This is a genomic window from Novosphingobium sp. 550D, assembly GCF_057401885.1.
The window spans coordinates 2707881-3630626 of record NZ_CM171613.1; the positions used below are offsets into that span (position 1 = coordinate 2707881).

Here is a 922746-nt window from a genome sequence, read left to right on the forward strand (position 1 = left end):
CGTCTTCGCCTCTGAATTGTTCAGCAGCCTTGTCGTCCACAAGACCGCCGAAGCCAGCCTTGATGAAGGGTCGCTGGGCGCGGTGGTGGATCTTAACACCGGCAATCCCTTGGCGGGCAAGGCCGGCCTGCATGGCGTTTTCTCGGCGGTGGGTCAGTATAATGACCTGTCGAAAAAGGCCGGGCCGCGTCTGGCCGGTATGCTCAGCTGGAAAAATGACGCCAGCACTTTTGGCGTGTCGGTGTCGGCGGCCTATTCCAAGATGACCCAGCTTGAATTGGGCAACAATTCGGTGCGCTGGGTGCAAACCCGCTTTGACTCGGTCAATGGCACGCCCTGTTATTACAGCAGCGCGACCAGCAACACTGGCGTTCAGAACAGCGGCGGCACCTATACCAATGGCCGCGTGGCCGCCTGCGATCAGGCCGCGCTTTCGTTCCACCCGCGCATTCCGCGTTACGGCGAAATCACCCACCGCCGCGAACGCCTGGGCCTGACCGCTTCGGCCCAGTGGGAGCCGAGCGACAAGACCAAGCTCTCGCTTGACGGCCTGTATTCGCGGTTCAAGGAAGATCGTGAGGAAAAGTGGGCCGAAGTGCTGCTTCGCTCCAACGAACGTTCGATTGACGTCGTGAACCCTGTCTATGACAGCAACAACAACATGGTTTCGGCCACGTTGAACGACGCATGGGTCCGCACCGAACATTACCTGCGCAAAAGTTCGACCGAATTCTATCAGATCGGTCTGACGTTGGATCAGGACATTACCGACAAGCTGCGCTTTACGGCCGTGGGCGGCATGTCGCGGTCGAACGCGAATATTCCGGTGGAAACCACGATCCTTTTGGACGACCGCGACGCGGCGGGCTATTCCTTCGATTATTCGAACATGGCCAGCCCCAAGTTGAGCTTTGGCACCAGCGTCACCAATCCGGCCAATTTCCAGCTCTCGGAAATTCGTGACCGTCCCTCGCGCACGTTGAACAAGTTCAAAACGTTCCAGCTGCGCGCCGAATGGGATGTGGCCGACGGGTTCCAGATCAAGGCGGGCGGCATGTGGCGTCGGTTCAATTATGACGTAACGTCATACACCCGCGACACGGCGGTCTGCGGCAATGGCGGAACCAGCCTTGTCACCAGCACGTCGGGCACGATCACTTGTACGCCCAGTTCGACGTTTGGCTCTTCGGCGGTTTATGGTTTCCCGGCGACCGGGCTGACCGATCTGTTCACGCTGGGCAATGCGGGACAGCCGGCGGGCACGACCAATTCGTGGGTCATCGCCAATATCCCGGCGGCGGCTGCCTATACCCAGCTTTACAGCCGCCCCTTGGTTGCTGACGCGGGCAATATTCGCGGCGTTACCGAGGAAACCAAGGGCGGCTATGTCCAGTTTGATGCCAAGGGCAATCTGCTGGGCGTAGAATATGCGTTGAATGCCGGTACGCGCTATGTCCGCACGGATCAGTCATCCTATGGTCTGGTCGGCGGCGTGCAGAACACGGTGAAGCGCAATTACGAAAACTGGCTGCCTTCGATGAATCTGGCGATCTTTGTGACGCCCAAATTCATTGTGCGCGGCGCGGTGGCCGACGTGATGACGCGCCCTTCGCTGGGTTCGCTGACGCCGGGCGGTTCGGCCGACGGGTTCAACTATCGCGTGACGACGGGCAATCCCTATCTGGAGCCCTATCGTGCGCGCAATTATGACCTGTCGTTCGAATGGTATTTTGCGCCCCAGGCTCTGGCCTCGGTTGCGTTGTTCCGCAAGGAAGTGGGCACGTTCACCCAGTCCGGTTCGATCACCGGCCTGACCTATGCCCAGACGGGCGCACCGATCTCCTCGCTGTCGGCATCCTCGCCCGCCGCGCTTTCGATCGGTACGGCCAACAATCAGCTGCTTCAGCCGATCTGGACGCTGTCGACCACCGTTAACGGTTCGGGTGCCTCGCTTCAGGGGATCGAACTGGCGCTGCAATTGCCGTTCCGCACCTTTGTGGATCATGGCTTTTTCAGCAATGTGGGCTGGTTGGCCAACGCGACGTTTATCGACTCCAAGGCGACCTTCAACCTTCAGGGCCCGGCAACGGTTCCAGGCGGCGCGCTCCAGAACGTGACCGTTACCAACACTTTGTCGAACGTTTCCAAGGTCGCTTGGAACAGCACCGTCTATTATGACGATGGCAAGTTCTCGGCCCGCCTCATGCTGTCCTATCGCGGTCGCTTCCACGAAGGCGCTTCGGGCACGGGCAATGTGCTGGAAGGTTACGGCGCAACGACGAACCTGGACGCTTCGATCCGTTACAAGATCACGCCCACGCTCGAAGTCTCGCTCGAAGGCAACAACCTGCTCGACACCTATCGCTATCGCTTCACCGATTGGGACGCGAACCGTAACTATGAAAACAATCACTTTGGGCGCAACATTCTGTTGGGTGCGCGTTTCAAGTATTGATGAATAATGCCGCGCAAGTGCCAGTTTGAACGAGGTTTTCCATGAGATTTGATCGCAGGGGGCTCCTTCTTGCCGGACTGGCAACCGGCGCTGCATCATGGCGGGCGGAGGGAATGATGGCTCCTTCGCCCGCCACCCCAAACACGACGGATGCTTTGCCCGAAGCGGCAGAGGTCATCTCGCTCTGGCCCGGTGGCACCGGGCCGGGCCGGTTAAAACCCATCACACAGGAAATTGTCGAAAGATCAAAAGACCCCGCGACACCAGATCGTGCGATCCACGGCATTTCCCATCCACGCATGGTGGTGTTTCGTCCCAAAAAGCCCAATGGCGCGGCGGTTCTGATTACACCGGGCGGCGGCTATGTCCGCGTCGTGATCGACCGCGAAGGTTATGAAATGGCCCGCTGGCTGGCGGAGCGCGGCTTTACCTGCTTTGTCCTGTTCTATCGCCTGCCGGGTGAAGGCTGGGCGACCGGGCCCGACACATCATTGATCGATGCACAGCGTGCCATCCGACTGATCCGCCATCGGGCCACGGAATATGGGGTTGATCCGGACCGCGTTGCCGCCATGGGATTTTCTGCGGGCGGTCATCTGTGCGCTGATCTGTCGTCGCGCTTTGACGCGCGCGTCTATGACCCCATCGATGCCGCCGATCATCTTCCGGCTCGACCGTACTGTTCCGCGCCCATCTATCCGGTGATCTCGATGACGCCGCCGCTGGCCCACGCCGGGTCGCGTCAGCAAATGCTGGGCGCCCATCCGACGTCGGAACAGGAAACGGCCCATTCGCCCGACAAGTGCATCCCCACCAATCCGCCGCCACATTTCCTGCTTCATGCCGAAGATGATCCGGCGGTGCCGGTCGGCAATACAATTGCCCTGCGTGAAGCGTTGAAGGCGAAGGGGGCGCGGGTGGAATGTCATCTCTTTGAACTGGGCGGCCATGGTTTTGGCCTGCGCAATGCGGCGGGCAAACCGGTGGCGATCTGGCCCCACCTCTGGCTGAACTGGGCGCAAACGACGGGATTGGTGAAACCTGCATGAGCATGGATATAAGTCGCCGCTCGGCTTTGATGGCGGGCGGTCTGGCAACTCTGGCCGCCGCGATTGCCGATGAAACTTTGGCCAGTCCGACCTCGGGCTTCGACAATCAGGCCGTTCCAGACCTTGGCGATGGTACGTTTTTGAACCCCATTCTGTCGGGTGATCGGGCCGATCCAGCTATCCTGCGCGATGGCGCAGACTATTACATGACCTTCTCCAGTTTTGACGCCTATCCGGGGCTGACCATCTGGCACTCGCGCGATTTGGTGAACTGGCAACCGCGAAAGCCTGCGCTGTTCCGCAATATTGGCTCGGTCTGGGCGGTCAGTTTGGTCAAGCATAATGGGAGGTATTTCCTCTATATCCCAGTAAAGGCGGAAAAGAACGATACTTTCGTAATCTGGGCCGATCATATCGATGGGCCGTGGAGCGATCCTGTCCCTCTGGGTCTGCCGCGCCACATCGACCCATGCCATGCGGTGGGCGAGGATGGCTCGCGCTGGCTGTTCCTGTCGGGCGGAGATCGCGTTCGATTATCCGACGATGGTCTTTCATTGGCCGGTACGCCCGAGCATGTTTACGACCCGTGGCGCTATCCCGACACATGGGATGTCGAAGGCTTCAGCCCAGAAGGGCCAAAGATCCTGCGCCATGGTGACTATTACCACATGTTGACGGCGGTGGGCGGGACGGCCGGACCTCCAACGGGCCATATGGTGATCGCGGCGCGTTCCCGCTCTATCCACGGCCCGTGGGAACATCATCCCGGTAATCCCTTGGTCCGCACCATTACCGACAAGGAAGCGTGGTGGTGCAGGGGCCATGCCTCGCTGGTCGATGCGCCCGATGGTTCGTGGTGGGCGGTCTATCATGGCTATCGCGCAAATTTCTGGACACTGGGGCGCCAATGTCTGCTCGATCCGGTGGCATGGGGCCGCGATGGCTGGCCCCGCATGACCGGCGGTGATCTTTCGCGCCCCATCCCGAAACCGCGCGGAGGGCAGGCGCTGCCCCACGGCATGGCGTTGTCCGATGATTTTTCCGGCCCGCTGGCGTTGGGCAGCAAGTGGACCTTTTTCCGTCCATCGCGTGATGAAGCCGCCCGCGTTCGTGTTGCTGATGGCACATTGCATCTGACCGCCAAGGGGAGTGCCCCGGTCGATGGTTCGCCCTTGCTGCTGACGGCGGGCGATACATCCTATAGTTTTGAATGCGATATCGAGATTGATCCGGGCACAACGGCGGGTCTTGTGCTTTTCTATGATGACCGCCTCTATGCCGGGCTGGGCTTCGACAAAGACCGTTTTGTGACCCATCAATATGGCATGGAACGCGCGCGTCCGGCCCATACCTATGGTCAAAACCTGCGGATGCGCATCACCAACCGCCGCCATATCATCGCCATCCATACCAGCCACGACGGAGGCCAGACATGGCACCGATTTGACCGGGGGATGGAGGTGTCAGGCTATCACCACAACGTAAGGGGCGGATTTCTGGCGCTCAAACCGGGCCTCTATGCGGCAGGAAAAGGTGAAGCACGGTTTCGAGGTTTCCGCTTTACTGCATTGAAGGATTGAACTTTCTCTATGCCCCGTCCTTTGGAACTTCACCCTGATCGTTTGTTTCCTTCTGAGCCCGGCACGCGTGCTCTGGCGCGGGAGTTGTATTCCTATGTGAAGGACGCGCCGATTGTGTCCCCGCATGGGCATACGGATCCCAGCTGGTTTGCGCGGAACGAGAGTTTCGGGAACGCGACCGAATTGCTGCTGCGCCCGGACCATTATCTGTTCCGGATGCTCTATTCGCAGGGCGTGGCGCTGGAGGATCTGGGGATTGGTCCGGCCAAGGCGACCTATGATCCGCGCAAGGCGTGGGGCATTCTGGCGGAGAACTGGCATTTGTATCGGGGCACGCCCTCGCGCATGTGGTCGGATTGGGTGTTTTCGGAAGTCTTCGGCATGGGCGAAATGCTCTCGGCCGAAAACGCCGATTTCTATTTCGACACGATCACTGATCAACTGGCGACCGACGCTTTCCGCCCTCGCGCGCTGTTCGATCGCTACAATATCGAGGTGATCGCGACGACGGAAAGCCCGCTCGACAGCCTTGAACACCACGCTGCGATTCAATCCGAAAACGCCGCCGGTGGCTGGCAGGGCAGGGTGGTGACCGCCTATCGCCCCGACCCGGTGGTGGACCCGGAATTCGAAGGTTTCCGCGATAATCTGAAACGTTTCAGCGAAATCACCGGCGAGGATTGCCTGACATGGGCCGGTTATCTGGCCGCCCACCGCCAGCGCCGCGCCTTTTTCGCCGCCCATGGCGCGACCAGCACCGACCACGGCCACCCCACCGCGCAGACCGCCAACCTCTCGACGGTTGAGGCCGAGGCCCTGTTCGACCGCGTGGCCAAGGGTGAATTTACCGCAGCGGACGCCGAATTGTTCCGTGCGCAAATGCTGACCGAAATGGCGGGGATGAGCCTTGAGGACGGGCTGGTCATGCAGATCCACCCCGGATCGTTCCGCAACCATAATGCTGCGCTCTTCGTCGGATTTGGCCGCGACAAGGGCGCCGACATTCCGATGCGCACTGATTATGTCAACGCTTTGAAGCCCTTGCTCGACGCTTTTGGCAATGAACCGTCGCTCTCGATCATCCTGTTTACGCTGGATGAAAGCGTCTATGCCCGCGAACTGGCGCCGCTGGCCGGGCATTATCCGTGCCTGAAGCTGGGCCCGGCATGGTGGTTCCACGACAGCCCCGAAGGGATGCGCCGGTTCCGTCATGCCACGACCGAGACCGCCGGTTTCTACAACACCGTCGGTTTCAACGATGACACGCGCGCGTTCCTGTCGATCCCGGCGCGGCACGATGTGGCGCGGCGCATCGACTGCGGCTTTCTGGCGCAAATGGTGGTCGAACACCGCATGGCCGATTGGGAAGCGGCCGAAGTGGCGCAGGACCTGACCTATAATCTGGTGAAGAAGGCCTATAAGTTGTGAGCCGGATCTCTGCTGTAAATCTGCCCACCAACGCGGCATTGCCCGCCTATGACCGGGCGGAAAAATCCATTGGCATCGTCCATTTTGGCCTCGGCGCCTTCACCCGCGCGCATCAGGCGTGGTACACCGACCGGGCGATGGAATTGCACGGCGGCGACTGGATGATCGCGGGCATTTCCTTGCGCAGCCCCACCGTGGGCGAGCAATTGAACCCGCAGGACGGGCTCTACACTCTGGCCGAGAAATCGGGCGAGGGGACGAAATTGCGCGTGATCGGCAGCGTGGCCGAGGTGATCGTCGCGCCCGAAAATCCGGGGCGCATTGCCCAACTTCTGGCTGCGCCCAGCACCCATATCGTCACTTTCACCGTGACTGAAAAGGGCTATTGCCGTAACGCAGCGGGCGGGCTTGATCTCGATCTGGCGGCGGGCGGGTTCTATCCCTTGCTGGCCGATGCCTTTGCGGCGCGCAAGGCGGCGGGGATCGGCGGATTGACGCTGCTGTCCTGTGACAATCTGGCCGATAACGGGCATCAGTTGCAGCGTCTGATGGGCGAATATCTCTCTGCCCATCACCCTGATCTGGTTGATTGGGTGGCGCAGAATTGCACTTTCCCATGCAGCATGGTTGACCGCATCGTGCCCGCCACCACCGATGCTGACCGTGCCGAGGTCGAGGGCGCGCTGGCGATGCGCGACGAGGGCGTGGTGATGACCGAGCCTTTCAGCCAATGGGTGATCGAGGACAGGTTCGCCGGCCCGCGCCCCGCGTGGGATGCCGTCGGCGCGCAGATCGTGGCGGACGTGGCGCCCTATGAAACGGCGAAATTGCGCATGCTCAACGGCGCGCATTCGGCGCTGGCCTATTGCGGACTGGCCGCAGGGCACACCTATGTCCATCAGGCCGTGGCGGATCCGGCCCTGCGCGCGATGGCCTTGCAACTGATGCTCGATGAAGCCGCCCCGACCATCCCGGCCCCGGCGGACATGGACCTGTCGGCCTATGCCAAGGCCCTGATCGAGCGTTTCGACAATCCCGCGCTCAACCACCGCTTGATCCAGATCGCGATGGACGGCTCGCAAAAGATCCCCCAGCGCTGGCTCGCCACCCTTGCCGCCAATCAGGCAGAGGGGCGTTCATGCCCCGCCATCCTCTCGGCCATCGCCGCCTGGATCAAACACCTGCGCGGCCATAACGGACCCGTCGATGACCCAAGGGCAGGGGCTCTGGCTGAGGCGGTGCAAGGTGAGGGAGTGGTGGATAGATTATTCGGCCCCCGTGGTTTGATCTCCAGCGATTGGGCGCCCTCTGTTGAAGATCAGAACAGGATTATGTCGCACCATCCGATTGGCGCTGGATCAGTTTGAAATCCTGCCATTCATGGGCCGGGGCCACCTTGCTGCGGACCATGCGGACCAGCATATCCACTGCCGATCGCGCCATATCGCTGATTGGTTGGTGGATAGTGGTCAATTCGGGCCAAATGGTTGTTGCCAAAGGTGTATCGTCGAAACCGCAGATCGACAGATCGCCCGGCACGTCCAACCGGCGTGCATGGGCGATCGCCACGGCGGCCGCGGCCATATCGTCATTGCTGGCGAAAAGGGCGCTGGGCGGAGGAGCGGCCGAAAGGATTTTCTCAGCCGCCTCCAGACCCGAACGATAGGTAAAGAGGCCTTGGGCAATCAGCGCGGGATCGGCCAGTAATCCGGCTTCTTCCAATGCCGAGAGATAGCCCAGATAACGGCGCTCGCTTGCGCTTTGATCCGGGTTGCCTTTGATAAAGCCTATCCGTTTGTGACCAAGGGCGATCAAATGTTGCGTCATGGCCCGTGCGGCGGCGAAATCGTCGATGCAAACCGATGCGACGCCATCCTTGGGCATGCCCGGAGCAACGGCTACAACGGGAATGCCTTCGTCGGCCAGGGCGGCAAGCATCGCTTCAGATTCGCAAAGAGGGGGCGGCAGGATGATCCCGCTGATCCGTCCTCGCCGTAAATGGGAAATCATGTCTGGGACGCTGATGACCTCACCAAATTTTTCAACCATCAATTGGACGTTGAGGCTGCTGGCACGGTCAAGGCTGCCCATCAGAAATTCTGAGAGATATGCCGAGGAAGGGTTTGAAAATACGAGGGCAATTTTCGTATCTTCACCCCCGGCCAATTGCCGCGCCGCGGGCGAAGGTGCGTAATTGAGCGCGGCAATCGAGGCGTTGACCCTATCACGTGTCTGGTCACGAACCGAGGCTTCGCCATTGATGACGCGGGAAACCGTCATGGGCGAAACGCCAGCGTGTCGGGCCACATCGGCGATGGTGGGTACATTACGCTGGCTGCGGGAACGTGTCATGATGGTCCGGTCTGAAAGAAGCTCTATTTCCTCGCTTGGTACCGCATATCCTTGCCGCGCCGCAACCATGCCGAGCCAGCAATTGCCACCACGGTGATGCCAAGGAACAATCCAAAAATCTGCGGGTTGAACCAGACCAGCGCCACCAATGCGAAGGCGGCGGCGATCAAGGCGAAAGCAGGCAGGAATGGATAGAGCGGCGCACGAAAAGGGCGTGGCATTTCAGGCGCCTCTTTGCGTAAGCGGAACAGGGCCGCCATGCTCAACACATACATGGTCAAGGCGCCAAATGCGGCCATAATCACGATACTGGCCGTCAAGGATTGACCCGCTATGGAAATCAGGTTGTCGCTGTAAATCGCGGCAATGCCGATGACGCCGCCCGCCAGAATGGCCCAATGGGGTGTGGCAAATCGAGGGTGAAGGCGGGCGAGCACGGCGGGCAAATAACCTTCACGCGCCAGAGCAAAGATCTGGCGTGAATAACCCATGATAATGCCATGAAATGACGCGATAAGCCCGAACAAGCCAAGCCACACCAGCATATGCAGCCAATCGCTCGATGTTCCCACCACGCGGATCATCGCTTGCGGCAAGGGATCGTTGAGATTGGCCAGTTTTGTCCAATCCCCCGATCCGCCGGCAAAGACCATCACGCCAAATGCCAGCAAGGTCAGTGTAACCACCCCAGCCAGATAGGCGATAGGGATGGCGCGATGAGGATCACGCGCTTCCTCGGCCGCCATGGCGACGCCTTCGATGGCCAGAAAAAACCAGATGGCAAAGGGCGTCGCGGCAACAATGCCCGTCAAGGCGCCGGTGTGAAAATGGCTTTGTCCGGCCCAGCCCATCGCGGCAAAATGGCCCCAGTCAAAGGCGGGCGCGACCACCCCCATGAACACGAGCAATTCCGCCACCGCCAGCAAGGTGATCACCAATTCAAACATCGCGGCAATGTGTACGCCGATAATGTTGAGTGCCATGAACAGAACGTAAGCCCCTGTAGCAGCAAGCTTTGGTGACAGGGCGGGAAATTGCACGTTGAGATAGGCGCCGATGGCCAGAGCAATGGCAGGCGGGGCAAAAATGAACTCAATCAACGTTGCCATGCCCACCGCCGCGCCCAAAGTCGGGCCAAATGCCCGGCGGCTATAGGCAAATGGCCCGCCCGCGTGGGGGATCGCCGTGGTCAATTCGGTAAAGCTGAAGATGAAGGCAATATACATCGCCGCCACCGCCACCGTCGTGACCAAAAATCCCAGCGTCCCGGCCTGTGCCCAGCCATAGCTCCAGCCGAAATATTCGCCGGAAATGACCAGCCCGACCGCAATGCCCCAGAGTTGAAACGCGCCCAATCGTTTTTGTAAAGTCACCTTGCCATGGCTCTGGGTCACGCCTCACTCCCCCGTTTCAGCACAGGGGCAAGGTAACATCACGCTTCAGCTTTGACTTGAACGATCATCCGGGGCTTGTTGAAAACGCATACGCTTTTTGGCGCAAAACACCCGTTATCCACCCCTCGCTGCCTTTGCCTTTTCGCCCAACGCCTGAGCCTCGGCGCGGGTGACGATATTGTCGTGATTGCCGTCGGCCATATCAAAACCCATCGTCGGGCCGTTGATGAATTCATCACGGCTGATCTTGCCATCTTTGTTGGCGTCAAACTGCTGTTGCATGGCCTTCATGCGCGGCTCAAACCGGCTGGAAAGCAGGCGCGGCACGTCATCCATCGAGATGTACCCGTCGCCATTTCGGTCAAATCGCGCAAATTGCTGTCCGCGATGGGCGAGAAATTCCGCCCGCGTCACTTGTCCGTTGCCATCGGCATCGGCCTGCAACAGGCGCTGGGCCATATCGGCGCGGTCCATGCCTTGTTGCGCCACCGCCGGAACGGCCAATGCGCCCATCCCAAGCGCCAGCCATGGATAAATTGCCTTCATTCTATCAACTCCATCGAAATCGAGGGGGCCGGGACGCGGATTCGCCCCGGCCGCAAAGGGTCAACGACAGGACATGCTCTGTCCAGCGGCATTGGTGCAGGTTCCCGAATGCACCGGCTTACCGGTATTGGGATCGATGGAGGTGCTGCCATTGTATGAATTGCCGGTGTTGGCATTGGTCGCGCTGGTCGTGCGGCTGCCCGACCAAGTGCCGTCGGTGCCGCGGGCAAAGCCGCCTTGGGATTGCACGGACCCGTTCGCCCCGGTTGCCGCCGCGTTGCCCGAACGGGCGAAGGAACCGTCGGCTCCCACCGTCGTGCTGCTCTGCCTTGTCCCGCGTGCGCCGTTGACGCTGGCAAAGCCGCCTGCACGGTTTAGTGTGGTGGAGCCATCGGCATTGATGGTGGTCGAATGGCCTCTGGCCGCGATACCACGCGGGCCGGCGGCGACGGTGCCCCCGCGCCCGCCTTGGCGAAAATGGGCAAAGCCGCGCGCTTCGGCCTGATGTCCCAACGTCAATCCGGTAATACCCAGCATCAGAATGGTCGTGATCTTCTTCATCGCCTTGCTCCTCAAATCAAAGACGGCGTTGGCCTGAAACGAGCAATGCCAAACTCCTGCATCAAACCTGTGTCGCGCCAGAGTGGCTGTGTCGCAAACCATGACGGGGCGGCGCGAATGTCACGCTTTGTCACACCCCTGCCTCTGGCCGCGGCATAGCGGCGCTGATAGCTAGGGCCAGAAAGTCAGAAAGGCCGAACATGACCGAAAGATCTGCCCGCATTGTCATCGTTGATGATGATGCCGAATTGCGCGGATTGCTCCTGCGTTTTCTGGGCGAGCATGGGTTCCACGTCCGCGCGGTTGATAGCGGCAAGGCGCTGGACGCGGCGCTGATGCGCGATCCGGCCGATGTCATTGTGCTGGACCTGATGCTGCCGGGCGAGGATGGCCTGGCGATTTGCCGTCGCCTGCGCGCGGATGGAGACCCGACGCCCATCATCATGTTGACCGCGCGGGGCGATCCGGTGGACCGGGTTCTGGGGCTGGAAATGGGGGCCGATGACTATTTGGGCAAACCCTTCCTGCCGCGCGAACTGGTGGCGCGATTGGCCGCGATCCTGCGGCGCGTAGGCCCGGAACGAGGGATTTTGCGCGATGATGTGGCGCGGGTTGGGCCATTCACCATCAATTTTTCCGCCATGACGGTGGAACGGGACGGCACGCCAATCGAGCTTTCCAGCCGCGAATTCGCTCTGCTGGCCGCTCTGGCACGTTCGGCGGGACGACCGCTTAGCCGTGCGCAATTGATCGACCGCGCGATCGGCCGCGACGCAGAAGTGACCGATCGCGCCATTGATGTTCAGGTGGGCCGCCTGCGCCGGGCCATTGGCGATGATGGCGCCGCGCCCCGTTATATCCGCACGGTTTGGGGCATTGGCTATGTTCTGGTCGCGGGCGAGGCGTCGGCATGATGCGCCGCCTGCTGGATCGCAATATTGCCACAATGGTGGCTGTCGTGCTGCTGGGTCAGGTGATGGCCGGGGTTATGTTGCAGGTGCTGGTCCTGCGCCCGCAATCCGAACGGATTGCCGATGTGACGGCCGAAATGACCGAAACCATCGGCCGATTTATGGCCCGCATGACGATGGAGGAGCGGCATCAACTGGTCGCCCATTTCAACCGGGATGATGCGGTGGTCATCCTGCCCGGCAACGCGCCGCCGAAAAAGGGACACCGCCGCCCGACTTTGATCGAGCGCGATTTTCTGCGCGCCATCGCCCATCGGTTGAACCATGATCAGCCCGTCGAATTTCGCGCCGACACGGATGACCGGCTATGGGTCCGCCTCTGGCTGGGCGGAGAGGATTGGTGGGTCAGCCTGACCCCGCGCCGACTGCGTGCGCCATTGATGAGCGTGCTGATCGCGATGGGGACTGCGCTGATCGCCGCGATTGCGGGCGGGATTGCGTTGCAACGCCATGTGGATCGGCCTTTGCGCAATCTGGTTTCATCGGTGGACGCCTATGACCCGGATCGCCTTTCCCATGCCCCGATGTCGGAAAATGGCCCGGAGGAAATCGCCGCCGTCGCCCGTGCCTTTAATCGCCTGACCGAGAGGATCGCCGGGCATGAGGCGGAACGCGCCTTGATGCTTGGCGCGGTCAGCCACGATTTGCGCACACCTTTGACCCGCCTTCGCCTGTTGCTGGATATGATGCGCGGCGCCGATCCCGACCTGATGACACGCGCCGCGCAACAGGTGGATCGGATAGAAGCCATGCTGGCCCAATTCCTCGATCTTGCCAGAGGGTTTGAGAAGGAAGCGTTGGAACAGGTTGATTTGGCCGCGCTCTTGGTCGGGGCCGCGATGGATGCCGGTTTTGATCCGGCCCATGACGAAGTGACGATGGATGTTGCCGTTGATGTGGCCCCATTGCGCCCCATCGCTATGTCGCGCGCCATCACCAATCTTTTGTCCAACGCAAGGCGGCATGGGGCTCCGCCCTATACCATCAGCGCCAAACGCGATGGGGGGGATCTGGTCATTTCGATTGGCGACACTGGCCCGGGCTTTGACCCGGCCCGCGCACAGGAATTAAGCCGCCCCTTTGCCCGCGGCGATCTGGCGCGTGGCGGTGATCATGCCGGGCTTGGTCTTGCCATCGTATCGCGCATCATGGCCGCGCATCATGGTTCCTTGCATTTCATGCGCGATGGGCCACAATTCATCGCCCAGTTACGCCTTCCGCTTTAGCCCTTGATGGCGGCAAATTGTTCCAAAGCCGTGGGCACGAAATCCGGCGCGCGGACGGCCTCCCCGATCAGGAACAGCGTTGGGTCATCATCGCTGATCGCCGCGACCAGAAAGGCCAGAGACCACAGCTTGCCTCGGATCAGACGTTCATCCGGGCGCGACACATTGACCGCCACCATGACGGGCGTTTCTGGATCGCGCCCCGCCGCCATCAACCCGCGTGCTATTTCGCCCGCCGCCGCGCGGCCCATATAAACGCCAAGCGTCTGGTTATCACTGGCCAGATTATCCCAATCCAGCTTGAGCGGTTCGCCCGCACGCAGATGGGCCGTGACATAGGTGATCCCGCGCGCCGAACCGCGCAGGGTCAGCGATGCCCCCGCACTGGCGGCTGCCGCGCTGGCGGTGGTAATGCCGGGGCAAACTTTGGAAACCACGCCGCCCTTGGCCAGATGCTCCATTTCCTCGGCGCTGCGGCCAAAGACGGACGGGTCGCCCCCTTTCAGGCGCACGACGCGCTGGCCCGCCTTGGCCGCGATCAACAGCAATTCGTTGATGTCGCCCTGCGCCTTGCTGTGACGGCCTGAACGTTTGCCCACGCTGACCATGCGTGCTTGGGGGCTGGCCAATGCCAGCACGCCTTCGCCCACCAAGGCGTCATAGAACACAACATCGGCGCTGCGGATCAGCCGTTCAGCCTTTCGCGTCAGCAATTCCGGATCGCCGGGACCGGCGCCAACCAGCCAGACCATACCTGCGGGAAAATCGTCACTCATTCCGCCGCCTCCATCATCTTTGCCAACATTCGTGCGAGCGAGGGACGGCAAGAGCCGCAATTCGTTCCTGCTCGCGTTGCTTCACCGATGGCCGCCACGCTGCAAGCCTTGGCACAGATGGCTTCCTCAATATCCTTTTCGCCCACACCGTGGCAGACGCAAACAATCGCGCCGCGATCCGGGGCGGGGGTGCTGGGCCGCCCGGCCAGCCATTCGGTGGCCGCGCCATCAACGCCCAATTGTTCGGCAATCCAGCCGCGTGGGGGCAGGGTGCCATTGCGTGTAACGAACAAGGCCCCGGCCAAACCGCCATCCTTGCCGCGCACCGCAATGCGGCGCATTCCGCGAACATGGTCGGCCACTTCCAACCGCTGCCCGGCGGGCAGAAGGCCATCGACCTCCACCGCGCCCATCCCGGCCAGCTCGTAGAGCCAACCACCCTTGACCCGCGACCGGCTCCAGAACAGCAGGTCTTGCGGGGCGGCCGGTTCGGTCAGCAGCAGGAAACCGCGCCATTCCGGCGTGACGGGTTCGACGCGCGCGGGGGTGTTCTTGAACGCAGGCTGGCCCGATACGGGGTCGGTGATCTGCGCGGGCAGGAGATTGGCGCGCGCGCCGCCCGACATGACATCGGTCCAGTGCATCGGCACAAAGATGTCGCCGCGGCGTTGGCCATCGGAAACGCCTACGCGGAAAACCGATGCCCCATTGGCCGTTTCAACCCGCGCCAGACCGCCATCGATCAGGCCGTACCGCGCCGCATCATCCGGGTGGATTTCCAGCAAAGCCTCGCGCCGATGCTGGGCCAGCATCGCGGCATATCCGGTGCGGGTCATCGTGTGCCACTGGTCGCGATAACGCCCGGTGTTGAGGCGCAGCGGCCATGCCGGATCGAGTTTAGCCGACGCGGCGGGACGGACCGAAATCAGACGCGCGCGACCATTGGACGTGCTGTAACCATCGGCCAGCGGATAGTCCCCGCCCCATTGAAACGGCTGCATCGTATCATATTGCGCGTCCGAAATCTCTGCCCATGCGGTCAGGTCGAGCTTGCGCCCATAACGGACCGCCAGCGTCGTCATCGCGGCATATTCGCGCCAGATCTGGGCCGGGCGGTCATAGGCGAAGGCATCGCCCCAACCCATGCGCTCGGCCACTTGCCCCATGATCCACCAATCGGCACGCGCATCGCCGGGGGCAGGGAAAAGCGTCCGCTGGCGGCTGATGCAGCGTTCCGAATTGGTGACCGTGCCGTCCTTTTCACCCCATGCATGGGCGGGCAGGCGGATACGGGCAAAGCGCGTGGTGTCGGTGTCGGCAATCGCCTCGGAGACGACCACGGTGGGGCAACGTGCCAGAGCCTCGCGGACGAAACCAGCGTCGGGCATCGAAACCGCAGGATTGGTGGCCATGACCCAAAGGAACTTGATCTTGCCATCGTGAATGTCGCGGAACATATCGACGGCCTTTTTGCCCGGCCCCGCGCAGATATTCGCCGTGTTCCAGAAACCCGCCACATCGCGCAATTCAGCATCCGAAAAGCCCAAATGACAGGCCAGCATGTTGGCCAAACCGCCAACCTCGCGCCCGCCCATGGCATTGGGCTGGCCGGTCATGCTGAAAGGTGCGGCGCCGGGCGTATTGATCCGGCCCATGGCCAGATGCAGGTTGGTGATCGCATTGCCCTTGTCGGTGCCGCTGGCCGATTGGTTCGCGCCCATCGAGAAAAGCGTCACCATCCGAGGATGCGCCGCGACCAGATCGACCAGTTTGGCAAACTGATCGGCCGGAACGCCCGGATCACAGGGCAGGTCGCGCCAGAAACCGGCGGGCACTTCAAGCGCGCCATCGTCGGTCAAACCACGCGAATGCATCGCGGCCAGCAGGGCGTTGAACAAGGCCACATCGCCATCGGGCGCCACGGCGACATGCAGATCAGCTTGTTCTGCGGTTTCGGTGCGGCGCGGGTCGATCACGACGATCTTGGTGCCGTGTTCGGCGCGGGCGGCTTCCATCCTTTGCCAGATGACCGGGTGGCACCATGCAGTGTTGCTGCCTACCAGCAGGATGAGGTCGGCCTGTTCAAGGTCGCTATAGCTGCCGGGCACGATGTCTTCGCCAAAGGCGCGATTGTGGGCGGCAACGGCGCTGGCCATGCAGAGGCGCGAATTGGTGTCGATATTGGCGCTGCCGATGAAGCCCTTCATCAGCTTATTGGCCACGTAGTAATCTTCGGTCAGCAATTGGCCCGAGACATAAAAGGCGACAGCGTCGGGGCCATGGGCCTCGATGGTCTCGCGCATCCGGTCGGCCACTTCGTCCAGCGCCACGCCCCAATCGACCGCGTTCTGGCCGATCATCGGCGACAGGAGGCGCCCGTCGAGGCTGACCGTTTCACCCAGATGGGTGCCCTTTGAACAAAGGCGGCCATGGTTGGCCGGGTGCTGGCCGTCGCCCCGGATGGTGACGGCGCGCTCCCCCGACACTCCTGCTTGCAGGGGCGCGGCGGTCACCATCCTTGCCGTCGGATCGACGGCGGGCACCGTGGCCGCGATCCCACATCCCACGCCGCAATAAGCGCAAGTTGTCTGGATCGCTGCCTGTTTCATTGCGCTGCCTCCGGTGCCTTCGCATTCACAATGGCATCACGCTTCAGATAGATGCGGCCTGCATCGATTTTGAGCGGGATAGTGGGCACACAGCCCTTGTCATCACCCTGTGCCTCGCCCGTTTTCAGGCTGATGTTCCAGCTGTGCAGCGGGCAGGTGACCACCGTTCCATGCACGATCCCCTGTGAGAGCGGGCCGTGCTTGTGCGGACATTTATTGACCAATGCATAGAACTGGTTGTCGAGGGTGTGAAAGATGGCGATTTCCTCGCCACCCTGCACCGGCAGAGTGCGTGCATTGCCGGGGCTGATCTGGGTCGTCGGCCCGATGTCGATCCAGTCACCAGTTACTTTGGTGCCAATCATTCTGCGGCCTCCTTGATTTGCATGGTGGGGAAGGGGCGAAACTCGGCCAGATGTTGATGGAGTTCGCTGTCTTCACCGGCGGCGCGGCGGGCCCATGGGTCGTCCTGCATGAACTGCTGCGAGTAGTGGAAACGCTTGGCCAGTTGTGCCACCGCTTCGGGATCGTCGAACAATTGCGCCTTGACGTAATCGAGGCCGACGCGTTCGATCCACGGCGCGGTGCGTTCCAGATACCATGCCTGTTCGCGGTAAAGCTGGATGAAGGCAGCGCAGACATCGAGCGCTTCCTGCTCGGTCGTCACCTTGGACAGCAGATCGGTGCCGCGCAGGTGAATGCCACCATTGCCGCCGACATGCAATTCATAGCCGGAGTCCACGCAGATCACGCCAAAGTCCTTGATCGTCGCTTCGGCACAATTGCGCGGGCAGCCCGATACGGCGATCTTGAACTTGTGCGGCATCCAACTGCCCCAGGTCATCTGCTCGGTCTTGATGCCAAGGCCGGTCGAATCCTGCGTGCCAAAGCGGCACCATTCCGAACCAACGCAGGTTTTGACCGTGCGCAGCGACTTGCCATAGGCATGGCCCGACACCATCCCGGCGGAATTCAGATCGGCCCAAATCGCGGGCAGGTCTTCCTTCTTGATGCCGAACAGATCGATACGCTGACCGCCCGTCACCTTGACCAGACGGGCCTGATACTTGTCGGCGGCGTCGGCAATGGCGCGCAGTTCGTCGGGCGTCGTAACCCCGCCCCACATACGCGGGACCACCGAGTAGGTGCCATCCTTCTGGATGTTGGCATGCATGCGTTCGTTGACGAAACGGCTCTTCTGATCGTCGACATACTCGCCCGGCCAGGCGCAGAGCAGGTAGTAGTTGAGGGCAGGGCGGCACGATGCGCAGCCATCCGGCGTCTTCCAGGTCAATTCCTGCATCACCTGCGGAATGGCCTTGAGGCTCTTTTCAACGATCAGGCGGCGCACGTCATCGTGGCTGAACGTGGTGCACTTGCACAGCGTTTTGGGGCCAGATGCTACATCGTCGCCCAGCGTCAGCTTAAGCAGGCTTTCCACCAGACCGGTGCACGAACCGCAGGAAGCCGAAGCCTTGCACTGGCTGCGCACCGCGTCGAGCGAGCAGGCCCCGCCATTGATGGTGTCAACCACCTTGCCTTTTGTAACGCCGTTGCAACCGCAGATTTCGGCATCATCCGAAAGGGCAGCAACGGCCGCATTAGGGTCCGCGAGGGCGCCTCCACCCTGAGCAAAGGCCTGACCGAAGATCAGCGCTTCGCGGATGTCGGAAACGTCTTCTTCACGCTTCAGAAGGTCGAAATACCAGCTGCCATCAGCCGTGTCGCCATAAAGGACGGCGCCGACCAGCTTGTTGTCCTTGACGATGACGCGCTTGTACACGCCGCGCGCGGCGTCGCGCATAACGATGTCTTCGCAACCTTCGCCGCCCGAAAAATCACCGGCAGAGAACAGGTCGATGCCCGACACCTTCAGCTTGGTCGAGGTGACCGAACCCGTGTAACCATTGGGCGTCGCCACCGCCGCATCGGCCAGCGAACGGCACATTTCCCACAAGGGAGCCACCAGACCATAGCAGATGCCGCGATGCTGGACGCATTCGCCCACCGACATAATGGCCGGATCGCTGGTGACCATGTGGTCGTCGACCATGATCCCGCGTTCGACTTCAAGACCGGCCGACTTCGCCAGTGCGGTCGAGGGCCGGATGCCGACGGCCATCACGACGATGGAGCAGGGGATTTCGCGGCCATCCTTCAGCCTGACGCCGGTGACCTTGCCATCCTTGCCCAGAATTTCGGCGGTGTCCGCACCGGTCAGGATGACCTGGCCACGGCGCTCCAGCTCGGTCTTGAGCAGCCAGCCGGCGGCTTCGTCGAGCTGGCGCTCCATCAAGGTGGGCATCAGGTGGAGGACGGTGACGGCCATGCCGCGCAGAGAAAGCCCATGAGCCGCCTCCAGCCCCAGCAGGCCGCCACCGATGACCACCGCATTGCCCCCCAGCGAGGCGGCGGCCAACATCTTGTCCACGTCGTCCAGATCCCGGAAAGAGACGACGCCGGACAGATCCTTACCCGGAACGGGGATGATGAAAGGTTCCGAACCCGTCGCGATCAGCAGGCGGTCATAGGCCTCAACGCGCCCCGACTTGCTGGTGACGGTCTTGGCTTCGCGGTCGATCGCAACGACAGGGTCGCCCGAAACCAGCGTGATGCCATTTTCTTCATACCATTCAGCGGTGTTGATGACGATGTCATCAAATTCCTTTTCACCGGCCAGAACCGGCGAGAGCATGATGCGGTTATAGTTTACCCGCGGCTCTGCACCGAAAATGGTTATGGCAAAGCGGTTGGCGTCGCGGGCAAGGATTTCTTCTACCGCGCGGCAACCGGCCATGCCGTTGCCGACCACCACGAGCCTTTCGCGCATGTCGCCCGCGCCTTGCGGGGCTTTCACAGGGTTGGGGGCATTCACCTCGGGCTACTCCTGATATCGACGAGGCAAACGAAAAAAAGCCGCAACGAAACAGGTCAGTTTGACCTTTTCGAAGCGGCTTCGTTGCCACGATTGTTTGGATGATATGCGGTGGATTCTGAAAATTTTGCCCGACGCTGGGCAAAGAATCTAATGCATTTACACACCGATCATATCGCTTCGCTGCGCATCTGCAAGAGATTTTGTGCGCCCGCGAAGCGATATGGTGTAAATTTATGATTTAGAACGAATATTCGGCCTGAAGCCAGAACTTCTTGGTATCCAGACCAAAGCCGCGGGCGTTGTAATCGGCATATTTGACCAGCCAGGTCACCTTGCGGATCTTGAAGCCGACCTGAGCGTCGAACTCATTGCCATACTTCATGTTGTTCACCGCGCTGTTGAACCAATGATAGGTGACGCCATAGTTCAAACCGGGCAGGGCCTTGACCTTGGGGAACTTGCCGCCAACGCCGACATAAAGGTCCGACAGACCATTGGCAGGCGTGGTCAGGAAAAGATCCGCCGTGCCGTTGAACTTGTGCAGCGTAGCCATCGGGGTCTGGAACGACCATGTGCCGCCCGTTGCACCGCGATCCGCGCCCAGTTCTTCATAACCACCAGTGAAGGTGGTGTTCATCACATTGAGCGCACCTTCGGCAAAGTAATAGTCGGCATTATAGCGCTTGGCGTTGTTGCCGTAATTCTGCTGGTTGGCATAGCTGGCGGTCAGGACAAAGTTGATCTTCTTGTCCAGCTTGACCGGCGCGGTGCTGGCACGAACGCCATAGGTTTCCGAACTGTCCAGCGTGCTGCGCGCAACAGCGTTCGAGAAGGCCGTTTTGTCATAGTCCAGAATATAGGCAAAGCCCTTGATCGAGCCATATTTGTTCTTGAGCCCGCCGTTCAAAAACACAAACTTGCCGTCATAGGCGTGACGCACACCGGCATCATTGCCAAAGATGGTCCGTTGGCTTTTGGCATAGGTACCGTCCAGCGAGATCGGGCCGGAATTGATCGTGGCGCGAATGGCGTCAAAGGTCTGCTCATTCTGGCGCCATGCGACCGAGCCAATGAAACGCTGATCGTCCAGATTGATCCGTTGACGACCGATGGTCAGGCCGAACACCTTGTTCTGATACGCGATCTGGACGCGGTTGAACGCGGCATTCTGACCATCCGGGATCACGGCATAGGCGTTGCGATACTGGTTGCTGGCCGGGTTGGCGAAAGGAAAGGCGTTAAAGTCATTGTCCAGAGCAACCGTACCGGTGCCTTCGACCAGAACCGACAGGCCAGACGCCTTGTGCTTGATTTCGGCGCCACCGCGAACACGCAGCGTTACGGCATCGGCCTTCTTGGTGGTGGCGTCCACGTCTTCCCAGCGCAGGCGCGCGTCAACGATCGGATCAAACGTCATGCCTTCGGCAAACGGAACCGGATCACCAAATTTCGGCGCGGGCGCGGCGGCATAGGCATGGGTGGCAATCAACGCGACCGGTGCAGCGGTCAGCAAATAACGGATCATGGCTCGTCCCCTCAATGAAAAGCTGCCTTTAAACAGGCAATCCTCTCCCGATCCCGCCTTGGCGGGTTATCATTCTTCTTGCTGTTGTTGTATCAGGCGGCTTGCGCAGGGTTGCGGTAACGCTCGTGCAGGAAGTGGATGATTTCGCTGCGGGCGTGGGCGTAATTGGGCAGGTCGATGACCGACAGGCGGTCGCGCGGGCGGGGCAGGTCAACCGAGAGATCCTGACCGATGCGGGCCGCCGGACCATTGGTCATCATCACCACGCGGTCGGACAGCAGCACGGCCTCGTCCACATCATGCGTGATCATCAGAACCGTGTTGTTCAGCCGGGCCTGAAGCTCCATCACCACATCCTGCAAAGCGGCGCGGGTCAGCGCGTCGAGTGCGCCAAAGGGTTCGTCCATCAACAGAACGCGGGGCTGCATGGCGATGGCGCGGGCAATGCCGACGCGCTGCTTCATGCCGCCGCTGATTTCGCTGGGGCGCTTTTTGGCCGCATGACCCATCTGGACCAGATCGAGGTTGTGCAGGACCCAATCCTTCTGCTCGGCTTTGGTCTTGCCATTGGCGGTTTTGGACACGGCCAGAGCCACGTTTTCCTCAACCGTCAGCCAGGGCAGCAGCGAATGGTCCTGAAACACCACGGCGCGATCCGGGCCGGGGCGATCGATGACATCGCCATCAAGGAAGATCACACCGCGAGTGGGTTTGTTGAGGCCCGCAACGGCATTGAGCAAAGTGGATTTGCCGCAACCCGAATGGCCGATCAGGGCAACAAACTGACCCTTTTCAATGTTCAGGTCGATGCGGTCGAGAGCGCAAAAGAGACCATTCTTGGTGGGGAATTCGACAGTCACGCCTTCAAGCGCGAGATAGGAACGTTGTTTCATCGAATTGATCCTTATCCGTTGCGGGCGATCAGGCGGCCGATGCCACCAACGATACGGTCAAGCGCAAAGCCAACCATGCCGATCCAGACCAGAGCAACAATCGTGTCCGACAGGAGCGAGGAATTGTAGCTGTCCCAGATGAAGAAGCCGATGCCGGTGCCGCCCTGAACCATTTCGGCGGCCACGATGGCCAGCCAGCTCATGCCGACGCCGATGCGAAGACCCGTGAACATGTGCGGCACACAGGCGGGCAACACGATGCGAACGAAATATTCCATCGGGTTGAGCGCCAGAACCTTGGCCACGTTGCGATACTGCTGGGGAATATTCTGGACGCCAACGGCCGTGTTCATAATGATCGGCCAGATGGCGGTGATGAAGATCAGGAAGATCGCGCTGGGCTGTGCCTGCTGGAAAATCGCAAGGCTGATTGGCAGCCATGCCAGAGGCGGCACCGTACGCAGCACCTGAAACAGCGGGTCCAGAGCGCGGAAGGCATATTTGTTGGTGCCCACCAACATGCCCAAAGCAATGCCCACAACCGCAGCCAGCGTATAGCCTTTCAGAACGCGGGCCAGCGACTTCATGATATGCGCGCCGATACCGACATCGCCGCCATCCTGAATGTCGGGGATGATGCCGTTCAATTCGACGCCCTTGAACGGATGCATGATGACTTCATGCGATTCTTCCCAAACCTTTGACGGGCTGGGCAGGGCCGATTCCGGACCACAGGCCAGCGACCAGAAGCCCAGCAGGAAAGCGAGCATGAAGGCGGTCGGCAAAACAGCCGATGCGAATTTCTGGAGGTTGACCAGAACCGGATTGGTGGGCTTTGGCATGGGCGGAAAGAACCTGCGGGCAATAGCCGTTTCGGGATAGGTCAGGATGACCGCCTCGCCCGTCGTATTGATAGGCGAGGGGGCATCCATGGCGGCGGTTTCTGCTTTGCTGGCCATGGATATTCTCCCTTACACGCGCTTGATGGCGAGGCTTTTGAGATAGGCCTCGGGATGACCGGGGTCGAAGGTTTTGCCGTCGAAGAACTTTTCAACGCCGCGGCTGTCAGAAGGCGGAACCGGAACCCCGCCCACCTTGGCGGCGGCCGCGCGCCAGATGTCGGCGCGGTTGACCTTGGCAATGGCGGCGCCCTTGTTCAGGTTCATCGGCAGCTTGCCCCAGCGCTGTTCCTCGGTCAGGAACCACATGTCGTGGCTCTTGAAGGGAAAGGAGGCGTGACCGGCAAAGAACTTCATCTTGTAGGGCGCGTTGCCCTGCTGACGACCGTCACCGAAATCGAAATTGCCCTGAAGGCGGCTGGCGATATCGCCGACGGGAACCTTCAGATAGTCGCAGCCCGAGATCATCATGGCCAGGCGGCTGATGTTGGCGGGATTGTCGGCCCACTTCTGCGCCTCGATGATGGCGGCGGTGATGGCGATGGCGGCGTTGGGATGCGCCGCAACCCAATCCGAACGCATCGAGAAGCTCTTTTCCGGGTGGTTCATCCACATCTGGCCGGTCGAAACGGCGGTATAGCCCAGCTTCTGGTCCACCAATTGCGCATTCCACGGTTCGCCCACACAGAAGGCGTCCATTGTGTCGGCCTTCATGTTGGCCACCATCTGCGGCGGCGGAACGGTGATCAGGTCGATATCCTTGTCCGGATCGATGCCGCCGGCAGCCAGCCAATAGCGGATCCACAGATCGTGGGTGCCGCCGGGAAAGGTCATGGCCATGGTGATCTTCTTGCCGCTGGCCTTTTTCTGGGCGATGACGCCCTTCATCTTGGCGGCGTTGATGTCAGCCTTGGCGGCCATATAGGCCTTGTCGACGCTAATACCCTGACCATTGACGTTGAGGCGGGCCAGAATGCTGATCGGCGTCGCCTTTGCCTGAACCCCCAGCGTCAGGAAATAGGCCATGGGCGTCAGCAAATGGGCGCCATCAATGCCGCCGCCCCCGCCGCCCAGCACCAGATTGTCACGCGTCGCGCCCCAGCTTGCCTGCTTGGCCAGCGTCACGTCGGGCATGCCATATTTGGCAAACAGACCCAGTTCCTTGGCCACGATCAGCGGCGCGGCGTCGGTCAGAGCGATAAAGCCCAGCTTGGCGCCCTTGACTTCGGGTGGTCCGCCGGCGGCCAAAGCCTTGGCCGAGAAAAGTGTTTCGCCAGCAGCAGCGGCGGCAAGGCCGGCACCTGACTTCAACAGGCGGCGGCGGCTCAGATTGGTGCGATCATCCGTGTTAGCCATTGTCCCAAAACCCCTCTATGTTGGAACATGAATTACCGAGTGCCAGCCAAGTATCGGTGGAGAAGGGCGATTGGACGCAGTTTTCCGTCACGAAAAACGCGGCTTATTGCGTCTTTCGCGTAGTATTCAGGCCAAAACGCAAAAAGCCGCCACGATCCATCTCCACACTGGAAACAGATCGGGCGGCACCGTTGCCACTAAACTTTGCTGGCGTTTCGCCTCAACAACTTGGCCCCGTCCTTGGAACCAGCCTCTCGAAACGCCTCCAACTTGTCCGTGAGATTTAAAAATTCAGCAAGCCGTTATTCCGGAGCAATCCATTGCTTACGCTATTTGGCGTACAAATCCTGCGCCAAATAGGCTTTCAGATCGGCAGGATCGAATATCCGACCGTCGAAAAAGGCATTTTTTTCCAATGTAATAAGGCCTTGCTGCGTGCCGACCACCATGGGTTTGTGCAAACTTCCTTCTACTTTCGACGAAGCGCCGGGAAGGGGGGCATCCGTTCCGGTTAAAGCACTTCTGTAAATATCCGGACGAAAAACGCGCTGAACTTTGGCTTCATCTTCGGCGCTATAAGGCGCGTGATCCCACCGCAACATTTGCGAATACAGCCATTGGGCCTGGCTAACCCACGGAAAATTCGCCGCCTCTCGGTATTGGAACATGAAATCGGGATAGTGGATCAGTGATCCGCCCTTGTGCAGCAGCAACCGATCGCCCAGCGCGCGCTGGATCAGGCTGACATCGGAATCGAGATATTCCGGCCGGGCCAAAATGGCCGCATTGGTTAAAAGCGCTTCGGGATCAACAAATTGCCGCGCCGCACGATGAAGGGCGCGAATCAACGCCTCGACCTCATCCCGGCGCGAATCGGCCACCGACTCGCGCATGGCCAGAACCTTTTCCACCCCGCGACGCCACACCTGCGCCGTGGCCAGAACGATGGTCCCCGCGCCGCGTTCGACCGCCACGCTGTTCCACGGTTCACCCACGCAAATGCCGTCAACCTCGCCCGCCTCCAGCGCATCGGCGCAAAATGGCGGAGGGACGGTGGTGATCGTGACATCCTCGTCCGGTTGAATGCCGCATCCGGCCAGCCAGTAGCGAAGCATGTAATTGTGGCTGGAATAACGATGTACGACGCCAAAACACAGCGGATCGCCTGCCGACTTGCGCTCCAACGCAATCTTGCGCAGCGCCGCGCCAACTTCGGCTGGGTCGCCCAATGCGCCGTGCGGCGCGACCCTTTCGGCCAGATCGGATTTGAGTGTGATGGCGTTGCCATTCAGCCCCAGCACGAATGGCGCAGCCAAAGGCTGGGCAGGGCGCCCGCGCCCCAATGTCGTGGCAATGGCCAAAGGCGCCACCATATGCGCCGCATCGGTATGACCATAGAGCAGGCGGTCCAGAACCGTGGCCCAGCTGACATCCTTGACCAGTTCAAGTTCGAGCCCTTCATCGGCCGCAAACCCATGGACATGCGCCAGAATGGGCAAAGCAGCATCAACCAACGGCAGGAAACCGATCGAGAATTTGGTTGTCATGCTGCCCCTCCCATCAACTTATGCGCGGTTACGACCGCGTCTGCGATTTCGGCGATACGCTTGCCCTGGTTCATCGCGGTCTTGCGCAATTCGGCATAGGCGTCCGGCTCGCTCAATCGCCTTGTCTGCATCAGGATGCGCTTGGCCTTATCGACGGATTCGCGTTCGGCCAGCTTGCTTTGCGCCGCGCTCAACTCTGTTTGCAGGCGCGAGAAGGCGTGGAAGCGCCGAATGGCAAGGTCGAGGATGGAGCGAATACGGTGCGGCGCAAAGCCGTCCACGACATAGGCCGACACCCCGGCATCGATGCTGGCGCCGATAGACTCTTCGTCGGAATCATCGACAAACATCGCGATCGGACGGGCCAGGGCGCGGCTGACGGCGAAATATTCCTCCAGCACGTCGCGGCTGGGATTTCCCAAATCCATCAGGACGATATCAGGATCAATCTCGGACACGCGGCGCATCAACCCGCGCCGCTCGGTGATCACGAAGATCTCGCATTCGCCCAATTGCGTCAGGCCTTCCTGCATGACGCTGGCCCGGACGGCGCTTTCATCGATGATGGCTATTCGCATGACATTCTCGATGGCGATGGATGGGACGCAAGGCAAGGGGGATTACGTGAATTCCAATTTGCTCTTGCATCAGCGGGGCGAATCCGGCATTTTTATTTCGCAGCTGCCGCAAGGGCGCGGTCAGCATTTGCGAAACCCATTTTCAGCAAACATAGCCGGCAAAGGTGCCGCTCCTTTTCAGCAAGGTGCCGCCTCATGTCGAATCGTGCCCTATTTCCAGATCAATGTTGCAATCAGAGCGATGAACAAAATCGCGCTGACGCCTTTCCAAAAGGCAATCGGGTGCCGCTCGATCAGGGCCGGTGCGCGCAGCGGCGTGCGCTCAACCGCCGCCCCGCCTTCCAGCGCGCGCAGCAATTCGACCACGTCACCGAACCGGTCCTGCGGCTGAATGGCAACGGCGCGCAGCAGAACGGCGTCGAGCCAACCGGGCAATTCGGGCCGCGTGCGACTGGGCGCAGCGGCCTCACGAAAACGCGGGCGGCTGAAGGCTTCGGCCTCACCATAGGGCCAGATGCGGGCGAACAGGCGCCACAGTGTAATGCCCAACGCGAATTGATCGCTCTGCTCGCTACCGGCTTCACCAGTAAACATTTCCGGGGCCAGATAAGAGGGTGTGCCGGGAATTTCGTCTCCGGTAAAATCCTCGATGCGGGGCAGGCGTGCGACGCCCAGATCGACCAGCTTCAATCCGCCATCACGGGGCAGGATGACGTTCTCCGGTTTGATATCGCGATGAATAATGCCCTGACGGTGCAGGGCCGCCACTGCGCGCGTCAGGTTCACTGCGATGTTCAAGGCCTCGACCAAAGCAATGGGCGACTTCATCCGCTGTTCCAACGTTTGCCCGTCGTAGAACGGTTGCACACCATAGAGCCGCGTCTGGCGTTCCAGCGCGATGGGAATGGAACCGCCGACAAAGGGGCTGTTCACACGGCTGCCGATCAGCAATTCGCGGGTAAAGGCGGAACGCGCACCACTTTCGGACAGCAAGGTGGGTTTGGGGAATTTGACAACCACATCGGCACCGTCGGTCGTGTCAACGGCACGAAACAAACGGGTATATCGCCCATCGGACAGCAAATCTTCAAGACGGAATCCGTCGATGCTTTCTCCCACTTCGGGCGGGGGAATGATCGCAAGACGCGCCAGATCACCGGCAATGGCATCATGGCCGACCGCGGGCAGGCTGACCACATCCAGCACCAGCGCGGTGGCATTGTCCTGTCCACCCGCATCCAGCGCGGCGGCGACCAAGGCCTGTGCATCAGCTTCCGCGGATTGCCTTTGGCTCAGAATTTTCTCGATTTTTCGGTTCGAAAGAACGCCATGAACACCATCACTGGTCAGCAGAAGACGGTCATGTTCGGCCAGCGGGATCTCGTGATGGTCAAGCCGCAAGTCCTCCTCCAGACCCAGTGCGCGCAGCAGGATATGGCGCCGGTCAGGATGGCTGTGTGTGTGATCCTTGGTGATTTGGCTGAGATGTCCGTCGCGCAACAACCACGCACGACTGTCGCCAACATGGCAAACATGGGCGCGTCGTCCACGAAGAACCAAAGTGGTGAGCGTTGTCGCACAATGCGCCATGGTTTCGCTGCGCCCCATGGCCGACAGCCAGCGGTTGTAGGGCGCCATCACCCGGTTCACCGCGGCCGCGACGCCAATCGTGTCGCTTTGCGCGAAATAGCCGTCCAGCAGACTGGCCACCGCCAGTTCGGCGGCAATGCGTCCACCCTTGCCGCCGCTAACTCCATCGGCCAGCGCAGCAACCATGCCGCGCCCGGCACGTTCAATTTCCGTGCCAAGGTAAACACCGGCAAAATCCTGATTTTCTGTGCGCGGCCCGCGTTCGCTAACCACGCCCGCGCTTACCCACAACCTGCCTTCATCGCGCATATTCGGCCGTCCCTCTCACGTACACACGCGATTGGCAGGCCGGATGCGGCGCACGTCAAGCCTTTAAACCAATTCGCAGCGGAGACTTTCCGATGACTGATAAAACCTTCTGGCAATCCGGCCATCGGCCTACGCTGATTATGGCCTTTTTGTATTTCGACATCGCCTTTATGGTCTGGAACCTGCTCGGCCCGTTGGCGCCGATCTTTTCCAAGGCCTTGGCCCTGACGCCTGCGCAAAAAGGTTTTGTGGTGGCGGTTCCCACACTGGCGGGGGCGGTTCTGCGTCTGGTCAACGGCTTTCTGGTGGATCGCATCGGTCAAAAGGTGACCGGCACCATCGGCCAGATTATCGTGATCGCCGGTCTTCTCGGCGCCTGGTATTTTGGCGTCAACTCGATGAACGGCCTGATTGCGGTTGGTATCATCCTTGGCTTTGCCGGGGCCAGTTTTGCGGTGGCCTTGCCGCTGGCAAGCCGATGGTATCCGCCCCAGCATCAGGGCAAGGCGATGGGCATTGCCGGTATGGGCAATTCGGGCACTGTTCTGGCCGCGATCTTCGCCCCGCTGCTGGCCAAAGTTTATGGTTGGGAAAACGTCCTTGGTCTGGCTGTAATTCCGGTCGCGGTTGTATTTGTGGCCTATCTCGCGTTGGTCAAGGACAGCCCGCATCAGCCCCCCGCCAAGTCGACCGGCGAGTATGTGAAGGGCTATTTCAAGATGCTGGGCGATGGTGACGCCTGGTGGTTCATCCTGTTCTATGGCGTGACCTTTGGCGGGTTTGTCGGCCTGTCGGGCTCACTGCCCAGCTGGTACACTGCCGAACTGGCCTTTACCCCGGTTCAGGCGGGTTATGCCACGGCGGCTTGCGTGTTTGCCGGTTCGCTGGTCCGACCCTTTGGCGGCGCGTTGGCGGACCGTATCGGTGGTATCAAGACGCTCTCTGGGGTCTATGCTTTGGCCGCCGTTCTGCTGGTGGTCATATCACAGGCTCCGATCAGCTTTGCGGTCATGTTCCCGCTGTTCTTCCTGACCATGGCGACGCTGGGCGTCGGCAATGGCGCAGTGTTCCAGCTGGTTCCGCAGCGTTTTCGTCATGAAATCGGCGTGATGACCGGCCTTGTCGGCTTTGGCGGCGGGGTGGGCGGCTTCTATCTCGCTTCTTCGCTCGGCCTTGCCAAGCAGTGGACCGGTTCGATGAGCGCAGGCTTCCTGATCTTTGCGGCACTGGCCGTTGTGGCTCTGGCGGGTCTGACCGGCGTCAAGAAGCGCTGGCGCACGACTTGGGGCGCGGCGATCAGCGGCGTTCGCATCTGACTTTACTGGCCCTGATTATGGCGCGCCTTCGATCAGACGGCGCGCCATTTTTATGTCCGCATGAAGCCATGTTCCAAAATCATCGGGCCGCAAGATCACAGGCATCGCGTCGCGGGTCATGATGGCAAAGCTGGGGATTTCGCTGTCGCGCCATATCCCGGCCGCGGCAAGGACGGGGCGGGTGCGATCCTCCATCCAGCCGCCCTTGGCATGAAAGGAGGTCAATGGGACAAGGCAGCGGAATTGCGTGTGGCGAAGGGTGCCGATCCAGAACGGGCTGTCCAGATTGCGGACGTGGGTGACAATATGTTCGCCGCGCGGAGGAGGGGGGACGCCCCAGAGCCGAGGGATGATGATCCGCCCTCGCTCTTTGTCGCGGATGACAACGGGCGCATAGCCGCCCGGCGAAACGAGACCGCCCGCCCAGACGTCTCCGCCAGGATCGGCCCGCAGCGCATGGCCAATTTGCGCCGCATGCGCGTCAAGGCGATAAGCCGATGGCAAGGAGTTAGCCTAGCTTGAGACCCAGTTCGGCCAAAAGTTGGGTGGCCTGCGCACGGGAAATGGTCGCTCCGCGATAAAGCGATGCATCCACCAGCCGCAAACCGCCCAGATCCGCCCCGCGCAAATCCGCCTTGTCAAAACGAGCGCCACCTAGGTTCGCATCGCGCAGGCTGCATTCCTCAAAATTCACTTCGCGGAAATCGGCCTTGCGTAAGTCGGCCTGAGAAAAGTCAACACGGCGAAGATGTTGCTTTCGAAAGCTAAGGCCGGATAGTTTGGCGCCGGCAAGCAGGCTTTCCTCAAAATGCGTGTCCATGATGCGCGCGTCGCCCAGATCCGCGCCCGTCAGTTTGCCGCCTACAAAGCGCATACCGGTCATGGCGGCATGGCGAAGATTGGCATTGTTAAGATCGCACGATTGAAACACCGTATCCGTGAGGTCGGCGGAAAAGAGGCTGGCGAAAGGCGCGCGGCAGGATTGCCAATGGCTGCGCTCCAAACACGCCTTGGTCAGGTCAACCCGGCGCATGGTGCAACGTTCAAACCGCCAACCGGCCAGATCGAGATCGGCCAGTTCGGCTTCATCCAAATCACATTCGATCAGGTGGACACCATTGGGATTGCCGTGAGCAAGCGCAGAGACATCATCGCGTGACAATGCCACATTATCTATTTTAATCAATTCATTGCCGCTCATTGCTCCTGCTCTCCTGATCCCAACAGTCAGTCGTCCGAAGGCTTATCCGAAACTTCTCTGGCCGATTTAATGAGACGGAAGGCTTCGCCCATCAGTGCGTTGATCTCATCTTCGTTCAACACGGTTTCGGCCCGGTAACGAAGGCCTACGCGCTTGCTCATCGACATGTGATCGGCATAGAGCGCCTTGTTCGGACCGAACAGCAGATCAATATGTTTGACCAGCGCTGCGGGCGCGTTTGAGGAGTAGGCCAAACGGAACAGGCCGATATCAACGATATATGGGCCAACCATCAACCATGAGTGGTTGTTCAACACGGGCTGATTTTCGATGTTCAGCGAGCCTTTAACCACATGGATCGGCGCCGACATCTTGCGTCCAAGGCTGACCGCCAAAGATGCGCTCAACAATGCACTCCCGGTGCCACTCGAAGAAGGTAGCAGGGCGAGGATCTCAACCGCTGCGCGCGAAATGATGGCGCGCTCATCATCATGCATGACATAGGCTTTGAACGCCTTGGCCGCCGCCCAGTCATGACTGACGGCGATGCGCTTGCTCAACTGCAGGATATCTTGGTTTATGGACATGCGGGCGCCATAATCCGTCTGAGAAACGGGGGCTAGTGCCGTTGGGTTGGTGAGGCAAATATTGTCGAAAAACGGCGTTCAAAGTTTAGCGGATAATCTCGATTATGTAAAACGAGATGGCAACCTCATGTGATTTCTCACATGCCAAATTGACCAGCGATAACAGCCAAAAGCCCAAAGACAGCGACCCAAATCATCGCCATGCCCAGCTTGCGTCCCGCACCCAATTGAAAACTGGAAATATTGCGCCACGCCAACAGCAACATCAAAGCCACCGCGATCAGCGCGACAATCTGGTCCATGCTGATCGCGGTGCCGCTCATGCTGAAATCACCATTCCGTCAAAGCCAACGTCAACATTCGACGGAATTTCCCGACTTAACGTCGCGTAATCCATACTTTTGTCGAGATGGATCAAGACGACTTTCTTTGCCTTGGTCCTTGCGGCCAATTCCATTGACATGGCCAGATTGGCATGCGTTGGATGCGCTTCTCGGCGCAAACAATCGGTGATCAAAACATCTGAGCCATAGAACAGCGAAACCATCTCGTCGGTAATCTCGCTGAAGTCTGTGGCGTAACTAATTGTCTGACCATCACAATCAAATCGAAAGCCGGTGCTCTTTGCTGGACCGTGCGGCATGACCGTCCAACCGATACCAATACCGGCACACATGCGAAGTTGAGAAAGTGTCTCAAGTTGCACGATTGTATGATAGCCAAACTGACCGGCGAACACATAGCCGAACCGCTGCCGTAAACGGCGCACCGTTTCATCCACGCCATAGCCAGGGATCGGCCCGCTGCGGCCATAGCGCAAAGGGCGCAAATCATCGATACCATGGGCATGATCGGCATGATCATGCGTCCAAAATACCGCGTCTATCTTATGGATATTATTCGAAATAAACTGTTGTCGCAAATCGGTGGACGTATCCACCAACAGCCGCGTTCCAGCATCATTTTCAATAATGATCGAGGCCCGCGTACGGCGATTGCGCGGTTCCTCCGGGTCGCAATCGCCCCAGTCCAGACCAAATTCACCGCCGATGCGCGGCACGCCGGTCGAGGTTCCGCTGCCCAGGATGATCGCCTTCATGCCGCTTTCCCGAACAGCTTGCGGAAATTCGCCGAAGTCTGCTCGGCCAGATCTTCGACACTAACCCCGCGCAAATTGGCCACGAATTTGGCGGTGTCGGCGGTAAAGGCCGGCTCACATGTCTTGCCACGGTGCGGAACCGGCGCAAGGAACGGCGAATCCGTTTCGACCAACAGGCGGTCTGCCGGAATTTCTGATGCAAAGCCCTGCAAATCACGCGCGCTTTTGAACGTGACGATGCCCGACAACGAAATCGTCAGACCCAATTCCACCATCCGCGCCCCAAATCCCGCCGATGCGGTAAAGCAATGGATCAGCGCCGGAAAGGCCCCCTCTCCCATCTCCTCCTCGATAATCCGCGTCGTATCATCCTCGGCATCGCGGGTATGGATGACCAAAGGCAGGCCCGTCTCTCGCGACACACGAATATGGGTGCGGAACAAGGCCTGCTGCACCTCACGATCCGAATGATCGTAATAATAATCGAGCCCGGTTTCCCCAATGCCAATCACCTTGGGATGACGCGTCGCTTCCAACAACGCCCCCTCGCCCAGATCGGCATGTTCGTCGGCCTCATGCGGATGGATTCCCACCGTCGCCCAGACATCGGCATGGCGCTGCGCCGTGGCGATCACCGCCTCCCACTCGCTCTGCCGGGTCGAGATATTGAGGAAGCCCCCGATCCCCGCCGCGCGGGCACGTTCAAGAACAGCTTCCTGTTCCTCAACCAAGCCCTTGTAATTAAGGTGACAATGAGAATCGATGAGCATCATTCGTCCGCAGGCAATTCGAGACGGGGGAACACGCCAACCGGCTGCGACAGGGAGAAATTCCCAGCCAGAGCGGCAAGCCATTCGCGATTGGCGAGCGCCGCGTAATCGCGCGCATCGGCGGCGACACCCATCTGATCGAGCAATTTGTCGATAGCACTGGGCACCACCGGACGCACGGCCAAAGCCAGATCACGAACACAGCGAAGCAGCGTCATCAATACCGCCTCCATCCGCGCCGGATCGGTCTTGCGCAAGGTCCATGGGGCCTGATCATCAACATAGGCGTTGCATGCGAAAACCGCGCGCATCCAGCCATCAAGACCGGCGCTGAAATCATATTCGGCAAAGGCTTTGCGCATTTCATCGATGCCTGCGGCGACCGCAGAGGTCAGCGCTTCATCGGCTTCAGAAACCGCGCAATCAGCCTTCAATACACCGCCCATATTCTTGAAGATCATGGACAAAGTACGTTGGGCCAGATTGCCGAAACTGTTGGCCAATTCCGCGTTGCACCGCGTCACAATTGCTTCGGCACTATACGACCCGTCATTGCCAAAGCTGACTTCGCGCAACAGGAAATAACGCAGCGAGTCCACGCCGAAACGTTCCGCCAGTTCGATCGGATCGACCACATTGCCCAACGACTTGGACATCTTCTCGCCACGGTGCAGCAGGAATCCATGCCCAAACACCTGACGCGGCAGGGCCAGATCCGCGCTCATCAAAAACGCGGGCCAATAGACCGTGTGGAAACGCACAATATCCTTGCCGATCAAGTGAATATCAGCAGGCCACCACTTTTTCATCTCCGGCGTTTTGTCCGGATAGCCCAGGCCCGTGATATAGTTGGTCAATGCATCGACCCAAACATACATCACATGGCCCGGCGAACCCGGCACCGGCACGCCCCAGTCAAACGAGGTACGGCTGATCGAAAGGTCGCGCAGACCGCCTTCGACAAAGCGGATCACTTCGTTGCGGCGGCTTTCGGGCTGGATGAATTCGGGATTGTCGCGATAAAGCGCCAAAAGCTTGTCACCATAGGCCGACAGGCGGAAAAACCAGCTTTCCTCCACCGTCCATTCCACCGGCGTTCCCTGCGGCGAAAGCTTGGCGCCGTCGTCCCCGGTCACCAACTCGCTTTCGTCATAGAACGCTTCGTCGCGAACCGAATACCAGCCTTCATAGCGATCCAGATAAAGATCGCCCTTATCGGCCATCGCCTGCCAGATCGCCTGACTGGCGCGGTAATGCGCTTCGTCGGTGGTGCGCTGAAACTTGTCATAGCTGATGTTAAGAGTGTCGCACATCGCCTTAAAATGCGCACTCATTTCATCGCACAATTCGCGCGGCGTCGTCCCCAGCTCACGCGCCTTTTGCGCCATCTTCAAACCGTGTTCGTCCGTGCCGGTCTGGAACCGGACATCCCGGCCCGATGCGCGCTGAAAACGGGCGATGACGTCGGCGGCAATCGCCTCATAGGCATGGCCGATATGCGGTTTGCCATTGGGATAGGCGATCGCGGTGGTGATATAGAATGGGTCGGCCATGAGCCTTTGATACCTGCAAAAGAAGACAATTGCCGTCTCTCTAGGCAAGCTATGGCCCGGTGCAAACCGCTTTTTTGCCCGTGGCCGATTATCGGCCTGATGCCGATGCCAGCAAGGCCCCCATCTCCATCGCCAGCATGGGCGGTTCATAGTTGAAGATCGGCGCTTCGGCCCCCAATCGAACCAAGGCGGCGTGGGCCTCGATCATGCGTGATTGCTGTGCCGGATTGGCATGACGCAACCCGTCGGCCAACACCGCCCGCGCCAATTCAAACGCCGCCTGAACCCGCGCCTTGCTGGGCCGCGCGCCCATCACTGTCGCCAGCGCGCCGCGCAGCGCCATGTCGGGGTCCCCTTCCCGCGCCAACCTTTGCATCAGCGCGTGAACGGGCGCCAAATCTTCTTCGACAAATTCCAGCGCCACACCGGGGGACCCTTGCGCCGCTGCAATGGCGGCCGCGCGCGTGGCCGGATCGGTGTGCGGGGCGGCGCGGCTTAAAACCAGATCGACCTGTCCCGCCGCCAATGGAGCAAAGCGCAAGATCCGGCAACGCGAACGGATCGTCGGCAAAAGCCGCCCGATACGATGCGCGACCAGCAGGAAATAGGTTCCCGCCGGCGGCTCCTCCAGCGATTTCAACAGTGCGTTGACCGCGTTCTTTTCCAGATCGTCCGCCGTATCCAGAATAACCACGCGGCGGTTTCCCAAAGTGGGGCGCGTCGTCAACCGATGTTGCATCCGGCGTATTTCGTCGATCGGGATGGACCGCTTGCGATTATACGGTTCGCCCGCATCGCGTTTCTTTTCATCTTCCTTGGTCGCCGGGGGATAATCCGGGATCAGGATATCAGGATGCGCTTCGACCGGAGGCTGGGCCACGCCGGGTTCGGCCACCAGTTCCGCCGCCGCGATCCGGGCAAAGCTCCCCTTGCCCACACCCTGCGGCCCGGCCAATATCCACGCATGGTGCATACGCGCACTGCCCAGCGCGGCGTGCCATTCACGCCACGGCGCCTCATGGCCCAGCAATTGCGTCATAGAAGCGGAGAGAGTGCCGACATCACGGCATCATGCACCACATAAACGTCCTGTGCGCCATCAATATGCACAAATCTTTCCGGCTCGGCTTCGGCGAAACGTTCAAAGGCTTCACTGACACGAGCATGATATTCCGCTTCGCGCCCGCCGATCCGGTCGGATCCATCCACGTCGCGGCGCGCCAGTCGCTTGGCCGAAACCTCGACCGGCACTTCGAACAGGAATGTAACATCGGGCAAAAGCCCTTCGCTGCCGATCCGGTGCAGGGTCAGAACGTCCTCGTCCGACAATCCGCTGCCGCCACCCTGATAGGCGCGGCTGGAATCGATAAAGCGGTCACAGATAACCCACGCCCCGCGCGACAAGGCGGGACGGATCAGACGTTCGACATGATCGGCCCGCGCCGCGGCAAAGAGCAAAGCCTCCGCCCGCGCGCCCCAACCTTCGCCATCGGTGCCCAACAGTAACGAACGGATCGCTTCGGCCCCCACCGTGCCCCCCGGTTCGCGTGTCAGAACAACCTCATGCCCGGCCCCGCGCAAGGCTTCGGCCAACATCTTGCTCTGGGTTGACTTGCCAACCCCTTCGCCCCCCTCGAACGCGATAAAGCGTCCGGTCCCAATCTGTTGCCCCATCAGGAAATCAACCTCGACAGCCCAAATTTCACCCGATCCATGACCCCGCCTTTTTCGACCGAATGTCCCGCCGTCAATGGCAAACGCACCGGCGCCGCGCCGCCCAGCCTTACTTCGAGTTCGGCCACCGGCGTACCCTTTTCAATCGGGGCGACCAAGGGGCCGTTATAGACAACGCGTAAATTGGCGGGCGCGCTGGCCCCGGTCGGCATCGTGGCGAAAAAGTCGCGCGGCGCGACCAGATCGACCTCGTCCACTTTCCCGCCCTGAACCCGCGCCTGCGCCAAAGTGGTTCCGGCATTCACCAAAGGCTTATCCTCCCACGCGGCAAAGCCCCATTCAAGCAAGGCTCTGGCCGCGCTGGTCCGCTCCTTGGGCGTCGGCACCCCGGCCAGAACCATCAGCAAGCGGCGCCCATTGCGCTGGGCCGAGCCCAGAAAGTTGTAATGCGCTTCGCCGGTATAACCGGTCTTGATCCCATCGGCCCCCGGCACCACGCCCAGCGTAGGGTCATGGTTGGGCTGGGCGATGCCATTCCACGTCATGCCCGGTTGACCAACGTATCGATGGTAAAAATCGGGATGCCGGGTCAGCATCGCACTGGCCAGTTTCACCAGATCATTGGCCGAAACATAGGTGTTGCCATTGTCCATCCAGCCGTTGGGCGTGCCGAAATGGCTGTGCGTCATGCCAAGCTGGCGGGCGGTGGCGTTCATTTTCTCGACCCAACCGGCGACGCTGCCCGCCGCGCCTTCGGCCAGAACGATCGCGCCATCATTGGCCGACACATTCATTATGCCCATCAACAGATCGCGCACGGTGGGCTTGCTGCCCTCGGACAGGAACATCCGGCTGCCTTTGGAGTGCCATTCCTTCCATGCCTCGCGGCTGACGGTCATGGTCTGATCTTCGCGCAATTCGCCCTTGGCCAACATCTCAAAGGCGACATAGGCCGTCATCGTTTTCGTGACCGACGCGGGCAGGAACGGCGTATCGGCATTGCGCGAATAAAGCGTGCGCCCCGACCCCAAATCATAGAGCAACGCAACCGGCGCGACGCCAACCTCGGCCGGGGGCAACGGATCATCGGCGCGCACGGGCAACGCCACATTGGCCGTGCTGGACGTCGGAGCAGGCAGAGGCGGGGCCAGCGGAACCACCACCTGACCCGAATTCACCCCTCCATGTGCGGCCAGCGCCACCAGACCTGCGACCGATACCGTGGCGCCAGCAAACAGCAGCTTCTTCATTGGCGAAATTTTCAAACTCATTCCCGCAATTTGTCTGGCCCGTATGCTTTTACGGTCCGGGCCACCAAACGCGGGAAACGACCTTAATCCCCGCGCTGGATTCGCGCTTGGGTATAACCAGCCGCCTTGGCTTTAGCCAGAGCGGCTTCGGCGGCCGGGCGCGATGCATAAGCGGTTGACCGTACGCGCCAGAGAGCGCCTCCGCCCACCACTTGCGCCCCTGCGGCATGGGCCAGAGTTTGTGCGCGAGCCTTTTCGGCAAAGGCGCCATATTGCACGACAAATCCGCCCGAAATCGCCGCCGCTGGCGCGCTGACGCGGGCTTCCAGAGCGATGGGGGCCGTTTTGGGCTTGGGCAAAGGTTTTGCCACAGCAATTTTAGCCACAGGCTTAGGAGCCGGAGCCGCCATGGCCAATTCGGTTGGCGTGCGAACCGGGGCCACCGCCGTAAAGCGAGGAGGCGCATAGGGCGCGGCATAGCTGGCCCCGTTGACCGGGGGCATGCCCACCGTGCGCGCGGTTGGCGCAACCGGCATGGGCGCAATCGCGGCCACCTTTGGTGCAGGTTTGACGACAGGGGCGACGGCGACCTTGGGCACCGGCTTTGCCGCCACCGGCGCGTCATCATCATCGTCGCGCGCCGCACCGACCAAAACGCTGCTGGCCAAAGAGGCGCCAGCATGATTGGCATTGGGGTCGGTTGCCAAACGACGCTGAAGCACAGCCAGCAAGGGTTTGGGCGTTACCATCCGTTCGGGCGCATTCATGCCCGATCGCAACAGGGCGCGCTCGGTTTCCAGCGGGTTGACCCGGCGCACGCGGACCGGCGCACGCCCATCGCTGCTCAAACCCAATTGGGCAATGGCGGCGGGGGAAAGTTCAATGGCATGGGTGCTGTCCATCGGACCGCGCCGCTCCACCCGGACCAAAATGGTGCGCCCGGAGGTCAGCGAAGTCACCTCGACATAAGACGGCATCGGCAAAGTGTGATGCGCGGCCGAAACGCCCACCGTAGGCCCGCCAACCGAGGCATAACCCACCGCATCGTAATTCATGGCATTCGCCGGGCTGAAGACCGTGTCGCCAACCTTATAGGGTTCGCCCAGTACCACCGGATAATCGGCCGCCGGCCCCGTGGTTGCGCGCGGCATATCAGGCACCGCAGGCGCAGGAGGCAATTTTCCGCCACCGGATAGAAATGGAATTTTCAAACCAGCCATCGCGGGCGATCCAGCCCCCAATGCGGCTCCGGATACAGCCAGCGCCAGACAGAGCTGCGCTACACGACGTTCAACGGGCAATCTCATTGGCCAGCAATCCCACACTCAGCGCATAATAGTTCGAGCAGTTATAATCGAGGATAACCCGATAATTACCGGTTAAGAGAAATGCCGATTTTCCGGGTCCATCGGGCTCAAACAGCGTAGTAAGCTCAGAATCCCTGATATTCTCCTGCGCATTAACCCCTAATGCGCGCCATTCGGCCACGGTTTTCCATTGGCTCATCCGGGCGTGAACGCGTGGACAAACTGGCGAATCGAGTCGTGAGGTCACACCGTCGCGGTTAAATCCGTCCGCCACCGTGGCGGCCACGCCCCACGGTACGCCCGGCTTCCAACCCGCGTCACGGAAATAGGCGCCGATGGAAGATAGCGTATCAACCCGGCTGGACCAGATATCGGCAAAGCCATCGCCGTCACCGTCCTGTGCCATGCGCAGATAGACCGAGGGCAGGAATTGCGGGTTGCCGAAGGCCCCTGCCCAACTGCCTTTCAATTTCTCACGCGGGACGCCGCGATCCACCATTTTGAGCAAGGCGATGAATTCGGCGGCAAACAATTCCCGCCTACGCCCTTCATAGGCCAAGGTCGCCAAAGAACCGGCCAGATCAAACCCGCCCTTGGCCGCGCCATAATCCGTTTCCGCCCCCCAAATGGCCAGCAATACCGGCAACGGCACACCATAGCGCGCCTCAATCCGCCCTGCATCGCTCGCAACGCTGGCATAGACCGACCGCCCCCGCGCGATGCGAGAGGCGTCGACATGTTTGATGCGATAGGGGGTGAATGCGGGCGGCGTCGTGGTCGTGCTGGCGCCGGGTTGGCTGCGGTCAAGCTGGATAACGCGGTGGTTATAGGTCAGCCCTGTAGTCATGCTCTGGATCGTGGCTTCGCTGACCCCTTCCCCCCGTGCGCGGGCGGCCAGCAGTTGCAGATAGGCATCGAACCCTGCCGAATCAGCCTCTTGTTGCGCCTCCAGCCGGGAAATGGGCAAAACCGCAGCGCTCAGCCCCAAAGCGAGAGAAAACAGGGCGGTCATGCACCGGTGGCGGTTCAGGCGGATCGTCATTCCCGCTGTATGGCACAGCGCGCCGCGCAAAAAAACCCGCCGCCCCTTGCGTTTGGCCCACAAACATGGCTATGCGCCGCAAACAAGGACGGGCGGCCAAGTGGTTTGGGGCAGCGGCCTTTGAAGGCTGTCGGAGCCTGTCACATGGGTTGAATGAATGGAGAATGGTTACAGAGGGTTAGCGATAGGTCGGCTTAGGCGATAACATGGCCTGCAAGCCAGTCGTAAGCGGCAAACCTCTGAATCGGTATGGAAGAGTGTCCGAGTGGTTTAAGGAACTGGTCTTGAAAACCAGCGATGGGGAAACCTATCCGTGGGTTCGAATCCCACCTCTTCCGCCAACCGTCCAAGTGGGCCACCATGACGGTGGCCTTCTTCGTTTGAAGGGATGGCAGATTGAACCTTAGCTTTGGCAAGCTATAGGGTCGATCAAATGCCTCATGCGTGCATCCCAAACCCCAGGATTGTGCCTTCCGGCAAAATCGGTTCGGCACAAAAGCTTTGCCGATTTTTTCCTTCAAGCCTTGTTTGCGGAACCTGCCGTAAATACGTTGCGGAACCGCGCATATTTTGCGCGACCCGAACAGCCCCCAAGGAATTTGACATGAGTACCCTGATCGAGAAGCTGTCCTGGCGCTACGCTACCAAAAAATACGACCCCACCAAAACCGTCCCGACCGAAAGCATTGAGCGGATCATCGAGGCCGTTCGTCTGACCGCTACGTCCAGCGGCCTCCAGCCTTTTGAACTGCTGCTGGTGACGAACCCGGAGATTCGCGAAAAGATCCGCGCCGTGTCGTGGAACCAGGCGCAGATTACCGATTGTTCACATCTGCTGGTATTTGCCGCGTGGGACGACATCACGCCCGAGCGGGTCAACATGATGTTCGATCTGACCAATGAAGTGCGCGGCTTTGTCAACGAAGGCTGGGAAAATTACCGGCAGCAACTGTTGGGCATCGTCGGCGCAAGGGGCACCGAGGCCAATTATCAGGCAGCCGCACGCCAGGCCTATATCGGCCTGGGGTCCGCGCTGGTGGCGGCCGCTTTCGAGGAAGTTGACGCCACACCGATGGAAGGTTTTGACCCAGAGGCGGTCGACGAGATCCTTGGCCTCAAAGCGCGCCATCTGCGCAGCGTGATCCTGCTTCCGCTGGGCTATCGTCAGGCTGAGGGCGACTGGCTGGTCAACCTCAAGAAGGTGCGCCGCGATCGCGACGCATTTGTGACCGAAGTTCAATAGTCATGGTCGGCAATGGCGGCACACCTTAATTGCATTGCCGCCATTGCCATCTTGGACAATGCAGGCGTGATTGTCGCGCCCTTGGAGATGTCGTTCATCCATCAACGCTGCTGCGTTCAAACCGTCGCAGGGCACTCGACTTTATCGGCCCAGTGCCCTGATCATCTGAGGCAATCATTGCAATTCTGTCAGATCGCCGGGAAGTCAACCTCCGTCCCGGCCACATTGTTGATCAGGTTGGTGAAGAAGTTTTCCGCCACCGTGGCCACAATTTCCACGATCTGCGCATCGGTAAAGCCAGCGGTGCGCACCGCGTCCAGATCTTCTTGTGACACTTTGCCCCGCGCCTCGGCCACACGGCGGGCAAAGCCGACAGCGGCGGCATCCTTGGCCTCCGTCGCCTTGCCCTGACGGGCCAAAGCGATCTCTTCATGGTTCAGCTTGGCAAAGGTGTGGCCGGTGAAGCTGTGCGCGGCGTTGCAATATTCGCAGCCGTTGACCGCCGCCACGGCCAACGCGATCCGCTCGCGGGTTTTGAGGTCAAGCGACTTACCCAGATGCTGGCTGAGCGCAGCATGGGCGCCCAGTACCGCGGGGCTGTTTGACAAGACTCGGAAGAAGTTGGGCACTTGACCAAGCTTGGCCGTTATCGCCTGCAAGACGGTTTGCGATCCTTCGGGGGCGGCATCGGGGTCAGGGGTGAGGATGCGGGGCATGGAATGTTCCTTTCAAATGGTGTGCGGTTTGGGCGGCGCGTTCAGGCGCCGGTGGGGCTTGCAAGGCTGGTGACGTCGGGCGGGACCGCCTCCATGCCCGGATTGGCGGCGGTCACTTCATCCCAAAGGCCCCGACCGATGCCGCTGGTCCCGCCAGTGATGAAGATGGTGTTGCCGGTGAGTTTCACGGGATTTGTCCTTTGTTCTTTGGAAGGAAAGATCAGGCCGCCACGTGAAAGCGTGGTGCAGCGGTCGTGGCGGAAAGCTGAGGGCCGAGCGCGTGGCGGGCCGCTTCAAAAGCGTGCCAGAGTTCGGCGTCGCGCAGTGCCGGGATGGTGCTGATCTCGCCCTGATCCAAACCGGCCAGAGCGGCATCGACCATATCGGCCGCATCCATCACGATCTCGGCAGGCAGATGCTCGACCGGCAACCCGCCCAGCGCCCAGAAATCGGTGCGGGTGGCGCCCGGCAGCACAGCCTGAGCACGGATACCCTTTTCGACCAGTTCGTGGTTCAGCGAGGTGGTGAAAGCCTGAACAAAAGCCTTGGTGCCGCCATAGACGCCGTTGAGCAGTTCTGGCGCCACCGCCACGATGGAGGCAATATTGATCACAGTGCCACCACCGCGCGCCACCAGGCCCGGCACGGCGGCATAGGTCAGGCGCATCAGCGCGGTGACATTGAGCTGGACCATGGCGTCCATCTTCTCGACGTTGCTTTCCAGCAACGGGCTGTGCGTGCCGATGCCGGCGTTGTTGACCAGCGCGGTGATGCTGGCATCCTCGCGCAGAACTTTTTCCACGCGGGCCAGATCGGCCTTGTCGCCCAGATCGGCGGCGAGCACCTCGACCGCGCGGCCGGTCTTGTCCGAAATCTGTGCGGCCAGCGTTTGCAGCTTGTCCTTGTTGCGGGCGACGAGGATGAGATTGTAGCCACGGGCGGCAAGGCGGTCGGCGTAGATGGCGCCAATGCCGGTGGAGGCGCCGGTGATGAGGGCGGTGCCCTTGTGAGCGGATGGGGCGGTCATGGGTCAGATCCTTCGGTTTGGTAAGAGCGCCTTCGCTATCGACACAGCCCTTATGGACGTGATCACGCTATGAGTAGCCCCTAGATTTCTGGACGCCTTCGATCTTTATTTTGAGGATAGGAGGCGATGATGGGGAAGCCCAATTTCAGTGATGAGTTCAAGCGTGATGCGGTAGCCCAGATCACCGAGCGAGGTTATCCGGTAGCTGAGGTGTCGCAGCGGCTCGGCGTCAGCCAACACTCGCTGTATGCCTGGGTGGTGTCCGGCGAAGCGAGCAAGGATGCTGAGATCCGCCAGTTGAAGCGCGAGCTGGCCCGGGTGACCGAGGAGCGCGACATCCTAAAAAAAGCCACCGCGTATTTCGCCAGGGATGCAAAGTGAGATACGCCTTCGTTGCCGAGCATCGTCACCAGTTCAGGGTTCGGGCGATGTGTCGGTGCCTGCGCATCCAGCCCAGTGGTTTCTATGCATGGCAGAAGAGCCCGCTGAGCCAGCGGGCTCGGGAAGATGCCCGGCAAACCGATCTGATCCGCAAGGCCTGGAACGACAGCGGCAAGGTCTATGGCTACCGCAAGCTGCACGATGACCTTCTGGATCACGGCAAGACCTGCTGCCCCAACCGCGTTGCGCGGTTGACCAGGCTCGCGGGTATCAGGGCCCAGGTTGGCTACAAGCGTCGGCCTGGCAGCTATGGCGGCAAACCTTCCCTGGCGGTCGACAACACTCTGGATCGCCAGTTCGATGTAACAACGCCAGATCGGGCCTGGGTGACAGACATTACCTACATCCGCACCCTGGAAGGCTTTGCCTATCTGGCGGTCGTGATCGATCTCTACTCGCGCCGCGTGGTGGGCTGGTCGATGCAGAGCCGACAGACCACCGATGTCGTGCTGCAGGCACTGCACATGGCGGTATGGCGGCGCAAGCCGAAGCAGCGGGTGTTGGTCCATTCGGACCAGGGCTCGCAGTTCACCAGCATGGACTGGGCTGCCTTCATCCGGGCTCACAATCTTGAACACTCGATGAGCCGACGTGGTAACTGCCACGACTGTGATAACCTGCTGCGGCCTGATGGTCTGACCCATGCTACGATTGACCGCGTGTCATTGCGTTGACGTGTCGGCCATCAGGTCGCCCCGGCAACGGGCGAGATGTGACTTTATAGGAGCCTGACGGGTTCGCCCCTTCACAGTCCTGTCCTCTCTGTGCGGTGCCCGGGCACCGCGCAGAGAGGACAGGACATGAGCGACATAACGACCAACGCCGTAATCATCGGCGTCGATACGCACAAGGCCACGCATGTCGCTGTGGCAATCGATACCAAAGGCAGCCGCCTGGCAGCCTTCTCGGCTCCGGCGACAACCAAAGGCTATATTGCGCTCGAAGACTGGGCGTGTGCGATCGGCGCGATCACAGCCTTTGGTATCGAAGGAACGGGATCATATGGTGCTGGCTTGTCGCGTCACCTCCTTGCCCAAGGGCACAAGGTCGTCGAGGTAACGCGACCCAATCGACAGCTGCGCTATCAGCACGGCAAAACTGACAGCTTGGATGCCGAGGGAGCAGCCCGTTCCGTGCTAGCCGGGCAAGCGATCGCCGAACCCAAAACCCACAGCGGGTCGGTCGAGATGATCCGGCACCTTAAGATCGCTCGCGACACGGCCGTCAAAAGCCGGTCACAGGCCATGGTGACGCTGAAAACCTTGATCATCAATGCGCCCGCGTCGCTTCGCGACGGTCTTGATCAGATCAGCGGCAAAATCGCACTGATCCGGCATATCGCCGCGTTCAGGCCAGGTGCACTCACCTCGACCACCGCGTCGGCCAAAGCCGCTATGCGCGCCCTAGCGCGACGCTGGCTCGCGCTGCACGATGAAATCCAGGCGCATGACAAGGCGCTCGAACAACTCGTCGTCGCCCGCGCGCCGACATTGATCGCAGCGCACGGAATCGCCACGATGACAGCGGCAGAGATGCTCATCCTGGTCGGCGACGATCCTAACCGGATCCGTTCCGAATCCGCGCTCGCCAAGCTCTGCGGCGTTTGTCCAATCCCGGCGTCGAGTGGCAAAACCAACCGCTTCCGGCTTAATCGCGGCGGCAGTCGGCAAGCCAATGCCGCGCTCTATCGTGTCGCGATCGTACGGATGCGCAACCATCCGCCAACTCTCGCTTATGTCAGCAAACGTAAGAAGGACGGCAAAAGCAACCGCGAGATCATCCGCTGCCTCAAACGCTACATAGTCCGCGAAATTTTCACTCACCTGTGTCGCCCGGAAACAGCCTCGGCAGATGCTTGACAAATATAGGAGCCTCAACGCTGTGGCCGAGAGCTTCTTCTCGTCGCTCAAGCGTGAGCGCATCCGCCGCCGCACCTACAAAACCCGCGAGGAAGCCCGGCAGGACGTGTTCGATTACGTCGAGATGTTCTACAACCCGGTGCGCAAGCAGGTCAGGAACGGGATGCTGTCGCCCGCCGAGTTCGAACGGCGGCAGATTTTGAAAGCGGAAGGCGTCTAGAAAACTAGGGGCTACTCACTTGTCTGATATGACGTAGAAATTACGTTTTTCAGACATTCCTCTTGGAAAGACCCTATGCCCCATATTTCCATGGTATTGACCCCCGGGTTCCAGTTCCTCGCGTTGGGGGTGCAGGCGGCATTCGAACTCGCCAATGTCTTGAAAGGCGAAGACTATTACACGCTTTCGATTGCGTCGGTAGAAGGAGGGCCGGTCACCTCGTCCAGCGGCTTTGCCGTGCCAACCACGCCGCTGGCCGAGGTCGGGCAGATCGACACATTGTTGTTGCTGGCAGGCCTTGTTCCGCCGCCACAACAAGAAGATGAAGTGCTGGAACGGCTGCGCGCCACGGCAAAGCAATCGCGGCGGGTGGCGGGCCTTTGCACCGGCGCCTTTCTGCTGGGACAGATGGGCTTGCTCGACGGGCGGCGCGCCACAACGCATTGGTCCTATGCGCGGGAGATGCGCGAGCGCTTTCCCGATGTGAAAGTGGAGGATGATCGCATCTTCATCAACGAGGGGCCTGTCTGGACCTCGGCGGGGCTGACGGCTGGGCTGGATCTGGCCGTGGCGCTGATCGAGAAGGACCTGGGACGCGATCTGGCCAGCGCCGTCGCCCGCCGTCTGGTCATGCATCATCGGCGGGCCGGTGGGCAATCGCAGCATTCCGAACTACTCGAACTGGCGCCCAGCAGTGACCGCATTCAAAAAGTGCTGATCTTTGCCAAGGCTCATCTTGCCAATCCGCTGACCGTGGAGGAACTGGCCGAAGTGGCGGCGCTCTCGCCGCGCCAGTTCGCCCGCGCCTTTCGCGCGGAAACCGGCCAGACCCCGGCAAAAGCGGTGGAGCAAATGCGGCTTGAGGCGGCCAGATTGATGATTGAGGAAACCCGCCACCCGATGGATCAGATCGCGCGCGAGGCCGGCTTTATCGACCTGCGCCGTATGCGCGAGGCTTTTATGCGCCAATATGGTCAGCCACCACAAACGCTGCGTCGACTGGCAAGGGCGGCTTGAGACTTTTTCACGGCGCCCCGCCAACCGCGGGGTAAAGCAACGACGTGCCGTTCCCAGTCCTTGATGTGTGTCCGGTTCACCCGGTTTTCTTTGCCATCGGCATTACGCCTTGCCTCAACAGTTCGACCAGGGCGGCTATCTCCACCGTCGCCACGGTGGAGAACGTGTCGGAAACCGCATAGGGCAACACGATCCGGTCACCGAACTTCATCGCACCGCAGGAATAGACAACATTCGGCACATAGCCTTCGCGAGCAGACCTTTCAGGCTGCACCAGCGGGACGCGAGAGCGACCTATCACGCGGCTGGGGTCATCCTTGTCCAGCAGCACCGCGCCGATCGAGTAATGGCGCACCGGCCCGACACCATGAGTGAAAAGCAACCAGCCCTCCTCCAGTTCGATGGGGGAACCGCAATTGCCGATCTGAATGAATTCCCACGGGAATTGAGGGCGCATGATCGGCGTACCCAATTCCCATTCCAGCAAATTGTCGGAATAGATCAGATGCAGGCTTTCATTGTCATGGCGCGCGATCATCGCGTAACGCCCGCCGATCTTGCGCGGGAACAGCGCCATACCCTTGTTGTTGGCCGCAGGGCCGCGCAGCGCGACAAGCCGGAAGGAGAGAAAATCGCGGGTTTCGAGCAGTTCTGATCGAATCTCGCGCCCGCTATAGGCGGTGTAGGTGGCGTAATAGGTTGTGGCCCCGTCTTCCTCAAAGGCAACAAAGCGGGCGTCCTCGATGCCATGGATTTGCGCCTCGGTGATGGGAAAGATCACCCTTTCGGTCAAGTCGCTGTCCGGGGCAAAGCTCAGTTCGATCCGGTCGCCCACACGCGCCGTCACTTTGGGCAGGCTGGCAAAGCGCAGAGGCGGTTCGATGGCCAGCATCCCATCGGCGTTGATCGTACCGCATCGGAAGGTCAATGACGAGACATGCCCCTCGCCCACCGCCCGCAGCGAGAGGATAAAGCGCATGGCTCCGCTTTGCACGCCGCTTTGGTCGGGATGAGGCACAATGCTGGGGTTAAAGAGCGCGGCGGCCTCGAAACTGTATTCATGCAGGAAATATGCCCCGATCAGCTGGCGCTGGACCAACGAAAAAGAGGCGTGGGCGGCAAAGACATGCTCCATATCTTCGGCGCGTCGTTCGAACAGGCGCAGCATGAAGGCGTGGTCGTCGAAATTGGCAAGGGCCGCCACCAGAACGGCTTCGGCCTCCTCGGCGGTCAGGGAAAGCACCCTTTCGACGGCATGGTTGACGCGCGCTTTATCGGTGGGGTTAAACTCGCGCGGCTCGCTGGCAAGGCGGAATGGGCGCACCACCACGCGTGAGGGATCGGGCCGCAAATGCAGGGCATGGCGGTTGAAAAACGGGGCATTTTGCATAGTGTGCTATCCGGCGTGATGGAGGGTGGGCAGCGAAGCGTCCGGCAGGCGAATGGCCGCCGGCCAAGGCAGATCCCGTTCAAATTGCCACATGTCGGACAGTGACAGCAGATAGGCGAGCAAGGACTCAGCCCCCCTGTTTTCATTGGTACGATCCACGTGCAATCCATCGCGGCAACTGCCGCTGGCGATATCAACCAAAGGCAAATGCAGATCATTGGCGCCGGTAAACCATGCAAAGGCCTTGTGTGCCTCGACATGCCATGATGGCGTGGGGTCGATCAGAGAGGCCGCCAGACAGGCCGCAATCGTGGCGCAGGCTTCGACGGGTTGTTGATCAAAACAAAGCGGGGTTTCGCGCGAAATCAGCAAAAAGCCTTGCGACCCGACCGGGCGGAAATGACCTTCCGGCGCGGTCTGACGCGCCAATAACCAACGCAGGCTGCGCAAACCGGCGTCAACCAGATCGCGCGAACCGCATGCCTTGCCGGTCACGATCAGCGCTTCGCACAGGCGCGCGTTGTCATAGGTCAGCCGATCCTCGAACCATACCCAATCCTTGCTCTCGCAGGCCAGCAAAAGCGCGTGGAGCCGGCCGCCAAGAGTAAGCTGGATCCGGTGCGCCTCGCGGTCCTTGGGTCTTGCGGCGCAATAATAGGACAGACCCAGCAGCGCAAATGCCCATGCCCGCGGCGATGTGAAAGCCTGCACCGGGGCAAGGGCCTGTTCAAACAGGCCGCAGGCCCATTGCGCCAGCGGAGTATCCTGCCCCTTGGCCATGCAGGCGCCCAGCGCCCAGAGTGTGCGGCCATGGCTGTCCTCGGATCCGGCGTCCTCCAGCCATTGGCGGTCATAACCCATGAAGTTGCGGAAACGGCCCTTGTCCGGGTTCCATCCGTGCTGGATGAAGGCTGCAAAGCGTGGCTGCATGGTCTTGATGAAATCGGCGTGGCCATGGGCGTCGCCATGCCCACCCATGGCGCAGCACAGCAGCATGGCGCGGGCATTGTCATCGATGCAATAGCCGTGGCTTCGGTCGGGAATGCCGAAAACCGCATGTTGAAACAGGCCCGTGTCGTCACACATCGCGGCAAAATGATCGAGCGGCATCGCGGGCAATGCTGGAACCGGCTTTCGACAAGCCGCGCGAAAGGCTTCGCGATAGTGCAGCGCAGTGTTGCGCCATGTCATCGCCCGACTGGCCACATAGGCGCGGCGGCCCATGGCAAGGCGTGATCCTTCATCGGTTAGAAGATCGGCCACCACCGTGCCAAGCCCCGCCGTATCGCCAAAGGGCACCAGCGCCCCCGACCCATCGGTCAGCAATTCAAGCGCATGCCAATAAGGCGTTGAGACCACCGGCCGCCCCAATCCATGCGAATAGGCCAAAGTGCCAGACGTCATCTGGGTTTCGACCAGATAGGGCGTAACATAGACGTCGCACATCGCAATGTGTTGCAACAATTCGGGCCGGTCGACAAAGCGGTTGAGGAAGACCACATGCCCGTCAAGACGCAGATCATGGACCAGCGCGATCAGGTTTTCGCGATAGGCCTCTCCCGCTTCGCGCAGGAGCGTGGGATGGGTCGCGCCCATCACCACATAGACCGCATCGGGCGCCGCGGCCAGAACCACCGGCATGGCCTTGATCATCGTTTCTATGCCCTTGTTCGGACTGATCAGGCCAAAGGTCAGGATGATGCGGTGACCCGCAAAGCCAAGCTTTTCCTTGGCCTGTTGCGGGATGATCAACGGCATGTCGGGAATGCCGTGGGGGATGACAATGATTTTGCCCGGATCGGCGTCATAGAGGTCGATCAGGATTGAACGCCCTTTTTGCGCCATCACCACCACCCGCGCTGATGCGGCCAGTATGGCCATGGTGACCTTGCGCTGGGCATCGCTGGGCCGGTCCAGTACGGTATGCAGCGTGGTGACCAGCGGGATACGCAAGGCGGCAATCAGGCCAAGGATATAGTCCCCCGCTTCGCCCCCATAGATCCCGAATTCATGTTGGAGCGAAACGACATCAAAGCCCTGCTCATGGATGAAATCCGCCGCGGCCAGATAACCGCCAAAATCATCCTGTGCGATGGACCAGCGAACGTGGGGCGGAAAAGCATATTGTCCGCCCGGATCGCACATGGCGACGATGGCGGTTTGCGCCACATCATCAAGATGCCGCAGGGCCAGTTCAAGGTCGGTGGTAAAGGTCGCAATGCCGCAACGACGCGGCAGCGCATTGCCGATAAAGGCAATCTTTAACGGTCGTGTCTGAGAATCGTCTCAGAGCTTGCCTTTCGGCTTGCGCGTTGCGGCCAATACCGGCGAAATTTCCAACGGCACCAGCGCCGTGACGGACTTGTTTTTGGCGGTCTTGGGTTTGCGGATTTCGCGATTGCTGCGCTTTTGTGATTTGGCCATGTCAGTTGCTGCCTTTATGAGAGAGGGAGTGTCATTTTTTGTCCATCACCGGCACAGGCGTCCGATTGGGGACATAGGGGCGGTGGGGATAAGGGAAAGGCTGAAAATCCAGCCGCAATCGACACAAGGCCCGCAAACTTGCCCCTACATCAGGCCCATTCGGGGCCAAAGTATAGCGCATGATGGCAAGCTGTTCGTCTTTGAAGATCTGATTGAGGCACATGGCGTGTCCTCTTGTATCAAGCGGGGGCGCTTGGCATCCCTCAGCCGCGAGTGGCTCGGAAACAAAGTCTCGCGATAGCTCTGCCTATAGCACCAATTGCAAATTACCTTGCATCAATTCGGGGCGTGCCGTCCCGCCAGCATCGCTTTGCCTTGATGCAGCTGTTGGCGGTAAATTTTAGAAACCAATCAGTTCGGCGTTTCGTTCAAATGACGTATTTAGGCAATGATATCGGCCCGATCGAGCCTATCTCCAATCCCCCCGCCATCGCCAATCCAAGCGCTTCGGTTTCAATATGGCGTTTCGATGGGGCAAGGCCACGAACCAAGGCGCGGCAACATCACCATGTCACCGCGCCCTGTACCGGGTTACAGTTTGTATCGGGTTTTAATTCATCAGCCCTTGATGAAGGCCAGAATATCCTTGTTCAGCACATCGGCATGGGTGGTCAACATACCGTGGGGATAACCGGGATAGATCCGCAACGTGTTGTTGGGGATCAGCTTGGCCTGCAACCGGGCCGAGGCGTCCACCGGCACAATCTGATCGTCGTCGCCATGCTGGATCAACACGGGCACCTTGATCGCTTTCAGGTCTTCGGTCTGGTCGGTTTCGGAAAAGGCCTTGATGCTGTCATACTGGGCCTTGATGCTGCCCATCATGCCCTGACGCCACCAGTTCTGGCGGATCGCTTCGTTCACGCTCTGGCCCGGACGGTTGAAACCGTAAAAGGGCACCGGCACATTCCAGAAGAAATCCGCCCGGTTTTCGACCAACGCTTTGCGGAAACCGTCAAACACCGACATCGGCAATCCGCCCGGATAGGCCTCGGTTTTCAGCATGATCGGGGGCACCGCGCCCACCAGCACCGCCTTGGCCACGCGCCCTTCGGCATAGCGCGCCACATAGCGGGCCACCACGCCGCCGCCGGTGGAATGGCCGATATGGATGGCATTATGCAGATCCAGATGCCGCGCCAGCACCGCCGTATCGCGGGCATAGGTGTCCATGTCATTGCCGTTCATCGTCTGGGTCGAACGGCCATGACCACGCCGGTCAAAGGCAATGACGCGGAAACCCTGCGACAGGAAAAACATCATCTGCGCATCCCAATCATCGGCCGTCAGCGGCCAACCATGGTGGAACACGATGGGCTGTCCGCTGCCCCAATCCTTGTAATAGAGCCGCGCTCCATCGGGCGTGGTGACATAGCCGTCGCCCACCGGGGCGGATTGGACAGCCTTGGCCGGAGCGGCAGCAGAAGCCGGAGCCGCCGCCAGTTCAGCGCCGCCGGCCAGCGTTGCCGCGCCCGCCACGGCGCCTGCGGTGGTCAAAAGATGGCGACGCGAAAAATCCTGAACAGAATTGGTCATGATACACCTCGGGGGAAAGTGGGGGGATTGGAAAGAGGAAGGGGGTATTCGGCAAGGAATGTCCGGGCGCTTCCCTTAAAAACGAGGGGAGCGGGAGGCGCCCGGAAGAGTATTATGCGGCATCCACCAGCACAATCTCGCTGTCCTCGATGGCGGTGACGCGCAGCACTTCAACATCGCTGATCGCCACACCGTCGCGGGTCTTGACGGTCAGGTCATCGATCCGCACGGCCCCGATGGCAGGCACCAGATAGGCCTTGCGGTCCGCGCCCAGCGGATATTCGGCGGTTTCACCGGCCTTCAGCGTTGCGCCCACAACGCGGGCATTGGTGCGGATGGGCAGCGCGTCGGTATCCTCGGCATAACCGCTCGCCAGTGTCACGAAATGGCCCGAACGATCATCCTTGGGGAAAGGCTTGGCGCCCCATTGCGGCGCGTCGCCCTGATGGGTGGGGATGATCCAGATCTGAAAGATCTTGGTCGTGATATCTTCCAGATTATACTCCGAATGGCGGATGCCGGTGCCTGCGCTCATCACCTGGACGTCGCCGGCCTCGGTGCGGCCCTTGTTGCCCAGATTGTCCTGATGGGTGATTGCGCCTTCGCGGACATAGGTGATGATTTCCATGTCGCGGTGGGGGTGCGGGGGAAAACCGGTGCCCGGCGCGATCGTGTCATCGTTCCACACGCGCAGGTTGCCCCAATGCACGCGGGCCGGATCGTGATATTCGGCAAAGGAAAAGTGGTGATGCGCATCCAGCCAGCCATGGTTGGCCGCGCCAAGCGTTTCAAAGGGGCGATGTTCGATCATGGTTCAATCTCCTGTTGGGCGGCATGGGTTGACCGCCCCTTGATGAGATCGTTTTAGCCCTTGCAGATCATTCCGTTCAGATGGATAAAATGAACCATAACGTTCGATATTCTTGAAAAGAAGGTTTCGCAGTGAGCAATCCCGGTACCCCCACCTTTGATCAGCTCCGTATCTTTTTGACCATTGTCGACACCGGCAGCTTTGCGGGCGCGGCGCGCAAGCTGAACCGTGCCGTCTCGGTCATATCCTATGGCATCGCCAATCTGGAGGCGCAGCTTGGCCTGACCCTGTTTGACCGCGAGGGCACGCGCAAACCCACGCTGACCGTGGCGGGCCGCGCGCTGTTGTCCGAGGCGCGGGGTGTTGCACAGGGGATCGACGCGCTGCGCGCCAAGGTCAAGGGCCTGCTCGACGGGTTGGAGGCCGAGGTCGATGTGGCGGTGGATGTGATGCTGCCCACCGCGCGGCTGGGGCGGATCCTGCGCGCCTTTCGCGCTGAGTTCCCCACCGTGCAATTGCGCCTGCATGTCGAGGCACTGGGCGCGATCACGGCCATGGTGCTGGACGGCAAGGCGGTGATCGGCCTGTCCGGCCCACTGTTCGCCGGGGTGGAGGGGCTGGAAAGCGTCGATGCCGGATCGGTGCAGATGGTGCCGGTGGCCGCGCCCGATCATCCGCTGGCGCAAATGGACCCGATTCCCCCCGGCGCGGGGCGGCAATATATCCAGCTCGTGCTGACCGATCGTTCGCGCTTTACCGAAGGGCAGGATTATTCGGTGCTCTCACCCAGCACATGGCGTCTTGCCGACCTTGGCGCCAAACATGCCCTGCTGCGCGAAGGGATCGGGTGGGGCAACATGCCATTGCCGATGATTGCCGATGATCTGACCACGGGCACGCTGGCCCGGTTGATGATGCCCGACCACGTGGGCGGCACCTATCGCTTTGCCGGGATATGGCGGCGCGACACCCCCCCCGGCCCGGCGGCGGCTTGGTTGATCGAACAATTCGTGGCCACCGCCCATATGCACGCACAGCCCGGCGACGAGATGATGCCCGACATCTGAGGCCATCCGGGGGCGCGATTCGGGGTGGGGCCTCTATTCAAAAATATCGAACAAACCATCCTATCTTATCTCACTTACCCGAAGTTCCTTTCCGACATAGTCTGCCCTCACAGCAACGATGCTGGCCCAACAAAAGGAACCCCCCGATGACCATCACCGCCACCGCCACCCCCGGTAAGAGCCTGATTTCGCCCAAGGATCACACGCTGGTCCTGATCGATTTCCAATCACAAATGGCCTTTGCCACCAAGTCGATCGCCACCGAAGTGCTGCGCAGCAATGCCGCGCTGGTCGCCAATGCCGCCGCTTCGTTTGGCGTCTCCACCATCCTGACCACGGTGGCTGAAAAGAGCTTCTCCGGCCCGATGTTCACCGAAATCACCGACGCTTTTCCGGGCCAGCCCCTGCTCGACCGGACCAGCATGAACACATGGGAAGACGAAGCCGTGATCGCCGAAGTGAACCGCATCGGCAAGGAGCGCATCATCTTTGCCGGCCTGTGGACCAGCGTCTGCATCGTCGGCCCGGTGGCCTCGGCCATTGATCAGGGCTTTGACGTTTACTTCATCGCCGACGCTTGCGGCGACATTTCGGCCGAGGCCCACGAACGCGCCGTCCAGCGCATGATCCAGCTGGGCGCCAAGCCGATGACCTCGCTGCAATACATGCTTGAGCTTCAGCGCGACTGGGCGCGGGCCGAAACCTATGACAGCACCACCGGCATCGCTCGCCAGTGGGGCGGCGCTTATGGCCTGGGCATCACCTATGCCAAGACCATGTTCGGCGGTTCGGAAGGCGGCCATTGATCGCCCGTCCCTGACCATTGCCCCTGGGCCGGTTTGTCCCCCCGCAAACCGGCCCCCTCCCCCAATCCCCCGTATCAAGGGAGACACGCGATGAAACTCTATTTCCTCTCACTCGGCGCCGGATTGCTGGTCGGTGTGATCTACAGCCTGCTGGGCGTGCGTTCGCCCGCGCCGCCGATCATCGCGCTGGTGGGCCTGCTGGGCATTCTGGCCGGTGAACAGATCGTTCCGATTGCCCGCCGCGCCATTCAGGGACAGGATATCGCCTGTTATATCCGCGGCAATTGCGCCGATCATGTTCTGGGCCAATTGCCCGGAAGCCCTGACAAAAACTGATCCCTTCCCCAAACCGGAGCCTTCCCCCCATGGCCGACCTGATCATCACCAATGCCAAGGTTTCCACCCTTGACCGCGAAAACCCCGAGGCCGAAGCCATCGCCATCCGCGACGGCAAATTCCTGGCCGTGGGCAGCGAAAAGGAGGTACGCGCCGCCGCCCTACCCGAAGCCGACGTCATCGACGCAGGCCGCCGCCGGGTGATCCCCGGCTTGATCGACAGCCATATGCACATCATCCGGGGCGGGCTGAATTTCAACATGGAACTGCGCTGGGACGGCGTGCCCTCGCTTTCTGAAGCGATGGCGATGCTGAAAGCGCAGGTTGACCGCACCCCCGCCCCGCAATGGGTGCGCGTGGTAGGCGGCTTTACCGAGCATCAGTTTGCCGAAAAGCGCCTGCCCACGCTGGCCGAACTCAACGCCGTGGCGCCCGATACGCCGGTCTTCATCCTGCACCTGTATGACCGCGCGCTGCTCAATGCCGCCGCGCTGCGGGTGGTGGGCTATACCAAGGACACGCCCAACCCTCCGGGCGGCGAGATTGTCCGCGATTCCATGGGCAACCCCACCGGCTTGCTGCTGGCCCAGCCCAATGCGACGATCCTCTATTCCACGCTGGCCAAGGGACCAAAGCTGCCGCAGGAGTATCAGCTTAATTCGACCCGCCATTTCATGCGCGATGTCAATGCCTTGGGCGTGACGGGCGTGATCGATGCCGGTGGCGGCGCGCAAAACTATCCCGACGATTACGAGATCATCGAAAAGCTGCATCAGGACGATCAGCTCACCGTGCGCATCAGCTACAACCTCTTTACCCAAAAGCCGAAAGAGGAACTGGCCGACTTTTCCGGCTGGGTGAAGCAAGTGACGCCCGGACAAGGCGATGACACCTATCGCCACAATGGCGCGGGCGAGATGCTGGTCTATTCCGCCGCCGATTTCGAGGATTTCCGCGCCCCCCGCCCCGACATGCCCCCCAGCATGGAAGGCGACCTTGAACCCGTCATCCGCCTCTTGGCCGAACACCGCTGGCCCTGGCGCCTGCATGCCACTTATGACCAGACGATCAGCCGCGCGCTGGACGTTTATGAAAAGGTGAACCGCGACATTCCCCTCACGGGCATCAACTGGTTTTTCGACCATGCCGAAACCATCAGCGACCGCAACATCGACCGCATCGCGGCGCTGGGCGGCGGCATCGCGGTCCAGCACCGCATGGCGTTTCAGGGCGAATATTTCGTCGAACGCTATGGCGCCAAGGCCGCCGAGCGCACGCCGCCCATCAACAAGATGATCGCCGCCGGCATCCCGGTGGGCGCGGGCACCGACGCGACACGCGTGGCCAGCTATAACCCCTGGGTCTCGCTGTCATGGCTGGTGACGGGGCGCACTTTGGGCGGCATGCGGCTCTATCCTTCGGCCAACCGGGTCACTCGCGAAAAGGCGCTGGCCATGTGGACGCATGAAAACACATGGTTTTCCAATGAAGTGGGCAAGAAGGGCCAGATCAAGGCGGGCCAATTGGCCGATCTTGCCATCCTGTCCGACGATTATTTCACCGTGCCCGAACATGAAATCGTCCATATCCGCTCTGTCCTGACCTTGCTGGGCGGCAAGGTGGTGCATGGCGAGGGCAAGTACGAACCGCTGGCCCCGGCCCTGCCCCGCCCGATGCCCGACTGGTCGCCGGTGGCCACCTTTGGCGGATACCACAAGACCCGCGAGGCGCGCGCGAAACTGGCCTCGGCCTGCGCCTGCCATTCCTCCTGCGCGGTCCATGGCCATGACCATGCCGCCGCCCTTGGTGCCAGCGTTCCGGCCGGTGATCCCCAAAGCTTCTGGGGCGCGCTGGGCTGCGGCTGCTGGGCCGTCTGATCCCCTTTTTCACTGGAGTCCCCCGCCATGAAATCTCTCGCTTTTACCATCGCTCTCGTTCTGGCCGCGCCTGTCGCCGCCAAGCCTGTCGCCACCCCCGATGTAGGCGTCGCCCCGCAATATGACACCACCCATGTCTATGTGCCCGAAGGCGATTTCGACCGCTTCGTCGCCAGCTTTTCCGCGACTTTTGGCGGCACCACCAGCAAGCAGGGCACGTTTCAGGTGACCCCCACGCCGTCGCTCACCAAATCGCAGCTGGTGCTGACCCCTGCGGGCACGGTCTCGGTGTTCGGTTTCAAGACGCCCATCCCCTATCCCTTTGGTGATGAACGCACCGGCTATCTGGTGACGGATATGGACAAGGCCGTGCTGGCCGCGCGCAAACATGGCGCGATCCGCCGCCTGAATGATTTTCCCGATCCCATTGGCCGCGATGTGGTCATTCAATGGCCGGGCGGAGTCAACATGCAGCTTTACTGGCACACCGCCACGCCGCATTACGCGCCACTGGCCACGGTGCCGGAAAACCGCATCTATCTGACGGCTGACGCGGCCGATGCTTTCCTCAAAAGCTGGGGCGGCTATGCCCATGCCAAAATCACCGCCGACAACCGCAAAGCCTCCGGCGCCGAGGTGGGCCAGAGCGGCAAGACCATCCGCCGCATTGCGCTGACCAGCAATTACGGCAAGATGGTGGTGTTTGTCTCTGATGGCCAATTGCCCTGGCCCTATGGCCGCGACATGACAGGCTATCAGGTGCCGGATCTGGCCGCCACGCTGGACAAGGCCAAGGCCAATGGGACCGAGGTTCTGGTCGCGCCCTATTCGGTTGGCCCCCGTCAAACCGCGATTGTCCGCTTCCCCGGCGGCTATATCGCCGAAGTGCATCAGGGCGCCTGAGCCATGGACACGCGCCACGACTTCACCCACCGCGACCCGGCCATGATCGACGCCATTCTGGAATGGCCCGGCACATGGACCATCGCCCGCCTTGCGCTGGTTGGGCCTTATCTGCTGGGCGGGGTGGTCAAATTGACCGACCTTTCCGCCGCCGCCGCCGAACAGGCCCATTTCGGGCTGAACCCGCCGATGGTCTGGGCCGCGCTCACGATTGCGGTCGAACTGATCGGGCCTTTGCTGGTGCTGTCGGGCCGTCTGGTCTGGCTGGGGGCAGGCATGCTGGGGGTGTTCACCCTGCTGGCGGCCTGCGTGGCCAATGCCTTTTGGGCGATGCCCGCCGGACAGGACCGCTTTATGGCCACCAACGCCTTTTTCGAACATATCGGCCTGATCGGCGGCTTTGTGCTGGTCGCGCTGGTTTCGGAACGGGCGCAACGCCGTGACCGAGCGCGCCCAGACGGATCAGGCCATGCGTAAACTTGCCATACTCGCCCTGTCGGGTGCCTTGTGGGGCGCCTGCCCCGCGGCGGCCCAACAGGCGCGGGAGGCATGGCAGGCCCCCACCCTTTCCATCACCCGCATTGACGAGGACTGGTCCGATCTGGCCGATGCGGAAAAGCGCGCCCATCATTGGACTGGCCCGTTCAAATATATCCCGATCACCGATGATGTCTGGCTGTCCACCGGCACCGAATTTCGCCTGCGCAGCGAGAGCCTGAGCGGCAATCAATGGGGCGGCCCCGCGGCCAAGGGTTCTCCCGACCAAACCTATCTTTGGGCGCGCGCCCTGCCCTATGCCGATTTACATATCGGCCGGGTCCGCGCCTTTGTGCAACCCATGGCCAGTTTTGCCACCGGGGTTGAACCGGCCGCCGGCGCCATCGATCAAAGCCGCCTCGACCTGCTCCAGGTCTTTGCCGAGGCCGACCTTGGCCCCGTCACCCTGCGCGCCGGGCGGCAGATGGTCTCGCTGGGCACGGAACGGCTGGTTGGTACGCGCTATGGCCCCAACACGCCGCTGGCCTTTGACGGGGCGCGTGCGGTGGTGCGGGTGGGCGCGGCCTCGGTCAATTTGCTGGCGTTGAACCCGGTTCAACCCGGCGCGCGCGATTTTGATGACCATACTTCGCCCGCGCGGGGCTTGTGGGGCGCCTATGCGGTGCTGCCGGGTTGGGATGTCTATTATCTGGCCTATCGCAACCGCAACGCCCGGTTTGGCGGGAAAACGGGCCGCGAATTGCGCCACTCCATCGGGCTGCGCAGCCATGGCGTGCGGGGCCGGTTCCACTGGAATGTCGAGGGTGTGGCGCAATTCGGCCATTTCGACGCCCAATCCATCGGTGCATGGACGCTGGGCACCGAGGTCGGCCTGACCCTGCCCCATGCGATGGATGCCACCATGCGCGTCAACATCATCAGCGGCGACGGCAAGGCGGGCGACGCCCATCTGGGCACGTTCAACGCGCTGTTTCCCAAGGGAAAATATTTCGGCGAACTCTCGCCTGTCGGCCCAGCCAACATTATCAACCTTACCCCCCGTTTCAGCGCGCAGATCACCCCCAAGGTTTCGGCCAGTGTGGCCGCCATGGCGTTCTGGCGCTACTCGCGGGCCGATGGCGTCTATGACATTCCGGGCAATCTGATCCGCGATGCGGGCGCGGGCCGATCACGCTTTATCGGCGGCGGGGCCGAAGCGGCGGTATCGTGGCAGGCAACCCCCGAACTGGCCCTGTCCACATCGCTTTCCGCATTTGTGCCGGGGGCGTTCCTGCGCGAAACGGGATCAACCCACACCTTCACCATGCTGGGCCTTGAGGCCAATTTCCGCTTTTAAGGAGCTTCGACCATGACGAAATCCTCACCGCTTCCCGGCCTGCTCCTCTTGCTCTCGGCCACAACGGGTCTTGTCGATGCCGTATCGGTGTTGGGGTTGGGCAAGGTGTTCACCGCCAATATGACCGGCAATGTCGTTTTCCTTGGCTTTGCGGCGGCGGGTACGCCCGGTTTTGCCGTCAAACCCTATCTGGTCGCGCTACTGGCGTTTCTGGTGGGGGCGCTGGTGGCGGGGCGGGTTGGGCTGCGTCTGGGGCAAAAGCCGTTGCGGCACTGGTTGCTGGTCGCCGCCGGGGTTGAAGGCACCTTGCTGGGCGCCGCCGCGCTTTGCGCTCTGCCGATGGCTGCGTGGGTCGATGCGATCATCGCGCTGACGGCGCTGGCCATGGGGTTTCGCAATGCCACGATCCGCATGCTCAAAGTGCCCGATCTGACCACCACGGTTCTGACGCTGACCTTGACGGGGATTGCTGCCGATTCGCCGCTGGCGGGCGGGACGGGGCCAAACCTTTCGCGCCGCCTTGCCGCCGTGGCCAGCATTTTTGCCGGGGCCGCGCTGGGCGCCTTCATGGTCACGCATTGGGGCCTTGCCCTGCCATTGGCGCTGGCGGCCGGGTTGGTGATGCTGGGCACGGCGGCCTGTGTCACCCATCCCGCCGCCGCGCAAGTTCACAACCATTGATAAGGAGCAACACCGATGTCCGCTGATCCCGATATGGTGCGCAACAATCCCGCACAAAACCGCTTCGAACTGCCGGTTGAGGGCGATGCCCTCGCGGTCTGTGTCTATCGCCGCGATGAAGCGGGGCACTATGTCCTGCTGCATACCGATGTGCCCGAAGCCTATGCCGGGCGGGGGTTGGCGGCCACGCTGGCCAAGGGGTTGTTCGCGATGGCCCGGGCCCAAGGTTTGCGACTGGTGCTGATCTGCCCTTACATGACGGCATGGTTTGTGCGCCACCCGGACTATGCCGATGTGGTGGTGGGATCGGGCGCAAACTGATTGGCTCTTCGCGTGCGGTGTCGCTACAAAGGCGCATGGACATGTTCGCGGCAATAAAAGCTTTTGTGGCTGTGGTTGACGAAGGCGGGTTTGCCCCGGCGGCCCGTCGCCTTGGTCAGGCGGCCTCTTCCTTCACACGGCATGTCGATGCGCTGGAGGCCGAACTTGGTGCAAGCCTGCTCAATCGGTCAACCCGTCGCGTCTCGCTCACCACCGCCGGCGAAGTCTATTACGCCCAGGCGGTGGCCATTCTGGCCGGGCTGGAGGAAGCCAATCGCAGCCTGCGCGAACGCGACGGCCCGCCGCGCGGATTGTTGCGGGTCAGCTTGCCGACCTCTTTTGCCCGAATGCATGTTTCACCATTCCTGCCACGCTTTATGGCCGAATTCCCCGGCGTTGAACTGGATTTGCTGATCAGCGACGAGGTGGTCAATCTGGTCGAGCGGCGGGTGGATGTGGCGGTGCGTTTGGGCGCACTTGAATCCTCCAGCCTGATTGCGCGCAAATTGGCGCCGCATCGGCGGATCGTCTGTGCCAGCCCGGCCTATCTGGAACAGCGGGGCACACCGGGCACGCCGGGGGAACTGGCCGATCACGCCTGCCTTACCTTCGCCTTTGCCGATGGCGAACGGCGCTGGCGCTGGCGCTTTACAATGGGCGAACGCACAGAGCAGATCCGTGTCAAAGGCCCGTTGCGCGCCAATCAGGCCGAGGCGCTCAAGGAAGCCGCATTGGCGGGCTTTGGCGTGGTGATGTTGCCGACATGGCTGGTGGGCGAAGACATCGCGCAGGGCAGTCTGCGACCCATATTGCCGCAATGGCATGCCGATATTGGGCGTCTGGGTGCGCCACCTTCGGGGGAAAGCGGCATTCACGCCCTGTACCTGCCCGATCGGCGCGGGTCGCCCAAAGTGGCCGCTTTCGTCAATTTCCTGAGCCAGAGATTCGGCAGTCCGCCCTATTGGGATCGCGCTCTTTAATCTTTGCAAAAATTGCAAAGATGATCGCGATATTCGATGGATTATCAAGCACGACGAATGGGAGCAAACCGCAGGGATCAACCCTTTTCAGCGGAGTAGTCTGCCATGACTGATCTTTTGTTTACGCCTGTCCGTCTGGGCGCGCTCGATCTGCCCAATCGGATCGTGATGGCGCCTCTTACGCGCTCGCGCGCGGCTGCTGGCAATGTGCCGTCCGATTTGGCGATTGAATATTACCGCCAGCGCGCTTCGGCCGGTCTGATCATCACCGAAGGCACGCAAATCTCAGCCCAGGGCCAAGGCTATGCCTGGACCCCCGGCATTCACACACAGGCGCAGATGGAAGGCTGGGCTAGGGTTGCGCAGGCTGTGCATCACGAAGGCGGGCGTATCGTGATGCAATTGTGGCACGTGGGCCGCGTGTCGCACCCCGTGTTCCAACCCGGCGGAGCGCGGCCCGTAGCCCCGACCACCATGCCCGTGCCGGCCAAAGCCTTCATTCCCGGTGAGGATGGTCGCGGTGCCTTTACCGATGTGCCCGAACCACAGGCGTTGACCATCGCGGGGATTCAACTGATTATTGCCGATTATGCACAGGCCGCCCGCAATGCCATTGCCGCCGGGCTGGACGGCGTGGAGATTCACGGCGCCAATGGCTATTTGCTTGATCAATTCCTCAACAGCGCCAGCAACTGGCGGACCGACCGTTATGGCGGATCGCCAGAAAATCGGGCGCGTCTGATGCTGGAGGTTGTGGATGCGGTTTGCGCCGCTGTGGGCTCTGCGCGGGTCGGCCTGCGTCTGGCCCCGATGGGCAGGGCTTTTGGCATGAATGAAGCCGAGCCGGAGGCGCTGTTCGCCTATCTGATCGACGAATTGGCCAAGCGGAACCTGGCTTATCTCCATTTGGTGGAACCCAGTGTGGTGGGCCGCGAAATTACGGCCATCGATCCGCGCGCGGATGCGTTGATGGGCGCCATTCGCCGGACCTTCACCGGGCCGATCCTTCTGGCCGGTGGCTATACACGCCAGAGTGCGCAAGCGGCTTTGGCCAATGGTCGCGGGGATGCCATCGCCTTTGGCCGCCCCTTTATCGCCAACCCTGATCTGCCCGCGCGGTTGCGCATTGATGCACCGCTCAATACGCCTGACCCCGCGACCTTCTATGGCGGCGATGCACGTGGCTACACTGACTATCCCGCACTGGCCACATCAGAGGCATTATCATGAACGCGCCCACCAAACAGATTTCCACCGCCATGGTCTATGCCATGGCGGTGGCCACCGGCCTTGCCGTTGCCAACATCTATTATAACCAACCCATGCTGGGCCTGATTCAACGCGATTTGCCCGGCGGGCTGACTGCATTTGTGCCGACGGTGACACAATTAGGCTATGCACTGGGCCTGTTCCTGCTGGTCCCGCTGGGTGATCTTGTGGAACGAAGGAGTCTGATTCTGGTGCAATTTCTGGGGCTGGCGATCGTGTTGATCGCCGCCGCCGTCGCGCCAAGCGGGGCAGTGTTGGTGCTCGCCTCCCTGCTGGTCGGCGCGCTGGCCACCGTTGCCCAGCAGATCGTGCCGCTGGCCGCGCATATTGCGCCGGACGCCAAACGGGGCGCGGTCATCGGGAAAGTGATGGCCGGTTTGCTGGGCGGCATCCTGCTCAGCCGCACTTTGGCCGGCACAGTGGCGCAGCAGGCGGGGTGGCGCAGCATGTATTGGCTGGGTGTGCCGCTGGCCGTGGCAGCAGGCGTGCTGATGCGGGCGGTGCTGCCGGTGTCGCGGCCCGACAAGGGGCCGTCCTATCCCGCCCTGCTCGGTTCATTGTGGGACCTTTGGCGTGATTTGCCGGTCTTGCGCCGGGCAACCTTCACGCAAGGCCTCCTCTTTGCCGCATTCAGCGCCTTTTGGAGTATCCTTGCCCTGTATTTGCAACAGTTGGGGCAAGGTCCACAAGTGGCCGGTCTGTTCGGCGTGGTGGGAGCCGCAGGGATTTTTGCTGCTCCCTTGGCCGGGCATCTTGCCGACCGGCGCGGCCCGCGCGCGGCGATTGCCGCGGGCACCTTGCTGACCATGGCGGGCTGGGCAATCTCGGGCCTTGCGCATGGCATGATCGGGCTGGCGCTGGGCTGCATCCTGCTCGATCTGGCGGTGCAAGGCGCGCTGATCTCGCACCAGCATATCGTCTATGCTCTGCGTCCGGATGCGCGCGCCCGGCTCAACACGCTGTTCATGAGCGGCATGTTTCTGGGCGGAGCGGCCGGTTCCGCTCTGGCGATGGCGGTCTGGCAGATGGCAGGTTGGCACGGCGTGGGGCTGCTGGGCGTTATACTGGGCGGTCTGGCTCTGGCGCTTCAGGTGGTTGGCCCGCGCAGAGTGAGCCTTGCCTGAAGACAAGGGTTGGGGGCGGTTTTGCTCCCAACGGCTTTCATGGCGCTGGCCCTGCTTGGCGGAATAGGCATGCCATCACATCCTATAATCCGCCCCGGCCAGCGCCTGAGCATCGGCTCCGGCCGGAAAATGAAGCCGGTCTGTGCGATCGTGCACCGCATCCCACACCGCCTGGGCAACATCGCTCTCACGCGTGGTCAGTGTGGGCGCGGCAAAGGCCTCCAGTATAGGCCGGGCAAAATCGGCGTACTCACCGGGCAGCAGATCGCTCACCGGCACGATGGCATTGGCCCCGAACCGCGTGGTCGGCGCATAGCCCGGCTCGACCAGCTTTACCGCAATGCCGAAATGGCCCAGTTCATGCGCCAGTGAGCCGGTGAAACCCTCGACGGCCTGTTTGCTGGCAGTATAGGCAGCAGCCAGAGGAAAGGCGCCCAGCGTGACGCTGGAGGTGACATTGACGATGCGGCCTGCGCGGCGTTCGCGCATCTGGGGGATAAAGGCCTGGCACATGGCCATCGCGCCAATGGTGTTCGTCTCGATCAATTGCCGGATCAGGCTCATCGGCATCGCTTCAAAAGCGCCCACGCCGCCCACACCGGCGTTGTTGACCAGCACGTCGATCGGTCCGGCGGCTTCGACCAGCGCGGCGATACTGTCTTGCAAAGTGACATCAAGGGGTAGGATACGCAGCCGGTCGGATGCGCCGGCAAAAACCGTTTTGTCAGGGCGGCGCATGGTCGCCACCACATTCCAGCCCTGAGCAAGGAAGTGTTCCGCTGTTGCCAGCCCATAGCCGGAGGATGTGCCGGTGATGAGGATTGTCTTGGTCATGGTCTGTCTCCTTGGTGTCGATACAGGAGGGATAGACGCAGCCATCGGGACAATATATAATCATAAATCCAAATTTGATTATGGATCGTCCAATCATGGATCCCCTCAGCGAAATCATCACCCTGTTGCGCCCCCATGCGGCCCTGTCGAAACCCATCACGGCGCGGGGGCGATGGGCTGTGCGCTATCAGGCGCATGATGCGCCGGGCTTTACACTCATCCTTGCCGGACAGGCATGGGTGACGTTCGACCGATCGGCTCCGCTGCGGCTTGCACAGGGCGATTTCCTGCTGATGCCCACGACGCCGGCCTTTTCTCTGGGCAACGAGCCGGGGCAAGACGGTCCTTTGCAGGAGCCTAGCACCGAGCCGGTCAGGCATGGCGAGCAGGACGGTGAGCCCCATTTTGTCGCTTTGGGCGGCAGCTTTTCCTTTGATCGGGTTAATGCCCCTCTCCTGCTCGGATTGCTGCCCGGCCTGATCCATATTCCCGCCCCGCAGGGCATGGCCGACCGCATGGGTCGGACCATCCGCCTGCTGGCCGAAGAATGCACATCCAGCCATCCGGGCAAGGATCTGATTATTCAGCGTATGCTCGAAGTGTTGCTGGTCGAAGCCTTGCGTTGGCAGGGTTTGGGGCAAGACACGGCCTCTGCCGGTCTGCTGGCCGGCCTGCGCGATCCGGCATTGGGCCGGGCGCTGCACGCGATGCATGCCGATATCCGCGCCCATTGGACTGTTGCGGGGTTGGCAAGGATCGCGGGCATGTCGCGGTCGGCCTTTTCGGCGCGGTTTGGCTCAGTCGTTGGCCACGCGCCCATGGAATATCTCACCGGTTGGCGCATGGCGGTGGCCAAGGCTGCGCTTGCCCGTGGCGGCAAATCGCTGGACCGGATCGCCGATGATATCGGTTATGAATCAGCCAGCGCTTTCAGCACCGCCTTTCGCAAACGCCTCGGCTCTCCACCGGGCAGTTTTGCCCGCAGGATGGTGGAGGCTTAATTCCGCGTTCCGGGGGGATGTCCGGCGACCTGATCCGACTTGCCAGCGCCCCATCATTTGGAAAAGTTGGGGCTAATTCCGGCGAGGGTCTAGACCGTGGAGCGCCTATCAAGGTAGCGGCCCAAACCATGAGCATCATTGCAACCATCATGAATTCGTCGACCGGATTGGCCATACAGAAAATGAAGTTTGAGCGTATGCCCAAGCCTTGGGTGACGCTTCATCTTGAAACAGGTGAACAGGTTACGGCCGACCGTGTCCATGTCGGCAAACCCGCACCGGGCAAATTCATCACGCCGGTGGAAGTCTGGGTAACGCCCAAAGGATAACCGCCAGCCGCCGGGGGGGCATCCATGAAAATCGGCAAAGAATGGCCCCCTCACCCCGGATTTTGGACGATCAGGCGATAACCAATTCCCGGCTCGTTTCGGATAATGCTCTGTTCAACGGGTACGTCTTCCAGCTTGCGACGCAAACCTCTTGCGGCGACGCGAAGGTACTCGACCGATTGTTCCTGTCCGGCGCCCCATACGTCCCGCAAAATGTTAGCGTGCGAAATGACCCGCCCAGGATGGCGGGCCAAAATGGCCAAAAAGCCATATTCCTTGGGGCTGAGATGCACCTCAACACCGTCTCGATACACCATGCGGGCGGACAGATCGATCACCAAGTCGCCCAGACGCAGCACCGGTTCCGCCGTCTGGGTGTACAGGCGGTTGCGTAAAGCCACACGAATGCGGGCCAGAATTTCCTCGGTGTCGAATGGCTTGGTAATATAGTCGTCTGCGCCAAGATCGAGAGCCGCCACTTTTTCCGCCGTTGCATCGCGCGCCGAAATGATCAGCAGCGCAGCCTTCGCCGCCTTGATCGCGGTGATAAGCTCCAGCCCGTCTCGGTCAGGCAGGCCAAGATCGAGCAAAACAAGTTCCGGCTTGTCAATGGGCAGGGCCGCGAGCGCCTCTCGCGCATTGGCGGCCTCAATCATCCGAAAATCGGCGCGTGCAAGGCTTGCCCTCAGCAACCGCCGGATAGACATTTCGTCGTCCACCACCAGAATTTTCGGTGCGTTCACACGCTGTCCTTCCACAATAATGCCTCATCCATATGCAGGGTAAAGCGGGCGCCTTTCCTGTCATGGCGGTTGGCGGCGGCGGCTCGCACCCCCATGGCTTGGGCAAATCCCTTGACGATGGCCAAACCAAGGCCCGTTCCGCCGTTCCGATCGGACCCTGCCACGCGGGTAAAGGTTTCAAAGACCAGTTCCTCACTGCCGGGAGGCAATCCTTCGCCTTCGTCCATGACGCAAAGGTTGATCCCGCCGGCCACCCTTTCGGCCATGACGGTAATCGGGCTTGGCGCGGGACTGTATTGAACCGCGTTCTGGATCAGGTTGATTAGGCAATGATGCAACAATTGCGCATCCAACCGCACCAAAGGCAGGTCGGGCGCAATCTGCATCTGCACTTCGCGCGCGCCCAACATACGGCGCAGGTCATGCACCGCGCTGCTGACCGCCTCGGCCAGATCGACAGGTTCGAGGTGCAATTTCACCGCGCCCGTCTCAATCCGCACCATATCCAGCAAATTGGCGACAAAGCGCTGCAACCGTCCGGCTTCGGTGCGGGCCAGCGCCAACACCTCGGCCTGTTCCACCGAACCGGGCGAAAGATCATCAACAAGCCCGATGACGGCGGTCAACGGCGTGCGCAAATCGTGGCTGACCGAGGACAACAGAGCAGCCCGCAAGGCGTCACGCTCTTCCAACCGCTGCAACTGCCCGCGCTCGACTTCCAACCGGGCGCGGTCCAGCGCCAGCCCGGCCTGATCGAGAAAGCTGGAGATCAGCGGCAGCATATCGGCACGCACCGCCTGTTCCATATTCGCATGGGCCACGCCAAACACGGCCAAGGCCCTGCCCCCTGCCTCAACGGGCAAAAAGCGCCATTCGGCGGCGCTGAGCGTATCCGAGCCGCGTCCTGCGGGGCGAAGGTTATCAAAGGCCCATTGCGCCACCACCAGATCAAAAGGTTGCAACGCAACGTCCGGGGCCGAGGCCGCTACGACTTGAAACCCACCCTCACCCGGCATGAGCAGAACGGTATAGGCTTCGAGAAGCCCCGCGCTTTCCTCGCACAGCACTTTTGCGATGGCGCCAATGTCGCCAAGCCCCGTCAACCGGCGCGCAAATCCGGCAAGCGTATGGCTTCTGGCCGCGCTGGCCCGCGAAAACAGGGCTGTGTCGCGCAAACGTCCCGCCATGTGGCTGGCCCCAATCGCCACGGCCAGCAACACGACCACGGTGATGATGTTCTGCGGGTCTTCGATCGTGAATGTGTAGAGCGGCGGGATAAAGAAGAAATTATACGCCAGCGACGATATCAGCCCCGACGCAATGCCGGTCCACAGCCCAAAGCGCGCCGCCGCCAGCATCACAGGCAGGAGATAGAGCAGCGCAATATTGGTGATATTGCCCAACCCCGCAATCAGCGTGCCAAGCAATGTCACAATGGCGATGAGCAGGCTGGAAACCGCCAGACCGGCCGGTGTCGGCCAGACGCCGGATCGGCCCTGTTCGCCAAAGCTCCGGGCAGGACGGGATGGCCGCGTGGCGATGACATGCAACGCCATGTGCACGTCCGATGCCAGCAGGCGGCGATGAAGCGCCTGTGATCGCCAAAGCCGGTTCCACAGGTTCTGTTTGCCGGTTGCGCCCAGCACAAGAACGGTCGCCCGCAATTCGCCCGCAATTTGCAACAGCCCGTCAACCACATCGCCGGCCGACAGGGTGATCACTTGCGCGCCAAGCTGGGTCGCCAGATGCAGGCAAGCCTCCAGCGTCTGGCTCTGGGCCATTCTGTGGGGGGTTTCGATATGAACGGCGGTCCATGGCGCGCAAAGCGAGTCCGCCAGCCGTTTGCCAGCCCGAACCACCTCGGCCCCGGTATCATTGTCGCCCACCGCGACCAGAACCCTGTCGCCAACGCCATAGGTGCCGCGCACCGCATGGGCGCGCAAATAGTCCAGCATTTGCGCATCGACCGCCTGTGCCGCGCGGCGCAGGGCCAGTTCACGCAGCGCGGTCAGGTTTGATTTGGAGAAAAAATGGCTGAGCGCGCGGCTTGCCTCTTGCGGAACATAGACTTTGCCCGCTTTGAGCCGCTCGATCAGTTCATCGGGCGGAATGTCCACGACCTCGATCTGGGCGCTGTCCAGCACCCGGTCGGGCAGGGTTTCGCGCACCCGAATATTGGTGAATGAGGCGACCAGATCGTTGAGGCTCTCCAGATGCTGGACATTGAGCGTGGAAAAGACGTCGATACCCGCATCCAGCACTTCCTCGACATCCTGCCAGCGTTTGTCATGGCGGCAATCCGGGGCGTTGGTGTGGGCAAGTTCGTCGATAAGGACCAGCGATGGGCGGCGGGCGATGATGCCGTCAAGATCCATCTCGCTCAGCATTTGGCCGCGATACGGGATCTGTCGACGGGGGATGATCTCGAAACCGGCCATGCGCGCCTCGGTTTCCGCGCGGCCATGGGTTTCGATGACGCCAATGACCACATCCTCGCCCATATCGCGGCGCTGGGCGGCCTCGCTCAACATCTCGCAGGTTTTGCCTACGCCCGGCGCCGCCCCAAGGAAAACCTTGAGGCGGCCCTTGCGCGGCCCGTCCTGCTCGCGCTCTGGCGAACTATTCTGTGCCAGACTGCGCAGCAGGGCATCGGGATCAGGACTTGCGTCGCTCACTGTATCTTCATGCTCCCTTGGGGGATGCCTCGTCCAGCGCCAGATTGAGACGCAGCACATTGACCCGCGCCGCGCCCAACACACCGGCCAAAGGCGTTTCGATGGAGGATTTTACCAAAGCCTCCACCTGTGCCGGGCGCATATGACGCGCCGCGGCCACACGGGGCACCTGCCAAAAAGCCGCCTCGGGGCTGATATGAGGGTCAAGCCCCGAGGCAGAGGTTGTCACCATTTCAGGCGGGACGTCTTGATGGCTTTGGGCGCGCAGGACGGCATGGTCCTTGGCAATGCGTTCGGCCAGAACCGCGGAGGCTGCGCCAAGATTGGACCCGGCCGACGCGCTGGCATCATAACCATTGGCGCCAGCCGCCGAGGGGCGCGGGTGGAAATAGGCGGGCGAGGAAAATCCCTGTGCCAGCAATTGCGAACCAATGACCTGACCATTCCGGGTGATCAGGCTGCCATTGGCCTGATGGGGGAACAGCGCCTGTCCGGTCATTGTGATCAGCGCGGGATAGGCCCCGCCCAGCAGCAGCGCAAAGCCGATCGTCATCACGCAGGCGGGGCGCAGGGCAGCGGTAAAAGTGGAAAGCATGGATCTTCTCCCTCAGGCCAGATTGAGCGCGGCCACGCCAAGGTCGATCAGCTTGATCCCGACAAACGGGGCAACCAGACCGCCCAGCCCATAGATCGCCAGATTGCGCGAAAGCAGCGCGCCAGCCGCCATCGGGCGATAGGTCACACCTTTGAGCGCCAGCGGAACCAAGGCCGGAATGATCAGCGCATTAAAGATGATCGCGGACAGGATCGCGCTTTGCGGGCTGGCCAGACCCATCACGTTAAGCGCGCCAAGGCCCGGATAAAGAACGACAAACATCGCCGGAATGATCGCGAAATATTTGGCTACATCATTGGCCACACTGAACGTCGTCAGCGCGCCGCGCGTCATCAGCAATTGCTTGCCCAGGCCCACAATCTCGATCAGCTTGGTCGGATCGCTGTCCAGATCGACCATATTGCCCGCCTCGCGCGCGGCCTGTGTGCCGGTGTTCATCGCTACGCCCACATCGGCCTGCGCCAGTGCCGGGGCGTCATTGGTGCCATCGCCGCACATCGCCACCAGACGCCCACCTTGCTGTTCACGCCGGATCAGCGCCAGCTTGTCTTCGGGCGTGGCCTCGGCAAGGAAGTCGTCCACGCCAGCCTCGGCGGCAATGGCAGCGGCGGTCAGAGGATTGTCGCCGGTGATCATCACCGTGCGGATGCCCATGGCCCGCAATTGGGTGAAGCGTTCGCGGATGCCCGCCTTGATGACGTCTTTCAGCGCGATTACGCCCAGCAGCCGGCCATTTTCGGCGACGCCCAAAGGGGTCTGTCCGGCGCGGGCAATTTCGTCCGCGATCCGGCGCATCTCTGTGGCGGCGGGCGTATAGGCGGTGTCGGGATAGGCGCGCAGCAGCGAATCCACAGCGCCCTTCTGCACGATCCGTTCCTCTATCCGAATGCCCGACAAGCGGGTCTGGGCGGTAAAGGGAATGACCTCGGCCCCGGTGGGCAGGCTGGCCTGCGCGTGATAGCCCTCACGCGCCAAAACGACGATGGAACGGCCTTCGGGCGTTTCGTCGGCAAGACTGGCCAAAAGAGCCGCTTCGGCCAGACGTGTGATGGGCGTGCCCAGCAGCGGACGAAATTCCGATGCCGCGCGGTCGCCCACGGTGATCGTGCCGGTTTTGTCCAGCAGCAGGACATCAATATCACCCGCGGCCTCGACAGCGCGCCCGGATTTGGCCAGCACATTGAAGCGCACGAGGCGATCCATGCCCGCAATGCCAATGGCCGAAAGCAGCGCGGCAATGGTGGTGGGGATAAGCGTGATAAGCAAAGCGGCCAGCACCGCCACCGGGACGCTGCCCCCCGCATAATGGGCAAAGGCCGGGATCGTTGAAACCGCGATCAGGAAGATGATGGTCAGACCCACCAGCAGAATGGTCAAAGCGATTTCATTGGGCGTCTTTTTCCTTTCGGCCCCTTCGACCAAGGCAATCATGCGGTCAAGGAAGCCCTGCCCCGGTTCCTGTGTCACGCGCACGGTGATCTGGTCGGAAATGACACGGGTGCCGGCGGTTACGGCGCTGCGGTCGCCGCCTGCCTCGCGGATGACGGGGGCGCTCTCGCCGGTGATGGCCGCTTCATTGACCGAGGCCACGCCTTCGATCACCTCGCCATCGGCGGGGATCAGGTCGCCGGTGGTGACCACCACCACATCGCCGCGCGAAAGCTGGCTGGCAGGAATGGTGCGCCCATCGGGCAATCGGGCCACAAGGTCGGATTTGGTCGCGCGCAAACTGGCCGCCTGTGCCCGCCCGCGCCCTTCGGCCAGCGCCTCGGCAAAGGTGCCGAACAACACCGTCAGCCAGAGCCAGACGATCAATTGCAGTTGAAAGCTGAGCGACAGGCCGCTCCCCCCGACCACCATCAGAATGCAAAGCAAAAGCGCGACAATGGCGGTGGTGAAAAGAACCGGATTTTTGATCAATTCACGCGGGGCCAATTTAAGCACCGCATCGCGCGCAGCCGGAAGGACCAGTTCGGCCGCAAACATGGATTGGGGCGTGGACATCGATGTTCCTCTCAAAAACTCTTGCCGGCAATCGCCGTCACCTGATCGGCGATGGGGCCAAGGGCGAGGCTGGGCAAAAAGGTCAGGCCGCCAAGGATCAGGATCACGCCCACCAGCAGGCCGACCCACAAGGTGCCGGTGGTAGGAAAGGACCCGGCGGTTTCGGGCGTATGCTTCTTGGCCGCCAGAGAGCCCGCGATGGCCAGAACCGGCACGATGACGAAGAAGCGTCCCACCCACATGGCCGTACCAAGCAGGCCATTGTAAAAAGACGTTCCCGCGCTCAGCCCCGCAAAGGCCGAACCATTGTTGGCCGTGGCCGAGGAAAAGGCATAAAGGATCTCGCTGAAACCATGCGGGCCTTTATTCAAAGGCCCCACCAGCCCTTCGGGCAGCACAGCCGCCAGCGCGGTAAAGCCAAGGATCGAAAGCGGCAGCACGGCAATCGCCAGCACGGCCAGCTTCACCTCGCGCGCCTCGATCTTCTTGCCGACATATTCCGGGGTGCGCCCGACCATCAGCCCGGCGACAAAGACTGCAAGAACGGCAAAGAGCAGGAAGCCGTAGATGCCAGCACCCACCCCGCCGATCACGATTTCGCCCAATTGCATGTTGAACAGCGGAATCATGCCGCCAATGGCGGTAAAGCTGTCATGCATGGCGTTGACGGCCCCGCAACTGGCCGCGGTGGTGACGGTGGCAAACAGGGCGCTGGCGGCGATGCCAAAGCGTAATTCCTTGCCTTCCATATTGCCGCCGGAAAGGCCCGCATGGGTCAGCGCGCTGAAACCTTGCGCTTCCTGCCAGTAGGTGATGCCCGCGCCGGCCAGAAACAGGATGAGCATGGCCGCCAGAATGGCCCAACCCTGACGCGTATTGCCCACCGCGCGGCCAAAGCACCATGTCAAACCCGACCCGATGGCAAAGATCGACAGCATCTGAACGAAATTGGTGAGCGCCGTGGGATTTTCAAAAGGATGGGCCGAATTGGCGTTGTAAAAACCCCCACCATTGGTGCCCAACATCTTGATGGCTTCCTGGCTGGCGACAGGCCCCAGCACGATGCTTTGTTTCGCGCCTTCCAACGTGTGGGCATCGATCAGCGAGGCGAAGGTCTGGGGCACGCCGCTGGCCACCAGAAACAAGGCATAGATCACGCTGATCGGCAGCAGGAGGTAAAGCGTGACCCGCGTGCAATCGGCCCAGCAATTGCCTACTGTCGCCGCCTCGTGGCGGGCAAAGCCGCGAAACAGGGCAAAGGCGATGGCAATGCCGGTGGCCGCCGACAGAAAGTTGTGAATGGTCAGCCCGACCATCTGGCTGAAATTGGAAAGCACGCTTTCGCCGCCATACCATTGCCAGTTGGTGTTGGTGACAAAGGCGATGGATGTGTTCATCGCCCCATCGGCGCCAATCCCGGCCAGCGCGCGCGGGTTCAACGGCAAAACAGCCTGAAGCCGCAGGATCGCATAGGTAAAGACGGTGAGCGCCACCTGAAAGGCCAGCATATGCAGCGCATAGGCAAGCCATGTCTGTTCGCGCGTGGGATCGATGCCCGATGCGCGATAAAGGCCCCGCTCGATCGGCCCCAGAACGCGATGCATCGGCGTTGCGCGTCCTTCATACAGGGCAAAGAGCCACGCCCCGACGGGTTTAGCCATCAGGGCCACCAGCGCAGTGAAGGTGAGGATCAGGCCCCAGCCGGAAAGGGTCATGGGCAATTCCTCTCTAGAATTTTTCGGGCCGCATCAGCGCGACCACCAGATAGGCAAGAAGGCCCAGCGCGGTGAACGCGGCCAGAGCAAGCGGAATGGGCATGGTGGCTCTCCGGTTCAGGCTTTGGTTGCAAGCCGCAGGAAGGCGAAGGTAAGCAGCACAAGGCCGGCCAGAACGGCCAGCCAGACGAGGTCATTCATGTGACATCTCCGTCGGATGAGGATGCGGGCATTATTGCAAAGGCCGCGGTGGTCGCGGCATCGCGCGGACCAGATTGTCGCCGGCAAGAAGAAGGGTCAGTGCGCCCCACAGGATCATGACCGCCACCAAAGCGACCACGAATTCCATCGGGCTTTGCGCAGGCTTTGCCCCCGCATGACGCCAGCCATAAAGAACGCGCACCAGCGCCCCGACCGGCAGCAGGCCGATCAGACCAACCGCGCGCAACAGAATATCCGTGCGAGGGCCGGGCCGCAGGCGAAGCGGAATGGTTCGGGTGAAAAGCTGTGACACGCTTGAGGCTCCTGCCGGATGGGCAGGGACGCTGATGCCTTGGGACCGCATTAAGCTTCCAGATGAAGCTGCGGGCTCTTGCGTGAAGAATGCGTAAAGGTGGGTCTGGGCGCTTCGAACCTTATGGCTGAGGGGCTTTGGCTTCACCCCTCCCCATCATGGCCTATTCCAACCCCAATTGCCCGCGATCCACCAGTGAGGCGACCAGTTCGGCGCGCGAAGCCGATACCCGGTATTCGGCATCCACTTGCCGCAAACGGGCGTCTGCGGCGGCTTCTTCGCGCAGGTTGACCAACAGAAAGTCGCTGGCGCCAAGGCTGAAGCGCCGCCGTTCCGCCTCGGCCATGCGCGCGGCCAGCCCGGCCTCGTCATGGGCCAGATGGGCCAGCTTGTCCGAGCCTGTCACCTGTGTTTTCAGATTGGCGATTTCGACCGATAATTGCTGTTCCAGCAAACGGCGACGTTGCACCAACGCATCGGTTTCGGCTGCGGCCTCGGCCATTTTTCCGCGCGCCTGACGCTGCTCCAACGGCATGGTAAAGCGCAGCCCCACGATGGCTTCGGCAGGACGGCGGACATAGCCCATGGGGCCGCCATCGCCGATGTCTTTCGATCCCTCCACGCGCAGGTCGAGCCGGGGGCGCATCTCGTTTTGCGCCATGGCGCTGCGCGCGGACGCCTGTGCCAGCCGCGTCATCAGCATTTGCATATCGGGCCGCGCTTTGATGGCCTCATCCTCATTCATACCCAGCGGCGGGGCAAGGCGCGGCAAGGCACCGGGCAATTCCTCGGCCTTGGGGACAACGGGCCGCCCTTCTTCGTCGCGCCAAAACAGCGAAAGCGCATTGGCCTGGATCGCCAGATCCTGTTCCGCCCGCACCAACAGGGCCTGACGGCGCACGATGTTCTGCTGATTTTCCACCACCAGCATCGCCTGCCTTGCCCCGGCGGCCACCTGCTTTTCAATCGAGGCTTGTCGCGCGGATGCCAATTCCAGCAAATCACGATAGATACGCAGGCGTTGCCCGGCCGCCGCCCATTGCTGATAGGCCTCAATCGCGCGGCGCTGGACGCCGACCGCCACCATCTCGCGTTCAAGTTCGGCCAGATCGGTGTCCAACCCGGCAATTTGCATCCGACCACGCCGATCATCGATCAACCTGTCACGCAGCAGCGAAAAGACCGCCCCGACCTTGACCTCGCCCAGAGAATTGGTGACCGATTTGCCGTCATAGCCGGGAAACGGCCCCATAGAGAGGCGATAGCCCGCGTAATAATTGCCGCCATTGCCGGTCATGGGTCGGGTTGCCTTGGCCTCGGCGGTGGCATTGTCATAATAGCCCAGCGCCCGCCATTGCACGTCGCCGTCAAACACCAGGTCATAAAGGCCCTGTGTCGAAAGCATACGTGCATCGGCCTGTTTCTGGCGCGCCACGGCTTCGAGGATTTGCGGCGCATGGGCGGCCGATGATTGCAACACCTGTTTCAGTGTCAGTTCGGCCGCGCCCGCCGCCGAAGCGGAGAGCGCCAGCGCCGCGCCAATCAGAGCACGGATCACTTACCCTCCTCCTCATAGGAGTCCTTGGACTTAGCTTTCGCCTTGTCCCCCTTGTCGGACAACGCCTTGCCCAGCCCCTTGCGCGGCCCCGGATTTTCCGGCGGCGTCATCTCCAGCGGGAAGTCATTAAGCTGGCGCCACAATTCATAGCCCACGCTTACGGTTTCCATCTGAATCCACCCGCGCACCTTTGACCCCAACCGAACGAAATTATTATCCGGCCATGGCCGCAAGCCCGGCATCGGTTCGATCAGCACACGAAAGAGGCCATTGTTCAAAGCCGACGGGTCAATCGAGCGCACGCGTCCATCAAACATGCCCTGCGCCACCGACGGCCATCCGCTGAACTGAATGGCGGGCCAGCCTTCGAAATTCAGCCTTACCCTTTGCCCGCGCCGCACCATGGCAACGTCGCGCCCGTCGATCTGCAACTCGACCACGCGTTCGGAATGTTCGGGGGCAAGCGTTGCCAACCAGTCGCCCGCGCTGACCAGCGATGCGCCGACGTTGGTGTTGATGGCCTGAATACGCCCGTCGCGCGGCGCACGTACAACCTGTGCAGATTGGCGGTTCAGCGCAATATCCACCCGGCTCAACTTAGCCTTGGCCTCGGCCAATTTGGCGGCATGTTCGGCAACCTTGATCTGCGTATTTTCGTAATCGCGCCGCGCGGCCAACCCGTCGGCATAGAGCGAACGCGTGCGCTCGACATCCAATCGGGCCACGGCCATCGCCTGCGCCACCGAATCGATCTGGGCCAAAACCTGCGCGCGTTCCGCGGCCATGCGGGTCAAAACATCGGGATCATTGTCAACGATCTGGGCGATTGGGTCGCCCGCTTTGACCTCTTGGCCATCGTTCACATACCATTTTTCCACCCGGCCCGGCACCAGAGCCGTGATCTGTTGCACCCGGTCATGTGGATCGAGCGCGGTCACGCTGCCCCTGCCCGGCGCGGTTTGCACCCATGGCACCAGAAACAGAAATGCGACGATGGCGGGAATGGACAGCGCGATCATCCATGCCACCACCCGCATCACGCGCGGGGGTTTCATGGCGCTTAACGTAGCGAAACGGTCAAACCGGCTCATGCCTGCGCCCCCCCGACCAGTTTGCCATCCATTCCGGCCGCAAGGCGTATGTCGTCCAATTGTCCCCCACGGATTTGTTGACGATTGCCCAGCCAGAGCCAGCCGTCACGCTCCAACCCTTCGGGACGACCGGTGAATTGCAGAACGCTGGTGCCTGTCTGACGCAAATGCTGCAAAACCTTGTCCAATCGCGCGGGCGGCAAAAGGTCATAGAGCGGCGAGAGCACGAGCACCTTTGGCCGGGCCAGCAATGCGCCAGCCAGTTTGAGCGCCATCGTTTCCCCCACAGCCAGCGGCCAGCCCAGCGGAGAGAGCATCGTGTCCATCCCTTGCGGCAATTGTCCCACACGATCAGCCAGACCAACCATATCCAGCGCTGCAATCATCTCGTCGTGGCGATCGCCGCTGGCCAATGAAAGATAATCGCGCAAGGACAGGTCAACGATCGTCGGCCGGTCCAGCACCACCACATCCGAACGCAGGCGCAGCATGTCATAGGTGCCGATATCCGCGCCGCCCACCGTGATCAGGCCGCGCGCGGGCGTGTCCAACCGCTTGAGCAAAACCGATACCGCCCGGTCCACCCCCGGCGCGGCCAGAATGGCCAGTTGTTCGCCGCTGCTGACCGAAAAATTCAGGTGATAGTCGCCCAATTCCACGTCGCGAAAGGCAATCGCGCCATTGGGCAAAGCGGGCGCATCCGCTTTTGGCGTGCTTTCCTGTGGCAGATCCCAAAAAAGCGACAGTTCTTCGAGCCCGCCCACCAGATCGTAGAAAATTTCCAGATAATTGCCCATCTGCGCAATGCCGTAAAACACCCCGGACAGGATCAGTTCGGCCGCCACCAATTGACCAATCGAAAGCTCGCCCGCGATGATCAACATGCCGCCCATGGTCAACAGACCGGCGCTGGCACAGGCGTAAAGCAGCAAGAGGCAGATGGTTTGCGAAAAGGTATAGCGGAAATGGGCACGATGCTTGGCCACATAATCTGCGGTCAGCGCTTCGGATTGGTCGATGGCGAAATGCATGTGGCGGCTGGATTTGTAAAAGCCATTGGATCCGCCAACCCCATCCAGCCAATGCGCGGCGGCATGTTTGGAATGGCTGACGGCGATGGCGGTGGTAAAGGCGCCGCGCGCCCACAGCATCAGGATCAACGCAATGATCGTGACCAACAGAACGTTGAAGGCAAGAAAGAAGGGGTGATAGAAACTGGTCACGACAAGGCCGACAGCGCCCTGCAAAACAATCGCAAAACCGCCCACCAACAGGCTGGTCAAAGCCTTTTGCACGGTGGCCATGTCGAAAAACCGGTTAAACAGATCGCCGCGGCGCGCGTCGTGAAAGAAAGGATTGCGGGCATGAACCGCACGCAGCGTAATTTCCGCCATCATCCGCGCGAAAAAGCGCCGCTCGAACAAGGCCATCACATGCACACGCAACGCGCTGAGCAGGCCGGCCAGCAGGAGCAGGCCAAACAGGATGGCCGAAAGTGTGAAGAGCGGTGCAGGCAGCGCGATATTGGCAACGGCGTTGATCAGCAATTGTACCGAGATCGGCGTGGCCAGAGAGAGCAGTGAAATGGCGGCGCCATACATTAACGCCATACGCAAATATGGCCCATCCGGCCCCAATATCAGCCCGATCCACCGGGCCACCTGCCGCATTCCCACATTCTGTTTGGCCATGCCCCATCCTTTTCGCAGTTGCAGCAGCTAAATAGCGGCTATTCCTTACCCTTCAAGTTCAGGAATACCCCGCAATAAAACGAAACATTGAGGAAATGGATTGATTGCACTTGGGCCTATGCGGCCATTGCTTCACCCAACTCTCGCTATTTCGCCAGCGGTCAAATCACGGGTCAAATTTGCCCAAACCACCCAGCGCCACGGAACCAATATGGATCAACAGTGATCTATTGAAAAGTAACATTAGGATAATCACCTAAACATTGTTCGTGCGAACCAGCGTTTCACCCAATTTTAACGCCGCACATCTAACCAGCGTGGGTACATGCGATCAGCGAGCGTCCCCCTAAGCTTGCTGGATCTCCCCTCTCATGATCAACGTTGCCTTGTGCATTGCAACCGAACACGACCCTTGGTTGGTCGCATTGGCTGTATTTGTATGCCGTGTTGGCGCTTTTGCCGTCATTCAGATGTTTACCCGCGCCCAGGCTACATCGGGAGGCCAACGCATCGCCTGGCTCTTTCTAACATCGGTGGGCGCCGGTGCAACCATTTGGTGCACCCATTTTGTTGCGATGTTGGCCTATCGTGCCGGCGTGCCGGTCCATTTGGACCCCGTTTTTTTACCATCGTTTCGTTGATTGCCGCCACGATGGGCACGGGCGCAGGCTTTGCCATTGCCACGTGGAAGAAGTCCGCAGCCTATGCCGGAGCGGGGGGCGTACTGATAGGGCTGGCCATTGCGGTCATGCATTTCTGCGGGATGATGGCCTATCGCGTCGATGGGATCGTGGCGTGGCGCAAGGAATATGTGATCGCGGCCGTGCTTGGTTCGGTCCTGTTTTCCGCCGCCGCGATGATCGCATCCCAACAAAGCCGCCTTGCGACCTATCGTGCGCCCCTGTCCACGGCGCTGCTGGTCTTGGCGATTGCGACTTTGCATTTTACCGCCATGACCGCGCTGCACATCACCCCACTGCGCATCAGCGCCGCGCCGATGGAACCGCAGCAGATGGAAGCGCTGGCTCTGGCCACGGCGATTGTCGGTCTGCTGGTGATTGCGGTCGGTGTCTTTGCCGCGTTGATCGACCGTTGGACGCGTTCCGACGCGATGAGCCGCCTGCACCATATGGCGATGAACGATGCGCTGACGGGCCTGCCCAATCGCATCAGCTTTCAGGATGAGCTTAAACGCCAGATCGAAGTGGCGCGGGTTACCGGGACAAAGCTGGGCGTGGTGGCCATTGACCTTAACCGTTTCAAGGAAATCAACGATATTCACGGCCACAAGGTCGGTGACGATGTACTGATTACACTGGCGCGGCGCATGACCGCCGAATTGGGGCGCAATCAGATGATTGCCCGATTGGGCGGCGATGAATTTGTCGGACTGATCCGTTTTGACAACCGCCCCGCACTGGCCAATTTTACGGGACGGATCAAACAGGCGCTGGAAAAGCCGCTGGAAATCAGCACATTCGATACATGCGTCGGGGCCAGCATTGGCGTTGCCATCTATCCCGATGATGCCGATGCGGCCGACACGTTGACCAACAATGCCGACATGGCCATGTATCGCGCCAAGAGCCGCCGAGCGCCTGAACCATGCTATTACGATGCGGTTTTGGACGATGCGATCCGTGAACGCCGTGATCTGGCCAATGACTTGCGTCAGGCTATCGGCTTGAACCAGTTGGAGCTGCATTATCAGGTCCAGACCTCGCTCGTGACGTCGGACGTCACGGGTTACGAGGCCCTGCTGCGCTGGACCCATCCGGAACGCGGCGCGATCCCTCCGGCGGTGTTCATTCCGATTGCCGAGGAAAACGGCCTGATCCTGCAACTGGGCGAATGGGTGATGCGCCGGGCGTGCAGCGATGCGGTAAAATGGGATCATGGCGCCCGCGTGGCGGTCAACGTATCGCCCATGCAATTGTCGCATGCCGACCTGCCACGGCTGTTTCACCAGATTCTGATGGACACCGGCCTGCCGCCGCGCCGTCTGGAAATCGAATTGACCGAATCCGCCATCATGGCCGACCGCGACCGCGCGCTGCACGTCCTGCGTCAGATCAAGGCGATGGGCGTAGGCGTTGCCCTCGACGATTTCGGAACCGGCTATTCCAGTCTGGAAACCCTGCGCGCCTTTCCTTTTGACAAGATCAAGCTTGACCGCCTGTTCGTTTCTGAACTGGAAAACAGCCCGCAAGCCGTCGCCATTGTCCGCGCGGTTCTGGCGCTGGGCAAAAGTCTGGCCATCCCCGTTCTGGCCGAAGGGATTGAGACGGCAAGCCAGTTGGGCGTCCTAAAACGCGAAGGCTGTGACGAGGTGCAGGGGTTCCTTTTCGGATATCCTCAAACCACCGCTCAATATATCCCTATCATTCTGGCGGAGCAGCCCTCCAACGGCGCGGGAGATGTAAGCACCGCCGCCTGAGATATGTTTGGCCCGGTTGGCGCATACATGCCAGCCGGGCCTGTTCGTCACGCCATCATATTGCCGCTCAGCAAATGCCCTGCCTCGCGTTTGATGATCTGCGCCACCTCGGCATAGTTTTCGCTATAGACCGAGTCATGGCGCCAAATGGCCGCGACGGAACGCGCATAGGACCAATCCTCAATTATCAATGGCGTGATGATGTTTTTTCCGCCAATTTCTGAACGCAAATAAAGTTCGGGCAGGATGGCCAAACCCAAACCTGACGCGCACATCTGGCACAGGCTGTCGAGGCTGGTCCCTTCATAATCGTCGAGCAGTTCCAGCCCCAATTCATCGCAAATCTCACGCGTTTGTTGATGAAACGGGTAACGCGGATCGATGCTCAGCGCCTGAATGCCGACCAGATCGGCGCGTTTCAAATGCGACCGGGCCGCAAGAGCATGGTCGGGCGGCGCGACCAGATAGAGCTTTTCATCGAACAAAGGCTCAACGTGCAGATCCGCCCCGCCCAGCGCCAGAGGCGTCAGAACCATGTCGAGCGCCCCGCTGCGCAACTCAAACATCTGGTCATTGGGGATCCCCTCGCGAATATGCAGGCGAAGGTCGGGCATTTCCTGTTTCAGTATGCCGACAATCCCCGGCAACAGATAAGGGCCAAGCGTCGGAGAAACGCCAAGGCTGATCGTTCCGACCAGTTCCCCCACGCTGCGCCTTGCCGTTTCCTCAAGGTCGTTGAGGTCGAGCAAGAGTTTACGCGCGCGTGCCACGATTTCCTTGCCAACCGGCGTTGGCCGCACCGGCGTCATGGAGCGATCAATCAGACGGACCCCAAGGCTTTCCTCCATCTTCTGCAATTGAAGGCTTAACGTCGGTTGGGAAACATGGAGATAGATCGCGGCCCGGCGAAAGCTTTGATGATCAGCGACGGCGACCAGATATTGCAATTGGCGGAAGGACAACATTCATCGTTGATAGATAATATCAATCAATTCGTCCACAACCTTTCAATTGGACCTATCGGAAACTGAACTGCATCCTGTGGCCTGTCCATGAACAAGGCAGCACAGCCAACCCTCTCAATGGAACAGGAGATGACACGTGAAGGTTCCCTATTTCGCTCTGGTGGCCTCTGTTGGGCTGATTGCGCCCGCCACGGCGTTTGCTCAGGCCCCACAGGCGGCGGCATCCTCGGCGCTGGTCGTTGGCGCCATGACCTATGACCCGCAAGGCGGCGAAGTCGGCAAGATCGAGAGCATTTCCAACGATGCCATCGTCATCAACACCGGTGCCAGCAAGGCGGCATTGCCCAAGAGCGCCTTTGGCACCAATGCCAAGGGCCCGATGGTGACGATGACCAAGGCCCAGATCGACGAGCAGGTCGCCGTATCGGCGCAAAAGTCGGCCGCCGCGCTTGAGGCCGCCATGGTCGTCGGCGCCGAAGTAAAGGGCAAGGCGGGCACGCCGGTTGGCACGATCAAGGAAGTGAAACCAGACCTGATCATCATTGACCGCGCCGCCGGACCGGTCTCGCTGACCAAAAAAGCCTTTGGGCTTGGTGCTCAGGGCCTTTTCATTTCACTTACCGCCGCCGAACTGGATGCCGCGGCCAAACAGGCCAAGCCTTCGGCTTGACGGATTGCAGGCGTCGGGAATGCTTCAAACAGGATTTCCGACGCCACATCTTCATTTTTTAATGAAGAATCTAATTCAAACTGATGATTTCCAACGACGATAGCCAATGATGGCCAGAACCACCATCGCTGCGTAAAGACCGGCGGTCAGGAACAGCCCTTTGAAAATGAACATGCCGACATAAAGCACATCAACCACGATCCACAGCAGCCAACTTGCCGCATGACGTCGCGCCGTCCAATATTGGGCAACAAGGCTGAAGCTGCTGAGCCCGGCATCCATCCACGGGATGGCGGCGTCCGTATAATGGCTGGTGAACCAACCGATCGAGACGGCGCCAATCGCCCCCAAAGCCAATCCACCCAGCGCGGAATGGTTGCTCAACGGCTGCACGATCACCTGCCCATCCCCGCCCCGCCCTTTCAGCCAGGCGATCCAGCCATAGACTATCGCCACGCCAAAGACCGCCTGAAGCGCCATGTCAGCATAGAGCCGTTCATCGAGGAACAGTTTGAAATAAAGCGCGCAGGCCATCAGGTTGACCGGCCAGCACACCATCACCCGTCGCGCGGTCAGCCATATGCCCAGAAAACTGACCACGACCCCGATGATTTCCAGAACGGACATTATAGCCCCATCCCTTCGCGCAATTGCCGCAGAAAGGATTGGCCATTGTCCGACCCGAACCACCGCGCATGGCCGATCAGATAGTCATCCCACGCCATCGACGCTTGCGCCTCATCCTTGAGAATGCCCGCGAAATAGTCGACCTCGGACATCGCAAATTCGATATGGACCAAAGGCAAGAGATCAAGCAAGGTTACTAAATCAGAAGTACTTAACGGCGCTATCTCACAATAGGCTTGAACCAAGACAAGCGCCGTCGCGACATCCCCCTCCATCGGCGCATCATTGCCCAAGTCAAGCCATGGAATAGCGCAACGCTCAATCGCCGTGGCCAGATCGTGCAAAGCGCAGGTTTGCGTCGCAAGGCCTAAGTCAAAGACCGTCGCAACCTCTCCCTGCGCAGACCAGAGCAGGTTGGAGGGATGCCAGTCATTATGCGTCCACAGCGCAGCTTGGCCCGCCAGCCTATCGCAAAGCCCATGGCCAAACTGTGCAAAGATCCCAGCCAGTTCCCCCTGCCAGTCGCGCGCCCGCAGATAACGCGCCAAGGCAGGCCGCGCCGCGATATAGGCCTGCGCCGCGCCGCGCCAATCGGCGGCGGGCACGATGGTAAAACTGGCGATCAACGGGTCCGCCCCACGCGGCGGCGCATCATAATCGCGCGCCGCCAAATGAAGCCGCGCCAAAGCATGACCGGCAGCGCGGGCATGATCCATGGACAGAAAACCCGTCCATGAATGCCTGTCGCGATAGAGATCCGCGCCGGGCGATGCGCGATGGAGTTCATAGGTCCACTCCCCCAGCCCCAAGGCCCCCACATCGCCCGCCGCCTGCGCCATGACCTCCGGCACGCTCACCCCGCCCTTGCGCAAATGCGCCATAAAGCGGTGTTCCTGCGTCAAGCCATCAACGGAACGCAGGGTCTGATGGTGCCGCTTCAGGATGAAAGTGCCACCCTCGGCCTCAACCCTTGCCGCCGCCGAAAACGGACGCGGCGAATGCCATGGCAGCGCAATCACGCGCCCCGCCTGCGGGAAATGGGCCAGAACGGCCTCCGCCTCACCAGCGTTGATCGCTGGCCAGGCGGGGGGTTCAAGCACTTTACCCATGCCGTGGACCAAATGATCCGATGCAGGCGCGTTGGCGGACATCAGAACGCGCGCGAGATGGTCGCCACAAAGGCGCGCCCGCCGCCGATATAATAGGTCGGAGCATAGCCGGAAATGACCGAGCCATTGCGCCCAACGGTGTCCTGCGCATTCATGCCAAAGCTCTGCACACCCGACAGGACGCGCGGATTGGTGATGTTGATGGCGTTGACGCGCAAATCGGTGCGCTTACCATCGACCAGCTTGGCCAGATGGACGCCCAATGACAGATCAAGCGTGGCATAGCCGGGAATGCTCTCGTCATTCATAAAGGTCGAATATTGGCGCGCGACATATTTCAGCGCCGTGCTGCCAAACAACAGGCCATCGTCATAGGTGCTGCCTACGCCAAACTGATAGGCGGGCGCGGCACCCGCGCGCTTGCCCTTGGTGGGCAGCCAATCGCCATTGACCGGCAAATCGCTGTCGATCCGCGTGTGCAGATATTCGCCCGAAACATAAAGACTGACGCCCTTGGCCGGTCGCCAGTCGATTTCGCCATCCAGACCATAGGAAGTCTGGCTGCCGCCATTGATCGTCGAATTGACCAGAGCGCCGCCGCTGTTCACGACGGTTGCGACCTGTCGGTTGCGGAAATGGTAATGAAATCCGGTCATTGAGAACGAAAGGTTAGGTCCGATATAACGATAGCCCAGTTCCTGAGACACCGAATATTCGTTTTTGAGGTCAGTCGTCCCCCGCGTGCTCACCGCGCCATAATCATAGGTGTTATAGAGAGTGAACTCATTGGGCGCGCGGAAATTGGTGGTGATATTGGCAAAGACCTGCTGGCGGTCATCGATCCGGTAATGCAGCGCGGCACGCGGCAAGGCGGCGAACTTTTCAAACCGCACCCCCGATTGCGGACCGGGCAGGAAATTGCGCCCGCTGCGCAAGGCATCGACGCCCTTGAAACCAATGTCGGCGGTCAAACGGTCGCTGATCGTGATGCTGTCGGCCACAAAGAACGCCTTGGACACTGTCACCGTCCGTATATTCTCATAGGCCAGCAAGCGACCATCGGCGGTGCGGATCGCATTGGCGGGATAGCCCCATTCGTCGGCCGGCTGCCCATCGCTGCCCACCGGGGTGTAGGTCTGCTGTACACGGTCATTGCCGTAATCGAACCAGATCCCGCCCGTCAGACGATGCGCGCCCACCTGCAACATCAATTTCGTCACATTGCCGGCGCGAAACTGATTGCCGGTCCAATTGCCCAGAACCGTGGCCAGACCCGAAGCATCCGCGCCGGGCAGATTGATCGGCTGGGTCAATTCCTCGGTGCCCAGATAATTGCCCGTGGTGGTCAATTGCATCCCATAGGGCGAATTGCCGTAACCCCATTGCAGATACGTCGTGGTGTCCAACGTCAAACGGTCGTTGATCTGAATATGCACCGGGGCCGAGAGATAGATATTGCGGAACGGCGCACGATAGAAACGCCAGTAACTTGTATCGCCAACCGTATAATTCTTCTCGAAATTATATCCGCGCCCATAGGCTTTCCAATCGGCCAGAGAGGGGCTGGGATAGGTCGAAGTCTTGGCCTCGTTGAACGAGACGGCGAGACTGGCGCGATTGCCCTGCCCCCATTCCTTCAGCAATTTGCCGTCAATATGGTTGCGCAGATCATAGCCCGCCCCGCGCCAATTGTCGGCGCGATTGTTCGAATAGGACACAAAGGCGCGCAAGCCGCTGTTGCCGATAGTGCCGGTGTCGAAGCGGACAAAGCCGCGCCGTTCATTATACGAACCCAGCGAGAAATTGACCAAAGCCCCCCGCTTCTTGGCCGGATCATCCAGCGTCAGCGACAACAGCCCGCCCGTCGCGCCCAATGTCGGCGAATCCATATCCACCGCGCCTTGCGTCAGGGCGACCTGACGGATGTTTTCCGCGTCCGCAAATTGCGATGGATAGGCATAATAATAGCCGATGTCATTCTGCGGCGCGCCTTCCATCAACACGCCGATCTGATCCTGCCCCATCCCGCGCAGGGTCAGGCTGGAGGTTGCCGAAAGGCCGTAGGGATCGGTGGACGACACATTCGCGCCGGGCAGCAGGCTGACCAATTGGAACGCGTTGAGCGTCGGGGCCTGCTTGATGATGAAATCGGACGAAATCGCGCTGATCGCCTTGGGCGCGGTCTGGTCGGGCAATAGACCTTCGGGATCGGGATGACCGGTCACGCGGATGACGGCCGGATCATCGGCTTCTGCCGCATGGACCTGCGTCGCAAAGCCGGCCATGGAAACCGCCATCGAAAGCGCCAGCGCGCGCCCGCAGCCCCCCAGCAAACGCAAACGGATCAAATCGGCAGCCATCATCTTTTCCACGTCTCGCGCACTCCAACGGGAGAGACAACGGACTGGCCGCCAACCCTCCCTACGCCGGTGTCAACCGGATCAGGTTCAGCGGGTCGTGGTCTGCTGACCACCTCTCAGCCGCGCAACAGCGGCCCCCCGGGGATGCGCGGCCTCTAGGCGTTCTTTGGGCTTGTGGGAAGTCCTGTTGCGCATGCGATGCAACAACGATGATCGACTGCGACATTTTGGGCATAGCAACACTACGCCCCGATGGTGCTGGCCGGATGGCTTTCAGCGAAAACTGAGCGAGAGCGCGTGATAGAGTTTGGGGCGGCACACCAAAGAGCTGACCCAATCCGCGATCAACGCCGTGCCGAACAGAGGCAGGATCATCCCCCGGTCGGCAGTCATTTCCATCACGATGATGATCGCCGTCAGGGGCGCCCGCACCACCCCGGCAAAATAGCCCACAATGCCCAGCACCACGATGGCCCCGCTGGAATGTTCGGGAAAGGCCATCGACAAGGCCTGCCCCAAACCGGCGCCAACCGAGAGGGTGGGCGCGAAAATGCCCCCCGGTGCCCCGCTGATGGCCGTGGCCATCGTCGAAATCAGCTTTGCCGGACCGAACAACAGCGATGCCTGATGCCCTTCGAGCAAGGCGCGCGTGGTTTCATACCCCGTGCCCCATGACAGGCCGCCACTGGCAATTCCGGTCAAGGCGACGATCAAACCGCAACCCCCGGCCAGAAGCAGCGGACGCGCCTTGATCCGCACCAGCCAAGGCGCCCCGGACCAAGCCATCGCCACCATCACACGCGAAAACAATCCGCCCAGCACGCCCCCGATCACCCCGGCCAGAGGCACGACCAGCAACATGGCATGAAGGTCCAGCCGGGTGCTCATCGCCCCGAAATAGACATAGTCACCCGACAGGCCCAGACTGACCAGACCGGCGATCATCACCGCGGCCATCACCTGCACCGCGACCTTTTGCTCAAAGGCCGACGCCAGTTCCTCAATCGCAAAGGCCACCCCGGCCAAGGGCGTGTTGAACGCCGCCGCCACACCTGCCGCGCCGCCTGCAATCACCACGCCGCTGGTCACGGGAATGCGAAGGATGCGGTTTACCGCCACCATGATGGCGGCGCTGATCTGGACCGTCGGCCCTTCGCGCCCCGCCGAACCACCGGCCAGAAGGATCAGGATTGTGCCAAAGAATTTGGCCAATGCGGTCGTGGGCGACAGCAAGGCCTTGGCCTTTGCCCCATCAGGTTTGTGACAGGCCGCCATCACCTGCGGAATGCCGGAGGCGCGTGCCAAGGGCCAATAGCGCCGCGTACACCACACAACCGCCATGAACAGGGCGGGCGTCACGATCAACGGTGACCAGAACGCGCGGCGGTACATCGCAATAAACAGATGCTGCGCCCATTCGCCACATTGCGCGAAGATGATGGCGACAAGCGGCAGCAGCATGGCGCCAATGATGGCGGCCACCCTTGATTTCAAATTCCCGGTACGGCGCAAATTTGCAAACCATGCGATGGCTTGCCGATAGATCGACACAGCGGGCCTCATGTTCAGCCAAGCTTGGAAGGCTTGGCCCTTAGGCCGCAAATGCTCGGCCGTCTATGGGGCGTTGGCGGGTGGAGGCGGCGCAAATTGCAATTGCGCTTGCGCAACCTTGATTGTCTTCGATGGCGCCGCCACCGTCACGGCAATCCCGGCCTTCTGCAATTGCTGAACAAAGGCGGCGCTTTCTTCCTCCGCGCCCAAAAGCACAACGCGGTTCAACCCCCAACGCGTCACCGCCCAGACCGCCAGATCCGGCGTGACCGCATCGGTTTCATCCTGTTGCCCATCCAAAGCGACGTTGAGATTCGCGCTGGCAGGCGGGACAATGGCGACATGCCATCCTTCGGCCACCTGTTGGGCCATAACTTCCACCCGGCGATAATCCTCCAGCCGCCACCCCGGCGCGGCGACAGGTGCGACAAAGACCGTGCGTTCCGTTCGGTTCATCCATAGCGATGAGGTGGGCAAACCAATTGCGGCGCGAATACGTGCATAGGGCGGAACATCGGCGGCGATCCCCGCCGCAGTACGCTCCATCGCGGCATCAACCATTGCCTGCGTCTGGGCGGGCAAGTCCGCGGCCAGCACCTGTTGCAGCTTGACCGTTACTTTTTCCGCCCCATCGGCAATCAACGCCTTGCGCAACACATCATCGGCATCGCGGGAATAACGCGGCGTCACCACCAGCGCGCTCACCTCTGGATCACCCAGCAGCGGCCATGTCACGTCTAATTGGGCAATGCGGCTGTTGGCGCCATCGGTGGCCTTGGCAATGGCGGCCCTTGCGGTCTTGCGCAGACCGGCCTCGCGGCTGACCTGCGACAGCGTCAGGCCCAGCGGAACGGCCAGTACCGCAAAAGCGCCAAGCCCGGCCAAAACATAGCGCGGCGACCAGTCCACATCACGGTCGGGCAAGGCCGCGCCGCTGAGCCGGGCCACCAACGCAAAGGCAAAAGCGATGGCCGAAAGGTTGGTAAGAAAAAGTAACAAGGCGCCGATGGCAAAGGCGGGCTGCCACACGGCAAGGCCATAGCCCACGGTTGCCAAAGGCGGCATAAGCGCCGTTGCGATGGAAACGCCAATCGCGGTCCCACCCTTTTTCATCACCGAGGCATAGCCCCCGGCCAGCCCGGAGAGCAAAGCCACCACCAGATCGAGCAAGGTCGGCTGGGTCCGCGCGATGATTTCCGGCGTGGCATTCCGTATCGGGCTGAGCCAGGTGATCAGGATGCCGGTCAGAATACCGATGGCCGCGCCAACCGCCACCACCTTGGCCGCGTCACGTATGCGATGGCCGTCGAGCGCGGCAAACCCAAAACCCAGCGCCGCAATCGGCCCCATCAACGGCGAAACAAGCATCGCCCCGATCACCACCGCCGTCGAGGATTGCAACAGGCCCAGCATGGCAATGCCCGCCGCCAGCCCGCACATCAGCGCAAAACCGCGCGACAGTCGCCCGTCATCCTCAACCTGCTGGCGGATTGCGGCGGCTTCCTCGTCGCTCATGTCCGGCAAGAGCACGAGATGGGCCAGTTTCACCCGCCAATAGCGCAGCCGTTGGTGCCAGTTTCTCAATGCACCGTTTCCCCTGTTACGCCATGACGCTGTTTGATCCGTTCGATCAACGCGCCGATGCTTCCGCCCTGTACGATAACGGCAAACAGGACGACGATATAGGTCGCCGCCAGAATGGCGCTGCGGATCGGGCTGTCGGGCAAGGACAAGGCCAGAGCCACCGAAATGCCTCCGCGCAGCCCGCCCCAGACCAATGTCGGCAAGGCCAGCGGCCCCATATCGATCATGCGCCGCATCGCCACCAAGGGCACGCCCACCGAAATCACGCGCCCCGCCATGACCAGAACGATCGAAATCACCCCCAGCGCCAGCAAAGACAGATGTGGCGCAATCGCGATCACTTCCAGCCCGATCAGCAGGAACAGCACGGCATTGAGAATCTCGTCAATCAAGGCCCAGAATTTGAGCAGATAGTCCTGCGTCACATCGCTCATCGCATGGGCGACGCCCGCATTGCCGATCACAAGGCCCGCAACCGCCATCGCCACCGGCCCGCTGATATGCAGCGCCATGCCAAGGCTGTATCCGCCCATCACCACGGCCAAAGAAATCATCACCTCGATATTATATTCATCGATGCTGCGCATGGCGCGAAAGGCGATCCAGCCGATGATCAGGCCGAGCAAGGCCCCGCCGCCCGCTTCCTGAAGGAAATCCATCGCCGCGTGGGACAGGTGGAACTCCTCGCCGCCCGTCGCGATGGCCAGAAGGATGGTGAAAACCACCACGCCCACGCCGTCATTGAACAGGCTTTCCCCCGCCACCGTCGCCTGAAGCGTCGGGGGCATGGCGGCGCGCTTCATCACGGCCATGACGGCAACCGGATCGGTCGGGCTGATCAAGGCGCCAAAGACCAGCGCCCAGCCAAGCGGCACCATGACCCCCAGCCAGCCGGCCGCCAGCCAAAAGGCAAAACCCACCACCATGGTCGAGATCAACACGCCAATTGTGCTGAAAATGATGATGGGCCAGCGCCCTTTGCGCATGTGCGACCAATCGACATGCAACGCCCCGGCGAACAGCAGGAAGGACAACATCCCCTCCATCAGGGTGCGATGGAAATCGAGTTGTCCCAGAAAAGCGTTGAATTGCGGCGCAAGCTGGCTGGACGGCATCAACCGGTCAACCACCAGCACCAGCAGAGAGGCAATCGCCCCCATCACCGTCAACCCGACCGAAGCGGGCAAACGCAGCCAGCGGTGGTTGGCGTAACCCAACACCGCCGCCGCCACGATCAATACCGCCGCTGCGTCAAAGGGGGAGAATGTCGGGGACACGGCAAGGCCTCTCTATCGTATCTGTCGAGGCCCATTTTGATGCCCCCGGCATGCTTGTCCAGCAAAACCGAACCTTTACTATGCCTCTTTTAGGCGACCTTTGGCGCAAGGTGCCACACCGGCGGCGCCTCTTTGGCCAGAAGGCGGCGCATTTCGTCCGCGATATAGTCCCGCGTCATGGGCAGAACATCCTGACGCTTGACGCTCTGAATGTGGAAATTGACCATGCTGCCCTGTCGGAACGCCTGTTCGGCCCCGGCCAGATAGAATTGCCACATACGCAGCATCGGCTCGTCATACATGGCGGTAATCTTGTCCGCATGCAGCGTGGTGCGCCGATACCATTCGGCCAGCGTATGGGCATAGTGATAGCGCAGGATTTCAACATCGCCCAATTGCCAGCCGGTGCGCTCAATCGCGCCGACCAACTCGCTCATGGCCGGGATATAGCCGCCCGGAAAGATATATTTGCGCGTCCATGCGTCGGTATAGCCGGGCCGTCCGGTGCGCCCAATCGTATGGGTCAACATGATACCGTCATCGGCCAGTCGATCAAACGTATGGCCGAAATATTCATCAAAATGACGCGCGCCGACGTGTTCGATCATCCCGACACTGGTAATCCGATCAAATTTGTCCGTCAGATCGCGATAATCCACCAGCCGGAATTGCACTTTGTCGGCAACGCCTGCGGCCTGCGCCCGTTCCTGTGCGAATTTCACCTGATCGGGGGCCAGCGAAATGCCCAGAACCTCGCAACCGTAATTGCGGTTGAGATAGAGCGCCAACCCGCCCCACCCGCAGCCAATGTCCAGCACCCGCATCCCGCGCGCATCGGTCGGCAGGGCGAGCTTGGCCGCGATCAGCGCCTTTTTCTCCAATTGCGCCTGTTCCAGCCCGACCTGCGGCTGGGCGAAATAGGCCATCGTATATTGGCGATCCTCGTCCAGGAACATTTCGTAGAATTGTCGGGTCAGGTCATAGTGATGGCGAACGTTCTTGCTGGAACGATGGCGGTCATTGAATTGGTCCAGACGCCATGCCACGCGGTCAATCCATTGCCGCATCCGGCCCGGCGCCTCCATATGGCCCTTGGCGGCCTTGACCTCTGCGCCGATCATCAGGATCAGATCGCGGATGTCATGGGGCGGTTCCACCACCAGCCATCCGCGCATATAGGCTTCACCCGCGCCAAGTGATGGATGGCGCGCGATATGGGCCGCCGTTCGTTTGTCGGTAAAGCGAAGATGCAATGGAGCACCCGCGCCGGTGCCGTAATGATAGACCCGTCCGTCCGCATCGGTAATCTGTAATGGCCCGGTGCGGATGGAACGACGAAGGAAGCGATCAAGCAACCACATGTTTCGTCCTTTCATCCCGTCGCATATCAATTCCGCAAAGGCGAAATTGGTTCCGACGAATGGCCGCGATTTGTTTATTTCGCAGCAGGAAACATCCGGAATATACCATAGTCGTAATGACCGCTCCAGCCCTGTATCAGGGTATGAGCGCTGGTTCCCGCCTCTCCTTTCTCTCACGCTTTTCCAGATACATGGCGGCATCGGCCTTTTGCAGGGCCTGATCCGTGGTCAAATGCTGCGGATCGGCGCTGATGATGCCAAGGCTGGCGCCAGGATAGTAAAAGCGGCAGGCGGGTAAATCATAGTCCCCCTCGATCAGGGCGGAGATCCGTTTACGCATACCGGCGACAGGGGCGCCATCATCAGTGTCCAGCGCCGGGGCCAGTCCGGCCAGCACGAATTCATCCCCGCCCAGACGCCCAAACAGATCGCTGCTGCGCATACCTGCGGAAAGGCGCTTGCCCACCTCGATCAGGAAAGCGTCGCCGGTTTCGTGGCCATAGGTGTCATTGATCTGTTTGAACCCATCAAGATCGATAAAGGCCAATAGCACCTTGCGCCCTTCCCGCTGGGCCAGACCGAACAGGCGTGACAACTCCTGAAAGATAAAGCGGCGATTGGGAAGGCCGGTCAACGTGTCGGTAAAGCAAAAGCTTTCAAGCTGGCGATTGGCTTGTTTGAGCCGCTCCATCATATGTTCGCGCTGTATGTGCTGCTGGATCAACTGGCCGAACAGGGCAAGGATCTGTTGGCTTTCGGACGAGATGGGGCGGCGCTCGGCACTGGCGGCGCATAATGTTCCGAACAGGCTGCCGTCTTCCAGACGCAGGGGCGTTGACAGATAGGTGCATATGCCCAGTGCCTGCGCCGCTTCGGAATCGCCCCAACAGGCCGAAACATCCTCGGTGAAGGGCCGCCCTTCATCCAGCGCGCGTTTGCACAAAGTGTCATCCCAGGGCACTATGATACCTTCGGGTATCTGCATTTGCCGTGTGTTGCGCGCATAAATGACCGTCTGCACCCCGGCGTCCTCGTCAACGCGGGTTAAATAGGTGCTTTCCAGACCCGTTACCAATTCCAGCATAGCCAACAAAGGACGCGTAAGTTCTTCAACGGTTTGCGCGCTCATCAAAGTATCCGAAATCTGGACCAGCAATTCGTGCGACATGATTGTTCCTTATGCTGATCGTGCGGTGCTGACCCATTATGCCGTCACGACCATTGCCCCAAAGGACGGGTGGATTTCCCGAAATTTAACCATGAATTTCATCATCAACGACGATGGAGCGAACCAATCCTTCGCCCATAGGATTATGCGCCGCCGCCTTGATTGCGGGCGGGCATCCTGCCTATAGATTTGGCCATGACGCTTTCGTTCCGCGCTTTGTCGCCCCTCGCCCCGCTTGTGGTCCTGCCCATGCTGCTGGTCCCGCTCTCTCTTCAGGCCGCACCGGCGCGCAAGCCCGTCGCCAAGGCAGCGGCCAAACCCGCAACATCGGTGGTCAAGGCCACCAATGACATCATCCCCTTGCCGCTCAACCCGATCCTGCCCGCTGGCCAGCGTTTGTGCAGCGCCAAGACCGCCGATGGCCTTGGCTATACGATCCTGCGCGACGCCCCCGGCGCCAAGCCTGCGGCAGAGGATTACGTGCTGGTCAATTACATCGGCTATCTGGCGGCAACCGGCGCCGTGTTCGATCAGAACACCAAGGCCACCTTTCCGGTCAGCGGCGTGATCCCCGGTTTTTCCAAGGGGCTTCAGATGGTGGGCAAGAACGGCATCGCCCGCTTCTGCATCCCCGCCGCCATGGGTTATGGTTCGCAGGAAGCAGGCCCCATCCCGGCCAATTCCGATCTGGTGTTTCAGGTCGAGTTGATCGATTACAAGACCGCTGCCGAAATTGACGCCATCCGCAAGGCTCGCGCCGCTGCCTCAGAAGCTCCCGCCGCGCCGACTACGCCGCCCCAGCAATAAGCCCCGTTAGCTGGCGGCCTTCACATAGGCCGCCAGTTTGCCCAGCATCGCATCCTTGTCCGCCTGTGGCAGCCAAGCCGCCTCGAAACCATTGCGGGCGATGGTGATCAATTCGCTCTTGCTTAAACCGCTGCGATCGACTGCGCGGATCAACACATCGTTGATATACTCGCTGCCCATATAGGCTGGGTCGTCTGACGAGATCGTCACTTTCAACCCGGCATCCATCATCTTGCGCACGACATCGACGGGCGTTTCCATCCCCTTGCGCAACGTGCCGGAAAAGGTCGGGCATACGGTAAAGGAAATCCCCTTCTGCCGCGCGATGGTCACCAGTTCGGGCGATTGCACGATATTGCCACCATGGTCGATCCGGTCCACCTTCAGGTCCAGCAGCGCGGTGCGTATATGGCCCAGCGTATCTTCCTGATCGATGTCGCAATGGGCGGTAACATGCAAACCATTTGCCCGCGCCTTGGCGAAATGTTCGCGGAATTTTTCCGGCGGATTGCCCGCCTCATCGGAATCCAGCCCGACGCCGATCAGGTCGCTCTTGAACGCCAATCCGGCATCCAGAGCCTCCATCGCGCTTTGCGCCGACAGGTCGCGCACGAAGCACAGGATCAGTTGGGAACGAATGCCCAGTTTGGCCATCGCGTCGCGCCGCGCCCGCGTGATGCCGCCGATCACCACGCCCATCGGCACGCCGCGCTTCATATGCTCCTGCGGGTCAAAGAACATTTCGGTGTAGATTACATTCTGCGCCGCCGCCTTGCTCAGATAGGCATAGGCAAGATCGTAAAAGTCCTGCTCTTTGAGCAGCACCTTCATCCCGTCATAATAGATGGCCAGAAAGCTTGGCAGATCGTGATAGCGATAGCTGGCCTTCATCGCCGCCACATCGGCAAAGGGCAATTGCAACCCGTTGCGCCGCGCCAGAGCGAATTTCATCTCCGCCTCCAGCGTGCCCTCCAGATGGACGTGATATTCGGCCTTGGGCATGTCGACGATGAATTTGGCGATGGCCGGATCCTTGATCGGCGCCACCGCGCCCGCCCGGCCCATCATGGCCGCTGCACAAACCATACCCGTTGCAAAACCACGCCGATCCATATTTGCCCCTGTTGCCAAATCCGTTGGCGCCTGTGTCGACGCGGCGCGGCCACAGGTCAAACATGCTTTGTGCAACAGCCCATTACGGAAATGAGCGCACCGATTTTGCGGGGTAAAGCAACGGTGGTGGACAGGGCTAGATTCGAACTAGCGTACGCTTGCGCGGGCAGATTTACAGTCTGCTGCCTTTAACCACTCGGCCACCTGTCCACACCGTCAAACCTCTTTCAAGGCAATCAAGCTTGGGGGTCTCCCCCCAGAATGGCTCTGTTTGCACAGAGCCGTTCAGCCGAGGACCGCGCCTATGGGCATGTTGAATGCGTCTGTCAACATGCCAAAATTGCGTGTCGGAAATAGGCTGTTGAAAAATACCTCTGTGACGGACACGCATGACGAGCCGCTAAAAAGCGCATGATTCTCATGGGAAGTTTGTAACGGTGGTGGACAGGGCTAGATTCGAACTAGCGTACGCTCTCGCGGGCAGATTTACAGTCTGCTGCCATTAACCACTCGGCCACCTGTCCACACCGTCAAACCTCTTACGAGGCAATCAAGCCTGGGGGTTTCCCCCCGAAAGGCCCCTTTTTGCGGGGCCGTTCAGCCGAGGACCGCGCCTATGCGGATCTTGCCCTTGCCTGTCAACACTCGAATTGGCAAAGGCGGGGAAATTTTTACGAGAAAGGACAATTTCATGAGCCGCCACAGCGACGACGACACTCCCCAAAGCGGGCGTGGAAAAGGCAAGGCGCTGCGTGGCCGCGCGGGGCGGAACAAGGGCGGCCGCGGTTCTGGCCGCGCCAGCGCGGGCGCGGTGCGCCTGTGGGGCCATCATGCCGTCGAAGCCGCGCTGAAGAATCCCGACCGTCGCCACCGTAAATTGTGGGCCACGCGTGAAGCCATCGCGAATCTGGATGGCGAGTTGCCCGCTGATTTCACGGTCGAATATGCGCAGGCCGCCGATCTGGGTCGCCTTGTCGCGCGCGATGCGCCGCATCAGGGGCTGGTTCTGGAATGCGACGGGTTGGAGGATATCTATCTCGATGACGTGCTGGATGGCGATCCCTCGCGTCCGGTCATCGTGCTGGATCAGGTGACCGATCCGCACAATGTCGGGGCCATCCTGCGTTCCGCCGCCGCCTTCAATGCGGCCTGTATCGTCACCCAGGACCGCCACGCGCCACCCGAATCGGGCACGCTTGCCAAGTCGGCCAGCGGCGCTCTGGAAATCGTGCCATGGGTCCGCGTGGTCAATCTGGCCCGCGCGCTCGAAGAAATCGCCGAGGCCGGTTATTGGCGCATCGGCCTTGCCGGTGAGGCCGATGCCACCTTGTCGCAGGCCATGACCGCCGGCCCCGTCGCATTGGTGTTGGGCGCCGAAGGCGAAGGCATGCGCCAGAACATTGCACAGCATTGCGACGCGCTGGCCCGCCTGCCCATCAGCGAAGCGATGGAATCGCTCAACGTGTCCAACGCCGCCGCCATCGCGCTTTACGCCGTGGCCACGCGTGAGGGTGAGGAATAAGCCCCCTTTACCCGACCAACAAAAACGCCGCCCGGAGCAATCCGAGGCGGCGTTTTTCTTTCTGCTTATGGCTGCGAGGCGGTTCAGCCATTCAGCAGTCAGGCGCCGGTGATCAGTTCACCGCGTCCTTCAGGCCCTTGCCAGCCTTGAACTTGGGCTGGGCCGAGGCCGAAATTGCCAGAGGCTCACCGGTGCGGGGGTTGCGGCCGGTCGAAGCCTTGCGCTTGGCCACCGAAAAAGTGCCAAAGCCCACGAGGCGAACTTCGTCGCCCGACTTCAGAGCAGCAGTGATAGCATCGAACACGCCTTCGACGGCCTTGGTCGCATCGTTGCGGGTAAGGCCGCTGGCTTCGGCAACAGCGCCGATCAGTTCGTTCTTATTCATTTGGGTACCCCCAGAAAGGACGTTGAAAAATGTCTGTTTGAGTCGCCTCGACAGCGGGCGGAATTGAGCGATTTTTAAACGCCCTGTCAAAGCGAAATACGGTTAAAAACCCGCAATTATCCCCGAGAATACGGGGATTTTCGACGAAGCGAGATAGAAATCATCCCATCGCACATCAAGCGCATTCCGCGACCCGGATGACACATCCGAGTCGCGGCGTTGCAGCAATTATCAGTGTGCAGTCGCAGTAGAAGGCGCCGAGCCACCCGCCGGGGCCGCGCCGGGCTGGCTGGCCAGGTCGTCGGCTTCGGTCCATTCGATCGCCTGCGGCACTTCGGCCAACGCGCGGGCCAGAACCTGATCGACATGGCTGACCGGCACGATCTCAAGACCTTCGCGGATATTGGCCGGGATCTCGGCCAGATCCTTGGCGTTCTCTTCGGGGATCAACACGGTCTTGATGCCGCCGCGAAGGGCGGCAAGCAACTTTTCCTTGAGGCCGCCAATCGCCAGAACGCGACCGCGCAACGTGACTTCGCCCGTCATCGCCACATCGGCGCGCACCGGAATGCCCGTCAGCGTGGAAACCATGGCCGTGACCATGCCAATGCCCGCCGACGGTCCATCCTTGGGCACCGCGCCTTCGGGCAAGTGGATGTGCAGATCCTTGCGGTTGAAGATCGAAGGCTTGATCCCATAAGCAGGCGCGCGGGCCTTTACGAAGGAGAACGCCATCTGGACGCTCTCGCTCATGACCTCGCCCAGCTTGCCGGTGGTCTTGACCGCGCCCTTGCCCGGCACAGTCACGCTTTCGATGGTCAGCAATTCGCCGCCCACCTCGGTCCATGCCAGACCCGTCACCGCGCCAATCTGGTTTTCCTCGTCCGAAACGCCATGGCGGAATTTGCGGACACCGGCAAAATCAGCCAGGTTTTCGGGCGTGATTACCACGCTCTTTTCCTTGCCTTCCAGTATCTTGCGCAGGCTCTTGCGGGCCAGACGGGCAACTTCGCGCTCCAACGTACGCACGCCCGCCTCACGGGTGTAATAGCGGATCAGGTCGCGCAAACCACCTTCGGTCAGCGTGAACTCGCCCTTCTTCAACCCATGGGCTTCGACCTGCTTGCGTACCAGATGGCGCTCGGCAATCTCGACCTTTTCATCCTCCGTGTAACCTTCCAGACGGATGATCTCCATACGGTCCAGCAGCGGCTGGGGCAGGTTCAGGCTGTTGGCCGTGCAGACGAACATGATGTCCGACAGATCAATGTCCAGTTCCAGATAGTGATCCTGGAACTTGGCATTCTGTTCCGGGTCCAGCACTTCGAGCAGCGCCGAGGCCGGATCGCCGCGGAAATCCTGCCCCAGCTTGTCAATCTCGTCGAGCAGGAACAGCGGATTGCTCGTCCCCGCCTTTTTCAGATTGGACACGATCTTGCCCGGCATAGAGCCGATATAGGTCCGGCGGTGGCCGCGGATTTCGGCCTCATCACGCACGCCGCCCAGCGATTGCCGGATAAATTCGCGCCCGCAAGCCTTGGCGATGCTCTTGCCCAGCGAGGTTTTGCCCACGCCCGGCGGGCCGACGAGGCACAGGATCGGACCTTTGAGCTTGTTGGTCCGCGCCTGCACCGCCAGATATTCGATGATGCGGTCCTTGACCTTGTCCAGAGCATAGTGATCGGCATCGAGAACGGCCTGCGCCGCGCCAATGTCCTTCTTCAACTTGCTCTTCTTGCCCCAAGGCAGGCCCAGCAGCACATCGAGATAATTGCGCACGACGGTCGCCTCGGCGCTCATCGGCTGCATGGTCTTCAGCTTCTTGAGTTCCGTCTCGGCCTTGGTCCGCGCTTCCTTGGAGAGCTTGAGCTTGTTGATGCGCTCTTGCAGCTCGGCGATTTCGTTCGCCCCGCTTTCATCGCCGCCGCCCAACTCGCTCTGGATCGCCTTCAACTGTTCGTTGAGGTAATATTCGCGCTGGGTCTTTTCCATCTGGCGCTTGACGCGGCCACGGATACGGCGCTCAACCTGCAAAACGCCCAGTTCGCCTTCCATGAAGCCATAGACCATTTCCAGCCGCTTCAACGGATCGGTTTCCGACAGCAGGGCCTGCTTGTCGGCCACCTTGGCGCTGATATGGCTGGCGATCTGATCGGCCAGAGCCGAGGCATCCTCGATCTCGGAAAGCTGATCGCCCGCATCCTGCGAGAGTTTCTTGTTCAGCTTGGCATATTCGCCGAACTGATCGACCACGCTGCGCATCATGGCGGCGACTTCCGGCCCTTCGGCCTCGGCGCTTTCCACCGGCGCCAGTTCGGCGCGCAGCATCTCGTCTTCCTCGGTCAAGGCGACCATGCGGGCGCGACGCGTGCCCTCGACCAGAACGCGCACCGTGCCGTCCGGCAATTTCAGCAATTGCAGCACCGTCGCCACCACGCCGACATCATAGAGATCATCGGCATGCGGATCATCGCAACCCGGATCAAGCTGGGCAAGCAGAAAGATATCCTTGTCGCCCGCCATTGCGGCTTCAAGCGCGGCCACCGATTTTTCGCGGCCCACAAACAGCGGCACAACCATGCCGGGAAATACCACAATATCGCGCAGCGGCAGCATGGGCAGCAGCGAAGGCAGCGGCTGGATCTCATTCGAGGGAGTGTTCTCGTCGGTCATAATCTTCCATTCGGGTTGCGCCCAAGAACGGCGGCCCTGCGTTGTTTTTGAGGATATGGGGAGCAGATGCGCGCGGCGCAATGGGGAAAAAGAGCCAACTTATGCCCAGCCTTCAAAATCAAAGGCCCCGCATCACGGCCCCGGCGGCAAAACCGGGTCAGGATGCAGGGCCTTTCGGCGGATTTTTCTGCAGGGATCAGAACGGCAGCTTGAAGCCCGGCGGCAGGCCCATGCCGCTCTGCGCCTTGGCCAGTTCGGCCCCGGCGACTTCGTCCGCCTTGGCGCGGGCGTCATTAAAAGCGGCCGCGATCAAGTCTTCCAGAATGCCCTTGTCGGCGGGCACCAACAGGCTGTCATCGACCGAAACGCCAATCACCCTGCCCTTGGCGCTGGCGCGGATCTTGACCAGACCGCCGCCCGCGCTGCCTTCGACTTCAAGCGAATCCAGCTTGGACTGGGTTTCGTTCATCTGCTTCTGGATCGTTTCGGCGGCCTGCTGGGCGGCCTTGATCATTTCTTCCATCGACTTCATCTATCGGCTCCCATAGGACTGGCGGCGCTGAAAACCGCCAGATTGTCCTTCATCGGTAATGTCCTGCGCCCCGGGAAAAGCGGCCAATGCCGCCTGCATCAAGGGCGATTCCTGTCGCTGCGCCACCTGCGCATCGCGGGCCTTGGCGTCAACCTCCATCAAAGTCGGCGCGCCGCCTTCGCTGCGCTGCTCAACTTCCCACAGATCGCCCGTCACCTCACGCAAAATCTTGCTCAGGTCATCGACGATATTCATGGCAAAGCCCGGCGCCTGTTGAAACACCAGTCGCGCCGGCGCCAGTTCAATCACCCGAACCTGTCCACGCATCATCGCCCCCATCGGGATAGAGTAATGTTCGACATGCTCGACCAACTGCTTCCAATCCATTGCGGGGGCTGCGGATTGCGGAGCGTCCTGACCGGGCGCAGAAGATGCGGCCTGTGCGGGCATGGCGACAGCCTGCGCCGCCAAACTTTCCAGCTTTTTCACCAATTGCCCCGGATCGGGCATATCGGCCGCATGCAGGCATCGCAGCAACGCCATTTCCGCCGCCACCAAAGGCGCAGGCGCGGTCTTCACCTCGTCATGCCCCTTGATCAGCAATTGCCAAAGGCGGTGCAATTGGCCCGGTTGCAGACGCTTGGCCCAGTCCTCGATAGTCTTGCGCTCGTCCTCTGACACGGCTTTGACTTCGCCGCGCCCGACCTGCGCCACGGTGATGCGATGGGTAATGTCCATCGCGCTGCGCATCAGGTTGATCGGTTCGACCCCCAGCGCAAATTGCGCCGCCACCAGATCGAGCAACCCGGCCCCGTCCCCGCCCAGCAAGGCCGCAAACAATTTGCGCTGCACGCTCTTGTCGGCAAGGCCCAGCATTTCACGCACGCTCTCGGCAGTGACGTTGGTGTGTTCGGAATCGCTGGCCAGATCGGCATGGGCAATCGCCTGATCAAGGATCGACAGGCCATCGCGCGCCGAACCCTCGGCGGCCTCTGCAATCATGCTCAGCGCCTCGGCCTCGATGGCCACGCCTTCCTTTTCGCAGATCGAGCCGAAATGTTCCGCCAGCAATTTGGCGGGAATACGTTTCAGATCAAACCTTTGGCACCGGGACAGCACCGTAATTGGCAACTTGTCGACCTCGGTGGTGGCAAAAAGGAACTTCACATGTGCAGGCGGCTCCTCAAGAGTCTTGAGCAACGCATTGAAAGCATTGCGCGAAAGCATGTGAACTTCGTCGATGATATAGATCTTGTAACGCGCCGAAACCGCCGCATAGCGCACCGCCTCGATGATCTCGCGAACATCGTCCACGCCGGTATGGCTGGCGGCGTCCATTTCGATCACGTCAATATGGCGGCCCTCGGCAATCGCCACGCAAGGCTCACACACGCCGCAAGGCGAAATCGTCGGACCACCCTTGCCATCCGCCCCCACGCAATTGAGCGCCTTGGCAATCAGGCGCGCGGTGGATGTTTTGCCCACCCCGCGGATGCCGGTCATCAAAAACGCATGGGCCAGCCGGTCCCGCTTGATCGCATTGGCCAGCGTCTGGACCATCGCATCCTGACCGATCAACTCGGCAAAGGTCTGCGAACGATATTTGCGCGCCAACACGCGATAGGGCTGCGCCGAAACGACCGGCGCGGATGTTGGGGCCGGTTCGGGCGCGCCGAACATGCTTTCCTGCCCCGCTTCCTCTAATTCAGCCGCGCTGGGTTGCGCTTCCGGCGCATCATCATCCCACGGCAGATCATCGCCGTCATCGTCGCCGCCAAACATGTCCGAGGAATCAGTCATCATGTCTGTCTAACTAGGGCTTGGGGTGAAGAAGGGAAGGACAAATGCGAGGGACTCGTCCCTCGCGCTCCCATTAGTGTCATCGTTGCGTATCTGGTTCAGCCGATACGCTAAGTTTGCCGCGCCGCAGGCATTATCAATATAGCCTGTGGCGCGGTAACCCTAGCGCCACCCCAAAATGGGATTGCAAAGGGTCTAGACCCTTTGCCCGCCAGAGGCATAAATCCCCAACCGCAAACACAAAAAAACCAGCCCGAAAGCTGGTTCTTTGTAACGTAGGAGCCGGCCGACCCGCGGCAATTCCGTTGTGGCTGCTTCCTTCCGGACCTGACCAGGTTGGCGGACGCAACGTCCGACCGACTCCCGGAGCGGCCTATGGCGAGGCTTGCCAAACTTGGCAAGCCCCCTTTGTCACTTAACGGAAATTATCCGCGTAAGCCTGCAGCTTGAGACGACGCGGCGGGGTGGCGTGGATGGTGGCCACGATGCCATGCTTGTCGGCATAGGCCTTGGCTTCGTCCAGCGAGGCAAATTTCAGGCTCACCTGATTTTGCGTGTCGGCGCTGCCGGGCCAACCCATCAGGGGGTCGGGACGACGGGCTTCGTTCGGGGCGAATTCGAGGATCCACTGGTCCAGCAGGGCCTTGCCGGACTGCATGGCGTTCTTCGGGCGCTGAAAGATACGTGCGGTCATGCGATTGCCATGCCAGCGAATCGCGCCATAAATCAAGTGCGACCTTTGCCTTCGCTGCGGTTTTTGCCCGCTTCGAATGCGTTTTTCGTCTTCAGACTGGGGTCTTCGGCCCATGGCTCGTCGGGCCAGCGGTGTTTGGGGTATCGCCCCTTCATATCCTTGACCACATCGCGCCAACTTCCCCCCCAGAATCCCGGCAAATCCAGCGTCGTCTGGATCGGCTTTCCGCCCGGCGAAGTCAGCAGCAAACGCAGCGGCTGGGGTGGGTTGCCAAAGGTCGGGTGCCGCTCCAGCCCAAAAAGCGCCTGGACGCGCACCTCGATGCTGGGGCCGCCTGCATCGTCATAGTCGATGGGATGGCTGCTGCCCGCCGGACTGCGGAATTCCGAGGGGACCAAACGGTCGAGCGTCTGTTTTCCATCCCAACCCAATCGGTCCAGCAAGGCCTGATGCAGGGCGCCCGCCTCCACCGAATCGAGGCGGCGTTTAAGATGCGGCCCCGCCCAATCCTCAAGCTCGGCCAGCAAGGCGTCCTCGCCCAAGGCTTCGAATCCGGCAAAGCGCGCGCGCTTCAACAGGTTCAGGCTGGCCTTGCCCAATGGCAAAATCCCCAATCCTTCAGCCCTGATCCGGTCGCACAGAAAGGCCGTCATCGCCGCCGGGTCCGGCTTGGGATCGCTGCCCCGCGCAAAAACGAACGCGCCAAGGCGGCGTTCCAGCAAAGCCTCGACCCGGCGTTCGTCAGCCACCCATCGCAAGGTCGACCGCCGCTCGATCCGGTGCGCCAGATGCTCCACCACCTCGGCCTCGGTCAGGGCGATGGCGCCGGTAATCCGCGCGCCCTTGGCCGACCCCTGCGCTTCACCCACGGCCAGATATTCGCTGCGTGCCAAGGATGAGAGCGGGTCAAGAACCAGCCCCCTGCCCCCGGCGGCAAGCCATTCCTCGCCGCTGGCATCGCGCCTTTTGGCCAGATTGTCGGGAAAACCTTCCGCCAGCAAAACGCCCGCAGGCGGTGCCTCACCGGCCAGCCGAGGCACCAGTTTTTCGGCGCGTTTGCCCCATTGCCTTGCCATTTGGCGCGCGGCCTCGGCCTTTGGCGAGCGATCCGTGCGCCAACGATCCAGCCGTGCCAGCAAATCCTCGCCGCGCCCGCCAAGGCCCCGCTCCTGCAACAGAAAGGCCAGCATCGCCGCAGTTTCCCCCGCCCCGCGCGCCGCGCCATAGAGCAACATATGCGCCTGTTCCGGCCCCATCGGCAGACTGGCCATCGCGCGGCCATGATCCGTGATGCGATCGCCCTCCAACGCGCCAAGGCTGGAAAGTTTCGCCCGCGCCGCCGCCATGGCCGCCGCCGGAGGAGGATCAATCCACGCCATCGCCCCCGGATCAAGCGTCCCCCACTGCGCCAAAGCCAGAGTAAAAGGCGCCAGATCGCTGGTCAGCATTTCGGGCGGATCAAAGGCGGGGCGGCCCGCATGGGCGGCCTCTTCCCATAAGCGATAGGCAACGCCCGGCCCCTGACGCGCGGCGCGGCCCGCCCGCTGGGCGGCGGCGGCCTGAGACGAACGCGTGGTGATAAGGCGGGTTACGCCTGCGGCCTTGTCATATTCCGGGCGGCGCGACAGGCCGCAATCAACCACCACCGACACGCCATCCAGCGTCAGCGAGGTTTCCGCAATGCTGGTGGCCAGCACGATACGGCGGCGTCCATCCGGATCGCGGCGAATGGCGGCGCGCTGTGCCTGGGGTTCACATTGGCCGTGCAGGGGCAGGATAGGCGTGGCTTTCAACCGCTCCTCCAGCTTTTCCCCCACGCGGGTAATTTCCCCGACGCCGGGCAGAAAGGCCAGAATGTCACCACTTTCCTCGCGCCAAGCCGTCAGGATGGCGCTGACCATCTGCTCATCCATACGCGCCTCTGCCCGCGCGCCAAGCCAGCGGATGGTAAGCGGCCATGCGCGCCCCTCGCTCTCAATCACCGGCGTATCGGGGCCGAGCAAGGCGGCAAACCGTTCACCGTCGATGGTGGCCGACATCGGGATGATGCGCAGGTCGTCGCGCAAAACTTGCTGACACTCGACAGCAAGAGCCAAGCCTAAGTCACTGTCAAGATTGCGCTCATGCGCCTCGTCGAACAAAACGGCGGAAATGCCGGACAGTTCAGGATCGGCCAGAATGGTCGCAACAAAAATCGCCTCGGTCACCACCAGAATGCGGGTCTTGGCCGATTGTTTGCTGTCCAAACGGGTCAGGTAGCCCACCGTCTCCCCCGCCTTCTCGCCCATCATTTCGGCCATACGCTCAGCCGCAGCGCGGGCGGCGACACGTCGAGGGGACAGCAGGATAACCTTGCCATCGCACCACGCCTCGCGGATCAGGGCGGGCGCCACGCTTGTCGTCTTACCCGCACCGGGCGGCGCGATCAAAACCGCGTTGGGCCGATGGCGCAGGACGGCGAGCAAGTCGGGAAGGACGGCATGGATGGGCAGGTCTGACACAGGTTTGCGTCTTATGGATTTTGCAGGAAAAGGGAAGTGGGGCGCCAGCGGCGGATTTTAGTTGCCTCCGGCGGGCAAAGGGACACGGTCCCTTTGCAATCCCGTTATGGGGTGGCGCCAAGTGTGCAGTGAAGCGCTCTAGTCGGCGAAGCGGTTGATAAAGCCTGCGGCGCGACAAGGTTGCGCAAGGATGGTCGGGCGCACAACAATGACAGTATCGGGATTGCAAAGGGACCGGGTCCCTTTGCCCGCCGGAGGCCAACCTACCTCTTAATACCGCCGCGCCACCGAAAACAGCGCCGCTTCTTCCAACGCCGAACGCATTTCGCCCGCGGGGAAGATGCTCAAAGCATCAATCGCCTTTTGCGCATAATCAGCAGCGCGCTGACGTGTGGCCTCAACCGTGCCGTGGCGGGCGATGATGGCGATGGCTTCGGCCAGATCCTCGTCCTCGGCGCGGAAACCGGCGATGGCGTCGCGCCAAAACTGCTTTTCTTCCTCGGTCCCGGCGGCATAGGCCAGGATCACCGGCAAGGTCATCTTGCCATCGCGGAAATCATCGCCCTTGCCCTTGCCCATTTCGGCGGCTTCGGAATCATAGTCGATGGCATCGTCCACCAACTGGAACGCCACGCCAAGGTAGCGGCCATAATCGTCGAGCGCCTGCTCTTCGGCATCGCTGCGCCCAGCAACAACCGCCGAGATGCGGCAGGCAGCGGCAAACAGCGCGGCGGTCTTGGCGGCGATGATCGAGAGGTAATGTTCTTCGCTCGTCTCGATCTTGCGCTGGGCGGTCAACTGATCGACCTCACCCTCGGCAATGATCGAAGATGCGCGCGAGAGGATGTCCAGCACCCGCAGCGAACCGGCCTCAACCATCAATTCAAACGAACGGCTGAACAGATAGTCGCCCACCAGCACCGTGGCGGGATTGCCATAGATAATATTGGCCGCCGCCTTGCCCCGACGCAGGTCGGAACCATCGACCACGTCATCATGCAGCAGAGTCGCGGTGTGAATGAACTCCACCGCCGCGGCCAGAGCATATTGCGCGCCGCCAGTGTAGCCGACCAGATCCGCCGCCGCGACGGTCAACATCGGGCGCAGGCGCTTGCCTCCGCTCGAAATCAAATGGCCGGCAAGTTGCGGGATCAGCGGGATCTCGCTTTCCATCCGGCTGAGAATCACAGCATTGACCTCGTCCATCCCCTTGGCGGTCAGTGCCAGCAAAGGGTCGATCGAGGGCTGAGGCGCATCCATAGGCGCCGCGCGTTCAGTCATGGAAACGGGTTGGGCAGTCATCGAGCCCGCATTGCGCCGCATCCCGCATAAAGGCAAGGCTGGAATCGACCATTGTCTCATGCTAGCGGCGCTTTATGGTTGAAACGTCACATCAGGGCAGCATCGTTGCCACCACCGATCCGGTTCTGGCCTCTTTCCGGTCGAGCATCGACAATATCGATGCCGCGCTGATTCACATTCTGGCCGAACGTTTCCGCATCACCAAGGCCGTTGGCGAATATAAAGCCACCCACACCCTGCCCGCCAGCGATCCGGGGCGCGAAGAACGCCAGATCGCCCGCCTGCGCAAACTGGCCGAGGATGCGCAGCTTGATCCCGATTTTGGCGAGAAATTCCTGCGCTTCATCATTGATGAAGTGATCCGGCATCATGAGAAAGCCAAGTTGGGCGAGTAAGGGGTTTTTAAGGAGTTTTGCCTCCGGCGGACAAAGGGCGGGTGCCCTTTGCAATCCCGTTATGGGGTGGCGTTTGGATCGCCGGGATTCGCCAATCCGCGAAGCGGTTTATCAAGCCTGCGGCGAGGCGACGTTGCTCGAGGATGATCAGACGCACGCCGATGACAGTATCGGTATCGCAAAGGGCCACCGCCCTTTGCCCGCCGGAGGCAAACTTGCGTTCTACCCCCGCGCTCTGGGCAACCGCAACTTCACCAACAACCCGCCCAAATCCTCACTCTCGGCCAATTCAACATTGCCGCCATAGATTTCGGCAACATCGCGCACGATAGCCAGCCCAAGCCCCGTCCCCGGCTTGCCCGTATCCAGACGCGCGCCACGGTCGAAAATACGGGTGCGTTCGGCCTCTGGAATACCCATCCCGTCATCCTCGACCCAGATTTCGACCAATTCGCCCTTCGCGCCAACGTCCAGTGTAACGAAAACGCTGCCACCGCCATATTTTGCCGCATTTTCAATCAGATTGCCGAGCAGATCATCCAGATCCTGCCGCTCGATGGCGACCTGTGCGTCATGCGACCCGTCGAGGTCAAAGCGGGTTTCGGGATAGAGTCGCTCCACCGCGCGCATGACGGATTTGGCGGCGTCCCATACAGGCGTGCGCGCCTGCCCTGCGCCGCGTCGGCCAACCGCGCGCGCGCGGGCGAGGTGGTGTTCGACCTGACGCCGCATCACCGCCGTTTCACGCACCACCGATTCGGCCAGGTCATCCTCCTTCGCCTGCGCCGCATTGAGCAGCACCGTCAGAGGCGTCTTGAGCGCATGGGCCAGATTGCCCGCATGGGTCCGCGCTTCTTCAGCCTGCCTCTCATTATGCGAGAGCAAGTCATTGAGTTCCTGTACCAAAGGCTGAACCTCAACCGGCAAGGGATCATTGACCCGGTTGGCCCCCGTGTTGCGCATATGGGCAATGGCCAGCCGAACCCGGCGCAGCGGCGAAAGCCCGTACCAGCTTTGAATCGCCGCCATCAGCACAAGGCCAAGCCCCAGCACCAGAAAGCTGTCGATCAGGATCGAGCGAATGCGGTGGATCTGCGCGTCCAATTCGTGCCGGCTTTCCGCCACCACGAACCACCACGTCGTATTGCTGCCCGGCAGGATGATCGAGCGTTCCATGATGCGCAGAGGCTCGCCCGAAAACTGATTCGAATCGTAGATATGCGCCTGCGTATCATTGTGATTCGCATCAACTTTCAGCGTGCGATCCCAAAGCGAACGGCTGGGAAAATCCTCGTGCCCCTTGCCGGTGATCTGCCAATAAAGGCCGCTGTTGGGTTCCAGAAAGCGTTGATCGCCAAGGGGACGGTTGAAGAAGACTTCACCATCCGGGCCGATTTCCGCGCTGCCGATCATGCCGGTCAGCATATAGCCCAATTGTTCGTCGAAATTGCGCGTGACCATCGCGGTCATCGCCCGGTCCAGCGCCAGCCCCCCGGCCAGCAGCAGCACCAAAATCCAGCCCACCGCAATCAGCATCATACGCCGCGCGAGGCTGCCGGTATATTTCACCCGGTCAACCTTGCGCGTTTCGGTATCTGATGCCTCATGCCCTTGGGCGCTGGCCATCGTGCTTAGCCGCGGGCCGGCTCGTCAAGGCTGTAACCCAGACCGCGGATCGTGGTGATCACATCGGCGCCCAGCTTCTTGCGAATACGGGTTACAAACACCTCGATAGTGTTTGAATCGCGGTCGAAATCCTGATCATAAATATGCTCGATCAATTCCGTGCGCGACACCACCTTGCCCTTGTGGTGGAGCAGATAGGACAGCAGCTTATATTCCTGAGCCGTCAGCTTGACCGGCTCCCCGGCCAGCGTAACGCGGCCCGAACGCGTATCGAGGCGCACATCGCCCGCGATCAGTTCGCTGCTGGAATTGCCCGAAGCACGGCGGATCAGCGCACGCAGGCGGGCGATCAATTCCTCGGTCTGGAACGGCTTGGCCAGATAGTCGTCGGCGCCGCCATCCAGCCCGGCCACCTTGTCCGACCACGAATCGCGCGCCGTCAGCACCAGAACGGGGAACTTGCGCCCCTCCTTGCGCCACATGGACAACACGGTCAGACCGTCGATTTCCGGCAGGCCCAGGTCAAGGATCACCGCGTCATAATCTTCGGTACTGCCCAGAAAATGGCCGTCCTCGCCGTCCACCGACAGATCGACGGCATAGCCGTTCTGTTCCAGCGTGGTTTTCAGCTGGCGGCCCAGCGTGGGTTCATCCTCAACGATCAGGATCCGCATCGGCACTTCCTTATTATTAGGTCGGATTAACAGGGGAAATGGGGGCGGGCATAGGCCGCGTCAAGCGCAGGAGCCGAAAGATCAGCGCCGTTGGCGCAGTATTTCCCCGGAACGCGCATCAACATCGACAAACACCACGCGCCCGTCCTTCACGAATTTCAGGCGATAGGCCATGGCCAACGGGTCATATTCAGGCCCCAGATATTGTGCGCCCGCCATAGTGGGCAACACGCGCCCTTCGATCTCGCGCAAGGAACGGACGTTGCCGGCGCGCATCTCGCGCCGCACTTCGCCCTGCGCCTCGCCCGGACCGGCATGGGCGGCGGGGACCGGCGGCAACGCCAGCACCGAGACCATCGCCCAGAGCGCCAGCGGAGCCATCATCAGCAAAGAGGTGAGCCTTGTGAACATGCCGTATGGGTTATCCGTTTGCGATTGAACGCGATGTGAATAGATAACATAGCGATTGTTCAGCGAGGAATGGAAGGTCAGACGCCCCATGAAAAGAGCATTTTTCTTTGCACTTGCCGCTTGGGCATTGCCGCAATCGGCTTTGGCGCAATCGACCATCCCTCCTTTGGTGACCATTGTGCCCAAAGGGCCGGTCGTATCACTGGTTCAGAACGCCAGCGTCGAACAGGCGCCCGATATAGCCAATGTCGATATCGGACTTGTCACCCGCAACCGCGATCGGGCCGCCGCCATAGGGGCCAGCAACGCAGCCATTGCGCGGATCAAAGCCGACCTGATCGCCAAGGGCGTAGCTGCGGCCGACATCACGCCAGGCTATTTTTCCGCGCGTGAGGAATTTGACATGGATGGCACCATCCGTCGGCGAAAAGGCTTTGTCGTGGAATCCAATCTTGCGTTGAAATTACATAAGCTGGCCCTGCTGGGCGATGCCATGGGCGCCGCGATTGGTGCAGGGGCAACCAGTGTTGGCAATCCGGAATTCGATGTTGAAAACAAGGAACCCATTCTTGAAAAGCTCATGGCCGAAGCAACCGCCAAAGCGCGCGCCAAGGCCATGATCCACGCAAGGATCAACAGCTATTCCGGCGCAAAGCTGTTAAGTGTCACCGACAGCGACGGGCGTTCGAGCTTTCAGGCCCGAAAACTTGCCGCTTTCGAGGAGCGGGCGCCCAGTACAGACCTGTCTCCCGACATCACCCCTCGCCCGGTGACCATTTCGGTATCGCTGGCCATGGCCTTTGAACTGACCAACTGATGGACTGCTTGCCATGGGCGATGATGCGCCGTAACGCGCGCCCATGGCAGTTGCACCTATTCTCAGCTGGGAAGGACTGAGCCTGATCCAGGGATCGGGCTGGCTTTTCCGTGATCTCGACATTTTCATCGGCCCGCGTGACCGGCTTGCGCTGATCGGGCGCAACGGGGCGGGCAAAACGACCTTGCTGCGCCTGATCGCGGGGACGCTGGACGCGGATAAGGGCAATCGCTCGATCCAGCCGGGCACCAAGGTTGTCGTGCTGGAACAGGACCCTGATTTCAGCGACTGCCCTCGCCTGCTCGACTATTGCCTCAAGGGCGCAGACGCCCCGCCCCAGCATGAGGTGGAATCCATCGCCAGTCAGCTTGGCATCGACCTGACGCGCGAAGCGGCCAGCGCATCGGGCGGCGAACGCCGCCGCGCCGCCGTCTGCCGCGCCTTGGCCAGCGAGCCGGACCTGCTGCTGCTGGACGAACCGACCAACCATATGGATCTGGCCGCGATTGACTGGCTGGAAAGCTGGTTGCAACGGTTCAATGGCGCGTTTGTGGTTATCAGCCACGACCGCACCTTCCTGACCCGCCTGACCCGTGCGACGCTGTGGCTGGATCGCGGATCTTTGCGCCGGCGTGAGGTCGGCTTTGGCGGCTATGAGGCGTGGGAAGAAGAAGTTTACGCCAATGACGCCCGCGCAGCGGAAAAGCTGGACGCAAAGCTGAAGCTGGAAAACCACTGGCTTTCACGCGGGGTAACGGCCCGACGAAAGCGTAATCAAGGGCGGCTGGAAAAGCTTTATGCCCTGCGTGCGCAGCGCGCCTCGATGCTCAATCCGCAGGGCGCGGCCAAGATGAAGCTGGCCAGCGATGATGTAAAAACCAAATCGGTGATCGTTGCCGAAAACGTGTCCAAAAAGTTCGGCGATCGCACCATCATTCGCGATTTCTCGCTGCGAATTCAGCGCGGCGACCGTATCGGTCTGGTGGGCAGCAATGGCGCGGGCAAGACAACCCTGCTCAAATTGCTGACCGGCGAATTGGAGCCGGACACCGGCACGGTCAAACTGGCCCAGACATTGTCGGGCGTGATGATTGATCAGCAGCGCAGCCTGTTAAGCCCGGAAAAGCGCATCCGCGACGTTCTGGCCGAGGGCGGCGACTGGGTCGATGTGCGCGGCGAGAAAAAGCACGTTCAGGGCTATCTCAAGGACTTCCTGTTCGACCCCGGTCTGATCGAGGCGCGGGTGGGCACTCTTTCGGGCGGCGAACGTTCGCGCCTTTTGCTGGCGCGGGAATTTGCCCGCACGTCCAACCTGCTGGTGTTGGACGAACCGACCAACGATCTTGACCTGGAAACGCTCGACCTGCTTCAGGAAGTGATCGCCGATTATGACGGCACGGTGATGATCGTCAGCCACGACCGCGACTTCCTCGACCGGACCTGTACGGTGACGCTGGGGCTGGACGGTTCGGGGCGCGTGGACATTGTCGCGGGTGGCTATGCCGATTGGGAAAAGCAGCGCCAACAGCGCAATGCCCCTGCGGCCAAGAAGGCCAATGCCGGCGACAAGGCCGACGCCGCGCCCGTCGTCATGCCCACGCGCAGCAAGGTCAAGCTGAGCTATAAGGATCAGCGCGACTATGACCTCCTGCCCGCGCGGATTGAGGCGTTGGATGGAGAGATCGGCAAGCTGGAGGAAGCTCTGGCCGATGGCGACCTTTACACCAAAAATCCGGCGCGGTTTGCGCAATTGACCGCGGCGCTTGATAAGGCCCGCGCCGAAAAGGATGCCGCCGAAGAGCGCTGGCTCGAACTGGCCGAAATGGTCGAGGGGTGATTTCACGCCTCCGGTGGGCGCCCGCCACCGGAGGCGCCCCCATCACGCGATACGATAAAATTCCGCCACCCGGTCCAGCGCCAGTTTCAACACCAGCTTTCCCGAACGCGTGGGCCAATCCAGCGCCTTTTCCGCCACTGGCAAACTGTCGCCAGCGCAAACCACGCGCCACAAAATGTCGGAAAGCCCTTTGCCCGCCGTGCTGATCGCCCCGTCAAAGCGGGCCTTGGCCGCAATCTGGCGCTCTGTCGGGTTGAGGTCGCGATCATGGCGGCTGCCACGCATTACCACCGGTTCCCAACGCATCGACATGTTCGGGGCCATTTGGGCCGCCTCCCAATCGTGGCGCAGCCGTTCACCGGCGTCCAGTTCGCGATCGGTTAAATGCCCTCGCGCATGCAGCCATGTCAGCGGCGATTCGCAAAGGTTTACGGTCACGCCGCGCCCTCCCTTGCGCGGCTTTGATTTTCCCGGGCCTTCAGAGGTTAATTCCCGTTCGACAAGTTGCCGATTCATTGTAGTATCTCCCTAGGTTTATTCCGGCACTTCCTGCGTCAAGTTTGCCAACAACGGCGAGTTGTAGGAAAGGAAAAAACCGGATTGGTTCGAGGGGTCGACTAGTCATGATTAACCGCATACGTGATATTCGCAGACAAAAAGGGATGACGTTGGCCGATGTGGCCGCGCGTTGTTCACCGCCCACCACGGCGCAGACGATTGGCAGGCTGGAAACCGGCACGCGCAATCTCTCGCTCATCTGGATGAACCGAATCGCACTGGCGCTTGAGGTTGACCCGGAATTGCTGGTGCGCGGAGACGCTTCTGAACAGGCCAAAATGGTCGCTCGCCTCACCGATGTCGGGGCCGAGGCTTTGACCACGCCGCGTGATGCCATTCTGCCGACCGAACTGGTTGGTGAAGGTACACAGATGGCCATGTCGGTCGAAACCGGCGCGGGCGATTACCGTAGCGGTGATCAGATCTGGTTACGTCAGATGCAGCCTGAACACTTTTCCAAATTGGTTAACAGGGATGTGCTCGCGCCGCGCCCTGGTGGCCGATTCGTTTTCGGGCGCTTGATCGACCGCGATGAACACCGTATTGCACTGCTGCCCCCCGGAATCGGCCATCGCCAGTTGGTGATCGACAGTCCGCCGTGGCTTGCCGTTGCCGAAATGTTAGTACGAAAGCTGTAATCACCCGCGCATGATGCGCGTACTTTCCATTTCCACGCTGTTTCCGTCACCCGTTCGCGCGGGTTTCGGTAAATTTGTCGCCAACCAAATGGCGGCATTACATGGTCTGGGCGGGGTAGATCTGGTGATGATCAACCCCATCGGCCTTCCACCATTTCCTTTACGTATGCGTCAACCCTATCGGGATTGGTCCGCATGTCCGCCGCAGTCAGAACAGGGCGGGTTGACGGTGCATCATCCCCGTTTCACCCTGATCCCTATGGTGGGTGGCGACAGCAACCCGGCGCGTATCGCGCGGGCGATCATGCCCATGGTCCGGCGCCTTCACGCGGAAAAGCCGTTCGACATCGTCGATGCCCAATTCTTTTTTCCCGACGGACCGGCTGCCGCCATCATTGCGCGTGAATTGGGCGTGCCCCTGACCATCAAGGCTCGAGGCAGCGACATCCATTACTGGAGCGGTCGGACCAAGGCGCTCTCGCAAATGCTGGATGCGGCCGGCTACGCGTCGGCCTTGCTGACGGTTTCGGGCGCATTGGGGCGGGATATGGTCGCCTTGGGCATGGATGAGGCAAAATTGCGCATTCATTACACTGGACTGGATCGCGCGCGCTTTTATCCGCGCACCAGAATCGAGGCGCGACGTGATGCCCTCGACAAGCTGAACCTCGCCCTGCCCGCCGACGCTCCGCTGTTGGTATGTCCGGGCGCGCTCATCGCGATCAAAGGACAGTCCTTGGCGATCGACGCGCTGGCCGATCTTCCCGGCGCTCATCTGGCCCTGGCGGGGACAGGTGCCGACGAAGCCGCCCTGCGCCAACAAGCGCAAGCCTATCCCGGCAGAGTGCATTTCCTTGGTCAGGTCAGCCATGACATCCTGCCTATGTTGATGAGCGCGGCCGACGCCGTCGTTCTGCCTTCTGAGCGTGAGGGCCTTGCCAATGTCTGGGTCGAGGCGATGGCTTGCGGCGCGCCCTTGGTCATCCCCGACATTGGCGGCGCGCGCGAAGTCGTCACCACCCCCAACGCAGGCCGATTGGTGGAACGCACGCCCGCCGCCATCGCGCAAGCTATTGCCGAAATCCTGAACAGCGCCATCCCACAAAAGGACGTGGCCGCCCACGCCGATCGATTCAGTTGGGAAGCCAATGCCAAAGCACTGCGCCAGATCTGGGCCGAAGCCAGTTAGTGGCGAATTTCGATATTGGGAACGACCATAAAAAACCCCGCCCAAGCGCAAGCCTGAGCGGGGTTTTTTATGTTCGGAACGAGATCCTTTGGATCAGGGCGCTTCGTTCTTGCCGCCCTCTCCCGGCACAAAGCTGGTCGGGTTGACTTTCAACCAGATCAGCATCGGCGCCGCCGCATAAATCGACGAATAGGTGCAGACAAAAATGCCGAGAATCAGCGCGGCCGAGAAACCGAAGATCACCTTGGGACCAAGCAGCATCAGCGCAATCAGCGTGATCAGCATCGTGCCCGAAGTCACCACCGTACGCGCCAGCGTTTCGTTCACCGACAGGTCGAGCAATTCCTCCAGCGGCATCTTGCGATACTTCTTCAGGTTTTCGCGGATACGGTCATAGACCACGATCGTATCGTTAAGCGAATAACCGATCACCGTCAGGATCGCCGCCACGATGGTCAGGTCGAACTCCATCTGCGTCACCGCAAACAGGCCCAGCACCAGCGACACGTCATGCACAAGGCTGACCAATGCGCCGACGCCGAATTGCCATTCAAAGCGGTACCAGATGAAGATCGAGATCGCGAGGCTGGCAAAACCCAAAGCCTTGAACGCGGTCCAGCCCAGCTCCTTCGACACCTTGCCTGACACCGAATCGACGCCATCGACGCGCGCATCGGCATGGTTCTGCTTGATGTTGGCGGTGATCTTCTTGGCCATGGCATCGGCCAGAGCCGCGTCCTTGTCCGACCCTTCGGGCAGACGCAGGCGGATAGAGATCTCGTTGGGCTTGCCAAAGGTCTGGATGATCGGTTCACCATATCCCAGCGCCTCGACCTCGCCGCGCAATTGCGCGACCGGGGCCACCGGGCTTTGTGTAAAGGTCACGCGGATCATCTGACCGCCGACAAAGTCCACGCCCATGTTCAGTCCATGGGTGAACATCAAACCCCAGCTTGCCACCATCAGCAGCACGGAGATGATCGTGGTGGGCCACTGCCACTTCAAAAAGTGGAGGTTGGTGTTGTCAGGGACGAGTTTAAGCAAACGCATGGAAATTCACCCCTATCAGATCAGCAGGTCGGACGGGCGCTTGCGGCGCAGCCAGCCCGCCACCCACATGCGGGTGAGGAAAACCGCGGTGAACACCGAGGTCGCGATACCGATCATTAGCACCACGGCAAAACCCTTGATCGGGCCAGACCCGAATTCAAACATCAGCACGGCGGCGATGATATGGGTGATGTTGGCGTCAAAGATCGTGCGACTCGCCTCGGTATAACCCAATTCGACCGATTGAACGACCTTGCGGCCACGGCGACGCTCTTCGCGGATACGTTCATTGATCAGCACGTTGGCATCGACCGCCGCACCGATGGTCAAAACGAAACCGGCAATACCGGGCAACGTCAGCGTGGTGTTGAACACCGCCATGATGCCCAGAATCATCAGCACGTTGATGATGACCGCCAGATTGGCGTAAATGCCGAAACGACCATAGGTGACGGCCATAAACAGCACGACCAGCGTCGTGCCGACCACCATGGCGATCATGCCCTTGTGGATCGAATCGGCGCCAAGGTCAGGCCCAACGGTGCGTTCCTCGACGACCTTCAGATCCACCGGCAACGCACCCGAACGCAGGGCGATGGCCAGTTGGTTCGCGCTCTGGATCGTGAAGCTGCCCGAAATCTGGGCGCTGCCGCCCATGATCGGTTCATTGATGTTGGGGGCCGACAAAACCTTGCCGTCCAGAATGATGGCGAAAGGCTTGCCGACATTCTGGCTGGTCAGGCGAGCGAATTGTTCACCGCCCTGATTGTCAAAGGTGATCGAAACGACAGGCTCATTGTTCTGGCTGAAGCTCTGCGTTGCATTGGTCAGGCGATCGCCCTTGATGCCGCCCAGACGCTTGACCGCAATGGCGCCCTGTCCGTTGGCAAAAGGCACGATTTCATCGCCCGGAGCGACAACGCCGCCGGACATGCCGTTTTCATCGACCAGTTTGAATTCGAGCTTTGCCGTCTGGCCGAGCAATGCCTTCAAGGCCGCCGGATCAGACAGGCCGGGCACTTGCACCACGATACGGTCGGCGCCCTGACGGATGATGGTCGGTTCGCGCGTACCCATGGCGTCGATACGCTTGCGTACGACTTCGGTGGCGGTTTCCATCGCCTTGTCGATGGCGTCGGCAATGCCTTCCTTGGTCGGGGTCAGGACAAAGCGGGTGGTGTCGACCACCTGAATATCCCAATCCCGCGCACCCGAAAGCCCCGCGCCATTGGTCAGCGGCACCAGCACTTCGCGCGCGGCGTCAACCTCGGCGGCGCTGGCCACCATAAAGGAAAGCACGCCGCCCTTGGTCGAAATATCGCCATAATGCACGTTGCCCGCCTTTTTCAGGGCGGCGCGCACTTCTTCTTCCTTGCCTTCAAGGCGCTGCGAAACCACCTGATCGGCGTTGGCTTCGAGCAGAAGATGGCTACCGCCTGCAAGGTCAAGGCCGAGGTTGATCTTGGGATTGGGCAAAGACGCGGGCCAGTTGCCCCCGCCCCATGACACCATAGAAGGCACGGCCGCCGCCACGCAGATCAGCGTGAGCGCCCAGTACCAAAGCTGTTTCCAGCGGGGAAAATCGAGCATGGGTTCTATCCGGCTCTAGAAATGAAAAGCGGCCCATCGTGATCGACGGACCCTGTGGGCGCACATAAGAACGCCCCGCAGCCTGTTCAAGCGCGGGGCGTATATGGCCTTAATCGTTGGCAGGCTTGCCCGCGTTGGGCGAAACCACATCCGAAATCGTCGCCTTGACCGCACGGACGCGGGTGTTGGGAGCGATTTCCAGATCGAGGTAATCATCCTCTACCTTCACAACCTTGGCCAGAAGGCCACCGGCAGTGACGACCATGTCGTTCTTCTTGATGCTTTCCAGCTTCGACTTGTGGCTTTTTTGCTGCTGCATCTGGGGACGCAGGAACAGGAACCACATGACAATGCCCATCAGCACCAGCGGCAGGAATTGCAGCCAAGCGGGCGGCTGGCCACCGGCGGCGGCGGCGGAAAGAATGGAAAGCGTTTGGATCGACACGGGAAAACACCCTTGCGCAGGAATAACAGGAACCGGACCAAGGCCCGAAAAGGCCGAAAATATCCTGCCTTCTCCAGCCTCCCCCGAAGTGCATGAGCGCCTAGCAGCTTATCCGGATCATATCAACGCAACGGGCGCCACGCGCGCGAAGCCCCGAAATGCTTGGGTTCTGATCCTCAAGGCAAAAAAATTGCCAGAAAAATGCAAAAAGGTGATTGCCACGCCGAAAAAGCCCTCCTATAGGCGCGCCTCCGGCAGGGCGACGGCCCTACCGGAAACAACCAAGGTCGGGACGTAGCGCAGCCTGGTAGCGCATCACACTGGGGGTGTGGGGGTCGGAGGTTCGAATCCTCTCGTCCCGACCAATTGGTTTCAAAAAGGCGATTGCCCATGTGGCGGTCGCCTTTTTTGTTGCGTAATTTCCGCAAGATTTTCCTACCATAACCATTTTGGTTATTGCCGATCCCTAACTCAGGAGATCCGCATGAACGAATCGCCAGACCGCAACACCCCGCCCGCTTCAACCGGCCCCATCGTCGCGGAAATCACATCCCCCGACCGTTATGTCAGCCGCGCCCGGCCCAGCTTCCTCTACCTTATGTATGGAATGATCCTGCTCAGCCTGCCGATGGGCCTGTTGTCAGCCATAAGCGCGCCATTGGCGGCGGCCGTCACCAACGGCGTCAAATTATGGCTCAACAGCCTGCCCGACGGGCTCTATGCTTTGTTTGGCACTGGCTATCTGGGTTATACCGCAGCGCGCCAATGGGGCAAAGTGGCCGGGTCTGACCGCTAAACCTTGCCCGCCGCCTCTGGCCTTGTATGACGCCTGCAACGCAAACAGTTTCAGGCAGAATACACCATGGCGACGACCATTTTCGTTCTCAACGGCCCCAACCTCAATCTGCTGGGCACGCGTGAGCCGCAAATCTATGGCTATGATACGCTGGCCGACATCGACGCCGCGTTGATCAAGCAGGGCGCAGAAAAGGGCGTCACCGTGGATTGCCGCCAGTCGAACCATGAAGGTGATCTGGTCGACTGGCTGCATGAAGCGCGTGAAATCGGGGCCAAGGCGGTGCTTCTGAATGCAGGTGCGTATACGCATACGTCCGTCGCGCTGCATGACGCGATCAAGGCCATTCAGTTGCCCGTGATCGAAGTCCACCTGTCCAACCCCCACACGCGCGAGGAATTCCGCCACAAAAGCTATATCGGCATGGCCGCCAAGGGCACCATCGCCGGGTTTGGCGCAAAATCCTACCAGATCGCGCTCGACGCGGCCTTGATCCTGTAATTTCACCCGGAATTTGGCCTTGGCGGGCGCTTGCCACTGGTTAACGCCCGCTTTCCCCTTGCCTGCCAAGGTCGAGAGGGATAGGGGCCATGCCTGATAAACCATCGCCAAGGGGATTTCATGGGCGACAAAACTGAAACGGGCCGCGACATCCAATCCGGCATGAACGTCGATGCTGCGCTTGTGCGCGAGCTGGCGGTTCTGCTGGGCGATACGGGCCTGACCGAAATCGAAGTGGCCGATGGCGGCCGCAAAATCCGCGTGGCGCGCAATATTGCGGTCGCGCCTGCGGCACCGGCCTATGCGCCGGCCATGCCGCTTGCTGCTGCGGCTCCCGTCGCGGCTGCTCCTGCTGCGGCGCCCGCCGCTGCGCCGGTTGCGGCGGCTCCTGCCGTTGTCGAAGGCACGCAGGTCAAATCGCCGATGGTCGGCACGGCCTATCTGGCCCCCGAACCGGGCGCGGCGGACTTCATCACCGTGGGCAAGGCCGTCAAGGCGGGCGAAACGCTGCTGATCGTCGAAGCCATGAAGGTGATGAACCCCATCACGGCCCCCGTCGCGGGCACCGTGAAGGCGATCAACATCGAAAACGGGCAGCCGGTCGAATTTGACCAGCCGCTGGTTGTGATCGGCTGATAGAATTATGGCCATCAAACGCATCCTGATCGCCAATCGCGGCGAAATCGCGCTTCGCATTCATCGCGCGGCGCGTGAAATGGGCATCGAAACGGTGGCTGTGCATTCGACGGCGGATGCCGATGCGATGCATGTGCGGCTGGCCGACCATGCGGTTTGCATCGGCCCGCCCGCGGCCAAGGACAGCTATCTCAACGTGGCGGCCATCATCAGCGCGGCGGAAATCACCGGCGCTGATGCGATCCACCCCGGTTATGGCTTCCTGTCGGAAAACGCCCGCTTTGCCGAAATCGTCGAAGCGCATGGCCTGATCTGGATCGGGCCCAAGCCTGAACATATCCGCACCATGGGCGACAAGGTCGAAGCCAAGCGTACTGCTGGTGCTCTCGGTCTGCCGCTGGTGCCGGGTTCGGACGGCGCGGTTTCGGAAATCGAAGACGCCAAGCGTATCGCCGAAAAAGTTGGCTATCCGGTCATCATCAAGGCGGCCAGTGGCGGCGGCGGGCGCGGCATGAAGGTCTGCACCGGGCCGGATGAACTCGAAACGCTGATGCAGCAGGCTGGCAGCGAGGCCAAGGCTGCCTTTGGCGACGCCACGGTCTATATCGAAAAGTACCTTGGCAACCCGCGCCACATCGAATTTCAGGTGTTTGGCGACGGCAATGGCAATGCCATCCATCTGGGCGAACGCGACTGCTCGCTGCAACGCCGCCACCAGAAGGTGCTGGAAGAAGCGCCCTCGCCGGTCATTACGCCCGAGGAACGCGCGCGCATGGGCGGTATCGTCTCCAAGGCGATGGCCGACATGGGCTATCGCGGGGCCGGTACGATCGAATTCCTTTGGGAAAACGGTGAGTTCTACTTCATCGAGATGAACACCCGTTTGCAGGTGGAACATCCCGTTACCGAAGCGATCACCGGTGTCGATCTTGTCCGTGAACAGATCCGTATCGCCGATGGCCTGCCTTTGTCGGTCAGCCAGGATGAGCTGGAATTCCGTGGCCATGCCATCGAATGCCGCATCAATGCCGAAGATCCCTTCACCTTCGCTCCTTCGCCGGGGCTGGTGGAGAATTTCCACGCGGCGGGCGGCCTGCATGTGCGCGTCGATAGCGGGCTTTACGCCGGTTATCGCATCCCGCCCTACTACGATTCGATGATTGCCAAGCTGATCGTCTATGGCCGCACCCGCGAGGGCGCCATCCTGCGCCTTAAGCGCGCGCTGGAGGAAATGGCGATCACGGGGCCGAAAACGAACATCCCGCTCCATCAGGCTTTGCTGGACGTGGATGATTTCAAGACCGGCAATTACACGATCAAGTGGCTTGAAGAATGGTTAGCTAACCGCTGATATTTTTCACGTTATCGGAAAAAGAGGCCGGTGGGGGAAATATTCTCTTGCCGGTCTTTTTTATGCCTCCGGCGGGCAAAGGGCGGGGCCCTTTGCAATCCCGTTAATGGGGTGGTGCTGAAACATTGGCGTTGTGGTGGTGGCAATATTGGAAAAGCCTGCGGCGCGGTTAGGTCGAGCTAACCGCGCCGCAGGCTTTCAATTTAAAACGATGCGCTATTCAGCTTTTGCCGACCCTTTGGCGCAACATCGACAATATCGGGATTGCAAAGGGCCGCCGCCCTTTGCCCGCCGGAGGCATCCCTCGACTGAAAATCAATCCTCCAACGGCACACCCGGCAAATGCTTCGACGTGCGGATCGTCAGCGAAGTCTTGACGCTGGCCACATTCGGCGCCGGGGTCAGCTTGCTGGTCAGGAATTCTTGAAAGCTTTGAAGATCGCGCGATACGATCTTGAGAATGAAGTCGATTTCGCCATTCAGCATATGACATTCACGCACTTCGGGCAGCCCGCGTACGTGATCCTCGAAACCGCGCAGGGCTTCTTCGGCCTGGCTTTTCAACGACACCATCGCAAAAACCGTGATCGAAAAGCCCAGCTTGGCACCGTCCAGTTCGGCATGATAACCGCGGATCACGCCTTCTTCTTCCAACGCACGGACACGGCGCAAACATGGGGGAGCCGTCAAACCGACGCGCTGGGCCAATTCAACATTGGTAACGCGGCCCTCGTCCTGCAATTCGGCCAGCAAGCGCCGGTCGATCTGATCAAGGTTGGCCATAAGCCCGAAATTTCCCCATTTGCGGCCCGCGTTGTGCGGCGAAACGACCCATCCGATTGAACGGATCACCTTTGTTGAAAGAATCAGCCCATCTGTTGCGGACCATGCTAATATTATTATCTATGGCCGCAATCGTCCCACATTGCAACGCCACCTCGCATCGCTCTTTCACCCGGACGCAGGTGTGATAGGATGAGAATTGAAGTTGTACACAGGTTACATACGCCTTCCTAACCACTCGCTAGGATTTAACCCCGTAATGGCGTTGAAAGGCCATCGGAAACACCGGAATCGCTGATACAAAAACCCATGCGCTATGACGACCGCCTCGCAACCGCTCTTCGCCTGACGCCAGTCGGGCCTGGCGTTGCGCGTATCCAGTTCCGGCAATTGCTGGATCTGCTGGGCACGCTGCCGGTTGAGGAGCAGGGGGAGATGATCGATCTGGCCTATATGCGGCTGGGGGAATTGTCCGGCCGTATCGCGTCGGCGGATCGCGCTGCCATTCTTCGACAGCCAGGTGTGCGCCTGCGCGCGCCGCGCCTTGTCTCAGCCTTGGCGATGGCCGAACCGGTGGTGGCCCATGCGGCGTTGAATGCCGCGCGGTTAAGTGATGAACAGTGGCTTGACCTGATCCCTGCCCTTCCGATTGCCTCGCGCGGGGCGTTGGGGTCGCGACGCGATTTGGGCGCGCCGGTCCGGGCGCTGTTGGCACGTTTGGGGATTGGTGACCGCGCGCTGCCGGGTAATGAACCGGCGGCGGAAACGGTTAAGGCAGCGCCTGCGCCGGTTGAGGAACCGGTTCAGGCAGAAGCCCCGGCCAAGCCGTCGCGCGCGCCCCGTTTTCAATCGCCATCCTCGCCCATGGCCGAAGATACGATCGGCGCATTGGTCCGCCGAATCGAAGCCTTTCGTCAGGCGCGCGAAAACAATATCGCGCCCGAAATCGCCCGCCACGCGGCCCCCAAGAAGTCCAGCGCGAGCCAGGCCATCCAATCCTTCGACTTTGCCAGCGATGGCGAAGGCCGCATTGTCTGGGCCGAGGCGCGCGTCGCGCCTATGGTCGTGGGCTATGGGTTGGGCGGCAATGGGCCGGGCGCGAATGCCGTACGGCTGCATCAACCCTTTCGCGCGGTTCCGATCACCTTGGCCGGGGCGCCCGCCATCGCCGGTAACTGGCAAGTGGACGCCGTGCCCCGGTTCGATCCGTTGGGTGGGCGCTATATCGGTCATCTGGGCCGATTCCGCCGCCCCGCCCCCACCGCTGCCGCGCCCGCAACGCCGCCGGTAAAGGACAGCGAGACGGACCGCCTTCGCCAATTGCTTCATGAATTGCGCACGCCCGTCAATGCGATACAGGGCTTTGCCGAGGTTATTCAGCAACAGTTGTTTGGCCCCACCCCGCATGAATATCGGGCGCTTGCTGCGGTGGTCGCCGCCGACAGCGCGGTAATGCTGGCCGGGTTTGAGGAATTGGACCGCTATGCCCGATTGGACAGCGGCACTTTGTCGCTGGCCAGTGGGGAGTGCGATCTGGCCGCGGCGCTTGATGCGTTGGTTTCGCGCATGGCGGGTGACGCCAATGGGCCGGTGTTTCATTTGCAGGGCCATCATCAGCCCTGCCCTATCGCTCTGGATGGGACGGAGGCAGAACGGCTCTGTTGGCGTCTGCTGGCCACGTTGGCGGGCAATGGTGCGGCCGGAGAAGTTTTGCCGATCACAGTGCATCATGGCGGAACGGTGATGAAGACCCGCTTCACCTTGCCCAAGGTTTTGGCCGGCATGAGCGATGACGCGCTGTTCCACGCCGCCGCGCAATCGGCCGCGCCCCATCCCGGCTCGCATTCCATGGTGGCCAGCATGTTCGGAACGGGCTTTGCCCTGCGGCTGGCCATGGTCGAGGCGCGGGCCGCGGGCGGTCATCTGATGCGTGATGGACAGCAACTTTTGCTTACATTACCAAGCTTGACCGTACAGGCCGTTAACCTTAGCCAAGTATCAGAGGGCGAGCAGGAAGTGTTTGAAACGCCGATGGCTTGAACGCATGGTGCGGCAAGGGGGCCGATTTGTCTTCTCATAGAATTACCGATCAGCCCGCGCCGGACGCCTTTGTGCGTTTCCGCGAAGGCGTCGGGCAGCGTTTTGTCGTAACCATCGATACCGAAGAGGAATTCGACTGGACCAAGCCGTTGACCCGCACGCGGCATCGGGTGGATACGGTTTCACGCCTGCGCAAGTTTCAGCAATTTTGCGAAGGCTTTGGCATCGTCCCGATCTATCTGATCGACTATCCGGTGGCGACATCGGAACTGGCGGCGGAACTGCTGCGCGATGCGGTTCTGGCCGGACGGGCCGAAGTGGGGGTCCAATTGCACCCTTGGGTTAACCCTCCGTATGAGGAGGAGGTTAACCAATATAACAGCTTTTCAGGCAACCTCCCCTTTGCTCTTGAACGGGCAAAGTTCCTGAAACTGCATGCCACGATTGCCGATAATTTTGGCGCAGCGCCGATGATCTATCGCGCGGGACGCTATGGCATCGGGCCAAATACCGCCGACGTCTTGCACGAGGCCGGGGTTGCGATCGACACATCGGTGCGGTCGCGTTTTGATTACAGCGGTTGGGGCGGCCCCAATTTCCGCGATCTGCCGCTGCGTCCCTATTGGGTGGGGCAACCGGGGCGTTTGATGGAAATGCCGCTGACCACGGTGTTTTCCGGCTTGCTGCGGCATTATGGCCAATGGCTCTATCCCAAACTGTCAAAGGTTGACCGCCTGCGCGGGGCCATGGCGCGGTTCGGCTTGCTGGAGCGCATTCCCCTGACGCCCGAAGGCGTGACGGTCAGCGAAGCATTGCGCGCGACCAATATTGCCATTGATGAAGGGTTGCCGATGATCGTGCTGTCTTTTCACAGCCCTTCGCTGTGCCCCGGCCATACGCCCTATGTGCGGACCGAGACGGATCTGGACGAGATGTATGAATGGTGGCGTCAAGTCTTTGAATTGCTGATCGGACGCGGGGTCAAGCCAACCAGCGTGCGTGAAGTGATGGAAACGACACTTTTCGATTGAACCTGACGCTGTTGCTGTTGGTAAAGCCCTCTTGCCTGAACCAAAAGGCTTGGCTAACGCGGGGCGGCACAACGCAGGTTGCGCAAAGCATGGATTGGGGCCTGTAGCTCAATGGTTAGAGCTGGCCGCTCATAACGGCTAGGTTGCGGGTTCGAGTCCTGCCGGGCCCACCATGCCTTTGCAAAATCGGCGGGGGATCGTTTCACGGCAATATGCGTGTAACAGCTTTTTCCCCTTGCGCTAAATGCCGTGCAATCCTAGGGGCATCGGCGTGTCGGGGAGTAGCGCAGCCTGGTAGCGCATCTGCTTTGGGAGCAGAGGGTCGCAGGTTCGAATCCTGTCTCCCCGACCAATTTTTCAGACACTTAGCGAACTCCATCAAAAGCGTTTTACAAAGCGTTTTACTCAGTGCCAGTTTGTTCTCGTTGGCGCTGGCCCAAGATTCGCTCGGAAATTGCCACCGCAACGCGGCCCTGATCGACATATTTCATCCGGATTGTGGCCACCTCTTTGGTGCCCCAGCCGAGAATATCGGCAATCTCCTGATCTGTCAGACCGGCGATCATGCAGCGGGTGGCGAACGTGCCACGCAAGTCATGCAGATTGAGATCGACCTTGCTAGCCTGCTTGGCATCGTTGAAGCGTGAGCCAAAGCCCATGGGCGTCCAGGGCGCCCAACGGCTATTAGCGAGAATCGTCGGCGGCAGGTCTTTCCGGCGGCTGGGCACCTTCAATTCCATTTCAGCCGCATGCCGCGCCTTGATCCGTTCCAACAGAAGGCGAGTTTCCGGCAAGAGCGGCACCACGATCCGAGTCTTGCCTCGGCTCTTGCTGGTCTGCCAGATGATCGCGTGTTCAAACACGGCCTTCCAAGGAACGCGGACAAGATCGGTGCGGCGCAGGCCGGTGCATGCCGCCAGTTCGACACCCTCCTGAACCTCCTGCGAAGCGTGAGCGTTCAAGGCTTCAAGGTGGTGCGCTTCCCAGATCAGGTCGGAACGATCACTCTCGTAAAGCTGTCCGATGGCGGATGCTCGATTGCTTTCGAGGCGGCCCCGGTCAACGCCCCAGGACAAGAGCCGACCAAACACCTGAATTGCCATATCCGCGCTACGCGGCTTGTCGGCCCATTCATCCCGCCAGTCCAGAATATCACCGCGAAAGCGTCGATCCTCTGCTGCCTTCAGCGGGACCTTGCCAAATTTCGTGTCGATCCGGTCCAGCCAAATACGCCAGGTCGGCTTGGTGCTGTCCGACAACCTGTTCCATTCAGGACTTGCACGATAGAGAATGATCAGCCCGCCGATCGTATTATCGACAGCCCTCTCAACCTTCTCTTCCTGAAGGCGTGCAATCTTGCGGATCATGTCAGCCGTCAGCTTCGGTCGAACGGTCCCCACCGTCTTTTCCACCAGCGGGCCGCCGCGCCACGCATAGACATACCAGCGCACTGGCTTACCGGGTTTGCGCACAGCGACGATATGGGGAGCACCAGGCCTCATACGGCCGATCCAGCCTTCCATGCATCATAGGCATCGCCAGGCGCGCTAGCAGCGGCCTGTTGGCGCAAAACGCGGATCGTGCCATCGGGGGCAATCTCGATACCGCCGATCTTCACCCCGGCCGCCATGGCGGCCTCGACCGCAACGGCAACCAGCTTGCGTGTCTTGGCGGCTGATACACCAGGCTGCCGTTGCCTAGCGGCGCGTGGCCGGGGGGCTTCCATCATTACGCGGGTTCCACTTCAAACTTGTCCGCCTCATTGCCCCAGCAATCCCAGCCGGGGTAACGCTGCCGCGCGAACAACTCGACAAAGCGCATCGCGCGGGGCGCAAGGCGCTGGCAAAAATCGTATTGGGCATCCGGCTTACGGCTATGCCCGCGCGCCTTCTCGTCCATCAAATCGAGATCTTCCGTCTCGATGAGGTTGCGGACATTGTTGGCCGTCTCCGGATTGCCCAGCGTGCCGATCAGAAAGGGTTCGCTGGCGCTGCGCAGGCGATAGCCGGTGCCAAAGGCCGTTTTGCCATGCGTGGTCCGCTTGTGCCACGCGCCGCCGGTCACATACCGAAAGCCCCAATCGTCCATCAACTTGATGGACTCGCGGATCGTCGGCCAGCAGGCCCAAAGGAACAGGATCGCATCGCCCCGGCACAACTGGCTGACCGGCATCTGGCCGAGATCATCCCAAGACATGGTGGGGTAATGGCCATCCGGCCCCTTGGCCTGCCCAGCGGCCGAATAGGTCTTAAACCGCGTTGCCGGATCGACCAGCAAGAAGTCATAGCCAAGCGGCATCAGGTCGCCAAAGGGCCAGGTCATGCCCGTGCTTACGTTCATGGCAGGCACTCCGACTCTATCGTGGAGGTTTTCGCCCCTGCCCCGATTTCCTCGGGTGCAGGGGCGAGGCGACCCAACGGGCTCGTTGGAAAGGATGGAGGGGTGGCGTCATCGCCATCGACAGGGCCAAGCTGAAAATCGATATCCATCGTCTGAAACCAGCATAGGCCCAGCCCCAGCAGGCCGCACAGGGCGCCTGCGATCACCAGAAACCAGCCAAACAGCGGCAAGTTATGTATATGCTCCATCAGTTCGGCTCCCCGGAATGCAGCGTTTCCAGAGCGCAGGAGAAGCAAATTTTCATTGGGTTTAACGGGGCAGAGGGAAGATGCATGACCTTGCGACCGCAAAATTCGCAATCGCACCGGACATAGCCCGGATGCCCAGACATCGAACGGGCATTGATGCACACAACGTAATCGGCTTCCTCTGCTTCTTGCGGGTTGAAGGGGCGGAGGCTGAGAACGGCATCAGTGGGCAAGCGTGGCTTGGTCATATGCCCCCCTTCGCCCGCAGCGAAAGTTTATGGGTGGAGAGGATGATTTCGACCTGGTTAAGGGCCAGCGGGCCAAGGCCAGGAACGCGCATCAATTCAGCGGGCGTCATGGCGATCAGGTCCCCAATAACGGTAATCGGGGGCCTGGCTTTTGCCAGCGCACCGCGGACCTGGGGCGGAAAGCCCATAGCCTCGAAGACATTAGCGGGCATTGCGCGTCTCCCTATGGTGAGCGTCAAAGATCGCGGTGGCTTCAGCCAGTTCGGCCACGCCCAGGTTGGAGCGGATCTGACGGCGGTAATGCTCGACGCTGCGCTGCGAAATGCCCAGCGCACGCCCTGTCGCCTTGGCCGAAACGCCGCGTGCTGCCATCGACAAAACCTGAAGCTGGCGCACCGGAAGATCAGAAACTTTAGCCATGAGGGTATCTCCCTACGAACGGCTAGAAATGGGTGCGAATGACCGCGTAAAGCGCGCCAAGGGCGCAGCCGGCGCAAAGGGCAATGCCGTGAAGCAATGCGCCCCGGCTCATGTTGTCCTCTCGGCAGCCAGCTTGGCCTCTTGCGCATTGATCGCATCGGCAAGCGCAATGAGCGACTGGCCAGTTTTCCGCGCCGTGGCCGCATCCATCTGTGCGATCATACCCACGCTAGGCAAAAGACGATAAACAAGCACCCCAACAGTGGTGGGGCCATTCGGCCGCTTGAAATCAAGGGTGAGCAACCCCGGCGCCTCATCCGCCATAATCTGCCCGCGCGGCGTTTCGATCAACATCAGCGGCAACTTGGCAGTTTGATGGTTGATGCGCTGAAAGCCCGGCGCGGGAATGGGTGTGATCACCTGCCCATCACGCACGGCCCCATACCCCTTGATAAGCGATGATGGCGGCATGCAGGTTTGCGATGGCCCCGACTTCTTCTTCGGTCACAACCGAGGAAAGCTCAAGGCGGGGCCGTTCGATCTCGATAGCCATGCGCAAAGCATCGGCCAGAAGAGACGCAATTTCCTCTTCAAAAGCGAACATGGCGCTATTTTCGCCATTGGCCATATAGCGCAGAAATTCGTTAAGGGCCGTGCCGGTCTTTCTGGCAGCGCGCAGGACTAGAGTCCGCTCAAGCGGTGTGGGAACAGGTTCGGGGCCGAGCGCTGCTGCGGAGTCGGCATCCGGCAAAATCTTAGATGCGGTTGATTGCATGTCATCCTCCGGCAAGTTACCGGACGATAACACCAAAATGGTGTCGCAATGTCAACACCATTTTGGTGTTATGTTGGCCATACACAGATGGCCAGCTTGATCGCAAACTCTCAAGCCTTCCAATGGTCCATCTTTTATGAAGATCAAACCGCTGCGCAAAATAACCAGGCCTAATGAACGGAGCCTTCGCGTCACCTGCGACGGCGGTGACCTAATACAGGCGTAGCCCATTGAAGTTCAACAGATTCAATTGGCGGGGCATTTTGACTAATCAGATCATAACGCCCAGAATCTCGACTAGGCCTTATCTCTTTCAGTAGGGTGCGTCCATCGGTCAGGCGGCAAACGGCCCAGTCTTGCAAAGCATCATCTTCTACGCGGTCCCAGCCATCCCGACCGATGAACACGATATGCCCATTTCGAAAAATAGGGTACATACTGTCGCCGCGTACCTCTAAGCCAATCAGCTTAGATGCATCCATACCCGGCATGGGCGCAGCAAAGTACATGCCATCACCGGGCGCATAGGCATCCTCAAATGTAATTGCGCCACCCGCGCCTACAAAACCTACGACTGGCAATTCCAACCCATCCATCGGCGTAATAATGGCCGCTGGCTCCACGCCAAACGCTTGAGCTGCCTTATCTATCCATTCTTGCTTGAGGTTGCGCTGCCCCTTCTCCAGGCGCTCAACCTGTTGAGGGGATGTGCCCATGCGCCGAGCAAGCTCGGGCCGACTCCACTGCCTCTTCTCGCGCAATACAGCAATGTTGTTGACGCTGGCCATAACCCATTCTGCACCAAATTGGTGCCGCGCGCCCATACTCCATTTTGGTGTTGACTTGAGAGCGCGAGTAACACCATTATGGTGTTGCAAGGAGTTGTCAGAATGCCTCTCAAGGAATGGATGCGTTTGTGCGGTGTTACGACCGCGCAATTGGCTGGACGGCTGGGCCGTGCCCCGGAAACGGTGCGTCGATACGTGGCTGGGGAGCGCATCCCCGATCGCATCACCATGCCGCTCATCGCCGCCGAAACGGACGGGGCAGTCACCGCCAACGACTTCTTTGGCATTGATGTCGAACACGGCTTTCAATGAGCACCCCCATCACACCCGAACATATCCTTCAACAAGAGCGCTTGCCTGAGGATATTTTGATGGAAGAGGCGTGGCTGCGGTCGCAGTCGGTCGGCATCGCCATCCATCCTAAGCTTGGCCATCCAGCGTCCCTCCGATCTGTTTCGCAAGAAGATCCAGATAAATCGCTAGGCGAGGCGGTAAATTTTCTCCGGGCATCGATTGAGCGCTATCTGAACGCGTCGGCAACTGCTCCAAAATCTGAGCCGATGCACGCAGATCAGCGGCCAGCTTCTGAGTGCGATCAGGAGACATCATCCGTCGCCCAACAATCGCCTCAGCATGGGCAAGCGTATGGGCGCAGTCGGCCGCAATCATCAGCGCCTTCAGCGCAAGCACCTCAAAAGCTTCAGTCCTATCCATGGGGTACTTCCTCCTTACGGGTGGCGGCGCTGTTCGCCGTAGGCTTGCTCATCGCAAGCAAATCAAAGCTGTTTACGAGTGGAATGCGACCTTGAGCAGTGCCTTTTCCCCCGAGCAGGAAGCCCGCATCCGCGAGATAGCGCGAGAAGAAGCGGTCAGGGCCGCTCATGCCCTTTCGCGCATTCAGGCGGCCTATGCGGCTGGGCGTGCCATCAGCCAATATCGGGTGGAAGAACACGAGATCCGTGATGTAGCGGAAACCGGCGCTGTTAAAGGGCCGTTTGCGTGACCACCTATCGCCCTTTGCCCAATGCGCCATGGATCGCCTGCGCCAGCGGGATGCTTTTTGCCGCCACGATGGCTGACTTATCGCGCACCCGATTGAAAATCTCATCGCGGGTTTGCGGCGTAATTTTACGCTCATCCACAAGCTGGCCCAACGCCTCTTCCAGAGCAATCGCGATTGCAACTCCCGTTCCGCGCAAACCTTCTTTGAGCGAGGCAACTTCACGTTCAAGCTTTGCCAACCGTTCCTTATCGAACAGAAATTCGGCCATTCGGGACTTCCTTCTCTTTCGCGGCGCTCCTTCCCAGATCGGTAATGCGAACGGTTTGTGGCGCAACGATTCTTCGGTTCACAGGAGCGCCGCATGAACGCCTCCCCGATCTTCTCGGCCACCCATCGCCAGATGGAAATGCTGCGCTACATCGCGGGCTATCAGGCAAGAAATGATGGCCAATCGCCTAGCTATGACGAAATCGGGCGCGCGATTGGCGTCATGTCCAAAAGCTCTGTTCACAGAATGATGATTGCGCTGAACGAACGCGGCTACATCAACCATCATCGGTTCGCCAACCGCAAGATCGAGATCCTGCGCCCGCCCGCTCTGCCCCGTGATGGCAATGGGGAGGCGCGGTATTTCATTCCTGCTGAACGTCTTGGTTTTCATGGAGGCCAAGATGCGTGATTTGGGCAGACAAGTCCGCCCTCATCCTGTTTCCAAGCAGGACACATCTGCCGCTCTGGCGGCTGGCTGGGCACGCGAATGCCACGCCATGGGCAAGGGCACCTTTGCCGACTGTATCGGCGTTGACATCAAGACGATCAACCGCGCTCTGACCGGCGAGTCTGTACCTGAATTTCACACGGCGCTCGGCAGCCTGTTGGCCAGCCCGACCGCTTTGGACGAAGTGCTGAAATTGTACGGGTTTCAGGTCAGGCCGCTGACGGCTGTTGCCGCGCAGGATTTCGAGACAATCGCCAGCCTTTCGCGCTTTGTCGGTCGATGGGTCGAAGCCCTATCCGATGGCGTTCGCGATCATCATGAAACGCTCACGCTGGCCGATCAAATTCGCCCTTTGATGCCTCACCTTTCCGCGTTGTTGGGCGAGGCGGATCGTTTGAAGGGCATTGGAACAAACTGACGCACGCCGCGTCATTCCGGGCCGCTGGTGGGCTAACGCCCGCTCGAATCGACCCATAACCTTCCGGAGAAAGTTATGAGCAACGGGCCGAACACGTCCGAAAAATTGCTGCTGCATATCGAAGGCATCGAGCGGATTGATGCGGAAATCGAAGAACTGAAACTTGAGCGCAAAGACCGGCTCAAGGCGATGAAGAACGATGGTTTCTGCACCAAGACGGCTCAATGGGCGATCAAGGAGCGCAAAAAGACGCCCGAAGAGCGCCGCGAAGAAGAGGCGATGCGCCAGATCTATCGCGGTGCCCTCGGCATGCTGGATGGCACGCCGCTGGGCGACTATGCGCTTCAGAAGCTGAGCGCGAAGAAGCCGCCAAAGCCCAAGGAGGAAAGCGCGGACGGCAAGGACGCCGATACCGAAGCACCGAAGGCCACACCTGAAAAGTTTATGCCCGAAGTCGATTTGGCCCGCGCCTCCCAGATGGGCCGCGAGGCTGCGCAGAACGGGCAAGATGTTCTGACCAACCCCTTCCCCGGCGGCGATCCGCGCCGTGCGGCATGGGACGAAGCTTGGTGCCAGGAGCTTGGCAGCGATGGCATGGACATTCCCGAAGCGCTGCGCCCGGCCAAAAAGGGTAAGCCCAAGGGCGATGATGCCGCAAATGATGGCGATCAGGAAGGCGGCCAAGAAGATCCCGACGCAGTTGATGCCGACAGTGGCGCAGATGCCGATCAGGAAGGCAAAGCCGACGATGAAGACAGCGGCGCGCCGGCGGACGACAGCGATCTCGATGAAGCCTATCCTTCTGTGCGCGCCTTCGTGCTTCAGGAACAGCGCGCTTCGGTAACGCTGTTTCGCAAGGCGTTCGGCATTGGCTACCGCAAAGCTGCACATCTGATCGAACGCCTTGAGCGCGATGGCGTCATTTCCGCGCCCGATGTGTCGGGCCTGCGCGATGTCCTTCTGGATAAGGAGGGCAAGAAGAAATGAGCGCGCCCCGCGAAATGCGCCCTTTTGAGATCAACTCGGCACAGGGCGACCTTGAAAAGACCTTTGGAGCCTTTGGGCGGGTGGTAATACCCAATGAGTCTCAGCCGCCGATTTTGACGCCTCCCGTTCGAGGCGCTTTGCAGCAATGGATGCTGGAAATGAACGCTGCGGCTGAACTCGAAGCCGTGGGCGTAAAGCCGCGCAAGCGCTGCATGCTGTATGGCCCGCCAGGCACCGGAAAAACCACGTTGGCGCACCATGTTGCGGCACGCTTCAGGCAACCGATGCTGGTGATTGCCTGCCATGAGATTGCCAGCATGTATATCGGCAAGTCGGGTCAAAATATTGGTGCATTGTTCAAGGCGGCGCGCGCCGACCGGCACAACATTGGCCTGTTTTTCGATGAGTTCGACGCTCTGGCCAAAAACCGTGATCAGTTGGGCGGCGGCGGCGCGGGCGCCGAAATGTCGAACATCACCGTTGCCCTGCTTCAGGAATTTGATCGGTTCAACGGGCTTCTCTTCGCAGCGACCAATCAGAACAAGCGCATCGACGGCGCTTTGTGGCGTCGCTTCGAAATGCAGATCGAAATTGGCTATCCAGGCGAAGATGAACGCTTTGCTATCGTAAAGCTTTATATGGCTCCATACGCGGTCGATGAAGACACGATTTGGGCAATTGCCGAAGCCATGGCGGGCGCCAGCCCCGCGCTGATCAAGCAATGCTGCGAGTTCATCAAGCGCAGCATGGTTCTGGCGCGCAGGACCAGCCTTTCGGACAAGTTGCACGACATCATGGCGCGTTTCGCCGCCAGCAATTCCGCACCTGACGGGCAAGATCCGCCCCGGCTGTGGCAGAACAGCGACCTGATCCTTGAGGGCTTGTCCACTGTCCCTTGGCCCCCTGTCCTGAACACGGGAGGCTGATGATGGCCAGCACCGTCTTGATCCTTGTCGCGGGCGCCACCATCGCCATCCTGCTGATTTGGGCGGTGCTGGCGTGGCGAGCCTATCAGGCATGGCGCGCCCGCGCCGATGCCGCCGAAAACCAGATTATCGAAGCGCGCAGTCGTAAATCCGCCGCCGTGGCCAAGGGCAACCGCACCCGCGCGCTGCGGCGGCAGGAAGCTCGAAGGCGCCTGAAACAGGAAACCACGCGCCAGATCCAGATGGATCTTCGCGCGCGGCCTCCCCGCCCATCTGATGGGGGTCCCACAGGGGACATCAACAGATGAGCGTGATCCATGCTCTGACCGTGGACCTTCCTTATCCGCACAAGATCCTTTGGCCGAACGGGCGCACGCTCTCGACCAAGCTCAAAGCCAAGCTCACCAGAAAGCACAGAGAATGGGCATTCACCGCAACATGGGCCGCGCTGGGGCGCAACAAGGCCGAATTTCCATCGGGCAAGATCCCGGTGCATGTTCATGCCACGCGCAAATCATCCGGTCCCTACCCGGATTCCGACAACACTGTGGCCGCGCTGAAGGCCTATCTCGATGGGATCGCGCAGAAGCTGGGCATCAACGATGTGCTGTTCGCCACCCCTACCGTCTCGTTCGGGAAAGAAATTACCGCGCGCTTCATTATCACCGTGGGAGCACGGCTATGACACCGCCCCGGCGTTCCTCGTGGCTCATCGTCAATGCCGCCGCCAAGGAACTGGCACGGCAAGCCTCGGACGGCCTGCTGACCCATTGCGGAACGCTGGATTATAGCGGGTCTATCCACGTCGCAGGCACCATCGATCTCGCGCGGCTGGCAGATACGCTAGAAGCCGGATTGCGGTCGGAGTTCTTTGGACCGGCCCTCGATGCCCATTTCAAGAACGGGGGTGCGCTATGAGCAATCATCTCGTTTCCGAGGTCCTGAAGCGGCAAGTGGGAAAATTGTCGCGCACGGCCGTTATGATGCTGATGGCAGATAAGGCCAGCGATGATGGTTCTGGCATCTGGGCCAGCAAGCAAACCATTGCCGATGAACTTGGCTGCACTCGCCAGACAGTGATTGATACCATCGCCGCGTTGGTGGGTGACCGGCTGCTTGCAGAGGTGGGGCAGCGGACCTGTCCCAATGGCTACACCACCGAATATCAGATCAAGGTCGAGAACCTCGAGGCCCTGCCTCTGGTCCCGGCCCACCAGCGCAAGGAAGACGCTAAGCAGCGAGGGCAAAAAGAACCCGTCAAAAATTTGGACGGGTCAAAAATATTGACGGGTCAAAAATTTGGACGGGTCAAAAATATTGACGCCACCCGTCAAAATTCTGGACGCCACCCGTCAAAAATATTGACACAAACCCCTCTTGAACCCTCCTTGAACCATTCCCCCCTACCCCCCGAAGACGGGGGAAGTGAGCGCGCGCCGTTTCCTGAAGATTGGATTTTGCCGGGGAAGGAGGAACTGCCGCCCGCTGCGCAGGCTTGTGCCTTGCAATGGCCTGACGGTGCCTACGAGGCCGAGGGCGAAGCCTTCGCCAGCTATCGCCGTGGGCGGGGGGACAAGCAACGCGATTGGGCGGGTATCTGGGCGGCCCGCGTGATTGACCTCCACCAGCACGTCATGCGCGGCGCCAAAGCAGGCATTGCGGCGGGTACGGGCGGTGTCGCGCGGGTTGCGGCAAAGGATCGCCCAGCCCCCGCCCATGCGGCCAGCAAGGCCCAGGAGGATGAGGCATCGGCCGCGCTGCATCGGGCCGTGAAAGGCATCATGGGTGAACCAGCCTATGGGCGCTGGATTGCCCCCTGCGCCCTGATCCTGATCGACGATGGTTTGCGGATCATTGCCCCAACCGATTTCATCGCCGCGCGGATCGAGGAATTGCACGGCCGCGAGATCGAACGCGCCATTGTCGCGGCTGGCCTTGCGGTTGGTTGGCATCGCATCGAAGTCGAGAAGGCCGTCAAGAAGGGGCGCCGGGCATGAGGAAGCATCCCCTCGGCAAATTCGCCCATCTGGCCCGCGATCCGGACCCAAGCGGGCCGAGTAAGGCGGCTAAGGAATTTTGGCATCTGCACGGCGGCGTGGCCTTTACCGCCCAACAGCTTCGCCAGATGGAGGGCCTGACCCGCCAGTTGATCGAGGCCGCCGCTGCCAATCTGTACGGGAAGCGCAAATGAGCCAAGATCCGATGGACGCCGTTCAGCGAGTGAAGTTGGCGCAGCGTGCAGAAAGGCGCCGCGCCCGGAAGTTGGCTCTCGCAGATCGCAATGAGAAGGCCCGGCAGACAGCGCGCAAGAAGGCGCAACTGGAATTGAAGCAAGGCGTCTATGTCCACCTTGACGAAGCAGTAGAAAGTCCGACCGAGGAATGGCTGGCTAAGGGTGATGTTCAGTCCTTCACGCCCAAGCAGCTACCAGGAACCATCCGAACGGCCAAAAGCGTCCGCAGGGTGCAGCGTGGGCAGATAGAAGCCGCATATCAAGCGGGTCGCCTGACCGAAGAGCAATTCGCAGCAGCGTGCTGGTTTCGGAAAATCTATGAGCAGGCCGGTATGGCTGGGCGCTGGCCTTCAGTCCAATTGGGCCGCATCAGTTCATCCGGCGACGGCGCCGCGCAAGCGCCGATGCCGATGCATGAGTATGAAATCTATTGCCGCGATCATTATCGAGCAGTCATGGCGCGGATCGATCCTTTCTATCACGATTTTTGGGAGGCGGTGGTTATCAACAGCATTTCCATGCGCGCTGCATGCCGGTTGGCAAAATGTCGAAATGAAAAAATATTCAATCGTTTAGCTGTAATATGTGACCAAGTTGCGGCCTATTGCGCAGGTCGAAGGATTCTTCTCAAGCCGAGCGAAGCTGAAATATCTAGCGTCCAAGCCATATCTCTGCCCGTCGCCCCCAATTGTGGCCATTGAATGACCGCAAAGTCATGCCGTGGAATGGGACAAACCCACCGGTCGCCGCCACGCCCGAGATCGTCCGACTACGCCGAATCCGGTAATTGGTCGAGCAGCGTAAGCCCTCCCCCAATGTCCAGGCGGTTGACGGACCTATAAGTCCGCTTACAAAGTTAACCTAGCTCAAGCTACCCCTTATTCATTCGGAGTCAGGCGCCGTGGTTTCCCTGCCGATTTGCTCATGGTAGGAGCCAATCAACATTGAGCCGTCAACGCCATGAGCCAAGAACTATGACCGATATCCCGAATGAACGTTTTGCCGATATCTATAAGGGCCTCACCACTTTGGTTGATATCCCTCAGGAAGAGCGGCCAACCCATTTGGCGCATTACACCTCAATGGACACCTTGGAGAAGATACTACGCCATAAGGAAATATGGCTGTCGCATCCCTTCTTTATGAACGACCATCAGGAAATGGTGTTTGGGCTTGCTACTGCTTTTCGCATCATAAATGATGAATCTAATGTTGATATATTCAAAGCACATATCGGAGAGGAATTACTCGGCCGCATTATATATTTCTTCAATTTCTTTTTCGGGCAAAAAGAGCGCATTCACCTTCTGGATTATCACATTTTCTGCTTGTCGAAATACGACACATCAGGTGATGGCAATGGCAAGCTGTCTATGTGGCGGGGGTACGGTGATGATGGCGGCGGAGCAGCGATTGTCTTCTCCACGGACTTCATCCAGCTAAACCACGCATCGCCATTAATTATCTTGGAGGTAAAATATCAAGAAGAATACCAGAGGCATAACCACATCTTACAGAAGGTGAAGGAAGCACTTGATCTTGGCGAAGCGATCAGGGGGGCTGGCGAATTCGATGTTGAAACGATAGCTCAGGCGACAGCATTTCATTTGTGCGAATACATCTTTCTCTATGCGCTGTCATCAAAGGCCCTTGGCTTCAAGGAGGAAGAAGAATGGCGGGTTGTTTATATGCCCGACAGGGACAAAGATGCGTATCTTAAAAAGAAGATCGATTGCGTTATCAGTCGTGGTGTCATCGAGAGTAAGTTGAAATTCCCCTTGAAACCGCTTCCAAGCGCTCCTGATGACGCATGGACGCTTGAGACGATCATTGACAGAATCATTCTGGGGCCAACCCAGCGCCATCCGGTTTTTCCGTCATTGGCTACCGACATGGCCAAGCGGTTGGTACAGTGCCTAGAACTTCCTGCACTGGCTGATAAAATCTACCCGTCCTCTATTCCTTACCGCAGCACTGGCATTAGATAGATTTTTCATGGATTAGGCCGCCAATGGCTTGAATGGGGGAATGTGCAGCAACCAATTTGAATGAACTACAGGCTTCGGTACTCAGTCTGCAGACCATGCAGGTCTGTTCTGAGGGCGGATTTTACTGGCGCGATCTATCTTCTTAGAAGCGGATTGATGCCTTACGTTCGCGTTCAATCGTTTCGAGTATCGCTTGGCGCTCATGCTTGTAGTCGAAATGGCTATCGATCCCGGCGATGAAGCGCGAACCTATGAAATGCCAATCGATGCCGGCGCCATCGCCATCGACAAGCAAGTCACCCGCAACCCAGCTCGGCACACTATGCAACAGCAGCACGAGCGAGGCCGCCATAACGCGCTCGGCGATACCGTTCAGCGCTTCGACGTCGGCCGGGCGCTCTTTACCCGCAGAGACGCCTTCCTTGGCCGCTGCGATGCTGTCGAGGATCTGCGTAGGAGTCAGATGGACATAGGCCGAGGTGAGGCCATAGAGCCTCCCGACTTCTTCGGCGAACGCCGTACGGAGTCCATCGGGCAGCATGTCGAGGTCGAGATTCCCCTTGATCGAGATGCGCTGTGAGGAGAGCACTTTGTCGAACTCGGCGAGCTTGTCGTCCACACTCGAATCGTAACTGGCGCGCTGGACAAAGCAGATCTTGATCGACGCTTCGAGGAGGAAGCGCAGCTCGCGTCGCGCCACGCTCAGCATGCCTTCGGTGGCGAGCGCGACGACCGAGAGCGCAGATTGAAGCATGTTCTGCGCGAGATAGGACATTAGGTGGTTGCCGAGAAAAGATGGGTCGCGGCTCGTATCCTGAACCAAGAAAGATAGACCTGCGAGATAGGAGCGGACGATATAATCAGTCTGTTGCAGGGCCACCGCTAGTTCGGGCGGCAGGTCCTTGAAGTCGGTTCGCTGATACATCGGCCTGTCGTTTCTTTCAGTGGGGATCGCCGTCCGGGAGGTCATGGTGACGACGACGGCCGCCCCGACCTTCGCGCTTTCGATCGGTATTTGCAACGTTTGAAGGTTTGATGGGCGATCGGATCGCCCGTGACACATCGAGCGCGTTACATGGGAACGTGAATGAGCGGCAGCTATCAGAGTCTCGGTCGGGGCGCTGAAATGTCGGCTTTAGAGGCGGCCCTGATCAATGTGAAATGGAGCGCGGAATGGCCGGTGTCGGCGTGAACCGACATTCATAGGGCTTTACCGGAACGACTTGAACTGGTCGAACACTGACGCTCCGCATGTGAAGCGCCAATGGCCGCTAACCATCCCATCACCAACCCCGGTCACTTCTCCGACCGTTGAAATTTTCGGCGCGACCTAGGGGTTGATTGACATGGGAACAAAATAGGTCCAAACATTCCTAAGTTTCAAGAATTGCGTCCAAAAAGCCTCGCTGAATGCGGGGCTTTTTGATTCACGCCTTTGACAAGGGGATGCGATGGCCAGGGCAGCAACGCCCCCCAGCGCCCGCCTTATTCAACTCAAGCATGCCAAAGACAAGGCCGCGAAACTGAAACGCGGCGAACTGCTGACGGCTCAGCCTATGGCTGAACTGCTGGGGGTTAGCTGGCCTGCGCTTCGTACCTGGAGCAATGAAGTTGAAGAACTGACAAGGTTCGATGCCTTTGTTAGAGGCGGCAATGGGGTTGAATGGGCGTTTCGCCCGCTCCAAACGATCAACGCGCTGATCGCGCATTTCGAGGCCAAGCAGAAGGCCAGCGTCAAAAGGGCGCAGCGAGTTAAAAAGATCGTTGCCGGAAATGCGCTTCAGGGCGCGCCGGAAGACCTTAGCATCGATGAACTGACGAAGATGGTCCGCTTGTCGCGCGAAATCCGCGAGGAACAGGAGCGTCAGGGCGAATTGATCGATGCCGAGAAGGCGAGAATGGCGATCCTATCATTCATGTCGAGCATCCAAGAGGCCGCTCTGCGCGCCGCGCAAGAGCAAGATCCGAACGGGCGCTGGCCTCCCGAAATCCGAGTGTCCTTTGAAACTGCAACGCAGAACATTCTGGTCGCCATTGAGCGTGCCGGAAGGGCCTGCATCATGAAAATGGAAGAGTGAGCGATGGCCTCTGGAAACATCAAAAATTCGGCGATGCAAAGCGCCGTGGATACTGGAAAGGGCTATGGAGCGCAGGTCGTAGCGCCGCTGTTTCTCAAGCCCGAACCACTTGCGGCTGGCGATCTCTTCGACGGCACCCTTTACGGCATGGTCGAAATTGAGTTTCGGGACGTGACTTCCGCAATCACGATTTATCGCGACCTGAGGGATGCCACGACCCCGCATACCGGCTTCTACGATCAAAACGGCGCCGGCCCCTTCACGACGATTACCGTCGCTGGCGTTTATCAATTCACGGGCGGCGCATTGTTCAAATTCAGCGGCGGCGGAACGCCGACTGCATTCGCCCGCGCTTCTCAATAAGGAGGCTTCAACTTGTCCTCTTCAGCCTATCTTCGCGGGATACGCAATGGACGCCGGATGGCTGCGCGCGCGCGGAGCATCCCGGTCACGGTTCCTTTGACATCAGGCGTGCTTGGCAGTCTGCCCAGCTTCGATCTGCTGCCCCCCATTACCTATGTTAAGACGGGGGGAAGCTCGAACCTTTCACTCTCGGGCAGCACCTTTGCGGCGGCGGCTGCACTGGCCGCAGGGGCAACCCAGAGCATGACGGGCACCGCGACCGGCGCCGATGGCTGCGTTTTCCCTTGGACGCTGACCTGCACCGGGCAGGCCAGCAGCGGCGGTGGCGGCGGCGGGACGAGCCTACCCAACGGCGTATCGTTTGGCGTTCTGGCGCACAGCTATGGACAGAACGGGATTACGGGCGGCACATCGGCTTCGGCCCTGCCGCTGATCAAAACCAACGTCTCCGGCATCGAGGCCTGGCTTGAGGCCATTTGCCCCTATCTTCGTTATGAGAAGTGGTGGGGTTTCCAGTACGCCACGATGAACCTTGGCAGCGGGACCAACACGTTCGCCAAGGGCGATCTGCTGACACAAGCGTCGAACGGCGCGACGGGCACCATTGCCTCGATCAACTATTCGGCGGGCGCGGGCAACATCACGCTCAAGAACGTCTCGGGCACCTTCACCAATGGCACGGTCACTTCGTCCTCGGGAGGATCGGCCACGGCCAGCAACGTCCTGATGCAGAACTATCGCGGGGCCAACCAGTCGATCAGCGGCGACTATTTGGTCGAACAGAACGGCACGATGGGCCTGATCAACCGCGTCAACGCGCTCATGACCCTACCCAAGCCGCCGCGTGTGGTGCTGATCAATGGCGCGCTCAACTCGATCATCAACGGCGTGGCTGGCGCCACGGCGGGCGATCAGACCAAGGCGATTGTCGATGCCCTGCGCGCTCATCCGAACTGGCAGGCGGGCAACATCATCTTCGTGGCGGATTGTAACCCCACCACCTCTGCCGGTTACGCTGGCTCTTCGCAGCCTGCCCGCCAGCGGACGAGCGATTATAACGCCTATTTGCGGACCAACATGCCGGGTTGGGAAGGCTATGGCACAACGCTGTTCCGCGTGCCGCTGTTCGAGCTGCTGATCGCCAACCCAACCGGGGATGAAGCGGCGGACAATGCCGCCTATGTCGCAGGCACCAGCTTTGCCGACCCGAACAAGATGTATGATGCCAACCATGAGGCGCAGGGCGGCGCTTATCCCGGTGCCAAATGGATCAAGGCGATCCTCGATACCAAGGTGGCCGACACCAGCAACTTCTGGAAGGTGAACAACGCGGCCGCCACGGTCTATAATGGGGCGACCTGGACGGCGCAGGCGGGCACGGTATCGGGCGCGCTGACCACCAAGGGGCTGGGTTCACAGGCATCGGGTTCGGCGGTGGCGGGCGTCGTTACCGGCCTGACTATCACTGGCTCGGCCACGGCCAACGTCAAATGCTATCTGGAACCCGGCACCGGATTGAACGGCGCGCCGGTCGGCCAGTTCATCCAGTGCTTCGAATATACCAATACCGGCAACTCGGACAGCGTGACCGTCCAGTTCAACTCCTTCACCAATGGCCCCGGCGCGTCGGGACAAACCAGTTGGGTTCAATATCAGCAGGACATTGCGATTGATGCCTCCGGCGTGTTTTCGTCCGTCTCGGCCTATCTGTCGGAAAACAACAGCGACAAGGCCGTCATGCTGGAATGCGATGCCACCGCGCAGGCCAAGGCCATCGGCCTGCCCGCCGAGGCGCTGACGCTCTCCCTGCTGACCCCCACGGTCCAGCTTTCCGGCACGCAGCCCAGCATCAAGACGCGCCTGATTTTCCGGTCCACCGCCGCGCGCACAGGATCGCAGACGGTCAAAGTCTATCCGACCGGGGCGGTCAAGGTGGTGGCGGACCCGACCGTCTATGATGCGGTCGCGCCCGGCGTTACCGCGCCGATCACCTATCAGATGCTCGATGATTTCGAGACGCTGACCAACCGCACGTCGAGTGGCGGCACATTCGCGCTGACCACCACCGGGGCGATCCATGGCACCAACGCCATGCTTCTCCAAGGCACGGGCAGCAATGCGCTGATGAACACCACCGCGTTCAACAGCGATGATCCTTCGTCGTGGGATCTGATCGCGATGTATGCGGACTTCGGCAATGACATCTACAATGCCGATGTGCCCTCGCTGCTGCCCTCCTTCACCATCGGCGGCACGTCCTATCGCTACGCTTATGATGCCCTGACCGGAGCCAGCAATCAGGCTATCGGTCCCAACACCAAGGGCAAGCAGTGGTTCTCGTTCAAGGCCAACCGGTTCCGTGCCAATGGCACATGGACCGGCGCGAAAATGACGGACCTGACCGGCGCGCAATCCAAGATGAGCCGCATCGACACCACCCCGGCAACCGGCACTTGCGGCATGGCTAAAGTCACCGTCGATGCGATGATTCGCCCCACGCGGCACAAACCCAGCGTGATCCTGTCGTTCGACGACTGCAACGGCCTGCAATATACGCAGGGCTTTCCGATGCTTGCCGCACGCGGCTTCAAAGGCACGATCTATGTCTGCCCTGATCGCCTTGGCACCGGCCGCCTCACGCTTGCCAATTTGCAGGAAATGTATGCTGCCGGTTGGGCCATGGCCTGTGACAGCGGGCCGAATGATGAACCCATTTGCTATTACCCCAGCGTGGCCAATGCGATGGCCAACATTCAGTCCGTCAAGGATTGGGTGACGGCACAGTTCGGTGCGGCAGGGGCGCAGCATATGTGCTATTCCTACTCGGGCGCATGGTATTTGCCCGGCCTGCAAGCGCAAGCGATCACCGCGAACGGAACCGACACCATAACCACGACGAGCGCCACAGCGGCCTGGACGTTCTTCCTCGCTGGCATGTACGTGTATGGCGCTGGGGTTCCGGCCAATACCTATGTGGTGAGTTGCCCCTCTCCCAACACCATCAAGCTGTCGAACGCCTTACCGGCCGGGTCCTTGACGCTGACCGGTGTTGGCCGCCTGCGCGGACAGACCGCAACCTGCGACGGGACAACCACCGTCACAGTAGCGTCAACCGCCGGACTTGTTCCGGGCATGGCCGTTTCTGGCGGTGCCAGCGTTCCGGCTGGTACGCGCATCCAATTGATCGTGGATGGCACGACCTTCACCGTGAACAACGCCATTCCGGCCAGCGTGGGCAAACTGAATTTCGATCTCGATACGGGCGAGTTCTGGGGCACCAAGATGGAAGACGCCTTGATCGCGGCCGGGTTCAAGAGTGGGCGTGTAGCCTCTGGTGGCGGGGTTTATACCGGGTTCGGCATTGATCCCAATTTTGCCATGCACTTCCCCGGTTTCAATTGGGAAACCAGCGATGCCGCCGGGGCCAATTCGGTCATTGCCAGAGTTCAGCAGCAGATTGATGCAGCGAATGACGTGAACATTTTCCAGCACATGGGAACCACGCCAGCGGACAACTTTGCCTCGATGATCACCATCCTCGACTATCTCAAAGCCCGTCAGGACGCGGGCGAGGTCGATGTCGTGACCGTCAGCGAATGGTGGGCCAAGGTCCAGGCGCGCGGGGCGTTTGCGTGATGCTTCGCCAAATGGCCATCAACACGTTCAGGGCCACGCTGGGGGTGTAAGGCACCAGCTTAGCTATCGCCTTCAAGCATGTCTCAACCGATCCTCGACCGGAATAGTCTGACGCGCCAGATTGAGGAACTGGCCGCGCGATCATTCCTCAAGAAGCCGCGTACATTGCTCGAAGACGGGATCTCTCTGGTCAAACCGCCGGAGAAAATCTCGACCGTCGAATGCGCGGAAAAGTACCGCTACATCACCGTCCCCAAGGGCAACGGCAAGCGGCTCTGGTCCCGCAACCTGACGCCCTACAACGTGGGGCCGATGGATGCCTTGGATAACCCCAAGGTGCAGGAAGTCGTCATGCCCAAACCGGCGCGTTCCGGCGGCACGGTGGTCTTCGAGAATTATGCGTTCAAGCTGATGCGGTTCGGGCCGATGGTGGACATCGGCTGGTATCTGAAATCAGACTCCGAAGTGCAGGCTTATGCGGACATCGGCTGGAAAGCTCTGTTCGATCTGCATGAGGAAATTACCGAAAAGATCGGCAAGGGCCGAAGCGACAACCGAACCGACCACAAGGTAGTTTCGGGACGAAATTTCGACCTTCTGCCTGCCAACCCGACCAAGATGACGAACCGCCAGTTCGGCTTCATGGTGGGCGACGAAATCGACACCTATCAACCGCGGATCTGCGCCAGCTTCCTTCAGCAGGCGCGTATCCGTGGCCGCGCGCTGGGGTCCAACCGCAAGGTGGGCATGGCCAGCCACCCCGACCGGGGCTGGTCAACCGGCATCGCCTCGGCGTGGGTGACAACCAGCCGGGGCATCTACGTGATGCCCTGCGCCGAATGTGGGCATTGGGCTTCGCCCTACCCCACCAAATTCTGGAAGGACGTTCCTCGCTTCCGCCTGCATTACCAAAAGGCTGAAGCGGGAACCGAACATGATGTGAGGGTGGAATTGGCCAAGGATACCGCATGCATGGCCTGCCCGCATTGCGGCTCTGCGCTTGATGACGATCAGCGGCATGCCATGGTGGATCTAGGCGAATGGATGCATCGTGGCCAGACGCTGGACGTTCAATTGGGTATCTGCGGGGATGCCGAAGAGAATGAGTCCATGGGCTTTTGGGTCCATGGACTCATGTCCAAGATGGTCACAAATGCCGAACTGGCCCGCGATCTTGAGGAAGCGCTCATCAAGTATGAGACGAGCCGCAAGATCGAGCAGCTTCGCGAAGTGGTGGCCAAGGTGTTTGGCGAGGTGTTTGAGGGCACCGGCAAATCGAGCAGCCTGGACGGTGAAGCGCTGCACAAGCGCCGCGAAGCCGCCAGCAAAAAGGGAGAAGGTTTCGAGATCGGCACCGTGCCGGATGGCGCAAAATTCATCACCCAATCCATCGACGTTGGCCATGGCAAGTTCGACATCGGCACATGGGGATGGGACGAGGAAAGCCGATCCTGGCTGATTAACCGCGTGACCATCAAGCAGCGCGTATGGCCCGATGGCATCGCCCGAGACATTCGCCCGGCCGAGAGGCTGGAAGATTGGTTGGTCCTGGCGCCCTACATCGACCGGAAGATCCCGCTGGCCTCCAATCCTGAGCAAGGCGTGCCGGTTGCCATCACCTGTATCGATACGGGTGACGGCAATGTGACATGGAAGGCCTATGAGTTCATCCGACGCATGGATGACCGCCGCTGGGGCGATTTTCGCGCCGTCAAGGCGATCAAGGGCGCAACCTCGGCCAAAGCGCCGGAAGTGCCCCCGGCCGGCACACCGATTGCCAAGGATCAGGAAGGCAAAGAGGTCAAGCCGGTCATCCGCATGTTCTCGCTGGGCGTCCACAAGCTGAAGGAACAGGCGGTGGAGCGGCTTGGCGTCGATGATAACGGGCCGGGCCAGTGCCAGTTTGCCGATGGCATCAGCCGCCGGCACATGGACGAGTTCTTCGGCGAACGCCTGATCGGAGGCGAATGGGATCGCAGCGGCGATAATGAATCGCTCGACCTGTTTGCCTATGCCGAAGCGGGCCGCGTCATGATGATGCCCGAACGCAAAGACATTCGCTGGGATGAACCCGGCAGGCGCCCGATCTGGGCGCGCCCTATGCCCCTCTATCCGAAAGGAGGTGATCCCGACCGCCCGGCGCCGATCAAGAAGGCGCCGAAACAAGACATGCTTTCGCGCTTTGCCGCGCTCAACAAAAGGTAACGCATCCATGGCTTCATCCGCTCAAATCACCATCTGGATTAGCGAAGTCGAAGGCCAGCGGCACAAGGTTGCCATGGGGCAAACCTTTGTCGAACTCTGGCGCGATGGCCGCAAGGTCCGCGTCGAAGTGCCCGATATCGACGCGCTTAACGCATACCTGGCTCAACTGAAATCCGATCTGGTTCAGGCCCAGATTGACGAAGGTGTCACCCCTACCCGCCGCCGCCGCGCCATCGGCCTTGCCTACAGGAACTGATATGACCGCAATGGAAAAACCTCGCATCCGCGTGCGGGCGGACGGGTCTATCCCGGCCGCCTCAATGTCGGCCTATGCTGCCCTGATGGGAGGCGGTCAGAGGGACGCGGCGCGGCACGATCTGAGCGAGTTTTCGGGGTGGAACCCAAGAGTCAGGTTCGCGGGCAGCAACAGCTATGAATGGTCCACCATCACCGGCCGCGCGCGCGATCTGGATGAGAACAATGGCTGGATCAACGGCGGCCTTGATCGCAAGGTGGAGGCGGTCATTGGCGTCAATATCCGCCTCTCCCCCCAACCCCGCCATAACCTGCTGCGCCGCGATTACGGCTGGCGAATGGAATGGACCGCCGATGTGCAGGAGCGCTTCGAGGTCTGGGGCAATGACATTGAATTTCGCAACGATGCCCGCCAGCGTCTGTCCTTTGGCGCGCAGGCCAAGCTGGCCTATCTGACCTACATTCGAGACGGCAAGGCGGCGGCCGAGATCCGCGACGACTATCGCGGTCTGAGCAATCCGACCAATGTTCTGCTGATCGAGCCTGAGCGGATTTCCCATCCCCAAGACCGGGCCTTGATGGAATCGCCCAATTTGCGCGGCGGGATCGCCTTCAACGACAATGGCGCGCCCATCGGCTATTACGTTCAATCCGGGCATCCCGGCGATCCGGTTGCAGGTTTCAGGGGCACACGCTGGGATTATGTGCCTCGCTTTGGCAAAACCGGCCGGGCCAAGTTCGTCCATATCTTCAGCCCGCGCCGGGCCGAACAGAACGATGGGATCAGCCGCCTGGCTGAAATCATGGTTCCGGCCAAGATGGCGGATCGCGTGGACCGCGCCGAGGTCCATGCCGCGCTGAAGTCCGCGATCTTTTCCCTGTTCATCAAAAGCCCAGGCACAACCGAGGATCTTGAAGGCGCGCTGGCTCCGACAAGCGAGTCTGGCTCGGTTGACCCATGGATCGACGCCTATCTGAACTATCGCCAAAACCAGCCGGTTGTGATGGATGGCGCGCACATCACGCACCTTCTGCCCGGTGAAAGCGTCGAGACGCCCGCCGCCACGCATCCCAACAGCAACTATCCCAGCTTCATCAAGTTCATCCTGCAAAAGGTCGCGGCCTCGCTGGGCATCAGCTACCCCCAGCTTTCGCAGGATTGGGCCGGGATCAACTATTCCTCGGCGCGCGCGCTGCTCAATGAAATCTGGCGCTCGTTTCTGGAAGATCGCCGCTATTTCTGTCAGCACTTCCTCACGCCGATCTATGCCGCATGGCTCGAAATGGAAGTGGCCGTGGGCAATGTGAAGATCCCCGGCGGCCCCGCCAATTTCTATCGCAACAAGACGGCCATCTGCATGGCCGAATGGATCGGCCCCGGTCGCGGTTCGGTGGACCCGCTCAAGGAAGCCAACGCCAACAATCTCGATACGGCGGCTGGCCGGGGATCGACGGTGGAATACATCATCGAACGAGGCCGCGATCCGCGCGATGTCATGGCCGAAGAGGCCTGGTTCCGAAAGGAACGCGAGAAGATGGGCCTGCCCGAACTCAACCACAACGTCAAAGACGCGGGCGCAGCGGAAGATGCCGCCGCCGCCAAAGACGAAAATGCCGACGATCAATCCACCAATGCGCCAAGCGAAACGAGGGCCGCCGCATGATGAACTATCCCCTGATCGGCCAGCGCCTGTTCAACGTGCCCCTGATGCTGCGCCCGGAAAAGTGCGAGATCGTGGCGGCCGCGCTGCTCGATCATTTCGGCATCGCCAAGCTGAACCGGATCGATGGCACGTCGATGGGCGTGATCGAACTGCGCCAAAGCGCCGATGATGCGATGGATGATGATGAACCGGCCAAGCCGTTTCAGCCCTATGAAGTCATCGACGGCGTTGCGATCATCCCCATTCAAGGATCGCTGGCCCAGCGCGTATCGGGCCTGCGCCCCTATTCCGGCATGGTGGGGTACAATCAGATTGATACGCTGCTGGAAATGGCCGTCCGCGACGCGGCGGTGCGCGCCATCTTGCTCGATGTGGATTCGCCCGGCGGCGAGGTGGCGCGCTGTTTCGATACATCGCGCAAGATCGCCCAATATTCCAAGCGCAACGGCGGCAAGCCGATCATCGGCGCGGCCAATGAACAGTCCTGCTCGGCGGGCTACTCGCTCATCTCCGGCTGCGATGAGATCTACATGCCTGAAACCGGCATTGTCGGCTCCATCGGCGTATGGACCATGCTTGTCGATCTTACGCGCGGTCTGGATCAGGATGGCATTGAAGTGACCATGATCCGCGCAGGAGAACGTAAGGCGCGCGGCGGCCCCTATGAGCGGGCCGACAAAGCCACGGTCAACAAGCTGCTGAATTGGGTGGACGATACCCGTGTTCAGTTTGCTAATCTGGTGGCGGACAACCGCAAAGTTCCTTTCAAAGCGATCATGGATCAGGAAGGCGATTGGTTCCACGGCGACGATGCCCTGAACCAAGGCCTGATCGACGGTATTGGCCCCTTTGAGGCCATTTTCGAACGCGCGCGCAGGCTCGCGAACTAACCCCCAAGCACAAGGAAAAGCGATGAGCAACGGAGCCTATGCGGGCCTCCGGTTGGCGGCGCGCGCCTCCAATCCGGACCCCGACAACGATCCCAACAACGAGCCGGATGGCGACCGCGATGAAGGCGCGCCGCCCAAGGGCAAAAAGAAGAAGGACGATACCCAGATGAACACCGAAGCCAGCACCGCCGCCATCGCGGCGGCCGAACAGACCGGCGTTGCCAAGGGCGCGCAGGCCGCCAACCAGCGCTTCAGCGCCGTGCTGGCCTCCGAACATTATGCCGGGCGCGAGAAGCTGGCGGCCAAGCTGCTCGATAACTTCAGCCTGTCGGCCGATGACATCATTGGCGCGCTGGCCGAGGCCCCCGCTGGCGCCCAGGCCTCGAATGCCGCCGATCCGGAAGAAGCTGCCCGGCTTGAAATGAAAGCCGCTTTGGCCGGCAACGCCAACAGCAACATCGATCCGAACGGCGGCAAGCCCGAAGGCAAGGACAAGCAGCAGAACGCCGCTGCCCTCTGGGAACAAGCCCAGGCCTCTCTCTCTCCTCGCGGCCGCAAGTAACGCGACCAAGCTGAAAGGACGCACACATGCCTGCATTGACTGAACCGAAGCGTTATGGCGAGTTCATTGGCGAAATGGCCATGGGCATCGGCTATCACGCCGACCTCGGAACGGTGATCACCGGCCAGAACCTCGTTGCCTCCACCGTTCTTGGCCAGATTACGGCCAGCGGCAAATACACCATCCTCGCCCCGGCCGCCAACGATGGGTCGCAGAACGCCGCCGCCATTCTGGTGGGCGGCAAGAACGGCGAAAACCGCGTCAACGCCACCAGCGCTGATCTGCCCGGTCTGATTTTCAAGCGCGGCCCGGCACAGGTCAATCTGGCCGACCTGGTGTGGCCCGCCGGGATCACCGCTCCCCAGAAAGCGGCGGCCATCGCGCAGCTTCTGGTGCTTGGCATCAAGGCGGCCTGATCCGTCCCCTTCCCATTCGAATAAGGATAACAATCCATGCACATGGATATTTTCAATAACGACGCCTTCAGCCTCATTCAGATGACGGAAGCCGTCGAAAAAATGCCCAGCGTGCCCAGCTATCTGGGTTCGCTTGGACTGTTTGGCGACAGCGAGGGCGTAACCACCAACACCGTCTCGATTGAGCGCAAGGATTATATCCTGACGCCGATCCCGACCTCTGCGCGCGGCACCGAACCGGGCAAGCGCGGCGAGGAAAAGGGCGTCCTGCGCAGCTTCAACATTCCCCGCATCGCGCGCGGCGATCAAATCTTTGCCAGTCAGATCCAAGGTGTCCGCGCGTTTGGCACTGAAAGCGAACTGCTGACCGCGATGAAGCTCGTTACGCAAAAGCAGCAAAAGCTTCTGATGGAATATGAACTGACCATGGAACTTCACCGGCTGGGCGCGGCGTCGGGCGTTCTGCTCGATACCGATGGTTCGGTACTTTACGATTTCTTCAGTGAATTTGGCATCGTCCAACCTGCTGAAATCGAATTTGACCTTGGCAATACGGCGCCCACTTCTGGTGCTTTGCGCTCGCTTGTTTCCAACGCTGTGGTTCGTCCGATTGCCCGCGCCCTCGGCATGGCCTTCAACCCTGGCGTGCAGATCATCGGGCTTTGCGGTGACACGTTCTATGACAAGTTCACCAACCATCCCGATGTGATCCGCTCCTACCAGAATTGGGAAGCGGCGGCGGCGCTGCGCGAAGGCACCGCATTTGCCGAATTTCGGCAATTCGATGTCAGTTGGGTCAACTACAAGGGCACCGATGACAATTCGACCATCGGCATTGGCTCGAACAAGGTGAAGTTCATCATCAAGGGCGTTCCGGGCCTCTTCCGCCGTCTCAACGGGCCGGGCGAAGATTTCGATACGGTCAACACCATCGGCCGCGAGATCTATTCCGGCCTCATCTGGGATGAAAAGCGCAAGCAGTGGGTGCAGCCGGAAATCTTTTCCTATCCGCTGCACCTCTGCACGCGCCCTGAAGCCCTGCTGCGCGGCAAGACGAGCAACTAAGCCGGCGCCTTCATCGATCAACTGACATTCGCCAGCGGCGGGGGTGCATTCCCCCGCCGCTGGCGTTTCTATGCGAGGAAAACCCATGGCCAAGATTATGGCGCTGGCCACCTTCACTTGCTTCACCGGCAAGGAGATGGTGGTTTTCAACAAGGGCGAAGTCGATCCCAAAACAGGCAAGCCCATCTATCGGGAAATCCCCGATCATCTGGCGCAGAACTATATCGATGCCGGATTGGCCGAAGCCGAAAAGGCCGAGGATGCCGATACGGTCGAACTGGCATCGCTCACCAAGGCCCAACTCGTCACGCTGGCCAAGGAGGAAGGGATCACCATCGATCCGGCCAAGAACAAGGCCGACATCATCGCTGTGATCGAAGGCGCGCTGGCCGATAAGGACGAAGGCCAGGGCGAAGGCAGCGGTTCCGAAGGTGGCGCTGATGGCGAAGGCACCCCCCCGGCGTGACCTATTCAGGGCCGAACCTTGAAGATGTGCAGGATGCGTTGCTGGATGCATCCTGCATGGCCGCGCTGGGCGATAGCATCCAGTACCAGCCACAAGGCGGCGTGATGGCGCCCATGCGTGCCTATGTCGATTATGCCGATGCCCTGCGCGACATGGAAACCGGCAAGATCATCGAACAGGACACTTCGGTTGAAGTCCTGATTGCCGATGTTCCGGTTAAGCCGAACGGAAATTGCCGCCTCATTCTCGGCAAACTGCCCGGCTTCACATTCAAACCTGTCAATGTGCGCCGCAATCAAAGCGGCACGCATTGGCAATTCGAGGCTGCAAAGGCGTCATGACCGACACGGCTATCTCCAAGGTCGAAGATGCCCTGTCGGCCGTTCTTGGCGCCTATCCCGCGCTTTCCGGCTGGCAGGTCATCACCGATCAATCGGTGGATCAGGCTCTTGATGGCGAAGATGCCCTTCAGATCCAGATCTATACCACCGCCTATGGGCAGCAACAGGCCGATGAACAGGGCCAGACCCTGCACACCGCCACCATCGAATTTGCCTGCATCTGCGGGGATTCGACGGTGGGCATCATCAACCGGGCGAACCATGCGACCATCGCCCATATCATAGCGGCCATCGATGCCGATCGCACGCTTGGCGGCCGCCTGCTCGACCTTCAGGAACAGGACGTTGCAGGGGCCGCCGCCAATGGAAAATCCGTGGGCACGGCCTCGCTTCAGATGCGGGCCACCTTTTTCACCAGCCGCTCCAACTGGTTCGAGATCATCGGCCAGGGCGGCGAGATCTTCTGACCCTCCAAAAGGACTATCACATGGCAGACACGACTTGCCCCCCGCTTGGCACGGGGAGCGTGGATTTTAATGCCCTGCATCAAGCGGCGGTTGCAGGGGCCGATCTTTCCGCCGCCATCGCACAGGCCACCATCAGGGCCGAGCCGGAAAGCCCGGCCGAGGCCGCGCCGGAAACGGAGCAAGCCGCTCCCCCGGCCAAGGCCGTGAAGACCCCCGCCACCGCAAAGTCCTCGGACTAAGCCGCTCCCCGAAAGGACGCACTCATGGCTTTGAAAAGCAACAATTCGGCCTTGGCCATTGCCATTCAGCCGCTTGCCGACACGTTCACCGCCCCCACCCTGCCCGGCGACATCATGCCGATCAGCAATCTGCGGCCCCAGATCGATGGCATCACCATCGCCAATGACGAATATACCGGATCGCCCTTCAAGAACGGCGATGACGTTGCCGGCAAGAAGGTGACGCTCAGCTACAACATCAAGCTGCGCGCGCCGGGCGGCGGCGCCGTTCCTGCGGCCAATGCCTTCTTGCTGGGCCGCGTGCTTCAGGCCGCAAAGTTCACCGAACTGCGATCCTCTGCCGCGATCCCCGTCGCGGCCGAAGCCGTTTCGGCGGGCACCACGACCGGCGCCACGCTGGGCGCTGGCGCGGCGGCAACGGCGGATCTTTACAAGGGCATGGCGATCCTGCTCACCAATATGGGGGCATCCTACAAGGAACGCATGTCGGCCATCCGGAGCTATTCGGTTGCCAAGGTCGCGAGTTTTGTTGAGACGTTCGGTGCGGCTGTCAGCGGCAATTATCAGATCCCGCCGCAACTCAGCTATATGCGCGATGTCTCGGCGTTCGATCCGATCCTTCTGTCTCAACAGGTCTGGCTCGACGGCCACCGTCTCGACCTGATGAACTGCCGCCTGACCGCTATGCAGATCGTGGTGCCCACCAGCACCAAGGATCAGGCCGCTTATCCGGAGCTTCAGGTCACGTTCGACTGCACCATTGCCAGCCAGGCAGCGCAGGCGACGCCCTCGGTTCCCGCTCTCGGCGCCGTTCCGCTATACAAGGATGGTGACGGCTGGCTGGCCGGGGCCAAGGTTGGCCTTCAGACCTTCACGGTTGATCTCGGCCTTCAGACCGAAAATCCGCCCAATCCCAACAAGCCGGATGGCGTGGATGCCGCCGAATTGACCGGCGGTTCGGCAAAGGTGACGATGACGCGGCAAAAGTATCTGCCCTCTGTCCTCGACACTCTCGCGCTGGCCGATGCACAGTCCTATCAACCCTTCTGGGCGCAATGGGGCAATGCGGCCGGCGCCATGGTTCAGATCGTCATCCCCGATGGCCGTCTTAACTATCAGAACCCCGACCTTGGCGGGGCGATCATCATGGAAAATGGTGATCTCGTGATCGACGCGCTTTCGCGCAGCATCTGCATCAACTTCCCTTACTAACCCCTCAATCAGAAAGGTTCCTGTCGTGCCTCAGGACTTTCCTTTGGAGGCCAGCGAAACGCTGGTCTTTACCCCGACTTCGCTTCAGCCGATCCCCGGCGCGCCTTCCTTTGTGCTGCGCGCCGCCACTCCCCGCGACAAGCGGTTTCATCGCCGCCTTGTTACCGAGGAAGGCCTGCGCACCCACAGCGCGGAAAAGATCCGTCAATTCGTACTGGATGGTCTGCGCCTGCTTTGGACCGCTGAAGACTTCGAGCGCCACTCCCCCACGATCCAGGCTTATTGGCAAAGCCGCGATGATTTTGAGCTTCAGCACAAGGATGACCCCGAACTCGTCTGGACTTTCGATGCCGAAATGGAACGCGGCATTGGCGACCTGACCCAGCGCGTGGCCGAGGCCTACCCTCCCCTGCGCCGGTTGCTGGCCGACAACAATGACTTTGGCGAAATGGTCATGCCGGTCCTCACCGCCGTTGTGGTGCAGGACATTTCCGGATTGGGGGTCAATGCCCGATTGGATCGCGGCTATATGACCGTTGATACCATGCTGGCCGTCCGTGATGCCCTGGAAGCTTTTGAGCGCAAGCATGCGGCGCATGGGCTGAAGGAAGGCACCGCATGGCTCGAATTGTTCGTGGCATGCAGCGGCCGCATGCGCCTGGACGAGGAAGAGGCAAAAAACTCCGCATCGCCGTTGCCGTCTTCGACGATCCAACCTCCTTTGACGGAGGGGACCTTGGAGGGGGATGGGAAATCCCCGGCATCGGCGTATTCGAACGAAACCCCTCTGAACGCCTGACCGAAGAGCATTGGGCGATCCTTCGCCTGCACCGTCAATGTGATCGCGGAATGGCGGGCTATGTCTATCCCGATGGCGGCGCGCTGCTGGATCAGCCGCTTGTGCTGCTCGATGCCTTCGCGGTCATCAGCGACATGCTGGCCAAGGTCCGCAAAACCAAAACCTGAAATCTCACGAAAAGGGGCGCCGCGTGCGCCCCTTTTTGCATTGGAGATCCTATGCGTATCAGCGCCAGAATTGACAGCGGCAGATTGAACGCCGCCTATGCCGATTGGTATCGCTTCAATCAGCAGCGCATGGAACGCGCCATGTTGATCGGCGCGGATCAGGCAACGCGCGGCGCCTTGCGCGAAACACGCGATAAAATGGCCAGCGCGGGCCTTGGGCGCATGGGACAAGCCCTAGAGGCATCTTCTGACCTCTCGCGCGGCAGGGGCGTTTTCCGGGGCGCTGGCGGCTATGTGGCAGCCTCCGGTATGATTTCCATTCGTTCGGCCTCCCGGCGCTCTCGCGGCGCGATTGAGGCCTATACGCAGGGCGCAGACATCAAGCCGGTGCGTGGCCGCTGGCTCTGGATCGCCACCGATCAGATCCCGCTCAAATCGGGCAAGCTGCGCATGACGCCTGAACTTTACCAGCGCGGCGGCTTTGATCGCAAGATTGGCCCCCTGGTGCGGGCCAAAGGCGCGAATGGCTTCCCGATCCTGATCGTCAAGAATGTCGGCATTTCGGCGGCTGGCCTTGGCCGAAGCGCCAAATCGCTGCGCCGCAACGGCACTCCTCGCAAAGGTCAAGCGGCCAAGGATTTCATCGTCGCCTTTTACGCCATCCCCCGCACCGCGCGCGAAGCCCGCGTGGATACGGCCGAGATCTTCTCGCGCGCTGCATCGGGCGCGGTCGATCACTTCCATGAAGCCCTTGGCAGGATCTGAACATGAGCAACATGCCCTCCTTCCCCGCCTTCATCCGGCTTGAGCATCAGCCCAACGGATCGGCCAAGCAATCCTTCCTTGCCGAGGTGGCAGCGCTTGCCGGTGATACCAAGCGGCAATTTGACGAGGCCTATACCGAAGTCGGCAAAATGCTGTCGCGTTCGGTATCGAGCCTGCGCGCGGGCAAGATCGGTTTCGACATCGATGTTTCCGGCCTGCGTCAAGCGGCTGCGCAGGCTGATCACACGGTTGCGCGCCTCAACCTCCTGCGTGACGCGGCGATCCAACTGGCGGATAAAACCGGCGATACGTCGAGCCAGACCAAGCTCTATATCGATGCCCTGCGTGCGCAAGTGACAGAGGCAGAGCGCGCCAAAGAGATCGCAGATGCGCAGGTTTCGACCTACTCGCGCCTGCAAGGCCAGATCGACAAGAACGTCAGCAGCAATCAGGAATTGGCCGACTCCTACCGCGCTCTTTATGCCGAACAGGCCCGCGCCGAAAACGCCTCCTTTGCAGCGCAGCAAATGTTCAACAAACTTGCCGCGCCGGGCCTTGCCAATCAGCCCAAAAGCGCCGCGGAATCGGCCTCGGTTTTCGAGAGCCAGAGCTATGCCCCCAAGGCCGACATCAGTTCGGATCTTGATCGGTTCCTCGCCGGCAGCGCAAGTCTGGACAAGGCGGCCGTCTCAGCAACCACGCTTGAGCAAGTGCTGGGCCGTGTCGCGCGAAGGGGGGCGGATATAACCGCAGCCATGCAAGCGGCGGCCAAGGCGACCGAAGATGCCAGCCAAGCGGCCACCAAGGTTCCGTCCAGCACGCCGGTTAGCGGGAAATGGGGCGCTGAAGCGCTGGCGGCCGGCCAGGCCACTTTGGACCGCGCCGCCGTTTCGGGGACCACGCTTGAACAGGTCCTTGGCCGGGTAGCCAACAAGGGCAAGGAAGTCGGAGCGGCGCTTGAACAAGCGGCTCAGGCCAGCGCCAACGCTATCGAATTGGAAGCGCGCGCGCTCAAACTGGCTGAAGCCGAAATGAAGCGCTACGCCGATCAGGCCAACAACCTGCTTCAGCGGCTGGACCCGGCGCTGGCGCTTCAGCAGCGTTTCGATCAGGAACTTGAAAAGGCGCAGCGCCTCTTTGCGGCTGGCGCCATTTCGATGGAAACCTATGCGGCGGCGCAGGCGTTGGCCCGGCAGGAGCTTCAGCAAGGCTGGGCCGCGATCACGGCCGGCACGAATGAAGTGGCCAATGCCGCCAAGCGCGGGACCACGGCCCACCAAAGCATGATCAATTCCGTGGCATCCAGCCGCCAGGCGTACACGATGCTTGGCCAACAGATGCAGGACGTGGTTGTCCAGGCGCAAATGGGCACCAACGGGCTGATCATCTTCACGCAACAGGTTCCGCAAGCAGCCTTTGCCCTGTCCGGCCTTGCCGAAAGCTCCAACAAAACCGAGCAAAAGATTGGGCAGTTCGCCAGCTTCCTGTCCGGGCCTTACGGCGCCGCTATCTTTGCCGCGATTGCCGTTGGTGGCCCGCTTATTGCCAGCATTCTGGGCATTGGCGATGAATCCGAAAAGGCCAAGGCGAAAGTCTATGACTTTAGCGGCAGCTTTGACGTTCTGACCCTAAAGGTTGAGCAAAGTGTCGATGCCATGGAGCAATTGAAGACGGCGGCGCGCGGCGCGATTGAAACAAATGGCGACCTTCTCAAGTCCCTTGGCCTTGTGGCTGATGCCAGCATTACCAGCCTTGAAAATAAGCTGTCTGAAATTCAAAACAAGCGCAAAGCACTGAAGGATGAACCGAGTTATGTTACCTCCATCCCTGGCAGGGGGTTATTTGATTATATTAAAGATAAGTACAAAGAAAGCGGCTTAGCCAAGGAAGAAGAGCAAACTCAAGCAGCGCTTGAAGCTGCCCGCATCGCCAAAACCGACACCGAAATTGCCGAAAGCGAAAGACGCGCTATTGCGACCATCGACAAGCGTGCCGCCGCCATCACGAAATACAAAGAGGAAGTCGGCAAGCTCAACGAACTCTATCGGAAATCGAAAGACGATCCTGTGGGTGCCACCACTGACGGATCTTTCATCAATCAGGCCGAATATGAAAAGCGCCGCACGCAACTGGAAAAGGAAAAACAGGCTTCGCTTGATGCGCTGAAGAAGCAGCCCAAGGCCAGCAACGCCCTCGCCAATTTTGGCGAACGCACCGACGAGACGATCAAGCGCATTTCGGACAAGTTCAGCGAGCAACCCAAGCTGATTTCCGAAGCCATGACGGCGGTTCGCCAGTTGGACACCATGATTGCCAAGCTGGAAAAGCGGAAGCCCTCGGGATGGGCGGACATGGTGCAGGACGCCAAGGCCGCCAAGCAGGAGATCACCGACTTCTTCGGGCGCCAGGCCGACCAGATTGAGCGCAATTCCCAGCGCAACGTGGCCCTGCAACAGCTAACCGCCAGCGGTCACGAAGCCGAGGCGCAGGCCCTCCAATATATCTGGCAGTTGGAAGACAGGAATGGGACGGAACAGCAGATCCGCAACCAGATCCAGAACTACATCAATCAGGGCCGTGCCAGCGAAGCCAAGGCCCTGCAATCCCTGCTCAACGCGAATATCGAGATGAAGCAGCGCGTCATCGAGATTGCGCAGGAAGAGCAGAAGCACCTTGAAGTGCTGAAGCGCAAGCAGCTTGTCATCAACGCCTTTTCCTCGGCCCTGCAATCCACGCGCAGCGAGGTTGAATCGATCATGGGTGGGCTGGCCGATCCCTCCAAGATCCGGGGCAATTTTGAAAACATCATCAAGCGGCTGCGCGGCCAGTTCCTCACCGAAAGCATTTTTGGCGATGTCTTCAAGGACATGGACAAATATGTCCGCCGCCATTCGGGCATCGATTCCAGCGTCGAACAGTTGATCGAGGGAAACAACCGCGTCAGCCAATCCGCCGCGACGCTGGCCGATGCCCTTGATACTGCGGCTGGCCGGATCAAAGGCACCCCGGCCAATGACAATCGGCCGCTCAATGATGCCTCCGATGCTGCCTTTGGCCGCTCTGACGCGCAGCGGATTGCTGGCGCGCTTCCTGCGGCTCCCACCACAGACGCAACGGGCGTCAATGCGCAGGCAAACGGGGATGGTATCAGGGTTCAAGGCGCCGACCTGACGCTTGAAAAATGGGTCGAAAAGCTGACCGAAGGGATGGCCAAGAAGGTCCTCAATCCCATCGATCAGAAGCTTGGCACCAAGTTCTTTGGCCAATTCTCTGCCGTCCTTGGCGCTGCGATGGCCGGGAACCTTTTGACCGGGGGCAGCAAGTGGGGGACCGCGATTGGCGCGCTCAGCAAGCTCGACACCCTGCCCAAGGAAATCACCAAGGGGATGGATGGCCTGCTAAGCTCGACCGGGCTGAGTACGTCCAACATTTCCAAGGCATTCGGGACGGCCCTGTCCGGTCTGGAAACGTCGAACAAGGTGACGGGCCTTGCGTCTTCTGTAGGCATCAAGCTCGATAACACCGGCTCGTCCATCGGTGGCGCGCTGGGCGCGCTGAGCGGCATCCCCGGCGGTGACATCATCGGGTCTATTGCCGGCGGGATCATCGGCAATCTGTTCAAGGTTTCCGAGCGTGGAACGGTTGTCATCGGGGCCGGGAAAACTAGCGTAACAGGCAGCACTTCGGCCACAACCAATGGACTGGCGCAGGCCGGTAACACCGTTCAGGATCAGCTTTCCAGCATCGCCAGTTCCCTGAGTACAACGGTTGGCGATTTCTCCGTCTCCATCGGCCGCTACAAGGATTACTACCGCGTTTCGGCCAGTGGCTCTGATCGGGTTGGCGACAAATATTATCCCAACTCGGCGGGCGCTGACATTCTCTATGATGGCACCGAGCTTGAAGAGGCGGTGGCAATCGCCGTCAAGAATGCGATTATGGACGGGGCGGTCAAAGGGATCAGCCAGACATCAAAGAACATTCTAGCCGCTGGTTCCGACATCTCATCGGCCCTCTCCAAAGTTCAGGCGATTGAGAGCATCCCCAAGCGGATCAAGGCGTTTACCGATCCTGTCGGTGCTGCTCTTGATGACCTGAACGGCCAGTTTTCGGTTCTGGTGAGCTACCTCAAGGAAGGCAGCGCGACGACTGAGCAATATGCGCAGGCCCAGCAGCTTTATGAGCTTGAGCGCGCCGCCGCCATCAAACAGGCAACGCAGCAAGTGACCGGATCGCTGCAAAGTCTCTACGACAGCCTGACCAGCGGCAATGATGCCCGTTCCCTGACGGAACGCAAGGCCACAGCCCTCGCGGCCTATCAGCCGCTGGCCGCGCGCGTAGCGGCTGGCGACACCACGGCCTTCGAGGAGTTTTCCAGCGCCGCGCAGACGCTGGTTGACATCGAGCGCCAAATGTCAGGTTCACAGAGCGATTACTTCGCCTTGCTGGATCAGGTGACGAAGCTGACCAAAACGGCCATCGATGCGCAGACGGACAAGATTACCGCCGCCACCAACAGCACCACGGATAGCCCGTTTTCCGGCATCTCCACCACCACGGCCAGCGACAATGCTGCGGTGACGGCGGCCCTCAGCAATTTGAACCTCGATCTCAATTCGCAGTTGAGCGCGGTAAACGATAACCTCGGATCGCTTCTGGGGGCAATCAATGCCCTCAAATCCAGCGGCTATTCCACCGGCACCACGGGGACCTGGTAATGGCCATCGCATGTTTGATCACCGTCCTGCCGCTGGACATTGAGAGCGGTGCAAGGGTTCCTGTCCGCGTCTGCTCTGCCCAGGATCGCTCGATCACAGGCCTTAACGGAGTGGTTTGGGAACCCGCTGTCACCTTGCCGCCGTCGCTGACCATCAACCTCTGGAATGGTGACTTCAAAACGGCCGTCGATCCGGGCAGCGCGACTTTTTCCATCAACATGGAAACGGTCAAGCAAAGCGTGCCGATGGCGGATCGGTATTATTGGCAGGGCGCGCCGGTTGAGATCCGGGCAGAACAGATCGGCCGGGCCTGGCCGTGGGCCGTCCGGTTTCGCGGCATCGTGGGGTCAGCCACGCGCAAGAAGCAGATCATGGCCATCACCGCCAATGTCGATAACTCGATTTTTGCCCAAAAGGTCCTGACGGCAACCTTTAGCGGCACTGGCGGCATTGAGGGCGGAAGCGACATCAAGAACCGCCTGAAGCCTCTGATTTTGGGCTATGCGCGCAATGTCGAACCGATCCTGATCAACGCCGATTACAGCATCTATCAATTCAGTTCCTATGGCCCCATCGAAGCCGTCACCAGCCTGTTCGAGCGCGGCTCATCCTTTGGCCCTGCCTCGGGCAACTATCCCGATTATGCCAGCCTGGAAGCCGCAAACCTTGCCGCTGGCACCTGGGCGACCTGCCTTGCGCGCGGATTGGTTCGGCTTGGTGCCCCGGCCTATGGGGTCATCACCGGGGACGTGAAGGGCCATGCCATTTCGGGATCAACGCCCCGCCTCACCGGGGCCATTATCAAGGCATTTGCCGCCCTTGCGGGGATTGCCAGTGAAAACCTGATCGCATCGAGCCTTGATGCGCTGGACGCCGCCGTTCCTTATCCCGTCAACATCGTCCAGACAGAGCAAACCACCTTCATCGAAATTGCCAATCAGATGGCATTGGCCTGCAATGCCCAAACCGGAATCTCGCTGACCGGCAGTTACTTCGTTACCCCCGTTACCCTTGATGCCCCGGCCACCCTGACGCTTGACGCAAGGGGCCGCGCTTTGCCTCAGGTCGCCAGTTCCGAAGAGCTTGAGGTCAGCCCGCCCTATTGGAAAACCATTTTGGGGGCCAATCGATCCTGGCGCGTCCAAACCGCCGATGAAATCGCCTTCGCCGCTGCGTTGATCGACAAGGGGATCTACAACGCCACGACCACCTATCGCGAAGGCAACATCGTCACGCGCGAAGACGGATCGCAATGGATCTATAAAAATGCCACCCCCTCGACCGGCAATCCGCCTCCGTCTTGGCCGATTGAGAGCAATGAATGGTGGGCGAATAGCATCCCGCCGCTGTCGGCCGCCAACATCACCTATGCGGATGGCAGCACGCTTGAAGAGCTTAAACCGGCTCAAGGGGGAGCCACGGTTGGCGCGCCCGCAGGAACGCCCGTTGGCAGCACAACCGCCGATGAGGTGGCAACCGCCGTCACTTCAACAGTGCCGGCCCTTTCAGCCGCCTTGGCGGCGGCACAGGCGCAGATTGCCGCTGTCCTTGGTGATGTAGCCGCTGCTGCCTCTTCCGCTGATGCCGCGTTGGCGGCGATTGCCGATGAAATCGCGCGCGCGACAGGCGCCGAGGGTACGCTTTCGAGCCAGATCTATTCGCTCAACACCAGCGTTTCGGGCCTGTCATCCTCGCTTAATGCCGAGATCCTTGCGCGCACCGATGGCCAAACCGCACTGGCGGCCAGCATTTCCAGCTTGAGCAGCGCGGTCAGCGGCAACGCGGCCAGCATCACCAGCCAGAGCGCCACGCTAGCCACGCTGACGTCCTCGACCGCGACCATCCAGCAGCAACTCTCGGCCGGGAAGCCGAACCTGCTGAAAAACGGCTCGGGCGAGTTTGGATTTGCCTATTGGGGCGGCGTCTCGGGGACCTGGGGTGCTGAAGTCAATGCATGGGGGCCTTACTTCATTTGCCACCCTAACGCGAGCGGCGGCTACTTCGCTGATAGCGACCCGATCCCGGTTTGGGGCGACAATCCCTACACCTGCGCCGCCAACAGCGACATGGGACAATTCGGCGGCTGGACCGATGGTTTCACCCGGCTGGAGCTTTGCTGGTTTGCGAACCTTACCGATGCCCTTAACAACACCAACCGCATTCGGTTGGATCAGGGACCGAATGTAAGCCGTCCGTGGTTTGGGGAACCCAGCAATCGCGCGGCGTCCAAGATGAGCGTCTTGGCGCCCCACGATGCGGGATACGTTCGCGTCCGCATCGTGGGTTATGCCACGAATATGCAATACGTGGCTTTCAACGCCATCAAGTTCGAGCATGGCTCAATCGCCACGCCGTACAGCCAGGAGGCATCACTCAACCAGGCCTATGTCACCCAGCAGACCGACAAGGCCTCGCTGGCATCCTCGATCTCGACCCTCACGGCCAACCTCGGCAGTCTGTCGTCCACGGTCACGGTGCAGGCCAGCGCCATCGCGAGTTTGGAGAGCCGAAGCGGCGCTTATTGGGGCGTCACGGCGGTCAGCGGCGACAACCGCGCCAGTATCACCCTGTTCGCCAACACGGCCTATTCGGGGTTCGACATCGTGGGCAACGTCCGCATCAGCGGCGCATTGCTTGTGACAGGTTCGATTACCACGGATGCGATTTTGAATGGTGCTATTAGCAACGCCTATTTTGCTCAATCGGCCAATGGAACGATAGCAGGCAATAGCAACGTTCAGGTGCCTCTAAGTATCAATGTGCCCATGAATTATAGTGGTGACATAATCGTTCTTTGCCAAGTGCTTCTCAGTGGCGGCGGCGCTGGCGGTGGAATGCTGACCCTCCGGGCGCGGAGCGGTTTTAACAGCAGCGTTTCTAATGTCATTTCCTACGCATATCTGGGGCCATCCATTGTCACCATGATTGGACGGGTAAACATTGCTTCAGGCTCAGATTGGCGGCCCGGCTATAACTACACCATCAACTTGGAGTTTCAGGTAACGAGCGGCGCCCAATCAATCATGCCCAATGGCGCAACATTCACTATTCTCACAAGGTACAGGTGATGGGTTATATCATTGGCTTTCCCGGCGCAGAGGCCAGGATGTATATCAATTCCTCCGAGGAAATCGCCGCGATGCAACTGGCCCAGGGGGAGGTCTATGTCCCCGTTGACGGTCCTGGTCAGTACGCGATTTCCTCTGACGGTACGACCGCGCGTGTGGTTGAAACGTCCAGCAATGATGCGTGGTTTCTGATAAGAAATCAGAGGGGAAATCTTCTTACCGCCTGCGACTGGACCCAGCTTCCCGATGTGCCCGAGGCCACGCGCGCCGCATGGGTCAACTATCGCCAGGCCCTGCGCGACATCACCGAAACCTTTTCCGACCCCGCCGATGTGGTCTGGCCCCCGGCGCCGGATGCGACCCTTTAACAGGAGAAAACCATGCCCAATACCGAATGGACCCAAGAAGACGCTGACGCGCTGGCCGCGCTCAATGCCAAGAAGGCAGCGGCGGAAAAGGCTGCTCTGGCGGCGGTTGTGGCCGCGCTGCCCAGCGCTGATGAAGTAGCAGCCCGCATCGCCGCCCTTGAGGCCGCACGCCCCGGCGTGAGCGCCGAAAACCAGCAGCGCATTGACCGCGTCCTGATCAACCTGCGTGTCGATGTGCTGGGGCTGATCGCCTCGGCCGAATAGCGCGCGCGCAACCAAGCCCGCACCCGACAGCCGCCCGCGAGGCGGTTTTTTTGTGCCTGAAGGAAGCAAGTCCAATGTCTGAAATTGTTCAAGGCATCGCCATCCTGACCCCGACATTGGCGACGGTAGGGGGCGGGATCGCCTGGCTTTGGTCACAGGTGGAAAAGCGGTTCAAGCTGGTTGACCGCGAACTGGCGAAATGCCGGCTTCGCGAGAAGGTCAGCGACGAACGCCGCGCCGCCCTCATTACCATCATCGAACTGCTTTGGCGCGCCGTTGAGCGCGAAGCCCCGGAAAGCGGGGAACTGCATCGCGTCCAGAAGCTGATGGACGATTACAAAGCCATCGGCACCGACGAAAGGGAAGATGAAGAATGAACATCACCGACCTTCAGCGCCGTATCGGCGCCGCGCCGGATGGAGTGTGGGGGCCGAAATCCCGGCTGGCTCTCAACGCCCACTTCACCACCGCAAAGCCTGCTCTGGCCCTCGCATCTGACATCAGCCTGATCGCTCAGCGGCTTGGCTGTTCCCTGCGCCAGCTTGCCGCCGTGGGCGCCGTCGAATCCAGCGGCGGCGGCTTCGACAAGCAGGGCAAGGTGAAGATCCTTTTCGAGCGTCACTATTTCCACCGCCAGACCAAGGGCCAGTGGTCGCCATCCTCCTTTTCCGATCCCGTGGCTGGTGGCTATGGCGAGGACAGTTGGAGCAAGCTGGGTGCGGCCTGCGCCAAAGATCCCGACGCCGCCTTTGCTTCCGCAAGCTGGGGCCGGTTTCAAATCATGGGAGCGCATTGGGAGGCGCTGAAATTCGCCTCGCCCTTCGACCTGGCCGCGTCCCTGATCGGCAGCGAAACCGGCCATTACGAGCTTCTTGCCCGGTTCATCGAACACAACGGTCTGAAGGATGAACTTCGCGCCCTGTCCAGCAATCCCGACGCCTGCCGCCCCTTCGCGCAGGCCTACAACGGGCCGCGATACGAGAAGAACTCGTATCACACCAAACTGGCCAAAGCCCTCGGCTGAAGCCCAACATCAGGAGGCATGAGTGCCCAAAATCTCCGAAGAGTTGCTGGCATACTTCGGTACGCTGGTGGCTCTGGTTTTGCTGATCGTCATTGCGATGATGATCAGCGCCTATTTCCCCCATATCCTCGGCAAGGTCGAAACCTTTGGCCTCGGCACGGTGACGGGGGGACTGATCGGCCTGATGCGGATTCCGCGCACCAAGGCTGCTGAGGGGGACCCTCTTTTGACAGCAACTGCCGCCACGCTGGGCGATCCCAACAGCGATACCCCTCCCCCGCCGCAACGCGGCAAATAACGGCTTCCCGCCAACCATCGGGCCAATAGCCCCATCACTCCCACCGGAGATCCCAACATGAAAATGCTGATACGCGCCGCCGCGCTTGCGCTGGCGGTAATGCCTTTGTGCGCCTGCGCTCCGGCGCTTGCCCCCGCCATGGAACTGGCCACCGTCACCCCGGCGCAGGTTCGGACGCTGGCACAGGCGGAACAGGCCGCCACCATCGCGACCCGCGCAGCGACGGTCTATGTGGCCACGGCCAAGCCTGACAAGGCAACCGCGCAGAAGATCGGACAACTCAGCGATGCGCTCCATTCCGCGCTGACCCGCCTTGAAGCGGATCGGCGCGCGGGCGTCAGCCTGGTCTTTGACGGCTTCAACGCGGCCCTTTCCGCCCTCCGGTCCTATCAGGCCGGATTGCGCTGAAGCCCCATTTCAGGAGCTATCCATGAAAATTGCCATGATCGCCAATCAGGCCAGCCAGATCCTCGCTGCGCTTGAACCCATCCTGACGGCCACCGTACCCCCGGCGGGCGAAGCCATCGCCATCGCATCCAAGATTGCGGCTGGCGTAGCCGACGCGCAGCCCGCCGCCGTCGCGCTCTATGATCAGATCATCAGCGGTGAGATCCCCACCGAGGACGATATGCTGCGCTACTCCGCCGATTACGAGGCGGCCTATCAGGCGCTGCACGCCGAACTCGCCAAGCTGACCAAGTAAGGAGGACGTCATGGCTGCAACCGCCGCTAGGATCGGCTTCATCATGTCGGAATATCGGCGCGTTGTGGCCACGACCCAGATTGTGAAAGACCGGCATGGGGGCCTTGCCCGCGAGAGCGAGGACCCCATACCGACATTCTTCGACAGCCCCGCCGATGCTCAGGTGATTGCCGATGCCCGACAGGCGCTGCTCAAGGTGGAGCGCCGCCGGTTTCGAGTGACCACCAAGAATGTGGCCCAGACCATCAACCTCGATTTCGTGGGCGGCATTCCCGTTGCCACCTACATCGATCCGGAGCGCGATGCCAACCGGCCCACATTGCTGAGCGAACTCACCTTCGATGTCGGCAAAGATACAACCATGATGACGGTATGGGGGTAATATGCCGCGCAAACCCATTTTTGTGATCCCGCTGGACCTTGGCACAATCACGGCTGGCAACATGCTGGCGGGATTTCCAGTGAGCAATCTGAACCGCCATAGGGCTATCGGCCTGACATGGCAGACCGATGGCAATGCGAACCTTTGGGCGCGCGGGCAGTTTGCCGATGCCCAGACCATCGACTTCTGCGCGATGATCGCGGCGAATGCCCAGCCCGGAACCATGATCCGGCTGCGCCTCGGCGCGTCTCAGGCAGAAGTCGATGGATCGGCGACCTATGACAGCGGCGTTCTCCCCTTTATCAGCCCCGCGATCACCCGCGATGACGGGCTGTACCATTCTCACCACGAACTCCCGGCCGCGCAGGCCGCGCTGTGGTGGCGGATCGACATCACCGGGCATGCGGGCAACTTTCAGGCCGCCGACATCGTGATGGGGCGCAAGATCGAGCCGGGCCGGTTCTACAACTTCGATTTCGAATATGGCATAGCGGATCTGGGCAGTATGGACTTTGGCCGTTTTGGCGTGGTCGATGACGATCCCGGCATTATCCTGCGCACCGTGGATTTTACGCTCGGCTGGCAAACCGAAGTGGAATGGGAAGAAAAGTTCCGCCCCATGATGGAGACGCTGGGGGTCCGAGGCTTCCTCTATCTGTGCTTCGATCCGACCCCTCACCCCTATCGCCAGAACAAGACGTATTTGGGTGTGATGGCAAAGGCCACCTATGCCAAGGGGAGCCGAAAGCCCGCCACCTTCAGCCAGGACTTTTCTATTAAATCAGTGATTTAGAATCAACTCCAACGTGGACTTTAGTTAGGCGAGCCAGCGCCTTCTGAAAAACACCATTATCTTTGAGGAGGCCGACTGTTGCGCGCGCTGCGTCGCTGGCTCCAACTGAGAGTTGTACCAAAGCCGCTTGAACCAAAGTGTCTGCAATACTATCTGTGTCAATCTCTCCCACGAATGCTGACTGGAACATGGTCGCTAATTTGCAGATACCTTCGTCCATGGCTGGCGATATATCGGTCGCATCCGCATTCTTAAGGAGGTGATTGATCGAGTTAAGCCTCCTGCCAAGGATACCTGCGACCATCCTCGCAGCCGCACGGTTTGATTGTTGCCCCTTCTCAGGGCAGGCATTCGGATCAATCGTACATCCATATTGGTGGTGATTGACGAAATCAATCTTTGAGCAGGTCGCTATGTGCAGATCGCTTTCAAACATTATCTCGAGGGTGATATCGGTATTCCACCACCATTGCCCGCCGATCAGTCGCAGAGGGCCATTATCGGTTTCGGGATCGTAACGGACGACCCCAAGATTCGTGGTATCATCGCCTGTGATCAAAAAGCGGCAAGCGACTGGTTGATAGTTAACACTCTCAACCCAGTATATTTTACAGCCTTCAATTAGCTTGTCGAATTTAAATGAGAACTCAACGTTTCCGTAACGCGAACCATCGGTCCAAAAATTAGGCGAGAGCCACGTCACCATTCTTCTATGTGTATTAAGCAAGCTCTGGTCAAACACGAGTCCACTTCGAATTAGACCATCTTCAAGAACTCGCAGCGCCAAAGATGTGTGCGTGACATGCTTGACATCATTGAGTCGAGCACCCTTATTTTCTCCCGCTTTTGGAATTTTCTTGAAAGCGAATTTCTCCCAAGGTTTCACGCTCATCCGTAAACCATCCTACCATCGACGGTGCGGGATACAATGATCCCGATTCCATCAGCCAGAAATTTCGATCTGATTGATGATTTTTCTTGCCCCCAGATATGGGGTAAGGTGGGGGCGGCGAAAAGCACGACGCCTCCCATTACATCATTTATATATGATGTGGTCCTTGAGAAAGTGGTCGTAGATAAACCACAATCCAATCAGAAGAGAAATAACGCCGCCTGCCCAGTATATGGCGCGCATTATCATCTTATCATGCTTTTCGACCGACTTTTTCAGATCATCGTGGCCGGTAGAAATTTGATCGACTTTCTGATCAATTTTTCCCAACCGCTCAAAAATCTGATTGATAGTGGTCCAAGTATGAATATCAAAGCCCGTACCTCCGCCGGGCCGAGGTTCAACGCTTTCCCCCGGATCTACTTGAGTTTCTTGCGTAGCCTTTCGCGAGCCTAATGCTCCCTTTTGCTGCGGTGGCATATCAAGCCCCCTTCGTCTTCAGCCAATCCCAAAGGGTCGTTGGCGCCCGCCCGCTATAGGTGGTGATCGGCATAACCAACCCAGTTCCGATCCGGTCGTCTCCGCTACGGATGCCCGCCTTCTCAGCGAGTTCCTGACCGGTGGCCTCCCAAACAGCGATCCATTTATCGCCCGCCAATTCATATCGGTCACTTTCTGGAATAATTTGATGTACCCGCTCACGCACCTTTGGGGCTTCCGTGAGAGCCGTTACAAAATATAGATTTCCAGCCATCAGCTTGCACGCATCCCTTGTCAGCTATCCACCATATAGCGACACGATCCAGTGGATCAATGGTTCCCTAGCAAACGTGAGTTAACCCTTCCCTTCAAATTGCATGCAGACGCCCCAAGCCCAAAGCACTTGATTGATTTCAGTTCACGGAATTAGTTTCAGTTCCACCATTTTCAGTCCATTCAAATCCCCAGAAACACAAGGTTTTTACGGAATCAAACTGAAAGTTAGGCACCTGAAAGGTCGGAACGCGAGAGGGGGCACCCGCCTTGTGATTGGCAGGCGCCCCAATGCCCTCACTCCACATCAAGCCGCAGGTTCCAGCCCAGCTTTTTCGTCACCATGGACCTGGCGCGCAGATCCCATTCGAAATGGTCGAGGATGGCAAAGCGCATGGCTTGCTCATTCTCCTGATAGGGTACGATCACCGCGTCCGCTTCCTCGGCATCGGGGCGGTCGGCATAGGCGGTAAAGGTCGCGCCGATCAACGCACCGGCCCGCGTCTGCCAGATCTCCATCCTGATCTCCATCGGATCTCGGCCACGCGTCTCAAATTTGGTTTCAGCCAACAGGATGCCGGTGAACTCGATGCGCGGGCCGCGCGACTGGTTGATCTCGATGCGTTGCCATTCCCCCGATAGGGCCTCATGGCGCTTGGCTGCGCGAATAAGCGCGCGGCGGGCATCCGACAGCACCGTCATGGCTTCCTGCCGGTAATCCCCCCCCTTCACCACCAGCTCGGCAATCTCGCCGATGATTTCGGGCGCCTGCTCGATATAGGCCTTGCGGCTGATCTCTTTCGTCACGTCAAATTCCTTGCCTTGATATGCTGGAGGACGGGCAACCCTCCGATTCTCAACCCCATTATTACACATTCCGCCGATAGGGGCCGCCCGGTTTCACCTTTTGCCAGTGGGCGTTCCTATTCCGCCGATAGGGGGCCTCGGCATCCTTCAGCATCAGCCCCTCGCCCCCGGCGCTCCACACGCGGCGCGCGTGCGCCAACACGTCGCCGGCATCGCTCACCCATGTATCGGGCATGACAAGCACCGGGGAAGCATCGCCATCCTGGCCGCGTGATCCGGGGCGCCATTCCCACGATAGGGCCGGGTCATCCTCCACCGCCTTGGCCAGTGCCACCAGCCGCGCCTTGCGCTCATAGAGCGGCGTATCGCTGCCCCCGGCCCGCCATTCCTCCATCGTGAGGCAATCGAAGACATGGAACAGGCCCTCATCCCCGCCAAAGCGGTGCCCGCGCTCGGCCCATGCCTTTGTGCCTTCCAGCGTTCCGCCTACCTGCCATTCGCCATCAAAGAACATCGGCTGGCCTGCAACCCGCTCCATCAGGCCCAAGCGCCATTCGATATGCGCGGCCCCATAAAGCGGCTGGCCCTTGCGCGACCAAAGCCGCGCCTTGCCATCGATCCCGGTGAGATAGCAGGCCCGCCATCCGTCAATCTTCTGTTCCGCCATGCAGCCGCCATCGGGCAGCTTGCCGCGCCAATCCTGCGCAAGCTGGCAAAGGCTGGTCCATGCCATGTTCATTCCTCCGATAGGGGCGCCGTTCGCGACCAGCGCCCCGCCACATTCCGCCAGAAGGGGTCAGGCCACCATGCGGCGCACCGCCGCTTCAGCCTTGGCCAGCCTCAGACCAAAATCCTCGATAATCTTGGCGCTGCTATCGAGCGCCGATTGCATTGATGTCGCCCGGTGCTGAAGAGCCGCCAGTGCATTGCGCGCCGTGTCGCGTTCTTGCACCAGCCGGGCAATATCGCTTGCGCGTTCGGGGCGGGCAGGATCGGCAAGGCTGGCGCGAAGGGCGGCCAAGGCCGCGCGGCTGGCGCTGGCGCTCTTGCGCGCGGCATGGGCATCGGCGCGCGCGGCGGCCACCATGCGGCGCCCGCGTTCGGCATTCTTGCGGCGATGGTCCCATTCTTCCCAGATCCGCCCCTCTTGCGTTTCGATCCGGGTCAAGGCGCTTGCCGCCTTCAGGCGCGCGGCATCGCGTTCGCGCTGCAAGGTCATGGCGCGGGTAACGCTGGCGCGGCGCTTCGCCTTCAGGCGCTCATTGGCCTGTTCAAGCACGGTGACTTCATCGGCCCACGTGTCGCAATGCGCCTTCCAGCGTTCGATCTCCTGCTTGGCCTTGGCGCGCTCTGCCCGCATCGCCAGATAGCGGCGTGCCATGCGTTCGCGGCGCGCGCGATCATAGGCATGGCGCGGCATAGTTTGCGCCTGGCTCCCTTGTTCATCGGCGCCGGCGACCGCCGGGGAGGCAATCGCCTCTTGCATTCCGCCATTAGGGGCATCGGCCCTTTCCCCCGATAGGGTGGCAAGCTGGCTTTCCAGCGCATCAAGCCGGGCCAAAACATCAGCCAGAGGATCTTCACCGGCAAGAGGGGCGATTTCCTGCCCGCTCAGCGCCTCTTGCGCTTCATGGCAGGCGATGACGGCGGCTTTGCCCTCCTGTGCCTGATTGGCCGCGCTGGCGGAAATTTTGGGCAAGGCCTCACAATGATCGGGGGTAATCATCGGCTGGCCCTTGCGAATCTTGCCATGGGCGGCGCGAACGTCTGCCATGCTCCAAATCAGGCCGCCTTTTTTCGGTTCAAGGGGCATGGTGGAACACGTCACGATTTCCCCCGCGTCGTTCAGGGTTTCCAGCGTCACCTTATCGCGGTGGGCATCATGGCCGGGCATGATGATGGAATAGGCGCCATCTTCCCCCGCACCAAAGGTGGCGCCCACGCAGATCCGGAAAGCCGAGCGGCCTTTGCCGTAGTCCTTCCATTTGAGTTTGATCGTGCCAAAGTCTTGCAGGCCGCGCCGCTGGCGCTGCCATTCCATGTAGGCCTTGACCTCGCATTCGGTCGCTACACGCGAACCGCCCAACGTCTCATTGATGCCAGTGTGAACGCCCCAAAGATCGCATTGCATGGGTGTAATCTCCTTGCCTTGGCTCATCAGCGGAGGGGTAGGCAATCCCTCCGGACAACCCCGCACGGCTGGCGCGCGGGGTGTTTCGCCATTCATACAACCGGCGGTGGGCTAGATTCCTTGGCATCACTCAAGGGGACCCAATCGGGGCGAATATCTGGCGTGTCGCAACCGCTGCAATACCCGCTCTTGTCGTATGGGTCCCCAGCCTCCCACCGTTGGGCAAGCGGGTCCCAAGTCATGCTGGCCTCTTGCGAGATTTCGTCGCTGCCACAGTACGGGCAAACGGGCTTTACTTTGCTGCACATGGATCAAGCCTCCCCTTGCGTTAGCTTGGATTCGTCGAACTCGGTTTCTTCCATGGTTCCGGACCAATCGCAGGCCGTGCATTCGACGCCGCCGCCCCACTCGACAATGATCCACGCCTTAGCGACCAGATCCCATTTGCAATCCGCATTGGCGTGCAGGCTATCCGCGCCCCCGCAATCCGGGCAGCGGCGATGTTCTGTTGCGGTGCCTTCAGTCATGGATCAGGCCTCCCCATGGTTGCAGGTCGCGCGGCAGGTTTCCTTGGGGCGCCGGTTGATCGGGCAAGGCTCTGCCCCTGCATCCGTTTCCGCCGGTAGGGCGGCGCGCGCGATAATCTGGGGCGCGTTCAGGCAATTCCATTCAACGCAATTCACCAGCCAATCGGGGACAAATTCCCAATCGAAGCAACCGGCTTCGTCCCTTTCGTCATCGCTCAATGCGTTCCAAGCATCCTCGCACGCAGGCGCCAGCTTCAAGGCATCTTCCCGCAAGGCCGCCATGCCGATTTGATCGCGCCGGGCCTGCCAAGGGCAACCGGGCTTGCCGATTTGCTCTAGCATGGCTTCCCAGATGCAAAGCGACCCATAGGCCCATTCGGGGGCAACAATCTGGCCAAGGTCCTGCACCAATTCAGGGGCGCGAATGTCCAGCGGGCAGCCCAAATGATCGGCAAGCGCCTTGCCAAACTCGATAGCTTTGGCGCGCGCGGCTGGCAGATCCTTGCCCTTGCCGGGGAAGTCCTGAACATGAAGCGCAAGCGGATTGCGGATATAGACACCGCAACCATCCGCCGCCGGGGCGAAATAGACCTGAGTGACGCAATCCCCGTCATGGCGCCAATAGCAGACCTCAACCGCTAGGGCCGAATCCGCGCCGCCGAGAACCGTGCGAAGTGCGTTTGCATGGGACATTGTCAAAATCCTTGTTTGCCCTCTGGTGGACTATCCGGGCGGGCAAGCCGGATAGGGTAAGGCCTGCGCCTACCGCGCCCCCCTCGCATTCCGCCAAAAGGGGGGCGGGATAGGCGGCGCGGGATTGCCCCGCGCGCGCCGTTTATTCGTCTTGCGCCGTCTCGGCTGGCTCATAGGACCATGAGCCTATGCGATTGCCGTTATAGTCATGGATCGGGCCGCCCTCTGCCCCGCTGCAAACGCGGTTGCCAATCGTGGCCAGAATTGCCGCAATGTGCCGCGCCGGTTGATCCTCAAAGGCCGCGTTTGCCGTCTCAAATTGAAGTTTGAACATGGCTTAGGCCTCCCCTTTGCGAATAGTGGCCATGACAGAGGCAACGCCCGTTCCACTGACCTTGAACGCGCCCGCCGGGATCTCTTCAAAGGCGGCGCCCAGATCCTCAGCCCATGCGCGAAACTCGCAATAGCGGCGATCCTGTCGGAACATGACGCCCGCGCCCATGATCGCCACCAGCACGCCGCCGGGGCGGATAAAGGCCCAAGCGTGGCGGATATGGTCAAGGTCCTGCCCGTTCTCAAACGGGGGGTTCATGATAACCGCATCATAGGCGGCGCGCTCCTGCGGCTGGCATTCCAGAAAGTCGCCGCGCGTCAATGCATGGCCCTTCAGGTCCAGCACTTCGCACAAGCTGGCGTGCCGCTCGATACAGTCAACCGAATGGCCCGCATCGCGCGCCGCGTCTGCAATGGCGCCAGAACCTGCGCTAGGCTCCAAAACGCGCGCGCCGGGGGCAAGGTCTGCCCGTTCCATCATTTGCGCCACAAGGGCGCCGGTTGTGGGGAAATAGCCGGGGATGCGGGCAAAGCGCAAAGCCTCCACCTTGCGGGCCAGCGCATCAGCCGCCATGCGCCCCGCCTGCCCCTCGCTGGATAACAGACCCCATAGCGCGGCCGCCTGTTCCTGCTTCTCGGCTTCGCGCCACGGGTAGGGCCTGCCGGTAGGAATGCCCGCGTCATAATAGCCCGCGTTGCCCCGGTCTATTTCCTCTTGCGCCAGATCCAGAAGCGCCGCCTTTGTCTTGATGCTGGCCAGCACCGGGGGAACCGTGCCCGCGTCATGGCGATCAGCAAGCGCCCGCATCATCTTTTGCGCGCGTTCAAGCGTTGCGCCCTCTTGGCGGGCCTCCGCTGCTTGCTTGGCCTGCTTGGGCGTATTGGCACGCCGGTCCCTGAATTTGTCATCGATCAGGGTTTGCAGACCATCGGCCATTGCGCGCAGCTTTTCCGCCAGTAGGGGGGCGCTTGCCTTGGGGCTGGCCGCCTGCGCGGCTGGCGCGCTGGATTGATCCGCCCCGCCCTCGGCTGGCGCCGCCTTGGCAAAGGTCCGCGCCTTTTCCTCGCTCTTGAACGCAAACCCGGCGGGCGTTGCGCCCCATGCGCGGGAATACCAACCGCCAAGGGCCTTTGCCTCTGCCAGCATGGCGTCAAAGGCTTCGCGCTCAACCCTATCGGCTAGAGTGCAGATCCACATATCAAAGCCCTTTTTCGTGTGCTTGTGGCGTTCGATCGCGAAGGCGCCACCAGCGCCAGCCGCCGGGGCGTTATCGTTTCCGCCGGTAGGTGCATCGGCTGGCGCCGGGGCAATGCCCTTTGCCGCGTCTGAAAACTCCCACGCATCGCCCGCAAGCCATTTAACGCGGCACTTTTTGACGCACCAGCCGGAGGAATCGCGCCAGCCGTTTTTCAGGTAGTAACCGGCTCCCATGGAATACTTTTCCCGATGCTCTGCCCCCTCCGGCGCATCGGCAAGATGGGAGGTATCGGGAAAGCTGGCGGCCGCCTTGCGCATCTCGGGGAAAAGATCCCTTTCGTGGCGGCTCCACCCGATCACGACACGGCGCTTTGTCTTGTGGCCGTGATAGTCGCTCATGGAGTCGGAATCATCTTCATGCAATTCCGCCACGAGGGCCGCCTTGGCCCATGCCGGGGCATATTTGGCCAGATCCGCGGCGCTTTGTTCTCTGGCCTTTTCGGCGCGCGCCATGGCTTCGCGGGCCGATTCCCGGCGCTTTTCCTCCAAAACGCGCGCCTCTGCCAGCTTGGCCGCCGGATCATCGCAAGGGGCGATATTCGGATATTTGGAGATCAGGCGCGCTAGGGTGTGCTCGTCATAGTCGATAATCTGGCCAGAGTCGGACACCGCCTTAACGTGCCAGCGAATCGGGGCCATGGCGGAAGGCCCGCCAATCAAGAGCGCTTGGCGCGCGCCGCTGCGCGGCTCAATTTCCACAACCCAAGCCAGATTGCCGTATGTGGTGACAAAGCCCTGCCCGATTTCAAAGGGCGCGCGTTCGGTGATTGCAGCTTGCATCGGTCTAACCTCACTTTGCCCATTGATGACCAATCCGGGCGGGCAATCCGGAAAGGTTCAGGCTTTGCGCCTGTCGCGCCCCCCTTGCTTCTCAGGGGGCGGGAAAGACGGCGCGGGGCAAGGCCCGCGCCCTGTTACTTGATGCGTTCCTTGGCCTTGGCCAGATCATCGCGCGTGGCCCGCCAAGCGGGCAGGAAGGCGCGCGCGGATTGCCAAACGCTGGCGCTTGCGACGATGGCGACAAGGGCAAACACGCCCCGCGCGATGGCTGGCGCATGCTGGATCATGCCAAGCCCCTAATGGCATATTGCCGGGCCGTCGCGGCCGCATCGCTAGGGCTGGCGCCCTCGGCTATGGCCTGCAACATCTTAAACCGGATCAATTCAGGATGCGGGGAGTCTTTGGCGATGGGCTGGCCAGCGGGCCAGAGCGCGGCTTTCAGGTCATTCCATGCGGCGCGTGCCTCGGCCATATCTTTGCATGCGCTTGCCGCCCTATCGCGGACCTTGTGGGCTTCTTCGAGCGACATACCAAACCGCGCGGCGGCTTGTGCTTGTGTCAGCATATGCGTTGCCTTTGCTTTGTCCTGTCATCATCAGGCGCGGGGTGGACAATCCCGCACGACGGGGCGGCGCGCCCCGTTTCGACTTCTCGCTTGCCCTGGCTAAGCGCCGGTCGGGCGATCCGGCCAATGGGGGCGGCCTATCCGCCGCCCCCTGTCAGTATGGCTTGCCCTTCATTCATGCGGGGGCGAGCAATCCCCAATTCGATTTGCCCTGCACGCACTCGGGGGCGGGCAGTCCCCAACTATGTTTGCCCTAATGCTCAACGGTCGGGCAGTCCGTTAAGCCGAAAAATAGGCAACGAACTGCGATAGTCAACAGTTAAATCGAATATTTATCAAATAAATTCAGGGTCCTACCCAGCATAGATCAATAATCATTGCGCTGGGAAACCGCATTTAAACACCGTCACAAATAAACTTTATTTAGACATATTTTTAAGTTTCATTTTCCCTGTAAATACCTTCGCCCCGTCATCTGAAAAATTGGCGTAAATCGCGGTTTATATTTGAAAATTTTGGACCTCGTGGGCGGGAGACGGAGGTCCGCATCCACTCATCTAGGCAGATGCAGATAATTCAACAATCTGATATGAGTGTCGAATGCGAAGCCTCGACAGACTGCAATTGCATGTCCTATCAATAGCCTTCGAATCAAACTGGAGGTTTTAAAGTGGCCCTTCCCCCACAGCTTCAAGCAATCAAAACAGATCTTGAACGAAAAATGAGTCTCTCAAGCAAAGAAAACGCTCTCTTGAGCGAACTGCGTGCGATTGACATTCGAACTCCTGATTACCAGCTTCGTGAAAGTACTAATAATTTTACAAAAATGACTGGCCCTGATGATGGACGCTGCGGTTGCTGCGGTCGATAATCTTGAAATTTACTGCCCCGAAACCTGTAGCCCCCGATAGAGGGTTCTGGGCAGTTGAACCTCGACGCGAGGCAGATGGAACTACGCCGGACATATATTTCAAGGTTATAAAGCCCGGCTGCCCTGCCGATATGCTTGAACTAAAAGGGAATATTGAACGAACCCTAAGCCTCATTCAAAGCATTTATGCGGGGAGTTCCAACACTGCCAAGCGCGAGGAGTGCGTTGCCAAGCTGGTACAACTTGCACAGCTGGGACTTGTCGGCACAAGTCCGGCGATATCCGAGGCAAGCGCATCTCTTTCATTTTTCAAACAAGATGTTATAGCACGTGAATCTGGACGCATAAAAAATGAATACATGATCAAACTTGGATCATGGGCGCTGGGCTTCATGGCACTTTGCGCAACAGCATACTTTCTTATCGACTTCTTTAAGGCTCCGCCAAATCAGCTCTATCGGTATAGAAATGTATTTTTGGTCCTAGCTAGCTGCATGGCAGGAACTTGGGCGTCTTTTGCCAGTCGAAAAGTAACTCTTTCATTCGAAGATTTGGCTGCATTGGAAGACGACAAGCTTGAACCGCCCCTCCGGCTGGCCTTCTCTGCCATCCTCACAGCCATCTTGTGCTTGGTGTTCACGACCGGGTTCGCCAATGTCGTGATTGGCAGTTTTAGTGCAGCAAAACTTTTGGTTTCGGGAAGCACTGCAACACTGGTCGGCGCGCTGGCTGGCCTTGCTGAAAAAGCGCTTCCGGCCGCTATGATGCAGCGCGCGAATAGCTTCGTTTCTAACGCCAAAGAGACGAAGTAGCGAAAATGCGCTCGCACGGCTGGTCATCGGCCAGTCTATGCGCGGCCAGCAATACGCCCAAGAACGTCACATGAGTAGGCCGCTGGCCTCTCGTTATGATCGAAGAACTGAAGGGGGACAGGTCGCCTTCGACCCGTTAATCGCGTTCGCGTGATCGCAAGCGTCAACCTTTGGCAAAGTGGGCGAAGCGTCCTCCAGGCAGGCTGAAGGTAGTCGATGACCATGCTTTGCGCGCTTTCAGCATTACCTTGCATTCCTCAATTTTATACGGGCCAAGCAGCGTCAGGGTACGCCAGCGCTTGGAATACCGGGTATAGCCGCCCGCAGACTGCTCCTCCCCTTCGGAATTGTACCAAGACGAGCTAGGCACTTCGATCAAATGCTCGGAAAATGTGCCTTGCCACAATGCCTGCTCCGCAGGGTCGATGAACCAAAGCTCCTTGAAAGCGAAGGCGTGCGCCCATTTTTCCCAAGGGCGGATAGTATATTGCCGAATCACTAGGCCGTTGTTTAGAGTTTCCGCGTCATTGCGCATCTTCTCGGTCAAAATACCAAGCCACATGACCGGAATCCCGGCGGTAATATAGGCGTTCGTGCGCATCTCGATCGCATCATAGAGGATCGGAGTGTGCTGAACTTCAACTGCCACGCGGATCCTACCATCAAGCGATGTCACAAGAACGTCAGCCCGGCGATCGCCGCCGCCAGACAGAACCTCAACCTCATAGTCAGCGCCATAGCCCATTCTTCGAAAAGCATCTCGCAAGACAATCTTTGAAGCTAGGTGCGCTTGCGTTTCACCAGACGCCCAACTGCAATCGGTCGGCGGCTTATGCGCAAAGTGATGGATAACAATGCGACCCTTCTTCAGCGTGAGGTCACCTTTGCATTTTGGGCAATGATAGGCAGGCCCGCGCTCAGCTTGGCTAGCCTCAATCCTTACATCACCGATAAGCCCCATAAGCATAGGACGAGATTATCGTGATCTGACGCTCGTTGTCGATATATTTTAGTTCGAGATCTCCGCCTGATGACGCTGGGACCCGCCTATCGGCAGCTTCCCTTAATATCGGACGCTCACTTCTGAACTAGCTGGCCACGGGACGAAGGTCCGTTTCAAAGGTTCCCTTCGGCACAGCTTCCACCAAGAAAAGACATTCGCGGCGCCCAGCCTCGACAAAACGGCAACCGCTTCGCCAAGGCTAGCCACTGTAAGTTTACAAAGCATGGTTAGCGGCAAGCAAATCGTCTCATTTCGCTTGCAGATTGGCAAAGTTGGTTTACAGGAGTCGCATATAAGTTGACACAGAACCCATTATGAGTGACATTTCCAAAATGAAAGTTGACGCACGTGACCTTATCGAACTCTGTGAATCTGCACTTGCGGCCGACTACACGCGCGTGCGGCGGGCTGGCAATCGGATAGCCAAGGCTCTGTCAGTCCACGAGCCTGAGGCCGCAAAAGCAATTCAGAAAGCGCTCAAGCGCCAAGGCGTTCCACTTCAAGCCTCTGGGTATGCTGAACAATTTCCCAAGGATGGCAGCTCATATCTGCCCCTTGTTCAAGAAGATAATTGGCCCACGGATCCGCTTTTCCTCAACGCAGCGGCTGGCCGCGTCGTCTCGCGATTCCTAGAAGATGCGAGGCATATTGGCTTGCTTGCGGAGCACGGAGTTTCAACCAGGCTCGGCTTGCTTGTTCACGGCGCACCGGGAACTGGAAAGTCACATCTGGCGGGACACCTGGCCTCTCAGATGCAGGCTCCCTTACTTGTGGCCCGTCTCGACTCACTTATATCTTCAAGGCTTGGCGATACCGCCAAAAACATCCGCAATGTCTTTGACTTCATCCCTCAGAAAAGAGCCGTTTTATTTCTCGACGAAATCGATGCCTTTGCCAAGGTTAGGGATGACAAGAATGACCTCGGTGAGCTAAAGCGGGTCGTAAATACAGTCCTTCAGGGACTAGACTCTCTTCCCGATGAGGTTGTTGTCGTCGCTGCAACCAATCATGCTCATCTACTCGATCCGGCCATATGGCGCAGATTTCCCTATAAGGTCGAACTTCATCTGCCAGACAGCGACGTCCGTGCCTCGATGTGGGAACATTATTTGTTTGGTGATGCAGCAGATCGGATTGCGGATGCCGATGTCCTCGCGAAAGTTTCTGAAGGACTGAGCGGGGCTGACATTGAAAACATCGCTCTCGCGGCGCGACGTCGAGGGCTGATCGATGGAGAAGAACCGTCATTGGCTAGCATTGTTTTCGCAGCAGCCCGGTCATCTCAGGCTGCTCCCAATCTTCTTGAGCAGACATGCCTGTCCCATGAGGACCGGCGGGCGCTTGCCGCGATTCTCAGAGATCGCGCCTCGCTTGAGGTGACCACCATTGCACGGGTTATTGGCGTGAGCCGACAGATGGCTCATCGCTATTTGAAGGAGAACATTGATGGCGTCTGATGACCAACGCCCTCTGCTCAATCCGGTTCTTCGCTTCCTGAAGGACCCCAAACCTCGAGGCGTGACTGGCGGCGGCAAGAATTCTGCCAGTATCAAGCGCGAGCGCCTTAACCAGCAACGTGTCACCCTGTCGGCAGAACTAGGTGAGATGATTGGCATGGCGCATGAGCAACCGGCATTTGCTAGTCGCAGCGTGATTTACGCCTCGATGTTCGAGGACTCACTCGCACCGAGTTGGACGCCAGACGATCTGTTTTCGCCCGAACGAGGAGCGAGGATCATTGCCCCGTTTCGTGATGGTTATCTTATTGAGATTGATCGCCGGGCGCTGGCTCGATTTTCCCACGTAATGCTTGAAGCAACGCGCATTACCGATCTTGTCGATATTTCGCGAATTGCTTCGATCCGATTCTTCGACGATGCTGACCCAGCAGGCGATTATACCTGTGATGAAGCTTGGGCTGCTGCCCCACCCTCAGAACATGGTCGTGCATTTATCATCTGGCTTATGCCGCTCGCCGATCAGCGCGCTGGTGAGGAATTGTTGGCTGTGATCGAAGGGTTACGCGGCAATCTGCTTTTGCCAGCGCCATCCTTACTCGGGCAGCTTGGACTGGATCTGGATCAGACACCGGCAACCTTAGCAAGGGCTCTTCGCGCAAGCGGTAGTGCCGATAGCGTTGCCTCTGCAATGCGGGCGTACCGTCAAACACGCCATGCCAGCGCCCCCGTGATTGTGCCATCGAAACAAGCACTAGCTCGACTCGTTGCATCAGGCGCAGTTTATCGGCTCGAGCCAGTACGCCCTATTTCATCAACTGCTCCTGGAACGGGCAGCGAGCCGGATCGACCTCTTCCGTCAGGCCTCGCGCTCGCTCCTGTGGTTGGGGTGATCGACGGCGGGTGTACAGCTTCTTCTTACCGTACAAGTGCAGAAGCGTGGAGGGCTCCGCCGTTCATCCCTGACGGGCAGGCAGATCATCTGCACGGCAACCAGATAACCAGCCTCATTGTCCAAGGACATGACTGGAACAACAAGCTGGACCTGATGCCGCTGCATTGTCGCGTCGGCACGGTCCAGGCAGTACCCAAACGTGGCAGCAACGCAATCGTCAATCCTGGCGCTCTCATTGCTTATCTTGATGCAGTGATCGGAGCTTATCCTGAGGCAAGAGTCTGGAACTTCTCGTTCAACGAGCCGGCACCCGGTTCGCTTGAGGATGTCAGTTACCTAGGGCATCAAATTACGGTTCTTGCTCGAAAACACAGGATCTTGCCGATTATCTCGGTTGGCAATCGTCCGGGGGATTTGCTGCAACCACCGGCTGACTGTGAAGCTGCGCTGACAATTGGCGGGCGAGTGCATGATGCGGACGGCAGGCCCGTACACAGTTGCCCGGTGAGCCTCAACGGCCCAGGACCTGCTGGAATGCTTAAGCCGGAGATCTCGAATTTTTCTCACGTGCGTGTAATCGGCGGCTTGGTCAACAAGGGCTCAAGCTTTTCGACAGCGCTGACCTCTCCGCTAGCTGCACATTGCTTCCAGCGGCTTCGTGAGGCCAGCCCAGATCTCGTAAAAGCCCTCATTCTCCACCGGTCGGCAGAAGGTGCGTTCGACAGGGCCACGGGATTTGGCACCCCAAGATCAATCCCTCCTTGGAGCACGCCACCCGGTTACGTGACGTTACAATGGAGCGCTTCGTTGAAACCAGGCGCAGCCTATTACTGGGAGCTTCCAATACCGCCTTCTCTGAAGCGAACCGGAAAATTGAAAGGGGCAGCGCATCTGACGGCAGTTCTCAATCCCCATCCATTCGTTTCTGACTTCGCCGGCCTTAACTACTTTGGAGCCCGCCTTGAAACAGCGCTGCAATGTGAGCGTAATGGCAAGCCGATCAACCTGCTTGGCTCCCTCCAGTCAGGCAAGCAGACCGAGGCAGACGCGCGGAAAAGCGATCACAAGTGGTGTCCGCTCCGGCATCACTCCAAGCCTTTGAACAACATCAAATTCGACGGCGACAACCTGAAGGTATATGGAAGAGTCTTCACCCGCGACCTCTACCTTTATGAATATTCCTCCAACGAAGAGAGCCCTCCACTCGATGTCGAATTCGTTTTAACCATTGGCACTGGAGATCCTGATGACGATGTATTCGGAGAAATTAGGACAGCCCTTGGTACATTCGTAGAGGTATCGACGATTGATATTGATATTGACATTGATAACTAATCGATATTTAAATTTTCGAAAGTTTAATTATTTTAACTAGAGGCACTCTTTGGACGGCGTGAATGAATTTGAGGCAGTATCTGGCTGTGCGAAGATGGGTCTTGCGAAGGAATCTGTTCGCCACTTGATAGCATCGGGTGGCGATGGCCCCACAGACCCAACCTTCAAGCAAGGCATTGGGTCCGCATTCGAGCAGATCCATCAGTGCCTCATTTTGAATTATAGGCTGCCTCAACCTCGGTTCACCTTGCTGGTCTTTGCGCCGATGAACTTAGGCCTGCTAATGGCTGCTCGACGCTCCAACGGGCACTAACCGGAGCGCCCGCCGAACCTGCATCGACATTTACTAGAAAACGCGGGCGCTACGTGCCTAAGCGAAAGGCATCTATGGACGCCTCTACCCCCGAAGCGTTTTACATCGCCTCTCTAACCCATTGAATTTGCTGCATCCGGAAGTAGATGGATTTACATATATAGATATGATTTAATTACATAATATTCCGCTTTGGGAGCAGAGGGTCGCAAGTTCGAATCTTGTCTCCCCGACCATGTTTCAGATTTTCAACGGGCCCCAGAAAAGCGCTTCACGCGTCGCGCGTTTGCTCTTTATGCCCTTGGCCTGATCTGCCTAATTCATACTGAACCTGATGACGGCTTTGGACTTAAGCCATGCCTTTGAAGCCCGCCAGGCCCATATCACCCCGTGCCTTGCGATGACAGGTCCGCATCGGACCTCGCCCCCCTTCCCCTATTAGGCGCGCTTTACCAGGCTGAGCGCGCCATTGCGGGCGGGCCCCAGCTTCATTTTTGAATCGATCATTTCCTTCAAGGCATCCGCGCTGACCGGGCGTGAAAAGAGATAGCCCTGATATTGGTCGCAACCGCATTCCAGCAGGCGTTCACGCTGACCTTCGGTTTCGACGCCTTCGGCGATCACCTCAAGATCCAGCGCCCGCGCCAGATTGATGATCGCCTCGATCAGGCGGACCGCATCGGGATCGTCTTCATCCAGATTGCGGACAAAGGAGCGGTCAATCTTGATGCGATCCACGGCAAAGCGTTGCAGCGAGGAAAGGCTGGAATAACCCGTGCCAAAGTCGTCAAGGGCGATGGCAAAGCCTTCCTGTTTCAACACCGCAATATTGTCGCGCGTTGCAGCATCATCGCCCAACAGGACGGTCTCGGTGATCTCGAATTCATAATGGCTGGGGTTGATGGCATGTTCGGCCGCCAGACGGCTGACATTGGCCATAAAGGCTGGCGAGCGCAATTGCAGCGCCGAAACGTTGATGGCCACCGGAACACCCGTCCATTCGCGTGTTTCGGCAAAGACGCGGTTGACCGTAAAGGAGCCCAATTGCCCGATCAGGCCGCTTTCCTCGGCCAGCAGGACGAAAGTGTTGGGCGGGATCATGCCCTTTTCGGGGTGATTCCACCGCACCAACGCCTCCACCCCGCGCAGGCGCCCTTCGGCGTCCACTTGCGGTTGATAGACCATGTGCAGCAACTCTTCATTCAGCGCTTCCCGCAGGTCCATTTCAAGCTGGCGTCGGATGCGCAGCGCCGCGTCCATTTCCAGTTCAAAGAAGGTGGCCCGATTGCGCCCCCTTTCCTTTGAGCAATAAAGCGCCAGATCGGCCTGGCGCAGCACTTCGCTGGCCGAAATTTCGGGATCATTGATGATCGTGATGCCGATGGAGCAGCCGATCTCGACCATCTGGCCATCGATGTCGAAAGGATTGGAAAAGGCGTTGATGATCCGTTCGGCCAGATGCGCCGCCCCCGCCGCGCCGGAATGCGGTTGCAGGATGACAAACTCATCGCCGCCCAACCGCGCCACGGTATCCGTTTCCCGCACAAGATTGGCCAAACGGCGTGCGGCTGCGCGGATCAAAGTATCGCCCGCAGGATGCCCCAGCGTGTCATTGACCTCCTTGAACCGATCAAGATCAAGGCACAGCACGGCCACATCCATGCCCGAACGCCGCGCCAGCGATCGTAATTGATTGAGCCGTTCAAACATCAGCGCCCGATTGGGCAATTGCGTCAGCGTGTCATGAAAGGCCAGATGACGCGCCTTGGCCTCCGACAGGATCAGGCCACGCGCATAACGATGCGTCTGACGCGCCAGACTTGCGCCCAGCAGCAGCAGCAGGCCCATCATCGCCACCATCGGCCACATCAACCGCACCAAAAGGTCGCTGCCCGGACGGCGGCGATCCCACGCCAGACCGGCAACCACCTTGCCGCTCAAATCCTGCAAGGGCAGGATGGCCACTTCGTCATTATCGCGCAAATCGGTCGTGACACGGAAATTCCTGACCACTTTGCCAATGCCAAACATCGAAAGGATCGATCCGTCCACCGGCGCCATCGTCACCACGACAGGTGCCGGGCGGCCCGTTTCGCCACCCACCGCCGTTTCCGGGCGGACCAGCGTCGATGTCAGGACAAAAAGCTGATCTTCGGCATAGACAATATTGGTAAACTGGATCGGGCGGCCAAGATCACCGGGTTTTTCTGCAGATATCGAGCGCTCGGCCTCTCGCACCTTTTTCAACAAGACGTTGACCGCGTTGGAATAGGCGGTCATGGCCGGATATTGATCAACCCGCCGACCGTTAACGGCCAGAAACATCAGGCGATCGCGACCGTCCATCACCAACAGGCGTGAGATGTTGTTGCGGTCGTAGAAATAGCGCGCAAGGCTTTGTTCCACCCAATGCGGATCAAAGACCTGCCCAATGTGGCGGACGGCATCTTCGGATTCCAGTCGGGGTTGGACCATTGCGGCAAAACTGATCAAACGGTTGCGATAGCCGCGTTCCGCCGTCTGCACCTGCATCGTCAAGGCGACATCATCGAACTGGTTGACCATCACGGTTACGACCAGCGCCAAAACCGCCAGAACCCCTGCGGCCAAGGCAATAACAGGCGCATAGACACCGGCGCCTGTGCGTTCGGCGCGAGGGGTCTTGGATTCAATCATGACTATTTGCAGCCTTCCCTTGCCGGTTCTTCCAAAAGAAGTGTCGTTAGAAAGATTTACTTACTGCAAATAAATAAACGTATTTGATAATTTGGTACATCAACCCCTCCGCAATTGGACCTAATGGCCATCGCAAAGGGGCGATATTGGAGCAGATTGTCAGGCCACGCAGATCTGGTTGCGACCAGTTCGTTTGGCGCGATAAAGCGCCTCATCGGCGGCCTCCATCGCGCATCGCGTGTCGGGATAGGCAAAGACATTGGCCACACCGCCCGAAAAGGTAACGCGGCCAATTTCCCGCTCGCTTTGACGATTGATGAAATTGCGCCGGGCCAGCCTTTCGCGTGCTTCGTCCAACAGGTCATGGACCTGCACCGGGGTCTTGTCGCGAAAGATCAACACAAATTCTTCGCCGCCATGGCGAGCGACATGGCATTTTTCGCCCGACATCCGTTGCAGGATCTGGGCAATGGCCTGAATCACCCTGTCGCCGGCCTCGTGGCCATGGCTGTCGTTGATGCGCTTGAAATCATCAATATCGCAAAAAGCCAGACACAAAGGTTCCGAACGGATCTGGGCCGCGCGATATTGCTGTTCCAGCACCATCTCGAACGCCCGGCGATTGGGCAGCCCGGTCAGATGGTCAATATGCGCCTCGCGCTGTGCCCGGTCCAGACTGCGACGCAGAGCGGTTGCCTCCTCTTCGCTGCGACGCATGCTTTCTTCGAGCAATTGGGTACGCTCGATCATGGCCCGCGTTAATTCGGCCAGACTGGAGACAAAGTCCCCTTGGTCATTCTTGGGCAGAACGCTGACCACATGTTCAAGCGCGGCGTGATAGGAGCCCGAGTCGTTACGCGCACGCGCAGCGGCCGAGGTAAAGACTTCCAGCCGACTGCTTAACCGGTTGAGCATTTGCTGGGCATTATCGCGCTGGGCGATATCCTCGTCGTTTTGTGTAATATGATCCAGCCATGCCTGCGTGATGGGGCGATTTTCTTCGCGCATCACACTGAACTTTCGGGCCAGTCTTGGCGACTCTCCCGAATAGGCCGCATGGACCGTCAAAAGGTTTTCTGATGTTACTTCGATTTTGTTTTCAAGAAAGAAATCCCTAATACGATCAATTATCTGATGCCTGCGCAAATCGTTCAGGTGCGCAGGGATATTGTGTTGCGACATTTTATCAAATTCAGCGGATGTGGCCAAAGCCAACTTGAACAAGCGCAAGGCTGAATCCTTTATGAGTAACGATTGCACTGAATGCCGATTAATCCGGCCTCCCCTTCAAATGCGAAACGAAACCATCCACGATATTCCCGTAATGCCCCCAACCCGATCTTAACCATACCCGGCCCGGCCCGCGCGGCTTGGTCCAAAGACCCAAGACATTGGTCGTAAAGACCTCCGACTCGCTTGCCATCGGCCAAACGCGGGCGCATTCGCGGGGCGCCCGGCGATCCCCCGGCATGGCTCCTTTTCGCGCTATGTCATTGCCGGAAAAACACAAACGCAGGAGAAGCCCTCGCCATGTCTGCGCGTATTGCCCATCAGACGCTCAAGTCCCGTATCACCAGCGCCGAAGAAGCCGCCGCCCTTATCAAAAACGGCGATACCGTCGGCATGAGCGGTTTCACAGGCTCCGGATATCCCAAGGCCGTGCCCATGGCGCTGGCCTCGCGGATTGAAGAAGCGCATGGCAAGGGCGACCCGTTCCGCGTCAAAGTATGGACCGGCGCATCGACCGGCCCGGAACTGGACGCGGCGCTGGCCAAGGCCAATGGCATCGAATTCCGCCTGCCCTATAACTCGGACCCCATCGCCCGCGAAAAGATCAACACGGGCCAGATGGACTATTTCGACATGCACCTGTCACAGGTGGCACCGATGGCGTGGCAGGGCTTTCTTGGCCCGCTGGATGTGGCGCTGATCGAGGTCACCGCCATTAACGCTGATGGGACGCTGGTGCCGTCTTCTTCGGTGGGAAATAACAAAACCTGGCTCGACCGGGCGGATCGAATCATCCTTGAGGTCAACAGCTGGCAGGCGGCCGAACTCGAAGGCATGCATGACATCTATTACGGCACCCGCCTGCCCCCGCATCGCGTGCCTATCCCTTTGACGCGCCCGGATGATCGTATCGGCCAGCCCACGCTGCAATGCGACCCCGACAAGATTGTCGCGATTGTCGAAACCGACAAGCCTGACCGCAACCTGCCCTTTGACGCACCGGGCGAAACGGCGCTTCGCATCGCGGGCCATCTGCTCGATTTCCTTGCCAATGAGGTTAAGCAGGGGCGGATGCCGGAAAACCTGCTGCCGCTGCAATCGGGCGTGGGCAATATCGCCAATGCGGTGCTGTCGGGTCTGGTGGACAGCCCGTTTGAGAACCTGACATCTTATACCGAAGTCATTCAGGACGGTATGATCGACCTGCTGGACGCGGGCAAATTGCGCATGGCCTCGGCCACGTCCTTCTCGCTGTCGCCCGATGCGGCGCACCGCATGAACAGCAATATGTCGGCCTATCGGGAAAAGATGATCCTGCGCCCGCAGGAAATCAGCAACCACCCCGAACTGATCCGCCGCCTTGGCTGTATCGCGATGAACGGGCTGATCGAGGCGGACATCTATGGCAACGTCAATTCGACGCATGTCATGGGCAGCCGCATCCAGAACGGCATCGGCGGCAGCGGCGACTTTGCCCGCAACGCCTATGTCTCGATCTTTATGACGCCCAGCACCGCCAAGGGCGGCAAGATCAGCGCCATCGTCCCGCAGGTCGCCCATGTCGACCATATTGCCCAGGACGTTCAGGTGATGGTGACCGAACAGGGTCTGGCCGATCTTCGCGGTCTCAGCCCCAAACAGCGCGCCCATGCGATCATCCAGAATTGCGCGCATCCCGATTACCGCCCGATGCTGGCCGATTATTACGATCGCGCGCTCAAGGGCTCCTATGGCCTGCACGCCCCCTCCTTGCCCAGCGAGGCATTGAGCTGGCACCAGCGGTTCATGGAAACCGGTTCGATGGCAAAGTAAGAGAAGGGACTTTGCCGACGGAGGGGCAAAGGGACTTGTCCCTTTGCAATCCCATTATTGAGTGGTGGACTGGCGATCTTCGCAATGCCGGACCACCACGCTGTAACGGCTGGCGGCGCAACCAAGGTTCTCCCCCCAAATAGCGCCGCTGACATTGATGGGGTTGCAAGGGGTTTCGGCCCCTTGCCCAACCGGCCTTTTCCTTACAGCGCCGCCTTGAACGCGGCCAGCTTCTCCACCGCCCGATCCAATGTCTCGTCCCGCTTGGCATGACACAGGCGCAGATAGTTCCTTTCGGGCGTATCGGCATAAAAGGCCGACACCGGGATCGACCCCACCCCCGCCACGCGCACCAGACGTTGCGCCAAAGCCTCATCCTCGGCTGGCAAGCCCGACGCGGACAGGTCGATGGTCACAAACCACGTTCCCGCCGACGGCAAAACGCAAAAACCGGCCTGCGTCAGTCCGCCGACCAAACGCGCCTTGCTGGCCACATAGCGTGCGCGATGCGCAGCGAACCATTCATCCCCCAACGCCAGCCCTTCGGCAACCGCCCATTGCAAAGGCGTGGGCGTGGTAAAGGTGATGAACTGATGGCTGGCCGCGACCCGCTCGGCCAATTCGGGCGCGGCCACCGCCCAACCGATCTTCCACCCGGTCAGCGAAAAGATCTTGCCCGCCGACCCGACCTTCACCGACCGATCCCGCAAAGTCGGAATATCCAGCACCGACAAAGGCTTGGATCCATCAAAGATAGTCGCCTCCCACACTTCATCGGCCAGGACGTAAAGCCCGTGCTTCTGAGCCAAAGCGCCCACGCCCTCCAACGTCGCGCGGTCCAAAACGGTGCCGGTCGGATTGTTGGGCGTGTTCAGGATGATCAGCCGTGTCCTGTCGGTAATGGCGGCGGCCAAATCATCCAGATCCAGGCTCCACGCCGGAGGGCGCAGGTTCACCAACCGCGCCACGCCGCCCGCCCGCGCCACCAGCGGCAGATAAGCGTCATAAAGCGGCTGAACGCAAATCACCTCATCACCCGGTTTTACCAGCGCCAAAATCGCACTGGCCAAAGCCTCGGTCGCGCCGGATGTGACGATCACCTCTGCGGCCGAAACGCCGTAAAGCCCCGCCACCGCCGCGCGTAATTCGGGCAAACCGCGCATCGGCGGATATTGATTGCTGCGCTCTGCCAAGGCACGCTGGGCCGCCGCGATGATCTCCTGCGGCTCTTCCATATCGGGAAAGCCCTGCCCCAGATTGATCGCGCCCAAATCGCGGCAAAGGCCCGACATCACTTCAAAAATCGTCGTCTGGCTCATAGGTCACCTAATGCATGCACGGCAAAGCGGCGGAATTGTTCCAGCCTTTCCTCGCGGCTTTCGCGCCCTTCGCGCCTTGCGTCACGCGGCGGCACATCCAAAGCCGCCGCCGTCACAAACCTTATCCGCCAGCCCAATGTTTCATCATCAACGCCGGGCAAGGCCGCCGCCAACCGCGCCCGGACCTGTGCCACGCCATCGTCAAACATGGCCCATATCTCGTCATGCAGGGCCGGTTCCGCGCGCGAGAAAATCTCATCCAGCACGACAATCGCCCGGTAATCCCCGCTCATTGCCGCCTGCGCCCACAGGGGCTGGATCAAGGCATCGACCGTTGCCTCAAACCCATCGCCCCGTGCCAGCCAGTCGGCGCGCGCATCCGCAATCATCGCCCCATTGCGCAGCGCCAGTTCGCGCAGCAAACCATCCGTCCCGCCAAAGTGATACCGGATCAGCGCCGAATTGGCATGGGCCGCCGCCGCAATGCGTCGCACCGACAATGCATGAACCCCTTCACCCACCACAAGTGTTTCAGCCGCCAGCAAAAGGCGCGCGCGGGTCTGGGCTGGGGTGTCATCGGGCATGTTGACCTTGCCCTATCAAACCCATCGCTCGCGCTCAATCGCGCATTAACCCCATCCCCCATGTGCGGGTCGAAATGCCGGTCAACCTTTCGAATAAAGGTCTGTCGGCAGACAATTTTTCCAAAATATACCGACAGTCGTCGCCGTCGGGCCATGCGGGATACGCGATCCTTGGCCGCGCATTGCTCCTGATCGGGGCAACAACGGGAAAAGGCTCAATATTCAAAAACGAGGCAACCCTTTGCAACACGCCCCTGTGGTCACGCGCCAAATCACCGCTTTCAATAAACAGCAATTGGTGGCGCGCAAATCGCGTCATGGCCCGCGCCACCTGCACCCCATAGGCCCCGCGCTCTACATAGGAAAAGTGGCGCAAACCCACCTCTCCTTCGCGCACAACCCGCCTGCGCCCCTCGCGGATCGCCTGGGCGAAGGGCAAAGATTCAATCCCCCGCGCATATTCCATGCACCAATGCGACCACGCCCGCTCCACCGGGTCACGGAACATGAATATCAACCGCGCAGACGGATTATAGTCCACAATCCGATCGAGCGCCTTTGGCAAAAAGCCATAGATTGGCGTCGCCTCAAAACAAATCCGACCATCGTCTGGGCCAAATCCGTCTTCCAATGGGCGATAATCCGGGCGCGACCAATCACGCCCTTCGTCATCAAAAAAATGCAGTTCCTTGGCCCTGCCGCCATTCAATTGAGGGTGCCGCGCCAGATAGTCATACAGGCTGCTCGTCCCGCACTTTTGCGCGCCGATCACGAACAGCCCAACCCGAGCCAATGATGTAATCCTTTGATCCATCATGCAACTTTAATGGACGGCGCACCAAAATTGTCCCCTATCTGCTGCGATTTCCGAGGCGCTTGCCACGCATTTTCTGCCATTACGGACGAGTCGTGACGATCCGACTCACCCGCCTTGTCCCATCCCGCCGTTCCAGTTGCACGACGATGTCGATGACCGATCGCGCATATTCGACAATATCCCCCCGGCTCATCCCCAATCCCGCCTGCAAGGTGATCATCGCCAATTGCTCCATCGCACCTTCGGGACTGTCGGCATGGATGGTGGTCATCGAACCGGGATGGCCGGTATTCACCGCGCGCAGGAAACTATACGCCTCCCGCCCGCGCAGTTCGCCCAGCAAAATACGGTCCGGCCGCATCCGCAGCGATGCCTGCAACAGATCCTCGACCCCAACGCGCGCCTCCCCCAATTCGCCGCGCACGGCCAACAGGCCGACCGCATTGCTGTGAGGGATGGTCAATTCGGGCGTATCCTCAATCGTCACCAACCTTTCATCACGCGAAATTTCGCGGATCAGGGCGTTGAGGAAAGTCGTCTTGCCGCTCGACGTGCCGCCCGAAATCAGGATGTTGCGCCGCTCCCGCACCATCTGGGCCAGATAATCGCCCATCCCCTGCCCCAATTGCGGCGCCGGGACCGGCCGAGCAGGAACGATGCCCTGATGAAACTGGGTGCCGTCGAACAAACCCTGCCCGCCCATCTCATCCAGCCCCATATCGGCCACCACATGTTTGCGGATGGCCATGGCCATGCCCGCTCGCGCGGCGGGCGGCGCGACAATCTGAACCCGCGCACCATCAGGCAGGGTAGCCGCCATCAAAGGGTGCTGGCGGCTGATCCCCTGATGCGTGATCCCGGCCAAACCGCGCGCGATCAGCCACAACCGCGCCTCGTCCACTTCGGGCATGGCGAGGCACTCCATCGCGCCACCCAAACGCTCGACCCATACCTCACCGGCGCGGTTCACGAATATATCGGTGACATCTCCCTGCGCCAAAAAGGAGGCAAATGGCGCCAACCATGCCGCAAGCGTCGCCAAAGGCATCAGCGCAGCCCCGGCATACCGGCAAAATCCAGATCCCGCGCAACCAGCACGGCAATGGCCGCCCCTTCCTTTACCTTAACCGTAGCCGGGCGGTTGGTGCCGGGCGCCAATTGCTGTCCCACACTCTGCCCCGCGCCGCCCAGCCCCAGATAGACCGCCGTGCCTCCCCGGCTCACCTCCGCCGTCGCGACATTGACGCCCAGCGTCAGCGCCGATTGCAGGACTGCGCTGCCCAACCGCTCCAACGCATGCGTATCAACGCGCCCAGAGATCCCCGCCCCCCCCATCGCATCTGTCGCGGGAGAGGCAATCCGTATCGCCACCCCGTCGGTCCGGATCAGACGGTTCCACGTCACCATCACCCGCCGCTTGCCCGCGCTATTGTCGGCCTTGAATTCACCGATCAATCGGCTGCCCCGTGGTATCAGCACGCGTGTCCCGTCAAAGCCTCGCACGTCCTGTCCCACCATGGCGCGGGCCAATCCGGGCCGGTCGGAATTGAGCGGTGTTTCCAAGGTGACCGCGATAATCGTTCCTTGCGGGATTGTGCTGGACCGGCCCCGAATGATCGTTGCGTGGGCTGTTTCCTCCCCCCCTTCATTGCCGTCGCCCTTGCCCCCCTGCACCTCCGCACCATGGCCAGTGGTATTGTCGATGACCAACGCGGATTCATGATTGCCCACGGGGCGAGCCGGCGTGGGTTGGACCACAGGCGGCGGCGGGTAATTGGCCGATGGCGGCATATAGACCACCGGCGGCGGCGGCTTCACCACGGTCCTGGGTGCGGTGGACGGAGTGACAACCGGCACCGGCGCTTTTGCCTCCTCCGGCAAAACCAAGGGAGGAGGAGGGACGGAAAGCATAGCCTGCGCCTGCGGTTCAGGCACCACCTTGCGCTGCCCCTCCATCCATAGGAACAGGCCCGCGCCCAACGCCGCCGCAACGCCCAGCATCACCGGCAAAGGCAACATATCGCGGGGCGGGGCAACAATCGGGCGGATATCGCGCGGGTTCACGGCTCTATCCTCCGCCCCTCGGCCCGCGCGCGGCCCTGAATAAAGGTCAGGCGTTCAAACACACCTTCCACCACATAGAACCCATCGCGCATCGCCCCATTGACCAGAACCCGCCCCGCCGCATTCACCCCATAGACCGCAGGCAACGAGACGCCGTCGGGCCAACGCATCCGCGTCATCACGCCGTCATCGCCCAATTCATTGGGCCACAATGCGCTGCTGCCACTCAACCGATAGCGCCCCTCAATCGTCGGCGCGGAAACCGGCGGCGCGGGATAGGTAAAGCTCAGGAGATAGGGCTGCACCCCTTCACCGGGAGCTGCGCCGTAAAGGGTGAAATTATAGGTTCTGGCATCGCTGATCACGGTCAGGTTGGTGGTGGGCGCATAGCCCACGGGTTTGATGATCAAACTGTCGGCGCGTTTGTTGGTCTGTACGACCCAGCCCGCGCTATCGCCCAAAGTGACCGTCTCGATCCGCTCATCCCCGCCAAATCGAACCGTCAGGGCAAAGCCATTGGCCACCCGAAGCGCCACAACCTCATCCGGGTCATAGGCCACCGTCTGCAAATGAGGATCACCGCCACCCGCACGCGGCGTGATCTCTGCATACACCGGCGGCGCCCAGAACAAGGTGAGAGCCAAGATCCACCTCATGGCTCGCCTCCCCCCGGCTGGATGATTTGCGATGGATAGGGGCGTGGTCCAAACCGCCTTTGGCGAAGCGGCAGCGGACCGGGCATCGATGGCGCGGCCACCGCTTCGGGCTGCGACGCCATTTCCGGCGCCCGATATGCCACCAAAGGCCCAGCTTTCACCGGCGTCACAGGCGGAACGGGCGCGGCCTCCTGATCGCGGCGATAGGCGGTCACCTGAAAACCCAGAGGATTGATCATCCGATCCTCCATCCGCTGTGGCGCGCCGGAAAAGCGGTAATCCACCATGGCCACCCAATATTCGCGCCCGCCGCCATCGGGCGTGTCGGCGTAAAAGCGCACCATGGCGCGGCCCGCCCCGATGGGACTGACGCTTTCCACGCCAACGCGTTGCGCCTTGGTTCGGCCAAAGCGGGCGATCGGCCCCTGCGGATTGCCCGGTTGCATCAGGGCGAGATAGTCGCGCCTCGCCCCAACCGCCGACCACAGGGCGACCTTGCGATACTGCTCCTCAATCGTGGCGATATCATACCCTTCTCTGGCCACGACATATTGCGCCAACAGCGATTGGGTCAGCGCAGCATCAGGCCGAATGGTTTGCGGATGCGTCCCTTCCAGAACTTGCGTAAAACCGGTGTGGCTGTCGACCAGCAGCGTATAGGGCACCACGGTTTTGAGCGGCGCCATGGCGATCATCGCCAAAGCCTCCAGCCCCGCGACGCCCACCGCAACGCCCGCAACAATCCACGCCCGCCGGGCCGAACGCGCATGGGCATTATCGCGTTGCTGCGCCCAGCTTTCCGCCCGATCATAATAGGCGGCCCTGTTGCCCTCGGTCATACCGCGCCATCCCGTTTTTGTGCTGCGCCCGTTTGACGCTGCATCCTGCGCGCCGCCGTGCCGCCGCTTTGACCCAAAGGCGTCGGCGCGATACGTTCCACCGTCTTCTCGCTATTCAACCGGCTCAACATCACTTCACGGTTCATGCTGCGCGCCATGGATTGGGCAAAATGCTGCACACGCGACGCGCTCGAATGGCTCACGCGGCTGGCCAAAGTTTCGCGCGAAGATGTAGCGCGTCGGATATTTTGCGATGCCTGCATCGCCGCGGGAATGCGGATCGACCATGCCGCCCGCATCACGGCCAAGGAGACCACCACCATCAATGCCGCAAACATGCCCGCCGTCGTAACCAACCGCGCCGCCACGGCATCCGCCCCATTCCCCCCCGGATCTTGCAGCAGCAACGCCACCTGCGGCCCCGCCACGTCCAGTTCAAAGCCAAGGACCATCAACGCCGCAACAGCGGCCACCATTGCCCCGACAAGCACCCTGAGCCAGCCGATGAACAGCCCCTGCGCCCCGCTAAACAGTAATCCGCCCACAAACAGCGGCCCCACCCCCAGCAAAAGCGCAACCATAAGGCGCGGCGCCAACAACCCGCCCAGCGCCGCCCCCGTCATCCATCGTTGCGCCCGGGCCAATTGCTCCCTCGCCTCGCTCGATAGAACCTTCCCGCCCGGCTGCACCTTGTTTTCGGCCACCTGCATGCCGTCAATGCGCAACGCCTCGTCTATATCCGTTGCCATGCGGTCATAACGGGCCGCCAATCCGCCGCGCGCGCCATCCCCGCCCAGAATTGTCACCGCAATGCTCTCCGGCCCCTCAATCCCCACACGATAGGCCACCGCCTCCCACGCCGGCCAATGCGTGACCAACGCCAGCACCGCCCCCATGCGCAATGCCAGCATCATACCGTCACGCGCCTGCGCGTGACCCAGCAGCAAACGATAGCCCATCAGCGCCACGGCAATGGTCAAGGCCGCCGTCAGCCATGGCCCGCCGCCAAACGCGCGCCATCCGTCCTGCGCCATGCCCAGCGCCCGGCAATCCACCGCCGCCAGGACGCCACCAACGAATGGCCCCGCCGGATCAAAACCCCCGCAATCCGCCATTACCCATCCCCCAGCAGGACGGGCAACCAATCGGCCGGATCATCACCCACCTGCGCCCGGATGGCGTCCAAACGGCGCACGTTGCTTTCCCGTCCGGACAAAACCGTCAACCATCGCGCCCCGCCATTCAACGTCAGGCGCAAGACCACGCTCTCTCCGCCCTGTTTTACCAAAAAGCATCGCGCCGCATCGGGCATGGCGCGCACAAGTTCGAATTCATGCGGCGTTAGGCCGAACCCATCGACATAATCCTGCGCCCGCGCCTTGGGGTTGGCGGTAAAGATTTGGGTTGCGGTCTGTTCAACAATCGCCCCGGCAATGCGGCTGGCCAAAGCATCCTCGGCATTCTGGGTCACGAAGCCCAAAATGCCCCCACGCTTGCGCAAAGTCTTCAGCCAGTCGCGCAAGCGCCGCGCAAACAGATCATCGTCGAGAGCCTTCCACCCTTCATCCACCACGATTATGGCGGGGCGCCCTTCCAATCGTGCCTCTACCTGATGAAACAGGAACATCATCAAAGGTGTGCGCAAGGCCGGATGATCCAGCACCAGCGTCATATCAACGCCCACCACATCACGCGTCAGGTCAAGGCTGCCGTCCCCTTCATTATCAAACAGCCACGCATGTTCGCCATCCCCCCACCAAGGCCGCAACCGCGCGGCCAGATCATCGGGCATCGGCCGCGCCCCGCCGCGCAGCAAAGGCACAAAATGGCGCAACCGGCGCAATCCCGGCGGGGCCAGATAATTGGCCTCCACCGCGTCGCGCACCGCATCCAATTCCGCTGCATCGCGAACGCCCCCGGCCAGCAGCGCCAGCCATTCGATCAGAAAACCGCGATTGCCCGGCGTATCGTCCAGCGCCAAAGGGTTCAGCCCAGACGCCATCCCCGGTCTCATGGCCTCATAGGTTCCGCCCATGGCGCGGATGAAGATTTCCCCGCTGCGGTCTTTGTCGAACAGGATGATGCGCGGGTCGAAACGGCGCGCCTGTGCCAACAGGAAATTGGTGATGACGGTCTTGCCGCTGCCGCTGGGGCCGATGACCGAGAAGTTGCCCAGATCGCCACCATTGGCGTGGAAATTGAAATGATACGGCCCCGCCGCCGTCGTTTCAAACAGGGCCACCGCATCGCCCCACACATTCCCCCGCGCGCGGCCAAGGGGAAAGCCGTGTCCGCTGGCAAAAGACGCGAAATTGGCGGAACCGATCAAAGCCCGCCGCGCAATATAGGAAAAATTGCCCGGAAATTGCGCCCAGAACCCCGGCTCCAATCCGACATCCTCACGCACCGCCACCATGCCCAGATCGCACAACGCGGCCAAAACTTCGGCGACGCCCGCGTCAATCTCCTCTTGATCATCCCCCATGACGTGAACCGACAGGTGATGCTCCCCAAATCCGGCACGCCCTGCGGCCACATCATCCTTGGCCTGCGCCAATTCCTCGCGCAGGCTGATCGCTTCATCATCGGCGGCCCGCATCCGGCGCAGCGCCCGGTTCATCCGCCCAAGGCTTTCCCCCCGGTCAACAAAGGCAAAACTCTGGCTGATATTCATGGCAAAGGGCAGGCGCAGCAGGTCATCCAGCATGCCCGCCGTGGTCTGCCCCGGATAATCCTTGATCGAAACCATCGCGCCAAAACGCGCGCCCAGTTGCAACGTATCCTGACCAAAGGACACCCGATGGCGGGGCAGATGGTGACCAACATCGCCATAGGGCAACAACACCGGCCCGATATCCCCGTTGAACAATGCGGACAGGAATTCCAGCACCTCGGAACAGGGGCCATGAGCCGTGTCATAGGCGCAAAGGCGGCGCGCTCCATAAGCGGCCAAAGCGGCCAAAACCTGTTCAACCGCAGCGTCCAGCGCGCGCAAATCCTGTTGCCTTGCCGCGCCTGATGGCTGGCCCCACCAACGCAGGCCCTTTACCTGCGCCGGACGGCGGACCACCGTGATGAACAGGTCATTGGCATAGAGCCTGCGCGCGGCCAGTCTTTCACGCCACGCCTCGTCCAGCCCCTTGCTGAAGGCATCAGGAAAGGTTCCGGCCAGATCGGGTTCAACCCGGCGGCGAAGAATGTGATGATAGACCGCAAAGCGGGACGATCCTATCGCCCGCAACATCGCGTCACGCATATCTTTGCGATAGTTCAGCGTCTCGCTGTCGGCGGTTTCGAACATCAATCCGTCGATACGGATAACCTGCAATAGCGAGCCATCGCGCAGCGCCAGCGTAACATCATCCACCATATGCGAATAGGGCAGATGAAGGCCCGCCGCGGCCTCCCCCGCGAAATCGGGGCTTTTCAAGGCCGATAGGAATTGCATCGCCAGAACCGATAATGGCGCACACGCGGACAGCGCATCGCGCGGGTCAGCCAAAGGTCAAACCGGCGCGGTTCCTGCAAACAGGCCAAGGCGCCCAATGCGTGAGCCACCATCGCCACCAACACCACCCAGCCCGAACGCAGCAGCAAAAATGCCTCGGTCGAGATCACCAGATTGATGACGAAGAAAGACCACGTTACGCCCGCAAACATCTGGGGCCGGGTCAAGCCGACAAACAAAGTGTCGCGCGCCAGAGGCGTTGATGCGGTTGCCCCCCGCCCGTTCATTGGCCCATCGCCGCGGTTTGGATACCGGCCACAATACTGGCCGCGCCGAACAGGACGAAGCAGCCAAGGATGACACTGGCCCCATATCGCCAGTTGATCCGCCCGGTCAGCATCATCATGCCCACCACCGCCACGGCCACCACGGCGGCGACCGTGGCCACCGTGCCCATCAACGTCCCCTGAACCCAGCGCAGTGCGCCGACAATCGGCCCGGACCCGGCCGGATCAGCGGCCCCGTAAACCTGTGCCCAGATCGGCGCGCCCCACACCGCCAGCAACATGGCGGTCATCCGGCGATAGTGTTGCAACATGTCGTGTTTCATGGGGCATAGGGGTAAAAACGACCCCACCGTCCCGCAACGCGGATTGCATCGGTTTCCAATCCGATTTTTTACCTAAACAGGTCAATCATATCGTTCAAACTCGATAAAGCGTGTCGGTCAAAGGTTGATGCAACGCCCCGCTTCGCCTATAGGCGCGCCCTTTCCCGGGGTTGGCGGCATTTTTGCCGTGTGTTCGTGCATCTTCGGGCTTGCCTTTTGGCGGCGCTGGGCGCCAAAGGCATGAATCGCCGATCCAGTCAGGAATTAGGGGAAAGCCCATGTCGCGTCGCCGTCAGATCTATGAAGGCAAGGCCAAGATCCTTTACGAAGGTCCCGAGCCGGGCACGATCATCCAGTATTTCAAGGATGATGCCACCGCTTTCAACGCGCTTAAAAAGGGCACGATCAACGGCAAGGGCGTGATTAACAATCGCATCAGCGAATATGTGTTCACGCGCCTGAACCACATCGGCATTCCGACCCACTTTATCCGCCGCCTCAACATGCGCGAACAACTGGTTCGCCAGTGCGAGATCGTGCCGATCGAGGTCGTGGTGCGCAATGTGGCCGCCGGTTCGATTTCCAAGCGCCTTGGCATTGCCGAAGGTGAACCGCTGCCCCACACGCTGATCGAATATTATTACAAGGACGATGCGTTGGGCGATCCGATGATTGCCGAAGAGCACATTGCCTGCTTCGGTTGGGCCAGCAACGAGGAAATGCAGGACATTTCCAGCATGGCCATCCGCATCAACGATTTCATGTGCGGCATGTTTGCGGCGATCAACATTCGTCTGATCGACTTCAAACTCGAATTCGGCCGTATCTGGGACGGCGATTACAGCCGCGTCATCCTGGCCGACGAAATCAGCCCCGACGGTTGCCGTCTGTGGGACATGAATTCGGGTGAGAAGCTGGACAAGGACCGCTTCCGTCAGGATCTGGGCGGTGAGGAAGAAGCCTATCAGGAAGTCGCGCGCCGTCTCGGCCTGCTCGACAATGATGGGCCGAGCGAAGTGCTCGACCTCAACCACCATCGCAAGCTGCGCGGCAAGTAAGCCTTAAACGCAGTCGCGAATCAGAAAGGGGCGCTCCATATCGGGGCGCCCCTTTTCGTTGGATCAGTCGTTGCCCCAGCGCCAACGCGGGGGCTCGCCCTTGATCCAGCAAATGGCGATGAGGGCGATGGTCGCAATCACAACCGCGCCATTGAACGCCGCCATATGACCTTTGGCGGCCAGTTCGGCGCCCGCCGCGACGATCACCGCCAGATAGGCCGCCAGAACCGCCCATCCTTGCCAACATAGCGGCACACCCCAACCCCAGCCATAGCGCTTTGCGGGGAACCAGTAGCTCTTGTCCTGCTGTGCCATAAACACCTCCGGTTTGGGGGAAATTACGCCTCTATCGACGCGGCATCAAGCAAATCCGGCGACAATTGCCCGCTTCCCCTGCGCGATTTTCCCTCTTAGTCTGGCGCAATGAAGCAGCCTTGGCACCCGCTTGTCCTTGCCGCCCTGTTGGGCATGATCGCCGCGCCGGTCCACGCCCGCCCGCCCGCGCGGGGCGGTTCGCTGGCAACAGCCCATCGCACGACGGCCGCGCCCCGCGCCATGGCCGCCGTATGGCCGTTTCAAAAGAGCGATATTGCCCCCGATCCTGCCTATCGCTTTGGACGCCTGCCCAACGGTATGCGCTATATCCTGCGCCACAATGAAACGCCCAAGGGCGAGGTCATTGTCCGCATGCGCTTTGACGTCGGTTCGCTGGACGAGGGCGAGAAGGAGCGCGGTTTTGCCCATTTCGTCGAACATATGGCGTTTCAGGGCAGCACCCATGTCGCACAGGGCGAAATGGTCCGCCTGCTGGAACGAAAAGGGCTGGCCTTTGGCGCGCATACCAACGCGTTCACGACCTATGAAACCACGACCTATCACCTCGATCTGCCGCGTAACACGCCCGATCTGATCGACACGGCACTGATGCTGATGCGCGAAACGGCCAGCGAGTTGACCATTTCACCCGACAGCGTGAGCAGCGAGCGCGGCGTCATCCTGTCCGAAAAGCGCGACCGCAACAGTTGGCAATATCGCGAGGCGCAGGATCGCTTTGCCTTTGCCGACCCCAATGCCCGTTATGTGCAACGCAGCCCGATCGGCACCGACGAAACGTTGGGCGGCGCCACGGCCGAGGCTCTGCGCGCATTTTGGCGCCGCAATTACGTGCCGGAAAAGGCCGTTCTGGTCATGGTGGGCGATTTCGACGTGGCCAAGGTCGAAGCCGACATTCGTGCCAAATTCACCGACTGGGCCGCATCGCCCATCGCCCAGCAACCCTCCGCCGGGCCGATTGATGGCGCCGACACGGGGCGCAATTCAATCTATATCGACCCATCCCTGTCCGAACATATCACCATCAGCCGTCGCAGTCCGTGGCGGGACGAGCCGGACACTTGGGCGAACCGCCGAAAAAGTCTAGCCGCGACGGTGGGATATGGCATCATCAACCGGCGATTGCAGAAGCTTTCGCGCAGGCTGGATCCGCCATTCCGCGCGGCGCAATTTGGCACCAATGATATTTTTCATGCCGGGCGCGATACGGCCATCAACGTTGATTCCATCGATGGCCGCTGGCGCCGTGCGCTGACCGCCGCGACGACCGAAGTGCGCCGCGCGCTGGAACAGGGCTTTACCCAGAGCGAGATCGACGAACAGGTCGCGGTGCTGAACAGCCTTGCCGAAACCGCGGCCGCGCGTGAAGAAACGCAGGGCAGCGTGGCGCTGGCCAATGCGGCCTTGGGCATGTTGCGCGGGGGGACGATCCCATCCAACCCGGCCGTCAACCTTGGCTTCATCAAGGCCGAGGCGGGCAAATTGACGCCGCAACGCGTGTTGGCCGAGGTCAAGGCCGATATGCAGGCGCTCGACAATCCGCTGATCCGCTTTACCGGACGGCGAGCCCCCGATGGCGGCGCCCCGGCCATCCGCACCGCATGGAACGAGGCCGCCAGTGCGCCCCTGCCCACCATTATGGAGCCGCCGCCGGCCCCCTTTGCCTATACCGATTTTGGCAAGCCCGGCGTGGTGGTCGAGGACAAACGCGAACCCCATTTCGGCATCCGCCAGATCCGCTTTGCCAATGGCGTCCGGCTGAACCTGAAACACACCAACCTGTCGCGGCAATCGGTGCTGGTGCATCTGGCGATTGATGGCGGGCAAATGCTGGCCACCAGCGACAATCCGCTGGCCGTGGAAATGACCGCGATGATGGGCACGGGGGGCCTTGGCAAACATACGCTCGATGAAATGCAGTCGCTGACCGCCGGGCATCTTGTCAGCCTTGGCCTGACCGCGACGGGGGACAGTTTCAACGCGTCGGCGGGGACACGGCCCAAGGATCTCTTGCTGCAACTTCAGATGATGACCGCATTGATCACCGATCCGGGCTATCGCCAGGAAGGCGAGAACATCTTTCACCAGAACGCCAACACCATGTTCCTGCGCCTGAAATCAACACCGGGCAGCGCGTTGCAGAGCAGCATCGGCGGCATCCTGTCGGACAATGATCCGCGATTTACCCTGCAACCCGTCACGGCCTATCGGGGCCTGACCTTTGCCAAGTTGAAGCGCGACATTACCGAGCGGCTTCAACTTGGCGCGATTGAAATCGGCCTTGTCGGGGATCTGGACGAGGATGCCGCGATTGCCGATGTCGCGCGCACCTTTGGCGCCCTGCCCACACGAGAGGCAGAGTTCCGCCAATATGATACCCAGCGCCAACGCAACTTTACCGCAACGCGCGGCGACCGCACCATTACCCACACCGGCCCCGCCGATCAGGCGCTGATCTATGAAGTATGGCCCACCCGCGATGACCGCGATCCGCAGGAAAAACAGGTGCTCAACATGCTGCAACGCGTGTTGCGCATCCAATTGACCGAAACCCTGCGCCAAAAACTGGGCCGGTCGTACTCCCCCAGCGCCAGCAGCGATCTGAGCCGGGTATGGCGCAATTACGGCACATTCACCATTGCCGCATCGATCAACACCGACAGCGTGGCCATGGCCAAAGAGGCCATTGAGGAAGCCGTCAACAACCTGATCAAGACGCCGCCTTCGGACGATCTGATGCTGCGCGCCCGTGCGCCCTTGCTGGAAACCATCGCCAACACGCTCAACACCAATGGCGGGTGGCTGGGCATTGTCGCTTTGTCGCAAAGCGAACCGGATCAGTTGGAGCGTCAATTGCACGCCGCCGAACGTTTGCGCGCCGTCACACCGCAAGCGGTTCAGGCTGCTGCTCGCCGATATCTTGCGCCGGGCGATGCGGTGCGCATCACCGTCTTGCCGGATCCTGCGCCCACCGCCGCAACGGCGACAAAATCCGCCACAACGAATGAAACCGGTTTTGTATCCCGCAATGATGTACCGCATTCATAATAATTATGACACGCCGCAGACTGGGCCAAAAAGCGTACGAATTGCGACAAATAATTACCCTTTTTCCGACAATCTGCCCCTGTGCCGCCCTTGACGATTGGAGCCTGTGACCGGCAAAGCGCAGGCTGAATATAGATTACAGAATACCGGGGGCTCTCCATGTTTAATACCCGTCGCATTGCTCCCTTTACGGGACGGCTCGTCGTGCTGGCTGCCGGCCTTGCGCTGGCGCTGTCGGCGTGTTCGGGGGAACCACAGCGTGACAAAAAACCGCCACAGGTGGGCTTTGCCGTGGTCAGCCTGACGGAAGTTCCGCTGGAAATCGAATTGCCCGGCCGCACCGCGCCGTTCCGTCAGGGACAGGTCCGCCCGCAGGTTTCGGGCGTTCTGATGCGCCGCCTCTTTACCGAGGGCCAGTTGGTTCATCAGGGCCAGCCCCTGTATCAGATCGACCCCAGCGTCTATCGCGCCGCCGCCGATCAGGCGGCCGCCAATCTGGTGAGCGCACAGGCCAGCGCCGAAGCCGCCAAGATCAAGGCCGACCGCTACAAGCCGCTGGCCGCCGATCAGGCCGTGGCCCAGCAGGATTACACCGATGCCGCGGCCACCGCGCGCACCACGGCGGCCTCGGTCGCCCAATTTCGCGCAGCATTGAACGCGGCCAAGGTCAATTTGCGCTTCACCACGGTTCCAGCGCCCATCACGGGCCGCATCGGGCGTTCACTCTATACCGAAGGCGCGCTGGTCACCGCCAATCAGACCGATCCGCTCTCGGTGATCTCGACGCTTGACCCGATCTATGTCGATATTCAGCAGAGCAGCGCCAGCCTGACGAAGCTGCGCAAGACCTTTGCCGATGGCGGCATCAAGGAAGTCGGCAAGGTCAAGCTGATCCTTGAAGACGGCAGCCAGTATCCGATCGAGGGCACGCTGGAGTTTTCCGAAGTGACCGTGGACACGGCCACCGGCACAGTTGCACTGCGCGCGAAATTCGCCAACCCGGATGGCACTTTGTTGCCCGGCCTGTTTGTGCGCACCCGCGTTTCGCAGGGTAAGCAGACCAAGGTTGTTCTGGTTCCGCAGGGCGCGCTCAGCCGCGATCCGCGTGGCGGGGCGACGGTGATGGTGCTGAACGGCAACAAGGTGGAAATTCGCAAGGTGACCGCCGACCGGACGATTGGCGACCAATGGGTCGTCACCGACGGTTTGAAGGCCGGTGACAGGCTGATCACGCAGGGTCTGGGCAAGGTCCGCCCCGGCCAGCAGGTCGTGGCCGTTCCGGACAGCACGCCGCAAGGGATCAAGAACGGCAAGAAGCCTTCGGGCGCAGCCCCTTCGGCAAAGTAAGGGACGGGAAACAGCGTCATGTCGCGCATCTTTATCGACCGTCCGATTTTTGCATGGGTGATTGCGATCATCATCATGCTGGCCGGTATCGCCGGGGTTTTGACCCTGCCGGTACAGCAGTTTCCCGATATTGCCCCGCCCCAGGTGAACATCAACACCACCTATCCGGGCGCCTCGGCGGCTATTCTGGAAACCAGCGTCACGCAGGTGATTGAACAGCAGCTGACCGGGCTTGACGGGTTGCTCTATTTCTCCTCGACGTCGAGTTCGTCGGGTCAGGTGTCGATTTCGGCCACGTTCGAAAAGGGCACCAACCCCGACATCGCCCAGGTGCAGGTCCAGAACAAGGTCCAGCAGGCCCTCTCGCGCCTGCCTTCGGTGGTGCAGCAGCAGGGCGTGCGCGTGACGAAGTCGAACCCCGACTTCCTGTTGGTGGCCTTTGTCGCGGATACCTATGACCGCACGACCAATATCGACGTATCCGACTTTTTGGCGAGCCGGTTGCAGGAGCCGATCGGCCGCATCGAAGGCGTGGGCCAAACCAACGGTTTTGGCGCGCAATATGCGATGCGCATTTGGCTTGATCCCAACAAGCTGGCCGCCAATCAGTTGATGCCTTCGGACGTCATCACCGCGATTACGGCCCAGAACGCCGAAGTGGCCGCAGGCGAAATCGGCGCGGTCCCCTCGCCTGCGGGCCAGATGCTGGATGCGACGGTGACGGCGCAATCGCGCCTGACCAGCCCGGCCGAATTTGCCCAGATCGTCGTCAAAAGCGCGACCAGCGGGGCAACCGTTCGGCTTTCGGATGTCGCGCGTATTGAACTTGGTTCTGAATCCTATGGCGTGGTCAGCCGCGTGAACGGACATCCGGGTGCAGCTCTGGCGGTTTCGCTGGCGCCGGGCGCAGACGCTCTGGCCACGGCCAAGCTGGTCAAGGCCAAGTTTGCCGAACTCTCCAAGACGTTCCCGGCGGGCTACACCTATGGCTTTGCCAATGACTCGACGCGCTTTATTTCCAAGTCGGTGGCCGACGTGGTCGAAACGCTGTTCGAAGCGATCATTCTGGTCGTCATCGTCATGTTCGTCTTTCTGCAAAGCTGGCGCGCAACGCTGATCCCGGCGATTGCGGTGCCGGTGGTTATGTTGGGCACATTCGCCATCTTTTCTGTTGCGGGATATTCGATCAACACGCTGACGCTGTTCGGGTTGGTGCTGGCCATTGGTCTGCTGGTCGACGACGCGATTGTGGTGGTCGAAAATGTCGAACGTCTGATGGCCGAAAACCCCGGCATGACGCCGCGTGAAGCGACCATCGAATCGATGAAGGAAATCTCGATCGCGCTGATCGCCATTGCGCTGGTCCTGTCGGCAGTGTTCATGCCGATGGCTTTCTTTGGCGGCTCAACGGGCGTGATTTATCGCCAATTCTCGCTGACCATCGTTTCCGCCATGGCCTTGTCGGTGGTGGTGGCGCTGGTCCTGTCGCCCGCTTTGACGACCACCATTTTGAAACGGCCGGAAGACGAAGACGAAACCTCGCTCGTCGGCCGGGCCAGCCATTGGATGCGCGTCCGTTTTGACCGCTATTTTGGCCGCCTGCTCAATTGGTATCACCCCAAAGCGACATGGGCCGCGACGCATAAGCGCGGGCCAATTGTGGCCTATATCGTAGTTCTGGTGGCGTTGGTCGTGCTGTTCGTGCGCATGCCCACCGGCTTTCTGCCTTCAGAAGATCAGGGCATGGCCCAGATCAGTTTCCAGTTGCCCGCAGGCGCGACGTTGGAGCGCACCCAGCAGGCACAGGCGGCGATTGAGAAGTATTTCCTCAATCACGACAAGAAGAACATCGATACGGTTCTGGTCGTGGCCGGCGGCGCCCAAGGCGGCGGCAGCGGCCAGAATGCGGGTCGCGGCTTCGTATCGTTGACCGATTGGGAAGATCGCAAAGGCGCGGAAAATTCGGCCGAAGCGATTACGCGCCGCGCGACAGCCGCCATCAGCGGCGGTTATCGCGATCTGGAATTCTATGCTCTGCAACCGCCCATCGTGCGCGGTCTGGGTCAGGCCACCGGCTTTACCGCCGAAGTGCTGAACAGCGGCGGCATGGATCAGGAAGCCTTCTCCAAGCTGCGCGACGAAATTCTGGCCGAAGCGCGGACCTTGCCGCAATTGTCGAATGTGCGCCTGACGGGCCTGCCCGATCAGCCCACGCTCAAAATCACCACCGATACGGCCAAATTGGCGGCCCTTGGCGTTGCGCCTTCGGATGTGAACACGACATTGGCCGCGGCATGGGGGGGCCGTTACGTCAACGACTTTGTCGACCGCGGCCGCGTAAAGCGCGTCTTTGTCATGGGCGATGCCGAATTCCGTTCGCGCCCCGAAGACCTCTCGCAATGGCAGGTGCGCAACAGCAGCGGCAGGATGGTGCCCTTCTCGGCCTTTGCCAGCTTTACGTGGAGCAAGGCGCCCAACGCGACCTATCGCTTCTCTGGCACGCCCAATTTCGAAGTGTCAGGTCAGGCCGCGCAGGGCTATTCATCAGGCGACGCCATGAACGCGTTCGAGGCGCTTGTGGCGCAATATCCCGATGTCTCGATCGCATGGTCGGGCGCGTCCTATCAGGAACGACTGTCATCGGGTCAGGCGCCGCTGCTCTATTCGGTGTCGCTGATCGTGGTGTTCCTGTGCCTTGCGGCTCTGTATGAAAGCTGGAGCATTCCCTTTGCCGTGCTGCTGGTCATTCCGGTGGGTCTGGTGGGGGCCGTGGCCGCGGTCACGCTGCGCGGACTTCAGAATGACGTCTATCTCCAGATTGGTTTGACGACGACGATGGGTCTGGCGGCGAAGAACGCCATCTTGATGATCGAATTTGCCGAACAGGGCGAAAAGGCGGGCAAGGATCCGATCACGGCGGTGCTGGATGCGGCGCGTATGCGTTTGCGGCCCATTCTGATGACCTCCTGCGCCTTCATCTTTGGCGTGCTGCCCTTGGCGATTGCCACGGGCGCAGGCGCCAATGCACGTATCGCCATCGGCACTTCGGTGATCGGCGGCATGCTGACGGCAACGGGTCTGGCCATTTTCTTCATCCCGATGTTCTTCGTTCTGGTGCGTGGCGGTTTCCGCCAGTTCCGCCGCAAGAAAGCCGATGATCAGGGAGCGGTGGCATGAAGAAACTCTCGCTGATTGCGGCCTTGGCTCTGGCCCTGCCCGGTGGGATTGAGGCGCGTCCGCGCGCCGATCAGCCCGCCGATCCCACGCCGCTGCCCATCCCTTCGGCATGGCCCAAGGGCGAGGCCTATGTCCTGCCCGCCGACGCGGCGCTGCCTTCTTACAGCTATGCGCAGGTTTTGGCCGACCCGCGTCTGGTCAAGGTGATCGAACTGGCGCTGGCCAAGAATCAGGACTTGGCGGTCGCGCTGGCCAATATCGAGGCGGCGCGGAACCAGTATCTGGTGCAGCGCGGCGCTCTTTTTCCCGAAATCGACGCCAATGGTGGGTTTACCCATGCCGAGGGTGACGGCACCCGCGTTGCGGGCGCCACGACCAAGGGTGATGCGGCCAGCGCGACGGCCACTCTGGCCAGCTATGAAATTGACCTGTTCGGGCGCATTCGCGGCCTGACGGCGGCGGCCAAGGCGACCTATCTGGCCAGTGAGGCCGGTTCGCGCGCCACGCGCCTGACGCTGATCGCCAATGTGGCCAATGGCTGGTTGACCTATGCGGCGGACAAGAGCCTGCTCAAACTGGCGCAGGATACGGCGGCCAGCGCGGAAAAGAGCGTGTCGCTGACCAAGCGGCGCGTTGATGGCGGGATTGGCCTGCTGGCCGATCTGCGCAAGGCGGAATTGACGCTGCGCACGGCGCAGGCCGATGTCGCGGCCCAGACCAATGCCGTGGCGCAGGATCTCAATGCGCTGCGCCTATTGGTGGGCGATGATGTTGCGGCCGATTTGCTGCCCGCTTCGATTGAGGACGCGTCGGCGCATCTGGCCCCGGTGGCTGCGGGGCTGGATTCCACGATCCTTCTGCGCCGTCCCGATGTGGCGCAGGCCGAATTCACGCTGCGCGCCTCCTATGCCAATGTGGATGCGGCCCGCGCCGCGCTTTATCCCAAAATCACGCTGACGGGCGTGGCCGGGGTTGCGACCACCGCGCTCTCCAGCCTGTTTTCGCCGGCGAATTTCGCATGGGGTCTGACATCGGCTGCTTCGTGGCCGATTTTCAAGGGCGGCGCGGCCAAGGCCACCTATCGCGTCAGCCAGGCCCAGCGCGACGCTGCTCTGGCCACCTATCGCAAAACGGTGCAGACCGCGTTTCAGGATGTCGCCAATGTCCTGGCCCGTCGCGGCACGATTGAGGCCCAGATCGAGGCGGTACGCGCCGGACGCGATGCCGCATCGGACAATTACCGTCTGGTCAATCGCCGCTATGAGGGCGGGATCGGCACATGGCTCGATGCGCTGACGGCGCAGCAATCGCTCTATGCCAGCGAGAAGACGCTGGTCGCGGCGCAATTCACGCGGGCCAGCAATCTGGTCGGTCTCTACCGCGCTCTTGGCGGCGACAGCGCGGCCATTGCACGCCGTTGATCGGGGATGAGGGCTTTTTGAAGTCAAAAATGCCCTCTCCCCCTTGGCTTTTGCGCCATTGCGCGCCATAGGCGAGGCCGATTCCACCATGGCGCATCCCATGATGCGTCACACCAGAACTGTGCCATAACAGAAAGGCCGCCCAGCGATGAAAGTGCGCGTTTACGTCAGCCTCAAGAACGGGGTGCTCGATCCGCAGGGCCGCGCGATCCACCATGCCATCGAAGGTCTTGGCTTTTCGGGCGTTTCCGATGTCCGTGCCGGCCGTTTGATCGAACTGGAAGTGGACGAGACGGTCACCGATGCTGCGCTTGAAGAAATGGCGCAAAAACTGCTCGCCAATCAGGTGATCGAGAATTACCGCATCGAGAGGGTGTAACCCATGCGTTCGGCTGTCATCACCTTCCCCGGATCGAATTGCGACCGCGACATGGCGGTTGCCGTTGAACAGGTCTGCGGCGGCGAAGTCCATCGCGTGTGGCACGGCGACGCCGCCCTGCCCGAAGGTCTGGACTTCATCGCCCTTCCCGGCGGTTTTTCCTATGGCGACTATCTTCGCAGCGGCGCGATGGCGGCCCGCAGCCCGATCATGCGTGCCGTGATCGAGGCCGCAGGGCGCGGCGTCAAGGTACTGGGCGTGTGCAACGGCTTTCAGGTGCTGACCGAGGCAGGCCTGCTGCCCGGCGCGCTGATGCGCAATGCGGGCATCCGCTTTGTCTGCCGCGAAGTGAAGCTGACGGTGGAAAACAACACCTGCGCCTTCACGCACCGCTATTTCAAGGGTCAGACGATCACGATCCCCGTGGCGCATCACGACGGCAATTTCTTTGCCGATGACGCCACGTTGGACCGTCTGGAAGGCGAAGGCCGCGTAGCCTTCCGCTATGCCGAGGAAGTCAACGGTTCGGCCCGCAACATCGCCGGCGTCCTGAACGAAGGCGGCAATGTGCTGGGCATGATGCCGCACCCCGAACGCTTCATCGAAGCGGCGCAGGGCGGCATCGATGGCCGCGCGCTGTTCGAAGGTGTGACCAAGGCGCTGCTGAGCGCCTGATCCCCTTTGAGTTCCGATTGAAATGCCGACAGGGCGGGGTGACGAAAGGTCAGCCCGCCCTTTCTTCTTGGGCAGGAGGCGCAGCGCGCGTGCCGAACAGGTCCTGCACCTCATCCACGCTGCGTGCGCCGCCATAGGCCATACCTTGCAGACGGCGGCACCCCAACGAGCAGGCGATTTGCAGTTCCTCCGGCGTTTCCACGCCCTTGGCAATGGTGATCATTTCAAGGCTGTCGGCAATCGCGACGGCGGCGCGGATCATCGCCACGCTTTCCGCGTTACCGGACGCGGCCCCCTTCATCAGCGCACGGTCCAGCTTGATGGCGTCAAAACGCATCTCGCACAGGATCGAGATGGAGGCATGGCCCGCCCCGAAATCATCCAAAATTACCGAGCAACCCAGCGCCGTCAGACGTTCCAGCGTCGCACGCGCCTGTGCCGGGTCGCGCTGGAACACACTCTCGGTCACTTCCAATTCAAGCCGTTGCGGGGCAAGGCCGGAAATCGCCAGCGCCGTCACGACATGGTCGATAAACGCCGGGTCCAAGGCCTGACGATCCGAAACGTTGACCGAAACGTTCAGGTTTCCGGGCCATTGGGCGACCTGATGACAGGCCTCTTTCAACACCCATGACCCAATCGGCAGGCTCAAACGCGTGTCCTCGGCCAGCGACAGAAATCGATCCGGCGATACGCGGCCCAATTCGGGGCTGTTCCAGCGCAGGAGCGATTCAAAACCGACCAATCGCTCGCTGCCCGCATCGACGACGGGCTGATAAAAGAGTTCGAATTCCTGCTCCTCCACGGCCGAACGCAGGGCTTCCTCCAGCCATGCGCGGGCTTCGGCCTCGGCGCGCAAGGCCTCGTCATAGGCCGAATGCATGCCCCGCCCGTTGCGCTTGGCCCGATAGAGCGCAAAATCGGCGTTGCGCATCAGCGCGGGCACGCTGCCACCGTCGCCGGGGCCAAAGGCCGAACCGACCGACGCGCCGATCGACAATTCGTGACCGTCGACATAATAGGGCTTGGACAGATCTTCGATGATCGCCTGCGCCAGACGCGCCACCAGCGCACGCTCGTTGGCCTGACGCAGCACGACGCAGAATTCATCGCCGCCCAGACGCCCGCACAGCGAATTGGGCGTCATCAGGACCTTCAGACGCTCGGCAACCTGGCTGAGCAATTGATCGCCGACAGGATGGCCCAGCGTGTCATTGACCGCCTTGAACCGGTCAAGGTCGATCATCAGGAACGCGCATTGCCCATCCCCGTCGCGCACCGCGACCAACGCATTTTCCAGCGCGTCAATCACCATCATGCGATTGGGCAATCCGGTCAGCGTATCATAACGCGCCAGATAGGCGATCTTCTCACTGGTTTCCTGCTGTTCCGTCACATCGGAGGCAACGCCGCGAAAACCAAGGAAATTGCCCAGATCATCATGGCGTGGTGCGCCGGAAAGCGACCAATAGCGCCGCGTGCCCTGCACCATCACCCGGACCAAAAGGTTCGAGAAACTCTCACGCGCCTCGAGCTTTTCCTCCAGCTCCTTGATCCCCGGCGCACCGGCGCGATCAACGCCCCGCCCTTCGGCAGAGCGACCTTCGCCGCCCGGCCCGGACAAGAGCGAGAGGAAACCGGCCCCATCAATATCGGCACGCGCCATGCCCATCGCTTCGGCAAAACGGTCCGAGACGGCACGAACCCGGCGCTGCGCATCGGTCTGCCACAGCCAGTCAGCCTCATCCTCGTCAAATTCGCGCAGGAGCAGGCTTACCACCTCATTGCGTTCGGCCATACCCGCAGCGGCCAGATGCGAGGACAGAAAATGACGCGAGGCCTCAATCGTGCCCAGCGCAATCGAGGCAACAAACAGCGCCGCAACCCCCGCCATGCCCGGTTGCAACAGCGTGAAGAAACCAACGACAGAACCACAGCCGACAATGGTCGAAAACAACAGTGTCGATAAAGGAACCGTCGGCACAATCACCGCCGAAACCGTCATCAACATGGCCAGCACGGTCCAATATTCATACCGCAGGTGCATCGGCGAATAGGGCACAAAAAACACCAAAGGCGCGGCCCAGACCAGCGCGTTGATGATCGTGCCCAGTGCCTGACGGCGAAACTCACTGCTGGTCATGCGGCGGCGGTCGGCGTCGCTCAACTGCCCTTCGTTACGGATGCTATAGGTTAAGGACGCGCACAGCGCCCCCAACCAGCCGCCGATCAACGGATGGCCAACATAGGGAAAAAACAGCAGCACCGAGACGACAGCGGCCAGCGCCTGTGTCCAAATCCGCGCCCGCGCCACCAGCGCCAGTTGCGAATATTGCAGCCCGCGCAGCCGCGACCATTCCTCGGTGCCATGCCCGGACAGGCCCAGCACCGACCAGATGCTAAGTTCGCCAATTGTGGTGGAGGAATTCAACTGGTTCATCGCGTGGAAGATTACGCTTCAATGCCTATCACCATGTGTAATGAAAATGGTGAATGGCGCGTAAACCAATTGGCAACAGGCAAATAAAAAGGAGAGAGGGCACGCAGCATTCCTGCGGCCCTCTCTCCCAGATTTCTGCCGATTATTCGACCGTCACCGACTTTGCCAAATTGCGAGGCTGGTCCACATCGGTACCCTTAACGCAGGCCACGTGATAGGCCAGAAGCTGAACCGGCACCGCGTAAACCAAAGGCGCGATCAGGGGGTGGACCGAGGGCATCTCGATCGTGGCCATACAGCCCTCGCCTGCCTCGGCCAGACCTTCGGCATCCGAGATCAGGACGATCTTGCCGCCGCGTGCGCGGACCTCCTGCATGTTCGAAACGGTCTTTTCGAACAGAGGACCGGACGGCGCGATCACGATGACCGGCACATGTTCGTCGATCAGGGCGATAGGGCCATGCTTCATCTCACCGCTGGCATAGCCTTCGGCGTGGATATAGCTGATTTCCTTGAGCTTGAGCGCGCCTTCAAGCGCCAGCGGATAGTCCTGGCCACGGCCCAGATAGAGCACGTCGCGAGCAGGCGCGATAAGATGGGCCATCGCCGCAATCGCATCGTCATAGGCCAGCGCCGCGTTCAAAGCCGAGGGCGTTTCAATCAGATGACGCACCACAAGGCGCTCTTCATCGCGCGTCATGCGCCCACGCTTGACCGCCAGATGCGCGGCCAGAGCGGCCAGAACGGCAAGCTGGCACGTAAACGCCTTGGTCGAGGCCACACCGATTTCCGGCCCGGCATGCGTGGGCAGCAACAGATCCGCCTCACGCGCCATCGAACTGGTGGGCACGTTAACCACGACCGCAATCGTCTGGCCATTGGCCTTGCAATGGCGCAGCGCCGCCAGCGTGTCGGCGGTTTCGCCAGACTGGCTGATAAAGATCGCCAAACCGCCCGGCTCCAGCACCGGATCGCGATAGCGGAATTCCGATGCCACATCGATGTCGACCGGCAGACGGGCGAAATGCTCGAACCAGTACTTTGCCACCAGCCCCGCGTAGAAAGACGTGCCGCAAGCCACGATTGTCACGCGCTTGATCGCCGACAGGTCGAAATCGATCTGCGGCAAGGCCACGCTTTCATCATCACGGCGCACATAGCTTTGCAGCGTCTGCGCCACGACGGTGGGCTGATCGTAGATTTCCTTCTGCATGAAGTGGCGGAAATTACCCTTTTCCACCGCTGCGGCCGAAGCGCCCGAGGCCACAATCGCGCGCGTGACGGGATTGTTGTCCTTGTCGTAAATCTCCACCCCTTCACGGCGGATGACGACCCAATCGCCTTCCTCCAGATAGGTGATCCGCTGCGTTAAAGGCGCCAGAGCCAGCGCGTCGGACCCCAGATAGGTCTCACCATCGCCATAGCCCAGCACCAGCGGCGAACCCAGACGCGCCCCAATCAGCATCTCGGGATGTTCACGGAACGCGATGGCCAAAGCAAAGGCCCCGCGCAATTGCGGCAGCGCGGCCTTGACGGCGTCCACCGGCGACAGCCCGCCTTCAACCAGATCCGACACCAGATGGGCTACCACCTCGGTATCGGTTTCCGATTCAAACACGCGGCCCTTGGCCTGCAACGCTTCGCGCAAAGGGCGGAAGTTCTCGATAATGCCATTGTGGACCAGCGCCAGCTTTTCCGTGGCATGGGGGTGCGCATTGGCCGCCGTGGGCGCGCCATGCGTGGCCCAGCGCGTGTGGGCGATGCCCACCAGACCGGGCGCAGGATTGACGGCCAATTCCTTGACAAGGTTCATCAATTTGCCCGGCGCGCGACGGCGGATCAATTCGCCATCATGCACCGTACAAACGCCCGCCGAGTCATAACCGCGATATTCCATGCGGCGCAAACCATCGACCAGACGATCCGCCACTTCTTCCTTGCCGACAATGCCGATAATGCCGCACATATGTTCAGCCGCCCCTTATCCATGTTATGCCGGGGCAAGCCCGGTCCGATCCGTATAACCCTATAAGGGCAAAACGCTTTCCAGCCGATTAAGCGGGATTAGCCCTGCTTTTCGGCCTTTTTCTTCTTCATCGCGTCGTGGAAACGGTCCGCCCAACCGGGCTTGACCATCTGTTCGCCGCGCACCAGTCGCAATTCGCCATCACCAACGTCGCGCGAAACGGCGCTGCCGGCGGCAACAATGGCGTCCTTGCCGATCTTGACCGGGGCGATCAACGCGCTGTTCGAACCGATGAAGGCGCGCTCGCCAATGATGGTCTTGTATTTGAAATAGCCGTCATAATTGCAGGTGATCGTGCCCGCGCCCAGATTGGCGCCCGCCCCGACCTCTGCGTCCCCGACATAGGAAAGGTGGTTGACCTTGGCCCCCTCGCCCACAACGGCCTTCTTGATTTCAACGAAATTGCCGATCTTGGCCTTGGCGCGGATGTCCGCTCCGGGGCGCAGACGGGCATAGGGGCCAAGCTGGGCCTTGGCCCCAACGCTGGCGCCTTCCAGATGGCTGAAAGCGTGGATTGTGACGTGATCGGCCACGGTGACGCCGGGGCCAAACACGACATTGGGTTCGATCAACACATCGCGGCCAACCTGCGTGTCCCAACTGAACCACACCGTTTCGGGCGCGATCAGCGTGGCGCCATCGGCCATCGCTTTGGCGCGGCGGCGATCCTGCCACCGGCGTTCGGCATCGGCCAGTTCGGCGCGGCTGTTGATCCCGGCCACTTCGTCCGGGTCCGCCGTCACCACGACCGCCGCACGATCCCCATCGGCCAGCGCTATGTTCACAATATCGGGCAGATAATATTCGCCCTGCGCATTATCATTGCCCACCCGCGCCAGCAGCGCGAACAGATCACCCGAATGCGCCGCCAACAGGCCGGAATTGCACAGCTTCGTCGCACGCTCGGCCTCGGTCGCGTCCTTGAACTCCACCATCTTCACAATGGCATCGCCCTCGGCAATCACCCGGCCATAGGCCAGCGCATCGTCCGGCTCAAAGCCCAGCACAACCACCTTGGGCGCATCTTCGGCGTGCAGCCGCGCAATCATCGAGCGCATCGTTTCGGCGGTGACAAAGGGCACATCGCCGTACAGCACCAACACATCGCCATCAAAATCGGCCAGCGCATCCTGCGCCATCTGCACCGCATGGGCTGTACCATGCTGCGGGTCCTGCACCGCAATGGTCGCCCGCGCGCCCAATGCCTTTTCCAGTTGATTGCGCCCATGGCCCGCCACCACCACCTGACGCGCCGGCGACAGATCCGCCGCGCTGGCCAGCAGATGCTCCAGCATCGGCCTCCCGGCGATGGGGTGCAACACCTTGTGAGTGTCGCTTTTCATGCGGGTCCCCTTGCCCGCGGCAAGGACAACGACGGCGAGCGGTGTCGGAATATTTGTCATATCGCCCCCATGCCAGCAAATCCTTGCAGATTCCATACGGACACGGCAACGACATCAATCATGCACAATTTTCCTTTCGATATCGTCGGCTTTGACCTTGATGGCACGCTGATCGACAGCAAACTCGACCTTGGCATCGCTCTCAATCACGCATTGGAACAGGGCGGGTTTCAGGCCGTTCCCCTTGACCTGATTCCCCGCCTTGTGGGCGGGGGCATGCGGGTGCTGATGGAGCGGGCGCTGGCGGTTCAGGATGTGACGCTGGACGACGTTGGGCTGACGGCACTGGCCGCCGAACTGGTGCGATATTACGAGAACAATATTGCCGTCCATTCACGCCTGTTTCCGGGCGGGGCGGACATGCTCGACGATCTGGACGCGCGCGGGGTCAAGATCGCCGTCGTCACCAACAAGATGGAGCATCTGGCGCGTAAATTGTTTGGCGAACTGGGGCTGACCGATCGGTTCTATACGATCATCGGTGGCGACACGCTGGGTCCGGGGCGGCAAAAGCCTTTGCCCGACCTTTTGCATCTGATGGTCGAGCGGTCTGGCCTTGATGCGCCGCGCACCGCCTATATCGGCGACACCCATTTCGACACGGGCGCGGCGCAGGCGGCCCAAATCCCCTGCGTCATCTGCCGCTTTGGCTTCAATCAGGGACAGACCGACCACCTTGGCGCGGATGCGGTGATTGATCATTTCGACGCTCTGGTGCCTGCACTGCTGGATCTGGGCGGGCGATGAAGAGCCTCGGCCTGATCGGCGGGATGAGCTGGGAGAGTTCGGCCCACTATTACCGCCTGATCAATGAAGGCGTGCGCGCCGCGCGTGGCTCCTCGGCCTCAGCAAAATGCATCCTGTGGTCTTTTGATTTTTCCGAAATCGCGGCCCTGCAACATGCCGGGGACTGGGCCGGTCTATCGGTGCGTATGGTCGATGCGGCAAAGGCCCTTGAACGCGCCGGGGCGCAGGCCCTGGTGATCTGCACCAACACGATGCATTTGCTGGCCCCCGATATAGAGGCAGCCTGCACCCTGCCCCTGCTCCACATCGCCGATCCGGCGGCAAGGGCGGCCTTGGCGCTGGGCGCGCGGCGGGTGGGGTTGATCGGCACGGCTTTCACAATGGAACAACCCTTCCTGCGCGACAGGCTGGCCAGCCACGGGCTGGACGTCATCGTGCCAGAGACCGAGGACCGGGCCGAGATCCACCGCATCATCTATGACGAACTGATCGCGGGCATCATCTCGCCCGCCTCGCGCGCCATTTATCGCGACATCCTGCACCGTTTGGCGCAAAAAGGGGCCGAGACTATCATCCTTGGCTGTACCGAAATCATGCTGCTGGTCGATGGTAGCGACAGCCCGGTGCCCTTGCTCGACACGACCACGCTTCACGCGGCGGCGGCGGTGGAATGGGCGCTGTCCGATTAACCCTCGACGATCTTGACCAAACGCCGCTCAAGAATGCTCAGAACCCCTGCCAGTTCATGGCCACGCTTCAACACCTGACCCGCTTCGCCATAGAGCGCCCACATGCCCTGCTTCCCGCGCAGCGAGGGACGTTTTTCTATCCGCGCCTGCGGCCTTTCGGCGCTGCGCTTAAAGGCGGAAAAGCTGGCGGCATCCTTGCCGAAATCCATCGCGTAATCGCGCCACTGCCCCGCCGCGACCATCCGGCCATAGAGGTCGAGAATGCGCATCAATTCGGCCCGATCAAATGCCACCTGCAAAACAGGCCGCGGAAAAGCGACAATCACTGGCGGTTGGTCAGACTTTCCCGCAGGCTCCATCAGGCCGTTTTACCCCTTGGTTCCATCATGCATTTCGGTGGCACGCAGCAGATCGTTCACCTGCTTGCGCAAGGATGCCACTTCGGTCTCCAACGTGCAAATGCGGCCCACCGCAGGCTCGGCATCGGCGCAAGGTTCCTTGCAGGGCGTGCCATAGGGGATGAAATCCTTGACCCATGTTTCGGCGGCCACAACGGTGCTGCGTGCCTTGACGCCCACCATGGTGGCGCCTTCGGGCACGTCATCGGTCACAACCGCATTGGCGCCCACGCGCGCACGGCGCCCCACCGTGATCGGCCCAAGGATTTGCGCGCCCGAACCGATGATGCTGTCATCCGACAGGGTCGGGTGACGCTTGCCACCAATGCCATTGGCCGGATTGGTCCCTCCCAATGTCACACATTGATAGATCGTCACATTGTTGCCAATCTCGGCGGTTTCACCGATCACGGTAAAGCCATGATCGATGAACAGATGTTTGCCGATGGTCGCGCCGGGATGAATATCGATCGATGTAAAGAACCGCGAAAGATGGTTCACCGCACGCGCCAGAAAGAACAGCCGCGCCCGGAACAGAGCATGAGCCACGCGGTGAAAACCCACCGCCCACAGACCGGGATAGAGCAACACTTCCCAACGCGAACGCGGCGCAGGGTCGCGCGCGACGATCGAATCCAGATAGGCGATCAGTCCAGAAACCATCCCTCAAAATCCCTTACCCGCCGCAGGCGTTCCTGCGCCCCGGCCTTATCGCTATGCCTTACAACATACGCGTTCAGGCCGGACCATTCAACTCCTCCAGAGCATCCCGCAAGATGGCCTGTCCGGGGGGCGCCTTGCGCTCCAGAGAAAGCCGATCGATGGTCGCCACCAGACGTTCGGCTGCGATATGGGTACGTTCACATCGGCTTGCAAGATAGCGGGCGTGATCATCCGTCAAAGGCAGCAGGCGCGTTTCGGCATGGGCCGAAATAAGGTCCGCCATCATCTCATCATCGGGCGCTTCAATATCCAGCCACAGCGCCGCACCCATGCGCGATCCCAGATCGGGCAGAGTGATCTTCCACCCACCCTCACGCGCCGTCGTGGTCAGCAGCAGAGGCGTCTTTTCCTCCTGCGCACGGTTCCAGCGGTGAAAAACGGCGGTCTCATCCATCTGATCGGCATCATCCAGCGCCACGCCGCCGCTTTCGGCAAACCACGCCGCCAGCAGGCTCTTACCCGAACGCGGCGGCCCCGAAAGAATGGCGGTGCGAAACGGCCAACTGTCGGGCGCGGACAGCGCAGCGATAGCCGACGCATTGCCTTCCCCCACGACGATACGCGCCGCGCTTGGCGACTGGTCCGGGGCCAGCGGCAGTGCGAACTGGCTGGGGGCGTTTTTCTGCATAATTTTGCTCATAAATCTCTATCGGCGGATGCGCAGCGCGGCACCTGCCACGCTGACCTGCCACCCGGCCTTGCGCAAAGCCGCCGCCAGGGCGTCGGCATTGCCGTTAAACTGTGCGCGCATCACCGAAGTTCCGCCAATCGCAATCGAGGTTGTGGCCGCATTATCAACGCCGGCCACGCCGCGCACCGCCGCCAGCGCCTGATCAACGGCGCGGGCATCGGGCGAGGCGAATTGAATGCTCAGAGCCGTTCCGCCCGGCTTTGGCGCGACGACAGGCGCGGCGGCGGCCATTTCGGCGGCGGCGGCATCATCGGCGGCGCGTTCGGCGGCGGCCTGCGCCTGCGCGGCGGCCTCGGCGGCCCGACCTGCGTTGATGAGCGAGGCCAGACCCGGTTCCATCGTGGGATGATCAACCGACAGCGTCGGGTCGGGCCGCAGCAAGCCTTTGGAAAGCGCGTCAGTATAAATCTGATCCATCCGCGCCAGAGCCTGAGCCAACATGGCGGGCACGCCGCCATCATCGGGCGCGGTCAATTCAAACGAACCCAGCGCAAGATTGTCGGGACCATAACGCGCGGTAAAAAAGCCCTTCACCGGACCGCCGGGCCATTGCCGCTCCAACCGGGCGGCGGGGATCAACACATCCGACGCACCGAATTGATCCAGAACGCCCCGCCACCAGACGCGGCTGCGCCGCCCCGGTTGCCCCGCGTTGATGATCAGCGAATCGGCACCGCCGCCATTGGCGCGGACATAATCGATGGCGCTGGCCCCGGTGCGATATTCGGCCCAGACCTTTTGCCAAGGGCTGCGCACTTCAAACACTTGCCCCACGCCGCCCGAATAAAGCAGCGGAATGACCAGCATCGGGGCCGAACGAATGGCGACTCCGCCATTGCCCGCGCCATATTGGCCCGCGCGCCCGCGATCAAAGGCGATGACCAATTTCGCCCGATAGCGATGCGGGCCGATTTCTTCGCTTTCCACGACAACACCGGCCACGATGCTCTCAATCGTGCCAGCGTCCAGCGCAGGGCCATGCGCGGCGGCCCATGCCTTCTTATAGGCATCGCGCCAGCCATTCATCTTGGCGTCCTGCGCGTTCTTGCCGGTGGCATCGACCTCGATATTGCCGATTTCGATATCGTTGGTGGCGACAACCGGAGCAATCCCGCGATCCCCCTCGATCTGGGCGATCAGGCGCGCCGGATCGACAAAGGCCAACCCGCCCGCCAGCAAAACCGCCGCCGCCAACGCGCCGCGCGCCACGAAATGGCGGGGAAAAAGCGCGCTCAGCCTGCGCGGTGCGAAAAGATTTGCCGGATTTGTCATGTTCAAGCGCCGCTATTGCCCAATCGGGCATGGAAATCCAAGCAGGAAAGCGCTAGGCGCCCGCGAAACATATTTTCCAACCGTGATTTCTTCGATAGCGAGCAAGGCCCATGACCGACACCAACGCCTCTGGCCCCACCAATTACACCTATGAAGACGCGGGCGTATCGATTGCCGCGGGCAATGCGCTGGTCAAGGCGATCGGCCCTCTGGCCAAGAGCACGCGCCGTCCGGGCGCGGACGCTGATCTGGGCGGCTTTGGCGGTTTCTTTGACCTGAAGGCTGCGGGCTACAAGGACCCGCTGCTGGTGGCGGGCAATGACGGCGTGGGCACCAAGGTGAAACTTGCCATCGACCATGACCGCCATGACAAGATCGGCATCGACCTTGTTGCCATGTGCGTCAACGACCTGATCGTTCAGGGTGCCGAGCCTTTGTTCTTCCTTGACTATTTCGCCACGGGTAAGCTGGAAAACGGCGTGGCCGAGCGCGTGATCGCCGGGATTGCCGAAGGCTGCCGCATCGCAGGCTGCGCGCTGATCGGGGGCGAAACGGCCGAAATGCCGGGCATGTATGCGGCCGGTGACTATGACCTTGCCGGTTTCTGCGTCGGCGCGGTGGAACGCGGTGAACAACTGACGGGCGACCGGGTTGCGGCGGGCGATGTGCTGCTGGGTCTGGCCTCGTCGGGCGTGCATTCCAACGGCTATTCGCTGGTGCGCCGTCTGGCCGCCGACAAGGGGTGGAAGCTGGAGCGCCCTGCCCTGTTTGATGCGGACCGCCTGCTGATCGACTATCTGATCGAGCCGACTCGCATTTATGTGAAGACGCTGCTGCCCTTCATCCGTTCGGGCCGCATCAATGCGCTGGCGCATATTACGGGCGGCGGTTTGCTGGAAAACGTACCCCGCGTGCTGCCCGAAGGTCTGCATGCCTTTATCGACGCCGATAGCTGGGAACAGAGCCGGTTGATGGCCTTCCTTCAGGCGCAGGGCAATATCGAGCCGGGCGAAATGGCGCGCACGTTCAACTGCGGCATCGGCATGGTTCTGGCGGTCAAGCCGGAGGAAGCCGAAGCTCTGGCCGCCGATCTGACGGCGGCAGGCGAAACGGTTTCGCGCATCGGCGAAATCCGCGAAGGCGCGCGCGGCTGCACCGTTTCAGGCAGCGCCGAGGCATGGAGCGCCCGCGAAGCATGGACCGCGACGCACAATGCATAAAGCCAAGGTCGCCGTTCTGATTTCCGGGGGCGGCACGAATATGGCCGCGCTGCTCTATGCGAGCCGCGCACCTGAGTGCCCTTTTGAAATCGTGCTGGTGGCCAGCAATAATCCAGAGGCAGGCGGCCTGAAACTGGCCGCCGCCGAGGGCGTGCCGACCTTTGCCCTGCCGCACAAGGGCATGGCGCGGGCCGATCACGACATGGCGATGGATGCGGCGATTCGCGCATCGGGCGCAGAATATGTCGCGCTGGCGGGCTATATGCGCATCCTGACGGCGGAATTCGTCGCGGGCTGGGCGGGACGGATGCTCAATATCCACCCCTCGTTGCTGCCCAAATACAAAGGGTTGCACACCCATGAGCGCGCCATCGAAGCGGGCGACAGCCATGGCGGTGTGACGGTCCATCTGGTGACGCCCGAACTGGATGACGGGCCGATTCTGGGCCAGACGCGCGTGGCCATCATTCCCGGTGATACGGCTGATACTCTGGCCGGACGCGTGTTGTTTGCCGAGCATCAGCTTTATGCCCGTTGCCTCGCCGAACTGGTCACCCGGCCCTATCGCGCGGACTGGCTGCTGGCGCAGGTGTCGCAACTGGCCGCCGCCCTGCCCGAAGTGGAGGCGCGCGAGAGCCATGGCGCACCCGCATGGTCGATCAAGGGCGGCAAATTCTTCGCCTATTTCAATGATCAGCATCACGGCGAACCCCACATCGCACTGCTGGTCAAAACCAGCGGCCAGGATGAGATGAACGCCCTGATCGATGCCGATCCCGATGCGTGGTTCCGCCCCGCCTATTATGGCGCGAGCGGATGGGCTGGCCTTATCCTCAACCGCGCCGATCTCGATTGGGATCAGGTGGGCGAGTGGCTGGCGCGAAGCTGGCGGTCGGTGGCGCCTAAGAAGCTCACCAAGCTGATGGATGTGGCGGATCAGTTCTGAACGGGGGTGGAGGGGCGATCCTGACAGATGATCTTCGATCCCTCCAGTCGGACCACGGCATTCTCTCCAACGGCCAGAGGCTCCTTCAAATCGGTATAGCGGGTGCGGATTGTAAAGATGACCGGCCCCGCCAAATCGCAACGAGCGCCCTTGCCCACAGCGGCACACATGGCTTGGGCACGCTTGAATTCGCTGACCGCACTATCATTCGAAGGAATAACGCCCATGGAGGTGGTAAAAGTGTCTCCAACCATGAATGCCTGAAATGAATATTGCGTATGGATATACACCGGTTCCTTGACCGATGCGCCATATCGGTCGGTGGAAATTTCAAGCTTCAAAGGCGCGGCGATCCGTTGACAGAATGTGCCGGTTGCCGGCGCCGTTTCTGCCGCGAGCGTCTCGACCTGAAAGGACGAGATTGCGGCAAGGCTTGCCAGAACCATAGAAAACCGCCGCATTCATCCGCCCCCTCAATAAGTGTATAATTTTCAAGGCATCGTCGGGCGGCCAGATGATGTCAATAAAAAACCGCCGGAAGAGCCAAACCCCTCCAGCGGTCTTTTCAGCCTAAAAAAAGTCAGAATTACCCGACGATTTCTTCCGGCTTGAAGAAGTAGGCGATTTCGATCGCGGCGTTTTCTTCGCTGTCCGAACCGTGGACCGAGTTGGCTTCGATCGATTCGGCCAGTTCCTTGCGGATGGTGCCGGCGTCAGCGTTGGCGGGGTTGGTGGCGCCCATGATGTCGCGGTTGCGCTTCACGGCGTCTTCGCCTTCCAGAACCTGAACCACGACCGGGCCCGAGATCATGAACGAGACGAGGTCGTTGAAGAAGGGGCGCTCGGCGTGAACGGCATAGAAGCCTTCGGCCTGTTCCTTGGTCATCTGGATGCGCTTGGACGCAACGACGCGCAGGCCGGCTTCTTCCAGCATCTTGGTGACGGCGCCGGTCAGGTTGCGGCGGGTGGCGTCGGGCTTGATGATCGAGAAGGTGCGGGTAAGCGCCATGGTGAATTCCTTGCGTAGGGTTGCTGGGCTTTACGCCCTGTTGCGCGGCCCACTAGCCGTTCGTGCGGGCTCCTGCAAGGGTGACCATCAGCCTGCTTGCGTCCATTTTCGCCCTTCGCGGCGAAAGAAGCGGCAGGCCCAGCCTTCGCGTCCTTTTAAAAGACGCCATGTGTCGCGCGCGGCCATGCGTTCCGCTTCGCCAAAGACGAGGAGGACGCGGTCGAAATCCCCCTCGCCCGGTTCACGCCACACCCCATCGGCCAGCGCCAGAAAGCGCGCTCCATTGGCCGGGACCACATCATCGGCAATCAGGATAGGCTGGCGCGCATCATGCTCGCCCCCGGCAATGCCATTGGCAAGGAAGCTTTCCGCCCCCGCGCTCCATAGCGCCGCCGAGAGTTTTTCCCGCGCCCCGGCCTCTCCGGCCACCACCAGCAGGCGGCCGCCCGTCTCCAGCACCTTGCCCGCCAAGGGGGCAAGGGCCAGTTCCGGGCCGCCCGATTCCAGCAGGTAGAAGTCGGCCTGCATTTATTCCGCTTCACGCACCAAGGCGTCGAGCAGGCGCACGCCAAAGCCGGTCGCGCCCTTTTCCCAGGTCGCGCCCGCCTTGTCGGTCCACACCGTACCGGCGATGTCGAGATGCGCCCAAGGCGTGCCCTTGTCGATATAGCGAGCAAGGAATTGGGCCGCGGTGATCGAACCGCCGAAACGGCTGCCCACATTCTTCATGTCGGCAATCGGGCTGTCGATCATCTTGTCGTAAACCGCGCCCATCGGCATGCGCCACAACTTGTCACCCGTGGCCAGACCGACCTTGGTCAGATCAGCGGCCAGAGCGTCGTCATTCGAGAACAGGCCCGCATATTCATGGGCAAGGCTCATGATGATTGCGCCGGTCAGCGTGGCAAGGTCGATGATCTTGGCGGGCTTATATTCGCGCTGAACAAAGGTCAGAGCGTCGCACAGGACAAGGCGGCCTTCGGCATCGGTGTTGATGACCTCGATCGTCTGACCCGACATCGACGTCACGACGTCACCGGGACGCTGGGCATTGCCGTCGGGCATGTTTTCAACCAACCCAAGGATGCCGACAACATTCAGCTTCGCCTTGCGACGGGCGATGGTCAGCATGGCGCCCGAAACCGCGCCTGCGCCGCCCATGTCCCACTTCATGTCTTCCATGCCCGCGCCGGGCTTCAGGCTGATGCCGCCGCTGTCAAAGGTCACGCCCTTGCCCACAAAGGCCAGCGGGGCCACGCCCGCTTCTCCGCCGCGCCAATCCAGCACGACAAGACGCGGCGGACGCGCCGACCCCTGTGCGACGCCCAGCAGGGAACCCATGCCCAGCGCGCGCATTTCCTTTTCGTCCAGAACGCGGATGTCCACGCCGGTGCCCGCAAAGCGCTGGCGCACGCGTTCAACAAAGCTTTCGGGGTAAAGCACATTAGCCGGTTCAGTGACCAGTTCGCGGGTGAATTCGACACCCTCGGCAATCAGCGTGGCCGCGTCCCATGCCGCCTGCGCGCCTTCGGCGGCGTTGGTGACGATCACTTCCTCAAGGCTGGCCTTTTCCTCGTCCTTCAACGTGGTGCGATACGAATCCTGTTTCCACAGGCGCAAACGCAATGCCAGGAGAACCGAGGCAAGATCGTCCGCCGAAAGACCGGTGGCATCAACCAACAATTGCGTCGCGCCCGACGTACGATATTTGGCGGCCAAGGCGCCCCCGGCCTTTTCCAGCGATGCGCGGCGGTCATCGGCATCCGCGGCCCCCGCGCCGACCAGCGCCAGACGGCTGACCACACCATCGATTTCGGCAAAACCTTCGAACAATTGCCCCGCACGCCCGGCAAAGCGAGCAGCTTTGGCCCCGGCGACGATGACGGCGGGCTGGCCCTCTTCCCATCCTTCGACGCCCACGACACGGGCGACCGGTGCTTTGACGGATGCGGGCGGGCTGGCGAGGAATGTGACGATCATGGGGTACTCCTTGCAGGCCGGTCGGGCGGCCCCGAAAAAAATATCATGGTGCGATGCGGTGGATCGATGTCAATCTCATCGCCTTCATGGATTGCAGTTAGGCATCCCCTCTGCGATAGGCAAGCCATGCCTGCGCTTATTGGGCCTGTTGCGCCCCTTACCAAACCGAACCTTTCCATTGTCCTGCGTCATATGGCGCCCTGGGCGGCATTATGCGTCGCGTTGGCGGCGGACCCGACATGGGCCGCATCGATGCGCGATGTTATCGATGGCCCGGATGCATCCGCGTCCGGCCCGGTCAATGATTTGCCCCCGCGCAAACAATATGACGAAAACAAGATCGATTTTGCCGCCGATCAGGTGGAATATAACGATCAGACCGACATCGTCGTCGCATCGGGCAATGTCTTTCTGCGCCGGGGCGAACAAACCGTGCGCGCCAACACCGTCCGCTGGAACCGCAAGACCGGCCAGATCATGGCGCAGGGCCAATTGCGCGTCGTTGATGCCAATGGCAACGAATTGCTCACCGACCAGATGGAGTTGAGCGAGGATCTGAGCGTTGGGCTGACGCATAACATGCTGATGCTGATGCGCGAAGGCGGGCGTCTGGCGGCCAATGAAGGTCGGCGCGATCCCAACGGCCATTATATCCTGACCCAGGCGGCCTATACCGGATGCGACGTGGTGGACAGCAAGGGGTGCGAGAAAAAGCCGATCTGGAAGGTAACCGCGCGCCACGTCGAATATGATCCCGACAAGCAGCTGGTCCGGTTCAAGGGGGCACGGCTTTCGCTGTTTGGCGCATCGATTGTGCCTTTGCCCAGCCTTCAGGTGGCCACCGACGGGCGGCCCCTGCCCGGTTTTCTGGTGCCTGATTTCCGCACGTCGGCCTCGAACGGCGTTGAATTTTCCAGCACTTATTACGCGCGCCTTGCCAACAATCGCGATCTCGCGGTGACGGGCACGGTGTTTTCCAAGGCCAACCCCATGGCCAAGGTGCATTACCGCGAATTGGACGACAAGGGCGCGTTCCAGATCACAGGCTATATCACGCGCTCGGCGGCGACCGACGTTTCGGGCACCAACACGCGCCAAAAATGGCGTGGATATTTCGACGCCAATGGCAAATATCAGCTTTCGACCAACTGGAGCCTGGATTTTTCGGGCCGGTTCGCGTCGGACCGCACGTTCCTGCGTCGTTACTACATTTCCTCGGACGACACGCTTCGTTCGACCATCAACCTCGAGAGGATCGGCGAAAAGTCTTATTTCTCGATCTCGGGTTGGGCGTTTCAGAACCTGCGCGCCACAGGCACACAGGGCGCGGTCCCGGTGGCATTGCCGATGATCGATTATCGCCGCCGGTTTAATGAAAACCTGCTGGGCGGCAAGATCGAGGTGCGGGCCAATTCTTTGGCCATCACCCGCAGCGCAGGGCAGGACATGCAGCGCGCCTTTACCAGCGTGGAATGGAACCTGCGCAAAATGACCCCGATGGGTCAGGTCATTACGCTGACCGCGGTGGGCCGGGGCGACGTCTATCATTCCAGCGACAATTATTTGACCAGCACTGCCATCTATCGCGGTAACTCCGGATGGCAGAGCCGCGCATCGGCCGCGGCGGCCATTGACATCACTTGGCCCTTGGTGGGTCCGGCCTTTGGCGGCACGCAGGTTCTGACCCCGCATGTGCAGGTGGTGGCAGCGCCCCCGACACGCAATTTCGCCATCCCCAACGAGGATGCGCGCGCCATCGAGCTTGAAGACGTCAACCTCTTCGCCCTCAACCGCTTTCCCGGTTACGACCGGATCGAGGATGGCAACCGCGTCACCTATGGCATGGAATGGCGGCTGGAACGCCCGCAATGGCGTATCAACGCCAATGTCGGCCAATCCTATCGTCTGAGCAGCGAGCCGACGCTCCTGCCCCCCGGCACAGGATTGTCGGATCGCATGTCGGACGTCGTCGGGCGCACCGAAATCCGTTATCGCGATTTCTTCAAGATCACCCATCGCTATCGTCTGGACCACGATACATTCGTGTTCCGCCGCAACGAAGTGGACGCGGCGCTGGGCAGCGACACGACCTATCTTGAGGTCGGCTATGCCCGATTGAACCGCAATATCAGGACCGGCACCGAAGATCTGGTCGACAGCAACGAATTGCGCACTGCCGGGCGAATCGCCTTTGCGCGTTTCTGGTCGGTGTTCGGTTCGGGCGTATTCGATCTTTCGGACAAAAGCCTGCTGGCCAACACCAGCACGTCCTCGTTCCAACCCTTGCGCACAAGGTTTGGCGTGTCGTTCCAATCGGACTGTTTCCAATTCGATCTGAACTGGCGCCGGGACTATGTCACCATCGGTGACGCTGTGCGTGGCAGCAGCTTTGAATTGCGCTTTTCGCTGCGCAATCTGGGTTTCCGGTAAAGGACGTCAAGCATCTGTTGGCAGGGCCAGACAAAGGCGCTATCGCCTGCGCCCATGGCAAGGTCGCCGGCCCCGAAATGCGGCCCGATATGCGGCCATATCGTCATTGATGCAGCCTGGGTTCAGCCCGGGTCGTTCATAAATGTGACGACAAGAACAGGATCGAGCGCAAGGTTATGGTGGTGACGAAAAAGGCAGCAACTGGATCGGGCAATATGGGCGCCAAGGCGCTCGGCTCCATGGCGCGTTACGGGGCGCTGGCCGGCCTGTCTCTGGCGCTGGCGGCACAGGGTTTTGCGCAAAGTCCGACCCGCACCCGCGCGCAGCGGCCCGCCGCCGCCCCCAAACCCGCCGCCCCGGCCCAGCCAGCAGCAGCGCCGACCGCCGCCGACCCGTTCGGCATTGGCCAGAACGTGACGATGCTGGGCAAAGACAACCCGAACATGCGTCGCGCCACGGCCATCGTGAACGGTGACATCATTACCGGCACCGACGTCAATCAACGTCTTGCCCTGATTCTGGCCGCCAATGGCGGCAAGGTCGCGCCCGAGGAAGTCGAACGCCTTCGCGCGCAGGTTTTGCGCAACCTGATCGACGAAACGCTGCAAATTCAGGAAGCCAAGAACGCCGACATCAAGATCGATGAAGGCGAAGTCGAAGGCACCTATGCCCGCGTCGCACAGGAAAATTTCAAGCAGGAACCGGCCGCGCTCGACGCCTATCTGGCGCGCATCGGTTCGTCGCCCAATTCGCTCAAGCGTCAGATCCGCGGCGAAATGGCTTGGAACCGCGTGCTGCGCCGCAATGTTCAGCCTTTCGTCAATGTCAGCCAGCAGGAAGTCAAGGAACTGCTGGAGCGCATGAAGGCATCGAAGGGCACCGAGGAATATCGCCTTGGTGAAATCTATCTGTCGGCCACGCCCGACAGCCGCTCGATCGTGGCCGAAAATGCCCAGCGCATCATGACCCAGTTGAAGGAAGGCGGCAGCTTTGCCGCCTATGCCCGCCAATATTCCGAAGCCTCGACCAAGGCGGTGGGCGGCGATCTGGGCTGGATCCGTCTGGCGCAATTGCCCACCGAACTGGCGGCGTCGGCGCGTGAAATGCAGACGGGCCAGCTGGTCGGCCCAATTGAAATGCGCGGCGGCTTTTCGATCCTGTATCTGATCGACAAGCGTCAGGTGCTGACGGCCGATCCGCGCGATGCGGTGCTTGCGCTCAAGCAGATCACGCTGACCCTGCCCGCCAGCATCACGGAAGCCGACGCGAACAAAAAGATCGACGAATTCTCGACCGCGATCAAGGCGTCGAAGGGTTGCGGCGGTGTCGATGCGGTGGCCGGCAAGCTGGGCGCACAGGTTGTTGCCAATGACCAGATCCGCGCCCGTGATCTGCCCGCCCCGCTGCAACAATCGTTGCTGGCGCTCTCGCTGGGCGAAACCACGCCGCCGTTTGGTTCGGTTCAGGAAGGCATCCGTATGCTGATGCTGTGCGGCCGTGACGACCCCAAGGCGGCCAGCGGTCCTTCGTTCGAAGAATTGATGTCGCAGATGGAAGAAGACCGCGTCAACAAGCGCGCGCAAATGTACATGCGCGACCTTCGCCGCGACGCGATCATCGAGTATAACTGAGGATAGATATCGTGGCCCAAGCAATCCTTCCATTGGCCGTTTCGCTGGGCGATCCGGCCGGTGTGGGGCCGGAACTGATCGCGGCGGCATGGTTTGCCCGTCGCGTCCATGCTCTGCCGGCCTTTTGCGCGGTGGGCGGGGCCGGTTTGCTGGCATCGGCGGCGCGGGCGCGTGGGTTGGACGTTCCGGTCCGCCGCGTCGAATCGCTGGATGAAGCCGCACAGGTTTATGACAGCGCGCTGCCCGTTCTGGGCGATTTTGACGGTGAATATCGCCCCGGTGCGCCCGATCGCGAAGGCGCAATGTTGGCCTTTGAAAGCTTGAAGCAGGCCGCCGCTTTGGCCGTTTCGGGCCAGGCGGGCGCCTTGATGACCGGGCCGATTGCCAAATCGCGTTTGGCCGAGGTCGGCTTCAACTATCCGGGGCAAACCGAATTTGTCGCCGCCGCATCGGGCGTAGAGGCCGAAGATGCGGTGATGATGCTGGCCGGGCCGAATTTGCGCACGGTGCCGCTGACGGTTCACGTCGCGCTTTCGGCGGTGCCGGGGCTGATTACACAGGATCTGATCCTGCGCCGTTCGCGCATTGTGGCGCGGGCGTTGATGCAGGATTTCGGTCTGAAATCGCCGCGCATCGCGATCGCCGCGCTTAACCCCCATGCGGGTGAGGACGGGCGTTTCGGTGACGAGGATCAGCGGATCGTCGCCCCCGCCATCGAACAATTGCGCGCCGAGGGCATCGATGCCTCTGGCCCTCATGCCTCCGATGGCATGTTTGCCGCGCGCAGCCGGGCCGGTTTCGACGTCGCCATCTGCATGTATCACGATCAGGCGCTGATCCCGTTGAAGGCGCTGGATTTCGACCACGGCGTCAATATCACGCTGGGCTTGCCTATCATTCGCACATCGCCCGATCACGGCACAGCCTTCCCCATCGCGGGCAAGGGGCAGGCCAATGTCGGGGCGACGGTTTCCGCGCTGCGCCTTGCCGCCGAATGTGCGCGCAGCCGCGCCGTCAAAGTTCCCGCCTGATGAGCCTGCCTGAATTGCCGCCTCTGCGTGAGGTGATCAACGCGCATGGCCTGTTCGCCAGCAAGGCGCTGGGTCAGAACTTCCTGTTCGACGAACAATTGCTATCCCGCATCGCCGCCATTCCCGGCAACCTTAAGGGGCAGAATGTTCTGGAGGTTGGCCCCGGCCCCGGTGGCCTGACGCGCGCCCTGCTGCGCGCCGGGGCCAAGGTGACGGCCATCGAAATGGACAAGCGCTGCATGGCGCCGCTGGGCGAATTGGCCGAGGCGTTTCCGGGGCAATTAACGGTGATCGAGGGCGATGCGCTCAAGATCGACCATGCCAGCCTGTTTGATGGCGAACCTTACGCGATCCTTGCCAACCTGCCCTATAATGTCGGGACGGCGCTGTTCACGGGTTGGCTATCGGGAGAGGTATGGCCGCCGCGCTGGACGTCGCTGACGCTGATGTTCCAGTTGGAAGTGGCCGAACGTATCGTGGCCCAATCGGCCAGCGATGCCTTCGGGCGTCTGGCCGTGCTGAGCCAATGGCGCGCCGCGCCCAAGATCGCGATGAAGGTCCATCGCAGCGCCTTTACCCCGCCGCCCAAGGTTATGAGCGCGATCATCCATGTCAAACCCGGCGATATGCCCGAAGGCGTGTCGGCCCGGATGCTGGAACGCGTGACCGAGGCCGCCTTTGGCCAGCGGCGCAAGATGCTGCGGCAAAGCCTGAAAGGGCTGCCCGGTGCGCTCGATGCCCTTGAAACGCTGGGCATTGACCCGGCCCGCCGCGCCGAAACCTTGAGCGTGGCCGAGTTCGTCAGCATCGCCAAAGTGTTGAGCGCATAAGAAAACCCCCCGGAGGATAAGCTCCGGGGGTTTCATTTTACAACCAAACGTTACGCGACCGCTTCGGGAACGCGCATCGCGGCCTTCTTCTTCAAACGCCATGCGTGTAGCAGAGGCTCGGTATAACCGCTGGGCTGTTCAACACCGTTAAACACCAGATCGCAGGCGGCGCGGAAGGCATAGCTTTCCTCCCAACGCCCGGCCATCGGTTCATAGAGAGGATCGCCCGCATTCTGCGCATCGACCTTGGCGGCCATGCGTTTCAGCGAATCCATGACCTGCTCGGCGGTGGCGACGCCATGCAGCAACCAGTTGGCCATATGCTGGCTGGAAATGCGCAGGGTGGCGCGGTCTTCCATCAGGCCGACGTCATTGATGTCGGGAACCTTGGAACAACCGACGCCCTGATCGATCCAGCGCACGACATAGCCCAGCAAGCCTTGCGCATTATTGTCCAGTTCCTCGGTCACGTCCTGCGCCGAAAAATTGGTGCCCAGTGCCAAAGGAATCGTCAGCAAAGGCTCCAGACCGGGGACAGGCTGCTGCGCAATGTCACGCTGACGGGCAAAGACGTCGAGCCCGTGATAATGCGTCGCGTGCAGCGTCGCCGCCGTTGGCGAAGGCACCCAGGCGGTGTTGGCGCCTGCCATCGGATGGCCGATCTTCTGCTCCAGCATATCGCGCATCCGATCAGGCGCAGCCCACATGCCTTTGCCAATCTGCGCCTTGCCCGACAGGCCGCTGGCCAAACCGATGCCAACATTGCGCGCCTCATAGGCCGCGATCCATGCCGAAGCCTTGATGGCATTTTTGCGAATAACGGGGCCAGCCTGCATCGAGGTATGGATTTCGTCACCCGTGCGATCAAGAAAGCCGGTGTTGATGAAAACGATCCGCTCCTTCACCGCCGCAATACAGGCGGCAAGGTTGGCGCTGGTCCGGCGTTCTTCATCCATCACGCCGACCTTGATCGTGTGACGCTTCAGACCCAGCAGATCCTCAACGGCGTTGAACAGGTCGTTGGTGAAAGCGACTTCTTCCGGCCCGTGCATCTTGGGCTTGACGATATAGATCGAACCCTTGCGGCTGTTGCGATGGCGGCCAAGGCCCGCCAGATCCTGCATGCCAATCGCGCTGGTGATGACGGCGTCCATGACGCCTTCGGGGATTTCATGCCCGTCAGGCAACAGGATCGCCGGATTGGTCATCAGATGGCCGACATTGCGGATGAACAGCAGGCTGCGCCCGGCCAGCGTCAGATCACCACCGTCCAGCGCCGTCCATTTCCGATCCGCCGCCAATTCGCGATGCAGGATCTTGCCGCCCTTTTCAAAGCTTTCGGTCAGATCGCCCCGCATCAGGCCCAGCCAGTTGGTATAAGCGGCAATCTTGTCCTCGGCATCGACGGCGGCGATCGAATCCTCAAGGTCGCAGATCGTGGTCAGCGCCGATTCGAGGATAATGTCGCTGATCCCGGCCTTGTCGGTCGCGCCGATGACATGGGTGTGGTCGATCACGATCTCGATATGCAGGCCGTTGTTGACCAGCAAGAGCGCGCCCTTATGCCCATCGCCGCGACGGGCAACCAATTGTTCCGGGCGGGCCAGCGAAGGCAGCGGGCGTTCGGGGCTGATACCTTCCCATTCGGTCCACGAACCTTCGGCCAAGGGGACCGCCGAATCGAGGAAAGCCCGCCCAGCCGCAATCACCGCCGAGCCGCGTTCGACATCATAGCCACCCTTCTTGGCCGCCGGAGCGTCCAAAGCATCGGTGCCGTAATAGGCGTCATACAGGCTGCCCCAGCGCGCATTCGCGGCATTGAGCAGGAAGCGGGCGTTGAGCACAGGCACGACCAGTTGTGGCCCGGCCATCGTGGCAATTTCCGGGTCGACATTGCCCGTGGTGATGGCAAAGGGCGCCGGTTCGGGGACGATATAGCCAATGGCGCGCAGGAAGGCCTCATATTCGGCCGTATCCACCGCAACCTTGCCACGCGCGCGGTGCCAGCCGTCAATCGCGGCCTGAAGTTCATCACGGCGGTTCAGCAGCGCGCGATTGCGCGGGGCGAATTCACCCAGCAATGCGGCAAAGCCCGACCAGAAATGCGACGCATCCAGCCCCAGAGGCGGCAAAACCCGATTTTCGACGAAGAGGGCCAGATCGCCATCAACCTGGAGGCCGGCCCGGTCCTGATACTTGCTCATCATTACTCACCCTCATCCAAAACGCCGCGCAGGGAAAAGCCTGAACGACGGACGGCATGCGTGTCGAACGCATGACATATATGAACTCCGGGGAGGAGAGACAGACGGACTTATGCCTTATGCCGGCAATCTTGGCAACGCCCTTGTGTCGGCGCTGATCGCGGCCGCGTCATTTTCGCACGCGCCCGCGCCTTTATACGAAAGGGACGCTCTATTTGTCCCAAAGGCGGACAAGTCATGGTTAATGGCCATTTAACCTCTCTTGCACCGAATACGTGTTTTGCCCAATTAGGTCTCAGGCCGAAACGGACATTCGCCTGCACCGGTACGGCACATCAGAGGTATGGCTTATGTGGCAAAAAATCGCCCGACTCTTCGTCATCAAGACACGCACCGAAGCGTTTCTGGTCATCTTTGCCTTGGCCAATGGCGCGGTTCAGCGTGGACAGGTTTACCTCACCCAATATCCCGGTTTTGGCGGCAAGCTGCTGTTTCTGGCCTGTACGGGATCGGTGTTCATGGCGGGCGCCAAAATTCTGGATTGCATCAAGCATGAAGCGCCCAAGCAGCAAGCGGAAATGACGCCTGAACTGGCCAAGGCCTGATTCAAACCTCTTTCCATTCTCCCTGCGCCAGACCGTCCAGCGACCAATCCCCCACGCGCCATCGCACCAGACGCAGCGTCGGATGCCCGACCGCCGCCGTCATGCGCCGAACCTGACGGTTGCGCCCTTCGCGGATGGTCAATTCGATCCAGCAATCCGGCACGGTTTTACGAAAACGCACCGGCGGATTGCGCGGCCACAGATCGGGCGTATCGATTCGCCTCACGCCCGCGGGCAAAGTCATCCCGTCCTTTAACCGCACCCCCCGCCGCAGGGCTTCGAGCGCGGCATCATCCGGCTCGCCCTCAACCTGCACCAGATAGGTCTTTGCCGCCTTGTAACGCGGATCGGCGATGCGCGCCTGCAACCTTCCATCATCGGTCAACAGCAGTAGCCCCTCGCTGTCATGGTCGAGCCGACCGGCGGGATAGACGCCGGGCCGTTGAATGAAATCGGCCAGTGTGGGCTTGGGCGGGCCGTTGGGCTCGGGCGTAAACTGGCACAGGACGCCAAATGGTTTGTTGAAAAGGATGAGCGCCATCAATCCTCATCCTCAAAACCCAGACTGCCCTGATTGATCAATGTTGTCAGCAAAGTGAGCGCCGCGCCTTCGGCCTCTCCATGCCACTGCGCCTGCGCACAAAGTTCCGCAGCCAGTTCCGCAACCTTGTCGTCGCATTCATGGCAAACGCCATCAACAAACAGCAAGACCCCCTGCCCTCGACGGATAAACGCGAAACGCTGTGCCGGATTGCGATGCAGGGCATTACCTTCGGCCAACATGGCGGCAACCGCATTCTCGTCCATCTGTTCTTCGGGGCGCCAATCGGTTTCGGCATATTTGGACAGGCTGTTGTAATGGCCAAACCAGCGGGCAAAGGCATCACGATCCGACAGGGCCGACAGAACCATGGCCTGCAATTTGTCGAGCGCTTCGGCTGTGATCTCGCCGGGATGCGCCTGAACCGTCAGGTCGGGGTCGGCATAGCGGTCGTCCTCGGCCATGGCGTCCACCTGATGCGCCGTCCATGCTTCGGCCAGTTCAGCGCGTGAAGGCGCGCGAAAACCGATCGAATAGGTCATGCAATCATCACCGACGGCCACGCCATCATGGGCAAACCCGGGCGGGACATAGAGGATATCGCCCGGCTCCAGCACCCAATCGCCCTCGGCCTCGAAATCCTCGATCAGGCGCAGGTCATCATGGGGCACCAAAGGCGTTTGAGCATTGCACACCGGCCCCACACGCCAGCGCCGCTTTCCCAAACCCTGAATGAGGAAGACGTCATACTGGTCGTAATGCGGCCCCACCCCGCCCCCGTCATTGGCATAGGAAACCATGACATCATCGATGCGCCAATCGGGCACGAAACGGAACGGTTCAATCAAGGCCGCCACATCGGGTACGTAATGATCGACGGCCTGCACCAACAGCGTCCATGGCTCCTTGCCCAGCGTGCCAAAGCGCTCCTCGGCAATCGGGCTGCGCTCCAGAGCCAATTTGCCGCCCGAATGGGTGATAAGGCGCGATTCGACGCCTTCTTCACACGCCAGCCCCGCCAGTTCATCCGGTTCTAGCGGATTGGCCCAGCCCTTCCACGGATTGCGGATCAAAAGCGGGCGCTTTTGCCAATTGGAGGCAAGGAAAGCGGCGACATCGAAATGGGCAAATTGCATGGACGCGCTCATGCGCTTTCCGGGGTCATCTGTCAAAATGTCGGGAATGGGTGGGGCGGTTCTGTTGCTAGGCCCGCGAGTCTGACCGTTTATCGGGGCGCCGTGCGACCCTTGCATAAATCATAAATAAGGTGAGGAGATTCTGTTGCTAGGCTCCCCTCAGGCCCCCGAATTCCCTTCTGTTACCCGGTGGGTTCAACCGTGTTCTAGGTTTGTAACTTCAGCCCGTTAAGGCCTAGAATTACGCAGCCAGAGCAAGTGCTTCGTTGTCGTTGGCACTTATGAGTTTTGAGCCTTATACGGGTTACTCAGCCCGGGCAAAAACAGCGCTTTTCAACACACGTCGATCCTAGTTCGGCCCCATCAACACCCCCGCGACAACGGGGCCTTGGCATAAATGCCAAGTAGTGATGGTGGAGCCGCCGGGTACCGCCCCCGGGTCCGCTGCATCTATTGCACGCCGCAATTTATCACCATAGCCGGTCGAAACCGGCGAGGGACGATATAGGCGCAATTCGTAAAAAGAAAAGGGGGCCTGCCTGCTTTTCCGCAGGTGCCCCCTTCCCTTCGATATGATGCTGTTACGCCTCAACGAGCCTTAAGCGCGTCGCGGATTTCGGCCAGCAGTTCGACCTCGGTCGGGCCTGCGGGCGCGGCGGGAGCTTCAGGTGCGGCAGGCTTGGCGGTTGCCTTGTTGGCGCCCTTGACGATCAGGAAGATGACAAATGCCATGATCAGAAAATTGATCACCGCCGTCACGAACGACCCATAACCCAGCATCGCCACCCCGGCCTTTTTCAGCGCAGCATAGTCCGTCACCGCGCCCGTATAGCTTTCGGGAATTTCGCCCAGCAGAATGAATTTGGACGAAAAATCGATGCCGCCCGTGATCTTGCCAATCACCGGCATAAGAACGTCATCGGTGAGCGAGGACACGATTTTACCAAACGCACCGCCGATGATCACACCGACCGCCAGGTCCAGCACGTTGCCACGCGCGATAAAGGTCTTGAATTCCTGAAGCATGATGCCTTCCCTCTTCTTGCTGACACAGGGGTGCCACAGGGTGATGTTAACCACAACCACCTATCAGCCTACGCACTTGCACTTTGCGCGCCTCAGGGGTTAACCCCTGCACAGGAATACGGAGCCGTTGATGACCAAGGAAAAGATCGTCCAGACCTGGCGTGAAAGCGAAGAAAAGGTGGTCTGGCAGGGGCGCTTTATCGCGGCCAAGCAGCGCGGCAACTGGGAATATGTCAGCCGCGCGCGCAACATCCGCGCCGCCGTCATTCTGGCCATTGACGAGGAGGATCATGTCCTTCTGGTCGAGCAATATCGCGTTCCGCTGCGCAAGACCTGCCTCGAACTGCCCGCAGGACTCGTGGGCGATCAGGCGGACAATGAGGACGAAGTGGCAACCGACGCCGCCCGCCGCGAATTGATCGAGGAAACCGGCTATGACGCGGCCCGAATGGAGGTCGTGGGCGAATTCTACTCATCCCCCGGCATGGTGACGGAAAGCTTTACCCTGCTGCGAGCGCATGGGTTGACCAAGGTCGGCCCCGGCGGCGGGGTGGATGATGAAAATATCATCACGCATCGCGTGGCTCTGGCCGAAATTGACGCTTTTGTTGCCGCCCGCCGCGCCGAAGGCATGGCGATCGACGTAAAGCTGTTGATGCTTCTGGCGCCTCAGATTATTGCGCGTCGGTGAAATCCACCGATTGCGCGCAAAGTGGCCCAATGGCCTCTGGACAAGTGATAGCAAAGAGGGCCAAGACCCACGCCATGGGGGAAGATGATCGCCAAGACACAGACAAGCTCCACTCGACCCAAGAGGTCGGTGGGCTGATCGACGCCTCCAAGGTGAAAAAGCGCTATCGCGTGACATCCTTTGACGTGGCCGCCGAGGCTGGGGTGAGCCAGTCGACGGTCAGCCGCGCCTTGGCCGGAGATCCGGTGGTCAGCGAGGCAACCCGCGCGCGCGTCGCGGCGGCGGCGGCCAAGCTGAATTATCACGTGGACGAAAATGCCGCGCGGCTGCGCACCGGGCGTACCGGCACTTTGGCCGTGGTGGTGATTTGCCGCCCGGATGAAGATATCAAGAATTTCAACCCCTTCCACTTCGCCCTGTTGGGCAGCGTCTGCGCCGCGGCCTCACGCCGCCGCCATGAAACGATCGTATCGTTTCAGGGGGCGACGGACCACCTCTGGGGCCTGTATCAGGAACAACGCAAGGCCGACGGCTTGATCGTCATTGGCACCAGTGAGAACTGGGATGCGTGGGACTATTTCCACTCTATCGCCGCCGAGGGCGCGCATCTGGTGTGTTGGGGCAGCCCGCATGAGGATCTCGATTGGGTCCGTTCGGACAATATCGGCGGGGCGCGGATGGCGACCCAGCATCTGATCGATTCGGGCTATCGCGACATCGTCTGCATCGCATCGGAAACCTCGGCCCAGCGCCAGTTTAAGGAGCGCTATGAAGGTTATGCCGAATTGCTGCGCGAACAGGGCATGGTGCCGCGCCTGATCACATTTGAGGAAGGCATGAGCCGCGACGAACAGGGCCGCCGCGCCGCGGTCGAACTGATCCGTTCGGGCGTGCCTTTTGATGCTATCTTTGCTTGCTGCGACGAAATGGCGCTGGGCGCGCTTCGGGTCTTGCGCGAACAGGGGATTTCGGTGCCTGAACAGGTCGGCCTGATCGGTTTCGACGGCATCCGTGCGGGCGCGCATTCGGCCCCGCCCCTCTCCTCGGTGGAACCGGATTTCCAGACGGCGGGCGAGGTTCTGGTGGACCGCTTGCTGTCGGTGATTGCGGGCACGCCGGGGGCCAAGAAGCGCGTGCCGGTGCGGCTGTTGCCGAGGGGGAGTAGCCGCCGTTGATCTGGGTTTGGCGAGGGCTGATTGCGCTTCTCGCCACCTACCCAGTCTATTTCTCGTTTAATCTTATTATCCATGAAATCGTCACCGACGATCTGGCGACATGCGGCAGCGTTCCGCTTTCCATGGGCTTGATCCTGAGCGGGTCAGCACTGATTCAAACCGCTTGCCTTGCGCTTTGGCGCGCCACCTATGCGGCAAGCGCGCGATTTCAGGCGCACTGGATAGCGACGCCTTTCGCGCTGCCCCTGATTTATCTCGTATGGCTATCCCTTTTCGCGCCACAGTGTATCATCACCGTGGCGCGATAATCCTATCCGAGGGCCGATACACCCAGAAATTCGGGGATAGGACCGTTCCATTCGCCCGGCTTTGACGGCGGATCATTGTCGCGCCAACGACCACGGCTGCGGTCTTCGCTGCGATGGTCATGGCGAGAATCGCGACGCGGGCGTTCATCACGGGCAAAGCGTTCTTCGCGAGTGGCACGTTCCTCACGCGGTGCACGCTCTTCGCGCGGTGCACGTTCCTCACGTGGCGCACGTTCGGCCTTGCGTTCAGCTTGGCGTTCACGCGGCTTTTCGACCTTATGCGAGGTACGCTCCGCCTTATCTTCGGCCTTTTCAACCTTGTGGTCGATATCCAGCTTGATTTCCGGAATCGGCCCGCCGGTCAGTTTCTCGACATTCTGGATCGCTTCGAGATCAGCATCGCAATAGATCGTAAAGGCGCGGCCCGTCGCGCCGCCGCGACCTGTTCGGCCAATGCGGTGGACGTAATCATCCGGGTGCCACGGCGTGTCGAAGTTGAAGACGTGGCTGACGCCCTTTACATCCAACCCGCGCGCGGCGACGTCGGATGCGCAAAGAATGTTGATCGAGCCATCCTTGAACCGGTCCAATTCGGCAATACGGCTCGACTGATCCATGTCGCCGTGAATTTCGCCGGCGGAAAAGCCGTGACGCTTCAGGCTCTTGGCCAGTTCGCGCACGGTGGTCTTCTTGTTGGCGAAAATGATCGCGGTCGACACATTGTCGTGGCGTAACAGATGGCGCAAAACTTCGCGCTTCTGCTTGGGGCCACACTTGACCTTGTGCTGGGCGATGCTCGAATTGTTCGAAGCGGGGCGCGCAACCTCGATATACTTCGGATTGCTCAGGAACTTGTCGGCCAGCTTCTTGATCGGCGGCGGCATGGTCGCGCTGAACAACAACGTCTGACGCTGGGTCGGAAGCTTGGAACAGATCGTCTCGATATCGGGAATGAAGCCCATGTCGAGCATCCGGTCCGCTTCGTCGATGACCAACAGGTCGCAACCCGTCAGCAGGATCTTGCCCCGCTCAAACAGGTCCATCAAACGGCCCGGTGTCGCGATCAACACGTCCACCCCGTCCGACAGCGCCTTGACCTGATCGCCCATCTGGACGCCACCAATCAGCAGCGCCATCTTGAGATCATGGTTCTTGCCATATTTCTCGAAATTCTCGGCCACCTGCGCGGCCAATTCGCGCGTGGGTTCAAGAATAAGGGAACGCGGCATCAGCGCGCGGCGGCGGCCATGCGCAAGAATGTCGATCATCGGCAGCACGAAACTGGCGGTTTTACCCGTACCCGTCTGGGCGATGCCGATAAGGTCGCGCATCATCAGCACGGAGGGGATGGCCTGCGCCTGAATTGGCGTGGGCGTGTCATAGCCAGCAGCGATTACGCTTTGCAGCAATTCATCGGAAAGGCCGAGATCGGCGAAACTCATGGGTTTTGGGTGTTTCCGCAATAAGGGGCATCCGTCCTACCCGTGGCCGGATGTGCAAAACCGCCGCCTTGGCGGACAAGGCGGCGCGGGTATCGGCGGATTAGCGCCAATTCTGGGCGAAAGTCAAGAAAATCGCCGTATAACGCCTTAACGACGCGCCGGAACTTCGACCAGGGCGTGCAAATCGTGAATCACGCAATTGGCGCCGGAACGAGAATGGATCTTGTCCCGTTCGATGCAGATCTGTCCGTCGGCATTCCGTTCGACGTAAAAACCGGAATAGAAATCATGCGCATGGCACGATTTGTCCAGCCCAGCCGTCACCACCCGCGAATCGCGCAAAAAGAACAGCAACCGGTTTTTAGGCGCACTTTGCACACTGACAATCGCCGACGCAGGCAGGCATTTGCCCATATTGCGTTCTTCGAGTTTGACCGGGCGATCATCCCGATCATTCTCCATCACAAAAACCGGCGGCGGCACCGGCGGGCCGGGCGAAATGCGGATCGAGAATTGCTGTTGAATGCGGACCTGTTGATAGTCATCGTCCAGCACGACACCATGCATTTGCATGGCATGCCATACTTTCTCACCCGTTTCGACCAGGGGGGCCGCCACAGCCGGCGCGCCACCATTCATCCAGCACAAAAGCCCAAGCGAGGCAGCGATTCCCCCCAACGCCCAACGCCCACCACCCCGGCGCAGGCCAGAGCCAGCGCCGATCTTGTGCAACCATGGAATGGGAAAGGGATGCTTCACCATATATTTGCTTGGTTCCACCCGTCCTGTCGGCGGGCGAACATGTAACCCTCATGCTTGTTTGTCGGTTGTTTGGCATAATCACATTTGTTTGAACAGCCGCTTAACCCTGCACCCAAACCATGATGGCAAAGGCGATGGCTGGATGCTGATCCGCGGCTGTGGCATAGGGCGCGCCATGACCCAAACCGACACTTTTCTCGCCGCCGCCGCCCAGCTTCTTGGCCCGCGTGGATTGACCTGTGATCCTGACCTTCTTGCGCCATGGCTGACCGATTGGCGGGGGCGCTATACGGGGGCCGCGATGGGCCTGGTCTCGCCCGCGGACAGCGCGCAATTGGCACAGTTGATGGCTCTGGCCCATGAACATGGCGTGGCGCTGGTGCCGCAGGGCGGCAATTCGGGGATGAGCGGCGGGGCAACGCCGGACGCCAGCGGGACATCCCTGCTGGTATCCTTGCGCCGGATGAACACGATTGGTCCAATCGATCTTGAAAATCGCCGCGTCACATGCGGCGCAGGCGTGGTTCTGCAAAATCTGCATGAAGCCGCCGAGGCCGTCGGCCTGCGCTTCCCCCTGACTCTGGGGGGCAAGGGTTCGGCGACGGTGGGCGGGTTGATCTCGACCAATGCAGGCGGAACGCAAGTGTTGCGGCACGGCAATATGCGTTCACAGGTTTTGGGGCTGGAGGCGGTTCTGGCCGATGGGTCGATCTATTCCGCGCTGACGCCTTTGAAAAAGGACAATCGCGGGTTTGACCTCAAACAGCTCTTTATCGGCAGCGAAGGAACGCTGGGCATCGTCACGGCCGCCACATTAAAACTGGAGCCCGCCCTTGCCGATCGCCGCGTGATTTGGGCCGGGGTGGAGAGCATTCAGGCCGCCCGCGCGCTTCTACTCCACGCCGAAAAGGCAGTGGGCGAGGCGCTGGAAGGCTTTGAGGTCATCCCTCACCCCAGCTTGTTGGCGGTGTTCGATTATGCCCCCGACATGCGTTCGCCGCTGGAAGGCGCACATGCATGGTACGCCCTGATCGAAGTGGTGGCCGATGCGGCGGCGGCGCCAACTTTGGGCGACCGGGTGGAAGCGATGTTGGCCGATGCGTTCGAGGCGGGCCTGTTGCAGGACGCAGCCATCGCCAACAGCGAATCGCAGGCCGAGGCCTTTTGGGGCCTGCGCGAAACCGTGCCGATGGCCGAGCGCAGCAAAGGTCCGGCCAAACAGCATGATATCTCCGTTCCGGTGGAAAAAATGCCCGACTTTATCACCGATGCCATTGCAAAGGTCGAAGCGGCATGGCCTGGCACCCATGCGGTGGCCTTCGGACATCTGGGCGATGGCAATGTGCATTTCCACGTGATCTCTCCACAGGGCAGCGAACGCGCCGCATGGGAGGCCGGCGACGGCAAGGCGATCAGCCGCTTCGTCCACGATCTGGTCACGCAATGGGGCGGATCATTAAGCGCCGAACATGGCATCGGTCAGATGAAAGTGGCCGAATTGCAACGTCTGGGCGATCCGACATCCTTGGGCCTGATGCGCGCGGTCAAGGCGGCTTTGGACCCCAAAGGCATACTTAACCCCGGAAAGCTATTGCCCTCTGCGTGAAACAGCGCACAGATGGCCCCGCTCGGCCCTTGCGCTGGGCAAAACCGGGGCTTATGGCCTGCAACCTGATTTTTTAGCCTAGGGGCCTTCGCGCCCCAGTTTTCGGAGAGACCCCATGGCCAGCGCGCCGCAGAACGCCAACCTGCCGCTGTTCTACAACGACCTCGTTCCGCTCAACAGCCGGGACCACGCCAATTACAAGAGCCAGAGCACCGACAAGGCGACCTGGTTGATTGGCCAGCACGCTGTTCCGCTGACCGTGGAAGAATTCCCGCAGGCCGCACGCCATTTCCCCATCGTGTTTTCGAGCGGCGATCAGCCCGTTCCGCTGGCGCTGATGGGTCTGAACGAAGGCGTGAACGTTTTCGTCGATGCCGAAGGCAAGCTGACCTCGGAAGTTTATGTGCCGGCCTATGTCCGTCGCTATCCCTTCATGCTGGCCCGCCTGACGCCCGACGCACAGGAACTATCGCTGTGCTTTGACCCCACCACCAACCTGCTGGGCGAAGAAGTCGATGGCGCGCCGCTGTTCGACGGCGAAACCGCCAGCGAAGCCACCAAGAACATGCTGCAATTCTGCGAAAACTTCGAAGAAGCCGGCATGCGTTCGGCCGCTTTCGTTGAAGAGCTGAAGAAGCACAACCTGTTGATGGAAGGCGAAGTCGCCATCCAGCAGGAAGGCAATGACCAGCCCTTCGTTTACCGCGGTTTCCAGATGGTCGATCAGGCTAAGCTGCGCGAAGTGCGCGGTGACGTTCTGCGCGGCTGGAACCAGTCGGGCCTGCTGCCGCTGCTGTTCGCCCACCTGTTCAGCCTCGACCTGCTGCGCGAAATCTTCGCCCGTCAGGTTCAGCTGGGTCTTGGCCCGGTGGTGGTTCCGCAGGTGGCTCCGGTCGCCTGATCCACGCCGACATGGCCTGAATTCAGGTCGTGATCGATACAAACCCCGCCCGGCATTGCGCCCGGCGGGGTTTTGTTTGCGCAAGTCAAATTTCACGAACCAAAAAGGATAAAATTCAACTCGCCGTATTTTTCCACCAAAGTGATGTATTTTGTCACTTCCACCCTTGCCAGCAGGAAAATGTCAGCGTAATACACACTTATCCGGTTGGCGCTTCCCTCATGGCCCGGCCGGTCTAGTGCAACTTCGGTTGCACTTCCTCCCTGAACCTTGGCCACCTCGCGCATTGCGCGGGGTGGTTTTTTATTATCTTCAGGCTTTTAACGGCGGTATCGCCTCACTCTGCGGCGTCCGACATGGGCAATGTGCGTCCCCCCATCGCCGCCACTTGCGCGCCCAGCGAAAGAATCAGCGATGTAAGTAAGCGAGCCATCGCATCAAATCCGTCACCCAATTCGACAAGGTTTGGGTCAAGATAGGTTGCCCGGTCGATCTCTAACTGCATCGCATGAAACCCGTGGCGGGGCGCCCCATGATGGTCCAGCGCGAATCCCCCCGCATAGGGCCGGTTATGCGCCGCCAGCACCGCGCAAGTCGAGAAATGCGAAAAGCACTGCGCCACCAAGGCACCATTGCAACTGGCCCCGAAACGATCGCCCACCACGATGGAGGCGGCGTTCTGCCCATTGATTCGCGGCAAAGGCGGCATGGAATGCAGGTCGATCAACAACACCGCGCCCCAACGCTCGCGCTCTTGCGACAAAATGTTCGCCAATTCGGTGTGATAGGGCGCGTGGATGCCTTCGATTCGTTCGGCCACCTCCGCCGATGACAGGCGGCCACGCCATATATCCCCCAAGCCCGGCAATCGTCGCGGCACCAGTCCCAACCCGCTGCGCGCGCGGCCATTGGGCGGCGGTGCGCTTTGCGCCGCCATGCCCAGCATATCCCAATCGACATCATCATCGGCCCGGTTGAGATCCAGCATCGCGCGGGGCGCATGGGCCAGCAGCAAGGCCGCCCCAGTCTCACGCGCAATCGCTTCGCCCAACCTGTCGACCATACGATCTTCAAGCCGCAGCGACGCCATTTCGGGATGACGCATCCGCGCCAGAATATCGGGAGGATAGCGCCGCCCACCATGGGGCACCGCAATCACCACCGGAATGCGCGAAACCACAGGCGCTATCACCGAATAGGACGCTTCATCCAGCCCCGGAATAACACCGCCATCACGGTGCATCACCGTGTGCGAATCGCAAATATAGGGCCGTTTTCCATCCATCCGCCCACAGTGAAACCTTCGCCCGCGCGTGTCAAAGTTAGGACCCTGCCCCAAGGGTGTTTCAAATCAGGTCATGCCGAAAATGGCGCAAGAAATCGCCCGCATGGCGCGTTATAAGCAGGGCAACGAAAAGAGAGATAACGCCATGATCCGAATCCTGCTTGCCGAAGACGAAGCCGCCATGCGCACCTATCTGGCCCGCGCCTTGGAAAATGCTGGTTATGACGTGGTGGCGGTGGATCGCGGCACGGCGGCCCTGCCCTATCTGGAGCGCGAACATTTCGACTTGCTGCTGTCGGACATCGTCATGCCCGAAATGGACGGCATCGAATTGGCCCAACGTTGCGCCGAGGTCAGCCCCGATACCAAGGTGATCTTCATCACCGGCTTTGCCGCCGTCACGCTCAAGGCAAGCCGTGAAGCGCCCCAGGCCAAGGTGCTTTCCAAGCCCTTCCACCTGCGCGATCTGGTGGCCGAGGTGCAGCGCGTATTCGGCCAACCCTCGCAAATCAGCGTGTAAACAGGGCCTTAGAGAAAAATATTACATTTTTTCGCATTAGCCTCTTGCCATAATCGCGGACCACCGTTAGAGGCCGCGTCACACCCGGCGGACGCCAACAACGCCAACCGGGATGGTTTGAAAAGTGTGGGCGTATAGCTCAGTGGTAGAGCACTGTGTTGACATCGCAGGGGTCGGAAGTTCAATCCTTCCTACGCCCACCATTCAAAAACCCGCCAAGCTGCAAAGCTGGCGGGTTTTTTGATTCTGGTAATCAGGTCGCTGCATCGCCCCCTGCTCTCAGGATAAATCTTTACCTCTGCCGGTATAAATCATCGGCACTATGATCGCTGCCCATTCCCATCATTCGGTCGATTGCTGACCCATGTCGATTCGAGCCTCCATCGCATGGTCCATGGCGACGCAATATCTGGCCTTTGTGATCCAGTTCGGCGTCAGCGTCATCATCTCGCGGCTCTATCTCAGCCCGGCGGAATTTGGCGTCTATTCGGTGGCGCTGGCCTCCTCGATGCTGGTCTCGATGTTTCAGGATGCCGGGATCACGCGGTTCGTTTCCGGACAACAGGCGATGGACCCGGCCCATGTGCGTGACTATGCCGGGATCGCGGTTTCGATTGCCTGCGGCGTCGCGGTGGTTCTGGGGGCTTTGGCGCCGGTCATTGGCTATTTCTACGGCAACCCGACGCTGGTGCCGCTAACGCTCATCATTGCCGGGGCCAGCTTTATCAGCCCCTTCGCGCTAATCCCGGTCGGTCTGCTGACGCGAGAGATGAATTTTCGCGCGCTGTTTATCGCCAATATTTCCAGCGCTCTGTCGGGCGGCCTGCTCAGCATCTATCTGGCCTCGCGCGGGATCGGTCCTTCGGCGCTGGCCTGGGGGCTGCTGCTGGCGGCGATCCTGCGGACGGGACTGGTGATGCGTTTTCGGACGGTCTGGCCGCGAATTCCGCGTGAGTGGGCCACTGCGCGACCACTCCTCTCTTTCAGCGCCAATTCCTTTTTCATCAGCGCCAGTGGCGCGATCGGCATGCGCACGCAAGACCTGATCGTAGCACGCCTGCTGGGTGTAACCGCGACGGGCCTGTTCAGCCGCGCCACCGCTCTGTCGGCGCAATTATCCACCTTGGTCACCAGCGGGCTGACATCGGTGTTCTATGCCGCCTTTGCGCGCAAACGGGATGCGGGCGATCCGCTGGCGCCGTCCTATCTGCACCTGACGGCCTGCAATACGGCGGTCAATTGGGCCGCGATGGTGGGACTGGGATTGGCCGCAGGGCCCCTGGTGCATTTGCTCTATGGGCCGAAATGGGCGGGCGTGGTGCCGCTGCTGAAATGGACCGCGATTTCGGAAACCTTATTCGTGGCGATCCCGCTGCAAATGGATGTGCCGATCCTGTTAGGTCGCATCCGCACATTGATCTGGGTGAACTGGATCGACACCGCCATCATTCTGGCCTGCCTTACCATCGCCTGCTTCATCGGCGTCGAGGCCGCCGCGGCCAGTCGCATCGTCTATGGTCTAATCTGGGTGGGTATCTATGGCGTATTTCTGGGCCGCCTGATGCACTTTCGTTTTCGCAGCCTGCTCCACATCTATTGGCGCAGCGCGGTGGCGGCCTATGGCGCGGGCATTCCCTTGATTATTGCGCAAAACTGGCTGGGCATGGGCGCGGCAGACATTGGCTGGGGCTTGCTGATTGCGCTTTCGCTGGCGGGAATTCCCTGCTGGCTGGCCTGCCTGTTTCTGGTTCGCCACCCGGCCACGATTGAAATCCGCAACATCGGATTGCGGATGTATTCTATTGGAATGGAAAAGCTGGGGCGCCGCTCGGCGGCCTAAGCCGCGCGAGGTTTGAGCAGAGTGGCGGCGTAACTGGCTGCCACGCGCAGTTCCAATTCGTCGCGGAACAATTCGGCCGCCGATCCGGCCCCCACCAGACGGCGCGCCGCGCAACCGGCAATCTTTCGCCAATACCACCTCTGGGCCAGCATGTTTGGGCGGGACAACAACGTGTCGCAGGTGGCCAGATCGCGCCCTTCACGCAGCGCCCATTGGCGGAAATATTCCCGGCTGACGCGCGCTGGTTGCAACAGGTGGGTCACGCCAAAATCAGGGCAATAGAACCCGCGCTTGCCCTGATCGGTCAACCATTGGTTGAGCCAGCGATCCTCCGCCGTGTTGAAGACTTCAGGATAGGGACCGAATTCGTCGAAAATCCTGGCCCGCAGCGCGCAATTCCCCTGCGTCAACATGCCGTGAAAGCCGGGGGCGAACTGTCGCCGCTCCGCCCCATGGTCAATAAAACCAAGGGCGCCATTGAACCCCGACGGCAACCATTCCGGCAGACTGCTGCCCGCGGGAAAAAGGACCGGGCCGGCGATATAGTCCGTTTCGGGATCGGCAAATTCGCGCCGAATCGCCTGAAACCAGCCCGGTACGATGCGTTCATCATCATCGAAACAAGCGACGATCTCCGAGCTGACATGAACCAGCGCAGCGTTCAACGCATGTTGAGGACCGGGGCGCGCTTCATAGAGCGGCACCAAAGTTTCGCCATAGGTTTGGCACAAAGATTGCAACAATGCCGCCGTCCCATCACTCGACGCATTATCGACCACCAGCAGGCGAGCATTCACCCCGCGCATATCGGCGGCAAAGAAAGACGCCACCGCATCGGGCAACATGTCCGCCCGATTATGCGTGCGCAAAATGACATCAACTTCAAGGGCAGACATGGATGGCTCCAACCGCATGGGGCCTGATCACTTCAGGCAGGCGTTCCGGTCATGATAATCTAGGGCATCGGCGTTAAAATAGCCTTGCCCAGAGCCGGAAAGGCGGCTGAATGCCGTAGTTGCGCCAGATTTTTGATATGACTTCGCAATATCAAAAACATTCCGTCTTATGCAACCCACATTGCGAAAACCCGCCCTTGCGCGGCGGAAATCCTATGCTACGGGGGAAGGCAAGCCAATCCACCCCAGGGAAGATAAAGCACATGGCAAAAATCAAGGTAGCCAACCCCGTCGTCGAAATCGACGGCGATGAAATGACCAAGATCATTTGGCAGTGGATCCGTGAACGACTGATCCTGCCCTATCTCGACATCGACCTGAAGTATTACGACCTGTCGGTGGAAAATCGCGACGCGACCAACGACCAGGTGACGGTCGATTCGGCCAACGCGATCCGCGAATATGGCGTCGGCGTAAAGTGCGCCACGATCACCCCGGACGAAGCCCGCGTGGAAGAATTCAACCTCAAGGAAATGTGGAAGTCGCCCAACGGCACGATCCGCAACATCCTGGGCGGCGTTGTGTTCCGCGAACCCATCGTGATCAGCAACGTGCCCCGTCTGGTGCCGGGCTGGACCGACCCCATCGTGGTTGGCCGTCACGCCTTTGGTGACCAGTATCGCGCCACCGACTTCCTCGTCCCCGGCCCTGGCAAGCTGCGCCTGGTGTTTGAAGGCGACGATGGTCAGGTGATCGACCGCGAAGTGTTCAAGTTCCCGTCGGCAGGCGTCGCCATGTCGATGTACAATCTGGATGATTCGATCCGCGACTTTGCCCGCGCATCGTTCAACTATGGCCTGTCGCTTGGCTGGCCGGTGTATCTGTCGACCAAGAACACCATTATCAAGAAGTATGACGGTCGCTTCAAGGACCTGTTCGCCGAAGTCTTCGCCACCGAAGGTTTCGCCGAAAAGTTCAAGGAAGCCGGCATCCACTACGAACACCGTCTGATCGACGACATGGTGGCCTCGGCCCTCAAGTGGTCGGGCAAGTTCGTTTGGGCGTGCAAGAACTATGACGGCGACGTTCAGTCGGACACCGTGGCTCAGGGCTTTGGCTCGCTGGGTCTGATGACCTCGGTTCTGATGTCGCCCGACGGCAAGACCGTCGAAGCCGAAGCCGCCCACGGCACCGTGACCCGTCACTATCGCCAGCACCAGCAGGGCAAGGCGACCTCGACGAACCCGATCGCCTCGATCTTCGCGTGGACGCGCGGCCTGATCTATCGCGGCCGTTTCGACAACACCCCCGAAGTGGTGAAGTTTGCCCAGACGCTGGAACGCGTCTGCATCGAAACCGTAGAAAGCGGCAAGATGACCAAGGACCTCGCGCTGCTGATCGGCCCCGAACAGGGCTGGCTGACGACCGAAGCGTTCTTCGAAGCCATCGTGCAGAACCTCGAAGCCGAAATGGCCAAGGAAGCGTAATCGCTCCTCGATCATTTGACGACGAAAAGAGAGGCTCGGGAAACCGGGCCTCTTCTTTTTGGCGCGTTTTGCGCGGGCTGAGATCAAATAAAAAGGGCGCCTGCGTTAACAGGCGCCCTTCAGCTTCCCCCCTGAAAGAGGGTCATTAGGGTCTTAGCCGCCCTTCTGTTCCATCGCACCGCGCTTGCGGGCAATATATTGCAGTTCGCCCAGCGCGATCTTGTTTTGCGGATCGTCGCTCAGGCTGTCCCGATAAGCTTTCTCCCCACCTTCGAGATCACCCTTGTCCACCAGCAGATAGCCGATGCCGCGCAAAGCCGCTGCGCGATATTTCTGCTGGCCCGGCGCCGATGCCAGTTCAGCAGCATGGCGATAGGTTTCCATGGCCAAAGCCTTGTCCCCGCCGGCGCGATAGGCATAGGCCAGTTCGACAAAATAACGCGGATAGTCGGGCGAAAGCTGGGTCAATTGCTCCAGCGCTTCGATCGCGTCGGTGCGGCGGCCCAATTCGGTCAGAGCAAAAGCGCGCAAATAGAGTGCATCGCACAGATCCGCGTCCAGCACCTTTACCCCGCGCGCGACCAAACCGTCATGCTGGCAATAGGGCTTTGCCCCGCTGGCCTTGCCGGCCATTTGCAGCTTGCCCATTGCCGGTTCGAGCAAAGCCAGCGCATCGGCCGAACGCCCCGATCGCATCAGATCCATGGCCGCCGCAACCGGAGAAAGAGCCATCGAAGTCGACGGGCTTTCCACCTGCACCGCGGCGGCCATGGTCACCGGCGTAGCAAGATCGGCGGCCTGAGCCGGGATGGCGAGCACGCCAGCGGCCGAAACCGCATATCCCGCCAGGTACAACCAAATCCGCTTACCGGTCTTACGCATCCAACAAATCCCCAAACTTCTTTTCGTTGCATTCTGATTATCCGATTCGCCCTTTCACGCAAAGCGAAAAATGCAACGCCAATTGCGTAAAACGCAACAATGGCTATTTTTGTGACCAGCCCATGACAATTTCGCCACGTTCCATGTCCGGGCGGGTTCGACCGTGACATATCCGCCACCATCGCTTAGCCTGCGGATATGGCTCATGTTTCATTCTCCCCTTCGACACCGCTTGGTGACGCGCTGGTCATTCTGGGCGCGGCGGGCATCGTAATTCCGGTTTTTGCACGTTTTCGCATTACGCCGGTGATCGGCTTCATTCTGGTCGGGCTGTTGGTCGGCCCCTACGGCCTTGGCCGCCATGTGGCCGACGCCCCGTGGCTGGCCTATGTCACGATCACCGACGCACAGGCTTTGGCGCCTTATGCCGAATTCGGCATCATCCTCCTGCTGTTCTCGGTCGGCTTGGAGCTGTCTTTCGACCGCCTTTGGGCCATGCGCAAACAAGTGCTGGGATTGGGCGCAGCCGAATTGCTGGTGGCGGCGCTGGTTCTAGGTATCGGCCTGAAAATGATGGGACAGAGCGCCGTCGGATCGGTCGGCCTTGGCTTTGCCCTGTCCATGTCGTCGACGGCGCTGGTCTTGCCGATTGCCGGATCGACCACTCCGGTTGGACGCGCTGCCTTGGCCATGCTGTTGTTTGAAGATTTGGCGCTGGTGCCGATCATCTTCCTGCTGGGTGCGCTGGCCCCGCGTGCGGGCGGCGCCGATTGGGTCGAACTGGCGCAAACGCTGGGTTATGGCGCGCTGGTCGTCGCCATTCTGATGGTCTTTGGCCGCTATTTTCTGCCCCACCTGTTTGCGCAGGCGGCGCGGACCAAAAGCCCCGAACTCTTCCTGTCGGCCAGCTTGCTGGTCGTCATCGTCGCGTCCCTTGCAACCGCAGGCGTCGGCCTTTCGCCCATCGTTGGCGCGCTGATCGCGGGCCTGCTGATCGCCGAAACCGAATATCACACCGAGGTCGAGGGTATCACCGCGCCCTTCAAGGGGCTGGCTCTGGGGATTTTCCTGATCACGGTGGGCATGAGCATCGATCTGGCCGCTGTTGCGAGAAACTGGGTTGCGATCCTTGCCGCCACGGCCGGTGTCGTCGTGGTCAAGGCGATAGTGACAGGCGGCATCCTTCGCCTGACTGGCGCGCGGCGCGGCGTCGCAACCGAGGCGGGCATCCTGATGGCCAGCCCTTCGGAAACCACCCTTATCGTTCTGGCCACGGCCAGCAGCGCGGCCCTGATTGCCCCCGGCACCGCCCAGTTCTGGCAGACGGTGACGGCCTTCGGCCTGACCGTAACGCCATTGCTGGCGTGGGCGGGACGGCGCCTTGCCCGCCGGGTTGACGCCGCAGGGCAAAATGCGCCGTCGCTGGACGAGGAAAGCCCGCCACACGCCGTCATCATCGGTTTCGGCCGGGTCGGGCGATTGGTGGCCGACATGCTGAAAACGCATGACAAACCCTATGTCGGCGTCGATTCCGACCCCGATCTGGTGGCCGGCGCCTTGCGTCAGGGCTATCACGCCACTTTTGGCGAAGCCTCGTCAAACCACATGATCGAAAGGCTCGGCCTTGAACGTGCCAATTGCGTGATCCTGACCATGGATGAACCGCGCACAGCCCAACGTTTGGTCAAAAAATTGCGCGCACAATATCCCGAACTGCCGATCCTGGCCCGCGCGCGCGACACAATCCACGCGGCGACCATGTATCGCGCCGGCGTCACCCATGCGATCCCCGAAACGCTGGAGGCAACCTTGCAATTGTCCGAAGCGGTGCTGGTCGAATTGGGCGTGCCGATGGGCTTTGTCATCGCCTCGATCCACGAAAAACGTGACGAATATCGCGAAACGATCATGCAAGACGGGGGCCTGACTGAGAAGCCGAAGCTCAAAAGCTCAACCCTTCGCGAACGCGCAGGATGAGAAAGCGCTACAAGGTCTTGGCATTTACATTGGCCGCGCCATTTGTGGCGACGTTCCTTTTGAACAACCCGGCCCAATATGTGCATTGGTCCGACCGCGCCAAGAATATGACCTGGATGATAGGTTTACCTTGGGGTGCCCCTTGCGAAACCTATCATACCGAAAAAAACGCGGATGGCTCCACTTTCGCCTACACCTCCACCGACGATTCCCCCAAATGCATCCGCTATGATCCGCCGCGCCAATTCGACGGCATCTGGTGGGACGAATTTGAAGGGGAAGCCTATTGGGACTTTGCCCGCATCGTGCCGATGGAGGACGGAAAACCCGATTTCGGCGGGGCGGCATGGCTGCAATTCGATTTGGCGCAGATGGCAGGCAAAGATATTGACCGCAATAATGGCCACGAAAAACCTTGGCATATCCGCTTCATCGGCAGGAAGACCTCGGTTCCCGGCTATCACGGTCATTACGGCCATTTTCGCCACAATGTGATTGTTGAACGGATCATTTCCTTGGAGCCGATGCCAAGGCCCAAAGGCTATAAAAACAGCTTCTAAACAAAAAGCCGCCGCAGGTTTCCCCGCGACGGCTTATTTGTTTTCTATTCGGGCAAGATTACCCGGCAATCACCGCCTTGACCGCGGCAATCGCATCAGCAGCCTTGGAACCATCCGGCCCGCCGCCCTGCGCCATATCCGCGCGGCCGCCACCGCCCTTGCCACCAAGCGCCGCAACACCGGCGCGTACTAGATCAACCGCGCTGACCGTTCCGGTCAGATCGTCCGTAACGGCAGCGGCGATAGCACCCTTGCCGTCGTTGACCGCAACGATTACGGCCACGCCGCTGCCCATCCGCTGCTTGGCCGTGTCGAGCAGACCGCGCAATTCCTTGGCGTCCAGACCGTCGATAACCTGACCGCTGAAGGTCACACCATTGATGGTTTCGTCCGCCGCCTGCGCCGCAGCGCCGCCGCCGCCCAAAGCAAGCGCCTTCTTGGCCTCGGCCAATTCGCGCTCCAGCTTTTTGCGTTCATCAAGCAAGGCCACAACGCGGGCCTCCACTTCATCAGGCGTCGTGCGCAGCGCCGAAGCCGCAGCCTTGAGTTGCTCCTCGCGGTTCACAAGCCACTGGCGCGCGCCCTCACCCGTCAAGGCTTCGATGCGGCGCACACCGGAAGATACCGCACTTTCACTGACGATACGCAGAACGCCAATATCGCCCAAAGCGCGAACATGGGTGCCGCCGCAAAGTTCGACCGAGAAATTCTTGCCCTCGGCCTTGCTGCCCATCGAAAGCACGCGAACCTCTTCGCCATACTTCTCTCCAAACAGCGCCATGGCCCCTGCGGCAATCGCATCCTCAGGGCTCATCAAACGGGTGCTGACAACTTCGTTGCCGCGAATTTCCGCGTTCACTTCCGCTTCGATCGCCGCAATATCCTCGGCCGTCAGAGCAGTGGGCTGCGAAAAGTCAAAACGCAACCGTTCGGGCGCAACAAGCGAACCCTTCTGCGTCACATGCCCGCCCAAGCGGTTGCGCAAGGCCGCGTGCAAAAGGTGCGTTGCAGAGTGGTTCGCACGGATCGCATCGCGACGCGCCACATCGATCGACAAGGCCACCGCATCGCCCACCTTGACCGTGCCGCTTTCAACCTTGCCGCCATGGGCGTGCAGTCGGCCAAGCGGCTTTGCGGTGTCGTTAATGGTGATGGACAGACCGTCAGCGCCGGTAATCGTACCGGCATCGCCCATCTGACCACCCGATTCGCCATAAAACGGCGTCTGGTTCGTGATGATCGTCACGGCATCGCCCGCGCTGGCACTTTCGACTTCCTTGCCATCCTTGACGATGGACACGATCTGCGCTTCGCCGGTGGTGCTGGTGTAACCGGTAAATTCGGTCGCGCCGACGCGTTCGGTAATATCGAACCAAACTTCCCCGGCCGCAGCCTCGCCGCTACCCTTCCATGCCGCGCGAGCAGCGGCTTTCTGCTGCGCCATTGCGGCGTCAAAACCATCCTTATCGACACTGATCCCGCGCGAACGCAGCGCATCCTCGGTCAAATCATAAGGGAAGCCGTAGGTGTCATAAAGCTTGAAGGCCGTTTCACCGGCCAAAGTACCGCCCTCGCCCAAACCATCGGTGGCTTCATCAAGCAGCTTCAGCCCCTTGTCGAGCGTCTGGCGGAACTTGGTTTCCTCACGCTCCAGCACTTCCTGAATCAAAGCCTGCGCACGGCCCAGTTCCGGATAGGCCGCGCCCATTTCGGTCACCAGTGCGGGCACCAGACGGTGCATCAAGGGATCCTTGGCGCCCAGCAGATGCGCATGACGCATCGCCCGACGCATGATGCGGCGCAGAACATAACCGCGACCTTCATTGCTGGGCAGAACGCCGTCAGCCAACAGGAAGCTGGTCGAACGCAAGTGGTCGGCAATCACACGATGGCTGGCGCGCGTATCGCCCTCTGCCTTCACACCCGTCAGCGATTCGCTGGCCGAGATGAGAGCCTTGAATGTATCGATGTCGTAATTGTCGTGCTCGCCCTGCATGACCGCCGCGATACGTTCCAACCCCATGCCGGTATCAATGCTGGGCTTGGGCAGGCTTAAGCGCGTGCCGTCAGCCTGCTGCTCGAACTGCATGAACACGAGGTTCCAGATCTCGATGAAGCGGTCACCATCTTCCTCCGGCGACCCCGGAGGACCGCCCCAAATGTGATCGCCATGGTCAAAGAAAATCTCGCTGCACGGACCGCAAGGCCCGGTGTCGCCCATCGACCAGAAATTGTCACTGGTCGGAATGCGAATGATGCGATCATCCGAAAGACCGGCGATCTTTTGCCACAAGCCAAAGGCCTCATCATCAGTGTGATAGACCGTGACCAGCAGCTTGTCCTTAGGCAGGCCCCACTCCTTGGTCAGCAAGGACCATGCATGCGTGATCGCCTGTTCCTTGAAATAGTCGCCAAAGGAAAAATTTCCCAGCATTTCAAAGAACGTGTGGTGACGCGCCGTATAACCGACATTGTCGAGGTCATTGTGCTTGCCGCCCGCACGAACACATTTCTGGCTGCTGGTTGCCCGCGGGATCGCGCGCGTTTCAAGACCCGTAAAGACGTTCTTGAACGGGACCATGCCTGCGTTCGTGAACATCAATGTCGGATCGTTATACGGCACGAGCGGCGCGGACGGCACCACATCATGGCCGTTCGAGCCAAAATATTCGAGGAAGGAGCGGCGGATTTCGTTCGTCGAGATCATGGGGCCTGCCGATAAGCTACCAAAGGGCGGTGGACAAGCAGGAAGGCGCATTCAGAGCCATCGTTTTTGCCGAACAGAGCAATCTTTTGCCCAGTTTCCGCTGTTCAGCCCTACTTGCATTCTAAAAAAACAGGGGCGTGAGCGTTAATTCCGCCCACACCCCCGCGTTTTCAACCATCAACCAAAGGAATCACGCGTCATCTTCGGCCTCGGGACCGGCCATCATTTCACCGGCCAACCCTTCGGTCTGCGCACGAATGGCATTTTCGATCCGGTCACGCACTTCGGGGTGTTCGCGCAGATAGTTCTTCGAATTCTCGCGTCCCTGACCGATGCGGATCGAATCATAGCTGAACCATGCACCGGCCTTTTCAACGATCCCGGCCTTCACACCCAGATCGAGGATTTCACCGATCTTGGAAATGCCTTCGCCATACATGATGTCGAACTCGACCTGTTTAAAGGGCGGCGCCACCTTGTTCTTCACCACCTTCACGCGGGTGGCGTTGCCGACGATATCGTCGCGATCCTTGATCTGACCCGTGCGGCGAATGTCGAGACGCACCGACGCATAGAACTTGAGCGCATTGCCGCCCGTCGTGGTTTCCGGATTGCCGTACATCACGCCGATCTTCATGCGAACTTGGTTGATGAAGATGACCATACAACGCGAACGGCTGATCGAACCGGTCAGCTTGCGCAGCGCCTGGCTCATCAGACGCGCCTGAAGGCCCACATGGCTGTCGCCCATTTCACCTTCGATTTCGGCCCGCGGCACAAGGGCGGCAACCGAGTCGACCACCAGCACGTCAATCGCGTTCGAACGCACCAGCGTATCGACGATTTCCAGCGCCTGTTCGCCCGTATCGGGCTGCGACACGATCAGATTGTCGATATCGACGCCCAGTTTCTTGGCATAAACCGGATCGAGCGCGTGTTCGGCATCGACAAAAGCCGCCGTCCCGCCGCCCTTTTGTGCCTCTGCAATCGCGTGCAGCGCCAGAGTCGTCTTACCCGAGCTTTCGGGACCATAGATTTCGATAATACGCCCACGCGGCAAACCACCGATGCCCAGAGCAATATCAAGGCCCAGCGATCCGGTGGAAACGGCCTCCACCTGCATGGTTTCCTTGGCCCCCAGACGCATGGCAGATCCCTTGCCAAACGCCCGATCAATTTGTGCCAGAGCGGCTTCCAGCGCCTTTTGACGGTCCATGCTGTCCTTGTCCTTGCCTTCTTGAATCAGCTTGAGTTGAGCTGCCACATCCCGTCTCCTTGCTAAGGCGCTGTTGCCAAAGGTCAACACGGCATTGTGTATCGGATTTGTTCCAACGGAACAAGGGTGGAACAAAATTATTCCAACCGACCCGCTCAACCCTTCTTCGCGGCCCGTTTGGCCAACACTCCTGCCACTTTTCCAGCAATCTGATTTACGGAAAAAGGCTTAGCTATGAAGTGCATATTCTCGATATCGATCTCGCGGCGCAACTGCTCCTCGGCATAGCCGGACATGAACAGGACTGGCAAACCGGGTTCAACCGCGCGAATCGCCCGCGCCATGGCGGGGCCATCCATCGCCGGCATCACCACGTCCGAAACGATCAGGTCGAACATCGCCGCCCCTGATTCGCGCCTTGCCATCACCGCTTCAACGCCCTCTTCACCGTCACTGGCGGTTGTCACCTGATAACCGGCCCTGCTCAACGCCCTTTCCGCCACGACGCGCACGGCGTCCTCATCCTCAACCAAAAGGATATCGCCGCCGCCCGCCCAATGGGTCACTTCCTCACGCGGGCGCGCCACGGTTTCCACCGCGCCATGATGTACCGGCAAATAGACCGTAAACCGTGCGCCCGCCGGAACCCCATCCTGCGCCGCAACATTGTCGGCAAAAATGAAGCCGCCCGATTGTTTTACAATGCCATAGACCGTCGAGAGGCCCAATCCCGTCCCGCGCCCCTGCTCCTTCGAGGTAAAGAACGGCTCCCAGATCTTGCCCAGAATATCGGCCGGAATGCCGCCCCCCGTATCACGCACAACCAACGCCGTGTAATCGGCAATCGGCAGAATATCGCTGCCCATAGCGCGAACATCGGCCGCCGGAACCCGCCGCGTGGCCAGGATCAACGCCCCGCTGCCGTCGCCGCCCGCCTTGCGAGAGGCCTCCTGCATGGCATCGCGCGCGTTAACCACCAGATTGACGATGACCTGCTCCAACTGCGTCGGGTCGGCCCGCACCGCGCCCAGATCGCGGTCATGGCTGACCTGCAACTGGATCTTTTCGCCGATCAGGCGACGCAGCATTTGCGTAATATCCGACACGATATCGGGCAATTGCAGGACCTGTGGGCGCAGGGTCTGCTGACGACTAAACGCCAGCAATTGACGGGTCAGGCTGGCCGCTCGGTTTGAATTGGCGCGGATCTGTTGAATGTCGTCATAGTCGCTGTCACCCGGCGTATGGCGCAGCAGCATCAGGTCGCATGTGCCGATAATCGCGGTCAGCACATTGTTGAAATCATGCGCCACACCGCCCGCCAACTGGCCCACTGCCTGCATCTTGGTGGCCTGCGCCACCTGCCGCTTGAGCCGCGTTTCCTCGGTATTGTCGGTCAGGCCCAGCAGCACCGCCGCCTCCCCCAAACCGCGCACACCGGCCAGAGACAGCGAGACCGGATCATCCGGTTGCGCAGACAAACGCACCGCAACGTCCCCGCTGGTCGCCGCGCCATAGCCGAAACGGCGCACTGCATCCGACAAGGCCGCCTTATCCTCACGCACGACCAAATCGGTGGGATAGGTCGGAACCGCCTGCCCCTCCCGACCCGCAGCGCGCATGAAGGCCGCATTGGCGAACAACAGGCGGCCATCACGGTCCGCCATCGCCAGGCCCAGTGGCAATCCGCCCAACAAAGCCTGCAAATGCGGCACCGCCGCGCTCACCTCACCCGAACCGCAAAGGCCGACGCCCTGATCAACCAGCAGCATCAATGAAGGGCTGAGTTGTGGGTCGGCCGGGGCCGGACCATCGGGATCGACCAGAGGCAGATAGAATAACGTCAAAGGCACCGAATGTTTGACATCATGCGCCCAGAAAATCCGGTCCTGTTCATCCTGAGTCAACAGGCCGATGAAGGGTTGGCCAAGCAACATCCCGTCGCCGCCCGACCTTTGCGCAAAGGCCTTGTTCACCGCACGCAGGCTGCCGTCCGTTTCCACAACCGCCGCACAAAAACCGGCATGGCCCAAAACGACGCCCAATTTGCCGTTCAGATGGTCGCACAGCGCATCGACCGGATCGGTAACCGCCAAACGATGAAGCCGCCAAATCAGGTAAGCCTCGCCCCGCCCCGCACGGGTCACTGCAATCCGCCAATAGCCGCCATCAGGCCCCAGCAGACCATCCGCAGCACTCGCCCCGTCGCGCCAGGCCGAACGGGCCAATTCTTCCAGCACCGCGGCGCCGCCCTCACCAAAAGGCAAGGCAGGAGGCGCCCAGGCCCCGAAGGCATTTTCAAATGATCCATTGGCGCAGACCAGACGCCCCGCCCGGTCCGCCAGAGCTATCGCCGATTCGCCCTCAATCGCGGCAACTGTCACCGACCAGTCGGGCTCAACCACCTCGGCTTCTTGCGCGCCGCCGCGCGTCCGGCCCAGTACGAACACCAAGGCGCCCAAAACCAGCGCCCCGCCGACAAAGCCGGCCACCGCGCCCCATTGCCCCGTCGCCAACCACACCAGAGCGGCGCTGACCACCAGCGCCCCGCCGATCAGCAACAGTTCCATGACCGGCGCAGTCGTTTGGCCGCGCTCCTGTTCTCCCGACATCATCATCCCGTTTCGCTATGCTCTGGCGCGGCTTTGGCGACGCGCCTTGCGCACCATCACCACCCGCCGCCAGATCAAAGCCGCCAACACATAACCCACCGCTGCCGAAACCAGAGAGATCGTCCCCAGCCCGACCACCAGCGCCGGCGCGCCGTCCGACAAGAGCCATTGGCCCCACGCGCGCATGCCCGCTCCGCTGCGATAGAGATGGTCCAGAGTGTTCAGATCGGCGTGAAATCCGAAATTATTGCCCACCGAAATCGCGCCCACCAAAATGAAGGGCGTCGTGGCCGGATTGGACAAAAAGGTCATGGCGCCCGCCAGCGGAATATTCCCCCGCCACGGCACGCACATCAGCGCCGCCCCGACCAATTGCACGCCGGGGATCAGCGCGAATATGCCCACCAAAAGGCCAACGGCCACGCCGCGCGGGACGCTGCGCCGGTTGAAACGCCACAGATCGGCGCGCAGCACCAGATGGGCAAAAGGGGCGATAATGCGGCTGTTTTCCAAAGCCGCGCGGGTGGGCAAAAGGTTACGTGCCCAATTGGAAAGAGATACGAGCCGCCGCCCGCTCACTTGTATTCCCTCATGATGCGGGCCTGATCGCGCTTCCATTCACGGTCTTTGATCGTGTTGCGCTTATCCGCGTCATTCTTGCCCTTGGCCAGCGCCAGTTCGACCTTGGCCCGGCCCCGGCCATTGAAATAGACCGAGAGCGGCACCAGCGTCATGCCCTTGCGCTCAACCGCGCCGGTCAGCTTCGCGATCTCGCGCTCGTGGAGCAGCAATTTGCGCGGGCGCTTGGGTTCGTGGTTGAACCGATTGCCATGGCTGAATTCGGGCACATTGGCGTTAACCAGCCAGACCTGACCATCGCGCACCTCGGCATAGGCTTCGGCGATCGAACCTTCGCCAAAGCGCAAAGACTTCACCTCGGTGCCGGTCAGGGCGATGCCTGCCTCCAGCTTATCCTCGATGAAATAGTCGAAACGCGCGCGCCGGTTTTCGGCAACGGTCTTTTTCTTGTCGAATTGGGTCGGAGTCGGACGGGCCATGATAATCCGCATGTAGGGAGTAGAGGCCTCCAACGGAAGACCCTTGCCAGACCGTTTTCGAGCCAAACTGTGAAATGGGGGTAAAAACCGGCGAATGGTTGAAACAAAAAGGGCGGCCGATGACCGACCGCCCCGTTTTGTCCGATGTCCAGCGACTTAGCGCAGGCGAACCACATTGTCCGAATGACGCGGATCACGGCGGGTGCCGCAATATTGCGTCGCCATCGGCTCGTCGCCCACCAGCACTTCAAGTCCGGCGCCAAAACCGTTGAAGCGCGTGCGCATCGCCGCGCCATAGGCGCCCAGCATGCCGATCTCGATATAATCACCCGGCGCGATGTCGGCGGGAAGACGGAACGGGCCTTCCATATAGTCGGCATCATCACAGGTCGGGCCATAGAAGGCAAAGTCTTCCTCGGCGCTGTCACGCTCGGCGTTCAGACACTTGACCGGGAAACGCCATTCGACATGGGCCGCATCATAGAGTGCGCCATAGGCGCCTTCGTTGATGAACAGCTCGTTGCCGCGGCGCTTTTCCACCTGCACGATCATCGAGTTATATTCCGCCGACAGCGCACGACCGGGTTCGCACCACAGTTCAGACGAATAGGACACCGGCAGCGATTCAGCGGCGCGGTGGATCGAGGCGAAATAGTCCTCCATCGGCGCAGGCTCCATCCCCGGATAGATCGAGGGGAAACCGCCACCAACGTCGATGATGTCGACCGTGACCGATGCGTCCACAATCGCGGCGCGGACGCGTTCCAGAGCCTGAACATAGGCAAAGGGCGTCATCGCCTGCGAACCGACGTGGAAACAGATGCCAAGGCAATCGGCAACCTGACGTGTGGCCTGAAGCAGCGGGGCCGCATCGGCCAGATCAATGCCGAATTTCGACGCAAGGCTCAGTTCCGAATATTCGCTCGACACGCGCAGACGCACGCAGAGCGAAAGGTCGGTGGCCGCATTGCCGTCACGATCGCGGGTCGCCTCGACGATTTTTTCCAGTTCCTCGTGGGAATCGAGGCTGAACGTGCGAACGCCGTGAATGTGATAGGCTTCGTGGATCGCGGCGACGGGCTTGACCGGGTGCATGAAGCAAAGGGTCGGCTCCGAGCCAAGCGTTTCGCGCACCAGACGCACTTCGGCGATGCTGGCCGTGTCGTAATGCGTCACGCCATTGTCCCACAGCACGGCCAGAAGGTCGGGCGAAGGATTGGCCTTGACGGCATAGAGCGACTTGCCCGGAAACTTTTCGACAAAGAATCGAGCAGCACGCGCCGCAGCCTGCGGGCGATTGAGAATGACGGGTTCGTTGGGCGAGAGAGCGCGAACTACAGCCGGTGCGTCAAGATGAATGGACAACGCAAGGGACCCCCAAATGGCCAAAAGGCCGTTAGAACAAGGAAAGCTGCCTTGCGGTTTGGAAGTCCCCATGGGGCAGCGAGGGGGGTGCATATAGGCGGTTTGTCGGGGGGTGCAAGGGGAAAAAATGCCCCTTCGCCCACGCTTTGGCGCAATTTTGCGTAAAAATTGGCGATTGTGAAAAATCGCAGAATTTGATGACATCTATGTGACAAGGGCGATGCCGCAGTGCAGCATCACCCCATCAAATCAATACATTGATAAATTGCGTTTTTCGCTCAACTAAGCCGATCGCGGAACGTTTCCCATCCAAAATGTTTCACACATTCCAGCGAATCATCCGCGCTGTTCCAGAGCCAGATCGAAGGCAAAGGAACACCATTAAAGGTCGTGGTTTTCACCATCGAATAATGCGCCTGATCAAGGAAGGCGAAACGCTGGCCCGGCTCGCAGGGAACCGGCAGGCGATAGTCGCCGATCACATCACCCGCGAGGCACGAAGGACCGCCCAGACGAACCGCCTCGCCATCCTCGCGCTCGCCAAGCATGGCGGGGCGATAGGGCGCCTCAATCACGTCGGGCATATGGCAAGTGGCCGAAATATCGACGATGGCCACCGGAATGCCATTGGTGTGCGTGTCCAGAATCGTACCGATCAGAATGCCCGCGTCGAGCGCAACCGCCTCACCCGGCTCCAGATAGAGTTCGCAACCCGTTTCGGCCTTTACCGCCTTGAGGAAAGCCACCAGATCATCGCGTTGATAATCGGCGCGGGTGATGTGATGACCGCCGCCGAAATTGAGCCAGCGGATCGGCCCGCCATTCACCGCCAGCCAGGGCGCAATGGTCGGCTTCAAAGCCTCCCACGTACGCAGCAGCGGTTCGAAATCTTGTTCGCACAACGTGTGGAAATGGATGCCAGTGACGCCTTCGAGATGTTCTGGCGTGATCTGATCCACCGGGAAGCCCAGACGCGATCCCAATGCGCAGGGGTCATATTTCTCGACTTCGCCCTCGCGGTGCAGCGGATTGATGCGCAGGCCAATGTCAAACTCCTGCCCCGCCGCGCGCGCCGCGTCCAGTTCAGGCCGAAAACGGGCCAGTTGATTGGGCGAATTAAAGATCACGTGATCCGAAATCGCGCAAATCTCGGCCAGATCCTCGGCCTTATATCCGGCGCAATAGGTGGCAATCTCGCCCATATACGACTGCTGGGCCAAACGCGCTTCCCACAAACCGCTGGTGCAGACGCCGTCGAGATATTCGCCCACGATCGAGGCCACACGCCACATCGAAAACGCCTTCATCGCGGCCAGAACCTTGACCCCGGCCCGGTCGCGCACATCGGCCAGAACCGACAGATTGGCCCGCAAACGCGCCTCGTCCACCAAAAAGGCGGGCGAGTTCACACGGTTCAGGTCGAAATGCGCAAAGGCGCCGGGATCACCCGCACGAGTTTCCAACTGTCAATTCCCTTTGAAAATCAGCGCTGCGCCCGCGATAATCAGCGCAAAGCCCGCCAATTGCGCCAGCCCCGGCTTTTGCCCGAACAGCGCCCATGCCACCAGCACGAAACCGGCCAGTGAAAACACTTCCTGCATCGTCTTGAGCTGGGCCAGCGAATAGGCCTTTGACCCCAACCGATTGGCAGGGACGGCCAGCCAATATTCGAAAAAGGCCAGCCCCCATGAGGCCAGCACGGCCACCCAGATCGCCTCTTTGGGCGCCTTGAGATGGCCATACCACGCCACATTCATGAACAGATTCGACCCCGCCAGCATCAGCGGAGGCAGGATCAAACCCCAGTTCATCAGAACTGCACCGGACCGGCCAGTTCTTCCACGCTCCACGGCAAGCCATGCTTGTTCAGCATGTCCATGAAGGGATCGGGATCGAACTGTTCGATGTTGAACACGCCATCGCCCGTCCACACATCCTGCATGATCATGGCCGCGCCAATCATGGCCGGAACGCCGGTGGTATAGGACACCGCCTGATTTCCGGTTTCTTCATAGCACACTTCATGGTCACAGATGTTCTTGATGTAGAACGTCTTTTCACCGCTGCCATCCAGCGCTTCGCCCGTGGCGATGTCGCCGATATTGGTCTTGCCCTTGGTCGTCGCGCCCAGCGTGCTGGGTTCGGGCAGAACCGCCTTGAGGAACTGGAGCGGAATGATTTCCACGCCATTGTAGATCACCGGATCGATGCGGGTCATGCCCACATTCTGCAACACGGTCAGATGCTTGATGTATTCATCGCCAAAGGTCATCCAGAACCGCGCGCGCTCCAGTTCAGGGATGAACTTGGCGAGGCTTTCCAGCTCCTCGTGATACATCATGTACATGTTCTTGGGGCCAACTTCGGCAAAGTCGAACTGAACCTTGTTGGCCATCGCCGGGGTTTCGACGAACTGGCCGCCTTCCCAGTGGCGCGCAGGCGCGGTCACTTCGCGGATGTTGATTTCCGGGTTGAAGTTGGTCGCAAAAGCCTGCCCATGATCGCCGCCGTTGCAATCCAGAATGTCGAGCTGGCGAATGGTCTTCAGCTTGTGCTTCTTGAGCCACATCGCGAAAACCGAGGTCACGCCCGGATCGAAACCCGACCCCAGCAGCGCAGTCAGGCCCGCTTCCTTGAAGCGGTCCTGATAGGCCCACTGCCAGTGGTATTCGAACTTGGCCACATCCTTGGGCTCGTAATTCGCGGTGTCCATATAATGCGCGCCCGCGATCAGGCACGCGTCCATGATCGTCAGATCCTGATAGGGCAGCGCCAGATTGACCACCAGCTTGGGCCCGATCTGCTTGATGAGAGCGGCCAGCGCCGGCACATCCTCGGCATCGATCGCATAGGTGGCGATATCAACGCCCGTTCGCTCCTTCACCGAAGCGGCAATCGCGTCGCACTTGGCTTTCGTGCGGCTGGCCAGATGGATATCCGAAAAGATATCCGCATTCATGGCCATCTTGTGCACCGCCACCGATCCGACGCCGCCCGCGCCAATCACCAGAACCTTGCCCATGGGCGAAACTCCATAAAAACGGGCCGGCGCTGATGCCCGACCCTGAAAAATCCGAATGCCGCCATATAGGGCCGTATTGTGACAGCACAACATGCCTTGTTGTCTTGAAATCGTCACGGGTGCGTCATGCCCCCGCAACACACCGGTCATATGAGCGCTGCAAATACTCTAAGCCCGGCCGGAGAACCGCATCCATGTCCGCCCCCATGCGCCAAGCGCACATTATCGACAATGCCGTGGTCCGCAATGACGCGCCCAAGCGAGAGCGCCTGGCCGACCGCGCCTTTGCGCTGGCCTTTCGAGGCCTCGTCTATGCCCAGATCTGGGAAGATCCGGTGGTCGACATGGCCGCATTGGACATTCAACCCGACAGCCGGATCGTCACCATCGCCAGCGGATCGTGCAATGCGCTGTCCTATCTGGTGGCGGACCCTGCGCAGATTACCGCGGTTGACCTCAACACCGCGCATATTGCGCTGGGCAATCTGAAATTTGCCGCGCTGCGCTATTTGCCCGACTATGACGCGCTACGCCGGTTCTTTGTCGAGGCCGACAACAAGGCCAATGTCGCAGCCTATCGCCAATATCTCGCCTCGCATCTGGATGATGCCACCCGCCGTTACTGGGAAGGGCGCGATCTGGTCGGGCGCAAGCGGATCGGCGGCTTTGCCAATGGCATCTATAAACGCGGATTGCTGGGCAATTTCATTGGCATGGCCCATTTCGTCGCCCGCCTTTACCGCGTCGATCTACGCTCTATCCTCAGCGCGCAGAGCATTGAAGACCAACGCCGGATCTTTGATGAAAAGATCGCGCCCGTTTTCGACAAACGCTTCATCCGCTGGCTGACCAACCAACCTGCCAGCCTGTTCGGCCTTGGCATTCCGCCCGCGCAATTCGACGCTCTGGCCGGGGATCAGCGTATGGCCCATGTGCTGCGCGCGCGGCTGGAAAAGCTGGCCTGCGACTTTGCCGTGGGCGAAAACTACTTCGCATGGCAGGCCTTCAATCGCGGCTATGGCAAAGGGCCGGATGCCCCCCTGCCCCCCTATCTGCAACCCGCCAATTATGAAGTCGTGCGCGACCGCGTCAGCCGCATCACATGGCGCCACGTCAATTTCACCGACCACCTGCGCGAACAGGCCGATGCCTGCCTCGACCGCTACATCCTGCTCGACGCGCAGGATTGGATGAGCGACGAGCAATTGACCGACCTGTGGCAACAGATCACCCGCACGGCCCGCCCCGGCGCCCGCGTCCTGTTTCGCACGGCGGCGGAGGAAACGCTGCTGCCCGGCCGCGTGCCCGACGCCATCCTGTCACGATGGGATTACAGCGAGGCCGAAGCGCGCGACCTGATCCGCGCCGATCGTTCGTCGATCTATGGCGGCCTCCACCTCTATCGGTTCAAGGGGTAATCGCGATGGCCACGGCACCCACGCTCGACAACCACGGCGATCTGATGGACAGCGTCTATCGCTGGCAACGCCATATCTATGATGCGACGCGCAAATACTTCCTGTTTGGCCGGGATCGCCTGATCCGGGGCTTGCGGATCCCCTATGGCGGCGCGATTCTGGAAATCGGCTGCGGTACAGGGCGCAATCTCTCGCTGGTGCGCGCCTTGTGGCCCAAGACGCAGATCCACGGACTGGATATTTCGCCCCTGATGCTGGAAACGGCGGCGGATCGGTTGGGCGGCCGCGCGCGATTGGAATTGGGCGATGCCTGCGATTTTAACGCCCCGGCCTTGTTCGGACGCCCGCATTTTGAACGAGTGATGATCTCCTTTGCCCTGTCCATGATCCCGGCATGGGAAGACGCCATGGCGCAGGCTATCGCCGTCCTTGCTCCGGGCGGCGAACTCCACATCGTCGATTTCGGCGAGGCGCACGGTCTGCCCACCCCATTGCGCTGGACCCTGATGCGCTGGCTGGCGCATTTCCATGTCTCGCCGCGCACCGAGCTTTTGGACGTTGCGCGGCATCTGGCAGGCTCCATCGCATCGGTGGAGACTCATGACGGCCCGCTGGGTTACTATCGCATGATCATCATCCGGCGGTACACGGGAACCTGATTCCCGCCCCTCCGTGATAGCGATGAACAGGGCCATGCTGACACCGGCGAGGGCTGTCCGGGCCTTTTACCTTACGCTGATTTAATCGCGCACGAACAGGCTGGCCAATTCGACATGCGTGGTCCAGCGGAATTGCCCCACCGGACGCAGTTCGGCCAGACGATAGCCGCCCTCGATCAATTGCGCCGCATCGCGGGCCCAGCTTGACGGGTTGCAGCTGACATAGACGACGCGCTTGACCGTGCTGGCCGCAATACGCCCGACCTGTTCACGCGCGCCCGCACGTGGCGGGTCCAGCACCACGCCGCCAAAGCGATTGAGTTCATCGGGCATCAACGGATTGCGGAACAGATCGCGGTGCAAGGGATGGACGATCAACCCCGAACGCCCCGCCGCCAATTTGGACGCCAAAAAGGCCGCCTGATCGGCTTCCGCGGCCAGAACCTTTGACCCGGCCTTGGCCAGAGCAAAGGCAAAAGTGCCAAGGCCGGAGAACAAATCCGCCACCGGCGACACGCCCTTGAGCCATTCCACCGCCGCGCCCACCAGCGCCTGTTCCCCGTCCAGCGTCGCCTGAAGGAAGGCGCCGGGCGGCAAAGGCACCGGCACACCCGACAAGCTGATCGTCACCGCATCGGGTTCCCACAGGCTTTCCGGGCCATAACCCTGGTCCAGCGACAGGCGCGCCAGATTGTTGTCGCGGGCAAAATCAAGACAGGCCTCGGTCTGCTGCAAACCTTCAACCGTCATGCCCTTGATCGAAACGTCAACGCCCTGATCGGCCAGAGCCAGATCGATTTCAACCGCAAAGCGCCCATCGCGACGCGCCAGCATCTTGCGCAAAGGTCCAAGAATAGCCGTCAATTCCGGCGCCAGAACCGGACATTCCTTGAGATCGACCAGCTTGTGCGAGCCGCCTTCGGAATAGCCCAGCGCAATCGCACCGCCCACGCGCGCCGCCCGCAACGAAGCACGACGGCGCGTGCCCGCAGGCGACAGATGCGTGCGCGCCAGAATTTCCGGCTCCATCCCCTGACCACGCGCGGCATGAACCACGCGGTCGCGCACGAATTCGGCCAGCGCATCATCGCCCACATGTTGCAGCGTACAGCCCCCGCAAGTGCCGAAATGGCGGCAAACCGGCGCGGTGTAATTCGGCCCGCGTTCAATCGAACCATCAGAGCGCAAGACATCCCCCGGCGCGCCTCCGGCCACATAGGCCCCGCTGGCCGTTACGCCATCGCCCTTGGCGGCAATGCGCAGGATTGTTTCGTCACTCATGATGGCCCCTTAGATCTAGAGGCTGGCCCGATAGGCCTTTGCGATGGATTTGGCCAGTTCCCCGGCAGAAAAAGGCGCGGGCGTGATGCGCGCGGCCTCTCCATGCAGCCAGACGCCCTGGCAAGCAGCCGCGAAAGGATCGGCGCCATTGGCCAAGCGGCTGGCGATAGTACCGGCCAGAACATCACCCGTTCCCGCCGTGGACAACCAGCTTGAGGCCCGATGCGCCGCCGCCCAGCGGCCGTCAGGTGCGGCAACAATCGTGTCCGGCCCCTTGGCCACGATCACCATACCGCTGGCCCGCGCCAAGGCGGTTGCGCGGGCGATCTTTGTGTCGCCGCTTGTGCCGAAATGCCGCTCCAATGCGGCCAATTCGCCTTCATGCGGCGTGGCAATCGCGGCCCGCATCCCTTTGGAAAGCAGATGACAGGCATCGGCATCCAGCACAATCGCCCGCCCCGACGCCATCGCATCGGCCAGCAGAAAGTGCCCCGCCGCATCGCGCCCCAGCCCCGGCCCGATCAGCAGCGCCGAAAGCCGATCATCGGAACAATCCGCCCTCGCGCAAACCAGATCGGCAGGCAACGACAGGGGGGCATCGCAAAGCAATTTGACATAACCCGCGCCCGCACCCTGCGCCGCCATGGCCGCCATTATCGCCGCGCCCGGCATCGCCCCCACCACCACGCCCAGCAGTCCGCGCCGATATTTATGCGCGTCCGCCGCAGGGGCATGAAACCGGGGCCGCGCCAACACCGCCCCCGAATCCGCCACCGCGCCGCAGCCAATATCGACCAGCACCAATTCCCCCATCCGCGCGCAGGCGGGCATGAGAAAATGCGCAGCCTTCCACGCGCCAAGGGCAATCGTCAGATGATATTCGGGCAGGCCGTCATTCTGCACCGCCCCGGTGTCGGTCGCAACACCGCTGGGCAAATCGACGGCGATTCTTTTGGCATGGCGCGCAGCAAGGCCGTTGAGCAGCGCCAAATCCGCCTCGCCCAACCCCCGCGTCAGGCCAGTGCCATAGAGGCAATCGACCAGCACATCGCCATCGACCACCCCATGCGCAACGTCGCCATGATAGAGCGAGCGGGCCACCTTTGCCGCATCGCTGCGCGGTTCGGCGGCGGGAACGACGGTGATCTTGCCACCCCGCCGCCGGATGGCCTCGGCAATGACCCAGCCATCGCCGCCATTGTTACCCGGTCCGGTCAGCACCGTCACACGGCGCTGCGGTCCTGCAATGCGCCAGATATAATCAGCAGCCCCGTTCCCGGCGCGCTGCATCAATTCATCCACCCCAACCCCGCCCGCGATCAGAGCGCCCTCTGCAGCGCGCATCTGATCAGCGGTCAGGATCTGCATGGGCGCGATCATTTCAGCTGCGAGAGATCCCGCACCGCGCCCTTGGCCGCGCTGGTGGTCATCGCGGCATAGGCCTGCAAGGCGGTTGAAACCTTGCGCGGGCGTTCCTTGGCAGGCTTCCAACCCTTGGCTTCCTGCGCGGCGCGGCGCTGTGCCAGCACTTCGTCGGAAACGGCAAGGTTGATCGTACGGCCGGGGATGTCGATCTCGATCACATCGCCGGTTTCCACCAGGCCGATCGCCCCGCCCTCGGCAGCCTCAGGCGAGGCATGGCCGATAGACAGGCCCGATGTGCCGCCCGAAAAGCGACCGTCGGTAATCAAAGCGCAGGCCTTGCCCAGCCCCTTCGACTTCAGATAGCTGGTCGGATAGAGCATTTCCTGCATGCCGGGGCCACCCTTTGGCCCTTCATAGCGGATGACAACCACGTCGCCCGCCACAACCTGTCCGGTCAGGATTGCCGTCACCGCCGCGTCCTGGCTTTCGTAAACCTTGGCGGGGCCGGTGAATTTCAGGATGCTTTCATCCACGCCCGCCGTTTTGACGATGCAGCCTTCCAGAGCGATATTGCCGAACAGGACCGCCAGACCGCCATCCTTGGAAAAGGCATGTTCGCAGCTGCGGATCACGCCCTTTTCGCGGTCGGTGTCGAGCGATTCCCAGCGGCGGCTCTGGCTGAAGGCCACCTGCGTCGGCACGCCGCCCGGCGCGGCAAGGAAGAATTCCTGCACTTCCGGGTCGTTGCTGCGACCGATGTCCCACTTGGCCAGCGCATCGCGCAGCGTGGGCGAATGGACCGTGGGCAGATCGGCATGGAGCAGCCCGCCGCGCTCCAGCTCGCCAAGGATCGAATAGATGCCGCCGGCGCGGTGGACGTCCTCCATATGCACGTCATTCTTGGCCGGGGCCACCTTGGACAGGCAGGGCACACGGCGCGAGAGGCGGTCAATGTCATTCATGGTGAAATTGACGCCCGCTTCCTGCGCGGCGGCCAGCAGGTGGAGCACGGTGTTGGTGCTGCCGCCCATCGCGATGTCCAGGCTCATCGCGTTTTCGAACGCTTCAAAGCTGGCGATGTTGCGCGGCAGCACGCTTTCATCGTCCTGCTCATAATAACGCTTGCACAGTTCCACGGCCAGACGCCCGGCGCGCAGGAACAGTTCCTTGCGGTCGCTATGCGTGGCCAGCGTCGAACCATTGCCCGGCAGCGAAAGGCCCAGCGCCTCGGTCAGACAGTTCATCGAATTGGCGGTGAACATGCCGCTGCACGACCCGCAGGTGGGGCAGGCCGAGCGTTCGATGGTCTTCACTTCTTCATCGGTATAGGCTTCGTCAGCCGCCGCGACCATGGCATCGACCAGATCGAGCGCCACTTCCTTGCCGCGCAGCACGACCTTGCCCGCTTCCATCGGCCCGCCGGACACGAAGACCACGGGGATGTTCAGACGCATCGCGGCCATCAGCATGCCCGGCGTGATCTTGTCGCAGTTCGAAATGCAGACCATCGCGTCGGCGCAGTGGCCGTTGACCATATATTCGACGCTGTCGGCAATCAGATCGCGGCTGGGCAGCGAATAGAGCATGCCGTCATGACCCATCGCGATGCCATCGTCGATGGCGATCGTGTTGAATTCCTTGGCAACGCCGCCTGCCGCCTCAATCTCACGCGCGACCAATTGGCCCAGATCCTTGAGATGAACGTGACCCGGCACGAACTGGGTAAAGCTGTTGACGACGGCGATGATCGGCTTGCCGAAATCGCTGTCCTTCATGCCGGTGGCGCGCCACAGCCCGCGTGCGCCCGCCATGTTGCGGCCGTGGGTAGAGGTGCGTGAACGATAGGCAGGCATGGGGATACTCCGACAGACTCGAAAATGACGTTTGCGCCCCTACAGCCCCCAAGGGCAAGTGGCAATGTGAAAATTGCAATTACGGAAGATTTAGCGCAATTTTATTACAAAGATCAGCCATGCGCTCGGCCCACTCCGCCTGTCCCGCCGGATCGCCGATCAAATCCTGCCGGATCTCGACGCCCAGATAGGGCCGCCCCTCGGCCTCGGCATGGTGGTTCATGGAATAATTCAGGACATGGCCCGAATAGGGCAACTGGTCCCCCACGACCAAACCTTGGGCCTCCAGCAAGGGGATGGCGATGCGCGGCGCACGATCATCCTGATTGTACAGAACGCCAATATGCCACGGGCGCGGCTCATCGCTGGTGGCCAATTGCGGCGTAAAGGAATGCAGCGACAGGATCAGCGCGGGCGGCACATCATCGAGCAATTGCGCCAAGGCGTTGTGATAGGGCTGATGAAACCGCTCCAGCCGGGCGGTGCGGGCCTCTGGCGACAGATCATTGCCGGGGATCACGTGGCCATCGCTGACATGGGGGATGGTCGATGCCTGATGCTCACCACGGTTGAGATCGCAGACCAAACGGCTGACATTGGCGCAAAAGGCGGCGATGCCGGGGCGCCGGGCCATGATTTGCGCAATGGCCCCCACGCCAATGTCGATGGCGATATGCTGCTCCATCAACTCTGGCGCGATGCCAAGGTCGATGTCATCGGGCACGCGATTGCTGGCATGATCCGATACGATCAGGATGCCGCCAAACTTGGGCTCGCCAAAAAGCTGATAGGCGTCATGGTTGCGCGCGATCATCGCAGCAGCCCCCCCAATTGCCACCATGCGGGATGATTGGTTGCGATCATCGCGGCGGCGGCATCGCGCGCGGCCACGTCGTCGAACAGGGCAAAACAGGTCGCCCCCGAACCCGACATGCGCGACAGCCAAGCGCCCGTATGTCCCAAAGCCGCAAGCACATCGGCCACCGGCGGGCAGATCGCAATCGCGGGCGCCTCAAGGTCGTTGCGGCCATGACGGGCAATATCGCGGGCGCTGCCTTCGGGCATGGGGCCGCGATCCACCCGGTCCCACGCCTTGAAAACCGGCCCGGTGGGTAAGGGAACACGAGGGTTGACCAGCAACACCGGGCAGCCTTTCAAATCCTCGGGCGCGGGTTCAAGCTGCGTCCCCGTGCCGCGCCCGACCATGGCGATGCTTTCAACGCAGGCTGGAACGTCCGCGCCCAAACCGGCGGCCAGTTCATGCCAATTATCCGGCAATACCCCGGCCCGCCGCGCCATGCGGAAAACCGCGCCCACATCGGCCGATCCGCCCCCAAGCCCCGCCGCCACCGGCAAAGCCTTGTCCAGAGCCACCGCCCAGCCGCCTTCACGCGGGATCAACGCCAGCGCATCGAGAACCAGATTGCTCTCCTCTCCGGCCAGAAGCGGCGAAAATTCCCCCGTAATGGCCAGCGAATCCCCGCCCGCCGGGGTCGCGGTCAATTCATCGCCCGCATCGACAAAGGCAAAGAGCGTTTCCAGCTCATGATAGCCATCTTCGCGGCGACGGCGCACGTGAAGCGCCAGATTGATCTTGGCACATGCCGTTTCGGACAGGGGGTAATCGGACGTGTTCATGCCCCTCCCCATGGCCCGCCCGCCACGCACAGGCAAGACGCCAATGCATGAAATTGCCGCACAGGACTTGTCATCTGCCTCCTATCCGGCCAATCAGGCGCGCAATGACTGGGCAAGCTCCTATTTCGGCACAGATCGCCGCCGCGCTCGATTGGTGGCGCGAGGCCGGGGTCAGCTATGCCTATACCGAAGAGCCGCAGGAATGGCTTGAGGAACCGGCCGAGGAAGGCAAGCCCCCGCCCCCGCCGATGATGCGGGCCAAACCCGAACCGCCACCACCTCCGCCCCGCCCCCGCCTTGGCGGAGAGGTTGAGCAGTGGCCCAAGATATTGGCCGATTTCACGCCATGGTGGATGGGCGAGGCAACGCTGGACCCTACCGGCACGTCGGGCCGGGTGCCGCCTCGCGGGCCGATTGGCGCGGACCTGATGGTGGTTGTGCCGATGCCCGAAAATGTGGACGCGGAAACGGGTGAATTGCTCAGCGGACCTCAGGGGCGCTTGCTGTCGGCCATGTTGCGCGTGATGGGGCTGTCGGTGGGGGATTGCTATCTGGCGTCTGCCCTTCCCCGCGCCATGCCTGCGCCCGATTGGGATTTCCTGCGCAACGAAGGGATGGGTGCTGTTTTGGCCCATCACATCATGCTGGCCGCGCCAAAACGCCTGCTTTTGCTGGGTGACCGCATCCTGCCGCTGCTTGGCCACGCCCCATCGCAAAAGCCTGCCCTTTTGCCTTTGATTAACCAAAGTGAGGCAGGGATTAATGAGCAGAGCGCGGGCGGCGTCTCTGTTCTGGCGGCTCAGGATCTGGGCATGTTGCTGGAAAATCCACGGCGCAAGGCCGGTTTCTGGCGCAGTTGGCTCGGTTGGGCCGATCACGATTGATGCGATAATAGGACGGACGGGGTTTGCTTTTGCTGCGACGGGATCAACATTGGGGTGGGCGACTGCGCGCCTGGCGCATGGGGCTTTGCGCCCTTGCGGGTCTTGGCGCTATGGCGGCGGCCCAACCTGCGTCGGCCAACAGCGCGGCTGCTGATTATTTCATGAGCCGCGTTGCCCGCTCGTCCGTGCCCAAGCTGCTGACCGAAGATGAGCGTGCGTGGTACAAGGACATTTTTGGCGCGATCAAGCATCAGGAATGGGCGCGCGTCCAATCGATGTTTGCGGCAAAGCCCGATGGCCCGCTGCATGGTACGGCCCGCGCGGAATATTATCTGGCCGCTGGGTCGCCGCGGATTGATCTGGCCACGTTGACCGACTGGCTCAACGCCAATCCGACCTTGCCGCAAGCCGAACAGATCACCGCTCTTGCCATGAAGCGTGGGGGCACCGCGCTTCCCACCCTGCCCATGACGCAGGCGTTCTATACCCAGCCCAACGCGCCGCGCCGTGCGCGTCCGCGTTCGGTGGCCGACGGGTCGATGCCCGCAACCATTGCCCAGGCCATCAATGACAAGATCAAGGTCGACGATCCGGTCGGCGCGCGCCTGTTGCTGGACGGCGTCGATGCCACTTTGTCGGCCGAGGCGCGTGCGGAATGGCGGCAAAAGGTCGCATGGGCCTATTACATCAACAATCAGGATGGCGAGGCCTTTGCGCTGGCCTCCTCTATCGGTGATGGCAGCGCCCCGATGTCGGGCGCATGGGTGGCCGAGGGAGCGTGGGTCGCGGGCCTTTCGGCCTGGCGCCTCAATGATTGCCTGAATGCCGCCGAAGCCTTTGCCCGAACGGCCAAGGGTTCGACCAATGCCGAACTGACCGCGGCGGCCTATTATTGGCAATCGCGCGCGCAGGTGCGTTGCCGCCAGCCCGAACAGGCTTCTGCCCCCCTGCGTTCTGCGGCGCGTCTTGATGAAACACTGTATGGCATGATCGCGGCGGAGCAATTGGGCCTGCGCCTGCCCGCCGATCACGCGACGCCCGATTTCACTCCCGCCGATTGGCAATCTCTGCGCGAAAACGCCAATGTGCGCGCGGCTGTCGAACTGGCCGAAATTGGTGAAGATGGGCTGGCCGACGATGTGCTGCGCCATCAGGCCCGCATTGGCACGCCCGATCAATATCAACCTCTTTCGCGTTTGGCCCGCGATCTGGGTCTGCCCGCGACGCAATTGTGGATGGCCTATAATGCGCCGGGCGGCGCAACACCTGCCCCGGCCAGCCGTTTCCCCACGCCCAAATGGACCCCCGCCACCGGATGGCAGGTCGATCCGGCGCTGGTTCTGGCCCATACGCTTCAGGAATCGGCGTTCCGCGCCACGGCTTTGTCCAGCGCGGGCGCGCGTGGTTTGATGCAGATTATGCCCGCCGCTGCGCGTGACCATGCAGGCGCGCTTGGCGTGTCCGGTTCGGTCAGCGATCTGACCCGCCCCGACGTCAACCTCGCCTTTGGCCAGCAGCATTTACAGGCATTGAAGAACAATTCGGCGACGCAGGGCCTGCTGCCAAAGGTGATGGCGGCCTATAATGCCGGGCCTTTGCCGGTGGCCCGCTGGAACACGCAGATCCACGATGGCGGCGACCCGTTGCTGTGGATGGAATCGGTGCCCTATTGGGAAACGCGCGGCTATGTCGCGACGGTACTGCGCAATTACTGGATGTATGAGCGTCAGGCAGGCGGCCCGTCGGAAAGCCGTACCGCTTTGGCCGAGGGACTTTGGCCGACCTTTCCCGGCCTTGATGGCGCACGCGGCGTTCGGGTGGCCAGCAACGGGGCGATTGCCGGAACCCGGTTGACCGGCTACTGATCCTCTCCACATTGAAGGAGGGCGATGATGGCCATTGATGAATCCCGCGAATTCAAGCCGATCCGCATCGCGCTGCTGACTTTGTCCGACACGCGCACGCTGGAAAATGACACCAGCGGCGACATTCTGGCCCAACGCATTGCCGACAAGGGCCACGTGCTGGCCACGCGCAAGATCCTGCGTGAGGATGTGCCCGCGCTGGTATCTCAACTGGATGCGTGGATTGATGATCCAGAGATCGACTGCATTATCTCGACCGGCGGCACCGGCCTGACGGGGCGGGATGTGACGCCTGAAGCGCTGGAGCAGATCATCATCGCCCATAGCGGCAAGCTGATCCCCGGCTTTGGCGAACTTTTCCGCTGGCTTTCGTATAAATCGATCGGCACCAGCACGGTGCAATCGCGCGCCATGGCGATCATGGCGGGGGCGACCTATATCTTTGCCCTGCCCGGTTCAAATGGCGCGGTAAAGGATGGCTGGGACGGCATCCTGTTTGAACAGTTGGACAGTCGCAACCGCCCTTGCAATTTCGTCGAACTGATGCCGCGATTGAAGGAAGTCTGAGCGTTTAGATCGGGCGCGAAGATGCCCTTTCGCGCCCGTCAGAACAGGCCCAGCGCGGCCACTTCTTCACGCGTCAATTCCACCCGGAACAGATCGGCCAAGGCCTTGCGCCAATCTTCGCCATTGGCCAATTCCATCACATCGCCCCGCCCGCCGGAATAGACACTGAGCCGCCGCGCGTTGAGCGAAGCAAAGCCATCCTCCAGCACGATGGAGGCGATATGGGCGGTGGTGAAACGGGTGTTGGCGCGCGTAAATGTCCAATGGTTGGACAGTTCCAGATCAATCGGTGCGACCTGCGTCAGATTGAAGCCATACTGCCTCTGCCAGTCGGGGGATGTCACGCGGCCATCGGTGGCGTCGGTCGGACCGCGACGTTCAACCAGCCATTCGCCCATGATGCTGCCCGGATCACCCGCTTTGGTAATGCGGTGCTGGGCGCCATCGGGCGATCGCGCCGTGGCCCCATCGGTCAAGGGCATGGCCGGAACATAGGAACCGCCGAAACCTGCATCGGCAATCCACGCCTGTCCATCCAGATCGACCAGGCGGAATGTATGCGTCATAGGCGGCGGCGCGGCATCCTCTGGCAAACCCAGAAACACGCGGGCGAGCAGCGGTCGGTTGTCAAAACCCAAACGGCCCAGCATGTCGCCAAACAGCGCATTATGTTCAAAACAATAACCGCCGCGCGCGCCCATCACCAATTTGCCGAAAATCGCGTCGGGATCGACACTGACGCCGCGCCCCAGCATCACGTCCAGATTTTCAAAGCCGATGTTCATGCGATGCGCGCGCTGCACCGCCTCCAGCCCCTCTGCATCCATCTCTATCGGGCCGGCCACGCCGATCCGCGCCAGATAGAGCGCAAGGTAATCAGCATTAGCAGGGATCAAGGAAGCATAGGGCGCGGTCATGCGGATTTTCCGGTAAATTTTAGGCTGGCGGTTCTTTAGGAGTGGAGCGGCGAATTGGCCAGAGCTTGAATTATTGTTCCACCTATGTTCTAAAGCGCCAATGTTCAAACCACCCCCTCCCCGCGGACGCGGCGCGCAAAGTGGATCGCTTTCCACCCGCTTTGCCCTGCCCCAGCGTGAGGTGGATGGAGACTGGCTTGATGCGATGGAGAATGTGGATGGCGGGCCGCCGCCTTTGCGCACAGTCGTGACCGAGGAGGCGGCGCGCAAGATCATCTCGCGCAACAAATCGCCCGATGTGCCGTTTGACCGCTCAATCAACGCCTATCGCGGGTGCGAGCATGGCTGCATCTATTGCTATGCGCGGCCCACCCATGCCTATCTCGGCCTTTCGCCGGGGCTGGATTTTGAAAGCCGGTTGTTCGCCAAGCCAGAGGCGGCGCGATTGTTGCGCCGCGAATTGGGCGCACGCGGATATACGCCCGCGCCCATTGCGATGGGCACGAACACCGATCCCTATCAGCCTATCGAGGCACGCTATCGCCTGACCCGGCAAGTGCTGGAGGTGTGCCTTGAAACACGCCATCCGGTGACGATCACCACCAAATCGGACCGCATCCTGCATGACATCGACCTATTATCCGAACTGGCGCGCCATCATCTGACGGCGGTGGCCATTTCGGTGACCAGCCTTGATGCGCGGCTTTCGCGCCTGCTTGAACCGCGTGCGGCAAGTCCCTTCAAGCGGTTGGACGCCATAGAGAAATTGAGCACGGCAGGCGTGCCGGTATGGGTCAATGTTTCGCCCATCGTCCCCGCCATCACCGAGGAATGGATCGAGCGCATTCTGGAAGAAGCCGCAGGGCGCGGGGCCAAGGGAGCAAGTTGGATCATGCTGCGCCTGCCCCATGAGGTGGCGCCGCTGTTCCGCGAATGGCTGGACGCGCATTTCCCCGACCGGGCGGACAAGGTGATGCATATCGTCCAATCCATGCGCGGCGGCGCGGATTATCATAGCGATTTCTTCACGCGGATGAAGCCGCAAGGCGTCTGGGCCGATCTGGTCCGCACACGCTTTCGCATCGCCAAAACGCGGCTTGGCCTGATCGACCGCGACGTTGATCTGGACATCACCCAGTTTTGCCCGCCGCGTCGCGACGGGCAAATGTCGCTGTTTTAGGCGGCGTTTTAGGCGACCAACCGCAAATGCCCGCCCGCCCGCGTGGGTTTGAGCGATACGTTGGCCACGCCCTCCATCCCGGCAATCAGGTCGGTCAATTCGCCATCCAGCAGGAAATCGCGGCCCAGACGCAGGCGCGGTTCCTGCGCCGCACCGGTTTTCAACATGACCTCAACCGTACCCAACCCGCCACGCGGCAGAATCGTCGCCAATTCGCCAAAGACTTCGGGGCGCGAGACCTCCAGGCTCAACGTCATCTTCGCCGCCGCCTTGACCTCGGACAGGGCCTGCGCCCCGCGCACCGTCACACGCGGCGGTTCCTCCGGGCTTGGGCTGTCCAGTTCAACGGTGAGGAGGATACAGGCACCCTCCTTCGACCATTGGACAAAACTGTCCACCAGCGTTTCCTCAAAGCACGAGGCCGAAAAATTGCCCGACTGGTCCGAAAAATCGGCCATGACGAAATCCTTGCCGCGTTTGGTTTTGCGCTTCTGGACGCCTTCGACCATCGCGGCCATCACGGCGGTGGTGCGCCCCGAAACCCCGCTGGCAAGCAGGCTGGAATGGCTGCGCGCGCCGTTGGCGCTGGCCACGGCGCGCCATTGCTCGACCGGGTGGGCGGCGAAATAGAAACCGAAATTCTCGCGCTCCTTGGCCATCTGGTCGGCGCGGCTCCATGCCGGGACGTCGATCAGGCGGATATTGCCCGCCCCCGCATCATCGCCGCCGAACAATCCGTGCTGGCCGCTGGTGCGGGTGCGCTCGGCCTCTTCGGCCACGGCCAGCAGCATATCGGCATTGGCCATCACCTTGGCCCGGTTGGGTTCGAGCGCGTCAAACGCCCCGCTGGCCGCCAGACCTTCGAGCATGCGGCGGTTGAGCGAGCCATAAGGCACGCGGGTGAACAGATCGGCCAGATCCTTGAACGGACCATTGGCCTGCCGCTCGGCCACGACGACTTCCATCGCCTTTTCGCCTACGTTGCGGATGCCCGCCAAGGCATAGCGGACCTGGTGGCCGTCGGCGGTCTGTTCGACCATGAATTCGGCCTCGGAATGGTTGAGGCAAGGCCCGGCCACCGCAATCCCGTTGCGCCGCATGTCATCGACGAAAACCGCCAGCTTTTCCGACTGATGCATGTCGAAACACATGGCGGCGGCGTAAAATTCGTGGGGGTAATGCGCCTTGAACCACGCCGTCTGATAGGCGAGCAAGGCATAGGCGGCGGCGTGGGATTTGTTGAAGCCATAGCCTGCGAACTTGTCGATAATGTCGAACAGTTCGTTGGCCTTGTCCTTGTCGATGTCGGACACCTCACGGCAACCGATGACAAAGCGCAGGCGCTGGGCGTCCATCTCCGCCTGTACCTTTTTACCCATCGCACGGCGCAAAAGGTCGGCGTCGCCCAGCGAATAGCCCGCAAGGATCTGCGCGGCCTGCATCACCTGTTCCTGATAAACGAAAATCCCGTAGGTTTCGGCCAGAATGCCCGACAGTTTTTCATGTGGAAATTCGATGGGGGCCAGACCGTTCTTACGCTGGCCAAACAGGGGGATGTTGTCCATCGGGCCGGGACGATAGAGCGACACGAGCGCGATAATGTCACCAAAATTGGTCGGCTTCACCGCCGCCAGCGTGCGTCGCATGCCTTCGGATTCCAGCTGGAACACGCCCACCGTGTCGCCGCGTTTCAACAGGTCGTAAACGTCGCTGTCATCCCAAGGCAGGGTCGACAGATCAATCGAAATCCCCCGACGCCCCAAAAGGTCCACCGCCTTACGCAGGATCGAGAGCGTTTTGAGGCCCAGAAAGTCGAATTTGATCAGGCCCGTATTCTCGACATATTTCATGTCGAACTGCGTCACCGGCATGTCCGAGCGCGGATCGCGGTAAAGCGGCACCAGTTGTTCGAGCGGACGATCACCGATCACCACGCCCGCCGCGTGGGTCGAACTGTTGCGCGGCATACCCTCCAACTGCATCGCCAGATCGATCAGGCGCTTGACCTCTGGGTCATTGGTATATTCGCGGTGCAATTCCTGCACGCCGTTCAACGCGCGCTCCAGCGACCACGGATCGGTCGGATGGTTGGGAACCATCTTGGTCAGGCGGTCGACCTGACCATAGGACATTTGCAAAATACGGCCCGTATCGCGCAGCACGGCGCGCGCTTTCAGCTTACCAAAGGTGATGATCTGCGCCACATGGTCCGCGCCATATTTGCGCTGAACATAGCGGATCACCTCGCCGCGCCGCGTTTCGCAAAAGTCGATGTCGAAGTCGGGCATCGACACACGTTCCGGGTTGAGGAAACGTTCAAACAGCAGGCCCAGACGCAAAGGATCAAGGTCGGTAATCGTCAGCGCCCAAGCCACCAGCGAGCCCGCACCCGAACCGCGCCCCGGCCCCACGGGAATGTCATTCTGTTTGGCCCATTGGATAAAGTCGGCCACGATCAGGAAGTAACCGGCAAAACCCATGCGGTTGATAATGCCCGTCTCGAAATCGAGGCGTTTGGCATATTCGAGGAAGCTGTCATCCACGCCGAGAGCTTGCAGCGCAGGCCACGATTCATCGGGCGCGGCCAAAGCCTTGTCCAGCGTCGCCTCATCCACACCCGGCCAATAGGGCGCCAGACGCTTGGCCAGACCCGCGCGGGCGTGATCGACCATCATCCGCGCTTCGCCCTCCTTGTCGCCCGCCAGAGACGGCAGCAGCGGCTTGCGCTTGGGCGGTTCAAAGGCGCAGCGCTGGGCGATCACCAGCGTATTGGCCAAAGCTTCGGGCAGATCAGCAAACAATTGCCCCATCAACTCGGCGCTGCGTACCCATTGCTGGGGGTTGGAGCGTTTGCGTTCGGGCGCATCGACATGGGTGGACCCGGCGATGCAGAGCATGGCGTCATGGGCCGCGCTGTCCTTGGCATCGGCAAAGTGGGCGGGGTTGGTCGCCACCAGCGGGATGTCGCGGGCATAGGCCAGATCGATCAGCGCCTCTTCGCTGCCTTCCTCGGCCGGATCGCCGGTACGGGCGATTTCGATATAGAGGCGGTTCGGGAAGACCGCCTGCAAGGCATCGGCATAGCGCAGCGCGGCTTCATTCTGCCCCTCGGCAAACATGCGGGCCAGCGCACCCTCACCCGCGCCGGTCAGACATAGCAACCCGTCCGTATGGCCATCCAGATCAGACAGCCGCACATGGGGGTCAAATTCCAGCGGCCGTTCCAGATGTGCCTTGGACACCAGATGACACAGATTGTTCCACCCGGCCTCATTCTGGGCCAGCAAGATTACCGCGTCGATCTGGGGTGCCGTGGGCAAAACGCCGCCGCCATCGCCGCTGGGCCGTGCGATGGACAAAAGCGTGCCGATGATAGGTTGCACGCCCATATCCTTGGCCGCCCCGGCAAAGGCGGGCGCGCAATAAAGCCCGTTGCGGTCCGTCACCGCAATTGCGGGAAAACCGTGCTTCTTCGCCAGCTTGGCCATGGCCTTTGGGTCAATGGCGCCGTCCAGCATGGTGAAGCTGGAATAATTGTGCAGGGGGACGAAGGGGGAATATGCCATGATAAAGACCCTAGGCCGCAAGGGGCCATGGCATCAATCGGCGCGCCAATCCCCCTGTGGATGACTTATGGACAAGCCTGTGTCCAAAACTGTGGATATTTCTACAGCAGCTTTTCAACCTCGCTGGCAATATCCTCCGGCTTGACGGAGGGGGCAAAGCGTTTGACCACCCGGCCATCGCGCCCGATCAGGAATTTGGTGAAATTCCACTTGATCTTTTTCGTGCCGAAAATCCCCGGCGCGCTGTCCTTTAGCCATTGCCAAAGGGGGTCGGCATCCGGCCCATTGACCTCGACCTTGGCCATCAAGGGAAAGGACAGGCCGAAATTGACGCGGCAAAATTCACCGATTTCTTCGGCGCTGCCCGGTTCCTGTTGGCCAAACTGGTTGCACGGGAAAGCGATGACTTCGAACCCGCGGTCGCCATAATCACGCCACAGCTTTTCCAGTCCGTCATATTGCGGGGTGAAACCGCATTTGCTGGCGGTATTGACCACCAGCACGACCTTGCCCAGCCGGTCGGCAAGGCTGATGGTTTCGCCATTGGGCAAATGCGCGGTGAAATCGGCAATCGTCTGGGGCATGACGGCTCCTATCGATCTAACAACGCGTCAAGGTGGCGGCGTATGCCGGGCCATTCAATATCAAGGATCGAATAGACCACCGTATCGCGGCGACGCTCACCATAATCGGGGTCATACATGACATTATGCCCGCGCAGGATGCCATCCTGTTTCGCGCCAAGCCGTTCAATCGCCCGCCGACTGCGTTGGTTCAGGGCATCGGTACGGATCTGGACGCAATGCACGCCCATAACGTCGAACGCATGGCCCAAGAGCAGCTTCTTTGCCTCGGTATTCAATCCGGTCCGGCGCACGCGGGGCGCATAGAGCGTCGTGCCAATCTCCACCCGGCGCGCGGGCGCATTCATCCGCATATAGCGTGTCGTGCCCGACACCACACCATCGGCGTCCAGCACGGCAAAGACCTGAGCGCGGCCAATGGCGGCTTCTTCCTCCGCCTTGTCGAGCCATGCGTCAATCGTGTCGGGCGTCGGCAATCCACCGGCAAAGGTCCGCTCAAAACCAGCACTCAGCGCCAGCAGGAGCGCGTCGGCATCGGAACGCAAAAGCGGGCGCAACGTAACGTGGCGCCCGCTCAACACTGGCTGTTTTGGCCAATGGGTCATGGATTAAACCGCATGGGGAAAATCATCACGAGTATAAAGCGCCATAATTTCTTCTGCCTTCAACCGGTGGTCGCCCACGATCTCGATCTCGTAACGCTCGCGCTCTGCCGGTTCGAGCAGCGCGATATAGCGGACCAGATCCGCCAGAGTGCCACGACGCAGCGTCTTCAATTCGTCCAGCAGTCCGCCGCCGTCATTGGCCAGATGCAGCGCCACGGTTTCCTGCCAGTCGATCTGCTTGGTCATGGATCATCTCCTTTATTGGGCCCCTTCATATCCGATGTGGGGCCTGTGCCGTTAACCTTCAAGCGGCGGCGTGATCAAAATGCAACCGGCCTTCGTGCAAACGAAGCACCCGGTCCATGCGCAGCGCCAGCCGTTCATTATGCGTCGCGATCAGGGCCGCCGCACCGCTTTCGCGCACAAGGCGCAGAAATTCGTCGAACACCTTGTCGGCCGTCGCCTCGTCCAGATTGCCGGTGGGTTCGTCCGCCAGCACCAGTCGCGGCCGATTGGCCAGCGCGCGGGCGACAGCGACGCGTTGCTGTTCACCGCCCGACAATTGGTTGGGGCGATGCGTGATGCGCGACGACAGGCCCAGCGCGCTGAGCAATTCGCGCGCGCGCGCTTCGGCCTGCGCCTGATCATGGCCGGAAACCAGTTGCGGCAGGACGACATTTTCCATCGCCGTGAAATCGGGCAGCAGATGGTGGAACTGATACACAAAGCCAATGGACGTGCGGCGAAGGTCGGTGCGCTGATCGGCGTTCATCACACTGGCGTCGTGACCGGCTACCTCGATCCGCCCGCCAAATCCGCCCTCCAGCAATCCGACCGCTTGCAGCATCGTCGATTTGCCCGAACCCGATGGACCCAGCAACGCGACGATTTCGCCCGGCATGATCGAAAGGTCGATGCCCTTCAGCACCTCGATCCGCACCCCGCCCTGTTCAAAGGCGCGCGTCAGGCCGGTCAGTTTCAACACTTCACTCATAACGCAGCACCTGCACAGGGTCCGTACTCGCCGCCTTGAAGGCAGGGAACAGCGTGAAAACAAAGGACAGGCCCAAGGCCATGGCCACGATCCCGATCACCTCGACCGGATCCGACCGGCTGGGCAATTCGGTCAGAAAGCGGATCTTGGGGTCCCACAATTGCTGGCCCGTCACCAATTGCACGAAATTCAGCACATTCTGGCGATAGAACAGGAAGACAAAGCCCAGCACCAACCCCGCGCCCGTCCCCAGCGAACCGATCACCGCGCCGATGGTCAGAAATATCTTCATGATCGAGCGCCGCGAAGCGCCCATCGTGCGCATGATGGCAATATCGCGCGTCTTGGCGCGCACCAACATAATGAGGCTGGAAAGGATGTTGAACGAGGCCACCAGCACGATCAGCGACAACACCACAAAAGTCACCACGCGGTCCACCGCCAGAGCATCGAACAATTGGGCGTTGATCGTTTTCCAATCGGTGATCGTCGCCTGTCCCGCCAGCTTCTTGCCCAGAGGTGCCAGCATCTCGGCGGCCTTGTCGGCATTGTCGGTCTTGACCTCGATCATACCGATGGAATCACCGGTCAGCAGCAGCCTCTGCGCGTCCGGGATCGGCATGATGACAAAGGCATTGTCATAATCATAAATGCCCACCTCGAAAATCGCGCCGACCTGATAGGAAACCTGACGCGGGACCGTACCAAAGGGCGTGTCCCGCCCGGTGGGATTGATGACGGTAATGCTGTCCCCCACCCGCGCGCCAAGGCTTTCGGCCAGCCGCGCGCCAATCCCCACCGTGCCCGCATCGGGCGCCACAGAGGCCATCGATCCGGAAATGACCTTGGGCTGCATCGCGGCAATATCCTGCGCGGTTTGGCCGCGAACCAGAATAGCCTCAACCCGCCCGTTAAACGTGGTCAGCAAGGGCTGTTCGATCAGCGGGCTGGCCTTGACCACGCCGGGGGTGGCGCGAACGTCCTTCAACACCTGCTCCCAGTTGTCGAGTCGTCCGCCATAGGCCTGAATGATCGCATGGCCATTCAGCCCGACAATTTTATCCAGCAATTCCGCACGGAACCCATTCATCACGCTCATCACCACCACCAGCGCCGCCACGCCCAGCGCGACGGCCACAAGGCTGATTCCGGCAACAAGGGCGATAAAGGCTTCTCCGCGGCCCGGAAGCAGGTAGCGTTTGGCCACAGTCCATTCGAAACGATTGAGAATCACAGAAATTTTCGCCTGTCTGGTGATACCCGAATGGGCATTGGTCACAGGATTTAGGCGCGCCTTGCCAATGGCGCAACTTGCAATCCCCCGCGGCATTCAAAACGCATAAAAAGCCAAACGGTTGCGCGTCCATTTTGCCCTCAGCCTAAACGGCATATTAACCCTTATATCCGTACATTCACCGCCCATGAGACCACGCAGCCAGCCTATCCATGACCGAGCGCCATTCGGTTTTGCCATTTTGGGGCTGGTCTATTTTCTTTGCGCACAATTGGGCACCAGTTTTGCCCAGATCGACCACGGCAACAGCTTCCTCTGGCCTGCGGGCGCGGTGCTGATTGCATCGTTAAGCACAGTCGCCATCCGGTTCTGGTGGTCGCGGATCGCGGCCTGCGCATTGGCATCGGTTCTGGTCACGGGTCTGTTTGGCGTGGGCTGGGTTGCGGCGCCGGTGATCGCGCTGGCGCATATGTCCGAAGCGATTGCGGCCGCCTTGCTGATGCGCAGCCTGTTGCCCAAGGGCGAACCGGTCGGCTCGCTCAACTGGTTGATGAGGCTGCTCTTTGGCGTATCCGTCTGCACCCCGCTTATCGGCGCCAGCATCAGCGTATTCGGCCTTTCGATGGCGGGTCATGGCGAATTTTTGCATAATTTCCGCAATTGGTATTTCAGCCATTGCCTTGGGCTGATGATCTTCCTGCCATGCTTTACGGTTATGGTGCATTCCCAGCGGCGGCGTAAACTGTTCCTGTTTGACCGGCCGCGCTGGACCATTGCGCTGGGCTTTCCCATTGCCATGGCGGTGGTCGCAACGCTGTGCTTTGTTCAGACGCTGATCCCCATGCTGTTCGTGCCTTTGCTGCTTCTGGTGGTGGCGACGGTTTTTGTCGATCTGGCCACGCTCTCGTTGATGTATGTCATTCTGGCCGTGGTGGGCCTGTGGTTTGTGCGCAGCGGTCAAAGCCCGCTCACCATGACGGGCCAGGGTGTTGGGCGGCAATTGCAATTCTATCAGGTCTATCTGGCCACCACCGCACTGGCGATCATTCCGGTGACCAGCGCGATCCAGCATATGCGCCATATCCTGACGCGATTGCGCGAGAGCGAGACGCGCTATCGCCTGCTGGCGGAAAATTCGACCGACATTATCGTTTCGACCGATGTGCTGGGCAATATCCGCTTTGCTTCGACATCGATCCAAAAGCCCACCCGCCGCAATCCCAAATTCCTGCTCAACAGCCCGGCGCTCAAATTGGTGGCGCCGCGCTATCGCCGTACGGTCATTGCCGCCTATCAGCGCGCGCTGGATGCCAAGGGCAATTCGGTCAATGTTGAATTCTTTGGGCTGTCCTCGAACAATGCGCCACGCTGGTATGAGGCGCATATGCGCGCCGTGCTGGATGACAACGGCCATGTCGAAAGCGTGGTCAGCGTCGTACGTGATATTTCCGAGCGCAAGGCCTATGAAAACGCCCTTGCCCATGCGGCCATGACGGATGAGTTGACGGGTCTGCCCAATCGACGCCTGTTTCTGGATACGATCAACGGCTGTATCGCGCGCGGCCAAAGTGGCTGCGTGGCATTGATCGATCTGGACCATTTCAAACAGGTCAATGACCGTTACGGCCACGCGGCAGGCGATGCTGTGCTGCGCACCTTTGCCAATGTTGCGCGTCAGGGGCTGCGCGGCACCGACATGCTGGCCCGTATCGGGGGCGAGGAATTTGCCCTTCTCCTGCCCGACGCCCCCATCGAGGCGGGCGAGCGGATCTGCGCGCGCCTTGGCAAGGCATTGGCGCAGGCGGTGACAGTTTATGATGGTCAGGAAATCCATGTCACCACCAGCATTGGCCTGGCCCGCCTTGGCCATTGTGCCGATGGCGCGATGGCCGAGGCCGATCAGGCGCTCTATGCCGCCAAGGGCGCAGGGCGCGACCGCCTGTCCATCGCGGCATAAACAACAGCTATCGCGTTTGACATAAACCCGGCGCTTGCTTTCGGAAGCAACAAGCGCCAAATGCGCGCGCCCGCGCCGCCTTTCGGCGCTCTTGTCATCGAAGAGTCGCATCCACCCGCATGACCAGCATCCGCAACAACGCCGCCCAAACCGAAGCTTTTCGCGATGAAACCCCATGGGATATTGGGGATGATGGCGACACGCTGCATGAAGAATGCGGCATCTTTGGCGTCATTGGTGCCCGTTCGGCCTCCTCGATGGTGGCCCTTGGCCTCCACGCGCTGCAACATCGCGGCCAGGAAGCCGTCGGCATCACCAGCTTTGACGGCGCAGAATTCTTTTCGCACCGTGGCATTGGCCATGTCGCCCATGTGTTCAATAATCAGGACATCTTTGTTGACCTGCCCGGCATGATGGCTTCGGGCCATGTGCGTTATTCCACCACGGGTGGTTCGGGCCTGCGCAACATCCAGCCTTTGTTTGCCGATCTGGCCGACGGCGGGTTCTCGATTGCGCATAATGGCAATATTTCCAATGCCATGACGCTCAAGCGTGATCTGGTGAACAAGGGTTCGATCTTTCAGTCGACCAGCGACACCGAAACGATCATCCACCTTGTCGCGACCAGCCGCTATCCCACGCTGCTGGACCGTTTCATTGATGCGCTGCGCCTGATCGAAGGCGCCTATGCGCTGATCTGCATGACGCCGGCGGGCATGATCGCTTGCCGCGACCCGCTGGGCATTCGCCCGCTGGTCATGGGCCGCATCGGCAGCTCGGTGGTCTTTGCCTCGGAAACGGTGGCCCTCGACGTGGTGGGCGCCGATTTCGAACGCGAAGTCGAACCGGGCGAATTGCTGGTGGTTGACCACAATGGCGTGATTTCCAGCCACCGCCCGTTTGGCGATCTGGCCCCGCGCCCCTGCATCTTTGAACAGGTCTATTTCAGCCGCCCCGATTCGATCCTTGGCGGGCAATCGGTCTATCAGTCGCGCCGCCAGATCGGGGTCGAGCTGGCCAAGGAAGCCCCGGCGGACGCCGATCTGGTCGTACCGGTTCCCGACTCCGGCGTGCCTGCGGCCATCGGCTATGCGGCGGAAAGCGGCATTCCCTTTGAACTGGGCATTATCCGCAGCCACTATGTCGGCCGCACCTTCATCCAGCCGGGCGACAGCAAGCGCCATGCCGAGGTGAAGCGCAAGCATAACGCCAACCGCGCTTTGGTCGCGGGCAAGCGTATCGTGCTGATCGACGATTCGATTGTGCGCGGCACGACGTCGCTGAAAATCGTGCAGATGATGCGCGATGCCGGCGCCTCCGAAGTGCACATGCGCATCGCCAGCCCGCCCACCGACCACTCGTGCTTCTACGGCGTCGATACGCCGGAACGCAGCAAGCTGCTGGCCGCGCGGATGGATCTGGAGGCGATGGCCGATTACATTCAGGCCGACAGCCTTGCCTTTGTGTCGATCGACGGCCTCTATCGCGCCGTGGGCCAACAGGACCGCAACCCCAAGTGCCCGCAATTCTGCGACGCTTGCTTTACCGGTGAATATCCCACCCGTCTGACCGACTATGACGCGGACGCGGTGGCGGGCGAAACCGAGGCGTAATCGCATGGACCTTTCCGGCAAGATCGCATTGGTCACCGGCGCAAGCCGTGGCATTGGCGCGGCAACCGCTTTGGCTCTGGCCAAGGCGGGCGCGCATGTCCTGATCACGGGCCGCGATGCCAAGGCGCTGGAAGGCGTCGAGCAGGCGATCCATGAAGCAGGCGGCACGGCAACCATTGCGCCCATGGACTTGCTGGAAAGCGACGCGATTGCCCGTTTGGCCGATGCGGTCGCCGGACGTTGGGGCAAGCTGGACGTGCTGGTCATCAACGCAGGGATCTTGCCCACGTTGATGCCGGTGGTCGATATTGACCAAAAAGCGCTGAGCAAGGCTGTGTCGACGCACTTGCTGGCAACACAAGCGCTGCTCTCCTCTTTCGACCGCCTGCTGCGCAAAAGCGAAGCGGGCCGCGTGATCGCCATGACCACCAGCGTCGCGAATCGCCCCCGCGCCTATTGGGGCGCCTATGCCGCCACCAAGGCCGCGCAAGAGGTGCTGATCGACTGTTACGCGCAGGAAGTGGCGAATATCTCGTCGGTCAAAGTGGCGATTGTTAATCCCGGCGCGACCCGCACCGCCATGCGCGCCAAGGCCTATCCGGGCGAAGATCCCAAGAGTGTCAAAGACCCCGCCGTCGTGGCTGACAAGGTGATTGAACTGCTGGGCGAAGACTTCGTAAGCCCCTATCGAGTTGCTGTTAACTAAACACGGCAACCGATAATTCATTGCATTTTGCGAATATCCCTATGTCGCAGATTACTATCCGCGACCGGGCATAACGCTAAATGTGCGAAAGCGTTGCTGCCCGAGCCCCTAACAGCAGGCGCGACTGGCGGCCGTTCATGGACACGCCCCTCGCCATCAACCCTCGCCGGTTGCGCCTGCTATTTCTTCAGCCCCCTCATCCCTTCATCATCCGATAGGCCGCCAGCGCCCTTTCGCGCCCTTCGACATGGCCGACAATCGGCATGGGATAGGCACAGCGGCGGCGCGTCATCGGTGTCGGATCGTGAATCTCATCTTCACCAAGTTCGGCCAGTTCAGGCACCCAGCGACGAATATAATCGCCCGCCTCGAATTTAGGACTTTGGGTCAGCGGGGCCATGATCCGCGTGAATTGGTTGGCATCCACGCCCGATCCTGCCGACCACTGCCAATTAACCGCATTCTGCCCGTAGTCCGCATCGACCAGAGTATCCCAGAACCATTGTTCACCAAGGCGCCAGTCGATCAGCAGATGTTTGATAAGAAAGCTGGCGACAATCATACGGACGCGGTTGTGCATCCATCCCGTCACCCACAATTCGCGCATTCCGGCATCCACAATGGGATAGCCGGTCATGCCGGTCTGCCATGCCTTCAGGTCATCCGGCGCGTCACGCCACGCCATCGCGTCAAAATCCGGCTTGGCCGAGCGTGCGCCATAATCGGGGAATTCGGCAATGATGTTCTGCGCATAATCGCGCCAGCCCAGTTCGGACAGGAACACATCGACCGATCCGCCCCGATCATGGGCGGCATGCCAAAGTGTCGCGGGACTGATCTCGCCAAAGGCCAGATGGGGCGACAATCGGCTGGTGCCGGGGCGCGAGGGAATATTGCGCCTTTCGGCATATTTATCAGAGCGCGGCAAAAAGATTTCGAGACGCTCCTGCGCACCGGCCTCGCCCGGAGTCCATTCGGCGCGGAAGCCGGGCGCCCAATCCGGGCGCGTCGGCAAAAGGCCCCATTGTTCCAAATCATCGCTGACCGGCCATTGATCGGGTGGGTTGATTTGATCCGGCGCGGGCATGGGTTCCGCGGGCGGCATCCGTAACTGAACCTGACGCCAGAACGGCGTATAGATCCGATAGGGTGTGCCCGCGCCGGTGGTGACGCTGCCCGGAGGAAGCAGGAAATTGCCGTCGTGCAGATGAAGCGCCAAACCCTTGCGCGCAAACGCCTTTTCCGCATTGCGCCACCACGGTTCGTAATGATGGAGGCCGTGGATTTCCTGCGCCCCGGTCTCCTGCGCCAACTGCGCCAGAACATCTGCCGCCACACCGCGTCGCAGGATCAACCGGCTGCCCTTGGCCTCCAGATCGCGGGCGAGGCTTTGCAACGATCCATGCAGCCACCAACGCGAAGCCGCGCCCAGTTTGCGGTGCCTGGGCGTGTCATCATCCAGAATATAGACCGGAATAACCGGCGCGCCCGATTGCGCCGCCGCCCAAACAGCCGCCTGATCAGCAAGGCGAAGATCGCGGCGAAACCAGAGTAGAATCGGTTTGGTCATCGCTTGGGGGTATCAAGTGATGGGGGCAATGATACATGGCCAAAGGGGAAAGTTGTCTCCGGCGGGCAAAGGGCGGGTGCCCTTTGCCCGCCGGAGGCAAATCGCCGCTTACACCCCGCTAAGCGGCCCCTGATCCTCGGCCTGCACGCTCCAGGTCTGCCCCTTGGCGAACAGCTTGGCCAGATTGGCGACCTTGCCTTCACGGGCGACGGCGTCCTGACCCAGCACAGCGCCTTCGTAGGTCGGACGCGGATCGTCATAGATCACGCCCAGCGCCACCGGGAACAAAGCCATCGGCAGTTCGACCAGCATATGCGCGATCGAACGGTTCTTGACGTCATGCACCAGCACGCCCGCCGCCTGCCAGTCGCCATCGACGACATCGACGATTTCCAGATGCAGGTGGTCGATGTTCAGGCGCAGGCCCTGCGTGCCCTTGTTGAACAACATCGGCTCGCCATGCTTCAGCCAAAGCTGGCGCGTGTCAGCCACGGCCTTTTCGGTGAAGTCGGCAAAGCGGTCCTTGTTATAGACGATGCAGTTCTGGAAGATTTCCACGAAAGCCGCGCCCTGATGGGCATGAGCGGCCTTGAGAACTTCACCCAAATTCTTCGACGTATCGAAACCGCGCGCCACAAACCGCGCGCCCGCGCCCAGCGCAAAAGCGCAAGGCTGCATCGGACGGTCCACGCTGCCCAGCGGGGTGGTCGGGCTGCTCGTGCCTTCACGGCTGGTGGGCGAATACTGGCCCTTGGTCAGGCCGTAGATCTCGTTGTTGAACAACAGGATCTGGGCGTTGATGTTGCGGCGCAGGAAATGCATCGTGTGGTTGCCGCCGATCGACATGCCGTCGCCGTCACCCGTCACCAGCCAGATGTCGAGTTCGGGATTGGCCAGCTTGAGGCCCGTGGCAAACGCAGGCGCGCGGCCATGGATCGTGTGGAAACCATAGCTGGACACGTAATAGGGGAAACGGCTGGAGCAACCGATGCCCGACACGAACACCGTCTTGGCCGGGTCACAGCCCAGTTCGGGCAGCGTGCGCTGCACCGCCTTCAGGATCGCATAGTCGCCGCAGCCGGGGCACCAGCGAACTTCCTGATCCGATTCCCAGTCCTTGAGGGTCGTCTTGATCGTGGTCATTTCGTTCATGATACTATCCCTCAAGCAAGCGCAGCTTCGATCGCGGCTTCGATTTCCGCGATGGTGAAGGGCTGGCCGGAAACCTTGTTCAGCGGCTTGGCATCGACCAGATACTGATCGCGCAGCACGGTCTTGAGCTGACCCGTGTTCATTTCAGGCACGATGATCTTGTCATAGCCGCGCAGCAGATCGCCCATATTGGCGGGCATCGGCCATACGTGGCGGACATGAATGTGCGAAACGTCCAGCCCCTTGGCGCGGGCGCGGCGCACGGCCTGATGGATCGCGCCATAGGTGCTGCCCCAACCGACCAGGGCGAGCTTGCCCGTGGGAGTGCCCTGCGACACTTCCTGCGCCGGGATGTGGTTGGCGATGCCATCGACCTTGGCCTTGCGGGCGTCGGTCTGCAACTGGTGCGTGGCGGGCGAGTAATCGAGGTCGCCGGTGTCCGGCGCCTTTTCGATGCCGCCGATGCGGTGCATCAGACCGGGGGTGCCGGGCTTGATCCACGGACGCACGCCGTTTTCGTCACGCTTATAGGGCAGAACCTTGCCCTCTGGATTGTTGTTTTCTTCGAGGAACTTGACCGGGAACGGCGTGAAGGTTTCCGGATCCGGCACCTTCCACGGTTCGGCCGCATTGCCGATATAGCCATCGGTCAACAGCATGACCGGCGTCATGAACTGCACCGCAAGGCGGCAAGCTTCGATGGCAACATCAAAGGCATCGGCGGGCGAACGCGCGGCGATGACGGGCATCGGCGTATCGCCGTTGCGGCCATAGACGGCCTGATACAGGTCCGACTGTTCGGTCTTGGTGGGCAGACCCGTCGAAGGGCCGCCACGCTGCGAATTGACGATCACCAGCGGCAATTCGGTCATCACGGCAAGGCCCATCGCCTCACCCTTCAGAGCAATGCCCGGACCCGACGAGGACGTCACGCCCAGCGAACCGGCATAAGACGCACCGATCGCGCTGGCGATGGCGGCGATTTCGTCCTCAGCCTGGAACGTGGTGACACCAAACTCTTTCAGCTTGGCAAGGTTGTGCAGGATCGCCGAAGCAGGCGTGATCGGATAACCGCCAAAGAACAGCGGCAGTTCGGCCAGCTGGGCCCCTGCAATCAGGCCGAGGCTGATGGCATCCGCGCCCGTGATCGTGCGATAAAGGCCCGGCGTCTGGGGAGCGGCCTCGATGTGCAGCTTCTTGACCTGCCCACCGATTTCGGCGGTTTCGCCGTAAGCGTGACCGGCATTCAACGCCGCGATATTCGCGTCGGCCAGCACCTTGTTCTTGGCAAATTTGGTATTCAACCAATCGATCAGCGGCTGACGCGGACGATCAAACATCCACAGCGCCAGACCCAGCGTCCACATATTCTTGCAGCGCAGCGCTTCCTTGTTGCCAAGGCCAAAGGGCTTCACCGATTCCATGGTCAACTTGGAAATGTCGAAAGCCAGCAGGTTCCACTTGGCCAGGCTGCCGTCTTCGAGCGGGTTGCTCTCATACTTGGCCTTTTCCAGATTGCGCTTGTTGAACTCACCCGAGTCGGCGATGATCAGACCGCCTGCCTTCAGGCTGGGCACATTGGTTTTCAGCGCGGCCGGGTTCATCGCCACCAGAACGTCGGGCTGATCGCCAGCGGTGGAAATTTCGGTGCTGCCGAAATTGATCTGAAAGGCCGAAACACCGAACAGCGTCCCTTGGGGCGCGCGGATTTCCGCCGGAAAATCGGGGAAAGTGGCAAGGTCATTGCCCGCCAGCGCGGTCGAGAGCGTAAACTGCCCGCCCGTAAGCTGCATACCATCGCCCGAGTCGCCCGCAAAACGCACCACCACCGCTTCGGGGGTGTTGTCGGTCGAGCGCCCAAGATCCGCGCCCGCTTCCAGAACACTTGCCATCATCGTCCTTCCATACCCGGCCCGAACCGCAATGCTTTCGCGCCGAAGGTGATTGCCCTTGGCGCGGCGGCATCGCATGCGCAATTGAGAAAAACTGTCAGGACAAAAACGGATCGTTCCTGCCCACAGTTTTTGCCGCCATTGCGCGAGCGGACCTGTCGGAAATGCCCAAAACCTGTTGCGGGCTCTAGTCAAGCGCCAATCGTGATTCTATGGCCCCGCCCCCAAGCTTTTCCCCTTTGCGCCAAGCTTTTCTCCTTTGAAGCCCCGCGCATTACCTCTATCCTGCCCGTGGCACCCATTATGAAAGTCCGCCCAAAACCATGACCGATCTTGCCTCCCTGCCCTACCGTCCCTGCGTTGGCGTGATGCTGGTGAATGCCCATGGCAAGGTCTTTGTCGGCCGCCGAATCGATCAGCGCGAAAGCACCGTCGATGGCGAAGGCGATTTCTGGCAAATGCCGCAGGGCGGCGTCGATCCGGGCGAGGAATTGCGTTCAGCGGCCCTTCGCGAATTGCACGAGGAAACCGGCGTTGGCGAAGAACACGTCACGATCCTGGCCCAAACTCGCGAAGAATTGCTCTATGATCTGCCCGATCACCTGATTGGCAAGATGTGGAAGGGCAAATATCGCGGCCAGCGTCAGCACTGGTTCCTGTTCCGCTTTACCGGACAGGATTCGGACGTAAACCTCAACGCCCATGCGCCGGCCGAATTTGAGGCGTGGAAATGGGCGGATGCCGACAGCCTGCCCGATTTGATCGTGCCGTTCAAAAAGCGGGTCTATCGCGCCGTGCTCGAAGAATTCCGCGCGCTGATCTGATCAATTGCTCTGCGTAGCGGGTTTGCCCGCCACATCGGCCGCGCTCACCACCTTGGGCGCGGCATTGGGGAGCGCACCTTTGGCAATGGCGGACGCAAGACGGTTGGCCGCATCGCCACCCTTGCCGCCCATACTTTCCACCTTGGCCAGATTTTCCCGCGCCTTTTCCAGCGCGCCCTTTTCGGCCAGTGTTTCACCTTCCCCCGCCACCGCATCAATGTTCTGCGGATCATGCGACAAAACGGTGCGATAGTAATGCAGCGCCTTGCCCTGCATCCCCTGCATTCGCGCAGCCTGTGCCAACGAAATCGTGATCCGGCTCGATCCGGGCTGAATGGCCAGCGCGGATTCAAACGCGTCGGTGGCCTTGTCCACCTCGCCCGCATTCAGCGCTGCACGCCCTGCATCCTCCAGCGCCGCCGCCCGCGGGTCCAGCACCTCGACCGGGGCCGAATGGCTGCTGCTGGCCGCAACGGCCAGAGCCAGCGAGAGGGCGACCGAGACGGGAGCAAAGCGCATGACTATTTCCTTGGCAGAAACGGGGCGAAACCGCCGAATATCTGGGGAGGCCTCGAACATGACGCTATTGCTACCAAAGGGTTGCGCTTACAACAAGCGGGCGCGCGCAACAAAGAAGCCGTCGGTGCCATCATGGGCGGGCGAAAGCCGGATTCCTTCGCCGCGCTGCTGACCTGCGCCCAAATCGATGGGCATGGCCGCCACATTGTGGTGGCGCTTCAGGAAAGCAGCGAACTGATCCGCGCCTTCTTCGTCGAGCAGCGAGCAGGTGACAAAAATGACCCGTCCGCCCGGTTTGAGCAATCCCACGGCCAGATCAAGCAGCCGCGATTGAATGGCGGTGATGCGGCCCAATTCCGCCTCGGTCAGACGCCAGCGCGCTTCGGGATTGCGGCGCCATGTGCCCGTTCCGCTGCACGGAGCATCGATCAGAACCGCGTCGGCCTGCCCCATGAAGGGCGACAGCGTGTCAACTTCGCGGTTGGGGTTCATCAGGACGGTTTGGGTGATCAGCGCACCGGCCCGCTCTGCGCGAGGCGCCAGACGTGACAGGCGTGCGCGATCTACGTCACACGCAATCAAGCGCCCCCGATTGCCCATGGCGGCGGCCAGAGCCAGCGTTTTGCCCCCGGCCCCGGCGCAAAGATCGATCACGGTTTCGCCCGGCTGCGCCTCAACCACGTTGCAGACCAGTTGCGATCCGCCGTCCTGAACCTCGATCTGCCCTTGTTCATAGGCATCCCAACCCTCGACCGGCGTATTGGGCGCAAAGCGCAACCCGTTGGGGGCCAGCAAGGGTTCCCCCGCCTCCGGCAAAGACAGCGAGGCACGATCCGCCTTGAGCGTATTCACGCGAATGTCCAAGGGCGCGCGGTCCAGAAGGGTCAGCGCTGCATCCCCCTCAACCCCGCCATCGGCCAGACGCCGTTCCAGCCAGTCGGGAGCAACGCCGCCCGCTGCCACTTCTTCCTGCGGATCGATCGGCGCAGGCGCATGGCGGCCACCGTCAAACAGCGCGGCCAATCCCGCATCGCCTTGTGCCACACGCAGCATCGCCGCACGGCCGCTGACCGGAACCGGCCCGCAGGCACGAATGGCGCCGTAAACCAGTTCACGCACCGCCCGCCGGTCCTTGCTGCCCGCAAAGCGGCGCGTACGGAACCATTCGGTGATGATCCGATCCGCCGGAGCGCCCTGCCTGCGTGCGGCGGCGATCACTTCGTCGAGGATCTCGATTGCGGCCTGAACACGGGCTTGGGGGGTCATGTCGGGTGGGCTTTGCCTTTTGGGGGTTTCAAGAAAAAAGATATGCGAGGGACTCGTCCCTCGCGCTCCCATTACTGTCTTCATTGCGCCATGGGTTCGGCCAAAGAGTGTCGGACGCAACACCGCAAACTAAAAGCCTGCGGCGCTTTATGGAGCAAGCTCTCCGCGCCGCAGGCTTTCAACAATCATCACATAACTGTGCAAATCATGCGCCACCCATTAACGGGATTGCAAAGGGTCGAGACCCTTTGCCCGCCGGAGGCATAAAACCCCCGAAAACCCCATTAACGCGTCGGATAATTCGGCGCCTCACGCGTGATGGTCACGTCGTGAACATGGCTTTCCTTCAAGCCAGCATTGGTGATCTGGACGAACTTGGCCTTGGTGCGCAATTCCTCGATGGTGGCGCAGCCGGTGTAGCCCATGGCCGCCTTCACGCCGCCGACCAACTGGTGGATGACATCCTTGGCCGGGCCCTTGTACGGCACCTGACCTTCGATGCCTTCAGGCACCAGCTTCATCTGGTCCTTGATGTCCTGCTGGAAATAGCGGTCGGCCGACCCGCGAGCCATGGCGCCAACGCTGCCCATGCCGCGATAGGCCTTGTAGGCACGGCCCTGATAGATGAAAGTTTCGCCCGGCGCTTCCTCGGTCCCGGCCAGCAACGAGCCGACCATAACGGTCGAAGCGCCCGCCGCCAGAGCCTTGGCCGCGTCGCCCGAAGTGCGCAGACCGCCATCGCCGATCACCGGAACGCCCAATTCACGGGCCGCGCTGGCAGCTTCCATAATGGCCGTCAACTGGGGCACGCCGACGCCTGCCACGATGCGCGTGGTGCAGATCGAGCCAGGCCCGATGCCGACCTTGACCGCATCCGCGCCTGCGTCGATCAACGCCTTGGTCGCCTCAGCCGTGGCGACGTTGCCAGCCACCACCTGTGCATGGGGGTAAAGCACCTTCACGCGCTCGACCGAGCGGGCCACGTCCTTATTATGGCCATGCGCGGTGTCGATGATCACGACGTCGCATTCCGCCTCGATCAGCGCCGAGGTGCGTTCAAAACCCTTCTCGCCCACGGTCGTCGCCGCCGCCACGCGCAGACGGCCTGCGCCATCCTTGGTCGCGCTGGGATAATTGACGGCCTTTTCAATGTCCTTGACCGTGATCAGGCCAACGCACTTATAGGCATCGTCCACCACCAGCAGCTTTTCAATGCGGCGGGCGTGCAGCAGCTTGCGCGCTTCTTCCTGATTGACGCCTGCGCGCACGGTGGCAAGGTTTTCATGCGTCATCAATTCGCGCACCGGCTGGGCCGCATTATCGGCAAAGCGTACGTCGCGGTTGGTCAGGATACCCACCAGCTTGCCGCTGGCTTCGACCACGGGGATGCCGCTGATGCGGTTGGCCTGCATGATCGCGCGCGCTTCACCCAGCGTGGCGTCAGGGCCGACGGTGATCGGGTTGACCACCATGCCGCTTTCGAAACGCTTGACCGCGCGCACAGCGGCAACCTGTTCCTCAACCGTCAGATTGCGGTGCAGAACGCCGATCCCGCCCAATTGCGCCATGACGATGGCCATATCGGCCTCGGTCACGGTGTCCATCGCGGACGAGATGACGGGGATGTTAAGTGCAATGCCTTTGGTCAGCCAGGTGCGCGTATCGGCCATGGAGGGCACGATGTCGCTTTCGGCAGGACGCAGCAGCACGTCGTCGAAGGTAAGGCCGAGAGAGATGTCCATGATCGCCACGCTGTATTCCCATGCTGAGGGGCTGTTGGATGAAACCGCCCATCGATTCGTGGCGGCCCATGTAAACAAGCATGGCGCGTAGGGCTAGGGGGGTTTTGCAGCCTATTTCATGACAAAGCAGGATTATCGCTGCAAATGCAGCAAAGGCAGCGCCCGACCCTGCGCATCAAAGGGAGATCGCCCCACAACCTCGAAACTAAGATGGCGATAAAAAGCCAGGGCCTGCGGGTTGCCTTCATTCACATCCACCCGCTTGCCGCCGCCCAACAAAACGGCCTGCTCGATCAACGCCCCGCCCGCACCTTGCCCTTGATAGGCTGGGTCGACAAACAAGGCCTCGATCATCTCTCCATCAACCAACATAAAGGCCAGCGGATAGTCCGCCCCGTCCACCGCCAACCACATGGGGGCCGAGGGCAGAAAGGCGACGACCTCGGCATCAATGGCCGCCCGGTCCGCCTCGCTCAGGAAGTCATGCGAGGCCGCCACAGCCGCGCGCCAAATCGCCACGGCCCTCTCGCCATCCTCTGGTCGCGAGGGACGCAAGGTAAAATTGGGCATGGTTCAACGCGCCGGGGTTAAGGCCACAGCGGTGCAAACCTGATCACGCCCGTTACGCTTGGCCTCATACAAAGCCTCGTCCGCATGCAGCAGCGACCCGTCCAGATCGCCTTCGATCCAGCGACATACGCCGCCAGAGAAGGTCACCGGGCGCCCCTTGATCCGCCCGATCGGATCGCCCTGCATCCGCCACGCGATCCGTTCCAGCGCCCAGCAGGCCTCGCTCTCAATCACGCCGTGAAAGAAGATCAAAAATTCCTCGCCGCCCCATCGCGCGACAATATCGGCCCGGCGGGTCTGCTCCGACAAACGGACGGCCAGAGCGCGCAGAACGCGATCGCCTTCGTCATGGCCCATCTCGTCATTGACCTGTTTGAAATGGTCAATGTCGAGAATGGCAAAACAACCATGGCGCTGGCTTGCCGGCAGGGCGTTGAGTTTTTTGAGGAAACCGCGGCGATTCAGGATGCCCGTCAACAGGTCTTCATGCGCAACCAGATCGAGTTCGCGCATCGCCTTGTCGCTTGAACGCTTGGCCCGATGAACACCATTGTACAGTTTTTGGATCAGATCCTGCGCCTGGGGCAATTGGTGCATGCCCTCTTCGCCGTCCTCATCCAAGGCATCGGCCAATTTCTCAATCGGAGCCAGCAGCGCGCCAATGCCCAACAGCGCGATGACGGTGCCAACAACTGTCGCGCCCAACAGCAGCCAGAAGGCATGGGCGCCGATCTCTCCGGTCGTTACACCCCACACGATATAGGCCAGAAGCGGGACATGCGTTGCCACAAAGCAAAGAAAGAAAATCCGCGTTCGCAAACTGCGCGGAAAAATCGATGAGGTGGCAAGGTAGAAATTCATGGCAAACCCTTCTGGGAACAACCCTATTTCAGGCCCCCCATTTATTCCCGTTGCGCAAATCCTCGTACAATTCTCAATGATGAATTATGACCAAAAATGGTTAATGATTAGGCATATATACGATGCCCATCACGCCAACCTAGTGACAATACGTAGAAAAACAGCGCGTCAGGCAAGTGCCCAACGCGCTGTTTCGAACCCGTCAAAATCGCATCAAACGATTATGCGGCACATTTGATAAACTTGCCCTTGGCGTCCTTGCACGGCCCCTTCTTGGCCGGCGCCATCGCGGGCGCTGCGGCAGGCTTCATGGCGGGCGCGGCGGGCTTCATCGCCGGGGCTGCGGGCTTCATCGCGGGCGGCGCCATCTTGGCCTTGGTCTGCCCCGGAGCCATAGCGCCAGGCGTGCCACACTTGGCAAACTGGCCCTTGGCATTGCGGCATTGCGAAGCCTCAGCAGTAGCGGGAACGGCGATCAAAGCCATCATGGCAAAAGGCAGAAGCAGTTTCTTCATAAAATCCCTCCTCGTAGCAAAGCACGACAGACTTTAGATATTCCCGACCGTATTGGCCGTTCATGAACCGCCCGTTCACCACCCATCAAGCCATGGCGGACCGCCTTAACGAGTCCCCGTCAGCACCGTGGCCGGAAAGCGTTTGGTATCGGCAAAATACTGCACCAGCGCGACATGAAAAGCCACATCTTCGGCCGCGCCACCCAATTCCAAACCCGGCTTCACCACATCTTGCGGGCGGTGATAATCGGTGTCGAAATATTTTTCCAAACGGTTGATATCGCCATAGGCGCTGGTCACCATCACGGCGGGCAAATCATGCGACATCAAGGCCCAGCCATCCTGCCGCCGGATATAGCGATTGGGTTCGTCCGACACGGACAGCTTGCGCTTCTGTTCACGCGCCACCGTGGCGATACCCGTGTCCAGAACCGTCATCCCCCGCCCGACAATGCCCACCGGCGTTCCGGCCGGGGCAATCGCCACCGAATCGATGTTGAACGCCGCCACGATATTCTTCAACGGCACCGGCGGATTTTCGGCAAAGGCTTCTGCGCCCAACAGGCCGATTTCCTCGCCCGTGGTGAACAGGACGATGACGTCGCGGTCCATGCCCCCCGGCACTTTGACCAACCGCCGCGTCACCTCCAGCAAGGCGGCAACCCCGCTGGCATTATCCACCGCGCCGTTACAGATCAGATGTTCCGCAGGCGGGCTGGCGCATTGGCCGAAATGATCCCAATGGGCCAGCAGCAGCACAGCGCCCGATCCCGGCTTTCGCCCCGGAATGCGGCCGATGATATTATGGGTGCGAATATTGGTTTCGCGCGTCGTCGCCTCAAAACTGGCCGAAACGTCGAGCAGGCGCGGCGCGAAATCGGGCTTGTCGGCCTCCTTTTGCAGGCTGGCCAGATTGTCCGGCGATGTGGCGAGAACCTGCTCCAACCCTTCGGGCGACAGGAAACCTTCCAGATCACCGCCCAGCGCCTCACTGGCCAACGCATATCCCTGACGGCGGCGCCTTTCGGTCACGCCGGCCAGACTGCGCTGACCATCCAGCACCGTCACCACCGCTGCCGCGCCGCCTGCCAGCAGCGCATTCTGACGCTGCGACCGATCCCCGGCATAAGGCGTGTCCTTGGCGCCCAAATCGCCCTGATTGTCCAGCAGCAAGGCCACCCTGCCCGCCAGTTCCGCACGCGGCGGGACGGTGGTGCCGCGCCCCACAAAATAGATCGGCGCGCCCTGCACCAGACTGCGCCGCCCCGATGTCAGCAGCAGCGCCTGCGCCTGATCAAAGGGGATCAGCCGCCCGCGCCTGGAAAAACGCGCAACACCCGCCGCCGGTTCGCGCGCGACCAGTTTGATCGGCGCGTACCATGGGTTGGCGGGCTGATTGGTTCCCGACACCAAACCCATTTCAAACAATTGCTTACCGATATAGCGCAGCGTCTTGGCCTCGCCATCGGTGCCCGGTTCGCGCCCGGCGAATTCATCACTGGCCAGAATTCGGATATGATCGAGCAATTGCGCCTCGATCGCGCGGTCCGTTCGCCCAATGGCGGGCACGGCGCAAAGCCCCGCCACCGCGCAAAGCGCAGCCCGGCGCAGCACCACAAGCCCATGCCTGCGCCACCTTTTGCCATCTGTCGCTAAGCCGCCACGTGTCATCGCGGGCCAGCCTACACAGAACAGCCTTGCTCGCAAGACCGCTGTTGGTGGCAAAATGGGGAAAATTCCGAAAGTTGCCGCGATGCATCGCCATGAAATGGATCGCACCTTGCAACCACAGGCGGAAAACACGATTTAAGAGATAAAGACAGGGATCATGCGATGCGACTTGACGATTTCGACCCTAATGATGTGGATATCGAGGACCAGCGCGGACGCGGCGGCGGGCTTGGCGGTTTCGGCTTTGGCGGCGGTCAGGGGCTGCAACTGGGCGGCGGCGGGCTGGGCATTGGCACGATTGCGCTCTTGATGGTGGGCGCATGGATGCTCGGCTTCAACCCGCTCAGCGTGCTTGGCCTTGCCGGTGGCGGCCAGATCGCCGCCCCTGTCGAACAGCGCCCCGTGGCCACCGGCAGCGACGCGGCAAGCAGTTGCACGGTCGACGCGGCAAGCCGGGAAAGCTGCAACGCCCTCTCCTCGCTCAACAAGACATGGCGGACACTGTTTGCCGATCGCGGGCATAAATTCGCGCGCCCCCGTCTGGTGTTCTATTCCTCGCGCGGATCATCGGGATGCGGCGCTGCGCAAAGCGCGATGGGACCGTTCTATTGCCCTGCCGACAATGGCATTTATCTCGACACCGATTTCTATCGCCAAATGGACACCGAACTGGGCGCGACCGGCCAGTTTGCCCGCGATTACGTGATCGCGCATGAATATGGCCATCACGTTCAAAGCCTGCTGGGCACGTCAGCCCGCGTGCGCCAACAGGAACAGGCCAATCCCGATGCCGCCAATGCCCTATCGGTCCGGCTGGAACTTCAGGCCGACTGTTACGCAGGCGTGTGGGCGGCGCGCAACCGCGACCGGCTGGAAAAGGGTGATATGGAAAGCGGGCTGAATGCGGCCCACCAAATCGGCGATGACACGCTGATGAAATCGGCCGGACGCACGCCGGTTGAGGCCTCCTTTACCCACGGTTCGTCGGCCCAGCGCATGGAATGGCTGCGCCGAGGGATGGAAAGCGGCGACCCGGCCAAGTGCAACACTTTCGACGCGATCCGCGGATAATCGGTTCGCCGTTTCTGAATTTTTTGCTCATCCGACATTCACGTCCACCATCAACGCCACCTTTTCGCATCTCGCGCATTTCATCAGGACAAGGGCCTTAATGGCCCGGTTCCTGATGGAAGAGCGAGCCAGTCCCATGTCCCTTTGCCGTTTGATCGCCATCGCCTTGCTGCCCGTTCTGGTGGCGCCGCGCGTTGTCCATTCTGAACCCGCGCCCCCGCCCAAACCCAAGCCGGTGACCAATGCTGCCCCCTCAGCCGAGGATGTGGCGACGACGCCGCTCAGCGATCTGAACATTCGCAAGAACAAGGTGCCCGCCATTCTGGTGCGCGCCCAATCCGCTCCCTACAGCCTGGCGGGAATGGCCCGCTGCCCCGCGATCCAGCGTGAAGTGGGCCAATTGAACGGGGTGCTGGGCGAAGATGTCGATAGCGCACACAAACGCGGCAAGGCCGTGATCCCCGGCAAGGTTGCGCAGGATATCGTGGGCGGCATCATCCCTTTTCGCGGCGTGGTCCGCGAAATTACCGGCGCGAATGCCGAAAGCCGCGCGCTGCAACAGGCCATCTATGCCGGATTTGCGCGCAGGGCATTCCTGAAGGGCGTCGGCCTGCAAAAGGGATGCGGACACCCCGCGCGGCCCGTCTGACGATCACCGCCCCGCCCAAACGCCAAAGAAAAAAGCCGAGGGCAGCGCCCCCGGCTTTTTCATTTCAAACCATTGAAACAGGCGTCTTAGTAAACGCGCTTCTTCGGCTTGATATATTCGACGTCGTCGGTCAGCGTGTATTCGTGGACCGGGCGATAGTCGAGCTTGACGTTGCCGCCCTTGCCGCCCCAGCCGTCGAACCAGCCCACGGTGTGCTTCATCCATTCCGCATCGTTGCGATCGGGGAAGTCTTCGTGAGCGTGGGCGCCGCGCGATTCCTTGCGGGCATGCGCGCCGTGCAGCGTGACCGAAGCCTGCGAGATCAGGTTGTCGAGTTCCAGCGTCTCGATCAGATCCGAGTTCCAGATCAGCGAGCGGTCCTTGATCGAGATGTCCTGCATCTTGTCATAGGTCGCCGCCAGCTTGGTCTTGCCTTCGGCCATCAGTTCGTCAGTACGGAACACAGCCGCGTGGCCCGACATGGTGCGCTGCATCTCGGTGCGGATTTCCGCGGTCGAGCTGCCACCCTTGGCGTTGCGGAAGTGATCCAGACGGGTCAGCGCCAGATCCGCCGAGTCAGCGGGCAGTTCGCTATGCGCCATGCCCGGCTTCACGATTTCCTTCAGACGGTGGCCCGTTGCGCGGCCAAACACCACAAGGTCGATCAGCGAGTTCGAGCCGAGGCGGTTCGCGCCATGGACCGACACACAGGCCGCTTCACCCACAGCGAACAGGCCCGGAACCACGGTGTCCGGATTGCCGTCCGCGCCGATGGTCACGACTTCGCCGTGATAGTTACAGGGAATGCCGCCCATGTTGTAGTGAACGGTCGGAACCACCGGCAAAGGCTGGCGGGTCAGATCGACACCGGCAAAGATCTTGCCGCTTTCGGTGATGCCCGGCAGGCGTTCGCCCAGAACCTTGGGATCGATGTGATCGAGGTGCAGATAGATGTGGTCGCCATGCGGACCAACGCCGCGGCCTTCACGGATTTCCAGCGCCATCGAACGCGACACAACGTCACGCGAAGCCAGATCCTTGGCAGAGGGAGCATAGCGTTCCATGAAACGCTCGCCCTGCGAGTTGGTCAGATAACCGCCCTCGCCGCGCGCGCCTTCGGTGATCAGCACGCCCGCGCCGTAAATGCCGGTCGGGTGGAACTGTACGAATTCCATGTCCTGCAAAGGCAGGCCAGCGCGCAGCACCATGCCGCCGCCGTCGCCGGTGCAGGTATGGGCCGAGGTCGCGGTGAAATACGAACGGCCATAACCGCCCGTGGCCAGCACGACAGCATGCGATTTGAAACGGTGGATCGTACCGTCATCGAGGCAGATGGCGATCACGCCAACGCATTTGCCATTGTCCATGATGAGGTCGATGGCAAAATATTCGATGAAGAAGTCGGCGTCATACTTGAGCGACTGCTGATACAGCGCGTGGAGCATGGCGTGGCCGGTACGGTCGGCCGCGGCGCAGGTGCGCTGAACCGGCGGGCCTTCGCCCATGTTCTGCATGTGGCCGCCAAAGGGACGCTGATAGATCGTGCCATCGGCGTTACGGCTGAAGGGCACGCCCGCGTGCTCCAGTTCGTAAACGGCCGCAGGCGCTTCACGCACCATATATTCGATGGCGTCCTGGTCGCCCAGCCAGTCCGACCCCTTGACGGTGTCGTACATATGCCACGTCCAGTGGTCGGGCGTGTTGTTCTTGAGCGAAGCGGCGATGCCGCCCTGAGCCGCAACGGTGTGCGAACGGGTCGGAAACACCTTGGTGATGCAAGCGGTGCGAAGACCGGCTTCTGCGCTGCCCATGGTGGCGCGCAGGCCGGAGCCGCCAGCGCCGACAACCACGGTGTCATAGGTGTGATCGATGATCTTGTAAGCAGGCGCGGACATTATCTTATGCTCCCAGCGCAAGACGGAGGATGCTGAACAGGCCATAGGCCGCGCCGCCAAAAGCGGCCAGGTTCAGAGCGGCCATGACGGCAAACTTGGCGCCGGCTTCATGCACATAGTCCTCGAACAGGACCTGAAGGCCCAGACGAGCGTGCCAGAACGTGCTGATCACGAACAGCGCCAGACCGGTCGCGGTCACGGGGCTGGCGATCCAGTCGCGCATCGTGATGTACGAAAAGTTCGGCAGAGCCATGAACGAGACGGCAAGCCAGCTGGTCAGCACAAGATTGCCGACAGCGGTAAAGCGCTGCATCAGCCAGTGGTGCGAACCCGAATGGGCCGAGCCAAGACCACGGACGCGGCCGACGGAAGTTCCGTTACCCATCTTCCAAATCCCCTTAGCGCGCCAGCAGGCAGGCCCAGAAGGCCGCCGTCAGCAGAATGCCAATGACCGGGCAAATCGCCGACCAGAAATTGTTGCTCTTCACTTCAAAGCCCGCACCGATGTCGAGCAGGAAGTGACGCACGCCCGAAACGGCATGATTGAAAACCGACCAGCTGACGCCGATCAGAACGATCCGACCATACCAGGTGCCAGCTTGCGCCAAAAACAGCGCATAGGCGTCGGGACCTGCAGCAAGGGTGCCCAGCCAGCAAAGCAGCAGGCCAAGGCCAGCAAACGAAGCCGCGCTGCCGGTGGCGCGATGCAGGATCGAGACAGCCATAGCTGGTCCCCAGCGCCAGATCTGCAAATGCGGTGAAAGCGGCCGCGCTTTGCGGGTTTGCGAGGCTTGAGCCATTACGACGAATCCCCTTTGGGCTGGTTCATGTTGCGTTGCGGGAATGCCCCGCGCGAAAATCCCCTTAGCCAAATCCCGGCCCGGTGCAAGCATGACAATGATACATTGCCGCTAAAGTCGCAATTGATCGCCCCGCAGGCGGCATTTTCACGGAGACTTGGCATTGTGGCCGCGCGGGCCTATCTGCGCGCCTATGACCGAGCCCAGCGACAACCAAGAATCCCTCGAAAACTGGAAAATCACCGTTTTCGGCCCCCGTAATCAGATCGAGGCGGCGCTGATCGCGCATGAAGACGCCTTTGATTGGGATTTCGAGATTGTGCTGTCGGGCTGTGAAGTGGCCAAGGACAAGCCGGAGGAATGGGTTTTTGAAGCCTATTTGCCGCGCAAACCGCGCAAGGCAGACAAAGATGCGATCCTTGCACTTTTTGTCGATGCCAAGCCCAAACTGATCATCGAACGCCTGCCCGACATCGACTGGATCACGGAAAGCCAGCAGGGGTTGGAGCCGATCGTGGCGGGCCGATTCTGTGTCCACACATCCGATCATGCGCCCGTGCCTGGACTGGTGCCTTTCGAAATCCCGGCAAGCCGCGCCTTTGGCACCGGCCACCACGAAACGACCGCCGGGTGCCTGACCATGCTGGGCCATATGAAGGATCAGGGCGTCATCGCGCGCAATGTGGCCGACATCGGTACGGGCACGGGGCTTTTGGCCTTTGCGGCGCTGCACCTTTGGCCGCGGGCCTATGCCACGGCCAGCGACATTGATGCCGCCTGCGTCGGCGTGGTCGACCATAATTGCGAAATCAACAATGTGCCCATCGGCGCACGCCAAGGTGAACTGACCATGGTTGTGGCCGATGGCATGGATGATCCGGTGCTTCAGGCGCGTGGCCCCTATGATCTCTTGATCGCCAATATTCTGGCCGGGCCGCTGATTTCGCTCGCGCCCGATTTTGCCAAGGCTCTGGTTCCGGGCGGACATCTGCTGCTGGCTGGCCTGCTGGAAACGCAGGAGGCGCAGGTCCGCGCCGCCTGCCGCCGCGCGGGTATGCGTTTGGCCGCGCGCATGGTTTCGGGCGACTGGTCGATCTTGTGGCTGCGCAAGCGTCGTTTCGCTCGGATCCATGCCTCGCAGATGGGCGTTTTGCCGGATTGGTCCAAGAAGTGGTGAAGTGAGGATGCGAGGGACTCGTCCCTCGCGCTCCCTGTTACTGTATATGCCGTGGCACAACTTGGTGCCGCAGGTTTTAATTCGTCCAACGCAGCCAACCTGGCTCCATTAACGGGATTGCCAAGGGACAAGTCCCTTGGCCCGCCGGAGGCAAAACCTCTTACTTGGTAAACTTCAATACAAACTGATCCGTCTTGTCGTGCAATTCGAACACCTTCTTGGTGTGATCGTCTTCTGCACTGGCCAGAGCCTTGCTTTCACCTGCGAATTTGAAGCCGGCCTTGACCACTTCCATCTTCACCAGTTCAGGATCGATGCGGTGCAGGTTGTCGGTATCGGTCGTGCCCGAACCGGCCTTGGCCGCATGGTCGCTGACCAGATAGGTCCCGCCCGGCTTCAACGCCGCCAGAGCCGCAGCATTGGTGGCATCCGGGCTGCGGCCGGTGTGGTGCAGGTCGTGATAATTCTGCGTCGTCCAGATCAGGTCCACCTTTTCCGGCGGCGCAATTTGTTCGCCCAGAACCAGCTTCACATTGGCAAAGGCCGGATTTTTCAAAATGGGATCGAGTCGCGCCAGACGTTCGGGCGGCGTCCCGGCGGGCATCCAGATATAGACGACGCCCTTAGGACCGACGGCCTTGGACAACAGGCGCGTGAAATAACCGCCACCGGGCAGCAATTCGCCCACCTTCATCCCCGGCTTTACCCCGGCAAAGGCCAGCAATTCGCCCGGTTTGCGCCCGGCATCGCGCGACACGTCGGCCTCCGGGCGATCCTTGTCGGCCAGAGCCGCCGCAATCGCCGCCTTGTTACCCTGAGCAAGCGCAACGCCCGGCGCCATCATGGCCAGAGCGCCCGCCAACAACCATGCCTTCGACATATCAGAAACTCCCCACCAGTTATCAGTCAGGCGGGAACCTATCCTAACGCGAGGGAATGCCAAGGGCCGTGAATGTAAGATTTTGTACGCAGGCTCCTATCCGGCGCGCGCGACAATTTCGGCCCATTCCGCCTCGGTGATGACCGCGATGCCCAGCTTTTCGGCCTGCGCCAGTTTGGACCCGGCCCCCGGCCCCGCCACGACCAGATCGGTTTTCGCGCTGACCGACCCGGCGGCGCGGGCGCCCAGCCTTTCGGCCTGCGCCTTGGCCTCGTCGCGGCTCATGGTTTCCAGCTTGCCGGTGAACACCACCGTCTTGCCTCCGACCTCGCTGGCCTTGGTTTCGACGATATAGTCGGGCGGGCTGACTTCGCTCAGCAAATCCTCCCAAACCGCGACATTGTGCGGCTCGTGGAAGAAGTCGCCCAAAGCCTCGACCACCGCAGGGCCGATGCCGTCGATGCCCACCAACTCGGCCCGCGCGTCGGCCACTTCGGGCAAATCGGCCGCGCCCGCCGTATCATCGGTGCGCAACTGGTTGGCCTTTTGCGCCACCTCGCGCAGGGCCGGCAATGTCGTGAAACGCTTGCACAGATCGCGCGCCGTCACCGCCCCAACGTGGCGAATCCCCAGCCCGAACAGCAAGCGCGCCGCATCGGGCTGGCGCTTGGCCTCGATGGCGCTCAACAGGTTATCCACAGACTTATCCTGCCACCCTTCGCGCCCGACAATATCGGCGCGGCGTCGGTGCAGGCGGAAAATGTCCGCAGGGCTTTCCAGCCAGCCAAGGTTGAAAAATTCGATGATCGTCTTTTCGCCCAAACCTTCAATGTCCAGCGCGCCACGGCTGACAAAATGCTTGAGCCTTTCGGTCCGTTGCGCGGGGCAAATCAGGCCCCCGGTGCAGCGAACATCGACCTCCCCCTCTTCGGCCACCGCCTCGGACCCACATTCGGGGCAATGATCGGGAAAGGCAAAGGCGGGGCGTTCAACATCCCGCGTCAGGTTTTCGACAACCTGCGGGATGACGTCGCCCGCCCGCTGCAAAACGACCCGGTCGCCGATCCGCACGCCCAACCGCGCAATTTCATCGCGATTATGCAGCGTGACATTGGTGACCGTCACCCCGCCCACCAGCACCGGCGCCAAACGCCCCACCGGGGTCAGCTTGCCCGTCCGACCCACCTGAATATCGATGGCCTCCAGCGTGGTTTCGGCACGTTCGGCGGGAAACTTGCGCGCAATGGCCCAGCGGGGGGCCTTTGCCACGAAGCCGAGACGATCCTGAAGCGCAAACTCATCAACCTTGTAAACCACGCCGTCGATTTCATAAGGCAAATCAACGCGCTCCGCCTGAATGCTGCGGTAATGCTCGACCATCGCCGCCAGACCATCGCAGCGCTGCAGCCATGGCGAAACCGGCACGCCCCAAGCCGCGATCTGTTGCATCATCGCCCATTGGCTGGCCGCCGGAACGCTGCTGGCCGCGCCCCAACCATGGGCCAGGAAACGCAGCGGGCGCGAGGCCGTCACCCGTGCATCCTTCTGACGCAGCGAACCGGCCGCCGCGTTGCGCGGGTTGGCGAATGTCTTGTCGCCTGCCTGTTCCTGCCGCTCATTCAGCGCAAGAAAGGCGGCGCGCTCCATATAGACTTCGCCGCGAATTTCGAAAACATCGGGTACATCGCCGCGCAATTGCTGCGGAATATCATGGATATGCGCGACATTGGCGGTCACATCCTCGCCCACCTGTCCATCGCCGCGGGTGGCCGCCCGCACCAGCCTGCCCTGCTCATACCGCAGCGAGAGCGAGAGGCCGTCGATCTTATCCTCTGCCGTGAACGCCACCGGCGCATCATCGGCAAGGTTGAGGAAACGGCGGACGCGGGCGACGAATTCGCCCACTTCCTCGTCGTTGAAGGCATTATCCAAACTCATCATCCGCACCTCATGCGCGACCTTGCGCAAGGGGGATGCGGCCACCTCGTGCCCAACTTTGTTGGTCGGACTGTCGGGCCGGGTCAGATGGGGATAGGCCGCCTCAAGCTCTGCATTGCGGCGCACCAGCGCGTCATATTCCGCGTCCGAAATATCAGGCGAATCGTTAAGGTGATACGCCTTGTTCGCCCGGTTGATCTTTCGGGCAAGGCGCATCAGTTCATTGGCGGCTTCGGCTTCGGTCGGCAAAGATGTAGGCGATGTCATGCCCCTCTCTTAGCCGAGGGCAAGCACGCTCGCCACCATCGGACGCCGAATACGGAAACCCAGTTGTTCATAAAGCCCGATGGCCGCCGCATTCCCGGCCCATGAATGCAGATAGGACGCATCGCCCCGCGCCGCCAGATCGGCCATTACGCGCAGGATCAACCGCCGCGCCAGCCCTTGCCCGCGATAGTCGGGATCGGTGCAAACCCCGCTGACCTCGGTCCAGCCATCGCCGGGGCGAGCGCGTTCACCGGCCATGGCGATCAATCTTGCGCCATCGAACATGCCGTAGAATTGGCCGTAAAGCCTCGTCTTTGGCCCCCAAGGTCCGGGCTTTGTGGCAAGGGCCAGCGCGCTCATCTGATCGGCATGGCTTTCATCCAAGGGCACGATCCCGGTGAAATCAGCCTCTGGCGGGGATGCTTCCGCCACCATCTGAACCAAAGGCGCGGTCATTTTGGCGATCAGGCCGGGCGCGGTCACATCTTCGGGCTCAACCAGCCAGATTTCATCCTCCGCCCCGTTCAGCAAGGATGCCAGCGCCCCATTCTCCCCCGTCACCGCATTGGCGAAAGGGCCGAAATCAGAATCGATCCGCACGGCCGTGCGCGCATCATTCCAATGCGCAAGATGGGATTGGCGGGTGTTGAGGGCGGTCCAGAACGGACGGTCTAAAGGATGCATGACGCCAAGATAATGTTGAAATTGCGGTGTTCCAGTACCCAAACGTCAACAAACTTGCGCAGGTCACACCCGTTCCAGCAACCGATCCGCCTGCGCCCTTGCTTCGGGCGTGATTTCCGCGCCCGACAACATGCGCGCAATCTCTTCCTGACGCCCTGCGCCATCCAGCAGGACGACGCCGGTGCGCGTGACAAAGCCATCGTTGCTCTTGGCGATGAAATAATGCTGTCCCCCGCGCGCCGCCACCTGCGGGCTATGCGTCACGGCCAGCAATTGGCCGGATGACGCCAGCCGCGCCAGACGCTCGCCAATGGCCTGCGCCACCGCGCCGCCGACGCCGCGGTCGATTTCGTCAAAGATCATCGTCGCGGCCCCGCCCTCTTCGGCCAAGGCCACCTTGAGCGCCAGGATGAAACGCGACAATTCACCGCCCGAGGCAATCTTGGCCAAAGGCGCGAAATCAGCGCCGGGGTTGGTCGCGATCATGAATTCGACGCGGTCCATGCCCGATGCGCCCCATTGCCCTTCGTCCAGCCGGGAAACATCGGTACGAAAACGCGCCGCATCCAGCTTGAGCGGGGCCAGTTCCACCTTGACCGCCGCATCGAGGCGCAAGGCCGCTTCGCTGCGCGCGCTGCTGGCCGCCTCGGCCAGTTTGAGCCACGCCGCGCGCGCCTTGGACGCGGCCTGTTCCAACGCGACGACTTCGGCCTCGCCTCCCTCAATCGCGTTCAACGCGGCGCGCATTTCCTCCAAACGTGCAGGCAGATCATCGACCGCGCAGCCATGTTTGCGCCCCGCCGCGCGCAATTCGAACAGGCGCGTTTCCACCCGGTCCAATGCCAGCGGATCAAAGGCCAATTCGTCCAACGCCCGGTTCAACTTATCTTCGGCGTCATCCGCCTCGATCATGGCCCGGTCCAATGCGGCCAGAACTTCTTCCAGCAAGGCATGTTCGCCCGCGATTCGGTCCAGACGCCGCGCCGCAACCCGCAATTCGGCCAAGGGTGAGTTCGATCCGGTAAAGACCTGCTGCACCGCCGAAAGGTCGCCCGCCAGACGCTCTCCCTTCTGCATCGTGGCCCGTTCGGTGGCCAGTTCCTCTTCCTCACCCGGCTGTGGGCAAAGAGCCTCCAATTCGGCGACATGGGCCTGATAGAGTTCGCGATCCTCGGCCGCCTTGGCGATGGCGGCGCGGGTCTTGGCCAGCTTGGCTTCGGCCTGCCCCCAAGCCTTCCACGCCCCCTCCATCGCGGCGGTATCGACCCGCGCATAACGATCGAGCAAAGCGCGATGCCCACGCGGATTGACCAGCCCGCGATCATCATGCTGACCATGAATTTCGACCAGATAGGGCGCGACCTCGCGCAGCAGGGCGACGCTGGCGGGTTGGTCATTGATAAAGGCTTTGGAGCCGCCGTCAGCCTTGATCTGACGCCGAATCAGGATGGGTTCGCCCGGTTCCACCTCCACCCCGGCCTCGGCCAGAGTATGCGCCACCGCGCCATGGAGCGCGCCCGGCTCAAACGAGGCCGTCACACTGGCCAGATCGGCGCCCGCGCGCACCAGGCCGCTATCGGCCCTCATGCCCAGAATCAGGCCCAATGCATCGAGCAGGATCGATTTGCCCGCCCCCGTCTCACCCGTAAGCACGCCAAGGCCCGGCGCGAAAGCGAGATCGAGCGCCTCGATCAACACGATGTTGCGAATGGAAAGATGGCTCAACATGTTCGCTAGGCGTTCTAGCCGAAGCGCGTGCGCACGTCTATGGTTTCAAAACAACATCCGCCATGTCGACGCCAAAATCGTGATCACCCAGATGCCCATGATCAGCCAGTGTTCGACAAACAATCCCGAATGATCCTGATGAACGTCCAACAGATCATGCGCGTCGCGGTGCAGCAACACTTTGGCCGATGCCACAGCATCTTTGCCGCCATCCCGCGCCGCCTCCAGCACCTCGCGGGCCAGTGCCGCAGCGGCGGCTTCATCCAGCCAGTCCGCCTGATTGGGATCAGGAATTTTCCGAAGTTCGCTCATGACCGACCTGCCTGACAATGGAGGCAGTCATCTACGCCAAGGGTCGTTTAAGTCGCGATTTTACCGGCATCAGGGCATTGCCCTATAGGCCGCAATTATTCCGCCGCCTGGGCCTGCGACTCATCATCTTCGGGCGGATCGGAAAAAGGCGGCTCAACCAAAATCGGGTCGGCCAAAGTCAGCCTGTCGAGCATGGCCGCCATTTCGTCGCGGACGGCCAGCATCAGGCCACGCAGGCGACAATCTGCCTCTGGCAGGCAATTGGCGCAATGTTCATGGGCAAACCGGCTGGCACAGGGCACCAGTGCAAGGCTGCCCCGTGTCAGGCGGATAATGTCGCCATAGCGTATATCACAAGGCGCCAGCGCCAGTTCATAGCCACCCTCGCGGCCACGATGGCTGATCACCAGCCCTTCGCGCACCATTTCCGACAGGATGACGGTGAGAAACTTGCGCGGGATATTCTGCGCCTCGGCAATCGCGTCCAGCCGAATCGGACCCTGCTGCCACAGGTCAGCGAGGTGCTGAAGCGCGCGGATCGTATAACGGGTTTTCTGCGATAGCATGGCGGCGGCATAACAGCGCTCATCCAAAGAAAATGTCAATCACCGGGTTAGACATTTCACGGGTTCATCGACAGCTGTGGCCCCGTCCCCACGCCGGACAAATGAAAAGGCCCGCGCCACCGGGGCGCGGGCCTGTCAAATGACGTCTTTGGCCGGAAATCAGCTGGCCTTGGTGCCGGGGGCATATTTGCCCATCATGGCATAGGCTTTTTCGTACCACTCGCTGCCCGGATAGTTCGCGCCCAGAACTGCGGCATATTTCTGCGCCTCTTCGGGGATGCCCAGCGCCAGATTGGTTTCCACCAGACGGAACAGAGCCTCGGCGGTGTGGCTGGTCATCTGATACTGATCGATCACATTGCGGAAACGAATGTCGGCGGCCAGCCAGCGGCCCGAACGCTCGTAAAAGCGGCCAATGTCCATTTCCTTGCCGGCCAGGTGGTCATTCACAAGGTCAATCTTGAGCCGCGCATCGGTGGCATAGCGCGTGCCGGGATAGCGGCGCACCACATCGTTGAGCGCCGAAAGCGCCTGAAGCGTAATCTTCTGGTCGCGGCTGACGTCGTTGATCTGCTCGTAATAGCACAGGGAGATCAGGTAATAGGCGTAAGCGGCATCCTTGTTGCCCGGATGGATCGAGATGAAACGCTGCGCCGACTGAACCGACTTGGCGTAATCGCGCGCCGAGTAATAGGAGAATGCGCTCATCAACTGGGCACGGCGCGCCCACGGGCTGTACGGGTGCTGGCGCTCAACCTCGTCAAACAGCGCGGCAGCGGTCTTGTCCTCGCCCTGATCCAGACGCTTCTTCGCCTCAAGATAGAGCGAATCAACGTCGCGCGCGACATAGGCGGTATCCTTGGGCTTCTTGCCCCGACCGGCGCAACCACCGGTGATCGCCATCGCGCCAACGGCACAGGCAAGAAGGACAACACGCGGCGACAGGCTGAGGCTGGGCTTAGACATGGTTTGGCCTATAGCCAGCGTCTGGCTGAACGCCAAGTGAAAGCGCAACGCGAATTGTCGCAATTCATTGCGCGCTCACCCTTTATCTTGCGGCGCGCTGTGACGATTGCATCATACGGCGCAACACCATCGCATAATAGCGCGCAACCACACCGACATCCTGATCCGGTTTGACCCCGGCCAGGAATAAACGCGGCGCCATCAACACGCTGGCCAACAAAACCGTGGCCCAGATTTCGGCGTCCAACGGATCAGACGAGCCCGGACCGCCCTTGCCGTCCTCCATTCGCGCCACCTGCGGCGAACGAGAGGCCAGTTCCACCAGGCTGTCCCATCGCGGAAAATTGCGGCTGATCGGGGCATGGTTCACCAGATCCATAACCCATTCATGCATCAATTGGGTGTTCTTCAACGCGAATTGCACGGCTTTTTCCAACCATGCCTGCGAATCGCCCGGTGCGACCATCATCTCGCTCAAACGCGCGCCGAACCATTCCTTGGCGGCGCCGAGCAAGGCCTCACGACTTTCGAAATGATAATAGACCGTGGAGCGATTCATGCGCGCGTCACGCGCTAGCGTGGCCACCGTCAAGGAATCTATTCCATCGCGCCCGATCAGGCCCACCGCCCGCTCGACCAACTGGCGGTGTGTTTCTTCATAGTTGCGATTGCGACGCTGTTCTAAAGTCTGGCGCGTTTCCGACATGCGTTCTGGCATTTCCACATTTGGTGGGAAATCAAGCGGTTTAACCGGTTTTCCCTCTAGAAGGGGCAATTTATGCAGCAAGCCCCCACTTTCTTTGCACAATCGATATAAATTTGTCGGAAACGTCAATTTCAGCGTTTTCCCCGAAACGCCAAAAAACGGAAACCCGCCGCAACCAGATTCGCATAGGGTTGGCGACGGGTTAATTATAATTATTATTCAATATTTACAACACTATAGCTCCATCAATCCCAATAGGCCACCGCACGCAACTCAATACTGGCGCGGGTTTGCGCCCCCGGCAGGCTGGTGTCGTGAAAGGCCGTATGCGGACAACGCCAGGTGCGATCATGGTCGCTATCGTGAAATTTGAACAAAAGGACGTCGTCGCGCTCCATATTCGAAAAATACCACCAGCGGTGCGCCGGGTTATGGCGGAAAATATAGGCTGCAATCATCTGATCCTCGCCCTCGACCGGCGCGGTCAAGGCATCCCCGACCGGAAATTCATCAACCACGAAAAGAGTGTTCGAAACGCCCTCGCCATCGGCCACCGAACGGCCGTCGCAAACCGCCAGCGGCCAATCCTGCGGGCCGGGTGAGAAGGTGCGCCACAACGACACGCAACAGAAGCGGCGATAGCCATCGCGCGACCCGAAATGTTGCTCATGCATCCGCGCCGCGGCCTTTTGCCCGGTCAGGGTATTGTAATCGACATGCGCCTCGCCAGCGGGCGGCTGAATGCCGCCGGCATGTTGATAATTATCCGTCTTTTCCTGCGCCCGCTGGCTCAGGTCTGCGCTGGTGCGGATCATCCACCCCTGCGTCGCCACACGATCCGCCCCGGTCAGGTCGCGGATGATCCGTGCCGCATCCTCATGATATTTGGCGTCAACCTCTTCCCGGTTCCAGAAGTCCTCGATCGAGGTTGCCCCCTTGCCGATCATGAAGCCGTGCTTGTCGAATTGGAAATGGTCACGGATCGGCATACCATCGCGCACCACCGCTTCGTAATCGCGATATTCGCCGGTGTTGATCTCGGCCCCGGCACGGACATAGCGGCGCGTGACGAAATTCCCCGGCGCCAGATAACGGATCAACGCGGGCGCCTGACGCTGTTGGTCCTCTATCGTATCGTCCTGAATGATGGTGGCCATGTGTTATCCTCTCTCATGGGACTCGCGTTCTTGGTCGCGCGAGAGAGAAGGTAACGGATGTTATGGATTTACACAAGTGTGTAAGAAAGGGTTCAGATGCGAGGGTCTAGACCCTCGCGCTCCCATTACTGTCTGCGTCGCGTGCCGGTTTCAGCGTAGAGTTTGGGACGCACCCGCGGTTTTAAAGCCTGCGGCGCCAAGATCCTAACCTACCCGCGCCGCAGGCCATAAAAAAACGTATGGCCCGCCCCGTCTGCAAGGGGGATTTTGAAGTGTTCTGATCAGTCTGCGTCAACGTATGCGGTCTCATGGGTGACCCCATGGCCAAGATGGACATCCGCACGTCTGGAGCCACAATAAAGACGCCGGCAACGAGTGCCATTTTTTTGGCCGGGCTTTCCAGACGCCGATCGACTGTCAGGCCATCTTCACGATCCTTCCTGCAAACATCGTTGGCCTATGCACGAAGATGCGTGCGGCCGATCCGGTTATGCCGCGACTGGGTAGCCGCGTTCGAACGTCGCGTCCTTGCGCAAGGCCGCCCATGCGATCCGCGCCAGCTTGTTGGCCAGCGCGACGACGATAGCATTGCGGTGGACTCCTCGCTCGATCATTCCTGTCAACCAGCGCCCCAACGGGGTCTCGCTTCGCGCCAGCGACGGCAATGCTGCTCGGGCACCGTGGATGAGCAAGGTGCGCAAGTAGGTGTTGCCTCGCTTGGAGATGCCGAGCAGCCGCGGCTTGCCGCCGGTAGTATGCTGACGGGGCACCAGACCGAGCCAGGCACCCAGGTCTCGGGCTTTGGCAAAGCTGCTGGCATCGCCCACGGCTGCAATCAGGGCAGTTGCGTTCAGCACCCCGACGCCGGGGATGGATGTGAGCCGCCGGGCAGCCGCGTCATTGCGCGCCAGCTCGACAAACTCGCCGTTCAGCGCTTCCACCCTGGTATCGAGTTCGCGCCATTCGGCACGCAGTTCGGCCACCAACTGGCGCAGACGCGGTGACAAGGTCGTATCCTCATCGGCCAGCAGGGCATCGATGCCGAGTTCCAGCTTGCGCCGCCCAACCGGGAAAATGGTCCCGCGCTCCAGCAGGATCGCCCGCAACTGGTTGGTCAGGCTCCTGCGCTCAGCCACCAGGCGCGAGCGAACCCGGTGGAGCGTCTGGATGTCCAACTGCTCCTGGGTCTTGAGTTCGACGAAGCGCATCGTTGGACGCGAGGCGGCCTCCGCGATCCCCTCGGCGTCGCGGTCATCGTTCTTCTGTGCTTTGACATACGGCCGTACGTACTCCGGCGACATCAGCCGGATCTCATGTCCGTGCGCGGCGAACAGGCGCCCCAGATAATGGGCACCGCAACATGCCTCCATCGCGACCACGCACACAGGAAGCTTGGCAACGTAGTCGACCAGCGTCTGGCGGCGCATCGACCTGCGTACGACGACAGCTCCCGCCGCATCCACGCCAACCACACTGCAGGCATTCTTGCCCAAATCAACGCCAAGGATCACAATAGACATCGGTCCGCTCCTTTCCTCTTCAAGCACCAGCATCATATCCGATGCCGGGGAAAAGGGGCGGGCCATCCCATAAAGGCGGCCCCGCTGCCAACGCAACGAAGCCGCCAAAAACCCATTAACGGGATTGCAAAGGGACCAAGTCCCTTTGCCCGCCGGAGGCAAACTTACTTCACCAACCCGGCATGAACCAAAGCCGCGTCCATCGCCTTACGCGCGCCCTCGTTGCACGGCACGAGCGGCAAACGCAGTTCCTCACGGAAACCTTCGAACACGCGCGAGAGGGCATATTTCACCGGCCCCGGCGAAGCATCCTCGAACATCGCATAGTGCAACGGATAGAGCAGATCGTTCAACCGGCGCGCCTCGGCCAGATTGCCCGCCGCGCAAGCCGCCTGAAAATCGGCGCAAAGGCGGGGCGCGGCGTTGGCCGTCACCGAAATGCACCCAACCCCGCCAGCCGCGCTGAACGGCAGCGCCAGTTCATCATCGCCCGACAACTGACAGAAATCCGCACCCACGCCCATGCGGTGGTCCGTCACGCGCGACAGGTCGCCGCTGGCATCCTTGATCCCGATGATCTTGCCGGGGAAACGACGCGCCAGTTCGATCACGGTTTCCGGCTTGATATCGGTCACCGTGCGCGCAGGCACATTGTACAGCACGATCGGCAAATCGATCTTTTCCGCAAGATAAGAGAAATGGGCAAGCAACCCTTCCTGCGACGGGCGATTATAGTAAGGCGCGACCAGCAGCGCGGCGGCGGCCCCGCATTTTTTGGAAAAAGTCATGTGCAACAGCGCATTTTGGGTATCATTGCTGCCGCAACCTGCGATGACCGGAACGCGTCCGGCGGCCTGCTCGATGCAAACCTCGATCACACGGTGGTGTTCGGCATTCGACAGGGTGGAATTTTCCCCCGTCGTCCCGCAAGGCACCAACGCGCTCGAACCGCTTTCGATCTGCCAATCCACCAAACGGCGGAAAGTCGGCTCGTCAAACGCTCCATCGCGAAAAGGTGTCACCAGAGCGGGTATGGAACCGGAAAACATCGACTTTATCCTCTTTCATCGCCCACCTATAGGCGACATGAAATTACGTCATGCCGCGCCATGGGCCGGCGCCTACTATCGCAACGCCTGATAAGGAGCCATAGGCCATCGTGTCCAGCACCATGATGCCCCGTTCAAAATCCATTTCTCAGGCGCGCAAACGTCGCCTGTCCTCGCTGGCTTTGCTGGCGATGGTGGTCCTGTCCGCCCCGGCCCAATGTCAGGAAGGCGCGGAATGGGACCGCGCGCGCGCCGAATTAAAGGCCAGCGCGCCCGGCGCCATCGCCCCGGCCATTGCCCGCTGGAAACAGCTGGTGGGCACGGAAAATCAGGGTTTTGACGCCTATGCGGGCTTTATTCTGGCGTGGCCGGGCTTTCCTTTGGAAGAGTCGATGCGCCGCGCGGCAGAGAAATCTCTGGCGATTCAGAACGTGCCATCGGCGCGGATTGTCGCCCTGTTTGACCGGTTCCCGCCGCTAACAAATCCGGGGCGCGCGCAATATGCGCTGGCTTTGGCAGCCGAAGGGCGCGCCCGCGATGCGGCCGAAGTTGCCCGCGAAGCATGGCGCGGCGGCACCATGAGCGATGCCGCAGAGGCCGCGATTCAGGCCCGATGGGGCGACAGATTCGCCCAGACCGATCATGATTCGCGGCTGGAGGCCCTGTTGTGGGATGGCTCGACCGCCCAGGCGGCCCGCGCTCTGCCCCGCGCATCGCAATACAAATGGGCCGTGGCACAGGCGCGCCTGGCCATTCAACAGGGGCAAGGGCCGGACGCAAGTACCTCTGACACCGATTCCGGCGCCCGCAGCGCCGAGGAACAGGCCGAAATGGCCCGTATCACGGCACAGGCCAACCCCAGCCTGTCCACGCCCATGGTGCAGCCCGTGGCCCCCATCCAGCCTGTTGTCATTCCCGCAACGCCCGAAATGCTGTCCGATCCGGGCTATCTGGTTGACCGTGCGCGCTATCTGATCCGCCGTGGGCGCGGCGCGGAGGCGGCCAGCCTGCTGGCCAGCCGCCCGCAACTGATGCGCCCTGCACTGGACCCTCGCCGCTGGATCGGTATGCTGCTGGCTGCGGCCAAGGCGGGTGGACCATCCGATTCGGTACGCATCGCTCAAGGCGCCACCGAAGGCTTTATTCCGGGCAGCGAGATCGCCCAAATGGCCTTTGCCGTGCGCGATGATTACACCTCGCTGATGTGGCTGGGCGGGACAACCGCCCTGTGGCAGATGCGCGACGCGACGACGGCGGCCAATCTGTTTTACAATTACGCCCATGCCGCCCGCACCCCGATGACCCGCGCAAAGGGCTATTACTGGGCAGGCCGCGCAATGGACAGCGTGGGCCAGACCAATGGCGCGTTCGAATATTACCGCTGGGCCGCGCAATTCCCGGATCAGTTCCACGGGCTTCTGGCGCTTGAACGTCTGGGCCAGCCGATCCCGCCGCTCCACGATGGCCGCCGCGCCGTTCCCACGCATGTTCAGGCCCGCGACTTTGCCGCCCGCCCCATCACACAGGCCGTTCGCGAAGTGGCCCGTGACGCCGAATGGCAAACCACCATCCGCTTCTTTCGCGAAATCGCCAATCAGGCCAAGACCGAGGCCGATTTCGTACTGGTGGCCGATCTGGCGCGATCATTGGGCCGGCGCGATCTGGCGGTGATCGTTGGGCAAGCCGCCGAAAATGCGGGCTTCAACAATTTCCGCGATCTGGCCTTTCCGATCACGCCCACCCCGCCCGGCAGCGATTGGACATGGATCCACGCCATTTCCCGTCAGGAAAGCCAGTTCAGCCAGAACGCCATGTCCCGCACCGGCGCGCGCGGTTTGATGCAATTGATGCCGGGGACGGCGGCGGAACAGGCCAAGCGGCTGGGTCTGCCGTCATCGACGCAGGCGCTGATCGATGATCCGATGTACAATACCACGCTGGGCAATGCCTATTTCCAGCGTCTGGTGACGTCCTATCGCGGGTCCTATCCGCTGGCCATTGCGGCCTATAATGCGGGGCCGGGCAATGTGAACAAATGGATTGCATCACGCGGCGATCCGCGCCAGCCGGGCGGGCCGGAATGGGTGGACTGGATCGAAAAGATCCCGTTCAGCGAAACCCGTTCCTATGTCGCGCATGTGCTGGAAAATGCCGTGACGTATGAGGCGATGTATCCCTACCATGCATCATACAAAGGCCCCAACGCGCTCAGCCATTTCCTGAAAGACCTACGCCCGCCACCGCCGCCGCCAGTGACTGCGCCAGTGACTGGGCCAGTGACCGCGCCGGTTGCGCCGACACCCTCTTATCAACCCGTTTATCAACCCGCGTATCAGCCCTCTGGCCAACCTGCCTATCGCCCGACCTATGGGCCGCAACCGACCTATACATCGGCGCCGATCGTGCAACCCGTTACGCCGGGGCAGTAAGGAACACGGGCATGTCGCTGTTGGGCAGGCTGATCCCTGCCCCGTTTAGCATGGCGACGATATGGCCGCGGTGGTATGTGGCGTGATTGACGACGTGCAGCAGGATCTGCGCCCGCGTCATCACGCCATCGCCGCCACCGATGAAGGTGAAAGCCACGCTTTCGTTCAAAGCATCGGCGTCCAGCCCTGCACCATAATCCACAAACCACGCATCCAGTTCCACCAGCGCCGAGGCCATCTCTTCCATCGGCGGCGGATTGCCCGGACTGCGGCTGGTATAGCCATGGTTTTGGCCCAAAAGATGTGCCCGCCACACTTGGCCGATTACCAGCAAATGGTGAAAGGTACGGCGGATCGATCCGAACACCACTGGCTGCCGCGCGTCCAGCACAGCATCCGACAGGCCCGACAGCCCATCGATCACGATCCGGTTGGCCCATTGGCCATAGGCAAGATAGGTGTTCAGCATCAGACCCATGTGCCCGCCATCCACGCTGCGGGCAAGTGGGTCAGAAATTCGCCTTGATTTCAAAGCTGGCAATATTGTCCGAACTGTCCTTGCCGCCGGGGACAAAGCCGTGCTGGTTCATATAGGTCGCCTCAAGTGCAAAGCGCCGGTTGAGCGGGATGCTGAAGCCGACCGAATTGCGCATCCGCTCTTCGCCCACGCGGGTCTGGAACGTGTCGCGGTCCAAAGAGACGAAACTTTCATGCGCCGCAACCAAAGACACTTTGCCCGCCACTGGCAAGGTCGCCTTGACATAGGGCCGCAAACGCCAGGCCACCCCCGACACACCATCGCGCCAACGCTGTTCCAGACGCAGTCGCCCCGAAAAGCGCAGTTTGCCGATGGTAAGCAAACGGTCCGCGCTCAATTGCTGGCGAATGCGGTGTTCCATGAATTTGAAATCGCCATGGCTGTAATTCGGGTCATGGGTGTATCCGACATAGAACACCAACCCAAGCGGTCCGCCCTTTTCGCCCAATTCATGGCCGATCATGACATTCTGTTCGATTTCGTAAAATCCGCGCGCTTGACTGTTGCGCACGATATTTTCCGCCGAAGCGCGCCATCCGTCGCCAAAACGCACATTGGCCGAGATCACTTCCCAATGCTGGGCGTCGCTGGCCACGGCGCCGGTGGGCGTCATATAAAGGGCCATGGCCGCCCCAATGGCCATCAGGTTGAACTTGAACCAATGCACTATCGCGAATCCCGTATGTGACAGGTTCGCGTCAACTATGACCGTTGCGTGACACTTTTATGTCAGATTATCCGCGCGAACTGTCATATTTGGCAGAGTAGCCACCTAAGCGGCAGAAGCTGTGCCGCAAATTATGACAATCCGCCTATCACAATAGGGGCTTTTGACGGTGGTCGGGCCTGCTGCCATGGTTTGCAAATGACCGAATCAACGCTTCTTTCCGATAACATGATCGAAGACATTGCTCTTGGCATGACCGGATGCCGCCTGCCCAAAGAACGATGGACCCATGGCGCGCATTGGGCCGCCGCGCTTTGGCTGTTGCGCCATCGCCCGGAAATGGCAGAGCCGGAAGCCATGGGCCGCGCCATCCGGGCCTATAATGCATCGGTGGGCGGGGTGAACTCCGATACGTCGGGCTATCATGAAACCATCACCATCGCCTCGCTGCGCGCGGCAAAGGCGGAATTGGCGCGGCATGAATATGACAAGCCACTGTCACAAATCCTTGCCGGATTGCTGGCGGGGGAATTGGGCAGCAGCGATTGGCCGCTGACCTATTGGCGCCGCGAAACCTTGTTCAGTGTCGAGGCGCGGCGGCATTGGGTCGCGCCCGATCTGGGGGAATTGCCGTTCTGAACCCTTGCCTTGGCCAGACGCCTGCCCCAAAGCCCCGATCATGAGATCCGGTTCGATGCGAAATATGCGCCCCCCTGCGAAAACCGCCGCGCCCAAAGCGCCCGGAGAAGGCCCGCCGATCACGCCCGCCGGCATGGCGGCCCTGCGCGCGCGTTACGATCATCTGTTGGGCACCGAACGCCCCGCCATCGTCGAAATCGTCAGTTGGGCCGCAGGCAATGGCGATCGGTCGGAAAATGGCGACTATCTCTATGGTCGCAAGCGGATGCGGGAAATCGACCGCGAACTGGCGCATCTGGCGCGGCGCATGAAGGCGTGCCGCGTGGTGGACCCTGCGCGACAGGAAGACCGCAGCCGCGTCTGGTTCGGCGCGACGGTTGAAATCGCGGACGAAGATGACAATCGCAAAACCCTGACCTTTGTCGGCGATGACGAACAGGACGCCAGCAAAGGTTTGATCGGCTGGTCCGCCCCCATCTCTCGCGCCCTGCGCGGCAGCGCGGTGGGTGATTTGCGCCGCGTTTCCCTGCCCGGCGGCGAAAAAGAGTGGGAAGTGATGGTGATAACCTATCCCAGCGGCACCTGAGACGCAGAATAGGCAACAAAATGCCTGAAAATTCCCCCTTGCGCGCAGGAAACAATCGCATCTAAGGGCCCGCCCGGAAGAAAGCGTCAGGATCGCGACGCCCCGTGGAGGAGAGTTTTCATGCGCCTTTGGCCCCCCAGCCTTTCGGCGGCGGCTCGACGCTGTCTGTTGGCCGCTGCTTTTATGTGCCCCGCGCCTGCGATGGCGCAAACCGGTAATGGCGTGAATGCTGCCGATACGGTGTGGATTCTGATCTCCAGCGCGCTGGTGCTGTTGATGTGCCTGCCGGGCCTGTCGCTGTTCTATGGCGGTCTGGTGCGGGCCAAGAATTTCCTGTCGGTGATGGTGCAGGTGGGCGTCATCACGGCGGTGGCCTCGCTGCTGTGGGTGCTGGTGGGCTATGCCCTGGCGTTTGGGCCGGTCGGGAATGGCTGGATCGGCGGTTTGGACAATTTTGGCCTTGCCCATCTGGCGCCGGTGCGCGCCGGGACGACCCTGCCTGAAAACACCTTTGCGCTGTTCCAGCTTTGCTTTGCCGCGATTACGCCTGCGCTGATGGCGGGGGCTTGGGTGGACCGGGCGCGCTTTGGCTGGGTGGTGGCGTTCTGCGGCCTGTGGGGCCTGCTGGTCTATGCGCCCTCGGCCCACTGGATCTGGGGCGGGGGCTGGATGGCCTCGCAGTTCGGGACTCTGGATTTCGCAGGCGGCATTGTGGTGCATACGACGGCGGGCGTTTCGGCGCTGGTCGTGGCATGGGTGCTGGGCGCGCGGACGGGTTTTCCGAAAACGCTGATGCTGCCCCATTCGCCTGCGTTGACCATGCTGGGCGCGGGGCTGCTCTGGGTCGGCTGGTTCGGCTTTAACGGGGGCAGCGCGCTGACCGGCAGCGCGGCGGCGGCTTCGGCCATTCTCAACACGCATACGGCGGCCTGCGCTGCGGCGCTGGTGTGGATCGGGATCGAAGCGGGCCATGTCGGCAAGCCCACCAGCGTTGGCTTTGCCACGGGGGCGGTGGCGGGGCTTGCCACGGTGACGCCTGCGGCGGGGATGATCGCGCCGGGGATTGCCGCGCTGTTCGGCGTGGCGGGCGCGGGCGTGTGTTACGCGATGATCCAGTTGGTCAAGCAACGCTGGAAGATCGACGATTCGCTCGACGTTTTTGCCGTGCATGGCGTGGGCGGGATGATCGGATCGCTGGGCCTGTCGGTCGCGATGAGCCCGGCCCTGGGAGGCGTGGGCTATGCCGCCGGGGGCGATATGGGGCACCAGATCGTGGCGCAGATCGTCGGCGTTGGTTTTACGGCCCTGTGGTCGGCGGTCATATCCTGGGTTCTGGCCGTGGGTCTGGGCAAATTGATCCCGATGCGCGCCAGCGAGGATGACGAACGCGAAGGTCTGGACATCACGTCCCATGGTGAAAGAGCGTGGGAACTCGATTGATCCCGCGATAGTGCATGGTAAAGAGGCCGGGTGATGAAACGCCCGGCCTTTTTTCTTTGCCTTCTGGGCCTTGCCGCTGCTCCGGTTCAGGCGCGTGATGCCTTGGGCATGTTCGGCGATTGGGGCGCGTTTCGCGATCCGGCCATTCCGCGCTGTTACGCCATCGCCATGCCGGAAAAGGGGACCAAGCGCGACATCGAACCCTATGCCGATATTGGCCTGTGGCCCAAAAAGGGCGTGCGCGGACAGGTCCATTTCCGCCTTTCCCGCCGCCCCCAATCGGGCGCGCCGGTGCAATTGTCGCTGAGCGGTCAGCGCTATCGTTTGATGAGCGGCGGCATCGACGCATGGGCCACCGACGCCCGCATGGAGGCCGCCATCATCGCCGCCATGCGTTCGGGTGAGATCATGACCGTATCATCGCGTGACGGATCGGGACGCAGCTTTGCCGATCAATATGCACTCTCCGGCGCGGCCACGGCCATCGATGCGGCATCGCTGGGCTGCGCGGGGCGATAGTGGCCTTTGCGGGGTAACTGGCTTTTTGCCCGATTCGCCTGTATGAGCCGCGCCATGACCACTCCCTCGCTCCCCACCTCGATGCCGATTGCCGGCCATATTGATCCTGTCGTCACCTCGCGCGATATTACCGCGCGCCCCGATGGCCGTGTGGATCTGGTCGGCCTTGCCCGCCCGCGCATCGTTGAAATCTTTGCCGAAGCCGGCCTTGACCCGAAACAGGCCAAGCTGCGCGCCAAGCAGGTGTTCCACTGGATCTATCACCGCGGCGTCACCGATTTCGACGCAATGACTGATATTGCCAAGACCATGCGCCCATGGCTGGCCGAGCGTTTTGTGATCGGCCGCCCGGAAATCGTCGTTTCGCAGCACAGCGAGGATGGTACGCGCAAGTGGCTGCTGCGTACCGCCGATGGGCACGAGTTCGAGATGGTCTTCATTCCCGATGCGGACCGCGGCACGCTTTGCGTTTCCTCGCAGGTGGGTTGCACGCTCAATTGCCGGTTCTGTCACACGGGCACGATGCGTCTGGTGCGCAATCTGACGCCGGGCGAAATCGTGGGGCAGGTGATGCTGGCGCGCGATGCCCTTGGCGAATGGCCCAAGGCGGGTCAGGCCGATCTGGTCGCTCTGACCGATGATCTGGTCGATGATGATGGCGGCTATTCGCCCGACGGGCGCCTGCTGACCAATATCGTGATGATGGGCATGGGCGAGCCGCTGTATAATTTCGACAACGTCAAGGGCGCGCTGAAACTGGTGATGGATGGCGATGGGCTGGCTCTGTCCAAGCGCCGCATCACCCTGTCGACCAGCGGCGTCGTGCCGATGATGGCCCAGTGCGGCGAGGAAATCGGCGTCAATCTGGCCGTCTCGCTGCATGCCGTGACCAAGGAGATCCGCGACGAAATCGTGCCGATCAACCGCAAATACGGTATCGAAGAATTGCTTCAGGCCTGTGCCGATTATCCCGGTGCGTCCAATGCCCGCCGCATCACGTTCGAATATGTGATGCTGAAAGACAAGAACGACACGGATGAACACGCCCGCGAACTGGTCCGCCTGATCAAGCATTACAAGCTGCCCGCCAAGGTCAACCTGATCCCGTTTAACCCATGGCCCGGCGCGATTTACGAATGTTCGACGCCCGAACGCATCAAGCGTTTTTCGGACATCGTGTTTGAAGCAGGCATTTCCGCACCCGTGCGCACCCCGCGCGGACGCGACATTGACGCGGCCTGTGGCCAGCTCAAAACCTCGGCCCAGAAAATGTCGCGCGCCGAACTCGACCGTCTGGCCGAAGAAAAGCAGGCCGCGCTGGGATAGACCTTGTGGAGGTGATCCCGGTTGGCGGCTGGATGCCCCCGCCCGACATGCTGGCTCTGGCCAGCAGGGTGGGGCATGAATTGGCCAGCGAATGCGAAATCCGCAGCCAGCGCGGAAAAACATTCCGCGAGGCGTTCATGGCCGCCAGTTTTGCGCAGCATCGCCGGGCCGAGGCGGTCAAACTGCTGCCCGAAACCGGCAAGCCCACGCCTGATTTTGCGATCCGGCTGAACGGCGCTGAACTGATCTTTGAAAATACCGAGGCCGATAATCCGCTGCTGCGCCGCAACTCGGCCTATGAAACGACATGTCGCCAGTTTGAACTGGGGGCGCCCTATGTCTCGCCAACGCCGGTGATGATTGCGCCGGATGCCTATGCCGCCGAAATTGCGCGCCTGATCGCAAAGAAATGCGCGAAACATTATGAACGTTGCGACGGGCTGTTGCTCCGGTCGAACACGACGTGGATCGAAGGGTTAGAAGACCCGCCCCTTTCATGGTGGCAGGCCGCCTGCAGACAAGCCAATGAACATTTTGACGAAGTCTGGGTTTTCCATCATCGCCGGTTTTTCGCCGTCTTTGGCGCGTGAAAACCCGCCCCGGCGATTGGCCGAGGCGGGCACTGACGGATAAAAAGCCGGCGTTCTCAGTTGGACGAATAACAGGATGACAGGCGGAATAGGGTCTGGACCGTGGCGCCGTTGACATAGCGCACCCGATAGAGATTGGCCGCCCCCAAGGCCCCCGTCACCGCCACGTTCAGGTCAACCACAATATTGGCCACAACCGACCCCGTCGCCACGACTTGCCACGTCGTCCCGGTGTCCAGCGATTGTTCGATGTAGAGCGTCCCGGCCTGATCGGCAAAAGCCCGCGCCTTGAACCGTGAGACATAGGGCAAGGAGGTGGTCGCCCGCGACGTGCCCGTAAACGTGGCCGATGCGGCCAGAACCGTCGAGCTGTCGGTATAGCCCAAGGTGTTCACGACATAGCCGATCTGCGCGCTGCCGGTGGCCAGCACGACATTGCCCACTTGCTCGGCCAACATACGGCTGCGCTTGGGCGTGGCGGTGATCGTGACGGTGCCGCTGCCGTAGGTCGAAACGCGGGCGCGGACATAGGTCGTTGCCGCCGCGAAATTATAGATCCCGACCGCTGTGGCGGTCGTTGCCGAACCTGCGTTGGTGTTGCTGGCCGTATTGACGGGCAACAGGACCCAGTTGGTGTTGTCATTGGATTGTTCAAACGTGACCGTATTGCCGCTGCCCACGCTGGAAATCTGGAAACTGCCCCCGTTGTAACCGGCCATATTCAAGGCAACGACCGTGGTGGCGCTGGTCACGCTGGCCGTGACAAGGGCGCCGTCCACCACGCCGTCGGAATTGATGCTGATGGCGCTCTGATCGCTGGCCAAAACAACCGGCAGGCTGTTGGCGGCGGTCTTCTGGCCGATGCTGGCCGGGAATTTGCCCAAAAGGCGTTTGAACAGGGCAATCAGGCTGGCCGTGCCCGTATCCGATGCCGCCGCCGCATCAGCCATCGCGCCCAGAGACACCATCGCCCCATCGCCATGGGTTACAGGCAAAGGGGCGCTGGCCGAAACAGTGGCAGCGGTGTTATCCGCATTGGCAAAGGCAAGTGCCTGAGCCGGGGTATAGTTGGCGGGATAGATGATCTTGGGATTGGGCATGGTAAACTCCGTCAGTCAGCAGAAGGATGACGGGTGAAATAACCAAATAGGTTTATGTAGGAAAGAAATCTATCCTATGACGTTTAGATATTCAGCTCCCCGCCCATGCTGACACCATGAACGCGCCCGCCGATCCACACGCCTTCGTCATCGCGCGAAACATAGACCCGACCATCCGCCCCCGTTTTGCGCCCCTGAGCCGCAACATAAGGCCCCTGCGCCAGACCAGCCTCGTAAAGATAGAGCGCCGCCCCGGCATTCAGGCTGCCCGTCACCGGATCTTCGGCCAGCACACCGCCTGCCTTGGTAAAGAAACCCCTGATTTCCCAATCGATCCCGTCCTGATCCGATGGCGCGACAAGCCCCAGATCAACCAGACCCGACACCGCAATATCCGGCTCCACCGCCAAGACCACCTCGGCATTGGCAAGGCGCAGCAATTGCCACGGCGGCCCATTGTCAGCGTGCACAGCGTCCAGAACATCCTGCTCCGCCAAGCGCAATTGGGCGACGGCGGCGGCGCGTTCTTCAACCGACAAAGGCCCCGACCGGCGTAAAGGCGGCGCGCGGAACGCCAATTTGTCCTCCGCCACGCGGACCGGCACAAGGCCAACGCCGCATTCCTGCATGATATTTTTCGCCTTTGGCCGTCCACCGGCCGCCATCCACGCATAGGCCGTGCCCAATGTAGGGTGCCCCGCAAATGGCAGTTCAACCGTGGGGGTAAAAATCCGCACGCGATAGTCGGCGTCATCATGGTCGGGTGCCAGCAAAAATGTCGTTTCGGAAAATCCGATCCAGCGGGCCATCGACTGCATCGCGGCGTCGGTCATGCCATCGGCGCCATGCACCACCGCCAAGGGATTGCCCGAAAGCGCCCCGTTCACAAACACATCGACCAGATCCATCCGCATCGTCATTTCCTTTCAGAAAGATAGCATAGCGGCAATTCCCCTCCCCTCAAGCCACCTTCCCTCCTGCGGCGCTTTGTGCTTGATGGGATGCATGACCCGGCCCACCTTGCTTATCACCGGCGGCGCGAAACGTATCGGCGCGCGCATTGCCCATCGTTTTGGCGCCGCAGGATGGCACGTGGTGATCCATTACGGCCAAAGCCGCGAGGATGCTGAGGCGCTGGCCGCCAAATTGCCCAGTGCGGAATGCGTTGGATGCGATCTGAACGATCCTGATGCGGCGGTGGCGATGGTGCATTCTTTGGCTTCGCGCCTGACGGACTGGCGCATTCTGGTCAATTCGGCGGCGGTGTTCCGTTATGATGATGCCCGCGCGATTGCCCCTGATGTCTTTGCCGAAGCCATGACCGTCAACGCCCAGACCCCCACACGCATGGCGCAGGCCTTTCTGGCCCATGCCCGTGCGCAGGCCGGGCGTCGGGTGATCGCCATAACGGACATGAAACTGGCTAATCCCAACCCTGATTTCTTCAGCTATACGATGGCGAAGCACGCCCTGTCCTCGACCGTTCGCATGTTGGCCATGGGCGCGGCGGCGGCCAATGACCGGGTTTATGCCATCGCGCCGGGCGCCATGCTGCCCAGTTTCGACCAGAAACCGCAGGAGCATGAGACATCGGGCCGTATGAACCTGCTGGAACGCCTGACCGATCCGGCCGAGATTGCCGATGCCGCGCTTTTCCTCGCCGATGGCTGGCTGGCCAGTGGCGAAACGCTGTTTGTTGATTCCGGCCAGCACCTGTTATCGCAACCCAGAGACGTTCTCTATCTCGCGCGGGGGTGAATGGCCCCCAAACCCTTGCCCCATGGTCACGGCCCTGCTAGGCGCGGCGCAATTTCCTCTCTCTCATGCGGAGCGCCCCATGTCAGACATCAAGCGCGTCGTTCTCGCCTATTCGGGCGGGCTTGACACCTCGGTCATCCTCAAGTGGCTGCAAGTCACCTATAATTGCGAAGTGGTGACCTTCACCGCCGATCTGGGTCAGGGCGAAGAACTGGCCCCGGCCCGCGCCAAGGCCGAGCTGATGGGCGTAAAGCCCGAACATATCTACATCGACGACCTGCGCGAAGAATTCGTGCGCGATTTCGTCTTCCCGATGATGCGTGCCAATGCTCGCTATGAAGGCGACTATCTGCTGGGCACGTCGATCGCGCGTCCGCTGATTTCCAAACGCCTGATTGAAATCGCCCGCGAAACCGGCGCTGACGCCGTCTCGCATGGCGCCACCGGCAAGGGCAACGACCAGGTTCGTTTCGAACTGTCGGCCTATGCTCTGGAACCGGGCATCAAGGTCATCGCCCCGTGGCGCGAATGGGACCTGACCAGCCGCACCGCTCTCATCAAGTGGGCCGAAGAACACCAGATCCCCGTCCCCAAGGACAAGCGCGGCGAAAGCCCCTTCTCGACCGACGCCAACCTCCTTCACACCTCGTCGGAAGGCAAGGTTCTGGAAGATCCGTGGCAGGAAACGCCGGATTACGTCTATTCGCGCACGGTTAACCCGGAAGACGCGCCCGACGCCCCCGAATATATCGAGATCGAATTCGAAAAGGGCGACGGCGTTGCCCTGAACGGCGAAGCCATGTCGCCCGCCACGCTGCTGGCCGCGCTCAACGATCTGGGCCGCAAGCATGGCATCGGCCGCCTCGACCTCGTCGAAAACCGCTTCGTCGGCATGAAGTCGCGCGGCATGTATGAAACGCCGGGCGGCGAAATCTATGCCCGCGCGCATCGCGGCATTGAATCGATCACGCTGGATCGCGGCGCGGCGCATCTCAAGGATGAGATCATGCCCAAGTATGCCGAGCTGATCTACAACGGCTTCTGGTTCAGCCCCGAGCGCGAAATGCTCCAGGCCGCCATCGACCATAGCCAAGCCAAGGTTTCCGGCACGGTGCGGCTGAAGCTCTATAAGGGCGGCGCCTATGTCGTGGGCCGCAAGTCGCCCTACTCGCTATACAGCGAACGCCATGTGACCTTCGAGGATGACGCGGGCGCCTATGACCAGAAGGACGCGGCTGGCTTCATCAAGCTGAACGCTCTGCGTTTGAAGCTGCTGGCGAACCAGAAGTAAGGTTTGCGGGTTTCGTGAATAAAGGATGCCGGGGGCCGCGAGGTCTCCGGCATTTTTTTGATTTTAGGAGTTAGTTGCCTCCGGCGGGCAAAGGGCGGGGGCCCTTTGCAATCCCATAAATTTAAATTGTTTCTGCCGAGATGAAGCCACCTTCTGCATCATTCGGGTGGGATAATCCAAGCGACTTGGCCTTTTCACGTCCATCTGGCAAATATGCCATCAATACCGCTAGATCATCGACGCGGTATGCCCAGCTTAGCTGTTGACCAAAAACAATAAAATCCAACGCTTGAATGGCGACACCCTGAACCTGATCTGCATGCTGAACGGTCAGATAAAAATTTAGAACGGGGTTTCGCGCTCTGATAGAATTGGCGAACATCTTCAAATGCGGCAGCCCGGCACCTAGCTTATTGGCCTCAAAATCGCACAGCCGAATGCCTTTGCGAAATAGAGATGTAAATTAACCCAACCGTCTCGCCGCATGTCTCCAAAAGCGCGAGATAGCATCAAGCTAAAATCATGCCCCCAAACATTAGAGAAGCTTTGCGCACGCTTAAGAAAAACCTCCCAAGCCCTATCGTAAGGCTCAGTGAGGGTATCATTACAGCGGCTGCAAAGAGACTTGCTCCACTTCAGTTTGATGTCGTTCGAACCCTGTAATTTAATCTTCTTAGTACGATGCTGATCAAATGCATCCCGCTAATATAAGAAAATCGGCTTCGCTGAATTTTTTCCAAAAATAGACCTCAAGTCGGAAGCCTTCGCCTTATGCTCCCGACTGTCAGCCTCTCTTTCTTCACAAATCCAGCACTTCTGAACCAACAGATTACCCCTCTAAAGCCCCCTCCAATTCAAAGCCCAATTTTCAGGATCGCAAAGGGCCGAGGCCCTTTGCCCGCCGGAGGCCAACTCCTCCTTCCCCCTACTTCAACAAGGGCTTCAAATACCCCCCGGTAAAGCTGGCCGGATTAGCCGCCACCTGCTCCGGCGTGCCCTCGGCCACGACCATGCCGCCGCGCACGCCGCCCTCCGGCCCCATGTCGATGATCCAGTCGGCGGTCTTGATAACATCGAGATTATGCTCGATCACCACCACCGAATTGCCTTGGTCTACCAGCCGGTGCAGCACTTCGAGCAGTTTGCGCACGTCCTCGAAATGCAGGCCCGTGGTGGGTTCGTCCAGCACATAGAGCGTCTTGCCGGTAGAGCGGCGCGCCAGTTCCTTGGCCAGTTTGACGCGCTGCGCTTCACCGCCCGACAGGGTCGTGGCCTGCTGGCCGACCTTGACATAGCCAAGCCCAACCTCGTTGAGCATATGCATCCGGTCGCGGATCGGCGGCACATTAGCAAAGAAACTCTCGGCATCCTCAATGGTCATATCCAGCACATCGGCGATGGAATGCCCCTTGAATTTCACCTCCAAAGTCTCACGATTATAGCGTTTTCCGCCACATTCCTCGCAGGTCACATAGACATCAGGCAAGAAGTGCATCTCGATCTTGATCAGCCCATCGCCCTGACAGGCCTCGCACCGGCCGCCCTTGACGTTGAACGAAAACCGCCCCGCCTTATACCCCCGCGCCTGCGCCTCAGGCAGGCCCGCAAACCAGTCACGGATTTGCCCAAAGGCCCCGGTATAGGTCGCAGGATTGGACCGCGGCGTGCGACCGATAGGTGACTGATCGATCTCAATCACCTTGTCGCAATGCTCAAGGCCCACGATCCGGTCATGCGCCCCGGCAATCACCCGCGCCCCGTTCAGCACACGGCTCGCCCCGGCCTGCAACGTGTCCAGCGTCAGCGTCGATTTACCAGACCCAGAAACCCCAGTCACACAGCAAAACGTCCCCAAGGGAAAACGCGCCGTCACGCCCTTCAGGTTATTCGCCCGCGCATTTTCAACGACAATGGCCTTGCCATTGCCCGCACGTCGCTCCGCAGGCACCTCGATCCGCCGCTCTCCGGTCAGATACTGGCCCGTGATGCTGTCGGGATTGGCCAGAATATCCTCCAGCGTCCCCTCGGCCACGATGCTGCCGCCATGAACGCCCGCGCCCGGCCCCAGATCGACGATGTAATCTGCCGTACGGATCGCATCCTCGTCATGCTCAACCACTATCACGGTATTACCCAAATCGCGCAGACGTTTCAGCGTCTCGAGCAAGCGGTCATTATCGCGCTGGTGCAAACCAATCGAGGGTTCATCCAGCACATAAAGCACGCCCGACAGGCCCGACCCGATCTGGCTTGCCAACCTGATCCGCTGACTTTCCCCGCCGGAAAGCGTGCCGCTGGTCCGGTCCAAATTCAAATAATCCAGACCCACATTGTTCAGGAAACCAAGCCTTTCGTTGATTTCCTTCAGGATCGCCTTGGCAATCTGGCGCTGCTGATCGGTCAGCTTTTCATCCAGCGTCGAAAACCACGCCAGCGCATCGGCCACCGAAAGTCGTGTCGCGCTGGAAATATCGCTCTGCGCCACTTTGACGCACAGCGCCTCTGGCTTCAACCTTTTGCCCTCGCACACTTCGCAAGGCTGAGACGTCTGGAACTTGCCCAGTTCCTCCTTCATCCACGCGCTCTCGGTCTGCAACATCCGGCGGTTAAGATTGCCGATCACACCCTCAAACGGCTTGGTGACCGTATAGGCCTTCTTGCCGTCGATAAAGGTCAGCGGCACCTGCGTCTTGCCCGTGCCATACAGCACGACAATCTTCACCTCGGTCGGGAGATCGGCCCAGGGCGTTTCCAGACTGAACCCGTAATGCCCGCCCAGCGAGGCCAGCACCTGCATGTAATAGGGCGAAGGCGGGTTCGATTTGGCCCATGGCACCACCGCCCCTTCCTTGATGCTCAGCGCCTCATTCGGCACGACCAATTGCGGATCGAACAGCAATTTTTCGCCCAGACCGTCACAGGCCGGGCATGCCCCCTGCGGCGCGTTGAACGAAAACAGGCGCGGTTCAACCGCCTCCAGCGTAAAGCCGGAAACCGGGCAGGCGAATTTTTCGGAAAACACGATGCGGTTGGCGGGCACCCCGGCCCCCTTCAACTGCGCGCCCTTCTTCTTCGAACCCTGCGCAACTTCACCCTCGCGCCCCGGCACCACGCCATCGGCCAGGTCAACAAAAGCCAGCCCATCGGCCAGTTTCAACGCCTGTTCAAACGAATCCGCCAAACGCGATTCAATGCCCGGCTTCACCGCGATACGGTCGACGACGACCTCAATGTCATGCTTCAACTTCTTGTCGAGCGCCGGCACATCCTCGATCGCCATCAATTCGCCATCGACGCGCAGACGGGTATAGCCCGCCTTCTGCCACTCGGCGATTTCCTTGCGATATTCGCCCTTGCGCCCGCGCACCGCCGGGGCCAGCAGATAGGCGCGCGTCCCCTCGGGCAAGGCCATCACCCGGTCCACCATTTGCGACACGGTCTGCGCGGCAATCGGCAATCCCGTGGCGGGCGAATAAGGCACCCCCACCCGCGCCCAGAGCAGGCGCATATAATCGTAAATCTCGGTCACCGTCGCCACGGTTGAACGTGGATTGCGGCTGGTGGTCTTCTGCTCGATGGAGATGGCAGGCGACAGCCCGTCAATATGCTCGACATCGGGCTTTTGCATCATTTCAAGGAATTGGCGCGCATAGGCCGACAGGCTCTCGACATAGCGCCGCTGCCCCTCGGCATAGATCGTGTCGAAGGCCAAGGACGATTTCCCCGAACCCGACAGGCCGGTGATGACGATCAGACTGTCCCTCGGCAGAGAGATGTCGATGCCTTTGAGGTTATGCTCGCGCGCGCCGCGCACCGTGATATGGGTCAGACTCATAGGGATGCGGTGTTCCAGATTTGTTCGCGGGATGCAAGATACAATCCCCGCTAGGCAAAGCCGGAGCGCCGATCAAGTTCCCTTACGGACGCGTGTCTCGGCTCTGGCGCTGCGCGCGCTGCCCACCGCCTCCAACCCCGCGCCGATCCGCAACGGCAAGGCCCAGCCGTATCGCGGCACCGGCATCGCGGCCAAATCAATCGCGCCATCCTTGGCCGCCATCTCCGCCGTCGGGTCCAACCAATAAATCCGACCGGCCAGTTGCGCCCGCACGATCACATGATCAAACCCGGTCACACTGGGCAAACGGCGGTCCATCGCCTCGCCCTCCTGCGTGGACACCAGCGCCGCCTCGGCCTTGATGCCCAATCCATCCAGCAGGCCCAGCAACAGCGCCGTCTTGCCCTTGCAATCGGCAAAGCCGCGCAGCCACACCTGATCGGCGGGCATGGGCTTCAGATTACCCTGCCCCAAACCGACATAGAGATAGCGCACATCGCGCCGCGCAATCGTCAAGGCCATCGCCGCCTGTGCCATGGGGTCGCTGGTGGCGGCGCGAATATCGGCGATCTGGCCGCGCAGGGGGGAATCCGGCCCCACGCGCCGCGCCGCATCGAACAAAGGCGTCATCACCCCCGCCACATCGGCCCATTGCGCAAAATCGGACAGTTCCAGAACCCGCGCCGCCTTGCTCTCGGCCAAAGCGTCGGTGATCATCGCCACCTTGCCCGGTGCGCGCTGCAAGGCTGCGGGCAAATTGCTGGCCAAAACGCCCATCGGACGCGCATCATCCCACCGCGCGGCCAGCGCAAGGCGATCGATCACCCCAAAACTGCCCGCGTCCAGCGACACTTCATGATGGCCGCCCAGCAAGGGCTCCGTCCGGTCGATGGTCCATGCGATCTCGACCACATCGCCCACCGCCATGCCCGCAATCGGCAAGCCGAGCGAGCGTTGCCCATCCACCCGCAATCCCCCCAGATTGCTGCCTTTATGCGCCAGCACCTCTTGAACCGAGGGCAGCAGGTCATTGCTGCGATTGCCCCGCGTCAGGCGAAAGGTGTGGATGGTCAAACGGTCGGTTTCCGGTCGCCATTGCACCGACAGGCGCGCCATGCCCTGAATGCCTTCGGGCTGATCGATGCGCAGGACGCGGCGTTGGTAAAAGCTGGTCGTGCCGCCATGGAACCACACCTGTTGATCCTGCATCACCATATGCAGGGGGGCTGCCCCTGCTGGCTGTACCGAGGAGGGCATGGCGACGGGCACCACCCACGCGGGCGCAACATCGGCATGCGGCAATTCATCCGCCGATGCGGGCGTGGCCAGCAAAGCCGTCAGCGCGAGAAAAGGCAATCCCTTGATCATGGCACACAGACAAACCCATTCGCCGCGCCAAGTCCACTCGGTTAACCCGCCTTTTGCGCCGCCGTTCCCATTTGGCACATCACAGCGCGAGCGCCCATGCCCCCGCCTGGCCCAGCCAGCGCGCCTTGACGTCCCAGACCTGTTCAATGATTTCAACGCGCAACGCGTCTTGCGGCGGACCATCGGCCACGATGCGCCCCTTATCCATCACCACCACCCGATCCGCATGGTTCATCGCCATGGCCAGATCATGCAGCACAAGACAGACCCCGACGCCCCGCGCCGCCTGTTCGCGCAAACCCGTCAACAAGCGCAAGGCATGGCCCAGATCGAGACTGGCCAAAGGTTCGTCCGCCAAAATCCAGCGCGGCTCTCCGGCCAGAACCCGCGCCAGCAAGGCCCGCGCCCTTTCGCCCCCCGACAGGCGCGACATCGGGCGAGAGGCCAGATGATCCAGATCCATCGTCGCCAAAGCCCGCGTCACCGCATCGCGATCTTCATCCACCGTTCCATGCGCCCGGTGCATGGGGGCTGCCTGCCAAGGCAAACGACCCAGTTCCACCAGCGTCTGCACCGTCACATCCCACGCCGCCTCACCCCCTTGCGGCAAATAACCGAGCAGTCGCGCCCGTTCACGCGGCGGCATGTCGGGCAAATCGCGCCCATCCAATGTCACACGCCCGGCAACCGACAGAACGCAGGCCATGGCCGACAGCAGGCTGGATTTGCCCGCGCCATTGGGGCCGCATATCGCCGTCACCTGTCCCGCGGCCAAATCCAGCGACACATCCGCCAACCGCCCGGCCAGAGAGAGATTTTGCGCGCCCAGCATCATAGCCATCCCCCGTCCCGCATCCGCCAAAGCAGCGCCATAAAGAAAGGCGCGCCCAGCAAAGACAGCGCAATCCCTAACCGCAATTCCCCCCCCGCCAAGGGCAAGATTCGACAAACACTGTCGCCCACCAAAAGCAGCAAAGCCCCGCCCAGCGCCGACGGCACGATCAGCGAGGATGGCCGCCGGTCGGTAAATGGGCGCAACAAATGCGGCACGACAAGGCCCACAAAACCGATGATCCCGGCCACCGCCACGCTGCCACCCACCGTGCAGCCTACGCCAAGGATCAGCAGAGCCTGCAACCGGCGCGGATCGACGCCCAGCGATCGCGCCGCCGCCTCGCCCAATGTCAGCGCATCAAGCGAACGGCCCGCCAACATAAAGGCCGCGATGCCGACAACCATCAAAGGCGCCGCCACCCAAACATCATTCCACGACCGATCCGCCAGCGCCCCCATCAGCCATGTCACAATTTCCGACAGGGCAAAGGGCGATGGCGACAGGCTGATGGCAAGGCTCATCAACGCACCCGACAGGCTGGCGATCATCATGCCCGCCAGAGTAAAGAGCGCCACGCCGCCCTGCCTCCGTCCCGCGATCAGGCCCAGCAAACCCATCGCCCCGCCCGCCCCGATCAAGGCAAACAACGGCAAGGCCCAAGGCCCCATCATCAGCCCAAAAGACCCCAACCAGATGCTGAGCACCGCACCAAGCGCCGCACTGGGCGCAATGCCGAACAGGCCCGGATCGGCCAAAGGATTGCGCAAATAGGCCTGCATCGCCGCCCCGGCCGCGCCAAGCCCGCTGCCCACCAGCACCGCCAAAAGGCTGCGCGGCAGGCGCAATTGCATCAGGATCAGCCCCGCGCCCGGCAAATCGGCATGGAACGGATCAATCCACACCCGCCCGGCCAGCAGGCTGGCCCCGAAGGCAAGGGCCAGGGCCGAGATCAGCGTCCCATTCAACCGCGTCACTTCATCGCCCCCTTGCGGATTTGCGCCAGTCGTTGCGCGGCGCGGATGATGGTCGGGCCGCCGCAATATTCAAGGCTGGCGTCGAAATCGAAACGCTGCATCCCCGGCAATTGCGCCAGAACAGGATGGCGCACCACGCGCCGCCCTTCGCGCCCGCCATCGGCATCGCCATGCCCCACGATCAAAAGCACGCGCGGCGGGTCCGCCACCATTTGCTCCAAAGGCAGATATTGCGATTGGCCCATGCCCCGTATCGCGGCAAAGGGGGTGAATCCGGTGCGGCGCAAAAGGTCCGACACCAATGTCTCGCGCCCCACGACCAATCCCCCGCCATGCCAGATCAGCGCGGGCAAAGGCTTGAAACCATCGGGGGCCGAGGCATCGCGCAAAGATTGCTCGATCCGCGCGATCATGGCCTCCCCCCTTTCGGGATGGCCCAAGAGGGCGGCCATGCGGCGGATTTGCGCCTCGCTGTCCTCGACATTGGCGGCCATGGAAAATTCTTCGAGCCGCAGCCCCATCCTTGCATAGGCGGCGCGGGTGGCGGGCGGCGTGAAATTGCCCGACACGATCATGGATGGCCTTGCCGCCACCACCTCCTCCAACGCCCCGCGGGTCGAAGGATAGCGCGCCGCCGCCGCCACATCCATCGAGCTTTGCAAAGGATCGCGGCTATAGGAGGACAGCGCGCCGATCTGATCCCTGTCTGCCAGTTCGACCAGCAGGACATCGGTACAGGGATTAAGGCTGATAATGCGCGAGGGCTGACCCCCGGTCCCGGCCGGAGCGCAGGCGCCCAGTGCCAGACCCGAAAGAAGGGCCAGCCCCCGCATCATGATTACAGCTTTGCCCGGATGCCCGCCGATGCGGTGCGGCCATAGGAATTGTAATCCTTGACCACGGCATAGCGTTCATTGGTCAGGTTTTCGATGCGGCCAAAGATTTCCGCATGATCGCCCACCGGCATGCTGGCGCGCAGGCCGAACAGGGCATAGCCGGCAAGGCGGTTGCTGTTGGCGGCATTGTCAAAGCTGGACGATACGACGCGAATGTCACCGCCCACGGCCAGACCGGCCAGAGGCGTTTTCCAATCCGCCGACCATGTGACCATGTGGCGCGGACGACGGGCCAGATCCTTGCCATAGGCCGTGCTGCCTGCGGTCTGGTTCGTGCTCTTCACGAAAGTATAGGCCGCGCGCAATTGCAACGCATCGACCGGGCGCAGGCCCGTTTCGAACTCCAGCCCTTGCGCGCGGGTGCGGCCAAGGTTGGCATAGGTCGAGGTCGAAAGATCATAGTCGATCTGATTGTTGATATTGCGGTGGAACCACGTGACGGCGCCATACAGCTTGCCATTGCGGTCGCCCTTTTCCAGCCCGATGTCATAGGATTTGCTGGTTTCGGCCTTGAGCGTCGTGTTGCCCGAATAGGGATCGAACAACTGATACAGGGTCGGGGCGCGGAACCCTTCGCCATAGGAAGCGCGCAGGCGCACGTCCGAGATCAAATTGTACGTCCCGTTCGCGCCAAAACTGGTGTGAGTGCCAAAGGTCGAATGGCTGTCCACGCGCAGGCCGCCCGACAGGCTCAGCCCAAACGCACGCCAGCCCAGTAGGCCATAGCCGCTGGCGATATTGGCATCATTCACCGCGCCCGGCGTGAAATAATACGAACGCGCGTGGTTCCACATCGCCTCGCCGCCCAGATCGGCGGAAAAGAAATAGGGCAGATCGACATGCGCCGCGCCATCGATGCGCGTGCTGCGGCCCAGATAGGAACTGTATTCGCTGCTCTGAACCGTGGGGTCGATATAACCACGACGCAGCGAGGACTGGCTGATGCCCAGACGCGCCGTATACTTGTCCGCCGCATATTCCAGACCGACGCGGCCCGACACCTGCTCGCTCGACTGCTTTTCGCCGCGGTTCACATAACCCAGCGTCCAGTCATAGGAATCGATCCCCACCTTGCCGTCGGCATAACGCGCCGTGGCGACAAGGTTCAGCCCCTGCGCCAGACGCAGGCGGGCGCGGGTCGACAGGCGGGTCTGGCGGAAACCGTTGGAAAGCGTGTCGGTGACGCGGGTGGGAATGCCGTCAGTGCTGAAATAACCGCCATTGACGGTGATTGCATAGGCGTCCTTGGCAATGCCCAGCGTGGCGCCCGCGTCAAACGTGTTGTTCGTGCCGCCATCGAGGCTGAGTTCCACACCGTTCAATTCGCGACTGGTGATGGCGATAACGCCGCCGATGGCGTTGCTGCCCCACACCACGCTGTTTGATCCGCGCAGCAATTCGATGCGACCGATGCCGCCCGAGGTCAGGCTGGCAAAATCATAGCCGCCCGAAGGGGCCGCCGTATCTTCAACCTTGACGCCGTCAATCATCACCAGCGTCTGTTCGGAATTGGCGCCGCGCACGAACAGGCTGGTCGTCGCGCCCATGCCGCCCGCACGGGCAATCGACACGCCCGGCAGGCGCGAGAAAATGCGGGTCAGGTCCGGCCCCTGAATGGATTGAATTTCGGACAGGTCGACGACGCTGACCGACTGGCCCGTTTCATTGACCGGCTGGCTCTGGCCGGTGGCAAGAACGGTGATCGCATCACCATCATCGGCGGCCAGCGCAGGCGTGGACAAGGCAAGCGCCACCAACGACGATGCCACGGCGAAATTACGGATATTCATAGCTCTTCCCCTCACGAAGGCAGATGCCGTTCGTGGCGGGAGAGGCCGTCCCACGCACCCCTTGCGCATGGAAAACAGACGGCATCGCGCTGCATCCGGTCCTCCCCGCCCGGCGCTGAACGACAACCAACGGCAGGTCTCCTGGCTATCCGGGGTCAACGCGCATCTGCCGCCTTCCCAGGCCATTTGGCCCAGTGGCATGTGACAGTACGCTCGCCCGGAAACAGTTGCGGGGGCAGCTTTGCCTCACTTGCCGCGCGGGCGCGACAGGCATGCAAATTCCCTTTTCAGCCGATCTTGCGAAAGGCACCGTTGGCGTTGGCCGCCGCCCTAGCCCCGCATGGCCCCATACGCAAGGGCCGACAAAAGTGGGCATGCGGAAGAGGAAGGGAAGTTTAAATTAACCCTGATCGGCGGCTCGAAATTAAGGCGTTAAGGATTAGTGGGCCCAACAGTGCCGCAATGAGACGGCAGGAAATCGGCTGATGCAAGCCGGGCCAATGTATGTTTTGCCATGCTGACCCGCCCCTGCAACAGGCCGAGATGTCAGGATGAACAAGTTTCGTGTCGCTCTTGCGCCCAATGCCAGCCAGTCCATGCCCGCCTATGATATGCGGACGTCCGATGATGCTGCGCGGCTGCGCCGGGGCGGCGGGATGAAGATCAACGCCATCCGCAATCCGGCGATGCGCCGCGCCGCGATGCAGCGCGTTCTGGCCGTGGTCTGCGCAATGTTGGCTATGCTGGCGGTTCAGGCCTATCGCGGACAAGGCACCGGCGCGATGGCCTTGGCCGCAACCACCACACATGAAGAAGCAGACCCTGTCGATGGACAGGCCAGCCTGGCCCCCATGCCCTTTGAACAACCAGGCGACAGTTGGCCGGGTGCCGCCTATTACTATGTCAGCCGCGAAGCCGAGCCACAGGCCCCGACGACCGGCTGGCGATCGGCGCTGGCGACGATTGCGCCGGGACTGCATTGGGATGGCGACAATGCGGCGCAGGGCGAGGATGAAGCGCCCCTGCCCGGTTCCGGCCCTGCGGCGCGGGCGCTGTCGGGTCTGGCCAATGCGGTGGATCGGGAACGCGCGCTGTCATGCCTGACGGCGGCGATCTATTACGAAGCCGCCAGCGAACCCGATGACGGACAGCGCGCCGTGGCGCAGGTCGTGCTGAACCGCATGGCCCACCCCGCCTATCCCAAATCGGTGTGCGGCGTGGTGTTTCAGGGTTCCGAGCGCGCCACCGGGTGTCAGTTCACCTTTACCTGTGACGGCGCATTGATGCGCAAACCCAGCCGCTATTTCTGGAGCCGTGCCGAAACCGTCGCACGGGCGGCCCTTGGCGGCTATGTCTATGCCCCGGTTGGCCTTGCCACGCATTACCACACTTTTGCCGTCCACCCCTATTGGGCCGACAGCCTGAACTTTGTCGGCCAGATCGGCGCGCACCGTTTTTACCGGATGCATGGTCCGGCAGGCGATTCCGGCGCATTCCGTTTTGTTCACGCGATGAGCGAACCCTTGCCCGTGCCTCATCAGCGCGTCGCCATTGCAAATCGCGAATTGGTCGATGATCCCATCGCCATCGAGCGGGCCTATGCCGCCAAAATGGGCCAGACATTGAACCCCGCACCGCGTGCAGCGGCAATTGCCGCGCCTGCTCTTGCCGCACCACAATATACCGCCGAGGCGTTACGCCATGGCGGCGAAACGGCCTATCGTGCCAATAACTTGCCCGGCAGCGATAATGTGCGCCCTGAATATCAAAATAGCGGCCGCTGGATCAGCGACCCTCAGTAAACCACAAGATATCGCCAAAACCCCGCCCCGACGCGCCCTTGCAAAAGCGGCGCGTCGGGGCGTTTTAACGTTCATCGATCCATGATGCGGGTAAATTCGGTTAACCGATCACAAGCATTTGATAACCAAGGCGACATACGAAGGCTTAGGCCGAATGTGGCATTACGATCCAACGTATTAGAGAAAATCGAGGAATTTTTGAGCATGTCGATCCGATTTGCAGCGGCAGGAACTGGCGAATGCGGCGCGGTTGCGCGCGTGCTGCGCCGCCCCCGTCTGCGTGCTCCCGCCAATGATCATGACAATCCGGTCGAAAACGACGTTCTGCTCAATTCCGCATTGCAACACTTTGCCCGCCACGGCCTTGGCGCGGCCGAACGCGCGCGCGACATTGCGCTGCGCGCCTTCTTTGACGGCAACCGCGAACAATATCGCCACTGGCTGGGCGTGTGCCGCAAACTGGACCGCCAGATGGCAAGCCGGTTGTCCGTTGTGCATCGCGCCGCTGTCGAACCTGTAGAGCAGTCCGGGCCGGAGTAGGCCCGGATCTTGAGGGCATTATTGGGGCGCAATTTTTTGTATAAATGCGACAAAAATTGCACGAAACATTCGGCCGTTAACCATTCCGTGACGTGTCCTCCCTAATCTGCCCTCAACCAACGGGAGTTGTGCGATCCGTCCTTTATTCGACATGATGCGGGTTTTGTTCAAAACCAACGCTGCTGATGACCGGGCAAGAGCGATTCTGATCAAGACGCTCTACACACAGCCCGCATCGCTGGCGTTGGGGGCGATCTGCGGCATTTTGTCGAGCGCGGCGGCAGCCTATGACGCGCAAAACCACAGTATTACGGTTGCCGCATGGGCGCTTTCCATCATCGCGGTTGCCCGCGTAGCCAGCGCAACGCTGTTGCCAAAGTGGTTTTCGCATAAGCCGCGCCTGCTTGAAATCATTTATGAAATTGGCGCTTTTTCCTATTCCAGCGCCGCAGGAATGATCGCAGCACTTACCTTTACCGCTGATGTTCCGGGGCCGGTGCAAACGCTGCTGGTGGCTAACGCCACGGGTTATGGCGCGGGGATTGCCGCGCGCAACGCCGGACGCCCCTTTATCGCCATCGGGCAATTGTCGCTGGCCATCCTGCCGATGATCATCGCTGCAGGCATGGAGGCTGAACTCTCCAGCCTGCTGCTGGCCTTCAACCTGCTCCTGTTCTTGCCCGCGATGATGTCGATCACGCTGAACGTGTTTCGCATGCTGCGCGATTCGATTGCCAGCGCCGAAACCAGCCAGCGTCTTGCCGAAAAGATGCAGCATCTGGCGCGCACCGATATTGTGACAGGCCTGTTGAACCGCGCGGGCCTCAATCACCATCTGGTCGAACGCCTTGTCGCGATCCCTGAAGGCAATAAGCTGGCGATCCTGTGGCTCGACCTCGACCGGTTCAAGGAAATCAACGATACGCTGGGCCATCAGGTCGGCGACCGCTGCCTGGTCGAAGTGGCCGCCCGCCTACGCCGCAGCGCGCCGGTTGGCGCGGGCATCGGCCGCTTTGGCGGCGACGAATTCATCATAGCCTTTGAGGCCGAACAGGATACCGATGTTAAGGCGATTGCCGACACGATCCTGACCGACATCCTGCGCCCGTTGCGGATTGACGATGACCGGCTGGAAATCGGCTGCTCCATCGGGATTGCCATCCTGCCCGAACATGGCACCGATCTGGAGGCCGTGCTTCAGGGCGCGGACCTTGCGCTGAACCACGCCAAGCTGAATGGCCGCAAACAGATTGTCAGCTTCAACCCATCGATGACCCGCGACCTTATCCGCCGCAAGGAAATCGAGGCGGAGTTGCGTCTGGCGCTGCAACGCGACGAATTGTCGGTGCATTTTCAGCCGCTGGTCGATCTGGAAACCGGGCGCATTCGTGCATTCGAAGCGCTGGTCCGCTGGTTCCATCCGGAAAAGGGCGAATTGCGTCCCGACGAATTCATCCCCGTGGCCGAGGAAAGCGGCGCCATCATCACGCTGGGCAACTGGATCACGGCCAAGGCCGCGCGGGTTGCCGCCGAATGGCCCGATGATGTGACGCTGGCGGTCAACCTTTCCCCGCTCCAGATCCGCGCGCCGGGCGCTGCCCTTGGCATCCTGAACGCGCTGCGTGAGGCAAAGCTGCCGCCGCACCGGCTGGAATTGGAAATCACCGAAACCACGTTGCTGGATCACAGCCCCAATACCTCGGCGTTCATCAATGAACTGGCCGGGGCGGGCGTGCGTTTTGCGCTGGATGATTTCGGGACCGGCTATTCGTCCCTCGGCTATCTTGATCGCTACCCCTTCAAAAAGATCAAGATTGACCGCAGCTTCATCTCAGGCCTGAGCGCGGGAACGACCAGCCATGCGATCATCTGCGCCGTGGCGGCCATGGGCAAGACGCTGGGCATGGAAATTGTGGCCGAGGGTCTGGAGACTCTGGAACAGGTACAGGCCGTGCGCGACACCGGCTGTACACTGGGCCAGGGGTGGTATTTCAGCCGGGCCGTGCCCGACTATCTGGCCGCCATGCTGTTGGCACAGGAAGCCCGCCGGGTTGGCAAAACACAGCTTACCGCCGACTCACTTGGCGGCTCAAACGACGACCGCAAGCGCGCCTAAGCGCCGCCCATTGGGCAATTGGTTTCGTATGCTGCACCAATAAGGAACCGCAGGCGCCAAAAAAAATCCATATAGGATATTAGCGCAAGGCCTTATGCTACTGCGAATTACTCGCACAAACTCTTTCGTCTTATATGCTTTTCACACCTTGCAATGCGGCAAAGACAGGAATAGGGCCACCCCCAATTCGGTTTAGGGCCACTTGCGCGCTTGCGGGACTGCGTATGATGGTCGGTGAAACACTCGCTATCCTGCGGCCATGTCCGGTCAAGGGGAAGCCCCGCAAGTACGGAAGGATTGCTTCATGGCTCGCAAGAAGATTGCCCTGATCGGCGCCGGCAACATCGGCGGCACGCTCGCTCATCTGGCAGCGCAGAAGGAACTGGGCGACATCGTCCTGTTCGACGTTGTCGAGGGCGTTCCTCAGGGCAAGGCTCTTGACCTGTCGCAGTGCGGCCCGGTCGAAGGCTTTGACGCCAAGATCACTGGTACGAATGATTATGCCGATCTGGCCGGCGCCGACGTGGTGATCGTCACCGCGGGCGTTCCGCGCAAGCCCGGCATGAGCCGTGACGACCTGCTCGGCATCAACCTGAAGGTGATGAAGGCTGTCGGCGAAGGCATCAAGAACAACTGCCCCGACGCTTTCGTGATCTGCATCACCAACCCGCTCGACGCGATGGTTTGGGCTCTGCGCGAATTCTCGGGCCTGCCCGCGAACAAGGTTGTCGGCATGGCCGGCGTTCTGGACTCGGCTCGTTTCACCACGTTCCTGGCCTGGGAATTTGGCGTTTCGGTGCGCGACGTGAACACCTTCGTTCTGGGCGGCCACGGCGACACGATGGTGCCGGTGGTTCAGTACTCGACCGTCAACGGCATCCCCCTTCCCGACCTGATCAAGATGGGCCTGTCGACGCAGGAAAAGATCGACGCCATCGTCGCCCGCACCCGTTCGGGCGGCGGCGAAATCGTCGGCCTGCTCAAGACCGGTTCGGCCTTCTATGCTCCGGCCGCCTCGGCCATTGCCATGGCTGAAGCCTACCTCAACGACCAGAAGCGCATCCTGCCTTCGGCCGCCTATGTGAACGGCGAATATGGCGTGAACGACCTGTATGTGGGCGTCCCTGTCATGATCGGCGCCGGCGGCGTTGAAAAGGTCATCGAGATCGAACTGGACGAAGAAGCTCAGGCCAACCTCAACGTTTCGGTTGAAGCGGTGAAGGAACTGCTGGTGGCTTGTAAGGGTATCGATCCCTCGCTGGCCTGATCCAAATAGCTGCGGCCCCGGTAAAATGCCGGGGCCGCAATTATAAGAAGACCTCCTCCCCTTCTCGGAGAATTCCATGTCGATCCTGATTGACAAAAATACCAAGGTCATCACGCAAGGGATGACCGGCAAGACCGGCACTTTCCACACGCAGCAGGCTTTGGCCTATGGCACGCAGATGGTTGGCGGCGTCACCCCCGGCAAGGGCGGTACGATCCACGCTGAAACCAACCTGCCCATCTGGAACACCGTGGCCGAAGCCAAGGAAGTTTCGGGCGCGACCGCGTCGGTCATCTATGTTCCGCCGCCATTCGCCGCTGACTCGATCCTCGAAGCCATCGACGCTGAAATCGAGCTGATCGTTGCGATCACCGAAGGCATCCCCGTCACCGACATGATCCGCGTCAAGCGCGCCCTGTCGGGTTCGAAGTCGCGCCTGATCGGTCCGAACTGCCCCGGCGTTCTGACGCCGAACCAGTGCAAGATCGGCATCATGCCCGGTTCGATCTTCAAGGAAGGCTCGGTCGGCGTGGTTTCGCGTTCCGGCACGCTGACCTATGAAGCCGTGTTCCAGACCAGCGCTATCGGCCTTGGCCAGACGACCGCTGTCGGCATTGGCGGCGACCCGGTCAATGGCACGAACTTCATCGACGTACTCGAACTCTTCCTGGCCGACGAAGCCACCAAGTCGATCATCATGATCGGCGAAATCGGCGGCAGCGCGGAAGAAGAAGCCGCACAGTTCCTGAAGGACGAAGCCAAGCGCGGTCGCAAGAAGCCGATGGCTGGCTTTATTGCCGGTCGTACGGCTCCTCCGGGCCGCCGCATGGGCCACGCCGGTGCGATCGTCTCGGGCGGCCAGGGCGGCGCCGAAGACAAGATCGCGGCGATGGAAGAAGCCGGTATCAAGGTTTCGGCCAGCCCCAGCCTGCTCGGCGAAACGCTCGCCGAAGCGCTGAAGGGCTGAATTTAAGTTCAATACCGGGCGTGTGCATCCATCCAGGGTTAAGCACGCCCGGTATTAGAAGACTGCAATGTGCCGGCCAATCCTCCCCAGGGCCAAAGGCTCTTTCGGAACCAGCCGCCACAATAACCCCCACCGGTGTTTGAACGCATTGGTGCGAAAATAGGTGAAGCCATGGGTAGCGAAAGCCAAGATTTTCTTTCCGACCCAGCACAGGACGGGCCGCAGCCCGGACCGAGCTGGCAGCGACGCAACTGGCCGCAGGTAGGCGGCGCAGCAGAGGACGAGCTGACCCGCGCGCTCGACCCCACTACGCTGAGGGAAGGGATCAAGGCCGCGGCGAAAAAGGCCGGCACGCCGGTCAGCGAAGCCGCCATCGAAGAAGCCGCCAGCGATACGCTGCGCGCGATCATGCTGATCCGCACCTATCGCGTGCGTGGCCATCTGGCCGCCGACCTCGATCCGCTTGGTCTGCACCATTCTGATCTGCCCGCCGATATGACGCCGGAATATTACGGCTTCACGGGCGCCGGGCTTGACCGCAAGGTTTTCCTTGGCGGCAACATGGGTCTGCAATGGGCCACGGTGCGTGAACTTGTCGCCATCCTGCGCGCAAACTATTGCGGCAAGGTTGGCCTTGAATACATGCACATCACCGATGTCGAAGAACGCCGCTTCCTGCAGGACCGCATGGAAGGCGCCGACAAGCACATCGAATTTTCCGCCGAGGGTAAGAAGGCCATTCTGGGCGCCGTGGTTCGCGGCGAGCAGTGGGAAAAGTTCTGCGGCAAGAAGTATGTCGGCACCAAGCGCTTTGGCCTTGATGGCGGCGAATCGATGATCCCTGCCCTTGAAGCCGTCATCAAGTATGGTGGCCAGCAGGGCGTGAAGGAAATCGTTTATGGCATGGCCCACCGTGGTCGCCTGAACGTCTTGGCCAACGTGATGGCCAAGCCTTACAAGGTGATCTTCCACGAATTTTCGGGCGGCACCGCCAATCCCGAAGACGTGGGCGGCTCTGGCGACGTCAAGTACCACCTTGGCACCAGCACCGACCGCGATTTCGACGGGATCAAGGTTCACATGAGCCTGATGCCGAACCCTTCGCACCTTGAAACGGTGGACCCCATCGTTCTGGGCAAGGTTCGCGCCTATCAGCAGATCCGCGACGACATCGGCACCGACATCGGGCCGGGCGCCAAGCACAAGCAGGTGCTGCCGGTTCTGATCCACGGTGACGCCGCGTTTGCGGGTCAGGGCATCGTGTGGGAATGCTTCGGCCTGTCGGGCGTGAAGGGTTACAACACCGGCGGCTGCATCCACTTCATCATCAACAACCAGATCGGCTTTACGACCAGCCCGCAGTTCTCGCGCGGCTCGCCGTATCCCTCGGACGTTGCCAAGGGCATTCAGTGCCCCGTGCTGCACGTCAATGGCGATGATCCGGAAGCGGTGACCTTCGCGTGCAAGCTGGCGATCGATTATCGCCAGACCTTTGGCCGCGACATCGTGATCGACATGTGGTGCTATCGCCGCTTTGGTCACAATGAAGGCGACGAGCCCGGTTTCACCCAGCCGCTGATGTATCAGAAGATCCGCGCGCACAAGCCCGTGTCGGAACTCTATGCTGAACGTCTGCAGCGCGAAGGCGTGATCCCGGCCGGTTTCCTTGGTGAACAGGTTGCGGCCTTTAACGCCCATCTGGAAGAACACTTCGACGCCGCCAAGACCTATAAGGCCAATCAGGCCGACTGGTTCGGCGGCCGCTGGAGCGGTTTCAACCAGCCGATGGACCCCGAAAGCGCCCGCCGCAACGTGCCCACCGGCATCGAACAAAAGCTGTTCGACAGCCTTGGCCGCACGCTGACCACGGTTCCGGGCGATCTGACGATCCACAAGACGCTGGGCCGCGTTCTGGACGCCAAGCGCGAAATGTTCAGCACGGGCGAAGGCTTTGACTGGGCGACCGCCGAAGCGCTGGCCTTTGGCTCGCTGCTTTCGGAAGGCTATTCGGTCCGCCTGTCGGGTCAGGATTGCGGTCGCGGCACGTTCAGCCACCGTCACGCCGTCTGGGTCGATCAGACCAATGAGAGCAAGTATGTTCCGCTGACCACGGTGCCGCATGGCTTCTTTGAAGTCTATGACAGCCCGCTCTCGGAATATGGCGTGCTGGGTTACGAATATGGCTATGCCAGCGCCGATCCCAAGACGCTTGTCCTGTGGGAAGGCCAGTTCGGCGACTTCGCCAATGGCGCCCAGATCGTGATCGACCAGTATATCGCTTCGTCGGAATCGAAGTGGCTGCGCGCCAATGGTCTCGTGATGCTTCTGCCCCATGGCTATGAAGGTCAGGGTCCGGAACACTCGTCGGCCCGTCTGGAACGTTATCTTCAGCTTTGCGCCGAAGACAACATGCAGGTGTGCAACATCACCAGCCCGGCAAATTACTTCCACGTTCTGCGCCGTCAGATGCATCGCAGCTTCCGCAAGCCGCTGATCATCATGAGCCCGAAGAGCCTGCTGCGTCACCCGATGGCCAAATCCAAGGCCGAGGAATTCGTGGGCGAAGGGCACTTCATGCGCATCCTGTCGGACATCAACGGTGCCGCCGACAAGGATACCCGCCGCGTGATCCTGTGTTCGGGCAAGGTGGCCTATGATCTGTTCGAGTCGCGTGACAAGAACGAGATCAAGGATACGCAGATCATCCGTATCGAGCAGATCTATCCCTTCCCCGGCGAACCGCTTGCGGCACGTCTGGCCAAGATGCCCAATCTGGAAGAAGTGATCTGGTGTCAGGAAGAACCCAAGAACAATGGTTCCTGGTTCTTTGTCGAACCGCTGATCGAGGAAACGCTGGCCAACGCCAAGGCCAAGGTTTCGCGCGCTCGTTATGCGGGACGTCAGGCATCGGCCTCGCCCGCAACGGGCAGCGCAAAGCGTCACACTCTTGAACAGGGCGCCTTGGTGGCCGATGCGCTGGGTCTTTCGGCCCGCAGCGAAATCCGCCGTCAGCAAAAGGGTTAAGCCCTCGCTCTCCTGCCAATTTCTTTAGGATAAGCAAGTCATGTCCACGGAAGTCAAAGTCCCCACTCTGGGTGAATCGGTGAGCGAGGCCACGATCGGCCAGTGGCTCAAGCAGCCGGGCGAAACGGTCGCTCTGGACGAACCCATTGCAAGCCTGGAAACCGACAAGGTTGCCATCGAAGTCAACGCGCCCGTAGCCGGCGTGCTCAGCCAGCAGCTTGCCGCCGTTGGCGACACGGTAACGGTCAGCGCGATCATCGCCGTGATCGAGGAAGGCGCGGCTGGCGCTGCTCCCAAGGCGGCGGCTCCGGCAGCTGCCGCCCCTGCCCCTGTGGCGGCGGCGCCGGTGGCGGCTCCGGCTGTTGCTGGTGACGCGACCGACCCGGCGGTTCTGAGCCCGGCGGTGCGCCGCGCGGTTCTGGAATACGGCATCGATCCGGCCACCATCAAGGGCACCGGCAAGGATGGCCGCATCACCAAGGAAGACGTGGTGGCAGCGGCTCAGTCGAAGGCCGCCAGCGGCGCGCCGACGGTTCCGGCCGCGGTTGCTGCGCCCGCCAACGAGCGTCGCGAAGAGCGCGTCAAGATGACCCGCCTGCGCCAGACGATCGCCAAGCGTCTGAAGAGCGCGCAGGAAAATGCCGCTCTGCTCACCACCTTCAACGACGTTGACATGTCGGCGGTGATGGAAGCGCGCAACCGCTTCAAGGACAGCTTTGAAAAGAAGCATGGCGTGAAGCTGGGCTTCATGTCCTTCTTCGCCAAGGCTTCGGTGCTGGCTCTGAAAGACATCCCCGCCGTCAACGCCCAGATCCAGGGCGATGAGATCGTCTATCACGACTATGTCGATATTTCGGTCGCCGTTTCGGCCCCGAATGGTCTGGTCGTGCCGGTGGTGCGCGATGTCGACAAGATGTCCTTCGCCGGCATCGAAAAGGCGATTGCCGACTATGGCAAGAAGGCCAAAGAAGGCTCGCTGACCATGGCCGACATGACGGGCGGCACGTTCACCATCTCGAATGGCGGCGTGTTCGGCGGTCTGATGTCGACCCCGATCATCAACCCTCCCCAGTCGGCTGTGCTCGGCCTGCACCGTATCGAGGACCGCCCGGTGGTCCGCAATGGTCAGATCGTGATCCGCCCGATGATGTATATCGCGCTGTCCTATGACCACCGCATCATCGACGGTCGCGAAGCCGTGACGGCCTTGAAGACCATCAAGGAAGCGATCGAGGATCCCACGCGTCTGCTGATCGACCTTTGATCGGATAGGGGACAGAACAATGGCTGAATACAATTACGACGTCCTCGTCATCGGTGCAGGCCCCGGCGGTTATGTGGCCGCCATCCGTGCGGCGCAGCTTGGGTTGAAGACCGCCTGCGCCGAGGGCCGCGCAACGCTGGGCGGAACCTGCCTCAACGTGGGCTGCATTCCCTCCAAGGCTCTGCTGCATGGCAGCGAGCTGTTCGAGGAAGCCGCGCATGGCACGCTGGCCAAGTTTGGCGTGAAGACCGGCCCGGTCGAGCTGGACCTGCCCGTGCTTCAGGGTGAAAAGTCGACGGCGGTCAAGGAACTGACCGGCGGCATCGAGTTCCTCTTCAAGAAGAACAAGGTCGACTGGAAGAAGGGCTACGCCACGTTCAAGGACGCCCACACGGTTGAGGTCGCGGGCGAAACCGTCACGGCCAAGCATATCGTGATCGCCACCGGCTCGTCGGTGACGCCGCTGCCCACCGTGCCGGTGGACAATGACGCGGGCATCATCGTGGACTCGACCGGCGCTCTGGCGCTGGACCGCGTTCCCAATCACCTCGTCGTCATCGGCGGCGGCGTGATCGGTCTGGAACTTGGCTCGGTGTGGCGCCGTCTGGGCGCCAAGGTCACCGTGGTCGAATTCCTTGACCAGCTGCTGCCCGGCATGGACGGCGAAGTGCGCAAGGAAGCGGCCAAGATCTTCAAGAAGCAGGGCATGGAGCTCAAGCTTTCGACGAAGGTCACCGGCGCGACCGTTGAAGGCGGCAAGGCCACCCTCACCATCGAACCGGCGGCGGGCGGCGAAGCCTCGACGATCGAGGCCGATTGCGTGCTGGTGGCCATTGGTCGCCGTCCCAATGTCGATGGTCTGGGTCTGGAAAACATCGGTCTGTCGCTGAACGCGCGTGGCCAGATCGAAACCGACCATGATTTCCGCACCGCCGTTGACGGCGTGTGGGCCGTTGGCGACGTGATCCCCGGCCCGATGTTGGCGCACAAGGCTGAGGACGAAGGCATTGCGGTGGCGGAAAACATTGCTGGTCTGACCGGCATTGTGAACCATGACGTGATCCCGGGCGTGGTTTACACGATGCCGGAATTCGCGGGCGTGGGCCTGACCGAGGAAGCCGCCAAGGAACGCGGCCCCATCAAGGTCGGCAAATTCCCCATGATGGCCAACAGCCGCGCCAAGACCAACCGCGAGCCGGATGGCTTCGTCAAGGTCATTGCGGATGCCAACACCGACCGCGTTCTGGGCGTATGGTGCATTGCCAGCGTGGCGGGCACCATGATTGCGCAGGCAGCCCAAGCCATGGAATTTGGCGCCAAGAGCGAAGACATCGCCTATACCTGCCACGCTCACCCGACCCATTCGGAAGCGATCAAGGAAGCCGCGATGGCTGTGAAGGCCAAGCCGATCCACATGTGATCGGCCTGCCATGGGCAAATAAAAAGGGGCGGGAAGGCATCACGCTTTCCCGCCTATTTTTTGTTGTTATTTGCCCGATTTCAAACGGGAGCGGCCACCCGGCCAAGCGCGCTGCCCCGCACGACCAGACGTACCGGCACACGTTCCTGCGCCATTTCCTTATCATCGACCAAGGCCTGAAGGCGGTCGACGAGCTGTTGCCCAGCCACCGCGAAATCGGGTTCAATCGTGGTCAGAGGCGGCACGCTGAACTGCCCCGCTTTGACCCCGTCAAAGCCGACGACGCCGACATCGCCCGGCACGCTGAGGCCCCGCTCCTCCAACAAGGCCATCGCGCCCAGCGCAATATCATCGCAGGCGGTGAACAACCCATCGAAGGGCTCACCAGCCTCCAGCAAAGCCGCCGCCGCGCGCCGCCCTTGTTCGTGCCGCGAAAAGCCCGGCTCCAACGTCATGATGCGCGGCGTCAAACCTGCCGCCACCAGCGTTTCGGCATAGGCATCATAACGTTCGGCAAATTGGCGCTGCGGGCAATCGGCCTCGCCCACATAGACGATGCGGCGATAGCCATGATCGAGCAGATGTTCGACCGCCGCCCGCGCCCCGCCGTGATTGTCGGCGCGCACCCACGGCAATTCATGCGCGGGCGCAGGTGCGCCCCAGCACACGACGTGGCAACCATCATCGGCCGATGCCTGAAAATAGTCCCATGCCTTGCGGTTTTCGCTGGTGCCGAACACGATCATGCCGATGGCGCGGCGGCTGCGTTCGAAATGATCGTCCAGACGGTCGGGCGCGCCCTGAAACGAGACGATGGTTTCCATGCCCCGCGCCGAAGCCGCCGCGCAAATCCCGCCCAGCAAGGCATAATGGAACGGGTTGAACGCCCGGACATCCTCGTCTTCGGGACAGATCACCACCACGGCAATCGTGTTCAAACGCCCGCTGCGCATACGCGAGGCCGAGGAATCGATGTGATAATTGAGCCGCCGCGCCGCCTCGACAATCCTTTCACGCGTGGCTGCGGCCACAATCGGGTCGCCGCTCAATGCGCGTGAGACGGTGGACTGGCTGACGCCTGCTGCTTCTGCAACGTCATAGGACGTGGCGCGAAAGCGCTGTTTGACCATGGTCCCTCCCTTTCACCGCCTCTTTTGCAGAGCCCGGCCCAAAGCGCAAATGGCATGAGCCGTAAATACGGTTTCAGACCTCTTCAGCCTCACGCAGCACCGCGATTCCCGCCTTGCGCTGCTCGGCCAGTTCCTTTTTGAGCGCGGCAGGGTCGCGGGCGATGACAAAGCCGAAGGAAACGCCGCCCTCTTTGCCGACGGTGGCATGGTGCAACCGGTGCGCCTGAACCAGACGTTTGGCATAGCCGCCGCGCGGGACGTAGTGGAAATAGCGTTGATGGACCAATCCATCATGGATCAGCGAATAAACGATGCCATAGCAAAGAATGCCAACGCCAATCCACGTGCCCGGCGCCCACGCCCCCGCGCCCATGACCAAAGGGCTGCCGATGGCAAAGGCCGAAATGCTCATGCCTGCGCCGAACAGGGCGTAGAGGTCGTTCTTTTCAAACATGCGGTCGTGGCGTTCGTGATGATCGCGGTGCCAACCCCAGCCCCAGCCGTGCATGATATATTTATGGGCGCTCCACGCGATGGCTTCCATGGCGAAAAAGCTGATGATGACGATGGCGGTTGCGGCAAATGGAGTCATGCGACCTTCTATAATACCCGATGCAGAAATACGCCACTGGCCCGAATGTCCATGTGGCGGGCATTCGCCTCTTGTTTTTACCGCCCCCCATGCCTAGTTCGGATCTATTATGACCGGACCCAAGACGCTCTACGAAAAGATCTGGGATGCCCACACTGTGGAATCCCGCGATGATGGCACCAGCTTGATCTGGATCGACCGGCACCTTGTGCATGAGGTGACCAGTCCCCAGGCATTTGAGGCGCTGCGCCTTGCCGGGCGCAAGGTGCGTCGACCGGATCTGACGTTGGCCGTGCCGGATCACAATCTGCCCACCACCGCGCGCCGAGATGCCGCGGGACATCGTATTGCCATCAAGGACCCCCAGAGCGCGCAGCAATTGGCCGCGCTGGAAGTGAATGCGCCCGAATTCGGCATCCGTCTGATTGGTGACGCCGATCGTGAACAGGGCATCGTCCATGTCGTCGGCCCGGAACAGGGCTTTTCTCTGCCCGGCGCGACGATTGTTTGCGGCGACTCGCATACGGCCTGCCACGGTGGTCTGGGCGCGCTGGCCTTTGGCATCGGCACGTCGGAAGTCGAGCATGTGCTGGCCACGCAGACCCTGCAATTGAAGCGCTCAAAGACGATGGAAGTGCGCGTCGAGGGCGAATTGGGCGCGGGCGTCACTGCCAAGGATCTTGTCCTGCACATTTGCGGCACGCTGGGCGCCAGCGGCGGCACGGGCTATGTCATCGAATATACCGGCTCGGCCATTCGCGGCCTGTCGATCGAAGGCCGCCTGACGGTTTCGAACATGGCGATTGAACATGGCGCGCGCGCCGGTTTGATTGCGCCCGATGAAAAGACCTTCGCCTATGTGCAGGGCCGTCCCTATGCGCCCAAGGGCGCCGATTGGGACAAGGCCGTGGCATGGTGGAAGAGCCTGGCCACCGATCCGGGCGCGACCTATGACAAGACCGTCGTGATCGACGCAACCAAGATCCAGCCCACCGTCACATGGGGCACCAGCCCCGAAGACACTGTGGCGATTGGCGGCGTTGTGCCCGCGCCCGAAAGCTTTGCCGATCCGTCCAAGCAGGAAGCCGCGCGCAAATCGCTGGCCTATATGGGCCTGACGCCGGGCCAGAAGCTGACCGATGTGGAAGTGCAGAACGTGTTCATCGGTTCGTGCACCAACAGCCGCATCGAGGACATGCGCGCCGCCGCCGCCATTGTGAAGGGCCGCAAAAAGGCCGACAATGTGCGCTGGGCCATCGTCGTGCCGGGTTCGGGACTGGTCAAGGAACAGGCCGAGGCCGAAGGCTTGGACAAGATCTTTATCGAGGCGGGCCTTGAATGGCGCGAACCGGGTTGTTCGGCATGTCTTGCCATGAACCCGGACAAGGTTCCGGCGGGCGAGCGTTGTGCATCGACCTCGAACCGCAATTTCGTCGGCCGTCAGGGTCCGGGTGCGCGCACGCATCTGGTTTCGCCCGCGATGGCGGCGGCCGCAGCAGTGACGGGCAAATTGACCGATGCCCGCGAATTTTTGGCCTGAACGGATAGGGTGACAAAGATGAGCGATGAGAGCGAAAAGAAGGTTTCGGGCGAACGTTCAACCTGGGCTGGCGTTGCCACGATTGCGGGCGCAGCCATTGGTTCGGCGGCGCTGGCCGCGGCAGTGATTTTTGCAAGCCGCCGCAAAGCCAAACCGACCGACGCTCCCGCCCATCCCGAAGATGCGCCCGAAACTGACTGATCTGAAAGAGTTTTCAATATGAAACCGATCAACCACGTGGCCGGCACGGCGATCCCGTTTGGCGCCAAGAATGTCGATACCGACGTGATAATCCCGGCCCACTGGCTCAAGACCATCACGCGTGAAGGTCTTGGCAAGGGTGCGTTCGAAGCGATCCGCGCCGAAGAAGGCAATATCTTCGACACCGAACGCAACAAGGGCGCGCCGATCCTGATCGCGGGCGACAATTTCGGTTGCGGGTCCAGCCGTGAACATGCCGCATGGGCGCTGCTGGACATGGGCATCACCTGCGTCATTGCGCCCAGCTTTTCGGATATCTTTTCGGGCAATGCGTTCAAGAACGGCATTCTGACGGTGGTTCTTCCGCAGGAAGCGGTGGACCGCCTGCTCGAAGTGGCGCAGGATCAACCCATCGATATCGATCTGGAAACCCAGACCGTGACGACGCCGTTTCAGGACCGCTTCACCTTTGAAATCGACCCGTTCCGCAAGCATTGCCTGCTGGGCGGATTGGACGAAGTGGGCCTGACGCTGGCCCGCGACGAAGCCATCAAGAAGCATGAGACCAAAATCGCCGCGGAATTGCCGTTTCTGGCCACCACGGTTTCGGCATAAGCGGCAGGCGACTGGGGCGGGTATATTTTCCCGCCTTTTGAACGGAAAACTTTCTCCAATTTGAGCGAGCGCAAAGAACCACCGCCGCCGATCTGCTGAAAAAGGCCTGTCGCAGCGGTGGTCGCGCCAAATCGGGGGATTGAACCGCCGCCGCTGCGACACATATAGATTGGCGCGCGATCACGGTCGCGTTATGAACGGCAAACTGTAACAGTGCCACGTCACGCCACGAAATCCACAAACCTCAAAATCAAGCGGGAGACGCCACCATGACCAGCTTCAAAGATCGCGAACGGGGTGAAGAAGCCAAGTTTGCCCATGACGAAGAGCTGGAATTTCGCATTCATGCCCGCCGCAACCGCCTGCTGGGCACATGGGCGGCAGAGCGCATGGGCCTTTCGTCGGCAGAAACCGAGGCCTATGCCAAATCGGTGGTGCAGGCCGATTTTGAAGAGGCGGGCGATGAGGATGTCGTTCGCAAGCTGCTGGGCGATTTGATCAGCGCAGGCGTTGATGCCGACGAAGCCGAAGTTCGCACCGCATTGAAGGCCAAGGAAGCCGAAGCGCGCCGCGCGATGATTGGCCAGGTCTAAAGGCCCTATTTCTGGCGCAGTCATCATGGCTGCGCCCATCACACAGGAAGTTTCCCCCCGATGCCGATGCCCGCTGCTGAAATCGAAGCGCTGATTCGCGCCGCCATTCCCGACGCCGACGTGACAATCACCGATCTGGCCGGCGATGGCGATCATTACGCCGCGCATGTCACCTCGGCCAGCTTTGCCGGCAAACCGCGCATTGCCCAGCACAAGGCCGTGTTTGCCGCATTGGGTGGGCGCATGGGGGGCGAACTTCACGCCTTGCAACTGACCACCGGCGTTCCCACCTGAACAATTGACGAAACGCCTTTCCTTCGCAAGAAGGGCGTCATCCCCCGTTTGGTTGCAGAAAGTTTCAAGCCATGTCCGATGTCCAGACCCGCATTGCCGATATTGTGAATTCGAACGACGTCGTGTTGTTCATGAAAGGGACCGCCCTTTTCCCGCAGTGTGGTTTTTCCAGCCGCGCGATCTCGATTCTTGAGCATCTGGGCGTGACCTATCACACCGTCGACGTGTTGCAGGACATGGAAATCCGTCAGGGCATCAAGGCCTATTCGGATTGGCCGACGATCCCCCAGCTTTACGTAAAGGGCGAATTTCTGGGCGGCAGCGACATCATGATGGAAATGTATGAAGCGGGCGAGCTTCAGTCGCTGTTTCAGCAGCACGGTCTGGCCGCATAAAGGCACGCCATTGCGCCAATAAAAAGGGCCGCTTCCCCATGGGAGGCGGCCTTTTTATTGGTTTGAAGGGAATGGTGGGGCCGGGAGACTGGGAAGACCGACCCCACCTTTGTGCTCGAGACGGGAGTGAGACGAACCGCGGAGACTGTCATGCGGGCCGCCTCGTTCGAGACTGCTACCAATGCGCAAGGATATGCATAGGGCGTGCCAATTTTCGAGAAGCGCCAAAATGCCGGGATTTCAGCGGTAATTTGCCCCCGCATTTCACGAAAGTGTCAATTTCCCCGACACCCCTGATCCTGCCAACTCAACCCCTTGCCAAGTGATCGCGCAGGCCTATCAAAGCATCATGAATCCCCAGCCTCCTTTCACCCTGCGCCCCGCCGCGACACTTGTCATTTTTCGCCAGAGTTCCGCGGATCCGGAACCCCAATTGCTGATGGTGGAACGCGCCGCAACCATGCGTTTTGCCGCCGGAGCTACGGTTTTCCCCGGAGGCAAAGTTGACCCACAGGACGCCGAACTGGCGCAAATCCTGACAGGAGAAGCGCAGGACGAATATTCCGACATGGCCGCGCGCATTGCTGCCATCCGCGAGACGTTGGAAGAAACCGGGCTTGCTATAGGGTTTACGCGTGGGCCAACACGCGAACAGGCGATGGAAGCGCGCGCCATTTTGCAGGCCGGGGCCACCATGGCCGACATGCTGAAACGGCTCGATCTGAGCCTCGATTTATCGCTTTTAACCCCCTTTGCCCGTTGGCGGCGCGAAAGTGTCGGAGGATTTGACACTCGCTTCTATCTGGCCAATATCGGTACGGGCGCAGTCGATCTTTTGGTCGATGCCACGGAAAACAGTCGTCTTTTTTGGGCCAGTGCCGCGCAATGTCTGGACGATGCGGCCAAGGGCGATATCAAGATCATCCTGCCGACACAGCTTAATCTGGAACGTTTGGCACCCTTGGCCAATTTCGATCAGGCCGTGGCCAACGCGCTGGCCCATCCCGTCACGCCCATTTCGGCGCGGCGGATCATGCGCGATGGTCAGGAATGGCTGACCATTCCCGAAGGTCTGGGCTATCCAACCACCGCCCTGCCCTTATCGGCGACATCACGGGGTTAAGGCGCGCAGATGCCCCGCGTCCGGGCGCGATAGTCCTGCACCTCACCGCCCATGCGCACATGCAGGCGGCACAGATGTTCCACCACCGGTTCATAGATCGGACGTTCGAATTGCAACCCGCATTGGTTGCTTTCGGTCCAGCGTACTGTGCAACTGATCGCTTCCAACCCATCGAGTTTGAGCAACACCCGCGTGCCCACCGTCAACGTCAATGTGCGCGTGGTGATACAACATCCATGGGTGGAAAGATCGCCAACCGTGACATTATCCTGCAACCCGCTCATCAACCGACAACGGGCCGACATGGTCAGCGGCCTTCGGACGGCCTGTCGGTTGGTTTGACGCGCTCGCATGACATAGGGGTTATAGCGGATACTGGGTTAACCGATGGTTTGAAAATGATTCCCTTGGGCAAATTTTCTTGGCCATGCCTGTCAAATGCCGATTGATGAGATAAATTTCATCCTTGTCAGTAAAAAGGCCCTTTGACATTGCCCGCCAAAGCGCAAACACACACCCCCACAGATTGAAGTCCCGGAGTATCATCTTGTCTGCAATGCTTTCCAGCCGCACGCTTTTCCGCCTCGGCGCCGCCGCACTCGCTCTGTCGGCCATGCCCATGGACGCTATCGCCAAGGCGCCCGCCCCGATCACCCCCGCCCCGATCACTGTCGCCCCGGCGCAGGGTGACGCCAAGGCAGGCTTTGCCACCCATGCAATGATTTCGGCGGCCAATCCGCTGGCGGTGCAAACTGGTCTGCGCATCCTGCAAAAGGGCGGCAGCGCGGTGGACGCGGCGGTCGCGGTACAGGCCGTGCTGGGTCTGGTCGAACCGGAAAGTTCGGGGCTGGGCGGCGGCTCGTTCATGCTGTTCTATGACGCCAAGACCAAGCAGGTCACCGCCTATGACGGGCGCGAAGTCGCCCCCAAGGGCGCAAGCCCCAAGCAGTTCTATGGCCCCGATGGTAAGCTGCTGCCCTTCCCCGTGGCCGTGGTGGGCGGGATTGCCACGGGCGTTCCGGGCGCGATTGCCATGCTGGAAATGGCGCAAAAGGAACATGGCCGCCTGAAATGGCACCAGTTGTTCGGCGAAGCACACAAGCTGGCCAGCAATGGTTTTGAAGTGACGGGCAAGCTGGCCCGCGCCATCGTCAGTCAGGCCCCGCAGGCCAAGGGCGCCGATGCGCAGGCCTATTTCCACAAGGCCGACGGCACCCCCTATCAGGCCGGCGAGCATATCGTGAACAAGGCCTATGCCGCCACGCTGAACCGCATTGCGATGCAGGGTTCAAAGGGGCTGTTGACCGGCCCGATCGCGGAAAAGATTGTCGCCAAGGTGACCACCGGCACTTTGCCCAGCACGATGACGCTGGCCGACCTTGCCGCGTATAAGCCGCGCAAGACGCAGGGGCTGTGCATGCCCTATCGCACCCATATCATCTGCACCCCGCAGGCGCCTTCGGGCGGCGTCGCGGTTCAGGAAGCGATGGGCCTGCTGGCGCACACCGACATTGCCACGCGCAATGCGCAGGACCCCAAGGGCTGGCTGGAAATCGCACAGGCGAGCCGTCTGGCCTATGCCGACCGTGATCGTTACGAAGGCGACCCAGCCTTCGTGCCCTTCCCCAAGGGTCTGCTGGCGCCCGATTACATCGCCGAGCGCGCCAAGCTGATCGGTGAAACGATCCAGCCCGTCACCTATGGCATCCCCAAGGATGCGCCCAAGGTTGGCGTGGACGCGACGCACGAGCCGGGCGGCACCACCCATATGGTGATCGTCGACGCGCAGGGCAACGTCGTGTCGATGACCACAACGGTCGAAAGCATCTTTGGTTCGGGCCGCATGGTTGACGGTTTCTTCCTCAACAACCAGCTCACCGACTTCTCTTTCAGCACGACCGACAAGGACGGCACGCCCGCCGCCAATGCGGTCGCGCCGGGCAAGCGCCCGCGTTCCAGCATGGCGCCCGCCATCGTGCTGAACCCCAAGCGTGACTTTGAAATGGCGCTGGGTTCGCCCGGCGGAAATGCAATCATTGCTTATAATATCAAGGCTCTGGTCGGACTGCTCGATTGGGGGATGAAGCCGCAGGATGCGATCAGCCTGCCCAATCTGGTGGCGCGCGGCGATGTTTACAGCGCCGACACGTTCCCAACGCCGATTGCCGACGCTCTGGCGGCCAAGGGCCTGCCTTTGTTGACGGCGCGTGGTGAAAATTCGGGCCTGCACGTCATTGTGCGCCGGAACAAGGGCTATGAAGGCGGGGCCGACCCGCGCCGCGAGGGCGTTGCCCGCGGTTTCTGATACGGAAAAGGGCGGGACCGAAATCCCGCCCTTTTCATTTACTTGCGGCGCATGATGAATTCTTCGTCGCGCCAGTCGCCCACGGCGAACCTGTACTCACCCACGATTTCAAAACCACGGCTGGCATAGACATGCTGGGCTTTGAGATTGCCCTGCCACACACCAATCCAGATCGGGCGTCCCCAAGAGGTCAATTCCTCCAGCGCCAGATCGAGCAATTGCTTGCCCAGCCCCGCGCCCTGCACCTCGCGCCGCAGATAGAGTTGGTAAAGTTCGCCATCACCATCGGCCCGTTCCGGGTGGGGCAATTTGCTCGGCCCGATATGGACATAGGCGACCAGAGCGCCTTGACCGTTTTGCGCAACCCATGTCCGATGGGTTTCATCGGCCAATTCGCGCGCGACGGTTTCTTCACCATAGGAATCCACCTCGAACACGGCCAGATCGGCCGGCGGATAGGGTATGGCAAAGCCCGTCGGTCCGAACGTATCACGGAAACAATGCAGTTTAAGGGCCGCAAGCGCTGGAACATCCTGCGCGCATGCGGGGCGAATGATAAGGCTGGCAGTCATATTCAGCGCCCTATACCAGCGCGCGGCGGGCGACAATCGCCTGTGGAATGTAAACCGAATTTCGCAATTCCCGCCGCGATCATAGGTAAGATTTCGGATTAGGGCATAAGCCCAAATGCTGACTAAATTGCGAGAAAATAAACCCGTCGCAATTTTTACAATTTGCCGCGGGGAGAATAACCTTGTTGCGTATGGGCATTTCGGCCAAGTTTCTGGCTGCGTTCACCATCCTGTTGGCGGTCATGGCCGCCATGGGCACTTTTGCCGTCGTCAAGCTGGGCGAGGTCAACGCGATCTCGACCGAATTGCGCGAACGCTGGCTGCCCGGATCGCAGGCCCTGGGCGACGTCCATGCCTTTGTTTCGCAATATCGCATCAAACAGAGCGCCCATGTCGGCGCCACATCCGAAGGCATGAAGACCCGTCAGGCAAAATTGATGCGCGCGGCGCAAACCGCCATCGACACCCGTATGCAAGACGCCGCCAAATTGAGCCAGACGCCCGAAGAAAAGGCCGCGTTTGATAAATTGAAGGGCGATTGGCAAACCTATCTGGGACAGAATGAACAATTGCTCCGCCTTTCCGACACCGATGCGGCGGGCGCCAAGGCCATGTTCGACGGCGATTCATTGACCGCTTTCTATACGGTCGAGGATGATCTGCTGGCCTTGATTGATCTGAACACCAAGGGGGCCAATGCCGCATCGGCCCATTCCGCCGCCATTTACGATCAGAGCCGTAAAGTCATCATCGGCGCCGTTGTGGGCGGGCTTGCCGTCGCCCTGGGTCTGATGGGCCTGATGATGACCACGATTGCACGCCCCGTGGCACGGATCAGTGAAGCGGTAGGCCGTTTGGTCGATGGCGACATGCATGTGTCCATTCCCGGCCTAGGGCGTCAGGATGAAGTGGGCCGCCTTGCCCGCGCACTGGACAGTTTCAAGGCGCTGTTCGCCGCCGATCAACAACGCACGGCGGCGGAGCTGGAACGCGCCCGCGAAACGCAGGCTACGATTGACGCCATCGGTTCGGGCCTTTCTGAACTGGCGCGCGGCAATCTGACTCATCGCGTGCCGGAAAATGGCGCGGGCGGCCTTGGCCAATTGCACGTCAATTTCAACGAAGCCGTCGGCCAGTTGGCCAAGGTCATGGGCGAAATCGTCGATGGTTGCGACGCCATCCGCTGCGGCACCGACGAAATCGCGGCGGCCAGCGGCGACCTTGCCCGCCGCACCGAACATCAGGCCAGCTCGATTGCCGAAACCAGCCGCACGCTCAACGAATTCAGCGGCACCGTGCGCGTCACCGCCGACAATGCCCGCCAGACCAGCAGCCGCCTTGCTGTTGCCCGCAACACCGCCGAAGCCGCGGACCAGCAAGCCGAACAGGCCGTCCACGGCCTTCAGGCCATCGAAGCCAGCAGCCGCGAAATGGCCGAAATCGTCGGAGTCATCGACGGTATCGCGTTCCAGACCAACCTGCTGGCGCTCAACGCCGGGGTCGAAGCGGCCCGTGCAGGGGATGCGGGTAAAGGCTTTGCCGTGGTCGCCAACGAAGTGCGCGCCCTTGCCCAGCGCAGCGCTGACGCGGCCAAGGACATTCGCGCGCTGATCACCACATCGAACGAACAGGTATCGACCGGCGTCGCTCTGGCCAGCGCCAGCGGCGATGCTCTGCGTCAGATTGTGGGCGAAGTTTCGCAGATTTCCGAACTGGTCGAACAGATTGCCGAAGCCGCCCAGCGTCAGTCGTCCAATGTCGAGGAAATTTCGGCCATGATGACGTCGATGGATCAGTTTACCCAGCAAAATGCGTCCATGGTCGAACAAAGCACCGCCAGCACGCACAGCCTTTCGGGTGAAACGCAGGGTCTGGTGGAAAAGCTGCGCCGGTTTCAGATGACGCGCAACATGGCGCGCCCTGCCGAAATCGCGCCGCCGGCTACGCGCATGCCTGGTGGTAACAGCGACCTTTCGCTTCCGTCATTTTCTTCGCGTCGCACGCCTGCCCCGGCCCCGACCATGGGGGCGACGGCATTGAAAATCGAGGATGATTGGTCCGAGTTCTAAAGCTTAGGGCAAACCACCTAAGACCACGGAACGAAAAGACAAAGCATAAATTTCAGCCTGATCTTATCCAATTGATGCGAAAACAGTTTCATCAAGAGATTAGCTGGAAAGAGAAAGACCCGCTCATGACCAAGTTCATCACCAATATCGCCCTCGGCATTGCCGGAACTGTTTTGTTCAGCACTTCGGCATTTGCCCAATCGCCCGAATGGACCCGCTCGGTCACCAACCTTTTCGCGGCCAAGCAGGCCTATCCTTCGACCGCCCAGATGCGCGGCGATGAAGGCACCGCCAGGGTCAAGGTCTATATCGGCGCGGACGGCGCGGTGCAAAAGGCGGAACTGGTCGCAGGTTCGGGCTCGGCCATCCTCGACAAGGAAGCCCTCTCGGTCCCCGCCAAGGTGGGCAAGGTTCCCGCCCCGCCGGCCGGCCCGACCACGCTGACGGTGCCGATGACCTGGAAGCTGGCCTGATCATACAATTTTCCATGCGCCTCCACGCATGACTGGGGCCGGTCGAAAGATCGGCCCTTTTTCGTATGCATTTTGCTGCACTGCGCAAAAAACTTGGCAGATGGCCATTGTTGCTATAAGGGACATAGCCAAGCAAGTCGGCGCGCCGCATGAGGCAGTGCGCAGGACCGGGCAGCGTGAGGGCAGCCATTTATGGCCACCCGCCCCGGATCTCACGGATTTGCAGTCCGTTTTTCGCTTCCTCCTCACGCAGGGTCGCGCTTTTTAGTGCCCTGCTTGCCGCGCCGCTTACGCTGGTGTGCGCTGTGAAGCCTGTTTGAAAGTATCCCATGTCGTATTTTTCCGAGCTTGGCCTTGCCGAACCCCTGCTGCGTGCGCTCGAAACCAAGGGTTATAGCGACCCCACCCCGATTCAGCGCCAGTCGATCCCCGCCCTGATCGAAGGCCGCGACCTGCTGGGTCTGGCCCAGACCGGCACCGGCAAGACGGCGGCCTTTGCGCTGCCTTCGCTGCACCGCCTGATCAACGATCCCAAGCCGCGCAAAGCCGCCTCGTGCCGCATGCTGGTACTCAGCCCCACGCGCGAACTGGCGGCCCAGATTGCCGACAACATGCGCGGCTATGCCAAGTATGTCAGCCTGAACATCCAGTGCATCTTTGGCGGCATCCCGGCGGGCAAGCAGGCCCGCGCTCTGGTGCCGGGTTGCGACGTGCTGGTGGCGACGCCGGGCCGCCTGCTCGACCTCATTGATCAGCGCGCTCTGACGCTGCGCGACGTTGAAATCTTCGTTCTCGATGAAGCCGACCAGATGATGGATCTGGGCTTTATCGTGCCCTTGAAGCGCGTTGCCCGCCTGCTGCCCCCCAACCGCCAGAGCCTGTTCTTCAGCGCCACCATGCCGCAGGCGATCGAAGAACTGGGCAAGCAGTTCATCCAGAACCCGGTCAAGGTCGAAGTTGCCCCGCAATCGACCACCGCCGAACGCGTTGAGCAACGCTCGATCTTCATCAACCAGTCCGAAAAGCAGGCCCTGCTGACGATCCTGCTGCGTGACGGTCTGGCCAAGGAAGAAGGCGCGCCCGACCGCATCGACCGCACCATCGTGTTCACCCGCACCAAGCATGGCGCGGACCGCGTTGTGCGCTTCCTGACGCCTGCGGGCATCCCCGCCGCCGCCATCCACGGCGAAAAGAGCCAGGCCCAGCGCACCGCCGCCCTCAAGGGTTTCCGTGACGGCACGGTCAAGGTTCTGGTCGCCACGGATATTGCCGCGCGCGGGATCGACGTTTCGGGCGTTTCCCACGTGTTCAACTTTGAAATCCCCAACGTGGCCGAACAATATGTTCACCGCATCGGCCGCACCGCACGCGCCGGCGCCGATGGCATCGCCATCAGCCTGATCGCCGAGGATGAACGCCCCTACATCCGTGGGATCGAGCGCCTGACCGGTGTTAAGCTGTCGCCTTTGCCGCTGCCCGCTGATTTCCAAAAGGAAGCTGCCCGCCTGCCCGCCCCCGCCAAGCGCGGCAATCCGCCGACAAACGTAGGCCGTTCGCAGGGTGAAGGTCGCCGCGATGGCGGCCGTGATGGTGGTCAGCGTCGTGAAGGCGGTCGCCGCGAAGAAGGCCGTCGCAACAATGACCGTCGCCCCATGGCCGGTCGCGACACGCCCCGCGATGGCCAACGGTCGCGCACCCAGCGTGAGGGCGACCGCGCCCGCGCCGAACGTCGTGAACAGCATGGCCGCCCACGTCTGACCACTGCAACCGGTGCTTCGCAGTTCGATCCGCTGCGCGAGAACGTTGATACCAAGGCGCGTCGCCGCTGAGGTTTGATCGGGGCCCCTATGCCTCCGGCGGGCCAAGGGACTCGGTCCCTTGGCAATCCCGATATTGGGGCGGTTGGTAATTCGCCCCCTTTGTATCGGTCGAAGCAATAAAGCCTGCGGTGCTATGATAGGCACCGCAGGCTTTAATTTTGAACGCCGCGTCCGACAGGTAAGGTCGAACCCGATACGCAACGAAGACATTAATGGGAGCGCGAGGGACGAGTCCCTCGCATATCTACTAATTTCTAAACCGCCGCCGTCGAAACGCCCAGATCGGGAATTCCGATAGACCGCCGCCCGCTGTAATCGGTCTTGACCACGATCAGGTTCGACTTCTCCAGATGCTCCAGCAAGCGCCGGATACGACCGGGCGAACTGGTGCCATAGGCGCGCGCCAGTGTTTCATCATCCGGGCACGGCGCCTCATCCATCGCGGCGCGGGCGATGACAAGGAAGGGCGTGAGCAGATCATCCGGCACGCTGCGCGACAATTGCAAAAGCGGCGCCCATTCCTCGTCCGTGGGGCGATAGATACCCGCCACGGCCAGAGCAAAGCGGCGGCGGAATTGGGTGGCATCGCCCACATGCTGGCCGATCTTCTTCATCCGGCAGCGAGTGGTAAAATCCTGAAACAGCGATGAAATCGGCTGATAGGTGCAATCACGCTCGGCGGTGATATCTTCCATGATCGTCGCCATGATCGCCTGCACTTCATCGGGCGGCAGGCTGGGCGGCGCGGGAACGCTGGCGGCGGAAAAGAGGTTGGGTCCACTGTCATCGACCAGCGGTTCCTCGCCCGGCGCGGGGGCCATGACATAGGTGCTGATCTGATCCATCAATTCGCTGGCATCGGGACGCGGCAGACCGGCGAGCAGCGGGGTTTCCTCCGCCGCCAGTTCCTCGGCCGTCGGCGCGGCGTGGAGCAAGGCATGGAGATCGTCGCCCGTGACGCTGGGCGGGGGCAACAGGCCGGTGGAAACAGCGCGGCTGCGCGTCTGGACCCCGCCGATGCGGACCGACAAAGGCCGCCGCGTTATCGCCGGGCCAAGCGCAAGAAATTGCCCGCGTTGCAGGTCACGGATGCTTTCGGCCTGACGCCGCTCCATGCCCAACAGGTCGGCGGCGCGCTGCATGTCAATGTCGAGGAAAGTGCGGCCCATCAGGAAGTTGGACGCTTCGGCGGCGACATTCTTTGCCAGTTTGGCCAGACGCTGGGTGGCGATGATGCCCGCCAGGCCGCGCTTGCGCCCGCGACACATCAAATTGGTCATGGCCGAAAGCGAGAGGCGACGCACCTCATCCGTCACCTCGCCAGCGGCGGCAGGGGCGAACATCTGCGCCTCGTCCACCACCACCAGCGCGGGGTACCAGATCTCACGCGGGGCATCGAACAAAGCGTTGAGAAAGGTGGCGGCGCAGCGCATCTGGGCTTCGATCTCCAGCCCATCGAGCGCCAGAACGACACTGGCGCGATGTTGACGCACGCGGTTGGCAAGGCGTACCAAGTCATTGGTATTATAAGCCGCGCCGTCCACCACAATATGCCCGAACGGTTCGGCCAGAGTGACGAAATCGCCCTCTGGATCGACCACGACCTGTTGCACCAGCGGCGCGGATTCCTCCAGCAAGCGGCGCAAAAGATGCGATTTGCCCGAACCCGAATTGCCCTGCACCAACAGGCGCGTGGCCAGCAGTTCTTCGATGTCGATCGGCACAGGTTTGCCGTTCGATTCTTCGCCTATGATGATGGATGCAGTCACGGTTGGTCTAGTAGCGCGAGGGGGGCTGCGGGCAAAGGGCTGTGCCCCTAGTTTTCCAGAAGAAAGGGGGGATATGCGAGGGTCTAGACCCTCGCGCTCCCGTTACTGTATGCGTTGCGCGATTGGTTCGGCCATAGCGCTAGGGCCGCCGCGCCGCAGGCTTTTCAATTCTGCCTGCGGCGCGGCGATGCCATTGTTCACCCCATTTTCGGGATTGCAAAGGGACAAGTCCCTTTGCCCGCCGGAGGCAAACCTAACCTTCCTTCAAAACCTCCACCGCCAAGGCCTCGGCCACCTTGATCCCATCGACCGCCGCGGACAAAATCCCGCCGGCATAGCCCGCCCCCTCACCCGCCGGATAAAGACCGCGCGTGTTGAGAGACTGGAAATCCTTGCCCCGCGTAATGCGCAAGGGGCTGGAGGTGCGGGTTTCCACGCCGGTCATGATCACATCGGGATGGTCATACATCGGGATCTGACGGCCAAAGACCGGCAAAGCCTCACGGATGGCCTCGAGCACATAGTCCGGCAAACAGGCAGACAGGTCGGTCAGTTTCACGCCGGGTTGATAGGACGGCTTCACCGCGCCAAATTCGCCCGAAGACGCACGCCCCGCCAGCAAGTCGCCCACCTTCTGCCCCGGCGCGCAATAATCGCCGCCGCCCGCCGTAAAGGCCAGACTTTCCCATTTGCGTTGAAATTCAATGCCCGCCAGCGGGTCTGCGGGATAGTCCTTGCCCGGATCGACCGTGACGACAAGGCCCGAATTAGCGTTGAATTCCGCGCGCGAATATTGGCTCATGCCATTGGTGACGACGCGGCCTTCCTCGCTGGTGGCGGCCACCACGCGCCCGCCCGGACACATGCAGAAGCTGTAGACCGCGCGCCCGTTCGACGCCTGATGCGAAATGGCATAGGCCGCCGCACCCAGCACCGGATGCCCCGCACAGGCGCCATAGCGCGCCTTATCCACCCAGCTTTGCGGATGTTCGATACGCACGCCGATGGCAAAGGGCTTAGCCTCCATGAACACGTTGCGCTTGTGCAGCACTTCGAACGTGTCGCGGCTGGAATGGCCGGGGGCAAGGATGCAATGCGTGGCGGGCAGATAGCTCTCCGCCCCATCCTCCGTGCTGACCAGATGCAGCCCGGCCAGCGCGCCGTCCTTGATGTCGAAATCGGCGACGCGGGTCTTGAAACGATATTCCCCGCCCAGCGCCTCGATGGTTTCGCGCATGGAAATCACCATCGTCACCAGACGGAACGTGCCGATATGGGGATGGGCCTCGTACAGAATATCGTCGGGAGCGCCCGCTTTCACAAACTCGGTCAACACCTTGCGCGAAAGATGGCGCGGGTCCTTGATGCGGCTGTAGAGTTTACCGTCGGAAAAAGTCCCGGCCCCGCCCTCGCCAAACTGGACGTTCGATTCCGGCGTCAACTGATGCTTGCGCCACAGCGCCCATGTGTCCTTGGTGCGCTCGCGCACCGCCTTGCCGCGTTCAATGATGATCGGCTTCAAACCCATTTCGGCCAGAATCAGCGCCGCCAGCAAGCCGCAAGGTCCGGCACCAATCACCACCGGGCGCGTCCCGTCCCAGCCCTCCGGCGCCACCACCGGCGGGCGATAGGCCGTATCGGGCGCAGGGCGGATATGGCTGTCGGCATCGAACCGCGCCAGCACCTCGGCCTCATCATCCAGTTCGATGTCAAAGACATAGACCAGCTTGATCGCATTCTTCTTGCGCGCATCATTCCCGCGCCGGACCATCACCTTGCGCAGGATACGTTCGGGCGCAACACCCAGCCTTTGGACGACGGCATCGTCCAGCTCTTGAGGCGTGTGATTGAGCGGCAGGGCAAGGTCAGAAAGACGGATCATGCCCCGCCCATAAGCGCTTGGCCGCAAATTTGCCACCCCGCGCTTGCACGCATCTGGCACAGCGCTATCCTCCATAACAAAATGGGAGAGAATGGATGATCAAGCCTGAACTGGAATTCGTTTATGAAGCCACCGGCGAACTGGAACCGCCCCGCCCGATTGGCGAAACCTATGACGGCACGCGTCGGATCATTCCCATCATTGGCGGCGGGCGGGTCGAAGGGCCGCTGATCAAGGGCCGCCTGATCGGCAATGCCGCCGATTGGCAATTGACGCGGACCGATGGCGTAACCGTGGCCGATGCGATTTATGCCATCGAAACCGACGATGGCGCGGTGATCCAGATCCGCAACAAGGGCCTGCGCCACGGCCCGCCAGAAGTCATGCAACGGCTGGCCGCGGGCGAGGTGGTCGATCCGGCGGAATACTATTTCCGCACCGTGCCCGAATTCATCGCGCCAAAGGGGCCGTATGAATGGATGAACCGGTCGATCTTCATCTGCTCGGGCGCGCGCTATCCCTTGGGCATCAAATTGTGGGTGTGGCGGGTGGCGTAATGCGTTTTGCGTTCAGACTTCGCTGAACGCAAAACAACGCTCAAGCGCCGCGCGGTTTAGAGCCATTCGCAATGCCTAGCCATTGCGAATGGCTCTAAACCGGCTCCCCCGCCGCGCGAGCGCGGAGCAGGACCGCGCTCTCGTCCCCCCTCACCCGCATGGCCAATGCAATCAGCACCAGCACCAAAGGCACCGCCACCAGATTGATCGACAGGATCGCTGTCGCCAGATCGCCATGCGTGGCGTCCGAAATCATCCCCACAATATATGGCCCCACACCCAGCCCCGCGATGGTCATCACCACGATATAGGTCGAAGCCGTCAGCCCGCGCATCCGAGGCAGAACCTGATCATACATCACCGCATAAAGCGGCGGCATCCACATGGTCAGCACAAAACTGTACAGCACAAATCGCGTATAAAAGCCCCCGGCGTCGGGCGCATGATAGACCCATACCGCCAGACAGGGCGAAACCCCCATCGCGAACAAAGCCAACAGAACGCGCCCCACACCGGGCAATTTCTGCCCGGCCCAATCGGTCACCGGCCCGGCCACCATCGGCCCGACCACACCCAGCGCCGCCGAAAGCAGCCCGAATTGCAGACCTGTCTGCGCAGGCGTGAGGTGATAGGTTTTCATGAGAAACGCAGGCGTGAAGGCCATGCAGCCGTAATTGATCATGCTCTGCAACGATCCCGCCGCGATGCACAGGATCAATGAAGGGCTGCGCATCACGGCATAAGCAGGGCGGTCGGTCACGCGCACCGCCTGGACCAGATTGAGCGTGGCAAACAGGCCCAGCCCCACCACCGCCCATTGCAGCGTATGCGGCGACAGGCTGATAAACCCAAGGCCCAACAAAGGACGCGGGCTGAACGCCGCCCCCGCGCGGGCCAATGCCACCATCGCGCCAAGGATCAGCGCCGTGCCCAACAGGTTGACCGCCCACACCCGCGCCGAGGCCCCTCGCCGCGCCAGCATCACCCAGTTGGTAAAGGGCACGACCGCCATCAGGACTTCGAAAGAGGCGGCAAAGGGGCGCGGATCGGGCGGGGTCGTAATCCCTTCAATCGCCCCGCGCACCGGTTCGGCCAGACGCGAGAGCAGCCATGCCAAAGGCAAGCCCGGAATAGCCGCCAACAGGAAAGCGAACTGCCATCCGCGCAGCGCGAAAGGCGCACCCGATGCGGAAAAACGCCCATCCCACCAATCGGCCGCCACCCCGCCCAGCACGCTGGACAGGCCAAGCCCGATGGCAATCGCCGCCGCCATCACCGCCATGGCAAGGCCCCGCCGCGCCTTGGGGAAATAGTCATAGATCAGGCTGGTACCCGCAGGCTGGCTGGCCGCCTCGCCAATACCGACGCCAAGACGCGAGAGGGCAAGGAGGGCAAATCCGCTGGCGATCCCGGCCAATCCAGTGGCCAGCGACCAGAAAGCGATGCAGATGGCCAGCAGCCATGTCCGCCGCCAGCCATCGGCCAAACGCCCAAGAGGCAGCGAAAAGACCGCATAGAAAAGTGCAAAGACCGTGCCGTACAGCAGGCCCATTTCCGCGTCGCCAATGTTCAGATCATGTTTGATACGCGGGGAAAGGATCGCCAGAATGTTGCGGTCCAGCAGGCTGAGCAATTGCATCGCGCAGACCAGCAGCAGCGCATACCACCCACCCTGTGCCACGCGGGTTGATGAGGGCGCAATTCTCCCCGTCTGCATATGCATCTTGTCCTCTCTCCTCCGGTCTGGGCGGTTTGTCCGCTCCTTGGGTCTGTCCGGGTCTGGTGGGGAGGATAGCTGGGAGGCTTACCCTTGCCTAGAGAAAAAGAGACGTATTACTTACAATTTATCAGGCGCGAAAAACCAACCTTTTCAGCACGGCATAATTGAGCACCACGACCGCAAAGGTCGTCATCGCGCCCGCCAGATAGGGATCGGCAATGAAATGCGAGGCCAGTTTCAGCCCCGCCAGATTGATAAGGTAATTGCCCGCATAGGACAGCGCAAAGCGCATTTTCGCAGGGCCTGCCCCGGTAAACACCCCGCGCGAATAGGTGAAATAGTTGAACCCCGTGCCCAGCACATAGCCAATCGCCTGCGCCTCATAGCGGTCCAGCCCCAGCCAAATTAGGCCAGCATAAAGCCCATAGCCAAAGGCGGTGTTGATGACGCCCGCCACCAGAAAGCGGACAATCTCCACCGCCCGATCCCGCGAGATCATCAGTAATCCTCAGGAAAATTCACCCGCTCACGCTCCAACACCAAGGGCGTGCCGCGGGTGCGTTCCGAGATCTGGCGGATATGATCGCCCATCAGGCCCATAAAGCCGAAGATCAGCGCAAATTGCGCCTGAAGCACCATGCCGATCAGCCAACCCGCAATCGGACGCCCGGTGAAAAAGGCGATCCCCGCGCCCACCAGCATCAGGAAGGACACGATAGCGCCCAGCACGCTGAGATAGAGCGGCGCACGCAGCAGGCGTTTGGACGACCCCGTCAGGCCCGCAATCGCGAAATCGAGCAGGGTGAAGAAATTGTTCTTCGATTTGCCCCGCACCCGCGGCGGGCGAACATAGTTGATCGTTTCCAGCGGAAAGCCGGTTTCCACCAGAAGTCCGCGATAAAACGGCTCCGGCTCGTTCAGCGCCTTGATCGCATCGACCACGCGGCGGCTGTACAGGCCAAATCCGGTGGCATTGGGAATCGTCTGAAAATCGCCGAAATTCTTGGCCAGCCAATAGGACAGTGCACGGATCGCGGTCAGCATGAGGCCGGATTTCTCCGTCTCACGCACGCCCAGAACGATGTCGACGCCTTCCTGCCAACGACGCACAAAATAGGGCAGCAGTTCCGGACTGTCCTGAAAATCGGCGCACATGCCGATAACCGCGCGCCCCGCGGCCGCATAAATTCCATGGGTGGGCGAACGCATCTGGCCAAAATTGCGTGTGTTGGCAATCAGGCGGATGCGCGGGTCGCGCTGACACATCGCCTTGATGATCGGCACGGTGTTGTCGGTCGAATGGTTGTCAATAAAGATGATGTCAAAGCTGACGCCCAAAGGCTCCAATTGCTCAATGACGGCCTGCGCAATCGGGCCGGCGTTCATCTCTTCATTGTAACAGGGGATGACCACCGAAACATCAATGTCGGCACTGTTCGTCATGGATTACCTTCCCGCTCAGGCGGCGTGAGAGGAGCGTTGCGTCCACGCGATCATCTCGGCCACCTGCGCGGCCAGAGGAACGGGGGCAACGCCATATTCGGCAAGAAGCGCACGATAGGCCGCATCATCGCCGTGATAGATATCGGCGGGGCCGGTGGTGATGTCGGCACGGGCAACGGTTCCGCCTGCTTGCGCCGCCACCACGCCCGCGATCTCACCCAGTTCGAGCGCCTCGCCTCCGCTGTCAAAGCGCAGCACGCCATTGGGCGCCTGCAAGGCGGCGAACACAAGGCTCATCAATTCGCGGATGGCGACATAGGCCCGCACGACCTGACGGGGGGCACGCACCTCCACCGGGCGGGCGGACATGGCATCGGCCAGAAAGCTGGCAATGGCATAGGCGCCGGGCTTGTTGATATAGGGTCCGGTCAGGGCAAAAATGCGGGCGATCACCGCTCGTTTGCCCGCTGCATCGGCCCAAGCGGCGAACCGCTCCTCATCCTCACGCTTGAGCGAGCCGTAGAGACGCATCGCGGCGCTGGCCTCGGGATCGTCGGCTTTGGATGCCGCCCCGCTGCTGGCGACAAAAACCGCCTCGGCGCCGATGGGGTTCAGAGCCTTGAGCACCGCATCGCTGATCGCGCGGTTGGCGGCGACATAGGCGTCCTCGTCCATCGCCTCGGCGCGATCCTTGGTCAGGAACGCGGTGTGGAGAACAATCGTCGGCTCCTTGGGCAACCATGCCATATCGGCCAGCGGACGCTGCAACACCTGCGATCCGTCGGCAAGGCGCAGGGCGCGCGTGTTCGAACCAAAGGCCCGCACCCGCTTTTCAAACTTGTCCCCCAAAGCCGCCATCAACAGGTCGAGCGTCGCCAGACCAATCCAGCCCCCCGCCCCGGTGATGACGATGCGCCGCCCGTCCTCGACCAGCGCCTGTACCACCGAAGGTTCCAGCCCCTCAGCCATGGGCACGTTCCATCACCGCCTCGGCCAGCTTGCCAAAACAATCATAGCTCATTGCCGGGTCGGGTTGGTAATCAGGGTCGGCATAGCCATGCGTCAGGAACAGGAAAGGCATGCCGCGCGCATCGGCCACCGCATGGTCCAACTCGCTGTCGCCCACAAACAGACAATCGGCCGAAGAAGCGCCAAGATCGGCCAGCACCAGATCCAGCAGATCCGGCGCCGGTTTGGACGGCACGCCCGCCCGCGCCCCCACCACGCTTTTGAACAGCGGGGCAAGGCCGGTATCCTCCAGCACCTTGTCGACCAGATTCTGCGGCTTATTCGAACAGATCGCCAGCACGAAACCCTGACCATGCAATTGGTGCAGGCTGGTGGCTACATGGTTGAACAGCGTTTCGGCCCGCGTTTGCGTCACGGCATAACGGCGGCGGAATTCGGCCAGTTCGGCCGCCGCATCGCCGCAATCATCGCCCAGCAATGCCGCCACCATCTTTTGCCCGCCATGGCTCATCCACGGGCGGGCAAATTCGGGGTCGATGCGCCGCGAACTGCCGCGTTCGTGGAGCATGCCCTGCAGGATCTCGACACAGATCGCACAGCTGTCGACCAGCGTGCCGTCCAGATCAAAGATCAGATGGCGGCGCATAATTTTAACGCAATGTGGCGCAGGGCGCCATCGCTTCGGCCAATTCCTCGTCCGACAGGAAAGGCGAAAGATCCTCGAGCGGGGGCGAAACCATCGTGCCATCGGGCAAACGGCGGCTCGACAGCTTGGGTTCGAACTGCTGCGCTTTGTCGATCATCACTTCGCACAGCTGCGGCCCCTCGCCATCCAGCGTGGCGCGGATCGCGGCCGACAGATCCCCGTCCTTTTCGCAACGCGTGGCCGGAAAGCCGAAGCCCGCCGCCAAACGCGCGAAATCGGGGAAAGTCAGACCGCTGTCCGGGCCGCAGCCGACCGAGAAGCCCTTGAAATGGGCCACCTGCGACTGGCGGATCGAGTGATAGCCGTCATTGTTCAGCACGAAAATCTTGATCGGCAAACGCCCGCCCACGATGGTCTGCAATTCCTGCAGGTTCATCATGATCGAACCATCACCGGCAAGGCAGATGATCCGCTTGGGGGCATCACCAGGCTGTACCGCACCGAAATAGGCCCCGATCGCGCCGGGAAGATCATAGCCCATGCTGGCGCAGCCCGAATTGGTGTAGAGCCGCTGCCCTTGCTTCAGATCAGCGCATTGGAAGATCGTGACGCAGGCCGTACCATCGCCCGAAACGATGATGTCGCCCTCTTCCAACTCCTTGAACAACGCCTCGCCAAAGACATAGGGGTTGATCGGGCCGGTTTCGCTGCGGAATTCATCGCGCACGGTGGGATATTTCGCGGCCCGTTCACGGCTGCGCGCCAGATAGGCGGCGCGGTTTCCCGCCCCCGTTTCGGGCACGCCCAGCGCATCGACCGCATCAAAGAAATCACGCAGATCCGCATGGATCGCCCGGTGCAAATTGAGCGTCGGCTTGCCCAGCTCGGCCCGGTCAATGTCCACCATCGCCACCCGCGCATTGCGGGCAAAGCTCTGCCAGTTATAGCTGATCTGGCGGATGTTGAGGCGGCTGCCCAAAACCAGCACATAGTCGGCGCCCTGCACGGCGAAATTTCCGCCACGGTCGCCCACGCTGCCCGGACGGCCAACATAGAGCGGATGGGCATTGGGCAGCGCGTCATGCGCGTTCCAGCCCGTCACCACCGGCGCACCCAGCTGTTCAATCAGCGCGAGGAAACGTTCATGCGTGTTCGACAGGCGCACGCCTGCGCCGACAAACACCACGGGCCGCTCTGCTGCGCAGAATTCGCCCAACATTGCGCCAACCTCGGCCTGCAACGCATCACCCGTGAGCGCGCCGGTTTCGGCCGCATTGTTGGGCGCGTTCCATTCTGCGGCGGTGTCGATATCTGCCGCAGGATCAAATGCCTCCAGCGCATCGGGGTCCACCGGAGCCGCCTGAACGTCGATGGGAACATCGATCCACACCGGACCGGGGCGACCACGCGTGGCCAGATAGATCGCCTTTTCCACCACCTTGCGCGCCTGTGCCGGGTCTTGCAGCCCGACGGCATATTTGGTGACGGGTCGCACCATGGCGACAATATCGACTTCCTGATCGCCCAACTGGCGCAGCGGGATATGCGGAAAATTGCCCGCGATTGTCTCACGCTTTACTTGCCCCGACACCACGATCATCGGGATCGAATCGACATAGGCGCCATAGACGCCATTAAGCGTGTTCACGCCCCCCGGCCCCGTGGTGACATTCACCAGCGCAGGTTTACCACACAGGCGCGCATAGCTTTCCGCCGCAATGGCGCTGGCCTGCTCGTGGTGGTTGAAAATCTTGCGCAGCCCCTCTTCGCGCCCAAAGGCGTCGTTGAGATGCATGGCCCCGCCGCCCGTCAGCATGAAGCAGTCGGAAACACCGCTTTGCACCAACAGGCGGGCGATCAGGTCGGCGACCCGGATAGTTTCAGCCATAATGGTTACACGGGCTCGGCGGTCTTGGCGGTGGCCTGACGCGCTTCCATCATGGCGATGCGGGCCGCGTCTTCCTCGGCGATACCGCGATAGAAATCGCGCTTGTTTTTGAGCCAGAGCAGTTCGAACTCAATCGCCAGCTCCATGCCCGCCTGCGCGCGCCCATCTTCGACCACGGCGGCGTCGAACACGACCTTGCGCGTTTCAAAGCGGTCGAGACGATGCGCCCGGGCACCCGCCAGCAGCGGCACCGAATCCGGGCTGACCCCGCCGCCCACGACCAGTTCAAGGCCCCGTTCCTGCGCCACCTTGGCCACGGCATTGACATAGCCGGCCATCGCATCGCTGTTCACGAACGAACGGTCATGGCCCAGCGAGCCGGCGAAATCGACGCGGCCAAACACGAAACCAACGCTGCCGCCCTGCGCCACTTCGCCCAGCTTCTCGAGAGCTTCGAAGGTCGTGACCGTTTCCACATTGAACAGGAAGGACATATCCGCCTGCTCATCCTTGGGGAAAATCTTGTCCTTGGCCGCAATGAACTTGGTCAGCGCATAGGGCGTTTCGACCATGGGCGCGATGACGTAGTCGACGCCATACTGGCGCGCCTCGATCAGGTCGCGGATCGCCTCGCAACCGCCGATTTTGAGCGCCACCTTCAAACCGGCGCGACGCGCCAATTCGAGCAAGCGCAGGAATTCATCGCTGCGCGTGCCTTCGGCTTCGAACTCGGCCTTGACCGAGACAAAGCCATACTTGGCCGCGCCCTCAGTCAGAATCGCCAACATGCGTTTTTCGTATGCGTTCACGTCTAAACCTCTTCGGCTGGCTTTTCCGACCCGGCCCGTATCAAAATATTGCTGACTTAGCCCTTAGCCGATCCGTAATGATCCGCAAGGAACACGCCAAGCTGCTCGGCGGTATAACTAAGGTGATCGTCCGTCAAACCCGGATAGATGCCCAACCAGAAAGTATGGGTCGTCACCAGATCGGCGTTCGACAGATCACCCACCACCCGAACGTTGCGCCCCTTCATATAGGGTTGATGCAAGAGGTTGCCGCCAAACAACAAACGGGTGCCGATCTTCTTCTCGTTCAGGAACTGGACGAGTTGTTCACGGTCGATGCCGGTTTCGGGGCGGATGGTGATGGGATAACCGAACCATGACGGTTCGCTGCGCGCGGTCGCCTGCGGCAGGATGAAGACATCCTCCATCGGCTTCAAAAGCTCGGTCAGCTTGGCAAAATTGCGCTGACGGGCGGTGATGAAGCCGTCAAGACGGTCCAACTGCGCCAGACCGACGGCGGCCTGCATGTCGGTGATTTTCAGATTATAACCAACGTGGCCATAGGTATACTTGTGGTCATAACCATGGGGCAAGGTGCCCAGCTTGCGGTTGAACCGCTTGCCGCAGGTGTTGTCCTGACCCGGCGCGCACCAGCAATCGCGGCCCCAGTCGCGGATCGATTCGACCACACGCTTCAAACGCGGCTTGTCGGTGAACACCGCGCCGCCCTCGCCCATGGTGATGTGATGCGCAGGGTAAAAGGACAGCGTGCCCAGATGGCCGAACGTGCCTACATTCTTGCCATCGAACGTCGCGCCCAAGGCGTCGCACGTGTCTTCGACCACCCACAGGTTATACTTTTCAGCAACGCGCATCACTTCGGCAATGTCAAAGGGATTGCCCAGAGTATGGGCGATCATGATGGCGCGGGTCTTTTCCGAAACCGCCGCTTCGATCATCTCGGGCTTGATGTTATAGGTCGGGATGTCGCAATCGACGAAAACCGGAACCAGCCCATATTGCAGCGAAGGGTTAACCGTGGTCGGAAAACCCGTTGCCACGGTGATGACTTCGTCACCCGCCTTCAACGCATCGCCGCGATGATAATGCGAGGTCAACGCCGCCAGAGCCAGCAGATTGGCCGACGAACCCGAATTGGTCGTCAACGCATGGGCCACGCCCAAACGTTCGGCCAGCTTTTCCTCGAACACCGCATTGTAACGCCCCGTGGTCAGCCACATGTCGAGGCTGGCATCCACCAGATTGCGCAATTCACCCTCGCCCACGACCTTGCCGGACACCGGCACAACGCTTTCACCGGGCAGAAACGCGCGGGGGGAATGATAACGGCGTGCATATTCCTCGGACAGGCCAAGGATCAGTTCGCGCAATTGCCCTTCGTCGCTGCCCTTGACCATATCCGCAACGGCGGATGAAAGGTCGAGCATGGGGTTATCGATGGTGGCCATGGAATCTGTCTGCCTGTAAACTGTCTTCTGAAAATTTCAGACGTGTTGAAACATTTTTGATCGGGATGAAACGATTTTAGCGCCGGGTGAAGGCCGCGCGGTAATCCGACAGTTGCGCCAATGAGATCGCCTGCGCATCGCCGCCTTGCGCAACCCCTTTATGCCATTCGACAATCCGGTTCAGCGCCTCACCCAAACCCCATGCCGGACGCCAGCCCAGATAGTTGCGCGCCTTGGCGCAATCCAGCTTGAGGATCTTGGCCTCATGGGGGCCGGAAACCTGTTCGGGCTGATCCCAACCGGCATCGCCCCAGCTTTGCGTGATGCGATCCGCGATCCAGTGGACGGGCTGCGTATCATCATCGGCGGGACCGAAATTCCAGCCCTCTGCCGCCCACGCCTCGCCCTTGGCCAGCGTTTCGGCGATCATTAAATAGCCGCCCAAGGCTTCAAGAACATGCTGCCAGGGGCGGATCGAATGGGGCGAACGGATCAGCGGACGCTCCCCCGCGATCAGCGCACGGATGATGTCGGGCACCAACCGGTCAAGCGCCCAGTCGCCCCCACCGATCACATTGCCCGCCCGCACAGAGGCCAACAGCGGCGTACCCTCGCCGGAAAAGAAACTGCGCCGATAGGCCGCGATCACCAGTTCGGCCGCCCCCTTGCTGGCCGAATAGGGATCATGCCCGCCCATCGGATCACTCTCGCGATAGGGCCAGACCCATTCGCGGTTCTCATACGCCTTGTCCGAAGTGATCGCGACAATCGCGCGCAAATTCGGCGCGCGGCGGCACGCGTCAAGAACGTGGACCGTGCCCTGAACATTGGTGGCAAAGGTTTCCACCGGCGTGTCATAGGACAGGCGCACCAAAGGCTGCGCGGCCAGATGGAACACCACCTCCGGGTCGGCCTGCGCCACGGCGGCCTCGACCACGGCCATGTCGCGAATGTCACCCTCGATATGGGTAAGCAGACGCTCGACCCCGGCCTGACGGAACAGGCTGATCTCCTCGGCGGGCAGCGACAGGCCCGTCACCACCGCGCCCATCTGATGCAGCCAGAGCGCCAGCCAGCTGCCCTTAAAGCCCGTATGCCCGGTCAACAGAACCCGGCGACCGGCCCAAAAGGCAGGATCATGCACAACCGCCACGATCGCTTACCACTTCTTCCACGGCGCATTCCCCTGCGCCCAGAGCCGCTCGAGATGCTGCTTATCCCGCAACGTATCCATCGGTTGCCAGAAACCGTCATGGCGGAAAGCCACCAGCTCGCCCGTGCTGGCCAGCGTTTCGAGCGGATAATCCTCCCAAACCTGATCCGGCCCGGCGATCAGATCGATCACGGACGGGTCCAGCACGAAAAAGCCGCCGTTGATGAGACCGCCATCGCCCGCGGGCTTTTCTTTGAAGCTGGTGACTTCATGCCCGCCCGAGCCTGAGCCAAATTCCAACGCGCCAAACCGGCCCGGAGGCGCCACGGCGGCAATCGTCGCCTTCTTGCCATGCGCGCGGTGAAAGGCCAGTTCGGCGGTAATATCGATGTCCGAAACGCCATCGCCATAGGTAAAGCAGAAAGGCTCACCGTCGGTCAGGAAGCGGCGCACGCCCCACAGGCGGCCGCCCGTCTGCGCCGTCGGCCCGGTATCGACCAGAGTCACCGTCCACGGCTCGCTCTTGGCTTCGTGAACGGTCATCTTGTTATTGGCAAGATCGATGGTCACATCGGCGGCGTGAAGGAAGTAATTGGCGAAAAATTCCTTGATGACATAGCCTTTGTAACCAAGACAGATGATGAAGTCATTGACGCCATGGGCGGCATAGATCTTCATGATATGCCACAGGATCGGCATACCACCCACTTCAACCATCGGTTTGGGACGGCTCGACGTTTCTTCGCCCAGCCGCGTTCCCAAACCACCCGCTAGAATTACTGCCTTGGTCAAGTGACCCCCGAAAAAGTTGATCAGGTGAAATTTCAGGACGTAAAAAGTCGCATGGCGCCATGGGCCGCTTGCCCCGCAAGGTCAAGCGCTGTGCCCATTACCGTCCACCAAGCTCACCACGATCCGCGCAACATTTCTATAGACCTGCGACAGATTGCGATAGGCCCATCGGCGCCCCCCATGCGGTCAAATTGAGACATTATCGGGTCAATGGGCGGTCGGATCGCCCCCGGTCAGGCTGGCCCCGGCATTGCGGGCAAAGGACAGGTTGGGGATGATCGCGGTGAAACTGATCGCGGCGATGATCCAGAAGGCCAGAGCACAATCGCGCAATTGGGGGTGCTGTACGCCATGGGCCGCCGTGCTGATCTGAAGGATCGTAGCCGCCATACAAACGCCCAGCGACAATGTGAGCTGCTGAAACGTCGTATAAAAACTGGTGGCGCGGCTCATTTCGTCGGGCGCCAGACCGTCATAGGCGATGGTGTTATAGGCGGTAAACTGAAACGACATCAGGAAACCGGCCAGAACCAGCACGCCCCAGATCGCCCATTCCGGCCATTGCGGTGAGAAAAAGCCGCAGGAAGCATAGACCAGCGTCCCTGCCGCCCCCATCAGCGTCAATCCATTGCGAAAGCCCAGCCGCCGAAGGACCGGCCCGGCCAGCCCCTTCATCACAATCGACCCCACCGCCGTCGCCAATGTTATCGTGCCCGAACGCGCCGCCGAAAAGCCGAAACCATATTGCACCATCAAGGCCAGCAGAAAGGGCTGTGCACCCTGAAGCAGGCGGCTGATCGAACCGGCGATCCATGACAGGCGGAAATTGCGATGACGCAGCAGGCCGAAATCCATGATCGGCGCCGGATGCCGCCGCGCATGCGCCCAGTAGGCCAGCGCCATGGCCACGCCCAACCCCAAAGGCAGCAAAGCCGCCGCCCCGGCATGCATCGGCCCCGCGGTTTCAAACCCGATCATCAACGCGGCCAAAGCCACCGCCGACAGGACAAAACCCACGCCATCAAACACCGGCGGCACTTCGGATCGCACATCGGGAATGTTGCGCCACACCAGAATGAGCGCCAACGCCGCGATGGGAATATTGATCCAGAAAATCGCCCGCCAATGCATATAGGTGACGATAAATCCACCCAGCGGCGGCCCCAGAATCGTGCCCATCAATCCGGGCATCAGCATCCAGCTGGTCGCATTGACCAAGTCCTTGGGCGGAACAGTGCGCAGCATGACCAGACGGCCGACAGGCAACATCATTGCCCCGCCGATCCCTTGCAGAAACCGCGCCGCCGCCATGGTTTCCAGCCCCTGCGTCAATGCCGAACCCAAAGACCCCATCGCAAATACGCCGATCGCCGCGCTGAACACCCGGCGCGCGCCGAAACGATCCGCCATATAGCCCGACACCGGAACAAACACCGCCAAGGCCAGAAGATAGGATGTCACCGTCACCGACAAGGCGGGCGGGCGCACCCCGAAATCGCGCGCAATCGTGGGCAAGGCCGTGGTCAGAACCGTGCCGTCGAACTGTTCCATAAACAGGGCCGAAGCCACGATCAGGCCGATCAGGCGATAATCGCTGGTGCCGCCTGCATCGGTTTCGTGATCAAGGGCTGCATCAGCCGCCGGGGGAGTCGTTTGCTGCATCAGCGAAGGGCTCTAGGCCGATGGTCGAGGGTGGGCAAGTGCGAGACAGCCCCGCCCTTGGTCGATCATCCGACAGGCGAAAGAGGGCGGGTTGAACCGCCCTCCCCCCCCGCATCAATCCTTGGCAATGGGCAACAGGACCGCGCTGGCCATCGCGCCGCCGCGCTGGATGCTTTGCGTGGCGGGTTTGTAGTCGCTGGCCCGCGCGTTGAAGATATTGGCGACATAGGTCTGCGGATTGCGATCATAGAGCGGGAACAGGCTGGATTGCACCTGCACCATCAGGCGGTGTCCGGGCAGCAGCACATGGTTGATATGCGGCAATTCAAAGCGGACATTTTCGACCTTGCCCGGCTTCCACGGCGCGGGCGCGGAAAAGCTGTGGACATAGCGCCCACGGAAAATCTCGATCCCCAGCGGCAGTTCGAAACCGGGGTTGGCTGGCTTGGCCCCCTGCGATGCGGCCTCGGGCGTTGTATCGGGGGCAACGTCGATCAATTTCACCACCCAGTCGGAATCGGTACCGGTGGTGGCTGCATAGAGGTCAACCTTGGGTGCCCCCTTGATATGCAGCGGCTTGTCCAGCGGCGCGCTTTTGTAGGTCAGCACATCGGGGCGATCTTCGACAAAGCGTTGGTCATGGACCAGCCATGTCGTCCATTGCTTGCGGTCGGCCATGGACAGCGGGCGCGGCATAAAGGGCACCGGATGGGCCGGGTCGGAAACATAATCATCATGCCCGGCCGCCCCCGGCGTGAAGGACAGGCCGCCGCCCGCCCCCAGATAAAGCGGCGTCATCTTCGCATCGTCCCAGCTTTGCGAAACCTCCCACTGGTTCGCGCCCGTGGCATAGGTCAGCACCGGCGGCGTATGCGGATCGGGTGCGTCTTTGAGCCAGTGATCAAAGAAAGGCTTGAGCCATTTCACGCGGAATTCATGGGCCGTGTCGCCGGTGAACGTAACATCGCCCAATTCATAGCCATAGTGATTGACCCCGGAATGCCGCCACGGCCCGATCACCAGTGAGAGCTTGTCATTGCCGGTATCCTTTGGCTCCAGCGCGCGATAGACGGCGGGGGCGCCATAGGAATCCTCCTGATCCCACTGTCCAACGACCAGCATGGTCGGCACAGCGAGAGGCCGTGCAGCCAGCCATTTGTCCACCGCCTGAAGCGACCAGAACGGGGTATAGGCCGGGTTCTCCATCAGTTTGCGCACGCCGGGGATATTTTCGATGCCCCATTTGCGCGCGAAATCGCCGGCCGATCCCGCCTCCAGATAGGCGGTGTAATCATCGCCGCTCCCACGCGGGATCTTGGCATCATTGTCGCCCTTGCCCACGCTCATATCGACCATATAGTCGAAGCTGTTGACTCGGAACGCGCCATTGTGGAACCAGTCATCGCCCATCCAGCCATCGACCATCGGGCTTTGCGGCACGGCGGCTTTCAACGCAGGGTGCGGGTTGATCAGCGCCATCAACGAGGTAAAGCCTAGATAGGAACTGCCGATGATGCCGACCTTGCCGTTGCTCTCGGGCGTGTTCTTTACCAGCCAGTCGATAGTGTCATAGGCGTCGGTCGCCTCATCGATTCCTGTGTTGTTCAAAGGCCCGACGATAGGGCGGTTGAGAACCCAATCCCCCTCGGACTTATGCATGCCGCGAATGTCCTGATAGACGCGGATATAGCCGTCCTCGGCAAATTCGGCATCCATCGCGGGCAGGATTTCGGTGATCTTCTGGCTGGCCGTGCGGGTGACGTCGCCATGGGCGTTATAGGGGCTGCGCGAGATCAGTATGGGGGCGTTCTTCGTCCCCTTCTTGAACACGATGGCGGTATAGAGTTTTGTCCCGTCGCGCATCGGGATCATCACTTCGCGGCGGACGAAATCGGCATCGGCGCGCACCGCGTCATAGGATTTGACCACATCGGGGGTCATCGGTGTCACAGCATTTTGCGCCGCCAATGGCGCTGCAAGAGCGAAGGCAAGGGCAACCATCGCGCCGGAACGAAGCAATTTCATGGGAACAGACCTTTTGTGCAAATGCAATGGGGCCAGCATGTCGCCAATCGCCCGCAGGGGCAAGACAGTGCCCCGGCGCCTGAGAAACATTTTAACACAATTCGGCACTTATCGCGCAAACTGGGCCGCTTAGATGGCGTTCATCCCATCCGGGGGGATGGCAATCACTCCCCCAAATGGAATGACATTCACAGGTTCCGGCCGTCCGATCCCCAAGAACCCTCCAGCGGCCGGTTCATGCCGCAGGCGCCAATCCATCCGCGCCTGCCCCTTGCGATCGGGGCAAGAGGTCTTTACCTCGCGCCCCGATCGCCTTTACTGTTTCCAGACAGAGGCTGGGCCAAAGAACAATGAGTGCAAAATCCATTCTGCTTGTCGAAGACGATCCTGCGCTGCGCCTTTTGACGGCGCGGGCGCTGCGTGCCAATGGCTATGACGTGCGCACCGCCGGAACCGGCGCGGAAATGTGGGTGATGCTGGACAGCGCGCCGGCGGACCTTATCGTGCTGGACATCATGTTGCCCGGCACGACGGGGATCGAGTTGTTCCGCAAATTGCGCAAGGAATCCGACACGCCGGTAATCTTCGTCTCCGCGCGAGGCAGCGAGGAAGACCGCGTTCTGGGCCTTGAACTGGGCGCGGACGATTATCTGGCGAAACCGTTCAGCACGCGTGAGTTGATCGCCCGCATTGGCGCGGTCCTGCGCCGGGGCGGCAGCGAGGAAGAACGCGCGACGAGCCAGCGGATGCTCTCGTTTGAAGGTTGGACACTTTCCCTTTCGCGCCATGAATTGCGTTCACCCGAAGGCGCATTGGTCGATTTGACCGGCGCTGAATTCGATCTTCTGGCCACTTTCCTTGGCCAGCCCCAGCGCGTCATCGGGCGTCAGCGCCTGATCGAATTGTCGCGCACGCGCCTGTCCGACAGTTCAGACCGCAGCATCGACGTATTGGTCAGCCGCCTGCGCCGGAAATTGTCCAATTCCAGCGGACAGGCCCCAATCGCCACCGTGCGCGGCATCGGCTATATGTTCACCGCCGAGGTCACCCGCCATTGACCTGGCTTCGCGCCCTTGGTTTGCCTGCGCGCATGCTGGCCATTCTGGCGGCGGTGATGCTGGTGGATATTAGCGCGAACGCAATCCTGTTCGAACGCGCCAATGAATTCGCGCTCGAGGCCGAGGAGGCCGACAGTCTGGCCGATCGACTGGCGATTGCGGGGCGCATTCTTGACGAAAACGCCCCGGCCCGCCGCGAATCTTTGGCCAAGGAATTGAGCAGCCCGGCCCTGAAGATCCGGTGGAAACCCAAAGGCGCGGATCGCCCCTTGGCCGCGCTCGATCTGGGCACGCTTCAGAAACAGTTGATCGCCTATCAGCCGGAATTGATCCAGTATCGGCTGCAACTGCACCTCGCCCCACTTCACGCGCGGCATGAAGTCGATGGCACCATGGTGCTGAGCGATAATTCACTGGTGACTTTCCATAGCGAGGCGCGCGACATCTTTGCCCTGCGCGCGGGTTATGTTCTGCGCATTCTGTTGCCGACCTTGTTGCTGGTGCCACTGGCGTGGTTTCTGGTCTATGCCTCGCTGCGCCCGCTGCGGCGTCTGGTGCGGGCAAGCCGCCATGTCGGCACACCTCACGCCCGCCCCATCCCCATGGATGGTCCGGGCGAAGTGCGCGAATTGATCGGCGCCTTTAACACGATGCAGCGGCGCATCGACGATTTGCTCGACGCCAATACGCAGACGATGCTGGCCATTGGCCATGACATGCGCACGCCGCTGGCGCGGATGCAATTGCGGTTGGACGGCGTGCCGATGGACACTGAAGAACGCGACGCTTTGGACGCGGACCTGTCGGAAATGCGCGATCTGCTCGCCTCGCTCCAGGATTTTGTCGCATTGGACGAACCCGGCCCCGCCAAAGAGCCGGTCGATCTGGCCGCGATGGCGCAAACGCTGGTCGATGGGGCGCAGGATCGCGGATATCCCGCCGAATATGAAGGGCCGGACCGGCTGATCGTCATGGCGCGGTCGGTGTCGCTGCGTCGATCCATGTCCAATCTGATTGAAAACGCGCTGCATTATGGCGGCAATGTGATGGTGCGGGTTTCCACGGAAAAAGGCGCTGTCTTTGTAACAATCGAGGATGATGGCCCCGGCATTCCCGAAGAACATCTGGGCAAGGTTCTCCAGCCCTTCATCCGTTTGGACACCGCGCGAACTCGCGACACTGCGGGCATGGGCCTTGGTTTACCCATTGTTGTCAGATCTTTACGCAGCGAAGGGGCCAACCTCATCTTGGCCAATCGACCCGAAGGTGGCTTGCGCGCGGTCATCCACATGCCCCAACCTGCAATGTAAACCATTCATCAAAGGGCAAGATTTCAGCAACACTTCCTTACACAGGCGCGCGGTCATAGCAAAATCGGCCACCTACATTGATCACATTGGCCCTCCTTCCATGGCGGGCGAAAGATCAAAAAGGTGTGACCATGAACGAACTGATTGGCCGCGTATTCAGCTTTGAAAAGACCACTTTTCCGGCCAGTGGCGAATTGTTCAACAAGCTGACCACCCATGGGCAGAGCCCCAAGGCGCTGATGATTTCCTGCGCCGATTCGCGCATCGTGCCCGAACAGATCCTTCAGGCCCAGCCCGGCGACCTGTTCGTATGCCGCAACGCCGGCAACATGGTGCCCAGCTATGGCACCCAGCTTGGCGGCGTGTCGGCAACGGTCGAATATGCGGTTGCGGCGCTTGGCGTGCGTGACATCATCGTTTGCGGCCACTCGGACTGCGGCGCGATGAAGGCGCTGTCGAACCCGGTTGGTCTGGAACGCATGCCCAACGTAAAGGCATGGCTGGAACATGGCGCGGCGGCCGAACATATCGTTTCGACCTGCAAGAGCCATCTCAAGGATGCTGACCGGGTCCGCGCAGTGACGCTGGAAAACATCATTGCCCAGATTTCGCATCTGCGTACCCACCCCTCGGTCGCCGCGGCGATCGCCAAAGGTGAAATGGCGCTCCACGGCTGGTTCGTGGACATTCATGCCGGACACGTGCTGGGTCTTGATGGTGACACCGGCCACTTTGTGCCTCTGCGCGAAGATGCCGAACTGCCTGTCGCGCTCCCCGCTTCGCGCCGGATCGCTGAAGAACCCGTTGCGGAGGCCGCAGAATGAGCCAAGACGCACAAAAAAGCGGGATCGGCGCGTTTCTGGCGCGCGATTTCACCGCTTCGATTGTCGTCTTTCTGGTGGCAATGCCCTTGTGCATGGGCATTGCCATCGCCTCTGGCGTGCCGCCTGAGAAGGGTCTGGTAACGGGCCTGATCGGCGGCATCGTCGTGGGCGCGCTGGCCGGTTCGCCTTTGCAGGTGTCGGGTCCGGCGGCCGGTCTGGCGGTGATCGTTTTCGAATTCGTGCGCGACCATGGGCTTTCCGCCCTTGGTCCGATGCTCGTTCTGGCCGGGGCCATTCAGTTGGTCGCAGGCGTTGCGCGTCTGGGCGGCCTGTTCCGTTCGATCAGCCCGGCTGTCGTTCACGGCATGCTGGCGGGGATCGGCGCCCTGATCGTGCTGGGGCAATTCCACATTCTGTTCGACGCCAAGCCGATGTCGAACGGCTTGGCCAATCTTGCCGCTATTCCCGGCCGCGTGCTGGGCCTGTCGTCGGACATTCGCGCCGATGAAATGGCGCTGGGCCTCGGCCTGACCACCATTCTGGTGATGCTGGCATGGGAAAAGTGGCGTCCTAAAAAGCTTGCTCTGGTTCCCGGCGCTCTGCTGGGCGTGGGTGCGGCAACGATCATCGCGGCCAGCTTTGGTCTGAACGTGACGCGCATTGCGGTGCCGGAATCGCTGGCGGCGGCCTTTGGTACGCCGGGCGCGGGCTTCTTTGCCCCGCTGTCGAACCCGGCCATCATTACGGCTGCCATCGCCATCGCCTTTATCGCCAGCGCCGAAACGCTGCTGTCGGCGGCGGCGGTTGACCGGATGCATGACGGCGTTCGCACCAATTATAACAAGGAACTGTGGGCGCAGGGCGTGGGCAACATGCTGTGCGGTCTGGTCGGCGCCTTGCCGATGACGGGCGTGATCGTGCGTTCGTCGGCCAATGTGCAGGCCGGTGCCATGACGCGCCTTTCGGCGATCCTGCACGGCGTATGGATCCTGGCCTTTGTGGCTTTGCTCCCCTGGTTGCTGCGTGAAGTGCCGATGGCGGCTCTGGGCGGCGTGCTGGTCGTGACCGGCTGGCGTCTGGTCAGCCTCAAGCATGTCACGCATCTGTTCCACAGCTATGGCGTGATCCCGGCGGCAATCTGGGTCGTCACCTTCGCTCTGGTCGTGGGCAAGGATCTGCTGACGGGCGTGATTGCGGGCCTCCTGCTCTCGCTGGTCGAACTGATCCCGCTGGCCAAGGGGCTGAAGCTGGGCGTGGAAGAAAAGCACACCGACGAAGGGCACCATGTTGCGCTTCAAGGTTCGGCAACCTTCCTCAGCCTGACCAAACTGACCAACCGTCTGGAAGCCGTCCCGAGCGACCGCGCGGTGCACCTCGACCTCAAGGATGTGCATGGCATCGATCACACCACGGCCGAAATGCTGGGCGAATGGATCGCGCGGCGTCGGCGTGGCGGTTCGGCGGTCCGGTTGAGCGGGCCTGATCCGGTCCTCAAAAACCTCGCCGCCTGATCCTTTTTCAAACCGGCCAACATCGCCCCGCTTGGGTCCGCGCCATCGGCGCCCGCCCAAGGGGGGCTTTTTGTTGTTCTGGGGATGAATGATCCACCGCGTGATTTCCGCGGCTTTGCGCAAACGGTTGGCGATGCTAAAGGCGATAGAAAGGGCGTTCGCGATGAAACGCCTGTCTTCGCAGCGTAAAGGTGGGCGGCACTTGGCCAGACCAGTATTTTTCGATCCCTCGGGGCGCCGCCGGCGCTGGACGCGGCGGTTGACGTTTTTCGGGCTGATCGCTCTGGTCATCGGCGCAATCGCCTTTGCCACGACCGTGGTGCATATTCCGGCGCCCTCGCCGCTGCCGCTGGGGTTTGAACGGCGCAGCGCTCTGCCCATGCGAACACAGGTCTCGCGCCTGTCGCATTCCTTCTCGCGCATGTTCAGCGCGCCGCCCAAACAGCGCGCGAACAGCAAGGGGCAATCGATCACGGTTGCCTTCTATTCGAACTGGTCGGATGCTTCGGCGCCCTCGCTGCTGCGCCATATCAACCAGATCGACTGGGTCGCGCCGACCTCGCTCAACATCGACCGTGCCGGCAAACTGCATGTCAGCGAGGATCGTCCGCTGCGGCGCATCCTGCTGTCGGCGCTGCACCGCCCGCTGGTTGTGCCGGTGTTGCAGAATGTCGATGATGACGGCTTTTCCCGCCCCGCCGCTGAGGCATTGTTTGCCAGCAAGGCCAAGCGCAAGGCGTTGATCGCGCAATTGATCGACTATCTGAAAAAGTCGGGCGATGCGGGCATCATCTTTGACTTTGAAGACCTCTCGCCGTCCGACATCCCCGCCTATCGCGCCATGATTGCCGAGGTGGAAAAGGCGCTGGACAAGACCGGGCAGGTTGTGGCCGTGACGCTGCCGATGGAGGGCGATGGCTGGTCGCCTTCGCAATTTGCCGCCGTGGCCGACAAAATCATCCTGATGGCCTATGACGAACATTGGGCCAGCGGACAGCCCGGCCCGATTGCGTCGAACAACTGGTTCGCGACCAAGGTGCGCAAGGCCATCGGCAACATGCCCGCCGACAAGGTCATCATCGCGCTGGGTTCCTATGCCTATGACTGGCACCCGGACGCCAGCGGCAAAACCGGCGCGGAAAGCCTGACCGTCGAAGAAGCATGGCTCTCGGCCCACGATTCCGCCGCCACGCCCACCTATGACAAGGCCAGCGGCAACACCGGCTTCTCCTTTCTGGAAAATGGCCAGCGCCATGACGTGTGGATGATCGATGCCGCGGCCAGCTGGAACCAGATGCGTATCCTGTCGCAGCTGGGCGTCGGCAATATCGCGCTCTGGCGTTTGGGGACCGAAGATCCGGGCTTCTGGCAGGCGCTGCAAAGTTGGCGCAATGGGAACAAGCAGAACCCTTTTCCCGACCTGAGCCATATTGCCCAGACCGCCAATGCCGACGTTGAGGGCGCGGGCGAAATCCTGCGCATCACATCCACCCCCAGCGAAGGTGACCGCAAGCTGGCCTTTGACCCCAAGACCGGGCTGGTTTCCTCGCTGACCTATGACCGCCTGCCCACACCGTATAAGGTGCAGCGGACGGGCTATTCAGAAAAGAAGGTTGCTTTGACCTTTGACGACGGGCCGGATGAAATCTGGACGCCGCAAATCCTGTCGATCCTTGAACAGTACAAGGTGCCGGCCACTTTTTTTATCATTGGTGAGAATGGGGTGTCCCAGCGCGCCTTGCTGCAACGCATGGTGGCATCGGGGATGGAGATCGGGAACCATTCCTATACCCACCCCAACATGGCCAATTCATCGAAAACCGGCATCCGGCTTGAATTGAACGCGACGCAGCGCTTGGTCGAAGCCTATACCGGGCGCTCGATGCGCCTGTTCCGCGCGCCCTATTTCGGGGACGCCGAACCCACGACCGCCGACGAACTGGTGCCCGCCCAAATTGCGCAGGAACACGGCTATACCGTCGTGGGCCTGCACGTCGATCCCGATGACTGGATGCGACCCGGCGTCCAGCATATCGTCGATTCCACACTGGCGCAGGTCAAGGAAGGGCGTCCGGCCTATTCGGGCAATATCATCCTGCTCCACGATGGCGGCGGCGACCGTGAACAGACCGTGGCGGCCCTGCCCGGCATCATTGTCGCGCTGCGTCAACAGGGGTATCAATTCGTCTCGGTGGCCGAACTGGCCGGATTGACCGCCGATCAAGTGATGCCGCCGGTCAAGGGCTATGACCTCTTGGCGGTGCGGGCCGACGTTTTCGCCTTTACCACCATCGGGCTGATGATTGTGGTGCTGAACTGGTCCTTCTTCTTTGCCATCGCGCTGGGCGTGCTGCGTTCGGTGACGCTGGTCGGGCTGGCCCTGTTGCCGGCCAAGCGCAAGGCGCCAACGCCCGACGCCACGTTCCGGCCCAAGGTGACGGTGATCATCCCTTGTTTCAACGAAGAGAAGGTGATCGAGAGCAGCGTCAACCGCATCCTTGAATCGACCTATCCCTATCTGGATGTGATCGTCGCGGATGACGGGTCCAAGGACGGGACCAGCGCCATCGTCACCGAGAAATTCGGCGACAACCCGCGTGTCAAGCTGATGACCTTGGTCAATGGCGGCAAGGCCAGCGCGCTGAACAAGGCGTTGAAGGAAGCCACGGGCGAGATCATCGTCGCGCTGGACGCCGATACGCAGTTTGAAAAAGAAACGATCCTGCGCCTTGTCCGCTGGTTCATCGATCCCAAGATCGGCGCGGTGGCGGGCAATGCCAAGGTGGGCAACCGCGTCAATCTGGTCACCCGCTGGCAGGCGGTGGAATATACCACGGCCCAGAATATCGAGCGCCGCGCCCTGACCCGTTTTGACGCGATCATGGTGGTGCCGGGCGCCGTTGGCGCGTGGCGGCGCAGCGCATTGGAAAGCGTGGGCGGCTATCCCGAAGACACGCTGGCCGAGGATCAGGATCTGACCATCGCCATCCAGCGCAAAAAGTGGAAGGTCGCCTATGACGAGGATGCCGTGGCATGGACCGAGGCGCCCGAAACCTTTGGCGCTTTGTCCAAACAACGCTTCCGCTGGTCCTATGGCACGCTGCAATGCCTGTGGAAGCATCGCAAAATCATGCGCCGGGGTAAGCCGGGGGGCCTCGCCTTCATCGGCGTGCCGCAGGCATGGGTATTCCAGATTCTGTTTGCCGTTCTTTCGCCCGCCATCGACCTTGCGCTGGTCGTCTCGGTCATGGGCACGATCACCCGCGTGATCCAGCACGGTTGGGCCCAGACGCAGACCGACGTCTTGCGCATGGCGGTCTATTGGGCGGCGTTTTCGTCGATCGACCTTGTGTGCGGCTGGATTGCCTATCGGTTGGACGTGCGTGACAAGAAGTTCCGCCCGTTCCTGCTGCTGGCCCAGCGCTTTGTCTATCGCCAGTTGATGTATTCGGTGGTGATCCGCGCCGTATCCGCCGCCGTGCGCGGTGTCGGCACCGGTTGGGGCAAGCTGGAGCGGACGGGCCGCGTGTCGGCGCCGGAGGGCGGTGTTTAATCTGACGGTGGGCGGGGGTGATCCTCGCCCATACGTGGCAGGCTGCGCATACCCTTGGTTCGGCTGGTCAGATGATAGTGCCGACAAATGGCGCAGCGATAGGGGCGAAGCGTTATTGCGGCCTTCAAGGCGACCTCGATCGCCGCGGCCTCGCTATCAAAACGGCGCTTGCGCGCGCAGATGCCGGGGCGGGTGCGCATAACGGCCCCGCCCTTCCAACCTTAACCGCCGATCTTGGCTTCGAGCGCGGCCAGCTTTTCCTTCAGCACTTCGACTTCTTCGCGAGCCGTGGCGGCCATGGCCTTGACCGTGTCGAATTCCTCGCGGCTGACGAAATCAAGACCGCCAAAGGCTTCACGGAAACGTTCACGCGCCGAATCGCGAGCCTCACGCGTGGCCCCGGCAAAGGTTCCCGCTGCGCTGTTCATCAGCTTCACGAAATCGGCAAGGAAGGGGTTTTCGCTCTGCATGGCGCGTTTTTCCGTATCTGTAATCCGCGGCCCCCTGCCCGTATGACAAAGGTGTCCGATGGACGCCTAGATGGCGCGCAAAGCCGCAAGGATCAAGGGGCGGGTCTAAATTCTAAAGCTGAATATGCACCACTTCAGGCGCCTGACCGCCATCGGCATCAGGGTTGAGCGCCAGAAATTGCCAGTTCAAAACGCTGGCGAACAAGACCCACGCCAGATAGGGCACCAACAGCCCCGCCGCCACCGGCCGCACGCGCCAGAACATTGCGATCACCGCGATCAGCGAGACAGCCATCGCCACGATGATCCCCATGGCCAGCGCAATCCGGTGCATCCCGAAAAACACCGGCGACCACGCCATATTCAGCACCAGATGGGCCGCGAAAAGCGCAATCGCCGCCCCGCGCCCGGGCGCGCCGCGCGCCGTAACGACAATGGCCAGCGCCACGCCCATCAACACATAAAGCGTGGTCCACACAATCGGAAAGGCCAGCGGCGGCGGATAAATGCCCGGCTTGACCAAAGAGGCGAACCACGGATTGTCCGGCCCGGAAAATGACACGCTGGCCGACAGAAAGCCGAGCAGGTTGATCCCCGGCACCAGCACCAGCACCCAACGCGCCAGTCCCGCCCGCAATTGACCCGAGGAGGCAATTTCCGTCATCTTCGTCCAGAACCCCGTCACATCGCCGCTGCGCCGCCCAATGCCGCGCCGCATCCATTTTCACCATCTTGGCCAAAAGGCCTTTCAATCCGCCTAATTTCCCGCACCGCATGATTCGCGACATGCCCATGCGCCTTGTGGCGGGCGCAAAGTGCCCATGCAATGGCGCGAAAGCATGCTGTTCCGAAACGGAGCCAATTGCGTAAAACCACTTGCCTCACGGTTAACAAACCGCTTACCCGATTAACTCTCTGCTTTTTCCGTAACCTGCTCTATCCCGGCCTCTGCGCTGCGATAGGCGGAAATCAGGAATTCGACATTGCCTTCCGGCCCCGTGATCGGGCTTTCCACAATGCCCTGTACGATAAAGCCAAGACCCTCGACCCAGACGCGCACTTCCTCGCACACGCGGGCATGAAGTGCCGGGTCACGCACCACCCCGCCCTTGCCCACTTCGCCGCGCCCGACCTCAAATTGCGGTTTGATCAGGGCGACGAGACGGCACTGCGGCGCGGCAAGGCGAAGCGGAACCTCCAGAACTTTCGACAGACCGATGAAGGACGCATCGCACACCACCCACGTACAGGGCGCGTCGATCTCCGCCTCGGTCAGGATGCGCGCCGATGTCTGTTCCAGAACCGTGACGCGCGGGTCCTGGCGCAATTTCCACGCCAGTTGATTGGTGCCGGAATCAACCGCAAACACCCGCTCGGCCCCATGGGTCAGCAACACATCGGTAAAGCCCCCGGTCGAGCTGCCAATATCCATCGCGGTCACGCCGGTCGGATCGAGTTCGAAATGCTTGATCGCATGGGCCAGCTTGATCCCCCCCCGCGAAACCCACGGATGATCGCGCCCACGCGTTTCCAGCGGCGCATCCTGCGCAATCTGCTGCCCCGGCTTGGCAATCTTGGTCTCGCCGCTGAACACCAATCCGGCCAGCACCAGCGCGCTGGCCCTGCTGCGGCTTTCGGCAAGGCCGCGATCGACCAGCAATTGATCGACGCGAATTTTGGCGGGCTTTTTGGAACTGTTCATCGTCTCGGTTCTGTTTGGCGGCTTGTCTTGGGCGCGCCCTCATTCCATAGGGAAGCGATGAAGGCAATCGCGCGCGCCCCATTCTTCGCCACTATGCCCTTTGGCAAGCGGCGCCCCATGACCCTTTCGGCGCTTTGCGGTGGCCTGACCATGGCGCTGTTGTCCAGTTGCGCGCCCAGCCCGCCGGTCGTCATCCCGCCGCCCGCACCTGTTGCCAAACCCGCGCCGCGTCCGGCGCCGGCCCCCATGCCCCAACCCACCGATTGGCGCGACATGCCCCTTACCCCCGGCGCATGGGTGTGGAGCATGTCGGGCGGCGCGTCTCAGGCGCAATATGGCGTGGGCGGCAACACGCGGATCATCATGGCCTGTCGTGGCGGTCAGGTGCGCCTGACCATGCCGGGCCTTGCCGCAGGGGGCGGGGTTGTAATGATCACCACCGCCACCCAGACGCGGCAGGCAAGTGCCGAAAGCGATCCTTCGGGCGCGGCTCTCACGCTCAATGCCGGCGACCGGTTGCTCGATGCCATTGCTCTGACCCGCGGGCGCTGGATGGTCGAGGTGGCGACCCATCCGGCCCTGTTGCTGCCCGCGGATGCATCGGCATCGCGCGTGGTCGAGGATTGCCGCGCCGCAAGGTAGAGCGCCACGTTTCAGCAAAAAATACATCCGCGAATCTGGTAAATGCCGATCTATCCCATCACGGCTGGGGATAATTTTGCGGGCGCGCAAAACCGGTTGCGGCCCGTTTCAAAAACATCGCGGATTTCAGGGATTCCCGAAAGACTCACAGGTCCGGGGAGCCGAGATTGTGACAGCAATTTTTTCCATTTCAAGACTTGTTGTGCGCCGCAAAATACACCAACTTTCACCCAAGGCGAGCGCGGTTGAACAGACCCTCGCCCCGTCGTCAGGATGGGTATTGCGCCCCCCGGCGGCTCCCTATGGCTCAACAGCGCGAAAGGAGGTGATCCGATGTCTCATGGTTCAGCAGAGAGGTCGGCAATCCGCATCGCGGAGCATTATCGCTAAGTTTCACGATTAAGCGATAAAGGCTTCGTGGGCGGCACTTTTGCGGCCGCTGACCATGCGAAGGGCTGCGATGGCAGATGCTGTCGTGGCCCTTCTCATTTTTACGGTTCAGGCTTGACGGGGGCCAGCGTTCCGCCCGCATCGCGCCAGCCTTCGACGCCTTCGGCCATCCAATAGACCTCGCGCAGGCCGTCACGCGCAAGGCGGCGGGCCGCATTCCACCCCATCCAGCAATCGACCCTGCAATACAGGACAATCGGCGCGCCGGGATGGCCGCGTCGCCACGCATCAATCCGCCCCCGCAATCCCGACCAAAGCGCCGGATCAACACCGGGACGCCCGACTTCTGGTCGCCAGATCGCACCGGGGATGGTGTCATGGGGTTCGGTTTGCAGCCACCGCCCCGTCGTTCCATCGCGCGCCAAAGGCTGGGCATCGATGAACAGCGCATCCCGCCCCGGCCGCAACGCCCGCGCCGCCGCCAAAGCCAGACGCTGCGCCGGGGCCGGATCGCGATCCACCGGCGCGCGATAGGATGACGCGCGATAACCTTCGGCGTTGAACAAATCCGGCCCCGCCGCCGAGGCCGCCAGAAACAGAGCGAAACCCAATACCATTGCGCGCTCCACCTAATCCCAAGGTATCATGGTAAAGCGCTCCGACTTGGCCGCATAGTCACCCTTGGTATCATGCGCAAAGCGGCCCTCCTTTCGGTGTTGTCCCCCCTTATGCTGGCCGCGTCGGCACAGGCGGCCACGCCCTTGCCCAAAGATCCGTTGGGGTCGCCCATGTGGACCTATCACGGAGCAAAGATCCTGAAGGGCGCGCCGGTGGTCTTTGATCCGAGGGTGCGTTTGCAAGTGCCCGTGATTGCCGAAAACCAGCATCAATTTCCCGTCACGGTGGACGCGCGCACCATCGCCGGTGTTTCACGCATCATCATCTTTGCCGACCTCAATCCTCTGCCCCAGGCAGTGGATTTCCGCCCGCTTCACGCGCAACCCTTTCTCTCGCTGCGTATAAAGCTGGATCAGCGCACCCCCGTTCGGGCGGCTGTTCTGGGCGGCGACGGGGTTTGGCATGTGTCGGGCGTCTGGGTCGATGCGGCGGGCGGGGGATGTTCCGCGCCCCCGGTCAGCCGGGCCAAGGGTGATTGGGCACAACATCTTGGCGAAATGCGAGGGAGCGCCTGGAGAGAGAGCGAGGATCTGCGCCTGCGTGTGTCCATTCGTCATCCGATGGATACGGGATTGGTTGAAAACATTCCCAGTTTTCACGTTGAAACCATCCGCCTGCGCGATGCCGCCGGGGTGGAACTGGCCAATATGACGGTCGAGGGTTCGGTCAGCGAGGATCCCGCCTTCACATTCCTGTTGCGTCCCACCAAGGATGGGCCGGTAAAAATTCAGGCCCGCGACACCGAAGGCCGCGAATATCAAGGCACAATCGGGCCACAAAGCAGGCCGCCCCATGGTTAGGGGATTGACCCGGCGCGCGTTGATCGGCGGGGCTATGGCATTGCCCTTTGCGGCGCGGGCGGCGCAACGATACGCGCTGAAATCCGAAAGCGTGGCGCCGGGTGTATGGGTCATTCGCGGGGCGGATGAAGCGATTGCCTTCAACAACGGCGGGGCGATTGCCAATTGCACCATTATGGCGGCGCAGGGCGGCGCGATTCTTTGCGATTGCGGGCCATCGCTGACCTTTGGCACGGCCTTGGCGGAACTGGCGCGGAAATTGACCGGAGGGCCGGTGCTGCGCGTGCTGATCACGCATCTTCACCCCGACCATGCAATGGGCGCGGCGGCCTTTGACCCGGCGATCATCGCCGCCCTGCCCGAAACCCGGCGCGAATTGGAACGCGACGGGCGAGGATTTTCCGATGGCATGTATCGCCTTTTGGCGGATTGGATGACGGGGACGAATGTTGTGCTGCCGGGATTGGACGTGATGCCGGGGCCATTCGAAATCGGCGGGCGCGCGCTGGAGGCTATCGCCCTGTCGGGTCATTCGGGCGGCGATCTGGCCGTCATGGACAAGGCCAGCGGGACGTTGATCACGGGCGATCTGGTCTTTCACAACCGCGCCCCTGCGACGCCGGACGCCGATCTGGCGGCGTGGCGGCAAAGCCTGGACCGGCTGGACGCGATGAGTTTTGCCCGACTGATCCCCGGCCATGGCCCGGTGGACGTCACCCATTACGCGATTGCCCAGACGCGTGATTGGCTCAACTGGCTGGAGGGCGCGCTGAGCGACGCGGTGGCGCGCGGATTGGACATGGGCGAGGCCGGCGACATGCCGATTCCCGATCGTTTTGCCTCTGTGGCCTTGGCCCGCTATGAGTTGCAACGCTCCGTTTCGCATTTTTACGCAGGGTTGGAAGCCAAGGAATTGCCCCGCATCGACAATTGATGGGTTTGAAGCGGTTTTCCCACGCCATCAACCGTGCTATCAGCCGGGCAACCGTCGGGGTTTGGGATTTTTAATTTCAAGCCACTTGCCTTGCGCGCAATTTTCGTTCAAAGGCAACCGCATTCACCCCATGAGGAGTCGTGTATCATGGCGACCATCGCCGAGCCTGTCCTGTCCTTCACCCGCCTGCCCCACCCCGCCCCCGTGGCCGATGAGGTACGCGAAGGGATTTTGGCCGCGCCCGGTTTTGGCACCCAGTTCACCGACCATATGGTGGTGATCGAATGGACCGAGGGCAAGGGCTGGCACGACGCCACGCTGGGCCCGCGCGGCCCCATCCCGCTCGACCCGGCGGCCAGCGTTCTGCATTATGCGCAGGAAATCTTTGAGGGCCTCAAGGCGTATAAGCACGCCGACGGCTCCATCGCGCTGTTCCGCCCCGAGGCCAATGCGCAGCGTTTCAACGCCAGTGCGCAGCGTCTGGCCATGCCCGAATTGCCCGAAGAGGTCTTTGTCGAGGCGGTGCGCCAATTGGTTCTGGCCGACAAGGCGTGGATCCCCGAACAGGAAGGTGCATCGCTTTACCTGCGCCCCTTCATGATCGCGACCGAGCCGTTTTTGGGTGTGCGTTCGGCCAAGCAGTACAAGTTCATCGTGATCGCGTCGCCCGCCGGCAATTATTTCAAGAGCGGCGCGCCCGCCGTGTCGATCTGGGTGTCGGAATACACCCGCGCGGCGCCGGGCGGCACGGGCGCGGCCAAGTGCGGTGGCAATTACGCCGCCTCGTTGGTCCCCACCGCCGAGGCATTTGCGCGCGGGCACGATCAGGTGCTGTTCCTTGACGCTGCCGAACACAAGTGGGTGGAAGAACTGGGCGGCATGAACCTGTTCTTCGCCTTTGAAGACGGCAGCCTGCTGACGCCGCCTTTGTCGGGCACGATCCTGCCCGGCATCACGCGGGCCAGCCTGATCGAACTGGCCCGTGAGGAAGGTTTGAATGTGCGCGAGGAACGCTATTCGATCGACCAGTGGCGCGATGATGCGGCTTCGGGCCGCCTGCTCGAAACGTTCGCCTGCGGTACGGCGGCGGTCGTGACCCCGGTGGGCAAGGTTGCCTCGCCCGATGGCAGCAGCTTTACCATCGGCAGCGGCGGCCCCGGCCAGACCACGGCCAAGCTGAAGGACCGCCTTGTCGCGATCCAGCGCGGCCAGTCGCCCGACACGCATGGCTGGGTCATGAAGCTGGCCTAAAGTCAAACGAGATTGCATCAAGCGGGGGCCTCAAGTGCCCCCGCTTTTCTTTTGCGCGATCAAAACTTTCTTCTGCGCCCCACGTCTGGCGGATCGCATCGTGCTTTCCTATCTTGGCCCTGCAACAATCCCCCCGCAGGAGCCCGTCACGATGAGCGACACCTATACACCCCCGAAGGTCTGGACCTGGGACAAAAGCAATGGCGGCCAGTTCGCCAGCATCAACCGCCCGGTTTCCGGCGCCACGCATGACAAGGCCTTGCCGGTTGGCGATCATGGCCTGCAACTCTATTCCCTCGCCACGCCCAATGGGCAGAAGGTGACAATCCTGCTCGAGGAACTGCTGGCCGCGGGCCATGCGGGCGCGGAATATGACGCATGGTTCATCGACATCGGCGCGGGCGATCAGTTCGGATCGGGCTTTGTCGAAATCAACCCCAATTCCAAGATCCCCGCCCTGCTCGACCGCACCGAAGCCAAGCCGGTGCGCGTGTTCGAATCGGGGGCGATCCTGATTTATCTGGCGGAAAAATTCGGCGCATTTTTACCCACCAGCGGCGCAGCGCGCGCCGAAACCTTCAGCTGGCTCAACTGGCAGATGGGCAGCGCGCCCTTCATCGGTGGCGGCTTTGGCCATTTCTATTTCTATGCGCCCGAAAAGTTCGAATACCCTATCAACCGCTATGCGATGGAAACCAAGCGCCTGTTCGACGTGGCCGACAAGCGTTTGGCGGAAAGCCGTTTTCTGGGCAGCGACGACTATTCTATCGCCGACATGGCCGCCTATCCGTGGCTAGGCAATCTGTGGCGCGGCGATGCCTATGGCGATGCCAAGACCTTCCTTGGCCTGGATGAATATGAAAACGTGGGCCGCTGGGTTCAGGAAATCGACGCCCGCCCCGCAGCGCAACGCGGCCGCCTTGTGAACAATCGCAAGGGTTTGCTCGAGCGACATTCGGCGGCCGATTTTGAAAGCTTGGTCAACGCCACGGTGTGATCGCGGTCAATTGTGCGTTCAAAGAGGCAATTTGCACAAAAAGTTCAAATTGCCTCTTTTCTTCCCCGCGCAATGAAGCTAAGCGACCGCTCCCGGCCCAATGTTGGCCGAGGTGATGCTGGGGTGTAGCCAAGCGGTAAGGCAGCGGTTTTTGGTACCGCCATGCGGAGGTTCGAATCCTCCCACCCCAGCCAATTGATTTTCCATAATAAAATACCTTTCCGAACGTTTATTTTTCCACGGCATTCCGCAGACTGTTCCGCACGGCAACATTCCAATGGCTCTCCAATTTGGCCACAGCTGAATAGCTCTGTGCAGCCGTCAAAACCTGGTACCGGTCGAGCATGTCGTGGACCGCGCGGATCGTCCAACCCAGCATCGCTGCAATTTCTGACGGGGTACCGCCGGCATCGGCGAGCTTCGTGCAGGCGGTCCCGCGAATGCCATGGAAGTGCAAACCATCCAGCTCCGCTTCCAATGTTGGCGCGCGCCAATGATGCTGGAAATTGATCTGCCCCCACGGATTGCCCGCTGGTGTCGTCAAGATCGTGGTGGCGCGGCGCGGCGGCGCGTCAAGAATTTCTCTGAGCGCCGAGGCCACGGGCATGTCCACCTTGCGGCGCTTCTTGCCCTGACGGAAAGACAAGCGGCCATCCTCGTCCAGCGCTGGCGGCAAGGCCGCGTAAAACCGCTGCTGGGCCCCTCTTTCGCTTTGGGTGAGGCAGCAGCTCACGCCTTGCTGGAAAGCCGGACCGCATCGGGCAAAATGGTTCTGGAAGTGTCATCGCAGTGATCCGAGCTAACCTGAGATGACGTAGAGGCGCGCCTCGGTTCTTCGCCGGGCGCGTTCTACGATGTGGCCGATACCTTTCTTCGTGACAAAAAGAGGGGCGCAAAGGTTGAACTTTGCGCCCCTTTCCATTTAGCCGCAGCGAGGATTACGCAACGATGCTACGCTCCTCCACGATGAACAAGATCTCCGAACGGCGCTCCACAAGCGGCAAAAGCGCGGATTCGGCTTCCTCGATCGCCAAGCAATAGGCCGCGATGGCCTGATCGTCATCCTCTGCATCAAGCCACAGGCTGTCCACGCCCACATAGGGGCTGAGCGGGGCGTTGGCGATGAAGCCGGCGGGAAGTTGGGCCGCAAAGCCGTCGAGGCTGATGCTGCGCGTCATCCTACGCAGCATCGGTTTCAGGGCGGAATGGTCGGCAATCCGCTTTGCCTCGGCTTGCCACTGCGCCTCAAAGCTTTCCGCGTCGGCCCTGCCATTGCTGGCGATAAAACGCATCAACTTCAACCGCGCGGTGCCGGGATGGGCCACTGGTTGCTCCTCCACCCGCGTTGCCAATAGGATAACCCGGCTTTGGCACACGAAGTTCAACTCATCGGGCTGAATGGTATCGTGGTAGTAGGGATCGGCAAGCGATTGGGCGAAGGCCGTGCCATCGGCAAAGCTGATCTCGCTATGACCCCACCCCCTGGTTTCCCACTCTGAGCGGGGTGCTGGTCGGAACGCGCGAGCAAACCGATCGCTTCTTGTGGGACTATCGCCAGACTCTTGCGGACCTGATGGCATCCGAGCATTACGGCACGGTCGCCAAGGTGGCCCACGAACAAGGCTTGAAAGTCTATGGCGAGGCGCTGGAACTTGACCGGCCATCGCTGGGCGATGACATGGCCATGCGCCGCCACGCCGACATACCGATGACCGCATTGTGGACCTTCGGGCGCCAGCAGGGGCCAAATCTAAGCCACATCGCCGATATCAGAGGCGCCGCTTCCGTGGCGCACGTGTTGGGCAAGAATCTCGTCGCCGCAGAATCCATGACATCAGCATCAGCGCCATGGTTCAACGCCCCCAACGACCTTCGACGGATTGCTGACCTAGAATTCGTGAATGGCGTGAACCGGCCGGTTATTCATACCTCGGTGCATCAGCCCGTGGATGACCGGATACCCGGACTGTCGCTTTTGATTTTCGGGCAATACTTCAATCGACACGAAGCCTGGGGCGAAATGGCCCGCCGATGGATCGATTATATCGCCCGCAACTCGCTGCTTCTTCAGAGCGGGCGAAATGTTGCCGGCGTTGCGGTGTTTTATGGTGAAGAAGGCCCGCTCACGGCGCTCTATGGCCAGCCAGCCACTCAAGAAGCGACGAAATACCATGCGTTTGACTTCCTTAACAGGGACAGTCTTTTCAAAGCTGTCAAGGTTGAAGGCGGCGAACTCGTCAGCAGTGGCGGCGCGAGATAAAAGGCGCTTTACCTGGGTGGGTCGAGCCGGAAGATGACCATTGCCGTTTTGCGACGGATAACTGAGCTGGCAGACGCCGGGGCGACCATCATCGGCATGGCGCCAACCACGTCGCCTTCGCTTGAGGATGATCCAAAGGCCTTCTCGACGCTGGTCGCTCGTCTGTGGGGTGACGGCCAAATTACCAAAGTTGGCGCGGGCCGTGTGATCGCCATGCAAAATCTGGACGATGCGCTTGCACGTGTTGGGGTAAAGCCCGACTTCAAGGTGGAGAATGCAGCGCCTGACGCCGACATCCCATTCGTGCACCGCACGCTTCCCGAAGGAGATCTGTGGTTTCTGGTCAACAGAAAGGATCGGCCGGAACATTTCTCTGCCCGGTTCAGAATTGCAGGCAAGTTACCCGAACTCTGGCATGCAGACACGGGTCGCATCGAACCCGTCGGTTACACAATCGAAGGCGATGAAACCGTCGTACCGCTTGACCTGGCTGCTGAAGAGTCCGCCTTCGTGGTGTTCCGCAAGCCGGCGCGTCAACCCCAACTTGCCCTGCCCAAACCGCACCTGCAGAAGGTAGCAACTCTTATGGGACCATGGACCGTGCAGTTTCAGCCCGGACGCGGTGCTCCAGCAGCCATTCGCCTCGAAACGCTCCAATCCTTGTCCGATCATCCCGATAAGGGAGTAAAGTATTTTTCGGGAGAAGCGACCTATCGCAACACCTTTTACCCTGCCAAAAAGCGTCAGGGCAGGTGCTGCTCTTTGGCTGGATCTGGGCAAGGTATCGGAAATTGCCGAGGTCAAAATCAACGGGCAGCCGGCAGGAAGCGTGTGGCATGCGCCATACCGTGTCGATCTTGGCAAGCTTGTTCAAAAGGGTAAGAACAGCATCGAGATCAAAGTCGTCAATCTGTGGGTGAACCACCTGATTGGCGATGCCCAGCCCGGTGTGCAAAAGATCACATGGACCGCGACACCAACCTACAGACCCGATGCACCACTAAAACCCTCGGGTTTAATTAGGCCGTTAACTTTGGAAACAGATTTTCCAAGCTCCTCAGATGTAACAATGGCGCAATCGACATTTATACAATAGAAATTTTATCGTGAGATCGACTTCGTACGGTTTTGATCAGGCTCAGATCCATAAGATGCTGTTGATTGCAAAGTGTTCGAGTGAGCTGCGGCCGGTTTCCTTGAACGAGCATAAAACTCTCAAGTGACCGGCGCAAAACCGTTACAAGTCCAATTGGGCCGTGTTGCATAGATAGAGCGTGGACAGGATCAGCCCCATCCCCACGCTATCGGCCAATCCTGCCATCAGCCAGAAGAACAGCCCCGCGCCCAACACCCCGAACAGAGCCGGCGCCAGTCGCGGGCCGAAATAATCATAATCACGCGGCATGGCCTCTGCCGAGATCGATTTGACCCCGGCCATGGCGCGCTGATCCACGCGGGCATTGCCGCCATGGATTGCGCCCCCCGCCGCCATCCCGCCAAGGCAGGCAAGGAGTTTAGACCGCAATGCCGATCGTCGCGGTGCCGGTGTAACCTGCGCTGATGCTGCCGCTCAGCGAGGGCGTCATCTGGGCGATCTGGGCCGATGTGTTGTCGCCAAACACATTGTCCGACGCAATAGATATCTTCGAATAGTTCGAGATACTGGCGCTGTAACGCGAATCGCCGTTGAACACGGTCGAATTGGTGGCCGCCGGCATCGCCAATTGCGAAATCAGCGATGAAGTCCGCCCGGTGCTGGCCGAGGTCAGGCCGCCGGTGAAGACTTCGAAATGGATATGGGGCCAGCGCCCCGAATAGCACGCCGGGTAAATGGTGGTGAAGGTCACCTCGCCATTCGCATCGGTCACCTGCACCCCGCGCAGATAGCTCTCGGTCGTCACCCCGCTGGAATAGAGCGAATAGAGCCCCGCCGCATCGCAATGCCAGATATAGATCGCCGCGCCCGAAATCGCCGCGCAGGCATTGTTCACATTGACCAGCTTGAGCGTGATGGTCAGCAACACGCCCGAAGCCGTGGTGGTCGATGAAATAAAGCTGGAGCGAATGTCGCTGCGCACCACGCCGCTGGCGGTCAGGACGTTCGAGGTCGAACCGCTCGACGTGTTGGTGCCATCGGCCGGATAGGGGCCGTTGGTTTCGGTCGGATCGGCAATACAGCTGGTCGAGGATGACGAACTGCTGCTGCTCGAAGACGACGACGAAGAAGATGACGAGGAGGACGAAGAGGAACTGCTGCTCGACGAAGTGGAAGTTCCAGAGGTCGAACTGGTGCCCGAATCCGATTCGCCGCCACAGGCGCCCACAAGGCCAACCGTTCCCGCCGACAAAAGGAAGCCCAGCGCGCGCCGCCTTTCGATCAACCGTTCCCCGATAATGTGCAAATCATGGGCAAGACCTAGATCATGTTCTTCCTGTTCTTCATGCATAGCGCTCTCCAATGGCTCTGGCGCCGCGCCAAAACCGGCCGCGCCCCGACCATCAGATCGACCAGCGAATTTTCAGGAGAATTTCAGCAGAATTGCAACAATTCGATCAGCCGCGTGTCACATGCGGCACAAAGACATAGCCTTCATTGCGCACCGTACGGATCAGTTCGGACACGCCGCTGCTGCCCGCATCGGTCATTTTCCGGCGCAGGCGCGAGAGTTGCACGTCGATGGCACGGTCGAAATGATCAGCATCGCCCCCGCGCGACCATTCCAGCAATTGATCGCGCGTCACCACCCGGCGCGGATGCTGGGCAAAGGCCAGAAGCAGGCGGAACTCGCCCTCGGTCAAGGTGATCATCCGGCCATCGGGATCGAACAGCAAGCGCATGTCCAGATCCATCCGCCAGCCCTCGAAGAACAGGCAGTTGGACGAAGACCCCCCTGTTTTCAAAGCAGGTTCCGATTGGATGGGCGTAACGTCAGGTTCCGCCGCCACCTCGCCCGATTGCATGGCCATGGCCTGATCCAGCACTGCCTGCGCGGCGGCCTTGCGCCGCAACACGGCCCGGATGCGCGCCAGCAATTCACGCGGATTACAAGGCTTGGCCAGATAATCGTCGGCGCCCATTTCAAGGCCCACCACGCGGTCGATGTCGGTCCCCACCGCGCTCAGCATAATCACCGGCGGCGCGTTCGGCCCCAGGCTGCGCAATGCGCTCAACCCGTCTTCCTTGGGCATCATCACGTCCAGCACGATCAGATCGAAAGTGCCGTTTTCCAAAATCTTGCGCATTTCTATGGGGTTGGCGGCGGTGGCCGTCAGATACCCATGTTTGCCCAGGAATTCGGACACAACCGTTCTGATGCCTTTGTCATCATCTACGATCAGGATTTTTGTCGCCATATCCATGGCGGTCTGTGTGGCTTGCATTGGGCGGCATTTCCACAAATTTCTGGCCACATGATTTCAGAAATTTTGCGTGATGGGCCCCGCGCCGCGCCGATGGTGAAATCTGGCCGAAATTACCGCGCAATCATCGTCGCTCAATTTCCAGTCATGCCCAATGCATCGCCCCTTTCCCTGTTCAACCGTTATGGTCTGATGGCCGCGTTCCTTGCAACGCTTGCCACCGGTCCGGCCGGGGCACAGGTGATCGAGATCGACGCAAAGGGCATCAGCCATACAAGAACGGCGAGCGGCTTGGTCGAATGGGTGTCATCCGCCCCCACAGATGCCCCCATCGACATCACCGCCCTTCCGTCCGCCGCCCTGACTCCGCGTGAAAGCATCATCGCCCCCCCTGCTTTCACAAGGTCCCTAGTCAGGGCGGCGGCATTGGCCGGCATCAGCCCGTCTTTGCTCGAAGCCGTCATATGGCAGGAAAGCCGTTGGCGCCCCGACGCAATTTCTCCCAAAGGCGCGATGGGTCTTGGGCAATTGATGCCCGGCACTGCGCGCAACCTGGGCGTGGACCCGCGTGATCCAGAAGCCAATCTGATCGGCGCGGCGCGCTATTTGCGCGGCCAGATTGATCGGTTCGACGGCAATCTGGAACTGGCTCTGGCGGCCTATAACGCCGGGCCGGGCCGCGTGGCGCAGGCCCGCGCCATCCCCAATATTTCCGAAACCCGCAATTATGTGGCCGCCATCACGGCACGGCTCAATATCGCGGGCGCCACAGATCGGCGCCTGGCGGGATCTTCGCTCAACCGCTGATTATTCGGAGCCGCGATCATGCGCGATGCACGCTATTTTTCCCTGTTGCCGCTGGTCATTCTGCCGATGCGCGCCCATGCGCAAGCTGCTGGCGGCCCGGCTGGTTCCGGCCCCATCGTCTCGGCGCTGGGCTGGCTTCAGGCCACGCTGCTGGGTCAGGTCGCGACCGCTGTTGCCGTGATCGCGGTGGCGATGGTGGGCTTCATGATGCTGACCGGGCGGGTGAACTGGCGCTTTGGCGCGACGGTCATCATCGGCTGCTTCATCCTGTTTGGCGCCAGCGCGATCGTCGGCGGCATTCAGGCCACCGCCGGCATGGCGCAGTAAGCCGCCATGAGCGCGCTGCACCAGACGCCCGTGTTTCGCGCCCTGACCCGGCCCCAGATGTTTGCGGGCGTAACCTTCAGCTTTTTCATCATCAACATGGCTGTCACGACCGAGGTATTCCTCATCACGCGCAGCTTTCTGGCGCTGCCGGTGGCCTTGGTGGTGCATGGCGCGGGCTATCTGGCCTCCTTGCGCGAACCGCGCATCTTCGACCTCTGGCTGACCCGCGTCAGCCGCTGTCCCCGTGTGCGTAACTGGTCGCGCTGGGGCTGTAACAGCTATGCGCCCTGATATGACCGGACGCTGGAAAGGTCCTGCGGCGTGGAGCCGCAATGAAGCGCGCGCGGGCGACCGCCTGCCCTATGGCGCGCATATGTCCGACACGGTTCTGGCGCTGCGCGATGGCGCGGTGATGAGCGTGATCCGCGTTGCGGGCCTGCCCTTTGAAACCGAGGAAGCCGATCAGCTCAACCATATGCTGGCCGTGCGCGAAACCATGTTGCGCAGCGTGCTGGACGCACGTTTCGTGGTCTATCACCATGTCGTGCGCCGCCGGGTGGCGCTTTCGCTTCAGGCCGAATTTCCCGAACCCTTTTCCGCCGCGCTCGATGCGGCGCGGCAAAAGCGGCTCGCCGACACGCCTTTGTTTATCAACGAGCAATTCCTGACGCTGGTCCGCCGCCCCGCACGGGGCAAGGCGGGCCTGCTCGAACGTTTCTCTCGCCGCATGGCGAGCGAGCGTGGCCCCGACCCTCGCACCATCCGCGAGTTGGAAGGGGCCACTGCCGCGCTTCTGGCCGCGCTCGAACCCTATGGCGCGCGGGTGATGGGCAAGGTCGAAGGGCAATCGCAGCCACTAGAATTGCTCAGCGCGATCTATAATGGCGAATGGCGACCGGTCATGTCGCCTGCCGATGGCATCGATCTGGGGCACCACATTCCTTATGCCCGCGTATCCTTTGGCCTCGACACGGTCGAAACGCGGCGGGCGGGCGGGCGCAATTTCCGGGCAATGAAACCTATGCGGTGCGCCGCGCGCTGATTTCGACAGCCAATGCGGCCGGGTTCCTCTCGCTGCACGGATTTCCCCTTGGCCGCGCCCGGGGCAACCATTGGGGCGACGCCGTCACCGCCTTTGAAACGACCAGCGCGACGCCCTATTTCTTCAATTTCCATCAGGGCGATCTGGGCAATTTCACCATCATCGGCCCGTCGGGTTCGGGCAAGACGGTCGTGCTCAATTACCTGACCGCGCAGGCCCAGAAATTTGCCCCCCGCACGATCCTGTTCGACAAGGACCGGGGCGCGGAAATCTTTTTGCGGGCATGTGGCGCGCATTACACCCGCCTGATTCCCGGACAGCCCACCGGGTTCAACCCGCTCGCCCTGCCCGACAGCGCAGGCTCGCGGGCCTTTCTTCGCCAGTTTCTCACCCGCCTTCTGGCCGCCACAGATGCGGGTGAAGAGACCGTGATCGCAGAGGCTGTTGACGCCCTCTACGATCACGAGGCCCGGTTCCGGCGCTTGCGCCACCTGCGCGACTTGCTCGCCGGTGGCCGGCGTCCGGAGCCGGGCGACCTGCCCTCGCGGCTTGCGCCATGGATTTTGGACGGGCCGAATGCGTGGCTGTTCGACAATGACGAAGACCGCTTTGACCTGACATCGCGCATGATCGGTTGCGACATGACCGCGATCCTTGAAGATCCCGCGCTGCGCACGCCTGCTCTGCTCTATCTGTTCCACCGGATCGATGAAGGGCTGGACGGTTCGCCCACGATAGTCCTGATCGACGAAGGGTGGAAGGCGCTGGATGATGAAATCTTTGCCGCCCGCATCCGCGACTGGCTCAAAACGCTGCGCAAACGCAATGCAATGGTGGGCTTTGCCACGCAAAGCGCCCGCGACGCCTTGGACAGCCGGATCGCCAGCGCGATTGTCGAACAGACCGCGACGATGATCTTCACCCCCAATTCCCGCGCGCGGGCCGAGGATTATTGCGACGGCTTTGGCCTGACGCATCACGAACTGGCGCTGATCCGGGCCTTGCCCGCCAACAGCCGGTGTTTCCTTGTACGCCATGCTAATGATTCCATGGTGGTCCGGCTTGATCTTTCCGCCATGCCCGAAATGCTGACCGTCCTTTCGGGCCGGGAAGCCAGCGTGCGCCGCCTCGACATGCTGCGCGCCAGTGTGGGGGATGATCCGGCGCGCTGGCTGCCGCTGCTGACGGGCGCGGCGTGGGATGGTTTTGCCGATGCCACAGAGGCAGCGGAATGACCTGTGCCCCCCTTGGCGCGCCTCTTGCATCTGGCGGCGTATCCTCGATTGCCGATGCTCTGCGCAGCGTTGATTGCATGGCGGGGCAAGCGACCGCCTCCGCCTTTGCCCATATCTTTGGCAGCGAGGGCGTGCTCACCACCTCGCTCACCATCGCGCTGACGCTTTATGTCGCGCTTTTTGCCATCGGCCTGCTGACCGGGCGGGTTACGCTGGGGTTGTCGACGCTGACGCCGCGCATGATGGCGCTGGGCCTTGCGCTGACCTTTGCCACCAGCTGGATCGCCTATAGTCAGGTGGTCTGGACGCTGCTGTCCACCGGGCCGGACTGGATCGCCTCCTCGGTGCTGGGCATCAAGGGTTCGGCATCGCAGGTCTTTGCGCAAAGGCTCGACACGCTGTTTCAAACCGTCGCCGATGCGGCGCAGCAATCCCAGCCCGCGACCGAAGAAGCCAAACGCGCCACCACCACGCCCGCGCAATTACTGTCCTATGCCGCGCTGCTGCTGCTGCTGGGCACGGTGGGCGTGCTGGTGACCAGCCGGATCGCTCTGGCCGCGATTCTGGCCGTCGGGCCGATTTTTCTCATTTTCTCGCTGTTTTCGGCCACGCGCGGCCTGTTCGAAGGCTGGGTAAAGGCGGCGGTTATGTTCGCGCTGGTGCCTTTGTTCACCGTCATGCTGGGGGTAGGATCGGTGGCTATGCTGACCCCGGTGGTGTCGGAATTGAGCGGCGGCGCGGTCGATATGACACAGGCCGCCACGGTCTTTGTTGCCGCCTGCATCCATTGCGCGCTGATGGCCATGGTGCTGAAAATGACCTCGGCGCTTACTTCGGGCTGGCGCCTGCCCATTGGTGTGGCGCCCGCGACCGCCCCGGCCCAGACCAGCTATGCCGCGCCCGCCACCGTCCCCAATGCGGCCCCGGCCCCGCCAACCATCGTCCCGATGATCCAATCCCGCCCCATCGAACGCGACGAACGCCTGCGCAGCGTGATCGCCGCCGTCAACGCGCCACATCAGGACATCATGCCCGAAACCTCCGCCCGCATTCTGACCATGCCCGGCGTATCGCCCATGATGTTTCCATCATCAGGCGTCATCCCCGCCACATCGCCGCGCGCCCGCGACATTGGCCGGGGGATGAGCGCGCCCGCCTCTGCTTCCTCGCTCAAGGACACGTTGGCATGATCGGCGCGCTGTTCCTGATGGCCGCCGCGCCGGTTCCCGCGATGATCGGCACCGACCCGCGCGTGTCGATCCGCGATTATGCCGAAAATCAGATCATCACCTTTGCCGCGCGGCCCAATTATCAATCCACCATCCAGTTCGGCGATGAAGAAAGGATCGAGAATATCGCCGTGGGCGAAAGCGGCGCCTGGCAAATCACGCCTAACCGCCGCGCCAATCTGCTTTTCGTCAAACCCACCTCGGCCAAGGCGCCCGTCACCAACATGACCGTGGTGACCGACCGCCACACCTACTTGTTCGAATTGCGCAGCAGCACGGGGGCAAGGCCGCTTTACCTGCTGCGCTTTGCCTATGCGCCCGATCCTGTCGCCACCCCGCCCATTCCCAAGGCGCAAGAGGCAAGCCTGATCACCACGGTGCAGACCACGCCGCTTCCCGACCGGCTCAGCCATCTCAATTTCGCATGGACGGTCAAGGGCGCAAAGACCCTGATGCCCGAACGGATCTTTGACGATGGCCATTCGGTCTATCTCAGTTGGGCGCCGGGGCGGTCTCTGCCCGCCATTCTGGCCCCGGCCCCCGATGGCAAGACCGAGGCCCCGGTCAATTACAGCAGCGATGGCGATTATCTGGTGGTCGATGGTTTCCACAAACGGCTGATCCTGCGCGCAGGCCGGGACATGGTGGCGCTGGAAACCACACGCCCCTCGCCCGCCGATGCGGCCGATCAGGCGCGGGCGAAGTAAGCCGCCATGGATAAAGACCCCCGCCTCACCCTGTCGCCCGACACGCTCGAAGACGCGAGCCGAAACGCCTTTCCCATTGTCGCGGGTGATGCGCGGAGGCGGGATCGCGCCGGGCTGATGCTGGGCGGGGGCATTGCGCTGGCGCTGGGCGCGCTGACCTTTATCAGCATGTCCGGCCATGGCGGCAAATCGCCCGCCCCGGTGGTGGCGCCGACCGCTCCGGCCCCGCTGGCCCCCATGCCCAATCTGCCGCCGCAAGCGGAGACGGTGGTTCCGCCCCCGCCCGCCGACCATGCTGCGCCCGCCCCGGCGACGGCCTCCATGCCGGTGATGGCCCAGCCTACCCCGCAAATGGGCACGTCTCCAGTGATGGTCTATGACACATCCGCGGCCATGAACGGCCATGCCGATGGCGCGACAAAGGCCATTGCCATTGCCCCCGGCGCCCCGGCCAACACCGCCGGATTGAACGAAAACGAAGCCTTTGGCTCACGCATGGGCGGAACGGGCGTTGAAACCGCCAGCGCCCACAGGATGGCCGACACGACCAACACCGTGACGCAGGGCACGCTGATTTCCGCCATTCTGGAAACCGCCATCGACAGCGACCTGCCCGGCTATGTCCGCGCCGTGGTCAGCCAGGATGTGCGCTCCTTCGACGGCAAGCGCGTCCTGGTCCCGCGCTCATCCCGCCTGATCGGTCAGTATAAAAGCGGCCTCTCCGCAGGGCAGACCCGCGCCTATGTCATGTGGACGCGGTTGATCCGGCCCGATGGGGTGTCGGTGGCGCTGGCTTCGCCTGCGGTCGAATATTCGGGCCGTTCGGGCCTGTCGGGCGAGGTCGACAGCCATTTCTTCAAACGTTTTGGCGCGGCCACGCTGCTCTCGGTCATCGGCGGCCTTGGCGCGGTGATCAGCAGCGGCACCTCGGTCGTCATCAGCGGTTCGACCTCCAGCGCCGCCTCCGCCGCCGTCCAGCGCGATGGCCAGATCCCCCCCACGATCCGCGTGGCGCAAGGCCAGCCCATCCGCATTTTCACCGCCCGCGACCTCGATTTTTCCAGCGTGGCGCCATGAGCGTCGCGCCGGCCTCGCCCACGGATGTCTATCTCGGCGCTTATCTGGCGCCCTTTGCGCCCTTTCTGGCGCGGGCGGATGTGTCGGAAATTCTGGTCAACCGGCCCGGCGAGGTCTGGATCGAAGTGGCCGGCGCGCCGCGCATGGAACGGATCACCGTGGCGGAGGTGGACGACCGCCTGCTCAAAAGGCTGGCCGAACAGATTGCGCGCATCACATCGCAAGGCATCAACCGCCAGCAACCGCTGATGGCGGCCAATCTGCCCGATGGCGCGCGGGTCCAGATCGTCGCTCCGCCCGCCACACGCGGCCATTGGGCCATGTCGATCCGCCGACACCGGATGGTCGATGTGCCGCTGTCAGCATGGGCGCCGACGGGCGCTCTTGGCATGGCGATGGACGCGCCCGCCACCGACCGCGACGCCGATCCTTTGGGATGGCTGGTCGAACAGGTGCGGATGCGGCGCACGATCCTGATCGCGGGCGGCACGTCCAGCGGCAAGACCACCTTCCTCAACGCCCTGCTGCGCGAGGTTGATCCGTCCGAACGCATCATTCTGGTCGAGGATACGCCAGAGGTGCGCCTGTCCGCGCCCAACGCACTGGGCCTTGTCGCGGTGCGCGGTGATATGGGCGAGGCGCGCATCACCACCGACGACCTGCTGCACGCCAGCCTGCGCCTGCGCCCGGACCGCATTGTCCTCGGCGAATTGCGCGGGCGCGAGGCCATTACCTTTCTTCGGGCCATTAACACCGGCCACCCCGGATCGTTCTCCACCATACATGCCAACAGCTGCTCTGGCGCGCTTGACCAACTGTCCCTGATGGTCAGTCAGGCGGGCCTTGGCCTTTCACGCGAGGATATTCTGGCCTATGCAAGGTCGGTCATCGATGTGGTCGTCCAGCTCGGACGCCGAAACGGATCGCGCAGCATCCTCGATATTCGTGAAAGCGCCCAATTGCCCGGACGATAGGCGCGAACAGGAATCGCTATTTCCTGCCAGATATGGCACTTCGGCGGCTATGTCCGCTTCCTATTTCCGTCGTAAGCTGGCGCTTCCTCTGGGGGTGCAAATGTTGGGACTGCTGGTGGGCGTCCTGATCGTGGCGCAATTTGCCACGCTGGCGCTGACCGTGCTGATCCCGCCCGCATCGCCCAAGCGCTGGGATATCGAAGAAGTCGCCCGGATGTTGCTGGGCAAGGCCGACAGCGAGAATCTGGAATTTCGCAGCATGAAAGGTCCGCCCGACATCAGCGGTTCGGGCTGGCTGGTCTCGGAAACCTCGCGCGAGGCTTTGGCGCGGCGGCTGGGGCAAAGGGGCGATCATGTGGTTCTGGCCTTTTATACCCAATTGCCGGTGGGCGGCGTGACGGTTCCGGCCGATGGTTCGCGCGGGCCGATGGCCATGGCCGACCCGCTGGAAAATGCCAGCCTGACCTCGGCCCTCATCGGCACGGCTCATGCGCAGGGTATGCGCGGCGGTCCGATGGGCGGTCCGGGCAATGGGTTTCCCGGAGGAGGATTTCCCGGAGGGGGCTTTCCGGGCGGCGGTTTTCCCGGTGGCGGTGTTCCGGGCGGTGGCGTTCCGGGCGGTGGCATCCCCGGGGGTGGCCATCCCGGCGGCGGTGCGCCGGGCGGCGGCGTTCCGGGGGGGGGCGCGCCCGGCGGCGGCATTCCGGGCGGCCATGCTGCGGGAGGGCAAATGCCCGGCGGGATGCAGAATGGCGCCCCAGCAGGCACAGGCGGCGCGCCCGCAGGCGGCGTGTCGCGCCCAGCAATTTCAACCATCACCAACACAACCAATTCGACCACCAGCCAGCAGGTCCAGACCGGCGGCCCCACCCGCGTGACCGGCCCGTCGATTGCGGGCCAAGGCCCCGTTGGCCCCGGCGCAACCGGTCCCGGCATGGCGGGCATGGGCCCTGCGGCGATGGGCGGCGCTGGCATGCCCCCGCCGATGACCGCCCCAATCCATACCGAGCAATATTCGGTCATGGCCGCCCCGACGCCCACGCTGCGCAATAATGGATCGGCATCAGAGTTGGCGCCAATGGCCAGCATTGCGCCCCCGGCGCGGCCGGTGATGGGCGCGCGCGATGATCTTTCCACCGGCGAAATGGTGACAACGCCCCGCGTCGCGGCCACATCGCCCGCCCCCATCGGCATTCCGCAACCCATCCCCTTCCGCGAGGCGCGCGGCGCACTATCCTTCACGACCCCGCCCTTTATCGAGGGCGATTTCGTCGCCGCCCTGCGTCAGAGCGATGGAAGCTGGATTGCCGTGGCCCCGCGCGCCGAACCTTTCCCCAACCGCTGGCAAAAGCGGGTGATGATCTGGTTCCTGCTCTCGCTGCTGGTCACGGTGCCTTTGGCGTTGATGTTTGCGCGGCGCATCGTCAAACCGCTGGAAGGCTTTGTCCGCGCCGCCGAGGTTCTGGGCCGTGATCCGGCGGCCGATGTTGTGCCGCTGTCCGGCCCGGCCGAAGTGGGCCGCGCCGCCCGCGCCTTTAACCAGATGCGCGACCGATTGCGCGCCTTTGTCGATGACCGCACCGCGATGGTCGGCGCAATCAGCCATGATCTGCGCACACCTTTGACGCGCCTGCGTTTCAGGCTGGAGGATGTGCCCGACGATCAACGCGATGCCTTGCTGGCCGAGGTGGATGAAATGGAGATGATGATCAGTCAGGTCATCTCCTTTATTCGTGACGCATCGACGCCCGGCGCGCGGCAAAGGATTGATCTGGCCGAATTGGTCCGTGATGCGGTGGAGGATGCCCGCGTCATGGGCGACCGCGTTCGTCTGGATGTCGTCACCCCGATCCGGGTAGAGGTCGATCCGCTGGGCATCCGGCGGTTGCTGGGCAATCTGCTTGAAAATGCGCTGAAATATGGCCACCAGGCCCGTGTGCGTGTCTTGGTGAATGAGCAGGGGGCCGTGGCCGAAATCATCGACAATGGGCCGGGCATCGCTTTGGAAGATCGCGAGCGGGCCTTTGAACCCTTTTTCCGTTGCGAACAGGCCATCGAATCCGACAAGCCCGGCAGCGGCCTTGGGCTTGCCGTATGCCGTTCGATTGCCCGCGCGCATGGTAGCGATGTGCTGCTGGAACAGCGCGAGGAAGGCTTTGTCGCCAAGCTAGTGCTGCCCACGCTTTATGATGAAATCTTGCCCAAGGCCGCATGATGCGAAGATTGATATTAGCCGCCGTAATGGCGCTTTCCTGTAACGCCGCACAGGCGCAGACGGTTGAAGCCCCCGAACCGACAGCCCAGCCCGAAAGGCTGGAAATCCCCGCCGCTCCTCCGCCCAAGGCGATCTGGGTGGCCAGCGCAACGGGCGGCATCGTCGATCGCGATACGACAACCAGCAGCCCCTACGGCTCGCTGGCCGTCACGCGGTACAAGGGGGCGACGTATCTGCGCGCGGCCTACACTTTGTTTGGCGGCACGTTGCAACAGGCCGATGCGGCCATCCCGTCGACCTATCACATCGGATCAATCGGCGCGGGCGGCAACTGGCACGGCTGGGTGGCGGACGCTTATGCCAGCTATGGCCGACAGGTCTATGGCGCAATTCAGGGTTTGGGCGGCACACGTCAGAGCGGCATTACCTCTGGGTCGGGCTATTTCGCCGCAGGGCTGCGCGTGGGGCGGGTGTTTCAGCCATCGTCGCGTTGGTACATCACGCCGACCATTGCGGGCCAATATGTCTATACTCGTTCGCTGCACCAGCGTTTCGATTTCACCAGTCAGGCCTTATCGGATTTCGAACTGGGCGAAAGGGCGCTGACGGGAATCGCCTCCCTGCGCGTGGACCGCGCGTTGGGGCGCCGGGGACAGCATTATCTGGGCGTCGCCTATTCGCATTATGTCACCGACAATGGCATGACGACGTGGCGCCTTTCCCCGCCGCCCAGCGCGACGGGCCCGGAACCCGTGCGCACGCCCGACGGGTTTGAGGAAATCGCCATGTCGGGCATCTGGCAACTGGCACCCCGGCTATGGCTGGACACACAGGTCACGCGCACCGCACGCGCCGTGGCGGGCAACAGCACGACCGGATCGATCGGTTTGCGCGTCCGCTTCTGATCGGGCACTGGGTATCTGGTTGGGGAACGTCATTGGGATCAGGTAGGATGGGCCGTCGTCTATACAGCCAAGCATTTCCAGAGGAATGAGCCGCCATCATGAATGCGTGAACGGGCAAAGCGGCGGCAGACAGAAGCCTTGGTCCTTGAAGACATCATTGGCCTCTAAAACACCTGCCGCCCCTTAGGGCATCAGCCCCCCTTGAACGCAACCAGACGTACGCCGAATGGCTCAAGCTCCGGGTGATGCCAATCCAACGTCGCGCCCGGCGCGCTGGTCATCAGCGTGTCGCCCAGTGTCGGCGCGTGGCCCGTCCAACCGCTGATGGACATTGTCTGGGGCTGACCGCTCATGTTAAGCAGGACCAGCACGCCATGCCCTTTCGCATCCCGTCGGGCATAGGCCAAAACCTTGGAATTGCCGGATTCCAAAGGAATATAGGCCCCGTCACGCATCGCCGCATTCACCTTGCGCAAGTTCAGCAACCGGGCATACCAGTGAAAGAGCGATCCCTTATCTGCCTGCTGGCTGGCGACATTGACCGTCCCGGCCGAGCGCCCCACCGGCAACCACGGATCGCCGCTGGTAAAGCTCGCGCCCTTCCCCGCGCTCCATTGCATGGGCGAACGTTCGGGGTCGCGATTGTCGGCCACCTTGCGCTTGGGGCCAAGGGGAATGTCGCGCAATTCTTCGGGCGCCAGATTGGGCATGCCGATCTCTTCGCCGTAATACATCAACGCCGTGCCGCGCAGGGTCAGCGTCATGGCCGCGGTGATCCGGGCGATCTGGTCATTATGCGTTCCATCGCCAAAGCGCGAGTATTGGCGCGGGGAATCGTGGTTGCTGAAATGGAAAACGGGGGGGAATCCGTCGAGCTTCAGTTCGGCCTCATCAATGCGCGCCTTGAAGGCCGCCGCATCAAGTCCCGCCACATCCTTGTAAAGGAAATCCATCGGCAGGTTGATCTCGTCGCCCTTTTCTCCATAGACCCGGCGCAGATCAGCGATCGAGGAAATCGCGTTTTCACCCAGCAGCACCCGGTCGCCGGGGAAACTGTCCACCACCTTGCGCAAGCCCCGCAGCGCCGCGCGCGTGGCGGGCAGGTTGCTGTTATAGGGTTTCAGCCCCACCGGCGCGCCCGATTTCACATCCGGGTCATTGGGCCAATTGGTGTCTTCAAACAGATAGGGCGTGGCATCAAGGCGAAACCCGGCGGCACCATGGCGCAACCAGAAGCGCGCCACATCATGCATCGCCTTTTGCAGCCCCGGATTGGCCCAATTTAGATCGGGCTGTTCCTTCAAAAAGATATGATAGTAATATTGGCCGGTGGGCTTGTCATACTCCCACGTCGATCCGCCAAAGATCGATTCCCAATTGCTGGGCGGCCCGCCATCGGGCGCGGGATCGTGCCAGACATACCAGTCGCGCTTGGGATTGTTGCGCGATGAGCGCGATTCCTTGAACCACGGATGCTGATCCGAGGAATGGTTGAGCACCAGATCGACCATCACCCGGATACCCCGCTTGCGCGCCTCGCGGGTCAACCGGTCCCAGTCGGCCATCGTGCCATATTCGCGCGCCACGGCGGTATAATCGGACACGTCATAGCCAAAATCGGCATTGGGCGAAGGATAAAACGGCGTCAGCCAGATAGCGTCCACCCCCAGCGTTTTAAGATAATCAAGCCGCTGCGTCACGCCGTTCAGGTCGCCCACGCCGTCGCCATTGCTGTCCTGAAAACTGCGGGGATAGATTTCATAGATGACGGCATGGGTCCACCAAGGCTGGGCCTTTGCGGCCGCCATTTCCGTCTGCGACGTCGGGGCCGGTTTGGCGGCCTGCGCGGCAAAGGCGCTCAAGGCCATTGCGGTGCCCAGCGCCGCAGTGAGTGCAAATTTGCCCATTCTTGAGGTTGTCATGCTTGCGCCCTCTTCATGTCGGCCAGAGTGATGTCATGCGCCGGGACATGATCGAGCGAAGACTTGGTAGCCGCCGTCTGCGCGATGATCACCGTCGAGCAGGCAGGTTTCCTCTCCAACTTCATCAATTCTGCTCCCTTTTTATGGGCGTGTCCGGCAGTTCCTGATTCGGCCGCCACGCTTGTCTTGGCGATGATATTGAAGTTTTACGCAATCGGTTGCAAGATGCTGACGGTCCGCATTCATATGGAAATTTGCGCGCCCTATCCGCCCGGCCAGCATCAAGGCATAAGCATTTGTCAAAAAAGGCTTCCGTCCTCTCATCCTGGTATCGCCCTTCATCGCGGCCCAACAGCCACCCGCGTTCTTGCAAGACCCCACATGGCCGCGCGGACAGTTTGACGCTGCCCTTCGCTCTCGCTAACGCGATGGGGATGATTGCACTGCTCTCCCCGGCCAAGACGCTCGATTTTGAACGCACCCTGCCAACGCTCGCCGTTTCAAACCCGCATTTCGCGCAGGAGGCTCTCGATCTGGCGCAATCTGCTGCTGATCTGAGCGCCGAGCAATTGGGCAAGCTGATGCATATTTCGCCCAAGCTGGCGCAATTGAATGTCGAGCGTTTCAACAATTTTGCCGATTTGCCCGAACGGCAGGCGCTCTTTGCCTTTGCCGGCGATGTCTATACCGGCTTTGAGGTCCATACGCTTGATGAGGCCGCCGTCACCTTTGCGCAGGACCATGTCCGGATGCTTTCGGGCCTCTATGGCCTTCTGCGCCCGCTCGACGCCATCCGGCCCTATCGGCTGGAAATGGGCACGCGCTGGGCACCGCCCCGACCACAGGGGCCAAAAAAGCTGACCGACTGGTGGGGTGACCGGATCGCCAACCATCTGCGCGCGCAAGTGGCGGAGGAAGGCTCGGGCGCGGTGCTCAATCTGGCCAGTCAGGAATATTTTGCCGCCGTTGCCGGGCAATTGTCGGGGCTGCGCGTGGTCGAGGTCGAATTTCGCGAAGGCGGCCCCGATGGCCCGCGCTTCATCAGCTTTCACGCCAAGCGGGCGCGGGGCATGATGGCGCGATGGATGTGCGAACATCACATCACCGACATTGACGCGATGCGCGGCTTTGACAGCGACGGCTATCGTTTTGACGCCGCCCAAAGCGATGCCGACCGCTGGCGGTTCACCCGCGCATGAGCAAGAACAGCGCCGTCATCATCGGGGCATCGGGCGGTATCGGCCATGCGTTTGAAACGGCGCTGATCGAGGAAGGTGGCTTTGAAACCGTCCACGGCTTTGCCCGATCACGCGGCGGCGCGCAACACATCGACCTGCTGGACGAGGCCAGCATTGCCGCCGCCGCGGCGCATGTGACCAAGGGGCCGCCGCCGACGCTGATTATCGTGGCCACCGGATTGCTGCATGAAGACGGTCGCGGGCCGGAAAAGGCGCTGCGTGATCTTGATCCGGCGTGGCTGGCGCGGGTCCATGCCGTCAATGCGATCGGCCCGGTGATGGTGGCCAAGCACTTCCTGCCGCTCATGCCCCGAACCGGGCGGGCGGTTTTTGCCGCGCTATCCGCAAGGGTGGGGTCGATCACGGACAATCGGTTGGGCGGTTGGCATGGCTATCGCGCGTCAAAGGCGGCGCTGAACATGCTGGTGCGCAATCTGGCCATCGAGGAACGCCGCCGCAATGACCGCTCGATTGTCGTCACGCTCCATCCCGGCACGGTGGACACGGACCTGTCCCGCCCGTTTCAGGGCAATGTTGTGGCGGGAAAACTGTTCGATGCCGAACGTGCGGCCCTGCAATTGCTGGATGTGATCGAGGATCTCAAACCGCATGACAGCGGCAAACTCTTCGATTTCGAAGGGATCGAGATCCCCTTTTAATTGAACCCCAGTAATTGAACCCAGCCCCGTCCCGTGGCAAAAGCTGTGCGACAAAATGCAGCCGGGGCGCAGGCATGACAGAGCAGAAAACGCCATCCGCCCGGATCGTTGCCAAACCGTCCCATCCATTCGAAAGGCCCGAACGATGAACGCAACCGTCCCCGGCCCCGACGGGCATCACCGCTGTCGATGGTGTGCCGCAACGGCGGATTATCTGGCCTATCATGATACCGAATGGGGCTTTCCGGCGGCCGATGATCGCCGCCTGTTTGAAAAGCTGACATTGGAAGGGTTTCAGTCGGGGCTAAGCTGGCGCACCATCCTGACCAAGCGGGAGAATTTTCGGGCCGCCTTCGACGGTTTCGATTTCCACCGCATTGCCGCCTATGATCAGACCGATGTCGAACGACTGCTCCATGACGAAGGCATCGTGCGCCATCGCGGAAAGATCGAGGCCACGATCCGGAATGCCGGGCGCGCTGTGGAAATGGTCCAACAGGAAGGCTCACTTGCCGCCTATTTCTGGCGTTATGAGGAGAGGGTCGAACCGGGCGCCGCTTTACAGGTCGTTTCAACCACCCCCACATCGGTTGCCCTGTCCAAGGATCTCAAAAAGCGCGGCTGGGCCTTTGTCGGGCCGACCACCGCCTATGCTTTCATGCAGGCGATGGGGCTGGTCAATGATCATGCCATCGGCTGTGTGACAAGAGAACGCGTGGCGCAGGCCCGCGCCGCTTTTACTCCGCCACAGTAACTGGCAGGCCGCTATGACCTTTCCCATCCCGATGAATTGTGAATTGCTGGACCTGCGCGCACTGGTTGCCGTGGCCGATGGGCGCAGCTTTATGCGCGCGGCACAGCAATTGAACCTGTCCCAGCCCGCGCTCAGCCGCCGGATCCAGAAATTGGAACAGGCCGTGGGCACGGTTCTGGTCGAGCGGACCACGCGGACGGTGCGCCTGACGGCGGCGGGCGCACAGGTGGTGCCGCTGATCCGCCGGATGCTGCAGGAAATCGACGGATCGCTGGTCGGCCTGATGGCGCAGGGCGAAAGGGCGGCGGGCCGCATCACGCTGGCCAGCATCCCCAGCGCCACGGTGCAGTTCCTGCCCGAGGTGCTGCAGCGTTTTTCGCTCGATTATCGCAACACGCGGGTGCGCATCCTCGACCTTTCCGCCGGGGAATGCGCCGAGGCGGTGCGTACCGGCGAGGCCGAATTCGGCCTGTCGCTGCCGGTCGGGTCGGATTCTGATCTGGTCTATTCGCCGCTCTATGACGATCCCTATGGGCTGGTGTGCCGCAAGGATGATCCGCTTGGCGCCAAGGCCGATGTCAGCTGGGCCGATCTGGTGGAGCGTCGGTTGGTGACGGTCCACCGCGCCAGCGGCAACCGCACCACGTTGGAGGCCGGGCTGGCCGCGCAGGGCATCAATCTGAGCTGGTTTTATGAAGTGACCCGCCTGACATCGGCACTGGCGCTGGTGGATGCAGGGCTTGGGCCATCGGTGCTGCCAAAGCTGGCCTGTGCGGGGCCGGAGGCGGGCAATCTGGTGTGGCGACCGTTGAAAGACCCGGTGATTTTCCGCAGCATCGGCCTGCTGCAGCGGCCCGGCGGTCAATTGTCGCCCGCCTGCGCCCGGCTGGTCAGCCTGCTTTCGCAGGCATGGACGCAGGCTAAAGCGTAAAGCGCCCGCCGTTCCATCGCGCCACCAACAGGGTCGCGCTGATATTCGCCACGCCGCTGGTCAGGGCGCGCAAGGTCGAAAGGATGCGATCCACCGCGATCAGCATGGCGGCCGCCGCCACCGGCACATCGGGCAGCAGCGATAGCGTGAGCAAAAGCGCGGAAAAACCGCTGCCGATCACCCCGGCGGCGGCCTTGGACGTCACCAGCATGACCATCAGATAGAGCGCGATCCGCTCTGGCGGCAGGGGGATGTTCAGCGCCTCGGACAGGAACAGCGTGGCCACGATCAGATAGACCGCCGTCCCCGCCAGATTGAGCGTATAGCCCACCGGCATCACCAGCCCGACCACCGCCGGATCGCCACCCATGCCTTCCAGTTTCGACATCAGGCGGGGCAGCACCACCTCGCTGGATGACGTGCCCGCGATGATCAGCATTTCATCGCGGAAGTGCCGCAACAGGGCAAAGGGGCGCAGGCCCGTGCGCACATGGACCACGATCAGCAAACCCGCCATCAGCCCGATGCAGGCCAGCGCCAACGTGGCCACCAGCATGCCCAGCGAGCTGATAAAGCCGATGCCATAGGACCCCACCGTATAAGCGATGGCCCCAAATGCGCCGATCGGCGCCACGCGCAGGAGAAAGCCGACGATGGCAAACTGCAACTGGGCCAGAACGCGCAATCCCCGCACAATCGGTTCGCCCGCCGCGCCAATATGCAGCAGCCCAAACCCCACCAGCCCCGCGATGAACAGCACCGGCAGAATGTCGCCTGCGGTAAAGGCGGAAAAGAAGGTTTCCGGCACCATGCGCAGCAGAAATTCGCCCGGCCCGTTGATGGGCGCCCCGGCCAATTGGCGATGAAGATCAACGCCGCCCGCCACCGGCGGAGGAACCTGTAATCCCGCGCCCGGCCGCAGCAGGCCCGCCACCAGCAGCCCCATCAACAGCGCGCCGATGGTGATCGCCGCAAACACGATTAGCGCCCGCACCACGGTGGTTCCGGTGCGCACCGCCCCGCCATGCAGCACGATCCCATCGACAATGGTGCAAAACAGGATGGGCGGAACCATCATCCGCATCGTCTTGACAAAGGCAATGCCCAGCGGCCCCAGCTCTACCCCCAGCCTCGGCCAGAAATGCCCTACGACAATACCGGCCAGGCCCCCCAGCACGACCTGCACATAAAGATGACGCAGCACTCTATCGCTCCCCCGGCAATTTATGCGCCATACGCATTACGCCAACCGATAATTGCATTTGATAAATATATGTCGGGTTGCTTCTATAGTCAAACACAGCCGGGCGCCATCTCAAGCCCGGCCGCAGACAAAAACGTCCAAAGAGGCGATAAAATGGGAGTGAGCCTGTCATGCGCCGGCTATTGAACAAGGATGTGCGAACCGGCGCGGGCGGACCTGCCTCGCGGGCTCGCCGGAGCGTCGTGCTGGGGCTTATACTCGCCCCGCTGCTGGCCGCTTGCCACCATCCGGGCGCGCGGACGCCGTCCGCCCCGCCTGTCGCCACAAATGAGCTGCATGTTTTGACATCGGGCGGTTTCAACGCGGCCTTTGACGTTCTGGCCGCTCAATACACGGCGCAGACCGGCACAAGGATCGTCATTGGTCATGGCCCCTCCATGGGCACAACCGTCAATGCCATTCCGGCGCGTCTCGCCCGTGGTGAACAGGCCGATGTGGTAATCCTTGCCCGTTCGGCGCTGGACAATCTGGTGACGCAGGGCAAGGTGTCACCCGGCACGCCGGTTGATCTGGCGCTGTCCAAAATCGCCGTGGCGGTGCGTGAAGGCGCCCCTGTGCCCGACATCTCCACCCCTGCGGCCCTGCGCCAGACGCTGATCGCGGCGCAATCTGTTGCGTGGTCCGACAGCGCCAGCGGCGTCTATATCCAGACCACCATGCTCGACCGTCTGGGCGTGGCCGACATTGTCCGGCCCAAGGGTCGCATGATCCCCGCCACGCCTGTGGGCGAGATCGTGGCGCGCGGCGAGGCCCAGATCGGGTTCCAGCAATTGTCCGAACTCAAACCCGTCAAAGGCATCCGCATCATCGGCCTTGTCCCTGACGAGCTTCAGAAAGTGACCGCCTTTTCGGGGGGGGTTGTGGCCAATTCGTCCCGCCAACAGGCCTCCCGTGCCCTGCTCGATTTCCTGTCCTCTTCCAAGGCCGAAGCCGCCATCCGCGCCAGCGGCATGGAGCCGGCATCGCAGAAGGTAACGCCATGAACATGTCATCCACCCTCGCGGCAAACGGCCTTGCCGGGGCCGCAAGCCGCAAATCGGCCTTCAAATCGATCTTCATCGTTGCCAGCGGCAATTTCCTTGAAATGTTCGATTTCATGGTCTTCGGCTATTATGCGACCTATATTTCCAAGGCCTTTTTCCCCACGGGCAGCGAATTTGCCTCGCTGCTGCTGACGCTGATGACTTTTGGCGCGGGCTTTTTGATGCGCCCGGTGGGCGCGCTGGTGCTGGGGGCCTATGTGGATCGGCACGGCCGCCGCAAGGGTTTGCTGCTGACGCTGGGTCTGATGGCGCTGGGCACATTGGCGATTGCCATTACGCCCACCTATGCCCAAATCGGTCTGGCCGCCCCCCTGATTATTCTGGCGGGCCGCCTGGTTCAGGGCCTCTCGGCCGGTGTCGAGGTCGGCGGGGTTTCGGTCTATCTCAACGAGATCGCTCCGCCCGACCGCAAGGGCTTCTTCACCTCGTGGCAATCGGCCAGCCAACAGGCCGCGGTGGTCTTTGCCGCGCTGATCGGCCTGCTGGTGTCCACCAGCCTGTCGCCCGAAACCATGCAGGACTGGGGCTGGCGCGTGCCCTTTGTGATCGGCTGCGCGATGATCCCGTTCCTGTTCCTGATCCGCCGCCATGTCGAGGAAACCGAGGTCTTTCTGAACCGCAAGGAACATCCGCAGATCGGCCAGATCATGCGCATGATCGGCAGCAACTGGGGTCTTGTCCTGCAGGGCGCGCTGATGGCGGTGATGACGACGGTGTTCTTCTATATGGTCACCGCCTATACCCCCACCTATGGCAGCAAGGTGCTGAAACTCGGCCCCGGTGAGAGCCTGTTCATCACGGCCTGTGTCGGCGTTACCAATTTCGTGCTGCTGCCGGTGATGGGGGCGTTGTCGGACCGTATCGGTCGCCGCCCGCTGCTGATCGGGGCCACGACGCTGGCGGCGGTGATGACCTATCCGCTGATGCGCTGGCTGGTGGCCGGCCCCAGCTTTGGTGGCCTGCTGACCGCCGAACTGCTGATGGCGGCTGTCTATGCCACCTATAACGGCGCCTTCATCGTCTATCTGACCGAGGTGATCCCCGCCCATGTCCGCACCGTCGGCTTCAGCCTCGCCTACAGCATGGCCACCGCGATCTTCGGCGGCTTTACCCCGGCGATCTGCACCGCGTTGATCGAGGCGACCGGCGACAAGGCCATTCCCGGCGCATGGTGCGCGGCGGCCGCGTTGCTTTCCTTGCTGGCCCTGCTGATCGGCGGACGGCTCAATCGTCAGGCATGAATTCATAACTTTCAAGAATTATAGAAATCTAGGGAGATGGAAGTGATCAACACAACCGCGAAAAGCAAATTCATTCAAGGGGCCGCCATGATGCCGGTTGCCATGGTCCTGTTGATGTCGGCCCCCGCGCTGGCGCAGCAGTCAGCCCCGGCACCCGCCGAGGCCCCCGCCGAAACCGCCCCCGCCAACCCTGCCCCCGCCAACCCTGCCGATGCCGCCATCGTCGTCACCGGCAGCCGCGTTGCCACCGGGTTCAAGGCGCCCACCCCCGTCACCATCACCACCACCGAACAATTGCGCGCCTCGGCCCCGACCAATCTGGCCGATGGCCTTAACCAATTGCCGGTCTTTAACGGCAGCACCAAAACATCCAGCCCTTCGACCACCAACAGCCGCGGCGGCAACAGCGGCCAGAACCTGCTCAACCTGCGCGGTCTTGGGGCTCAGCGCACGCTGGTCCTGCTGGACGGTCGCCGTATGCCCGCCACCAACAGCGGCGGTTAGGTCGATATCAACATCCTGCCCCAGGGGCTGATCAGCCGGGTCGATGTGGTGACGGGCGGCGCATCGGCGGCCTATGGTTCGGACGCTGTGGCGGGCGTGGTCAACTTTGTGCTGGACACCAAATTCAAGGGGTTCAAGGCCGAAGCTCTGGGCGGCATCTCAGGCCATGGTGATCTGCCCTCGGTGGGCGGATCGGTGGCCTATGGCGTGTCGGGGGCCGATGACCGGTTCCACTTCATCGCGGGGGCCGACTATTTCCATCAAAAGGGCCTGCGCGCCGATCAGCGCACAGGCCGGGCTTGGTTTGACAACAATGCAGGCATGATTGCCAATCCTACGGCCGGGGCTTTTCCGCGCAACCTTGTGATCCCCTCGATCCGCAGCTCGGCGGGCACTTATAGCGGGCTGATCTCGGCCGGGCCGCTGCGCGGCACGCAATTCCTGCCCGGCGGCGTTGCGGCGCCCTTCAATTACGGCACGAACACCGGCACGGCCTTTCAAAGCGGCGGCGACGGCGCGCGGGCCAATATCGGCCTGATGCCGACGCAAACCCGTTACAACGCGTTTGCCCGCGCGGAATTCGACCTCTCGCCCGCCACCACCATCTTTGCCGAAGGGCTTTACGCCAACAGCCACACCACCCAAGGCGCCTTTGTCAGCCAGAACACCGGATCGAGCGCGGCCTATACGATCTATCGCGACAATGCTTATCTTCCTGCGGACGTTCTGGCGCGGATGGTGACGGCGGGTGTCCAGTCGTTCCAGATGGGCCGGTTTGAAGGCGAATTGCCGCTGTCGGAAAATGAATCGAAGATCAGCGTCTATCACGGGTCGCTGGGCGTGCGCGGCACGCTGGGCGGATCGTGGAAATATGATGCCAGCTATACCTTCGGCCAGACCGATCAGGAACTGCGCTCAAACAATCTGACCATCGCGCGCAATCTCTATGCTGCGGCCGATGCGGTGCGTGATCCGGCGTCGGGGCGGATTGTCTGCCGCTCGACACTGGCCGGGCTTGATCCGGGCTGTACGCCGCGCAACCTGTTCGGTCCGCAGGCCGCCAATCAGGCCATCACCGATTACGTGACCGGCGACAATGTGCTCAACCTGCGCCTGCGCCAACAGGTGGTGTCGGCCAATATCCGCGGCGATCTGGGCGACAAGATCCAGTTGGCAGGACCGATCGCGGTGGCCGCAGGGGTCGAACACCGCAAGGAAACCGCCCGCCAGACCACCGACGCACTTTCGCCCACCCGCATCGATTTCACCGGCATCCGGGGCGGGCCGTCGGCGCTCAACGGTCGTCAGGGGCCTTATCGCTTCTTCAATCCCCTGCCGTTTTCGGGTCAGTATGACATCCGCGAAGGCTATCTCGAAGTCGCCGTACCGGTACTCAAGGATGTGCCCTTTGCCCGCTCGCTCGATCTGAACGGCGCGGTGCGCTATGCCGATTACAGCACGTCGGGCGGCGTGACGACATGGAAACTGGGCGGCAGCTGGCAGGTCAATGACGCACTGCGGTTCCGCGGCACGGTGTCGCGCGACATCCGTGCGCCCAATCTGCTAGAACTCTACAATCCGGCCACACAGCTCAACGGCAACGTCGTGTACAAGGGCGTTCAGACCCCGCAGGTCAATTTTGCCACCGGCAACCCCAACCTGCGCCCCGAAAAGGCGCTGACCACCACCTTTGGCGCGGTGTTCCAGCCCGGTTGGCTGCCCGGTTTTTCGGCCTCGGTCGATTATTACAAGATCAAGCTGAATGACGCGATCACCACCTTGACCGAACAGCGCGTGGTGGATGAATGCGCGGCGGGCAATCAGGTGCAATGCGCCAATATCACCGTTCTGTCCTCCGGCTCGCTCAGCATCCAGCGCCCCAACCTCAATCTGGCCGCGCAGACGGTGGCCGGGATCGACTTTGAACTGGGCTATAAAACCACGCTGGCGGGCGGCAAGCTGAACCTGCGCCTTGTGGGCAACCATGGGCTGCAGAACAACTCGCAGTCGCCCGGTTCGCCGGTTCTGGAAGGTCTGGGCGAAACCACCACGCCCCGCTGGAGCGGCGTGGCGCAGGCCACCTGGACCAAGGGCGACTTCTCGCTCTTTGTGCAGGAACGCTTTATCAGCGCGGCCAAGCTGCGCGCGGATTGGGTCGAAGGGGTGGATGTGAACATCAACCACACGCCCGCCGTGTTCTATACCAATGTGACGGGCACCTATAATCTCCACATTGGCGGGGGCAACCAACAGATCTATCTCTCGGTCGCCAATCTGTTTGACCGGGCGCCGCCGCTTTCGCCTTTGCCCGTCACAACCTTTACCACGGCCGCCAGCAGCGCCTATGATCCCATTGGTCGTTATATGACCATGGGTGTTCGGGTCAGCTTTTGATGAGCCGTTGGCGGGGGCCGGCCCTCACCGGCCCCCGCCATTCACACGATGGGTCCCAATGATGAACCTTTGCCCAAGACGTAACAGGTAAAGCAGCATGTCCGGCAAAGTTTGGCATGAACCGCGGCCCTTTCAAGTTGACGCGCAAGGTTGCGCGTTGCAGGCGAAGCCGATGATATTGCCAGCGTGATTGAAAGGACATCCGGCATGGCCGTGCAAGCGGACAAACCACGCAGCTTTCGTTTGATTGCGCTGGTGATCGCCTCCGCTCTGTTGATGCAGCAACTTGACGCAACGGTATTGGCCATTGCCATGCCCGCAATGGCGCGCGATTTGGCCGTGCCGGCCTCGTGGCTCAGCGTGGGATTGACCTCTTATCTGGTCTCGCTTGCGATTTTCATCCCGGCCAGCGGTTATATGGCGGATCGCTGGGGCGCACGGCGGATCTATTGCGCGGCGATTGTGGTGTTTCTGCTGGGTTCGGTTGGCTGTGCCCAGGTGCAAGGATTGGGCGCGCTGGTTCTGGCGCGCATGGTGCAGGGTCTGGGCGGGGCGCTGATGATGCCGGTGGGGCGGTTGATCCTGATCCGCTGTACCCCGCGCGATCAATTGATGGCGGCGCTCTCGTGGCTGGTGATGCCGGCGCTGGTGGGGCCAATTCTGGGGCCGCCGCTGGGGGGCTTTATCATCACATGGCTGGACTGGCGCTGGATTTTCTACATCAACTTGCCGGTTGGCTTGCTGGGGCTGGTGCTGGCGCTGTGGCTGATGCCGCCGATGCCGCGCGAAGCCGCCTTGCCCTTTGATGGCAAGGGCTTCGTTCTGTCCGGCGCCGCGCTGGGCTGCGGGGTGTTTGGGTTGGAACTGGTCAGCCGCGCATGGGGAGGCCCATTGGCATGGGCATTGCTGGCGGCGGCAATTCTGTGGGGCTGGGCCTATGTCCGCCATGCACGAGCGGTTCCAAGCGCTCTTCTGGACCTTTCTCTGCTGCGCATTCCTTCGTTTGGGCTGTCGGTGGCGGCGGGCAATCTGATCCGCATTGCACAGGGGGCACAGCCCTTCCTGCTGGCCCTGATGCTGCAAAACGGATTTCACCTTTCGGCCGCGTCCGCCGGGATTGTCGCCATGGCGGGCGCGGTGGGCGCCGTGGTGATGAAACCCCTTGCCCCGCGCATTATCGGCCACTTCGGCTATCGCAACAGCCTGAGCGTGGTGGGCGTTATCGCCAGCATCGGCTATGGCGCGCTGGCCTTTTGGCAGCAAGGATGGCCAATGAGCGCAATGATGGCCGTTCTGGCGGTAACGGGGCTGTTTACCTCGCTGGGGTTCACCGGATATAACACGGTGGCCTTCCTCAATATTCCTGCCGAACGGATGAGCGGGGCCACCAGCCTTTATGCCACGATCCAGCAATTGTGCTTTTCGCTGGGCATCTGCATCGCGGGGGTGGTGCTGGAAGTCATCGGGCGCGTCGATGTGGCGGGGGACGGGGTGATGGGCTATCGCGCCGCCTTCCTCACTGTCGCGGCGGTGTCAGGATTGGCGCTCGCGTTCAATCTTCGGCTCTCAAACCAACATTGATCAACGGCGCGGGCTGTTTTCGGAAAATTACCGAGGCGCAAAATTTCCCAACGATACAAAATGGGCCGAGCTTGCACGGCTCTCCGCCGATTTTAACAGGTCAATTGCCGCAAACGCGCCGTTATATGCCATGCAATCATCGGCATCGGTTTGATTTCCCGGCTTTTCGCGCGGCGCAAAGCATCGGTGGCCACAGACGCAAATATGGGCTAACACTTTGATCAGCCCCATCGCGCCGGATTGAGATCAGGTCATCTCCACCCTGTTCAGAGGCCAAGCGATCCCACAGGCGCCTATCCGCGCCTCCTCCCTTCATCGCCCTCCCTTTCTCAAGAAAGCCATGCTGCATGCTGATCCGCGCCGGATACGATATTGGGTTCACCTGCGAACATCCCGTTCCGATGCTGGCAAAGTTGAGCGTGCATCCATCGCGCAACAAGGATTTGCGCACAGCCCAGCGCATCTTCACCACGCCTGACGTGCCGCTCTATGACTATGTCGATGGTTTCGGGAACATCTGCACGCGGCTGACCATGCCGGCGGGCGGAATTACCATTTCCTGCGGTTTTATCATCGAGGACTCTTTCGAACCCGACCTTGTCGACATTCACGCCCGGCAGGCGCCGCTGGCCGAATTGCCCGACGATGTGCTGCACTATCTTTTGGCCAGCCGGTATTGCGAATCGGACCGCCTGCTGGAACAGGCGTGGAGCCTGTTCGGCCATGTGCCGCAGGGATGGCCGCTGGTTCAGGCGATTGTCGATTATGTCCATGGCGCCATCCGCTTTGACTATATGGCCGCGCGTCCGACCAAAACGGCATGGGATGTCCTGCATGAAGGCACGGGCGTATGCCGTGATTACGCCCATCTGGCCATTGCGCTGTGCCGGTGCATGAACATACCGGCGCGCTATTGCACGGGCTATCTGGGCGATATGGATTTGCCCGCGATTGTCGGCGACATGGATTTTTCGGCATGGTTCGAAGTTTGGCTGGGGGGCCGCTGGTACGTCTTTGACGCAAGGCATAATTTCCCCCGCCGTGGCCGCGTGTTGATGGCGCGCGGGCGCGATGCGGCCGATGCGGCGCTGACCACGACCTTTGGCCCGGTCACGCTATCCCGCTTTGAAATCTATACGGACGAAGATCGCCTGGGCTTTACCCCGCCCAACACGACGGCGGGCGGGGGCGGCGCAAACCCCAGCGTTTAACGCGCCATCCCTGTCGGCCCGGCTGGCCCTGAATAGGATTACGCAAAGCCTGCGCAATCCTGCGCCGACAGGGTACTTTGAAACCGCAGATTATTGCGCGGCAAAGAACGGAAATGCACTACCGCGCCCGGCCCCTGTGATTCTATAATCCGGCGTCCTATGAAAGGGCCGGGCGATACGCCCGACTTTATCATTCCCCTGGGAGTTCGATCCGATGCGCCAAATTCTTGCCTCCACTATGGCCGCGTGTGTTGCTGTTGCCGGCTTTGCCGCGCCCGCTCTGGCCCATCCCAAGATCGTTTCCGCCTCCCCGGCCGAAGGCGCCGCCGCCAGCAAGGTAACGCAGGTGTCGATCACGTTCAGCGAACCGCTTTTGGCCGCGATGTCGGGCGTGGATGTGGTGATGACCGGCATGCCCGGCATGGACCACCACGAACCGATGAAGATGACCGGCGTCAAATCCAGCCTTGCCCCCGATGGCGTCACGCTGGTGGCCAAGCTGCCGCGCGCTCTGCCCGCAGGCAATTATGACGCCAACTGGCACGTCGTTTCCAAGGATACGCATCGCGTTTCGGGCAAGCTCAGCTTCTCGGTCAAGTGATGGGGGAAACGCTGGTCTGGCTGCGCTGGCTTCAGTTCATCGATCTGGGGCTTGTCTTTGGCGCCGGCATGTCGGCCCGCCTGCTGGGCCAGCGTTTCGCAACCGGGCATGGACGCTGGGTGCTGGCTCTGGGCTGTATGCTCGGACTGGTGCTGGGTCTGGGCGAGTTCGCCTTTATCCTTGCACGGATGGCCGATACGCCGGTGGAGGAACTTGATCCCTCACTGATTTCGATGATGCTGACGGAATCGGCTTTGGGCTGGGCGTTGATGGCGCGCGGCCTGTTCCTGACCGTCACCCTGCTGCTCCTGATTTTGCGCCCTCACGCACCACTTGCCTTGGTTGCGGGATTGGGCGCTCTGGCCTCGGCCTGTCTGGCATGGGGCGGTCATGCGGCAGCCTCGATGGGTACGGAGGCGTTGATCCGTCTGGGCGGAGACATGGCCCATCTCTGGGCTGGTCTGACCTGGCTGGGCGCGTTATTCTGGTTCACCGCCATGCTGTGGCGCGCCACAGCGCAGGATCGCGTTGCACTTGCACGGCTTGGCGGTCAATTGAGCGGGTTCGCGATGGTGGGCACGGTGCTGGTTGGCGTGCTGGTTCTCAGCGGCGTCGGTAATCTGCTCTTTCTTTCCCCGCCCGCGCAATGGGCGGAAATGGCACGGGCACCCTATGGCCGCTTGCTGTTGACCAAGCTGGGGCTGTTTGGCGGCATGTTGCTGCTGGCGGCGCATAATCGCTTTCATCTGGTGCCTGCGCTGGAACGGGCGGGTGATGCGGCGTCTTTGCGTTCCTCCCTTGCGGCCCTTCGCCGCAGCGTGACGGTGGAAAGTGTGCTGGCGCTGGGCGTTATCTGGTGCATTGCTGCGGCCGGTACGATGGACCCGATGGGCGCGTCCTGAACCCATCTCCGACCTGCGGCACGGATGCCAAATCCGCTTGTCGTGCCGGGTGGATGCTTTAGGTTTTGCATCATGAACGATGCCAACGCCCGCGCCGATTTGCTCGCCATTCATCAGGCCGCGATTGAGGCGGCGCTGCCCGTCCATCTGATGGCCGACCATATTCCCCCGCGTCCAAAGGGGCGATGCGTCATCATCGGCGCGGGCAAGGCCAGCCCCGCCATGGCCGCCGCATTGGATGCCGCCTTGATCGAGGCATGGGGCGAAGATGCCCCCGTCTCTGGCATCGTCGCCACACGTTATGGCCACGCCACACCCGCCGGGCGCATCGCCATTGTCGAGGCCGGGCACCCCGTCCCCGACGCCAACAGCATCATCGCCGCGCGCCGGATCATGCAGGCGGTTGAGGGATTAACGCCTGACGATCTCGTCATCGCGCTTGTCTCTGGCGGCGGCTCGGCCTGCATGGAATGGCCCATCGAGGGGATGGAGCTTGAGGATCTACAGGCCCTCAACAAGGCGCTTTTGTCCAGCGGCGCGCCGATTACCGAGATGAACATTGTTCGCCGCCACCTCTCGCGCGTCAAAGGTCGGCGGTTGGCGCAGGCGGCCGCACCGGCCCCGGTCCTGACCCTGCTTATCAGCGATATTCCCGGCGATGATCCCGCCGCCATCGCCTCCGGCCCCACGCTGGCCGATGACAGTACACCGCAGGATGCTTTGGCGATTATCGGGCGATATGACCTGCCCATCCCCGCCGCCGTGATGGATGCTTTACGGCAAACAGAGCCTTGCGCCGCAAAGGGTGATTTTCACATCATCGCCTCGCCTATGCAGGCGTTGAAGGCTGCGGCAAAACAGGCTGCGGAAATGGGGTATACGCCCCTCATCCTTGGCGACGCGATTGAGGGCGAAGCAAGCGAAATGGGCCGGATTATGGCCGGTATCGCCCTGTCGGCCCGCCAGCATGGGCATCCCGTTTCCGCCCCCGTCGCCCTGCTATCCGGGGGAGAAGCCACGGTCACGCTCAAGGGCGGTGAATGCGGCAAAGGCGGGCGCAACACCGAATTCACGCTCTCGTTGGCGCTGGCGCTGAAAGGGGCCGATGGCATTTGGGCATTGGCCGCCGACAGCGACGGCATAGACGGCAGCGAGGATGCAGCAGGCGCGATTATCACCCCCGACACACTGCAACGCGCCGCCGTTCTGGGACTTTCACCCACGCATCATCTGGCGGGGCATGACAGCTATAGCTTCTTCAAGCCGCTGGACGATCTGTTGATCACCGGCCCGACGATGACCAATGTGAATGACTTGCGCATCATCCTGATAAAGTAACGGGGCGGAAAGCCTGCGCCCCCGCCCCGTTGACAAAACCAAGTTCAAATCACGCAAAATTGGCCAAAGGCATTTTACGCAGCCGTTTGCCGATCAGGCGCGACACCGCATTGGCCACCGCGGGCGGCACTGCGGGCAGACCCGGTTCACCAATCCCGCCCATCGGCGCGCCGCTTTCGACAATCCGCACATGGACACGCGGCATGCGATCGGGCGACAGGATCGGATAGCCGTCGAAATTGCGCGCCACGCGCAAACCGTCCTTATAGACTGCTTCCTCCACCAGCACTTCGGACAGGCCGAGTGCGACGGCGGAATTGACCTGTGCCTCGATGATGGCGGGGTTGACGATGCTGCCCGGATCGATGGCCTGCCACAGGTCGTGGACCTTGATCTGGCCATCGACGATCGAAACTTCGGCCATGGCCGCCGTTTCCGAACCAAAGGGCGATGCCATGGCGATCCCGCGCGCGCGCTTTGTGCCGTCCGCCGCCGTGAACGGACCAGCCTTCCAGCCGCCCGCCAGATCGACCACGCTTTTGAGCAAAGTCGTCAGCCGTGCATTGCCTTCCAGCAGTTTCAGGCGCAGCGCATAGGGGTCCTGACCGCCCTTGTCCGCCATTTCGTCAAGGAAGGTTTCATACAGGAAATCATTCATCGAATTGCCGACCGAACGCCAATAGGCCAACGTCGTGGGGCTCTTGACGAAAACCTGCGCAATGCGCTTGGCCGGAATGGCGTATTTCTTGCCGGTCAGACCTTCCAGCGCCGCATCGTCGATCTTGGGGCCGCGCTTGTCGGCGATGCCCTCGGTCGGCCCTTCGGTGACGCTGACGGCTTCGATGGCAATGGGCATGCCCGACGCATCCAGAGCGCCGCGGAAACGCACCGCCGCCATCGGGCGCAGAGGATCGCGCAGGAATTCCTCCTCACGCGTCCAGATCAGCTTGACCGGACGCCCCACCCGTTTGGCCAATTCGACCGCCTGCGGCCATGGCGTGCCATGGGGATAGATGAAGTGACGTCCGAAAAACCCGCCCAGCAGCGGCGAATGAATATGGATCTTGTCCGCTGAGAGCCCCGTCGCCTTGGCCACTTCGGCCAGGAACATTTCGGGCGCCTGATTGGGGAACCACATGTCCAGCGTGCCGTCCGCATTATAACGTGCCAGCGCCGAGGGCGGCTCCAACTGGGCATGGTTCACGAACTGGCTTTGATAGGTGGCGCTGATGGTCGTGGCGGCCTTGGCAAAAGTCGCGGCCATATCGCCTTCGGTTTCGGCCACCTCTTCCTTGCCCTGATAGGTGGCAAGGTGCTGGGCAAACGCCTCGGTCGAGAAATCGGCGGGCATGGGGCGATAGGTTTCGCCCGTCGCCTCGGCCCAATCGACCTGCGCGGCCTCAACCGCGCGGCGTGCGTGCCAGAAGCGTTCGGCAACCACCGCCACCGCGCCGGGCAGGACATGCACCGAATGCACGCCCTTCATCGCCTTGACCTCGGCCTCGTTACGGATCTTGACCACCGTCTGGCCCAGACGCGGGGCGTGCTGGACGGCGGCATGCAGCATGCCGTCCACCTTCATGTCGATCGAGAATTGCGCCTTGCCGGTCGATTTGGCGCGCACGTCCAGACGCGGCTGACGCTTGCCGATCCAGCGGAAATTCTTGGGGTCCTTGAGCGTCACATTGACGGGCGCGGGCATGTCCAGCGCGGCCGGGGCCAATTCGCCATAGGTCATGCTCTTGCCGCTGGCCTTGTGCAGAACGCGGCCCGGTTCGGTGGTCAATTCACCGACCGGCACGCCCATCTTCTGCGCTGCGGCCTGAACCAGCATCGCGCGGGCCGTCGCGCCCAGTTTACGCATGATGGCATAGGAACTGCGCACCGAAAACGACCCGCCGGTGATCCGCATCTGGCCAAAGACGACCTGATAGTCCGGGCCGGGAGGCGCATTTTCAACCGTAAAGCTGGCCGGATCGGCGTCCAGTTCTTCGCCCACGATCTGGGCCATGGCGGTCCAGATACCCTGACCGCCTTCTACAAAGGGGCTTTGGAACAGGATCGAATTGTCCGGGCGAATGGCCAGAAACGCCGGAACGCGGGTGCCCGGCACGATCTTGGCCGCGCCTTGCGCCCGGGCCGCGCCCGTCGGCACGCCAAAGCCAAGGACCAGAGCGCCGGCCCCGGCCCCAACGATAAAGCTGCGCCGCGAAACGTTGACCGGTTCGTTCATCGGATTTGCAAAGGGCAGGTTCATGCCTTGGCTCCCTTTTCGCCCAGTCCGGCCACGTCGCGCACCGCCGCCTTGATGGCGTTATAGGTGCCGCAGCGGCAAAGGTTGACCATCGCCGCTTCAACATCGGCATCGCTGGGCTTGGGGTTCTGTTTCAACAGCGAGGTCGCCGCCATCACCTGACCGGACTGGCAATAGCCGCATTGGGGCACCTGATGCTTGACCCATGCCTCGACCACTTTGGCGCCGACGGCGTCCTTTTCCATCGCTTCGATGGTCGTCACCTTGCGCCCGGCGACCGCCTCAACCGGGGTGACGCAGGAACGCATGACCGATCCATCCACCAACACCGAACAGGCCCCGCATTGCGCCACGCCGCAACCATATTTCGTGCCCGTCATGCCCAGATCGTCGCGCAGCACCCACAGCAAGGGCGTGTCGTTTTCGGCATCGATTCGGCGCTTTTGACCGTTGATGGTGAGTTCGATCATGATTTTTCCTGAATTTTCAGCAAAGTGATGGTCTTGGCGGGGGTGCTGGAGCCATCATCTCAAGGCGGGACAGTAATGACATCACGGTTAGCATTCATCTTGAATATCATTCAACGCCAACTGAACCCAATTTGCCATTGTCATGCCATGCCGCCCCCTTCTCTTTTCATCCACGCAGGCTAAGGTCGCCGCATGACGACCTCCAGCTTTCTCAATCTGGCCAAGGGCAAGGCCACCTGTCAGATCGCGCCGGACCATGGCGGATCGATCCTGTCGCTCGATTATGACGGGGTGCCGGTCATGCGCCGCGCGGTGGGGGATGACCCACTGGACATGGCCTGTTTTCCGCTGGTGCCCTTTGCCAACCGGATTGCGCATGGGCGCTTCGCGTTCAACCATGTTGAACACCGCATCGCGGTGGACCATCTGGGCGCGCCCCATGCCATCCATGGCAATGGCTGGCGCCGCGCATGGTTGGTCGAGGCATCGGGCGAGGATCACGCCACGCTGCGTCTGGACGAGGATGCGGGCGATTGGCCATGGCCCTACACCGCATGGCAGACTTTCTCGCTGGATGAGGACGGGCTGAGCGTCGAACTGACCATTGAAAACTGTCATGCAACCGAGGCCATGCCCGCCGGATTTGGCCTGCACCCCTATTTCCCACGGTTTCCGGAAAGCGCGATCACCGCGACTTCCGATGTCATGTGGTTCAACGACGCCACCGGCCTTGCGCAAAGCCCGCAGGATTCGATCCTGTTTTCCGGCGCGCCGGTGCCAGTGGAGGCCTTTGACGGGCTGGACAATTTCTTTGTCGCGCCCGACGCCGTTGTGACCATCGCCGGCGGCCCGGTGGGCGTGGCGATCTCAGACCCTGGCGCAGGTTTTCACCTCTATTGCCCCGGCGACCACGACTTCTTCTGCGTCGAACCCGTCAGCCATGCACCAAACAGCTTTGGTCGCGGCGAATGGGGCGAAGCCGACATACTGGCCCCCGGTCAGCGGCGCAGCCAGACCTATCGCTTCACCTTTCAACCCTGAGCGGGCACAATATCAAAGGCGATGTTGAGCCTTTCCCCGTCCTGTGTCGGCATGGTGCCATGCCACAGGGTGGACGGGAACAAGACAACATGGCCCCGCTGCGGCGCGATGGTGGCATAGGGTTGCAAATCAAGGCCAAGTTCGGTGGGCGGCGCGCCATAATGGAAATGACCCGACGGCGGCACTTCATCGTTGGGCAGGCTGACGTAGAAAGCGCTGCTGATCCAGCCCATCGGGTGGGAATGGGTGACGTTAAAGCCGCCCCCATTCAGGCGCACCGACCAGCTACCGCTGATCCGCAGATCATTGCGCGGGCGCGACAACAGGGGATGCGCGGCGTCATGCGCGGGCAAGGCAGTCACATAATCCGCCACCGCCGCCATCAAAGCCATCCTTGCCCGTTGGAGGATGGGTTCGTGGCGCAGCAAAACCGAGCGATCCGTCTGCGTCCCCCCGCGCACCGATTGTTCGGCATAGGGTAATTGCGCCGTGTGTAGATGGCGCAGGCATTGCGCCAATTCGTCCAACTCCCCGCCGCTCAAACCAACATCCATGCTGCGCACAAAATCCCCATCGAGCCATTGGCCACGCGGGTCGTCCAGCAAACGCCAGCAGGTTGAAACATAGGGCCATGCCTGCCCCGCCAGCGGCGATCCGGGCTGGGCCTCAGCCAGCGGCAGGGCAATGGCCAAAGCAGCCTTTGGATCGCCCATGCGAAGCGCCGCACGGATACGCGCAATCTGGACAAAGGCATCGTCCCATCCCGACGTCGCGGTCAAAAGGCGGGCCGTTTCCTGCGCATCCCCGCTTTCATTGGCGATGAACAGTCGCGCCTGCACCAACGGCTTGGTTTGCCCCAGATGCCTTTCCGCCTCGTCCAGAATGGCGCGGGCGCGGGGCCAGTCGCGATGCTGCGCCACGGCGGAAAACCAGCCGAGCCAGAGGCCCTGCGCGTGCGGATGGGCACGGGCGGCGGTCGCGAACGAAGCATCGAAACCAACCGCATCACCCGACGTCCAACGCAAAGCCGCCAGCACCCGGTGCCCATCCAGCCATTGCGGATTTTGCGCCAGAGCGCGCGTCAATAAATCAACCGCCTCACCCAATCGCCCCTCGCCCGCCTCTGCCATGGCGCGATTGCGGATGGCGTCGGGATTGTCGGGCCACAGGCGGCAGACCTCTGCAAAAAGTTCCGCCGCAGGATGCCCCAATTCATAGCGTGATTGGGCATGCAGGAATGCAATCAATCGATCGTCGGGGGCCAGCGCATGGGCCTTGGCGATGGCGTCATCGGCCTCGATCATGCGCTGCTGCGCGCGGAGGCTGCGCGCCTTGTCACGCCATGCGATGGCCGATGCGTTCATGCCGCCGAACAATGTTGGGCCAAAACCGCGCCATGCATCGGCATCCGCCCCGCCTCGGCCGCCATGGCTCCGCGCAATTTGCCCAACCATTCGCGCGCATCCACGCCGCGATAGTCGATTAACGGGTCTAACCCTTGCGGAATATTGCCCTGCCCCACATGCACGGCCAACCATGATGGCGGCGCGAACAGGTCAAGTTCGCGCGCGATCAACCGGCCATTGCGCCGGAAATGCTCGATTTTCAGCGCCAGCGTGTCGGGAATATCCATGGCCGCAACATAGCGCCACAGTTCGCTGTCCTGCCGCTGGGTCAATTTGTAATGCAGGATGATGAAATCGCGGATCCGCTCCATCTCGCCATGAGCGATTCGGTTGAATTCATCGCGGGTCAGGGGATCGAAATCACGCGTCGGGAACAGCGCGAGTATCTTGGAAATATTGGCTTGGATCAGATGGATCGAGGTCGATTCCAAAGGTTCGAGGAAGCCAGACGACAGACCCACCGCGATAACATTCTTGTTCCAATGCATCCGGCGCCGCCCGGCGGTGAAACGCAAATGGCGCGGATCACCCAAAGCCTCTCCATCAAGGCGTTGGGACAGGAGATCGGCGGCCCGGTCATCCTCCATGAACTGGCTGCAATAGACATAGCCATTGCCGACGCGGTGCTGCAACGGAATGCGCCATTGCCAGCCCGCCTCACGCGCGGTGGAGCGGGTGTAGGGCGTGGGGTTGGGATCGCCCGCCGGATGGGCACAGGGCATCGCCACCGCGCGGTCACACGGCAACCAATGCGACCAGTCATCATAGCCGGTTTTCAGCGCCCCTTCGATCAAAAGCCCGCGAAAGCCCGAGCAGTCGATGAAGAGGTCGGCCTCGATGGTCCGCCCGTCCTGCATGGTGACGGATCGGACATGGCCGCTTTCGCCATCCAGTGCGACATCGCCAATCTTGCCCTCGACGCGTTCAACGCCGCGCTTTTCGGCATAGGCGCGCAGGAAGCGGGCATAAAGCCCAGCATCAAAATGATAGGCATATTCAAAGGTGGACAGCACGCTGCGCGGATCGGGCGAAGGGTGGGAAAAGCGCCCCGCCCGCGCGATATGCCATGCCATCGAATAGTCATCGAGCGGAGTGGCATCCCCCTCCATCCGCGATTTCAGCCAGTATTGATGCAGCGGCACCATGTCGAAATTGCGCCCATGCGGGCCAAAGGGGTGGAAATAGCGGTTGCCCTCATGCCCCCATCCGACAAACTCAATGCCCAGTTTAAAGCTGCCCTTGGTGGCTGCCATGAACTCGCGCTCGTCAATGCCCAGCGTTTCGTTGAAGATGCGGATGGGCGGGATGGTCGCCTCGCCAACGCCCACGGTTCCGATCTCCTCGCTCTCCACCAGCGTGATCGCGCAATCCTGTTTGAGCGCATTGGCCAACATGGCCGCCGTCATCCAGCCCGCCGAACCGCCGCCAACGATCAGAACCTTGCGGATTTTCCGATCTGAATCGCTCACTCGCCCTCTCCCTTGGCCCTGTTCTAATCCAAAAAGAAGGCGGGCCGGAAGTGTCCTTCCGCGCCCGCCCGCTTTTTCACACCTGTAACAGCGATCAGAAGCTGAAGCGCGCCGACGCCATGACCGTGCGGCCCACCATGCTGGTGATGTTGATGACCGAGCTGGTGCCATTGGTCGTTGCAACACTGTTGCCCGGCCCCATTGCCGTCAGCGTGTTGAACAGGTTCTGGACATTGACGCCCAGTTGCAGGTTCTTGATCGGGCTGTACTTCACATTCGCGCCCACCACGGCCGCGCCCGGATATTCCAGACCGTTGTTGTCCACCGTGCTGGTCACACCCGTCACATTCGCGCCCACCGAGGCATTGTCCGTGATCGAGTAATTGGCCGCAAACGTATAGGACAGGTCAGGAATGGAGTCCGAACGGACATAGGCAGACGTGCCCGCGGGCATCTTTTCGGCCTTGTTATAGGTCAGGTTGGCGATCAGGTTGAACGGACCACGGCGATAGGTGCCATAGAATTCCGCGCCCATCGTGCGATACTTGTTGGCGATGATGCAGCCCGCCGCCGCGCCGCCGCATTTGGTGGCCGACAGTTCATAGGTCGTGATGTTGAAGTTCGAGCGATAGACCGTCAGTTCCGCCGTGTAACGGCCACCGAACAGATTGCCGCCGTTCTTCACACCCACTTCATACTGGTTCACATAATCGCTGACAGCCGCCGCGCCGGTCGTGCTGTTAAGCGAGCCGTCACGGTTGAAATACCCATTGAACGTCATGCGATCCGCGTTGAAGCGCGAACCACGCGAGGCGCGAACGAAGAGCGACATGTTCTGCATCGGCTTATACAGACCACCGAACGACCAGGAGGTCATGTCCTTGCTGTAATTGATCACCTCGGCCGCCGCATCGGGCAGGTAATAGGGGATCGCCGTCGTCACATAGGCCGCCTTGGCCGCGTTATACTGGTAAACGTTGGTGGTATAGGCCCTGCCGGTGCTGATCGAACCGGTGCCCTGCCCATGGTTGAAATCCTGACGGAGCGAGCCATCGACCTGCCAGTCGCCGCCGTCCAGATTGAGGCTGACATAAGGCGCATTGTCGGTGAACGTGTAATCGTAATTACGCGCACAGCACGAACCCCAGTTATTGCCATAACCGGCAATGCCATTGGCCGTCAGCAGGTTGCCCGATGCATCATACAGGTCCAGCATCGCCGGATTGCTGCCCTGCGCCTCGCTGAAGGTGCGGTTGGTGTGCCAATCCATCGCGATATTCTGGCTCATATAGAACCAGCCGGCATAGACATTCGCGCGGATCTTGCTGGTCAGGTCAAATTTGCCCGACAGTTTCAGATCGTTGACGAAGCTGCCCAGATCGCGGATGCGGGTATAGACATTGGTGTTGTTGTTGAGCAGCGCCCCGGTGAACAGCTGTCCCGCATTCGGCCCGTTGGCATAGCGGATCGAGGCGACCGTGGCGGTCGTCAATTCATTGGGCGCGCTGCCGATCACGCCAGAGGTCGGCGTGGCGTTGAAGAAGCCAGAGGAGAAGCCGCCGCTGATCGAGCTGTAGCGGGCATTGTTATCCAATTTGATGCGCGGCGAAAATTCATAGTGGAATTGCAGTTGCAGCGTCTTCTGATTGGTCGTGATGCCGTTCAGAGGCGTCAGCTTGCGCGTGCCGTCAACATCGACATATTGGAACGAGGCATTGTTGATCGAATAGATCGATTGCTTGCGCGTGTCGAAATTGCCGCAAGGCGAAAGATTGCTGACCTTGCCGCCCCAGCCGGTGCCGCCGGTGATATTGCCGCAAGCGATGCCGCCCGTATCATTGGGTTCCTGCGTATCGGCCACCTTGAAGAGCAGGCGAAGATAGCCTTTGCCATCGCCCAGTTCCTTGGTGATGTTGCCGCGGATCTGATAGGATTTCGACACATTATAGGCCGCATGGCGCGGGCCATGGCCGATGTTCACAAAACCGCCGATGTTATAATACAGCGTGTCGGACAAAATGCCGGAATCGCGGAAATTGACCTTGGTAAAGTCAAAGTTCACGCCCTTTTCCAGCTCGACAAAGCCGCCCTCGGACTTGCTGGTCTTGCTGATATAGTTGATGACCGCGCCGGGCGCCTGGCTGGCCATGGTGGCCGCCGTACCGCCGCGCACCGCGTCCACGCTCTCGGTCAGCGCGTCGAACTTGGTGAAATAGTCGTTGTTGCCGAACTGGATGTCGCCGTACAGAACCTGCGGCAGGCCGTCTTCCTGAAGCTGGACAAAGGTGGCGCCGCCGGTGGCCACGGGCAAGCCGCGCACGGCGAAGTTGCCATTGCCGCCCGGACCCGAAATATTGGGCTGAAGACCAGGCAGGAGGCGCAGCAGGTCGCCCTGAGAATTGGGACGGAAATCGGCGATGGTCGAAGCCGAAACCGACGAGATCGAGATCGAACTGTTGAGCTTGCTCTTGTCGCCCGTCGATGCGGTCACGACGATGGCGTTCAGCCCGTCATCGGATGCAGGCTGGGCGGCGGCAGGCGCCTGTTCGGCGGCATAGGCAGAGGCCGAAAGGCTGGCCAGGCTCAACGCTGCAAAAGACGCGCACGACTTGAAAACTGATTTCATGATCAGATCCTCCCCCAAGAGGTATGGAACGCCCCCGGATTATTCCGGGCAGCTGATAGAATCGCCTCTAAACCCCAAAACAATCGGTTGCAATAGGTTTTGCAATCGAGTGCATTCTCGGTTTTTACTTTTTCCTCCCTGTTGCAAATAGGCGACAGTCGAACCGCGCCCTCTCTTTTATAGCATCCTACCCTATCTCTCACGCGCGCGCGTTAAACTATGGCAAATGGGGCATGCGGATCAGGCGCTATTCACACCGGAATGGATCAAAACAGGCGGTGCTCAAAATCGCCTTCCGGCACAAAAGGATTACACCGGGACGGATCAACCACGAATCAATGCAAACGATTGTTGCACTTTCCATCGGGACAGGTTAATTCAAACCCGCAAGAACGAGTCAGCCCCAAAAAGAGGGCCGCCACGAAAGGATGTCCATGGCCCACGCCGCCCCCGCCGATCTGGCCGCCCATTCGGTCAGTGTGTCGACACGAAAGCCCCATCTGTCGCTGTTGCGCATCGTTGAAATGAACCTGGGTTTTCTGGGGCTGCAATTCAGCTTTGGCCTGCAACAGGGCAATATGGTGCCGATCTATTCGTGGTTGGGCGCGGATGAGGCCAGCCTGCCGATCCTGCAATTGGCCGGGCCGATGACGGGCCTGTTGATTCAACCGCTGGTCGGCGCATTGTCCGACCGCACCGACACACGCTTTGGCCGCCGCACGCCCTATTTCCTGATCGGCGCGATTTTGTGCAGCATCGGCCTCTTCCTGATGCCCCATTCGTCCAGCCTGCTGATGGCGGCCAGCCTGCTGTGGTTGCTGGATGCGGGCAATAATACGACGATGGAACCATATCGGGCCTATGTTTCGGACCGGTTGAACGCGGATCAGCACGAAATCGGCTTTCTCAGCCAGAGCGCCTTTACCGGCCTTGCGCAATGCCTCGCCTTTCTCAGCCCATCGATCCTGGTCTATTGGTTCGGGGTGGATCGCAATGCGGTGGATGAACACAATATCCCCACGATTACGCATATCTCGTTCCTGATCGGGGCGGTTTTGTCGATCTGTACGATCCTGTGGTCGGTGCTGCGTGTTCCCGAATTGCCCACCACGCCCGATGAACGCACCCGCATCGCCGCCAGTGATAAATCGGCCAGAGCCGCCCTGCGCGAGATCGTTCAGGCCATCATCGAAATGCCCCGCGCCATGCGTCAAATGGCATGGATGAGCCTGTTCCAATGGTATGGCTTTTCGATCTACTGGTCCTATGCCGCGCTTTCCATCGGGCGTTCGGCCTTTGGCACGGCGGACAAGAGCAGCGCGGCCTTTCGCGACGCGGTGCTGACGACGCAGCAATTGGGCGCGTTCTATAATCTGATTGGCTTTGTGGCTGCGTTCGCCATGGTGCCTCTGGCGCGGCGGTTTGGCGCGTCGCGAATGCATATGGCGGCGCTGATGCTTTGCGCCCTTTCGCTCTTGATGTTGCCCGGCGTGGGTGCGGGTTCGGCGCAGGCTCCGGCCATTTTCACCACCCTTGCCATGCCGGAGCTGGGCAGCCACCTTTCCCTGATGATCCCGGCGCTGGGCCTTGGCCTTGGCTGGGCCAGCATCATGGGCAATCCCTATGTCATTCTGGCCCGCTCTATCCCGCCCGAAAGGACCGGGGTTTATATGGGTATTTTCAATATGATGATCGTTGTGCCCATGTTGCTCAACGGACTGACCTTTGGCTGGATCTATCGCCATGTGCTGAACCGTGATCCGGGCCACGCCATCACTTTTGCCGCCATCCTGTTGTTCTGCGCGGGCCTGACGATGCTGCGCGTCCGCGACAATGCCGAGGAACCTGCTCGTGCAGCCTGAATTCGTCACGCTCCATTCACCCGCCTGCACCGCGATATGGGAGGTGCGTCCCGATGAGGCCCCGCTGTGGCGCTATTGGGGGCCGCGCCTTCCCGATGGGGTGGTGCCCCCCGCACCTTTGCGCGACACGCGACCCGAACCCAGCTTTTCGCTGCATTTCGATCAGCCTTTGTCGATCTTTCCCACAATGGGCATGGGCTGGTTCGCGCAAAGCGCCCTGATGGCCAGCCGTGCGGGCACGGATTGGGCGCAGCAAATCACCGCGACACGGGTTGAGACGGGCGACCATAGCGTAACGTTCCACATGGCCGACGATGTGGCCCGCATCGCCGTTGCGATCACGGCCCGGCTTGACCCGGCCACCGATACTTTGACCCTCTCCACCACGCTCACCAACACGGGCGAGGATGTGCTGGATGTCGCCTATCTAGCCTCCGGCAACCTGCCCTTGCCGCCCGATGCGGATCGTGTCCGGTCCTATGGCGGGCGGCATAACAGCGAATTTGTCGCCATCGACGACGTGCTGACGCGCAGCCAGTGGCGGCGAGAAAACCGCCGCGGTTTGACCAGCCATGATTGCTTTCCCGGCGCCATTGTCTCCTGCGCCGATGGCACCGCCTATGGCGCGCAACTGGCGTGGAGCGGCAATCACATGCAATCGATCGAATGGCTCGACGATGGCCGCCGCCAATGGCTGATGGGCGAAGCGCTGGCGCCGGGCGAAATGCGCCTGTCGCCGGGGCAAAGCATGGTGACGCCACAACTTCTGGCCACGGTTTCGGCGCAGGGCGCCAATGGCGTGTCATGGGCATTCCACCGCGCCATCCGTGAACGGATGACATGGCCCGATGGCGCCATGAAGCCCCGCCCGGTCCATCTCAACACATGGGAAGGGTTCTATTTCACCCACGATCTCGACGCGCTCAAGGAACTGGCCGATGCCGCCGCGCGCGTGGGGATCGAACGCTATGTGCTGGACGACGGATGGTTTAAAGGGCGCGATGATGACACCTCCTCGCTGGGCGACTGGGTGGTGGATCGACGCAAATATCCCGATGGGTTGATGCCTCTGGCGCGCCATGTGGTCGATCTGGGCATGGAATTCGGCCTTTGGGTCGAACCCGAAATGATAAACCCGAACAGCGATCTGTATCGCGCCCACCCCGATTGGGCGCTGCATATCGCTGGCCGCCCCTTGCTGGGCGCGCGCAACCAACTGGTGCTGGACATGAGCCTGCCGCAGGTGCGCGATTACCTGTTTGACGCGGTGGCGCAGCATTTGCGCGAATTGCCCATTTCCTATCTCAAATGGGATCACAATCGCGACCTGACCCACGCGGGGCACCATGCCAAGTTCCGGCAACAGGTCTTGGGCACCTATGAATTGATGGCCCGCCTGCGCGCCGCATTTCCCGATGTGGAAATCGAAAGCTGCGCCGGTGGCGGCGGGCGGATCGATGCGGGCGTGATTGCCCATACGCACCGTTTCTGGACCAGCGATTGCATCGACGCGATCAGCCGCGTTTCGATCCAGCGCGGTTTCCTGCAATTCATGCCGCCCGAAGTGATGGGTAGCCATGTCGGCGCATGTCCCGCCCACTCGACGGGCCGGATGCAGTCGATGCCTTTCCGCGCGGGCGTGGCCTTGCCGGGCCATTTCGGCGTGGAACTGGATTTGCGGAAACTGACACAGGCGGAAACCGACGATCTGGCCGCGACGATTGCGCGGTACAAGGCGCTGCGCACCCGCCTGCACCATGGCCGCGTGTGGCAGGGCGAGGTTGGCGACAGCGTCGTTTGGCAGGCTCATGGGGATGAAGAACAACTGCTGTTGATCATCACCCGCATCGCGCCAACCACAATGCGGCATCAACCCCATCTGCGCCTGAACATGGTCGATCCGTCACGCCGCTATTGCCTTGCCCGTGATGGCGCGCCCGCAATCGAGGTCGATGGCGCGTGGCTGCACCGCATGGGCCTGCCCCTGCCGCCGATGAAGGGAGAGGAGGTTCTGGTCTACGACCTGACCGTGATCTGAACCGCCCAAACCCACCCGTTTCCAAGCGAGCGCGGCAAGCATTGCAAACGATTGCTCGACCTCGCAACTTCGCCTATAATTCGCCTCAAGCAGGCATTGGGAGAGAATGAAAGTGACGCAGCCCAGCGTTTCCCCCTCGGTTTCGACATGGCGCGCAGACCACGTCCGCGCCATCACCCTGTCGCCGCAAAACACGATTCCCGTCATCGATCCGGCAGAGGTCAGCCCCATCTTGCCCGGCATCGACCTGTGGGATCTGTGGCCTCTGCAAAACGCTGACGGCACCACGACACTGTTTGACGGCACCAGCTTGTGGTTCATCCTGTGCGCCCCCGCCCTGCCCGATCCAGAGGCGCGCCATGACATCGTGCGCATCCGTTTGATGACCCGCACCCACGATGGCGCATGGCACGACCATGGCCACGCCCTGCCCGACGGTTTCAATCCCGGCAGCCGCGAATGGGCGGGCAGCGCGCTCTGGCATCCAGATCCGGGGCACCCCGAAACCGGCGAGGTCACGCTGTTCTACACCGTCGCGGGCTATCCGGGTGAGGAAGCCCGATCCTTTGCCCAGCGCCTGTTCCAGACGAAGGGCAAGCTGGACGCGCAAAGTTTCTCCATCACCGGATGGAGCGCCGCTCGCGAAAACATCATCGCCGACAACGTCCATTACATGCTGGTCAATCAGCGTGAAGGTGTGCCCGGTTTCATCAAGGGATTTCGCGACCCGGCCCATTTCCGCGACCCCAAGGATGGCGCGACCTATATCGTCTTTACCGGATCGCTGAAAGATTCCGCCCATGCGTTCAACGGCTGTATCGGCATCGCCCGCGCGCGCGATACGGCACTGACCGAATGGGACATCCTGCCCCCGATCCTGAGCGCGGACGGATTGAACAATGAACAGGAACGCCCGCTGCTGATCCATCGAGGCGGGCTCTATTACCTGTTCTGGTCAACCCAGCGTAAGGTCTTTGCCCCCGATGGCCCGTCCGGCCCGAACGGCGTTTATGGGGCAGTGGCCAGGGACGTGCTTGGCCCGTGGCGGCCCCTGAATGGCACCGGCCTGGTCGCTGCCAATCCAGAGGAGGCACCGTTCCAGACCTATAGCTGGTGGGTGGACGCCTCGCTCGATGTTTGGGGATTTATCGATTATCCCGCCTGCACCGCCGAAACGAAACTCGACGATCCGGCATGGCGGCGCGCGCGATTTGGCGGTACACCCGCCCCCACATTCCGCATCGCTCTGAACGGCGAGAAGGCTTGGGTTGAGGGGAACTGACATGGCGCAATATGGCCTGATCGAGGCGGGCGGCACCAAATTCGTGGCGGGCATTGCCGATGAACATGGCACCATCGCCGCGCGCCATCGCATTCCCACCACCACGCCCGAGGAAACCATCGGCGCCACCATCGGCTGGTTCCGTGAACAAGGTTTGACGCCCGACGCCATCGGCATCGCCAGCTTTGGCCCGCTCGACCTCAACCGCGCATCGCCCACATGGGGCCATGTCACCCGCACTCCCAAACCACATTGGAGCGGGGCCGATCTGGTCGGACCATTTGCGCGCGCCTTTGACTGTCCGGTGGGGCTGGAAACCGATGTAAACGGCGCGGCCCTTGCCGAGGCTCGTTGGGGCGCGGGCAAGACCGTCGGCTCGCTGCTCTATCTGACCATCGGCACCGGGGTCGGCGGGGGTTTTGTGTCGGATGGGCGGCTGCTGCACGGCCTGTCGCATCCGGAAATGGGGCATATCCGCATGCCGCGCCATCCCGATGATCGGGATTTCAAGGGGCATTGCCCGTTCCATGGCGATTGCCTTGAAGGGCTGGCCGCGGGGCCGTCGATCATTGCGCGTTGGGGGGCATCGCTCTCCGAATTGCCGGACGGGCATCCGGGCGCGGATATTATCGCATGGTATCTGGCGCAGGCCGCCGTCACGTTTCAGGCGATCATGGAACCGGCGCGCATTGTGATGGGCGGCGGCGTAACCGCCACGCCCGGCCTGCTGGACAAGGTGCGCGCAATGGCAACAGAAAGCGGCGCCGGGTATTTCGCGGGCCATCCGGCCGAGGTGATCGTGGCCCCGGCGCTGGGCGATAATTCGGGCCTGCTGGGCGCGCTGGCCGTCGCGCTGGGGCTGTAAACGTCAGGCTGATCCGCGCAGGATCAGTTCAGGTTCCATCACCACGCTTTGCGTATCCTCACCCGCGATGCGGCGCACGAGCATATCCACCAGATGCTCTGCGCCGCGCGCCAGATCCTGACATACGGTGGTGAGCTGCGGCACCGTATGTTCGCCAATCGTCAGCCCGTCATAGCCGACAACGCGCACATCGCCGGGCGCGGACAAGCCCTGGACCGCCATGGCGCGCAGGGTTTTGAGCGCGATCACGTCTGACGCGGCCACAATGCCGATCGGCCCATCGGCGGCTTGCCCCAGAAAGCCTGCGATTTCCGGCCCGAATTCCTCATCGGTCAAATGGGCCGGTTCGATATGCGGCTGCCCCATGCCTGCACGGGCCAAGGCGTCGCGCACGCCGTTCAAACGCTGTTCGATTTCGCGCGTCTTGGGGTCGCCGAAAAAGGCGATCTTGCGGCACCCTTGCGCGATCAGATGGCTGGCCGCCAGATCGCCGCCCTTGCGGTTGTCGCTGCCCACGCTGCAATGGACCTGCCCCTCGTCATAGCCGCCCCAGACGACCAGCGGGCGATAATCCCGCGCCACCGCATCGATGGTTGCGGCCTGATCGGATTGGCCGATCACGATCAATCCATCGACGCGCCCGGATGTGGCGATACGGTCCAGCCAAGCACTGTCCGTCGGGATCACACGGCTGAGCAGCAGATCATAGCCGCGTTCGGTCAATTTGTCGGCCAGCAGGCCCAGCATCGTGATAAAGAAAGGATCGGTCAGATGCTGCGCCGTTTCATGGCCCAGCGGGATCAGCACGCCAATCGTGTTCGTGCGCTGAATCCGCAGATTGCGGGCCAGAAGATTAGGGCGAAACCCATGCTCTTTGGCCAAGGCCTGAATGCGTTCGCGCGTCTTCAGGCTGATCAAGGTTGAGCCCGCCAGCGCGCGCGAAACCGTGCCCGTCGACACTCCGGCCAGATCGGCCAGTTCCTTGATATTGCGAATTCTACTCATGCCTTTGCGGCGCTTTCTTCCGAAGGGACCGCACTTCTTGGGCCAGAGCCGCGCAATTGCAAGGGTATTTTGATCCGCAAGTGCATCAAGGCGCTATCACCTTCTCTGGTTGACGGTCGGGGCTGTGCGCTCCATCTTTTGCCGATGAAGGACATGCCGGACCTGCGCCAATATGCGCCCGCCACAACGCGCAATCGCGATCCGATTTTGGACGTGCTGCGCGGCGCCCTGCCCTCGACCGGGCTGGTGCTGGAATTGGCCAGCGGGACGGGCGAGCATATTACCCATTTTGCTCGCGCCCTGCCCGATTTGAACTGGCAGCCATCCGATCCGTCACCCATTGCGCGCCAATCCATCGCCGCATGGGTGGCTGCACAAGGGCTTGGCAATGTTGCGCCGCCATTGGAACTGGATGCGGCGGGCGAGGATTGGCCGATCAAGCAGGCCGACGCGATCGTGTGCATCAACATGATCCATATCAGCCCATGGGAAGCGACCGAAGGCCTGATGCGCGGGGCCGGCGCCATCCTTCCTGCTGGCGGCCTGCTTTATCTCTATGGCCCCTATCGCGTGGCCGGACAGGCGACAGCGCCCAGCAACGAAGCCTTCGATCAGGATCTGCGCGCACGTGATCCGCGTTGGGGCCTGCGCCAGCTTGAGGATGTCGGTGCATGTGCAGAGCGGAACGGATTGCGGGTGGAAAGCGTGCACCCCATGCCCGCCAACAACCTGTCCGTCCTGCTGCGCCGGGTTTAAAGGGCGCGCAGCCGCTATTGCCCCCTTGCCCTAATCCTCGCCCGCAGGCCGGGTGATGATTTTTTCATGGGCGGCGCGCACATCGCCCGCTTCGATCTGGATCTTCAAACGCTCCCGATCACTGGCACGATACATTTCCTCGGCGCGGTTGATCGCCTCGACGCTGACGCCGCTGTCCTCCAACGCAAAGCGGGCCATACGGACCGCCGATTCCATCACTTCACGCACAATGCGCGAGGCTGGGGTCTTTTTCAGACGGATTACCGCGCGGCGATCATAGGCGCGCACATACAGACTGGCCTGTGGAAAGGCCTGATGCACCGCCTCAATCGCATCGGCGGTCAATTGATCCCCGTCCATACAGAACAGGATCATGGTCGCCTCCTCTGCCCCGGCAAGGCGCAGGAGGTCGAGGCGCGTGCCGTCCCCGAAATAGACCTTGGCGCCAAAGCTGCTGGCGATGTCGATCATTTCGATGTCGGTGTCGATCATGGTCACCGAAATGTCGCTGGCGTTCAGCATCTGGGCAACGCTCTGGCCAAAGCGGCCATAGCCAACGACGATGGCGGCGGCGCGGTCGGCGGTTTCCGGCCCGGCACGCTCGCCCTTCACGATGGCCGGTTCCTCGCGCATCCGCTTGGTGGCCTGCATCAGGAAAGGCGTGCTGGCCATCGACACGGTGACGATGGCGCCAAACAGGCTGGCGGCTTCGGGCGCGATCAGCAGGGCGTGCTGGGCCTGGGTAAACAGGACAAAGCCGAATTCGCCGCCCTGGCTGAGCAACATGCCCAAGGCCAAGGCCGCGCGCCATTTCATGCCGAACATCTTGCCAATGCCAAAGATCACCAGTGTCTTGATCGCCACCAGACCGATCGCCATGCCGATCACAAAGAACGGACGTTCGGCAATGGTGTGCAGATCGAGCATCATGCCGACCGCCAAGAAGAACAACCCCAGAAGGATCGAGCGGAACGGCTCGACATCGGCCTCCAATTCATGCCGATAGGGCGAATCCGCCAGCATCACGCCCGCGATAAACGCGCCCAGCGCCGTCGACAGGCCCAAAGCCTCCATCACAGCGGCCGAGGCCATGACGGTAAACAGCGCAGCGACGATAAACATCTCCCGCTCGCCCAGATTGCCGATCAGGCGGAACAAGGGCCGGATCAGATAGCGCCCCGCAAGGATAAGCCCCACAATCGCCAGAACCGTATACAGCCCCAATTGCCACCCCGGAGGGCCATTGGCATCAGCGGGATTACGGCTCATCGTGGCGATGATGGTGATCATCGGGATGATCGAGAGATCCTGAAACAACAGGATGGCAAAGGTGCGCTCACCAAAGGGGGTGCGCAAACGGCCCGCCGCCTGAAGCATCGGCAAAACCTGCGCCGTCGAGGACAGCGCCAAAGGCATGCCCAAAGCCAGCGCCGCCGTGGGTGAGAGCATCGTGACCACATAGATAAAGCCCGCCAAGGCCGCGCCGCACAGCACCACCTGTATCATGCCAAGGCCCAGAATATCGCGCCGCATTTTCCACAAGCGCGACGGGTTCAATTCAAGCCCAACCAGAAACAGCAGCAGCGTGATGCCCAGTTCGGCAAAACCCATCTTCTGTTCGGCCTCGCCAACAAGGCCCAGAACATGCGGGCCCACCACCGCGCCCGCCAACAGATAACCCAGCGTCGCACCCAGCCCCAGCCGCCGAAACACCAGCACAAAGACCATGGCAAAGCCAAGCAGCAGAAACCCGTCGTGCAGCATCGAAGTGCCATTTTCCATGAATACGTAACGCTTTCCGATTGAACTTTGCGCCTTGTTGCATATCCGCCCCCCACATGCCACCCCGACAGGGATGACAAGGCGCATGGCATAGGCTAGGCCGAAATACGGGGCGTATCTGGATCAATTTGGCCCGCGGGAGTGGCATTGAAGGTGACGCAGGACAGCACAGTCTTTTCCCAAAGCAATGGCCTTTCCGACAACAATGGCCTGTCCAAGCGCCAGTTGACCGCGTTGCGCACGCGTGAGGATATTCTGGAAGTGGCCGCGCATGAGTTCTCGGAAAAAGGGCTGGCCGGGGCGCGCATCGACGAAATCGCGGAAAAGACCCAGACGTCCAAGCGGATGATCTATTACCATTTCGGCAGCAAGGACGGGCTGTATCAGGCCGTGCTGCAACGCGCCTATGACACGATCCGTAATCAGGAACAGGCCGCAAGGTTTGAGGACCTGTCGCCCGAACAGGCGTTGCGCGCGATCATCGGGCACAATTTCGATTATCACTTTGAACATCCCGATTTCGTGCGTCTGGTCATGAACGAAAACGTTCACAAGGGCGAACACATTGCCCAGATCCCCGACATGCAGGCGCGCAACCGTACCGTCATCGCCGCCCTTGGCGCGATCCTGAAAAAGGGCGTCGATCAGGGTGTGTTCCGTGAAGGCATCGACCCGGTCGATCTGCACATGACGATTTCGGCATTGTCCTTTTACAACGTTTCTAACCGTTACACTTTCCTGCAAAATTTCGGCGTCGATTTTGCCGAACCGGCGCAAAAGGCACGGCGCCGGGTACAAATCATCGATTGCGTCCTGCGCTGGGTAAAGCCGGGCTGAAGCCCATCATCACCGCTGATACAATTTGCGTTCAAGGGCCGGTTGCGCCCTCGCGACTCTTGTGTACTATCCGGTTCACATAAGAGTGAGAGAGGGCCTCATGAGCAAATATTTCCTTCCCACGGCATTGGCCTTGGCGTTGCCTTTTACGGCGTCTGCGGCGCCGCGCGTATTTCCGGTCGACGCCAAGCCGGTTCTCGAAGACCATTATCCGGTCCATGTTACGCAATGGCCCGGCGGCGTGACCAGTCTTGCCGATGTCACCTATTCGACCATTCCCGGCTATCGCCCGTTGATCGTCGATATTTACATGCCGCCCAAGAAAGCCGGCCCCAAACCGCTCGTGCTGTTCATCCATGGCGGCGGGTGGGTGGCGGGCCATACCCGGCATTCGGGCGCCTTGGTCAATTTCCCCGCCGCGCTGGCACGTTTGGCCAGTGAAGGCTTCGTCGTCGCCAGCCTCGAATACCGCCTTGCCGCCGAGGCTCCCTTCCCTGCACAGGTTCAGGACGCCCGCGCCGCCCTGCGCTTCCTGAAAGGGAATGCGGCACGTTTTGGCATTGATCCCACCCGCACCGGCATCTGGGGCGGATCGGCGGGCGGGCATCTGTCGGCACTGACCGCGATGAGCTGCGGCGACACCTCGCTCGATCCCAAAGGCACCAAGGCCGCACCGGGCAGCGAATGCGTTCAGGCCGCCGCAATCTGGTACGGCGTGTTCGATTTCGCCGCCCTTTCGGCCAGCCGCCCCGGCGGACAGGATGGAGCCGCCGCCAAATTGCTGGGTTGCGACGGCGCCTGCACCCCGCAGAAATTCGCAGCCGCCAGCCCCAACACCTATGTCGATGCCAAGGATCCCCCTTTCCTGCTGATCCACGGCACAGAGGACAAGACCGTTCCCGTGTCACAATCGCACCTTGGCGAGGAAAAGCTGAAGGCCGCAGGCGTCCCGGTGGATAGCATCTATATCGATGGCGTCGACCACAGCTTTATCGGCAAAACTCCCGCGCAAACCCGCGAGGCTACCTTGCGCGCGATGAATGCCACCTTTGATTTTCTGCACGCCCATCTGGACAAAAAGGCCGCCGCAAAATGACGCGCCTGTGGTTCCTCTTGCCTGCCGCCGTCGCATCGCTCGGCGGCACAGTCATGGCGCAGGATGCCGCCCCCACCTTTCCCACCGGCGCAGGACAGGCCGAGGTACAGGCCGCCTGCGCCGCGTGTCACCCGCCCGCCATCGTCGCCAGCAAACGCTATGACGCCGACAAGTGGGCAGAAGTGGTCGATCAGATGATCGGCAAGGGCGCCAAGGTATCGGACGCGGATTATGACGTGATTGTGGCCTATCTGGCGCGGACTTATGGAGTGGGGAAGTAAAGGGGTGAATGCGAGGGACTCGTCCCTCGCGCTCCCATTACTGTCTGCGTTGCGCCATAGGTTCGGCCAATGGGTGTAGGGCGCAACCTTTGAATTTTGAAAGCCTGCGGCGCCGATAAATAGCGCCGCAGGCTTTATCTCGTTCACAACAACATCGCAAACCTGCCACAACCCCATTATCGGGATTGCAAAGGGGAGTCTTTATTGGTCGCATTTCTCAAGAGAAATGCTCCCGCCCTTTGCCCGCCGGAGGCATAACTCCCCCCCTTCACTTCATCCCATGCGGCACCGGCTTCTCACCGCCATTGACCGCCCATTTCACTGCCTCCAAAACCATGGTTCGGATGCGCGGATCGTCCCAACTGGCGTCCGTATGGCCAAGGCCGGAATAGAACACGCGCCCCTGACCATAGCTCTTGATCCAAGCGACGGGGAAATCTCCATCCTTGCGGTGAACCATGGGCGCGGCCATGTTGACGCTGGACGTGTCGATGCGGGCCAGGACATCCACCTTGTCGCGCGAATAGGGGTTGGGCAGCATCTGGTAATGCTCGTCTTTCAACACCATGCCGGTTTTGAACGCCTTCATGGCGGGAAATCCGGGCCGTTCGACAATGATCTTGGCGTCAGAAATCATCCATGGGTGGTTGTCGAAAACCCCGCCCAACATCTCGCCATATTCAGGCCAGTTCACCGCAGTGGCCGTCGCCGTGTGGATGCCGATGAAGCCTTTGCCATCCTTGGCCACGTAATCGAGCAAATCCTGCTTCTGTTGCGGCGAAAGGGTCGTGTCGCCGTTGGTGTAGAACAATACCGCGTCGAAATAGTCGAGGTTCTTGCCCCGCGCCTGTTTCGGCCCGCCTTTGGCATAGTCAAACTTGCCCCAGGTCTCGCCCTTGGTGATCCAGTCCATGTCGGTGCGGATGAACGACACATAGGCCCCGCTCTCGCGCCCGATCTGTTCGATGACCGAGACGGCATGGCTGACGGCCATATGCGCGGATTGGTTGCCGGTGGACAGATCGGCGATGATCAACAGGCGCTTCTTTCCCGCATAGGCATCCTGATAGCCGGGCGGAGGCGTACGAGGCGCACCCGGGACAGGCGCGGGCGTCTGTCCCGAAAGCGAAAGGGCCAGCGCCGCGCAAACGGCAAAGCGAAGGGCGATTTTCATTGTCCGGCCTCCTTCTTGGGCAGGGCGAAAGCGGTGATCGTGTCCGATGTCAGCGGGCTGTCGAGGAATGTGCCTCCGGTGGCCGCAATGGCGACGTATTGCCGCCCGTCACGCCCCGCATAGGTCATGGGCGTGGCATGGGCGGCCGCGTCCAGCTTGACCTCCCACACCATCTTGCCCGTGGCCGTGGCAAAGGCGCGGAAGCGATTGTCATCAGTCGCCCCCACAAAGGTCAGCCCGCCCGCCGTCGTAATCGCCCCGCCCATGTTGGGCCGCCCGGTCAGTTTCTTGCCCTCCGGCGCTTCATCCGAAATGCCCAAGGGCACCTGCCAGCGGATCTTGCCCGTTACCATGTCCACGCCCCACAGACGGCCCCACGGCCCCTTCTGGCACAGCAGGCGGGTGTTATCAGGGCGGAACCGGCCCGAAGGCTGCCCCCTTTCAAAGGGCAGCGGACCTTTCGATGGCACCATCTTCGTCACCTGACCCAGATCATGGGTGTTGACCACCAGCAAGCGCTGCGCCGGATCATAGGTCGCCCCGCCCCAATTGCCACCGCCCAGCAGGCCGGGGAAACTGATCGTCACCTTGTCCAGATGGATCGGCGTATAGATAGGCCCTTCGACCATATGATTGTCGGCGATCCATTTGGCGCAAGTGTCATGCAGTTCCGGCGTCAGATCGGTGATGTCATTCTTGATCGAAAAGCTGGTACGCCCCAGCGGCGGCGTCACCAACGGAAACGGCTGGGTGGCCGATGCCTTTTCCCCCGGTACATCGCTGATGGGCACCTTGCGTTCGGCGATGGGGAAGATCGGCTTGCCCGTTTCGCGGTTCAGTACAAAAAGCAGCGCGGATTTCGAGATCACCGCGACGGCGGGCACCTTCCGGCCCTTGATCGTGGCGTCGAACAGCAAGGGCGCGGCTTCTAAGTCACCATCCCAGATGTCGTGATGAACCACCTGAAAATGCCATAGATATTTGCCCGTCTTGGCATCCGCCGCGACCAGTGATGTGCCGAACAGATTGTCGCCCGCCCGATCCCCACCATAGCGGTCAAAGGTGGGCGCGCCAAAGGGCATGTACACAATCCCGCGCTTTTCATCGACGCTCAGGAAGCCCCATGCATTGACCCCGCTGCGCCCTTCCGCGCTGCCCGGTGCCCATGTGTCATAGCCTTTCTCGCCCTTGCGCGGGACCGAGTGGAACGTCCAGACCAGATGGCCGTCGCGCGCGTCCCATGCGCGCACATCGCCCGCCGCGCCCTTGGCGGGAAATTCCTGTACCGCGCTGCCGGTGATGATCAGGTTGCCATAGACGATGGGCGGGCTGGTCATGCCGTAAAAGCGCGCCTCGCCGCCATTCAGGATTTCGGGCGTTTTCATGTCAACCACGCCATGGTCACCAAACCCTTCGGCAAACGCACCCGTTGCCGCGTCCAGAGCGATCAGGCGCCCGTCCCGCGTACCGAACACAATGCGTGGCGGCGTATTTGCGTCCCCCGCCCAATATTCAACGCCGCGCAAGGACGGCTGCCCCGGCCCTGGAATGGTGGTGACCCAGATTTCCGCGCCCGTATCAGGGTTCAGCGCCACCACCCGGCCATAGGGCGTGGAGACAAACATGCGCCCGTTCACGACCAGAGGCGTCACCTCCGACCCGGCGAAACGGCTGCGCCGGGCACGGGGGCCGGTGGGCGCGCCGCCAGCGGTCATGTCAGGAAGTCCTTCCGCGCGCCGCTGCGCATCGGCATTGGCGTCCGTGGTGGTCGCGGGCGTGGCGGGCCGCATATGATAGACCCACGCAGGCGCCAATTGCGCCGCATTGGTTGGCGTAATTTCCCTTAACGGCGAATGGCGCTGGCCGCCCTTGTCATGGCCATAGGTGGCCCAATCCCCCGGCGCCTGCGCGAATGCGGCACCAGACAGCAGCGCACCGGCGATTCCGGCATATCCCCATCGCATCGAACTCTCCGTCATTTTTTGATTTATGAACTAGTTCGTACATATTTCTTTGCAACGCAAGCGCTTTCGATTATGCCGCAACCAAACAAAGGGAGAGATATGCCATGGGTGGCACGATTCTGGTCCTCAACGGACCGAACCTCAACTTGCTGGGCGAGCGTGAGCCGCACATCTATGGCCATGAAACGCTGGCCGATGTTAAGGCCATGTGCGAGGCCGAAGTGGCCGGAACAGCCTATGCTATCGATTTCCGACAAACCAATGCGGAACATGAAGCGGTCGATTGGATTCAATCCGCGCGCAAAGGTTACGCCGGCATTGTGTTCAACCCTGCGGCCTTTACCTATGCCGCCTATCCGATCCTTGACGCGCTCAAAATGGTCGATTGCCCGGTGATCGAGGTCCACATCAGCAACATCCACCGCCGTGAGGCCGAATGGCGCAGCCACTCGATCATGACGCAAGTGGTGACGGGCATCATTTCGGGCCTTGGCGTCAACGGATACCCGCTGGGCGTGCGCCATGTCATGTGGGCGCGGGAGCGGGCGAAATGAAGCCGACCCGTAAACGCCTTGTCATCCTTGCGCTGATCTCGACCGTCACGCTGATCAACTACCTCGACCGTTCGGTCATGGGTGTGGCCAAGCCCGAACTGGTCAAGGAATTGCATATCACGCCCGAGGTGATGGGCCTGATCTTCTCGGCCTTTTCATGGACCTATGCTTTGACGCAAATTCCGGGCGGCTATGTTCTGGACCGTTTGGGCACGCGGCTGACCTACGCGCTCTCGCTGGGCCTGTGGTCGGCGATGACGGCGCTGCACGGGCTGGCGACGGGGGTTGCGGGGCTGGTTTCGGCCCGCCTCGCGCTCGGTCTTGCCGAGGCCCCCTGCTTCCCCGCCAACAGCCGCGTCCTGTCGACTTGGTTTCCGCAAAATGAGCGCGCCAAGGCGACCGGCGTTTACACCGTTGGCGAATATATCGGGCTGGGCCTGCTGATCCCGGTCCTTGGCTGGATGCTCAACGCCTATGGCTGGCGCTCGCTGTTTTTCGTGGTCGGCGGGCTGGGCGTCGCCTTCGCTTTTCTGTTCCATCGCCTCTATCGCGAGCCGCAGGACAGCAGCGCAAACCAAGCGGAAATCGACCTGATTGCCGCAGGCGGCGGCTTTTCGGGCGGCACTCAACCCATCGCCTTCAGTTGGGCCAATGTGCGGCGCCTTGTCGCCACGCGCCAGATCGCGGGTGCCTCGATTGGCCAGTTCTGCTCGAATTCCACGCTGGTTTTCTTCCTGACATGGTTCCCGTCCTATCTGGCCGAGGAACGCGGCATGACCTTTATCAAATCGGGCTGGCTGGTCTCGCTGCCCTATATTGCGGCGGCGGCCGGGGTAATGTTGGGGGGCGTATTTTCCGACTGGCTGATCCGCGCAACGGGTTCGCCCACCATCGGGCGCAAGGTGCCGATCATCGCGGGCCTTCTGCTGTGCGCCAGCATGGTTTCGGCCAATTATATGGACAGCAACAATGCCGTCATCGCGGTGATGAGCCTGGCCTTTTTCGGTCAGGGTCTGGCCGGGCTTGGCTGGACACTTTTGTCCGATGTCGCACCCAAAGAGATGATGGGGCTGACCGCGGGCTTGTTCAACTTTTTCACCAATTTGGCTGGCATCATCACCCCGCTGGTGGTTGGCTTTGCCGTTGGCGCCACGGGCAGCTTCTATGGCGCGCTGGCCTATATCGGCGCGCTGGGGATCATCGGGACGTTGGCCTATCTCTTCATTCTGGGCCCGGTTGAGCGGGTCAAGCTCAACTAAAATTTGAACGGCGGGTGAACCAACGGATTGACGCCCGCCGACTCTGTATGTACCAGTTAGTTCACAAACAGATTGGCCATGAGCCGCAATGCCCTTGGGAGGGGAACAATCATGCAAATCAAGATGCGTTTCGTCGCGCAAAGCTCTGTGCTGGCCGTTGCATTGGCCTGCGCCCAATCGGCCTATGCCCAACAAGCGGCAGCCGATTTCAAGCCTGACGCCGAAATCATCGTCACCGGTTCCAGCATCAAGGGCGTTGCGCCGGTCGGCTCGAATCTGGTCACCGTCACCCGCACCGATCTGGAATCGACCGGCGCGCAAACCGTTCAGCAGGTTCTGAAAACCGTCCCCTCGGTCGTGGGCCTGCAAAGCGCGGGTCAGGGCGCCTTTGGTTCGGCCGACGGATCGGGCACCAACGCACCCACCATCCACGGCCTTGGCGCTTCGGCGTCGAACTCGACGCTGGTGCTGATCAACGGCCACCGCCTGCCCACCAGCGGCATCAACCACGTGCTGGCCGACCCCAATATTCTGGCCCCGATGGCGCTGGAGCGGGTCGAGGTGCTGGCCGACGGCGCATCCTCGGTTTACGGTTCGGACGCGGTGGCGGGCGTGATCAATTTCATCACCCGCAAAAAGGTCAACGGCTTTGAGGCCAATGTCCAGAAGGGCTTTGCCAGCGGTTATAACTCGCTGACCGCCGGGCTGCTCTGGGGCCAGACCTATGATACGGGCAGCGTGCTGGTTTCGTACAATTATTCGGATCGCTCAAACCTTGCCGCCGCCTCGCGCCCCTATGCCAGCAAGGCGGATCTGCGCGGCCGCGGGGGCACCAATTTCACGCCGAACCGCTGCAACACGCCCACCATCACATCGGGCTCCACCACCTATACCAGCTATGGCAATTTCACCGCCACCGGCTGTGATCCGACCACGGCCTGGGATCTGCTGCCTTCGGAAAAGCGGCATAATGTCTATGCCCAGATCACCAAGGATGTGGGCGAGAAGCTGCATCTTTATGCTGACTTCATCTATTCCAACCGCCGCAACGTTCAGAATGTGACGCGCGGCAGCGCCAGCGGCACGATCTATGGCAATGGCTCCACGCCGCCGGCGGGCCGCTCGATCAATCCCTATTTCCAATCCGTCGCTTCGGCCACCACGAGCGCTGGCGTCACAACCGCTTTTGTGCCCCCGCTCAACACCTATACGGTGAACTGGAATGCCGACGGCATGTTCGGCCCCGGCGCCACCATCACCGGCACGGCCGAGGACATTTCGATCCGCGCCGATGCCATCTATGACCTCTCGCCCAAGTGGCAGGTCAACCTTGGCGGTGTTTATGGCATCGACACATCGACCCAGGTCAACGTGGGGCAACTCAACGCATCGGTGTTCAACCTTGCGCTAAACGGCTTTACTTCGGCGGCCATCAATGGCGTGTCGCAATCGGTGTCGCAGGCGCTGACCACCGCCAATGCCATCGACCTGTGGGGCAATGGCACATCGGCCGCGACCAAGACGGCCTTGGTTGACAACCGCCAGTTCCAATATGCCCGCCAATTGCTGCGCAATGCCTATCTGAAGGTCTCGGGCGACCTGTTCGATCTGCCCGCCGGCCCTGCCAAGATCGCCGTCGGCGGCGAATTGATGGGCTATGAAATGGATCAATACAACATCCGCGCGAACAATTTGGGCATTGCCAGCCAATCTTCGCAGGCCTTCAACACGCGTTATATCCGCAACGTCCAATCGGCCTATGCCGAACTCTATGTCCCGCTGATCAAGGACAGTTTCATCAAACTGCTCGATCTCAACATTTCGGGCCGTTTCGACCATTACAGCGATTTTGGCAGCACGACCAACCCCAAGCTGGCGATGAACTTTGAACCCGTTCGCGGCATCAAATTCCGCGCCAACTGGGCCAAGAGCTTTGTGGCGCCCGCGTTGACCTCGATCGGTTCGAACGGCACGGGTCTGACGGGCGAGTCGGGCTATTCGGGCATCATCCCCACCGGCATTCCGGGCGGTTCGCCCACCATTTCGATTGCCAACTTCCCGGCGATCACCTCGGTTCCGGGCGTAATCTGCTCGGCCACGGCCTGCACGCTGGGGGCCAGCACCAATGGCGTGCTGGTGACGGGCGGCAATGCCAAGCTGCAACCGCAAAAGGGGACGGCATGGAGCATCGGCGTCGATCTGACCCCGGTTCAGGTTCCCGGTTTGCGTGTCAGCGTGACCTATTGGAACAACCAATTGCGCGGCGGCATCACCGCGCCCCAGGCGCCGCTGGCGCTGGGTTCGGCGGACCTGTCCTATTTGCTGCAACTTTATCCCGCCGGCGCCACCGCGGCCCAGATCGCAGCTCTGGGGGCCGGTCTGCCGCAAACGGGCGTCATCAACAACCCGGTCTATTTCAGCTATAACTTCCAACAGCAAAACGTCCTGAACCTGAATGTCGCTGGTCTGGACGTTGCGGCCAATTATCGCTTTGACACGCCGGTTGGTCGTTTCAATCTGGGCGCATCCTTTACCCGCAAGCTGAAGTTCGAGCAGTATTTCGGCAATAATGGCGCCAAGTTCAGCGTGCTGGGCACGTCGGGCTTCAACACCACCTTCCCCAGCGTAAAGATGGAAGGGCGCGCCAATATTGGTTACGACAAGGGGCCGCTTAACGCCGACGTCTTCATCAACTATCTGGGCAGCTACAAGTTTTGGGGCTCGTCGGTGGTCAATCCGCTGGTCCGCACCAATGGCGTGCCCACCGGCGGCGGTGACAGCGTGAAGGCCTTCACCACGGTTGACCTGCACCTTGCCTATACGTTCAAGGATCTGGGCGTGGCCAAGGAAGCCCAGTTCTATGTGGACGTCAGCAACCTGCTGGATCAGGCGCCCCCCTTCGTCAACGCTTATGCCGTCAATGGCGCGGTGGGTTATGACGGTTTGAACGCCAACCCGCTGGGCCGTGTCGTCAACATCGGTCTGCGGACCAAATTCTGATCCTCCCCTGCCCCGTCCCGGACCTGTGTCCGGGGCGGGTCTTTTTTGAATAGGAAATACAATGACAGACCCCGTCGCCGCCCTTTCTCCTTCCGTCATGGTCGGCATTGGCAAGGGGCGGGTTCTGGCGGGTTTGCTGGGCCGCGGCATTTTGGAAAGCCGCACGCCGTGGATGCAGGAATGCGAGGCACAGGCGCAGGGCCTGCATATGGTCTATTCACTGCTGGATTTTTCCGATCGCGGTTGGGCCGATGATGAATTGGGCGATGCGCTGGATGCTGTGCAGCGGGTCGGCTTTGCCGGGGTCAATGTGACCTTTCCCTTCAAACAGGCGATTGTCCCGCTGCTCGATGAACTCTCGCCCCAGGCCGCCGCGATTGGTGCGGTCAATACGGTGGCGTTTCGCGATGGGCGGCGGATTGGTTACAACACCGATGTCACCGGCTTTGCCCATGCCTTTGGCGACAGAATGGCGGGCGAGAAGCTGGACCGCGTTTTGCAACTGGGCTGCGGCGGGGCGGGTTCGGCGACGGCCCATGCGCTGCTCTCGTTGAATGGCGTGGCGCATCTGGTGCTGACCGACACCGATCCGGCGCGGGCCGAGGCGCTGCGCGCGCAATTATGCGCCGCCTATGGCGAGGGGCGCGCCAGTGTGGCCCCCGATGCGATGATCGCCGCCCCCGATGTGGACGGCATCGTCAACGCCACCCCCATCGGCATGGCCAAATTTCCCGGCATGCCGATCGTGGCAGAGGCATTGGAGGCGCGCCACTGGGTTTCCGAAATCATCTATTTCCCGCTCGAAACACAATTGCTGCAAATGGCAAAGGCCCTTGGGTGTCGCACCATGACCGGGCGGGGCATGGCGGTGGGTCAGGCGGTCGATGCATTCCGCATCTTCACCGGCCTGACCCCCGACCGGCAGAGGATGTGGGAGAGTTTCTCGAAATTTGAGCAGAGCGCGGAATAAGAGGAGCGGACGATGGGCTTCAAAACTTCGATCGCCACCGTCTCGATCAGCGGGGCGCTTTCCGACAAGCTGCGGGCGATTGCCGAGGCAGGCTATGGCGGGGCCGAGATTTTCGAGAACGACCTGCTTTCCGCACCCGAAAGCGCACGGGAAATCGGCGCGCTGATGCGCGAACTCGACCTGGCCTGCACCATGTTCCAACCTTTCCGCGATCTGGAGGGCCTGCCTGATGATCTGCGCGCCCGCGCGTTCGAGCGGATGAAGCGCAAGTTTGATGTGATGGAGCAATTGGGCACTGATCTGGTGCTGCTCTGTTCCAATTGTTCGCCCCACGCGATGGATGATCGGGGGCGTATGCTCGACGATCTCCACGAACTGGGCGAGATGGCCGCCGCCCATGGCAAGCGCGTGGGCTATGAGGCGCTGGCGTGGGGGCGCCATGTGGCTGATCACCGCGACAGTTGGGCGCTGGTTCGCGATGTGGATCACCCGGCCATCGGACTTGTGCTGGACGGGTTCCATTCGCTGGCCCGCCGCATCCCTTCGGCCAGTATTGGCGACATTCGCCCCGAAAAACTGTTCATTGTTCAGGTGGCCGACGCGCCGATGCTGGACATGGATTATCTCAATTGGTCACGCCATTTCCGCTGCATGCCGGGTCAGGGCGATTTCCCCCTTGCCGAATGGGCCGCCGCGATTGCGCGCACCGGCTATGATGGCTGGTGGAGCCTTGAGATCTTCAACGACCGTTTCCGCGCAGGGTCTGCGCATCAGGTGGCGCGGGACGGACATCGGTCCCTGCGCCTGCTGGAGGATCAGGCGGCGCGTTTGCTCAAACGCCCCTCGCCCATGCCGCCGCGCATCGCGCCGCACGGCGTAGAATTCATCGAATTTGCCGCCAGCCACGAGGAAGCCGAGGATTTTGGCCGCGTGTTCCGCGCTTTGGGCTTTGCCCCGGTGGGCCAGCATCGGTCCAAAGACGTGACCCGCTGGGCGCAGGGCGACATCAACCTTATTGTCAATTCCGAACCCGAAGGTCTGGCGCACAGCTTTGACATGGTCCACGGCGGATCGGTCTGTGCCATTGGGCTTGCCGTGCCCGACCAACAGGCCGCGCTGGACCGGGCGCAGGCATTGGACATTCCCCGATTTGCCCAGCCAGTCGGACCGGATGAATGGGAAATCCCGTCCCTGCGCGGCGTGGGGGGCAGCCTGCTCTATCTGGTCGATGCTGATACGCGCGCGGCCATGTGGGCCGATGAATTCCCCCGCGCATTGGAACCGGCCCCTACCCAACCTCTCCTCTCGCGCGTCGATCATATTGCCCAAACGATGCAATATGAGGAAATGCTCAGCTGGCTGCTCTATTACCACGCGCTGCTGGATGTGAAAAAGACGCCCCAGCTTGAGATCGCCGATCCGATGGGGCTGGTCTATTCACAGGCGGTCGAGACGGCTGATGGCGCACTGCGCTTCACGCTCAACGGCTCGATAGCGGTGCAATCGCTCTCTTCGCGCTTTATTCAGGCCTATTTCGGCGCGGGCGTTCAACATATCGCCTTTGCCACTGATGATGTGTTTGCCGCCGCACAGGCCGCCGCCGATGCGGGTCTGCCGATGCTGGATATCGGCCCCAATTATTACGAGGATCTGGAGGCGAAATATGCCCTCGATCCTGAATTGCTGGCGCGGATGGAGCAATTGAACATCCTCTATGACCGCGATGGCCAAGGGGAAAATGCATCGGAATATTTCCAGTTCTACACCCGCGCTGTGGCCAAGCGGGTGTTTTTTGAAGTGGTCGAGCGGCGTGGTTACGACGGCTATGGCGCCGTCAACGCCCCGATCCGGTTGAACGCACAGGCCAAATACCGCGACCCGCTCGTCTGAAGCGGGCGCGGCCTTCCCCCCAAAGAGGAGAGAGACATGAAGGGCACCAGATTAACCGCGAGCATGATGGCGATGGCATTGGGCGCGGGGGCGCTGAACGCCGCCGACAAGTCGATGCAGCCCATCGCGTCCGACCCGGTGGAAACCAGCAGCGGCCGCGTGGCAGGCACCGCGCTGGCATCGGGGGTAAAGGCATATCTGGGCGTGCCCTTTGCCGCGCCGCCCACCGGCGACCTGCGCTGGGCCCCGCCCCAGCCCGCCCACTGGACCGGCATATTCAACGCCGACCGCAAAGGCCCGGCCTGCATTCAAGTGCTGCGCCCGCATGACATCAACCACTATTTCGGCGAGGAAGCGACCGGCGAGGACTGCCTGACGCTCAACCTGTGGACCAATGCCAAGGCGGGTGAAAAGCGCCCCGTGGTGGTGTTCCTCTATGGCGGCGGCTTTACCATCGGTTCGTCCGGCATGGCCAATTATGACGGCGAGGCCATGGCCAAGGCGGGCGCAGTCTTCGTCAATTTCAACTATCGCGTGGGGGCCTTGGGTTTCCTCGCTCACCCCGAATTGACCAAGGAGCAAGGCGGCGCTTCGGGCAATTACGGGTTGATGGATCAGACATTGGCGCTGAAATGGGTGCATGACAATATCGCCAAATTCGGCGGCGACCCGGACAAGGTCGTCATCATGGGCCAGTCGGCGGGCGCCGGATCGGTGGCGGCACAAGTCTTGGCCCCGGCGGCGCGAGGGCTGTTCCGTGCGGCGGTGATGTCGTCGGGTTGCAACCTGCGGGGCGTTAAACCCACGCTGGGCGACGCGGAAAAGATCGGCATCGCGTTTCAGGAAAAGCTCGGCGCCAAAAGCCTGAGCGACATGCGCGCCATGGCGGCGGACCGTATTTTGGCCACACAGTCGGAATCGCAACTGGGCCTGTCGGTGTCGGGCGTACGGATCAACGGGCCGATCGTCGATGGCCGCGTCCTGCCGCAACAGGCCGCCGATGCGGTGGCCGCCGGCAATTTCGCCAAGGTGCCGATGGTCGCCTCCTTTAACGAAGATGATCTGGCGTTCGGCTATGACGCCATCACTGGCGCCAAGAGTGTTGCCGAATATCAGGCGGGCGCGGAAAAGCTGTTTGGCGCCGATGCCCCCGCTTTCCTGAAACTCTATCCGGCCAAAACCGACGCCGATGTTCGCGCCGCCGCCCACCGCGCGGCGCAGGACGCCAATCTGGCCGCCTCGGCGCGGGCCTGCGCGGTCGATACTGCGGCACAGGGCGTGAATGTGTTCATCGACGAATATACCCGCCGCCATCCCTATATCCCCGGCGTCAAACTGGCCGATCAGGATACCGCGACCGTGGGCGCCTATCACACCGCCGACATCCCCTATTGGTTCGGCACACAGGACGCCTATAATTCCATCCGCCCCACGCGCAATTGGACCGAATGGGACCGCACCCTGTCGAAACAGATGATGGAGGCGTTGATGGCGCTGGCCAATACAGGTTCGCCCGATACGCCCGCCATGCCTTGGAAGCCGTGGAGCGTGAAGAATGACACTTTGTTGTGGTTTGGCGACAAGGTGGAGACGGTCAAACTCAATGTCGCTGGACAGACATGGCTGGCCGCGCATAAGCCCGCCGCCTCGGCCCAGCCGCCCCGCCTGTCGCGGCCCCGCGATTAGAGCATAAGGTCATGATGGCGATGCGGATTTTGAAAATTGACCACGTCAACATCCGCACGCCTCTGTTCGAGGAAACCCTGCGCTTTTACGAGGAATGTCTGGGCATGGTGCGCGGTCCGGCGGGTTCGGTCCATGGGCGGCCGCAAAACCTGTGGCTCTATGCCGATGGTGTGCCTTTGATCCATGTAAACGGGCCGACGAGTGATGAGGTCGTGGCCGATATTGGCGCCAAAAGCCGCCTCGATCATGTCGCGCTGGCCTGTGCGGATCTGGGGCAGTGGAGGGCACATTTGACGGCGAAAGGCGTCCCATTCCGCGAGGCGAAATTACAAGGGCGCGATGTCACCCAAATCAACATCTACGACCCGAATGGGGTGAAGATTGAACTGCAATTCCATGAAGTTTAGATAATTCTTCGTCCGGCGATGCCCCCGGAAATAATCGCCGCCAACACCGTTTGACGCATGGAAATTCGGGCGCTGCTCCAAAACAGCGCCCGAACTTTATCGAACAATGTAAAAATCGATGACGACATGGTCCGGCATGCGGATGCCCCGCGCCACAAAGGCCGAGCGCGCCAGCCATTCCTGCGGTCCCGCCTTTACATCGAAGCGCGGCGTGGTGCGGAAGTAATAGGCTGACGGATCAACCTTCTCGCCCTTGGCCAGCTTTTCGGTGACTTCGGGACTGGCCACGCGCACGCCGGGGTTGGTGATCTCGATCACCGTGCCATCGGCGCTTTTCAGGAAATAGCGCGCCTCAACCTTGGTCAAACCGCCGGGCATGATTGTCTGCCAATCGCCTCCGCCGGGCAAGACCGTGCCGTTCAGCATGGGGCCATCGATCGTCCCGCCGGTGATCGCGATAAAGCGTTTGCGCCCGCCTGCCACCTCACCCTGTTCGACCGGAGCGGCCAGCGTGATGCGTGCGGTAAAGGCATAGTCGAGCGTGGGCGCAGGCGCGGCTGGTGCCTGCGCCCATGCGGGCGAAGCGGCGAGCCCAAGGCCCGCCGCGATCAAACCCTTGCGCATCAGATGGGGAAATGCCCGGGCTGTGTTTCCACCGTGATCCAGCGTGTTTCGGTGAAGCTGTCGATGCCCTGACGCCCGCCGAAGCGGCCATAGCCCGATGCGCCGACGCCGCCGAAGGGCATCTGGGCCTCGTCATGGACGGTCGGGCCGTTGATGTGGCAAATGCCCGACTTGATCTGCTTGGCAAGGGTCAGGCCCTTGGCGATGTCTTTGGTAAACACCGCAGCCGACAGGCCATATTCGGTGTCATTGGCCAGTTCGATCGCGTGGGCCTCGTCACGCGCGCGGATGATGCCGACGACGGGGCCAAAGCTTTCGTCGCGGAACAGTTTCATGTCCGGCGTCACCTTGTCCACCAGATGCGCGGGCATCACGACGTTGAGCGTGGTTTCCCCGCCCGTCAGCAGCACCGCGCCCTTGGCCACGGCATCATCGACGAGGCTGAGGCAATGCGCCACCGTCTTGGCGTCGACCACCCCGCCCAGCGGCGTGTTGCCCAGACGCGGATCACCTGCGGTCAAGGTCTTGACCTTGGCGGCGAATTTCTCGGCAAAGGCATCGGCCACGGCGTCCACCACGATGATCCGTTCGGTCGACATGCAGATCTGGCCCTGGTTCATATAGGCGCCGAACGCAGCCGCCTTGACCGCCTCTTCCAGATCAGCGTCAGCGCAGATCACCAAAGGCGCCTTGCCGCCCAGTTCGAGAAGACAGGGCTTCAATTGCTGCGCAGCACGCGTGGCGATGATGCGGCCAACGGCGGTGCTGCCGGTGAAATTGATGCGTTTCACTTCCGGCGCGTCGATCAGCGCGCCGACCACATCGGCGGCGTCCGCAGGCGCATTGGTCACGACATTGACCACGCCTTCGGGGAAACCGGCCTCGGCAAAGGCCTCGATGATGAGAGCATGGGTGCGCGGGCATTGTTCCGACGCCTTCAAAATCACCGCATTGCCGCAAGCCAGCGGCGTGGCAATCGCGCGCACGCCCAGAATGATCGGCGCATTCCACGGCGCAATGCCCAGGATCACGCCCACCGGTTCGCGCAGCGCCATGGCAAGGCAGCCGGGCTTGTCCGAGGGGATCACTTCGCCCGAAATCTGGGTGGTCAGGCTGGCCGCTTCGCGCACCATCGACACCGCCAGGCCAAGGTTGAACATCGCCCAACCGGCGGTCGCGCCGATCTCGCCCATCATCGCGGCGACGAATTCGTCCTTCTTGGCCGCCAGAGCATCAGCCGCCTTTTGCAGCACAGCGCGGCGCGCATTCGGGCCCATCGCCCCCCATGCAGGCTGGGCCGCCGCGGCGCGTGCCGCGATTCCCGCCATATCGCCTGCCTGCATCGCCACCGCCGAGGAGGCAACATCGCCCGTCATCGGGTTCAATCGTGTGAATTCCATCCGTTCAGCCTTTCAAAAGCATCCTGACATTCTGCTATTATTGATAGCAATATTATATCTCTTTGCGCGGCGCAAGCGTCCCCACATGCATTTTGATCGCAAGGTGGGTTGAGAGCCCCCCCCTGTGACGCCCCATCCATAATTACACATATGGATCATATCATCACATTCTGAAACCTCGGCATTTGGTATCTGGCCTGATGGCTGGGACATGGCCCCTTCCAACCGACTGTTTTTCATATGATATATTCAGGCATGACGGCGCCCGTCAATTTCTGGCAATATTTCGCAACAGGACTTGCCAAGCCCGACGCATAGCGTTAGGTTCATAATGCGCTCGATAAGTTCACATTGAGCAACGCATTAAGATATAAAACAGGGAAGGTTGTCACCATGGCTTCAAAGGCCCACCTTTGGCGGTGCTCATCTGCGTCTGCCGCGCTTTGCCTTGCATTATTCTCTCCGCAATTGGCGCGTGCGCAAACCGCCCCCACCAATGCCGACATCATCGTCAGCGGCATTCGCCAAAGCCTTGCCAATGCGCTGAACACAAAGCGTAATTCGGATCAGGTGGTGGACGCCATTTCCGCCGAAGACGTGGGCAAATTCCCCGACAAGAACGTGGGCGAAGCCTTGCAACGCATCACCGGGGTCCAGATCCAGCGCGCGGGCGGCGAAGGGTCGGCGGTGTCCATTCGCGGGGTTGATCCGGGGCTGATCCGCGTTGAAATCAATGGGCAATCCACCCTGTCCACCGCCGCTGGGCCCGCCGCCGGTTCGGCCACCAATCCGGCGGTCGAATTCCGCGACATCCCCGCTGAATTCATCAGCCGTCTGGAGGTCGTCAAATCGGCCAGCGCCGACATGACCGAAGGCGGCCTTGGCGGCACAGTGCGCATCATCACCCGCCGCCCGTTCGACACGAAAAAGCCCTATCTGGCCGGATCGGTTCAGGGGGTTTACGGCACGTTGGGCAATCGCACCGATCCCAAGGCGGCGCTGATCGGCAGCCGCCTGTTTGCCAATGATACGCTGGGCGTGCTGCTCTCGGCCACCTATGAAAAGCGCAGCCTGTGGTATGATCAGGCCAAGACCACCGGTTGGCGCCAGATCCGTCAGGTGGGCGCGACGGCGGCGCAATGCAGCCAGACCGTGCAAACCGGCTGCGTCGACCGCAATGGCGATGGCATGGGCGATTTCTATCCCGACATTCCGCGCTATGCCATGTATCGCGAGCGCACCGAACGCTATGCCTTTAACGGCATTGTCGAATGGCGGCCCAGCGACAAATTCCGCCTGTTCTTCGACAATACCTATACGCGCGGCCTGCAAACGCTCAATTCCCAGCTGATGCAGATCAACACGTTTTCGGCCCTGACGCCGGCTTTGACGCTTGGGAATGACACCAGTGTCAACGCGGGCAACGCGGCCAGCTATGTCCAGTTTCAGCAAACGCCGGTGGCCAACCCCAACAGCACAAACGCGCTGGGCGTATCCTATCGCAACATCAACGGCACCATTGACCGCCAAACCTATACCGGCACGCTGGGGTCGGAATGGAAGGTCAACCCCAAGCTGACCCTGCGTGCGCGGGGCGGCTATTCATGGGCGCGGGCCTATAATGATGAAATCGACGTGGTGGGCACGCAATATGGCCTGACCTCGGTCACGGTGGATTATCGCAATGCGGCGGGCGCGCCCAACATCGGTCTGTCCACCGATCCGACCAATCCGGCGGGCATCAACTATCTGCAAATTCAGCACAAACCGCGCAAGAACATCCAGACCGAGCGCAATTTCCAATTCGACGCCGATTATGAGGTTGGCGGCTTCCTCAAACTGATCAAGGTCGGCATTCAGCGCCGCGTGACCAATTTGAACTCGATCTATCACGACGGCACCGTCACCTATGAAGGGTACAGCACCGTTGCCGGACAGGGCAATATCAAGACGCGCACATGGGCAACGGGCACGGCGGTCGATGCCATCACCTCCTCGTCCACCAATGCCGCGATCCTGTCACAGATCCAGTCCTATGCGAAATATGCCGATCTTGGCGATCACAACTTCTTTTCAACCGGCAATATCGGTTCGACCACCATTCAACGCTGGTTGAACATGAATATGGCCATCGCCAATGCGGCTGGCATCCCGTCGGCCTATGGCACCAGCAACTGGTCGCCGGGCGACACGTATGATGTCACGCAAAAGAACCTGGCGGGCTATATCTCGACCAAGTGGGGGTTCACCCCGTTTGACCGCGCACTGGCCGTGGTGGTGGGCGCGCGCGTGATCAAGATGGACACGATCGCGTCAGGCTATAACATCAACACAACGGCGGGCACTTTCGCCCCCGTCACCTTTACCGGCAGCCGCACCTTTGTCCTGCCCAGCGCCAACCTGCGCTATGAACTGATCCCCAACAAGCTGATCCTGCGCGCCACGGCGACCTCGGTGGCCGCGGCGCCCGATCTGTCCAAGATCGCGCCTTCGATGTCACTCAACACCGTGGCTTTGACCGGATCGCGGGGCAATCCCAACCTCAAACCCTATACGGCCCAGCAATATGACCTTGGGCTGGAATGGTACATCTCGCGGGTGAATTATCTGTCGGCCACTTTCTGGCGCAAGGATATTCAGGGCTTCCCCTATCGCGCGGCCAGCACGGAAAATTTCAGCGGCACCGATTTCACCATCTCGACCTATTACAACAGCGCCGCCCCGGTCCAGATCAACGGGTTTGAAGCGGGCCTTGTCTATGGCTTCGACTTCCTGCCCGGCCCGCTGAAAAACATGGGGCTTCAGGCCAATTACACCTATGCCAAGGACAAGGGCTTTTCGACGCTGGGCTATTACAGCGGTCAGGCACTGGGCTTTCCCGGCCTGTCGCGGCACAGCTATAATATCTCGACATTCTATGACGATGGAAAGCTGAACGCGCGCATCTCGTACAACTGGCGCTCGCGCTATAATATCGGGCCGGAACGCGACAATCTCAACGCCTTTGGCCAACCCTATGGCCAGTGGGACGCCTCGCTCAGCTATAAGATCGGCGATCACTTCACCGCATTTGTCGATCTGGTCAACATCACCAATGCTCAACGCAAAGAGGATGAGGAAAGCACCTATCGCGTGTCGACCGTCGAAACCTTTGGCCGCCGGGTCTATTTCGGCATCCGGGCCAAGATGTAAGCCGGACGGGCGGCGCGTGAGCCTTCCTCTCCTGCTCTGCGCCGCCCTTTGCCTGTGCGGCGGGATGGCAAGGCCCCGTCCCGCCGACTGGCGCGCCGAGGCCGAAGGTCCGGCCCCCATCACCAACGTCAAAGGCCGGATCGAGATCGACACGGCCAAGGGCCTGACCCTGTGGTATCGCCGCCGCCTGACCGGGCCCGTCCGCATCAGTTTTGACGCCATGCCCATCGCGCATGGCGGCCCAAACGATACGGTCAGCGACCTCAACGCCTTCTGGATGGCGCGGGAGGCCGATGGCGCCGATCCTGCACCGCGTTCGGGCCGGTTTGAAGATTATGACACGCTGCAAACCTATTATGTTGGCATAGGCGGCAATCGCAACACGACCACGCGCCTGCGCCGATACATCGCGACGCCGGGGGTCAGACCGCTCCTGCCTGAACATAATCGGGGCGATGCGCCCTTGATCCCCAACCAATGGACGCATGTCACGCTGATCGCCGATGGTTCGACCGTGGCGGTGGATCGCGATGGCGCGCGCCTTTTCACCCTTTTCGACCCCGCCCCCTATACATCCGGCTGGTTTGGCCTGCGCTCCACTTGGAGCCACTGGGCCTTTCGCCGCATTCGCATAAAGGCCAAATGATGAGTACCCGCCGAGACGCGCTCAAACTTGCCAGCCTGATCCCCGCCGCCGCCCTTGCCCCCCGCATCGGTCAGGCCGCCCCCGCGCCACCCCCCGCCCCGGCGCGTTGGCTGGAGGGCCGCCCCGCAATGGACCTTGGCCACAGTTTTGGCGTGGCATGGCCACGCGGCGCGGTATCGCGGCGTTCGGGCTTTTCGCTGGCGGCGCATGGATCGCCCATCCCGGCGCAAAGCTGGCCCACGGCCTACTGGCCCGACGGTTCGGTCAAATGGACCGCCCACGCCCTGCCCGCCAGTTTGGGCGAGGCCGTGCCAGATGACATCACCGTTACGCCCGGCACGCCCGGTCCTGCGCCATCAGACCCGATCCGTGTGGAACAGACGCCCGATGGCCTTCGTCTTACCTGCGCCGGGGTGACATGGGATTTTGCCAAATCAGGCAATGCCGTAATCCGCAGCGCCGCCATCGGAGGGCGTACCGTCATGGGGCCAGTGTCTCTGGTCGGCCAGATGGGCGCTGCCTTTGCCGGGACGGTCACGCGCCTGACGCTGGAGCAAAGCGGCCCGGTGCGCGCCGTCGTCAAGATTGAGGGCGTGCACCGACAGGGGCAAGAGGCCGCCCTGCCCTTCACCTTGCGCTTTTACGCCTATGCCGGGGCGCGGCATCTGCGCATCGTTCACAGCTTTATCTATGACGGCGACCCAGCGCGCGACGCGATTGCCGCGCTTGGGGTTTCGGTGGCCGTGCCGATGCGCGATGCGCTCCATGACCGCCACATCCGCATGGCCAGCGATGGCCCCCTGTTTGCCGAAGCCGTCCGCCCGCTGACTGGCCTGCGCCGCGATCCGGGCGCCGCCTTTCGCCACGCACAGGTCGAAGGCCGCGCCACGCCGCCCATCGCGCAAATGGCGGCGGTTGTGCGCGATAAATTGCAATACATCCCCACATGGTCAGACTTCTGGTTGGAGCAGCCCAACGCCGATGGGTTCCGCATCGAAAAGCGCACGCAGGCCGATATGGCATGGGTGGCCTCGGCCTCTGGCCATCGCGCGCCGGGCCTTGCCTATGTCGGCGGCCCCAGCGGCGGCGCAGCCATCGCCCAGCGCTGGTTCTGGCAGACCTGTCCCAGCGCCCTGTCGGTGCGCGATGCGGCCTCGGACACCGCGCACCTGACGGCATGGCTGTGGAGCCCGCGCGCCGAACCGATGGACCTGCGCCCATGGCGCGGGGTCAACGGGATGGAAGGTTATGACGCGCAAAACGCAGGCCTCGACATCACCTATGAGGATTACGAACCCGGCTGGGGCAGCGCGACCGGCATCGCCAAAACGCACGAACTGACGCTCTGGGCCTGTGAGGCGACGCCCGAAAATGCCGCGATCAAGGCGATGGCCGCCGCCAATGCCGCCTCCCCCCGCCTGATGGCCGCGCCCGACCATCTGCACAAGGCGGGCGTGTTCGGCGACTGGTCCTTGCCCGATCGTTCCAGCCGCAACCGCGCGATTGTCGAGGATCAGCTTGAACGCCTCGTCGATTTCTATGCCGGCGAAGTGGACCGGCGCGGATGGTATGGTTTCTGGAACCATGGCGACATCATGCACACCTATGACGCCGACCGGCATCAGTGGCGCTATGACATCGGCGGCTTTGCATGGGACAACAGCGAACTCTCGCCCGATCTGTGGCTGTGGTATCAGGCTTTGCGCACCGGGGCCGCGCAACCCTTCCGTCTGGCCGAGGCGATGACGCGGCACACCAGCGAGGTCGACACCTATCACATGGGCCGCTTCAAAGGCTTGGGCACGCGCCATGGGGTGCAGCATTGGGGCGACAGTTCCAAACAGCCGCGCGTGTCCAATGCGATCTATCGCCGCATCTATTTCTACCTGACCGCCGATGATCGGGTGGGTGACCTGATCGCCGATCTGGTGGACAGCGACCGCACGCTGGACCATGTCGAGATCGGGCGCAAGGTGCCGGGCGCCAAACCCTATTCCGGGCCAAAGGGCACGTTCGACATGGGCTTTGGCCCCAGTTGGACGGCAGTTGTGGGCGCATGGCTGACCCAGTGGGAGCGCACCGGCGACCCGCAATGGCGCAACCGGATCGCGGCGGGGATGCAGAGTATCGGGGCGATGAAATATGGCTGGCTGGCGGGCGGCGCGCCCTATGATCCGGCCACGCATCGTTTCCTTGGCAAGGGTGACACGATCGGCATCAGCCACCTGTCATCCGTGTTCGGCGCAACCGAGATCAATGCCGAAATCATCAGCCTGATCGACGTACCATCCTATGCTCAGGCATGGGTCACATTTTGCCAATGGTACAATGCGCCCAAGCCCGACTTCCTCGCCAAATTCGGCCCGCCCTTTGGTGCGCGCAATTTGCGAGAGGCCTATTCGCGCATGACCGCCTATGCGGCGCGGGCGCGCCATGACCGGTCGCTGATGAGCCGCGCAGTGGAGGAGTTTTTCTCCGGCGATGAAGGCCTTGGCACATGGGATCATGACCCGCGCATGGCGGTGGGCAATCAGGTCGAATGGCCGCGCCTGTCCACCAATGCCGCCGCGCAATGGGGGCTGGCCGCGATCCAGATGCTGGCGCTGGCCGGGCCGGAAATTGACGCCGCCCACATCCCCGCCCATCGCAACAGTCCGCAGGAACCGAGGCGTTAAAGGCTGGCCGCCCGAAACGCCGCATTTCCCATGATTAGGGTCGGCGCGCGTTGTTCCGGGCCGCCTCCTTGCCTTGCGCCACCAGCTTGAGCGGCACGGCCTTGGCCATAATGGCAAAGCCGCGGTCATTGGGGTGCAGGTGATCGCCGGAATCATAGTCGGCATTCATAACCAAGGGGTCGGCCTTGTCACGGATCGCCGCGTCCAGATCGACATAGCCGTCGCTCAACTTCTGAGTACGTATCCAGGTGTTGATCTTCTGACGCTGCGCCTCGCCCCATTCGGACCAGTAATTGGCGCCCTTATACGGGAGGATGGTCGCAAGGATCAGCTTGATGCCACGATCATGCGCACGGACAATCATCTGGCGATAGGCGTTGATCAGGCCGTCCGTATCGTAACTCTCGGTCCGTTTTTCCCGCGTGGCTCCGCCAATGTCATTGACGCCTTCCAGCACGATCACATGGCTGACCCCCGGAATGGTCAACGCGTCGCGGTCAAACCGCGCCAATGCATTGCGCCCCGCCCCGTTCAGCAACAGCTTGTTGCCCGAAATGCCGACATTGGCGACACCCACCCCGGCCCAGCCCGCTTGCTGTATACGGGCCGCGAATTGGTCGGGCCAGCGCAGGTCGGAATCCGTTGTCGCGCGCACGCCGTCGGTGATGGAATCGCCAAAGGTGACAATGGTGCGCATGGGGGACTTGGCCCCCACATCGACGCCCGCCACGACAAAGCGCCGTTCAACCGTGGCGCCGCGCTCCAATTCGGGCTTGTCGGTCTGATCCCCCGGCGCGATCTGGGTTTTCGCCGCGCCAAAGGAATGGAACGCACCCAAGGGCTGCCCCTCGGCCACGTGGATGGACACCGCGATCCGCGACAGGGGCTTGACCGGCATGGCCAGCCAATCGCTGATCATCGGAGCATGGGCGGGAATATCGCCCCCCGCGCGTCCGCCAAAGGCGATATTGCGCATCGTGCCCGGAATAATCGCACCCTTGGGATCCACCATCGCCACCGTCACATGTTTGATGGCCAAGGAGGTCGCGCTGTCCGAATTGTCGAGCGCAACCCGCAGGCGCGTTCCGCCCGCCGAAAGCCGCACAATCTGTCGCACCGTGGCATCCGCAATGGATGGCGGCGCGCCGGGGCTATCGGCAGGCGGAGTTGCCTGCATCGCCACGGCCCAGCTTCGCGCCACACCCGCATGGGCGGGCGTGGCCAGCAACAGCGCGATCATCCAAGCCGATTTTTTCAATGTTTGCTCCCTGCTGCCTTGGCCGTTTCGACCGCATAAGTATGGGTCGCGCCTTCGAAATTCGCGCGGAAAATGATCCATTTACCGTCAGGGGTAAAGGTCATGTTGGGTTCGGTTTTGTAATTGTTGGCATGCATGTCGACCAATTTTTCCTGATCAAACGTGCCCGGCACGATCAGCTTGTCCGCGTCGGCGGTCGGAATTTCCGCATCATCGCCGATCATGCGCGGCGTAAACAGATAGAGCCATTTGCCATCGGGCGCATGAGCCACCATTTCGCTGTCGCCTCCATCGCCGGAAAACAATTTGAAGTCCGGTGACTGGTTGTAATGCACGGACCACTGATTGCGTTCCACATGATACCATGTCCGTTTGCCGGTGCGCACATTATAGCCCGCCAGCCAGAACACCTGTCCGCGCGGTGTTTGCAGGTCGTACCAGATCGTTTCGCCATCGGGGCTAAAGAACTCGTGCCCCGCGATTTCATTGTTCATTGTGCGGCTGTGGACCAGTTTCTTGTTCGATCCATCGGTGCGGATAGTCCAGATGCGGTCCACCTCGTGCCATGGCCCTTCGTGGCAATACATGATGAGGCCGGGATCGGTGGGTGAAAATTGCACATGGTTGAGCCAGTCATGGCTGGCCACGATCACGCGGCGCTCGCCGGTCACCAGATTGTGGGTAAACACCTCCATCGGAAAGCCCGCCTTGAGACGTCGATGCAGCGCGCGCGTCTTGGCATCGGCATAGGTATAGGGCGTGCCATCGGGCCGGTTTTCGGCATAGGTATTGCCGCCCGGAACCGCATTATTCCCCTGATCCGGGCGGATCAGCGTGCCGTCCGGGTTCACCTTGGCCGGGGGCAGCGTGTATTGGCCCAGCAGCAGCGTTTCATCGGCATTGATCGACCCGATTGATCCGCCCGCAACGTCGGCCACTTTGCGCGCCTTGCCGGTGTCAACATCGACGGCCCAGACCTGAAACGGCCCGCCCGCGTCATCGCGCGCGCGGGTGGCGTAATAGGCGTTGCGGCTGATATGCCCGGTAAACAGCAGGTTGAGATGCGGCCCCGGCACCAAAAGCTTGATCGACCAGTCGGAAAGCGTGACAACACTGATCCCGTCGGGGGTCTTGATGACCATCTTGTCGCCTTTGGGGGTAAAGGCGCTTTGCGTGAAATAGAGGTTCGAAGTGCCGCCCTGGGTGCTGATTCGGACGATGCGATGTCCGGTGGCCGGATCGACCCATTCCTTGACCGGTTTGGCCGCGGCGGCTGTGGTCAACAACGTGGCGGCCAGAATGCCGGTTAAATGGCGCAAACGCATCGCGAATTCTCCCATGAAACGTGGCGGCCCTATCATTGCCGCTTGTCGATGCGGTTTTACATAGTATAAACATGGTCCACAATATGAATAATTGCGCCGCATGGTGAAACGTCCATCGGCCCCAAGGGAAAAGGATGGCGTGATGACGCAACCGGCGGCAAGACCGGTCCGATTGGTCAATTACCTGGCCTATGGCGCGAATGACGTGCTGGGCGCGGGGTCCATGGCGGTGATATCGGCGTGGGTGTTGATCTTTTACACCAAATTCTGCGGATTGTCGGCCGGACAGGCCGCGTTGATCTTTGCCGTGGCACGTATTCTGGACGCGATTGTTTCGCCCACCATCGGGCATATTTCGGACCATTTCGACCGGCATGCGCTGGGCCGCCGGTTTGGGCGGCGGCGGTTTTTCGTGCTGGCCGCCATTCCGCTCCTGCCGACCTTTGCGCTGATGTGGCTGCCGGGGCAAACCTTCTGGTATTACCTTGTTTCCTATGTGCTGTTCGAACTGACCTATGCGCTGGAAATCATCCCCTATGAAACGCTGGCCGCCGAAATGGCCAGCGATTTTGCCACCAAGGCGCGCCTTGCCGGGGTGCGCATCCTGTTTGCGCAAGGTTCGGCCATTCTTGCCGGATTTCTGCCGCTCTGGCTGATCAACTGGCTGGGGCGGGACAGTGCGAATACGTTCCTGATTATGGGGGCGATCTTTGCCGCGCTGTTTATGATGACCGCTGGCTTCCTCTATGCCTTCAGTTGGGAGCGGCAGCGCCCCACCCCGCCCAAGCCGGCGGCCGGATCGCCGCTGCTGCACCTGTGGCGCAACCTGTCATCGACGCTGCGCATCCGTGCGTTCCGGCTGCATCTGGGCATGTATCTGGGGGGCTATATCTCGCAGGACATTTTCAACGCGGCATTCACCTTTTTCGTGATCTTCGCGCTGGCCGGATCGACACAGGCGGCATCGGGTCTGCTGGGCACGATGTACATTGTGCAATTGGGCGCGGTAATGATCGCCATCCGCATGGCTCTGCGCTCCAGCCCTGCGCGGGCCTATCGCATGGCGGCGGTGTGTTTTGCGGCGGGCGTCGCCGCACTGATCGGCCTGTGGTGGGCGGGGCTGCCCGCTACGTCAGGCTGGATCTGGATCGGCATGGGGCTGGTGGGCCTTGGGCGCGGGGCGCTTAATTACATTCCGTGGGCCACCTATAATTACATGGCGGACGTGGACGAAATCGTCACGGGCCGCCGCCGCGAAGGTTCGTTCGCGGGCGTGATGACCTTTATCCGCAAAGCCACGCAAGCCGCCGCAGTGGCGCTGGTGGGCCTGTTGATGGATGCGGGCGGTTTCGTGCCCAAGGCCGATGTGCAAAGCCATGGCGCGGTGCTGACACTGGTTCTGGTCATGGGCATTGGCACATGGGTGATGCTGGGCTTTGGCATGTTGATCTCGACGCGCTTCCGCCTCAGCCGCGCCACGCATGACGTACTGATGGGCGAGATCGAACATCTGCGGGGCGGCGGGCGCGATCCGACATCGGAAACCGCGCGCGAAGTGGTTCAGGACCTGACCGGCTGGGAATACGCTCGCCTGTGGGGCAACAATCCGGTGGGAGGAAAATTGTGAAGCCTATCCTGTTGCTGGCCGCGGCCAGCGTGTTGGTCGCGGCAACGCCTCCGAAAACCCCCGCCCGCATCCTGATCGCGGGCGATTCCACGGTTCAGACCTATGCCCCCGAACGTTATCCGCAAGGCGGCTGGGGGCAATTCCTCGCCTGTGGACTTTCCCCCGATGCCGTGGTGGTCAATCGCGCCATCGGCGGGCGATCGACCAAGAGCTTAATCAACGAGGGCCGATGGGACCGCATGATGGGCGAAGTGCGCCCCGGCGACACCGTGCTGATCCAGTTCGGCCACAATGACGCCACCAAGGCCAAGCCCGAACGCTATGCCGATCCGGCGATGTATCGCGACAATCTGCTGCGCTTCATCTGGGAAACGCGGGGGCATGGGGCGTTTCCGGTGCTGGTGACGCCGGTGGCGCGACGATCGTTTGACGCGGCGGGCAAGGCGCGGGCCGATTTTGCCGAATATTCCGCCGTCATGCGCGAATTGGCCGCCACCACCGCCACGCCCTTGATCGACCTTGAAGGCGCCTCGCGCAACCTGCTCGACCGAATGGGGGCGGACAAGGCGGTGGTCTATTACATGAACCTTGCGCCCGGCGCCTATCCCGCCTTTGCCGCGGGTTTGAAGGATGACACCCATTTCACCGAGCTTGGCGCGCGGGCCATGGCCGATCTGGTGGCCGAACAATTGTCGGGCCTGTCGGTGCCCGCCGCGCGCGCGGTACTGGCAAATCGGCCCGATCTGGAGCGGACGACGCCTTTGGGCCAATACGCCTGTCATTGATGGTCCAAACGAAAAGGGGCGGCGGACCAACCAAGGTCTGCCGCCCCTTTTTGCGTCCGGCCCCTTACCGCCGGTGCAGCGCCTCGGCCAGCGCGCAGATAGCCAGCGATTGCCCATAGGGCATCGAGGTCAGCGCAATATCCTTATAGAACTGCATCGTATCGCCCATCGCCGTGCCAAAGGACACCTGCGTCAATTCGCCATCCGCGTTGATATGGTCGATCACGCCCTGCACGGCCTTCAGGCCCACTTCCTCATAGGCCGTGTCAAGCAACCCCATACGCACAGCCTTGAGGATACCATAGGCAAAGCCTGCCGTGGCCGAAGCCTCAAGGTAGGAGGTCGGGTCCATCACCAGCGTATGCCACAAGCCATTATCCGCCTGAGTCGCGGCCAAAGTCTTCACCTGCGCGGCCAGCGTATCGACAAGGAAGGTGCGAAACGCATCACCCTGCGGCAGATCCAGCAATTCGATGATTTCCGGGATCGCAATCGTGATCCAGCAATTGCCCCGCGCCCACAGCGCGCCTGCAAAATTATGCCGCCCGTTGAAGTCCCAGCCATGGAACCACAGGCCGGTCTTGGTATCGAACAGATATTTGATATGGACGAGGAACTGGCGCTTGGCCTCCTCGACATAATCGGGGCGATTGAGCAGCAGCCCAAAACGCGCCAGCGGCAGCACACTCATCATCAGCGTGTCGTCCCACATTTCGCCGGGGTTTTCGTCATTATAGACGATGTGCTGAAAGCCCCCCTCCTCGGTTTTGGGCAGGCCATCGGGGGCCATCAGCCAATCGGCCCATTCCTGAATCTGGGCCAGCCAGTCGGCATTCGGTTCGCGCTCATAAAGATAGGAGAGCGTGAGGAAGGGCGAGACGGTGTTGATGTTCTTGGTCGTGCCGCGCGGCAATTGATCGGCAAACCACTGGCGGATGATGGAGAGCGCCTTGTCATCGCCGGTCTGCTGATAATAGCGCCACATGCCGAACAGGCCGATGCCATGGGTCCATTCCCACCCGTTCCAGCCCTTGGTGTCGATCACGCGGCCATCTTCAAGCCGCAGCAGGAATTCGCCGGTTTCGTCATGGATCGAGACCAGATTGTCCATCAAACGATGGATCAGCCCGATCAGATCGGCGCGTGCAGGAAGGGGATTGTGGGGCACTCGGTTCTCCATAGATCAAGGGGCAGGCGGCAGGCTGGCGGGCGCGGTGACTTGCGCCACCTCCACCCCGCCGCGACGGTTTTGCAAAGTGACGAGGCGCACATTTTCAGGCGCATTGGCCGGTGCGCCGTCGCTGGTGACGGCAAGGGCGATGGTGTTCGCCCCATGATGGTTGAGGATGCCTTCGGGGATCGGGAAAATCCGTTGCGGCCCGACATGGGCGATCAATTGCCCCATGTTCCATCCGTTGACAAAAATCAGCGCGCGATATTGCGCCGATGAACGCGGCTTGGTCGTGTCGCCAAAGGCGATGCCGATGGTGGCGTCCTGACCGCGCGGAACGTTGAGCGTGACTTGCGTGCGATACCAATTGGTGCCCGGCGCCCCTTGCGGCAATGCGGCGCCGGTGGCGCGCCATGCGCGATCGTCGAAGGCCGGCAAGTGCCAACCCATCCGTTCGCCATACTGGCCGCCATTGTTGGGCGTGCCGCGCGCGCGGTCGGTGAAATTTTCACCTCCGCTGCGGCCCTGAATGCGCCAGTTGAGCGGCACGGCAAACGCCGGCCCCGTCAATGGTTCGAGCGAGGCGGAGATCAGGCCGCGCCCCTCCTTATGCTCGTCCATCGCGGTCAGATCCCAGTTATGACCATTGTTGCGCACCATGACCGCGATGACATGGTCGCCCGGCATACGGGCCACATTAGGCATGGGGATGGTGATATTGCCGGTGGTGATCGGGCGCGGCATGGCGGCGGGCAGATCCTGTTGCCCTACCAAACGTCCATCCACGAACACCTGCACCATCCCGGCCCCGCCCGCGCCATAGGTCAGGCTGAGCCGCTGGGCATCGGGGGAACCGGCGAAATGGGCGCGATACCAAACGTCGCCCTCGTGAAAACCATAGGGGTCCATGGTCATTGTAGGCTGGCCTGCGGGCTTCTGGCTTTGCGTCGCATCGGCCCGGTGGTCGATAGCTTGCCACGCGCTGTCGTTGAAAGTCAGCGCGGCTTCGGGCGTACCCTCGGCCATGCGCCAGTTGTTGAGTGCAGGCAGCACGATGGGCGCGGGACCGGGCAGCGGCGCGATGGATTCAAACGATCCGCCCGCCGCTGGCCGCATGGCCACCGCGGCGCCATTCCATGTGATGCGCGTTTGTTTGCTCCACACACGCAAAGGCGCGGGCGCAACAGTATCGCCGGTCAGCGCCAGCACCCCGCCCTTCGCCCGCGCATGGCGCAACAGGGCAGGCCCGCAGGCCAATACGCCATCGGCATCCCAACACGCGCCGCCCGCCACATCATCGCCCAGCAGAAGCGTCAGTGCAGGCCGCCCGCCGCCGCTGATTTCCACCGTGGCCAATGCGCCATGGGTGTAATCCAGCGTCAGATCGCCCCGCGTGGCGTCCCATGATACCGCCACGCCATCGGGGGCCTTGATCGTAGGTTTGCCGCTATAGCGCAGCACCGTGCGCCCACCCTCGCCCGCGCGGCCGATCAATAACAACTGGCCCGATTGGGCGGTCTGGATCTGGCTGGTGGTGTAAACCAATCGCTGGCCCGCAACATTGGCCCCGGCCACGATCCATTTGGCGTCATAACCATTCAGCCGGATCTGCGGCATTTGATAATGGCCATCGGGCAGGTCGGCGGAAAAGGTGAAGTTGGTATCCGCAACCAGATGTCCGGGTTGATGCGCTGCAAGGATCAGACGCGCGTCGGTTTCCGGGCTGCGATTGTGATAGAGGCGGATGGCGTCGGTTGAAGGCGTCAGTTTCGCTGCCGGAACCATCGCGGCAATCTCTGGCAAGGCCGCAAGTGTCCCCCCGATGGGTTTCAGGGCCAACGCCTTTTCACGCAGGGAACGGTCCTCGGCAATCGCCGCGCCATAGTCATAGGAGGTGAACACGACGGGTGCGGGCAGCCAGCCCCATGACGTGCCGCCGTAGCCCATATAGATGCTTTGCAGCCCTATGCCGTTCACAAAATTCGTGCCGTAAAACAGTCGGCCATATCCCGGCCCGGTCTGTCCCGCGTTGCAGGCATAGATCCCGTCCGAGCCCCAATAGTCGAACCAGCCCCCGCCAATTTCCGCCAAGAATCCCGGCGTATCGGGCGATGCGGACGCGCCGCCCTTTGCCCCGCCAATGCCGTAATAACCCCAATCGGGCGCGCCATTGCTGCGGGTAATCTTACCCTGCGCGTTGCATGTGCCGCCCGGATAGCCGTCAAAGGCATACATATCGACCGGCCCATGCACGACACCGGCAACCGGCGATCCATCGGGCACCCAATTGCCATTGCGGCCCGGATCATTGTGGAAAATCGGCACGGTGATGCCGTGGCTGCGCGTCACGGCATAGAGGTGGTCCATATAACGGCGGTGGGCCGGGCTGGTCTGCGAGAGTTCGTTCTCGATCTGGTGCAAGATGACGGGGCCTTTTCCGTCATTGATCTGATGCCGGGCAACAATGCCGTCGATCGCGGCCAGCCATTCATCGGCGGCCTTCAGATATTCCGGATCATCGGTGCGCGCCTTCGCCCGCTGGTTGTTCAGCCAGCCTGGAAAGCCGCCCCGCGCCAATTCCGCGTTCACATAGGGGCCAACGCGGGTGATGACATAAAGCCCTTCCTCGCCCGCCATGGTGATGGCGCGTTCCATGTCGCGGATGCCGGTGAAATCCAGTTCGCCCTGTTTCGGGCTGTGATAGCCCCAGTCGAAATAAAAGGTGACAGTGTTGAACCCGCTGGCCTTGATCTTTTGCAATATGTCGCGCCACAGATCAGGACTGGGCAAGCGATAGGGGTGGAATTCGGCGGCCCAGATCGGCGTGCGTTTGCCATCGATCATCAGCGAGCGGCCATCGAAGGACACCCGGCCAAATGTCTTGACCGGCGCCTTCAGGTTGACCGTCGGCCGCGCGTCCTGCGCCATGGCCGGGGCGGCAATCAGCGCCGCAGCGCCAGCCAGCAAAAGAGAACGCATCGCCACCCCCATCAATCCAGATGAAACACAGGCACCAGCGGCCATTCGCAAGGGCGATTGTCGGCCTCGACCTCCATCAGCGGCGCCATCGCGGCCCACCACAGCTTCATCACCGGATCGTCGGGCAGGCTGTCGCGCTTGTTCTCATCGGCCAGACGCAGCACCGCAAAGAGCGCGTATGTCGCCTCGTCCAGAAAGATCGAATAGTCGCTGATCCCCGCCTCATGCAGCAGATCGACCAGTTCGGGCCAGATCGCGTCATGGCGCTGGCGGTATTCTTCCGCCATGCCGGGTTTAAGCTGCATCCGGAATGCGAACCTTTGCACCGCTCTCTCCAAAATCCCGCATTATGCACTTTTGTTGCTTATTGTGATACACGGTCATCCGATGGGCGTCAATTGGCCAATTGGGTCAAACCGGGTTCAAACCGGCATTTCGGGCCAATTCAAACCCGTAACATCCCGCATTATGACCGGCGGGCGGGCATCGACACCGGCATGGCGGGCGTGGAACGCCTCGATGCTCACATCATGAACATCGCGCATCCACAGCGCCCACGCCGGCAAGGTTCCAAACATGCTGGGCTCGGGATAGGCGTCGGGCAATTGGGCTGGTTGTTGCGCAGCATCCGCCGCCGTGCCGCCGCCGATAAATTCCAGATCGATGTTGCGCAGCGCGACCCGTTGAACCGGATGTCCGGACAGACCCGCCACGATCGCGGGATATTCATGCGCAATACCGCGTGCTGTTACGTCGCTGATCTCAACGTGGCGAAGTACGCCAATCTTCGCCCCCTCCGGCCCGCGCAGCCTTGCCCCCAGGCGAAGGAAGATGGGGGCACTGGTCACCTCCTCCATGCTCAGACGACGGGCGGTGATATGTTCGACCACCGCCCCATCAACGCATTCGATGGCCAGACCGCGGCTGCGCTCGAACCTGCAATCCTCGATCAGGATGCGGCGGATGTCGCCATTGGTTTCGGTGCCGATCTTGATCCGGCCCGTCACCTTATCTCGATCGGGCGCGAATTGTTGCGTTCGGGCGCGGGTTCCGTCCAACATCGTGCCAAGGTCAAAGCCCGATACAGTGCAATGGCGGATCGTGATGTCCTCACTGACAACCGGGCGGCCAAGCGCAAGGCTGCTTTTCACCACGATGGCGTCATCATTGGGGCTGTTCACGCGGCAATGTTCGACGAGGCAGCGCGAAACACAGTCCAGATCGATCCCGTCCCGCTCTGTATCAATGGACAGGCCGCGAATGACCATATCCACACACCCGGTGGCCAGAATGGCGAAATGCCCGCCGCCATCGATGGTGAAACCCGCCAGTTCGACGCCGCGACATTCCCGCAGGCCAATCGCCTTGTTGCCAAGCCCGTGCATGGCGGCGGCGTTCAATTCCAAAGCGCCGACTTCATCCTCGGACATGGCCGCCATGGAGAGCGGCCTCTCGCCCGCCTGCGCACGCCAGCGTGATCCCGGACCGTTGCGGGTCAGGCCCCGCCCCTCGATCCGCCCCGTTCCGGTGATGGCAATGTCGGTTGCGCCAATGGCCCAGATCAGGCTGTTGCACCAATGGCTGTGCCCGAAATCCTGATAGAGTTGTTCGCCATTATCTTCCGGCAAATCATAGGCGCCGCCGTGACGCGATGGATCAGCCGCCTCAATCACCGCGCCTTCGGACAGGTACAGATGGACGCCCGAGCGCAAACGGATCGAGAAGCAGAGATAGCGCCCCGGCGGCAGAGTCACCATCCCGCCCCCACGCGTATGGGCATCGGCGATGGCCGCATTGATCGCCCCATGAGCAAGAGCGCGCCCATCACCAAATGCCCGCAACGTCTCCATCACCGCAAATCCAGCACCACCAGCGATTTGGCGGGCAGATCGACCACTAACTTACCATCACCGATGGATGCGCCGGAAAAGGCCTGGGGTTTGACCCGCGCGCCATTGGCAAAATCATTGACATCCTGAACCCGCATCGAGGTCAGGATGCGGCCACTGACCGAGGCAGCCTGAACGCCCGATAATGCGATTTCCAGATGCTGTCCCTTGCCCGGATCGATGTTGACCAATGCGACATGGACCACGCCATCGCCCCCCCGTGCCGCCACGCCATGCAGCGCGGGCGTCACCCATTCATCGCGCCCGTACCAGACCTTGGGCAGATCAAGCGGCAAGACCTTCGCCGCCTGAAACCCGCGATACATGTCGAACACATGATAGGTCGGCGTCAGAACCATCTGTGCATCGCGCGTCAGGATCATCGATTGAAGGACGTTCACCATCTGGGCGATGTTGGTCATACGCACGCGGTCGGCATGGCGGATGAACAGGTTGATATTCACGCCTGCCAGCAAGGCATCGCGCAAGCTGTTCTGCTGATAGAGGAAACCGGGATTGGTGCCCGGTTCAACATCGGTCCAGATGCCCCATTCATCCACCGCCAGATTGACGCGCTTTGCCGGATCATATTTGTCCATCACGGCGGAGTGCTTGGTCAGCAATTCCTCCATCTTCCACGTCTTGGCCATGGTGCGGGCGTAATCGGTTTCGGTGAAATCACTTGCCGAACCCTTGATCTTCCAATCGCCGGGGACGGTGTAATAATGCAGGCCAACGCCATCAATCAGACCACCCGCCTCGCGCATCATCACCTCGGTCCAATTATAGTCTGGACCGTTTGCGCCACTGGCGATCTTCTGGATTTTGGTGCCATAGGGAACCTTGACAAAAGTGGCATAGCGGCGCGTCACGTCGGCGGCATAGTCGGCCTTCATATTGCCGCCACAGCCCCACAGTTCATTGCCGATGCCAAAATAGGGCAACTTCCACGGTTCCTTGCGCCCATTGCGCGCACGTTCATCGGCCAGAGTGCCTTGTGGGGCGGTGATGTACTGGACCCACTCCTCCATCTCGCCCGCCGGCGCGCTGCCCACATTGCCCGAGACATAGGCATCGGCCCCGATCAGTTCGGCAAAGTCCATGAATTCATGCGTGCCGAATGTGTTGGGCTCGGTCACGCCGCCCCAGTGGGTGTTGATCTTGACCGGGCGCTTGGCGCGCGGGCCGATGCCGTCGCGCCAGTGGTATTCATCGGCAAAACAGCCCCCCGGCCAGCGCACCAGCGGTACATGCAGCGCCCGCAGCGCCTCGACTACATCGCGGCGATAGCCCTTGATATTGGGGATTTTCGATTCCGGCCCGACCCAGATCCCGCCATAAATGCCATAGCCCAGATGTTCGGCAAACTGGCTGAAGATGCGCGGGTCGATGGTGGCGCCCGGCGTTTCGCCATGCAGGGCGGCGGGGGTTTGGGCGGCGGGGGTTTGGGCGGCGGGGGTTTGGGCATAAACCGCAGGCGTTACCGTCAGCATCAACGCGGCCGATGCCAGAAGGCGGATGGAACGACGAATCATGGTCTCTCCCTGACCTCTATGTTACGTATATTGTGAGAGTAGATTTCATATAGCGAAAATCAAGATGGATCGGGAGATGTTTGTTTCATGCTACGCTCGGCATTGTCTATGGTCGCGCTGATGACCGCCCTTCTGCCACCATCCGCCCATGGCCAGGTCTGGCGCCTTGATGGCCCGGCCCGCGCGGGTGAGAACATGATTGCGCCCGGCGCGCCCTATGTGTCCGGCACGGGCGGTTACGAAGGCGATGGCGCGCTGTCTCTGCCCGTTGGTGAAGGCAATTGGCGCGTCACGGTGGAATTGGGCAGTGACAATGCCCCGGCCACGACCACCATCAAGGCCGAGAACCGCCGCCTGATGATGCTGAACACCGCCACGGCCAAGGGACAGCGCTTGACCCGCCGCTTTGTCGTGCATGTTCACAATGCGGATTTGGGCGCGGTGCCGGAAAATGCGCCGGGCGGCGCGCATGTCCGATTGCGCCCGGATCAGGCGGCGCAGCGCAATTGGGATGATCGCCTGACCCTCGAATTTCTGGGCCGCCCTGCGGTGCGAACGGTGATGGTCGAACCGGCCCGGGTTCCCACCATCTTCCTTGTCGGCGATTCCATGGTGGCCGATCACCCCCGCGAACCAACGGCCAGTTGGGGGCAAATCCTGCCGCTGATGCTGGACGATGGGGTGGCGGTGGCCAATTATGCGGAAAGCGGGGCGACGCTCAAATCCTTCCTCGCCGACCTGCGGCTGGACAAGGCGCTCAGCATGATGAAGCCGGGCGATTATCTGTTCATCCAGTTCGGCCATAATGACCAAAAGGCGCAATGGCCCCAGACCTATGCCGAGGCAGGGACGACCTATCGCGCCTATCTGGCCGCCTATATTGCCGAGGCGCGGCGGCGCGGGGCGACGCCGGTTCTGGTCACCAGCCCGGAAAGGCGCAATTTCGATACAAAGGGTCGGATTACCCTGTCCCTGGGCGATTATCCGGCGGCCATGCGCGCGGTCGCGGGTGAATTGCACGTCCCGCTGATCGACCTCAACCGGGCCAGTGTCACACTCTATGAAGCTTTGGGGTCGGAACGCTCGCCCGCCATGTTCAACGACGATGGCCGCGACCGCACCCATTACAACACATGGGGCGCATGGATGACGGCGCGCATCATTGCCGATGGGATCAAGGCGCAGGTCCCTGCCCTTTCCCCGCATGTTACCTCTAAGCGTTTCGATCCGGCGCGCCCGGAACCCGTCGACATTCCCCCCAGCGCCCTCACCTCAACCCAACGCCCATTGGGCAATTAAAAAAGGGGCCGCCGGATGCCTCGTCCGGCGGCCCTGAACACGCGGGGGAGCGTGTGAGGGTGGAGGTTTAGAACTTGGCGTTCACGCCCACGGTAAAGGTGCGGCCCGTGCGCGTGTTGAACAGAGGGTCCTGACGCCCGCTGTCGATATAAAGGATGTTGTGTTCGTCGGTCAGGTTCTGGCCTTCGATGGTCAGCTTGACGTCCTTCATCAGATTATAGCTGAAGGCGGCATCGACAAAGGTCGTCGCGTGGTTGCCCAACACATCGCTGTCATTCGCGCCCGAGGGGATCTGACGAATGAAAGGTCCGCGATAGTTGATCGTGCCGCGAATGCTGAACTTGCGGTTTTCGTAATAGAGCGTGCCGCTGGCCGTATCGGGCGACATGTTGACCAGATTGGCCGTTGTCGAAAGCGTCGCCACGCCCCCGCTCGATTGCAGCACGTAATTCACCTTGGACGAAACATGGGTGTAATTGGCCAGCAGGCCAAAGTCCTTGGCAATCCCGCGCAGGAAGGTGAAGGGCAGTTGCAGATTGACCTCAAACCCGTTGAGCGGCCCGCCCTTGGTGTTGACCGATCGCGTCACGGTGAACAGATCGGTCGGCTGCGTCCCCGCCGTGGTCAACAGCGCATTGGGCAGGCCCAGCGTGTTATAGGGCACAAGGCTGCTGACCGATTGGATATAGGTGCTGATATCCTTGTGGAAATAGGCAAAGGAGAGCAGCGAGCCGGGGCGGAAATACCATTCCAGCGCGGCGTCATAGGTCGTCGCCCGGATCGGGTCGAGATAGGGATTGCCAATGGTGGCCGTGCGCGTCACGGCATTGACCGACCCGCCCGAAGGCAGGACGCTGAGTTCCGGGCGGCTCATCACCTTGGCGGCGGACAAGCGGCCCAACAGATGCGGCGTAAACTCCATCACCAGATTGGCCGAGGGCAGCCAGTCATTATACGAACGATCCACAATCGCCGGGATCGCCACCGTGGGATAGGCCGAACCGGTGGGCGTAGCGGTGGGGACATAGCCGACGGTATGCTGGGTTGTGTTGACAAAGCGCACGCCAATGTCGCCCCGGATCGGGATCGGCAAAGTGTCGGGCAGATTGAACTGCGCCATCAGGAAGGCCGACTTCTGCTCCTCGCGCACTTCGGGCGAACCATTGCCGCATTCCACGCCGCAGAAGGTGAAATTGTTAAAGCCGACCGTCTGTTTCCATTTGTCGATGTCGGTGGCGGTAAAGCTGGAAAGCGCGCCGGGGACCAGCAGATTGTTGAGGCCCGTGATCTGATAGGTGAAGTCGGCCACGGATGATCCCGCCGGCAGCGCGGTCGTGGCCTGATTGGCCGGCGCCACGCCCAGAACGCGGTTCTTAAACGCGCTCTGGCGATATTGCAGCCCGCCCTTCAGTTTGAACGCATCGTTGAATTCATAGGTGGAATTGGCCTCGAACGTATAGTTCTGGGTCGTCACCTTCCAATTGCGCGTGTTGAAATTGCCCAGAACCGTGCCATCCGAACGGCCCGGCGCGTAATTGAAATTGGCCGGGTTTGCCACATCGACGCCATATTTGATGACCGGGATCGATCCGCCGCCACGGAAATCAATCGAGTAACCCGGCGTGTCGATGGCATCCAGATTGACCGTCAGGCGCTCTGGATTGTCAAAGATGGACTTGGAATAACCGGCCATCAGGTCAATCGCCAGCTTGTCGGTGAACTTGTGATGGATGTTCAGGTTCGCCTGACCAAAGGTGGTGGTGAATTTGTCGCGCAGGCTTTCCGAACGCAGATCGACGCCGTTGAACAGACCATAGAGCAGCGAGCCATTGGGTTTGACCGACAGATCGACCACCGACACCATCGGTTGCCCATTGTTGCTGGTGTTGCGAGCAAAGGATAGCGCGTCGATGTAATTGTCCCAGCGCGTGACCTTGAAGCGCGAGAAGAGCGCGTCAAAGGTGATTTCGGTCGCATCATCGGGCCGCCATTGCAGCGCGAGCGATCCGCCCATGCGTTCGGCATCCTGACGCGAATTGAGATAGCGCGGAATGCGCGGCAGGAAGACCCCGCCCCCGGCCTGCCCCGACGGGCCGGTCATCGACTGGATGAGGTTATAGGCCGCCGTGCTGCCGGTACGTGGATTGCCGGTGGAACAATTGGCCGCGTCGGTGCCCTTGGCCGCATTGTTCGCTGGGTTTTGCGGCGCGTAACCCAGCGGCGAGCAGAAGCCGCCATTCACATAGGTCGGCAGAATGTTGACCGCCGAATAGCCCACTTCGCGAATATTGCGGTGGCTGTAACTGGCCGTGGCGAGGACGCCGAAAGTGCCATCCTCATTCTGTTTGGACAACAGCACAGAGAAGCGCGGATCGAGCTTCTTGCTCACCTCGTTCCACACGCCCTTGGCCGAGACGGTGGCGACAAAGCTCTTTTTGAAATCGAGCGGATGCGGCGCCTTCAGGTCCACCGTGGCGCCCAGCGAACCTTCCTCGACATCGGCCGAAGGCGTCTTGCGCACGGCCAGTTCGGAAAAAATTTCGGTCGGGAATACGTTGAAGTCAAAGCTGCGCCCGGTGTTGCCCGCGCCGTAAATGTCGGACGAACCGGTCTGGGCCGTGCCCTCCATCCCGTTCAGACGAACGCGGGTAAAGGCCGCGCCAAGCCCGCGCACGGAAATATTCTTGCCCTCACCACCATCGCCGCGTGCAAGGGCGATGCCGGGAACGCGCTGCATGGATTCCGCCAGGTTTGAATCGGGGAACTTGCCGACATCCTCCGCCTTGATCGTGTCGATTGCGGCGGCCGAATTGCGCTTTTCATTCAACGCCGCGGCCAGCGAGGTGCGGAAACCCGTGACGATAATGGTCTGCTCATCGGCCTTTGCCGGGGCCGGATTGACCGGAGCCTGCGCATGAACATGCGTGGCCAAACCCGCCACCATCATGGCCAGACCGGACGCGGCCAGACGCAATTGTGCTGTAGAATACTGCCCCAATTCACCCTCCATAATCCCATATGCGGGCACTGCCTCTTTCCATCGTCATCGCGATGGCGGGCGCCGCGTTGGCATGATGGATATGTCAGGATGTGAACAGCGTCAACGCATATATTGCACGAGCATTTCACATTGCGGGATTATCATAAAAATTCCTGCGGATTTGCGGCGATGTTGCATTTTGCCCACACCGCCCCCATGTTTCACATTGCGCACACATCGATTGATTTCGCCCCAAAAGGATCTAAAAGCGCCCCATGGCCGATGATGAAACCAACGAAGTCGCTGCGGACAGCAACACGGTAAAGGGCGCGCAGACGCTGATGCGGGCGCTCGACATTCTGGACGAGGTGATTGACGGGCCGATCCGCGCTGTCGATCTGGCGCGCAAATTGGGCATGAACCGGACGACGGCGCACCGACTTGCCCATGCGTTGCGGACGCGCGATTATCTGGCCGTGACGCCCGATGGTTTCGCGCTTGGCCCCAAATTGCTGCAACTGGGCGTTCTGGCCAGCGAGCAGACAGATTACACCCGCATCGCCCGCCCCCGGATGGAGGCGCTTTCGGCCCAGACCGGCTTTTGCGTTTTCATCGGCAATCGTGAGGGCAATTGGTCACGCCACCTTGACCGCGTGACGGGGCGCCAACGCCTGCGTGTGGCAACGGCTCCGGGCGACCGCCGCCCCATCGCCGAAACCGGCCTTGGCAAGGCGTTGATGCTGGACGATACAGAGGCAAGCTGGAAAAAGCTTTGGAAACAAGCCCATTCTGACAGCGGCACCGATGCCGATCTGGAAGATTTCCTTATTCGGATGCGCCGTTACAAGGATGAGGGCCTTGTCCGCCATGACAGCGAACTGGGCGACGGCGTGCGCTCCATCGCCGCGCCGGTTCGCAATGCGCGCGGCGCGATCTGTGTCGCCATCAGCATCGCCAGCGCGGCGCATTACCTGACCGATGACATTGCCGATGATCTGGCCATGCGGGTCAAGCAATGCGCCGAGGAAGTCAGCGCGGCAATAGGCTGGCGCGTTTAACTCGTCGCTTTCGTATACCGATCCCTGCGGGCCTGGGATGCGCGGCGTGCTTCGGCGATGGCCTTTTCCTCTGTGGCGAAGAGGAGGCTGTCGAGGACGCTGGCCAGGTGGGTGCGCATGGCGGCGCGGGCGGCGGCGGGGTCGCGGGCGCGCAGGGCTTCGAGAACGGCAGTGTGTTCCTCGACCACCGGCTTGATGTTGGCGCTGCGGGCCTTTTCGTGCAGCAGCGCGCTTTCCGGGGAATCAGCGCGCAGGTTCCACAAGCGCTCGACCGCCTCGGCCACGGCGGCGTTGCGGGTGGCGCGGGCAATGGCGAGGTGGAACGCGCGATCGGCCTTTTCGGTGCCGTGCGGATTGCGGCTCTCGCGCTCGATCTCCTCGACCAATGCGGCCAATTCTGCCAGACCTTCCTCGGTGATCGTGGTTGCCGCCAGAGCCGCCGCCTCGCCTTCGAACAACAGGCGCGCTTCGGTCAATTCAAAGGCGGAAATGTTGAAGCCCGGGATGTCCTCCTTGCCGGGCAGGCGCTTGACATAGGCGCCCGAACCCACGCGCACCTCGACCAACCCCTGCACTTCCAGCGCGATCACCGCCTCACGCACGGTGGGGCGTGAAACGTTGAATTGCGCCGACAATTCGCGCTCGGCCGGCAGGCGGTCGCCCACATCGTATCGACCGCTGACAAGTTCATCCATCAGGCGCCGGGCAAGATCCTGATAAAGCCGCTCTTGCTGCGCGGGACTGGTATCACTCATTGGGGCATCTCCGCGAAATGGCCTTACCGCTTAATTAGAAATTGACAGGCCAACTCGAATTGGTCAAGAGTCTTCTCTAACACAAGCAGACCAATTCGGGAACCTGACCCCCATGAAAATCACCTCCGCCCGCGTTATTGTCACCTGTCCGGGGCGCAATTTCGTCACGCTGAAAATCGAGACCGATCAGGGCGTGTACGGCATTGGCGACGCCACGCTGAACGGCCGCGAAAAGGCGGTTGTTTCCTATCTGGAAGATCATGTGATTCCGTGCCTTATCGGCATGGACCCGCGCAATTCCGAGGACATCTGGCAATATCTCTATCGCGGGGCGTACTGGCGCCGCGGGCCGGTGACGATGCGCGCGATTGCCGCGGTTGACGTGGCGCTTTGGGACATCAAGGCCAAGATGGCGGGCATGCCTTTGTACCAACTTCTGGGCGGGCGCAGCCGCGATGGCGTGATGGTCTATGGTCATGCCAATGGCTCGGACATTGCCGAAACGGTCGATGCTGTGGGTGCCTATATCGACATGGGTTACAAGGCGATCCGCGCCCAGACCGGCGTGCCGGGTGTCAAGGATGCCTATGGCGTGGGCCGGGGCAAGCTGTTCTATGAACCGGCCGATGCCGCGCTGCCCAGCCTGACGGGGTGGGACACGCGCAAGGCGCTGAATTACGTGCCGAAACTGTTTGAAAAGCTGCGCGAGACCTATGGTTTCGACCATCATCTGCTGCATGACGGCCACCACCGCTACAGCCCGACCGAGGCCGCGCAACTGGGCAAGGCGCTTGAGCCTTACTCGCTGTTCTGGCTGGAGGATGTGACGCCTGCGGAAAATCAGGAAGCCTTCAAGCTGATCCGCCAGCACACCACCACCCCGCTGGCCGTGGGCGAAATCTTCAACACGATCTGGGACGCCAAGGATCTGATCCAGAACCAGCTCATCGACTATATCCGCGCGACCATCGTGGGCGCGGGCGGCATCACCCATCTGCGCCGCATCGCGGACCTAGCCAGCATGTACCAGATCCGCACCGGCTGCCACGGCGCGACCGATCTGTCGCCCGTGACCATGGGCACCGCACTGCATTTCGACACATGGGTGCCCAATTTCGGCATTCAGGAATATATGCGCCACACGAGCGAAACCGACGAGGTGTTCCCCCACGATTACACGTTCGAGGCGGGCATGCTCTATGTCGGCGACACGCCGGGCCACGGCGTCGACATCGACGAAAAGCTCGCCGCCAAGTATCCCTACAAGCCCGCATACCTCCCCGTCGCAAGGCTGGAGGATGGGACCATGTGGAATTGGTAAAGCCAATAATCCACTATTGATCAAAAAGAAACGGGGGCCTTTCAGCCCCCGTTTTCCGTTCAACCTTTCATCTGCTCCAAACTGACCCCCTTCGTCTCGCGCACCATGGCGCGGACAAAGAAGAAGGAAACCGCAGCCGCCAAAGCATAGCCGGTATAGGCAACGGCCAACCCCGGCGAAACCACCAGAGCGGGGAAGCTGACCGAGATGGCCGCATTGGCGATCCATTGCGCAAAGCCCGAAACCGCGAGGCCCGACCCACGGATCTGATTGGGGAACATTTCGCCCAGCATGACCCACATGATCGGCCCCCAACTCATGTTGAAGAACACCACATAGGCATTGGCCGCCAACAGAGCGATCAGGCCGTTATGCCCCGGCAAGCTGACCGCGCCATCGGCGCCGTGCATGGCCGTCGAAAAGGCCCATGCCACAATGCCCAGCGTCACAGCCATACCCGCCGAACCGATCAGCAGCAGCGGCTTGCGCCCGATACGGTCGACCAGCAGCAGCGTGGCAAGGCAGCCCGCGATCGACACCACACCCGATATAATATTGATTTGAAGCGCATAGCTTTCCGAAAAGCCAACCGCCTGCCACAGGGTTGCGCCGTAGTAGAACACGACGTTGATGCCCACCAATTGCTGAAACACAGCAAGGCCGACGCCCGTCCAAACGATAGGGCGAATACAGCCCGTGGTCTTGTCGATCAGATCGGAAAGGCGCGGGCGATGGTGGTCAGCGGCAAGGCTGTCGCGGATTTCGCCAACGGTCTTGCGCGCAGTCGCCTCATCAAACAGGCGGGTCAAAACCGCCTGCGCCCCGGCATCGTCGCCGCGCGCCACCAGATAGCGTGGGCTTTCCGGAATGAACATCAAAGCGACAAAATAAATCGCCGCCGGTGCCGCCTGAAGCCAGAACATCCAGCGCCACGCCGGTTGATCGGCCCACAGGATCGCGGTGGAATCGCCCGCCACCTGCGCCAGAATGTAATTGACGACAAAGGCCCCGGTCAGGCCCGTAATGATCATCACCTGCTGCACACTGGACAGGCGGCCGCGCACATTGGCGGGCACGACTTCGGAGATATAGACCGGCGAAATGACGCTGGCCGCACCGACGCCTAGGCCGCCGATGATGCGCGCCAGAATGAAGACCAACGAAGAACCCGCCGCACCCGCGATCAAGGCGCTGATCAGGAACAGCACCGCCGACAGTTTCATCACGCCGCGCCGCCCGATGCGGTCGGACAAGCGCCCCGCCCCGAACGCCCCGACCGATGAACCGACAAGGATCGCGCCGACATTGATGCCGATACCCACCTTGCCAAGGTCAAAGGCGGCCTCCAGCCCTTTTTGCGTGCCATTGATGACGCCCGAGTCATAACCGAACATGAAACCGCCGATCGTGGCCACCGCCACGATCATCGCGATCAGGCCGGAATTGACCGGGCCTTCTGAAACTTTTTCCATGCAACCCTCTCCCGCAAACTCTTATATTTGGGCCAGAACGCCCGCCTGCCCGGCAACACCGGGATCAAACGCGAACAAGGCGCCCGCCAAGGGCTGCGCCGTGCGCTCTTCGGACGAAAGCCCCTTGGCCGCCGTCGTGGCATAGGCGGTGCGCAGATCCGGCCCGCCAAAGGCGATCTTGGTGATGTTGGCCACCGGAAAGCGGATCGTCTGCATCAACGCGCCCGACGGATCATAGCGACGCACACCCCACCCGGCGAACAGGCTGACCCAAAGGCAACCTTCGGCATCGACGCAGGGGCCATCGGGATAGCCTTCGTCAATATCCGCAAACAGGCGTGTGGCAACGACGCGCCCATCCTCGAGAGTGCTGGCCCAGACTTTGCGGCCCAGCGTGTCGTGGTGATACAGCACCGTGCCATCGGGCGAAAAGGCCGGGCCATTGGTGATCGACACCGGAGGCAGGCCCGTATCAACGCATCCCGCGCCATCAAGACGATAGAAGCGGCCCGTGTCGGCGGCCTCGGCATCATCCATCGAACCCAGCCAGATCGCGCCATCACCCGCAACCGTTGCATCATTCAACCGATTGCCCGGCAGATGCGCTTCGGGCGCGGCCAGCAGCGTGAAGGCCCCGGTCGTCGGATCGAAACGGTGGATGCCGCTCTGTAATCCAGCGATCATGTCGCCACGCGCGCTGGGCAAAACCCAGCCGACCTGCGCGGGTGCGGCCCATGACTTTTGCTCTCCGCTCGCGGGGTTAAAGCGATGGATCGCGGGTGCCTTGATATCGACGAACCACAGCGCCGCGTCGCGTTCCACCCACACCGGGCCTTCACCCAATGTGGCGCCCAGAGGCCATACGGGTTCGGGCGCCATTATCGCCACCCCGCATCGACCCAATATTCATGGCCGGTGATCAAACGCGCATCGTCCGAGGCCAGAAACAGCGCCAGCGCCGCCACGTCATGGGGCAACAGGCGACCATCAAGGCATTGCGCGGCGACGATCTCGGCCTCGCCTTCGGGCGTGTACCATTTTTCCTGACGCGGGGTTTTGACATTGCCGGGGATGATGCTGGTGACGCGAATGTTGTCGCGGCCCAGTTCACGCGCGAACCCGCGCGTCATGCCCTCAATGGCGGCCTTGGCGGTTTGATAGATGACCAGATCGGGCAGGCCCAGATGCCAGCTGATCGAGCCAAGGTTGATGATGGCCCCGCCGCCGGCACGCTTCATCGAGGGCACAGCGGCCTGTGCGACAAAGAACTGGTGGCGCAGGTTGACCGCCATACGCTCGTCCCAATAGGCCGGGGTGACTTCGGCAATGCCGTGACGGTCGTCATTGGCGGCATTGTTGACCACCACGTCGATGCCGCCCAGAGCTTCCTCGACCTGTGCCATCATCGCCTGAACCGCGTCCATATTGGTCAGGTCACAGGCAAAGAAAGTCGCGCCCAGACGCGCCGCAACCGCTTCACCGGCTTCCTTGGCGATGTCGCAAAAGGCTACCTTGGCGCCTTGGGCGGCAAAGGCTTCGACAAAACCCTCACCAATGCCGCTGGCGCCGCCGCTGATGAAAACGCGCTTGCCTGCAAGGCTGGGATAGATGGCGCGCCCATTTGTACCGGCGCTCATGCCTTTGCTTCCAACAGACCACGAGCGGCCAGATTGGTGTAAAGCGCGGCAATGCCCTGCGTCCAGGGTTGGGCCTCCTTGCTGGTGACCACGGTGTTGACCAGCTTGCCCAGCTTGGGGGTAGAGATCGTCACCACATCGCCCACCTTATGCGTAAAGCCGCGGCCCGGATCGTCGCGATCCTGCGTGGGCGCGAACAACGTGCCAAGGAACAGCGTGAAGCCATCGGGATACTGATGCTCGCTCAAGGTCTGGCGGACCAGATCGAGCGGATCGCGGCTGATTTCGCGCATGCTGGAGTGACCCTCGAGGCGATAGCCCTCCGGCCCTTCGATCAGCAGATCAACCTCGGCATTGCGCACGTCGTCGATCGAGAAACTGTCGTCAAACAGACGAACCAGCGGGCCAAGCGAGCAGGACGCGTTATTGTCCTTCGCCTTGCCCAGCAGCAGCGCGCTGCGCCCTTCGATGTCGCGCAGGTTGACGTCATTGCCCAACATCGCGCCGACAGCCTCGCCGCCCGCATTGACCAGCAGCACGACTTCGGGTTCCGGATTGTTCCATGTGCTGTCGCTGCGCACGCCGACATCGGCCAGCGCGCCAACCGTGGCCAGCACGGGTGCCTTGGTGAAGACTTCAGCATAAGGCCCGATGGCAACTTCGAGATATTGCGACCACAGGCCATCGGCGATCAGCAGTTCTTTCAGCGCCTCGGCCTCGGCCGAACCGGGGACGACCGAACGGATCGAGCCGCCCACACGTTCCTCGATACGGGCGCGGATTTCCAGAGCCTTGCTCGAATCGCCGCGCGCGCGTTCCTCGATCACGCGTTCCAGCGTGCTGGTGGCGAAGGTCACGCCGCAGGCCTTGATGACCTGAAGGTCAACCGGGCTGAGCCATGCCGCGTCGAGTTCATCAAGCGGCCCCAGAGCGCGACCCGCCGAAGCGTTAAGAGGCAAAGCTTCTACCAATTGCGAAACGGTCGGCGCCACACCCGACATGTCATAGGCAATCCCGCCCTCGACCAGAATGGGCGTAGGGCCTTCGGGCAATTGCACGCGGCCAAGGAAACGCGCCCCACGCCAATCGGCGGGCAGCAGAGCCGCGAAGGAAGAAATTCCAGACATTTTCTCTCCAGACAGCATTTTCGACAGCCAACATTGCGGTGTGACGTTGACTTATGTTGATAGCGCTACCATCATGCAAATGCCCCTGCTGTCAAGTGATTTCGCTCAACGGGCGCGGGGACGGACAGGAAAATGCTGACATCATGGCAAAGCGGCATTAGTGCTGTTCCGAGGGAGAGTTGTGAAATGACCGAGAAGTCCACCCGCCGTTTTCGTTCACAGGACTGGTTTGCCGATCCGGCGCGCTCCGACATGGTGGCGCTCTATCTGGAACGTTTCATGAATTACGGGATCACCCCGAATGAATTGCGTTCGGGCCGCCCGATCATCGGCATCGCGCAAAGCGGCAGCGACCTCTCGCCCTGCAACCGCATCCACCTCGAACTGGCCAAGCGGGTGCGCGACGGCATCCGCGACGCGGGCGGGATCTGCATGGAATTTCCGGTCCACCCGATCTTTGAAAACTGCCGACGCCCCACCGCTGCGCTGGATCGTAATCTGGCCTATCTGGGGCTGGTGGAAATCCTTTATGGCTATCCCATCGACGCGGTGGTGCTGACCACGGGTTGCGACAAGACCACCCCTTCACAGGTGATGGCGGCAAGCACGGTGGACATTCCCGCCATTGTGCTTTCGGGCGGGCCGATGCTCGATGGCTGGCATGAAGGCGACCTGGTCGGTTCGGGCACGGTGATCTGGCGCAGCCGCCGCAAGCTGGCCGCGGGCGAGATCGACGAGGAGGAGTTCCTTCAGCGCGCCTGCGATTCGGCGCCCTCGGCGGGCCATTGCAACACGATGGGCACGGCCTCGACCATGAATGCCGTGGCCGAGGCGTTGGGCCTCTCGCTGCCCGGATGCGCCGCCATCCCCGCCCCCTATCGCGAGCGCGGCCAGATCGCCTATGAAACCGGCCGCCGCATTGTGGAAATGGCCTATGAAGACCTGCGCCCGTCCAAAATCCTGACGCGTGAGAGTTTCCTCAACGCCATCCGCGTGGTCACGGCCATCGGCGGGTCCAGCAATGCCCAGCCCCATATCGTCGCCATGGCCCGCCATGCGGGCGTGGAAATCACCGCCGCCGACTGGATGAAGCATGGCTATGACCTGCCGCTGATCGTCGATATGCAGCCTGCCGGGCGTTTTCTGGGCGAGCGATTCCACCGTGCGGGCGGCGTGCCTTCGGTGATGTGGGAATTGCTGCAACAGGGCGTGCTGGACGGCGATTGCCTGAGCGTGACGGGCGAAACGGTGGCGGAAAATGTGGCGCTGCGCCCTGCCCGCGACCGCGAGGTTATCCGCCCCTTTGCCGAGCCGCTGAAGGAAAAGGCGGGCTTCCTTGTGCTGTCGGGCAATCTGTTCGATTTCGGTATCATGAAGACCAGCGTGATTTCCAAGGAATTCCGGGGCCGGTACCTGTCCAACCCCGATGCCCCCGGCACATTCGAGGCGCGCGCGGTGGTGTTTGAAGGGGGTGATGATTATCACCACCGGATCGATGATCCTGCGCTCAACATCGACGAAAACTGCATCCTCGTCATGCGCGGCGCTGGCCCACAAGGCTGGCCGGGCAGCGCGGAGGTTGTGAACATGCAGCCCCCCGCCGCCCTCATCCAGCGCGGGGTGCAATGGTTGCCGACACTGGGCGATGGGCGTCAGTCGGGCACGTCCGACAGCCCCTCGATCCTCAATTGCTCGCCCGAAAGCGCGGTGGGCGGTGGTCTGTCATGGCTGCGTACGGGCGACATCATCCGCATCGATGTGGTCAAGGGCACCTGCAACGCGCTGGTTTCGGACGAGGAAATCGCCCGTCGCCGTGCCGAACCCCTGCCCCCTGTTCCGCCCAGCAATACGCCTTGGGAGGAACTCTACCGCGAAAAGACCGGGCAGATGGGCGAAGGCGCCGTGCTGGAAATGGCGGTCAAATATCGCGGTCTGGCGGCCAAGACGCCCCGTCATAACCACTAATGGATAAATGCCGCTGTACCCTTTGTGGGAACAGCGGCATTTGTACCTTTGCTATTATTGCGGGTCTTAGAAACGATCCGCGTTCATCACCTTGGTCCATGCCTTGGCAAAGTCGCGGACGAATTTTTCGCCTGCATCATTGCTGGCATAGACCTCGGCCACGGCGCGCAATTCCGAATTCGATCCAAAGATCAGATCGACCGGCGTTGCACTCCACTTGGCCCCGCCCGTGGCCCGGTCCGAACCGATATAGGTCGCGCCATCGGGGGCCTTTTTCCACGCCGTGCCCATGTCCAGCAGGTTGACGAAATAGTCATTCGTCAAAGTGCCGGGACGCGCCGTGAATACGCCATTGGCGCTGTGCCCGGTGTTGGCGTCCAAGGCGCGCATACCGCCGACCAGAACCGTCAGTTCCGGCACCGACAGGCCCAGTTGATCGGCCTTGTCGATCATCGCCTCGGCAGGGGCCTGCCAGTTTCCGGCCGCATCATAATAATTGCGGAACGGATCGGCCTTGGGCTCCAGCACGGCAAAGCTGGCCGGATCGGTCTGATCCTGCGTCGCATCGACACGCCCCGGCGTAAAAGGCAAGTCAAGCTTGACGCCAGCCTTGGCCGCGGCCTGTTCCACCGCCGCATTGCCGCCCAGAACAATCAGGTCGGCCATGCTGACCTTCTTGCCACCGGGCGCGCTCTTGTTGAACTCGGTCTGGATCGCGGTCAGTTTGGCCAGAACCTTGTCCAGTTCCGCCGGATCATTGACCGCCCAGCCCTTCGCCGGGTTCAAACGGATGCGCGCACCATTCGCGCCGCCCCGCATATCGGTATTCCGATAGGTCGATGCCGATGCCCAAGCCGCGCGGATCAATTCGCGCTGTTCCAGCCCGCTGGAGAGCAGCTTGCCCTTGAGCGCGGCGATATCGGCCGCATCCACCATCGCATAATCCGCCTTGGGCAGAGGGTCCTGCCAGACGAAGCTCTGGGCCGGGATTTCATTGCCGATATAGCGCGCCTTTGGCCCCATATCGCGGTGGGTCAGCTTGAACCACGCACGGGCAAATGCATCAGCATAGGCCTGCGGATTCTTGCGCCATTTGGTCAGGATCGCGCGGAAAGCCGGATCTTCCTTCAGCGCAATATCGGTCGTGAACATGATCGGGGCATGAGTCACACCCGCGACATGGGCATCGGGCACAATCTTGGCCTGATCGGCATTCTTGGGCGTCCATTGCGTGGCGCCTGCCGGGCTCTTGGTCTTAACCCATTCAAAGTTGAACAAGTTGTCCAGATACTGGCTGGTCCATGCGATGGGGTTGGCCGACCATGCGCCTTCAAGGCCGCTGGTCACGGTGTCCTGCGCATTGCCCTTGCCGCATTTGTTTTTCCAGCCAAGGCCCTGATCCTCGATCGCGGCGGCGGCCGGTTCGGGGGCGACGCATTCCTCGGGCTTGTGCGCGCCATGCGCCTTGCCGAAAGTGTGGCCGCCAGCGATCAGGGCTGCGGTTTCCTCGTCATTCATCGCCATGCGGCCAAAGGCGCGGCGGATGTCGGCGGCCGCCGCAATCGGGTCGGGCATGCCATTGGGGCCTTCGGGGTTTACATAGATCAGCCCCATCTGCGTGGCGGCCAGCGGACCTTTGAGATCACCCTTCGCATCGCGGCGGCCATTGTTGGCGTCCAGCCACTTCTTCTCGCTGCCCCAGAACACCATGTCGGGTTCCCACGCATCGACGCGCCCACCGGCAAAGCCCAGCGTCTTGAAACCCATCTGTTCCAGCGCGACATTGCCCGCCAGAACCATCAGGTCGCCCCAGCTGATCTTGCGGCCATATTTCTGCTTCACCGGCCAGATCAGGCGGCGCGCCTTGTCGAGGCTGGCATTGTCGGGCCAGCTGTTTTGCGGATCAAACCGCTGTTCACCGCCAGAGCTGCCGCCGCGGCCATCGACCGTGCGATAGGTGCCGGCGCTGTGCCAGGCCATGCGGATGAAGAAGGGGCCGTAATTACCATAGTCGGCGGGCCACCACGGCTGGCTGGTGGTCAGCACCTTGGCAAGGTCGGCCTTAACCGCCTTGAGGTCGAGCGTTTTGAATTCCGCCGCATAATCGAAATCGGCGCCGTAAGGGTTGGACGCCACATCATTCTGGCGCAGCGGGCTGATGTCCAGACGGCTAGGCCACCAATCCTTGTTGGTGGTGGCGCCGGGCGATGCGTCGGTCTGCGCAAAGGCGGGCGCGCACAGCGAGAGCAGCGCAGTGGCCGCCATCAGCCGTGCGGCGCGGGAAAAGGGCATGTTCGGCATGGTTGAAAACTCCTGCTTCTTGGCCATTCATCGGCGAGCAAGGAATTATCACCGCCCATTTTCGGGGCTAAATCGATTATAGTCGTGGCAATAATTGCCAATTCCGATTTTTGACACACAGAGCCAGCCGCAACCCACGATCAAGATTTTCTAATCCTGTACCAAACAAGCGTTGCTGGATCATACTCAACTTAATCAGTAGAGGTTTTCCTGTCCGACGGAGATGCTTCCCTCTCTCCGTCGGGCCGCGGCTTTTGATCCATCGTGTCAGCTTGCTCCGCGTCAACAACGGCTAAAGCGGCACGAGGCTGGCGGCGCATCCACGCTCTTTGTCTCGTGCTTTGTTGCACAGATAGGACGTATGAGACATGCCCATTGCCACGCCATTTTCCCGCCCCCGCCTGTCCCCTGCCCGCCCGCGTTTGCGCGCGAACACGGCGGGCGCCCCCTTGCCGCATCCCTCGTGGCGGCCTACCGGATTGAGCCATGACCAACATCAACCCATCAGCGCCGCAGAATTCTGGCAACGCCTCGGGCTTTGAACCGCCTCTGGTCGATCTATCGGCGCTGGCGGATCAATTGCGCGGGCGGCGGCATCAATGGCGCCTGTCCCAGGATCATGACTCGGCCTATGGCGCGCATGGGTTTCCCTCGCGTCTGGCGCTGGGTCAGATTCTGGACAATCTGGCCTCGGCGCTGTTTCCGATGCGGTTGGGGCCGCGCGGGTTGACGCTGGATACAGAGGACGCCTTTGTCATCGCCTCGCTGCGCAGGGCGCTGCCCGATCTGGCGGCGCAGATCCGCATGGAACTGCACGCGGGCCGGGCGCAGAACGAGGCCGAAATCCACGCACAGGCCAATGCCATCGTTACGGCGCTGGCCGATAATCTGCCCGATGTGCGCCGGTTGCTCGACACCGACTTGGAGGCTGCCTTTGCCGGTGATCCCGCCGCGCGCACGGTGGACGAGGTGTTGCTGTGCTATCCCTCGCAGACGGCGATGCTGCACTATCGTATCGCCCATGTGCTGTACCGTCAGGGCGCGCCGCTGGTGGCGCGGATCATCACCGAAATCGCCCATTCGCGCACCGGCATCGACATTCATCCCGGCGCGACCATTGATGAAAGCTTCTTCATCGACCACGGCACCGGCGTCGTCATCGGCCAGACCGCCATCATCGGCAAGCGCGTGCGCCTGTATCAGGCCGTCACCCTTGGCGCGCGCAGCTTTGCCTCGGATGAAAGCGGGCGCCTGCTCAACACGCCGCGCCATCCGGTGATCGAGGATGATGTGGTGATCTATGCGGGCGCAACCATCCTTGGCCGCATCACCATCGGCGCGGGCAGCGCGATTGGCGGCAATGTCTGGTTGACCAAATCGGTCGCCCCGCGCAGCGTGGTGCGTCAGGGCACGCCCAGCATCTCGATCGAAACCGATCCGCTGGAAAACTGGCCCTAAGCGGCGACCGACCGGGGCTTTGCGCCCCAGTCGAAATGCAGGTCCGCCCGCTCGGCAAAACAGGCCAGATTGCCCGCCAGCGGCGGCATAGGCCGCGCGCCGGTCAGCACCTTTTGCGGCACATGCGGCGCCAGCATCTGCATCAGACTGTAGGCATAGTTGCGCAGCAAGGATCCTTTGAGCAGCGCCACCTTGGTGCTGGATCGCGGGAACAGGCGATGCGATTGGGGCAAGACTTTGAGCCCTTCGCCATGGCCGTTGATAACCGCCATTTGCGCGACAATGCCCACCCCCATGCCAAGGCGTACATAGGTCTTGATCACATCGGCATCCATCGCCGTCAGCCGCAGATCGGGCGACAAACCCGCCGCGGCAAAGGCATCGACCACCGCCGAACCGCCCGCAAAATCCCGGCTGTACGTGATCAACGGAAAACCGGCGATGTCGGCCAGAGTGGGCGCCGACAAACGCGCCAGAGGATGGCCATCGGGCACAATCACCACATGGTCCCAATCGAAACAGGGAAAGGTGGACAAATCGGAAACCTCGTCCAGCGCCTGTGTCGCAAGGCCAATGTCCGCTTCGCCGCGCAGCAGCATGTCCGAGACATAGCGCGGCGTGCCCTGACGGATTTCGACCTCTACATCGGGAAATTCGCGGGCAAAGCGCAAGAGAACCGGAGGCAGGACATAGGAGGCCTGGTTATGCGTCGCCGCAATGGTCAGGCGCCCCTTGTCCTGCGCCACGAATTGGGCCGACAGGCGTTTGAGATTGTCCGCCTCGTGCAACAGGCGTTCGACCACATCGGCCACCTGTCCGCCCGCCTTGGTCACGCCGACCAGCCTTTTGCCGCGCCGGACAAAGATGTCGATGCCCAGTTCGGCCTCCAGATCGCGGATCTGTTTGCTGACGCCCGATTGGGACGTAAATAGCTGGTTGGCAACCTCGGTCAGGTTGAGGTCATTGTGCAAGGCGGCCCGCACATAGCGCAATTGCTGGAAATTCATGCGGCCCCTCTGATGTTTGCCTCGATATGTCTATCTCATTAGTTGAGTATATTCCGCCAAGGCAAACAACATAGTCTTGGCCGCACATCAGACCAGCTATTGCGCCAAGGCCCCCTCCTGTTCACGCCGCATCTGCATCAAACGTCGCCGGGCCCGGATGGCCGCCGCATCAGACGGCAGGATCACCGGACGCATCTCCCAAAAATCACGCCCGTTCATCGCGGCCTGCTGGGCACGGATCATCGGCTCGTCTTCCTCCAGAAAGACTTTGCGCGCCATGCGGGCGGCCTCATCGCCATGTTCGCGGGTGAAGAAGTAGTGGGTTTCACACTGGCTCTTGGGCGTCAGGATATGCGGATTGGCCATGGGCGGGACCAGAAAGTTGCGCCTTTGCCCATCGTCACGCGCCATGCCGATGAACAGCGCCAGAGACGCCGGCGCATGCCAGCGAATATGCATCCATTGGTCAATCGCCTCGCCATCACCCACCATGGCGGCCGCCCATGCGGGCGGGCGCGATCCGGGCATATCCCACTTGTTCCAAACCGCGCCGGTATCATCGCCCTCCACGGTTTGCCGCCCGGATTCGAACAGCGCCCCATTCACGCCGAACGTCTCGACATGAAGAAATTCGGCATGGCTGAGATCGAGCAGATTGTCCGCGATCAGTTCGTAATTCACATCCATCAACAGATGGTCGCGCGCATCGCGATCATCATCGATAAATCCGAAATCCGGGATCGTCGCAGGATCGGCCAGGTTTTCATCCCCCGGCCAGAACCACAAGGCCCCATGCCGTTCCACCAGCGGTCGCGTCGCCACCCGCGCCTGTGGCGGCAATTCGCGGCCAAACGGGTTGAACACACAGGCGCCATCCATGCCAAAGGTCAAACCATGATAGCCGCAGGCAACGGTATCCCCCACCCGCTTGCCCCGGCTGAGCGGAACAAAGCGGTGCGGGCATTTGTCCGCCATCATCACCCATTCACCGCCCGAATGGCGCAGGATCAACCACGGTTCATCCAGCAGCGTTCGCGCCAGAAATCCATCCTGCGGCACTTCATTGGCCCATGCGGCCATGTACCAGGCATTGCGGACAAAATCCTCCATCGACACGTCTCCTCTCCAATTGGGAACGGGTCATGCCAATGGTGTTGTTTACTGCACGCCCGCACCCACACGCGGGATTGTCCCGCCCAAAAAGCTGTGGGGCCTGCAGTTGACGCCCGTGGGCGCCATCCCAGATCGAACAAGCCGATCACCAGGCTGTGCCCGCAATGCGGGCGAGGCAACGGATAAATTGGAATTCCGATTCGAGTCAAGCATGGCAATGTGCCTTGGCATCTGCTCAAAAGGAAATTGGCGCGCCCGGCAGGGTTCGAACCTGCGGCCCCAAGCTTAGAAGGCTCGTGCTCTATCCAGCTGAGCTACGGACGCGCATGCCATGAAACGGCGTAAAGCCGACTGGCGAACCACCCCATAGCGACAATGACGGCATAGCGCAAAGGTGGATCGACAGATCCCGTCAAATGTAACAAAAATGTCATCAATTCAACGGCATATAAAATCCATATAATCGCCAAATATGACAGTCCGTGTCACAGGAACGGAACAGATCTGTCAAATTCCATCCCTAGCGCGACCCCAAGTTTACTGACTAAGAACGGGGCACATCCATGACATCCTCCTTTGCCGCGCGACGCGCCGTGGGCCGCGTGCGCCTTGCCTTGCTTGGCTCGGCCATGTTCCTTCCCTTTGCCGCGCATGCTGTTGAAGCGCCTGCGGCCGCAGATGCCGCCGCCGCCGATGATGGTCAATCCATCGTCGTTCAGGGCGCGCGTCCGATTGCTGAATCCGAAGCCGCCGCGCTCAAGGTTCAGCAATTGTCCGATTCGCTGGTGACGGTGGCGGCATCGGACGCCGTGGGGCGCCTGCCGGACCAGAACATTGCGCAGGCCGCAGGGCGTTTGCCGGGTGTGGCGGTCGAACGCGATCAGGGTCAGGCGCGCTATATCTCGCTGCGTGGCGGCCCCAAGAACTGGACCACCCTGTCCTTTGACGGCGTCAATGTGGTCAGCCCCGAAGGGCGCAAGAGCCGCTTTGACTCGGTGCCTTCGGCCATCGCGGGCAAGATCATCATCAACAAGGCCGTGACCCCCGACATGCCGGGCGAAACTGTGTCGGGCAACGTCAATGTCGTCACGCGCTCAGCCTTTGATTTCAGCGGCCTGCACATCAACGGCAAGGCCGGTTATGGCCAGCAGGAATATGGCAGCCGCCCGGAATACGAAGGCTCGCTGGTCCTGTCCGACCGTTTCAACGTGGGCGAAGGCGAATTGGGCGTGCTGCTTTCGGGCAGCTATTACCAGCGCGACATGGTGACCGACAATTTCGAAAATGACTGGGAAAATGTCAGCCAGGACAAGCGCCCCGGCAATGCCAACCGCATCTGGGTGGCCGAAAGCGAGAACAAGCTCTATCGCCTGACGCGCAAGAACTGGTCGGTGTCCGGGCGTCTGGATTACAAGCCGAACGATCGCAACACGATCTCGTTCAGCTCGATCTACACGATCTTTTCCGACGACGAGGCGCGCGACAATTACCGCTTCGACATGGATGACAAACAATCCTCGCTGAGCAATGCCAGTGCGGCCTGCGACACGTCGGTCAAGTCGTCCTATGCGACCTCGGCCTATGCCGATGTGTGTTCGGGCAACACGCCCACCAAGGGCACGATCTATGGCATCGACATCCGCCAGCGTTCGACCCTGCGCGCCTATCGCCAGTCGATCTTTACCAACACGCTTCAGGGCAGCCATGAATTCGACGGAGGCTGGGCGCTGAACTGGACCGGCAATTATACCGAAAGCAAGGATGACCGCTCGGTCGTGGGCGAAGTCACCTGGGACAGCCCCAGCACGCTGACCGCGCGTCCGACGGTGGCCTATGATTTGACCAACCCCAACCTCTCGACGCTGGCGCTTTATACGACCAACAGTTCGGGCGGCGTCCTGTCGGCCGGCACGCGCGTGACGGACATCGACACGTTCACCAAACCTGCGTCGTCCTTCAATCTGCTGGACGCCATCGACATGACCCGCGCCTATACCGGCCGCGTCGTCCTGTCCAAACAGACCGAATTCCTTGGCGGCAACCTAACGCTCAAGGCCGGTTTCCAGTTTGACCAGCGCACCAAAACCGCCAATGAAATGCAGATTTCGGTGTCGGGCACGTCGAATCTGGCGGCGCTGGGCCTGGCCGATTACAGCAGCTTTTCGACGAACCAGCCCTTTATGGGCAAGATCGCGATGGGCTATACGTTCCACTATTTCGACACGGCCAAGATGCGCGCAGCATCAGACAAAGCGCGTCAGCTTTACGCACGCACGCCCGTCACCGACAACAATTACCGCGTGCAGGAACAGGTCTATGCCGGTTTCCTGATGGGCACCCTGCGCTATGACTGGGGCAGCATCCTGGCCGGTGTGCGTTTGGAAAACGTGACCAACAGCGGTAATGCGGTGGGCACGATCACCAACTCCGCCGGGGTTACGACCACCAGCAACCTGTCGGCCAAATCGAGCCAGTTGCTGGCCTTCCCCAGCCTGCATTTCAACTATAACGTCGATCAGACCAAGAAGCTGCGCCTCTCCTTCACCACCGGCGCGGCGCGCGCCGATTATGACCAGATGCGCCCCAACGTGGTCGTCAGCGACACCAATCAGGCGATTTCTGGCGGCAACCCTGCGGTCAAGCCAGAGCGCGCCTATGGCGTGGACGCCTATTTCGAATGGTACATGCGCCCCAGCGGCTTCCTGATGGCGGGCCTGTATTACAAACAGGTTGAGGACGTTCTTTACACCTCGGTGCGCACCTATGGCTCGACTTCGCTCAATGCGAACGGTGTGGATCGCTCGAACTATCTCTTTTCCGGCATCAACAATGCCGGCAAGGGCCACCTGATGGGGCTGGAAGTCGCGTTTCAGCAAAGCCTTGAACCTTGGGTGCAAAAGGCGGGCCTGCCCGACTGGATGGGCGGTTTTGGCATCAACGCCAACATGATGCTGAACGACAGTTCGGTGACCAAGGCGGCTTATGGCGCCTATACCGCGCGCAAGGTACGCCTGCCCAATACCTCGGACATGGTCTATAACCTTGGCGGCTATTACGAAAAATATGGCCTGACCCTGCGCCTGCAATATCAGTATCGTTCGAAATGGCTCGACGCCATCGGCGATGACCTGTCGGCAGGCGGCGACAGCTACTGGGCGGCGGACGATGAAATGGACTTCTCGGCCCGCTATCAGATCAACAAGCGCCTCTCGATCTATTTCGACGCCTCCAACCTGCTGAACCAACCGGGTCGCCGCTTTGTCGATCCCAGCGGGTTGATCAACGCCAGCGGCGGTTCGGCCACGTTCAGCCAGAACTACACCACCGAATGGGAACGTTTTGGACGCCGCTTTACCGGGGGTGTTCGCTTCAACTTCTGATGACGGGTCAGGGTTGATGTACGAAAGGGCGCTCCATCCGGGGCGCCCTTTTTCTTGCGCCATCACGCCATTGCGGGTTAGCGTGAAAGCCATGAGCCAATCCCCCCTCTTCCGCATCGAAGGCAGCGCGGGCGCGCGTCGCCACTTTCGCTATTTCGATTATGTGATGGTGGCCTTTGTCACGATCCTGCTGCTGTCCAACCTGATCGGGGCGGGCAAGCGTGCGGTTGTCGACCTGCCCCTGATCGGCCCATGGCCTTTTGGCGCGGGCGTAATGTTCTTTCCTATCAGCTATATCATCGGTGACGTTCTGACCGAGGTCTATGGCTATGCCCATGCGCGGCGCTGCATCTGGGTCGGCTTCTGGGCGCTGATCTTCATGGTGTTTATGAGCGTGGTCGTCGTGGCGCTGCCGCCCGATGCGGGATGGACCGGACAGGCCGCCTATGAAAGCGTGTTCGGCCAAACCCCGCGCATCGTCTTTGCCTCGGTCGCGGCGTTCTGGGCGGGGGAATTCGTCAATTCCTTTGTCCTTGCCAAGATGAAGATCGCTACCAACGGATCGAAACTGTGGACCCGCACCATCGGTTCAACCGTCTTTGGCCAAGCGGTGGACAGCGCGCTGTTCTACCCCCTCGCCTTTTACGCCGCCGACGGCTGGACCGGGGCGCAGGTCATGCAGGTGGCATGGACGCAATGGGCCATCAAGGTCAGCTGGGAAGTCATCCTGACCCCGGCGACCTATTGGGTGGTGGGCTTTTTGAAAAAGCGCGAAGGGGTTGAGGTGTTCGATACGGACACGTCCTTCTCGCCTTTTGCCAAGGCGGCGGAGGTTTAAAGGGGTTTGAAGTTTGGCCTCCGGCGGGCAAAGGGACTCGGTCCCTTTGCAATCCCATGAATGGGGTGGTGGTTGAGTTCGTCGATATGCGCTGATCCGCGAAGCGGGTTAATAGCCTGCGGCGTTGCAAGGTTGCACCAAGGGTGAAATCCCGCGCCACACAGACAGTATCGGGATTGCAAAGGGTTTAGACCCTTTGCCCGCCGGAGGCACCCCCTCCCTCACCATCAATCCGCAATCAACGCAATCGCCAGATAGACAATAAAGAGCGACCCAAACCCCAGAATAGCGCCAAGGGCAAAAGCCACGCGCACCAACGTCACGTCGAGACCGAAATAGGCCGCAATGCCCGAACAGACACCAAAGATCTTCTTATTGCGGCGGTCGAGCATAAAGCCATTGGTGGGGCGGATGGGGTCATAATTGGGCATCGGTTTTCTCCTTGGCGCGGGGCTGGTCGGTTGCCGCCGCTGATACCGATGGAATTGCATGGCCCGTGCCAATTGCGGAAAGTCTGGGAATTCTGCCGATCCCGCGCAAAGGCGTCGCCGCCGCATGGCGTAAATCCCTATCCCTTGGCATTTTTCACCAAGGCTGGCATGGGTCGCACAATCCCGCTACAGCGCGGCCCATGGCGCTTGATCGCATCCGTCTGGGCTGGTTCCGCAACCACCGCGCCACCGCGCTGGAGGGGACGGGAAAGTTCAACCTTCTGGTGGGCGAAAACGGCGCGGGCAAGACCAATATCCTTGAGGCCATTTCGCTGTTTGCGCCGGGACGCGGGCTGCGCCGGGCGGCCCTGCCCGATATGGCGGGACAGTCGGGCGACGGGGCCTTTGCGGTTTCGGCCGACCTGTTGCACGATGGCATCGGGGTGCGTTTGGGCACGGGCACCGCGCCGGATAAACCGGGCCGCCGCATCGTGCGGGTCAATGGCGCGGATGCCAGCGCGCTGTCGCTTTCGGAATGGCTTGGCCTGTTCTGGCTGACCCCGGCGATGGACCGTTTGTTCATGGATTCGCCGGGCGGACGGCGGCGGTTTGTTGACCGTCTGGCGCTGGCGCTGGATCCGGCCCATGCCGCCCATGCCGCCCGCACCGAAGCCGCCATCCGCGAACGCAACCGCCTGCTCTCCGCCCCGCAGGAACCCGATGCGCGCTGGCTCGACGCCATAGAAGTACAAATTGCCGAGGCGGGGGGCGCGCTGGCCAGCGGGCGGGCGCGGCTGATCGAGGCGCTTAACGCCAAGCTTGAAACCCTGCCCCCCTCGCCCTTTGCGCGGCCTGCGCTCTCCTATCAGGCGGGGGGGCCGATTGTTGTGGCCGAACTGGCGCAGGCGTTGCGTGACAATCGCCGCCGGGATCGCGCGGCGCAGCGCACATTGACCGGGCCGCACCGCGACGACCTTGGCGTGACCATGGCGGCCAAGAACCAACCCGCCGCCGAATGTTCAACCGGCGAGCAGAAGGCAATGCTGATCGCCATCACGCTGGCCCATGCCGAATTGTCGGGCGATGCAGACCGTCCGCGCCTGCTGCTGCTGGATGAGGTTGCGGCGCATCTCGATCCGATCCGGCGCGGGGCGCTGTTTGAACGGCTGGAGGCGGGCGCGGCGCAGGTATGGATGACCGGCACCGAAGTCGCGCCCTTTGACGCGCTGTCGGGCAAAGCTGCCTGTTGGTGGGTGTCCGAAGGCAGCGTTACAAAAGAATAGGGCGGGAAGCGCAACCGCCCCCGCCCCGCAATGTTCGGCAAACGAACTCTCTTACGAGAACATTGCCATCCCGCCGTTCACATGCAGCGTCTGGCCGGTGACATAGCCGGCTTCCTTCGACGCCAGATAGGCAACCGCCGCGCCAATGTCTTCGCCCTCGCCCATGCGGCCCATCGGGATGCGGCTGTTGAGCGCGTCCTTCTGAGCATCGGGCAGAACGTCGGTCATCGCCGTGCGGATGAAACCGGGGGCGACGCAGTTCACCGTCACATTGCGGCTCGCCAGTTCCTGAGCCAGCGACTTGGACGCGCCGACAAGGCCAGCCTTGGCGGCGGCATAGTTGATCTGGCCCGGATTGCCTGTGGCGCCCACGACGCTGGTGATGTTGATAATGCGGCCAAAACGGGCCTTCATCATCGGCTTGGTCGCGGCCCGCATCAGGCGGAACGCGCCTTCAAGGTTGATGCGGATGACGGCTTCCCATTCCTCATCCTTCATGCGCATGGCAAGGTTATCGCGCGTGATCCCGGCATTGTTGACCAGAATATCGAGCTTGCCCAGACCAGCCACAGCGGCAGGGATCAGACCTTCAACACTGTCCTTGTCCGACAGATCGGCCACCAGACACACATGATCGCCGCCAAGTTCGGCAGCAAACGCCTCCAGCTTGGCCTGATTGCTGCCCGAAAGCGCCAGACGCGCGCCTTGCGATGCCAGCGCGCGCGCCACCGACGAACCGATGCCACCCGATGCGCCCGTAACCAGCGCGGTCATACCCGTCAGATCAAACATCGCTCAAATCTCCTTCAGCAGCGCTTCGATGTCGGCCATCGTCACCACGCTGGTAATTTTCACGTCCTTGATGGTGCGGCCAATCATCGGCCCCAACACCTTGCCGCCCAGTTCGACGAACTCGGTCACGCCCGCGGCCTGCATGGCGATCACGCTTTCCCGCCAACGCACACGGCCGCAAACCTGTTCGACCAGCAGCTTTTGCACCAGGGCCGGATCGGTCACGACATTGGCGGTCACATTGGCAAACAACGCCACCGACAGCGCGCCCGGCACGGTCTTGGCCAGCGCCTCGGCCATGGCGTCAGCAGCAGGCTGCATCAGCGGGCAGTGGAAAGGGGCCGACACCGGCAAGGCCACGCCGCGCTTGATGCCATGTTCCTTGACCAGAGCGATGGCGCGGTCAATCGCGCCCTTGTGGCCCGAGAGGACAACCTGACCCGGATCATTGTCATTGGCGACGGTGCAGACTTCACCCTCGGCCGCCGCCGCGGCCAGAGCAGACGCCTTTTCAATATCCGCGCCCAGCAAGGCCGCCATCGCGCCCACGCCCACCGGCACAGCCGCCTGCATCGATTGCCCGCGCAGTTTGAGCAAACGCGCCGTATCGGCCAGCGAGAAAGCCCCCGCCGCGCACAGCGCCGTATATTCACCCAAAGAATGGCCCGCGACGAAGTCGGCCTTGTCGGCCAGACGGATGCCGCCCTCGGCCTCCAGCACGCGCAGCGTCGCAATGGCATTGGCCATGATCGCGGGCTGTGCGTTCTCGGTCAGCGTCAGAGCGTCTTCGGGGCCTTGCGCCATGATCGCGGACAATTTTTGGCCCAACGCATCATCGACCTCTTCGAAAACCTCACGGGCAACGGCGCTGACCGCAGCCAGTTCGACGCCCATACCAACCTTCTGGCTGCCCTGACCCGGAAAAACGAAAGCCCGCATTGCGCGATAATCCCTGATAAATGCAAAGTGGGCGCGGGTTATTGCGGATAGGCTTAAGACGCAAGACCAAACGGAACAATGCGGTTGGCCGCATCATGGCCAATATCCGCGCCGCCAAGAAACGGAATGGCATGGCGCGCGCACCAATGGGCCACGATCTGTTGCGGATCGGCCCCAAAGTCGCGGTCATTTTCGGGCACATCGGACACCCTGCCCAACCGTAGCCCGGCCACGCCGCCCAGATGCGCCGTCACATGAAACATCAACCGGTCAATGGCATAGAGGTGTTCGCTCACCTCTTCGACCATGACCACATGGCCCGCCAGCCCCGGCATGATCGGCGTCCCCGCCAACATGGCCAGCGTGGTGAGGTTAAAGGCCACAACGGGATGCTTTTCCCCCATCAGCGCCGGTTCCAAACCATCGCGCGCGCCCACAAAAAAGCCAAGGGCGCGGTGCAAGGCAGCCTCTCCGCCCGAACGGCGTCCATCAGCCACCATCGGGCCATGGCACACATGCCCCACCCGCGCCCGATAGAGCGCGCCCAGCATATAGCCCATGTCCGAATAGCCCATATAGGTCTTGTAGGCCGAAGCCGGGCCAAGCTGGGCCACGGCCTGCTGGGCGATACGGTTGCTGCCATAACCGCCGCGGGCGAACCACACCGCGTCGATGCCCGGATCGTTGGCGCAATCCAGAAAAGCGGCCAGACGCACATCGTCCTCGCCCGCGAAATGCCCGCAGTTGGCGAAACATTGCGGGTGAAATTCCAGCGTCAGATCATATTGGGCCGCCGCCGCCTGTGCTTTGGCAACATCGTCAGGCGTGATGGGACAGGCCGGGGCGCAAATGGCAATCTTGGTCATGGGAAAGAAGGCATATACAGTTGCTTCTGTTCGCGCCACATCCTAACCCGCGCAAATGGATAAAGACGCGCTGATTTCGACCTCTTGGTTCTTTTGCGGTATTGGCGGATCGGGCATGTTGCCTCTGGCGCTGATCCTGCGCGGCATGGGCGCGCGCGTCGCCGGATCGGACCGCAGCCGGGATCAGGGCCGCACGCCGGAAAAATTCGCATGGCTGGAAAGTCTGGGCTTTGACCTGTTCCCACAGGATGGCAGCGGGATGCAGGACGGCGCGCAGGTTCTGGTCGCCAGCGCGGCGGTTGAGGACACCGTACCCGAAGTCATCCGCGCCCGCGAATTGGGATGCGCGCGGATGAGCCGGGCGCAATTGCTCTCCACCTTGTTCAACGCCGCCCCGGCACGCATTGCCATTGGCGGCACCAGCGGCAAATCGACCGTCACGGGCATGGCCGGGTGGATCATGACTCAGGTGGGGCGTGACCCGACGATCATGAACGGTGCGGTGATGAAGAACTTTGTCGCCCCCGACGCCCCCTTTGCCAGCGCGCGGGTCGGTTCGGGCGGCGTGTTCGTATCCGAGGTGGATGAAAGCGACGGCTCGATCGCGCTCTATAATCCCACGGTGGCGGTGCTGAACAATGTCAGCCTTGATCACAAGAGCCTTGAAGAATTGCGCGAATTGTTTGGCGATTTTCTGGCGCGGGCCGATGTGGCGGCGGTCAATCTGGACGATGCGGAAAGCGCCGCGCTGATCGGGCGGGCGCGTGATTTGGTAACGTTCGGCCTGACGCACCCCGATGCGATGGTCGGCATTGTCCCCGGTTCGATCCGCGAAGAAGCGACAAAGATCAGCGCGACGATCGTTGATAGGCGCAGCGGGGAAAGCCATGCGCTGCATCTGGCCGTGCCGGGGCGGCATAATCTGGCCAACGGACTGGCGGCGCTGGCCGCGGCGGATGCGGCGGGTGTGAGTTTGGCGCAGGGTGTTGCGGCGCTGGAGGGCTTTAACGGCCTTGCGCGGCGTTTCGATATCGTCGGCACCAGCGCGGGCGGCGTGACCGTGATCGACGATTTCGGCCATAACCCGGACAAAGTCAGCGCCACGCTCAAGACGCTCAAAACCCATCCGGGGCGCATTCTGGCGTTTTTTCAGCCCCATGGCTATGGCCCCTTGCGCCAGATGGGGCATGAATTGGCCGAGGTATTCGCCAACCTGATGGGGGCCGACGATGAGGTGATCCTGTGCGATCCGGTCTATTTCGGCGGCACGGTGGACCGCAGTCAGGGTTCGCAGCGCATCATCGACATGATCGAGGGCGCAGGCGGCAAGGCGCGCTATATCCCCGCGCGCGATGATGTGGCGACCTATTTGCTGCAAGAGGCGCGCAGCGGAGACCGCATTGTCGTGATGGGCGCGCGCGATGATACGTTGACTTTGTTCGCCAAAAACCTGCTGGCTCAGGTGCAATAGGCCATAAAAAAGGGCGCGGGAGGAGGCATTCCCGCGCCCTTTTCCGTCAAACGGGGGTGATCAGATGACCCGCACCTGCACCAGCGTTTGATTGACCAATTGATAGGCGATTTCGCCAAAGGTTACCGGGCCGGCCACGCCACCCACGGTTTTGCCTTCCAGATCGCCGAACAGATAGTTCAGGATGCAGTTGCACGACCACATCGCGCCATCATGGTCATGGGCCGAAAACTGGGCGGCAAAGGCGGCGGGGTAATCGGCCACCGGCGCGGCAAAGGCGTAATCGATGCCGGGAAACACCGGGGCGTAGAGATCGACGTTGGCCGAACCCACGGAACGCAGCGAAGCGTTGATGCGCGCGCCGGAATAGTCGCCGACCAGAGGCAATTGCCCGCCTTCCAATCCGCGTTCGCGGATGTAATCGGCAAACAGGCGCTTTTGCCCGTTCACGATCACATCGGTGGGCGAAAAACTGGCTTCTTCAAAGCGCAGCGTGTCCACCCCGTCGGACGAGAAGATGTTCACGATCTCGACAATCGGCATCATCCCGTCGGGCAAATGGATCTGAAGCACGGCCGCACCATCGGTCAGAGCGCCCTTGCCCGAACCGTCATAGACATAGGCCGCCGAACCATCTTCGCCCAGATCAAAGCCCGCGATCCAGCCCACCGTGGGTTTCAGGAAGGCCAGCGGATAGGAACCTGCTTCCTTGGCGAAACGCTGATGCGCCTTGGACTGAAACGGCAGGATGGCCAGAGCAAAACCCTGTTCAGGGGCCTCCTCGGTGATATCCTGAAGCGCATCGGCGCTGTAATGATGCGAGGTGACAGGGCCCAGGCCGGAAAAGTCGGTAACAAAGACGCGGGTCGCATCAACCATTTCGCCGCCGTCGGCGGTCAGGAAATAGGGCGTCGTGCCCCCAATCCAGTTACCGGCGGGCAATTGGTCCAGCGCCTCTTTACGCCCGGCAATGGCCAGAGGTGCGCCCGCGCGAATCAGGGCGATGGCATCGTTGATCGCCACCAACGCATTGAGCCGTCCGGCCATCGCGCCAGCAAAATCAGATGGAGCTAAGCTGTGCGATTTCATTGGCCAGTCCTCTTTCCCATTTTACAAAGAAATCATAAACTTCATCAGCTTTTTGTGCCGGGCTGAGTTTGCTCATTTCCAGTCGCTGACTGAGCATTTGCGCCCCCAGATTGGTGGTGCGCAATTTCTTTAATCCGCCATTTGCCAGCTTTTGCCAGCATGGCGCCGTCTTGGGTGGCAGAGCCATCAGGTTACCCCTCGCAATATACATTCTGGATGCGAGGGGTGATTAACGCTTTTAATTTTACGGTCGGGTGAAGGCGAAATCTGTATTACATCGTATTTCTATAAAATTCCAAAATCATGCAAAATTATGCGTGAATACACGTAATTTCCATCCAATCCAAATTAAGGTCGATTATTATATAAATATAAATCACAACAATTCAGATTAAAATCGTTTGATTTTAAGGAAGAATCATGAACCCTAAGCAGACACGGGACCAAGAAGGCGAAGCAGCAACACTTGGTTTGAGGGTGCAGTTTTTCGAAGTCCAGCAAGAAGATTACGGCGCTTTTCCCCGCATCGCAAAGGCCCTGCGCAAATTTGCGCCCAGCGCGCTTGACCGCTTTTACGCCAAGGTTGCGCGCACCCCGGCGATTGCCCGCTTCTTTCCGACCAGCACCGCCGCCCAAGGTGCCAGCGACAAGCAATTTGCCCATTGGGTCGATCTGTTTGAAAGAAATGCCGACGGGCTGTCCCAATCCTATTATCAACGCGCCAGCCATATTGGCGACATCCATGCCCGGATCGGATTGCAGCCGACATGGTATACCGGCGCCTATGCCACGATCCTTCAGGATGTGATCAAGGGCATGATGCAGCAATCCATGCTGGGCCGTTTGGGCGGAAAGGCCGTGGCACAGGAGATTTCCACACTGGTCAAAATGGCCATCATGGACATGGACATTGCGCTGGGGGCCTATTTCCGGGCCGAAGAAGCCAAGCGTAAAAAGGTGGTCGATGACCTTTCCCACGCGCTTGAAGCCATGGCCAATGGCAACATGACCCATGGCCTGACCGACCTACCCGAAGATTATGCCAAGCTTCAGGCCGATTTCGAAGCGATGCGTCGTTCGGTCAATGCCGCGCTCAACGCCGTCACCTCGGCGGTCGAAACGATCAGTGCAGGGTCTGCTGAAATCCGCAGCGCATCCGACAATCTGTCCACCCGCACCGAACATCAGGCCGCCACGGTTGAGGAAACCACCGCCGCGCTCAACGGCCTGACCAACGGGATCAGCGAGGCCGCCGATGGCGCAGGGCGCGTCGAGGCCAGCGTTTCCCAGGCGCAGGAAGAAGCGCAAAAGGGAAGCGAAGTGGTGCGTGAGGCCGTGGACGCCATGGCCAGCATCGAAAATTCGGCCAAAGAGATCACGCAAATCATCAATGTGATCGACGGCATCGCTTTTCAAACCAACCTTCTGGCCTTGAACGCAGGGGTCGAGGCCGCACGTGCAGGCGACGCGGGCAAAGGTTTTGCCGTGGTCGCCAACGAGGTCCGCGCCCTTGCCCAGCGCAGCGCCGAGGCCGCCAAGGACATTCGCGCCCTGATCGGCACCAGCGTTGATCAGGTGACGCGCGGCGTTTCACTGGTCGATCAATCGGGTCAGGCCTTTACCCGCATCACCGGCAAGGTTGCCGATATTGCCGATCTTGCCATCAACATCGCCAAATTGAGCCGCGAACAGGCAGGCAATCTGGTCCAGATCAACGAATCCGTCGGCGACATCGACCGCAACACTCAGGCCAATGCCGCCGTGGCCGAAGAAGCCACCGCCGCCGCCCGCAGCCTTGCCTCGCAAGCGCAGGAACTGGCGCAATTGGTTGCCCGGTTTCAAATTGAGCGGACGGAAAGCGGTAACCCCTTTGGGTCGAGCAATCTGGCCACGATCGAGCCCAAGGTGCCGGTCGCCGCGCCGCGCCCCAAACTGGTGGCGGTCGCCCGCAATGAGGGCGCATTGGCCATCAAGCCGACGCCCGAACCGGCGGGCGAGACGGACGACTGGGCCGAGTTTTAAGGCCCCGCCCCCATCAACAATTTGGAAAAACTCTTTGCAAAGATCTTAATTTCCCCGCCCGCTCCCCGTTTCTTCTTTTGCCGAGAGGAAACGGCGGAGCCAAGACATGCTGCTCAATACCATCAATGATACAGTAGTTTATGTGCCACGCGCCGAGCGTATCAGCTTTGACATTCCGGTCCGCTATCGCCGGGGTGATGTGCGCAGCTCGACCCTTTTGATTAACCTGACGAGCGGGGGCGCGCGGGTCGAAGGCATCGAGGATTTGCGCTGCGGTGACAAGGTTACGCTCTACCTCCCCTCGCTCAAGCCCAAGGAAGCAACCGTGGTTTGGGTGATGGGTTTGGGTTCAGGGCTGGAATTTGACCGACCGCTGCATCCCGATATTTTCGAAAGTCTGGTCCTGCGCCATGCAAGGCGGCGCGACAGATCAGAAACGGACCGCCTGACCCAGATCGAAAGCCGCTATGACCGGCTGGAGGTCGACATACTGACAAATTGAACGGCAGAGGGGGCGAAAGGCCCCCTTTTTCATGCCCGGCCCAGCAATTTGGGCAAACCGTGCAACGCGCCCACAACCACCATGCCAATCACAAGACCAATAACCCCGGCAATCCCCGCGCCGGACAACCAGCCCAGCGCCGACCCGGCGGCTTCCTCGACATGATGGGCCACGCCATGTTGCCAATGGGCGGGCGCGGCCACGCCCAATTGCTCGCCCCCGTGCAGCAGGATGCCGCCGCCGACCCACAGCATCGCGGCCGTTCCGACATTGGCCAGAACCGTCAACAGCGGCGGCGTTCCCTTGACCAGACCGCGCCCAATGGCCCGCCCCAGCCCTGTGCCTCCCTTGGCCATGTGCAGGCCAATGTCATCCGCCTTTACGATCAGGCCCACCACGCCGTAAACCAGCACCGTGATCGCAATGCCGACAAGCGCCAGAATGATCCCCCGCTCCACCAGCGGCTTATCCGCGACCTCGGCCAAGGCAATCGCCATGATTTCCGCCGAGAGGATCAGGTCGGTGCGCACCGCGCCCTTGACGCGGGCGGCCTCAAACGCCTTGCCATCGCCGATCGGGCCGTCGAGCGTTTCGTCGTGATCATCCGCGCCCAGCTTTTCCAGCAGCTTTTCCGCGCCTTCATAACACAGGAACAAACCACCCATCATCAGCAGCGGCGTGATCGCCCATGGCAAGAGTGCCGATAAAGCCAGCGCCAGCGGCAGCAGAATGATCAGCTTGTTAAACAGGCTGCCCCGCGCGATGCGGGCGATGACGGGCAATTCACGGTCGGGGGTAAAGGCATTGACATAGGCCGGTGTCACGGCGGCATCGTCGATGACAACGCCCGCCGCCTTGCTGCCCGCTTGGGCCACGCCGCTGGCCATATCGTCCAGCGATGCCGCGGCCGCCTTTGCAATCACCGCCACATCATCCAGCAGCGCGATCAGTCCCGATGCCATTTAAGATCAAGCCCCCTTGAACAAGGCGGCCCAAATCATGCCGCCAGAATCAGAAAAATCCGATCAGATTGAACGACACATAGCGTGTATCGCCCCGCCGTCCATTGGGCGCGCTTTCCAAAAAGCGTCCACGCGCCAGATAGATACCGTCAAATTCGAACCGCAACCTTTTTGGCACCACCCAATAACGTAGGCGCGTATCAAACTGATGACCCGCAAAATCGCCCGAACGGCCCGTTACGTCGCGCACATTCGTCGTCGAAAAACTGTCATGGCTGTCGGCCAGCCACAATCCGCGCCAGCCGACAAAGGCATCGAAGCGGTTGCTGGGCGTAACCTCGATCCGCAATCCGGGCGAGGCGATATTGGCGCGGCCAACGGCATTATACAGGCCGCTGGGCGCCAGATCGCCGCGACGGAAACCGAACAATCCGTCGAAACGGCCATAGGTGCCCGATGTTCCATCGCCGCTGGCCCGGTCGAATTCGAACAGCAAATGCGGCTTCCACTTACCGGCCCAGGTGTAGCCCAAATGCGCGCGCAGGAAGGAGGCGCTGACCTGCAATGTCGCGGCGTTGGCGGCGGTGCTGGCGCTGGTATTGCCCCATTGATAGATGCCTTCGAACCCGCCATCGACATGGCCGGGGCGCGGATCAAAACTGGCGCGCAGGCCGATATTGTTGAGCGAGCGGTCGCGCGTCGGGCGGCCCGGCGCATCGCGTTCGCCAAAACGGATATAGCTGATTTCCGACAGGAACGGGCTGCCCTTGCGTTGATGAGCCAGCAGGCCGCCGGTCAGGGCAATGTTCACATTTTCCGAATCCAGCGCAAAGCGATTGTCCCGCAAGGACACGCCATCGTCAGGTAGGCGCAAATGCGGCATCAGATAGAGCAGGGTCGACGTATAGCCCCCCGCCATCGTCGTGGTGACAATGGCCCCGGCATAGCTGTTGGTCGAATTGCGATAATCATCCGATGCGATCAGGCGACGCGAACCGATCCCGGCCATCATGCGTCCGGCCTGAACCGTGGTCTTGGTCCCCTTGCCCAAGGCCGCGCCCAGATTGGCCATGATATAGGCCTGTGCCGGTTCCATCACGTTGACGTCATTGGTCGTCAAAGGCGTGCCCGGATTGGCGTTCCATTCGCGGCTGTCATAGATTTCGCCGACAAGCTGGATCGGCCCGCTTTTCCAATCCACGCGCAAGGTGGTGCGCATTCCCGGCAGCTGGTCACTGGCATTGACGCTGGCGCGCGCCTGCCCCTCGATCGTTTCGAAACGCGCGCGGATGGATCCGGAAACATGGACCCCATCCTCGGCCCGCGCCTCTCCGGCCCAGCACATCAGGCCAAACGCGGCCCAAAACCCCCATCTCTTCACGTCACAATTCCCCCTGGGCGCGCTCCTTAGGGGGCATTTTCTATCTTCGAAACGCTAAAATCGCGGTTGGGCAAGTCTGCGTAATTGTGACAGGTCGGCGTCCATCAAAATTCAACGTCCAGATCTTCGATCTCTTCGACTTCTGCCAAGGCCGCCTCGCGCCATGCCGCCATGGGCCCCCATTCGGCAACCGTCTGGCAATAGGCGGCGCTGGGCGCGCTGAGCGTGACGGCATAGGTGACAAAGCGCGTGGTAACGGGCGCATACATGGCATCGGCAATCGTCGGGCGGACGCCGAACAGGAACGGGCCGCCATATTTGCTCAGACACTCCTGCCAGATCACTTCGATCCGTTCGATATCGGGCCGCGCGCCGGAAAAAACCGGGAATTTCTCGTGGCGAACCTTCAAATTCATCGGCAAGGCCGAGCGAAGATTGGTAAAACCGGAATGGATCTCGCCGCTGATCGAACGGCAATGGGCGCGCGCAATCCGGTCGGCGGGCAGCATATGCGCATCGGGATATAATTCGTTCAAATATTCGGCGATGGCCAGCGTGTCCCACACACTGGCCCCTTCATGCGTCAGGCGCGGCACCAGCACCGACGGGCTGAGCAGGAGGAGTTCAGCGCGGTTGGCCGCATCATTTTCCACCCGCTGTTCATCGACCTCAAGCCCGGCCAGTTGGGTCAGCAACCAGCCACGAAGGCTCCACGCTGAATAGGTCTTGCTGGAGATGGTGAGCGTTGCCTTGACCATTTCTCAATCCCTTCTGCGTTGATTTCGCTGTTGCAGCATAATCTCTTGCCAAGCGCAATGATGCAGCGCAGCATCCCGCCATTATTTCAGGCTGGGCATCATACCGAATCATAACATCGGGTTCAAAGATTGGCGGAACGAAACCATGCTCTATCAGGCCTATCAGACCTATTGCGACATGATGGAACCGTCGCGGCGGATGGCGGCCATGGCGTTGGACATGCGCGACCGTTTTTGGCCGGGGGCTGATGTCTGGGGCTGGCCGCGGCGGATGCATGCGCTTTGCGCGACTCACACATTGTCGGCCATCACCCATGCGCGCCCGTCCTTTGGGATCGAGGAAGTGCGTGTCGGCAATTCACGCGTTGCCGTGCGCGAAGAAATCCTGATCGAGCGCCCCTTTGGCAATCTGGTCCATTTCGCCAAGGATGAGGTGATGACGCCCCAGCCCAAGATGTTGGTGGTGGCCCCTCTGTCGGGCCATTATGCCACCTTGCTGGGCCATACGATCGAGGTGTTGTTGCGCGATCACGACGTCTATCTGACCGATTGGACCAATGCGCGCGATGTTCCCCTGAACGAAGGGCGTTTCGGGCTGGAGGATTACACCGATTACCTGATCTATTTCCTGCGCCACCTTGGCCCGCGCAGCCATATGCTGGCCGTGTGTCAACCCTGCGTATCGGCGCTGGCCGCGGTTGCCGTGATGAGCGCCGAGCGTGACCCCTGCACCCCGCGCAGCCTGACCTTGATGGGCGGCCCGGTTGATGTGCGCGAAGCGCCCACGGTGGTCAATGAACTGGCCAATGCCAACAGTCTGGCATGGTTCGAAGCCAACCTGATTTCGCGCGTCCCGTCGCGTTTCAAGGGGGCGGGGCGCAAGGTCTATCCCGGTTTCCTGCAATTGACCGCCTTTATGTCGATGAACCTTGGCCGCCATTTTGCCCAGTTCCGCAAACTCTATCAGGCGTTGGTCGACAAACAGGATGACGAGGCGAAAAAGATCGCTGATTTCTACGAAGAATATATGGCTGTGCTGGACCTGTCGGCCGAATTCTATCTCGAAACCATCGATCAGGTGTTTCAACAGGCCACTTTGGCGCGGGGCGAGATGATGCACCGGGGCCGCCGCGTCGATTGCGGAGCGATCCGGCAAACCGCCCTGCTGACCGTTGAGGGCGAGCGTGACGATATTTGCGGCGTGGGCCAAACGGCGGCGGCGCATCAGCTTTGCACATCGCTGCGCCCCCATTTGCGGCGACACCATCTGCAACCGGGCGTCGGCCATTATGGCGTGTTTTCCGGATCAAAGTGGGAAAAGCAGATCTATCCACAGGTCCGCAATCTGGTTCTGGCGATGAGCTGATCGACCAACGCCGCGCTATCGTCCATGCGCAGGATCGGTTAAGGCGCCACCATGCTGAAACTGGACAAGGACGGCGCCGTTGCGCGCCTGATGATCGACCGCCCGGAACGCCACAACGCGATGAACCTCGCCATGTGGCGGGCCTTGCCCGTTTTGTTGGCGCAGGCCGTGGCGGATGAGGATGTGCGGGCGATTGTCCTGACTTCGGCAACGCCCGGCCTGTTTTGTGCCGGGGCCGATATTGGCGAAATGCTGGCAGCGCGTGATGATTTGGATCTGCGCATGGCGACGCAAGCGGCCATCAACGCGGCGCAGGCGGCGCTGGCGCAATGTACCAAACCCTTGATCGCAATGGTCGATGGTGATGCGATTGGCGGAGGATGCGGGCTGATTCTTGCCTGCCATATCCGACTGGCCACGCCGCGCGCCCGTTTCGGCATTACGCCCGCGCGGTTGGGCTTGGCTTATCCGCTGCATGACACCGCGCTGCTGGTCGATCTGGTCGGGCCGGGGCAAGCGCGGCGGTTGATGTTGACCGGCCAATTGATCGGTGCCGAAGAAGCGCTGCGCATCGGTCTCATCGAGGAAATAGCCGAAAGCGCGCATAACCTGCTTTCCTCCATCACCGCCAATTCGGCCTTTACGCATCACGCCACGCTGCACACGATCTCACGCATTCTGGCGGGGCAGAAGCAGGAGGATGAGGTGTCACTGGCGCTGTTTGCTTCAGCCTTTGACGGGGCGGATTTTGCCGAAAGAGCCGAGGCGTTTTTGAAGCGGAAGGGGTAGTTTTGCCTCCGGCGGGCAAAGGGGCCCGGCCCCTTTGCAATCCCATTTTGGGGTAGTGCCGCGATTCCCAATTATGCGCAAATCCGCAAAGCGGCTTAAAAGCCTGCGGCGCATCAAGGTTGCGCAACGTTGAACCCTTTACGCACCATAGACATTATCGGGATTGCAAAGGGCCCCCGCCCTTTGCCCGCCGGAGGCCCCTAACCCTTAACCAACAGGATGCGCCCCCAACCCAAACAACCTCTTGGCATCGGCATCCGCCACCTGCCCCGCCACCATGGCGCGGACATAATCGCCCACCATCGGCCCATGCTTGAACCCATGGCCGCCGCCCGCGATAGCTATATAGACGTTTTCGAAATCAGGATGACGGTCGATCAGGAAATTGGTCGTGCGCGCATCATCCACCTGACACACGCGGGATTCCATGATCGGCGCACCCGCCATGCCGGGGAAACGCGCAGCAATATATTCACGGCTCGCCCGGATCAGTTCTTCGCGCGGCATACGTTCAACCGTATCGGGATCAACCGCCACACGCGGCCCCGGCGCGACTGAATATTTCAGCCCCCGTTCGATGCTGCCAAAACCCCAGCCGCCGCGAATGTGATCGTGCCACAGCGGCTGATGCGGCCAGCTATAGCGCGGATCGCCCGCAGGCGTGCCGTAATAAAGATACTCGCTGCGCCAGACATTGACGCGCGGACGGGCGATTTCGGGAAACAGCTTTCCGCCCCACGGCCCCACGGCAAAGACATAGGCCCCCGCCGACAGGCTCTCGCCCCCATCCAGCTTCAGATTGGCCAATCGCCCACCTTTGGCCTCACCCGGAACGGCGCGGGCAAAACGCGATTGGCCACCCTTTTTCTCGAACGCCTCAATCGTGGCCAAAACCGCCTCACGCGCCTTGACCAGCACCGAGGATGCCGCCGTTTCGACAAAGGCAAACTCCACATCATCAAAGGCCATTTGCGGGAAACGGCGACGCAATTCCTCGCGGTTGGCCACTTCATAGGGCAGTTTCAGCCCGTCAAATATCTTCCGCTGTGCCACCATCCCCGGCAACCATTCACGGGCCAATTCGATACGCGCGCTGGGATAGAGCAATTTGCGGCCATATTCGGCCTCCCGCATCCGCCATTTGGCCAGAGCCTTGGCCGACCAGGCCGAATAGAACGCCTGATCGCCATAGCCAGAACGGATGGAACGCGTTTCGCCCGAGGATGACGCACGCGGGCTGACCGGGCCATATTGGTCCAGGCTGACCACCGACATGCCCGCCTCGCGCAATGACAAAGCGGCAAAGGCGCCAAACACCCCCGCGCCCACCACTGCCACATCGGGCAATCCCTTGGACAGCGCCGCCTTCGCCATTCCCGGCGCGGCCATCGTTGCGGCCGAAGTGGTCAGAAACTGGCGGCGATCAAACATGGCAAACCTCATTACAATCTGCCCCCGCCTTTGCCCCGACACGCCCCATCAACAAGCCGTCATTTTACGGATAGCGCCATTTCCCCGCCGATTTCCTGCGGCAGAACCAGATTGAGCAGTAGCGCAATCAACGCCCCCGGCAAAACCCCGCTCGACAACAGGATACGCGGCGTTTCGGCCATATAGGCCAACGCGCCCGGCTCCAATTGCAACCCAAGGCTGAGCGAAAGCGCCGTGCCGAAGATCAGCATATTGCGCTGACTCCATTCCACCCGCGACAACATGGACAGGGCCGAAGAGGCCACCATGCCAAACATCACGATCACCCCGCCGCCCAGCACCTCAATAGGGATCGTGGTTATCACCGCCCCCACTTTGGGCAACAGGCCAGACACCACCAGCAAAGCCGCGCCAAGCGTCACGACATGGCGGCTCATCATCCCGGTCATCGCGATCAGGCCAACGTTTTGCGAAAATGTCGTGTTGGGCATCGCCCCGAACACCGCTGCCAGCGCCGTCCCGACGCCATCGGCGCCCACCGATCCCATCAATTCCTTGTCCGTGGCCGGACGCCCCGCCGCGCCTTCGCAAATGGCATCAACATCGCCAATCGTTTCGATCGAGGAGACAAAGCCCGTCAGCACAAAGCCGATAATCGCCGATGTGGACCAGCTCAGCCCGAAATGGAACGGCATGGGCAACATGAACCACCCCGCCCCGGCCACCGGCGCCAGCGAAACCCGCCCCATGGCAAAGGCCAGCACATAGCCCACCAGCAAACCGATCAGCACCGATGCCGTCGACCACACCCCGCGCCCATAAAATTTAAGCGCAAAGGTCGCCACCACCACCGTCCCGGCCAGCAACCAGCTTTGCCACGCGCCATATTCAGGCGTGCCGATTTTGGTCGGGCCTCCTGCGGCATATTCCACCGCAATCCGCATCAGCGACAGGCCGATCATCAACACCACCAACCCCGTCACCATCGGCGGCAAGGCAAACCTGATCCGCCCCACCAGCCGCGACAGGCACGCATGGACCACCCCGCATGCCAAAGCTCCGGTCATCAGCGCCGACATGGCCGAAACGCCGCGCCCTGCGACAATCGGCACCATCACCGAAATATAGGCAAAGCTGGTGCCCTGAACCAAGGGCAGCCGCGCACCGATTGGCCCCATGCCGATCGTCTGCATGAGCGTCGCGATGCCGGCAAACAGCATCGACATCTGGATCATATAGATGAGTTCCGACGGATCACCCGACCCGAACCCGAAACCCGCCGCCCCCGCCACGATGATCGCGGGCGTGATGTTCGACACAAACATCGCCAGAACATGCTGGATCCCCAAAGGGATCGCCGAAGCCAGACCGGGAAAATAGTCCGGGTCACGCAATTGCTCTGGCGTGGGCTTGGTCGTCATGGCGTCTCCATCAGGCGGGATAGCGAGGATTGAGCAGCAGAAGTAATCGTGGCCGCATCGATCCGGGAAAGCGCAAAATCGCGTACAACCGCGCGGCCTTCGCAAAAAACGTCGCGCGGCGCGGCCGGAGGCGAAAGGATCAGCCCTGCCACCTTGTCCCACGCCCCGCTGCTGGCGATGCCATCGACCGGCCAGACGGCCAGATCGGCGCGATAGCCCGGCGCCAATTGCCCCAGATCGCCGCGCCCCAAAACTTGCGCCCCGCCCCGCGTGGCAAGCCGCAGGGCTTCACGCGGGGTCATCGCTTCGGCGCCATGTATGACCCGTTGCAGCAAGAGCGACTGACGCGCCTCGTTCAGCAAGTGGCCGCTGTCGTTGCTGGCCGAACCATCGACGCCAAGGCCCACCGGGACGCGGCGGTCGAGCATGGCGCGCAAGGGGGCGATCCCGCTGCCCAAACGGCAATTGGAGCAGGGGCAATGGGCCACGCCAGTCTGCGTCTGCGCAAAAAGCGCAATCTCGGCCTCGTCCAGTTGGACGCAATGGGCATGCCACACATCCGGCCCGACCCAGCCCAGGTCTTGCGCGTATTGTCCCGGGCGGCACCCGAATTTCTCAAGGCTGTAGCGCACATCATCGGCATCCTCGGCCAGATGGGTGTGCATCATCACGCCCTTGTCACGGGCCAGCAAGGCGGCCTCGCGCATCAGGTCGCGGCTGACCGAAAAAGGCGAACAGGGGGCAACCGCCACGCGCACCATCGCGCCATCGGACGCGTCGTGGAATTGGTCGATCACGCGGATGCAATCGGCCAGAATGGCATCCTCATCCTCGACCAGAGAGTCCGGCGGCAATCCGCCCGCGCTTTCGCCCACACTCATCGCACCCCGCGTGGCGTGAAGGCGAATGCCGATATCGCCCGCCGCCGCGATGGAATCATCCAGCCGCGAACCATTGGGAAAAAGATAGAGGTGGTCGCTGCTGGTCGTACAACCCGACAGCGCCAGTTCGGCCAGCCCCAGCCGCGTCGCGTTGAAAATATCCTGCGGATTATAACGAGCCCAAATGGGATAGAGCGTCTTGAGCCAGCCGAACAGCGATGTCGAAGCGCATCCCGGCACCGCCCGCGTCAGCGATTGATAAAGGTGGTGATGCGTGTTCACCAACCCCGGCGTAATGACACATCCGGTCGCGTCAATCACGTCGGCCCCGACGCGCCATTCCTGCACCGCATCGGTAGGGCCGACGGCGAGGATCACCCCGTTTTCAAAGGCAATCGCACCATCGGCAATTTCCGTGCCGCCATCATCCATACAGGCGATCACGTCGGCATGGATGATGACCGTCCGGCTCATGGCGCGATATCAGCCTTGGGTGCGGTCTTTTCATAGCGCGGCCAGTTGGTGGTGATTTCACCCACAACCTTTGACCCGGCGGCATAGAGCGCCTCGAGCGCCGCCGTCATGCCGGTATAGCCGCCATTCTCACGCGCCATGTTTTCGGCCGGGGCGATCCCCTTGGGCGGCATGGTGAAATTTGATCCCGCACGCAGGACCATCACCCGGTTGCGATCCGCACGGCCCACCTTGGTCAGATATTCAAGGCTCTGCATGATCCCCGTCTCCTCCATTGCAGAGGTGACGAAAGTGCCCTTGCCATGGGTCCAGTATTTGACCCAGTCGCGGCCCCATTGGGTCAGCTTTTCACCATGCCAATAGGTCATCGCCGCCAATTGATCGCCCATCATCACGCGGGGCGGTTGCTGGGCCGCAGGGAAATCCTTGTACATCTCACGCTGTGCCGCGATCGAGGCGTCGTCGGGCAGCTTGATATCCTTGGTCAAACCATAGGCCCATTGGGCCAGCCCTGCGTTCAGGGCAAACATTTCGCCATTGACGGCCTCTGGCGCGGGGCCGGCAATGGGGTCGGCCTCCACCTTGGTCGATCCATGGATCGGGAAATAGCCATATTTCCAGCCAGAGGGAATTTCACGTGCGTCAATTTCATGCGCCATATCGCCATCGACCAGATAGCGAGCCCAGGCCGCGCTGCCCGCGCTGCCCGCGGCCGGATCGATCCCGGCAATGCCCGCCACCAGCCAGTAGGCCTTGGACAGGTCAAGCCGTTGATCAAGCCCCAGCGCCAGTGTGGCCGTGGCCGACTTGATATTGCCCATGCCCGTCACAATGCCCAAAACCTGCGTGTCGGGGTTGTAGTAGAGGTCGTGATAGCCCTGCGGAAAAGCGATCCGTTCGGTCAGCTTGGCGCGGGCTTTCCAAAGCTGGAATTCGCCGGGCTTGTCGCCCTCATCCTTGCCGATTTCAAACAGGGTAACGACCACCGCGCGCACCGGCAAATGGGTGGCACAAGGCCCGGCGGGCGCGCATTTGGCAATGGCCGCCAGAGCCGCACGGGGGCTGATCGCCGCAGGCTTGGCCATCGCCGCCCCCGCCATTCCCGCCGCCAGAGCCAGCATCAGAGCCTTGTAACGCGCCTTTACCATCAAACCATTCCCTAAAAACATAAAAACGGGACGCGCCATGGTGACGCGCCCCGCCCTTTTCACAGATCAGAACTTGTAAACAACCGAACCCTGCACGCTGCGCGGCTTTTCCGGCAGCACGATGGTCGAACCGAACAATTCGGTAAAGTTGGCACGGAAATAGGTCGCATCCGTGGCATTCTTCACGACCAGACGGAACAGCCAGGGGCCGGTCTTGTAGCTGGCCGACAGGTCAACCAGCGTATAGGCGGGAAGACGAACAGCCTGACTTTGACCAGAGAACACCGAATCAAAGGCCGACGCGCTGACGGCAAAGGCCAGACCATTGTCGAACGCATAGGTGGCCGTGGCCGAGTAGGTGTTGGTCGGAATGCCAGCGCGGCGCGCCTTGTCCATCGTATTGGTCGAAATCAGACCGCCCGGCTGTCCACCAAGGATCAGATAGGGGTCAACGCCCTTCAGATCCTCGATCCCAAGGAAGCTGAACGTGCTGCCCGCATTCAGGAAGGACAGATTGTACACCTTGGTCTTGGTATAATTGCCCGAAATCAGCAGGTGGCGGTCCACCGACCAGCGGACTTCGGCTTCGATCCCCCGGGTTTCCACCGACTGGTTGACAGTCGAGGACTGGATCGAAAAGTCGGTACGCTTCTGATTATAGGTGTCGATCGCGGCATAGAGGCGACCGCCCAGCCACGACCCCTTGATACCCAGTTCCCACATCTTCGACGCGGTGGTCCAGGTGTTGGTCGAAACGTTCGACGTATAGATTTCCGCGCCCTGACCGGCAATCACCGTCGATTGGCGCGAAATCGTACCATAAGGCACCAGACCGAAAGGCAGCTTGTAATTGGCGCTGGCCGTCCAGCTCCAGATACCATTGTTGGCCGAGGCCGAAGGCGCGACGCCCGTCGCCACGCGCAGCTTGCTCAAATCGTTGCTGGAACGCACATCAATGCTGTCAAAACGACCGCCCAGCGTGACATCGAGACCGAATTTGAAGTCAAGATCAGCCAGAGCGGCAAAGGCCGTGTCGGTGTAATAGCCACGGGTATAATTCGAATATTCGCAATTGCACTGGGTCGAAAGACGGCGGGTGGACAGCGCATTATAGCCCTGCGTCAGATCGACGCGGTGGAAATATTCAAACGTAAAGTCATCGCCGTGCAGGAAGTCGGTGTAACGGATCGACGGGCTGAGCTGGATCTGGAACTTGCCCGCGCTGTTTTCGATGGTCTTGGTCGCGACGATCTTGTCTTCGATGACATAGGAATTGTGGAATTGCGAGAAGCCATAGGCATTCTCGTTCAGGTTGTCATAACCGTCATAGAAAAGCTGGTTCTTGATTTCCAGCGTGTCGGACGGGTTCCAGATCAGATCCGCGTAAAGCGTGATCGCCTTGTTCCACAGCTTGTCATTGGGGCCCGTCAACACATTCTTGCGACTGAGCGTGGTGGTGCCCCGCCCGGTGGAGCTGAGCGCCAGCCAGGGATATGCAGCAAAGCTGGCATTCGTCGCGCTGGCCGGGTTTACAAAGAACGGGTTGAAATTGCCCACATTGGTAAATTCGCCGGCCTGAAGTTTACCATCGCCCGTCGTGTCCAACGGTTTGGCCGAGCCGGTCAGATAGGTGCCGTTGTTGACCAGATCCTGAGTCAGGCGGTTCCAGCCGCCGTTCTGCTGGCCCTTGTAATTGTGGTACATTCCGCCAAATTCAAGGCGCAGCGTGGGGGTCAGATCCATTTCGAAGCTGGCCTGAAGGATCGTCTGCTTGGTCCCCATATTGGCGTAATAGGAGCCGCTGTCCTCCACCTCGCCATAAAGGCTGTAACCAAACTCCTTGCTGCCCAGCTTGCCCGGCCCGCGAATCGTGGCGGACAGGACATTCTTGCTCCAGCTGCCGCCGGTATAGTTGATCTCGCCTTCGGCATGATCAAGGAACTTGCCCTTGCCTGCGCGCGCCGACTTGGGAACAAAGTTCATGTAACCGCCCGTCTTGGACGGACCATAGATCGGCGAAGACGGGCCGCGCACGATGTCGATGCGGTCCGACGCGCCCAGAGGCGTGGGATAGTTACCCGGATTATCCAGACGGCGCATGCCGCGGAAATAGATTTCACCCGGCGTCCCGCGAATATCCAGAGCGCCGCCCACGCCAAAGAACGAGTTCGTGAACACGCCCGGCGATTGCGCCACAAGGTCATAGATTTCGGTGGCGCCAAAACGCTCCATCTGTTCCTTGGAAATGGTCGAGGCCGAACGCGGCGTTTCCACCAGGTTCTTGTTGAACCCGAAAATCGTGCCCACATCCTTCAATGGCAACGCGCCCAGCGAGCCTTGAACCACGATTTCCTTCTTTTCCTCGGCCGGTGCGTCGGCGGCAAAGGCCGGCGCGGACAAGATCGAGCTGGTCAGCAAAACCGCCGCCAGAGCCAATGAGCGACGCGGCGCGCGCAGCCCGTGAACGGACTTCTCCTGAATATTCATCATACATGCCCCCATATTGACCCGGACCACGCATGCGCGGCCGGTCTTTTGCATCAAAAATCCCTGTCCTCTCCAGAATGCCTTTTCGGCTTATCTTGTGGTGATACGCATTATGGCCCCTTTGCGGCCGCGCCCTTGGTGGCCAGCCGGTCACGCTCGAACGCATCCCATTGCGCTTCGAGCTGGACCAGAGCCTGCGCCTTTTCCGCAGGCGGCAGGAAGGAATAGGTCAGGCTGTTGCGCGAAGCCTGTTTGAGATCGCGATAGGAAAGCCCCTGTTCACGCACCGCGCGGACATATTCGGCGGTCATGTCGCTGCGCAAAACGCCCGCATCATCGGTGCTAATGACAAATGGGACACCATGGCGGCGGTAAAGGCCCAGCGGATGCGCCTCACCCTTGACGCCAAGGATCACGTCATTGCTGGTCAGGTTGATTTCCACCGCAATGCCTTCGCGGGCCATGCGCGCCATGGTGGCTTCGGCATTTTCCTCGCCCGCGATGTCAACGCCGTGGCCGATGCGCTGCGCCCCGGCGGCAATGGCCTGTGCGATGTGGTCGGCGCGGTCGGTCGGGGCCACCTGCGTCGCGCCCAATTCGCCCGCATGCAGCGTCCGCTTTACCTTGGGATAGCGCGCCGCAAGAAAACGGATCATCGCCATGTGCAGACGGTAATCACGCAAAGCCAGCGGGTGATCCTCGGGCATGACGATGTTGATGCCGGCAAAGCGCGGGTCGTGGTCGGCCAGCATGAAGGCCGAAATCAACGAACGGAACACCATGCGCGGCGGCAAGGCGCGGAGGGCCTGAAACAGGTAATGCACCCGCAATTTACACCCGGCCTCGGCCTGCGGCGTGCCGCATTGCAATTCCTTGGCGGCGTCGGCCTCGTCCCTGGTCAATTCGGCGCTGGCCTGCGCCAGCAGGGGCTGGATCAGCGCATGATCGGCCTCGAACACGGCGGCAATATCACCCTGGCCCATCGGCGCGTCGCCCGCCGCCATGATGGCGCGCGAAAAGGCGTTCGTGTTATGGTCCAGTTCCAGATAGCTGACCTGATTGAGCGCGGCATTGCGGCGCACCGAGGCCAGCATATGCGCGGTCGAAACATTGGCGATCGGGCCAAAACGGGCAAAGGTTTCAAAGAATTTCGCATGGCCCGATTTGTCATTGCGACCCACGCCCGCCTGCCACCCACGGGTCGAAAAACTGTCGACCAACTTGGCATAGCCGGGCGATTCCTGACCATCCATATTGTCGATCCGCCGTTCCGGCGCACAGGTGCCCGATGCGGGACGTTCCACGCCCAAACCATCGGCGGTCACGCAAAACCCCGCCTCCTGCGCCCAGCGCAGATAGTCCTCGGCCCAAATCGCACCCGACAGGTGGTTGTGCAGATCGCCGCCCTTGGGCATGGCGCGCAGGAACACGCGCAGGTCGGTGGGGTTCTTTGCGGCATCGGCCATCATGCTGGCCACCGCCGCCTCGCGCATTGGAGAGGGAACTGCGCGGGCGACGGTGGTCGCACTTTTGGCCATTGCTGCGTGAGGGAGGAGCGCAGCGCCGACCAAGGCAACACAGGTCAGCAAGCCGGCGGAAAGTTCCGACGCCCTTGCTCCGCGCGACCGCATGCGCAAAGCCATGACGCCCAACCGCCCCGTGCCAACCGAAATTTTCAAAGATTTATCCCCGATAAGGGTCCCCTGACCCTTCGGGTTCACACTTAAGGCTTGACCTGTAGCAATCAATCGCAATGTTTTAGACACAGCGTTGCAAAAATGAGCGCACCCCCGCATTCGGAGCCGCACATGCCAGCCTTTTCCCGTTTCCTGCGCTATTTCATGGTGGTGGGCCGCACCGGTTCCATCCGCAAGGCGGCCGATGAATTGCATGTTTCGGCCTCGGCCATCGACCGGCAAATTCTTAATGCCGAGGCCGAATTGGGAATGCCCCTGTTCGAACGCCTGCCATCGGGCCTGCGTCTGACGGCGGCGGGCGAGATCATGATGGCGGCGGGCGGCAACTGGCAAAAGTCTCTGGCCGATGCGCGGGCGCGGATCGAGGATCTGCGCGGGCTGAAGCGTGGGCATGTCGAAATCGCCATCATCCATGCCCTGACCAAAGGTTATATTCCGCAGGTCATCGCCGCGATGCACCGGCGCTATCCGGGCATTACGGTTTCGCTGCGCATATTGGACAGCGCGGTGATGCGCGATGCCGTGGCCGAGGGGGACGTCGATTTCGGCATCGGGTTTGAACCGCAATCGATCCGCGACCTGACCGTGCGCGCCTTTGCCGAAGTGCCGCTGGGCATTGTCAGCCCGCCGGGCCACCCCATCGGGCAATTGCCCCGCGCACGCTTTTCCATGGCCGCCGATCTGCCGATCATCCTGCCGGCAAAGCCTCTGGCCGTGCATAATCAGGTCGCCGTCCTGCAAGGGGCGGCGCAGGTTCCGCTGTCACGCGTTTTCACGTCCGACAATATCCAGATGATCGCCAGCCTGGTGCAGGAAGGCGTCGGGATCGGTGTCCTGTCCTGGGTCGATGTGGCCAGTGAAGTGCGCGCGGGCACGCTCTGTTTTACCCCTCTGGCCGATCCTATCCTGAAACCTTTGGTTCTGGCGCTGACCACGGCGACGTCGCGGACATTGTCCTATGCGGCCGATCTGGTGCTTGGCGAAATCCAGCAGGGCTTTTCCGCGCTGGCCTATCAACCTGCGGGCTGAGGCCACCTATCCCGCGCAGGCCGCGGCCAGCAGCTTCATCCGTATCTGGCCAATATCGGGCAGATCGGCCTGCGTCAGCATCGCGGCATCGACCGGCCCGACAATCCGGTCCTTGCCATAGCAATTGCTCAGATCCACCGTTTCCTGCGCCACCGCCCGCCCGACCTTGAGCGAATAGAAGCAGCGCACCGTCGGCATCGCGGGATCATCGGCGTTCTGATCCACCACCATCGCCAAACGGTGCGACGCCAGCAGCACGATCGAGCCGACCGGATAGACCCCCACCATCACCACAAATTGACGCAGAATGTCGGGGTCATAGGCGCCATGATCGGCCAACATGCTTTCCACCACGACGGCTGGATCGGACACCGGCGTTCCCTTGAACGGATTGGCCAGATCGTCAAAGGCATCGCAAATCGCCGCCATCCGGCCCAGCAGGCTGAGTTCAGCGCCCTGCCTGCCGTCGGGGTAGCCGGTGCCGTCGATCCTTTCGTGATGCTCGTAACATGCGCGCACCACCACATCATCAAAACCGCCCAGAGCGACAAAATCGCGCCCGAACAGGACATGTTCGCGCAACGCCGTTTCGGACAGGTCCTGAATATCACCCTGCCATCCGGTCGGCAGATGCAGCAACGCGATCCCGCTGTCCATCAACAGGCCGACCAGACCGGCGGCGTGCAACTGATCAGGCGGCAACTTCATCTGTCGCCCCAACGATATCATCAGGGCCGATGTCGCCAAGGCATGGCGGAACAGATATTCCATGTCCCGCTTGCACCGCATCAATCCATTGAACGCATGGGCATTGCGCTGAACCGAGGCGAAGACCGATTCGACCACCGGGGCGATAACTTCGGGCTGGATCGCTTTGCCCAGACGGGCCTCGATAAAGGCGCGGGAAATGACTTTGCCGCCCATATCGGCGACTTGTTCGGCGCGGCCGAATTCGCGCGCCATGCTGCGAGGTGCAAGCGAACCAGAGGGTGCGCGAAGGGCTGCCTTTTGCTCTTCAAGCAATTTTTGGCGGCGGCGGCGCGGGGTGGCAATAGGGCTGGCCGCGATGATTTCGCCATCGGCCACATCGCGCCCTTTTTCGGTGTCGATGATGACGGCGGCCACATCGCTGGCGCGCAAACGGCTCAGGCGCTCTTCATCATCCAGCAGAAACCGGCTGCGCCAGAAGGGGTGGCTGAACCAGTTGCCCTCCAATTTATGGATGAACATGCCGAGTTGTGCCTGATGGGGATCGATCCGCTTGAGCATGGGTCCTGGTGGGATTTAGTCTGAGTTGCGACGCGAAATCATGCAAATGGCGTCAAAGTCATAAAATCCGGAAGGGCTGTATCTAGGCAGAGTCCCTATTGGCCGCCGCCTTTCGCGCTTCCGCGTATGGGCATGGCCGATATACGGTCCGAAAATGCGGTCCTTTTTCTGGTTATCGGAGTTTTACCATCGTGGCATTTTTCCATCGGTTTGCGCATGCATGGGTTGCCATTTTGACGCTGCTGATGCTGGCCACCGCCCTGCCCGCGCAAGGCGCGAGTGAAAGGCGCAAGGTCATCATCGATCAGGACGCGTTTGAAGGGCCGGGTTTGCAACCCATCCTGATGCTGATCAACGATCCCACGGTCGAGGTTTTGGGCATCACCACGGTCAGCGGCGATGGATGGCAGGCCGAGGAAACCGCCGCCACGCTGCGCATGCTCGAACTGGTGGGGCGGACGGATATTCCGGTGATCGCCGGGGCCACCTTTCCCCTGATCAACAGCAAGGAGCGCAATCGTCGCCGCGAGGCGCTGTACGGCGCGGTGCCCTACAAAGGTGCGTGGATGGATGAATGGCCGGCCTATAACACCATCGCCCGGCGCCAACCCCACGCCCCCGACATCGTCCCCCCCATGGCCGAAGGCAGTCCCAAGACAAAACCCCTTCCCATGAGCGCTGCCGAATTCCTGAGCGCGCAAAGCCGCAAATATCCGGGACAAATCACGATTATTGCCATGGGGCCCCTGACCAATCTGGCGCTGGCCGCACGAATGGATGATGGCTTTGCCCCGCGAATCAAGGAGGTCATTACCGAAGGCGGCAATCTCTTGGGCCACGATCTGACGGGCAAGCAGGATGAATTCGACATGCAGGTGGCCTTTTCGCCGCGCATGTCCTTCAACCATTATTTCGATCCCGAAGCCGCGCATATCTTCTTTGCCGCGCCATGGCCCAAGGTGACGCTGGTGACCAATGACGCCACGCAAAACGCCTTTGGCACGGCCGATCTTCTGGCCCGCGCGACGGCGTCGGGTTCGCCCACGGCGCGCTATGTCAAATCGATTGCCCAGCCGGGCTATCCATTGTGGGATGAAATTCAGGCGGCGGTGTGGATCGATCCTTCGATCATCACGCGGCGCGGGAAACTGGCCATGGATGTCGATCTGATGCCGGGGGCCAATTACGGCGCGTTATTGACATGGCCTGCGGGCAAAGGGCCGGGACTGGGCGAAAGAGATGTTGAGATCGTCTATACCGTTGATGTTGCGCGATTGAATGAGATGTTCGTGCGCCTGATCGGGCGTTAATCCGGCCCAAGTGTAGCAAAATCGCCACGCCGCGCCTGTCCGTTCAGGCGCGGTTTAATTTTATGGAATTTTCCTATTGCAACGCATTCGCATTTGCTCAATAGGCTCTTGCAACTTAATCGCAATAAGGATGGTCCCATGAATTCCGGCAGCAAGCCCCTCTTGCTCGGCGCCGCATCGCTGATCGCCCCCGCCATCGCCAACCCCGCCATGGCCGCAGAAACCGCTCCGCAGCAGACCGATCTGGGCAGCTTTGCCGTCACCGACACGGTCGTTGTAACCGGCACGTACAAGGCCGAACGCCAGTCCTCGCCCAAGGCGACCGCCGATCTGGTCGATACGCCCCGTTCGATCACCGTCGTGACGCGTCAGGTGCTGGAAGACACCTCCTCGACCACGCTGGCCGAAGCGCTGCGCACGGTGCCGGGCATCACGCTGGGCGCGGGCGAAGGCGGCAATCCGCTGGGCGACCGCCCCTTCCTGCGCGGTTCGGACAGCTCGAACTCGATCTATCTGGACGGCGTGCGCGACATTGCCGCCACCAGCCGCGAAACCTTTGCCGTCGAAGCCATCGAAATCACCCGCGGTTCGGACGGCATCACCAATGGTTCGGGCAATGCCGGCGGTTCGATCAACATCGTCACCAAGCGCCCCGAAAAGCGCCGCTTCTTCAATGTTGACGCCACCTATGGCACCAAGGATTACAAGCGCTTTACCGCCGACATCAATCAACCGATCAGCGATTTCGTCGGCGCGCGCGTTGCCGCCATGTACCATGATCAGGGCGTCGCAGGCCGCGATTATATCTGGCAGCGCCGCTGGGGCATCGCGCCCTCGCTGAAAATCGGCATGACCGGCCCGACCAGCCTGACGCTCGACTTCTATCACATGCAATCGAGCGAATTGCCCGATCAGGGCATCCCCTATACGCGTAGCGCATCCTCGCTTGGCGCGGGCTATACCGAAATCGCGCCGCTCAGCACCGCCCCCTTCACCACCGCCACCGGCGGCACGGTCCAGCGCAGCCGCGGCACCTTCTATGGTCTGGTCGCGCGCGATTTCCGCACCACCAACACCGACGGCTTTGGCGCCCGCTTTGAAACACAGCTGGCCAAGGATCTGAAGCTGCGCAACACGATCCGCTACACCAACACCGAGCAGGATTACGTCTGGACCCAGCCCGACGATTCGCGCGGTAACGTCTATTCCTATGGAACGGTCGCCCGCCGCTCGAACGCGCGTTACAGCAATCAGGACGGTCTGGTCGAACAACTCGACCTTTCGGGCAAGTTCAACACCGGCGGCATCCAGCATTCGTTCGCCGTTGGCCTTGAATATAACTGGCAGAAGTCGGCCATCGGTAATTATTATGCCGACACCACCGGCACCGCCATCGGCGCGGCGCAGGCTTGCGCGACGGCCAGCACCGGCAGCAACTATATCTGCACCAGCGCGTCGAACCCCAATCCGCTTGATCCCTGGACCGGCACTATCGTCAAGGCGGGCACCGGCTCGATGACCTTCGCCGACTGGACGACGCTCTCGGCCTATGCGTTCGACACGATCTCGCTGTCCGACAAGCTGCTACTGAACCTTGGCGGGCGCTATGACCGCTATCTGACCCATGCCAGCGCCGCGGTCTCGGCCCCCTTCACCGCCGCCCGTACGTGGCAGCGCCGGGTGGACAACCTGTTCACCTATCAGGCAGGTCTGGTTTACAAGCCCCGCCCCAACGGCAGCTTCTATATCAGCACCTCGACCTCGGCCATCGCGCCCGGTACGTTCCTGGCACAGGGGCTTGAAGACAATGCGCTGACCACCAGCGGCATCGATCCCAACAGCCTCCAGGTGCAAAAGACCACCACCTATGAAGCCGGCACCAAGTGGAACCTGTTTGACGAGAACCTTTCGGTCTCGCTGGCCGTGTTCCAGACCCGCACGACCAACCTGCGCGTCACCAACGATGCAGGCTCGGTCAGCTTCATCGGTGACAAGCGCGTGCGCGGTATCGAACTGGGCATCAGCGGCAATATCAACGACAAATGGAGCGTGTTTGGCGGCTGGGCGCATATGCCCTCGGTCATGTTGAACAGCGGCTATACGTCGGTTGGCGGCGTCTATGTTACCTCGGCCACGACGGGCAAGCGCGCACCCAACACCCCGCTCGACAGCATCACGCTCAACACCACCTATAAGGTCACGCCCAAGATCACCATCGGCGGCGGCGCGATCTATATGGCCAAGGTCTATGGCGGTTACGGCTATGGCAGCACGGCGGCCACCGTGCGCGCGGTCTATGTGCCGTCCTACTGGCGCTTTGATGCCAACGCCTCGTATCAGTTGACCGATCATGTCGGCGTCAAGGTCTCGGCGCTCAACCTGACCAACAAGCTCTATTACGATGCAGCCTTTACCAGCCACTATGCGCATCAGGCCGCAGGCCGCACCATTCTGGGCAGCCTGAGCTTCAAGTACTGAGTATGGAAAATTCCTCGCTGACGGTGGAGGAATGGCAGGCGGTGCTGGCGGGGGAACCCGCCGGCGCCGCCAACGCTTTGGGCAAGGCGGCGCGTGGCGGCGACCGCCTTGCCGCGTTGCATTACGGCCAATGCCTTCTGGACGGGCGCGGGGTAAAGGCTGATCCCCAAGCCGCCTTTCACTGGTTTGTTCAGGCCGCCCAATCGGGCATGGCCGAGGCGATGAATATGGTGGGCCGTTGCCTCGACCAAGGCTGGGGCGTTGCCGAAACCCCGAAAATGGCCGCGCAATGGTTCGCCGCCGCCGCCGAAAAGGGCGAGGTCTGGGGCCTCTATAATTATGCCACCGCCCTGACGCTGGGCCGCGGCATTGCGCAGGACCGGGCGCGCGCGCTCGAATTGTTCCGCCATGCCGCCGCGATGGGCCATGCCAAATCGCAAAACATGATCGGGTCCTTTCACGAAGATGGCTGGGAGGTTCCCGTCAATCTGGACGTGGCGGCCTATCACTATGCCCGCGCGGCCGAAGGTGGCGATTTTCGGGGCTGTTTCAACCATGCCCGCATGGAAATCGCGCAAGGTCGATTGGACGCGGCAAAGCGCTGGCTTGTCGAGGCCGCCCGCCTTGGCCACGCCCGCTTTCGTCGGCAAATGGCCCAGTGGCTGAATCAACGCGAGGAAGAAGAATTGCGCAGCTTTGGCGCAGAGCTTCTGGCCAGCGCATCGACGGATAAGACCTCTTCATGACCAGAAAGAAGAATGGCGCCGCCCGCCAATTCTGGCAGCGCCAATTCCACACATGGCACTGGATCAGCGCGGCGATCAGCCTGATCGGCATGTTGTTTTTCGCGATCACCGGAATCACGCTGAACCATGCCGGCGCCTTTGCCGCCAACCCCAAAGTGGTCACCGCCAGCGGTCAGTTGTCGCCGGGCGCGCTGACCTTGCTACAGGGCCATTCGGCGCCCACCGGCCCCCTGCCCGCCCCGGTGGCCAGCGCCGTTGAACAGGCCGTTCACATCAACGTCGCGGACCGCGATGCCGAATGGGCCGAGGACGCGATCACGGTCAACCTGCCCCGTCCGGGCGGTGATGGCTTTGTCTCGATTGATCCGGTTTCTGGCGCGATCACGTCGGAATTGACCGACCGTGGCCTGCTCTCGTTGGCCAATGATTTGCACAAAGGGCGCAATGCGGGCGGGCCCTGGGTGTGGTTCCTCGACATTTTTGCGGTCGCCTGCGTGATCTTCACACTCACCGGCCTGCTGCTGCTGCAACTCCATTCCAAGCGCCGCCCCTCGACGTGGCCGCTGGTGGGGCTGGGGCTGATCGTGCCGCTGCTGCTTGTCCATTTTCTGGTTCCCTAAAAGGAAGCACTGATGAAACGCTCCACTTTAATTGCCCCCGTTCTGGCTCTGGCGCCGGGTGCCGCGATGGCCGGTTCGATCTCGGTCGATCTGCCGCGCCTGTCGGTGGCCGAATATCACCGCCCCTATGTCGCCATCTGGGTCGAAGGCGCAGGGATTCAACCGCGCACCATCGCGGTATGGTATGATGCCGACCATCGCGGCGATCCGGGCACGAAATGGCTGTCGGACCTGCGTGGATGGTGGCGCGTAGCGGGCCGCAATATCGGCACGCCCCCCGCCGGCATGTCAGGCGCGACCCGCGCGCCGGGCCATCACACGATCCCGCTTCCCGCCGATCTCAAGCCGGGCGCCTATACGCTCAAGGTCGAGGCGGCGCGTGAAACCGGCGGGCGCGAACTGGTCAGCGTTCCCTTCACCCTGCCCCGCACCGGCGGCAAGGCGTCGGGCAAGGATGCTGCCGGTGAAATCGGCACGGTTGCCGTCACCCTTCCCTAAAGCCCCCAAATGTCCATCAAGGAGCCACTCCATGGCCAATAAGATGATTTCCAAGGCACTTGCCCTGTTGGCCGGCGCATCGGCGCTGGCGCTGCCGATCACCGCACAGGCGCACCGCCAATGGCTGTTGCCCGTCGCCACCACCTATTCGGGCGACGATCCGTGGGCCAGTATAGACGCCGCCGTGTCGAACGACCTGTTCTTTCCCGACCACTTCCCGATGCAACTGGCCCAGATCAAGGTGACCGCCCCCGATGGCACGCCGGGCAAGATCGAGCATGGCATCACGGCCCGCTATCGCAGCACGTTTGACGTCCACCTGACCCAGCCCGGCACGTGGAAGATCGGCACCGAAGGGGTTAACGTCATGGGCAGTTTCAAGGTCGATGGCGTTGAAAAGCGCGTAGGCCGCCGCCCCGGCCCGCCGCCGGGCGCGATGGGTCCGGGTGGCCCCGGTGGTCCGGGTGGTGAAGGTCGTGGCCCCGGCGGGCCTGGCGGTCCGGGTGGTCCGGGTGGTCCGGGTGGTCCGGGTGATCCGGGCCGCGCGCCGATTGAAACCGTGGCTCTGGACGCCATTCCTGCCAATGCCACCGATCTCAAGCTGACCGAAGCGATCAGCCGCAACGAGATCTATGTCACGCGCGGCGCGCCCACCGACACGGTGTTCAAATCCACCGGCAAGGGGCTGGAATTCGAGCCCATCACCCATCCGGCCGATCTGGTATCGAACGAACCGGGCAAGTTCCGCTTCCTGATCGACGGCAAGCCCGCCAAGGGGCTGAAGCTGACCATCATTCCCGGCGGCAAGCGTTATCGCGATGACGAGGGTGATTTTGAAGTCACCACCGATGCCAATGGCGTGGCCACCGTCAAGTGGGCAGGTCCCGGCATGTATTGGGTGAATGTCACCGCCACCGACAACAAGCCCAGCACGCCGCGTGCAACCGAGCGCCGGATGTCCTATACCGCCACGCTCGAAGTGATGGCGCCGTAAACATGGCGGCGGCAGAGGACATGCAGGTGCGTGTTGCCCTGCCGCCGGTCATTGATGCCGAAGCGATGCGCGGCCTTGATCCCAAGGCCGATGTGCTGATGCTGCAAGGGCAGACCATGGGCACGATCTGGCGGGTCCGCGCGGTTTGGCCGAGGGGCGATGCGGACAGGGTTGAGGTCGCAATTGTCGCCCGCCTTGACGATCTGATCGCCCAGATGAGCCATTGGCAAGCCGACAGCGAGTTGTGCCGTTTCAATCGGTTGACGGGCGGATCATGGGCCAATCTCTCGCCCGATTTCGCCCGCGTCATTGACGCATCCCTGTCCTTGACCCACACCAGCGGCGGCGCGTTCAGCCCCGCGATGGGCAGGCTGGTCGATCGTTGGGGTTTTGGCCCACCCGGCCCGGTCGACCGCGCACCCAATGCGCAGGACGTGGCCGAATTGATGCCATTTTGTAACGTAGCGCGATTGGCATGGGACAGCTCGACGGGGCGATTGCGCCAACCGGGCGGCGTATCGCTCGACTTGTCAGGCATTGCCAAAGGCTATGCGGTCGATGCGCTGTCGGCGCTGTTGCGCGCAATGGGCGTCCGCCATGGGCTGGTCGAGGTCGGCGGCGAATTGGCCGGATGGGGCGTTCAACCCGATGGCCAGCCGTGGTGGGTCGATCTGGAAAATCCGGTTGCCCCCTCATTGACACCCTTTCGAATCGCCCTGCACGGATTGGCGGTGGCGACATCGGGCACCTATATCCGCGGCGGCCACAATCTGGATCCGAACACCGGCTGTCCAGCACAAAGCGGCGTGCTGTCTTGCAGCGTCATCCATGCTCAGGCGATGATCGCCGATGGATGGGCCAGTGCGATGAGCGTTTTGGGGCCGGAGCGAGGCGGAAAACTGGCCGAAAAGCTGGGCTTGGCGGTGCGATGGGTGATGGATGAAGGGGCCGAGGTCATAAGTGCCACACTTTGCGACATGATTGCGAATTAAATGCAATAAGCCTTGTTTGGATCGCGCCATTTTGCTAATCGTTAGCAATAGCGAGCATCCTACGACCCTATGAGGCAGCCCATGTACGCCTTTCGAGTGACCGACGAAGCCGAGTTTTCCGCCCATTTCGGCGATTCGCGACTCAGCTTTGCGGCCCCGGCGCCTGCGGCTCCCTTTATTCCCAGCGCTTCCTATGCCCAGCAGGCCCGCCGCCCGCGCGGGACCGCAATGGTGGCCTCCGCACTTGCGGTCGGCGCGCTGTTTTCGGCGATGGTTTGGATGAATGTCGCCCCCCATGCCAAACGTCAGCACCATGTGGTGACGATGGACCTGACCGCTCCGCCCCCCGCCGCGCCCAAGAGCAAGCCGGTGGACAAGGTGGTCGATATGCCGTCTATGCCGCAACAGGTGGCCCAGCCGCAGCCTGACGCGCCGGTGCCGCCTCTGGCCGTTGCCATTCCCGTGGGTCAGGAAGCCGCCGCCGTGCCGGTTACCCCGCCCGCGCGCCCGGCGCCCGCCCCTGCCCCCGTGGCCGCCGCGCCCAAGGCGCCTGCTGGTCCGGCCGAGGTTGGCGATCTGGGCGCGCGCATTCTCTCCTTCACGCCGCCGTCCTATCCGCTGGAATCGCGCCGGAATATGGAGGAAGGCACCGTCACGCTGGGCCTTCTGGTCGGCACCGATGGGCGCGTGGTGGAAATTTCCGTCGCCAACAGCAGCGGCTTTGCTCGTCTGGACAAGGCGGCGCTGGACGCTGTGCGCAAGTGGCGCTGGACGCCGATGATGCGCGGGGGCGAAGCGGTAATGCTGCGCGGGTTCCTGAAAATTCCCTTCTCGCTCAAGCGCTAAGATTGAGGGCGCCGAGAAGGGCGCCCTTTTGGTTCACGCCTCGCTCAAAAACTCGACCATTTTCTGGCCCAGTTCCTTTTGGGTCACGCTGCTCATATGCGTGCCGGGAATTTCGGCATAGCGCGCATTGGGCAAGGTCTGTGCCAGACGCGGGGCGCTGCCATTATCCTGATCGACATCGCCGCAAAGGACCAGCGTGGGCATCGTCACCTGCGCCAGATCCGACGGCGGCGTGTCATCGACCGATTGCAGCAGCAGTTCCGCGGCGCGCAAGTCAACCTTCTGCGCCTTCATGAACTGCTGTGCGACATAGGCGGGGTCGCCGTGTTTGATCGTGCCGTAACGCGCAATCGCGTCGAGGAAAAATGCGCTGCGCCGTGCCCATCCCGCCAGACCTTCCAGCCCCATGCCCGCCAGAATCAGGCGGCGTGGCTCCAGCCCTGCCAGCACGGCACGGGTCGATGTGCGCGACCCCAACGAAAAGCCGCCCAGATCAAATTCTCCCGGCTCCAGCCCCAATTCGCGCACCAGCATCAGCGCGTCGGTGACCAGCACATCTTCGGGATAGGCGGTGGCGTCATGGGGCGCCTCGCTCATGCCATGGGCGCGCAGGTCGGGCATGATGACGTCAAAACCGGCCTGTGCCAGCCTTTCGGCATGGCCATATTTGACCCAATTGATCGCCGCCGACGAAAACAGGCCATGAAACAACAGCAACGGGCGACCATGCCCCCCCGACACCGGCGCCATGCGATGCACAGCCAAGCGGGTTCCGGCCCAACCACGGATATAGCTGGTCGTTACGGTTTCGGGCATGACAAGATCCTCTTCGGGCGGGTTGGCAAGAAGCTCGCGATAGGCGCGGAAAAGCCAAAGGGGCAAGCGGCTTGTTCCAGCCGATGCCTGAAAATATTCATGGATCAAGGAAGGGCGCTCCGATGGCGCGAAAGTAAACAGGGCGGGAAGCCAGCCGCAACCCGCCCTGTGATGATCGCCGTTCAGCAGCCCGTCAGCGAAGCGCCGGGCACATAGCGCGGGCCGTACATGCGCTGGCATGTCTTGGCGCGCTTGATCTTGGACGGATCGATCTGACCGCTCTTGTTGGTGTCGGCGCGGTCAAAGGCATTTTCCATGTAGGCCACGAAAGTCTCGCGGCTCACCTTGCCATCGGCGTCACGCGGCACATGGTTCAAAACTTCGGCCAAAGCCACATCGCCTTCGGCATTGACGGCGGCATGGGCCTGGGCGGCGCCGGCCAATGCCAGAACGGCAACGGCGAGGCCAAAACGGATCTTCATAACTCCTCCTATGCGAACGTCCCCACCCCCGCGGTGCGCGCACTAGCTTTTTGGACAAGTGTCAGACATGCGCACTTCTACCCATGTTTTTACGGGGATTTTACGCCTAGCGGGGGCCATCATGGCCGCTCTCCGGCCTGCGAACAGGGCACCCCGAAACAGCCTATTTGGAACCATCGGCGTGCCCAACTCTTCCTTGAACAGGAACCAAGTTCGAGAGGAGTAGATCATGAACACCATTCGCAACACGCTTTTGACCGCCACGATGCTGGCCGTTGCGTGGTCCTCGCCCGCCATGGCCGAGGGCAAGGCAGACCGCGCCAAGAAGGCCATTGCGGTGGCCGAGGCCAAGATCAGCGCCGCCGACACCGCCGGGGCCGACACGATGCTGGCCGTGGATCAGGCCAAGGCCAAGCAGGCATTGGCCGATGCGCGCGAAGACCTGTCGGCCGGGCGTAAGGAAGAAGCCATTGAGACCGCCAATCAGGCATCAATGATCGCGGACGCCAACCTTGGCGAAGCGCAGCGCCTGAAGGCCGCCCGCACCGCCGCCCGCGTTGAAGCGGCCAAGACCGATGCCGCCATCGCCCAGGCGCAGGCCAGCGAGGCAACCCAGCAGGCCGCCGCCCAGCAGGTAGCCGCCGCCAATGAACGCGCCGCCAGCGCCGAGCAAAGCGCGCAGGCCGCCCAGCAGGAAGCCTTGGCCGCCCGCGCCACCGCTCAGGCCGCGATGGAGCAAAAGGCCGCTGTTGAGACGACAGTGACGACGCAGAACACCGGTCGTGTGGCCGCCAAAAAGGTCGTGCGGACCCGCGTGGTCAAGAAGCCCGCAAACACCACGACCCGCGTGGCCGGCCCTGTGGCCACCACGACGACCACGGTGACGCAGCGCGTTAACTAAACCCCGCACATGCGGATGCAAGGCGGGTCACGTCACGATTGTCGTGGCCTGCCTTTGCCACGAACGAACAAAGGGCGCGGCAAGCAAGGCACCTAGATTCGCGCAGGCCATGTCCTTCTGGCTGTCATACATATCGCCCTGCTCGCCATTATAGGCTCCGGCCTGATCGGGTGCGAGCCCAATGGTGAGTAGCCATTCAAAGATTTCATAAGCCGAACTGAAGGCAAATACGCCCAGCACCGCCATGATCAAGCCCGCCCTACAACTCAAGCCGCAGTGGCGCGTGGCCACTTCCGCCAGCGGCAGCACCAGCCACAGGCCGAAGCAGAAATGGATCAGCCGGTCGAACATGTTGCGATGCCAACCAAAAGCGGCATCAATCGAACGGCCCGTCAGCGTGCGGCCCCATACATCATAGGGCGTGAAACTATACGACCAGCAGGCCGCGACAAGATGGAGTAGGATGAAAGCCGTCACCAACCCCACCGCCGCATTGGACAGCGGCCAGCGTCGTAAGGCCCAAAAAGCAACAGGCAGGGCCAGTAAAACCGGCCCCACCTGCAACCATGTATTCTGCGGGTAGATAGCGCCCCAACCGCTCAGCAGTGAGCCAATGGCCCATGCCGTCAGCATCCACCGTTGGGCGGCCGGGAGCGCGCTCATATCAGCCCTTCTTGAGGTGACGACGGCCCAGCAGTTCGGCGATCTGCACCGCGTTCAGAGCCGCGCCCTTGCGCAGGTTGTCCGACACGCACCACAGCGACAGGCCGTTGTCGACCGTCGAGTCTTCACGCACGCGGCTGATGAAGGTGGCATAGTCGCCAACGCATTCAACCGGGGTCACGTAACCGCCGTTTTCGCGCTTGTCGACCAGCATCACGCCGGGGGCTTCGCGCAGGATGTCCTGAGCTTCGGCCGCGCTGATTTCTTCTTCAAATTCGATGTTCAGCGCTTCGGAGTGACCGATGAACACCGGCACGCGCACGCAGGTTGCCGTCAGCTTGATCTTGGGGTCCAGGATCTTCTTGGTTTCGGCCACCATCTTCCATTCTTCCTTGGTGGAACCATCATCAAGGAAAACGTCGATGTGCGGGATCACGTTGAACGCGATCTGCTTGGTGAACTTCTTGGGTTCGGCCTGATCGCCGACAAAGATCGCGCGGCTCTGTTCGAACAGCTCGTCCATGCCTTCCTTGCCCGCGCCCGACACCGACTGGTACGTGGCGACGACGACGCGCTTGATCTTGGCCTTGTCGTGCAGCGGCTTCAAAGCCACCACCATCTGCGCGGTCGAGCAGTTGGGGTTGGCGATGATGTTGCGCGCCTTATAGCCGTCGATGGCATCCGGGTTCACTTCGGGCACGATCAGCGGAACGTCCGGGTCCATGCGATAGAGCGACGAGTTGTCGATCACGACGCAACCAGCGGCCGCCGCCTTGGGCGCATAGATCTTCGTCGGGCCCGAGCCTGCCGAAAACAGCGCGATGTCCCAGCCGGTGAAATCGAAGTGTTCAATGCTCTGAACCTTCAGCTTCTTGCCGGTTTCACCAAAGTCAATTTCGGTCCCCTGCGAACGGGGCGAAGCAACCGCCGCCAGTTCGTCAATCGGAAACTCGCGCTCGGCAAGGATGTTGAGCATTTCGCGGCCCACATTGCCCGTGGCGCCAACGACGACAACCCGATAACCCATGTCATTCACTCCTGCGGCCCCAAAGGGGCCTGTTTCACGCGACCTGAGACGCAAAGCCGCATTACAACAACTGGCCTAAGTATATTACGGCGGCGTCACTCCATGCCGTGCCAGGAAAGCGAAAATCGTATTCCACAAATGGACGCTGACCTTTGGCCCGCCCACGCGGTGGGTATGGCCGGGGTACAGCATCATTTCAAAAGGCGTCGCCTCATTCTGCATCTTGGCGATCAGCGCCGAGGAATTTTCAAACACCACATTGTCATCCGACAGACCGTGGATCAGCAGCAGCGGATCGCGGATCGCATCAGACTTATCAATCGCGTTGGAGGCCTTGTAAGCCGCCGGAACCTTACGCGGATCGCCCATGTAACGCTCGGTATAGTGGGTGTCATAGAGTTCCCACTTCGTCACCGGCGCGCCCGAAATGCCCGCGGCAAAGGTGCCGGGATGCGCTTCGAGCATCTTGAGCGTCATATAGCCGCCATAGGACCAGCCATAGGTGGCGATCTTACCGGCGTCCACGAAAGGCAGGGACTTCAGGTAATCGGCCCCGGCGATCTGGTCATCGACCTCGACCGTGCCCATCGCCTGCCAGATCTGGCTTTCAAAATCGACGCCCCGATTGGCGCTGCCCCGGTTGTCGATTTCGAAATAGATATAGCCCTTGGCCACAATCGCCTGCGCCAGAGCGCTGGCCCAGCCCTTGTTGACCACCTGAACATGGGGGCCGCCGTAATGTTCAAAGAACACCGGATAGCGCTTGCCCGGCTCCATCACCGGCGTGATCATCTTCCAATGGAGGTCGGTGCCATCCTTGGCCTTGATCGTGCCGAAAGTGGGCGCGCGGTGGGCGGCCATGAAGGGCGCATAAGGATGCGCGCCATCGACCTTGTTCTCCTCAACCCACGCGATGCGCTTGCCGGTGCCATCGGCCAGATAGGTCTGGGCCGGCTGGTTCTGGGCGCTGCGGGTGACGACCAGCGTTTGCCCGCTGCGGTCCATGGTGGCGCTATTCATATAGGCCGGATCGGTCAGGCGCTTGGGCTCGCCCGGATGGTTGTAATCCAGCGAATAGACCTGATGGGCCAGCACATCGTCCTTCGTGCCGGTGAAATAGAGCTTGCCGCCCTTTTCATCGACGCCGTCCAGCGAGGTCACCATCCAGCGCCCCTTCGTCAACTGCTGCCACTTGCTTCCGATCAAGCGGTAAAGATGGCCGAAACCATCCCGCTCGCTCCACCAGATCAGGCTGCCATCGCGCAGGAAACGGTAATTGTCGGTCAGGTTGATCCAGCTCTTGTCACGCGCCGTTTCGGTGAACAGCACCTGCGACTTGCCCGTGGCCGGATCGACCCGCAGCATGTCGAGGCGGGTCTGCGCCCGGTTCTGGCGCTGGACATAGAGCGTCTTGCCATCGGGCGCCCAATCGACGCGGGCCAGATAGATGTCCGGGTCCGTCCCCAGATCAACCTTGACGGGCCCCTTCTGACTATCAACGCCGCCGTTCGGGCTGACCACATAGAGCGCCACCTCGGCATTGGGCGTGCCTGCCGCCGGATAGCGCTGGTCAAAGGTCTTGGTGCCGGTGGCGCCGATGGCCGCGCGGGTAACGACGCCCACCTTGGCCTCGTCAAAACGCTGGACGGCGACATGGGCATCATCGGGCGCCCACCACGCTCCGGTCAGGCGCGCCATTTCTTCCTGCGCGACGAACTCCGCCTCGCCCCAATGGACGGTCTGGCTGGCCTCCACCGGGGTCAGGCCGCGCGCCGCGCCGCCCTGCACCGGCACCACCCAGAAACGACGGTCGCGCACAAAGGAAACAAAGCCGCCCTTGGGGCTGAGCCGCGGGTTGAGCGCGTCGGCCCCTGCCCCCTCGACCTTACGCACCGAGCCATCCAGCCCGGCCAGCAGCAGATCGCCATCAAGCGGCACCAGCACGCTCTTGCCATCGGCGGACCAGCTATAGGTAACGATGCCCTTGAGATCGCCGATGCGCTGACGCTCACGCTGCATCTTTTCGGCTTCGGACAAAGCGCGGCCCGAAGACAACTTTTCCGAATCGACCAGCATCCGCCACTCGCCCTTTTGGCGGTCATAACCCCACAGGTCATAGCGTTCGCGGTCATTGGCCCGATTGCGCAGCAGCGTCAGGTAACGCCCATCCGGCGACAGCTTCACCCCGCGCGGCGCAGGGCCGTTGAGCGAAGGGCTGGCAAAGACCCGCTCAAACGAGAGACTGGCCGAAGGCGCGGCGTTCACGGCCGCCCCCTGCGCAAAGGCGAGAGGAGCGGGCGCAAGCATGGTCCCACCGAGCAGGATTGCCGGGGCAAACAGAAGAACGGGGAAGCGCATGGCAAGGAGGCAGACCTGTCGAATGGCGGGAAATAGGGCATGCGGGGATAAGGCGCGCAAGCAAAAGGGCGCCCCGGCTGTCTTGGCCGAGGCGCCCTTGTCACGGTGTTCCGCTGGTTGGCTGGGGAACCTTTGTTCCGGCTCAGCCTTCCGCGCGGGTGTCGCGGCGCTCGGCGATACGTGCGCGTTTGCCGGTGCGGCCGCGCAGATAGTACAGCTTTGCACGACGCACGACACCACGGCGAACCACGGTAATCGAGTCAATGTTGGGCGAGTAGAGCGGGAATACGCGTTCCACGCCTTCGCCGAACGACATCTTGCGCACGGTGAAGTTCGAGTTGATGCCGCGGTTCGAACGGGCAATCACCACACCTTCATAGGCCTGAACGCGGGTGCGTTCGCCTTCGATAACCTTCACACCGACGCGCAGCGTGTCGCCAGCGCGGAATTCCGGAATTTCCTTGCCAGAAGCCGCAAGCGCCTTGGCGATTTCTTCGGCTTCGATCTGCTGAATCAGGTTCATTGACCCAAATCCTTCGTTTTGCGCCGCGCGCCAGAGGCAGACTGACCCGAAGCACCACCGTAGCGCTCCCAAAGGTCGGGCCTGCGTGACCGAGTATCGTCTGCAGCCTGTTGTTTCCGCCAGGCCGCAATCTTTCCATGATCCCCCGATCGCAGCACTTCAGGGATCAATCGCCCTTCCCAATCATTGGGTCGGGTATAGTGCGGATATTCGAGCAATCCGTTTTCGAACGACTCATCATCCCCACTAGAGGCCGCGCCCATTACGCCGGGAAGCAGCCGAATGCAAGAGTCCAAGAGCATTAAAGCGGCCGGTTCGCCGCCAGAAAGGATAATATCGCCGATTGAAACTTCCTCGACGTCGCGCCCGGCGAAAATTCTTTCGTCAAACCCTTCAAAACGCCCGCAAAGTACGATGACCCCCGGCCCGGCCGCCAATTCGCGCACACGCGCCTGCGTCAAAGGACGTCCACGCGGCGTCATGGCGATCACCGGGCGCCCCATCGGGCCATTGTCGCGCGCATGATCGATGGCGCGAGCCAGAACATCGACTTTCAGCACCATGCCCGCGCCGCCGCCTGCGGGCGTATCATCCACCGTGCGATGCTTGTCTTGCGCAAAGTCGCGGATCTGCACCGCGTCAATATCCCACTTTCCTTCCTCGCGCGCGCGACCGGCAAGGCTGATCCCCAGCGGGCCGGGAAACATTTCAGGATAAAGCGTCAGGACTGTGGCGGAAAAGCTCATGGCGCCCCCATGCCCCCTGCGCCGCCGCTCCGCAAGGGCCTAGCGCAAGAACTCAAGCTCTGGACAGGACCGTGGCTACTGGCCGCTTCCGGCCTAACCGCAGGCGATGGAGCGCTTCATAAGGCGTTCCGGCCAGAACCGATGTGCCAAACAGCGCAACCGCCATGCTGGCCTGATTCAGCCTGCGATCATGGCACAGATCCTCTGCCTCCTTGCGCGCAGCTTCCAGAACCTTGGCCCCGGCGCATGTGCGCCGGTCGATGGTCACGCAACGCACAATCCCCGCCAACAGCGTCACCAGCAACAGAGAGCCAAGATAGGGCACAGGCTGTTGATGCAACAGGCCCACTTCCCAACGAATCGCACCAAAGACCAGCACCAAACCATAAGGCAGGCATGACCAACCGCGAATTTCCCACCATTCGGCCCGGCTGACCCACAGGCCCCGCGCAATCAGGCGCAATTCCACCCAATTGGCCGCATTCCACAGGCTGCACATCAGCATGTCCCAATCCGTCCCCGGAGGCAGACCCAGCACCGTCACTTCCGCGCTGCTTTGCCCGGCAACCGGGTGGAGGGGAACAAAACTCCTGTCCTCGCGCACGGCCAGATGCCCCGCCTGCATCAACCCCACCACCAAGGTTTCGGCATAGCGCGTCGGCCCGCCCGAAAGGCAGGCCAATTCAAAAGGATGTTGCAAAACCAGAACCTTGCCATCGGGGCGCAGCCAGCGCGGCAAAACCCACCCCATGGCAACCGCCCCGACCAAGAGCAAAGCGTATAGCGCCAAAAAATCCCGCCCGCTTAAAAGCAATGGGTCAAAACCGGGCATGCCCCCTCCTCATCTGCCATCCGGCGACGAAGACCCCCGTTCATGATTAACACCTATTGCAGGCTCGGTACAATCACAGGTTTGCAAAGTGCGATGTTGGCGATGAACGCAAAGCCGACAAGGGCGCGAATCTCAAGGGTCGAACCAAAATCCCTTGTCCAATACCGCAGCGATATGTGCGATTTCCAAACGCTCCAACTCGTGCTTGCCCTGATGGCTGGCAAATTTGGCTCCGCAGAGCCATTTTATAATCACCCATGGAAGCGCGAAGATCGCGAGGCAGCCAATCCCTTCGTGATCCTCAACGAAGCCACACCCATTCGCCGTAATATTCGGCCAGGGTGGTCACAAATTCGGTGATGTCATCGCCATAGAGGCCAATGTCCTGTGTAATGGCCATATCCGGCCAAACACGGCGCAATCCCGACATATCCTGAGCCAAGGCGACAATTTCGGCCTCACGCTCAGTCATGCGGCATCCTCATCCCTGTGCGTAGGCAGCCTCGATCAGCACCCGAACTTCATCCCATTCGGGCACGGCATCGGCGCGCATGGGCACCATGAAACGATGGCTCTTGCCATCTTCGCCAGCAGGGGTTTCGATTTCCAGAATATCGCCCGCGCCGAAATTCTCGACCGCAACCACCGTGCCCAGCATGTCGCCAGAGGTCGATTGCGCCGCCAGCCCCAACAGGTCGGCGTAATAATATTCACCCGGCGCCAAAGGAGGCATGGCCGAGCGGGGGACCGTCAATGCCGTCCCGCGCAATTTTTCCGCCGCCGTTCGATCAGGGACTTCGGCAAAGCGGGCAATCGCACCGCCCTTGCCGTCATCCTTGATCGATTTCAGCGTCAGCTTGCCGTCGTTGAAGGCGCGGTAGCTTTTGAGCGCCGCCACGCCTTCACCAAACAGCTTGAGGCGAACCTCGCCCGTGATGCCATGGGCCGCGGCCACCGCCGCCATAGTCACGGGCCGGTCGCTCATTATTCAGCAGCAGCCGCTTCAGCAGCTTCAGCAGCCTTCTTGGCCTTGTCTTCAGCGCGTTCCTTGGCCTTCTTGCCGGGTTCGGCGCGCTGCGGGTTGTTGGTGGGGGCGCGTTCCTTCAGACCGGCCTTGTCCAGCAGACGGGCAACGCGGTCGGTCGGCTGTGCGCCAACGCCCAGCCAGTACTTCACGCGGTCTTCGATCAGACGCACGCGGTCTTCGCTGTCCTTGGCGAGCAGCGGGTTATAGGTGCCAACCTGTTCCAGGAACTTGCCGTCGCGGGGCGCGGTGGCATTGGCAACAACAATCTTGTAGTAAGGGCGCTTCTTAGAACCGCCACGCGACAGACGCAGAGAAACCGACATTTTCGTACCTTTCCAATAAATTCGAAATTATTTCTTCAGAAACTTTGTGAAGTCCGGTGCACCGGCACCAAGACCGGGAAGGCCACCGGCGCCGGGGCCACCAAGACCACCCATGCCGCCGGGCATTCCGCCGCCCATCCCGCCAAGACCACCCTTGCCGAACAAAGCGGCAAGGCCCTTAAGCCCGCCCATCTTCTTGATCTGCTTCATCGCCTTTTCCATCTCCTGATGCATTTTCAGGAGCTTGTTGACTTCCTGCACCTGCGTGCCGGAGCCATTGGCGATGCGGATCTTGCGCTTGGCGTTGAGCAGTTCGGGGCGCGCACGCTCCTTGGGGGTCATCGAACCGATGATCGCGTCCATGCGCAGCAACGTGCGGTCATTCATCCCGCTGTTGGCCATCGCGGCCTGCGCCTTCTTCATGCCCGGCAGCATACCGGCCAACATGCCAAGGCCGCCCATCTTCTGCATCTGGCGCAACTGGCTGCGCAGGTCGTTCATGTCGAACTGACCCTTGGCCATGCGTTCGGCCAGCTTTTCCGCGTCCTCGGCATCAACCGCCTGCGCGGCCTTTTCCACCAGGCTGACGATATCGCCCATGCCCAGAATGCGGCCAGCCACACGGCCCGGATTGAAGGTTTCAATCTGGTCGAGCTTTTCGCCCATACCGGCAAACTTGATCGGCTTGCCCGTGACCGCGCGCATCGAAAGCGCCGCACCGCCGCGCGCGTCACCATCCATACGGGTGAGGATCACACCCGTCAGATCGACTTCACCCGCAAAGCTCTGCGCAACGTTCACCGCGTCCTGACCGGTCAGCGAATCGACAACCAGCAGCGTTTCCTTGGGACGAGAGATAGCGGCAACCGCCTTCATCTCCTCCATCAAGGCCGAATCGACGTGCAGACGGCCCGCCGTATCCAGCAGCAGCACGTCCACAGCCTGAAGCTTGGCCGAATTGATCGCGCGTTCGGCAATCGCGGTCGGCATCTGGCCCGAAACGATCGGCAGAGTGGCAACGCCCACCTGCGTACCCAGAACGGCCAACTGCTCCTGCGCGGCGGGGCGGTTGACGTCCAGCGACGCCATCAACACCTTCTTGCCGTGCTTTTCTTTCAGCAGCTTACCGAGTTTCGCCGTGCTGGTGGTCTTACCCGAACCCTGAAGGCCGACCATCATGATGACGACCGGCGGGGCCGCGTTCAGATCAAGACCGGGGACATCCTGCCCGCCCAGCATCTCGACCAGCGCATCATTGACGATCTTGACGACCTGTTGACCCGGCGTAACCGACTTGAGCACATTTTGCCCAACGGCCTTCTCGGTAACCTCGTCGATGAAACGGCGCACAACCGGCAGGGCCACGTCGGCTTCGAGCAGAGCAATGCGCACTTCACGCATCGCATCACGCACATCCTGTTCCTTGAGCGCACCGCGCCCCTTCAGCCGATCAAAGACCGAGCCAAGGCGATCAGACAGAGCGTCGAACATCAGCCAACCCTTACCAAGCGCGCCCGATCCGACATTGCGCCAGAACCATCACGCGAAAAACGCCGATGGGCGAAACCTCGCCGATCAGCGCATCAAAATCTCTATCAAGCGAAAAACGCCGGCGGACGAAAACTCGTCGGCCAGCGTAGCGCTTGAAGAAGCGATACTTCCCTTTGGTGGAGCCTAGCGGGATCGAACCGCTGACCTCCTGCATGCCATGCAGGCGCTCTCCCAGCTGAGCTAAGGCCCCGAACCAATGGGATATGTGTTTGAATGGTGGAGCCTAGCGGGATCGAACCGCTGACCTCCTGCATGCCATGCAGGCGCTCTCCCAGCTGAGCTAAGGCCCCATTCATTCAATAAGCTAGGCACCCCTGGGTGGTTTGCTTCGCTTCCGCCTCGTCGGCGGGCCGCCCCACTAGGACGACCCCGAAACCTTGGCAAGAACTTTTTTCAAGAAATTTCATTTTTCTGAAAAATGCCCAACCAAGGTTCCCGACAGGGGTTTATACTTCGTCGGGTTCCTCGTCGTGGCCCGACACGCCCAGGTCGTCATCGCCGCCCAGGTCAACGTCATTGTCCGGCGAATCGCCGTCATCGTCGATGTCCAGATCTTCATCGGCCAGATCGACGTCGGCCACTTCATCGGCCTCCTTCTTCTGGATCTCTTCGAACGGAATCGGCTGCTTGCTCTTCAGCACCGGTTCCGGCACCCAGGCATAGCCGCATTCGATGCAAGTGACGGGATCGTCCTTGCCCAGATCGTAAAAGCGGGTGCCGCACTTCGGGCAACCATGCTTGGCGCCCCATTCTGGCTTGACCATGCTATTCCTCATGTCTGCCCCACCAGAACGGCGGGCCGTATCCATTGCTATGCGTAACTGGCGCGAAGAGCCATTTGACCGGCCCTGCCATGCTCTGGCGCCTTGCCATAGAGCCTTCGCGCTGTCAAAAGCCGCGCGCTTCTGGCGGGTGCCTGCCCGCGACGCAAGCCTTTTTCGCATCTATTGACCAAGGAATCCTGTCTGTGAGCGCCTCTGCCACTCCCCGCCCCCGCCGTTTCATGCCCGCAGGCGCCCTGAACGGCACGATCCGCGTGCCCGGCGACAAGTCGATCAGCCACCGCTCGATCATGCTGGGCGCTTTGGCTCTGGGCGAAACGCGCGTCACCGGCCTGCTGGAGGGTGAAGATGTGATGTCCACCGCCGCCGCGATGCGCGCCATGGGTGCCAAAATCGAAAAGACCGAGGATGGCGAATGGATCATCAATGGCGTGGGCGTTGGCGGGCTGCTGCAACCGGAAACCGCACTCGACATGGGCAATTCGGGGACGTCGACCCGTCTGCTGATGGGCCTTGTCGCGTCGCATGACATCACGGCGACCTTTGTCGGTGACGCCTCGCTGTCCAAACGCCCGATGGGCCGCGTGATCGATCCGCTCTCCACCATGGGCGCCGATTTCACCTCTACCGAAGGCCGCCTGCCGCTGACCATGCGCGGCGCATCGCCCGCCGTGCCGATCACCTATCGCCTGCCGATGGCCTCGGCTCAGGTCAAATCGGCGGTGCTGCTGGCGGGGCTGAATACGCCGGGCATCACCACCGTCATCGAACCCGTCCCCACCCGCGACCATTCCGAACGGATGCTACGCGGATTCGGCGCGAATCTGACCGTTGAGGTTGACGCCGAAGGCACGCGCACGATCCAGATCCACGGCCCCGCCGAATTGAAGGGCCAGACCATCGTGGTCCCCGGCGACCCCTCCTCCGCAGCTTTCTTTATCGTGGCGGCCCTCACCGTTCCGGACAGCGATGTTCTGATCGAAAACGTCGGCCTCAACCCCACCCGCGCCGGGATCGTCACCGTGCTGCGCCAGATGGGCGGGCAAATCGAGGAAGTAAATCCGCGTGAAGTGGGCGGCGAACCTGTGGCCGACCTGCGCGTACGCCATTCCGTTCTGCAAGGCATCGAGGTTGATCCCGACATCGTGCCCAGCATGGTCGATGAATTCCCCGTCCTTTTCGTCGCCGCCGCTCAGGCGCAGGGCCGCACCATCTGCCGCGGCCTCGAAGAATTGCGCGTCAAGGAAAGCGACCGCATCACCGTGATGCGCATCGCCCTCGAACTGGCCGGGGCAAGGGTGCAGGAAACCGAGGACGGTATGATCATCGACGGCACGGGCGGCGCGCCCCTGCCCGGCACATCGGGCGCGCATCATGTCGCAACGCATCTGGACCACCGCATCGCCATGAGCATGGCCATCGCGGGCCTCAACAGCATGAATGGCGTCGCCATCGACGACACCAGCCCGATCGCCACCAGCTTCCCCAATTTCGAAGCTCTGCTGGCCAATCTGGTGGCACGATGAGTCTGGTCTCCGGCATTCCCGCCGATATCGCCAATGCCTGCGGCTTTGCGGGCATGGGCCTTTGCGTATTTGCCTATGCCTATACCACGGCCTTTACCGGCAAGGCGCGTGAGCCGAATCCCTTCATTCAACATGGGGCCAATCTGGCGGGCGCGCTTTTGCTGGTGATCTCGCTGTTGGTCGAAACCAATCCGGCCTCGCTGGCGTTGGAAAGCCTGTGGTCGGCCATTGCCTTTGTCGGTCTGGTCCGCGCCATCATGGCCCGCAAAAAAGGAAACGCATGATTATCGCCGTCGATGGCCCCACCGCTTCGGGCAAGGGCACAATCGCCAAGGCTTTGGCCGCGCATTACGGCCTGCCGCATCTCGACACCGGCCTGCTTTATCGCGCGGTCGGGCGTCAGGTGGCGCTCAATGGCGGCAATCCTGATGATGCCGGCGATGCTTTGGCGGCTTGCAACTTTGCCGACAGCCTGCTGGACGATCCCGAATTGCGGTCCGAGGCCAGCGGCGGCCTTGCCTCACGCGTGTCGGTCCACCCGCCGGTGCGTCAGGCGCTGTACGAACGCCAACGCGCCTTTGCCACACAGGCGGGCGGCGCGGTTCTGGACGGGCGCGACATCGGCACCGTCATCGCGCCCGAGGCGCAGGCCAAATTGTTCGTCATCGCCAGCGTTGCCGCCCGCGCCCAGCGCCGCCATGCCGAAATGGTATCGCAAGGCCGCGACGTGGCGCTTTCCGAAATCGAGGCCGATCTGGCGGCCCGCGACGAACGTGATCGCAATCGCAGCGCGGCGCCTTTGCGCGCGGCGGACGATGCGATCACGCTCGACACATCCGACCTTGGGCGCGAGGCGGCGATTGCCGCCGCCATCGCGCTGGTCGAACAAATGCGGTGCCCTAACGATTGATGGCCTTAGTGGCGGAATTGGGCCTGCGTGACTTCAGCTTCCTTCGCCACGGTCTTCTTTTTGGCATGTGACTTGGCGTGGTGGCGCGCCTTGCTCTTGACCTCCAGCTTGTGCAGGCGGGCCTTCAGGATGGCGACCTGAGCGCGCGCCGCACGGGCGTCCGCCGCCGCGGCCGCCGCCAAGGCATTGGCAGAATTGGCCGAATTGCCCGCGTTCTGTGCCGCGATATTGGCCGCGTCCGCCGAACCTTGTGCCCGGCCCGATGCGGCCAGAGCATTGTCCGCCGTCCCCTGCGCGCGGGCCGCCGCGCCATTGCCGGCCTGCGCCGAAACATAGGCCTCATCGGCCCGCGCCTGCGCCCGCTTGACCGAACCCTTCGTCGCGCAACCCGACAGCGCCAGCGACGCCACAACCAGACTTGCCCCCATCAGACCCAAAGATTTACGCATGGGTTCACCTCCTTCAAATGACTTCCATCCATTGGAATTTTGCTCAAACCAACGGCTGCCTTTGCGGAAAATGAACGATCCGTACAGCCAAGATGGCCTGCCCCAATCGCAAGACGAACCGTTTTGACGATAGGGACCGTTACGCCGCGGTACATAGGGCCGCCCAACAGCCGCATTTTCCTTGCCTTTAGCCCCCATTTGGACTAGGCGCCGCCGGTCTGCCTGTGGCTTGCCATGGGTGGGTGCTGTGGATGGCATCCGGCCTCCATGGCGGTTCGGCCCTTTTTGGCCCGGCGTTCGCATGGTGCGGCGGCGGAGGAAAGACCGGCGGACGGAGAGAAGCTCCCAACCGCCTGGCCGGAAGAACGTTAGATTTGAAGGACTCTTTTATGAGCACCCCGACCCGCGACGATTTCGCGGCTCTCCTTGACGAATCGCTCGGCGGCGCCGGCGGCGGCGGCTTTGAAGGCCGCGTGGTCAAGGGCACCATCACCGCCATCGAAAACGACAAGGCCGTCATCGACGTAGGCCTCAAGAGCGAAGGCCGCGTTCCGCTGCGCGAATTCGCCATGGCCGGTCAGCCCCACGGCCTGAAGGTCGGCGACGAAGTCGAAGTGTTTGTCGACCGCGTCGAAAACGCCGATGGCGAAGCCATGCTCTCGCGTGACCGCGCTCGTCGCGAAGCCGCTTGGGACAAGCTTGAAAACGAATTTGGCGAAGGCAAGCGCGTTGAAGGCGTCATCTTCGGCCGCGTCAAGGGTGGCTTCACCGTCGACCTCGACGGCGCCGTGGCCTTCCTGCCCGGTTCGCAGGTCGACATCCGCCCCGTGCGCGACGTCACCCCGCTGCTCGACGTTCCCCAGCCGTTCCAGATCCTCAAGATGGACCGTCGCCGTGGCAACATCGTCGTGTCGCGCCGCGCCGTTCTGGAAGAAACCCGCGCCGAACAGCGCAGCGGCCTGATCCAGAACCTGTCGGAAGGCCAGATCATCGACGGCGTCGTCAAGAACATCACCGATTACGGTGCGTTCGTTGACCTGGGCGGCATCGACGGCCTGCTGCACGTCACCGACATGAGCTACAAGCGCGTGAACCACCCGAGCGAAGTGATCGCCATCGGCGACACCGTCCGCGTGCAGATCGTCCGCATCAACCAGGACACGCAGCGCATTTCGCTGGGCATGAAGCAGCTGGAATCGGATCCGTGGGATGGCGTTGCCGCCAAGTACCCGGTTGGCGCCAAGCTGCGCGGCACCGTCACGAACATCACCGAATATGGTGCGTTCGTCGAACTGGAAGCCGGCATCGAAGGTCTGGTCCACGTTTCGGAAATGTCGTGGACCAAGAAGAACGTCCACCCCGGCAAGATCGTTTCGACCTCGCAGGAAGTCGACGTGCTGGTTCTGGAAGTCGATTCGGACAAGCGCCGCATCTCGCTCGGCCTCAAGCAGGCTCAGCAGAACCCCTGGGAAGCTTTCGCCGAACGTCACCCCGTTGGTTCGACCGTCGAAGGCGAAGTCAAGAACGCGACCGAATTCGGTCTGTTCATCGGTCTGGACGGCGAAGTCGATGGCATGGTCCACATGTCGGACATCGCCTGGGGCATCTCGGGCGAAGACGCGCTGGCGCTGCACCGCAAGGGTGAAAGCGTCAAGGCGATCGTTCTGGACGTGGACATCGAAAAGGAACGCATCAGCCTGGGCATCAAGCAGCTCGAAAAGGGCGCCCCGGCCGCTGGCGGCGTTTCGACCGCTGCTGGTTCGAACCTGAAGCGCAACGAAGTTGTCACCGTGACCGTGCTCGAAGTGCGTGACGGCGGCCTCGAAGTGCAGGCTGGCGACGATGGCGCCACCGGCTTCATCAAGCGTTCGGATCTGGGTCGCGACCGCGACGAACAGCGCCCCGACCGCTTCCAGGTTGGTCAGAAGATCGACGCCATGGTCACCGGTTTCGACCGTTCGAAGAAGCCCAGCTTCTCGATCAAGGCGCGTCAGCTGCACGAAGAAAAGGAAGCCGTCGAACAGTACGGTTCGTCGGATGCCGGCGCTTCGCTGGGCGACATCCTGGGCGCCGCTCTGAAGGCCAAGCAGTAAGCTTGATCCTTCGGGCTTAGCCTGAAAACAAAGACCCGCTCGGAGCGATCCGGGCGGGTTTTTTGTGTCTTTTACGGCAGGCGGAATCAATTTGGCGGCATCTGGAATTGCGCTGGGTCGGACCAGAAAACTCGTGAAGGCGATTTTCAGAACCCGTGGTCGAGCGGTTGCTTGCTCTTGAATGGTGGAATTGCCCGATGCTGGATGCTCCACAAGGACTCGACTTTTCCGATGTGGAAACCTCGGTCGACACCATCAAAGACCTCATCTGCCATGGGAAACTGGGCCAACATATGCCACATCACATGGTCAGAACGATCTATGGGCTGGGAAACATCAATTTCCCCTGACCCTCATGCCATGGAAATTGAAACCGTCATGCCACTGGAAATCCACCAATTCCCCTGTCTTTCGGACAATTACGGGTTTCTGATCCATGATCCCGAATCGGGCGAAACCGCCTGTATCGACACGCCCGATGCCGATGAATATCTGCGTCAGGCCGAAGCCAAAGGCTGGCGGATAACCCAGATCTGGAACACCCATTGGCATGCGGATCACGCGGGCGGCAATATGGCCATCAAGGCTGCGACCGGATGCATCATTACCGCGCCGGTGGGCGATGCCGCAAAAATCGAGGGGGTGGATCGGACCGTTGATCACGGCGACACGGTTTGGCTGGGGGCTTGGAAAGCGCAGGTGATCAATGTGGGCGGCCATACGATGGGCCACGTTGCCTATCACCTGCCCGCCGCGTCCATTGCCTTTGTTGGGGACGCGCTGTTCGCATTGGGGTGTGGGCGCATGTTTGAAGGGACGGCGCCGCAATTCTGGGCCAGTCTGGAGCGTTTGAAGGCTCTGCCGGGCCAAACGACCATCTACTGCGCCCATGAGTATGCGGCCAGCAATGCCCGTTTCGCATTGTACGCCGATCCGGACAATGACACCTTGGCGGCCTATGTCGATGAAATCACCCGCAAGCGGGCGCATGAGGAACCGACCGTCCCCTTCCCCCTCGATCGCGAATTGGCGACAAATCCGTTCCTGCGCGCCGACGACGCGGCCATTCAGGCTCGGTGGGGAGCGGACGCTGTGACCGCCTTTGCGGCGTTGAGAGAGGCCAAAAACAGCTTTTGAGCCCTATCTGTCACGGCTCGATGCTGCTGTCGCGCTTAACGCCTTCGAGATGGCGCTCTACGCGCTGCTTCTCCGCCTTGGCCGCCATTTTGGTCGCCTTGGTCTGCCCATGCAGCGTACGGTTGGCGTGTGCCTGTTTTTCAGCCTCGCTGCGCGCCTTCGCCTTGCGGGCCAAACGCAAGTTTATAATCTCTGCCATGCGCACCTCTTAGCCATTCCCGGCTCCAAACGCAAAAAGCCCCGCCGAAGCGGGGCTTTCCACCAGATCTGATGATCGGATCAGAGACCGGCAATCGCCGCGTCGACCTGAACCTTGTCAGCATCCACGCCATAACGACCAGCGATCAGACCGCGAGCCGCAGCAGCAGCGGCCGCCGCCGTCTTGGCCTGAAGCTCGGCAACCGCCGCGCGTTCAGCCGCTTCGATCTTGTCACCAGCGATCTTTTCGCGGCGCGCAATCACTGCGGTCGTATCAGCTTCAGCCTTGGCGATGATCGCTTGGGCTTCATGCTTGGCATGCTCGACCAGTTGCGCGGCTTCCTTTTCGGCGCCGGCAATACGGGCGGCATATTCCGCACGCAACTTGTCCGCTTCGGCACGCAACGCCTTGGCTTCGTCAAGCTGCTTACGGATTTCGGCAATGCTGCCGTCCAGCCCCTTGGTAAGCACCGAGGGAACCTTGAGCACAAGAGCCACGAGGATCAGCACCGCCATCGAAGCGGCAACGATCTGCGGCGCCGTGGCAAAGCCCAGCATCAGCGGTTCGGCAGCTTCATGACCGCCATGTTCGCCTGCCGCTTCAGCAGCGCCAGCAGCCAGAATGGCCAGAGTAGCAAGATCAGCCATGGAGGACCTCCTTCACGGCGGCGCGGGCGGCATCGCCTTCCACGCTCAGGCCGGCAAGGCGGGCGACAATGTCGCTGGCCGCTTCGCTGGCAACGGTTTCGATTTCGGCCAGTGCTTCGGCGCGGGCCGTGGCAAGACGCGCATCGGCTTCGGCCAGACGGCCATCCACCACAGAGGCGGCCTGAGCCAGACGAACTTCGCTCGCCTTGGTGGCATCAGCCTTGGCCTTGGCGATCAACGCCTGTGCTTCGGCGCGCTGCTTGTTGCTGGTTGCAGCCCAATTGGCTTCATCAGCTTCGGCGGCGCGGCGCGCGGCTTCGGCAGCGGCCAGATCATCAGCGATCTGCTTGTCGCGATTTGCCACCGTCGCCTGAACCTTGGGCACAAAGCCGCGGCCAATGACGAAGAAAACAAATCCGAAGAAGATCAGCGCCCAGAAGATCTGGGACGCATAGGTTGCGGATAGCTGCGCAATCTGAGGCATCACTTAGGTTCCGGTCGCTGTGCGTCGGGCCGGATGGACCTGACGGTGTCACCGCAAGGCCGCGATATTATCCCAAAGGAAAAAACCGGGCCAGGAAATTCAAATGGCGATCCCGACCGGGGCGTTTGCCCCGGCCAGGTTCACCAACATTCGTTCAGGCAACGAAGATCAGGATCATCGCCACGACGAACGAGAGCAGACCCAGAAGTTCAGCAGCCGCGAAGCCGATGAACAGACGGCCCTGCTGACCATCAGCGGCGCCGGGGTTGCGAAGAGCGGATTCGAGGAACGAACCGAACACGTTACCCACGCCCAGGGCAGCCACACCGGCGCCGATAGCGGCCAGACCAGCACCGATCAGCTTTGCGCTTGCAGGTTCCATTTCCATAACTCCTTTTGAACGAATTTCGTTGGTTGAAAGGCTTTGAAGTACGTCTTGAAAACTTAGTGCAGGTTTTCAGCGTCGTTGAGATACAGCGAGGTCAACAGCGCGAAAACATAAGCCTGAATGCCGGCAACCAGCACTTCCAGAGCGCAGATGGCGATCATCAGCGCAAAGCTGGGGATGCCGACAACAGTGCCCCACAGGGCGCCCGAATTAACCGAGCTGATCACGAAGCTGGAAAGCACTTCGAGCAGAACGTGGCCGGCCATCATCGCCACGAACAAACGCAGGGCGAGAGAGAAAGGACGCACGAGGAACGAGATCAGTTCGATCACCGGGATCAGCCACAGCAGCCACGCAGGCGTGCCATGCGGCACGAACAGGCTGAAAAAGTGCAGGCCATGGCGGGCAAAGCCCACGATCAGCACGATCGAGAAGGACAGGATCGCCAGAACGCCGGTCACCGTAAAGTGGCTGGTCGAGGTGAAGGGATGAACGCCCTTGATCAGGCCCAGCGGCAGCAGGCCCAGCACGTTCGAGAAAAGAATGAAGCTGAACAGCGAGAAGATGTAAGGCACATACTTCTTGCCCTTGGGGCCAACATTGGCGGCCAGCAGGTTGTCAATAAAGCCAACCAGACCTTCTACCATCACCTGCCAACGGCCGGGAACAGTCTGACCCTTGGCGCCGCCCGCGACAAACGCGAGAAGCACGACAAAAGTAATCAGCATCCACAGCGCCGAATTGGTGAAAGCAATGTTGTGCCCGGCAATGGTCCACTGATCGGTGCCAAAAAGCGGCTCGATCATGAACTGGTGCATCGGATCGACTTTGCCCTGTTCGGCCACGCTTTATGCCCCCTTGCCTATGCATCATTAGCGGTCTTTGATAACCCCTTCTTTGGGGCGACCCTGTTCAAGGATCATTCAGACCGCCGGGTGGAAATCCGGATAATGTTCCTGAAAGCGGCGAAGGTGCCAAGCCCCATCACCACCAACAGACCCCAATGGCCGCGTCCGATCAACTGGTCTATGGTCCAGCCAATAAACGCGCCGCCACCGATCCCCGCGATAAGCTCAGCCAGAACGCGGTTGCCCAGACGATAGCTGTCGTCCGATTGAGCCCCCTTGTTCGGCGTTTTACGCATATCCTCGCGCTCCCGAACGGCTTTAAGGCGTTCATCGAGTGCTGCAAGGCGCGCATCCTCACCGCGTTGATCCTGTGCCTTCGGCTCGTCGTTCAAAACTCTCTCCCGCCTCATTTGTCCTTGGACCGGACTGTGGGGCTAAAAAGAGCCATGTGCAACGGCTGTCCGCTCAGGGCGCCTGCCCCTTAGGCGGGGGGTTAGCCCAAGTCAACCGGTCGCTAGGTAGTAGTAAGGTAGCATAAAGCCGTTCGGGCCATTTTCAGGCGGGTACGTATGCGCAGAAAATGTGGGAACCGACGAAGATCGCGCAATTGTCGGACATCTAAACGCCCATCCGCGAATCACTTCTTGCCATTCGCCCAAACAAAAGCCGCGCGAGGTTGCCCCCGCGCGGCCACATCTTGAACTGTTCTTGCCGTTCAGGCCGGACAGCGGCTGTCGCGCACCGGAGCGCCCGCCCCGCGCACCTGCCAACTGCCATCAGGGGTCTGATATTTCTCCCCCGGCTGGGTCGACAAAACCAGCTTGCAGCCCGTGGTAAAGGCATATTCCTCCACCGTGGCATGCTGGGCCTGCGCCCGCTCGGCATAGACCGCCTTGCGCTTGATGTTGATGTCATCGACCAGCCGCTTGAGATCGGGCGTCGAGGCGCCGACAATCCCCAGATAGCCGGTGGGCATTTCCCCCACCTGTCCGGCCGAACGCGCGGCGGCATAGGCCGGATCGCGCGCCTGCGCCAAAGCATGGCCCGCCATGAACGGCACCAGCAGCACAGCGGCCAACAGGGGCGAAACAGAAGCTTTTACGCGCGACATCAGAAGATATCCTTATTGCTATCAATCGTTTTGCCCGCATCGGCGGCCAGACGATAGATGACTTCCTGTTTGATGTTGATGTTCAGCTCGATCACGATCGGCTTGTCGGGCGCGCTGACGGTAATACACCCCGACAAAGCGGCCATCATGCCAAGCGATAGGGCTGCCACCCCCAGCCGGGCGGGTCGTTTGCGCCAATCCACTCGCAAGGCTGGCAACAGACGTCCGCCCGGCCCCTTCGCCCTGCCCTGTTGAAATTCCCGCTGGTCCATACGGGAATGTTTGGCCACGGCGGGGCGGCGGGTCAATCTAATACGCTTCATGGACGATGCTCGCTGACTGAAGGCTGAATGGTTGCGGTTTTTGTGGGCTGAGGCCGATTGGGCATCACGCGCATATTGGGCAGGCTGAGGCCCTTGTCACGCGGATCGCCGATATAGTTCGAATCGTAAAGCGAACGCAGCGAACCGATCATCTGATAGAAAGGTGCGCGGATGTTCACATTGAATTGCAAAGGCAATTTGGCCACCTGTCGGGTAAGGAAGTTCTTCGAAGCCCCCTTGCCCTGGCTCAACCCCTTCATCGAAACGCGTGTGACGACCTCACCGGCCAGATCGCCGTCCAGACCGATTCGCATTTCCTTGAATTGCACGTCACGCAACGTGCGAAAGGCCAGATTGGCCATCGGCGTCAGATCCCGATAGCTCAATTCGCCCACATAGGAGACCGAACCGCCACCCGGGCGCGAAATCAGCTCGCCACCCGACACGCGCCCGCCGTTCTGGTCGAAAACCAAGGGGATGCGACCGTCGAACAGACCCGTCGCGGCCAAATTCGACACTTCCATATGCGTGATCAGCTTGGCGGCATTCACACCCGACAGCTTCAATTCGAATCGGCGCACCGCCGCCCCGCCCAATTGCAGCTTCGTGGGCAGCATCTCCATCTCGCCATCAAGGAAGGGCCAGCGGGCATCCTCAATTTCCAGAAGATAGCCCGGATGCATGGTAAAGCGCATCTTGCCATCAGTGGCCTCGATGCCCGGATTGATGGACCCGATGCGCAAGGATTGATGCGGTGCCGTCACAAGGCCCAGCAGATCGGTGAACTCCACCGTCCCGGCGACACCCTTTACCGGACCGGCCATGCCCGCAAAATCAAAGCTCTGCGTGGTGATCCTACCGCGACTGCTCACCTTGCCATCGGCCCATTCGATGCGGCCCGTGCCGTCGAATCGTCCTGCGGCATTGGCGATAGTACCCTGCGCCAGAACGCTCAACCGATCGGGTTGCAGGGCATTGTCAAAGGTCAGCCCGTCCAGCGTCAGATCGGCATGGCCCTTCACGCCCGCCAAATCATGCGTAATGGCAACCTGTACGATCTGTCGATCGCTCTTGGGTTCGCGCAGCAAAGCATCCGCGCGAATCACGCCATTGACCATGCTCAGGCTGGCCCCGCGCGCGGAAAGAGGGGCGAAGCGCTCCTGCTTCTCCACATCGGCCACCTGCATCGCCACATCGCTGAGCGCCAGCGTGCCTTCGCCATAGCGCCAATGGCCCGCACCATCGCGAATCAACAAAGGCACCGCGGCCAGATTACCGGTCAGCCCCTTGAACTCACCCGAAAAACCCGCCCCCATCAACGCCGTGACCGAGGCCAGTTTGAGGACGGAAGCCTCACCCGGCTTGCCCAATTGGACCGCGACCTGACCCACGCTCAACGCCGAATCGCGCCCGTTGCCCGCACGCAATTCCAAAGGTCCACTGTTCACCTTCAAAGGCGAATCGCCCATCCGGCCGTTCAGGTCCAGACCTGCCAGCCGGATCCCGGCCCGCCATCCCCCCTTGTCCACGGCCAGCAGCGGCCCGCCAAGCGGACAGGCCGACAGTTTGCTCGCGCTCAGGCTCAAGCCATTGGCCTCAAGCCCGGCAAAGGAAACCGGCATGCAACCCGTCCACAGACGCGCGCCACCCCTGCCCGCCACACCTTCCAACGGCAGGCGCAGCGCGGCAACCTTCACGCCCTGGGCCAAAGCGCCCGACGCCACAGCCTCACCACGCCAGCGGACTTGTCCGCCCTTGGTCGAAATCTCCACCTTGGGCAGGGTCAGCGATGCGCCCTGATTACCGCGATATTCGGCCATGCTCAGGCGAATCGGCCCGCCATTCTTGGGAATTTCCGCCAGAAAGCGCGGCAGCCCCGGCGCAGCCCCGCGCAAGGATCCGGTAAAGCGCGGCACATCGCCCTTTTCCCGCACCAGCGTCAGCCGGTCACCATCCAGCAAGGGCATACCCGACGCCCCCACCAGCCGCATCAAAGGCGCAACAAGGCTGAAACGCCCTTCGCTGGCGTGCAAATTGAAACGGCCTTCGAGACGGCTGCGCGGGGTTTCCTTGTGCAGGCTTTGTTCGATCCGCGCCAGCAAAGGCTCGGCCAGAGTGCCCGCCACCCCGCGCCTTGCATTGACCAAGGCAGCATAGGCGGCCTTATCCGGCGTGACGCCATGACCCGACACGTTGCCTTCGCCATCCAAACGACTCAACGTCATTGGAGCGCGGAAACGGCCCTCTACACTCACATCCTTGGCCGTCACACCGCCAGCGGCAATGTCATGGGCGGTGATATCGCCAATCGCACTGATCGCCGAATCGCGCATGGCCAATCGCAGCGGCCCGGTAATCGCCCCAAGCCGCGTACCCGGCATGGTCAGCGCCCCGGTCTTGAGAGCCAGTTCGACATCTCCGCCGTCCAGCATCGGGGCGATCTTGGCCTTCACCCCAATCTGGGAAGCGGCCAGTTTCACTCCAGCGCAAGTCGTCGGCAACAGATGCGTCATGCCATTAATGATGGGCGCCCCGCCCGTCACGCCCAACCGCCCGATCAGACGGACACCGCCATCACAGCCGCCCGCCCGCAAATGCGGCGCCGACACGGCCAGCGGCCCGTCAAAACCCCCGGCCAGACTGCCCTGCCCCGACAGGGTGGCGCCAATACCCCCCGCCGGTGTAGAGATCGCCATCACCCCGCCCGCAATCCGCAGATCGATATCGGGCAAGCCCGTGAACGGCTGTCCTCCGCCCTGCATCAATTTGTCGATGGCGCCAAAGCTGATCCGCCCATCGCGCATGGCGGCAAAGACGCGCGGCGATGTGACATCGATCCGCGTAATCCCCGGCGTAAATCCGGCAAGCCCCGCCCATACCTCGACCCGCGGGATCACCGCATCGGGGTGTTTGGGATCGCCCACCACCACATCGGCCAAAACCGCATGGCGCGTATCCAGATCAACGATCCGGTATGAGGCCGCCAGATCCAGCCGCCTTAGTTCACGGCCCAGAATCGCATCGGCAATTTCCAGCCTTTCGGCCCAGCCAAGGCCCAGCGCCAAGGCCACCAGCCCCGCCCCCGCAAGGGCAAGTTGCCGACCGCGCCCACGCGCGCTCTGCTCTTGTTCACCATCAGGAGGCACATCATCCATCGTGGAGGACTCTTGCGCGAGGGGGCCGAGAAAGGCAATGCTTATACGCAATTGCCGCGATGGGCCGGGGGACAAGTGTGACCAAAGATAGTGACAAGGGCCACAAAAACCGTCTTCGGGAAGCAGCCGTTGTGGGATTGTTCGATAATCAGGACATGCGCATCGCCCATCGCGAGGCGGAAAATCTCGACCGGGCAGCCCATGATGCAACCGGCCACCGCGCCCGTTTGCGCAAAAGGTTGCTGGATGGCGGCGAAGGGGCGCTGGCCGATCATGAGATCATCGAATATCTGCTGACCACGGCCATCCCGCGCCGCGATACCAAACCGCTGGCGCGCAGCCTGCTGGCCCGGTTCGGGTCTTTGGCCGGGGTGTTCAATGCCGATTCGGCCGCTTTGGTGCAACACCCCGGCATGGGCGAAACCAGCGCCGCCGCGATCCGCATCGTGGCTCTGGCCGCAAGGCGCTTTGCCCGCCATCAGGTGAGCGAGCAGCCCGTGCTCAATTCCTGGCAATTGCTGATTTCCTATCTGACCATCGATATGGCCCATTTGAATGTTGAGCGGGTCCGCGCGCTCTATCTGGACACCAAATTTCGCCTGATCCGCGACGAACATCTGGGCGATGGCAGTCTTGATGAAGCATCGATCCACCCGCGCGAAGTGATCCGCAAGGCGCTGGATCTGGGCGCGGCATCGATGATTCTGGTCCACAATCACCCTTCGGGTTCGCCCGAACCCAGCAAGGCCGATATTCAGATCACACAGAAGATTGCCGATGCGGGACATCATCTGGGCATTGCGGTGCATGATCATGTCGTCATCGGGCGCGAAGGCCATGTTTCGCTGCGCCAGCGGGGGCTGTTATAACGCAAAACTTGCCTTTGCGCGCATCAGGCCCTAGCGGCGGCCCCAAGAGAATCTGCGCCGGAGACACATATGGTACCCCGTTACGCCCGCCCCGCGATGACCGCGATCTGGGAACCCGAAGCCCGTTACAAGATCTGGTTCGAGATCGAAGCCCATGCCACGCAAAAGCTGGGCGAGTTGGGCGTTGTGCCCGCAAGCGGCCCCAAGGCGCTGTGGGACTGGTGGGCGACCAACCCCAAGATCGACGTGGCCGCCATTGACGCCAAGGAAGCCGTCCTCAAGCATGACGTGATCGCCTTCCTCGACTGGGTTGCCGAACAGGTCGGACCCGAAGCGCGCTTCATGCATCAGGGCATGACCTCCTCGGACGTGCTGGACACCACCCTTTCGGTGCAGTTGGCCAAGGCCGCCGACATCCTGATCGAGGATATTGACGCGCTGCTGGCCGCGATCAAGCGCCGCGCGTTTGAACACAAGTACACGCCCACCATCGGGCGCAGCCACGGCATCCACGCCGAACCGACCACCTTCGGCAAGAAACTGGCGGAGGCCTATGCCGAATTCACCCGCAACCGTGCGCGCCTTGTGGCGGCACGTGAAGACATCGCCACCTGCGCGATCTCGGGCGCGGTGGGCACTTTCGCCAACATCGACCCCAGCGTCGAAGTCTATGTGGCCGAGCAGATGGGCCTGTCGGTGGAACCCGTTTCGACGCAGGTCATCCCGCGCGACCGCCATGCAATGTTCTTTGCAACGCTGGGCGTCATCGCCTCGTCGATCGAACGCCTCGCCGTGGAAATCCGCCACCTTCAGCGCACCGAAGTTCTGGAAGCGGAAGAATATTTCTCGCCCGGCCAGAAGGGTTCGAGCGCAATGCCGCACAAGCGCAACCCGGTGCTGACCGAAAACCTGACGGGTCTGGCCCGCGTGGTGCGTTCGGCTGTCACCCCCGCGCTGGAAAACGTGGCGCTCTGGCATGAGCGCGACATTTCGCACTCCTCGGTCGAACGTTACATCGGCCCGGATGCGACGATCACGCTCGACTTTGCCCTCGCCCGCCTGACCGGCGTGGTGGACAAGCTGGTGATCTATCCCGAACGCATGCAGAAGAACCTCGACCGCATGGGCGGTCTGGTCCATTCGCAGCGCGTGCTGCTGGCCCTGACGCAGGCGGGTCTGGAGCGCGACGCCTCGTACCGTCTGGTTCAGCGCAATGCGATGAAGGTGTGGGAATCGGACGGACAGCTTTCGCTGCTCGAACTGCTGAAAGCCGATCCCGAAGTCGCCGCGGCCCTGACGCCGCAGCAGCTCGAGGACAAGTTCAACCTCGACTATCACTTTAAGGCCGTCGACACGATCTTTGATCGCGTGTTCGGCGCCTGAACTGGTGATGGGGCGCCGTGATTGGCGCCCCTTTTCATCCGCATCATTACGGCCTAGCATGAACGTTCATGAATGGCCGCGCAGGAGGGGATGACCTTGCAGATCTTACGGACGGCGCTCTGGGTTCTGGTCGCTGCGCTGATCTCGTCCTTTGTGGCGATCAACTGGCAAAAGACCTCGATCAATCTGTGGCCGCTGGATAATGGCTATCTGCATGTCGATTGGCCGGTGGGGCTGATCGCCATGGCCGCTTTTGTGGCGGGTATGGTGCCGGTGTGGCTGGTGGCCAAGGCAAAGATCTGGCGTCTGAGGCGCCGCATTGCCGGCCTTGAAAACACGCTGCGCGCCGCAACCCCCACACCGCCAATCGCCACCGCTACCCAACTTGACGCCGCAGCCGACAAGAATTGAGACGCAAAAGATGAACCACAATCCGATCTATGTCGCCCTCGACCTGCCCCGCCTTGATGCCGCCGAAGCGCTGGCACGGCGGATCAAGGACCACGTGGGCGGGATCAAGCTGGGGCTGGAATTCTTCTGCGCCCACGGCCATCACGGCGTGCATGAACTGGCCAAGGTGGGGTTGCCGATCTTTCTCGACCTGAAATTGCACGATATTCCCAATACGGTGGCGGGTGCGATGCAGGCGATCCATGTGCTGCAACCGGCCATCGTGACGATCCATGCTTCGGGCGGGCGGGCGATGATGGAAGACGCCAAGGCCGCTGCGGGCGAACACACCAAGGTGGTGGCCGTGACCGTGCTGACCAGCCTGGATGATGATGATATGTCCGCCATCGGTTACGCCAACCGCGCCAGCGATCAGGCACTGCGCCTTGCCGAACTGGCACACAGCGCGGGCGTCGACGGCATCGTGTGTTCGGGCCATGAAGTCGGCGATATCCGCCGTCAGTGGAAGGATGGCTATTTCGTCGTCCCCGGCCTGCGCCCCGCCGATGGCGTTCTGGGCGATCAAAAGCGCGCCGTGACGCCGCGCGCCGCGCGCGATGCCGGGGCCAGCGTTCTGGTCATCGGCCGCCCGATCACGCGGGCCGAAGACCCGGTGGCCGCCGCCCGCGCCATCGAAGCGACTCTTTGATCCCATGACCGACATTCGGGTTGCATCGGTGCAGGATCTGCCTGCGCTCCACGCTCTGGTTGAACGCGCCTATCGCGGCGATTCGGCGCGGGGCGGTTGGACGCATGAGGCTGATCTGCTTGATGACAACCGGACGTCGGTGGCGGAATTGGAAAGGGTTCTGGCCGATCCATCCAACCGCCTGCTGATTGCCCAACGTGGTGATGCCTTCATCGGCACGGTGACGATCACTCGGCGCAATGATGATGTCGCCTATCTGGGCATGCTCTGCGTCGATCCCGCGCTTCAGGCCGGCGGATTGGGGCGCATGTTGATTGCCCAAGCCGAAGAACGTGCCCGTCAGGATTTCGGCGTCAAACGCATGGAAATGACCGTGGTCGCCCCGCGCACCGAACTGATCGCCTATTATGAAAGGCGCGGCTATGCCCAGACCGGCGAAATTCGCCCCTTTCCCGTGCCGGAATTCGACCATCTGACCATGGTGGTTCTGGAAAAGGCGCTGGGCTGATCACATGGCGCGTATCGGCATCAAGATCTGCGGCATTTCCGACCGGATCAATCTGGACGCGGCCATTGCCGCCGGGGCGGACCATATCGGGTTGGTGTTCTTTGCCAAAAGCCCGCGCAATGTCGGGATCGAACAGGCCGCGGCGCTGGCCGAACATGCCGCAGGGCGCGCCAGAATTGTCGGCCTGTTTGTCGATCCAGAGGCCGATTTTCTCAACCGCCTGCGCCAGACGGTCCGGCTGGACATGATCCAGTTGCATGGCAAGGAAACCCCGGCGCAAAGCCTGCACATTCAGGCGGCGCACGGCCTGCCCGTGTGGAAGGCGATTGGTGTGCGCAAGACCGCCGATCTGGATGCGGCGCGCGCTTATCAGGGGCTGGCCCGCATCCTATATGACGCCAAGCCGCCCGAGGGGGCCGACCTTCCCGGCGGTACGGGCCTGCGCATCGATTGGTCGTTGATGGCGGGTTATCGCCATGCCTTGCCATGGATTTTGGCGGGCGGATTGGACCCGCGCAATGTCGGCGAGGCCATTGGCGCAACGGGCGCGGATTTCGTTGACGTATCTTCGGGCGTCGAAAGCGCGCCGGGCGTCAAGGATGCGGCGAAAATTGCCGCCTTTTGCGACGCGGTGCGGGCGGCGGGTTAAACCCACCGCCCATTCGGGCATCAGAATTTGACGCCAAAACCGACGGTCACTGCGTCACCCGGACGCCATGCGTCCTCGTTCATGTAATGGCGATATTCGAGCTTGCCATAAACCGGGCCAAGGCCTTGCTGATACCCCGCGCCGATCGAGGTCGCATTCGGCCCCGCGCCATAATGATAACCGGCCACGCCATAAAGCGCGCCCAATGACAGCACCTTGACCCCGATTCGGCCCGATGTTGCCCAGCGCGTGCTGTTACCACCGGCGGAACGATCAACCGATTCTTCGACCCCGGCAAAGACGCCATTGCCCAGCGCGCCCAGCGACGTGTCATAACCAACGGCCGCGCCATAGGTGCCGCGCACCGAACTGCTGCCCTGCCAACTGACGCCGGCGCGGCCTTCGACCCAGATTTCACCCGCTTGCGCCGCAGTGGAGGTCAGCGCGGCGGCCGCAGCAGCGGCCAAAGTCAATGTCAGACGACGCATGGAATAGTTCCCCATTTTCCCAAATTTGAGCCGAACTCTGCCATCGCGCCTGATTTGTCTATACGGGATCAATAAAAATGCGACGATATGACAAATAAATCAGATCGTTATGATCAAAATGCCGCGCTCCATAACCGACAAACGAAAACGGGCGGCCTGCATCATGCAAGCCGCCCGCTCTCGAGGCTGAAATTATTCAGACCTTATCAGAAGCGCATACCCACGCCGACCAGAGCAGCATTGCTGTCCTTGGCATTGTCTTCGTTGAAGGTATGGCGATATTCAACCTTGGTGAAATACTGCTTGCCAAGGCTGTGCTCGATACCGGCGCCGATATGCGCGCCGTTCGGGCCCTTGCCATAGGTGTAACCGGCCAGACCATAGACCTTGTCATTCGGGGTGGCGCGGACACCAAGGCGGGCGGTGGTGCTGAAGCGAGCCTTGTCCTGGCTGGTCAGAACCTTGTCGACCGATTCTTCGAGGCCGACGAAGGTGTTGCCGCCAGTGGCAATGTCATAACCCAGCGTGGCACCCACGGTGCCCTGCACAGATTGACCATCGTTCCAGCCCGCGCCGGTGTGAACGTCAAAACGGGACCCCATGCCATTGGTTTCGCCCTGAGCCATGGCAGGCGCGGCAACAGCCAGCGACGCGGCGAGCGAGAAAAGAACCAGACGCATAATTGTTACTCCGTTTGTTATCCCTGGGCGCCGACGACATCCGTCACTGTGGCGATCATCGTTGATCGGCGCCTGCCGCCCATCTGGGCCTGGTCGCCTGACGCATAGGTGAATGGGAAAGTCAGGCAAATGTCAGATTTCGTTCATAAAACTATGTCACTATGCGATTTTGGCGCAGAAAACCGGCATTGAGGCATGAACGCGCCGTATTTGTCGCAAGATGTAACAATCTCGGTTCACGGTATTTTGGGCGGGCCTGCGCACCAATTGCCCTTTTGGCGGGACTGGACTTGGCGCGCATGCCGTGGCAGGCGGATTCCCACTATGAACACCGCCACCATTCCGAATTCGCCCCTGCCCAATTCATTGCGCACGCAACCCGATGAACGTGGCCATTTTGGCCAATTCGGGGGGCGCTATGTGGCAGAAACCCTCATGCCGCTGATCCTCGATCTGGAGCGCGAATATAAGGCCGCCAAGGCCGACCCCGCGTTCAAGGCCGAATTTGACGATCTGATGGCGCATTTTGTGGGCCGTCCCAGCCCGCTCTATTTCGCGCCGCGCATGACGGAGCACTTCGGGGGCGCACAGATCTGGTTCAAGCGCGAGGAATTGAACCACACCGGCGCGCACAAGATCAACAATTGCATCGGCCAGATCCTGTTGGCCATCCGCATGGGCAAGACCAAGATTATCGCCGAAACCGGCGCGGGCCAGCATGGTGTGGCGACCGCGACGGTCTGCGCGCGCTTTGGCCTGCCCTGCACGATCTTCATGGGCGCGACGGACGTTGCCCGCCAACAACCCAACGTTTTCCGCATGAAACTGCTGGGCGCAGAAGTGGTGCCCGTCACCAGCGGCGCGGCCACGCTGAAGGATGCGATGAACGAGGCGCTGCGCCACTGGGTCGCGCATGTGCATGACACGTTTTATATCATCGGCACCGCCGCTGGTCCGCACCCCTATCCCGAACTGGTCCGCGATTTTCAGAGCGTGATCGGCACCGAGGCGCGCGCGCAATTGCTGGAACGCACCGGGCGCCTGCCCGACATGCTGATCGCGGCGGTGGGCGGCGGTTCGAACGCCATCGGCCTGTTCCACCCCTTCCTTGACGACACCGACGTTCAGATGATCGGCGTCGAGGCGGGCGGTCACGGGCTGGACAAGGAACATGCCGCATCGCTGACCGGCGGCAAGCCCGGCATCCTGCATGGCAACAAGACCTATCTGCTGCAGGACGAGGACGGCCAGATCACCGAGGCCCACTCGATTTCGGCGGGTCTGGACTATCCCGGCATCGGGCCGGAACATAGCTGGCTGCATGATATTGGCCGGGTGAAATATCTGCCCGTAACCGACGATCAGGCGATGGAAGCGTTCCAGCTCTGCTGTCAGCTGGAAGGGATCATCCCCGCGCTCGAATCGGCCCATGCCCTTGCCGCGCTGCCCGAAGTGGCGCCCAAGATGGGCAAGGATCAGATCATCATCGTCAATGTCTCTGGCCGCGGCGACAAGGACATTTTCACCGTTGCCGACAAGCTGGGAGTCAAGCTGTGAGCGCCCGCCTCTCCGCCGCCTTCGCTAAAGGCCGCCCCGCTCTCGTCACCTTCATCACCGGGGGCGACCCCACGCCGGACGCCACGCCCGCCATCCTTGACGCGCTGGTCGCGGGCGGCGCGGATGTGATCGAATTGGGCATGCCCTTTACCGATCCTATGGCCGATGGTCCCGCGATTCAGGCCGCCAATCTGCGCAGCCTTGCCGCCGGGACCAAGACGGCGGACGTTTTCCGCATCGCCAGGGATTTCCGCGCCCGCCATCCCGAAACGCCGCTGGTGCTGATGGGTTATGCCAATCCGATGATTGCGCGCGGGGCCGAATGGTTTGCCGCGCAATGCGCCGAGGCGGGCGTTGACGGCATCATCTGTGTCGACATCCCGTCCGAGGAAGATCCCGAAATCGGCCCGGCCTTGCGCGCACATGGCATCAGCTTCATCCGCCTTGCAACGCCCACGACCGATCCTGCGCGTCTTCCCGCCGTGGTCGAAGGTTCGTCGGGCTTTATCTATTACGTCTCGGTTGCAGGCGTGACCGGCAAGCAGCAGGCCGCCGTGGATTCGATCAAGGAAGCCATGGAACGTATCAAGGCGGGCACCGACCTGCCCATCGCGGTTGGTTTTGGTGTGCGCACGCCCGAACAAGCCGCCGCCTTTGCCCAACATGCCGAAGGCGTTGTCGTCGGCTCGGCGCTGGTCGAATTAGTGGCCCAGCATGGCGCGAATGCCGCAGGGCCGGTGCGCGAATTGACCGCCGCCTTGGCAGACGCGGTTCATAACGCTAAGGCGCTGGCATGAGCTGGCTTAACAAAGTACGCAATTCGCTTTCCTCGCTGACCGCGAAGAAGGACGACACGCCCGACAACCTGTGGATCAAGTGCAAGAACTGCAACGAGATGCTGTTCGCTCAGGAATATGAGGCGAATCTCTCGGTCTGCCCGCGTTGCGATCATCATGGCCGTATCGGCACCGACGCGCGTTTCGCGCATCTGCTCGATCCCGGCTTCACCGTGTTGCCCACGCCCAAGGTCAAGGACGACCCGCTGAAATTCCGCGATACGAAAAAGTATCCCGACCGCATGAAGGCCGCCCGCGCCGCCAATCCGCATCCCGATGCCCTGACCAACGCCCTTGGCAAGATTGAGGGCAACAAGGTGGTGCTGGGGGTTCAGGACTTCCATTTCATGGGCGGCTCGATGGGCATGGCCGTGGGCGCAGCCTTCGTGGCGGGCGCACAGCGCGCGCTCAAGGAAAAGTGCGCCTATGTGATCTGCACCGCTGCCGGTGGCGCGCGTATGCAGGAAGGCATCCTCTCGCTGATGCAGATGCCCAAGACCACGGTCGCGGTGCGTCGCCTCAATGCGGCGGGCCTGCCCTATATCGTCGTGCTGACCGACCCGACGACGGGCGGCGTGACGGCATCCTATGCGATGCTGGGCGACGTGCAGATTGCCGAACCGGGCTGTCTGATCGGCTTTGCCGGTCAACGCGTCATTCAGGACACGATCCGCGAAAAGCTGCCCGAAGGGTTCCAGCGCGCGGAGTATCTGCATGATCACGGCATGGTCGACATGGTTGTCCACCGCCATGCCCTGCGCGAAAAACTGGCGCAGGTGCTCTCCTATCTTACGGCTGCCAAGGCGGCCTGAAACGCGACGAATGGGGTGATCCGGTGAAGGATTTTGCCATCTCGGACCACCCCGGCGTGGCCGCGCAATTGGCCCGCCTTGAACAGCTTTCTGTGCCGCAGGGTCGGCTGGGGCTGGAGATTATCGAAGGATTGCTGGCGCGTCTGGGGAATCCCGAAAGGCGCCTGCCCCCCGTGTTCCACGTCGCTGGCACCAATGGCAAGGGCAGCACCTGCACCTACGTCCGTATGATGCTGGAGGCACAGGGACTGACCGTGCATTCGGCCACCAAGCCGCATCTGGTGCGCTATAATGAGCGGATCAGGCTGGCAGGCAAATTGATCGAGGACGACCTGCTGGCCTCGCTTCTGGCCGAGGTGCTGGACGCCAATGATGCGGGCGAAGATCTGGGGCCGAGCTTTTTCGAAGTCACCACCGCCGCGATCTTTCTCGCCTTTTCGCGCATCCCCGCCGACGCCTGTGTGATCGAGGTCGGGCTTGGTGGGCGGCTGGACGCGACCAATGTCATCCCCAACCCCGCCGTCACCGGCATTGCCACGCTGGGCATCGACCACGAAGGCTTTTTGCTGCGCCCCGAAGAAGGCGCGCCGGAAATGCCGCTGCCCCGCATTGCGTGGGAAAAAGGCGGGATCGTGCGCCCAGGCACACCTATGGTGACGCTGGATTATCCCGCCGTCGCCGAGGAACAGATCGCCGCGCTGACCACACAGGCAGGTGCGCCATGGGTCCGGCGCGGGCGCGAATGGTCGGCAGAAATCGGCGCAACGATTGAATATCGCGATGCGGCGGGCGCGCTTTCACTGCCCCTGCCCCGACTCGCTGGGCGGCATCAGGCCGAAAATGCGGCGCTGGCCGTCGCGTTGATCCGGCATCAGGACGCCGTCACGGTCAGCCCCGAAGCCATGGCAGCCGGTATCCTTGCCGCCCGCTGGCCCGCGCGATTGCAAAGGCTTGGTGATGGCCCGCTGACGGCTCTGGCCGGGGGCCGCGCGGTATGGCTGGACGGTGGGCATAATCCCGATGCGGGCCTTGCCATCGCCCGCCATTTTGCCGACGCGCCGAAATTCCACCTGATTACGGGCATGTTGGCCAACAAAGACCCCAGCGCCATCATCGCGCCGCTGGCGGGCAAATTGCTCTCGCTCAGCGTCGTTCCCGCGCCCGGCCATGATGCCCACCGGCCCGAGGATTTCGCACCCTTTACCGCGCTTCCTGCTCAACCGTTCGAAGATGTGGAGCGGGCATTGCGGGCGTTGTCGGCGGAGGGTGATGTGTTGATTGCCGGGTCGCTCTATTTGGCTGGCGACGTGTTGCGGCGAAATCTGGAATTTCCGGATTAAGGTTAGAAAAATGCCTCCGGCGGGCAAAGGGCCTTGTCCCTTTGCCCGCCGGAGGCAAACTCTTACCCCTTAACCGTCTTCGCTTCAGCCCGGCTGACCCGCACCCATTCCATCAGCACAAAGGACACGCTGACCACGCCCGCCAGAGCGGTGGCGCGGAAGACCGGGCCATAACCATAGGTGTCAAAAGCCTCGCCCGCGACGCCGCGGCCCAACGTGCCGACAAGAAACGTCAGCGAGGAGAGCAGCGCGTATTGGATGGCGGTATAGCGCTTGGAAACGACACTGGAAACATAGGCAACGAAGGCCGTACCAGCCAGACCCGTGGCGATGTTTTCATAGACGATGGCCAGCAACAGGCGCAGCATCCGCGCGTCCGCCCCCAGCGCCGCGCCAAGGCGGTCCAGCCCGATGGCCCCGGCAAAGGCGTCAATGACATGCCCGCCATCGGCAAGGTCGGCATAGAGCAGATTGCCCAGCGGCGGCAGCATCGCGCCCAGCAGGACGGTGGGAAAGCGCCCAATCCGCAGGAACAGATAACCGCCCAGAGAAATCCCGAACATCGTCATGATAATGCCGAAGATTTTGGAGGCAAAGGCCACCTGATCCTTGGTATAATGCAGATAGTCCAGATAGAAGGGGAAGGCGAAGCTGGACCAGATATTATAACAGAACGCATAGGTCAGGATGAAACCAAGGACGACCAGCACGCCCGCCTTCAACCGTCCCGCCAATTCGGCCAGAGGCGTGACCAGCGCCGCATAGATATGGTTGGCAATCGTGCGCGACGGCCCATGGGCATGGTCCTCTTGCGCAAGAACGCCCAGCGCGCGGGCTTTGAGATGGTTGGCGACGCTGGCCACGATCAGGGGCACGAAGACCGTTGCGGCAACAATCCACGGCCCCTGCGTTTTCGTAAATTCGGCGACCGACGGCAATTTGCCACCCGGAGCCACCGGCGCCAGCATCGTGACCATAAAATGGGCGATCGTGGCAATGGCCCAGATCCAGCTGGCCAAAACAATGAACAGCAACAGCGCGCGGGTACCCGGCGCCAATTCGCCCGGTTGCCCCAGATCGACATGAAGGCGTGCGGTAATCGTCCGCTCTGTATCAGGCGCACGCAGCGTGACCAGCGCCATCAACCCCATCAATCCCGCCATCGCCCCGAAAACCTGCGGCCAAGACACACGCGCCGCCAGCATCAGCGCCAGCGCCCCGCCCACGATGGAGGCCGTGCGATAGCCGAACTGATAAAGCGCGGTCAGCAGCTCAAGGCTGGTGTTCTCATCGGCGTTTTCGATGCGCCAAGCGTCAAGGGCGATGTCCTGTGTCGCGCTGGCAAAGGCGGCGACAAAGGCGATGATGGCAAAGGTGCCGATAGCCGTGGTGGGATCGGTCACGGCCAATCCGGCAATCGCGATGGCCAACACCACCTGACACAGCAAAATCCAGCTGCGCCGGCGGCCCAGCGTTTCAAGAACCGGCAGCTTTACCCGGTCGACCAACGGCGCCCAGAGGAATTTGAACGAATAGGACAGGCCGATCCACGACAGGACGCCGATGGTCGCCAGCTTGATCCCCACCTCGCCCAGCCAGGCGTTCAAAGTGCCGATCAGCAACGCAAAAGGCAGGCCCGAGGAAAAGCCAAAGCCCAGCATGCACCCGGCCTTGCGCGTGGAAAGCGCGACGCGAAGCAGCGCCAGCCCCTTGGGCCGCGGCGGTTTTTCAGCAGCGGCAGAGGGAGTATTCGGGGCGCTGCTGGCCATGGCAAATGCATCCTGAAAAGGCGGAAAATGAAGCGCGCAGATTAGGCGGTTTGGTGAAGAAAAAGAAAGAGCAATTCTGGGCACTTTCCCCGGCTTTTGACCTATTGCCCGAACAGGAGTAAGGCGGCGCCATGTCTTATCCCAAGAATCCCAATGGGCCTTCAAAAGGCCCCTCGTCGCGCGGTCCTTCTGCGCGCAATGGCCGCGCGTCCGACGCCGCCCCCCGCGGGAAACCGCAGACGTCGCGTGGGGAAAAATCCCAGAGCGGCGGATACCAGAGTGGTGGCGGAAAGCCTGCCTATGGCGGCAAATCGGGCCAATATGGCGGCAAGCCGCAGGGCACCGGCCAAAGCTCCAGCAAGCTTTATCCGCCCCGCATCCCCCGCCCCGCCCGTCCCGCGCCCGAACCGATCAACAAGTTGGAAGGTGAAGGCGAACGCGTTGCCAAGTTGCTGGCCCGCGCGGGCGTGGCAAGCCGCCGCGAGGTTGAGCGCCTGATCGAGGCGGGCCGCGTGAAGGTGGGTGATATCACGATCACCACGCCCGCCACGCTGCTGACCACGCTCAAGGGCGTCACGGTGGATGGCAATCCGGTAAAGGCGCCCGAAGCGGCCCGTCTCTATGCCTTCCACAAGCCCAGCGGCCTGATCACCGCAGAGCGCGATCCGGCGGGGCGCCCGACGATCTATACGGCTTTGCGCAATGCTTTGCCCGCCGATACGCCGCGCCTGATGCCGATCGGCCGCCTTGACCTTAACACCGAAGGTCTGCTGCTGCTGACCAATGATGGTGAGTTGAAGCGGGCCATGGAATTGCCCAGCAGCGGTATCCCGCGCACCTATCGCGCCCGTACCTTTGGCGACATTTCGCAGGACCGGCTTGAGGAACTGATGGAAGGCATCGAGGTGGACGGCATCCGCTATGGCCGCATCGACGCCAATATGGAGCGCCGTACGGGCCGCAATCAGTGGATCGAAATGACGCTGAGCGAAGGCAAGAACCGCGAAGTGCGCCGCGTTCTCGAAGCGCTGGGGCTTCAGGTCAGCCGCCTGATGCGCACCAAATACGGGCCGTTCGAATTGCTCGACCTGCCCCGTGGTCAGGCCATCCAGATCCCGCAGGTGCAGGTCGAACGCTTCCGCAAGGGGCTGAAATTAGCAAAGGCGCGCGGGGAATGATCCGGATTATTGCTGGCGAATGGCGTGGCCGTAAACTGGCCGCGCCCGAAGGCGACGACACCCGCCCCACCGCCGACCGCACGCGCGAAACGCTGTTCTCGATGCTCAACAGCCGCCTTGGCGGGTTTGAGGAATTGCGCGTGGCCGACCTGTTCGCAGGATCGGGCGCGCTGGGCCTTGAAGCATTGAGCCGGGGCGCGGCGCATTGCCTGTTCGTTGAACAGGCCGCCCCCGCGATCCGCGCGATCCGCACCAATATCGCCAACCTGAAAGCCCACACGCGCTGCGACGTGCGCGCGGGCAGCGTAATGGCCCTGACCGCGACCAAGGAGCCGCTAGATCTCGTGCTGCTCGACCCGCCCTATAACACCGGCGCGGGCCAGGTGGCGATCGACAAGCTGCGCCGCCTTGGCTGGATCGGTGAAGGCACATGGGTCGCGCTGGAAACGGCGGCAACCGAGGATCCGCGGGTGCGCGGGTTTGTGGTCGATGCCGAGCGTAAGGTGGGCAAGGCGAAGATTACGATCTTCCGTGTTGAGGAAAAGCAGGAAGGGTGAGAATGCGAGGGTCTAGACCCTCGCGCTCCCGGTACTGTCTGCGTTGCGACTGATGTTCGGCGTTTTGTGTCGGACCCGGTGTTGCAAATTTAAAAGCCTGCGGCGCCATGGATCAGCGTCGCAGGCTTTCATTTTATCATCCACCACCAAACGCGGCCAACCTCGCGCCACCCCATAACGGGATTGCAAAGGGCCCCCGCCCTTTGCCCGCCGGAGGCAAAACCTTCAAACGGCCATCACCCGCCGCGTCCCCAACCGCCGCGTCCAACCGATCCCGATCAGCGTCACCACGCCCGCAACGGCGGGAATAATCCCGATCCAGTTGCCCATGCCTTTCTCGATCAGGCTCTGCGCCAGAACCGGGGTCAGCGCGCCGCCAATGATGCCGCCGGCGTTAAACGCCATGGAAATGCCGGAATAGCGCACCTCGACCGGAAACAGGCCCGACAGCCAACCCGATAGCGGGCCATAGGCCATGCCCATGGCAAAGAGCGCAGCCGACAGCGTGATAAACACCACGATCAGGCTGCCCGAAGACAGGCCAGCCCAATAGAAAGCGCCGATCACCGCGCCCAGCGTCGCGCCCCACGCCAATACCTTGGCCGAGCTGAAACGATCCGACCAGATTGCGGCATAGATGATGCCCGCCGCCAGCATCAGATTGGCGGCCAACTGCGCCACCATGAAACCCGTGCGCGGATAATGCAGCGGCCCGGTCCCCTGCGCCAGCGCAAAGGCGGTGCAGAGATAAAACAGCGAGAAGCAGGACACCACGCCCGCGCTGCCCGCGATCAACGCCTTCCAATGTTGCGACAGCAGGACGCCCAGCGGCACTTCTGGCGGTTTTTCATGGGTCAATGCTTCGGCAAATGCGGCGGTTTCGGTAATTTTCAAACGCACCCACAGGCCAACGCCAACCAGCACGACCGACAGCATGAACGGAATGCGCCAGCCCCAAGCCTTGAATTCGGCCTCTGGCATGACCAGCCCAAGGATCAGAAACAGGCCATTGGCCGCCAAGAACCCGACCGGCGCGCCCAATTGCGGGGCGCTGCCAAAACGCGCTTCCCATCCACGCGGCGCATTTTCCACCGCCAGCAAAGCCGCCCCGCCCCATTCACCCCCAAGGCCAAAACCCTGACCAAAGCGGCAGACGCAAAGCAGGATCGGCGCCAGAATGCCCGCCTGCGCATAGGACGGCAGAAAGCCTACCGCCAGCGTCGATCCGCCCATCAACATCAGCGAGGCCACCAGCGTCGATTTGCGCCCGATCCGGTCCCCGAAATGGCCAAAGGCGATGGCCCCCACCGGCCGCGCGACAAAGGCGATGCCAAGGCTCATAAACGCCAACAGCAATTGCCGCCCCGGCGCCGCCTCGGGAAAGAACATCGGACCAAAGACCAGTGCGGTGGCCGTGGCAAAGATATAGAAGTCGTAGAATTCCACCGATGTACCGACAAGCGCGGCGGTCAGAATTCGAGCGTTCTTGACGATGGGGTGCTTAGGGGACTGGCTCATGGGCGAAAGGCGTTGCCATGCGCGCCGCGCAAGTCAATTGGAAAGTGACCGGCAATCGATCACATCACCTTATAAACGCAGGCGCCCCGAGGACCAATCAGGACGCCTGCTTCCCAGGGGATCAGATGCCGCCGGGGTTGCGGCAATTATCCTGCAACGATCCGCGACAAACCGGATAGTGCTTGTTAAAGGCCTCTGGCGGCGGCGGGGTCAGCGCGCCGACATAGGGCCCCGCATGATAATTGGGATCATCAGGCAGGGCGGGCGCCACGGGCGAATTGGCAGTGGCCGGGTTGGGAGTATCCACAGCCGCCGCCAATGAACCACGCGGATTCGCCTGAATCTCAACGGGGGCGGCCTGCGCCAGCTGCATCTTGGCCGATGCGGGCTGGTCGGGCTGCATGGCGCCTGCGGCGGTTGCAGCCATGGCGGCAACCAGACCAGAAATCAGGAACTTGCTCATTACTGCGTCCTTTCCGGTTTGCCCCCTGTCCACCGATGGGGATCATCGGCACCTGATGGTTGAAAGGCAGATTGCGGCCAATTGTTCCATGATGGAGGGCAATAGTCTTGCGCCATGGCGCCATGTTCTCTAGGCGTTCCGCATGACCATGCCTTCAGCCCCCGCCCATGACGCCCCTTGGTTGGCCAAACTGAACCCGCCCCAGCGCGAAGCCGTGCTGACGACAGAGGGGCCGGTGCTTATGCTGGCGGGGGCCGGCACGGGCAAGACGGCGGCGCTGACCGCGCGCATGGCGCAGATCATTGCACAAAGGCTGGCTTGGCCATCCGAGATCCTGTGCGTGACCTTTACCAACAAGGCCGCGCGCGAAATGCGTGAACGTGTGGGCCATCTGATCGGCCCTGCGGTCGAGGGGATGCCGTGGCTGGGCACGTTTCACGCGATCGCGGCCAAGATGCTGCGGCGACATGCCGAACTGGCGGGCTTGCAAAGCAATTACACGATCATCGACACCGATGATCAGTTGCGCCTTTTGAAGCAGTTGATTCAGGCCGAGGGGCTGGATGAAAAGCGCTGGCCCGCCAAGGCTTTGGCCGGGTGCATTGACCGATGGAAGAACCGGGGCTTTGGTCCGGGCGATCTGGATGCCGTTGAAAATGAAGCCTATGCCAACGGGCGCGGCGCGCATTTCTATCGGCTGTATCAGGACCGGCTGAAGGCGGTCAACGCCTGCGACTTTGGCGATCTGCTGCTGCATATGCTCGATATTTTCCGGCGGCACCGCGACGTGCTGGAGGAATATCAGCGCCGTTTCAAATATATCATGGTGGACGAATATCAGGACACCAATTCGGTCCAGTATCTCTGGCTTCGCCTGTTGGCGCAGGGGATTGAAGGCCGGCGGCACAACATCTGCGTCGTAGGCGACGATGACCAGTCGATCTATTCATGGCGCGGGGCCGAGGTGGCCAATATCCTGCGTTTTGAGAAAGATTTTCCCGGCGCGAAAGTCATCAAGCTGGAGCAGAACTATCGCTCCACCCCGCATATCCTTGGCGCGGCCAGCGGCCTCATCAAGGAAAACAGCGAGCGTCTTGGCAAGCAATTGTGGACCGAGGCGACCGGCGGCGACAAGGTCCGCGTGATCGGCGTGTGGGACGCGCCCGAGGAAGCCCGCCGCGTGGGCGAGGAAATCGAAAGGCTGGAGCGCGAGGGCCTGCCGCTCGACAAGATCGCCATTCTGGTGCGTGCGCAGTTCCAGACGCGCGAGTTTGAAGACCGGTTTATTTCCATCGGCCTTGCCTATCGCATCATCGGCGGTTTCCGGTTTTACGAACGCGCCGAAATCCGCGATGCTCTGGCCTATCTGCGCATCATCACCCAACCGGCCGACGATCTGGCGTTCGAGCGGATCTATAACACGCCCAAGCGCGGGCTTGGCGACAAAACGCTGGAAAAGCTGCACCGTTTTGCCCGCGCACATGACATGCCGCTGGCCGCCGCCGCGCTGGCCATGGCCGATACGGATGAATTACCGGCCAAGGCGCGCAATACGCTGCTGGCGCTGATGCGCGACATGGCGCGCTGGCGCGATCTGGCCAGAACGGCGACGCCCGCCGAACTGGCCCGCGTGATGCTGGACGAATCGGGCTATACCGCCATGCTTCAGGCCGACCGCAGCGCGGAAAGCGCGGGGCGTCTGGAAAACCTGTCGGAACTGGCCCGCGCGATGGAAGATTACAAGACGCTGGGCGATTTCCTTGAGCATGTCTCTCTGGTCATGGACAATGAGGCGAATAATGACGCCGAAAAGGTCACGATCATGACCATCCATGCCGCCAAAGGCCTGGAATTTGACCATATATTCCTGCCTGGATGGGAAGAAGGCGTATTTCCGTCGCAGCGTTCTCTGGACGAAGGGGGCCTCGCCAGTCTGGAGGAGGAGCGGCGTCTGGCCTATGTGGCGATCACCCGGGCGCGGCGGTTCTGCACGATCCTGCACGCGGCCAACCGGCGTATCTATGGGCAATGGACGTCCTCGCTGCCCAGCCGATTCATCGGCGAATTGCCGCCCGCCCATATCCATAGCGAAAGCACAATGAGCGGCGGGGCCAGCCTGTGGCGTGCGCAATGGAGCGAGCGGGACGATCCCTTTGCCCATGTCGCGCAAAACAAACCCCAACGCATGGACACGCGCGGTCCCGGTTGGCAACGGGCCAGCCAGACCACCTTTGCCCCCGCACGCAAAGTCGCCGACAGCACCCGCAGCGCGGCCAGTTTTGCCGCCGCCCCGCGCCTCGACATCCGTGTTGGCGACAAAGTGTTCCACGAAAAATTCGGGAACGGCACGGTCAAGGCGCAGGAAGGCAACAAGCTGGAGATCGAATTTGACAGCGGCGGTTTCAAGCGCGTGCTGGACAGTTTCGTCAAACGCATATGATCTCCGACAGGCGTCTATAAGCAATTTCCATGAGGCCCCGCTCCATCACGCACTTGCAGCATCGCGCGCGCTCTGGCACGGCAGGGTAGCGAGATTAACGGTGGGATTAAGGACAGATCATGACGCAAGCGGCCATTGAAGCGGCAGACTATCGCCGTGTGCTGGGCCATTACCCCACCGGCGTTGCCGCCATCACGTCCAGCGACGCGGATGGCGCGCCGCTGGTCATGGTCGTGGGTACATTCACCTCGGTCTCGCTCGATCCGCCGATGGTCGGCTTCCTTCCCACGCGCACCTCGGCCAGTTGGCAGGCGATTGCGGCGACGGGCAAGTTTGCCGTCAACGTTCTGGGCAGCGATCAGGCCGCGCTTTGCGGGCAACTGGCCGGGCGCGGTGATAAATTTGCCGGGGTGGAATACACGCTCTCGAACGATGGCCTGCCTTTGCTCTCTGGCGCGCTGATCACGATTGAGGCGCAGATCCATGCCACGCTGGATGCGGGCGATCATGACTTTGTTCTGGGCGCGGTACATCGGTTGAATGTGGGCCGCGAGGGCGACCCACTGTTGTTTCATCGCGGAAATTACGGTGGTTTCGCCGCGCTCTGACCCACAATTCACGCGCATGGCGTCAGCGCCAATTTGAACCCATCTGGCGTTGCGCCGTTAACCCTTGATGCGTCACACGCGAAAGCGGACGGGTGAAGGGATTTATGACGCGCGATTTGATAACCTTTGAAGTGTCACGTCAATTGTTCGGGCTGGACATTGCCGCGATACGCGAAATCCGCGCGTGGTCGCCGGTAACCCGATTGCCGGGCGCACCATCCTGTTTGGCGGGCGTGGCCAATCTGCGCGGCGCGATTCTGCCCATACTCGATCTGGGCGCACGATTGGGTTGGGGCACGACACGGACCACCGAACGGCACGCCATCATCGTGGTACAGGTGGGCCCGGTACAGGCCGGGTTGATCGTCGAAACCGTGTCCGACCTTTTGACGTTAAAGGAGGACAGGCTGCAACCGCCCCCCGCCTTGGGGATTGAGGAGATGACCTCCTTTATCGACGGGCTTGCCCCGGTGGGCGACCGGATGCTGCTGGTTCTCAATCTGGATCAACTGGTGGGGCGCGACTGGATCCGCGCCGCGGGTCAGTAATCGGATGGGTTACTCTGCATCCGCGACTTAAAGCTTGCTTGACGCACAAAGTGTTGTGAACAAAATTGCCGCTGTTCAGCCCCAGAAAGGTCGCGGCATAAACCCAAGCCATGGCCGAACCAGCAGAGGATCATTGATGCCCGCTCTCAGCCCCGACCGCCCGCGCCGCAGCGCCTTGTTCATGCCCGCCTCCAACCCCAAGGCATTGGCCAAGGCGCGTGAGGTGGACGCCGATGTGGTCATTATCGACCTTGAGGATGCGGTCGCCCCCGACCAAAAGGAAGCAGCACGCGAGGCCGCGGTTCGCGCCCTCTATACCGGCGGGTTTGGCCATCGCGAGGTGGCGGTGCGGATCAATGGCCTTGACACCGAATGGGGGCGTGATGATCTGGACGCGCTGGCGCGGGCCGGGGCCGATGCGCTGTTGGTGCCCAAGGTTTCCAGCCCGCAGGACGTGCTGCGCTATCACGAGGCTCTGACCAATGCGCCATCGGATTTGCAATTGTGGGCGATGATTGAAACGGCCGGTTCGGTGCTGCGGCTGGATGCCATCGCCTCGCTGGCGCGGCAAACGCGGCTGGCGCTCTGGGTGATCGGGCCGAATGATCTGGCGCGGGAATTGCGTGCCCGGCCCGATGCCAAACGGACCTTTCTTCAGCCGTTCCTGTCGCTGGCCGTGGCGGCGGCGCGGGCGCATGGACTGTCGATCCTTGATGGGGTCTGCAATGAATTTCGCGATCTGGACATCTTTCGTACCGAAGCGGAACAGGGTCTGATGTTCGGATTTGATGGCAAGACCCTGATCCACCCGGCCCAGATCGAACCGTGTAATGCCATTTTCAGCCCATCGGCGGCTGAACTGGAATGGGCGGGCAAAGTCATTGCCGCATTCGATCTGCCCGAAAATGCCGGCAAGGGGGCGATCAAGGTTGATGGGCGGATGGTGGAATTGCTGCACCGCGATTCCGCGCAAAGCCTTTTGGCTCAGGCGCGCCGGATAGCGGCAAGAACGTAAGGAAACTTAACCAGTTTCAAGGATCGCGACCGTTGAAGGCGCTCTTTGGATTGGTTAAACTTACGCATTCATCACCTTTGTATTAACACTTTCACGCTAAGCCCTTCCCTTGGGATCAAACAGAATGGGCTTAGCGCAGCGTGCCAATCAACAGACTCACTCATTGGCTGCTCAGCACCGAGGAGAAAGTCTCGGCCCCTATTGCTGCGCAAATGGCCAACGGCCTGTTCGGATCTCTGGCCATCTTCCTTGGCGGCGTGCTCAACAGTGTGGCGGTGGCGGCGGTGGCGGCGTTCCGTATACCGTCGGGGCCGGTATTTGGCTGGCTGCTGTTTGAAATCGTGCTCGGGATTGGCCGGATCATCGTGTTGATGATGTCGCGCGATCGGGATTTTGACAAACCCACCCATTTGCACGGCATTGCCGCCATTCTGTCGGTGATGTGGGCAACGTCGGTCGGTCTTGGTGCCCTGTTGTGCCTGACCAGCGGCGATTGGGCCATGGCTACGGTGGCCTGCATTTCAGCGGCGGCGATGGTTGGCGGCATTTGCCTGCGCAATTTCGGCACCCCGCGCCTGGCGGCGACCATGACCTTTGCCACTTTGGCGCCTTGTGCGCTTGGCGGTTTGTTGTCCGGTGACGCCATCATGGCCATCATCACCATCCAGTTGCCCATCTTCATGATGGCGATCTTTTCGGCATCTTTCAGACTGCACCGGATGCTGGCATCGTGGATGACGACAACGGCCGAGCTGAAGCAAAGCAAGGCGTTGAACGAAACGATTTTGCAATCCAACCCCGATCTGACGCTGATCGTGGACAAGGATTACAAGGTCGTCTTCAGCAATCGGCAACCTGAAGAACTGGGCTGTGAAGCGGTTCTTGTCGGGCGGCCCTTCCTGTCGATTCTGGAGGAAAAGGATCGCCCCGCCGCCATGGCGGCTCTGGCCCGCGCCAGACATGGGCAATTGGCCAGCTTCACCACATGCTACAGTCGGTCGGATGGTGGAAAATTCTGGTACGACACGATCGTCAATGAAACTTCGGATGCTTCGGGGCGGCTGATTGTGGTGGCCCGCGATATCACCAGCCAGAAGCATTCCGAAGAACGCGCGATCTGGATGGCTCAGCACGACACGTTAACGGGCCTGCCCAACCGCGCCGTGTTGCAGGAAAGGCTGGATGCCGCCCTGATGAAGGCGAAGCCCCCGTACGGCGCCGAGCCCGTCAGCGCGTTGATGATTGTTGATGTCGACAATTTCAAAGCGATCAATGACACAATGGGCCACGATGGCGGCGACGTTCTGCTGCGCGCACTGGCGGCGCGATTGCGGGCGGCGGTCAATCCGGGCGATCTGGTGGCGCGCACGGGCGGCGATGAATTCGCGATGATTGTTGCGGCGCGTGGCGCGGGTGAATTGGAACAGATTGCCGCGCGTATTTACGAGGAATTGCGCGAACCGATCCTGCATGGCGACCGCGTGCTGGAATGCGGCGCCAGCATCGGAGCCAGCTTCATCCCTCATGACGGCCCCGCCCGTTCCGAAGTGATGAAGGCCGCCGACATCGCGCTTTACGCCGCCAAGGCGGCCGGGCGCGCGCAGATGAAGATCTTTGAACCGGCGATGATGGATGAGGTCGAACGCCATCAAGCGATGATTTCGGCCGCACGCTTTGCGCTGAAACGCCGAACGATTGTGCCCCATTATCAACCCAAGGTTTGTTTGCGCCGCGGGCATCACATCGGTTTTGAAGCCCTGCTGCGCTGGCGGGACCGGGATGGCAATTTGCGCGCGCCCGATGCGCTGAAAGCCGCCTTTGCCGACCCCATCCTGAGCGCGGCGCTCAGCAATTCTATCCTCGACATGGTGCTGGATGATATCGAGCGTTGGATGGCCGCGGGCGTCGCATTCGGCCATGTGGCCGTCAATGTGACCAGCGCCGATTTCCGTCCCGACGGCATTGTCCAGACGGTCCTGACCCGGTTGCAGGCGCGCGGATTGCCGCCATCATGCCTCCAGATCGAAGTGACCGAGGATGTGCTCCTCGACAAGGGCGCACTTGACGTTGAAAATGCCCTCAAGCGGTTGAGCCAGCACGGATTGCGCATTGCGCTTGATGATTTCGGCACCGGCTATGCATCGCTTTCGCATCTGACCCAATTTCCGGTGGATCTGCTCAAGATCGACCGATCCTTTATCGGCCAGATCGGGACCAAAAATGATGCCGAGGCGATTGCCTCCATCGTCGTCAATCTGGGCCATTGCCTTGGTCTGGAGGTGATTGCCGAGGGTATTGAAACCTTTGAGCAGCAGCAGTTCCTGATCGACATGGGGTGCGACACCGGACAGGGCTATCTCTATGCCCGCGCCATGCCCGCGCGGCAGGTCATCGAATATCTCGACAAGCATGGGCTGGAACACGATCAACTGGCCATGCGTCAGGCCTGATCGGCGCGGCTTTCGCCCACCACCTGCCATATGGCAATGAACAGGGCGGCAATCACCGGCCCCATGACAAAGCCATTGAACCCCATCAGTTCAAACCCGCCCAGCGTGGTGATCAAGATCACGTAATCGGGCACACGCGTATCGCGCCCGACCAGAATGGGCCGCACCAGATTGTCCACGCTGCTGATCACGAAAAAGCCCAGCGCCGCCAGCGCCGCGCCCTGCCATACCGATCCGCTGGCCAGCAGATAGACAGAAACCGGCACCCAGACGAGGCCCGTGCCGACCGAAGGGAAAAGTGAAAACACCCCCATCGCCACGCCCCACAGCAATGCGCCGGGCAGGCCCAGAATCCAGAAACTGAGCCCGCCAATCGTGCCCTGCAACACGGCCACGATCAGGCTGCCCTTGATTGTCGCGCGCACCGCCTGCAGGAATTTGCTGATCAACAGATCGGTCATCGCGGGGTCAAGCGGCACCGCCCGCGCAATCTTTTCGCCCAGCGCCCGCCCGTCACGGATCAGGAAATAGGCCAGATAAAGCATCACCCCCAATTGCAGGAACAGGCCCAGCGTGCTCTGGCCAAAGCTGAGCAATTGCGGGCCAATGTTGCGCAAAAGGTCGCTCATCTGTCGCCCCAGCCAATCGCGAATATCCTCAAGACTGGCCAGTCCCGACACGCCCAATTGCCCCTGAAGCCAATGTGGCATGCGCATTTGCAGTCCGGCCAAAAGGCGCAGCGGATCAATCTGCCCCGACTCGACGCGGGCGTAAAGCGTGCTGCCCTGTTCCACCAATGCCGCGCCCAGAGCCACAGCCGGCAGAACCACCACCGCCACCACGACGCATAATGTTATCGCAGCGCAGCGGTCGGGATGCCCCGGCATCGATGCCTTGAACCGTTGGTGCAGCGGGTCAAACAACACCGCGACAATCACCGCCCACAACACGGCCCCGGCAAATGGCGCCACCAGCCAGCCAAAAGCCAGCGAAATGGCCACAATCAGCCCCAAAAGAAACATGCGCGCCGGTGGCAATAGCCTTCTCCTGTTTGGCCCTTCCTGCCTCTGCATAAAGGTCTGGAGGCATAGGGCAACAGCGCGATGACGTTTAGCCAGACTTGGGCGGTGAACAGATTTCCTTGAATGTCTATTTTTATGATTGAGTTTAAGAGCGATTCAACTCTACCTAATTGATAGAAATTAATTGGACGAGCACATGGGGGGACATTCGCAAGGCCTGATAACGGCCATGCGCATTCCCGATCACCAACGCCTGAACAACGCGCGCCCGATGGTGGCCGCGTTGGCAAGACAAAGGATCGAGTATGAAACTGCGCCAGATTTTCCTTGCCAGCGTGGCCAGCGCCGCATTTTTCGCCACCCCGGCCCTTGCCGCCGACACAGCGCCCGCCGATGGTCAGGTGCAGGCCGAAGCCCCCGGCGACATTGTCGTCACCGCCCGCCACCGTACCGAAAGCGCGCAGAGCGTGCCGGTTGCCATCTCTGTTCTGGGCGGGCTGACGCTGGAACGCACTGGCGCGTTCAACGTCAACCGCCTGCAACAACTGGCCCCGACGCTTCAGTTTTATTCGTCCAACCCGCGCAATTCGGCGGCCAATATTCGCGGCCTTGGCGCGCCGTTTGGCCTGACGAATGACGGCATCGAACAGGGCGTGGGCATCTATGTCGACGACGTCTATTTCAGCCGGGCTGCGGCCAGCACATTCGACTTCCTCGACGCGGGCCAGATCGAAGTTTTGCGCGGGCCGCAGGGCACGCTCTATGGCAAGAACACCACCGCAGGCGCCATCAACATCACCAGCCGCGCCCCCACCTTCAACTTTGAAAGCCGGGGCGAAGTCTCTGTCGGCAATTATGGCTATCGCCAGTTAAAGCTGGCCGTGTCGGGGCCTTTGTCCGACACGGTGGCGGCGCGCATCGCGGTGTCATCGACCGGGCGCAACGGCACGATCTATAACACCACCACGAAAAGCTGGGTCCAGTCGCAGGACAATCTGGGTCTGCGCGGGCAAATCCTGTGGCGCCCGTCGGGTACGGTCGATGTCACGCTGGCGGCGGATTATAACGAACAGAACCCCTCGTGCTGTGCCACGGTCTATTACGGCTATGGCAGCACCCAGCGTTCCAGCGCCCGCCAGTTTCCCGCGCTGGCCGCCGCGCTGAACTATGCCCCGCCCAGCACCAATCCTTATGCCCGCCTGACCGATCTGGACAGCGAATTGCGCGCCACCAACCGCATTGGCGGCGCCTCGCTCAAGGTCAAGGCGCAGGTCGGCCCCGGCACGCTGACCAGCATCACCGCATGGCGTTTCTGGGACTGGAACCCGTCGAATGACCGCGACTACACCGGCCTGCCCATCACCACGTTGAGCCAGAACCCGACCAAGCAGGAACAGTTCACGCAGGAATTCCGCTACAGCCTGTCGACCGACAAGTTCGATTGGAACGTGGGCCTTTTCGCCTTCAATCAGGCCGTCCACACCACCGGCACCCAGCAACAGGGCACCGCCGCCAGCCGCTTCCTGTTGTCCAGCACACAGATCAACGCAATCTGCCCGACGGGGTCGTCGGCCACCTGCGTTCCCGATATCCTCAACGGCCTGACCGCCAAGAATGACATCCGCCTCAACAACACCAGCCTTGCCGCTTTCAGCCAGTTGAGCTGGAAAGTGACCGACCGTTTCACCATCCAGCCGGGCGTGCGCCTGAACTATGACCAGAAGAAGGGCTGGTATAATTCGGTCGTCACCAATTCGGCCGGAACCCAGATCTTCCCGACCTCGGGCACCGGTTCCAACTCGCTGCTGGGCGCGCAGGCGGGCGTGCTGTCGTCACAGCAATTCCCGGCGCGCTATTCGGCATGGAATTTCAGCTATGACCTGACGCTGGCCTATCAACTGGGCCGCGATGTGCGCGCCTATGCCACCTATGCCAAGACGTTCAAATCGGGCGGGGTCAACCTGAACGGCGTACCCTCGGACGCCAATGGCCAGCCCATTCTGGCCGCCGCGACGGTCAAGCCCGAAACGGTCAACCATTTCGAACTGGGCTTCAAGAGCCAGTGGCTGGACCGCAAGGTCACCGTCAACCTTGCCGCCTTCCGCACCGACATTGACAATTTCCAGGCGCAGGTGACCAATGGCGCGCTGGGTGTGCTGCGCGGCTATCTGGCCAATGCCGAGGCCGTACGCACGCAGGGCCTCGAAGGCGATTTCTCGGTTCGCCCCAGTGACCGCTTCAGCGCTTACCTGAACGCGGCGCTGACCGACGCGAAATATCGCAAGTTCACCACCGCCCCCTGCCCGCCGGAATTGTCGGGCGGCACGACGACCACCGGCACACCGGGCGCGGCCGGCGTCCCCGGCGCGCTCAGCCCGGCCTCCTGCGACATTTCGGGCCAGCGCCTGCCGGGCGTGTCGAAATATGCGCTGAGCTGGGGCGGCGAATATAACATTCCGGCCAAATTGTTCGGCAAGGAAGGCTCGGCCTATGTCGGCTATGATGCCTCCTATCGCTCCAGCTGGTCCTCGAATGCTTCGGCTTCGATCTACACTTGGGTGAAGGGCTATTCGCTGCACAATTTCCGCGCTGGTTGGCGTCAGGATCGCGGGCTGGACATTTATGGCTGGGTGCGTAATGCGACCGGCACGAATTATGTCGAAATGCTGACCGTGGCCAGCGGCAACACCGGCCTGATTGCCGCCAATCTGGGCGATCCGCGCACCTATGGCGCGACGGTGAAGTTCGAGTTTTAACCAAACCCTGACTGTCCGGCGCGGGCGATCCACCCGCGCCGGATTTTTTCAGGATAGATAGACGCGCTGATACCGCCCGCCCAATTGGGTCAGGATTTCATAGGCAATCGTCCCGGCCTCCTGCGCCACCGCTTCAATGGGACGATGGGGTCCGATGATTTCGACCAGATCGCCCTCCTGCAAGGCGCCATCGGGCAAAGCGGTAGCGTCCACGACCGTCACGTCCATCGACACTCGCCCGACAATGGGCAAAAGCTCGCCCTTGGCCCAAACCGCCCCGCGCCCGGACAGGCTGCGCACAAAACCATCGGCATAACCAATGGAGAGCAGCGCCAGCCGCGTTTCGCACGGCGCATGCCAAGTCTGGCCATAACCCACCCCCGTTCCCGCCGGAACAATCCGGGTTTGCAGGACACGCGCCTCCAGCTTGACCACCGGCAGGAATGGATCGCCCCGCCCATCGCCGGGTTCCGCGCCGTAAAGGCAAAGGCCCGCGCGCACCATGTCGCCATGATAGGCCGCCCCCAATTGCACCCCGCCCGAATTGGCGAAACAGCACGGCACACCGGGGAAGAACGCCGCCGCCCGTTCGAAACAGGCCAGTTGCGCGGCATTTTCCGCCCTGTTGGGTTCATCGGCGCAGGACAAATGGCTCATGATGGCCAGTAAAGGCACCGCGGCGCGAAAATCGCCATCCTGCGCCAAACTGGCGGCCTCCTCCATGCTGACACCATGACGCGCCATGCCGGTATCGACCTGAAGAAAGGCGGGCGCGGCAAATGCCTGCCAGCGCCTCGCCTGCTCCATGCTGTTCAAAACGGGCGTAATGGCGGCCTTGGCGGCAAATTCCTCGCCACCCGGATGCAGACCATTGAGGACGCCCAGCACGGCATCGGCGGGCACCAGTTCGCGGATAGCCAGAGCCTCAACCAGGTTGGCGACGAAGAATGTCCGGCACCCCGCCGCCACCAACGCCGGCACCACCCGCGCCGCGCCCAGACCATAGGCGTCGGCCTTAACCACCGCTGCGACCTTTGCCGACGCGACTTCGCGGCCCACACGGCGCCAGTTTTCCACCAGCGCGCCAAGATCAATCGTCAAAACCCCCGGCGCGGGGGCCATCTGCGCCTGCACTTGCCTGTCACTCCAGCCTTGATCGCGCCCTGCTGGACCAGAGGGAACCAAAGCGCAACCGCGTATGTTTATGTTTAATGTGCGCGCATTTGGATATTGCAGCGCACAAACCTTTCGCGCACACTCGCTGCCATGATCACAGCTGGCCTGCACCACCTCACCCGCTATCGCTACAGCAAACCGATCCGTCTGGGCCCGCAGGTGATCCGCCTGCGTCCGGCCCCGCACAGCCGGACACAGATCCCGAACTATTCGCTGAAAATCAGCCCTGAAAACCACTTCCTGAATTGGCAACAGGACCCGCATGGCAATTGGCTGGCGCGGCTGGTGTTTCCCGATCCGGTCGATCATTTCAGTATTCAGGTCGATCTTCTGGCCGATATGGTGGTCATCAATCCGTTCGATTTCTTTGTCGAAGAATATGCCGAAGAACGTCCCTTCACCTATGATGACGCGCTGAAGGAAGATCTGGCCGCCTATTTCGATGTCGAACCGCAAGGGCCGCTGTTCGATAAACTCTATGAACGTTACGCCGACACCAAGTTGCGCACGGTCGATTTTCTGGTTGAGGTCAATCAGGCGGTCTATCAGGCGGTCAATTACGTCATCCGCATGGAGCCGGGGGTTCAGGAGCCAGAGGAAACGCTGGAAATCGGCTCCGGCTCGTGCCGCGATTCGGCATGGCTTCTGGTCAACCTGTTGCGGCGTCTGGGTTTTGCCGCGCGTTTCGTGTCGGGCTATTCGATCCAGATGACGCCCGATGTCATCCCGGTCGACGGGCCAAAGGGCGTATCGCAAGACGTTTGCGACCTCCACGCATGGGCCGAAGCCTATGTGCCGGGCGCGGGCTGGATCGCAATGGACGCGACCAGCGGCATGTTGGCGGGCGAAGGGCACATCCCCCTTTGCGCCACGCCCCATTACCGCAGCGCCGCGCCCATTTCCGGCCTTGCCGAACCGGCCGAGGTTGATTTCCATTTCGAGATGAATGTTCACCGCATCCACGAAGCGGTGCGCATCACCAAACCCTTTACCGACGAACGCTGGGACGCGCTGATGGCGCTGGGCGACAAGGTGGACCGGGATATTGTCGCGCAGGATATGCGCATGACGATCGGCGGCGAACCGACCTTCATCGCCGATGGTGATTTCGAAGCGCCCGAATGGAACAGCGACGCCGTCGGCCCGACCAAGGCCGCCTATGCCGACCGCCTGATCCGCCGTTTGCGCGATGAATTCGCGCCCGGATCGATGCTGCACCATGGTCAGGGCAAATGGTATCCGGGGGAAAGCCTGCCGCGCTGGGGCTATTCGATCTATTGGCGCAAGGATGGCGTGCCGGTGTGGCGCGATGCCTCGCTGATCGCGGGCGAAACCTTGCCGCGCGAAACGCCCTTGCCCGATGTGGCGCCGGAAAGCGCGGAAGTGGTGCTGCGCGGGGTTGCAACGACGCTGGGCGTGGACGAGGAATTTGTGCAGCCCGTCTATGAAGACGCGATCGAATGGATCGTGCGCGAGGCGCAACTGCCCGACAATCTCTCGCCCGATGATCCGGAACTGGATGACCCGGAGGAACGCTCGCGCTTTATGCGCACGTTCCAGCGGGGGCTGAACAAGCCGGTTGGCTATGTCCTGCCGATCCAGCGCTGGTGGCAGGCCGCGCAGGTGCCGATCCGCCGCTGGCGTTCGGAAAAGTGGCGTTTGCGGCGCGGGGCGCTGTTTGCGGTGCCGGGCGACGCGGCGCTGGGTTATCGCCTGCCGCTGTCTTCGCTGCCCTATGTGACGGCGGCGCAATATCCCTTCATCAACCCGCAGGATACGGCAGAGGAACGCGCCCCCCTGCCCGATTTCTATGGTCTGGCGGGCGAGCGCGAGGCCGCCGCCCGCACGCAGGGTCCGTTCCAGCGTGTATCCGACACACCGCCGCAATCCTTCAACACCGGCTATGTTGAACAGGTCGCCATCGAAGGCGTCGTGCGCACCGCCATCACGGTGGAGGCACGCCGCGACCACCTTTGCGTCTTCATCCCGCCGGTGGAAACGCTGGAAGACTACCTCGACCTGATCGCCACGGTGGAACGCGTGGCCGAGGAAAGCGGGCTGCCGGTGCGGATCGAGGGTTATCCCCCGCCCTCCGACCCGCGCCTGATGGTGTTGAAGGTCACGCCCGACCCCGGCGTTATCGAGGTGAATATCCAGCCCGCCGGATCGTGGCGGGAATCGGTCCATATCACCGAAACGCTCTATGACGTGGCGCGTGAGGTCGGGCTGACGGCGGACAAATTTATGGTCGATGGTCGTGCCGTGGGCACGGGCGGTGGCAACCATATCGTGTTGGGCGGGCCAAGCCTGCTGGACAGCCCGTTCATTCGCCGCCCCGACATGCTGAAAAGCTTTGTCACCTATTGGCAGCGGCATCCTTCGCTTTCCTATCTCTTCTCCGGCCTGTGCGTCGGCCCGACCAGTCAGGCGCCGCGCATCGACGAGGCGCGCCATGACGGCCTCTACGAACTGGAAATCGCGCTGGCGCAGGTGCCCGGACCGGATCAGCCCCAGCCTTTGGCATGGGTGGTTGATCGCCTGTTCCGCAACCTGTTGGTCGATGTGACGGGCAACACCCATCGCACCGAAATCTGTATCGACAAATTGTTCAGCCCCGATGGTCCCACCGGCCGCCTTGGCCTTGTCGAATTCCGCGGCTTCGAGATGCCGCCAGACGCGAAGATGAGCCTTGCCCAGCAATTGCTGATCCGGGCGCTGGCCGCATGGTTCTGGCGCGAACCGCAGGGCGGGCCGCTGGTCCGCTGGGGCACGCAATTGCATGACCGCTTCATGCTGGGCCATTTCGTGTGGGCGGATTTCCTCGATGTCCTATCGGACCTGCGCCGTGCGGGTTATGATTTCGACCCCGTGTGGTTCGAGGCGCAGCGCCAGTTCCGTTTCCCCATCCACGGCACGACCGAGGGCGGCGGGGTGCAACTGGAAATCGCCCATGCTTTGGAACCGTGGAACGTGTTGGGTGAAACCGGCGCAATTGGCGGGACGGTGCGCTTCGTCGATTCCTCGACCGAGCGGCTTCAGGTGCGCGCGACCGGGCTTGTCGCGGGGCGCCATATCATCACCTGTAACGGGCGCCGCATTCCGATGAACCCCACCGGCACGCCGGGCGAAGGGGTTGGCGGGGTGCGTTACAAGGCATGGTGGCCATCCAACTGTCTCCATCCCATGATGCCGCCCCATGCGCCGCTGACCTTTGACATCTATGACACCTGGAACCAGCGCAGTCTGGGCGGTGCGGTCTATGAAGTCGCGCATCCGGGCGGGCGCAATTACGATACGGTGCCGATCAATGCCTATGAGGCCGAAGGGCGCCGCAAGGCTCGCTTCTCCGACATTGGGCATACGCCGGGGTTCACACCCATCCCGGCCAAGGAATGGCCCAGTGAATTCCCGATGACGCTCGACCTGCGCCGACCGGGGTGGCTGGACTGAATTGGCCAGCAAAGCACCCAAGAAGGCCCAGCCGGTTGATCGGTTGATGGATTATCCGGTTGACGTGGACGCGGGCGACCTGTTCCGCCATGCCCCGCCCGAAGTGGCCGCCAAATGGCGCGCCATGGCGGGCGGGCTGCATAATCTGGCGCAGGATTCCGGCCTTTCGGCGCAGGAATTGCTGGCGCGTCAGATTGCCGACATGGGCATGAGTTTCCGCATGACCGGCGATGTGGAAGAACGCAGCTGGCCGCTCACCCCCATGCCATTGATCATCGGGGCCAAGGAATGGGCCAATGTCGAGGCTGGACTGATCCAGCGGGCACGCCTGCTCGAAAGCGTGGTGGCCGATGTCTATGGCCCGCAAAAACTGGTCCGCGACGGTCATATTCCCGCCGCCGTCGTCGCAGGCAGCCGCTTTTTTGCCCGCGCCATGGGCGGGGTCACCCCGCGCCGGGGGCATTATATCCATGTCTATGCCGTTGATCTGGCGCGTGGGCCGCATGGACAATGGCGCGTGCTGGGTGACCGCCTGCGTCTGGCCAATGGCGTGGGTTATGCGCTGGAAAACCGGCTGGCCTTGTCGAGGGGGACGGGTTCGCTCCTGTCCGATATTCATGCGCGGCGGCTGGCGGGATTTTTTGGACAATTGCGTCAGGGGCTTTCGGCCGATTGCCCGCGTGAATCGCCGCGTATCGCACTGTTGACGCCGGGGCGTTTTAACCAATCCTATCCCGAACAGGCGCATCTGGCGCGCTATCTGGGCTTTCCATTGGTCGAAGGGCGCGATTTGTCGGTCATTGACGGCAAGCTTTATGTCCGCACGATTGGCGGGCCGAAAAGGGTCGATGCCCTGTGGCGCTGGATCGACACCAATTCGCTAGACCCGCTGAATTTCGATTCCCGCTCGACGATGGGCGTTCCCGATCTGGCCGATTGCTGGACCGGGGGACATGTCGCCATGGCCAACTGGCCCGGCGTCGAAGTGGTTGAGGCGCCCGCCTTTGCCGCCTTCCTGCCGCGCCTGTTCAAGACCTTGCTGGACGAAGAACCGCTGCTGCCCAATGTCGCGACGTGGTGGTGCGGGGGCGAGGCCGAGGCCGATCTGGTGCGCGAGCGTCTGGGTGAACTGATGATTACGCCCGCCTTTGGGCAAAGGGTCGAAGCTCTTGCCGGGATCCAGCCCACCTATGGCGCACAATTGTCGGAAAAGCGGCGCGATGCCTTGCTTGCCGCCATGGCCCGCCGCCCGATGGATTATTGCGCGCAGGAAATCATCAACCTGTCGACCACCCCCGCGTTGATCGAGGACCGTTTCGAACCGCGCCCCTTCACCCTTCGCGCCTTTGTCGCGCGGGGCGATGACGGGCAATGGGTGGTCATGCCGGGCGGCTTTGCCCGCCTGTCCTCTTCGGGCAAAATCGCCAGCACATTGATGGGCGAAGGCGATTTGTCCGCCGATGTTTGCGTGGTGGATGAAGAGGATGAGGACCGTTTCAACCGCGTCACGCTGACCGGAACGCCCCCGATACGGCGCGATGGCGGCGTATTGGCGGCACAGGCGGCCGATAATCTGTTCTGGTTTGGCCGTTATGGTGAACGGGCGGAAATGACGGTGCGGGTCATCCGCTCGATTCTGGGCGGCGGCATCGAAGTGGATGCAGGCGCCAGCGGGCACCCTGCGGTACGCGCCAGACTGGTCGAATTGTTGACCAGTTGGGGGGCATTGGCACCGTCCAGTTCGGCTCTTGCCCCCAATCTGGCCTGCCGCGCGGCTCTGGCCGAAGATCGCCTGCCCGGCGGTGTGGCTTCCTTGCTCAATACACAGCGCAATGTCGGCCAATCGCTGCGCGATCGCTTTGCGCCGGATTTCTGGCGCATCGCCAGCCGTCCCTTGCCACCGCTTGAATCGCATCGTCCGGGCGCCTTGCTGCGCGTGGCGCGCGAATTGGTGGAACGGTTTGCCTCGCTCTCCGGGCTTGGCGCCGAAGATATGGTGCGTGGTCCGGCGTGGCGCTTCCTTGACATGGGGCGGCGCATTGAACGCGCACTCTCGCTGTGCCGGGTGGCGCGTCAATTGGCCGGTGCGGGGGAGGAGAGCGACCGACTCAACACGCTGCTCGACATTTTCGACAGTCAGATCACCTATCGTTCACGCTACCTCTCCTCGCCCTTGCGCGATCCGGTCTATGACCTGCTGCTGCTCGACCCGGACAATCCGCGCAGTCTGGTCCATCAGGTGCTGACGATCGAGCGGCATATCACCGCCCTTCCCACGCTGCGTGAAGACGCCTTGCCCGAAGCGCCCCTTCGCGATGTCCGGGCAGTTCTGGCCCCGTTGATCAGCCAGACGGTCGATCAGTTTGACGAGGCCAAGTTGGGTGAGATCGAAACGCGCCTGCTCTCGCTTTCGGATTCGATTTCATCGCGCTATTTCCTGCAATTCGACGCGGCCGTTGCGGGCCGTACGCCGCTGCAAGGCTGACACATTCATGCGTTATCGCATCCATCACACCTCCAGCCTGCGCTATGACGGCGTGGTGCGACTGGCGCGGCTCAACCTGCGGCTCAAACCCTCGGACTGGCCGGGGCAAAAGGTGGAAAATTTCCGACTGACCTTTGATCCCGCCCCCGCCGAGGTCGAGGAAAGTGAAGGCCCGTGGATCGTCCATCGCCACCGTTTGAACATGCGCAATGCGCTGTCCAAACTAACCATCGACAGCCATTTCGAGGTCGAAGTGGCCGAACCCGGCTTTGCGCTGGACATGGCCGTCGTGCCCAGCATTGCCAGCATTCGCGCAGCAGCGCTCGCCACGCCAGACCTCTCGCCCATGGGGCCTGCCTCCTATCTTTTCGCATCGCCCATGGCCCCGCCATCCAGCGCCATCGCCGGTTGGGCCGAGGAACATTTCGAACCCGACACCAGCGTGCTGATGGCCGGCCACACATTGATGGCCGCGATCCATCGCGATTTTGCCTATGACGGCACCGCAACCAGCGTGACCACGACGGCCGAGGATGCCTTTGAGCAAAAGCGGGGCGTTTGTCAGGATTTCGCCCATGTCATGATCGTGGCGGCACGCGCCCATGGCATTCCCGCCGCCTATGTCAGCGGCTATTTGCGCACGCTGCCACCGCCGGGTCAGCCGCGCCTTGTCGGTGCCGATGCGATGCATGCCTGGGCGGCGCTGTGGTGTGGCGAGGAAATCGGCTGGGTCGGCTTTGACCCTACCAATGACGTTTTGGCGGGCACGGACCATATTTTTGTCGCGATGGGCCGCGATTATTCCGACATTGCCCCCATCGACGGCGTTTTCATGGGCGGCGCGGGGCAAAGGCTGGCGGTATCGGTCGATGTCGAACCGGTGGAAGATTGACCCCTCCGGCTTGACTTAACCCCTGTCGCGGCCATGCATGGCGCGATGGAGAGGTTTCCCAAACGCGATCTGTTAACGGGCCTTGGCCTTGCCGGCCTGCTGTTGCCCGAAGCGGTCGCCTATGCCGGGATGGCGGGATTGGCGCCGGGCCGGGCGATTGTCGCAGCGGTGGCCGGAGCGCTGGCCTATGCCGTGCTGGGCCGCAGCCGTTATGCGGTGATTGCGCCCACCTCCTCGTCTGCGGCCATTCTGGGTGCCGCCCTGATCGGCCTGTCCACCGAAGGTGTGGTCGACAAAGGCGCGGCGGCAACCGCCCTTGTCATCATGACCGGCCTTGGCTTTGCTGCGATGGGACTGCTGCGGTTGGGTAGCCTGGCCGGGTTTATTTCCCGTCCGGTGCTGCGCGGATTTGCCTTGGGCCTGTCGATCACCATTATTGCACGGCAATTGCCGCATCTGCTGGGTATTGCGGTTCCGGAGGCCCCGATGTGGCGCTTGCTGGGCGAGATCGCTCTGGCGCTGCCGCAAACCAATTGGCCCAGTCTGGTGCTCGGCCTTGCCGCACTGGGCGCGCTATTGGCGCTGCGCCGCGTGCCGCATTGGCCCGGTGCGTTAATGGTGATCGTCTCCGGATTGATGCTGGGCTGGTGGTTCGATCCGGCCGCTTGGGGCGTCGCGCTGGCGGGGCAAGTCGCGCTGACGTGGCCCGATTTCGCAATGCCGCCGGTTGCCATGCTGCCCCGTCTGGCCCAGATCGCTGCGCCGGTTGCCTTGATCCTGTTTGCCGAAAGCTGGGGCACGATGCGAGGACTGGCGCTGCAAAATGGGGACCGGATCAGCGCCAATCGCGAATTGGGCGCGCTGGGTCTGGCTAATCTGGCGGCCGGTTTGGCGCAGGGGATGCCGGTGGGCGCGGGCTTTTCGGCGGCCAATGCCAATGCGGCGGCGGGTGCGCAAAGTCGGTGGGCCGCTGTGATCGCGGCTTTAGCGCTGCTGGCTCTCGCGATCTATGCCGCGCCCGCGATTGGGCGGATTCCGCAACCAGTGCTGGCCGCGGTGGTGATTGCGGCGCTGACCCATGCGCTCAATCCCGCGCCCATCCTGCGGCTGTTTCAGATCCGGCGGGATGGTTGGGTTGCGGTGGCGGCCACCATGGGAGTGCTGACGCTTGGCGTGCTGAACGGCATGTTGGCGGCCATCGCGCTTTCAATCGCCATGTTGCTTTATGATCTGGCCCACCCATCGGTCAGCACACTGGGCCGGGTGGGCGACAGCCATGACTATGTCGATATTGCCCGCCACGAGGATGCAGCCCCGCCTCGCGGCATTGCGCTGTTCAGGCCCAATGCGCCCCTGTTTTTCGCCAATGCGGAAAGCGTGCTGGGCGTCATTGCCGCCCGCGCTGCCGCCTCCAACGCGCCGGTGGTGGTGCTTAGCCTTGAAGAATCAAATGATCTCGACGCAACCGCCATCGATGCCCTTGGCGAATTTGTGCTGGGACGTCAGCAAGATGGCCAGCGTGTCGTATTGGCCCGCGCCCATGATCGGTTGCGTGATGTGCTGATGGCGGCGGGCATGGCGCAGCTGGCGCAGGATTCGACCTTTTCCGTGGCCGACGCCGTGGCGCGCAGCGGCGCATCGTGGCAAGATAGCGCCATATAAAACGCCGCCCCGTCGAGGAAAATTTCACAGGCGCGCTGGCCAAAAGGCTGATTTTGGCCAATAGTCAAAAAGTTGCCTATTTACCGGGCTTTGCCGGCCCAGAGGACGATTGATCGATGAAAGCGCTGCAAGCCTATTTCGCCCAGACCGGCGGCCCGGAAGTCATCCGTTGGCATGAGGTCGACCTGCCCGAACCCGGCCCTGGCGAAATTCTGGTGCGCCACGAAGCGGTTGGGCTGAATTTCATCGACACCTATTATCGCTCGGGTCTCTACCCCTGCCCCCTGCCCTCCGGTTTGGGCAGCGAGGCGGCCGGTGTGGTCGAGGCGGTTGGTGCGGATGTCGCCGCGTTCAAACCGGGCGACCGAGTGGCAACCTTTGGCCCGGCGCTGGGCGCCTATGCCACGGCGCGGATTTCGCCCGCTTCGGGTTGGTTCCGCATTCCCGATGGCATCTCCGCCCAGACGGCGGCGGCGGCCATGCTCAAGGGATGCACCGCCGAATTTCTGGCCGAACGGGCCGTGTCGCTCAAGGCGGGTGAATGGGCGTTGGTCCATGCGGCGGCGGGCGGCGTCGGCCAAATCCTTGTTCAATGGCTGACGGCCATCGGCGTGCGCGTCATCGGCACCGTGGGCAGCGAGAGCAAAGTGGCCCTCGCAACCGAGGCTGGCGCCGAAGCTGTGCTGATTTCCAGCGCGGGGGATGTAGCAGCCGAAATCCGGGAAATCTCGGGCGGCGGGGTTGCGGCCAGCTTTGACGGCGTTGGTGCGGCATCATGGCCCATCTCGCTGGCTTCGGTGCGGCCGCGCGGCACAATCCTGTCCTTTGGCAATGCCAGCGGGCCAGTGACGGGCGTGCCCCTTGGCGCATTAGCTTCGGCCGGATCGCTCTATGTCACGCGCCCTCGCCTGTGGGACTATTACGCCACGCCGGCGGAAAGCGCGGCCGGGGTCTCCCGCCTGTTCGACATGCTGGAAAGCGGCGCGGTCAAAGTGCCCGTGGGGCAGAGTTTTGCCCTGTCCGATGCCGCCGAAGCGCACCGGGCGCTGGAGGCGAGGAATACGGTGGGGGCGACGGTTTTGATGCCCTGATGGGTTTAGGGGATTATGCCTCCGGCGGGCAAAGGGACTTGTCCCTTTGCAATCCCGATACTGTCGATGCAGGGTATCCGGCGCAAGCTCGCCGCGCCGCAGGCTATTAAACCGATTCGCGGATTAGAGTGGCGCCACCAATCAAACACCACCCATGAATGGGATTGCAAAGGGCCGTCGCCCTTTGCCCGCCGGACGCATCCCTCTTTCTAAACCCCACTCAAGCCTTCTGCGACCGCACCAACATCGCGCCAAAGCCCATGAACACCGTGCCCGTCACGCGGTTGAACCAGCGTTGGGCCGCAGGGCGTCGCAGCCAACCGGCAAGGCCGCGCCCACCCACGGCATAGGTAAAGTAGCAGCAGGTTTCGATCACCGCGAAAGTGCTGATCAGGATCGAGAGCTGCAGGCCCTTGGGCTGAGCCGGATCGATGAATTGGGGCAGGAAGGCAGCGGCAAAGAGCAGCGCCTTGGGGTTCGAGATGGCGATGGTGAAGCCCCCGCGATAGACCGCCCAGCGCGACAGGCCGGGGCGGGCGAACTCGACCGCTTCCGCGGTGTCATCACTGACCGGCGCGCGCCATGCCTTAAAGCCCAGATAGACGAGATAGGCCGTGCCGATCAGGCGCAGCACCTCAAACGCACCGGGCAGCGCGAAAAGCAAAGCGGTAAGGCCCAGCGCGCTGGCCGTCATCATCACGAACAGGGCGGTCATGCATCCCGCCATTGCCGGAAAGGAACCGCGCAGACCCAGTTCGACGCTGCGGCTCATGATATGCAGCATGTTGGGGCCGGGCGAGGCGCTGATCAGGAAAACCGTAACGCAATAGAGGCCCCAAAGATGCAAAGTCATGCCAACACTCCCAATCCGGCCGCCGCCGAAACAACCACACCCATCGCGCCAAGAACCGCGCCAGACCACAGCAAAACCGGGGCCGCCATAATCTGCGATAACACCAGCAACAGGATCGCCAACAACATGACGCTTTCGCCAAGCCCAAGCCAACCGCTGCGCGAAGATGCCGCGCCCGCCTGATCACGCAATCCGGAAATGCGGGTCGAGATCGCGTCGATCCCGGCCTCCTGCGGCGCGCCGGGCTGTCCGGTAACCTTGCCCTGACGCAAACGCGTCGCCTCGCCCAGAGCGCCAGCGCGAACGTCGCCGTCCAGCCCGCCCTGATTGGCCTGCGCGATCAGCACCGTTTCACGCGCCTTCATCGCTTCAACCATCGTGGTCGCCTCGGCGGCGGCCAATGCGGCTTGAATGCTCTCTCTTTGCGCAGAGAGCATGGCCACATGGACGATCCCGGCCAGAACCACGGTCAGCACGATCAAGGCCGCGTAAAGCGGAGAGGATTTTGTCTCGGTCATTCCAAAACGTTACTGTCAACGCCGCAAAAAGAAAGGGGGCCGTTGTGGCCCCCTCTCCCTTTATCAGGCTGCCACGCGGCGCTCTTGCGCCTCGCTGTTAAGCTCCTCGGCCAGAAGGAAGGCCAGTTCGATCGATTGCGCGCCATTGAGACGGGGATCGCAATGAGTGTGATAACGATCGGCCAGCGCAGCATCGGTCACATCGATCAGGCCGCCGGTGCATTCGGTCACATTCTTGCCGGTCATCTCGATATGGATGCCGCCGGCATGGGTGCCTTCGGCGCGGTGCACGGCAAAGAAGTCGCGAACTTCCTTGAGAATACGCTCGAACGGACGGGTCTTGTAGCCGCTGTCCGATTTGACAACATTGCCGTGCATCGGGTCCGACGACCACACAACCGGGTGCCCCTCGGCCTTTACCGCGCGCACCAGAGCGGGCAGATGGGCCTCGACCTTGTCATGGCCGAAACGGGCGATCAGCGTGATGCGCCCCGCTTCACGCGACGGATTGAGCTGATCGAGCAGACGCAGCAGCAGTTCAGGCGCCAGCGACGGCCCGCACTTCACGCCGATCGGATTGCCCACGCCGCGCAGGAATTCAACATGCGCCGAATTGTCAAAGCGCGTGCGATCCCCGATCCACAGCATATGGGCCGAACAATCGTACCATTCGCCGGTCAGCGAATCCTGACGCGTCAACGCCTGCTCATAAGGCAGCAGCAGCGCCTCATGGCTGGTGTAGAAATTGGTGCCCTGAAGCTGGGGCACGCTTTGCGGATCGACGCCGCAGGCCGCCATGAAGTCCAGCGCCTCGCCGATCTTGTCGGCCATGGCGCTGAAACGCTCGCCCCAGGGGCTGCGGTCGATATGTTCCAGCGTCCACTTATGCACCTGACGCAGGTTGGCATAACCGCCGCTGGCAAAGGCGCGCAGCAGGTTGAGCGTGGCCGCCGACTGGCCATAGGCCTGAAGCATGCGGTTCGGGTCATTGCGGCGCGATTCCGGCGTGAACTCGCTGCCGTTGATGATGTCGCCGAAATAGCTGGGCAGTTCCAGATCGCCCAGTTTCTCGGTCGGGGCGCTGCGCGGCTTGGCGAACTGGCCCGCGATGCGGCCCACCTTGACCACCGGCTGCTTGCTGGCAAAGGTCAGCACAACCGCCATTTGCAGCAGCACGCGGAACGTGTCGCGGATCGCATTGGGGTGGAATTCGGCAAAGCTTTCCGCGCAATCGCCGCCCTGAAGCAGGAAGCCATTGCCCGACGCCACCTTGGCCAGATCAGCCTTTAATGCCCGCGCCTCGCCTGCAAACACCAGCGGGGGAAAGTTGGCCAGCGTCTGCTCCACCCGGCCGAGTTCTTCGGCATCCTGATAGACGGGAAGGTGCCGTGCTTCGGCGTTCTTCCAGCTTTCCGGGGTCCAGTTGCTTGCCACTATCCTTACTCCACACGCCGCATCATTTTGCGGCCCTGCCAAAAACAGATTTGCCAAAACATGTACCATTTAGTACATGGATCGAAATAGATCCTGCCGACCATCAGAGCCAACGCTTGCGCGATTCTGCCCTGCGTTAAGCAAGGCGCTGCCCATACAGGTCTATGCGGCGAATAGAAAGCCGCTCTTTTCGATCAGTTTGAACGGAAATTCCGCCGATGAGGGCCTTTTGCCCCCACCGGCATGACGAATTTCGCGCTTATTTGCGCTCTGGCATGATGGCCACACGGAATGCGCGATCCTTGGTCAGCCAGCGCGCGGCCAAGGCCTGCAACTCCTCCGGCTTCACATTGACATAATCGGCCATCAGCCCGCGCACCTGATTATACCGGCGCGGGTCCTGCGTGGCACCCTCGATCTGGCTCATGAAAAAGGCGGTGCTCGATGATGCCCGCGCCACCTGTTGGCGCAACGGCTCGGTCACCAGCGCCAGTTCGCTGGCCGGGATCTTGCGCGTGGCCAGATCCTGCGCGATCTTGTCCACCGTTTCAAAAAACAGCGGGACCATTTGCGGCGTCACCTGCGCGCTGGCCGACATCGTGCCCCCGCTGGGCAGATCGAGCGGCCAATCCGCCGACACCTGCGGCGCATAGGAGGCCCCGGTCTTTTCACGCATCGCCGAAAGCAGGCGATTGGCAAAGACCTGACTAAGGACTTCCAGATGGCGGCTTTCGGTCACCCCCTCGACCCCGCCGGCGGTCGGCCAAGTCACGACGGCGGCGGCCTGATTGGCGTCGCCATCATGGGTGATGACCTTGGGCGTCATGCTGGGCGTGGCGAAACCATAGCCCTGCGTCGTAGCGGGCGTCAGCGGCATGCGGGCTGCCAGCGCGCCAAAGGTCTTTTGCAGCGCCTCTATGCCCTTTTCACTCTCAAAATCGCCAAAGACCTGCACCTCGATCGGACCTTGCGCCAGAATGGGTTCCCATACCTGACGGAAACCTTCGGGCGTCACCTTGTCCAATTGCTGGGGCGTGGGCACGGCAAAGCGCCCATCATTGCCGCGTTGCAGATAACGCAGGTCACGCTCCATCACGCCTTGCGGGCTGGAGGAATAGGACGAGAACTGGATCTTGCCTGCGGCCCGCGCGCGCAACAAAGGCGCCGCATCCCAACGCGGCATCGCGAATTTGGCGGCAAACAGATAGAGCTGATCCTCCAGATCCTCGGCGCGGGTTTCGCCGGTGAACTGGAACGAACCGTCATCGATGCGGAAATCAAAGCCCAGCTTGCGCCCGGTCGAAATGCGGTCGAGTTCTTCCTGACCCAGCGGCCCCTCGCCCGAACTGACCAGCGCCAGATTGCCCAGCAGCGCATAGGCATTATCCTGCGGCTTGAATGCCTGCCACCCGGCGCCAAAGCGGACCTTGACGATAACGCGGCCCGGATCATCCTTGGTCGGCCAGAATTGCGCCTTTACGCCATTGGCAAAGGTCAATTCCTGTACATCCAGCATCCCGGTCGGGCGAATAGCGGGCGGCGCAGATGGCGTGCCAATGGCGGGCAGATCGGCAAAGCTGATCGGTTTGAGCGCGGCGCGCGCGCGCTCATCGGGCACAGCCTTGGCCAGAAGCGCGGCGCGCAACTCCTCCGAACTCGCCTCACCCCTTTCCGGCGTGACATAGAGCGAGCGGATAACCTTGCCGGTAAACAGCTTGCGCGCATGTTCCAGCACCGCCTGCGGCGTGAACAGCGGCAGGGATTTCTTGAAAATATCCTGCACCACAGCGGGCGAGGCAACGGTTTCATGAATATCGACCGCCTGCACCAGATCGTCGGCCAGTTTGCCACCGGGCAGAAGGGCGCGCTGTTGCACCTGCGATTCGAACACGACGTTCATTTCGGCGGCCTCGCGGGCGATTTCCTCGACGCTGGGCGCGCGGTCCAAAACATCGGCGATAATGCCGCGCACCTCGGTCAACGCCTTGCGCCAATCGCCATCAAGGGGCGAAACGGTCACGAAAGTCCCATCGACCGACCGCGATTCATTCTCCTGATCCACACGGGCGGACAGGAAATTGCCCCCCGCCCTCGCGCGCGCCTCCAAACGGCGGTTCAGGATGGCCAGAGCCAATTGGTCCAGCATCAGCCCCTGATTATAGACCACCGTATCCTGCTTTTCATGCCAAGGGCGCAAAACGGCATAGATCAGTGAGCGCGGGACGGTGGGTTCGACCATTACCTGCGCCGCGCCCACCGGATTGGCGGGGTCCGCGCCGGCGGGCGTTGTGGGCGCACCGAAATCCGGGCTGGGCGTTGCGGGGCCTTCGCCCTTCCATTCGCTGAACCATTTGGACACCAGTGCTGCCGTCAAACGCGGATCGGCGTCGCCGGCCACCACCACCGTCACCCGTTCGGGACGATACCAACGCTGGTGAAAGGCGCGCAGCGTGTTTTGGCGCGCGCCGGTGATCGTGTCGACATCGCCAACCGTGACGTGCGAGGCCAAAGGCTGCCCCTCGGCCATCAGTTTGCGCATGGCGATCATCAGGCGTTCCGATGTGCCCCCACGCTCCCGCTTTTCGGCCAGAACGATCGGGGCCTCGATACGAATATCGCTTTCCGAAAGGTTGGGCGCAAAGACCATGCCCGAAATCAGCTTGAGGCTTTCATCCAGCGTGGCGGGCGAGGCATCGGGCAGGTCGATCTTATAGGTCGTGGCCGTCGGCGTCGTTTCGGCATTGGTATCGCTGCCAAAGGTCGCGCCAAGGCGTTGCCAGGTCGGGATCGCGGCGGCCTGCGGCAAATAGCGACTCTGACGAAAAACGAGATGCTCGATCAAGTGGGCAAAGCCTGCTTCCTGCGGCTTTTCATGCATGGCGCCGACATCGACACGCACGCGGATCGAAACCTGTCCGGGGGGCACCTGATTGTTGCGCACGGCCCAGCGGACGCCATTGGCCAGTTCGCCAAAATACCATTCGCGGTCATGGGGGACATCGCTGCCCTTATACAGCCATGGCGCATCCTGTGGCGGCAAAGGCGGCAGGACCGAAGCGGTGCGGGCAAATCCGGGCTGGGCGCCGATCAACGCCAAAGAGATGACAAGCGAAAGCAGGCGAGGCGCACGGGAGATTTGGCTCATATTGCAAGCTATAGGGAGCCCCATCCTTAAAGGCCAGTGAACAGCGAAAGCTTTTGATCGGCAAAACTTCGGCATTTGACCGACAAATAGATTTTCAACCCTTGTGGATGGCCGTTAACGTCCCTAAATCGGCACCATGTTTATCGAGACCGAAGCGACCCCCAACCCCGCCACGCTCAAATTCCTGCCCGGTCGGCAGGTCATGGTGGCCGGCACCCGCGAATTTCTGGATGAAGAGCAAGCCGAAGCCTCGCCGCTGGCCGCCGCGCTGTTCAGCCTGGGTGATGTGACGGGCGTGTTCTTCGGGCGTGACTTCATTTCGGTGACGGCCGGACAAGGCGTGGCATGGAGCGATCTGAAGCCGCAGGTTGTGGCCATGCTGCTTGACCATTTCATTTCCGAAGCCCCGCTGTTTGCCGCCGGTTCGGCCGTCGGCATCAGCGTTCCGGCCGAAGAAGACTTTCCCGGCGATCGTGAAGAAGACGCCGACATTATCGACCAGATCAAGGATCTGATCGAAACCCGCATCCGCCCTGCTGTCGCCAATGATGGCGGCGATGTGGCCTATCGCGGTTTCCGCGATGGCGTGGTGTTCCTGCAAATGCAGGGCGCCTGCTCGGGCTGCCCCTCGTCTTCGGCAACGCTGAAGAACGGGATCGAGAGCCTGATCAAATATTATGTGCCCGAGGTGAGCGAGGTACGCGCAGCGTGACCTTGTCGCCAATGTCGCCAGACCGTCGCGCGCCCGATTTTCATCAGGCGCGCTGGTTGGCCATTGAATGCACGACAGAGGCCTGTTCGGTGGCCCTGTTTGAAGATGGCGCGCTGATTGCGGGTGAATATCGCGAATTGGGGCGCGGCCATGCCGAAGCGCTGGTGCCGATGATCGCCGCTTTGCCGAATCGCGGTCAGGCCGAGGTGATTGCCGTCGGGCGTGGGCCGGGCAGCTTCACGGGCCTGCGCATCGGCCTTGCTGCGGCGCGGGCGCTGGGCCTGGCATGGGGCGCGCCCGTTTTGGGCTATCCCACATTGGCGCTGATTGCGGCCATGGCTGTGCATCGCGAACAGGGGCCGGTGCGCGTGGCGACCACCGGCGGCCACGGCGAATGGTTCACGCAGAGCTTCGGCCTTGATGGACAGGCATTGGATAGCCTGCTTTCGCAAAAGCCCGAAGCGGCCGCGATATGTCGCGAAACACTGATCGCGGGAAGTCAGGCCGAAGCATTGCTGACCAGACGAGTGGCCAATGGCGGCGCGCAAGGTAACGCTTTACAGATCTGGCCCGACGCGCGCGAAGTGTACAGATTAAATTCAATTCATTTTACTTCTGATCTCAGCCCGCTTTACGGTCGCGCTCCTGACGCCCGCCTTCCCGGTGGGCGTTTGCCGGATGAGCCCAAAATTTCAGCAGTCTGATTCGCAGGATTTTCTACCACCATGATGCTCAAAGACGATGTTGACCGCATTATGGAGGTAATGGATGCAGCATTCGACCCGTTCTGGGGCGAAGCATGGAACCGCATGCAGATCGAGGGCGCTCTGGCGGTGGGCAACACCCATTACTGGCTGATTGCGCCCGATGGCGCCCACCCCAAAGAAGGCGAAGAAGCGGCAGGCTTCGCGTTGGTCCGGCAGGTTTTTGACGAGGCTGAGCTGCTGCTTTTCGCGATTGCCCCGCGCTGGCGTCGACGCGGCCTTGGCGCAACATTATTATCAAGAACAATCGCTGATATGAAAAGATCGGGCGTCATCAAGGTGATGCTTGAAATGCGCAGAGGTAATCCAGCCGAATACCTTTATCGCGCCGCAGGATTCGCACCCATCGGTGTTCGACCTAAGTATTACCGCTGCTCAGATGGCAACAGGATCGACGCCGTCACATTTTCCTTTCTGCCAGATGAACAGAACAATTGACCAAAACGAATGCGCAATTGCATTTGAAAGAAGAAACAGATTTCTCAATTCTGTATCTTGAATAACGGTCAAAAAAGTTCCAATAGTACCTGATGCAGCTGGGATGGAGCTGCATAAACAAAGCAAGCAAAAACAGACAATCGGGTCATAAGCAAAAGAGAAGGCTACATCCCATGAGCACAATCGAAGTCGATTCGAAGGAAACCCTGATCACCTTGACGTCGGACATTGTTGCCGCGCATGTGAGCAACAATAACGTCACTGTTGACGACCTTCCTTCGTTGATCACCAATGTTTTCAATGCCCTGTCCGGCCTTGGCCAGCCTTCGGCTCCGGTGGAAACGCCGCCCGAACCGGCTGTGTCGGTCCGCTCCTCGGTCAAGCCTGATCACATTGTGTGTCTCGAAGACGGCAAGAAGCTCAAGATGCTCAAGCGTCACCTGGCAACGCATTACAACCTGACGCCGGAACAGTATCGCGCACGTTGGAACCTGCCCGCCGATTATCCGATGGTTGCCCCCAACTATGCGGAAAAGCGTCGCGAGCTGGCCAAGTCGATTGGTCTGGGCCGCAAGCCCAGCGTCAAGCGCGGCCGCAAGCCCAAGGTTGCCGCCTGATAGGACTTATGGCTTATTACGGCGGTTTTGCCCCCGTTTATCACGCCATAGCAGGTTGAAGTTTTGCCCTGTCGGCTCCATAGTCGGCAGGGCATTATTTTTGTAAAGACACGGACCCCCAGTGCACCAACAAATCGACATCGAAACCCTTTGCCAGCAGCGTGGACTGCGAATCACCGAGCAACGCCGTGTGATCGCCAAAGTGCTGTCGGAAAGCGATGACCACCCCGATGTGGATCAGTTGCACGCGCGCGCAACGGCGGTTGATCCGGGCATCTCGATCGCGACAGTCTATCGCACTGTGCGCCTTTTCGAAGAAGCGGGCATTTTGGACCGTCACGATTTCGGCGATGGTCGTGCCCGTTACGAGGCCGCGCCCGAAGCACACCATGACCATCTGATCGATGTGGAAACGGGGCATGTGATCGAATTCGTCGATCCCGAACTCGAAGCTCTTCAGCGTCAGATCGCCGAGAGGCTGGGCTATCGTTTGGTGGATCACCGACTGGAATTGTTTGGGGTCAAGCTGGAACGCGAAGCCAAAAAGTAACAGAAAGGGCGGGGTCAAATCCCCGCCCTTTCTTTATTCAGGCAAATTCTTCGGTATCCATCGTCGCCTGCATCGCGGCGGGGTAGCGCGGGCCGGAAACGGTATTCTGATTGATCAGTGCATCCAGCTCGGCAAGCGTTGCATCCGATGGCCGCCAATCAGGACGGGCGATGTTTTCGCGCAAATGAGCCGGATTGGTGGTGCCGGGAATCACATGCACATGGTCTCCGCGCGAGAGCACCCATGCCAGCGACAATTGCGCGGGCGTTACCCCTTCCCGTTCCGCAATGGCATTGAAACCGTCGACCAGCGCGAGATTCTTGGGCCAATTATCGCCATTAAAGCGCGGATGGGTACGGCGCAGGTCCTTTTCCTCCAGCGCTGCCGGATCGCGCACACCATTGGCCAAAGTGCCACGCGCCAACGGACTGAACGCCACCAGCGCCACGCCCAATTCACCGCAAGCCTGCAATACGCCCAATTCAGGGTTACGCGTCCACAGCGAATATTCCGTCTGCACCGCCGTCACCGGACAAACAGCATGGGCCTTGCGCAGCGTTTCCGCGCTCATTTCCGACAGGCCATAGCCGCCGATCTTGCCCTCGGCGATAAGATCAGCCATCGCCCCGGCGCTGTCCTCGATCAGAACCGTAAAGTCACGGCGGTGCATGTAATAGAGATCGATATGATCGGTCTGCAGCGCCTTCAGGCTCTTTTCAATCTCGGCCTTGATCGTCTCAGGCTTGCAATCGACATAGCGGCGCTGACCATCAGCGATCAGGCCCATCTTGCTGGCCAGATAGAACTCACCACGACGCCCTTTCAGCGTCGCGCCCAGCAGTTCCTCGTTCTTGCCGCCGCCATAAAGACGCGCGGTGTCGAGGTGCTGATAGCCCAGATCCAGCGCAAGATGCAGCAACTTGGCCGATTCTTCGGGCGGCGGCGGCGCGGCATAGGCCCAGCTGACATTCATGCAGCCAAGGCCGACGGGGTTCAGATCCTTGCCACCAAGTTTGCGGGTGATGGGCATTGAGGGGTCCTTATTCAATGGCGGGTTTTATGCCTCCGGCGGGCAAAGGGACTCGTCCCTTTGCAATCCCATTACCGGGTTTGTCGAAGGGACGGCATTGGAAATGGCATGGATATGAAAAAAGCCTGCGGCGCGGCGAGGTTACCCCCTTTGGCGCCGCAGGCTTTCATTTTCAACACGGCGTCCGACACAAAACGCCGAACCACAATCGCAACGAATACAGTCATGGGAGCGCGAGGGACGAGTCCCTCGCATCAACGCCTTCTTACTTCTTCATCGCGTTCAACTGCACTTCCAATTCGCCCAGCACGCGATAGCAATCGAGCACCTTGCCCACCGACGAATTGGGCTCGCGCCCTTCGCGGATGGCGGCGATGAATTCGCGGTCCTGCAATTCGATGCCGTTCATCGACACATCGACCTTCGACACGTCGATAGCGTTTTCGCGGCCATCGACCAGATCGTCATAGCGCGCGATATAGGTCGCGGTGTCGCCAATATAGCGGAAGAACGTGCCCAGCGGCCCATCATTGTTGAACGAGAGCGAGAGCGTGCAGATCGCGCCGCTTTCCGCCTTCAACTGGATCGACATATCCATCGCGATGCCCAGCGTCGGGTGATAAGGCCCTTCGATGGCATTGGCCGCCACAATCTTGCCCGCCTGATAGGCAAACAGGTCCACCGTATGCGCGGCGTGGTGCCACAGCAGGTGGTCGGTCCACGAACGCGGCTCGCCCTTGGCGTTCATATTGCTGCGGCGGAAGAAATAGGTCTGCACATCCATCTGCTGGATGTTGAATTCGCCCGCCGTGATCTTGTTGTGCACATATTGGTGCGACGGGTTAAACCGGCGCGTGTGGCCCACCATGCAGGTCTTGCCGGTTTCCTGAGAAACCTTCAGAACTTCCTGCGCATCGGCCCAACTGTCGGCCAGCGGGATTTCGACCTGCACATGCTTGCCCGCCTTCATGCAGGCGATGGCCTGCGATGCATGCATCTGGGTCGGCGTGCAAAGGATCACCGCGTCCACATCGTCACGGGCCAGCGCATCGTCCAGCTCGGTCGAGGAATGTTTGGCGCCATATTTGGCGGCGACCGCGGCGGCCTGTTCGCCGGTGCGGCTGATGATCGAGGTGATTTCCACGCCGTCGATGTTCTTCAGACCATCGAGGTGCTTTTCGCCAAAGGCGCCAGCGCCAGCAAGGGCAATACGCATGAGAGGATACTCCATTGAAAAATGCGCCGGGCCACATGCGCGGCCCGGCGTTTCGAATTACTCGGCCGGTTCCAGCACGATATGGCCGATGGCCGTGTTGCTGCACGGGATATGGTAATGGCGGTGCAGCGTCTTGACCTTCTTGCCCAGCGCGCCGCGCATGATCAGCCACATCACCATTTCGATGCCTTCGCTGCCGGTTTCGCGCAGATATTCGATATGCGGGATGTGGCGCACATCGTCATTGTCGCTTTCCAGCAGGTCAAGGAAGCGGTTGTCCCATTCGCGGTTGAGCAGACCCGCGCGCGGCCCCTGAAGCTGGTGGCTCATGCCGCCCGTGCCCCAGATCTGAACGTTGAGATCTTCGGAGAAGCTCTCGACCGCCTTCTTGATCGCCTCGCCCAGCGCCCAGCAGCGGTTGCCCGAGGGGACGGGATAGGTGACCACATTGACCGCCAGCGGGATGACCTTGACCGGCCACTTGGCAGGCTTGTCGAACATCATGCTGAGCGGAACGGTCAGACCATGGTCAACGTCCATCTTGTTGATGATCGTCATGTCGAAATCATCAAGGATCAGCGACTGGGCAATGTGCCACGCCAGATCGGGATGGCCTTCGACATCGGGCACCGGGCGCGGGCCCCAGCCCTCGTCGCAGATGCCATAACGCTCGGCGCAACCGATGGCAAAGGTCGGCACGATGTTCATGTCGAAATAGCTGGCATGGTCATTGTAAACCAGCACGATCACATCGGGCTTCTGTTCCTTTTCCCATTCGCGGGTCCAGTCATAGCCCGAAAAGATCGGGCCGAAGTAATCGTCGCGGTCCTTGCCCTGATCCACGGCCACGCCTAACAAGGGCACATGGCTGGAGCCGACACCGGCGGTAATCTTGGCCATTTTCTTGCCCCTTAGTTCTTTGACGCGGCAGCAGCCGCCTGATTTTCACGGATCGAGCGATTGCCTTCGGGCGAACGGCCGCCATCCAGCATCATCTGGCGATATTCAGGCCAGGTCATGTCGGTCATCGTGCTGACCGCTTCGGCAAAGGGCAGGCCGTCGGCCGAAAACAGCTTCGAAAGGAAATAGACATTCCCGCCCAGATCGAGCAGCGCGTTATAATCGCGGCGCAGCAGGGCCTGCTTGCCTTCTTCCGAAATATCCCATTCGTCCAGATAGGCGCGCTCGTCCTTCTTGAAACGTTCGCGGTTTTCCGGCTTCATCATGCTCATGGCGAACTGGTTGATCCAATATCCGCGACGCGCACGCTGCGCAGTATAGATACGGGTGCCGGGAATATCGTCAAATTCGGCCAGATATTCGTGAATATTCTGTGTGGGGTTTTCAGCCATCTTCATTCTCCCAAACCCGCCCCCGTTCGGTGTGTCGAACGGGGGCAAGTCATTGATTAAAGGCCGCGCGCCTTCAGCTTGGCGTCCAGACGCGGGAACACACGGCGGGCATTGCCTTCAAAAATCGCGTGACGCTCGGCGTCGGAAATATCCAGCGCGTCGACATACCGCTTGGTGTCGTCGAAATAGAAACCGGTGGTGGGATCGATCCCGCGCACCGCGCCCACCATTTCCGACCCGAACAGGATATTCTTATTGTCGATCACATCGGCCAGCAGGTTGATGCCGGGCTGGTGATAGACACAAGTGTCGAAAAAGATGTTGTTCATCAGATGGGTGTCAAGCGACGGCTTTTTCAGCATGTCGGCCAGACCACGATAACGACCCCAGTGATAGGGCACCGCGCCGCCGCCATGCGGGATGATGAAGCGCAGCGTGGGGAAACGGCTGAACAGATCGCCTTCGAGCAATTGCATGAAGGCAATGGTGTCGGCCGCGATGTAATAGCCGCCCGTGGCATGCATCGCCGGGTTGCACGAACCCGAAACATGGATCATCGCCGGAACGTCCAGTTCGACCATCTTTTCATAGAAGGGGAACCAATATTCATCGGTCAGCGGCGGATGCTTGAAATGGCCACCGCCCGGATCGGGGTTCAGGTTGCAGCCGATGAAGCCCATCTCGTTGACGCAGCGCTCCAATTCGGCAATCGAGTTGGTCAGATCAGCTTCAGGCGACTGGGGCAGCATGCAGACCGGTTCAAACACGCCGGGGAACAGATCGACCACGCGCCCGATCAGATCGTTGCAGGCCTGCGCCCATGGCACGGCCACGCTCTGATCGCCGACATGGGGGGCCATCGCGCTGGCGCGGGGCGAAAAGATGGTCAGATCCGCGCCGCGTTCCTTGATCAGGCGAAGCTGGTTGGCCTCGATCGTCTCGCGGATTTCATCGTCGCTGATATGCGGATAGGCGGGCGCGGCCACGCCTGCCTTGAAGGCGGCCTTCTGTTCCTCACGCCACGCATCATGCCCCTTGGGCAAAACGGTGTAGTGGCCATGACAGTCAATAATCAGGCTCACGGGGGTTTACTCCTTTCCCTCGATCAATCTTGTTCTTCGATCAGACGGTCTTTGCGCCCCGCCATCTCGCGCTGGCGCAAAACGGTGCCGCTGGTCATCATCGGCTCGATGCCAAGCCCGGTCAGGGTCTTGGCCGACTCTTCCATCTCGGCGGCGCGGCGCACGCCATGCGTCACCATGCGCTCGATGTTATAGGCCGCCCGCTTGGCCCAAGGCCACGCCTTCTCGCTGGCATCGAGGCTGGAGAGGACCTCATCGACGACCCCTGCCTCTTGCGCGGCCAGTATCATTTCGGCGGTCAGCGCCTCGATGCCCTTGACCATGACGCTGCGGATCATCTTGATCGCCGAGGCCCGGCCCACTTCATCGCCCACGATGCGGATGTTGGCAAAACCGGCCTCGCGCAGCATGGCCTCGGCCCGCCCCGCCTCGCGCCCGGCCAGCAGCAGCGGCACGTTCAACCGCGCCGGATCGACCGGGGCCAGCACCGCCACATCGACATAGCATCCGCCCGCCGCCTCAATCGCGGCGGCGGCCTCACGCTTGGTGCCCGGCGCCACCGAATTGCAATCGGCCCAGATCGCGCCTTTGGGCAGGAATGCGGCATATTCCTGCGCCGCAGGCAAGGCGCTGTCGGCCGTCACCAGCGACAGGACCATCTCACGCCCGGCCAGAGCCTCTTGCGCATCACGCGCGACCATCAACCCATCGTCTGCGGCCAAAGCCAAACGTTCGGCACGCAAATCCCACACGCCTGCGCGCGCATTGCCGCCCGCGCCGTCACTCCCCTCGCCCCAACCGCCCGCGCGGGCAAAGGTGCTGCCAGCCTCGCCATAGCCGATCAGGGAAATAGTATGTGACACGAACGAATCTCCTTTATCCCACTGGCATGCCGTCAAGCCTCGCGCGCGCGCCAATTGAAAGGCGTCCGGCATCATAAGTTTTTACAAAACCTGCTGCGCCTGCTTCCTGCCGCAATCGCGGAGCATCGCCAAAAACGCCTCTTGGGTCGATGTGGGCCGCCACCCCGCACGGGTGGTGATGCCAATATTGCGTGAAAAGCCGGATGCCAGTTCACGCGCGATCAACACACCGGCATCCAGTTCGACCGAAACCTGCGCCCGGCTAAGCAAGGTCAGGCTTTCGCTGTCGAGCAGCAATTGACGGATCGTCATCACAGAACCGCATTCGATCGCCACGCGCGGCGGCTCGGCGCCAAGGTCGCGCAACATCGCCTGCCAATGTCGGCGCAACGGCGTCTCTGAACCCGGCAAGATCCACGGATACTCGGCCAATTTCGCCCCCGGCTCGGCCACATCTTCCAGCGGATGCCCCTTGCGCATGACCAGTACGGGCGTGTCGGCAAATACCTCCTCGCCCGCCAGACCTTCGGCCTCGGCCCCTTCGCGGAGAGCCCCCAACATCAGGTCGATTTCTCCATCACGCAACGGACCGGACAATTCGCCGTGACTGCCCTCCACCACCATCAGGCCGACACCGGGATATTCGCGGGCAAACCGGCTGATCGCTTCTGGCAACCAACGGGCACGGGACAGAGGCATGGCCCCCACGATGATGCGCCCCGCCGCCTTGCCCTGCCACGTCGCCACTTCGGCCAATCCGGCGCGCAATTCGGCCATGGCCAAACCAAATCCACGCGCGCGCCGCTGCCCGGTCGGGGTCAGGGCCACATGCTGGCCACGACGATCCACCAGCCTTTGCCCCAGCGCCACCTGCAAATCGGCAACGGCGCGATGGAGCGAGGCCGAGGACAGGCCCGTCGCCTCCGCCGCCCCCGCATAACTGCCCGCACGCGCCAGAGCGAGCAGGGCGCGAAGCTGGGTTCCGGTAACGCGCGGGCTGCCGATGTGGTCGATGGCGGCCTCTGCGCGCGGGGCCATCAGCAGCGCGGGTTCGGTCGCCGTCATCCCTTGCGCGCTGCGCTCGAACAGGGTCACGCCGATGCTCGCCTCAAGGCCCGCGATGGCCTGCGTCAACGCGGGCTGGGTCAGGTTTACGGCGCGGGCGGCGCGCGTCAGACTGCCATGCCGCACCGTCGCGGCCAGCGCGGCAAAATGGCGGATGTTGAGCGGTCGGTCACCAATTCCATTTTCAATCATGACCACGCTTTTAGCAGAAACTTATGACCTTAGACAACTTCGCATTGGAGGCTGGCCGCGCCCCGGCGCATGTCGCATGCCACCCAATTATCGACCATCCAGAGAGGATCATCATGTCCGCCATCGTCGTTCAGAACATCGAGCGCGCACCCCTTGATGTCATCGACGGCCTCGCCGCATGCGGCGTCGCCACCGTCCACGAAGCGCAAGGCCGCAAGGGGCTGCTGGCCAGCTATATGCGCCCGATCTATCCCCGCGCCCGCATCGCCGGCAGCGCCGTGACGATCAGCGCCGCGCCGGGCGACAACTGGATGGTCCATGTCGCCATCGAACAGTTGAAAGAAGGCGACATCCTCGTCCTTGCCCCCACGTCCCCGTGCGAAGACGGCTATTTCGGCGACCTTCTGGCCACCAGCGCGCAGGCGCGCGGATGCCGCGGCCTCGTCATTGACGCGGGCGTGCGCGACGTGCGCGACCTGACCGACATGAACTTCCCCGTGTGGTCCAAGGCCGTCTATGCTCAGGGCACCGTCAAGAACACGCTGGGCAGCGTCAACGTTCCCATCATCTGCGCCAACCAACTGGTCAACGCGGGCGACGTAATCGTGGCCGATGACGACGGCGTCTGCGTCGTGCGCCGCGAGGAAGCCGCCGAAGTGCTCAAAGCCGCGCAGGCCCGCGAAGCCAACGAAGCGGCCAAGCGCGAAAAGCTGGCCGCGGGCGTGCTGGGCCTCGACATCTACAACATGCGTGAGCGGTTGGAGAAGGAAGGGTTGAAGTACGTTTGATTTTGGGGCGTAGTTAAAGGGTGCCTCCGGCGGGCCAAGGGACTCGTCCCTTGGCAATCCCGTGAATGGGGTGGCGCTTTGGTGGCCAAGGTAGCGGCTTGAACATATATTGAAAGCCTGCGGCGCGGCGAGTTAACGGCGCCTGGCGCCGCAGGCTTTACAATTCAAACGCCGCGTCTGACACCCAACGCCGAACCCGTGGCGCAACAAAGACAGTAATGGGAACGCGAGGGGCTAGTCCCCCGCATCTTCAAACTTTCTAGAAATCTCAAAGGGAACCAACCCCATGCCCACCAACCTCTCCTCCCCCTGTATGTGGATGCGCGGCGGCACCAGCAAGGGCGGCTATTTCCTGAAATCCGACCTGCCTGCGGACACCGCCACGCGCGATGCGTTTTTGCTGGGCGTGATGGGATCGCCCGATCCGGTGCAGATTGACGGCATGGGCGGGGCTGATCCGCTGACCAGCAAGGTGGCCGTGGTCAGCAAGTCCGAGCGCCCCGGCATTGATGTCGATTACCTGTTCCTTCAGGTTTTCGTCGATCAGGCGATTGTGACGGACGCGCAGAATTGCGGCAATATCCTTGCCGGAGTTGGCCCCTTTGCGATTGAACGCGGCCTGATTGCCCCCGGCGGCGACGAAACCCGCGTGGCCATCTTTATGGAAAACACCGGGCAAGTGGCCGTCGCCACGGTCCAGACGCCGGGCGGCGTGGTGTCCTATCAGGGCGAGGCCAAAATCGACGGCGTACCCGGTTCGCACGCCCCCGTGCCGCTGGAATTCCGCGATACCGCCGGTTCGTCCTGCGGTGCGCTGTTGCCCACGGGCAATACGGTGGATGTGGTCAATGGCGTTGCCGTCACGCTGATCGACAATGGTATGCCCTGCGTTGTGTTCAAGGCGCAAGACGTCGGCATCACCGGCTATGAGGACCGCGACTGGCTGGACGCCAATGTCGAACTCAAGGCCAGGATCGAGGCCATCCGTCTGGCCGTGGGCGAACGGATGAACCTTGGCGATGTAAAGGAAAAGTCGGTCCCCAAGATGATGCTCGTGGCCCCGCCCAAGAATGGCGGCGCGGTGACGGTGCGTTCGTTTATCCCGCATCGCGCCCATGCCACGATCGGCGTGCTGGGTGCGGTGTCGGTGGCCACGGCATGCCTGCTGCCGGGATCGCCCGCCGCCGAGGTCGCGCAGATCCCCGATGGTGCGCGCAAGACCCTGAGCGTCGAACACCCCACGGGCGAAATGACCTGCGTTCTGGAAACTGACGAAAATGGCGATGTAAAAACCGCCGCCCTGCTGCGCACTGCGCGCAAGCTGATGGACGGCACCGTGTTCGGATGAACACATTTGATGACGGTGTTCGGATGAACGCATTCATTCACACCGTTTTCGGCTGAATTAGGAGAGATCAATGTCTGAACGTATCACCAGCTGGCATTCGGCCCCGTCAAAGCCCACCTATACCCCGCCGCCGGGCGCGATTGACGCGCATTGCCATGTGTTTGGCCCGATGGCGCAATTCCCTTTCAGCCCCAAGGCGAAGTACCTTCCCGAAGACGCCGGGCCGGACAAGCTGTTCGCCCTGCGCGACCATCTGGGGTTTGCGCGTAATGTGATCGTTCAGGCATCGTGCCACGGCACCAACAATGCCGCCACGTTGAACGGCATTGCCGTGTCGGGCGGCAAGGCGCGCGGCGTTGCCGTTGTCGATCCGGCCATCTCGGACGAGGAGATCGCCGCCTTGCATGAAGGCGGGATGCGCGGCATCCGTTTCAACTTCCTCAAGCGCCTCGTCGATGACGCGCCCAAGGACAAGTTCCTAGAGGTGGCCCACCGCCTGCCCAAGGACTGGCACATCGTCATCTATTTCGAGGCTGACATCCTTGAGGAAATGCGCCCCTTCATCGCCGCCCTGCCGCGTCTGGTGGTGGTCGATCACATGGGCCGCCCCGATGTGACCCAAGGCCCCGATGGCCCCGACATGAAGGCGTTCCGCAGCCTTCTCGACAGCCGGGATGACATCTGGTTCAAGCCGACCTGCCCGGATCGTCTCGATCTGGCCGCGGGCGATCCGTGGGACAATTTCGCCCGCGCGGTCGTGCCGCTGGTGGCCGATTATTCGGACCGCTGCATCTGGGGCACGGACTGGCCGCACCCGAACATGGAAAAGGCGATCCCCGATGATGGCCATATCGTCGACATGATCCCGCGCATTGCGCCCACGGCAGAGCTTCAGCAAAAGCTGCTCGTCACCAATCCGATGCGCCTGTACTGGCCCGAAGAACTGTGATGTTTTGAGGGAAGGTGGCCCATAAAGCCCCCTTCCCTCCACCTCTCCCTTGCGGCAATAAGTTTGAATGCCGCAAACGCTCCCCGATCTTGAAGCATGGGCCATTTTCGCCAAAGTGGCCGAATGCGGCAGCTTCAGCCGCGCGGGCGAGCAATTGGGCCTGGCCAAGACCACCGTGTCCAAGGCCGTCACCCGGTTGGAGGCGCGCATGCGCGCCAGCCTGTTTCATCGCACCACCCGCAAATTGTCCCTAACCGAAACCGGGCGTCTGGCGCTGGAACGGGCCACGCGCATTCTGGGTGATGGCGCCGCGATTGAGGCCGACATTCTGGACGAGGCCGCAACGCCGCGTGGCCTTGTCCGCATCGCCTCGATCAGCGCGGTAGGCGTTCAGATCATCGCCCCCGTCCTGCCCGAATTCCTGAAGGCCAATCCGGAAATCGAGGTCGATCTGGTTCTGACCGAAAACCGGGTCGACCTGGTGGCCGAAGGTTTTGACGCCGCCATCCAGGTCGGCATCCCCGGCGATTCCGCCAGTTTACGCGCCGTTCGGCTGTCCTCGCTGCGCCGCCCGCTGGTTGGCGCGCCGGAATTGATCGAACGGCTGGGCATGCCGCGGACGCCGCAGGATCTGGTGCGCTATCCGGCGGTCCTGCCCAGCCACATCGCCAATAGCCATGAATGGCAATTCGCACGCGGCGATGAAGACCCCGTCACCGTTCGGGTCAACGGGCGATATCGCGCCAATCATGCCGAAGCGATCGTGCCCGCACTGGTGGCCGGGGTGGGCATTGGGTTGATGGCGGAATATTTCGTCTGGGAATATTTGCGCGACGGCACGCTGGTCGAACTGCTGCCGGAATGGAGTACACCGCCCGGCCCGATCTATCTGGTCACACCGCCCGGCCGTGCACGCCCGGCGCGGGTGCGCGCTCTGCTCGACTTTCTGCGCCCGCATCTGACCTTGCCCAAATGGAGCAATGTGCCGCGATTGTGAGCGCATAACGAACATTCATTATACGCAGTTCAGAAACACTATTATGCCGCATTGGCGGATAATCCTTGACGCTGCGCCGCACTATAACACAATTGTCAGTATCAGGTGGAGCCCCCCTTCACTTCACCTTGCAAGACTTTCCGCCGGTTCCGGAATGCCGTCGGAAAGATAAACGAAAGCTACACATGACCATTTCCCCCACAAAGCTGCGGGCCAAGCGTTTGTTGGCAACAGCTTTGACGATGTCGACATTGGCCGGATGCGCCGGCCTGCCTCATGACAAGCCCCAACTCGCGCCCCGCGATGGCGCGCAACTTGGCCTGAACGCTGCGGAAACACCCGTGGTTCCGGTTGCCCCCGACTGGTGGCTGGCGATGGGTGATCCGCAATTGGACCGGATCATGGCCGATGCGCTTGCCGCCAATCCGTCGCTTGATGAAGCCGCCGCGCGCCTGCGCATGGCCAGCGGCCTGATCGCGTCGGCCAAGGCGCAGCGGATGCCGCAGGTGTCCGCCGATGTTTCGGCCATGGATCAGCGCCTGTCGAACAAATACATCTACCCCGCGCCGCTGGGCGGATCGTGGACGTGGATTTCCAATGCGCAGGCCAATTTGGACTGGTCGCTCGATCTGGCGGGGCGGCAAAGGGAATTGGTGCGCGCGGCCAAGTCTTTTACCAAAGCCAATGAATTGCAGCTGGCCGCCGCCCGCGTGTCCATTTCGGGCAGCGTGGCGCAGGCTTATGTCAATTTCGCCCGCGCCGAGGCGCAGGCCCGCATCGCCCGCGAATTTGTCGAATCGCGCGCCGCATCGCTGCGGATCGTTACGGCCCGCCGTGATGCCGGCCTTGGCAATGAATTCGACATTGCCAGCGCCCGCACCCTGCAATCCGAGGCGGAACAGGCGTTGACCCGAGCCGAAGGCGCAAGGTTGGTGGCGCTGCACGCGCTCTCCGCTTTGGTCGGACGGGGGCCGGATTATGGTGCCAAACTGACCACCCCGACGCTGGCGCTGGACAAGGCTTTGCCTGTTCCCGAAGCGCTGCCCGCCGATCTTCTGGCCCGCCGCGCCGACCTTTTGGCCGCGCGTGAGCAGGTGAATTTGGCCATGGTGGGCCAGCGGATCGCCAAGACCGAATTCTATCCCAACGTCAACCTGCGCGCCTTTGTCGGGGCGCAGGCGCTGGGCATCGGTTCACTGTTTACCGGCAGCGCGCTGACCGGCGGGTTTGGTCCGGCGGTACACCTCCCGATCTTTTCCGGCGGGGCCTTGCGCGCACAATATCGTCAGGCCGTCGCCGGGGCGGATGTTGCCATCGCGCAATATAACAAAGCCGTGGTGGACGCGGTGCGTGATGCCGCCGACGCCCTGTCGGGTGTTGAAACCAACCGCCGCGACGCGATGCAGCAGGCCGACATTCGCACCGGGCTGGAAAAGACCGTCTCGCTGGACAAGGTTCGCCTGAAATCGGGCCTGTCGACCAATCTGGACGTGTTGAGCGCGGGCGAACGCCTGCTTTCCGCGCGTCAGGCCCAGGTCGATCTGGCCGCCGATGGCGCCATCAAGCGCATTCAATTGCTGGTCGCGCTGGGCGGCGGTTTCACCCCGTTGCCCGATCAGGAACCGGGCGCAACGCCTGCCGTTGTCGCCAAAAGGTAAATCCATGAACCAGCAAAATCATTCATTCGACAAGGACAAAGCCTCCACCATGGCCGACGATTTCACCCCCGCCCCAGCCAAGAGCGCGTCGCGTCGCAAGGGCTTCCTGCTGCTGGGGGCGGCCGTGCTGATCGGCGCGGCCGGCTACGGCGCCTATACGATGATGTCGGCCGCGACCGAGGAAACCGACGACGCCTATGTGGCGGGCAACGTGACCCAGATTACCGCACGTGACGCCGGCACCGTCATTGCCGTTCACGCGGAAAGCACGCAGGCGGTCAAGGCGGGGCAGGTTCTGGTCGATCTAGACCCCGCGCTGGCCGATGCCCAGCTGGCCGCGGCTGAGGCGGAACTGGCACGCGCGGCGCGCACGGTGCGTTCCGGCTTTACCAAGGTCGGCACGGCGGACGCCGAAATTGCCCAGGCCGAAGTGCGCCTTGCCGCCGCCAGGAGCGACCTTGTCCGCCGCGAAAAGGCGGTGGGTTCGGGCGCCATCTCGGCCGAAGAAGTCGCCCACGCCAACGAAGCCGTACGGATGGCGCAGGCCAATCTCGATCTGGCCCGCAGCCACCGCGCCGATGCGCAAAGCGCCGTGGCCGGGGCGGATGTCGCGAACAATCCGGCCGTCTTGGCCGCCATTGCCGCGGTCAAGCGCGCCGCCATCGCCCGTTCGCACATGCAACTGGCCTCGCCGGTCGATGGCGTTGTGGCCCAGCGCGCCGCGCAGGTCGGCCAGCAGGTTGCGCCGGGCGCGCCGCTGATGTCGATCGTGCCGCTGCGCAAGGTTTGGGTAGACGCCAATTTCCGCGAAACCCAACTGGCCGATCTGCGCATTGGCCAACCGGCAATCCTGCATTCCGACGCCTATGGTAAAAAGGTCACCTATCACGGCAAGGTCATCGGCCTGTCGGCGGGTTCGGGCGCGGCCTTTGCGCTTTTGCCCGCGCAAAATGCCAGCGGCAACTGGATCAAGGTGGTTCAGCGCGTACCGGTGCGCATCGCGCTCGACCCCAAGGAACTGGACGCGCACCCGCTGCGTCTTGGCCTGTCGGTCAATGTCGAGGTCGATACCTCGCAAGGCACCGGCCAGCCCGTGACCGCCATGCCCGCCGTGGCGCAAGCCAGCGAACCCATCGATACGGTCAGCCCTGCGGTCGAGGCGCGCATTCGCCAGATCATCGCAGCCAACGCCGGGCGTTGAGGCAAAAAGCATGAGCAAAACCCTTCCTCCAGATTCGCCGGATCTGGACGTGAACGACTTCGCCATCGACGAACCCGATGAAGGCCCCGTCGCCGCAACGCCGCCGCCGCTTCACGGCGCGGCGCTGTTTACCGCGGCCTTTGCGCTGGCGCTGGGCACCTTCATGCAGGTGCTGGATTCCACCATCGCCAACGTGGCGCTCAACACGATCTCGGGCAACCTGGGCGAAGCGAGCAGCACCGCGACATGGGTGATCACCGCCTTTGCCGTGGCCAATGGTGTCACCGTGCCTCTGACGGGCTGGCTGATGCGGCGGTTTGGGGTGGTGAACACGTTTATCGCCTCGGTCGCGCTGTTTACGATGGCCTCGTTCCTTTGCGGGATTGCGTGGTCGCTGCCCTCGCTGATCGTGTTCCGATTGTTGCAGGGCGCGGTGTCCGGCCCGATGATTCCGGGCAGTCAGGCATTGCTGCTGGCCATTTTCCCGCCGGAAAAGCGGACCGTGGGCCTGTCGATCTGGTCGATGACGGCGCTGGTCGGGCCGGTGCTGGGGCCGATCCTTGGCGGGTATATTTCGGACAATTACCACTGGGGCTGGATCTTTCTGATCAACGTGCCGGTGGGTTTCATCACGGTGGGCGTGCTGATGGCGCGGATGCGCTCGTATAATACGCCGCCGGTGAAATTGCCCTTTGACTGGGGCGGCGTGGCGCTGTTGATCCTGTGGGTCGGCTCGCTTCAGGTCGTGCTCGACCTTGGCAAGGACGAGGACTGGTTCAATTCGACCTTCATCTGCGTGCTGGCCGTCGTGGCGGTGGTCGGTTTCTTCGCCTGGTTGATCTGGGAATTGACCGAGGAACATCCCGCGGTTGACCTGACCCTGTTCAAAAGCCGCAACTTTGCCATTGGCACGCTATGCTTCTGTCTGGGCTATGGCTTCTTCTTTGCCAGCAACCTGCTGATGCCGCTCTGGCTGCAAACGCAACAGGGCTATACGGCGACATGGGCGGGGCTGGTATCGGCGCCGGCCGGTATGGTGGCCTTTTTCCTTGCGCCGGTGGTGGCGCGGGCGGCGGGCACGATCGATCTGCGCTATGTGGCGACCTATGCGTTGATTGCCTTTGCGGCGTCCTATTTCATGCGTACCGAATTTGCGCCGGACACCGACCTGTTCCACTTTGTCCTGCCCTCGATCGTACAGGGGACGGCGATGGGCACGTTCTTCATGTCGATGACGACACTGTCCTTTGACAGGCTGGGGCCGCATCGCATTCCATCGGCCACGGGCATTTCCAATTTCGCCCGCATCACCGGGGGCGCTTTTGCCGCATCGATCACCACGACCTTTTGGGACCGGCGCGAAGTGCTGCACCAAAGCCGTCTGGCCGAGGCAGCCAATAACGGCAATCCCGCCTATGTTCAGGCCATGAACCATTTGCAGACGATGGGCATGAGCAAGGCGCAGGCCACCGGATCGCTGACGGGTCAGATGATCAACCAGTCCTACCTGATGTCCTCGCTCGACATCTTCTGGTTTGCCGGGATGGGCTGTCTGGCCATGCTGGCGCTCTTGTGGTGTACGCGTAAACCCGCGCCGCCGCAGGGTGGCGCGGTGGTTGTCGATTGACACAAAAAGGCCGGGGCGGTTTGATCCACCCCGGCCTTTTTGTTGGGCGTTTGGGCGCGCATTAATCGACGTAATGCGCGGTGGTCTTTTCACGGACCTCTTGCGCCGTCACGCCGGGGGCCAGTTCGACCAGCTTGAACGGGCTGTTGTGATCGGGGCGGGCAAACACGGCCAGATCGGTCACGATCATGTCCACCACATTGCGCCCCGTCAGCGGCAGGGTGCAGGAGGGGATGAACTTGGCGCTGCCATCCTTGGCGCAATGCTCCATCACCACGATGATCTTCTTGACGCCCGCGACCAGATCCATCGCGCCGCCCATGCCCTTGATCATCTTGCCCGGAATCATCCAGTTGGCGATGTCGCCATTTTCCGACACTTCCATCGCGCCAAGGACGGTGAGGTCAATATGACCGCCACGGATCATGGCAAAGCTCTGCGCGCTGTCAAAATAGGCGGAATGGGGCAGTTCGCTGATCGTCTGCTTGCCAGCATTGATGAGGTCGGCGTCTTCCTCGCCCTCATAGGGGAACGGGCCGATGCCCAGCATGCCGTTCTCGCTCTGCAGCGTGACGGTCAGCCCTTCGGGCACGTAATTGGCCACCAGCGTCGGGATGCCGATGCCAAGGTTCACATAAAAGCCGTCCTGAAGTTCGCGCGCGGCGCGGGCGGCCATTTCATTGCGGTTCCAAGCCATTGTGCTCAGGCCTCCTTCGGACGGGTGGTGCGGAATTCGATCTTCTTGTCATAACTGCCCAGCACGATGCGCTGAACATAGACACCGGGCAGATGGATCGCGTCAGGGTCCAATTGGCCGGGCTCGACAATCTCCTCGACCTCGACCACGGTGATCTTGCCGGCGGTGGCGGCGGGCACGTTGAAATTGCGCGCCGTCTTGCGGAAGATCACATTGCCGGTGGTGTCGGCCTTCCAACCCTTCACAATGGCAAGATCAGCGAAAATGCCCTGCTCCAGCACATATTCCTGTCCGTCAAAGACCTTGGTTTCCTTGCCCTCGGCCACCAGCGTGCCCACGCCCGTCTTGGTGTAAAAACCCGGAATGCCCGCCCCGCCCGCGCGCAGGCGCTCGGCCAGCGTGCCTTGCGGAGTGAATTCCACCTCCAGTTCGCCCGCCAGATACTGACGTTCGAATTCCTTGTTCTCGCCCACATAAGACGAGATCATCTTCTTCACCTGCCGCGTGCGCAGCAGCTTGCCGATGCCCTCATTGTCGATGCCCGCATTGTTGCTGGCAAAGGTCAGATCCTTGACCCCGCTGGCCTGAATCGCATCGAGCAGACGTTCGGGAATGCCGCAAAGGCCAAAGCCCCCGCTGGCGATCAACAAACCATCGCGCAACAACCCGTCCAGCGCGGCCTCTGCGCTGGGATAAACCTTGCTTGCCATACAGCTCCCTCTCTCTCGGGACTAATTCGAGGGGAGTGTATCGGAGGAAATTGATGCGTTCTAATGATAGTTTTTTTGGGGTATTGATAGGTGATGGTGATGTTTTAGGGTGAGGAAGATAAGTTACCTCCGGCGGGTTAAGGGCGGGGGCCCTTAACAATCCCGGTACTGTCCTTGTTGCGTCATGGGTTGCGCGTTGCGTGAACTTGCCGCGCCGCAGGCTATAAAACGCTCTGCGGAAAGACACATCATCGCAAACAAAGCACCACCCATTAACGGGATTGCAAAGGGCCCCCGCCCTTTGCCCGCCGGAGGCATAAATTGAACCGTATCGCCCTTTACCACCTCGAAACCCTGCTCTGGATCGCCCGCCTCGGCACCTTCGCGGCGGCGGCAGAAAGACTGAACACCACCCAGCCCACCATTTCGGCCAGGGTGCGCGAATTGGAGGCGCAGATCGGCTATGCCCTGTTTCAACGTGAGGGGCGGCGAATGTTGCTGACCGTGCGCGGTCGGCAATTGGTGCGCGATACCGAACCTTTGTGGGCGGCGCTGGAACGGACGCTGGCCTCGGACAATCTGGCGGGGGCACGCGGCGTGGTGCGCATCGGCACAGGGGAAATCGCGGCGGCTTCGTGCCTGCCCGGATTTGTGGCCGAAATCGAGCGCGACATGCCCGCACTGACGCTGGACATCACGATCAGTCTGACCGCGCAATTGCTGCAAAACCTGTTGGGGGCGACCAGCGATCTGGTCTTTCTTGCCGGTCCAGTGGCCAGTCCGGGTCTGCAAACAGCATCCATCGGGGCGATTGAATTGCAATGGCTGGCCTCGCCCGCCACGGCGCAGGCCATGCGCAAGGGTGCGGTGCCGCCCATATGGTCCTTGCCCCGCCAATCGCCTCTGCATCAGGTTATGCTCGAAACACTGGCTGGCGAAACATTGCCCGCGATCCGCACCTGCAACAATGCCCGCATGTTGATCGACATCATCATCGCCGGGCAAGGTATGGCCCTCTTGCCCGAAACCATGACGCGCGATGCGGTGACAGGCGGGCGGTTGCAAGAGGTCTGGCCCCGGCCCAAGCGCGGGATCGAATTTCAGGCCGCCATTCGCGCCGAAGAAAGCGATCCTTTGGTGCTGGAACTGTTCAGGCGGGCGGCGGGGTTGCGGATTGATCCTCGTTAAAGGAGTTTTGCCTGCGGCGCGGCAAACTCACGCAAGGCCGAGATCCAAGCGCCATTCATTATCGGGATTGTTAAGGGCCCCCGCCCTTAACCCGCCGGAGGCATAGGCCCCAAAAAACCTAAACCGCCCGCACCATCACCGATACCGACGCCATACCATTGTCCACCGCCTCCGGCTTATCAATCCGTATCCGCGCCCAAAGGACGCTGCCCATCCCCAGACAAGCCTCACCCAATTGCCGGGCAAAGCTTTCGATCAGGTCGATGTGGGTGCGCGCCAGATGTTCCGCCGCCGCGCCAATGTCGCGGTAATCGACGGTCTGCTCCAGACGATCAATCGCGCCCACGCCAAGGCCCAGTTCGGCAAAGATTACCAAGGGTTGCCGCCGCCCGATTTCGCCATGATTGACGCCGACGGCGGCCATCACCTCAAAACCCGACAGGCGCACCACCGTTTCGGCGACTTCGAAAGCCGCCGACTGCGCGGGGCGAAGAGAGATTACGCTATCCATACCCCGCGCCTCCTGTATCAGCCCGGAAAAACCACGGTGCGATGGCCATTGAGGAACACGCGGTCCTCCAGATGGGCCTTGACCGCCTCGGCCAGAACGCGGCGTTCGATGTCGCGGCCCTGACGGACCAGATCTTCGGGCGCGTGGGCGTGGGTGATGTTGCCCACGTCCTGCACAATGATCGGACCTTCATCGAGGTCGGCGGTCACGTAATGCGCCGTCGCACCGATCATCTTGACCCCGCGCTCATAGGCCTGGTGATAGGGCTTGGCACCTTTGAAGCCGGGCAGGAACGAGTGGTGGATGTTGATGCAACGACCCGACAGGAACCCTGCCAGATCATCGCTCAGGATCTGCATATAACGCGCCAGCACCACCAGATCGGCCCCCGTTTCGGTCACGATGGCTTTGATCTGCGCTTCCTGTTGCGGTTTCGTGTCCTTGGTGATGGGCAGGTGATAGAAAGGCAGATCACCGATCAGGCTGGTCGTAATATGCTTGCGATCATGGTTGCAGATGATGGCCACCACATCCATGTCGATTTCACCGATGCGCCAACGATAGAGCAGGTCGCCAAGGCAGTGGTCAAACTTGCTGACCATCAGCACGACCTTCTGCTTTTCACCATTGACGCGCAGGCGCCAATCCATGCCATGTTCAGCCGCCAGATCGCCGAAATGGGCGCGCCATTCCTCGGCCGAATCGCCCTGCGGCAAGGCAAAGACAACGCGCATGAAAAAGCGGTCGGTGATGCGGTCATTGAACTGTTGTGCGTCAAGGATGTTGCCCCCGCGCCCCGCCAGATAGCCCGCCACCTTGGCCACAAGGCCGGGTTGGTCGGCACAGGACAGGCTGAGCGTACAAACAGTGTCGTGGTCAGACGTGGTCACTTGCATTGATCCTTTCTCTCTCCCGCCGGCGCGTCGCGCGCGCCAGCGCTTATTCCTTCGCGCGCAGGCGCTTATTAGGCCCGCGATGCCCGATATCCGTTGATCCACGCCACGGTCTTTTCCAGTCCGCCAAAGGGATAGAAATGCAACCGGACCGGTCCATGCCGTTCATCCAGCCCCTTGGCAAGCGCATCGACCAGCTTGTCCGGCCCGGCGCTGCCCAAAAGCTGGGTGATCGAAATGCCATATTTGGCCAGAACACTGGCCGAGGCGCCCACCCCGCAACGCGCGGCAAAGCGCATCAGCGTCTTGATGCCCGCCGGCCCCGGAACGCCGATCCGCACCGGCGCCGTGATCCCGCGCAACCGCAGTTGCTCCAGCCAGTTGAGAGCCGCATCGGGATCAAACCCGAATTGCGTCACCACCAAAGGCGCCATGCCGCGCGCATCAATATCGACACATTTGCGGGCCAATACTTCCCAGCACTGCTCCTGCGTCATGTTGGGATGCCCTTCCGGGTGGCCGCCCACGCCGATCGCTTTGATGCCGGCCTTTTCAAACAGGCCGGTCGCAATCAGCTCGCTGGAGTCATTATAGGGGCCTGCGGCCTGTTCAGGGTCGCCCGCGATAACGAAGCAGCGCTTTACGCCCGCTTCCTGAACGACGGTGTTGAGGTAATCTTCGAACTCAGCCTGGCTGGCGATGCGGCGGGCGGAAAAATGCGGCATCGGTTCAAAGCCCAACGCGCGCACAGCCTTGGCCGCCGCGATTCGCGCCGTGGCTTCTTCGCCGGGAAGGAAGGTGACGGCGATCGGCGTCTCGGCAGGAATGTTAGGCGCGGCCGCGCGCAGCGAATCGCCATCCTTTGCCGTGATTTCCAAGGAAAATCCGTCGGTAATGCCGTTCGGCGCCCGCTCCCAATTGGGATGAATCTGCGAAATGGCCACCATAGTCCTCTGCCCTTTCTCTTTGACGCCCGCGGATGGAGGCTTCGCGCCTGCGTCATCCCGGCCATCCATTTTGTATGCGACACTTACTAAAACGAAATGTGTGCAACATGGAAGTACTCTCTAGCGCCGACCGATAATTTCGTATAGATGAATTTTTCATGGACGAGAAAAATACGGGTGACGATGTCTGAAAACCTCCCTTTGCTGCTGGTTCCCGGCCTGATCTGCGATTCGCGGGTCTTTGTCGCGCAATGCGCCGCTTTTCCGTTTGCGCGCGCTTTGACCGGTTGGGGGGCGGTTTCCTCGCTGGTCACCATGGCGGAAAAATTGCTGGCCGATGCGCCGGAACGCTTTGCTCTGCTGGGCCATTCCATGGGCGCGCGCGTGGCGATCGAGGTTGCCCGCCTTGCCCCGCACCGCGTCGAGCGATTGGCGCTGGTTTCCACCGGCACACATCCCGTTGGCGCCGGTGAGGCCGAAAAGCGCTACGCCCTGCGCGACAAGGGGCGTGAGCATGGCATGGCGGCGCTGGTTTCCGACTGGCTGCCCCCGATGATTGCGCCGGACAATCGCCCGGCCCTGATGGCGCCGCTGACCACCATGTGCTTGGAACAGGGCCTTTCCGCCTTCGAAGCGCAGATTGAGGCCTTGCTCTCGCGCCCGGCGTTGGAGGATTTCCTGCCGACGCTATCCATGCCTGTCCTGTCCTGCACTGGCGCACTGGACGCATGGAGCCCGCCCCAACAGGCACAAGCCATTGCCGACGCCATCCCCGGCGCCACACTGGAAATCGTGCCCGAGGCTGGCCATTTCCTGCCCATTGAAAGGCCGCAAGCCTTCAACAACATCATCGCGGACTGGCTCCACCAGCCTGCCTGACCAACACGCAACCTTCGCTGCAAGATTGACCCCAAGGAGAGAAGAATGACCCAAAGCCTGCAACAAGTCCTCGATGCCAGCGGCGACATTGTCGAAATGCTGCGCAACGCGCAGGTTGGCCCCAACGTCTATCCCGGCGTTCCGGCTGAATATTCGAACTGGCGCACCGAACAGCAGGCTTGGGCCAAGACCGCCGTGCTGTTCAACCAGTCGTACCACATGGTTGATCTGGAAGTGTCGGGCCCCGATGCTTTTGCCATGCTCAACTATCTGGGAATCAACAGCTTCAAGGGCTTTGTCCCCGACCGCGCCAAGCAATTCGTGCCCGTCACGCCCGAAGGCTATGTGATCGGTGACGTGATCCTGTTCTATCTGGGTGAAAACCTGTTCAATCTGGTCGGCCGCGCGCCCGCCATCGAATGGGTCGAATATCACGCCGCCACCGGCAAGTGGGACGTCAAGGTCGAGCGCGACGAACGCTGGGCCATGCGCACCGATGGCAAGCGCAAGAGCTACCGCTTCCAGCTGCAAGGCCCCAACGCGATGGCCGTGCTGTCCAAGGCGCTGGGCTATGCCGCGCCGGATCTCAAGTTCTTCCACATGACCACGCTGGAATTCGGCGGTGCGAAGGTGCGCGCGCTGCGTCACGGCATGGCGGGTCAGCCGGGCTATGAACTGTTCGGTCCGTGGGAAGATTACGCCGCCGTCCACGGCGCGCTGGTCGAAGCGGGCAAGGAATTTGGCCTGACGCTGTGCGGTGGTCGCACCTATTCGTCGAACACGCTGGAATCGGGCTGGATCCCCTCGCCGCTGCCCGCCACCTACACCGGCGAAGGTTCCAAGGGCTTCCGCGAATGGGCCAGCGCCAACAGCTACGAAGCCAAGTGCTCGATCGGCGGTTCCTATGTGCCCGACAGCATCGAAGGCTATTACCTGACCCCGTGGGATCTGGGCTATGGCCCGTTTGTGAAGTTCGACCATGACTTCATCGGCCGCGAGGCGCTGGAAGCCAAGGCTGCGGGTCCGCACCGCCGCAAGGTGACGCTGGCTCTGGACAATGAAGACGTGATGCGCGTCCAGTCCTCGGCGTTGTCAAAGGGCGACCGCGCCAAGTATATGGAATATCCCAGCGCGGTCTATTCCATGCACCCGTTCGATCAGGTGCTTCAGGACGGCAAGCTGGTCGGCCTGTCCACCTGGATCGGCTACACCGCGAACGAGGGCAAGTTCCTGACGCTGGCCATGGTGGATGAAAGCGTCGCCACGCCCGGCACGCAGGTTACGCTGCTGTGGGGTGAACCCGATGGCGGCACGCGCAAGCCCACCGTCGAGCGTCACGTTCAGACCGAAATCAAGGCCGTGGTCGCCTCGGTGCCCTATTCGGAAGTGGCGCGTGACGCCTATGCCGACAGCTGGCGCAACCGTCAGGCCTAAGGCTTGGTGCAGAAACCCCCGGCCCGCAAAGGCTGGGGTTTTTCTTTTAGCGAAGTACGCGGCCCGCCACCGCATCCAACCGCGCCAGCAAAGCCGGATCACGCTGCACCGGGGCCGTGGCAAAGGCGCCATCCAGCGCGCGATCAATCGGGCTTGCCTCGCGGGTTTCGGGCAAGAGGCGGACCAATTCACGCACCGCCGCACGGGCCAGCGCCGCATTGGCCTTCATCGTGGCGAAAACCTCATGGGCCTCAACGCCCGCCTCCTCGTCGCGCCAGGCGTCATAATCGGTCACCATGGCCAGCATCGCATAGGGCAGCTCGGCCTCGCGCGCCAAACGCACTTCGGGAAAGCCGGTCATGCCGATCACATCGGCGCCCCATCCGCGATACATCCGGCTTTCGGCGCGGGTGGAAAATTGCGGGCCTTCGATGGCGATATAGGTGCCGCGCGGATGCACGGTGCCGCCCGCATGATGGGCCGAAATCGCCAGCAATTCCGCCAGACGCGGGCACACCGGATCGGCCAGCGCCAGATGGGCCACCATGCCTGTGCCAAAAAAGCTGCGCGCGCGGCCTTCGGTGCGGTCAATCATCTGATCGACGCAAACGAAATGGCCCGGCGCATATTCCTCTCGCAGCGACCCCACCGCCGAGAGCGAGACCAGATCCGTAACGCCGCAGCGTTTCAGCACGTCGATATTGGCGCGGTAATTGACCTCGGTGGGCGGGATGGCGTGGCCGGGCCCGTGGCGCGGCAAAAAGGTCATGCGCACGCCGTCGAGTGTGCCAGTGGTGACGCTGCTGCTGGGCGCGCCGAACGGGCTTTCGACGGCGATCTCCTGCGCATTTTCCAGCCCGATCCCTTCGGCCAGACCTGATCCGCCAATCACCCCGATATGCCATACGCTCATAAGGCTCAAACTCCTGTATCCTGCGCGCTGACTAGGACGGATTGCGCTTTTCGTCAAAATTCCTTGCACTTGCCAATCACGGCCCGCCTGTGCAGTCTGCCCACGAAAGGAAAACCATATGCTTTTGATTGGCCAGTTCGACAGCCCCTTTGTCCGCCGCGTCGGCATTGCGATGACGATTTACGGGATGGCGTTCGAACACAGCCCGTTTTCAGTGATGGGCGATGGCGACAAATTCGCCCATCTCAACCCCTTGAAGCGGGTGCCGACACTGGTGCTGGACGATGGCGAGGTGTTGATCGAGAGCGGGGCGATCCTTGATTATCTCGACGAAACCAACGGCCGCGACAAGGCGTTGATCGCCCCATCCGGCCCGGCACGCCGTGCCGCGTTAAAGCGTATCGCCACGGCCACCTCGATTGCGGACAAGGCGGTCTCCTATTTCTACATGCGCAAATTCGGCGGCGGGGTCGATCCCTTCTTCTCCACCCGCAGCGAAGGGCAGATCCGCGATGGGCTGGCCGCATTGGATGCCGAATGCGCGGCGCGGGCCACCGAATGGTGGCATGGCGAAACGCCGGGCCATGACGACATTGCCGTCGCGGTGGTGGGGCGCTTCGTGTCCGAGGCCTATGGCTGGCTGGTATCGCTGGCCGACTATTCCGCGCTGACCGCCCATTGCGCCCGCGCCGAGGCCCGCCCCGAATTTCAGGCAATCCAGCAGGAATTCATCCCGCCAAGCTGACGAAAAAGGGCCGGGATTCAACCCCCGGCCCTTTTCCATTACGCCACGCTTATATTCAGTGCGCCATCGCCCTCGTCGATGTTGACCGTGCTGCCATCGGGCACTTCGCCGCCCAACAGCTTTTCGGCCAATGGGTCCTGCACATAGCGCTGAACGGCGCGCTTCAACGGCCGTGCGCCATAGATCGGGTCATAGCCCACCCGGCCCAGCCAGCGCTTGGCCGCCTCGGTCAGGTCGAGCGTGATCTTGCGATCCTTGAGCAGCTTCTGCACCCGCGCCACCTGAATATCGACGATGGGCGCCATGTGTTCCTGACCCAGCCGGTGGAAGAGGATGATCTCGTCCAGGCGGTTGAGGAATTCAGGGCGGAAATGGCCGCGCACCACTTCCATCACATGCGGCTCGACGCTTTCCACATCGGCCCCATCGGGCAGATTGGCAAGGAACTGGCTGCCCAGATTCGATGTCAGGATGATCAGCGTGTTGGTGAAATCCACCACGCGCCCCTGCCCATCGGTCAGACGGCCATCGTCGAGAACCTGAAGCAGCACATTGAACACATCGCTGTGCGCCTTTTCCACCTCGTCGAACAGCACGACCTGATAGGGCCGCCGCCGCACCGCCTCGGTCAGCACACCGCCTTCATCATAGCCGACATAGCCCGGAGGGGCGCCGATCAGGCGCGAAACGGCGTGCTTCTCCATGAACTCGCTCATGTCGATGCGCACCATCGCGCTGTCATCGTCGAACAGGAACCCGGCCAGCGCCTTGGTCAACTCGGTCTTGCCCACGCCCGTCGGGCCAAGGAACAGGAAGCTGCCCAGCGGGCGGTTGGGGTCCTGCAAACCGGCGCGGGCGCGGCGGACGGCTTTGGAGACGGCCACGACCGCATCCTTTTGGCCAATCACGCGCTTGCCGATCACCTCTTCCATGCGCAGCAGCTTTTCCCGCTCGCCCTGAAGCATGCGCTCCATGGGCACGCCGGTCCATTTGCTGACCACGGCGGCAATGTCGTCGGCGGTCACTTCCTCACGCAGCATGGCGTTTTGCGCCTGAGACTGCGCCTCGACCAATTGCCGCTCCAGTTCGGGGATGCGGCCATAGGACAGCTCACCCGCGCGGGCCAGATCGCCCTTACGCTGTGCCTGTTCCAGCTCGATGCGGGCGGCATCAAGCTGCTCCTTGATCTTGCCCTCGGCGGCAATCTTGTCACGCTCGTTCTGCCAACGGGTGGTCAGTTCGGCCGACTTCTGCTCGGCATTGGCCAGTTCCTCGCGCAAGGTGGCCAGCCGATCCTTGGACGCCTGATCCGATTCCTTGGCCAGCGCCATTTCCTCGATCTTCAACTGGATGATCCGCCGGTCGAGATTCTCGATTTCCTCCGGCTTGCTCTCCACCTCCATGCGGATGCGGCTGGCGGCCTCATCCATCAGGTCGATGGCTTTATCGGGCAGGAATCGGTCGGCGATATAGCGGTTCGACAGGGTTGCCGCCGCGACAATCGCATTGTCGGCGATCCGCACGCCATGGTGCAGCTCGTATTTCTCCTTCAGGCCCCGCAGGATCGAGATCGTATCCTCCACCGTCGGTTCGCCCACAAAAACGGGCTGGAACCGGCGCTGGAGCGCAGGGTCTTTCTCGACATACTTCTGGTATTCATCCAGCGTGGTCGCGCCGATGCAGTGCAATTCGCCGCGCGCCAGAGCGGGCTTGAGCAGATTGCCCGCATCCATCGCGCCCTCGCTCTTGCCCGCGCCGATCAGCGTGTGCATCTCGTCGATGAACAGGATGATCTCGCCTTCCGCGCCCTTCACCTCGTCGAGGACAGCCTTGAGGCGCTCCTCAAACTCGCCGCGATATTTGGCGCCCGCGATCAGCGCGCCCATGTCGAGCGACATCAGGCGGCGATGCTTCAAACTGTCGGGCACATCACCATTGGCAATGCGCAGCGCCAACCCTTCGGCAATCGCAGTCTTGCCCACGCCCGGTTCACCGATCAGCGCGGGGTTGTTCTTGGTACGGCGGGCAAGGATCTGCACCGTGCGGCGAATTTCCTCGTCACGACCGATCACCGGGTCCAGCTTGCCGTCGCGCGCGGCCTGCGTCAGATCGCGGGCATATTTCTTCATCGCATCATAGGCGTTTTCCGCGCCCGCGCTGTCCGCCGTGCGCCCGCCGCGCAATTGGGTGATCGCTGCCTCCAACGATTGCGGCGTGACGTTGGCGGCCTTCAGCGCCTGTCCAGCCGCCGTGGTGGTGGCCAGAGCCAGCGCGACAAGGATGCGTTCGACCGTGACGAAACTGTCGCCCGATTTGGTGGCAATCTGTTCGGCGCTGTCCAGAACGCGCACGGCATCATTGTCGAGGCCCGGTTGCGCTTGCGCGCCCGATCCCGACACCGCCGGGATCTTGGCCAAAGCCTTGTCCACCTCGGCGCTGGCAATCGCCGGGTTGCCGCCCGCGCGCTGCAACAGCCCGCTGGCCATGCCCTCGCTGTCCTCCAGCAGGGCCTTCAGAATATGTTCCGCCGTGATGCGCTGATGGTTCAGGCGGATCGCCAGGGTTTGCGAGGCTTGCAGGAAACCCTTGGCGCGGTCAGTAAACTTTTCGAGGTTCATGGGGTCGGTTCCTCCGTTGCCTCACAAGGTAGTGTGACAAAATCGCCACACAAGCCCTTGCAACAAGAAATTACCGCCCCATGTTCTTCCGTTCCTTGATACGGAACAATCCGGTTGAGCGATGAGAAAGATCATCGCTCAACGAACGCTCAAACGCCGCGCGGGCTTACTTGACGGCCCTCGACGCACCCGGCGCATAGGTGTCGCCAAAGAAGTCACCCTTGAACCACAGCGGCGGCGTATCGCCATCGGCCATGGCGCGGGTGATGCGATAATTGGCCTCGGCAAAACGGGCGCCCGCGCGCCAGTCCCATGCCTGATTCATATCGTCGTTGGGCTGGTGATAGGTCTTGGCCAGAAACGCCTCATTGGCCGCCGCACCGCCATTGGCATAGCCGGTGGCGAGGAACACGGCCGGCACGCCCTTGCGCACAAAGCGATAGTGGTCCGAACGCACAAAGATCGTTTCGGCCGGGATCGGATCGGGCGAGAGGCTCACCTGCATCGGCTTGACCGCATTGGCCACAATCGGCCCCAGCGTCGAATGGTCCGCGCCATAGGCCACCACATCGGTAAAGGGATAGAGCAGCACCGGCATGTCCAGATCGACATTGCCCACAATGCTGGATGCCGGAACGGTGGGATGGTTGGCGTAATAATCCGCGCCCAGCAGGCCCTTTTCCTCGGCCGTAGAGATCAGGAACACCACCGAGCGGCGCGGCCCCTTTTTGTCCTCGGACAGGACGCGGGCAACCTCAAGCGTGGTCGCGCTGCCCGCTGCATTATCCATCGCGCCATTATAGATGCGGTCCTTGTCCGGCGCATCGCCCGGCTTGGGTGCGGCAATGCCAAGGTGATCGAGGTGGCCCGACAGCACCACCGTCTGGTCCTTCAGATCGCTGCCCGGCAGCATGGCGACGATGTTCGGGCTGGTGACGCGCTCGGACTTGCTGTTCACAAAAGCGTGAAGCGTGGTCTTGAGGGCAAAGCCCTTGGGACGACCGCCCACCTTATCCGCCTCAGCCCGGATTTGCGCCAGCGTGCGCGGGCCGCCCGCCAGCAGCGCCGATGCGGCCTCATCGCTCACCGATCCGGCAAGGCGGATGCCGGGGGCCGCCTCATTGGCTTTGCCGTCCTGACCCACCCATGCGTAATTGGGATAGAAAGCATATTGCAGCGCCCGTTCCCAGGGGCGCACCTTGGCCGAGGCATTGGTGGCCACGGTGATCACGCCAATCGCGCCATGGGCCTGGGCCATCTGCGCCTTGGTGGCCGACAGATGCGCGCCCTCCTCGCTGGCCATGCCGGTGGGATAGCCGCGCAGGACGACGACGATCTTGCCCTTTACGTCCAGCCCTTTGTAATCATTGATGCCGATCAGATCATTGTCGATGCCATAGCCCACGAAAACCAGCGGCGCGGTGATATCAAGTTTCGGCTCATTGGCGCTGGCCGACACCATCACCTGCTTGCCATGTTCGAAATTCACTTTGCCCTTGGGGCCGGTGATTTCCATGCCTGCGGGGCCATCGGCATAGGAGGTCTTCTGGAACGTAATGCGTTGCAGCCAGCCACGCTTGCCATCCGCCCCGATGTCCCCCATCGGCGTCAGGCCCAGCGAGGCAAAGCGCTGTGCCACAAAGCGGGCGGCGATCTCATGCCCCTTGCTGCCCACATCGCGCCCTTCGAGCAGGTCATCGGCAAAAAAGGCGATGTCGGATTTGATACGCTCTGCCGAAAAACGCGGGTCGAGCGGCAGGTCCGCTTCGGCGCGGATCGGGGCTTCGGGCTTGGCCGCAGGAATGGCGGCAACCGGGGCACCGGCTTCTTCATACATCGCCTCGGTGGCCTCGACCGATTCAATGGCACGGGCGGGGCTGACCAACAAAAGCGCGGGGATCAGGCAGGCGGAAAACTTCGCAACAGCAGGCATGCATCTCTCATTTCGGGAAATTGACATGCATGTCAGCATAAGGCCGAATTCTGAACAGGCAAGCGGCCCAAAGCCCCTAAAATTCGCAAGGTTCATCCTTGCGACAGGTCGGGGATGAAACTACCCATAGTGTATCCAAAGATGGGAAACACCATGCGTCACCAGATTTCCGCGCCGCTTCTGGCACTTGCCCTCACCCTTTGCGTTCAGCCCGCTTTTGCCCAGACCGCAAATGCTCCGGCCCCGGCCCCGCTTTCGGAACTGGTGAAAAAGGTCGATATTCCCTACGAAAGCTTCAAGCTGTCGAACGGCCTGACGGTTCTGGTCCATACCGACCGCAAGGCGCCGATCATTGGCGTAACCACCTATTACCGCGTCGGATCCAAGCATGAGCCGCGCGGCAAGACCGGCTTTGCCCATCTCTACGAACACCTCTTCTTTGGCGGCAGCGAGAACGTCCCCAATTTCGATGTGCCTCTGGAGGCGGTCGGTTCAACCAGCACCAATGGCAGCACATGGTACGATCGCACCAATTATGTCGAAACCGTGCCGACCGGGGCTTTGCCGCTGGCGCTTTTCCTTGAAAGCGACCGCATGGGGCACCTGCTGGGCGCGGTGACGCAGGACAAGCTGGATAAGCAACGCGGCGTGGTTCAGAACGAAAAGCGTCAGGGCGACAACCAGCCCTATGGCCTTTTGCGCTATGCCGAAACCGACGGGCTGTTTCCGGTCGGCCACCCCTATCGCCACCAGACCATCGGTTCGATGGCCGATCTGGACGCGGCCAGCTTGACCGATGTGCGCCATTGGTTCACCGATCACTATGGGCCGAATAATGCGGTGCTGGTGCTGACCGGCGATGTGGATGTGGCGACGGCCCGCCCGTTGGTCGAAAAGTATTTCGGCGACATCCCAACGGGTCCGGCGGTCAAGCCGGTGGTCGCAGGGCCAGTGACGCTCAAAGCCCCCAAGCGGATTGAATTGCAGGACAAGGTCGCCACCACGCGCATCATGCGTATCTGGTCCGCGCCGGGCATGAATGACAAAGATGCCGCCGCGCTGGATGTGGGGATGAGCGTCCTTGGCGGGCTGGCGTCCTCGCGGCTGGACAATGCGCTGGTGCGGGGCAAGCAGGTGGCCGTTTCGGTCAGCGCCGAATTCGAGGCACATGAACAGGTCAGCTTCCTTGAAATCTCGATGGATGTGAAACCGGGCGTGCCGCGTGCCAAGGCCGAGGCGGCACTGGACGCGGAAATTGCGCGGTTTCTTGCCACCGGACCGAATGCCGATGAAGTCAAGCGGGCCGCCACCCGGTCGGTGTCTGCCGAAATCGGATCACTCGAAGTTGTCGGCGGATTTGGCGGCAAAGGCACCACGCTAGCCGAGGGGCTGATGTATTCGGGCGATCCGGCGCAGTATAAAAAGGATCTGGCCGAACTGGCCGCCCTGACCCCGGCGCAGATCAAGGCGGCGACCGGGCGTTGGATGAAGCGCCCCGTTCTGGCCATCGCCGTCACGCCGGGCGAGCGCAAGCAGAAGGGCGAATTGCTGGGCGGTTGGGGCGATGAGGCGACGCGCCCCGCGCCCAAGCCCGACGCCAAAGCCCCCGTGCCCCCCGTCCCGCAATCCCCCCCGCGCAAGGCGCCCGAGGTTGCGCCGGTGGGCGAACTGGCCTTTCCCACGGTTCAGCACGCAACGCTGTCCAACGGCATGCCGGTCACGCTGGCCCGCCGCACCGCCGTGCCCAAAGTGTTGGTCAGTATCGGGTTTGATGCAGGCGTTGCCGCCGACTCGCTCAACACGCCGGGCACGCAGGGGTTGATGCTCTCGATCCTGAAGGAAGGGACCGTCAAGGACGCCACAGGCGGGGTGAACCGCAGCGCGGTGCAGGTGCTGGAGGAAGAGGAGCGTCTGGGCGCAAGCATCGAGACGGGCAGCAGTCTGGACACAAGTTCGATCACGCTTTCGGCGCTGTCGGCCAATCTGGCGCCTTCGCTCTCGCTGATGACCGATGTGTTGCTGCATCCCGCGTTCAACCCTGCCGAAGTGGCGCGGGTCAAAGATCAGCGTCTGGCGGCGCTGGCCCAGACCATGGCCAATCCGCGCGGTGTGGCGCTGCGGGCGATCAATCCGTTGCTGTTTGGGCCGAGCCATCCCTATGGCCATGCTTCGGACGGGCTGGGCAATCCGGCCTCGCTCAAGGCGCTGACCACGCAGGATTTGCGCGCCGCGCATGACCAATGGCTTCGCCCTGATCTGGCCCGCGTGACGGTGGTGGGCGATATCACGATGGAAGAATTGCTGCCCAAGCTGGAGGCGGCGCTGGGCGCGTGGAAGGCTCCGGCCAGCCCCAAGCCGGTCAAGGCGATCACGGCGGCCGCCCCCACGCCGCGTCCGCGCATCGTGCTGATCGACCGGCCCGGTTCGCCGCAATCCATGATCGTTGCAGGCAAGGCCTTGTCGGTTGATGGCCGGGCACCGGGTCAGGAGGCGCTCGACCTTGCCAATGAAGTGCTGGGCGGCGGGTTCCTCTCGCGCCTCAACCTCGACATCCGCGAGGAAAAGGCGTGGTCCTATGGCGTATCGACCGCCGTACGCCAGCCTCTGGGCGCGCGCAGCATGATCCTCTTCGCGCCGGTCCAGACCGACCGTACCGGCGATTCCATCAAGGCGATGATTGCCGATATGAAGGCCTTTCCGGGGGCAAAACCCGTCAGTGCCGAGGAATTGCAGCGCGTGACCGATGGCAATATCCGCGGCCTGCCCAACAAGTTTGAAACCAATGGGCAAGTGCTGGGCGCGATCGCATCCAATGAACGTCTTGGGCGGCCCGACGACTATTACCGCAAGCTGCCCGCGCTCTATCGCAGCATCGATGCCAAAGCGCTGGAGGCCAAGGCGGCGGAATATCTCCAGCCCGATGGTCTGACCTTCGTCGTCGTGGGCGACAAGGCCAAGGTCGAGGCGCAGTTGAAGGATGTCGGGTTGCCGGTGGAGGTGTCGGGGGGCAAGTAAATTTGCCTCCGGCGGGCAAAGGGACTTGGTCCCTTTGCAATCCCGATTATGAGGTAGTGCCTTGATTGCGGGCCAGCACAATTTACAAAGCTAATATATTAAAAGCCTGCGGCGCCATCTAATCTGCGCCGCAGGCTTTTATAATTCTAACGTCGCGCCATTCAACCTCAGTCGAACTTACAGCGCAACACATACAGTAAGGGGATTGTTAAGGGCCAAGGCCCTTAACCCGCCAGCGGCAAACCCCTTTTACGAAGCTAAAGCTTTCTTCAGCAGTTCATTGATGATCTGCGGATTGGCCTTGCCCTGCATCGCCTTCATGGTCTGGCCGACGAAGAAGCCGAAAAGGGCCTCCTTACCGCCGCGATATTGCTCGACCTTATCCGCGTTCTTGGTCAGGATTTCGGCGATCACCGCCTCAATCGCGCCGGTGTCCGAGTTTTGCTTCAAGCCTTCGCGCTCGACAATCACGCCCGCCGCGTCGCCCGTTTCCAGCATCTTTTCCAGCACCTGCTTGGCGATGGAGCCGGAAATCGTGCCATTGCCGACCAGCGCCAGCAGTTCGGCCGCACCTTCGGGCGAAATCGGGCTGGTCGAGAGATCCTTGCCCAGCTTGTTCAACGCGCCGAAGAATTCCGACAGCAGCCAATTGGCCGCCTGCTTGGCAACATCGGCCTCGCTCTTGTTCTGGGCAGCGGCAGTGGCCGCCAGCAGCGCCTCGAACCAACGCGCCGTATCGACGTCATTAGTCAGCACGCCCGCATTATAGGCCGACAGGCCCAGCCCATCGACATAACGCGCCCGCTTGGCATCGGGCAGTTCGGGCAAGGACGCACGGCATTCCTCAAGGAAGGCATCGTCCAGCACCAGCGGCAGCAGATCAGGATCGGGGAAGTAGCGATAGTCATGCGCGTCTTCCTTGGACCGCATCGACCGCGTCTCATTCTTGTCCGGGTCATAGAGGCGCGTTTCCTGCACCACCTTGCCGCCGTCCTCGATCAGCGCGACCTGACGCTTGGCCTCGGATTCGACCACGGCCATCACGAAGCGCACCGAGTTGACGTTCTTCGTTTCCGTGCGCGTGCCGAATTCTTCGCCCGGGCGGCGCACCGACACGTTGACGTCGGCGCGCATCGAGCCCTGATCCATATTGCCGTCGCACGAGCCGACATAGCGCACAATCTGGCGCAGCTTTGACAGGTAAGCTCCTGCTTCTGCGGGCGAACGCATATCAGGGCGGCTGACGATTTCCATCAGCGCCACGCCGCTGCGATTCAGGTCAACATAGGACATGGTCGGGTGCTGATCATGCATCAGCTTGCCCGCATCCTGCTCGACGTGAATGCGCTCGATGCCGATGACCTTGGGCTCAGGGATACCCGCCTTCTCATCCGCCTCGATGGTCAGCGATCCCTCGCCAACCAACGGGTGATAGAGCTGGCTGATCTGATAGCCCTGCGGCAAATCGGCATAGAAGTAGTTCTTGCGGTCAAAGCGCGACCACTTGTTGATCGCCGCCTCAATCGCCATGCCGGTGCGCACCGCCTGACGGATGCACTCCATGTTCGGCACGGGCAACATGCCGGGCATCGCCGCATCAACCAGCGAAACCTGGCTGTTCGGCTCGGCGCCAAAAGCCGTGGCGCTGCCCGAAAACAGCTTGGCGTTGCTGGTGACCTGCGCATGGACTTCAAGGCCGATCACGACCTCCCATTCGCCCGTTGCGCCCTGAATACGATAATTGCTCATATTACCACCACTTTTCCGGCTTGGCCGAGAACTGCGCCCGCTGTTCAATCGCAAGGCCTGCGTTCAGCACGCCCTGTTCATCGAAAGGCCGCCCGATGATCTGCAAGCCCAGCGGCAGGCCATCGCTCGACAGGCCCGCGGGCACGCTCATCGCGGGCAGGCCCGCCAGTGAAGCGGGCACCGAGAACACGTCGCCCAGATACAGGTCGAGCGGATTGCTCTTTTCGCCCAGCGCAAAGGCAGGCGTCGGCGCGGTGGGCGCAAGGATCACGTCGCACTGCTTGAAGGCTTCTTCAAAGTCGCGCGAAATCAGCGTGCGGACCTTCTGCGCCTGCGTGTAATAGGCGTCATAGAAGCCCGCCGAGAGCACATAGGTGCCGATCAGGATGCGGCGCTTGACCTCGGCCCCGAAACCGGCGGCGCGGGTGGCGGCATACATGTCCTGAAGGTTCGCGCCATCGGGCAGTTCGCGCAGGCCATAACGCACGCCATCATAACGCGCGAGGTTAGACGAAGCCTCGGCAGGGGCGATGATATAATAAGTCGCCAACGCATATTTGGAATGCGGCAACGAGATGTCCACCACCTCGGCCCCGGCATCCTTCAGCCATGCAATGCCATCATCCCAAGCCTTCGCCACATCGGCGTTCAGGCCCTCGATGCGATATTCGCGCGGAATGCCGACCTTCTTGCCCTTAAGATCAGCGTTCAACAACGCCGACCAATCGGGCACCGGCATATCGAGCGAGGTCGCATCCTTGGGATCGAACCCGGCCATGGCCTCCAGCATCAGCGCGCAATCGGCAACGCTATGCGCCATCGGCCCGGCCTGATCGAGGCTGGACGCAAAGGCCACAATGCCCCAGCGCGAGCAGCGGCCATAGGTCGGCTTGATGCCCGATATGCCGGTGAAGGCCGCAGGCTGGCGGATCGAACCGCCCGTGTCGGTACCAGTCGCCGCAGGCACAATGCGCGCTGCCACCGCCGCCGAGGAACCGCCCGAAGAACCACCCGCCGTCAACGCCGCCGTGTCGCCCTTGCGGCGCCAGGGGCTGATCGCGGGGCCAAAGGCGCTGCTCTCATTGCTCGAACCCATCGCGAACTGGTCCAGGTTGAGCTTGCCCAACATGCCCGCGCCCGCGTCCCACAGCTTTTGCGAAACGGTCGATTCGTATTGCGGCTTGAAACCTTCAAGGATCTTCGATGCGGCCGAGGTCTGCACGCCCTTGGTGGCGAACAGATCCTTCATGCCAATGGGCACGCCCGCCAGCTTGCCCAATTCCTTGCCCGCAGCGCGGGTTTCGTCCACCTTTTCGGCCGCCGCCAGCGCCGCTTCGGGCGTGGTTACGATAAAGGCGTTGAGCGCCTGCTGCGCATCGGCAACAGCGCTGTTAAACGCGTGGGCCACTTCAACAGCGGTAAATTCGCCCTTGGCCACGCCATCGCGGATCGCGATCAGGCCCAGATCGGTCAAACCAGTCATTATTCAATCACCTTGGGCACGCCGAAAAATCCATGTTCGGCCGCGGGCGCATTGGCCAGCACCGCATCGCGAATACCGCCGCCCGTCAACGGATCGGCATTCACGATATCTTCGCGCAAACGCAGCGTATTGGGGATCACCGCCGTCATCGGCTCAACCCCTTGGACGTTCACTTCGCCCAATTGTTCCACCCAATTGAGGATGCCATTGAGTTCAGGAACCATCGCTTCCAATTCGCCTTCGCTTACCTTGATACGGGCAAGACTGGCGATCCGGGCCACTGTGGCGGTATCGACCGACATGCAACAACCTTTGCCATTAAATCCAGACCGGAAACCCGGCCCACAAACAAAGCGAGGGGCATTTCCGCCCCTCGCGCCGTAACTTCGCTAGCACCGCAAGCGCAGCGCTTCAAGCAAGCCGGATTATTCCGCCCCGCCCGGAGCCACAGGGGCTTCTGCCGAAGGAGCCGCACCGGCACCGCCGCCCTGACCGCGCATCATGCGTTCCATCATGCGCTGCTGCATTTCCAGCTCGGCACGGTTGCGGAAATCGATGACTTCCAATTCAAACGTCAGGTTCGAATTGGCGGGGATCGGACCAGCAGCCTTGTCGCCATAGGCCAGCTTGGCCGGGATATTCACGACATACTTGCCGCCGCGCTGCGTCTGGGCCAACGCCTTGGCAAAACCGGGGATCGTGCCTTGCATCTGCATGATGACGTTCTTGTTCTGGTCGAACACGGTGCCATTATCCAGCTTGCCGACATAATTGACCATCACCAGATCCGCGACGGTGGGATTGGGGCCTTCGCCGGCCTTGAGCGTCTTGACGCCCACAATCGGCGGTTTGGCGGCGATTGCCACCGTACCGCCAACCAGCACGGCAGCCAGCGTGCCCAGCCACAGCTTCGAAACCGAACCCTTGGCCAGCGGCAGCAGGGGAACGCGGGTGATCTCGGTCATGGTGTAATCCTGTCCTATGCGATCAATCGGCCTGTTGGGGCCAAAACTCTTGCGCGCCTCCCTACAGGCGCGCCTTGGTCTGTGCAAGCGCAACACAGGTCTTAAAGACCATGAAATTGCTTAAAGATGCCGCGAACAGCAGACAGCAAAAAACCCGCCGGTCTTGGCCGCCGTGAAAGCGACCGAACCAGCGGGCTTTTTGATTCGGCCTATTTCAGGCCGAAGTCACCTTACGTGGGCGGCCTTACTTGGCGCCGTCACGCTCGGCGCGCTTGCGCTCCAGCTTGCGGGCGCGGCGTACAGCAGCGGCCTTTTCGCGAGCGCGCTTTTCCGAGGGCTTTTCATAGTGGCGACGCAGCTTCATCTCGCGGTACACCCCCTCGCGCTGCAGCTTCTTCTTGAGAGCGCGCAGGGCTTGATCGACATTGTTTTCGCGGACGAGAATCTGCATAAAAAGAACCACCTCAAATATCTGTCGGCCAGAGCCCCACCCAGTCTCGATCGAGCGGGGGTTCACCCAAGGGATTGCAACGAAACTTGCGCCGAATCCCTGTGGGGACGGCAAGATTTGCGGCCCGCTAGCAGAGTCGCAAGCCAAAGGCAAGCTGTGATCCACCAAACGAGACTCGCCAATAGCGACGTGCGGCGCGCTCATAGGCCTATAATCAGGGCCATGGCAACCGCCAACGCACATTTCCTGTACGACAAAAGCCAGTATACCGGGGCTCGGACTATACGCGATGGCCTCCATAAGCTAGGGGGCGGCCTATGAGTCAAGAAACACCATCCAATCAGGTCCGCCAATTTGTCGTTGGTCGCGATGACGACGGCATCCGCCTCGACCGCTGGTTCAAGCGCCATTTGCCCCAAATCGGCTTTGCCACGATCAGCCGCTGGGCCCGCACCGGCCAGATCCGCGTCGATGGCAAACGCGCCGCGCCCGAAGACCGCGTGGCCAAGGGCCAGACCCTGCGCGTGCCGCCCGGCGACAGCATCGTGGGTATCGGCGGCGGCAAGGGCGTGCGCGCCCGCAAGCCTTTGACCGAGGCGCAGCTCGAACTGGCCGATTCCATCGTTCTGCATCGCGACCCCAGCGCCATCGTCATCAACAAGCCGCCCGGCCTTGCCACCCAAGGCGGCAGCGGGACATTTGAGCATGTTGATGGCCTGCTCGACGCCTATGCGCCCAACGGCCCGCGCCCGCGTCTGGTCCACCGTCTGGACAAGGACACGTCGGGCGTGCTGCTGGTCGCCGCCACGCCGGGCAGCGCGGCTTTCTTCTCCAAGCGCTTTTCCGGGCGCACGGCCAAGAAAGTCTATTGGGCCTTGGTGGTTGGCGTACCTTCGATCGATGAAGGACTGATCGACCTGCCTTTGGCCAAACAGCCCGGATCGGGCGGCGAAAAGATGATGGTCGACCAATCCGAACATGGTCAACCCTCGCGCAGCCGTTATCGCGTGATCGACCGCGCGGGCAATCGCTGCTGCTGGGTCGAACTGCAACCTCTGACAGGCCGCACGCACCAGTTGCGCGTCCATATGGCGGCCATTGGCCACCCGATTGTGGGCGACGGCAAATATGGCGGCCCCGACGCCTTCCTTTCGGGCAGCATCAGCCGCAAGCTGCACCTGCATGCGCGCCGCCTGATCATCGATCATCCCGATGGCACGCCGCTGGATGTCGAGGCGCCCCTGCCCGACCACATGGCAGCCAGCCTTGTCCAGCTCGGTTTTGAGGAATCGGAAGGCGAATATATCCCAGATCCGACCGGCGAATGGAGCCGTGAGGAAAAGAAGGCGGCGGCCAAGGCCCATGCCAAGGATTACCGCAAGGAGCGCAAGGGCGAACGCCGCGGCCGCCTCGACACGGGCCGCGCGCGCAATGATTCGCGCAAGGTACCCGGCAAACCCGTGGCCCCCAAAAAGTCCGGCCCCAAAAAAGGTCTGGGCAGCAAGCCCACGGTCAAGTCGGCAGCCAAGCCTGCGCCCAAGCTGGCCGGCAAGCCCGCCGGGCGCCCGGCAGGTAAGCCTGCGGGCAAACCTGCGGGAAAGCCCGCCGGTAACCCCGCCGGGAAACCCACTGCGCCGCGAGGCCGTCGTTAATGCATCCCAACGCGGCCTTTCGACATGATGATCCTGCGCTGTTCGAACAACTGATCCGCGAGATCGGTTTTGCCATGATCTTTGCCACCACGCCCGATGGGCCGCGTGTGGCGCATGTTCCGTTGGTTTCAACGGGCGATGGGGCTGTGCAATTCCATCTGGCGCGCGGCAATGCGTTGACGCGCCATATCGATGGCATGGTGGCGCTGGCCGTGGTCAATGGGCCGGACGCCTATGTTTCGCCGCGTTGGTATGGCGAAGATCCCAATCAGGTGCCGACATGGAACTATGTCGCGCTTGAAATGGAGGGCCGCGTTCGCCGGATGGATCGCGATGGGCTGTATGGGCTGCTGGAGAACTTGTCGGCGCAGGAGGAGGCCAAACTGCCCCCACCGGCATGGACGATGGAGAAATCCGATCCGGCCTATATCGACAAATTGATGGGCGCGATTGTCGGTTTTGAGATGGAGGTGCAGGCATGCCGCCCGACCTTCAAGCTGTCGCAAAACAAATCGGCGCAATTGCGCGAACAGGTCGCCGCCGGACTGGAAGAAGCCGGTAGCAGCGCCATGGCAGCGATGATGCGGGGGTTGGCATGACACGTTTGGCCGTGTTCGATTGCGACGGCACGCTGGTCGATGGACAACATGATATTCAGGCCGCGATGATCGACGCTTTTGCGCGGCTCGACCTGACGCCTCCCTCGCGAGAGGCGGTGCGCCAGATTGTCGGCCTCAGCCTGCCGGTGGCCATGCGCCGCCTCTTGCCCGATGCAGAGCCGGAACAGCAGGCCGCCTTGGTCGAGGAATATAAATACGCCTATCGCAGCGCGCGTGATCAGGGGCGGATCGGCGAACCGCTTTATGATGGCATCCGCAGTCTTCTGGACGGATTGCGCGCCGATGGCTGGGCCATGGCGGTGGCCACGGGCAAGAGCGATCGCGGGTTGGCGCATTGTCTGGCGATGCATGATTTGTCGGATCATTTCGTATCCCTGCAAACCGCCGACCGCCATCCGTCAAAGCCGCATCCGGCCATGCTGGAGGCCGCGCTGTTCGAGGCTGCGGCCATGCCGGAAAACAGCGTGATGATCGGCGACACCAGTTTCGATATTGCCATGGCTCGGTCCGCAGGGGTGCGGGCGCTGGGCGTGGCTTGGGGTTATCACAGCGTGGATCAGTTGATGGCCGCCGGCGCCGATGCCGTGGCCCGCGATCCGGCGCATTTGCGGGAGTTACTGGGATGAGGATCGACCCGGAAACCTTGGCCAAGGCGCGCTTTAAGCGTTTGACGGTGGTGCGTTTCGTCGGCGTGCTGCTGGCCATGGTCGGCGCGGCCATCATGGGCGGCAAGGTTGATTTGCCGCGACTGGTCGGGCTGCTGATCCTGCTGGGCGGGGTCTATTACGCACTGATATTCCCCAGCCGTTTGGTGAAACGCTGGAAAAAGCAAGACGGGATGCAATGAAGCGGTTTTACAAGGAAGTTTCCGTGGCCGAGCGCGATGGCGCATGGCAGGTCACGCTGGATGGTCGTCCGATCAAGACCGTGGGTGGAAAGCCCCAACTGGTCCCCACCCGCGCGCTGGCCGAGGCTTTGGCGGCGGAATGGGCGGCGCAGGGTGAGGAAATCGATCCGGCCAGTTTCGTGCTGCGCGATATGGCCGATTATGCGCTGGACGTGATCGGGCGTGAACGGGACGAGGCGATTGCCTCGCTGCTGCCCTATGCCGAAACCGACACGCTGTGCTATCGCGCCGATCCCGAAGACGCGCTGTTCGAAAAGCAGAACGAGGTTTGGGAGCCGGTCCTGACCGCCGCCGAACAGCGCCACGGCCTGCGCATGCAGCGCGTCAGCGGGATCATGCACAAGCCCCAGCCGCCCGAGAGCCTGGCCGTCCTGCGCGCCCGGTTGGAGGCGGCGGATGCCTTTACACTTGCCGCCCTGCGCAACATGTCCAGCCTTGCCGCTTCGCTGTTAATCGCGTTGGAGGCTTTGGAGGCAGACGCTGAGATCGAGGCGCTCTGGGCCGCGGCATCCCTTGAGGAAGAATGGCAGGCCGATCTCTGGGGCCGCGATTGGGAAGCCGAAGAGCGGCGTGATAAGCGGGCGAAAGCCTTTGCCCTGTCGGCTGAATTTGTACGGATGGCGCGGGGGTAAGGGGTTTGTCCTTGGCGGGTGTTTTAAGATGCCTCCGGCGAGTGCGTTTAAGTGCCTCCGGCGGGCAAAGGGACTTGTCCCTTTGCAATCCCGTTACTGTCTTGGTTTCCTGTCAATTGCGGTGATGTGCTTGGGCGCGAGATGGCTTTTATTTAGAGCCGCTTCGCGGCGGCGGGATGTCCGGAAAGTTTGGGGCAGCGGACATTAATCTGCAAGTGAAGCCAACCAGCCGTGTTCGGTCAAATCCGGTTGATCACCGACCATCGCCTGATCAAACCCCTGTTCCCATGGAAAAATGCCACTTCGGTCCGGCCAGATGATTTGTAGGCAGGGAAATTTATCGCTGCCAGCATAAAACCACCCGCTCCAACCAAGATATTCTTGATAAAAGCGGCGCGCGACAGGGAAGGCATAAGCAGGCAAATTTCCGAAAACGTCGTTCGTCCGAACTCCCATCGGAATCGCCTTACCGCCCTGACCATCTCGGAATAGATCCCAGAAAACGTCATGAACGATTTCATCTTTTAGACTGAAGATGATCAATTCTGGCTTCTGAAGATTCACCCAAAAGCCGGTTGTGAATGAAAAACCTGGACCAATATCATCAGAGAAAACGTGGGTCCGCGTCCAACCATGCTGCCTTATCTTCTCGACGAAAGACTTCTCGCCATCGTCCAAACGATCTTCAGGGGCTTGCAGCGCAGTCAACATGGTTCATGGGCTACCATTGATTTACCGACGTCCGCAACAGCACCGTCTCCAGACCGTCTCTTTTCTTCCCGCGAAGCGGCTTAATAACCCTACGCCAAAACTAACCGCCACGCAGCCTTCCACCCGCCACGCCGACAATATCGGGTTTGCAAAGGGCCCCCGCCCTTTGCCCGCCGGAGGCATCTGGAAAACCCAGAGAACCCCTCACTCAACCCAATCGGCAACCTCGGCGGCCAGCTTGTCCGACATCCGGCCCAAAGCCTCGGCGACCACTTCCGGCCTGGGCGCAACGCCCTTTTCCACCGCCTCAAACCGACGCTGAGCCAAAGTGCCGTCCAGCTTGGTCAACAGGGCGTCATAGCGGATCACGGCAGAGCGGGTCTTATCGTCATAGCCCATAAAGATCAGGCGCCCGCCAAGATGCTGCCCCGCCTGTCCGCCGTCCTCGGCGTCGATCAGGACGAGGCGGCGGCCACGGGCGCGGATCACTTCGGCGATGTGGTTGCGCAAGAGGCGTGCGGGGCGTTCGCTCCACAGGCCTTCTTTCATATAGGCGATGCTGGTGTCATTCATGCGCACCGCAATACGGGTCAGGCCCAGCGCACGTTCCGCATCCGGTTCCGCCACGGACAGCGTCGTGATCGGCGTCGCCGTCACCAGCGCCCCCGCAGGCGCCGAAACCGGCGGCAGGGTGAAGAGCTGCTTGGGCGGCTTGCCCCCTGCCCCCACCTTGACGCAGGCGCCCAGCATCAACACCCCGATCAGAGCGGCGATCTTCTTCATGGGTGGTACTCCGGCAGCTTGGGTGGTGAGAGCGCAGCAGCGGCGCCCTGATTGTCAATTTTTTCGGTCAGCTCGCGCAAGGCCCGGCTGGTGGCGCGCAATTCACGCACCGCGCTTTCGGCCTGCGGCAGCGTTTCTTCGCGCACGCGGCGGATGGCCGGATCGGTCTGGCCCAAGGTCGATTTCAACGCATCAGCCGCACTCTGGGCCGAACGCAGGGTCTTATTGAGCTGCGACACCACAGAATCGCCATTGGCATCCAACTGCGTGTTGAAATTGGCGGTCAGCTTCTGAAACTCGGCCATGGAATCCTTGGCCTGCAACAGGGCCGAATCCAGATCGGTGAGGACCTGTTTAATCTGGGGTGACGCGTCCGCAAGGTTGGCCGTCATCCGGTTGGTATTGGCCAGAATGCCTTCGATATTCTTCTGGTTCTTGTCCGACATCAGGTTCGACAGGCGATCCGTCAGCGTCCCGATGCGTTCAAGCAATTGCGGCGCGCTGGACAACAGATCGCCAAGGCCCGACAGCTTGGTCGGGATCACCGGCACGCCATTGGGGCCGGGCGCCGTGATGGCGGGCTGCCCGGTCTTGCCGCCGGCCAACTGAATATTCGAAACGCCGGTAAAGCTGCCCTGAATGGTCGCGGTCGTGCCCTGAAGAATAGGCACTTCCCGATCGATGTTGATGCGCACCCGCACGACGCTGGGATCATCGGGCGACAGTTCGATTTCGGTGATCTGTCCGGCCGGAACGCCCTTGTAATTGACCGGCGTGCCCTTGGCCAAACCATCCACCGATTGGCGAAAGAAGATGTCATAGGGTTTGCGTTCATGGCGCGACAGATGCGCCAGCCACAGGGCAAATCCCGCCGCCAGCCCCAACAGGACCAGCGTGACCACCCCCACCCAGATATGATTGGCGCGTGTTTCCATCGCTCTTCTATGCCTTTGCCGGATTGGGGCTGTCTAGCCCAAGGTCTTTGGTCGCTTCACCCTCGCGCGAAATCAGCGCAGAGCGGCCACGCGGCCCGCCAAAATATTCGTGAATCCAGGGATGATCGCTGGCCATCAATTCGGGGATCGTGCCCACCGCAATGACCTTTTTATCCGCCAGCACCGCCACGCGGTCGCAAATTTCATGCAACGTATCAAGGTCATGGGTGATGAGAAACACCGTCAACCCCAGCGTTTCATGCAATTCACGCGTCAGATTATCGAAAGCCGCCGCCCCAATCGGGTCCAACCCCGCCGTCGGTTCGTCCAGAAACAGCAGTTCCGGGTCCAGCGCCAAAGCGCGGGCCAGACCTGCTCGCTTTTTCATGCCCCCCGACAATTCGGACGGGTATTTGGCCGCCGCATCATCGGGCAATCCCGTCAGGCTGATCTTATACCGCGCGATTTCGTGGCGCAGTTCAGGATCCATGTCGGGATAGAATTCTTTGAGCGGCACCTCGACATTTTCCGCCACGGTCAGCGTGGAAAACAGCGCCCCGCCCTGAAACAAAACGCCCCATCGGCTGCGAATATCGGCTTGGCCCGGCTCATGCGGCGTGCCCATTTCATGGCCCAGAACCTCGATCCGGCCGTGGTTAGGCGTCTGCAACCCGATGATCGAACGCATCATCACCGATTTGCCGGTGCCCGATCCGCCCACCACGCCGATGATTTCCCCCCGGCGCACATCAAGGCTGAGATCCTGATGGACCGCATGGTCGCCAAAACGGTTTTCCAGACCCTCGATACGGATCGCGAAATCGGAAACGGCCCCGGTCATATCCAGCCCACTTCCGAAAAGAACACGGCAAAGAAAGCGTCGATCACGATCACGGCAAAGATCGCCTGCACCACCGCCTGCGTGGTGCGCAGGCCGACTTCCTCGCTGCTGCCCCTGACCTGCATGCCCTGATAGCAGCCTGTCATCGCAATGATCAGGCCAAAGACCGGCCCCTTGATCATGCCCACCCACAGGTCGATCAACGGCACGACCTCCTGAATGCGGGACAGGAAGTTAAAGAACGGAATGTCGAGGGTAAACGCGCTGATCGTTGCGCCGCCGATGATCGCCACCAAGGCCGAATAAAGCCCCAGCAAAGGCATCATCAATACCGCCGCCAACACGCGCGGCACCACCAACGCCTCCATCGGCGAAACGCCGATCGTGCGCATGGCGTCAATTTCCTCGGTCAGCTTCATTGTGCCAAGCTGCGCGGCAAAGGCGCTGCCGGAACGGCCCGCGACCATGATCGCGGTCATCAGCACGCCCAGTTCGCGCAGCGAAATACGCCCCGTCAGGTTCACCGTGTAAATCTCGGCGCCAAATTGCTGAAGCTGGACCGCGCCCTGCTGTGCGATCACAACGCCGACAAGGAAGCTCATCAGGCCGACAATCGCCAAAGCGTCAATGCCCACCAATTCGGTTTGCCGCACCAGCGCGGTCCAGCGCATCCGCGAAGGATGGCGGATCACATGCCCCAATGCCGAAACCAGCGCGCCCAGAAAGGCCAGAATGGATCCCGTGCCACGCCACAGGCCGATCATCACCACGCCCACCGTCTCGACGATTCGCACCAAGGGCGGCGCGCGCGGCGGCGCGATGGGGGCATCCCCGCTGCAACATTTGACCGCGTTGATCAAACGCTCGGCCTTTTCGGTGCTGCCCGTCACATCGGCATGGGCATCACGGGCAAGGCGCCAAACCAGCCACGCCCCCGCCGTATCCAGTTCGGACACAGCCGATATATCCAAATGGCTGAATTCGGGCTTTTCCCGGCGCAGAGCGTGGTCAATCTTGCCCACACTGGCAATCGTCAACACGCCTGACAGGGTCAGAGTGGACGTGCCATCGGCATCCGTGGCCAACAGGAATTCGCAATCGGGTGCCATGAATTCAACCTTGTGGGCGAAAAACTCGCCCCCTGCAAGGGGGCTTTACGGCACCAAGTCTTGCGAAAGGGGGGCCATGCTGGCAAAGGCCGCTGCCAAATAGCTGGATATGACATGACCGACGAAACCGCCAACATGCTCGACAAGACCTTTGACCCCGCCGGGATCGAAGCGAAATGGTATGGCCATTGGGAAGCGAACAATCTGTTCCGCCCGGAGCGCCCCGATGCGGCGCCCTATACTATTGTGAACCCGCCGCCCAACGTGACAGGTTCGCTGCATATCGGCCACGCGCTGGACAACACGCTTCAGGACATCGTTATCCGTTACGAGCGCCTGCGCGGCAAGGATGCGCTGTGGGTCGTGGGCACCGACCATGCCGGCATCGCCACGCAAATGGTGGTCGAGCGCCAGATGGAGGCCAAGGGCGACAAGCGCACCAATTACACGCGTGAAGGCTTCATCGAAAAGGTCTGGGAATGGAAGGCCGAGAGCGGCGGCACCATCACCGGCCAGTTGCGCCGTCTGGGCTGCTCGATGGACTGGTCGCGCGAGCAGTTCACGATGGACCCGCATTTCACCAAGGCGGTGGTGAAGGTCTTTGTCGATCTCTATAATCAGGGGCTGATCTATCGCGACAAGCGTCTGGTCAATTGGGACCCCAAGCTGAAAACCGCGATTTCTGATCTTGAGGTGGAAACCCGCGAGGTCAAGGGCGGCTTCTGGCATTTCAAATATCCGCTGGCCGATGGCGTCACCCGCGATGACGGGCTGGATTATATCGAGGTCGCCACCACGCGCCCCGAAACCATGCTGGCCGACATGTGCGTCGCGGTGAACCCCGAAGACGAGCGTTACAAAAGCGTGATCGGCAAGGAAATCCTCCAGCCCATCACCGGCCGCCGTTTCAAAATCGTGGCCGACGAACACGCCGATCCCGAACTGGGCAGCGGCGCGGTCAAGATCACGCCGGGCCATGACTTCAACGACTTTGAAGTGGGCAAGCGCGCCGGGATCGCGGCCAATGACATGCTCAACATGTTCGACGCCGATGCCAATGTGGTGCAGACCGCCGACGGACTGGTCCCTGCGCAATACCTTGGCGTGGAGCGTTTCGAGGCCCGCCGCATGGTGGTCGAGCAGATGAAGGCTCTGGGCTTCCTCATTCCCCATGTCACCAAGGACAAGGAAGGCAACGAGGTCGAGCACGACGCCGAACCGCGCACCATCCAAACGCCGTTTGGCGACCGCGGCGGCGTTGTGATCGAACCCTGGCTGACCGATCAGTGGTATGTGAATGCGGCGGTTCTGGCGCAAAAGCCGATCGAGGCGGTGCGTTCGGGCGCCATCGAAATCGTACCCAAGAGCTGGGAAAAGACCTTCTTCAACTGGATGGAAAACATCCAGCCGTGGTGCGTGTCGCGCCAGCTTTGGTGGGGCCATCGGATTCCGGCGTGGTATGGGCCTGATTTGGACTATGCTGAAAATTTCGCGACCCCCGGTTTCACTCGCGGCAACCGACCTGTCTATCGGCCATTCGTCGCACAGACGGACGAAGAAGCATTAGCTCTTGCAAAGTCATATTATGGCGATGGGGTAGACGTGTCTTTGCCGCATGAAGGTGAAGGTGAATATCTCTATAGCAATGAAAATGGCCGACTTACCTCGGTAACGCTGACCCGCGATTCCGACGTCCTCGACACGTGGTTCTCCTCCGCGCTCTGGCCCTTCGCTACGCTGGGCTGGCCAGATGAAGACGCGCCGCTGCTGAAAAAGCATTACCCCAACGACCTGCTCGTTTCCGGCTTTGACATCCTGTTCTTCTGGGATGCGCGCATGGCGATGCAGGGTATGCACTTCATGAAGGAAGTGCCTTGGAAGAAGCTCTATCTGCACGGCCTGGTTCGCGCCGCCGATGGCGCGAAAATGTCCAAGTCCAAGGGCAATGTGGTCGACCCGCTGGGCCTGATCGACAAATATGGCGCGGACGCTTTGCGCTTCTTCATGGCGGCGATGGAATCGCAGGGCCGCGATGTGAAGATGGATGAAAAGCGCGTCGAGGGTTATCGCAACTTTGCCACAAAGCTCTGGAACGCGGCGCGTTTCTGTCAGTCGAACGGCATTGTCGGGTCCACCTCGATCGCCGCGCCCAAGGCCACCAGCGCGGTCAACAAATGGATCATCGGCGAAGTCGTCGAAACCGTCGCCGCTCTGGACAAGGCGATGGAAGACCTGCGTTTCGACGCAGCGGCCCATGCGATTTATCGCTTCGTCTATGACGGTTTCTGCGACTGGTACATCGAACTGATCAAGGGTTCGTTCGACGAGGAAACCAAGGCGGTGGCCGGTTGGGTGCTGGATCAAATTCTGGTCATGCTTCACCCCTTCATGCCCTTTGTCACCGAAGAACTGTGGAGTAAACTGGGCACGCGTGAAAACGAGTTGATCGTGGCGGCATGGCCCGCCCCGCAGGCCGAAGTGGACGCCGAGGCCAAGCGTGAGGTCGAATGGCTGATCGCGCTGATCGGCAATCTGCGCGCCGCCAAGGTGGAACTGGGTCTTGCGCCGGGTTCGCGCCTGACGGCCTATCTGCCCGAACCGAGCGAGGCTACGCGCGGCATCATCACCCGCAATCCGGTGGCGATTGACCGTCTGGCGCGTCTGGATGCGATCCACTTTGCCCCGGCCCCTGCGGGTGCGGCGATGCAGGTGGGCGCGGGCGATGCCAATATCCTCGTCCCGCTCGAAGGGTTGATCGACGTGGCGGCGGAAAAGGCGCGTCTGGCCAAGGCTTTGGCCGCGTCCGAAAAGGAGCGCGATTCGCTCGACAAGCGCCTGTCGAACCCGGCCTTTGTCGAAAAGGCCAAGCCCGAGGCCATCGACAAGGCCCGCGCCGACCACGCCCATCACAGCGCCGAGGCCACCCGCCTTGCCGCCGCGCTGGCACGGTTGGGGTAATGCTCAGCTTAGCAACGATCACTCCGGGCAAACCGGAAATCTTTGCAGCCTTGCAAGGTGAAGGGGCGTCCATCGGGCGCCCCTCTGTCTTCCTGCGCCTGTCGCGCTGCAATCTGGCGTGCCAATGGTGCGACACGGCCTATACTTGGCGTTTTGAAGGCGACAACCGGCCCCATAAGGACGGGATCGCCTTTGACCGCCGCGACAATCAACTGTCCCTGCCCGAGGCCGAAGTCGCGGCGCTGATTCACAGCTTTGGCCAAAACCGACTCGTCATCACCGGCGGCGAGCCTTTGCTTCAGGCCCCGGCCCTTGTACGGATGATCGATCATCTGTCGACGCTGGGCCAATATCATGTCGAGATCGAAACCAATGGCTCGGTTGTGCCCTCGGAATCGCTCGCCGCGCTGGTGCATCAGTACAATGTCAGCCCCAAGCTGAGCCATTCCGGCAACCCGCGCGATCTGGCCATCCGCCCCGAGGCTTTGCGCTTTTTTGCCCAATATCCCAAAGCCTTCTTCAAATTCGTGGTGGCCCGCCCGGATGATGTCGAAGAAGTCGCCGCATTGGCCGCCGAACACGCCCTGCCCGCCGACCGCATCTTCCTGATGCCAGAGGGGCGCGACCCGGATACCCTTCGCGGACGAATGGTATGGCTTGCTGATCAATGTCTGATGCGCGGCTATGCGATGACAGACCGCTTGCATATTCACCTTTCTGGCGACACCAGAGGCACATGAGTGAGATTGTAACCGAAGCGCCCGCAACAGAAACCCGCCCTCACGGCCATAGTGCCCCCATGCGCGGAGACCTGACGCAGGGGCCGATTTTGAAAACATTGCTGATGTTTTCGATCCCGACGCTTTTGTCCAATCTGCTGCAAACGCTCAACGGTACGATCAATTCGATCTGGGTCGGGCGGCTGATCGGTGAAAGCGCGCTGGCCGCGACGGCCAATGTGAACATCATCATGTTCCTGTTGATGGCCACAGTGTTCGGTTTCGGCATGGCGACGACCGTGCGCGTGGGCCAGTATTTCGGAGCCCGCAACATGGATGCGGCGCGCATTACGTTTGGTTCCGGCACTGGCTTTTGCGTCGCGCTTTCGGTGCTGATCGGCCTGATCGGTTCGGTGTTGGCGCCCAAGCTCCTGCATCTCATGGCCACGCCAGAGGCAAGCCGGATCGAGGCCTTGGATTATCTGCGCGTGGTGTTCATCACCATGCCGTTCGGGTCGCTTTCCATCATGCTGTCGATGGGGATGCGCGGGGTTGGCGATGCCAAGGTGCCGCTGTTTGCCATGATCCTGACGGTGATTATCGACATCACGATGAATCCGTTGTTGATCCGCGGGTTTGGCCCGATCCCGGCGATGGGCATTGCCGGTTCGGCATGGTCAACGGCGGCGGCCAATTTCGCGGGCGCGGCGTTGATGCTGGGGTGGATCTATCTGCGCGATCTGCCGTTGCGCCTGCGCGGGGCCGAATGGGCCTATCTGCGCCCGCGTGGGGAGGAATTGCGCTTCATCATCGCCAAGGGCCTGCCCATGGGCGCGCAGATGCTGCTGGTGTCGTCTGCCGGTTTGGTGATGGTGGGCTTGGTCAACCGCGAAGGCGTGGCGACGGCGGCGGCCTATGGCGCCTCGATGCAATTGTGGAACTATCTGCAAATGCCCGCCTTTGCCATTGCCAGCGCGGTTTCGGCCATGGTGGCGCAAAATGTCGGGGCGGGACTGCACAAGCGCGTCAGCAAGATCACGATGCGCGGGTTGATCGTGAATGAAAGCGTGACGGTGACGCTGGCCGTGCTGATCGTGATTTTCGATGCGCCGCTTCTGGAAATGTTCCTTGTTCCGGGCAGCCCCTCGATCCCGATTGCCCAGCATATGCAGCCGATCGTGTCGGTATCCTTCGTTTTGTTCGGCATCATGATGATCCTGACCGGCACGATACGGGCCTATGGCGCGGTGATCATCCCGCTCGTCATCATGTTTGTGGCGATGTATCCGGCGCGCGTGGGCTTTTACTTCGCGGCGTTCCCCTATCTCGGCGCCGAAGCGCTGTGGTACGCCTATCCGTTCAGCGCCGTGGTGGCGGTGGTGATGACCAGCACGATCTATCTGCGCGGCAACTGGCGCAAGATTACGCCAAAGAAGGGCTGATTTAACGCCCTTGGGTGCGCCAGCGCTGGACGGTGCGGCGCACCATGTCGTGATCATCGCCCCCTTCGCGCCACAACCGGCTGAAGGATGGGTCGGACGAGGCGGGCCGCTTGACCTCCTCCAGATCGTCAAAGGCGACGCGCATCGGGATCGCCACGCCTTCGCCGCAGATGATGCATTCGCGGTTGCGCAAGGCCGGGATGGAATCCAGAAAACCGCGCGCGCCTTCTGGCATGGCCGCACGGACAAAGGCCTGATCACGCTCATTGTTCAAACGCATGGCGATAATCGTGCCGCACTGGCTTAACACGCCTTCGGCAAGGTCGGAGGGGCGCTGTGTTACCAACCCCAGCGAGACGCCATATTTGCGCCCTTCCTTGGCAATGCGCGACAGGATGCGCCCTACCGATGACCCATCGGCGTTCTTTTCATTGGGCACATAGCGATGCGCCTCTTCACAGACCAGCAGGATAGGCCGCGTCTCTTCCTCACGCGCCCAGATCGAAAAGTCGAAAACAAGCCGTGAGAGCAAAGCCACCACAGTCGAGGTCACTTCCGACGGCACACCCGACACATCGATAATCGCAATCGGCTGTCCACCGGCAGGCAGGCGGAACATGCGCGAGAGCACATCGACCATCGTGTCGCCCACCAGCATGCCCGAAAACAGGAAGTTGAATCGCGGATCGCCCCGCAATTCCTCAAGCCTTGTTTTAAGTCGAATATAGGGCGCGGTCGTTGTGGATTTCTCCAGCTTGCCCATTTCCTGATGCAGGATCGCCTGAAGATCGCTGATCAGATAGGGCACTGGCGAATCCACCGTAATCCGCCCGCCCAAAGCTTCGGCCAGACGGTTTTTCTGGCGCGCCGCCAACAGGCATTTGCCGAGAATCTCAGCATCCATCTGCCGGTTCTCGCCCTTGCTGGAGAGGAGGATTTCGCAATGCTCCTCAAAATTCATCAGCCAATAGGGCAATTGCAGGTTCGATACGTCAAGGATCAGCCCGGTATGGCGAAACGCGCTGGCATATTCGCCATGCGGGTCGATCATCAGAATGTGGCCATGGGGCGATGCCTCGCAAATCCGGTGCAGGATCAAGGCCAGCGCGGTGGACTTGCCCGTGCCGGTTGAACCCAAAAGCGCGAAGTGCTTGCCCAGCAATGGGTCCACATACAGGCTGGCGTTGATATCGCGGGTGGGATGCACGCGGCCGATGGCGACGCTGGCGCGGCCATCGCCGGAATAGATGCGCCGCAAATCCGCCGTCGCCGCTGGATAGACCAAGGCGCCCGGCAAGGGATATTGCGTCACCCCGCGCTGAAAACTGGTCAATGCGCCAGAGGCTGGATCAACCTTCCCCTCACCCAGAAAATCGACGCTGGCCACGATGCCTTCATCGCCGCGCCGCCCTTGTTTCTGGTCGCGCACGCTGGCCAAAAGACAGATATTGCCGGTGATGATACGAATCTGGCTGCCGACAAGGCCCGATTGAGCGACCGAGGGGTCAGCATCCGATGCACATTCGCCCAACCGCTGCAAATCCAAGGCGATCAGACCGCCGGACCCTGAAATTTCCAGAACAACGCCAATGGGCTGTGTCGCATTTGCCGGCGCGGAAACAGCACCGCCCAGATCGCTCTGATCTGTACGACGCACGTGATAGACATGATTGGCCATGTCATTCATGCCCATCGCGCCTTTGTCGAGATGCGAACCCCTGTCATTGTGCTTCGAAAATGGGGGCAATAGGTTAATATTAAGCTTAGTTTTTGCCTTTTTCAAATCAAGGCAAACAGGCGCCCGGCCATCCATCCCATCGCCACCGAGACAGCCACCGCCAGCAGCCCGTAAACCAGCGATTCTTTTTGCGAGAAATCGGCAACCGCTTTTTCAAACCCTTCCTTGCCCACCTCCACCCGCGCGGTGGCGGAGGCCACCACCCGCCCCTTGCGCACGGCAAAGGTTTCGGCCGTGTAGGTGCCGGGCTGAAGGCTGGAAGGCAGGTTGATACGTGCGGAATAAAGCACCTGACCATTGATGGTCACGCCATGATCATCCTGATGAAACAGGCCCTGCCGCTGCATCAGATCCACCAAGCCCTTGGCAAAATGGGTTTCGCGGGCCGGATCAATACTGTCGCTGGGCGAAAGTTGCAGCGAATCGAGGCCCAGTTGGTAAATAGCCGCCGTGCGCGGATCGGTAATCTCGCGGATCGGACGATTGGCCACCACGGCATAGAAACTGGGCACCGAACGAAGCGTTGTATATTCGGCGTTGACCCACATGCCGGCTACCTTTTGCTTTTCCCGCAAAACCATCTGGCGCGCCGGCCCTTCCAGAACGACAACGACGTCATAGTCCCGCGCCGCGCTGGCCCCGTCGGGCGACATGATCGCCCCGAACAAGAGCAATTGCGCCCCGGTAAAACCTTGGCGCAATTCGATCCGGTGCTGCGAAATGTCGGTGACCAACACCGGCTCGCTGGCCCCGGTCAGCAGGAAGAAGGCAAGAAGGGCAAGCAGACGCTTCACAGCAGGCTCACCGTAAAAATCTCATCAGGCCGCCATGTCAGGCCCAGCGCCATGCGCGCCGCCACGGCCAGTACGATGGCAGCCAGAGCGAGGCGCAGCTTAACAGGGCTGGCCGTAGTGGCAAAACGCGCGCCCAGTTGCGCCCCCGACACCGATCCGATCAGCAAGAGCGCCGCCAGCACGATATCCACCGCCCGCGTGGTCAACGCATGCATCATCGTGGTCGCCATCGTGACGAACAGGATCTGGAACAGGCTGGTTCCGACCACGACCTGTGCACTCATGCCCAAAATATACAGCATGGCCGGGACAAGGACAAAGCCCCCGCCAATCCCCATCAGCATGGTCAGAATGCCGGTGAACACGCCCAGCAACAGCGGTGCCAGCGGCGAAATATAAAGACCCGACCGATAAAACCGCCAACGCCCCGGCAATCGCGCCACCATCGGGTGATGCCTGCGGCTGCGCACCGGGCGCGAACCTTCGGCCCCTGCGCGCAAGGTCTGGATGCTTTCACGCGCCATCATCGCGCCAATCCCGCCCAGCATCGAGACATAGAGCAAGTTGATGACCGTATCGATCTGTCCCAGCGCCTGAAGCAGGCTGAACAACAAGGCGCCGATGCCGGTGCCCAAAATGCCCCCTGCGACCAGCACACCTCCCATCCGGTAATCCACACCGCCGCGTTTGTGATGGGCCAACATGCCCGAAACGCTGGCCCCGGTAACCTGGCTGGCCGCAGAGGCGGCAGCGACCGTGGGCGGGATGCCGTAAAAGATCAGCAAAGGCGTGGTCAAAAACCCACCCCCCACGCCGAAAATGCCCGAAAGCATACCCGTCAGCAGCCCAAGCCCGACAATAATCAGACCGTTGACCGAAAGATTGGCAATGGGAAGATAGACATCCATGGCAGACCCACGCTAGCGCCAGTTTGCCAAAGGGGAAAGCCCCGCCCGCACCCAAGTCCGCACAGGCGCGTCAAAAACCTGCGGACAGCGTCACGGCGGGGCCGGAACTGGGCATGGCATTACCCTTTACCCGCAAGCGATAATCGATGGCCAAACGCCCGCCCACCCGGCCGCTGCTTATTCCCACCCGCAATGTCGGCCCGACATCCAGACGATTGGCGCCATCCTGCGCCCCGCCCCATGCGCCAACGCCCAATCGGACCTGTGCGCCATCGGGCCGGTTGACGACATGTTCGACCCGGATCTGTCCATCGATAAAGGGCGTGGCGGCCAGACCGCCAACGTAACCGGCCTGAACATAGGTTTCCGCTTCGACCTTTCCGCCCAAGGCAACCGGTGGCATTTCCGTCACCAGACTGACCGAGGGGCGCAAATGTGTCTGGCCGGACTGGAACTGGCTGGCCCGCATTTCGGCCATGGCAATGATCGGAACCGACGGCACCGGGCGCAGCGAAAGGCCCGCCGCGACCTCCTTCTCACCCGTCCCATTCAGCGCACCATAGGCGCGTGTATAGGCCGTCAGCTTGAATGGCGAGCCCGGCACCAAACGGTATCGCAGAACGGCGCCGATCTGATTGGCGCCATAGGTCGGGCCATAGGGCGCCCCGCCACTTGACAGTGCGTTGCTGGCGCCACCCTGACGCATCAACAACCAGCCGTCGCCCGACCACCGGGGCGCCAATAAGGTTTGGCGCTGTCCTAATGCCAGCAAGTCTTGCGTGCGTGGCGGCACCATGGCTGCATCTTTCGACACCGGCCCGCCATTGGCCGAAAGACGCAAAACGGAGGGAGGCCGTTTGACGACCGAGGGGTCTTTTTTCGCCTCATTGCGCTCAGGTGGCGTATCAAACGGCAATGGCAATTGGGCCATGACGGCCAGATAGAGCATTTGCTGGGCGGCGGCCCCTCTTACTCTTGCCGAAGATGTGACCTCGGTCATGGGGTCAATCAGATCCAATGCCTGTGGTTCCGGCAAGGGCACCTGCGGCAAAGCCATAGGCAACGGCGATGGGGCCGGATGCCATGGCACATCGGCAATCGGGGTCGCATGACCAATCAACGACGTATTTTGTGCATTCTGCCATCGCTTGAGGCTGATACGGGGCCTGATCGGGGCTTTAACGCTTGGCTTGCTGTCATGAATGGCCAGCGACAAATGCTGCCAGGTAAGCGTACGCACGCCCATCCAGACCATCAGTACGGAAAGGAAAATGACAAGCGGCTGCCCACGCTTTCTGGGTTGCGCAAGGCGGCCGTGCAAATCGGCAAATTCGGGCATCAGGCAACCTGCTCAACAGGGCCCTTGGCCGCTTGGATAGTGGAAGCCAGAGCGGGATGGACAACATGTTCCGTCTTGTCCCAAACGACCTTTGCCCCGGCAAGGCTGCGGCAATAGGCCAGCACCGCACGGCGCGCGGCCAATATCATCACAATATTGGCAACAGGCAGGCGCAGAGGCGCAAGCAATCCCTGTTTCCACCCGTATTCGCGCCCGGTAAACACGGCCCGCATAAAGGACCGCCAAAAGAGGCCGAGAGCGCAAATTTGCATACAGTAGCGCATCGCATCCGAAGCAGGCGGCAATTGCGGCATTTCCCGGCCATACCACAGTCGCAATATTGTAAGCGTCCCTTCGAGCACGACCAGCAAGTATGCGACAAACAGCACCAGTGCGATCAGCGGGCCGCGACGATCGCGGATCGACATCCAGATATCGACAAAGCGGCCATTCCAACCCAGCCTGTCCCAGCCCTGAAGGCTGATGCCATGCATCCAGCGCGTCTTTTGTCGGACCGAGGTCAGCACGGTGTTTGGGAAATAGGACCGCGTGCCGATAAGGTTGCCATCGGCATCCCGGCATCGCAAAAAGCAACTGCGCCCGCCCAATTGCGGGATCAGCATACCCAACTCGTAATCCTCGGTCAGGCAATCGGCAGCAAATGGTCCTTCGACACCCTCAAGAACCCTTATTTCACCGATAGTTTCAATGATGTCGCGGGCAAATCCGCAACTGACACCTGCGGCGGGCAGGCCCGCACCCAAGGCATCACGTACCGGAAGCATTCGAGTATGGGATTCGGTAAATTCATCACAATAATGGCCCGCCACCCAATGCGGGCCTGCGGGAAACTCTGGTCGAACCGGCAACTGGACAAATTCCACATCGCAGAGCGCGCGGTCGATCAATTTCAATTCCAGGGGATGGACCATATCCTCGCTGTCGTGCAGCACGATGCCCTTGAAACGGAAGCCCAACCGCTGTTCGTCCGCACACATCGCGCGATAAACGCGATTAAGACAATCCGCCTTGGTCGTCGGGCCGAATTTATCGTGAATAACGATACGCAACCGCGGATCCGTTCCGGCCACGGCCGTGATCGCCGAAACGGTGGCCGGATCATTGGCATAACAACCGACATACAGCGTGTAGTCGGATTCGCGCCAATTATGCAGCATGTTGGCAACGGTTGTGCCGATCACGTCAGCCTCGCGCCAACAGGCGACAAAGATCGCTATGCGTCCATCCAGACGCCCATTCGAAATGGTGCGAGGCAAATGCGGCGTACCGTTCCCCGGACGAAGGCGAAGGCAAAACCAGATGACATCGATTGCCAACTCGTCCACCATGCCGATCACGAACCAGAAAAGCGCGAAAAGCAGCAACTCCCGTTCGATCAACAACAACCATTCGACCAAAGTCCAGCCACCCCATGCGGCATAGGACATCAAAGAGACAACCCCCGTTGGCACTATATGTAAATACTTAGTTAGATTCTCTAATCCACGCAATGTCATTTCTTAAGGCAGAACTTGCTTGAAGTTTATTTTCAGTCAAATTTGGAAATTTGTACAAAATATTTCCAGGCAGCAAGAAATTGCGGCGGGCATCCTGCTGGCCTTTGCGGCCATTTCCGCTATCTCCATAAGTAACTCGCCATTTTCAGAACATTGGATGAGATTTTTGAATCAGCCACGGCTGGGTGATTTTTTTCCGCATATTCACTCCATCCGTGATCTGATTGCCGATGGACTGATGGTTATATTCTTTTTTACCGTAGGCCTTGAAGTTAAAAGGGAAATTTTAATCGGCAACCTGGCCCATGCCCAGGAACGCAGGCTGCCTGTGCTGGCCGCAACCGCAGGTATGGCCGTGCCTGCGGTTGTCTATTTGCTCATTTCCCAAGGCCATGCCGATCTGCAACGTGGCTGGGCGATTCCCTCGGCCACGGACATTGCCTTTGCCATGGGGGTTATCGCACTGCTGGGGCGCTGCGTTCCTCGCTCGCTGCGGCTGTTTCTGTTGACTGTTGCGGTTGTCGACGATCTGGGCGCGGTAATTGTGATTGCGCTGGCCTATACCGCGCATGTTGACCTGATGTGGCTCGGCATCAGTTTTGCGGTTCTGGCGGCGGGTTTTGCGCTCAATCGGCTGGGTTGTACTAAGGTCTGGCCCTATCTGATCATGGCCTGCGTCTTGTGGTGGTGCGTGTTGCACTCTGGCGTTCATGCAACCGTAGCGGGCGTTCTGGCCGCGCTGACCGTGCCCATTGCGCTTGATCAACGGCATGACAGCCCCCTGCTCCGCCTTGAACATGCCCTGACCCCGTGGAGCGGCTTTTTCATTGTGCCGCTGTTTGGCCTCGTCAATGCGGGCGTCAGGATAGACGCGGGATTGCTGGGGGCGGACCTGACATTGCCTTTGGCCATTGGCGCCGGTTTGGTATTGGGCAAACCGATTGGTGTCTTTGGGGCAATCTGGCTTGCCGAAAGCTTGGGGATCGCGCGCAGGCCCGATGGCGTCAGCTGGCTTCAGGCTCTGGGCGCGGGGCATCTTGCCGGCATTGGCTTTACCATGAGCATGTTTATCAGCTCGCTGGCTTTTGCCCCCGATCCCATGCGCGAAAATGCCATACGGATGGGCATTCTGGCCGGATCGATTGTTTCAGGATTGATCGGCGGCGCTCTATTGAAACTGGGGCGACAGGATTGACCCCTGCCGCCCCCGAATCCTTTACCATGTGCCAGTATTGCCCATGCTGGCCCAAGGCTCTTGAGGCGGCAGCTTTCCGTTCTGAAGCAATTCGATGCTGATGCCGTCCGGCGTTTTGACAAAGGCCATGTGACCATCGCGCGGCGGGCGATTGATAATCACTCCGGCATCGGCCAACGTCTGGCACGTGGCGTAAATATCCTCGACCTGAAACGCCAAATGGCCAAAATTGCGCCCGCCGGTATAGGTTTCCGCGCTGCCATCCTCGGCGGGCCAGTTATAGGTCAGCTCAACCTCGTAATCCTGTCCGGGACAGGCCAGATAGATAAGGGTGAAGCGCCCCTGCTCGCTGGAAAAGCGGCGGGTTTCCTGCAACCCCAGCAAATTGAAGATCGCAATGGTTGCATCCGGATCGGTCACACGGATCATCGTGTGCAAAAATTTGGTCACGGCTCAAAACTCCAATAATCGCCAATCACATGCCGATCCGACCATGCCGGTCGGATAACCCGTTGGGCAAGACGTAAATTCCGCCCCGGCCCAAGATGATGGATCGGCTGCCACGCCCTCTTGATAAACTTGACCCTTACCTGCGTCACCCTTAATGCCCTGAGTTTCACAAAATATGAGGCGAACAAGACTATGCTAGGTGCGTTGCGCAAGTTGTTCGGCGGCCCCGCCTCGACCAACACGTCGCGTATTCCAGATGGTCAGCGCGTCTTTGCCATCGGCGACATTCACGGTCGGCTCGACCTGTTCGAAGCGCTGATGAGCGCCATCGAAGCCGAAGACGAAAAACGCGGCCCCGCCGATACAACGATCATTCTGTTGGGCGATCTGATCGATCGTGGCCCGGCCAGCCTTGGGGTCCTTTCCTTGGCGCGGCAATGGCAAAGCGAACGCCGCGCGGCCAACAAGGCCATGCACATCCTGATGGGCAACCATGAAGAGATGCTGCTGGATTCGCTCGAACGGCTTGAGGTTCTTCGCCATTTTGTCCAGCATGGCGGGCGCGAAACCATTCTCAGCTTTGGCGTGGACGAGAAGACCTATGCCGCCGCATCATGGGAAGAACTGCATGCGCTGCTCAATCAGGTCGTATCGGATGAATGGGTCAACTTCATCAAAAGCTTTGAAAAGAGCATTCTGATCGGCGACTATGCCTTTGTTCACGCAGGCATTCGCCCCGGCATCCCGCTGAACGAGCAATCCGTTTCCGACCTGCGCTGGATCCGCGAACCATTTCTGTCGAGCGAGCAGTCTCATGGCTGCACGGTGGTTCATGGCCACACGATCATCCCGGCGCCGGAATTTCGTCGAAACCGGATCGGGATCGACACGGGCGCCTATCAATCGGGCCAATTGACTGCGATCCTGCTGGAGGGTGCCGAGCGAGCGCTGATTTCCACAACAGTCGAGGACGGCAAAATCGGCATTTCTTATTCAGGTTGATGTGTTCCGCGCACAAAAAGGCGCGTCAGACTTGCTTGGGCAGACGTCTCTGACCAAACGTTCAACGCCATGATGATGGAGAGGCCGCCATGGGATTTGCTCTGCGCAAGGTTCAACGCCTGCGGATTTATTGCCCGGTTGCCGCGTCCACTTTGTCGCGCCTGATGGCCGGGGAATCGATCGAGGATGATCCGGCGTTGAGTGCGATGCTGGCCATTGTGCGGGGTGACAATCCGCTTGGCGATTTCGGCCTCTATCGCGGCGTGGTTGAATTACATCCCGGTTGGGAAAGTTTCGAACCGACCGCCGGCGCAACGCCGACATTGGGCGCAGCTGGCGCGCGCAGTCTCTCGCCCACTGTTATCCTGACGATCCATATTCCCGATGATGCGCCGCAGCAGGCAGTCGATCAAACGCTGGAGGCCATCATCGCCGCGCACCCGTGGGAAGTGCCCGTGATCGAGCTGGATGAAACCCGCCTGTTGATTCGGGCCTGATTTCTACTGAAGCGTGGCGGCGCCATCGTCACCATCGCGGCGACCGTAAAATTGCATCAATTGCACCAGCAATTCACAGCGCATCGCCAGATCGGGGCTTTCCAGCAGCGCCTGCTTTGACGCGGCATCAAAAGGCGCGATCTGGGCCACACCATTGATCAGCGATTGATCGTCCAATCGCGTCACCTGCTCCCAATCGACCGCATAGCCTTGCGCATCGGCAAAGTGGCGCGCCTCACGTTCGAACATGGCGCGCTCGACCGCGCTGATCGATTGATGTTCGGGGTCGGGCAACAATTCGGCCTCGACCTGGCGGAAAGGCGTCACAACCGTCATTTCGCGCAGGATGCGAAAACGCGCCTCGCCCACCAGCACAATGTTGAACCGCCCATCGGGCAGCGCCTCGACCTCCTGAATATGCCCCAGCGTCCCCACATCATAGAGCGGGGCGCCCTCCTCCGGTCTTTGCGGTTGGATCATGCCGATTCGCCGATCCCGAGCCAGCGCATCGGACACCATGGCCCGATAGCGCGGCTCAAAGATATGCAGCGGCAGGCTGAGCCCCGGATAGAGCATCGCCCCCGAAAGAGGAAAGATCGAGACCCGCATCAATCAACCGAACAGGATGGTGGAGAGCTTGCGACGCTGGGCCGAAACCCAGGGATCCTCAAGACCGATGGCCTCAAAAATCTGAAGCAATTTGGTGCGCGACGCGCCCTCGTTCCACGTCCGGTCCGCCGCGATCAGACGCAGCAGTGTGGCCGCCGCAGCATCGCGATCACCGGCGGCAAAGGCCGCGCTGGCATAATCAAAGCCTGCCTGATGGTCATCGGGCGCAGCTTCAGCCGCCGCCTTCAAACCGGCCAGTTCGCCATCCTCAGGCGCATCCTTGGCCAGTTCGAGCGCCGCCTTGGCCCGCTCCACCGCCGGATCGCCCGCGATGGCCGGATCGAGCGAGGCCAGAACGCCCTCGGCTTCCTCCACCTGTCCGCCCAGCACCAGCGCGCGAATCAACCCGCCATGGGCCGCTGCGCTGTCAGGCGCGATTTCGGCGATCTGGGCAAAGATATTGACGGCGCGTTCGCCATCGCCTGCTTCCAGCGCCTCCTCACCCATGGCCAGCAGCGGTTCGAGGTCGGGCTTGGGGTCACCCGCGGGCTGGATCGGCAATTGCTTGAGCAACTGGTCCAGCATCGCCTTCAACTGCGATTCGCCGCGCGCATTGGTCAGGTCGGCAATCGGCTGTCCCTGAAAGATCGCATAGACGGTCGGGATCGAGCGGACTTGAAACTGGCTGGCGATAAAGCCTTCCTCGTCCACATTGACCTTGGCCAGAACGACGCCCTTGTCGGCATATTCGGCCGCGACCTTTTCCAGCACCGGGGTCAGCGCCTTGCAAGGCCCGCACCATTCGGCCCAGAAATCGAGAATCACCAATTGCGTCATCGAAGGCTCGACCACCGCCTTGCGGAAGCGATCAACGGCTTTCTGTTCTTCGATGCTCAGGCCAAGACTTGCCACCGGGGTACTCCATATTCGTGATGCGCCCGACCGGACGCCTTGGCCCCTATGTGGACCTTTCGCGTCATTTGTGAAGGGATAAAGCGCTTTTCTCACCATAGCAGAGGTGATGGCGGGCCGACTAATTTTCAATTTTCCGCCATGAAAATGAAAAGATGCAAAGATTGTGCTTGGCAAGGTGAAAGAGCGTCGTTAAAGGGCCGCCTCACCCCGCAACGGAGCGCCCCGCTCCATTGCCGAAACGCCAGAGCGGGCGTAGCTCAGGGGTAGAGCACAACCTTGCCAAGGTTGGGGTCGAGGGTTCGAATCCCTTCGCCCGCTCCAAGTTTCACCCGGTCATGCGTCCGCATGGCCAAGCCCGAGCGGGCGTAGCTCAGGGGTAGAGCACAACCTTGCCAAGGTTGGGGTCGAGGGTTCGAATCCCTTCGCCCGCTCCAGTTTTTTAAGGTGCTGCCATTTGGCGCACCCGCCCGAGCGGGCGTAGCTCAGGGGTAGAGCACAACCTTGCCAAGGTTGGGGTCGAGGGTTCGAATCCCTTCGCCCGCTCCAGTTTTCACGACAACGATGCGATTGCAGGCCTAGTCACGGCCTGCGCCGAGGCGAACCCTCTGAAATCTTTGATGCGCTGCGCCGCAAGCGGCTCCGCTGAATGGTTCGAATCCCTTCGCCCGCTCCCGCCTTTTCGACAACAATGCGATTGCAGGCCCAGTCACGGCCGGCGAAATCCGTGCCCCCTTTCACAACATGTTGAGGCGGCGCAGCAAGGCCCGCGCCGCCTCACGCCGATCAGGCCTTCAACCTCTGCGCATGCCATGCGACATGCTCGGCCATAAATGTCGAGATGAAGTAATAGGAATGGTCATAGCCCGGCTGCGTCCGGATCGTTACAGGCTGACCAGCCTTCTCACAGGCATCGACCAGCAACGCCGTCTTGAGCTGCCCCTCAAGGAAGCCATCAGCCTCTCCCTGATCTACCAAAAGGTCGGGCAATCGCGCGCCGTCCTCGATCAAGGCAACCGCGTCATACGCGCGCCACGCCGCCCGATCATCGCCCAGATAGCCCCCCAGCGCCTTTTCACCCCAAGGGCATGACAGCGGCGAAACGATCGGGGCGAAGGCCGACACCGAGCGAAACCGCTCAGGATTGCGCAACGCGATGGTCAGCGCGCCATGGCCACCCATCGAATGGCCTGTGATGCCCTGACGCCCCAAATCGACCGGGAAATTCTCGGCCAAAAACGCGGGCAATTCGCTCTCGATATAAGAGCGCATGCGGAAATGCCTGGCCCAAGGCTCCTGCGTTGCGTCGACATAGAATCCAGCGCCTTTGCCAAAGTCATAGGCTTCGTCATCGGCCACATCGTCACCACGCGGCGACGTGTCGGGCGCCACAAATATCACGCCCGCCTCGGCGCAGGCCCGGCGGAATTCGCCCTTTTCCGTCACATTGGCATGGGTACAGGTCAGGCCGGACAAATACCAAAGGACCGGCAATCGCTGGCCCGGCTCATGGTCAGGCACAAAGACGGAAAAGACCATGCGCGTGCCGGTTTGCGACGAATCATGGGCATACACACCCTGCGTTCCGCCGAAACTGCGGTTGGTACTGATGGTTTCCAGCGTCATGTCATGCCTCTTCCTGCTCCATGGCCACCCCGTTAGCACTAAGGGGGAAATGCCAGCATCCCTGTCAAACAAGGAATCTTACTTCGTATAATCGGGCATACTGTACTGTTCGCTGCTTATTCAAGGGGAACAGGTGCTCCGTTCATCTTATTCCCCCTTGCCTTTGGCCGCTATTCCCTGCACCTCCCGCAACATCTCATTCATCCGGCGTTCACTGCGCGAGCGCCACTCGCCCCATTTGGGGTAGACATTCGAAAGACGAAGGACAGACACGGACATGGCCCGGTCGATTAACTTGCTCAGCCGCACCACCCGCGCGCGCCGTTTCGCGCCCATTGCCCTTGCGTCCACCGCGTTGATGACGCCCGGTGTCGCCTGGGCCGATTGCACGGCCAGCGGAACCACTGTTACCTGCTCGGGCACCTCGGCCGCCTATACGAACACGGCCTCGGGCGTGAATGTCTCTGTCACATCGGGATCGAGCGTTACCGCTCCGCTGGTGATCGGCTCGTCCGGCACGCTGGCCAACGCCGGTACGGTGACCAACACGGGCGCCGTCTATGGCGTTCAATATGGTGACAACGCCACGATCACCAACAATGGCACGATCACCTCGACCAGCAGCACTTCAGGCGCAGGTGCGATCAGTGTGGGTGCGAATTCGACCGTCACCAACAATGCTGCGCTGACCGCCAGTGCAGGCACGCCGGCGGTCAACTTTGGCGTCAACGGCACCTTTATCAACAACAGTTCGGCAACGGCCGCGGTCACGGGCAACATTGTCTATGGCACCAACACCGGGACCAACCGCGCCTATTTCTATAATTACAACACGACCTATGGATTTACCGGCGCCGTCACCGCCAGCGGCAACATCACGGCCGTGAATAATGGCATTTTCACCGGTACGTTCAGCCAATCGCCCGTTTCATCGACAAGCGGCACGTCCAACTCCGTGTCCTTTACCAATGGATCGACCGGCACATACACCGGTGCCTTCATCACGGGTGATACAACCACGCTGTCCAACGCCGGCACGATGTACCTCTATTCGGGCAGCAGCGTCGGTTATTACTATACGACCGGCGGCACCTCTTCGCTGACCAACAACAACACGACGGTCAACACCGACGGGTCGATCACCAACAGCCAGTTGTGGATCGGCACCGCATCGGCACCTGCCAAGGTCACCGTCTATGGCAATTACATTCAGGGCGCCAACGGCACGCTGAACATCGCGGTCACCCCCGCAGGCAGCGCGACGACGACGGCCGGCACCACCTACAGCCAACTTTACACCACCGGCACGGCGTCGCTGAACGGCACGCTTAATCTGAACGTCACGGCGGGTTTCTATCCCACCGGCACGGTGTTCAGCGTGATCCACGCCGATGGTGGAATGAGCGGCGATTTCTCGACGATCACGGTCAACAATGGCACCAACCTGCTGTTCACGACCTTTACCAAGGTCGGCGCCGTAACCAGCACCAGCGGCACCGATTATCAATTCGTCGCCAACCACAATTCCTATGCCACGGTCATGGCCGCCAATGGCGCCAACGCCAACCAGATCGCCGTTTCCAAGGGGCTGGACAAGCTGCTGGTGACGGCCACGGCCAACACCGGTTCGGACGCCGCCGCGCTGCTGGGCACGGTGGACATTCTGAACGCTTCGGATGCCAAGCTGTTTCTCGACCAGATTTCGCCCGAAGGCTATTTGGCCTATGCGACGGCTCTGCGCGATCAGGCCAACATTTTCCATCGCACCATCGACATGCGCATGAAGGATCAGAACAGCGATCACCCTGAAGACGGCTGGTGGCTGACGCCTTCGATGCAGGGCAGCTTCTCGTCGACGGCATCGACCGTTGGTGGTTATCGCACCCGTGACCAGCTGACCGCGATTGCGGCCGGTTATGACTTCTCTGGCCCCAACCATGTCTATGGCCTTGCGGTCAGCCTGTCGTGGGACAAGCTGCATTATGCGCCCAAAAGCCTTAGCGGTACGAACCGTGACTATGCCGTTGCGGCCTATGTCGGCAAGAATTTCGGCCCGTTGCACCTGACCGGTATTGCCAGCTATCACATGGGCAAGCTGAGCACGACCAAGGCGATCACGATCGGCGCCTCGACCCGTTCGGCCTCGGCATCGGCGGGCGAAGATCTGTTCAAGGCCACCGCCAAGGCTGGTTTTGAGCTGAAGGCCGGTGGTCTGGCGATCGAACCCTTCGTCGGCATTGACTTCAACAAGGGCAAGATCAAGAGCTTCACCGAAACCGGTGCTGGCGCGGCCAACCTGACCGTCAACAGCATCAGCGCGGATCGTACCGAACTGCTGGCTGGTGTATCGCTCACTCGTGCCAAGGGCATGTTCCGTCCCTATGCGTCGGCCACCTATCGTTCGCGGATGTCGGGCGCGGGCAACACCGTGACGGCGCTGATGAACGCACAGGCTGATACCCAGTTCACTGTGACCGGCTTGGCCCAGGGCAAGAGCCAGGTTGATGCCAATGCCGGCGTCAACATCGTGTTCGACGACGCCGGTGCTTTGTTCATCGGCTATCAGGGCACCTATCGCACCGATTACATGGCGCATGGTGTCAATCTGGGCATCCGCCTCGAATTCTGATCTTTTGATCTGAATTGAAATTCGTGAAAGGGCGGCGCGTCGGTGCCGCCCTTTTTCGTTGGCCGCGCCCATGCGCCTGTCACACAAGCATCACGCAATCGCCATGAGCATGTCACCTCCACCGCCTATTCAGAGCGGAAGGAGACGCCATGACCGCCCAGATGTTGCCGAGCCGCCGACTGACTGTTCGCCTTGCCCGTGATGGTGACGACCTTCATGCGGTCCAGCATTTGCGGTGGCGTGTGTTTTTTGAAGAGATGGGCGCTGACGCCGATCCGCTTAATGCGGCGCTGCGTTGTGACCGCGATGCCTATGACGCGCTGTGCGACCATCTGCTGGTCATTGACGAGGCGCTGATCGATGCGGGCGCGGCCTCTGCCGATGCGGTGGTGGGCACATACCGCCTGCTGCGCGAAAGCGTGGCGCGGGCGCATTCCGGCTTTTACTCCGGCGGCGAATATGACCTGTCGCGATTGATGGCCCGTGATGGCGATGGCAAGGAATTGCTCGAACTGGGCCGGTCCTGCGTGCTGCCGCAATATCGCACCAGCGCGACGATCTCTATGCTGTGGCGCGGGATTGCCGATTATATCAAGGCCAATCAGATCGGACTGATGTTCGGTTGCGCCAGCTTTCCGGGCACCGACCCCGACCTTTACGCCCCTGCCCTGTCCTATCTCTATCACCACCATCTGGCTGCGCCTGACCAATGCCCGCACGTCCTGCCGGGCAAGGGCGTGTCGATGGAACGCCTGCCGCGCGGTTCCTATGACGAACGCCGCGCCATGTTCCAGCTTCCGCCGCTGGTAAAGGGTTATATGCGGGTGGGTGCGCGGTTTGGTGACGGCGCCTTTATCGACCATGCGTTCAACACGGTCGATGTGTTCGTGGTCATGCCGGTCGACCTCATCGCGGACCGCTATGCCTCACGCTTCAGCGCCGCGGCCTAAGCGCGCGACGATCGAGGCTTCACAGGCGCGGGCCAAAGCCTTGCGGTCCCCCGCCTCGATCGGCTCTTCGAACCAGACTTCCGCCCGGATACGCCCCATGCCCGCCAGGTGCAGTGCATGGGGCAGCAATTCATCATCCCCGATCCAGGCAATGCGGCGCTGATCCTGCGGCGAAAATGCCGTGCCATCGCCATGCGTATAGCGCAGCGTGATCGGCTGCACCCGCGCCGTCCCTTCGCCTATGCCCGGCACCAAAGCGAATAGACTGGAGCGGAAGGGCAGAACGCCGTCGCCCAAACCCGTGGTCCCTTCAGGAAACAACACCAGACCGCGCTCTGCCTCCAAATGGCTGGCGAGTTCGGCGGCCTGCGCGGCGGCCCGCCCGCGCCTCTCACGTTCGACAAAGACGCAGCCATATTCCGTGGTCAAACGCCCGATCACCGGCCAGCCGCGAATGTCGTCCTTGGCCACAAAGGCGGCCCGCGTGACCAGTCCCAGCACCGGAATGTCGGTCCAGCTGATATGATTGGCGACATACAGCGTGCCCGCAGCGGGCATAGGCGCCCCATGCACCACCACCTTGATCCCAAAGCTTCGCAACAGCAGGCGCCATGCCATCACCGCCAGACCACGCCGCGCACCCCAATGGGCCGGCATCGCCAGCCACGGCAAAGCCAAAACCAGAAACAGCGTCACGCCAACCGCCATCCGCATATAGCCCGGCCAACGCGCCACTTTGCCCCAATTCACCCGATACCCCGTTCGAAACTGCGAAATTCCCGCCAAACCCGCCCTCTATGACATTGTGATGACCAATCCCGCAAGGCCACCCAACCTAACGCGCCGGTCTTGCACCTAATCTGGGGATTGCTTCGCGGTGGCGGATCGTTCCGCCCAGCCTTTTCACGATGACGGCAAGCGCGGCCTCGGCATCAGCCTGTGGACCGCATACGAAGATGTCGATGGCGGCCAAACCTTCCTCGGGCCACGAATGGATGGAGATGTGCGATTCGGCCAACAGGGCCACGCCCGTCACCCCCTGTTCCGGCCCAAAGGGATGGAGGTGGACCGACAGGACGTGAACATGCGCCGCCTGCGCCGCTTCTCGCAACACCGCCTCGATCAGCGCCACATCGCACAACCCATGGCACCCCGCCAGATCGGCGATCAGATGCAGGCCGGTGGCGGGCGCAGGAATCACAACAGGCTCTCCACACCATGCCCCAATCGCGCCAATGCGCGTTCGCCCGCCAGAACGCCGTGGTAATGCGCTTCTTCAAACAAGGAGAGGCCCGATAGGTCGGAGTGCGCGCGAAACACCGGGCCATCCATCGCCTGTGCCGCCATCCGCGCCGGATCGCTGCGAAAACCCGCCACCGGCCGCACCATCGCATGGCCCCAGCGCCAGACATCAATCCGTTCTATCCGCCCCTGCAATTCGGGGTTCATGGCCAAAAGGTCATTGGCCACAATCGCCTGCCATTCCTGCAAAGGGCGGGATAGTAACGCCTTGCGCTGCGCTACCGGATCGCCTTGCGACAGGGCCTGATACCATGTCAGCACGCCCGGCCCGTCGCTGACCGAGGAAGTTTGATGATTGGCTACGACATAGCCCAGACTGGCGCTGGTGGCCGAAACATTGTCCCATGCCAAAGGCACGCCATTGCCCCATGGCATACGCGAGACCGCCACATTGGCCACCACCCATGGCGCATAGGTAAAACCCGATTTGCCCGCAAAATCTGGCGCCACATGACGCGCCACGAAATCGGGCATGGCCAGAACCACCGCCTGCGCCCGGATACGCCGCGCCGCATTGGCGCCATGGTCGAACACATCGACCAGCACATCGTCTCCATCGCTGACAACATGCGTAACGCTGTGGCGCGCTCTGATCGCCCCGCCGAGACGCTGCGCCATCAGGCGGGCAAGTCGGGCATTGCCTTCGGGCCAGGTCAATTCGCTATCGCTCACGCCATCGGCGGCCCAGCCCCTGCGCCCGGCGAAATAATGAATGCCCGCCCATGCCGACACCTGCGCCGGTTCGCTGCCATAATCATCGCGGCAGCAATAGCGCAGGTGGGCCAACAGCGGCGCCGAAGTAAAACCGTTCCCCGCCAGCCATGCAGCGAAATTGATTCGGTCCAGCGCGGCAAAATCTTCATCCCGGCTGGACAAGGCCGACGGGCTGGCAAAAGCGGGGCGCCCATCGCGGCCAACGGCTTTGCGAAATGCCTCCATCATCGCGTCAAAACGCCGCCATTGCGCGCTATCCTGCGCCGACAGGCCGGTGGTCGGGACCAACCCTTCCTGCCACTTGCCGCGCCACAACAGGCGCTCCTCCAGATCGGCGCAAAGCTGGAACGGATCATAGGTGGGCGCGCCTTGCGCATCCTGCCCCGTGATCATCCCGAACTGGCGCAGCATATGGATCAGCGCCTTGGCCTCGCGATTGGGCACGGGCAGGTAATGCGCCCCCCATGGATAGGCCGTGACATGATTGGCCCCGCCGCGCGCATTCCCGCCCGCGACATCTTCCAATTCAAAGAGCGCAAAATCGCGAAAACCGGCCTCCGCCAACCGCCAGCCCGCCGCAAGCCCCGCGATGCCGCCGCCGGCAATGACCAGAGGGATGCGCTCCTCCTGACCGTCGAACTGGGGCAATTTGCCATCGCGGATGGCATGGCCGCGCGCCATATCCGGCCCCAACAGCGCGCCGGGGAAAGGCGCTTCCTGCGCTCGGTCGCAACCGGCCAACAAGGTCATCGCCGCCCCGCCCGCCATGACATCACGCCGCCGCCAAAGGGGGGGATTACCCCTCATAATGGCTCCATTCCTCGGCAAAGCTGCGCACCAGCGCCTGATTGTCGAGGCGGTTTACCGGAGCAGGTCGCCGCGCCATATCGGGCGGGAAATCAAACATCAGCGGTTCGGACACAGGGTTGAGATAACGCAGGCCGCCCGGCAGATGCGCAGGCCCCACCGGCGGCGTATGGGCCGCCAACGTAAAGCCCCATTCGCCAAAGCTGGGCACATAGGTGTGATAGCCGCGCGTCGAAAGACCTGCCGCTTCCAGCGTCTGCGCCACGGTCCAGAAAGAGCGCGGCGCGACCAGAGGCGAGGTCGATTGCACCACCATCACCCCATTGGGGGCCAGCAGGCGGGCGACCTGCGCATAGAAACTGACGGTATAGAGTTTGCCCAGCGAATATTCAGTGGGATCGGGAAAATCGATCAGGATCGCGTCATAGGTCCCCTTCGCCCCGCGGACCCAGCGAAAGGCATCGGCGTTCTCGACGCTCAGACGCGGGTTAGAGAGCGAACCACGATTGAGTGCGGCCAGTTGCGGCGTTTGCCGAAACATCCGCGTCATTTCCGGGTCCAGATCGACCAGATGGATTGAACGCACCCGCCCATCGCGCAAAACCTCGCGCGCGGCCAGACCATCGCCTCCGCCAAGGATCAGCACCCGCGCCGGATTGGCCACTCGCCCCAGCACGGGCCAGACCAGAGCTTCGTGATAGCGATATTCATCGCGTGACGAAAATTGCAGATTGCCGTTCAAATAGAGCCGCAGATCCTCGCCCCGGCGGGTCAGCACGATACGCTGATAGGGGGTGGATCGGGCATGAATCACGCCCTCGCCATAATAGGCGATTTCGGAAAAGCGCTGAATGCGCTCGGCCATGAGCAGGCCCGCGATCAGACTAGCCGTGACCATCAGTGCCGCCGCCATATCGCCCCCAACGCGCCGCGTCCCCCGCAACACAAAGAGCAAAGCCACCGCGACCGCCACATTGGCAAGGCCAAAGACCAGCCCCGTGCGGATCATCCCCAATTGCGGCACCAGCAGCAATGGAAAGGCCAACGAAGCAATCAACGCGCCGACATAGTCATAGGTCAGCACATTGGACACCAGATCGCGAAAGGCAAAGCGCGAGCGCAGGATGCGGATCAGCAGCGGGATTTCCAACCCCACCAGCGCCCCGATCACCAGCACGATCGCATAGAGCAGCACGCGAAAATCCGTCGCCAGCGGAAAAGCCAGAAACAGGCCCGCCGCGCTCCACCCGCCGATGGCCGCGATCATGATTTCAACGCGGATGAACACGCCGATCTCGTCGCGCCGGACATAGCGGGACAGGAAAGACCCCACCCCCATCGCAAACAGATAGGAACCGATGACGGTCGAAAACTGGGTTACGCTGTCGCCCAGAAGATAGGAGGCAAGCGTGCCCGCCAGCAATTCATAGATCAGCCCGCATGTGGCCACGACCAGCACCGAGAGCAGCAGGATGGCGGCATGGCTTTTCGCATGGCCGAGAGGGGGCTGCTCATCATCTTCCATGCGGATCACCCATGGATGGCCGCCGAAATGATCATGCTCAGCCCCAGCGCCACCGCGCCCGCCAGAATGGCCACGGCCATATTCTGACGCTCAATGATTTCCTTCCACAATTCGCCCGGCGTCAATTTGTCGACCAGAATGAAACTGGCCACAAAGACGATGATGCCCAGCAGCGCGTAAAACAGGGTCGCAGCAATGATACCTGTCGAAAGCATGCAATTCCTCCCCTTACTTGTGCGACGGGCCAAAGCCCCAGAAGACGCCCCCGCCGCCATGATGATGGGTGCGTTCGCGCGGGCCAATGTGCTGCGCAGAACCGTCGGCGAACGGATCCCACGCGGCCCATCCCGCCCAACCGGCAAAGCCGAGCAGCAAAAGGCACCACGCAATATGCAGCAACAATCCGCGGCTCATGCGTAATTCTCCCCATAAACGGCGGTCTTGCTGGCGCGATAGGCATAGGTGATCACCCATGGCGCCCAGGCGAGGCCCACGATCATCCAGAACAGCCCCCACGGAAAACCGCCCGGTTCAACCAGAACGCTCAGGCCGATGACTTCCTGTTCCTGTGCCGGAATGCTTTGGGCCGTGTCGATGCCCCATGGGTTGGTGGTGTAACTGGTGGTCGAATAGGTGCTGGCGGAGGGATCGTTCCAGCGCTTGGCCTCTGCCTCGATCATCAGGTCATAGTCGCCCGCCGGAACGCCGCTGAAACGCGTGCTGGTTTCAAGGCTTCCCTCGGACCAGTCGCCATCGGAATCGCGGCCCGCATAATATTCGATGGTCGCGCTGGCCGGGATCGCGGCCTGCGTCGCGCGATTGACCAGCAGGTAGTCGAGATCGACCCAGCGGTTGGTGAAATTGGTGGCGTCAACCTTGACCGTCACGAATTGCGCGGAACGGGTCAGATGTACCGGCCCGATGGTCATGCGCGATGTCGGACCATCCACGACCACCCCGCCGCCGCCGCGCACGCCCGCATCATTTGATGCAAAACCCGCCAGCAGGAAAAAGGCAGCAACAGTCGTGAGCATGGCCACCATCGCCATGGCCCACAGCCCCGCCGGGCCCGAGGAATAGGCCGTGCCCCAAATACGCTGGGCAAAATCGGATGGGCCTCCCGGTTTTTGGCCGCCCGGTTTGGGCCGGGTCGGTTCCGGGCGCGCCAGATCGGGGCCTTCGGGCCGCCGAAACGCATCAACCAACCGTTGAGGGACAGCGACGAGATGCGTCCATTGCACCTCTTCCCCTTCGCGCCATTCGCGCGACAGCGACATATTGCCGCGCTCATAGCTGCGCGCCACCCATGTCTCGCCGGCCTGAACGCGCCAATAGAATTCGCCGATCACCTTGCTGGTCAGGATCGAAACCGGCTCATCCTCGCCCGAATAGGTGTCGCCGCGCCAAAGGGCCTCGCCCCAACGCCCCGTTTCGCGGGGCAGGTCGGTCAGCATCGTGCCAAATTGCCATTGCCCGTCGGAATGGACCAGCCAGCGGTAACCAGCATAGGGGTTGAACAGGAGATATTCGCCCCAGGAATATTGCCCCGCCTGACGACGCAGCCAGCCGATGACTTCCCACTCGACGCCCGACAGCACGCCCCTGCTGCCCAGCGGCAAAGGCAATTGGCGGGCTGCCTCGTGATATTCCTTGATGATGGCGACATCGGGGTTGGCCACGTCCAGCACGCTGCCGCAATATTGGCAGGCGACGGTGACGGTATAGCCGACCGCCTTGACCTCCAGCCCTCCGCCGCAGGAGGGGCAGATGATCGCGCGGCTCACCGCAGGTTCTCCGGGATGGGCCAGCCTTCGATGGCACGCAGGCGACTGGGCCGCAATTCGGCCAGTTCGATATAGCGCCCGGCATAGGCGGTGGCGCCAACCTTATCGATCTGAACCGACAGGGCCGCGCCCGTGGCGGAACGGAAGTCGATGCTCTGTACCTCGCAATCCTTGGGCGTCGGAAAAGGCAAATCGCCTTCGCCGCCAAGGCAGGTGACGGTTTTGACGTCAGTGGCCTTCAGGCTTTGACCATCCACCTCCACCTCATCCCCCAGCCGAATCGAAGCAGGCAGGCGCGCCGACACATCTTCGCGCTCGGTCAGGATCTGGAACTGGCCCATCGCCTCGCCCAGCCAGCGTGTTGTGCCGTCGGAAAGTTGCAGCAGCCATTCGTTCCACGCGCCGTCCGCCCAGCCCCAGCGAACGCGCCCTACCACCGTAAAGCGCGCGCCATCGACCGCCCCGCCCGTACCAAGCTGGATCGGCGAAATGTCATAAGGCAGCACGGCAGCCTTGCCGATGTCCCGCATCCCGTCGCGCGCGATCACCGTCTGGCAATAGGAACAGACGGCATAGGGCATGCCGCCAGAGCGCATGGGCACCGGCGCGCCGCATTGCGGGCAGGCGTTGTTAGCCATGATCGTTCTCTTATTTCACCCGCGAGAGGATTTCGGCCTTTTTAGCGTCAAATTCTTCCTGCGTGATCGCGCCCATGGTCAGCAGCTTGTGCAGTTTTTCGAGCAAAGCGAAGGGATCTTCGGCAGGCGCCGCCGCGCCGCCCAGCGCCCCGCTCATCGCACCGGAAAGCATATTGGCCGCCGCCATCCCCGCGCCGATCCCGGCAAGGCCGCTGTCGGACGCCGGATTGTCCAGCGCCTGTGCCGCCTGAAACCGGGTATATCCGGCCATATCGCCCAACACCCGCATCGAGGAACCCTTGTCCAGATGGGCCTGAACCTCACCAGGCAGGCTGACGCTTTCGACAAAAAAGCTGAGGCAGGACAGGCCCCACTGAGCGAAAGTCTTGTCCACCTCGACCTTGATCGTGTCAGACATAGCCTGCTGATTGGCGGCAAGGTCGAGGAAGGGGATCTTGCTGGCCCCCAAAGCGGTGGCAATGGCCGTGACGATGGCGCTGCGCAATTGGGTGTCGAGCGTGTCGACCCAGACCTCTGATGTGGTGCCCAGCACCTTTTCAACGAACAGTTTGAGATCGGCCACCTTGAACGAATAGGTGCCAAAGGCGCGCAAACGGATCGCGCCAAATTCGGCGTCACGCACAGTCACGGGTTGCGGCGTGCCCCATTTGCGCCCGGCCTGTTCCTTCAGACTGATGAACACCACGTCCGATTTGAAGGGCGAGTTGAACCCCTTGTCCCAATTCATCAGATTGGTCAGAATCGGCAGATTGGCCGTTTCCAGAACATGCAGGCCCGCGCCGAAATAGTCGGCAACCTGACCTTCGTTCATAAAGGCGGCGATTTGCCCTTCGCGCACGGTCAATTGCGCGCCGTTCTGAATTTCATTGCCGGACGTGGGAACGCGCCATGCAACCTGTCCTGGCGCTTCTTGCCATTCGATCACGTCGATGAATTGTTTGCGCAGGAAATCAAACATGTCACGCATCCCAAGTTGGTCAGACAGCAGGTGTTATTCTAGAGTAAGACACCGCCCTTGCAAGCATAACCGGACAGGCACTGCATCGCCCCTTCATTTTTGCCCCGATTTCGCGTAACGGCCCGCGCTATGTCTGCTATTTCCGCCCCCCGCACGTCACCGGTTGCCGCGCCCCGCACCTATCGCGTCAAAAGCTTCGGCTGTCAGATGAACGTCTATGACGGTCAGCGCATGGAAGAATTGCTGGCCAGCCAAGGCATCGCCCCCGCCCCCGAAGGCGAGGAGGCCGATCTGGTCGTGCTCAACACATGCCACATCCGCGAAAAGGCGGCAGAGAAGGTCTATTCCGACATTGGCCGACTGGTAAAGGACTGGCGCCGCGAAGACGGCACCGCCCCATTGATCGCGGTGGCCGGTTGCGTGGCGCAGGCCGAGGGTGAGGAAATCATGGCCCGCGCGCCCGTGGTCAAGATGGTTGTGGGGCCACAGGCCTATCACCGCCTGCCCGAGATGATTGCGCGGGCGGTCGATGGCGAACGCGTGACCGACACGGACATGCCCGCCGACGCGAAATTCGCCGCCCTGCCCAAGCGTCGCAGCGTTGGACCCACCGCCTTTCTGACGGTTCAGGAGGGTTGCGACAAATTCTGCACCTATTGCGTGGTGCCCTATACACGCGGGGCGGAAATCAGCCGTCCCTATGCCGATCTGATCACCGAGGCGCAGCGTCTGGTCGAAGCGGGCGCCAAGGAAATCACCCTGCTGGGCCAGAATGTGAATGCGTGGAGCGGCGAGAATCATAAGGGACAGGCAGTCGGCCTTGACGGGTTGATCCGTGATCTGGCCACGATCGATGGTCTGGCGCGCATCCGTTACACCACCAGCCATCCCAATGACATGACCGACGGCCTGATCGCCGCGCATGGCGAAGTGGAAAAGCTCATGCCTTTCCTGCACTTGCCGGTGCAATCGGGCAGCAATCACATCCTGAAAGCCATGAACCGCAGCCATACGGCGGAAAGCTATCTGCGCCTGCTGGAACGCGTGCGTGAAGCGCGGCCTGATATTGCCCTGTCGGGTGACTTCATCGTCGGTTTCCCCGGCGAGAGCGAAGAGCATTTTGCCGAAACCATCGCGCTGATCGATGCGGTGGGCTATGCGCAAGCGTTCAGCTTTAAGTATTCGCCGCGCCCCGGCACGCCCGCCGCCACGATGGACGACCAAATCGCCGCCGAGGTGATGGATGATCGATTGAAGCGCCTTCAGGATGCTTTGAACCGCGACCAGCACGCATTCAACCGCAACAGCCTCGGCCGCACCTGCGAGGTTCTGGTCGAACGCAAAGGCAAGTTGCAGAACCAATGGCTGGGCAAGTCACCCTGGTTGCAATCGGTTCATTTCGAGGGCGATTACGCGGTGGGCGATCTGGTGCGCACCGAACTGGTTCAGGCCGGGCCGAATTCGCTCTCTGGCAAGGTTCTGGCATAAGGAAACCGCCCCCTCCTTGCGGAAGGGGCGGCCCAGCACAGCTTCCCGACCGAAGCGCGCTGTATCAGTAAAAGAACGAGCCATAGACCTGGAGGACGCGGCCCGATCGCAGGTCAATCCGCACCACGTCTCGGCCATAACGCACCCAACGCTGGTTGATGCCCGGAGGCGGCAGACGGTAGGCCATCGGATTGGCAATCCAGTAGCGGCGGTGGTAATAATCCGGCGCAAAGCGATAGCCCGGCGTTACAGGGCGATAGGCATATCCGCGCGGGCCGACATAGGCGGGGCCGCGGAAGACATCGCCATGGGCGCGGCGATAATCACGCCAGTCTTCGCGATATTCCTGTCGCGCTTCGCGCAGATCGCGCATGTCACGGCGGGCTTCACGATAGTCGCCGCGCGCCAGATCACGATGGATTTCGCGATGTTCGCGGGCGATGTCGCGCTGATCGCGGCGCAATTCATGGGCGCTCTGCGCCGAGGCGGCGGTCGGAGCGATGGTCGCAGCGGCCAGCGCCAGCATCAAAATCTTACGCATCTTACTCTCCTTTGAACTTCGCATGGGACCGTTCCGATGGATTGGGTCTGGTCCCGATGAAGCCCTTATGGAGATGTGGCCATGAACCCATTTGGAATTGGATGCTCAGACCTCAGTCAGGTTTGTATCAATTTGTAACAACGCCTTTGAGCGCCGCCAGAAATGCGCCGCCTACGCTTTTCCACCACCACGATGTTTGATCGCTCTTGGCGGATGGCATGGTCAGGCGTATCTTTACCCGTGTGAGCCGGTCTGGAGATTCCGGCCACAGACAAGGAGCACATGGCCCGCAAACAGATCCGCGCCGCTTTTGACCCCATCGAGGATGTGGCCCCATTCCGCAGCCCGAACGCTCGATCGAACCCGTCCCGACGAGCGCGAACCGAGCTTGAGTTTGACGAGCCGACAATATTGGGCGCGCTGTTTGGCCAGTTTGATTCCAATCTGGTGCTGATCGAAAACCGGCTGGGTGTTTACATCTCGGCGCGGGGCAATCGCATTTTGATCGAAGGCAATGAGGACAATGTCGCCCGCGCACGCGAAGTGCTGCAAGGGATGCACAGCCGCCTGCTCTCGGGACAGGAAGTGGATGCCGGCGCGGTCGAATCGCTGATCGCCATGTCGGTCGAACCGACATTGGAAGGCATCATTTCGGGCGATGAAACCCATCCCCCGATCATGATCCGCACCCGCGGCAAGACCATTGTCCCGCGCAGCCCGACCCAGATCGACTATATGCGCGCACTGGCCCGCAACGATGTGATCTTTGCCCTTGGCCCGGCGGGCACCGGCAAGACCTATATCGCCGTGGCACAGGCCGTGTCCCAGCTCATTAACGGCAGCGTCAAGCGCCTGATCCTGTCGCGCCCGGCGGTTGAGGCGGGCGAAAAGCTGGGCTTCCTGCCCGGTGACATGAAGGATAAGGTCGATCCCTATCTGCGCCCGCTTTACGATGCTTTGTTCGACTGTATGCCGCCCGAACAGGTTGAGCGGCGTTTGGCCAATGGCGAAATCGAAGTGGCGCCTATTGCCTTCATGCGCGGGCGCACGCTGGCCGACGCCTTTGTCATCCTTGACGAGGCGCAGAACACCACGGCGGCGCAGATGAAGATGTTCCTGACCCGTTTCGGCATGAACAGCCGAATGGTGATCTGCGGAGATCCCAAGCAGGTCGACCTTCCCGGCGGCATGGCGGCCAGTGGGTTGAACGATGCGGTTGTCCGGTTGGAAGGCGTCGAGGGCATCGCCACGGTGCGCTTCAAGGGCAGCGACGTTGTGCGTCACCCGATCGTGGGTCGCATCGTCGAGGCTTATGAAGGCAAGAACGAGGATTAATCTTCGACAATCGCTCCGCCAGCGCTTAGGGACGCGGACCTATGCTGACGCTTGAAATTGATATCGAATCCCCTTGGCCCGAAACCACCGATTGGGAAGCCCTTGCCGCCCGCGCGGCAGGGGCGCTGAGCGTGGTGGCGCCCGAACTGGCCAAGGAATGCCTGAGCACCAGCATGATCTTCACCTCGGATGAAGAGGTACAGGTGCTGAACGCCGAATGGCGCGGCAAAGACAAGCCGACCAATGTCCTCTCCTTCCCTATGCTGGAGCGTGAGGATCTGCTGGACCTGCCCGATGACGGGCCGCCCGAAATGCTGGGCGATATTGCGCTGGCCTTTGAAACCTGCGCGCGTGAGGCCGAGGAAAAGGGCATCACGCTGCAGGATCATGCATCGCACCTGATCATCCATGGCTTGCTGCATCTGGCCGGGCTGGATCACGAGATATCCGACGAGGATGCCCGCGCCATGGAAATTTTGGAAATAAAGGCGCTTGCGCTGATCGGCATTGCCGACCCATATGGCGATCATCATCTTTGATCTTCTTGCAACCGACATTCTTTTAATCGGCATCGCGCCGGAGGAGTAGCATAGAACGTGGCCGATCTGGGCCGTACAGGGGATTCCGGCCTCGGAGAGCCGGACAGTAAGCGCTCTTTATGGCGTCAGGTTCTGCGCTTCTTTGACGGGGGCGATCAGGACCAGTCGCTGCGCGCCCATCTGGAAGACATCATCGACGAGCATGAGGGAGAAGGCAGCCCCGGCGAAGCGGGCGACCTTTCGATGCTGGAACGTCAGATGCTGCGCAACCTGCTGCATTTTTCCGAACTGGACGCGGCCGATGTCTGCATCCCGCGCGGACAGATCATTGCGTTGGCCCATAATGCGCCATGGCCCGATGTGCTGGCCGCCTTTGCCGAACATGGCCATTCGCGCATGCCGGTCTATCGCGACACGCTCGATGAAGTGATCGGCATGATCCTCATCAAGGACGTATTCCCCTATCTGGTCCGGGGCGAGGAGCCACAGGGCAACTGGACCCGCATGATGCGCCAGCCCCTGTTCGTGCCGACCGCGCGCGGGGCATTGGACGTTCTGGCCGATATGCGGTCAAGCCGGGTGCATCTGGCCGTGGTGGTGGACGAATATTCGGGTACAGAAGGCATCATCACCTTTGAAGATCTGGTCGAGGAAATCGTCGGCGAGATCGAGGATGAACATGATGACGCCCCAACCGAATTGCTGCGCCCGCTCGACGATGGTCTATGGGACGCCGATGCGAAGGTCGAACTTGACGAAGTGGGCAAGCGGGTCGATCCGCGCCTTGCCGAAGTCGAGGAAGATATCGATACTTTGGGCGGACTGGCCTTTGTGCTGTCCGGCCATGTGCCGCCGGTGGGCGCGCAAATTGCGCATGCCAGCGGCTGGATCATCGAAGTAACCGAGGCCGACGAGCGCCACGTGATTCGCCTTCGTTTGCATCCGCCCGCCACATCCGGCGAACAAGAGGACTGATCGACCATGCCCGCCACCCGCCGCCTGCCCCCTCTGCGCGCGCTGGAAGCCTTTGTCCGCACGGTCCGGCTTGGCTCGGCCAAGGCGGCGGCCAGCGAATTGGGCCTGAGCCCGTCCGCCCTGTCACGCCGCGTTGGCGCGCTGGAAGATTTCGTGGGCAAACGCCTGTTCACGCGCCAGCATCAGGCGATGAAGCTGACCGATGACGGTCATGCCTTTTACGCGGCGGTCAGCCCCAAGCTGGAAGATCTGGCCGAAGCGGTCGAATCGCAGATGGAGGCCAGCAATGTCATGCGCCTGCATCTGGGCGTGCCTGCGCTGTTTGCCGGCACCCGCCTGTTTCCGCGCCTGCCCGAATTGCGCAAGCTGCACCCGCGCCTGCACATCGACTTTGACACGGGCGCACAGCTGGAATCGGAACTGGGCGATTCGATTGACGCGGCCATCGTTCTGTCAAAGGAACCCGATCCGGCGCTCCATTCGGTCCGGCTTGATCATAACAAGATCCACGCCTTCGCCTCGCCCGCGTTGGCGGCGGAAATTGGCGAGAAGCCCGATCTGGCCCGCCTGTCCAAGCAGACCTTCGTAATCTCGACCGACCTGCCGGAAAGTCTGGACGTGTGGAAGGGCGCGCTGGGGCTGGAACGATTGGAACCGGCCGCCATCGACCATTTCGACTCGGCCCAATTGATCATTGCCGCGGCGGTTCAGGGGCTTGGCATCGCCATCGTCCATGATGACCACTTCCTGCGCCCGGGCGATGACCGGCTGGTCCGCCTGTTCGATGCCGATATCGACAGCCCGTACAGCTATTGGTTCGTTTGCCGCCCGCGCGCGCTGGAAACGCGCCCGGTGCGGATGTTCCACGATTGGCTGATCAAAGCGGGCCTTTGATCAGGCTGCGTAGCGAGCGCTGGCATCGCCCATCGCGCGGCGGGCCAGCGTAAAGCGCTGAACCACGCCCGACAGGCGTTCGGCCTCATGGGCCAGCGATCGCGATGCGGCGGTCGATTCCTCGACCAATGCGGCATTTTGCTGGGTCGCCATATCCAGTTCGTTGATGACCTTGTTGACGCCATTGATCGCCTCGGATTGCTGCGCCGTGGTTTCGGCCAGCCGTGAGAGCATCTCAGCCACTGCCGTCGAGCGCTCGACAATGCGCTCAAGGCTGGATTGGGTGCGGCTGACCATATCGACGCCCATGCGCACTTCCTCGCCCGAATGGACGATCAGTGAGCCGATCTCCTTGGCCGCCAAGGCGCTGCGCTCGGCCAGATTGCGTACCTCGGTGGCCACGACGGCAAAGCCGCGCCCGGCATCGCCCGCACGCGCCGCCTCGACCCCGGCGTTCAGCGCCAGAAGGTTGGTCTGGAACGAGATACCGTCGATGATTTCAACAATCGAACGCATCTTTTCCGAGGTCGCCGCGATCGACTGCATCGCCGACACCGCGCCGCGCATCAATTCGCCGCTGGTGGATGCTTCCTGCTCGGCTTCATGGGCGGCGCTGGCGACATTGCTGACGCCCTGCCCGGCCTCGGCCACGGAATTGGCGAGTTCACGCACAGTGTTGGCCGTCTGACCCAGTGATGCTGCCTGCACCTCGGTGCGATGCGCCAAATCTTGCGCCGCAGAGGAGATTTCGCCCGCCCCCGAACGCACCGCGTTGGACGACATGGAAACCGCCGAAATCTGTTCAGAGAGCGAGGCCGCGGTGGAGTTGAAGTCCGTACGCAATTGCTCATATTCGGGCGGAAAGGCTTCATCGAGCCGCTCATCCAGACGCCCCTGACGCAAGGCCGCCAGACCACGCTCCAGCGCGCCGGTGATCCTTTGCTGGGCCATCAACTTGCCCTCGGCTTCGGCGCGGCTGCGTTCGGCAATGGATCGACGGATCGCTTCGAGAGCGCGGGCGATATCGCCCAGTTCATCCGCCTTTTCGATGCCCGGAATGTCACGATCCAGATCGCCCAGAGCCATATCGCCCATCGCGTCCTTCAATTGCGAAACCGGTCGCGTGACACGCCAGGAAAACATCAGCATCACCAGAATGCCAATGCCGACGCCCAACAGGCCAAGGATAATATTGCGCTGTATCGCCGTATCGGCCTGCGACAGGACGCGGGCCACAATACCGTTGACCAATTTGACGTTGTAGCCCTTGTCCGCCTCAATCCCTGCTTGCAACGCGCGTGAATGAGAAATAATGCCACCGTTAAACAGTGCAGCGGCGCGTTCATGCTGATTGCTCAACACTGCCTGACGAATAACTTCAACATCCTGTCGAAACACTTGCCAGCGTTGGACGATGTTTTCGTAAAGCCGAGCATCTTCCGGGTCGCTCAGCAGCTTTTTATATTCGGCAATGCCCTTTTCGGCATCAGCCAGCGCGGTATTGAGCGATTCGGATTGCTTGGCGGCTTCATCCGGCGATGGCGCCAAAAGCATGCGGGCCATGCGTATGCGGGCAATTTCAAAATCGACGATAACCGAATTGAGCTTATCCACACTGGGCAAGGAATTGCCGGCCATATATTCGACATCGGTGCGCATGGATGATGCGCCCTGCACGGCCAGAGAGGCCCCCATTCCGATAATGGCGGCCAGCGAAAGCGACCCAGCGGCGACCAGTGTTTTGATTTTTGCGCGAGCAAGCACGGACTATCCTCTCGAGACTGTCCGTTTACTATCCTTCACCAGCGGTGGAGATCGCTTGAACCGATACCTTCGGGCTTGCCCGGATACGGGGTTAACAATTCAAAAAAGCAAGGCCGTCCCGAACATCCCATTGAGGATGCGCGGGACGGCCAAATCATTATGCGGCCGAAACGACAGCCTTCACGATCTTGCCCGGATTACGCGGCGGTTCGCCCTTGGGCAGCGCGTCGATGAATTCCATGCCCGACTGAACCACGCCCCAAACCGTGTACTGACGGTCAAGGAAGGTGGCGTCGTCAAAGCAGATGAAGAACTGGCTGTTGGCCGAGTGCGGGTACGAGGTGCGCGCCATCGAGCACACGCCGCGAACATGCTTTTCGTTGTTGAATTCAGCCTTCAGGTCGGGCTTGTCGCTGCCGCCGGTGCCGGTGCCGTTGGGGCAGCCGCCCTGGGCCATAAAGCCGGGGATCACGCGGTGGAACGTGATGCCGTCATAGAAACCTTCGCCGACCAGTTCCTTGATACGTTCGACGTGGCCGGGGGCCAGATCAGGGCGCAGCTTGATAACAACATCGCCAATGCCGTTGCCGGTATCCACGGTGAAGGTGAGAATTTCGTCGGCCATGGTAAAGCTCCTGTGGGATTGGCGAGGATTGGCCATCATCGCCCTATATTCTGGCCGCGCTGATAAAGGCGCCCCGCGCCCATGGCCAGCAGTTTGTGCGAAGCATTGCGCTAAACGCATCCTGCAAGGTTGCTTTTATTCGCTTAATGCCTAATCCCCTTCTCCCATGACCGTCGAGCCTGTCGAAACACAAGCCACCGAGGAATTCACCGCCGCCCATGTTGAGCCGGTGGAGGAAAACACGCGCCATGACAGTCTGGACGAAGATAATCAGTTAAAGAGCGACTTTGTCCGCCGCGTCCGCAATGCGCTGGACGCGGGCGAGGTTGATGCGGTCTATGCGCTGGTCGAACCTTTGCACCCGGCCGACATCGCCGACCTGTTTGAACAGATCGACGCCGATGAACGCCCCGCTCTGGCCAATGCCATCTCCGACCTGATGGGCGGCGAGGTCTTTGCCGAATTGAACGACCACGTCCGCGAAGGACTGGTCGATGAATTGTCCGCCGAAGATATCGCCGACATTGCCGAGGAGATGGAGACCGACGACGCGGTCGCCCTGCTCGAAGACCTTGAACCGGACGAACAGCAGGCGGTTCTGGCCGAGATGGAGCCGGAAGAGCGCGCCGCCATCGAATCGGCGCTGGCCTATCCGGAGGAAACCGCAGGCCGCCTGATGAGCCGCGATTATATCGCGGTGGGCGAGCATATGACGGTGGGCGAATTGATCCACTATCTGCGCGACAACAAGGATCTGGCCACCGAATTCTGGGAAGTGTTCATTGTCGATGCGCGCCATCATCCGGTGGGCACGTGCCAATTGTCATGGGTTTTGCGTACCGACCGCCATGTGACCCTGTCCAATGTGATGAAGCGTGACCAGACGCTGATCCCGGTGACGATGGATCAGGAAGAAGTCGCGCTGCGTTTCCAGAAATACGCGCTGATTTCAGCCGCGGTGGTCGATGAAAGCGGGCGTCTGGTCGGTCAGATCACCGTCGACGACGTCGTCCACATCATTCAGGAAGAAGCCAGTGAAGACATCCTGCGCCTGTCGGGTGCGGGTGATGGCGACATTAACGAACCGATCCTGATGACGGTGCGCACGCGGCTGTCATGGCTGGTGGTCAATCTGGGCACGGCGATCATCGCATCCTCGGTCGTCGGCCTGTTTCAGGGTGCGATCGCGCGATTTGCATTGCTGGCGGTGTTGATGCCGATTGTGTCGGGCATGGGCGGCAATGCGGGCACGCAAACGCTGGCCGTGGTGGTGCGCGCCATTGCCACCAATGAATTGACCAGTTCGAACACCGTCCGCATGGTCTTGCGTGAATTGCGCATCGCCATGGCCAATGGTCTGTCGCTGGGGCTGATGATCGGCACAGGCACGACATTGCTGTTCAGCAATCCGCATCTGGGGGCGGTAATTGGCGCGGCCATGGTGATCAACAATCTGGTGGCGGGGTTGGCCGGCATTCTGGTGCCGGTGTCGCTGGACCGTTTGCGGATTGATCCAGCTGTCTCTTCGGCCGTATTTGTAACGACCGCCACCGATGTCATGGGGTTCTTCTCTTTCCTCGGCCTTGCCGTACTTACCGGGCTTGCCTGATGCCTCTTAACATGACGAAAGTGGCCTATGGTGCGCAATCCATGGCCGAAATCCACGAATGGTTTGCCCCCGACGGTCGCCGTGGCGGGGCGGAAATTGCGCGCCTGACCACGCGTAACCGGCCCAAGCGCGCCGAGGAAATGATCGGCGGATCGCTGTTCTGGATTTTCAAACACCAATTGGTGGCGCGCAGCGAAATTCTGGGCTTTGAAGAAGATGAAGGCGGGCGCACCGCGATCCTGATTTCGACCAAATTGATCGAGGTCGTCCCCACCCCGCGCCGCGCGCATCAGGGCTGGCGCTATCTGGAGGCAAAAGACGCCCCCGCCGATCTGGCCAGCGGCGATGGCGGCGACGTCCTGCCCGCGAACGTGGCGGCGGAATTGGCGAAGTTGGGGTTGGTTTAGAACCCCAGCCAATCCGCCATCAAATGCCACGCCACGGCCGTTTTGGACGGTGCGCTAAAGGCCACGCCATCCTCGCCCCGATTGCGCGCCGCCATGGCCTCGACCACTTCGTCGCGCGTGAACCAACGGGCATCTTCCAATTCATTTCGGTCGATGGTCAGCGCCGGGTCATCGGTAAAGGCATGGGCGGCGATCATCAGACTGGATGGGAAAGGCCAGGGCTGGCTGGCGACATAACGCACGTCATGGACCTTGACGCCGGCCTCTTCAAAAATCTCGCGCGCGACGGCTTCTTCGATGCTTTCACCCGGTTCTACAAACCCGGCCAAAGCGGAATAGCGATGAGGCGGAAAGCGTGGCTGGCGGCCAAGCAAGATTCGGCCCTCATGTTCCACCGACATAATGACCACCGGATCGGTACGGGGGAAATGAGGCGTTCCGCACGACCCGCAATCCCTCTGCCATCCACCCTTGGCGATCTGGGTGCCCCCGCCACAGCGCGCGCAGAACCGATGGCGGGCGTGCCATCCGACCAGCGCGCGCGCCGCGCCATAGATCGCGATATCGCCGCCTTCCATTCCATTCAGCGCCTGCCACAGATTGAAGCTGGCGGGTGCCGTGCTGGCCTGATCCGGACTGGGCACAGGCGCGAAATGGCCGATCCCATTGGCGTCCAGCCCAAGGAATACCACCTCACCCTCGGGGGCCTGATCCATCGTGGTCCAAACCAGATCGCCACTGTCAAGGCGCGGCTCCAGCCCGTCCATGGTCAGTAATTTCGCGCCATTCGTCCACAGCGCCGCCAGACGTGCAGGATCGGAACGCACCGCATCGGCACGGTCCAAAGGGTTGCCGGTAAAGGTTATGGGGGGACGCATATTCATCCTTTTCTGGCCATCGCAACACCGGCCGCGCGGGCATAGAGCGTAGGCAAGCCTGCCTCGTCAAGTTTGGCCAGCGGCCACCACTCGCCATCGCCCAGCGGCGTATCAACGCACGGCGAAACCATGACAACCAATTCCAATGCGACATGGGTAAAGACATGCGTGACGCGCCCAACCTCACGCCAGTCACCAGCGGCGGGGGGCGATGCAGACCCGTCGGTTTTCGCATTCCATCCATCATCGGGCAAGGCGCGCATCCCACCCAACATGCCCGATGCCGGACGCCGGATCAGCCAGACCGCACCATCGCGTTCGATCCAATAGGCATGGCCCATCCGCTGCGCTTTGGCCTTTTTGGGCGGTTTGACGGGCAATTGTTCGGCCCGTGATTGCCCCGCGCAATGGGCGCGCAGGGGGCAGATCAGGCATTGCGGCGCGCGGACACTGCAAATGCCTGCGCCCAGATCCATCATCGCTTGGGCGAAATCACCGCTGCGCACGTCGGGCGTGATGGTGTCGGCGGCAACCCGAATGGCGGCGCGGCCTGCGGGCAATGGCTCATCAATGGCAAACAGGCGCGAGACGACGCGCTCCACATTGGCGTCCACCACAACGGCGCGTTGTCCAAAAGCAATCGCCGCCACCGCCGCCGCCGTATAGGCCCCCAACCCCGGCAAAGCGCGCAGCCCCGCCTCATCCTGGGGGAACGCGCCCATGTCCGCCACAACCCTTGCGCATTCGACCAGACGCCGCGCACGCGAATAATAGCCAAGCCCGGCCCAGGCCGCCATCACCTCATCCTCTGGCGCCGCCGCCAAGGCGCCTACATCCGGCCAGCGAGAGGTAAACTTTTCAAAATACGGGATGACCGCCGCCACAGTGGTCTGCTGCAGCATCACTTCGGACAGCCATACACGATAGGGATCGGCGCCATTCGCCCCCGGCGGCGCGCGCCACGGCAGGCTTCGCGCATGGGCATCGTACCAATCGAGCAAGGCGGCAGCGACAAAACCTGCGCGATCACTTTCCGCTTTACCGCATTTCACGCTCTGGGCTCTGGCATCCATGGGGCGGCTATGGCATGGCTGAGATGGCATGGAAAGGGATAGGCCACATTCACCAAAGGGCACCAAGAGCCCTGCTTCGCCGCGCGATGGGAAAGCGGGCGGGTCAAAGACGCGTGCCGGTCAACCCTATGAACGACCGCGTGGGGGACAGGCGCGCCCCATATCCGAATTGATGCCCGAAATTGGCCGCACGGCCTTTCGCCGCTTTGGCTTTGTCCAATCCAGCGTGGTGACGCGGTGGCCCGAAATCGTCGGCCCCCATCACGCCAATGTCTGTATGCCCGAAGCGATCCGTTTTCCACCCGGCGAAAAGAGCGACGGCATCCTGCAATTGGTGGTATTGCCCGCCCATGCGCCGATCATCACCCATGTGATCCCCGAAATCATCGAGCGCGTGAACCGCTTTTTCGGTTATCAGGCGGTGTCCAAGGTCAAGATGCGACAGGGCGAGGTCATGGCCCGCCCGCAGAGCCCGGTCCGCGCCGCGCCGCCCAGTCTGAAGCCCATCCCGATCGAGCTTGGCGATTCGCTGCGCGATATTGGTGATCCCGAATTGAAGGCGGTTCTCGAATCGCTTGCCCGCAGCATCGCCCGACAGGACGAGGCGTAACTCATTCCGTTTCCAGCAAAGGACCCTGCATGTTCCTTCCCCTTCGCATGATGGCCGCTGTGTCTCTGGCGCTTGGTTTGATGAGCGCCCCTGTATCGGCGGCGCCCGCAAAGCCTGCGGCAAAACCCGTGGCCAGCGGCGCGTGGGGAGCCAAAGCCAGCGTCAGCCCGGTCGGCGGGCATATTCAGGGCAATCCGGCGGCCCCGCACAAGCTGGTCGAATATATGAGTTATACCTGCTCGCACTGCGCCCATTTTGAGGCGGAAACGGCTCTGCCGCTGCGTATGGGGCCGGTGGGCGGCGGACAATTGTCGTTCGAGGTGCGCCACCTGCTGCGCGACCCGCTGGACATCACGATCGCCATGCTGACCAATTGCGTCCCGCCGGTAAAATTCTTCCCGTTGCACCACAAATTTCTGGCCCAGCAGGACCAATGGATCGCCATTGCGCAAAAGCTGAGCGAGGAACAGACTAAGCGCTGGAACGAAGGGCAGATGCCGGTGCGGATGCGCGCGATTGCCTCGGACCTGAAATTCTATGACATTGCCGCTGGCGCGGGCCTGACCCGCACGCAGGCCGATGCCTGTTTCGCCAATGAGGCGACACTTCGCCGCATCATCGCCCAGACCAAGGAAGCGCAGGAATTGGGCACAACCGGCACGCCGACCTTCGTGCTGGATGGCAAGATGCTGGAGGAACATGACTGGGCCGGATTGCAGCCCAAGCTGAGTGCAGCGCTCAAGTAACCCTTGCGACAAGTAATTACTTCTTGGCGCATCCACTCTGCGCTAGATTTTTCGCAAACAACCCTGCCAAGGATAGGCTTTACGATGACGTTTGCCCCGCTTTCCACCCGTAATCTGGCGATTTTGGCCATGGCCCCGCTCGCACTGGGACTGGCCGCCTGCAACAAATCCGAAGGCGGCGCCAGCGCGCCGGCCGGCAGCGTCGCCGCCGTTGCCCCGCCGGCGGGCAAGCAGTGGACCGAAACCTTTACCAAGACCGAGGATGGCGATGGCGTCATCGTCGGCAACCCCAATGCGCCGATCAAGATGGTGGAATATGGTTCGCTCTCGTGCCCCCATTGCGCAAAACTGGCGCAAGACGGAATGAGCGCGCTTAACGGCACCTATATTTCCAGCGGCAAGGTGAGCCTTGAATTCCGCAGCTTTGCCATCCACCCGCAAGATATTCCGTTGACGGTTCTGGCTCGTTGCGGCGGCGATGATACGTTTTTTGGTCTGATCGAACAGGTCTATACCAATTTCGATGCGTTGAATTCACAAACCAAGGAACAGTATGATCAGGCCTCGGCCGCGATGAAACTGCCCGCGGCCCAGCGTTATCCCGCCATTGCCGATGCGCTTGGCTATACCGCCTTCTTCACCGCGCGCGGCCTGCCCGAAGCGCAGCAGCGCCAGTGCCTGGCCGACCTGCCCCGCGCCGAGGCCGTCGCCAAGGCTTCCGAAGCGATCAGCGCCAAGGGCATCAGTTCGACCCCGACCGTGTTCATCAACAACAACAAGGTCGAAGGCGCCGAGTGGAAGAATGTCGAAGCCGCTCTGAAGGCTGCGGGCGCCTGATAGGCATTCATGCGTTTTCGGCGGCTCAAACTTTCAGGCTTCAAGAGCTTTGTTGAGCCTGCCGAATTGCGCATAGAGCCGGGGCTGACCGGTGTGGTTGGCCCCAACGGCTGCGGCAAATCCAATCTGCTGGAGGCCATCCGCTGGGTGATGGGCGAAAGCAGCCCCAAGTCGTTGCGCGGCGGGGGGATGGAGGACGTGATCTTTGCGGGCACGGCCACCCGCCCGCCCCGCGATTTTGCCGAAGTGATCCTGTCCGCCCATGACAGCGCGGGCGAGGAACTGGAGGTCGTGCGCCGGATCGAGCGCGGCGCGGGATCGGCCTATCGCATTAACGGGCGCGATGCGCGGCAAAAGGATGTGGCGCTGGTTTTTGCGGATGCTGCCACCGGCGCGCATTCCCCCGCTCTGGTCAGTCAGGGGCGCATTGCGGCCGTCATCAACGCCCGCCCCGCCGAACGCCGCGCCATGCTGGAAGAAGCGGCGGGCATTGCGGGCCTGCATGTCCGCCGCCGCGATGCGGAACAGAAATTGCGCGCGACCGAGGCCAATCTGTCCCGGCTCGAAGACCTGATGGCGGGGCTGGAGACAAGGATACTGTCCTTGCGGCGACAGGCGCGCGCGGCGGAACGCTATCGCCACCTGTCCGAGCAAATCCGTGTGGCCGAGGCGCGGGTGCTGTTTGCGCGCTGGCGCGAAGCGGCACAGGCCGCCGACCGTGCCAAGACCGAAGCGCGTCAGGCGCAGGAAAGGGTCAGCGTAGCGCAAACCCGCGCCGATGCCGCACAAACCGCACAGGCCAAGGCCGCACAAGATCTGATCTCCACCCGTGACGGCGTCGGCACCGCGCGTGAGGCAGCCAGCGCCATCGGCCACCGCCTCTCAACCCTGACCAGCCAGTTGGAGGCGGCGCGGGCAAAGCTAAACGATCTGGACCGGCAACAGGCCAGACTGGAAAGCGACCGCGCCGAGGCGGATCAACTGACCCGCGATGCCGCCGCCGCGCTGCAAAATCTGCAAGGTGAATTGGAGGATGCGCGGCGGCGCCTGAACGAAGCCGAAGCGCAACGCCCCGCGATGGTGCAAGCCTTGCAAGAAGCCGACAGCAATGCGCGGGCGGCCGAAATTGCCTATGCGCAGGCCAATGCCCAGCAGGCCAGCGTTGAGGCCGAGTGGCGCGTGGCAGAGGCCGAGATTGCCCAAGCCCAAAACCGGGTGCAGCGCTGCCAAGCCGATCTGGCGCGCAATGCGGAGGCGCTTGCGGCCTTGGACAGGGCCGGTGATCCGATTGCCGATCTGGCCAACGCGACGCAGCGCCGCGATGAAGCAAGTGCGAAACTGGCGCAGGCGCGGGAACAGCTTGCCACCTCACAGCAAAGGCGCGCCGAACTGCTGGCGCAACGCGATGCTGCGGCCAGCGCTCTGTCCCAAGCGCGGGCTGATCTGAGCGGGGTAGAGCGCGAGTTTCAAGCCCTACAACGTGACCGCGATGCGCGGGCCAAGGCGCAAAAGAATGCCGCCGGACGCCGCCTTGCCCTTGACCATATACGCGCCGCGCCGGGCTATGAACGCGCTCTGGCCGCAGTCCTTGGTCGCGATGCCAAGGCGCCGTTGGGCGAGGCAAGCGGCGAAGGCAGGTTCTGGACCGGGGCAACACCACCAACGCAGGTTACGCAGAGTCTGGCCCAATTCGTGCCCGATTGCCCGCCCGAACTGGCGGCGCGTTTGGCGTTGGTTTGGGTGGATGAAGTTGACGATGGGCGCGCCCTTTCCCCCGGCGAATGGCTGGTGACGCGGGCGGGCCATGTCCGGCGCTGGGACGGCTTTGTTGCGCGCGGCGAAGGCGCGGCCGAGGCGGCAAGGATGGAGGCGGATAACCGCTTCCTTTCCTTGGAAACCCAGATCCCACCGCTGCGCGATGCCGTGGCAAAGGCGGAAGGGCGAGCGGAGGAGATCACCCGCACCTTGTCCGAAATTCAGATACAGGCCGCCGGTTTGGAGCGCGAAGTTGCAGCCGCCGCCGATGCGGAACGCGCCGCCCTTCGCGCCATGGACGCGGCAGAGGCCGCCCGCGACCGCGCCGCCACCCGCCGCGCCGAATTGCAGGCCGCCGCACAGGATTTGACGCAGCAGTTCCTGCAAGCCCAAACTGAGCATCAAGCCGCCGTAGCGCGCCGCGCCGCCCTGCCTGCGCCCGAAACAGGCAGAGCCATGTTGCAAGCGGCCCAAATGCGCCACGAGGCCGCCCGAAGCCATCACCAATCGGCCACCGCCCTGCTGGCGGCACAGGATCAGACCATGGCCGTTGCGCGTGAGCGGGTGCATGCCCAAACGGGCGAAATCCGGAACTGGCAAAATCGCGCGGGGGACGCGGCGAAAAGACTGGCGCAGATGGCGGGCAGGATCGAGGAAATCACGCAGGAGCGCGCCGTTCATGCCGCCCGCCCGCCTGCCATCAAGGCCGAAATGCACGGCGCCGAACTTGAACGCGAAACGCTGCAATCCGCTTTGGCCCAAGCCGAAGCCGCGATGGAGGCGGCCAAACAGGCCGCGTCCGAGGCCGATCGCGAATTGTCCATGGCGCAAGAGGAACTGCTATCAGCCCGTGAGGCGCGGGCCGGTGCGCAGGCACGATCCGAAAATGAAGATCAACGCCGCGCCGAACTCAACCGCATGTCGGGCGAGAGATTTCAGTGTCCGCCCCCCCTGCTGACCGAGCGCTTTGGCTTTGCCGACGCCGACGTGCGCAACGCCGGCGAGGAAACGCGCACGATGGAGCAATATGGCGCGGATCGCGAGCGGTTGGGACCGGTCAATCTGGTCGCTGCACAGGAATTGGCAGCCGCCGAGGAACGCGCAGGCGAATCGATCCGTGAACGGGCCGAACTGGCCGAAGCGGTTAACCGGTTGCGTGGATCGATCGGCAATTTGAACCGCGAAGGGCGCGAAAGGCTGCGCGCCGCTTTTGAGGCCGTCGATGGCCATTTCCGCCGTCTTTTTACCACGCTGTTTCAGGGCGGGCCGAATGATGCCGGAATGGCGCATCTGGCGCTGGTCGATTCGGACGATCCGCTGGAGGCCGGGCTGGAGATATTTGCACAACCTCCCGGCAAGCGGCTGCAATCGCTGACCCTGTTATCGGGCGGGGAACAGGCGTTGACGGCGGTGGCGCTGATCTTTGCCCTGTTTTTGACCAACCCCTCGCCAATCTGCGTTCTGGACGAAGTGGACGCGCCGCTTGATGATGCGAATATCGAGCGGTTCTGCGACCTGCTTGAGGCGATGACGCGTGAGACCGAGACGCGCTATCTGGTTGTCACCCACAATGCCGTGACGATGAGCCGGATGCACCGCCTGTTCGGCGTCACCATGGTCGAGCGCGGCGTATCCCGATTGGTCAGCGTGGATTTGAGCGCCGCCGAACAGTTACTGGCCGAGGCGAGTTAGGCGTTCCCCACCACCCAACAGGCCAGCGCCATCAGCAGACCGGCAAAACGGTTGGAGCGAAACCGGGCCAAGGCATTGCCGCCGTCGTCCTGTTTCAGCGTTCCCACCTGCCACAGGAAATGCAGCGCCACCGGCAAAAGCGCCAACAGTCCCAGCACATCACCGCGCACCAGCCACAGCGCGCCCGCCCAACAGCCCAGCGCCATAGTGTAAAGCGCACCAACGCCCAGATGGACATGGCGACCAAAGGACAGGGCCGAAGAACCGATGCCAACCAGCGCATCATCCTCGCGGTCCTGAAGCGCATAGATCGTGTCATAGGCCATGCACCATGCCCAGCAACCGGCATAGAGCAGCGCCAGCGTGCCCAGCCCATCAAACCCGCGCATTTCGACCCAGCCGACCGGCGCGCCCCATGTGAACACCAGCCCCAACCACGCCTGCGGCCAACCCGTAATCCGCTTCATAAAGGGATAGGCCGCGACCAGAGCCAGGCTGAACAAGGCCACCAATTGGGCACGCCAATGCAATTGCAACAGGACAACAAGGCCGATCAGGCACAGACCGATCAACCACGCCCATGCGGCCTTCTTGCTGACCCGCCCGCTGGCAATCGGGCGCTGGGCCGTGCGGGCCACCCGGCGGTCAATGTCCACATCGACAATGTCATTATAAACACAACCCGCGCCGCGCATCACGATGCTGCCCAACAAAAGCCAGAGCATCAGGCCCCAGCGATGCTCGCCCCCCGCCAGCAGCACGCCCCATGCGCAGGGCCAGAACAGCAGCCACCAGCCAATCGGTCGATCAAGCCGGGCCAGAGAGGCATAATCCCTTGCCGCGGCGGGCAAAAGGCCCATGATGCCGCGATGCTCGCTGTCGGGTACGATCTGGACGGTGTCACTCATGCCGCATCCCATAGCGTGACGCACCACAATCGGCTAGAGCGCAGGGCATGAGCGATCATCTTCCCGCCACGCCCGCATGGCCCCCGCGCAGTGCGCCGCGCCTGTTCGTTGAAATGCCGTTGTCCGATGGGGCGCAAGTGAACATTGACGGGGCGCAGGCACATTATCTGGGCCGGGTGATGCGGATTGGCGTGGGGGATGCTGTGATCCTTTGCGACAATGTCACGGGCGAATGGGCAACGCGCGCCGTTTCGGTGGGCAAGCGCGATCTGACCCTCGAATGCGTCGAAATGCTGAAAGTGCGGGAGGCGGTGCCGGATTTCACCCTTTGCGCTGGCTTGCTGAAAAAGGACCGGTTCGATCTGGTGCTGGAAAAAGCGTGCGAATTGGGGGTTCGTCATATTCAACCGGTGCTGACGCGTCGCTGTGTGGCGGATAAATTGAATCTGGATCGCGCCCGCGCCACATTGATAGAGGCGGCCGAACAATGCGCGCGAACCGCCCTGCCCACGATTGCGGCTCCGGTACGGCTTGATGCGCTGCTGCGCGATTGGGATCTTTCGCGCGCCCTGTTCTTTGCCGACGAACAAGGCGGCGCGCCCGCGATTAAGAGTTTTGCGGCTCATTCCGGCCCTGCGGCCTTGCTGACGGGGCCAGAGGGAGGGTTCACCGACGAGGAACGGACAGCGATCCGGGCCCATACCGCCACATCAGCCATCACGTTGGGGCCGCGCATTTTGCGGGGTGAAACCGCCTGTATCGCCGCGACCGCCCTGTGGATGGGCAGCGTTGGCGATTGGGCAACCATCTGACGCCGTAAGACGGATAGTTTTTCTCGCTGGCGCAAAGCGCTTTGCCCCACTAGGAAGTCGCGCCATGAGCACTCGCGAAGCGTCCGACCAACACGATCCCCTGATTTCCGGGCTGGATCAGCTTGCCTCTCCGATGCAGGAGGGCGAAAAGCCGCGAGCCGATTGGCGCATCGGCACCGAACATGAAAAGATTGTCTATCGCGGCGCCGACCGTCACGCCCCCGCCTACGACGAGGCAGGCGGCATCCATGACCTGCTGATGGGGCTAAAGCCCTATGGCTGGAGCGAAATCATGGAAGGTGACAATGTCATCGCGCTCAAGGGCAGCGATGGCGCGGTCAGCCTTGAACCGGCGGGCCAGATCGAATTGTCGGGCGCGCCGCTGGAAAATCTGCATCAGACCGACGCCGAAACCCGCCGCCATATCGATCAGGTCAAGGCCGTTGGCGCGAACAGCGATCTGGGCTTCCTCAGCCTTGGCCTTTACCCGGACAAGCGCCGCGAAGACCTGCCCATCATGCCCAAGGGCCGCTATGACATCATGCTGCGCCATATGCCGCGCGTGGGATCGATGGGGCTGGACATGATGCTGCGCACCTGCACGATCCAGACCAATCTGGATTACGGCAGCGAGGCCGACATGGTGCAGAAATTCCGCGTCTCGCTGGCGCTGCAACCGCTGGCCACCGCGCTTTTCGCCAATTCGCCGTTTTTGGAAGGCAGGCCCAACGGCTATCTTTCCTATCGCAGCCACATCTGGTCCGACACCGATCCGGCGCGCACGGGCATGTTGCCCTTTGTGTTCGAGGATGGTTTCGGATACGAGCGCTATGTCGAATATATGCTCGACGTGCCGATGTATTTCGTGTTCCGCGATGGTCGGTATATTGACGCTGCGGGTCAGTCCTTCCGCGATTTCCTCGATGGCAAACTGCCCGCCCTGCCCGGTGAACGCCCAACGATCGGCGACTGGCACGATCACCTCTCGACCGCTTTCCCGGAAGTGCGCCTGAAAAGCTTCCTCGAAATGCGCGGTGCCGATGGCGGGCCGGTCGAACGGATCGTGGCCTTGCCCGCGCTCTGGGTCGGCTTGCTTTACGATCAGGGCGCGCTCGACGCCGCATGGGATCTGGTCAAGGGCTGGAGCATGGATGAGCGCGAGACCTTGCGCTCCAGCGTGCCCAAGCTGGCGCTGGATGCGCCGATTGCCGGAGGCCGGTTGGGCGATATTGCGGGCGAAGTGCTGGCGATTGCGCGCGCTGGTTTGAAATCACGCGCGCGTTTGAATGCCGATGGCGCGGATGAAACCCGCTATCTCGACCCGCTCGATGAAATTGTGGCCAGCGGCAAGGTTCCGGCACAACTGTGGCTCGACCGTTACCACGGCGAATGGGGCGGCGACCTGTCGCGCGTCTATGACGAGGCCAGCTTCTAAATCAACCGCTTGAGCAGGCGCGTCACTGGCGCGCCTGTTTCGGCCCATGCCCAGTATTGACGGTATTTGGCATCCTCCGCCAACAGGTGCCGCTCCTCGGTCTTGGCCCGCCACCAATAGACCGCACTGACCATCGCCAGAATCGCGGTGTTGCGGATGCAATCCACCATGGAACCCGTCGGGCTGAGAAACGGCAGGGATACCGACCACCAGAACAGGTTCTTGGCCACATAGGCCGGATGGCGGGTCAGCCGATATGGCCCATGGGTGATCACCCCGCGATAGGTCAGATTGGAAAAGCGCAGTCCGAAAACCACCGTGGCCCATGCGTAAACGCCGGTCAAAAGCACCAGCCACGCGCCCCAACCCCACAGCGCCCAACTATGTCCAGCCATCCATTGTGACCACTCCGCCGTCCCCGGATGATAATCGAGCGGCCCATTGCCGCCCATCATGATAAAAGGCGGGTAGCAAACCAACGCCGCCACCCAGCCATCGAGATGCGGGTTGGCGCTGCGAATATGGCTATCAAGTGGTTTAAGCGTAAAGAGATAGCCCGCCGTCCCGATCTGAACATCGATCATGAAAAGCCATGTGATCAACCAATTGGCCAGAGCCACCGGATCACCCAACCCCGCCGTATCAAAGCGCACCACGGCCGAAAACCCGCCCGGCAGGATCGAGAGCATAAAGGCCGTAAAGAACCCCTTCACCACCCAACGGCGCGCATGCAGCATCACCTCACGCGGATCGGCCTGAGATCGCCCCATGATCCACGCGCCGCAATGCCACGCCCCGTCGCGCGGATCGACCAGCACCCGGTCCAGCCAAAGGACGTAAGGGATCGACAGCAAGACCATCGGTACCAAGGCCACCCCGATCAGGTGGATGGCAAAGATCCACGGCTCCTGCCAATAGAAGCGGAACAGGCAATAGGCCGCGCCAATCACCGCCCATGTGGCCCATAGGCCCACCAGTTTGACAGCGCTGATCCCAAACACTTCGCGCCATGGTCGGGGGGATGCCCAATCAATCCCGGTTGTCGCCCGGCGATGCACCTTGTCCACCGCAACCGACCACAAAACCATCGCACCGGACGAAAGAAGCAGCGCCACCAAGGCCGCATAAGGCCCCGCCAGAGGCTCCATCGGCCCGCCAATGCCCAATGCCACGGCCACGGAAACCCATGACCGGCAAACCAGCACCCAAGCCACCAGCACAAGCAGCCCCACCAGACCAACGCCGGAGGAGACATCACTTTTCGGTCGTTCAGAAACACCAAGGCTGGCGGGAACGGGTCTATCCATTCCCCCAGCCCTAGCAGTCACAGGTTAAGAGCGTGAAAATGCTCTTACTTGAAGGCGGTGATATGGCCCGAATCATCCAGCAGATACAGGATGCCATTGGCCACGATCGGCGCCAGCGTGATCGGCGCCTTTACGCCGGTGTAGAATTTCGACACGCCGTCCATCGCGCTCACCACATGGACCTGGCCAAGGCTGTTGGCCACCCAGAGCCGATCACCCGCCAGAACCGGACCGGTCCAGAAGATCGGACCCTCCTTCTTCTTGGGCTTGGTCCAGCGGTCCAGCTGGGCCACCCAGCGCACCTTGCCGCTGCTCTTGGAAATGCACAGCAACTTGGCTTCATCGGTCAGCGTGAAGATCCAGTCGCCCGCAATCGCCGGGGTGGAAATCCCGGCCAGATTGAGTTCCCAAAGGCGCTGGCCGGTCACCAGCTCATAGGCGGCCATACGGCCTCCCTGACCAAGGGCATAGATGCGGCCGCGGTCAATGATCGGATCGGCGTCAATGTCGGTCAACACACCCACCGACGTCGAGAGCGACGTACGTGAAAGGGCGTCATTCCACAGCGTACGGCCATTTTCATAGCGATAGGCGATCAGCTCACCCGTCGAGAATCCGGCAACCACCGAACCCTGACCCGCCGCGGGAGCCGCAACGCCAAATACACCCGTCGCGCCAAGCGATGCAGCTTCCTGCCACAGGCCCGAACCGTCCTCGATCTTGAGGGCGTGCAATTCGTTGTTCTGGGTCATCACATAGACCGCGCCAAAGGCCACCGTGGGCGACCCACGCAGCGGGCCAGCCGGACGCACCTTCCACACGATCTGGCCCGTCTTGGCATCAAGGGCGGCAACATCACCAACGCCGGTCGTCACATAGACGCGGCCCGAATCATACGATGCGCCGCCGCCGAAGACCGCTTCACCCGCGCCGCCGGCCACGCTAAGCGTCTGGGTCCATTGCGGAGCGCCCGTCGTCGCATCAAAAGCATGCAGGATGCCGTCGGTATCGAACACGAACATCGATCCGCCCCCGACAACCGGCGACGCGCCCAGACGGCGACGTTCGTTCGAACCGGCGACGCGAACTTCCCAAATCCGCTTTGGATTTTCACCCAGCGTCAGATTGCCATAGCTCTTGGACGCCGAACCGCCGGGCTGTGCCCATTCCGTATTGGGCTGGGCCAAGGGCAGGACCACGGCCACGGTGGCAATATCCATATCCGCCTGTGCCGAGGATTCGACCCGGCTGAGGATCGGTTCGCGCTTGCCCGTGGTGGGCGTGGTCGGCTTGGGCTTGCGGCCCAGCTTTGGCCCCCCGCCACAGGCCGCAAGCGCAGCGATCAACGCAACGGACAACAGCGCACGACCGCCTTTACGATACGAGGCGGGCTGACGACGCAAGGAAACAAGAGACTTCATGGGGCAGGTCCTTAAGGTCCGTCAGGAATGGATCAGGGCTGGGTTGCCGCGGGGGTCGGTTTGACCACAGAAGCCGGCGTGGCCGCGTCGGGCTTGCCCAGCATCAGCGGGATTTCGGGCGTGGCCTGCTTGGGCTTGGCCGCTTTTGCAGGCGAAGGAGCGGCAACCGGGGCCGCCTGAACCGGCGCGGCAACCGGAACGGGCGCGGCGCCCTGCTGCGGGGCGGCGCCTTCGATCGGGCGGGCAATGTCGTCAACCGCGTCAAAGCCAAGCTGGCTGGCGATCTGACGCACACGGGCGCGCAGGGATTCGGGCTGATCCTTGTCCTTGGCAATGGCGCCGAACAAGGGCGTCGCCAGTTCCTTCTTGCCCTGCTTCAGATAGGTCATGCCCAGCAATTCACCCGCCGCGCCAAACCACGGCGCACCGGGCGCGGCCAAAGGCTTGAGCTTGGCGATGACATCATCGGGCTTCATCTGGTCATAATTGAGCGCAACCTGACGCAGCGTGGCAAAATCGCGATAGGTCTGGGGCGCGTTGTTGTCCGCGGCAACGGCGGCATAGCGGGTGGAGGCATCCTGCGCCTTGCCCTGCTGCGCCAGCAAGCCTGCTTCAACCAGGCGCGCGACCACCGCCGAACCATTGTCCCCGCTTGCGGCAAGCCCGTCCAACGTCTTATTGGCCAGATCGGTCCGGCTCGCCTCGATCTGATCCATGGCGATGGTCAATTGTTCGGCGCGGGTGGCCGCCTGCTGATCCTGATAATGGCCCCACCACAAATATCCGCCCAGCGCCAGCAGGCCCAGCACCAGCCCCGCGCCCACCGGCTTGCCATAGCGGCGCACCGCGGTCATCATCTGATCCTCGCGCAGCGCATCGTCCACTTCGCGCAGGAAAGCATCGCCTTGCAGGGCCTGTTGTGCCGCCAATTGTTCGGCGCGGGTCTGGGGACGGGTAGGACGCAGGGCCACGAGACTTCACTTCCTGAATTGTCGATGCGGGCGAAAAAGTCACACCGCGCGTAAAAAAACGAAACTGCCGTTTAGCGGATGGGCCGGGCTTTTCAACGGCAATGCGACAGGGGCGGCAACAGATCAGCAATTATGGGAAACGCGACAGGCCCATAGCCCGCGCGTAAAGCGCTCGATAACGATCGACCATGGTCTTTTCGTCATATTCCGCCTCGGCCAGCGCCCGATTCGCGTCGCCCACCGATTTGCGCAACGACGCGTCCCCGGCCAAACGGGCCAGATTGGCCGCAAAGCCTGCCTCATCCCCCGCCGGGGCGATAAAGGGCCGATTGGCGTCCGAAAGCATGGGCACCACGTCCCCGACATTCGGGCTGACCACGGCAAGGCCCGCCGCCATGGCTTCGACCACGCTGATCGGGAACTGCTCGCTGTCCGATGACAGGGCAAACAGGTCGAACAGGCCAACAACCTTGGCCGGATCGCCAATATGGCCGGGCAAATGGACCCGGTGGGCGATGTCCAGACGCAGCGCTTCTTCGCGGATCACCTCGCGTTCGGGGCCGTCGCCGACGATCACCAATTGCCACGGTTCCGGCAGGCCCGCAAAAGCGCGAACAAGCCGCGGCAGGTTCTTGACCGGACGCAGCCCGGCCAGCGTACCCAGCCAGAGTTCTCCCTGACGCTTGATCACGCGGGGCAAAGCGTCGGGACGCGGTTTGGCGGTATAGGCGGCGGTGCGGATGCCATTAGGGATGCGATGCACCTTGGCCTTTGGCTGTTGCCAAATGTCGAGGGCGATTCTTTCCAGATTTTGCGAACAGACCACAAGGCCACTGGCCCGTCCCAAGGCAATGCGACGATACCAGTTACGGCTGGTTTTCAGGCCGCCCGCTTCGTCCTGATTAAAGCCGTCCTCGTGATGGACCAGCGGCGGCAGTTTCAGGATCTGGGCAAACAGAGTATGGGCCAAAACCGCATCCATCGCGCCGAAATTATAGGTCAGCACCAGATCGTAATCCGCCATGGCCGACGCCAGCGCGATCAATCGCTTGGGCGTAGGCTTGCCCTGTAGCGAGGGAAAATCATGGCCCGCCTGCCAACGCACACCCGGCATGATGCGGCGGGTCGCCTCCATCGCATCGGGCATGGCCGACACGATCGTATGCGACGCCCCCGCGCCAAAGGCGTTGATCAGTTGGACACAACGAAGTTCCTTGCCGCCTTGGTTAAAGCTGGAATGCAAATGCAGGATACGCAACGGATTCTTGCTCATGCCTGCTGCGCCACCCGATCCAGCAAACGTTCGATGGCCTGCACCGCTTCGGGCTCATCCAAAGTCGGCGCGTGGCCCACCCGGCGCACGCTGACCGCAACGGCATCGGGGACACGGCGCGCCATTTCGCCCAGTGTTTCGGTCGAAAGCAGGTCCGACAATTCGCCGCGCAACAACAACAAGGGCCGCCCCGCCAGTGCCATATATCCGGGCCAAAGATCGACACCTGCCTCGCCGCCGGGACGGTCAAATGGTTCGGCAATTTTCATGTCGTAATCATAAACGATGCGGCCATTCTGCCCGACGGTCATCACCCGCTTGGCCATGGCCAGCCATTGGTGGACATCGTAATCGGGGAAGGAACCGCCCTGTTCTTCCTCCAATGCGCGGGCGGCGTGCATCCATGTTGGAAAACTGCGCCCCTGCCCCACGTAATCGCGGATACGGGCAAGGCCCGAAGGTTCGATCACCGGGCCGATATCGTTCAATACCGCGCCCGCGATCCGCTTTGCATCGATCATGGCAAACAACATCGCCATCAATCCGCCCAGAGAGGTGCCGACCACGACAAAGCGGTCAATCTTCAGCTCATCAAACAGGGCGTTGACGTCCTGAACATATTGCATCGGATTATAAGTGGCCGAATTTTTGGCATATTGCGAATCACCGCGCCCGCGCATGTCGGGACACAGGACGCGCCATTCCCCCGCTATCCGCCCCGCAAGGCCGTCAAAATCGCGCGCATTGCGGGTCAACCCCGGCAAACAGACCACCACCGGACGGTCATCCCGCCCCGCATAATCACGATAATGCAAACGCAGCCCATCCGGACTTTGCCAGTATTGGTCAGTATACGTGCTCATGGCCTTGCAGGCGCTTCCCTTATGGCAATTTTGTAGGGCGTGGCTTGCGCTTGGCCCTATACAGGCCCACTTATCGCCCCATGCGCCATGAACCGCAAGCGAATGCCTACGCCCCCGACCCGCAAATCCTCGCTCTGGCCACCTGGCTGGGTGATCCGGTTGCGCCCGCCGACTTTCCCTCGACCACTTTGCGCTGGCGAAATGACCGCTGGGCGCGGACGGTGGGGCTGGACGCGTTGGATGATGGGGAGTGGGTCAAGCATTTCGGACGATTCGCGCCCTTGGCCGATAATTTGCCGCAACCGCTGGCGTTGCGTTACCATGGGCATCAATTCGGCGTGTATAATCCGGAACTGGGCGATGGGCGCGGATTTCTGTTTGCTCAATTGCGGGACGGCGATGGCCGCCTGCTCGATCTGGGCACCAAGGGTTCGGGGCAAACGCCGTGGAGCAGGCAGGGCGATGGGCGCCTGACGCTAAAAGGGGCGGTGCGCGAAATTCTGGCGACCGAGATGCTCGAAGCCTTGGGCGCCAACACCAGCAAGACATTCAGCGTGGTGGAAACCGGCGAATCCCTCTGGCGTGGTGATGAACCATCGCCCACACGATCCGCCGTGATGGTACGCCTGAGCCATGGCCACATCCGCATCGGAACGTTTCAACGCCTGTTGGTGCTGGAGGATGCACAATCCATGGCACAACTGGTCGATTATGCATTGAGCCAGTTTCCCGGCCCCATGCCGCCTGAAGGCGCGCCAGGCGCAGAGCAACCCGCGATCATACTGCTGCATCAGGTGATCGAGCGATTGGCCGATATGGCGGCGTCTTATGTGGCCGCCGGATTTGTGCATGGGGTGCTCAACACCGATAATATGAATATTACGGGTGAGAGTTTCGACTATGGCCCATGGCGCTGGCTGCCGCGATGGGATGCGGATTTTACCGCGGCCTATTTCGACCATGCGGGACGCTATCGCTTTGGCAAGCAAGCCGAAGCGATCCAGTGGAATTGCGGACAACTGGCCGTCGCTCTGCGCCTGCTGGTCGATGATACCGCGCCGCTGATTGCCGCGCTGGATCGCTTCGATCCGCTGTATCAGGCCGCCTTGGCGCGGCGTGTTCTGTGGCGCATGGGCCTTAAACCGCTGGACGATGATCGTGATGCGATGATGCTGGCTGCGGCCGGACAGCATATGCGCGAGGAACAGTTGGCCCCCGACACGTTCTTTCACATGTTCCGAGGCGCACCGTGCGAAGCCACCAGCTCGTTGCGCAGCGGTTCCCCTCTGGCCGCAGCATTGGCGTCCTTTGAACCCGTGCCCGATGCGCGCGATCATTGCGTCTGGCAGGATGTGCCGCCCGACAACCATATTGAAACGGTCGAAAACCTCTGGATGGCGATTGACCGGGATGATGACTGGACGCCGCTCTATCGCCATGTCGATGCGATCCGCGCGCTGGGCGATGCCTTGGGGCAGCCACCAATTCCAGCCGGACACATTGACGGATCAAACACTTAGGCCTTTCGCGGGGATGTAATTAAGGGTTTGCTAACCTCGTTCCCCTAGAATTTTGGCAATCTGGCGGACTGTTTCCGCCCAACACAACAATTTGGATAGAGCGTTTTGTCAGCCATCGCCCTTGCCCCCATGTCGATGACACGCCAGATCCGGTGATCTCGCGCGATCCGGCAACGGGCGAGGTGTTGATGCAAATCGCCCCTACCGATCTCGAAACGCAGATTTGTGCGGCGCGCGCCGCCTATGCTGGCTGGGCCTGCCAACCGCTCTCGGCCCGGGTGGATGCGGTCCGCCGTTTGACCAGCGCTTTGCGCCAGCGGTCACAGGAATTTGCCGAGGCCATTGCCCACGATACCGGCCGCCCCCTTTGGGACTGTTTTTCCGAGGTTGAAAGTGCGCTGGCACGGGTGGATGGTTGCGTTCGCGCCTATGCCGACCGATGCGCCCACCGCCGACAGGAAGGCGGCGCCAATGGCGCGGTTGCCGTTCGGCATAAGCCGATGGGTGTTCTGGCGGTCATCACATCTTTCTGCCAGCCGATGCTGACCCCTCTGGCGCATATTGCCCCGGCCATTCTGGCGGGCAATGCCGTTGTGTTCAAACCATCCAGCCGCGCCCTGCCTACGGCCTTGCTGATCGAGGATTGCGTCAAGCGCGCCGGTTTGGCCAACAACATCCTTCAGGTTGCCGTGGCCCAGAGTGATGCCGCTCTGGCGTTGGCGCTGCATGACGGCATCGACGGTGTTTTCTTTTCCGGATCAACGCAGGTGGGGCAAACCCTGACCCGCAAAATCGCCGGGCGTCCGGGCAAGCTGCTTTCGCTGGATTTGGGCGGCAACAATGCCATCGTGGTTTGGGATACGCCCCAGATCGAAGATGCTGCAATGATGGTGGTGCAATCGGCCTTTACCGCATCGGGCCAGCGGGCAAGCTGCGCAAGGCGGTTGATCGTGCGCGATACTATGGCCGAACCCTTGCTGGCCGAGATCAGACGTCTGGCCGACCGGATCATTTGTGGATCGCCGTGGGATGAAACAACGCCATTCATGGGGCCGTTGATCGACAATCGCGCGGTGGATGGACTGGTGCAAAGCTTCATCTGGTTGATGTCGAATGGTGGGCGCCCGATCAAACATATGGCCCGCCTTCACCAACGCCTGCCCTTTGTCAGCCCGGCCATCATTGACGTGACCGACATGCGCGAAAGGCCCGATGTCGAATTGCTGGGCCCGTTGCTTCAAGTCATTAGGGTTTCAGATTTCGATTCCGCCATCGCACAGGCCAATGCCACGCGTTACGGGCTGGTATCCGCGCTGATCGGCGGGACGCAGGAGGAATACAATCGCTTCTGGGCGAATGTTCGAACCGGCCTGACACATTGGAACCGGCCAACCATCACTGAATTGCCCGGTGTGCCATCGGGAGGCATTGGACTGTCCGGCAATTTTCGTCCCGGCGGCTATTACGAAGCCGATTCCTGCGCCTATCCGGTCAGTTCGGCCGAAATGGACCACCCGCGGGCGATGATCGGCACCGGTTTTGCCCCCGAAGTCTAAGACCGAAATTTGACATTTGTCTGATTTGATCACCGATTTCGGGATGCGTTGATCCGTTTCTTGCGCCATGGAGCGCAGCGAAAGGATTGAAAATGACACAGACAGAGCCACAAACCCGCAATGACGGCATGCCCTATGCGATTGCCGCCTATCTGATCTGGGGTTTGCTGCCGCTCTATCTGCGTCAGGTCCATGATGTTCCCCCGTTTGAATTTGTCGGCTGGCGAACCTTGTTCACGCTTCCCGCCTGCGCTCTGGCGATTATCGTGCTGCGTCAGGGCGGCGCGCTTCGCATGGCGTTGAAAGATCGGCGCAAGTTGCTGGCTCTGATGGCTTCGGCGCTGCTGATCGGGGCCAACTGGACCACCTATGTCGTGATGATCCAGCAGGGGCACATTTTTGCCGCCAGTCTTGGCTATTACATCAACCCTTTGATGAACGTCGTTCTGGGCACATTCCTGTTGGACGAGAAGTTGAACCGCGCCCAATGGGTGGCCGTGGCCCTTGCAGCGATCGGCGTTGTCATTCTGGCCTCTGGCGCGGCGGAAACGCTGGGGTGGAGTCTGGCGCTGGCCGCAACTTTTTCCGGCTATGGATTGGTGCGCAAGAAGGCCCCGGTGCCGGCCTTGCCCGGCCTGTCGATTGAAGCGGGCATTCTGGCGGTGCCCGCTGTGGCTATGATCGCCTTTGGCCATGGGCCGCAGGGCATCACACTGGGCAAGAGCATTAGCCATGACACGCTGGTCGCTATGTCGGGGGTGGTGACGGCGGTTCCGCTGGTGCTATTCGCCATGGCGGCGCAGAGGATGAATTATTCCATCCTCGGCTTTGTTCAGTTTCTGGCCCCCACTCTCGTGTTTTTTCAGGGACTCTTGCTGTTCCACGAACCGCTGCAATCGGCCCAATTGGCCAGCTTTTTGCTGATCTGGCTGGCGTTGGCCGTGTTCAGCTGGGACATGTGGCGCCGCCGCTGATCCACGCAAAGAAAAGGGGCGGCGACCAATTCGGCCCCGCCCCGCTTTCCCTAAAAGTTCAGCCTAAGATCAGGCCGCTTCTTCCTTGCCCTTGTGAACGCGGACCGGTTCCTTGCGGCCTTCGACCACATCCTTGTCCACCACCACTTCGGCAATGTCGGTCTCGGTCGGCAGATCAAACATCGTGTCGAGCAGCAGCCCTTCAACGATCGAACGCAGACCGCGCGCGCCGGTCTTACGCTCAATGGCCTTCTTGGCGATGGCTTCAAGAGCATCGTCGGTAAAGGTCAGCTTGACGTTTTCCAGATCGAACAGCTTGGCATACTGTTTGATCAGCGCATTCTTGGGCTCGCGCAGGATCTGCACCAGCGCCGGAATGTCGAGATCATTGAGCGTGGCGATCACCGGCAAACGACCAATGAATTCGGGGATCAGACCGAACTTCTGAAGATCTTCCGGCTCTGCCTTTTGCAGCAGTTCGCCCACCTTGCGCTTTTCCGGGTCGGCGACATGCGCGCCAAAACCGATCGAACGCTTTTGCAGGCGGTCGGCAATGATCTTTTCCAGACCCGCAAATGCGCCGCCGCAGATGAACAGGATGTTCGTCGTGTCCACCTGCAGGAATTCCTGCTGCGGATGCTTGCGCCCACCCTGCGGCGGAACCGACGCGGTCGTGCCTTCCATCAGCTTGAGCAGAGCCTGCTGAACGCCTTCACCCGACACGTCGCGCGTGATCGAGGGGTTTTCGGCCTTGCGGCTGATCTTGTCGATTTCGTCGATATAGACGATGCCCTGCTGGGCCTTTTCGACATTATAGTCGCTGGCCTGAAGCAGCTTGAGGATGATGTTTTCAACGTCCTCGCCCACATAACCGGCTTCGGTCAGCGTGGTGGCGTCGGCCATGGTGAAAGGCACATCAAACGTCTTGGCCAAGGTCTGAGCCAACAGCGTCTTACCCGAACCGGTGGGGCCCACCAGCAGGATGTTCGACTTCGACAGTTCAACGTCGCCGCCCTTGCCGCTGTGCTTCAAACGCTTGTAATGGTTATGCACCGCCACCGACAGCACACGCTTGGCGCGGTCCTGGCCGATCACATAATCGTTCAGCGTTTCAAAAATTTCGCGCGGACTGACCACGCCGCCATCGCGCTTGCCCGCAATGCCACCCTTGGTTTCTTCGCGGATGATGTCATTGCAAAGTTCAACGCATTCATCGCAGATGAACACGGTCGGCCCCGCGATCAGCTTGCGCACCTCGTGCTGGCTCTTACCGCAAAAGCTGCAATACAGAGTGCTCTTGGCGTCGGATCCGCTCAGTTTCGTCATGCTTTTTCCCAAATGGCCCGCGTGGAGCCTGACAATTCTGCCAACCTAGCCACGCAGGCGCCAAATTCAATACCCTCGATGGCCACCATCCCAAGCTGAAACACTGTGGCCACCAAAGGTTCCATCATCAGCCGGCGGCTCCGTCGGCATCAGGACGGCGCTCAAACACCTTGTCAATCAAACCAAACTTGAGCGCTTCATCCGCCTCAAGGAAGGTATCACGGTCCATCGCCGCTTCGATTTCTTCAAGGCTCTTGCCCGTGAACTTGACGTAAAGATTGTTCATGCGCGCACGAATGCGCAGGATTTCGCGGGCCTGAATCTCAATATCGGAGGCCATACCCTGCGCGCCGCCGCTCGGCTGGTGGATCATGATCCGCGCGTTGGGCAAAGCGATTCGCTGCCCCGGTTCACCCGCGGCCAGCAGGAAGCTGCCCATCGAGCAGGCCTGACCGATGCATACGGTCGACACCTTGGGCTTGATATATTGCATCGTGTCATAGATCGACAGACCAGCCGTCACCACGCCGCCGGGCGAGTTGATGTACATGCTGATGTCCTTGGTCGGATTTTCCGATTCGAGGAACAAAAGCTGGGCCACGATCACGCTGGCCATGTGATCTTCGATCTGACCAGTCACGAAAATGATGCGTTCGCGCAGCAGGCGCGAATAGATGTCAAAGCTGCGCTCGCCCCGGCTGGACTGTTCCACCACCACGGGGATCAACGCGCCCGTCACGGGATCAACACTGAATTTGCCCTGAGCATCGTTGCGTCCGAACAGATCGATCATGAAATTTCCTCTTTGTCTGCCACACCTATGTCGCGTCTCATGCCGCAATGTTCAAGTGGCTTAACTCCTCCCTGAACCATCATCGCCTGCTTTTGGGTTAATCCGGGCATCGAGGTCTGGCCCTTGCCGCAAAGTTTTTCGCGCCATTTTGACCTTCTTGCCACAGATCAAGTTTGACGGCGGCTCTGGATATTATATGCATTGCATACAAAATGCCGTGTCAAGCGGCACGATCCGGAGAGGAAAAATATGGCTCATTTCCCTGATACCCGCAGCTTTACAGGCATTTTGCGCCCGATCCGGCTCGAATGCGATATTCTCGACATGGAGATAGAAGGCGAAATCCCGGAATCGATGAACGGCACGTTTCACCGCGTACATCCCGACTCGCAATTTCCACCGAAATTTGCAGATGATCAGTTTTTCAACGGCGATGGGATGGTCAGCCTGTTTCGTTTTCGCGGCGGAAAGGTCGATTTCAAACAACGCTATGCCCATACGGATAAATTCAAACTGGAACGCGCTGCGGGCCGCGCCCTGTTCGGCGCCTATCGCAATCCGCTGACCGATGATGACGCGGTAAAAGGCCAGATCCGCTCGACCACCAACACCAATGTCATGGTCCACGCTGGCAAACTTTACGCGATGAAGGAGGATGGCCCATGCCTGGTCATGGACCCTTTAAGCCTTGAAACTGAAGGATTTACCTTTTTCGACGGCAAGTTGAAAAACCAGACCTTTTCCGCCCATGGCAAGATTGATCCGGTGACCGGCAATTTCTGCAACTTTGGCTATGCTGCCACCGGCTTGCTGACCCGCGACTGCTCATTCTTCGAAATCGATCCGCAGGGCAATGTCCTCTACGAGACTTTCTTCGAAGCCCCTTATTACTGCATGATGCATGACTATGCGATCACAGAGCATTATGCCGTGTTTCACATCGTGCCATCGACCGGCAATTGGGATCGTCTGAAAGCTGGGTTGCCCCATTTCGGATTCGACACCACACTGCCGGTCTATCTTGGCATATTGCCCCGCGGCCCCGGCGTTACGGGCAAAGACATCCGCTGGTTCAAGGCACCAAAGACGATCTTTGCCAGCCATGTGATGAATGCGTTCGAGGACGGCACCAAGATCCATTTCGACACGCCCGAAGCGGTGGGCAATTGCTTCCCCTTCTTTCCAGACATTCATGGTGCGCCGTTCGACCCGATGGCCGCACGGCCGTTCCTGACCCGCTGGACGGTCGACCTCGCCTCCAAATCGGACGAGTTTCTCAAGGTCGAACAGCTCTCCAACTGGATCGACGAATTCCCCCGCATCGACGAACGCTATGTCGGCCAGCCCTACCGCCACGGCTATATGCTGGTGATGGACCCGGAAATGCCGGTGGATTTCCCCGGCGCACGCGCCTCTGGTTTCCGCATGAACCGAATCGGCCATATCGACCATACCACCGGCAAGCAGGACAGTTGGTGGGCCGGGCCGCATTGCATGATTCAGGAACCCTGCTTCGTACCCCGCAGCCCGGATTCACCGGAAGGAGACGGCTGGATTATCGCCGTGGTCGACAATCTGGTAACCAACTATTCCGATCTGGTCGTGCTGGACGCGCAAAGGCTTGAGGAAGGGCCAGTAGGCCGTGCCATGCTGCCCTTCCGCCTGAAATCGGGCCTGCATGGGAATTGGTGCGATGATCGCAAATATGCCTCTTTTGCCTGAGGCGTAAAAGAGAAGGCCCGCCTCCCCATCGGGAAGCGGGCCTTGCTCAAAAGGCGGAAGCCAGCAGCTTATTCAGCGGCGGGTTCTTCAACAGCCTTCTTCTTAGCCGAAGCCTTCTTCTTGGGAGCGGCTTCAGCAGCTTCCTCGCCTTCAGAAGCAGCCTTCTTCTTGGGCGCGGCCTTCTTCTTGGCGGCAGGCTTTTCGTCGTGGTCATGGTCGCAATCCGGACCATGGACGTGGCCGGTTTCGCCTTCTTCGGCTTCGATCGCGGCCTGCAGCTCTTCCTTGGTCACTTCACGCGTCGTGACTTCGGCCTTATCGAACAGGAAGTCGACGACCTTTTCTTCATAGAGCGGCGCGCGGAGCTGCGCGGCGACCATCGGTTCGGCCTGAACGTATTCGACGAAACGCTGGCGGTCTTCCGGGCGATACTGCTGCGCGGCCTGCGACACCAGCATCTGGAATTCCTGAGCCGTGATTTCCACGCCGTTGGCCTGGCCGATTTCCGACAGCAGGAGGCCGAGGCGCACGCGGCGCACGGCGATCTTGCGATAGTCTTCCTTCTCGGCTTCGATTTCGGCCAGAGCAGCCGCAGGATCTTCCTCGCGAGCCGCTTCCTGGGTCAGCTGTTCCCAGATCTGGTTGAATTCGGCTTCGACCATGCTGGGCGGCACGTCGAAATCGGCGCCATCGGCCAGAATGTCGAGCAACTGGCGCTTCATCTGGGTGCGGGTCTGACCTTCGGTCTCGCCTTCCAGCTGACCGCGCAGCAGGCCCTTGAGCTGATCCAGATCGGTCAGGCCCAGGCTCTTGGCGAATTCGTCGTCGATCACGGTTTCGCCGGCAACCTTCACCGACTTGACGGTGATGTCAAAGGTGGCTTCCTTGCCGGCGAGGTGAGCGGCCTGATATTCTTCAGGGAAGGTCACGGTGATGACCTTTTCGTCGCCAACCTTGGCGCCGACCAGCTGTTCTTCAAAGCCGGGGATGAAACGGCCAGCGCCGATTTCCAGCGCCGCGTCTTCAGCCTTGCCGCCGTCGAATTCAACGCCGTCCAGCTTGCCAACGAAGTCGATGATCAGCTGGTCGCCGGTTTCGGCTTCCTTGCCTTCTTCGGCGTCGTTGAAACGCTTGGCCGACGAAGCGATGCGCGTGACGGCTTCGTCAACGGCTTCGTCCTTGACGGGAACGACCAGCTTTTCCAGCTTCAGACCCGACAGGTCGGGAGCAGTGATGACAGGCAACACTTCGAGGCTGACAGTCAGCGTGGCGTCCTTGCCTTCTTCATAGCCTTCGCCCAGCGCGACGTCAGGCTGGGTGGCGGGGCGCAGAGCATTGTCAGCGACCAGCTTGTCCAGCGCTTCGCGGATGGTCTGCGAAAGAACGTCCTGATGGACCTGCGCGCCAAAGCGCTTCTTCACGAGATTCGCGGGCACCTTGCCGGGGCGGAAACCGGGCAACTGCACCTGCGGGGCGATCTTCACCACCTCGCTCTCGATCTTTTCGGCGATGACGCCAGCCGGGATCGTCACGCTATAGCCGCGCTTCAGACCCTCATTGGTGGTTTCGACAATCTGCATGATAATTCAATGCCTTCCCAACTCGCAACTGTCGCTTGCACGGGGAGGAAGACTGGTGCGGGCGAAGGGACTCGAACCCCCACATCTTACGATACTGGTACCTAAAACCAGCGCGTCTACCAATTCCGCCACGCCCGCATGAAGACGAAGCTACGTCAAATTCAGATGGGGGGCCTTAGAGAGATTGCGCCAAAAGGGCAAGCATCCAAACGCACATCATGCGCAATGCTGCGCATGATGGCCGAGATTGACCGCCATACCCCCAGTTTCCGCGATTTTTAACCTTGCAGAAAAGATCGAGCAACGCAGGCGGCCTAGCTGCATTCAAGGCCCGAAACAAAAAAACCGACGGGCCGCAATCGCAGGAGAAAATCATGAGCCTTTTGTTCTTGGCGGCCGCCATGGCGTCATCGGCCGTGCATTCAGAAACCATCACCTATCGAGAGCAACCCATTGATCTGCATTATAGTGCGAGTGTCGTGATCAGCACGCAGCCCAAAGGGGTTCATGCTCCCTTGAGAGGCATGGAGCGCACCTGTCATTGGAACGCCAAGCTTATTATTGAACGGCGGATTGGCGCGTCCGCCTCGCCGCTACGCCGCCTGCCCGTTGCAAAACAAGTCAGCGGGACCGCCCACGGCCCATGCCATTCCGACAGTTCGCAGGTAAAGCGCGCGGCCGATCAAGCACTGGGTGATCTGTCATTGGCGCTGCGCGAAGCGGCCCGTCACGACAGCACCCTTGCTCTGGCCGAACTAGAGGCGGCCCATTCACGGGCCACACTCTGAATTCCGCCTATACCGCCAGCCAGCGCGCCAGTACCATCAGCCATGACCGGGACTGGCTCAACTGGCTGGTTGCGGCGCGCTCGGTCATACCGGCTTCGCATTCCAGACAATAGGCCTGGGCCCCACGCACAGCCAGCAAGCGCTGCGCCCCGACCAAGGCCGATGCAAGACGCGCACGCTGACGCTGGGTGACCATGCCGACCCAGTCAACGGCGGCATCATCATCCGATTCGTTGGTCTGTCCGCTAAACTGACGCAGAATTTCGTCGACGGGCGAGCTTTCATCGCCAAGCCAGACCGCATGCCATGCACCATCCTTGATACCGGCCCGCGCCGCCGCATCGGCCATAGCTGCATCAATCCCGCCAAAACTGTCGACCAATCCGATCTGCCGCGCGGTTCCGCCGTCCCACACCCGACCCTGCGCAATACGATCCACGTCTTCAGGCGTCTTTTTACGCGCCGCAGCAACAAGACTCAAAAAGCGACCATAGCCTGATTCAATATTGGCCTGCAAAATCTGCTCAATCTCCGGCGTCAATCCGGTCAACACATCGGGCTGTCCGGCAAGCGGCCCCGTGCGGACCCCATCCCCCTTGACGCCCCAACCTTCCAAAGCGCGTTCGAAGCTGGGGATCACGGCGAAAATGCCAATGGAACCGGTGATCGTGCCGGGCTGTGCGTAAATTTTGGCGCCAGAGGTCGAAACCCAATAGCCACCGCTGGCCGCCACATTGGCCATCGAGATCACAACCGGAACACCTCGCGCCTTTTGACGCAGGATGGCCGCACGAATGGCCTCCGAACCCGTCACCGAACCGCCGGGCGAATCCACCCGCACTACCAACGCGGCCAGCTTCTTTGACGAGGCGCCATCGATCAGCTTGGCAATCCGTTCACCGCCTGCGCTGCCCGGTCCAGCCTTGCCGTCGGTGATTGAACCCGCGACGGTGACGACGCCAATAGCTCGACCGTCGCTCTTTGCGGGATGCCCCGCCAACCATGCCGCCATCGTTGTGTGGGCAAAAGTACCGGGCGCAGGCACTTCATCGCCCGACTTATCCTCGCCCGCGATCTTGGCAATGGCATCGCCCCATTCGGCGCGTGTGCCGATCTTGTCCACCAAACCCGCCGCCAGCGAAGCCTTGGCCGCATCACCGCCCGATGCCTTGAACCAGCCCACCGGATCGGCCACCACCTTGTCCACCTGCGCCTTGGGCCGTGCCTTCAACACGTTTTCGCGCCATTGGGCAAAAATCGTGTCGAGCAAAGCCTTGCGCGCCTCACGCGATGGCTCGGACATCGAATCGCGAATATAGGGTTCGACGAAATCCTTGTACGTCCCCACGCGGAACACATGGGCCGAGATTTTCAGCCGTTCCAGCAACTTGGCAAAATAGAGGTTTTGTCCGCCCAACCCCTCGACATAGGCGCCGCCCAAAGGGTCGATCCAGATTTCGCTGGCATGGGATGCGATCAACAGGCCCCGATCACCCAGCATCGTGCCATAGACCAGCACCGGCTTCTTGGCCTTGCGCACAGCATCCATCGCATCGCCAATTTCAACGGCATGGACAAAGCCCGCCCCGCCAAACTTGCTCATGTCGATGGCGACCGCCTTGATTTTCTCATCCCCGGCCGCCCCGCGCAGAGCGCGAATCACGTCTCTTTCGCGGATTTCCGGATCACCGGCATTACCGGACAACACAGATTGCAGATCGGTCTTCTGCAATTCCTCAACCACCGCGCCCTTCATATCGATCAGCAACGCGCCTTCGCGCAATTGCGGAGACGCGGGCCGCGCCGACAACACAGCATAGAGCGCGCCGAAAAACAGCAGAAGGAGAGCAAGCACCAGCCCATCCTTGATAGCAACAAGCAGGCGCCATACCGATTTTGCAAAAGCCATGTCTTCTCCGTATCCTTGATCGCCACTCTACGAAGGATTTGGCCAACAGAGAAGTGGACAATCATCCGTTTCCTCTTGAGTGCGCGGCCCCACAGGTTTAGGGCGCTCTCTTCAATGACATCAGCAAACTCATCCAGCCAGAGCCGCTACCCTGCGGGCTCTCTGGCCTTCCCGCACCGTGGGCTGCTGGGCCTTGCCGGCCTCGCCCCGCATGAAATCCTGTTTCTGCTGGACGAGGCGGAACAATGGGTGGAATTGAACCGCCAACCTACCAAGCGGGTCGATCACCTGCGCGGGCTGACGATCATCAACGCGTTTTATGAAAACTCGACGCGTACGCTTTTGTCCTTTGAAATCGCGGGCAAGCGCCTTGGCGCCGATGTGGTCAACATGTCGGTGGGCCAATCCAGCGTCAAAAAAGGCGAGACGCTGATTGATACGGCGATGACGCTGAATGCCATGCGCGCCGATGCGATTGTGATCCGCCATGCTTCGTCCGGCGCGGTGCGGTTGATCGCGGAAAAGGTCGATTGCCCGGTTCTGAACGCGGGCGATGGTCAGCATGAACACCCCACGCAAGGCCTGCTGGACGCCTTGACCATCAAGCGGGCCAAGGGTGAATTTGTCGGCCTCAAGGTCGTGATCTGCGGCGATATTCTGCACAGCCGCGTGGCGCGGTCGAACATTCTGGCGCTGACGGCGCTGGGGGCCGATGTGCGCGTTTGCGCGCCGCCTGCGCTGATGCCTGCCGATATCGAACAGATGCGCGTGACGCCCTATTATGACTTTGACGCCGCGTTGAAAGATGCCGACGTTGTGATGATGCTGCGCCTGCAGAACGAACGCATGACGGGCCAATTCATCCCCTCGCCGCGCGAATATCGCCATCTTTACGGCCTGTCGCTGGACCGTCTGGCGCGGGCGGCGGGCGATGCCATTGTCATGCATCCCGGCCCGATGAACCGCGGTGTGGAAATCGACTCCAACGTGGCTGATCTGCCCGGGCGCAGTCTGATCACCACGCAGGTCGAAATGGGCGTGGCAATGCGCATGGCCTGTTTGGAAGTTCTGACGCGAAAAGCTCGTAAACTGGAGGGTTGGGCGTGAAACAGGATGCTCTGACCATCACCAACGGCCTGATCATCACGCGTGAGGGCGAACCTGTTGCGGGCGGCATCCGTTGCGACGGCGACCGCATTGTGGCCATCGGCGCCGATGTCGTGCCACAGGAAGGCGACCGGATCGAGGATGCGCGCGGCAAGTTGATCACGCCGGGTCTTGTCGATCTGGGCGTCTTTGCCATCGACAAGCCCGCGCTTCATTTCGGCGGGATCACGCGCGCGGCGCTGATGCCGGATCAGAACCCGCCGCTTGATCGCCCATCGACCGTTCGTTACGCGGCGCAAAGCGGCAAGCCGGGCCTGTGGGTTCACCCGCTGGCCGCCGCCACGCGGGGGCTGGATGGATCGGACATGGCGGAAATCGCGATGATGCGCGATGCCGGGGCCAAGGCCGTTGCCACCGGACGTCACTGGATCGCTGATTCGGGCACGATGCTGCGTCTGCTGCGCTATTGCGCGATGCTGGGCATGACGGTGATTGCCCATGCCGAAGATAGCGGCCTGACCGGCAATGCCGTGGCGACCGCCAGCGAAATGGCAACGCGTCTGGGCCTGCCCTCCGCCCCGGTTGAGGCAGAGGCTCTGGCAGTGGCCCGCGACATTGCCTTGGCCGAGATGGCCGGGGCCAAGCTGCATTTCCGTCAGATCACGACACGCGGTGCGCTGGACTTGATCCGCGCGGCGCAAAAGCGCGGCGTAGCGGTGACCGCCGGCGTCACCCCGGCGCATTTCATGCTCTCGGACACGGCCTTGGCGGATTTCCGTACCTTTTGCCGTTTTTCGCCGCCACTGCGTCGTGAAGATGACCGTAAAGCCGTGATCGAGGCGATTGGCGATGGCACGATCAGCGTCATTTCCAGCGGCCACGATCCGCGTGGCCCCGAAGATAAGCGCCTGCCCTTTGCAGATGCCGAACCGGGCATGGCGGGGGCCGAAACGCTCTTGCCGCTGACCATGAATCTGGTGCGCGATGAAGTCATCGATCTGTCAACCGCCTTCCGCCTTCTGGCCACCAATCCGGCGCAATTGCTCGGCGTTGACGCGGGCGAATTGGCCGTCGGCCTTCAGGCGGACATTGCCATCATCGACGCAGACCGCCCCTGGATCGTCTCCTCGGCCAAAATGGCCGCGGCCGCAGGCAACACTCCGTTCGACGGGCAAGGCGTCCAAGGCCGCGTCATCGCCCTGTGGAAGGGCGGCATGAAAGTCGGCTAAGCGGCAATTTCAGCCAGTCTGGCCCCCAAGGCGTCACAGGCGTCGGACGGGGCCAGACGGACCTGAAGGCCACGCTGGCCGCCATTGATGTATATCGTTTCCCAACCCTGCGCGCTGGCATCCAGCACCACGGCAACCTTGCGGGTTTGGCCAAAGGGGCTGATCCCGCCGATCTTATAGCCCGTGATCCGTTCTGCATCAGCGGGCTTCATCATCACGGCCTGTTTAACGCCCAAAGCAGAGGCGGCCTTTTTCATCGCCACCTCTCGGTCACTCGGCGCGATCACGCAGGCGGGCTTTCCATCGGCCAGAACCATCAAAGTCTTGAAAACACGGCCCGCCGGTTCACCCAATGCCTGTGCAGCGGCCTGCCCGATGCTGTCGGCGGCGGGATCATAATCATAGGTGTGCAGCGTAAATTGCACCCCTGCCTTATCAAGAAATTGCGTTGCGCGGGTAGCCTTGGCCATGAAAAACCTCCGTGGCCGATGCCTTTACGCATACCGCAAGCGCTTGCCCAGACGCTAAAATTCGCTCCAGTCATCGCCGACCGCGCGGGCATAGGGCACCGGCACAGGTAAGCGCTGCGTGGTTGTGGCAACCTGCGGCGCGCGTTGGGCCGCCGATTGACGGCGGAAGGGTACCGGGTCTTCGCTACGCTGGCTGCGCGCCGAACGGTTGCGGGTTCGAAAGGCCGAAACCAGTTGGGCCAGTTTTTCCGCTTCTTGCGACAGGTTTCGTGTGGAAGCCGTCGATTGTTCCACCATAGCCGCGTTTTGCTGGGTCATCCGATCCATGTCGCCCACTGCTTCATTGACGATACAGATATTGGTCGCCTGCTTTTGTGAGCTTTCGGCAATTTCCTCGATCAGGCCGCTGATTTCGGCGACCTTGGCAACGATGGCCTGCAATCTTTCCCCGGTTCGCCCGACCAGATCAACGCCTGTTTCCACCTGTGTCGAGGAATTCTGGATCAAGGATTTGATGTCACGCGCCGCATCGGCGGTACGCTGCGCCAAGGCGCGAACTTCGCTGGCCACAACGGCAAAGCCGCGCCCCGCCTCGCCTGCTCTTGCCGCCTCAACGCCGGCGTTGAGAGCGAGGAGGTTTGTCTGAAAAGCGATGCTGTCGATGACGTTGATGATTTGGGCGATCTGTTGCGAGGACTGCTCGATGACCGCCATGGCATCCACGGCTTGTGCCACCACATCGCCACCATCGCTGGCCTGACGATGCGCCTCCTGCGTCGTTTCGCGCACGGCCGCGGCGGTTCGAGCAGAGGCCTGTACGGTATTGGAAACCTCGCGCAGGGAGGCTGCGGTTTCCCCAAGGCTGGCCGCCTGTGTCTCATTTCGGCGGGCCAGATCATCGGCGGCGGCCTGAATTTCCTTGACCGAGCGCATGACACCGCCTGCGCCAACGCGAACCGTTCCGATAGCCTCCATCAATGACGAGATTGAGTGGTTATAATTTTCCCGCAAACCTTCGTATTCCGCCGGGAACGGATCGGGCAAGCGATGCTCCAGATCGCGCGCGGCCAATTTGGTCAACGCCCCGCTCAAGGCATCAACAACCTGCTTCTGTTCAATCTGGGCTTTCTTTTGGGCGATACCGACCTGACGGAATACCTCCATTGATTGCACCATGATGCCGATTTCATCGGACCTTTCGCGCCCCTCCGCCTCAAACGAATAGTCACCCTGAGCCATCCGCTCCATGGCCTGCGCTGTAGTGTTGAGCGGCGAAACAATCGATTCGTCGATGAAGCGACGGGCGAATTGAATGCCCGCCAAGAGCGCCGCCATCATCAAACCCACCACGATCAGCGCAATGGTTACCATAGGATCATCAAACCGACGCTCGCTGGTGCGAAAGTCGCTCGACATTTTGACCAGTTGCAGGATGGCCTCATGCTGCTTGGCATAAGCGGGCGACAATTCTTCATCATAGATGCGCCGCATCGCCGCCACATCACCAGCCTTGGCCGCAGGCGCGAATTTCGTGTTCAGCGAGAGCCAGAATGCATCAGCATATCCTTGGCTTTGCTTGAGAATATCGAACTGTTCGGGTGGAATTGGAGCCGTTTGCCAATAATCCTTACGGGCCAGATAGTCCTTTTCCAGGGATTTTAGATTTTGCAGATGAAGGTCAGCCTGTTCAGGGTGTAACGTCGCCAGAGAAGCTTCGAGGCAAGGTTCGACGACATAGGCGGGCGGCGGCAGGATATCGGCAAGCAATTCATCCTGAAGCGTATATTTCTTGGAAATCGGACCGCCGTAGCGGATTTGATAGATCACCAACGCCGATACAAAAATGGCCAGTGTAACCATGCCAATGATCAGGCGGCTGCCGATTCTCGCCTTGTCACTGATCATTTCGCCCCAACCCTTATTGCTTCATTTATTCTACTACTAGCAACAAGTGGTTCATGGCGCGTAGCTCTGTGCCCTGTCGAAATACTTAGCACCATGCTTCAGCAACCAATGTCAGCAGCATGATTTTTCGGGATCGGAACGCAAAGTTCGCAAAATCAAGTCCACGCCATACCACAGGAATATGAAATTCCTTGCCTCGGCACGGAAAATCGCTAAGGGCCGCATCTTCTGAAAGTGCGGATTCGCAGCCCGCGCACATGATATGCGAAGAAAGCCGGAGGGGCCCCGCAATCGTGCGGACAAGCCAGCGATCGGTTATTGGATGAAAAGGAAGCTGCCGTGGCTCTTTATGAGCACGTGTTCCTGGCCCGCCAGGATCTGAGCCAAGCGCAGGTTGATGCGCTTGCCGCTACCGCCACCGAGATCATTGAAACCAACGGGGGCAAGGTCACCAAGACCGAAACCTGGGGTCTCAAGAACCTCGCCTACAAGATCAAGCGCAACCGCAAGGCTCACTTTGTGATGCTGAACGTTGAAGCCCCCGCCGGCGTCACCGCCGAGCTGGAACGCCAGATCGGCATCAACGAAGACATCATCCGTTTCATCACCGTTCGCGTTGATGAACTGGAAGCTGGCCCGTCGGTCCAGATGCGCAAGAACGATCGCGAGCGCAGCCGTCGCCGCGAACGCGAGGAGGCTTGATCCATGGCTCGTGCATTTTTCCGTCGTCGCAAGAGCTGCCCCTTCTCGGGCAAGAACGCTCCCAAGATCGACTACAAGGACATCCGCCTGCTTCAGGGCTTCATGTCCGAACGTGGCAAGATCGTTCCCAGCCGCATCACCGCCGTTTCTGCCAAGAAGCAGCGTGAACTGGGCCAGGCGATCAAGCGCGCCCGTCACCTGGGCCTGCTGCCCTACCTCGTGAAGTAAGGGAGAAAATCCATGCAGATCATTCTCCTCGAACGCATCGAGAAGCTGGGCCACATCGGCGACGTTGTCACCGTGAAGGATGGTTACGCCCGTAACTTCCTGCTGCCCAACAAGAAGGCGCTGCGCGCCAACGAAGCCAACCGCAAGGTGTTCGAAGCCCAGCGCGCCGACATCGAAAAGCGCAACGCTGAAGCCAAGGCTGCGGCCGAAGCGCAGTCGGGCGACGTCGAAGGCAAGAGCGTGGTTCTGATCCGCGCCGCCTCGAACGCCGGCCACCTGTATGGTTCGGTTTCGGTTCGCGACATCGTTGATGGCCTGAACGCCGATGGCGCCGCCGTCAGCAAGGCGATGATCGTTCTGGAACGCCCGATCAAGTCGATTGGCATCTACGACGTTCGCGTTGCCCTGCACCCCGAAGTTTCGGTGACCGTCAAGGTGAACGTTGCACGTTCGCCCGACGAAGCCGAACTGCAGGCTCAGGGCGTGAACGTTTCGGAAGCGCTCTTCGACAACGAAGTCGGCGGTTTCACCGAAGCCTATGACCCGAACGCAGAACCGGGCGAAATCCCGGCCGACCTGCTGGAAGGCGAAGCTGAAGCCGAATAATCGGTTTTGGCTCCGGCTCAAAGAATTGGGGGCGTGGGAAACCGCGCCCCCTTTTTCGTGGCCTTATTTCTTGATGCGCAGGAACCGAGCGGCATTGTTGTAAAGAATGTCGCGCTTCTGCTCTGGCGTCAGGTAATCTGCGTTCTGAATGATGCCGATGGAATAGGCCATCAGGCCCGGCCACAGCAATTGATCGGTCCCATACATGACCCGGTCACCAAACCCGCCATCGACAAGACGCTGGATATAGCGGTTCACTTCCTTGCGCGGATAGGACCAGATCAGTCCGGCAATATCGACATAGACATGGCTGTTGGCTTGCAGCAGCGTCAGCATATTTTCCGCCATCGGATAACCCGCGTGCATCACCTGCACCCGCAACTTAGGGTGGCGGGCCAGAAGGTCTTCGAGCAACAACGGGTTGCCCATCGATCCGCGGAAGGACGAACGGCCTACATTCGCGCGCCCGGAACCACCAGTGCCCATATGAATCGCGACCGGAATATCCAGCTTTTCTGCCAAAGCGAAATAGGGTTCGGCGCGCATGTCGCTGGGTGAGATCCCTTCGTATTGCAGGCCGATCTCGCCCATCACCTTAAAACCGTCTTTGGTGAAGGACACTTCAAGCCGCTTCAACTGATCGGCCTGATCCGGGGTTTGGACGCTCTTGAAAGCCGTCCCTGGAATAACGCGATCTGGCGCGGCGGCTTGCCATTTCTTGACCTCTGCGGGATCACCAAAGAACACGCCGGTCACATTCAGGCGCTTCATCTCCGCGATCACCTCGGGCATATATTGCCCCTTGGCCGCAGGATAGAGCCGAGGTGTGCAATCCTCCTTTGACCACCCAAACGGAGCCTCTGGCCCATCGGCAGGGTCCGAGGCCAGAAAACGCTCAGCATTGGGGCACATCGGCATCCCCCCACTGGCAAAATCCCCGGCATGCATATGAACGTCGATCACCGGACCGGGATCGCCGGCGGCGTTTTGGGCTATCGCTGCCCCAGTTATGAAAACGTTACCAAGCAATGATGCGATCACAACGGCTCGTAAGCCCGATTTGCGCATTCTCTCTCTCCCAAGATTTTCGAAGCCCTATCCTTGCGCCCCGATTGTCCATCCTTGCGCGGTAAACTTACGCCGTCAAGGCGCGCAGTTCATCAGCCCCCTTGCAGCGCGCCGCAACTGCGATAGTTTCAAGGCATGAACACAGAACACATCATCACTCAATTGGGCGCTATCTATGACGGCGCCGTCGCAACACTTCGCGCCGACATTCAGGCATTTGCCGAAGACGGCACTATTCCCCCCGCTTCTCGCGTGGCCGAGAATGCATGGTGCTATCCCGAATTGCGGGTGCATTACTCTGGTCGCGAGACGCATCCTGACGCCAGTCGCGCCTTTGGACGGCTCAACGATGCCGGATCTTATGCAACCACCGTCACCAAGCCGCATCTCTTCGCCGGATACCTCGCAGAGCAATTGCTGACGCTGGCCGAGGATTACGAAATCGAGGTCGAAGTCGCACGCTCGACGCAGCAGATCCCCTTCCCCTATGTCCTTGACGCCACCAACGCGACATCGGCAAAGCCATGGGAACTTGCGCAGCATTTCCCGACCACGGAACTCGCCCTGATCGGGGACGAACTGTCCGATGGTCTGGTTGATATGGGACAGGATGGGCAATCGATGCCACTGGCGTTGTTCGACGGGTTGCGCACCGATTTCAGTCTGGCCCGGTTGGCGCACTATACGGGGACCAGCCCCAGCCATTTTCAGCGCTATATCCTGTTCACCAACTATCACCGCTATGTCGACGAATTCGTCGATTGGGCGGGCCAGCAACTGGGCGAGAATGGCTATACAGCGCTTTCAGGCGCAGGCGGCCTATATTTGACCCAACGGCATGAAAATGCGCGTGTACTGCTCTCTGACACCGCCTGGAGACGGCACCAGATGCCAGCCTATCACCTGATCGGCCCGAACCGGAGCGGCATTACGCTGGTCAACATCGGCGTTGGTCCATCCAACGCCAAGACGATTTGCGATCACCTTGCTGTTCTGCGCCCCGAAGCATGGCTGATGATCGGCCATTGTGGTGGGCTGCGCGACACGCAGAAAATCGGCGACTACGTGCTGGCCCATGCCTATTTGCGCGACGATCACGTGCTGGACCCGGTCCTGCCGCCGGAAATCCCTATCCCTGCCATCGCCGAAGTTCAGCGCGCGTTGGAACATGCCGCCGAAATCATTTCGGGACAGACCGGCGCCAATCTGAAAAAGCGCCTGCGCACAGGCACCGTCGTCACGACCGACGACCGCAACTGGGAATTGCGCTACACATTATCAGCGCAACGTTTCAGCCTTAGCCGCGCCGTTGGCATCGATATGGAGAGTGCAACCATTGCCGCGCAGGGTTACCGCTTCCGCGTTCCCTATGGAACCTTGCTCTGCGTCTCGGACAAACCCTTGCACGGTGAGATCAAGCTGCCCGGCCAAGCAAATAGGTTCTATGAAGAAGCTATCGCCGCGCATTTAGCCATCGGCACCACCACCGTCGACCTGTTGCGCGCCGAAGGGCAGCGGCTGCATTCACGCAAGCTGCGCGCGTTCCGCGAACCTCCGTTCCGATAATTTGGGCGGCCAGCAGCCAAAGAAAAACCCCCGTGGCATCGACTGCCGCAGGGGTTTTCTATTGCGACCTTTGGAGGTCAGCGAGGATTATTCCTCACCTTCATCCGCAGTCAGAACCGGACCCGAGTCCTGGCCCTTAGCGGCCACGTCACGGTCAACCAGTTCGATAATCGCCAGAGGCGCAGCGTCCGAAGCACGGATGCCAGCCTTGATCACGCGGGTGTAACCACCGTTGCGATCCGAATAGCGCGAAGCCAGAACGTCGAACAGCTTTACCAGCTGACCGTCGTCCTGAAGGCGGGCATGCGCCAGACGACGGTTCGAAAGACCGCCACGCTTTGCCAGCGTGATCAGCTTTTCGATGTAGGGACGCAGTTCCTTGGCCTTGGGAACAGTGGTCAGGATCTGCTCGTGCTTGATGAGCGAAGCCGACAGGTTGCGCAGCAGCGATTGGCGGTGCTGGCTGGTGCGGTTCAGCTTACGCTGGCCGTACTTATGACGCATTGTATATTCCTTCGCGTTCGTAGGGGGGCCGGTTTAGGTACCCCGATCCAGGCGGACATTTACGGCAGCCGCCAAAACCGTTTGGCGGGGCCGGTCTCCCAGCCCCGCCGAAACTGTTAACCCAGCAGCTCTTGTTCGAGCTTCTTGGCCATTTCCTCGATGTTTTCAGGCGGCCAACCGGGGATGTCCATCCCCAGACGCAGCCCCATCGAAGACAGCACTTCCTTGATCTCGTTGAGCGACTTGCGGCCGAAGTTCGGCGTGCGCAGCATCTCGGCTTCGGTCTTCTGAACCAGATCGCCGATGTAGATGATGTTGTCGTTCTTGAGGCAGTTGGCCGAACGGACCGACAGTTCCAGTTCGTCCACCTTCTTGAGAAGATAACGGTTGAGCTGATTCGTGTCACCTTCTTCCGGAGCAGCAGCGGCCATGCCACCGATCATCGGAGCCGCACCAACCGGAGCGATGTCTTCGAAGTGGACGAACAGAGCCAGCTGGTCCTGCAAAATACGAGCAGCATAAGCCACTGCGTCTTCCGGCGTAACCGTGCCGTCGGTTTCCACCGAAAGGCTCAGCTTGTCGAAGTCCAGTTCCTGACCGATACGTGCATTGTCAACCTTGTAGCTGACCTGCCGCACCGGGGAATAGAGCGAGTCGACCGGGATAAGACCGATCGGCGCATCCACAGGACGGTTCTGAACGGCCGGAACATAACCCTTGCCAGTATCGGCGGTCAGTTCCATGTTCAGCGTTGCACCTTCGTCGAGGTGGCAAATCACGAGGTCCTTGTTCATGACCTCGATATCGCCCGTCACCGCGATGTCGCCAGCGCGTACTTCGCCCGGCCCCGTGGCCGAGAGTTGCAAACGCTTGGGGCCTTCGCCCTGCATCTTGAGCGCGATCTGCTTCACGTTCAGCACGATGTCGGTGACGTCTTCACGCACACCGGCCAACGAGCTGAATTCATGCAGCACGTTCTCGATCTTGATCGAGGTGATCGCAGCGCCCTGCAGAGAAGAAAGCAGAACGCGACGCAGCGCATTGCCCAGCGTCAGACCGAAACCGCGTTCCAGCGGTTCGGCGACGAAGGTCGCGCGGCGCTTGGGGTCGTTCCCCGGCTTGACTTCGAGGCTGTTGGGCTTCTTCAGTTCCTGCCAGTTCTTGATGTTGACAGTCATGGACTTCCCCTGATTTCTCTACTGGCGGGAACGACCACGGCGCTCCCGCACGATGCGGGCCGCGGTCGATCCTTGTGGCTGCGCGGGCGACACTATGCCGCCCGCGCAAGCACGATCAGACGCGGCGACGCTTCGAAGGACGCACACCATTGTGCGGAATCGGGGTCACATCGCGAATCGAGGTGATGGTGAAACCCACGGCCTGCAGAGCACGCAGTGCGCTTTCACGGCCCGAACCCGGGCCCTTGACTTCGACTTCCAGAGTACGGACGCCATGCTCGGCGGCCTTCTTGCCAGCGTCATCCGCGGCCACCTGAGCGGCATACGGAGTCGACTTACGGCTACCCTTGAAGCCCATCATGCCAGCGCTGGACCAGCTGATCGCATTGCCCTGAGCGTCGGTGATGGTCACCATCGTGTTGTTGAAGCTGGCATTCACATGAGCGATGCCGCTAGAAATATTCTTACGTTCCCGCTTGCGAAGGCGCTGGGGTTCACGTGCCATGGGATCTTATCCTCGTCTTCCGGTCAAACAGATGAAGCTAGCGAAAAACGCTTACTTCTTCTTGCCAGCGATGGGCTTGGCCTTACCCTTACGGGTACGGGCGTTGGTGTGGGTGCGCTGACCGCGAACGGGCAGACCCTTACGGTGACGCAGGCCGCGGTAGCAGGCCAAATCCATCAGACGCTTGATGTTCATCGCGGTTTCACGACGAAGATCGCCTTCCACGGTGTGTTCGGCGTCAATGGTTTCACGGATGTGCAGGACTTCAGCGTCCGACAGATCCTGAACGCGACGGCTGTGGTCGATACCCAGCTTGTCAGCGATCTGCTTGGCCTTGAACGAGCCGATACCATGAATGTAGGTCAGCGCGATGATAACGCGCTTGTTGGTGGGGATATTTACCCCGGCAATACGAGCCACTCTTTTCTCCATGCTCCACAGGGATGCAACGGGACAGCTTCTCTACGAAGCATCATGCACCGCACCCCCATCTCAACGCTTTTCACAACGACGAAAGCCAAGCACCTGACGGCAAAAAGCCCGACTGGCGCACAATCAACAGTGCATCCTGCCGGACTGACCCGTTTTCGACGTGTGAGGAGCGCGCCTAAACCGATTCGCGAGACAAGTCAACGCGAGCGATCAAAAATTTGCGGAAAGGTAAATCGGAAAATTCCGATCGGTTCCCGCATCAAGTGAATTCGCCAATCCCAAAAACCGGCACCGATCAACTTCGGCCTTATCTGCTAATCGCAAACAAGGCCGAAGCAAAATCCGTCAAGCGATAATACGTTCAATCGCATCCGTAACGTGGCCCAATTCCGCCATGCCATTGACACGCGAAACAATGCCGCGCGCTTCATAGATTGGAAGGATCGGCGCAGTCTTTGCGCGATATTCGGCCATACGCGTACGCACAGTGGCTTCGTTATCGTCAGGGCGACGCTTGAATTCCGTTCCGTTGCACTTGTCGCAAACACCGAACTGCTTGGGCTGCTCAAACTTGTCGTGATAGCCCTTGCCGCAGTTGGCGCAGGTAAAACGGCCCGTAATACGCTCCACCAGCGCATCCTCATCGACGTCCAGTTCGATCACATGATCAAGCTTGCGCCCACGCTGTGCCAGAATGCCGTCCAGCGATTCAGCCTGTGCCGCTGTTCGCGGATACCCGTCAAAAATAGCGCCTGCGCCCGCCCCCATGCTGTCCAGTTCCTCACCGATCAGCGCAGAAACGATCGCATCCGAAACCAGTTCGCCGCGCTCCATGACAGCCTTGGCCTCAAGACCAACCGGCGTACCAGCCTTCACAGCAGCACGCAGCATGTCCCCCGTCGACAGCTGACGAAATCCGTGGCGCTCAACAAGGCGCTGGGCCTGAGTGCCCTTACCGGCCCCCGGCGGTCCAAGCAAAATGATATTCACAGGTCTCTCCCCTCCGTTCAGACCTTCAAGGCGGAGCGCGTTAGCGCATCCGCCCCTTGAGTTTCGCCTTCTTGATCAGATCACCATACTGGTGAGCCAAAAGATGCGACTGGATCTGAGTGATGGTATCTACGGTCACGTTCACCACGATAAGCAAGCTCGTGCCGCCAGCCACCACCAGCCGCAACCCGGTTTGCTCCATGAAGAACTCGGGCACAACACATACTATGGTAATATAGGCAGCGCCGATTACCGTGATTCGCGTCAGGACATAGTCGAGATAGGTCGACGTGTTCTTGCCCGGACGGATGCCAGGAATGAACCCACCATTGCGCTTCAGGTTGTCCGCCGTTTCTTCCGGATTGAACACCACAGCGGTGTAGAAGAAGCAGAAGAACACAATGCCCAGAGCATAGAGCAACATGTAGAGCGGCTTACCATGGCCCAGATACTGATTGAGTTGAACAATCACATTACCCATGAATGTGTCGGGCGAAACCGACTTACCGGCAAACTGGGTGATCGTCAGCGGCAGCAGCAGAAGCGAACTGGCAAAAATCGGCGGAATGACGCCCGCAGTATTGATCTTAAGCGGCAGATGGCTGCGATCCGCCTGCATCATGCCGTTCTGAGTCGCACGCTTGGGATACTGGATCAGCAGACGACGCGTGGCGCGCTCCATGAAGCTGATGAACAGAATCATGCCGACAACCAGCGCGACCATCGCAAAAATGGTCAGCCCGTTCACCGAACCCGAACGCCCGCCTTCAAACAGTTGGATGAAGAACTGCGGCATCTGGGCGACGATACCCGCCATGATGATCAGCGACGTGCCGTTACCAATACCACGGCTGGTGATCTGCTCACCCAGCCACAGCAGGAACATCGTGCCACCGATCAGCGAGATCACGGTGCAAACGCGGAACAAAAGGCCCGGAATGACAACAGCCTGAAGACCAGCCGAAGTGCCATAAGCCTCAAGACCTGACGCGATCGCCCAGCCCTGAATCGCCGTCAGAAGGACCGCGCCATAGCGGGTCCACTGATTCAGCTTCTTTCGGCCGCTCTCTCCTTCTTTCTTCAAGGAGGCCAGCGCCGGATGCAACGAAGCGGCAAGCTGAACGACAATCGAGGCCGTGATATAGGGCATGACGCCAAGCGCAATGAGACTCATGCGCTCAAGGCTGCCGCCCGAGAATGTGTTGAAGATGTCGAGAATGCCACCCTGCGTCTTGGCGTACAACTGCTGAAGAACCAGCGGGTTAACGCCCGGAAGCGGGACAAAGCTCAAGAAACGGAAGACAATCAGCGCCCCGACGGTGAACCAAATGCGGCTCTTGAGTTCCGTCGCCTTGGAAAAGTTGGCGAGACTGAGTGTGCTGGCGATATTATCGGCGCGCGATGCCATAGGATTGCTCAAACCCTGACCCTGGCCGCCAAAATGGGCGGCGGACCTTTACCCATAGACGGGAAAGGATAAGGACTGCGGGCGGGGATACAACCCCCGCCCGCAAATCCAAACCAAATTACTCAGCAGCCGCAGCGACAGCCGGTACTTCAACCGAACCGCCAGCAGCTTCAACAGCAGCCTTGGCACCGGCCGAAACGCCGGCAACCTTGAAGCTGACCTTGGCGCTGAACACGCCCTTGCCGAGCAGGCGCACGCCGTCCTTGCCACCACGGGCCAGGCCAGCGTTCTTGAGGGCCGCGTGATCGACAACAGCCGACAGGTCAAGCTTGCCAGCGTCGATCGCCTTCTGCACCATGCCGAGGTTCACTTCAGCATAGTCCTTGCCAAACGGGTTGTTGAAACCACGCTTCGGCAGACGCATGTGAAGCGGCATCTGGCCGCCTTCGAAGCCATTGATCGACACGCCCGAACGTGCCTTGGCACCCTTCTGGCCGCGGCCAGCGGTCTTGCCCTTACCCGAACCGATGCCGCGGCCGACGCGGATACGACGGTGGCGGGCACCAGCATTGTCACGGATATCATTCAACTTGGTCATAATCTGCACTCGCTTTCGCTTTTGACGCGCTTGATGGAAGGCGCGCCCTTAGGCGAATTGAGTCGAACTGTCACCCCTTTTCCTGCGATCCTCATCACCCAGCGTCATTCGACGCTGGACCCAACGTTTACGCAAATGCTCGATGGGCCGATCATACCAACGCCACAACAAGGCCGACAGAACCACCAAACCCAATATCGAAGCGGCCAAAGCGCCACCGCCCCAGCCTGAAAAGCGCAACAATATGATGGCGGGCCAGTGCATCAAATAAATGACATACGAAAAGTCACCCGCCATCCGATCAATCCGATCCGATTTTTGGAAAACCGAATTTAACGAAAACGGCAGCAAACCAAGCGCCAGTGCAAAATTCATGAGTGCCGAATAGTCACCCCCTTCTTTCAAGCACTGCACCGACCAAGGCGACAAGGACAAAAGCGTAACGAGCCCCAATGGCGCATAAAAACTCCATTGTGCGAGCCGCTGAGAGACGGTCCATGTGTGTACTGATGCCAGGAGACCAAACAGAAAGAAGATCAGGAACGAGGGCAAGGTAACACCCCACCCCAGCCAAAGTCCGCCCACAAAGCACATGTAGCCTAAGCCGAACACCCAAACGGGTTTGAACCTTTGAACGAAAAAGATCAAAATCGGCGCGACGAGGTAAAATTGCATTTCAATATCGAGAGACCATGCCGGTCCAACCGGCCGCGTAGCCAATTGCGCATAGCCCAAGATAGTCAAAGGCAACAAGGACTGGGCTAATGGCTGCGCTCGGATAAGGGTCCAATCAGCGTCATGCGAAGCGGCGTGTGCGCAGATGCTTAGCACGCTTGCGACGGCCATCATGGGCGCAATACGCCACCACCGGCTGATGCAAAAGCTTAGCCAAGGCGCTCGAGTATTCGCATATTGGTCATGCCAAACCCGATGAACCCAAAACCCGCTCAATGTAAAGAAGATCAGGACGGGCGCCTTCCCAACCTCGATCCGAGTTACGTGGTGAAGCACAACGACCAAAGCAAGCCATAGCCTGAACATGCCGGGCTGCGCGGGCCAGCAAAGTGCACGAACAACGTGAAATAGGTTTAACCCCGAAAGCATACCAGCGAGGCTAAATTCCGGATCTTAACATCGCGTATTGCCAACAAGAAAAGGCCCCGGATCGCTCCGAGGCCTTGTCTTGTGCTTTAATCTGCTAGCGTGACCTTAGTCGACCACAGCCACCAGATGAGGCAAGCGAGCGATCGTGCCGCGAACTTCGGGGGTATCCGTCAATTCGACAACGCGATTCATCTTGTTGAGGCCCAGACCGATCAGCATCTTGCGCTGAGCTTCGGGACGACGGATCGGCGAACCGATCTGCTTGATCTTGATAGTTGCCATTGCGCTTACTCCGTAATCGCAGCGGCAGCAGCTTCAAGCTGCGCCTCGGTGTGGTGATGACCATCACGGTTCAGCAGGTCGGTGACCTTCTTGCCGCGACGCTGCGCCACCGACTTCGGGCTCGACTGGTCGGTCAGAGCGTCGAAAGTGGCGCGGATCATGTTGTAGGGGTTCGAGGTGCCGACCGACTTGGTCACCACGTCATGAACGCCCAGGCTTTCGAAGACAGCGCGCATCGGGCCGCCAGCGATGATGCCCGTACCGGCCGGGGCCGAACGAACGCTCACATTGCCAGCGCCGAAGTGGCCCTTGCCGTCGTGGTGAAGAGTGCGGCCTTCCTTGAGCGGAACGCGAACCATCTTCTTCTTGGCCGAGGCAGTCGCCTTGGTGATGGCTTCGGGCACTTCGCGTGCCTTGCCATGACCAAAGCCAACGCGACCCTTGCCATCGCCGACAACGACGAGAGCAGCAAAGCCGAAGCGCTTACCGCCCTTCACGGTCTTGCTGACGCGGTTGATGTGAACGAGCTTTTCAATCAGCTCTTCACCCTGTTCCTCGTCATTCTTGCCGCGACGGTCATCGCGGCGACCACGACCGCGGCCTTCGCCACGCTCGCCATCACGTCCGCGACCACGACCACGACGACCTTCACGCTCGTTGCCCTCGGGAGCAGCTTCAGCGCCGACAACGGCACCGGTTTCAAGGTTGGTTTCGTCAGCCATTGTCAGAACTCCAGCCCGCCTTCACGGGCGGCATCGGCCAGCGCCTTGACGCGGCCATGGAACAGGAAACCGCCGCGATCGAACACGACAGTGGTGACGCCAGCGGCCTTGGCGGCTTCCGCCAGTTCCTTGCCCACAACAGCAGCGGCATCGACATTGGCGCCGATAACCTTGCTGCCCTTTTTCAGCGACGAGGCCGAAACGAGGGTACGACCAGCAGCATCGTCGATGATCTGGGCGTAGATGTGGCGACCCGAACGGTGCACCGAAAGACGAGGACGCCCACCGGCACGAGCCTTCAGAGCGGTACGAACGCGCCGACGACGGCGCTCGAACAGAGACAGCTTGGCCATTACTTCTTCTTCCCTTCCTTGCGGAAGATGAACTCGCCAGCGTACTTGATGCCCTTGCCCTTATAGGGCTCGGGCTTACGCCAGCGACGGATCTCGGCCGCAACCTGACCCACCTTCTGCTTGTCGATACCGGAAATCAGGACGGTGGTGTTATCCGGAGTCTTGATTTCGATGCCTTCGGGAACGTCGAAGTTGACGTCGTGGCTGTAGCCCAGCTGAAGCTTGAGCACCTTGCCCTGCGCGGTGGCGCGATAGCCCACACCGGTGATTTGCAGGGTCTTGGTGTAACCTTCGGTAACACCGGTGACCAGGTTCGAGACGAGCGTGCGCTGCATCCCCCAGAAAGCGCGAGCCTGCTTCGTGTCGTTGGCGGGCTTCACCAGAATGGTGTCACCGTCAACAGCATAGCTGATTTCATCGCGCAGGTTCAGCGTCAGCGTGCCCTTGGGGCCCTTCACGGTCAGAAGGCCATCGGCGATGTTCGCCGAGACACCTGCCGGAATGGCAACAGGCTTCTTACCAATGCGGCTCATTAGAACACCTCCGCCAGCACTTCGCCACCGACGTTGGCAGCGCGCGCTTCGGCATCCGAGAGCACGCCACGCGGCGTCGAGACGATGGTGATGCCAAGGCCGTTACGCACCACAGGCAGTTCTTTGCTGCCCGAGTACACACGGCGACCCGGCTTGGAGACGCGAGCGAGATGTTTGATCGCGGGCTCGCCTTCGAAATACTTCAGCTCGATACGCAGCTGCGGGTGAACGCCAGTAGCGTCTTCCGAATAGCCACGGATATAGCCTTCGCGCTGGAGCACTTCGAGGACGCGCGAACGCAGCTTCGAAGCCGGCGAAAGGACGGAATCCTTCTTCGCCTGCTGGCCGTTGCGGATACGGGTGAGCATATCACCCAGAGGATCGGTCAATGCCATCGCTTTGGTTCCTTACCAGCTCGACTTCGTCACGCCGGGGATCATGCCCTTGTTGGCGAGATCACGCAGCTCAACGCGGCACAGGCCGAACTTGCGATAGTAGCCGCGCGGGCGGCCGGTGGTTGCGCAACGGTTGCGCACGCGGGTCGGGTTCCCGTTACGGGGAATCTCGGCCAGCTTGAGGCGGGCAATCAGACGCTCGGTTTCATCAGCCGATTCGTCGTCAGCAATAGCCTTCAGGCTCGCGTACTTCGCAGCGTACTTCTTGACGAGGGCCTTACGACGCTCGTTCTTGTTGATCGAACTCAGTTTCGCCATGGACTTAAGCTCTCTTTCTCAATCTTGCTCGCTCACGCCGCCTGCTTGGCTTCGGCGGTGGCAGTGAACGGGAAACCGAAGAGACGCAGCAGTTCGCGTGCTTCTTCGTCGGTCTTGGCCGAGGTGGTGACGATGATGTCCATGCCACGCACCTTGTCGATCTGATCGTAGCTGATTTCCGGGAAGATGATCTGCTCTTTCAGACCCATGGCATAGTTGCCACGGCCGTCGAAGCTCTTCGGATTCAGGCCACGAAAGTCGCGAATGCGGGGCATCGCAACCGTGATCAGACGGTCAAGAAATTCGTACATACGCTCGCGACGCAGCGTAACCTTGCAACCGATCGCCATGCCTTCACGCAGCTTGAACTGCGCAACCGACTTCTTGGCGCGGGTCACCACCGGCTTCTGACCGGCAATGGCTTCCATTTCGGCGGCAGCGGTCTGGACCTTCTTACGGTCCTGCGTGCCTTCACCCACGCCCATGTTGAGCGTGATCTTCTCGATCTTCGGGATTTCGAGCGCATTCTTGTAACCAAACTTTTCCGTCATCGCAGCTACGATTTCGGCGTCATACTTGGTCTTGAGACGCGGAGTGTACTTATCAGCCATCGATAGCCTCCCCGGACTTCACGGCCACGCGGACCTTCTTGCCGTCCTTTTCCTCGAAGCGGATGCGGGTTGCCGCACCGGTCTTCGGATCGACGAGACCAACCTTGCTGATAGCCATCGGCGCTTCACGGCGCTCGATGCCACCCTGCGGGTTCACCTGGGTCGGCTTGCGGTGACGGGCAGCGACATTCACGCCGGCAACCACAACCTTGCCTTCCTTCGGCAGGACGGACAGAACGGTGCCGGTACGGCCCTTGTCCTTGCCCGAACGGACGATCACATTGTCGCCCTTCTTGATCTTAGCAGCGGACATTACAGAACCTCCGGAGCCAGCGAGATGATCTTCATGTAGCCCTTGGCGCGCAGTTCACGCACGACGGGGCCAAAGATACGCGTGCCGATGGGCTCAGCGTTCTTGTTGATCAGCACAGCCGCGTTACCGTCGAAACGGATAACCGAACCGTCGGGACGACGAACGTCCTTGCGGGTACGAACGATCACCGCACGGTGAACGTCGCCCTTTTTGACCTTGGCGCGCGGCTGGGCTTCCTTGATCGACACCACGATGATGTCGCCAACGCCAGCGGTACGACGCTTCGATCCACCCAGCACCTTAATGCACTGGACGCGCTTGGCACCGCTGTTGTCAGCGACGTCAAGCTGGGATTGCATCTGGATCATGGATCCGGTTCCTTACGTTAGGCTTGCCGGAACAAGTCCGGCAGTTCCAAAAAACGGCGCCCGCGCGAACGGGCACCGTGAAGCGGTCCGGCGCCCTAACCCGATTCGGGTCAGAGCGCCAGAGATTTTTTCAACGACCTTAGACGTCCGCTTCGACGGCGACGCCCTTGCCCGCCTGAACCCGCTCAATCACCTTCCAGCTCTTCAGCTTCGAGATCGGGGCGGTTTCTTCGATGCGGACAACTTCGCCAGCCTTGAAGGCGTTGTCTTCGTCGTGGGCGTGATACTTCTTCGAACGACGGATGATCTTCCCATAAAGGGGGTGCTTCACCTTACGTTCGACCTTCACGACCACGGTCTTGTCGGTCTTGTCGGAAACAACCGTCCCGACCAGAATACGCTTGGGCATGGTTGTCTCCTTACGCCTTCGCTGCAACAGAACGCTCACTCTGGAGCGTCTTGATGCGGGCGATATCGCGGCGCACTTCCTTGATGCGTGCAGGACGCTCAAGCTGGTTGGTGGCGGCCTGAAAGCGGAGGTTGAAGGCCTCGCGCTTCAGATCGCCCAGCTCGGCAACCAGCTGGTCATCGCTCTTGGCACGCAGATCAGCGATCTTGGTCATTATTCGCCTCCCAGGTGCGAGGTGTCGCCAAGCTTGGCAACAACCTTGGTCTTGATCGGCAGCTTCATTGCGGCGCGCTCGAACGCACCAGCAGCCAGCTCACCCGAAACGCCGTCCAGTTCGAACAGGATCTTGCCCGGCTTTACGCGAGCAGCCCAATATTCGATCGAACCCTTGCCCTTACCCTGACGGACTTCAGCAGGCTTCTTCGAGACGGGCAGATCGGGGAACACGCGGATCCACAGGCGGCCCTGACGACGCAGGTGACGCTGAATGGCACGACGTGCAGCTTCGATCTGACGAGCGGTGACCCGCTCCGGCTCGAGGGCCTTAAGGCCATACGAGCCGAAGTTCAGGTCGGTGCCGCCCTTGGCGTTGCCGTGCAAACGGCCCTTGAACGCCTTGCGGAACTTGGTCTTCTTCGGTTGCAACATGATCTGTTACCTCAACCTCAACGTGCAGGACGCACGCCGGAGGTCTGGGCCTCCATCATGAGACGGTCCTGCGCCATCGGATCGTGACCAAGGATTTCACCCTTGAAGATCCACACCTTGATACCGATGATACCATAGGCGGTAAGGGCCTCGGCTTCGGCATAGTCGATGTTAGCACGCAGAGTGTGAAGCGGAACGCGGCCTTCGCGGTACCATTCGATACGCGCGATTTCGGCGCCACCAAGACGACCCGAACAGGTGATCTTGATGCCTTCCGCGCCAAGACGCAGAGCCGACTGAACCGAGCGCTTCATGGCGCGACGGAAGGCAACACGGCGGATCAGCTGATCGGCGATGCCCTGGGCGACAAGCTTCGAGTCGATTTCCGGCTTACGGATTTCGACAATGTTCAGCTTGACGTCGCTGCCGGTGAACTTGGCAAGCTGAAGGCGCAGCTTTTCAATGTCAGCGCCCTTCTTGCCAATGATCACGCCCGGACGGGCCGCAAAGATCGAAACGCGGCACACCTTGGCGGGGCGTTCGATCACCACCTTCGAAATCGCGGCCTGCGGCAGCGACTTGAAGATGAACTTGCGCATCTTGAGGTCTTCCTCAAGCAGCTTACCATAGGCGCGGCCTTCGGCGTACCAACGGCTGTCCCAGGTGCGGTTGATCTGCAGGCGCAGACCAATGGGGTTGCTCTTATGACCCATGGATCAGGCCTCCTGAACTTCGCGCACCACGATGCGCAGACGGCTGAAGGGCTTCAGGATGCGGGTGGACTTGCCACGGCCGCGAGTGTGAAAGCGCTTCATCGTGATCGACTTGCCGACCGAAGCCTCAACCACGACGAGGCTGTCCACGTCGAGGTTGTGGTTGTTTTCGGCGTTGGCGATGGCCGAAGCCAGCACCTTGCGAGCGTCAACCGCCATGGCCTTCTTCGAGAAGGACAGGATGTTCAGCGCATCTTCAGCCTTTTGGTTGCGGATAAGGGCCGCAACCAGGTTCAGCTTCTGGGCCGAGCCACGGATGGTGGTACCAACCGACAGCGCTTCCTTGTCGCCAACGCGACGGGGGGCTTTAGGCTTGCTCATTAGCGCTTGCCCTTCTTGTCAGCGGCGTGACCGGGGAACGTGCGCGTCGGCGCGAATTCGCCCAGCTTGTGGCCGACCATGTCCTCATTGACGGACACGGGGATGAACTTATGCCCGTTGTAGACGTTGAACGTCAAACCAACGAACGTCGGCAGGATCGTCGACCGACGCGACCAGGTCTTGATCGGGCCGGCACGGTTGCCAGCATCCTGGGCGACCTCGGCCTTTTTCAGCAGGTGCAGGTCGACGAAAGGACCTTTCCAGACGGAACGAGCCATTGTCGATTACCTCTTCTTCTTCGCGTGACGCGAGCGGATGATCATGCCGTCAGTCTTCTTGTTATGACGGGTGCGAGCGCCCTTGGTAGGCTTGCCCCACGGCGTAACAGGATGACGACCGCCCGAAGTACGGCCTTCACCACCACCATGCGGGTGGTCGACCGGGTTCTTGGCAACGCCGCGGGTAAGCGGACGCTGGCCAAGCCAACGGTTGCGACCGGCCTTTGCAAGGTTGGTGTTGGCGTTGTCGGGGTTCGACACGGCGCCAACGGTGCCCATGCAATCGCCACGCAGGTAGCGCTGTTCGCCCGAGTTCAGACGAACGATCACCAGACCACGGTCACGACCAACGACCTGCACATAAGTGCCGGCCGAACGAGCGATCTGACCACCCTTGCCCGGCTTCATTTCCACGTTGTGGATGATGGTGCCAACGGGGATCTGCGACAGAAGCATGGCGTTGCCGGGCTTCACGTCGGTCTTTTCGCCAGCGACAATGGTGTCGCCAACGGCCAGACGCTGCGGTGCGATGATGTAGGTCTGCTCACCGTCTTCGTACTTAACGAGGGCGATGAACGCGGTGCGGTTGGGATCATATTCCAGACGCTCAACGGTTGCCGGCTGGTCCCACTTGCGACGCTTGAAATCGATAAAACGATAGCGCTGCTTGTGGCCACCACCGATACCGCGGCTGGTCACGTGACCCTTGTTGTTACGACCACCGGTCTTGCTCTTACCTTCGGTAAGCGCCTTGACCGGCTTGCCCTTCCAGAGGGCGCTCTTGTCAACCAGGACGAGGCCACGACGGGCCGGGCTGGTCGGATTATAGCTCTTGAGTGCCATGTTCTACCGCCCTCAGATCCCGCTGGTCACGTCGATCGACTGGCCAGCAGCCAGGGTCACAACGGCCTTCTTGACGTCGGTGCGCTTGTAGGGCTTGCCCTTCCAGCGCTTGGTCTTGCCCTTCTGGGTCAGGGTGTTCACACCCGTCACCTTCACGCCGAACAGAGCTTCAACCGCAGCCTTAATTTCAGGCTTGGTCGCACGCTCAGCAACCTTGAACACAACAGCGTTGTTCTCGGAAAGGAGCGTGGTCTTTTCGGTGATGTGGGGCGCCACAATCACGTCATAATGACGCGTGTCGATGCTGTCCTTAGCCATTGAAACGGGCCTCCAGCTTTTCGACAGCGGCGCGGGTCAGCACCAGCGTGTCATGCTTCAGGATGTCGTAAACGTTGGCGCCCACGGCGGGCAGTACGTTTACGCCGACGATGTTGCCGGCAGCGCGAGCGAAGTTCTCGTTCACTGCTTCGCCGTCGATCACCAGCACCTTGCCAGCGAAACCAGCCGAAGCGAGCGTCGCGGCCAGCACCTTGGTCTTGGCTTCAGCCAGTTCGAGATTCTCAACGACCACCAGGCCGCTGTTCACCTTCGACGACAGAGCAAGCTTCAGACCCAGAGCGCGGATCTTCTTGTTCAGCGACAGGTTGAAGTCACGGACGCGAGGACCATGAGCCTTACCACCGCCGATGAAGATCGGAGCCTTGCGGTCACCATGACGAGCGGTACCGCCACCCTTCTGGTTACCGAACTTCTTGCCGGTGCGAGCCACATCGCTACGCTCACGAGCGCCACGGGCAGTGCCGCGACGGTTTTCGAGCTGCCACGTGACAACGCGGTGAAGGATGTCGGCGCGCGGCTCAAGGCCGAACACAGCATCGTTCAGTTCGATTTCGCCAGCAGCGGCCGAACCGTCGAGGTTTTGCAGAGTTACCTTGACCACGACTTAGCCCTCCTGACCTTCGGCAGCTTCGACAGCCGGAGCAGCATCGACCACAGCCGACTTGATCGCGGCGGGGTACGGAGCGTCGGCATGACGAGCAACCTTGACCGAATCGCGGACGAGCAACCAGCCGTTCTTCGCGCCGGGCACAGAGCCCTTCACGAAAACCAGGCCGCGCGCGTCATCGGTGCGGACAACTTCGAGATTCTGCTGGGTGCGCTGACGATCACCCTGATGACCAGCCATCTTCTTGTTCTTGAAGACGCGACCCGGATCCTGACGGTTACCCGTCGAACCATGCGCACGGTGAGAGATCGACACACCGTGGGTGGCGCGCATACCGCCGAAGCCCCAGCGCTTCATAGCGCCCGAGAAGCCCTTACCCTGAGTGTGGCCGGTGATGTCAACCAACTGGCCCGACACAAAGTGCGAGGCAGCGATGGTCGAACCAACTTCCAGCACGGCGTCATCGGCCACGCGGAATTCGGCAACTTCCATCTTCAGCGGAACTTCAGCCTTGGCGAACTGTTCACGCTGCGGCTTGTTGACATTCTTTTGCTTGGCGGCGCCCGCACCCAGCTGCAGAGCGACATAACCGTCGCGCTCAGCGGTACGAACCGAAACCACCTGGCAGTCTTCCAGCGACAAAACGGTCACGGGAACGTGACGTCCGTCTTCCTGGAAAAGGCGGGTCATCCCCACCTTCTTAGCGATCACGCCGGTGCGCATGACCTTTTACTCCTTACAGAGGCCTGCAGCGGACCATCCACCACAGGCGTGTCAACCCAAATGTGCGAAGCGAGCCCCGTCCGGGCTGAACGTCAGGCCATCTCAGGCCCGACAAGACGGGGGACGCTGCCCGAAACAAGTGCCAATCATTACTGATCAGCGAGACTTCCGGAGGTATCCCATATTCCTTTGCAGGCTTGCCTGCGCAGGCACCATTTCTGGCAAATGGCCGAATCAGATGCGGCCAGAGGTCGCGCCCTTAGCAGACGCAATCCCTTTATGCCAGCTTGATTTCAACGTTGACGCCTGCGGCGAGATCGAGCTTCATCAGCGCATCGACGGTCGCGGCGTTCGGCTGAACGATGTCCAGCAGACGCTTGTAGGTGCGAACTTCAAACTGCTCGCGCGACTTCTTGTCGATGTGGGGTCCGCGGTTAACGCAGAACTTCTCGATCTTGGTCGGCAGCGGAATGGGCCCGCGAATGAGTGCGCCCGTGCGACGGGCGGTGTCGGCGATCTCGCCGGTGGCCTGATCCAGCACGCGGTGATCGAATGCCTTCAGGCGAATGCGGATGTTTTGAGCTTCCATGTCCTGCTACCGATGAGAAAGAGCTAAAAAGAAATCCGACCGCCTCACCCGTGAAAACAGGCAACCAAGCAGTCGGCGAAAAAACGAACCCGCCGGTAGACCGAAATCCACCGGCGGGCAAGCTTTAATTACTTCGTGATCTTGGCCACAACGCCCGAACCAACGGTACGGCCGCCTTCGCGAATAGCGAAGCGGAGACCTTCGTCCATGGCGATCGGCGCGATCAGTTCAACCTGCAGCTTCACGTTGTCGCCAGGCATGACCATTTCGGTGCCTTCGGGCAGCGTGACCGAACCGGTGACGTCGGTCGTGCGGAAGTAGAACTGCGGACGATAGTTGGCGAAGAACGGCGTGTGACGGCCACCTTCGTCCTTCGACAGCACGTACACTTCCGATTCGAAGTTGGTGTGCGGGGTGCAGGTGCCGGGCTTGGCCAGAACCTGACCGCGCTCAACGTCTTCACGCTTGATACCACGGCACAGAGCGCCGATGTTGTCGCCAGCTTCACCCTGATCGAGCAGCTTGCGGAACATTTCCACGCCGGTCACGGTGGTCTTGGCGGTAGCCTTCAGGCCAACGATTTCGACTTCTTCACCAACCTTGATGATGCCGGTTTCGACGCGGCCGGTCACAACCGTACCACGACCCGAGATCGAGAACACGTCTTCGACGGGCATCAGGAAGGGCTTGTCGGTCGGACGGGGGGGCTGCGGAATGTAGTTGTCCACAGCTTCCATCAGCTTGTAGATCGATTCCTTGCCGATGGCATCGTCACGACCTTCGAGAGCGGCCAGAGCCGAACCCGGGATCACGGGGATGTCGTCGCCGGGGAAGTCGTAAGACGACAGCAGTTCGCGGATTTCCAGCTCGACGAGCTCAAGGATTTCCGCGTCGTCGACCTGGTCAACCTTGTTCATGTACACGACCAGAGCGGGCACGCCGACCTGACGAGCAAGCAGGATGTGCTCGCGGGTCTGCGGCATCGGGCCGTCAGCAGCGTTCACCACCAGGATCGCGCCGTCCATCTGGGCAGCACCTGTGATCATGTTCTTCACGTAGTCAGCGTGACCCGGGCAGTCGACGTGAGCATAGTGACGGTTGGCGGTTTCGTATTCGACGTGAGCCGTCGAAATCGTGATGCCGCGTTCGCGCTCTTCGGGAGCCTTGTCGATGTTCGCGTAGTCCGTGAACGTCGCGCCGCCGGTTTCAGCCAGCACCTTGGTGATAGCAGCCGTCAGGGTCGTCTTGCCGTGGTCAACGTGACCGATGGTGCCGATGTTGCAGTGCGGCTTGGTCCGCTCAAACTTAGCCTTAGCCATGTTTCAAACCTTCTTTTCGTTCAAATGAGATTTCTGCACGAGACGGCACCTGCCAGACTCGCCTGAAATTCAGGCGCCGCCCCTAGCGTGATCTGTCGGCGCTGGCAAGCGCATGTTGCACCCCAGCCCCGACAGCATCAATTTATCCTCAGGCCATCTTGGCCTTCAGTTCGGTGGCAACGTTCGCCGGCACTTCGTCATAGTGCGAGAACTGCATCGTGTACTGGGCGCGGCCCTGGGTAAACGAGCGCAGCTGGTTCACGTAACCAAACATGTTGGCCAGCGGCACCATGGCTTCGACAACCTGTGCGTTGCCGCGGCTGTCGGTGCCCTGGATCTGACCACGGCGGCTGTTGATGTCGCCGATCACGTCGCCCATGAATTCTTCAGGGGTGACGACTTCGACCTTCATGATCGGTTCCAGCACTTTGATGCCGGCCTTCTGAGCCACTTCGCGCATGGCGCCGCGAGCACAGATTTCGAACGCCAGAGCCGACGAGTCGACGTCGTGGTACGCACCGTCATACAGCACGATTTCGAAGTCGATGATCGGGAAGCCGATGAGCGAGCCCGTAGCGGCCGTTTCACGGAAGCCCTTTTCAATCGCGGGGATATATTCCTTCGGAATGTTACCGCCCTTGATTTCGTCCTTGAAGGTGATGCCCGAACCGCGTTCACCCGGCTGGACCTTGACCTTCACGCGACCGAACTGACCCGTACCACCCGACTGCTTCTTATGGGTGAAGTCGATGTCGACCGGCTTGGCCAGATATTCGCGGTAAGCCACCTGCGGAGCGCCGACGTTGGCTTCGACCTTGAACTCGCGACGCATACGGTCGACGATGATGTCCAGGTGAAGTTCGCCCATGCCCTTGATGATGGTCTGGCCCGATTCGTGATCGGTCGAAACGCGGAACGAAGGATCTTCAGCCGACAGGCGGTTCAGGGCGACGCCCATCTTTTCCTGGTCAGCCTTGGTCTTGGGCTCCACCGACAGTTCGATCACCGGCTCGGGGAATTCCATGCGTTCCAGCACGATCGGCTGACGTTCGGCGCACAGCGTGTCACCGGTCGTCGTTTCCTTCATACCGGCCAAAGCAATGATGTCGCCCGCGAAGGCTTCGTCAATGTCCTTACGCTCGTTCGCATGCATTTCCAGCATACGACCGACCTTTTCCTTCTTGTCCTTCACCGAGTTCAGGTAAGTGCCCTTGGTGAGCGTACCCGAATAGATGCGGATGAAGGTGAGCGAACCCACGAAGGGATCGTTCATGACCTTGAAGGCCAGAGCCGAGAACGGCGCATCGTCGGTGGCGGGACGGCTGTCGGGCTCGTCGCTGTCCATCTTGACGCCCTGGACGTCAGGAATGTCGAGCGGCGAAGGCAGATAGTCGACCACGGCGTCGAGCAGGGGCTGAACGCCCTTGTTCTTGAACGCCGAACCACAGCAAACGGGAACGAACGACTGGTTGAGCGTACCCTTGCGGATCAGCTTCTTGAGCGTGTCGACGTCCGGCTCGTTGCCTTCAAGATAGGCTTCCATCGCCTCGTCGTCCTGTTCGACGGCCAGTTCGATGAGGTTCGAGCGGTATTCGGCAGCTTCATCAGCCAGTTCAGCCGGGATTTCTTCGTAGAAGAATTCGGCGCCCAGCGATTCGTCCTTCCAGATGATCGCACGGTTGTGAACCAGGTCGACCAGCCCCTTCAGATCGGCTTCGAGACCGATCGGAATGTACAGCACGGCCGGCTTCGCACCGAGGCGGTCGATGATCGACTGCACGCAGTACTTAAAGTTAGCGCCAGTACGGTCTAACTTATTGATAAAGCACATACGGGGAACCCCGTACTTGTCAGCCTGACGCCACACGGTTTCCGACTGCGGCTCCACGCCGGCAACGCCGTCGAAGCACGCAACCGCACCGTCGAGCACGCGCAGCGAACGTTCAACTTCAATCGTGAAGTCAACGTGGCCGGGGGTGTCGATGATGTTGATGCGGTGGTCGTTCCAGAAGCAGGTCGTCGCGGCCGACGTGATCGTGATGCCGCGTTCCTGCTCCTGTTCCATCCAGTCCATCGTGGCAGCGCCGTCATGGACTTCGCCGATCTTGTAGGACTTGCCGGTGTAATAAAGGATACGCTCGGTGGTGGTGGTTTTACCGGCGTCGATATGCGCCATAATACCGATATTGCGGTATTTCTCGAGCGGATGGCTGCGTGCCATGGGGTTTTCCTTGGGTTCGGGAGGGAATGATCCCCGCCCTTAGGTTCGGAATAGTGACAAGCCTGTGACGGAGCCGCAAAAGCAGCCCCGCCCCACACCTTTTACCAGCGGTAGTGCGAGAAGGCGCGGTTCGCGTCCGCCATGCGGTGCGTGTCTTCGCGCTTCTTGACCGCGCTGCCGCGGTTGTTGGCAGCATCCAGCAGTTCGCCCGACAGACGAGCCGACATGGTCGTTTCGCTGCGGTTACGAGCGGCCGTGATCAGCCAGCGGATCGCCAGAGCCTGGGCGCGCTCGGGGCGCACTTCGACCGGAACCTGATAGGTCGCACCACCAACGCGGCGGCTGCGGACTTCGATCTGCGGCTTCACGTTGTTCAGGGCGTCATGGAACAGCTGCACCGGGTCAGCCTTGGCGCGGGTCTGCATGGTGTTCAGCGCGCTGTACACGATGGTTTCCGCAACCGACTTCTTACCGTCGAGCATCAGGTTGTTCATGAACTTCGACAGGACCTGATCGCCATGGACGGGATCGGGCAGGATTTCCCGCTTTTCGGGACGACGACGACGTGACATCGTTTGTATTCCTTAAATCTATAAGACCAAAAAGAAAGGCGCTTGGCCTTACTTCGGACGCTTGGCGCCGTACTTCGAACGGCTCTGCTTGCGGTTCTTAACGCCCTGGGTATCCAGAACGCCGCGCAGAACGTGGTAACGAACGCCGGGAAGGTCGCGCACACGACCGCCGCGGATCAGAGCAACCGAGTGCTCCTGCAGGTTGTGGCCTTCACCCGGGATGTACGAAATCACTTCGCGACCGTTGGTCAGACGGATCTTGGCAACCTTACGAAGAGCCGAGTTCGGCTTCTTCGGGGTCGTCGTGTACACGCGGGTGCAGACGCCGCGCTTCTGGGGGTTCTGCTCAAGAGCGGGAACCTTGCTCTTGGCCTTCTGCGGTTCGCGCCCGTGGCGGATCAGCTGGTTGATAGTAGGCATTGAATCTCTTCACCTTGTTTGCGTGACGGCGATTGACCGCCACAAAAGCGCCCTTCCGTTGCGCGGCCCTATGGGCAACACGACTTCCGGTGCGAACAAGCCATTTGGCCCAAAGGCCGCATGACCATCTGGCGCCCAATGCTAAAGGATGAAGGAAACGAACGCGTTCACGCGAATCACCCGGCGACCAACGCCAGATGCGCGCAAATACGAACCGAAACGCTCCACCCTGCCCAAAGGCGCCGGGTTACTTTGACGGATAACACAAGGCTTTCAGCAGGATGACCCACAAAAACCCGGCACGCACCGGCAATGTTCAGCTCTCTTGTGCAAGGGACAGGACAAGCCCATCCCCGCAAGAATTGGCGCGCCCTACGCCTATTCGGCGCGCAGGTCAAGGATAGCGGGGGGGGGGTGGCCGCAATTCAGGCCCCCAATCGTTCAGGCCCCACCCTTCTTGGCCGACCCTGCTCCAGCCGACTTTGGCCCGTCCGACTTTGCCTTATGCGCGCGCAGCAGTTCGTCGAGCTGGGCGATCCGCTGGCGTTCCGGGGTGTCCTTGGCCAGCCCTTTCAGCCGGCACGTGGCCCAAAGCTGTTTGCGCTCGGATTCCAGCGCTTTCAAATAAAGATCAGCCATGATGCCTCCATAATGCTGACCCGCCTTTAGGGCATGGGGGCGGTGGCGGGTAGTGAATTATGGGGGGGGTGGGGTTTTGAGGGGGGTTAAAGTTTGCCTCCGGCGGGCAAAGGGCGGGGGCCCTTTGCAATCCCGATACTGGATGGCGCGTGGGCCGCTGGCGGGGTGTTTTGGGTTATTGTTTGCGGGCCTGCGGCGCGTTAGCGGGCGCAATATTCGTAGTAGCCGTTGCGGCATTGGATGACCGCGTGGCGCCATGCGGCGAGGTCTTGTTCATATTGGCGGCGGCTTTGTTCATAGTTCGCCGCGTCCCGCCGCGCATCGATGGCGGTGGAATCATAGGCCGTTTCTTCATAATCCGATTGGGGAGCATAGCGCCCCTGCCCGCGCCCTTGCCCTTGGACCGCGCGATAGGCCGCCCAGTCCTTTGCATATTCCGCATCGCGTTTGCGCACATAGGCCAGTTGGTCGCGGTTCAATTTCTGAATAATCGCCCGATCCCGCGCCCGCGCCGCCGCGCTGCGCATCGCCGGATCATTAGGATCATCCGCCATCGCCGCCTGCGGCACCACAGCCGCCACCATCACCGCCAAACCCGCCAGATAAGCCTTCATGTCCGTTTTCCCTGAAACCCGTTGGGTCAGGAAATATCCGGCAAAGCCGGTATGGAGCAAGCGGGATGCGGCGAGACGCTGAGCGGTTCGTCGCATTGGCGTACCGGCTGAGCAAAACTCGAACACATCAACCAAGACGCGATCATTTTGATTTCTTTAAGAAATCCAAATGATCGCTAACCATTAAGTACAAATTCCCCGCACCCCTTCGACTATCATGAGATATTTCATTAAAAGACGACATTAATTCAAGGAATTTCAACATATTACTTAGAGCCCGTTTGAGAATGGGTTGAGTGGCAGCGGCTCTTGTGATTCAAGCTCGGGATGTGGAACCGAGCGAGCCGTAGCCGGATGGCAGAACGTGAGAAACAAGCGAAGCGCTACCCGACCGATCTGACCGATGGGGAGTGGGACCTCGTCCGACCGTTTCTGCCCGTGCCTCCCAAGCAGGGACGCAAACCCTCGACTGATCTACGCGAGGTGCTGAACGCCTTGCGGTATCTGGCTCGTTCAGGCGGAGGTTGGCGAATGCTGCCCAAGGATTTTCCGCCGTGGCAAACGGTCTATTGGTGGTTCCGGCGCTTTGTACGCCGCCTTCTGTTCCGCACGATCCACGACGTGGCGCTGATGCTCGACCGAGAACGTGAGGCGCGCGAACAGAGCCCGACCGCAGCAGTGGTGGACAGCCAGTCGATCAAGGCGCCAGCGGCCCCGTCTGGTGGCGGTTACGATGCGGGCAAGCGGATAAAGGGACGCAAGCGCCACATTGCTGTCGATACTGATGGACGGTTGCTCATGGTCAATCTGACTACGGCCGACATCTCCGACAGTGCGGGCGCTCAGGAGATTGTGGCGGCGATCCGCAAGCGCTGGCCATGGCTCAAGCACCTGTTTGGCGATGGCGCGTATGACCGTACCAAGTTAATGGATGCTGCGGCGTTGCGGGACTTTACCGTCGAAATTATCCGTCGGTCAGACGATGTATCGGGTTTCAAGGTACTGCCCCGGCGCTGGGTCGTCGAGCGGACTTTCGGTTGGATGACGCGCTGGCGCAGGCTCGTGCGTGATTATGAAAAGCGCCTCGACGTATCGGAGGCGATGATCCATCTTGCCATGGCGAGCAACTTGCTTCGGCGGCTCACGCCATAAGAAAAGGTGGCTAAAAAGGGGAAAACGTAAAGCGTGGCGACAACTCAAAAGCAGAAGCGAGTTCGCCGGAAGGTCGGCGACATCGTGCTTATCGACCTTGGATCGGGCCGCCATGCCTATGGGCAAGTTGCAGCCGAGCCCTTGATCATCTTTTTCGAAGGGACCTTCGACGAAGATATTGCGATCGACCGCATCCCCAGCCTGCCCGTTGCCTTCCGGCTGTGGGTGGCCAATCATGCGATCACAAAGGGGGCATGGCCGATCATCGGCTCCGGACCACTTCAACCAGAAAATTCACAAGAACCCTGTTTCTATAAGCAGGATGCAATCAGTGGTCAGCTATCCCTATATCATTCCGGCTTCGCCGCGACAAACTACGAGCGCCCCGCTTCCCTTGAAGAATGCCAAAACCTCGAATGCGCCGCAGTATGGGAGCCCGAGCAGGTCGCTGATCGCCTGAATGACCATGCGGCCCATAGGCCGAACCGTTGGGCAGAAAGCCTGAGGATCGACATTACCGCTATCCCAGCATGACATTCTCAAACGGACTCTAAGGCCCGAGGAGCCGAAATAGATCATCGCCAGAATGAGCGCGATAATAGCGGTCGATCCAGCATAAATGACACGCGAAATGGAAATGTTCATCGCCAAATACCATACGAAGGGGGAGGATTACTTGGAATTTACCATAGACCCTTGCGAAGATCGTTTCGTGCAATTTAGATGATTCTACCCAGAAATCCGCCACTTTGCGGGGCAAATTCACACGATGCCGCATGCCCGGCCCATGGGTCGATGACCGGCAACTGGCGCAAGGGTGCAAAGATGGCTATCGGCATATTGCCCCCGAATGAAAGGTTTGCATGATGCTCGACAGCCCTATGGCCATAATCTGTGCGGTTTTGGCCGTGGTGGTGTCGGGCATGGCCAAGGGCGGGTTTGCCGGGCTTGGCGGGTTGGCCATGCCAATCATGGTGCTGGCCAACGCACCGGTGGAAAGCGCGGCGGTCATGCTGCCCATCCTGATCGTACAGGACGCGGTCAGCGTATGGTCCTTTCGCAAGCACTGGTCCGGTGCCATCCTGAAAGTCATGATGCCGGGCATGACGCTGGGCGTCGCGCTGGGCTGGCTGTTTTCGCGCAGCGTGAGCGAAAAGGCCGTGCTGTTTGCGGTGGGCATTGTCTCGCTGTTGTTCGGCATTCAACGCATGTGGAACGAACGCGGCGGGCGCAGCGCCCTGCCCTCCAACTCGCCCGGATGGATTGGCGTGCTGTTCGGCACGTTCTCCGGTTTTGTCAGCCACATCGCCCATGCCGGTGCGCCCCCGTTCCAGATGTGGGTCCTGCCCAAAAAGCTGGAGCGTGACGTGCTGGTCGGTACCACCGCCATCGCCTTTGCGTATATGAACTGGATCAAGGTGCCCGCCTATATGGCGCTGGGCCAATTCACGCGGGCTAACCTGATCCATGCGGCGGTGCTGATGCCGCTGGCCCTGCTTAGCACATGGGCCGGAGTATGGGTCGTGCGGCGCGTCGATGCCGCGCGCTTCTATCGCATCATCTATGCCATGATGATGCTCGTCGGGTTGAAACTGATGTGGGACGGGCTGGCCTGAGGCCGCTTGGTCGCAATCCAGTCGAGGGCAACGCGGGCAGGATGCATGGGTTTGGGTCAGGTGCCTCCGGCGGGCAAAGGGCGCCGAGCATTTCTCTTGAGAAATGCGACCATAAGAACGCTCCTTTGCAATCCCATTATGGCGGTGTGTCAGGGTCGCGCCGTTGTGATGGGGGAGAAGTTGCCTGTATTGAAGGCCGCGAAGCGGCGAAGGAATGTCCGGAAAATTAGTGGAAACGGGCATCAGCCCAGCACCGCCTATGGCCAGAATTGGGACATTTCTGACGGTCACCGCTTCTACTGGGAACGTCCGGCTACGCCAAAATCGGCCCTTCGTCGGGCCGCGAAAGCCCTATCTCCTAATGGGGACACTCCTGGGCGGCAGGTTGCAATGCGCGACTTGCGGATAGCTGCCATATGCCGTCATGCGGCTTGCTGCGGTTTTTCTCCTTCCTGACGAGCGAGTTTCTCCACGAGACGGTTGAACAGCGTGGCGCCACGGTCATGGCTGGTGGGCATGATTTGGACATCGGCGGTATCGTCGATCACGCGCTGTTGTGCCTCGATCATTTCCTTGTCTTCAGCGAAAGCCCGCGCGGCGATGCCCATGAGCCCGTCGCGCACGGCAGCATCGCCTTGATCGCAACGCGGGCCCCAGGAGAAGAAGTAGCGCGCATTCTTGTCCCTCATCGGCGTTACTGCCTGGCTGGTAAATGTCACGCCACTCACCGCCTTTGACAGGTCCGGCGTGCCATGTTCACAAGCGCTTGCGGTTCCGAGCGGAAACACGCCGCCCGTCATCAGCAGGATGCCGGGGATCAGGAAGTCGTAAGTCATGAAGCTGTCCATCGGGACATCGCTTTTGCGTGAGGATGAACCAAGGGAGTTCTCGATCCACCGTTCATAGCGGATCCCACGGTCCAGCGGCGTGATCCGGGCCTGGGTTTCGGCAAATTGCGGACCGGCACCGAAGCTGTTCGCGTGAACGAAGGTGAGATGACTGAAATCGAGCAGATTATCGTTGATGAGCCTTGCTTCGGCAGCATAATCCAGATGGCCGTGCCCAAGAATATAATCCGGATGGTCGAGGCCCACCGCGGGCGGAATGAGGTTCTCGTCAGCCTTGTCCTGATCGCCCATCCAGATCCAGATCCAGCTGTGACGGTCGACTACAGGATAGCGCCGGACATGCGCCTTGGGCGGGATCGTCTGTTGTCCCGGAATTTCCACAACCCGGCCTTCACGATTGAAGAGCAGTCCATGATACATGCATCGCAGCCCCTCGCCCTCGCAGCGGCCGAGTGAAAGCGGTGCCAGACGGTGGACGCAGCGATCCTCAAGCGCGTTGAGCATGCCGCTTGCCGATCGCCAGACCACGATCCTCTCTCCGAGGATCGACAGGGCGAGTGGGGTTTCCGTTGCCAGTTCGTGCGACCATCCGGCGACATACCAGGCGTTACGAACATATGACATGGCGCGCGATCCTCCGACTGCGATTTGCAAGATCCAATTTGACTTAACAGCGTTAAGGAGTCAATCAGTCATACTTATGACTACTCGCGCTCATCCAACTCTCGACGTTGATCGCCTCGTCTCCACGGCATTCGAGTTGCTGGACCAAGAGGGCATAGATGCACTCAGCATGCGTCGGCTCGCGGCAAGGTTGGGCGTGCAGGCTCCGGCGATTTACTGGCACATCAAGGACAAGGCCCAATTGCAGGGGCTGATGGTCGAGAGAATTTATGCCGCTGCCTATCGCGAAGTTGCCGCAGTAGGGGAATGGCGGGAATGGCTGAGACTATTTGGTCGCGCGCTTCGGCGCAGCTTCGCGGCACACCGAGACGGTGCCCGCCTATGCGCGCTGGCACGACCGGCCGCGCAGGCCGATCCGGCCGAGCGCGCACAACGCATAGCTGCGCCCCTCACTGCGCTGGGGCTCAGTCACGAGCAGGCATTGTCATACCAGGCATCGGTCATATCCTTTGCTCTGGGGTGGGCGACATTTGAAGCGAACGGTCCGATGCACCACTATCTGGACCAAATACTTGACTTTGAACGCAGCTTTCATGGGGGCTTGGACGCGCTGGTTAATGGATTGGCTGACGCTGCGGTGGGTAACGCCGCAGCCGGATAAAGTGAAGCAACGCCTGCTTTCAGGATCCAGCAGGCCGCGACGCAGTGTCTGGGTTGTCGGCGGGTCCCGCCGGACGGGCTGAAGTGAGCCGAATGACGGCTATTGTCTGGCGCAGACGTTCGCGTTGGCCGACCTCAACGACCGACATTGGTCGCGTGCTGCCACATAGGCAACCGCAGCTTTCTCCCCGCGTCCGGAACATCTGCTTAAACTCGGAAAACTTCAAAAACGGCCAATTGGGGATTGCCCCCGCGGCGCGAAATAAGACCATGTTCCAAATCGACAGGTTTCAGTTGCATGGTTTGCACCTGTCGCCCTATGGTAAATGAACGGTATGCATCCAACCATTGGGAACCACAGGGTGCCCCTGCGGTTGGATGCTTAACGACTTGCTCTCGTCAAATGATGGGCGCGGACGGCCTGACCGTAGATGCTTTTGGGGAAAGCCAGTCGATACCGTGCCGCAAATACCTGAAAATCAAGCCATGCGTCAAAAAGTCGCCCAATTCGATTGGGCCGCGACCCCGCTTGGCCCGCGCGCATCCTGGCCGCCCGAACTGGCAACCGTGGTGGCACAGGTGCTCGATTCGCACTTTCCCAAGGCGCTGTGCTGGGGCCCTGACCTCATCACCATCTATAATGACGCCTTCCGCCCGATCCTTGGCGACAAACCCGAAGCGCTGGGCCGCCCGTTTAGTGAAGTCTGGGCCGAGGTGTGGAGCGATATTGGCCCGATTGCCCAACGTGCAATGGAGGGCACATCGACCTTTATCGAAAACTATCCGTTGATCATCGATCGGGGCAATGGTCCGGAACAGGCCTATTTCACCTTTTGTTACGGGCCGCTGCGTCTGGCCGATGGGTCGGTGGGCGGGATGTTGGACACCGTCATGGAAACGACGGACACCATGCGTACCCAACTGGATTTGCAATTGGCCAATCAGGAATTGGCGCATAGGCTGAAAAATACGCTGGCCATGGTCAGTTCCATTGCCCGCCAGACGATGGGCGCCCATGTCGAACCGCCCGTCTATGCCTCTTTTGCCAGTCGCATCAAGGCGCTGGGCCATGCCCACAGCCTGTTGCTTCGTCAGAACTGGGCCGCAGGGTCGTTGCGTGAAACGATTGCCGGTTCGCTTGAACCCCATGCCGATGCAAGGCGTCTGAAGCTGTCGGGACCGGATTTGCCCGTCGGTTCGCGCGCAACGGTGGGGCTGTCGATGCTGTTCCACGAACTGGCCACCAATGCCACCAAATATGGCGCGCTGTCGGCGCCGTTTGGGTCGATCGAATTGACGTGGCGCATGGATGATCAGACCTTGCGTTTTGAATGGCGCGAGGTCGATGGCCCGCCGGTGCGCGAACCCGCCCGCCGGGGCTTTGGATCGCGCCTGTTGAAACATGGGCTGGATGGCGAAGGCACAACGCAGATGCTGTTTGAACGCGACGGCTTGCGCTTTCACCTCGATCTGCCGGTTTCCGCGCTGGAGAGTTAAGAGCGCAAGGCGTCGGCCGTGACAGGCGATGCAGCATCATTCTCGCTGTTTTTAACCGCAACCTTCACCAAGGGCCGATCCCAGATCAGCGGCCAGATAGCGGCCTGGACCATCGTTTCAGGTTTGCGGCCCATGCCGGTCGGCGGAAATCCGTCCGGGCGGCGATAGGTGCCGAAGATCACGTCGAAGATCGGAAAAATCCCGGCAAAATTGGTGTCGTAATGTTCGGGCATGATCGAATGATGGCGGCGGTGATAGGCCGGGCTGTTGAGCAGCCATGACCAGCGACCGAAATCGATCCGCGCGTCCAGGTGCGCAAACAGGTTCCACAGCGAGGCGATGCCATAGGCAAAGGCGATGGCCGGTGTGGGCGATATGACCATCAGCACCACCGACCACACCGTCATCTGCTTGATCAATTGATCGCCCCAGAAATGGCGCTGGGTGGTCAGAACCGACATTTCCGGGTCCGAATGGTGCAACGCATGCATCGCCCACAGAAATGGCACGCGATGCTGGGCATAGTGAAACGCGAATTCCGCAAAATCCTTGAGCAGCAGAAAGATGATGAAGCCGAGCCAAAAGGGCAGATGCGCCCCGTCCAGCAAGGCTGGCCCCACCCAACCACGCAGCAAGGGCAGGACCGTCAGCGCCACACCGAATTGCAGCGCCCAGATCTGAAGATTGCGCCACCAATCCGTGCGCGTCGCGCCCGCCATGCGCTCCACCAGCAGAAAGGCGGCAATCACAAGCAATTCGGGCAGGAAACTGAGCAGCAAGGTCATGGGGCCAGCCTAAGCCGGGGTGGTTAAGATCGCCCTATCGCGGATGGCGCGCGGCCAGAGCGATCCCCGCCAGATTTTGCTGCCGTTTGATCCACCGGATGCGCGCAGGGCGATGGGTCGCGATCAGGCTCAGAAACGCCGCGCCATGATGGTCGCCGCCCTGCCCGCTCTCCATCGCGCGATTGGCCAATGTGATGACCTCCAGCGCGTCACCGATCAGTTCGACATGGGTTAGCCCCAAGCTCTGCGACAGGCGCAGGGCGGCGTTCAGCGCCAGCCATTCGGCGTCGCGATTGCTGCCATGGCCCAGATTGTCAAAGCGATAGACCTGTCCCCGGATCACGGCGGCGCCTTCGATCGGGCCGGGATTGGGGCGGCATCCCCCATCGAAAAAGACTTTTACGCGGCGTTGCGGCAATCGGGCTGTCCTTTGTTGCGTTGGGTGGACCACCTATCGCAAGTCCACATATTCGACGACAGGCAATTGACCCGCGCCCGGTTGCGCATCCCAATCGCGGTGGGTCAGGATCGAGCCATCGCTCCGCCATGCTGCCCCCCGCGCCAGATCGATGGGCGCGTAAAGCCACATGGCCTCACCCTCACGCCCCAAGGCCAGAACGCCATCGGCGGGCATGTCCGCCCCGGCCGCGGGTTTGGCGTCGGGCGGGCCATACAGACCCGCCGCCCCGCGATTGACATCGACCGCAGGCGACCATGGCGCATCCCCCACCGTCGGCGATTGCAGGACAAAGCACTGGTTTTCCAAGGCGCGGGCCTGTGCCCCGATACGTACCCGCCAATAGCCATGCAGACTGTCGGTGCAGGAGGGGGCAAGGATCACCTGCGCCCCGGCCTGAACCAGCGCGCGGGCGATCAGGGGAAATTCGCTGTCATAACAGATCGTAATGCCGATCCGCCCCAGCGCGGTGTCGAACAGGCGCAGCGGGCTGTCTATCGCGCTTGCCGGGGAAACGCCCCATTCCTCGGCCTCGAACCGGGTCATCATCACCTTGTCCTGATGGCTGACCGCGCCCGATGGGGCGAAAAAGCGGGCGCGGTTGACGAACCGGGCGCTCTGCCCCTCCACCCGGCAAGGCGCGCTGGCGGCGAGTATGTAAACGCCATGCGCCCGCGCCAATTCGCGATGCAGTGCGTCCACGCGGGGCAGAAGATCGGACACCGCGCCAAGACTGGCCAACAGATCGGACCGCCCCACCGGGTCCAGCGCGGCCAGTTCCATCGCACCATATTCGGGGAAAACCAGCAGACTGGCCCCCTGCCCCGCCGCCTGATCAACCCAGCGGCGCAACTTGGTTTCATAAGCGGCCCAATCGGCCAGATCATCAATCGGATATTGCGCGATGGCCGCCAGATAGGGCGCTGTGGAAATGGGGACGTTCATCCCACGAATTTGCGCGGCCAAGGACATAGCGGCAAGCAAGAAAAACTTGAGCGCGACACCGGCACGGATTTTACGAAAAGCCGGGATTTGAACTGTTTGGCACGCTGTACGACCATCCCCAAGGGCAGCGGCGGTACTTTATGCGCCAGCGGTTAAGTCAGGCGGACGAAGCTAGGAAATTTGGTGATGCGGAATCCGTATCGACAAAGCCGCCATAAACCCATACATTTGATTCTATTGGGTATATATGCAATCGCCCCAGGAGACACTGCAATCACTTTTTAACCATCCTCTAACAGAGTCTTGTTAAACCGGGATATGTTCGCATCGCTCTCTGCCCGCATTACCTTCCTTGGCGCTCTGGTCATTCTGGCTCTGGCGTCCTTTGCGGCGATTCTCTTTGACGCCTCACTTCAGGCCAGTGACGCCGTCAAATGGGTCAACCATTCCTCCACCGTGATCGAAAAATCGCAAATGGCCTTGAGCCAGTTGCGCGCGGCCGAATCGGGCACCCGTGGTTACGCCCTGACCCAATCGCCGACTTTTGGCGCCAGCGTCGATGATGCGCTTGTCCGCTCTCAGGACAACATCCGTTTGGTGGTCGGACTGACCAAGGATAATCCGGTGCAGCATGAGCGCTGGCAGGAAGTCGCCAAATTGATAAGCGACCGATCGGCCTCCCTGCGCCAGACAATGGCCTATTGCCGCGAAGGCAAATTCGCCGACGCCCGGGCCAAAATCGCCAGCGGTCAGGGCCGCGAAATAATGGACGCCATCACCGTGCGCGCGCGCAGCTTCCTTGACGATGAACGCGCATTGCAGGCCAGTCGCACCAACGCGCTGGAAAGCCGCCTTGCATGGTCAAAAGGTCTCGCTGTGGGCGGGGCGGCGACAGTGGCCCTGATCGTGGTCTTCGGTTTTACCCTGTTGATACGCGGTATTCAGCGCCCCTTGGCCGTCATGCTGCGCGCAATGACCGATATGGGCAATGGCCAACGCTCGGTGCGGATCACCAGCGCGATGGGGTCGCAGGAATTCACAGATCTTGCCGAACAATATAACGTCATGGCCAATCAGCTTGAAGATGCCGTGGCCGATCAGATCGCCAGCGAAGCCCAATTGCATGTCGCCAACACCGAATTGCAGCGCAACAGCGAAACCCTGCGCCAGCGGGGCGATGTGATCGAACTGCTCGGCGGCATGGCGCATCGGATGCAGGCCGCCCGCACCGATGATGAATTGGCGCAAATCATCCGCGTCTTTGTGCCGCGCGTCTTGCCCGGCATGTCGGGGGCGCTTTATGCCCACAACAATTCGCGCAATCTGTTGGTGCCGATCGCCGGTTGGGGCGGAATGGATCCGGGCGATGAAGGCTTTGCCCCCGATCAATGCTGGGCCTTGCGCCGGGGACAGAGCCATTTTGTCGCCGAACCGGGCACCGACATCGTTTGCCACCATGCCAACGACGGCGAAATCTATCATTGCGAACCGCTGCTGGCCGGGGGCGAAGTCATTGGTGTCCTCTATCTGCTCGGCGTGGTGGAGAGCGAAACGCGCTTCCGCCTGACGGTGCTGGCCGAAAACATTGCTTCTGCTCTGGTCAACCACCGCCTGCAACGTTCGCTGCGGGAACAGACGATCCGCGATCCGCTGACCGGCCTTTTCAACCGCCGCTATATGGAAGAAGCGCTGACGCTGGAAATCGCGCGCTCCACCCGTTCGGGCGTACCGCTCAGCGTGGTGATGTGCGACGTGGACCACTTCAAACGGTTCAACGATGAATTCGGCCATGATGCGGGCGATGCCGTATTGCAGGCCGTCGGGGCCGAATTGAAGAAACTGTTCCGCAGCGGCGATGTCGTGTGCCGTTTTGGCGGCGAGGAATTCACCATCATCGCGCCGGGCACCACCGCGCAAGTGCTGATGGACCGCGTCGAACAGGTCCGCCACGCGATCAGCGAAATCAACGTGCGCCAGAAAGGCCGCACCCTTGGCTCGGTCAGCATGTCCTTTGGCATCGCCAGTTGGTCATCGAACATGGACAATAATGGCGAAGCGCTGATCCAGGCCGCCGACGTCGCGCTGTATCAGGCCAAACGCGAAGGCCGCAATCGAGTGATCGTGAACGCGCTGGCGGCGTAAGCTTTTCAGCGGTGTTTAGGTTTAGGAGGTTTAATGGGCCTCCGGCGGGCAAAGGGCGGTGGCCCTTTGCAATCCCGTTATTGTCGTCGGAGCGTTAAGGCGGCGGCGTTGTGGATTGGGGCAAAGTAGCGGGTTTTGAAGGCCGCAACGCGGCAGGGGATGGCAGGAAAGTTAGGGGGAGCGGACATGGCATACTGGCAATAATTGCCAAATTGCAATGTTCAGTGGCTGTGCTCTGCCACTCTGCCGACAAATCCAAAGAGTATCCCTCTCCGTTTCAGATCGGCTGACGCCATCACATTCATAGCGCATTTGAATTGCTCATCGGTGGCGGCCGCATTCTTCACGCCTTCCTCCGTCACTACGCCTAAACCGCCTTGAGCAAAGGTGATCATATGCTCACTCGACTCCAGAAGTGAGCGGGGCTTGACGCCGCAGAAGCTCTCTACTGCCATCGTGAAGTCGGCCAGCGGTTTGCCATTAATAGGAATTGGCGCGGTCGAAATCATATTTTGCTCACGCAACCATGAACGGGCGCTCGCTACATCAGCTTCATAGCTGATTTCGCCATAGATTTGCCAATAATGCTGTTGCTCGCGTTGATTGCGAAAATAGACGTAGTAGGTGGTGTCCAGTGACGCTCGCGCTATGCACGTCAGAATGGCTTTGGAAAGCGGCTTTCGGGCGGGCGCCACCCAGACCACATCCTCCTGTATGTCGTGTTCATATCGAACACTTACGCGGTTGCTGGAAAGGCCGCACTTAACGACCATGCGCTTTGCCTCGGTGCGCGATGGTAACATTCGTGGAGCCGATTGCACCGCCGACGTTGACGTCACCTCCTGGGCCGAAGCGGTGCTGACCCACAGCAAAACAAGAGTGCACACGAGATAGATTTGATGCCTCATCATCGCAAATTGCTTTATCCCCGACATGTCCGCAATAGCATCGTATCCGCAATGTCTGCCTTTCTTCTCACGACGCGGCTTAACAACCCTTCCCTCCAACCACAACGCCGCCCCCTCGCACAACAAAGACAGTAACGGGATTGCAAAGGGCCCTCGCCCTTTGCCCGCCGGAGGCATCTTAAAACCTCGCCCAAAACCAAACGCAAAAAGGGCGGCCCCGTGGGAGCCGCCCTCTCTGTTCGGTCGGAAGATCCGACCGACGGACTGTGAAGTCTTACTTGACTTCGACGGTGCCGCCGGCTTCTTCGATCTTCTTCTTGATGTCTTCGGCTTCAGCCTTCGACACGCCTTCCTTGATGGCCTTGGGGGCGCCTTCAACGAGGGCCTTGGCTTCGGTCAGGCCCAGGTTGGTGATGGCGCGGACTTCCTTGATCACCTGGATCTTCTTGCCACCGTCGCCGGTCAGGATGACGTCGAATTCGGTCTTTTCTTCAACCGCAGCAGCAGCTTCGCCACCAGCGGCGGGAGCAGCAACAGCAACAGCGGCAGCAGCCGAAACGCCCCAGGCTTCTTCAAGAGCCTTGGCGAGGTCAGCAGCTTCGAGGACGGTCAGAGCCGACAGTTCTTCAACGAGCTTGGCGATATCAGCCATGATATTTACTCCAATGTTGTTTACCGGGCGGCGGAGGCGCCAAACCCGGAAAAATAGGGTTCAAAAGTCTTACCTGCACCGATTTTCGCGGGCCAAGGCCCACGGCAAATCTTACGCAGCGTCCTTGTCGGCATAGGCCTGGAACACGCGGGCGAGCTTGGCCGCCGGAGCGGTCGAAAGCTGAGCCAGCTTGGTGGCCGGAGCCTGAACAAGGCCGATAAGCTTGGCGCGCAGTTCGTCGATCGAGGGCATCGAGGCCAGAGCCTTGATACCATCAGCGTTCAGAACAACATTACCCAGCGACCCGCCAACGATCTCGATCTTGTCGGTCGTCTTGGCAAAGTCCACCACAGCCTTGGCAGCGGCAACCGGATCGACCGACCACGCAAGCGCGGTGGGGCCGGTCAGCAGATCGCCGATACCTTCGTACGGGGTGTTCTGAGCAGCAAGCTTGGCAAGACGGTTCTTCGCAACCTTGTAGGTCGCGCCAGCTTCACGGACCTTGCCGCGCAGCACAGTCGACTGTGCCACGGTGAGGCCGAGGTTACGGGTGACAACCACCACGCCGACCTCGTTGAAGACCGCAGTGAGCTGGGCGACCGATTCGGCTTTCTGCGAACGATCCATGCCTTACTCCTTCACAAATGGCCCTTTGGCAAAAGCCTCGGGGCCGGCTACTTTGTCCTTGCGAAACACGCCAAGGCGCGGCCCGCAGGGGCGATGAGTCCGTGACAAAGGGAAGGAGTGCAGCAGGCCGCCCCAAAGGAGCATGGCCAATAAGCCGCGATTGGGGCCAGAAGGCCCAAAATCTCTTTTCCCCGTCTAGGCTGGACATTAAGCGGGGCAAATTCCCCACACCAACTGTCTCGGACGGATGAGCCGACGGGCGAACCCGTCAACTTCCGGGCGGGCCTTTATGCCGATGCCATCACAGAGTCAAGCGCCGCTTTTCCTAGCGACTTATTAACCATCACCACCGTAATCCTGATGGCCTGCGCGGGATGGTCCCGCCCCTTGCGAAAGCCAGAGCCGTCGATGATGAGCGCCACCCTCCCCACACCCAACGATGGCCCGCTCGACCGCGCCTTTGCCCGCGCCAATCCGCGCGTGCTGGACCGGGTGGAACAAGGGCTGATCCTGTTGTTGTGGCTGGCGCTGGTGAACCGCGTGGCCCATTCGCTCAACGGCTATGCGCCGCTGGTGCTGATTTCGGAAACGGCGGTCGTCATCTTCACGCTGATCCGGCGGCCTACGCAAAACATCTCGATGCGGCTTGGCGACTGGCTGCTGGCCATTACGGCCACCGCCGCGCCGCTGCTGATCCAGCCGGGCTTTGACATGTTCCCCGCCATCGCGCCCATCGGCATCGCGCTGGTTGTCATCGGCAACCTGTTTCAGGCCATGGCCAAACTCTCGCTGCGTCGCAGCTTTGGCATCGCGCCCGCCAATCGCGGGATCAAGAGCGATGGCCTCTATCGCTTTATCCGCCACCCGATGTACGCCGGATACCTTGCCGTCCATATCGGCATCATGATCCTGATGCCCAGCCCGCTGAACCTGATCCTCTATACGATCGGCTGGTGGGCCCAGATCCTGCGCCTGCGCGCCGAAGAGACTCTCCTCTCGGCAGACCCCGCCTATCAGGCGTTCAAGGACAAGGTACGCTATCGACTGGTGCCGGGTGTGTTTTGAGGGGTTGGCATTTCGGGCCTTGAACGGCCTAATCCCCCTTGGTGCGCCGCGCCGCGCGAACGGCTCGAAGTGACTTTCCCTCCTCCACCGCCGGATAAAGCAGTTTTGGGCGCAAAACCCGCTGCGACAGATAGATGCCATTGTGGCCGGAGCAGGCATAGGCTGCAACGCAGGCGATGATCATGGGCAGCATCGGCCCCGGACCGAACAGCTCCAGCCCCATGATGATACAGGCCAGCGGCGTATTGGCCGCCCCGGCAAAGACCGCGACAAAGCCCAACCCGGCAAATAGATCGACCGGCGCCCTCATCACGCCCGCCAAAGCATTGCCCAGGCCCGCGCCGATGAAGAAAAGCGGCGTCACCTCGCCCCCCTTGAAACCGCTGGACAGGGTGATGACGGTGAACAGGATTTTGAGCGCCCAACTGGCATAATCGACCGGGCCGGTAAAAAAGCCCGCAATGGTGGGTGCCGCCGGATCGGTCGACCACACGCCGAGCCCCAGATAGGCGCGCGTGCCCAGCGCATAGGTCAAAGCAATCACCGCAAGCCCGCCCACAACAGGCCGCGCCGGACCATAGGGGATCAGCCGCTTCAGCCATCCGCCCAGCGTGTGATTGGCCTCGGCAAACAGAATGCTGACCAGCCCGAAAAGCGCCCCCGCCACCGCCGCCTTGATCAGCAGCAGCATGTCCCATCCGTGATGCTTGATGGCATAGGGCGTGTGGTGGATGCCCCACACCTGACAGGCCCAATCGGCCGCATAGCCCGCGATCAGACAGGCCAGAAACCCGCCCAGACGCACCCGCCCGATGGCCAGCACCTCCAGCGCGAAGACCGCCCCGGCCATAGGGGTGCCGAAAACCGCACCAAACCCGGCGGCTATCCCCGCCTTGAGCAGGATCTGAACATCGCCTTCATCCAGCCTTGCCGCGCGGGCCAGGGCGCTGGCTATGCTGCCGCCCAGTTGGACGGCGGTGCCTTCACGCCCCGCCGATCCGCCCAGCAAATGGGTGACCACCGTGCCCAGAAATACAAGCGGCGCCATGCGCAGGGGCACGCCGCCGCCCGGCTCGTGGATTTCATCAAGAATCAGATTGTTGCCCGCCTCAACGCTCTGGCCATAGCGGTGATAGAGCCAGCCGATCCCGGCCCCGCCCACGGGCAGCAGGAACAGCAGCCATGGATGATCGAAGCGCAGGCGCGTGACCGCATCAAGGCTCCACAGAAACGCGGCGCATAAGGAACCTACCAACGCCGCCATGGCCAGCAGGGCCAAAAGCAAACGCCCCTTCAGCAGCGGAGCGGTCAGAGTTTCAAGGAAAGCGCGCATAATTCCACCTTGTTGCCAGATCAGCGAAAGGTAGGAATCATCAGCCCGACACCCCGAAGTTCACCCAAGGGCCGGGCGGTTCGGCCCATAAGGCCCGGCGGAAATCCATCGCCTTGGGCGCCGCACTGACGCAAATGCGGCCCGCCGTCAAGCCGGGGCATGAGGCAACCGCCCCATGCCCCGCCCGATTAGCGCATCGCCTTGACGTCCTCTGCCTTGACCGGGCCTTTGAACTTGTTGCCGAAATGAGTGCGGACGTAATTGACCACATCGGCCACCTGCTGGTCGGTCAGCATGGATCCGATCGCGGGCATGCCGTTCAGCCCCTTGACCACCACCATCGCCGGATAGGCGCCAATGACCAGCTTTTGATTGCCCGCCAACGCGGGATAGCGCCCCGCCCCTTCGGCACCTTTGGCATCGGGCATATGACATGCGGCGCAGACACGGTTGAAAATCTGCTCGCCCGTCGCCTCGCCCAACATGCGAGCACCGAAGGCAGCATCGCCCGCCGAGGCACCAGCGGCACGGGCAGGCGCCGGAGTCGGTGCCGGATTTTGGGCCGAAGCCACCGAAGCCGCCCCCAACAGGGTCATGCTCAAGATCAGTTTCTTCATGTGTCTCACCCCGCCACGACCTTTTGATGCAACCGCGTGATCGCGTCGATGGCCGAGGTGATACCCCCTTCCTGCCAGCCGCCGTAATAGGACGCGTGTTCGCCGGCCAACAGGATGCGGCCATCAAATTTGCACAGGTTGGTGTAATGTTCGGCCCGCGTCTGTTCGGACCACTGGCCAAAACAGCCCAGCGTGAAGGGCACACGGTGCCATGCCACCGAAATGCCGTTCATGAATTCGGCGCGATATTGTGGGTGGATCTGTTCGCCCCACCCCATCACGCTTTCCACGCGTTGCTGCGGCGTCATCGCGGTCAGTTCATAGCCCGCCGGACCGCCGACATAGCAGCCCAGCAGCACACCCGGCCCCTTGTCGCCATAGCGGGTCGAAGGATAGGAAATCTGGCTGTTGGGCAGGTCGGTATAGGTGATCCCGCCATAGATCTGATCGTCCTGTTCCCAGAAACGGCGCTTGAATTCCAGACCCACCTTGACGCTGGTCGTATAAGGCACAGCGCGGATCGCCGCGTCCAGTTCCGGGCTGACATTCATCTCGATCTGGGCCAGCACCGGCAAAGGAATGGTACAGAGGCAGTAATCCGCCGCAGCCTTCATCACCGCGCCGCTCTTGGTGTCCTTATAGGTGACGGTGACGAGCTTTTCATCCTGATGGATGGCGGTCACCTTGCTGTTCTTGCGCACCATATGACCTACGGCGCGTTCATAACCCTTGGCCACCTGCCCCATGCCGCCGACCGGCTGAAAGATCGAGGATTGGTGATCCCATTGCAGATTGCCGCCGATCGAACGCCACAGGCCCGAACGCAGCAGGGTCTGAACATCAATCGGTTCGGACGGTTCGGGCACCGCCGAAAGACCGCCCCCCGGTTCCTTGTCGTAACCGCGTCGTCCGCTGCTGGCCAAACCCTTCACATAGCGCATGTTGCGATCCAGCGCGCCCCATGAACGCAGCGCTTCAAGCAGGATCTCGCCATCTTCCTTGCTGACCGTCTGGGCCAGCGCGCCTGCATTGACCGACTTGGCCAGAAGCTCGGACACATGGCCGTAGAAATCCGCCTGAATATGGCGATAGCGCTGGGGCTTGCCGCCAAACGCCTTGGTGTTGTGGACATAGGCGTTGTAATTGACCTGCATAAACGGCTCGAGCGCGATGCCCAGTTCATGACAGTAATGGATCAGACCGTGGTGATGCCATGGAATGCGCCACGGACCCGGATTGATGTAATTTTCCGGGGCGAATTGGCAGGTCTGCGTGGCGCCGCCCAGTTCGGTGTAAGTGTCGCCGCCCTTGAGCGTCCATGAGCGGCCGCCCACGCGGTCATTATATTCGAGCACCTGCACTTTGTAGCCCGCGCGCGACAGTTCGAGCGCGGCGGTCATCCCCGCCACGCCTGCTCCAAGGATCAGGACGCTGGCGCCCTTGCCGCCTTCCAGCTTGGGCGGGCCTTGGAAATTGGAGGCCTTGGCCTGATCCATGCTGGACATGGCCATATACATGGCCGAAGCGCCCGCCGCCGTGCCGATCATCGAGAGCAGATCGCGCTTGGTCATGGGCATAATGGGTTCGTTCATCGCGGGGTTCCCTTATGCGGCCAGAGCGCGCTTGTGCAGGCGCGTGATCGCATCGAGCGAGGAGAGCAGCGCCCCCTCCATCCAGCAGCCGTAGTAAGAGGCATGTTCGCCCGCCAACACGATGCGCCCGTCCATCGAGACGAGGTTCTGGTAATGGGTCGCCCGGCTTTCCTCGGTCCACATGCCGCAACAGCCAAGGATCCACGGCATCCGGCTCCATGCCACCGAGGCGCCGTTCATGAATTCGCGGCGATATTCTTCGGGGTGGAACACGCTGCCCTGCGCCAGCGCGGCCTCGATCCGCTTTTCCGGCGTCATGCCCGCCAACATGTATCCGCCCGCACCATTGGCAAAGGCGCCCAGCAGCACGGCAGGCTTGTCCTTGAAAAAATCGTAATTGGGATAGGAGATGAGCCCGATCGCCTGATCGGTGAAGCTATGCCCGCCATAGATCGAATATTTTTCTTCCCAAAAGCGCGTCTTCATTTCCAGACCGATCTTGACCTGACCGCTATAGGGAACGGCTTTGATCGCGGCCTTTTTGGCGTCGGACACCTGAATGTCCAATTGGGCCAAAATGGTCGCGGGCAGCGTGCAGACCATATAATCAGCCGTCGCGACGCCGGTCTTGCCCGTCACCGTGTCGGTCCAAGTGGCCGCGACGCCCTTGTCATCCTGTTTGATCCCCGTCACCTTGGTGTTCAGGCGCACCAGCTTGGCGATCTGTTTATAGAAACCCTTGCCAATCATATCCATGCCGCCCTTGGGCTGGAACATGGTGGTCTGCATCACATAGTTGAAATAGAAGCTCATCTGGGTCCAGACATGGCTGGACAGGACATCGGACAGGCTGTTGATCTTGGACGGCGTGGGCGCGCCATTGACGCCGCCGCCCGGAGCGCGGTCATAGCCGCGGCGGCTCGACACATTGAGGTTGGTGGTGAATTTGAGATCGCCGTCCAACGCGCCCCATTCACGCAGCGCTGCAATCAGCTTTTCCTTGTCTTCCTTGCTGACCGTGCTGTCCAAGGCGCCTGCGTTCAGCGACTTGCCCAAAAGCTCCGAAACATGGCCGGTGAAGTCCACCGCCAGTTCCTTGTACCGCTGCGGCTTCCCGCCAAAGGCGTCCTTGCGGTGGACCATCGCATTGTGGTTAAGCTGGATAAACGGTTCCAGTTCCACCCCAAACGCCTTGCAATAATGCAGCAGCGTGCGGTGGTGATGTGGGATGCGCCACGGGCCGGGGTTGAGGTAATTGCCCGGCTGGAACGCCACATTCTGGGTCGCGCCGCCCACCTCAACGATCTTGTCCCCGCCGCGCACCGAGTAATTGCGGCCACCGGGACGGTCCTGATATTCCAGAACCTGAACCTTATAGCCCGCCTTGGTCAGCTCATAGGCCGCCAGCATGCCCGCAAGCCCTGCGCCCAGCACCAGCACGCTGGCCCCGGCGCGCGCGCCCGACAAAGCGGGCGGCCCGGAAAACTGCGTTTCGGCCGCATGGCCCAGCGCCGTCATCGCCTGATACATGGCAAGACCGCCGCCTGCGCGACCGATCATGGAGAGTAGGTCGCGGCGGGTCTGGGGCGAAAGATCACTGATCATCTTCAAGTCCTTCTTACTGGCCACAGGCGTTAAGGCAGTCGCGCTTGGGCGCAGGGCCGGTGGCCACACGCTTCACATCGGCAACCGTGACAATGTCATGGTAATCGTTGAAATGGCCGCGCACGTAATTGACGACGGACGCCATCTGTTCAGGCGTCAGGATTTCGGTGAACCACGGCATCCCGCCGCGACCTTTGAGCAGCAGCGTGATCGGATAATCCTTGTCCGCCAGCTTTGCATTGCCCGCCAGCGCCGGAATGACCGCGCCCGCGCCGCCGCCGCCCTTGGCATCCGCCATGTGGCACGCCTGACAGATTTCCTCGTAAACCTGCTTGCCCTCGGCGGAAATCTGCACATTTGTCGTGCCGCCCGCCGTATCCTGCGCCGTTGCCGGGGCAAAGCCCGCCACGCCCAACGGCAAACATGCCGACAGCGCCAGCGCCCAGCGCCGCTTTCTCTTAAAAATCCCCATTACCGCGCTTTCATCCCTCGCGGACCATGCCGCTATTTCATGTTTCCATGCGCCCACAGGTTGAATGTGACAGTTTCCGCGCGCGGCAATATGGCGCAAATGGCGTATGGCGGGCGTGATGGGGAATGTGGTGAAGCAATAGGCCCGGTGGTGGGCGTTCCATGGCGTCGGGGTTGTTTTGTTGCCGGGAATTTGCCTCCGGCGGGCAAAGGGCGGGGCCCTTTGCAATCCCGATACTGTCGACGTTGTGACTCATGGAAAGGGTCGTGTTTAGGCGCAACGTCGTGCAGGGCAATTAAGCCGCTTCGCGGAAAAAAAGGTATTGTCTGGAAACGCCCCAATAGCGGATAACGCCCTATAGGTAGGACTCCCCTTCATCTCCTACCAATTCAGCACTAAGACTGCGGGCCAACTCAATTGCAATTATCCGCAAGCTCGAGGTAGCTTCATTGAAATCCGGCGTCGCTTTAAAGCTGACTAAGCCGCGTTTGGACCAGCGGAAAACTGGTAGCCATGCGCCCTGCTGTGCGTCATGTAACTCGGCGTCTGGACCATCGCTCCCAATGACGATGTTTGCGCCGCTTAACGAATTCGCGGCTGTCATGTCGCTACTCGCCAAACGAACGCCGTCTAAAGCGCTCACTGTTTCGACCCACTCGCTCTCCGCGATCGGCACTCGATTGCCTGCCTTGTCGTGCCGCTCGATGTGAATCAAATAGGCCACTGTAACCTCCAACTTTTGAAACGAGGCATAATTTAATGGCCAATTTCCGTAAAAGTGGCAATGTCTGCTAACCACCATTTCCGGCCATAGCCATACCCCACCGCGAAGCGGCGTTCAAATCCCGCCCCCCCTCACGCCCAAGCACATCACCGCCGATCAATCCCAACGAATACATTAAAGGGTTTGCAAAGGGCCCCCGCCCTTTGCCCGCCGGAGGCAAAACTCTCAGCCTTTACAACCAGAGCTTCACCCCCAACACCACGCCCACGGACGATGCCGGCTTGCCTTCGGCCCGCGCATATTCAGCGGTCCGGCCAAGGGTGGAGGTCCAGAGCACCCCGACATAGGGCGCGAACTGGCGCTTGAATTCATAGCGCAGTCGGGCGCCCAGTTCGATGCTGGTCAATCCGCTGCCCAATTCGCGGTCGGGCTGGTTCTGCACCGAAAAATTCACCTCACCGCGCGGTTGCAGGACCAGACGGCGGGTGATGCGCTCATCGACGGCGGCTTCGAAACGGGCGGTGACCTCGCCGCGCTGGGACACGAAGACGGCGCCCTGAATGTCAAAGCGATAGGGCGAGAGGCCGTCGATGGCCAGCATCGCATGGGTGCGCTGGGGTCCGGGTCCGAAATCCTGACGCAGGCCGCCGCGCAGGTTCCACCATGGGCCAAGCGCATGGGCATAGAGGGCCTGCACTTCGCCCTCTTTGAAACGGCCCTTTTCGCCGCCTTTATCGAACTCACCCTCGCCGCGGGTGGCAAGGACGAAGCGGTTGATGTTGCCGGTCCATGCCTCGCCTTCAAAGTGATAGCCCTGCTCCGCTCCACCAAGGCGCACTTCGGCAATGTCGGCGCGGAACTGGCTGTAATTACGGTTGCCGTGACCGGCCATCATGGCGGCTTCGGCGCGGGCCATGGCGGCCGGGTCGTAATAACGGTCGGCAAGGCGGTCGTGGACGGGTTCGGGCGCGGGGGCGCTGCCGGGGCTTTGGTCGGTGCCGGTTTCCTGCGGCGGGGCGGTGGTTTCCTGAGCGTGCAGGGCCGTGGTTGACAGCGCAAGGGCCAGAGCAAAAGCGTAACGCATCATCATGCCCCCCGCACCTTGACCACGCGCATCATGCCCATCGCCATATGCAGGAACAGATGGCAATGCATCGGCCAGTCGCCTTCGATGGCGGTCACATCGAAACTCACTTTTCCTCCGGGCATGACGGTGACGGTATGTTTGCGCGGCGACCGGTCGCCATGCCCCGTGGCGAGTTCAAAGAAATGGCCGTGCAGATGGATCGGATGCGCCATCATCGTGTCATTGATCAATGTGATGCGCAGGCGTTCGCCCGTCGTCATGGTGACGGGGTGGTGCGCCTCGCTCATCATCACGCCGTCAAAGGACCAGAGATAGCGGTCCATCGATCCGGTCAGATGCATCTCGATCTCGCGCCCGGCGGCGCGGGTGTCGGGGTTCTGCGTCGCGGAAACCAGATCGCGATAGGTCAGGACGCGGTGATCCACCTTGTCCAGCCCCAGCCCCCTGTCCCCGGTGCGGTCCACCGGCATGGGGGCGATCATGTCCACCCCCGGCCCCAGTTTGACGTCGGGCGCGTTGGCCTGGCTGCGCATGGACATGTCCATGCCGCCCCCACCATGCGACATGTCCATATCCATGCCCATGTCGCGCATGGTCAAACGCACGGGTTCGCGCAGCGGCGGCACCGGTGCGGTCAAACCGGGGCGCGGGGTCAACGTGGCGCGGGCCATGCCCGAACGGTCCATGGCCTCGGCCACGACGGTATAGGCACGGTCCTGCGGCATGATGAGCACGTCATAGGTTTCGCCCGGCCCCATCTGGAATTCATCCACCTCGACCGGGACCACGGCCTGGCCATCGGCGGCAATCACCCGCATGGCCAGATCGGGGATGCGGACGTTGAAGAATGTCATGCTGCCCGCGTTGATAAAGCGCAGGCGCGTGGCCGCGCCGGGGGTGATGGGCGCGGTGAAATTGTCGCCCACCCCGCGCCCGTTGATCAGATAGCGGAAGACCTTGCCCGTGACGTCGGAAATATCGGCCGGATCCATCCGCATCTGGGCAAATTCCAAACGGGTTTTCAGCGGCTGATCCTTGCCCGCAATCAGTCCCGCCAGCGTCTGGGGATAGCGCGCATAATGGCCCGCATCGACCTTGAGATTGCGCAGGATGCTGGCCGGGTGGACAAAGCTGTGGTCGGACAGGACCATGACGTGATCATGCGCAGGGGGCGCGGGATCGGCGACCGCCGGTTCGATCACGATTGAACCATAACAGCCCATCATTTCCTGAAGCCCCGAATGGCTGTGATACCAATAGGTGCCGTTCTGATGGATCGTGAATTCATAGGTAAAGCGGCCAAAGGCCGGGATGCCCGGAAAGGACACGCCCGGCACGCCATCCATCTGAAACGGCAATTCCAGCCCGTGCCAGTGCAGCGAGCTTTCCTCGGCCAGATCGTTGATGACGGTCAGGCGCAGCTTTTGCCCCTCGCGCAGGCGCAGCGTCGGGCCGGGAACGCCGCCGTTGATCGCCACCGCGCGGGCCGGGCGGCCATCGATCCTGATCGTGGTGGCGCCGATATGCAGGGTGATGTCCTCACCCGACAATTCGCGCGATCCGGGCGAAGTGGCGGCCTGTACTTCGGGCACAGCGGCCGCGGACAACATCGCCAGCGCGGCGGTGCCCTGCAACAGATGTCGGCGGTCAATCATGGGAAAGGACATGCGCGGATCATTCCTGCGGAAAAGGTGTTCGCCATTCATACGCTGGGCAAAGCATAACCCCTCGCATGGGGTGAAAAATATTCATGGCCACGGCATTTTTGGCAGAAACGACCGAAACACCCCCGTTCAGCAGCGTTTCAACCGGCGTTCCAAGCATTGTGATCGCCATCACGCATGACGAGGCGGGCAAGTCACGTCAATGGTCGCATGAGAACGGGCGCTTCAACGATCAAACCATCCCCGATCCAGCGCGCCAACCATTGCCCGATGACCACGATGCCTTTTTCCATGCCCCATCGATCAACCACCCGTTCGCAAATTTGCCCGAACAGGGCCGGAGCACCGATCAGCATAGCCAGTATGTCGCCCTCGCCCGCCTCAAGCCTGCGCAAGCGGCAAATGCCATCACGCCGCCAGACCAGCACGGCGCCCGGCATCGCTTGCTCCTCAGCGGCGGGAGGCTCCCGCCCTTCGGCCAGCGCCATCCAGATTTCCGCGGCATTGGTGTTTTGCGTCAGGATGGTCAGCGCCGGGATGGCTTGCAACCTTGCCGCGTCCCAATCCATGTCTGCCATCTGCGCGGGGGTCATGACCGCCGCATCCGTCGCCACAAAGGCCCGCGAGAGCGCCAGTTCGATCCGCGCCAATTCGCCAATCTCGCGGTCATCGCGATATTCCGCCATCAGGCTGACGGGCAGGCCATCGGCATAATCATCCAGCGTCCAGCTGTGCGGGGGCATGCGGTCAATATGACGGGCGGCGGCGGCCCGGAAATCCGCTTCGCCCAACCATGCCATGGTTTGCGGATAGGTTTGCGCCAGACATTCCATCAGGCTGGCACGGTAATTGTTCTGGTAAACCGCCAACCCTTGCGCGCGGCAAAGAGGCAGGCTTTGCGCCGCATCCTCATCCCCGCTGACCAACCAGCCCAGAAAATCCTTCTGCAGGGCGCTCAGACGCATTGGGCAATTTCCTCGGCGGCGATGGCGCGGGCCACATCCAGTTCGGACAGCAATTCGGGCAGAGGCGGGATATTGTCGTCCCGCTCGATCATCACCGCGGCATGGGGCGCCCGCGCCAAGGCCATGCGCAGCAGCGCCCAGACCGGGTCCGGCACGGGCTGATCATGCGTGTCGATCAACCCTTGGCGCCCCTGGGTATGCCCGGCCAGATGGATCTGTTCGACCGCCGAAAAGGGCATGGCGGCCAGATAGTCGGCAGCGGAAAATCCGTGATTCACCGCGCTGACATGGATATTGTTGACGTCCAGCAACAGGCCGCATCCGCTGCGCGCCACGACGGCGGCAAGGAAGTCCCACTCGCTCATCGCATCATGGGAAAAGGCGATATAGCTCGCCGGATTCTCGATCAGCATCCGGCGGCCCAGCGCATCCTGCGCCCGCGCAATATTGGCGCAGACCACATCCAGCGTCTCGGCGGTGTAGGGCAAGGGCAGCAGGTCGTGGGAATTATGCGCGCCATAGCGCGTCCAGCACAGGTGATCCGAGACGATGCAAGGCTCGATCTCATCGACCAGCGCCCGCAACCGCGCCAGATAATCGCCGCGCAGCCCGTCCGCCGATCCGACCGACATGGACACGCCATGCAGCGCCACCGGATAATCGGCCCGCACCCGGCGCAGGGTGTCGCGCGGACGGCCCCCGGCCACCATGAAATTTTCCGAAATGACCTCGACAAAATCGACCGGCACGCCGCCTGAGAGAAAGTCCTGATAATGCGGGCGGCGCAGGCCCAATCCGAAACCGGGGCCAAAACGGGGGGACTGGTGGGGGGCGGGCATGGCGGGCATCCTGATCCGAAAAGGGCGTGCGGCCTGTCGCAAATGGTTCAGCAGAGGTTTTGCGACAGGCCGACGGGGTTTTGGCCTTACTTGGCCGACCTCACTTGGGCGCGGTCAGGCTGCCGCCGGCCTTCACGCAGGCGGATTTGGTCATGTGCTTGAAGCCCTGCCCCTTGCAGTCATTCTGGCCCTTGCAGTCGTGGTTGCCGCTCTTGCAGTCCGAGGTTCCCTTGCAGGAATTGACGCCGTAACAGGCCACCTGCGCACCATGCGCGGCAAAGGCGGGGGCGGCGGCAACCGCGCTCATCGCGATGACAGCGGCGGCGGCGGCAAAGCTGATCTGGCGGGTGGTGGTGTTCATGGCATGTCTCCGATAGGTTCTGCCGGAATGGCAAAGGCTATTCGGGCCACCCAGGGTTCCGGTTACACGCCCGGCACAAATTACCAGCGCAACAGACGTGGCCCCAACAGCGCCCCTGCCAACGCCGCCGCCGCCATGCCCAGCGTGTACCATGTCAGCACAAAGATCGCCGCGCTTTCGGGACAATGGAGGCAATAGAGCGTCGCCCCCCAAGCCCCCGCCGTGAGCCCCGCCGTCGCCCCCGCCAGCCGCAGGCGTGTGGGCGCAAGCCGCCGGAACGACCACAAGAGCCCGCCAAAAATGGGCAGCGAGAGCAAAAACACATTGGTCGAGCACACCTTCCAACTCATCCCCAACCACATGGCCAGCCATTGCGACGATGGCACCGAGGCCAATTCCTGCACGCTGATCACGACCAGCCCCAGCACCGGCAAACAGGCCAGCCACAGCCACCCCGCCGCCCCCGCATCGGGTCGGGCCAGACGCAAGGTGGCCACAGTGGCGCAAAGCGCGAGGCTGCCGGTATAAAGCCATTTGATCCAGAACATGCCCCCATGCATGGCAATCCAGAGGTCGGCGCGAAAACCAAGCCCCAGCCCCACCGCGATCAGCGTGACCACCGCGCCCGGCGCCAACCCGCCGATAACGCGCCGCAACAGGCTGTGGCGCGGCACGGGCGGCACATCGGCGGCCAGTGTGGAAATGAGATCCTCGGTCTTCATAGCAAACTGTCCTTGACCCGCTGCGCCAGAGCTTTCAGCCCGCGATGCACGGAAACCTTGATGTCGGATTCGCCCAGATTGAGGTGCGACGCGGCCTCGGCGGTGGAAAGTCCGTCGATCCGCGTGGCCCGGATCGCGGCGGCCTGTTTGGGGGGAATTGTTTCCAGCAAACGTTCAACATCGGCGGCCGCATCGCTGGCCTCGGCAAAACCTTCGGCGGCCAGAATATCTTCCAGCCCTTCGATGGCGCAGGTGCGCCCGCCCTGACGGAAATGATCAATCATCTTGTAGCGCGCCACGGCAAAGAGCCAGCTGGTGAAAGGCCGCGCCACATCATAGGTCGCGCGGCGGGTATGTACCGCGATCAGCGTCTCCTGCAACAGATCCTCGATCTCCTCCTGCGCGCCCATACGGCGGCGGTAAAAGCCGCGCAAAATCGGCACCAGCGCACGAAGCAATTGGCCATGGGCGGCGCCGTCACCGGCAAGGCCCATCACCATCCATTGTTTCAGCGCCTCTTCACCCGGTTGCATAGAGCCTCCCTAAGGGGCCATTCGGCGGCGACAACCATCTGGTTACACCATGGCGCGGGGCGCGCGAAAATATTCCATCTGTAACCGGGCGCATGATTGCCGCGAATAGCGGGGCATGGTTCCGGGCGCTGATTGCCCGATCCGTTATGAAAGGACACATCATGCCCAGCCATTCCACCACGGCCGCCTCGCTCGCCGCTACGCTCGCAATCGCTCTGACCGCCGCGACGGCGCATGCCGCCGACATGCCCAAGACCGAGAAATGTTATGGCGTTGCCAAGGCAGGCAAGAATGATTGCAAAGCCGGCGCGGGCACAAGCTGCGCTGGCACATCCAAAACCGATTATCAGGGCAATGCGTGGAAGCTGGTCAAGGCAGGCACATGCACCAGCATCACAACGCCCAAAGGCAACGGCTCGCTGACCCCCAAGGCATAATGCCGCCTGCGGTCCGCCCCGCCTAGAACGGAGCGGGCCGCAGCGATCGGAGGATACCCCATGAAAGCTCTATGGACGCTTCCCGCCCTGCCCCAACCGCTGACCGATGATCTGCTGCTGTTGTTGATGCGGCTGGGGATTGCCCCGGTCTTTTTCCTGTCGGGCCGGACAAAGGTCGAGGGCTGGTTCACCCTGACCGATGCCACGTTCGACCTGTTCCGCACGGAATATGCCCTACCGCTCGTCCCGCCGGTTCTGGCCGCATGGATGGCCACCATTGCCGAGCATGTCTTCTCGACCATGCTGGTGCTGGGATTGGGCACGCGGATCGCGGCGGCAGGGTTGATGGGCATGACCGCCGTCATCGAGATTTTCGTCTATCCCGATGCATGGCCCACGCATCTTGGCTGGGCCGCTCTTTTGGTGCCGCTGATGCTCTGCGGGGGTGGGCGTTTCGCGCTGGATCGGCGCTTTATTCGGTCGGTTTCAAGATGACTTCAGGCGCTGTCGCGACACGAATATTGGGGGCGCGCCGGACCGATGGCCTGGTCAGCACGCGAATGCCGATGACTGGAATGGGGCAAAGCAGGTCGAGCTTGACCAGCCCTTGCGCTTCCTCGTCCACTGTGTCTTCAAACAGACAGACCCATGCCAGCCCTTGGCGGCTTGGGGCACGCCCCCTTCCGCCTTTGCGCTTAGCCTGTTGGTCATTGCGGCCGGAGGGTGGCTGTTGAAGGTGACGGCGGCATCGGCTCGTTTCTAAGCGACTCGATGCTGGGGGCGGGCCTGTGCCTGCTGTGGGTCTTGGCCATGGCGCAATTCGGCCAAAGGGCGGCAAGGAATCAGAGCGCGCCCCTGCCCGCCTGAGCCACCAGAAGCCGGATTGTCGCAAGCAGTTCGCCCTGTGCCTGCGGGCAGAGAGAGGCCAGCATTTCCTCATCCGCCCTGCGCAGCGCAGCGACCATCCGGTCCAGCCCATCGCGCCCTTTCAACGTCAGTGTCAAGGCATGGGCACGCGGATCGTTCGCCTGCTCACGCGAGACCAGTCCAAGGGCTTCGAGCGTATTGACCATCTTCATCGCACTGGCCCGGTTGATGGAAAGCGCGTCGGCCAGCGCCGTTTGCGTACAGCCCGTTTGCGCGGCAATGACCAGCAATGCGGTAACCCGCGCAGGCGTCATGCCAAAGGCGTCCAGCGCCTGCCGGGCACGGCGGTCCGCCTCCAGATGCAGCAGGCGAAGTTGATAGCCGAATGAATTTTCCAGATCCTGCATCCTGCTCCCGGCCTTTACGCGTCAGAGCGCAATTATTGGACCAAGATCACCCATTGCGCCAATTGTATCCATAGCATACATTAACCCAGTCAACCGCACAATCGTCCCACGCGGGGTGCAGAATCAAAAAGCGGGCAATGGAGAGACCCATGGACAAGACTTTCAACCTTTTGATCAACGGCCGACAAGTCGCGGGCGCCACCACATTCGACGTCCTCAATCCCGCCACCGAGGAAGTGGTCGCCGCCTGTCCCAAGGCCGACCGTGCCCAGCTTGATGAGGCCGTGGCCGCGGCAAAGGCCGCCTTTCCGGCATGGTCGGCGCTCAGCTATGAGGACCGCGCGGCCTATGTTGTGCGGCTTGCCGATGCGCTGATGGAACGTAAGGATGAATTTGCCCGCCTGCTGACCGCCGAACAGGGCAAGCCGATCAATCAGGCCGAATATGAAATCATCGGCTCGACCTTTGTGCTGCGCGCCTTTGCCGAAATGCGCGCGCCCGAAAAGGTCCTGCGTCAGGACGGCGGCAATACCGTGATCGAGCATCGCACCCCTCTGGGCGTGGTGGCCTCGATCACCCCGTGGAATTTCCCCGTCATCCTGCTGATGAACAAGCTGGGCCCCTGTCTGGTCACGGGCAATTGCATGGTGGCCAAGCCCGCGCCGACCACGCCGCTGACCACGCTGCTGTTTGCTGAACTGGCCGGGGAAATTCTGCCCGCCGGTGTGTTCAACGTGATCTGCGACCAGAACGAACTGGGCGGCGCGCTGACCTCGCATCCTGATATTGCCAAGGTCGCCTTTACCGGATCGACCGGTACCGGCAGCAAGGTCATGGCATCGGCCGCCGATGGCATCAAGCGGGTAACGCTGGAACTGGGCGGCAATGATGCGGCCATCGTGATGGGCGATGTGCCGCCCGATGTCGCCGCCGCCAAGGTGTTTCAGGGCGCCATGACCAACGCAGGCCAGATCTGCGTGGCGATCAAGCGGGCCTATGTCCATGAATCGATCTATGAGGAATTCTGCGCCGCCATCGCCAAACTGGCCCAGGCCGCCGTGGTCGATGACGGCACCAAGCAGGGCGTGACCATCGGGCCGGTCCAGAACCGGATGCAGTATGAAAAGGTCAAGGGCCTGCTGGAGGATGCCGTTGCGCAGGGGCGCGTTCTGGCGGGCGGCCAATTGCCCGAACGCCCCGGCTATTTCATCCCGCCCACGATCATTGCCGATTTGCCCGATGACGCCCCGCTGGTGCGCGAGGAACAATTCGGGCCGGTGTTGCCCGTGCTCAAGTTTTCGGAAGTGGACGACGTGGTCGCCCGCGCCAACGACTCCGAATACGGCCTTGCGGGCACGGTGTGGAGCCGCGACACGCAGGCCGCGATGGACATTGCCCGCCGGGTCGATGCAGGCACGGTCTGGGTGAACCAGCATCTGGCCATTGACGCCACGTTGCCCTTCCGCGGGTCCAAGAAATCAGGTCTTGGCGCCGAGCTGGGTCAGGCGGGGCTGCATGAATATACGCAGGCCCATATCATCAATGCGGTCGAACTGGCGCTCGACTGACACAGGTGGATCAACCGCCGGGCGTTCTGACGGTCTTGCGCAAAAAGGCAATGGACCGCAGAACGCCCGCATTGGAAATGCCCCCGCCTGTGCAACGGCCTATTTTTATATGGGCAATGCCGAATTGGACGACCCACACTGTGCGGATCGCGCACCTGTGACACAGGGCGCGATCAATGGGTTGAATTGAGGCGAGAAAGCGACGAAAAATTGATCGCCGCCGCCTTTTCCCTACGCCGCGCACGTTCCATATCGCCAGAACCGTCGCCGCAAGGTTCAGATCGAGGCGGGCAATATCGCTCAAACCGATAATCATTTTCATGAAATGCGTTTTGCCCGATGAAGGGACTTTGCGTCAAACTGTGCCTGACATTGCAAAGGATCTTTTATGCGCCAGCATCGCGTCGCCGTCGTTCAGGCCGGAAGCCAGTTGTTCAACACCCCGCGCACGCTGGAGCGGATGGCCGCCCATTGCGCGGCGGTAAAACAAGAGGGCGCGCAACTGGCCGTGTTCCCGGAGGCCTATATTGGCGGCTATCCCAAGGGGCTGGATTTTGGCGCCAGGATCGGCACACGCACGCCCGAGGGTCGCGAGGACTATCTGCGCTATTGGCGCGCCGCAATCGAGGTTGATGGCCCCGAATGCCGGACAATAGGTGGTTTTGCCGCCGAGATGAAAGCGCATATGGTCGTTGGCGTCATCGAGCGGGATGGCACCACACTCTATTGCTCCACGCTGTTCTTCGCCCCCGATGGCGCGCTGGTCGGCAAACACCGCAAGCTGATGCCCACGGCCAGCGAGCGTCTCGTCTGGGCGCAGGGGGATGGATCGACCCTGCCCGTGATCGAAACGCCTATGGGCAAAGTGGGATCGGCCATCTGCTGGGAAAACTACATGCCGTTACTGCGTCAGGCGATGTATGATAAGGGCGTTGATCTGTGGTGCGCACCCACGGTCGATGAACGCGAAATCTGGCAAAGTTCGATGCGGCATATTGCCTATGAGGGCCGGATGTTCGTGCTGAGCGCATGCCAATACATGACCCGCGCCGATGCGCCCGATGATTATGCCGCCTTTGCAAACGCGTCACTGACGGATGAACTGATCAAGGGGGGTAGCGTCATAGTCAGCCCGATGGGCGAGATCTTGGCAGGCCCTTTGCGCGGACAAGAAGGAGTTCTGGCCGCAACGATCGACTTGGATGACATTGTGCGTGCGCGCTATGACCTTGATGTGGCAGGCCACTACGCAAGGCCGGACGTGTTTTCATTGCATGTGGATACTACCGCCAGAACCTCTCAGTTAATCCTTTCGGAAATTCAGGCACAATCTGGCGACCCAAGCGGGGTCGCTGGGCAAAGAAAAACCCCCTAAGCCAAAGGCTTTGGGGGTCTTCTGAATGGTAGCGGAGGAGGGACTCGAACCCCCGACACGCGGATTATGATTCCGCTGCTCTAACCTGCTGAGCTACTCCGCCCCATGACTGGCGGCGACCTTGTCGGTCACCATTGCCCGGTGCAGGCGGCGCGAATAGCCACGACTGGCGGAGGCGTCAACAGGCCATTGCATTTTTTTTGAATTTTTTTTCCGCGCCCACTTCGTGCGCCTGTCGTTACGCAGGCGCCCACCCCTGCCGCGGCCGCTTGCGAAGCCTCGCGCCCTCTGTCACATTCCCTTTAAAACAGGGGAGACTGCCACATGGCCAAGACAGCCGGACAGCAACGCTTCATCGCCATTGTGCTTTTGGCGTGGAATGCGATGGGCGTGGCCATTTGGGCGCTTCAGATCAGCGCCAACCCCGAACAATTGGCGCAGGGCGACAAGGTGCAGATGGAAGTCTGGCAGGCAATGCCGATCTGGGCCTGGGCCGCCTATGCCATTGCGACGTGGAGCGGGCTGGCGGGCGCGGTGGCGCTGTTGATGCAAAAGCAGGCGGCGGTCTGGCTGTTTGCCGCCTCCACGCTGGGCGTCGTCGTGCAGTTCAGCTATGCGCTGGTGCTGTCTCCGCTGGTCGCGGTCAAGGGAGCCGACGTGATCGCCTTTCCCGCGCTCATCTTTATCGTGGCGCTGGGTTCGACGGCCTATGCACAGGCGACAGGCCGCCGCGACCACATCGCTTAAATTTCGCCGCGCTGGCGACGGATGGCGAACCAGCGTTCGACATTCTTGTTATGCTCTTCCAGCGTGTTGGCAAAGGCGTGGCCCTTGGTGCCATCGGCTACCATATAGAGCGCCTGCGTCTTGGCCGGGTGCAGCACGGCGTGGATCGAGTCGCGCCCCGGATTGGTAATCGGCCCTTTGGGCAGACCGATCATCGAATAGGTGTTGTAATCATTCTTGGCCGCAATTTCGCTCTGCTTGATGCGGCGGCCCAGCGGCTTGCCCTGCGTGATGGGATAGATGATCGTCGGGTCGGCCTGAAGCATGATGTGTTGGCGCAGGCGGTTCGAATAAAGGCCCGCGACCATGGCACGCTCTTCGGGCTTGCCGGTTTCCTTTTCGACGATCGAGGCCAGCGTCAACGCCTCCTCCGGCGTCTTGGCGACGGTATCAGGGCTGCGCGCGGCCCATTCATCGGCCAGAACCTTGGTCATCGCCGCCTGCATCGTGGCGACCACAGAAGCCCGCGTGGCCCCCTTCTTGATGTCATAGGTGTCGGGCAATACACTGCCCTCCTTCGGGGCCTCTATGGCGCCGACAAGGTCAGGATTGGCCATCAGCTTTTCCTTGACCATGATCGAGGGCAAACCCTCGGCAATGGTCACGAAACGGCGCAGCACCTGATCGCCGGTAATGATCGCCAGAATCTGCTGCTCGCTGGCCCCCTTGGGCAACAGGAATTCGCCCGCCTTGATCCCGCCCCCGGCCCGCATCAATTTCGCATGGAAACGCAGCGCGCGGGCGGAATAGATCGCCCCTTCGCGTTGCAACTTGGCCGCCACCACCGTCAGTCCCGCGCCATCAGGCACGGTAAAGGCACGATCCTGCGGCAAAGGCCCCGCACCGTACCAACCATGCAACAGGCTGACCACCGGGGCGCCAATGGCCAGCGCCGCCGCGCCAAGGACGATGAGGACGGGTTTCTTCATGGCCGCTGCGGCTCTTTCTTTCTGATGCCAGATGCAAAATCAGGCGAGCCGCCAAAGGCGCCCGCCATCTCATACCCTTAACAGGTGGGGACAGAGGCTGGCGTTGGCAAGCCCCCGTCCCTGTCTATCCTGCTTACTCTTCGAACGCCTTCACGATGACGCTGGCATTGGTGCCGCCAAAGCCGAAGCTGTTGTTCAGCGCGGCGCGCACCTTGCGCTTCTTGGCCACATGGGGAACCAGATCAACGCCTTCGGTGCCTTCATCCGGATTGTCCAGATTGAGCGTCGGGGGCACGATCTGGTCACGGATGGCCAGAATGCAGAAGATCGTTTCCACAGCACCCGCGCCGCCCAGAAGGTGGCCGATAGCGCTCTTGGTCGAGGACATCGACACATTGGCGATTTCATCGCCAAACAGACGCTTGACCGACGCCAGTTCGATCGTGTCGGCCATGGTCGAGGTGCCATGCGCGTTGACATAGTCGATGTCAGCCGGCGTCATGCCCGCCTTCTTCAGCGCCATTTCCATCGAACGATAGGCACCCGAACCTTCCGGATGCGGAGCCGTCACGTGATAGGCATCGCCCGACAGACCATAGCCGACGACTTCGGCATAGATCTTCGCGCCGCGCGCCTTGGCGTGCTCGTATTCTTCCAGAACGACGACGCCCGCACCTTCGCCCATGACGAAACCGTCGCGGTCCTTGTCATAGGGGCGGCTGGCCTGTTCGGGCCGATCATTATAGCTGCAGTTGAGCGCCTTGGCCTGAGCAAAGCCGGCAATGCCGATCGGGCACACGGTCGATTCCGCGCCGCCGGCCAGCATGATGTCGGCATCATCGTCACGGATCATGCGCGCTGCGTCACCGATCGAGTGCGCGCCGGTCGAGCAAGCCGTCACAACAGCGTGATTCGGCCCCATCAGGCCATACTTGATCGAAACCTGGCCCGAGATCAGATTGATCAGGCGGCCATGCACGAAATGCGGCGAAACACGGCCCGGCCCCTTGTTGGCCAGCACCAGCGATTCGCTTTCGATTCCCGGCAAACCGCCGATGCCGCTGCCGATCGAGCAGCCCATGCGCAGGCGCATCTCTTCGGGAGCGTCGACAAGACCGGCGTCTTCCAGAGCCTGACCAGCCGCATCGATGCCAAAAACGATGAACGGATCGACCTGACGCTGAACCTTGTGGTCCACGCGCTTGTTGGGGTCAAAACCATATTCATGGTCCGCCGGCTTCACTTCACAGGCGATAAGGCATTTGTGGCCTTCGGTATCGAACTTGGTGATCCGTCCCGCGCCCGACTTGCTGGCAAGGATATTCGCCCAAGCGGTTTCCACATCAGCGCCCAGCGGGGTGACCAGACCAAGCCCGGTGACGACAACACGACGCATTCTTGATTCTCCCTCTACCGCATCGGCAGATCAATCCGATCCGTCATGGCGGCAACTAACAGCGACCCAAAGGCTGCGTATTCTGGACAAATGCCTGACAACAAGCAAGCCCGGCCCGATATGCGGACCGGGCCTGATTATGACCCAAAAAAGGTCAGCGCCGTCAAAAGCAGGCCGAAACCACCCCCCGATCAGCGCAGGTCCAAGGGGGCGACACCATCCTGCCTCTTCGCGGACAGAAGGGTCAGCCCCATTGGGCCTTTGGCAAAATCAGCCCTTGTTCGCCTCGATGAAGGCGATGGCGTCATTCACGGTGGCGATCTTTTCCGCGGCATCGTCCGGGATTTCAACGCCGAATTCTTCTTCGAAAGCCATCACCAGCTCAACGATGTCGAGCGAGTCAGCGCCCAGATCGTCGATGAAGCTGGCATCGGCCACGACCTTGTCTTCCTCAACGCCGAGGTGTTCGACAACGATCTTCTTAACCTGCGCCTCGATGGTGCTCATGATATTCCCCTTACGAAAAGCGGCGAAATTGTGAAACTCAATGCGCGCCCCTAATGGGTGGCGGGCGGACTGGCAAGCGAGATTGCACATCAAGGTGGTTGCAACCCACATCCCGCCGCTATTGTGGGCCCGCTCAGCCGGTGTTTGCGCTGATTTTAACGCGATGCGAATTTGGCATAGCATGAAAACACTGGTCTGGCTGGTGCCAACCTTGCGTCCCGTGGGCGGCGAAATGGGGCGATTCGTTCTTTTTCATCGCGACATGGGCCTTGTGCGCCAGATCCTGTTTTTTTGACGATCCCAACGACCCCAACGATCCATGCCGCAAAGCCCGAAAAATCAGCCCGATGTGACGACCATCCCCTGCAATGCCCCCTGTCGCAGGAGATTCTGTAATGGACCAAAAACGAAGGACTGGCCGAACGCATTGCGCTCGACCAGTCCTTCGTTTGAACCGCAATTTATGTTGCCGATCAGCCCTTGGGCTGTTCCACCACGCGGATGTGCAGCTCGCGAAGCTGCTTGAGGCTGGCCGGGGCCGGAGCGTTCATCAGCAGGTCTTCGGCGCGCTGGTTCATCGGGAACAGCGTGATCTCGCGCAGGTTCTGGGCGCCGCAGATCAGCATGACGATGCGGTCGACACCGGCCGCCATCCCGCCATGCGGCGGCGCGCCATATTGGAATGCGCGGTACATGCCGCCAAAGCGGTCTTCCACGTCCTGCTTGGAAAGGCCCACCGTTTCGAACGCCTTGACCATCAGGTCGGGGTGCTGGTTACGGATCGAGCCCGAAGCGATTTCAAAGCCGTTGCAGACGAGGTCATACTGGAACGCCTTGATCGAGAGCGGATCGCGCCCATCGGTCAGCGCCTCAATCCCGCCCTGCGGCATGGAGAACGGGTTGTGGGCGAAATCGATGCTGCCCGGTTCTTCGCCTTCCTCAAAGAAGGGGAAGTCGACGATCCAGCACAATTCGAACTTGTTCTCGTCGATCAGGTTCAGCAGCGTACCGACGCGGGTGCGCGCCGCGCCTGCCAACTTGGCGGCCTGATCGGCCTTGCCCGCGGCAAAGAACAGGCCATCGTCCGCGCCAAGGCCCAGTTCGGCATAGAGCTTTTCCATGCCCTCGGTGCCGTGGTTCTTGGCGATGGGACCGCCGAATTCGCCGCCCTTGCGGGTGACATAGCCAAGGCCGGCATGGCCTTCGCTGCGCGCCCATTCGTTCATTTCGTCAAAGAACTTGCGGCTCTTGTCCGCCGTGTTCGGGGCCGGAATGGCGCGAACCACGCCGCCTGTGCCGACGATCTTTTCAAACAGGCCAAAGCCGCTGGTAGTGAAGTGATGCGACACGTCCGAGATCAGGATCGGGTTGCGCAGGTCCGGCTTGTCGCTGCCATAGCGCAGGATCGCATCGTCATAGGCAATGCGCGGGAAGCTGCCGATGGGGGTCACGCTGCGGCCATCGGCAAACTTTTCAAAGATGCCGCCGATCACCGGCTCCATCGTTTCCCAGACTTCTTCCTGCGTGACAAAGCTCATTTCGAGGTCAAGCTGGTAGAATTCGCCCGGCAGACGATCCGCGCGGGGGTCTTCATCGCGGAAGCAGGGCGCAATCTGGAAATAGCGGTCGAAACCAGCCACCATCAGGAGCTGCTTATACTGCTGCGGCGCCTGCGGCAGCGCGAAGAAGGTGCCGGGATGGATGCGGCTGGGCACTAGGAAGTCGCGCGCGCCTTCAGGGCTGCTGGCCGTCAGGATCGGCGTCGAATATTCGGTAAAGCCGATGTCTTCCATCGCCCGGCGCATCGAGGAGATGACCTTGGTGCGCTTGACGATATTGCCATGCAGCGTCTCGCGGCGCAGGTCGAGGAAGCGATACTTGAGGCGGATTTCCTCGGGATATTCCTGTTCACCGGCCACCGGCATCGGCAGTTCCTCGGCGCGCGACAGCACCACGGCTTCACGGGCGAACACTTCGATGCCGCCGGTGGGCAGGTTCGGGTTCACGGTGCCTTCGCTGCGGGCCTTGACGGTGCCGTTGATCGTCACGACGCTTTCCACGCGCAGGGATTCCAGAACGGGCAGAGCCGCCGAATCGCTGTCGGCCACGATTTGCGTGATGCCGTAATGGTCGCGCAGGTCAACGAACAGCACGCCGCCATGGTCACGCTTGCGATGGACCCAGCCAGAGAGGCGGACATTCTGACCCACGGCGTCCGAATTGAGCGCGCCGCACGTATGCGAGCGATACGGATGCGCCTGTGTGTTGGGCGAGGACATGACAACTCTTTCCATTCTTGCGCCAATCGGGCAGGGATAGGGGAATCCTGCCCATTGCTGGACAGGTTGATGCGCGGCTAACAGGCGATGGCCGCGCTTTTGTCAAGCCGACAGGGCCGAAGACCGGCCCAAAACCGCCCGCTGATATGCGTTTTCGCGCTGTTGGCAGGCTCCGGCCCGCATCCGGGCCAACCCTCAAGCCAGCCCATAAGGGTTGGCGCATAGAAAAGAAGCCGATGAAGATTCATAAGCTGATCACCACTTCGGACGCGCTGGCCGATCTTTGCAGCCGTCTGTCCAAAGCTGATTTCGTCTGCGTCGATACCGAATTCATGCGCGAGAGCACCTATTGGCCCGAACTCTGTCTGATCCAGATAGCGGACGCCAATGAAGCCGCCGCGATTGACCCCAAGGCGCCCGACCTTGACCTGTCCCCGCTGCTCGACCTGTTGGTGGACAATGAAGACGTGCTGAAAATCTTTCACGCGGGCGGTCAAGATGTGGAAATCATCTACAATCTGACGGGCAAGACCCCTCACCCGATTTTCGACACCCAGATCGCGATGATGGCCATCAGCCAGAGCGAACAGATCGGCTATTCCAATCTGGTCGAAAGCTGGCTGGGTCTGGTGATCGACAAGGGCGCGCGCTTTACAGACTGGAGCCGCCGCCCCTTGACCGAGCGGCAGATCGAATATGCGATTGGCGACGTCACCCATCTGGCCAAGATTTTCCCCAAGATCCTGAAACGCCTGATCAAGACCGAGCGTGGGCAATGGCTGGATGCGGAAATGGAGCGTCTGGCCGATCCCGAAAATTACCGCAATGATGCGCAAAATGCATGGCTCAAAATCAAGGCGGCCGGGCGCAATCCGGCGATGCTGGGCCGTTTGCGCGCCATTGCCGCGTGGCGCGAATATGAGGCGCAGGACAAGAACATCCCGCGCGGCCGCATCGCGCGCGATGAAACGCTGGCCGATATTGCCAGCCATCCGCCCAAAACCCAGGCCGATCTGGCCAAGGTGCGCGGCCTTTCCGCCGGGTGGAAGGACAATGACATCGGCAAACGCCTGATGCAGACTCTGACCGATGCACAGCCTTTGACCGAGGCGGAAATGCCGCCCAAGACGCCGCGCGGCGCCCCGCTGGGCAAGGAAGGCGCGCTGGTGGCCGATCTGCTCAAGCTGTTGCTGAAAATCCGGGCGCGGGAAATTGACGTGGCCGCGCGCCTGCTGGCTCGCAGCGACGATCTGGAACTTCTGGCCGCGGGCGTGCGCAAGGGCGTGAGCGTTCTGGAAGGCTGGCGCTATGGCGTGTTTGGCCGCGATGCATTGGATCTGGTCGAAGGCAAGCTGGCCTTTGCGGTGGTCAATGGGCGGTTGAAAATGACCCATGTCGATGAATTGCATGGCGATATGCGCGAGGCCAACCCGGAAGCCATCCTGCCGGTGGCCGATGAGGAAGCACCGCTGCAAGAGGCAGGCGAAGAAGAATGAGCGTCTATCAGCCCACGCTGAAACAGCTGCAATATCTGGTCGCGCTGCATGAACATGGCCATTTTGGCCGTGCGGCAGAGGCGTGCTTTGTGTCGCAATCGACGCTTTCGGCGGGCTTGCGCGATCTGGAAACGTTGCTGGGCGTGGTGCTGGTGGAACGGACAAAGCGCAATGTGCGCTTTACGCCGCTGGGCAATGCGGTGGTGGCAAAATCCCACCGCATCCTGCGCGAGGCGGAGGAATTGTCCGACCTTATCCATTCATCCGCCCAACCTCTTTCGGGCGAGATGCGGATGAGCGTGATCCCGACGATTGCGCCATTCCTGTTGCCCCGCATGTTGCCCCGGTTGCGGCGCGAAAGGCCCAATCTCAAACTGTTCCTGCGCGAGGAACCCAGCGCGCAGGCCATCGAATCGCTTCATCACGGGCGCGCCGATTGCGTGCTTTTGGCCCTGCCCTTTCCTACCGGAGAAGTGGAGAAAGAGACGATCGAACTCGACGCGCTCTTCGTCGCCTTTCCCAAGGATGACCCGCGCGACCCGCCCGCCGAAATCAGCCCGGATCTGATCGATGAAAACCGCTTGCTGTTGCTGGAGGATGGGCATTGCCTGAAAGAACATGCGCTGGCCGCTTGTAACCGCCCGGAATTGCGCGCTTCGGCCACGATGATCGGCACTTCGCTGCATACGCTGGTACAGATGGTGGACAATGGGCTGGGGCTGACCATGTTGCCGGAAATGGCGCTGGATGCCGGGATTTTGAACGGGACGAATGTGGTGGCCCGCCCCCTGCGTTCGGACAGCGCCAATCGCGAAATCGCGCTGATCTGGCGCCGCCAATCGCCGCGATCCGAGGAATTTCGGATGCTGGCCGAGGAATTGCGCGCGGGGTAATCCATATTGCGGGGCGCGTAATATTATGTCATGATTGCGAAACATCATGACAGAGCCTCTTGCCGAATCCGCTCCGCCCCGGGCTGTGCCCCATACGCTTGTCGAGGATATCTTCGGCATCGCCAACGGCTGTCTGTTGATCAGTCTTGGCCTGCACCTGCTGCATGAGGCGCGGCTGATCACAGGCGGCGTGGCCGGGGTGGCGCTGCTGCTCTCCTATATCCTGCCCTATCCTCCGGGCAGCCTGTTTACATGGATCAACCTGCCGATCTTTGCGCTGTTCTGGTCGCGGTTGGGCACGCCCTATATTTTGCGCACCTGTGTGGCGACGCTGGCGATCATGCTGTTGGTCGATGTGGTGGCGGACAATATGGTCATTGCGCGCATCACCATGCCCATGGCCGCGATTGTCGGGGGAACGGCGCTGGGTATCGGCATTCTGGCCGTGACGCGCCATGCCACGGGGGTTGGCGGACTGGCGGTCTTTGCGCGATGGCTCTCGCAATGGAAGGGGTGGCATTTCGGCGCGGTCTGCATGGTGATAGACGCGGTGATCGTGTCATCCGCGTTTGCGGTGCTGGGGCTGCAACGGGGTTTCTGGTCGCTGGTGGCGGCGCTGATGATGAATGGCGTGGTGCTGGTCTGGCACCGGCCCGACCGTTATCGCAGCGAGGTTTGAGGGAACCTTCGCAGGGGCGCCTTGTTCAAAAGGCTGGAAGTTCCGGTCATTTGGAGGAGACACCCATGCGTTTCATCGCCGCCACGCTCAGCGTTCTTGCCGCCGCCACTCTGGCCGCCCCCACGGCGGACGCGCACCCGCGCCGCTATCCGCATCGCCACCCGCACAAGGTTTGCAAGGTGGTGCATTACAAACATCACACCAAGCGGGTCTGCCGCTGGGTTCGTTAAACGGCGGAATGGGGCGGCGTAAATCCGCCCCGTCAATCCATGTGTTTCAAACCCACACGCAGATAATCCCAGCCCGTGATCATCGTCAGACCCGCCGCCGCCCACAATGTGGTCAAACCCACCGTATGGGGCAAATTGACGACAAACCCGCCCAGATCAACCTGCCACCAGGGCATCGCCCGGCCCAGAATCAGCGCGCCAAGGCACAGGATCTGAAAAGTCGTTTTCCATTTGGCCAGTTTCGAGACCGGCACCGAAACCTGAATCCCGCCCAGAAATTCGCGCAGGCCCGAAACCGCAATTTCGCGCAGCAGAATGATCAGCCCCGCCACCACATGCAATTCGCCCACATAGGGTCCGGTCAAAACCCCCTTGGCCGTCAGCACCAGAATGACCGCCGCCACCATGATCTTGTCCGCGATAGGATCGAGGAAAATGCCCAGCTTGCTGACCGCTCCTTGAGCACGCGCCAGATAGCCGTCGAAATAATCGGTGATGCCCATCAGGCTGTACACACCAAAGGCCAGCGCATAGCCGGCGGTCCATTCGGGCCACCACAGCAGCCAGACCAACACGGGCACGGTGACGATTCGGGAAAGGGTGAGCAAGTTGGGCAATGTGAGCATGACCGAATCGCCATAGCCTTTAACCGCAACGCAAAAAAGACTCGGCAAACAAGGTTGGCAAAAGCCTTGCGCGATTTATCTCAAGCGGGCCCGTTGAATGTTCAAACCACGATCAATTATCAAACGATACCATCCCCCCTTGCCCCTTCCGTGCGTTTCGCTAGGACTGCGCGCACAACAAGGATCGATAAGACAGCATGACCACATCCACCCACCTGTTGCGGCGGCGGCGCTTTCTGCCTCTGTTCGCAACGCAATTGCTGGGCGCGTTCAACGACAATCTCTACAAGAATGCAGCGGTGTTCTTTGTGGTTTACGGCGTGTTCAACTCGGAAAAATCCGAGGCGATCTTCTCGGCGGTGGCATCGGCCCTGTTTATCGTGCCCTTTTTCGTGCTCTCCGCTCTGGCCGGGCAATTGGCCGACATGCGGGACAAGGCGCAGATTATCCGATGGGTAAAACTGGCCGAAATCCTCATCATGCTGGCGGGCGGCGCGGGGTTGGTCATCGCCTGGCAGGCCAAGCACGGCATTCTGGCGCCTTGGGAAAACATCCTGTTGATGCCGGTGGCCATGCCGCTGATCCTGCTGGCCTTGCTGGGCATGGGCATTCACTCGACGTTTTTTGGCCCGATCAAATATGCGATCCTGCCTCAACATCTCAAATCTGAGGAAGTGCTGGCCGGTACGGGCCTTGTCGAGGCAGGCACCTATATTGCCATTCTGGCAGGCACGATTCTGGCCGGTTTCATCCCGGTGGAATGGGCGGCAGGCGGGGTGCTGGCGACCGCGCTTATCGGCTATGCCACTTGCCTGTCGGTGCCCGCTGCGCCGCCGCAGGAAGCGGCCCAGCCGCTGGATTTCCATATCCTGCGCGCCTCGGTGCAACTGGTGAAGAACACCATGCATGATCGCCGCGTGTTTCTGGCGATTGCGTCGATCAGCTTTTTCTGGACCGTGGGCGCGGTGCTGTTCATCGAATTCCCGCTGCTGGCCAAACGCGTTTTGTGCGCCAGCAAAGAAGTAGCCAGCCTGTTCCTCGTGATCTTTTCCATCGGTGTGGCGCTGGGTTCGGTGTCGATCAACGCGCTGCTGAAAGGCAAGGTTTCGGCCCGTTATTCGCCGCCCTCGGTGCTGATCATGGCGTTGTTCGTGGTGGCGTTTCAACAGGTCTGCACCCGCTTTGCCCCGACGCCTGATGGCCATTTGATGAGCATTGGCGAATTCATGCATCATCCCCTGACGCCGGTTCTGCTGCTCACGCTGGGCGGGATTGCGGTGGCGGGCGGGATGTTTGTCGTGCCGCTTTATGCGTTCCTGACCACCATCGTCGATAAATCGCAAACCGCGCGCACCATTGCCGCCAACAATGTCGTAAACTCCGGCGCGATGGTGGTGGGCGCGGCCATTGCCGTGGGCCTTGGCGCCGCAGGGGTCGAGATTGTCGATCTGGTGCTGATTTCGGCGGCCATGTGCCTGATTTCGGCATGGCTGGCGGTGCTGCTGGTCCGGGCGGAAAAGGAAGCGGACATCAACGGCGGGCCGCGTCCCTTTAAATAAGGCAAGCCGCCCTGCCGCGCATCAGGCGATAAAGGCCATCACCGCCACGAAACAGGCGCAATAAGCCAGCAGGAAATCGCGCGCGTCCTGCATCGTTACGACCCCGCGCCAATGGCGCAGCCGGGCCATAACCGTGTGGGGCGCGGCATGGGCGTGGCGCTTGACCCAGTCGGCTGCGGCCTTCTGCGGCGCGTCCTGCGTCATATCGCCATCACGGCATGCAATCACCTGTCCGACCCGCACATGCGGGGGCAAGGTTTGCAGAAAGGGATGATGGGCGCTCTCGTCACCCAGAACCAGCGAACGTCTCATGCGGCTGGTTTAAGAATTTGTTCACCATTACGAAAGCGTACCGCAATGGTTAAGACGTCCCCATTTGGGACGCGGTCGCCCTGCCCCAGATCGGGACAGGACGTGCGGTCGATCAAGCCTCTGAAAGACCGATGATATAGTCCCATTCGGCGGGCGTGATCGCGCTGACCGACAGGCGCGAAAGGCGCAGCATTTCGATCTCGGCCAACACTGGATCACTCTTGATCTGCTTGAGCGTCACCGGGCGCTTCAACTTGCGCACCGGCTTTACCTTCACACAGGCCCAGCGGCCCGTTTCATCCGACGGATCGGTCAGGCCCGACTGGCTGATCTCCATTATCCCCACGATTTCCAGCCCGATGTTCGAATGGTAGAAAAAGGCCAGATCGCCCGGTTGCATCGCGCGCATATTGTTGGCGGCGCGATGGTTGCGCACCCCGTCCCACGTGCCTTCGCCTTCCTTGACCAGATCGTCATAGGAATAGGCGTCCGGTTCCGACTTCATCAGCCAATAGGATTTGATTTTGGTCATGCGTCCTCGCCTCGGATCGCCTAAGAAGGCTTCATGGATGGCGCTCCTTTAGCGCCTGTTACAACACGGAACCACCCATGGATCTTGCCAAACTTCCCGTTCTTTCGCTGTCCGACAGCCCGGATGATTTTGCCCGCGCGATTGGCGCGTCTTTCCGCGAATATGGTTTTGCGCTGGTCAAGGATCACGGCATCGATTCGGCATTGATTGATCAGGCATGGGCCCTGACCGCGCAATTCTTTGCCATGCCCGAAGAGGAAAAGCGCAAGTATTTTATCCCCGGCATCGGCGGCGCGCGCGGCTATACCCCGTTCAAAACCGAGATTGCCAAGGGCGCAAAGCTGCATGACCTGAAGGAATTCTGGCATGTCGGGCGCGATGTTCCCGCCGATTCGCCGCTGGCCAGCAGCATGCCGCCCAACGTATGGCCCGATTCGCCCGAAGGCTTTCAGGACGTCTTTACGCGCCTCTACGCCGAATTCGACAAGGCGGGCGCGACCATCCTGTCGCGCATCGCGCTGCATCTGGGGCTGGACGAAGGCTGGTTCGATCCGGCCATCGAGGACGGCAATTCGGTGATGCGCCTTCTGCACTATCCCCCCGTTGCCGATGCCGAAGGCGGTGCGATTCGTGCCGGCGCGCATGAGGACATCAACCTCATCACCCTGTTGCTGGGCGCGCAGGAAGCCGGGCTTGAACTGCTGACCAAGGATGGCCGCTGGGTCGGCGTGGCCCCGCCCGAAGGCGCCATCGTCATCAACATTGGCGACATGTTGCAACGCCTGACCAACCACGTCCTGCCCAGCACGACGCATCGCGTCCGCAACCCGGACGCCGAACGCGCCGCCCACAGCCGCTATTCGATGCCCTTCTTCCTGCATCTGCGCAGCGATTTTCCGTTCAAGACGCTGGAACAGTGCATCACGCCGGAAAATCCGGATCGCTATCCGGTGTCGATCACGGCCGACGATTATCTTCAGGAACGCCTGCGCGAAATCGGCCTGAAAAAGTAACTGGCTTCAAATGACAAAAGCGCGGGAAGGTTGCCCTCCCCGCGCTTTTTCATGTCATCCGTTCTTGCGGGCGCGATCCCTCATGAAAGCGCCCGCAGGCCGGATCAGAAGCCCACGCTGACCGAGAAGACAGCGGTGCTGCCGGCAATGCTCTTGCCAGCCAGACGGCCGTTCTGGACCGAGAAGTTGGGCTGAAGATAGGCAGCCTTGGCGTCGGTGATGTCGGTGTCGACCCACGATGCGCTGAAGGTGAAGGGACCAACCGGATATTCGGCGCCCAGCTGCCAGTCCCAATACGAACCGGTCGGCGCAACCGAGGTACCGTTCGGGCCAAGGCCGGGGTTACCCTTTGAATAGCCGAGGTGACCCTTGAGCTTCAGCTTGGTCGAGGGGATGACATAGGACGTGTCGCCCCACAGGTACAGATTGTCATAGGCCTGACCATAGCTGTACGAGGTGTTCGAATAGTTGCCCAAAGCCTTCTGCTTGGGAGCATAGGCGACACCGGCCAGATAGCTGACAGGGCCAACCGCGCCCGAAACCTTGACATAGGGTTCGCCAAAGTCGGTCTTGGCCGCACCATCGGGATACATGTACCAGGTCAGACCGGCGTCAATCGTCACCGGGCCAACAGCCTTGGCATAGCCGCCGATCACGTCGAGTTCGAGGTTCGGACCGCCAAACGTGCCCCAACCGGCCAGGTTCGACGACCAGAGGCTGCCGTAAAAGCCGCTCTTGTGGGTGACGGTAACACCAGCCTGAAGCGCTTTGCCACGATCCGACTGCGAAACGCCACGCAGACGATAATCGCTGACCAGAGCCGCGCTGCCGGTGACGGTGAATTCCTTGGGCGCAGCGGCGTCTTCAGCCTTGGCAGCCTGCGCGCTCAGCGTCAGAGCAATACCGGCAAGACCAGCCAGCGCGCGGAAATTCTTGTGTGCTTTCATTATGTGGACTCCACCCTGAACAAGAGATGTCGTCCCGCCTGCAGATCGCAACCGAAGCCATCCCGACGATCAATCGTCATTGGGCCTCGTGTCCGACAGGCGATGGTTAGCGCATGATTGCACCATTTTCAACTGCAAAACAAAATTTCATGCTGCAAACGCGAGCTATCCATGGCATTGCGGCGGGGCGTTCCATGAGAAAAACCATGCAAAATAAAGATATACTGATTACCGCCCCAATGATGCCCTTGGTCATTGCCCAATTGGGCAATCGATTTACCACCCATCACTTGTGGGAGGCTTCGGACAAAGAAGCATTCCTGCGCGAAGTTGGGCCGCTAATTCGTGGAATTGCCACCTCGACACTGTACGGTCGGGTGGGCGAAGACCTGCTCAACCATCTGCCCAAGGCCGAAATCATCGCCAGTTTTGGCGTGGGCTATGACAATATTGATGTCGATGCCGCCCTCGCCCGTCGCGTTGTCGTCACCAACACGCCCGGCGTCCTGACCGAGGAAACCGCCGATCTGGCGCTGGGCCTCCTCCTTGCCACGATTCGCCAGATCCCGGCGGCCGAGCGCCATTTGCGCACCGGACAATGGCTGGAACGGTCCTTTCCATTGTCCGCATCGCTGCGCAGTCGCCGCGTCGGCATCCTTGGCCTTGGCGACATTGGCAAGGCGGTGGCACGGCGCCTCGAAGGCTTTGCGGTCGACATCGCCTATTGCGGGCGCAAGCCGCAGAACGTGCCTTACGCCTATTACCCCACGCCTCTGGCGTTGGCCAAGGCGGTCGATGTGCTGATCGTGCTGATCCCCGGCGGGGCGGCAACGCGTCACACGGTAAACGCACAGGTGCTGGAGGCACTCGGCCCGGGCGGCATCCTGATCAACGTGGCGCGCGGCAGCGTGGTCGATACGCAGGCCCTGATCGCGGCGCTGCGCGAAGGCAAAATCCTGACCGCGGGCCTTGATGTGTTCGAGGATGAACCGCGAGTTCCGCAAGAGTTGATCGATCATCCGGGGCTTGTCCTGTTGCCGCATATCGGATCAGGTTCGGTACGCACCCGCGAGGCGATGGGGCAACTGGTGGTGGATAATCTGGTCAGCTGGTTTTCGGGCAAGGGCGCGTTGACGCCGGTGGCCGAGGTTTTGGGGATTTTATAGGGGGTTTTTGCCTCCGGCGGGCAAAGGGTCTTGTCCCTTTGCAATCCCGTTACTGGGGTCGCACTTTGTCGGCCACGAAACACCATTTCCGCGAAACGGCTTAATTTATAGCCTCCGGCGGTGAAACCTTGCGCCATCCAATCAGCGAGGCGTAACGCTGACAATATCGGGATTGTTAAGGGCCCCCGCCCTTAACCCGCCGGAGGCAAAACTATCCGCCCCGCAACAATTGCACGCCCCAATCCCGCTCAAACAGATAGAGCAACACACGTGCCGCTGCACCTCGCTCGCCCGTCAATCCCCCATCCCGCTCGATCAGCAAGCGGGCGTCATCATGCGCGATCGGCAACAGACGCGTAATCTGATCCAACGAGGCCACGCGAAACGGCGTATCCCCCGACTGGCGCGTGCCCAGCAATTCGCCCCCGCCGCGCAGACGCAAATCCTCCTCGGCCAGCCGAAAGCCATCCTGCGTTTCGCGCATCAGCGCCAGTCTTTCGCGAGAGACCTCCGAAAGCGTTTCCCCGCGCAGGAGCAAACAGGTCGATTTCTCGCTGCCCCGCCCCACGCGCCCGCGCAACTGATGCAATTGGGCCAGACCGAACCGCTCGGCCTGCTCAATCACCATCAGCGTGGCGTTGGGCACGTCCACACCCACCTCAATCACCGTGGTTGCCACCAGCAATTTCGCCTGCCCGCTGGCAAAACGTTCCATCGCGGCGTCTTTCTGCTCCGGCTTCATCTGGCCATGGACCAGCACGGCATCCTCACCAAAGCGCAACGAGAGCATCTCGTGCCGCTCCTCGGCAGCGGCAAGGTCGGCCACCTCGCTCTCGCGCACCATGGGGCAAACCCAATAGGCCTGCTGGCCAGTGGCGAAATGGCGGGCCAAGGCTTCGACCACATCGCCCAAGCGTTCCTGCGCCACCACGCGCGTGTCGATCGCCTGACGCCCCGGCGGCAATTCGTCCAGACGGCTCACATCCATCTCGCCATATTGCGCCAGCGTCAGCGTGCGCGGGATCGGCGTGGCGGTCATGGCCAGGCAATGTGTGCCCTTGCCCTTTTGCGTCAGCATCAGGCGCTGTCCCACGCCAAAGCGGTGCTGTTCGTCAATCACGACAAGGCCAAGGTTCCTGTACACCACCGCATCCTGAAAGATCGCATGGGTGCCGATCACGATGTCAATGCTGCCATCCATCAGGCCCATCAGGATCGATTCGCGCGCGCGGCCTTTGTCCCGCCCGGTATAGAGCGCGATGTTGACACCTGTGGGCGCGGCCATCCGGCGCAACGTCTCAAAATGCTGACGCGCAAGGATTTCGGTCGGGGCCAGCAAGGCCCCCTGCGCACCCGCCTCCACCGCGATCAGCAGGCTTTCGAGCGCCACCACGGTCTTGCCTGACCCGACATCGCCCTGAAGCAGACGCAGCATGGGCGCCGATTGCGCCAGATCGCCCTCAATCTCGGCAATCGCCCTGCTCTGCGCCCCGGTAAGAGCAAAGGGCAGTTTCAACGCCCCGCGCAACCGCCCATCCCCGCGCAGCGCCTGCCCCTGCGCCCGGCGATTGCTGGCCCGCACCAACATCAACGCCAGAGAATTGGCCAGCAATTCGTCATAGGCCAGCCGGTCGCGCGCCTCCTTGTGCTCGTCCCTGTGCGCCTGCGTCAAAGCCTCACGCCATCGCGGCCAGTTCATGCGGTCCACAACGCCCGGCTCGCACCATTCGGGCAATTCGGGCGCATGTTTCAGCGCCTGTTGCACCAGCGCCGCCATGCGGCCCTGTGTCAGACCGTCCGACAATGGATAGATCGCCTCGGCCAGTTGCCCCAGCATGGCCGCGCCTTCGGCGTTTACATGGTCGGGGTGGACGATCTGCAAATTCTGGCCGAACTGATCCAGCCGCCCGGCCACCCAGCGCTTCTCGCCCAAAGGCAATTGTTTTTTCGCCCAGCCCGCATTGCGCCCGAAATAGGCCAGCGTGCAAAGATTGCCCTTCGCATCTTCGGCCATCACGCGGAACGGCGCCTTGGGCGATGGCCCGCCGCGATATTCCACCGGGGTCAGCGCCACCACGACCTGCTCGCCCACGCTGCCCTCGTCCAGATCGGCGATGGCGCGGCGATGTACGAAACGGTCCGGCAGGTGATAGATGAAATCACGGATCCGCTTCAGCCCCAGCTTTTCGAGCGGACGGGCCAGGTTCGGCCCTACACCTTTGAGGCCATCGGCCTCGACAAACAGGGGGTTGAGCAAATCGGGACGCATGCACAGGCTATTAGCGCATGGAACAAAACGTGCCACTCCTCAATTTTGTCGCGCCCGATTTGACCTTGCGCATGGAATGGCGCGGCAAATCGGCCTTGGGTGCCCTCACCGGCCGACAACACCGGCCGGATAAAGGAGACAAAGATGCTTCTGCCCCATGGTACAGTGATCGCCGTGATTGACGCCCGCAATTTCCGCCTGTTTCGCAATGCTGGCGATGAAGCCAGCCCGGAACTGGCCGAAACCGATGCGCCGCGTCTGGACACGCACAACCATTCGGGCGGCAGCCATCACGGCTCGACCATCACCATGGCCCATGACGCCCATGCCACCGCCGCCATCGAATATCTGGCACAGGAGGTTCAGAGCCACCGCATCGAACACCTCGTGGTGATTGCCGCCCCGCGCAGCCTTGGCGAATTGCGCAAGGCCTATACCAAAGGGCTGGAGGCTGCGCTGCTGGGTGAATTGGCCAAGGATCTGGGCGAGGCAAAGGCGCCCGAAATTCTGGCCCATCTTCGCGGGAAGTGACGGCAAAAGGGGTCGCATCAGGCATTGATCTGCGGCCCCGCCTGCCCTAACCGAGGCACCCATGACCGACTCTATTGACCCCGCCCGCGAAGCCCGCCTCAAGCGCCTGCACTATCGCGCATGGCATCGCGGCACGCGTGAGGCCGACTATATGATCGGCGGCTTTTTCGACGCTTTCCACGCCAAATGGGACGAGGAAGAACTCGTCTGGTTTGAAAAGCTGATCGATGAAGAAGACGTCGACATCCTCGGCTGGGCGCTCGGGTCGCTGTCCATCCCGGCCGAATATGAAGGGCCGATGATGGTGGCTTTGAAAAAGCTGGATTACGTCGATATTCCACGTTGATGCGCGGATGACGGGGTAAGGCGAAGGTGATGACTCTCGCACCTTCCCTTTCATACCTCTTCAAACTCCCCTAAAGGCCCGGCAACCCACGCCCCCGCCCACCGAATCGGTGCGGCGGGCAATTGCTGTTGCTTGGTGCTGTTTGGACACGGATTAGACATGGCTGATATCTCCCGCATTCTTGGCGCAAGCGCCCCCCTGACGCTGGCGGGTCTGTCGCGCGGCAGCCAGCCTTTGGTGCTGGCCGATCTGGCGCGGGCGGTGGCGCATAAAGGGGGCCGGGCGGTGTTTGTGGCGGCGGATGAAGCCGCTATGCGATCCATCGCCGATGTTGCCCCGGTCTTTGCGCCAGAGCTGGAGGTCATTGAATTTCCCGCATGGGATTGCCTGCCCTATGACCGGGCCAGTCCGGCATTGTCGGTATCCTCGCGCCGTCTGGCGGCTCTCCACCGCTTGCAACAACCGGCAAAGACCCCGCAATTGCTGGTCACGACGATTGCGGCGGTGCTGCAACGCGTGCTCACGCCCTTTCGCATTCGGGAATCGGTGCGCCTGCTCAAATCCGGGGCCGAGGTTGGGCGTGAAACGCTGACCGGGCTGCTGTCGCGTGCGGGCTATGCGCGGACCGATACGGTGGCGGACGCGGGCGAATATGCGGTGCGCGGTTCGATCTTCGACATTTTCCCCTCGGGGCTGGAACATGGCCTGCGCCTCGATTTCTTTGGCGATGAAATCGAGACCCTGCGCCTGTTCGACCCCAACACGCAGCGTACCGTGGGTACGGTGGACCAACACCTGCTGCTGCCCGCCAGCGAGGCGATGCTGGAGGACGCCACCGTCAAACGTTTCCGCACCCGGTACCGCGAGATGTTCGGCGCGACGGCCACATCCGATCCGCTGTATCAGGCTATTTCCGATGGCCGCCGTCTGGCCGGGATGGAACATTGGTTGCCGCTGCTCGAAGACCGGCTGGTCACGATCTTTGACCATCTGGCGTCCAGCGACATTTTGATCATCGACGCATCGGCCAGCCATTCGGCCGAAGAGCGCCTGACCGACATTGCCGACTATTATGCGGCGCGGCGCGATACCGCGGCCAAGGCTCCGGGTGCCTATCGTCCGCTCGAACCGGCCTCGCTTTACCTGACGCAGGATGAATTGTCCGCGCGGCTTGCCGCATGGCCCGCCCACCGCGCCGAACCTTTCCCCCAGCCCGATGGCGCGGCCACCGTCGATTTCGCCTTTGGCAATGCCCGCGATTTTGCCCCCGAACGCGCACGCGGCGACAATGCCTACGAGGCCGCCGCGCGGCACCTGCTGACCGCCGCACGTTCGGGCCGCCGCGCCATCCTCGCCGCTTACTCCACGGGCAGCCGGGCGCGTATCACCTCGATCCTGGCCGAGGCGCAATCGCCCGGACCCACGCTGGCCGACAATTGGCAAGAAGCGCTGGGCATTGCCGGGACCGGGCGCGTGGCGGCCATCGTGCTGCCGCTCGACACCGGCTTTGCCAATGCGGATATCGAACTTGTCACCGAGCAGGACCTGCTGGGCGACCGTCTGGTCCGCCGCAAAAAGAAGAAGAAGTCCGCCGACGCTTTCCTTGCCGAACTGGCCGCCCTGACGCCGGGCGATCTGGTCGTGCATATGGAGCATGGGATCGGGCGCTATGAAGGGTTGCAGTCGATCCCGGTCGGCGGGTCGGCGCATGACTGCGTGATGCTCACCTATGCCGGTGGCGACAAGCTCTATGTCCCGGTGGAAAATCTCGACGTGCTCTCGCGCTTTGGGTCTGAATCCGAAGGTGTTCCGCTCGACAAGCTGGGCGGCGAAGGGTGGCAGAAGCGGCGCGCCAAGCTGCGCGAACGTATCCGCGAGATCGCGCATGAATTGCTGAAGACCGCCGCCCTGCGCGCACTGCGCACCGCGCCCGCACTGCTGTCCGATCCGGCCAGCTATGATCCGTTCTGCGACCGCTTCCCTTGGCAGGAGACGGAAGATCAGGAAGCGGCGATTTCCGATGTCATCGAAGATCTGGCCAGTGGTCGCCCGATGGATCGCCTCGTCTGCGGCGACGTCGGTTTTGGCAAGACCGAAGTGGCGTTGCGCGCCGCCTTCGTCGCGGCCATGGCGGGGCAACAGGTGGCCGTGGTCGCGCCCACAACCTTGCTGGCGCGCCAACACCACAAGGGCTTTACCGAACGTTTTGCAGGTTTCCCGCTCAACGTGGGCCGCCTCTCGCGCCTCGTGCCCGACAAGGAGGCCAGCCTGACCCGTGCGGGGCTGGAGGATGGCACGGTCGATATTGTGGTCGGCACCCACGCGCTGCTGGCCAAGAACGTGAAGTTCAAGAATCTGGGCCTTGTCATTGTGGACGAGGAGCAGCGTTTCGGCGTCAACCACAAGGAGCGTTTGAAGCAATTGCGCGCCGATGTGCATATGCTAACGCTGACCGCGACGCCCATTCCGCGCACGTTGCAGATGGCCATGTCGGGGCTGCGTGAACTTTCCACCATCCAGACCCCGCCGGTCGACCGCCTTGCCGTGCGCACCTATGTGATGGAATGGGACGAGGTGGTGATGCGCGAGGCGCTCCTGCGCGAACATCATCGCGGCGGGCAGAGCTTTATCGTCGTGCCGCGCATTTCGGACATGGCCGAGATCGAGGACTGGCTGCATGCCGCCGTGCCAGAGGTCAAATATATCTCCGCCCATGGCCAGATGTCGGCCAGCGAGGTCGAGGAGCGGATGAGCGCGTTTTATGAGCGGCGCTATGACGTGCTGCTCTCCACGACCATTGTTGAAAGCGGGATCGACATTCCATCGGCCAACACGATCATTATCCACCGCGCGGATCGGTTTGGTCTGGCGCAATTGTATCAGTTGCGCGGGCGCGTGGGGCGTTCGAAACTGCGGGCCTATGCCTATCTGACCACGCCGGGCGGGCGGACGCTGAATGAGACGGCGGAAAAGCGGTTGAAAGTGCTGGGCGATCTCGACAGCCTTGGCGCAGGGTTCCAACTGGCCAGCCACGATCTCGACATTCGCGGCGCGGGCAATCTGCTGGGCGATGAACAATCGGGCCATATCCGCGAGGTGGGCTTCGAACTCTATCAATCCATGCTGGAGGACGCGATTCTGGCCGCCAAGGCGGGCGATTACGGGCTGGAGCGCGAAAGCACCAAGGGCCTCTCGCCCCAGATCACGGTCGATGCGCCGATCATGATTCCGGAGGATTACGTCCCCGATCTGGCGGTGCGCATGGCGCTCTATCGCCGGTTGAACGATGCCGAAGACACGCGCGAGGTCGAGGCGCTTTCGGCCGAGATGATCGACCGTTTCGGCCCCCTTCCCTCTGCCACCGAAAACCTCATCCAGCTTATCCAGATCAAGCGTCAGGCCATCGAGGCCCATATCGCCAAGATCGACGTGGGGCCGCGCGGCACGCTGGTCGCGTTCCACAATGACAACTTCCCCGATCCGGCGGGGCTGTTCGCCTATGTCGAGCGTGTCGGCGGCGTGATCAAGCTGCGGCCCGATAGCAAGCTGGTGGTCCAGCGCGTGTGGGGCGATCCCAAGGCGCGTTTGAACGGGCTGTTCCAGCTGACCAAGGGGCTCAGCGCTGTGGCGCGTAAGGGGAAGAAGAAGGGTTAAGGGAGGCCTCCGGCGGGTTAAGGGACGCGGTCCCTTAACAATCCCGATACTGCCAGCGTTGCGCCATGGGTTCACCCAAAGCGCAACCCCGCCGCGCCGCAGGCTATAAAACCGCTTCGCGGACGGGCACTTCTTGGCCAAGGAAGCGCCACCCCAAAAACGGGATTGTTAAGGGCCCCCGCCCTTAACCCGCCGGAGGCCCCAACCACTAACACTCACCCCTTATAATACCCCACCCCCACGATATGATCCCCCACGCGGCGGATCAGCGAGACCTTATGCTCGACCCGATTGTCCGCCCGGTTGAGCCAGACGTAATCGACCTTGCCCTGCAGCTGATCTTTCACCGCGGCGATCATGGCCTGAACCAGAGGCTTGCCCTCAGCGTCGGTCATGTCGATGGCGGGGGTGCCGACCAGTTGGGGGTTGGCGCCGGTGGCCTCGTAAACGCCCTTGGCGCTGAAGACGAAGACGTAGAGGTCTTTGTTCTTGAAGCCGCCCTTGGGGTCGTTGAATTCGGCAAAGGCCTTGGCGGGGCCGACGGTGCCGACTTCGGCCACGGCGCGGTCCAACAGGCCCTGCGCCTCTTGTGAATTGCCGTGGGGACCGGCCATGGCAACAGCGGGCAAAGCCAACAGCACAGGAGCCAGCAGCAGGCGGGCAAGGTAGTTCTTCATAAGAGCCTCCATCATCGGCATCGATGAAGGCCGTTTCGCGCAAAATGCCGCCGCCGTCGTGGAGGCAGATCAAGCCCGCGGGGCGTTTTGTCTTTGGCCAAAGGGACAAGGCCGCCCGTCAGCAGGGTATGAGGATCACCCCCGCACCAGCGCGAGAAAGGCCCTTTCCGGCATGGGTTGTGCCCGGACAAAGCCTTGATAGCTGGAGCAACCCTCGCGCGCGACGGTCAGGCGCTGCGCCTCGGTTTCAATCCCCTCTGCCACGACATCCAGGTCGAGCGCCTTGGCCATGGCCACAATCGCGCGCAACACGGCAAGGTCGCGCGGGTCTTCGGTAATGCCATCGACCATCGACCGGTCGAGTTTGAGGTAATGCAGCGGCAGCGTTTTCAAATAATGGAAGTTACAAAACCCCGCCCCGAAATCATCCAGCGCAATACGGATACCCAACCGCGCCAGATCGGACAGCGAACGTTCCGCCAAAGTCATGTCCGCCACCAGCACCTGCTCGGTCACCTCCAGCGTCAGCCGGTCGGTGGGAAAGCCGGTCTTGCCCAGCGCCTTGCCCAGATCGAAGGTAAAGCTGCCCGCCGCAAGATCGGCGGCTGTGACGTTGAGCGACAGGCGCAGATCCCCCGGCCAAGCCGATGCCGCCTTTAACGCGGTTTCGGCGATATGACGCGACAAAGGCGCCAGATGATCGGCCCGGTCGGCAATGGCAAACAAAGCCGCCGCCCCGATCCGCCCCAGTTTCGGGTGATTCCACCGGGCCAGAGCCTCCGCGCCGGAGAGATGTTCGTTGCCATCCTCGTCCAGCGCGAATTGAGGTTGGTAATGAACCTCGATCTCGCCCTTGTCGATGGCGTGGAGGAGGTCGGCCTCCAATTGCGCGGCGGTACGGCCCGCCCGGTTGGTTTCGCCATCGACCCACACCACGCGCCGCGCCACATCGCGCTGCGCCACGGCAAGGGTCTGGGCCAGTCGGTCCATCGCGCTTTCCGCGCTTTCGCCCACCAGCACGCGGAGCAAGGCAATGCGGGGAGAAAGACGCAACGTACCAACGCGGCGCTGGATCGGCTGGGCAATCCGGTCGGCCAATTGATCCGCAAAGGCATGCCAGCGTTCGCGGCTGCACGCTTCGTCCACGATCAACAGGAATGTCCCCCCCGGCCCGCGCGCGGCAAACCATGGGCCATTGAGCCCTTCGCCCGCCAATCGGGCAAGGCGCGTCGCCACCTCAATCAGCGCGCCGTCCCCGGTCGCCTCGCCATAGGCCAGATTGATGGTTTCAAAGCGGCGGATGCCGATCAGCATGGCGTGGACGCGGGGAATGCCCCCACCCGTTTCGGCCGCCGATTTGCCCTGCTCCACCCATTCGGTCAGCCGCGCCCGCGCCGCGTCCAGCGTCAGCAATCCGGTCAAAGGATCGCGGGCGGCGTCATCGTCACCCTGCATGACAGCGGGGATGATGCCATTGGGCAAATCGTGGCGAAATGGCATCGGTGCTTTCACGCTGTTTGTTCAAACCGGGTTTTAACATAACTGACAAGCTCTTGCCAAAGTGTTCCCGCCATGCGGTCTAATCACAAAGCCCATACTGGCAATTGTCAAAAACCGCGCCTATGACGCCGGTAAGGGCGCGCCATCAGCCCGGCAATCAACTTTGCGGAGCGGAATTTTCGGCAATGACAGAAGAATTGCGCCTGGCGCTGGTGGTATCGGACACGCCCAAGGCGATGGCGGCGGCCGAGGTTATGGCCAATGACCACCCATGGGTGCCGTTGGAAGAAGCCGATGTGGTGGTGGTTCTGGGCGGCGACGGCTTTATGTTGACGGTGCTGCACCGGATGCTGGATGCGGGGCGGGTGATCCCGGCTTACGGCCTCAACCACGGCACGGTGGGCTTTATGATGAACAAGCCCAAATCGACCAAGCATATTGCCACCCGCGTCGCCAAGGCGAGCAAGCTGGCGGTGGCCCCGCTGGAGATGACCTGCACCACATGGGCGGGCGAGACGCAGCATTTTTACGCCATCAACGAAGTCTCGCTGCTGCGTGAAACGCGCCAGACAGCCAAGATCGAGATTTCGGTCAATGGCAAGGTGCGTCTGGCCGAATTGGCGTGCGACGGCATCCTTGTGGCAACGCCTGCCGGATCGACGGCCTATAACCTGTCGGCCAATGGCCCGATCCTGCCCATGGGCAGCGGCATTCTGGCACTGACCCCGATCAGCCCGTTCCGCCCACGCCGGTGGAAGGGCGCGATCATCAAGGACAATGCCACGGTCGAATTCCGCGTTCTGGAACCCGACAAGCGCCCAGTGGCGGCCGTGGCCGACCAAAAGGAAGTGCGCGACATCGCCCATGTGCGCGTATCGGCCAACCGCGAACATTCGCTGACCTTGCTGTTCGACCGGCATTCGAGTCTGGACGAGCGAATCTTTGCGGAACAGTTCCAGGTTTGAGGATTCGGCCCACACCCGATTAAATCGACCGAGTTTTCCACACCATAGACAAAAAAATTTGATCCTGCGCCAATGCGGGCTTGTCAAAGCCGGACAAGATGGTATTGGCGCGCACCTGCCCGGTTCGCCGGGCTGCTCCCTGATAGCTCAGCGGTAGAGCTCTCGACTGTTAATCGAGCGGCCGTAGGTTCGAATCCTACTCAGGGAGCCATTTCATCCTCGGACATATGTCCGGCATGATGAAAGACCGCATAAACGCCCGGCATCGCCGGCCCGTTCCCTGATAGCTCAGCGGTAGAGCTCTCGACTGTTAATCGAGCGGCCGTAGGTTCGAATCCTACTCAGGGAGCCATGCGGCCCAGCCCAAGCGGCAAGAAACGCGCTGAACCTAGGTGTTTATACTAGGTGCTTGAAAAACAGCCTTAATTTACCTTCACCCCGTTTTGCAGCGCCTATTTAACGCGCCATCACGCATAGGTTTGATCCTGCTTCAGCAAGGACGACCAATGCCTTCGCAATCCCTCAAATCAAATGACCTGCGCAATCTGGCCCTGTGGCGTCCGGGTTATCTGTTTCTGCTGCTGGTCGCCATCGGGGGCGGTACGGCGGCGGTGCGCACCTATGAGGCCAGCAAACATTTCGTCGAGGGCAGCGTGCAGGTCGAAACCGACGGCACATCGGGCGCGATCGAAGATGGCGAACTTGTGCTCAAATTGCCGCTTAAAGTGTTTAACGGCACGGATTCCACCGTCACATCGGTCGACATGTGGGTCGATGCCTATGCCTGTCCGCGCCTGATGTCGCCGCAAGGAGATTGCACCCGATTGCATTCGAGTGAGCAACGCGTGGCTCTGCACGTCGCCGCCGGTTCAAGCAGCAGCGATAATGCGGAAATTCGTGCCGACCTGCCCAAAGATGTCGCGGGCGACTTTATTCGCGTCAAACGGCGCATGATCGGTATAACCAGCGATGTCGAAGACGCCGAGCGTCAGTTTCTGGAACAGTATGACAAGTAACCAACCACCAATCGTCAACGCCATAGGGGTTTTTGCCCGGCGGACTGCCTAATTCAAAATAACCAAACTATCAGCGATTGCGTCTAGACTGATGGCCTGTTCCCGCCTTTCCGAGGACCTGCCATGTCCACGCTCGCGCTTACTCAATGTTGGTACACCCGCGAACATCATCCCGCCCACAAACCCCGCGACCGTGTCGATGGCGCCTTTTATGCGCAATGCCGCCATTGCCGCCGCGCGATCTTCAGCATCGACGGCAATATGTGGCACATCGACGGCGGCTTTAATGTCGAAACCCTGGGTGATGCGGCCACATCGTTCCTCTCGATCGATGATCCCGACGAAGGCATGACCATCGCACGCATCCCGATCAGCCCGGCCGCCAGCGAGGAAGATGTCGACGCGCTGATCGATCAGGTCCGCAAAGATTATGCGATTGGCGAGGAAGGGACGAGCCTGATCCTGCGCGATCATCGCCATCACAAACCCCGCCGGGTCAAAAAGGTGTTGCGCGGCGTTTCCTAGGCCCGGCAGGGACACAAAATGGCCCGGCAAGCTTTTAGAGAGATGCTTGCCGGGCCTTTTTGTGTGAGAAGCCGTTAAATCGACAAATATCCTCAGCAGGCCGCGCGCAAACGCCCCTTGGGGTCATGGCCATCGCCCTCGTGCATCTTGGCCATGTTCTGGGCCAATTCCTCCATCAGGAAACCGCGGTCAAACACCAGGCCGTGACGGGGCTGTTGCCGCCACACGACCTTGGCGTGAAGCGGGGGGAAGCCAAAGGTTTCAACCCGCACCGACTGGCGCAGCATCAGGCGTTCGGGGCATTCGATACAGGCGCCCTGTTGCGAAATATCGCGCAACATCGCGCGGATCTGCTGGCTGCCCGAAAAGATGATGGCTTCGGCGTCGGTCTTCAGACGAATCTGGCGCTTGGGATAAAGGCCACATTTGTCATCAAGAAGACGCTGAACATTGATCATGTCAAAGAAGCGGAAACCGGCATGGTCATCGCGATTCCACATCAATTCCATGGGAAAGCGTTCGCCGCTCGACGTTTCCAGCGAAATCGAGCTGAACGGCGGCAAGGCGTGGAACACGCGCACCTTGCACCCGGTTGCCGACGCGTCGCGCAAAACGCAAAGATATTCACGCCCGTCGATGATCAGCTTGGCCGATCGGACCAGCAACGTGAAACGCGGCGCTCCGCGCAATTCCGCACCAGAGACTTGCCGGACCTCTGGCGCCGGGGGCGCTGCCATTTCGGTACGGAAGAAGTCTTGACTCACCGGTCGGTCCACCTGCGAAAGTTTGGCGAAGAGGGAAGAAGAGCAAGCCCGCCTTCCCAAGGTTTGCCCCCTATATATTGCAGGAAATGGTAAAGCGGTTATGAACAAGCCGTCAGCAATAGCCGATAGGTACGAAATGTAGCCGTTTAGCGGGGGTAAAACCCTGCAACATGGTTAATTTTCAAAGCATACAGATTTTTGCATTGCAGGCCATTTGCACCGCCGGGCCGCCTTGCGAAGGGGCGCGAACATGATGTCGCGCCCCGGTCAGGCATTAAGCCACAGCCCCGTGACAATGCTTATATTTCTGGCCCGAACCACAGGGGCACGGGGCGTTACGCGACATTGTGGGGTCAATCTGGTTGGGATCGAAACCCGGCGCGGCACTCGGCAAGGCAGGGGCAATCGCATCATTCTCTCCGGTAAACGGATCGATATGCGTGGTCAGGAAATCGGGCAATTCGGGCAGCGCAGGCGCTTCGGGCTGTGCAAACTGCAATTCGGCGGTGGCAAGAATTCGCGTCACATCTTCGCGAATTTGCTCAATCATACGTTCAAAAAGACCGAAGGCTTCTTGCTTATACTCATTAATCGGCGTCTTTTGTGCATAGGCACGAAGAAAAACGACCTGACGTAGCGCGTCGAGCGTGGCCAGATGCTCCTTCCAATGGTGGTCGAGTCGTTCCAGCAAGACGCTCTTTTCCACCTGGCGCCAGATTTCGGGGTCGTTGCGCGCGATCTTGTCGGCCATATGCGCATCGGCCATTTCGGCCAGACGTTCCTCAATGGTTTCCGGCTCGATCCCGTCTTCGGCCTGAACCCAATCGGCAATCGGCGCCTCAATGCCCAGCGTAAAGCGCACGGCATTGGTCAGGCCTTCGATGTCCCAAACTTCCGGATACGAACCCGGAGGGCATGCCGTGCCGACCAGCGCGTTGACCGTATCGTGGCGCATGTCATGGACAACTTCATCCATCGCCTGCGCATCCATGATGTCGGCGCGCTGTTCATAGATGACCTTGCGCTGATCATTCATCACGTCATCATATTCGACGACCTGCTTGCGCACGTCATAATTGCGCGCCTCGACCTTCTTCTGCGCCGTCTCGATGGCCTTGGACAGCCAGCGTGACCCGATCGCCTCGCCATCGGCAAGGTTGCTGTTCATCAGTTTCGAGAACATCGTGTCCGGGCCAAAGATACGCAGCAGATCGTCCTCAAGGCAGAGGTAGAATTTCGACAGGCCGGGGTCGCCCTGACGGCCCGAACGGCCGCGCAACTGGTTGTCGATGCGGCGGCTTTCGTGGCGCTCTGTGCCGATCACGCAAAGTCCACCCGCGGCCAGCACCTTTTCCTTCTCAGCGTCGATCTCGGCTTTGAATTCGGCGATCTTGGCGTCGCGCTCCGGCCCTTCGGGCATGTCGCGCAATTCATCCTCGATGCGGAATTCCAGATTGCCGCCCAGCTTGATGTCGGTGCCGCGTCCGGCCATGTTGGTGGCAATGGTGACGGCGCCCAGACGGCCCGCCTGCGCGACGATATGGGCTTCCATCTCGTGGAAACGGGCGTTCAGCACATTGTGCTTCACCCCTTCCTTGGTCAGGAATTCGCTGAGCAGTTCCGACTTTTCAATCGAAACCGTACCCACCAGCACCGGCTGACCGCTCTCATATTTTTCGCGGATCAGCTTGGCAATGGCGGCGAATTTATCGAGCGTGTTCTTATAGAACTCGTCTTCCTCGTCGATGCGCTGGACCGGAACGTTGGTGGGGATGGTCACCACGTTCATCTTGTAAATGTCGAAGAATTCCGCCGCTTCCGTCGCCGCCGTACCGGTCATGCCGCAAAGCTTGGGATACATGCGGAAATAGTTCTGGAAGGTGATCGAGGCCATGGTCTGGTTTTCCGGCTCGATCTTGACGCCTTCTTTGGCCTCGACCGCCTGATGCAGGCCGTTGGACCAGCGGCGGCCATCCATCATGCGCCCGGTAAACTCGTCGATGATGACGACCTTGCCGTCCTTGACGATGTAGTCAATGTCGCGCTTGAACATGACATTAGCCTTCATCGCCTGATCCAGGTGATGGACGACCTGCGTGTTTTCAATGGCATAGAGGTTGCTGCCTTCCAGCAGCCCCGCGCCTTCCAGCAGGCGCTCGGCCTTTTCCACGCCATCCTCGGTCAGCGTGACGTTCTTGGACTTTTCATCGGCCTCAAACGTGCTGTCATCCTTGATCAATTCGCGCACCACCGCGTCCACCGAGACATAGAGGTCGCTCTTGTCATCGGTCGGGCCGGAAATGATCAAAGGCGTGCGCGCTTCGTCGATCAGGATCGAGTCGACTTCGTCAACGATCGCGTAATTGAACGGACGGTGGACCATCTGATCGCGATCATGCTTCATGTTGTCGCGCAGATAGTCAAAACCCAGCTCATTGTTGGTGGCATAGGTAATGTCGCAATTATACGCCTCGCGACGTTCGTACTCGTTAAGGTTGGGCACAATCACGCCCACCGTCAGGCCGAGGAAATTATACAGCACGCCCATCGTTTCCGCATCGCGCCGGGCCAGATAGTCGTTGACCGTCACGACATGGACGCCCTTGCCTTCCAGCGCGTTGAGGTAAACCGCCAGCGTCGCCACCAGCGTCTTGCCCTCACCCGTGCGCATTTCGGCAATTTCGCCCCGGTGCAGCACGATGCCGCCGATCATCTGCACATCGAAATGGCGCATACCCATGCAACGCTTCGACGCCTCACGCACCACGGCAAAGGCTTCGGGCAGGATGTCATCCAACGTGCGCCCGCCCGCGATTTCCTCACGGAACTTGGCGGTCATGCCGCGCAATTCCTCGTCGCTCATTTCGGCCAATTGCGATTCATAGGCGCCGATCTGGCGAACAATCTTGTCGAGCGACTTTACATAACGATCATTCGACGAGCCGAAGATCGACTTGGCAAGCTTGGAAAACATGGGGAAATTCCTGAATACAGATGTGGGGCATGGGGCGCCAACCGTGGGCGCGCGCCATCAAAGCATGTCGAAAATCAAATGGACCAACCGGCCTTATTCGCGGGCACGATCCACGCGAAGCCGCACCGAAGGCGCAGCATAGGTCAGAGGCGCGGGCGTTTGCACCGCCTCGATCAACCGGGGTTGGGCCGGGCGCGTAATTTCCCGCGCATGGGCCACGACATGGGCCGAAACCCGCGCGGCGCCTGCATCCTGCATCGTGGCGGCAATGGCGGGACGCACGGCAAAGGCACGCGCATCCGTTTCCGGAGCCATCGCGGCAAGACCGGAAACCAGAGCCAGAAATGATAACAGCAGCCGCAGCATGTTTGGGGATATAGGCAGGACTATTGACGACGTCTAGGGCGCAGGTTCGACGATGACCGATTGTATGATGGTAACCCGCCTGCGCACCGGATTGCCCTGCGCGTCCTTATACGGTTCGCGGAAATGCACCGCCGGACATCCATCGCCGACGACTTTCACCCGGCCCTCCATCGTTCCGGTTGCCTTTTCGACCTTGCATTCGGTTTGGCGGCCATCATTTTCGACCACGAAATGGAATTGAAACTCGCCCGGTTGCGGCACCGTTCCCGGCGGCGGCAGGACCCAGCGCGTCTGGTTCGTATAGCTGCCCGAAACAGGTTTGCCCGCATTGTCCAGCGCCGGATTGAATGTGGCTCGGGCACGGATCAAATCGCATGTTGCCCGGTCCAGCGCCGCTGAACCGCTGGTTGAAACCACCACGCAATTGGTGATCGCCCCCTTGGCGTCCACACTGGCCATGAAGCGGGTGATGCCCGATTCGCCGTTCTTGACCGCCATGGCCGGATAATCACTGGTCTGGATCCAGCCGCTTGGCCCATTCTTGGGCATCGGCCCACGCGGCAGGGTTTCGGCGGGCGTAATCACCGGCGCCGGCGAAATAGCGATTGGCGGCGGCGGAACTGCTGGATGAGCAATCGCTGCCTGTTGCAACACAATCAACATTCCAGCCAGCATAGCCAATCTCCCCAAAGCACACAAAGGCTAGGGCCAAGGCGAAGCCGAGACAAGTGTGACGCTTGCCTGACGCGCCATTCTGCCCCAAGGCGACGGCGCATGTCCAAAACCGCCTCTCCCGCCCGCCTGCCGATGCTGGATGCCCTGCGCGGGCTGGCGGCTGTGGGCGTGGTGCTGCATCATGAAGCGCCGCTCTATCATTCACCGGGCCTGTTTCCGCGCGCCTATCTGGCGGTGGATTTCTTCTTCATGCTTTCGGGCTTTGTCCTGACGCTGGCGTTCGAACCGAAATTGCGGGCGGGCATGGGCGCGGGCGACTTCATGCTCCGCCGGGTGGCGCGGTTATGGCCGGTCTTGGCGGTCGGCGTGCTGATCGGGGCGGCGTGGCGCTATACGATGGGCATGACGTGGCAATTGGGCTGGCTGACGGCGGCGGGATTGCTGCTGATCCCTTATCAACGAGGCACGGGCGCGTTATTTCAGCTCAACGGCCCGCAATGGTCGCTGGCCTATGAAGTGCTGGCCAATGCGGCCCATGCGCTGTTGCTGCGACGGTTGGGGAACCGGATGCTGCTGTTTTTTACGCTGGCCTGCGGCGGGTTGCTGGCGGTTTGCGCCTATGACTGGGGTTCGGTCGGTCTGGGCGATACGGGGCGCAACTGGTGGGGCGGCTTTGCCCGCGTCGGCTTCGGCTATGGCCTAGGCGTATGGATGGGGCGGCAATTTGCCACCGGGCGCTGGCGTGTCACGCCATGGATGGCATGGGTCGGGGCGGCATGGGTGCCGCTGACCTTGGCGGGGCTTTCGCATGTGCCGATGGCCACGGTGCCGGGCGATCTGCTGGCGGTCTTTGCGGTGTTCCCAGTGGCGCTGTGGTGCGCGGCGCAGGTTTCGCTGGGCCGAATTGGCGCGAAAGTGGCTGATGCGCTGGGGCGATTGTCCTATCCCATCTATGCCATTCACGGGCCGGTGTTGATCTGGGGCGCGTCGCTGGCGCGCAGCCATGGGGCGCAGGCGACCTTGATCCGGCCATTGACCTTGGCCACCGTGCTGGCGCTGGGTGCGGCGCTGGCGATCAGTCCGCTCGCCCATGGCATTGCGATACGCCGGAAAGGTTGAAGTGGCGCGCATCAGGCGCTAACCCGCGTGGCCATGTCACACGCCATCTCTCCGCTCGCCATTCCCTTCCCTGCCCTGCCTGCGATTGCGGGCGCCACGCCGCGCGTGGCCCGCGCGCGATACAAGGAATGGGATCGCTGCGATCTGACCTATGTTGAGCTGGACGAAAACACCGCCGTTGCGGGCGTCTTCACGCGCAACATCTGCTGCTCGTCCGAGGTCGAACTGGGCCGCGCCAATGTGAAGCAGGGCCGCGCGCGGGCGTTGATCGTCAATGCGGGCAATTCCAATGCCTTCACCGGCTATCGCGGGCGCGAGGCAGTGGAACAGATCATGGATCAGGTTGCGGCTCATCTGGGCTGCGCCAAGGAGCAGGTTTTTGTTTCCTCGACCGGCGTGATCGGCGTCCCCCTGCCCAAGGACAAGGCCAAGGAAGGCGTCAACAATGCCCTGACCGCCGCGCCCTGTTCGTGGGAGGATGCGGCCAACACCATCGGCACCACCGACACTTTCGCCAAGGGCGCCACCGCCACCGCCATCATCGGCGGCAAGACCGTAACCTTTTCCGCCATCATCAAGGGGTCGGGCATGATCGCCCCCGATATGGCGACGATGCTGGGCTATATCTTCACCGATGCGGCGATCAATCCTGTGTTCCTTCAGGAATTGCTGACCAAGGCCGCGAACGAAACCTTCAACTGCATCACGGTCGACAGCGACACCTCGACCAGCGACACGGTGCTGGCCTTTGCCACGGGCAAGGCGGGCAACACGATCATCAATTGCGAGGGCTGCGAGGGCGCCGATGCCTTTGCCGCGGCGCTGACCGATGTGTGCCGCCAACTGGCGCATCTGGTGGTCAAAGATGGCGAGGGCGCGCAGAAATTCATCGCCGTTTCCGTCACAGGTGCGGTGTCGGATGAAAGCGCGCGCAAAATCGGCATGGCCATCGCCAATTCGCCGCTGGTCAAAACCGCCATCGCGGGCGAGGACGCCAATTGGGGCCGCATCGTCATGGCCGTGGGCAAGGCGGGCGAACCGGCCGACCGCGACCGTCTCTCCATCGGCTTTGGCGGCGTGTGGCAGGCCAAGGACGGCCAGCCCCTGCCCGATTATGACGAGGCCCCGGTGGCCGCGCACCTCAAGGGTCAGGAGATCAGCATCGAGGTTGATATCGGCCTTGGGCAAGGGTGCGCGACGGTGTGGACCTGCGACCTGACGCATGGCTATATCAGCATCAACGCCGATTACCGGAGCTGAGGCCCATGCTCACCATCTGGGGTCGGCTCAATTCGCATAATGTCAAAAAGGTCGTCTGGGCGGCGGTCGAAACCGGCGCCCAATGGGTGCGCCATGATATCGGGGGCCAGTTTGGCTATACGCCCGAATATCTGGCAATGAACCCCAACCGGCTGGTGCCCACGCTGGTCGATCATCAGGTGGCGGATACCTTCTCGCTGTGGGAATCGAACGCGATCCTGCGCTATCTGGCCGATGCCTATGCGCCGCATTTGTGGCCAGAGGGCCTGCCTGCGCGGGCTTTGGCGGACAAATGGATGGATTGGCAATTCGCCTTTGCCGATGCGCAGCGCGACGGTTTCCTGCAAATGGTCCGCGTGGCTGAACCGGACCGCGACGCGGCCAAGATCGAGCGCACCATCGCCGAAACCAACAAGCTGATGCGGATCATGGAAGAAGCGCTGACCCGCCAGCCTTTCCTGAGCGGAGAGGCTTTCGGCATCGCAGACATTCCGATGGGCGCCTATGCCTACACCTGGTTCAAGCTGGGCTTTGCGCACGAAGATGTGCCCAATATCCGCCGCTGGTTTGACGCGGTCAGCGCCCGCCCCGGTTTCCAATATGTCGCCATCCCCCTCACCTGAAAGGCGCGATTCATGACCGATACTCTGAGCGAAGCCGTCCATGATGTGATGGCGGACGCTGCCGCGCGCGCCATTGCCCCGCGTTATCAACATCTGGCCGCCGCCGACATTATCGAAAAAGCCTCCGACGATCTGGTGACGATTGCCGACAAGGAGAGCGAGGCAATTCTGGCCGAGGGTCTGGCGCGCATCCTGCCCGAAGCGGCGATTGTGGGCGAGGAAGCCGCCTTTGCCGATCCCTCGATCATGGGGCGTTTGGGCAGCGACCTTTGCTGGATCATCGACCCATTGGATGGCACCAACAATTTCGCCCATGGCCGCCCGCCTTTCGGCATCCTTGTCGCTTTGGCGCAGGGGGGCGAAACGATTGGCGGCTGGATTTATGACGTGCTTTCGGGCCGGTTCTGCCATGCGCGGATCGGCGAGGGCGCGTATCTCAACGGCGAACGCCTGACCGCGCGCACCAGCGGGGAAAGCCCGGCGATTGCGGCCATCTCTGTGCTGTTTGCCGATCCGGCGCGGCGGGCGGCCCTGATGGACCACATCGCCCCGCATTACCGCATGGTCGATATCCCCCGCTGTGCCGCCGAACAATATCCGCGTCTGGCGACCGGCGTGAACGATGTGTCGATCTTTGAACGCACGCTGGCGTGGGATCATGCGGCGGGCGTCCTGTTCCTGAACGAGGCGGGCGGCAAAGCGGCGCGGTTTGACGGCACCCCCTATCGCGTGGACGAGGATCGCAAGGGTCTGATCGGTGCATCTTCGCCCGCCTTGTGGGATGAACTGGCGACGCGGATGGCGGGGATTTGATCTCGGGCTACGTCCCCCTCGCCCTTGTGCTGGTCAATGCGCGCACGGTCCATCTGTTCTGGCAAGACAAGCGTTACGCACGGGAGGGACGGCGGCGCATCCCGGAAACCAGCCTGTTGCTGATGGCGGCGCTGGGCGGGTCGCCCGGCGCCATCATCGCGCGGCCATGGTTTCGGCACAAGACGCGCAAACAGCCGTTTTCGACCTATCTATGGCTGATTGCCGCTGTGCAGGCTGCCCTGATAACCGGGTGGTTTATGATTTAATCGAAACCGCCCCCCTTTTACCGCCGGGGCCGCCCCTATGGAACAGATGATCCGATACAGAAAAGAAAAATCCCTTATTTCATTTGCCTTTCCCAAAAATAGTTGAAATATCTCCAAAAATAGATCTCATTAAATGTTACAGGGGACACTGGAGATGCGTTTTACAACCGCCACTACGTGTGCGATCCTTTCCTCCATCTGCCTTGTCTCCGCCCCAGCATCAGCGCGCGGCAATCTGCGCGCAGAAGCGGTGGTCGGCTGGGACAATGTTTCAAATTCGGGAAGCGCCTTTGCCGTCAATCTTTCCGATTTCACGAAGGTCAATGGGCTAACCTATGGCGGCGGCATTGGCTATGATCTGGCCGTCATGCCGATGATTTCCATTGGCGCAGATGCCGAAATCAATGGAAGTTCGGGGCGACGCGAAGCTGGTCCGGCCTACTTGCGGGCGGACCGCGATATTTATGCGGGCGGGCGGGTCAGCGTCAAAGTCCTGCCTTCAACAAAGATCTATGCCAAGCTTGGCTATGCCAATGCAGATTTCACCAACAATGCGTCATTTGCCCTGCACGGCCCGGCCATCTTTTTTACAGAGAAACGAAACGTCAGCGGCATTCGCGCGGGCGTCGGCATTCAACAAACGATCTTTGGGTCGGCCTATGTGTTGGCCGAATATCGCTATACCAATTACAGCTCGGGTTTTGCCCGCAATCAGGTCGTGACCGGCGTCGGGGTCCGTTTCTGATACATGGAGGGCAAAGCGCTCTTGCGCTCTGCCCTCTATCATAACGCCTCAGAGCGCGCCTTCGATCCATGCCTTGAGCTGGCTCTTGGGCGCCGCGCCCAGCTTTTGCGCCACCGGCTTGCCATCCTTGAACACCAGCAGCAGCGGGATCGACTGGACGCCGAACTGGCTGGCGATTTCGGTGTTTTCCATGATGTCCACCTTGGCGATGGTCACCTGCTCGCCCAGTTCATCGCTCAGCTCTTCCAGAGCCGGGCCGATCATCTTGCAAGGCCCGCACCAGTCGGCCCAGAAATCGACCACGACCGGCTTGTCAGAAGCCAGAACGTCGGTGGAAAAGCTTGCGTCGGTAACCTTGATCGTGGCCATGGCCTGAAATCTCCTGAAATGTTGAACCTAAGATAGTCGATGATGGGGCGGGCGCAACCACCCTAGAGCGCCAAGCTTTCCTGCGTATGGGTCAAGCTGGCCTTGTGCGGGGCCAGAATGCTGTCGGGCAGGTCGATGAGATGCGGGCCGGTGGTGTAGAGCAGCGCCGCCTCCACCCGCCGCCCCGGATAGGCGACCTCCAACGCGGCGACATAGGCGGCCATCTGGCGCAGGATGGCGACGGAAACCTGCGCCACGGACGCAGCAGGTCGACGCGCGGTTTTGAAATCGATCAGGCGAATGCGGTCGGCCGTAATCAGCAAACGGTCGATCGTACCCGCCACCACCTGTGTCCCCACGGTTGCGGCAATCGGCACCTCGGCCAATGCGTTAGGCCCAAACAACTCGGCCCAATCGGGATTGGCCAGAACATCCATCGCCGCCTGCGCCATCTCGCGATGGGCGTCTTCGTCCAGATCACGCGCCTGCCGCCCCAGCCAGGTCATGGCCGCGCCCATCGGATCGGCCGCACCGGGCAGGCGTTCGAGCAAGGCGTGGATCAACGTACCCCGACGCGCCGCCGCCGCCCGTGCGGCCCCCAGCGCGGTGGGCGGATCGGCGGCTGTGTCCTCGCCCAAGGCTGAAGGTGCCAGCGGCCGCGGCGGGCGCGCTTCTTCGGGCGCGGCGCGGCTCAGCCACCCCGGCTTGCCCGCCTCCATGGCCAGTTCCATCGTCTCGGCCTGCCACTGGGCCGCCGGAGCCAAAGCGCCCCAGCGCGCCTCTGCGCCCCAGAGCGGGTCGGCCATCCAATCTTCAGGCCCGAATATCTCGGCCAGCCGCGCATACCAACTGCCCTTGGCCGGTTCCTTCTCATTGGCGGCCAGAGCGCCGCCGATGAACAAGGCTTCCTCGGCCCGCGTCATGGCGACATAGAGCAGGCGCCAATGCTCCTCCCCCTCGGCCTTGGCGGCACGAGCGGCGGCTTCGGCAATCGGCCCTTGCTTTTCCTCCTTGCCCAGATTGGGCAAAGGCACGGTGCGTTTGTCGCCGGTCAGGGCCGCGCTGGGGTCCTCCACCGACAGCGGGGAACCCTTGCTCTTGGCCGGATCGCCGGTGGCGTCGGCAAGGATGACGATGGGCGCCTGCAAGCCCTTTGAACCATGGACCGTCATCACCCGGACCAGACCGTCGGATTTGCCCGCCTCGCGCTTCAACTCGCCATCGCCCGCGTCAAACCATGCAAGGAAACCCACAAGGCTGGGCGTCGCGCTAGCCGCATAGGCGTGGGCGGCATTGATCAATTCATCAAGCGGATCATTCGCTTCACGCCCCAACCGCGCCACCAGCCTTTCACGCGCCCCCCACGGCCCCACCAGCAGCCAGTGGAGCAGCACCGGCACCGGTTCAAAATCGGCGCGGGCCAGCAACTGGTTCAATTGCTCCACCACCGATTGGGCCAAAGGCGCATCGCTGCGCCGCAGATGCGCCCAGAGCTTTACCCCCTCGTCACGATAGCCATGTTCAAGCAATTGATCCTGTGACCAGCCAAACAAAGGCGACACCAGCAAGGCGGCCAGATTGAGATCATCCAACGGTTGCGCGGCAAAGCGCAAGGCCGCCATCAGATCCTTGACCGCCAGAGGCGCGCCAAGACGCAGGCGATCCACCCCCGCCACCGGCACGCCTGCGGCATGCAATCGCGCCACGATCAACCCGGCCAACTCGCGCCTTTTGCGCACCAGAATCATGATGTCGCCCGCCTCTGCCCGGCGCGCCACCTTGCGCCCCTTGATCAGCGGGAAACCATCGGGCGAAAACAGCCAATGTTTGACCTGACGCGCAATCCGGTCCGCCATTTCGCGTTCGGGGCGCGAGAGCCAGCTATCTTCATCGCCGCCATCTTCGTCATCGTTCTGGGCCGCCCCGCCCACCGGCCGCCACATGGCGACAAGGCCGGGGCGGTCCTCGCCCTGATGCGGTTCGGGCGTGGCGTCCAGACCAAAGGCGGGGGCGCCCAAATGCTCAATCGCCCGGTCAACGAAGTTCAAAACCGGCGCAGCGGTGCGAAAAGACCGCTCCAACCCCAGTTCCATCAGGCGATGCGCCTTTGGCCCGCCGCGAATGGCGTCGGCATTATCCGCCGCACCGCCCATGCGGGATTTGACCCGTTCACGCGCGGCGGCGAAATTTTCCGGGCTGGTGCCCTGAAAACCAAAGATCGCCTGTTTGAAATCGCCCACCACGAACAGCGTGCGCGCAAAATCGCCATGCGCGCCCTCACCGGCAAAGAATTCCTCGGTCAGCGCCTCGATGATCCGCCATTGTTCGGCGTTGGTGTCCTGCGCCTCGTCCACCAGAATATGGTCGAACCGGCGGTCCAGCTTGTACCGGATCCAATCGGCCATATCGGCCCGGCTGAGCAGATCAGCGGCATGGGCGATCTGATCATCAAAATCGATCAGCCCTTCACGCGCCTTGGCCTCTTCCCATGCCAGAGCATAGGCGCGGCCCAATTCCAGCGCGGGCGAAAGCCATTGCGCCAAGGCCACCAGCGCCCGCCGCGCCTTGACCGCGTCAATATGCAGAGCGACGCGGTAGCAATATTCGCCATAATCGGGCGCGATATTGTCCAGATTCTTTTGATAGGAAGGCACGCCCTCCTTGGTAAAAATTGCCGAGTAAAGCCCGCCCAGCCCCTCCAGCCTTTGTTCGGGCGATGCCTCCAGCCAGTCACAAAGCGCATTGGCCTTTTTCTCGGCCGTGGCGGTCATGTTGCCCTTTTTGTCGGTCCATTGCTTGACCACATCCAGCAGCCAGCGCACCGAACGCACGTCAAAGGCATCATCGGCGCACATGGCGACAACCTGCGCCATATCGGCATCGGCGGGCAGGCCCAGCGCCTGTTTCACGCGCGGTGCGACGGGCACCTGCCACGCGCCGGGGCCAAACCACAGGCCCCGCGCCCCGGCACAGCGCATCAGCCAGCCTTCCACCGCATCCCCGCCCATGCGCAGCGAGAGCGAGGCCAGCGCATTGAGCAGCGCATGATCCCCCCGCTTTTCCGCATCAAGCAAAAGATCGGCCAAGACCTGCCGCGCCAGAAGCACTTTCTCATGCTCCTCCATCGGGCGGGCGCCCGCACTCAGCCCCGCTTCTTCGGGAAAAGCGGCCAGCAGCCATTGCGAAAAGGCATGGATCGTGTCGATCCGTAGGCCCCCGCCCGGACAATCCAGCACCGAGGCGAACAATGTCCGCGCCCTGTCCTGAATGTCGGGCAGGATTTCCGCCCCGATCGCTTCAAGCTCCGCGGCCAATTGCGTGGGGGCGGCCCGCACCCATCCGGCCAGTTTGCTATTGATGCGCTCGGCCATTTCGGTCGCGCCCGCCTTGGTAAAGGTCAGGCACAGAATCTGTTCGGGCCGCACATGCGGGGTCAACAACAGGCGCAACACCCGCGAGGACAAAACCTGCGTCTTGCCCGTCCCCGCACTGGCCGAAAGCCACACGGTTTCCTGCGGCAGCACTGCTTTGGCCTGATTGCCATGCAGGCCGTGGAGTTTTTGAGGCCCGCTCACGCTTCATCCTCCGGCGTTTCGTCCGAACCGATCCATCCGATCCATTCGTCCAGCCGCATCAATTGATCATAATCATTATAGCTGGGAATATCGGGCCGCAGCCGCGCGGTAAAAGGCGCCTGGCCCAACAACCATTGCCCGATGGCATCGGTCAGATATTCCTCGGTCTTGTGCAGGAATTCCTCACGCGGGATGCCCGATTTCTTGCGATTTTCCAAAATGGGTTCATCGCGCCAGCCAAAGCCGGGATCGCCCTTTTTCCGGCGGGAAAGCGACCAATATTCAAAGACATTGGGCACGCCCTCGACATCCTTGAACCCGCCATCTGCGGCAATCATCCCAATGAGACCCAATTGCAGCGCAAAACCTGCCTCGACCATCTTGCCGCTGGGCGGGCCGCCGGTTTTGTAATCCACCACGGCCAGCCTGCCATCGGGCATCCGGTCGATACGGTCGGCGCGGCCATGGATGCGGATGCCATCGATGCGCATCTCGCCCCGGATTTCCGTGGCCAGAACGCGACGCCCTTCCGCGGCCAAAGCAGCCACTTCCTCATCAATCCATTCCAGCGCGGCCAGCAGGCGCGGACGCCACAGGCTGCGCTCCAACGGGTGCGCACTCATGCCGTCCAGCACATTGTTGGCCGTTGCCACCAAGGCCCCGCGCGGCGCGCCATCCTTGTGCCACGCGTCCAGAATGGCGTGAACCGCCGTCCCGCGCCATGCCGCGCTGGGCTCCGCATCCAAAGGGTCGAGCGATTTGAGCCGCAGGATCGCCTGCGCATAAAACTGATAAGGATCGGCGCGGAGACGGTCGAGCGCGGTGACGGGAATGTCCACGCGGCGCTGCTCGGCGCTGGGCATGGGTTGGGGGCGCGGATGGGGCGCGGCCACCTTGCCCACATCAATGTCACGGGCATAGGTGACGGCCAGTTCCTCGGCATGGCTTTTGGACAATTCCTTGCCCAACATCGCCTGAACCCGCAGGACAAAGCGGCTGGGGATCACCGGCCCGCCTTCATCACGATGCGCCCAGCTTAACACCACCTGCGGCGCGCCAAGGCATCCGGCAAGGTCATGCGCGGCCAGACCAATGCGAAACTCGGCCCCCGGCACGCCCAGATGGCGCAGCACAGCGGGCGGCAATAGCGGATCGGGCGACGGGCTGCCCGGCCATGAACCTTCGGTCAGGCCGCCGCAGATGACTAGATCGCTGCGCGTCATGCGCGCCTCCAGCAAGCCATAGATCGCCACTCGGGGATGGCCGCCCCATGGCGGGCGCACCGCCACCTTGTCCATCGCATGGCGCAGGACCGAGGCCAGATCGCGCACCTGCAACCGCGTCCCTTCGGCCGAAGCTGCCAGACGAAGATTTTCGACAAAGGAGGAGAGCGAACGCCCCGGCGCTTCGGCCCATAATTCCTCGCCGCAAAGCGCCTCACCGGCGGCCACCAGCGCGTCGATCAGATCGGCCAGCGGCGCCTCTTCGGGCAGGCTCATCAACGGCCCAAGGATGCCCTCAACCTCGTCCCACCATGCGGTCAATGGGCCGGGGCCGCGCTTTTTCTCAATCCGCTCAATAATCGCGCGCAAAGGCGCCAGCCCCGCATCCGGCCTTGGCCCGCGCAGGTTGAGGTCCAGCACGCGCACATGGTCCAGCCACAAGGCGCGCCCTTGCGATCCGCCCACCATCGGATGGCCCAGCAAGGCGATCAACGGCACCGGCGGCGCGCCCTCCCCCGCGACCTCAGCCAGCAGGAGCAACAACCGCCCCGCCGCCGTCTGGGGCAAAGCGCGGCCTGCGGTATCGTCCGCCTTGATGCCCCAGCGTTGCAGATGGGCGACCACGCGGCTTGCCAAACCCCGATCGGGCGTGACCAAAGCGACGCGCTTTTCCGGTGTTTCCAATGCCTCGCGCATCAGGATGGCGATGGCCTGCGCCTCCTCGCCCGGATGCTCGCTTTCCATCAGGCGGACGGCGGCCAGACGCCTTTGCCGTTCTGGCAGATCGACCCAGCGCGCCGAAGCCTTGGCGGGCAGAAACAGGTTCGAGATCGCCTTGCTGCGTTCGGGCGGGGCCGCCGACGGCCCGGCGCGATGCCACAGGTCAAGCTCCCCCCGCGCCACGCCCATGCGGTTGAGCAGCAGCTTGAGGTGATATTGCGGATGGGTCAGCGCGTCTTCCCGGCCAAAGGGCGCATCGCCCAATTCCGGCGCCACGCCCGCATGGCCCAATTCGTCCCACACATCATCATCCAGCGCCAGATCGAGATCGGGCAGCACCACCGCCCCGCCAGGCAATTCCGACACCACCCGCAAAAATCGCGCCAGTGATGGCGAAGCGCTGGTAATGCCCGCCGCGACAACGGCATGGGGCGGCGGATTGTCGCGCCACACCATGGCCGCGCGGTCGAACAGCATGTTGCGGCGCACCGGCGGATCGACCTCGCCCTGAGCCTCCAACTGGGCGCGCCAGTGGGCCTGTACCGTCAGAAAGGCGTGGGTCGATTGACGCCAATGCTCAGCCTGTTCGCCAATGATCGCCAGAACATCCTCGGACAGAAGATCCTCCGGCGCGATGCCTTCGACGGCCAGACGGTCGATGCTCTGGGCAATTTCGGCGGCACGGCGCAGGCGCACCGCCCCGCCCTGCGTGCCCTCGGCCCCTTCGACCTGCGCCAGAATATCGGCAAGCCGCAGCCAGCGCCGGGTCGGGTCGGCGGCGGGGGGAATGTCGCTGGCCCCGATGGGGTCGAGCAATGGCCCCAGCGCCTCGTCCAGATCAAGGTCGCCGACGATGACCATGCGCGGCAACAGCAAACCAGCAGCGCCCCCGCGAAACCCATCGGTGCCCGCCCGAACAAAGGCCTCGGTCAGGTTACGCGCCGCACGCTGATTAGGCAGCAACAGCGTCAGGCGCGCCAGCCCCAGATCGGGATCGGCATAGCGCGGGATCAAACCCGCCACCAAGGCATCGGCAAAACCGCGATGCGCCGGGATCGAATAGACCTTGGGCTGGCGCGGTTTCACGCCCGCCCAATCAGCCACGGCCCAGAGCTTCCTCGGTCGGGGCGATGGATTGGGGCGTGCCTACTTCAAACCACTTGCCGGTATGGACCAGACCATAAAGGCGGCCCTCCTCCATCGCGCGGTCCCACAGGATGTTGGTGGAAAAGGCTCCTTCGGGCGCATCACGCAAAAGGCGGTGCGATACGATCTGGATGCCGGTAAAGATGAAGGGCGCCACCTTGCGCGAGGCGCGGCGCGCAACCCTGCCCAGCGGATCGAGACGGAAATCACCCACGCCGCGATAATTGCCCGCGTCCGAATGGCGCACCATCAACAGCAAAGCATCCATCCGATCCGCATCCCATGCCGAGGACAGATCGTGGAACACATCGACCGGCCCATCCAGCCAGACATTATCCGAATTGAGCGCAAAGAACGGATCGGGCAGCGCGCCGTCACGATACGCCTTGACCATGCCGCCGCCGGTTTCCAGCAAGAGTGCCCGCTCATCCGAAATCGTCACCGCAGGCGTTTTCCGTTTGCCCATATGCGCCAGAATGTGATCGGCCATGTAATGGACATTGACCACCGCCCGCGCCACGCCCGCTTCGGCCAGTTTGTCCAGCGCATGATCAATGAGCGGCTTACCCGCAACCGGCACCATCGGCTTGGGCCGCGTCGCGGTCAGCGGGCGCATCCTTTTGCCAAGCCCTGCGGACAGCACCATGGCCGTATCGGAAACCAGGGGCTTCATGCGGGGATCCTTCCACCATGGGCCGCGCGGATTTCGGCCGGGATATTCGTTTCAAACCAACGCGCCACCGGGGCCAGCGCCGGATGCGCCAGATCGCGCTCCATCGCGGCCCATACGCGCGGGATCATGTCGAGATAGCGCGCCTTGCCATCGCGTTTGCACAGGCGCACGAAAATGCCCACGATCTTGGCGTTCCGCTGCGCGCCCAACAGGGCATAGTCTGCAAGGAAAGCCTCGCAGTCGAATCCGGTGGCGGCAAGGTAATGCTCGATCATCGCCGCCTCGATTTCGGGCGAGACATCGCGACGCGCATCCTGAAGCAAGCTGACCAGATCATAGGCGGGGTGGCCCACCAAGGCGTCCTGAAAATCCAGCAGGCCCTGATCCGCCAGACCGCCCGACAGCAGCATGATGTTTTCGGCGTGATAATCGCGCAGGACCGTGACGCCGCCGGTTGCGTTGAACGCATTCTGGCGCGCGATCATCGGGGCAAGGGCTTCCTCCCATGCCGCGTCAAAACCGGCCTCATCCACCGACAGGCCCATGGCGGGCACATACCATTCGGTCAGCAGCCGCACTTCCCGGCGATAGACCGACCAGTCATAGGGCGCCCAAGGCCCGCCGGGCAATTGGGTCAGCGTGACCAGCGGAGCCAGCGCGCCTTCGTAAACCGCCCGCTCGTCCTGCGGATTGTCGTCCAGCCAGTCGCGCACGCGGTCATTGCCGAAATCTTCGAGCAGCACCCAGCCTTGCGCCGCCTGTTGCGCCAGAATGGCGGGCGCGCGCAATCCATGGGCGCCCAGCCAGTCGGCCACCGCCAGAAAGGGCGCGGGATCTTCCTGCGGCGGCGGGGCATGCATCAACATCGCCGTTTCGCCCCCCCCATCTTCCACTACGGCGCGGCGCAGGCGGAAATAGCGACGGAACGAAGCATCGCCGGGCAAAGGCTCCACAGCGGCATCGCCCCAACCGGCAGTCGCAACAAATTCGGTCAGGCCATCAGGCAAGGTGTTCAGCATGGAACGCGCCCTAGCCAATCCGCCCCCGGCTCGACAATGGCCAAGCGGCCGTCATCCGCAGTTTCGAGAAAAATCGACAGGCATCCCGGTTCATGCGCAAAGCCGCCGGCCATTTCCGGCCATTCGGCAATCAGCACCCCGCCATCGCGGTAATCATCCAGCCCCAGTTCCTGCGCCTCAGACGGATCGGCAAGGCGGTAAAAATCGGCATGGACCAAGGGAAAGCGCAAGCCATCATAGGGTTCGATAATGGCAAAGCTGGGCGATGGCACTTCGCCATCATGGCCCAATCCGGCGATGATCGCGCGCGCCAGCGTGGTCTTGCCCGCGCCCAGCCCGCCATGCAGCGCCACCACATCGCCCGGACGCAACGCCTGCGCAATCGCCATGCCCCACCGCTCCATCGCGGCCAGATCGGGCAATTCCACTTTCATCAATCCAGCTCCACAATCGCGGCGGTGCCCGCCCCCGGTTCGGACAAGAGTTCAAGGCTGCCACCATGCGCCTCAATCAATTGGCGCGCCAAGGGCAGGCCAAGGCCCTGACGCCGGATGCTGTTCTTGCTGCCCGGACTGGTGGGTTCGATCGGCAAACCGTCAAAGGCGCGGGCAAGCGCCGCCCGGTCCATGCCCGGCCCATTGTCCGAAATCACCACGCGGGCGCGGTTGTTGCCCGATCCATGGCGCGAACGATGGCGCCCCACCTCGACCAGAATGCGCCCGCCGACCGGCGTTGCATCCAGCGCATTGTCCAGCAAATGGGCCAAAGCGCGGCCCAAACGGCGCGGGTCGGCCTCGATCTTGCCGGTGTTCAGACTGCTGCCCCGCAGGTCTAATTCAAGTTCCTTGGTGTGTACCAGCGCCTCGCGCTCCTGCACCAATTGGCGCATCAGGGCGAAGAGATCGACCGGCTCCAGCGCCAGCGGCAACATGCCCGCTTCGGATTGCGAAAGGTCGAGGACATTCTCGATCTGATCGGTCAGGCGCGCAACAGAAGTCAGGATCGCCTCGACATATTCGCGCCCGTTTTCGGACAATTCGCCGCCAAATCCGGCCTCCAGCATTTCGGCAAAACCGCCGATGGAGGTCAAAGGCGTACGGAATTCATAAGACATATTGGCAAGGAAACGCGTCTTGAGCTGGTCCGCCTCGACCAGCGCGGCATTGCGTTCACGCAGGGCTTCTTCGGCCTTTTGCGAATCGGTGATGTCCAGAACCGTCAGCAAGCCGTTGCCATCGGGCAAAGGCACCCCGGCATATTCCAGCGTCCGCCCATCGGCCATGGTCACGCGCCCGCTGGTCTGGCGCCGTTCCAGCGTGGCGGTGCGCAATCCGTCGGCCACGGCCTGCGCCTGTTCGGGCTGGCTGAGATGCGCGGCGATGCGCGCGATCACATCATCGGCATGCGGGTGGGCGTCCAGCACTTCCGGCTCCAGCCCCCAGGCGCTGGCGAAAAGGCGGTTCCACAATTGCAGACGGCCATCGGGGGCAAAGACCGCCACGGCCTCGAACAGGCTGTCGAATGTGGCGGTGCGGGTGCGCAGCAAAGTGTCGCGCATGGCCGAAATGCGCAGGGTTTCGGTGCGATCCTCCACCACCAGCAACAGGCCGCCATCGGGCATGGGTTGGGCCACAACGCGCAAATGCGTGCCATCGGACAGCGGCCATGCCTCTTCCTGCGCCTCGGAGGCGGCGAACCATTCCGCGCGTTCTTTGCGCCATGCGCGATAGTCGCGCATTTCCGGCACGCGGCCCGATTCCCTTGCGGCATCGAGCAGGCGTTCAAACGGCGCGTCATGCATGTCCGCCGGACCAAGCGCAAAGAGCCGCTGGAACGGCTGATTGGCAAAGGTCAGGCGGTGGCGCGCATCAAATTGTGCCACGCCCGAGGAAAGCAGATCGAGCATCGAGCGCTGTGCATCGCGGAAGGCACGGAAAGCGCGAGAGATTTCCTCCATTTCCTCGATGTCGATGGCATAGCCCGCTACGCCCTCGTCCCCCAGCGGCAAGTCCGAAACGCGCAAGGCGCGGCGCTGTCCATCGATGGTCGCGGCAACCAGGCGTTCGACGGGCCGCCTTTCCAGCATGGCGCGCGCGGCGACCTGTGCAGGGGTCTGCCCGTCAATCCGCTCGACCAGTTCAAGCCCGCCATTGACGACAGCCTCGGCATTTTCGGCCCCGACCGCGCGGACATAGGCCGAATTCACCAGCCGCAATTCACCCTGGGGCGAGCGGAACCACATCGGAATGGGCGCGGCCTCGATCAGGCCGACCAGTGCGAGAAAATCGCTTTTCGACCGGGCGGTTTCGGCGCGCATCCGGGCGATCTGGGTCTCGGCCTCGCTGGCGTCGAACACCCAGACCTGTGCCGATCCGGCGGGGGCCACTTGCGGATCGGCAACCCCGCCGCGCAGCGACAGCGAACGGCGCGAACCGCGCGGGCTGAGCGACAGGCTGAAAGGGCGGCTGGTGCGCTGGGCAGACAGCACGGCCTCGTTCAATTGTTCCAATTGTTCTGCGCTTAAACCGCGATCGGCCTTGCCTCCGTCCAACTCGCTCAAAAACTGCGGCATCGAGGAAAAGCCGAGCCATGACGCCAGACGCGCCGAACCCTCGATCCGGCCATCGCTGCGCACGATCAGCAATTGCGCCGGGCTGTCCTCCACCATTCGGGCCAGCCGCCGCGCCTGACGCACCGCGCCCTCTGCCGCCCGCCCGCGCGACAACGCCGACAACACAGCCCAGCCCGCCGCCACAGCCCATCCGGCCAGCAGCAAGCCCATGACAACCATGGTTAGAGGGGTCCATTGCATCGCCTATCAGCTAAGCGGACGGGGGCGGAATGGCAATGGGGGGTGTGAGATATAAGGGTGTGGGGTTGCCGTTTGGAGGTGCCTCCGACGGGCAAAGGGACTTGTCCCTTTGCAATCCCATGATTGGGGTGGTGGGAGGTTTGCGATTGTGGGAGAGTTTATAAAGCCTGCGGCGCGGTGAGCGCGGCCTCAAAGGCGCCGCAGGCTTTAAAATTCGAACAGGGCGTCCGAAACCTAACGCTGCCTCCATAACTCAACGCAGACATTATCGGGATTGTTAAGGGCCCCCGCCCTTAACCCGCCGGAGGCAAAAACCCTGTCAAAAAACAAAAACGCCCCGCAAAGGATCTCTCCCCCGCGAGGCGTTTCTACAATCAATCCCAAAGGATCAATAGCGGTAGTGATCCGCCTTGAACGGCCCGGCCTGCGGCACGCCGATATAATCGGCCTGCTTCTGGCTGAGCTGGGTCAGCTTCACGCCCAGCTTTTCGAGGTGCAGCGCGGCGACCTTTTCGTCGAGATGCTTGGGCAGGACGTAAACGTCGTTCTTGTACTGGTCGGCCTTGGTGAACAGCTCGATCTGGGCCAGCGTCTGGTTGGTGAACGATGCGCTCATCACGAAGGACGGGTGGCCGGTGGCGCAGCCAAGGTTCACCAGACGGCCCTTGGCCAGAATGATGATCTGCTTGCCATCGGGGAAGGTGACCAGGTCGGTGCCGGGCTTCACTTCGGTCCACTGATAGTTCGACAGGGCCGAAATCTGAATTTCGCTGTCAAAGTGGCCGATGTTGCACACGATCGACATGGGCTTCATCGCGGCCATGTGGTCGGCGGTGATGACGTCTTCATTGCCGGTGCAGGTCACGAAGATGTCGGCGCGCTTGACGGCTTCTTCCATCGTGACGACTTCATAACCTTCCATCGCAGCCTGAAGCGCGCAGATGGGGTCGATTTCGGTTACCATCACGCGGGCGCCGCCATTGCGCAGCGATGCCGCCGAACCCTTGCCCACGTCACCGAAACCGGCAACGCAAGCGACCTTGCCGGCCAGCATCACGTCGGTGGCGCGACGGATCGCGTCAACCAGCGATTCCTTGCAGCCATAGAGGTTGTCGAACTTCGACTTGGTCACGCTGTCGTTCACGTTGATCGCGGGGAACGGCAACTTGCCCTGCTTGGCCAGCGCATAGAGGCGGTGAACGCCGGTGGTGGTTTCTTCCGAAACGCCCTTGATGGCCTTGACCGTGGCGGTCAGATAGCCCGGCTTGGCCTTGAGGAAGTTCTTGAGCGCGCGGACAAATTCGATTTCTTCGGCATTCGACGGCTCGAACAGTTCTTCGCCCGCCTCAACGCGCGCGCCCCACAGCGCGAACATCGTGGCGTCGCCGCCATCGTCCAGAATCATGTTGCAGGGTTCATCACCCCAGTCGAAAATGCGACCCACATAGTCCCAATATTCGGCCAGGCTTTCGCCCTTGACGGCAAACACGGGGATGTTCTGCGCGGCAATGGCGGCCGCGGCGTGGTCCTGCGTCGAGAAGATGTTGCAGGTGGCCCAGCGCACATCCGCGCCCAAAGCAACCAGCGTTTCGATCAGCACGGCGGTCTGGATCGTCATGTGCAGCGAACCGGTGATCCGCGCGCCCTTGAGCGGTTGGGCCGCGCCATATTCGGCGCGCAGAGCCATCAGGCCGGGCATTTCGGTTTCGGCAATGGCGATTTCCGCGCGGCCAAAATCGGCAAGGCCGATATCGGCGATCACATAGTCCTTCTGGGCTTCCAGCGTGGTCACGAGAGGGCTCCTCAACGAGAGAGTGTCAACAATTCGGGCGCCGCATGGACGCCATCATGGTCGCCCTTTAGCCCAGCGGCACCGCGCGCGCAATGAATATAAAGCTTCCTTTATATCCCTTGCCCAACGATCACGGATTAACACCTGCACCACCCACGGTCATGTGCTCCATTTGCGATAAATTCGCACCTCCATGACAAAGCCCGGTTGCGACTGCGAAAGGGCGGCCTATATCTGACACAGACAGGAGGCGGCTTTCCTAACGCGCCGCCCCGTATAAGGAGAAAGCCATGACCATCGCCCCCGGCGAAAGCCTGCCCGACGTCAAGCTCGTCAAGTCGACCGATTCCGAGCGCGAACCCGTTCAGACCGCCGAATATTTTAAGGGCAAGAAGGCCGTTGTCTTCTCGGTGCCCGGCGCTTTCACGCCGACCTGCTCGGCCAAGCACCTGCCCGGCTTCGTGGAAAAGGCTGCTGAACTCAAGGCAGCCGGCGTGGACGAAATCGTGTGCACCGCCGTCAACGACCCGTTCGTGATGGGCGTGTGGGGCGCGCAAAAGGGCAGCGCCGACGTCACCATGCTGGCCGACGGCAATGGCGATTTTGCCGAAGCTCTGGGTCTGACCATGGACGGTTCGGGCTTTGGCCTTGGCAAGCGTGGTCAGCGTTTCGCGCTGGTCGTCAATGACGGCGTCGTCGAAAAGGTTTTCGTCGAAGGTCCGGGCGAATTCAAGGTGTCTAGCGCCGAATACGTGCTGGAAAACCTCTGATTTTCCGCTGATCCCCGGATCGGCAAAACAAGCCCCGGTGCCCATGCGGTGCCGGGGTTTTGTTTTGCCCATTATGCGGCCGCTTCGTCCTGCAACTTGACCTCAATCGCGCGCCACAGCCGATCCAGCGCGCGGGCCGGTTCGCAATTGGGCGCAAATGTTCCGATCGGCGCGCGGCGGAATGCCGTCTGTTCAATCATGCTGGCCATGGGGATCACCGGGAAAGGCGCCATCTTGCCCTCTCTCGCGGCGCGATGGCCTTTGCGCCGGGCATCATACATGGACAGGACGGGCAAGAGCGGCGGGTGCCGCCCATTTTCCTTAACCAAATCGCGCCGCAACAAATCCAGCGCCCGCGCCGCCAGAGGTGATGCGGGCAAGGGCACGATCAGCACGTCGGCCGCCGACAGGATCTGCTCGCTGACCTCATTCTGCATGGGCGGGCAATCAAGGATGATGCGCGAAAATTCCCGCCGCAGCGGCCATGTCAGTTGGGCCAGCCGCTTCTTCTGACCCAACCGGGCCAAATGCACCGGCAGGCTGCGCAGACTGTCATCGGCGCGCAGCAGCGAGAGGCCATGATAGGGTGTCGGCTCGATTAACTGCTCCGGGCGCCCCTCACGCTGGAACAGGCTGGCCGCACGCATCCTCGGCACCTCCTCCATGCCCAGCAGGAACCCGGCCCCACCTTGCACGTCCAAATCCCACAACAGCGTGCGATGCCCACCCAAAGCGGCCGAGCGCCAGGCCAGATCGACCGCCAGTGTCGTCTTTCCCACGCCGCCTTTGGAACTGTAAACCGCAATGACCGCCATGCTTCCCGCGCCAGAATTCGCTAAGCCCACAAGCCTTGGGGCTAATCCATTGCACGGTGGCGAGCAGGCGCAAGGGCTGAATCCCGATTGGCCCAAAATGGGATCGAGTTCAGCCCAAATGCTAAATCAATATTGCGACATCAAGATGGGCGTATCACCACTGGTCATCGAATTATTGCCAAAGGACCGTGACGCCCCGCCCGATTGCAGGTCCATCGACTTGACACTGCCCAGCATGTTGTTGTCGGCCATGATCGCGTCATTGCCCGTGCCCACCACACGCACGCCCGATTCACTATTGGAAAGAAACAGGGTGCGATAGATTTTGGCATGGGCCATACCATCGGTGCTGGACACCAGAACGCCGACCGGATTGTTGAAAATCACCGAGTCATTGATCGTCACACGGCAATTTGTCGTCGAATAGATATAGACTCCGGCCGCCACGCTGTTGGCCGATGCACAATCCTTGATCGAAACGTGGTTGAGCAGAACATCGGCTGCCCTTAAAATCTTGACGCCGGTACCATAGGTGATGCCGCGGGCGGGCGCTGCGCATTCAATTGCCACATTGTCCACAACGACCTGGCCCGTGGATGGCGTATTGATGGTCAAAGAGGTGATCATCGTCATCTGGCCATATTCGGAACGGATGGTCATGCTGCGGTCGATAGTGGCCGCGCCGTAATAACCGCTATCCATCACAAAGACCGTGCCACCGGTGGATGTTTGACGAAGGGCGTAGGCAAGCGTGGCACATGGCGCCGTCCCGCTGCACGACCCGCTGTCCACGCCATAGACCGATATCCATGTCTGGTCGATCAGCGCGTATGCGGGCGACGTTGGCAGAATTCCGGCCAGAAGGATGGCGAGAATCTTACCCCCCCATCCTTTGACCCATGTCGCAATAAGCGTTCGATCCATAGTTTGCATGAAGCAAAGGATGCGGAAATCATTAACCCTCGTCGAAGGGAACTCCGTTCAATTTCGAATCAATTCCGCGTCGAATCAACCTTTGCCGCGCAAATATGGGGTCAGGAAGCGGATCACCCGCGCCTCCAGATCGACGCGATGGTCCGACCAGCTGTGATCGGTCACGACATGTCCGGTTTGCACCTTTGTCCCACCCGCCTTGCGGATCGCGGCAACCAAAGGCGCAACATGGCCCGCAAGGCCATCTTCGGAAGTCAGCACAAGCAAAGGCTTATTGGCCAAAGCTGGCGCCGTGCCGGTGAAATCATAGTCCGCAGTATGTGCGCCCAATTCATCCGACAAGGCCTGCGGCGATGTTCCGGCCAGCGTTTCCATATTCTCGGACATCATTTTGACGCGCGGCCCCGGCGCCATCTGACCAATCGCCCCGAAATTGGCGGCAGAAATCAGCCCCAGCGCCACCAGCCCCCTATCCTGCGCCCCGGCCATGGCCGTCACCCATCCGCCCATGCTGTGGCCGACAACCGCCATGTGCGCAGTGTCGATGCCCAAGGCCTTGGCATGGGCCGGATCGCGCAGATAGGCCAGCACTGCCTCCAGATCCTGCGGGTTCTGACCAAAGCGGAACGTGCCGGGGCTGCCCCATGATCCGCGATAATTGAAAGTGATCGCGTGCCACCCCGCCCGGCGCAACGCCTGCGCCAGATCGAGGTTCTTTTCATTGCCGGGAAAACCGTGGCAAATCACGACCGTCGGACGCGGCGCGGCGCCAGAGGCCAGATAGGCCACGCCATTGATCTCTACCCCGCCCGATGGCCCGCCCGATGGAATGTGCAAAACCTCCATCCGCGCCGGATGGGCCGCATCACGCGGCGGATCGGCATAGATGGCGACGGGCAGGCTTGCCTTGCTGACAGCCGCCCCGGCTTGGGCCGAAGTCAGAGGAACAGCGGCAAGAGCGCAAAGCATAGCGCGGCGGGCAAAGGCTTGGAATTTCATAACCCCACCTTTTCACCCCGCACGCGCCGGGTCAACAAAACCGATCAATAGCCCATCAGGCTGAGCACTTCCTTGCGGCTGCGCGGATCGGACAGGAACACGCCCATCATGCGGCTGGTCACCATGCCCACGCCCGGCGTCTTTACGCCGCGCCCGGTCATACAGCCATGCTGTGCCTCAACCACCACGGCCACGCCCACCGGGTCCAGATTGTCCCAGATGCACTGCGCGACTTCCGCGGTCAGGCGCTCCTGAATCTGCAAACGACGGGCATAGCCATGCAGCACGCGCGCCAGCTTTGAAATGCCCACCACGCGTTCACGCGGCAAATAGGCGATGCTGGCCTTGCCGGTGATCGGGGCCATGTGGTGTTCGCAATGGCTCTGGAACGGAATGTCTTTGAGCAGGACAATCTCGTTATAACCGCCCACTTCCTCGAACGTGCGCGAAAGATGGGCGGCGGGATCCTCGTCGTAACCATGGCAATATTCTTTCCACGCGCGGGCGACACGCGCGGGCGTGTCGATCAGCCCTTCGCGCTGCGGATCATCGCCAGACCAGCGAATCAGCGTGCGAATCGCTTCCTGAACTTCCTGAGGCACCGGCAGCTTGCCGTCATCCGCATCATCATGCGGGTCGAAATGGTCGCTGATCACGTTCATCCTGCGCTACTCCATCATGCGGGCCAATCGGACCGACGGGGCGTCAAGGAAATCCTCTCGCGGCGTCGTCAGCCATTGTCAGGGCCAGCATGGTTTACGGGTCTTTTATCGACCGCTTCTGGGCGCCGCTTTCGGCCGTTCTCTCGGCCAAAGCAAGAACAATTGTCATTTTGGAGGAAACATGCCCGATGGGGCAAAAGGCGACCATGTCGCAAACCCATGGACAAATTGGCGCACCCGGAACGATTCGAACGTCCGACCCTCAGATTCGTAGTCTGATGCTCTATCCAGCTGAGCTACGGGTGCGCAATTTGGCACAGGACCCAACAACCAAAAGGCTGTCCATTCCACCTGTAAGAGGAATGGCGCACCCGGAACGATTCGAACGTCCGACCCTCAGATTCGTAGTCTGATGCTCTATCCAGCTGAGCTACGGGTGCGTTGGAGCCGCGCCTCTAAGGGGCATTCACCAGCTTGGCAAGCAGAAAAATGCAGCGCGCAAAAACTAATTTTCACAAGGCCCATTTCCGGCCGCGATCCAGCGCAAAAGCGCCTGTGCCAGAGGAACGTCGAGCGGAGGCATGGAAAGCGCCATCAGATCGCCTTGCGCAATCCATTCAAAATGCTGGCCTTCCCGCGCCTCCGGTTCGCCGCGCCAGATGTGCGCAGCATAAAGCAGCAGGAGAACGCGCCGCCCCGATCCATTCTCGGCAAAGCTGACAGGGTAGAGGGCATCGGCATCCAACCCCACACCCAATTCCTCCTCCATCTCGCGCAGGGCGGCATCGACAGCCCCCTCGCCCGGATCAATCTTGCCGCCGGGAAATTCCCAAAGGCCGCCATGCTCCTTCCCTTCCGGGCGGCGCTGCATCAATATGCGCCCATCCTTATTTAACAGCGCCACGGCCACCACCGGCAAAATCATCCTATTCCCTTTGTCCATTCATCCGAAAACCTAATTATACAGCGTTCAAGAGCTTATTAACTCCGCATCGGGCACAATAGCGTCGTAATGCAATTGGGCAGGCGGGAAATATGTCTATTCCAAAAATCCTGGCCCGGCTCATTCGGGACGAACGCGGGCTTGCCGCGGTCGAATATGCATTGCTTTGCGGCCTTATCGTCATCGCCATGGTCGCCTCGCTCAGCGGAATGGCCAATGCCATTGGCGTAACGTGGAACAACGTCAGCTCCCAGACCGAAACCGCCGTCCAGCAGGCCACTGGAAGCTGATTCGACCTTAACGTCCGATTCGCCACACATTTTGCCGCGTCGCCCACCCGCCATTCGCAAAATGCAAAGCGGAGCGGTGTCCTGACACCCCATGAATCGGCCCATCCGTATTATCCACGAGCGACTCGGTCGCGCTGACGGATTGTTAAGACATCTCCACTAGGAAGAGGTTCACCGCCGGGCTGAGACGGGAAAACTGGCAGGGCGGAAAGACTGCTACAGGAGACTGACCATGAAGTTCATCAACAAGCTGATCCGCGACGAAGCTGGTGCGACCGCCATCGAATATGGCCTGATTGCTGCTCTGATCGCCGTTGCTGCCATCACCGCCATGAACGGCCTGGGCAACCAGCTCAAGAGCACGTTCAACACGACCTCGTCGCAGATGTCGACGGCCAACGCTGCTGCTGCCTAATTCGCCAGCGCGTTAAGGTTAAGGAACGGGGCGGCGGGGAAACCTGCCGCCCCTTCTTTTTGCCCGGCCGGACCATGCGCCCATTGGGCATCTTAAGGTTAATATCAGTTAATCAATATATTATAGTCGCATAATCAAAAGGTTCACTGTATCTATCCATTGTCGGCAAGGGGGTTTGTCCGACACCAACGGAGATCAAACATGAAGTCCCTGAACAAGCTGATCCGCGACGAAGCCGGCGCCACCGCCATTGAATATGGTCTGATTGCCGCGCTGATCGCCGTTGCCGCCATCACCGCGATGAATGGCCTGGGCAATCAGCTTAAGAGCACCTTCAACACCACCTCGTCGCAGATGTCGACCGCCAACGCTGCGGCCAACTGATCCGGGGCGCTGCTGGCACGGGCGCCATCCGCCCGCGCCATCGGCACAACAAAAAGGGCGCAGCGACCATCCGCGCTGCGCCCTTTTTGTGTAATCGAACGATAGGGCACCTTATTCGGCGCCAATCGCCAGAAAACGCTCTTCGCGCATGGCCAGCAACTGCTTGGCATCCAGCTTGAGCAGCTTGTCCAATTCCTCGCCAATCGCCTTGCCCAGCGCCTTGGCCGCGGCATCGGGATCACGATGGGCGCCGCCGATGGGTTCGGGCACAATGCGATCAATGACCTTGAGGCCAAGCAGATCCTGCGCCGTCACCTTCATCGCTTCGGCCGCATCCGCCGCCTTTTCGGCGGTGCGCCACAGGATCGAGGCGCAACCTTCGGGCGAAATCACCGAATAGACCGCATGCTCCAGCATCAGCACACGTTCGGCGCTGGCCAGAGCGACCGCGCCGCCCGAACCGCCCTCGCCCACGATCACGGCCACCATCGGCACGCGAAGGGCAAGGCAGGCCTCGGTCGAACGGGCAATGGCTTCGGCCTGACCGCGTTCTTCGGCCTCAACCCCCGGAAACGCGCCCGACGTATCCACCAGCGTCACGACCGGCAAACCAAACCGCCCCGCCAGTTCCATCAGGCGAATCGCCTTGCGATAGCCTTCGGGCTTGCCCATGCCGAAATTGTGCTTGATGCGCGTGGCGGTGTCGTGGCCCTTTTCATGGCCGATCAACATCACCTTGCGCCCGTTCAACGTGGCAAAGCCGCCAATGATCGCCTGATCTTCGCCATACAGACGGTCACCGCCCAGCGGCACGAAATCGGTGAAGATCTTTTCGACGTAATCGACGAAATGCGGGCGCATCGGATGGCGCGCCACCTGCGTCTTCTGCCAAGGCGTCAGCGCCTTGTACGTGCTGGCCAGCAGGTCGGCGCTCTTGCGCTCCAGCCTGCCGATCTCGGCGGAGATGTCGAGGTCGCCCTCCACCGCCGTTGCGCGCAATTCCTTGATGCGGGCGTCAAGCGCCGCCACCGGCTTTTCAAATTCGAGATAGGAAACCATGGGGCAAGGCCCTAGTGCGATGCGCGGGATTGGGCAAGCCTTTCGGCCTTCAATGAACCGCCTTGGTCGCCAAAGGGTGGCGTTGGTTCACCAAATCGACCAGACGCGCGGCATCGACATGGGTATAGATCTGGGTCGTGCCAATGTCGGCATGGCCCAAAAGTGTCTGAACCACGCGCAAATCCGCCCCGCCTTCCAACAGATGCGTGGCAAAGGCATGGCGCAGCACATGCGGGCTGAGCCGCGTCGGGTCCAGCCCCGCCCTCGCCCCCAAGGCCCGCAGCAGTTGAAACAGGCGCACCCGCGTCAGATGCCCGTCCTTGCCGGTCGAGGGAAAGAGGAAACGCGAATCCCGGCCTGCCCCCCGCAATGCGATCCATCGCCGCAAAACCTGCGTCGCGCGCGCGCTGATCGGCACCATGCGCTGCGCTCCGCCCTTGCCCGTGATGGTCAGGAAAGGCGCATCACGCGGCACCGCATTGATCGGCAAAGACACCAGTTCCGTCGCGCGCAACCCCGAACCATAGAGCAATTCCAGACAGGCCAGCGTCCGCAACGGCTCCCGCTTATCGCCCGCCGCTTCCTCCTCGGCCCGACCGAACAGGGCGGCGATGTCATCATGCCCCAGAATGCGCGGCAAGGGACGCTGCTGCGCCACGCGCGGCAAGGCCGGGCTGGGATCATCCTCGCGCCAGCCCTCGTCGATCAGGAAGCCGTAGAATTGCCGCAAGGCCGAGGATTTGCGCGCCACGCTGGCCGGGGACAAATGCCCCCATGTCGCGGCCAATCGCTCCAACGCGGCCACATCGGCCCCCTCCAGATCGCCCAGCACATCTTCGGCCCCGCGCAAATCGCGTTCATAGGCCGCCAGCGTATTGGCCGCCGCGCCGCGCTCCGCCGCCAGCATCGCCAGAAAGGCCGCGACCGCCGCGCTGGGCGGTTTCCTCACCCGCGCGCCACCGCTTCGGCGGCGATCATGCGGGCTTCGGCCCCCAGGCCCACACGGTTAAGCGCCGAGATGATGTGATAAAGATAGCGCGGCGTCATCTTGGCCCAGCTATCCCCCTGCATCCCCAAACCGGCCAGCAATGCGACCAGCGTGGCATTGTTCACATTGGCCGCGCCATCAATCGTGCCGGTCCAGCGCGTATTGCCCGCCACGCTGGCATTCACCTTGCCCAGCAACGAATCGCGATCGCCGTCCTTGATCCGGCCAAGACCCGACAAAGCCGCGATCAACAAGGCGCTGCGATGCTGGCCATCGGATTTGTCATTGCCGATAAAGCTTTCCACCGCGCCCGAATCGACCTCGCCGCCCATGGGCAGGCCAACCGCCAATTGCGCCCAGCCCGCCGAGCCGACCTCGACGACCGGCCGCCACAGCGCCGCATTGCCATCCAGCCCCGCCGACAGCATCGAGGCCAGCAAATCGCCCGACTGTCCGCTCAAATCCGCCGAGGGGGCCAGCCGCGCCGCCGCATAGGCGGTCAGCACCATGCGCGCATAGCGCGCCATCGGGCTGGATGAACCATCCCACAATTGCTGGATCGCGGCCATCCGGTCCGCAGGCGTCACCCCGACATAGGCGTCGCGCAGCAAAAGCGCACGCTCCGCCGGGCCGCCGGTGATGTCATCATTGTTGTAGATCTGGCTGTAGAGATCGACCATTGCCGCGCCCGACAACACGCCCATCGCGCCCGCCACATCGGCCGCATCCGCACGCAGGCCCAAGCCCGCCATCGGCGAAAGCGCCGTCATCGTCGCGTAAATCGGCCCCGATTTGGCCAACAGCGTTTCGGGCGGCGCCAAACCCACGGCCAGCGTCAACCCATGGCGCATCGGGGTCAGATCGTCGATATTGTCCCACTCGATCTTGACCGCCCGCGCGCGCGCGCCGCCCACGGCCCCGGCATATTTCTGCGCCAGTTCCATGTCGATGCCGGTCAAGACCTTGCTCTTGCCCAGCCGGTCCAGTTCCGATTGGCCGGTCGAGGTGGCCCCGCCATAGGTCTGGCAAATGCTGCGCATCACCATCCATGACGCATCATCGCGCGCTGAATAGTTCAACTGCATCACCGGGCAGAAGCCGGTGAAATCGCCCGTCGCAATATAGGCATCCATCGCCGCTTGCGTCAGCGTGGGATCATAATTGCCCGGATCGACATCCTGCACCAAGGCGCGCGCCGCCACGCCCTCGCCCATGCGCAGCAGAAGCGCGGCGCGCAGTGCGGCAAATTCGGTGGGCGCCATTTCCGCCGGAGCATCCAGACGCGAGGCCAGAGCGCGGCGCACCAGAATATGCCCCCAACGCGACACCATTTGCCCCATATTGCCCGACAGGACCGCACGGACCAGTCCGACATTCTGACCTGCCAGCGATTCGGGGGCCATGCCGCCCTCGCCCGTGTCGAGCAGGCCGACCTGTTTCACCGCGCGCTGCGCGCCGGGGGGAATGTCATATTTGGGGATCAGGCCCAACAGGCGATCCAGCTTGTCAGGCGGCAAAGCGATCAGTTGTTCAAAGGACGTGATGCCGTCGGGCAGGACCACCGGCCCCACCGCCGTTGCCGCACCAATCGCGCCCAACCCTGATGGGGTTTCCACAACCGGCTGCGCCGCAATCGTGGGTTCGGGCGTGGGCGAGGCTGATACCGGGCGTCCCGGCGCGGCCACAGGCGCGGCGGCACGGGTGGGACGCGCCGCAGGACGATCAAATCCGGGGGGCAGCAGCGATTCCGGCCCGTTCTGTGCCACGGCCGCCCCGGCACCCAACGCCGCCAGCGTCAGCCCGCCCGCACCCAGCAAAGTTACAGCACCGCGCGACAGGATGCTTTTGGAAACCACTTTCATCGACCTACCTGTCCGTTCACGCCGACCTGTCTGGCCGATAGTTCCACCGCCTGTTCGTGCATCTGCACCGGCCCGCCCTTGATCCATGCCGCAATCAGAACGCCCCCCGCCAGCAAAATCGCCAGCAGGAGCCACCACCCCCAATGGGCCATGGACCGTGCCATAGACCTTGATTGCGTCACCCTGCTTTTGCCGCCATCGCGCCGGATCGTGACAGTCAAATCCAAAATCCTCGAAATAACGGCCCATAATGCGACCTGCATCATGCCATGCTTGCGCCGCCGGTTAGCAAAAGTATAGGCAACCCGGCAATGGATGAAGATCACACTCTTTCCGAAAGCGCAGCAGAGGCCGCTCATCTGGCCGCGGTTCTGGCGCATATCGACCGCCCCATCGTTTTGGTGGGCATGATGGGCGTGGGCAAGACCAGCCTTGGGCGGCGCCTGGCCGCCTTGCTGAATGTGCCATTTGTCGATGCCGATGACGAAATCGAGAAGGCGGCCCATATGCCGATTCCCGATATTTTCGCCACTTACGGCGAGGCTTTCTTTCGCGAGGGCGAACGCCGGGTGATCGCCCGCCTGCTGGGCGAAAACACGCCGGGCGATGCGGCCAGCGGTTTGAAGCTGCCCCATGCGGGCAATGGCAAGGCGGGGTTGAAGGTTTTGTCCACTGGCGGCGGGGCCTTTGTGAATGATGCCACGCGTGAACTGATTCTGGCGCGCGGGATTGCGGTGTGGCTGGACGCGGAACTCGATACTCTGGTCGATCGCACGGCGCGCAAGGGCAACCGGCCTTTGCTGAAAACCGGCAACCCGCGTGAAATTCTCTCCAATCTCAAATCGTCGCGCGAACCTTTCTATTCGCAGGCCCCGATCAAAGTGATGAGCGGCAATGTGCCCCATTCGCGCACTTTGGCCAGCCTGATGGTCTCGCTGGACGAATGGCTTAATGCCCATGGCGCGAAAGGCTGATTGAACGATGCCGATTATTCCTGTCGATATTGCCGGACGCCCCTATGAAGTGCGCGTCGGCGCCGGGCTGATTGCCAATCTGGCGCAGGAAGCGGGAGCGCGTTTGCGCAAGCCCGTCGTGCCGATCGTTACCGATGCGAATGTCCATGGCGCATGGGGCGCGGCGGTCGATGCCTCGCTGGAGCGCGCGGGCAAGAAGGCCGCGTGGCATGTCCTGCCCGCGGGTGAAAGCACCAAGAGCTGGGCCAATCTGGTGGCGGTGGTCGATGGGCTGCTGGCGCTGGAGGTGGAGCGGGGTGACCATATTATCGCGCTGGGCGGCGGGGTGATCGGGGATCTGACAGGGTTCGCCGCCTCTATGCTGAAACGCGGGTGCCATTTCATTCAGGTTCCGACCAGCCTTTTGGCGCAGGTCGATTCGAGCGTGGGCGGCAAGACCGCCATCAACACGCCTGCGGGCAAGAATCTGGTCGGCGCATTTCATCAGCCCTCGCTGGTGCTGGCCGATCTCGATGCACTGGAAACGCTGCCTCGCCGCGAATTGGCCGCAGGTTATGCCGAGGTGGTGAAATACGGGCTGATCAACGACCCGGAATTTTTCGCGTGGTGTGAAGCCAATGGCGAGGCCATGCTCTCGGGCGACCGGGCGGCGCGCGAATATGCGGTGGCCTATTCGGTGGCCGCCAAGGCGCGCATTGTGGCGCAGGATGAGTTTGAAACCACGGGCCTGCGCGCGCTGCTCAACCTTGGCCACACGTTCGGCCATGCGCTGGAGGCCGAAACCGGTTTTTCCGACCGCTTGCTGCACGGCGAGGCGGTGGCGCTGGGCTGCGTGTTGGCGGCGCGGTTTTCGGCGCGGCGGGGGCTGATGGACGCGGATGAGGCAGCGCGCGTTGCCGCCCATATCGCTGCCGTGGGCCTGCCTGCGGATGTGCGGGCGCTGGGGCTGAATGTATCGGGGGCGCAATTGGCGGCCCATATGCTGCATGACAAAAAGGTCGATGCGGGGCGCTTGGCGTTTCTGTTGATGCGCGGGATCGGCGGGACGTTTTTGACCAAGGATGTGACCTTGGCGGAAGTTTCGGCGTTTTTGGCGGAAGAATTGGAAGGGTGAAAATGCGAAGGTCATAACCCTCGCGCTCCCATTACTGTCATTGTCGCGCACTACCCAACCGTGAGCGCCAGATGGGAGCGCCGCAGACAATAACAGCTTCCGGCGGGGCCTCCTTCCGCAAGGTTGAACCCGTAGCGCAACAAAGACAGTATCGGGGAGCCACGAGGGGCTAGCCCCTCGTGATATAAACCCTTCCCCGCTTCTTACCGCATCAACACCAATTCCTCGGCCATCGAGGGGTGCAAAGCCACCGTATCGTCGAAATCGGCCTTGGTCAGACCCGCTTTCACGGCAATTGCCACGGCTTGCAAGATCTCGGGCGCATCCGGCCCGATCATGTGAACGCCGATGACCTTGTCGGTCGCCGTATCCACAATCAGCTTGTAAAAGCCACGCTCCGCCCGCGTGGCGAACATGTTCTTCATCGGGCGGAAATCGCTGGTGTAGATCTTGATGTCGTGCCCCGCCGCGCGCGCCGCCGCCTCGGTCATGCCGACGCCGGCCAAGGGCGGCTGGCTGAACACCGCGCTGGGGATATGGTCATAGGCGATGGTGCGGGGCTTGCCGCCGAAGACGGTGTCGGCAAAGGCATGGCCTTCGCGGATGGCCACGGGGGTCAATTGCACCCGGTCGGTCACATCGCCCACGGCATAGATCGAGGGGCAGGAGGTGGCGTTATATTCGTCCACTGGAATCTGGCCATTCTTGCCCAGTTCCACCCCGGCGTTTTCCAGCCCCAGCCCCGGCGTCTTGGGCTTGCGCCCGGTGGCGACTAGCACCACGTCCGCCTCAATCGGCAGGAAACCCTTGGTGTTGACGCAGAGCGAGCCGTCCGACTGCTTAATGATGCTTTCAATCGGCGCGTTGAAACGGAATTCCACGCCCCGCGCCCGCATCATGGTCAACAGGCGGTCGGTCAGGCTTTCGTCATAGCTGCGCAGGATCTTGTCCGAACGGTTCACCACCGTGACATGCGCGCCCAGAGCGTTGAAGATGCCCGCAAATTCCAGCGCGATATAGCCCGCGCCCTGAATCACCACGCGCTTGGGAAAGCTCTCCAGATGGAACACTTCATTGCTGGTGATCGCGTGTTCATTGCCCGGGAATTCGGGCATCACCGGCCAAGCGCCCACGGCCACCAGAATGTATTTGGCGCTGATCTCGCGCCCCGATGCCAGCCGCACCGTGTTCGGCCCGGCGATGGTGGCGCGTTCGTGGAAATGATCGACCTTGTTGTTGTCCAGCGTGGACGTATAGGCCCGCTCCAACCGATCGACATCGCTGGCGACGAAATCGCGGAGAGCCGCCCAGTCAAAGCTCTTTTCGCCCAGCGTCCAGCCAAGCTTTGCCGTATCGTGCAGTTCCTCGGCAAACTGGCTGGCGTAAACCAGCAGTTTCTTGGGCACGCAGCCGCGGATAACGCAGGTGCCGCCCACGCGAAACTCCTCGGCCACGGCAACGCGTGCGCCGTGGCCCGCCGCGATCCTGCTGGCGCGCACGCCCCCCGACCCGGCGCCAATCACAAACAGGTCGTAGTCAAATTCGGCCATCGTCTAACTCCACCGGGGGGAACATATTTCCGCGCCGATATGGGGCCAGAACAAGGCTTTGCCAAGTGACCGTATGCAATGCATACAATATTAATCGGGCGGGTTATATTTGCGCAGAAACGCCTCGGTGGCCTTGAGCAATTCCAGCCGATCCGCCTCACGCGAAAAATTGTGATCGGCCTTGGGCAGGGGCAGGAATTGCACCACCTTGCCCGCGCCCTCCATCTTTGACGCCATATCCGACGATTGCTGAAAATCGACCCGGACATCCTTCTTGCCATGCACAAGCAGCAGCGGCGCCTTGATTCGCGCCACAGCCTTGATCGGCGAAACTGCATTGAAATCAGGCGTCATCTTCTTCCAATCGGCCTGATAGGTCCGGCTGTTGAGATAGGAGCGCATATCATTGACATCGCGCCGAAGATTGGAAACCCCCGCCACGGAAATGCCGCAACGCCACAGATCGGGATCCCGCGCCAGCCCCCACATCGTCGCATAACCGCCATAAGAACCGCCCATCAGGCAAGCCCCATCTGGCCCTCGCCCTTTTTCAGGAAATCCTCGCCATAGCCGTCCGAGCCGCGGAAATTGGGCTGGATCACGCCATAGCCAAGGCTGGCGACAAATTGCGCCCAATAATCAAAATCCAGCGTGTCATGCGCCCAAGGCCCACCATGGGGCATGACCACAAAAGGCAGATCCTTTGCTACACGCCCCTTGGGCAGGGTCAGGATCGCCTCGATTTCCAGCCCGTCGCGCGCCTTGTAACGCACCGCCCGCACGGGGTTGAGCGGCCCATTGCCCAGCCTGTCCATCATATTGGCCAAGGCATGCAATTTGCCCGAGGCATAGTCGAACATGAAAAGCGAGCCCGGAGAATCGGCGCGATCCAACCGCACCAGCAGGCGTTGACGATCATCGCTCATCGACAGGATGCTTGCCCGTCGTTCGCCCACCGCTTTTTGCAAATTCGCCTGCAATTCGGCCAAATCCTTGTCCAGCCACACAATTTCGTCCCGCCCGCCCGAAAGCGACACGCCAATCAACGCCGTCCGGTCAGCATTGGCCAGAACATCGGCAATCGTGCGACCGGGGGGAGCTTCATAAACCTTGGCCACGTCGGCCCCGCTGTTCAGATCGACCTCCCACAAGGAACTGCCATCCTTGGCATTGCGGATGACGATCGCATGATCACCGCCGGGCAGAAAAATTTCCGGCAGCGCCATTGTCTTGCCATCGCCGGGGGATTTGAGCGAATGCATCAAATCCTCTTTTTCGCCGCGATAGAAGGCCCCCGTCAGCCCGATGTCATCGCGATATGCCACCGCCATGCGCAGCCGCCCGGCAGCATCCGCGCGCCAATCGAGCACATATTCAATCCCGCCCTGAACCTTCTGCACCTCACCCGTGGCGACATTGACCCGGAACACCGCAGGCCAGAACAAAGCTTCCCGGCTATTGTCATTGCCGCGAAACCGGTCGACCGTTTCATTGAACATCGATTGCTGGGCCGCCACCAAAATCATCGGCGAACCATCACGCGCCACCCACAGGACATCAGAGGCATTTTGCCCCATCACATTGTGCAAGGGCGTCGTATATTGGCCGGTCAAGCGATTGAATCCGATCAGCCGGGAAAACTTCATGGACGTCCCGTCGCCGGCCTTTGTCGCCTGAGAAAGGCGGGCGACGACATTGTCATTGCCGACCCATTCAATCGCAAAAACGTCGGTCATGTCCGGCATGCCGACACATTGGCGATCCGCCAGCGTGCCGAACAGGCTGATCATGCAAAGCTGTCTTTCGCCCGCAATGCCGAACAATCCCGCCATCCATTCGCCATTGGGCGACAGAACGGGAAAGGTGACAAAGGGCATAGAGGCATAGTCCGCCGCCACAGGAACCTGTGCAACGCGATCAGGCGGAGCAACGCCCTGGGCATGGGCCATGCCAACATGGGTCCAGCACAACGCACTTGAGATACTCAGCGCCAGCAACCGCCGCAATTTAACCTTCATCCGTTCACCCCTTGAAACCGCCCCGATGTCAGCAACGCCCCTTAATCCGCCGGATTATGCTTCTTCAAAAACGCATCCAGCTTGTCATACCAAAGCTTGGCATTGACGCTTTTGGAAAAGCCGTGACCTTCGCCGGGCATGGGATAGAATTCATAATCCTTGCCCGCCGCCTTTAACGCATCGGCCATCAGCGTGGATTGCTTGTACTGCACCAGCTGATCCTTGTCCCCGTGCAGCAGCATCAGCGGCACTTTCAGCTTATCCGCAAACATCAAAGGCGAGATCGTCTTAAGGTCAAAATCCTCCGGCCCCACGACGGTCTTTTTCCATTCGGCCGCCCCGCGCTTCAAATTGGTCATGTCGCTCAACTGGAACTTGAGGCTGCGGGGCATGTCGGAAATACCGGCGAAACTGGCGGCGCAGCGATAGCGCTCCGGGTTGCGGATCGCGCCCCATTGCGCGGCATAGCCGCCATAGGACGACCCCACGATGCAAACCCGCTTGGGATCGATCACCCCATCCTTGGCCAGCCAGTCCATGCCATCGTCAAGGTCATCCTGCATCTTGCGGCCCCATTCACCGCGCCCCTTCTGATAGAAATCATCGCCAAAACTTCTCGACCCGCGATATTGCGGTTGCAACACGGCATAGCCGCGATTGGCCAGAAACTGGACGTCCGTGTCAAAACCCCCTTCGTCGCGCACGCCATATGGGCCGCCATGGGGCAGGATGATCAGCGGCAGCCCCTTTGGATCGCGCCCCACCGGCAGGGTCAGATAGGCCGGAATATCCAGCCCATCACGCGCCTTATAGGTGACATAGCGCGGGGCGGCGAAACTGATCGAACGCAGCTTTTCATTCACCGCCGCCAGCCGATGCATCACCCCTTCGGCCAGTTGATAGTAATAATAGCTGCCCAGATCCGAGGAGGAGCCGACATGGACGATCATCGTTTGACGATCCCGGCTGCGCGTCACCACCCATGCGCGGCGATTGCCGACCGATTTGTCCAAACTGTCCTGTAATTCGGCCAGTTCCTTGTCGAACCAATGCACGCGATATTGATCGTCGGTATAGGACACATCGACCAATTCGCCCTTGTCCTCGCTCAGGTCGAAATCCTCGATATCATTTTTCGCCGATTCAAAGACCAGCTCGCCCCGTTCCCGCTTGGCATAGTCATAGCGATAGAGCGCATCGCGGCCCGTCTTTTCATTTTTCAGGATGCGATAGCCAAGGTCCGTCCCGGACCACAGATGCACCGCGCTCATCTGCGCGTCCTCATCTTCACGGCTTTTGGCGCGAACCACCGTGCGGAACGGCTCCCCGGGCTTGGCGCGATAGAGCATGTCCCATTTGCCCCCATCCTTCATCCGGTATCCGACGCGGACAACGCCGGTGTTGTCAGCATACCAGTCCCACACGCCATCCTGTGACGATTCGACCAGTTTGCGTTTATTGGTCGCGATATCCACGCGCCATATGCTGGGATATTGATAGATCGTGGCCTGATAGGCCATCAGCACGCTCTTACCCTCCGGATCGACCCAGAGGACATCATCGCCCGTCAACCCTTCGGTCGCATCGCCCAGAAAGGTCATCTTTTTCGTGGTGATGTCATAGGCGATCAGCCGCGTCAGCAAGGCTTCGTCATCATACCATGGCACCAGCTTGCCCACGCTGATCAACAGTGTGTTATTGCCCGCCCATCGATACCAGCGCAGGTCCGGATCGCCCTTTTTCTGTCCGATCGGGATCAGGATCGGCGGTTCATTCCTGACCGCAAGGATGGCCAGATTTTCCGCCCCCTTCACATTCATGCGCGCGGCAATATGCAGCCCGTCGGGCGCCAGTTTGGGCGTCGACATAAAGGGCCGTTCGGCCAGAGCATCGGTCGGGATGAGGTCGGGCTTCTTGACCGGATCGGCACTTTGCGCGTGAACATGCCCCGCCGCGCCGCAAAGAATGGCAAGCGCCAGCGCATGGCCGACACCGCGACCGCGCCAATATTTGATCATGAAGCCCCCGCTTTTTCGATAAACCTGTTCAGTCACCCAAACGGATGAAGAATATCCATGAAAAAGCGATCAACTCAATGAAAATTTATACAAAAATCGCGCCATCTCTTTTCAGAAATGGCGCGATTTGGTTCCATCAATTATGGCAAAGTGTCGGTTAAACCAACCCTGCCTCGGCCAGCAGCGCCGTGGTGCTGGCGTCAAATTCGGCCTCGCCCTTGTCAATGGCATTGGCGATCTGCTTGCCCAGTTCGACGCCGAACTGGTCAAACGGGTTGATGCCCAGCAGGACCGCATTGGCAAAAGTGCGATGTTCGTGGAACGCGATCAGCGCGCCAAGGCTGGCGGGCGAGAGGTCATCGACCAGAATCGTCGCCGAAGGACGGTTGCCCGGATAGGCGCGCGACTTGTCATCCGAATCCTTGCCCGCCATCAGCGCGGCGCCCTGCGCAAAGCAGTTCATCAACAGGATGCGGTGATGGGCCGGATCAAGCTGATCGCCCGGCGCGATGCTGGCGATGAAATCCACCGGCACAACGATGGTGCCCTGATGCAGCAACTGGAACACGGCGTGCTGTGCATCCGTGCCCACGCCGCCCCAGGTGATCGGCGCCGAAGGACCATCCAGCGGCGCGCCGTCAAAGGTCACGCTCTTGCCGTTCGATTCCATTTCAAGCTGTTGCAGATAATCGGGCAGCAGCGCGAGGCGTTCGTCATAGGCAAAGCAGGCGCGCGTCTGACAACCGCGCAGGCGGGTGTAGAGCTGATCGGCAAAGGCCGCGCGCAGGGGCAGATTGTCCGCGCCCGACGTATTGGCGAAATGTTCGTCAATCGCGGCCGCACCCGCCAGAAATTCGGCAAATTCCTCAAAACCCAGCGCCAGCGCCACCGGGAAACCGATCGAGGACCACAGCGAATAACGCCCGCCCACGCTTTCCGGGAAAGGCAGGATGCGGGTTTCATCCACGCCCCATTCCACCGCCTTTTCCGGCGCAGCGGTCAACGCAACCACGCGGCCATAGGGGTCATCGACGCCGTTTTCCTTCAGCCAGTTGAGGGCCGACTTGGCATTGGTCATCGTCTCGATGGTGGTAAAGGTCTTGGACGCCACCGCGATCATCGTGGTGGCCGGATCGGCCTTGGCAAAGGCGGCCTCAAGCGCACAACCATCGATATTGGCGACGACATGCACCTCGACCACGCAGCCGTCGCGGGTCAGCGCGTCAATCGCCAGCGCCGGGCCAAGGGCCGAACCGCCAATGCCGATGTGGATCAGATGTTTGACCTCGCCAAACGCGCCTTCATGGATCGCGGCGACCAGCGAAGCCGTGCGCTGATGCAGGGCTTGGGCTTCCTCAACGCTGGTGTCCTTGCCCACGCCGCGCTGGGCGGTGTGTTCGGCGGCGCGGCCTTCGGTGTTGTTGATCTTTTCACCACCGAACAATTGCGCGCGGCGGCCATCGAAATCCTGCGCGGTGGCCAGAGCCTCAAAACCGGCGATCACGGCATCATCAAGGTGCATCTTGGACCAGTCAAAGCGGATGCCGCCCAGCCCTTCGCCCAGTTCGAAACGCGTCGACAATTTGCTGAGGCGATCAGCATCACCAGCGAACAGTTCCGCCAGAGTGGGGCGCGGCAAGCCCGCCAGATGGTCCCAAGCTGCCTTGGCCGATTGGTTGGTGGACATGTTCGCTTCACTCCCGTCTTGCAGATGCGATCAAATATATACGTCATGCCTATGCCCTGCGCATGACAATTGGCCAAGGGTGCAGCGCAGCAATTTTGAATGAATCAGGCCCCCGCATACGTTTTGCATCCATTCCCCTGCCCCAAAGATGCACGGTTCATGCCCTGCTCAGCCAATCCATGGCTTGACGCGGCGCTTCTGGACCAACATGGCAGCACGGCCAGATTCAAGGATAAGCACTGATGAGCCAAGTTGAACCCACCACCAAGCCCGGCGCCAAGCCGGAAAAACAGGAGGAGAACTTTTTCGTTTTCCTTATCAAGCTGGTGGTGATCGTTGCGGTGTTCCGCAGCTTCTTCTTCTCGCCCTTTAACATCCCCAGCGAATCGATGTTGCCGCGTCTGGTTAACGGTGACTATCTGCTGGCCGCCAAATGGCCCTATGGCTATTCGCGCTATTCGATGCCTTTCAGCCTGCCGCTGATCCCGGGCCGCATTCTGGCCACCCAGCCCAAGCGCGGCGATGTGGTGATCTTCAAGGCCCCGCCGACCAATCAGGACGACTGGATCAAGCGCGTGATCGGCCTGCCCGGTGACACGATCCAGATGAAGGGCGGCGTGCTGTACATCAACGGCAATGCCGTGCCCAAGCAAAGGATCGAGGATTTCGAGATCGCCGTCTCGCCCAACACCTCCTGCTATCAGCCGCGCTATGGCATGAATGTGAATTATGAAACGGTGAAGGATGGCAAGACCATCTGCCACTATCCGCAATTTCGCGAAACGCTGCCGTCCGACAATGGCAAGCCGGGCAAGTCCTATAACGTCCTCGATCTGGAGGCCACGCCGCAGGACAACACGATGCCCTATATCGTGCCCGAAGGCGCGCTGTTCCTGATGGGTGATGACCGCGACAATTCGCAGGACAGCCGTTTCCCCGTCGAAGTGGGCGGCATCGGCTATGTGCCCCAAGGCAATCTGGTGGGCCGCGCCACCATCGTGATGTGGTCGACGGACGGATCGGTTTCATGGTACAAGCCTTGGACCTGGCTGACCGCCGCGCGATGGAACCGGATCGGGGGCACCTTTTGACCAAGAGCCTGACACTCAAATCGGTGAACAACCCGGCTCTTTCGGATGCCACACGGGAATTTCTGACCCGCGTGATCGGTGCTGACAATGTCGATGCCCCGGAATGGATCGCGGCGCTGACCCATGGCAGCTTTGCCGCGCAGGCTGCTCCGCGTGGCAAGGGGATCGAGGATTATCAACGGCTCGAATTTCTGGGCGACCGGGTTCTGGGCCTGACCATTGCCGAATGGCTGTATCAAAGCGAGGGCGCGGCCGAGGGCCGCCTCTCGCAGCGCCTGAACGTGCTGGTCAGCCGACAGATGTGCGCGACCGTGGCGCGCGGCATTGGGCTGGGCGAACACATGCGCCTTGGCAAACAGGCGCGCGATGATGGCGGCGCGGACAGCGAAAACATTCTGGGCGACGTGATGGAGGCGCTGATCGGCGCATCCTTTGTCACGCGCGGCTTTGAACCCACACGCGCCCTGATCCGTAGCCTTTGGGCCGAAGCGGTCGGCGGCCATGCAGGACAGGCCAAGCACCCCAAATCCGCGCTTCAGGAATGGGCCGCCGGCAATCGCCGCAAGCCCCCCGAATATCGACTGGTTGACCGTTCAGGTCCCGATCATGCCGCCCGCTTTACCGTCGCCGTGGCGGTCAAGGGTGTGGGCGAGGTCGAAGCCGTCGCCAACAGCAAACAGGAGGCCGAAACCCAGGCGGCCGCCGCATTTTTAAGGCAATATGGATGAGTGATGTAGTCGAATCTTGCGGTCTGGTGGCCGTGCTGGGCGCCCCCAATGCGGGCAAGTCCACGCTGGTCAACGCGCTGGTCGGGCAAAAGGTGGCGATTGTCTCGCAAAAGGCGCAGACGACCCGCGCCCGCCTGATGGGCATCGCGCTGGAACAGTCGGACAAGCATAATACGCAGATCATCCTTGCCGACACGCCGGGTATTTTCACCCCTCGCCGCCGTCTGGACCGCGCGATGGTTGCCGCCGCATGGGAAGGCGCGTCCGAAGCCGACGCCATCCTTTTGGTGGTCGATGCCGCGAAAAAGAACCGTCAGGGTTTGGAGGAAATCCTCGAATCGCTGAAGGGTCGCCCGGAACGCAAGCTGCTCGCGCTCAACAAGGTGGACCTGTGCCCCAAGGAACCGCTGCTGGTTCTGGCGCAGGAATTGACGCAGGCGGTGGATTTTGCCGAAGTCTTCTTCATCTCTGCCTCGACCGGCGATGGCGTGGCGCAATTGAAGGCCCGCCTTGCCGATCTGATGCCCGAAGGCCCGTGGAATTTCCCCGAAGATCAGGTGTCGGACGCATCGGAACGGTTGATGGCCGCCGAAATCACCCGCGAACAGCTTTACCGTCAGTTGCATGACGAATTGCCCTATGACAGCACGGTTCGTCCGGAAAGCTACAAGGTTCGCCGCGACGGCAGTGTCGAGATCCGTCAGCAGATCGTAATTGCGCGTGACAGCCAAAAGGCCATCGTGCTGGGCAAGCGCGGCGCCCGCCTCAAGGCGATTGGCGAAGCGGCGCGGGCGGAGTTGGCCGAACTGCTGGGCGTGAAGGTACACCTGTTCCTGCACGTCAAGATTGATGAAAACTGGGCGGACGCCAAGGAAATCTATGAAGAGATCGGCCTGGAATGGGTACGTTAATGTGCGGCGCTGATCTTTTGTAAGTCTCATGTACAAAGTTTGTGGCAAATCGCGCAAAAGCTGCGAAAAGCTGTAAAATGCTGTTTGGGTAGTGAATTGGACATCGGGGGTTGGTCGCCTGACCGCAGTGCAGATGGGGGTCTGTGCGGTTACGAATGGCGATCAGGCGGACGGAGTGTTTGATGGTCGAATATATCGCAGAACTTCCGGCGCGGCTGCGGGGTGCAGCCGGGTCGGAAGCTCCCAATGCCGGCTCGCCCTTTCAGGGGGCGGCGGGGCGGATCAATCGATCCGGTCTGGGAGCGGTGCGCGCAATCAACCTGCTGATGATGGGCTTTGCCTATCTGGCGGTGGGTTTGTTGATCCGCGGCGCCACGTTGGGCTTTCCTGTTATCCATATTGACGAGCAGTTCTATCTGCTGGTGGGCGACCGCATGCTGCATGGCGCGGTGCCCTTTGTCGATATCTGGGACCGCAAGCCGATTGGGCTGTTCATCCTGTATGCGGCGATCCGCCTGCTGGGTGGCGATGGCATCCTGCAATATCAACTGGTTGCGCTGGCCTGTGTCGCGGGAACCTCACTGGTCATCTATCGTATGGCGCGTGAAATCGCCTCGCCGATGGGGGCTTTCTGGGCCGGCGTTGCCTATCAATTGTATCTCTCGGCCTTTTTCTGCTTTGGCGGACAGGCTCCGGTTTTCTACAATCTGCTGATGGCTCTGGCCGGGCTTGGCATGATGCGGGTGTGGACCGCACAAAACAGCGATCGCCTGTTTGTGCATGGTCTGGCCATCATGGGCGTGGTCGGCATTTCGCTTCAGATCAAATATACGGTCGTGTTCGAAGGCGTTGCTTTTGGCCTGATGCTGATGGTCCGTGCGCGCCAACTGGGCTGGTCGCATGGCAAGATTTTGGCGGCGGCAACCGGCTGGGCGGGCATCGCGCTGGCGCCGACGCTGGCGGCATGGGCGGTCTATATCGCCATGGGCCACGGCATGGAATTTGCGCAGGCCAACTTCCTTTCGATCTTTGGCCGGCACGAGGATTTCGACGGATCGCTGTTCCGCCTGTTCAAGGAAACGATGGCGCTGATTCCGGTGTGGCTGGCCATTTTCTGGGCGCCGCGAAAGGTTCCCGCACTGCGCTTTCTGTCGCGCCCGGCCTACGGCTTTTTGCGGATCTGGGCCTTTGTCGCGGTGGCAGGCTTTTTGATCTTTGGCACGTGGTATGACCATTATGTTGCGCCGCTGCTGGTGCCGCTGATGGCGCTGGCGGCCCCTGCTCTGGGTCGCGGTCGTCCGCTGCGCTGGCTGACGCATTTCATGATCGGCTTTGGCATTCTGGCCGCCGCCGTGGTGACGATTTACAACACTCGCCACCATGGCACCAGCGAGCAGGTCGAAGAAGCCGCCGACATGATCCGTCGCGCCGCCGCCACGCCGACCGGACAGGGCTGCGCCTATATCAACGAGGGTGATCCCATCCTCTATCACATGACCAACACGTGCTTTGTCACGCGCTATGTCTTCCCCAACCATCTTAACGGCATGGTCGATGCCAATGCCTTGGGCGTGGATGCCGCACAGGAAATCGAGGCCACAATGCGCCGCCATCCCCAGGTTGTGGTGATGGCCGCAGAGCCTTCATCGTTGCCGGTCAATTGGAAAAACCGCAATCTGATGTTCCACCACCTTAATCAGGATTACCAGTTATTCGGCCTCGCCAAGGTAGGCTGGCGCGATCTGCTGGTCTATCGCCGGAAATAGGTTTGGCATTGAGCCATAAGAAAAGGGCCGCGTCGGAATTGTCCGGCGCGGCCCTTTCTTTTCGTGAATGCTGCGATCAGGCTTTTTCAGCCGCCTTTTTGGGCGCAGCCTTTTTCGCGGCAGGCTTTTTGGCAGGTGCCTTCTTGGCCGGAGCCTTCTCACCATCATCCTTTTTGGCGGCGGCCTTCTTGGGCGCGGCCTTTTTCGCGGGCGCCTTTTTCTTGCCCTTGGCCGGACCCTTGGCCGCCTTTTCGTCGATCAGGACGATCGCCTGCTCCAGCGTCAGGCTGTCCTGCTCGACCGCCTTGGGCAGCGTGGCATTGGTCGTCCCATCGGTCACATAGGCGCCGTAGCGCCCCGCCAGAAGCTTGATCTCGCCGCCGGTGGTGGGATGGGTGCCAAAGACCTTCAACGGCTCTGCAGGGGCGCTGCGGCTGCGTCCGCCGCCTGCCGCTGCCTCGGCCAGTTTGGTCACGGCTAGGTTCATGCCCGTTTCGAACACTTCGGCCGTGCTGCGCAGGCGCGCATATTTGCCGCTATGCGCCAGATAGGGACCATAGCGCCCAATGCTGGCGGTGATCGGCTCACCGCTTTCCGGATGCGGTCCGATGGTGCGCGGCAGGGACAGAAGCTTGACCGCCCAGTCCAGCGTCATCTCGCCAATATCTTTGGGTATGGACGCCATCTTGCGCGTCTCGCCCTCGCCCATCTGGATATAGGGGCCAAAACGACCCGCCTTGCGCATGATAGGCTCGCCCGTTTCCGGGTGCTTGCCTAATTCGCCTTCTTCACCTGCATCAGCGCTGCCGCCTGCCTGACCGAACTTGCGGGTGAATTTGCACTCCGGATAGTTCGAGCAGGCGACGAAAGCGCCATATTTGCCGCCACGCAACGACAGGCGCCCCGCCTCGCATTGCGGGCATTTGCGCGGATCGCTGCCGTCTTCCTTGGGCGGGAAGAGATAATCGGAGAGGAATTCATCCAGCGCCTCGGTCACTTCCGAAGGCTTCTTCTCCATCACCTCGTCGGACTTGGGCTTGAAATCCTTCCAGAACGCTTCGAGCACCGTGCGCCATTGCGCCCGCCCGCCCGAAACATCGTCCAGTTCATCCTCCATGCCCGCCGTAAATTCATAGGCGACATAGCGGTCAAAGAAGCGTTCAAGGAAGGATGTGAGCAGACGCCCGGTTTCCTCGGCAAAAAAGCGGTTCTTTTCGGTGCGCACATAGGCGCGGTCTTTGAGCACCTGCAACGTGGCCGCATAGGTCGAAGGACGCCCGATGCCCAATTCCTCCAGACGCTTGACCAGCGAAGCTTCGGAATAGCGCGGCGGCGGCTGGGTGAAATGCTGGGTCGCGTCCACGCCTTGTTTCAAAGGCATATCGCCCTTGTTCATCAGCGGCAGCAGGTTTGCATCATCATCGTCGTCGGTCTTGTTATCGCGGCTCTCGTCATAGACCGCCATAAAGCCGGGGAATTTCACGACCTGACCCGTGGCACGCAATTCGTGCATCCCCGTGCCGTCGCGCATGGTAACGGTGGTGCGCTCCAGCGCGGCGCTCGCCATCTGGCTGGCCAAGGCGCGTTTCCAGATCAGGTCATAGAGGCGCGCCTCATCGCCGCTGCCATAGGTGTCGCGGCTGAACTCGGTCGGGCGGATGGCTTCGTGGGCCTCCTGCGCGTTCTTGGCCTTGGTCTCGTAATGGCGCGGCTTTTCGGGGCAGAAATGGCCGGAGAAGCGCTCGGTAATCTCGCGGCGGGCGGCGGAAATGGCGCTGGGGTCCATCTGGACGCCGTCGGTACGCATATAGGTGATCGCGCCCGCCTCATACAGGGTTTGCGCCACGCGCATCGTATGGCTGGCCGAAAAGCCCAGCTTGCGCGCGGCTTCCTGTTGCAGGGTCGATGTGGTGAAAGGCGGATAGGGATTGCGGCGGACGGGTTTGGTTTCCACCTCCTCCACGCGGAAGGCGCCCGCCTCGACCGCAGCCTTCGCACGCTCGGCAGTGCCCGCATCGCCAAGGCTCAGTTTCTCAAGCTTCTTTCCTTCGAACTTGACCAAACGCGCCGGGAATTGCGAGCCATCATGCAGCATCCGTGCCACGACCTGCCAATATTCCTCAGGCTTGAACAGTTCGATCTCGCGCTCACGCTGAACGATCAGGCGCAAGGCCACCGATTGCACACGGCCCGCCGATTTCGCGCCCGGCAATTTGCGCCACAACACCGGCGAGAGCGTAAAGCCGAACAGATAGTCCAGCGCGCGCCGCGCCAGATAGGCATCGATCAGATCCTGATCCAGCTCTCGCGGATGCTTCATCGCCGTGGTGACGGCATCCTTGGTGATCGCGTTGAACGTGACGCGCTCGACCTCCTTGGGCAATGCGCGCCTCTTGGCCAGCAGTTCCTTCACATGCCACGAAATCGCCTCCCCTTCGCGATCAGGGTCAGTCGCGAGGATCAGTCGGTCGGCCTGTTTGGCAAGTTCGGCGATTTCACGGACGCGGGCCTGCTTGTCGCCATACAGCTCCCAATCCATCGCGAAATCTTCATCGGGACGCACCGACCCATCCTTGGGCGGCAAATCGCGGATATGGCCATAGGACGCCAACACGCGATAATCCTTGCCGAGATACTTCTCGATGGTTTTCGCCTTGGCCGGGGATTCGACAATAACAAGCTGCATGAGTTCTCTTGTACTATCCGTATCGGCCGCGAGGGCCAAAAAGAAACAAAGCCGTGGATGCGGCCATGCCCCCAATTGAAAGACTTGTGAAGACCGCCTGTCCCAAGGGTCACCCTTATGACCGCACAGCCCCTCACGTATACGCGCGAGGTTGGCGGCTACCGCGCCCCTCCGTCAAGGGGGCAGCAGGTTTCATACCGCGCGGCTGATCCGCGCCCCGGCATGACGGATGATGGCACCGGCCAATTCCAGTTCAATCAGAGCCATTTGCACCGCGCCCGCATCCATGCCGGATTGGCGGATCATTTCATCCACGCTGACCGGGGCCAGGCCGATAAGGGCAAGCAGGCGTTCATTGGCCTGCGCACTGCCATCTTCATCGCTGTCGGGGCCGATCCGCAAATCATCCCCCCCGAAATCGGGCAGGATATTGCCGTCATCCTCATGGAAATGCGAACGGGGCACGCCGTCGAAACTGGCGATCAGTTCGATGATATCCTCGGCCCGCTGGATCAGCACCGCGCCTTCGCGGATCATTTCGTTGCATCCATGGCTACGCGGGTCGAGCGGCGATCCGGGAACCGCCATCACCTCGCGCCCATAATCCCCGGCCAGACGCGCGGTGATCAGCGAACCGGATTTGAACGCCGCCTCAACCACGACTGTGCCCGCGCACATGCCGGCGATGATGCGGTTGCGCGCCGGGAAATGGCGCTGGATCGGTTCGACACCGGGCTGCACCTCGGTCAGGAGCATGCCTTCTTCGGCAATCCGGTTTTGCAGGGCGACATGTTCGGGCGGATAGGCGACATCAATCCCGCCCGCGATGACGGCAATCGTGCTGGCGCTGCCATAGGCCTCGCCGCGCCCGGCCAGCGCGCCTTCATGCGCGGCGGCATCGATGCCGCGCGCAAGGCCCGACACCACCGGATAGCCCGCCTCGGCCAGAGCGCCCGCCATTTCACGGGCCAGACGCATGGCCGCCGCGCTGGCATTGCGCGCGCCCACCATGGCGACGGGCGCGGCGCGGGACAGGTCGGCCCGCCCACGCGCAATCAGCAAGGGCGGCGCGGAATCGACCTGTCGCAACAACGCGGGATAATCGGGCGAATCGTGAAAGATATAGCGCGCACCAGCGGCCCGGACAGCGGCGATTTCCGCCTCGACCACACCATGTTCGATGGCGCGATAGGCCGAACGCCCCTTGCCCCCGCCCCTTGCTGCCAGATCGGGCAGGGCGTCTATCGCCGAGCGCGCATCGCCAAACCGGCGCAGCAACTGGGCAAAGGTGACCGGGCCAATGTTTGGCGACCGGATCAGGCGAATCCGCGCCAGCCCTTCATCACGCGACAGACCCGGTGCTTGACCGCTCATCCCTTTTTCGCGCCCACTTTCGGTTCGGTCCCGGCGCGCAGGCGGGCGATGTTCTCACGGTGTTGATACAGCACCAGCGCGGCCAGCGCCGCCAGCACCGGCACCATATTCGCATGGCCCAATGCCAGCGCCCCCAGCGGGGCCGCCACGCCCGCGCTCATCCCGCCGACGCTGGAAATGCGCGAGAGTTTGAACATGCCAACCCATGCCAGAAGGCAAATCAGCCCCACCGGCCAGGCCAGCCCCAAGGCCACGCCCAGCATGGTGGCCACCCCCTTGCCGCCCTTGAATTTCAACCAGACCGGGAAGCAATGGCCCACCATCGCCCCCGCTCCGCCCGCCAGCGCCAGCCACTGCGCCCCGCTGGCCCCATCGGCAAACGTACCCGAGGGCAGATGCGCGGCCAGCAGGACCGCCGCCGCGCCCTTGCCCCCGTCGAGCAAAAGCGTGGCCGCCGCCAGACCTTTACGCCCGGTGCGCAGCACATTGGTCGCCCCGATATTGCCCGAACCGATCGAGCGCAGATCACCGGCCCCAAAGGCCCGCGTCAACAACAGCCCGAAAGGAACCGAACCCAGCGCATAGCCCAGCACCGAGGCCACCATCAAAGACATTGCATTCACCCTTTTATGCGCCGCCATCTTTAAGGTCGCCCATGCAACATAGCGGCGCGCCAACCCTCCTTTAGTCGCAGCGGCGGCTTTGTCGAACCCCCTTCTCTTTCCTTTTTGCCGCAATCGTTTCAAAGAGGCTTTGTCATGGCCTCGACTCTCCCCCCCGGCATTACCCCGGATAGCCCGATATTGCTGTTTGATTCCGGCGTTGGCGGGTTGACCGTACTGGACGCGCTGCGCCGTCATGTGCCCGATGCGCCGGTGATCTATGTCGCGGACAATGCGGGCCTGCCCTATGGCACAAAGACCGAGGCGCAGATTGCCGCGCGCGTGTCGGGCCTGTTGGGCCGGATGACCGAACGCTTGCGCCCGCGCCTTGTCTGCATTGCCTGCAACACGGCCAGCACGATTGCCCTGGCCAGCGTGCGCGAAGTGCTGGAGGTGCCGATTGTCGGAACCGTGCCCGCGATCAAGCCCGCCGCCGCCATGACCCAGACCGGCGTGATCGGTTTGCTGGGCACGCAGGCGACGATCCGGCAGGCCTATGTCGATCGGTTGGAACATGAATTTGCCGCCGACAAATTGCTGCTGCGCCACGGCGCGCCCGAACTGGTCGAAGCCGCCGAGGCGAAATTGCGCGGGCAACCCGTCGATTCCCGGCTGATTGCGCGCGCCGTCGGTGGATTGCGCGATCAACCGGGCGGCGACAGGATCGATACGGTGGTGCTGGCCTGTACCCATTTTCCGTTGCTGACGCAGGAATTGGGCGCGTTTTTCGGCCCGGATGTGCGCTATATCGACGGCGCCGACGGCATCGCGCGGCGCATACGCTTTTTGACGCAAGGTCAGGAATTCAGACGCAATTCACCCGATCTGGCGCTATTCACCACCGGCAATGGAATCGAAGGGTTGGAGCCTGCACTGACCCAGCGCGGATTGATGCGGGTGGACTTGTTTTGATCGCCTAAGTGATCACCCTGCGGGAAAGACGAATACTACTTTTGGACAGAATGCCCTATCACAGTGTTTGACTCTGGTCATTTTATGCATCCCCTCATATGTTCTATCGGGGGAGAGCCGGAAGCCGGATCAACGGTGCCGTTCAGGATAAGAGCCAGTGAACTACGACCAGATTTTCGACGCAGCCATCGACCGCCTGCATTCCGAAGGGCGGTATCGCGTGTTTATCGACATCCTGCGTAACAAGGGCGCCTATCCCAACGCGCGCTGTTTTGCCGGGCATAACGGGCCGAAACCGATCACGGTGTGGTGCAGCAACGACTATCTGGCGATGGGGCAACACCCCAAGGTGATCGCCGCGATGGAAGAAGCGCTGCACGACGTGGGCGCAGGTTCGGGCGGAACGCGCAACATCGGCGGTAACACGCATTACCATATCCAGCTAGAAGAAGAGTTGGCCGACCTGCATGGCAAGGAAGGCGCGCTGCTCTTTACCTCGGGTTATGTGTCGAATGATGCGACGCTCTCGACGCTGGCCAAGATCCTGCCGGGATGTGTGATCTTTTCCGACGAATTGAACCATGCCAGCATGATTGCCGGCATCCGCAATTCGGGCGCGGAAAAGAAGGTGTTCCGCCACAATGACCTTGAACATCTTGAGGAATTGCTGGCCGAAACCGATCCCGCCCTGCCCAAGTTGATTGCGTTTGAAAGCGTCTACTCGATGGATGGCGACATTTCGCCGATCCATGAAATCTGCGATCTGGCGGAAAAGTACAGCGCGCTGACCTATATCGACGAGGTTCACGCCGTGGGCATGTACGGCCCGCGCGGCGGCGGCATCACCGACCGCGACAATGCCGCCCACCGCATCGACATTATCGAAGGCACGCTGGGCAAGGCTTTCGGCGTGATGGGCGGCTATATCGCGGCGGACAAGCGTATCATCGACGTGATCCGCTCTTATGCGCCCGGCTTCATCTTCACCACTTCGCTCTCGCCGGTGCTGGTGGCGGGCGTGCTGGCCTCGGTGCGCCATCTCAAGGCTTCCTGTGTTGAGCGCGATGGCCAGCAGGCCGCCGCCGCATCGCTGAAAGCGATGATGCGCGAGGCCGGGCTGCCGGTGATGAATTCCACCACGCATATCGTTCCGCTGATGGTGGGTGATCCGGTCAAGGCCAAGAAGATCAGCGACATCCTCCTTGCCGAATATGGCGTCTATGTGCAGCCGATCAATTTCCCCACCGTACCGCGTGGGACGGAACGCCTGCGCTTTACGCCGGGGCCGCAGCATACCGAGGCCATGATGCGCGATCTGACGCGGGCATTGGTGGAAATCTGGGACCGGCTGGAGTTGAAGCTGGCGGCTTGATTTTTAGGTTTTGCCTCCGGCGGGCAAAGGGTCTCGACCCTTTGCAATCCCGGTAATGGGGTTGGCAGGGCAGTGAAGGGAGTTTGAAAGCCTGCGGTGCGGAGAGCTTAAGCTTTAAAGCGCTGCAGGCTTTTATATGTCAACGCCGCGTCCGACACTCATTCGCCGAACCCTATGCGCAACGCAGACAGTAACGGGAGCGCGAGGGTCTAGACCCTCGCATCTTTCACCTCACCCATACCTTCCCGTCACATAATCCCGCATCGCCGCCGTCACGGGCTTCACAAAAGCCTCGCCCGAAGGCCGGAATTCGACCATTTTGCCCATCAGCATAAATCCGGTGTAATCGGAAATCCGCGCCGCCTGCTGCAGGTTATGCGTGACGATGACAATGGTGAAGCTCTGCTTGAGTTCGATCAGCGCCGTCTCCAGCTTGGCCGTGGACAAAGGATCAAGCGCCGAAGCGGGCTCGTCCAGCAGCAGCACTTCCGGCTCCACCGCGATCCCGCGCGCGACGCAAAGCCGCTGCTGCTGACCGCCCGACAGGCTGAGGCCCGATTTGTCCAGCTTGTCCTTGACCTCGTCCCACAGCGCGGCGCGGGTCAGCGAGGTTTCGACGATCTCATCCATCTGCGCGCGCGACACATTGCGGTGCAGGCGCACGCCAAAAGCGATGTTTTCATAGATCGACATCGGGAACGGCGTGGGCCGCTGAAACACCATGCCGATGCGCGCGCGCAGCCGGGCATTATCGCCATGAATCGGCGCGCCCGATGCGGGGGGCGCATCGGGCACCGCTTCACCGCCCAACAGGTTCTCGCCGTTGAACAGGATCTGTCCTTCTGCCCGCTGGCCGGGATAGAGGTCATAGATCTTGTTCAGCGTTCGCAGCAGCGTCGATTTGCCGCAGCCCGAAGGCCCGATCAACGCCGTCACCTTGTTGCGCGCCACGGGCAAATCGACCCCGAACAACGCCTGATGCTTGCCGTAAAAGAAATCCAGACCGCGCACGTCCAGAACCCGCTGCTCCATCGGCGGGGGCACGATCACGCTGGCGCTGTCGGCCTGTTTGGCGTCGAAATTCACGAATTGTGGCTCCCCCGCGTCAAGGCGCGTCCGATGATATTGGCGGCAAGAACGGTGATCGCGATCAACAGCGCCCCCACCCATGCCAGCGCGCGCCAGTCGTCAAAAGCCGACAGCGCGAATTGATAAATCGTCGTGGGCAAGGCGCCCATCGGCTGGGTCAGGGCAAAGGACAGATCGGGGTTGCCCAAAGATGTGAAAAGCAGCGGCGCCGTCTCCCCCGAAATACGCGCAAAGCCCAGCAAAGCGCCCGTCACCAGACCGGGGCGCGATGCGCGCCAGATGATCGCGCGGATGACATAGCTCTTGCCCGCGCCGATCGCCATGCCTGCCTCGCGCAACTGGTTCGATTGCAGGCGCAGGATGTCCTCGGTCGTGCGCGTCACCACCGGCGTCGCGACAAAGGCCAGCGCCACCGCGCCCGCCCCGGCCGAAAACCCGTGCAGCGGCCGCACCAGCAATTCATAGACAAACAGACCAATCAGGATCGAAGGCGCGGAGAGCAGCACGTCGTTCAAAAACCGTACCACTTCGGCCAGCTTCTTGCCCTCGCCATATTCGGCCAGCCATGTGCCGGCCAGAATGCCGATGACCACGGCAATGACCATGCCAATCAGGCACATTTCGACCGACCCCAGAATGGCATTACGTAGCCCCCCCGGCGCTTCGGGCGGCGGTTGATCCATCGTGAAAATGTCCAGATTGATGCCGCCCAGCCCGTTGACCACCAGCGACCACAGGATCAGCAACAGCGCGATCACCGCAACGCCGGTTGCCGCCATGGTCAGGCCGACAAAGGCATAATTGACCATTTTGCGCCGCGCATGGCGGTCGAAAAGGCGCCTCTCGATCCGCATCACGCCTTCTCCTGACCAATCAACATGCGCGCACCGACCAGCGCGGCAAAGGTGATGACAAACAGCACCAGCCCCAGCGCCATCAGCGCCGAGACGTGCAGGTCGCTGCTGGCTTCGGCAAATTCATTGGCGATGGTCGATGCAATGGTCGAACCGCTGGCAAACAGGCTGCGCGGGAATTCGTGGCTGTTGCCGATGATAAAGGTCACCGCCATCGTCTCACCCAGCGCGCGCCCCAGCCCCAGCATCACCGCGCCAATCGCGCTGCGCCGAATATAGGGCAGCATGATCCGGCTCACGACCTCATAGGGGGTGCAGCCCATGCCATAGGCCGCCTCGCGCACATGGGTCGGCACGGAGAGCAGCAGTTCGCGCAAAACCGTCGCGATATAGGGCAAGACCATGATTGCCAGGATCATCGCGGCGGTAAAAATATTGGCCCCATTGGGGATGCCTTCGAACAGATGGCCCCAGAAACTGTCGGGATCGACGATATAGAACAGCGGCAATTGCACATGCAGCGCAAACCACGGCGCCAACACGAACAGGCCCCACATGCCGTAAACGATCGAGGGAATGCCCGCCAAAAGCTCGACCGCCATGCCGACATATTTGGCCAATCCCGCCGGACAGAATTCAACCAGAAAGACCGCAATCCCTACCGCCAGCGGCAGCGCCATCACCATGGCCAGCCCGGCGGTCACCAGCGTCCCGACAATCGGCCCGGCGGCACCATAATCCTCGGCCACGGGGTCCCATGCGGCAGAGATGAAAAACTTCGGCCCGAAATGCGCCAGCGCCGGCCAGCCCCCGATCACCAAAGCGATCAACAAGCCCGCCAGCGTCGCCATCAACACCATGGCCGCGGAAAAACACAGCGCCTGAAAGAAAGCATCCTGACGCGCCGCGCGCGAAAGGCCGGTCGTTTGCCTCGTCATTTGCCGCCCCCGATGGCGCGCCATTGCTGTCGCACCATGGATTTTAGCGACGCGGGCAAGGCCACATAGGACAGGCGCGTTGCCGTTGCGTCACCATGGCCAAAGGCCCAGTCAAAGAAGCGCAACACCGCCCGCGCCTTTTCCGGGCGCTCCTGTTCACGATGCATCAGAATGAAGGTCGCGCCCGAAATCGGCCATGCCTGCGCGCCGGGTTGGTTGACCAGCAAGACGTAATTTCCCGAAGCCCGCCCCCATGGCGCAGCGGTGGCCGCAGCGGCAAAGCTGTTCAGCGTCGGCGCGGGGAATTGGCCCGCCGCGTTCTGAAGCAGCGCGTAGCTGACCTTACCCTTGCGCGCGTAAATATATTCGACATAGCCCAGCGCGCCATAAGTCTGACGCACAAAGGCCGCCACGCCATCATTGCCCTTGCCCCCGATCCCGGCGGGCCATTTGACCGCATCACTGGCCCCCACCATACGCGCCCAATTGGGCGAGGTCTGGGCCAAATAGGTGGTGAACAGAAATGTCGTGCCCGAACCGTCCGCACGATGCACCACCGTAATCGGGAAAGGCGGCAGTTTCAGACCCGGATTGACCGCGGCAAGGCGCGGATCGTTCCAGCGCTTGATCCGCCCCAAAAAGATTTCGCCCAGCAATGGCCCCGTCAACCGCAATTGCCCCGGCCCGATGCCCGGCAAATTGAACACCGGCACCACGCCACCAATCGCGGCGGGGAATTGCACCAAACCGCTGCGCGCCAATTCCTCGGGCTTGAGCGGTTTGTCCGTCGCGCCGAAATCGACCGTATGGGCAATGACTTGCCGCACACCGCCGCCGGACCCAATCGATTGATAATTCAACCGATCGCCGCTGGTTGCGGCATATTCCCGGGCCCAAGCCTGATAGAGCGAGGCAGGAAAGCTGGCCCCCGCGCCGGTGAACGATTCGGACCGAGCGGGCGAAATCATCGCCAGCCCAAGGCCGAACGCCAGCACGGTTTTGCGGAACATGGGCGATTCTCCACCAACGGGCACAGGTTCGCCCACATGGGGCGCTAAACGGTCCATATGACAGCTTTGTGACAATATCCAAGCCCCGGCACTTTCGCGCAATTTTGCCCAAAACCGCGAAAAATGCCGATCCGCCCATCGATTGTGCCGGCATCATACCGACACATTGTCACATAAACGTCATTTTCAAACCATCCCTCGCCTGTCGCGCCCCATTTCTTGAATATGCGGCCAAAATCTATCTATCCTGATGCACGGGGCGCTCCTAAACTGATGCGATCAATCCATGGCGCCGAACCAATCTGATCGGCCAGGGTTTCAGGATCACTGCTGCTCCCCCCGCGCAGCTTCGAGGAATGTTTCAATGAATGTGTTCAAGCCCTTTGCTCTGGCCCTGCTGGCATCGAGCGCCATGGCGCCCGGTGTCGTCCAAGCCGGAACAAAGGCCCCCAGCGCAGCCACCCCATCCCTTCAGGCCCAGTTGCAACAGGCACAGGCGCAAATGGCGCGCATGCAGGCCCAGATCGACGCGCTGGAAAAGAAGCTGACCGCAATGACCGGCGGGAACGCAGGCGCTCCGCAAATGGCCGCCGCCGCGCCCGATGCTGCGCAATCGCCCCCAACGCTGGCTGCGACCGCCCAGACTGCGCAACAGGCGCAAGACACAGCCACGCAGGCCTTGGCCAGCGCGGAAAAGGCCAATGGCGCGATTGCCGTCACCCAGCGTGCCGTGGCGGCCACCAAATGGGCCGCCAACACCAGCGTTTCGGGCGAAATATTCCTGAACCTGTCCAATATCACCCAACACACCGGCGGCGGCAACAATCCCGCCAGCGGTCAGGGCGTCAATCTGAAACGTGCCTTTTTGGGCATTGACCACCGGTTCAGCAACAAGGTTTCGGCGGCCATCCTGCTCGACGCGGACAACGTGACCGGACAGCCCAGCACGGTGAACCCGAATTCTTCGGCCACGCAATTGGTGGGCAAGGGCCTGTATATCCGCAACGCCTATGGCGAGGTAAAGCTCCACCCGGCGCTGACCATTCGATTGGGCGCGGCGGACATGCCGTGGATCGCCTATGCCGAAAAGGCCGAGAATGAGCGCCATGTCGAACGCTCGATGCTGGAGCGTCTTGGCTATGGCAATCCGGCCGATTGGGGCGTGCATCTTCTGGGCGACTTTATCCGCAAGGATGACGCCAGCCTGTCCTATGCCATTTCGGTGGTCAACGGCAGCGGTTACCGGCAAGCCCGCGTCACCAAATCCATCGATGTCGAGGCGCGCTTTTCGGGCACATGGCATGGGTTCTATGGCGCGGTGGGCGGCTATTATGGCAAGCGCGGCAATGACATCGAATCGATCACCGGCACCACCGCCACCTCTTTCCGCACCGCCACACGCGGCAACGTGATGGCCGGATACAAAAGCTCGGTCATCGGATTTGGGGGCGAGTTCTTCTATGCCCGCAACTGGAACAATGTCGGCGTCAACCCTGCGCTGTTCGCCCTGTCGGAAGACACCGCAATGGGCTGGTCGGGCTTTGCCCATTACAATCTGTCGCGTCAGTGGCGCGCCTTTGCCCGCTATGACCATATCAAGCCCAACCGTGACACCGTTCCGGGGCTGAAGGATGATCTGTTGATGGGCGGCTTACAGTTCTCGCCGCTCAAATTCGTCGATCTGGCGCTGGTCTATAAGCGCGAGACGGTCAATGGCGGTTCGGTGGCCACCAGCAATGGCGTCATCGGGTGCAGCACGATTGCATCGCCCAATGCCTTTAGCACGGCGGCCAGCCTTGCCGCCATGTGCCGCGGCAATGGCACCTATGACGAAGTGGGGCTGTTCACCGCGATCCGTTTCTGATGCGGCTGGAGGTCGTGCTTCTGGCCGCGGGATGGTCGCGGCGGATGGAGGGGGCAGATAAGCGCCTCTTGCCATGGCGCGGCCAACCGATGGTGCGCCATGCCGCCTCGCTCTATTGCGAACTGGGCCTGCCCGTGGTGGTGGTGGGCCGGGCTCAGGATGAGGGTTTGGCGCAGGCGATGAAAGGTCTGGACGTCACGCTGGTCGCCAATCCTGACGGGCAGAGCGAGCAAGGCGCGTCGGCGCGGGTCGGGCTGGCGGCATGTCGGCGCGATGGTGATGGCGTGATGATTGCGCTGGCCGATCAGCCATTGCTGACGGGCGCGGATATTGCCGCCCTGATCGACCGATTTGCCGCGCATGCCGACAATATCATCATCCCGCGCCATGACGGTGCGCGCGGGCATCCGTTGATCATGCCAGGCGATCTGGCGCGCGGCCTGTATGACGCAGCCACCGACATCGCGCCCAAAGCCTGGATCGAGAGCCATAAGGCGCGGATTTATTGGCATGATGTGGAACATAGCCGCTATACAAGCGATATAGATACACCACGCGACAGGGATCGGCTGTTGCGTGACCACGACTCATCTGACGCCCCCATCAACTGACGGTTGATTCATGTTTGGGAATCGCTAGCCTGCCCCCGGCCCGTCACACGCCATGATGAGATGACAAGAGGAGTAAGCCTGCAATGACACTCGACAAGAAGGTTTGCATCGTCACTGGCGCGGCCAGCGGCATTGGTCTGGGCATCGCCAAGCGTTATGTGGCCGAAGGCGCGCTGGTCGCGCTTGCCGACCTCAACCTTGACGCCGCCAACAAGGCCGCCGCCGAATTGAACGCGGCCGGCCCCGGACAGGCCATCGGCATCGCCATGGATGTGACCAGCGAGGATCAGGTCAACGCAGGCGTCGCGCAGGTCGTGGAAAAATGGGGCACGGTCGATGTGCTGGTGTCCAATGCGGGCATTCAGATCGTCAATCCGGTTGAAAATTTTGCCTATGCCGACTGGAAAAAGATGCTGGCCATCCATCTGGACGGCGCCTTCTTAACCAGCAAGGCCGTATTGCCCCATATGCAGAAGCAGAAGTCGGGCGCGATCATCTTCATGGGCTCGGTCCATTCCAAGGTCGCCAGCCCGCTGAAATCCGCCTATGTCACGGCCAAGCACGGCCTGATGGGTCTGTCGCGCGCGATTGCCAAGGAAAATGGCACCAAGGGCATCCGTTCCAACGTCGTTTGCCCCGGTTTCGTGCTGACACCTTTGGTGGAAAAGCAGATTCCGGAACAGGCCAAAGAGCTGAATATTTCCGAAGATGAGGTCGTGAAAAAGGTCATGCTGGGCCAGACGGTCGATGGCGAATTCACGACAATCGAAGATATCGCCGAAGTGGCGCTGTTTTTCGCCTCCTTCCCCACCAATGCGCTTACGGGCCAGTCCCTAATTGCCAGCCATGGTTGGGTGATGGAGTAACACTCCCGGTAAACCGTACGTTTTTGGCAAGATGCGCCATCGGCTTTGGCCCGGAATTCTGGTCCAAAGCCGATGCGTTTCTATTTCATGCCTTTTGCCGATCATGCCAATCTGGCGCCAAGAGATGGTTAACAAAAACCAGATCGACAGGGCAGGCCCGGCACTCCCCAAACCTGCCAACATCTCCCATCCCTTTCCATAGGGGGATAAGATGTCCAAGCGTAGAGGCGGAAAAGGCACCTATCGCAACACTCCCGGTCCGGGCCCATCCCGCAGGAGATCGCAAAACCCACCCAGTTTTCCAAAGGGGCTGGTGCCCCCACCTAGGATCGGGGTGACCATCACCAGCGTCCCCATGCCCAAAATGGCCCGCGCCAAAAAGACCAACGGGCGGCGGCACAGGCATGTCCAGCCCCACCCTGTCATACACCTGCCGCAGGTTGCGACGATGGAGGCAGCAGAGGTACCAGCCATCCCGCTGCCATCTGTTCACGAACCTTTGGTTTGCAACGAACCGCCACCGATCATGGCGGCGCCAGTCCGTCCTGAACCGGAAGGCCCATTGCCGCGTAACCAGTCGCTCGCCAAACCAACGGTCGGGTTGGTCGCCGCGATTGGTGAATGGCTCAACAGTTTTGGCCGCATGGTGGCGGCGGGCTTTATCGTGAAGAAGAAACGGGGCCCCCTGCCCCGTCCACCGCGTAGCCTTATTCGCAGCGAAGTGGCGGAACCCTCCATGCGCGAACGCACGGAGATGGCGCAATTGCGCGCCGAGAACCGCCGGTTGCGCGCCCAGCTCGACGCATTGAGCCATGTCCAACGCAGGATGGAACGCGCCGATTGACCCTTATGCGGTCAGGTGAGCGACCAGCGCCTTGACCTTTTTCTGACGCCATTGGGGCAGCGGCGCGACCAGCCAATAGGCCTTGCGCGCCGGTTCGGGTTCGCCAAAGCCGGGAATGCGGCCCAGATCGCGCCACCCTTGCGCCAACAGCAAGGGTACGCGGGCGCGGCCAAGCCCGGCGGCAGCAGCGGCAATCGCCTGTCCCGCGTCGCCCACATGCAGGCCCGCCTCGATCCCGTCACCGGCCGGATTGGGGTCACAAGGCCAAGCGATCCATTCGCCATCACCCACGACGGTCTGCTGCGCTTCGCCAATCGCCACGCCTTCCAGATCACCCGGACCTTCGGACAGGCGCAGCGCCAGATCGAGATTGGCCTCGGTGAAATCGGTGGCGTCGCCATCGACCAGAACGACGCGGATGTCGGGATTGGCGGCCCGGAACGCGGCCAGACGCGGGGCCAGCCATGCCGCGAAAATATCACGCGGGGCGGCAATCGTATAAACATGCGAGGATTGCCCCGCCTGCATCGCCTGCACCGCATCTTCAAATTGCAGGAAACCGGCGCGCAAAGGCTCCAGCCCCGCCTGCGCCTCGTCGGTCAGTTCCAGCCCCTTGGTCGTGCGGCGGAACAGGACAACGCCCAGCAAATCCTCGAGCGCGCGGATCTGCTGGCCCACGGCGGCGGGCGTCACGGCCAATTCGTCGGCCGCGCGGGTAAAGGACAAATGGCGGGCGGCAGCGTCAAACACGCGCAAGGCGTTGAGCGGAAGATGGGTACGCTTCATGGCGGGGGTTGTTACGCCGGGACGCGCCGACGTCAAGCGCGGTTTCAGCGATCAGCCAGCCGTAGCCGGCGCGGCCAGCGGGAAATGCGGGATCGGCACCAGAACCGAATCGCCCTGTGATCCATCACCCATAATCTCGCGAAAGGTGTAATAGCCCTCCATGCTGCCTTGCGGTGTGGCCAGCGGGCAACCCGACACATAGTCATGGCTCTGTCCGGGGTGCAGCACCGGGGTTTCGCCCACAACGCCCTCACCCTCGACCAGATTGACCGCGCCGCGCCCGTCGGTGATCCGCCAATGGCGCGTGACCAGTTGCAGGATACGATCCGAGTCGTTCTCAATCCGGATATGATAGACCCAGAACCACTTGCCCGCCTCAATCCGCGATTGTTCGGGCAGGAAGTTAACGGCCACCCGCACGGTCACGCCATGGGTGGTGGCGGCGTGCTGGAACAGTTCCTTGATGAAGGATCGGTCTGACATATGCGCAAAGTAGCGCTGCTTTTGTCGCTTCGCAACGGGCCTTTGGGGTCATTTGCGCCGGTTCCGAGCATCGGTCCGTCGCAAATTTGCCAAGCTCATTATTGCAACTCACTCGCAATAGCGTTAAATGGTGGTTCAACGCTCAGGAGTTTCCCCATGAACGAACCGCATCTGGCCCGCATCCTCCCTCATGCCGTGCCGCAGGATGGCGTCACACGCGCCGTTCTGGTGGCGATGCGCCGCATGGCGATCCACGGATTGCACGATGCCTATGTAACGATGTTGATGCTGGAACATTTCGGCCTGCATTTCCGCAAGCCCTTGGTGCTGATGCGGGCCTTGTTGATGGAGGTGTCGCAAACCACGCGACAACCGATCCAAATTGCACCTTGTTGTGCGCCCCGCATGACGCCTGCGGAAAATTCGCTGCTGCGCGCCATGGCCTGCGCGGCGCAGGATCCGGCGCAGGCGGGCGAGCATTTGCGCGAATTGACCGATGCGCCCGCCATCGAAGGCTTGCTGGCCACCACCCGCGTGCTGGCCAGCGCGTTTGTCGATTCAGGACGCGTCCTGAGCCTTGATTAAAGCCCGATGGCCTTAAGGGCGCCGTCGAGGTCTTCCTTGAGGTCTTCGAGATCTTCCAGACCGACGCTGATGCGGACCATGCCCTCGGTCACGCCCATCGCTGCGCGCGTTTCGGGCGAGATCGAGGAATGGGTCGTGCTGGCCGGGTGGGTCATCAGCGATTTGGTATCGCCGATATTGTTCGAAATATCGATCAGTTGCAGCGCGTTAAGCAGCTTCATCGCCGCCTCGCGCCCGCCATCGACCTCGAACGAGAAGATCGAACCGGCACCATACATCTGCTTTTTGACCAGATAGTGCTGGGGATGGCTTTCCAATCCGGGGTGCAGCACCCGCGGCAAACGCGCCTCCAGCCAGCGGCCCAGTTCCAGCGCCGCATCGCTCTGTGCCTTGGCACGCAGTTCGAGCGTTTCCAGCCCCTTGAGCACAACCCAAGCGTTGAAGGGCGAGAGCACATTGCCGGTGTTGCGCGTATAAGGATGCAGCACCGTGTTGATGAAATTGGCGTCGCCCGCCACCGCGCCCGCCAGCGTCCGACCCGAACCATCCATCAGCTTGGTCGCGGCATAGGCCACCACATCGGCGCCGTGATCCAAAGGCCGCTGCAAAGCGACGCTGGCAAAGGCATTGTCCACCACCACGCGAATGCCGCGCGCATGGGCAATCTTCGACACTTCGGCAATATCGACCAGATCCATCGTCGGATTGGCCGGGGTTTCAAAGAAAAACAGCTTGGTATTGTCGCGAATGGCGTCCTGCCACTGATTGAGGTCGCGCCCGTCGATGGCGGTGACCTCGATACCGAAACGCGGCAACAGATTGTCCGTCACCCAGCGGGTGGGGCCAAAGGCAGCCTTGGCGATGACCATATGGTCGCCCGCCGAAAGCTGGCACAGCAATACGCTCGACATCGCGCCCATGCCGCTGGCCTGACAACGGCATGCCTCGGCCCCTTCCATCAGGGCGATGCGTTCCTCCAGCATCTGCACGCTGGGGTTCGACGTGCGCGAATAGGTCATTCCGGGAATCTTGCCCGCGAAACGGTCGGCCACGGTTTCGGCGCTGTCATAGGCAAAGCCAGAGGTCATATAGATGGCCTCGGACGTTTCGCCCTGTTCGCTGCGCCATGTGCCGCCGCGCACGGCCTGCGTCGCGCTGCGCCAGTTGCGGGTGATCTTGCGATCCTGTCCAGTGTCCCTTTTCATGGGGCCTTGCTCTAGAACCGGCACGGCGCAAGAGCAAGGGTATCCAGCGCAAGGCCGGTTGCGCCCGTATGAACAGCGATCTAGCCTGCGGCAATGTTTGCAAAACCGCAGTCCGACCCGTGGGCATTTCAGATCCTTGTCACGCTGCTGTTTGCCGGGCTGGTCTTTTTTCGCCTGACCATTCCGTCGCATCTTTATTTTGACGAAATCCACTATGTCCCCGCAGCCCGCGCGATGATCGCGGGCAATCCGGCCAACCCGGAACACCCCATGCTGGGCAAGGCGATGATCGCGGCCTCGATCCGCCTGTTTGGCGATGGGCCACTGGGCTGGCGTTTGCCATCGGCGCTGTGCGGCATTGTCGGCCTGTGGGCCTTTGGCCGCGCCATGTGGCTGGCCAGCGGGCGGGCGATGGCCTCGGTGGCGGCGATGGTCCTGCTCGCCACGGATTTCGCCTGGTATGTGCAAAGCCGGATCGCGATGCTCGACATGGTGATGGCGGGGCTGGCGATGGTGGCACTGTGGATGCTGGCCGGGGCGATGGCGCATGGTGATGGCGCGCGATGGCGTGTCTGGGCCGCAGGGGTTGCCTTGGGCCTCAGCCTTGGCGCCAAGTGGAGCGTCTTGCCGGTGTGGATTGTCGTGGCGGGGTTGGCGATGGCCGCGCGGGGGTGGGCTTGGGCGGCGGGCCATCGCCCCATCGTGCCGGCTTTGCGGTCGCGCGAATTGTTCGGCGCGCTGATCCTGATGCCGATGCTGGTCTATTGGTTGACGTTCCTGCCCGGATTCCTGACCCTGCGCGATGCGGTGCCGGTGCTCGATCCGGTGGGGTGGCATCGCCATATGCTGGAATTGCAGAGCAGCGTGACCAAGCACCACCCCTATCAAAGCGTGTGGAGCCAGTGGATCATCAACTGGCGGGCGATCTGGTATCTGTATGAAGTGACCGATGGGGCGCAGCGCGGCGTCATGCTGATCGGCAATCCGTTTACGATGATTGCGGGGCTGGTGGCGCTGGTCTGGGCGGCGTGGAATGGGCTGATGCGCGGCGCTTGGCTGCCGCTGGTTCTGGTCGCGCTTTATGCCGGATCACTGGGCCTGTGGATCGTGGGGAACAAACCGGTCCAGTTCTATTACCACTATCTTTTGCCCGGCACCTTTATGATGGGGGCGCTGGGGCTGGTGGTTGATGATTTCTGGTGCGCGCGGGGGCAACGCTGGCGACGCGAGGCGATCGGCATGTTGGTGCTGTCGCTGGGCGTCTTTTCCTGGTTCTTCCCCATCCTCTCGGCCGCAACGCTGCACAAAGGCGTTGCCAGTTTCGAGGACTGGATGTGGCTGGCCAGTTGGCGGTGATGATTTGAAAATTCGCCGAAAGAGGTGAATTTCATACGGCACCAGCCTTCTCCCCCGGCCCTGCCACCCAAGAGTTTACTCGATTGAGTGTCAGGGCCGGAGAATAGGGCCGTGTGATCAATTGCCGTATTTGCCCCAGACGAACTTGTTCGACAGCGCAAAATTCCACACCGACGCCAGCACGATGCCCACCAGCACCGCGACCACGTCGTGGATATGCATACGCTTCAACGCCGCGGTCGAGCCAATATTGGTCAACAGACCCAGCGAGCAGGTCAGCGCGAATTGCGCCCAACCCTTGCACAGCGGCCAGAACCCGCGCAAACGCTTGTCGGCATAGGTCAGTTCATTGTTCAGCACGAAGTTGAACGTCATCGCAACAACAGCGGCAAGCGTATTGGCAATATTGAAGGTCGTCTCATCGCTCGACCAATGGCCATAGACGAAGCGTTCGCCCAGAACGACGCTGAGCATCAGCCAGAGCATGGCGAATTGTACCACCACGCCTAGCGCCCCCACCGTGCCGAACAGCGCGAACCGGGTCGGGATGATGCGGCCAAGCCACTTGTCGTAAAGACCGATCAGAAATTCAAACACAACCGTCCGATCCAGCTTGCTTTCACCATCCGCGCGGGCGGCAAAGTCCAGGGGGAATTCCTTAACCCGCAGCGGCGTATCAACCGTCGCGAGAATGTCGAGCAGGATCTTGAAACCCACACCCGAAAGCCGATGCGCGTCACAGCGCAAAGTGGCCGTGGGCAGCATGAAATAGCCGCTCATCGGGTCTGACAGGTCAACGCCCGTCACCTTGCGCGCAATGGCATTGGCAAAGCCGCTGGCCTTGACGCGGTCGGGGCGGCCCCATGCCTCGGTGCTGGCACCTTCGGCAAAACGGCTGGCATAGGCCAGATCATATTCGCCCGATTCAATCGCGGCCAACATGCCCGGCAGCAATTTGGGATCGTGCTGATGATCGGCGTCCATCACCGCGACAATCGGCGCGGCGGTGGCGCACATACCCTCGATCGCGGCGCTGGCCAGACCGCGGCGGCCAATGCGCTGGATACAACGGATACGCGGATCTTCCAGCGCGATGGCGCGCGCCTCGTCGGCGGTGCCGTCGCGACTGTTGTCATCGACGAAAATAGCCTCCCACGTGATGCCCTTCAACGCGGCGTCAAGCCGCGCGACCAGAGGGCGCAGATTACCCCTCTCGTTCAGCGTGGGCATTACGATGGCAAGTTGCAAAGTCTGACTCATAATTCCTGAAGCTTTAAAAGCCGAACGATCAGGCGGAGCCCCCGCTCTCGCCCATTCGGCATGTTGCCGGGTACATCGCCCCCCGGAAAACCTGATCCAATTGCGCCCAAACCTTGTTCAAAACATGGCAAGGGCGCAATTGTCCAAATTTAAAGCCTCTCGAGAACCGCATCACCAATCGCGCTGGTCGATGCGTCGCCGCCCAGATCGCCGCCGCGAATGCCGTCGGCCAGCGTCTTGGCCACCGCCGCTTCAATCCGCGCAGCTTCCGCCTCCAGCCCCAGCGAGTGGCGCAACAGCATAGCCGCCGACAGGATCGTCGCCATCGGGTTGGCCTTGTTCTGGCCCGCAATGTCCGGGGCGCTGCCATGGATGGGTTCATACAAGCCGACGGTGCCATATTCGGTCTGACGCGTACCCAGCGAGGCCGAGGCGAGCAGGCCGATCGAACCCACGCACATGCTGGCCTGATCCGACAGGATATCGCCGAACAGATTGCCGGTGACGATCACGTCGAACTGACCCGGCGATTTCACCAACTGCATCGCGGCATTGTCGACATACATGTGCGACAGTTCAATGTCGGGATATTCGGCCGAAACCTCGATCACCACATCGCGCCACAACTGGCTGGTTTCCAGCACATTGGCCTTGTCCACGCTGCACAGCTTGCCCTTGCGGCCCTGCGCGGCCTTGAAACCGGCGTGGGCGATGCGGCGCACTTCATCCTCGGCATAGGACATCATGTCCCAGCCCTGACGGCGGCCATCCTCAAGGGTGCGCATGCCCTTTTCGCCGAAATAGACGTCGCCGTTCAACTCGCGCACGATCAAGAGGTCGATCTGGCTGGCCACTTCGGGACGCAGCGCCGAAAAACCTTCAAGGCCGGGGAAGAGCGTGGCGGGGCGCAGATTGGCGAACAGCGAAAGTTCCTTGCGCAGGCCCAGAATGGCCTGCTCCGGGCGCAGCGCGCGCTCCAGATGGTCGCAGGAAAAATCGCCCACCGCGCCAAACAGGATACCATCCACGCTGCGCGCAATGTCTTTGGTCGCTTCGGGCAGAGGGTGACTATGCTTATAGTAAGCCGCGCCGCCCACGTCGCCTTCGACCATTTCAAGACCGGCAATCGCCAGCTTGTCCAAAACGCGCACGGCCTGTGCCGTCACTTCGGGGCCGATACCGTCACCGGCGAAAACCGCAATCTTCATGGCTCTACCTCTTTCAAGCTGCCATGCGCCCCAGACGCTGGCGCAATATATCGCGCGCCCCCATAACATCGCCGCGCCGATCGGCAAGCAGATAGCGCGAAAGTGCAAGGCCGAGCGCATCGAAACGGGCCAAAACCGCATCCCATGCGCCGCCATCCAGCATGCGTTGGCCATCCGTCCCCGCGCCAAACCGCTCGCCATAGCCCAATTCGCGCAGCAATAGCGCCTCATAGGCCAACAGCGCCGGCGCCCATCCCCGCGCCGATGGAGCGTGACATATGGCGTCGAGCAAAGCCCGCATCGCATCGTACAGCGCAGGATAGGCATGACGTTCAGGCAAGGATGTCGCCGACAATGCCGTAACCCAGCCAATCGCCGCCGCAGGCAGAGGTTCGGTCAGGAAAGGCGCGCGGCTGACCGCCAATTCTACCTTGGCGGCGGGCATCTGGGACGCGATCCGGGCGCGCAGATCCACGGCCAGCTCATTGCCCGGGATCAGTACCGGGCGCAATTCACGCCCCCGCCCCCCCGCGACATAGGTCGCCACAATCCCGTGATCGGCGGTCAGCAGGCGCGCAATGACGCCCACCTCTCCATGCGGGCGGGCGGAACATAAAATGGCATGGGCGCGAATATGCATCGCGCCGGGCTAGAGCAAAATCCCGCCCCACGCAAAACATGGCCTTCTGTTCATCTGCCCGCAATCTTTTAACGGGCAGGCATGCTATGGGGAGGGCTTCGCATTGGTCCGGGATGAAATATGCGCAACAGATTGACTTTGATGGCCGCGGCGCTCTTGGTCGCGCCCTTGATGGCTGCTTCACCCGCCATGGCCCAAATGGGCGGCATGGGGGGAATGGGCGGCATGGGCGGCGGTGGCATGGGTGGCATGGGCGGTGGCGGCGGCCGTCGCGGCGGTGACATCGGCGGCCCCGGCGACATGAGCCCCCCGCGTGGCGGCCCCAAGGACATGAAGCCCATCGCGCTCAAGAAATATGAGGCGGCGGTGGAATCCATGTTCCGCGTGGCGGACGCCAACAAAGATGGCATGGTCACCATGGCCGAATTTGAAAGCGTGATTACGGGCCGCCGCAACGCGCTGATCCACAAACGCTTTGTCGAGGTGGACGCCAACCACGACGGTCGCATTGACGAGGCCGAATTCATCGCATGGGAAAGCCGCAAGAGCAGCGCGGAAATCGCCGAGGATGGCGGTGAATTCGCCGAAATCGTGCCCGACGCCATCTTCCCCGATCTGGGCGAAGGCGAGCGCGACATGGCGCTGCGCATGGCGGTCGAACCGTTGGGGCCGGTGGCAATTGCCAAAGCCAATGTCGATTATGACGCCGGGATCAGCCTTGCCGAATTGCAGGCCTATGAACGCGCCCGTTTCGACAAGGCCGACACCAACAAGGACCTGTTCCTGAGCCGCGAGGAAATCGAGGCGATGCGCGGCGGTCGCGGCGGCGGGATGCCTCCGATGGGCGGCGGGCGTCGCGGCGGCGGACAAGATGGCCCTCCGCCGGGCGGAATGCCCCCAATGGGCGGCGGCAATTAAATCCGATCAGGCGCCGGGAGGGAAACCTTCCGGCGTTTATCGCTTAAAGGGTAATGCCCGACGCTCGACCAGCGATCGCCACAGCCATTCCAGCGGACCTTGCCGATAATGCGCCAGCCAAGGCGCACTCAACCCCAGCATCGCGGCCCAGACCAGCAGAACGAGGCCCATTTGCCCGGCATGATCGATCCTGCCAAACAGCCCCGCCCCCCATCCATAGAAAAGCGCCGCCAGCACGACACTGGTCGCAATGTAATTGGTAAAGGCCATTTGCCCCGCCGCCACCAGACGTGCGCCCAACCAGCCGCGCAACAAGGAAGGCGCGGCCAGCAGGATCAGCGCATAATAGGCCAAAGCCATCAACACATGTTGCAGCGCAGCCCAATTGGCCATCAATTCACCCATGGCCACAGGCGGATAATGGCGCGCCCATGCCCATTGCGTCATCCCCGCCGCCATCGGCAGTCCAAGGCCCAACCCCACCACCGCCACGATCCACAACATCCGCCGCGAAACCAAACCCTGCGCAAAGCCGGTGCGATACAGAACCATGCCGATCAGCATCAGGGGCAAAGTCTCCCCAAAACTGGCGAACAGCATGACCAAAGGCCAGCCCGGCGCGTGGACCAGCTTGTCATGCGCCATGGCGACAAAGCCCATTTGCGCCTGCGCCACATCGCCGCGCATCATCACCATACTATCGCCGAGCGCGGTTTTCAGGCCGGAGGCTTCAGCCGCCGTGGCCACGCCCAAACGCACATGATCTTCGGCCAGAACCATCGGCCAACCGCCCAGACCACCCATCACCGCCCAGAGCAGATAGCCCGCCAGCGCGCCGATCAACAGCGCCCGGTTCGAAAACACGCATAGCCCCAGCGCAATAAAGCCGCAGGCCGCATAGAGGAACAGAATATCCCCCCACCACAGCAGCACATAATGCAGATAACCAAACAGCAGCAGCCACCCCAGCCGCCGCGCCTGAAGCACCAGCCCGTTGCGCCCCGCACTTTCCGCCCTTTCGATGAACAGCAGCATCGAGGCGCCGAACATCATCGTGAAGATCGCCCGCATCTTGCCTTCGAACAGGACAAGGATCGCGGCAAAGACCGCCTCGTCCAAGCCTGAGGCCGGCGCATAGGCAAAGCCCGCGCCCTGCGCGATCAGCAGCGTCGGCGTCAAGGTGGCCAAACGCGGCCCAGCAAAGCCCGCGATATTGACCGCGACAATACCCAGAACCGCAAAACCGCGAACCAGATCCAGCGTGGCGATGCGCTCGCGGCTAACTTGCGTCAAATGTTCAGTCCTTGACCACCATGCAGCCAAGCCCCGCGCCCGACAGCTTGCGACAAGCCGCCTGCGCGCCCTCTTCGCTGTAACCGCTGGCCAACAGACGCGTGACCTTGCCAGTGGGCACATTCACGCGCGGGTGACCGGAGATTTCGGGCATGGACTTGACCTTGGCCCACAGCGCGTCGGCATTGCCCGCCACGCCGAATGCGCCCAATTGCAATTTATACGGCCCACCAACCGGGGTTGCCTTGGGCGCAGTCGGCTTGGGCGCAGGCACAGGCTTGGGCGGCGGGGCCATCGTGGCAACCGGCGCCGGAGCGGACCGCGCCTGAACCGCCATGGCCGTGCGCGGCATGGGTGCCGGCGGCAATCCGACGGGCGCGGCGACACTGGCACGCGGGACCGGTTCACGTTGGGCCAATTCGCGTTGCGCCAATTCGCGGGGCGCCAATTCACGAAATGCCGGTTCACGCGGCGTCGGTTCACGGGGAACAGGCGGCGTCATCGCCCCGGCCATGCCCGTCGGCATGGGACGCGCGGCCACCGGGCGCGTCGGCGCGGGGCCGGTCACCGGCGTATTGGGCGTGCCCAGATCGGCGGCGGCAAACTGGCGCTGGCGATTGGCCTCGACCTGCGCGGCCAATTCGGTGGCCAGCGAAATCGCGCGCTGGCGATCCTCGATCGGCACATATTTGTCCATCTCGGCCAGCGCAGCCTTGGCCTGGGGCAGCCCCGGCGCGCCCGATGTCGGCTGTGCGGCCAGGCTTTCCAGCGCATAGGCCCGCACCCAATCCTTGTTCACCACGTCGGCGTTGAAATAGGCCAGACCTAGCAGATATTGCGAACGCGGATCGCCCCGGTCCGATGCGGCGCGGATATAGGGCAAGGCGGCGGCATGCTGGCCTCGCTGAAACAGCAGCAGACCGTAATTGTCGCCCGCCTGAAGATGGCCCTGCGATGCCGCCTTGGCATAAAGCATTTCGGCGCGGGTCAGGTCCTGCGGCACCCCGCGGCCCAGCTTATAGGCCTGCGCCAGATTGAATTGCGCATCGGCATCGCCCTTGTCGGACAAGGGTTGCCATTCGCGCACGGCGGCCGGAAAATCGCCACGGGTCCACGCATCGACCCCCGCCTTTACATCGGCCAGCGCCGGGGCGGCAAAGGTTGCAGCCATCACACCCGCCGCCAGCAAACCCTTACGCATCAGAGAGAAACCCATCGTCCGATCCCCTTGGCAACGCATCACGCGCCACCCACGCCTATCCAATGGCCTCTTTGCACAAATTGGCATCGCCTGCCAGCCTGCACCCCGTTGGCCCACTTATGCTTACCACCGAGGTTACTACCTTCTCGTTAACTCAAATTTAGGAACGATCTGCCAGTATTTTCCCCAGAAATCCCACCATGAGGTCGGGATGCGCGGGGCACATAGCCACATGAAAAGATTGCCTTTTCACCTTTGGCACACCGCCACGGATGGCCCTGCGCGCCCGAGTCCCATTCAGGAGCCGACCATGATCGCGCGCCGTCCGCTTGCTCTTCACACCGCTGCTGCCCCGCTCTCGCTGGCTCTGGCCCTGATGGCCGGCACGCTGGCCCAACCGGCCATGGCCCGCACCAAGGTCAAACCGCAGGCGGTCGAAACCGCTCTGGCCAAGGGTCAGGGGGAAAAGGGCATCGATCTGGCCGAATCGGCGGTGGCCCAATCGCCGCGCGAATCCTCGCTGCGGGCCACGCTGGGCCGCGCCTATCTGAAAAATGGACGGTTCCAATCGGCGGCGACCGCGCTGTCCGATGCGGTATCGCTGGGCGACAATTCGGGCCGCACCTTGCTGGCCCTTGCCCTGTCCCAGATCGGCAGCGGGCAGAATGACGCCGCGCTGCGCACGCTGGAAATGGGCAATAACGTGATTCCCGTGGCCGACCTTGGCCTTGCGCTGGCTCTGGCCGGCGAAGCGGACAAGGGTTCGGTCCTGCTGGCCGACGCCCTGCGCGCCGGGGACAAGAGCGACAAGCTGCGCGCCAATCTGGGCTATGCCTATGCGCTGGCGGGCCGATGGACCGAGGCGCGCACGATCGTGGCCATGGACCTGCCCGCCGACAAGGTGGACGAGCGGATGACCGAATGGGCCGCCATCGCCCGCCCCGAAGCCAGCCGTCAGCGCGTAGCCAGCCTTTTGGGCGTAGGCATGGCCGATGATGCGGGCCAACCAATGCAACTGGCGCTGAATAAGGGCGAGAGCCCGGTGCAGATGGCCTCGGCCGAGCCCGCCCCGATGAGCGCCCCAGTGGTGGCGGCCGCAGCGCCTGCCGCGCCTGCGCCAGAATTGCCGGTCAGCCAGTGGTCCGCCCGCGAACTGCAAAGCCATGATCCCGCGCCCCAGCAGGCCGAATTGCCCGCCATTGCGCAGAGCGAAGCGGTAACGCCCCCCGCCCCGGTTTTCCACGCCATCGCCACGCCCATGCCCGCGCCGCGCGCCGCCGTGATGGCGACGCAAAGCCCTCGCGCCAAGGCCAAGCCTTCAGCGGTCAAGATGGCCTCGGCCAAGCCCGCCAAGGTTGGCGAACCGCGCGGCGCCTCTGGCACGCATGTCATGCAATTGGGCGCGTTTCTGTCGGAAAAGAACGCCTTGCGCGCCAAGAAGGCTTTCCTCGCCCGTGAAAAGTCCTTTGCCGACGCCGATGTGGCCATCACCAAGGCGACGGTCGATCAACGCCAGTTCTGGCGCGTATCGGTCAATGGGTTAAGCGCCAACACCGCGTCGAACAAATGCGCCACCATCCGCAAGAGCGGCGGGGCCTGTTTTGCCCATTCCGGCAATCTGGCCCAATCGGCGGTTCTGGCCATGGTCACGCCCAAGCGCTGATCCGGCCTGCTCCACACAGCAAAAAGGGCTGCTCCCCACCGGGAACAGCCCTTTTTTGTTGGCCGGAAAGAAGCGCTTACTTCTTGGGCGCAAACGGGTTTTTCGGCATACGCAGCGTCAGGCGCACCGGCACTGCGTTAAAGCCCAGTTCGCGACGGATGCCATTGATCAGATAACGCTGATACGACATCGGCAGATCATCCAGGCGCGTACCGAACAACACGAAGCTGGGCGGACGGGTCTTGACCTGGGTGATATAGCGCAGCTTGATCCGCTTGCCACCGGGGGCCGGCGGCGGATTGGCGGCCAGTGCATCGTCGAACCAGCGGTTGAGGCCCGCGGTCGGCACGCGCTTGCTCCACGCCGCGCGCAATTCAAAGGCCGCGCTCAACATCTGATCCAGCCCCTTGCCGGTGCGGGCCGACACGCTCATCAGCGGCAGGCCGCGCACCTGCGCCAGACCATCATCCAACGCCGCCTTGATACCGTTGAACAGGCCCGAAGCATCCTCGGCCACGTCCCATTTGTTGATGGCGATCATCAACGCACGGCCTTCTTCCAGAACCATGCTGGCGATCTTGAGATCCTGATGCTCCAGCCCTCGCGTCGCGTCGAGCAGCAGCACCACCACTTCGGCAAAGTCGATGGCGCGGCGCGCGTCGGCCACGGACATACGCTCCAGCTTTTCAACCACCAGCGCCTTTTTGCGCATACCGGCGGTGTCGATCAGACGGACGGGGCGCTCCTCGCCGGTCTTGGGATCGGTCCATTGCCAATCGATGGCGATCGAATCGCGGGTGATCCCGGCCTCCGGCCCGGTCAGCAGGCGATCTTCGCCCAGCAGCGCATTGATCAGCGTCGATTTACCCGCATTCGGGCGACCGACAATCGCCAGCTTGAGCGGGGCGGCATTGACGGCTTCTTCGTCATCGGGATCAAAGGGAGCGAATTCCTCCTCTTCCTCATCCCCTTCAAAGAAAGGCAGCAGCGCCTCGAACAGGTCGCCCATGCCTTCGCCATGTTCGGCGCTGATGGCCACGGGTTCGCCCATGCCAAGGCTGAAGGCTTCGTACAAACCACCCTCACCCGCGCGCCCTTCGGCCTTGTTGGCGCAAAGGATCACCGGCACCGGCTGTTCACGCAACCAGCGGGCGATTTCCTCGTCCAGCGGGGTGATACCGGCACGCGCGTCCACCACGAACAGCGCGATATCCGCGCCATCAAGGCTGGCCTCGGTCTGGGCACGCATACGGCCCGGCAGGCTGGATGGATCATCATCCTCCCAACCGGCGGTGTCGACGATGGTAAAATCCAGGCCCAGCAGGCTCGCCTCACCAAAACGGCGGTCGCGAGTCACCCCGGGCTGGTCATCCACCAGCGCGAGCTTCTTACCCACGAGGCGGTTGAACAAAGTGGATTTGCCGACATTGGGTCGGCCAATAATGATAATCTGACGGGACATGGGCAAAGCCATGCTCACAAGATCGCGCTCTTGGCAAGCAAAACGGCGCGGGCAAAGGCGCGGATGGGGCGGCAAATGGCCCGAATTGAGGCGTTTTGGCCGCGTGGGCCTCCAACTTGCGAATTTTATGGTTACCCACTTGGTAACTATGTCCTGCGACCCGGCCCTAACCTGCGCACCCATAAACATGTCTCATGTCGGGAACGAACCTCATCACACAGCCAGCCAGATCCATGGCAAAGGCTTTGGCCATCGCACTGATGATGGGGCCGATTTTCGGATCGCCCGCCGCCCATGCCGCAGGTCGCACCCCGGCCCCAACGCGCTTTGCCGTGGCCTTTACCGATCTGGCCAGCAAAAATGGCCGGATTGTGCCGCGCAGCCAGAATGTCATCGCAGCCCCCGTCAGCCGCAGCTTCCTGCAATGCGTTCCCTATGCCCGCGAGGTGTCGGGCATCCAGCTTTACGGCGACGCCCATACATGGTGGGAACAGGCCGCCGGTCGTTATCAGCGCGGTTTTTCCCCCCGCGTTGGCGCGGTGATGGCGTTCAAACCCTATGGCGCGATGGTGTTGGGCCATGTCGCAACGGTCAGCCGGATCATCGATTCGCGCCAAATCCTGGTCCGTCACGCAAACTGGAGCCCGCTGGGCGGCGAGCGTGGACAGATTGAGGACAATGTTCTGGCCACCGACGTTTCGCCCCGCAATGACTGGAGCGAAGTGCGCGTGTGGTATCAGCCGCTGGGCGGTCTGGGCACGACTCATTGGCCGGTGGCGGGCTTTATCTACAACAACGGCGCGGCCAAAGCGGTTTCGGGCCGTGGATGGTCCACCGTCAATCACGGCGCGGGCCATGGCTATCTGGGCGACCCCATCGGGGCGATCATCGCGGCCTATTCGCGCCGCTGAATCCAAGAAATTCGAAGTAGCAGTCGATGGGAAAGGTCCGGGCGCAAACCCGGACCTTTTTCGATTCGCGGATCAGGCCGAGATGGTGGGCGCGTTTTCGCCCAGATCTTCGTACCATGCCTCAACCGGGCCGTTCAGCTTGATGGTCAGCGGCTGCCCCTTGCGGTCAAAGCTCTTGCCGGCCTGAACGCGGACCCAACCTTCGGAAATGCAATATTCTTCGACATTGGTGCGCACCACGCCCTTAAAGCGGATGCCGATGCCGCGCTGAAGCTTTTCAGCGTCAAAGAACGGGCTCTTGGGGTTGATGGCAAGGCGATCGGGGGGGGTATCGCCAATGGCGGCCGGGGTGTTTTCGGTGTCAGTCATGGTTGCGTGAAATAAATTGCAATACCCACTTGTCAACGCAAACAAACCCCTTTAGAGGCGCGGCTCCCGGCAACGGAAGTCGCTTCTTGATGAAGCCGCCATCCATGCCAGCGGGCGCGTAGCTCAGCGGTAGAGCACACCCTTCACACGGGTGGGGTCACAGGTTCAATCCCTGTCGCGCCCACCATAAAACCCTCTGAAATAAGGGGATTTTATGGAGACGGATTTTCCCGGAAAAATTTTCAAAACGGAAAATAACGGGAACAAACGCCTCATTTCGGGTCGAGCCCGTACAAATCCCGTACACGGCCATCACGCCCTTCCCTTCCTTTTACCGGCTCCAACGCCGAACAGCGTGAGCTTGGTGCGCTCTTCTGCGGCACGCAGGCCGCGCAGTTGCGCTTCGTGAATTTTCTCCGCCGTCTTCTCGGCGTGGGTATAAGTTTTCCGCATGAGGCTGGTGTCCGACCATCCGCCGAATTCGCCAGCGGCCTTCTCGTCGATACCCTGCCGGACGTTCATCTCTTGCCTGAAACCATGACGGCCAGCGCCATGAAATGGCAGCAAATCGATCCCTGCCAGCTTGCAGGCCTTGGCCCAGCCCTTTCGCGGGCTTGAGCGATTTGTGGACTTGTAACGGATTTGTGCCGGTCACCTGAGCGTTTTATGCTCGCAACAGGAGACCGACGAGATGATGAAGCATAGTGAAGATTTTAAGCGAGAGGCGGTTCGGATCGCGCTGACCAGCGGGCTGTCACGGGAGCGGGTTGCCGCGGATTTGGGGGTCGGCAAGTCGACGCTTGGCAAATGGATTGCTCACTATCGCCCGACAGATTTGGTGGCGGAGCCACAGGCCGATCTGGCCCGTGAGAATGAGCGCCTGCGCCTGGAAAACCGTATCCTCAAGGAGGAGAGGGACATTCTAAAAAAAGCAACGCAGTTCTTCGCGAGCCAAAAATCGTGAGGTTTGCGTTCGTTCATGAGCACCGCGATCGCTGGCCGGTTGAAGGCCTATGCCGGGTCTTGCAGGTGTCTACGCGTGGCTATCGGGCATGGGCGTCACGCCCGACCTGCCAGCGCGATCGCACAGATCTGAAGGTGCTGGCGCACATCCGCGAGCAATACACCCTGAGCCGCGGTACTTATGGTCGGCCCCGGATGACCATGGAGCTCAAAGAGGCGGGTCTCGATGTGGGCGAGCGTCGTGTGGGACGGCTCATGAAGATCCATGGGATACGGCCAATTCGCACCCGTCGCCACAAGGTTACCACCGATAGCCAACACCACCTTGGCGTTGCCCCCAATTTGCTGGACGGGGATTTCCTGGCCGCTGCGCCGAACCAGAAATGGGCAGGCGATATCAGCTATATATGGACCACCGAGGGCTGGCTTTATCTGGCTGTCGTCATTGATCTGTTCAGTCGGCGTGTCGTTGGTTGGGCAGTCAGCGACCGGATGAAGAAAGACCTGGCAATCAGGGCGCTGGAAATGGCCATAAACCTGCGTCAACCGCCCAAGGACTGCATTTTCCATTCTGATCGCGGCAGCCAATATTGCTCTTACGACTTCCAGAAAAAACTGCTGGCCCACGGTTTACGGCCCTCGATGTCGGGCAAAGGTAATTGCTACGACTGTGATAACCTGCTGCGGCCTGATGGTCTGACCCATGCTACGATTGACCGCGTGTCATTGCGTTGACGTGTCGGCCATCAGGTCGCCCCGGCAACGGGCGAGATGTGACTTTATAGGAGCCTGACGGGTTCGCCCCTTCACAGTCCTGTCCTCTCTGTGCGGTGCCCGGGCACCGCGCAGAGAGGACAGGACATGAGCGACATAACGACCAACGCCGTAATCATCGGCGTCGATACGCACAAGGCCACGCATGTCGCTGTGGCAATCGATACCAAAGGCAGCCGCCTGGCAGCCTTCTCGGCTCCGGCGACAACCAAAGGCTATATTGCGCTCGAAGACTGGGCGTGTGCGATCGGCGCGATCACAGCCTTTGGTATCGAAGGAACGGGATCATATGGTGCTGGCTTGTCGCGTCACCTCCTTGCCCAAGGGCACAAGGTCGTCGAGGTAACGCGACCCAATCGACAGCTGCGCTATCAGCACGGCAAAACTGACAGCTTGGATGCCGAGGGAGCAGCCCGTTCCGTGCTAGCCGGGCAAGCGATCGCCGAACCCAAAACCCACAGCGGGTCGGTCGAGATGATCCGGCACCTTAAGATCGCTCGCGACACGGCCGTCAAAAGCCGGTCACAGGCCATGGTGACGCTGAAAACCTTGATCATCAATGCGCCCGCGTCGCTTCGCGACGGTCTTGATCAGATCAGCGGCAAAATCGCACTGATCCGGCATATCGCCGCGTTCAGGCCAGGTGCACTCACCTCGACCACCGCGTCGGCCAAAGCCGCTATGCGCGCCCTAGCGCGACGCTGGCTCGCGCTGCACGATGAAATCCAGGCGCATGACAAGGCGCTCGAACAACTCGTCGTCGCCCGCGCGCCGACATTGATCGCAGCGCACGGAATCGCCACGATGACAGCGGCAGAGATGCTCATCCTGGTCGGCGACGATCCTAACCGGATCCGTTCCGAATCCGCGCTCGCCAAGCTCTGCGGCGTTTGTCCAATCCCGGCGTCGAGTGGCAAAACCAACCGCTTCCGGCTTAATCGCGGCGGCAGTCGGCAAGCCAATGCCGCGCTCTATCGTGTCGCGATCGTACGGATGCGCAACCATCCGCCAACTCTCGCTTATGTCAGCAAACGTAAGAAGGACGGCAAAAGCAACCGCGAGATCATCCGCTGCCTCAAACGCTACATAGTCCGCGAAATTTTCACTCACCTGTGTCGCCCGGAAACAGCCTCGGCAGATGCTTGACAAATATAGGAGCCTCAATGCGGCTGTCGAAACCTTCTTCAAAAGCCTGAAGGCCGAGGTGCTCTGGCGCCAAACCTGGCCAACCAGGCGTCAGGCCGAGACCGCCATCTTCCAGTACATCAACGGCTTCTACAACCCACGTAGGCGCCATTCATATCTGGGCGGCATCAGCCCCCTCGCATTCGAGGCCAAGGTGGCATAGTGAGATAGGTGACCGGCACAAATCCGTTACAAGTCCATTCAGGCAGGCCATAGATCTCCTGCGCCACATCGGGCTGCATCAGGTGAAACACGCGGCCCGGCGCGAACTGGTGCTCCTGCCCCAGCCCCATGTTGACGAACCAGAACGTGTCCGCCGCCACGCCCACCCGCGTATGCACCGCCGGGCTGTGCTTGGCCGCGGCGATCCGCCCAGACATGTTCGGCACGTTTTCCAGATAGGCATTGCCCATCTGGACGAAATCCAGCGCAAACCGCTCGAAATCCTCGCCGCCCAGCCAACGCGAAGCCACCATCTGCTGCACCAGCAGATTGACGCGCAGGGCCACGGCACTGCGGTGATAGGGCGAGACGTTGAAGACCTGCGCCAAGCGGCCCATCGGCAAAGGCGGCTCATACCAGCGCCCGTTGTGCCAAAGCTCGAAATAGGCCGACAGGTCGCGCCGGTCGAGAACGCTCTCGGCATCGCCAAAGGTGAAAACCTCTCCCTGCAGGGGTGCGGCCTTCGCCTCCTGCTCAATCAGGGCAACTTCTGTGGATGGTGTCTCGGTCATCAATCAGGCTCCTGTCATTCGGAAAACACCACCCGGCCTTTGCCCGCCCCATTGGCGTTCCCGGCATCGAGCGGTTCATTGGAAAGGGCGTTCAAGAGCGCCCAGGCAAGGTCGGCATGGCCGATCTCGCCGTTGCGGCGCGCGACATAGGTGACGCCGCGCCCGCTGCCGGTCAGCGCGGGTCGGATCGCCATCAGCGCGGCCATCAGGTCGGTCCACGCCTCATCAAACTCGATGCGGCCGGAATTGAAGACGTTCTGGGCCTTGACCACCAAGGCCGTCTTGCTGGCCACCGAATATGCGATGCGCCGCGCGCGCGGGAACCAGCCCACCACCAACTCATAGACCGCCTGCCCCGCCCCGGTGGTGTCGATGGCGATGTCGGCCACGTTGTAGCGGGCTGCGACCTGCTTGATGAAATCGGCCTGCCCTTGGAAATCCTTGCCGTTGAGCCGGTACTTGGCCAGCACCCGGAACTTGCCCTTCCCCGGCTGATCCGGCGGCGCCAGCACCACAAGGGCCGCATCATCGCGACCCTGCTTGTTGGGGTCATAGCCCAGCCAGACCGGCTTATCGCCAAAGGGCCGCCCGCCCGGCACATCGGCCAGCGCGGGCCGGAAATCGCGCCAGCGATAGAATGCATCGACGCGGGCGGGCGCAATCCGGCTGAAGGGAAAGCTGCTCTCGCTGTCATCGACAAACTGGCAATTATAGAGGTTCTCGAATTCCTCTTCGCTGCATTCCGCGCGCAGTTCCTCTTTGTCGATGCGCCCGCCCGCCCCGCCCGCGATGGCATCGTCGAGCGTGACCATCTGGCACCACGAACCATCGGGCATGAGCGCGCCCGCGCGCAGGTTCCGGTGGCTGACATCAAAAGCCCGCTGATCGCCCTTCCTGCGCCCCCGGTTCCATTCCTCGCCGCTCCAGAAGGCATAGGCCTCATGGGTTTTGGTGCTGGGCGTCGAGAAATAGGTCCGCTTGTAAATGGTGAGCGTCGCCATCGCGGCGGCCACCTTGCGCAACTGGGCAAAGCCGTGGACCCAGAAGAATTCGTCGAAATAGAAGTCGCCGCTCTCGCCTTGCGCGGTGTTGCTGTTGGTCGAGAGCGGATAGAGCCCGACCGCGTCGAGCCGGATCTCTGGCCTATCCGCCTCCTCATCCGCCGGGTGCAGACCAGAGAAATCCAGCATCAGCGGATTGCCCTTGAGGTCCACGCCGGTGACGCGTTTGACCCAGCCGACAATCTCGCGGATGAACTTCTTGGCCTGCCGCTCGCTGGCCGACAGGAAAATCTGATTGCGCGGCTGTTCGCCCGCGATGACGGCTTCCGCGATCTTGGCCATCGCCTCGCGGGCGAAATACCATGTCGCGCCGATCTGGCGGCTCTTGAGGATCTTACGGGTGCGCTGCTCGCGCTGCTCCCACCAGCCTTCCTGATAGCTGTCATTCTTCTCGTGGAAGTCGGTGAGCAGCGCTTCCCACTGCTCTCGCGTTAGGAAGTTTTTGCGTTTGTCGGCCCGCTTGGCCTTGGCCTTGTCATCGTTGCGGCGGCCCACCGCTTCGTTGAGGTCGCTCTCCTTCCCGGTCTCGCCGTACTTCTCGATCCGGGCGCATTCCTTCATCTGGCGAACCAGAAAATCGACGCGCTTCATGTCCCCCTCGGTGAAGGGCTCCCGGCAAAGGTAATTGGCGATCTTGGCCTCAAGGTGGTCCTGCACCACCCGCACCGGCTTGTCCTCGTCCCAGCCGCCGCGCCGTTTCCAACTGGTCACGGTGTCATATTTCTCGCCCAGCTCACGCGCGATTTCGGCCATGTCAAAGCCGCGATGATACATCGAGCGCGCCTCCCGCGATTTCGCGCGCGTCACCTGTCGGCTGGTGGCCGGGCGCGCGTCGTCATTCGGGGCGGTTTTGGTGGGCATGATCCTGCCATGCCCTGATCTTGCCCCATTGCGCGCCGGGGTGCTGGCGTAACCCGCCGGGTTACTGCGCCCGCGCGTTGCAGGAATGCCGGGCGGGGTGGATTTCAGGGGCCATGCTGATCCGCCCCGCGCCATCCCTCCCCGGAGTAACCCGATGAAGACCAAACCCATTCTGCTCGCCACCGCCGGTTCGACCGTGGATGGCCGCACCATCGAGGCGCGCGACCTCGAACAGATGGCCTCGAGCTATAACCCCAAGACCTATGGCGCGCGGGTCAATATCGAACATATCCGCGGCGTCAGCGGACAGGCCCCGTTCAACGCCTATGGCGACGTGCTGGAACTGTCGGTGGGCGAGGTCGATGTCGACTTCAATGGCAAGTCCGAAAAGCGCAAGGCGCTGTTCGGCATCCTCGATGTCACCGACAATGCCAAGGCGCTCAATGACGCCAATCAGAAGGTTTATCCTTCGATCGAGATCATCGACAATTTCGCGGGCAAAGGCTTCTCCTACCTTGGCGGCGTCGCGCTGACCGACAGCCCAGCTGCCATCGCCACCGACCGCCTGAAATTCAACCGCACCCTGCCCGGCTCGATCAATCTGGCGGGTGATACCGCCGCCACGCTGGAATTTGCCGACGATATCACCACCGAAGGCGGCAAGAGCCTGCTCGCCGGATTTAGCGCGCTGCTCGACAAATTCGCGGCCACCTTCAACCCCGCGCCCAAGCCTGAAGAAAAGCCCGAAACCCCGCCCGAAAACCAGCAGCCGGCCACGCTCGACTTTGCCGCCCTGCGCCCGATGTTCGAACAGTTCGGTCAGACCGTCGCCACCTCGATTGACGCCCTGCGCAGCGAATTGCGCACCGAAGCCGATGCCCAGGCGCTCAAGATCAAAAGCCTCGAAGACGCGCAGGAAACCGCCCCCGCCCACCAGTTCCAGCGCCGCCCGATTGCCGATGGCGGCTCGAACGGGAACGCCCAGAGCAAATACATCTTCTGACCCGGCCCGCGCCACCAACCTTGCCCCGCATCCCGAGCTAAGGATCACCAAAAATGTCCCAGATTTATACCCTCTCTGATCGCGGTCGCGGCGCGCTCGATCAGCTCTATGCCGCCATCGGCAACGCAAATGGCACGCGCAACATCAGCCGCAATTTCGCCCTTTCGCCCACCAGCGAACAGCGCCTCGAAGATCTCCAGCGCGAAAGCGTCGGCTTCCTGCAGCGCGTCAATGTGATGGGCGTGCGCGACCTTCAGGGGCAGGTGATCGGCCTTGGCACGTCCAACATGATCGCAAGCCGCAAGAGCCGCTCGAACCTGCCGCGCACCCCGCGCTATGTCGGCGCGCTCCAGGACCGCAAGTTCCAGCTCTATTCGACGCTCTTCGACACGATGCTGCCGTGGGAAGTGATCGACGCCTGGTCAAAATTCCCCGACTTTGCCGCCCGCTATGCCCGCCATGTCGCGGTGTCGGTCGGCCTCTCGCGGATCTCGGTGGGCTTTAACGGCACCGAGGCCGCCGATGACACGGACGCGGCGGACAACCCGCTGGGCGAGGACGTCAACATTGGCTGGCTGCACAAGCTGCGCCTTGAACGGCCCGACCATGTGATGGGCCGCGCCATGGTCACGGTGGGCGATGTCACCACCGCCACCGGGGCGCCTGCGCCCATCTACATCGGCCCCGACGCCAATCACGCGGCGGGCGATTACAAGAATATCGATGCGCTGGCCTATGAGCTGATCGCGGGCATGCCCTCCTATGCGCGGGCCAGCACCGACCATGTCGTCATCGTTTCGCAGGATCTGGTGGACGAGAAATACTTCCCGATGATCAACCGGCCCCTGTCCGACACGATCGATGGCGGCAAATCGACCAGTGATCAGGTCGTCTCCGACCTCATCATGTCGACCAAACAGATCGGAGGGCGTCCCGCCGCCATCGCCCCCTTCTTCCCCGAAGGCACGATGGCGATCACCCCGCTGGGCCGCGCCAATGCCACCGACAGTTCAAACCTCTCGATCTATTATCAGGAAGGCTCGCGCCGCCGCTACATCAAGGATGAACCGGAAAACATGGCCGCGCTGGTCGACTATAACAGCGTCAACGAAGGCTATGTGATCGAAAGCACCGATTACATGACCATGGCCGAAAACATCACCTTCGGCGCCCGCCCGTAATCCCCCGGCCCGCCCGCCGGTTCCCCTGCCGGTGGGCGGGCAACAGGAAAGCCCCGCTTATGGTCTCCGCCTTTCGCCGCCACCAGATGCGCGTGCGCGCCCTGCAATCGGGCGCGGCGCAGCCCGATACGCCCAACGCGCCCCCGCCCGAACTGGCCCGCGACAGCGCCGCCGGTCAGGAATACGCGGCCCTGCGCGTCCTGCTCCACGACAATTTGCGCTCCCTCTCCGACATCGCCAGCATCGAGGCGCGCAACCCCGTCAAGATCGAAATGGCTGGCGCCTTCGCCCCATGGATCGAGGGCGTCTTGCTGGCGGGCGAACAGGGGCAGGCCGCCCAAGATGAGATCCTTGTCTGGAACCTCATCTGGGCCATCGACTATCGCGATTGGGACTATGCCCTTCGCCTCGCCGCGCATGCGATCCGCTTTAACCTCGCCTCGCCCGAACGGATAAACAGCACCATCCCCTGCTTCCTTGCTGAACAGGTGGCCACGATCAGCCTCACCCAAAGCGAAGCCGTGCCCCATGACGTTCTGGCCCGCATTCTGGTGCTGATCGAGGGCCACGACATGCACGATCAGGCCAAGGCCAAGCTGCACAAGGCGCTGGGCCGCAGCTTCGCCCGCCGCGCCAAAGCCTTCGACCCCGCCGCCGACAACGCCCCCGCCGGTGGCAAGGCGGCATACCTCACCGAAGCCCTAGCCCACCTGCGCCGCGCGCTCGAACTCGACAATGGCATCGGCACCCGCTCGGAGATCAAGGCCATCGACAAGGCGCTGACCAAACTGGCCACGCCCACTCCCGAATAATCAGTTCGCCCCACGGCGGCGGGGGGCGGTTGGCGCGGGCGGCGCCCTTTGTGACAGCCATCCCACACCATCCTCACCACCCGTTTTTTTGACGCAAAGGCTCGCCCCATGAACAGCTTCACCGCCTCCCCCATCGCCCCGCCCGATGATCCCGATGCGGCGGTAGTGGCCGATGGCTGGTTCCCGCCGGTCAAGCTGGCCGATGTGCGTGAAGGCATGAACATCGGCGGCGGCGCGATCACACAGGAACAACTCACCCTCGCCATCGAAGGCGGCATGCTCTCTGCCCTGCGCCAATTGGCCGCATGGCGCACCGCACGCGCGCTGGCCGGGGCCGTCGGTCTTGCCGATGTCACCTCGGACACCCTCAACGGAAAAAACCGCGCAACCCTGCTCTGGACCCGCGCGGTGGGCTATTACGCCGCCGCTGATCTGGCCGCAGGCAACCGCGACATATCCTCCTCCGACACCGGCCTCGCCCGCGCTTCGGAAAAGGCGGCTCTGGCCGACGAATACCGGCGCGAAGGCCACGCCGCGATTGCCGACCTGCTCTCCATCGGCGGCGCATCGGTCGCCCGCAACCGTGTGGAGATGCTGTGACCCAAACCGTCACCGCCATGGACGGCGAGACCGTCGATGAAATCTGCCACCGCGTCCTGGGCAAGACGGCGGCGGTGACCGAACAGGTGCTGGACCTCAACCCCGGCCTTGCCGAAATCGGCCCGCGCCTGCCGGGCGGCACCTTGGTCACCCTGCCCGACGCCAGCGCCGCCCAGACCGCCACCATCGATATCGTGCAGCTTTGGGATTGAAGCGTGATGGCAAAAAGTGGGCACCGGTTTTTGCCGCCAATCACGCGACCATCAAAGGACTCCGGCCATGCTCAAAATCAACCTCCTGCGCGCCGCCCTGATGGAGGCCATGCCCGAACTGAAGGCCAGCCCCAAAAACCTCATCATGTGGGTCGATCGCGGCACGGTCCAATCGCGCGACACATCCGACCTGTCCTTCGCCTTCAGCTTTCAGTTGAACGTTCTGCTGATCGAATTCGCTGGGGACATCGCAGCCTTTGCCCTCGCCATCCTGATCTGGCTGCGCACCCACCAGCCCGACCTGTTCGCCATGGGCGCCGACGCCTTCGACTTCGATGTCGATATTTTGGACAACGGTAAGTCAGACGTCCAACTCCGTCTCCAACTGCGCCAGAATGTCGCCGCCACGCTGACCAGCACCGGCGTCACCGCCACCTATCTGCCCGAACCCACCCCGCTCTTTGGCGATGACCTGCCGCTGAGCGGCCTCGACGCCATGCCCACGCTCACCTCGATCACCGTCAATGACGAAGACCTGCAGCCATGGGACACCACCGATGGCGGATGACCTCGCCCGGCTGGAGGAATGGTTCGGGCGCATCATCGCGGGGCTTGAACCGGCGCAGCGCCGCAAGGCCACCCGCAAGCTGGGCCAGTTGCTGCGCCGCGCCAACCTCAAGCGTATCGGCGCCAATGTCGATCCCGACGGCGTCCCCTTCGCCCCACGCAAACCCCGCCTCGATCAACGCGGGCGCCTGCGTAAAGGCTCGGGCAGTAAGATGTTCAAGGGCCTGCGCAAACTGGCCAAATGGCGCATCCACGCCGCCCCCGATGGCGTCGAAATCAGCCCCGTCTCCAACACCGCCGACCGCGTCGGCTCGGTCAGCCAGTTCGGCCAGACCGTCACCGTGGGCCGGTTGCGCAATGGCCGAAAGATCCGCGCGAAATATGCCGAGCGCCGGTTGCTGGGCTTTGGGCGAGAGGATGAGGATCTGGCGCTGATGGTGGCGGGGGAGATGTTGGAAGGGGATGGCGGGTAAGTCTGTACCCGACCAATTTACGTCGCTCCCGTGCGGTGCTGAGAGTGTCAGATTGAGCCGACTCCGGTCATTTCGAGCACATCTAGGGGCTTTGATTGTGTAGGTTTTGGGTGCATTAGCAAAGTGATCGAGACTGGGCAGTGCCCACGGGAAAGGCCACCAAATTGCAAAGCAAGCGCTATTCTGTCTTCATCAGTTCGACGTTCAACGATCTCAGAGATGAACGCCGTGCGGTTCAGGATGTCGTTATCAGCGCCGGTGATTTTCCGGTTCAGATGGAATCCTTTCCTGCAGCAGATGAAGGCCAAATGGATTTCATTAAAAGTCTAATAGATGCATGCGACTATTACATTCTTATCATCGGCGGACGCTACGGGGCTTTGGCCGACGATGGCATGAGCTACACGGAAAAGGAATATCGCTACGCGGTGTCGATTGGCGTTCCAGTCTTGGCGCTACTGCATGGGGATCGTCAGGATATCGTTGCTAGCAAATCGGAAGATTCCGATGTTGGGCGCGACAAACTCGATGCTTTCATCAGGGAGGTCGAGACCAATCGGCTTCGCAAATCGTGGACGACAGTCGACGGTCTGAAACTGGCGGTGCGTGAGGCACTTGATCATGCAAAGGCGACAAAACGTAGGATTGGTTGGGTCCGCGGAAATGCACTCGCCAGCGTGGAGGCACTTGAAGAACTGAATGAGGTGAGAAAGGAAAATATCAAATATCGAGAAGCGCTTGAGGACATAAATATCGACCTTTCGCTTCCCCCTATTCCATCTGCAAGCGAAGCAATTTTGCTTGAGGTCACCCCAAACTACAGCTGGGCAAGGGCCGCATTCGTTGCGCGTGAAGCTGCAACTATTGAGGCCACTTGGATATCGGCTTTCCCGATTTATTTCAGCTCTCTAAAATGGGATACGAGTGATTGGGATGGGGAAGATCATTATTATCCGAATGAAGAGGCTTCCTGCATCGAGATAGGTTCCATGCTTGCAGGTGAGGTCGCGGGGATCGATGCTTCCAAGTGCTTCAAGATTAACAAAAATACCTTCGAGCGTCTGACCAGCTATTATATCGAATGTGGCTTGATGAACACGATCGGCTCCGACAGACCTTTTACCGAGGCAGCCCAAAGATTCGCCCGGCGTCACCGTATCGCTTCAACCCCTGAACCTAGATTTTCACTCGTCAAAGGTGTCATCGAACTCGTAGCCGCCCCAGGCGTTGCCGATTTTAATGACGATATTCCGTTTTGACGACCGCTGCTGCTAACGGAATGGCAAATCGCTTGCAGTACCGTGAGTATGCCGTCGTTGTTCGAGGAATGGCCGGCTCGGTCGCAGTCGGATGTTCCCGTGTGCAGCTTCGAACGGCAGAAAAGTCCCAAACCTCCCCCCCCCCCACCCGTAACCCTCCGCGTTACGCCCCCTTGCCCTCCCCGCGCGCGCGAAGGCCATGCACAGGTTGCGCATGGCCACCAGCAGCTCTGTCATCGACCTTTCGCAACTCCCCGCCCCTACGGTGGTGGAGGCGCTGGATTATGAGACGATCCGCGCCGCGCTGATCGCGGACACCCAAACGCTGCTGCCCACTTGGGACGCCACGGTCGAGAGCGACCCCGCCGTCAAAGTGCTCGAGGTTGCTGCCTATCGCGAACTGCTGATCCGCCAGCAGTTTAACGAGCGCGCCCTGCAATGCCTGCTGGCCTATGCCACCGGCGCCAACCTCGACCATCTGGGCGCGCTGCTGGGCGTTTCCCGCCTGACCGACGAACTCGACGCCACGTTCAAGGCCCGCATCCAGCTTGCCCCCGACGCTTTCAGCGTGGCCGGGCCGGAATCGGCATACGAATATCACGTCCGCTCCGCCGACAGCACCATCGCCGACGCCAGCGTCACCAGCCCCAGCCCCGGAGTTGTCCTGGTCTCGCTGCTGTCGGCCTCCGGCGACGGCGCCGCCACGCCCGAACAGATCGCCAATGTCGAGGCCGCGCTCTCCGGCGCCCGCCCGCTCACCGATCAAGTCATCGTCCAATCGGCCACCATCGTCCCCTACGCGATCACCGCCGCCCTCACCCTGTTCGACGGGCCGGATGGCGATGTTGTTCTGGCCAATGCGCAGGCCGCCGCCGACGCCTATGTCGCCAATGCGCGGCTGATCGGCCGCGACATCAACCGCGCCAGCATCTTTGCCGCCATCGGCGTCGCGGGCGTCTCGAATGTTGCGCTCTCAAGCCCGGCGGCAGACATGCCGATGGACGCCACCCAATGCGGATATTGCACCGCTCTCACCCTGACGGTGGCGGGCCGTGGCGAATAATCCCTCGCTCCTGCCACCCAACGCGCGCCCGCTCGAACATGCGCTGGCCTCCTCGATGGCGCGCATCACGGCGATCCCGACGCCGCTCACCGACCTGTGGCGCCCTGATGCCATCCCCGCCACCATCCTGCCATGGCTGGCCTGGGGTCTGTCGGTCGATCGCTGGCGCCCAAGCTGGAGCGAGGAGCAGCGCCGCGCCGCCACCGCCGCCGCCATCCCCAATGCCAAGATCCGGGGCAGCCGCGCCGCTGCGCAGGCGGTGATCGCCGATTATGACCCCCGCATCACGCTGACCGAATGGTGGGAGGAAGGCGGCACCGGCCTCCCCTATACCTTCTTCTGCACCCTGCCGCTGGATGGCGCGTTCGATGATCTGGCTACGGCCAGCTTCGCCACAGAACTCTACCGCGACCTGACCCGCGTCAAACCCGCCCGTGCCCATTTTCAATTGCGCCAACAGCTGCGCGCCAAAGTTACCCTGCCCATGGCCGCCGTGGCGCGCGCATGGGCCATGGACCGCACCATGGCCACCATGATCGGCCCCGACCCCGCCGACCTTCTTAAAATCACCACCGAATATGGCGAACCGCTCGAAGGCGATGATGGCGCCGGATGGGAGTATATCTGATGGACCCGTTGCTCATCACTCTGACGGCGGCGGGCCTGTCGGCCATTGTCGGCGATGATGCCCCCTCGCTCGGCCCGGTGGTCATCACCCAGCTTGGCCTGACCGATGCTGCCTTCACAGTCGCCTCAACGCTCGAAGCGCTCCCCGGCGAATTCAAGCGGATCGATGTTTCGGGCCAGCAAGTGGGCGATGACACGCTGCACCTGATCGCGCTGGATGATACTGCCGACGCCTATACCTATCGCGGCTTTGCGCTTTACCTCGACGATGGCACCCTGTTTGCCGTCTATGGACAGCCCGGCCCGATCGCCGCCAAGGCAGAGCCTTCCGCCTCCTTCCTCGTCCTCGACATCAAACTGGCGCAGGGACAGGCCGAGAATATCACCTTCGGCGACACCAATTTCATCAACCCGCCCGCCACCACCACGCGCCAGGGCGTCGTCGAACTGGCCACCAACGCCGAGGCCAGCGCAGGCACCGACACCCAGCGCGCCCTGACCCCGGCGGCGATGCAGGCCGCCCTGCTGACGCAGATCCTGCGCATCCATGGCGCAGACAGCGGGATCAACGCCGACCTGCTCGATGGCCAACACGGCGCGTGGTATGCCGATATCGTCTCGCGTCTGGGCTATGTCCCCTTTGACAGCGTGGGCTTTACCGGCGCGGCCATCCTCACCCTGCTCAAAACGGTCGATGGCGCGGGCACGGATCTCGATGCCGACCTGCTCGACGGCAAACACGCCGCCGCCTTTGTCCTGGTCGATGATGCCGCCACCTTCGGCTCCAATGCCAACGGCTATTGGCGCCGCATGCCCAATGGCCTGATCGAACAATGGGGCGAGGTAACCGCCGGGGAATCCAGCTCACCGCCCTCGCTCGACTTCCCCATCCCCTTCACCGATCTGGCCAGCATCAACCTGTCGGTCACCGCCCGCACCCCCAACACCGGCGCTGTCAGCGGAAACAGCGTGGGCGGCAACAAAGTCTCCGTCACCCAATTCAACGTGTTCAGCGACGACCTCGACCGCGCGGTCTTCTGGCGCGCCATCGGAAAGTAAGCCCCCATGGTCAAAATCACCTCGCTAGACCTGCTGGACGCCGCCGACATCGACGGCACCGAAACCTTGCCCGTGGTCAAATTCGGCCAATCCAAACGCGCCCGCCTGTCCGATCTGGCCGCTCCCATGGTGGAAACCGCCACCGCCGCGCGCGATGCTGCGCAGACCATTTTGGACAATACGCAGGCCGTCGCCGCCGCGCTGCCCTATCCGAACTATGCCAGCACGACAGCGGCGCAGGCCGATACCTCGCTGCTTTCGGGCAAGCTATACACGGTGGTTTCTTCCGGACAGGTGCAAATCTACACCAAGAACTCGGCCAGTTCGTCCAGCCTGACAGGCGTTATTCCCACCGCCACCTATACCGACCGGCTCAAGCCCAAGGCGCTTGTACCCACGATTGATCTTGGCGCGGTGGGTAATGGTGCCAGTGCGGCGGCGGATCAGGCCGGATTGAGCGCCGCCATTGCCGCGATGATGGCAAGCCGTTCTAATGCGCCACTCGGCATTTTTGGCCCGCTCGAATATCAGAACGGCATCGTGCTGGAACCGGGCATCTATGATGCGGGTGACTTTACCATCGACAACGGTTCGCTGCGTATCTCTGCCCGCATTCCATGGACGGTGGTGATCCGCATTCCTGATGGCAAATACTTCTGTACCCAGACCGGCACACCCTATTCGCTGGTCTGCGATGGCATCATGTTTTTGGGCGGCAAGGGCGTCTATAAAAACACGCGCACCGGATCGAACGTGCAGAACCTTGTGCAGTTCACTCGCTGCATGATGTACCGATATACCGAATGCGCGATCAGCAACAATTCGTCTGACAGCCCTTTCCTCAAGGTGAAGGACTGCTTCCTTGGCGGGATGACCGGCTGCAGCACCATCGGCATCGCGTGGGGTGGGCTGTGCGATCAGGTGATGGTCTGCGACAACAGCTTTGGCCCGAACACCTATCACATTGTCGTGGGCAACCGCGTGGGCGGCAACGTCAACATCCTGCGCAACGATTTCATCGGTTTGGGAAGCCAGATCGAAACCAAAGCCGATATTTGGTTTGTGCCTGACACCAGCGGCGGTTCGTTGGGCAATTCTGGCTACGCGATCACAGTGGGCTGGAACAAAATGGGCAACGAAGGCCAGATCGCGGGCAATCCTCGCATTCTGGTGGCGGCCTATGATGGCGTGACCGGCACAGACCGCGCCACCTACCGCCCCGGCACGGCTGACACCGGGCGATTGTGCGGGGTCAATTTTGTGGGCAACAAGGTGATCTCCATCGCCAACCCGAACGCGCCATTTATCAAGTCCTACGTTTCGGAACTGGTCAACTGGTCGGCCCGCGACAATCAGTTCACCGGCGGCACCTACACCGACTTCATCCAGTTTCCGAACGGCAAGACGACAAGCATGTTGTCCGCGTCCAGCGACTTTGAATTCGCGCAAAACGCGGGCGGGGTGCCGGATCGTTTCTGCACGGCCCAGATTGGCACCTTGCGCGATTATGCGGGCTTTTGGCCGGGTGACATTAACCGGATGCCGGTGCATCCCTTCATTGACGACCCGATGATTACCCCCATCGTTTCGTGGCCCAGCGCAAACCTGTTTACCTATCTTTCCGGTTCGAGCGCTGTTGCCGTGGCCGATCCTTATGGCCTGTCCGAATATGCCTCAATCATCGGCGGCATGTCGGCGGGCTTTGTTGATCCCTATGGCGGGGCGGGCGGCCCTGCGGTGCTGGAAATCTCGCTGGCACAGGCGGCAAGCCGTTCGCTGACGCATGTTGTCATCGACCTGTTCAACTATGCCAATTCGGCGCTGGGTTTTCAGCGGCGCGTCTTGCTGCCCGCGTCGGGCAACACGACCAAAGGCACCTATCACATTCTCATTCCGCCCCATGCCAGCCCCTCGACATGGCAGGTCCGCGTCTATGGGTACAACGTGGCCAGCGGTACGGCGGACACGTTCGTTTCGGGGGAACTTTACCTCTATAAGGGCCGGGGCAAGCTGGGCCGCGCCAAAATGCTGGAGCGCTGGCCGGTGGCCCCGCGCAACCGCGCCTTGATTGGCGGGGCAGCGGGCACTTTGCCGACCGGCTGGTCGCTGGGCACGGTGGCGGGCGGGCTGACGACCACGATCAACCGCGTGGGCGAAGATCAATACGGCACCTTTGCGGAAATCGCCATCGCAGGCACCACGACTAACGGCAACGGCTGGACGCTCTACCTTGAAGCCGCGCGGGCGCTGGGTTTTGTGGCCAGCGCGCAATGGCTTTATCAAGTCGGTGTGCGGGTGATGGCGGGCGACTTTACCGGCGCGACCGTCAGCACGGGCTATGACGGATCGACCGGGCCGTTCGTGCTTCAGGCCGCCTGTTACAATTCCGCCGACACATGGCTGTTGCAGCGCGGCATTGCCTTCACGCCCGACGCCACGTTCCGCCTGTTCGGTCGGACATTCAGCGCCAGCTATTTCAACGGTGGGGCCGACTATGTGCGCCCTTGCGTCGGCATGGCCATCCCCAACGCCACCGCCGTCAATGTGACTTTGCGGATTTACGTCCAGCCCATCATCCGCCTTCAATAAGGAGACTTCTCGTGTCGATCACGCCCTTTGCCTTTTCCGTTTCAGGTTCGCCCGCCGAGGCCCGCGACCAAATCACCGCCGCCAGCGGCACAAGCCCCGGTTTCCCCACTGTCGCGGGCGAATTTGTGGCCCAATGGCTTGACGGGGTGCCCGATGACAAAACCGTCAGCCTTGCCATTCAGGGCCAGCTTGGGCCGTGGCAGGATGGCCAGATCACGGGGCCGGTGAATTTTTCCGTGGTGGGCCAGATTTACTGAGTTCTGCGATGGCTGACCTCCCGCCCCTGCCCCCGCTGGCAACCGCATCGCTGGCCGCGCCGCATTGGCGCGGCTGGTGGGACACAATTCTTGCCCTGATGGTGATGGCTTTGGCGCAATTCTGGGAGGCCCTGCCTCACCTCATCCAACTGGGCGGCCTTGTCGTGGTCTGCCTGACCGCCGTGCAAAAACTGATCGAGCTTGGCTGGATCAAAAACCCCCGCGCCCGCAAGCAGGAGGCTCCCGATGACATTGGTTGAAGATGCGCGTGCGTGCTGGCGCTGGTGGTCGGTGCGCATGGCCGCGCTGGCGGGCGTCGTGGCCGGCGCGCTGGTCGCCCAGCCCCAGATCCTCACCGGCCTTGTCGCCTATGTGCCCGAACGCTGGCGCCCGCTGGCCTCGGCGCTGGCAGGGGTCGCCGTCTTTGCCGCGCCCACAATCGCGCGGCTGATCCAGCAGGGGAGCAAGAGCGATGGCGACGCAGCCTGACACCGCCCAGCCCAAACGCGGCGGGGTTGTCGTGTTGATCGTGGCCCTGCTGGCGCTGATCGGACCGGCCACCACGCAATTGGTGTTGACCGAGGTGCCCAAAGAGGAAAGCGGCCGCAAGGTGGCGGTCGCCGTCTCGCCTCAAGCCGGGACCGCCACGATCACCCATATCAGCGGCAAGCAGTACCTGCGCGCTTATCTCGACATGGTGGGTGTGGCGACGGCCTGCGATGGGCTGACCGGCGAAGGGATCAAGGTGGGCCGCGAGTTTACCGAGGAGCAATGCGCCTCGATGCTGATCACGCGGATTACGGCGGATGCCGCGCGTGTGATGGCCTGTACACCGGGCCTCGCGCTGACCATTCCGCGCCGGGATAACGTGCGCTTCGCTGCCCTGTCACTGGCCCACAATGTGGGGTGGCCGCGCTATTGCGCCTCCACCATGCGCGCCCGGATCAACGCGGGGCAAATCCGCGGGGCCTGCGATGCGCTGACATGGTTCAACCGCGCCGGTGGCCGGGTGTTGCAGGGCCTTGTCGATCGGCGAAAGCGTGAACAGGCCCTCTGCCTGAGGGATGCGGCATGACCCGCGCCATCGCCCGCTTCATCCTGTCGCTGATCACCGGATCGCTCTGGCGCTGGCCGCTGGCGCTCCTGCGCTGGATCGCAGCCTCGCCTGCGCGCATCTGGGCCGCGATGGCGCTGATCGCGCTGGCCTTGGCCGGGTGGCAGGCCCACCGCGCCGCGCAATGGGAAGGCACCGCCCGGAACACGCAAACCACGCTCAATGCCGAGCGCCGCACAGCCCACGCCGCGCGGGCTGCCTATCAGGCGCAATCGAAAAAGGACGCCGATCATGCAGACACGAACCACACGGCGCTGGCCTCTGGCTCCACTGGCCGCTTTGCTTCCTATGCTGCTGACCACGGCTTGCGGGCGAACGCCCCCGCCCATCGCGCCGCCGCCGGTCAAACCGACCATGCCCAGCTTTCTGAAATCCCCGCCCCCGACACCATCATGGCGGACATCTCCCGCGTCTGGATCACCCGCTCCGACTGGCTGACCTGTGACGCGGATTGGGCCTATGCGCAGGCGGCGCATGATTGGGCGCAAAGAATCGGCCAATGAGTGACGATGACATCCCCCTCGATCCCTCGACGCTGATCCGCCTGGGCGTCATCAGCGCAGTGACGCTTTCGCCCCCACGCTGCCGGGTGCGCTTTGGCGATCCCGATGCCGACGATGGCGCCATCGAAAGCCCGCCCATCCGCTGGCTTGCCCTGCGCGCTGGCGCCACCCGCCGCTGGTCACCGCCCACCGTGGGCGAGGAATGCCTCCTCCTCTGCCCCGATGGTCAAATCGGCAATGGCGTCGCGCTGGCGGGCCTCAACAATGACAACCACCCCGCCCCCGCCTCAACGCTGGCCGAGCTGATCACCTTCGCCGATGGCGCAGTGCTCTCCTATGACCCGGAAACCCACCATCTGGCCGCCGCCCTGCCCGATGGCGCCAGCGCCACGATCAAGGCCTCAACCATCACGCTGGACGCGGGAACGGTCCATGCCACAGGCGATATCACCGCCGATGGCGATGTGGTCGCGGGCGGGATCAGCCTGAAGGCACACAGGCATGGCGGAGTGCAGGCAGGCGGGGCGGTGTCGGGGGTAGCTGTTTAACAAATGTATAGCCTCAGACCACATTGGCTTCGCGCCCGACTTTCCAGCAACGCTTCAACTTGAACCGTCATCCGATTGGTGCAAAAGCCGTGGCCTTGTGAAATTGTTCCACGCCGCCTAGGGCACAGACAATCCATGCCGAGGAACCACTGAACTTGCCGCCAACTTTGCAAGCGCGGAATTGCTGATGAGCGACGCTCCGATCTCAAGCACCGATGCCGAACCAATTGCGCGTTGGCCAACCAGATTATGGCTGTGGCTGGGCATTCAACCGGCAACAACCGCGCCCCGGCTTGGCTTGGCGGCGTTTGGAGGGTTGTTTGGAATCGTCCTCACTGCTGTCATCTCCGCACAGTGGCTGGGCAAGTCTTCGTCGCTGCCTTTCCTGGTCGCACCGATGGGAGCATCGGCGGTTTTGCTGTTTGCCGTGCCCAACAGCCCATTGGCCCAACCCTGGGCCATTGTTGGGGGTAATGTGCTCTCGGCTTTATGCGGCATTCTCTGGCTCAAGATTTTGCCAGATCCGATGCTCGCTGCGGCGCCTGCGGTTGCCAGTGCAATTGCCGTCATGAGCTTGGCGCGTTGCCTGCATCCTCCCGGCGGCGCTTGCGCGTTGACGGCGGTAATCGGAGGGCATGCGATTACG

855 protein-coding genes, 21 tRNA genes, 2 other RNA genes, 9 pseudogenes and 3 riboswitches (2 of these 890 running past the window's edge) are annotated in these 922746 nt (G+C 61.3%); of the genes and pseudogenes, 408 read left to right on the top strand and 479 right to left on the bottom strand.

Features of this window, described 5'->3' with window-relative positions; all coding sequences use genetic code 11:
- The 5 genes in view from AC2S2E_RS12815 to AC2S2E_RS12835 are tightly spaced (at most 41 nt apart) and all read left to right on the top strand, a layout consistent with a single transcriptional unit that may run on beyond the window.
- On the top strand, nt 1-2455 hold the 3' portion of the coding sequence (locus AC2S2E_RS12815) for a TonB-dependent receptor (protein WP_486522594.1). It extends 425 nt beyond the left edge of the window; the window shows 2455 of its 2880 coding nt (coding positions 426-2880); the start codon falls outside the window, past its left edge; it ends in the stop codon at nt 2453-2455.
- Between the two features lie 41 nt (nt 2456-2496).
- On the top strand, nt 2497-3504 hold the full coding sequence (locus AC2S2E_RS12820; protein ID WP_486522595.1) for an alpha/beta hydrolase: 1008 nt from the start codon (nt 2497-2499) through the stop codon (nt 3502-3504).
- Between the two features lie 2 nt (nt 3505-3506).
- A complete protein-coding gene (locus AC2S2E_RS12825; protein WP_486524599.1) occupies nt 3507-5084 on the top strand; it encodes a family 43 glycosylhydrolase in 1578 nt (525 codons plus the stop codon).
- Between the two features lie 9 nt (nt 5085-5093).
- A complete protein-coding gene (gene uxaC, locus AC2S2E_RS12830) occupies nt 5094-6512 on the top strand; it encodes a glucuronate isomerase (protein ID WP_486522596.1) in 1419 nt (472 codons plus the stop codon).
- Nucleotides 6509-7879 (top strand): mannitol dehydrogenase family protein, encoded by a 1371-nt coding sequence (locus AC2S2E_RS12835; protein WP_486522597.1) that lies wholly within the window; start codon nt 6509-6511, stop codon nt 7877-7879. Before uxaC ends, AC2S2E_RS12835 begins: the two co-directional genes overlap by 4 nt.
- On the opposite strand, the gene AC2S2E_RS12840 is transcribed toward AC2S2E_RS12835, so the two are convergent.
- The 4 genes from AC2S2E_RS12840 to AC2S2E_RS12855 all read right to left on the bottom strand — a co-directional run bounded on the left by AC2S2E_RS12840 (nt 7842) and on the right by AC2S2E_RS12855 (nt 11365).
- Nucleotides 7842-8864, bottom strand: a complete 1023-nt coding sequence (locus tag AC2S2E_RS12840) for a LacI family DNA-binding transcriptional regulator (protein ID WP_486522598.1) — start codon at nt 8862-8864, stop codon at nt 7842-7844. The genes AC2S2E_RS12835 and AC2S2E_RS12840 overlap by 38 nt on opposite strands.
- Nucleotides 8865-8887: 23 nt before the next feature.
- Nucleotides 8888-10258 (bottom strand): ethanolamine permease, encoded by a 1371-nt coding sequence (gene eat, locus AC2S2E_RS12845; protein ID WP_486522599.1) that lies wholly within the window; start codon nt 10256-10258, stop codon nt 8888-8890.
- A gap of 114 nt (nt 10259-10372) precedes the next feature.
- Nucleotides 10373-10804, bottom strand: a complete 432-nt coding sequence (locus AC2S2E_RS12850) for an EF-hand domain-containing protein (protein WP_486522600.1) — start codon at nt 10802-10804, stop codon at nt 10373-10375.
- A 60-nt stretch (nt 10805-10864) separates the two neighbouring features.
- Complete coding sequence (locus AC2S2E_RS12855; protein ID WP_486522601.1) at nt 10865-11365, bottom strand: hypothetical protein; 501 nt, start codon at nt 11363-11365, stop codon at nt 10865-10867.
- A 200-nt stretch (nt 11366-11565) separates the two neighbouring features.
- Here AC2S2E_RS12855 and AC2S2E_RS12860 point away from each other — a divergent pair, with 200 nt between their 5' ends.
- Together AC2S2E_RS12860 and AC2S2E_RS12865 are read left to right on the top strand one after the other, a co-directional pair.
- A complete protein-coding gene (locus AC2S2E_RS12860) occupies nt 11566-12279 on the top strand; it encodes a response regulator (protein WP_486522602.1) in 714 nt (237 codons plus the stop codon).
- Entirely contained in the window at nt 12276-13562 is a 1287-nt protein-coding gene (locus tag AC2S2E_RS12865) for an ATP-binding protein (protein ID WP_486522603.1), read from the top strand. The genes AC2S2E_RS12860 and AC2S2E_RS12865 overlap by 4 nt, the downstream gene beginning before the upstream one ends.
- On the opposite strand, the gene cobA is transcribed toward AC2S2E_RS12865, so the two are convergent.
- From cobA to AC2S2E_RS12920, 11 genes are all read right to left on the bottom strand, one after another.
- Nucleotides 13559-14338 (bottom strand): uroporphyrinogen-III C-methyltransferase, encoded by a 780-nt coding sequence (gene cobA, locus AC2S2E_RS12870; protein ID WP_476107148.1) that lies wholly within the window; start codon nt 14336-14338, stop codon nt 13559-13561. The two genes, AC2S2E_RS12865 and cobA, sit on opposite strands and share 4 nt — an antisense overlap.
- On the bottom strand, nt 14335-16947 hold the full coding sequence (locus tag AC2S2E_RS12875; RefSeq protein ID WP_486522604.1) for a nitrate reductase: 2613 nt from the start codon (nt 16945-16947) through the stop codon (nt 14335-14337). The genes cobA and AC2S2E_RS12875 overlap by 4 nt, the downstream gene beginning before the upstream one ends.
- Nucleotides 16944-17312, bottom strand: a complete 369-nt coding sequence (gene nirD / locus AC2S2E_RS12880) for a nitrite reductase small subunit NirD (protein ID WP_486522605.1) — start codon at nt 17310-17312, stop codon at nt 16944-16946. Before nirD ends, AC2S2E_RS12875 begins: the two co-directional genes overlap by 4 nt.
- A complete protein-coding gene (gene nirB, locus AC2S2E_RS12885; RefSeq protein WP_486522606.1) occupies nt 17309-19777 on the bottom strand; it encodes a nitrite reductase large subunit NirB in 2469 nt (822 codons plus the stop codon). The genes nirD and nirB overlap by 4 nt, the downstream gene beginning before the upstream one ends.
- A gap of 286 nt (nt 19778-20063) precedes the next feature.
- Nucleotides 20064-21350, bottom strand: coding sequence for an alginate export family protein (locus tag AC2S2E_RS12890; RefSeq protein ID WP_486522607.1), 1287 nt, complete (start codon nt 21348-21350; stop codon nt 20064-20066).
- Nucleotides 21351-21442: 92 nt separating this feature from the next.
- Nucleotides 21443-22243, bottom strand: coding sequence for an ABC transporter ATP-binding protein (locus AC2S2E_RS12895; protein WP_476107143.1), 801 nt, complete (start codon nt 22241-22243; stop codon nt 21443-21445).
- 11 nt (nt 22244-22254) lie between these two features.
- Nucleotides 22255-23202 carry a nitrate ABC transporter permease gene (gene ntrB, locus AC2S2E_RS12900; protein WP_486522608.1) on the bottom strand — a complete coding sequence of 316 codons (948 nt, stop codon included), beginning with the start codon at nt 23200-23202 and terminating at the stop codon, nt 22255-22257.
- Nucleotides 23203-23214: 12 nt separating this feature from the next.
- Nucleotides 23215-24498 (bottom strand): CmpA/NrtA family ABC transporter substrate-binding protein, encoded by a 1284-nt coding sequence (locus AC2S2E_RS12905; protein WP_486522609.1) that lies wholly within the window; start codon nt 24496-24498, stop codon nt 23215-23217.
- Nucleotides 24499-24827: 329 nt separating this feature from the next.
- On the bottom strand, nt 24828-26045 hold the full coding sequence (locus tag AC2S2E_RS12910; RefSeq protein ID WP_486522610.1) for a CmpA/NrtA family ABC transporter substrate-binding protein: 1218 nt from the start codon (nt 26043-26045) through the stop codon (nt 24828-24830).
- Nucleotides 26042-26623: an ANTAR domain-containing response regulator gene (locus tag AC2S2E_RS12915; protein ID WP_486522611.1), complete on the bottom strand. Its 582-nt coding sequence runs from the start codon at nt 26621-26623 to the stop codon at nt 26042-26044. Before AC2S2E_RS12915 ends, AC2S2E_RS12910 begins: the two co-directional genes overlap by 4 nt.
- A 210-nt stretch (nt 26624-26833) precedes the next feature.
- Entirely contained in the window at nt 26834-28522 is a 1689-nt protein-coding gene (locus AC2S2E_RS12920) for a bifunctional protein-serine/threonine kinase/phosphatase (RefSeq protein ID WP_486522612.1), read from the bottom strand.
- 92 nt (nt 28523-28614) lie between these two features.
- On the opposite strand from AC2S2E_RS12920, the gene AC2S2E_RS12925 reads away from it, so the two are divergent.
- Nucleotides 28615-29838: a nitrate/nitrite transporter gene (locus AC2S2E_RS12925; RefSeq protein WP_486522613.1), complete on the top strand. Its 1224-nt coding sequence runs from the start codon at nt 28615-28617 to the stop codon at nt 29836-29838.
- Nucleotides 29839-29853: 15 nt separating this feature from the next.
- Here AC2S2E_RS12925 and AC2S2E_RS12930 read toward each other — a convergent pair whose 3' ends face one another.
- The 12 genes from AC2S2E_RS12930 to AC2S2E_RS12985 form a co-directional block, all read right to left on the bottom strand.
- Nucleotides 29854-30342 (bottom strand): SOS response-associated peptidase family protein, encoded by a 489-nt coding sequence (locus AC2S2E_RS12930; protein WP_486522614.1) that lies wholly within the window; start codon nt 30340-30342, stop codon nt 29854-29856.
- 4 nt (nt 30343-30346) lie between these two features.
- Entirely contained in the window at nt 30347-31039 is a 693-nt protein-coding gene (locus AC2S2E_RS12935) for a pentapeptide repeat-containing protein (RefSeq protein WP_486522615.1), read from the bottom strand.
- A 26-nt stretch (nt 31040-31065) separates the two neighbouring features.
- A complete protein-coding gene (locus AC2S2E_RS12940) occupies nt 31066-31626 on the bottom strand; it encodes a hypothetical protein (RefSeq protein WP_486522616.1) in 561 nt (186 codons plus the stop codon).
- Nucleotides 31627-31763: 137 nt separating this feature from the next.
- Complete coding sequence (locus AC2S2E_RS12945) at nt 31764-31949, bottom strand: hypothetical protein (protein ID WP_486522617.1); 186 nt, start codon at nt 31947-31949, stop codon at nt 31764-31766.
- Nucleotides 31946-32725, bottom strand: coding sequence for an MBL fold metallo-hydrolase (locus tag AC2S2E_RS12950; protein WP_486522618.1), 780 nt, complete (start codon nt 32723-32725; stop codon nt 31946-31948). Before AC2S2E_RS12950 ends, AC2S2E_RS12945 begins: the two co-directional genes overlap by 4 nt.
- Complete coding sequence (locus AC2S2E_RS12955) at nt 32722-33495, bottom strand: TatD family hydrolase (RefSeq protein WP_486524601.1); 774 nt, start codon at nt 33493-33495, stop codon at nt 32722-32724. Before AC2S2E_RS12955 ends, AC2S2E_RS12950 begins: the two co-directional genes overlap by 4 nt.
- Nucleotides 33495-35048 carry a methionine--tRNA ligase gene (gene metG, locus AC2S2E_RS12960; protein WP_486522619.1) on the bottom strand — a complete coding sequence of 518 codons (1554 nt, stop codon included), beginning with the start codon at nt 35046-35048 and terminating at the stop codon, nt 33495-33497. Before metG ends, AC2S2E_RS12955 begins: the two co-directional genes overlap by 1 nt.
- Before the next feature lie 88 nt (nt 35049-35136).
- The gene (locus tag AC2S2E_RS12965) at nt 35137-36087 is read right to left on the bottom strand and encodes an AAA family ATPase (protein WP_476107120.1); all 951 of its coding nucleotides are present in this window, start codon (nt 36085-36087) and stop codon (nt 35137-35139) included.
- Complete coding sequence (gene tmk / locus AC2S2E_RS12970; RefSeq protein ID WP_476107162.1) at nt 36084-36710, bottom strand: dTMP kinase; 627 nt, start codon at nt 36708-36710, stop codon at nt 36084-36086. Before tmk ends, AC2S2E_RS12965 begins: the two co-directional genes overlap by 4 nt.
- A gap of 11 nt (nt 36711-36721) precedes the next feature.
- Nucleotides 36722-37972, bottom strand: a complete 1251-nt coding sequence (locus tag AC2S2E_RS12975) for a D-alanyl-D-alanine carboxypeptidase family protein (RefSeq protein WP_486522620.1) — start codon at nt 37970-37972, stop codon at nt 36722-36724.
- 83 nt (nt 37973-38055) lie between these two features.
- Nucleotides 38056-39123: a septal ring lytic transglycosylase RlpA family protein gene (locus AC2S2E_RS12980; protein ID WP_486522621.1), complete on the bottom strand. Its 1068-nt coding sequence runs from the start codon at nt 39121-39123 to the stop codon at nt 38056-38058.
- 139 nt (nt 39124-39262) lie between these two features.
- A complete protein-coding gene (locus AC2S2E_RS12985; RefSeq protein WP_486522622.1) occupies nt 39263-40321 on the bottom strand; it encodes a lytic murein transglycosylase in 1059 nt (352 codons plus the stop codon).
- Nucleotides 40322-40572: 251 nt separating this feature from the next.
- Here AC2S2E_RS12985 and AC2S2E_RS12990 point away from each other — a divergent pair.
- A tRNA-Ser gene (locus AC2S2E_RS12990) sits at nt 40573-40662 on the top strand.
- Between the two features lie 263 nt (nt 40663-40925).
- The gene (locus AC2S2E_RS12995; RefSeq protein ID WP_486522623.1) at nt 40926-41564 is read left to right on the top strand and encodes an NAD(P)H-dependent oxidoreductase; all 639 of its coding nucleotides are present in this window, start codon (nt 40926-40928) and stop codon (nt 41562-41564) included.
- Between the two features lie 188 nt (nt 41565-41752).
- On the opposite strand, the gene AC2S2E_RS13000 is transcribed toward AC2S2E_RS12995, so the two are convergent.
- The 3 genes from AC2S2E_RS13000 to AC2S2E_RS13010 are packed head-to-tail and all read right to left on the bottom strand — an operon-like array spanning nt 41753 to nt 43307.
- On the bottom strand, nt 41753-42280 hold the full coding sequence (locus AC2S2E_RS13000) for a carboxymuconolactone decarboxylase family protein (protein ID WP_476107114.1): 528 nt from the start codon (nt 42278-42280) through the stop codon (nt 41753-41755).
- Between the two features lie 41 nt (nt 42281-42321).
- On the bottom strand, nt 42322-42468 hold the full coding sequence (locus tag AC2S2E_RS13005; protein ID WP_476107111.1) for a hypothetical protein: 147 nt from the start codon (nt 42466-42468) through the stop codon (nt 42322-42324).
- Between the two features lie 32 nt (nt 42469-42500).
- On the bottom strand, nt 42501-43307 hold the full coding sequence (locus AC2S2E_RS13010) for an SDR family NAD(P)-dependent oxidoreductase (RefSeq protein ID WP_486522624.1): 807 nt from the start codon (nt 43305-43307) through the stop codon (nt 42501-42503).
- Between the two features lie 129 nt (nt 43308-43436).
- Here AC2S2E_RS13010 and AC2S2E_RS13015 point away from each other — a divergent pair.
- From AC2S2E_RS13015 to AC2S2E_RS13030, 4 genes and pseudogenes are all read left to right on the top strand, one after another.
- Nucleotides 43437-44356 (top strand): annotated as a pseudogene (locus tag AC2S2E_RS13015) (IS3 family transposase); the annotation flags it as partial.
- Nucleotides 44357-44548: 192 nt separating this feature from the next.
- The gene (locus tag AC2S2E_RS13020) at nt 44549-45607 is read left to right on the top strand and encodes an IS110 family RNA-guided transposase (protein ID WP_486522625.1); all 1059 of its coding nucleotides are present in this window, start codon (nt 44549-44551) and stop codon (nt 45605-45607) included.
- A gap of 16 nt (nt 45608-45623) precedes the next feature.
- A pseudogene (locus tag AC2S2E_RS13025) lies at nt 45624-45827 on the top strand (IS3 family transposase); the annotation flags it as partial.
- Nucleotides 45828-45917: 90 nt separating this feature from the next.
- A complete protein-coding gene (locus AC2S2E_RS13030) occupies nt 45918-46844 on the top strand; it encodes a GlxA family transcriptional regulator (RefSeq protein ID WP_486522626.1) in 927 nt (308 codons plus the stop codon).
- A 76-nt stretch (nt 46845-46920) separates the two neighbouring features.
- On the opposite strand, the gene AC2S2E_RS13035 is transcribed toward AC2S2E_RS13030, so the two are convergent.
- The 5 genes from AC2S2E_RS13035 to AC2S2E_RS13055 form a co-directional block, all read right to left on the bottom strand.
- Nucleotides 46921-48234 (bottom strand): glycoside hydrolase family 130 protein, encoded by a 1314-nt coding sequence (locus AC2S2E_RS13035; protein WP_486522627.1) that lies wholly within the window; start codon nt 48232-48234, stop codon nt 46921-46923.
- A gap of 6 nt (nt 48235-48240) precedes the next feature.
- Nucleotides 48241-50403, bottom strand: a complete 2163-nt coding sequence (locus AC2S2E_RS13040; protein ID WP_486522628.1) for a glycosyltransferase family 4 protein — start codon at nt 50401-50403, stop codon at nt 48241-48243.
- 117 nt (nt 50404-50520) lie between these two features.
- On the bottom strand, nt 50521-50658 hold the full coding sequence (locus AC2S2E_RS13045) for a hypothetical protein (protein ID WP_476107103.1): 138 nt from the start codon (nt 50656-50658) through the stop codon (nt 50521-50523).
- Between the two features lie 618 nt (nt 50659-51276).
- The gene (locus tag AC2S2E_RS13050; RefSeq protein WP_476107101.1) at nt 51277-52254 is read right to left on the bottom strand and encodes an alpha/beta fold hydrolase; all 978 of its coding nucleotides are present in this window, start codon (nt 52252-52254) and stop codon (nt 51277-51279) included.
- A gap of 112 nt (nt 52255-52366) precedes the next feature.
- Nucleotides 52367-53065 (bottom strand): pirin family protein, encoded by a 699-nt coding sequence (locus AC2S2E_RS13055; RefSeq protein ID WP_476107099.1) that lies wholly within the window; start codon nt 53063-53065, stop codon nt 52367-52369.
- Nucleotides 53066-53196: 131 nt separating this feature from the next.
- Here AC2S2E_RS13055 and AC2S2E_RS13060 point away from each other — a divergent pair, with 131 nt between their 5' ends.
- The 12 genes from AC2S2E_RS13060 to AC2S2E_RS13115 all read left to right on the top strand — a co-directional run bounded on the left by AC2S2E_RS13060 (nt 53197) and on the right by AC2S2E_RS13115 (nt 64263).
- A complete protein-coding gene (locus tag AC2S2E_RS13060; protein ID WP_476107096.1) occupies nt 53197-54132 on the top strand; it encodes a LysR family transcriptional regulator in 936 nt (311 codons plus the stop codon).
- A 146-nt stretch (nt 54133-54278) separates the two neighbouring features.
- A complete protein-coding gene (locus AC2S2E_RS13065) occupies nt 54279-54938 on the top strand; it encodes a hydrolase (RefSeq protein WP_476107094.1) in 660 nt (219 codons plus the stop codon).
- A 90-nt stretch (nt 54939-55028) separates the two neighbouring features.
- Entirely contained in the window at nt 55029-55274 is a 246-nt protein-coding gene (locus AC2S2E_RS13070) for a XapX domain-containing protein (RefSeq protein ID WP_486522629.1), read from the top strand.
- Nucleotides 55275-55303: 29 nt separating this feature from the next.
- On the top strand, nt 55304-57151 hold the full coding sequence (locus AC2S2E_RS13075) for an amidohydrolase (RefSeq protein WP_486522630.1): 1848 nt from the start codon (nt 55304-55306) through the stop codon (nt 57149-57151).
- Nucleotides 57152-57178: 27 nt separating this feature from the next.
- Complete coding sequence (locus AC2S2E_RS13080) at nt 57179-58054, top strand: VOC family protein (RefSeq protein ID WP_486522631.1); 876 nt, start codon at nt 57179-57181, stop codon at nt 58052-58054.
- Between the two features lie 3 nt (nt 58055-58057).
- Nucleotides 58058-58531: a DoxX family protein gene (locus AC2S2E_RS13085; RefSeq protein WP_486522632.1), complete on the top strand. Its 474-nt coding sequence runs from the start codon at nt 58058-58060 to the stop codon at nt 58529-58531.
- A complete protein-coding gene (locus AC2S2E_RS13090) occupies nt 58524-59888 on the top strand; it encodes an alginate export family protein (RefSeq protein WP_486522633.1) in 1365 nt (454 codons plus the stop codon). Before AC2S2E_RS13085 ends, AC2S2E_RS13090 begins: the two co-directional genes overlap by 8 nt.
- A 12-nt stretch (nt 59889-59900) precedes the next feature.
- The gene (locus AC2S2E_RS13095) at nt 59901-60569 is read left to right on the top strand and encodes a YoaK family protein (protein ID WP_486522634.1); all 669 of its coding nucleotides are present in this window, start codon (nt 59901-59903) and stop codon (nt 60567-60569) included.
- 15 nt (nt 60570-60584) lie between these two features.
- The gene (locus AC2S2E_RS13100) at nt 60585-60890 is read left to right on the top strand and encodes a GNAT family N-acetyltransferase (RefSeq protein WP_486522635.1); all 306 of its coding nucleotides are present in this window, start codon (nt 60585-60587) and stop codon (nt 60888-60890) included.
- Between the two features lie 41 nt (nt 60891-60931).
- Nucleotides 60932-61870, top strand: coding sequence for a LysR family transcriptional regulator (locus tag AC2S2E_RS13105; RefSeq protein ID WP_486522636.1), 939 nt, complete (start codon nt 60932-60934; stop codon nt 61868-61870).
- Between the two features lie 105 nt (nt 61871-61975).
- Entirely contained in the window at nt 61976-63100 is a 1125-nt protein-coding gene (locus tag AC2S2E_RS13110) for an alkene reductase (RefSeq protein ID WP_486522637.1), read from the top strand.
- Nucleotides 63097-64263 carry an MFS transporter gene (locus AC2S2E_RS13115; RefSeq protein ID WP_486522638.1) on the top strand — a complete coding sequence of 389 codons (1167 nt, stop codon included), beginning with the start codon at nt 63097-63099 and terminating at the stop codon, nt 64261-64263. Before AC2S2E_RS13110 ends, AC2S2E_RS13115 begins: the two co-directional genes overlap by 4 nt.
- A gap of 75 nt (nt 64264-64338) precedes the next feature.
- Here the strand turns inward: AC2S2E_RS13115 and AC2S2E_RS13120 are convergent, their stop codons facing one another.
- Complete coding sequence (locus AC2S2E_RS13120) at nt 64339-65097, bottom strand: SDR family oxidoreductase (protein ID WP_486522639.1); 759 nt, start codon at nt 65095-65097, stop codon at nt 64339-64341.
- Nucleotides 65098-65192: 95 nt separating this feature from the next.
- Between AC2S2E_RS13120 and AC2S2E_RS13125 the strand changes: the two genes are divergently transcribed.
- Together AC2S2E_RS13125 and AC2S2E_RS13130 are read left to right on the top strand one after the other, a co-directional pair.
- Nucleotides 65193-66098 (top strand): AraC family transcriptional regulator, encoded by a 906-nt coding sequence (locus AC2S2E_RS13125; RefSeq protein WP_486522640.1) that lies wholly within the window; start codon nt 65193-65195, stop codon nt 66096-66098.
- Nucleotides 66099-66226: 128 nt separating this feature from the next.
- Nucleotides 66227-66427, top strand: a complete 201-nt coding sequence (locus AC2S2E_RS13130) for a hypothetical protein (protein WP_172343157.1) — start codon at nt 66227-66229, stop codon at nt 66425-66427.
- 50 nt (nt 66428-66477) lie between these two features.
- Here the strand turns inward: AC2S2E_RS13130 and AC2S2E_RS13135 are convergent, their stop codons facing one another.
- The 10 genes from AC2S2E_RS13135 to AC2S2E_RS13180 form a co-directional block, all read right to left on the bottom strand.
- Nucleotides 66478-67134: a response regulator gene (locus AC2S2E_RS13135; RefSeq protein WP_486524602.1), complete on the bottom strand. Its 657-nt coding sequence runs from the start codon at nt 67132-67134 to the stop codon at nt 66478-66480.
- Between the two features lie 32 nt (nt 67135-67166).
- The gene (locus AC2S2E_RS13140) at nt 67167-69845 is read right to left on the bottom strand and encodes a DUF4118 domain-containing protein (protein WP_486522641.1); all 2679 of its coding nucleotides are present in this window, start codon (nt 69843-69845) and stop codon (nt 67167-67169) included.
- A 7-nt stretch (nt 69846-69852) separates the two neighbouring features.
- Nucleotides 69853-70440, bottom strand: coding sequence for a potassium-transporting ATPase subunit KdpC (gene kdpC, locus AC2S2E_RS13145; RefSeq protein ID WP_486522642.1), 588 nt, complete (start codon nt 70438-70440; stop codon nt 69853-69855).
- Nucleotides 70441-70452: 12 nt separating this feature from the next.
- The gene (gene kdpB, locus AC2S2E_RS13150; protein ID WP_486522643.1) at nt 70453-72465 is read right to left on the bottom strand and encodes a potassium-transporting ATPase subunit KdpB; all 2013 of its coding nucleotides are present in this window, start codon (nt 72463-72465) and stop codon (nt 70453-70455) included.
- An 11-nt stretch (nt 72466-72476) separates the two neighbouring features.
- A complete protein-coding gene (kdpA, locus tag AC2S2E_RS13155) occupies nt 72477-74180 on the bottom strand; it encodes a potassium-transporting ATPase subunit KdpA (RefSeq protein ID WP_486522644.1) in 1704 nt (567 codons plus the stop codon).
- 13 nt (nt 74181-74193) lie between these two features.
- Nucleotides 74194-74283 (bottom strand): K(+)-transporting ATPase subunit F, encoded by a 90-nt coding sequence (gene kdpF, locus AC2S2E_RS13160; protein ID WP_476107055.1) that lies wholly within the window; start codon nt 74281-74283, stop codon nt 74194-74196.
- Nucleotides 74284-74412: 129 nt separating this feature from the next.
- Nucleotides 74413-74694, bottom strand: coding sequence for a hypothetical protein (locus AC2S2E_RS13165; protein ID WP_476107052.1), 282 nt, complete (start codon nt 74692-74694; stop codon nt 74413-74415).
- A 163-nt stretch (nt 74695-74857) separates the two neighbouring features.
- Nucleotides 74858-76252: a TolC family protein gene (locus tag AC2S2E_RS13170; protein WP_486522645.1), complete on the bottom strand. Its 1395-nt coding sequence runs from the start codon at nt 76250-76252 to the stop codon at nt 74858-74860.
- Nucleotides 76249-77343: an HlyD family secretion protein gene (locus tag AC2S2E_RS13175; protein WP_476107049.1), complete on the bottom strand. Its 1095-nt coding sequence runs from the start codon at nt 77341-77343 to the stop codon at nt 76249-76251. Before AC2S2E_RS13175 ends, AC2S2E_RS13170 begins: the two co-directional genes overlap by 4 nt.
- Complete coding sequence (locus AC2S2E_RS13180; protein WP_486522646.1) at nt 77340-79034, bottom strand: ABC transporter transmembrane domain-containing protein; 1695 nt, start codon at nt 79032-79034, stop codon at nt 77340-77342. The genes AC2S2E_RS13175 and AC2S2E_RS13180 overlap by 4 nt, the downstream gene beginning before the upstream one ends.
- Before the next feature lie 371 nt (nt 79035-79405).
- Here AC2S2E_RS13180 and AC2S2E_RS13185 point away from each other — a divergent pair, with 371 nt between their 5' ends.
- Together AC2S2E_RS13185 and AC2S2E_RS13190 are read left to right on the top strand one after the other, a co-directional pair.
- Nucleotides 79406-79675: an MHYT domain-containing protein gene (locus AC2S2E_RS13185; RefSeq protein ID WP_486522647.1), complete on the top strand. Its 270-nt coding sequence runs from the start codon at nt 79406-79408 to the stop codon at nt 79673-79675.
- The gene (locus AC2S2E_RS13190) at nt 79672-81471 is read left to right on the top strand and encodes a putative bifunctional diguanylate cyclase/phosphodiesterase (protein WP_486522648.1); all 1800 of its coding nucleotides are present in this window, start codon (nt 79672-79674) and stop codon (nt 81469-81471) included. The genes AC2S2E_RS13185 and AC2S2E_RS13190 overlap by 4 nt, the downstream gene beginning before the upstream one ends.
- Nucleotides 81472-81518: 47 nt before the next feature.
- Here the strand turns inward: AC2S2E_RS13190 and AC2S2E_RS13195 are convergent, their stop codons facing one another.
- Nucleotides 81519-82436 carry a hydrogen peroxide-inducible genes activator gene (locus AC2S2E_RS13195; protein WP_486522649.1) on the bottom strand — a complete coding sequence of 306 codons (918 nt, stop codon included), beginning with the start codon at nt 82434-82436 and terminating at the stop codon, nt 81519-81521.
- 136 nt (nt 82437-82572) lie between these two features.
- Here AC2S2E_RS13195 and AC2S2E_RS13200 point away from each other — a divergent pair, with 136 nt between their 5' ends.
- Entirely contained in the window at nt 82573-83106 is a 534-nt protein-coding gene (locus AC2S2E_RS13200) for a hypothetical protein (RefSeq protein WP_486522650.1), read from the top strand.
- A gap of 75 nt (nt 83107-83181) precedes the next feature.
- Here the strand turns inward: AC2S2E_RS13200 and pnuC are convergent, their stop codons facing one another.
- The 8 genes from pnuC to AC2S2E_RS13240 form a co-directional block, all read right to left on the bottom strand.
- A complete protein-coding gene (pnuC, locus tag AC2S2E_RS13205; RefSeq protein WP_486522651.1) occupies nt 83182-83733 on the bottom strand; it encodes a nicotinamide riboside transporter PnuC in 552 nt (183 codons plus the stop codon).
- Complete coding sequence (locus tag AC2S2E_RS13210; protein ID WP_486522652.1) at nt 83733-84884, bottom strand: phosphotransferase enzyme family protein; 1152 nt, start codon at nt 84882-84884, stop codon at nt 83733-83735. Before AC2S2E_RS13210 ends, pnuC begins: the two co-directional genes overlap by 1 nt.
- Nucleotides 84884-87127 carry a TonB-dependent receptor gene (locus tag AC2S2E_RS13215; RefSeq protein WP_486524603.1) on the bottom strand — a complete coding sequence of 748 codons (2244 nt, stop codon included), beginning with the start codon at nt 87125-87127 and terminating at the stop codon, nt 84884-84886. The genes AC2S2E_RS13210 and AC2S2E_RS13215 overlap by 1 nt, the downstream gene beginning before the upstream one ends.
- 116 nt (nt 87128-87243) lie before the next feature.
- Nucleotides 87244-87353, bottom strand: a riboswitch (TPP riboswitch).
- Between the two features lie 122 nt (nt 87354-87475).
- The gene (locus AC2S2E_RS13220; protein ID WP_486522653.1) at nt 87476-88765 is read right to left on the bottom strand and encodes a chloride channel protein; all 1290 of its coding nucleotides are present in this window, start codon (nt 88763-88765) and stop codon (nt 87476-87478) included.
- Nucleotides 88766-88816: 51 nt separating this feature from the next.
- The gene (locus AC2S2E_RS13225) at nt 88817-90301 is read right to left on the bottom strand and encodes a DUF389 domain-containing protein (RefSeq protein WP_486522654.1); all 1485 of its coding nucleotides are present in this window, start codon (nt 90299-90301) and stop codon (nt 88817-88819) included.
- Between the two features lie 32 nt (nt 90302-90333).
- The gene (locus AC2S2E_RS13230) at nt 90334-91614 is read right to left on the bottom strand and encodes a cation:proton antiporter (protein ID WP_486522655.1); all 1281 of its coding nucleotides are present in this window, start codon (nt 91612-91614) and stop codon (nt 90334-90336) included.
- Between the two features lie 89 nt (nt 91615-91703).
- Complete coding sequence (locus AC2S2E_RS13235; RefSeq protein ID WP_486522656.1) at nt 91704-92975, bottom strand: class I SAM-dependent methyltransferase; 1272 nt, start codon at nt 92973-92975, stop codon at nt 91704-91706.
- 136 nt (nt 92976-93111) lie between these two features.
- Nucleotides 93112-94143: a sensor domain-containing diguanylate cyclase gene (locus AC2S2E_RS13240; RefSeq protein ID WP_486522657.1), complete on the bottom strand. Its 1032-nt coding sequence runs from the start codon at nt 94141-94143 to the stop codon at nt 93112-93114.
- A gap of 195 nt (nt 94144-94338) precedes the next feature.
- Between AC2S2E_RS13240 and AC2S2E_RS13245 the strand changes: the two genes are divergently transcribed.
- The gene (locus tag AC2S2E_RS13245; RefSeq protein WP_486522658.1) at nt 94339-94950 is read left to right on the top strand and encodes an FKBP-type peptidyl-prolyl cis-trans isomerase; all 612 of its coding nucleotides are present in this window, start codon (nt 94339-94341) and stop codon (nt 94948-94950) included.
- A 6-nt stretch (nt 94951-94956) separates the two neighbouring features.
- Here AC2S2E_RS13245 and add read toward each other — a convergent pair whose 3' ends face one another.
- The 3 genes from add to AC2S2E_RS13260 all read right to left on the bottom strand — a co-directional run bounded on the left by add (nt 94957) and on the right by AC2S2E_RS13260 (nt 96587).
- Nucleotides 94957-96063, bottom strand: coding sequence for an adenosine deaminase (gene add, locus AC2S2E_RS13250; RefSeq protein WP_486522659.1), 1107 nt, complete (start codon nt 96061-96063; stop codon nt 94957-94959).
- A 124-nt stretch (nt 96064-96187) separates the two neighbouring features.
- A tRNA-Tyr gene (locus AC2S2E_RS13255) sits at nt 96188-96273 on the bottom strand.
- A gap of 228 nt (nt 96274-96501) precedes the next feature.
- Nucleotides 96502-96587, bottom strand: a tRNA-Tyr gene (locus AC2S2E_RS13260).
- A gap of 167 nt (nt 96588-96754) precedes the next feature.
- Between AC2S2E_RS13260 and rlmB the strand changes: the two genes are divergently transcribed.
- On the top strand, nt 96755-97585 hold the full coding sequence (gene rlmB / locus AC2S2E_RS13265) for a 23S rRNA (guanosine(2251)-2'-O)-methyltransferase RlmB (protein ID WP_476103665.1): 831 nt from the start codon (nt 96755-96757) through the stop codon (nt 97583-97585).
- A 112-nt stretch (nt 97586-97697) separates the two neighbouring features.
- Here the strand turns inward: rlmB and AC2S2E_RS13270 are convergent, their stop codons facing one another.
- The 8 genes from AC2S2E_RS13270 to AC2S2E_RS13305 form a co-directional block, all read right to left on the bottom strand.
- Complete coding sequence (locus AC2S2E_RS13270; protein WP_486522660.1) at nt 97698-97970, bottom strand: HU family DNA-binding protein; 273 nt, start codon at nt 97968-97970, stop codon at nt 97698-97700.
- A gap of 231 nt (nt 97971-98201) precedes the next feature.
- Nucleotides 98202-100643 (bottom strand): endopeptidase La, encoded by a 2442-nt coding sequence (lon, locus tag AC2S2E_RS13275; RefSeq protein ID WP_486522661.1) that lies wholly within the window; start codon nt 100641-100643, stop codon nt 98202-98204.
- Nucleotides 100644-100839: 196 nt separating this feature from the next.
- Nucleotides 100840-101175: a YbaB/EbfC family nucleoid-associated protein gene (locus tag AC2S2E_RS13280; protein WP_168604628.1), complete on the bottom strand. Its 336-nt coding sequence runs from the start codon at nt 101173-101175 to the stop codon at nt 100840-100842.
- Nucleotides 101176-102978, bottom strand: a complete 1803-nt coding sequence (locus AC2S2E_RS13285) for a DNA polymerase III subunit gamma/tau (RefSeq protein WP_486522662.1) — start codon at nt 102976-102978, stop codon at nt 101176-101178.
- A gap of 269 nt (nt 102979-103247) precedes the next feature.
- Nucleotides 103248-103342, bottom strand: an RNA gene (gene ffs / locus AC2S2E_RS13290) — signal recognition particle sRNA small type.
- 48 nt (nt 103343-103390) lie between these two features.
- Nucleotides 103391-103669: an ETC complex I subunit gene (locus tag AC2S2E_RS13295; protein ID WP_274173280.1), complete on the bottom strand. Its 279-nt coding sequence runs from the start codon at nt 103667-103669 to the stop codon at nt 103391-103393.
- 32 nt (nt 103670-103701) lie between these two features.
- Nucleotides 103702-106170, bottom strand: coding sequence for an ATP-dependent helicase HrpB (hrpB, locus tag AC2S2E_RS13300; protein ID WP_486522663.1), 2469 nt, complete (start codon nt 106168-106170; stop codon nt 103702-103704).
- A 270-nt stretch (nt 106171-106440) separates the two neighbouring features.
- Nucleotides 106441-107472 (bottom strand): polyprenyl synthetase family protein, encoded by a 1032-nt coding sequence (locus tag AC2S2E_RS13305; RefSeq protein WP_476103655.1) that lies wholly within the window; start codon nt 107470-107472, stop codon nt 106441-106443.
- A gap of 74 nt (nt 107473-107546) precedes the next feature.
- Between AC2S2E_RS13305 and AC2S2E_RS13310 the strand changes: the two genes are divergently transcribed.
- Nucleotides 107547-107867 carry a chorismate mutase gene (locus tag AC2S2E_RS13310; RefSeq protein WP_476103653.1) on the top strand — a complete coding sequence of 107 codons (321 nt, stop codon included), beginning with the start codon at nt 107547-107549 and terminating at the stop codon, nt 107865-107867.
- A gap of 222 nt (nt 107868-108089) precedes the next feature.
- Here AC2S2E_RS13310 and AC2S2E_RS13315 read toward each other — a convergent pair whose 3' ends face one another.
- From AC2S2E_RS13315 to AC2S2E_RS13325, 3 genes are all read right to left on the bottom strand, one after another.
- A complete protein-coding gene (locus AC2S2E_RS13315) occupies nt 108090-109493 on the bottom strand; it encodes a sensor histidine kinase (RefSeq protein WP_476103651.1) in 1404 nt (467 codons plus the stop codon).
- Between the two features lie 5 nt (nt 109494-109498).
- Nucleotides 109499-110167, bottom strand: a complete 669-nt coding sequence (locus tag AC2S2E_RS13320; RefSeq protein WP_476103649.1) for a response regulator transcription factor — start codon at nt 110165-110167, stop codon at nt 109499-109501.
- A gap of 81 nt (nt 110168-110248) precedes the next feature.
- Entirely contained in the window at nt 110249-110668 is a 420-nt protein-coding gene (locus AC2S2E_RS13325; RefSeq protein WP_476103646.1) for a PepSY domain-containing protein, read from the bottom strand.
- Between AC2S2E_RS13325 and AC2S2E_RS13330 the strand changes: the two genes are divergently transcribed.
- Both AC2S2E_RS13330 and AC2S2E_RS13335 read left to right on the top strand, forming a co-directional pair.
- Complete coding sequence (locus tag AC2S2E_RS13330) at nt 110667-111395, top strand: SIMPL domain-containing protein (protein ID WP_476103644.1); 729 nt, start codon at nt 110667-110669, stop codon at nt 111393-111395. The genes AC2S2E_RS13325 and AC2S2E_RS13330 overlap by 2 nt on opposite strands.
- A 43-nt stretch (nt 111396-111438) precedes the next feature.
- Nucleotides 111439-113232, top strand: a complete 1794-nt coding sequence (locus AC2S2E_RS13335; RefSeq protein WP_486522664.1) for an ABC-F family ATP-binding cassette domain-containing protein — start codon at nt 111439-111441, stop codon at nt 113230-113232.
- A gap of 42 nt (nt 113233-113274) precedes the next feature.
- On the opposite strand, the gene AC2S2E_RS13340 is transcribed toward AC2S2E_RS13335, so the two are convergent.
- The gene (locus tag AC2S2E_RS13340) at nt 113275-113748 is read right to left on the bottom strand and encodes a DUF6456 domain-containing protein (protein ID WP_486522665.1); all 474 of its coding nucleotides are present in this window, start codon (nt 113746-113748) and stop codon (nt 113275-113277) included.
- 107 nt (nt 113749-113855) lie between these two features.
- Between AC2S2E_RS13340 and AC2S2E_RS13345 the strand changes: the two genes are divergently transcribed.
- Nucleotides 113856-114428 (top strand): helix-turn-helix domain-containing protein, encoded by a 573-nt coding sequence (locus AC2S2E_RS13345; RefSeq protein WP_476103638.1) that lies wholly within the window; start codon nt 113856-113858, stop codon nt 114426-114428.
- 10 nt (nt 114429-114438) lie between these two features.
- Nucleotides 114439-115617, top strand: coding sequence for a glycosyltransferase (locus AC2S2E_RS13350; protein ID WP_486522666.1), 1179 nt, complete (start codon nt 114439-114441; stop codon nt 115615-115617).
- 93 nt (nt 115618-115710) lie between these two features.
- Here the strand turns inward: AC2S2E_RS13350 and secF are convergent, their stop codons facing one another.
- The 3 genes from secF to yajC all read right to left on the bottom strand — a co-directional run bounded on the left by secF (nt 115711) and on the right by yajC (nt 118702).
- Nucleotides 115711-116667, bottom strand: a complete 957-nt coding sequence (gene secF / locus AC2S2E_RS13355; protein ID WP_476103633.1) for a protein translocase subunit SecF — start codon at nt 116665-116667, stop codon at nt 115711-115713.
- Nucleotides 116668-116682: 15 nt separating this feature from the next.
- Nucleotides 116683-118257, bottom strand: a complete 1575-nt coding sequence (gene secD, locus AC2S2E_RS13360; RefSeq protein WP_476103631.1) for a protein translocase subunit SecD — start codon at nt 118255-118257, stop codon at nt 116683-116685.
- Nucleotides 118258-118366: 109 nt separating this feature from the next.
- Entirely contained in the window at nt 118367-118702 is a 336-nt protein-coding gene (gene yajC / locus AC2S2E_RS13365; protein ID WP_476103628.1) for a preprotein translocase subunit YajC, read from the bottom strand.
- Between the two features lie 288 nt (nt 118703-118990).
- Between yajC and AC2S2E_RS13370 the strand changes: the two genes are divergently transcribed.
- The 5 genes from AC2S2E_RS13370 to accC all read left to right on the top strand — a co-directional run bounded on the left by AC2S2E_RS13370 (nt 118991) and on the right by accC (nt 121986).
- Nucleotides 118991-119067 (top strand) — tRNA-Pro (locus AC2S2E_RS13370).
- Between the two features lie 119 nt (nt 119068-119186).
- On the top strand, nt 119187-119498 hold the full coding sequence (locus AC2S2E_RS13375) for a 3TM-type holin (protein WP_476103626.1): 312 nt from the start codon (nt 119187-119189) through the stop codon (nt 119496-119498).
- 66 nt (nt 119499-119564) lie between these two features.
- Nucleotides 119565-119999 (top strand): type II 3-dehydroquinate dehydratase, encoded by a 435-nt coding sequence (aroQ, locus tag AC2S2E_RS13380; protein WP_486522667.1) that lies wholly within the window; start codon nt 119565-119567, stop codon nt 119997-119999.
- Nucleotides 120000-120119: 120 nt separating this feature from the next.
- Complete coding sequence (gene accB, locus AC2S2E_RS13385; protein WP_486522668.1) at nt 120120-120635, top strand: acetyl-CoA carboxylase biotin carboxyl carrier protein; 516 nt, start codon at nt 120120-120122, stop codon at nt 120633-120635.
- Nucleotides 120636-120642: 7 nt separating this feature from the next.
- Complete coding sequence (accC, locus tag AC2S2E_RS13390) at nt 120643-121986, top strand: acetyl-CoA carboxylase biotin carboxylase subunit (RefSeq protein WP_476103618.1); 1344 nt, start codon at nt 120643-120645, stop codon at nt 121984-121986.
- 315 nt (nt 121987-122301) lie between these two features.
- On the opposite strand, the gene AC2S2E_RS13395 is transcribed toward accC, so the two are convergent.
- A complete protein-coding gene (locus tag AC2S2E_RS13395; RefSeq protein ID WP_168602778.1) occupies nt 122302-122769 on the bottom strand; it encodes an Lrp/AsnC family transcriptional regulator in 468 nt (155 codons plus the stop codon).
- Between the two features lie 309 nt (nt 122770-123078).
- Between AC2S2E_RS13395 and AC2S2E_RS13400 the strand changes: the two genes are divergently transcribed.
- The 4 genes from AC2S2E_RS13400 to AC2S2E_RS13415 all read left to right on the top strand — a co-directional run bounded on the left by AC2S2E_RS13400 (nt 123079) and on the right by AC2S2E_RS13415 (nt 126192).
- A complete protein-coding gene (locus tag AC2S2E_RS13400; RefSeq protein WP_486522669.1) occupies nt 123079-124809 on the top strand; it encodes a histidine kinase dimerization/phospho-acceptor domain-containing protein in 1731 nt (576 codons plus the stop codon).
- Between the two features lie 26 nt (nt 124810-124835).
- On the top strand, nt 124836-125840 hold the full coding sequence (locus AC2S2E_RS13405) for a polysaccharide deacetylase family protein (protein WP_486522670.1): 1005 nt from the start codon (nt 124836-124838) through the stop codon (nt 125838-125840).
- A gap of 97 nt (nt 125841-125937) precedes the next feature.
- A tRNA-Ile gene (locus AC2S2E_RS13410) sits at nt 125938-126013 on the top strand.
- A 102-nt stretch (nt 126014-126115) separates the two neighbouring features.
- Nucleotides 126116-126192: transfer RNA gene (locus AC2S2E_RS13415), tRNA-Pro, on the top strand.
- Nucleotides 126193-126241: 49 nt separating this feature from the next.
- Here the strand turns inward: AC2S2E_RS13415 and AC2S2E_RS13420 are convergent.
- From AC2S2E_RS13420 to AC2S2E_RS13465, 10 genes are all read right to left on the bottom strand, one after another.
- Nucleotides 126242-127363 carry a tyrosine-type recombinase/integrase gene (locus AC2S2E_RS13420; protein ID WP_486522671.1) on the bottom strand — a complete coding sequence of 374 codons (1122 nt, stop codon included), beginning with the start codon at nt 127361-127363 and terminating at the stop codon, nt 126242-126244.
- On the bottom strand, nt 127339-127569 hold the full coding sequence (locus AC2S2E_RS13425; RefSeq protein WP_486522672.1) for a hypothetical protein: 231 nt from the start codon (nt 127567-127569) through the stop codon (nt 127339-127341). Before AC2S2E_RS13425 ends, AC2S2E_RS13420 begins: the two co-directional genes overlap by 25 nt.
- Nucleotides 127569-128180: an MT-A70 family methyltransferase gene (locus tag AC2S2E_RS13430; RefSeq protein WP_486522673.1), complete on the bottom strand. Its 612-nt coding sequence runs from the start codon at nt 128178-128180 to the stop codon at nt 127569-127571. The genes AC2S2E_RS13425 and AC2S2E_RS13430 overlap by 1 nt, the downstream gene beginning before the upstream one ends.
- Complete coding sequence (locus tag AC2S2E_RS13435) at nt 128177-128428, bottom strand: hypothetical protein (protein WP_486522674.1); 252 nt, start codon at nt 128426-128428, stop codon at nt 128177-128179. The genes AC2S2E_RS13430 and AC2S2E_RS13435 overlap by 4 nt, the downstream gene beginning before the upstream one ends.
- A complete protein-coding gene (locus AC2S2E_RS13440; protein ID WP_486522675.1) occupies nt 128428-128676 on the bottom strand; it encodes a hypothetical protein in 249 nt (82 codons plus the stop codon). The genes AC2S2E_RS13435 and AC2S2E_RS13440 overlap by 1 nt, the downstream gene beginning before the upstream one ends.
- On the bottom strand, nt 128673-128888 hold the full coding sequence (locus AC2S2E_RS13445) for a hypothetical protein (protein ID WP_486522676.1): 216 nt from the start codon (nt 128886-128888) through the stop codon (nt 128673-128675). Before AC2S2E_RS13445 ends, AC2S2E_RS13440 begins: the two co-directional genes overlap by 4 nt.
- Nucleotides 128878-129096 (bottom strand): LuxR C-terminal-related transcriptional regulator, encoded by a 219-nt coding sequence (locus AC2S2E_RS13450; protein WP_486522677.1) that lies wholly within the window; start codon nt 129094-129096, stop codon nt 128878-128880. The genes AC2S2E_RS13445 and AC2S2E_RS13450 overlap by 11 nt, the downstream gene beginning before the upstream one ends.
- Before the next feature lie 108 nt (nt 129097-129204).
- Entirely contained in the window at nt 129205-129531 is a 327-nt protein-coding gene (locus tag AC2S2E_RS13455) for a hypothetical protein (RefSeq protein ID WP_486522678.1), read from the bottom strand.
- Nucleotides 129524-129886 (bottom strand): hypothetical protein, encoded by a 363-nt coding sequence (locus AC2S2E_RS13460; protein WP_486522679.1) that lies wholly within the window; start codon nt 129884-129886, stop codon nt 129524-129526. The genes AC2S2E_RS13455 and AC2S2E_RS13460 overlap by 8 nt, the downstream gene beginning before the upstream one ends.
- Nucleotides 129887-130062: 176 nt before the next feature.
- Complete coding sequence (locus tag AC2S2E_RS13465) at nt 130063-130659, bottom strand: LexA family transcriptional regulator (protein WP_486522680.1); 597 nt, start codon at nt 130657-130659, stop codon at nt 130063-130065.
- A 102-nt stretch (nt 130660-130761) separates the two neighbouring features.
- On the opposite strand from AC2S2E_RS13465, the gene AC2S2E_RS13470 reads away from it, so the two are divergent.
- A complete protein-coding gene (locus tag AC2S2E_RS13470) occupies nt 130762-130971 on the top strand; it encodes a helix-turn-helix domain-containing protein (protein WP_486522681.1) in 210 nt (69 codons plus the stop codon).
- A 108-nt stretch (nt 130972-131079) separates the two neighbouring features.
- On the opposite strand, the gene AC2S2E_RS13475 is transcribed toward AC2S2E_RS13470, so the two are convergent.
- A complete protein-coding gene (locus AC2S2E_RS13475; protein ID WP_486522682.1) occupies nt 131080-131373 on the bottom strand; it encodes a hypothetical protein in 294 nt (97 codons plus the stop codon).
- Here AC2S2E_RS13475 and AC2S2E_RS13480 point away from each other — a divergent pair.
- Complete coding sequence (locus AC2S2E_RS13480) at nt 131372-131662, top strand: hypothetical protein (protein WP_486522683.1); 291 nt, start codon at nt 131372-131374, stop codon at nt 131660-131662. The two genes, AC2S2E_RS13475 and AC2S2E_RS13480, sit on opposite strands and share 2 nt — an antisense overlap.
- Nucleotides 131663-131666: 4 nt before the next feature.
- On the opposite strand, the gene AC2S2E_RS13485 is transcribed toward AC2S2E_RS13480, so the two are convergent.
- The gene (locus tag AC2S2E_RS13485) at nt 131667-131930 is read right to left on the bottom strand and encodes a hypothetical protein (RefSeq protein WP_486522684.1); all 264 of its coding nucleotides are present in this window, start codon (nt 131928-131930) and stop codon (nt 131667-131669) included.
- 93 nt (nt 131931-132023) lie between these two features.
- Between AC2S2E_RS13485 and AC2S2E_RS13490 the strand changes: the two genes are divergently transcribed.
- The 11 genes from AC2S2E_RS13490 to AC2S2E_RS13540 all read left to right on the top strand — a co-directional run bounded on the left by AC2S2E_RS13490 (nt 132024) and on the right by AC2S2E_RS13540 (nt 138932).
- On the top strand, nt 132024-132341 hold the full coding sequence (locus AC2S2E_RS13490) for a LexA family protein (protein WP_486522685.1): 318 nt from the start codon (nt 132024-132026) through the stop codon (nt 132339-132341).
- Nucleotides 132334-132798: a hypothetical protein gene (locus tag AC2S2E_RS13495; protein WP_486522686.1), complete on the top strand. Its 465-nt coding sequence runs from the start codon at nt 132334-132336 to the stop codon at nt 132796-132798. Before AC2S2E_RS13490 ends, AC2S2E_RS13495 begins: the two co-directional genes overlap by 8 nt.
- 75 nt (nt 132799-132873) lie before the next feature.
- Nucleotides 132874-133785: a DNA translocase FtsK gene (locus tag AC2S2E_RS13500; protein WP_486522687.1), complete on the top strand. Its 912-nt coding sequence runs from the start codon at nt 132874-132876 to the stop codon at nt 133783-133785.
- Nucleotides 133782-134711 carry an AAA family ATPase gene (locus AC2S2E_RS13505; protein WP_486522688.1) on the top strand — a complete coding sequence of 310 codons (930 nt, stop codon included), beginning with the start codon at nt 133782-133784 and terminating at the stop codon, nt 134709-134711. Before AC2S2E_RS13500 ends, AC2S2E_RS13505 begins: the two co-directional genes overlap by 4 nt.
- Complete coding sequence (locus AC2S2E_RS13510; protein ID WP_486522689.1) at nt 134711-135019, top strand: hypothetical protein; 309 nt, start codon at nt 134711-134713, stop codon at nt 135017-135019. Before AC2S2E_RS13505 ends, AC2S2E_RS13510 begins: the two co-directional genes overlap by 1 nt.
- A complete protein-coding gene (locus tag AC2S2E_RS13515) occupies nt 135016-135396 on the top strand; it encodes a hypothetical protein (protein WP_486522690.1) in 381 nt (126 codons plus the stop codon). The genes AC2S2E_RS13510 and AC2S2E_RS13515 overlap by 4 nt, the downstream gene beginning before the upstream one ends.
- Entirely contained in the window at nt 135393-135629 is a 237-nt protein-coding gene (locus AC2S2E_RS13520) for a hypothetical protein (RefSeq protein ID WP_486522691.1), read from the top strand. The genes AC2S2E_RS13515 and AC2S2E_RS13520 overlap by 4 nt, the downstream gene beginning before the upstream one ends.
- A gap of 584 nt (nt 135630-136213) precedes the next feature.
- Nucleotides 136214-136708 carry a hypothetical protein gene (locus AC2S2E_RS13525; RefSeq protein WP_486522692.1) on the top strand — a complete coding sequence of 165 codons (495 nt, stop codon included), beginning with the start codon at nt 136214-136216 and terminating at the stop codon, nt 136706-136708.
- Complete coding sequence (locus tag AC2S2E_RS13530; protein ID WP_486522693.1) at nt 136705-136902, top strand: hypothetical protein; 198 nt, start codon at nt 136705-136707, stop codon at nt 136900-136902. Before AC2S2E_RS13525 ends, AC2S2E_RS13530 begins: the two co-directional genes overlap by 4 nt.
- Nucleotides 136899-137645 carry a hypothetical protein gene (locus AC2S2E_RS13535; protein ID WP_486522694.1) on the top strand — a complete coding sequence of 249 codons (747 nt, stop codon included), beginning with the start codon at nt 136899-136901 and terminating at the stop codon, nt 137643-137645. Before AC2S2E_RS13530 ends, AC2S2E_RS13535 begins: the two co-directional genes overlap by 4 nt.
- Before the next feature lie 273 nt (nt 137646-137918).
- A complete protein-coding gene (locus AC2S2E_RS13540; RefSeq protein WP_486522695.1) occupies nt 137919-138932 on the top strand; it encodes a DUF2971 domain-containing protein in 1014 nt (337 codons plus the stop codon).
- 142 nt (nt 138933-139074) lie between these two features.
- Here AC2S2E_RS13540 and AC2S2E_RS13545 read toward each other — a convergent pair whose 3' ends face one another.
- Entirely contained in the window at nt 139075-139902 is an 828-nt protein-coding gene (locus tag AC2S2E_RS13545; RefSeq protein WP_486522696.1) for a hypothetical protein, read from the bottom strand.
- A gap of 481 nt (nt 139903-140383) precedes the next feature.
- Here AC2S2E_RS13545 and AC2S2E_RS13550 point away from each other — a divergent pair, with 481 nt between their 5' ends.
- From AC2S2E_RS13550 to AC2S2E_RS13685, 28 genes are all read left to right on the top strand, one after another.
- Entirely contained in the window at nt 140384-141010 is a 627-nt protein-coding gene (locus AC2S2E_RS13550; RefSeq protein WP_486522697.1) for a hypothetical protein, read from the top strand.
- Nucleotides 141011-141013: 3 nt separating this feature from the next.
- Nucleotides 141014-141373 (top strand): hypothetical protein, encoded by a 360-nt coding sequence (locus tag AC2S2E_RS13555; protein WP_486522698.1) that lies wholly within the window; start codon nt 141014-141016, stop codon nt 141371-141373.
- A gap of 12 nt (nt 141374-141385) precedes the next feature.
- Complete coding sequence (locus AC2S2E_RS13560; protein WP_486522699.1) at nt 141386-145009, top strand: polysaccharide deacetylase family protein; 3624 nt, start codon at nt 141386-141388, stop codon at nt 145007-145009.
- 78 nt (nt 145010-145087) lie between these two features.
- Nucleotides 145088-147214, top strand: a complete 2127-nt coding sequence (locus tag AC2S2E_RS13565; RefSeq protein ID WP_486522700.1) for a terminase gpA endonuclease subunit — start codon at nt 145088-145090, stop codon at nt 147212-147214.
- Nucleotides 147215-147221: 7 nt separating this feature from the next.
- Nucleotides 147222-147470, top strand: a complete 249-nt coding sequence (locus tag AC2S2E_RS13570) for a hypothetical protein (RefSeq protein WP_486522701.1) — start codon at nt 147222-147224, stop codon at nt 147468-147470.
- Between the two features lies 1 nt (nt 147471).
- Nucleotides 147472-149133, top strand: coding sequence for a phage portal protein (locus tag AC2S2E_RS13575; RefSeq protein ID WP_486522702.1), 1662 nt, complete (start codon nt 147472-147474; stop codon nt 149131-149133).
- Nucleotides 149130-150023, top strand: coding sequence for a S49 family peptidase (locus tag AC2S2E_RS13580; protein ID WP_486522703.1), 894 nt, complete (start codon nt 149130-149132; stop codon nt 150021-150023). Before AC2S2E_RS13575 ends, AC2S2E_RS13580 begins: the two co-directional genes overlap by 4 nt.
- A gap of 22 nt (nt 150024-150045) precedes the next feature.
- Nucleotides 150046-150585 carry a hypothetical protein gene (locus AC2S2E_RS13585; RefSeq protein WP_486522704.1) on the top strand — a complete coding sequence of 180 codons (540 nt, stop codon included), beginning with the start codon at nt 150046-150048 and terminating at the stop codon, nt 150583-150585.
- A gap of 26 nt (nt 150586-150611) precedes the next feature.
- The gene (locus AC2S2E_RS13590) at nt 150612-151001 is read left to right on the top strand and encodes a head decoration protein (protein WP_486522705.1); all 390 of its coding nucleotides are present in this window, start codon (nt 150612-150614) and stop codon (nt 150999-151001) included.
- A gap of 42 nt (nt 151002-151043) precedes the next feature.
- Entirely contained in the window at nt 151044-152066 is a 1023-nt protein-coding gene (locus tag AC2S2E_RS13595) for a major capsid protein (RefSeq protein WP_486522706.1), read from the top strand.
- An 85-nt stretch (nt 152067-152151) separates the two neighbouring features.
- Complete coding sequence (locus AC2S2E_RS13600; protein WP_486522707.1) at nt 152152-152532, top strand: hypothetical protein; 381 nt, start codon at nt 152152-152154, stop codon at nt 152530-152532.
- A gap of 56 nt (nt 152533-152588) precedes the next feature.
- Nucleotides 152589-152873, top strand: a complete 285-nt coding sequence (locus AC2S2E_RS13605; RefSeq protein ID WP_486522708.1) for a hypothetical protein — start codon at nt 152589-152591, stop codon at nt 152871-152873.
- Nucleotides 152870-153340: a hypothetical protein gene (locus AC2S2E_RS13610; RefSeq protein ID WP_486522709.1), complete on the top strand. Its 471-nt coding sequence runs from the start codon at nt 152870-152872 to the stop codon at nt 153338-153340. The genes AC2S2E_RS13605 and AC2S2E_RS13610 overlap by 4 nt, the downstream gene beginning before the upstream one ends.
- A gap of 20 nt (nt 153341-153360) precedes the next feature.
- Nucleotides 153361-153579, top strand: coding sequence for a hypothetical protein (locus tag AC2S2E_RS13615; RefSeq protein ID WP_486522710.1), 219 nt, complete (start codon nt 153361-153363; stop codon nt 153577-153579).
- 24 nt (nt 153580-153603) lie between these two features.
- Nucleotides 153604-154791: a hypothetical protein gene (locus AC2S2E_RS13620; protein ID WP_486522711.1), complete on the top strand. Its 1188-nt coding sequence runs from the start codon at nt 153604-153606 to the stop codon at nt 154789-154791.
- Between the two features lie 25 nt (nt 154792-154816).
- The gene (locus AC2S2E_RS13625) at nt 154817-155590 is read left to right on the top strand and encodes a hypothetical protein (RefSeq protein WP_486522712.1); all 774 of its coding nucleotides are present in this window, start codon (nt 154817-154819) and stop codon (nt 155588-155590) included.
- A gap of 218 nt (nt 155591-155808) precedes the next feature.
- Complete coding sequence (locus AC2S2E_RS13630) at nt 155809-156522, top strand: hypothetical protein (protein WP_486522713.1); 714 nt, start codon at nt 155809-155811, stop codon at nt 156520-156522.
- A gap of 2 nt (nt 156523-156524) precedes the next feature.
- Nucleotides 156525-161240 (top strand): hypothetical protein, encoded by a 4716-nt coding sequence (locus tag AC2S2E_RS13635; protein ID WP_486522714.1) that lies wholly within the window; start codon nt 156525-156527, stop codon nt 161238-161240.
- Nucleotides 161240-164308 carry a hypothetical protein gene (locus tag AC2S2E_RS13640; RefSeq protein WP_486522715.1) on the top strand — a complete coding sequence of 1023 codons (3069 nt, stop codon included), beginning with the start codon at nt 161240-161242 and terminating at the stop codon, nt 164306-164308. The genes AC2S2E_RS13635 and AC2S2E_RS13640 overlap by 1 nt, the downstream gene beginning before the upstream one ends.
- Complete coding sequence (locus AC2S2E_RS13645) at nt 164308-164676, top strand: tail fiber assembly protein (protein WP_486522716.1); 369 nt, start codon at nt 164308-164310, stop codon at nt 164674-164676. Before AC2S2E_RS13640 ends, AC2S2E_RS13645 begins: the two co-directional genes overlap by 1 nt.
- 12 nt (nt 164677-164688) lie before the next feature.
- Nucleotides 164689-164940 carry a hypothetical protein gene (locus AC2S2E_RS13650; RefSeq protein ID WP_486522717.1) on the top strand — a complete coding sequence of 84 codons (252 nt, stop codon included), beginning with the start codon at nt 164689-164691 and terminating at the stop codon, nt 164938-164940.
- 74 nt (nt 164941-165014) lie between these two features.
- Entirely contained in the window at nt 165015-165317 is a 303-nt protein-coding gene (locus AC2S2E_RS13655) for a hypothetical protein (protein WP_486522718.1), read from the top strand.
- Nucleotides 165314-165964 carry an N-acetylmuramidase domain-containing protein gene (locus AC2S2E_RS13660; protein ID WP_486522719.1) on the top strand — a complete coding sequence of 217 codons (651 nt, stop codon included), beginning with the start codon at nt 165314-165316 and terminating at the stop codon, nt 165962-165964. The genes AC2S2E_RS13655 and AC2S2E_RS13660 overlap by 4 nt, the downstream gene beginning before the upstream one ends.
- A 22-nt stretch (nt 165965-165986) precedes the next feature.
- Nucleotides 165987-166262 (top strand): hypothetical protein, encoded by a 276-nt coding sequence (locus AC2S2E_RS13665; protein WP_486522720.1) that lies wholly within the window; start codon nt 165987-165989, stop codon nt 166260-166262.
- 57 nt (nt 166263-166319) lie between these two features.
- Nucleotides 166320-166670 (top strand): hypothetical protein, encoded by a 351-nt coding sequence (locus tag AC2S2E_RS13670; RefSeq protein ID WP_486522721.1) that lies wholly within the window; start codon nt 166320-166322, stop codon nt 166668-166670.
- A 22-nt stretch (nt 166671-166692) separates the two neighbouring features.
- Nucleotides 166693-166965: a hypothetical protein gene (locus tag AC2S2E_RS13675; RefSeq protein WP_486522722.1), complete on the top strand. Its 273-nt coding sequence runs from the start codon at nt 166693-166695 to the stop codon at nt 166963-166965.
- A 10-nt stretch (nt 166966-166975) separates the two neighbouring features.
- Nucleotides 166976-167347 (top strand): hypothetical protein, encoded by a 372-nt coding sequence (locus tag AC2S2E_RS13680; protein ID WP_486522723.1) that lies wholly within the window; start codon nt 166976-166978, stop codon nt 167345-167347.
- Between the two features lies 1 nt (nt 167348).
- Nucleotides 167349-168140 carry a hypothetical protein gene (locus AC2S2E_RS13685; protein ID WP_486522724.1) on the top strand — a complete coding sequence of 264 codons (792 nt, stop codon included), beginning with the start codon at nt 167349-167351 and terminating at the stop codon, nt 168138-168140.
- On the opposite strand, the gene AC2S2E_RS13690 is transcribed toward AC2S2E_RS13685, so the two are convergent.
- The 10 genes from AC2S2E_RS13690 to AC2S2E_RS13735 all read right to left on the bottom strand — a co-directional run bounded on the left by AC2S2E_RS13690 (nt 168124) and on the right by AC2S2E_RS13735 (nt 176601).
- Nucleotides 168124-169032, bottom strand: coding sequence for a hypothetical protein (locus tag AC2S2E_RS13690; RefSeq protein WP_486522725.1), 909 nt, complete (start codon nt 169030-169032; stop codon nt 168124-168126). The genes AC2S2E_RS13685 and AC2S2E_RS13690 overlap by 17 nt on opposite strands.
- 144 nt (nt 169033-169176) lie before the next feature.
- Nucleotides 169177-169512 carry a hypothetical protein gene (locus tag AC2S2E_RS13695; protein ID WP_486522726.1) on the bottom strand — a complete coding sequence of 112 codons (336 nt, stop codon included), beginning with the start codon at nt 169510-169512 and terminating at the stop codon, nt 169177-169179.
- A 570-nt stretch (nt 169513-170082) separates the two neighbouring features.
- The gene (locus AC2S2E_RS13700) at nt 170083-170592 is read right to left on the bottom strand and encodes a hypothetical protein (protein ID WP_486522727.1); all 510 of its coding nucleotides are present in this window, start codon (nt 170590-170592) and stop codon (nt 170083-170085) included.
- 61 nt (nt 170593-170653) lie between these two features.
- Nucleotides 170654-171325, bottom strand: a complete 672-nt coding sequence (locus AC2S2E_RS13705; protein ID WP_486522728.1) for an ATP-dependent DNA ligase — start codon at nt 171323-171325, stop codon at nt 170654-170656.
- A gap of 63 nt (nt 171326-171388) precedes the next feature.
- Entirely contained in the window at nt 171389-172750 is a 1362-nt protein-coding gene (locus tag AC2S2E_RS13710; protein ID WP_486522729.1) for a hypothetical protein, read from the bottom strand.
- Nucleotides 172751-173034: 284 nt separating this feature from the next.
- A complete protein-coding gene (locus AC2S2E_RS13715) occupies nt 173035-173250 on the bottom strand; it encodes a hypothetical protein (RefSeq protein ID WP_486522730.1) in 216 nt (71 codons plus the stop codon).
- A gap of 3 nt (nt 173251-173253) precedes the next feature.
- The gene (locus tag AC2S2E_RS13720) at nt 173254-173943 is read right to left on the bottom strand and encodes a hypothetical protein (protein ID WP_486522731.1); all 690 of its coding nucleotides are present in this window, start codon (nt 173941-173943) and stop codon (nt 173254-173256) included.
- A gap of 142 nt (nt 173944-174085) precedes the next feature.
- Nucleotides 174086-174277 (bottom strand): hypothetical protein, encoded by a 192-nt coding sequence (locus tag AC2S2E_RS13725; RefSeq protein ID WP_486522732.1) that lies wholly within the window; start codon nt 174275-174277, stop codon nt 174086-174088.
- Between the two features lie 3 nt (nt 174278-174280).
- Nucleotides 174281-176314 carry a class I SAM-dependent methyltransferase gene (locus AC2S2E_RS13730; protein WP_486522733.1) on the bottom strand — a complete coding sequence of 678 codons (2034 nt, stop codon included), beginning with the start codon at nt 176312-176314 and terminating at the stop codon, nt 174281-174283.
- Between the two features lie 134 nt (nt 176315-176448).
- Nucleotides 176449-176601, bottom strand: coding sequence for a hypothetical protein (locus tag AC2S2E_RS13735; protein WP_486522734.1), 153 nt, complete (start codon nt 176599-176601; stop codon nt 176449-176451).
- A gap of 1151 nt (nt 176602-177752) precedes the next feature.
- On the opposite strand from AC2S2E_RS13735, the gene AC2S2E_RS13740 reads away from it, so the two are divergent.
- A complete protein-coding gene (locus AC2S2E_RS13740) occupies nt 177753-178562 on the top strand; it encodes a hypothetical protein (RefSeq protein WP_486522735.1) in 810 nt (269 codons plus the stop codon).
- A gap of 163 nt (nt 178563-178725) precedes the next feature.
- Here the strand turns inward: AC2S2E_RS13740 and AC2S2E_RS13745 are convergent, their stop codons facing one another.
- The gene (locus AC2S2E_RS13745; RefSeq protein ID WP_486524604.1) at nt 178726-179307 is read right to left on the bottom strand and encodes a competence protein CoiA family protein; all 582 of its coding nucleotides are present in this window, start codon (nt 179305-179307) and stop codon (nt 178726-178728) included.
- 120 nt (nt 179308-179427) lie between these two features.
- Nucleotides 179428-179529, bottom strand: a pseudogene (locus AC2S2E_RS13750) (competence protein CoiA); the annotation flags it as partial.
- A gap of 350 nt (nt 179530-179879) precedes the next feature.
- Between AC2S2E_RS13750 and AC2S2E_RS13755 the strand changes: the two are divergent.
- Together AC2S2E_RS13755 and AC2S2E_RS13760 are read left to right on the top strand one after the other, a co-directional pair.
- Entirely contained in the window at nt 179880-181022 is a 1143-nt protein-coding gene (locus AC2S2E_RS13755; RefSeq protein WP_486522736.1) for an AAA family ATPase, read from the top strand.
- A complete protein-coding gene (locus tag AC2S2E_RS13760) occupies nt 181012-183252 on the top strand; it encodes a S8 family serine peptidase (RefSeq protein ID WP_486522737.1) in 2241 nt (746 codons plus the stop codon). The genes AC2S2E_RS13755 and AC2S2E_RS13760 overlap by 11 nt, the downstream gene beginning before the upstream one ends.
- Before the next feature lie 751 nt (nt 183253-184003).
- Here AC2S2E_RS13760 and AC2S2E_RS13765 read toward each other — a convergent pair.
- Nucleotides 184004-186241, bottom strand: coding sequence for a putative bifunctional diguanylate cyclase/phosphodiesterase (locus tag AC2S2E_RS13765; protein ID WP_486522738.1), 2238 nt, complete (start codon nt 186239-186241; stop codon nt 184004-184006).
- 159 nt (nt 186242-186400) lie between these two features.
- Nucleotides 186401-187249: a GGDEF domain-containing protein gene (locus AC2S2E_RS13770; protein WP_476103610.1), complete on the bottom strand. Its 849-nt coding sequence runs from the start codon at nt 187247-187249 to the stop codon at nt 186401-186403.
- Between the two features lie 522 nt (nt 187250-187771).
- On the opposite strand from AC2S2E_RS13770, the gene scpC reads away from it, so the two are divergent.
- On the top strand, nt 187772-189283 hold the full coding sequence (gene scpC, locus AC2S2E_RS13775; protein ID WP_476103608.1) for a succinyl-CoA:acetate CoA-transferase ScpC: 1512 nt from the start codon (nt 187772-187774) through the stop codon (nt 189281-189283).
- 203 nt (nt 189284-189486) lie between these two features.
- Here the strand turns inward: scpC and AC2S2E_RS13780 are convergent, their stop codons facing one another.
- From AC2S2E_RS13780 to AC2S2E_RS13830, 11 genes are all read right to left on the bottom strand, one after another.
- Nucleotides 189487-190602 carry an aminotransferase gene (locus AC2S2E_RS13780; RefSeq protein ID WP_486522739.1) on the bottom strand — a complete coding sequence of 372 codons (1116 nt, stop codon included), beginning with the start codon at nt 190600-190602 and terminating at the stop codon, nt 189487-189489.
- A complete protein-coding gene (locus AC2S2E_RS13785; RefSeq protein ID WP_486522740.1) occupies nt 190599-191186 on the bottom strand; it encodes a TetR family transcriptional regulator in 588 nt (195 codons plus the stop codon). Before AC2S2E_RS13785 ends, AC2S2E_RS13780 begins: the two co-directional genes overlap by 4 nt.
- A gap of 34 nt (nt 191187-191220) precedes the next feature.
- Nucleotides 191221-191979 carry a sulfotransferase family protein gene (locus AC2S2E_RS13790; protein ID WP_486522741.1) on the bottom strand — a complete coding sequence of 253 codons (759 nt, stop codon included), beginning with the start codon at nt 191977-191979 and terminating at the stop codon, nt 191221-191223.
- 103 nt (nt 191980-192082) lie between these two features.
- Nucleotides 192083-193051 carry a P-type DNA transfer ATPase VirB11 gene (gene virB11 / locus AC2S2E_RS13795; protein ID WP_486522742.1) on the bottom strand — a complete coding sequence of 323 codons (969 nt, stop codon included), beginning with the start codon at nt 193049-193051 and terminating at the stop codon, nt 192083-192085.
- Nucleotides 193051-194067: a TraB/TrbI/VirB10 family type IV secretion system protein gene (locus AC2S2E_RS13800; protein ID WP_486522743.1), complete on the bottom strand. Its 1017-nt coding sequence runs from the start codon at nt 194065-194067 to the stop codon at nt 193051-193053. The genes virB11 (AC2S2E_RS13795) and AC2S2E_RS13800 overlap by 1 nt, the downstream gene beginning before the upstream one ends.
- Nucleotides 194064-194723, bottom strand: a complete 660-nt coding sequence (locus AC2S2E_RS13805; RefSeq protein ID WP_486522744.1) for a TrbG/VirB9 family P-type conjugative transfer protein — start codon at nt 194721-194723, stop codon at nt 194064-194066. The genes AC2S2E_RS13800 and AC2S2E_RS13805 overlap by 4 nt, the downstream gene beginning before the upstream one ends.
- Nucleotides 194720-195562, bottom strand: coding sequence for a VirB8 family type IV secretion system protein (locus AC2S2E_RS13810; RefSeq protein WP_486522745.1), 843 nt, complete (start codon nt 195560-195562; stop codon nt 194720-194722). Before AC2S2E_RS13810 ends, AC2S2E_RS13805 begins: the two co-directional genes overlap by 4 nt.
- A complete protein-coding gene (locus AC2S2E_RS13815) occupies nt 195559-196677 on the bottom strand; it encodes a type IV secretion system protein (RefSeq protein ID WP_486522746.1) in 1119 nt (372 codons plus the stop codon). The genes AC2S2E_RS13810 and AC2S2E_RS13815 overlap by 4 nt, the downstream gene beginning before the upstream one ends.
- On the bottom strand, nt 196677-199010 hold the full coding sequence (locus AC2S2E_RS13820; RefSeq protein WP_486524606.1) for a VirB4 family type IV secretion/conjugal transfer ATPase: 2334 nt from the start codon (nt 199008-199010) through the stop codon (nt 196677-196679). The genes AC2S2E_RS13815 and AC2S2E_RS13820 overlap by 1 nt, the downstream gene beginning before the upstream one ends.
- Nucleotides 198989-199297, bottom strand: coding sequence for a VirB3 family type IV secretion system protein (locus AC2S2E_RS13825; RefSeq protein ID WP_486522747.1), 309 nt, complete (start codon nt 199295-199297; stop codon nt 198989-198991). The genes AC2S2E_RS13820 and AC2S2E_RS13825 overlap by 22 nt, the downstream gene beginning before the upstream one ends.
- Nucleotides 199294-199578, bottom strand: a complete 285-nt coding sequence (locus tag AC2S2E_RS13830) for a TrbC/VirB2 family protein (protein ID WP_486524607.1) — start codon at nt 199576-199578, stop codon at nt 199294-199296. Before AC2S2E_RS13830 ends, AC2S2E_RS13825 begins: the two co-directional genes overlap by 4 nt.
- A 320-nt stretch (nt 199579-199898) precedes the next feature.
- Here AC2S2E_RS13830 and purC point away from each other — a divergent pair, with 320 nt between their 5' ends.
- Entirely contained in the window at nt 199899-200678 is a 780-nt protein-coding gene (gene purC, locus AC2S2E_RS13835) for a phosphoribosylaminoimidazolesuccinocarboxamide synthase (RefSeq protein WP_476103581.1), read from the top strand.
- A 63-nt stretch (nt 200679-200741) separates the two neighbouring features.
- On the opposite strand, the gene AC2S2E_RS13840 is transcribed toward purC, so the two are convergent.
- Complete coding sequence (locus tag AC2S2E_RS13840) at nt 200742-200993, bottom strand: hypothetical protein (RefSeq protein WP_476103579.1); 252 nt, start codon at nt 200991-200993, stop codon at nt 200742-200744.
- Nucleotides 200994-201101: 108 nt separating this feature from the next.
- Between AC2S2E_RS13840 and AC2S2E_RS13845 the strand changes: the two genes are divergently transcribed.
- The 6 genes from AC2S2E_RS13845 to purQ all read left to right on the top strand — a co-directional run bounded on the left by AC2S2E_RS13845 (nt 201102) and on the right by purQ (nt 211058).
- Nucleotides 201102-204059, top strand: a complete 2958-nt coding sequence (locus tag AC2S2E_RS13845; protein ID WP_486522748.1) for a M16 family metallopeptidase — start codon at nt 201102-201104, stop codon at nt 204057-204059.
- 159 nt (nt 204060-204218) lie between these two features.
- Nucleotides 204219-205406 (top strand): efflux RND transporter periplasmic adaptor subunit, encoded by a 1188-nt coding sequence (locus AC2S2E_RS13850; protein WP_486522749.1) that lies wholly within the window; start codon nt 204219-204221, stop codon nt 205404-205406.
- 18 nt (nt 205407-205424) lie between these two features.
- Nucleotides 205425-208583, top strand: coding sequence for an efflux RND transporter permease subunit (locus AC2S2E_RS13855; RefSeq protein ID WP_486522750.1), 3159 nt, complete (start codon nt 205425-205427; stop codon nt 208581-208583).
- Nucleotides 208580-210004 (top strand): efflux transporter outer membrane subunit, encoded by a 1425-nt coding sequence (locus AC2S2E_RS13860; protein WP_486522751.1) that lies wholly within the window; start codon nt 208580-208582, stop codon nt 210002-210004. The genes AC2S2E_RS13855 and AC2S2E_RS13860 overlap by 4 nt, the downstream gene beginning before the upstream one ends.
- Nucleotides 210005-210152: 148 nt before the next feature.
- Nucleotides 210153-210383, top strand: coding sequence for a phosphoribosylformylglycinamidine synthase subunit PurS (gene purS / locus AC2S2E_RS13865; RefSeq protein WP_476103569.1), 231 nt, complete (start codon nt 210153-210155; stop codon nt 210381-210383).
- Nucleotides 210384-210386: 3 nt separating this feature from the next.
- Entirely contained in the window at nt 210387-211058 is a 672-nt protein-coding gene (gene purQ / locus AC2S2E_RS13870) for a phosphoribosylformylglycinamidine synthase subunit PurQ (protein WP_486522752.1), read from the top strand.
- A 49-nt stretch (nt 211059-211107) separates the two neighbouring features.
- Here purQ and AC2S2E_RS13875 read toward each other — a convergent pair whose 3' ends face one another.
- The 3 genes from AC2S2E_RS13875 to glmU all read right to left on the bottom strand — a co-directional run bounded on the left by AC2S2E_RS13875 (nt 211108) and on the right by glmU (nt 216927).
- Entirely contained in the window at nt 211108-213498 is a 2391-nt protein-coding gene (locus tag AC2S2E_RS13875) for a putative bifunctional diguanylate cyclase/phosphodiesterase (RefSeq protein ID WP_486522753.1), read from the bottom strand.
- Between the two features lie 142 nt (nt 213499-213640).
- Nucleotides 213641-215464, bottom strand: a complete 1824-nt coding sequence (glmS, locus tag AC2S2E_RS13880) for a glutamine--fructose-6-phosphate transaminase (isomerizing) (RefSeq protein ID WP_476103564.1) — start codon at nt 215462-215464, stop codon at nt 213641-213643.
- A 98-nt stretch (nt 215465-215562) separates the two neighbouring features.
- A complete protein-coding gene (glmU, locus tag AC2S2E_RS13885) occupies nt 215563-216927 on the bottom strand; it encodes a bifunctional UDP-N-acetylglucosamine diphosphorylase/glucosamine-1-phosphate N-acetyltransferase GlmU (RefSeq protein WP_486522754.1) in 1365 nt (454 codons plus the stop codon).
- A 60-nt stretch (nt 216928-216987) separates the two neighbouring features.
- Here glmU and AC2S2E_RS13890 point away from each other — a divergent pair, with 60 nt between their 5' ends.
- Nucleotides 216988-217674 carry an HAD hydrolase-like protein gene (locus tag AC2S2E_RS13890; protein ID WP_486522755.1) on the top strand — a complete coding sequence of 229 codons (687 nt, stop codon included), beginning with the start codon at nt 216988-216990 and terminating at the stop codon, nt 217672-217674.
- The gene (locus tag AC2S2E_RS13895; protein ID WP_486522756.1) at nt 217671-218363 is read left to right on the top strand and encodes an aspartate/glutamate racemase family protein; all 693 of its coding nucleotides are present in this window, start codon (nt 217671-217673) and stop codon (nt 218361-218363) included. Before AC2S2E_RS13890 ends, AC2S2E_RS13895 begins: the two co-directional genes overlap by 4 nt.
- Here the strand turns inward: AC2S2E_RS13895 and AC2S2E_RS13900 are convergent.
- From AC2S2E_RS13900 to AC2S2E_RS13915, 4 genes are all read right to left on the bottom strand, one after another.
- Nucleotides 218360-218632: a DUF2794 domain-containing protein gene (locus AC2S2E_RS13900; RefSeq protein ID WP_486522757.1), complete on the bottom strand. Its 273-nt coding sequence runs from the start codon at nt 218630-218632 to the stop codon at nt 218360-218362. The two genes, AC2S2E_RS13895 and AC2S2E_RS13900, sit on opposite strands and share 4 nt — an antisense overlap.
- A gap of 99 nt (nt 218633-218731) precedes the next feature.
- On the bottom strand, nt 218732-219424 hold the full coding sequence (epsC, locus tag AC2S2E_RS13905) for a serine O-acetyltransferase EpsC (protein ID WP_486522758.1): 693 nt from the start codon (nt 219422-219424) through the stop codon (nt 218732-218734).
- A 73-nt stretch (nt 219425-219497) separates the two neighbouring features.
- Nucleotides 219498-220124: a P-loop NTPase family protein gene (locus AC2S2E_RS13910; protein ID WP_486522759.1), complete on the bottom strand. Its 627-nt coding sequence runs from the start codon at nt 220122-220124 to the stop codon at nt 219498-219500.
- 6 nt (nt 220125-220130) lie between these two features.
- A complete protein-coding gene (locus AC2S2E_RS13915; protein ID WP_486522760.1) occupies nt 220131-221447 on the bottom strand; it encodes a heavy-metal-associated domain-containing protein in 1317 nt (438 codons plus the stop codon).
- A 110-nt stretch (nt 221448-221557) separates the two neighbouring features.
- Between AC2S2E_RS13915 and purM the strand changes: the two genes are divergently transcribed.
- Both purM and purN read left to right on the top strand, forming a co-directional pair.
- Entirely contained in the window at nt 221558-222667 is a 1110-nt protein-coding gene (purM, locus tag AC2S2E_RS13920; protein ID WP_476103546.1) for a phosphoribosylformylglycinamidine cyclo-ligase, read from the top strand.
- On the top strand, nt 222660-223613 hold the full coding sequence (purN, locus tag AC2S2E_RS13925; protein ID WP_486522761.1) for a phosphoribosylglycinamide formyltransferase: 954 nt from the start codon (nt 222660-222662) through the stop codon (nt 223611-223613). The genes purM and purN overlap by 8 nt, the downstream gene beginning before the upstream one ends.
- On the opposite strand, the gene AC2S2E_RS13930 is transcribed toward purN, so the two are convergent.
- From AC2S2E_RS13930 to AC2S2E_RS13945, 4 genes are all read right to left on the bottom strand, one after another.
- Entirely contained in the window at nt 223604-224074 is a 471-nt protein-coding gene (locus tag AC2S2E_RS13930) for a hypothetical protein (protein ID WP_486522762.1), read from the bottom strand. The two genes, purN and AC2S2E_RS13930, sit on opposite strands and share 10 nt — an antisense overlap.
- 125 nt (nt 224075-224199) lie before the next feature.
- Nucleotides 224200-224622, bottom strand: coding sequence for a nucleoside-diphosphate kinase (gene ndk, locus AC2S2E_RS13935; protein ID WP_168604587.1), 423 nt, complete (start codon nt 224620-224622; stop codon nt 224200-224202).
- Nucleotides 224623-224709: 87 nt separating this feature from the next.
- On the bottom strand, nt 224710-225150 hold the full coding sequence (locus AC2S2E_RS13940) for a DNA polymerase III subunit chi (protein ID WP_476103539.1): 441 nt from the start codon (nt 225148-225150) through the stop codon (nt 224710-224712).
- Nucleotides 225151-226602 carry a leucyl aminopeptidase gene (locus AC2S2E_RS13945; RefSeq protein WP_486522763.1) on the bottom strand — a complete coding sequence of 484 codons (1452 nt, stop codon included), beginning with the start codon at nt 226600-226602 and terminating at the stop codon, nt 225151-225153. It lies immediately after the preceding gene.
- Between the two features lie 126 nt (nt 226603-226728).
- Between AC2S2E_RS13945 and AC2S2E_RS13950 the strand changes: the two genes are divergently transcribed.
- From AC2S2E_RS13950 to rsmA, 4 genes are all read left to right on the top strand, one after another.
- Nucleotides 226729-229032, top strand: coding sequence for an LPS-assembly protein LptD (locus AC2S2E_RS13950; protein WP_486522764.1), 2304 nt, complete (start codon nt 226729-226731; stop codon nt 229030-229032).
- Nucleotides 229033-229214: 182 nt separating this feature from the next.
- Nucleotides 229215-230663 (top strand): peptidylprolyl isomerase, encoded by a 1449-nt coding sequence (locus tag AC2S2E_RS13955; protein ID WP_486522765.1) that lies wholly within the window; start codon nt 229215-229217, stop codon nt 230661-230663.
- Between the two features lie 11 nt (nt 230664-230674).
- On the top strand, nt 230675-231694 hold the full coding sequence (gene pdxA / locus AC2S2E_RS13960; protein WP_486522766.1) for a 4-hydroxythreonine-4-phosphate dehydrogenase PdxA: 1020 nt from the start codon (nt 230675-230677) through the stop codon (nt 231692-231694).
- Nucleotides 231694-232524, top strand: a complete 831-nt coding sequence (gene rsmA / locus AC2S2E_RS13965) for a 16S rRNA (adenine(1518)-N(6)/adenine(1519)-N(6))-dimethyltransferase RsmA (RefSeq protein ID WP_486522767.1) — start codon at nt 231694-231696, stop codon at nt 232522-232524. Before pdxA ends, rsmA begins: the two co-directional genes overlap by 1 nt.
- A gap of 50 nt (nt 232525-232574) precedes the next feature.
- On the opposite strand, the gene AC2S2E_RS13970 is transcribed toward rsmA, so the two are convergent.
- Nucleotides 232575-234728, bottom strand: coding sequence for a malate synthase G (locus tag AC2S2E_RS13970; RefSeq protein ID WP_486524608.1), 2154 nt, complete (start codon nt 234726-234728; stop codon nt 232575-232577).
- Between the two features lie 350 nt (nt 234729-235078).
- Between AC2S2E_RS13970 and AC2S2E_RS13975 the strand changes: the two genes are divergently transcribed.
- Nucleotides 235079-235333, top strand: a complete 255-nt coding sequence (locus AC2S2E_RS13975; RefSeq protein ID WP_486522768.1) for a hypothetical protein — start codon at nt 235079-235081, stop codon at nt 235331-235333.
- A 1-nt stretch (nt 235334) separates the two neighbouring features.
- Here AC2S2E_RS13975 and AC2S2E_RS13980 read toward each other — a convergent pair whose 3' ends face one another.
- The 4 genes from AC2S2E_RS13980 to mscL all read right to left on the bottom strand — a co-directional run bounded on the left by AC2S2E_RS13980 (nt 235335) and on the right by mscL (nt 238036).
- Nucleotides 235335-235874: a pseudouridine synthase gene (locus AC2S2E_RS13980; protein WP_486522769.1), complete on the bottom strand. Its 540-nt coding sequence runs from the start codon at nt 235872-235874 to the stop codon at nt 235335-235337.
- Nucleotides 235874-237010 carry a JmjC domain-containing protein gene (locus AC2S2E_RS13985; protein WP_486524609.1) on the bottom strand — a complete coding sequence of 379 codons (1137 nt, stop codon included), beginning with the start codon at nt 237008-237010 and terminating at the stop codon, nt 235874-235876. The genes AC2S2E_RS13980 and AC2S2E_RS13985 overlap by 1 nt, the downstream gene beginning before the upstream one ends.
- Nucleotides 237011-237178: 168 nt before the next feature.
- Nucleotides 237179-237543: a transfer-messenger RNA gene (ssrA, locus tag AC2S2E_RS13990) on the bottom strand.
- Nucleotides 237544-237598: 55 nt separating this feature from the next.
- Nucleotides 237599-238036, bottom strand: coding sequence for a large conductance mechanosensitive channel protein MscL (mscL, locus tag AC2S2E_RS13995; protein WP_486522770.1), 438 nt, complete (start codon nt 238034-238036; stop codon nt 237599-237601).
- Between the two features lie 130 nt (nt 238037-238166).
- Between mscL and AC2S2E_RS14000 the strand changes: the two genes are divergently transcribed.
- The 3 genes from AC2S2E_RS14000 (at nt 238167) to AC2S2E_RS14010 (ending at nt 240210) form a co-directional block, all read left to right on the top strand.
- Nucleotides 238167-238727, top strand: coding sequence for an NUDIX hydrolase (locus AC2S2E_RS14000; protein WP_486522771.1), 561 nt, complete (start codon nt 238167-238169; stop codon nt 238725-238727).
- 74 nt (nt 238728-238801) lie between these two features.
- Entirely contained in the window at nt 238802-239902 is a 1101-nt protein-coding gene (locus AC2S2E_RS14005) for a LacI family DNA-binding transcriptional regulator (RefSeq protein WP_476103517.1), read from the top strand.
- Nucleotides 239899-240210, top strand: coding sequence for a hypothetical protein (locus tag AC2S2E_RS14010; RefSeq protein WP_486522772.1), 312 nt, complete (start codon nt 239899-239901; stop codon nt 240208-240210). The genes AC2S2E_RS14005 and AC2S2E_RS14010 overlap by 4 nt, the downstream gene beginning before the upstream one ends.
- A gap of 2 nt (nt 240211-240212) precedes the next feature.
- On the opposite strand, the gene AC2S2E_RS14015 is transcribed toward AC2S2E_RS14010, so the two are convergent.
- Both AC2S2E_RS14015 and AC2S2E_RS14020 read right to left on the bottom strand, forming a co-directional pair.
- On the bottom strand, nt 240213-241652 hold the full coding sequence (locus AC2S2E_RS14015) for a DEAD/DEAH box helicase (RefSeq protein WP_486522773.1): 1440 nt from the start codon (nt 241650-241652) through the stop codon (nt 240213-240215).
- 147 nt (nt 241653-241799) lie between these two features.
- Entirely contained in the window at nt 241800-242414 is a 615-nt protein-coding gene (locus AC2S2E_RS14020; RefSeq protein WP_486522774.1) for a hypothetical protein, read from the bottom strand.
- A 175-nt stretch (nt 242415-242589) separates the two neighbouring features.
- On the opposite strand from AC2S2E_RS14020, the gene AC2S2E_RS14025 reads away from it, so the two are divergent.
- A complete protein-coding gene (locus tag AC2S2E_RS14025) occupies nt 242590-244020 on the top strand; it encodes an FAD-binding oxidoreductase (RefSeq protein ID WP_486522775.1) in 1431 nt (476 codons plus the stop codon).
- 115 nt (nt 244021-244135) lie between these two features.
- Nucleotides 244136-244921 (top strand): SapC family protein, encoded by a 786-nt coding sequence (locus AC2S2E_RS14030; protein WP_476103507.1) that lies wholly within the window; start codon nt 244136-244138, stop codon nt 244919-244921.
- A gap of 92 nt (nt 244922-245013) precedes the next feature.
- Here the strand turns inward: AC2S2E_RS14030 and AC2S2E_RS14035 are convergent, their stop codons facing one another.
- Together AC2S2E_RS14035 and AC2S2E_RS14040 are read right to left on the bottom strand one after the other, a co-directional pair.
- A complete protein-coding gene (locus tag AC2S2E_RS14035) occupies nt 245014-245199 on the bottom strand; it encodes a hypothetical protein (RefSeq protein WP_486522776.1) in 186 nt (61 codons plus the stop codon).
- Between the two features lie 59 nt (nt 245200-245258).
- Complete coding sequence (locus AC2S2E_RS14040; RefSeq protein WP_486522777.1) at nt 245259-246206, bottom strand: N-formylglutamate amidohydrolase; 948 nt, start codon at nt 246204-246206, stop codon at nt 245259-245261.
- A gap of 145 nt (nt 246207-246351) precedes the next feature.
- On the opposite strand from AC2S2E_RS14040, the gene cpdR reads away from it, so the two are divergent.
- The 3 genes from cpdR to AC2S2E_RS14055 all read left to right on the top strand — a co-directional run bounded on the left by cpdR (nt 246352) and on the right by AC2S2E_RS14055 (nt 248566).
- Nucleotides 246352-246726, top strand: a complete 375-nt coding sequence (gene cpdR, locus AC2S2E_RS14045; protein WP_168604570.1) for a cell cycle two-component system response regulator CpdR — start codon at nt 246352-246354, stop codon at nt 246724-246726.
- Nucleotides 246727-246854: 128 nt separating this feature from the next.
- A tRNA-Val gene (locus AC2S2E_RS14050) sits at nt 246855-246929 on the top strand.
- Between the two features lie 161 nt (nt 246930-247090).
- The gene (locus AC2S2E_RS14055) at nt 247091-248566 is read left to right on the top strand and encodes an oligosaccharide flippase family protein (protein ID WP_486522778.1); all 1476 of its coding nucleotides are present in this window, start codon (nt 247091-247093) and stop codon (nt 248564-248566) included.
- Here AC2S2E_RS14055 and AC2S2E_RS14060 read toward each other — a convergent pair.
- On the bottom strand, nt 248563-249462 hold the full coding sequence (locus tag AC2S2E_RS14060; protein ID WP_486522779.1) for a glycosyltransferase family 2 protein: 900 nt from the start codon (nt 249460-249462) through the stop codon (nt 248563-248565). The two genes, AC2S2E_RS14055 and AC2S2E_RS14060, sit on opposite strands and share 4 nt — an antisense overlap.
- 263 nt (nt 249463-249725) lie before the next feature.
- On the opposite strand from AC2S2E_RS14060, the gene AC2S2E_RS14065 reads away from it, so the two are divergent.
- Nucleotides 249726-250949 (top strand): NADP-dependent isocitrate dehydrogenase, encoded by a 1224-nt coding sequence (locus AC2S2E_RS14065; RefSeq protein ID WP_476103359.1) that lies wholly within the window; start codon nt 249726-249728, stop codon nt 250947-250949.
- Between the two features lie 153 nt (nt 250950-251102).
- Here AC2S2E_RS14065 and AC2S2E_RS14070 read toward each other — a convergent pair whose 3' ends face one another.
- Nucleotides 251103-251831 carry a tetratricopeptide repeat protein gene (locus tag AC2S2E_RS14070; RefSeq protein ID WP_486522780.1) on the bottom strand — a complete coding sequence of 243 codons (729 nt, stop codon included), beginning with the start codon at nt 251829-251831 and terminating at the stop codon, nt 251103-251105.
- A 198-nt stretch (nt 251832-252029) separates the two neighbouring features.
- On the opposite strand from AC2S2E_RS14070, the gene AC2S2E_RS14075 reads away from it, so the two are divergent.
- Both AC2S2E_RS14075 and AC2S2E_RS14080 read left to right on the top strand, forming a co-directional pair.
- Nucleotides 252030-253808, top strand: coding sequence for a cation:proton antiporter domain-containing protein (locus AC2S2E_RS14075; RefSeq protein ID WP_486522781.1), 1779 nt, complete (start codon nt 252030-252032; stop codon nt 253806-253808).
- A 17-nt stretch (nt 253809-253825) separates the two neighbouring features.
- Nucleotides 253826-254368, top strand: a complete 543-nt coding sequence (locus AC2S2E_RS14080) for a hypothetical protein (RefSeq protein ID WP_486522782.1) — start codon at nt 253826-253828, stop codon at nt 254366-254368.
- Nucleotides 254369-254426: 58 nt separating this feature from the next.
- On the opposite strand, the gene alaS is transcribed toward AC2S2E_RS14080, so the two are convergent.
- The 9 genes from alaS to AC2S2E_RS14125 all read right to left on the bottom strand — a co-directional run bounded on the left by alaS (nt 254427) and on the right by AC2S2E_RS14125 (nt 266348).
- Nucleotides 254427-257075, bottom strand: a complete 2649-nt coding sequence (alaS, locus tag AC2S2E_RS14085) for an alanine--tRNA ligase (RefSeq protein ID WP_486522783.1) — start codon at nt 257073-257075, stop codon at nt 254427-254429.
- 190 nt (nt 257076-257265) lie between these two features.
- Nucleotides 257266-258339: a recombinase RecA gene (gene recA, locus AC2S2E_RS14090; RefSeq protein ID WP_476103349.1), complete on the bottom strand. Its 1074-nt coding sequence runs from the start codon at nt 258337-258339 to the stop codon at nt 257266-257268.
- Between the two features lie 107 nt (nt 258340-258446).
- Entirely contained in the window at nt 258447-260906 is a 2460-nt protein-coding gene (locus AC2S2E_RS14095) for a response regulator (RefSeq protein WP_486524610.1), read from the bottom strand.
- A 12-nt stretch (nt 260907-260918) separates the two neighbouring features.
- Nucleotides 260919-261434 carry a DUF2062 domain-containing protein gene (locus tag AC2S2E_RS14100; RefSeq protein ID WP_486522784.1) on the bottom strand — a complete coding sequence of 172 codons (516 nt, stop codon included), beginning with the start codon at nt 261432-261434 and terminating at the stop codon, nt 260919-260921.
- Nucleotides 261435-261478: 44 nt separating this feature from the next.
- Nucleotides 261479-261961, bottom strand: a complete 483-nt coding sequence (gene smpB / locus AC2S2E_RS14105) for an SsrA-binding protein SmpB (RefSeq protein ID WP_172341395.1) — start codon at nt 261959-261961, stop codon at nt 261479-261481.
- A 156-nt stretch (nt 261962-262117) separates the two neighbouring features.
- Nucleotides 262118-263326 (bottom strand): type III PLP-dependent enzyme domain-containing protein, encoded by a 1209-nt coding sequence (locus AC2S2E_RS14110; RefSeq protein WP_476103345.1) that lies wholly within the window; start codon nt 263324-263326, stop codon nt 262118-262120.
- A gap of 278 nt (nt 263327-263604) precedes the next feature.
- Nucleotides 263605-264789 (bottom strand): carboxynorspermidine decarboxylase, encoded by a 1185-nt coding sequence (locus tag AC2S2E_RS14115; RefSeq protein WP_486522785.1) that lies wholly within the window; start codon nt 264787-264789, stop codon nt 263605-263607.
- A 3-nt stretch (nt 264790-264792) separates the two neighbouring features.
- Nucleotides 264793-265137: a DMT family protein gene (locus AC2S2E_RS14120; protein ID WP_476103341.1), complete on the bottom strand. Its 345-nt coding sequence runs from the start codon at nt 265135-265137 to the stop codon at nt 264793-264795.
- The gene (locus AC2S2E_RS14125; protein ID WP_486522786.1) at nt 265137-266348 is read right to left on the bottom strand and encodes a saccharopine dehydrogenase family protein; all 1212 of its coding nucleotides are present in this window, start codon (nt 266346-266348) and stop codon (nt 265137-265139) included. Before AC2S2E_RS14125 ends, AC2S2E_RS14120 begins: the two co-directional genes overlap by 1 nt.
- A 194-nt stretch (nt 266349-266542) precedes the next feature.
- On the opposite strand from AC2S2E_RS14125, the gene AC2S2E_RS14130 reads away from it, so the two are divergent.
- Complete coding sequence (locus tag AC2S2E_RS14130; protein ID WP_486522787.1) at nt 266543-267766, top strand: BtaA family protein; 1224 nt, start codon at nt 266543-266545, stop codon at nt 267764-267766.
- A 5-nt stretch (nt 267767-267771) separates the two neighbouring features.
- Nucleotides 267772-268425: a class I SAM-dependent methyltransferase gene (locus tag AC2S2E_RS14135; protein ID WP_486522788.1), complete on the top strand. Its 654-nt coding sequence runs from the start codon at nt 267772-267774 to the stop codon at nt 268423-268425.
- An 81-nt stretch (nt 268426-268506) separates the two neighbouring features.
- Here the strand turns inward: AC2S2E_RS14135 and AC2S2E_RS14140 are convergent, their stop codons facing one another.
- The 5 genes from AC2S2E_RS14140 to AC2S2E_RS14160 all read right to left on the bottom strand — a co-directional run bounded on the left by AC2S2E_RS14140 (nt 268507) and on the right by AC2S2E_RS14160 (nt 274562).
- Nucleotides 268507-269706, bottom strand: a complete 1200-nt coding sequence (locus tag AC2S2E_RS14140; protein ID WP_486522789.1) for a class I SAM-dependent RNA methyltransferase — start codon at nt 269704-269706, stop codon at nt 268507-268509.
- A gap of 15 nt (nt 269707-269721) precedes the next feature.
- Complete coding sequence (locus tag AC2S2E_RS14145) at nt 269722-271074, bottom strand: NAD(P)H-hydrate epimerase (RefSeq protein WP_486522790.1); 1353 nt, start codon at nt 271072-271074, stop codon at nt 269722-269724.
- Between the two features lie 8 nt (nt 271075-271082).
- On the bottom strand, nt 271083-272924 hold the full coding sequence (ilvD, locus tag AC2S2E_RS14150; protein ID WP_486522791.1) for a dihydroxy-acid dehydratase: 1842 nt from the start codon (nt 272922-272924) through the stop codon (nt 271083-271085).
- A 79-nt stretch (nt 272925-273003) separates the two neighbouring features.
- A complete protein-coding gene (locus tag AC2S2E_RS14155) occupies nt 273004-273738 on the bottom strand; it encodes an N-formylglutamate amidohydrolase (protein WP_476103325.1) in 735 nt (244 codons plus the stop codon).
- The gene (locus AC2S2E_RS14160; RefSeq protein WP_486522792.1) at nt 273735-274562 is read right to left on the bottom strand and encodes a 4-(cytidine 5'-diphospho)-2-C-methyl-D-erythritol kinase; all 828 of its coding nucleotides are present in this window, start codon (nt 274560-274562) and stop codon (nt 273735-273737) included. The genes AC2S2E_RS14155 and AC2S2E_RS14160 overlap by 4 nt, the downstream gene beginning before the upstream one ends.
- A 104-nt stretch (nt 274563-274666) precedes the next feature.
- Here AC2S2E_RS14160 and AC2S2E_RS14165 point away from each other — a divergent pair, with 104 nt between their 5' ends.
- From AC2S2E_RS14165 to moaB, 3 genes are all read left to right on the top strand, one after another.
- Entirely contained in the window at nt 274667-275446 is a 780-nt protein-coding gene (locus AC2S2E_RS14165) for a uracil-DNA glycosylase family protein (protein ID WP_486522793.1), read from the top strand.
- A 110-nt stretch (nt 275447-275556) separates the two neighbouring features.
- Nucleotides 275557-277311: a lytic transglycosylase domain-containing protein gene (locus AC2S2E_RS14170; RefSeq protein ID WP_486522794.1), complete on the top strand. Its 1755-nt coding sequence runs from the start codon at nt 275557-275559 to the stop codon at nt 277309-277311.
- 27 nt (nt 277312-277338) lie between these two features.
- Complete coding sequence (gene moaB / locus AC2S2E_RS14175) at nt 277339-277878, top strand: molybdenum cofactor biosynthesis protein B (RefSeq protein WP_486524611.1); 540 nt, start codon at nt 277339-277341, stop codon at nt 277876-277878.
- Nucleotides 277879-277916: 38 nt separating this feature from the next.
- On the opposite strand, the gene AC2S2E_RS14180 is transcribed toward moaB, so the two are convergent.
- Nucleotides 277917-278795 (bottom strand): arylamine N-acetyltransferase family protein, encoded by an 879-nt coding sequence (locus AC2S2E_RS14180; RefSeq protein ID WP_486522795.1) that lies wholly within the window; start codon nt 278793-278795, stop codon nt 277917-277919.
- 100 nt (nt 278796-278895) lie between these two features.
- Between AC2S2E_RS14180 and AC2S2E_RS14185 the strand changes: the two genes are divergently transcribed.
- Nucleotides 278896-279975: a PA0069 family radical SAM protein gene (locus AC2S2E_RS14185; protein ID WP_486522796.1), complete on the top strand. Its 1080-nt coding sequence runs from the start codon at nt 278896-278898 to the stop codon at nt 279973-279975.
- A gap of 8 nt (nt 279976-279983) precedes the next feature.
- On the opposite strand, the gene dnaE is transcribed toward AC2S2E_RS14185, so the two are convergent.
- The 6 genes from dnaE to AC2S2E_RS14215 form a co-directional block, all read right to left on the bottom strand.
- Nucleotides 279984-283541 carry a DNA polymerase III subunit alpha gene (gene dnaE / locus AC2S2E_RS14190; protein ID WP_486522797.1) on the bottom strand — a complete coding sequence of 1186 codons (3558 nt, stop codon included), beginning with the start codon at nt 283539-283541 and terminating at the stop codon, nt 279984-279986.
- Nucleotides 283542-283642: 101 nt separating this feature from the next.
- Nucleotides 283643-284125: a glutathione peroxidase gene (locus AC2S2E_RS14195; protein ID WP_486522798.1), complete on the bottom strand. Its 483-nt coding sequence runs from the start codon at nt 284123-284125 to the stop codon at nt 283643-283645.
- A gap of 8 nt (nt 284126-284133) precedes the next feature.
- Nucleotides 284134-284730 (bottom strand): GNAT family N-acetyltransferase, encoded by a 597-nt coding sequence (locus AC2S2E_RS14200; RefSeq protein WP_486522799.1) that lies wholly within the window; start codon nt 284728-284730, stop codon nt 284134-284136.
- Between the two features lie 3 nt (nt 284731-284733).
- The gene (locus AC2S2E_RS14205; protein ID WP_476103305.1) at nt 284734-284976 is read right to left on the bottom strand and encodes a hypothetical protein; all 243 of its coding nucleotides are present in this window, start codon (nt 284974-284976) and stop codon (nt 284734-284736) included.
- 58 nt (nt 284977-285034) lie between these two features.
- Nucleotides 285035-285724 carry an ABC transporter ATP-binding protein gene (locus tag AC2S2E_RS14210; RefSeq protein WP_486522800.1) on the bottom strand — a complete coding sequence of 230 codons (690 nt, stop codon included), beginning with the start codon at nt 285722-285724 and terminating at the stop codon, nt 285035-285037.
- Nucleotides 285717-286958 carry a lipoprotein-releasing ABC transporter permease subunit gene (locus AC2S2E_RS14215; RefSeq protein WP_476103681.1) on the bottom strand — a complete coding sequence of 414 codons (1242 nt, stop codon included), beginning with the start codon at nt 286956-286958 and terminating at the stop codon, nt 285717-285719. The genes AC2S2E_RS14210 and AC2S2E_RS14215 overlap by 8 nt, the downstream gene beginning before the upstream one ends.
- 271 nt (nt 286959-287229) lie before the next feature.
- Between AC2S2E_RS14215 and AC2S2E_RS14220 the strand changes: the two genes are divergently transcribed.
- From AC2S2E_RS14220 to AC2S2E_RS14230, 3 genes are all read left to right on the top strand, one after another.
- On the top strand, nt 287230-288915 hold the full coding sequence (locus AC2S2E_RS14220; RefSeq protein ID WP_486522801.1) for a sensor domain-containing diguanylate cyclase: 1686 nt from the start codon (nt 287230-287232) through the stop codon (nt 288913-288915).
- A gap of 119 nt (nt 288916-289034) precedes the next feature.
- Nucleotides 289035-290528, top strand: coding sequence for an amidophosphoribosyltransferase (gene purF / locus AC2S2E_RS14225; protein ID WP_476103297.1), 1494 nt, complete (start codon nt 289035-289037; stop codon nt 290526-290528).
- A 4-nt stretch (nt 290529-290532) separates the two neighbouring features.
- Nucleotides 290533-291234 (top strand): SDR family NAD(P)-dependent oxidoreductase, encoded by a 702-nt coding sequence (locus tag AC2S2E_RS14230; protein WP_486522802.1) that lies wholly within the window; start codon nt 290533-290535, stop codon nt 291232-291234.
- A 196-nt stretch (nt 291235-291430) separates the two neighbouring features.
- Here the strand turns inward: AC2S2E_RS14230 and AC2S2E_RS14235 are convergent, their stop codons facing one another.
- From AC2S2E_RS14235 to AC2S2E_RS14245, 3 genes are all read right to left on the bottom strand, one after another.
- Nucleotides 291431-292804 carry a cryptochrome/photolyase family protein gene (locus AC2S2E_RS14235; protein WP_486522803.1) on the bottom strand — a complete coding sequence of 458 codons (1374 nt, stop codon included), beginning with the start codon at nt 292802-292804 and terminating at the stop codon, nt 291431-291433.
- A gap of 108 nt (nt 292805-292912) precedes the next feature.
- On the bottom strand, nt 292913-293956 hold the full coding sequence (locus AC2S2E_RS14240; RefSeq protein WP_486522804.1) for a 2-oxoacid:ferredoxin oxidoreductase subunit beta: 1044 nt from the start codon (nt 293954-293956) through the stop codon (nt 292913-292915).
- A gap of 11 nt (nt 293957-293967) precedes the next feature.
- Complete coding sequence (locus tag AC2S2E_RS14245) at nt 293968-295848, bottom strand: 2-oxoacid:acceptor oxidoreductase subunit alpha (RefSeq protein WP_486524613.1); 1881 nt, start codon at nt 295846-295848, stop codon at nt 293968-293970.
- A 323-nt stretch (nt 295849-296171) separates the two neighbouring features.
- Here AC2S2E_RS14245 and AC2S2E_RS14250 point away from each other — a divergent pair, with 323 nt between their 5' ends.
- Nucleotides 296172-296672: an RNA pyrophosphohydrolase gene (locus AC2S2E_RS14250; RefSeq protein ID WP_476103289.1), complete on the top strand. Its 501-nt coding sequence runs from the start codon at nt 296172-296174 to the stop codon at nt 296670-296672.
- On the opposite strand, the gene AC2S2E_RS14255 is transcribed toward AC2S2E_RS14250, so the two are convergent.
- The 7 genes from AC2S2E_RS14255 to AC2S2E_RS14285 form a co-directional block, all read right to left on the bottom strand.
- Complete coding sequence (locus tag AC2S2E_RS14255; protein WP_486522805.1) at nt 296673-297191, bottom strand: tetratricopeptide repeat protein; 519 nt, start codon at nt 297189-297191, stop codon at nt 296673-296675. It lies immediately after the preceding gene.
- A gap of 87 nt (nt 297192-297278) precedes the next feature.
- Nucleotides 297279-298457, bottom strand: coding sequence for an RsmB/NOP family class I SAM-dependent RNA methyltransferase (locus tag AC2S2E_RS14260; protein ID WP_476103282.1), 1179 nt, complete (start codon nt 298455-298457; stop codon nt 297279-297281).
- A gap of 284 nt (nt 298458-298741) precedes the next feature.
- Nucleotides 298742-300199, bottom strand: coding sequence for an IMP dehydrogenase (gene guaB / locus AC2S2E_RS14265; protein ID WP_486522806.1), 1458 nt, complete (start codon nt 300197-300199; stop codon nt 298742-298744).
- Between the two features lie 132 nt (nt 300200-300331).
- The gene (locus AC2S2E_RS14270; protein ID WP_486522807.1) at nt 300332-300769 is read right to left on the bottom strand and encodes an acetyltransferase; all 438 of its coding nucleotides are present in this window, start codon (nt 300767-300769) and stop codon (nt 300332-300334) included.
- Between the two features lie 3 nt (nt 300770-300772).
- Entirely contained in the window at nt 300773-301630 is an 858-nt protein-coding gene (locus AC2S2E_RS14275) for a GGDEF domain-containing protein (RefSeq protein ID WP_486522808.1), read from the bottom strand.
- Between the two features lie 221 nt (nt 301631-301851).
- Nucleotides 301852-302145, bottom strand: coding sequence for a hypothetical protein (locus tag AC2S2E_RS14280; RefSeq protein WP_476103272.1), 294 nt, complete (start codon nt 302143-302145; stop codon nt 301852-301854).
- Between the two features lie 105 nt (nt 302146-302250).
- Nucleotides 302251-303759, bottom strand: coding sequence for a M28 family metallopeptidase (locus AC2S2E_RS14285; RefSeq protein WP_486522809.1), 1509 nt, complete (start codon nt 303757-303759; stop codon nt 302251-302253).
- Between the two features lie 219 nt (nt 303760-303978).
- On the opposite strand from AC2S2E_RS14285, the gene ypfJ reads away from it, so the two are divergent.
- Together ypfJ and AC2S2E_RS14295 are read left to right on the top strand one after the other, a co-directional pair.
- Nucleotides 303979-304887: a KPN_02809 family neutral zinc metallopeptidase gene (gene ypfJ, locus AC2S2E_RS14290; RefSeq protein ID WP_486522810.1), complete on the top strand. Its 909-nt coding sequence runs from the start codon at nt 303979-303981 to the stop codon at nt 304885-304887.
- 136 nt (nt 304888-305023) lie between these two features.
- Nucleotides 305024-305536: a hypothetical protein gene (locus AC2S2E_RS14295; RefSeq protein ID WP_486522811.1), complete on the top strand. Its 513-nt coding sequence runs from the start codon at nt 305024-305026 to the stop codon at nt 305534-305536.
- Nucleotides 305537-305622: 86 nt separating this feature from the next.
- Here the strand turns inward: AC2S2E_RS14295 and sdhA are convergent, their stop codons facing one another.
- The 3 genes from sdhA to sdhC are packed head-to-tail and all read right to left on the bottom strand — an operon-like array spanning nt 305623 to nt 308231.
- Nucleotides 305623-307431, bottom strand: a complete 1809-nt coding sequence (gene sdhA, locus AC2S2E_RS14300) for a succinate dehydrogenase flavoprotein subunit (protein WP_486522812.1) — start codon at nt 307429-307431, stop codon at nt 305623-305625.
- Between the two features lie 4 nt (nt 307432-307435).
- The gene (sdhD, locus tag AC2S2E_RS14305; protein WP_476103262.1) at nt 307436-307816 is read right to left on the bottom strand and encodes a succinate dehydrogenase, hydrophobic membrane anchor protein; all 381 of its coding nucleotides are present in this window, start codon (nt 307814-307816) and stop codon (nt 307436-307438) included.
- 13 nt (nt 307817-307829) lie between these two features.
- Entirely contained in the window at nt 307830-308231 is a 402-nt protein-coding gene (gene sdhC / locus AC2S2E_RS14310; protein WP_476103260.1) for a succinate dehydrogenase, cytochrome b556 subunit, read from the bottom strand.
- A gap of 193 nt (nt 308232-308424) precedes the next feature.
- Between sdhC and AC2S2E_RS14315 the strand changes: the two genes are divergently transcribed.
- A complete protein-coding gene (locus AC2S2E_RS14315; protein ID WP_486522813.1) occupies nt 308425-309408 on the top strand; it encodes a 50S ribosomal protein L11 methyltransferase in 984 nt (327 codons plus the stop codon).
- Between the two features lie 160 nt (nt 309409-309568).
- On the opposite strand, the gene AC2S2E_RS14320 is transcribed toward AC2S2E_RS14315, so the two are convergent.
- The 11 genes from AC2S2E_RS14320 to dapA all read right to left on the bottom strand — a co-directional run bounded on the left by AC2S2E_RS14320 (nt 309569) and on the right by dapA (nt 321181).
- Entirely contained in the window at nt 309569-310288 is a 720-nt protein-coding gene (locus AC2S2E_RS14320) for a class I SAM-dependent methyltransferase (protein WP_476103256.1), read from the bottom strand.
- 96 nt (nt 310289-310384) lie between these two features.
- A complete protein-coding gene (ligA, locus tag AC2S2E_RS14325) occupies nt 310385-312493 on the bottom strand; it encodes an NAD-dependent DNA ligase LigA (protein ID WP_486522814.1) in 2109 nt (702 codons plus the stop codon).
- Between the two features lie 9 nt (nt 312494-312502).
- Nucleotides 312503-313177, bottom strand: a complete 675-nt coding sequence (locus AC2S2E_RS14330) for a GNAT family N-acetyltransferase (protein WP_486522815.1) — start codon at nt 313175-313177, stop codon at nt 312503-312505.
- Nucleotides 313178-313240: 63 nt separating this feature from the next.
- Nucleotides 313241-314905 (bottom strand): DNA repair protein RecN, encoded by a 1665-nt coding sequence (gene recN, locus AC2S2E_RS14335; protein WP_486522816.1) that lies wholly within the window; start codon nt 314903-314905, stop codon nt 313241-313243.
- 45 nt (nt 314906-314950) lie between these two features.
- Nucleotides 314951-315217, bottom strand: coding sequence for a hypothetical protein (locus AC2S2E_RS14340; RefSeq protein WP_476103248.1), 267 nt, complete (start codon nt 315215-315217; stop codon nt 314951-314953).
- A 95-nt stretch (nt 315218-315312) separates the two neighbouring features.
- Complete coding sequence (locus AC2S2E_RS14345) at nt 315313-315783, bottom strand: RrF2 family transcriptional regulator (protein WP_476103246.1); 471 nt, start codon at nt 315781-315783, stop codon at nt 315313-315315.
- Between the two features lie 159 nt (nt 315784-315942).
- Complete coding sequence (locus tag AC2S2E_RS14350; RefSeq protein WP_476103244.1) at nt 315943-316749, bottom strand: outer membrane protein assembly factor BamD; 807 nt, start codon at nt 316747-316749, stop codon at nt 315943-315945.
- Nucleotides 316750-316831: 82 nt separating this feature from the next.
- Nucleotides 316832-317455 carry a TetR/AcrR family transcriptional regulator gene (locus AC2S2E_RS14355; RefSeq protein ID WP_476103242.1) on the bottom strand — a complete coding sequence of 208 codons (624 nt, stop codon included), beginning with the start codon at nt 317453-317455 and terminating at the stop codon, nt 316832-316834.
- A 245-nt stretch (nt 317456-317700) separates the two neighbouring features.
- Entirely contained in the window at nt 317701-318612 is a 912-nt protein-coding gene (locus AC2S2E_RS14360; RefSeq protein WP_486522817.1) for a CmcJ/NvfI family oxidoreductase, read from the bottom strand.
- A gap of 488 nt (nt 318613-319100) precedes the next feature.
- Nucleotides 319101-320132: an IS110 family RNA-guided transposase gene (locus tag AC2S2E_RS14365; protein WP_066531508.1), complete on the bottom strand. Its 1032-nt coding sequence runs from the start codon at nt 320130-320132 to the stop codon at nt 319101-319103.
- A 164-nt stretch (nt 320133-320296) separates the two neighbouring features.
- Nucleotides 320297-321181 carry a 4-hydroxy-tetrahydrodipicolinate synthase gene (dapA, locus tag AC2S2E_RS14370; protein WP_486522818.1) on the bottom strand — a complete coding sequence of 295 codons (885 nt, stop codon included), beginning with the start codon at nt 321179-321181 and terminating at the stop codon, nt 320297-320299.
- Nucleotides 321182-321291: 110 nt separating this feature from the next.
- Here dapA and AC2S2E_RS14375 point away from each other — a divergent pair, with 110 nt between their 5' ends.
- A complete protein-coding gene (locus AC2S2E_RS14375; RefSeq protein ID WP_486522819.1) occupies nt 321292-323610 on the top strand; it encodes a lytic transglycosylase domain-containing protein in 2319 nt (772 codons plus the stop codon).
- Here AC2S2E_RS14375 and AC2S2E_RS14380 read toward each other — a convergent pair.
- Both AC2S2E_RS14380 and AC2S2E_RS14385 read right to left on the bottom strand, forming a co-directional pair.
- Nucleotides 323594-324079, bottom strand: coding sequence for a DinB family protein (locus tag AC2S2E_RS14380; RefSeq protein ID WP_486522820.1), 486 nt, complete (start codon nt 324077-324079; stop codon nt 323594-323596). The two genes, AC2S2E_RS14375 and AC2S2E_RS14380, sit on opposite strands and share 17 nt — an antisense overlap.
- A 40-nt stretch (nt 324080-324119) precedes the next feature.
- Complete coding sequence (locus AC2S2E_RS14385; RefSeq protein ID WP_486522821.1) at nt 324120-324815, bottom strand: DUF2490 domain-containing protein; 696 nt, start codon at nt 324813-324815, stop codon at nt 324120-324122.
- A 228-nt stretch (nt 324816-325043) separates the two neighbouring features.
- Between AC2S2E_RS14385 and AC2S2E_RS14390 the strand changes: the two genes are divergently transcribed.
- From AC2S2E_RS14390 to AC2S2E_RS14415, 6 genes are all read left to right on the top strand, one after another.
- Nucleotides 325044-325454, top strand: coding sequence for a hypothetical protein (locus tag AC2S2E_RS14390; RefSeq protein ID WP_486522822.1), 411 nt, complete (start codon nt 325044-325046; stop codon nt 325452-325454).
- A 133-nt stretch (nt 325455-325587) separates the two neighbouring features.
- Nucleotides 325588-326040, top strand: a complete 453-nt coding sequence (locus tag AC2S2E_RS14395) for a GreA/GreB family elongation factor (protein ID WP_486524614.1) — start codon at nt 325588-325590, stop codon at nt 326038-326040.
- Between the two features lie 120 nt (nt 326041-326160).
- Nucleotides 326161-327480: an ammonium transporter gene (locus tag AC2S2E_RS14400; RefSeq protein WP_486522823.1), complete on the top strand. Its 1320-nt coding sequence runs from the start codon at nt 326161-326163 to the stop codon at nt 327478-327480.
- A gap of 33 nt (nt 327481-327513) precedes the next feature.
- Complete coding sequence (locus AC2S2E_RS14405) at nt 327514-327999, top strand: invasion associated locus B family protein (protein WP_486522824.1); 486 nt, start codon at nt 327514-327516, stop codon at nt 327997-327999.
- 54 nt (nt 328000-328053) lie between these two features.
- Nucleotides 328054-329325 (top strand): dual-specificity RNA methyltransferase RlmN, encoded by a 1272-nt coding sequence (gene rlmN / locus AC2S2E_RS14410; protein WP_476103224.1) that lies wholly within the window; start codon nt 328054-328056, stop codon nt 329323-329325.
- Nucleotides 329326-329330: 5 nt separating this feature from the next.
- A complete protein-coding gene (locus tag AC2S2E_RS14415; protein ID WP_486522825.1) occupies nt 329331-329915 on the top strand; it encodes a hypothetical protein in 585 nt (194 codons plus the stop codon).
- Between the two features lie 56 nt (nt 329916-329971).
- Here AC2S2E_RS14415 and AC2S2E_RS14420 read toward each other — a convergent pair whose 3' ends face one another.
- Both AC2S2E_RS14420 and AC2S2E_RS14425 read right to left on the bottom strand, forming a co-directional pair.
- Complete coding sequence (locus AC2S2E_RS14420) at nt 329972-331015, bottom strand: hypothetical protein (protein WP_476103220.1); 1044 nt, start codon at nt 331013-331015, stop codon at nt 329972-329974.
- A gap of 83 nt (nt 331016-331098) precedes the next feature.
- Nucleotides 331099-331935 (bottom strand): PhzF family phenazine biosynthesis protein, encoded by an 837-nt coding sequence (locus AC2S2E_RS14425; RefSeq protein ID WP_486522826.1) that lies wholly within the window; start codon nt 331933-331935, stop codon nt 331099-331101.
- Nucleotides 331936-332020: 85 nt separating this feature from the next.
- Here AC2S2E_RS14425 and AC2S2E_RS14430 point away from each other — a divergent pair, with 85 nt between their 5' ends.
- Both AC2S2E_RS14430 and AC2S2E_RS14435 read left to right on the top strand, forming a co-directional pair.
- Nucleotides 332021-332773, top strand: a complete 753-nt coding sequence (locus AC2S2E_RS14430; RefSeq protein WP_476103215.1) for an SDR family oxidoreductase — start codon at nt 332021-332023, stop codon at nt 332771-332773.
- Between the two features lie 79 nt (nt 332774-332852).
- Nucleotides 332853-334064 carry an argininosuccinate synthase gene (locus AC2S2E_RS14435; protein ID WP_273616542.1) on the top strand — a complete coding sequence of 404 codons (1212 nt, stop codon included), beginning with the start codon at nt 332853-332855 and terminating at the stop codon, nt 334062-334064.
- Nucleotides 334065-334185: 121 nt separating this feature from the next.
- Here the strand turns inward: AC2S2E_RS14435 and AC2S2E_RS14440 are convergent, their stop codons facing one another.
- The 7 genes from AC2S2E_RS14440 to AC2S2E_RS14470 all read right to left on the bottom strand — a co-directional run bounded on the left by AC2S2E_RS14440 (nt 334186) and on the right by AC2S2E_RS14470 (nt 343762).
- Nucleotides 334186-334452, bottom strand: a complete 267-nt coding sequence (locus AC2S2E_RS14440; RefSeq protein WP_486522827.1) for a hypothetical protein — start codon at nt 334450-334452, stop codon at nt 334186-334188.
- A 537-nt stretch (nt 334453-334989) separates the two neighbouring features.
- A complete protein-coding gene (gene uvrA, locus AC2S2E_RS14445; RefSeq protein ID WP_486522828.1) occupies nt 334990-337899 on the bottom strand; it encodes an excinuclease ABC subunit UvrA in 2910 nt (969 codons plus the stop codon).
- A gap of 72 nt (nt 337900-337971) precedes the next feature.
- Nucleotides 337972-339267, bottom strand: a complete 1296-nt coding sequence (locus tag AC2S2E_RS14450) for a DUF3857 domain-containing protein (RefSeq protein ID WP_486522829.1) — start codon at nt 339265-339267, stop codon at nt 337972-337974.
- A gap of 79 nt (nt 339268-339346) precedes the next feature.
- Nucleotides 339347-340102 (bottom strand): ABC transporter ATP-binding protein, encoded by a 756-nt coding sequence (locus AC2S2E_RS14455; RefSeq protein WP_486524616.1) that lies wholly within the window; start codon nt 340100-340102, stop codon nt 339347-339349.
- Nucleotides 340099-341076 (bottom strand): FecCD family ABC transporter permease, encoded by a 978-nt coding sequence (locus AC2S2E_RS14460; RefSeq protein WP_486522830.1) that lies wholly within the window; start codon nt 341074-341076, stop codon nt 340099-340101. Before AC2S2E_RS14460 ends, AC2S2E_RS14455 begins: the two co-directional genes overlap by 4 nt.
- Nucleotides 341073-341912 (bottom strand): ABC transporter substrate-binding protein, encoded by an 840-nt coding sequence (locus AC2S2E_RS14465; protein ID WP_486522831.1) that lies wholly within the window; start codon nt 341910-341912, stop codon nt 341073-341075. Before AC2S2E_RS14465 ends, AC2S2E_RS14460 begins: the two co-directional genes overlap by 4 nt.
- A 2-nt stretch (nt 341913-341914) precedes the next feature.
- On the bottom strand, nt 341915-343762 hold the full coding sequence (locus AC2S2E_RS14470; protein ID WP_486522832.1) for a TonB-dependent receptor plug domain-containing protein: 1848 nt from the start codon (nt 343760-343762) through the stop codon (nt 341915-341917).
- A 114-nt stretch (nt 343763-343876) separates the two neighbouring features.
- A riboswitch (cobalamin riboswitch) is annotated at nt 343877-344091 on the bottom strand.
- Between the two features lie 222 nt (nt 344092-344313).
- Here AC2S2E_RS14470 and AC2S2E_RS14475 point away from each other — a divergent pair.
- From AC2S2E_RS14475 to lpdA, 8 genes are all read left to right on the top strand, one after another.
- Nucleotides 344314-345564, top strand: coding sequence for a cell wall hydrolase (locus AC2S2E_RS14475; RefSeq protein ID WP_486522833.1), 1251 nt, complete (start codon nt 344314-344316; stop codon nt 345562-345564).
- A gap of 204 nt (nt 345565-345768) precedes the next feature.
- Nucleotides 345769-346104 carry a hypothetical protein gene (locus AC2S2E_RS14480; RefSeq protein ID WP_476103195.1) on the top strand — a complete coding sequence of 112 codons (336 nt, stop codon included), beginning with the start codon at nt 345769-345771 and terminating at the stop codon, nt 346102-346104.
- Nucleotides 346105-346255: 151 nt separating this feature from the next.
- Nucleotides 346256-348220, top strand: a complete 1965-nt coding sequence (locus AC2S2E_RS14485; RefSeq protein WP_486522834.1) for a putative bifunctional diguanylate cyclase/phosphodiesterase — start codon at nt 346256-346258, stop codon at nt 348218-348220.
- 304 nt (nt 348221-348524) lie between these two features.
- The gene (gene mdh / locus AC2S2E_RS14490; protein ID WP_486522835.1) at nt 348525-349487 is read left to right on the top strand and encodes a malate dehydrogenase; all 963 of its coding nucleotides are present in this window, start codon (nt 348525-348527) and stop codon (nt 349485-349487) included.
- 76 nt (nt 349488-349563) lie between these two features.
- Nucleotides 349564-350454 carry a succinate--CoA ligase subunit alpha gene (gene sucD, locus AC2S2E_RS14495; protein ID WP_476103188.1) on the top strand — a complete coding sequence of 297 codons (891 nt, stop codon included), beginning with the start codon at nt 349564-349566 and terminating at the stop codon, nt 350452-350454.
- A gap of 171 nt (nt 350455-350625) precedes the next feature.
- Nucleotides 350626-353478 (top strand): 2-oxoglutarate dehydrogenase E1 component, encoded by a 2853-nt coding sequence (locus AC2S2E_RS14500; RefSeq protein ID WP_476103185.1) that lies wholly within the window; start codon nt 350626-350628, stop codon nt 353476-353478.
- Between the two features lie 40 nt (nt 353479-353518).
- Nucleotides 353519-354742, top strand: coding sequence for a 2-oxoglutarate dehydrogenase complex dihydrolipoyllysine-residue succinyltransferase (odhB, locus tag AC2S2E_RS14505; protein ID WP_486522836.1), 1224 nt, complete (start codon nt 353519-353521; stop codon nt 354740-354742).
- Between the two features lie 19 nt (nt 354743-354761).
- Complete coding sequence (lpdA, locus tag AC2S2E_RS14510) at nt 354762-356162, top strand: dihydrolipoyl dehydrogenase (RefSeq protein ID WP_486522837.1); 1401 nt, start codon at nt 354762-354764, stop codon at nt 356160-356162.
- Between the two features lie 80 nt (nt 356163-356242).
- Here lpdA and AC2S2E_RS14515 read toward each other — a convergent pair whose 3' ends face one another.
- Nucleotides 356243-357292 (bottom strand): LacI family DNA-binding transcriptional regulator, encoded by a 1050-nt coding sequence (locus AC2S2E_RS14515; RefSeq protein ID WP_486522838.1) that lies wholly within the window; start codon nt 357290-357292, stop codon nt 356243-356245.
- Nucleotides 357293-357365: 73 nt separating this feature from the next.
- Nucleotides 357366-357884 (bottom strand): sterol desaturase family protein, encoded by a 519-nt coding sequence (locus AC2S2E_RS14520; protein ID WP_486522839.1) that lies wholly within the window; start codon nt 357882-357884, stop codon nt 357366-357368.
- Between the two features lie 109 nt (nt 357885-357993).
- Here AC2S2E_RS14520 and leuC point away from each other — a divergent pair, with 109 nt between their 5' ends.
- From leuC to AC2S2E_RS14555, 7 genes are all read left to right on the top strand, one after another.
- Entirely contained in the window at nt 357994-359424 is a 1431-nt protein-coding gene (gene leuC / locus AC2S2E_RS14525; RefSeq protein ID WP_486522840.1) for a 3-isopropylmalate dehydratase large subunit, read from the top strand.
- Between the two features lie 18 nt (nt 359425-359442).
- Nucleotides 359443-359625 carry a hypothetical protein gene (locus AC2S2E_RS14530; RefSeq protein WP_476103171.1) on the top strand — a complete coding sequence of 61 codons (183 nt, stop codon included), beginning with the start codon at nt 359443-359445 and terminating at the stop codon, nt 359623-359625.
- A gap of 18 nt (nt 359626-359643) precedes the next feature.
- The gene (leuD, locus tag AC2S2E_RS14535) at nt 359644-360240 is read left to right on the top strand and encodes a 3-isopropylmalate dehydratase small subunit (RefSeq protein WP_486522841.1); all 597 of its coding nucleotides are present in this window, start codon (nt 359644-359646) and stop codon (nt 360238-360240) included.
- A gap of 269 nt (nt 360241-360509) precedes the next feature.
- Nucleotides 360510-360833, top strand: a complete 324-nt coding sequence (locus AC2S2E_RS14540) for a DUF1476 domain-containing protein (RefSeq protein ID WP_476103167.1) — start codon at nt 360510-360512, stop codon at nt 360831-360833.
- A gap of 60 nt (nt 360834-360893) precedes the next feature.
- Nucleotides 360894-361127 carry a BolA/IbaG family iron-sulfur metabolism protein gene (locus tag AC2S2E_RS14545; protein ID WP_476103164.1) on the top strand — a complete coding sequence of 78 codons (234 nt, stop codon included), beginning with the start codon at nt 360894-360896 and terminating at the stop codon, nt 361125-361127.
- 71 nt (nt 361128-361198) lie between these two features.
- Entirely contained in the window at nt 361199-361522 is a 324-nt protein-coding gene (gene grxD, locus AC2S2E_RS14550) for a Grx4 family monothiol glutaredoxin (protein WP_476103162.1), read from the top strand.
- Between the two features lie 349 nt (nt 361523-361871).
- Nucleotides 361872-362645: an NUDIX hydrolase gene (locus tag AC2S2E_RS14555; RefSeq protein ID WP_486522842.1), complete on the top strand. Its 774-nt coding sequence runs from the start codon at nt 361872-361874 to the stop codon at nt 362643-362645.
- Here the strand turns inward: AC2S2E_RS14555 and AC2S2E_RS14560 are convergent.
- On the bottom strand, nt 362642-362950 hold the full coding sequence (locus AC2S2E_RS14560) for a PilZ domain-containing protein (RefSeq protein WP_486522843.1): 309 nt from the start codon (nt 362948-362950) through the stop codon (nt 362642-362644). The genes AC2S2E_RS14555 and AC2S2E_RS14560 overlap by 4 nt on opposite strands.
- A 251-nt stretch (nt 362951-363201) precedes the next feature.
- Between AC2S2E_RS14560 and AC2S2E_RS14565 the strand changes: the two genes are divergently transcribed.
- Complete coding sequence (locus AC2S2E_RS14565; RefSeq protein WP_486524617.1) at nt 363202-364950, top strand: gamma-glutamyltransferase family protein; 1749 nt, start codon at nt 363202-363204, stop codon at nt 364948-364950.
- A 38-nt stretch (nt 364951-364988) separates the two neighbouring features.
- Here AC2S2E_RS14565 and AC2S2E_RS14570 read toward each other — a convergent pair whose 3' ends face one another.
- On the bottom strand, nt 364989-365522 hold the full coding sequence (locus AC2S2E_RS14570; protein ID WP_486522844.1) for a GNAT family N-acetyltransferase: 534 nt from the start codon (nt 365520-365522) through the stop codon (nt 364989-364991).
- A gap of 191 nt (nt 365523-365713) precedes the next feature.
- Between AC2S2E_RS14570 and AC2S2E_RS14575 the strand changes: the two genes are divergently transcribed.
- The 3 genes from AC2S2E_RS14575 to AC2S2E_RS14585 all read left to right on the top strand — a co-directional run bounded on the left by AC2S2E_RS14575 (nt 365714) and on the right by AC2S2E_RS14585 (nt 369893).
- Nucleotides 365714-367591, top strand: coding sequence for a methyl-accepting chemotaxis protein (locus AC2S2E_RS14575; protein WP_486524618.1), 1878 nt, complete (start codon nt 365714-365716; stop codon nt 367589-367591).
- Between the two features lie 125 nt (nt 367592-367716).
- Nucleotides 367717-368064 carry an energy transducer TonB family protein gene (locus AC2S2E_RS14580; protein WP_486522845.1) on the top strand — a complete coding sequence of 116 codons (348 nt, stop codon included), beginning with the start codon at nt 367717-367719 and terminating at the stop codon, nt 368062-368064.
- 329 nt (nt 368065-368393) lie between these two features.
- A complete protein-coding gene (locus tag AC2S2E_RS14585; protein ID WP_486522846.1) occupies nt 368394-369893 on the top strand; it encodes a DEAD/DEAH box helicase in 1500 nt (499 codons plus the stop codon).
- A 245-nt stretch (nt 369894-370138) separates the two neighbouring features.
- Here AC2S2E_RS14585 and AC2S2E_RS14590 read toward each other — a convergent pair whose 3' ends face one another.
- Nucleotides 370139-371653, bottom strand: a complete 1515-nt coding sequence (locus AC2S2E_RS14590; protein WP_476103149.1) for a helicase HerA domain-containing protein — start codon at nt 371651-371653, stop codon at nt 370139-370141.
- Between the two features lie 253 nt (nt 371654-371906).
- Nucleotides 371907-373535, bottom strand: coding sequence for an NAD(P)/FAD-dependent oxidoreductase (locus tag AC2S2E_RS14595; protein WP_486522847.1), 1629 nt, complete (start codon nt 373533-373535; stop codon nt 371907-371909).
- Between the two features lie 95 nt (nt 373536-373630).
- Between AC2S2E_RS14595 and AC2S2E_RS14600 the strand changes: the two genes are divergently transcribed.
- Nucleotides 373631-374092, top strand: a complete 462-nt coding sequence (locus AC2S2E_RS14600) for a DUF3237 domain-containing protein (protein ID WP_476103145.1) — start codon at nt 373631-373633, stop codon at nt 374090-374092.
- A gap of 94 nt (nt 374093-374186) precedes the next feature.
- Here AC2S2E_RS14600 and AC2S2E_RS14605 read toward each other — a convergent pair whose 3' ends face one another.
- The 12 genes from AC2S2E_RS14605 to AC2S2E_RS14660 all read right to left on the bottom strand — a co-directional run bounded on the left by AC2S2E_RS14605 (nt 374187) and on the right by AC2S2E_RS14660 (nt 388647).
- Nucleotides 374187-375815, bottom strand: coding sequence for an MFS transporter (locus AC2S2E_RS14605; RefSeq protein WP_486522848.1), 1629 nt, complete (start codon nt 375813-375815; stop codon nt 374187-374189).
- A gap of 124 nt (nt 375816-375939) precedes the next feature.
- Nucleotides 375940-376311: a GtrA family protein gene (locus AC2S2E_RS14610; protein ID WP_486522849.1), complete on the bottom strand. Its 372-nt coding sequence runs from the start codon at nt 376309-376311 to the stop codon at nt 375940-375942.
- Nucleotides 376311-377255, bottom strand: a complete 945-nt coding sequence (locus AC2S2E_RS14615) for a glycosyltransferase family 2 protein (protein WP_476103135.1) — start codon at nt 377253-377255, stop codon at nt 376311-376313. Before AC2S2E_RS14615 ends, AC2S2E_RS14610 begins: the two co-directional genes overlap by 1 nt.
- A gap of 15 nt (nt 377256-377270) precedes the next feature.
- Entirely contained in the window at nt 377271-378224 is a 954-nt protein-coding gene (locus AC2S2E_RS14620) for an NAD-dependent epimerase/dehydratase family protein (protein WP_486522850.1), read from the bottom strand.
- Nucleotides 378217-378870 carry an HAD family hydrolase gene (locus AC2S2E_RS14625; RefSeq protein ID WP_486522851.1) on the bottom strand — a complete coding sequence of 218 codons (654 nt, stop codon included), beginning with the start codon at nt 378868-378870 and terminating at the stop codon, nt 378217-378219. Before AC2S2E_RS14625 ends, AC2S2E_RS14620 begins: the two co-directional genes overlap by 8 nt.
- A 4-nt stretch (nt 378871-378874) precedes the next feature.
- Nucleotides 378875-380758: a thiamine pyrophosphate-binding protein gene (locus tag AC2S2E_RS14630; protein ID WP_486522852.1), complete on the bottom strand. Its 1884-nt coding sequence runs from the start codon at nt 380756-380758 to the stop codon at nt 378875-378877.
- Nucleotides 380759-380763: 5 nt separating this feature from the next.
- Nucleotides 380764-381567 (bottom strand): aldolase/citrate lyase family protein, encoded by an 804-nt coding sequence (locus AC2S2E_RS14635; protein WP_486522853.1) that lies wholly within the window; start codon nt 381565-381567, stop codon nt 380764-380766.
- Nucleotides 381568-381623: 56 nt separating this feature from the next.
- On the bottom strand, nt 381624-383015 hold the full coding sequence (gene rfbH, locus AC2S2E_RS14640; protein ID WP_486522854.1) for a lipopolysaccharide biosynthesis protein RfbH: 1392 nt from the start codon (nt 383013-383015) through the stop codon (nt 381624-381626).
- A gap of 76 nt (nt 383016-383091) precedes the next feature.
- Nucleotides 383092-384168 carry a CDP-glucose 4,6-dehydratase gene (gene rfbG, locus AC2S2E_RS14645; protein WP_486522855.1) on the bottom strand — a complete coding sequence of 359 codons (1077 nt, stop codon included), beginning with the start codon at nt 384166-384168 and terminating at the stop codon, nt 383092-383094.
- Between the two features lie 6 nt (nt 384169-384174).
- Nucleotides 384175-384960: a glucose-1-phosphate cytidylyltransferase gene (gene rfbF, locus AC2S2E_RS14650; protein ID WP_486522856.1), complete on the bottom strand. Its 786-nt coding sequence runs from the start codon at nt 384958-384960 to the stop codon at nt 384175-384177.
- Between the two features lie 207 nt (nt 384961-385167).
- Entirely contained in the window at nt 385168-386622 is a 1455-nt protein-coding gene (locus AC2S2E_RS14655) for an MFS transporter (RefSeq protein ID WP_486522857.1), read from the bottom strand.
- A 114-nt stretch (nt 386623-386736) separates the two neighbouring features.
- A complete protein-coding gene (locus AC2S2E_RS14660) occupies nt 386737-388647 on the bottom strand; it encodes a CocE/NonD family hydrolase (protein WP_486522858.1) in 1911 nt (636 codons plus the stop codon).
- Nucleotides 388648-388997: 350 nt separating this feature from the next.
- On the opposite strand from AC2S2E_RS14660, the gene AC2S2E_RS14665 reads away from it, so the two are divergent.
- The 5 genes from AC2S2E_RS14665 to AC2S2E_RS14685 all read left to right on the top strand — a co-directional run bounded on the left by AC2S2E_RS14665 (nt 388998) and on the right by AC2S2E_RS14685 (nt 396903).
- Nucleotides 388998-389705, top strand: a complete 708-nt coding sequence (locus tag AC2S2E_RS14665) for a response regulator transcription factor (RefSeq protein ID WP_476103108.1) — start codon at nt 388998-389000, stop codon at nt 389703-389705.
- A 32-nt stretch (nt 389706-389737) separates the two neighbouring features.
- On the top strand, nt 389738-391015 hold the full coding sequence (locus AC2S2E_RS14670) for an ATP-binding protein (protein WP_486522859.1): 1278 nt from the start codon (nt 389738-389740) through the stop codon (nt 391013-391015).
- Between the two features lie 131 nt (nt 391016-391146).
- On the top strand, nt 391147-391839 hold the full coding sequence (locus AC2S2E_RS14675) for a carbonic anhydrase (protein WP_486522860.1): 693 nt from the start codon (nt 391147-391149) through the stop codon (nt 391837-391839).
- On the top strand, nt 391836-393350 hold the full coding sequence (locus AC2S2E_RS14680; RefSeq protein WP_486522861.1) for a SulP family inorganic anion transporter: 1515 nt from the start codon (nt 391836-391838) through the stop codon (nt 393348-393350). Before AC2S2E_RS14675 ends, AC2S2E_RS14680 begins: the two co-directional genes overlap by 4 nt.
- A 202-nt stretch (nt 393351-393552) precedes the next feature.
- On the top strand, nt 393553-396903 hold the full coding sequence (locus AC2S2E_RS14685; protein WP_486522862.1) for a trifunctional glycoside hydrolase family 18/polysaccharide deacetylase/glycosyltransferase family 2 protein: 3351 nt from the start codon (nt 393553-393555) through the stop codon (nt 396901-396903).
- 221 nt (nt 396904-397124) lie between these two features.
- Here the strand turns inward: AC2S2E_RS14685 and AC2S2E_RS14690 are convergent, their stop codons facing one another.
- From AC2S2E_RS14690 to AC2S2E_RS14700, 3 genes are all read right to left on the bottom strand, one after another.
- Entirely contained in the window at nt 397125-397373 is a 249-nt protein-coding gene (locus tag AC2S2E_RS14690) for an accessory factor UbiK family protein (RefSeq protein ID WP_476103097.1), read from the bottom strand.
- A 112-nt stretch (nt 397374-397485) separates the two neighbouring features.
- Entirely contained in the window at nt 397486-398091 is a 606-nt protein-coding gene (locus AC2S2E_RS14695; protein WP_486522863.1) for a TspO/MBR family protein, read from the bottom strand.
- A gap of 189 nt (nt 398092-398280) precedes the next feature.
- Nucleotides 398281-399075: a TlyA family RNA methyltransferase gene (locus AC2S2E_RS14700; RefSeq protein ID WP_476103092.1), complete on the bottom strand. Its 795-nt coding sequence runs from the start codon at nt 399073-399075 to the stop codon at nt 398281-398283.
- A 57-nt stretch (nt 399076-399132) separates the two neighbouring features.
- Between AC2S2E_RS14700 and AC2S2E_RS14705 the strand changes: the two genes are divergently transcribed.
- Nucleotides 399133-399717 (top strand): hypothetical protein, encoded by a 585-nt coding sequence (locus tag AC2S2E_RS14705; RefSeq protein ID WP_476103090.1) that lies wholly within the window; start codon nt 399133-399135, stop codon nt 399715-399717.
- Nucleotides 399718-400208: 491 nt separating this feature from the next.
- Here AC2S2E_RS14705 and AC2S2E_RS14710 read toward each other — a convergent pair whose 3' ends face one another.
- A complete protein-coding gene (locus AC2S2E_RS14710) occupies nt 400209-400724 on the bottom strand; it encodes a rhodanese-like domain-containing protein (protein WP_486522864.1) in 516 nt (171 codons plus the stop codon).
- Nucleotides 400725-400835: 111 nt separating this feature from the next.
- Here AC2S2E_RS14710 and AC2S2E_RS14715 point away from each other — a divergent pair, with 111 nt between their 5' ends.
- The 5 genes from AC2S2E_RS14715 to AC2S2E_RS14735 all read left to right on the top strand — a co-directional run bounded on the left by AC2S2E_RS14715 (nt 400836) and on the right by AC2S2E_RS14735 (nt 404961).
- A complete protein-coding gene (locus AC2S2E_RS14715) occupies nt 400836-401585 on the top strand; it encodes a quinoprotein dehydrogenase-associated SoxYZ-like carrier (RefSeq protein WP_486522865.1) in 750 nt (249 codons plus the stop codon).
- Nucleotides 401586-401619: 34 nt separating this feature from the next.
- Nucleotides 401620-402519, top strand: a complete 900-nt coding sequence (locus AC2S2E_RS14720; RefSeq protein ID WP_486522866.1) for a quinoprotein relay system zinc metallohydrolase 1 — start codon at nt 401620-401622, stop codon at nt 402517-402519.
- Nucleotides 402520-402666: 147 nt separating this feature from the next.
- Nucleotides 402667-403770, top strand: a complete 1104-nt coding sequence (locus AC2S2E_RS14725) for a branched-chain amino acid aminotransferase (RefSeq protein ID WP_476103082.1) — start codon at nt 402667-402669, stop codon at nt 403768-403770.
- Nucleotides 403771-403921: 151 nt separating this feature from the next.
- On the top strand, nt 403922-404767 hold the full coding sequence (gene yghU, locus AC2S2E_RS14730) for a glutathione-dependent disulfide-bond oxidoreductase (protein WP_486522868.1): 846 nt from the start codon (nt 403922-403924) through the stop codon (nt 404765-404767).
- 119 nt (nt 404768-404886) lie between these two features.
- Nucleotides 404887-404961 (top strand) — tRNA-Gln (locus AC2S2E_RS14735).
- Between the two features lie 35 nt (nt 404962-404996).
- Here the strand turns inward: AC2S2E_RS14735 and AC2S2E_RS14740 are convergent.
- Nucleotides 404997-405413: a tyrosine-type recombinase/integrase gene (locus AC2S2E_RS14740; protein ID WP_486522869.1), complete on the bottom strand. Its 417-nt coding sequence runs from the start codon at nt 405411-405413 to the stop codon at nt 404997-404999.
- Between the two features lie 292 nt (nt 405414-405705).
- The gene (locus tag AC2S2E_RS14745; protein WP_486522870.1) at nt 405706-406092 is read right to left on the bottom strand and encodes a hypothetical protein; all 387 of its coding nucleotides are present in this window, start codon (nt 406090-406092) and stop codon (nt 405706-405708) included.
- Between the two features lie 179 nt (nt 406093-406271).
- Between AC2S2E_RS14745 and AC2S2E_RS14750 the strand changes: the two are divergent.
- The 3 genes and pseudogenes from AC2S2E_RS14750 to AC2S2E_RS14760 all read left to right on the top strand — a co-directional run.
- Nucleotides 406272-407423 (top strand): annotated as a pseudogene (locus tag AC2S2E_RS14750) (glycosyl hydrolase); the annotation flags it as partial.
- A 189-nt stretch (nt 407424-407612) separates the two neighbouring features.
- Nucleotides 407613-407909 carry a glycosylhydrolase-like jelly roll fold domain-containing protein gene (locus tag AC2S2E_RS14755; protein WP_486524620.1) on the top strand — a complete coding sequence of 99 codons (297 nt, stop codon included), beginning with the start codon at nt 407613-407615 and terminating at the stop codon, nt 407907-407909.
- Nucleotides 407800-408123 (top strand): glycosylhydrolase-like jelly roll fold domain-containing protein, encoded by a 324-nt coding sequence (locus tag AC2S2E_RS14760; RefSeq protein ID WP_486524621.1) that lies wholly within the window; start codon nt 407800-407802, stop codon nt 408121-408123. The genes AC2S2E_RS14755 and AC2S2E_RS14760 overlap by 110 nt, the downstream gene beginning before the upstream one ends.
- 141 nt (nt 408124-408264) lie before the next feature.
- Here AC2S2E_RS14760 and AC2S2E_RS14765 read toward each other — a convergent pair whose 3' ends face one another.
- The 3 genes from AC2S2E_RS14765 to AC2S2E_RS14775 form a co-directional block, all read right to left on the bottom strand.
- Nucleotides 408265-408519, bottom strand: a complete 255-nt coding sequence (locus tag AC2S2E_RS14765; protein ID WP_476107634.1) for a hypothetical protein — start codon at nt 408517-408519, stop codon at nt 408265-408267.
- 22 nt (nt 408520-408541) lie between these two features.
- On the bottom strand, nt 408542-409474 hold the full coding sequence (locus tag AC2S2E_RS14770; protein ID WP_486522871.1) for a dioxygenase family protein: 933 nt from the start codon (nt 409472-409474) through the stop codon (nt 408542-408544).
- A gap of 106 nt (nt 409475-409580) precedes the next feature.
- On the bottom strand, nt 409581-410408 hold the full coding sequence (locus AC2S2E_RS14775; protein WP_486522872.1) for a response regulator: 828 nt from the start codon (nt 410406-410408) through the stop codon (nt 409581-409583).
- A gap of 30 nt (nt 410409-410438) precedes the next feature.
- On the opposite strand from AC2S2E_RS14775, the gene AC2S2E_RS14780 reads away from it, so the two are divergent.
- The 10 genes and pseudogenes from AC2S2E_RS14780 to AC2S2E_RS14825 all read left to right on the top strand — a co-directional run bounded on the left by AC2S2E_RS14780 (nt 410439) and on the right by AC2S2E_RS14825 (nt 420905).
- The gene (locus tag AC2S2E_RS14780; protein ID WP_486522873.1) at nt 410439-411194 is read left to right on the top strand and encodes a lytic transglycosylase domain-containing protein; all 756 of its coding nucleotides are present in this window, start codon (nt 410439-410441) and stop codon (nt 411192-411194) included.
- Between the two features lie 18 nt (nt 411195-411212).
- Nucleotides 411213-411521, top strand: coding sequence for a TrbC/VirB2 family protein (locus AC2S2E_RS14785; protein ID WP_486522874.1), 309 nt, complete (start codon nt 411213-411215; stop codon nt 411519-411521).
- Nucleotides 411522-411527: 6 nt separating this feature from the next.
- Entirely contained in the window at nt 411528-411812 is a 285-nt protein-coding gene (locus tag AC2S2E_RS14790) for a VirB3 family type IV secretion system protein (RefSeq protein ID WP_486522875.1), read from the top strand.
- 214 nt (nt 411813-412026) lie between these two features.
- Nucleotides 412027-413798 (top strand): annotated as a pseudogene (locus AC2S2E_RS14795) (VirB4 family type IV secretion/conjugal transfer ATPase); the annotation flags it as partial.
- Nucleotides 413795-414988: a TrbL/VirB6 family protein gene (locus tag AC2S2E_RS14800; protein WP_486522876.1), complete on the top strand. Its 1194-nt coding sequence runs from the start codon at nt 413795-413797 to the stop codon at nt 414986-414988. The pseudogene AC2S2E_RS14795 and the gene AC2S2E_RS14800, both read left to right, overlap by 4 nt.
- Nucleotides 414985-415734, top strand: a complete 750-nt coding sequence (locus AC2S2E_RS14805) for a TrbG/VirB9 family P-type conjugative transfer protein (protein ID WP_486522877.1) — start codon at nt 414985-414987, stop codon at nt 415732-415734. The genes AC2S2E_RS14800 and AC2S2E_RS14805 overlap by 4 nt, the downstream gene beginning before the upstream one ends.
- Before the next feature lie 6 nt (nt 415735-415740).
- Complete coding sequence (locus AC2S2E_RS14810) at nt 415741-416811, top strand: TrbI/VirB10 family protein (RefSeq protein ID WP_486522878.1); 1071 nt, start codon at nt 415741-415743, stop codon at nt 416809-416811.
- Entirely contained in the window at nt 416808-417785 is a 978-nt protein-coding gene (gene virB11, locus AC2S2E_RS14815; RefSeq protein WP_486522879.1) for a P-type DNA transfer ATPase VirB11, read from the top strand. Before AC2S2E_RS14810 ends, virB11 (AC2S2E_RS14815) begins: the two co-directional genes overlap by 4 nt.
- Nucleotides 417786-417834: 49 nt before the next feature.
- On the top strand, nt 417835-420000 hold the full coding sequence (locus AC2S2E_RS14820; protein ID WP_486522880.1) for an ATP-binding protein: 2166 nt from the start codon (nt 417835-417837) through the stop codon (nt 419998-420000).
- Nucleotides 420001-420026: 26 nt separating this feature from the next.
- On the top strand, nt 420027-420905 hold the full coding sequence (locus tag AC2S2E_RS14825) for an autotransporter outer membrane beta-barrel domain-containing protein (RefSeq protein ID WP_486522881.1): 879 nt from the start codon (nt 420027-420029) through the stop codon (nt 420903-420905).
- 191 nt (nt 420906-421096) lie between these two features.
- Here the strand turns inward: AC2S2E_RS14825 and AC2S2E_RS14830 are convergent, their stop codons facing one another.
- Entirely contained in the window at nt 421097-422812 is a 1716-nt protein-coding gene (locus AC2S2E_RS14830) for a glycoside hydrolase family 13 protein (protein ID WP_486522882.1), read from the bottom strand.
- Between the two features lie 99 nt (nt 422813-422911).
- On the opposite strand from AC2S2E_RS14830, the gene AC2S2E_RS14835 reads away from it, so the two are divergent.
- The 5 genes from AC2S2E_RS14835 (at nt 422912) to AC2S2E_RS14855 (ending at nt 426409) form a co-directional block, all read left to right on the top strand.
- A complete protein-coding gene (locus AC2S2E_RS14835; RefSeq protein WP_486522883.1) occupies nt 422912-423229 on the top strand; it encodes a hypothetical protein in 318 nt (105 codons plus the stop codon).
- A 32-nt stretch (nt 423230-423261) separates the two neighbouring features.
- On the top strand, nt 423262-424026 hold the full coding sequence (gene yaaA / locus AC2S2E_RS14840; RefSeq protein ID WP_486524623.1) for a peroxide stress protein YaaA: 765 nt from the start codon (nt 423262-423264) through the stop codon (nt 424024-424026).
- Nucleotides 424023-424724, top strand: a complete 702-nt coding sequence (locus AC2S2E_RS14845; RefSeq protein WP_486522884.1) for an SDR family NAD(P)-dependent oxidoreductase — start codon at nt 424023-424025, stop codon at nt 424722-424724. The genes yaaA and AC2S2E_RS14845 overlap by 4 nt, the downstream gene beginning before the upstream one ends.
- A gap of 145 nt (nt 424725-424869) precedes the next feature.
- Nucleotides 424870-425478 carry a DNA-3-methyladenine glycosylase I gene (locus AC2S2E_RS14850; protein WP_486522885.1) on the top strand — a complete coding sequence of 203 codons (609 nt, stop codon included), beginning with the start codon at nt 424870-424872 and terminating at the stop codon, nt 425476-425478.
- Nucleotides 425479-425491: 13 nt separating this feature from the next.
- A complete protein-coding gene (locus AC2S2E_RS14855) occupies nt 425492-426409 on the top strand; it encodes a LysR family transcriptional regulator (protein WP_476107657.1) in 918 nt (305 codons plus the stop codon).
- Here AC2S2E_RS14855 and AC2S2E_RS14860 read toward each other — a convergent pair.
- Entirely contained in the window at nt 426399-427613 is a 1215-nt protein-coding gene (locus tag AC2S2E_RS14860) for a cation:dicarboxylate symporter family transporter (protein WP_486522886.1), read from the bottom strand. The genes AC2S2E_RS14855 and AC2S2E_RS14860 overlap by 11 nt on opposite strands.
- A gap of 170 nt (nt 427614-427783) precedes the next feature.
- Here AC2S2E_RS14860 and AC2S2E_RS14865 point away from each other — a divergent pair, with 170 nt between their 5' ends.
- The 9 genes from AC2S2E_RS14865 to AC2S2E_RS14905 all read left to right on the top strand — a co-directional run bounded on the left by AC2S2E_RS14865 (nt 427784) and on the right by AC2S2E_RS14905 (nt 438488).
- A complete protein-coding gene (locus AC2S2E_RS14865; RefSeq protein ID WP_486522887.1) occupies nt 427784-428656 on the top strand; it encodes a substrate-binding domain-containing protein in 873 nt (290 codons plus the stop codon).
- A gap of 2 nt (nt 428657-428658) precedes the next feature.
- A complete protein-coding gene (tcuC, locus tag AC2S2E_RS14870; protein WP_486522888.1) occupies nt 428659-429957 on the top strand; it encodes a tricarballylate/proton symporter TcuC in 1299 nt (432 codons plus the stop codon).
- Between the two features lie 87 nt (nt 429958-430044).
- Nucleotides 430045-430461, top strand: coding sequence for a TonB-dependent receptor plug domain-containing protein (locus tag AC2S2E_RS14875; RefSeq protein WP_486522889.1), 417 nt, complete (start codon nt 430045-430047; stop codon nt 430459-430461).
- 48 nt (nt 430462-430509) lie between these two features.
- Nucleotides 430510-432855: a TonB-dependent receptor domain-containing protein gene (locus tag AC2S2E_RS14880; protein ID WP_486522890.1), complete on the top strand. Its 2346-nt coding sequence runs from the start codon at nt 430510-430512 to the stop codon at nt 432853-432855.
- Between the two features lie 207 nt (nt 432856-433062).
- Nucleotides 433063-434436, top strand: a complete 1374-nt coding sequence (locus AC2S2E_RS14885; RefSeq protein WP_486522891.1) for an MFS transporter — start codon at nt 433063-433065, stop codon at nt 434434-434436.
- 347 nt (nt 434437-434783) lie between these two features.
- Nucleotides 434784-435647: a transglutaminase-like domain-containing protein gene (locus tag AC2S2E_RS14890; RefSeq protein ID WP_486522892.1), complete on the top strand. Its 864-nt coding sequence runs from the start codon at nt 434784-434786 to the stop codon at nt 435645-435647.
- A 214-nt stretch (nt 435648-435861) separates the two neighbouring features.
- Nucleotides 435862-436248, top strand: coding sequence for a copper homeostasis periplasmic binding protein CopC (gene copC, locus AC2S2E_RS14895; protein ID WP_486522893.1), 387 nt, complete (start codon nt 435862-435864; stop codon nt 436246-436248).
- The gene (copD, locus tag AC2S2E_RS14900; protein WP_486522894.1) at nt 436248-437150 is read left to right on the top strand and encodes a copper homeostasis membrane protein CopD; all 903 of its coding nucleotides are present in this window, start codon (nt 436248-436250) and stop codon (nt 437148-437150) included. The genes copC and copD overlap by 1 nt, the downstream gene beginning before the upstream one ends.
- Before the next feature lie 72 nt (nt 437151-437222).
- Nucleotides 437223-438488, top strand: coding sequence for a glycerate kinase type-2 family protein (locus AC2S2E_RS14905; protein ID WP_486522895.1), 1266 nt, complete (start codon nt 437223-437225; stop codon nt 438486-438488).
- A 49-nt stretch (nt 438489-438537) separates the two neighbouring features.
- Here the strand turns inward: AC2S2E_RS14905 and AC2S2E_RS14910 are convergent, their stop codons facing one another.
- Nucleotides 438538-440745 (bottom strand): xanthine dehydrogenase family protein molybdopterin-binding subunit, encoded by a 2208-nt coding sequence (locus AC2S2E_RS14910; RefSeq protein WP_486522896.1) that lies wholly within the window; start codon nt 440743-440745, stop codon nt 438538-438540.
- A complete protein-coding gene (locus tag AC2S2E_RS14915; protein WP_476107675.1) occupies nt 440742-441212 on the bottom strand; it encodes a (2Fe-2S)-binding protein in 471 nt (156 codons plus the stop codon). Before AC2S2E_RS14915 ends, AC2S2E_RS14910 begins: the two co-directional genes overlap by 4 nt.
- Nucleotides 441213-441404: 192 nt before the next feature.
- Between AC2S2E_RS14915 and AC2S2E_RS14920 the strand changes: the two genes are divergently transcribed.
- Complete coding sequence (locus AC2S2E_RS14920; protein WP_486522897.1) at nt 441405-442253, top strand: aldose 1-epimerase; 849 nt, start codon at nt 441405-441407, stop codon at nt 442251-442253.
- Here the strand turns inward: AC2S2E_RS14920 and AC2S2E_RS14925 are convergent.
- From AC2S2E_RS14925 to AC2S2E_RS14935, 3 genes are all read right to left on the bottom strand, one after another.
- Nucleotides 442244-443617: a putative 2OG-Fe(II) oxygenase gene (locus AC2S2E_RS14925; RefSeq protein WP_486522898.1), complete on the bottom strand. Its 1374-nt coding sequence runs from the start codon at nt 443615-443617 to the stop codon at nt 442244-442246. The two genes, AC2S2E_RS14920 and AC2S2E_RS14925, sit on opposite strands and share 10 nt — an antisense overlap.
- The gene (locus AC2S2E_RS14930) at nt 443614-445128 is read right to left on the bottom strand and encodes a tryptophan halogenase family protein (protein WP_486522899.1); all 1515 of its coding nucleotides are present in this window, start codon (nt 445126-445128) and stop codon (nt 443614-443616) included. The genes AC2S2E_RS14925 and AC2S2E_RS14930 overlap by 4 nt, the downstream gene beginning before the upstream one ends.
- 94 nt (nt 445129-445222) lie before the next feature.
- Nucleotides 445223-447754 (bottom strand): TonB-dependent receptor domain-containing protein, encoded by a 2532-nt coding sequence (locus tag AC2S2E_RS14935; RefSeq protein WP_476107679.1) that lies wholly within the window; start codon nt 447752-447754, stop codon nt 445223-445225.
- A 434-nt stretch (nt 447755-448188) separates the two neighbouring features.
- Here AC2S2E_RS14935 and AC2S2E_RS14940 point away from each other — a divergent pair, with 434 nt between their 5' ends.
- The 4 genes from AC2S2E_RS14940 (at nt 448189) to AC2S2E_RS14955 (ending at nt 453801) form a co-directional block, all read left to right on the top strand.
- On the top strand, nt 448189-449616 hold the full coding sequence (locus tag AC2S2E_RS14940) for an MFS transporter (protein ID WP_486522900.1): 1428 nt from the start codon (nt 448189-448191) through the stop codon (nt 449614-449616).
- Nucleotides 449606-451654 (top strand): alpha-galactosidase, encoded by a 2049-nt coding sequence (locus tag AC2S2E_RS14945; RefSeq protein WP_486522901.1) that lies wholly within the window; start codon nt 449606-449608, stop codon nt 451652-451654. The genes AC2S2E_RS14940 and AC2S2E_RS14945 overlap by 11 nt, the downstream gene beginning before the upstream one ends.
- Nucleotides 451655-451766: 112 nt before the next feature.
- Complete coding sequence (locus AC2S2E_RS14950) at nt 451767-452936, top strand: glycoside hydrolase family 68 protein (protein WP_486522902.1); 1170 nt, start codon at nt 451767-451769, stop codon at nt 452934-452936.
- A gap of 1 nt (nt 452937) precedes the next feature.
- On the top strand, nt 452938-453801 hold the full coding sequence (locus AC2S2E_RS14955) for an ROK family protein (RefSeq protein ID WP_486522903.1): 864 nt from the start codon (nt 452938-452940) through the stop codon (nt 453799-453801).
- 3 nt (nt 453802-453804) lie between these two features.
- Here AC2S2E_RS14955 and AC2S2E_RS14960 read toward each other — a convergent pair whose 3' ends face one another.
- Nucleotides 453805-454806 carry a LacI family DNA-binding transcriptional regulator gene (locus AC2S2E_RS14960; RefSeq protein ID WP_476107687.1) on the bottom strand — a complete coding sequence of 334 codons (1002 nt, stop codon included), beginning with the start codon at nt 454804-454806 and terminating at the stop codon, nt 453805-453807.
- 153 nt (nt 454807-454959) lie between these two features.
- On the opposite strand from AC2S2E_RS14960, the gene AC2S2E_RS14965 reads away from it, so the two are divergent.
- Nucleotides 454960-455562: a DUF938 domain-containing protein gene (locus AC2S2E_RS14965; protein WP_486524624.1), complete on the top strand. Its 603-nt coding sequence runs from the start codon at nt 454960-454962 to the stop codon at nt 455560-455562.
- Between the two features lie 30 nt (nt 455563-455592).
- Here AC2S2E_RS14965 and AC2S2E_RS14970 read toward each other — a convergent pair whose 3' ends face one another.
- The gene (locus AC2S2E_RS14970; protein ID WP_476107689.1) at nt 455593-457344 is read right to left on the bottom strand and encodes a cation:proton antiporter domain-containing protein; all 1752 of its coding nucleotides are present in this window, start codon (nt 457342-457344) and stop codon (nt 455593-455595) included.
- 153 nt (nt 457345-457497) lie between these two features.
- Between AC2S2E_RS14970 and AC2S2E_RS14975 the strand changes: the two genes are divergently transcribed.
- From AC2S2E_RS14975 to AC2S2E_RS14985, 3 genes are all read left to right on the top strand, one after another.
- On the top strand, nt 457498-458181 hold the full coding sequence (locus tag AC2S2E_RS14975; protein WP_486522904.1) for a TetR/AcrR family transcriptional regulator: 684 nt from the start codon (nt 457498-457500) through the stop codon (nt 458179-458181).
- 100 nt (nt 458182-458281) lie between these two features.
- On the top strand, nt 458282-459277 hold the full coding sequence (locus AC2S2E_RS14980) for an alpha/beta hydrolase fold domain-containing protein (RefSeq protein ID WP_486522905.1): 996 nt from the start codon (nt 458282-458284) through the stop codon (nt 459275-459277).
- Nucleotides 459274-459558, top strand: coding sequence for a hypothetical protein (locus AC2S2E_RS14985; protein ID WP_486522906.1), 285 nt, complete (start codon nt 459274-459276; stop codon nt 459556-459558). Before AC2S2E_RS14980 ends, AC2S2E_RS14985 begins: the two co-directional genes overlap by 4 nt.
- A 268-nt stretch (nt 459559-459826) precedes the next feature.
- On the opposite strand, the gene AC2S2E_RS14990 is transcribed toward AC2S2E_RS14985, so the two are convergent.
- On the bottom strand, nt 459827-460732 hold the full coding sequence (locus tag AC2S2E_RS14990) for a ThuA domain-containing protein (RefSeq protein ID WP_486522907.1): 906 nt from the start codon (nt 460730-460732) through the stop codon (nt 459827-459829).
- On the bottom strand, nt 460729-462696 hold the full coding sequence (locus tag AC2S2E_RS14995) for a pyrroloquinoline quinone-dependent dehydrogenase (RefSeq protein WP_486522908.1): 1968 nt from the start codon (nt 462694-462696) through the stop codon (nt 460729-460731). Before AC2S2E_RS14995 ends, AC2S2E_RS14990 begins: the two co-directional genes overlap by 4 nt.
- A 104-nt stretch (nt 462697-462800) precedes the next feature.
- On the opposite strand from AC2S2E_RS14995, the gene AC2S2E_RS15000 reads away from it, so the two are divergent.
- The 7 genes from AC2S2E_RS15000 to AC2S2E_RS15030 all read left to right on the top strand — a co-directional run bounded on the left by AC2S2E_RS15000 (nt 462801) and on the right by AC2S2E_RS15030 (nt 472462).
- Nucleotides 462801-463250, top strand: coding sequence for a type II 3-dehydroquinate dehydratase (locus AC2S2E_RS15000; RefSeq protein WP_476107696.1), 450 nt, complete (start codon nt 462801-462803; stop codon nt 463248-463250).
- Entirely contained in the window at nt 463247-464509 is a 1263-nt protein-coding gene (locus AC2S2E_RS15005; protein ID WP_486522909.1) for an MFS transporter, read from the top strand. Before AC2S2E_RS15000 ends, AC2S2E_RS15005 begins: the two co-directional genes overlap by 4 nt.
- 111 nt (nt 464510-464620) lie before the next feature.
- A complete protein-coding gene (locus AC2S2E_RS15010) occupies nt 464621-467509 on the top strand; it encodes a TonB-dependent receptor domain-containing protein (protein WP_486522910.1) in 2889 nt (962 codons plus the stop codon).
- A 61-nt stretch (nt 467510-467570) separates the two neighbouring features.
- Entirely contained in the window at nt 467571-468479 is a 909-nt protein-coding gene (locus AC2S2E_RS15015) for a shikimate dehydrogenase (protein ID WP_486522911.1), read from the top strand.
- Nucleotides 468480-468491: 12 nt separating this feature from the next.
- Nucleotides 468492-470369: a bifunctional sugar phosphate isomerase/epimerase/4-hydroxyphenylpyruvate dioxygenase family protein gene (locus AC2S2E_RS15020; RefSeq protein WP_486522912.1), complete on the top strand. Its 1878-nt coding sequence runs from the start codon at nt 468492-468494 to the stop codon at nt 470367-470369.
- Nucleotides 470370-470405: 36 nt separating this feature from the next.
- Nucleotides 470406-472055: a carboxylesterase/lipase family protein gene (locus tag AC2S2E_RS15025; protein WP_486522913.1), complete on the top strand. Its 1650-nt coding sequence runs from the start codon at nt 470406-470408 to the stop codon at nt 472053-472055.
- A 20-nt stretch (nt 472056-472075) separates the two neighbouring features.
- Entirely contained in the window at nt 472076-472462 is a 387-nt protein-coding gene (locus AC2S2E_RS15030; RefSeq protein WP_486522914.1) for a VOC family protein, read from the top strand.
- Nucleotides 472463-472558: 96 nt separating this feature from the next.
- Here the strand turns inward: AC2S2E_RS15030 and AC2S2E_RS15035 are convergent, their stop codons facing one another.
- Together AC2S2E_RS15035 and AC2S2E_RS15040 are read right to left on the bottom strand one after the other, a co-directional pair.
- The gene (locus AC2S2E_RS15035; RefSeq protein WP_486522915.1) at nt 472559-473086 is read right to left on the bottom strand and encodes a DUF3237 domain-containing protein; all 528 of its coding nucleotides are present in this window, start codon (nt 473084-473086) and stop codon (nt 472559-472561) included.
- Nucleotides 473086-474486, bottom strand: coding sequence for an aldehyde dehydrogenase (locus AC2S2E_RS15040; RefSeq protein WP_486522916.1), 1401 nt, complete (start codon nt 474484-474486; stop codon nt 473086-473088). Before AC2S2E_RS15040 ends, AC2S2E_RS15035 begins: the two co-directional genes overlap by 1 nt.
- Nucleotides 474487-474954: 468 nt before the next feature.
- Here AC2S2E_RS15040 and AC2S2E_RS15045 point away from each other — a divergent pair, with 468 nt between their 5' ends.
- The 3 genes from AC2S2E_RS15045 (at nt 474955) to AC2S2E_RS15055 (ending at nt 480999) form a co-directional block, all read left to right on the top strand.
- Nucleotides 474955-477678 carry a TonB-dependent receptor gene (locus AC2S2E_RS15045; RefSeq protein WP_486522917.1) on the top strand — a complete coding sequence of 908 codons (2724 nt, stop codon included), beginning with the start codon at nt 474955-474957 and terminating at the stop codon, nt 477676-477678.
- Nucleotides 477679-477742: 64 nt separating this feature from the next.
- Nucleotides 477743-478324 carry a DUF6250 domain-containing protein gene (locus tag AC2S2E_RS15050; protein ID WP_486522918.1) on the top strand — a complete coding sequence of 194 codons (582 nt, stop codon included), beginning with the start codon at nt 477743-477745 and terminating at the stop codon, nt 478322-478324.
- Complete coding sequence (locus AC2S2E_RS15055; RefSeq protein WP_486522919.1) at nt 478321-480999, top strand: exo-rhamnogalacturonan lyase family protein; 2679 nt, start codon at nt 478321-478323, stop codon at nt 480997-480999. The genes AC2S2E_RS15050 and AC2S2E_RS15055 overlap by 4 nt, the downstream gene beginning before the upstream one ends.
- Nucleotides 481000-481033: 34 nt before the next feature.
- Here AC2S2E_RS15055 and AC2S2E_RS15060 read toward each other — a convergent pair whose 3' ends face one another.
- Both AC2S2E_RS15060 and AC2S2E_RS15065 read right to left on the bottom strand, forming a co-directional pair.
- Nucleotides 481034-482257 (bottom strand): SGNH/GDSL hydrolase family protein, encoded by a 1224-nt coding sequence (locus AC2S2E_RS15060; protein ID WP_486522920.1) that lies wholly within the window; start codon nt 482255-482257, stop codon nt 481034-481036.
- Nucleotides 482254-483582, bottom strand: a complete 1329-nt coding sequence (locus AC2S2E_RS15065) for an oligogalacturonate lyase family protein (RefSeq protein ID WP_486522921.1) — start codon at nt 483580-483582, stop codon at nt 482254-482256. Before AC2S2E_RS15065 ends, AC2S2E_RS15060 begins: the two co-directional genes overlap by 4 nt.
- A gap of 142 nt (nt 483583-483724) precedes the next feature.
- Between AC2S2E_RS15065 and AC2S2E_RS15070 the strand changes: the two genes are divergently transcribed.
- A complete protein-coding gene (locus AC2S2E_RS15070; RefSeq protein ID WP_486522922.1) occupies nt 483725-485209 on the top strand; it encodes an MFS transporter in 1485 nt (494 codons plus the stop codon).
- Nucleotides 485206-485994: a rhamnogalacturonan acetylesterase gene (locus AC2S2E_RS15075; protein ID WP_486522923.1), complete on the top strand. Its 789-nt coding sequence runs from the start codon at nt 485206-485208 to the stop codon at nt 485992-485994. Before AC2S2E_RS15070 ends, AC2S2E_RS15075 begins: the two co-directional genes overlap by 4 nt.
- A gap of 64 nt (nt 485995-486058) precedes the next feature.
- Here the strand turns inward: AC2S2E_RS15075 and bglB are convergent, their stop codons facing one another.
- The 5 genes from bglB to AC2S2E_RS15100 all read right to left on the bottom strand — a co-directional run bounded on the left by bglB (nt 486059) and on the right by AC2S2E_RS15100 (nt 493568).
- Nucleotides 486059-487105, bottom strand: a complete 1047-nt coding sequence (gene bglB, locus AC2S2E_RS15080) for a beta-galactosidase BglB (RefSeq protein WP_486524625.1) — start codon at nt 487103-487105, stop codon at nt 486059-486061.
- A gap of 72 nt (nt 487106-487177) precedes the next feature.
- Entirely contained in the window at nt 487178-490144 is a 2967-nt protein-coding gene (locus AC2S2E_RS15085; RefSeq protein ID WP_486522925.1) for a beta-galactosidase, read from the bottom strand.
- A gap of 11 nt (nt 490145-490155) precedes the next feature.
- Nucleotides 490156-490449 carry an L-rhamnose mutarotase gene (locus AC2S2E_RS15090; RefSeq protein WP_486522926.1) on the bottom strand — a complete coding sequence of 98 codons (294 nt, stop codon included), beginning with the start codon at nt 490447-490449 and terminating at the stop codon, nt 490156-490158.
- Between the two features lie 117 nt (nt 490450-490566).
- Nucleotides 490567-491994: a rhamnogalacturonidase gene (locus AC2S2E_RS15095; RefSeq protein WP_486524627.1), complete on the bottom strand. Its 1428-nt coding sequence runs from the start codon at nt 491992-491994 to the stop codon at nt 490567-490569.
- Nucleotides 491994-493568 carry an alpha-N-arabinofuranosidase gene (locus AC2S2E_RS15100; RefSeq protein ID WP_486522928.1) on the bottom strand — a complete coding sequence of 525 codons (1575 nt, stop codon included), beginning with the start codon at nt 493566-493568 and terminating at the stop codon, nt 491994-491996. The genes AC2S2E_RS15095 and AC2S2E_RS15100 overlap by 1 nt, the downstream gene beginning before the upstream one ends.
- Before the next feature lie 120 nt (nt 493569-493688).
- On the opposite strand from AC2S2E_RS15100, the gene AC2S2E_RS15105 reads away from it, so the two are divergent.
- Nucleotides 493689-494867: a rhamnogalacturonan acetylesterase gene (locus AC2S2E_RS15105; protein ID WP_486522929.1), complete on the top strand. Its 1179-nt coding sequence runs from the start codon at nt 493689-493691 to the stop codon at nt 494865-494867.
- Between the two features lie 67 nt (nt 494868-494934).
- Here AC2S2E_RS15105 and AC2S2E_RS15110 read toward each other — a convergent pair whose 3' ends face one another.
- Nucleotides 494935-497895 (bottom strand): TonB-dependent receptor, encoded by a 2961-nt coding sequence (locus AC2S2E_RS15110; protein ID WP_486522930.1) that lies wholly within the window; start codon nt 497893-497895, stop codon nt 494935-494937.
- Between the two features lie 227 nt (nt 497896-498122).
- On the opposite strand from AC2S2E_RS15110, the gene AC2S2E_RS15115 reads away from it, so the two are divergent.
- Nucleotides 498123-498905, top strand: a complete 783-nt coding sequence (locus tag AC2S2E_RS15115; protein ID WP_486522931.1) for an IclR family transcriptional regulator — start codon at nt 498123-498125, stop codon at nt 498903-498905.
- Here AC2S2E_RS15115 and AC2S2E_RS15120 read toward each other — a convergent pair.
- Nucleotides 498902-499660: a FadR/GntR family transcriptional regulator gene (locus AC2S2E_RS15120; protein WP_486522932.1), complete on the bottom strand. Its 759-nt coding sequence runs from the start codon at nt 499658-499660 to the stop codon at nt 498902-498904. The genes AC2S2E_RS15115 and AC2S2E_RS15120 overlap by 4 nt on opposite strands.
- A 112-nt stretch (nt 499661-499772) precedes the next feature.
- On the opposite strand from AC2S2E_RS15120, the gene manD reads away from it, so the two are divergent.
- Entirely contained in the window at nt 499773-500981 is a 1209-nt protein-coding gene (gene manD / locus AC2S2E_RS15125; protein ID WP_486522934.1) for a D-mannonate dehydratase ManD, read from the top strand.
- Nucleotides 500982-501040: 59 nt separating this feature from the next.
- Here the strand turns inward: manD and AC2S2E_RS15130 are convergent, their stop codons facing one another.
- Genes AC2S2E_RS15130 through AC2S2E_RS15145 form a run of 4 tightly spaced genes read right to left on the bottom strand, consistent with a single transcriptional unit; the run spans nt 501041 to nt 505217 of the window.
- Nucleotides 501041-502453: a sugar porter family MFS transporter gene (locus AC2S2E_RS15130; protein ID WP_486522935.1), complete on the bottom strand. Its 1413-nt coding sequence runs from the start codon at nt 502451-502453 to the stop codon at nt 501041-501043.
- A gap of 21 nt (nt 502454-502474) precedes the next feature.
- Nucleotides 502475-503332 carry an SMP-30/gluconolactonase/LRE family protein gene (locus AC2S2E_RS15135; RefSeq protein WP_486522936.1) on the bottom strand — a complete coding sequence of 286 codons (858 nt, stop codon included), beginning with the start codon at nt 503330-503332 and terminating at the stop codon, nt 502475-502477.
- Entirely contained in the window at nt 503332-504090 is a 759-nt protein-coding gene (gene xylB / locus AC2S2E_RS15140) for a D-xylose 1-dehydrogenase (protein ID WP_486522937.1), read from the bottom strand. Before xylB ends, AC2S2E_RS15135 begins: the two co-directional genes overlap by 1 nt.
- Nucleotides 504087-505217: a fumarylacetoacetate hydrolase family protein gene (locus tag AC2S2E_RS15145; RefSeq protein WP_486522939.1), complete on the bottom strand. Its 1131-nt coding sequence runs from the start codon at nt 505215-505217 to the stop codon at nt 504087-504089. The genes xylB and AC2S2E_RS15145 overlap by 4 nt, the downstream gene beginning before the upstream one ends.
- Nucleotides 505218-505403: 186 nt before the next feature.
- Between AC2S2E_RS15145 and AC2S2E_RS15150 the strand changes: the two genes are divergently transcribed.
- Nucleotides 505404-507182, top strand: a complete 1779-nt coding sequence (locus AC2S2E_RS15150; RefSeq protein ID WP_486522940.1) for an IlvD/Edd family dehydratase — start codon at nt 505404-505406, stop codon at nt 507180-507182.
- A gap of 66 nt (nt 507183-507248) precedes the next feature.
- Here the strand turns inward: AC2S2E_RS15150 and katG are convergent, their stop codons facing one another.
- Nucleotides 507249-509483 (bottom strand): catalase/peroxidase HPI, encoded by a 2235-nt coding sequence (katG, locus tag AC2S2E_RS15155; protein ID WP_486522941.1) that lies wholly within the window; start codon nt 509481-509483, stop codon nt 507249-507251.
- Between the two features lie 486 nt (nt 509484-509969).
- Here katG and epsC (AC2S2E_RS15160) point away from each other — a divergent pair, with 486 nt between their 5' ends.
- Nucleotides 509970-510941, top strand: coding sequence for a serine O-acetyltransferase EpsC (gene epsC / locus AC2S2E_RS15160; RefSeq protein WP_486522942.1), 972 nt, complete (start codon nt 509970-509972; stop codon nt 510939-510941).
- Here epsC (AC2S2E_RS15160) and AC2S2E_RS15165 read toward each other — a convergent pair.
- The 3 genes from AC2S2E_RS15165 to AC2S2E_RS15175 all read right to left on the bottom strand — a co-directional run bounded on the left by AC2S2E_RS15165 (nt 510938) and on the right by AC2S2E_RS15175 (nt 513385).
- Nucleotides 510938-511948 (bottom strand): LysR substrate-binding domain-containing protein, encoded by a 1011-nt coding sequence (locus AC2S2E_RS15165; protein WP_486522943.1) that lies wholly within the window; start codon nt 511946-511948, stop codon nt 510938-510940. The two genes, epsC (AC2S2E_RS15160) and AC2S2E_RS15165, sit on opposite strands and share 4 nt — an antisense overlap.
- Nucleotides 511949-512044: 96 nt before the next feature.
- A complete protein-coding gene (locus AC2S2E_RS15170; protein WP_486522944.1) occupies nt 512045-513058 on the bottom strand; it encodes a Rieske 2Fe-2S domain-containing protein in 1014 nt (337 codons plus the stop codon).
- 250 nt (nt 513059-513308) lie between these two features.
- A tRNA-Arg gene (locus tag AC2S2E_RS15175) sits at nt 513309-513385 on the bottom strand.
- 239 nt (nt 513386-513624) lie between these two features.
- On the opposite strand from AC2S2E_RS15175, the gene AC2S2E_RS15180 reads away from it, so the two are divergent.
- On the top strand, nt 513625-516441 hold the full coding sequence (locus tag AC2S2E_RS15180) for a TonB-dependent receptor (RefSeq protein ID WP_486522945.1): 2817 nt from the start codon (nt 513625-513627) through the stop codon (nt 516439-516441).
- Between the two features lie 91 nt (nt 516442-516532).
- Nucleotides 516533-517279, top strand: a complete 747-nt coding sequence (locus AC2S2E_RS15185) for a queuosine precursor transporter (protein WP_486522946.1) — start codon at nt 516533-516535, stop codon at nt 517277-517279.
- A gap of 227 nt (nt 517280-517506) precedes the next feature.
- Here AC2S2E_RS15185 and AC2S2E_RS15190 read toward each other — a convergent pair whose 3' ends face one another.
- The gene (locus AC2S2E_RS15190) at nt 517507-517710 is read right to left on the bottom strand and encodes a PspC domain-containing protein (protein ID WP_486522947.1); all 204 of its coding nucleotides are present in this window, start codon (nt 517708-517710) and stop codon (nt 517507-517509) included.
- A 200-nt stretch (nt 517711-517910) separates the two neighbouring features.
- Between AC2S2E_RS15190 and recF the strand changes: the two genes are divergently transcribed.
- The gene (gene recF / locus AC2S2E_RS15195; protein WP_486522948.1) at nt 517911-518993 is read left to right on the top strand and encodes a DNA replication/repair protein RecF; all 1083 of its coding nucleotides are present in this window, start codon (nt 517911-517913) and stop codon (nt 518991-518993) included.
- Between the two features lie 51 nt (nt 518994-519044).
- On the opposite strand, the gene fabG is transcribed toward recF, so the two are convergent.
- From fabG to AC2S2E_RS15210, 3 genes are read right to left on the bottom strand one after another with little or no spacing between them, the layout of a single operon-like run.
- Nucleotides 519045-519785, bottom strand: coding sequence for a 3-oxoacyl-[acyl-carrier-protein] reductase (fabG, locus tag AC2S2E_RS15200; protein ID WP_486522949.1), 741 nt, complete (start codon nt 519783-519785; stop codon nt 519045-519047).
- A gap of 3 nt (nt 519786-519788) precedes the next feature.
- Nucleotides 519789-520724 (bottom strand): ACP S-malonyltransferase, encoded by a 936-nt coding sequence (fabD, locus tag AC2S2E_RS15205; protein WP_486522950.1) that lies wholly within the window; start codon nt 520722-520724, stop codon nt 519789-519791.
- 53 nt (nt 520725-520777) lie between these two features.
- Nucleotides 520778-521590 carry an LD-carboxypeptidase gene (locus AC2S2E_RS15210; RefSeq protein ID WP_486522952.1) on the bottom strand — a complete coding sequence of 271 codons (813 nt, stop codon included), beginning with the start codon at nt 521588-521590 and terminating at the stop codon, nt 520778-520780.
- Between the two features lie 55 nt (nt 521591-521645).
- Between AC2S2E_RS15210 and AC2S2E_RS15215 the strand changes: the two genes are divergently transcribed.
- Nucleotides 521646-523061: a glutamate ligase domain-containing protein gene (locus tag AC2S2E_RS15215; RefSeq protein WP_486522953.1), complete on the top strand. Its 1416-nt coding sequence runs from the start codon at nt 521646-521648 to the stop codon at nt 523059-523061.
- A 60-nt stretch (nt 523062-523121) separates the two neighbouring features.
- On the opposite strand, the gene AC2S2E_RS15220 is transcribed toward AC2S2E_RS15215, so the two are convergent.
- Both AC2S2E_RS15220 and AC2S2E_RS15225 read right to left on the bottom strand, forming a co-directional pair.
- Nucleotides 523122-524150 carry a DUF6976 family protein gene (locus AC2S2E_RS15220; RefSeq protein WP_486522954.1) on the bottom strand — a complete coding sequence of 343 codons (1029 nt, stop codon included), beginning with the start codon at nt 524148-524150 and terminating at the stop codon, nt 523122-523124.
- Nucleotides 524122-524337 carry a hypothetical protein gene (locus AC2S2E_RS15225; protein ID WP_476105497.1) on the bottom strand — a complete coding sequence of 72 codons (216 nt, stop codon included), beginning with the start codon at nt 524335-524337 and terminating at the stop codon, nt 524122-524124. The genes AC2S2E_RS15220 and AC2S2E_RS15225 overlap by 29 nt, the downstream gene beginning before the upstream one ends.
- Nucleotides 524338-524570: 233 nt before the next feature.
- Here AC2S2E_RS15225 and AC2S2E_RS15230 point away from each other — a divergent pair, with 233 nt between their 5' ends.
- Both AC2S2E_RS15230 and AC2S2E_RS15235 read left to right on the top strand, forming a co-directional pair.
- On the top strand, nt 524571-526172 hold the full coding sequence (locus tag AC2S2E_RS15230; RefSeq protein ID WP_486522955.1) for a methyl-accepting chemotaxis protein: 1602 nt from the start codon (nt 524571-524573) through the stop codon (nt 526170-526172).
- A gap of 106 nt (nt 526173-526278) precedes the next feature.
- Nucleotides 526279-526674 carry a PilZ domain-containing protein gene (locus tag AC2S2E_RS15235; protein WP_486522956.1) on the top strand — a complete coding sequence of 132 codons (396 nt, stop codon included), beginning with the start codon at nt 526279-526281 and terminating at the stop codon, nt 526672-526674.
- A 29-nt stretch (nt 526675-526703) separates the two neighbouring features.
- Here AC2S2E_RS15235 and AC2S2E_RS15240 read toward each other — a convergent pair whose 3' ends face one another.
- The 3 genes from AC2S2E_RS15240 to AC2S2E_RS15250 form a co-directional block, all read right to left on the bottom strand.
- A complete protein-coding gene (locus tag AC2S2E_RS15240) occupies nt 526704-527636 on the bottom strand; it encodes a DUF808 domain-containing protein (protein ID WP_486522957.1) in 933 nt (310 codons plus the stop codon).
- Between the two features lie 49 nt (nt 527637-527685).
- Nucleotides 527686-529017, bottom strand: a complete 1332-nt coding sequence (locus tag AC2S2E_RS15245; RefSeq protein ID WP_486522958.1) for an alginate export family protein — start codon at nt 529015-529017, stop codon at nt 527686-527688.
- A gap of 104 nt (nt 529018-529121) precedes the next feature.
- On the bottom strand, nt 529122-529775 hold the full coding sequence (locus AC2S2E_RS15250; protein WP_476105504.1) for a glutathione S-transferase: 654 nt from the start codon (nt 529773-529775) through the stop codon (nt 529122-529124).
- 145 nt (nt 529776-529920) lie between these two features.
- Here AC2S2E_RS15250 and AC2S2E_RS15255 point away from each other — a divergent pair, with 145 nt between their 5' ends.
- Together AC2S2E_RS15255 and AC2S2E_RS15260 are read left to right on the top strand one after the other, a co-directional pair.
- On the top strand, nt 529921-531141 hold the full coding sequence (locus AC2S2E_RS15255; protein WP_486522959.1) for a polyhydroxyalkanoate depolymerase: 1221 nt from the start codon (nt 529921-529923) through the stop codon (nt 531139-531141).
- A gap of 51 nt (nt 531142-531192) precedes the next feature.
- Nucleotides 531193-531930, top strand: coding sequence for an enoyl-CoA hydratase/isomerase family protein (locus AC2S2E_RS15260; RefSeq protein ID WP_486522960.1), 738 nt, complete (start codon nt 531193-531195; stop codon nt 531928-531930).
- A gap of 207 nt (nt 531931-532137) precedes the next feature.
- Here the strand turns inward: AC2S2E_RS15260 and AC2S2E_RS15265 are convergent, their stop codons facing one another.
- The 6 genes from AC2S2E_RS15265 to AC2S2E_RS15290 form a co-directional block, all read right to left on the bottom strand.
- Entirely contained in the window at nt 532138-533361 is a 1224-nt protein-coding gene (locus AC2S2E_RS15265) for an NAD(P)/FAD-dependent oxidoreductase (protein ID WP_486522961.1), read from the bottom strand.
- Nucleotides 533362-533420: 59 nt separating this feature from the next.
- Nucleotides 533421-534782, bottom strand: coding sequence for a uracil-xanthine permease family protein (locus tag AC2S2E_RS15270; RefSeq protein WP_486522962.1), 1362 nt, complete (start codon nt 534780-534782; stop codon nt 533421-533423).
- Complete coding sequence (locus tag AC2S2E_RS15275) at nt 534779-536137, bottom strand: 8-oxoguanine deaminase (RefSeq protein WP_486522963.1); 1359 nt, start codon at nt 536135-536137, stop codon at nt 534779-534781. Before AC2S2E_RS15275 ends, AC2S2E_RS15270 begins: the two co-directional genes overlap by 4 nt.
- Nucleotides 536134-537285 (bottom strand): purine nucleoside permease, encoded by a 1152-nt coding sequence (locus AC2S2E_RS15280; protein ID WP_486522964.1) that lies wholly within the window; start codon nt 537283-537285, stop codon nt 536134-536136. The genes AC2S2E_RS15275 and AC2S2E_RS15280 overlap by 4 nt, the downstream gene beginning before the upstream one ends.
- Nucleotides 537286-537351: 66 nt before the next feature.
- A complete protein-coding gene (locus AC2S2E_RS15285) occupies nt 537352-539775 on the bottom strand; it encodes a TonB-dependent siderophore receptor (protein ID WP_476105515.1) in 2424 nt (807 codons plus the stop codon).
- A gap of 107 nt (nt 539776-539882) precedes the next feature.
- Entirely contained in the window at nt 539883-541310 is a 1428-nt protein-coding gene (locus AC2S2E_RS15290) for an adenosine deaminase family protein (protein ID WP_486522966.1), read from the bottom strand.
- 270 nt (nt 541311-541580) lie between these two features.
- On the opposite strand from AC2S2E_RS15290, the gene AC2S2E_RS15295 reads away from it, so the two are divergent.
- The gene (locus tag AC2S2E_RS15295; protein ID WP_476105518.1) at nt 541581-542498 is read left to right on the top strand and encodes a LysR family transcriptional regulator; all 918 of its coding nucleotides are present in this window, start codon (nt 541581-541583) and stop codon (nt 542496-542498) included.
- Nucleotides 542499-542504: 6 nt separating this feature from the next.
- Here AC2S2E_RS15295 and AC2S2E_RS15300 read toward each other — a convergent pair whose 3' ends face one another.
- Entirely contained in the window at nt 542505-543767 is a 1263-nt protein-coding gene (locus AC2S2E_RS15300; protein ID WP_486522967.1) for an HD-GYP domain-containing protein, read from the bottom strand.
- A 245-nt stretch (nt 543768-544012) separates the two neighbouring features.
- On the opposite strand from AC2S2E_RS15300, the gene AC2S2E_RS15305 reads away from it, so the two are divergent.
- The 8 genes from AC2S2E_RS15305 (at nt 544013) to AC2S2E_RS15340 (ending at nt 552251) form a co-directional block, all read left to right on the top strand.
- Nucleotides 544013-545077, top strand: coding sequence for a nucleoside hydrolase (locus AC2S2E_RS15305; protein WP_486522968.1), 1065 nt, complete (start codon nt 544013-544015; stop codon nt 545075-545077).
- 138 nt (nt 545078-545215) lie between these two features.
- Nucleotides 545216-547555, top strand: a complete 2340-nt coding sequence (locus AC2S2E_RS15310) for a TonB-dependent receptor (protein ID WP_486522969.1) — start codon at nt 545216-545218, stop codon at nt 547553-547555.
- 2 nt (nt 547556-547557) lie between these two features.
- Complete coding sequence (locus tag AC2S2E_RS15315) at nt 547558-548301, top strand: tetratricopeptide repeat protein (RefSeq protein ID WP_486522970.1); 744 nt, start codon at nt 547558-547560, stop codon at nt 548299-548301.
- Nucleotides 548298-548921: a PepSY-associated TM helix domain-containing protein gene (locus AC2S2E_RS15320; protein WP_486522971.1), complete on the top strand. Its 624-nt coding sequence runs from the start codon at nt 548298-548300 to the stop codon at nt 548919-548921. The genes AC2S2E_RS15315 and AC2S2E_RS15320 overlap by 4 nt, the downstream gene beginning before the upstream one ends.
- Nucleotides 548922-548933: 12 nt before the next feature.
- Entirely contained in the window at nt 548934-549419 is a 486-nt protein-coding gene (locus tag AC2S2E_RS15325) for a DUF2271 domain-containing protein (protein WP_476105528.1), read from the top strand.
- 31 nt (nt 549420-549450) lie between these two features.
- Entirely contained in the window at nt 549451-550413 is a 963-nt protein-coding gene (locus tag AC2S2E_RS15330; protein WP_486522972.1) for a DUF4198 domain-containing protein, read from the top strand.
- A gap of 2 nt (nt 550414-550415) precedes the next feature.
- A complete protein-coding gene (locus AC2S2E_RS15335; RefSeq protein ID WP_486522974.1) occupies nt 550416-551405 on the top strand; it encodes an FAD:protein FMN transferase in 990 nt (329 codons plus the stop codon).
- Nucleotides 551406-551474: 69 nt separating this feature from the next.
- Nucleotides 551475-552251: an energy transducer TonB gene (locus AC2S2E_RS15340; RefSeq protein WP_486522975.1), complete on the top strand. Its 777-nt coding sequence runs from the start codon at nt 551475-551477 to the stop codon at nt 552249-552251.
- Nucleotides 552252-552284: 33 nt separating this feature from the next.
- On the opposite strand, the gene AC2S2E_RS15345 is transcribed toward AC2S2E_RS15340, so the two are convergent.
- Nucleotides 552285-553067 carry an alpha/beta fold hydrolase gene (locus AC2S2E_RS15345; RefSeq protein WP_486524629.1) on the bottom strand — a complete coding sequence of 261 codons (783 nt, stop codon included), beginning with the start codon at nt 553065-553067 and terminating at the stop codon, nt 552285-552287.
- Between the two features lie 182 nt (nt 553068-553249).
- Nucleotides 553250-553549, bottom strand: coding sequence for an EF-hand domain-containing protein (locus AC2S2E_RS15350; RefSeq protein WP_486522976.1), 300 nt, complete (start codon nt 553547-553549; stop codon nt 553250-553252).
- A gap of 229 nt (nt 553550-553778) precedes the next feature.
- Here AC2S2E_RS15350 and AC2S2E_RS15355 point away from each other — a divergent pair, with 229 nt between their 5' ends.
- Nucleotides 553779-554450 carry a hypothetical protein gene (locus tag AC2S2E_RS15355; RefSeq protein WP_486522977.1) on the top strand — a complete coding sequence of 224 codons (672 nt, stop codon included), beginning with the start codon at nt 553779-553781 and terminating at the stop codon, nt 554448-554450.
- Nucleotides 554451-554477: 27 nt separating this feature from the next.
- Here AC2S2E_RS15355 and AC2S2E_RS15360 read toward each other — a convergent pair whose 3' ends face one another.
- From AC2S2E_RS15360 to AC2S2E_RS15420, 13 genes and pseudogenes are all read right to left on the bottom strand, one after another.
- On the bottom strand, nt 554478-555113 hold the full coding sequence (locus AC2S2E_RS15360) for a DUF2238 domain-containing protein (RefSeq protein ID WP_486522978.1): 636 nt from the start codon (nt 555111-555113) through the stop codon (nt 554478-554480).
- Between the two features lies 1 nt (nt 555114).
- Nucleotides 555115-556140 carry an aspartate-semialdehyde dehydrogenase gene (locus tag AC2S2E_RS15365; protein WP_476105539.1) on the bottom strand — a complete coding sequence of 342 codons (1026 nt, stop codon included), beginning with the start codon at nt 556138-556140 and terminating at the stop codon, nt 555115-555117.
- 84 nt (nt 556141-556224) lie between these two features.
- Nucleotides 556225-558447 (bottom strand): S9 family peptidase, encoded by a 2223-nt coding sequence (locus AC2S2E_RS15370; protein WP_486522980.1) that lies wholly within the window; start codon nt 558445-558447, stop codon nt 556225-556227.
- 193 nt (nt 558448-558640) lie between these two features.
- Nucleotides 558641-559021, bottom strand: a complete 381-nt coding sequence (gene rplS, locus AC2S2E_RS15375; RefSeq protein WP_476105543.1) for a 50S ribosomal protein L19 — start codon at nt 559019-559021, stop codon at nt 558641-558643.
- A complete protein-coding gene (gene trmD / locus AC2S2E_RS15380; protein WP_486522981.1) occupies nt 559018-559767 on the bottom strand; it encodes a tRNA (guanosine(37)-N1)-methyltransferase TrmD in 750 nt (249 codons plus the stop codon). Before trmD ends, rplS begins: the two co-directional genes overlap by 4 nt.
- Before the next feature lie 52 nt (nt 559768-559819).
- Nucleotides 559820-560518, bottom strand: coding sequence for a TIGR04222 domain-containing membrane protein (locus AC2S2E_RS15385; RefSeq protein WP_486522982.1), 699 nt, complete (start codon nt 560516-560518; stop codon nt 559820-559822).
- 382 nt (nt 560519-560900) lie between these two features.
- Nucleotides 560901-561071 carry a hypothetical protein gene (locus AC2S2E_RS15390; RefSeq protein ID WP_476105546.1) on the bottom strand — a complete coding sequence of 57 codons (171 nt, stop codon included), beginning with the start codon at nt 561069-561071 and terminating at the stop codon, nt 560901-560903.
- A gap of 9 nt (nt 561072-561080) precedes the next feature.
- On the bottom strand, nt 561081-561584 hold the full coding sequence (gene rimM, locus AC2S2E_RS15395) for a ribosome maturation factor RimM (protein ID WP_486522983.1): 504 nt from the start codon (nt 561582-561584) through the stop codon (nt 561081-561083).
- 5 nt (nt 561585-561589) lie between these two features.
- A pseudogene (gene rpsP, locus AC2S2E_RS15400) lies at nt 561590-561949 on the bottom strand (30S ribosomal protein S16); the annotation flags it as partial.
- A 27-nt stretch (nt 561950-561976) separates the two neighbouring features.
- Nucleotides 561977-563440 (bottom strand): signal recognition particle protein, encoded by a 1464-nt coding sequence (gene ffh / locus AC2S2E_RS15405; RefSeq protein WP_486522984.1) that lies wholly within the window; start codon nt 563438-563440, stop codon nt 561977-561979.
- A 174-nt stretch (nt 563441-563614) separates the two neighbouring features.
- Nucleotides 563615-563690 (bottom strand) — tRNA-Ala (locus AC2S2E_RS15410).
- A gap of 24 nt (nt 563691-563714) precedes the next feature.
- Nucleotides 563715-563790: transfer RNA gene (locus tag AC2S2E_RS15415), tRNA-Ala, on the bottom strand.
- Nucleotides 563791-563946: 156 nt separating this feature from the next.
- Nucleotides 563947-564264 carry an FYDLN acid domain-containing protein gene (locus AC2S2E_RS15420; protein ID WP_476105551.1) on the bottom strand — a complete coding sequence of 106 codons (318 nt, stop codon included), beginning with the start codon at nt 564262-564264 and terminating at the stop codon, nt 563947-563949.
- Nucleotides 564265-564503: 239 nt separating this feature from the next.
- Between AC2S2E_RS15420 and aroA the strand changes: the two genes are divergently transcribed.
- The 3 genes from aroA to AC2S2E_RS15435 are packed head-to-tail and all read left to right on the top strand — an operon-like array spanning nt 564504 to nt 566718.
- Nucleotides 564504-565808 carry a 3-phosphoshikimate 1-carboxyvinyltransferase gene (gene aroA / locus AC2S2E_RS15425; RefSeq protein WP_486524630.1) on the top strand — a complete coding sequence of 435 codons (1305 nt, stop codon included), beginning with the start codon at nt 564504-564506 and terminating at the stop codon, nt 565806-565808.
- Complete coding sequence (locus tag AC2S2E_RS15430; RefSeq protein ID WP_486522985.1) at nt 565805-566092, top strand: CBU_0592 family membrane protein; 288 nt, start codon at nt 565805-565807, stop codon at nt 566090-566092. Before aroA ends, AC2S2E_RS15430 begins: the two co-directional genes overlap by 4 nt.
- Nucleotides 566089-566718 (top strand): (d)CMP kinase, encoded by a 630-nt coding sequence (locus AC2S2E_RS15435; protein WP_486522986.1) that lies wholly within the window; start codon nt 566089-566091, stop codon nt 566716-566718. The genes AC2S2E_RS15430 and AC2S2E_RS15435 overlap by 4 nt, the downstream gene beginning before the upstream one ends.
- Before the next feature lie 5 nt (nt 566719-566723).
- Here the strand turns inward: AC2S2E_RS15435 and AC2S2E_RS15440 are convergent, their stop codons facing one another.
- Nucleotides 566724-567167, bottom strand: coding sequence for a hypothetical protein (locus AC2S2E_RS15440; protein ID WP_476105555.1), 444 nt, complete (start codon nt 567165-567167; stop codon nt 566724-566726).
- A gap of 389 nt (nt 567168-567556) precedes the next feature.
- Here AC2S2E_RS15440 and rpsA point away from each other — a divergent pair, with 389 nt between their 5' ends.
- The 3 genes from rpsA to gloB all read left to right on the top strand — a co-directional run bounded on the left by rpsA (nt 567557) and on the right by gloB (nt 570397).
- Nucleotides 567557-569260 (top strand): 30S ribosomal protein S1, encoded by a 1704-nt coding sequence (gene rpsA / locus AC2S2E_RS15445; protein ID WP_486522987.1) that lies wholly within the window; start codon nt 567557-567559, stop codon nt 569258-569260.
- A gap of 155 nt (nt 569261-569415) precedes the next feature.
- Nucleotides 569416-569610, top strand: a complete 195-nt coding sequence (locus AC2S2E_RS15450) for a hypothetical protein (protein ID WP_486522988.1) — start codon at nt 569416-569418, stop codon at nt 569608-569610.
- A 28-nt stretch (nt 569611-569638) separates the two neighbouring features.
- Nucleotides 569639-570397, top strand: coding sequence for a hydroxyacylglutathione hydrolase (gloB, locus tag AC2S2E_RS15455; RefSeq protein ID WP_486524632.1), 759 nt, complete (start codon nt 569639-569641; stop codon nt 570395-570397).
- 10 nt (nt 570398-570407) lie between these two features.
- On the opposite strand, the gene AC2S2E_RS15460 is transcribed toward gloB, so the two are convergent.
- From AC2S2E_RS15460 to AC2S2E_RS15500, 9 genes are all read right to left on the bottom strand, one after another.
- Nucleotides 570408-570596: a DUF4169 family protein gene (locus AC2S2E_RS15460; protein ID WP_476105558.1), complete on the bottom strand. Its 189-nt coding sequence runs from the start codon at nt 570594-570596 to the stop codon at nt 570408-570410.
- A gap of 80 nt (nt 570597-570676) precedes the next feature.
- A complete protein-coding gene (locus AC2S2E_RS15465; RefSeq protein ID WP_476105560.1) occupies nt 570677-571243 on the bottom strand; it encodes a F0F1 ATP synthase subunit B family protein in 567 nt (188 codons plus the stop codon).
- Nucleotides 571236-571727: a F0F1 ATP synthase subunit B family protein gene (locus tag AC2S2E_RS15470; protein WP_476105561.1), complete on the bottom strand. Its 492-nt coding sequence runs from the start codon at nt 571725-571727 to the stop codon at nt 571236-571238. Before AC2S2E_RS15470 ends, AC2S2E_RS15465 begins: the two co-directional genes overlap by 8 nt.
- Before the next feature lie 154 nt (nt 571728-571881).
- Nucleotides 571882-572109, bottom strand: coding sequence for a F0F1 ATP synthase subunit C (locus AC2S2E_RS15475; RefSeq protein ID WP_168603674.1), 228 nt, complete (start codon nt 572107-572109; stop codon nt 571882-571884).
- Nucleotides 572110-572171: 62 nt separating this feature from the next.
- Entirely contained in the window at nt 572172-572933 is a 762-nt protein-coding gene (locus tag AC2S2E_RS15480; RefSeq protein ID WP_476105721.1) for a F0F1 ATP synthase subunit A, read from the bottom strand.
- A gap of 101 nt (nt 572934-573034) precedes the next feature.
- Nucleotides 573035-573355: an AtpZ/AtpI family protein gene (locus AC2S2E_RS15485; RefSeq protein WP_476105563.1), complete on the bottom strand. Its 321-nt coding sequence runs from the start codon at nt 573353-573355 to the stop codon at nt 573035-573037.
- Nucleotides 573356-573678: 323 nt separating this feature from the next.
- Nucleotides 573679-574074, bottom strand: a complete 396-nt coding sequence (locus AC2S2E_RS15490; protein ID WP_486522989.1) for a YdbL family probable chaperone protein — start codon at nt 574072-574074, stop codon at nt 573679-573681.
- The gene (locus AC2S2E_RS15495) at nt 574074-574397 is read right to left on the bottom strand and encodes a YnbE family lipoprotein (protein WP_476105566.1); all 324 of its coding nucleotides are present in this window, start codon (nt 574395-574397) and stop codon (nt 574074-574076) included. Before AC2S2E_RS15495 ends, AC2S2E_RS15490 begins: the two co-directional genes overlap by 1 nt.
- Entirely contained in the window at nt 574394-577552 is a 3159-nt protein-coding gene (locus tag AC2S2E_RS15500; protein ID WP_486522990.1) for an intermembrane phospholipid transport protein YdbH family protein, read from the bottom strand. The genes AC2S2E_RS15495 and AC2S2E_RS15500 overlap by 4 nt, the downstream gene beginning before the upstream one ends.
- Nucleotides 577553-577707: 155 nt before the next feature.
- Here AC2S2E_RS15500 and radC point away from each other — a divergent pair, with 155 nt between their 5' ends.
- The 6 genes from radC (at nt 577708) to AC2S2E_RS15530 (ending at nt 582060) form a co-directional block, all read left to right on the top strand.
- Nucleotides 577708-578421, top strand: a complete 714-nt coding sequence (radC, locus tag AC2S2E_RS15505; RefSeq protein WP_476105723.1) for a RadC family protein — start codon at nt 577708-577710, stop codon at nt 578419-578421.
- Between the two features lie 69 nt (nt 578422-578490).
- Complete coding sequence (gene purB / locus AC2S2E_RS15510; protein WP_486522991.1) at nt 578491-579804, top strand: adenylosuccinate lyase; 1314 nt, start codon at nt 578491-578493, stop codon at nt 579802-579804.
- 90 nt (nt 579805-579894) lie between these two features.
- Nucleotides 579895-580215 (top strand): lipopolysaccharide assembly protein LapA domain-containing protein, encoded by a 321-nt coding sequence (locus AC2S2E_RS15515; protein WP_476105570.1) that lies wholly within the window; start codon nt 579895-579897, stop codon nt 580213-580215.
- A 10-nt stretch (nt 580216-580225) separates the two neighbouring features.
- Nucleotides 580226-580903: an orotidine-5'-phosphate decarboxylase gene (gene pyrF, locus AC2S2E_RS15520; protein WP_486522992.1), complete on the top strand. Its 678-nt coding sequence runs from the start codon at nt 580226-580228 to the stop codon at nt 580901-580903.
- Between the two features lie 4 nt (nt 580904-580907).
- Complete coding sequence (locus AC2S2E_RS15525; protein WP_486522993.1) at nt 580908-581411, top strand: GNAT family N-acetyltransferase; 504 nt, start codon at nt 580908-580910, stop codon at nt 581409-581411.
- Between the two features lie 4 nt (nt 581412-581415).
- Nucleotides 581416-582060: a phosphoribosylanthranilate isomerase gene (locus AC2S2E_RS15530; protein WP_486522994.1), complete on the top strand. Its 645-nt coding sequence runs from the start codon at nt 581416-581418 to the stop codon at nt 582058-582060.
- Nucleotides 582061-582080: 20 nt separating this feature from the next.
- On the opposite strand, the gene AC2S2E_RS15535 is transcribed toward AC2S2E_RS15530, so the two are convergent.
- Entirely contained in the window at nt 582081-582548 is a 468-nt protein-coding gene (locus AC2S2E_RS15535) for a hypothetical protein (protein WP_486522995.1), read from the bottom strand.
- Nucleotides 582549-582754: 206 nt separating this feature from the next.
- Complete coding sequence (locus tag AC2S2E_RS15540; RefSeq protein WP_486522996.1) at nt 582755-583228, bottom strand: outer membrane protein; 474 nt, start codon at nt 583226-583228, stop codon at nt 582755-582757.
- 324 nt (nt 583229-583552) lie between these two features.
- Here AC2S2E_RS15540 and trpB point away from each other — a divergent pair, with 324 nt between their 5' ends.
- Genes trpB through AC2S2E_RS15560 form a run of 4 tightly spaced genes read left to right on the top strand, consistent with a single transcriptional unit; the run spans nt 583553 to nt 587773 of the window.
- On the top strand, nt 583553-584785 hold the full coding sequence (trpB, locus tag AC2S2E_RS15545; RefSeq protein ID WP_486522997.1) for a tryptophan synthase subunit beta: 1233 nt from the start codon (nt 583553-583555) through the stop codon (nt 584783-584785).
- Entirely contained in the window at nt 584782-585582 is an 801-nt protein-coding gene (trpA, locus tag AC2S2E_RS15550) for a tryptophan synthase subunit alpha (protein ID WP_486522998.1), read from the top strand. The genes trpB and trpA overlap by 4 nt, the downstream gene beginning before the upstream one ends.
- Nucleotides 585579-586433: an acetyl-CoA carboxylase, carboxyltransferase subunit beta gene (accD, locus tag AC2S2E_RS15555; protein WP_486522999.1), complete on the top strand. Its 855-nt coding sequence runs from the start codon at nt 585579-585581 to the stop codon at nt 586431-586433. Before trpA ends, accD begins: the two co-directional genes overlap by 4 nt.
- A 23-nt stretch (nt 586434-586456) precedes the next feature.
- Complete coding sequence (locus AC2S2E_RS15560) at nt 586457-587773, top strand: bifunctional folylpolyglutamate synthase/dihydrofolate synthase (protein ID WP_486523000.1); 1317 nt, start codon at nt 586457-586459, stop codon at nt 587771-587773.
- A 62-nt stretch (nt 587774-587835) separates the two neighbouring features.
- Here the strand turns inward: AC2S2E_RS15560 and AC2S2E_RS15565 are convergent, their stop codons facing one another.
- Nucleotides 587836-589542, bottom strand: a complete 1707-nt coding sequence (locus AC2S2E_RS15565) for an AmpG family muropeptide MFS transporter (protein ID WP_486523001.1) — start codon at nt 589540-589542, stop codon at nt 587836-587838.
- Nucleotides 589543-589673: 131 nt separating this feature from the next.
- Between AC2S2E_RS15565 and AC2S2E_RS15570 the strand changes: the two genes are divergently transcribed.
- Together AC2S2E_RS15570 and rsmD are read left to right on the top strand one after the other, a co-directional pair.
- Nucleotides 589674-590720, top strand: a complete 1047-nt coding sequence (locus AC2S2E_RS15570; protein ID WP_486523002.1) for a pseudouridine synthase — start codon at nt 589674-589676, stop codon at nt 590718-590720.
- Nucleotides 590717-591277, top strand: a complete 561-nt coding sequence (gene rsmD / locus AC2S2E_RS15575; RefSeq protein ID WP_476105589.1) for a 16S rRNA (guanine(966)-N(2))-methyltransferase RsmD — start codon at nt 590717-590719, stop codon at nt 591275-591277. Before AC2S2E_RS15570 ends, rsmD begins: the two co-directional genes overlap by 4 nt.
- A gap of 225 nt (nt 591278-591502) precedes the next feature.
- Here the strand turns inward: rsmD and AC2S2E_RS15580 are convergent, their stop codons facing one another.
- Together AC2S2E_RS15580 and AC2S2E_RS15585 are read right to left on the bottom strand one after the other, a co-directional pair.
- Nucleotides 591503-592795: an MFS transporter gene (locus AC2S2E_RS15580; protein WP_476105591.1), complete on the bottom strand. Its 1293-nt coding sequence runs from the start codon at nt 592793-592795 to the stop codon at nt 591503-591505.
- Between the two features lie 121 nt (nt 592796-592916).
- A complete protein-coding gene (locus tag AC2S2E_RS15585) occupies nt 592917-593258 on the bottom strand; it encodes a hypothetical protein (protein ID WP_486523003.1) in 342 nt (113 codons plus the stop codon).
- 142 nt (nt 593259-593400) lie between these two features.
- Between AC2S2E_RS15585 and AC2S2E_RS15590 the strand changes: the two genes are divergently transcribed.
- The 5 genes from AC2S2E_RS15590 (at nt 593401) to AC2S2E_RS15610 (ending at nt 600319) form a co-directional block, all read left to right on the top strand.
- Entirely contained in the window at nt 593401-595698 is a 2298-nt protein-coding gene (locus tag AC2S2E_RS15590; RefSeq protein WP_486523004.1) for an ATP-dependent helicase, read from the top strand.
- Nucleotides 595699-595817: 119 nt separating this feature from the next.
- Nucleotides 595818-596306: a flavin reductase family protein gene (locus AC2S2E_RS15595; RefSeq protein ID WP_486523005.1), complete on the top strand. Its 489-nt coding sequence runs from the start codon at nt 595818-595820 to the stop codon at nt 596304-596306.
- Nucleotides 596307-596410: 104 nt separating this feature from the next.
- The gene (locus AC2S2E_RS15600; RefSeq protein ID WP_486523006.1) at nt 596411-596854 is read left to right on the top strand and encodes a chemotaxis protein CheW; all 444 of its coding nucleotides are present in this window, start codon (nt 596411-596413) and stop codon (nt 596852-596854) included.
- Between the two features lie 136 nt (nt 596855-596990).
- Nucleotides 596991-597869: an HpcH/HpaI aldolase/citrate lyase family protein gene (locus AC2S2E_RS15605; protein ID WP_476105598.1), complete on the top strand. Its 879-nt coding sequence runs from the start codon at nt 596991-596993 to the stop codon at nt 597867-597869.
- 140 nt (nt 597870-598009) lie between these two features.
- A complete protein-coding gene (locus AC2S2E_RS15610) occupies nt 598010-600319 on the top strand; it encodes a putative bifunctional diguanylate cyclase/phosphodiesterase (RefSeq protein WP_486523007.1) in 2310 nt (769 codons plus the stop codon).
- On the opposite strand, the gene AC2S2E_RS15615 is transcribed toward AC2S2E_RS15610, so the two are convergent.
- Nucleotides 600310-601341 carry an AI-2E family transporter gene (locus AC2S2E_RS15615; protein ID WP_486523008.1) on the bottom strand — a complete coding sequence of 344 codons (1032 nt, stop codon included), beginning with the start codon at nt 601339-601341 and terminating at the stop codon, nt 600310-600312. The genes AC2S2E_RS15610 and AC2S2E_RS15615 overlap by 10 nt on opposite strands.
- A gap of 305 nt (nt 601342-601646) precedes the next feature.
- Between AC2S2E_RS15615 and AC2S2E_RS15620 the strand changes: the two genes are divergently transcribed.
- A complete protein-coding gene (locus AC2S2E_RS15620) occupies nt 601647-604097 on the top strand; it encodes a TonB-dependent receptor (RefSeq protein ID WP_486523009.1) in 2451 nt (816 codons plus the stop codon).
- Between the two features lie 48 nt (nt 604098-604145).
- Here the strand turns inward: AC2S2E_RS15620 and alr are convergent, their stop codons facing one another.
- Nucleotides 604146-605231, bottom strand: coding sequence for an alanine racemase (gene alr / locus AC2S2E_RS15625; protein ID WP_486523010.1), 1086 nt, complete (start codon nt 605229-605231; stop codon nt 604146-604148).
- A gap of 132 nt (nt 605232-605363) precedes the next feature.
- Between alr and AC2S2E_RS15630 the strand changes: the two genes are divergently transcribed.
- From AC2S2E_RS15630 to AC2S2E_RS15650, 5 genes are all read left to right on the top strand, one after another.
- On the top strand, nt 605364-608723 hold the full coding sequence (locus AC2S2E_RS15630; protein ID WP_476105607.1) for a transglutaminase family protein: 3360 nt from the start codon (nt 605364-605366) through the stop codon (nt 608721-608723).
- Between the two features lie 46 nt (nt 608724-608769).
- Complete coding sequence (locus AC2S2E_RS15635) at nt 608770-611208, top strand: circularly permuted type 2 ATP-grasp protein (protein WP_486524634.1); 2439 nt, start codon at nt 608770-608772, stop codon at nt 611206-611208.
- A 7-nt stretch (nt 611209-611215) separates the two neighbouring features.
- Nucleotides 611216-612100 carry a transglutaminase family protein gene (locus tag AC2S2E_RS15640; RefSeq protein WP_476105609.1) on the top strand — a complete coding sequence of 295 codons (885 nt, stop codon included), beginning with the start codon at nt 611216-611218 and terminating at the stop codon, nt 612098-612100.
- Nucleotides 612101-612145: 45 nt separating this feature from the next.
- Nucleotides 612146-613762: a SulP family inorganic anion transporter gene (locus AC2S2E_RS15645; RefSeq protein WP_486523011.1), complete on the top strand. Its 1617-nt coding sequence runs from the start codon at nt 612146-612148 to the stop codon at nt 613760-613762.
- Nucleotides 613763-613878: 116 nt separating this feature from the next.
- On the top strand, nt 613879-614853 hold the full coding sequence (locus AC2S2E_RS15650; RefSeq protein ID WP_486523012.1) for a quinone oxidoreductase family protein: 975 nt from the start codon (nt 613879-613881) through the stop codon (nt 614851-614853).
- Between the two features lie 220 nt (nt 614854-615073).
- Here AC2S2E_RS15650 and AC2S2E_RS15655 read toward each other — a convergent pair whose 3' ends face one another.
- From AC2S2E_RS15655 to AC2S2E_RS15670, 4 genes are all read right to left on the bottom strand, one after another.
- Complete coding sequence (locus tag AC2S2E_RS15655) at nt 615074-615706, bottom strand: LysE family translocator (protein ID WP_486523013.1); 633 nt, start codon at nt 615704-615706, stop codon at nt 615074-615076.
- Entirely contained in the window at nt 615703-616224 is a 522-nt protein-coding gene (locus AC2S2E_RS15660; protein ID WP_486523014.1) for a hypothetical protein, read from the bottom strand. Before AC2S2E_RS15660 ends, AC2S2E_RS15655 begins: the two co-directional genes overlap by 4 nt.
- A 63-nt stretch (nt 616225-616287) precedes the next feature.
- Entirely contained in the window at nt 616288-617658 is a 1371-nt protein-coding gene (locus AC2S2E_RS15665) for a class II 3-deoxy-7-phosphoheptulonate synthase (protein WP_486523015.1), read from the bottom strand.
- Between the two features lie 259 nt (nt 617659-617917).
- Nucleotides 617918-620803: a M16 family metallopeptidase gene (locus AC2S2E_RS15670; RefSeq protein ID WP_486523016.1), complete on the bottom strand. Its 2886-nt coding sequence runs from the start codon at nt 620801-620803 to the stop codon at nt 617918-617920.
- 136 nt (nt 620804-620939) lie between these two features.
- Here AC2S2E_RS15670 and AC2S2E_RS15675 point away from each other — a divergent pair, with 136 nt between their 5' ends.
- From AC2S2E_RS15675 to AC2S2E_RS15695, 5 genes are all read left to right on the top strand, one after another.
- Nucleotides 620940-621515: a NifU family protein gene (locus AC2S2E_RS15675; protein ID WP_486523017.1), complete on the top strand. Its 576-nt coding sequence runs from the start codon at nt 620940-620942 to the stop codon at nt 621513-621515.
- Between the two features lie 11 nt (nt 621516-621526).
- Entirely contained in the window at nt 621527-622219 is a 693-nt protein-coding gene (gene tsaB / locus AC2S2E_RS15680) for a tRNA (adenosine(37)-N6)-threonylcarbamoyltransferase complex dimerization subunit type 1 TsaB (RefSeq protein WP_486524635.1), read from the top strand.
- A 21-nt stretch (nt 622220-622240) separates the two neighbouring features.
- Nucleotides 622241-622717, top strand: coding sequence for a GNAT family N-acetyltransferase (locus AC2S2E_RS15685; protein ID WP_476105619.1), 477 nt, complete (start codon nt 622241-622243; stop codon nt 622715-622717).
- A 173-nt stretch (nt 622718-622890) separates the two neighbouring features.
- A complete protein-coding gene (locus tag AC2S2E_RS15690; RefSeq protein WP_476105620.1) occupies nt 622891-623334 on the top strand; it encodes a Ros/MucR family transcriptional regulator in 444 nt (147 codons plus the stop codon).
- 121 nt (nt 623335-623455) lie between these two features.
- A complete protein-coding gene (locus tag AC2S2E_RS15695) occupies nt 623456-623884 on the top strand; it encodes a transcriptional repressor (protein WP_172341092.1) in 429 nt (142 codons plus the stop codon).
- A gap of 37 nt (nt 623885-623921) precedes the next feature.
- On the opposite strand, the gene AC2S2E_RS15700 is transcribed toward AC2S2E_RS15695, so the two are convergent.
- The 7 genes from AC2S2E_RS15700 to AC2S2E_RS15730 form a co-directional block, all read right to left on the bottom strand.
- Entirely contained in the window at nt 623922-624914 is a 993-nt protein-coding gene (locus AC2S2E_RS15700) for an aldo/keto reductase (protein WP_486523018.1), read from the bottom strand.
- A 265-nt stretch (nt 624915-625179) separates the two neighbouring features.
- Nucleotides 625180-626130: a Gfo/Idh/MocA family oxidoreductase gene (locus AC2S2E_RS15705; RefSeq protein ID WP_476105625.1), complete on the bottom strand. Its 951-nt coding sequence runs from the start codon at nt 626128-626130 to the stop codon at nt 625180-625182.
- Between the two features lie 57 nt (nt 626131-626187).
- On the bottom strand, nt 626188-627030 hold the full coding sequence (locus tag AC2S2E_RS15710) for a class III extradiol dioxygenase subunit beta (protein ID WP_486523019.1): 843 nt from the start codon (nt 627028-627030) through the stop codon (nt 626188-626190).
- 11 nt (nt 627031-627041) lie between these two features.
- On the bottom strand, nt 627042-627482 hold the full coding sequence (ligA, locus tag AC2S2E_RS15715) for a protocatechuate 4,5-dioxygenase subunit alpha (RefSeq protein ID WP_476105627.1): 441 nt from the start codon (nt 627480-627482) through the stop codon (nt 627042-627044).
- Nucleotides 627483-627538: 56 nt separating this feature from the next.
- Nucleotides 627539-628564: an amidohydrolase family protein gene (locus tag AC2S2E_RS15720; protein ID WP_486523020.1), complete on the bottom strand. Its 1026-nt coding sequence runs from the start codon at nt 628562-628564 to the stop codon at nt 627539-627541.
- 23 nt (nt 628565-628587) lie between these two features.
- Nucleotides 628588-629427 (bottom strand): NAD(P)-dependent oxidoreductase, encoded by an 840-nt coding sequence (locus tag AC2S2E_RS15725; RefSeq protein WP_486523021.1) that lies wholly within the window; start codon nt 629425-629427, stop codon nt 628588-628590.
- An 81-nt stretch (nt 629428-629508) separates the two neighbouring features.
- Nucleotides 629509-630684 (bottom strand): LysR family transcriptional regulator, encoded by a 1176-nt coding sequence (locus AC2S2E_RS15730; protein ID WP_476105632.1) that lies wholly within the window; start codon nt 630682-630684, stop codon nt 629509-629511.
- 113 nt (nt 630685-630797) lie between these two features.
- Here AC2S2E_RS15730 and ligK point away from each other — a divergent pair, with 113 nt between their 5' ends.
- The 7 genes from ligK (at nt 630798) to AC2S2E_RS15765 (ending at nt 639252) form a co-directional block, all read left to right on the top strand.
- Nucleotides 630798-631472 (top strand): 4-carboxy-4-hydroxy-2-oxoadipate aldolase/oxaloacetate decarboxylase, encoded by a 675-nt coding sequence (gene ligK / locus AC2S2E_RS15735; RefSeq protein ID WP_476105633.1) that lies wholly within the window; start codon nt 630798-630800, stop codon nt 631470-631472.
- 286 nt (nt 631473-631758) lie between these two features.
- Nucleotides 631759-632820, top strand: coding sequence for a 4-oxalomesaconate tautomerase (locus AC2S2E_RS15740; RefSeq protein WP_486523022.1), 1062 nt, complete (start codon nt 631759-631761; stop codon nt 632818-632820).
- A 70-nt stretch (nt 632821-632890) separates the two neighbouring features.
- Nucleotides 632891-633769, top strand: coding sequence for an amidohydrolase family protein (locus AC2S2E_RS15745; protein WP_486523023.1), 879 nt, complete (start codon nt 632891-632893; stop codon nt 633767-633769).
- 67 nt (nt 633770-633836) lie between these two features.
- Nucleotides 633837-634766 carry a LysR family transcriptional regulator gene (locus tag AC2S2E_RS15750; protein WP_486523024.1) on the top strand — a complete coding sequence of 310 codons (930 nt, stop codon included), beginning with the start codon at nt 633837-633839 and terminating at the stop codon, nt 634764-634766.
- A 185-nt stretch (nt 634767-634951) separates the two neighbouring features.
- Nucleotides 634952-636424, top strand: a complete 1473-nt coding sequence (locus tag AC2S2E_RS15755; RefSeq protein WP_486523025.1) for an efflux transporter outer membrane subunit — start codon at nt 634952-634954, stop codon at nt 636422-636424.
- 4 nt (nt 636425-636428) lie between these two features.
- Entirely contained in the window at nt 636429-637625 is a 1197-nt protein-coding gene (locus AC2S2E_RS15760) for an EmrA/EmrK family multidrug efflux transporter periplasmic adaptor subunit (RefSeq protein WP_486523026.1), read from the top strand.
- Nucleotides 637626-637635: 10 nt separating this feature from the next.
- On the top strand, nt 637636-639252 hold the full coding sequence (locus AC2S2E_RS15765; RefSeq protein WP_486523027.1) for a DHA2 family efflux MFS transporter permease subunit: 1617 nt from the start codon (nt 637636-637638) through the stop codon (nt 639250-639252).
- Nucleotides 639253-639313: 61 nt separating this feature from the next.
- On the opposite strand, the gene AC2S2E_RS15770 is transcribed toward AC2S2E_RS15765, so the two are convergent.
- Entirely contained in the window at nt 639314-639949 is a 636-nt protein-coding gene (locus AC2S2E_RS15770; RefSeq protein ID WP_476105645.1) for a CoA transferase subunit B, read from the bottom strand.
- Nucleotides 639950-639954: 5 nt separating this feature from the next.
- Nucleotides 639955-640659, bottom strand: a complete 705-nt coding sequence (locus AC2S2E_RS15775) for a CoA transferase subunit A (RefSeq protein ID WP_476105647.1) — start codon at nt 640657-640659, stop codon at nt 639955-639957.
- Between the two features lie 321 nt (nt 640660-640980).
- Here AC2S2E_RS15775 and AC2S2E_RS15780 point away from each other — a divergent pair, with 321 nt between their 5' ends.
- The gene (locus tag AC2S2E_RS15780; protein ID WP_486523028.1) at nt 640981-641847 is read left to right on the top strand and encodes a LysR family transcriptional regulator; all 867 of its coding nucleotides are present in this window, start codon (nt 640981-640983) and stop codon (nt 641845-641847) included.
- Nucleotides 641848-641965: 118 nt separating this feature from the next.
- On the opposite strand, the gene AC2S2E_RS15785 is transcribed toward AC2S2E_RS15780, so the two are convergent.
- The 3 genes from AC2S2E_RS15785 to AC2S2E_RS15795 form a co-directional block, all read right to left on the bottom strand.
- Nucleotides 641966-642358 carry a dihydroneopterin aldolase gene (locus tag AC2S2E_RS15785; protein ID WP_486523029.1) on the bottom strand — a complete coding sequence of 131 codons (393 nt, stop codon included), beginning with the start codon at nt 642356-642358 and terminating at the stop codon, nt 641966-641968.
- A 17-nt stretch (nt 642359-642375) separates the two neighbouring features.
- Nucleotides 642376-643248 (bottom strand): formyltetrahydrofolate deformylase, encoded by an 873-nt coding sequence (purU, locus tag AC2S2E_RS15790; RefSeq protein ID WP_476105650.1) that lies wholly within the window; start codon nt 643246-643248, stop codon nt 642376-642378.
- A gap of 74 nt (nt 643249-643322) precedes the next feature.
- Nucleotides 643323-644198: a methylenetetrahydrofolate reductase gene (locus tag AC2S2E_RS15795; RefSeq protein WP_486523030.1), complete on the bottom strand. Its 876-nt coding sequence runs from the start codon at nt 644196-644198 to the stop codon at nt 643323-643325.
- Between the two features lie 183 nt (nt 644199-644381).
- On the opposite strand from AC2S2E_RS15795, the gene AC2S2E_RS15800 reads away from it, so the two are divergent.
- A complete protein-coding gene (locus AC2S2E_RS15800) occupies nt 644382-645077 on the top strand; it encodes an alpha/beta fold hydrolase (protein WP_486523031.1) in 696 nt (231 codons plus the stop codon).
- A gap of 45 nt (nt 645078-645122) precedes the next feature.
- On the top strand, nt 645123-646511 hold the full coding sequence (gene desA / locus AC2S2E_RS15805) for a syringate O-demethylase (protein WP_476105657.1): 1389 nt from the start codon (nt 645123-645125) through the stop codon (nt 646509-646511).
- Between the two features lie 46 nt (nt 646512-646557).
- Here desA and mtnP read toward each other — a convergent pair whose 3' ends face one another.
- Nucleotides 646558-647424 carry an S-methyl-5'-thioadenosine phosphorylase gene (mtnP, locus tag AC2S2E_RS15810; RefSeq protein WP_486523032.1) on the bottom strand — a complete coding sequence of 289 codons (867 nt, stop codon included), beginning with the start codon at nt 647422-647424 and terminating at the stop codon, nt 646558-646560.
- 118 nt (nt 647425-647542) lie between these two features.
- Here mtnP and AC2S2E_RS15815 point away from each other — a divergent pair, with 118 nt between their 5' ends.
- Nucleotides 647543-648169, top strand: coding sequence for a glutathione S-transferase family protein (locus tag AC2S2E_RS15815; RefSeq protein WP_486523033.1), 627 nt, complete (start codon nt 647543-647545; stop codon nt 648167-648169).
- Between the two features lie 38 nt (nt 648170-648207).
- Here the strand turns inward: AC2S2E_RS15815 and clpB are convergent, their stop codons facing one another.
- Together clpB and AC2S2E_RS15825 are read right to left on the bottom strand one after the other, a co-directional pair.
- Nucleotides 648208-650787: an ATP-dependent chaperone ClpB gene (gene clpB, locus AC2S2E_RS15820; protein ID WP_486523034.1), complete on the bottom strand. Its 2580-nt coding sequence runs from the start codon at nt 650785-650787 to the stop codon at nt 648208-648210.
- A gap of 166 nt (nt 650788-650953) precedes the next feature.
- Entirely contained in the window at nt 650954-652720 is a 1767-nt protein-coding gene (locus tag AC2S2E_RS15825; RefSeq protein ID WP_476105664.1) for a M28 family metallopeptidase, read from the bottom strand.
- Nucleotides 652721-652873: 153 nt separating this feature from the next.
- Between AC2S2E_RS15825 and AC2S2E_RS15830 the strand changes: the two genes are divergently transcribed.
- A complete protein-coding gene (locus AC2S2E_RS15830; RefSeq protein ID WP_486523035.1) occupies nt 652874-655735 on the top strand; it encodes a M16 family metallopeptidase in 2862 nt (953 codons plus the stop codon).
- Nucleotides 655736-655984: 249 nt separating this feature from the next.
- Here the strand turns inward: AC2S2E_RS15830 and gatB are convergent, their stop codons facing one another.
- The 5 genes from gatB to rpsU form a co-directional block, all read right to left on the bottom strand.
- Nucleotides 655985-657484, bottom strand: a complete 1500-nt coding sequence (gene gatB / locus AC2S2E_RS15835) for an Asp-tRNA(Asn)/Glu-tRNA(Gln) amidotransferase subunit GatB (protein ID WP_476105667.1) — start codon at nt 657482-657484, stop codon at nt 655985-655987.
- 1 nt (nt 657485) lies between these two features.
- Complete coding sequence (gene gatA / locus AC2S2E_RS15840) at nt 657486-658967, bottom strand: Asp-tRNA(Asn)/Glu-tRNA(Gln) amidotransferase subunit GatA (protein ID WP_486523036.1); 1482 nt, start codon at nt 658965-658967, stop codon at nt 657486-657488.
- Nucleotides 658967-659269 (bottom strand): Asp-tRNA(Asn)/Glu-tRNA(Gln) amidotransferase subunit GatC, encoded by a 303-nt coding sequence (gene gatC / locus AC2S2E_RS15845; RefSeq protein WP_476105671.1) that lies wholly within the window; start codon nt 659267-659269, stop codon nt 658967-658969. The genes gatA and gatC overlap by 1 nt, the downstream gene beginning before the upstream one ends.
- Before the next feature lie 123 nt (nt 659270-659392).
- A complete protein-coding gene (locus tag AC2S2E_RS15850; protein ID WP_476105673.1) occupies nt 659393-659932 on the bottom strand; it encodes an FKBP-type peptidyl-prolyl cis-trans isomerase in 540 nt (179 codons plus the stop codon).
- Nucleotides 659933-660176: 244 nt separating this feature from the next.
- Nucleotides 660177-660383 (bottom strand): 30S ribosomal protein S21, encoded by a 207-nt coding sequence (gene rpsU / locus AC2S2E_RS15855; protein WP_168603737.1) that lies wholly within the window; start codon nt 660381-660383, stop codon nt 660177-660179.
- A gap of 317 nt (nt 660384-660700) precedes the next feature.
- Here rpsU and AC2S2E_RS15860 point away from each other — a divergent pair, with 317 nt between their 5' ends.
- Genes AC2S2E_RS15860 through AC2S2E_RS15880 form a run of 5 tightly spaced genes read left to right on the top strand, consistent with a single transcriptional unit; the run spans nt 660701 to nt 664194 of the window.
- Nucleotides 660701-662035 (top strand): RluA family pseudouridine synthase, encoded by a 1335-nt coding sequence (locus AC2S2E_RS15860; RefSeq protein ID WP_486523037.1) that lies wholly within the window; start codon nt 660701-660703, stop codon nt 662033-662035.
- Nucleotides 662035-662634 (top strand): FMN-binding negative transcriptional regulator, encoded by a 600-nt coding sequence (locus AC2S2E_RS15865; RefSeq protein ID WP_486523038.1) that lies wholly within the window; start codon nt 662035-662037, stop codon nt 662632-662634. Before AC2S2E_RS15860 ends, AC2S2E_RS15865 begins: the two co-directional genes overlap by 1 nt.
- Nucleotides 662631-663281: an HAD-IA family hydrolase gene (locus AC2S2E_RS15870; RefSeq protein WP_486523039.1), complete on the top strand. Its 651-nt coding sequence runs from the start codon at nt 662631-662633 to the stop codon at nt 663279-663281. Before AC2S2E_RS15865 ends, AC2S2E_RS15870 begins: the two co-directional genes overlap by 4 nt.
- On the top strand, nt 663278-663502 hold the full coding sequence (locus AC2S2E_RS15875; protein ID WP_486523040.1) for a hypothetical protein: 225 nt from the start codon (nt 663278-663280) through the stop codon (nt 663500-663502). The genes AC2S2E_RS15870 and AC2S2E_RS15875 overlap by 4 nt, the downstream gene beginning before the upstream one ends.
- Nucleotides 663499-664194, top strand: a complete 696-nt coding sequence (locus tag AC2S2E_RS15880) for an ATP12 family chaperone protein (protein WP_486523041.1) — start codon at nt 663499-663501, stop codon at nt 664192-664194. The genes AC2S2E_RS15875 and AC2S2E_RS15880 overlap by 4 nt, the downstream gene beginning before the upstream one ends.
- A gap of 204 nt (nt 664195-664398) precedes the next feature.
- Here the strand turns inward: AC2S2E_RS15880 and AC2S2E_RS15885 are convergent, their stop codons facing one another.
- The 5 genes from AC2S2E_RS15885 to AC2S2E_RS15905 form a co-directional block, all read right to left on the bottom strand.
- Nucleotides 664399-664905 (bottom strand): DUF4262 domain-containing protein, encoded by a 507-nt coding sequence (locus AC2S2E_RS15885; RefSeq protein WP_486523042.1) that lies wholly within the window; start codon nt 664903-664905, stop codon nt 664399-664401.
- Between the two features lie 204 nt (nt 664906-665109).
- Complete coding sequence (locus AC2S2E_RS15890) at nt 665110-665688, bottom strand: ABC-type transport auxiliary lipoprotein family protein (protein WP_486523043.1); 579 nt, start codon at nt 665686-665688, stop codon at nt 665110-665112.
- The gene (locus AC2S2E_RS15895) at nt 665685-666623 is read right to left on the bottom strand and encodes an MlaD family protein (protein ID WP_476105687.1); all 939 of its coding nucleotides are present in this window, start codon (nt 666621-666623) and stop codon (nt 665685-665687) included. Before AC2S2E_RS15895 ends, AC2S2E_RS15890 begins: the two co-directional genes overlap by 4 nt.
- A 7-nt stretch (nt 666624-666630) precedes the next feature.
- On the bottom strand, nt 666631-667464 hold the full coding sequence (locus tag AC2S2E_RS15900; RefSeq protein WP_486523044.1) for an ABC transporter ATP-binding protein: 834 nt from the start codon (nt 667462-667464) through the stop codon (nt 666631-666633).
- Entirely contained in the window at nt 667461-668573 is a 1113-nt protein-coding gene (locus AC2S2E_RS15905; protein WP_476105690.1) for an ABC transporter permease, read from the bottom strand. Before AC2S2E_RS15905 ends, AC2S2E_RS15900 begins: the two co-directional genes overlap by 4 nt.
- A gap of 114 nt (nt 668574-668687) precedes the next feature.
- Between AC2S2E_RS15905 and AC2S2E_RS15910 the strand changes: the two genes are divergently transcribed.
- From AC2S2E_RS15910 to AC2S2E_RS15920, 3 genes are read left to right on the top strand one after another with little or no spacing between them, the layout of a single operon-like run.
- Nucleotides 668688-671531, top strand: coding sequence for a valine--tRNA ligase (locus AC2S2E_RS15910; RefSeq protein WP_486523045.1), 2844 nt, complete (start codon nt 668688-668690; stop codon nt 671529-671531).
- Nucleotides 671531-672271, top strand: a complete 741-nt coding sequence (locus tag AC2S2E_RS15915; RefSeq protein ID WP_486523046.1) for a 7-carboxy-7-deazaguanine synthase QueE — start codon at nt 671531-671533, stop codon at nt 672269-672271. The genes AC2S2E_RS15910 and AC2S2E_RS15915 overlap by 1 nt, the downstream gene beginning before the upstream one ends.
- Nucleotides 672268-673692 carry an MATE family efflux transporter gene (locus AC2S2E_RS15920; RefSeq protein ID WP_486523047.1) on the top strand — a complete coding sequence of 475 codons (1425 nt, stop codon included), beginning with the start codon at nt 672268-672270 and terminating at the stop codon, nt 673690-673692. Before AC2S2E_RS15915 ends, AC2S2E_RS15920 begins: the two co-directional genes overlap by 4 nt.
- 1 nt (nt 673693) lies before the next feature.
- Here AC2S2E_RS15920 and AC2S2E_RS15925 read toward each other — a convergent pair whose 3' ends face one another.
- The 5 genes from AC2S2E_RS15925 to AC2S2E_RS15945 form a co-directional block, all read right to left on the bottom strand.
- Nucleotides 673694-675379 (bottom strand): ATP-binding protein, encoded by a 1686-nt coding sequence (locus AC2S2E_RS15925; protein WP_486523048.1) that lies wholly within the window; start codon nt 675377-675379, stop codon nt 673694-673696.
- A 92-nt stretch (nt 675380-675471) separates the two neighbouring features.
- Nucleotides 675472-676224: a TIGR02186 family protein gene (locus tag AC2S2E_RS15930; RefSeq protein ID WP_476105698.1), complete on the bottom strand. Its 753-nt coding sequence runs from the start codon at nt 676222-676224 to the stop codon at nt 675472-675474.
- A complete protein-coding gene (locus AC2S2E_RS15935) occupies nt 676221-677132 on the bottom strand; it encodes a sulfite exporter TauE/SafE family protein (RefSeq protein ID WP_476105700.1) in 912 nt (303 codons plus the stop codon). The genes AC2S2E_RS15930 and AC2S2E_RS15935 overlap by 4 nt, the downstream gene beginning before the upstream one ends.
- Nucleotides 677133-677202: 70 nt before the next feature.
- Nucleotides 677203-678132, bottom strand: a complete 930-nt coding sequence (locus AC2S2E_RS15940; protein WP_486523049.1) for a hypothetical protein — start codon at nt 678130-678132, stop codon at nt 677203-677205.
- 338 nt (nt 678133-678470) lie between these two features.
- Entirely contained in the window at nt 678471-679919 is a 1449-nt protein-coding gene (locus tag AC2S2E_RS15945; RefSeq protein WP_476105703.1) for a glycosyl transferase family protein, read from the bottom strand.
- An 88-nt stretch (nt 679920-680007) separates the two neighbouring features.
- On the opposite strand from AC2S2E_RS15945, the gene nhaA reads away from it, so the two are divergent.
- Nucleotides 680008-681183, top strand: coding sequence for a Na+/H+ antiporter NhaA (gene nhaA, locus AC2S2E_RS15950; protein ID WP_486523050.1), 1176 nt, complete (start codon nt 680008-680010; stop codon nt 681181-681183).
- A gap of 21 nt (nt 681184-681204) precedes the next feature.
- On the opposite strand, the gene AC2S2E_RS15955 is transcribed toward nhaA, so the two are convergent.
- Nucleotides 681205-681633 (bottom strand): VOC family protein, encoded by a 429-nt coding sequence (locus AC2S2E_RS15955; RefSeq protein WP_476105706.1) that lies wholly within the window; start codon nt 681631-681633, stop codon nt 681205-681207.
- Nucleotides 681634-681825: 192 nt separating this feature from the next.
- On the opposite strand from AC2S2E_RS15955, the gene AC2S2E_RS15960 reads away from it, so the two are divergent.
- Both AC2S2E_RS15960 and AC2S2E_RS15965 read left to right on the top strand, forming a co-directional pair.
- A complete protein-coding gene (locus tag AC2S2E_RS15960) occupies nt 681826-682635 on the top strand; it encodes a metallophosphoesterase family protein (protein ID WP_486523051.1) in 810 nt (269 codons plus the stop codon).
- An 89-nt stretch (nt 682636-682724) separates the two neighbouring features.
- Entirely contained in the window at nt 682725-683132 is a 408-nt protein-coding gene (locus AC2S2E_RS15965) for a hypothetical protein (protein ID WP_486523052.1), read from the top strand.
- Nucleotides 683133-683135: 3 nt separating this feature from the next.
- On the opposite strand, the gene AC2S2E_RS15970 is transcribed toward AC2S2E_RS15965, so the two are convergent.
- A complete protein-coding gene (locus tag AC2S2E_RS15970; RefSeq protein ID WP_476105710.1) occupies nt 683136-683741 on the bottom strand; it encodes an LON peptidase substrate-binding domain-containing protein in 606 nt (201 codons plus the stop codon).
- Between the two features lie 3 nt (nt 683742-683744).
- Entirely contained in the window at nt 683745-684653 is a 909-nt protein-coding gene (locus AC2S2E_RS15975) for a tetratricopeptide repeat protein (protein ID WP_486523053.1), read from the bottom strand.
- Nucleotides 684654-684902: 249 nt separating this feature from the next.
- On the opposite strand from AC2S2E_RS15975, the gene AC2S2E_RS15980 reads away from it, so the two are divergent.
- The 3 genes from AC2S2E_RS15980 to AC2S2E_RS15990 all read left to right on the top strand — a co-directional run bounded on the left by AC2S2E_RS15980 (nt 684903) and on the right by AC2S2E_RS15990 (nt 685202).
- A tRNA-Gly gene (locus AC2S2E_RS15980) sits at nt 684903-684977 on the top strand.
- A gap of 38 nt (nt 684978-685015) precedes the next feature.
- Nucleotides 685016-685090: transfer RNA gene (locus AC2S2E_RS15985), tRNA-Gly, on the top strand.
- Between the two features lie 37 nt (nt 685091-685127).
- Nucleotides 685128-685202 (top strand) — tRNA-Gly (locus AC2S2E_RS15990).
- A gap of 237 nt (nt 685203-685439) precedes the next feature.
- Here AC2S2E_RS15990 and fghA read toward each other — a convergent pair.
- Nucleotides 685440-686279: an S-formylglutathione hydrolase gene (gene fghA, locus AC2S2E_RS15995; RefSeq protein WP_476107281.1), complete on the bottom strand. Its 840-nt coding sequence runs from the start codon at nt 686277-686279 to the stop codon at nt 685440-685442.
- A gap of 277 nt (nt 686280-686556) precedes the next feature.
- Between fghA and AC2S2E_RS16000 the strand changes: the two genes are divergently transcribed.
- Both AC2S2E_RS16000 and AC2S2E_RS16005 read left to right on the top strand, forming a co-directional pair.
- The gene (locus tag AC2S2E_RS16000) at nt 686557-688908 is read left to right on the top strand and encodes an autotransporter outer membrane beta-barrel domain-containing protein (protein WP_486523054.1); all 2352 of its coding nucleotides are present in this window, start codon (nt 686557-686559) and stop codon (nt 688906-688908) included.
- A gap of 149 nt (nt 688909-689057) precedes the next feature.
- The gene (locus AC2S2E_RS16005) at nt 689058-689858 is read left to right on the top strand and encodes a GNAT family N-acetyltransferase (protein ID WP_476107285.1); all 801 of its coding nucleotides are present in this window, start codon (nt 689058-689060) and stop codon (nt 689856-689858) included.
- Here the strand turns inward: AC2S2E_RS16005 and AC2S2E_RS16010 are convergent.
- The 9 genes from AC2S2E_RS16010 to AC2S2E_RS16050 form a co-directional block, all read right to left on the bottom strand.
- The gene (locus AC2S2E_RS16010; RefSeq protein ID WP_486523055.1) at nt 689835-690608 is read right to left on the bottom strand and encodes a lysophospholipid acyltransferase family protein; all 774 of its coding nucleotides are present in this window, start codon (nt 690606-690608) and stop codon (nt 689835-689837) included. The genes AC2S2E_RS16005 and AC2S2E_RS16010 overlap by 24 nt on opposite strands.
- 85 nt (nt 690609-690693) lie before the next feature.
- Complete coding sequence (gene speD, locus AC2S2E_RS16015; protein ID WP_486523056.1) at nt 690694-691059, bottom strand: adenosylmethionine decarboxylase; 366 nt, start codon at nt 691057-691059, stop codon at nt 690694-690696.
- Nucleotides 691056-692681 carry an FAD-dependent oxidoreductase gene (locus AC2S2E_RS16020; RefSeq protein WP_486523057.1) on the bottom strand — a complete coding sequence of 542 codons (1626 nt, stop codon included), beginning with the start codon at nt 692679-692681 and terminating at the stop codon, nt 691056-691058. Before AC2S2E_RS16020 ends, speD begins: the two co-directional genes overlap by 4 nt.
- Nucleotides 692671-694206, bottom strand: a complete 1536-nt coding sequence (locus AC2S2E_RS16025) for a polyamine aminopropyltransferase (RefSeq protein ID WP_486523058.1) — start codon at nt 694204-694206, stop codon at nt 692671-692673. The genes AC2S2E_RS16020 and AC2S2E_RS16025 overlap by 11 nt, the downstream gene beginning before the upstream one ends.
- 5 nt (nt 694207-694211) lie before the next feature.
- Nucleotides 694212-694421 carry a DUF350 domain-containing protein gene (locus AC2S2E_RS16030; protein ID WP_476107293.1) on the bottom strand — a complete coding sequence of 70 codons (210 nt, stop codon included), beginning with the start codon at nt 694419-694421 and terminating at the stop codon, nt 694212-694214.
- Between the two features lie 13 nt (nt 694422-694434).
- A complete protein-coding gene (locus tag AC2S2E_RS16035) occupies nt 694435-694620 on the bottom strand; it encodes a hypothetical protein (RefSeq protein WP_486523059.1) in 186 nt (61 codons plus the stop codon).
- Entirely contained in the window at nt 694617-695990 is a 1374-nt protein-coding gene (locus tag AC2S2E_RS16040; protein ID WP_486523060.1) for a DUF4178 domain-containing protein, read from the bottom strand. The genes AC2S2E_RS16035 and AC2S2E_RS16040 overlap by 4 nt, the downstream gene beginning before the upstream one ends.
- Nucleotides 695987-696628 carry a DUF4178 domain-containing protein gene (locus tag AC2S2E_RS16045; RefSeq protein WP_486523061.1) on the bottom strand — a complete coding sequence of 214 codons (642 nt, stop codon included), beginning with the start codon at nt 696626-696628 and terminating at the stop codon, nt 695987-695989. Before AC2S2E_RS16045 ends, AC2S2E_RS16040 begins: the two co-directional genes overlap by 4 nt.
- Before the next feature lie 10 nt (nt 696629-696638).
- A complete protein-coding gene (locus AC2S2E_RS16050) occupies nt 696639-697607 on the bottom strand; it encodes an SPFH domain-containing protein (RefSeq protein WP_486523062.1) in 969 nt (322 codons plus the stop codon).
- A gap of 129 nt (nt 697608-697736) precedes the next feature.
- Here AC2S2E_RS16050 and miaB point away from each other — a divergent pair, with 129 nt between their 5' ends.
- Complete coding sequence (gene miaB, locus AC2S2E_RS16055) at nt 697737-699095, top strand: tRNA (N6-isopentenyl adenosine(37)-C2)-methylthiotransferase MiaB (protein ID WP_486523063.1); 1359 nt, start codon at nt 697737-697739, stop codon at nt 699093-699095.
- Between the two features lie 64 nt (nt 699096-699159).
- On the opposite strand, the gene AC2S2E_RS16060 is transcribed toward miaB, so the two are convergent.
- Nucleotides 699160-699636 carry an RcnB family protein gene (locus AC2S2E_RS16060; protein ID WP_476107306.1) on the bottom strand — a complete coding sequence of 159 codons (477 nt, stop codon included), beginning with the start codon at nt 699634-699636 and terminating at the stop codon, nt 699160-699162.
- A 282-nt stretch (nt 699637-699918) separates the two neighbouring features.
- Between AC2S2E_RS16060 and AC2S2E_RS16065 the strand changes: the two genes are divergently transcribed.
- The 4 genes from AC2S2E_RS16065 to AC2S2E_RS16080 are packed head-to-tail and all read left to right on the top strand — an operon-like array spanning nt 699919 to nt 703379.
- Nucleotides 699919-700971 (top strand): PhoH family protein, encoded by a 1053-nt coding sequence (locus AC2S2E_RS16065; protein WP_476107307.1) that lies wholly within the window; start codon nt 699919-699921, stop codon nt 700969-700971.
- 44 nt (nt 700972-701015) lie between these two features.
- Nucleotides 701016-701510 carry an rRNA maturation RNase YbeY gene (gene ybeY, locus AC2S2E_RS16070; protein WP_476107423.1) on the top strand — a complete coding sequence of 165 codons (495 nt, stop codon included), beginning with the start codon at nt 701016-701018 and terminating at the stop codon, nt 701508-701510.
- Between the two features lie 57 nt (nt 701511-701567).
- Nucleotides 701568-702485 carry a hemolysin family protein gene (locus tag AC2S2E_RS16075; protein ID WP_476107309.1) on the top strand — a complete coding sequence of 306 codons (918 nt, stop codon included), beginning with the start codon at nt 701568-701570 and terminating at the stop codon, nt 702483-702485.
- A gap of 6 nt (nt 702486-702491) precedes the next feature.
- A complete protein-coding gene (locus AC2S2E_RS16080) occupies nt 702492-703379 on the top strand; it encodes a LysR substrate-binding domain-containing protein (RefSeq protein ID WP_476107310.1) in 888 nt (295 codons plus the stop codon).
- Here AC2S2E_RS16080 and AC2S2E_RS16085 read toward each other — a convergent pair whose 3' ends face one another.
- The gene (locus AC2S2E_RS16085) at nt 703380-705143 is read right to left on the bottom strand and encodes a methyl-accepting chemotaxis protein (protein ID WP_486523064.1); all 1764 of its coding nucleotides are present in this window, start codon (nt 705141-705143) and stop codon (nt 703380-703382) included. It abuts the gene before it with no gap.
- Nucleotides 705144-705300: 157 nt separating this feature from the next.
- The gene (locus tag AC2S2E_RS16090) at nt 705301-705768 is read right to left on the bottom strand and encodes a peptidylprolyl isomerase (RefSeq protein ID WP_476107313.1); all 468 of its coding nucleotides are present in this window, start codon (nt 705766-705768) and stop codon (nt 705301-705303) included.
- A 166-nt stretch (nt 705769-705934) separates the two neighbouring features.
- Here AC2S2E_RS16090 and mgtE point away from each other — a divergent pair, with 166 nt between their 5' ends.
- Together mgtE and AC2S2E_RS16100 are read left to right on the top strand one after the other, a co-directional pair.
- A complete protein-coding gene (mgtE, locus tag AC2S2E_RS16095) occupies nt 705935-707377 on the top strand; it encodes a magnesium transporter (RefSeq protein ID WP_486523065.1) in 1443 nt (480 codons plus the stop codon).
- A complete protein-coding gene (locus tag AC2S2E_RS16100; RefSeq protein WP_476107316.1) occupies nt 707377-707784 on the top strand; it encodes a DUF1489 domain-containing protein in 408 nt (135 codons plus the stop codon). The genes mgtE and AC2S2E_RS16100 overlap by 1 nt, the downstream gene beginning before the upstream one ends.
- Here the strand turns inward: AC2S2E_RS16100 and nudC are convergent.
- Nucleotides 707781-708662 carry an NAD(+) diphosphatase gene (nudC, locus tag AC2S2E_RS16105; protein WP_476107319.1) on the bottom strand — a complete coding sequence of 294 codons (882 nt, stop codon included), beginning with the start codon at nt 708660-708662 and terminating at the stop codon, nt 707781-707783. The two genes, AC2S2E_RS16100 and nudC, sit on opposite strands and share 4 nt — an antisense overlap.
- A gap of 2 nt (nt 708663-708664) precedes the next feature.
- On the bottom strand, nt 708665-709735 hold the full coding sequence (locus AC2S2E_RS16110) for an A/G-specific adenine glycosylase (RefSeq protein ID WP_486523067.1): 1071 nt from the start codon (nt 709733-709735) through the stop codon (nt 708665-708667).
- 28 nt (nt 709736-709763) lie between these two features.
- Between AC2S2E_RS16110 and AC2S2E_RS16115 the strand changes: the two genes are divergently transcribed.
- The 4 genes from AC2S2E_RS16115 (at nt 709764) to AC2S2E_RS16130 (ending at nt 715375) form a co-directional block, all read left to right on the top strand.
- Entirely contained in the window at nt 709764-710345 is a 582-nt protein-coding gene (locus tag AC2S2E_RS16115; protein WP_486523068.1) for a DUF721 domain-containing protein, read from the top strand.
- A 29-nt stretch (nt 710346-710374) separates the two neighbouring features.
- Nucleotides 710375-711091, top strand: coding sequence for a thioredoxin domain-containing protein (locus tag AC2S2E_RS16120; protein WP_486523069.1), 717 nt, complete (start codon nt 710375-710377; stop codon nt 711089-711091).
- Between the two features lie 84 nt (nt 711092-711175).
- Complete coding sequence (locus AC2S2E_RS16125; protein ID WP_476107330.1) at nt 711176-711928, top strand: thioredoxin domain-containing protein; 753 nt, start codon at nt 711176-711178, stop codon at nt 711926-711928.
- Between the two features lie 9 nt (nt 711929-711937).
- Complete coding sequence (locus AC2S2E_RS16130) at nt 711938-715375, top strand: chromosome segregation SMC family protein (RefSeq protein WP_486523070.1); 3438 nt, start codon at nt 711938-711940, stop codon at nt 715373-715375.
- On the opposite strand, the gene ubiA is transcribed toward AC2S2E_RS16130, so the two are convergent.
- Nucleotides 715372-716283, bottom strand: coding sequence for a 4-hydroxybenzoate octaprenyltransferase (gene ubiA, locus AC2S2E_RS16135; protein WP_486523071.1), 912 nt, complete (start codon nt 716281-716283; stop codon nt 715372-715374). The two genes, AC2S2E_RS16130 and ubiA, sit on opposite strands and share 4 nt — an antisense overlap.
- Nucleotides 716284-716330: 47 nt before the next feature.
- Here ubiA and AC2S2E_RS16140 point away from each other — a divergent pair, with 47 nt between their 5' ends.
- Nucleotides 716331-717095 (top strand): 16S rRNA (uracil(1498)-N(3))-methyltransferase, encoded by a 765-nt coding sequence (locus tag AC2S2E_RS16140; RefSeq protein WP_486523072.1) that lies wholly within the window; start codon nt 716331-716333, stop codon nt 717093-717095.
- A gap of 64 nt (nt 717096-717159) precedes the next feature.
- Entirely contained in the window at nt 717160-718530 is a 1371-nt protein-coding gene (locus tag AC2S2E_RS16145; protein ID WP_486523074.1) for a glutamate--cysteine ligase, read from the top strand.
- On the opposite strand, the gene AC2S2E_RS16150 is transcribed toward AC2S2E_RS16145, so the two are convergent.
- From AC2S2E_RS16150 to AC2S2E_RS16170, 5 genes are all read right to left on the bottom strand, one after another.
- Nucleotides 718527-719837, bottom strand: a complete 1311-nt coding sequence (locus tag AC2S2E_RS16150) for a methyltransferase family protein (RefSeq protein WP_486523075.1) — start codon at nt 719835-719837, stop codon at nt 718527-718529. The two genes, AC2S2E_RS16145 and AC2S2E_RS16150, sit on opposite strands and share 4 nt — an antisense overlap.
- 44 nt (nt 719838-719881) lie before the next feature.
- Complete coding sequence (locus AC2S2E_RS16155; RefSeq protein WP_486523076.1) at nt 719882-721258, bottom strand: PQQ-like beta-propeller repeat protein; 1377 nt, start codon at nt 721256-721258, stop codon at nt 719882-719884.
- 32 nt (nt 721259-721290) lie between these two features.
- On the bottom strand, nt 721291-722229 hold the full coding sequence (locus AC2S2E_RS16160) for a tetratricopeptide repeat protein (RefSeq protein ID WP_486523077.1): 939 nt from the start codon (nt 722227-722229) through the stop codon (nt 721291-721293).
- A 130-nt stretch (nt 722230-722359) separates the two neighbouring features.
- On the bottom strand, nt 722360-723502 hold the full coding sequence (locus tag AC2S2E_RS16165; protein WP_476107343.1) for a glycosyltransferase family 4 protein: 1143 nt from the start codon (nt 723500-723502) through the stop codon (nt 722360-722362).
- Nucleotides 723499-724365, bottom strand: coding sequence for an alpha/beta fold hydrolase (locus AC2S2E_RS16170; RefSeq protein ID WP_486523078.1), 867 nt, complete (start codon nt 724363-724365; stop codon nt 723499-723501). The genes AC2S2E_RS16165 and AC2S2E_RS16170 overlap by 4 nt, the downstream gene beginning before the upstream one ends.
- 80 nt (nt 724366-724445) lie before the next feature.
- Here AC2S2E_RS16170 and AC2S2E_RS16175 point away from each other — a divergent pair, with 80 nt between their 5' ends.
- The 3 genes from AC2S2E_RS16175 (at nt 724446) to rarD (ending at nt 728415) form a co-directional block, all read left to right on the top strand.
- Nucleotides 724446-725885, top strand: a complete 1440-nt coding sequence (locus tag AC2S2E_RS16175) for a protein adenylyltransferase SelO family protein (RefSeq protein ID WP_486523079.1) — start codon at nt 724446-724448, stop codon at nt 725883-725885.
- 188 nt (nt 725886-726073) lie between these two features.
- Nucleotides 726074-727441 carry an aldehyde dehydrogenase family protein gene (locus tag AC2S2E_RS16180; RefSeq protein WP_486524637.1) on the top strand — a complete coding sequence of 456 codons (1368 nt, stop codon included), beginning with the start codon at nt 726074-726076 and terminating at the stop codon, nt 727439-727441.
- A gap of 92 nt (nt 727442-727533) precedes the next feature.
- Nucleotides 727534-728415 (top strand): EamA family transporter RarD, encoded by an 882-nt coding sequence (gene rarD, locus AC2S2E_RS16185; protein ID WP_486523080.1) that lies wholly within the window; start codon nt 727534-727536, stop codon nt 728413-728415.
- Nucleotides 728416-728484: 69 nt separating this feature from the next.
- On the opposite strand, the gene clpX is transcribed toward rarD, so the two are convergent.
- Genes clpX through clpP form a run of 3 tightly spaced genes read right to left on the bottom strand, consistent with a single transcriptional unit; the run spans nt 728485 to nt 730534 of the window.
- On the bottom strand, nt 728485-729741 hold the full coding sequence (clpX, locus tag AC2S2E_RS16190; protein WP_476107348.1) for an ATP-dependent Clp protease ATP-binding subunit ClpX: 1257 nt from the start codon (nt 729739-729741) through the stop codon (nt 728485-728487).
- Entirely contained in the window at nt 729738-729869 is a 132-nt protein-coding gene (locus tag AC2S2E_RS16195; protein WP_486523082.1) for a hypothetical protein, read from the bottom strand. The genes clpX and AC2S2E_RS16195 overlap by 4 nt, the downstream gene beginning before the upstream one ends.
- Nucleotides 729869-730534, bottom strand: a complete 666-nt coding sequence (gene clpP / locus AC2S2E_RS16200) for an ATP-dependent Clp endopeptidase proteolytic subunit ClpP (RefSeq protein ID WP_273616975.1) — start codon at nt 730532-730534, stop codon at nt 729869-729871. The genes AC2S2E_RS16195 and clpP overlap by 1 nt, the downstream gene beginning before the upstream one ends.
- A 249-nt stretch (nt 730535-730783) precedes the next feature.
- Between clpP and AC2S2E_RS16205 the strand changes: the two genes are divergently transcribed.
- Nucleotides 730784-732256, top strand: coding sequence for a lignostilbene-alpha,beta-dioxygenase (locus AC2S2E_RS16205; protein ID WP_486523083.1), 1473 nt, complete (start codon nt 730784-730786; stop codon nt 732254-732256).
- 68 nt (nt 732257-732324) lie between these two features.
- Here AC2S2E_RS16205 and tig read toward each other — a convergent pair whose 3' ends face one another.
- Together tig and AC2S2E_RS16215 are read right to left on the bottom strand one after the other, a co-directional pair.
- Nucleotides 732325-733836 carry a trigger factor gene (gene tig / locus AC2S2E_RS16210; RefSeq protein ID WP_486523085.1) on the bottom strand — a complete coding sequence of 504 codons (1512 nt, stop codon included), beginning with the start codon at nt 733834-733836 and terminating at the stop codon, nt 732325-732327.
- A 53-nt stretch (nt 733837-733889) separates the two neighbouring features.
- A tRNA-Leu gene (locus AC2S2E_RS16215) sits at nt 733890-733974 on the bottom strand.
- 236 nt (nt 733975-734210) lie between these two features.
- On the opposite strand from AC2S2E_RS16215, the gene AC2S2E_RS16220 reads away from it, so the two are divergent.
- Nucleotides 734211-734624, top strand: coding sequence for a hypothetical protein (locus tag AC2S2E_RS16220; protein WP_486523086.1), 414 nt, complete (start codon nt 734211-734213; stop codon nt 734622-734624).
- 7 nt (nt 734625-734631) lie between these two features.
- Here AC2S2E_RS16220 and sppA read toward each other — a convergent pair whose 3' ends face one another.
- Nucleotides 734632-736479, bottom strand: a complete 1848-nt coding sequence (gene sppA, locus AC2S2E_RS16225; RefSeq protein ID WP_486523087.1) for a signal peptide peptidase SppA — start codon at nt 736477-736479, stop codon at nt 734632-734634.
- 168 nt (nt 736480-736647) lie between these two features.
- On the opposite strand from sppA, the gene AC2S2E_RS16230 reads away from it, so the two are divergent.
- Both AC2S2E_RS16230 and AC2S2E_RS16235 read left to right on the top strand, forming a co-directional pair.
- Nucleotides 736648-737640, top strand: a complete 993-nt coding sequence (locus tag AC2S2E_RS16230; RefSeq protein ID WP_486523088.1) for an aspartate carbamoyltransferase catalytic subunit — start codon at nt 736648-736650, stop codon at nt 737638-737640.
- The gene (locus AC2S2E_RS16235) at nt 737637-738869 is read left to right on the top strand and encodes a dihydroorotase (RefSeq protein WP_476107355.1); all 1233 of its coding nucleotides are present in this window, start codon (nt 737637-737639) and stop codon (nt 738867-738869) included. The genes AC2S2E_RS16230 and AC2S2E_RS16235 overlap by 4 nt, the downstream gene beginning before the upstream one ends.
- Here the strand turns inward: AC2S2E_RS16235 and ybaK are convergent.
- Nucleotides 738866-739339: a Cys-tRNA(Pro) deacylase gene (gene ybaK, locus AC2S2E_RS16240; RefSeq protein WP_486523089.1), complete on the bottom strand. Its 474-nt coding sequence runs from the start codon at nt 739337-739339 to the stop codon at nt 738866-738868. The genes AC2S2E_RS16235 and ybaK overlap by 4 nt on opposite strands.
- 54 nt (nt 739340-739393) lie before the next feature.
- A complete protein-coding gene (locus tag AC2S2E_RS16245; protein WP_486523090.1) occupies nt 739394-741244 on the bottom strand; it encodes a methyl-accepting chemotaxis protein in 1851 nt (616 codons plus the stop codon).
- 339 nt (nt 741245-741583) lie between these two features.
- Between AC2S2E_RS16245 and rpsF the strand changes: the two genes are divergently transcribed.
- The 3 genes from rpsF to rplI are packed head-to-tail and all read left to right on the top strand — an operon-like array spanning nt 741584 to nt 742780.
- Nucleotides 741584-741946 carry a 30S ribosomal protein S6 gene (rpsF, locus tag AC2S2E_RS16250; protein ID WP_168603805.1) on the top strand — a complete coding sequence of 121 codons (363 nt, stop codon included), beginning with the start codon at nt 741584-741586 and terminating at the stop codon, nt 741944-741946.
- A 3-nt stretch (nt 741947-741949) separates the two neighbouring features.
- Entirely contained in the window at nt 741950-742174 is a 225-nt protein-coding gene (gene rpsR / locus AC2S2E_RS16255; RefSeq protein WP_127710389.1) for a 30S ribosomal protein S18, read from the top strand.
- A gap of 12 nt (nt 742175-742186) precedes the next feature.
- Complete coding sequence (gene rplI, locus AC2S2E_RS16260) at nt 742187-742780, top strand: 50S ribosomal protein L9 (protein ID WP_476107361.1); 594 nt, start codon at nt 742187-742189, stop codon at nt 742778-742780.
- A 63-nt stretch (nt 742781-742843) separates the two neighbouring features.
- On the opposite strand, the gene AC2S2E_RS16265 is transcribed toward rplI, so the two are convergent.
- Nucleotides 742844-743692: an amidohydrolase family protein gene (locus tag AC2S2E_RS16265; protein WP_486523091.1), complete on the bottom strand. Its 849-nt coding sequence runs from the start codon at nt 743690-743692 to the stop codon at nt 742844-742846.
- Nucleotides 743693-743983: 291 nt separating this feature from the next.
- Here AC2S2E_RS16265 and AC2S2E_RS16270 point away from each other — a divergent pair, with 291 nt between their 5' ends.
- Nucleotides 743984-745414: an AMP nucleosidase gene (locus AC2S2E_RS16270; protein WP_486523092.1), complete on the top strand. Its 1431-nt coding sequence runs from the start codon at nt 743984-743986 to the stop codon at nt 745412-745414.
- Between the two features lie 87 nt (nt 745415-745501).
- On the opposite strand, the gene rplQ is transcribed toward AC2S2E_RS16270, so the two are convergent.
- The 34 genes from rplQ to AC2S2E_RS16440 all read right to left on the bottom strand — a co-directional run bounded on the left by rplQ (nt 745502) and on the right by AC2S2E_RS16440 (nt 767343).
- On the bottom strand, nt 745502-745918 hold the full coding sequence (gene rplQ, locus AC2S2E_RS16275; RefSeq protein WP_476107366.1) for a 50S ribosomal protein L17: 417 nt from the start codon (nt 745916-745918) through the stop codon (nt 745502-745504).
- A 116-nt stretch (nt 745919-746034) separates the two neighbouring features.
- On the bottom strand, nt 746035-747096 hold the full coding sequence (locus AC2S2E_RS16280; protein ID WP_476107368.1) for a DNA-directed RNA polymerase subunit alpha: 1062 nt from the start codon (nt 747094-747096) through the stop codon (nt 746035-746037).
- Nucleotides 747097-747211: 115 nt separating this feature from the next.
- Entirely contained in the window at nt 747212-747601 is a 390-nt protein-coding gene (rpsK, locus tag AC2S2E_RS16285) for a 30S ribosomal protein S11 (RefSeq protein ID WP_168603811.1), read from the bottom strand.
- A 51-nt stretch (nt 747602-747652) separates the two neighbouring features.
- A complete protein-coding gene (gene rpsM / locus AC2S2E_RS16290; protein WP_168603812.1) occupies nt 747653-748021 on the bottom strand; it encodes a 30S ribosomal protein S13 in 369 nt (122 codons plus the stop codon).
- A gap of 357 nt (nt 748022-748378) precedes the next feature.
- Nucleotides 748379-749023 (bottom strand): adenylate kinase, encoded by a 645-nt coding sequence (locus AC2S2E_RS16295; protein ID WP_476107369.1) that lies wholly within the window; start codon nt 749021-749023, stop codon nt 748379-748381.
- Nucleotides 749024-749063: 40 nt separating this feature from the next.
- On the bottom strand, nt 749064-750431 hold the full coding sequence (secY, locus tag AC2S2E_RS16300; RefSeq protein WP_476107370.1) for a preprotein translocase subunit SecY: 1368 nt from the start codon (nt 750429-750431) through the stop codon (nt 749064-749066).
- Nucleotides 750432-750549: 118 nt separating this feature from the next.
- Nucleotides 750550-751029 (bottom strand): 50S ribosomal protein L15, encoded by a 480-nt coding sequence (gene rplO / locus AC2S2E_RS16305; protein WP_476107371.1) that lies wholly within the window; start codon nt 751027-751029, stop codon nt 750550-750552.
- Nucleotides 751030-751077: 48 nt separating this feature from the next.
- Nucleotides 751078-752133, bottom strand: coding sequence for an acyltransferase family protein (locus tag AC2S2E_RS16310; RefSeq protein WP_486523093.1), 1056 nt, complete (start codon nt 752131-752133; stop codon nt 751078-751080).
- A 105-nt stretch (nt 752134-752238) separates the two neighbouring features.
- Nucleotides 752239-752415, bottom strand: a complete 177-nt coding sequence (rpmD, locus tag AC2S2E_RS16315) for a 50S ribosomal protein L30 (protein ID WP_172342593.1) — start codon at nt 752413-752415, stop codon at nt 752239-752241.
- 5 nt (nt 752416-752420) lie between these two features.
- On the bottom strand, nt 752421-753137 hold the full coding sequence (gene rpsE / locus AC2S2E_RS16320) for a 30S ribosomal protein S5 (RefSeq protein WP_476107376.1): 717 nt from the start codon (nt 753135-753137) through the stop codon (nt 752421-752423).
- Nucleotides 753138-753139: 2 nt separating this feature from the next.
- Nucleotides 753140-753490, bottom strand: a complete 351-nt coding sequence (gene rplR, locus AC2S2E_RS16325) for a 50S ribosomal protein L18 (RefSeq protein ID WP_476107379.1) — start codon at nt 753488-753490, stop codon at nt 753140-753142.
- Nucleotides 753490-754023 carry a 50S ribosomal protein L6 gene (gene rplF / locus AC2S2E_RS16330; protein ID WP_476107381.1) on the bottom strand — a complete coding sequence of 178 codons (534 nt, stop codon included), beginning with the start codon at nt 754021-754023 and terminating at the stop codon, nt 753490-753492. The genes rplR and rplF overlap by 1 nt, the downstream gene beginning before the upstream one ends.
- Nucleotides 754023-754418 (bottom strand): 30S ribosomal protein S8, encoded by a 396-nt coding sequence (gene rpsH, locus AC2S2E_RS16335; RefSeq protein WP_172342597.1) that lies wholly within the window; start codon nt 754416-754418, stop codon nt 754023-754025. Before rpsH ends, rplF begins: the two co-directional genes overlap by 1 nt.
- A 12-nt stretch (nt 754419-754430) precedes the next feature.
- Nucleotides 754431-754736, bottom strand: coding sequence for a 30S ribosomal protein S14 (gene rpsN, locus AC2S2E_RS16340; RefSeq protein WP_274175718.1), 306 nt, complete (start codon nt 754734-754736; stop codon nt 754431-754433).
- Nucleotides 754737-754768: 32 nt separating this feature from the next.
- Nucleotides 754769-755347, bottom strand: coding sequence for a 50S ribosomal protein L5 (gene rplE / locus AC2S2E_RS16345; RefSeq protein ID WP_476107388.1), 579 nt, complete (start codon nt 755345-755347; stop codon nt 754769-754771).
- Nucleotides 755340-755660 carry a 50S ribosomal protein L24 gene (rplX, locus tag AC2S2E_RS16350; protein ID WP_290008879.1) on the bottom strand — a complete coding sequence of 107 codons (321 nt, stop codon included), beginning with the start codon at nt 755658-755660 and terminating at the stop codon, nt 755340-755342. The genes rplE and rplX overlap by 8 nt, the downstream gene beginning before the upstream one ends.
- The gene (gene rplN, locus AC2S2E_RS16355; protein WP_110869606.1) at nt 755660-756028 is read right to left on the bottom strand and encodes a 50S ribosomal protein L14; all 369 of its coding nucleotides are present in this window, start codon (nt 756026-756028) and stop codon (nt 755660-755662) included. Before rplN ends, rplX begins: the two co-directional genes overlap by 1 nt.
- Before the next feature lie 139 nt (nt 756029-756167).
- Entirely contained in the window at nt 756168-756437 is a 270-nt protein-coding gene (rpsQ, locus tag AC2S2E_RS16360; protein WP_476107390.1) for a 30S ribosomal protein S17, read from the bottom strand.
- A 10-nt stretch (nt 756438-756447) separates the two neighbouring features.
- Nucleotides 756448-756651 carry a 50S ribosomal protein L29 gene (gene rpmC / locus AC2S2E_RS16365; protein ID WP_273616993.1) on the bottom strand — a complete coding sequence of 68 codons (204 nt, stop codon included), beginning with the start codon at nt 756649-756651 and terminating at the stop codon, nt 756448-756450.
- A complete protein-coding gene (gene rplP / locus AC2S2E_RS16370; protein ID WP_476107394.1) occupies nt 756651-757085 on the bottom strand; it encodes a 50S ribosomal protein L16 in 435 nt (144 codons plus the stop codon). The genes rpmC and rplP overlap by 1 nt, the downstream gene beginning before the upstream one ends.
- A 17-nt stretch (nt 757086-757102) precedes the next feature.
- Entirely contained in the window at nt 757103-757798 is a 696-nt protein-coding gene (rpsC, locus tag AC2S2E_RS16375; RefSeq protein ID WP_476107396.1) for a 30S ribosomal protein S3, read from the bottom strand.
- 3 nt (nt 757799-757801) lie between these two features.
- Nucleotides 757802-758179, bottom strand: coding sequence for a 50S ribosomal protein L22 (rplV, locus tag AC2S2E_RS16380; protein ID WP_476107398.1), 378 nt, complete (start codon nt 758177-758179; stop codon nt 757802-757804).
- Nucleotides 758179-758457, bottom strand: a complete 279-nt coding sequence (gene rpsS, locus AC2S2E_RS16385) for a 30S ribosomal protein S19 (RefSeq protein WP_168603827.1) — start codon at nt 758455-758457, stop codon at nt 758179-758181. Before rpsS ends, rplV begins: the two co-directional genes overlap by 1 nt.
- A gap of 6 nt (nt 758458-758463) precedes the next feature.
- A complete protein-coding gene (gene rplB / locus AC2S2E_RS16390) occupies nt 758464-759300 on the bottom strand; it encodes a 50S ribosomal protein L2 (protein ID WP_168603828.1) in 837 nt (278 codons plus the stop codon).
- 12 nt (nt 759301-759312) lie between these two features.
- Nucleotides 759313-759618: a 50S ribosomal protein L23 gene (locus AC2S2E_RS16395; RefSeq protein WP_476107401.1), complete on the bottom strand. Its 306-nt coding sequence runs from the start codon at nt 759616-759618 to the stop codon at nt 759313-759315.
- Nucleotides 759611-760240 (bottom strand): 50S ribosomal protein L4, encoded by a 630-nt coding sequence (gene rplD, locus AC2S2E_RS16400; protein WP_476107402.1) that lies wholly within the window; start codon nt 760238-760240, stop codon nt 759611-759613. The genes AC2S2E_RS16395 and rplD overlap by 8 nt, the downstream gene beginning before the upstream one ends.
- Nucleotides 760241-760243: 3 nt before the next feature.
- Nucleotides 760244-760969, bottom strand: a complete 726-nt coding sequence (gene rplC / locus AC2S2E_RS16405; RefSeq protein WP_476107404.1) for a 50S ribosomal protein L3 — start codon at nt 760967-760969, stop codon at nt 760244-760246.
- A gap of 277 nt (nt 760970-761246) precedes the next feature.
- Entirely contained in the window at nt 761247-761558 is a 312-nt protein-coding gene (gene rpsJ / locus AC2S2E_RS16410) for a 30S ribosomal protein S10 (RefSeq protein ID WP_091146544.1), read from the bottom strand.
- Between the two features lie 128 nt (nt 761559-761686).
- A complete protein-coding gene (gene tuf, locus AC2S2E_RS16415; RefSeq protein ID WP_476107407.1) occupies nt 761687-762877 on the bottom strand; it encodes an elongation factor Tu in 1191 nt (396 codons plus the stop codon).
- A 148-nt stretch (nt 762878-763025) separates the two neighbouring features.
- Nucleotides 763026-765098: an elongation factor G gene (fusA, locus tag AC2S2E_RS16420; RefSeq protein WP_476107410.1), complete on the bottom strand. Its 2073-nt coding sequence runs from the start codon at nt 765096-765098 to the stop codon at nt 763026-763028.
- A 101-nt stretch (nt 765099-765199) separates the two neighbouring features.
- Nucleotides 765200-765670, bottom strand: a complete 471-nt coding sequence (gene rpsG, locus AC2S2E_RS16425) for a 30S ribosomal protein S7 (RefSeq protein WP_172342606.1) — start codon at nt 765668-765670, stop codon at nt 765200-765202.
- A gap of 48 nt (nt 765671-765718) precedes the next feature.
- Nucleotides 765719-766090, bottom strand: a complete 372-nt coding sequence (gene rpsL / locus AC2S2E_RS16430; protein WP_168603835.1) for a 30S ribosomal protein S12 — start codon at nt 766088-766090, stop codon at nt 765719-765721.
- Nucleotides 766091-766531: 441 nt separating this feature from the next.
- Complete coding sequence (locus tag AC2S2E_RS16435; protein ID WP_486523094.1) at nt 766532-766729, bottom strand: hypothetical protein; 198 nt, start codon at nt 766727-766729, stop codon at nt 766532-766534.
- A gap of 200 nt (nt 766730-766929) precedes the next feature.
- Nucleotides 766930-767343, bottom strand: a complete 414-nt coding sequence (locus AC2S2E_RS16440) for a hypothetical protein (protein ID WP_486523095.1) — start codon at nt 767341-767343, stop codon at nt 766930-766932.
- Nucleotides 767344-767670: 327 nt separating this feature from the next.
- Here AC2S2E_RS16440 and AC2S2E_RS16445 point away from each other — a divergent pair, with 327 nt between their 5' ends.
- The 3 genes from AC2S2E_RS16445 to AC2S2E_RS16455 all read left to right on the top strand — a co-directional run bounded on the left by AC2S2E_RS16445 (nt 767671) and on the right by AC2S2E_RS16455 (nt 770111).
- Nucleotides 767671-768495, top strand: coding sequence for an IS5 family transposase (locus AC2S2E_RS16445; protein ID WP_486523096.1), 825 nt, complete (start codon nt 767671-767673; stop codon nt 768493-768495).
- Nucleotides 768496-768528: 33 nt separating this feature from the next.
- Entirely contained in the window at nt 768529-769029 is a 501-nt protein-coding gene (locus tag AC2S2E_RS16450) for an immunity 26/phosphotriesterase HocA family protein (RefSeq protein ID WP_486523097.1), read from the top strand.
- Nucleotides 769030-769361: 332 nt separating this feature from the next.
- Complete coding sequence (locus tag AC2S2E_RS16455) at nt 769362-770111, top strand: sulfite exporter TauE/SafE family protein (RefSeq protein ID WP_486524639.1); 750 nt, start codon at nt 769362-769364, stop codon at nt 770109-770111.
- Between the two features lie 422 nt (nt 770112-770533).
- Here AC2S2E_RS16455 and AC2S2E_RS16460 read toward each other — a convergent pair whose 3' ends face one another.
- Nucleotides 770534-771583 carry a Rieske 2Fe-2S domain-containing protein gene (locus AC2S2E_RS16460; protein WP_486523098.1) on the bottom strand — a complete coding sequence of 350 codons (1050 nt, stop codon included), beginning with the start codon at nt 771581-771583 and terminating at the stop codon, nt 770534-770536.
- A 76-nt stretch (nt 771584-771659) separates the two neighbouring features.
- Between AC2S2E_RS16460 and AC2S2E_RS16465 the strand changes: the two genes are divergently transcribed.
- Nucleotides 771660-772244 carry a TetR family transcriptional regulator gene (locus tag AC2S2E_RS16465; protein ID WP_486523099.1) on the top strand — a complete coding sequence of 195 codons (585 nt, stop codon included), beginning with the start codon at nt 771660-771662 and terminating at the stop codon, nt 772242-772244.
- Between the two features lie 485 nt (nt 772245-772729).
- Entirely contained in the window at nt 772730-773740 is a 1011-nt protein-coding gene (locus tag AC2S2E_RS16470) for a sensor histidine kinase (protein ID WP_486523100.1), read from the top strand.
- On the opposite strand, the gene AC2S2E_RS16475 is transcribed toward AC2S2E_RS16470, so the two are convergent.
- From AC2S2E_RS16475 to AC2S2E_RS16485, 3 genes are read right to left on the bottom strand one after another with little or no spacing between them, the layout of a single operon-like run.
- Nucleotides 773737-774525 (bottom strand): sterol desaturase family protein, encoded by a 789-nt coding sequence (locus AC2S2E_RS16475; protein WP_486523101.1) that lies wholly within the window; start codon nt 774523-774525, stop codon nt 773737-773739. The genes AC2S2E_RS16470 and AC2S2E_RS16475 overlap by 4 nt on opposite strands.
- 34 nt (nt 774526-774559) lie before the next feature.
- Nucleotides 774560-774943, bottom strand: a complete 384-nt coding sequence (locus AC2S2E_RS16480; RefSeq protein ID WP_486523102.1) for a reverse transcriptase-like protein — start codon at nt 774941-774943, stop codon at nt 774560-774562.
- A gap of 33 nt (nt 774944-774976) precedes the next feature.
- A complete protein-coding gene (locus AC2S2E_RS16485) occupies nt 774977-775927 on the bottom strand; it encodes a carbon-nitrogen hydrolase family protein (protein ID WP_486523103.1) in 951 nt (316 codons plus the stop codon).
- A 318-nt stretch (nt 775928-776245) separates the two neighbouring features.
- Between AC2S2E_RS16485 and AC2S2E_RS16490 the strand changes: the two genes are divergently transcribed.
- Nucleotides 776246-778069: a diguanylate cyclase gene (locus AC2S2E_RS16490; protein WP_486523104.1), complete on the top strand. Its 1824-nt coding sequence runs from the start codon at nt 776246-776248 to the stop codon at nt 778067-778069.
- A 221-nt stretch (nt 778070-778290) separates the two neighbouring features.
- Here AC2S2E_RS16490 and AC2S2E_RS16495 read toward each other — a convergent pair whose 3' ends face one another.
- The 3 genes from AC2S2E_RS16495 to rplJ all read right to left on the bottom strand — a co-directional run bounded on the left by AC2S2E_RS16495 (nt 778291) and on the right by rplJ (nt 780256).
- The gene (locus AC2S2E_RS16495) at nt 778291-779004 is read right to left on the bottom strand and encodes a hypothetical protein (protein WP_486523105.1); all 714 of its coding nucleotides are present in this window, start codon (nt 779002-779004) and stop codon (nt 778291-778293) included.
- A 247-nt stretch (nt 779005-779251) separates the two neighbouring features.
- Nucleotides 779252-779629, bottom strand: coding sequence for a 50S ribosomal protein L7/L12 (gene rplL, locus AC2S2E_RS16500; RefSeq protein ID WP_168603844.1), 378 nt, complete (start codon nt 779627-779629; stop codon nt 779252-779254).
- Nucleotides 779630-779740: 111 nt separating this feature from the next.
- The gene (gene rplJ / locus AC2S2E_RS16505) at nt 779741-780256 is read right to left on the bottom strand and encodes a 50S ribosomal protein L10 (RefSeq protein ID WP_476107920.1); all 516 of its coding nucleotides are present in this window, start codon (nt 780254-780256) and stop codon (nt 779741-779743) included.
- A 408-nt stretch (nt 780257-780664) separates the two neighbouring features.
- Between rplJ and AC2S2E_RS16510 the strand changes: the two genes are divergently transcribed.
- On the top strand, nt 780665-781321 hold the full coding sequence (locus tag AC2S2E_RS16510) for a methyltransferase family protein (protein WP_486523106.1): 657 nt from the start codon (nt 780665-780667) through the stop codon (nt 781319-781321).
- A gap of 28 nt (nt 781322-781349) precedes the next feature.
- Here AC2S2E_RS16510 and AC2S2E_RS16515 read toward each other — a convergent pair whose 3' ends face one another.
- The 14 genes from AC2S2E_RS16515 to AC2S2E_RS16580 all read right to left on the bottom strand — a co-directional run bounded on the left by AC2S2E_RS16515 (nt 781350) and on the right by AC2S2E_RS16580 (nt 793835).
- The gene (locus tag AC2S2E_RS16515; RefSeq protein ID WP_476107922.1) at nt 781350-782654 is read right to left on the bottom strand and encodes a voltage-gated chloride channel family protein; all 1305 of its coding nucleotides are present in this window, start codon (nt 782652-782654) and stop codon (nt 781350-781352) included.
- A 24-nt stretch (nt 782655-782678) separates the two neighbouring features.
- Nucleotides 782679-782776, bottom strand: a riboswitch (Fluoride riboswitch).
- A 66-nt stretch (nt 782777-782842) separates the two neighbouring features.
- Complete coding sequence (locus AC2S2E_RS16520) at nt 782843-783271, bottom strand: c-type cytochrome (RefSeq protein ID WP_476107923.1); 429 nt, start codon at nt 783269-783271, stop codon at nt 782843-782845.
- A gap of 5 nt (nt 783272-783276) precedes the next feature.
- Nucleotides 783277-784863 (bottom strand): flavin monoamine oxidase family protein, encoded by a 1587-nt coding sequence (locus AC2S2E_RS16525; protein ID WP_486523107.1) that lies wholly within the window; start codon nt 784861-784863, stop codon nt 783277-783279.
- A gap of 12 nt (nt 784864-784875) precedes the next feature.
- Nucleotides 784876-786468 carry a flavin monoamine oxidase family protein gene (locus tag AC2S2E_RS16530; protein WP_476107925.1) on the bottom strand — a complete coding sequence of 531 codons (1593 nt, stop codon included), beginning with the start codon at nt 786466-786468 and terminating at the stop codon, nt 784876-784878.
- Between the two features lie 13 nt (nt 786469-786481).
- Nucleotides 786482-786940, bottom strand: a complete 459-nt coding sequence (locus tag AC2S2E_RS16535; RefSeq protein ID WP_486523108.1) for a c-type cytochrome — start codon at nt 786938-786940, stop codon at nt 786482-786484.
- A gap of 355 nt (nt 786941-787295) precedes the next feature.
- Nucleotides 787296-787664, bottom strand: coding sequence for a hypothetical protein (locus AC2S2E_RS16540; protein WP_486523109.1), 369 nt, complete (start codon nt 787662-787664; stop codon nt 787296-787298).
- A 232-nt stretch (nt 787665-787896) separates the two neighbouring features.
- Complete coding sequence (locus AC2S2E_RS16545; RefSeq protein WP_486523110.1) at nt 787897-788754, bottom strand: copper resistance protein B; 858 nt, start codon at nt 788752-788754, stop codon at nt 787897-787899.
- On the bottom strand, nt 788751-790418 hold the full coding sequence (locus AC2S2E_RS16550) for a multicopper oxidase domain-containing protein (RefSeq protein WP_486523111.1): 1668 nt from the start codon (nt 790416-790418) through the stop codon (nt 788751-788753). Before AC2S2E_RS16550 ends, AC2S2E_RS16545 begins: the two co-directional genes overlap by 4 nt.
- A 7-nt stretch (nt 790419-790425) precedes the next feature.
- Nucleotides 790426-790587 (bottom strand): hypothetical protein, encoded by a 162-nt coding sequence (locus AC2S2E_RS16555; RefSeq protein ID WP_486523112.1) that lies wholly within the window; start codon nt 790585-790587, stop codon nt 790426-790428.
- Between the two features lie 22 nt (nt 790588-790609).
- Complete coding sequence (locus AC2S2E_RS16560; protein ID WP_486523113.1) at nt 790610-791380, bottom strand: HvfC/BufC family peptide modification chaperone; 771 nt, start codon at nt 791378-791380, stop codon at nt 790610-790612.
- Nucleotides 791371-792219, bottom strand: coding sequence for an MNIO family bufferin maturase (bufB, locus tag AC2S2E_RS16565; protein ID WP_486523114.1), 849 nt, complete (start codon nt 792217-792219; stop codon nt 791371-791373). Before bufB ends, AC2S2E_RS16560 begins: the two co-directional genes overlap by 10 nt.
- A 100-nt stretch (nt 792220-792319) precedes the next feature.
- The gene (gene bufA2 / locus AC2S2E_RS16570) at nt 792320-792580 is read right to left on the bottom strand and encodes a BufA2 family periplasmic bufferin-type metallophore (RefSeq protein ID WP_476107933.1); all 261 of its coding nucleotides are present in this window, start codon (nt 792578-792580) and stop codon (nt 792320-792322) included.
- Between the two features lie 80 nt (nt 792581-792660).
- Complete coding sequence (locus tag AC2S2E_RS16575) at nt 792661-793302, bottom strand: DUF1109 domain-containing protein (RefSeq protein ID WP_486523115.1); 642 nt, start codon at nt 793300-793302, stop codon at nt 792661-792663.
- Nucleotides 793299-793835: a sigma-70 family RNA polymerase sigma factor gene (locus AC2S2E_RS16580; RefSeq protein ID WP_476107935.1), complete on the bottom strand. Its 537-nt coding sequence runs from the start codon at nt 793833-793835 to the stop codon at nt 793299-793301. The genes AC2S2E_RS16575 and AC2S2E_RS16580 overlap by 4 nt, the downstream gene beginning before the upstream one ends.
- 161 nt (nt 793836-793996) lie before the next feature.
- On the opposite strand from AC2S2E_RS16580, the gene AC2S2E_RS16585 reads away from it, so the two are divergent.
- From AC2S2E_RS16585 to AC2S2E_RS16595, 3 genes are all read left to right on the top strand, one after another.
- The gene (locus tag AC2S2E_RS16585) at nt 793997-794272 is read left to right on the top strand and encodes a BufA1 family periplasmic bufferin-type metallophore (RefSeq protein ID WP_476107942.1); all 276 of its coding nucleotides are present in this window, start codon (nt 793997-793999) and stop codon (nt 794270-794272) included.
- A gap of 60 nt (nt 794273-794332) precedes the next feature.
- Nucleotides 794333-794767 (top strand): DoxX family protein, encoded by a 435-nt coding sequence (locus AC2S2E_RS16590; protein WP_486523116.1) that lies wholly within the window; start codon nt 794333-794335, stop codon nt 794765-794767.
- Between the two features lie 228 nt (nt 794768-794995).
- Complete coding sequence (locus AC2S2E_RS16595) at nt 794996-795139, top strand: hypothetical protein (protein WP_486523117.1); 144 nt, start codon at nt 794996-794998, stop codon at nt 795137-795139.
- On the opposite strand, the gene AC2S2E_RS16600 is transcribed toward AC2S2E_RS16595, so the two are convergent.
- Complete coding sequence (locus tag AC2S2E_RS16600) at nt 795115-795546, bottom strand: MarR family winged helix-turn-helix transcriptional regulator (RefSeq protein ID WP_476107937.1); 432 nt, start codon at nt 795544-795546, stop codon at nt 795115-795117. The genes AC2S2E_RS16595 and AC2S2E_RS16600 overlap by 25 nt on opposite strands.
- 149 nt (nt 795547-795695) lie before the next feature.
- Between AC2S2E_RS16600 and AC2S2E_RS16605 the strand changes: the two genes are divergently transcribed.
- Nucleotides 795696-797114, top strand: a complete 1419-nt coding sequence (locus AC2S2E_RS16605) for an aldehyde dehydrogenase family protein (RefSeq protein ID WP_486523119.1) — start codon at nt 795696-795698, stop codon at nt 797112-797114.
- Nucleotides 797115-797124: 10 nt separating this feature from the next.
- On the opposite strand, the gene AC2S2E_RS16610 is transcribed toward AC2S2E_RS16605, so the two are convergent.
- Nucleotides 797125-797418: a hypothetical protein gene (locus AC2S2E_RS16610; protein WP_486523120.1), complete on the bottom strand. Its 294-nt coding sequence runs from the start codon at nt 797416-797418 to the stop codon at nt 797125-797127.
- An 84-nt stretch (nt 797419-797502) separates the two neighbouring features.
- On the opposite strand from AC2S2E_RS16610, the gene AC2S2E_RS16615 reads away from it, so the two are divergent.
- Nucleotides 797503-798489 carry a carbon-nitrogen hydrolase family protein gene (locus AC2S2E_RS16615; protein WP_486523121.1) on the top strand — a complete coding sequence of 329 codons (987 nt, stop codon included), beginning with the start codon at nt 797503-797505 and terminating at the stop codon, nt 798487-798489.
- A 26-nt stretch (nt 798490-798515) separates the two neighbouring features.
- Here the strand turns inward: AC2S2E_RS16615 and AC2S2E_RS16620 are convergent.
- Nucleotides 798516-798592: transfer RNA gene (locus AC2S2E_RS16620), tRNA-Met, on the bottom strand.
- Nucleotides 798593-798813: 221 nt separating this feature from the next.
- Here AC2S2E_RS16620 and AC2S2E_RS16625 point away from each other — a divergent pair.
- Nucleotides 798814-799236, top strand: coding sequence for a sugar transporter (locus AC2S2E_RS16625; protein ID WP_486523122.1), 423 nt, complete (start codon nt 798814-798816; stop codon nt 799234-799236).
- Here the strand turns inward: AC2S2E_RS16625 and mltG are convergent.
- The 3 genes from mltG to AC2S2E_RS16640 all read right to left on the bottom strand — a co-directional run bounded on the left by mltG (nt 799233) and on the right by AC2S2E_RS16640 (nt 802107).
- Complete coding sequence (gene mltG, locus AC2S2E_RS16630) at nt 799233-800204, bottom strand: endolytic transglycosylase MltG (RefSeq protein ID WP_476104791.1); 972 nt, start codon at nt 800202-800204, stop codon at nt 799233-799235. The genes AC2S2E_RS16625 and mltG overlap by 4 nt on opposite strands.
- A 133-nt stretch (nt 800205-800337) precedes the next feature.
- Nucleotides 800338-801600 (bottom strand): beta-ketoacyl-ACP synthase II, encoded by a 1263-nt coding sequence (gene fabF, locus AC2S2E_RS16635; protein WP_476104789.1) that lies wholly within the window; start codon nt 801598-801600, stop codon nt 800338-800340.
- Nucleotides 801601-801870: 270 nt separating this feature from the next.
- The gene (locus tag AC2S2E_RS16640; protein WP_168603874.1) at nt 801871-802107 is read right to left on the bottom strand and encodes an acyl carrier protein; all 237 of its coding nucleotides are present in this window, start codon (nt 802105-802107) and stop codon (nt 801871-801873) included.
- Nucleotides 802108-802147: 40 nt separating this feature from the next.
- Between AC2S2E_RS16640 and AC2S2E_RS16645 the strand changes: the two genes are divergently transcribed.
- On the top strand, nt 802148-802402 hold the full coding sequence (locus tag AC2S2E_RS16645) for a hypothetical protein (protein WP_486523123.1): 255 nt from the start codon (nt 802148-802150) through the stop codon (nt 802400-802402).
- A 178-nt stretch (nt 802403-802580) separates the two neighbouring features.
- On the opposite strand, the gene aspS is transcribed toward AC2S2E_RS16645, so the two are convergent.
- Nucleotides 802581-804401 (bottom strand): aspartate--tRNA ligase, encoded by a 1821-nt coding sequence (gene aspS / locus AC2S2E_RS16650; protein WP_486523124.1) that lies wholly within the window; start codon nt 804399-804401, stop codon nt 802581-802583.
- Between the two features lie 221 nt (nt 804402-804622).
- Between aspS and rnd the strand changes: the two genes are divergently transcribed.
- The 4 genes from rnd to AC2S2E_RS16670 all read left to right on the top strand — a co-directional run bounded on the left by rnd (nt 804623) and on the right by AC2S2E_RS16670 (nt 807684).
- Complete coding sequence (gene rnd, locus AC2S2E_RS16655; protein ID WP_476104782.1) at nt 804623-805882, top strand: ribonuclease D; 1260 nt, start codon at nt 804623-804625, stop codon at nt 805880-805882.
- Entirely contained in the window at nt 805879-806775 is an 897-nt protein-coding gene (locus AC2S2E_RS16660; protein WP_476104780.1) for a hydrogen peroxide-inducible genes activator, read from the top strand. Before rnd ends, AC2S2E_RS16660 begins: the two co-directional genes overlap by 4 nt.
- Nucleotides 806776-806860: 85 nt before the next feature.
- A complete protein-coding gene (locus AC2S2E_RS16665) occupies nt 806861-807454 on the top strand; it encodes a YitT family protein (RefSeq protein WP_476104778.1) in 594 nt (197 codons plus the stop codon).
- Nucleotides 807455-807519: 65 nt separating this feature from the next.
- Complete coding sequence (locus tag AC2S2E_RS16670) at nt 807520-807684, top strand: hypothetical protein (RefSeq protein ID WP_476104776.1); 165 nt, start codon at nt 807520-807522, stop codon at nt 807682-807684.
- A 32-nt stretch (nt 807685-807716) separates the two neighbouring features.
- On the opposite strand, the gene pgsA is transcribed toward AC2S2E_RS16670, so the two are convergent.
- Nucleotides 807717-808310, bottom strand: coding sequence for a CDP-diacylglycerol--glycerol-3-phosphate 3-phosphatidyltransferase (gene pgsA, locus AC2S2E_RS16675; protein WP_476104775.1), 594 nt, complete (start codon nt 808308-808310; stop codon nt 807717-807719).
- Between the two features lie 197 nt (nt 808311-808507).
- On the opposite strand from pgsA, the gene AC2S2E_RS16680 reads away from it, so the two are divergent.
- Nucleotides 808508-809869 (top strand): acyl-[ACP]--phospholipid O-acyltransferase, encoded by a 1362-nt coding sequence (locus tag AC2S2E_RS16680; RefSeq protein WP_476104773.1) that lies wholly within the window; start codon nt 808508-808510, stop codon nt 809867-809869.
- A gap of 21 nt (nt 809870-809890) precedes the next feature.
- Here the strand turns inward: AC2S2E_RS16680 and AC2S2E_RS16685 are convergent, their stop codons facing one another.
- Both AC2S2E_RS16685 and AC2S2E_RS16690 read right to left on the bottom strand, forming a co-directional pair.
- Nucleotides 809891-810181, bottom strand: coding sequence for a hypothetical protein (locus AC2S2E_RS16685; RefSeq protein WP_486523125.1), 291 nt, complete (start codon nt 810179-810181; stop codon nt 809891-809893).
- A 112-nt stretch (nt 810182-810293) separates the two neighbouring features.
- Nucleotides 810294-810713 (bottom strand): EVE domain-containing protein, encoded by a 420-nt coding sequence (locus tag AC2S2E_RS16690; RefSeq protein ID WP_486523126.1) that lies wholly within the window; start codon nt 810711-810713, stop codon nt 810294-810296.
- Between the two features lie 77 nt (nt 810714-810790).
- Here AC2S2E_RS16690 and AC2S2E_RS16695 point away from each other — a divergent pair, with 77 nt between their 5' ends.
- Nucleotides 810791-811726, top strand: a complete 936-nt coding sequence (locus tag AC2S2E_RS16695; RefSeq protein ID WP_476104770.1) for an isopenicillin N synthase family dioxygenase — start codon at nt 810791-810793, stop codon at nt 811724-811726.
- Between the two features lie 104 nt (nt 811727-811830).
- Here AC2S2E_RS16695 and AC2S2E_RS16700 read toward each other — a convergent pair whose 3' ends face one another.
- Nucleotides 811831-812673 (bottom strand): TorF family putative porin, encoded by an 843-nt coding sequence (locus tag AC2S2E_RS16700; RefSeq protein ID WP_476104768.1) that lies wholly within the window; start codon nt 812671-812673, stop codon nt 811831-811833.
- A 239-nt stretch (nt 812674-812912) separates the two neighbouring features.
- On the opposite strand from AC2S2E_RS16700, the gene AC2S2E_RS16705 reads away from it, so the two are divergent.
- Nucleotides 812913-813839, top strand: a complete 927-nt coding sequence (locus tag AC2S2E_RS16705; protein ID WP_486523128.1) for a 2-hydroxyacid dehydrogenase — start codon at nt 812913-812915, stop codon at nt 813837-813839.
- 211 nt (nt 813840-814050) lie between these two features.
- Here the strand turns inward: AC2S2E_RS16705 and recG are convergent, their stop codons facing one another.
- The gene (gene recG, locus AC2S2E_RS16710; RefSeq protein WP_486523129.1) at nt 814051-816108 is read right to left on the bottom strand and encodes an ATP-dependent DNA helicase RecG; all 2058 of its coding nucleotides are present in this window, start codon (nt 816106-816108) and stop codon (nt 814051-814053) included.
- A 144-nt stretch (nt 816109-816252) separates the two neighbouring features.
- On the opposite strand from recG, the gene AC2S2E_RS16715 reads away from it, so the two are divergent.
- The 3 genes from AC2S2E_RS16715 to mfd all read left to right on the top strand — a co-directional run bounded on the left by AC2S2E_RS16715 (nt 816253) and on the right by mfd (nt 820639).
- A complete protein-coding gene (locus AC2S2E_RS16715) occupies nt 816253-816639 on the top strand; it encodes a host attachment protein (protein WP_486523130.1) in 387 nt (128 codons plus the stop codon).
- Between the two features lie 61 nt (nt 816640-816700).
- Nucleotides 816701-816985, top strand: a complete 285-nt coding sequence (locus AC2S2E_RS16720) for an FAD assembly factor SdhE (protein WP_486523131.1) — start codon at nt 816701-816703, stop codon at nt 816983-816985.
- Between the two features lie 159 nt (nt 816986-817144).
- Complete coding sequence (mfd, locus tag AC2S2E_RS16725; RefSeq protein WP_486523132.1) at nt 817145-820639, top strand: transcription-repair coupling factor; 3495 nt, start codon at nt 817145-817147, stop codon at nt 820637-820639.
- Between the two features lie 215 nt (nt 820640-820854).
- On the opposite strand, the gene AC2S2E_RS16730 is transcribed toward mfd, so the two are convergent.
- Both AC2S2E_RS16730 and AC2S2E_RS16735 read right to left on the bottom strand, forming a co-directional pair.
- Nucleotides 820855-821316, bottom strand: a complete 462-nt coding sequence (locus AC2S2E_RS16730; protein WP_486523133.1) for a cache domain-containing protein — start codon at nt 821314-821316, stop codon at nt 820855-820857.
- Between the two features lie 135 nt (nt 821317-821451).
- Nucleotides 821452-822816 carry an EAL domain-containing protein gene (locus AC2S2E_RS16735; protein ID WP_486523134.1) on the bottom strand — a complete coding sequence of 455 codons (1365 nt, stop codon included), beginning with the start codon at nt 822814-822816 and terminating at the stop codon, nt 821452-821454.
- Between the two features lie 185 nt (nt 822817-823001).
- On the opposite strand from AC2S2E_RS16735, the gene AC2S2E_RS16740 reads away from it, so the two are divergent.
- The 5 genes from AC2S2E_RS16740 (at nt 823002) to AC2S2E_RS16760 (ending at nt 825322) form a co-directional block, all read left to right on the top strand.
- Entirely contained in the window at nt 823002-823781 is a 780-nt protein-coding gene (locus AC2S2E_RS16740; protein ID WP_476104755.1) for an NAD kinase, read from the top strand.
- 136 nt (nt 823782-823917) lie between these two features.
- Nucleotides 823918-823992: transfer RNA gene (locus tag AC2S2E_RS16745), tRNA-Asn, on the top strand.
- Between the two features lie 66 nt (nt 823993-824058).
- Nucleotides 824059-824133 (top strand) — tRNA-Asn (locus tag AC2S2E_RS16750).
- A gap of 154 nt (nt 824134-824287) precedes the next feature.
- Entirely contained in the window at nt 824288-824797 is a 510-nt protein-coding gene (locus AC2S2E_RS16755; RefSeq protein ID WP_476104754.1) for a hypothetical protein, read from the top strand.
- Between the two features lie 123 nt (nt 824798-824920).
- Nucleotides 824921-825322 (top strand): hypothetical protein, encoded by a 402-nt coding sequence (locus AC2S2E_RS16760; RefSeq protein WP_476104753.1) that lies wholly within the window; start codon nt 824921-824923, stop codon nt 825320-825322.
- Between the two features lie 92 nt (nt 825323-825414).
- Here AC2S2E_RS16760 and AC2S2E_RS16765 read toward each other — a convergent pair whose 3' ends face one another.
- From AC2S2E_RS16765 to AC2S2E_RS16780, 4 genes are all read right to left on the bottom strand, one after another.
- Nucleotides 825415-826086, bottom strand: a complete 672-nt coding sequence (locus AC2S2E_RS16765; protein WP_486523135.1) for a PilZ domain-containing protein — start codon at nt 826084-826086, stop codon at nt 825415-825417.
- A 274-nt stretch (nt 826087-826360) separates the two neighbouring features.
- Nucleotides 826361-829060: a preprotein translocase subunit SecA gene (gene secA, locus AC2S2E_RS16770; protein ID WP_486523136.1), complete on the bottom strand. Its 2700-nt coding sequence runs from the start codon at nt 829058-829060 to the stop codon at nt 826361-826363.
- A gap of 93 nt (nt 829061-829153) precedes the next feature.
- Nucleotides 829154-829426, bottom strand: coding sequence for a hypothetical protein (locus AC2S2E_RS16775; protein WP_486523137.1), 273 nt, complete (start codon nt 829424-829426; stop codon nt 829154-829156).
- Nucleotides 829427-829459: 33 nt separating this feature from the next.
- On the bottom strand, nt 829460-830101 hold the full coding sequence (locus AC2S2E_RS16780) for an energy transducer TonB (protein ID WP_486523138.1): 642 nt from the start codon (nt 830099-830101) through the stop codon (nt 829460-829462).
- 99 nt (nt 830102-830200) lie between these two features.
- Here AC2S2E_RS16780 and AC2S2E_RS16785 point away from each other — a divergent pair, with 99 nt between their 5' ends.
- From AC2S2E_RS16785 to AC2S2E_RS16810, 6 genes are all read left to right on the top strand, one after another.
- A complete protein-coding gene (locus AC2S2E_RS16785; RefSeq protein ID WP_486523139.1) occupies nt 830201-831220 on the top strand; it encodes an acyltransferase family protein in 1020 nt (339 codons plus the stop codon).
- A gap of 33 nt (nt 831221-831253) precedes the next feature.
- Nucleotides 831254-832480, top strand: coding sequence for a bifunctional glutamate N-acetyltransferase/amino-acid acetyltransferase ArgJ (gene argJ, locus AC2S2E_RS16790; RefSeq protein WP_486523140.1), 1227 nt, complete (start codon nt 831254-831256; stop codon nt 832478-832480).
- 5 nt (nt 832481-832485) lie between these two features.
- Complete coding sequence (locus tag AC2S2E_RS16795; RefSeq protein WP_486523141.1) at nt 832486-833103, top strand: glutathione S-transferase family protein; 618 nt, start codon at nt 832486-832488, stop codon at nt 833101-833103.
- 12 nt (nt 833104-833115) lie between these two features.
- Entirely contained in the window at nt 833116-833916 is an 801-nt protein-coding gene (locus tag AC2S2E_RS16800; protein ID WP_486523143.1) for an inositol monophosphatase family protein, read from the top strand.
- Nucleotides 833913-834182, top strand: a complete 270-nt coding sequence (locus tag AC2S2E_RS16805; RefSeq protein WP_486523144.1) for a DUF1294 domain-containing protein — start codon at nt 833913-833915, stop codon at nt 834180-834182. The genes AC2S2E_RS16800 and AC2S2E_RS16805 overlap by 4 nt, the downstream gene beginning before the upstream one ends.
- Before the next feature lie 154 nt (nt 834183-834336).
- Nucleotides 834337-834927 carry an outer membrane protein gene (locus AC2S2E_RS16810; protein WP_486523145.1) on the top strand — a complete coding sequence of 197 codons (591 nt, stop codon included), beginning with the start codon at nt 834337-834339 and terminating at the stop codon, nt 834925-834927.
- 48 nt (nt 834928-834975) lie between these two features.
- On the opposite strand, the gene trxA is transcribed toward AC2S2E_RS16810, so the two are convergent.
- The 8 genes from trxA to ahcY form a co-directional block, all read right to left on the bottom strand.
- The gene (gene trxA, locus AC2S2E_RS16815) at nt 834976-835296 is read right to left on the bottom strand and encodes a thioredoxin (protein WP_476104737.1); all 321 of its coding nucleotides are present in this window, start codon (nt 835294-835296) and stop codon (nt 834976-834978) included.
- Nucleotides 835297-835358: 62 nt separating this feature from the next.
- A complete protein-coding gene (addA, locus tag AC2S2E_RS16820) occupies nt 835359-838871 on the bottom strand; it encodes a double-strand break repair helicase AddA (protein ID WP_486523146.1) in 3513 nt (1170 codons plus the stop codon).
- Nucleotides 838868-841918: a double-strand break repair protein AddB gene (addB, locus tag AC2S2E_RS16825; protein WP_486523147.1), complete on the bottom strand. Its 3051-nt coding sequence runs from the start codon at nt 841916-841918 to the stop codon at nt 838868-838870. The genes addA and addB overlap by 4 nt, the downstream gene beginning before the upstream one ends.
- Complete coding sequence (locus AC2S2E_RS16830; RefSeq protein WP_476104733.1) at nt 841911-842633, bottom strand: nucleotidyltransferase family protein; 723 nt, start codon at nt 842631-842633, stop codon at nt 841911-841913. Before AC2S2E_RS16830 ends, addB begins: the two co-directional genes overlap by 8 nt.
- Nucleotides 842630-843652, bottom strand: coding sequence for an aminoglycoside phosphotransferase family protein (locus AC2S2E_RS16835; RefSeq protein ID WP_486523148.1), 1023 nt, complete (start codon nt 843650-843652; stop codon nt 842630-842632). Before AC2S2E_RS16835 ends, AC2S2E_RS16830 begins: the two co-directional genes overlap by 4 nt.
- Complete coding sequence (gene tsaE, locus AC2S2E_RS16840) at nt 843646-844086, bottom strand: tRNA (adenosine(37)-N6)-threonylcarbamoyltransferase complex ATPase subunit type 1 TsaE (RefSeq protein ID WP_476104730.1); 441 nt, start codon at nt 844084-844086, stop codon at nt 843646-843648. Before tsaE ends, AC2S2E_RS16835 begins: the two co-directional genes overlap by 7 nt.
- A complete protein-coding gene (locus tag AC2S2E_RS16845) occupies nt 844086-846464 on the bottom strand; it encodes a PAS domain-containing sensor histidine kinase (protein ID WP_476104728.1) in 2379 nt (792 codons plus the stop codon). The genes tsaE and AC2S2E_RS16845 overlap by 1 nt, the downstream gene beginning before the upstream one ends.
- 388 nt (nt 846465-846852) lie before the next feature.
- Nucleotides 846853-848256, bottom strand: coding sequence for an adenosylhomocysteinase (ahcY, locus tag AC2S2E_RS16850; RefSeq protein WP_476104727.1), 1404 nt, complete (start codon nt 848254-848256; stop codon nt 846853-846855).
- 290 nt (nt 848257-848546) lie between these two features.
- Here ahcY and AC2S2E_RS16855 point away from each other — a divergent pair, with 290 nt between their 5' ends.
- Entirely contained in the window at nt 848547-849026 is a 480-nt protein-coding gene (locus AC2S2E_RS16855) for a peroxiredoxin (RefSeq protein WP_476104726.1), read from the top strand.
- 71 nt (nt 849027-849097) lie between these two features.
- On the opposite strand, the gene AC2S2E_RS16860 is transcribed toward AC2S2E_RS16855, so the two are convergent.
- The 7 genes from AC2S2E_RS16860 to AC2S2E_RS16890 all read right to left on the bottom strand — a co-directional run bounded on the left by AC2S2E_RS16860 (nt 849098) and on the right by AC2S2E_RS16890 (nt 853360).
- Entirely contained in the window at nt 849098-849841 is a 744-nt protein-coding gene (locus AC2S2E_RS16860; protein ID WP_486523149.1) for a ParA family protein, read from the bottom strand.
- Nucleotides 849842-849967: 126 nt separating this feature from the next.
- A complete protein-coding gene (locus AC2S2E_RS16865; RefSeq protein WP_486523150.1) occupies nt 849968-850765 on the bottom strand; it encodes a right-handed parallel beta-helix repeat-containing protein in 798 nt (265 codons plus the stop codon).
- A gap of 84 nt (nt 850766-850849) precedes the next feature.
- A complete protein-coding gene (locus AC2S2E_RS16870) occupies nt 850850-851773 on the bottom strand; it encodes an alpha/beta hydrolase family protein (RefSeq protein ID WP_486523151.1) in 924 nt (307 codons plus the stop codon).
- Between the two features lie 44 nt (nt 851774-851817).
- Nucleotides 851818-852435: a GTP cyclohydrolase I FolE gene (gene folE, locus AC2S2E_RS16875; RefSeq protein ID WP_476104720.1), complete on the bottom strand. Its 618-nt coding sequence runs from the start codon at nt 852433-852435 to the stop codon at nt 851818-851820.
- 229 nt (nt 852436-852664) lie between these two features.
- Nucleotides 852665-852741: transfer RNA gene (locus AC2S2E_RS16880), tRNA-Arg, on the bottom strand.
- Between the two features lie 57 nt (nt 852742-852798).
- Nucleotides 852799-852875, bottom strand: a tRNA-Arg gene (locus AC2S2E_RS16885).
- Between the two features lie 65 nt (nt 852876-852940).
- Nucleotides 852941-853360 carry a (deoxy)nucleoside triphosphate pyrophosphohydrolase gene (locus tag AC2S2E_RS16890; RefSeq protein ID WP_486523152.1) on the bottom strand — a complete coding sequence of 140 codons (420 nt, stop codon included), beginning with the start codon at nt 853358-853360 and terminating at the stop codon, nt 852941-852943.
- A gap of 110 nt (nt 853361-853470) precedes the next feature.
- Between AC2S2E_RS16890 and AC2S2E_RS16895 the strand changes: the two genes are divergently transcribed.
- The 3 genes from AC2S2E_RS16895 (at nt 853471) to AC2S2E_RS16905 (ending at nt 854467) form a co-directional block, all read left to right on the top strand.
- The gene (locus tag AC2S2E_RS16895) at nt 853471-853668 is read left to right on the top strand and encodes a Flp family type IVb pilin (RefSeq protein ID WP_476104718.1); all 198 of its coding nucleotides are present in this window, start codon (nt 853471-853473) and stop codon (nt 853666-853668) included.
- Between the two features lie 232 nt (nt 853669-853900).
- Nucleotides 853901-854083 carry a Flp family type IVb pilin gene (locus AC2S2E_RS16900; RefSeq protein WP_476104717.1) on the top strand — a complete coding sequence of 61 codons (183 nt, stop codon included), beginning with the start codon at nt 853901-853903 and terminating at the stop codon, nt 854081-854083.
- 201 nt (nt 854084-854284) lie between these two features.
- Nucleotides 854285-854467 carry a Flp family type IVb pilin gene (locus tag AC2S2E_RS16905; protein WP_486523153.1) on the top strand — a complete coding sequence of 61 codons (183 nt, stop codon included), beginning with the start codon at nt 854285-854287 and terminating at the stop codon, nt 854465-854467.
- A 111-nt stretch (nt 854468-854578) separates the two neighbouring features.
- Here AC2S2E_RS16905 and AC2S2E_RS16910 read toward each other — a convergent pair whose 3' ends face one another.
- Genes AC2S2E_RS16910 through AC2S2E_RS16925 form a run of 4 tightly spaced genes read right to left on the bottom strand, consistent with a single transcriptional unit; the run spans nt 854579 to nt 858528 of the window.
- Nucleotides 854579-855526 (bottom strand): acetyl-CoA carboxylase carboxyltransferase subunit alpha, encoded by a 948-nt coding sequence (locus AC2S2E_RS16910; RefSeq protein WP_486523154.1) that lies wholly within the window; start codon nt 855524-855526, stop codon nt 854579-854581.
- Nucleotides 855527-855575: 49 nt separating this feature from the next.
- On the bottom strand, nt 855576-856433 hold the full coding sequence (locus AC2S2E_RS16915; RefSeq protein WP_486524641.1) for a tyrosine recombinase: 858 nt from the start codon (nt 856431-856433) through the stop codon (nt 855576-855578).
- 38 nt (nt 856434-856471) lie between these two features.
- Nucleotides 856472-858376 carry a hypothetical protein gene (locus tag AC2S2E_RS16920; protein WP_486523155.1) on the bottom strand — a complete coding sequence of 635 codons (1905 nt, stop codon included), beginning with the start codon at nt 858374-858376 and terminating at the stop codon, nt 856472-856474.
- Nucleotides 858373-858528 (bottom strand): hypothetical protein, encoded by a 156-nt coding sequence (locus AC2S2E_RS16925; protein WP_486523156.1) that lies wholly within the window; start codon nt 858526-858528, stop codon nt 858373-858375. Before AC2S2E_RS16925 ends, AC2S2E_RS16920 begins: the two co-directional genes overlap by 4 nt.
- 159 nt (nt 858529-858687) lie before the next feature.
- Between AC2S2E_RS16925 and AC2S2E_RS16930 the strand changes: the two genes are divergently transcribed.
- Both AC2S2E_RS16930 and aroB read left to right on the top strand, forming a co-directional pair.
- Nucleotides 858688-859350: a shikimate kinase gene (locus AC2S2E_RS16930; RefSeq protein WP_476104708.1), complete on the top strand. Its 663-nt coding sequence runs from the start codon at nt 858688-858690 to the stop codon at nt 859348-859350.
- A 7-nt stretch (nt 859351-859357) separates the two neighbouring features.
- A complete protein-coding gene (aroB, locus tag AC2S2E_RS16935; RefSeq protein WP_476104707.1) occupies nt 859358-860464 on the top strand; it encodes a 3-dehydroquinate synthase in 1107 nt (368 codons plus the stop codon).
- 203 nt (nt 860465-860667) lie between these two features.
- On the opposite strand, the gene gorA is transcribed toward aroB, so the two are convergent.
- The 4 genes and pseudogenes from gorA to pgi all read right to left on the bottom strand — a co-directional run bounded on the left by gorA (nt 860668) and on the right by pgi (nt 867737).
- Nucleotides 860668-862014 (bottom strand): glutathione-disulfide reductase, encoded by a 1347-nt coding sequence (gorA, locus tag AC2S2E_RS16940; RefSeq protein ID WP_486523157.1) that lies wholly within the window; start codon nt 862012-862014, stop codon nt 860668-860670.
- 90 nt (nt 862015-862104) lie between these two features.
- A pseudogene (locus AC2S2E_RS16945) lies at nt 862105-864032 on the bottom strand (alpha/beta hydrolase family protein).
- Nucleotides 864033-864073: 41 nt separating this feature from the next.
- The gene (locus tag AC2S2E_RS16950) at nt 864074-866050 is read right to left on the bottom strand and encodes an alpha/beta hydrolase family protein (RefSeq protein ID WP_486523158.1); all 1977 of its coding nucleotides are present in this window, start codon (nt 866048-866050) and stop codon (nt 864074-864076) included.
- Nucleotides 866051-866207: 157 nt separating this feature from the next.
- Nucleotides 866208-867737 (bottom strand): glucose-6-phosphate isomerase, encoded by a 1530-nt coding sequence (pgi, locus tag AC2S2E_RS16955; RefSeq protein WP_476104702.1) that lies wholly within the window; start codon nt 867735-867737, stop codon nt 866208-866210.
- 242 nt (nt 867738-867979) lie between these two features.
- On the opposite strand from pgi, the gene lepB reads away from it, so the two are divergent.
- From lepB to AC2S2E_RS16975, 4 genes are all read left to right on the top strand, one after another.
- Entirely contained in the window at nt 867980-868828 is an 849-nt protein-coding gene (gene lepB / locus AC2S2E_RS16960; protein WP_476104701.1) for a signal peptidase I, read from the top strand.
- Nucleotides 868783-869556, top strand: a complete 774-nt coding sequence (gene rnc, locus AC2S2E_RS16965) for a ribonuclease III (protein ID WP_486524642.1) — start codon at nt 868783-868785, stop codon at nt 869554-869556. The genes lepB and rnc overlap by 46 nt, the downstream gene beginning before the upstream one ends.
- A complete protein-coding gene (era, locus tag AC2S2E_RS16970) occupies nt 869553-870467 on the top strand; it encodes a GTPase Era (RefSeq protein ID WP_486523159.1) in 915 nt (304 codons plus the stop codon). The genes rnc and era overlap by 4 nt, the downstream gene beginning before the upstream one ends.
- A gap of 182 nt (nt 870468-870649) precedes the next feature.
- Nucleotides 870650-872233, top strand: a complete 1584-nt coding sequence (locus tag AC2S2E_RS16975) for an ArnT family glycosyltransferase (protein WP_486523160.1) — start codon at nt 870650-870652, stop codon at nt 872231-872233.
- A gap of 76 nt (nt 872234-872309) precedes the next feature.
- Here the strand turns inward: AC2S2E_RS16975 and topA are convergent, their stop codons facing one another.
- The 3 genes from topA to plsY all read right to left on the bottom strand — a co-directional run bounded on the left by topA (nt 872310) and on the right by plsY (nt 876907).
- Complete coding sequence (topA, locus tag AC2S2E_RS16980; protein WP_486523161.1) at nt 872310-874919, bottom strand: type I DNA topoisomerase; 2610 nt, start codon at nt 874917-874919, stop codon at nt 872310-872312.
- Between the two features lie 192 nt (nt 874920-875111).
- A complete protein-coding gene (gene dprA, locus AC2S2E_RS16985; RefSeq protein ID WP_486523162.1) occupies nt 875112-876293 on the bottom strand; it encodes a DNA-processing protein DprA in 1182 nt (393 codons plus the stop codon).
- A complete protein-coding gene (plsY, locus tag AC2S2E_RS16990; RefSeq protein WP_486523163.1) occupies nt 876290-876907 on the bottom strand; it encodes a glycerol-3-phosphate 1-O-acyltransferase PlsY in 618 nt (205 codons plus the stop codon). The genes dprA and plsY overlap by 4 nt, the downstream gene beginning before the upstream one ends.
- 144 nt (nt 876908-877051) lie before the next feature.
- On the opposite strand from plsY, the gene murI reads away from it, so the two are divergent.
- Together murI and hemA are read left to right on the top strand one after the other, a co-directional pair.
- On the top strand, nt 877052-877867 hold the full coding sequence (gene murI / locus AC2S2E_RS16995; RefSeq protein ID WP_486523164.1) for a glutamate racemase: 816 nt from the start codon (nt 877052-877054) through the stop codon (nt 877865-877867).
- Between the two features lie 157 nt (nt 877868-878024).
- Nucleotides 878025-879239, top strand: a complete 1215-nt coding sequence (hemA, locus tag AC2S2E_RS17000; protein WP_476104689.1) for a 5-aminolevulinate synthase — start codon at nt 878025-878027, stop codon at nt 879237-879239.
- A gap of 231 nt (nt 879240-879470) precedes the next feature.
- On the opposite strand, the gene pstB is transcribed toward hemA, so the two are convergent.
- From pstB to pstS, 4 genes are read right to left on the bottom strand one after another with little or no spacing between them, the layout of a single operon-like run.
- On the bottom strand, nt 879471-880271 hold the full coding sequence (gene pstB / locus AC2S2E_RS17005) for a phosphate ABC transporter ATP-binding protein PstB (RefSeq protein WP_486524643.1): 801 nt from the start codon (nt 880269-880271) through the stop codon (nt 879471-879473).
- 50 nt (nt 880272-880321) lie between these two features.
- Complete coding sequence (gene pstA, locus AC2S2E_RS17010; protein ID WP_476104688.1) at nt 880322-881182, bottom strand: phosphate ABC transporter permease PstA; 861 nt, start codon at nt 881180-881182, stop codon at nt 880322-880324.
- On the bottom strand, nt 881182-882120 hold the full coding sequence (gene pstC, locus AC2S2E_RS17015; protein ID WP_486523165.1) for a phosphate ABC transporter permease subunit PstC: 939 nt from the start codon (nt 882118-882120) through the stop codon (nt 881182-881184). Before pstC ends, pstA begins: the two co-directional genes overlap by 1 nt.
- The gene (gene pstS / locus AC2S2E_RS17020) at nt 882117-883130 is read right to left on the bottom strand and encodes a phosphate ABC transporter substrate-binding protein PstS (RefSeq protein ID WP_486523166.1); all 1014 of its coding nucleotides are present in this window, start codon (nt 883128-883130) and stop codon (nt 882117-882119) included. The genes pstC and pstS overlap by 4 nt, the downstream gene beginning before the upstream one ends.
- 364 nt (nt 883131-883494) lie before the next feature.
- Between pstS and AC2S2E_RS17025 the strand changes: the two genes are divergently transcribed.
- The 4 genes from AC2S2E_RS17025 to AC2S2E_RS17040 all read left to right on the top strand — a co-directional run bounded on the left by AC2S2E_RS17025 (nt 883495) and on the right by AC2S2E_RS17040 (nt 887315).
- Complete coding sequence (locus tag AC2S2E_RS17025; RefSeq protein ID WP_486523167.1) at nt 883495-884994, top strand: hypothetical protein; 1500 nt, start codon at nt 883495-883497, stop codon at nt 884992-884994.
- Nucleotides 884994-885605 (top strand): nucleotidyltransferase family protein, encoded by a 612-nt coding sequence (locus tag AC2S2E_RS17030; RefSeq protein ID WP_486523168.1) that lies wholly within the window; start codon nt 884994-884996, stop codon nt 885603-885605. Before AC2S2E_RS17025 ends, AC2S2E_RS17030 begins: the two co-directional genes overlap by 1 nt.
- An 83-nt stretch (nt 885606-885688) precedes the next feature.
- Nucleotides 885689-886471, top strand: a complete 783-nt coding sequence (locus AC2S2E_RS17035) for a 3-hydroxybutyrate dehydrogenase (protein ID WP_476104682.1) — start codon at nt 885689-885691, stop codon at nt 886469-886471.
- Nucleotides 886472-886805: 334 nt separating this feature from the next.
- Nucleotides 886806-887315: a hypothetical protein gene (locus AC2S2E_RS17040; RefSeq protein ID WP_486523170.1), complete on the top strand. Its 510-nt coding sequence runs from the start codon at nt 886806-886808 to the stop codon at nt 887313-887315.
- Between the two features lie 3 nt (nt 887316-887318).
- Here the strand turns inward: AC2S2E_RS17040 and AC2S2E_RS17045 are convergent, their stop codons facing one another.
- A complete protein-coding gene (locus tag AC2S2E_RS17045; protein WP_476104680.1) occupies nt 887319-888101 on the bottom strand; it encodes a LysR family transcriptional regulator in 783 nt (260 codons plus the stop codon).
- Between the two features lie 51 nt (nt 888102-888152).
- On the bottom strand, nt 888153-888566 hold the full coding sequence (gene apaG / locus AC2S2E_RS17050; protein ID WP_476104797.1) for a Co2+/Mg2+ efflux protein ApaG: 414 nt from the start codon (nt 888564-888566) through the stop codon (nt 888153-888155).
- 174 nt (nt 888567-888740) lie between these two features.
- Between apaG and AC2S2E_RS17055 the strand changes: the two genes are divergently transcribed.
- Complete coding sequence (locus AC2S2E_RS17055; protein ID WP_476104678.1) at nt 888741-889169, top strand: DUF6628 family protein; 429 nt, start codon at nt 888741-888743, stop codon at nt 889167-889169.
- On the opposite strand, the gene AC2S2E_RS17060 is transcribed toward AC2S2E_RS17055, so the two are convergent.
- On the bottom strand, nt 889166-890374 hold the full coding sequence (locus AC2S2E_RS17060; protein ID WP_476104677.1) for a trans-sulfuration enzyme family protein: 1209 nt from the start codon (nt 890372-890374) through the stop codon (nt 889166-889168). The genes AC2S2E_RS17055 and AC2S2E_RS17060 overlap by 4 nt on opposite strands.
- A gap of 93 nt (nt 890375-890467) precedes the next feature.
- On the opposite strand from AC2S2E_RS17060, the gene AC2S2E_RS17065 reads away from it, so the two are divergent.
- Nucleotides 890468-891730, top strand: a complete 1263-nt coding sequence (locus AC2S2E_RS17065; protein WP_486523171.1) for a phospholipid carrier-dependent glycosyltransferase — start codon at nt 890468-890470, stop codon at nt 891728-891730.
- 117 nt (nt 891731-891847) lie between these two features.
- Here the strand turns inward: AC2S2E_RS17065 and AC2S2E_RS17070 are convergent, their stop codons facing one another.
- The 3 genes from AC2S2E_RS17070 to recO all read right to left on the bottom strand — a co-directional run bounded on the left by AC2S2E_RS17070 (nt 891848) and on the right by recO (nt 894838).
- On the bottom strand, nt 891848-892990 hold the full coding sequence (locus AC2S2E_RS17070; protein ID WP_476104675.1) for a glycosyltransferase: 1143 nt from the start codon (nt 892988-892990) through the stop codon (nt 891848-891850).
- A 149-nt stretch (nt 892991-893139) separates the two neighbouring features.
- The gene (gene leuB / locus AC2S2E_RS17075; RefSeq protein WP_486523172.1) at nt 893140-894198 is read right to left on the bottom strand and encodes a 3-isopropylmalate dehydrogenase; all 1059 of its coding nucleotides are present in this window, start codon (nt 894196-894198) and stop codon (nt 893140-893142) included.
- Nucleotides 894199-894211: 13 nt separating this feature from the next.
- Nucleotides 894212-894838 carry a DNA repair protein RecO gene (gene recO, locus AC2S2E_RS17080; protein ID WP_486523173.1) on the bottom strand — a complete coding sequence of 209 codons (627 nt, stop codon included), beginning with the start codon at nt 894836-894838 and terminating at the stop codon, nt 894212-894214.
- 171 nt (nt 894839-895009) lie between these two features.
- On the opposite strand from recO, the gene AC2S2E_RS17085 reads away from it, so the two are divergent.
- Nucleotides 895010-895756: an EF-hand domain-containing protein gene (locus AC2S2E_RS17085; RefSeq protein WP_486523174.1), complete on the top strand. Its 747-nt coding sequence runs from the start codon at nt 895010-895012 to the stop codon at nt 895754-895756.
- A gap of 36 nt (nt 895757-895792) precedes the next feature.
- On the opposite strand, the gene AC2S2E_RS17090 is transcribed toward AC2S2E_RS17085, so the two are convergent.
- Both AC2S2E_RS17090 and AC2S2E_RS17095 read right to left on the bottom strand, forming a co-directional pair.
- A complete protein-coding gene (locus AC2S2E_RS17090; protein WP_486523175.1) occupies nt 895793-897049 on the bottom strand; it encodes a DUF418 domain-containing protein in 1257 nt (418 codons plus the stop codon).
- A 4-nt stretch (nt 897050-897053) separates the two neighbouring features.
- On the bottom strand, nt 897054-898250 hold the full coding sequence (locus tag AC2S2E_RS17095; protein WP_486523176.1) for an SPOR domain-containing protein: 1197 nt from the start codon (nt 898248-898250) through the stop codon (nt 897054-897056).
- Nucleotides 898251-898560: 310 nt separating this feature from the next.
- Here AC2S2E_RS17095 and AC2S2E_RS17100 point away from each other — a divergent pair, with 310 nt between their 5' ends.
- Nucleotides 898561-899913, top strand: coding sequence for an SPOR domain-containing protein (locus tag AC2S2E_RS17100; RefSeq protein WP_486523177.1), 1353 nt, complete (start codon nt 898561-898563; stop codon nt 899911-899913).
- 76 nt (nt 899914-899989) lie between these two features.
- Here AC2S2E_RS17100 and der read toward each other — a convergent pair whose 3' ends face one another.
- A complete protein-coding gene (der, locus tag AC2S2E_RS17105; protein WP_476104666.1) occupies nt 899990-901375 on the bottom strand; it encodes a ribosome biogenesis GTPase Der in 1386 nt (461 codons plus the stop codon).
- A gap of 233 nt (nt 901376-901608) precedes the next feature.
- On the opposite strand from der, the gene AC2S2E_RS17110 reads away from it, so the two are divergent.
- Nucleotides 901609-902286 (top strand): CHAP domain-containing protein, encoded by a 678-nt coding sequence (locus AC2S2E_RS17110; protein ID WP_476104665.1) that lies wholly within the window; start codon nt 901609-901611, stop codon nt 902284-902286.
- Nucleotides 902287-902358: 72 nt separating this feature from the next.
- Here the strand turns inward: AC2S2E_RS17110 and AC2S2E_RS17115 are convergent, their stop codons facing one another.
- Nucleotides 902359-902655, bottom strand: a complete 297-nt coding sequence (locus AC2S2E_RS17115; RefSeq protein WP_486523178.1) for a DUF3297 family protein — start codon at nt 902653-902655, stop codon at nt 902359-902361.
- 112 nt (nt 902656-902767) lie between these two features.
- Here AC2S2E_RS17115 and AC2S2E_RS17120 point away from each other — a divergent pair.
- Nucleotides 902768-902842 (top strand) — tRNA-Val (locus AC2S2E_RS17120).
- A gap of 125 nt (nt 902843-902967) precedes the next feature.
- Here AC2S2E_RS17120 and AC2S2E_RS17125 read toward each other — a convergent pair.
- The gene (locus AC2S2E_RS17125; protein WP_486523179.1) at nt 902968-903177 is read right to left on the bottom strand and encodes a hypothetical protein; all 210 of its coding nucleotides are present in this window, start codon (nt 903175-903177) and stop codon (nt 902968-902970) included.
- Between the two features lie 169 nt (nt 903178-903346).
- On the opposite strand from AC2S2E_RS17125, the pseudogene AC2S2E_RS17130 reads away from it, so the two are divergent.
- The 3 genes and pseudogenes from AC2S2E_RS17130 to AC2S2E_RS17140 form a co-directional block, all read left to right on the top strand.
- Nucleotides 903347-904287: pseudogene (locus AC2S2E_RS17130) on the top strand (IS3 family transposase); the annotation flags it as partial.
- Nucleotides 904288-904479: 192 nt separating this feature from the next.
- A complete protein-coding gene (locus tag AC2S2E_RS17135; protein ID WP_486522625.1) occupies nt 904480-905538 on the top strand; it encodes an IS110 family RNA-guided transposase in 1059 nt (352 codons plus the stop codon).
- A 16-nt stretch (nt 905539-905554) separates the two neighbouring features.
- Nucleotides 905555-905740 (top strand): annotated as a pseudogene (locus AC2S2E_RS17140) (IS3 family transposase); the annotation flags it as partial.
- Here AC2S2E_RS17140 and AC2S2E_RS17145 read toward each other — a convergent pair.
- Together AC2S2E_RS17145 and AC2S2E_RS17150 are read right to left on the bottom strand one after the other, a co-directional pair.
- Nucleotides 905706-906311 carry a hypothetical protein gene (locus tag AC2S2E_RS17145; RefSeq protein ID WP_486523180.1) on the bottom strand — a complete coding sequence of 202 codons (606 nt, stop codon included), beginning with the start codon at nt 906309-906311 and terminating at the stop codon, nt 905706-905708. The pseudogene AC2S2E_RS17140 and the gene AC2S2E_RS17145 sit on opposite strands and share 35 nt — an antisense overlap.
- Nucleotides 906312-906325: 14 nt before the next feature.
- Nucleotides 906326-908233: a terminase large subunit domain-containing protein gene (locus AC2S2E_RS17150; RefSeq protein ID WP_486523181.1), complete on the bottom strand. Its 1908-nt coding sequence runs from the start codon at nt 908231-908233 to the stop codon at nt 906326-906328.
- A 154-nt stretch (nt 908234-908387) separates the two neighbouring features.
- On the opposite strand from AC2S2E_RS17150, the gene AC2S2E_RS17155 reads away from it, so the two are divergent.
- The 19 genes from AC2S2E_RS17155 to AC2S2E_RS17245 form a co-directional block, all read left to right on the top strand.
- Nucleotides 908388-909236 (top strand): GPO family capsid scaffolding protein, encoded by an 849-nt coding sequence (locus AC2S2E_RS17155; protein WP_486522143.1) that lies wholly within the window; start codon nt 908388-908390, stop codon nt 909234-909236.
- A gap of 53 nt (nt 909237-909289) precedes the next feature.
- Nucleotides 909290-910417: a phage major capsid protein, P2 family gene (locus tag AC2S2E_RS17160; protein ID WP_486522142.1), complete on the top strand. Its 1128-nt coding sequence runs from the start codon at nt 909290-909292 to the stop codon at nt 910415-910417.
- 59 nt (nt 910418-910476) lie between these two features.
- The gene (gene gpM, locus AC2S2E_RS17165; RefSeq protein ID WP_486522141.1) at nt 910477-911229 is read left to right on the top strand and encodes a phage terminase small subunit; all 753 of its coding nucleotides are present in this window, start codon (nt 910477-910479) and stop codon (nt 911227-911229) included.
- Nucleotides 911230-911337: 108 nt separating this feature from the next.
- Complete coding sequence (locus AC2S2E_RS17170) at nt 911338-911829, top strand: head completion/stabilization protein (RefSeq protein WP_486523182.1); 492 nt, start codon at nt 911338-911340, stop codon at nt 911827-911829.
- Nucleotides 911826-912041 (top strand): tail protein X, encoded by a 216-nt coding sequence (locus AC2S2E_RS17175; RefSeq protein ID WP_486523183.1) that lies wholly within the window; start codon nt 911826-911828, stop codon nt 912039-912041. The genes AC2S2E_RS17170 and AC2S2E_RS17175 overlap by 4 nt, the downstream gene beginning before the upstream one ends.
- 67 nt (nt 912042-912108) lie before the next feature.
- Nucleotides 912109-912609 (top strand): phage tail protein, encoded by a 501-nt coding sequence (locus AC2S2E_RS17180; RefSeq protein WP_486523184.1) that lies wholly within the window; start codon nt 912109-912111, stop codon nt 912607-912609.
- On the top strand, nt 912599-913081 hold the full coding sequence (locus AC2S2E_RS17185) for a phage virion morphogenesis protein (RefSeq protein ID WP_486523185.1): 483 nt from the start codon (nt 912599-912601) through the stop codon (nt 913079-913081). The genes AC2S2E_RS17180 and AC2S2E_RS17185 overlap by 11 nt, the downstream gene beginning before the upstream one ends.
- A gap of 164 nt (nt 913082-913245) precedes the next feature.
- Nucleotides 913246-914340, top strand: a complete 1095-nt coding sequence (locus AC2S2E_RS17190; RefSeq protein WP_486523186.1) for a DUF4062 domain-containing protein — start codon at nt 913246-913248, stop codon at nt 914338-914340.
- A 214-nt stretch (nt 914341-914554) separates the two neighbouring features.
- The gene (locus AC2S2E_RS17195) at nt 914555-915403 is read left to right on the top strand and encodes a baseplate assembly protein (protein ID WP_486523187.1); all 849 of its coding nucleotides are present in this window, start codon (nt 914555-914557) and stop codon (nt 915401-915403) included.
- The gene (locus tag AC2S2E_RS17200) at nt 915393-916031 is read left to right on the top strand and encodes a phage tail protein I (RefSeq protein ID WP_486523188.1); all 639 of its coding nucleotides are present in this window, start codon (nt 915393-915395) and stop codon (nt 916029-916031) included. Before AC2S2E_RS17195 ends, AC2S2E_RS17200 begins: the two co-directional genes overlap by 11 nt.
- Nucleotides 916031-917089, top strand: a complete 1059-nt coding sequence (locus tag AC2S2E_RS17205) for a gp53-like domain-containing protein (protein ID WP_486523189.1) — start codon at nt 916031-916033, stop codon at nt 917087-917089. Before AC2S2E_RS17200 ends, AC2S2E_RS17205 begins: the two co-directional genes overlap by 1 nt.
- A 6-nt stretch (nt 917090-917095) precedes the next feature.
- The gene (locus AC2S2E_RS17210; RefSeq protein ID WP_486522130.1) at nt 917096-919678 is read left to right on the top strand and encodes a hypothetical protein; all 2583 of its coding nucleotides are present in this window, start codon (nt 917096-917098) and stop codon (nt 919676-919678) included.
- Nucleotides 919679-919689: 11 nt separating this feature from the next.
- Complete coding sequence (locus AC2S2E_RS17215) at nt 919690-919935, top strand: hypothetical protein (protein WP_486522129.1); 246 nt, start codon at nt 919690-919692, stop codon at nt 919933-919935.
- A gap of 8 nt (nt 919936-919943) precedes the next feature.
- Nucleotides 919944-920195 carry a hypothetical protein gene (locus tag AC2S2E_RS17220; protein WP_476103400.1) on the top strand — a complete coding sequence of 84 codons (252 nt, stop codon included), beginning with the start codon at nt 919944-919946 and terminating at the stop codon, nt 920193-920195.
- Nucleotides 920182-920424, top strand: coding sequence for a DUF7940 domain-containing protein (locus AC2S2E_RS17225; RefSeq protein ID WP_486523190.1), 243 nt, complete (start codon nt 920182-920184; stop codon nt 920422-920424). The genes AC2S2E_RS17220 and AC2S2E_RS17225 overlap by 14 nt, the downstream gene beginning before the upstream one ends.
- Complete coding sequence (locus tag AC2S2E_RS17230) at nt 920408-921010, top strand: lysozyme (RefSeq protein ID WP_486523191.1); 603 nt, start codon at nt 920408-920410, stop codon at nt 921008-921010. The genes AC2S2E_RS17225 and AC2S2E_RS17230 overlap by 17 nt, the downstream gene beginning before the upstream one ends.
- Complete coding sequence (locus AC2S2E_RS17235) at nt 921007-921552, top strand: hypothetical protein (protein WP_486523192.1); 546 nt, start codon at nt 921007-921009, stop codon at nt 921550-921552. The genes AC2S2E_RS17230 and AC2S2E_RS17235 overlap by 4 nt, the downstream gene beginning before the upstream one ends.
- Entirely contained in the window at nt 921549-922100 is a 552-nt protein-coding gene (locus tag AC2S2E_RS17240; protein ID WP_486523193.1) for a phage baseplate assembly protein V, read from the top strand. The genes AC2S2E_RS17235 and AC2S2E_RS17240 overlap by 4 nt, the downstream gene beginning before the upstream one ends.
- A 187-nt stretch (nt 922101-922287) precedes the next feature.
- Nucleotides 922288-922746 carry the beginning of an HPP family protein gene (locus AC2S2E_RS17245; protein ID WP_476105118.1) on the top strand. The gene runs 666 nt beyond the window's last position, so the window shows 459 of its 1125 coding nt (coding positions 1-459); its start codon is at nt 922288-922290; the stop codon falls past the right edge of the window.

Coding starts and splice junctions, on each gene's coding strand:
- AC2S2E_RS12820 (WP_486522595.1), top strand. CDS start 2,497: ATGAGATTTGATCGCAGGGGGCTCCTTCTTGCCGGACTGGCAACCGGC.
- AC2S2E_RS12825 (WP_486524599.1), top strand. CDS start 3,507: ATGGATATAAGTCGCCGCTCGGCTTTGATGGCGGGCGGTCTGGCAACT.
- uxaC (WP_486522596.1), top strand. CDS start 5,094: ATGCCCCGTCCTTTGGAACTTCACCCTGATCGTTTGTTTCCTTCTGAG.
- AC2S2E_RS12840 (WP_486522598.1), bottom strand. CDS start 8,864: ATGACACGTTCCCGCAGCCAGCGTAATGTACCCACCATCGCCGATGTG.
- AC2S2E_RS12850 (WP_486522600.1), bottom strand. CDS start 10,804: ATGAAGGCAATTTATCCATGGCTGGCGCTTGGGATGGGCGCATTGGCC.
- AC2S2E_RS12855 (WP_486522601.1), bottom strand. CDS start 11,365: ATGAAGAAGATCACGACCATTCTGATGCTGGGTATTACCGGATTGACG.
- AC2S2E_RS12860 (WP_486522602.1), top strand. CDS start 11,566: ATGACCGAAAGATCTGCCCGCATTGTCATCGTTGATGATGATGCCGAA.
- AC2S2E_RS12865 (WP_486522603.1), top strand. CDS start 12,276: ATGATGCGCCGCCTGCTGGATCGCAATATTGCCACAATGGTGGCTGTC.
- cobA (WP_476107148.1), bottom strand. CDS start 14,338: ATGAGTGACGATTTTCCCGCAGGTATGGTCTGGCTGGTTGGCGCCGGT.
- AC2S2E_RS12875 (WP_486522604.1), bottom strand. CDS start 16,947: ATGAAACAGGCAGCGATCCAGACAACTTGCGCTTATTGCGGCGTGGGA.
- nirD (WP_486522605.1), bottom strand. CDS start 17,312: ATGATTGGCACCAAAGTAACTGGTGACTGGATCGACATCGGGCCGACG.
- nirB (WP_486522606.1), bottom strand. CDS start 19,777: ATGCGCGAAAGGCTCGTGGTGGTCGGCAACGGCATGGCCGGTTGCCGC.
- AC2S2E_RS12890 (WP_486522607.1), bottom strand. CDS start 21,350: ATGATCCGTTATTTGCTGACCGCTGCACCGGTCGCGTTGATTGCCACC.
- AC2S2E_RS12895 (WP_476107143.1), bottom strand. CDS start 22,243: ATGAAACAACGTTCCTATCTCGCGCTTGAAGGCGTGACTGTCGAATTC.
- ntrB (WP_486522608.1), bottom strand. CDS start 23,202: ATGGCCAGCAAAGCAGAAACCGCCGCCATGGATGCCCCCTCGCCTATC.
- AC2S2E_RS12905 (WP_486522609.1), bottom strand. CDS start 24,498: ATGGCTAACACGGATGATCGCACCAATCTGAGCCGCCGCCGCCTGTTG.
- AC2S2E_RS12910 (WP_486522610.1), bottom strand. CDS start 26,045: ATGACAACCAAATTCTCGATCGGTTTCCTGCCGTTGGTTGATGCTGCT.
- AC2S2E_RS12915 (WP_486522611.1), bottom strand. CDS start 26,623: ATGCGAATAGCCATCATCGATGAAAGCGCCGTCCGGGCCAGCGTCATG.
- AC2S2E_RS12920 (WP_486522612.1), bottom strand. CDS start 28,522: ATGCGCGATGAAGGCAGGTTGTGGGTAAGCGCGGGCGTGGTTAGCGAA.
- AC2S2E_RS12925 (WP_486522613.1), top strand. CDS start 28,615: ATGACTGATAAAACCTTCTGGCAATCCGGCCATCGGCCTACGCTGATT.
- AC2S2E_RS12935 (WP_486522615.1), bottom strand. CDS start 31,039: ATGAGCGGCAATGAATTGATTAAAATAGATAATGTGGCATTGTCACGC.
- AC2S2E_RS12940 (WP_486522616.1), bottom strand. CDS start 31,626: ATGTCCATAAACCAAGATATCCTGCAGTTGAGCAAGCGCATCGCCGTC.
- AC2S2E_RS12945 (WP_486522617.1), bottom strand. CDS start 31,949: ATGAGCGGCACCGCGATCAGCATGGACCAGATTGTCGCGCTGATCGCG.
- AC2S2E_RS12950 (WP_486522618.1), bottom strand. CDS start 32,725: ATGAAGGCGATCATCCTGGGCAGCGGAACCTCGACCGGCGTGCCGCGC.
- AC2S2E_RS12955 (WP_486524601.1), bottom strand. CDS start 33,495: ATGCTCATCGATTCTCATTGTCACCTTAATTACAAGGGCTTGGTTGAG.
- metG (WP_486522619.1), bottom strand. CDS start 35,048: ATGGCCGACCCATTCTATATCACCACCGCGATCGCCTATCCCAATGGC.
- AC2S2E_RS12965 (WP_476107120.1), bottom strand. CDS start 36,087: ATGACGCAATTGCTGGGCCATGAGGCGCCGTGGCGTGAATGGCACGCC.
- AC2S2E_RS12975 (WP_486522620.1), bottom strand. CDS start 37,972: ATGAAGAAGCTGCTGTTTGCTGGCGCCACGGTATCGGTCGCAGGTCTG.
- AC2S2E_RS12980 (WP_486522621.1), bottom strand. CDS start 39,123: ATGCCGCGCGCAACCACGGGGCCGGCGGCCGATTATCCGGTGGTACTG.
- AC2S2E_RS12985 (WP_486522622.1), bottom strand. CDS start 40,321: ATGACGATCCGCCTGAACCGCCACCGGTGCATGACCGCCCTGTTTTCT.
- AC2S2E_RS12995 (WP_486522623.1), top strand. CDS start 40,926: ATGAGTACCCTGATCGAGAAGCTGTCCTGGCGCTACGCTACCAAAAAA.
- AC2S2E_RS13000 (WP_476107114.1), bottom strand. CDS start 42,280: ATGCCCCGCATCCTCACCCCTGACCCCGATGCCGCCCCCGAAGGATCG.
- AC2S2E_RS13010 (WP_486522624.1), bottom strand. CDS start 43,307: ATGACCGCCCCATCCGCTCACAAGGGCACCGCCCTCATCACCGGCGCC.
- AC2S2E_RS13020 (WP_486522625.1), top strand. CDS start 44,549: ATGAGCGACATAACGACCAACGCCGTAATCATCGGCGTCGATACGCAC.
- AC2S2E_RS13030 (WP_486522626.1), top strand. CDS start 45,918: ATGGTATTGACCCCCGGGTTCCAGTTCCTCGCGTTGGGGGTGCAGGCG.
- AC2S2E_RS13035 (WP_486522627.1), bottom strand. CDS start 48,234: ATGCAAAATGCCCCGTTTTTCAACCGCCATGCCCTGCATTTGCGGCCC.
- AC2S2E_RS13045 (WP_476107103.1), bottom strand. CDS start 50,658: ATGGCCAAATCACAAAAGCGCAGCAATCGCGAAATCCGCAAACCCAAG.
- AC2S2E_RS13050 (WP_476107101.1), bottom strand. CDS start 52,254: ATGACCAATTCTGTTCAGGATTTTTCGCGTCGCCATCTTTTGACCACC.
- AC2S2E_RS13055 (WP_476107099.1), bottom strand. CDS start 53,065: ATGATCGAACATCGCCCCTTTGAAACGCTTGGCGCGGCCAACCATGGC.
- AC2S2E_RS13065 (WP_476107094.1), top strand. CDS start 54,279: ATGACCATCACCGCCACCGCCACCCCCGGTAAGAGCCTGATTTCGCCC.
- AC2S2E_RS13070 (WP_486522629.1), top strand. CDS start 55,029: ATGAAACTCTATTTCCTCTCACTCGGCGCCGGATTGCTGGTCGGTGTG.
- AC2S2E_RS13075 (WP_486522630.1), top strand. CDS start 55,304: ATGGCCGACCTGATCATCACCAATGCCAAGGTTTCCACCCTTGACCGC.
- AC2S2E_RS13080 (WP_486522631.1), top strand. CDS start 57,179: ATGAAATCTCTCGCTTTTACCATCGCTCTCGTTCTGGCCGCGCCTGTC.
- AC2S2E_RS13085 (WP_486522632.1), top strand. CDS start 58,058: ATGGACACGCGCCACGACTTCACCCACCGCGACCCGGCCATGATCGAC.
- AC2S2E_RS13090 (WP_486522633.1), top strand. CDS start 58,524: ATGCGTAAACTTGCCATACTCGCCCTGTCGGGTGCCTTGTGGGGCGCC.
- AC2S2E_RS13095 (WP_486522634.1), top strand. CDS start 59,901: ATGACGAAATCCTCACCGCTTCCCGGCCTGCTCCTCTTGCTCTCGGCC.
- AC2S2E_RS13100 (WP_486522635.1), top strand. CDS start 60,585: ATGTCCGCTGATCCCGATATGGTGCGCAACAATCCCGCACAAAACCGC.
- AC2S2E_RS13105 (WP_486522636.1), top strand. CDS start 60,932: ATGTTCGCGGCAATAAAAGCTTTTGTGGCTGTGGTTGACGAAGGCGGG.
- AC2S2E_RS13110 (WP_486522637.1), top strand. CDS start 61,976: ATGACTGATCTTTTGTTTACGCCTGTCCGTCTGGGCGCGCTCGATCTG.
- AC2S2E_RS13115 (WP_486522638.1), top strand. CDS start 63,097: ATGAACGCGCCCACCAAACAGATTTCCACCGCCATGGTCTATGCCATG.
- AC2S2E_RS13120 (WP_486522639.1), bottom strand. CDS start 65,097: ATGACCAAGACAATCCTCATCACCGGCACATCCTCCGGCTATGGGCTG.
- AC2S2E_RS13125 (WP_486522640.1), top strand. CDS start 65,193: ATGGATCCCCTCAGCGAAATCATCACCCTGTTGCGCCCCCATGCGGCC.
- AC2S2E_RS13130 (WP_172343157.1), top strand. CDS start 66,227: ATGAGCATCATTGCAACCATCATGAATTCGTCGACCGGATTGGCCATA.
- AC2S2E_RS13135 (WP_486524602.1), bottom strand. CDS start 67,134: ATGTCTATCCGGCGGTTGCTGAGGGCAAGCCTTGCACGCGCCGATTTT.
- kdpC (WP_486522642.1), bottom strand. CDS start 70,440: ATGCTTTCCACTTTTACCGCTGCCCTGCGCCCCGCCTGCGTGATGACG.
- kdpB (WP_486522643.1), bottom strand. CDS start 72,465: ATGTCCACGCCCCAATCCATGTTTGCGGCCGAACTGGTCCTTCCGGCT.
- kdpA (WP_486522644.1), bottom strand. CDS start 74,180: ATGACCCTTTCCGGCTGGGGCCTGATCCTCACCTTCACTGCGCTGGTG.
- kdpF (WP_476107055.1), bottom strand. CDS start 74,283: ATGCCCATTCCGCTTGCTCTGGCCGCGTTCACCGCGCTGGGCCTTCTT.
- AC2S2E_RS13175 (WP_476107049.1), bottom strand. CDS start 77,343: ATGAGCCGGTTTGACCGTTTCGCTACGTTAAGCGCCATGAAACCCCCG.
- AC2S2E_RS13180 (WP_486522646.1), bottom strand. CDS start 79,034: ATGGCCAAACAGAATGTGGGAATGCGGCAGGTGGCCCGGTGGATCGGG.
- AC2S2E_RS13185 (WP_486522647.1), top strand. CDS start 79,406: ATGATCAACGTTGCCTTGTGCATTGCAACCGAACACGACCCTTGGTTG.
- AC2S2E_RS13195 (WP_486522649.1), bottom strand. CDS start 82,436: ATGTTGTCCTTCCGCCAATTGCAATATCTGGTCGCCGTCGCTGATCAT.
- pnuC (WP_486522651.1), bottom strand. CDS start 83,733: ATGTCCGTTCTGGAAATCATCGGGGTCGTGGTCAGTTTTCTGGGCATA.
- AC2S2E_RS13210 (WP_486522652.1), bottom strand. CDS start 84,884: ATGTCCGCCAACGCGCCTGCATCGGATCATTTGGTCCACGGCATGGGT.
- AC2S2E_RS13215 (WP_486524603.1), bottom strand. CDS start 87,127: ATGGCCGGCTTTGCGACGCAGGTCCATGCGGCAGAAGCCGATGATCCG.
- AC2S2E_RS13220 (WP_486522653.1), bottom strand. CDS start 88,765: ATGAGGCCCGCTGTGTCGATCTATCGGCAAGCCATCGCATGGTTTGCA.
- AC2S2E_RS13235 (WP_486522656.1), bottom strand. CDS start 92,975: ATGTGGTTGCTTGATCGCTTCCTTCGTCGTTCCATCCGCACCGGGCCA.
- AC2S2E_RS13240 (WP_486522657.1), bottom strand. CDS start 94,143: ATGTCGCACGAATTGCTGGTCCAGATTTCGGATACTTTGATGAGCGCG.
- AC2S2E_RS13245 (WP_486522658.1), top strand. CDS start 94,339: ATGACGCTTTCGTTCCGCGCTTTGTCGCCCCTCGCCCCGCTTGTGGTC.
- add (WP_486522659.1), bottom strand. CDS start 96,063: ATGGATCGGCGTGGTTTTGCAACGGGTATGGTTTGTGCAGCGGCCATG.
- rlmB (WP_476103665.1), top strand. CDS start 96,755: ATGAGCCGCCACAGCGACGACGACACTCCCCAAAGCGGGCGTGGAAAA.
- AC2S2E_RS13270 (WP_486522660.1), bottom strand. CDS start 97,970: ATGAATAAGAACGAACTGATCGGCGCTGTTGCCGAAGCCAGCGGCCTT.
- lon (WP_486522661.1), bottom strand. CDS start 100,643: ATGACCGACGAGAACACTCCCTCGAATGAGATCCAGCCGCTGCCTTCG.
- AC2S2E_RS13280 (WP_168604628.1), bottom strand. CDS start 101,175: ATGAAGTCGATGGAAGAAATGATCAAGGCCGCCCAGCAGGCCGCCGAA.
- AC2S2E_RS13285 (WP_486522662.1), bottom strand. CDS start 102,978: ATGATGACTGATTCCTCGGACATGTTTGGCGGCGACGATGACGGCGAT.
- AC2S2E_RS13295 (WP_274173280.1), bottom strand. CDS start 103,669: ATGACCGCACGTATCTTTCAGCGCCCGAAGAACGCCATGCAGTCCGGC.
- AC2S2E_RS13305 (WP_476103655.1), bottom strand. CDS start 107,472: ATGACTGCCCAACCCGTTTCCATGACTGAACGCGCGGCGCCTATGGAT.
- AC2S2E_RS13310 (WP_476103653.1), top strand. CDS start 107,547: ATGGTTGAAACGTCACATCAGGGCAGCATCGTTGCCACCACCGATCCG.
- AC2S2E_RS13315 (WP_476103651.1), bottom strand. CDS start 109,493: ATGGCCAGCGCCCAAGGGCATGAGGCATCAGATACCGAAACGCGCAAG.
- AC2S2E_RS13320 (WP_476103649.1), bottom strand. CDS start 110,167: ATGCGGATCCTGATCGTTGAGGATGAACCCACGCTGGGCCGCCAGCTG.
- AC2S2E_RS13330 (WP_476103644.1), top strand. CDS start 110,667: ATGAAAAGAGCATTTTTCTTTGCACTTGCCGCTTGGGCATTGCCGCAA.
- AC2S2E_RS13325 (WP_476103646.1), bottom strand. CDS start 110,668: ATGGGGCGTCTGACCTTCCATTCCTCGCTGAACAATCGCTATGTTATC.
- AC2S2E_RS13335 (WP_486522664.1), top strand. CDS start 111,439: ATGGCAGTTGCACCTATTCTCAGCTGGGAAGGACTGAGCCTGATCCAG.
- AC2S2E_RS13340 (WP_486522665.1), bottom strand. CDS start 113,748: ATGAATCGGCAACTTGTCGAACGGGAATTAACCTCTGAAGGCCCGGGA.
- AC2S2E_RS13345 (WP_476103638.1), top strand. CDS start 113,856: ATGATTAACCGCATACGTGATATTCGCAGACAAAAAGGGATGACGTTG.
- AC2S2E_RS13350 (WP_486522666.1), top strand. CDS start 114,439: ATGATGCGCGTACTTTCCATTTCCACGCTGTTTCCGTCACCCGTTCGC.
- secF (WP_476103633.1), bottom strand. CDS start 116,667: ATGCGTTTGCTTAAACTCGTCCCTGACAACACCAACCTCCACTTTTTG.
- secD (WP_476103631.1), bottom strand. CDS start 118,257: ATGCTCGATTTTCCCCGCTGGAAACAGCTTTGGTACTGGGCGCTCACG.
- AC2S2E_RS13375 (WP_476103626.1), top strand. CDS start 119,187: ATGAACGAATCGCCAGACCGCAACACCCCGCCCGCTTCAACCGGCCCC.
- aroQ (WP_486522667.1), top strand. CDS start 119,565: ATGGCGACGACCATTTTCGTTCTCAACGGCCCCAACCTCAATCTGCTG.
- accB (WP_486522668.1), top strand. CDS start 120,120: ATGGGCGACAAAACTGAAACGGGCCGCGACATCCAATCCGGCATGAAC.
- accC (WP_476103618.1), top strand. CDS start 120,643: ATGGCCATCAAACGCATCCTGATCGCCAATCGCGGCGAAATCGCGCTT.
- AC2S2E_RS13395 (WP_168602778.1), bottom strand. CDS start 122,769: ATGGCCAACCTTGATCAGATCGACCGGCGCTTGCTGGCCGAATTGCAG.
- AC2S2E_RS13400 (WP_486522669.1), top strand. CDS start 123,079: ATGCGCTATGACGACCGCCTCGCAACCGCTCTTCGCCTGACGCCAGTC.
- AC2S2E_RS13420 (WP_486522671.1), bottom strand. CDS start 127,363: ATGGAAGGCTGGATCGGCCGTATGAGGCCTGGTGCTCCCCATATCGTC.
- AC2S2E_RS13425 (WP_486522672.1), bottom strand. CDS start 127,569: ATGATGGAAGCCCCCCGGCCACGCGCCGCTAGGCAACGGCAGCCTGGT.
- AC2S2E_RS13430 (WP_486522673.1), bottom strand. CDS start 128,180: ATGAACGTAAGCACGGGCATGACCTGGCCCTTTGGCGACCTGATGCCG.
- AC2S2E_RS13435 (WP_486522674.1), bottom strand. CDS start 128,428: ATGGAGCATATACATAACTTGCCGCTGTTTGGCTGGTTTCTGGTGATC.
- AC2S2E_RS13440 (WP_486522675.1), bottom strand. CDS start 128,676: ATGACCAAGCCACGCTTGCCCACTGATGCCGTTCTCAGCCTCCGCCCC.
- AC2S2E_RS13445 (WP_486522676.1), bottom strand. CDS start 128,888: ATGCCCGCTAATGTCTTCGAGGCTATGGGCTTTCCGCCCCAGGTCCGC.
- AC2S2E_RS13450 (WP_486522677.1), bottom strand. CDS start 129,096: ATGGCTAAAGTTTCTGATCTTCCGGTGCGCCAGCTTCAGGTTTTGTCG.
- AC2S2E_RS13465 (WP_486522680.1), bottom strand. CDS start 130,659: ATGGCCAGCGTCAACAACATTGCTGTATTGCGCGAGAAGAGGCAGTGG.
- AC2S2E_RS13470 (WP_486522681.1), top strand. CDS start 130,762: ATGCCTCTCAAGGAATGGATGCGTTTGTGCGGTGTTACGACCGCGCAA.
- AC2S2E_RS13480 (WP_486522683.1), top strand. CDS start 131,372: ATGGGGTACTTCCTCCTTACGGGTGGCGGCGCTGTTCGCCGTAGGCTT.
- AC2S2E_RS13475 (WP_486522682.1), bottom strand. CDS start 131,373: ATGGATAGGACTGAAGCTTTTGAGGTGCTTGCGCTGAAGGCGCTGATG.
- AC2S2E_RS13485 (WP_486522684.1), bottom strand. CDS start 131,930: ATGGCCGAATTTCTGTTCGATAAGGAACGGTTGGCAAAGCTTGAACGT.
- AC2S2E_RS13490 (WP_486522685.1), top strand. CDS start 132,024: ATGAACGCCTCCCCGATCTTCTCGGCCACCCATCGCCAGATGGAAATG.
- AC2S2E_RS13495 (WP_486522686.1), top strand. CDS start 132,334: ATGCGTGATTTGGGCAGACAAGTCCGCCCTCATCCTGTTTCCAAGCAG.
- AC2S2E_RS13500 (WP_486522687.1), top strand. CDS start 132,874: ATGAGCAACGGGCCGAACACGTCCGAAAAATTGCTGCTGCATATCGAA.
- AC2S2E_RS13505 (WP_486522688.1), top strand. CDS start 133,782: ATGAGCGCGCCCCGCGAAATGCGCCCTTTTGAGATCAACTCGGCACAG.
- AC2S2E_RS13510 (WP_486522689.1), top strand. CDS start 134,711: ATGATGGCCAGCACCGTCTTGATCCTTGTCGCGGGCGCCACCATCGCC.
- AC2S2E_RS13515 (WP_486522690.1), top strand. CDS start 135,016: ATGAGCGTGATCCATGCTCTGACCGTGGACCTTCCTTATCCGCACAAG.
- AC2S2E_RS13520 (WP_486522691.1), top strand. CDS start 135,393: ATGACACCGCCCCGGCGTTCCTCGTGGCTCATCGTCAATGCCGCCGCC.
- AC2S2E_RS13530 (WP_486522693.1), top strand. CDS start 136,705: ATGAGGAAGCATCCCCTCGGCAAATTCGCCCATCTGGCCCGCGATCCG.
- AC2S2E_RS13535 (WP_486522694.1), top strand. CDS start 136,899: ATGAGCCAAGATCCGATGGACGCCGTTCAGCGAGTGAAGTTGGCGCAG.
- AC2S2E_RS13540 (WP_486522695.1), top strand. CDS start 137,919: ATGACCGATATCCCGAATGAACGTTTTGCCGATATCTATAAGGGCCTC.
- AC2S2E_RS13545 (WP_486522696.1), bottom strand. CDS start 139,902: ATGACCTCCCGGACGGCGATCCCCACTGAAAGAAACGACAGGCCGATG.
- AC2S2E_RS13550 (WP_486522697.1), top strand. CDS start 140,384: ATGGCCAGGGCAGCAACGCCCCCCAGCGCCCGCCTTATTCAACTCAAG.
- AC2S2E_RS13555 (WP_486522698.1), top strand. CDS start 141,014: ATGGCCTCTGGAAACATCAAAAATTCGGCGATGCAAAGCGCCGTGGAT.
- AC2S2E_RS13565 (WP_486522700.1), top strand. CDS start 145,088: ATGTCTCAACCGATCCTCGACCGGAATAGTCTGACGCGCCAGATTGAG.
- AC2S2E_RS13570 (WP_486522701.1), top strand. CDS start 147,222: ATGGCTTCATCCGCTCAAATCACCATCTGGATTAGCGAAGTCGAAGGC.
- AC2S2E_RS13575 (WP_486522702.1), top strand. CDS start 147,472: ATGACCGCAATGGAAAAACCTCGCATCCGCGTGCGGGCGGACGGGTCT.
- AC2S2E_RS13580 (WP_486522703.1), top strand. CDS start 149,130: ATGATGAACTATCCCCTGATCGGCCAGCGCCTGTTCAACGTGCCCCTG.
- AC2S2E_RS13585 (WP_486522704.1), top strand. CDS start 150,046: ATGAGCAACGGAGCCTATGCGGGCCTCCGGTTGGCGGCGCGCGCCTCC.
- AC2S2E_RS13590 (WP_486522705.1), top strand. CDS start 150,612: ATGCCTGCATTGACTGAACCGAAGCGTTATGGCGAGTTCATTGGCGAA.
- AC2S2E_RS13595 (WP_486522706.1), top strand. CDS start 151,044: ATGGATATTTTCAATAACGACGCCTTCAGCCTCATTCAGATGACGGAA.
- AC2S2E_RS13600 (WP_486522707.1), top strand. CDS start 152,152: ATGGCCAAGATTATGGCGCTGGCCACCTTCACTTGCTTCACCGGCAAG.
- AC2S2E_RS13605 (WP_486522708.1), top strand. CDS start 152,589: ATGGCCGCGCTGGGCGATAGCATCCAGTACCAGCCACAAGGCGGCGTG.
- AC2S2E_RS13610 (WP_486522709.1), top strand. CDS start 152,870: ATGACCGACACGGCTATCTCCAAGGTCGAAGATGCCCTGTCGGCCGTT.
- AC2S2E_RS13615 (WP_486522710.1), top strand. CDS start 153,361: ATGGCAGACACGACTTGCCCCCCGCTTGGCACGGGGAGCGTGGATTTT.
- AC2S2E_RS13620 (WP_486522711.1), top strand. CDS start 153,604: ATGGCTTTGAAAAGCAACAATTCGGCCTTGGCCATTGCCATTCAGCCG.
- AC2S2E_RS13630 (WP_486522713.1), top strand. CDS start 155,809: ATGCGTATCAGCGCCAGAATTGACAGCGGCAGATTGAACGCCGCCTAT.
- AC2S2E_RS13635 (WP_486522714.1), top strand. CDS start 156,525: ATGAGCAACATGCCCTCCTTCCCCGCCTTCATCCGGCTTGAGCATCAG.
- AC2S2E_RS13640 (WP_486522715.1), top strand. CDS start 161,240: ATGGCCATCGCATGTTTGATCACCGTCCTGCCGCTGGACATTGAGAGC.
- AC2S2E_RS13645 (WP_486522716.1), top strand. CDS start 164,308: ATGGGTTATATCATTGGCTTTCCCGGCGCAGAGGCCAGGATGTATATC.
- AC2S2E_RS13650 (WP_486522717.1), top strand. CDS start 164,689: ATGCCCAATACCGAATGGACCCAAGAAGACGCTGACGCGCTGGCCGCG.
- AC2S2E_RS13655 (WP_486522718.1), top strand. CDS start 165,015: ATGTCTGAAATTGTTCAAGGCATCGCCATCCTGACCCCGACATTGGCG.
- AC2S2E_RS13660 (WP_486522719.1), top strand. CDS start 165,314: ATGAACATCACCGACCTTCAGCGCCGTATCGGCGCCGCGCCGGATGGA.
- AC2S2E_RS13670 (WP_486522721.1), top strand. CDS start 166,320: ATGAAAATGCTGATACGCGCCGCCGCGCTTGCGCTGGCGGTAATGCCT.
- AC2S2E_RS13675 (WP_486522722.1), top strand. CDS start 166,693: ATGAAAATTGCCATGATCGCCAATCAGGCCAGCCAGATCCTCGCTGCG.
- AC2S2E_RS13680 (WP_486522723.1), top strand. CDS start 166,976: ATGGCTGCAACCGCCGCTAGGATCGGCTTCATCATGTCGGAATATCGG.
- AC2S2E_RS13685 (WP_486522724.1), top strand. CDS start 167,349: ATGCCGCGCAAACCCATTTTTGTGATCCCGCTGGACCTTGGCACAATC.
- AC2S2E_RS13690 (WP_486522725.1), bottom strand. CDS start 169,032: ATGAGCGTGAAACCTTGGGAGAAATTCGCTTTCAAGAAAATTCCAAAA.
- AC2S2E_RS13695 (WP_486522726.1), bottom strand. CDS start 169,512: ATGCCACCGCAGCAAAAGGGAGCATTAGGCTCGCGAAAGGCTACGCAA.
- AC2S2E_RS13705 (WP_486522728.1), bottom strand. CDS start 171,325: ATGGCATGGACCAGCCTTTGCCAGCTTGCGCAGGATTGGCGCGGCAAG.
- AC2S2E_RS13710 (WP_486522729.1), bottom strand. CDS start 172,750: ATGAGCCAAGGCAAGGAGATTACACCCATGCAATGCGATCTTTGGGGC.
- AC2S2E_RS13715 (WP_486522730.1), bottom strand. CDS start 173,250: ATGACTGAAGGCACCGCAACAGAACATCGCCGCTGCCCGGATTGCGGG.
- AC2S2E_RS13720 (WP_486522731.1), bottom strand. CDS start 173,943: ATGTCCCATGCAAACGCACTTCGCACGGTTCTCGGCGGCGCGGATTCG.
- AC2S2E_RS13725 (WP_486522732.1), bottom strand. CDS start 174,277: ATGTTCAAACTTCAATTTGAGACGGCAAACGCGGCCTTTGAGGATCAA.
- AC2S2E_RS13730 (WP_486522733.1), bottom strand. CDS start 176,314: ATGCAAGCTGCAATCACCGAACGCGCGCCCTTTGAAATCGGGCAGGGC.
- AC2S2E_RS13735 (WP_486522734.1), bottom strand. CDS start 176,601: ATGATCCAGCATGCGCCAGCCATCGCGCGGGGCGTGTTTGCCCTTGTC.
- AC2S2E_RS13745 (WP_486524604.1), bottom strand. CDS start 179,307: ATGGGCTATGGCGCTGACTATGAGGTTGAGGTTCTGTCTGGCGGCGGC.
- AC2S2E_RS13755 (WP_486522736.1), top strand. CDS start 179,880: ATGAGTGACATTTCCAAAATGAAAGTTGACGCACGTGACCTTATCGAA.
- AC2S2E_RS13760 (WP_486522737.1), top strand. CDS start 181,012: ATGGCGTCTGATGACCAACGCCCTCTGCTCAATCCGGTTCTTCGCTTC.
- AC2S2E_RS13765 (WP_486522738.1), bottom strand. CDS start 186,241: ATGATTGAATCCAAGACCCCTCGCGCCGAACGCACAGGCGCCGGTGTC.
- AC2S2E_RS13770 (WP_476103610.1), bottom strand. CDS start 187,249: ATGCGCGAAGAAAATCGCCCCATCACGCAGGCATGGCTGGATCATATT.
- scpC (WP_476103608.1), top strand. CDS start 187,772: ATGTCTGCGCGTATTGCCCATCAGACGCTCAAGTCCCGTATCACCAGC.
- AC2S2E_RS13780 (WP_486522739.1), bottom strand. CDS start 190,602: ATGAGCCAGACGACGATTTTTGAAGTGATGTCGGGCCTTTGCCGCGAT.
- AC2S2E_RS13785 (WP_486522740.1), bottom strand. CDS start 191,186: ATGCCCGATGACACCCCAGCCCAGACCCGCGCGCGCCTTTTGCTGGCG.
- virB11 (WP_486522742.1), bottom strand. CDS start 193,051: ATGCCTTTGGCGACGCTTGCGGCATGGTTGGCGCCATTTGCCTCCTTT.
- AC2S2E_RS13805 (WP_486522744.1), bottom strand. CDS start 194,723: ATGAGGTGGATCTTGGCTCTCACCTTGTTCTGGGCGCCGCCGGTGTAT.
- AC2S2E_RS13810 (WP_486522745.1), bottom strand. CDS start 195,562: ATGACCGAGGGCAACAGGGCCGCCTATTATGATCGGGCGGAAAGCTGG.
- AC2S2E_RS13815 (WP_486522746.1), bottom strand. CDS start 196,677: ATGGCGGATTGCGGGGGTTTTGATCCGGCGGGGCCATTCGTTGGTGGC.
- AC2S2E_RS13820 (WP_486524606.1), bottom strand. CDS start 199,010: ATGCAATTCCTATCGGCCTTGAAAAGCCCCGATTTCGCGGGGGAGGCC.
- AC2S2E_RS13825 (WP_486522747.1), bottom strand. CDS start 199,297: ATGAACGGGCGGGGGGCAACCGCATCAACGCCTCTGGCGCGCGACACT.
- AC2S2E_RS13830 (WP_486524607.1), bottom strand. CDS start 199,578: ATGTTGCTGGCGGTGTGGGGCGCGCCGATCTGGGCACAGGTTTACGGG.
- purC (WP_476103581.1), top strand. CDS start 199,899: ATGTCGCGTCGCCGTCAGATCTATGAAGGCAAGGCCAAGATCCTTTAC.
- AC2S2E_RS13840 (WP_476103579.1), bottom strand. CDS start 200,993: ATGGCACAGCAGGACAAGAGCTACTGGTTCCCCGCAAAGCGCTATGGC.
- AC2S2E_RS13845 (WP_486522748.1), top strand. CDS start 201,102: ATGAAGCAGCCTTGGCACCCGCTTGTCCTTGCCGCCCTGTTGGGCATG.
- AC2S2E_RS13850 (WP_486522749.1), top strand. CDS start 204,219: ATGTTTAATACCCGTCGCATTGCTCCCTTTACGGGACGGCTCGTCGTG.
- AC2S2E_RS13855 (WP_486522750.1), top strand. CDS start 205,425: ATGTCGCGCATCTTTATCGACCGTCCGATTTTTGCATGGGTGATTGCG.
- AC2S2E_RS13860 (WP_486522751.1), top strand. CDS start 208,580: ATGAAGAAACTCTCGCTGATTGCGGCCTTGGCTCTGGCCCTGCCCGGT.
- purS (WP_476103569.1), top strand. CDS start 210,153: ATGAAAGTGCGCGTTTACGTCAGCCTCAAGAACGGGGTGCTCGATCCG.
- purQ (WP_486522752.1), top strand. CDS start 210,387: ATGCGTTCGGCTGTCATCACCTTCCCCGGATCGAATTGCGACCGCGAC.
- AC2S2E_RS13875 (WP_486522753.1), bottom strand. CDS start 213,498: ATGAACCAGTTGAATTCCTCCACCACAATTGGCGAACTTAGCATCTGG.
- glmS (WP_476103564.1), bottom strand. CDS start 215,464: ATGTGCGGCATTATCGGCATTGTCGGCAAGGAAGAAGTGGCGGATCGT.
- glmU (WP_486522754.1), bottom strand. CDS start 216,927: ATGACAAATATTCCGACACCGCTCGCCGTCGTTGTCCTTGCCGCGGGC.
- AC2S2E_RS13890 (WP_486522755.1), top strand. CDS start 216,988: ATGCACAATTTTCCTTTCGATATCGTCGGCTTTGACCTTGATGGCACG.
- AC2S2E_RS13895 (WP_486522756.1), top strand. CDS start 217,671: ATGAAGAGCCTCGGCCTGATCGGCGGGATGAGCTGGGAGAGTTCGGCC.
- AC2S2E_RS13900 (WP_486522757.1), bottom strand. CDS start 218,632: ATGCGCATTCTCGACCTCTATGGCCGGATGGTCGCGGCGGGGCAGTGG.
- epsC (WP_486522758.1), bottom strand. CDS start 219,424: ATGGTTTCTGGACTGATCGCCTATCTGGATTCGATCGTCGCGCGCGAC.
- AC2S2E_RS13910 (WP_486522759.1), bottom strand. CDS start 220,124: ATGAGCAAAATTATGCAGAAAAACGCCCCCAGCCAGTTCGCACTGCCG.
- AC2S2E_RS13915 (WP_486522760.1), bottom strand. CDS start 221,447: ATGACAAATCCGGCAAATCTTTTCGCACCGCGCAGGCTGAGCGCGCTT.
- purM (WP_476103546.1), top strand. CDS start 221,558: ATGACCGACACCAACGCCTCTGGCCCCACCAATTACACCTATGAAGAC.
- purN (WP_486522761.1), top strand. CDS start 222,660: ATGCATAAAGCCAAGGTCGCCGTTCTGATTTCCGGGGGCGGCACGAAT.
- AC2S2E_RS13930 (WP_486522762.1), bottom strand. CDS start 224,074: ATGCGGCGGTTTTCTATGGTTCTGGCAAGCCTTGCCGCAATCTCGTCC.
- ndk (WP_168604587.1), bottom strand. CDS start 224,622: ATGGCGCTTACCCGCACCTTCTCGATCATCAAGCCCGACGCCACCCGC.
- AC2S2E_RS13940 (WP_476103539.1), bottom strand. CDS start 225,150: ATGCAGGCCGACTTCTACCTGCTGGAATCGGGCGGCCCGGAACTGGCC.
- AC2S2E_RS13945 (WP_486522763.1), bottom strand. CDS start 226,602: ATGATCGTCACATTCCTCGCCAGCCCGCCCGCATCCGTCAAAGCACCG.
- AC2S2E_RS13950 (WP_486522764.1), top strand. CDS start 226,729: ATGCCTGCGCTTATTGGGCCTGTTGCGCCCCTTACCAAACCGAACCTT.
- rsmA (WP_486522767.1), top strand. CDS start 231,694: ATGAGCCTGCCTGAATTGCCGCCTCTGCGTGAGGTGATCAACGCGCAT.
- AC2S2E_RS13970 (WP_486524608.1), bottom strand. CDS start 234,728: ATGAGCAAGTATCAGGACCGGGCCGGCCTCCAGGTTGATGGCGATCTG.
- AC2S2E_RS13975 (WP_486522768.1), top strand. CDS start 235,079: ATGTGGCAAAAAATCGCCCGACTCTTCGTCATCAAGACACGCACCGAA.
- AC2S2E_RS13980 (WP_486522769.1), bottom strand. CDS start 235,874: ATGGCGCTCATCCTTTTCAACAAACCATTTGGCGTCCTGTGCCAGTTT.
- AC2S2E_RS13985 (WP_486524609.1), bottom strand. CDS start 237,010: ATGCAATTTGCCCATTTCGATGTCGCCGCTTTCCTTGCCTCCAATTGG.
- mscL (WP_486522770.1), bottom strand. CDS start 238,036: ATGCTTCAGGAATTCAAGACCTTTATCGCGCGTGGCAACGTGCTGGAC.
- AC2S2E_RS14000 (WP_486522771.1), top strand. CDS start 238,167: ATGACCAAGGAAAAGATCGTCCAGACCTGGCGTGAAAGCGAAGAAAAG.
- AC2S2E_RS14005 (WP_476103517.1), top strand. CDS start 238,802: ATGGGGGAAGATGATCGCCAAGACACAGACAAGCTCCACTCGACCCAA.
- AC2S2E_RS14015 (WP_486522773.1), bottom strand. CDS start 241,652: ATGAGTTTCGCCGATCTCGGCCTTTCCGATGAATTGCTGCAAAGCGTA.
- AC2S2E_RS14020 (WP_486522774.1), bottom strand. CDS start 242,414: ATGGTGAAGCATCCCTTTCCCATTCCATGGTTGCACAAGATCGGCGCT.
- AC2S2E_RS14025 (WP_486522775.1), top strand. CDS start 242,590: ATGACCCAAACCGACACTTTTCTCGCCGCCGCCGCCCAGCTTCTTGGC.
- AC2S2E_RS14030 (WP_476103507.1), top strand. CDS start 244,136: ATGGCCAGCGCGCCGCAGAACGCCAACCTGCCGCTGTTCTACAACGAC.
- AC2S2E_RS14040 (WP_486522777.1), bottom strand. CDS start 246,206: ATGGATGGAAAACGGCCCTATATTTGCGATTCGCACACGGTGATGCAC.
- cpdR (WP_168604570.1), top strand. CDS start 246,352: ATGATCCGAATCCTGCTTGCCGAAGACGAAGCCGCCATGCGCACCTAT.
- AC2S2E_RS14055 (WP_486522778.1), top strand. CDS start 247,091: ATGTCGATTCGAGCCTCCATCGCATGGTCCATGGCGACGCAATATCTG.
- AC2S2E_RS14060 (WP_486522779.1), bottom strand. CDS start 249,462: ATGTCTGCCCTTGAAGTTGATGTCATTTTGCGCACGCATAATCGGGCG.
- AC2S2E_RS14065 (WP_476103359.1), top strand. CDS start 249,726: ATGGCAAAAATCAAGGTAGCCAACCCCGTCGTCGAAATCGACGGCGAT.
- AC2S2E_RS14070 (WP_486522780.1), bottom strand. CDS start 251,831: ATGCGTAAGACCGGTAAGCGGATTTGGTTGTACCTGGCGGGATATGCG.
- AC2S2E_RS14075 (WP_486522781.1), top strand. CDS start 252,030: ATGGCTCATGTTTCATTCTCCCCTTCGACACCGCTTGGTGACGCGCTG.
- alaS (WP_486522783.1), bottom strand. CDS start 257,075: ATGATCTCGACGAACGAAATCCGCCGCTCCTTCCTCGAATATTTTGGC.
- AC2S2E_RS14095 (WP_486524610.1), bottom strand. CDS start 260,906: ATGATGTCGGGAGAACAGGAGCGCGGCCAAACGACTGCGCCGGTCATG.
- smpB (WP_172341395.1), bottom strand. CDS start 261,961: ATGGCCCGTCCGACTCCGACCCAATTCGACAAGAAAAAGACCGTTGCC.
- AC2S2E_RS14120 (WP_476103341.1), bottom strand. CDS start 265,137: ATGAACTGGGGTTTGATCCTGCCTCCGCTGATGCTGGCGGGGTCGAAT.
- AC2S2E_RS14125 (WP_486522786.1), bottom strand. CDS start 266,348: ATGGGCAAGGTTCTGGTGATTGGCGCGGGCGGCGTCGGATCGGTGGCG.
- AC2S2E_RS14130 (WP_486522787.1), top strand. CDS start 266,543: ATGTCCGCCCCCATGCGCCAAGCGCACATTATCGACAATGCCGTGGTC.
- AC2S2E_RS14135 (WP_486522788.1), top strand. CDS start 267,772: ATGGCCACGGCACCCACGCTCGACAACCACGGCGATCTGATGGACAGC.
- AC2S2E_RS14140 (WP_486522789.1), bottom strand. CDS start 269,706: ATGAGTGACGAAACAATCCTGCGCATTGCCGCCAAGGGCGATGGCGTA.
- AC2S2E_RS14145 (WP_486522790.1), bottom strand. CDS start 271,074: ATGCAGATCCTGACCGCTGATCAGATGCGCGCTGCAGAGGGCGCTCTG.
- ilvD (WP_486522791.1), bottom strand. CDS start 272,924: ATGCCTGCCTATCGTTCACGCACCTCTACCCACGGCCGCAACATGGCG.
- AC2S2E_RS14155 (WP_476103325.1), bottom strand. CDS start 273,738: ATGATCGCGCGCAACCATGACGCCTATCAGCTTTTTGGCGAGCCCAAG.
- AC2S2E_RS14160 (WP_486522792.1), bottom strand. CDS start 274,562: ATGAACACGTCCGATTACCCCCTGTCCGAAACGGCATGTGCCAAGATC.
- AC2S2E_RS14165 (WP_486522793.1), top strand. CDS start 274,667: ATGACTGGGCAAGCTCCTATTTCGGCACAGATCGCCGCCGCGCTCGAT.
- AC2S2E_RS14170 (WP_486522794.1), top strand. CDS start 275,557: ATGGCGGCGGCCCAACCTGCGTCGGCCAACAGCGCGGCTGCTGATTAT.
- moaB (WP_486524611.1), top strand. CDS start 277,339: ATGGCCATTGATGAATCCCGCGAATTCAAGCCGATCCGCATCGCGCTG.
- AC2S2E_RS14180 (WP_486522795.1), bottom strand. CDS start 278,795: ATGACCGCGCCCTATGCTTCCTTGATCCCTGCTAATGCTGATTACCTT.
- AC2S2E_RS14185 (WP_486522796.1), top strand. CDS start 278,896: ATGTTCAAACCACCCCCTCCCCGCGGACGCGGCGCGCAAAGTGGATCG.
- dnaE (WP_486522797.1), bottom strand. CDS start 283,541: ATGGCATATTCCCCCTTCGTCCCCCTGCACAATTATTCCAGCTTCACC.
- AC2S2E_RS14195 (WP_486522798.1), bottom strand. CDS start 284,125: ATGCCCCAGACGATTGCCGATTTCACCGCGCATTTGCCCAATGGCGAA.
- AC2S2E_RS14200 (WP_486522799.1), bottom strand. CDS start 284,730: ATGACCCATTGGCCAAAACAGCCAGTGTTGAGCGGGCGCCACGTTACG.
- AC2S2E_RS14205 (WP_476103305.1), bottom strand. CDS start 284,976: ATGACCAAGCAGATCGACTGGCAGGAAACCGTGGCGCTGCATCTGGCC.
- AC2S2E_RS14210 (WP_486522800.1), bottom strand. CDS start 285,724: ATGAGTGAAGTGTTGAAACTGACCGGCCTGACGCGCGCCTTTGAACAG.
- purF (WP_476103297.1), top strand. CDS start 289,035: ATGACCAGCATCCGCAACAACGCCGCCCAAACCGAAGCTTTTCGCGAT.
- AC2S2E_RS14230 (WP_486522802.1), top strand. CDS start 290,533: ATGGACCTTTCCGGCAAGATCGCATTGGTCACCGGCGCAAGCCGTGGC.
- AC2S2E_RS14235 (WP_486522803.1), bottom strand. CDS start 292,804: ATGACCAAACCGATTCTACTCTGGTTTCGCCGCGATCTTCGCCTTGCT.
- AC2S2E_RS14240 (WP_486522804.1), bottom strand. CDS start 293,956: ATGAACGAAATGACCACGATCAAGACGACCCTCAAGGACTGGGAATCG.
- AC2S2E_RS14245 (WP_486524613.1), bottom strand. CDS start 295,848: ATGGCAAGTGTTCTGGAAGCGGGCGCGGATCTTGGGCGCTCGACCGAC.
- AC2S2E_RS14250 (WP_476103289.1), top strand. CDS start 296,172: ATGACCGATCTTGCCTCCCTGCCCTACCGTCCCTGCGTTGGCGTGATG.
- AC2S2E_RS14255 (WP_486522805.1), bottom strand. CDS start 297,191: ATGCGCTTTGCTCCCGTCTCGGTCGCCCTCTCGCTGGCTCTGGCCGTT.
- AC2S2E_RS14260 (WP_476103282.1), bottom strand. CDS start 298,457: ATGACCCCCCAAGCCCGTGTTCAGGCCGCAATCGAGATCCTCGACGAA.
- guaB (WP_486522806.1), bottom strand. CDS start 300,199: ATGGACATCTCTCTCGGCCTTACCTTCGACGACGTGCTGCTGCGTCCT.
- AC2S2E_RS14270 (WP_486522807.1), bottom strand. CDS start 300,769: ATGCCCAATTTTACCTTGCGTCCCTCGCGACCAGAGGATGGCGAGAGG.
- AC2S2E_RS14275 (WP_486522808.1), bottom strand. CDS start 301,630: ATGAATTTCTACCTTGCCACCTCATCGATTTTTCCGCGCAGTTTGCGA.
- AC2S2E_RS14280 (WP_476103272.1), bottom strand. CDS start 302,145: ATGAAGAAACTGCTTCTGCCTTTTGCCATGATGGCTTTGATCGCCGTT.
- ypfJ (WP_486522810.1), top strand. CDS start 303,979: ATGCGACTTGACGATTTCGACCCTAATGATGTGGATATCGAGGACCAG.
- AC2S2E_RS14295 (WP_486522811.1), top strand. CDS start 305,024: ATGTCCCTTTGCCGTTTGATCGCCATCGCCTTGCTGCCCGTTCTGGTG.
- sdhA (WP_486522812.1), bottom strand. CDS start 307,431: ATGTCCGCGCCTGCTTACAAGATCATCGATCACACCTATGACACCGTG.
- sdhD (WP_476103262.1), bottom strand. CDS start 307,816: ATGGGTAACGGAACTTCCGTCGGCCGCGTCCGTGGTCTTGGCTCGGCC.
- sdhC (WP_476103260.1), bottom strand. CDS start 308,231: ATGGCTCAAGCCTCGCAAACCCGCAAAGCGCGGCCGCTTTCACCGCAT.
- AC2S2E_RS14315 (WP_486522813.1), top strand. CDS start 308,425: ATGACCGAGCCCAGCGACAACCAAGAATCCCTCGAAAACTGGAAAATC.
- AC2S2E_RS14320 (WP_476103256.1), bottom strand. CDS start 310,288: ATGTCGAAGGCATGGTTGTTGGCGGGCGCTCTGGCCATGATGGCGCCG.
- ligA (WP_486522814.1), bottom strand. CDS start 312,493: ATGACATCGCCTACATCTTTGCCGACCGAAGCCGAAGCCGCCAATGAA.
- AC2S2E_RS14330 (WP_486522815.1), bottom strand. CDS start 313,177: ATGCATCCTTTAGACCGTCCGTTCTGGACCGCCCTCAACACCCGCCAA.
- recN (WP_486522816.1), bottom strand. CDS start 314,905: ATGTTGAGCCATCTTTCCATTCGCAACATCGTGTTGATCGAGGCGCTC.
- AC2S2E_RS14340 (WP_476103248.1), bottom strand. CDS start 315,217: ATGAGCGAACTTCGGAAAATTCCTGATCCCAATCAGGCGGACTGGCTG.
- AC2S2E_RS14345 (WP_476103246.1), bottom strand. CDS start 315,783: ATGCTATCGCAGAAAACCCGTTATACGATCCGCGCGCTTCAGCACCTC.
- AC2S2E_RS14350 (WP_476103244.1), bottom strand. CDS start 316,749: ATGTCTAAGCCCAGCCTCAGCCTGTCGCCGCGTGTTGTCCTTCTTGCC.
- AC2S2E_RS14355 (WP_476103242.1), bottom strand. CDS start 317,455: ATGTCGGAAACGCGCCAGACTTTAGAACAGCGTCGCAATCGCAACTAT.
- AC2S2E_RS14360 (WP_486522817.1), bottom strand. CDS start 318,612: ATGGCCACCATCATTCAGGACGATACGATAGAGGACCAACAGCGTCAG.
- AC2S2E_RS14365 (WP_066531508.1), bottom strand. CDS start 320,132: ATGTCTATTGTGATCCTTGGCGTTGATTTGGGCAAGAATGCCTGCAGT.
- dapA (WP_486522818.1), bottom strand. CDS start 321,181: ATGTTTTCCGGTTCCATACCCGCTCTGGTGACACCTTTTCGCGATGGA.
- AC2S2E_RS14380 (WP_486522820.1), bottom strand. CDS start 324,079: ATGCTGAACACCTATCTTGCCTATGGCCAATGGGCCAACCGGATCGTG.
- AC2S2E_RS14390 (WP_486522822.1), top strand. CDS start 325,044: ATGATCGAAGACATTGCTCTTGGCATGACCGGATGCCGCCTGCCCAAA.
- AC2S2E_RS14395 (WP_486524614.1), top strand. CDS start 325,588: ATGGCGGCCCTGCGCGCGCGTTACGATCATCTGTTGGGCACCGAACGC.
- AC2S2E_RS14400 (WP_486522823.1), top strand. CDS start 326,161: ATGCGCCTTTGGCCCCCCAGCCTTTCGGCGGCGGCTCGACGCTGTCTG.
- AC2S2E_RS14405 (WP_486522824.1), top strand. CDS start 327,514: ATGAAACGCCCGGCCTTTTTTCTTTGCCTTCTGGGCCTTGCCGCTGCT.
- rlmN (WP_476103224.1), top strand. CDS start 328,054: ATGACCACTCCCTCGCTCCCCACCTCGATGCCGATTGCCGGCCATATT.
- AC2S2E_RS14420 (WP_476103220.1), bottom strand. CDS start 331,015: ATGCCCAATCCCAAGATCATCTATCCCGCCAACTATACCCCGGCTCAG.
- AC2S2E_RS14425 (WP_486522826.1), bottom strand. CDS start 331,935: ATGACGATGCGGATGGATCTGGTCGATGTGTTTGTGAACGGGGCGCTT.
- AC2S2E_RS14430 (WP_476103215.1), top strand. CDS start 332,021: ATGACCCGGCCCACCTTGCTTATCACCGGCGGCGCGAAACGTATCGGC.
- AC2S2E_RS14435 (WP_273616542.1), top strand. CDS start 332,853: ATGTCAGACATCAAGCGCGTCGTTCTCGCCTATTCGGGCGGGCTTGAC.
- uvrA (WP_486522828.1), bottom strand. CDS start 337,899: ATGAGTCTGACCCATATCACGGTGCGCGGCGCGCGCGAGCATAACCTC.
- AC2S2E_RS14450 (WP_486522829.1), bottom strand. CDS start 339,267: ATGATCAAGGGATTGCCTTTTCTCGCGCTGACGGCTTTGCTGGCCACG.
- AC2S2E_RS14455 (WP_486524616.1), bottom strand. CDS start 340,102: ATGATGCTGGGCGCGCAAAATCTCTCTCTGGCCGGGCGGTTGGCGGAT.
- AC2S2E_RS14465 (WP_486522831.1), bottom strand. CDS start 341,912: ATGATGCGGGGGCTGGCCCTTCTTTCGGGTCTGGCACTGGGCGCCTGC.
- AC2S2E_RS14470 (WP_486522832.1), bottom strand. CDS start 343,762: ATGAATATCCGTAATTTCGCCGTGGCATCGTCGTTGGTGGCGCTTGCC.
- AC2S2E_RS14475 (WP_486522833.1), top strand. CDS start 344,314: ATGAACAAGTTTCGTGTCGCTCTTGCGCCCAATGCCAGCCAGTCCATG.
- AC2S2E_RS14480 (WP_476103195.1), top strand. CDS start 345,769: ATGTCGATCCGATTTGCAGCGGCAGGAACTGGCGAATGCGGCGCGGTT.
- AC2S2E_RS14485 (WP_486522834.1), top strand. CDS start 346,256: ATGATGCGGGTTTTGTTCAAAACCAACGCTGCTGATGACCGGGCAAGA.
- mdh (WP_486522835.1), top strand. CDS start 348,525: ATGGCTCGCAAGAAGATTGCCCTGATCGGCGCCGGCAACATCGGCGGC.
- sucD (WP_476103188.1), top strand. CDS start 349,564: ATGTCGATCCTGATTGACAAAAATACCAAGGTCATCACGCAAGGGATG.
- AC2S2E_RS14500 (WP_476103185.1), top strand. CDS start 350,626: ATGGGTAGCGAAAGCCAAGATTTTCTTTCCGACCCAGCACAGGACGGG.
- odhB (WP_486522836.1), top strand. CDS start 353,519: ATGTCCACGGAAGTCAAAGTCCCCACTCTGGGTGAATCGGTGAGCGAG.
- lpdA (WP_486522837.1), top strand. CDS start 354,762: ATGGCTGAATACAATTACGACGTCCTCGTCATCGGTGCAGGCCCCGGC.
- AC2S2E_RS14515 (WP_486522838.1), bottom strand. CDS start 357,292: ATGGTCAAACAGCGCTTTCGCGCCACGTCCTATGACGTTGCAGAAGCA.
- AC2S2E_RS14520 (WP_486522839.1), bottom strand. CDS start 357,884: ATGACTCCATTTGCCGCAACCGCCATCGTCATCATCAGCTTTTTCGCC.
- leuC (WP_486522840.1), top strand. CDS start 357,994: ATGACCGGACCCAAGACGCTCTACGAAAAGATCTGGGATGCCCACACT.
- AC2S2E_RS14530 (WP_476103171.1), top strand. CDS start 359,443: ATGAGCGATGAGAGCGAAAAGAAGGTTTCGGGCGAACGTTCAACCTGG.
- leuD (WP_486522841.1), top strand. CDS start 359,644: ATGAAACCGATCAACCACGTGGCCGGCACGGCGATCCCGTTTGGCGCC.
- AC2S2E_RS14540 (WP_476103167.1), top strand. CDS start 360,510: ATGACCAGCTTCAAAGATCGCGAACGGGGTGAAGAAGCCAAGTTTGCC.
- AC2S2E_RS14545 (WP_476103164.1), top strand. CDS start 360,894: ATGCCGATGCCCGCTGCTGAAATCGAAGCGCTGATTCGCGCCGCCATT.
- grxD (WP_476103162.1), top strand. CDS start 361,199: ATGTCCGATGTCCAGACCCGCATTGCCGATATTGTGAATTCGAACGAC.
- AC2S2E_RS14555 (WP_486522842.1), top strand. CDS start 361,872: ATGAATCCCCAGCCTCCTTTCACCCTGCGCCCCGCCGCGACACTTGTC.
- AC2S2E_RS14560 (WP_486522843.1), bottom strand. CDS start 362,950: ATGTCGGCCCGTTGTCGGTTGATGAGCGGGTTGCAGGATAATGTCACG.
- AC2S2E_RS14565 (WP_486524617.1), top strand. CDS start 363,202: ATGCTTTCCAGCCGCACGCTTTTCCGCCTCGGCGCCGCCGCACTCGCT.
- AC2S2E_RS14570 (WP_486522844.1), bottom strand. CDS start 365,522: ATGACTGCCAGCCTTATCATTCGCCCCGCATGCGCGCAGGATGTTCCA.
- AC2S2E_RS14575 (WP_486524618.1), top strand. CDS start 365,714: ATGGGCATTTCGGCCAAGTTTCTGGCTGCGTTCACCATCCTGTTGGCG.
- AC2S2E_RS14580 (WP_486522845.1), top strand. CDS start 367,717: ATGACCAAGTTCATCACCAATATCGCCCTCGGCATTGCCGGAACTGTT.
- AC2S2E_RS14585 (WP_486522846.1), top strand. CDS start 368,394: ATGTCGTATTTTTCCGAGCTTGGCCTTGCCGAACCCCTGCTGCGTGCG.
- AC2S2E_RS14595 (WP_486522847.1), bottom strand. CDS start 373,535: ATGATCCGTCTTTCTGACCTTGCCCTGCCGCTCAATCACACGCCTCAA.
- AC2S2E_RS14600 (WP_476103145.1), top strand. CDS start 373,631: ATGATCAAGCCTGAACTGGAATTCGTTTATGAAGCCACCGGCGAACTG.
- AC2S2E_RS14605 (WP_486522848.1), bottom strand. CDS start 375,815: ATGCATATGCAGACGGGGAGAATTGCGCCCTCATCAACCCGCGTGGCA.
- AC2S2E_RS14610 (WP_486522849.1), bottom strand. CDS start 376,311: ATGATCTCGCGGGATCGGGCGGTGGAGATTGTCCGCTTTCTGGTGGCG.
- AC2S2E_RS14615 (WP_476103135.1), bottom strand. CDS start 377,255: ATGACGAACAGTGCCGACATTGATGTTTCGGTGGTCATCCCCTGTTAC.
- AC2S2E_RS14620 (WP_486522850.1), bottom strand. CDS start 378,224: ATGGCTGAGGGGCTGGAACCTTCGGTGGTACAGGCGCTGGTCGAGGAC.
- AC2S2E_RS14625 (WP_486522851.1), bottom strand. CDS start 378,870: ATGCGCCGCCATCTGATCTTTGATCTGGACGGCACGCTGGTCGACAGC.
- AC2S2E_RS14630 (WP_486522852.1), bottom strand. CDS start 380,758: ATGGCTGAAACTATCCGGGTCGCCGACCTGATCGCCCGCCTGTTGGTG.
- rfbH (WP_486522854.1), bottom strand. CDS start 383,015: ATGGCCACCATCGATAACCCCATGCTCGACCTTTCATCCGCCGTTGCG.
- AC2S2E_RS14655 (WP_486522857.1), bottom strand. CDS start 386,622: ATGCAGCAAACGACTCCCCCGGCGGCTGATGCAGCCCTTGATCACGAA.
- AC2S2E_RS14660 (WP_486522858.1), bottom strand. CDS start 388,647: ATGAAATTGCTTCGTTCCGGCGCGATGGTTGCCCTTGCCTTCGCTCTT.
- AC2S2E_RS14665 (WP_476103108.1), top strand. CDS start 388,998: ATGAGTGCAAAATCCATTCTGCTTGTCGAAGACGATCCTGCGCTGCGC.
- AC2S2E_RS14670 (WP_486522859.1), top strand. CDS start 389,738: ATGCTGGCCATTCTGGCGGCGGTGATGCTGGTGGATATTAGCGCGAAC.
- AC2S2E_RS14675 (WP_486522860.1), top strand. CDS start 391,147: ATGAACGAACTGATTGGCCGCGTATTCAGCTTTGAAAAGACCACTTTT.
- AC2S2E_RS14680 (WP_486522861.1), top strand. CDS start 391,836: ATGAGCCAAGACGCACAAAAAAGCGGGATCGGCGCGTTTCTGGCGCGC.
- AC2S2E_RS14690 (WP_476103097.1), bottom strand. CDS start 397,373: ATGCAGAGCGAAAACCCCTTCCTTGCCGATTTCGTGAAGCTGATGAAC.
- AC2S2E_RS14695 (WP_486522863.1), bottom strand. CDS start 398,091: ATGCGGCGCGGCATTGGGCGGCGCAGCGGCGATGTGACGGGGTTCTGG.
- AC2S2E_RS14700 (WP_476103092.1), bottom strand. CDS start 399,075: ATGAACAGTTCCAAAAAGCCCGCCAAAATTCGCGTCGATCAATTGCTG.
- AC2S2E_RS14705 (WP_476103090.1), top strand. CDS start 399,133: ATGAAGGCAATCGCGCGCGCCCCATTCTTCGCCACTATGCCCTTTGGC.
- AC2S2E_RS14710 (WP_486522864.1), bottom strand. CDS start 400,724: ATGGTATTGGGTTTCGCTCTGTTTCTGGCGGCCTCGGCGGCGGGGCCG.
- AC2S2E_RS14715 (WP_486522865.1), top strand. CDS start 400,836: ATGCTGGCCGCGTCGGCACAGGCGGCCACGCCCTTGCCCAAAGATCCG.
- AC2S2E_RS14720 (WP_486522866.1), top strand. CDS start 401,620: ATGGCATTGCCCTTTGCGGCGCGGGCGGCGCAACGATACGCGCTGAAA.
- AC2S2E_RS14725 (WP_476103082.1), top strand. CDS start 402,667: ATGGCGACCATCGCCGAGCCTGTCCTGTCCTTCACCCGCCTGCCCCAC.
- yghU (WP_486522868.1), top strand. CDS start 403,922: ATGAGCGACACCTATACACCCCCGAAGGTCTGGACCTGGGACAAAAGC.
- AC2S2E_RS14755 (WP_486524620.1), top strand. CDS start 407,613: ATGGGACCATGGACCGTGCAGTTTCAGCCCGGACGCGGTGCTCCAGCA.
- AC2S2E_RS14765 (WP_476107634.1), bottom strand. CDS start 408,519: ATGGCGGCGGGGGGCGCAATCCATGGCGGCAATGCCCGCGTGGATCAG.
- AC2S2E_RS14770 (WP_486522871.1), bottom strand. CDS start 409,474: ATGCATGAAGAACAGGAAGAACATGATCTAGGTCTTGCCCATGATTTG.
- AC2S2E_RS14775 (WP_486522872.1), bottom strand. CDS start 410,408: ATGCAAGCCACACAGACCGCCATGGATATGGCGACAAAAATCCTGATC.
- AC2S2E_RS14780 (WP_486522873.1), top strand. CDS start 410,439: ATGATTTCAGAAATTTTGCGTGATGGGCCCCGCGCCGCGCCGATGGTG.
- AC2S2E_RS14785 (WP_486522874.1), top strand. CDS start 411,213: ATGCGCGATGCACGCTATTTTTCCCTGTTGCCGCTGGTCATTCTGCCG.
- AC2S2E_RS14790 (WP_486522875.1), top strand. CDS start 411,528: ATGAGCGCGCTGCACCAGACGCCCGTGTTTCGCGCCCTGACCCGGCCC.
- AC2S2E_RS14800 (WP_486522876.1), top strand. CDS start 413,795: ATGACCTGTGCCCCCCTTGGCGCGCCTCTTGCATCTGGCGGCGTATCC.
- AC2S2E_RS14805 (WP_486522877.1), top strand. CDS start 414,985: ATGATCGGCGCGCTGTTCCTGATGGCCGCCGCGCCGGTTCCCGCGATG.
- AC2S2E_RS14810 (WP_486522878.1), top strand. CDS start 415,741: ATGGATAAAGACCCCCGCCTCACCCTGTCGCCCGACACGCTCGAAGAC.
- virB11 (WP_486522879.1), top strand. CDS start 416,808: ATGAGCGTCGCGCCGGCCTCGCCCACGGATGTCTATCTCGGCGCTTAT.
- AC2S2E_RS14820 (WP_486522880.1), top strand. CDS start 417,835: ATGTCCGCTTCCTATTTCCGTCGTAAGCTGGCGCTTCCTCTGGGGGTG.
- AC2S2E_RS14825 (WP_486522881.1), top strand. CDS start 420,027: ATGGCGCTTTCCTGTAACGCCGCACAGGCGCAGACGGTTGAAGCCCCC.
- AC2S2E_RS14830 (WP_486522882.1), bottom strand. CDS start 422,812: ATGGGCAAATTTGCACTCACTGCGGCGCTGGGCACCGCAATGGCCTTG.
- AC2S2E_RS14835 (WP_486522883.1), top strand. CDS start 422,912: ATGATCACCGTCGAGCAGGCAGGTTTCCTCTCCAACTTCATCAATTCT.
- yaaA (WP_486524623.1), top strand. CDS start 423,262: ATGATTGCACTGCTCTCCCCGGCCAAGACGCTCGATTTTGAACGCACC.
- AC2S2E_RS14845 (WP_486522884.1), top strand. CDS start 424,023: ATGAGCAAGAACAGCGCCGTCATCATCGGGGCATCGGGCGGTATCGGC.
- AC2S2E_RS14850 (WP_486522885.1), top strand. CDS start 424,870: ATGAACGCAACCGTCCCCGGCCCCGACGGGCATCACCGCTGTCGATGG.
- AC2S2E_RS14855 (WP_476107657.1), top strand. CDS start 425,492: ATGACCTTTCCCATCCCGATGAATTGTGAATTGCTGGACCTGCGCGCA.
- AC2S2E_RS14865 (WP_486522887.1), top strand. CDS start 427,784: ATGCGCCGGCTATTGAACAAGGATGTGCGAACCGGCGCGGGCGGACCT.
- tcuC (WP_486522888.1), top strand. CDS start 428,659: ATGTCATCCACCCTCGCGGCAAACGGCCTTGCCGGGGCCGCAAGCCGC.
- AC2S2E_RS14875 (WP_486522889.1), top strand. CDS start 430,045: ATGATGCCGGTTGCCATGGTCCTGTTGATGTCGGCCCCCGCGCTGGCG.
- AC2S2E_RS14885 (WP_486522891.1), top strand. CDS start 433,063: ATGGCCGTGCAAGCGGACAAACCACGCAGCTTTCGTTTGATTGCGCTG.
- AC2S2E_RS14890 (WP_486522892.1), top strand. CDS start 434,784: ATGCTGATCCGCGCCGGATACGATATTGGGTTCACCTGCGAACATCCC.
- copC (WP_486522893.1), top strand. CDS start 435,862: ATGCGCCAAATTCTTGCCTCCACTATGGCCGCGTGTGTTGCTGTTGCC.
- copD (WP_486522894.1), top strand. CDS start 436,248: ATGGGGGAAACGCTGGTCTGGCTGCGCTGGCTTCAGTTCATCGATCTG.
- AC2S2E_RS14905 (WP_486522895.1), top strand. CDS start 437,223: ATGAACGATGCCAACGCCCGCGCCGATTTGCTCGCCATTCATCAGGCC.
- AC2S2E_RS14910 (WP_486522896.1), bottom strand. CDS start 440,745: ATGAACCTGCCCTTTGCAAATCCGATGAACGAACCGGTCAACGTTTCG.
- AC2S2E_RS14915 (WP_476107675.1), bottom strand. CDS start 441,212: ATGATCGAACTCACCATCAACGGTCAAAAGCGCCGAATCGATGCCGAA.
- AC2S2E_RS14920 (WP_486522897.1), top strand. CDS start 441,405: ATGACGACCTCCAGCTTTCTCAATCTGGCCAAGGGCAAGGCCACCTGT.
- AC2S2E_RS14925 (WP_486522898.1), bottom strand. CDS start 443,617: ATGAACGCATCGGCCATCGCATGGCGTGACAAGGCGCGCAGCCTCCGC.
- AC2S2E_RS14935 (WP_476107679.1), bottom strand. CDS start 447,754: ATGAAATCAGTTTTCAAGTCGTGCGCGTCTTTTGCAGCGTTGAGCCTG.
- AC2S2E_RS14940 (WP_486522900.1), top strand. CDS start 448,189: ATGGCCCACGCCGCCCCCGCCGATCTGGCCGCCCATTCGGTCAGTGTG.
- AC2S2E_RS14955 (WP_486522903.1), top strand. CDS start 452,938: ATGGCGCAATATGGCCTGATCGAGGCGGGCGGCACCAAATTCGTGGCG.
- AC2S2E_RS14960 (WP_476107687.1), bottom strand. CDS start 454,806: ATGAGTAGAATTCGCAATATCAAGGAACTGGCCGATCTGGCCGGAGTG.
- AC2S2E_RS14965 (WP_486524624.1), top strand. CDS start 454,960: ATGCCGGACCTGCGCCAATATGCGCCCGCCACAACGCGCAATCGCGAT.
- AC2S2E_RS14970 (WP_476107689.1), bottom strand. CDS start 457,344: ATGGAAAATGGCACTTCGATGCTGCACGACGGGTTTCTGCTGCTTGGC.
- AC2S2E_RS14980 (WP_486522905.1), top strand. CDS start 458,282: ATGAGCAAATATTTCCTTCCCACGGCATTGGCCTTGGCGTTGCCTTTT.
- AC2S2E_RS14985 (WP_486522906.1), top strand. CDS start 459,274: ATGACGCGCCTGTGGTTCCTCTTGCCTGCCGCCGTCGCATCGCTCGGC.
- AC2S2E_RS14990 (WP_486522907.1), bottom strand. CDS start 460,732: ATGAAAATCGCCCTTCGCTTTGCCGTTTGCGCGGCGCTGGCCCTTTCG.
- AC2S2E_RS14995 (WP_486522908.1), bottom strand. CDS start 462,696: ATGCGATGGGGATATGCCGGAATCGCCGGTGCGCTGCTGTCTGGTGCC.
- AC2S2E_RS15000 (WP_476107696.1), top strand. CDS start 462,801: ATGGGTGGCACGATTCTGGTCCTCAACGGACCGAACCTCAACTTGCTG.
- AC2S2E_RS15005 (WP_486522909.1), top strand. CDS start 463,247: ATGAAGCCGACCCGTAAACGCCTTGTCATCCTTGCGCTGATCTCGACC.
- AC2S2E_RS15010 (WP_486522910.1), top strand. CDS start 464,621: ATGCAAATCAAGATGCGTTTCGTCGCGCAAAGCTCTGTGCTGGCCGTT.
- AC2S2E_RS15015 (WP_486522911.1), top strand. CDS start 467,571: ATGACAGACCCCGTCGCCGCCCTTTCTCCTTCCGTCATGGTCGGCATT.
- AC2S2E_RS15020 (WP_486522912.1), top strand. CDS start 468,492: ATGGGCTTCAAAACTTCGATCGCCACCGTCTCGATCAGCGGGGCGCTT.
- AC2S2E_RS15025 (WP_486522913.1), top strand. CDS start 470,406: ATGAAGGGCACCAGATTAACCGCGAGCATGATGGCGATGGCATTGGGC.
- AC2S2E_RS15030 (WP_486522914.1), top strand. CDS start 472,076: ATGCGGATTTTGAAAATTGACCACGTCAACATCCGCACGCCTCTGTTC.
- AC2S2E_RS15035 (WP_486522915.1), bottom strand. CDS start 473,086: ATGCGCAAGGGTTTGATCGCGGCGGGCCTTGGGCTCGCCGCTTCGCCC.
- AC2S2E_RS15040 (WP_486522916.1), bottom strand. CDS start 474,486: ATGGAATTCACACGATTGAACCCGATGACGGGCGATGTTGCCTCCTCG.
- AC2S2E_RS15050 (WP_486522918.1), top strand. CDS start 477,743: ATGGCAAGGCCCCGTCCCGCCGACTGGCGCGCCGAGGCCGAAGGTCCG.
- AC2S2E_RS15055 (WP_486522919.1), top strand. CDS start 478,321: ATGATGAGTACCCGCCGAGACGCGCTCAAACTTGCCAGCCTGATCCCC.
- AC2S2E_RS15065 (WP_486522921.1), bottom strand. CDS start 483,582: ATGCGTTTGCGCCATTTAACCGGCATTCTGGCCGCCACGTTGTTGACC.
- AC2S2E_RS15070 (WP_486522922.1), top strand. CDS start 483,725: ATGACGCAACCGGCGGCAAGACCGGTCCGATTGGTCAATTACCTGGCC.
- bglB (WP_486524625.1), bottom strand. CDS start 487,105: ATGGACAATCTGGTCTCGATCCATGACGAAACCGGCGAATTCCTGCTG.
- AC2S2E_RS15085 (WP_486522925.1), bottom strand. CDS start 490,144: ATGCGTTCTCTTTTGCTGGCTGGCGCTGCGGCGCTGATTGCCGCCCCG.
- AC2S2E_RS15090 (WP_486522926.1), bottom strand. CDS start 490,449: ATGCAGCTTAAACCCGGCATGGCGGAAGAATACCGCCAGCGCCATGAC.
- AC2S2E_RS15095 (WP_486524627.1), bottom strand. CDS start 491,994: ATGGAGACGTTGCGGGCATTTGGTGATGGGCGCGCTCTTGCTCATGGG.
- AC2S2E_RS15100 (WP_486522928.1), bottom strand. CDS start 493,568: ATGATTCGTCGTTCCATCCGCCTTCTGGCATCGGCCGCGTTGATGCTG.
- AC2S2E_RS15105 (WP_486522929.1), top strand. CDS start 493,689: ATGACCGCCCTTCTGCCACCATCCGCCCATGGCCAGGTCTGGCGCCTT.
- AC2S2E_RS15115 (WP_486522931.1), top strand. CDS start 498,123: ATGGCCGATGATGAAACCAACGAAGTCGCTGCGGACAGCAACACGGTA.
- AC2S2E_RS15120 (WP_486522932.1), bottom strand. CDS start 499,660: ATGAGTGATACCAGTCCCGCGCAGCAAGAGCGGCTTTATCAGGATCTT.
- manD (WP_486522934.1), top strand. CDS start 499,773: ATGAAAATCACCTCCGCCCGCGTTATTGTCACCTGTCCGGGGCGCAAT.
- AC2S2E_RS15130 (WP_486522935.1), bottom strand. CDS start 502,453: ATGGAAAAAGTTTCAGAAGGCCCGGTCAATTCCGGCCTGATCGCGATG.
- AC2S2E_RS15135 (WP_486522936.1), bottom strand. CDS start 503,332: ATGGCGCCCGAACCCGTATGGCCTCTGGGCGCCACATTGGGTGAAGGC.
- xylB (WP_486522937.1), bottom strand. CDS start 504,090: ATGAGCGCCGGTACAAATGGGCGCGCCATCTATCCCAGCCTTGCAGGC.
- AC2S2E_RS15145 (WP_486522939.1), bottom strand. CDS start 505,217: ATGTCTGGAATTTCTTCCTTCGCGGCTCTGCTGCCCGCCGATTGGCGT.
- AC2S2E_RS15150 (WP_486522940.1), top strand. CDS start 505,404: ATGACCGAGAAGTCCACCCGCCGTTTTCGTTCACAGGACTGGTTTGCC.
- katG (WP_486522941.1), bottom strand. CDS start 509,483: ATGCCGAACATGCCCTTTTCCCGCGCCGCACGGCTGATGGCGGCCACT.
- epsC (WP_486522942.1), top strand. CDS start 509,970: ATGACCAACATCAACCCATCAGCGCCGCAGAATTCTGGCAACGCCTCG.
- AC2S2E_RS15165 (WP_486522943.1), bottom strand. CDS start 511,948: ATGAATTTCCAGCAATTGCGCTATGTGCGGGCCGCCTTGCACAATGAC.
- AC2S2E_RS15170 (WP_486522944.1), bottom strand. CDS start 513,058: ATGGAGGATTTTGTCCGCAATGCCTGGTACATGGCCGCATGGGCCAAT.
- AC2S2E_RS15180 (WP_486522945.1), top strand. CDS start 513,625: ATGACATCCTCCTTTGCCGCGCGACGCGCCGTGGGCCGCGTGCGCCTT.
- AC2S2E_RS15185 (WP_486522946.1), top strand. CDS start 516,533: ATGAGCCAATCCCCCCTCTTCCGCATCGAAGGCAGCGCGGGCGCGCGT.
- AC2S2E_RS15190 (WP_486522947.1), bottom strand. CDS start 517,710: ATGCCCAATTATGACCCCATCCGCCCCACCAATGGCTTTATGCTCGAC.
- recF (WP_486522948.1), top strand. CDS start 517,911: ATGGCGCTTGATCGCATCCGTCTGGGCTGGTTCCGCAACCACCGCGCC.
- fabG (WP_486522949.1), bottom strand. CDS start 519,785: ATGTTTGATCTGACGGGTATGACCGCGCTGGTTACGGGCGCATCGGGT.
- fabD (WP_486522950.1), bottom strand. CDS start 520,724: ATGCGGGCTTTCGTTTTTCCGGGTCAGGGCAGCCAGAAGGTTGGTATG.
- AC2S2E_RS15210 (WP_486522952.1), bottom strand. CDS start 521,590: ATGACCAAGATTGCCATTTGCGCCCCGGCCTGTCCCATCACGCCTGAC.
- AC2S2E_RS15215 (WP_486522953.1), top strand. CDS start 521,646: ATGGATAAAGACGCGCTGATTTCGACCTCTTGGTTCTTTTGCGGTATT.
- AC2S2E_RS15220 (WP_486522954.1), bottom strand. CDS start 524,150: ATGAAATCGCACAGCTTAGCTCCATCTGATTTTGCTGGCGCGATGGCC.
- AC2S2E_RS15225 (WP_476105497.1), bottom strand. CDS start 524,337: ATGGCTCTGCCACCCAAGACGGCGCCATGCTGGCAAAAGCTGGCAAAT.
- AC2S2E_RS15230 (WP_486522955.1), top strand. CDS start 524,571: ATGAACCCTAAGCAGACACGGGACCAAGAAGGCGAAGCAGCAACACTT.
- AC2S2E_RS15235 (WP_486522956.1), top strand. CDS start 526,279: ATGCTGCTCAATACCATCAATGATACAGTAGTTTATGTGCCACGCGCC.
- AC2S2E_RS15240 (WP_486522957.1), bottom strand. CDS start 527,636: ATGGCATCGGGACTGATCGCGCTGCTGGATGATGTGGCGGTGATTGCA.
- AC2S2E_RS15250 (WP_476105504.1), bottom strand. CDS start 529,775: ATGGTCAAGGCAACGCTCACCATCTCCAGCAAGACCTATTCAGCGTGG.
- AC2S2E_RS15255 (WP_486522959.1), top strand. CDS start 529,921: ATGCTCTATCAGGCCTATCAGACCTATTGCGACATGATGGAACCGTCG.
- AC2S2E_RS15260 (WP_486522960.1), top strand. CDS start 531,193: ATGCTGAAACTGGACAAGGACGGCGCCGTTGCGCGCCTGATGATCGAC.
- AC2S2E_RS15265 (WP_486522961.1), bottom strand. CDS start 533,361: ATGTTTGATCGCCGCCAGTTTCTGACCACTTCGGCCGCAACGATGGCC.
- AC2S2E_RS15270 (WP_486522962.1), bottom strand. CDS start 534,782: ATGACGACCAAGCCCACGCCAGAGCAATTGCGTGACCCGGACTATTTT.
- AC2S2E_RS15275 (WP_486522963.1), bottom strand. CDS start 536,137: ATGAGCCGGACGGTCATCATCCATGCCGACGTGATCGCCTGTATGGAT.
- AC2S2E_RS15280 (WP_486522964.1), bottom strand. CDS start 537,285: ATGGTAAAGGCGCGTTACAAGGCTCTGATGCTGGCTCTGGCGGCGGGA.
- AC2S2E_RS15285 (WP_476105515.1), bottom strand. CDS start 539,775: ATGATGAATATTCAGGAGAAGTCCGTTCACGGGCTGCGCGCGCCGCGT.
- AC2S2E_RS15290 (WP_486522966.1), bottom strand. CDS start 541,310: ATGGCCAAAAGTGCGACCACCGTCGCCCGCGCAGTTCCCTCTCCAATG.
- AC2S2E_RS15295 (WP_476105518.1), top strand. CDS start 541,581: ATGCCAGCCTTTTCCCGTTTCCTGCGCTATTTCATGGTGGTGGGCCGC.
- AC2S2E_RS15300 (WP_486522967.1), bottom strand. CDS start 543,767: ATGCTCAAGCGGATCGATCCCCATCAGGCACAACTCGGCATGTTCATC.
- AC2S2E_RS15305 (WP_486522968.1), top strand. CDS start 544,013: ATGCTGGCCACCGCCCTGCCCGCGCAAGGCGCGAGTGAAAGGCGCAAG.
- AC2S2E_RS15310 (WP_486522969.1), top strand. CDS start 545,216: ATGAATTCCGGCAGCAAGCCCCTCTTGCTCGGCGCCGCATCGCTGATC.
- AC2S2E_RS15315 (WP_486522970.1), top strand. CDS start 547,558: ATGGAAAATTCCTCGCTGACGGTGGAGGAATGGCAGGCGGTGCTGGCG.
- AC2S2E_RS15320 (WP_486522971.1), top strand. CDS start 548,298: ATGACCAGAAAGAAGAATGGCGCCGCCCGCCAATTCTGGCAGCGCCAA.
- AC2S2E_RS15325 (WP_476105528.1), top strand. CDS start 548,934: ATGAAACGCTCCACTTTAATTGCCCCCGTTCTGGCTCTGGCGCCGGGT.
- AC2S2E_RS15330 (WP_486522972.1), top strand. CDS start 549,451: ATGGCCAATAAGATGATTTCCAAGGCACTTGCCCTGTTGGCCGGCGCA.
- AC2S2E_RS15335 (WP_486522974.1), top strand. CDS start 550,416: ATGGCGGCGGCAGAGGACATGCAGGTGCGTGTTGCCCTGCCGCCGGTC.
- AC2S2E_RS15340 (WP_486522975.1), top strand. CDS start 551,475: ATGAGGCAGCCCATGTACGCCTTTCGAGTGACCGACGAAGCCGAGTTT.
- AC2S2E_RS15345 (WP_486524629.1), bottom strand. CDS start 553,067: ATGCCCGAAACCGTAACGACCAGCTATATCCGTGGTTGGGCCGGAACC.
- AC2S2E_RS15350 (WP_486522976.1), bottom strand. CDS start 553,549: ATGAAGATCCGTTTTGGCCTCGCCGTTGCCGTTCTGGCATTGGCCGGC.
- AC2S2E_RS15355 (WP_486522977.1), top strand. CDS start 553,779: ATGAACACCATTCGCAACACGCTTTTGACCGCCACGATGCTGGCCGTT.
- AC2S2E_RS15360 (WP_486522978.1), bottom strand. CDS start 555,113: ATGAGCGCGCTCCCGGCCGCCCAACGGTGGATGCTGACGGCATGGGCC.
- AC2S2E_RS15365 (WP_476105539.1), bottom strand. CDS start 556,140: ATGGGTTATCGGGTTGTCGTCGTTGGCGCCACGGGCAATGTGGGCCGC.
- AC2S2E_RS15370 (WP_486522980.1), bottom strand. CDS start 558,447: ATGCTTGCGCCCGCTCCTCTCGCCTTTGCGCAGGGGGCGGCCGTGAAC.
- rplS (WP_476105543.1), bottom strand. CDS start 559,021: ATGAACCTGATTCAGCAGATCGAAGCCGAAGAAATCGCCAAGGCGCTT.
- trmD (WP_486522981.1), bottom strand. CDS start 559,767: ATGAGCTTTTCCGCCACAGTCCTGACGCTTTATCCTGAAATGTTTCCC.
- AC2S2E_RS15385 (WP_486522982.1), bottom strand. CDS start 560,518: ATGGGGTGGGTTTTGCCGCGCTGGCTGCGCCCCGATGGCAAGGTTCTG.
- AC2S2E_RS15390 (WP_476105546.1), bottom strand. CDS start 561,071: ATGACTGAGCGTGAGGCCGAAATTGTCGCCTTGGCTCAGGATATGTCG.
- rimM (WP_486522983.1), bottom strand. CDS start 561,584: ATGAGCGACCGGCCCGTGACTATGGCGGCGGTGGCCGCGGCCCATGGC.
- ffh (WP_486522984.1), bottom strand. CDS start 563,440: ATGTTCGACGCTCTGTCTGATCGCCTTGGCTCGGTCTTTGATCGGCTG.
- AC2S2E_RS15420 (WP_476105551.1), bottom strand. CDS start 564,264: ATGGTCAAGCCAGAATGGGGCGCCAAGCATGGTTGCCCGAAGTGCGGC.
- aroA (WP_486524630.1), top strand. CDS start 564,504: ATGCCCGCAGGCGCCCTGAACGGCACGATCCGCGTGCCCGGCGACAAG.
- AC2S2E_RS15430 (WP_486522985.1), top strand. CDS start 565,805: ATGAGTCTGGTCTCCGGCATTCCCGCCGATATCGCCAATGCCTGCGGC.
- AC2S2E_RS15435 (WP_486522986.1), top strand. CDS start 566,089: ATGATTATCGCCGTCGATGGCCCCACCGCTTCGGGCAAGGGCACAATC.
- AC2S2E_RS15440 (WP_476105555.1), bottom strand. CDS start 567,167: ATGCGTAAATCTTTGGGTCTGATGGGGGCAAGTCTGGTTGTGGCGTCG.
- rpsA (WP_486522987.1), top strand. CDS start 567,557: ATGAGCACCCCGACCCGCGACGATTTCGCGGCTCTCCTTGACGAATCG.
- gloB (WP_486524632.1), top strand. CDS start 569,639: ATGCCACTGGAAATCCACCAATTCCCCTGTCTTTCGGACAATTACGGG.
- AC2S2E_RS15460 (WP_476105558.1), bottom strand. CDS start 570,596: ATGGCAGAGATTATAAACTTGCGTTTGGCCCGCAAGGCGAAGGCGCGC.
- AC2S2E_RS15465 (WP_476105560.1), bottom strand. CDS start 571,243: ATGGCTGATCTTGCTACTCTGGCCATTCTGGCTGCTGGCGCTGCTGAA.
- AC2S2E_RS15470 (WP_476105561.1), bottom strand. CDS start 571,727: ATGCCTCAGATTGCGCAGCTATCCGCAACCTATGCGTCCCAGATCTTC.
- AC2S2E_RS15475 (WP_168603674.1), bottom strand. CDS start 572,109: ATGGAACCTGCAAGCGCAAAGCTGATCGGTGCTGGTCTGGCCGCTATC.
- AC2S2E_RS15480 (WP_476105721.1), bottom strand. CDS start 572,933: ATGCACCAGTTCATGATCGAGCCGCTTTTTGGCACCGATCAGTGGACC.
- AC2S2E_RS15490 (WP_486522989.1), bottom strand. CDS start 574,074: ATGTCGCGCGTAAAAGCTTCTGTTTCGCCCCTGTTGGCCGCTGTGCTG.
- AC2S2E_RS15495 (WP_476105566.1), bottom strand. CDS start 574,397: ATGAAGCGTATTAGATTGACCCGCCGCCCCGCCGTGGCCAAACATTCC.
- AC2S2E_RS15500 (WP_486522990.1), bottom strand. CDS start 577,552: ATGGATGATGTGCCTCCTGATGGTGAACAAGAGCAGAGCGCGCGTGGG.
- radC (WP_476105723.1), top strand. CDS start 577,708: ATGCGCATCGCCCATCGCGAGGCGGAAAATCTCGACCGGGCAGCCCAT.
- purB (WP_486522991.1), top strand. CDS start 578,491: ATGGTACCCCGTTACGCCCGCCCCGCGATGACCGCGATCTGGGAACCC.
- AC2S2E_RS15515 (WP_476105570.1), top strand. CDS start 579,895: ATGACCTTGCAGATCTTACGGACGGCGCTCTGGGTTCTGGTCGCTGCG.
- pyrF (WP_486522992.1), top strand. CDS start 580,226: ATGAACCACAATCCGATCTATGTCGCCCTCGACCTGCCCCGCCTTGAT.
- AC2S2E_RS15525 (WP_486522993.1), top strand. CDS start 580,908: ATGACCGACATTCGGGTTGCATCGGTGCAGGATCTGCCTGCGCTCCAC.
- AC2S2E_RS15530 (WP_486522994.1), top strand. CDS start 581,416: ATGGCGCGTATCGGCATCAAGATCTGCGGCATTTCCGACCGGATCAAT.
- AC2S2E_RS15535 (WP_486522995.1), bottom strand. CDS start 582,548: ATGCGTCGTCTGACATTGACTTTGGCCGCTGCTGCGGCCGCCGCGCTG.
- AC2S2E_RS15540 (WP_486522996.1), bottom strand. CDS start 583,228: ATGCGTCTGGTTCTTTTCTCGCTCGCCGCGTCGCTGGCTGTTGCCGCG.
- trpB (WP_486522997.1), top strand. CDS start 583,553: ATGAACACCGCCACCATTCCGAATTCGCCCCTGCCCAATTCATTGCGC.
- accD (WP_486522999.1), top strand. CDS start 585,579: ATGAGCTGGCTTAACAAAGTACGCAATTCGCTTTCCTCGCTGACCGCG.
- AC2S2E_RS15565 (WP_486523001.1), bottom strand. CDS start 589,542: ATGGCCAGCAGCGCCCCGAATACTCCCTCTGCCGCTGCTGAAAAACCG.
- AC2S2E_RS15570 (WP_486523002.1), top strand. CDS start 589,674: ATGTCTTATCCCAAGAATCCCAATGGGCCTTCAAAAGGCCCCTCGTCG.
- rsmD (WP_476105589.1), top strand. CDS start 590,717: ATGATCCGGATTATTGCTGGCGAATGGCGTGGCCGTAAACTGGCCGCG.
- AC2S2E_RS15580 (WP_476105591.1), bottom strand. CDS start 592,795: ATGAGCCAGTCCCCTAAGCACCCCATCGTCAAGAACGCTCGAATTCTG.
- AC2S2E_RS15585 (WP_486523003.1), bottom strand. CDS start 593,258: ATGAGCAAGTTCCTGATTTCTGGTCTGGTTGCCGCCATGGCTGCAACC.
- AC2S2E_RS15590 (WP_486523004.1), top strand. CDS start 593,401: ATGACCATGCCTTCAGCCCCCGCCCATGACGCCCCTTGGTTGGCCAAA.
- AC2S2E_RS15595 (WP_486523005.1), top strand. CDS start 595,818: ATGACGCAAGCGGCCATTGAAGCGGCAGACTATCGCCGTGTGCTGGGC.
- AC2S2E_RS15600 (WP_486523006.1), top strand. CDS start 596,411: ATGACGCGCGATTTGATAACCTTTGAAGTGTCACGTCAATTGTTCGGG.
- AC2S2E_RS15605 (WP_476105598.1), top strand. CDS start 596,991: ATGCCCGCTCTCAGCCCCGACCGCCCGCGCCGCAGCGCCTTGTTCATG.
- AC2S2E_RS15615 (WP_486523008.1), bottom strand. CDS start 601,341: ATGTTTCTTTTGGGGCTGATTGTGGCCATTTCGCTGGCTTTTGGCTGG.
- AC2S2E_RS15620 (WP_486523009.1), top strand. CDS start 601,647: ATGAAACTGCGCCAGATTTTCCTTGCCAGCGTGGCCAGCGCCGCATTT.
- AC2S2E_RS15630 (WP_476105607.1), top strand. CDS start 605,364: ATGATCACAGCTGGCCTGCACCACCTCACCCGCTATCGCTACAGCAAA.
- AC2S2E_RS15635 (WP_486524634.1), top strand. CDS start 608,770: ATGGATTATCCGGTTGACGTGGACGCGGGCGACCTGTTCCGCCATGCC.
- AC2S2E_RS15640 (WP_476105609.1), top strand. CDS start 611,216: ATGCGTTATCGCATCCATCACACCTCCAGCCTGCGCTATGACGGCGTG.
- AC2S2E_RS15645 (WP_486523011.1), top strand. CDS start 612,146: ATGGAGAGGTTTCCCAAACGCGATCTGTTAACGGGCCTTGGCCTTGCC.
- AC2S2E_RS15650 (WP_486523012.1), top strand. CDS start 613,879: ATGAAAGCGCTGCAAGCCTATTTCGCCCAGACCGGCGGCCCGGAAGTC.
- AC2S2E_RS15655 (WP_486523013.1), bottom strand. CDS start 615,706: ATGACTTTGCATCTTTGGGGCCTCTATTGCGTTACGGTTTTCCTGATC.
- AC2S2E_RS15660 (WP_486523014.1), bottom strand. CDS start 616,224: ATGACCGAGACAAAATCCTCTCCGCTTTACGCGGCCTTGATCGTGCTG.
- AC2S2E_RS15670 (WP_486523016.1), bottom strand. CDS start 620,803: ATGAGCCAAATCTCCCGTGCGCCTCGCCTGCTTTCGCTTGTCATCTCT.
- AC2S2E_RS15675 (WP_486523017.1), top strand. CDS start 620,940: ATGTTTATCGAGACCGAAGCGACCCCCAACCCCGCCACGCTCAAATTC.
- tsaB (WP_486524635.1), top strand. CDS start 621,527: ATGTCGCCAGACCGTCGCGCGCCCGATTTTCATCAGGCGCGCTGGTTG.
- AC2S2E_RS15685 (WP_476105619.1), top strand. CDS start 622,241: ATGATGCTCAAAGACGATGTTGACCGCATTATGGAGGTAATGGATGCA.
- AC2S2E_RS15690 (WP_476105620.1), top strand. CDS start 622,891: ATGAGCACAATCGAAGTCGATTCGAAGGAAACCCTGATCACCTTGACG.
- AC2S2E_RS15700 (WP_486523018.1), bottom strand. CDS start 624,914: ATGCCCATCACCCGCAAACTTGGTGGCAAGGATCTGAACCCCGTCGGC.
- AC2S2E_RS15705 (WP_476105625.1), bottom strand. CDS start 626,130: ATGCGTATTGCCCTTGCTGGCGCTGGCGCCTTTGGCGAAAAGCACCTC.
- AC2S2E_RS15710 (WP_486523019.1), bottom strand. CDS start 627,030: ATGGCCAAGATTACCGCCGGTGTCGGCTCCAGCCATGTGCCCTTGTTA.
- ligA (WP_476105627.1), bottom strand. CDS start 627,482: ATGGCTGAAAACCCCACACAGAATATTCACGAATATCTGGCCGAATTT.
- AC2S2E_RS15730 (WP_476105632.1), bottom strand. CDS start 630,684: ATGATTGAAAATGGAATTGGTGACCGACCGCTCAACATCCGCCATTTT.
- ligK (WP_476105633.1), top strand. CDS start 630,798: ATGTCCGCCATCGTCGTTCAGAACATCGAGCGCGCACCCCTTGATGTC.
- AC2S2E_RS15740 (WP_486523022.1), top strand. CDS start 631,759: ATGCCCACCAACCTCTCCTCCCCCTGTATGTGGATGCGCGGCGGCACC.
- AC2S2E_RS15745 (WP_486523023.1), top strand. CDS start 632,891: ATGTCTGAACGTATCACCAGCTGGCATTCGGCCCCGTCAAAGCCCACC.
- AC2S2E_RS15750 (WP_486523024.1), top strand. CDS start 633,837: ATGCCGCAAACGCTCCCCGATCTTGAAGCATGGGCCATTTTCGCCAAA.
- AC2S2E_RS15755 (WP_486523025.1), top strand. CDS start 634,952: ATGACCATTTCCCCCACAAAGCTGCGGGCCAAGCGTTTGTTGGCAACA.
- AC2S2E_RS15760 (WP_486523026.1), top strand. CDS start 636,429: ATGAACCAGCAAAATCATTCATTCGACAAGGACAAAGCCTCCACCATG.
- AC2S2E_RS15765 (WP_486523027.1), top strand. CDS start 637,636: ATGAGCAAAACCCTTCCTCCAGATTCGCCGGATCTGGACGTGAACGAC.
- AC2S2E_RS15770 (WP_476105645.1), bottom strand. CDS start 639,949: ATGGCTTGGAACCGCAATGAAATGGCCGCCCGCGCCGCGCGCGAACTT.
- AC2S2E_RS15775 (WP_476105647.1), bottom strand. CDS start 640,659: ATGGCAAGCAAGGTTTATCCCAGCGCAGAGGCCGCGCTGGACGGGTTG.
- AC2S2E_RS15785 (WP_486523029.1), bottom strand. CDS start 642,358: ATGGATAGCGTAATCTCTCTTCGCCCCGCGCAGTCGGCGGCTTTCGAA.
- AC2S2E_RS15795 (WP_486523030.1), bottom strand. CDS start 644,198: ATGGTGGCCATTTCGCAGATTCATCCCAATTGGGAGCGGGCGCCGAAC.
- AC2S2E_RS15800 (WP_486523031.1), top strand. CDS start 644,382: ATGTCTGAAAACCTCCCTTTGCTGCTGGTTCCCGGCCTGATCTGCGAT.
- desA (WP_476105657.1), top strand. CDS start 645,123: ATGACCCAAAGCCTGCAACAAGTCCTCGATGCCAGCGGCGACATTGTC.
- mtnP (WP_486523032.1), bottom strand. CDS start 647,424: ATGAGCGTATGGCATATCGGGGTGATTGGCGGATCAGGTCTGGCCGAA.
- AC2S2E_RS15815 (WP_486523033.1), top strand. CDS start 647,543: ATGCTTTTGATTGGCCAGTTCGACAGCCCCTTTGTCCGCCGCGTCGGC.
- clpB (WP_486523034.1), bottom strand. CDS start 650,787: ATGAACCTCGAAAAGTTTACTGACCGCGCCAAGGGTTTCCTGCAAGCC.
- AC2S2E_RS15825 (WP_476105664.1), bottom strand. CDS start 652,720: ATGCCTGCTGTTGCGAAGTTTTCCGCCTGCCTGATCCCCGCGCTTTTG.
- AC2S2E_RS15830 (WP_486523035.1), top strand. CDS start 652,874: ATGCGTCACCAGATTTCCGCGCCGCTTCTGGCACTTGCCCTCACCCTT.
- gatB (WP_476105667.1), bottom strand. CDS start 657,484: ATGAGCAATTATCGTATTCAGGGCGCAACGGGCGAATGGGAGGTCGTG.
- gatA (WP_486523036.1), bottom strand. CDS start 658,967: ATGACTGGTTTGACCGATCTGGGCCTGATCGCGATCCGCGATGGCGTG.
- gatC (WP_476105671.1), bottom strand. CDS start 659,269: ATGTCGGTCGATACCGCCACAGTGGCCCGGATCGCCAGTCTTGCCCGT.
- AC2S2E_RS15850 (WP_476105673.1), bottom strand. CDS start 659,932: ATGACCGAGATCACCCGCGTTCCCCTGCTGCCGCTGGCCAAGGGTTCG.
- rpsU (WP_168603737.1), bottom strand. CDS start 660,383: ATGCAGATTCTCGTCCGCGAAAACAATGTCGATCAAGCCCTGCGCGCT.
- AC2S2E_RS15860 (WP_486523037.1), top strand. CDS start 660,701: ATGAGTCAAGAAACACCATCCAATCAGGTCCGCCAATTTGTCGTTGGT.
- AC2S2E_RS15865 (WP_486523038.1), top strand. CDS start 662,035: ATGCATCCCAACGCGGCCTTTCGACATGATGATCCTGCGCTGTTCGAA.
- AC2S2E_RS15870 (WP_486523039.1), top strand. CDS start 662,631: ATGACACGTTTGGCCGTGTTCGATTGCGACGGCACGCTGGTCGATGGA.
- AC2S2E_RS15875 (WP_486523040.1), top strand. CDS start 663,278: ATGAGGATCGACCCGGAAACCTTGGCCAAGGCGCGCTTTAAGCGTTTG.
- AC2S2E_RS15880 (WP_486523041.1), top strand. CDS start 663,499: ATGAAGCGGTTTTACAAGGAAGTTTCCGTGGCCGAGCGCGATGGCGCA.
- AC2S2E_RS15885 (WP_486523042.1), bottom strand. CDS start 664,905: ATGTTGACTGCGCTGCAAGCCCCTGAAGATCGTTTGGACGATGGCGAG.
- AC2S2E_RS15890 (WP_486523043.1), bottom strand. CDS start 665,688: ATGAAGAAGATCGCCGCTCTGATCGGGGTGTTGATGCTGGGCGCCTGC.
- AC2S2E_RS15895 (WP_476105687.1), bottom strand. CDS start 666,623: ATGGAAACACGCGCCAATCATATCTGGGTGGGGGTGGTCACGCTGGTC.
- AC2S2E_RS15900 (WP_486523044.1), bottom strand. CDS start 667,464: ATGACCGGGGCCGTTTCCGATTTCGCGATCCGTATCGAGGGTCTGGAA.
- AC2S2E_RS15905 (WP_476105690.1), bottom strand. CDS start 668,573: ATGGCACCCGATTGCGAATTCCTGTTGGCCACGGATGCCGATGGCACG.
- AC2S2E_RS15910 (WP_486523045.1), top strand. CDS start 668,688: ATGACCGACGAAACCGCCAACATGCTCGACAAGACCTTTGACCCCGCC.
- AC2S2E_RS15915 (WP_486523046.1), top strand. CDS start 671,531: ATGCTCAGCTTAGCAACGATCACTCCGGGCAAACCGGAAATCTTTGCA.
- AC2S2E_RS15920 (WP_486523047.1), top strand. CDS start 672,268: ATGAGTGAGATTGTAACCGAAGCGCCCGCAACAGAAACCCGCCCTCAC.
- AC2S2E_RS15925 (WP_486523048.1), bottom strand. CDS start 675,379: ATGAATGACATGGCCAATCATGTCTATCACGTGCGTCGTACAGATCAG.
- AC2S2E_RS15935 (WP_476105700.1), bottom strand. CDS start 677,132: ATGGATGTCTATCTTCCCATTGCCAATCTTTCGGTCAACGGTCTGATT.
- AC2S2E_RS15940 (WP_486523049.1), bottom strand. CDS start 678,132: ATGACCGAGGTCACATCTTCGGCAAGAGTAAGAGGGGCCGCCGCCCAG.
- AC2S2E_RS15945 (WP_476105703.1), bottom strand. CDS start 679,919: ATGTCCTATGCCGCATGGGGTGGCTGGACTTTGGTCGAATGGTTGTTG.
- AC2S2E_RS15960 (WP_486523051.1), top strand. CDS start 681,826: ATGCTAGGTGCGTTGCGCAAGTTGTTCGGCGGCCCCGCCTCGACCAAC.
- AC2S2E_RS15965 (WP_486523052.1), top strand. CDS start 682,725: ATGGGATTTGCTCTGCGCAAGGTTCAACGCCTGCGGATTTATTGCCCG.
- AC2S2E_RS15970 (WP_476105710.1), bottom strand. CDS start 683,741: ATGCGGGTCTCGATCTTTCCTCTTTCGGGGGCGATGCTCTATCCGGGG.
- fghA (WP_476107281.1), bottom strand. CDS start 686,279: ATGACGCTGGAAACCATCAGTACCAACCGCAGTTTCGGCGGAACGCAG.
- AC2S2E_RS16000 (WP_486523054.1), top strand. CDS start 686,557: ATGGCCCGGTCGATTAACTTGCTCAGCCGCACCACCCGCGCGCGCCGT.
- AC2S2E_RS16005 (WP_476107285.1), top strand. CDS start 689,058: ATGACCGCCCAGATGTTGCCGAGCCGCCGACTGACTGTTCGCCTTGCC.
- AC2S2E_RS16020 (WP_486523057.1), bottom strand. CDS start 692,681: ATGAGGGGTAATCCCCCCCTTTGGCGGCGGCGTGATGTCATGGCGGGC.
- AC2S2E_RS16025 (WP_486523058.1), bottom strand. CDS start 694,206: ATGGAAGATGATGAGCAGCCCCCTCTCGGCCATGCGAAAAGCCATGCC.
- AC2S2E_RS16030 (WP_476107293.1), bottom strand. CDS start 694,421: ATGCTTTCGACAGGTATCATTGCTGCGACCCTGTTTTACGCGCTGCTG.
- AC2S2E_RS16035 (WP_486523059.1), bottom strand. CDS start 694,620: ATGAGCCGCGGATTGTTGCTGCATATTGCGTGGTGCCTTTTGCTGCTC.
- AC2S2E_RS16045 (WP_486523061.1), bottom strand. CDS start 696,628: ATGGCTAACAACGCCTGCCCGCAATGCGGCGCGCCGGTGCCCATGCGC.
- AC2S2E_RS16050 (WP_486523062.1), bottom strand. CDS start 697,607: ATGTTTGATTTCCTGCGCAAACAATTCATCGACGTGATCGAATGGCAA.
- miaB (WP_486523063.1), top strand. CDS start 697,737: ATGTCTGCTATTTCCGCCCCCCGCACGTCACCGGTTGCCGCGCCCCGC.
- AC2S2E_RS16060 (WP_476107306.1), bottom strand. CDS start 699,636: ATGCGTAAGATTTTGATGCTGGCGCTGGCCGCTGCGACCATCGCTCCG.
- AC2S2E_RS16065 (WP_476107307.1), top strand. CDS start 699,919: ATGGCCCGCAAACAGATCCGCGCCGCTTTTGACCCCATCGAGGATGTG.
- AC2S2E_RS16080 (WP_476107310.1), top strand. CDS start 702,492: ATGCCCGCCACCCGCCGCCTGCCCCCTCTGCGCGCGCTGGAAGCCTTT.
- AC2S2E_RS16090 (WP_476107313.1), bottom strand. CDS start 705,768: ATGGCCGACGAAATTCTCACCTTCACCGTGGATACCGGCAACGGCATT.
- mgtE (WP_486523065.1), top strand. CDS start 705,935: ATGACCGTCGAGCCTGTCGAAACACAAGCCACCGAGGAATTCACCGCC.
- AC2S2E_RS16100 (WP_476107316.1), top strand. CDS start 707,377: ATGCCTCTTAACATGACGAAAGTGGCCTATGGTGCGCAATCCATGGCC.
- nudC (WP_476107319.1), bottom strand. CDS start 708,662: ATGCGTCCCCCCATAACCTTTACCGGCAACCCTTTGGACCGTGCCGAT.
- AC2S2E_RS16110 (WP_486523067.1), bottom strand. CDS start 709,735: ATGGATGCCAGAGCCCAGAGCGTGAAATGCGGTAAAGCGGAAAGTGAT.
- AC2S2E_RS16115 (WP_486523068.1), top strand. CDS start 709,764: ATGGAAAGGGATAGGCCACATTCACCAAAGGGCACCAAGAGCCCTGCT.
- AC2S2E_RS16120 (WP_486523069.1), top strand. CDS start 710,375: ATGTTCCTTCCCCTTCGCATGATGGCCGCTGTGTCTCTGGCGCTTGGT.
- AC2S2E_RS16125 (WP_476107330.1), top strand. CDS start 711,176: ATGACGTTTGCCCCGCTTTCCACCCGTAATCTGGCGATTTTGGCCATG.
- AC2S2E_RS16130 (WP_486523070.1), top strand. CDS start 711,938: ATGCGTTTTCGGCGGCTCAAACTTTCAGGCTTCAAGAGCTTTGTTGAG.
- ubiA (WP_486523071.1), bottom strand. CDS start 716,283: ATGAGTGACACCGTCCAGATCGTACCCGACAGCGAGCATCGCGGCATC.
- AC2S2E_RS16140 (WP_486523072.1), top strand. CDS start 716,331: ATGAGCGATCATCTTCCCGCCACGCCCGCATGGCCCCCGCGCAGTGCG.
- AC2S2E_RS16145 (WP_486523074.1), top strand. CDS start 717,160: ATGAGCACTCGCGAAGCGTCCGACCAACACGATCCCCTGATTTCCGGG.
- AC2S2E_RS16150 (WP_486523075.1), bottom strand. CDS start 719,837: ATGGATAGACCCGTTCCCGCCAGCCTTGGTGTTTCTGAACGACCGAAA.
- AC2S2E_RS16155 (WP_486523076.1), bottom strand. CDS start 721,258: ATGAAGTCTCTTGTTTCCTTGCGTCGTCAGCCCGCCTCGTATCGTAAA.
- AC2S2E_RS16165 (WP_476107343.1), bottom strand. CDS start 723,502: ATGAGCAAGAATCCGTTGCGTATCCTGCATTTGCATTCCAGCTTTAAC.
- AC2S2E_RS16170 (WP_486523078.1), bottom strand. CDS start 724,365: ATGAGCACGTATACTGACCAATACTGGCAAAGTCCGGATGGGCTGCGT.
- AC2S2E_RS16175 (WP_486523079.1), top strand. CDS start 724,446: ATGCGCCATGAACCGCAAGCGAATGCCTACGCCCCCGACCCGCAAATC.
- AC2S2E_RS16180 (WP_486524637.1), top strand. CDS start 726,074: ATGCAAATCGCCCCTACCGATCTCGAAACGCAGATTTGTGCGGCGCGC.
- rarD (WP_486523080.1), top strand. CDS start 727,534: ATGACACAGACAGAGCCACAAACCCGCAATGACGGCATGCCCTATGCG.
- clpX (WP_476107348.1), bottom strand. CDS start 729,741: ATGACGAAACTGAGCGGATCCGACGCCAAGAGCACTCTGTATTGCAGC.
- AC2S2E_RS16195 (WP_486523082.1), bottom strand. CDS start 729,869: ATGATGGAACCTTTGGTGGCCACAGTGTTTCAGCTTGGGATGGTGGCC.
- clpP (WP_273616975.1), bottom strand. CDS start 730,534: ATGATCGATCTGTTCGGACGCAACGATGCTCAGGGCAAATTCAGTGTT.
- AC2S2E_RS16205 (WP_486523083.1), top strand. CDS start 730,784: ATGGCTCATTTCCCTGATACCCGCAGCTTTACAGGCATTTTGCGCCCG.
- tig (WP_486523085.1), bottom strand. CDS start 733,836: ATGCAGATTGTCGAAACCACCAATGAGGGTCTGAAGCGCGGCTATAGC.
- AC2S2E_RS16220 (WP_486523086.1), top strand. CDS start 734,211: ATGAGCCTTTTGTTCTTGGCGGCCGCCATGGCGTCATCGGCCGTGCAT.
- AC2S2E_RS16230 (WP_486523088.1), top strand. CDS start 736,648: ATGACATCAGCAAACTCATCCAGCCAGAGCCGCTACCCTGCGGGCTCT.
- ybaK (WP_486523089.1), bottom strand. CDS start 739,339: ATGGCCAAGGCTACCCGCGCAACGCAATTTCTTGATAAGGCAGGGGTG.
- AC2S2E_RS16245 (WP_486523090.1), bottom strand. CDS start 741,244: ATGATCAGTGACAAGGCGAGAATCGGCAGCCGCCTGATCATTGGCATG.
- rpsR (WP_127710389.1), top strand. CDS start 741,950: ATGGCTCGTGCATTTTTCCGTCGTCGCAAGAGCTGCCCCTTCTCGGGC.
- rplI (WP_476107361.1), top strand. CDS start 742,187: ATGCAGATCATTCTCCTCGAACGCATCGAGAAGCTGGGCCACATCGGC.
- AC2S2E_RS16265 (WP_486523091.1), bottom strand. CDS start 743,692: ATGTGCCCCAATGCTGAGCGTTTTCTGGCCTCGGACCCTGCCGATGGG.
- AC2S2E_RS16270 (WP_486523092.1), top strand. CDS start 743,984: ATGAACACAGAACACATCATCACTCAATTGGGCGCTATCTATGACGGC.
- rplQ (WP_476107366.1), bottom strand. CDS start 745,918: ATGCGTCATAAGTACGGCCAGCGTAAGCTGAACCGCACCAGCCAGCAC.
- AC2S2E_RS16280 (WP_476107368.1), bottom strand. CDS start 747,096: ATGACTGTCAACATCAAGAACTGGCAGGAACTGAAGAAGCCCAACAGC.
- rpsK (WP_168603811.1), bottom strand. CDS start 747,601: ATGGCACGTGAACCCCAGCGCCTTCGCAAGCGGGAACGTAAGAATATT.
- secY (WP_476107370.1), bottom strand. CDS start 750,431: ATGGCATCGCGCGCCGATAATATCGCCAGCACACTCAGTCTCGCCAAC.
- rplO (WP_476107371.1), bottom strand. CDS start 751,029: ATGACCAAGTTGAATGATATCCGTGACAATGCTGGTGCCCGCCACCGT.
- AC2S2E_RS16310 (WP_486523093.1), bottom strand. CDS start 752,133: ATGCTTTCGGGGTTAAACCTATTTCACGTTGTTCGTGCACTTTGCTGG.
- rpmD (WP_172342593.1), bottom strand. CDS start 752,415: ATGGCAACTATCAAGATCAAGCAGATCGGTTCGCCGATCCGTCGTCCC.
- rpsE (WP_476107376.1), bottom strand. CDS start 753,137: ATGGCTGACGAAACCAACCTTGAAACCGGTGCCGTTGTCGGCGCTGAA.
- rplR (WP_476107379.1), bottom strand. CDS start 753,490: ATGGCCAAGCTGTCTCTGTTCGAGCGCCGTCGTCGGCGCGTTCGTACC.
- rplF (WP_476107381.1), bottom strand. CDS start 754,023: ATGAGCCGCATTGGTAAGAAGCCTGTTGCCATTCCGGCAGGTGTCTCG.
- rpsH (WP_172342597.1), bottom strand. CDS start 754,418: ATGGCATTGACCGATCCTCTGGGTGATATGCTCACCCGTATCCGCAAC.
- rpsN (WP_274175718.1), bottom strand. CDS start 754,736: ATGGCGAAACTGAGTTCGATCAACAAGAACGAGCGTCGTAAGGCCCTC.
- rplE (WP_476107388.1), bottom strand. CDS start 755,347: ATGGCTGATAAGTACACTCCGCGTCTCAAGACCAAGTATGACGCCGAA.
- rplX (WP_290008879.1), bottom strand. CDS start 755,660: ATGTCCGCTGCTAAGATCAAGAAGGGCGACAATGTGATCGTCCGTTCG.
- rplN (WP_110869606.1), bottom strand. CDS start 756,028: ATGATCCAGATGCAATCCCAGCTTGACGTCGCTGACAACAGCGGTGCC.
- rpsQ (WP_476107390.1), bottom strand. CDS start 756,437: ATGCCCAAGCGTATTCTGGTCGGGACGGTTGTTTCCGACAAGACCGAC.
- rpmC (WP_273616993.1), bottom strand. CDS start 756,651: ATGACCAAGATCGCTGATCTGCGTGCCAAGAGCGATGACCAGCTGGTT.
- rplP (WP_476107394.1), bottom strand. CDS start 757,085: ATGTTGCAACCGAAGAAGACCAAGTTCCGCAAGGCGTTCAAGGGCCGT.
- rpsC (WP_476107396.1), bottom strand. CDS start 757,798: ATGGGTCATAAGAGCAACCCCATTGGTCTGCGCCTGCAGATCAACCGC.
- rplV (WP_476107398.1), bottom strand. CDS start 758,179: ATGAGCAAGCCTAAAGCCCCCCGTCGCGTTGGCGACAAGGAAGCGCTG.
- rpsS (WP_168603827.1), bottom strand. CDS start 758,457: ATGGCTCGTTCCGTCTGGAAAGGTCCTTTCGTCGACCTGCACCTGCTG.
- rplB (WP_168603828.1), bottom strand. CDS start 759,300: ATGGCACTCAAGAGCTATAATCCGACCAGCCCGGCCCGTCGTGGCCTC.
- AC2S2E_RS16395 (WP_476107401.1), bottom strand. CDS start 759,618: ATGGCTAAGGACAGCATCGACACGCGTCATTATGACGTGATTGTGGCG.
- rplC (WP_476107404.1), bottom strand. CDS start 760,969: ATGCGCACCGGCGTGATCGCTAAGAAGGTGGGGATGACCCGCCTTTTC.
- rpsJ (WP_091146544.1), bottom strand. CDS start 761,558: ATGGAAGCTCAAAACATCCGCATTCGCCTGAAGGCATTCGATCACCGC.
- tuf (WP_476107407.1), bottom strand. CDS start 762,877: ATGGCTAAGGCTAAGTTTGAGCGGACCAAGCCGCACTGCAACATCGGC.
- fusA (WP_476107410.1), bottom strand. CDS start 765,098: ATGGCACGCAGCCATCCGCTCGAGAAATACCGCAATATCGGTATTATG.
- rpsG (WP_172342606.1), bottom strand. CDS start 765,670: ATGTCACGTCGTCGTCGTCCCGAAAAGCGGGAAATCCTGCCCGATCCC.
- rpsL (WP_168603835.1), bottom strand. CDS start 766,090: ATGCCTACTATCAACCAGCTGATCCGCCACGGGCGCGAACCGCAGAAG.
- AC2S2E_RS16435 (WP_486523094.1), bottom strand. CDS start 766,729: ATGGCTGATCTTTATTTGAAAGCGCTGGAATCCGAGCGCAAACAGCTT.
- AC2S2E_RS16440 (WP_486523095.1), bottom strand. CDS start 767,343: ATGAAGGCTTATCTGGCGGGTTTGGCGGTGATGGTGGCGGCTGTGGTG.
- AC2S2E_RS16445 (WP_486523096.1), top strand. CDS start 767,671: ATGTGGAACCGAGCGAGCCGTAGCCGGATGGCAGAACGTGAGAAACAA.
- AC2S2E_RS16455 (WP_486524639.1), top strand. CDS start 769,362: ATGCTCGACAGCCCTATGGCCATAATCTGTGCGGTTTTGGCCGTGGTG.
- AC2S2E_RS16460 (WP_486523098.1), bottom strand. CDS start 771,583: ATGTCATATGTTCGTAACGCCTGGTATGTCGCCGGATGGTCGCACGAA.
- AC2S2E_RS16465 (WP_486523099.1), top strand. CDS start 771,660: ATGACTACTCGCGCTCATCCAACTCTCGACGTTGATCGCCTCGTCTCC.
- AC2S2E_RS16470 (WP_486523100.1), top strand. CDS start 772,730: ATGCGTCAAAAAGTCGCCCAATTCGATTGGGCCGCGACCCCGCTTGGC.
- AC2S2E_RS16475 (WP_486523101.1), bottom strand. CDS start 774,525: ATGACCTTGCTGCTCAGTTTCCTGCCCGAATTGCTTGTGATTGCCGCC.
- AC2S2E_RS16485 (WP_486523103.1), bottom strand. CDS start 775,927: ATGAACGTCCCCATTTCCACAGCGCCCTATCTGGCGGCCATCGCGCAA.
- AC2S2E_RS16490 (WP_486523104.1), top strand. CDS start 776,246: ATGTTCGCATCGCTCTCTGCCCGCATTACCTTCCTTGGCGCTCTGGTC.
- AC2S2E_RS16495 (WP_486523105.1), bottom strand. CDS start 779,004: ATGTCGGGGATAAAGCAATTTGCGATGATGAGGCATCAAATCTATCTC.
- rplL (WP_168603844.1), bottom strand. CDS start 779,629: ATGGCTGATATCGCCAAGCTCGTTGAAGAACTGTCGGCTCTGACCGTC.
- rplJ (WP_476107920.1), bottom strand. CDS start 780,256: ATGGATCGTTCGCAGAAAGCCGAATCGGTCGCCCAGCTCACTGCGGTC.
- AC2S2E_RS16510 (WP_486523106.1), top strand. CDS start 780,665: ATGATGAGCGCCACCCTCCCCACACCCAACGATGGCCCGCTCGACCGC.
- AC2S2E_RS16515 (WP_476107922.1), bottom strand. CDS start 782,654: ATGCGCGCTTTCCTTGAAACTCTGACCGCTCCGCTGCTGAAGGGGCGT.
- AC2S2E_RS16520 (WP_476107923.1), bottom strand. CDS start 783,271: ATGAAGAAACTGATCTTGAGCATGACCCTGTTGGGGGCGGCTTCGGTG.
- AC2S2E_RS16525 (WP_486523107.1), bottom strand. CDS start 784,863: ATGAACGAACCCATTATGCCCATGACCAAGCGCGATCTGCTCTCGATG.
- AC2S2E_RS16530 (WP_476107925.1), bottom strand. CDS start 786,468: ATGATCAGTGATCTTTCGCCCCAGACCCGCCGCGACCTACTCTCCATG.
- AC2S2E_RS16535 (WP_486523108.1), bottom strand. CDS start 786,940: ATGGGGATTTTTAAGAGAAAGCGGCGCTGGGCGCTGGCGCTGTCGGCA.
- AC2S2E_RS16545 (WP_486523110.1), bottom strand. CDS start 788,754: ATGATGATGCGTTACGCTTTTGCTCTGGCCCTTGCGCTGTCAACCACG.
- AC2S2E_RS16550 (WP_486523111.1), bottom strand. CDS start 790,418: ATGTCCTTTCCCATGATTGACCGCCGACATCTGTTGCAGGGCACCGCC.
- AC2S2E_RS16555 (WP_486523112.1), bottom strand. CDS start 790,587: ATGGCGATCACAATGCTTGGAACGCCGGTTGAAACGCTGCTGAACGGG.
- AC2S2E_RS16560 (WP_486523113.1), bottom strand. CDS start 791,380: ATGCGTCTGAGCGCCCTGCAGAAGGATTTTCTGGGCTGGTTGGTCAGC.
- bufB (WP_486523114.1), bottom strand. CDS start 792,219: ATGCCCGCCCCCCACCAGTCCCCCCGTTTTGGCCCCGGTTTCGGATTG.
- bufA2 (WP_476107933.1), bottom strand. CDS start 792,580: ATGAACACCACCACCCGCCAGATCAGCTTTGCCGCCGCCGCCGCTGTC.
- AC2S2E_RS16575 (WP_486523115.1), bottom strand. CDS start 793,302: ATGAAGACCGAGGATCTCATTTCCACACTGGCCGCCGATGTGCCGCCC.
- AC2S2E_RS16580 (WP_476107935.1), bottom strand. CDS start 793,835: ATGCAACCGGGTGAAGAGGCGCTGAAACAATGGATGGTGATGGGCCTT.
- AC2S2E_RS16585 (WP_476107942.1), top strand. CDS start 793,997: ATGCCCAGCCATTCCACCACGGCCGCCTCGCTCGCCGCTACGCTCGCA.
- AC2S2E_RS16590 (WP_486523116.1), top strand. CDS start 794,333: ATGAAAGCTCTATGGACGCTTCCCGCCCTGCCCCAACCGCTGACCGAT.
- AC2S2E_RS16600 (WP_476107937.1), bottom strand. CDS start 795,546: ATGCAGGATCTGGAAAATTCATTCGGCTATCAACTTCGCCTGCTGCAT.
- AC2S2E_RS16605 (WP_486523119.1), top strand. CDS start 795,696: ATGGACAAGACTTTCAACCTTTTGATCAACGGCCGACAAGTCGCGGGC.
- AC2S2E_RS16615 (WP_486523121.1), top strand. CDS start 797,503: ATGCGCCAGCATCGCGTCGCCGTCGTTCAGGCCGGAAGCCAGTTGTTC.
- AC2S2E_RS16625 (WP_486523122.1), top strand. CDS start 798,814: ATGGCCAAGACAGCCGGACAGCAACGCTTCATCGCCATTGTGCTTTTG.
- mltG (WP_476104791.1), bottom strand. CDS start 800,204: ATGAAGAAACCCGTCCTCATCGTCCTTGGCGCGGCGGCGCTGGCCATT.
- fabF (WP_476104789.1), bottom strand. CDS start 801,600: ATGCGTCGTGTTGTCGTCACCGGGCTTGGTCTGGTCACCCCGCTGGGC.
- AC2S2E_RS16640 (WP_168603874.1), bottom strand. CDS start 802,107: ATGAGCACCATCGAGGCGCAGGTTAAGAAGATCGTTGTCGAACACCTC.
- AC2S2E_RS16645 (WP_486523123.1), top strand. CDS start 802,148: ATGCGCGCCCCTAATGGGTGGCGGGCGGACTGGCAAGCGAGATTGCAC.
- aspS (WP_486523124.1), bottom strand. CDS start 804,401: ATGGAAAGAGTTGTCATGTCCTCGCCCAACACACAGGCGCATCCGTAT.
- rnd (WP_476104782.1), top strand. CDS start 804,623: ATGAAGATTCATAAGCTGATCACCACTTCGGACGCGCTGGCCGATCTT.
- AC2S2E_RS16660 (WP_476104780.1), top strand. CDS start 805,879: ATGAGCGTCTATCAGCCCACGCTGAAACAGCTGCAATATCTGGTCGCG.
- AC2S2E_RS16670 (WP_476104776.1), top strand. CDS start 807,520: ATGCGTTTCATCGCCGCCACGCTCAGCGTTCTTGCCGCCGCCACTCTG.
- pgsA (WP_476104775.1), bottom strand. CDS start 808,310: ATGCTCACATTGCCCAACTTGCTCACCCTTTCCCGAATCGTCACCGTG.
- AC2S2E_RS16680 (WP_476104773.1), top strand. CDS start 808,508: ATGACCACATCCACCCACCTGTTGCGGCGGCGGCGCTTTCTGCCTCTG.
- AC2S2E_RS16685 (WP_486523125.1), bottom strand. CDS start 810,181: ATGAGACGTTCGCTGGTTCTGGGTGACGAGAGCGCCCATCATCCCTTT.
- AC2S2E_RS16690 (WP_486523126.1), bottom strand. CDS start 810,713: ATGACCAAAATCAAATCCTATTGGCTGATGAAGTCGGAACCGGACGCC.
- AC2S2E_RS16695 (WP_476104770.1), top strand. CDS start 810,791: ATGGATCTTGCCAAACTTCCCGTTCTTTCGCTGTCCGACAGCCCGGAT.
- AC2S2E_RS16700 (WP_476104768.1), bottom strand. CDS start 812,673: ATGAAAGCACACAAGAATTTCCGCGCGCTGGCTGGTCTTGCCGGTATT.
- AC2S2E_RS16705 (WP_486523128.1), top strand. CDS start 812,913: ATGATGCCCTTGGTCATTGCCCAATTGGGCAATCGATTTACCACCCAT.
- recG (WP_486523129.1), bottom strand. CDS start 816,108: ATGCGTCCCGATTTGCTCAACCCCCTGTTTGTCGAGGCCGATGGCCTC.
- AC2S2E_RS16715 (WP_486523130.1), top strand. CDS start 816,253: ATGCTTCTGCCCCATGGTACAGTGATCGCCGTGATTGACGCCCGCAAT.
- AC2S2E_RS16720 (WP_486523131.1), top strand. CDS start 816,701: ATGACCGACTCTATTGACCCCGCCCGCGAAGCCCGCCTCAAGCGCCTG.
- mfd (WP_486523132.1), top strand. CDS start 817,145: ATGGCTGATATCTCCCGCATTCTTGGCGCAAGCGCCCCCCTGACGCTG.
- AC2S2E_RS16730 (WP_486523133.1), bottom strand. CDS start 821,316: ATGAAGAACTACCTTGCCCGCCTGCTGCTGGCTCCTGTGCTGTTGGCT.
- AC2S2E_RS16735 (WP_486523134.1), bottom strand. CDS start 822,816: ATGCCATTTCGCCACGATTTGCCCAATGGCATCATCCCCGCTGTCATG.
- AC2S2E_RS16740 (WP_476104755.1), top strand. CDS start 823,002: ATGACAGAAGAATTGCGCCTGGCGCTGGTGGTATCGGACACGCCCAAG.
- AC2S2E_RS16755 (WP_476104754.1), top strand. CDS start 824,288: ATGCCTTCGCAATCCCTCAAATCAAATGACCTGCGCAATCTGGCCCTG.
- AC2S2E_RS16760 (WP_476104753.1), top strand. CDS start 824,921: ATGTCCACGCTCGCGCTTACTCAATGTTGGTACACCCGCGAACATCAT.
- secA (WP_486523136.1), bottom strand. CDS start 829,060: ATGTTTTCCAAGCTTGCCAAGTCGATCTTCGGCTCGTCGAATGATCGT.
- AC2S2E_RS16775 (WP_486523137.1), bottom strand. CDS start 829,426: ATGCTGCGGCTGCTGTTATCATTTCTGGCTCTGGTTTCCGGTCTTGCC.
- AC2S2E_RS16780 (WP_486523138.1), bottom strand. CDS start 830,101: ATGCTGGCTGGAATGTTGATTGTGTTGCAACAGGCAGCGATTGCTCAT.
- AC2S2E_RS16785 (WP_486523139.1), top strand. CDS start 830,201: ATGTCCAAAACCGCCTCTCCCGCCCGCCTGCCGATGCTGGATGCCCTG.
- argJ (WP_486523140.1), top strand. CDS start 831,254: ATGTCACACGCCATCTCTCCGCTCGCCATTCCCTTCCCTGCCCTGCCT.
- AC2S2E_RS16795 (WP_486523141.1), top strand. CDS start 832,486: ATGCTCACCATCTGGGGTCGGCTCAATTCGCATAATGTCAAAAAGGTC.
- AC2S2E_RS16800 (WP_486523143.1), top strand. CDS start 833,116: ATGACCGATACTCTGAGCGAAGCCGTCCATGATGTGATGGCGGACGCT.
- AC2S2E_RS16810 (WP_486523145.1), top strand. CDS start 834,337: ATGCGTTTTACAACCGCCACTACGTGTGCGATCCTTTCCTCCATCTGC.
- trxA (WP_476104737.1), bottom strand. CDS start 835,296: ATGGCCACGATCAAGGTTACCGACGCAAGCTTTTCCACCGACGTTCTG.
- AC2S2E_RS16830 (WP_476104733.1), bottom strand. CDS start 842,633: ATGAAGCCCCTGGTTTCCGATACGGCCATGGTGCTGTCCGCAGGGCTT.
- AC2S2E_RS16835 (WP_486523148.1), bottom strand. CDS start 843,652: ATGCTGAACACCTTGCCTGATGGCCTGACCGAATTTGTTGCGACTGCC.
- tsaE (WP_476104730.1), bottom strand. CDS start 844,086: ATGAAAGTGGAATTGCCCGATCTGGCCGCGATGGAGCGGTGGGGCATG.
- AC2S2E_RS16845 (WP_476104728.1), bottom strand. CDS start 846,464: ATGCAATGGACCCCTCTAACCATGGTTGTCATGGGCTTGCTGCTGGCC.
- AC2S2E_RS16855 (WP_476104726.1), top strand. CDS start 848,547: ATGACCATCGCCCCCGGCGAAAGCCTGCCCGACGTCAAGCTCGTCAAG.
- AC2S2E_RS16860 (WP_486523149.1), bottom strand. CDS start 849,841: ATGGCGGTCATTGCGGTTTACAGTTCCAAAGGCGGCGTGGGAAAGACG.
- AC2S2E_RS16865 (WP_486523150.1), bottom strand. CDS start 850,765: ATGGATCGAACGCTTATTGCGACATGGGTCAAAGGATGGGGGGGTAAG.
- AC2S2E_RS16870 (WP_486523151.1), bottom strand. CDS start 851,773: ATGAAATTCCAAGCCTTTGCCCGCCGCGCTATGCTTTGCGCTCTTGCC.
- folE (WP_476104720.1), bottom strand. CDS start 852,435: ATGAACGTGATCAGCGACCATTTCGACCCGCATGATGATGCGGATGAC.
- AC2S2E_RS16890 (WP_486523152.1), bottom strand. CDS start 853,360: ATGATTTTGCCGGTGGTGGCCGTGGCGCTGTTAAATAAGGATGGGCGC.
- AC2S2E_RS16895 (WP_476104718.1), top strand. CDS start 853,471: ATGTCTATTCCAAAAATCCTGGCCCGGCTCATTCGGGACGAACGCGGG.
- AC2S2E_RS16900 (WP_476104717.1), top strand. CDS start 853,901: ATGAAGTTCATCAACAAGCTGATCCGCGACGAAGCTGGTGCGACCGCC.
- AC2S2E_RS16905 (WP_486523153.1), top strand. CDS start 854,285: ATGAAGTCCCTGAACAAGCTGATCCGCGACGAAGCCGGCGCCACCGCC.
- AC2S2E_RS16910 (WP_486523154.1), bottom strand. CDS start 855,526: ATGGTTTCCTATCTCGAATTTGAAAAGCCGGTGGCGGCGCTTGACGCC.
- AC2S2E_RS16915 (WP_486524641.1), bottom strand. CDS start 856,433: ATGCTGGCGGCGGAGCGCGGCGCGGCGGCCAATACGCTGGCGGCCTAT.
- AC2S2E_RS16920 (WP_486523155.1), bottom strand. CDS start 858,376: ATGAAAGTGGTTTCCAAAAGCATCCTGTCGCGCGGTGCTGTAACTTTG.
- AC2S2E_RS16925 (WP_486523156.1), bottom strand. CDS start 858,528: ATGGCCCATTGGGGGTGGTGGCTCCTGCTGGCGATTTTGCTGGCGGGG.
- AC2S2E_RS16930 (WP_476104708.1), top strand. CDS start 858,688: ATGGATGAAGATCACACTCTTTCCGAAAGCGCAGCAGAGGCCGCTCAT.
- aroB (WP_476104707.1), top strand. CDS start 859,358: ATGCCGATTATTCCTGTCGATATTGCCGGACGCCCCTATGAAGTGCGC.
- gorA (WP_486523157.1), bottom strand. CDS start 862,014: ATGGCCGAATTTGACTACGACCTGTTTGTGATTGGCGCCGGGTCGGGG.
- AC2S2E_RS16950 (WP_486523158.1), bottom strand. CDS start 866,050: ATGATCAAATATTGGCGCGGTCGCGGTGTCGGCCATGCGCTGGCGCTT.
- pgi (WP_476104702.1), bottom strand. CDS start 867,737: ATGTCCACCAACCAATCGGCCAAGGCAGCTTGGGACCATCTGGCGGGC.
- lepB (WP_476104701.1), top strand. CDS start 867,980: ATGAGCCAAGTTGAACCCACCACCAAGCCCGGCGCCAAGCCGGAAAAA.
- era (WP_486523159.1), top strand. CDS start 869,553: ATGAGTGATGTAGTCGAATCTTGCGGTCTGGTGGCCGTGCTGGGCGCC.
- AC2S2E_RS16975 (WP_486523160.1), top strand. CDS start 870,650: ATGGTCGAATATATCGCAGAACTTCCGGCGCGGCTGCGGGGTGCAGCC.
- topA (WP_486523161.1), bottom strand. CDS start 874,919: ATGCAGCTTGTTATTGTCGAATCCCCGGCCAAGGCGAAAACCATCGAG.
- dprA (WP_486523162.1), bottom strand. CDS start 876,293: ATGAGCGGTCAAGCACCGGGTCTGTCGCGTGATGAAGGGCTGGCGCGG.
- plsY (WP_486523163.1), bottom strand. CDS start 876,907: ATGTCTTTGATGGTGGCCTCGGTGCTGGGCTATGCGCTGGGTTCGGTT.
- murI (WP_486523164.1), top strand. CDS start 877,052: ATGGCCTCGACTCTCCCCCCCGGCATTACCCCGGATAGCCCGATATTG.
- pstB (WP_486524643.1), bottom strand. CDS start 880,271: ATGGAGCAGCGGGTTCTGGACGTGCGCGGTCTGGATTTCTTTTACGGC.
- pstA (WP_476104688.1), bottom strand. CDS start 881,182: ATGCGGATCGAGAGGCGCCTTTTCGACCGCCATGCGCGGCGCAAAATG.
- pstC (WP_486523165.1), bottom strand. CDS start 882,120: ATGACGAGGCAAACGACCGGCCTTTCGCGCGCGGCGCGTCAGGATGCT.
- pstS (WP_486523166.1), bottom strand. CDS start 883,130: ATGTTCCGCAAAACCGTGCTGGCGTTCGGCCTTGGGCTGGCGATGATT.
- AC2S2E_RS17025 (WP_486523167.1), top strand. CDS start 883,495: ATGAATGTGTTCAAGCCCTTTGCTCTGGCCCTGCTGGCATCGAGCGCC.
- AC2S2E_RS17030 (WP_486523168.1), top strand. CDS start 884,994: ATGCGGCTGGAGGTCGTGCTTCTGGCCGCGGGATGGTCGCGGCGGATG.
- AC2S2E_RS17035 (WP_476104682.1), top strand. CDS start 885,689: ATGACACTCGACAAGAAGGTTTGCATCGTCACTGGCGCGGCCAGCGGC.
- AC2S2E_RS17045 (WP_476104680.1), bottom strand. CDS start 888,101: ATGAAGCGTACCCATCTTCCGCTCAACGCCTTGCGCGTGTTTGACGCT.
- AC2S2E_RS17055 (WP_476104678.1), top strand. CDS start 888,741: ATGAACGAACCGCATCTGGCCCGCATCCTCCCTCATGCCGTGCCGCAG.
- AC2S2E_RS17060 (WP_476104677.1), bottom strand. CDS start 890,374: ATGAAAAGGGACACTGGACAGGATCGCAAGATCACCCGCAACTGGCGC.
- AC2S2E_RS17065 (WP_486523171.1), top strand. CDS start 890,468: ATGTTTGCAAAACCGCAGTCCGACCCGTGGGCATTTCAGATCCTTGTC.
- AC2S2E_RS17070 (WP_476104675.1), bottom strand. CDS start 892,990: ATGAGTCAGACTTTGCAACTTGCCATCGTAATGCCCACGCTGAACGAG.
- leuB (WP_486523172.1), bottom strand. CDS start 894,198: ATGAAGATTGCGGTTTTCGCCGGTGACGGTATCGGCCCCGAAGTGACG.
- recO (WP_486523173.1), bottom strand. CDS start 894,838: ATGCATATTCGCGCCCATGCCATTTTATGTTCCGCCCGCCCGCATGGA.
- AC2S2E_RS17085 (WP_486523174.1), top strand. CDS start 895,010: ATGGCTGCTTCACCCGCCATGGCCCAAATGGGCGGCATGGGGGGAATG.
- AC2S2E_RS17095 (WP_486523176.1), bottom strand. CDS start 898,250: ATGCGTAAGGGTTTGCTGGCGGCGGGTGTGATGGCTGCAACCTTTGCC.
- AC2S2E_RS17100 (WP_486523177.1), top strand. CDS start 898,561: ATGATCGCGCGCCGTCCGCTTGCTCTTCACACCGCTGCTGCCCCGCTC.
- der (WP_476104666.1), bottom strand. CDS start 901,375: ATGTCCCGTCAGATTATCATTATTGGCCGACCCAATGTCGGCAAATCC.
- AC2S2E_RS17110 (WP_476104665.1), top strand. CDS start 901,609: ATGGCAAAGGCTTTGGCCATCGCACTGATGATGGGGCCGATTTTCGGA.
- AC2S2E_RS17115 (WP_486523178.1), bottom strand. CDS start 902,655: ATGACTGACACCGAAAACACCCCGGCCGCCATTGGCGATACCCCCCCC.
- AC2S2E_RS17125 (WP_486523179.1), bottom strand. CDS start 903,177: ATGAACGTCCGGCAGGGTATCGACGAGAAGGCCGCTGGCGAATTCGGC.
- AC2S2E_RS17135 (WP_486522625.1), top strand. CDS start 904,480: ATGAGCGACATAACGACCAACGCCGTAATCATCGGCGTCGATACGCAC.
- AC2S2E_RS17145 (WP_486523180.1), bottom strand. CDS start 906,311: ATGACCGAGACACCATCCACAGAAGTTGCCCTGATTGAGCAGGAGGCG.
- AC2S2E_RS17150 (WP_486523181.1), bottom strand. CDS start 908,233: ATGCCCACCAAAACCGCCCCGAATGACGACGCGCGCCCGGCCACCAGC.
- AC2S2E_RS17155 (WP_486522143.1), top strand. CDS start 908,388: ATGAAGACCAAACCCATTCTGCTCGCCACCGCCGGTTCGACCGTGGAT.
- AC2S2E_RS17160 (WP_486522142.1), top strand. CDS start 909,290: ATGTCCCAGATTTATACCCTCTCTGATCGCGGTCGCGGCGCGCTCGAT.
- gpM (WP_486522141.1), top strand. CDS start 910,477: ATGGTCTCCGCCTTTCGCCGCCACCAGATGCGCGTGCGCGCCCTGCAA.
- AC2S2E_RS17170 (WP_486523182.1), top strand. CDS start 911,338: ATGAACAGCTTCACCGCCTCCCCCATCGCCCCGCCCGATGATCCCGAT.
- AC2S2E_RS17180 (WP_486523184.1), top strand. CDS start 912,109: ATGCTCAAAATCAACCTCCTGCGCGCCGCCCTGATGGAGGCCATGCCC.
- AC2S2E_RS17185 (WP_486523185.1), top strand. CDS start 912,599: ATGGCGGATGACCTCGCCCGGCTGGAGGAATGGTTCGGGCGCATCATC.
- AC2S2E_RS17195 (WP_486523187.1), top strand. CDS start 914,555: ATGGCCACCAGCAGCTCTGTCATCGACCTTTCGCAACTCCCCGCCCCT.
- AC2S2E_RS17205 (WP_486523189.1), top strand. CDS start 916,031: ATGGACCCGTTGCTCATCACTCTGACGGCGGCGGGCCTGTCGGCCATT.
- AC2S2E_RS17210 (WP_486522130.1), top strand. CDS start 917,096: ATGGTCAAAATCACCTCGCTAGACCTGCTGGACGCCGCCGACATCGAC.
- AC2S2E_RS17220 (WP_476103400.1), top strand. CDS start 919,944: ATGGCTGACCTCCCGCCCCTGCCCCCGCTGGCAACCGCATCGCTGGCC.
- AC2S2E_RS17225 (WP_486523190.1), top strand. CDS start 920,182: ATGACATTGGTTGAAGATGCGCGTGCGTGCTGGCGCTGGTGGTCGGTG.
- AC2S2E_RS17230 (WP_486523191.1), top strand. CDS start 920,408: ATGGCGACGCAGCCTGACACCGCCCAGCCCAAACGCGGCGGGGTTGTC.
- AC2S2E_RS17235 (WP_486523192.1), top strand. CDS start 921,007: ATGACCCGCGCCATCGCCCGCTTCATCCTGTCGCTGATCACCGGATCG.
- AC2S2E_RS17240 (WP_486523193.1), top strand. CDS start 921,549: ATGAGTGACGATGACATCCCCCTCGATCCCTCGACGCTGATCCGCCTG.